Source organism: Flavobacterium sp. KH_035 (assembly GCF_057839565.1).
The window spans coordinates 3747432-4670177 of the sequence record NZ_CM174492.1; the positions used below are offsets into that span (position 1 = coordinate 3747432).

Annotated in this window: 706 protein-coding genes, 8 tRNA genes, 3 rRNA genes, 4 pseudogenes and 1 riboswitch (2 of these 722 running past the window's edge); of the genes and pseudogenes, 328 read left to right on the top strand and 393 right to left on the bottom strand. The window is 35.5% G+C overall.

Annotated elements, in window-relative coordinates:
* On the top strand, positions 1 to 148 hold the 3' portion of the coding sequence (locus tag AC3IS6_RS15405) for an OsmC family protein (RefSeq protein WP_489160623.1). The gene continues 272 nt to the left of window position 1, outside the view; only the last 148 of its 420 coding nucleotides appear in the window; the start codon falls outside the window, past its left edge; it ends in the stop codon at positions 146 to 148.
* A 238-nt stretch (positions 149 to 386) separates the two neighbouring features.
* Entirely contained in the window at positions 387 to 1184 is a 798-nt protein-coding gene (locus tag AC3IS6_RS15410; protein ID WP_489160625.1) for an alpha/beta hydrolase, read from the top strand.
* Between the two features lie 220 nt (positions 1185 to 1404).
* On the opposite strand, the gene AC3IS6_RS15415 is transcribed toward AC3IS6_RS15410, so the two are convergent.
* Positions 1405 to 2433, bottom strand: coding sequence for a hydrogen peroxide-inducible genes activator (locus tag AC3IS6_RS15415; protein WP_489160627.1), 1029 nt, complete (start codon positions 2431 to 2433; stop codon positions 1405 to 1407).
* Positions 2434 to 2736: 303 nt separating this feature from the next.
* Between AC3IS6_RS15415 and AC3IS6_RS15420 the strand changes: the two genes are divergently transcribed.
* The 3 genes from AC3IS6_RS15420 to AC3IS6_RS15430 all read left to right on the top strand — a co-directional run bounded on the left by AC3IS6_RS15420 (position 2737) and on the right by AC3IS6_RS15430 (position 7143).
* A complete protein-coding gene (locus tag AC3IS6_RS15420) occupies positions 2737 to 3159 on the top strand; it encodes a DM13 domain-containing protein (RefSeq protein WP_489160629.1) in 423 nt (140 codons plus the stop codon).
* Positions 3160 to 3161: 2 nt separating this feature from the next.
* Entirely contained in the window at positions 3162 to 4064 is a 903-nt protein-coding gene (locus AC3IS6_RS15425; RefSeq protein ID WP_489160631.1) for a hypothetical protein, read from the top strand.
* A gap of 241 nt (positions 4065 to 4305) precedes the next feature.
* Complete coding sequence (locus tag AC3IS6_RS15430; RefSeq protein WP_489160633.1) at positions 4306 to 7143, top strand: M16 family metallopeptidase; 2838 nt, start codon at positions 4306 to 4308, stop codon at positions 7141 to 7143.
* 172 nt (positions 7144 to 7315) lie between these two features.
* Here the strand turns inward: AC3IS6_RS15430 and AC3IS6_RS15435 are convergent, their stop codons facing one another.
* Positions 7316 to 8116, bottom strand: coding sequence for a helix-turn-helix domain-containing protein (locus tag AC3IS6_RS15435; RefSeq protein WP_489160635.1), 801 nt, complete (start codon positions 8114 to 8116; stop codon positions 7316 to 7318).
* 184 nt (positions 8117 to 8300) lie between these two features.
* Positions 8301 to 9296, bottom strand: a complete 996-nt coding sequence (locus AC3IS6_RS15440; protein ID WP_489160637.1) for an SDR family NAD(P)-dependent oxidoreductase — start codon at positions 9294 to 9296, stop codon at positions 8301 to 8303.
* Positions 9297 to 9859: 563 nt separating this feature from the next.
* Between AC3IS6_RS15440 and AC3IS6_RS15445 the strand changes: the two genes are divergently transcribed.
* The 6 genes from AC3IS6_RS15445 to AC3IS6_RS15470 all read left to right on the top strand — a co-directional run bounded on the left by AC3IS6_RS15445 (position 9860) and on the right by AC3IS6_RS15470 (position 27916).
* The gene (locus AC3IS6_RS15445) at positions 9860 to 11596 is read left to right on the top strand and encodes an ATP-binding protein (RefSeq protein WP_489160639.1); all 1737 of its coding nucleotides are present in this window, start codon (positions 9860 to 9862) and stop codon (positions 11594 to 11596) included.
* Between the two features lie 47 nt (positions 11597 to 11643).
* Positions 11644 to 12264, top strand: coding sequence for a response regulator (locus tag AC3IS6_RS15450; protein ID WP_489160641.1), 621 nt, complete (start codon positions 11644 to 11646; stop codon positions 12262 to 12264).
* Between the two features lie 363 nt (positions 12265 to 12627).
* Positions 12628 to 24396 (top strand): DUF7507 domain-containing protein, encoded by an 11769-nt coding sequence (locus AC3IS6_RS15455; protein ID WP_489160643.1) that lies wholly within the window; start codon positions 12628 to 12630, stop codon positions 24394 to 24396.
* A gap of 61 nt (positions 24397 to 24457) precedes the next feature.
* Positions 24458 to 25366, top strand: coding sequence for a PorP/SprF family type IX secretion system membrane protein (locus AC3IS6_RS15460; protein WP_489160645.1), 909 nt, complete (start codon positions 24458 to 24460; stop codon positions 25364 to 25366).
* Positions 25367 to 25376: 10 nt separating this feature from the next.
* Positions 25377 to 27326 (top strand): OmpA family protein, encoded by a 1950-nt coding sequence (locus AC3IS6_RS15465; RefSeq protein ID WP_489160646.1) that lies wholly within the window; start codon positions 25377 to 25379, stop codon positions 27324 to 27326.
* Between the two features lie 161 nt (positions 27327 to 27487).
* Positions 27488 to 27916: an MgtC/SapB family protein gene (locus AC3IS6_RS15470; protein ID WP_489160648.1), complete on the top strand. Its 429-nt coding sequence runs from the start codon at positions 27488 to 27490 to the stop codon at positions 27914 to 27916.
* Between the two features lie 18 nt (positions 27917 to 27934).
* On the opposite strand, the gene AC3IS6_RS15475 is transcribed toward AC3IS6_RS15470, so the two are convergent.
* Positions 27935 to 28450 (bottom strand): hypothetical protein, encoded by a 516-nt coding sequence (locus tag AC3IS6_RS15475; RefSeq protein ID WP_489160650.1) that lies wholly within the window; start codon positions 28448 to 28450, stop codon positions 27935 to 27937.
* Positions 28451 to 28659: 209 nt separating this feature from the next.
* Here AC3IS6_RS15475 and AC3IS6_RS15480 point away from each other — a divergent pair, with 209 nt between their 5' ends.
* The 4 genes from AC3IS6_RS15480 (at position 28660) to AC3IS6_RS15495 (ending at position 35061) form a co-directional block, all read left to right on the top strand.
* Positions 28660 to 29310, top strand: coding sequence for a hypothetical protein (locus AC3IS6_RS15480; protein WP_489160652.1), 651 nt, complete (start codon positions 28660 to 28662; stop codon positions 29308 to 29310).
* 164 nt (positions 29311 to 29474) lie between these two features.
* The gene (locus AC3IS6_RS15485) at positions 29475 to 30353 is read left to right on the top strand and encodes a hypothetical protein (protein ID WP_489160653.1); all 879 of its coding nucleotides are present in this window, start codon (positions 29475 to 29477) and stop codon (positions 30351 to 30353) included.
* Positions 30354 to 30517: 164 nt separating this feature from the next.
* Positions 30518 to 32296 carry a 30S ribosomal protein S1 gene (rpsA, locus tag AC3IS6_RS15490; protein WP_068840655.1) on the top strand — a complete coding sequence of 593 codons (1779 nt, stop codon included), beginning with the start codon at positions 30518 to 30520 and terminating at the stop codon, positions 32294 to 32296.
* Positions 32297 to 32433: 137 nt separating this feature from the next.
* Positions 32434 to 35061: a DUF7619 domain-containing protein gene (locus AC3IS6_RS15495; protein WP_489160656.1), complete on the top strand. Its 2628-nt coding sequence runs from the start codon at positions 32434 to 32436 to the stop codon at positions 35059 to 35061.
* Between the two features lie 172 nt (positions 35062 to 35233).
* Here AC3IS6_RS15495 and AC3IS6_RS15500 read toward each other — a convergent pair whose 3' ends face one another.
* Positions 35234 to 35755: an ExbD/TolR family protein gene (locus tag AC3IS6_RS15500; protein WP_489160658.1), complete on the bottom strand. Its 522-nt coding sequence runs from the start codon at positions 35753 to 35755 to the stop codon at positions 35234 to 35236.
* A 28-nt stretch (positions 35756 to 35783) separates the two neighbouring features.
* Complete coding sequence (locus AC3IS6_RS15505; RefSeq protein WP_489160660.1) at positions 35784 to 36317, bottom strand: ExbD/TolR family protein; 534 nt, start codon at positions 36315 to 36317, stop codon at positions 35784 to 35786.
* Between the two features lie 297 nt (positions 36318 to 36614).
* Here AC3IS6_RS15505 and AC3IS6_RS15510 point away from each other — a divergent pair, with 297 nt between their 5' ends.
* On the top strand, positions 36615 to 40136 hold the full coding sequence (locus tag AC3IS6_RS15510; protein ID WP_489160662.1) for a patatin-like phospholipase family protein: 3522 nt from the start codon (positions 36615 to 36617) through the stop codon (positions 40134 to 40136).
* Positions 40137 to 40295: 159 nt separating this feature from the next.
* Complete coding sequence (locus tag AC3IS6_RS15515) at positions 40296 to 40850, top strand: fasciclin domain-containing protein (RefSeq protein WP_489160664.1); 555 nt, start codon at positions 40296 to 40298, stop codon at positions 40848 to 40850.
* A gap of 78 nt (positions 40851 to 40928) precedes the next feature.
* Here the strand turns inward: AC3IS6_RS15515 and AC3IS6_RS15520 are convergent, their stop codons facing one another.
* The 8 genes from AC3IS6_RS15520 to AC3IS6_RS15555 form a co-directional block, all read right to left on the bottom strand.
* Entirely contained in the window at positions 40929 to 41774 is an 846-nt protein-coding gene (locus AC3IS6_RS15520) for an EamA family transporter (RefSeq protein ID WP_489160666.1), read from the bottom strand.
* Between the two features lie 94 nt (positions 41775 to 41868).
* Positions 41869 to 42009, bottom strand: coding sequence for an SsrA-binding protein (locus AC3IS6_RS15525; protein WP_489160668.1), 141 nt, complete (start codon positions 42007 to 42009; stop codon positions 41869 to 41871).
* Positions 42010 to 42114: 105 nt separating this feature from the next.
* Complete coding sequence (locus tag AC3IS6_RS15530) at positions 42115 to 43914, bottom strand: M56 family metallopeptidase (protein ID WP_489160670.1); 1800 nt, start codon at positions 43912 to 43914, stop codon at positions 42115 to 42117.
* Positions 43915 to 43920: 6 nt separating this feature from the next.
* Positions 43921 to 44289, bottom strand: a complete 369-nt coding sequence (locus AC3IS6_RS15535) for a BlaI/MecI/CopY family transcriptional regulator (RefSeq protein ID WP_173967451.1) — start codon at positions 44287 to 44289, stop codon at positions 43921 to 43923.
* 11 nt (positions 44290 to 44300) lie between these two features.
* The gene (locus AC3IS6_RS15540) at positions 44301 to 45896 is read right to left on the bottom strand and encodes a M56 family metallopeptidase (protein ID WP_489160672.1); all 1596 of its coding nucleotides are present in this window, start codon (positions 45894 to 45896) and stop codon (positions 44301 to 44303) included.
* 6 nt (positions 45897 to 45902) lie between these two features.
* Positions 45903 to 46271, bottom strand: coding sequence for a BlaI/MecI/CopY family transcriptional regulator (locus AC3IS6_RS15545; RefSeq protein ID WP_017498597.1), 369 nt, complete (start codon positions 46269 to 46271; stop codon positions 45903 to 45905).
* Between the two features lie 304 nt (positions 46272 to 46575).
* Positions 46576 to 47046, bottom strand: a complete 471-nt coding sequence (locus AC3IS6_RS15550; RefSeq protein WP_489160673.1) for a JAB domain-containing protein — start codon at positions 47044 to 47046, stop codon at positions 46576 to 46578.
* Between the two features lie 227 nt (positions 47047 to 47273).
* Positions 47274 to 48491: an MDR family MFS transporter gene (locus tag AC3IS6_RS15555; RefSeq protein ID WP_489160675.1), complete on the bottom strand. Its 1218-nt coding sequence runs from the start codon at positions 48489 to 48491 to the stop codon at positions 47274 to 47276.
* A gap of 97 nt (positions 48492 to 48588) precedes the next feature.
* Here AC3IS6_RS15555 and AC3IS6_RS15560 point away from each other — a divergent pair, with 97 nt between their 5' ends.
* The 7 genes from AC3IS6_RS15560 (at position 48589) to AC3IS6_RS15590 (ending at position 53625) form a co-directional block, all read left to right on the top strand.
* Entirely contained in the window at positions 48589 to 49188 is a 600-nt protein-coding gene (locus tag AC3IS6_RS15560) for a DUF1684 domain-containing protein (protein WP_489160677.1), read from the top strand.
* Positions 49188 to 49844: a TatD family hydrolase gene (locus AC3IS6_RS15565; protein ID WP_489160679.1), complete on the top strand. Its 657-nt coding sequence runs from the start codon at positions 49188 to 49190 to the stop codon at positions 49842 to 49844. The genes AC3IS6_RS15560 and AC3IS6_RS15565 overlap by 1 nt, the downstream gene beginning before the upstream one ends.
* A 53-nt stretch (positions 49845 to 49897) precedes the next feature.
* On the top strand, positions 49898 to 50614 hold the full coding sequence (locus AC3IS6_RS15570) for a tRNA threonylcarbamoyladenosine dehydratase (RefSeq protein ID WP_173967457.1): 717 nt from the start codon (positions 49898 to 49900) through the stop codon (positions 50612 to 50614).
* A gap of 120 nt (positions 50615 to 50734) precedes the next feature.
* On the top strand, positions 50735 to 51397 hold the full coding sequence (locus tag AC3IS6_RS15575; RefSeq protein ID WP_489160681.1) for an HAD family hydrolase: 663 nt from the start codon (positions 50735 to 50737) through the stop codon (positions 51395 to 51397).
* Between the two features lie 70 nt (positions 51398 to 51467).
* Positions 51468 to 52310 (top strand): DUF2911 domain-containing protein, encoded by an 843-nt coding sequence (locus AC3IS6_RS15580; protein ID WP_489160682.1) that lies wholly within the window; start codon positions 51468 to 51470, stop codon positions 52308 to 52310.
* A 374-nt stretch (positions 52311 to 52684) separates the two neighbouring features.
* Positions 52685 to 53209, top strand: a complete 525-nt coding sequence (locus tag AC3IS6_RS15585; protein ID WP_489160683.1) for a TetR/AcrR family transcriptional regulator — start codon at positions 52685 to 52687, stop codon at positions 53207 to 53209.
* Between the two features lie 2 nt (positions 53210 to 53211).
* On the top strand, positions 53212 to 53625 hold the full coding sequence (locus AC3IS6_RS15590; RefSeq protein WP_489160685.1) for a DUF1348 family protein: 414 nt from the start codon (positions 53212 to 53214) through the stop codon (positions 53623 to 53625).
* A 530-nt stretch (positions 53626 to 54155) separates the two neighbouring features.
* Here the strand turns inward: AC3IS6_RS15590 and AC3IS6_RS15595 are convergent.
* From AC3IS6_RS15595 to AC3IS6_RS15655, 13 genes are all read right to left on the bottom strand, one after another.
* Positions 54156 to 54785 (bottom strand): MCP four helix bundle domain-containing protein, encoded by a 630-nt coding sequence (locus AC3IS6_RS15595; protein ID WP_489160687.1) that lies wholly within the window; start codon positions 54783 to 54785, stop codon positions 54156 to 54158.
* 262 nt (positions 54786 to 55047) lie between these two features.
* On the bottom strand, positions 55048 to 55425 hold the full coding sequence (locus AC3IS6_RS15600) for a VOC family protein (RefSeq protein WP_489160689.1): 378 nt from the start codon (positions 55423 to 55425) through the stop codon (positions 55048 to 55050).
* A gap of 21 nt (positions 55426 to 55446) precedes the next feature.
* The gene (locus AC3IS6_RS15605) at positions 55447 to 57183 is read right to left on the bottom strand and encodes a sodium:solute symporter family protein (RefSeq protein ID WP_489160690.1); all 1737 of its coding nucleotides are present in this window, start codon (positions 57181 to 57183) and stop codon (positions 55447 to 55449) included.
* Positions 57184 to 57306: 123 nt separating this feature from the next.
* On the bottom strand, positions 57307 to 59835 hold the full coding sequence (locus AC3IS6_RS15610; protein ID WP_489160691.1) for a PIG-L family deacetylase: 2529 nt from the start codon (positions 59833 to 59835) through the stop codon (positions 57307 to 57309).
* A gap of 206 nt (positions 59836 to 60041) precedes the next feature.
* On the bottom strand, positions 60042 to 61679 hold the full coding sequence (locus tag AC3IS6_RS15615) for an LVIVD repeat-containing protein (protein WP_489160692.1): 1638 nt from the start codon (positions 61677 to 61679) through the stop codon (positions 60042 to 60044).
* Between the two features lie 218 nt (positions 61680 to 61897).
* The gene (locus AC3IS6_RS15620; protein WP_489160694.1) at positions 61898 to 62422 is read right to left on the bottom strand and encodes a hypothetical protein; all 525 of its coding nucleotides are present in this window, start codon (positions 62420 to 62422) and stop codon (positions 61898 to 61900) included.
* A 204-nt stretch (positions 62423 to 62626) separates the two neighbouring features.
* Positions 62627 to 64453, bottom strand: coding sequence for a hypothetical protein (locus AC3IS6_RS15625; RefSeq protein WP_489160695.1), 1827 nt, complete (start codon positions 64451 to 64453; stop codon positions 62627 to 62629).
* Between the two features lie 84 nt (positions 64454 to 64537).
* Positions 64538 to 65638, bottom strand: coding sequence for an AI-2E family transporter (locus AC3IS6_RS15630; protein WP_489160696.1), 1101 nt, complete (start codon positions 65636 to 65638; stop codon positions 64538 to 64540).
* 111 nt (positions 65639 to 65749) lie between these two features.
* Positions 65750 to 66280, bottom strand: a complete 531-nt coding sequence (locus AC3IS6_RS15635; RefSeq protein ID WP_489160697.1) for a mechanosensitive ion channel domain-containing protein — start codon at positions 66278 to 66280, stop codon at positions 65750 to 65752.
* Positions 66281 to 66290: 10 nt separating this feature from the next.
* Positions 66291 to 66875 (bottom strand): Maf-like protein, encoded by a 585-nt coding sequence (locus AC3IS6_RS15640; protein WP_489160699.1) that lies wholly within the window; start codon positions 66873 to 66875, stop codon positions 66291 to 66293.
* Positions 66868 to 67794, bottom strand: coding sequence for a geranylgeranylglycerol-phosphate geranylgeranyltransferase (locus tag AC3IS6_RS15645; RefSeq protein ID WP_489160702.1), 927 nt, complete (start codon positions 67792 to 67794; stop codon positions 66868 to 66870). The genes AC3IS6_RS15640 and AC3IS6_RS15645 overlap by 8 nt, the downstream gene beginning before the upstream one ends.
* Before the next feature lie 117 nt (positions 67795 to 67911).
* A complete protein-coding gene (locus tag AC3IS6_RS15650) occupies positions 67912 to 68439 on the bottom strand; it encodes a KdsC family phosphatase (RefSeq protein ID WP_489160704.1) in 528 nt (175 codons plus the stop codon).
* A complete protein-coding gene (locus AC3IS6_RS15655) occupies positions 68423 to 69184 on the bottom strand; it encodes a Rossmann-like and DUF2520 domain-containing protein (RefSeq protein ID WP_489160707.1) in 762 nt (253 codons plus the stop codon). The genes AC3IS6_RS15650 and AC3IS6_RS15655 overlap by 17 nt, the downstream gene beginning before the upstream one ends.
* 335 nt (positions 69185 to 69519) lie before the next feature.
* On the opposite strand from AC3IS6_RS15655, the gene AC3IS6_RS15660 reads away from it, so the two are divergent.
* Entirely contained in the window at positions 69520 to 72726 is a 3207-nt protein-coding gene (locus AC3IS6_RS15660) for a cytochrome c biogenesis protein (protein WP_489160709.1), read from the top strand.
* A gap of 73 nt (positions 72727 to 72799) precedes the next feature.
* Here AC3IS6_RS15660 and AC3IS6_RS15665 read toward each other — a convergent pair whose 3' ends face one another.
* The 4 genes from AC3IS6_RS15665 to AC3IS6_RS15680 all read right to left on the bottom strand — a co-directional run bounded on the left by AC3IS6_RS15665 (position 72800) and on the right by AC3IS6_RS15680 (position 74601).
* The gene (locus AC3IS6_RS15665) at positions 72800 to 72937 is read right to left on the bottom strand and encodes a hypothetical protein (RefSeq protein ID WP_489160710.1); all 138 of its coding nucleotides are present in this window, start codon (positions 72935 to 72937) and stop codon (positions 72800 to 72802) included.
* A 93-nt stretch (positions 72938 to 73030) separates the two neighbouring features.
* Positions 73031 to 73180 carry a hypothetical protein gene (locus AC3IS6_RS15670; protein WP_489160712.1) on the bottom strand — a complete coding sequence of 50 codons (150 nt, stop codon included), beginning with the start codon at positions 73178 to 73180 and terminating at the stop codon, positions 73031 to 73033.
* 102 nt (positions 73181 to 73282) lie between these two features.
* Positions 73283 to 74071 carry an anti-sigma factor gene (locus AC3IS6_RS15675; protein ID WP_489160714.1) on the bottom strand — a complete coding sequence of 263 codons (789 nt, stop codon included), beginning with the start codon at positions 74069 to 74071 and terminating at the stop codon, positions 73283 to 73285.
* Positions 74071 to 74601: an RNA polymerase sigma factor gene (locus tag AC3IS6_RS15680; RefSeq protein ID WP_017498502.1), complete on the bottom strand. Its 531-nt coding sequence runs from the start codon at positions 74599 to 74601 to the stop codon at positions 74071 to 74073. The genes AC3IS6_RS15675 and AC3IS6_RS15680 overlap by 1 nt, the downstream gene beginning before the upstream one ends.
* Before the next feature lie 851 nt (positions 74602 to 75452).
* On the opposite strand from AC3IS6_RS15680, the gene AC3IS6_RS15685 reads away from it, so the two are divergent.
* Entirely contained in the window at positions 75453 to 76040 is a 588-nt protein-coding gene (locus AC3IS6_RS15685) for a glutathione peroxidase (RefSeq protein ID WP_489160716.1), read from the top strand.
* A gap of 83 nt (positions 76041 to 76123) precedes the next feature.
* Here the strand turns inward: AC3IS6_RS15685 and AC3IS6_RS15690 are convergent, their stop codons facing one another.
* Entirely contained in the window at positions 76124 to 76621 is a 498-nt protein-coding gene (locus tag AC3IS6_RS15690; protein WP_489160718.1) for a GNAT family N-acetyltransferase, read from the bottom strand.
* 14 nt (positions 76622 to 76635) lie between these two features.
* Positions 76636 to 77814, bottom strand: coding sequence for a thioredoxin family protein (locus AC3IS6_RS15695; RefSeq protein ID WP_489160720.1), 1179 nt, complete (start codon positions 77812 to 77814; stop codon positions 76636 to 76638).
* 177 nt (positions 77815 to 77991) lie between these two features.
* On the opposite strand from AC3IS6_RS15695, the gene menD reads away from it, so the two are divergent.
* Entirely contained in the window at positions 77992 to 79656 is a 1665-nt protein-coding gene (menD, locus tag AC3IS6_RS15700) for a 2-succinyl-5-enolpyruvyl-6-hydroxy-3-cyclohexene-1-carboxylic-acid synthase (RefSeq protein WP_489160721.1), read from the top strand.
* A gap of 509 nt (positions 79657 to 80165) precedes the next feature.
* Here the strand turns inward: menD and AC3IS6_RS15705 are convergent.
* Positions 80166 to 81515 (bottom strand): M28 family metallopeptidase, encoded by a 1350-nt coding sequence (locus AC3IS6_RS15705; protein WP_489160723.1) that lies wholly within the window; start codon positions 81513 to 81515, stop codon positions 80166 to 80168.
* A gap of 166 nt (positions 81516 to 81681) precedes the next feature.
* Between AC3IS6_RS15705 and AC3IS6_RS15710 the strand changes: the two genes are divergently transcribed.
* The 7 genes from AC3IS6_RS15710 to AC3IS6_RS15740 all read left to right on the top strand — a co-directional run bounded on the left by AC3IS6_RS15710 (position 81682) and on the right by AC3IS6_RS15740 (position 88786).
* The gene (locus AC3IS6_RS15710) at positions 81682 to 82536 is read left to right on the top strand and encodes a CvfB family protein (RefSeq protein WP_489160725.1); all 855 of its coding nucleotides are present in this window, start codon (positions 81682 to 81684) and stop codon (positions 82534 to 82536) included.
* Between the two features lie 784 nt (positions 82537 to 83320).
* Positions 83321 to 84154: a 1,4-dihydroxy-2-naphthoyl-CoA synthase gene (locus AC3IS6_RS15715; protein WP_017498510.1), complete on the top strand. Its 834-nt coding sequence runs from the start codon at positions 83321 to 83323 to the stop codon at positions 84152 to 84154.
* An 85-nt stretch (positions 84155 to 84239) separates the two neighbouring features.
* Entirely contained in the window at positions 84240 to 85202 is a 963-nt protein-coding gene (gene menA / locus AC3IS6_RS15720) for a 1,4-dihydroxy-2-naphthoate octaprenyltransferase (protein WP_489160727.1), read from the top strand.
* A gap of 30 nt (positions 85203 to 85232) precedes the next feature.
* Positions 85233 to 85910: a metal-dependent hydrolase gene (locus tag AC3IS6_RS15725; RefSeq protein WP_489160728.1), complete on the top strand. Its 678-nt coding sequence runs from the start codon at positions 85233 to 85235 to the stop codon at positions 85908 to 85910.
* Between the two features lie 8 nt (positions 85911 to 85918).
* A complete protein-coding gene (locus tag AC3IS6_RS15730; protein ID WP_489160730.1) occupies positions 85919 to 86428 on the top strand; it encodes a DUF2199 domain-containing protein in 510 nt (169 codons plus the stop codon).
* A 41-nt stretch (positions 86429 to 86469) separates the two neighbouring features.
* Positions 86470 to 87672, top strand: coding sequence for a tetratricopeptide repeat protein (locus AC3IS6_RS15735; protein WP_489160732.1), 1203 nt, complete (start codon positions 86470 to 86472; stop codon positions 87670 to 87672).
* Positions 87673 to 87739: 67 nt separating this feature from the next.
* On the top strand, positions 87740 to 88786 hold the full coding sequence (locus AC3IS6_RS15740) for an o-succinylbenzoate synthase (RefSeq protein ID WP_489160734.1): 1047 nt from the start codon (positions 87740 to 87742) through the stop codon (positions 88784 to 88786).
* A gap of 49 nt (positions 88787 to 88835) precedes the next feature.
* Here the strand turns inward: AC3IS6_RS15740 and AC3IS6_RS15745 are convergent, their stop codons facing one another.
* Together AC3IS6_RS15745 and AC3IS6_RS15750 are read right to left on the bottom strand one after the other, a co-directional pair.
* Complete coding sequence (locus AC3IS6_RS15745) at positions 88836 to 89387, bottom strand: hypothetical protein (RefSeq protein ID WP_489160736.1); 552 nt, start codon at positions 89385 to 89387, stop codon at positions 88836 to 88838.
* A 19-nt stretch (positions 89388 to 89406) separates the two neighbouring features.
* A complete protein-coding gene (locus AC3IS6_RS15750) occupies positions 89407 to 90318 on the bottom strand; it encodes an OmpA family protein (RefSeq protein ID WP_489160738.1) in 912 nt (303 codons plus the stop codon).
* 200 nt (positions 90319 to 90518) lie between these two features.
* Here AC3IS6_RS15750 and AC3IS6_RS15755 point away from each other — a divergent pair, with 200 nt between their 5' ends.
* Together AC3IS6_RS15755 and AC3IS6_RS15760 are read left to right on the top strand one after the other, a co-directional pair.
* The gene (locus AC3IS6_RS15755) at positions 90519 to 90992 is read left to right on the top strand and encodes a CYTH domain-containing protein (protein WP_489160740.1); all 474 of its coding nucleotides are present in this window, start codon (positions 90519 to 90521) and stop codon (positions 90990 to 90992) included.
* A gap of 5 nt (positions 90993 to 90997) precedes the next feature.
* Complete coding sequence (locus AC3IS6_RS15760; RefSeq protein WP_489164924.1) at positions 90998 to 91963, top strand: YpdA family putative bacillithiol disulfide reductase; 966 nt, start codon at positions 90998 to 91000, stop codon at positions 91961 to 91963.
* Positions 91964 to 92140: 177 nt separating this feature from the next.
* Here the strand turns inward: AC3IS6_RS15760 and AC3IS6_RS15765 are convergent, their stop codons facing one another.
* On the bottom strand, positions 92141 to 93709 hold the full coding sequence (locus tag AC3IS6_RS15765) for a protein adenylyltransferase SelO (protein ID WP_489160742.1): 1569 nt from the start codon (positions 93707 to 93709) through the stop codon (positions 92141 to 92143).
* Positions 93710 to 93816: 107 nt separating this feature from the next.
* Positions 93817 to 94350 carry a peptide-methionine (S)-S-oxide reductase MsrA gene (gene msrA / locus AC3IS6_RS15770; RefSeq protein ID WP_489160744.1) on the bottom strand — a complete coding sequence of 178 codons (534 nt, stop codon included), beginning with the start codon at positions 94348 to 94350 and terminating at the stop codon, positions 93817 to 93819.
* 181 nt (positions 94351 to 94531) lie between these two features.
* On the opposite strand from msrA, the gene AC3IS6_RS15775 reads away from it, so the two are divergent.
* Positions 94532 to 96019, top strand: coding sequence for an aminotransferase class V-fold PLP-dependent enzyme (locus tag AC3IS6_RS15775; protein ID WP_489160746.1), 1488 nt, complete (start codon positions 94532 to 94534; stop codon positions 96017 to 96019).
* Positions 96020 to 96084: 65 nt separating this feature from the next.
* On the opposite strand, the gene AC3IS6_RS15780 is transcribed toward AC3IS6_RS15775, so the two are convergent.
* From AC3IS6_RS15780 to AC3IS6_RS15805, 6 genes are all read right to left on the bottom strand, one after another.
* Complete coding sequence (locus AC3IS6_RS15780; protein WP_489160747.1) at positions 96085 to 97827, bottom strand: APC family permease; 1743 nt, start codon at positions 97825 to 97827, stop codon at positions 96085 to 96087.
* Between the two features lie 129 nt (positions 97828 to 97956).
* Positions 97957 to 98427 carry a nuclear transport factor 2 family protein gene (locus AC3IS6_RS15785; RefSeq protein WP_489160748.1) on the bottom strand — a complete coding sequence of 157 codons (471 nt, stop codon included), beginning with the start codon at positions 98425 to 98427 and terminating at the stop codon, positions 97957 to 97959.
* Between the two features lie 53 nt (positions 98428 to 98480).
* Entirely contained in the window at positions 98481 to 99005 is a 525-nt protein-coding gene (locus AC3IS6_RS15790; protein WP_489160750.1) for a hypothetical protein, read from the bottom strand.
* 10 nt (positions 99006 to 99015) lie between these two features.
* On the bottom strand, positions 99016 to 99492 hold the full coding sequence (locus tag AC3IS6_RS15795; protein ID WP_489160752.1) for a hypothetical protein: 477 nt from the start codon (positions 99490 to 99492) through the stop codon (positions 99016 to 99018).
* A 6-nt stretch (positions 99493 to 99498) separates the two neighbouring features.
* Positions 99499 to 100176, bottom strand: coding sequence for a peptidoglycan DD-metalloendopeptidase family protein (locus tag AC3IS6_RS15800; RefSeq protein WP_489160754.1), 678 nt, complete (start codon positions 100174 to 100176; stop codon positions 99499 to 99501).
* 4 nt (positions 100177 to 100180) lie between these two features.
* The gene (locus AC3IS6_RS15805) at positions 100181 to 100846 is read right to left on the bottom strand and encodes a spermidine synthase (RefSeq protein ID WP_489160755.1); all 666 of its coding nucleotides are present in this window, start codon (positions 100844 to 100846) and stop codon (positions 100181 to 100183) included.
* Positions 100847 to 100909: 63 nt separating this feature from the next.
* Between AC3IS6_RS15805 and AC3IS6_RS15810 the strand changes: the two genes are divergently transcribed.
* Positions 100910 to 101461, top strand: coding sequence for a 1-acyl-sn-glycerol-3-phosphate acyltransferase (locus AC3IS6_RS15810; protein ID WP_489160756.1), 552 nt, complete (start codon positions 100910 to 100912; stop codon positions 101459 to 101461).
* Between the two features lie 84 nt (positions 101462 to 101545).
* Here AC3IS6_RS15810 and AC3IS6_RS15815 read toward each other — a convergent pair whose 3' ends face one another.
* On the bottom strand, positions 101546 to 102007 hold the full coding sequence (locus AC3IS6_RS15815; protein ID WP_489160757.1) for a helix-turn-helix transcriptional regulator: 462 nt from the start codon (positions 102005 to 102007) through the stop codon (positions 101546 to 101548).
* Between the two features lie 311 nt (positions 102008 to 102318).
* Here AC3IS6_RS15815 and AC3IS6_RS15820 point away from each other — a divergent pair, with 311 nt between their 5' ends.
* The 4 genes from AC3IS6_RS15820 to AC3IS6_RS15835 all read left to right on the top strand — a co-directional run bounded on the left by AC3IS6_RS15820 (position 102319) and on the right by AC3IS6_RS15835 (position 107235).
* Positions 102319 to 103473 (top strand): M14 family metallopeptidase, encoded by a 1155-nt coding sequence (locus AC3IS6_RS15820; RefSeq protein ID WP_489160759.1) that lies wholly within the window; start codon positions 102319 to 102321, stop codon positions 103471 to 103473.
* A 77-nt stretch (positions 103474 to 103550) separates the two neighbouring features.
* Entirely contained in the window at positions 103551 to 104030 is a 480-nt protein-coding gene (locus AC3IS6_RS15825) for an Lrp/AsnC family transcriptional regulator (RefSeq protein ID WP_007805990.1), read from the top strand.
* Positions 104031 to 104120: 90 nt separating this feature from the next.
* Positions 104121 to 106706, top strand: coding sequence for a phosphoenolpyruvate carboxylase (locus AC3IS6_RS15830; protein WP_489160761.1), 2586 nt, complete (start codon positions 104121 to 104123; stop codon positions 106704 to 106706).
* A 13-nt stretch (positions 106707 to 106719) separates the two neighbouring features.
* Entirely contained in the window at positions 106720 to 107235 is a 516-nt protein-coding gene (locus AC3IS6_RS15835) for a DinB family protein (RefSeq protein ID WP_489160763.1), read from the top strand.
* 174 nt (positions 107236 to 107409) lie between these two features.
* Here the strand turns inward: AC3IS6_RS15835 and recQ are convergent, their stop codons facing one another.
* The 5 genes from recQ to aroB all read right to left on the bottom strand — a co-directional run bounded on the left by recQ (position 107410) and on the right by aroB (position 113911).
* On the bottom strand, positions 107410 to 109518 hold the full coding sequence (recQ, locus tag AC3IS6_RS15840) for a DNA helicase RecQ (RefSeq protein WP_489160765.1): 2109 nt from the start codon (positions 109516 to 109518) through the stop codon (positions 107410 to 107412).
* Positions 109519 to 109655: 137 nt separating this feature from the next.
* Positions 109656 to 110060 (bottom strand): DNA primase, encoded by a 405-nt coding sequence (locus AC3IS6_RS15845; protein ID WP_173966620.1) that lies wholly within the window; start codon positions 110058 to 110060, stop codon positions 109656 to 109658.
* Positions 110061 to 110067: 7 nt separating this feature from the next.
* Positions 110068 to 111036: a deoxyhypusine synthase family protein gene (locus AC3IS6_RS15850; RefSeq protein ID WP_489160767.1), complete on the bottom strand. Its 969-nt coding sequence runs from the start codon at positions 111034 to 111036 to the stop codon at positions 110068 to 110070.
* Positions 111037 to 111140: 104 nt separating this feature from the next.
* A complete protein-coding gene (locus AC3IS6_RS15855) occupies positions 111141 to 112544 on the bottom strand; it encodes a type III PLP-dependent enzyme domain-containing protein (protein WP_173966618.1) in 1404 nt (467 codons plus the stop codon).
* Positions 112545 to 112843: 299 nt separating this feature from the next.
* On the bottom strand, positions 112844 to 113911 hold the full coding sequence (gene aroB / locus AC3IS6_RS15860; RefSeq protein ID WP_489160769.1) for a 3-dehydroquinate synthase: 1068 nt from the start codon (positions 113909 to 113911) through the stop codon (positions 112844 to 112846).
* Between the two features lie 270 nt (positions 113912 to 114181).
* On the opposite strand from aroB, the gene AC3IS6_RS15865 reads away from it, so the two are divergent.
* Positions 114182 to 115351, top strand: coding sequence for a proline dehydrogenase family protein (locus AC3IS6_RS15865; protein ID WP_489160771.1), 1170 nt, complete (start codon positions 114182 to 114184; stop codon positions 115349 to 115351).
* A gap of 110 nt (positions 115352 to 115461) precedes the next feature.
* Here the strand turns inward: AC3IS6_RS15865 and AC3IS6_RS15870 are convergent, their stop codons facing one another.
* Together AC3IS6_RS15870 and AC3IS6_RS15875 are read right to left on the bottom strand one after the other, a co-directional pair.
* Positions 115462 to 116769 (bottom strand): porin, encoded by a 1308-nt coding sequence (locus tag AC3IS6_RS15870; RefSeq protein WP_489160773.1) that lies wholly within the window; start codon positions 116767 to 116769, stop codon positions 115462 to 115464.
* 41 nt (positions 116770 to 116810) lie between these two features.
* A complete protein-coding gene (locus AC3IS6_RS15875; RefSeq protein WP_489160775.1) occupies positions 116811 to 118601 on the bottom strand; it encodes an ABC transporter ATP-binding protein in 1791 nt (596 codons plus the stop codon).
* Positions 118602 to 118864: 263 nt separating this feature from the next.
* Here AC3IS6_RS15875 and AC3IS6_RS15880 point away from each other — a divergent pair.
* From AC3IS6_RS15880 to AC3IS6_RS15920, 9 genes and pseudogenes are all read left to right on the top strand, one after another.
* Positions 118865 to 118939, top strand: a tRNA-Val gene (locus tag AC3IS6_RS15880).
* A 308-nt stretch (positions 118940 to 119247) separates the two neighbouring features.
* Positions 119248 to 119952, top strand: coding sequence for a purine-nucleoside phosphorylase (deoD, locus tag AC3IS6_RS15885; RefSeq protein ID WP_489160777.1), 705 nt, complete (start codon positions 119248 to 119250; stop codon positions 119950 to 119952).
* Between the two features lie 381 nt (positions 119953 to 120333).
* Positions 120334 to 120741 (top strand): helix-turn-helix domain-containing protein, encoded by a 408-nt coding sequence (locus tag AC3IS6_RS15890; protein ID WP_489160778.1) that lies wholly within the window; start codon positions 120334 to 120336, stop codon positions 120739 to 120741.
* A gap of 357 nt (positions 120742 to 121098) precedes the next feature.
* Complete coding sequence (locus AC3IS6_RS15895; RefSeq protein ID WP_489160780.1) at positions 121099 to 122055, top strand: TolB family protein; 957 nt, start codon at positions 121099 to 121101, stop codon at positions 122053 to 122055.
* 116 nt (positions 122056 to 122171) lie between these two features.
* Positions 122172 to 122680: pseudogene (locus tag AC3IS6_RS15900) on the top strand (Crp/Fnr family transcriptional regulator).
* Between the two features lie 59 nt (positions 122681 to 122739).
* Positions 122740 to 123303: a DinB family protein gene (locus AC3IS6_RS15905; protein ID WP_489160782.1), complete on the top strand. Its 564-nt coding sequence runs from the start codon at positions 122740 to 122742 to the stop codon at positions 123301 to 123303.
* Between the two features lie 50 nt (positions 123304 to 123353).
* On the top strand, positions 123354 to 123995 hold the full coding sequence (locus tag AC3IS6_RS15910; RefSeq protein WP_489160784.1) for a class I SAM-dependent methyltransferase: 642 nt from the start codon (positions 123354 to 123356) through the stop codon (positions 123993 to 123995).
* A gap of 191 nt (positions 123996 to 124186) precedes the next feature.
* Positions 124187 to 124261: transfer RNA gene (locus AC3IS6_RS15915), tRNA-Val, on the top strand.
* A gap of 81 nt (positions 124262 to 124342) precedes the next feature.
* Positions 124343 to 124423, top strand: a tRNA-Tyr gene (locus AC3IS6_RS15920).
* Between the two features lie 148 nt (positions 124424 to 124571).
* On the opposite strand, the gene AC3IS6_RS15925 is transcribed toward AC3IS6_RS15920, so the two are convergent.
* Positions 124572 to 125504 (bottom strand): retroviral-like aspartic protease family protein, encoded by a 933-nt coding sequence (locus tag AC3IS6_RS15925; RefSeq protein ID WP_489160786.1) that lies wholly within the window; start codon positions 125502 to 125504, stop codon positions 124572 to 124574.
* 397 nt (positions 125505 to 125901) lie between these two features.
* Here AC3IS6_RS15925 and AC3IS6_RS15930 point away from each other — a divergent pair, with 397 nt between their 5' ends.
* Both AC3IS6_RS15930 and AC3IS6_RS15935 read left to right on the top strand, forming a co-directional pair.
* Positions 125902 to 126135 (top strand): hypothetical protein, encoded by a 234-nt coding sequence (locus AC3IS6_RS15930; RefSeq protein WP_489160788.1) that lies wholly within the window; start codon positions 125902 to 125904, stop codon positions 126133 to 126135.
* Positions 126105 to 127085, top strand: a complete 981-nt coding sequence (locus tag AC3IS6_RS15935; protein WP_489160790.1) for an outer membrane protein assembly factor BamB family protein — start codon at positions 126105 to 126107, stop codon at positions 127083 to 127085. The genes AC3IS6_RS15930 and AC3IS6_RS15935 overlap by 31 nt, the downstream gene beginning before the upstream one ends.
* Positions 127086 to 127160: 75 nt before the next feature.
* Here AC3IS6_RS15935 and AC3IS6_RS15940 read toward each other — a convergent pair whose 3' ends face one another.
* Positions 127161 to 128399 carry a serine hydrolase domain-containing protein gene (locus AC3IS6_RS15940; RefSeq protein WP_489160792.1) on the bottom strand — a complete coding sequence of 413 codons (1239 nt, stop codon included), beginning with the start codon at positions 128397 to 128399 and terminating at the stop codon, positions 127161 to 127163.
* Between the two features lie 513 nt (positions 128400 to 128912).
* On the opposite strand from AC3IS6_RS15940, the gene AC3IS6_RS15945 reads away from it, so the two are divergent.
* Positions 128913 to 129779 (top strand): chromate resistance protein ChrB domain-containing protein, encoded by an 867-nt coding sequence (locus AC3IS6_RS15945; RefSeq protein ID WP_489160793.1) that lies wholly within the window; start codon positions 128913 to 128915, stop codon positions 129777 to 129779.
* Between the two features lie 60 nt (positions 129780 to 129839).
* Entirely contained in the window at positions 129840 to 130337 is a 498-nt protein-coding gene (locus AC3IS6_RS15950; protein ID WP_489160795.1) for a hypothetical protein, read from the top strand.
* A 124-nt stretch (positions 130338 to 130461) separates the two neighbouring features.
* On the opposite strand, the gene AC3IS6_RS15955 is transcribed toward AC3IS6_RS15950, so the two are convergent.
* A complete protein-coding gene (locus AC3IS6_RS15955) occupies positions 130462 to 131313 on the bottom strand; it encodes an AraC family transcriptional regulator (protein ID WP_489160797.1) in 852 nt (283 codons plus the stop codon).
* Positions 131314 to 131420: 107 nt separating this feature from the next.
* Here AC3IS6_RS15955 and AC3IS6_RS15960 point away from each other — a divergent pair, with 107 nt between their 5' ends.
* From AC3IS6_RS15960 to AC3IS6_RS15995, 8 genes are all read left to right on the top strand, one after another.
* A complete protein-coding gene (locus AC3IS6_RS15960; protein ID WP_489160799.1) occupies positions 131421 to 132377 on the top strand; it encodes a polysaccharide deacetylase family protein in 957 nt (318 codons plus the stop codon).
* Positions 132378 to 132388: 11 nt separating this feature from the next.
* Complete coding sequence (locus AC3IS6_RS15965) at positions 132389 to 132769, top strand: VOC family protein (RefSeq protein ID WP_489160801.1); 381 nt, start codon at positions 132389 to 132391, stop codon at positions 132767 to 132769.
* A gap of 28 nt (positions 132770 to 132797) precedes the next feature.
* Entirely contained in the window at positions 132798 to 133181 is a 384-nt protein-coding gene (locus AC3IS6_RS15970; protein WP_489160802.1) for a hypothetical protein, read from the top strand.
* A gap of 24 nt (positions 133182 to 133205) precedes the next feature.
* Positions 133206 to 134312 carry an alkene reductase gene (locus AC3IS6_RS15975; RefSeq protein WP_489160804.1) on the top strand — a complete coding sequence of 369 codons (1107 nt, stop codon included), beginning with the start codon at positions 133206 to 133208 and terminating at the stop codon, positions 134310 to 134312.
* A 345-nt stretch (positions 134313 to 134657) separates the two neighbouring features.
* Positions 134658 to 134859: riboswitch (cobalamin riboswitch) on the top strand.
* Positions 134860 to 135365: 506 nt separating this feature from the next.
* The gene (locus AC3IS6_RS15980) at positions 135366 to 136655 is read left to right on the top strand and encodes a cell surface protein (protein ID WP_489160805.1); all 1290 of its coding nucleotides are present in this window, start codon (positions 135366 to 135368) and stop codon (positions 136653 to 136655) included.
* 43 nt (positions 136656 to 136698) lie between these two features.
* Positions 136699 to 137940 (top strand): hypothetical protein, encoded by a 1242-nt coding sequence (locus AC3IS6_RS15985; RefSeq protein WP_489160807.1) that lies wholly within the window; start codon positions 136699 to 136701, stop codon positions 137938 to 137940.
* A gap of 12 nt (positions 137941 to 137952) precedes the next feature.
* Entirely contained in the window at positions 137953 to 139191 is a 1239-nt protein-coding gene (locus AC3IS6_RS15990) for a hypothetical protein (protein ID WP_489160809.1), read from the top strand.
* 66 nt (positions 139192 to 139257) lie between these two features.
* Entirely contained in the window at positions 139258 to 140205 is a 948-nt protein-coding gene (locus tag AC3IS6_RS15995) for a DUF4465 domain-containing protein (protein WP_489160811.1), read from the top strand.
* 160 nt (positions 140206 to 140365) lie between these two features.
* Here the strand turns inward: AC3IS6_RS15995 and AC3IS6_RS16000 are convergent, their stop codons facing one another.
* On the bottom strand, positions 140366 to 141850 hold the full coding sequence (locus tag AC3IS6_RS16000; RefSeq protein ID WP_489160812.1) for an FAD-dependent oxidoreductase: 1485 nt from the start codon (positions 141848 to 141850) through the stop codon (positions 140366 to 140368).
* A 213-nt stretch (positions 141851 to 142063) separates the two neighbouring features.
* Here AC3IS6_RS16000 and AC3IS6_RS16005 point away from each other — a divergent pair, with 213 nt between their 5' ends.
* On the top strand, positions 142064 to 143443 hold the full coding sequence (locus AC3IS6_RS16005) for a hypothetical protein (protein ID WP_489160813.1): 1380 nt from the start codon (positions 142064 to 142066) through the stop codon (positions 143441 to 143443).
* Positions 143444 to 143521: 78 nt separating this feature from the next.
* On the opposite strand, the gene AC3IS6_RS16010 is transcribed toward AC3IS6_RS16005, so the two are convergent.
* The 18 genes from AC3IS6_RS16010 to AC3IS6_RS16095 form a co-directional block, all read right to left on the bottom strand.
* Positions 143522 to 145087 (bottom strand): serine hydrolase, encoded by a 1566-nt coding sequence (locus tag AC3IS6_RS16010; RefSeq protein WP_489160814.1) that lies wholly within the window; start codon positions 145085 to 145087, stop codon positions 143522 to 143524.
* Between the two features lie 440 nt (positions 145088 to 145527).
* Positions 145528 to 145947 (bottom strand): VOC family protein, encoded by a 420-nt coding sequence (locus AC3IS6_RS16015; protein WP_489160816.1) that lies wholly within the window; start codon positions 145945 to 145947, stop codon positions 145528 to 145530.
* A gap of 200 nt (positions 145948 to 146147) precedes the next feature.
* A complete protein-coding gene (locus AC3IS6_RS16020; protein ID WP_489160817.1) occupies positions 146148 to 146582 on the bottom strand; it encodes an NUDIX hydrolase in 435 nt (144 codons plus the stop codon).
* 45 nt (positions 146583 to 146627) lie between these two features.
* Complete coding sequence (locus tag AC3IS6_RS16025; RefSeq protein ID WP_489160818.1) at positions 146628 to 147206, bottom strand: YdeI/OmpD-associated family protein; 579 nt, start codon at positions 147204 to 147206, stop codon at positions 146628 to 146630.
* Between the two features lie 22 nt (positions 147207 to 147228).
* Positions 147229 to 147786: a DUF4256 domain-containing protein gene (locus tag AC3IS6_RS16030; protein WP_489160820.1), complete on the bottom strand. Its 558-nt coding sequence runs from the start codon at positions 147784 to 147786 to the stop codon at positions 147229 to 147231.
* Between the two features lie 70 nt (positions 147787 to 147856).
* Positions 147857 to 148240: a DoxX family protein gene (locus tag AC3IS6_RS16035; protein WP_173967853.1), complete on the bottom strand. Its 384-nt coding sequence runs from the start codon at positions 148238 to 148240 to the stop codon at positions 147857 to 147859.
* A 181-nt stretch (positions 148241 to 148421) separates the two neighbouring features.
* A complete protein-coding gene (locus tag AC3IS6_RS16040) occupies positions 148422 to 148889 on the bottom strand; it encodes an SRPBCC family protein (protein WP_489160822.1) in 468 nt (155 codons plus the stop codon).
* Positions 148890 to 148897: 8 nt separating this feature from the next.
* Positions 148898 to 149221 (bottom strand): ArsR/SmtB family transcription factor, encoded by a 324-nt coding sequence (locus AC3IS6_RS16045; RefSeq protein ID WP_489160823.1) that lies wholly within the window; start codon positions 149219 to 149221, stop codon positions 148898 to 148900.
* A gap of 155 nt (positions 149222 to 149376) precedes the next feature.
* The gene (locus AC3IS6_RS16050; RefSeq protein ID WP_489160824.1) at positions 149377 to 149748 is read right to left on the bottom strand and encodes a hypothetical protein; all 372 of its coding nucleotides are present in this window, start codon (positions 149746 to 149748) and stop codon (positions 149377 to 149379) included.
* Positions 149749 to 149882: 134 nt separating this feature from the next.
* Positions 149883 to 150251, bottom strand: a complete 369-nt coding sequence (locus AC3IS6_RS16055; protein WP_489160825.1) for a hypothetical protein — start codon at positions 150249 to 150251, stop codon at positions 149883 to 149885.
* A 187-nt stretch (positions 150252 to 150438) separates the two neighbouring features.
* A complete protein-coding gene (locus tag AC3IS6_RS16060) occupies positions 150439 to 151371 on the bottom strand; it encodes a transglutaminase-like domain-containing protein (protein WP_489160827.1) in 933 nt (310 codons plus the stop codon).
* Between the two features lie 18 nt (positions 151372 to 151389).
* The gene (locus tag AC3IS6_RS16065; RefSeq protein WP_489160828.1) at positions 151390 to 152241 is read right to left on the bottom strand and encodes a substrate-binding domain-containing protein; all 852 of its coding nucleotides are present in this window, start codon (positions 152239 to 152241) and stop codon (positions 151390 to 151392) included.
* 50 nt (positions 152242 to 152291) lie between these two features.
* Positions 152292 to 152765: a DUF4265 domain-containing protein gene (locus AC3IS6_RS16070; protein ID WP_173967860.1), complete on the bottom strand. Its 474-nt coding sequence runs from the start codon at positions 152763 to 152765 to the stop codon at positions 152292 to 152294.
* Positions 152766 to 152793: 28 nt separating this feature from the next.
* Positions 152794 to 153186: a VOC family protein gene (locus tag AC3IS6_RS16075; protein WP_489160829.1), complete on the bottom strand. Its 393-nt coding sequence runs from the start codon at positions 153184 to 153186 to the stop codon at positions 152794 to 152796.
* 3 nt (positions 153187 to 153189) lie between these two features.
* Entirely contained in the window at positions 153190 to 153630 is a 441-nt protein-coding gene (locus AC3IS6_RS16080; RefSeq protein WP_489160830.1) for a DinB family protein, read from the bottom strand.
* Positions 153631 to 153667: 37 nt separating this feature from the next.
* Positions 153668 to 154537: a nucleoside phosphorylase gene (locus AC3IS6_RS16085; protein ID WP_489160831.1), complete on the bottom strand. Its 870-nt coding sequence runs from the start codon at positions 154535 to 154537 to the stop codon at positions 153668 to 153670.
* 84 nt (positions 154538 to 154621) lie between these two features.
* Positions 154622 to 154954 carry a translation initiation factor gene (locus tag AC3IS6_RS16090; RefSeq protein ID WP_489160833.1) on the bottom strand — a complete coding sequence of 111 codons (333 nt, stop codon included), beginning with the start codon at positions 154952 to 154954 and terminating at the stop codon, positions 154622 to 154624.
* Between the two features lie 112 nt (positions 154955 to 155066).
* Complete coding sequence (locus AC3IS6_RS16095) at positions 155067 to 156017, bottom strand: isopenicillin N synthase family dioxygenase (protein ID WP_489160835.1); 951 nt, start codon at positions 156015 to 156017, stop codon at positions 155067 to 155069.
* 172 nt (positions 156018 to 156189) lie between these two features.
* On the opposite strand from AC3IS6_RS16095, the gene AC3IS6_RS16100 reads away from it, so the two are divergent.
* From AC3IS6_RS16100 to AC3IS6_RS16130, 7 genes are all read left to right on the top strand, one after another.
* Positions 156190 to 158166, top strand: a complete 1977-nt coding sequence (locus AC3IS6_RS16100; RefSeq protein WP_489160837.1) for an alpha-ketoacid dehydrogenase subunit alpha/beta — start codon at positions 156190 to 156192, stop codon at positions 158164 to 158166.
* Between the two features lie 67 nt (positions 158167 to 158233).
* Positions 158234 to 159976: a DUF885 domain-containing protein gene (locus AC3IS6_RS16105; protein WP_489160838.1), complete on the top strand. Its 1743-nt coding sequence runs from the start codon at positions 158234 to 158236 to the stop codon at positions 159974 to 159976.
* A gap of 237 nt (positions 159977 to 160213) precedes the next feature.
* On the top strand, positions 160214 to 161140 hold the full coding sequence (locus tag AC3IS6_RS16110) for an SDR family oxidoreductase (protein WP_489160840.1): 927 nt from the start codon (positions 160214 to 160216) through the stop codon (positions 161138 to 161140).
* On the top strand, positions 161124 to 161261 hold the full coding sequence (locus AC3IS6_RS16115) for a hypothetical protein (RefSeq protein WP_489160842.1): 138 nt from the start codon (positions 161124 to 161126) through the stop codon (positions 161259 to 161261). Before AC3IS6_RS16110 ends, AC3IS6_RS16115 begins: the two co-directional genes overlap by 17 nt.
* 11 nt (positions 161262 to 161272) lie before the next feature.
* Complete coding sequence (locus AC3IS6_RS16120) at positions 161273 to 161917, top strand: NAD-dependent epimerase/dehydratase family protein (RefSeq protein WP_489160843.1); 645 nt, start codon at positions 161273 to 161275, stop codon at positions 161915 to 161917.
* 6 nt (positions 161918 to 161923) lie between these two features.
* Positions 161924 to 163054, top strand: a complete 1131-nt coding sequence (locus tag AC3IS6_RS16125; RefSeq protein ID WP_489160845.1) for an MBL fold metallo-hydrolase — start codon at positions 161924 to 161926, stop codon at positions 163052 to 163054.
* Between the two features lie 14 nt (positions 163055 to 163068).
* A complete protein-coding gene (locus AC3IS6_RS16130; protein ID WP_489160847.1) occupies positions 163069 to 163863 on the top strand; it encodes a helix-turn-helix domain-containing protein in 795 nt (264 codons plus the stop codon).
* A gap of 610 nt (positions 163864 to 164473) precedes the next feature.
* On the opposite strand, the gene AC3IS6_RS16135 is transcribed toward AC3IS6_RS16130, so the two are convergent.
* A complete protein-coding gene (locus tag AC3IS6_RS16135) occupies positions 164474 to 164881 on the bottom strand; it encodes a glyoxalase (RefSeq protein ID WP_489160849.1) in 408 nt (135 codons plus the stop codon).
* A 60-nt stretch (positions 164882 to 164941) separates the two neighbouring features.
* Between AC3IS6_RS16135 and AC3IS6_RS16140 the strand changes: the two genes are divergently transcribed.
* Both AC3IS6_RS16140 and AC3IS6_RS16145 read left to right on the top strand, forming a co-directional pair.
* Complete coding sequence (locus AC3IS6_RS16140; protein WP_489160851.1) at positions 164942 to 165325, top strand: acyl-CoA thioesterase; 384 nt, start codon at positions 164942 to 164944, stop codon at positions 165323 to 165325.
* A 35-nt stretch (positions 165326 to 165360) separates the two neighbouring features.
* A complete protein-coding gene (locus AC3IS6_RS16145; protein ID WP_489160853.1) occupies positions 165361 to 165789 on the top strand; it encodes a hypothetical protein in 429 nt (142 codons plus the stop codon).
* Positions 165790 to 165853: 64 nt separating this feature from the next.
* Here the strand turns inward: AC3IS6_RS16145 and AC3IS6_RS16150 are convergent, their stop codons facing one another.
* Together AC3IS6_RS16150 and AC3IS6_RS16155 are read right to left on the bottom strand one after the other, a co-directional pair.
* Positions 165854 to 167110, bottom strand: a complete 1257-nt coding sequence (locus AC3IS6_RS16150) for a mechanosensitive ion channel family protein (protein WP_489160855.1) — start codon at positions 167108 to 167110, stop codon at positions 165854 to 165856.
* Positions 167103 to 167390, bottom strand: a complete 288-nt coding sequence (locus tag AC3IS6_RS16155) for a DUF3817 domain-containing protein (protein ID WP_173967873.1) — start codon at positions 167388 to 167390, stop codon at positions 167103 to 167105. The genes AC3IS6_RS16150 and AC3IS6_RS16155 overlap by 8 nt, the downstream gene beginning before the upstream one ends.
* Before the next feature lie 103 nt (positions 167391 to 167493).
* On the opposite strand from AC3IS6_RS16155, the gene AC3IS6_RS16160 reads away from it, so the two are divergent.
* The 4 genes from AC3IS6_RS16160 to AC3IS6_RS16175 all read left to right on the top strand — a co-directional run bounded on the left by AC3IS6_RS16160 (position 167494) and on the right by AC3IS6_RS16175 (position 172541).
* Positions 167494 to 168024 (top strand): DUF6155 family protein, encoded by a 531-nt coding sequence (locus tag AC3IS6_RS16160; RefSeq protein ID WP_489160856.1) that lies wholly within the window; start codon positions 167494 to 167496, stop codon positions 168022 to 168024.
* A 111-nt stretch (positions 168025 to 168135) separates the two neighbouring features.
* Positions 168136 to 169677 (top strand): DEAD/DEAH box helicase, encoded by a 1542-nt coding sequence (locus tag AC3IS6_RS16165; protein ID WP_173967875.1) that lies wholly within the window; start codon positions 168136 to 168138, stop codon positions 169675 to 169677.
* 186 nt (positions 169678 to 169863) lie between these two features.
* On the top strand, positions 169864 to 171198 hold the full coding sequence (locus tag AC3IS6_RS16170; protein WP_489160858.1) for a DEAD/DEAH box helicase: 1335 nt from the start codon (positions 169864 to 169866) through the stop codon (positions 171196 to 171198).
* A gap of 83 nt (positions 171199 to 171281) precedes the next feature.
* On the top strand, positions 171282 to 172541 hold the full coding sequence (locus AC3IS6_RS16175) for an NAD(P)/FAD-dependent oxidoreductase (protein ID WP_489160859.1): 1260 nt from the start codon (positions 171282 to 171284) through the stop codon (positions 172539 to 172541).
* Between the two features lie 144 nt (positions 172542 to 172685).
* Here AC3IS6_RS16175 and AC3IS6_RS16180 read toward each other — a convergent pair whose 3' ends face one another.
* Positions 172686 to 173915 carry a multidrug effflux MFS transporter gene (locus tag AC3IS6_RS16180; protein ID WP_489160861.1) on the bottom strand — a complete coding sequence of 410 codons (1230 nt, stop codon included), beginning with the start codon at positions 173913 to 173915 and terminating at the stop codon, positions 172686 to 172688.
* Between the two features lie 151 nt (positions 173916 to 174066).
* On the opposite strand from AC3IS6_RS16180, the gene AC3IS6_RS16185 reads away from it, so the two are divergent.
* Positions 174067 to 174486 carry a hypothetical protein gene (locus AC3IS6_RS16185; protein ID WP_489160862.1) on the top strand — a complete coding sequence of 140 codons (420 nt, stop codon included), beginning with the start codon at positions 174067 to 174069 and terminating at the stop codon, positions 174484 to 174486.
* Between the two features lie 93 nt (positions 174487 to 174579).
* A complete protein-coding gene (locus tag AC3IS6_RS16190) occupies positions 174580 to 174957 on the top strand; it encodes a hypothetical protein (RefSeq protein ID WP_489160864.1) in 378 nt (125 codons plus the stop codon).
* 39 nt (positions 174958 to 174996) lie between these two features.
* On the opposite strand, the gene AC3IS6_RS16195 is transcribed toward AC3IS6_RS16190, so the two are convergent.
* Positions 174997 to 175392, bottom strand: coding sequence for a helix-turn-helix domain-containing protein (locus AC3IS6_RS16195; RefSeq protein WP_489160866.1), 396 nt, complete (start codon positions 175390 to 175392; stop codon positions 174997 to 174999).
* Between the two features lie 843 nt (positions 175393 to 176235).
* Here AC3IS6_RS16195 and AC3IS6_RS16200 point away from each other — a divergent pair.
* On the top strand, positions 176236 to 178152 hold the full coding sequence (locus AC3IS6_RS16200; RefSeq protein ID WP_173967720.1) for a DUF294 nucleotidyltransferase-like domain-containing protein: 1917 nt from the start codon (positions 176236 to 176238) through the stop codon (positions 178150 to 178152).
* A gap of 3 nt (positions 178153 to 178155) precedes the next feature.
* Positions 178156 to 178752, top strand: coding sequence for a 3'-5' exonuclease (locus tag AC3IS6_RS16205; RefSeq protein ID WP_173967721.1), 597 nt, complete (start codon positions 178156 to 178158; stop codon positions 178750 to 178752).
* 102 nt (positions 178753 to 178854) lie between these two features.
* On the opposite strand, the gene acs is transcribed toward AC3IS6_RS16205, so the two are convergent.
* The 7 genes from acs to AC3IS6_RS16240 all read right to left on the bottom strand — a co-directional run bounded on the left by acs (position 178855) and on the right by AC3IS6_RS16240 (position 189562).
* The gene (gene acs / locus AC3IS6_RS16210; RefSeq protein WP_489160869.1) at positions 178855 to 180762 is read right to left on the bottom strand and encodes an acetate--CoA ligase; all 1908 of its coding nucleotides are present in this window, start codon (positions 180760 to 180762) and stop codon (positions 178855 to 178857) included.
* Between the two features lie 503 nt (positions 180763 to 181265).
* Positions 181266 to 182735 (bottom strand): ketol-acid reductoisomerase, encoded by a 1470-nt coding sequence (gene ilvC, locus AC3IS6_RS16215; RefSeq protein WP_489160871.1) that lies wholly within the window; start codon positions 182733 to 182735, stop codon positions 181266 to 181268.
* A gap of 61 nt (positions 182736 to 182796) precedes the next feature.
* On the bottom strand, positions 182797 to 183318 hold the full coding sequence (ilvN, locus tag AC3IS6_RS16220) for an acetolactate synthase small subunit (protein WP_173967725.1): 522 nt from the start codon (positions 183316 to 183318) through the stop codon (positions 182797 to 182799).
* Between the two features lie 85 nt (positions 183319 to 183403).
* A complete protein-coding gene (ilvB, locus tag AC3IS6_RS16225) occupies positions 183404 to 185092 on the bottom strand; it encodes a biosynthetic-type acetolactate synthase large subunit (RefSeq protein ID WP_489160873.1) in 1689 nt (562 codons plus the stop codon).
* A 158-nt stretch (positions 185093 to 185250) separates the two neighbouring features.
* Entirely contained in the window at positions 185251 to 186924 is a 1674-nt protein-coding gene (ilvD, locus tag AC3IS6_RS16230) for a dihydroxy-acid dehydratase (RefSeq protein WP_489160875.1), read from the bottom strand.
* A 266-nt stretch (positions 186925 to 187190) separates the two neighbouring features.
* Positions 187191 to 188309, bottom strand: a complete 1119-nt coding sequence (gene leuB / locus AC3IS6_RS16235; RefSeq protein ID WP_489160877.1) for a 3-isopropylmalate dehydrogenase — start codon at positions 188307 to 188309, stop codon at positions 187191 to 187193.
* A 77-nt stretch (positions 188310 to 188386) separates the two neighbouring features.
* Positions 188387 to 189562 carry a 2-isopropylmalate synthase gene (locus AC3IS6_RS16240; protein ID WP_489160879.1) on the bottom strand — a complete coding sequence of 392 codons (1176 nt, stop codon included), beginning with the start codon at positions 189560 to 189562 and terminating at the stop codon, positions 188387 to 188389.
* A 155-nt stretch (positions 189563 to 189717) separates the two neighbouring features.
* Between AC3IS6_RS16240 and AC3IS6_RS16245 the strand changes: the two genes are divergently transcribed.
* Positions 189718 to 191262 (top strand): hypothetical protein, encoded by a 1545-nt coding sequence (locus AC3IS6_RS16245; protein WP_489160881.1) that lies wholly within the window; start codon positions 189718 to 189720, stop codon positions 191260 to 191262.
* Positions 191263 to 191420: 158 nt separating this feature from the next.
* On the opposite strand, the gene AC3IS6_RS16250 is transcribed toward AC3IS6_RS16245, so the two are convergent.
* Positions 191421 to 193076, bottom strand: coding sequence for a M1 family metallopeptidase (locus tag AC3IS6_RS16250; protein WP_489160882.1), 1656 nt, complete (start codon positions 193074 to 193076; stop codon positions 191421 to 191423).
* Between the two features lie 179 nt (positions 193077 to 193255).
* On the opposite strand from AC3IS6_RS16250, the gene AC3IS6_RS16255 reads away from it, so the two are divergent.
* The gene (locus AC3IS6_RS16255) at positions 193256 to 193954 is read left to right on the top strand and encodes a carbohydrate-binding family 9-like protein (RefSeq protein ID WP_489160883.1); all 699 of its coding nucleotides are present in this window, start codon (positions 193256 to 193258) and stop codon (positions 193952 to 193954) included.
* Positions 193955 to 194026: 72 nt separating this feature from the next.
* On the opposite strand, the pseudogene hisIE reads toward AC3IS6_RS16255, so the two are convergent.
* From hisIE to AC3IS6_RS16310, 11 genes and pseudogenes are all read right to left on the bottom strand, one after another.
* Positions 194027 to 194632 (bottom strand): annotated as a pseudogene (gene hisIE / locus AC3IS6_RS16260) (bifunctional phosphoribosyl-AMP cyclohydrolase/phosphoribosyl-ATP diphosphatase HisIE); the annotation flags it as partial.
* A gap of 75 nt (positions 194633 to 194707) precedes the next feature.
* Positions 194708 to 195463 carry an imidazole glycerol phosphate synthase subunit HisF gene (gene hisF, locus AC3IS6_RS16265; protein ID WP_489160885.1) on the bottom strand — a complete coding sequence of 252 codons (756 nt, stop codon included), beginning with the start codon at positions 195461 to 195463 and terminating at the stop codon, positions 194708 to 194710.
* Between the two features lie 63 nt (positions 195464 to 195526).
* Positions 195527 to 195832, bottom strand: a complete 306-nt coding sequence (locus tag AC3IS6_RS16270) for an NIPSNAP family protein (protein WP_017497486.1) — start codon at positions 195830 to 195832, stop codon at positions 195527 to 195529.
* Positions 195833 to 195838: 6 nt separating this feature from the next.
* A complete protein-coding gene (gene hisA / locus AC3IS6_RS16275) occupies positions 195839 to 196564 on the bottom strand; it encodes a 1-(5-phosphoribosyl)-5-[(5-phosphoribosylamino)methylideneamino]imidazole-4-carboxamide isomerase (protein ID WP_489160886.1) in 726 nt (241 codons plus the stop codon).
* A 74-nt stretch (positions 196565 to 196638) separates the two neighbouring features.
* Entirely contained in the window at positions 196639 to 197226 is a 588-nt protein-coding gene (gene hisH, locus AC3IS6_RS16280; protein ID WP_489160888.1) for an imidazole glycerol phosphate synthase subunit HisH, read from the bottom strand.
* A 99-nt stretch (positions 197227 to 197325) separates the two neighbouring features.
* Positions 197326 to 198462, bottom strand: coding sequence for a bifunctional histidinol-phosphatase/imidazoleglycerol-phosphate dehydratase HisB (gene hisB, locus AC3IS6_RS16285; protein ID WP_489160889.1), 1137 nt, complete (start codon positions 198460 to 198462; stop codon positions 197326 to 197328).
* A gap of 172 nt (positions 198463 to 198634) precedes the next feature.
* Entirely contained in the window at positions 198635 to 199681 is a 1047-nt protein-coding gene (hisC, locus tag AC3IS6_RS16290; RefSeq protein WP_489160891.1) for a histidinol-phosphate transaminase, read from the bottom strand.
* A 174-nt stretch (positions 199682 to 199855) separates the two neighbouring features.
* Positions 199856 to 201148, bottom strand: coding sequence for a histidinol dehydrogenase (gene hisD / locus AC3IS6_RS16295; RefSeq protein WP_489160893.1), 1293 nt, complete (start codon positions 201146 to 201148; stop codon positions 199856 to 199858).
* Positions 201149 to 201256: 108 nt separating this feature from the next.
* A complete protein-coding gene (gene hisG, locus AC3IS6_RS16300) occupies positions 201257 to 202114 on the bottom strand; it encodes an ATP phosphoribosyltransferase (RefSeq protein WP_489160894.1) in 858 nt (285 codons plus the stop codon).
* A 309-nt stretch (positions 202115 to 202423) separates the two neighbouring features.
* Positions 202424 to 203824 carry a sensor histidine kinase gene (locus tag AC3IS6_RS16305; RefSeq protein WP_489160896.1) on the bottom strand — a complete coding sequence of 467 codons (1401 nt, stop codon included), beginning with the start codon at positions 203822 to 203824 and terminating at the stop codon, positions 202424 to 202426.
* Entirely contained in the window at positions 203825 to 204490 is a 666-nt protein-coding gene (locus AC3IS6_RS16310) for a response regulator transcription factor (RefSeq protein ID WP_489160897.1), read from the bottom strand. It lies immediately after the preceding gene.
* A gap of 337 nt (positions 204491 to 204827) precedes the next feature.
* Here AC3IS6_RS16310 and AC3IS6_RS16315 point away from each other — a divergent pair, with 337 nt between their 5' ends.
* A complete protein-coding gene (locus AC3IS6_RS16315) occupies positions 204828 to 206918 on the top strand; it encodes an LTA synthase family protein (RefSeq protein ID WP_489160899.1) in 2091 nt (696 codons plus the stop codon).
* A 199-nt stretch (positions 206919 to 207117) separates the two neighbouring features.
* Here the strand turns inward: AC3IS6_RS16315 and AC3IS6_RS16320 are convergent, their stop codons facing one another.
* The gene (locus AC3IS6_RS16320) at positions 207118 to 208116 is read right to left on the bottom strand and encodes a zinc dependent phospholipase C family protein (protein WP_489160901.1); all 999 of its coding nucleotides are present in this window, start codon (positions 208114 to 208116) and stop codon (positions 207118 to 207120) included.
* Between the two features lie 170 nt (positions 208117 to 208286).
* Between AC3IS6_RS16320 and AC3IS6_RS16325 the strand changes: the two genes are divergently transcribed.
* Positions 208287 to 209240 carry a hypothetical protein gene (locus AC3IS6_RS16325; protein ID WP_489160902.1) on the top strand — a complete coding sequence of 318 codons (954 nt, stop codon included), beginning with the start codon at positions 208287 to 208289 and terminating at the stop codon, positions 209238 to 209240.
* A 9-nt stretch (positions 209241 to 209249) separates the two neighbouring features.
* Here the strand turns inward: AC3IS6_RS16325 and AC3IS6_RS16330 are convergent, their stop codons facing one another.
* The 21 genes from AC3IS6_RS16330 to AC3IS6_RS16430 all read right to left on the bottom strand — a co-directional run bounded on the left by AC3IS6_RS16330 (position 209250) and on the right by AC3IS6_RS16430 (position 236305).
* Positions 209250 to 210215, bottom strand: coding sequence for a YeiH family protein (locus AC3IS6_RS16330; protein ID WP_489160904.1), 966 nt, complete (start codon positions 210213 to 210215; stop codon positions 209250 to 209252).
* Between the two features lie 74 nt (positions 210216 to 210289).
* Positions 210290 to 211186, bottom strand: a complete 897-nt coding sequence (locus AC3IS6_RS16335) for a LysR family transcriptional regulator (RefSeq protein ID WP_489160906.1) — start codon at positions 211184 to 211186, stop codon at positions 210290 to 210292.
* 168 nt (positions 211187 to 211354) lie between these two features.
* A complete protein-coding gene (locus tag AC3IS6_RS16340) occupies positions 211355 to 211696 on the bottom strand; it encodes a hypothetical protein (protein ID WP_489160908.1) in 342 nt (113 codons plus the stop codon).
* Positions 211697 to 211785: 89 nt separating this feature from the next.
* Complete coding sequence (locus tag AC3IS6_RS16345; protein WP_489160909.1) at positions 211786 to 213813, bottom strand: hypothetical protein; 2028 nt, start codon at positions 213811 to 213813, stop codon at positions 211786 to 211788.
* 96 nt (positions 213814 to 213909) lie between these two features.
* Positions 213910 to 214656: a 3-oxoacyl-[acyl-carrier-protein] reductase gene (gene fabG, locus AC3IS6_RS16350; protein WP_173967752.1), complete on the bottom strand. Its 747-nt coding sequence runs from the start codon at positions 214654 to 214656 to the stop codon at positions 213910 to 213912.
* 889 nt (positions 214657 to 215545) lie between these two features.
* Entirely contained in the window at positions 215546 to 216922 is a 1377-nt protein-coding gene (locus AC3IS6_RS16355; protein WP_489160911.1) for a DUF4302 domain-containing protein, read from the bottom strand.
* Between the two features lie 23 nt (positions 216923 to 216945).
* The gene (locus tag AC3IS6_RS16360; RefSeq protein WP_489160912.1) at positions 216946 to 217803 is read right to left on the bottom strand and encodes a zinc-binding metallopeptidase; all 858 of its coding nucleotides are present in this window, start codon (positions 217801 to 217803) and stop codon (positions 216946 to 216948) included.
* A gap of 25 nt (positions 217804 to 217828) precedes the next feature.
* Positions 217829 to 219313: a RagB/SusD family nutrient uptake outer membrane protein gene (locus tag AC3IS6_RS16365; protein ID WP_489160914.1), complete on the bottom strand. Its 1485-nt coding sequence runs from the start codon at positions 219311 to 219313 to the stop codon at positions 217829 to 217831.
* 11 nt (positions 219314 to 219324) lie between these two features.
* A complete protein-coding gene (locus AC3IS6_RS16370; RefSeq protein WP_489160916.1) occupies positions 219325 to 223056 on the bottom strand; it encodes a SusC/RagA family TonB-linked outer membrane protein in 3732 nt (1243 codons plus the stop codon).
* Between the two features lie 232 nt (positions 223057 to 223288).
* Positions 223289 to 224404, bottom strand: coding sequence for a FecR family protein (locus AC3IS6_RS16375; protein WP_489160918.1), 1116 nt, complete (start codon positions 224402 to 224404; stop codon positions 223289 to 223291).
* Positions 224405 to 224494: 90 nt separating this feature from the next.
* The gene (locus tag AC3IS6_RS16380; protein ID WP_489160920.1) at positions 224495 to 225106 is read right to left on the bottom strand and encodes an RNA polymerase sigma factor; all 612 of its coding nucleotides are present in this window, start codon (positions 225104 to 225106) and stop codon (positions 224495 to 224497) included.
* 262 nt (positions 225107 to 225368) lie between these two features.
* Positions 225369 to 228029 (bottom strand): DUF7619 domain-containing protein, encoded by a 2661-nt coding sequence (locus tag AC3IS6_RS16385; protein ID WP_489160921.1) that lies wholly within the window; start codon positions 228027 to 228029, stop codon positions 225369 to 225371.
* Positions 228030 to 228151: 122 nt separating this feature from the next.
* Positions 228152 to 228580, bottom strand: a complete 429-nt coding sequence (locus tag AC3IS6_RS16390) for a hypothetical protein (protein WP_489160922.1) — start codon at positions 228578 to 228580, stop codon at positions 228152 to 228154.
* Between the two features lie 140 nt (positions 228581 to 228720).
* The gene (gene sucD, locus AC3IS6_RS16395; protein WP_017497509.1) at positions 228721 to 229593 is read right to left on the bottom strand and encodes a succinate--CoA ligase subunit alpha; all 873 of its coding nucleotides are present in this window, start codon (positions 229591 to 229593) and stop codon (positions 228721 to 228723) included.
* 84 nt (positions 229594 to 229677) lie between these two features.
* The gene (locus AC3IS6_RS16400; RefSeq protein ID WP_489160925.1) at positions 229678 to 230040 is read right to left on the bottom strand and encodes a nuclear transport factor 2 family protein; all 363 of its coding nucleotides are present in this window, start codon (positions 230038 to 230040) and stop codon (positions 229678 to 229680) included.
* A gap of 2 nt (positions 230041 to 230042) precedes the next feature.
* Positions 230043 to 230972 (bottom strand): UDP-3-O-(3-hydroxymyristoyl)glucosamine N-acyltransferase, encoded by a 930-nt coding sequence (locus tag AC3IS6_RS16405; protein WP_489160927.1) that lies wholly within the window; start codon positions 230970 to 230972, stop codon positions 230043 to 230045.
* A gap of 96 nt (positions 230973 to 231068) precedes the next feature.
* Positions 231069 to 231635, bottom strand: a complete 567-nt coding sequence (gene efp / locus AC3IS6_RS16410; protein WP_173967764.1) for an elongation factor P — start codon at positions 231633 to 231635, stop codon at positions 231069 to 231071.
* A 117-nt stretch (positions 231636 to 231752) separates the two neighbouring features.
* A complete protein-coding gene (lpxA, locus tag AC3IS6_RS16415; RefSeq protein ID WP_017497513.1) occupies positions 231753 to 232538 on the bottom strand; it encodes an acyl-ACP--UDP-N-acetylglucosamine O-acyltransferase in 786 nt (261 codons plus the stop codon).
* A gap of 73 nt (positions 232539 to 232611) precedes the next feature.
* Positions 232612 to 234000 (bottom strand): bifunctional UDP-3-O-[3-hydroxymyristoyl] N-acetylglucosamine deacetylase/3-hydroxyacyl-ACP dehydratase, encoded by a 1389-nt coding sequence (locus AC3IS6_RS16420; RefSeq protein ID WP_173967765.1) that lies wholly within the window; start codon positions 233998 to 234000, stop codon positions 232612 to 232614.
* Positions 233993 to 235036, bottom strand: a complete 1044-nt coding sequence (gene lpxD / locus AC3IS6_RS16425; RefSeq protein WP_173967766.1) for a UDP-3-O-(3-hydroxymyristoyl)glucosamine N-acyltransferase — start codon at positions 235034 to 235036, stop codon at positions 233993 to 233995. The genes AC3IS6_RS16420 and lpxD overlap by 8 nt, the downstream gene beginning before the upstream one ends.
* Positions 235037 to 235075: 39 nt before the next feature.
* Positions 235076 to 236305, bottom strand: a complete 1230-nt coding sequence (locus tag AC3IS6_RS16430) for an HD domain-containing protein (protein WP_489160931.1) — start codon at positions 236303 to 236305, stop codon at positions 235076 to 235078.
* A 221-nt stretch (positions 236306 to 236526) separates the two neighbouring features.
* On the opposite strand from AC3IS6_RS16430, the gene porX reads away from it, so the two are divergent.
* The 6 genes from porX to AC3IS6_RS16460 all read left to right on the top strand — a co-directional run bounded on the left by porX (position 236527) and on the right by AC3IS6_RS16460 (position 241225).
* Positions 236527 to 238080 carry a T9SS response regulator signal transducer PorX gene (gene porX / locus AC3IS6_RS16435; protein WP_489160933.1) on the top strand — a complete coding sequence of 518 codons (1554 nt, stop codon included), beginning with the start codon at positions 236527 to 236529 and terminating at the stop codon, positions 238078 to 238080.
* 66 nt (positions 238081 to 238146) lie between these two features.
* Positions 238147 to 238554 carry a tRNA (adenosine(37)-N6)-threonylcarbamoyltransferase complex ATPase subunit type 1 TsaE gene (gene tsaE, locus AC3IS6_RS16440; protein WP_489160935.1) on the top strand — a complete coding sequence of 136 codons (408 nt, stop codon included), beginning with the start codon at positions 238147 to 238149 and terminating at the stop codon, positions 238552 to 238554.
* 56 nt (positions 238555 to 238610) lie between these two features.
* Positions 238611 to 239036 carry a hypothetical protein gene (locus AC3IS6_RS16445; protein WP_489160937.1) on the top strand — a complete coding sequence of 142 codons (426 nt, stop codon included), beginning with the start codon at positions 238611 to 238613 and terminating at the stop codon, positions 239034 to 239036.
* 12 nt (positions 239037 to 239048) lie between these two features.
* Positions 239049 to 239522, top strand: coding sequence for a GNAT family N-acetyltransferase (locus AC3IS6_RS16450; protein WP_489160939.1), 474 nt, complete (start codon positions 239049 to 239051; stop codon positions 239520 to 239522).
* 83 nt (positions 239523 to 239605) lie between these two features.
* Positions 239606 to 240805, top strand: coding sequence for an alanine dehydrogenase (locus AC3IS6_RS16455; RefSeq protein WP_489160941.1), 1200 nt, complete (start codon positions 239606 to 239608; stop codon positions 240803 to 240805).
* Positions 240806 to 240841: 36 nt separating this feature from the next.
* Positions 240842 to 241225, top strand: coding sequence for a DUF4258 domain-containing protein (locus tag AC3IS6_RS16460; protein WP_489160942.1), 384 nt, complete (start codon positions 240842 to 240844; stop codon positions 241223 to 241225).
* Positions 241226 to 241278: 53 nt separating this feature from the next.
* Here the strand turns inward: AC3IS6_RS16460 and ung are convergent.
* Positions 241279 to 241949, bottom strand: a pseudogene (gene ung, locus AC3IS6_RS16465) (uracil-DNA glycosylase).
* Positions 241950 to 242059: 110 nt separating this feature from the next.
* On the opposite strand from ung, the gene AC3IS6_RS16470 reads away from it, so the two are divergent.
* Together AC3IS6_RS16470 and AC3IS6_RS16475 are read left to right on the top strand one after the other, a co-directional pair.
* Positions 242060 to 244225, top strand: a complete 2166-nt coding sequence (locus tag AC3IS6_RS16470) for an endonuclease MutS2 (RefSeq protein ID WP_489160944.1) — start codon at positions 242060 to 242062, stop codon at positions 244223 to 244225.
* A 293-nt stretch (positions 244226 to 244518) separates the two neighbouring features.
* Positions 244519 to 244932 (top strand): thiol-disulfide oxidoreductase DCC family protein, encoded by a 414-nt coding sequence (locus tag AC3IS6_RS16475; RefSeq protein WP_489160947.1) that lies wholly within the window; start codon positions 244519 to 244521, stop codon positions 244930 to 244932.
* 196 nt (positions 244933 to 245128) lie between these two features.
* On the opposite strand, the gene ettA is transcribed toward AC3IS6_RS16475, so the two are convergent.
* The 4 genes from ettA to holA form a co-directional block, all read right to left on the bottom strand.
* Positions 245129 to 246820 (bottom strand): energy-dependent translational throttle protein EttA, encoded by a 1692-nt coding sequence (gene ettA / locus AC3IS6_RS16480; RefSeq protein WP_263360808.1) that lies wholly within the window; start codon positions 246818 to 246820, stop codon positions 245129 to 245131.
* Positions 246821 to 246878: 58 nt separating this feature from the next.
* A complete protein-coding gene (locus AC3IS6_RS16485) occupies positions 246879 to 247061 on the bottom strand; it encodes a CAL67264 family membrane protein (RefSeq protein WP_173968319.1) in 183 nt (60 codons plus the stop codon).
* Between the two features lie 69 nt (positions 247062 to 247130).
* Entirely contained in the window at positions 247131 to 249263 is a 2133-nt protein-coding gene (locus tag AC3IS6_RS16490; protein ID WP_489160949.1) for a hybrid sensor histidine kinase/response regulator, read from the bottom strand.
* Positions 249264 to 249656: 393 nt separating this feature from the next.
* Positions 249657 to 250661 (bottom strand): DNA polymerase III subunit delta, encoded by a 1005-nt coding sequence (gene holA, locus AC3IS6_RS16495; protein WP_173968424.1) that lies wholly within the window; start codon positions 250659 to 250661, stop codon positions 249657 to 249659.
* 93 nt (positions 250662 to 250754) lie between these two features.
* Between holA and AC3IS6_RS16500 the strand changes: the two genes are divergently transcribed.
* Genes AC3IS6_RS16500 through AC3IS6_RS16510 form a run of 3 tightly spaced genes read left to right on the top strand, consistent with a single transcriptional unit; the run spans position 250755 to position 253114 of the window.
* Positions 250755 to 251201, top strand: coding sequence for a type I restriction enzyme HsdR N-terminal domain-containing protein (locus tag AC3IS6_RS16500; protein WP_489160951.1), 447 nt, complete (start codon positions 250755 to 250757; stop codon positions 251199 to 251201).
* Positions 251202 to 251225: 24 nt separating this feature from the next.
* Positions 251226 to 252245, top strand: coding sequence for a glycosyltransferase family 2 protein (locus AC3IS6_RS16505; RefSeq protein WP_489160953.1), 1020 nt, complete (start codon positions 251226 to 251228; stop codon positions 252243 to 252245).
* Positions 252246 to 252280: 35 nt separating this feature from the next.
* A complete protein-coding gene (locus AC3IS6_RS16510) occupies positions 252281 to 253114 on the top strand; it encodes an OmpA/MotB family protein (RefSeq protein WP_173968421.1) in 834 nt (277 codons plus the stop codon).
* A 272-nt stretch (positions 253115 to 253386) separates the two neighbouring features.
* Here AC3IS6_RS16510 and AC3IS6_RS16515 read toward each other — a convergent pair whose 3' ends face one another.
* The 4 genes from AC3IS6_RS16515 to AC3IS6_RS16530 form a co-directional block, all read right to left on the bottom strand.
* A complete protein-coding gene (locus AC3IS6_RS16515; RefSeq protein WP_489160955.1) occupies positions 253387 to 254406 on the bottom strand; it encodes a carboxypeptidase-like regulatory domain-containing protein in 1020 nt (339 codons plus the stop codon).
* 69 nt (positions 254407 to 254475) lie between these two features.
* Complete coding sequence (locus tag AC3IS6_RS16520) at positions 254476 to 255096, bottom strand: L-threonylcarbamoyladenylate synthase (RefSeq protein WP_173966066.1); 621 nt, start codon at positions 255094 to 255096, stop codon at positions 254476 to 254478.
* An 82-nt stretch (positions 255097 to 255178) separates the two neighbouring features.
* Positions 255179 to 257515 (bottom strand): ATP-dependent helicase, encoded by a 2337-nt coding sequence (locus AC3IS6_RS16525; RefSeq protein ID WP_489164925.1) that lies wholly within the window; start codon positions 257513 to 257515, stop codon positions 255179 to 255181.
* Between the two features lie 272 nt (positions 257516 to 257787).
* Positions 257788 to 258555 (bottom strand): sulfite exporter TauE/SafE family protein, encoded by a 768-nt coding sequence (locus AC3IS6_RS16530; protein ID WP_489160957.1) that lies wholly within the window; start codon positions 258553 to 258555, stop codon positions 257788 to 257790.
* Between the two features lie 124 nt (positions 258556 to 258679).
* Here AC3IS6_RS16530 and AC3IS6_RS16535 point away from each other — a divergent pair, with 124 nt between their 5' ends.
* Complete coding sequence (locus AC3IS6_RS16535; protein WP_173966069.1) at positions 258680 to 259201, top strand: DUF7935 family protein; 522 nt, start codon at positions 258680 to 258682, stop codon at positions 259199 to 259201.
* A 187-nt stretch (positions 259202 to 259388) separates the two neighbouring features.
* On the opposite strand, the gene AC3IS6_RS16540 is transcribed toward AC3IS6_RS16535, so the two are convergent.
* Positions 259389 to 260288 (bottom strand): patatin-like phospholipase family protein, encoded by a 900-nt coding sequence (locus AC3IS6_RS16540; protein ID WP_263360815.1) that lies wholly within the window; start codon positions 260286 to 260288, stop codon positions 259389 to 259391.
* 105 nt (positions 260289 to 260393) lie between these two features.
* Positions 260394 to 262466 (bottom strand): M1 family metallopeptidase, encoded by a 2073-nt coding sequence (locus tag AC3IS6_RS16545; RefSeq protein ID WP_489160960.1) that lies wholly within the window; start codon positions 262464 to 262466, stop codon positions 260394 to 260396.
* Between AC3IS6_RS16545 and AC3IS6_RS16550 the strand changes: the two genes are divergently transcribed.
* Together AC3IS6_RS16550 and AC3IS6_RS16555 are read left to right on the top strand one after the other, a co-directional pair.
* Positions 262465 to 263298, top strand: a complete 834-nt coding sequence (locus AC3IS6_RS16550) for a Dph6-related ATP pyrophosphatase (RefSeq protein WP_489160961.1) — start codon at positions 262465 to 262467, stop codon at positions 263296 to 263298. The two genes, AC3IS6_RS16545 and AC3IS6_RS16550, sit on opposite strands and share 2 nt — an antisense overlap.
* A gap of 9 nt (positions 263299 to 263307) precedes the next feature.
* A complete protein-coding gene (locus tag AC3IS6_RS16555) occupies positions 263308 to 263811 on the top strand; it encodes an MBL fold metallo-hydrolase (RefSeq protein WP_489160963.1) in 504 nt (167 codons plus the stop codon).
* Between the two features lie 52 nt (positions 263812 to 263863).
* Here AC3IS6_RS16555 and AC3IS6_RS16560 read toward each other — a convergent pair whose 3' ends face one another.
* Positions 263864 to 264403, bottom strand: coding sequence for a DUF1697 domain-containing protein (locus tag AC3IS6_RS16560; protein ID WP_489160965.1), 540 nt, complete (start codon positions 264401 to 264403; stop codon positions 263864 to 263866).
* Between the two features lie 78 nt (positions 264404 to 264481).
* On the bottom strand, positions 264482 to 266245 hold the full coding sequence (locus AC3IS6_RS16565; protein WP_489160967.1) for a hypothetical protein: 1764 nt from the start codon (positions 266243 to 266245) through the stop codon (positions 264482 to 264484).
* A gap of 263 nt (positions 266246 to 266508) precedes the next feature.
* Here AC3IS6_RS16565 and recG point away from each other — a divergent pair, with 263 nt between their 5' ends.
* On the top strand, positions 266509 to 268617 hold the full coding sequence (recG, locus tag AC3IS6_RS16570; RefSeq protein ID WP_489160968.1) for an ATP-dependent DNA helicase RecG: 2109 nt from the start codon (positions 266509 to 266511) through the stop codon (positions 268615 to 268617).
* A 219-nt stretch (positions 268618 to 268836) separates the two neighbouring features.
* Here recG and AC3IS6_RS16575 read toward each other — a convergent pair whose 3' ends face one another.
* The 3 genes from AC3IS6_RS16575 to AC3IS6_RS16585 form a co-directional block, all read right to left on the bottom strand.
* Positions 268837 to 269439 (bottom strand): PAS domain-containing protein, encoded by a 603-nt coding sequence (locus AC3IS6_RS16575; protein ID WP_489160969.1) that lies wholly within the window; start codon positions 269437 to 269439, stop codon positions 268837 to 268839.
* Between the two features lie 115 nt (positions 269440 to 269554).
* Positions 269555 to 270409: a hypothetical protein gene (locus AC3IS6_RS16580; protein ID WP_489160971.1), complete on the bottom strand. Its 855-nt coding sequence runs from the start codon at positions 270407 to 270409 to the stop codon at positions 269555 to 269557.
* A gap of 31 nt (positions 270410 to 270440) precedes the next feature.
* The gene (locus AC3IS6_RS16585; RefSeq protein ID WP_489160973.1) at positions 270441 to 271037 is read right to left on the bottom strand and encodes a TlpA family protein disulfide reductase; all 597 of its coding nucleotides are present in this window, start codon (positions 271035 to 271037) and stop codon (positions 270441 to 270443) included.
* Between the two features lie 524 nt (positions 271038 to 271561).
* On the opposite strand from AC3IS6_RS16585, the gene AC3IS6_RS16590 reads away from it, so the two are divergent.
* The 5 genes from AC3IS6_RS16590 to pheT all read left to right on the top strand — a co-directional run bounded on the left by AC3IS6_RS16590 (position 271562) and on the right by pheT (position 281104).
* On the top strand, positions 271562 to 272623 hold the full coding sequence (locus tag AC3IS6_RS16590) for an efflux RND transporter periplasmic adaptor subunit (protein ID WP_489160974.1): 1062 nt from the start codon (positions 271562 to 271564) through the stop codon (positions 272621 to 272623).
* Between the two features lie 177 nt (positions 272624 to 272800).
* Positions 272801 to 275896 (top strand): efflux RND transporter permease subunit, encoded by a 3096-nt coding sequence (locus AC3IS6_RS16595; RefSeq protein ID WP_489160976.1) that lies wholly within the window; start codon positions 272801 to 272803, stop codon positions 275894 to 275896.
* A gap of 75 nt (positions 275897 to 275971) precedes the next feature.
* Complete coding sequence (locus AC3IS6_RS16600; protein WP_489160978.1) at positions 275972 to 277282, top strand: TolC family protein; 1311 nt, start codon at positions 275972 to 275974, stop codon at positions 277280 to 277282.
* Between the two features lie 27 nt (positions 277283 to 277309).
* Positions 277310 to 278173: a bestrophin family protein gene (locus tag AC3IS6_RS16605; RefSeq protein ID WP_489160980.1), complete on the top strand. Its 864-nt coding sequence runs from the start codon at positions 277310 to 277312 to the stop codon at positions 278171 to 278173.
* A gap of 510 nt (positions 278174 to 278683) precedes the next feature.
* Positions 278684 to 281104 carry a phenylalanine--tRNA ligase subunit beta gene (gene pheT, locus AC3IS6_RS16610; RefSeq protein WP_489160982.1) on the top strand — a complete coding sequence of 807 codons (2421 nt, stop codon included), beginning with the start codon at positions 278684 to 278686 and terminating at the stop codon, positions 281102 to 281104.
* A gap of 225 nt (positions 281105 to 281329) precedes the next feature.
* On the opposite strand, the gene AC3IS6_RS16615 is transcribed toward pheT, so the two are convergent.
* On the bottom strand, positions 281330 to 281842 hold the full coding sequence (locus AC3IS6_RS16615) for an adenine phosphoribosyltransferase (RefSeq protein WP_489160984.1): 513 nt from the start codon (positions 281840 to 281842) through the stop codon (positions 281330 to 281332).
* 116 nt (positions 281843 to 281958) lie between these two features.
* Between AC3IS6_RS16615 and AC3IS6_RS16620 the strand changes: the two genes are divergently transcribed.
* Both AC3IS6_RS16620 and AC3IS6_RS16625 read left to right on the top strand, forming a co-directional pair.
* A tRNA-Arg gene (locus AC3IS6_RS16620) sits at positions 281959 to 282032 on the top strand.
* Between the two features lie 106 nt (positions 282033 to 282138).
* The gene (locus tag AC3IS6_RS16625) at positions 282139 to 282546 is read left to right on the top strand and encodes a helix-turn-helix domain-containing protein (protein ID WP_489160986.1); all 408 of its coding nucleotides are present in this window, start codon (positions 282139 to 282141) and stop codon (positions 282544 to 282546) included.
* 102 nt (positions 282547 to 282648) lie between these two features.
* On the opposite strand, the gene AC3IS6_RS16630 is transcribed toward AC3IS6_RS16625, so the two are convergent.
* From AC3IS6_RS16630 to AC3IS6_RS16640, 3 genes are all read right to left on the bottom strand, one after another.
* Positions 282649 to 283146 carry a DUF1203 domain-containing protein gene (locus AC3IS6_RS16630; RefSeq protein WP_489160987.1) on the bottom strand — a complete coding sequence of 166 codons (498 nt, stop codon included), beginning with the start codon at positions 283144 to 283146 and terminating at the stop codon, positions 282649 to 282651.
* Between the two features lie 390 nt (positions 283147 to 283536).
* Positions 283537 to 284130, bottom strand: coding sequence for a hypothetical protein (locus AC3IS6_RS16635; RefSeq protein ID WP_489160989.1), 594 nt, complete (start codon positions 284128 to 284130; stop codon positions 283537 to 283539).
* 326 nt (positions 284131 to 284456) lie between these two features.
* The gene (locus tag AC3IS6_RS16640) at positions 284457 to 285959 is read right to left on the bottom strand and encodes a S41 family peptidase (protein WP_489160991.1); all 1503 of its coding nucleotides are present in this window, start codon (positions 285957 to 285959) and stop codon (positions 284457 to 284459) included.
* A gap of 55 nt (positions 285960 to 286014) precedes the next feature.
* Here AC3IS6_RS16640 and AC3IS6_RS16645 point away from each other — a divergent pair, with 55 nt between their 5' ends.
* Positions 286015 to 286395 carry a hypothetical protein gene (locus AC3IS6_RS16645; protein ID WP_173968180.1) on the top strand — a complete coding sequence of 127 codons (381 nt, stop codon included), beginning with the start codon at positions 286015 to 286017 and terminating at the stop codon, positions 286393 to 286395.
* Positions 286396 to 286638: 243 nt separating this feature from the next.
* Here the strand turns inward: AC3IS6_RS16645 and AC3IS6_RS16650 are convergent, their stop codons facing one another.
* The 7 genes from AC3IS6_RS16650 to AC3IS6_RS16680 all read right to left on the bottom strand — a co-directional run bounded on the left by AC3IS6_RS16650 (position 286639) and on the right by AC3IS6_RS16680 (position 295748).
* On the bottom strand, positions 286639 to 287628 hold the full coding sequence (locus AC3IS6_RS16650; protein WP_489160993.1) for a TIGR03571 family LLM class oxidoreductase: 990 nt from the start codon (positions 287626 to 287628) through the stop codon (positions 286639 to 286641).
* 44 nt (positions 287629 to 287672) lie between these two features.
* On the bottom strand, positions 287673 to 288896 hold the full coding sequence (locus AC3IS6_RS16655; RefSeq protein ID WP_489160995.1) for an MFS transporter: 1224 nt from the start codon (positions 288894 to 288896) through the stop codon (positions 287673 to 287675).
* Between the two features lie 201 nt (positions 288897 to 289097).
* On the bottom strand, positions 289098 to 289226 hold the full coding sequence (locus AC3IS6_RS16660; protein ID WP_489160997.1) for a hypothetical protein: 129 nt from the start codon (positions 289224 to 289226) through the stop codon (positions 289098 to 289100).
* A gap of 98 nt (positions 289227 to 289324) precedes the next feature.
* Positions 289325 to 289897: a Crp/Fnr family transcriptional regulator gene (locus AC3IS6_RS16665; RefSeq protein ID WP_264523995.1), complete on the bottom strand. Its 573-nt coding sequence runs from the start codon at positions 289895 to 289897 to the stop codon at positions 289325 to 289327.
* A 113-nt stretch (positions 289898 to 290010) separates the two neighbouring features.
* Positions 290011 to 291423 (bottom strand): TolC family protein, encoded by a 1413-nt coding sequence (locus AC3IS6_RS16670; protein ID WP_489160999.1) that lies wholly within the window; start codon positions 291421 to 291423, stop codon positions 290011 to 290013.
* Between the two features lies 1 nt (position 291424).
* On the bottom strand, positions 291425 to 294592 hold the full coding sequence (locus tag AC3IS6_RS16675; protein ID WP_489161000.1) for an efflux RND transporter permease subunit: 3168 nt from the start codon (positions 294590 to 294592) through the stop codon (positions 291425 to 291427).
* A gap of 19 nt (positions 294593 to 294611) precedes the next feature.
* Complete coding sequence (locus tag AC3IS6_RS16680) at positions 294612 to 295748, bottom strand: efflux RND transporter periplasmic adaptor subunit (protein WP_489161002.1); 1137 nt, start codon at positions 295746 to 295748, stop codon at positions 294612 to 294614.
* A 207-nt stretch (positions 295749 to 295955) separates the two neighbouring features.
* Here AC3IS6_RS16680 and AC3IS6_RS16685 point away from each other — a divergent pair, with 207 nt between their 5' ends.
* Together AC3IS6_RS16685 and ilvN (AC3IS6_RS16690) are read left to right on the top strand one after the other, a co-directional pair.
* On the top strand, positions 295956 to 296831 hold the full coding sequence (locus AC3IS6_RS16685; protein ID WP_489161004.1) for a LysR family transcriptional regulator: 876 nt from the start codon (positions 295956 to 295958) through the stop codon (positions 296829 to 296831).
* Between the two features lie 423 nt (positions 296832 to 297254).
* The gene (ilvN, locus tag AC3IS6_RS16690) at positions 297255 to 297755 is read left to right on the top strand and encodes an acetolactate synthase small subunit (RefSeq protein ID WP_489161006.1); all 501 of its coding nucleotides are present in this window, start codon (positions 297255 to 297257) and stop codon (positions 297753 to 297755) included.
* A gap of 51 nt (positions 297756 to 297806) precedes the next feature.
* Here ilvN (AC3IS6_RS16690) and AC3IS6_RS16695 read toward each other — a convergent pair whose 3' ends face one another.
* From AC3IS6_RS16695 to AC3IS6_RS16725, 7 genes are all read right to left on the bottom strand, one after another.
* Positions 297807 to 298385: a DUF4833 domain-containing protein gene (locus AC3IS6_RS16695; RefSeq protein WP_489161007.1), complete on the bottom strand. Its 579-nt coding sequence runs from the start codon at positions 298383 to 298385 to the stop codon at positions 297807 to 297809.
* A gap of 248 nt (positions 298386 to 298633) precedes the next feature.
* A complete protein-coding gene (locus AC3IS6_RS16700) occupies positions 298634 to 299065 on the bottom strand; it encodes a GtrA family protein (protein ID WP_489161009.1) in 432 nt (143 codons plus the stop codon).
* Position 299066: 1 nt separating this feature from the next.
* Positions 299067 to 299753 carry a CDP-alcohol phosphatidyltransferase family protein gene (locus AC3IS6_RS16705; protein WP_489161011.1) on the bottom strand — a complete coding sequence of 229 codons (687 nt, stop codon included), beginning with the start codon at positions 299751 to 299753 and terminating at the stop codon, positions 299067 to 299069.
* 153 nt (positions 299754 to 299906) lie between these two features.
* A complete protein-coding gene (locus AC3IS6_RS16710) occupies positions 299907 to 300713 on the bottom strand; it encodes a phytanoyl-CoA dioxygenase family protein (protein ID WP_489161013.1) in 807 nt (268 codons plus the stop codon).
* Between the two features lie 234 nt (positions 300714 to 300947).
* On the bottom strand, positions 300948 to 301736 hold the full coding sequence (locus tag AC3IS6_RS16715) for an SDR family NAD(P)-dependent oxidoreductase (RefSeq protein WP_489161015.1): 789 nt from the start codon (positions 301734 to 301736) through the stop codon (positions 300948 to 300950).
* Positions 301737 to 301993: 257 nt separating this feature from the next.
* Positions 301994 to 302719, bottom strand: coding sequence for a LytR/AlgR family response regulator transcription factor (locus AC3IS6_RS16720; RefSeq protein WP_489161017.1), 726 nt, complete (start codon positions 302717 to 302719; stop codon positions 301994 to 301996).
* Positions 302719 to 303747, bottom strand: coding sequence for a sensor histidine kinase (locus tag AC3IS6_RS16725; RefSeq protein WP_489161019.1), 1029 nt, complete (start codon positions 303745 to 303747; stop codon positions 302719 to 302721). Before AC3IS6_RS16725 ends, AC3IS6_RS16720 begins: the two co-directional genes overlap by 1 nt.
* A 229-nt stretch (positions 303748 to 303976) precedes the next feature.
* Here AC3IS6_RS16725 and AC3IS6_RS16730 point away from each other — a divergent pair, with 229 nt between their 5' ends.
* Together AC3IS6_RS16730 and AC3IS6_RS16735 are read left to right on the top strand one after the other, a co-directional pair.
* Entirely contained in the window at positions 303977 to 306355 is a 2379-nt protein-coding gene (locus AC3IS6_RS16730; protein ID WP_489161020.1) for an outer membrane beta-barrel protein, read from the top strand.
* Between the two features lie 746 nt (positions 306356 to 307101).
* A tRNA-Arg gene (locus tag AC3IS6_RS16735) sits at positions 307102 to 307175 on the top strand.
* Positions 307176 to 307364: 189 nt separating this feature from the next.
* On the opposite strand, the gene AC3IS6_RS16740 is transcribed toward AC3IS6_RS16735, so the two are convergent.
* Both AC3IS6_RS16740 and AC3IS6_RS16745 read right to left on the bottom strand, forming a co-directional pair.
* Positions 307365 to 307529 carry a PTS sugar transporter subunit IIBC gene (locus AC3IS6_RS16740; protein WP_489161022.1) on the bottom strand — a complete coding sequence of 55 codons (165 nt, stop codon included), beginning with the start codon at positions 307527 to 307529 and terminating at the stop codon, positions 307365 to 307367.
* Positions 307516 to 309006, bottom strand: coding sequence for a recombinase family protein (locus AC3IS6_RS16745; protein WP_489161024.1), 1491 nt, complete (start codon positions 309004 to 309006; stop codon positions 307516 to 307518). The genes AC3IS6_RS16740 and AC3IS6_RS16745 overlap by 14 nt, the downstream gene beginning before the upstream one ends.
* A 228-nt stretch (positions 309007 to 309234) precedes the next feature.
* Between AC3IS6_RS16745 and AC3IS6_RS16750 the strand changes: the two genes are divergently transcribed.
* The 6 genes from AC3IS6_RS16750 to AC3IS6_RS16775 all read left to right on the top strand — a co-directional run bounded on the left by AC3IS6_RS16750 (position 309235) and on the right by AC3IS6_RS16775 (position 319001).
* A complete protein-coding gene (locus AC3IS6_RS16750) occupies positions 309235 to 310341 on the top strand; it encodes a DUF4238 domain-containing protein (protein WP_489161026.1) in 1107 nt (368 codons plus the stop codon).
* 292 nt (positions 310342 to 310633) lie between these two features.
* Entirely contained in the window at positions 310634 to 312676 is a 2043-nt protein-coding gene (locus tag AC3IS6_RS16755) for an AAA family ATPase (protein WP_489161028.1), read from the top strand.
* A 5-nt stretch (positions 312677 to 312681) separates the two neighbouring features.
* Positions 312682 to 314721 (top strand): UvrD-helicase domain-containing protein, encoded by a 2040-nt coding sequence (locus AC3IS6_RS16760; protein WP_489161030.1) that lies wholly within the window; start codon positions 312682 to 312684, stop codon positions 314719 to 314721.
* 219 nt (positions 314722 to 314940) lie between these two features.
* On the top strand, positions 314941 to 316758 hold the full coding sequence (locus AC3IS6_RS16765) for a hypothetical protein (protein ID WP_489161031.1): 1818 nt from the start codon (positions 314941 to 314943) through the stop codon (positions 316756 to 316758).
* 225 nt (positions 316759 to 316983) lie between these two features.
* On the top strand, positions 316984 to 318276 hold the full coding sequence (locus tag AC3IS6_RS16770; protein ID WP_489161033.1) for an AAA family ATPase: 1293 nt from the start codon (positions 316984 to 316986) through the stop codon (positions 318274 to 318276).
* A complete protein-coding gene (locus AC3IS6_RS16775; protein WP_489161034.1) occupies positions 318276 to 319001 on the top strand; it encodes an HNH endonuclease in 726 nt (241 codons plus the stop codon). The genes AC3IS6_RS16770 and AC3IS6_RS16775 overlap by 1 nt, the downstream gene beginning before the upstream one ends.
* A gap of 862 nt (positions 319002 to 319863) precedes the next feature.
* Here the strand turns inward: AC3IS6_RS16775 and AC3IS6_RS16780 are convergent.
* The 5 genes from AC3IS6_RS16780 to AC3IS6_RS16800 form a co-directional block, all read right to left on the bottom strand.
* Positions 319864 to 320205, bottom strand: coding sequence for an IS6 family transposase (locus AC3IS6_RS16780; protein WP_489161036.1), 342 nt, complete (start codon positions 320203 to 320205; stop codon positions 319864 to 319866).
* 129 nt (positions 320206 to 320334) lie between these two features.
* Positions 320335 to 320787 carry an Lrp/AsnC family transcriptional regulator gene (locus tag AC3IS6_RS16785; protein WP_173964873.1) on the bottom strand — a complete coding sequence of 151 codons (453 nt, stop codon included), beginning with the start codon at positions 320785 to 320787 and terminating at the stop codon, positions 320335 to 320337.
* A 226-nt stretch (positions 320788 to 321013) separates the two neighbouring features.
* A complete protein-coding gene (locus AC3IS6_RS16790; RefSeq protein ID WP_489161038.1) occupies positions 321014 to 322006 on the bottom strand; it encodes a bile acid:sodium symporter family protein in 993 nt (330 codons plus the stop codon).
* 165 nt (positions 322007 to 322171) lie between these two features.
* Positions 322172 to 323203 carry a methionine synthase gene (locus AC3IS6_RS16795; protein WP_489161039.1) on the bottom strand — a complete coding sequence of 344 codons (1032 nt, stop codon included), beginning with the start codon at positions 323201 to 323203 and terminating at the stop codon, positions 322172 to 322174.
* 30 nt (positions 323204 to 323233) lie between these two features.
* Positions 323234 to 324286 carry a DUF1852 domain-containing protein gene (locus tag AC3IS6_RS16800; protein ID WP_489161041.1) on the bottom strand — a complete coding sequence of 351 codons (1053 nt, stop codon included), beginning with the start codon at positions 324284 to 324286 and terminating at the stop codon, positions 323234 to 323236.
* Positions 324287 to 324553: 267 nt separating this feature from the next.
* Between AC3IS6_RS16800 and AC3IS6_RS16805 the strand changes: the two genes are divergently transcribed.
* Positions 324554 to 325183 carry a nitroreductase family protein gene (locus AC3IS6_RS16805; RefSeq protein ID WP_489161043.1) on the top strand — a complete coding sequence of 210 codons (630 nt, stop codon included), beginning with the start codon at positions 324554 to 324556 and terminating at the stop codon, positions 325181 to 325183.
* Between the two features lie 540 nt (positions 325184 to 325723).
* Here the strand turns inward: AC3IS6_RS16805 and AC3IS6_RS16810 are convergent.
* Positions 325724 to 326053: a winged helix-turn-helix transcriptional regulator gene (locus AC3IS6_RS16810; protein WP_489164926.1), complete on the bottom strand. Its 330-nt coding sequence runs from the start codon at positions 326051 to 326053 to the stop codon at positions 325724 to 325726.
* Between the two features lie 397 nt (positions 326054 to 326450).
* On the opposite strand from AC3IS6_RS16810, the gene AC3IS6_RS16815 reads away from it, so the two are divergent.
* Positions 326451 to 327692 carry a hypothetical protein gene (locus AC3IS6_RS16815; RefSeq protein ID WP_489161045.1) on the top strand — a complete coding sequence of 414 codons (1242 nt, stop codon included), beginning with the start codon at positions 326451 to 326453 and terminating at the stop codon, positions 327690 to 327692.
* Between the two features lie 55 nt (positions 327693 to 327747).
* Positions 327748 to 328305, top strand: coding sequence for a hypothetical protein (locus AC3IS6_RS16820; protein ID WP_489161047.1), 558 nt, complete (start codon positions 327748 to 327750; stop codon positions 328303 to 328305).
* A gap of 144 nt (positions 328306 to 328449) precedes the next feature.
* Here the strand turns inward: AC3IS6_RS16820 and AC3IS6_RS16825 are convergent, their stop codons facing one another.
* A complete protein-coding gene (locus AC3IS6_RS16825; protein ID WP_489161049.1) occupies positions 328450 to 329010 on the bottom strand; it encodes a hypothetical protein in 561 nt (186 codons plus the stop codon).
* Positions 329011 to 329191: 181 nt separating this feature from the next.
* On the opposite strand from AC3IS6_RS16825, the gene AC3IS6_RS16830 reads away from it, so the two are divergent.
* Positions 329192 to 329599: an XRE family transcriptional regulator gene (locus AC3IS6_RS16830; RefSeq protein WP_489161051.1), complete on the top strand. Its 408-nt coding sequence runs from the start codon at positions 329192 to 329194 to the stop codon at positions 329597 to 329599.
* A gap of 98 nt (positions 329600 to 329697) precedes the next feature.
* Here AC3IS6_RS16830 and AC3IS6_RS16835 read toward each other — a convergent pair whose 3' ends face one another.
* The 4 genes from AC3IS6_RS16835 to AC3IS6_RS16850 all read right to left on the bottom strand — a co-directional run bounded on the left by AC3IS6_RS16835 (position 329698) and on the right by AC3IS6_RS16850 (position 334727).
* Complete coding sequence (locus AC3IS6_RS16835) at positions 329698 to 330423, bottom strand: hypothetical protein (RefSeq protein WP_489161053.1); 726 nt, start codon at positions 330421 to 330423, stop codon at positions 329698 to 329700.
* Between the two features lie 372 nt (positions 330424 to 330795).
* Complete coding sequence (locus AC3IS6_RS16840) at positions 330796 to 332193, bottom strand: hypothetical protein (protein WP_489161054.1); 1398 nt, start codon at positions 332191 to 332193, stop codon at positions 330796 to 330798.
* A 300-nt stretch (positions 332194 to 332493) separates the two neighbouring features.
* A complete protein-coding gene (locus tag AC3IS6_RS16845; protein ID WP_489161056.1) occupies positions 332494 to 333876 on the bottom strand; it encodes an alpha/beta hydrolase in 1383 nt (460 codons plus the stop codon).
* Between the two features lie 251 nt (positions 333877 to 334127).
* Positions 334128 to 334727, bottom strand: a complete 600-nt coding sequence (locus AC3IS6_RS16850; protein ID WP_489161057.1) for an REP-associated tyrosine transposase — start codon at positions 334725 to 334727, stop codon at positions 334128 to 334130.
* Positions 334728 to 335336: 609 nt separating this feature from the next.
* On the opposite strand from AC3IS6_RS16850, the gene AC3IS6_RS16855 reads away from it, so the two are divergent.
* Positions 335337 to 335924: a hypothetical protein gene (locus AC3IS6_RS16855; protein ID WP_489161059.1), complete on the top strand. Its 588-nt coding sequence runs from the start codon at positions 335337 to 335339 to the stop codon at positions 335922 to 335924.
* Between the two features lie 175 nt (positions 335925 to 336099).
* Here AC3IS6_RS16855 and AC3IS6_RS16860 read toward each other — a convergent pair whose 3' ends face one another.
* Both AC3IS6_RS16860 and AC3IS6_RS16865 read right to left on the bottom strand, forming a co-directional pair.
* A complete protein-coding gene (locus tag AC3IS6_RS16860) occupies positions 336100 to 337497 on the bottom strand; it encodes a carcinine hydrolase/isopenicillin-N N-acyltransferase family protein (protein WP_489161061.1) in 1398 nt (465 codons plus the stop codon).
* 398 nt (positions 337498 to 337895) lie between these two features.
* Entirely contained in the window at positions 337896 to 338096 is a 201-nt protein-coding gene (locus AC3IS6_RS16865) for a YqaE/Pmp3 family membrane protein (RefSeq protein WP_489161063.1), read from the bottom strand.
* Positions 338097 to 338363: 267 nt separating this feature from the next.
* On the opposite strand from AC3IS6_RS16865, the gene AC3IS6_RS16870 reads away from it, so the two are divergent.
* Complete coding sequence (locus AC3IS6_RS16870; RefSeq protein WP_489161065.1) at positions 338364 to 339059, top strand: pseudouridine synthase; 696 nt, start codon at positions 338364 to 338366, stop codon at positions 339057 to 339059.
* Between the two features lie 331 nt (positions 339060 to 339390).
* On the opposite strand, the gene AC3IS6_RS16875 is transcribed toward AC3IS6_RS16870, so the two are convergent.
* From AC3IS6_RS16875 to AC3IS6_RS16930, 12 genes are all read right to left on the bottom strand, one after another.
* On the bottom strand, positions 339391 to 341142 hold the full coding sequence (locus tag AC3IS6_RS16875; protein ID WP_489161067.1) for an alkaline phosphatase D family protein: 1752 nt from the start codon (positions 341140 to 341142) through the stop codon (positions 339391 to 339393).
* 378 nt (positions 341143 to 341520) lie between these two features.
* A complete protein-coding gene (locus tag AC3IS6_RS16880) occupies positions 341521 to 342945 on the bottom strand; it encodes an amino acid permease (protein ID WP_489161068.1) in 1425 nt (474 codons plus the stop codon).
* A 183-nt stretch (positions 342946 to 343128) separates the two neighbouring features.
* Complete coding sequence (locus tag AC3IS6_RS16885) at positions 343129 to 343827, bottom strand: DUF1826 domain-containing protein (protein ID WP_489161070.1); 699 nt, start codon at positions 343825 to 343827, stop codon at positions 343129 to 343131.
* Between the two features lie 80 nt (positions 343828 to 343907).
* Positions 343908 to 345254 (bottom strand): TolC family protein, encoded by a 1347-nt coding sequence (locus tag AC3IS6_RS16890; RefSeq protein ID WP_489161072.1) that lies wholly within the window; start codon positions 345252 to 345254, stop codon positions 343908 to 343910.
* 11 nt (positions 345255 to 345265) lie between these two features.
* On the bottom strand, positions 345266 to 346405 hold the full coding sequence (locus tag AC3IS6_RS16895) for an ABC transporter permease (protein WP_489161074.1): 1140 nt from the start codon (positions 346403 to 346405) through the stop codon (positions 345266 to 345268).
* On the bottom strand, positions 346402 to 347337 hold the full coding sequence (locus AC3IS6_RS16900) for an HlyD family secretion protein (RefSeq protein WP_489161076.1): 936 nt from the start codon (positions 347335 to 347337) through the stop codon (positions 346402 to 346404). The genes AC3IS6_RS16895 and AC3IS6_RS16900 overlap by 4 nt, the downstream gene beginning before the upstream one ends.
* Positions 347338 to 347370: 33 nt before the next feature.
* Complete coding sequence (locus AC3IS6_RS16905; protein WP_489161078.1) at positions 347371 to 348072, bottom strand: ABC transporter ATP-binding protein; 702 nt, start codon at positions 348070 to 348072, stop codon at positions 347371 to 347373.
* A 138-nt stretch (positions 348073 to 348210) separates the two neighbouring features.
* On the bottom strand, positions 348211 to 348624 hold the full coding sequence (locus AC3IS6_RS16910; protein WP_489161080.1) for a DUF2141 domain-containing protein: 414 nt from the start codon (positions 348622 to 348624) through the stop codon (positions 348211 to 348213).
* A 57-nt stretch (positions 348625 to 348681) separates the two neighbouring features.
* On the bottom strand, positions 348682 to 349599 hold the full coding sequence (locus tag AC3IS6_RS16915; RefSeq protein ID WP_489161082.1) for a DUF6268 family outer membrane beta-barrel protein: 918 nt from the start codon (positions 349597 to 349599) through the stop codon (positions 348682 to 348684).
* 107 nt (positions 349600 to 349706) lie between these two features.
* Positions 349707 to 350600, bottom strand: coding sequence for a helix-turn-helix domain-containing protein (locus AC3IS6_RS16920; protein ID WP_489161084.1), 894 nt, complete (start codon positions 350598 to 350600; stop codon positions 349707 to 349709).
* A 130-nt stretch (positions 350601 to 350730) separates the two neighbouring features.
* Positions 350731 to 351258, bottom strand: coding sequence for a hypothetical protein (locus AC3IS6_RS16925; protein WP_489161085.1), 528 nt, complete (start codon positions 351256 to 351258; stop codon positions 350731 to 350733).
* A gap of 148 nt (positions 351259 to 351406) precedes the next feature.
* Positions 351407 to 352159, bottom strand: coding sequence for a GNAT family N-acetyltransferase (locus AC3IS6_RS16930; protein ID WP_489161087.1), 753 nt, complete (start codon positions 352157 to 352159; stop codon positions 351407 to 351409).
* An 890-nt stretch (positions 352160 to 353049) separates the two neighbouring features.
* Between AC3IS6_RS16930 and AC3IS6_RS16935 the strand changes: the two genes are divergently transcribed.
* The 3 genes from AC3IS6_RS16935 (at position 353050) to AC3IS6_RS16945 (ending at position 357434) form a co-directional block, all read left to right on the top strand.
* Positions 353050 to 353844, top strand: a complete 795-nt coding sequence (locus tag AC3IS6_RS16935; RefSeq protein ID WP_489161088.1) for a polysaccharide lyase — start codon at positions 353050 to 353052, stop codon at positions 353842 to 353844.
* Positions 353845 to 354111: 267 nt separating this feature from the next.
* Positions 354112 to 354987, top strand: a complete 876-nt coding sequence (fdhD, locus tag AC3IS6_RS16940) for a formate dehydrogenase accessory sulfurtransferase FdhD (protein ID WP_489161089.1) — start codon at positions 354112 to 354114, stop codon at positions 354985 to 354987.
* 77 nt (positions 354988 to 355064) lie between these two features.
* On the top strand, positions 355065 to 357434 hold the full coding sequence (locus AC3IS6_RS16945; protein ID WP_489161090.1) for an FdhF/YdeP family oxidoreductase: 2370 nt from the start codon (positions 355065 to 355067) through the stop codon (positions 357432 to 357434).
* 11 nt (positions 357435 to 357445) lie between these two features.
* On the opposite strand, the gene AC3IS6_RS16950 is transcribed toward AC3IS6_RS16945, so the two are convergent.
* Positions 357446 to 357754, bottom strand: a complete 309-nt coding sequence (locus AC3IS6_RS16950; RefSeq protein ID WP_489161092.1) for a hypothetical protein — start codon at positions 357752 to 357754, stop codon at positions 357446 to 357448.
* Between the two features lie 65 nt (positions 357755 to 357819).
* The gene (locus AC3IS6_RS16955) at positions 357820 to 358764 is read right to left on the bottom strand and encodes a Dyp-type peroxidase (protein ID WP_489161094.1); all 945 of its coding nucleotides are present in this window, start codon (positions 358762 to 358764) and stop codon (positions 357820 to 357822) included.
* A gap of 424 nt (positions 358765 to 359188) precedes the next feature.
* Between AC3IS6_RS16955 and AC3IS6_RS16960 the strand changes: the two genes are divergently transcribed.
* Entirely contained in the window at positions 359189 to 361633 is a 2445-nt protein-coding gene (locus AC3IS6_RS16960; RefSeq protein WP_489161095.1) for a TonB-dependent siderophore receptor, read from the top strand.
* 180 nt (positions 361634 to 361813) lie between these two features.
* Here AC3IS6_RS16960 and AC3IS6_RS16965 read toward each other — a convergent pair whose 3' ends face one another.
* Genes AC3IS6_RS16965 through AC3IS6_RS16980 form a run of 4 tightly spaced genes read right to left on the bottom strand, consistent with a single transcriptional unit; the run spans position 361814 to position 368560 of the window.
* The gene (locus AC3IS6_RS16965; protein WP_489161096.1) at positions 361814 to 362956 is read right to left on the bottom strand and encodes a cytochrome-c peroxidase; all 1143 of its coding nucleotides are present in this window, start codon (positions 362954 to 362956) and stop codon (positions 361814 to 361816) included.
* 30 nt (positions 362957 to 362986) lie between these two features.
* Positions 362987 to 364495 carry a DUF6850 family outer membrane beta-barrel protein gene (locus tag AC3IS6_RS16970; protein WP_489161098.1) on the bottom strand — a complete coding sequence of 503 codons (1509 nt, stop codon included), beginning with the start codon at positions 364493 to 364495 and terminating at the stop codon, positions 362987 to 362989.
* Positions 364496 to 364506: 11 nt separating this feature from the next.
* Entirely contained in the window at positions 364507 to 365709 is a 1203-nt protein-coding gene (locus AC3IS6_RS16975; protein WP_489161100.1) for a DUF4876 domain-containing protein, read from the bottom strand.
* Positions 365710 to 365737: 28 nt separating this feature from the next.
* On the bottom strand, positions 365738 to 368560 hold the full coding sequence (locus AC3IS6_RS16980) for a TonB-dependent receptor (protein WP_489161102.1): 2823 nt from the start codon (positions 368558 to 368560) through the stop codon (positions 365738 to 365740).
* Positions 368561 to 369029: 469 nt separating this feature from the next.
* Here AC3IS6_RS16980 and AC3IS6_RS16985 point away from each other — a divergent pair, with 469 nt between their 5' ends.
* Both AC3IS6_RS16985 and AC3IS6_RS16990 read left to right on the top strand, forming a co-directional pair.
* A complete protein-coding gene (locus tag AC3IS6_RS16985) occupies positions 369030 to 369860 on the top strand; it encodes a restriction endonuclease (RefSeq protein ID WP_489161104.1) in 831 nt (276 codons plus the stop codon).
* 1 nt (position 369861) lies between these two features.
* Complete coding sequence (locus tag AC3IS6_RS16990) at positions 369862 to 371217, top strand: MBL fold metallo-hydrolase (RefSeq protein ID WP_489161106.1); 1356 nt, start codon at positions 369862 to 369864, stop codon at positions 371215 to 371217.
* 114 nt (positions 371218 to 371331) lie between these two features.
* On the opposite strand, the gene AC3IS6_RS16995 is transcribed toward AC3IS6_RS16990, so the two are convergent.
* The 6 genes from AC3IS6_RS16995 to AC3IS6_RS17020 all read right to left on the bottom strand — a co-directional run bounded on the left by AC3IS6_RS16995 (position 371332) and on the right by AC3IS6_RS17020 (position 380515).
* The gene (locus tag AC3IS6_RS16995; RefSeq protein WP_489161108.1) at positions 371332 to 372756 is read right to left on the bottom strand and encodes a SusD/RagB family nutrient-binding outer membrane lipoprotein; all 1425 of its coding nucleotides are present in this window, start codon (positions 372754 to 372756) and stop codon (positions 371332 to 371334) included.
* A gap of 12 nt (positions 372757 to 372768) precedes the next feature.
* On the bottom strand, positions 372769 to 375960 hold the full coding sequence (locus AC3IS6_RS17000) for a SusC/RagA family TonB-linked outer membrane protein (protein WP_489161110.1): 3192 nt from the start codon (positions 375958 to 375960) through the stop codon (positions 372769 to 372771).
* Positions 375961 to 376739: 779 nt separating this feature from the next.
* Positions 376740 to 378344 carry a hypothetical protein gene (locus AC3IS6_RS17005; RefSeq protein WP_489161112.1) on the bottom strand — a complete coding sequence of 535 codons (1605 nt, stop codon included), beginning with the start codon at positions 378342 to 378344 and terminating at the stop codon, positions 376740 to 376742.
* A gap of 828 nt (positions 378345 to 379172) precedes the next feature.
* Entirely contained in the window at positions 379173 to 379562 is a 390-nt protein-coding gene (locus AC3IS6_RS17010) for a DoxX family protein (protein WP_489161114.1), read from the bottom strand.
* Positions 379563 to 379659: 97 nt separating this feature from the next.
* The gene (locus AC3IS6_RS17015) at positions 379660 to 380097 is read right to left on the bottom strand and encodes a VOC family protein (RefSeq protein ID WP_489161116.1); all 438 of its coding nucleotides are present in this window, start codon (positions 380095 to 380097) and stop codon (positions 379660 to 379662) included.
* Positions 380098 to 380107: 10 nt separating this feature from the next.
* Positions 380108 to 380515 (bottom strand): VOC family protein, encoded by a 408-nt coding sequence (locus AC3IS6_RS17020; RefSeq protein ID WP_489161118.1) that lies wholly within the window; start codon positions 380513 to 380515, stop codon positions 380108 to 380110.
* A 201-nt stretch (positions 380516 to 380716) separates the two neighbouring features.
* On the opposite strand from AC3IS6_RS17020, the gene AC3IS6_RS17025 reads away from it, so the two are divergent.
* The 4 genes from AC3IS6_RS17025 (at position 380717) to AC3IS6_RS17040 (ending at position 386630) form a co-directional block, all read left to right on the top strand.
* Entirely contained in the window at positions 380717 to 381697 is a 981-nt protein-coding gene (locus AC3IS6_RS17025; RefSeq protein ID WP_489161120.1) for a GlxA family transcriptional regulator, read from the top strand.
* A 155-nt stretch (positions 381698 to 381852) separates the two neighbouring features.
* Positions 381853 to 383460, top strand: a complete 1608-nt coding sequence (locus AC3IS6_RS17030) for a class I SAM-dependent methyltransferase (RefSeq protein ID WP_489161121.1) — start codon at positions 381853 to 381855, stop codon at positions 383458 to 383460.
* A 547-nt stretch (positions 383461 to 384007) separates the two neighbouring features.
* Positions 384008 to 385540: a sulfatase family protein gene (locus tag AC3IS6_RS17035; RefSeq protein ID WP_489161123.1), complete on the top strand. Its 1533-nt coding sequence runs from the start codon at positions 384008 to 384010 to the stop codon at positions 385538 to 385540.
* Positions 385541 to 385598: 58 nt separating this feature from the next.
* Complete coding sequence (locus AC3IS6_RS17040; RefSeq protein ID WP_489161125.1) at positions 385599 to 386630, top strand: hypothetical protein; 1032 nt, start codon at positions 385599 to 385601, stop codon at positions 386628 to 386630.
* 661 nt (positions 386631 to 387291) lie between these two features.
* On the opposite strand, the gene AC3IS6_RS17045 is transcribed toward AC3IS6_RS17040, so the two are convergent.
* From AC3IS6_RS17045 to AC3IS6_RS17055, 3 genes are all read right to left on the bottom strand, one after another.
* On the bottom strand, positions 387292 to 390198 hold the full coding sequence (locus AC3IS6_RS17045; RefSeq protein ID WP_489161127.1) for a S8 family serine peptidase: 2907 nt from the start codon (positions 390196 to 390198) through the stop codon (positions 387292 to 387294).
* A gap of 596 nt (positions 390199 to 390794) precedes the next feature.
* Positions 390795 to 392060 (bottom strand): amidohydrolase family protein, encoded by a 1266-nt coding sequence (locus tag AC3IS6_RS17050; RefSeq protein WP_489161129.1) that lies wholly within the window; start codon positions 392058 to 392060, stop codon positions 390795 to 390797.
* 3 nt (positions 392061 to 392063) lie between these two features.
* Entirely contained in the window at positions 392064 to 393032 is a 969-nt protein-coding gene (locus AC3IS6_RS17055; protein ID WP_489161131.1) for a hypothetical protein, read from the bottom strand.
* Between the two features lie 446 nt (positions 393033 to 393478).
* On the opposite strand from AC3IS6_RS17055, the gene AC3IS6_RS17060 reads away from it, so the two are divergent.
* A complete protein-coding gene (locus AC3IS6_RS17060; protein ID WP_489161133.1) occupies positions 393479 to 394405 on the top strand; it encodes a phytanoyl-CoA dioxygenase family protein in 927 nt (308 codons plus the stop codon).
* A 118-nt stretch (positions 394406 to 394523) separates the two neighbouring features.
* Here AC3IS6_RS17060 and AC3IS6_RS17065 read toward each other — a convergent pair whose 3' ends face one another.
* Both AC3IS6_RS17065 and AC3IS6_RS17070 read right to left on the bottom strand, forming a co-directional pair.
* On the bottom strand, positions 394524 to 395087 hold the full coding sequence (locus AC3IS6_RS17065; RefSeq protein WP_489161135.1) for a DUF417 family protein: 564 nt from the start codon (positions 395085 to 395087) through the stop codon (positions 394524 to 394526).
* Between the two features lie 86 nt (positions 395088 to 395173).
* Positions 395174 to 395923: a helix-turn-helix domain-containing protein gene (locus AC3IS6_RS17070; protein ID WP_489161136.1), complete on the bottom strand. Its 750-nt coding sequence runs from the start codon at positions 395921 to 395923 to the stop codon at positions 395174 to 395176.
* 414 nt (positions 395924 to 396337) lie between these two features.
* Between AC3IS6_RS17070 and AC3IS6_RS17075 the strand changes: the two genes are divergently transcribed.
* From AC3IS6_RS17075 to AC3IS6_RS17090, 4 genes are all read left to right on the top strand, one after another.
* Positions 396338 to 396634 carry a hypothetical protein gene (locus AC3IS6_RS17075; protein ID WP_489161137.1) on the top strand — a complete coding sequence of 99 codons (297 nt, stop codon included), beginning with the start codon at positions 396338 to 396340 and terminating at the stop codon, positions 396632 to 396634.
* A 226-nt stretch (positions 396635 to 396860) separates the two neighbouring features.
* Positions 396861 to 397970, top strand: coding sequence for an efflux RND transporter periplasmic adaptor subunit (locus AC3IS6_RS17080; protein ID WP_264524094.1), 1110 nt, complete (start codon positions 396861 to 396863; stop codon positions 397968 to 397970).
* 28 nt (positions 397971 to 397998) lie between these two features.
* The gene (locus AC3IS6_RS17085; protein WP_489161140.1) at positions 397999 to 401112 is read left to right on the top strand and encodes an efflux RND transporter permease subunit; all 3114 of its coding nucleotides are present in this window, start codon (positions 397999 to 398001) and stop codon (positions 401110 to 401112) included.
* An 8-nt stretch (positions 401113 to 401120) separates the two neighbouring features.
* Positions 401121 to 402617, top strand: a complete 1497-nt coding sequence (locus tag AC3IS6_RS17090; protein WP_489161141.1) for a TolC family protein — start codon at positions 401121 to 401123, stop codon at positions 402615 to 402617.
* 539 nt (positions 402618 to 403156) lie between these two features.
* On the opposite strand, the gene AC3IS6_RS17095 is transcribed toward AC3IS6_RS17090, so the two are convergent.
* From AC3IS6_RS17095 to AC3IS6_RS17135, 9 genes are all read right to left on the bottom strand, one after another.
* Positions 403157 to 403405 (bottom strand): hypothetical protein, encoded by a 249-nt coding sequence (locus tag AC3IS6_RS17095; RefSeq protein ID WP_173966228.1) that lies wholly within the window; start codon positions 403403 to 403405, stop codon positions 403157 to 403159.
* Between the two features lie 389 nt (positions 403406 to 403794).
* Entirely contained in the window at positions 403795 to 406746 is a 2952-nt protein-coding gene (locus AC3IS6_RS17100; RefSeq protein WP_489161144.1) for an FAD-binding and (Fe-S)-binding domain-containing protein, read from the bottom strand.
* Between the two features lie 146 nt (positions 406747 to 406892).
* Positions 406893 to 409190 carry an aminotransferase class III-fold pyridoxal phosphate-dependent enzyme gene (locus tag AC3IS6_RS17105; RefSeq protein WP_489161145.1) on the bottom strand — a complete coding sequence of 766 codons (2298 nt, stop codon included), beginning with the start codon at positions 409188 to 409190 and terminating at the stop codon, positions 406893 to 406895.
* Between the two features lie 113 nt (positions 409191 to 409303).
* Entirely contained in the window at positions 409304 to 411439 is a 2136-nt protein-coding gene (locus tag AC3IS6_RS17110) for a beta-galactosidase (RefSeq protein ID WP_489161146.1), read from the bottom strand.
* A gap of 244 nt (positions 411440 to 411683) precedes the next feature.
* A complete protein-coding gene (locus AC3IS6_RS17115; protein WP_489161148.1) occupies positions 411684 to 413690 on the bottom strand; it encodes an MGH1-like glycoside hydrolase domain-containing protein in 2007 nt (668 codons plus the stop codon).
* Positions 413691 to 414030: 340 nt separating this feature from the next.
* Positions 414031 to 415530, bottom strand: a complete 1500-nt coding sequence (locus AC3IS6_RS17120; RefSeq protein WP_489161150.1) for a RagB/SusD family nutrient uptake outer membrane protein — start codon at positions 415528 to 415530, stop codon at positions 414031 to 414033.
* A 24-nt stretch (positions 415531 to 415554) separates the two neighbouring features.
* A complete protein-coding gene (locus AC3IS6_RS17125) occupies positions 415555 to 418686 on the bottom strand; it encodes a SusC/RagA family TonB-linked outer membrane protein (protein WP_489161152.1) in 3132 nt (1043 codons plus the stop codon).
* Positions 418687 to 418842: 156 nt separating this feature from the next.
* On the bottom strand, positions 418843 to 420396 hold the full coding sequence (amaB, locus tag AC3IS6_RS17130; protein WP_489161153.1) for an L-piperidine-6-carboxylate dehydrogenase: 1554 nt from the start codon (positions 420394 to 420396) through the stop codon (positions 418843 to 418845).
* A gap of 145 nt (positions 420397 to 420541) precedes the next feature.
* Entirely contained in the window at positions 420542 to 421336 is a 795-nt protein-coding gene (locus AC3IS6_RS17135; RefSeq protein WP_489161155.1) for a DUF1338 domain-containing protein, read from the bottom strand.
* Positions 421337 to 421546: 210 nt separating this feature from the next.
* On the opposite strand from AC3IS6_RS17135, the gene AC3IS6_RS17140 reads away from it, so the two are divergent.
* Positions 421547 to 422017 carry an Lrp/AsnC family transcriptional regulator gene (locus AC3IS6_RS17140; RefSeq protein WP_173966220.1) on the top strand — a complete coding sequence of 157 codons (471 nt, stop codon included), beginning with the start codon at positions 421547 to 421549 and terminating at the stop codon, positions 422015 to 422017.
* Between the two features lie 362 nt (positions 422018 to 422379).
* Here AC3IS6_RS17140 and AC3IS6_RS17145 read toward each other — a convergent pair whose 3' ends face one another.
* Both AC3IS6_RS17145 and AC3IS6_RS17150 read right to left on the bottom strand, forming a co-directional pair.
* Complete coding sequence (locus AC3IS6_RS17145; RefSeq protein WP_489161157.1) at positions 422380 to 423081, bottom strand: DUF1963 domain-containing protein; 702 nt, start codon at positions 423079 to 423081, stop codon at positions 422380 to 422382.
* A 293-nt stretch (positions 423082 to 423374) separates the two neighbouring features.
* Positions 423375 to 423950 carry a DUF6892 domain-containing protein gene (locus tag AC3IS6_RS17150; RefSeq protein ID WP_489161159.1) on the bottom strand — a complete coding sequence of 192 codons (576 nt, stop codon included), beginning with the start codon at positions 423948 to 423950 and terminating at the stop codon, positions 423375 to 423377.
* 204 nt (positions 423951 to 424154) lie between these two features.
* On the opposite strand from AC3IS6_RS17150, the gene istA (AC3IS6_RS17155) reads away from it, so the two are divergent.
* Positions 424155 to 425702, top strand: a complete 1548-nt coding sequence (istA, locus tag AC3IS6_RS17155; protein ID WP_489159942.1) for an IS21 family transposase — start codon at positions 424155 to 424157, stop codon at positions 425700 to 425702.
* Between the two features lie 16 nt (positions 425703 to 425718).
* Complete coding sequence (istB, locus tag AC3IS6_RS17160; RefSeq protein ID WP_056251131.1) at positions 425719 to 426456, top strand: IS21-like element helper ATPase IstB; 738 nt, start codon at positions 425719 to 425721, stop codon at positions 426454 to 426456.
* Positions 426457 to 426920: 464 nt separating this feature from the next.
* Here istB (AC3IS6_RS17160) and AC3IS6_RS17165 read toward each other — a convergent pair whose 3' ends face one another.
* Genes AC3IS6_RS17165 through AC3IS6_RS17175 form a run of 3 tightly spaced genes read right to left on the bottom strand, consistent with a single transcriptional unit; the run spans position 426921 to position 429551 of the window.
* Positions 426921 to 427277: a hypothetical protein gene (locus AC3IS6_RS17165; RefSeq protein WP_489161161.1), complete on the bottom strand. Its 357-nt coding sequence runs from the start codon at positions 427275 to 427277 to the stop codon at positions 426921 to 426923.
* 33 nt (positions 427278 to 427310) lie between these two features.
* Positions 427311 to 428723: an L-dopachrome tautomerase-related protein gene (locus AC3IS6_RS17170; protein ID WP_489161162.1), complete on the bottom strand. Its 1413-nt coding sequence runs from the start codon at positions 428721 to 428723 to the stop codon at positions 427311 to 427313.
* 45 nt (positions 428724 to 428768) lie between these two features.
* Positions 428769 to 429551 carry an acetolactate decarboxylase gene (locus AC3IS6_RS17175; RefSeq protein ID WP_489161163.1) on the bottom strand — a complete coding sequence of 261 codons (783 nt, stop codon included), beginning with the start codon at positions 429549 to 429551 and terminating at the stop codon, positions 428769 to 428771.
* A gap of 310 nt (positions 429552 to 429861) precedes the next feature.
* On the opposite strand from AC3IS6_RS17175, the gene AC3IS6_RS17180 reads away from it, so the two are divergent.
* Positions 429862 to 431514, top strand: a complete 1653-nt coding sequence (locus tag AC3IS6_RS17180) for a hypothetical protein (protein WP_489161164.1) — start codon at positions 429862 to 429864, stop codon at positions 431512 to 431514.
* A gap of 74 nt (positions 431515 to 431588) precedes the next feature.
* Here AC3IS6_RS17180 and AC3IS6_RS17185 read toward each other — a convergent pair whose 3' ends face one another.
* The 6 genes from AC3IS6_RS17185 to lon form a co-directional block, all read right to left on the bottom strand.
* The gene (locus tag AC3IS6_RS17185; protein WP_489161165.1) at positions 431589 to 432965 is read right to left on the bottom strand and encodes a nucleoside permease; all 1377 of its coding nucleotides are present in this window, start codon (positions 432963 to 432965) and stop codon (positions 431589 to 431591) included.
* Positions 432966 to 433031: 66 nt separating this feature from the next.
* Entirely contained in the window at positions 433032 to 433724 is a 693-nt protein-coding gene (gene cmk, locus AC3IS6_RS17190; RefSeq protein WP_489161167.1) for a (d)CMP kinase, read from the bottom strand.
* A gap of 46 nt (positions 433725 to 433770) precedes the next feature.
* The gene (locus AC3IS6_RS17195; RefSeq protein WP_489161168.1) at positions 433771 to 434373 is read right to left on the bottom strand and encodes a murein L,D-transpeptidase catalytic domain-containing protein; all 603 of its coding nucleotides are present in this window, start codon (positions 434371 to 434373) and stop codon (positions 433771 to 433773) included.
* 126 nt (positions 434374 to 434499) lie between these two features.
* Positions 434500 to 435102 (bottom strand): murein L,D-transpeptidase catalytic domain-containing protein, encoded by a 603-nt coding sequence (locus tag AC3IS6_RS17200; protein WP_173967074.1) that lies wholly within the window; start codon positions 435100 to 435102, stop codon positions 434500 to 434502.
* Between the two features lie 4 nt (positions 435103 to 435106).
* Positions 435107 to 436126, bottom strand: coding sequence for a type IX secretion system protein PorQ (gene porQ / locus AC3IS6_RS17205; protein ID WP_173967075.1), 1020 nt, complete (start codon positions 436124 to 436126; stop codon positions 435107 to 435109).
* Positions 436127 to 436324: 198 nt separating this feature from the next.
* Positions 436325 to 438778 carry an endopeptidase La gene (lon, locus tag AC3IS6_RS17210; protein WP_173967076.1) on the bottom strand — a complete coding sequence of 818 codons (2454 nt, stop codon included), beginning with the start codon at positions 438776 to 438778 and terminating at the stop codon, positions 436325 to 436327.
* A 286-nt stretch (positions 438779 to 439064) separates the two neighbouring features.
* Here lon and AC3IS6_RS17215 point away from each other — a divergent pair, with 286 nt between their 5' ends.
* From AC3IS6_RS17215 to AC3IS6_RS17235, 5 genes are all read left to right on the top strand, one after another.
* A complete protein-coding gene (locus AC3IS6_RS17215; RefSeq protein WP_489161169.1) occupies positions 439065 to 439619 on the top strand; it encodes an RNA polymerase sigma factor in 555 nt (184 codons plus the stop codon).
* Positions 439616 to 440155, top strand: a complete 540-nt coding sequence (locus AC3IS6_RS17220) for an anti-sigma factor (RefSeq protein WP_173967078.1) — start codon at positions 439616 to 439618, stop codon at positions 440153 to 440155. The genes AC3IS6_RS17215 and AC3IS6_RS17220 overlap by 4 nt, the downstream gene beginning before the upstream one ends.
* Entirely contained in the window at positions 440139 to 441200 is a 1062-nt protein-coding gene (locus AC3IS6_RS17225) for a DUF4097 family beta strand repeat-containing protein (RefSeq protein ID WP_489161170.1), read from the top strand. The genes AC3IS6_RS17220 and AC3IS6_RS17225 overlap by 17 nt, the downstream gene beginning before the upstream one ends.
* A gap of 23 nt (positions 441201 to 441223) precedes the next feature.
* Positions 441224 to 441955, top strand: coding sequence for a head GIN domain-containing protein (locus AC3IS6_RS17230; protein ID WP_489161172.1), 732 nt, complete (start codon positions 441224 to 441226; stop codon positions 441953 to 441955).
* Positions 441956 to 442078: 123 nt separating this feature from the next.
* Complete coding sequence (locus tag AC3IS6_RS17235; protein WP_489161174.1) at positions 442079 to 443908, top strand: serine hydrolase domain-containing protein; 1830 nt, start codon at positions 442079 to 442081, stop codon at positions 443906 to 443908.
* A 372-nt stretch (positions 443909 to 444280) separates the two neighbouring features.
* Here AC3IS6_RS17235 and AC3IS6_RS17240 read toward each other — a convergent pair whose 3' ends face one another.
* From AC3IS6_RS17240 to AC3IS6_RS17265, 6 genes are all read right to left on the bottom strand, one after another.
* Positions 444281 to 445600 (bottom strand): MFS transporter, encoded by a 1320-nt coding sequence (locus AC3IS6_RS17240; RefSeq protein WP_489161176.1) that lies wholly within the window; start codon positions 445598 to 445600, stop codon positions 444281 to 444283.
* Positions 445601 to 445747: 147 nt separating this feature from the next.
* The gene (locus AC3IS6_RS17245) at positions 445748 to 446560 is read right to left on the bottom strand and encodes a M48 family metallopeptidase (RefSeq protein ID WP_489161178.1); all 813 of its coding nucleotides are present in this window, start codon (positions 446558 to 446560) and stop codon (positions 445748 to 445750) included.
* A gap of 88 nt (positions 446561 to 446648) precedes the next feature.
* Positions 446649 to 449048, bottom strand: coding sequence for a glycoside hydrolase family 31 protein (locus AC3IS6_RS17250; protein ID WP_489161180.1), 2400 nt, complete (start codon positions 449046 to 449048; stop codon positions 446649 to 446651).
* Between the two features lie 198 nt (positions 449049 to 449246).
* Complete coding sequence (gene glgB / locus AC3IS6_RS17255) at positions 449247 to 451151, bottom strand: 1,4-alpha-glucan branching protein GlgB (protein ID WP_489161182.1); 1905 nt, start codon at positions 451149 to 451151, stop codon at positions 449247 to 449249.
* A gap of 36 nt (positions 451152 to 451187) precedes the next feature.
* Positions 451188 to 452468 (bottom strand): glucose-1-phosphate adenylyltransferase, encoded by a 1281-nt coding sequence (locus tag AC3IS6_RS17260; RefSeq protein WP_173967086.1) that lies wholly within the window; start codon positions 452466 to 452468, stop codon positions 451188 to 451190.
* Positions 452458 to 453885: a glycogen synthase gene (locus tag AC3IS6_RS17265; RefSeq protein ID WP_489161184.1), complete on the bottom strand. Its 1428-nt coding sequence runs from the start codon at positions 453883 to 453885 to the stop codon at positions 452458 to 452460. The genes AC3IS6_RS17260 and AC3IS6_RS17265 overlap by 11 nt, the downstream gene beginning before the upstream one ends.
* 139 nt (positions 453886 to 454024) lie before the next feature.
* Between AC3IS6_RS17265 and AC3IS6_RS17270 the strand changes: the two genes are divergently transcribed.
* Positions 454025 to 454891, top strand: a complete 867-nt coding sequence (locus AC3IS6_RS17270; RefSeq protein WP_173967088.1) for an alpha/beta hydrolase — start codon at positions 454025 to 454027, stop codon at positions 454889 to 454891.
* A gap of 48 nt (positions 454892 to 454939) precedes the next feature.
* Positions 454940 to 455584 carry an endonuclease III domain-containing protein gene (locus AC3IS6_RS17275; RefSeq protein ID WP_489161186.1) on the top strand — a complete coding sequence of 215 codons (645 nt, stop codon included), beginning with the start codon at positions 454940 to 454942 and terminating at the stop codon, positions 455582 to 455584.
* A gap of 7 nt (positions 455585 to 455591) precedes the next feature.
* On the opposite strand, the gene AC3IS6_RS17280 is transcribed toward AC3IS6_RS17275, so the two are convergent.
* From AC3IS6_RS17280 to AC3IS6_RS17330, 11 genes are all read right to left on the bottom strand, one after another.
* The gene (locus tag AC3IS6_RS17280; RefSeq protein WP_489161188.1) at positions 455592 to 456026 is read right to left on the bottom strand and encodes a nuclear transport factor 2 family protein; all 435 of its coding nucleotides are present in this window, start codon (positions 456024 to 456026) and stop codon (positions 455592 to 455594) included.
* Positions 456027 to 456041: 15 nt separating this feature from the next.
* Positions 456042 to 456494, bottom strand: coding sequence for a DUF1569 domain-containing protein (locus tag AC3IS6_RS17285; RefSeq protein WP_489161190.1), 453 nt, complete (start codon positions 456492 to 456494; stop codon positions 456042 to 456044).
* Between the two features lie 320 nt (positions 456495 to 456814).
* Positions 456815 to 457807, bottom strand: coding sequence for a fumarylacetoacetate hydrolase family protein (locus tag AC3IS6_RS17290; protein ID WP_489161191.1), 993 nt, complete (start codon positions 457805 to 457807; stop codon positions 456815 to 456817).
* A 444-nt stretch (positions 457808 to 458251) separates the two neighbouring features.
* A 5S ribosomal RNA gene (gene rrf / locus AC3IS6_RS17295) occupies positions 458252 to 458361 on the bottom strand.
* A gap of 162 nt (positions 458362 to 458523) precedes the next feature.
* Positions 458524 to 461409 (bottom strand): 23S ribosomal RNA (locus tag AC3IS6_RS17300).
* A 153-nt stretch (positions 461410 to 461562) separates the two neighbouring features.
* Positions 461563 to 461636: transfer RNA gene (locus tag AC3IS6_RS17305), tRNA-Ala, on the bottom strand.
* 168 nt (positions 461637 to 461804) lie between these two features.
* Positions 461805 to 461878, bottom strand: a tRNA-Ile gene (locus AC3IS6_RS17310).
* A 127-nt stretch (positions 461879 to 462005) separates the two neighbouring features.
* A 16S ribosomal RNA gene (locus AC3IS6_RS17315) occupies positions 462006 to 463519 on the bottom strand.
* The 16S, 23S and 5S rRNA genes sit together here with 2 tRNA genes alongside, the layout of an rRNA operon.
* Positions 463520 to 464471: 952 nt before the next feature.
* Entirely contained in the window at positions 464472 to 466316 is a 1845-nt protein-coding gene (locus tag AC3IS6_RS17320) for an immunoglobulin-like domain-containing protein (RefSeq protein WP_489161193.1), read from the bottom strand.
* A complete protein-coding gene (locus AC3IS6_RS17325) occupies positions 466289 to 471364 on the bottom strand; it encodes a S8 family serine peptidase (protein ID WP_489161194.1) in 5076 nt (1691 codons plus the stop codon). The genes AC3IS6_RS17320 and AC3IS6_RS17325 overlap by 28 nt, the downstream gene beginning before the upstream one ends.
* A gap of 303 nt (positions 471365 to 471667) precedes the next feature.
* Positions 471668 to 472351, bottom strand: a complete 684-nt coding sequence (locus AC3IS6_RS17330) for a DUF4294 domain-containing protein (protein WP_281924724.1) — start codon at positions 472349 to 472351, stop codon at positions 471668 to 471670.
* An 81-nt stretch (positions 472352 to 472432) separates the two neighbouring features.
* On the opposite strand from AC3IS6_RS17330, the gene AC3IS6_RS17335 reads away from it, so the two are divergent.
* From AC3IS6_RS17335 to AC3IS6_RS17365, 7 genes are all read left to right on the top strand, one after another.
* Entirely contained in the window at positions 472433 to 473521 is a 1089-nt protein-coding gene (locus AC3IS6_RS17335) for a M42 family metallopeptidase (protein ID WP_263360951.1), read from the top strand.
* A 92-nt stretch (positions 473522 to 473613) separates the two neighbouring features.
* A complete protein-coding gene (locus AC3IS6_RS17340; RefSeq protein WP_489161196.1) occupies positions 473614 to 474294 on the top strand; it encodes a response regulator transcription factor in 681 nt (226 codons plus the stop codon).
* A complete protein-coding gene (locus AC3IS6_RS17345) occupies positions 474291 to 475652 on the top strand; it encodes a sensor histidine kinase (protein WP_489161198.1) in 1362 nt (453 codons plus the stop codon). Before AC3IS6_RS17340 ends, AC3IS6_RS17345 begins: the two co-directional genes overlap by 4 nt.
* Positions 475653 to 475736: 84 nt before the next feature.
* A complete protein-coding gene (locus tag AC3IS6_RS17350) occupies positions 475737 to 476981 on the top strand; it encodes a TolC family protein (protein ID WP_173967485.1) in 1245 nt (414 codons plus the stop codon).
* An 11-nt stretch (positions 476982 to 476992) separates the two neighbouring features.
* Positions 476993 to 478078: an efflux RND transporter periplasmic adaptor subunit gene (locus AC3IS6_RS17355; protein ID WP_173967486.1), complete on the top strand. Its 1086-nt coding sequence runs from the start codon at positions 476993 to 476995 to the stop codon at positions 478076 to 478078.
* 4 nt (positions 478079 to 478082) lie between these two features.
* Positions 478083 to 479348 carry a carbohydrate porin gene (locus tag AC3IS6_RS17360; RefSeq protein WP_489161200.1) on the top strand — a complete coding sequence of 422 codons (1266 nt, stop codon included), beginning with the start codon at positions 478083 to 478085 and terminating at the stop codon, positions 479346 to 479348.
* Positions 479349 to 479427: 79 nt separating this feature from the next.
* Positions 479428 to 482526 carry an efflux RND transporter permease subunit gene (locus tag AC3IS6_RS17365; protein ID WP_489161202.1) on the top strand — a complete coding sequence of 1033 codons (3099 nt, stop codon included), beginning with the start codon at positions 479428 to 479430 and terminating at the stop codon, positions 482524 to 482526.
* A 277-nt stretch (positions 482527 to 482803) separates the two neighbouring features.
* Here the strand turns inward: AC3IS6_RS17365 and AC3IS6_RS17370 are convergent, their stop codons facing one another.
* The gene (locus tag AC3IS6_RS17370) at positions 482804 to 483184 is read right to left on the bottom strand and encodes an ankyrin repeat domain-containing protein (protein WP_173967489.1); all 381 of its coding nucleotides are present in this window, start codon (positions 483182 to 483184) and stop codon (positions 482804 to 482806) included.
* Positions 483185 to 483539: 355 nt separating this feature from the next.
* Between AC3IS6_RS17370 and AC3IS6_RS17375 the strand changes: the two genes are divergently transcribed.
* On the top strand, positions 483540 to 484079 hold the full coding sequence (locus tag AC3IS6_RS17375) for an SRPBCC family protein (protein ID WP_489161203.1): 540 nt from the start codon (positions 483540 to 483542) through the stop codon (positions 484077 to 484079).
* Positions 484080 to 484163: 84 nt separating this feature from the next.
* Here AC3IS6_RS17375 and AC3IS6_RS17380 read toward each other — a convergent pair whose 3' ends face one another.
* From AC3IS6_RS17380 to AC3IS6_RS17410, 7 genes are all read right to left on the bottom strand, one after another.
* A complete protein-coding gene (locus AC3IS6_RS17380) occupies positions 484164 to 485117 on the bottom strand; it encodes a phosphoribosylaminoimidazolesuccinocarboxamide synthase (RefSeq protein WP_489161205.1) in 954 nt (317 codons plus the stop codon).
* Between the two features lie 95 nt (positions 485118 to 485212).
* The gene (locus AC3IS6_RS17385) at positions 485213 to 485689 is read right to left on the bottom strand and encodes a GNAT family N-acetyltransferase (protein WP_489164927.1); all 477 of its coding nucleotides are present in this window, start codon (positions 485687 to 485689) and stop codon (positions 485213 to 485215) included.
* Positions 485690 to 485800: 111 nt separating this feature from the next.
* Positions 485801 to 488149: a S9 family peptidase gene (locus AC3IS6_RS17390; protein WP_489161207.1), complete on the bottom strand. Its 2349-nt coding sequence runs from the start codon at positions 488147 to 488149 to the stop codon at positions 485801 to 485803.
* 236 nt (positions 488150 to 488385) lie between these two features.
* A complete protein-coding gene (locus tag AC3IS6_RS17395) occupies positions 488386 to 489216 on the bottom strand; it encodes a Cof-type HAD-IIB family hydrolase (protein ID WP_173967493.1) in 831 nt (276 codons plus the stop codon).
* A gap of 138 nt (positions 489217 to 489354) precedes the next feature.
* The gene (locus AC3IS6_RS17400) at positions 489355 to 489717 is read right to left on the bottom strand and encodes a DUF1801 domain-containing protein (RefSeq protein WP_489161209.1); all 363 of its coding nucleotides are present in this window, start codon (positions 489715 to 489717) and stop codon (positions 489355 to 489357) included.
* A gap of 17 nt (positions 489718 to 489734) precedes the next feature.
* Complete coding sequence (locus AC3IS6_RS17405; protein WP_396193432.1) at positions 489735 to 490148, bottom strand: c-type cytochrome; 414 nt, start codon at positions 490146 to 490148, stop codon at positions 489735 to 489737.
* Between the two features lie 109 nt (positions 490149 to 490257).
* Entirely contained in the window at positions 490258 to 491208 is a 951-nt protein-coding gene (locus AC3IS6_RS17410) for a PhoH family protein (protein ID WP_173967496.1), read from the bottom strand.
* 238 nt (positions 491209 to 491446) lie between these two features.
* Here AC3IS6_RS17410 and AC3IS6_RS17415 point away from each other — a divergent pair, with 238 nt between their 5' ends.
* The 9 genes from AC3IS6_RS17415 (at position 491447) to AC3IS6_RS17455 (ending at position 502063) form a co-directional block, all read left to right on the top strand.
* Positions 491447 to 492274 carry an SAM hydrolase/SAM-dependent halogenase family protein gene (locus tag AC3IS6_RS17415; protein ID WP_489161212.1) on the top strand — a complete coding sequence of 276 codons (828 nt, stop codon included), beginning with the start codon at positions 491447 to 491449 and terminating at the stop codon, positions 492272 to 492274.
* A gap of 276 nt (positions 492275 to 492550) precedes the next feature.
* Entirely contained in the window at positions 492551 to 492847 is a 297-nt protein-coding gene (locus tag AC3IS6_RS17420; RefSeq protein ID WP_489161214.1) for a putative quinol monooxygenase, read from the top strand.
* Positions 492848 to 493036: 189 nt separating this feature from the next.
* A complete protein-coding gene (gldF, locus tag AC3IS6_RS17425) occupies positions 493037 to 493762 on the top strand; it encodes a gliding motility-associated ABC transporter permease subunit GldF (protein WP_489161215.1) in 726 nt (241 codons plus the stop codon).
* On the top strand, positions 493762 to 495447 hold the full coding sequence (gldG, locus tag AC3IS6_RS17430) for a gliding motility-associated ABC transporter substrate-binding protein GldG (RefSeq protein WP_489161217.1): 1686 nt from the start codon (positions 493762 to 493764) through the stop codon (positions 495445 to 495447). The genes gldF and gldG overlap by 1 nt, the downstream gene beginning before the upstream one ends.
* A gap of 108 nt (positions 495448 to 495555) precedes the next feature.
* The gene (gene dnaN / locus AC3IS6_RS17435; protein ID WP_173967501.1) at positions 495556 to 496674 is read left to right on the top strand and encodes a DNA polymerase III subunit beta; all 1119 of its coding nucleotides are present in this window, start codon (positions 495556 to 495558) and stop codon (positions 496672 to 496674) included.
* Between the two features lie 372 nt (positions 496675 to 497046).
* Positions 497047 to 497676: a DsbA family oxidoreductase gene (locus AC3IS6_RS17440; RefSeq protein WP_489161220.1), complete on the top strand. Its 630-nt coding sequence runs from the start codon at positions 497047 to 497049 to the stop codon at positions 497674 to 497676.
* Positions 497677 to 498311: 635 nt separating this feature from the next.
* Positions 498312 to 499553, top strand: coding sequence for a DcaP family trimeric outer membrane transporter (locus AC3IS6_RS17445; RefSeq protein WP_489161221.1), 1242 nt, complete (start codon positions 498312 to 498314; stop codon positions 499551 to 499553).
* Between the two features lie 32 nt (positions 499554 to 499585).
* Positions 499586 to 500635 carry an asparaginase gene (locus AC3IS6_RS17450; RefSeq protein ID WP_489161223.1) on the top strand — a complete coding sequence of 350 codons (1050 nt, stop codon included), beginning with the start codon at positions 499586 to 499588 and terminating at the stop codon, positions 500633 to 500635.
* A 93-nt stretch (positions 500636 to 500728) separates the two neighbouring features.
* Entirely contained in the window at positions 500729 to 502063 is a 1335-nt protein-coding gene (locus tag AC3IS6_RS17455) for an anaerobic C4-dicarboxylate transporter family protein (RefSeq protein WP_489161225.1), read from the top strand.
* Positions 502064 to 502263: 200 nt separating this feature from the next.
* Here AC3IS6_RS17455 and AC3IS6_RS17460 read toward each other — a convergent pair whose 3' ends face one another.
* On the bottom strand, positions 502264 to 504036 hold the full coding sequence (locus tag AC3IS6_RS17460; protein WP_489161226.1) for a MutS-related protein: 1773 nt from the start codon (positions 504034 to 504036) through the stop codon (positions 502264 to 502266).
* A 69-nt stretch (positions 504037 to 504105) separates the two neighbouring features.
* Positions 504106 to 504939 carry a universal stress protein gene (locus AC3IS6_RS17465; protein WP_173967507.1) on the bottom strand — a complete coding sequence of 278 codons (834 nt, stop codon included), beginning with the start codon at positions 504937 to 504939 and terminating at the stop codon, positions 504106 to 504108.
* Positions 504940 to 505121: 182 nt separating this feature from the next.
* Here AC3IS6_RS17465 and mnmE point away from each other — a divergent pair, with 182 nt between their 5' ends.
* Complete coding sequence (mnmE, locus tag AC3IS6_RS17470; RefSeq protein WP_281924752.1) at positions 505122 to 506522, top strand: tRNA uridine-5-carboxymethylaminomethyl(34) synthesis GTPase MnmE; 1401 nt, start codon at positions 505122 to 505124, stop codon at positions 506520 to 506522.
* 166 nt (positions 506523 to 506688) lie between these two features.
* On the opposite strand, the gene AC3IS6_RS17475 is transcribed toward mnmE, so the two are convergent.
* A complete protein-coding gene (locus AC3IS6_RS17475; protein ID WP_489161228.1) occupies positions 506689 to 507465 on the bottom strand; it encodes a carbonic anhydrase family protein in 777 nt (258 codons plus the stop codon).
* 288 nt (positions 507466 to 507753) lie between these two features.
* The gene (locus AC3IS6_RS17480) at positions 507754 to 508044 is read right to left on the bottom strand and encodes a hypothetical protein (protein ID WP_489161230.1); all 291 of its coding nucleotides are present in this window, start codon (positions 508042 to 508044) and stop codon (positions 507754 to 507756) included.
* A 695-nt stretch (positions 508045 to 508739) separates the two neighbouring features.
* Between AC3IS6_RS17480 and AC3IS6_RS17485 the strand changes: the two genes are divergently transcribed.
* Both AC3IS6_RS17485 and AC3IS6_RS17490 read left to right on the top strand, forming a co-directional pair.
* Positions 508740 to 510143 (top strand): hypothetical protein, encoded by a 1404-nt coding sequence (locus tag AC3IS6_RS17485; RefSeq protein WP_489161231.1) that lies wholly within the window; start codon positions 508740 to 508742, stop codon positions 510141 to 510143.
* Positions 510140 to 512686, top strand: coding sequence for a hypothetical protein (locus tag AC3IS6_RS17490; protein ID WP_489161232.1), 2547 nt, complete (start codon positions 510140 to 510142; stop codon positions 512684 to 512686). The genes AC3IS6_RS17485 and AC3IS6_RS17490 overlap by 4 nt, the downstream gene beginning before the upstream one ends.
* 258 nt (positions 512687 to 512944) lie before the next feature.
* Here AC3IS6_RS17490 and AC3IS6_RS17495 read toward each other — a convergent pair whose 3' ends face one another.
* The 7 genes from AC3IS6_RS17495 to AC3IS6_RS17525 all read right to left on the bottom strand — a co-directional run bounded on the left by AC3IS6_RS17495 (position 512945) and on the right by AC3IS6_RS17525 (position 524894).
* Positions 512945 to 513643: an AidA/PixA family protein gene (locus AC3IS6_RS17495; protein WP_489161234.1), complete on the bottom strand. Its 699-nt coding sequence runs from the start codon at positions 513641 to 513643 to the stop codon at positions 512945 to 512947.
* A 120-nt stretch (positions 513644 to 513763) separates the two neighbouring features.
* Positions 513764 to 517063, bottom strand: a complete 3300-nt coding sequence (locus AC3IS6_RS17500; RefSeq protein WP_489161236.1) for a hypothetical protein — start codon at positions 517061 to 517063, stop codon at positions 513764 to 513766.
* 1 nt (position 517064) lies between these two features.
* The gene (locus AC3IS6_RS17505; protein ID WP_489161237.1) at positions 517065 to 519635 is read right to left on the bottom strand and encodes a hypothetical protein; all 2571 of its coding nucleotides are present in this window, start codon (positions 519633 to 519635) and stop codon (positions 517065 to 517067) included.
* Positions 519636 to 520151: 516 nt separating this feature from the next.
* Entirely contained in the window at positions 520152 to 520865 is a 714-nt protein-coding gene (locus tag AC3IS6_RS17510) for a hypothetical protein (protein ID WP_489161238.1), read from the bottom strand.
* A gap of 817 nt (positions 520866 to 521682) precedes the next feature.
* On the bottom strand, positions 521683 to 522363 hold the full coding sequence (locus AC3IS6_RS17515; protein ID WP_489161240.1) for a hypothetical protein: 681 nt from the start codon (positions 522361 to 522363) through the stop codon (positions 521683 to 521685).
* A 115-nt stretch (positions 522364 to 522478) separates the two neighbouring features.
* A complete protein-coding gene (locus tag AC3IS6_RS17520) occupies positions 522479 to 523396 on the bottom strand; it encodes an N-acetylmuramoyl-L-alanine amidase (RefSeq protein ID WP_489161242.1) in 918 nt (305 codons plus the stop codon).
* A gap of 661 nt (positions 523397 to 524057) precedes the next feature.
* A complete protein-coding gene (locus tag AC3IS6_RS17525; RefSeq protein ID WP_489161244.1) occupies positions 524058 to 524894 on the bottom strand; it encodes a hypothetical protein in 837 nt (278 codons plus the stop codon).
* A 1264-nt stretch (positions 524895 to 526158) separates the two neighbouring features.
* Between AC3IS6_RS17525 and AC3IS6_RS17530 the strand changes: the two genes are divergently transcribed.
* From AC3IS6_RS17530 to AC3IS6_RS17545, 4 genes are all read left to right on the top strand, one after another.
* Positions 526159 to 535638 carry an HYR-like domain-containing protein gene (locus AC3IS6_RS17530; protein ID WP_489161246.1) on the top strand — a complete coding sequence of 3160 codons (9480 nt, stop codon included), beginning with the start codon at positions 526159 to 526161 and terminating at the stop codon, positions 535636 to 535638.
* Positions 535639 to 535780: 142 nt separating this feature from the next.
* Positions 535781 to 536698 (top strand): PorP/SprF family type IX secretion system membrane protein, encoded by a 918-nt coding sequence (locus AC3IS6_RS17535; protein ID WP_489161248.1) that lies wholly within the window; start codon positions 535781 to 535783, stop codon positions 536696 to 536698.
* 11 nt (positions 536699 to 536709) lie between these two features.
* The gene (locus AC3IS6_RS17540) at positions 536710 to 538644 is read left to right on the top strand and encodes an OmpA family protein (RefSeq protein WP_489161250.1); all 1935 of its coding nucleotides are present in this window, start codon (positions 536710 to 536712) and stop codon (positions 538642 to 538644) included.
* 80 nt (positions 538645 to 538724) lie between these two features.
* On the top strand, positions 538725 to 539207 hold the full coding sequence (locus AC3IS6_RS17545) for a hypothetical protein (protein WP_489161251.1): 483 nt from the start codon (positions 538725 to 538727) through the stop codon (positions 539205 to 539207).
* A gap of 225 nt (positions 539208 to 539432) precedes the next feature.
* Here AC3IS6_RS17545 and AC3IS6_RS17550 read toward each other — a convergent pair whose 3' ends face one another.
* From AC3IS6_RS17550 to AC3IS6_RS17560, 3 genes are all read right to left on the bottom strand, one after another.
* Complete coding sequence (locus tag AC3IS6_RS17550) at positions 539433 to 539843, bottom strand: hypothetical protein (protein WP_489161252.1); 411 nt, start codon at positions 539841 to 539843, stop codon at positions 539433 to 539435.
* A 171-nt stretch (positions 539844 to 540014) separates the two neighbouring features.
* Entirely contained in the window at positions 540015 to 540560 is a 546-nt protein-coding gene (locus AC3IS6_RS17555) for a hypothetical protein (RefSeq protein WP_489161254.1), read from the bottom strand.
* Positions 540561 to 540960: 400 nt separating this feature from the next.
* Positions 540961 to 541320, bottom strand: a complete 360-nt coding sequence (locus tag AC3IS6_RS17560) for a hypothetical protein (RefSeq protein ID WP_489161256.1) — start codon at positions 541318 to 541320, stop codon at positions 540961 to 540963.
* A gap of 271 nt (positions 541321 to 541591) precedes the next feature.
* Here AC3IS6_RS17560 and AC3IS6_RS17565 point away from each other — a divergent pair, with 271 nt between their 5' ends.
* The 11 genes from AC3IS6_RS17565 to AC3IS6_RS17615 all read left to right on the top strand — a co-directional run bounded on the left by AC3IS6_RS17565 (position 541592) and on the right by AC3IS6_RS17615 (position 554368).
* On the top strand, positions 541592 to 542014 hold the full coding sequence (locus AC3IS6_RS17565; protein WP_489161258.1) for a helix-turn-helix domain-containing protein: 423 nt from the start codon (positions 541592 to 541594) through the stop codon (positions 542012 to 542014).
* 245 nt (positions 542015 to 542259) lie between these two features.
* Positions 542260 to 543822, top strand: coding sequence for a type I restriction-modification system subunit M (locus AC3IS6_RS17570; protein WP_489161259.1), 1563 nt, complete (start codon positions 542260 to 542262; stop codon positions 543820 to 543822).
* Positions 543822 to 545126 (top strand): restriction endonuclease subunit S, encoded by a 1305-nt coding sequence (locus AC3IS6_RS17575; protein WP_489161261.1) that lies wholly within the window; start codon positions 543822 to 543824, stop codon positions 545124 to 545126. Before AC3IS6_RS17570 ends, AC3IS6_RS17575 begins: the two co-directional genes overlap by 1 nt.
* A gap of 3 nt (positions 545127 to 545129) precedes the next feature.
* The gene (locus AC3IS6_RS17580) at positions 545130 to 545750 is read left to right on the top strand and encodes a hypothetical protein (RefSeq protein WP_489161262.1); all 621 of its coding nucleotides are present in this window, start codon (positions 545130 to 545132) and stop codon (positions 545748 to 545750) included.
* Positions 545751 to 545858: 108 nt separating this feature from the next.
* Entirely contained in the window at positions 545859 to 546533 is a 675-nt protein-coding gene (locus AC3IS6_RS17585; protein ID WP_489161264.1) for a hypothetical protein, read from the top strand.
* Positions 546520 to 547122 carry a hypothetical protein gene (locus AC3IS6_RS17590; RefSeq protein WP_489161265.1) on the top strand — a complete coding sequence of 201 codons (603 nt, stop codon included), beginning with the start codon at positions 546520 to 546522 and terminating at the stop codon, positions 547120 to 547122. Before AC3IS6_RS17585 ends, AC3IS6_RS17590 begins: the two co-directional genes overlap by 14 nt.
* 11 nt (positions 547123 to 547133) lie before the next feature.
* Positions 547134 to 550007, top strand: a complete 2874-nt coding sequence (locus AC3IS6_RS17595; protein WP_489161267.1) for a type I restriction endonuclease subunit R — start codon at positions 547134 to 547136, stop codon at positions 550005 to 550007.
* A gap of 25 nt (positions 550008 to 550032) precedes the next feature.
* On the top strand, positions 550033 to 551118 hold the full coding sequence (locus AC3IS6_RS17600) for a hypothetical protein (RefSeq protein WP_489161269.1): 1086 nt from the start codon (positions 550033 to 550035) through the stop codon (positions 551116 to 551118).
* Complete coding sequence (locus AC3IS6_RS17605; RefSeq protein WP_489161271.1) at positions 551111 to 552943, top strand: hypothetical protein; 1833 nt, start codon at positions 551111 to 551113, stop codon at positions 552941 to 552943. Before AC3IS6_RS17600 ends, AC3IS6_RS17605 begins: the two co-directional genes overlap by 8 nt.
* Before the next feature lie 236 nt (positions 552944 to 553179).
* On the top strand, positions 553180 to 554088 hold the full coding sequence (locus AC3IS6_RS17610; RefSeq protein WP_489161273.1) for a DUF5655 domain-containing protein: 909 nt from the start codon (positions 553180 to 553182) through the stop codon (positions 554086 to 554088).
* A 55-nt stretch (positions 554089 to 554143) separates the two neighbouring features.
* A complete protein-coding gene (locus tag AC3IS6_RS17615; protein ID WP_489161275.1) occupies positions 554144 to 554368 on the top strand; it encodes a hypothetical protein in 225 nt (74 codons plus the stop codon).
* Between the two features lie 142 nt (positions 554369 to 554510).
* On the opposite strand, the gene AC3IS6_RS17620 is transcribed toward AC3IS6_RS17615, so the two are convergent.
* Both AC3IS6_RS17620 and AC3IS6_RS17625 read right to left on the bottom strand, forming a co-directional pair.
* On the bottom strand, positions 554511 to 556832 hold the full coding sequence (locus AC3IS6_RS17620) for a beta-N-acetylhexosaminidase (protein WP_489161277.1): 2322 nt from the start codon (positions 556830 to 556832) through the stop codon (positions 554511 to 554513).
* Between the two features lie 233 nt (positions 556833 to 557065).
* Entirely contained in the window at positions 557066 to 557524 is a 459-nt protein-coding gene (locus AC3IS6_RS17625; RefSeq protein ID WP_489161278.1) for an RNA methyltransferase, read from the bottom strand.
* A 144-nt stretch (positions 557525 to 557668) separates the two neighbouring features.
* Between AC3IS6_RS17625 and AC3IS6_RS17630 the strand changes: the two genes are divergently transcribed.
* From AC3IS6_RS17630 to AC3IS6_RS17640, 3 genes are all read left to right on the top strand, one after another.
* On the top strand, positions 557669 to 558346 hold the full coding sequence (locus tag AC3IS6_RS17630; protein ID WP_489161280.1) for a DUF4386 domain-containing protein: 678 nt from the start codon (positions 557669 to 557671) through the stop codon (positions 558344 to 558346).
* A gap of 217 nt (positions 558347 to 558563) precedes the next feature.
* Positions 558564 to 559118: a hypothetical protein gene (locus tag AC3IS6_RS17635; RefSeq protein WP_395339489.1), complete on the top strand. Its 555-nt coding sequence runs from the start codon at positions 558564 to 558566 to the stop codon at positions 559116 to 559118.
* A gap of 3 nt (positions 559119 to 559121) precedes the next feature.
* A complete protein-coding gene (locus tag AC3IS6_RS17640) occupies positions 559122 to 559325 on the top strand; it encodes a helix-turn-helix domain-containing protein (RefSeq protein WP_173967666.1) in 204 nt (67 codons plus the stop codon).
* A gap of 193 nt (positions 559326 to 559518) precedes the next feature.
* On the opposite strand, the gene AC3IS6_RS17645 is transcribed toward AC3IS6_RS17640, so the two are convergent.
* Positions 559519 to 561558, bottom strand: a complete 2040-nt coding sequence (locus AC3IS6_RS17645; RefSeq protein ID WP_489161282.1) for a site-specific recombinase — start codon at positions 561556 to 561558, stop codon at positions 559519 to 559521.
* A 377-nt stretch (positions 561559 to 561935) separates the two neighbouring features.
* Between AC3IS6_RS17645 and AC3IS6_RS17650 the strand changes: the two genes are divergently transcribed.
* From AC3IS6_RS17650 to AC3IS6_RS17670, 5 genes are all read left to right on the top strand, one after another.
* Positions 561936 to 562340: an HYC_CC_PP family protein gene (locus AC3IS6_RS17650; RefSeq protein ID WP_489161284.1), complete on the top strand. Its 405-nt coding sequence runs from the start codon at positions 561936 to 561938 to the stop codon at positions 562338 to 562340.
* 78 nt (positions 562341 to 562418) lie between these two features.
* A complete protein-coding gene (locus AC3IS6_RS17655) occupies positions 562419 to 563804 on the top strand; it encodes a TolC family protein (RefSeq protein WP_489161285.1) in 1386 nt (461 codons plus the stop codon).
* Positions 563805 to 563814: 10 nt separating this feature from the next.
* Entirely contained in the window at positions 563815 to 566961 is a 3147-nt protein-coding gene (locus AC3IS6_RS17660; RefSeq protein WP_489161287.1) for an efflux RND transporter permease subunit, read from the top strand.
* Positions 566962 to 566964: 3 nt separating this feature from the next.
* Positions 566965 to 568053 carry an efflux RND transporter periplasmic adaptor subunit gene (locus AC3IS6_RS17665; protein ID WP_489161288.1) on the top strand — a complete coding sequence of 363 codons (1089 nt, stop codon included), beginning with the start codon at positions 566965 to 566967 and terminating at the stop codon, positions 568051 to 568053.
* Between the two features lie 4 nt (positions 568054 to 568057).
* A complete protein-coding gene (locus tag AC3IS6_RS17670) occupies positions 568058 to 568492 on the top strand; it encodes a hypothetical protein (RefSeq protein ID WP_489161289.1) in 435 nt (144 codons plus the stop codon).
* Positions 568493 to 568906: 414 nt separating this feature from the next.
* Here AC3IS6_RS17670 and AC3IS6_RS17675 read toward each other — a convergent pair whose 3' ends face one another.
* The 4 genes from AC3IS6_RS17675 to AC3IS6_RS17690 all read right to left on the bottom strand — a co-directional run bounded on the left by AC3IS6_RS17675 (position 568907) and on the right by AC3IS6_RS17690 (position 573334).
* Positions 568907 to 569128, bottom strand: coding sequence for a heavy-metal-associated domain-containing protein (locus AC3IS6_RS17675; RefSeq protein ID WP_264530312.1), 222 nt, complete (start codon positions 569126 to 569128; stop codon positions 568907 to 568909).
* 591 nt (positions 569129 to 569719) lie between these two features.
* Positions 569720 to 572140 carry a heavy metal translocating P-type ATPase gene (locus AC3IS6_RS17680; RefSeq protein WP_489161291.1) on the bottom strand — a complete coding sequence of 807 codons (2421 nt, stop codon included), beginning with the start codon at positions 572138 to 572140 and terminating at the stop codon, positions 569720 to 569722.
* 88 nt (positions 572141 to 572228) lie between these two features.
* Positions 572229 to 572792 carry a helix-turn-helix domain-containing protein gene (locus tag AC3IS6_RS17685; RefSeq protein WP_489161293.1) on the bottom strand — a complete coding sequence of 188 codons (564 nt, stop codon included), beginning with the start codon at positions 572790 to 572792 and terminating at the stop codon, positions 572229 to 572231.
* A gap of 104 nt (positions 572793 to 572896) precedes the next feature.
* Complete coding sequence (locus tag AC3IS6_RS17690; RefSeq protein ID WP_489161294.1) at positions 572897 to 573334, bottom strand: hypothetical protein; 438 nt, start codon at positions 573332 to 573334, stop codon at positions 572897 to 572899.
* Positions 573335 to 573678: 344 nt separating this feature from the next.
* Between AC3IS6_RS17690 and AC3IS6_RS17695 the strand changes: the two genes are divergently transcribed.
* Complete coding sequence (locus AC3IS6_RS17695) at positions 573679 to 574155, top strand: hypothetical protein (protein WP_489161295.1); 477 nt, start codon at positions 573679 to 573681, stop codon at positions 574153 to 574155.
* Between the two features lie 102 nt (positions 574156 to 574257).
* Here the strand turns inward: AC3IS6_RS17695 and AC3IS6_RS17700 are convergent, their stop codons facing one another.
* The 3 genes from AC3IS6_RS17700 to AC3IS6_RS17710 form a co-directional block, all read right to left on the bottom strand.
* Positions 574258 to 575808 (bottom strand): peroxidase, FMP-type, encoded by a 1551-nt coding sequence (locus tag AC3IS6_RS17700; protein ID WP_489161297.1) that lies wholly within the window; start codon positions 575806 to 575808, stop codon positions 574258 to 574260.
* Positions 575809 to 576551: 743 nt separating this feature from the next.
* On the bottom strand, positions 576552 to 576998 hold the full coding sequence (locus AC3IS6_RS17705; RefSeq protein WP_281924823.1) for a hypothetical protein: 447 nt from the start codon (positions 576996 to 576998) through the stop codon (positions 576552 to 576554).
* Positions 576999 to 577213: 215 nt separating this feature from the next.
* Entirely contained in the window at positions 577214 to 577849 is a 636-nt protein-coding gene (locus AC3IS6_RS17710) for a hypothetical protein (RefSeq protein ID WP_489161299.1), read from the bottom strand.
* A 526-nt stretch (positions 577850 to 578375) separates the two neighbouring features.
* On the opposite strand from AC3IS6_RS17710, the gene AC3IS6_RS17715 reads away from it, so the two are divergent.
* From AC3IS6_RS17715 to AC3IS6_RS17750, 8 genes are all read left to right on the top strand, one after another.
* A complete protein-coding gene (locus AC3IS6_RS17715) occupies positions 578376 to 579161 on the top strand; it encodes a hypothetical protein (protein WP_489161301.1) in 786 nt (261 codons plus the stop codon).
* Between the two features lie 65 nt (positions 579162 to 579226).
* Positions 579227 to 579910 (top strand): response regulator transcription factor, encoded by a 684-nt coding sequence (locus AC3IS6_RS17720; protein WP_489161303.1) that lies wholly within the window; start codon positions 579227 to 579229, stop codon positions 579908 to 579910.
* On the top strand, positions 579907 to 581274 hold the full coding sequence (locus tag AC3IS6_RS17725; RefSeq protein WP_489161305.1) for an ATP-binding protein: 1368 nt from the start codon (positions 579907 to 579909) through the stop codon (positions 581272 to 581274). The genes AC3IS6_RS17720 and AC3IS6_RS17725 overlap by 4 nt, the downstream gene beginning before the upstream one ends.
* A gap of 455 nt (positions 581275 to 581729) precedes the next feature.
* Positions 581730 to 582902, top strand: a complete 1173-nt coding sequence (locus AC3IS6_RS17730) for an efflux RND transporter periplasmic adaptor subunit (protein ID WP_489161307.1) — start codon at positions 581730 to 581732, stop codon at positions 582900 to 582902.
* 8 nt (positions 582903 to 582910) lie between these two features.
* Positions 582911 to 586024, top strand: a complete 3114-nt coding sequence (locus tag AC3IS6_RS17735) for an efflux RND transporter permease subunit (protein WP_489161309.1) — start codon at positions 582911 to 582913, stop codon at positions 586022 to 586024.
* 11 nt (positions 586025 to 586035) lie between these two features.
* Positions 586036 to 587328 carry a TolC family protein gene (locus AC3IS6_RS17740; protein WP_489161311.1) on the top strand — a complete coding sequence of 431 codons (1293 nt, stop codon included), beginning with the start codon at positions 586036 to 586038 and terminating at the stop codon, positions 587326 to 587328.
* 14 nt (positions 587329 to 587342) lie between these two features.
* A complete protein-coding gene (locus AC3IS6_RS17745; protein WP_489161313.1) occupies positions 587343 to 588008 on the top strand; it encodes an outer membrane beta-barrel protein in 666 nt (221 codons plus the stop codon).
* Positions 588009 to 588153: 145 nt separating this feature from the next.
* The gene (locus AC3IS6_RS17750) at positions 588154 to 588588 is read left to right on the top strand and encodes an META domain-containing protein (RefSeq protein ID WP_489161314.1); all 435 of its coding nucleotides are present in this window, start codon (positions 588154 to 588156) and stop codon (positions 588586 to 588588) included.
* Positions 588589 to 588724: 136 nt separating this feature from the next.
* Here the strand turns inward: AC3IS6_RS17750 and AC3IS6_RS17755 are convergent, their stop codons facing one another.
* From AC3IS6_RS17755 to AC3IS6_RS17800, 10 genes are all read right to left on the bottom strand, one after another.
* A complete protein-coding gene (locus tag AC3IS6_RS17755; protein WP_489161316.1) occupies positions 588725 to 589594 on the bottom strand; it encodes a DUF4249 domain-containing protein in 870 nt (289 codons plus the stop codon).
* 5 nt (positions 589595 to 589599) lie between these two features.
* A complete protein-coding gene (locus AC3IS6_RS17760) occupies positions 589600 to 592212 on the bottom strand; it encodes a TonB-dependent receptor (protein ID WP_489161317.1) in 2613 nt (870 codons plus the stop codon).
* A gap of 388 nt (positions 592213 to 592600) precedes the next feature.
* Entirely contained in the window at positions 592601 to 593443 is an 843-nt protein-coding gene (locus AC3IS6_RS17765; protein WP_489161319.1) for a FecR family protein, read from the bottom strand.
* Positions 593444 to 593455: 12 nt separating this feature from the next.
* Entirely contained in the window at positions 593456 to 593665 is a 210-nt protein-coding gene (locus AC3IS6_RS17770) for a hypothetical protein (protein ID WP_264524207.1), read from the bottom strand.
* A gap of 46 nt (positions 593666 to 593711) precedes the next feature.
* On the bottom strand, positions 593712 to 594233 hold the full coding sequence (locus AC3IS6_RS17775) for an RNA polymerase sigma factor (RefSeq protein WP_489161321.1): 522 nt from the start codon (positions 594231 to 594233) through the stop codon (positions 593712 to 593714).
* A gap of 389 nt (positions 594234 to 594622) precedes the next feature.
* Positions 594623 to 596452: an alkaline phosphatase gene (locus AC3IS6_RS17780; RefSeq protein WP_489161323.1), complete on the bottom strand. Its 1830-nt coding sequence runs from the start codon at positions 596450 to 596452 to the stop codon at positions 594623 to 594625.
* 452 nt (positions 596453 to 596904) lie between these two features.
* Positions 596905 to 598440: a RagB/SusD family nutrient uptake outer membrane protein gene (locus AC3IS6_RS17785; RefSeq protein WP_489161325.1), complete on the bottom strand. Its 1536-nt coding sequence runs from the start codon at positions 598438 to 598440 to the stop codon at positions 596905 to 596907.
* Positions 598441 to 598456: 16 nt separating this feature from the next.
* Positions 598457 to 601846, bottom strand: a complete 3390-nt coding sequence (locus AC3IS6_RS17790) for a SusC/RagA family TonB-linked outer membrane protein (protein WP_489161327.1) — start codon at positions 601844 to 601846, stop codon at positions 598457 to 598459.
* A gap of 176 nt (positions 601847 to 602022) precedes the next feature.
* Positions 602023 to 602943 (bottom strand): FecR family protein, encoded by a 921-nt coding sequence (locus AC3IS6_RS17795; protein ID WP_489161329.1) that lies wholly within the window; start codon positions 602941 to 602943, stop codon positions 602023 to 602025.
* Between the two features lie 115 nt (positions 602944 to 603058).
* Positions 603059 to 603616 (bottom strand): RNA polymerase sigma-70 factor, encoded by a 558-nt coding sequence (locus AC3IS6_RS17800; RefSeq protein WP_489161331.1) that lies wholly within the window; start codon positions 603614 to 603616, stop codon positions 603059 to 603061.
* A 762-nt stretch (positions 603617 to 604378) separates the two neighbouring features.
* Between AC3IS6_RS17800 and AC3IS6_RS17805 the strand changes: the two genes are divergently transcribed.
* Positions 604379 to 604933, top strand: coding sequence for a phage tail protein (locus tag AC3IS6_RS17805; protein WP_264524214.1), 555 nt, complete (start codon positions 604379 to 604381; stop codon positions 604931 to 604933).
* A gap of 1 nt (position 604934) precedes the next feature.
* Here the strand turns inward: AC3IS6_RS17805 and AC3IS6_RS17810 are convergent, their stop codons facing one another.
* Positions 604935 to 605957, bottom strand: coding sequence for an SAM-dependent methyltransferase (locus AC3IS6_RS17810; protein WP_489161333.1), 1023 nt, complete (start codon positions 605955 to 605957; stop codon positions 604935 to 604937).
* 87 nt (positions 605958 to 606044) lie between these two features.
* On the opposite strand from AC3IS6_RS17810, the gene AC3IS6_RS17815 reads away from it, so the two are divergent.
* The 6 genes from AC3IS6_RS17815 (at position 606045) to AC3IS6_RS17840 (ending at position 620452) form a co-directional block, all read left to right on the top strand.
* Positions 606045 to 612332, top strand: a complete 6288-nt coding sequence (locus AC3IS6_RS17815) for a T9SS type A sorting domain-containing protein (protein WP_489161334.1) — start codon at positions 606045 to 606047, stop codon at positions 612330 to 612332.
* 53 nt (positions 612333 to 612385) lie between these two features.
* Positions 612386 to 613237 carry a PorT family protein gene (locus AC3IS6_RS17820; protein WP_263361016.1) on the top strand — a complete coding sequence of 284 codons (852 nt, stop codon included), beginning with the start codon at positions 612386 to 612388 and terminating at the stop codon, positions 613235 to 613237.
* Positions 613238 to 613743: 506 nt separating this feature from the next.
* Positions 613744 to 614661: a bestrophin family protein gene (locus AC3IS6_RS17825; RefSeq protein WP_489161335.1), complete on the top strand. Its 918-nt coding sequence runs from the start codon at positions 613744 to 613746 to the stop codon at positions 614659 to 614661.
* 30 nt (positions 614662 to 614691) lie between these two features.
* Positions 614692 to 615375: a response regulator transcription factor gene (locus tag AC3IS6_RS17830; protein ID WP_489161337.1), complete on the top strand. Its 684-nt coding sequence runs from the start codon at positions 614692 to 614694 to the stop codon at positions 615373 to 615375.
* Between the two features lie 200 nt (positions 615376 to 615575).
* Positions 615576 to 616943 carry an ATP-binding protein gene (locus tag AC3IS6_RS17835; RefSeq protein ID WP_489161339.1) on the top strand — a complete coding sequence of 456 codons (1368 nt, stop codon included), beginning with the start codon at positions 615576 to 615578 and terminating at the stop codon, positions 616941 to 616943.
* Positions 616944 to 617236: 293 nt separating this feature from the next.
* Entirely contained in the window at positions 617237 to 620452 is a 3216-nt protein-coding gene (locus AC3IS6_RS17840) for a TonB-dependent receptor (RefSeq protein WP_489161340.1), read from the top strand.
* Positions 620453 to 620526: 74 nt separating this feature from the next.
* On the opposite strand, the gene AC3IS6_RS17845 is transcribed toward AC3IS6_RS17840, so the two are convergent.
* The 3 genes from AC3IS6_RS17845 to AC3IS6_RS17855 all read right to left on the bottom strand — a co-directional run bounded on the left by AC3IS6_RS17845 (position 620527) and on the right by AC3IS6_RS17855 (position 626502).
* Positions 620527 to 621657: an efflux RND transporter periplasmic adaptor subunit gene (locus tag AC3IS6_RS17845; protein WP_489161342.1), complete on the bottom strand. Its 1131-nt coding sequence runs from the start codon at positions 621655 to 621657 to the stop codon at positions 620527 to 620529.
* Positions 621658 to 621661: 4 nt separating this feature from the next.
* The gene (locus AC3IS6_RS17850) at positions 621662 to 626041 is read right to left on the bottom strand and encodes a CusA/CzcA family heavy metal efflux RND transporter (protein ID WP_489161344.1); all 4380 of its coding nucleotides are present in this window, start codon (positions 626039 to 626041) and stop codon (positions 621662 to 621664) included.
* Positions 626042 to 626124: 83 nt separating this feature from the next.
* The gene (locus AC3IS6_RS17855) at positions 626125 to 626502 is read right to left on the bottom strand and encodes a hypothetical protein (RefSeq protein ID WP_263361022.1); all 378 of its coding nucleotides are present in this window, start codon (positions 626500 to 626502) and stop codon (positions 626125 to 626127) included.
* 695 nt (positions 626503 to 627197) lie between these two features.
* Here AC3IS6_RS17855 and AC3IS6_RS17860 point away from each other — a divergent pair.
* From AC3IS6_RS17860 to AC3IS6_RS17895, 8 genes are all read left to right on the top strand, one after another.
* On the top strand, positions 627198 to 627830 hold the full coding sequence (locus AC3IS6_RS17860; RefSeq protein ID WP_489161346.1) for a nitroreductase family protein: 633 nt from the start codon (positions 627198 to 627200) through the stop codon (positions 627828 to 627830).
* Positions 627831 to 627863: 33 nt separating this feature from the next.
* Complete coding sequence (locus AC3IS6_RS17865) at positions 627864 to 629384, top strand: pyridoxal phosphate-dependent decarboxylase family protein (RefSeq protein WP_489161348.1); 1521 nt, start codon at positions 627864 to 627866, stop codon at positions 629382 to 629384.
* Positions 629362 to 631803 carry a GNAT family N-acetyltransferase gene (locus AC3IS6_RS17870; protein ID WP_489161350.1) on the top strand — a complete coding sequence of 814 codons (2442 nt, stop codon included), beginning with the start codon at positions 629362 to 629364 and terminating at the stop codon, positions 631801 to 631803. The genes AC3IS6_RS17865 and AC3IS6_RS17870 overlap by 23 nt, the downstream gene beginning before the upstream one ends.
* Positions 631804 to 631820: 17 nt before the next feature.
* Positions 631821 to 633173 (top strand): lysine N(6)-hydroxylase/L-ornithine N(5)-oxygenase family protein, encoded by a 1353-nt coding sequence (locus tag AC3IS6_RS17875; RefSeq protein ID WP_489161352.1) that lies wholly within the window; start codon positions 631821 to 631823, stop codon positions 633171 to 633173.
* Positions 633174 to 633281: 108 nt separating this feature from the next.
* Positions 633282 to 635114: an IucA/IucC family protein gene (locus AC3IS6_RS17880; RefSeq protein WP_489161354.1), complete on the top strand. Its 1833-nt coding sequence runs from the start codon at positions 633282 to 633284 to the stop codon at positions 635112 to 635114.
* Complete coding sequence (locus AC3IS6_RS17885) at positions 635114 to 636520, top strand: MATE family efflux transporter (RefSeq protein ID WP_489161356.1); 1407 nt, start codon at positions 635114 to 635116, stop codon at positions 636518 to 636520. Before AC3IS6_RS17880 ends, AC3IS6_RS17885 begins: the two co-directional genes overlap by 1 nt.
* Before the next feature lie 303 nt (positions 636521 to 636823).
* A complete protein-coding gene (locus AC3IS6_RS17890; protein ID WP_489161358.1) occupies positions 636824 to 637066 on the top strand; it encodes an acyl carrier protein in 243 nt (80 codons plus the stop codon).
* Between the two features lie 17 nt (positions 637067 to 637083).
* The gene (locus AC3IS6_RS17895) at positions 637084 to 638472 is read left to right on the top strand and encodes an AMP-binding protein (protein WP_489161360.1); all 1389 of its coding nucleotides are present in this window, start codon (positions 637084 to 637086) and stop codon (positions 638470 to 638472) included.
* A 188-nt stretch (positions 638473 to 638660) separates the two neighbouring features.
* Here the strand turns inward: AC3IS6_RS17895 and AC3IS6_RS17900 are convergent, their stop codons facing one another.
* On the bottom strand, positions 638661 to 641048 hold the full coding sequence (locus AC3IS6_RS17900) for a TonB-dependent receptor (protein ID WP_489161362.1): 2388 nt from the start codon (positions 641046 to 641048) through the stop codon (positions 638661 to 638663).
* Positions 641049 to 641729: 681 nt separating this feature from the next.
* On the opposite strand from AC3IS6_RS17900, the gene AC3IS6_RS17905 reads away from it, so the two are divergent.
* The 3 genes from AC3IS6_RS17905 to AC3IS6_RS17915 all read left to right on the top strand — a co-directional run bounded on the left by AC3IS6_RS17905 (position 641730) and on the right by AC3IS6_RS17915 (position 644490).
* The gene (locus AC3IS6_RS17905) at positions 641730 to 642833 is read left to right on the top strand and encodes a PepSY-associated TM helix domain-containing protein (protein WP_489161364.1); all 1104 of its coding nucleotides are present in this window, start codon (positions 641730 to 641732) and stop codon (positions 642831 to 642833) included.
* A gap of 189 nt (positions 642834 to 643022) precedes the next feature.
* Positions 643023 to 643583 carry a tetratricopeptide repeat protein gene (locus AC3IS6_RS17910; RefSeq protein ID WP_489161365.1) on the top strand — a complete coding sequence of 187 codons (561 nt, stop codon included), beginning with the start codon at positions 643023 to 643025 and terminating at the stop codon, positions 643581 to 643583.
* 322 nt (positions 643584 to 643905) lie between these two features.
* Positions 643906 to 644490 carry a helix-turn-helix domain-containing protein gene (locus AC3IS6_RS17915; RefSeq protein ID WP_489161367.1) on the top strand — a complete coding sequence of 195 codons (585 nt, stop codon included), beginning with the start codon at positions 643906 to 643908 and terminating at the stop codon, positions 644488 to 644490.
* Between the two features lie 279 nt (positions 644491 to 644769).
* Here AC3IS6_RS17915 and AC3IS6_RS17920 read toward each other — a convergent pair whose 3' ends face one another.
* The 13 genes from AC3IS6_RS17920 to AC3IS6_RS17980 form a co-directional block, all read right to left on the bottom strand.
* Positions 644770 to 646452 carry a DUF4983 domain-containing protein gene (locus AC3IS6_RS17920; protein WP_489161369.1) on the bottom strand — a complete coding sequence of 561 codons (1683 nt, stop codon included), beginning with the start codon at positions 646450 to 646452 and terminating at the stop codon, positions 644770 to 644772.
* 213 nt (positions 646453 to 646665) lie between these two features.
* On the bottom strand, positions 646666 to 647346 hold the full coding sequence (locus tag AC3IS6_RS17925; protein WP_489161371.1) for a phosphonatase-like hydrolase: 681 nt from the start codon (positions 647344 to 647346) through the stop codon (positions 646666 to 646668).
* 239 nt (positions 647347 to 647585) lie between these two features.
* Complete coding sequence (locus AC3IS6_RS17930; protein ID WP_489161373.1) at positions 647586 to 648758, bottom strand: TIGR03364 family FAD-dependent oxidoreductase; 1173 nt, start codon at positions 648756 to 648758, stop codon at positions 647586 to 647588.
* Positions 648759 to 648875: 117 nt separating this feature from the next.
* On the bottom strand, positions 648876 to 650159 hold the full coding sequence (locus tag AC3IS6_RS17935; RefSeq protein WP_489161375.1) for a DUF5690 family protein: 1284 nt from the start codon (positions 650157 to 650159) through the stop codon (positions 648876 to 648878).
* A 147-nt stretch (positions 650160 to 650306) separates the two neighbouring features.
* Positions 650307 to 653183: a TonB-dependent receptor gene (locus AC3IS6_RS17940; protein WP_489161376.1), complete on the bottom strand. Its 2877-nt coding sequence runs from the start codon at positions 653181 to 653183 to the stop codon at positions 650307 to 650309.
* 713 nt (positions 653184 to 653896) lie between these two features.
* Positions 653897 to 654250: a YegP family protein gene (locus AC3IS6_RS17945; RefSeq protein WP_489161377.1), complete on the bottom strand. Its 354-nt coding sequence runs from the start codon at positions 654248 to 654250 to the stop codon at positions 653897 to 653899.
* A 60-nt stretch (positions 654251 to 654310) separates the two neighbouring features.
* Positions 654311 to 655825 carry a PAS domain-containing protein gene (locus AC3IS6_RS17950; RefSeq protein WP_489161379.1) on the bottom strand — a complete coding sequence of 505 codons (1515 nt, stop codon included), beginning with the start codon at positions 655823 to 655825 and terminating at the stop codon, positions 654311 to 654313.
* A gap of 470 nt (positions 655826 to 656295) precedes the next feature.
* Positions 656296 to 656946, bottom strand: a complete 651-nt coding sequence (locus AC3IS6_RS17955) for a response regulator transcription factor (RefSeq protein WP_173965208.1) — start codon at positions 656944 to 656946, stop codon at positions 656296 to 656298.
* A gap of 74 nt (positions 656947 to 657020) precedes the next feature.
* Positions 657021 to 658616 carry a sensor histidine kinase gene (locus AC3IS6_RS17960; RefSeq protein ID WP_489161381.1) on the bottom strand — a complete coding sequence of 532 codons (1596 nt, stop codon included), beginning with the start codon at positions 658614 to 658616 and terminating at the stop codon, positions 657021 to 657023.
* A gap of 726 nt (positions 658617 to 659342) precedes the next feature.
* A complete protein-coding gene (locus AC3IS6_RS17965; protein ID WP_489161383.1) occupies positions 659343 to 660122 on the bottom strand; it encodes a polysaccharide deacetylase family protein in 780 nt (259 codons plus the stop codon).
* Between the two features lie 132 nt (positions 660123 to 660254).
* Entirely contained in the window at positions 660255 to 662666 is a 2412-nt protein-coding gene (locus AC3IS6_RS17970; protein ID WP_489161385.1) for an ABC transporter permease, read from the bottom strand.
* 1 nt (position 662667) lies between these two features.
* Positions 662668 to 665091 (bottom strand): ABC transporter permease, encoded by a 2424-nt coding sequence (locus tag AC3IS6_RS17975; protein ID WP_489161386.1) that lies wholly within the window; start codon positions 665089 to 665091, stop codon positions 662668 to 662670.
* Between the two features lie 3 nt (positions 665092 to 665094).
* Positions 665095 to 665808 (bottom strand): ABC transporter ATP-binding protein, encoded by a 714-nt coding sequence (locus tag AC3IS6_RS17980; RefSeq protein WP_489161388.1) that lies wholly within the window; start codon positions 665806 to 665808, stop codon positions 665095 to 665097.
* Between the two features lie 280 nt (positions 665809 to 666088).
* Between AC3IS6_RS17980 and AC3IS6_RS17985 the strand changes: the two genes are divergently transcribed.
* Positions 666089 to 667438 carry a sigma-54-dependent transcriptional regulator gene (locus AC3IS6_RS17985; protein WP_489161389.1) on the top strand — a complete coding sequence of 450 codons (1350 nt, stop codon included), beginning with the start codon at positions 666089 to 666091 and terminating at the stop codon, positions 667436 to 667438.
* A gap of 1 nt (position 667439) precedes the next feature.
* The gene (locus AC3IS6_RS17990) at positions 667440 to 668774 is read left to right on the top strand and encodes a sensor histidine kinase (RefSeq protein WP_489161391.1); all 1335 of its coding nucleotides are present in this window, start codon (positions 667440 to 667442) and stop codon (positions 668772 to 668774) included.
* Positions 668775 to 668994: 220 nt separating this feature from the next.
* On the opposite strand, the gene AC3IS6_RS17995 is transcribed toward AC3IS6_RS17990, so the two are convergent.
* Together AC3IS6_RS17995 and AC3IS6_RS18000 are read right to left on the bottom strand one after the other, a co-directional pair.
* Complete coding sequence (locus tag AC3IS6_RS17995) at positions 668995 to 669426, bottom strand: response regulator (protein WP_489161393.1); 432 nt, start codon at positions 669424 to 669426, stop codon at positions 668995 to 668997.
* Positions 669427 to 669438: 12 nt separating this feature from the next.
* On the bottom strand, positions 669439 to 670725 hold the full coding sequence (locus AC3IS6_RS18000; RefSeq protein WP_489161395.1) for a sensor histidine kinase: 1287 nt from the start codon (positions 670723 to 670725) through the stop codon (positions 669439 to 669441).
* A gap of 600 nt (positions 670726 to 671325) precedes the next feature.
* On the opposite strand from AC3IS6_RS18000, the gene AC3IS6_RS18005 reads away from it, so the two are divergent.
* The gene (locus AC3IS6_RS18005) at positions 671326 to 672354 is read left to right on the top strand and encodes an alpha/beta hydrolase (RefSeq protein WP_489161397.1); all 1029 of its coding nucleotides are present in this window, start codon (positions 671326 to 671328) and stop codon (positions 672352 to 672354) included.
* Between the two features lie 314 nt (positions 672355 to 672668).
* Here the strand turns inward: AC3IS6_RS18005 and metQ are convergent, their stop codons facing one another.
* The 5 genes from metQ to AC3IS6_RS18030 all read right to left on the bottom strand — a co-directional run bounded on the left by metQ (position 672669) and on the right by AC3IS6_RS18030 (position 677106).
* Positions 672669 to 673487, bottom strand: a complete 819-nt coding sequence (gene metQ, locus AC3IS6_RS18010) for a methionine ABC transporter substrate-binding lipoprotein MetQ (RefSeq protein ID WP_489161399.1) — start codon at positions 673485 to 673487, stop codon at positions 672669 to 672671.
* 73 nt (positions 673488 to 673560) lie between these two features.
* Complete coding sequence (gene metI, locus AC3IS6_RS18015; RefSeq protein WP_489161401.1) at positions 673561 to 674214, bottom strand: methionine ABC transporter permease MetI; 654 nt, start codon at positions 674212 to 674214, stop codon at positions 673561 to 673563.
* Entirely contained in the window at positions 674207 to 675238 is a 1032-nt protein-coding gene (gene metN, locus AC3IS6_RS18020) for a methionine ABC transporter ATP-binding protein MetN (protein WP_489161402.1), read from the bottom strand. The genes metI and metN overlap by 8 nt, the downstream gene beginning before the upstream one ends.
* Before the next feature lie 390 nt (positions 675239 to 675628).
* Positions 675629 to 676111 (bottom strand): cupin domain-containing protein, encoded by a 483-nt coding sequence (locus AC3IS6_RS18025; RefSeq protein WP_489161404.1) that lies wholly within the window; start codon positions 676109 to 676111, stop codon positions 675629 to 675631.
* The gene (locus AC3IS6_RS18030; protein ID WP_489161405.1) at positions 676108 to 677106 is read right to left on the bottom strand and encodes an NADP-dependent oxidoreductase; all 999 of its coding nucleotides are present in this window, start codon (positions 677104 to 677106) and stop codon (positions 676108 to 676110) included. The genes AC3IS6_RS18025 and AC3IS6_RS18030 overlap by 4 nt, the downstream gene beginning before the upstream one ends.
* Positions 677107 to 677198: 92 nt before the next feature.
* Between AC3IS6_RS18030 and AC3IS6_RS18035 the strand changes: the two genes are divergently transcribed.
* Entirely contained in the window at positions 677199 to 677579 is a 381-nt protein-coding gene (locus tag AC3IS6_RS18035) for a winged helix-turn-helix transcriptional regulator (RefSeq protein WP_489161407.1), read from the top strand.
* Between the two features lie 181 nt (positions 677580 to 677760).
* On the opposite strand, the gene AC3IS6_RS18040 is transcribed toward AC3IS6_RS18035, so the two are convergent.
* Positions 677761 to 678987 (bottom strand): PQQ-dependent sugar dehydrogenase, encoded by a 1227-nt coding sequence (locus AC3IS6_RS18040; protein ID WP_489161409.1) that lies wholly within the window; start codon positions 678985 to 678987, stop codon positions 677761 to 677763.
* 295 nt (positions 678988 to 679282) lie between these two features.
* Between AC3IS6_RS18040 and AC3IS6_RS18045 the strand changes: the two genes are divergently transcribed.
* The 6 genes from AC3IS6_RS18045 (at position 679283) to AC3IS6_RS18070 (ending at position 687053) form a co-directional block, all read left to right on the top strand.
* Entirely contained in the window at positions 679283 to 679948 is a 666-nt protein-coding gene (locus AC3IS6_RS18045) for a FadR/GntR family transcriptional regulator (RefSeq protein WP_489161410.1), read from the top strand.
* A 43-nt stretch (positions 679949 to 679991) separates the two neighbouring features.
* A complete protein-coding gene (locus AC3IS6_RS18050) occupies positions 679992 to 681227 on the top strand; it encodes an MFS transporter (RefSeq protein WP_489161411.1) in 1236 nt (411 codons plus the stop codon).
* A gap of 313 nt (positions 681228 to 681540) precedes the next feature.
* Positions 681541 to 683034 carry an ankyrin repeat domain-containing protein gene (locus tag AC3IS6_RS18055; RefSeq protein ID WP_489161413.1) on the top strand — a complete coding sequence of 498 codons (1494 nt, stop codon included), beginning with the start codon at positions 681541 to 681543 and terminating at the stop codon, positions 683032 to 683034.
* An 85-nt stretch (positions 683035 to 683119) separates the two neighbouring features.
* A complete protein-coding gene (locus AC3IS6_RS18060) occupies positions 683120 to 683599 on the top strand; it encodes a DUF2271 domain-containing protein (RefSeq protein ID WP_264524274.1) in 480 nt (159 codons plus the stop codon).
* Positions 683600 to 683778: 179 nt separating this feature from the next.
* Complete coding sequence (locus AC3IS6_RS18065; RefSeq protein ID WP_489164928.1) at positions 683779 to 685971, top strand: PepSY domain-containing protein; 2193 nt, start codon at positions 683779 to 683781, stop codon at positions 685969 to 685971.
* 68 nt (positions 685972 to 686039) lie between these two features.
* Complete coding sequence (locus AC3IS6_RS18070) at positions 686040 to 687053, top strand: FAD:protein FMN transferase (protein WP_489161415.1); 1014 nt, start codon at positions 686040 to 686042, stop codon at positions 687051 to 687053.
* 266 nt (positions 687054 to 687319) lie between these two features.
* Here AC3IS6_RS18070 and AC3IS6_RS18075 read toward each other — a convergent pair whose 3' ends face one another.
* Entirely contained in the window at positions 687320 to 688447 is a 1128-nt protein-coding gene (locus AC3IS6_RS18075) for an FAD-dependent oxidoreductase (protein ID WP_489161417.1), read from the bottom strand.
* Between the two features lie 48 nt (positions 688448 to 688495).
* Positions 688496 to 689329, bottom strand: a complete 834-nt coding sequence (locus AC3IS6_RS18080) for a helix-turn-helix domain-containing protein (protein ID WP_489161419.1) — start codon at positions 689327 to 689329, stop codon at positions 688496 to 688498.
* 372 nt (positions 689330 to 689701) lie between these two features.
* Between AC3IS6_RS18080 and AC3IS6_RS18085 the strand changes: the two genes are divergently transcribed.
* The 7 genes from AC3IS6_RS18085 to AC3IS6_RS18115 all read left to right on the top strand — a co-directional run bounded on the left by AC3IS6_RS18085 (position 689702) and on the right by AC3IS6_RS18115 (position 699420).
* Positions 689702 to 692110 carry a TonB-dependent receptor gene (locus AC3IS6_RS18085; protein ID WP_489161420.1) on the top strand — a complete coding sequence of 803 codons (2409 nt, stop codon included), beginning with the start codon at positions 689702 to 689704 and terminating at the stop codon, positions 692108 to 692110.
* 25 nt (positions 692111 to 692135) lie between these two features.
* Positions 692136 to 693467: a DUF4374 domain-containing protein gene (locus AC3IS6_RS18090; RefSeq protein WP_246253177.1), complete on the top strand. Its 1332-nt coding sequence runs from the start codon at positions 692136 to 692138 to the stop codon at positions 693465 to 693467.
* Positions 693468 to 693840: 373 nt separating this feature from the next.
* Positions 693841 to 695529, top strand: coding sequence for a glycoside hydrolase family 28 protein (locus AC3IS6_RS18095; RefSeq protein WP_489161421.1), 1689 nt, complete (start codon positions 693841 to 693843; stop codon positions 695527 to 695529).
* A 304-nt stretch (positions 695530 to 695833) separates the two neighbouring features.
* Positions 695834 to 696220 carry a hypothetical protein gene (locus tag AC3IS6_RS18100; RefSeq protein ID WP_489161422.1) on the top strand — a complete coding sequence of 129 codons (387 nt, stop codon included), beginning with the start codon at positions 695834 to 695836 and terminating at the stop codon, positions 696218 to 696220.
* 928 nt (positions 696221 to 697148) lie between these two features.
* Positions 697149 to 697685: an STM3941 family protein gene (locus AC3IS6_RS18105; protein ID WP_489161423.1), complete on the top strand. Its 537-nt coding sequence runs from the start codon at positions 697149 to 697151 to the stop codon at positions 697683 to 697685.
* Between the two features lie 195 nt (positions 697686 to 697880).
* A complete protein-coding gene (locus AC3IS6_RS18110; protein ID WP_489161424.1) occupies positions 697881 to 698312 on the top strand; it encodes a hypothetical protein in 432 nt (143 codons plus the stop codon).
* Between the two features lie 697 nt (positions 698313 to 699009).
* Entirely contained in the window at positions 699010 to 699420 is a 411-nt protein-coding gene (locus tag AC3IS6_RS18115) for a hypothetical protein (RefSeq protein ID WP_489161426.1), read from the top strand.
* Positions 699421 to 699518: 98 nt separating this feature from the next.
* On the opposite strand, the gene AC3IS6_RS18120 is transcribed toward AC3IS6_RS18115, so the two are convergent.
* Genes AC3IS6_RS18120 through AC3IS6_RS18130 form a run of 3 tightly spaced genes read right to left on the bottom strand, consistent with a single transcriptional unit; the run spans position 699519 to position 705285 of the window.
* Positions 699519 to 700925 carry an efflux transporter outer membrane subunit gene (locus AC3IS6_RS18120; protein ID WP_489161427.1) on the bottom strand — a complete coding sequence of 469 codons (1407 nt, stop codon included), beginning with the start codon at positions 700923 to 700925 and terminating at the stop codon, positions 699519 to 699521.
* Positions 700926 to 700944: 19 nt separating this feature from the next.
* On the bottom strand, positions 700945 to 704115 hold the full coding sequence (locus AC3IS6_RS18125; protein ID WP_489161429.1) for an efflux RND transporter permease subunit: 3171 nt from the start codon (positions 704113 to 704115) through the stop codon (positions 700945 to 700947).
* Between the two features lie 6 nt (positions 704116 to 704121).
* The gene (locus AC3IS6_RS18130; protein WP_489161431.1) at positions 704122 to 705285 is read right to left on the bottom strand and encodes an efflux RND transporter periplasmic adaptor subunit; all 1164 of its coding nucleotides are present in this window, start codon (positions 705283 to 705285) and stop codon (positions 704122 to 704124) included.
* 267 nt (positions 705286 to 705552) lie between these two features.
* On the opposite strand from AC3IS6_RS18130, the gene AC3IS6_RS18135 reads away from it, so the two are divergent.
* The 3 genes from AC3IS6_RS18135 to AC3IS6_RS18145 are packed head-to-tail and all read left to right on the top strand — an operon-like array spanning position 705553 to position 707640.
* A complete protein-coding gene (locus tag AC3IS6_RS18135; protein WP_489161433.1) occupies positions 705553 to 706602 on the top strand; it encodes a sensor histidine kinase in 1050 nt (349 codons plus the stop codon).
* Positions 706599 to 707330, top strand: coding sequence for a LytR/AlgR family response regulator transcription factor (locus tag AC3IS6_RS18140; RefSeq protein WP_489161434.1), 732 nt, complete (start codon positions 706599 to 706601; stop codon positions 707328 to 707330). Before AC3IS6_RS18135 ends, AC3IS6_RS18140 begins: the two co-directional genes overlap by 4 nt.
* Before the next feature lie 16 nt (positions 707331 to 707346).
* Positions 707347 to 707640 carry a DUF3861 domain-containing protein gene (locus tag AC3IS6_RS18145; RefSeq protein ID WP_419136884.1) on the top strand — a complete coding sequence of 98 codons (294 nt, stop codon included), beginning with the start codon at positions 707347 to 707349 and terminating at the stop codon, positions 707638 to 707640.
* A 284-nt stretch (positions 707641 to 707924) separates the two neighbouring features.
* Here AC3IS6_RS18145 and AC3IS6_RS18150 read toward each other — a convergent pair whose 3' ends face one another.
* On the bottom strand, positions 707925 to 708188 hold the full coding sequence (locus AC3IS6_RS18150) for a DUF2024 family protein (protein ID WP_489161435.1): 264 nt from the start codon (positions 708186 to 708188) through the stop codon (positions 707925 to 707927).
* Positions 708189 to 708226: 38 nt separating this feature from the next.
* Positions 708227 to 708460 carry a thioredoxin family protein gene (locus AC3IS6_RS18155; RefSeq protein ID WP_489161436.1) on the bottom strand — a complete coding sequence of 78 codons (234 nt, stop codon included), beginning with the start codon at positions 708458 to 708460 and terminating at the stop codon, positions 708227 to 708229.
* A gap of 183 nt (positions 708461 to 708643) precedes the next feature.
* Between AC3IS6_RS18155 and AC3IS6_RS18160 the strand changes: the two genes are divergently transcribed.
* Together AC3IS6_RS18160 and AC3IS6_RS18165 are read left to right on the top strand one after the other, a co-directional pair.
* The gene (locus tag AC3IS6_RS18160) at positions 708644 to 709375 is read left to right on the top strand and encodes a YggS family pyridoxal phosphate-dependent enzyme (protein ID WP_489161438.1); all 732 of its coding nucleotides are present in this window, start codon (positions 708644 to 708646) and stop codon (positions 709373 to 709375) included.
* A gap of 30 nt (positions 709376 to 709405) precedes the next feature.
* Positions 709406 to 710152 (top strand): AAA family ATPase, encoded by a 747-nt coding sequence (locus AC3IS6_RS18165; protein WP_489161440.1) that lies wholly within the window; start codon positions 709406 to 709408, stop codon positions 710150 to 710152.
* 750 nt (positions 710153 to 710902) lie between these two features.
* On the opposite strand, the gene AC3IS6_RS18170 is transcribed toward AC3IS6_RS18165, so the two are convergent.
* Together AC3IS6_RS18170 and AC3IS6_RS18175 are read right to left on the bottom strand one after the other, a co-directional pair.
* Positions 710903 to 711517, bottom strand: a complete 615-nt coding sequence (locus AC3IS6_RS18170; RefSeq protein WP_489161442.1) for a thioredoxin family protein — start codon at positions 711515 to 711517, stop codon at positions 710903 to 710905.
* A gap of 3 nt (positions 711518 to 711520) precedes the next feature.
* The gene (locus AC3IS6_RS18175) at positions 711521 to 711994 is read right to left on the bottom strand and encodes a TlpA disulfide reductase family protein (protein WP_489161444.1); all 474 of its coding nucleotides are present in this window, start codon (positions 711992 to 711994) and stop codon (positions 711521 to 711523) included.
* 170 nt (positions 711995 to 712164) lie between these two features.
* Here AC3IS6_RS18175 and AC3IS6_RS18180 point away from each other — a divergent pair, with 170 nt between their 5' ends.
* On the top strand, positions 712165 to 712593 hold the full coding sequence (locus tag AC3IS6_RS18180; RefSeq protein WP_489161446.1) for a DUF6326 family protein: 429 nt from the start codon (positions 712165 to 712167) through the stop codon (positions 712591 to 712593).
* A gap of 24 nt (positions 712594 to 712617) precedes the next feature.
* Here the strand turns inward: AC3IS6_RS18180 and AC3IS6_RS18185 are convergent, their stop codons facing one another.
* Positions 712618 to 713016 (bottom strand): hypothetical protein, encoded by a 399-nt coding sequence (locus tag AC3IS6_RS18185; RefSeq protein ID WP_489161448.1) that lies wholly within the window; start codon positions 713014 to 713016, stop codon positions 712618 to 712620.
* A 61-nt stretch (positions 713017 to 713077) separates the two neighbouring features.
* A complete protein-coding gene (locus AC3IS6_RS18190) occupies positions 713078 to 713395 on the bottom strand; it encodes a winged helix-turn-helix transcriptional regulator (RefSeq protein ID WP_489161450.1) in 318 nt (105 codons plus the stop codon).
* Between the two features lie 166 nt (positions 713396 to 713561).
* Here AC3IS6_RS18190 and AC3IS6_RS18195 point away from each other — a divergent pair, with 166 nt between their 5' ends.
* Positions 713562 to 714479: a DsbA family protein gene (locus tag AC3IS6_RS18195; protein ID WP_489161452.1), complete on the top strand. Its 918-nt coding sequence runs from the start codon at positions 713562 to 713564 to the stop codon at positions 714477 to 714479.
* A gap of 511 nt (positions 714480 to 714990) precedes the next feature.
* Positions 714991 to 715260: a PrgI family protein gene (locus tag AC3IS6_RS18200; RefSeq protein WP_173965165.1), complete on the top strand. Its 270-nt coding sequence runs from the start codon at positions 714991 to 714993 to the stop codon at positions 715258 to 715260.
* Between the two features lie 159 nt (positions 715261 to 715419).
* On the opposite strand, the gene AC3IS6_RS18205 is transcribed toward AC3IS6_RS18200, so the two are convergent.
* Positions 715420 to 715794, bottom strand: a complete 375-nt coding sequence (locus AC3IS6_RS18205) for a SpoIIAA family protein (protein ID WP_489161454.1) — start codon at positions 715792 to 715794, stop codon at positions 715420 to 715422.
* A 328-nt stretch (positions 715795 to 716122) separates the two neighbouring features.
* Between AC3IS6_RS18205 and AC3IS6_RS18210 the strand changes: the two genes are divergently transcribed.
* Together AC3IS6_RS18210 and AC3IS6_RS18215 are read left to right on the top strand one after the other, a co-directional pair.
* Positions 716123 to 716497, top strand: coding sequence for a YdeI/OmpD-associated family protein (locus AC3IS6_RS18210; RefSeq protein ID WP_489161456.1), 375 nt, complete (start codon positions 716123 to 716125; stop codon positions 716495 to 716497).
* A gap of 314 nt (positions 716498 to 716811) precedes the next feature.
* Positions 716812 to 717981, top strand: coding sequence for a BT3233 family polysaccharide utilization protein (locus AC3IS6_RS18215; RefSeq protein ID WP_489161457.1), 1170 nt, complete (start codon positions 716812 to 716814; stop codon positions 717979 to 717981).
* An 87-nt stretch (positions 717982 to 718068) separates the two neighbouring features.
* On the opposite strand, the gene AC3IS6_RS18220 is transcribed toward AC3IS6_RS18215, so the two are convergent.
* The gene (locus tag AC3IS6_RS18220) at positions 718069 to 719112 is read right to left on the bottom strand and encodes a LacI family DNA-binding transcriptional regulator (protein ID WP_489164929.1); all 1044 of its coding nucleotides are present in this window, start codon (positions 719110 to 719112) and stop codon (positions 718069 to 718071) included.
* 404 nt (positions 719113 to 719516) lie between these two features.
* Between AC3IS6_RS18220 and AC3IS6_RS18225 the strand changes: the two genes are divergently transcribed.
* From AC3IS6_RS18225 to AC3IS6_RS18290, 14 genes are all read left to right on the top strand, one after another.
* Positions 719517 to 719966, top strand: coding sequence for a NanQ anomerase/TabA/YiaL family protein (locus AC3IS6_RS18225; protein ID WP_489161459.1), 450 nt, complete (start codon positions 719517 to 719519; stop codon positions 719964 to 719966).
* Positions 719967 to 720169: 203 nt separating this feature from the next.
* A complete protein-coding gene (locus tag AC3IS6_RS18230) occupies positions 720170 to 720982 on the top strand; it encodes an SDR family oxidoreductase (RefSeq protein ID WP_489161461.1) in 813 nt (270 codons plus the stop codon).
* A gap of 64 nt (positions 720983 to 721046) precedes the next feature.
* Complete coding sequence (gene uxuA, locus AC3IS6_RS18235) at positions 721047 to 722231, top strand: mannonate dehydratase (RefSeq protein ID WP_489161462.1); 1185 nt, start codon at positions 721047 to 721049, stop codon at positions 722229 to 722231.
* A gap of 159 nt (positions 722232 to 722390) precedes the next feature.
* Positions 722391 to 724031, top strand: coding sequence for a hypothetical protein (locus AC3IS6_RS18240; RefSeq protein ID WP_489161464.1), 1641 nt, complete (start codon positions 722391 to 722393; stop codon positions 724029 to 724031).
* Between the two features lie 226 nt (positions 724032 to 724257).
* Positions 724258 to 728349 (top strand): hybrid sensor histidine kinase/response regulator, encoded by a 4092-nt coding sequence (locus tag AC3IS6_RS18245; RefSeq protein WP_489161466.1) that lies wholly within the window; start codon positions 724258 to 724260, stop codon positions 728347 to 728349.
* A 213-nt stretch (positions 728350 to 728562) separates the two neighbouring features.
* On the top strand, positions 728563 to 731565 hold the full coding sequence (locus tag AC3IS6_RS18250; protein WP_489161468.1) for a SusC/RagA family TonB-linked outer membrane protein: 3003 nt from the start codon (positions 728563 to 728565) through the stop codon (positions 731563 to 731565).
* A gap of 121 nt (positions 731566 to 731686) precedes the next feature.
* A complete protein-coding gene (locus tag AC3IS6_RS18255) occupies positions 731687 to 733198 on the top strand; it encodes a RagB/SusD family nutrient uptake outer membrane protein (RefSeq protein WP_489161470.1) in 1512 nt (503 codons plus the stop codon).
* Between the two features lie 274 nt (positions 733199 to 733472).
* The gene (locus AC3IS6_RS18260) at positions 733473 to 734654 is read left to right on the top strand and encodes a glycoside hydrolase family 88 protein (RefSeq protein ID WP_489161471.1); all 1182 of its coding nucleotides are present in this window, start codon (positions 733473 to 733475) and stop codon (positions 734652 to 734654) included.
* Between the two features lie 3 nt (positions 734655 to 734657).
* Positions 734658 to 737075, top strand: coding sequence for a glycoside hydrolase family 2 protein (locus AC3IS6_RS18265; RefSeq protein ID WP_489161473.1), 2418 nt, complete (start codon positions 734658 to 734660; stop codon positions 737073 to 737075).
* A 166-nt stretch (positions 737076 to 737241) separates the two neighbouring features.
* On the top strand, positions 737242 to 738369 hold the full coding sequence (locus AC3IS6_RS18270) for a T9SS type A sorting domain-containing protein (RefSeq protein WP_489161474.1): 1128 nt from the start codon (positions 737242 to 737244) through the stop codon (positions 738367 to 738369).
* Between the two features lie 10 nt (positions 738370 to 738379).
* Positions 738380 to 740194, top strand: a complete 1815-nt coding sequence (locus AC3IS6_RS18275; protein ID WP_489161476.1) for a glycoside hydrolase family 2 protein — start codon at positions 738380 to 738382, stop codon at positions 740192 to 740194.
* 173 nt (positions 740195 to 740367) lie between these two features.
* Complete coding sequence (locus AC3IS6_RS18280) at positions 740368 to 740931, top strand: DUF2911 domain-containing protein (protein ID WP_489161478.1); 564 nt, start codon at positions 740368 to 740370, stop codon at positions 740929 to 740931.
* Positions 740932 to 741031: 100 nt separating this feature from the next.
* Positions 741032 to 742432: a serine hydrolase domain-containing protein gene (locus AC3IS6_RS18285; protein WP_489161480.1), complete on the top strand. Its 1401-nt coding sequence runs from the start codon at positions 741032 to 741034 to the stop codon at positions 742430 to 742432.
* A 167-nt stretch (positions 742433 to 742599) separates the two neighbouring features.
* Complete coding sequence (locus AC3IS6_RS18290) at positions 742600 to 742932, top strand: YegP family protein (protein ID WP_173965148.1); 333 nt, start codon at positions 742600 to 742602, stop codon at positions 742930 to 742932.
* Between the two features lie 127 nt (positions 742933 to 743059).
* On the opposite strand, the gene AC3IS6_RS18295 is transcribed toward AC3IS6_RS18290, so the two are convergent.
* The 14 genes from AC3IS6_RS18295 to AC3IS6_RS18360 all read right to left on the bottom strand — a co-directional run bounded on the left by AC3IS6_RS18295 (position 743060) and on the right by AC3IS6_RS18360 (position 760955).
* The gene (locus AC3IS6_RS18295; protein ID WP_489161482.1) at positions 743060 to 743959 is read right to left on the bottom strand and encodes a carbohydrate kinase family protein; all 900 of its coding nucleotides are present in this window, start codon (positions 743957 to 743959) and stop codon (positions 743060 to 743062) included.
* Positions 743960 to 744196: 237 nt separating this feature from the next.
* Complete coding sequence (locus AC3IS6_RS18300) at positions 744197 to 744373, bottom strand: histone H1-like protein Hc1 (RefSeq protein WP_017495627.1); 177 nt, start codon at positions 744371 to 744373, stop codon at positions 744197 to 744199.
* A 437-nt stretch (positions 744374 to 744810) separates the two neighbouring features.
* Positions 744811 to 745344 (bottom strand): hypothetical protein, encoded by a 534-nt coding sequence (locus AC3IS6_RS18305; RefSeq protein WP_489161484.1) that lies wholly within the window; start codon positions 745342 to 745344, stop codon positions 744811 to 744813.
* Between the two features lie 22 nt (positions 745345 to 745366).
* Positions 745367 to 745558, bottom strand: coding sequence for a hypothetical protein (locus AC3IS6_RS18310; protein ID WP_489161485.1), 192 nt, complete (start codon positions 745556 to 745558; stop codon positions 745367 to 745369).
* A 95-nt stretch (positions 745559 to 745653) separates the two neighbouring features.
* Complete coding sequence (locus AC3IS6_RS18315; protein ID WP_489161487.1) at positions 745654 to 746400, bottom strand: rhamnogalacturonan acetylesterase; 747 nt, start codon at positions 746398 to 746400, stop codon at positions 745654 to 745656.
* A 74-nt stretch (positions 746401 to 746474) separates the two neighbouring features.
* On the bottom strand, positions 746475 to 747824 hold the full coding sequence (locus tag AC3IS6_RS18320; RefSeq protein WP_489161489.1) for a glycoside hydrolase family 28 protein: 1350 nt from the start codon (positions 747822 to 747824) through the stop codon (positions 746475 to 746477).
* Positions 747825 to 747948: 124 nt separating this feature from the next.
* A complete protein-coding gene (pelA, locus tag AC3IS6_RS18325; protein WP_489161490.1) occupies positions 747949 to 749958 on the bottom strand; it encodes a pectate lyase in 2010 nt (669 codons plus the stop codon).
* A gap of 5 nt (positions 749959 to 749963) precedes the next feature.
* On the bottom strand, positions 749964 to 751184 hold the full coding sequence (locus AC3IS6_RS18330; protein ID WP_489161492.1) for a glycoside hydrolase family 88/105 protein: 1221 nt from the start codon (positions 751182 to 751184) through the stop codon (positions 749964 to 749966).
* A gap of 23 nt (positions 751185 to 751207) precedes the next feature.
* Positions 751208 to 752410, bottom strand: coding sequence for a glycoside hydrolase family 88/105 protein (locus AC3IS6_RS18335; protein WP_489161494.1), 1203 nt, complete (start codon positions 752408 to 752410; stop codon positions 751208 to 751210).
* A 165-nt stretch (positions 752411 to 752575) separates the two neighbouring features.
* Positions 752576 to 753541 carry a DUF4861 family protein gene (locus tag AC3IS6_RS18340; RefSeq protein WP_489161495.1) on the bottom strand — a complete coding sequence of 322 codons (966 nt, stop codon included), beginning with the start codon at positions 753539 to 753541 and terminating at the stop codon, positions 752576 to 752578.
* Positions 753542 to 753553: 12 nt separating this feature from the next.
* Positions 753554 to 754489 carry an alpha/beta hydrolase fold domain-containing protein gene (locus tag AC3IS6_RS18345; RefSeq protein ID WP_489161497.1) on the bottom strand — a complete coding sequence of 312 codons (936 nt, stop codon included), beginning with the start codon at positions 754487 to 754489 and terminating at the stop codon, positions 753554 to 753556.
* A 113-nt stretch (positions 754490 to 754602) separates the two neighbouring features.
* A complete protein-coding gene (locus AC3IS6_RS18350) occupies positions 754603 to 756294 on the bottom strand; it encodes a RagB/SusD family nutrient uptake outer membrane protein (protein WP_489161499.1) in 1692 nt (563 codons plus the stop codon).
* Positions 756295 to 756304: 10 nt separating this feature from the next.
* Positions 756305 to 759481, bottom strand: coding sequence for a SusC/RagA family TonB-linked outer membrane protein (locus AC3IS6_RS18355; protein WP_489161501.1), 3177 nt, complete (start codon positions 759479 to 759481; stop codon positions 756305 to 756307).
* Between the two features lie 46 nt (positions 759482 to 759527).
* Positions 759528 to 760955: a glycoside hydrolase family 28 protein gene (locus tag AC3IS6_RS18360; protein ID WP_489161503.1), complete on the bottom strand. Its 1428-nt coding sequence runs from the start codon at positions 760953 to 760955 to the stop codon at positions 759528 to 759530.
* 284 nt (positions 760956 to 761239) lie between these two features.
* Between AC3IS6_RS18360 and AC3IS6_RS18365 the strand changes: the two genes are divergently transcribed.
* The gene (locus tag AC3IS6_RS18365) at positions 761240 to 762268 is read left to right on the top strand and encodes a LacI family DNA-binding transcriptional regulator (protein WP_173964092.1); all 1029 of its coding nucleotides are present in this window, start codon (positions 761240 to 761242) and stop codon (positions 762266 to 762268) included.
* Between the two features lie 416 nt (positions 762269 to 762684).
* On the opposite strand, the gene AC3IS6_RS18370 is transcribed toward AC3IS6_RS18365, so the two are convergent.
* The 8 genes from AC3IS6_RS18370 to AC3IS6_RS18405 form a co-directional block, all read right to left on the bottom strand.
* Positions 762685 to 764307: a UxaA family hydrolase gene (locus AC3IS6_RS18370; RefSeq protein WP_173964064.1), complete on the bottom strand. Its 1623-nt coding sequence runs from the start codon at positions 764305 to 764307 to the stop codon at positions 762685 to 762687.
* Between the two features lie 2 nt (positions 764308 to 764309).
* Positions 764310 to 765776, bottom strand: coding sequence for a tagaturonate reductase (locus tag AC3IS6_RS18375; protein ID WP_489161505.1), 1467 nt, complete (start codon positions 765774 to 765776; stop codon positions 764310 to 764312).
* Positions 765777 to 765974: 198 nt separating this feature from the next.
* Positions 765975 to 766646, bottom strand: a complete 672-nt coding sequence (locus AC3IS6_RS18380) for a bifunctional 4-hydroxy-2-oxoglutarate aldolase/2-dehydro-3-deoxy-phosphogluconate aldolase (protein WP_263361098.1) — start codon at positions 766644 to 766646, stop codon at positions 765975 to 765977.
* An 11-nt stretch (positions 766647 to 766657) separates the two neighbouring features.
* Positions 766658 to 767680: a PfkB family carbohydrate kinase gene (locus AC3IS6_RS18385; protein WP_489161508.1), complete on the bottom strand. Its 1023-nt coding sequence runs from the start codon at positions 767678 to 767680 to the stop codon at positions 766658 to 766660.
* Between the two features lie 126 nt (positions 767681 to 767806).
* Positions 767807 to 769210 carry a glucuronate isomerase gene (gene uxaC / locus AC3IS6_RS18390; protein ID WP_489161510.1) on the bottom strand — a complete coding sequence of 468 codons (1404 nt, stop codon included), beginning with the start codon at positions 769208 to 769210 and terminating at the stop codon, positions 767807 to 767809.
* 24 nt (positions 769211 to 769234) lie between these two features.
* On the bottom strand, positions 769235 to 770026 hold the full coding sequence (locus AC3IS6_RS18395) for a gluconate 5-dehydrogenase (protein ID WP_489161512.1): 792 nt from the start codon (positions 770024 to 770026) through the stop codon (positions 769235 to 769237).
* Between the two features lie 6 nt (positions 770027 to 770032).
* Complete coding sequence (gene kduI, locus AC3IS6_RS18400; protein WP_489161514.1) at positions 770033 to 770869, bottom strand: 5-dehydro-4-deoxy-D-glucuronate isomerase; 837 nt, start codon at positions 770867 to 770869, stop codon at positions 770033 to 770035.
* A 212-nt stretch (positions 770870 to 771081) separates the two neighbouring features.
* Positions 771082 to 772551 carry an MFS transporter gene (locus AC3IS6_RS18405; RefSeq protein WP_489161516.1) on the bottom strand — a complete coding sequence of 490 codons (1470 nt, stop codon included), beginning with the start codon at positions 772549 to 772551 and terminating at the stop codon, positions 771082 to 771084.
* Positions 772552 to 772990: 439 nt separating this feature from the next.
* Here AC3IS6_RS18405 and AC3IS6_RS18410 point away from each other — a divergent pair, with 439 nt between their 5' ends.
* Positions 772991 to 773944, top strand: coding sequence for an alpha/beta hydrolase (locus AC3IS6_RS18410; RefSeq protein WP_489161518.1), 954 nt, complete (start codon positions 772991 to 772993; stop codon positions 773942 to 773944).
* A gap of 64 nt (positions 773945 to 774008) precedes the next feature.
* On the opposite strand, the gene AC3IS6_RS18415 is transcribed toward AC3IS6_RS18410, so the two are convergent.
* The 3 genes from AC3IS6_RS18415 to AC3IS6_RS18425 all read right to left on the bottom strand — a co-directional run bounded on the left by AC3IS6_RS18415 (position 774009) and on the right by AC3IS6_RS18425 (position 779113).
* Positions 774009 to 775385, bottom strand: a complete 1377-nt coding sequence (locus AC3IS6_RS18415; RefSeq protein ID WP_489161520.1) for a PepSY-associated TM helix domain-containing protein — start codon at positions 775383 to 775385, stop codon at positions 774009 to 774011.
* 75 nt (positions 775386 to 775460) lie between these two features.
* Positions 775461 to 776693 carry a DUF4374 domain-containing protein gene (locus tag AC3IS6_RS18420; protein ID WP_489161522.1) on the bottom strand — a complete coding sequence of 411 codons (1233 nt, stop codon included), beginning with the start codon at positions 776691 to 776693 and terminating at the stop codon, positions 775461 to 775463.
* Positions 776694 to 776716: 23 nt separating this feature from the next.
* The gene (locus AC3IS6_RS18425; protein ID WP_489161524.1) at positions 776717 to 779113 is read right to left on the bottom strand and encodes a TonB-dependent receptor; all 2397 of its coding nucleotides are present in this window, start codon (positions 779111 to 779113) and stop codon (positions 776717 to 776719) included.
* A gap of 107 nt (positions 779114 to 779220) precedes the next feature.
* On the opposite strand from AC3IS6_RS18425, the gene AC3IS6_RS18430 reads away from it, so the two are divergent.
* From AC3IS6_RS18430 to AC3IS6_RS18450, 5 genes are all read left to right on the top strand, one after another.
* Positions 779221 to 780255, top strand: a complete 1035-nt coding sequence (locus AC3IS6_RS18430; RefSeq protein WP_489161525.1) for a helix-turn-helix domain-containing protein — start codon at positions 779221 to 779223, stop codon at positions 780253 to 780255.
* A gap of 557 nt (positions 780256 to 780812) precedes the next feature.
* A complete protein-coding gene (locus AC3IS6_RS18435; RefSeq protein ID WP_489161527.1) occupies positions 780813 to 781127 on the top strand; it encodes a hypothetical protein in 315 nt (104 codons plus the stop codon).
* A 106-nt stretch (positions 781128 to 781233) separates the two neighbouring features.
* Positions 781234 to 781794 (top strand): 2'-5' RNA ligase family protein, encoded by a 561-nt coding sequence (locus AC3IS6_RS18440; RefSeq protein ID WP_489161529.1) that lies wholly within the window; start codon positions 781234 to 781236, stop codon positions 781792 to 781794.
* Positions 781795 to 781907: 113 nt separating this feature from the next.
* A complete protein-coding gene (locus AC3IS6_RS18445) occupies positions 781908 to 782831 on the top strand; it encodes a helix-turn-helix domain-containing protein (RefSeq protein WP_489161531.1) in 924 nt (307 codons plus the stop codon).
* A gap of 183 nt (positions 782832 to 783014) precedes the next feature.
* Positions 783015 to 783779, top strand: a complete 765-nt coding sequence (locus AC3IS6_RS18450; protein WP_489161533.1) for an SDR family NAD(P)-dependent oxidoreductase — start codon at positions 783015 to 783017, stop codon at positions 783777 to 783779.
* Positions 783780 to 783900: 121 nt separating this feature from the next.
* Here the strand turns inward: AC3IS6_RS18450 and AC3IS6_RS18455 are convergent, their stop codons facing one another.
* Positions 783901 to 784374 (bottom strand): hypothetical protein, encoded by a 474-nt coding sequence (locus AC3IS6_RS18455; protein ID WP_489161535.1) that lies wholly within the window; start codon positions 784372 to 784374, stop codon positions 783901 to 783903.
* Between the two features lie 148 nt (positions 784375 to 784522).
* On the opposite strand from AC3IS6_RS18455, the gene AC3IS6_RS18460 reads away from it, so the two are divergent.
* Entirely contained in the window at positions 784523 to 785239 is a 717-nt protein-coding gene (locus AC3IS6_RS18460; RefSeq protein ID WP_489161537.1) for a DUF4386 domain-containing protein, read from the top strand.
* A gap of 400 nt (positions 785240 to 785639) precedes the next feature.
* Here the strand turns inward: AC3IS6_RS18460 and AC3IS6_RS18465 are convergent, their stop codons facing one another.
* On the bottom strand, positions 785640 to 786338 hold the full coding sequence (locus tag AC3IS6_RS18465) for a LytR/AlgR family response regulator transcription factor (protein ID WP_489161538.1): 699 nt from the start codon (positions 786336 to 786338) through the stop codon (positions 785640 to 785642).
* Positions 786335 to 787375 carry a sensor histidine kinase gene (locus AC3IS6_RS18470; RefSeq protein ID WP_489161540.1) on the bottom strand — a complete coding sequence of 347 codons (1041 nt, stop codon included), beginning with the start codon at positions 787373 to 787375 and terminating at the stop codon, positions 786335 to 786337. Before AC3IS6_RS18470 ends, AC3IS6_RS18465 begins: the two co-directional genes overlap by 4 nt.
* 165 nt (positions 787376 to 787540) lie before the next feature.
* On the opposite strand from AC3IS6_RS18470, the gene AC3IS6_RS18475 reads away from it, so the two are divergent.
* The 6 genes from AC3IS6_RS18475 (at position 787541) to AC3IS6_RS18500 (ending at position 795261) form a co-directional block, all read left to right on the top strand.
* Entirely contained in the window at positions 787541 to 788926 is a 1386-nt protein-coding gene (locus tag AC3IS6_RS18475; protein ID WP_489161541.1) for a TolC family protein, read from the top strand.
* A gap of 12 nt (positions 788927 to 788938) precedes the next feature.
* The gene (locus AC3IS6_RS18480; RefSeq protein ID WP_489161543.1) at positions 788939 to 792229 is read left to right on the top strand and encodes an efflux RND transporter permease subunit; all 3291 of its coding nucleotides are present in this window, start codon (positions 788939 to 788941) and stop codon (positions 792227 to 792229) included.
* A gap of 94 nt (positions 792230 to 792323) precedes the next feature.
* Entirely contained in the window at positions 792324 to 793409 is a 1086-nt protein-coding gene (locus AC3IS6_RS18485) for an efflux RND transporter periplasmic adaptor subunit (protein WP_489161545.1), read from the top strand.
* Positions 793410 to 793645: 236 nt separating this feature from the next.
* Positions 793646 to 794203, top strand: a complete 558-nt coding sequence (locus tag AC3IS6_RS18490) for a hypothetical protein (RefSeq protein WP_489161547.1) — start codon at positions 793646 to 793648, stop codon at positions 794201 to 794203.
* Between the two features lie 63 nt (positions 794204 to 794266).
* Positions 794267 to 795013 carry a DUF6602 domain-containing protein gene (locus tag AC3IS6_RS18495; RefSeq protein WP_489161548.1) on the top strand — a complete coding sequence of 249 codons (747 nt, stop codon included), beginning with the start codon at positions 794267 to 794269 and terminating at the stop codon, positions 795011 to 795013.
* 2 nt (positions 795014 to 795015) lie between these two features.
* A complete protein-coding gene (locus tag AC3IS6_RS18500; RefSeq protein ID WP_489161550.1) occupies positions 795016 to 795261 on the top strand; it encodes a hypothetical protein in 246 nt (81 codons plus the stop codon).
* Here the strand turns inward: AC3IS6_RS18500 and AC3IS6_RS18505 are convergent.
* Positions 795243 to 795476 (bottom strand): hypothetical protein, encoded by a 234-nt coding sequence (locus AC3IS6_RS18505; RefSeq protein WP_489161552.1) that lies wholly within the window; start codon positions 795474 to 795476, stop codon positions 795243 to 795245. The two genes, AC3IS6_RS18500 and AC3IS6_RS18505, sit on opposite strands and share 19 nt — an antisense overlap.
* A gap of 731 nt (positions 795477 to 796207) precedes the next feature.
* Here AC3IS6_RS18505 and AC3IS6_RS18510 point away from each other — a divergent pair.
* The 6 genes from AC3IS6_RS18510 to AC3IS6_RS18535 all read left to right on the top strand — a co-directional run bounded on the left by AC3IS6_RS18510 (position 796208) and on the right by AC3IS6_RS18535 (position 800297).
* A complete protein-coding gene (locus AC3IS6_RS18510) occupies positions 796208 to 796528 on the top strand; it encodes an ArsR/SmtB family transcription factor (RefSeq protein WP_070908246.1) in 321 nt (106 codons plus the stop codon).
* A complete protein-coding gene (locus AC3IS6_RS18515; RefSeq protein ID WP_489161554.1) occupies positions 796525 to 797022 on the top strand; it encodes an SRPBCC family protein in 498 nt (165 codons plus the stop codon). The genes AC3IS6_RS18510 and AC3IS6_RS18515 overlap by 4 nt, the downstream gene beginning before the upstream one ends.
* 300 nt (positions 797023 to 797322) lie before the next feature.
* Positions 797323 to 798117: a helix-turn-helix domain-containing protein gene (locus AC3IS6_RS18520; RefSeq protein WP_489161555.1), complete on the top strand. Its 795-nt coding sequence runs from the start codon at positions 797323 to 797325 to the stop codon at positions 798115 to 798117.
* A 127-nt stretch (positions 798118 to 798244) separates the two neighbouring features.
* Positions 798245 to 798676, top strand: a complete 432-nt coding sequence (locus tag AC3IS6_RS18525) for a MauE/DoxX family redox-associated membrane protein (protein ID WP_489161557.1) — start codon at positions 798245 to 798247, stop codon at positions 798674 to 798676.
* Between the two features lie 12 nt (positions 798677 to 798688).
* On the top strand, positions 798689 to 799033 hold the full coding sequence (locus tag AC3IS6_RS18530; RefSeq protein ID WP_374173116.1) for a cupin domain-containing protein: 345 nt from the start codon (positions 798689 to 798691) through the stop codon (positions 799031 to 799033).
* Positions 799034 to 799373: 340 nt separating this feature from the next.
* Positions 799374 to 800297, top strand: coding sequence for a GNAT family N-acetyltransferase (locus AC3IS6_RS18535; protein WP_489161559.1), 924 nt, complete (start codon positions 799374 to 799376; stop codon positions 800295 to 800297).
* Between the two features lie 52 nt (positions 800298 to 800349).
* On the opposite strand, the gene AC3IS6_RS18540 is transcribed toward AC3IS6_RS18535, so the two are convergent.
* Positions 800350 to 801186, bottom strand: coding sequence for a helix-turn-helix domain-containing protein (locus tag AC3IS6_RS18540; RefSeq protein WP_374173118.1), 837 nt, complete (start codon positions 801184 to 801186; stop codon positions 800350 to 800352).
* A 113-nt stretch (positions 801187 to 801299) separates the two neighbouring features.
* On the opposite strand from AC3IS6_RS18540, the gene AC3IS6_RS18545 reads away from it, so the two are divergent.
* The 20 genes from AC3IS6_RS18545 (at position 801300) to AC3IS6_RS18640 (ending at position 820207) form a co-directional block, all read left to right on the top strand.
* The gene (locus AC3IS6_RS18545; protein ID WP_489161561.1) at positions 801300 to 802229 is read left to right on the top strand and encodes a ketopantoate reductase family protein; all 930 of its coding nucleotides are present in this window, start codon (positions 801300 to 801302) and stop codon (positions 802227 to 802229) included.
* A 451-nt stretch (positions 802230 to 802680) separates the two neighbouring features.
* Complete coding sequence (locus tag AC3IS6_RS18550) at positions 802681 to 803274, top strand: TetR/AcrR family transcriptional regulator (protein ID WP_489161563.1); 594 nt, start codon at positions 802681 to 802683, stop codon at positions 803272 to 803274.
* A 243-nt stretch (positions 803275 to 803517) separates the two neighbouring features.
* Positions 803518 to 804738, top strand: coding sequence for an efflux RND transporter periplasmic adaptor subunit (locus tag AC3IS6_RS18555; RefSeq protein WP_489161565.1), 1221 nt, complete (start codon positions 803518 to 803520; stop codon positions 804736 to 804738).
* An 11-nt stretch (positions 804739 to 804749) separates the two neighbouring features.
* Positions 804750 to 807911 (top strand): efflux RND transporter permease subunit, encoded by a 3162-nt coding sequence (locus AC3IS6_RS18560; protein WP_489161567.1) that lies wholly within the window; start codon positions 804750 to 804752, stop codon positions 807909 to 807911.
* Between the two features lie 326 nt (positions 807912 to 808237).
* Positions 808238 to 809656, top strand: a complete 1419-nt coding sequence (locus tag AC3IS6_RS18565; protein WP_489161569.1) for a TolC family protein — start codon at positions 808238 to 808240, stop codon at positions 809654 to 809656.
* Positions 809657 to 810144: 488 nt separating this feature from the next.
* Positions 810145 to 810594, top strand: coding sequence for a hypothetical protein (locus tag AC3IS6_RS18570; protein ID WP_489161571.1), 450 nt, complete (start codon positions 810145 to 810147; stop codon positions 810592 to 810594).
* A 320-nt stretch (positions 810595 to 810914) separates the two neighbouring features.
* Complete coding sequence (locus tag AC3IS6_RS18575; RefSeq protein ID WP_489161573.1) at positions 810915 to 811520, top strand: Crp/Fnr family transcriptional regulator; 606 nt, start codon at positions 810915 to 810917, stop codon at positions 811518 to 811520.
* A gap of 72 nt (positions 811521 to 811592) precedes the next feature.
* Positions 811593 to 812339 carry a GNAT family N-acetyltransferase gene (locus AC3IS6_RS18580; protein WP_489161575.1) on the top strand — a complete coding sequence of 249 codons (747 nt, stop codon included), beginning with the start codon at positions 811593 to 811595 and terminating at the stop codon, positions 812337 to 812339.
* Between the two features lie 186 nt (positions 812340 to 812525).
* Positions 812526 to 812906, top strand: coding sequence for a DoxX family protein (locus AC3IS6_RS18585; protein WP_173967438.1), 381 nt, complete (start codon positions 812526 to 812528; stop codon positions 812904 to 812906).
* Positions 812907 to 812918: 12 nt separating this feature from the next.
* On the top strand, positions 812919 to 813128 hold the full coding sequence (locus AC3IS6_RS18590) for a hypothetical protein (protein ID WP_489161577.1): 210 nt from the start codon (positions 812919 to 812921) through the stop codon (positions 813126 to 813128).
* Positions 813129 to 813220: 92 nt separating this feature from the next.
* Positions 813221 to 813598, top strand: a complete 378-nt coding sequence (locus tag AC3IS6_RS18595) for a VOC family protein (protein ID WP_489161579.1) — start codon at positions 813221 to 813223, stop codon at positions 813596 to 813598.
* 13 nt (positions 813599 to 813611) lie between these two features.
* The gene (locus tag AC3IS6_RS18600) at positions 813612 to 814118 is read left to right on the top strand and encodes a DinB family protein (protein WP_489161580.1); all 507 of its coding nucleotides are present in this window, start codon (positions 813612 to 813614) and stop codon (positions 814116 to 814118) included.
* A 3-nt stretch (positions 814119 to 814121) separates the two neighbouring features.
* The gene (locus AC3IS6_RS18605) at positions 814122 to 814595 is read left to right on the top strand and encodes a DUF1440 domain-containing protein (RefSeq protein WP_489161582.1); all 474 of its coding nucleotides are present in this window, start codon (positions 814122 to 814124) and stop codon (positions 814593 to 814595) included.
* A gap of 252 nt (positions 814596 to 814847) precedes the next feature.
* On the top strand, positions 814848 to 815606 hold the full coding sequence (locus AC3IS6_RS18610; RefSeq protein WP_489161584.1) for an MlaE family ABC transporter permease: 759 nt from the start codon (positions 814848 to 814850) through the stop codon (positions 815604 to 815606).
* 2 nt (positions 815607 to 815608) lie between these two features.
* Complete coding sequence (locus AC3IS6_RS18615) at positions 815609 to 816388, top strand: ABC transporter ATP-binding protein (RefSeq protein ID WP_489161585.1); 780 nt, start codon at positions 815609 to 815611, stop codon at positions 816386 to 816388.
* 21 nt (positions 816389 to 816409) lie between these two features.
* Positions 816410 to 817225, top strand: a complete 816-nt coding sequence (locus tag AC3IS6_RS18620; RefSeq protein WP_489161587.1) for an MlaD family protein — start codon at positions 816410 to 816412, stop codon at positions 817223 to 817225.
* Positions 817226 to 817236: 11 nt separating this feature from the next.
* On the top strand, positions 817237 to 817725 hold the full coding sequence (locus AC3IS6_RS18625; RefSeq protein WP_489161588.1) for a low affinity iron permease family protein: 489 nt from the start codon (positions 817237 to 817239) through the stop codon (positions 817723 to 817725).
* A complete protein-coding gene (locus AC3IS6_RS18630; RefSeq protein WP_489161590.1) occupies positions 817722 to 818921 on the top strand; it encodes an NAD(P)/FAD-dependent oxidoreductase in 1200 nt (399 codons plus the stop codon). Before AC3IS6_RS18625 ends, AC3IS6_RS18630 begins: the two co-directional genes overlap by 4 nt.
* Positions 818922 to 819107: 186 nt before the next feature.
* Positions 819108 to 819623, top strand: coding sequence for a DNA-deoxyinosine glycosylase (locus AC3IS6_RS18635; protein WP_489161591.1), 516 nt, complete (start codon positions 819108 to 819110; stop codon positions 819621 to 819623).
* Between the two features lie 149 nt (positions 819624 to 819772).
* Positions 819773 to 820207 (top strand): DUF6526 family protein, encoded by a 435-nt coding sequence (locus AC3IS6_RS18640; RefSeq protein WP_489161593.1) that lies wholly within the window; start codon positions 819773 to 819775, stop codon positions 820205 to 820207.
* Between the two features lie 38 nt (positions 820208 to 820245).
* Here the strand turns inward: AC3IS6_RS18640 and AC3IS6_RS18645 are convergent, their stop codons facing one another.
* The 13 genes from AC3IS6_RS18645 to AC3IS6_RS18705 all read right to left on the bottom strand — a co-directional run bounded on the left by AC3IS6_RS18645 (position 820246) and on the right by AC3IS6_RS18705 (position 832701).
* Positions 820246 to 821415 (bottom strand): hypothetical protein, encoded by a 1170-nt coding sequence (locus AC3IS6_RS18645; RefSeq protein WP_489161595.1) that lies wholly within the window; start codon positions 821413 to 821415, stop codon positions 820246 to 820248.
* Between the two features lie 258 nt (positions 821416 to 821673).
* Positions 821674 to 822897 (bottom strand): sterol desaturase family protein, encoded by a 1224-nt coding sequence (locus AC3IS6_RS18650; RefSeq protein WP_489161597.1) that lies wholly within the window; start codon positions 822895 to 822897, stop codon positions 821674 to 821676.
* Positions 822898 to 823065: 168 nt separating this feature from the next.
* Positions 823066 to 824352: a Glu/Leu/Phe/Val family dehydrogenase gene (locus AC3IS6_RS18655; protein WP_246253263.1), complete on the bottom strand. Its 1287-nt coding sequence runs from the start codon at positions 824350 to 824352 to the stop codon at positions 823066 to 823068.
* 438 nt (positions 824353 to 824790) lie between these two features.
* Positions 824791 to 825645 carry an EamA family transporter gene (locus AC3IS6_RS18660; protein ID WP_489161599.1) on the bottom strand — a complete coding sequence of 285 codons (855 nt, stop codon included), beginning with the start codon at positions 825643 to 825645 and terminating at the stop codon, positions 824791 to 824793.
* 30 nt (positions 825646 to 825675) lie between these two features.
* Positions 825676 to 826995, bottom strand: coding sequence for a serine hydrolase (locus tag AC3IS6_RS18665; RefSeq protein WP_489161600.1), 1320 nt, complete (start codon positions 826993 to 826995; stop codon positions 825676 to 825678).
* A 1-nt stretch (position 826996) separates the two neighbouring features.
* Positions 826997 to 827437: a MarR family winged helix-turn-helix transcriptional regulator gene (locus AC3IS6_RS18670; protein WP_489161601.1), complete on the bottom strand. Its 441-nt coding sequence runs from the start codon at positions 827435 to 827437 to the stop codon at positions 826997 to 826999.
* A 103-nt stretch (positions 827438 to 827540) separates the two neighbouring features.
* On the bottom strand, positions 827541 to 828134 hold the full coding sequence (locus AC3IS6_RS18675; RefSeq protein WP_489161603.1) for a 2OG-Fe(II) oxygenase: 594 nt from the start codon (positions 828132 to 828134) through the stop codon (positions 827541 to 827543).
* 135 nt (positions 828135 to 828269) lie between these two features.
* A complete protein-coding gene (locus tag AC3IS6_RS18680) occupies positions 828270 to 829733 on the bottom strand; it encodes an AAA family ATPase (protein ID WP_489161605.1) in 1464 nt (487 codons plus the stop codon).
* A gap of 355 nt (positions 829734 to 830088) precedes the next feature.
* Positions 830089 to 831207 (bottom strand): vWA domain-containing protein, encoded by a 1119-nt coding sequence (locus tag AC3IS6_RS18685; protein WP_263361150.1) that lies wholly within the window; start codon positions 831205 to 831207, stop codon positions 830089 to 830091.
* 106 nt (positions 831208 to 831313) lie between these two features.
* On the bottom strand, positions 831314 to 831712 hold the full coding sequence (locus AC3IS6_RS18690; RefSeq protein ID WP_489161607.1) for a YchJ family protein: 399 nt from the start codon (positions 831710 to 831712) through the stop codon (positions 831314 to 831316).
* Positions 831684 to 831914, bottom strand: a complete 231-nt coding sequence (locus AC3IS6_RS18695) for a hypothetical protein (protein ID WP_173967418.1) — start codon at positions 831912 to 831914, stop codon at positions 831684 to 831686. Before AC3IS6_RS18695 ends, AC3IS6_RS18690 begins: the two co-directional genes overlap by 29 nt.
* A gap of 101 nt (positions 831915 to 832015) precedes the next feature.
* On the bottom strand, positions 832016 to 832159 hold the full coding sequence (locus AC3IS6_RS18700) for a hypothetical protein (RefSeq protein ID WP_173967417.1): 144 nt from the start codon (positions 832157 to 832159) through the stop codon (positions 832016 to 832018).
* On the bottom strand, positions 832159 to 832701 hold the full coding sequence (locus AC3IS6_RS18705) for a hypothetical protein (RefSeq protein WP_489161609.1): 543 nt from the start codon (positions 832699 to 832701) through the stop codon (positions 832159 to 832161). The genes AC3IS6_RS18700 and AC3IS6_RS18705 overlap by 1 nt, the downstream gene beginning before the upstream one ends.
* Positions 832702 to 832788: 87 nt before the next feature.
* On the opposite strand from AC3IS6_RS18705, the gene AC3IS6_RS18710 reads away from it, so the two are divergent.
* The 6 genes and pseudogenes from AC3IS6_RS18710 (at position 832789) to AC3IS6_RS18735 (ending at position 837516) form a co-directional block, all read left to right on the top strand.
* Positions 832789 to 833040 (top strand): hypothetical protein, encoded by a 252-nt coding sequence (locus AC3IS6_RS18710; RefSeq protein WP_173967415.1) that lies wholly within the window; start codon positions 832789 to 832791, stop codon positions 833038 to 833040.
* A 333-nt stretch (positions 833041 to 833373) separates the two neighbouring features.
* Positions 833374 to 833814, top strand: a complete 441-nt coding sequence (locus tag AC3IS6_RS18715) for a KTSC domain-containing protein (RefSeq protein WP_017495548.1) — start codon at positions 833374 to 833376, stop codon at positions 833812 to 833814.
* Positions 833815 to 834073: 259 nt separating this feature from the next.
* Positions 834074 to 834835, top strand: coding sequence for a DUF4369 domain-containing protein (locus tag AC3IS6_RS18720; protein ID WP_489161611.1), 762 nt, complete (start codon positions 834074 to 834076; stop codon positions 834833 to 834835).
* Between the two features lie 18 nt (positions 834836 to 834853).
* Positions 834854 to 835240, top strand: a pseudogene (locus AC3IS6_RS18725) (peroxiredoxin family protein); the annotation flags it as partial.
* 595 nt (positions 835241 to 835835) lie between these two features.
* A tRNA-Tyr gene (locus tag AC3IS6_RS18730) sits at positions 835836 to 835919 on the top strand.
* Between the two features lie 289 nt (positions 835920 to 836208).
* Positions 836209 to 837516 (top strand): site-specific integrase, encoded by a 1308-nt coding sequence (locus AC3IS6_RS18735; RefSeq protein ID WP_489161613.1) that lies wholly within the window; start codon positions 836209 to 836211, stop codon positions 837514 to 837516.
* Between the two features lie 41 nt (positions 837517 to 837557).
* Here the strand turns inward: AC3IS6_RS18735 and AC3IS6_RS18740 are convergent, their stop codons facing one another.
* The 10 genes from AC3IS6_RS18740 to AC3IS6_RS18785 all read right to left on the bottom strand — a co-directional run bounded on the left by AC3IS6_RS18740 (position 837558) and on the right by AC3IS6_RS18785 (position 846763).
* The gene (locus AC3IS6_RS18740; RefSeq protein WP_489161614.1) at positions 837558 to 837878 is read right to left on the bottom strand and encodes a hypothetical protein; all 321 of its coding nucleotides are present in this window, start codon (positions 837876 to 837878) and stop codon (positions 837558 to 837560) included.
* A complete protein-coding gene (locus AC3IS6_RS18745; protein WP_489161616.1) occupies positions 837868 to 838140 on the bottom strand; it encodes a DNA-binding protein in 273 nt (90 codons plus the stop codon). Before AC3IS6_RS18745 ends, AC3IS6_RS18740 begins: the two co-directional genes overlap by 11 nt.
* Positions 838141 to 838373: 233 nt before the next feature.
* Positions 838374 to 839111, bottom strand: coding sequence for an IS21-like element helper ATPase IstB (gene istB, locus AC3IS6_RS18750; RefSeq protein WP_489159528.1), 738 nt, complete (start codon positions 839109 to 839111; stop codon positions 838374 to 838376).
* 16 nt (positions 839112 to 839127) lie between these two features.
* Positions 839128 to 840675, bottom strand: a complete 1548-nt coding sequence (gene istA / locus AC3IS6_RS18755) for an IS21 family transposase (RefSeq protein WP_489159527.1) — start codon at positions 840673 to 840675, stop codon at positions 839128 to 839130.
* A 780-nt stretch (positions 840676 to 841455) separates the two neighbouring features.
* The gene (locus AC3IS6_RS18760) at positions 841456 to 841977 is read right to left on the bottom strand and encodes an STM3941 family protein (RefSeq protein WP_476019865.1); all 522 of its coding nucleotides are present in this window, start codon (positions 841975 to 841977) and stop codon (positions 841456 to 841458) included.
* 194 nt (positions 841978 to 842171) lie between these two features.
* On the bottom strand, positions 842172 to 842894 hold the full coding sequence (locus AC3IS6_RS18765) for an SMI1/KNR4 family protein (protein ID WP_489161618.1): 723 nt from the start codon (positions 842892 to 842894) through the stop codon (positions 842172 to 842174).
* 724 nt (positions 842895 to 843618) lie between these two features.
* The gene (locus AC3IS6_RS18770; RefSeq protein ID WP_489161620.1) at positions 843619 to 844323 is read right to left on the bottom strand and encodes a DUF7003 family protein; all 705 of its coding nucleotides are present in this window, start codon (positions 844321 to 844323) and stop codon (positions 843619 to 843621) included.
* Positions 844324 to 844545: 222 nt separating this feature from the next.
* Positions 844546 to 844905, bottom strand: coding sequence for an SMI1/KNR4 family protein (locus AC3IS6_RS18775; RefSeq protein WP_489161622.1), 360 nt, complete (start codon positions 844903 to 844905; stop codon positions 844546 to 844548).
* 735 nt (positions 844906 to 845640) lie between these two features.
* Positions 845641 to 846225 (bottom strand): hypothetical protein, encoded by a 585-nt coding sequence (locus AC3IS6_RS18780; RefSeq protein ID WP_489161623.1) that lies wholly within the window; start codon positions 846223 to 846225, stop codon positions 845641 to 845643.
* A 160-nt stretch (positions 846226 to 846385) separates the two neighbouring features.
* On the bottom strand, positions 846386 to 846763 hold the full coding sequence (locus AC3IS6_RS18785; RefSeq protein ID WP_489161625.1) for a hypothetical protein: 378 nt from the start codon (positions 846761 to 846763) through the stop codon (positions 846386 to 846388).
* 717 nt (positions 846764 to 847480) lie between these two features.
* Between AC3IS6_RS18785 and istA (AC3IS6_RS18790) the strand changes: the two genes are divergently transcribed.
* Positions 847481 to 849028 carry an IS21 family transposase gene (gene istA, locus AC3IS6_RS18790; RefSeq protein WP_489161627.1) on the top strand — a complete coding sequence of 516 codons (1548 nt, stop codon included), beginning with the start codon at positions 847481 to 847483 and terminating at the stop codon, positions 849026 to 849028.
* A 16-nt stretch (positions 849029 to 849044) separates the two neighbouring features.
* Positions 849045 to 849782, top strand: coding sequence for an IS21-like element helper ATPase IstB (gene istB / locus AC3IS6_RS18795; protein ID WP_489161628.1), 738 nt, complete (start codon positions 849045 to 849047; stop codon positions 849780 to 849782).
* 597 nt (positions 849783 to 850379) lie between these two features.
* Here the strand turns inward: istB (AC3IS6_RS18795) and AC3IS6_RS18800 are convergent.
* The 14 genes from AC3IS6_RS18800 to AC3IS6_RS18865 form a co-directional block, all read right to left on the bottom strand.
* A complete protein-coding gene (locus tag AC3IS6_RS18800) occupies positions 850380 to 850727 on the bottom strand; it encodes a hypothetical protein (protein WP_489161630.1) in 348 nt (115 codons plus the stop codon).
* Positions 850727 to 851587 (bottom strand): RHS repeat-associated core domain-containing protein, encoded by an 861-nt coding sequence (locus AC3IS6_RS18805; protein ID WP_489161631.1) that lies wholly within the window; start codon positions 851585 to 851587, stop codon positions 850727 to 850729. Before AC3IS6_RS18805 ends, AC3IS6_RS18800 begins: the two co-directional genes overlap by 1 nt.
* Before the next feature lie 49 nt (positions 851588 to 851636).
* Entirely contained in the window at positions 851637 to 851843 is a 207-nt protein-coding gene (locus AC3IS6_RS18810; protein WP_489161632.1) for a hypothetical protein, read from the bottom strand.
* A gap of 377 nt (positions 851844 to 852220) precedes the next feature.
* Positions 852221 to 852619 carry a hypothetical protein gene (locus AC3IS6_RS18815; RefSeq protein WP_489161633.1) on the bottom strand — a complete coding sequence of 133 codons (399 nt, stop codon included), beginning with the start codon at positions 852617 to 852619 and terminating at the stop codon, positions 852221 to 852223.
* A gap of 4 nt (positions 852620 to 852623) precedes the next feature.
* Positions 852624 to 856247, bottom strand: coding sequence for a DUF6443 domain-containing protein (locus tag AC3IS6_RS18820; RefSeq protein WP_489161635.1), 3624 nt, complete (start codon positions 856245 to 856247; stop codon positions 852624 to 852626).
* Positions 856248 to 856290: 43 nt separating this feature from the next.
* Positions 856291 to 861819 carry a DUF5977 domain-containing protein gene (locus AC3IS6_RS18825; protein WP_489161637.1) on the bottom strand — a complete coding sequence of 1843 codons (5529 nt, stop codon included), beginning with the start codon at positions 861817 to 861819 and terminating at the stop codon, positions 856291 to 856293.
* 98 nt (positions 861820 to 861917) lie between these two features.
* On the bottom strand, positions 861918 to 863585 hold the full coding sequence (locus AC3IS6_RS18830; protein ID WP_476019863.1) for a T9SS type A sorting domain-containing protein: 1668 nt from the start codon (positions 863583 to 863585) through the stop codon (positions 861918 to 861920).
* Between the two features lie 839 nt (positions 863586 to 864424).
* A complete protein-coding gene (locus AC3IS6_RS18835; RefSeq protein ID WP_476019865.1) occupies positions 864425 to 864946 on the bottom strand; it encodes an STM3941 family protein in 522 nt (173 codons plus the stop codon).
* A 194-nt stretch (positions 864947 to 865140) separates the two neighbouring features.
* Positions 865141 to 865863 (bottom strand): SMI1/KNR4 family protein, encoded by a 723-nt coding sequence (locus tag AC3IS6_RS18840; protein ID WP_489161618.1) that lies wholly within the window; start codon positions 865861 to 865863, stop codon positions 865141 to 865143.
* Between the two features lie 932 nt (positions 865864 to 866795).
* Entirely contained in the window at positions 866796 to 867665 is an 870-nt protein-coding gene (locus tag AC3IS6_RS18845) for a thiopeptide-type bacteriocin biosynthesis protein (RefSeq protein WP_489161639.1), read from the bottom strand.
* 6 nt (positions 867666 to 867671) lie between these two features.
* A complete protein-coding gene (locus tag AC3IS6_RS18850; RefSeq protein ID WP_489161641.1) occupies positions 867672 to 869870 on the bottom strand; it encodes a lantibiotic dehydratase family protein in 2199 nt (732 codons plus the stop codon).
* Positions 869867 to 871543 carry a S8 family serine peptidase gene (locus AC3IS6_RS18855; protein WP_489161643.1) on the bottom strand — a complete coding sequence of 559 codons (1677 nt, stop codon included), beginning with the start codon at positions 871541 to 871543 and terminating at the stop codon, positions 869867 to 869869. Before AC3IS6_RS18855 ends, AC3IS6_RS18850 begins: the two co-directional genes overlap by 4 nt.
* A 12-nt stretch (positions 871544 to 871555) precedes the next feature.
* The gene (locus AC3IS6_RS18860) at positions 871556 to 871717 is read right to left on the bottom strand and encodes a hypothetical protein (protein WP_489161644.1); all 162 of its coding nucleotides are present in this window, start codon (positions 871715 to 871717) and stop codon (positions 871556 to 871558) included.
* A 132-nt stretch (positions 871718 to 871849) separates the two neighbouring features.
* Positions 871850 to 873565, bottom strand: a complete 1716-nt coding sequence (locus tag AC3IS6_RS18865) for a helix-turn-helix domain-containing protein (protein WP_489161645.1) — start codon at positions 873563 to 873565, stop codon at positions 871850 to 871852.
* 374 nt (positions 873566 to 873939) lie between these two features.
* Here AC3IS6_RS18865 and AC3IS6_RS18870 point away from each other — a divergent pair, with 374 nt between their 5' ends.
* From AC3IS6_RS18870 to AC3IS6_RS18885, 4 genes are all read left to right on the top strand, one after another.
* Positions 873940 to 874086 carry a class IIb bacteriocin, lactobin A/cerein 7B family gene (locus tag AC3IS6_RS18870; RefSeq protein WP_489161647.1) on the top strand — a complete coding sequence of 49 codons (147 nt, stop codon included), beginning with the start codon at positions 873940 to 873942 and terminating at the stop codon, positions 874084 to 874086.
* Between the two features lie 11 nt (positions 874087 to 874097).
* The gene (locus tag AC3IS6_RS18875; RefSeq protein ID WP_263361655.1) at positions 874098 to 874259 is read left to right on the top strand and encodes a class IIb bacteriocin, lactobin A/cerein 7B family; all 162 of its coding nucleotides are present in this window, start codon (positions 874098 to 874100) and stop codon (positions 874257 to 874259) included.
* 723 nt (positions 874260 to 874982) lie between these two features.
* Positions 874983 to 876125 (top strand): HlyD family secretion protein, encoded by a 1143-nt coding sequence (locus tag AC3IS6_RS18880; protein ID WP_489161649.1) that lies wholly within the window; start codon positions 874983 to 874985, stop codon positions 876123 to 876125.
* 2 nt (positions 876126 to 876127) lie between these two features.
* Positions 876128 to 878278, top strand: coding sequence for a peptidase domain-containing ABC transporter (locus tag AC3IS6_RS18885; protein ID WP_489161650.1), 2151 nt, complete (start codon positions 876128 to 876130; stop codon positions 878276 to 878278).
* A 787-nt stretch (positions 878279 to 879065) separates the two neighbouring features.
* On the opposite strand, the gene AC3IS6_RS18890 is transcribed toward AC3IS6_RS18885, so the two are convergent.
* The 4 genes from AC3IS6_RS18890 to AC3IS6_RS18905 all read right to left on the bottom strand — a co-directional run bounded on the left by AC3IS6_RS18890 (position 879066) and on the right by AC3IS6_RS18905 (position 884613).
* Complete coding sequence (locus AC3IS6_RS18890; protein ID WP_489161652.1) at positions 879066 to 881483, bottom strand: ABC transporter permease; 2418 nt, start codon at positions 881481 to 881483, stop codon at positions 879066 to 879068.
* A 200-nt stretch (positions 881484 to 881683) separates the two neighbouring features.
* Entirely contained in the window at positions 881684 to 882397 is a 714-nt protein-coding gene (locus AC3IS6_RS18895; RefSeq protein ID WP_489161654.1) for an ABC transporter ATP-binding protein, read from the bottom strand.
* Between the two features lie 688 nt (positions 882398 to 883085).
* A complete protein-coding gene (locus AC3IS6_RS18900; RefSeq protein WP_489161656.1) occupies positions 883086 to 883637 on the bottom strand; it encodes an IS6 family transposase in 552 nt (183 codons plus the stop codon).
* Between the two features lie 841 nt (positions 883638 to 884478).
* The gene (locus AC3IS6_RS18905) at positions 884479 to 884613 is read right to left on the bottom strand and encodes a hypothetical protein (protein ID WP_489161658.1); all 135 of its coding nucleotides are present in this window, start codon (positions 884611 to 884613) and stop codon (positions 884479 to 884481) included.
* A gap of 334 nt (positions 884614 to 884947) precedes the next feature.
* On the opposite strand from AC3IS6_RS18905, the gene AC3IS6_RS18910 reads away from it, so the two are divergent.
* The 6 genes from AC3IS6_RS18910 (at position 884948) to AC3IS6_RS18935 (ending at position 895068) form a co-directional block, all read left to right on the top strand.
* On the top strand, positions 884948 to 886843 hold the full coding sequence (locus AC3IS6_RS18910; RefSeq protein ID WP_489161660.1) for a flavin monoamine oxidase family protein: 1896 nt from the start codon (positions 884948 to 884950) through the stop codon (positions 886841 to 886843).
* Between the two features lie 776 nt (positions 886844 to 887619).
* A complete protein-coding gene (locus AC3IS6_RS18915) occupies positions 887620 to 889449 on the top strand; it encodes a cytochrome-c peroxidase (protein ID WP_489161661.1) in 1830 nt (609 codons plus the stop codon).
* A 129-nt stretch (positions 889450 to 889578) separates the two neighbouring features.
* Entirely contained in the window at positions 889579 to 892224 is a 2646-nt protein-coding gene (locus AC3IS6_RS18920) for an alkaline phosphatase PhoX (RefSeq protein WP_489161662.1), read from the top strand.
* A 56-nt stretch (positions 892225 to 892280) separates the two neighbouring features.
* Positions 892281 to 893183, top strand: coding sequence for a leucine-rich repeat domain-containing protein (locus AC3IS6_RS18925; RefSeq protein WP_489161664.1), 903 nt, complete (start codon positions 892281 to 892283; stop codon positions 893181 to 893183).
* Between the two features lie 340 nt (positions 893184 to 893523).
* Positions 893524 to 894396: a hypothetical protein gene (locus AC3IS6_RS18930; RefSeq protein WP_489161665.1), complete on the top strand. Its 873-nt coding sequence runs from the start codon at positions 893524 to 893526 to the stop codon at positions 894394 to 894396.
* A gap of 75 nt (positions 894397 to 894471) precedes the next feature.
* On the top strand, positions 894472 to 895068 hold the full coding sequence (locus AC3IS6_RS18935) for a hypothetical protein (RefSeq protein ID WP_489161666.1): 597 nt from the start codon (positions 894472 to 894474) through the stop codon (positions 895066 to 895068).
* Positions 895069 to 895336: 268 nt separating this feature from the next.
* Here the strand turns inward: AC3IS6_RS18935 and AC3IS6_RS18940 are convergent, their stop codons facing one another.
* The 6 genes from AC3IS6_RS18940 to AC3IS6_RS18965 all read right to left on the bottom strand — a co-directional run bounded on the left by AC3IS6_RS18940 (position 895337) and on the right by AC3IS6_RS18965 (position 904229).
* A complete protein-coding gene (locus AC3IS6_RS18940; protein ID WP_489161668.1) occupies positions 895337 to 896746 on the bottom strand; it encodes an efflux transporter outer membrane subunit in 1410 nt (469 codons plus the stop codon).
* Positions 896747 to 896748: 2 nt separating this feature from the next.
* Positions 896749 to 899898, bottom strand: a complete 3150-nt coding sequence (locus tag AC3IS6_RS18945; protein ID WP_489161669.1) for an efflux RND transporter permease subunit — start codon at positions 899896 to 899898, stop codon at positions 896749 to 896751.
* Positions 899899 to 899961: 63 nt separating this feature from the next.
* Positions 899962 to 901080 carry an efflux RND transporter periplasmic adaptor subunit gene (locus AC3IS6_RS18950; protein ID WP_489161671.1) on the bottom strand — a complete coding sequence of 373 codons (1119 nt, stop codon included), beginning with the start codon at positions 901078 to 901080 and terminating at the stop codon, positions 899962 to 899964.
* Positions 901081 to 901413: 333 nt separating this feature from the next.
* Positions 901414 to 902169: a LytR/AlgR family response regulator transcription factor gene (locus tag AC3IS6_RS18955; protein ID WP_489161672.1), complete on the bottom strand. Its 756-nt coding sequence runs from the start codon at positions 902167 to 902169 to the stop codon at positions 901414 to 901416.
* A 1-nt stretch (position 902170) separates the two neighbouring features.
* On the bottom strand, positions 902171 to 903271 hold the full coding sequence (locus AC3IS6_RS18960; RefSeq protein ID WP_489161674.1) for a sensor histidine kinase: 1101 nt from the start codon (positions 903269 to 903271) through the stop codon (positions 902171 to 902173).
* A gap of 109 nt (positions 903272 to 903380) precedes the next feature.
* Entirely contained in the window at positions 903381 to 904229 is an 849-nt protein-coding gene (locus AC3IS6_RS18965) for a universal stress protein (protein ID WP_489161676.1), read from the bottom strand.
* 1141 nt (positions 904230 to 905370) lie between these two features.
* On the opposite strand from AC3IS6_RS18965, the gene AC3IS6_RS18970 reads away from it, so the two are divergent.
* The 8 genes in view from AC3IS6_RS18970 to AC3IS6_RS19005 are tightly spaced (at most 21 nt apart) and all read left to right on the top strand, a layout consistent with a single transcriptional unit that may run on beyond the window.
* Positions 905371 to 912336: an SDR family NAD(P)-dependent oxidoreductase gene (locus AC3IS6_RS18970; RefSeq protein WP_489161677.1), complete on the top strand. Its 6966-nt coding sequence runs from the start codon at positions 905371 to 905373 to the stop codon at positions 912334 to 912336.
* Between the two features lie 21 nt (positions 912337 to 912357).
* On the top strand, positions 912358 to 916596 hold the full coding sequence (locus tag AC3IS6_RS18975) for a type I polyketide synthase (protein WP_489161678.1): 4239 nt from the start codon (positions 912358 to 912360) through the stop codon (positions 916594 to 916596).
* Positions 916584 to 916883 (top strand): acyl carrier protein, encoded by a 300-nt coding sequence (locus AC3IS6_RS18980; RefSeq protein ID WP_489161680.1) that lies wholly within the window; start codon positions 916584 to 916586, stop codon positions 916881 to 916883. Before AC3IS6_RS18975 ends, AC3IS6_RS18980 begins: the two co-directional genes overlap by 13 nt.
* A complete protein-coding gene (locus tag AC3IS6_RS18985) occupies positions 916874 to 917656 on the top strand; it encodes an alpha/beta fold hydrolase (protein ID WP_489161682.1) in 783 nt (260 codons plus the stop codon). Before AC3IS6_RS18980 ends, AC3IS6_RS18985 begins: the two co-directional genes overlap by 10 nt.
* Positions 917649 to 920054 carry a glycosyltransferase gene (locus tag AC3IS6_RS18990; protein WP_489161683.1) on the top strand — a complete coding sequence of 802 codons (2406 nt, stop codon included), beginning with the start codon at positions 917649 to 917651 and terminating at the stop codon, positions 920052 to 920054. Before AC3IS6_RS18985 ends, AC3IS6_RS18990 begins: the two co-directional genes overlap by 8 nt.
* 3 nt (positions 920055 to 920057) lie before the next feature.
* A complete protein-coding gene (locus AC3IS6_RS18995; RefSeq protein WP_489161684.1) occupies positions 920058 to 921329 on the top strand; it encodes a condensation domain-containing protein in 1272 nt (423 codons plus the stop codon).
* Positions 921326 to 922579, top strand: coding sequence for a condensation domain-containing protein (locus AC3IS6_RS19000; RefSeq protein ID WP_489161686.1), 1254 nt, complete (start codon positions 921326 to 921328; stop codon positions 922577 to 922579). The genes AC3IS6_RS18995 and AC3IS6_RS19000 overlap by 4 nt, the downstream gene beginning before the upstream one ends.
* A 7-nt stretch (positions 922580 to 922586) precedes the next feature.
* Positions 922587 to 922746, top strand: the start of a protein-coding gene (locus AC3IS6_RS19005) for a hypothetical protein (protein ID WP_489161688.1). 389 nt of this gene lie beyond the right edge of the window; 160 of the gene's 549 nt are visible here — the first part of the coding sequence; the start codon lies at positions 922587 to 922589; its stop codon lies off the right edge, out of view.

Here is a 922746-nt window from a genome sequence, read left to right on the forward strand (position 1 = left end):
CACCTTAATTACTCTTGAACTTACGGGAGCAGTTCCGGGGATTACCGCAGAAGATTTTGAAGCAACAGCTCAGAAAGCAAAGGAGATTTGTCCCATTTCAAAATTACTGAATACAGAAATTGCCTTAAACGTGTCTTTGCTATCTTAAAAAATAACGATCAGTGTAGTTTCTAACAATATATACTAACACATAGAAACATAGAATTTAGGAGTAACAGAGCATGTTAAAAAGAAATAAATTTCTTCCACAAAAACTACTCTGTGTCTTAAAAATAAGTGAAACGTCTTTTTTGCAAGTACAAAATCTATGTTCTTATGTGTTAGGATTAATTACATCTAAATAGATTATTTTAATCGAACAAACAACATCTTAAAAAATAAAAAATATGAAAACAATTAGTTTAAAAAGACAATTGAATCGCGTATTCATGTCTGCCGCTTTAATTTTAACTTTTTTAGTATCAACAATTTCAGTTGCGCAAACAGCGCCAACAAAGATTAAAAATGTAGTATTGGTTCACGGAGCATTTGCAGATGGTTCCGGATGGAGAAATTTATACGACGTACTTTCAAAAAAGGGATACAAAGTAACGATTGTTCAAAATCCATTAAGCTCTCTGGAAGATGATGTAGCAGCGACCAATGTAGTATTAGACAATCAGGATGGTCCGACAATTTTGGTAGGACATTCCTGGGGAGGCGCAGTAATTACACAGGCGGGTAACCATCCTAAAGTTGTTGGATTGGTATATGTGGCAGCTTTTCAGCCGGATAACGGAGAATCGGCTTTACAATGGTTGCAAACAGCCGCTCCTGCTCCCGAAAATGGTGTGTTGCCTCCAAACGATAAAGGTATAGTGTATTATGATGAAGCTAAGTTTCATGCCGGATTTTGCGCAGACATTAGTAAAGAAGAAGCGGCTTTTATGTATGCCTCACAAGGTGCTTTTTACGCAAAAGGTTTTATAACACCAATCGCCAAAGCGGCATGGAAAGATAAACCGGCCTACGCAGTAATTGCGACACAGGACAAAAGTATCGACCCATCTATTCAGCGTGCGATGTACAAACGTTCAAAAACTAAAGCGACTGAAGTAAAAGGAAGCCATTGTGTTTTCATGTCACAGCCAGTAGCCGTTGCCAATGTAATAATTGGTGCTGCTAAAGATCTAAGCGGAAAATAATAAAATCTTATAGAATCTGTACAATCTGTACAATCTGTACAATCTGTACAATCTGCACAATCTGCACAATTTGCGAGAAAACAGGTTTGATTATTTTAACTTGACGATGTGTTTTTTTTGGTTTCCCATTGATCTTAATAATTGAAGCATTTTTCTAAATACAAAAGCCAAAGTACTGCAAGGTATTTTGGCTTTTTTTGTATTGATTCCCGATAGCTATTTATCGGGTAGTAGCTTTAATAAAATATGGAGAGTCGTTCCATCTTATTTTGCGGTAGGCAAAGTTTTGCTGTAACGATTCCGGCAGGCAATTCCAGATCGCCTCATTCATTTTTTCCAGTAATAACTTTTTAGAAAAGGTATCCGACACCACCAGACTTATCTCGCGTACCGGTTTGGGATCTTTGAAATGTTTGAAAAGCCCTGTTTCAGCATCATTAATCATCGAAAGTTCGGGAATTATGGCAAACCCTAATTCTGCCCGCACCAGGTTTTTTAAAGTTTCAATCGAGCTGATATCATAACTGAACTGTTCTTTTATTTTCCCCGTACTTTTAATATCACAAATATCCAGAAGTTGGGCATTGTAACAATATTCGTTTTGCAGTAGAAGTAATTCGGCACGGTCCGAGGGCTGTAATTCGTAGTGTGTTGCTGTAGCCATTGGATGTATGGTATTCAAATAAGCTACAAAAGGTTCTTTAAAAACTGGATGTTCGATCAAATGAGGATTTCCGGTAGGGGTTGCCATTATAGCCACATCAAGAGCTCCTGTCATTACATCATTCATTAGTTGGCCTGTATTGGCTTCCTTTATAATAAATTGCATTTTGGGAGTGGCTTTTTTCATCGCCTGAATAAAAAGTGGAATCAGATAAGGGGATAAAGTCGAAATGATACCAATTTTGACCTCACCTTCAAGTTTGTTTTTCTCATTCACCACAAAATCTCTGATTTCGTCAGCTTCCCGAAGTATTTTTTTGGCGCGGTTTATAATTTCGGCCCCAAGAACTGTAGGGGTCAAAGGCACTTTGTTCCGATCGAAAATTTTAATTCCAATTTCTTCTTCCAGATTTTTTAACTGAATGGTTAGTCCGGGTTGTGATACCATACAAACTTCTGCAGCTCTGGCGAAGTGACGTTCGTCGTCTAGTGCTACAATATATTTTAGCTGTTGAATTGTCATCGTGATTGGTATAATGGATATAAAAGTAACCCGTTGGATGTAATTATTTTTAAATAGAAACATAGATTTAACACTTTCAAAAAAGGCGTTTCACTTATTTAAAATACACAGAGACCGCTCTGTGTTAGAAACATGTTTCTTTTGTATTTTTTTACACACATAAAACCTATGTCTATGTGTTAAATGATTTTTTTATAATGGGTTAAAGATAGAAAAATATAAGGGATCACTTAGGTATTTTTCCAATCTAAGCAGCAGAAAAGGTAAAACACAAAAGGAGAATATCGAAAATATGCAGGATATGTAAACTAGCCGACATTAAGGAAGTGTAAGAGTGAGTAAATTCGAATTTCTAAACGATATAAAATGAGAACGATATTTACTTTTATTACCATTTTAATGCTCTTTGGCTGTGAATCAGAAGGAGAATTAACCCGTGAAAAAATTGGCTCGATCGTAGTTTCTTCAGAAGCTACTTTATTGTTTTCGGGAACATTTGAACCCGAAGGAGGCAATAAGGTTACAGGTACCGCCCATATTTACAAAGAGGGAGACACGTACAAATTGTCGCTGAAGGATTTTAGCATTTCCAGCGGCCCTGATCTTAAAGTTTATCTTTCTAAAACCAACAGGCCGGAAAGTTTTGTAAATCTTGGAAGTTTAGGATCCGGAAGTTCACAGAGCTATACGGTTCCCGAAGGAGTCAGCTTTGCAGCCTATCCTTATGTATTAATTCATTGTCAGCAATTCAATCACCTTTTTGCGGCTGCTGCTTTAAAATCTAACTAATTATGAAAATTAAATTTTTAATTGTTTTATCCTTGTTTTTTGTGTTCAATCCTGCCAGAGCACAAGGTTGTAGCGATGCCGGTATTTGCAGTATAGGAAGTTCGTTTAACGAAAACGACGCAAAGAAAAACAACAGTATTGAATTTGCTACGATTCTGGGTAAAGGAGATGCCGATGTCAATTATGTGTCGGGGTATATTGGTTATAACCGAATTTTTAATGAAAAATGGTCTGCAAATGCAAAAGTAACGTCTTCTTATGCAAATGGAAGTTTTGGAGGCAGAGGCTCGCTTGGAGATGCTTTTTTAACAGCAAACTATGCACCGGTTGTGACAGGCTCTTATAAATGGAGTTTTACTTCGGGGGTAAAAATTCCCTTCAATCAAAGTAATCTTAAAATAAACGATCATCCTCTTCCAATGGACTATCAAAGTAGTCTTGGAACTTTTGATTTTTTAGGAAGTGTTAATTTAAACTATAAAAACTGGGACTTTAATTCGGCCATTCAACTGCCTGTGATTAATATAAATGCAAATTCGTATTTCAGCGAATATTCAGGTACAGATGATTTTGTGACCACCAATTTATTTGAAAGAAAACCGGATGTTCTTTTACGAGGAACCTATACCATAAATACAGCCAATCATAAGTTTTCATTCAAACCAAATTTGCTTTTGATCTATCATTTAGGAAAAGACACTTATGAAGATATTTATGGACAAAGAAAAAATATTGCAGGTTCTGAAGGACTTACAGTTAACGGGAATCTTATTGCGGGATATCATTTTGCGTCTGGAAGTAGTATCGAAGCCTCAGTTGCAACGCCTTTTGTGGTGAGGGAAGTCAGACCAGACGGACTTACCAGAGCATGGACAGCAGGTGTGAGCTATAAAATGTGGTTTTGAAAAAATATGGATGGTGAACGAAGTATAAATTGGCTGAACAGACCAAGTGCCGTAAAGAAATTTATTGTGTTAAATAAGTAACGCAAATTTTTTCTTACATCATTTTTATTTATTTTGCGCGAACCACAATCAGATGGACTAAAAAAGAATTGTACCTGTACTTTGACAAAGATGCTTCTAAGTAGGAGGAATACTTATATTTTCAACTGATGTGGAATAAAATATAAAACCATTACTTTAAATGCCGAAATCAAAAATGATGAAATCTGTACATGCTCTACTTTTACACGCTCTGTTATTATTTATTGGAATTGCTTCCATAAATGCGCAAAACTACAAACCTACTGATGCCTTAATTGGAAATAAAACTCTTAAAAAAGGAGTATTATCCAATGGCATGACGTATTATATTTATCCGACTGCGGTAAATAAAAATACAGCAAGTTATTATATTATTCAAAACGTAGGCTCTGTTTTAGAGAATGACAATCAGAAAGGATTGGCGCATTTTCTGGAGCACATGGCTTTCAACGGAACTAGAAATTTTCCCGGAAAAGGAATTCTGACGACTCTGGAAAAACAGGGAGCCGTTTTTGGAAATAATATAAATGCTTACACCAGTTTTGATGAGACGGTTTATAATTTTGATAATATTCCATCAACAGATCCTAAAGTCATTGATACTGCATTGCTGATTTTGCACGATTGGTCCCATTCATTGTTACTAACCAATGAGGAAATTGATGCCGAACGTGGTATTATTGTTGAAGAATGGAGAACGAGACAAAACGCATCAACTCGCATTTCTAATTTATTCAACCCTTATTTGTACAACCATTCGCTGTACGCAAACCGTGTTGTTATTGGTGATATGGATATTGTAAAACATTTTGATTACACTTTGCTACGAGATTTTTACAAAGAATGGTACCGTCCCGATTTGCAGGCAATTGCGGTTGTTGGGGATGTGAATGCTGAAGAAATTGAGCAAAAAATAAAAACGTTATTTGCGGATATTCCGAAAGCTAAAAACCCGAAAAAACGTTTTGAGGTAGCAATTCCCGATCATGAGGAACCTTTTTTTAAGTTAGCCCTTGATAAAGAAATAACGAGTTCGGGTATATCTTTTAAAATCATTCAAAATGGCGCTTTTAAGAGTCAGACTTTTGCCGATCTACAGCAGTTGATCACAAGAGTAATGGCATTTTCAATGCTCAATGACAGATTGAATGAATTAGCACAAAAAGAAAATTGCCCGTTTAAAAATGCGGAAGTTTACTATTCTGATTTTACAAGAATGAACGATGTCATGGGAATGGAAATTGCTCCAAAACCGAACAAACAGGCAGAAGCTTTCGCTGCAGTTATGGATGAGTTTATACGTGCCGGAAAATTTGGTTTTTCGGAAGGTGAAATCCAAAGAACCATTACAGCCATTATTTCTTATTTTGAAAATTATATCGAATCAGAAAAAGAAATTCCACATAGCAGTATTGTCAATAGTATAAAATCAGAATTTCTTTCACACCAACTGGCTACAGATTCTAAGAGCAAGTTTGAGATGATAAAAGTTATTCTGAAAAACATCGATTCGAAAGCTTTTCAGGCCGAATTAACTCGGGGATATACGTCAAAGAACAGAGTAGTGACCGTTGAAGGTATGGAAAATGAAACCAATCTAACCAAAGAGAGCGCATTTGCTATTATTGCCAAATCAGAAAACAATCCTGATTTAAAGCCTTATGAAGACAGCTTTAATGATAAATCACTGCTGACTGATGTAACGATTGTTCCGGGGAAAATTACTGCTGAAAAGGAAAGTAAAGAAATCGGTGCTACCACCTATATGTTGAGCAATGGTGTAAAAGTACATTACAAATTTGCAAATAAGAATGTAAGTGATGTGCAGCTGCTTGCGGAAAGCTTTGGGGGAGCATCCTTATATGATCCAAAAGATTTACCATCGATATTTGCACTAAATGGTTTGGCAGATGCTTCAGGTGCGGGAGCATTCTCTAGTATTGATCTGGAAAAAATACTGACGGGAAAGGTTGTCGGTACGGGAGTTAGTGTGGGAGATTTAAGTGAAACGGTTTCAGGAAGCGCTAAAGTAAAGGATCTTGAAGTGATGTTACAATTGGTACACCTGCGTTTTGTAAAACCACGTTTCGATCAGGAAATTTTTGATATTAAGAAGTTAAATCTTCAAAATTATCTGGAAAACAAAGACAAGGATATTAATGGAAAAATGACTGATAGTATTAATGCGATCGTTTATGGGAAAAATAATCCAAGGATAAGACTTTTGGACCAGCAGTTTATTGATGATTTGTCTTTTGAAAGAATAAAAGCAATCTATAAAGAACGATTTTGTGATGTTTCTAATTTTGAGTTTTTTATTGTAGGCGACGTAACGCCGGAAGTTCTGAAACCGCTATTAGAAAAGTACATAGCCAGTATTCCCGGTATAAAAAGGGAAGAAACATTTAAAGACAGAACACCTGTATGGAATTCCAATAAAATCAACAGAGAAGTTTTAATTAAAATGGAAACGATCAAAAGCACGGTTAATATTCAGTTTGAAAGCGATTTTAAATACACTTCCAAAAATGCTGTTTTGACCGATATGCTGAGCGATATTCTGACTTTGCGTTATACCGAGAGCCTTAGAGAAAAAGAAGGAGGAACTTATGGTGTGCAGGTAAGTGGAGGAGCTTCGAGATTTCCAAAAAATACGGTAGCTCTATCTATAAATTTTGATTCAGATCCGATCAAAGTAAACACTTTACTTCCTATAGTTTACGACGAAATTGACAAAATTAAAAAAGGTATTTTGGTAAAAGAGGATATTGCGAAAACCAAAAGCAATTACTTAAAATCACGGGAAGACAGCAAAAATTTTAACAGCTACAGTTTGAGTTTATTATACAATTTTTTCCAGTATAATATAAACATGGATGACCCTGCAACTTATAGAGATATTGTAAATAGCATCACTGAAAAAGACATTCGGGAGTTTGCTAATGCATTTCTAAACAAAGCCAAATCCTACGAAATTGTTTTTAAACCATTGCAATAATTGGAACAAATCTAAGAAGTATATGCAATAAAATCTTATCGACTCTGTCCAATCTGCGAGATCTGCGAGAAAAAAAAGATGTTCTGACACAGTGACACAAAGGTTTTTCATCCCACAGATTTAAAAGTGCTCTGCACTATGTAATTTATTCAATCTGCGAAGGGAAAAAAAATTAAGTTAATGAGGTAGGCGTGTAACCAAATTGCTTTTTAAAGGCATGTGAAAAGTGAGAAAGATTTTCAAAGCCTACTTCGTAGCAAATATCAATTGTTTTTTTCTGACTGTTGGTTAATTGATAGTGCGCCAGTTCCAGCCGTTTTTGTGTCAGCCATTTTTGTGGAGTGGTATTAAAATACTTCCTGAAGTCTCTGTTAAAAGTAGAAAGACTTCGTCCGGTTAGATAGCCTATTTTGTCGAGAGGCATGTTGAACATAAAGTTACGCTCCATAAAATTCACTAAATCAATTTTGCCGGGTTCTTCAAAATTGGCCAGTACATTGTCAATGTTTTTGTCTATGGTTCGAAGAATACTAATCGCTTCTGTTATCTTTAGTGCGGCAATATTCTCAGGCAGTTCTTTCATATCAAAGTACGGAATTAAAGAGGAAAGGCAGCTTTCTAATAAAGGATGATTGTTGTAGTGTTTTATTTGAGAATGCGTGATTGTTTTTGGTTTAATATCGAGTTGGGCATAAAATTCCCTCAATTTGGCTGTAGACAAATGCATCACTACGGTTTTGTGTGGCTGACCGTCTTTTGGATAATTTATTATAGTCGCCAATTGATTTCTTGGGATGAGAAAAATATCTCCTTTCTTAAAAATATGAACACCATCTGTTTGTACAATCTTGGTTTCACCTGAAATAAACCATACCAGCATATGCTGATCGAACATGATATCCGATTTAAAAAAGCGATCCGAATAACAAGATAGTTTAATATCCGGGCTTATGTATTTTGCTTCAAATTCCATTGGTTTTTAGGATTAAGTTTCCTTGTTGGGGGTAATTTCCTTTTTTGAAAAAACAGCCTTTCAAATTTAGGAAAATTATGTGGGTAAGGGTTCTTTACTTTCTGACAATTCCTTTTATTCCGAAGTTACCGTTGGTTAGTTGCAGTAACTTCTGTTGTTTTCTGAAATTAAGTTTTGTTTTTTGTTATTCAATTTTAAAGGAAACCTGAGTCATTTTTTCGCTTAGATCCCACAAACGTTTGGCATTATCTTCGTCTAAAGAGTATAATTTTACTCCGGGAGCTACAGAAGATTCATGAGCAATTGCGGCGATTTCAACATCTTCGCAATACACACCTCCAATTGAATCCAATAGCGGACTTGTAGCACACCACACAGTAGTAGCAGCTCCTTGTGGAATGGTTTTTAAATTGGCAAGAATCTCCGGCAGAATAGTTCCGTCCTTATCGCAGAAACCCATTTTTTGAAACAGTTCTAAAGAGGCTTCCCGGGCAAGTTCAGTTCCATTTATAGATCCCGGATGTAACGAATAGGAGCGAACACCAAATTCTTTTCCGCGATTGTCTAATTCGAGAGCAAATAAATTGCTGGCTGTTTTAGATTGTCCGTAAGCCTGTAAAGTTTCGTATTCGTTATTAATAAAATTAGGATCATCAAAATTGAAAGGAGCAAACTGATGGCCCTGAGACGATACCTGAACGACTCTTGCCGATTTGGCTTTTTTCAGTGCGGGCCATAGTTGTGCTGTTAACTGAAAGTGTGCCAGATAATTTGTTGCCAGCTGTGATTCGATACCCTGATGGTCACGACGAAACGGGACCCACATAATGCCGGCATTATTGATAAGGAGATGTAAAGGCCTGTTTGATAGCAGAAATTTTTTGGTAAAGGCAGCAATAGATTCGGAATTCATTAAATCCATTAATTCCAATTCTACATGGGGTATATCTGCCAGATTTTTTTTTGCTTTTTCCAGATCTCTGGCCGGTACAATAACGGTTGCTCCAGCTAAGGCAAGAGTTTTGACTGTTTCTAATCCAATTCCGGTATTTCCGCCCGTTACTATGGCTACTTTGCCAGTAAGATTAATGCCTTTGATGACGTCGTTTGTGGTAGATTTTGCATTAAATCCTGAACCGATTGGCTTTTGAAAAGTTCCCTGATAATTGTTCTGTTTCATTTTTAGTGATTTTTATGTGAATGTTATAGGGCAAAGTTATCCTGAAGTTGAATGTTGGACTTTGTTTAAAATGTCACTTTACTTTGTTCAGAATGTCATTCATCAAGAACGATCTTAAACCGAAAGGGGATATAAATTTAAAAAGTAAGATTATATTGATTTATGGGCCAGGACAGGGTTAAATACCGTGTTAATTTATGAACTTCATAGTTTCATAAGGGATGACGACCATTTTATTTTGATTAAAATCATTTATTTTAAGAATTAATAGCAATTCATTAGGTTGTTATTGATAATTTTGCCACTGTAAATTTTAAATGGATGTGGTTTGAGTTGTGAAAAGATTTACTTTTAAAAAAATGTAAGTTAGTTTTATAACTGCAGAGACTTTACCGAAACACATCCGGAAGTATTTTTTTCTTCCTAAAAACGTTTTTTGAATTTCTTTGTTTATTCAGCTCTACGTGGCTAAGGCTTTGGTAGTGCTGTAAAATTGACTGCTGCTTTGTTATTAAAGGAGCAAACATTACATCTGAATAACGACTTTAATTCATTAATTTTTTATGTTTTTACACCGCATTTCCAATAATTGTATAAAGTACTTCATTCTTGCATTTTTAGTAGTTTCATTCCATTCCCAAGCTCAGGAAGTTACGCCTCAGATTAAACAATTAGATGAAAAATTAAGAAGTTTAGATACCCGGAATCAAACAGACAGTATCAGTTATTTAATTGATAAGCATTTAGCAAGACCTAATTTAAATGTATTTGAGCTCCAGTTGTTGTATTTTTTTAAGGCTAATTATTATAAAATAATAGGAAGATCTTCTGATGCTATTATTTATTTGAATAAATCTATCATACTGAAGGGTGAAGGAAAGGAATCACAGAAAATCTATTACAAAAGTTTATATATATTATCAGATTTGCTTTTTACACAAAAAGAGTATAAAAAAGCATTCTATTATGCCAATTTATGCCAGAGTAAAATTTCCCCAACCGACAGCCCAGGTAATTATATTATTCTGCATTTGATTATTGGATACTATTATTATATCAATTACGACCACAAGAGAAGCATGGAAGAATTTTTGCTCACAGAACGAGTGGCAAAAAAACACAATCCATGTAAACTGGCAGAAGTATATGTCAAAACTGCCCGTATTTACAGCAGGCAAAATAGAATAGAAAAAGCAAAAAAAGCAATTACCGAGAGTATACGAGTGGCAGACAGCTGTAATGATTTAGAGAATAAAATCAATGCTTTACGAACCTTAAGAGAAATCATGGTCGAGCAAGGGGAGTTTGAGGCTGCTCATAAAACATTTGAAAGACTGGATCGATTGGTAGGAATCGAGGATATGAAGATCAGGAACAGTAGAATAGATTCGTTTGAAATCGCTAATAAAATCAAGTTGAAAGAGCAGCAGAATATTAACCTGAAAAGAATCAACGAAAGCAAAGAGGAGCGTTTGCAGAAACAAAAAATTGCTCTTATTGCTTCTCTAATCGGAATTACACTGTTAATCATATTATTGTATTCGATTGTAGTATTGACCAAAAAACAACGAAGTACCAATGAAACGCTGAGGCTGCAAAAAGAGCAAATTGAAATAAAGAACAATGATCTGAAACGTCTTAATTTATTGCACCAGAAGATTTTTACGGTCATCTCACACGATTTTAAGGAACCTATTACAACCTTAAAAATTTTATTAGACAAAGAGGAAATTCTTAAAAATGAAAATAAGATTGTGTCGACCTATGTGAAAGCAATAGGACAGCAGTTAGAACAATCGGATGCCATGCTTACAAGTTTACTGGATTGGGCAAAGATGGAGCTGATAACCACACAGTCAGGTTATAGCGAGATTATGCTGTACAATAGTATCAGTGCGGCCTGCAAGGAATTATCACATCAGTTAAAAGCCAAGAATATTACAATCGATCTTAAGGTTTCAAAAGGAACAACCGTTGTGTTTAATTCTGCCGTTTTAAGTATTGTATTACGAAACATTATCAATAACGCGATTAAATTTAGTTATGAAGATAGCATTATAACCATTGAAAATAACAATCATGAAATCATAGTAACAGATTCCGGTAAAGGAGTCGAACAAAAAAAGATTGACAAATTGTTTAAGCAGAAAATAAATCCGGGCTTGGGTACTAACCTGGAATCGGGGTTTGGAATTGGACTGTATTTGTGTCAGGAATTAATGTTGAAAAACAAAGGAACTCTTGCTGTTTTTAACAATGAATCAACAGGTTGTACGTTCAAAATTATCTTGCCTAAATAGGGAAAACCGCTATTTACTTAACAAAAATTTTGTCGCTAATTTGTAACATGATACATATTGCATTTTTTGAAGATCAGCCTATAGTCTGTGGTGGTCTTACTAGTTTTTTTTCCAATCAAAAAGATTTGGAAGTTCTTTTTTACGCAACAAATAAGCAAGATTTATATCTTAAAGTTCAGCAGCATTCAGGATTAGATTTAATTATTGTTGATCTGATTGCAAGTGATGTGCAGGGGCTGGAAGTCTATGAATACCTTCATAAAAATCATCCTGATTTGCGAGTAATTGCTTTTACCTCTCTTTCGAGTCCCATATTAGTCGAAAACCTATTGGCTATGGGCGTAAAAGGTTACGTTAATAAAAACCAGGACAGTGAAGATCTTTTACAGGCCATAAAATTAGTTTGGGAAGGCGGAGTTTATCTGCCGGACGACTACGCATTTTTGTCCAAACAAAACAGGGTAGGTACAGCAATTACGCTAACAGCCAAAGAGCTTACCATTATGCAATATATCATTAGAGAATTTACTACAGCTGATATTGCCAGCGAATTGAAACTTTCGGTCAATACGGTCGAAAATCACAGAAAAAATATTTTTAGCAAACTCGATGTGAGTAATGTTGCCGGTATGGTGCGCGAGGCGTCAAAATTGGGACATATTAACTAGAGTGAAGTGATGGTTTAGGCCAATTCGGCCTGAATGCAATCGCTACAATTTTTGAATATCAAAGGATATTCGAAAAGTCTTTGTATGGAATTTTAATTATATATTATATGGTGAATTTTACTTTTTTTAAAACACGGTTTTTTGTTAGAAGAAGCGCTCTGGAGGAGGGTTTCTTAATCTCTTTTACTTCGCTTGATTTTGATGCTTTTATCCGAAAAAGTAATCGTTTTTCATCCGATACATTTATTAAAAATCTTTTTTTTAAACTGATGCACGCTCTACAGCAACAGGAATTAAAACTGCATTCAAGTTATTATCGATTGATAAATACTATACCAGTTACTAATAATCAAAACTATTAAAATGTTGAATAAAATTACATTAAAATTAAGGCAATTGCAGCTGACCTTTATACTGTGTTTCCTTTCTCTTTTCAGTGGATTGAATGTCTTTGCTGAGGGGTCTAAGGATTTGTTTCCCAGCGGGGCAACAGGGAATAGAAGCTGGATGACCAGTTCGACCCAAAATATTAGATTGGGGTCAGGAATGTTTATTGGAGGTGTTAATCAAGGCCGGCATTATGTTTATGTCAACGCTGGAGAAACGATTTACGTAGGCTCAAGTGCTCAGGGAATCGGTTCTGGTACAATCAATTTTAAAACACCAAGCGGAACAGTTTATTCATCAGGGACGGACAAAGTAACTGGTTTAATTGCAAGTCGTACCGAAGAGTTGGCAGGACCAGCTGCTTTAAGCCCTGGGGGGTATAAAGCTTATTCAAAAATAGTAGGTCCTTCGGAGGCCGGAATTTGGGAAATTGAATTTATTTCACCTGTTCCGAGTGCTACTCCAAATACAGGGACAACTGTATTAGCTGCAAATGCAAGTTGGACTTCAACAAATGCGGCCCATCAGCCAACGAATAATTCATTGATTTTGGCCTGGGATATTACAGTTGCTTTAGGTACAGAAGTAAAACCGGGGCGTACATTCTTAAATGTATTTACCGGAAACATGGGAGCCAATAACCGAGCTTTCCGTGGGAAATTTCGTGTTTTAACGATTGATGGTTACCGTTATTTGGTAGACGGAAATGGGATGGATCCTTTTGTTTTTGCCTTCTTTTCAAATAATAACGGGGTTAAATCAAGAGCAACCGGGTTGCCAATTTACAAGAGTGTGGATATGGTCGATGTGGAAAACAATACAAATTCAGCTTCACCTTCGACGACTCCTTATTTATATTATCCTCCTGAAAATTTTGGCTCAGGGAACGACGTTACGAATAAATTGTTCTATCAGAATCCTGATTTGACAATGCCAACTTCAGCTTCAGTGAATGTAGGAGGTTCAACTGTAACAACCTGGTTGGTGAATAACGTGGTAACAGCCGCTATTTCGAATATCTTTATTTCGGGATCTGAAGGCTCAGTTGGGGTAGGGACACCTCCATTAGGGAGTTATATAAATTTTACTGCCAGTACAAATGGTAATGCTTTAGTTCAGATAGACGGTGATAATGATGGTGTGTATACAGGAAACAAAGACAGAATTATACTTGTAGCTGCCAAAATGGGTGAAAATAAGATATACTGGGACGGTAAGTTTAAAGACGGAACTTATGCTTCTACTGGTTTAAACTTAAATTTAAATGTAGTTATTTTTAATGGAGAAGTCCATTTCCCTTATGTTGATGCAGAAAATAATGCGAGTGGTTTTTTAGTTTCCAGATTAAATGGTAACAGTCCTGATGATAAGATTTATTGGGACGATTCATTGTTTGCTACAGTCACAGGAGAATCTAACCCGAAAACAAATACTACTTTTCCGGGTTTGTCGAGTGCTTCTAACGGACATAAATGGTCAAGTTCCTATGGTGATAACAGAACATTGGATTCATGGGCATATGTGACTACTACATCTCCTGTAGTTACGGTTCCTGTTGTTCAGAATGCTGCCGATTTAGCAGTAACAAGTATTAGTGATGTAACCAGTGGAAGTGTAGGTGCGGATGTTACTTATACGGTGGTTGTAAAAAATATTGGAGGGCCCAATAATGTAACTGGAGCAAAGTTTAAGTTTTCGGATTTAGTTTCGGGAGCAAATTTGGCGGTTCAATCTTTTACCTCTTCTTCTACTTTAGGAGGCGCTGTTACGGCACATACTATTACTGGAGGTGTACTTGATGCTACGGTTGACTTACCAAATGACGCAACGATTACGTTTACGATTGTCGGAAAGATTTTGGCACCGGCAGGTACTGGTGTAAACGTGAAAGCAACGATCATGCGCCCCCAGGATTTAACAGATCCGGATGCTACTGCAGATACTCACGTTGGAACACCGCCGGTGGACCCGGATGTTGAATGTGACGGAACGCCTAGCGGTGTGGGTTGTAACAATATAAAGACCGATGTTTTTACTGTTACCAGTTCTCCTTTGCCATTTCCATCTACTACAAACTCTTGTCTAGGAGTGTTTTTAAGTGATGTAATTTCCTCTAATCCGCCAACCAGTATCTATAAACCGGCGACTTTTACCGGAGATTTTATTGGTCGTGATAACGCAATTAACTTTGCTGTTGGAGGGAATCTTACCATAACAAATGGTGCCGAATATGAAGGACGTAGTTTTGTATATGGGAATTTTACCATGAACAAAACAACTGCTTTTAATCTTGGAGTGGCCGGAGTAGGGTCTTTTATTGTACCGGATGATAATAAGAATATTTTAACCATAGGAGGTAATTTTGATGCTTCAGCAGCTTCAGGTAGTTTAATACTGGGAGGAGAAAGCGGTAATGGTCAAAAGTCCTATGGAACTATAGTTTATAAAGGAACAAAATCTCCTAATGTTAAAATTACCGGAGATGCATCTAAAGTTATTAATGAAGCTACTTTAAATTTAACACCTTATAATGATGCTTTCAATGCTTTACAGGTTTCAAGTACGGCCTGGAATCAGTTGCCAAGTGATCCAAAGGTTACTTTTACAAATGATGGTTTCGGAACTTATACGTTTACTTGTTTAACACCTGCTGTTTCAAAATTGTATGTGATAAACATTCCAAATGTTTTAGCATCAAAACCAAATGGTACCATTAATTTTGTAGGTTTTCCGGATACTTCGAGTTTATTAATTAACGTACCCGGTACAACAACAAACTTTAATATTGCTACATTTCAGTTTAATGGTGTAACTCAGGCAGTAGGCAGTGGGAATAAAGCAGCTGCGAATGAAGTAGCGCCTTTTTCACTACGAATTTTATGGAATTTACCTACTGCGACTACTGTTTCTTTAAAAGGAGCGCAGTTTTGGGGAAGTATGGTAATTCCACAACGTACTGGTACTGTTACCAACGAAATGATTGGTATGAACGGTCGTTTTATTGTGGGTGGAAATTTAATTCAAAACATTGGCGGTTCAGAAACACACAATTATCCTTTTAAAGGAGAAATCAGTACCACTGATGCACCAGTCGTTACGACACCAGTAAATTACTGTCAGGATGAAACATCAACTGCTTTAACGGCAACAGGTTCAAACGTGAAATGGTATACTGCTCAAACAGGTGGCGTTGGAAGTGCAACTGCACCAACTCCTGTAACAACCACCGTTGGTACTACAACGTATTATGTTAGTCAGACGGTTGGAAATTGCGAGAGTGCCAGAACCGCAATTGATGTTGTAGTAAAAGAAAAACCGGTACAACCAACAACAGGAACAGTAACTCAACCTACTTGTTCAGTGGCTACAGGAAGTTTTGCGATTTCAAATTACAATGCTGCTTATACTTATACGGTAAATCCATCAACAGGAGTTACAGTTTCAGGCGCTACAGTAACCGCTCCTGCAGGAACTTATACCGTAACTGCTACATTGGGAACATGTAGTCCAGTAGTTTCAGATAATGTTGTAATTGCTAGTGAATGTGTTGGTATTTCATTAAGCAAAAAAGGAGTTTATGTAGATGCTAATGCAGATGGTATTGTAAACGCAGGTGATAGAATTGACTATACTTTTACAGTTAGAAATACAGGAAACGTAACCCTTGCTCCGGTAACCATTAGTGATGCTAATGCAGTGGTAAGTGGAAGTTTAGCGAGTTTAGCTCCAGGAGCAACAGATTCGTCTAGTTTTACAGCCGTTCACACCATTACTTTGGCTGATATGAATAACGGACAGGTAGACAACGTAGCTACAGCTACAGGAACTCCTCCAACAGGATCTCCGGTAACAGCTAAGTCAACCGATCCAAGTCCAATTTGTTCGACTTGTCCACCAAAAGATCCAACTGCATGCCCAAGCTGTACAGTAGTTCCTTTAACGTCTTCACCAAAAGTAACGGTAAGCAAAAAAGGAGTTTATGTAGATGCTAATGCAGACGGTATTGTAAACGCAGGCGATAGAATTGATTATACTTTTACAGTTAAAAATACAGGAAACGTAACCCTTGCTCCGGTAACCATTAGTGATGCTAATGCAGTGGTAAGTGGAAGTTTAGCGAGTTTAGCTCCAGGAGCAACAGATTCGTCTAGTTTCACAGCCGTTCACACCATTACTTTGGCTGATATGAATAACGGACAGGTAGACAACGTAGCTACAGCTACAGGAACTCCTCCAACAGGATCTCCGGTAACAGCTAAGTCAACCGATCCAAGTCCAATTTGTTCGACTTGTCCACCAAAAGATCCAACTGCATGCCCAAGCTGTACAGTAGTTCCTTTAACGTCTTCACCAAAAGTAACGGTAAGCAAAAAAGGAGTTTATGTAGATGCTAATGCAGACGGTATTGTAAACGCAGGCGATAGAATTGATTATACTTTTACAGTTAAAAATACAGGAAACGTAACCCTTGCTCCGGTAACCATTAGTGATGCTAATGCAGTGGTAAGTGGAAGTTTAGCGAGTTTAGCTCCAGGAGCAACAGATTCGTCTAGTTTCACAGCCGTTCACACCATTACTTTGGCTGATATGAATAACGGACAGGTAGACAACGTAGCTACAGCTACAGGAACTCCTCCAACAGGATCTCCGGTAACAGCTAAGTCAACCGATCCAAGTCCGATTTGTTCGACTTGTCCACCAAAAGACCCAACTGCATGTCCAAGTTGTACAGTAGTTCCTTTAACGTCTTCACCAAAAGTAACGGTAAGCAAAAAAGGAGTTTATGTAGATGCTAATGCAGATGGTATTGTAAACGTAGGCGATAGAATTGACTATACTTTTACAGTTAGAAATACAGGAAATGTAACCCTTGCTCCGGTAACCATTAGTGATGCTAACGCGGTGGTAAGTGGAAGTTTAGCGAGTTTAGCTCCAGGAGCAACAGATTCGTCTAGTTTTACAGCCGTTCACACCATTACTTTGGCTGATATGAATAACGGACAGGTAGACAACGTAGCTACAGCTACAGGAACTCCTCCAACAGGATCTCCGGTAACAGCTAAGTCAACCGATCCAAGTCCGATTTGTTCGACTTGTCCACCAAAAGACCCAACTGCATGTCCAAGTTGTACAGTAGTTCCTTTAACGTCTTCACCAAAAGTAACGGTAAGCAAAAAAGGAGTTTATGTAGATGCTAATGCAGATGGTATTGTAAACGTAGGCGATAGAATTGACTATACTTTTACAGTTAGAAATACAGGAAATGTAACCCTTGCTCCGGTAACCATTAGTGATGCTAACGCGGTGGTAAGTGGAAGTTTAGCGAGTTTAGCTCCAGGAGCAACAGATTCGTCTAGTTTTACAGCCGTTCACACCATTACTTTGGCTGATATGAATAACGGACAGGTAGACAACGTAGCTACAGCTACAGGAACTCCTCCAACAGGATCACCGGTAATAGCTAAGTCAACCGATCCAAGTCCGATTTGTTCGACTTGTCCACCAAAAGATCCAACTGCATGTCCAAGTTGTACAGTAGTTCCTTTAACGTCTTCACCAAAAGTAACGGTAAGCAAAAAAGGAGTTTATGTAGATGCTAATGCAGACGGTATTGTAAACGCAGGCGATAGAATTGATTATACTTTTACAGTTAAAAATACAGGAAACGTAACCCTTGCTCCGGTAACCATTAGTGATGCTAATGCAGTGGTAAGTGGAAGTTTAGCGAGTTTAGCTCCAGGAGCAACAGATTCGTCTAGTTTTACAGCCGTTCACACCATTACTTTGGCTGATATGAATAACGGACAGGTAGACAACGTAGCTACAGCTACAGGAACTCCTCCAACAGGATCACCGGTAACAGCTAAGTCAACCGATCCAAGTCCGATTTGTTCGACTTGTCCACCAAAAGATCCGGCTGCATGTCCAAGCTGTACAGTAGTTCCTTTAATGTCTTCACCAAAAGTAACGGTAAGCAAAAAAGGAGTTTATGTAGATGCTAATGCAGATGGTATTGTAAACGCAGGCGATAGAATTGATTATACTTTTACAGTTAGAAATACAGGAAATGTAACCCTTGCTCCGGTAACCATTAGCGATGCTAATGCAGTGGTAAGTGGAAGTTTAGCGAGTTTAGCTCCAGGAGCAACAGATTCGTCTAGTTTCACAGCCGTTCACACCATTACTTTGGCTGATATGAATAACGGACAGGTAGACAACGTAGCTACAGCTACAGGAACTCCTCCAACAGGATCACCGGTAACAGCTAAGTCAACCGATCCAAGTCCGATTTGTTCGACTTGTCCACCAAAAGATCCAACTGCATGTCCAAGTTGTACAGTAGTTCCTTTAACGTCTTCACCAAAAGTAACGGTAAGCAAAAAAGGAGTTTATGTAGATGCTAATGCAGACGGTATTGTAAACGCAGGCGATAGAATTGATTATACTTTTACAGTTAAAAATACAGGAAACGTAACCCTTGCTCCGGTAACCATTAGTGATGCTAACGCGGTGGTAAGTGGAAGTTTAGCGAGTTTAGCTCCAGGAGCAACAGATTCGTCTAGTTTTACAGCCGTTCACACCATTACTTTGGCTGATATGAATAACGGACAGGTAGACAACGTAGCTACAGCTACAGGAACTCCTCCAACAGGATCACCGGTAACAGCTAAGTCAACCGATCCAAGTCCGATTTGTTCGACTTGTCCACCAAAAGATCCGGCTGCATGTCCAAGCTGTACAGTAGTTCCTTTAATGTCTTCACCAAAAGTAACGGTAAGCAAAAAAGGAGTTTATGTAGATGCTAATGCAGATGGTATTGTAAACGCAGGCGATAGAATTGATTATACTTTTACAGTTAGAAATACAGGAAACGTAACCCTTGCTCCGGTAACCATTAGTGATGCTAATGCAGTGGTAAGTGGAAGTTTAGCGAGTTTAGCTCCAGGAGCAACAGATTCGTCTAGTTTCACAGCCGTTCACACCATTACTTTGGCTGATATGAATAACGGACAGGTAGACAACGTAGCTACAGCTACAGGAACTCCTCCAACAGGATCACCGGTAACAGCTAAGTCAACCGATCCAAGTCCGATTTGTTCGACTTGTCCACCAAAAGATCCGGCTGCATGTCCAAGCTGTACAGTAGTTCCTTTAATGTCTTCACCAAAAGTAACGGTAAGCAAAAAAGGAGTTTATGTAGATGCTAATGCAGATGGTATTGTAAACGCAGGCGATAGAATTGATTATACTTTTACAGTTAGAAATACAGGAAACGTAACCCTTGCTCCGGTAACCATTAGCGATGCTAATGCAGTGGTAAGTGGAAGTTTAGCGAGTTTAGCTCCAGGAGCAACAGATTCGTCTAGTTTCACAGCCGTTCACACCATTACTTTGGCTGATATGAATAACGGACAGGTAGACAACGTAGCTACAGCTACAGGAACTCCTCCAACAGGATCACCGGTAACAGCTAAGTCAACCGATCCAAGTCCGATTTGTTCGACTTGTCCACCAAAAGACCCAACTGCATGTCCAAGTTGTACAGTAGTTCCTTTAACGTCTTCACCAAAAGTAACGGTAAGCAAAAAAGGAGTTTATGTAGATGCTAATGCAGATGGTATTGTAAACGTAGGCGATAGAATTGACTATACTTTTACAGTTAGAAATACAGGAAATGTAACACTTGCTCCGGTAACCATTAGTGATGCTAACGCGGTGGTAAGTGGAAGTTTAGCGAGTTTAGCTCCAGGAGCAACAGATTCGTCTAGTTTTACAGCCGTTCACACCATTACTTTGGCTGATATGAATAACGGACAGGTAGACAACGTAGCTACAGCTACAGGAACTCCTCCAACAGGATCACCGGTAACAGCTAAGTCAACCGATCCAAGTCCGATTTGTTCGACTTGTCCACCAAAAGATCCAACTGCATGTCCAAGTTGTACAGTAGTTCCTTTAACGTCTTCACCAAAAGTAACGGTAAGCAAAAAAGGAGTTTATGTAGATGTTAATGCAGATGGTATTGTAAACGTTGGTGATAGAATTGACTATACTTTTACAGTTAAAAATACAGGAAACGTAACCCTTGCTCCGGTAACCATTAGTGATGCTAATGCAGTGGTAAGTGGAAGTTTAGCGAGTTTAGCTCCAGGAGCAACAGATTCGTCTAGTTTTACAGCCGTTCACACCATTACTTTGGCTGATATGAATAACGGACAGGTAGACAACGTGGCTACAGCTACAGGAACTCCTCCAACAGGATCTCCGGTAACAGCTAAGTCAACCGATCCAAGTCCGATTTGTTCAACTTGTAGACCAATAGATCCTACTTGTTCAACGTGTACAGTAGTAAGTTTTATTGATGCGATAGATGAGATTCCATTAGTAGTTAATGGATTGAACGGAGGTACCACTGTTTCTGTATTGTTGAATGACAAATTACATGGTACACCTATAGTTGCTTCAGAAGTGAATTTAAGTGGTGTTTATTTTCCAACAGGAATGACATTAAATACCGATGGGACTATTAAGGTTAATACTGGTACTGCACCAGGGGTTTATACTGTAATTTATAGTATATGTTCAAAAGCAATGGCAGCAGCCGGTACACCAATGTGTGATCAGGCTGAAGCTAAAATTACAGTAACGGCAACAGTTGAACCAATATTCGAAAATGGAACTATTGCTTCAACAGGAGGAACTGTTTTCACAAACATTGCAAGTAACGATAAAGTAAATGGAGTTCCGGCAGTATTAGGAACAACAGGAAATGCTACAGTTGGAGTATCAGGAACATGGCCAACAGGAATTACTTTAGATCCGTTAACCGGAAAAGTAAGTGTTGCGGCAGGAACCACACCGGGAACTTATAATGTAGTTTATGAATTATGCGATAAGTTAACTCCGGCAACTTGTGCTACGGTTTCAGATGAAATCAAAGTAACAGCAACAGTTGAACCAATATTCGAAAACGGAACTATTGCTTCAACAGGAGGAACTGTTTTCACAAACATTGCAAGTAACGATAAAGTAAATGGAGTTCCGGCAGTATTAGGAACAACAGGAAATGCTACAGTTACAGTGTCAGGAACATGGCCAACAGGAATTACTTTAGATCCGTTAACCGGAAAAGTAAGTGTTGCAGCAGGAACCACACCGGGAACTTATAATGTAGTTTATGAGTTATGCGACAAACTAACTCCGGCAACTTGTGCGACGGTTTCAGATGAAATCAAAGTAACTCCAGTTGTTGAACCAATATTCGAAAATGGAACTATTGCTTCAATAGGAGGAACTGTTTTCACAAACATTGCAAGTAACGATAAAGTAAATGGAGTTCCGGCAGTATTAGGAATAACAGGAAATGCTACAGTTGCGGTGTCAGGAACATGGCCAACAGGAATTACTTTAGATCCGTTAACCGGAAAAGTAAGTGTTGCGGCAGGAACCACACCGGGAACTTATAATGTAGTTTATCAGTTATGCGACAAATTAACTCCGGCAACTTGTGCGACGGTTTCAGAAGAAATCAAAGTAACTCCAGTTGTTGAACCAATATTCGAAAATGGAACTATTGCTTCAACAGGAGGAACTGTTTTCACAAACATTGCAAGTAACGATAAAGTAAATGGAGTTCCGGCAGTATTAGGAACAACAGGAAATGCTACAGTTGCGGTGTCAGGAACATGGCCAACAGGAATTACTTTAGATCCGTTAACCGGAAAAGTAAGTGTTGCGGCAGGAACCACACCGGGAACTTATAATGTAGTTTATCAGTTATGCGACAAATTAACTCCGGCAACTTGTGCGACGGTTTCAGAAGAAATCAAAGTAACTCCAGTTGTTGAACCAATATTCGAAAATGGAACTATTGCTTCAACAGGAGGAACTGTTTTCACAAACATTGCAAGTAACGATAAAGTAAATGGAGTTCCGGCAGTATTAGGAACAACAGGAAATGCTACAGTTGCGGTGTCAGGAACATGGCCAACAGGAATTACTTTAGATCCGTTAACCGGAAAAGTAAGTGTTGCGGCAGGAACCACACCGGGAACTTATAATGTAGTTTATCAGTTATGCGACAAATTAACTCCGGCAACTTGTGCGACGGTTTCAGAAGAAATCAAAGTAACTCCAGTTGTTGAACCAATATTCGAAAATGGAACTATTGCTTCAACAGGAGGAACTGTTTTCACAAACATTGCAAGTAACGATAAAGTAAATGGAGTTCCGGCAGTATTAGGAACAACAGGAAATGCTACAGTTGCGGTGTCAGGAACATGGCCAACAGGAATTACTTTAGATCCGTTAACCGGAAAAGTAAGTGTTGCGGCAGGAACCACACCGGGAACTTATAATGTAGTTTATCAGTTATGCGACAAATTAACTCCGGCAACTTGTGCGACGGTTTCAGAAGAAATCAAAGTAACTCCAGTTGTTGAACCAATATTCGAAAATGGAACTATTGCTTCAACAGGAGGAACTGTTTTCACAAACATTGCAAGTAACGATAAAGTAAATGGAGTTCCGGCAGTATTAGGAACAACAGGAAATGCTACAGTTGCGGTGTCAGGAACATGGCCAACAGGAATTACTTTAGATCCGTTAACCGGAAAAGTAAGTGTTGCAGCAGGAACCACACCGGGAACTTATAATGTAGTTTATCAGTTATGCGACAAACTAACTCCGGCAACTTGTGCGACGGTTTCAGATGAAATCAAAGTAACGGTAATTGCAGGGATATCAATAATTGCAAATGATGATGACATTCCAAACGTAAATGGAATAACAGGTACACCAAATGCAGGGAATGTACTAGTTGGTAATCCAAATTCGGATACTTTGAATGGTATTCCAGTTGTTATTAGCCTAGTTGATTTAAAAGTGATAACACCGGCAGTTCCAAAAACATCAGGAGCAGCAGTTCCGGTAATTGACACTACCACAGGAACAATAAGTGTTCCGGCTAATACACCGGGAGGTACCTATACATTAACGTACAGTATTTGCGAAAAATCAAATCTTTCGAATTGTGATGCTGCAACGGTAACCCTATTTGTATCAAGACCAAGTATTGCTTTAGTGAAAACGGCACATTTCAATGATGAAGATGGCGACAGTAATGCAAAAGTAGGGGAAACCATTACGTATAATTTTACAGTAACCAATACAGGAAATGTAGCGTTGACTAATGTTTATATAGTAGATCCGTTAACTGGAATTACCATGACCGGAGGCCCAATAAATTTAGCGGTGGGAGAAGAGGATAGTACTTCTTTTACAGGAACTTATTCGATCGTACAAGCTGATATTAATTCGGGAAGTATATCGAATCAAGCCGAAGTTTTTGGAACAAGTCCTGATCATATTGAGGTAAAAGACAAATCAGATGATAGTGGTGTATTGGGGGATAAACCAACTGTTTTATCACTAAAAGGTTGTGTTATAAAAGTATTCAACGCAGTTTCTATAAATGGAGATGACAAGAACGATAGATTCTACATCCAAGGTTTAGAATGTTATCCTGACAATACGGTTCAAATTTTTAACCGTTGGGGAGTTTTGGTTTTTGATCGTGATCATTACAACAATAATGACATTGTCTTTAGAGGTATTTCTGAAGGACGCGTTACGGTCAAAGATTCAGATGGATTGCCGGAAGGAACGTATTATTATATCATTAAATATAAAGACAGCCAATCTAATCCACATCAGGAGGCTGGGTATTTGTACCTGACCAAATAATATTCTGTACTAATAAAATGGCTTAGTCAATAGGCTAAGCCATTATTTAAAAATAAAATAAATGAGAAAATTAGTTTTAGTTTTATTGTTTTGTTCTACTGCAGGTTTTGCTCAGCAAGATGCGCAGTTTACACAATACATGTATAATACCATTAATATAAATCCAGCTTATGCCGGTTCCCGGGGAGTGATGAGTATTTTCGGATTGTATCGTACTCAGTGGGTTGGGCTTGATGGTGCACCGGAAACCAGTAGTTTTTCATTAAATACACCCATAAACGGTAATGTAGGTTTGGGAGTATCATTGGTCAATGATAAAATCGGACCAACGAATGAAAACAATATATCAGCTGATTTCTCTTACTCAATACCAACATCAGCAACCGCAAAACTTTCTTTTGGTATTAAAGGTTCTGCCAATATATTCAAACTGGATCCTACAAAGTTAAGCCCGGAACATCAGGGAGATACCCAATTTCAGGATTTTCAGAATAAATTTTCTCCCAATATCGGAGCAGGGGTTTACTGGCATACTGATAAAGCTTATGTGGGATTATCCGTTCCTAATTTTATTCAAACCACCCGCTATGACGATAACGATTATTCAATCTACAAAGACCGTATCAACTATTATTTCATAGCAGGTTATGTATTTAATCTGAATCGTTATGAAACCATAAAATTCAAACCGGCTTTAATGACTAAAATGATAGAAGGCTCACCATTGCAGGTAGATGCTTCGGCCAACTTTATGTTTAACGATAAATTTGTTATTGGGGTTGCTTACAGATGGAGTGCGTCAATTAGTGCCTTGGCTGGATTTCAGATAACCGACAGTATGTATTTAGGATATGCTTACGATCGTGAAACCACCCGATTAGTAAATTACAACTCTGGATCGCACGAGATATTTTTGCGTTTTGAGTTCCTAAACAACTACAGCCGAATTACTTCACCAAGATTCTTCTAATACTTCAATTATGAAAATTAAAAATTTAGTTTATAACATTTTTTTAGTGCTATTTGTTTGCAAGGGGATTGCACAGACAGGCAGTATCGCCAGTGCTGATAAAAAGTACGATAAATATGCTTATATCGATGCGATTGCTGCTTACGAAAAGGTAGCAGAAAAAGGATATAGAGAGGAGAAAATGTTCCAGCGACTGGGTAATGCCTATTATTTTAATGGCGAGTTGGTGAAGGCATTAAAATGGTACAAAGCTCTTTTTGGGATGAATGATCAACAGGAATTTGAGTATTATTACCGATATGCCCAAACACTAAAAGCAACAGGAAATTATACCAAAGCCGATAAAATATTGGAGCTTTTCAATCAAAAAGCAAGTACTGATAAAAGAGGATTGTTATTTGAAAAGAATAAAAATTATTTGGAGCAGATAAAAAACAATTCAGGTCGATTTAAAATAGCCGATGCCGGAATTAATTCAAAGTACTCAGATTATGGAAGTTCTTTTTTAGATAACAAATTGGTATTTGCGTCTGCAAGAGATACAAGCGGAGTTACGAAAGTAAAATTCAAATGGACCAATAAATCGTTTACAAATCTTTATTCGGCAGAATTAAATGCGGATGGTAGTATTGGAATTCCAAAGCGATTTGAAAGAAAGATCAATTCAAAATTTAATGAATCAACTCCTGTTTTTACAAAAGACGGATTAACGATGTATTTTACCAGAAACAATTTCTTGAACGGTACAAAAGGAATAGACGACAAGAAAGTCACTTTGTTGAAATTGTATAAAGCAAGTTATATAGAGGGTAAATGGACGAATATCGTTGAATTGCCTTTTAATAGCGATCAATACAGTGTGGCACATCCGACATTAAGTGTAGATGAAAAAAAGTTATACTTTGCTTCAGACATGCCGGGTACTTTTGGACAATCAGATTTGTATAGTGTGACTATTAATACTGATGGCAGTTTTGGTAAACCTGAAAATCTCGGAGCTGCAATTAATACAGAAGGAAGAGAAACTTTTCCTTTTATATCAGGAGATAATGAATTGTATTTTGCCAGCGACGGACGACCGGGACTAGGAGGACTTGATGTATTTGTTTCGACTATTAAAAAGGATTTGACGTTTAGCGAAGTTCAGAATGTTGGAGCTCCTATTAATACAAAACTGGATGATTTTGGTTTTATATTAGACAGTAAAAACAGAACAGGTTTTTTCTCATCCAATAGAGATGGAGGACATGGTTACGATGATGTCTACCGTTTTTCGGAAACCAGAAAATTGCCTTGTGAGGAGATTTTATCAGGAACTGTTATAGATGCCGAAACAAATTTGGTACTGGAGAATGCTAAAGTAAATTTACTTGACAATCAGCTTCAGATAATAGGAGAGGCAATAACCGGAGCCGATGGGAAGTATAGTTTTAAAGTAAATTGCAATAAAGAATACTTTGTTCGCGCTGCAAGACAAGATTATGATACTAATGAATTGCCTAAAGCGATCGATAAAACAAGTTTGACATTGCCTTTGAAAAGAACGCCTCAAAAAGTGGTCGAAAAAAAGATTGAAAACTTGGTTGTTGGTGATGATTTGGCGAAAATTTTACACATAAAAATGATTTACTTCGATTTGGGTAAATCGATTGTTCGAAAAGAGGCCGCCATTGAGTTAGAGAAAATCCGTCAGGTGATGATTCAAAATCCAAACATGAAAATTGATGTTCGCTCGCACACCGATAGCCGACAAACTCATGCTTACAATGAAAAACTATCCGACAGAAGAGCTAAAGCAACAGTGGCATGGCTTGTTAAAAAAGGAATTACTGCTGATCGCATAACCGGAAAAGGATATGGAGAAACACAATTACTGAATAAATGTGCCGATGGCGTAAAATGTACTACAGAAGAACATCAGGCGAATCGAAGAAGTGAGTTTATTATTGTTTCGATGTAATAAAGAGTTAGCTTTTTTAATAAAGTTGAGTTAATTAATTGTTATGAAAAGCTGCAGGGTAATCCTGCAGCTTTTTTGTTTTCTGTTTTAAACTTCTACTGTTAAAGAAAAAATAGTTTGTAATTAACGATAGAAAAAAGTATTTTTAAGCTATAAAAAGAATGATTTTGAGCACGACAGAATTTTTAACCCGACTTATAATTGCACTTTTTGCAGGATTGATCATTGGTTTTGAAAGACAGTGGCACCACAAAGAAACTGGTTTAAAAACCAATATGCTGGTCGCAACTGGCGCAGCGACATTTGTTTTGTTATCGATTAAAGTGGCAGCAACAGCACCTAATATAGATGTAACCCGTATTACGGCTCAAGTGGTTATGGGAGTTGGTTTTTTGGGTGCCGGAGTTATTTTTAGAGAAGGCCCGAATGTACACGGTCTGAATTCAGCGGCCACGATATGGTGTAGCGCGGCTATTGGCTGTATTGCTGCATCGGGCTATTTTGTTGAAGCTCTGATTTGTACCTCTCTCGTTACAATTGTTAATACAGTTCTTGAACCAATTGAAAAATGGTTGCGAAATAGAAAGTAAAAGCTTGTTTTAAAAAAATTAGGGCAACGAAGCGATCAAATATTCGACCTCTTTTTTTTGTTCTGCATATTTCTGTTGAAGCTTTGAACCTTCACCCATTCGATTGTAATACTCCTTGCCTTTTTGAGCAAAGAATTTTTTGTGGAAATTTGATATTTCAGGAACCTGAGGGAATAAAACACGAAAATTCATTTCATAATAAGCCTGCCATTCTCTTTCGTTTTTATCTAGTACGTAAGGTTTTATTGTTTTTTGACTTACATGAACCATCTCATGCACCATTAGGGTAAGCATTAGTTCCAGTGGGAACTCAAAAGTATTTTCTGGAATTCTTATAATTTGGGGTTTTCCAAAGTCTCCTTCAGTTGTCATCAGAATAAAATCGGGTTTAGCTTTTTCCCTAAACTCAAAGCCTTTAAGATTACTGCTTTTAAGCTTGTACTTTTTTAAGAGCCAGTAAACAGCAGTAATTACCTGCCCATTTTGCCGGAAAGTATCTATTCTTTGTTTTATTTCTTCAAAAGGTACATCCATTACACAAAAATACAGAAAAAAGTGAAACCTGACACCCGCTTAATGAGGTACTCCTTTATGTTTTTCGGGTACTTTTCGATCTTGTTTTTACCACTTATGCACAATATCATACCAGTTATTACTTCATTCGTACTAGTTATGCATTTTGGATAATTAACAGATAATGAGTGTGGTAATTTTGTATCTGAATTTAATAATTAAGTTAAAAGATGAGAAAGATAATTTTGTATACTATGCTGTTAGCTCCTTTTCTCGTATTGTGCCAAACAGATGTTCAAAAACAATTGTCAGATGTATCGTCACGTTTAGATGTAATTTGTAAAAATGAAGAAATAATGATTCCAAGAGTAATATTAAAAAGCAGATTTGATAAGTCAACAGTTGTTGATGTGGATACCAAATTTATTTTGGTTTTTAATACGGCAAATAGTGGAAACATTTTATCCGGTTATTACTATTGGTATGATAGTAAATGGAACAATCTAAGAAATTTAACAGAACAAAAAGGTGTTCCGAAGGACAATGGGAAGACAGGTGACATTTTCATAGATTTCTCTACGAGGGACGTTTATTTTTTTAATGGGACGATATGGCTTTCGATGTCAACGCGTAATGAAACCTTGACAGAGGTAGTGTTTGAAGATAAGAACGGTGTTTTAAGATACAAGAATAATACAGGAGAGGATATTGTAATTAATCTTTCTGAGACAATCCCTAACTTCAAGAAGCCAAAAACTATTTCGCTGAACGCAGCGAAGAAAACCCTTAATTATATCGACGAAAATGGGGGATTAACAATCATAAAACTGGATGTCTTAGTGATGAAGAGCAAAAAGGTAAATCTAACCTCGGCATTCTAAGTAAAACGGATTTACAAGAATCTAAAAATGATAAGATCATATCCGACAGATTTCAAAAACCTGCCAATTTTATTAATAGAAACTAGTTTTATAAGTTTTTAGAGCCTTATAAGAAGATTTGAATAACAATAAAACTAGTAAACACTTTAAAATTTTAAACATATATGGAGAAATATTACAAACCATCAGGTAAATTTTCGTTAATTTTTATTTTGTACTTCTTATTGATTAGCATTACAGCTTTTCCAATTTTGGCATTAATATATGCTTACTGTATATGGTATATTCCTTTTGTCTATATAAGATTTTTTATTACAATAGGTTTTGGTCTTCTTGTTGGAGTTGTAATTCTTCAATTTGTTATAAAAAAAGGAAAAGTTAGAAATCCACTTCTAGGATTTATTATTGGATTTGTTGGTGCTTTTTTGGCATTGTATTTTCATTGGACAATCTGGATCGATTTGGTCATTAAAGCTGGAGAAAGCCAAGATTCTAATAATGTTGGTATTTTAGTAAGTAATATTGATTTTCGACAAGTATTTTCATTAATTTTTCGACCGGATTTAGTTTTTGAATACATTGGTCAGGTAAATGAATATGGTATGTGGAGCATTAAGGGAGCAATGGTTAACGGTACATTTCTTTGGGTTATTTGGTTAATAGAGCTTAGTATTGTCGTTGCTATTTCGGGTTTTCTGCCTTATTTAGAAACAAAGAAACCTTTTTCGGAGTCTACTAATTCGTGGTATGAGGAAGTTGTATTGCCTGCTTTGGGTCATATAGAAAACAAACAGCAAATGATAATAGATATTTCGCAAAGTAATCTTGCTAATCTTAATTTTTTAAGTAAAAACATTAGTAGCAAAACAGATAGTCACAGTATCTTTACGCTCTATAAATCTAAATCTGGAAAAAATTATTTATCAATAGAGAACAAGACATTAAAGATAGATAATAAAGGTAAGATTAGATTCGATACTGATCAAGTTGTAGAGTATATTGCTATTAGTAGTGAATTTTCAAAAATATTAGTAGATAAATAATAAGTGACTTATCTGTTTGTAATTACAAAAAAATATAGTAATTTTGCAGACCTTTTGGCAGAGAAGAGTTTCCATTAGGTATCAACCATTTATGTAAAACAACTTCTGTATTTTCTATCGCATAGAGAAACTCGAGAAAAACAGAATACAAATTTTTTATCAGCATGTCTGAACAATTAAAATCACAAGAAGAGTTTTTAGCAAATTTTAACTGGCATAACTTCCAAGAAGGAATTGATGCAGTAGATGAGAAAAACTTACAAGAGTTTGAAGAACTAGTATCAAAAACTTTCATCGCTACAGATCAAGAAGAAGTAGTTGAAGGAGTTGTTGTTAGAATTACAGATAGAGACGTTATCGTTGATATCAATGCTAAATCTGAAGGTGTTATTTCTTTAAACGAATTCCGTTACAACCCAAACTTAAAAGTAGGTGACAAAGTAGAAGTATTAATCGACATCCGTGAGGATAAAACAGGTCAATTAGTATTATCTCACAGAAAAGCACGTACTATCAAATCTTGGGATAGAGTTATTGCAGCTAATGAAACTGGAGAAATCGTTAACGGTTTTGTTAAATGTAGAACTAAAGGAGGTATGATCGTTGACGTATTCGGTATCGAGGCGTTCTTACCAGGATCTCAAATTGACGTTAAGCCAATTAGAGACTACGATGTATATGTAAACAAAATGATGGAATTCAAAGTGGTAAAAATTAACCACGAATTCAAAAACGTTGTTGTATCTCACAAAGCTCTTATCGAGGCTGATATTGAAGTACAGAAAAAAGAAATCATCGGTCAATTACAAAAAGGACAAGTATTAGAAGGTGTTGTTAAAAACATTACTTCTTATGGTGTGTTCATTGACTTAGGTGGTGTTGACGGATTAATTCACATTACTGACCTTTCTTGGAGTAGAATCAACCACCCAAGTGAAGTTCTTGAATTAGACCAAAAATTAAATGTTGTAATCCTTGATTTCGATGATGAGAAAACAAGAATTCAATTAGGATTGAAACAATTAAACGCTCACCCATGGGATGCTTTAGATGCTAATTTAACAATTGGTGATAAAGTAAAAGGTAAAGTAGTTGTAATCGCTGATTACGGTGCATTTATCGAAGTTGCTGAAGGTGTTGAAGGTTTAATCCACGTTTCTGAAATGTCATGGTCAACTCATTTACGTTCTGCACAAGATTTCGTAAAAGTTGGAGATGTTGTTGAAGCTGTTATCTTAACTTTAGATAGAGATGACCGTAAAATGTCATTAGGTATCAAACAATTGACTCAAGATCCATGGACTGATATTACTTCTAAATACCCAGTAGGTTCTAAACATACAGGTATCGTTAGAAACTTTACAAACTTTGGTATTTTCGTAGAATTAGAAGAAGGAATTGATGGATTAATCTACATTTCTGACCTTTCTTGGACTAAGAAAATCAAACACCCATCTGAATTTGTAAATGTTGGTGAAAAACTTGATGTAGTTGTATTAGAATTAGATGTTGAAGGACGTAAATTATCTTTAGGTCACAAACAAACTACTGCTAATCCTTGGGATCAATACGAAGATTCTTTCGCTGTAGGAACTATCCACAATGGTGAAATTTCTGAAATCGTTGACAAAGGAGCTACTGTAGAATTCGGAGATGATATCGTTGCTTTCATTCCTACTCGTCACCTTGAAAAAGAAGACGGAAAGAAATTGAAAAAAGGTGATACTGCTGATTTCAAAGTAATCGAATTCAACAAAGAATTCAAAAGAGTAGTTGCTTCTCACACTGCTATCTTCCGTGAAGAAGAAGAGAAAAACGTGAAAGCTGCAACTGAAAATACTTCATCTAACTCTACTACTAATGCACCAGCTGCAACTTTAGGAGACAACAATGATGTATTAGCTGCATTAAAAGCTAAAATGGAAAAAACTGAGAAAAAATAATTCTTAGTTTCCTCTAAATAGAAAGTCCCACAGCAATGTGGGACTTTTTTTTGCTTCAGTATTTTTCTCCTTTAAATTTTAACAGAAAAAGTTGTGTTATTGTGTTAAAGGGTTATTTTTGTGTAAAAATACCACTTATGAAAAAACTCTACTTTTTGGTTTTATTATTATGTTTTTATGGTGCTAATGCACAGGTGATTACTTTTGGAAGTACTCCTTTTAAAGAAAGATTGCTTTCGGCAAATGCAACCAATGGATTTGCAAAAGATATAAACGGGAATAACATTGTTGTCGATTCCAACTTTGATAAGGAAATTAATGCTGTGGAGGCATCAAAAGTTTATTTTTTGGAACTAGGAGGCACGAAATCGACGATTTATAATTTAATGGGAATTGAATTTTTTGTCAATTTAAAGACTTTGAATTTTTACGGACAAAGAGTAACCGCTGATTTGAGACCGTTGAAAAATTTAGAAAGAATAAATTGCGGAGGAGATTTAGTTACAAAAGACCTCAATATTAACGGGCTTAATTTAAAAGAAATACGCGCAGAAAGCAGCCTTTCAATAATGCCCTATTTATTGGATAATGGTCCGACAGGAATTTCTCAGTTTGCCAATCTGGAAGTTTTGTTTTTAGGGGGAGATCGATTAGAAACAATCAACCTTCAAAGCCTAAAATCGTTAAAAACACTGATGATTACAAGATCAAAAATAAAAAGCCTTGATTTAAGCAATCAGACTAATCTGGAGTTTTTGTATTGCAATAACAATCTATTGACAGATTTGGATTTAACCAGCTGCAAGAATATAACTGGTGTAGAAGCTAATTTGAATAATTTCACTACAATCCTGGTGAAGGACCTGCCTAAATTGGAGTATCTTAGAATTAGTGAGAATAGTACATTAAGCGAATTAAGCCTTGTAAATACCCCAAATCTAAAATCGTTAGATGTTTATAAATGTAGTTTAACAGATTTAAATTTATCTAATTTGGTCGCTCTGGAGTCGATTAATTGCAGCAATAATAAACTAACAAATTTGAACATCAAAGGTTCTATAAACTTGTTGAATATATCTTGTGACAATAACTTAATAAAAGAGCTCGATTTGTCTTTATGTAAAAAGTTTGAGTCTTTATATGCTGGTTATAATAAGTTTGAAAGCTTAGAATTTTATGGTAAGCTAGGATCCTATTTTAGTATTTCAAATAATTTAAATTTAAAATATCTTTCCATTAAAAATGGGATCATCAATCAATCCAGTATAGAATTTGCCAACTGTCCCAACTTGAAATACATTTGCGTAGATGAAAATGATAATGAAATTGCTACGGTTCAAAATTTAATCAAAACGTATAAATACACAGATTGTCATGTAAATTCCTATTGCAATTTTCATCCGGGAGAGGATTATTTTGTAATTCAGGGATCACAGAGAATAGATTCGAACAAAAATGGCTGTGAAAATTCGGATCCATTTTATCCTAATTTAAAATTTAATATTGTGGGAGCTTCTTCCGGAACATTTGTTAATAATTTATCGGGTAATTATTCTATTCCTGTTTTAAAAGGAACGCACAAGATAACTCCTGTTTTAGAAAATCCGTGGTACTTTTCTGTGACACCGGCAACCGCAACGATTGTTTTTCCGGCGCAGACAAGTCCGTATACTCAAAATTTTTGTATCACTCCAGTTGGTACTTATCGGGATTTAGAAGTTACGATATTACCAATTGATGTTGCAAGGCCCGGTTTTGACGCTAAGTATAAAATCGTATATAAAAATAAGGGTAATGTAGTGCAATCGGGTTCGATAAAATTTGGGTTTGATGATGCCATATTGGAGTATGTCGCTTCCAATACTGCTTTTTCTTCTAAATCCGTTAATGCTATAGAATGGAGTTTTGCAGCTATTCAGCCATTTGAAAGCAGAGAAATAGTATTTACTTTAAAATCAAACAAACCAACAGATTTACCTGCTGTAAACAATGGTGATGTTTTAAAATTAACAGCAACTATTGCCTCTCAGGACAAAGACGAAAGTCCAATCGACAATACTTTTACACTTAATCAGGTAGTAGTAGGTTCTTACGATCCAAATGATAAAACCTGTTTAGAAGGCTCTGTTATTACACCAGAATTAATAGGGGAGTATGTGCACTATATGATTCGTTTTGAAAATACAGGAACATTTGCTGCAGAGAACATTGTCGTAAAAGACATGATCGATTTGTCTAAATTTGATCTTACAACTTTAATCCCAACAAGTTCAAGTCATCCTTTTACAACTAAAATTACAGCAGGGAATAAGGTAGAATTTATTTTCGAAAAGATCAATCTTCCCTTTGATGATGCCAATAACGACGGTTATGTAGCGTTTAAAATAAAGACAAGATCAAACTTAAGAGTTGGAGATACCTTTACGAATGAGGCCAATATTTATTTTGATTATAATTTCCCGATTTTAACCAACAAAGCGACTTCAACTTTTAAAACAGTAACACTGGGGACTCCCGATTTTGAGTTTTCGAACTATTTTACGTTGTATCCAAATCCGGTAAATCATACTTTAAATATCAATTCAAAGGAAGGTATAGAAATACAATCCCTATCCGTTTATGATATGTTAGGGCAATTGGTAATTGCAGTTCCAAATGCAAAATCTGTTTCTGCTATTGATGTTTCAAGGCTTAGTTCAGGGAATTATTTTATAAAAATAAAATCAGACAAAGGAAGTTCGGGTATGAAATTTATCAAATATTAAGAATGTTCTTTAAAAATAGAAAGTCCCACATCAATGCGGGACTTTTTTTATGTATAATATTTAATTTTAAGAAGCTGTCTCCTGCTGTCTGCTATATCTTTTCCTGGCTAAAGGAGCCAGAAAAAGGATGTCGCTACCATCAGGGCTAGGGCAATCGTTTTCAAAAGAAGTTTTATTTTATTGTTAGTAATTTTGTTTCTTCGGGAGTGTAATAATCTACAATGGCGTAAGAATTGATTCCCGTAATGTTTATTTCATCAAGAATGTTAACTAGATTCCCGTAATTTGATTTTTTGCTTGGCTTTATAATTACAGTAACTCCTTTTGTACTGCCTATTTCTGCAGAGTATTGATGCACTTTTTTATTAACGTTTATCAATTCTTTCCTTATTCCATTTTTTCCATAATGTACTTCTTTTGGGGTTTGTATAGGAGAATCCAGTATTCCCATATATGTTATCATTTTATCGTTATCGTCAAGTAGGATCGTTAAAATACGATTTTCATCAGGCTTATTGCATTCTGGACCACAACCTCCACGGTATCCATAATCGTATTCCATTATTTTGGGTTTAGCCAATTCAATTGTGACCATAAAAAATATAATCAACAGAAAAGATATACTGACCATAGCAGTTAAATCAACTCTTGAGTTTAATTTTTTGCTTCTGACTTTTTTAGGTAGATCTTGCATAGCTATAGTTTTAGTGATTGAGAATGTTTTAATTTAAGGCTAGTAAATTAGATTCTTCTGGAGTAAATTCATTGACAATGGCATAGGTATCAATTTTTGCTATTGCCATTTCATCCAGAATATCGACAAGATTTTTAAAATTGCATTTTTTGCTAGGTTTAATAATAACAACAGCTCCTCTGTTAGTTCCTCCCATGCTTGCAGAATACTCAATAATTTGTTTATTTTTTTTGAATAACTCTGTACGAATACCATTTTTACCATATTCGACTTTTTTGATCTCATGTGAATCATATCCTAAAAGACCTCTGTATATTACTATTTTGTTATTTTCATCAAGTAAAATAGTAATTAAACGTTCTTCAACCCCCTTGCCACACGTAATTACACCTGTTAGATCCGGATCTTTTTCTGGTAAACATAAATCCATAATTTTAGGCTTTGACAATTCACCAACTACCATAAAAAAGATGATTAATAAAAATGAAACACTAACCATTGCAGTTAAATCAACTTTTGTACTTAGCTTTTTGCTTCTAACTTTTTTAGCAAGATTTTCCATAATAAATCGATTTTTATTCTAAAGTTAAAAAAATATTCGAAGTCGAACATGATTTTGAGAAAAATGATCCCAAGTATCCGAAAATACAGGCGCAAGTTTTTTATAAACAGGTAATTGTACTCATTTTTTAACTTTTGATTTAATGTAATTTAGTATAGTTTTTCAAAACTCAAAAAAAGCATTTTTAGATGATGTCCTTAGGGAACAATTAGCCTGTTAAAAGGCAGGATTTTATACTACAACCTATTATTGCAGCAACTAAACGCTGCTGTTTATAAATCATAAAACCCCATTATTATGGATATAGTTACTGACCTTACTGCTGAAGCAATATCATATCTGACGCTTTTTCAGGATATTTTAAAAAGTAATCCTAAGAATACTTTTCCTAAAGCATTTTTAGAAAAAGATTCATGGAAAAATCTTGGGAAGGAGGATCAAGATTACTATGGTATATATGAATTAACTCCTGGTCAAATAGACATTATAACAGACTTAGTCTGGCATAGTTCAGATAAGCATGGAGATAAGAATTTGACAAAAGTATATCTGGATATAATTTATGATCTTTTAGATTGGCTTGCCAACAATATCGATAAGAGATATATGGATAAGCCAGAATCGAATGAATTACTGTTGTTTAGAGTTCCTTTTTTTTGGAGACAGCGCATACGGACCGCACTTTACAAAGAAAATTTAGGCGAAAGGGAAAAGTTGGCAAGAGTACTTCGATACATGCCAGTACAAGTTATTCAGGCAATTACCGGTCAGAACAAATCAGCATATGATATTCGCCTATATCAATTTTATGCGGCAAGAGAGAAGATATATGATTACTCAAAGATTTTAAATGATAAAGATTCTAAAAATCATGAGGATTGGTGGAATGAAAATGGCGAGCAGGCTATAAAGTATCTTACTAATGATAAATTGCTTATTGAACAGTTGCTGAATAATAATTCTGACAGGAAAATAAGGACCGAATTTCCATTGCCTTTTGAAACATTGTTTAATGATGAGTTGGACGAAATTAGTAATGCACGTAAGAAGAGAAGTGAGGAATGGCAAGCATCAACAACGAGTGATGAAAGTTTAAACGAGACAATGTTAAAGATTGCTGCTGATGAATCGAAAATACACGATCCCATGTTGAGAGCTACAGAGATGAAGCTTACCGGTCTTGCTTTTTCCGGTGGAGGTATTCGCTCTGCTACATTTAACCTTGGAGTACTGCAGCGATTGGCCAGCCTGGATGTTTTAGAAAAAATTGATTATATCTCTACCGTATCAGGAGGGGGGTATATTGGAACCTGGTACACCTCTTGGATCAAACGATCAGGATCTTTTAGTAAAGTTACCGATCAGTTGTGTCCGGAAAAATCATCCGATCCATTTGCCGATGAAGTCCGTCCTATACGCTGGCTCAGGATGTTTAGTAATTACCTTTCGCCAAATGTAGGAATGATGTCTCCTGACGCCTGGACATCCGGAATGACGTGGTTGAGGAATACTCTTGTCAATCAAACTTTGTTACTATTGGTGTTATTGACTGTTTTTTCTATAATTCTTGAGCTTTACAGAGGTTGGGAATTTCTTGGACAGTTATTAAAAGGATTGGAGAAAAAGAATGAAATTCCATTTTTTGTATTGAATATGGTAATGCTGACTTTTGGAGCGCTTACAGCTGCTTTTGCCATGCGATCTTTTTATAAAGTAAAAAAGAAAAGAAAAGTAGCCCAGGTCACAAAAAATTGGAATGTTTTTAATATTGATATTCCCTTTCTTACCAATATAACAGGTACTCTGCCTTATTTACTTATAACGTGGACGATTATTTGTGCTTTTTTGGTCAGTACATTTATGTTTAATATCAGTATAGCTGAAATTTGTCGTAAAAATGAAAATCTTTATTTCTGGTTTGCTTTTAATGTATCGCTTCCCGCATTCATTGCATTAATTCTCGTAGCAGTACTGGGGAATTACCATAAAAGATACGATCTTATTCAGCTGGGAAAGGCAAATGTAATACGGGAGAAATTGTCTGATAAAGAAAAAACGGAAGAAAAGAATGAAACAAGCGAGACCGGATTTTTTAGCTGGTTCACCGTACTATTAACAATATCATCCGCTATGGCCGCGGCCATTTTAAGCGTATTGCTTTACTTGTTTTGGAAAAATTATGAATTAATATTGGTTCCGGTTAGAAATTTCAATGAGAGGATATGTACAGATAAAGTAATGTTGTTATTCGGACTGCCGATCGTTCTTGAGATTTTTTCTCTTGCTATAATAACCAGAATGGCAATATTAGGCAAATTGTTTCCCGATTACCGTCGTGAGTGGTGGGGAAGAACAGGAGGATATATAAACCGTTTTGTGCTTTTCTGGGTTATTATTTGTTTTGCCGTATTTATTATGCCCGATCTATGGACCGATTTCCGGGCCAATTTTCGGACCAATATGTCAATTGTAATTCCTGTTGCCTGGGGAGGCTGGGCAGGTATAATTGCCTGGGGAGTAAAAATTGCTTTTGCATCCAAAGGTGATGAAGAATCGGGTAAAACTGATTACATTGTAAATATCATTGTTAAGCTTGTGCCCTTTATTTTTATGATTGGAGTACTGCTTATCGGTTCAGGTCTTATCAATTGGATAAGAGAAGGGAACACTGGCGTTGTGAATTTTCTGACAACGGTAGGATTGTTTTTGATAACATATTTTTTAAGTTGGCGTGTAGGGGTTAATGAGTTTTCGCTTCACCATTTTTACCGCAATCGGCTTATAAGAGCTTTTATGGGAGCGACCCGCAGCAGAGAAGATCGAATTAAAACGGCTAATGCATTTACCGGTTTTGATACCAATGACGACATTTTACTGTCATCGATGAAGGTTGATGACGGTTATTTCGGCCCGTATCCTATTCTTAATACAGCACTTAATGCAACCGTTGTTTCGGCGTTGGACCGACAAGATCGTAAAGCAGAATCATTTGTATTTACTCCGTTGTATTGTGGTTATGATTTTAGTCCAACACGTCCTTCTACTTACGATATAGACCATGTTTATGAATATGGTTATCGTCCTACCGATAAATTTTCTAATGAAAAAGGAGGGCCTACTATCGGGACTGCAATGGCAATATCAGGAGCGGCGGTAAATCCGAATTGGGGCTACCATTCTTCGGCTCCTATGGCTTTTTTACTAACCATTTTTAATGTTCGTTTGGGGTGGTGGATTGGCAATACAAGACGTGAAAGATGGAAGGACTCTGATCCAAGATTTGGTTTACTTTATCTGATTCAAGATTTGGTTGGTAAATCCGATATCAATATGAATTATGTGTGCCTATCGGATGGAGGACATTTTGACAATATGGGATTGTATGAACTTATTAGAAGACGTTGTCATCATATCATATTGGGAGATGGCGAACAAGATCAGGAGGTTGCCTGCGAAGGTCTGGCCAATGCAATTAGAAGATGCCGTATTGATTTTGGCGTTGAAATTGTTTTAGATGATTTCAAGGATATTGCAAAACGTGATGGAAAATCAGAAAAACACATTATCAAAGGAGAAATTAAATATCCCGGAGTGAAAGAGGCTGGCACTTTAATTTATATAAAAGCTGCTTTGACGGGTGATGAACCTATTGATATACGCGAGTACGCTCTGGCTAATCCAGATTTTCCACAACAGTCTACTGCAGATCAGTTTTTTGATGAAGCTCAGTTTGAAAGCTATCGTAAACTGGGTTATCATTCAATAAATAATATTAATGAATTGTGCTTTCCTAGTGCTAAACCTTTACCTGGCAAATGAGAAAATATTTAAATTTATTTGAAAAATAAATTCGCTGTAAATACTTGTTCTATAGTCTTCTTTGAAAATATTTCGGCATTTTTTGATTTATTTTAATGATTTAATAAAACCAAAACGATTATTACCGCGTAAATGAGCTTATAACTTAAATTATTAATTATGAGAACTAGAAAATTTTTAGCCGTAGCAATCTTAGCATTGGGATTTGGATTTACATCATTTGCGCAAAAAACTGTAATGGTTGGTGGAGCTGCAATGTATCCAAATAAAAACATTATTGAAAATGCCGTTAATTCAAAAGACCACACGACATTAGTAGCAGCTGTAAAAGCGGCCGGCTTAGTTGAAACACTAGAAGGAAAAGGACCATTTACCGTTTTTGCCCCAACAAATGCAGCATTTGATAAATTACCAAAAGGAACTGTTGAAACATTATTGAAACCGGAAAACAAAAAAATGCTCCAAAATATTCTGACTTACCATGTGGCAGCAGGAAAATGGAATGCTTCTGACATTGCAAAAGCAATTAAAGCAGGAAAAGGAAAAGCTACTATAAAAGCAGTTAACGGTGGAACACTAACAGCCTGGATGAAAGGAAAAGATTTATACATTACTGACGAAAGTGGAAATAATGCTAAAGTAACTATCGCAGATGTAAATCAGTCAAATGGTGTAATTCATGTAGTTGATACGGTATTATTACCAAAAAAATAATAAAAGTTTAGATTTTACTATTTTAAATTCCAAATTCCAATTTAAAAGTTGGGATTTGGAATTTGAATTTTTAAGGTTTTATCGTTTTGCAGTTAATGTAGATCCTACCGAAGCAATCACAACACAGATAATTGCGATAATTTCATAAAAATTTAAATGCTCCTGTAAGAAAATATAAGCGCAGAGGGCAGCAGCAGCAGGTTCCAGGCTCATTAATATACTAAAAGTACGGGGAGGGAGCTGTCCCAAAGCTTTCATTTCGAGTGTAAACGGAATCGCGCTGGATAAAAGTGCCAAAGCAACACCCATTCCAAAAAAACTAGGAGTAAGATTTGCGAGTCCGTTTTCGTAAAGACCAAACGGTAAAATTAAAACAGCTCCAAATAACATTCCCGTGGCAACTGCCTGTCCGTCATGCATGATTTTAGACACTTTTCCTCCCAGAATAATATAAGTAGCCCATAATGCACCTGCCAAAAGCGCAAACAAAACACCTATAGGATCAATACTGTCATTTGACCAGGGTGCGATTAAAACAATTCCTGCTGCTGCCAGTAATACCCAACAATAATCAAGTAAACGCTTTGAACCAATAATAGCAACTAATAACGGACCTATAAATTCAAGCGTTACTGCTAAGCCAATCGGGATTCTTTCTATGGCCATATAAAAAATCAAATTCATGGCGCCAAGAGTCAAACCATAAGGAACAACAATTTTCCATTGTTTTGGAGTGATTGCTTTTAAATTTGGCCTGTAAGCTAATAGTAAGATTATAGCCGAAATTCCAATTCGTAAAGAAGCTGTTCCTGCAGCACCAATGGTTGGGAATAAACTTTTTGCAATTGCTGCTCCGCACTGAACGCTTATAATTGCTAAAAGCACAGCGTAAACAGGAGGAATATTGAAATTTTTATTTTGCATGGAAATGTAGTGGAAGGGGGAAACTACCACTCAGAGCGGCAGCTTATAGTGTATACTAAAAGTTTAGTATTTTTGAGGAAAATATTTTATAGGATTATTCCAATGCCCTTTTGGTAACAAAAGCGCGATAACCGATGACCGCCATCTGCCATTTTTTTGCTTTCGTAATGTCCAGGCCTTGTTTGGTAAAACTCGGCAGCAGTATTTTGTTGATTCGGGCTAAAATTTTGTACATAACGGCTAATTTTTTTGCAAAGATATAAAAAAAAGACTTTGCGGTTAAGCAAAGTCTTTGTTGTTGATTTTTAGATGTTTATTTAGTTTTTAAAGATATCCCGAATTATGATTTTTGGCTCTCTTTCTCAAGCTTTTTCATTTCTTTCTCGTATCTCTTCATTTCTTTTTCATGTTTCTTCATATCGGCTTCATGCTGCTTCATGTCTATTTCATATTGCTTCATGTTGATTTCGTATTCTTTAGAGTCTTTACCATATTTTACCTGAATGTCCTGTGTATATTTGTCCATTTCGGCAGTAAATTTATCCATAGCAATCTCGAATTTTGCCATCTCCTTTTCGTAAACCGCTTCTTTTTGTGCCATCACAGTGTTTATCTGCTTTTCATAAGCTGCTATACTAGGTTCGATAGATTTAATTTTCTTTTCATATTCAGCCATTTCTTTTTTAAACTTAGCCATTTCAGTTTTGCTGTTTGGATTTCCCGGAGGCATTGGTGGCATCGGTACGTCCATCGAAGGAACTTGTGGCATTGATTCAACAAGGAATGCAGGAGGAGTTGGCGGAGTCGGTGGAGTTGGAGGCGTCAGGGACGACTGATCGCTGTCAGTATCATCGCTTTCGTCGCTTACTGTAATCTGATTTCTAATAACACTTCTCTTGTCTGGAGCAGGAGCATCATCCGTGATTAACGCTACGCTTTTAGAGCCGTTGTTCTGGGTTGATACCACAATTCCACAGCCTTTAATAGGTTTGTTGCTTTCGATGTGGATGGTTTGCGTTTTTCCATTTTGTCTTTTTACATCTACTTTAATAGCAGTCAGCTCATTTTCGCTGTTTCTTTTTACATCCGAAATAACAACATCAATATTATGTTTTTGTTTTAAATCTTCTGTGATTTTTTTAAGTTCCTGATCTGTTGTGTTTTTCTGAATCTTAATAAGATCAATAGGATCCGTTTTCTCGGTAACTTCTTTAGGTTCTTTAGTTTCTTTTTCCTGTGCAATTGTTTTAATTTGGAATAAAAAGATAAAAGCAGCAAGTGCCGGAATGATGGCATAATACTTCCAGTAATTCCATTTCTTTGATTGATTTTTGTTTAACATGACAATTCGTTTTTTGATTAATGATTGATAAAAATGATTGGTGATTGCAACACAACTTTCATGTGCTGTTATTTTTAAAAGCGTATACTGATACGCTTTTTTGTCGGTTATTTTTTTAGAAGCTTCACTGTCGGCAATAAATTCAAGGTTTTGAAGGATTGCTTTTTTGTACAGCCACATAAAAGGATTGAACCAAAACAGGACACAAAAAACTCTTGAGATCAAAACATCCATGGTGTGGTTTTGGTCGCTATGTACTTTTTCGTGTTCGATAATACTCTCTAATTCCGAAGGTGTATACATTGATGAGTTGTACACGATATAGTCAAAATAGGAGAAGGGAGCAATATTTTCGTTGATATCGACAAATTTGAAATCGGCCTGCTGCTGTACTTTTTTCCCTTTTAGCACCAGATTCAGACTGTAGAAGTCAATCATGAATTTTATGACCAAAGCCAGAAAACCAAGTCCATAAATGGCAAGTACCACATAATTCCAATCAATCTCAAACATGTCTTTTTCTACAGCTGGTGAAAGATACGTTTTTGAGTAATCTAAAGCTGTCCCTGTAGCTTTCGCAGAAACCGCAAGTGGAGTATAAACAGTAGGAGTGGGCTCAATCCATACCGTTTTTGTGTAAACCAAAAAAGGTAAAATGACAGAGGTAATTAATCCGGCCAATAGAAACCATCGACTGCTGTTAAAAAAAGTCTCCTTGCGCAATAAAAAAAAATAAGCACAATAAAACAACACCAATAATCCGCTTGATTTTGCGATAAAAATGAAAATAGCTTCCATATACAATTATATTACTTCTTTAGGAGTTTCGACCATGACTAAGATTTCACGTAATTCTGCTGCCGAAATTTTCTCTTCTTTAGCAAAAAAGGAAACCATACTTTTATAAGAGCTATTAAAATAATTGTCAATAGCGGTATTCATAAATCCTTTTCGATATTCCTCGATACTTACCTGCGGGTAGTATTGATGCGTGTTCCCAAAAGCACTATGATTTACATAACCTTTTTCTTCCAGATTACGAACAATTGTAGATAAAGTGTTGTAATGCGGCTGATCTTCTGTAATCTCTGCCTGAATTTCTTTTACAAAAGCTTTTTTAAGCTTCCATAAAATGTGCATGATTTCCTCTTCTTTGTTGGTTAGCTTTTGCATTTTAAGCTTTCTTATTGATGCGTTTCGATCTCGATTACACCATTAGATCCTTTTTCTCCATATTTGGAAGTTGCTTCACTTCCTTTGTAAACACTCATTTTTTTAATATATTTTGGTTTAAGGTCGTCAAGGTTATAATTAGCAGGCATTTCGACTCCATCAACGATGATAAGTTTAGGCTCTTTTGAGTTAGCTTTACCTGACGTTGAAATAATAATTTTGCCATCATTATTTGTAGTAGACACACTGGTTGTGCCGTTATCATCTGTAATTACAGTAGTAGTGCTAGTATTTGTATGAGTATTGCCAGCAATTTTTGTGTCAGTACCAGAATTAGTGTTAGCATCTTTAGTTTGTTTAATAGTTACTTTTTTACTTTTTACTTTTTTGGATTCTTTGTGACTTTCAGAATTATCATTTTCGTCAGCAGTCTGAATACCAACATTTTTGCTGCCATTCGTATTCGTTGTAACAATTAGTCCAAAATCTTTAATGGCTTCATTTCCTGAAGTCTGAACAGATTGTGCTTGCTGTTTACCATTTTTAACATCAATTTTAATTGATATTAATTCGTTATCAGCATTTCTTTTTATCTCAGAAGCCTTAAATTCAATGTTATGAATTGATTTCAATTTTTCCCTGATGTCCTTTAATTCAGCATCTGTAGTATTTTTTTTGATTTTGTAAATATCTACAGATTCTGTTTTTCCTGAAATTACCTTTGCCGTTTGTTGTTTTTCTTTGGCAATTACTTCGATTTGAAATAATAATACAAATGCCGCAAGTGCCGGAACTATTGCTCCAAATTTCCAGGAATTTCTTTTCTTTGATTGATTTTTGTTTAACATAATGATTCGTTTTTTGATTAATGATTGATAAAAATGATTGGTAATGGCAACACAATTTTCATGTGTTGTAATTTTTAAAAGTGTGTACTGATACGCTTTTTTGTCGGAGATTTTTCGTGCAGCTTCACTATCGGCGATGAATTCCAGATTTTGAAGAATTGCTTTTTTATACAGCCACATGATCGGGTTGAACCAAAAGAGAACACAAAATACTCTGGACAGTAAAACATCTACAGTATGATTTTGCTCACTATGCACCTTTTCATGTTCGATAATACTTTCTAATTCCGAAGGTGTATACATTGATGAGTTGTATACGATATAATCAAAATAAGAGAAAGGGGCGATATTTTCGTTGGTATCGATGAATTTGAAATCGGCTTGCTGTGTGATTTTTTTTCCTTTTAAAACTGTATTCAGACTATAAAAATCGAAAGCAAATTTTAAAAGTAATCCTAGAAGTACTATAACGTAGACTGAAAGCAGCACTAGGTTCCAGTTAATTAAGGAAGCATCATTTTCGATAAGCGGCGGCTGATAAACAGAAGTATAATTCAAATTGGTCACGGGAGTAGGATTTACCCACACAGTTTTAGAATATACCAAAAATGGCAGCACTACTGAAGTAATCAAACCAGTCAATAAAAACCATCTGTTGCTGTTAAAAAAAGTTTCTTTGCGCAGTAAAAAATAATAAGCACAATAAAACAATATTAATAAACCACCGGATTTTGCGATAAATAAGAAAAGTGCTTCCATAAACAATTATTTTTCTCCTTTTGGATTTTCGATCATGTCTAAAATTTCACGTAATTCTGCCGCCGAAATTTTCTCCTCTTTAGCAAAGAATGAAACCATATTTTTATACGAACTATTGAAATAGTTGTCAATTGCCGTATTCATATACTTTTTACTGTAGGCCTCTAAAGTAATGATTGGATAATATTGATGTGTGTTTCCAAAAGCATTGTGAGCCACAAATCCTTTCTCTTCCAGATTACGCACTATAGTCGATAAGGTATTGTAGTGGGGTTGATCTTCTGTTATTTCTGCCTGAACTTCCTTTACAAAAGCTTTTTTAAGCCTCCATAAAATATGCATGATTTCCTCTTCTTTGTTCGTTAACTTTTGCATGTTTTCTAATTTTAAATCAAACCTACAACTATTTTTCTAGTTACACAACTATAAAAATAGTTATTTAACTAAAAATTACGTTTTGAATGTCTTTTAGAGGCATTAAAGTTAGTTTAAAATTAAGTTTACTGAGTTGTTTTATAGGTTTTTAACATGGTTTAGGATCGTCTTAAAATGCACTAGTAGATTTAAAGTTTAAAAAATAAGTGAAGGAAACTTTGTATAATAGAGCTTGGACAGAATCTGAATAAAAGCTAAATGATTATTGGTTGTGTCGTTTTTCGAAATTTTAAGAGGCCAAATATTAGAGAATAGCATTATCTGCAAAAGAAAAATAGGATTCTGAAGTGATGATTAAGTGATCTACTAAAACAATGTCCAGGATTGTACCTGCCTCTTTTATTTTTTTAGTAATCAATTTGTCAGCAAGTGAAGGAAGTATTTTACCCGATGGATGATTGTGAATTATAATAATGCCTGTTGCATTTGTTTTGAGCGCTGCCACGAACAATAATCTAAGGTCAACACAAGCCCCTGTTGTTCCTCCTGACGAAATTTCAAATATTCCCAATACTTTATTTGATCTGTCGAGCAGGAATACTTTAAACTGCTCGAGAAACTCAATTTTTCCGGGGTCCCAGATTTTCAGAGCCAATTTATAAACTGAACTAGCAGAACCTATATGTGGGCGCTGGGATGCTTTTACTTTGGTTTTGTAAATTAATTCAATCTCTGAGGGGATTTGCCAATTTTGCTTTTCTTTTACTTTTTGCATGACCTATCATTATTTTAGTAAAAGACGCGAATATTTTTTTTTAAAACGTTATAAGAACTTATAACCTATGATGGAATTTCTTTTATGGATTAAATAATTAGGAAAACATCCAAGAGAATTATTGGACTTTGACCTGTAAAAAATGTTTTCATATATAAACAAACCCGACAGGTTTCAAAAAACTATCGGGTCTAATAAACGATAAGGAATATAAGGAGAGTAAGTTTTTAAGATATTTTCTCCCTGACCAATGCCTTTTTAATCCAAAAGCAGCATAGAGTGGCAAAAACTCCAATAGAAGCCATGAAAAGCCAATTGATTTGGTATCCGAATCGGGAGATGATTTCGAATCCTAATTTTGCACTTACAATATGTGCAAGACTAAAACTCATGGTGTAAAGTGCCATATAACGGCCTTCCTGTCCGCGTGGTGCCCGGCTTAGCGCAAAAGCATTCGAGAAGGGGAAGTTGAGAATTTCTCCAATCGAGAAAAGAATCATACTGATTACCAGAATCCATGCCCAAATATTAATTAACAGTAAAAAGAAACTCAAGGCTATAATGGAAGATCCAAGTGTGATAATTTTTATTTTAGGAAAGCCTTTTCGCTCCATAAAAGCAACAGTTGGCATTTCCAAAGTAAAAATAAGCAACCCGTTTAGTGTCATTAATAGTCCGGTCTGAAACGCGCTTAAACCAAATTTTTCATTATGATACAGCGGTAAGGTGGTAAAAAGCTGGAAGAATATGATAGCCGTCGCAAAACACACAAACAAGAAAACCCAAAAGATTTTGTCCTGAAAAACCGATTTTTTAACTTCGGTACTTTCGATTTTATCTTCGTGTAGTATTTTTTTCTTCTCTTTAACCAGTATGGCAAATATCGAAATGGCGATGATACACGATGCACCGTCTACCCAAAATAAGCCTGAATATCCCATACCCATAATAATCAAACCTCCTAACGCAGGTCCTGCGGCAAATCCTAAGTTAACGGCTAAACGTACCAAACTAAGGGCACGCGTTCGGTTTTCGGGTTCAGAATAGGCACCAAGCGAAACATACATCGCCGGGCGAAACATATCGGCAATGGTCATTAAAGAAAATATCGCGATGCAAAGCGTCCAGAAATGTGTAACATATTGAATAAGGAAAAGGAAAACCCCACTAGTAAACAAACTAAAAATCATGATTTTGTAAAACCCGATTTTGTCTGTTAATTTTCCACCCAGCCAGGAACCTAACATTGATCCGAAACCAAAAGCCACCATAATCCAGCCTACCTGATTATAAGTAAAATGTAAATCTTCTTTTAAATATTTGGACAAAAAAGGAAGCACCATGGTTCCGGCACGATTGATAAAAGTAACAATAGCAAGAATCCAAATTTCTCTCGAAAAACCTTTAAAATTATTGATGTAGCGGCTAAAAGCGGTTTTAAGCATTATAAATAAGTTATTTGCAACAAAGTTAGTAAACTTTGTACGGATGAGCGGTTGCTGCTTTGTTACTTTTGAACTATTTTTGCTCAAAATTTCTAAGATGAAAAATAGTATAGTTTTTTTAGTATTGTTAGCAATTAATTTTTGCTTCGGACAAAATAAATTTGATCAAAAGGAAAGCGAAAAATTTCAAAAGACAATTAATTCAGAATATGCTGATGCTAAGACGAGTCCGTTAATGGAAGAAGATTTGAAAACGTTTAAAAGTTTAGATTTTTATCCTATAAACACAAAGTATTTTGTGACTGCAAAATTTGAAAAAGCACAAAACGAGAAAGTTTTCGAAATGAAAACTACGGGAACAAGAACGCCAAAATATATCAAATACGGTACTTTATATTTTACGATCGATGGGGTTGAACTTAAATTGAATGTTTACAGAAATATAGAACTTTCGAAAACGAAAGAATATAAAGATCATTTATTCCTGCCTTTTTCAGATTTAACTTCGGGTAAGGAAAGTTATATTGGAGGAAGATATATTGACTTGAAAATCCCGAAAGGAAATACAATTGCAGTCGATTTTAATCAGGCGTATAATCCGTATTGTGCTTACAATCATAAGTATTCCTGTCCATTAGTTCCTTTAGAAAACGATCTGAATGTGGCCATCAAAGCAGGAGTTAAAGCATTTCATTAATGGAATTCTTTAATTTTCATACCCATCAGTTTAAAAATCAATCCAATGTACTGGAATTGGTCAATCAATACCCGCAAGAGTTTGATGCTTCGATTCCGTTTTATTCTGTTGGAATTCATCCCTGGTATATAAAAGAGGATCAAATTGATGCTGAATTGAAAATTATTGAAGAAAAATTACAATCCAAAAATTGTCTGGCTATTGGTGAATGTGGTTTAGACAAACGAATCGAAATTCCGTTAGAACAACAAATTATCGTTTTTGAGAAGCAGCTGGCTTTGGCCGAAAAGTATCAAAAACCCGTAGTCATACATTGTGTTGCAGCTTTTCAGGAAGTGATTCTCCTTAAAAAGAAAATGAAAATTTCGGTTCCGATGATCGTTCACGGTTTTTCTAAAAACGGTCATATTGCCGCACAGCTAATCAAGGAGGGGTTTTATATTTCGTTTGGAAAATATCTCCTGCGAAATCCCGATTTAAAAACGGTTTTTCAATCTGTTCCAAATGATCGCTTTTTTCTGGAAACAGATACCATTGAGGAAAGTATAGAGCAGGTTTATGAATTGGCAACAACATACAAAAATATAACGATTAAAGAATTACAGGATCATATTTTGGGGAATTTCAACAGTGTTTTTCAGAAACAAACTTCATAAACCTGAAACTTGAAACAAAAGAAACAATATTAAACAAAAGAAAAATATTATATATGGCAGAGTGGACAGAAAGAGCCGAGCTTTTATTTACTAAAGAAGGATTGCAAAACTTACAAAACTCGAATGTTTTGGTGGTAGGTTTAGGAGGAGTTGGATCATTTGCAGCTGAATTTTTGGCAAGGGCAGGAGTAGGAAACATGACAATTGTAGATGGGGATGTCGTAGATATTACAAATATAAACAGACAATTGCCGGCTTTGCACTCAACGGTTGGTCAGCCAAAAATTACCATTGTTGGAGATCGTTTAATGGATATTAACCCGGAATTGAAATTAACAAGAGTACAAGAGTTTTTATCTCCGGAAAGAGCTTTCGAAATCGTTTCTTCTGAGTTTGATTACGTTTTGGATTGCATCGACAGTATCACACCAAAATTAAACCTGATCATTGCAGCCAAACGTAAAAGAGTAAAAATCATCAGCAGTATGGGCGCGGGCGGAAAAATGCTGGCTTCGAAAGTAAAAGTCACCGATATTTCTAAAACGATAAACTGTTACTTTTCAAAAACGATCAGAAAGCGTCTAAAAGCAGAAAAAATAAACAAACTTAAAGTAGTTTTCTCTTCTGAAATTCAGGACGAAAAAAGCTTGAAATTAACAGACGGGAAAAACTTCAAAAAGTCATTCTACGGAACTAACAGTTACATGCCGGGTCTATTTGGCCTGCATGTTGCTGAAACGGTGATCCGTCATTTGCTTAAAAAGGAGTAAGAAAGGTGCTAAGATGCTAAGATTCTGAGGAATTAAGTTTTAAACTCAGAACCTTAGCCACTTAGTACCTCAGCATCTAAAAAACCTTAGCCCGTCAGAACCTTAGTAACTTAAAAAGAAATGATAAAAACAGTAATTTTTGATATGGACGGTGTGATTGTAGACACTGAACCCGTACATCGTTATGCTTACTACAAACAATTCTCGGAATTAAACATAATCGTAACAGAAGAAATGTATACCTCGTTTACCGGATTTTCGACACGAAATACGTTTCAGACGTTAAAAGGACTTTTTCCAGCCATTGAGCATGAAGTAGAAGATTTAATTCAGCGTAAAAGAAGTATCTTTAATGATGCTTTTGATACCAAAGAAGATCTGTACCTATTAGAAGGGGTTGAAGATTTGATAAAAGATTTATATGCAAACGGAATACAGCTAATTTTGGCTTCCTCAGCTTCCAAAGTAACGATCGAGCGTGTGTTTACCAGATTTAATCTGCATCAATATTTTACCGACATCGTAAGTGGTGAAGATTTTCCGCAATCCAAGCCAAATCCAGCTATTTTTGTGCACGCAGCTTCACTATCCAAAGCTCCAAAAGAAAATTGTATCATCATCGAAGACAGTACAAACGGAGTGAAAGCAGCCAAGGGTGCGGGTGTTTTTTGTGTGGGTTATAACAGTCATCATTCAAAATTTCAGGATTTATCAGATGCTGATTTGATTATCAACCACTTTCATGAATTAAATGCGCAAAAAATATCGCAATTAAAAGGTTGAATTAAGTTAAATTTAACATTTGTTCGCTAATTGAATTTGTAAATTTGAGGGAACAAAATAAACTACGAAAATGAAAAAACTACTTATTGCATTGGCCATCGTTTTGGCTCCTTTTGCTTCAGAAGCACAAATAAAAACTCCACAGGCGAGTCCTAAGGGATACGTCAAGCAAACAGTTGGTCTGACTGATGTTGAAGTTACATATTCAAGACCTGGCGCCAGAGGAAGAGCCGTATTTGGAAATTTAGTTCCGTTTGGAAAATTATGGAGAACCGGAGCTAACGAAAACACTATCATTAACTTTAGTGATGATGTAGTGATTGACGGAAAAACATTGAAAAAAGGAAAATATGCAATTTATACCATTCCTAAAATCGAAAGCTGGGAAGTTATATTTTACCTTTCTACTGACAACTGGGGATTACCTGAAAACTGGAGCGACTCTTACGTAGCTTTGAGAACTACGGTAAAAGAGGATGCATTGCCAACTCCGGTGGAAACTTTTACTATTGGAATTAATGGTTTAGATCCAAATTATGGTTATTTAGAAATGTCTTGGGAAAATTCTCATGTAGCATTAAAATTCGAGGTACCAACTGCAAAAATTGCAACTGCAAGCATCGATAAAGTTTTAGGCGGACCAAGTTCAAACGATTATTTCTCAGCGGCTACTTATTTGTTCCAGACTAACGGAAATATCGAAACTGCCAGAACTTATGTAGATAAATCATTAGATTTGAGCACTGATAAACCATATTACATCTTAAGATTGAAATCGCAAATTCAGGCGAAACAAGGAGATAAAAAAGGAGCTATAGAAACAGCAAAAGCTTCTTTGGCTGCTGCTGAAGTTGCTAAAAATCAAGACTATGTAAAGTTGAATAAAGATAGTATTGCTGAGTGGAGCAGATAATAATTCATTGAATTATTAAATTCTAAATTTAAAAAATCCAAATTCCAATGTTCAATTGGAATTTGGATTTTTTTTTGCTTAAAAATGATTCTTTATAGTCCTGATTGCGGATCAGGTTCAAAAGTTAGGGTCTAAGTTAAAAAAATGATATACAGCTTGCTTTTATAAAACAAGAGCATTTGATGCCTATTGCTCTGAAAGAGCCTTAGCAATAACATGGCTCGGAGTACCATGAATAATGGTAACACTTCTCTAAGCCCTGTAAGGGCGTAAGCCTGACCCAATATAGACGCTCTTAGATCAAATAAATACAGACAGACCTGTCTGTTTTAATTAAAAAGATATACATTTGTACTTCCAAACGTACATTAGATATGCAACCCAAAGAAAGAATTTTAGATAAAGCTTCTGTTTTGTTTCATACCCAGGGATATAATTCTACCGGGATAAATCAGATCATTGAAGAAGCGAAAGTAGCAAAGGCAAGCTTTTATCAGCATTTTAAATCAAAAGAAGACTTGGGGGTTGCTTTTTTAAACCAGCGACATGAGTATTGGTTTAACCAACTTGAAAGTTTCACTTTGGATAAAAAAGATACCAAACTAAAGGTTTTGGCTTCTTTTGATTTTTTGATCTTTATGAATCAGAAGGAAAATTTCAGAGGATGTAGTTTTCTGAACCTGCTTTCGGAAATACCGGCAGACAATGTAAAAATGCTTGCTGTAATTCAAAATCATAAATCAGATTTACGAAATTATTTCAGGAGAGGCATTGACAATGAGCTTGTTGCAGCACATATTTATTTGCTTTTTGAAAGCTGTATTATCGAAAGTCAGCTTTTTAAATCCAATCAGCTTATAGAACAATCCAAAATAATAATTCAAACTTTAATTTTATAGTTATGGAACAGAAGTTACCATTGCCGCCTTTCACTTACGAAACGGCTTTAGAAAAAATTCAATTAGCAGAAGATGCCTGGAACAGTCAGGATCCTGAGCGCGTTTCAAAAGCCTATACGGTTAACAGCGAATGGCGAAATAGAGATCAGTTTGTAAATGGGAGAGAAGCAATCATTCAGTTTTTAACCCGAAAATGGGAAAAAGAAAAACATTACAAACTTAAAAAAGAGTATTGGGCACATACCGAAAACAGAATTGCAGTGCGATTTGAATATGAGTATCAGAATCCCGATGGAAACTGGTTCAGAGCATATGGAAATGAAAATTGGGAGTTTGATGTCAATGGACTGATGCAAAAGCGATTTGCAAGTATCAATGATTTACCAATTAAAGAAGAGGACAGGAAATTGAAATAATAGATAGCGTTAGTTTTAATATTGATATATACTTTGGCTTTGCTTTGCACGCGGATTACACGGATTCGTTTCACGAAAACGCGGATTTACGCAGATTTTTAAAAAGCTTTACTCCTTTGGGGGTTTAGTTTTAATGTTGACATTGCTATTGCTATTGTTATTGCTATTGATACAGAGGTACATACGTTGGTTTTACACGCTGACTACGCGGATTCGTTTCACGAAAACGCGGATTTACGCGGATTTTTTCTATTTGTACCCTTCCGCAAATAATGGAATGAGCTCCAGAGGAGCGGAATATCTATAGCACAATTACCCTCCACAACAAAAAAACTCCGGAGGAGTGATATTTATAGTTTGCTAGATGAGAAGTTCAATTAAGTGATTGATTGTTAAGTGGATAATGTAGTTGTTTACGTCAAACGCTACAGTAACAATCAAAGCCCAAAAAAAGATCTGCGAAAATCCGCGTTTTCGTGAAACGAATCCGCAAAATCCGCGTAGGACATCCGCAAACTACATCACTTCAATTAGTTCAAACTTGGCGGTTCCGGAATTTTGATACTTTTTTTGATTTTTTTGACAACCAGTAAGTAAAAAGTGATTCCGCCCAAAATAATGAGCAAAGCAATCTGAAGCTGCCCAAGACTATTATTTTTACTGTACATGGCGTTTGCACTTGCCAGTTTTGCTTTTCCTTCCTGAATCTGGATTTGCGACAGGGCTTCTAGAGTTTTTAGCGCCTGATCGCTAGAAACCGCAATTTTATTCCAGTTTTTGTTCGCGACCTGATTGTTTATTTCTTTGCAGGAACTTAAAAAAGCATCAAAATATTGTTTTTCGGTATTGGTTAAAACCGTCTTGGCATACAAATCGTCAATGGTGTGAATAACATTTAGCGTCTGAACGATCTCGTCTTTTTTGATTGTATCGCTTAAATCTAGTTTTTCGGCTTCCGCTTTTATAAAATGAAGTTCTTTAGAGTATTGAAAAATGTAATGTGCCACAACTAAGCGGTCCTTGTAAATGGCGTTAATGTTTTCATTTACATTTTTTGAATTTTGAAGTGTATTGAAGTTCCCCAGTAAAATAAGAAGCATTACAATCAATAAAATAAAAGCAGCCTTAGTTTTATTGCTGTACTTTTTCAAATCTTTCATAGAGTTGGAATTTTAAAGGTTACTTTCTCAAAGATAGAAATTTGAAAAGAATTCTCAGTCTTTTAAAAACTCAAATGTAAGACCATATATTTGAATTTAATGGAGTGTTTTTTTGTAGCTATTCCTGCTGTCCGCTGTATCTTTTGTGCCGAACCCCGGCACAAAAGGATGCCGCTCCATCAGGGCTAATTCATTCCGATCCAGAAAAAAAAAATTATGTTTGGATAAAGATTAGTTTATCCAAACATAATTTTTTCAATCCTTATTTCTTTTGCTTCAACTGAAATACATTTCCTTCAGGATCTTCTCCATCACAGAGCCAGTATTCGTAAGTATCAAAAGTACTTACTTCCCGCATCAATACATTTTGATCAAGAAGTACTTGTCTTAGTGCATGAATATCTTCATTAATTTCAAAAACAATTTTGGTGTTATTGTCAAATTTATAACCAGATTTAATTTGAGCCAAATAGGGATCACCAATTTTATGAAGCCCGATTTTAGCGTTACCAACATTCAAAAGCACCCATTCGGCTTCGTATTCTTCAAGTATTTCAAAACCAAAAATTGTAGTGTAAAAAGATTTTAATCGGTTTACATCCTGAACATATAGGACAATGGCATCTAAATTCAGTTTCATTTTTTCTGGTTTTAAATTAAACTATTCCAAAACTACCTCCTCAGCATCGGGCTCGTTTCTAAAAAAGGCAAACTGCATGAATAGCGCTAGGACAATGGTCAAAATTGCTCCGATAAAATTCAGCCACAAATACCCCAGTTTTTCCTGACCGCTTGGGTAAATAGCAATCATAAAATAATAGATGATAAATATAGTGATCTGACTGATAATGGCACTGAAAAACATTGCTTTGGCCTTTACACGGCGCAGGTAAAAACCAACAAGGAAGATTCCTAATACGGTTCCGTAGAAAATAGACCCAATAATATTTACCAATTGAATTAAGTTTTCGAACAGGGTCCCCACGCAGGCAAAGAGTATGGCTATAATTCCCCAGAATAAGGTGAAGAACTTAGTCGCATTCAGGTAATGTTTTTCGGACTTTTCGGTCTTCAGATTTCGTTTGTAAATGTCGATAGCTGTTGTAGAAGCTAATGCATTTAATCCGGAAGCTGTTGAAGACATGGCGGCCGAAAGAATTACAGCTAATAATAAACCAATAAGCCCTTTTGGTAAATAATGCAGTATAAAGTGGAAAAAGACATAATCTTTGTCGTTGGTTTCACTGTTGCTGTCTGCTTTTGATATGATTTCTTTGGCACGATCGCGAAGGTCTTTTTCTTTATTTGATATAGTAACCAGTTCTTTTCGTAAAATCGGATTATCGAAATCCTGATTCAACTGGTCGATGTACAATAAATTAATCACTTTTTTGTCTTCTGAAAGATTGCTTAGTTTTTTCTCTAAAGCATGATACTCTTCTTTATAAGCCGATTTTTCAATCACAATTTTATTGTTTGGATTAAAATTTAAAGGAACAGGATTGAATTGAAAAAAGACAAAAACCATAACTCCTGTTAACAGGATGAAGAATTGCATAGGTACTTTCAAAAGTCCGTTCATGATAAGCCCCATTTGGCTTTCACGAACCGATTTTCCGGATAAATAGCGTCCCACCTGTGACTGATCAGTTCCGAAATAGGCAAGTGCAAGGAAAAAACCACCGGTGATTCCACTCCAAAAAGTATATTTTTCTTCGGGATTGAAAGAGAAATCTACAATATTCATTTTATCGTTTGCTCCGGCAATATGCAGGGCACTTGTAAAAGTCATATCGTTTGGCAGGTAATGCAGGATTAAGAAAAAAGTAATAAACATTCCCGACACGATCACAAACATCTGTTGTTTCTGTGTTACGTTTACCGCTTTTGTTCCTCCAGAGAACGTGTATATGATTACCAGAACACCAATCACGATGTTCATTAGCGTTAAATTCCATCCCAAAAGAGCCGACAGGATAATCGCCGGAGCGTAAATGGTTAATCCGGTTCCTAAACCTCTCTGGACCAAAAATAAAATAGCGGCCAAAGAGCGGGTTTTTAAATCGAATCGCTTTTCTAGAAATTCATAGGCGGTAAATACTTTGTTCTTATGATACAAGGGTATAAAAGTCACACAAATCACGATCATTGCAATGGGCAATCCGAAATAGAATTGTATAAAACCCATTCCGTCATGATAAGCCTGTCCGGGAGTTGACAAAAAAGTAATGGCACTGGCTTGAGTTGCCATTACCGAAAGCCCAACAGTGTACCAGGGAGTTTCGTTGTTTCCAAGAATGAAATCCTCAACGTTCTTACTCCCTTTGGTTTTCCAAGAGCCGTACCCAACAATAAATAAAAGAGTAACAATTAGTACGATCCAATCAAATAGTTGCATAGGTTATGAGTATAATTTCATGATGAGGAAAAAAATCAGAATGTAGATGGCATTGGCTACCAAAACGTAGGTGTAGCTTTTTTTCCATTTTTTTATTTTTTTAGCTTCCATATTGAGAATGGTTTATTTTTTTAATTCTTGTTTAGGAGCTTCTATAGGCTGTTTTAATGAAATCATATTCGATAGCAGTCGATAAGCACCGGCAACACCTTCGGGTAGTTCTCTAAAGAAGCTTAGACCGGTGTAAATATAGTATCCTTTTCCGTAGGGCGCTACCAATAAAGCACCATTTTTAGCAGATTCACCTTTATCGTGTGAAGAGAGAATAGGAGTGAAGGCAGGATCATACTGATCAGGATAATACAAACCTTGTTCTTGTTTCCAGCCTTCGAAATCTTTAGGACTGATTTTGTTTGGTGTATTTAAAATAGGATGATTGGGTGCCAGAAAAGTAATTTTAGCATTTTCTTCTGTAACACGATCATTTGATATTTTTAAAGGATAAGGTGCAATCTGATCGGTAACGGTTTGGCCATACGTATTGTACTGTACGATCATGTTTTTACCGCTTTTCACAAAGTTAAAAAGTATGTTTTGTTTATGCGCCAGTGCGTTTACGGTATTGTAAGCACGTACACCAGTCATCACTACGTTAAAGGAATCCAGTTTTTCAGGGGTGATTTCTTCCGGTTTTATGATAGTAACTTTGTATCCCATTTGCGTTAAACTTTCCGGAACTTCATCACCAGCGCCCATAATGTAAGCAATGGAGTCACCATTTGTTTTTAATTCTATTCGAATACACTTTGACTCCGCAGGTTTTAGTACCATCTGTTTAGTAATATGACTGTAGTCAATAATGGTCTGATCCTTGTCAAAACGTTTGTTGTCGACAATAGCAATGCTTTTCACAACAGTTTCTTCGGGATTTACAGGTGGTGTAACTTCAAAATAAAAGATTTGCTCGTTTCCTTTTTTCTCTAAGGTAAAAGGAATTTCTTTTGGAGAAACGCTCCAGCTTTTTGGTAATTCCAATTGTAAATTTCCTTTGATGCCGTCTTTTCCGGCACGTACTTTTACCGGAACCAGTTTGCTTTGGGTGCTTCCAAAAATTAAAACTTTTTCGAGAATTGAAGTCGTAACTTCGGGAACGATGTCCAGAAAGTTATACATTTCACCTTTTACACCGTCGTTGTATTTGTAAATGACAGTGCGTTCAAACGGAATTTCTACTCCATTTATTTTAACATTAAAAACAACTTTTACCTGTCTGATAATATCGGGAATCCCAATATTTTCCTGATTGGAAACGGTATACATTCCTTCGGTTGCTTTTTCTTTTAGCCAATAAGGCTGCGTATATTCAAGTGTATTGGGAAGCTGAAGTGCCAAACTTATTTTTTGATCTTTATTGTTTTTCAGCAGTATGTTTTGTGCGGTGTTTTTTTGGTCCGGCAGCGAAGTTACACTGCTCAGCTGCATATCAATCGAAGATCGATTAATGGCTTCCAGAGTTATTTTTATGGTGCTTCCGGGTGTTGCCTCCTGTTCGATGGCGGCAGCTTCGAGATACAATCCGGTGCAGGAAGCGATAATGTTTTTAAGGGCAGCCGTTTTTACGGTTTTCCAATGATCGTCTTCCAGTGCCTCAATCAGGACATAAGCTTTAACCAAATCGGGAATACTGGCCGACGGATTGCTAAAGTCATATTTAGCGATAATTGAAGAGATTAAATCGCCAACAGGTTTACCATTTTTAACGCGATTCCATGAAGTATCAATTCCATCAAATAAATTAGATTCTTTAGGTCGATCACCGTTAATAAGTTCTAAAAATTCAGTTTCGTCCCCACGGGCTCCGGTACTTCCAAAACCTTGTGATTGATGACGACTGCGGCTTAAAGCGGCAATTTCCTGATTAGATTTTCCAATTCCCGGATAATAAACTCCTGTTTCTAACTGAACAAAGTTCGATTTATTGGCAGCGTTAAATTTTTCCTGACTTCCGTAAAACCACCAGGATGTATTGAAAAACTGACGTTTAACCTGCCACGGTTTTACATATTTTAATTGTTCCGGATATATTTTTGGATCGTTTGTAAGTTTAAAGCTTTCTACACTTAACATCGCCGAGGAGGTATGATGTCCGTGTGTGGTACCTGGTGAGCGATGATCGAATCGGTTGATGATCACATCGGGTTGAAATTTTCGGATCGTCCATACCATATCCGCTAATACTTTGTCTTTATTCCAGATTTCTAAAGTTTCATCAGGATTTTTTGAGTAACCAAAATCATTTGCGCGAGAGAAAAACTGTTCACCGCCGTCAATTTTTCGGGCTTCGATTAACTCCTGTGTTCTGATAACGCCTAACAATTCACGCAATTGCGGTCCAATTAAGTTTTGCCCTCCATCGCCACGGGTTAAAGATAAATAACCTGTTCGGGCATTTACTTCGTTGGCCATATAGGAAATTAAACGGGTATTTTCGTCATCCGGATGTGCTGCAATGTACAATACGGACCCCAAAAAGTTTAATTTTTTAATTTGATTGTAAATTTCGACAGAACTTGGTTTTTGTGGTTGTTGTGCAAAAGATAGCGTAGTACCTAATAAAAAAAGAAGAAGAACTTGTATCTGAATTTTTCGCATAGTGTGGTTAGGTGTTTTTTGATAGAAGTTCAAAAATACTAATTAAATTATTGTACAGTATTTAAATGAAATGTTAATGTTTGGTTATTGATTTCCTTTTTTAAGAAAATTAATTCCAAAAAAAAGCTGCCAGATTTAATCTGACAGCTTTAAAGAAAATGGATCTAACACCTTAGATCATGTGGTATTTCTTAGGATTACAGCACTTATTTCAACTTGTTTTCTGTGTCTTTATAGTTTCCTGTAATGGTGACGTTACTGTTCTTCGTTACTTTTCCATAAATCGTAATAGAAGAATTATTTCCTGTGAAATGGATCTTCGCACCACTATTTAATCGTAAATCTCCCCAAATCACTACAGTACCTTCAATTTGTAATACGGCGTTACTGTTAATAATAAATTCTGTTGGGTTAGACTGTTGGTATTTCCCCTGAGACAGCGTTCCGCTCATATTGAAAGTTCCGCCGCTATTTAAAGTCAGACTGTTTTGAATGGTAATCGAACCACAATGGGTTAATACTGCTCCCGAATTAACAATAGCCGTGTTAATGGCTGTAGCACCCGAGTAAGATTTCACTTCATTTGAATTTAAAATCAGATTTTGTCCCTGATTGTAAGTTCCGTATCCGGTACATCCGGCGAAAGTGGTATTTGGTTTTTCCATCTTGATGATTTTCAAACCGCCTTTTCCGCTAGCCACATAAATAAAATCACCGCTGGATTTTACATAGTTAGACGAACCTAAGATATCAACGGTTCCCAGTAAACTTAGTTGTGAACCTGTTTTGTATACATTTAAACCTGCAGCACCATTGGCTACAAAGGCATATCCATCATTTACCGATACGGCATTGGTTACATTTTCCTCACCGACAGTCGCTAGTGAGATGGTTTGCAGTTTAGAACCGCTATTAAGGTCGTAAACGCTTAAACCGTTATATCCTTCTGATACTAATAATTTGGTACCATCAAAATCCATTGTTCTTTTTGCTGCTTTTACATCTGTTGATGTGGTAAAGCTTTTTTGCAAAGTAAGCGTAGATTCATTGTAAATATTTACTCCTTTTGAACCACTCAAGGTCACAACTTTGTCCCCGCTGATCGCGACAGAACGTAAATCTTCTACCGCAACTTTGCCAGAAACTGCTTTGGAAGCCGTATTGATTTTAAATAAACTTCCCTGATCTCCTGTTACGGCAAAATAAGAGCCCGAATTTGAAGCAATGTCAGTAGTTACTTGACCTTCAAGATTAGTTATAGTATATTTATCAGTCAGCATACCTGAATTTAACGTCATGTTAATTACAACAGCAGGACTTGTTAGTGTCGGATTTTTATCAACATCTGCCGCAGCGCCAATAATTAAACTTCCATTGGAATAGGTTAATGATGTAATATCAGTGTTTGCGATCAATGCAGAAGTAATCAATTTCGGTTTATACGGATCAGAAACATCAATAACATCAATTGCTCCTGAATAGGCTTCACCACTCATAGTGTAAGCAACATAAGCATAGTTTCCGTTTACTGCAACATGATTGGCTTGTAAAGTTCTTCCGTTGTTATCTTTTGGAGGATTGATTTCCGCAATTTGTACTAACGGTAAATCAGTCGTAGAAGACGGACTGCTTTTTGAAAATTTACCTGTAGATGTGGATGGACCAGTGATGGAGATTACTCCCGAATTGGTATAATCAAGTCTTTTGCTTAAAGCGGCAACATCACTATTGATTTCGATGTTGTTATTTTTAGCCTGATCATTCGTAGCGGAGTCTTCGTGATTGGTACAAAATGTAAAAAGGGACAACGCTAATAATGAAAATAAATAAACTCTCTTCTTCATAAACTCTGTTTTTTAGTTTAAATTTCGTGCAAAATTACGATTATTTAAAACATTTTTAAAAACGGTTAGGAATACTTTAACTTTTTCAATCGTTTTAGCTATTATTTTTACAATATCTTTAATAAATTAACTTTTTTATCATTTAGTATGCATGCATAAAAAAAGAGTATCATGATTTTGATACTCTTTTGTATTGAAAATTAATGATTTAGCAAATATTAGCCTCTTCTGCGGCCGTAGTGACCATCGTGATCATCATGATCGTCATCGTCGTCATCGTCTCTGTCGTGTTTGTTACGCTTTTTATCATAGTGTTTATGGTTTCTGCGCTCATAACGATCGTCATTATATCCATAAGCTGGTCTCGGTTTGTAACATCTTTGCGGTGCACCATGATATCCTTTGTAATACTTTACTCTATGACGATCAAAGTAAGTATAAGGTGTTCTGCCGTGATAATCGTTTAAAATTACTTTGTAACCACCGTACAAATCATAATTTCTGTATTGTCTCGGCAAGTAATTTGTTCTAACCCATCTTCCTCCTCCAAAATAGATAAACTGGGAAGCTCTTACATCATAATATGCTTCGATGTCGGGCAAGTAATAATACTCCATTTCTGCATATCCTGCAGGTCCCCAAGCTGGAGGTGCTCCGATGTTAACATTTATAGATACCTGCGCTTGCGTGGCATTTGCAACCAGGAGAAATAATCCTGCGATTGCTAATTTTATTGTTTTCATTTTTCTAATTTTAAAGTTATGGTTGATCCTGTTTTAGGATATTCATATACTGTGCCAAAAAATAAAGTATTTTGCATTTCATCGGATAAATTATGCGTTTTAACGATTTTGTAAAACGAGAAGTTTAGTTAATCTTTTGGTAGTGAAGTAGTTTTGGCTTTTTTGTTTTTTTTTGAAAAAAAAGTGAAATAAAATATTTTTTCATTATTTATATTCCACAACTCTTGGTTTGGCCAGCTCAAAGTTTTGCAAACCAAAATCACTAGTCTCAAAAGTATTCGTTTTAAAAACACTATCTCCCTGATAAGGAATGGTAGGGTAGTAGGAGAGCGAAAGCTGAAAGGAACTGAATACCAGATAATCATTACTAATCAGCAAACCTAAAGTCACTTTCTGGTATCCTTTATTTCTTCCTATGGCATCATTTGGTTTTCCCAGTACCGCAACCGAGTAATTAAAGAACGGGTTTAGACGAAATCCCCAGAGCGCATAAGGAGAATAGCTTTGGGTTTGAAGTGACAAAACCATTTTATTTGTACCGTATAAAGCGGTATTGAACCCGGCTAAACCATTTTTATTATTAATATTAAGCTGATCTCCGATAATATTTTCCCGATTGGCACCAATAACCATAATTGGGTTCACAAATTGACGCAGTTTCCAGTTTCCAATACTGAATAGTTTTGTAAAGTAAGTAGATTGAAATGAAAAGGCTGTTTGATAAGTTTTAGAATCATGAAAAAACGTACCTGCCTCAAAACTCATACTTAAAAATCCCCAACGATAATAATTTCCAAAAGAAAACTGAGCTCCTGCATAAGGCCGCCACTGCGCGTTTTTGTACTGATAGCCTAAAGTGATTCCGTAGATTCTTCCAATAGGAACGTCTTCTGTCTGGCCATTTCTGAAAATATAGTTGTCTTTTATAAATTTGCGTCGGTTCAGACCGATTCCGCTCAGAATCAATTTCTCATCTGAATAAAAATGGGTAGGATCATAAAGTTCAGCCGGAGCATCGGTATAATTGACATTTAGAAAGCGTGCGGTTGCCACCAAATTGGTTATACCATTTTCATCTTCAAATACTTTACTGGCATGTCCTGCCCAGAAATCCTGAAAGTTATTCTTAAAAGGCTGAAAAGCATAAGACTTATCAGGCGCCTGCAAACTGTCTTTTCTGTAGTTTTGACCTGTATAAACACCACCTGCCCATTTGGTCAAAGGGGAATAAAAGAGGCGTTCAACGTTGATACTCTTGCTGTAATTATTGTCAATATCGATCTTATAGAACAAGGTGGTTCCTATATAAGTGTTTTTGATATTAGGAATGGTGTAGGTTGCTTCATTTGCAGTCCGGCCATCATTAAACCTGCTGGTATGTTTGTATTCCAGCTGCTGTCCCCATCCAAAAAAGTCTTTTTCTTTAATACCAAAAGAAACCTGATTGCTCGAGATCGCAAATTTAGGAATCGTACTCCACGAGTCCAGAACTCTAATCGTGACATCAACTGAATCTGAAGCCATTCCCGCTACTTTATTAGTGATCCGTACAGCTGTCACGTATCTTTGAGATCGTATCAAACGCTCAGATTCCTGTACTTTATAAGTGTCGTAAGGTGTATTTTTCTTAAACAACAACAGATTGTAGATTGCAATTTTTTTGGTTTTTAAATGCAGTCGGTTTCCTGTTCGCTCTCCCCAATTTTTGGGCACCTGAGTGGTGTCTATAAGGGAGTGTCCAAAAGGATCGAGTGTAATAATGTTAATGTTCCGAATTATTTTTCCGCTAAAATCGGTAGTATCGTTTTGCACCAGAATTTCTTTTTTTTGAGGCCTGTTTCCTCTGAAGAATAATTTGTGCAGGGTTTGTGTAAATTTATTCTTTTTAGAGTAGTTCCGAATTTTTTGATAGACCTCGCTGCTGTCTTTTTTACGGTTTTCGCTTTTTTGAGGCGAATTAACCTGAGCATAAGTGCCTTGTAAGCAAAAGCATAATAGAATAAAAAGGGATATTTTTCTGATTATGGACATTATATAATTTTTGACTGGCTTGAAGGTCGATTTTGAGATGAATATAAGAAATTATTGCGATTATATTTTGAATTGTGATACTATTTAATTTTCGACCTTTAGTTTTCGGATTCTCCAGCTGAATTTTTTAGGCATGTGATTACCCATCAAATATCCCCAGGGCTCTAAGGATTCAATTCTTTCAAATATAATTTTTAAAATGGCTAAAAGTGGGATGGCCAAAAACATACCTGAAATTCCCGCAGCGGCACCACCGATAATGATTCCCATAATCGAAACGAAGGCATTAATTTCTACTTTAGAATTAATAATTAAAGGAACAAGTATATTGTTATCAATCAGCTGTACAACAATGTTTACAATCAGAATTCCAAGAATAATAGAGTTTTCCGGTGTTCCAGTTAAGGATGCTATTACTGTGATGATACCGGCGATCAGAATGCCAATATATGGGATCATGTTTAAAATTCCGGTTATTAACCCTAATAAAATAAAGTATTTTACGCCAATAATCCAGAGTCCTAAACTTGTCAGAATAGAAACCACTATCATTTCAAAAATCAGACTCACAATATAATTGTTAATCGAAACTTTTATTTGTGAAAGGATGTCTTTTAAAATCGCATGATCTTCTTTAGGGACTAATTTAGCAAGGAAAAGAATAAAATGATCTTTATACAGTAGAAATAAAAAAGTATAAATTGGGATGATAGTACAATCTAGCAGAAGATCTGTTATGGAGATTATGGCTGAACCTATGGAGCTTTTTCCGTTTTGTACAGAGTCTTTGGTCACATTATCCAGGTACTTCTTTTGTTCGCCGATGCTCACGTGAAAATTATCTTTTACAAATTTATGAATGTCAGTGATGAAAGCGTTTGCATTTTTCTTTATTGCATCAAAATCGTTGGCAATATCACTAATCTGATAAGAAATAAAAACTAAGATACCAACAATGCATAAAGCGAAAATTAAAATACAAGCCGCAGCAGCAAGATGTCTGGGAAATTTTAATCTGGAATGTAAGAATGTAAAAATAGGAACCAATAAGACCGCAAATAAAAATGCCAGTAATACCGGAGTAATAATATCTTTTCCGATACAGAAAATAAAGGCAAAGCTTATAAAACTTACCAGAATAAAAGCAAGTTTAGCATAAAAAGGTAATTTTACAGAGTGGTTCATTGTTGATGGAAATTAAATAAAGGCTGAAAATTTGTAAAACAAATATTATATTTTATTATAAATAATCTGTTTTACCTTTTTAATATAACTTTATAAAATTCCCATTCTTATTTAATCAAAGAACTCTTTTTCTTCGTATTGTACCGGCATGATAGAGATTCCTTTTTGCAGCAATAAATTATTTGGAAAAATGATCTTCTCACCGTCTTTTGTTTTCAAATTCACATGAAAGGCACTTATGTCCTCGATTTCGGCTTCTATAGGAAAGTCTTTATCATGAATTTTGATGGTATCTCCAATTCGAAAAGGAAAGGAAAAAAACAAAATCATTCCCGAAGTTATATTGCTCAGAATAGACCATTGAGCAAACATAGCCACTCCAATCACAGTGGCAATAGAAGAAACAGTTATGAAAATATCTTTAGTTTCAACGCCCCAAATTACAATTAAACTAATCAGAACCAGTATGTTCATCAGTAAATGAATGTACTTGATTACCAAATTGGTCCGGTGCTCTAGTAATTGACTTGTGCTGGCATATCGGCGAATTAATTTCGCAACGATAACACGTAAGGCCACAAGAACGAAAATTAGAATTACGGTGGTTAAGATCTCCTGACTATATTCTTTAAAAGAAAACATAAATAAAATTTTACACTAAAGTACTCAAATATTCATAAACTTTTGCTGTTGGCAATCCCATAACATTAGTATAAGAACCTTCTACTTTTGCAACTGCCATAAAACCAAACCATTCCTGAATACCATAAGCACCGGCTTTATCATAAGGTTTGTAGTTTTGGATGTAATACAAAATAGCCTCGTCGGATAAATCATTGAAAGTAACCTTTGTAATATCGTTTAATAGTGTGGAAGAATGATTTGTCTTAAAACAAACGGACGTTATTACTTCATGTGAGGTATTGGATAGCGACTGGATCATTTTAAAGGCTTCTTCAGCATCTTTTGGTTTGCCTAATGCTTTATTTTGATGCCAAACGATAGTGTCGCTGGTTACTAAAATTTCATTTTCGTTAAGTTCACCTTCAAATGCATTGGCCTTTAATTCTGCCAGATAATCGGTTATTTCGACCGCCTTTAATTCAGGTGGATAAATCTCCTCAATGTCTTTTAATCTAATTTCGAAGTCAAGATCGAGGTCCTTAAAAAACTGTTGCCTGCGTGGTGATCCGGAAGCCAGAATTAAAGTATATTTTTTTAGTTTTTCTTTAAGCATTGTACTTGATATTTAGAGTGATAACGAGAATTGATAAAATTCCAAAGAATAAGATTAATTTCAAAACGGTACTTAAATGATAAAATTCTTTTTGATTTTTTGCACCAAATATTTTGACAATAAAGTAGAGCAGCGGTGCTAATACAAAGGCAAAAGCATAAAAGGTAGCAATAAAAAGGTTGTTTTTGACAAAGTAAGTATTGATGTAAAGCAGACAGGAGATAAAAGGGATTATAGCAAATCCCAACGCAATTTTTGCTGCCCTGCTATTTCCGATTGCAATAGGCAACGTATTCATTCCCTGATTGTAATCGCCATTAACATCCTCAATATCTTTGACTATTTCACGAATAAAATTGATCATAAAGGCAAATAGAGCATAATCGGTTAAGATAGAGAACAGACTCGCCATTTGTGCCTGATTTTCTGAAGTTGTAGCAGGAAAAAGATCGAAAACCCCAATAATCAATACACTTACAGAAAGCAGTAACGCTACAACAAAATTCCCCAGTATCATAATTTGCTTTAAAGTTGTCGCATAAAAATAGAGAAGTGAAGCGATCAAAATAAAGAACGAAGCAAACATGGGTCTAAGAATGATATTAGACAAAAGGAACCCAATGGCAACACCGGTAATATTTAGTCCAATATAAATGTTATAAGCGGTGGTTTCAGAAATTCCTTTACCAATTACAACATCATTAGGTTTGTTGATGCTGTCGGTCGCAACATCATAAATATTATTGATTACGTAACCCGCCGCGGCCAGTAAAACGGTACTTAAAACCAATAATCCGTATTGCCAGTCCGCTAAAGCTAAAGGAACGTTTTGTTGTTTAAAAAAAGCATAACGAAATAATACTTGCATAAAAGCAAGCATCAGTAGGTTTTTGTATCGAATGAGTTTGAGGAATTTCATTTTTTTGAGGTACTAAGGTTCTGAGAGGCTAAGGGACTAAGTTTTTTGTGAGATGTAAAATGTTATGTGTGAAATGTAATCCGCAATCTAAAATCTACAATCTAAAATTTACAATCATTAATCGTGTTTCCCGCTAAAATGTTCCATCCATTTTTCCTGAACTTTCATTACTTGTTCGATTACATCACGGGCAGCGCCTTTTCCGCCATTTACATGTGAGATATAACGGCAAATATTTTTGATTTCCGGGCTGGCATCTTGCGGACAGGTTGGCAAACCTACTAATTTCATTACATGAAAGTCCGGAATATCATCACCCATATATAAAACCTGTTCAGGTTTAATGTTATAAGTCTCCGTGTATTCTTTAAAAGTTTTTACTTTGTCGGGAGTTCCCAGATGAATGTCTTTAATTCCTAAATTACGCAAACGAACGCGTACTCCTTCATTGCTTCCGCCAGAAATAATGCACACATTATAGCCGCTTTCAACTGCCGCTTTCATCGCATAACCATCACGAATATTCATCGTACGAAGGATCTCCCCTTCATTGGTTACAAAAACCGAACTGTCTGTAAGTACGCCATCAACATCAAAAACAAACGTTGTGATGTCATTCATTATTTCTTTATAATTTTTTGCCATTATTTTGTATAGATTGTGTTAGTAATTTATATATATTCTTTTGATTTTCATGGGTTAAATACTCCAAATGAGCTTCAATTGTGCTAGAATCTTTGCGTTTTGCAGGGCCCGTTTGCGCATCCGAAGGGGCTAAAGTATTTATTTTTTGAGCAGTTTCCTGAATTAAAGGCTTTAAAACTTCAAAGGGTACCTGATGTTCTTTGCAAATCTCCTGTCCGATTTGATAAAGATGATTGGTGAAATTATTGACAAAAACGGCTGCAACGTGTAATGCCTTTCTTTGGTCTGAATTTATAGGATAAACAGCTTGGGAAATGCTTTTGGCGACACTTTCTAAAACACGATAATCAAATGTGTTTTCGGCCTCCAGACACATTGGAATGGTGAAGAAATCAATTTCCTTATTCTTTGAAAATGTCTGAAGCGGATAAAAAACACCCTTTCTGTTTTTAGCATCCAAAACATCGAGTGAAGCTGCGCCTGAGGTGTGAACTACAACCCGGTTTTGAAAAGGCAATTGTTTTGAAACTTCTGAAATTGCATTATCAGAAACAGCAATAATATAGAGATCAGCTTCAAGAAAGGAGTCAAAAGTATTTACAATTTTTTCAAAACTAATTAAAGAAGCAAGAGCTTCTTTTTTTCTGGAAAATACCTGCACAATTTCCACCGCTTCGCTTTTAGAGAAAGCTTTTATCAAATGTTGGGCAACATTTCCGGAACCAATTATTGTAATTCGAATCATATCGCAAAATTAGCATTATTTTTTTAAAGAGAATAAGCACGATGGAAGTTTAGCCACAGATGATACTGATTACAATGATTCTCTTGATTTATTCAAAAGATACTATTCAAGGCGAAGTTTGCTATGAGAATAAATCCTTTTTTAATCCTATAATCTGTGGCATGGAAAAACAAATTAGTTAACTTAATCAGAACTTTGTAGAAATATGCGTACGGTTTTATGAAATCAATTTAGTTTGATGGGCTTTTTTAGTTTTTATTAACAAATCACAAATATTGAGAGTCAACATTTTTAAGTACTTTTGTGGCACTTTTATACAATGTAATTCCTTAAAAATGGATAAAAAAATATTCTCTTTTTTGTTTTCTACACGATTAATGGCCGTTCTTTTTTTAACATTCGCAATTGCAATGGGTGTTGGAACTTTTATCGAAAGTAAGTACAACACAGATACAGCCCGAATTTTAATTTACAATACCTGGTGGTTTGAGGCGATAATGGTCTTTTTTCTGATCAATTTCTTTGGAAACATCAAACGTTACCAACTACTAAAAAAAGAAAAATGGGCAACGCTGTTATTGCACCTTGCTTTTATCTTTATTCTTTTAGGAGCTTTTATTACCCGTTATATCAGTTACGAAGGTATGATGCCAATTCGTGAAGGTGCTGCCGAGAATCAAATTTATTCCGATAAAACATTCTTAACGGTTTTTGCAGATGGAGAATACAAAGGCGAAATGAAACGTAGAGTTTTTGAAAAAAACTTATTGTTTTCGCCGGTTACCAACAATGATTTTACACTTTCCGGCAAATTCGACGAAACTCCTTTTGAAGTGACGTACGTGAATTATATTATGGGAGCTACCGAAACCATAAAACCGGATCCGAAAGGAACTTTATACCTTAAAATGGTAGAAGCTGGATCTGGCGGACGTGAAGAACACTTTTTGAAAGAGGGTGAAGTACAAAATATTCATAACGTATTATTTGCTCTGAATAAACCAACAGCCGGAGCGATCAACATCAATACTACAGGTGAAAAATATACCATTCAAACGCCTTTTGAAGGAGAGTTTATGCGAATGGCTGACAAATTAAAAGGTACTGTTACCAAAGATAATGTACAGCCATTGATGATGCGTTCTTTGTACAGTATTGGTGATATTAGAATTGTATTTCCGGACCCTGCTGTAAAGGGAGTAGTAGATTATCAATCGAATAACGATTATAGAGCAAAATCACATCATGATGCTTTGATTGTAAAAGTTAAAGCCGACGGACAGGAAAAAGAAGTGAGACTTTTGGGGTCTAAAGGTAGTGTAGGCGAACCTCAAACCGTTAAAATCGGAAAAATTGAGTACAGTTTATTCTACGGAAGTAAAGCATATATCTTGCCTTTTAAAATAAAATTAAACGATTTTATTGCTACAAAATATCCGGGAACAGAGAAAAGTTACTCTTCTTTTGAAAGTAAAGTAACAGTTCAGGATTCGACTGAAACATTTAATGCTGATATTTATATGAATCACGTTTTAGATCATAAAGGATACCGATTCTTCCAGTCATCCTTTGATCCGGACGAGAAAGGAACTGTTCTATCTGTAAATCACGATTCATGGGGAACTAACATTACTTATTTCGGTTATTTTATGTTGTACATTGGTTTGATGGCTATTATGTTTACCAAACATTCGCGTTTTGGTGATTTGAAGCGCAAATTAGAAGGCGTGAAAAAGAAAAAGGAAAAACTGATCACGATTTTGGTTTTAATGATTGGTTTAAGTGGTTTTGCTCAGGCACCGCATGTTCATACACCGGGTCATGAACACAATCACAACACAGATCCTAATGATCACGCCAATCATGAAACTGCTCCGCCAAGTCAGAAACAATTAGACTCTTTATTGACTATTTACAAAGCTCCGGAAGCTCATGCTGCTAAATTTGGTCGTTTGATTATTCAGGATGCAGGAGGTAGAATGAAGCCTATTAATACCTTTTCGTCTGAATTACTTAGAAAAGTAAGTCAAAGCGATACGTATAACGGAATGAATTCTGATCAGGTATTTTTGTCTATGACACAATATGCTCAGGTTTGGATACAAATTCCGCTTATCCATTTAAGAGCTGGAAATGACAGTATTCGTAAAATTATCGGGGTAGAGAAAACTGCTAAACATGCTCCGTTTGTAAAGTTTTTTGATGCTAACGGAAATTATAAACTTTCACCATTTTTAGACGCAGCATACAAAGTAGGAAATCCAAATCAGTTCGAGAAGGATTTTATGGATACAGATAAAAGAGTTAATTTGATGGAATCTGCTTTAAGCGGTAGTATTCTGAAAATATTCCCTATTCCGAATGACCCAAATCACAAATGGGTATCGTATCTGGAAAGACAGCAGGGAGGATTTAAAGGAATGGATTCGACTTATGTGACGCAAATCCTGCCAATGTATTTTAGTGCTCTGAACAATGGTTCTATTTCTAAAAACTTTACTACAGCTGATCAGTTAGTCGAAAGTATTAACGGTTTTCAAAAGAAATTTGGAAGTAAAGTACGACCAAGTGAGGAAAAAATTGACGCTGAAATAGCATACAACAAATATGATATTTTCAAAAAATTACCGTTTTGGTACCTTACCGTTTCGGCTTTCATGTTGATTTTTACGATTGTAAATATCTTTTTTGAGAAGAAATGGCTTCGTATAACGATCAACGGTTTTCATGTACTGGTAGGATTACTATTTGCTCTGCATACTTTAGGGCTTATTGCACGCTGGTACATTTCAGGTCACGCTCCATGGAGTAATGCTTATGAGTCTATTATATATGTAGCATGGGCAACGATGTTCTTTGGATTGGCTTTTGACAGAAAATCGAAACTTACCGTAGCTTCATCCGCTTTTGTTACTGCAATGATCGTAATGGCTGCTTATTTGAACTGGATTGATCCTGAAATTGCAAACTTACAACCAGTACTGAATTCTTATTGGTTAATGATTCACGTAGCAGTAATTGTAGGTAGTTATGGTCCGTTTGCGTTAAGTATGATTTTAGGTTTTGTAGCTTTGGTATTAATTTTCTTTACCAATGAAAAGAACAAAACCAAAATGGATTTGAACATTAAAGAGATTACTTATATCAATGAAATGTCACTTACAATTGGTTTAATCATGCTAACGATTGGAAACTTCCTGGGCGGTCAATGGGCCAACGAAAGTTGGGGACGTTATTGGGGATGGGATCCAAAAGAAACCTGGGCTTTAATTTCGATTATGGTATATGCTTTTGTAATTCACGCTCGTTTTGTACCAGCCCTTAGAGGGAAATGGTTCTTTAATTTAATGAGTATGTTTGCTTTTGTGTCTATTTTGTTTACCTATTACGGAGTTAACTTCCATTTAGTAGGTTTACATTCGTATGCTACCGGAGAAGCACATTCTTTAAGTTGGATTTGGTATTCGTTAGGAACCATTTCGGTTATTGGAGCGATAACGTATCCGAAATACCGTAAACACTATAAAAGCAAGAAAAAATAAGAAATAGTAATTCACATAAAAAAAAAGATTCAGTTTTTAGCTGAATCTTTTTTTATGTCTAAACGGGAGGTATTTAGTTTTCTTTTTTTGACCCATTGGGATACATAATTGCCAGCAGTACGACAATGAGTAAAAAATTATATTCCGCACCATTTCTTCCACCGCCTACAACAAACCAGCCTTCCTGAAAATGAACAAGGATTATTCCCATTATCAATATGAAGATAGTTACAAATCCAGCCGGTTTAACATATTTGTTAATAAGCAGAAGAAAGGCTGCTACAACATGGGACAATTTGATAGACTAAGCCAGAAAAACGCCAAAAGGAGCGAAACCAATTTGATTTAAATATAAATTTCCAAAATCATTGATTCCGTTATTAAACATTCCAAAAACAGAATGGGAGAGGAGAATAATGGCTACTGCAATTCTTAGGAGTAAAGTTCCGTTCATGATTTAACTGGTTTATTTTGTAAAGGTTATTTTAATTGAAAGTAATAAAAAAACGCATAATGAATTCAATATGCGTTTTTTAAGTTTTAAGCGATGTTGCTTTTAAACTTTTCCTAAAGTATACAGCTGTTCCATAGTTGGAGTCAAACTTCCTCCAGCAGGTTCTAAAGTAATTCCAAAAGCCTCTGCTGAGTCTGTTTGATTTACAGCAAATATTTTTTGAGAATTTCCTTCAAAATCGCTCAGTAAACCAATACTTGTAGGGGTTAGTACCGGGCTTAATTTTAAAGCCCAAACCTGATAAACCATCCCTTTTGGAGGTTTTGGTAAACCGGCAGCATCAATATAAGTTGTTTTTGTTTCTTTGTTCCAATACACCTTTGCAAATGAACCTGGAGAAACTGCTTGTCCGCCAAGGGTTACACCTGTGTTTTTGATGTCTCTTACAATTGTCAGACTTTTTTCGGTTTGCTTATTCTGCTGATCTAAGAAAGCGTAATCTTTTTCTATTTTGTTTTTCTCAGTACCAACAGTTGCAATAGCTTCTTTCGATTTTGTCAATTCTAAAGTTTGATATCCAAAACCTAAGAGCAGTAGTACCGCCGCAGCCCAGCCCACATATTGAGACCAGTTTGAAGCAGGTTTCATGTCGACTACTTTGCCGTGTTTCAACTCTAAACGAGCTTTTATTTTCTCAAAATTGGCTACCGAGTGAAAAGGAGAGAAACTTGATGATAAAGCTACAATAGCTTTTTCGATCGAAATAATTTCCTGATCAACTTCCGGATTTTTCTTAGCCAGTTCGGCTATTTCCAGATTTTCAGTTTCGGTCAATAAACCGTAAACATACAGTTCCAGAATTCCTGATTCTATATACTCTTTTGCTTCCATTATATTTTTAGATAATTTCTTAAATCATTAATACAGTTTCTGTTTTGCGTTTTGATAGTTCCCAAAGGCATTGCCAATTCTTCTGAAGCTTCTTGTTGGGTGTATCCTTTAAAAAATAATAAATCTATAATCTCAATACATTTTGGTTTTAATTTTTTTACAAATTCTTGAATTCCAATAGTATCAATTCTATTAACGAGTTTATTACTGTCGTCTAACAGATTTACGAAATTATCTGAAGAAAGGTTTTTTTGACTGTTATTAAAATTTTTGGATCTTAACTTATCAATTGAGGTATTCCTAGCAATATTAAGGATCCAGGTGTAAAATCGTCCTTTACTTTCATTGTATGAATCGATATTTTTCCAGATTTTGACAAAAACTTCCTGCAAAACATCTTCGGCTTCTTCACGGTTTTTTATAAGGACATTAATGACGGAAAACAAACTTTTCGAGTACATATCGTACAAATGCGTAAAAGCTCTTTCGTCTTTTTTGTAAATTAAAACTAACAATTCTTCTTGACTCATAGATTGGGATTTTTAAGTTGAAACAAAATTTTTGAAGCATAATGTATAACCTGAGATAAAGATAATTTATTTTTTCTGAAATTTTATTTTTTTTTAACAGTCTAAAACCTAGGAAAATAAGGAGTTTGAAAAAAAATATGTTTTTTTTTGATTTTTTAAAAACCAAAAGCAATCCAATTACGTAAATGCTATTATAACATCAGAATTACAATCAAGTAAAATAGCAAATCATTGAAAATGAAGGTTGTTTGAATTCTGTGATGACATTTCTAATTTTAGAAGCAATAATAAAAATTAACATTTAGAAAGAATTAATCGTAAAGTAAATCTCAATAAAAAATTAATTATCATGAATAGCTTCAATAAACTAAAAATACTGATTGTAGGTTTAACCACAGTCTTAGCACTTGAGGGATTCAGTAAAAATGATTTCCGCAAAGGACTTGTTCGATATGATAACAAGAATTCAGAGAGAATAGCTAACGATAATGCATTAATTAGGAATTAGTAGATAAGTTGATGTCTTCGGACTTCCAAAGAAAAATGAATTTAGAATTCCGGAAGCCCCTTTCTTGCCCAGAGTAGAACATAAATGCCATTAAAATATATATCAAAAGGATCGGAATTTTGAGAGATATAAGCACTATAACCGGGACATCAACTGTATTTAACATAAAGATATAAAAGATAAGAAAAATTAATTCATGGTTTGATTTGTTTGTATGGGGGGAAGCCTAACGTCTGATTAACGTTAGGCTTCAATTTTTTATTTAACTTATGTTTAGTAAAAATATAGCAAGCAAAGTCATTTGGAGAAGGAGAATTTAACTAATTTTATAAAAAATTAAACAATGAAAAAAGTCGTATTTATAGCTTGTAGTGTTGCTCTTTTATTCGGCACCAAAATACAGGCGCAAACCAGTAAAGAAAAATTATCTAAAACAGATAAAACTATGGCAAAAGAAACCATTTATCAATTTAAGGTTGAAGATTTATCGGGAGACACTTTTGATTTTGCTTCGCTAAAAGGAAAAAAAGTGATGATTGTAAACACTGCATCAAAATGCGGTTTAACTCCTCAGTACAAGGATCTTGAGGCAATCTATAAAGAGTACAAAGATAAAGGATTTGTAATTGTAGGTTTCCCTGCAAATAATTTTGCATCGCAGGAACCAGGAACAAACAAAGAAATTGAGACATTTTGCCAGCAAAATTATGGCGTAACATTTCCAATGATGGATAAAGTTTCCGTAAAAGGAAATGATATGTGCGAGGTCTACAAGTTCTTAACACAAAAATCTAAAAACGGATTACAGGATTCTGAGGTAGAATGGAACTTTCAAAAATACCTGATCAACGAAAAAGGTGAATTGGTAAAAGTGATTAAACCAAGAACGTTACCAACAGATCCGGAAGTAATTAACTGGATCAAGAGTTAGTAAAACGACCTGAACCAAATATAAAAATCCACCAGTTTGAATTGTATATATTCAAATTGGTGGATTTTTTATTGCGTATAGGGTTATTTGAGTATCAATTGCATGAAAACCAAATCGAGCCAATGGTCAAATTTGTATCCAACTTCACGAATGGTTCCTGTTGTGACAAAGCCAAATTTTTCATGAAAAGCAATACTTCCGGCATTATTAGCATCAATTGCTCCAATCATTACGTGATAGCCCTGTTCTTTGGCCAACCGAATTAATTCTGATAGTAACTGAGATCCAATACCTTTTCCGATTACATTGTCGACTACATAAACAGAATGTTCTACTGTATATTGATATCCAATCTTCTCACGGAATTGTCCGTAGCTTCCAAATCCAACGACCTCTCCGTCTAAAACAGCAACTACTACTGGCAGGTTTTTGGCTTTTTTATCTTCAAACCATTTTGTCTGAATTTCAAGAGTTTGGACTTCATAACTGTAGTTTGCAGTGGTATGTAGGATAGAATGATTTACAATATTCAGAATCTTTTCTAAATCTTTTATTGTTGCCGGTCTAAGGTTTAGGCTCATAGCTGTTTTTTAGATTATTTAGTGTTGAGTTCTGCCAGTAAAGTATCAACTTCTTTGGAATTCCAGTTCATTTCTTTTGAAATTTCCTTAGCATCCCTGGCATATTGCAAAGCCGATTTCTTGTCTTTTATTTTATTGTAAAGTCTTGCCAGCAACAGATTTCCATCATAAGAATCATTTAATTCGATCGCATGTTTTACCCATGAAATCGACTTTTTCAAACTCTCTGTGTTCGTGATATGTTTTAAGTAAGTTTGTCCGATGTCTTTTAGAGCGCTGGCATCGTTCCAGACTAATTTTTGTGTATTATCGAGGGTAACTTTTTTGTAGAACTGCCATTTTTCAGTTCGTTCAGCGAGAGTTAAGTCAAATTTAAACACCATTGAATCTATTTTTTGGAGGTGTATTGATTTTGCAATTTCTCTTTGTTTGTAATAGTTTGTTGTGTCTAAATTATCAACATAAGGGCGAAGCGATTCGGTTATTATATTTTCAATCTTGCGGTCGATACGACTTTGAGAAGCTACAGCAGCAAATTCTTTTACGTGGCTTAAAACATATTGAAATTCTCTTGATTTTATATCTGTAACCCCGTTGGCAATCACCCTCCAGTTAGTTTCACTAACCAATTGTGCATCCGATTGGGTATTGAGGTAAATGTGTGTCGGGACGGATAAATCAGTACGGTCTTTTCCTTTTTTCAGCGTATTCAGATAGTTAAAGAATTTCACAGAATTACCGGAATCAGCGAGGAATTCTTTTTCAAGATAAGGCAATTGTAACTTTGGATTTAAGGCAAAATTTGCTTCCATCATAAAAACATCCTTTTTTAATTCTCCTTTTAAGGTATACAAAAGGATTTCGTTAGTAGGATCTATAAACAGAAAAGTGGGAAGTGATTTCGTATTGAATTTATTCTTAAGTGTTATGCCTTCTTCTTTTTCAATATTTTTCCAGACACAAACATAATTTTTGTTTAGAAACTCCATCACAGTTGGGTCAGTAAAAACTTCTTTTTTCATCAAATTACAATGCGGACACCAATCTGCATAAAGCATTACAAAAAGTGGTTTTCCTTGTGTTTTGGCGTTCTTCAGGGCAGTATTGTATGGAGTATCGTCAGGAATAAACTGATTTTGTGCTTGTATAGCCTGTACTGAAATTAAAAAAAAGAATAGATATAGGAAACGCATAGCGGCTTTGTTTGAATCGAAAAAATCGTTTTTACAAATATATCCCCTTTTTCCAGAAACTCGTTTCAATATCTTCATATTTATAAGTTAAATCCAATGTGAAGTTTGTAACTTTGTGAGGTCAAAAAGAGCCTTAAAAACAGTAAGCTTCTTTTCAAAAAGTAATACACCATAAGAATGATTTACCCCAAAATAGCGCTTGCACAAAGCATTATCGAAATTTGTTCAGGCAAAGGAATCACGAATATTATAATTTCTCCAGGATCAAGAAACGCACCTTTGACCATAGGATTTGCCCAGAACCCTAATTTTAACTGTTACAGTATTGCCGATGAGCGTTGTGCTGCTTTTTTTGCATTGGGAATTGCACAGCAAACCAAAGTACCTACTGCAATTGTTTGTACGTCAGGATCAGCATTATTGAACTATTATCCCGCGGTAGCCGAAGCGTTTTACAGTCAGATTCCATTAATTGTTATCTCAGCAGATCGCCCTCAAAGTAAGATTGATATTGGTGATGGACAAACGATTCGTCAGGAGAATGTATTTCAGAACCATTCTGTTTATAATGCCAATTTAACGGAAGAAGCTTCTGCAGAAAATGATTTAGAAATCAATAAAGCCATAGAAGCGGCCATACTTCAAAAAGGCCCCGTTCATATTAATGCTCCCTTTGAAGAGCCTTTATACGAAACCGTTTCAGAACTTTCTGTAGCACCAACAATTACCAATTTAGAAGAGATTCAGGGAACAAGAATCATAGAAAACGAAGCAGAAGCTGTTTCCATTTGGAATACTTCAAAAAGGAAATTAATTCTTATTGGAGGGATAAACGAAGTCAATTCTGTCGACAAAGAAATTCTGGAAAACTTCGCCAAAGATCCCTCAATTGTAGTGCTTACAGAGACAACATCAAATTTGCATCATCCTAGTTTTATTAATAGCATTGATACTTTAATCACTCCATTTGATGATGCTGATTTCAAAGATCTTGAACCGGAAGTTTTAATCACTTTTGGTGGTATGATTGTATCCAAACGAATTAAAGCCTTTTTACGAAAGTATAAACCCGAACATCACTGGCATATAGATACTTTACGAGCTTATGATACATTTAATGCTTTAAGCAAACATTTTGTAATGGAACCTGATACTTTTTTCAAAGAATTGCTTCCAAAAACAGAATTTGTAAAGAGTGATTATTTTTCTAAAATTGATAAAATTTACGATTTAAGAAAAATAAGAAAAGAAGAATATCTGCGTAAAATTACATTCTCAGATTTTAAAGTATTTGAAAAAATAATCGGGTCACTTCCTAAAAGCAGTCAGCTGCAAATTAGCAATAGTTCAGCAATTAGATACGCGCAGTTAATTGAGATTGATCCTTCAATTGAAGTTTATTGTAACAGGGGAACAAGTGGTATTGATGGCAGTACATCAACAGCAGTTGGTGCAGCTGTAGGAAACGATAAACAAACCGTTTTTATTACGGGAGATATTAGCTTTCTGTACGACAGTAATGCTTTGTGGAATGCTTATATTCCTAAAAACTTCAAAATTGTTTTAATTAACAATGGAGGAGGAGGGATTTTTAGGATTCTTCCAGGTCACGAAGAAAAACCGGTTTTTAATACTTACTTCGAGACGTCACATCATTTAACAGCCGAACATCTGGCTAAAATGTATCAGATGAACTATCTTATAGCTACTGATGAGGATTCTTTAGCCGATGGGATTAAATCTCTTTATGCGACAAATAATGCTCCTTGTATTTTGGAAATATTCACTCCAACCGCTGAGAACGATGTTGTTTTGAAACAATATTTTAAAGAGCTGGTTTAAGTTGAAAACGAGGCAATACGAAAAGCTGTGGAGCAGTTTAAATAATTGATTTGTTTTCTTAATTCAAAAAAAACATTAAAGATGATAGGGGGTATTTTTGTAATACCTCAAAGTTTTGTGAATCATCAAGAATTTTCTATGATAAAAGATTTGTCTACAATTTGTAAGCTAGAGAATTAAGTATTTGAAAACTATTGCTCTGAAAGAGCTTTAGCTATAGCATGGTGCGAAGCACCATGAGTTATGGAGGCGATAGTTTAAGCCCTGAAAGGGCCAAAGCCTAATGCTAAAGAAAGACAATCTATCGTATTCTGGATGGTATTCTAAAAGACAGGGAGGATTAAAATGTACGCTCCGATTTGTTTGCTCTTGCCATTTCAGGGCAATATTTTACATAGTGCGTTGCACTATGTTTGTACTTTAAGAAGGCTTTCAGTGTTATAAATAACAAAAGATGCAGAGATTATTTTTTTCTTTGCATCTTTTTTGTTTTATGATAGTAAGAGAAACTAACGAATTGGAACCGGAAATACTGGTAAACTTGAATGTCCTAAAGCATCGACGCTTTGCACGGCAAAAAAGTAATTGTCTTTAGAATAAGGGATTTCAGTTTTAATATCTTTTGTAAAAAAAGTTTTTTCCCAGTGTGGAGAAGAAGTTTCTCTCATTAAAATCTGGTAACCATTAGGTGTTTTTCCGTCAGGTGCGCTCCAGGCTAAAGTGGAAGAGTTAGAAAGCTCTTTTACTTCGATTCCTACATTTAAAGGTGCTTTTGGTGACCACGCTAAATTGGCCAGCGTCGCTAAGTTGGAACAGGTATTTTTTCGCAGATAGTCAAAATCCATAAATTCAGCAAGATCGCCATATTGAATACCGTTTTCGGTTCTTAAATCCTGATGCTGGTGATTGAAATTTTCATTCATTTCGCAAAAACGAACTGCGGTAAAGCCATTTTGACTAAACGGAGTATGATCACCGCCACGGAGGAAACGGTCATTTCGATACACTAATTTCACTTTTAACTGGTCTACATATTGTTCCGTAACCGTTTTGATGTAACGCGCCAATAAACGCGACGGGCTGTCATTATCGCGGTTTGTTGCTTTACGCATTTTAGCTTCCTCTTCGGTTTCTAAAAACGGAATGGTTTCGCTAAAAATTCTGATTTGAGTATTGTCTCTTAAATTAGTACCACTGGAAAGGCTGTTCCCAATCATGTCATTGTTTAACATGGCAACAATATTCCAATTGGCTGCTTTGGCCAGTTCTGCCAAATGACGGGCGCCGTACAAACCTTGCTCTTCACCGGTTACAGCAACGAAAATTATAGTAGCAGGAAATGCTCTTTTGCTCATTACTTTTGCCAATTCGATAACGGCTGCAACACCGGAACCATCATCGTTGGCACCCGGAGCGTCAGATTTCACATTCATAACGTCTGAAACTCTCGAATCCAGATGCCCGCTTATGATAAACACGCGATTATCTTTCGGATCGGTACCTTTCAGGGTTGCCATGACGTTTCCGAGTTGGCTGTCTTTGGCTATTCTTTTCCCATCAGCTTTTACGTCAAAATAATCGATTTGAGAAGTTAGCCTTCCGCCGGACTCTAAGGCAAATCTGTCAAATTCGGCTTTTACCCATTGTTGGGCGGCACCAATACCTCTGGTTTTGCTTTTGGTATCGCTAAGGGTGTGTCTGGTGCCAAAAGAAACTAATTTATGAATGGTAGCTTCCAGATTTTCGGCTTTGATCTCACTGATCATTTTCTTTATTTCGGGATCTTCAACAACTTGTGAAGTAGAAATGTAGGTAAAGGACAAAAAGGTAAAAATGGAGTAGAAAATGGTCTTTTTCATTGATTTTGGATTAATTACAGGTTCTCAAATTTAACTAAAATGTATAAATTACAATGAGATCCGGGGGGCTTTTTTTAATTAGAAACATTTTTAGGATTACCATTTTCAAACTTCGTACATTTGCAGCTGGAAACTTAGCTGCTTAACAGCTTAGAATTTTAAGAATATGATTGAAATAGGAAAATACAACACCCTTACTATATTACGTGATACCAAAGTTGGCTTGTTTTTAGGAAATCCTGAAAAAGACCCTGAAGGAATTCATGATATTTTATTACCAAACAAATACGTTCCGAACGAATTCGAAATCGGGGAAGAGTTAATCGTTTTTGTTTATTTAGACCACGAACAACGTCCGGTGGCAACAACTCTAGAACCTTACATTCTATTAAACGAATTTGCTTTATTGAGGGTGAATTACATTAACAATGTTGGTGCTTTTATGGATTGGGGAATGGAAAAAGATATTCTTGTTCCGTTTAAAGAGCAAGCCCGTCCAATGGAAAAAGGAAAACGTTACCTGGTATATTTGTACATGGACGAAAAAACAAATCGTCTGGTAGCTTCAAGTAAAACGAATCAGTTTTTAAGCAATGAGGAGCTTACCGTTGAAAAAGGAGAGGAAGTAGAATTGATTGTTTCCCATATTACAGAGATTGGTATTAATGTAATTATCAATGAGAAACACAAAGGATTGCTATACAAAGATGAAGTGTATGATGATGCCATCAGAACCGGAGACAGAATGCGCGGTTACATTAAAAACATACGTCCTGACAACAAAATTGACGTAGCACTGCAAGTACAGGGATATCAGAGTATTGAGCCTAATGCCGAAAAGATTTTAGATGAATTAAGAGCCAATCGTGGTTTTTTACGATTAAATGACAATTCACATCCGGAAGATATTAAAACGGTACTCAAAATGAGTAAAAAAACGTTTAAAAAGGCTATTGGAGCTTTGTATAAAGAAAAACTTATCGAAATTAAAGAAGACGGAATTTATCTGGTAAAGGAATAAAAATTCCAATATTCAAATTCCAAATCTCAATAGGATACGTACGATTGGAATTTGAATATTGGAGTTTAAAATATATTGTTATAACAGGAAAGGCTACTCATTACAAGTAGCCTTTCCCTTTTTATTCTAGTTTTAAAAAAAATTGTAATTAAAAAAAAACAGAAATAAAATAAATTCGAATCCATTCAAAAAATAATAGCTTTAAAAATTTTAGAAATTACTTCCTGAAACGGTATGTCTTTTAAACAATCTATACATTCATATTAAAAACAAAAACTCAATTTCACGGCTAGACCATTTGGTTTGATAAAATAACTTGTAGAAAGTTTTAGTTAGCATTTTTTCCTCTTTTCGTAATCAATTCGATACTAATTACTAAACAATTCCAGCTTTTAACCTTAGGTGTTACTATCTCCTTTTCAAAGTTTCAACAAATGAATAAATCATTTGCTCATTCTTCAATGGTTTGTGAATAAAAACCGAAAAAAAATGAGCGACAAATTTTTTAAATTTTCTCAAAAAAATCATTTTTTAGGTTAATAAATCAGTGAAAGAAAATCAATCTTCTAGCAATGAAATAAAATGTATCTCATTGATTTCTAGGATGTAAAATTAAATATTATTTTTTTAAACTACTGTTAAAAAATATTATTTTTTGTAGGAGTATGTCAATTGTTAACATTACAGATGATTTTAGTCAGCACTAAAAACAAATAGAGGTAGGTAAAAATATAAAAATGGTTTATTTTTACACTATCAATTATTTAAAATAAAACAAATAGAAATGGATTGGATCACTGCCAGAGAATTTGAAGATATCACTTATAAAAAATGTAATGGAGTTGCGAGAATTGCTTTTAACAGACCAAATGTTAGAAATGCCTTCCGTCCAAAAACGACTTCAGAATTGTACCAGGCTTTTTACGATGCACAGGAAGATACTTCGATAGGAGTGGTGCTACTTTCTGCCGAAGGGCCGTCAACCAAAGACGGGGTTTATTCTTTTTGCAGTGGGGGTGACCAAAATGCACGCGGGCATCAGGGTTATGTAGGTGAAGATGGTCAGCATCGCTTAAATATTCTTGAAGTACAACGTTTAATTCGATTCATGCCTAAAGTGGTTATTGCGGTTGTTCCGGGTTGGGCAGTAGGTGGCGGACACAGTTTGCACGTTGTTTGTGATATGACTTTGGCAAGTAAAGAACATGCTATTTTCAAACAAACAGATGCCGATGTAACCAGTTTTGACGGAGGTTACGGATCAGCTTATTTAGCTAAGATGGTAGGACAGAAAAAAGCACGTGAGATTTTCTTTTTAGGGCGTAATTACTCCGCTCAGGAAGCGATGGATATGGGAATGGTGAATGCCGTAATTCCACATGACGAACTTGAAGCTACTGCTTATGAATGGGCACAGGAAATTTTACAAAAATCTCCAACTTCTATCAAAATGCTAAAATTCGCCATGAACTTAACAGACGACGGTATGGTTGGTCAGCAGGTTTTTGCCGGAGAGGCCACCCGTTTAGCTTACATGACCGAAGAAGCAAAAGAAGGACGAAATGCCTTTTTGGAAAAAAGAAAACCAAACTTCGGAGAGAATAAATGGCTTCCATAGGGGAGTAAAAAAAATGTTTCAAGTTTCACGTTCGCAACTTGAAACTTGAAACCTGAAACAAAATAATCTAACAAAATAAAAAAGAATGAAACATTGGATCGAAGCCGCTCGTTTGCGTACATTACCTTTATCAGTTTCCGGGATCATAGTAGGAAGTATATACGCCTTATCAAACCCAACGGCCACCATTAACACACCGACAGAAGTATTCAGTTGGAAAATTTTTGGTTTCGCACTTTTAACAACACTTGGTTTACAGGTTTTGTCTAATTTTGCAAATGATTACGGAGATGGTGTAAAAGGTACTGATAATGCAGACAGAGTTGGTCCGCAACGTGCCATTCAGAGTGGTGTTATTACACCACAGGCCATGAAAAAAGCCATTATAATTACTTCGTTTTTGACATTATTGTCTGCCATTGTATTGATTTATTTTGCTTTTGGTGAAAGTAATTTTGGGTACTCTATCTTTTTCTTATTGCTTGGAATAGCAGCGATAGTTTCGGCAATTCGTTATACAGTGGGCAATTCGGCTTATGGATACAGAGGATTTGGAGACGTATTCGTTTTTGTTTTCTTTGGATTGGTAAGTACCTTAGGAGTAAACTTTTTATATTCGAAAGAAGTAGATCCGCTTTTGATTTTACCGGCTATTTCAATTGGTTTATTAAGTGTTGGAGTATTGAATCTGAACAATATGCGTGATGAGGAATCAGACCGTAAATCGGGTAAGAATACAATTGTGGTTAAGATTGGTGGTGCAAAAGCTAAAATTTACCATTTCACTTTAATTATTACGGCCATGCTGTTAGTAGTTATTTTTGCAATTTTGAGTGATTATAACTTCGATCAGTATTTATTCTTATTGGCTTTTATTCCGCTAACGAAACATTTAATTACTGTTTATAAAAACCAAAACCCAAAGCTGTTGGATCCTGAATTGAAGAAATTGGCACTTAGTACCTTTTTACTTTCGATACTGTTAACGGTATGTATGATTTCATTGATCTCAGACATTATTGTTAACCTCTTTTTAGGGGGAAGATAGAATAAAGTGCAATTTTAAAAATCAATTAAAATGAAAATAACATTTTACGGACACGCGTCTTTAGGCATTGAAGTTGGCGGAAAACATATTATTGTAGATCCCTTTATTACAGGAAATCCGCTGGCAGTGGGAGTTGATATAGCAACACTGAAAGCCGATTATATTTTACTAACCCATGCACATGGTGACCATATTCTGGATGTCGAAGCTATTGCAGAGCGCACTAAAGCAGTGATAGTTTCAAATGCTGAAATAGCAAGTTACTATGCCAAATTAGGGTTCAGTTCACATCCTATGAATCATGGTGGAAGCTGGCAGTTTGATTTTGGGAGAGTGAAATATGTAAGTGCTATTCACTCAAGCTGTTTTCCTGATGGAAGTTACGGGGGGAACCCAGGTGGTTTCGTAATCGAAGGTGAACATAAAAATATTTACATTGCCGGAGATACGGCACTTACATGGGATATGAAATTAATTTCGATGAGAACTAAACTAGATTTGGCGATACTTCCAATAGGAAATAATTTTACAATGGATGTTGAGGATGCTATAATTGCTTCAGATTTTGTAGAATGTGATAAAATTCTGGGCTATCATTTTGATACTTTTGGTTACATTAAAATTGATCATGAAGATGCTATTCGTAAATTTTTCGATAAAGGAAAAGATTTGATGCTTCTTGAAATTGGAGAATCAATCGAACTATAATTGAAGAAATGACCGATATTAAATATATTTGCGACTGCTGTGGTCAAGAGCATGAAAGTTGGCCTGCAATAGGTTATAATTCACCTTCTGCTTATAGTAAACTCTCAGCACAGGAAAAAGAAGAAATTGCAGTTATCGACGAAGATTTTTGCGTTATTAAACATGCAGATCAGGTTGATCGTTTTATAAGAGTAGTTTTGGTTCAGAAGGTTAACGATCATTGCGAAGATTTGGAGTACGGTTTTTGGGTTTCTTTAAGCGAAAACAGCTTTGAAGATTATCTGGAAAACGGCGAAGATGAAGATCATGAGGCACAATATTTTGGATGGCTTTCCAATTACATTCCGCAGTATGAGTTTTCAGGTAGTATACCAACAACAGTAGTCACTAAACCAAGCAATGAGAGACCCGAAATTTTCCCACATAAAGATTTTGACCATCCTTTTGTGAAAGATTATTATAATGGAATCACCAAAGCCGAGGCTGAAAAAAGAATTCGGGAAATCTTAAAAAAATAAGGCTCGAAGTTTGTAAGTGATCTTTAAATAAATTTTTTAAAATGATTTTAAAAAAAATTGCCCTATTTCTTTTTAGCACCGCTTCCTGCAGCATTTTTGCGCAAAAAGACGGCTATTGGGACAAAGAACGTGCCACTACAAAAGAGATTATAGTTTCTGCCCGTGACAGAATTATGCTTAAAACAGAAGATTTACCTGTTGGAACCACGGAAATCGTTTACAGGATTACACTTCTGGATGAGAATCAGGAAATGGCCAACAGTTTGGTTTCGGTTTTAAAATCAATTCCCGATCCAACCGGAATTAGTCAGGGATCGGCTGGAGCGGTTTTTCTAATGTCTAAAATTTCAGGCGACGATACTTGTACCTATGCTTTGTTTACGTCAAATGAAACAGCAAAAAAGTACATTAATGACGGAAAAACGGATAAAGCCTGTTACGATCAGAAAGACCCTCTGAGTAAAGATGCTAAACGATTGTCACTCGATAAATCGTCGTGTCTGGGACAAAATGTAAATACACTTTGGTTTGGTTTTCACAGTAAAAACTGGCTTTTAAATCAAAAGATAGTTTTGGAAGTCGTGCCTTGGGTAGATAGCAAGCTGAATCGCGGATGGAATCAGGATAATAAAAATGAAATTATAAGTCTTTGTAAAACCTCTACAATGGCTCAGAAAATGGCAAATTCTGATGATTTTTGTGTTTGCATCCTTGAAAAGATCATGAAGCAGTACCGTTATACGGAATTTCAAAAGCTGTTACCGATTGAAAAGAATAAAGTGTACAAGGATTTTGGAAACAGCTGTTACAAAGACGCTGATATTTCTAAGAATGTTTACAATGATCTGAGAGCTCAGGCAGCTTCTTTAGTGAGACTTCAAAAATACAACGAAGCGATTCCAAAATTGAATACAATTATTAATGATGGAAAAGCAACTGCATTGGATTACAGTTCTATTGGATATTGTTATATTTTGACAAAACAATATGGCAAAGCCCTTAAATTCCTGAAAGAAGGAGAGAAACTGGACGATACAGAGTTGCTGGTAAAATTAAATCTGGCACATGTCTACCTGATTAACGATGATTATAGTGAAGCAAAAGCCATTTACAAAAAATACCAGTCACAAAACGTTACTGACAGTTTGAGCTGGAAGGAGAAAACAAAACAAGACTTTTTAGTTTTTCAAAAAGCAGGATTACCTTCAAAAGACTTTGAAAAAATTTTAAAACTGTATAATTAAAATTAAAAACTTTATACGTGTGCCTGTTCGTTTTGATGTGGTATCACTTATATAGTTTAAGTAAAATATGAGAGCGACCTGTCACAAATACATGCTTGAGTTTAAAAGACCTTCGGGAACTTCCAGGGGTATTATGATCGAGAAAGAAACTTGGTTTATTATTTTGGAAGAAGATGGCAAAAAAGGGATAGGAGAGTGCGGAATACTTCGCGGCCTGAGCGCTGATGACCGAGAAGATTACGAAGAAAAACTGCAATGGACGTGTCAAAATATTCATTTGGGAGAAGAGGTGCTCTGGGATGCTTTATTGGAATTTCCGTCAATACAATTTGGGATTGAAATGGCATTTTTATCTCTTAAAAGTGATAATCCTTTTGTTTTGTTTTCTTCGCAGTTTACCAATAGTTCAAAGTCAATTGCGATAAATGGTCTGGTCTGGATGGGGGAAGCTTCCTTTATGAAAGAACAAATTGAAGAGAAACTGGCGACTGGTTTTAATTGTATAAAACTTAAGATTGGAGCTATTGATTTTGAAAGAGAACTCGAATTATTAGCTTTTATCCGCAGTCATTTTTCAGTAGAACAAATTGAAATCAGAGTGGATGCAAATGGAGCTTTTGGTTTAGAAGAAGCTTTAGATAAGCTAGATCAGTTAGATAAATATCAGTTGCATAGCATTGAACAGCCCATTAAAAAAGGAAACATTGAAGCAATAGCTGATTTGTGCAAAACAACACCATTTCCAATTGCTTTGGATGAAGAATTGATTGGTGTTTTTGCGTTGGAGGAAAAAGAAAAATTACTGCAAAAAATCAAGCCACAGTATATTGTTTTGAAGCCTAGTTTTATTGGCGGTTTCAGAGGTACAAAGGAGTGGATTGATTTGGCAGATAAATATCAAATTGGTTGGTGGATTACTTCGGCATTAGAAAGTAATATTGGTCTCAACGCGATTGCACAATGGACTTTTTTGCAAAATTCAGTAATGCCTCAGGGTCTAGGAACCGGAGCGCTTTACACCAATAATTTTGATTGCCCGCTTGAAGTTTCAAAAGGGCAGTTGTGGTACAATAATACAAAGTACTGGGATTTCGATTTTTTCAGTATTGCATAAAAAAAAAACTGGCTTTACGCCAGTTTTTAAGGTTATATTGATTTTGGATTTATTCTTTTCCGCCCTGTAAGTTGTCCTGCCAGTCTTTTAATTCCTGCCATTTCCCCTGATAAGCAAGTAATGCTTGTCTCGCCCAGGTGCTTGGATTGTGAATGGAATAATTTTCGCCTCCCGCATCCAGTATGGATTGTAGCTTTTCGGTGGAAGCTTCTGATAGTTCATGCCACGTTTTGATACCTGCTGCATTGAATAGCGCTTCAATTTTTGGACCGATTCCTTCCACAACTTTTAAGTCATTTTCTTTTATTTTCTTGCCATACACGGTCGCGGCAAGTGCACTGTCAAAAAGGATTGTAGGTGCTGCTGTAGCTGCAAAAGATTGTGGTGCTGCGTTAACTTTAGCTTTTGCGGCCAGTTCAGCTTCCAGAGAAGAAATTTTTGCATTCAGATTACGCGTATTTGCTTTACAGGCATCCAGATCAGCCTGTAGGGACAATGCAAGTGAATCGTCACCTTTAGAATTCATTTTTCCCAGTAAGTAACCCAAAATTCCACAGATTAATCCCACTAGTGCTGGTATTAAGATACAAGGTATATTCATGATAGTATATTTTGATTGATTATTTAATTGTGATAACTGTTCTTCTGTTGTTTGCTTTGCCTTCAGTAGTAGTGTTTTCACCGATAGGTTCGTCAGGACCTTTTGATTCAGTGGTAATACGGTTTCCATCAACCCCTTTCTTAGACAAATAATTCTTAGAAAACTCGGCTCTTTTTTGACCCAGAGCTACGTTCGAATCGCGATTTCCAACATTATCGCTATGTCCAACAGCCAGAATAACGGCTTCTTTTACGTGTTCCATATATTTTACTAAATCAGCGACTTTTTGTTCCTCGGCAGCTGTTAGTTTATCACTGGATTTATTGGTATTGAAATGCAGGATTAAAGGATCACCATTAATTTTTTCTTTCAGAATTATCCATTCATCTGTTACCACTGGAGCAGCTTCGGGAGCATCAAATGTATATTCAGCAGGTCCCAATAGTGTATCTTTTGTCATTTTCCATTTGTCGATCACTTCACCTTTTGTATTTAGCTGAGCATCAGATACACCTTGAGATACAAAATATTTCTTGATATCATTCGCTCTTGCCAGACCCAGATTTTCCGAAGTGGTTGAATTGGTTTCATCTGAAGTTGCATAACCCGTTATCGTAATTTTTTGCTTCGGATTGGCTATCAAAAACGTTTTAAGGTTTTGAACTCCAATTGATACAGAATCACTCACAGGCAGAATCACTGCAAAACTGTTTTTAAGAAACTTGAGGTTATCATTGGTACGATAATCAATTCCTGAACCATTTAGAATAAAAGGGACAAAAGTGTCGTCCTGAGCTACAACTATCGATACTTTTTCGGTATCAACCACAGGTGTTTTCATAGTACAATTGCAGCAAAATTTCAAATACAAAAAGGTACCTAAAATAATGGTTATTGCAATGCCTAATAGATAAAGTGCTTTTTTAGACATAAGTGATGAAGTTTAGATTCTATCAAATTTAACAAAAAAATAAATACATAACCCATTAATAATTAGTTATTTTAAAGTTATTGTTCTAATTGTGAGTGCATTGTGAAAAAGAAGAGTAAAGTGTAATGATTCCTATAATTTCAATTCTCAGGCCAAATTAAATTGAGTAACTTGCATAAAAATTAAATTCAGTCATCAAAATGGTCGAAATAGAAAGAAAGTTTCTTGTAAAATCAGCTGATTTTAAAGAGCAGGCTTTTGCACAAAATAAAATTGCTCAGGGCTACTTAAGCGCTGTTCCCGAAAGAACCGTTCGTGTGCGTATTAAAGGCGAAAGAGGGTTTATTACTATAAAAGGAATCAGTCATCACGGTGGAATGTCCCGTTTTGAATGGGAAAATGAAATTCCGCTTGACGAAGCGTTGGAATTACTTAAACTATGTGAAAAAGGTAAGATTGAAAAGACACGCTATGAAATAAAATCAGGAAAACACATTTTTGAAGTAGATGAATTTTATGGAGAGAATGAAGGATTGGTGATGGCAGAAGTGGAGCTGGAGTCGGAAACTGAATTTTTTGAAAAACCGGATTGGCTGGGAGAAGAAGTAACGGATGATCCACGATACTACAATGCATATTTAAGTAAGAATCCTTTTAAAGAGTGGAAGAAGTAAAGTTTATGGAAGTATATGATTTGATTATTGTAGGGGGCGGTCCAATTGGTCTGGCCTGTGCAATCGAGGCTCAGAAAAAAGGTTTGCGTTATCTGATTATTGAAAAAGGTGCCCTTGTGAATAGTATTTTCAATTACCCTTTGTACATGACTTTTTTTTCAACTGCCGAAAGACTTGAAATTGGAGATATTCCGTTTAGTTGTCTGGCGCCAAAGCCCGGCCGTCAGGAAGCATTGGAATACTACAGGAACATTCATCGGTACTTTAATTTTTCAATTCAATTGTTTGAAAGGGTGACTCAAGTAGATAAACAGGCAGACACCTCTTTTAAAATCACAACCGATAAAACGGTTTATGAGGCTAAGAATGTTGTGATTGCAACCGGTTTTTATGATATCCCGATTGAAATGAATGTAAAAGGAGAAGAGCTTTCAAAAGTGCGTCATTATTATAAAGAAGCGCACGAATACGCTTTCAGAAATGTGCTGGTTGTAGGAGCAAATAACTCGTCGGTAGATGCAGCTTTGGAATGTTGGCGAAAAGGAGCTAATGTGACAATGGTTATTCGTAAAAATGAAATTAACAGTAGGGTCAAATACTGGGCGAAGCCCGATATTGAAAACAGAATTTCGGAAGGCAGTATTAAGGCTTATTTTGGATCCAATATAACTGAAATTCGTGAAAATGAAGTGGAAATAGAAACGCCTGCAGGAAAAATTACTATAGAAAATGATTTTGTACTTGCGTTAACCGGATACAAGCCAGATTTAGCTTTTCTGGAAAAAATGGGGATACAATTATCAGAAGATGAATTAAGAACTCCAACATACAACCCGGAAACTATGGAAACGAATGTAGAGGGGTTGTTTTTGGCTGGTGTAATTTGCGGAGGCATGCACACACACAAATGGTTTATCGAGAACTCCCGTGTTCATGCTAATATGATTGTAGATTATATTGCTTCAAAATAAATTTATAGCCACGAATTCACGAATTTTATTTTTTAGGAACTTAAGAAAGTAAAATTCGTGAATTCGTGGCTAAAAAAAAGTTAAGAACTATAGGAAAGTCTGAACAGCCGATCTACGTGTTTATTTTTTCACAGGTCGCTCGTAAAATAAATTCGTGAATTCGTGGCTAAAAAAAAATTAAGAGCTACAGGAAAGCATTGAACAGCCTACTTTAGATCTTGCCCAATCCGGGCGTTTGGCGAACCATTTCTCGTATTCCGGTTGTTCTTCATAGGGTTTCTGCAAAAGAGTGTAAAGCTCATTTATTAGCGAATTATCCTCTTTGTCAGCTGCATCAATCGCTAATTGCGACATATAGTTTCGCAATACGTACTTCGGATTTATAGTATTCATTTTTTCAGAACGCTCTTTATCAGAAAGTAATTCTGTTTGAAGTCTTTCAAGATAAACTGTAAACCAGTTTTGCCATGATTCTAAAATAGTACCTGAAATTTGTTCCGGAATATAAAACGCATCCTGAATTTTTTGCATCGCTTTTTCAACAGTATCTGATTTTTGAATGTTGCTTAAATTTCGAAAAAAGATAGTCATATCCGTTTCAGATAATTGCAAAATGCTTTCTAAATCAGTGATTTTCTGAGTGTCAGTTTCAGTTAAAGTGAACAGTCCTAATTTACTTAAAAACATTGTTTTATAATCGGAATCAAAATCAATTATAAACGATTCCAGTATTTTTTCTAAAGGTTCAGCTTCATTGATTAAAGGATAAATTGCATTGGCCAATTGGTACAAATTCCATTGTGCAATCTGTGGTTGATTTCCAAAACGATACCTTCTATATTGGCTGTCGGTTGTATTGGGAGTCCAGTTTGGATCATAGTTTTCGAGCCAGCCGTAAGGACCATAATCAATTGTGATTCCGTGAATCGACATATTATCGGTATTCATCACGCCGTGTACAAAACCTACACGTTGCCAATGAAGAATCATTTCTCGAGTTGTATCGGCTACGGTTTTAAAGAATTGTAAATACTGTTCTTTAGGTTCTCCTTTAATTTCAGGGAAATAATACTTGATGTTATACTCAACAAATTGTTTTAAATTTTGCAGCTCATTTCGGGCTGTCAGCATTTCAAAACTACCAAAACGAATGAATGAAGGGGCAACACGACAAACAATTGCTCCTTTTTCGTAGGCTGAATTTCCATTGTATAAAATATCACGTAAAACTTGATCTCCGGATGTTATAAGGGAAAGAGATCGGGTAGTGGGAACCCTTAAATGATGCATGGCTTCGGCACACAGGTACTCTCTCACAGACGAACGCAGAACCGCAAGACCATCAGCGGTTCGTGAATAGGGCGTTTTTCCTGCGCCTTTTAACTGTAATGTAAAAGATTCGCCATTGTGTTCGACTTCCGTTAAATTAATAGCACGACCGTCACCCAATTGTCCGGCCCAGTTTCCAAACTGATGTCCCGCATAACACATTGCGTACGGACGGGTCTCCGTAAGAATTTCTTTTCCCGAAAAGGCATTCAGAAAGGCCTCAGACGAAATTTCATTTGCCGGAATTCCAACCGATCCTGCTACTTCAACTGAAGCATGAATAAGTTTAGGGTTTGATGGTTTTGTTGGATTTACATAGGAGAAAAGCGCATTAGCCACCTGACGAGTCTCATTGATTTCATTGAGATCTGCGGGTAGCTCTGCTGTAAATCTGTTATTTATTTTTAAATTTTTCATTGGGATTGTTTTTTCTACAGCAACTTAAAAATAGTTTGAATTCTTTCTGTTTTATCAGCGCAAGAATAATTGTAATTCTTAGTTTAAGCTGGGGCAAAAATATTTGTTTAATCAATTAGTCTGTCAGCGTACATTTTTTTTAGTTTATGTACTTTAGGATCAATTACGATTTGACAGTAACGCGCTTCTTGATTGTTGTTATAATAATTTTGATGATCTTCTTCGGCTTCGTAAAAAACTTCAAAAGGAACGAGCTGTGTTACAATAGGATCTTCGTAGAAAGCTTTTACTTCCTCAAAAACCTGTTCTGCCACTGCTTTTTGTTCATTATCGTGATATAAAACGATCGATCGGTATTGTGTTCCACTATCCGCGCCCTGACGATTTAAAGTTGTAGGATCGTGGCTTGTCATGAATATAAAAATTAAATCGTGGTATGAAATTATGTCAGGATTAAAAGTTACTTGTATGACTTCTGCATGACCGGTTCTGCCAGTACAAACTTCACGATAGGGTGGGTTTTTAATAAAACCTCCTGAATACCCTGATTTTAAGGATTCTATTCCCTTTAAACGCTGAATTACAGCTTCAATACACCAAAAACATCCTCCACCAAAAGTGGCAACTGATAAATTTCCCATAAAATAGTATTGTTTAAAATTTTAATGCCTATTAATCCGATAGAATATTGTGATAAATTATTAGTAAAAAGATAATTTAAATAAAGAAACTAAACAGTTATTTATCTTTTGAAGTTTACAATTGATAAATTCGCAATTCTATAAAAAAGCAATATATTTGCAATCAAACTCAGGCACACTAATGAACAGCAAAAATAGTACCATCACTTTAGAAACCTATTTTCAGGATTTTAGAAAGAATATTGTAGGAATTAATCAGGAATTTACGTCTCCTTACGGCAAAAAACAGATTATTTATACCGATTGGACTGCCAGCGGAAGGTTATACCGACCTATTGAAGAGAAAATTCTCAATGAATTCGGGCCTTTTGTTGCCAATACGCATACTGAAACTACCGTGTCAGGTACTGCCATGACAAAAGCCTATCATCATGCCAGATCGATCATCAAACGTCATACAAATGCCAGTAACGACGATGTATTGATCACAGATGGTACCGGAATGACGGGTGTTGTTAATAAATTTCAACGTATTTTAGGTTTAAAAATCCCTGAGAATTTAAAAGATTGTACGGTTGTTCCTGCTGAAAAACGTCCTGTTGTTTTTATTTCTCATATGGAACATCATTCCAATCAAACGTCGTGGTTAGAAACGATTGCCGATGTTGAAATTATTCCATCTTGTGAAAAAGGACTTTTTTGCCTGGATAATTTAGAGCAATTGCTAGAGAAATATCATGACAGAACGATCAAAATTGCTTCTATTACATCCTGTTCGAATGTTACTGGTTTAAAAACACCGTTTCATGAGGCCGCAAAATTAATGCACAAACACAATGGAGTTTGTTTTGTTGATTTTGCCTGTTCAGGTCCTTACGTAGAAATTGATATGCATCCCGTAGATCCGGAAGCGTACCTGGATGCTATTTTCTTTTCACCGCACAAATTTTTAGGAGGCCCTGGAACTTCTGGCGTTTTAATTTTTAATAAAAAGTTATACAATAATATGATTCCGGATTGTCCAGGAGGAGGAACAGTTAGCTGGACCAATCCGTGGGGCGAACATAAATATATAGATAACATTGAGGATCGTGAAGATGGTGGTACTCCGGGTTTTCTTCAGGTTATTAAAACCGCATTGGCCATTGAATTAAAAGAGGAAATGGGAATCGAAAACATTCTGCAACGCGAGCATGAGATTGTAGACTATGTTTTTAATGAATTAGATACCGTTTCCAATATTAAAATCCTGGCAGGACAGCATAAAAACCGTTTGGGGGTGGTTTCCTTTTTTATCGAAAATCTTCATTTTAATTTAGGAGTGAAATTACTGAACGATAAATTCGGAATTCAAACCAGAGGTGGATGCAGTTGTGCCGGAACTTACGGCCACTTTTTATTGCACGTAGATCAGGAAACTTCCAATAAACTGGTAAATGAAATTACTATTGGCGATTTAATCAAAAAACCGGGATGGATTAGAATGTCAATTCACCCAACCACTACTGATAAAGAAATTGCTTATGTTTGCGAAAGCATCAAAGATTTAGCTAAAAACCATACAGAATGGGCTTTGGACTATTCTTATAACAAAAACACCAATGAGTTTGTTCACAAGGATGCTACTTCGTTTGAAGACGAGTTGGTAGCCGGCTGGTTCAAATCGTAAAAGTTATAATCGTAACAACTACTAACCCGACAGATTTTTAAAGTCTGTCGGGTTAGTTTTTTTAACTACATGATCAAGCGAACTCCGCCCAGATCTGAAATTCGGTAAGAGAATTTGTTTCCAGGTGAACCAATGAACATAAAGTTTTTAGGGATATTCCATTTTATAGAAAGCTCATCGATAATTTCGGGGCCAAAAACTCCTTGTATTTCAAGATACTCTATGTCAATATCATCGTAGGCACGATCTAAAACCTCCAGGTCTTTGATTAGTTCTTCGTTATTGGACGGACCATTTTTGACGTATACGATTTTAAGTTTTTTGGTCGTTTCGTTGTTTTCAACATATTGTAATACTTTATTCAGGATTGCAATATCGTCTCCTTTGGTAAAAAAGACAAATTCCTGCGAGTTGATCTGTACACTCATTTTTTGTAAATACCGATTACTGATGATCACCATTCGTCGTAAGGGCTGGTAAAAATACTCCAGAGCTTCGATTAGAAGTCTTATTAGAATGACACGATTTAACATTATGCCAATGAAGAGCAGGGAGGGAACCATGTATTTTAAAAAGGTATAGAAAGCATTGATGTTGAGTTCCATGTTTCCGATGAAAGCTGCAATGATAAAAGAAACAGCAACGACTACTGAGATGCCTCGTGCGCGTTCTGGTCGGGGTAGTTTTCGACGTTTGAATTTGAGTAGTAAATTCCCAATTCCAAATAAGGCCATTACCGCCAGAAAAGAGAACGTATAAACTCCTGCTAAAGACTCTAGATGTCCATTTGTAGCAAAAAGTACCGAAATGCACAGCACCAAGAAGCTAATCACGATGCGGTAGTGAGATCCTCGCTTGTTTTGTTTCAGAAAATAGTTGGGTAGAATTCGGTCTAAGGTCATTCGGTTTAACAAACCTGAAACTCCCACGAAGGAAGTTAATACTGCTCCGCATAAAACTAAAACGGCGTCAATAGAAATAAGCCATGCGAGCCATGACCCTCCTGTGGTTTGTCCCAAATGGGCCAATAGTGATTCTTTATTTGCACCAACTTCGGTCAACGGTATAATGCTAATTAATAAAATGGCGATTACCGGATTGAAAAAACTAACAATGGCCCACATATTACGTAACGTCTTCGGGAAAACTCCCGCTTGCTGTTCTTCTACAAAGTTGGCGGAACTCTCAAAACCCGAGATCCCAAGCATAGCAGCTGAGAAACCCAAAAACAAAGCAGTTTTAATGTTTCCATAAGCGATGGGAGTCTGCCAGTTGATGTGAAAAGTTTCTAAACCGTTATTCAGGATAAACCAAAGCGAAGCCAGTACAAGTAGGCTTAAAGTGGCTAAATGGGTGATAAAGATAATTACGGCTACAAAAGCTGATTCTCCAATTCCTAATATGGCGAGCCCTGTAAAAAGAATTAAGACAACGATGGTTGCAAGCGTTACATTTAGACTTTCAAAAATCCCGTGCAAATAGTGCATGCCTTCTGAAGCCGAAATCACGGCTGTTGCCATATAAGACAAAACAGTTAAGGTAGCAGCCAAAGAGGCCAAACGTTTGGTAGAAGTATTGAGCAGAACGTTGTATGCCCCTCCGTTTAGTGGAATTGCGCCTACAACTTCTCCGTAAATTTTTCGGAATAAGAATAAAACGACTGCAACAATTAAAAGAGAAATCCAGGCATACTGTCCGGCATATAAAATGGTAAGAGCTGAAACATATAAACAGGAGGAACTAATGTCATTTCCGCAAATTGCTGTTGCCTGTAATTGATTTAATTTTTTGTGTACAATTTCTTTCATAGAGATTCAAGATTTACAACACGATTAACCAAAAGAAAGTAACAGACAAGCAAAAGAAGCGGATAGTTGAATAGGAACTAAAAGAATATTTTAGTTAATGTGCATATTTGAATTTTCAATTTAAGAAAATTATCTGGATTCTTGAAACTTTTTTAGGGATAACAGCGCCTGTTCCTGAATTTTGCTTTGAAAAAATCCCGTCCATCCCATTAAATATCCTGTAAAACCAAAAGCCTGTTTCGACCATTTCCATACATCAAAACTGTCTGTGTGTTTGATGATTAGTCCGTCCTGAAAAGCAAATTCAGCAGAAATCCTATTGATCACTTTTCTATTGGTTTTACTGAAATTATAAGTTGCAATCCATTTTGCAGTACCTGAAAAATCATCTGCTTTAATTGCTGAAAATTCAATTTTGATGTTGCCTTTACTTTTTAAAATCAGCATTTCCCACATTTTAGAAACCTGATCTTCTTTTAGTAAACCAAAGGCAGGATCAATAAAATGAATCTTAGGATGGTAACATTCGCTCATTGTTTTAGCATCGGCATTGGCAAAAGCGGTATAGAATTTTGTAATTAAGACTTCATTCGGATTCATGGAGAATAATGTTTAGATTGTAAAAATAAGATTTATTAGGTTAAAATAAATACTTATAAAGTACTAATTGCTGCTGCAGTGTCAAATGTCTTTTTAGATTTATCAAATGCTGTTGAGAAGTACGCCATTCTGTTCAGAGCCGTAAAATATCCGGTTTGATCTCCAAATGCTGTGGTGTTGCCTTTGATAATAAATCGGATGGCTTTAATATCTGTTTTTTTTAGCTTATTCATTTCAGCAGGAGTGAAATAGTAATAAGATGTAGTTTTTCCGTCAAGGCTTTCTTTGATATTTTTATCCACACAGGCAATTACGTCTCCGTTTACTAAATCAACATATACGCCTCCTGAGATTTGGGTTTTGTCGTTAGAAATTCCTATGCTTAGTTTTAAAATCCCTCCTTTATCTGTTTTGGCAATTTGAACCTCTGTTTCTCCTGTAAAAACATACTTTTCACAAATAAAAGTATAGGCAGTTGTTGCAGGAAATGGTTTCGAACCCTTTACAATTATGGTTTGCTGTGCGCTTACGAAACCGGAAATTAACAGTAATATTAAAAGAGGAAGTTTTAAATTCATAGGTTTTACTTTATTGTTCTGTTATTTTTGAATCAAATTTTTCGTCCCAATCCATTGACTTTATGGCTGAAATCAAATTGTCTTCGTTTACAAAAACGCGCAATTCTTTGTTGGCCACTTTTTTGGTATACTGCGCATGGTATCGATAAATAACCTCGTGTTTGGTTTTGTAAACACCATCAAGTTTTAAATCGATGAAATTTCCGTAGTACTGTCTAAATCTTTGACAGGTTTTGGTTAAACGCTCTTCGGTCGTATTTTCCATAACCGACTTGGTAACTTCCGTTTCATTAAAAGGTTTGAATTTTGAGGAATTACAGGTTTCTAAGACCCTTTTTCCTAACTCATACGCTTTTCTCTGCTGATTGGAATTTATTTCGGCAGCAGTGACTTTTTTAATTTTTAAATCTTCAGTATCTCTATTGATCGTTTTCGATTTACATCCAATTAATAATAACAAACATATAATCAATCCTGCTTTCTTCATAACTATTTAAGTAATTTTTAATAATAAGTTGGGGTCTGGACAGTTTTCGATGTAAAAATTCAGGTCGTTTGTATTGCAGACGCCAGGGTAATCGCCGGAATACGTTTCGATGTTTCGTATAATCTGAAAGTGTACATGTGGAGCGTAATCTCCATTAACAGAGGAATTTCCTAAAGATCCAATTTTTTGACCTTTATGAAAAAAAGCCCCAACACTAAGGTTTTCTATACTTTCTAACGATAAATGTCCGTATAAAGTATAAAATTTTTCATTTTCTATCCGATGCTCTAAAATTATGGTTGGACCATAATCGCCCAGACCTATATTGTTTTTAAAGCTGTGTACTTTTCCGTCAAGTGGTGCAAGTACCGCTGTATTTACTTTGGTCCATAAATCCAGTCCAATATGGATGTTGCGTTCCGGGATATTGCTATTTTTAAAAATTGTACTGCGTTGGTAGATTGTTCGTCCCTCGATATAGCCACCATAAGCTACTTCGGCATCATTTTTCTCCAAGTAAGTTGCAATAAAATCTTCAAATTCTTTGGTGTTGGTAGGTTTGAACTCGGCAAGTTCCTGATTGGTTACAGACAAATCTAAAGGAATGTATTTTGAAATGTCAATGGTGGAATCAATTACTTTAGTAGGAGGTAAGGCTTTTAAAATAGAGGCAAGAGGTTTCATAAGTTTAAACTACTTTTTCGATAATTATTAATTCGTTGTGGACTTCTACTCGTGGGAGCATTTTTGAAGTAAACAGTTTGGGGTTAATTTCAGAAATGTATTTTCGATTTCGAACATTGTGCGCCTCGTCTAAAATCATGGTATTAAACAAAACAAATCCGTGACTTTGTAACAGTGAACAAATGCGTTCACTAAAAAAGCTTTCGAAAAGAAAATTGGGCATTTTAATGTCTTCAAAAATATCAATAATAATTAGATTATATTTATTTTTTGTTTTTAAAACAAATTCAAAAGCGTCATCAATTATAACTTCCAGTTGTTTGATCTGGTCAAGATTAAAATATTCGTTTGCGATTTTAATGATGTCCGGGTCAATTTCTACACCGGTAATTTTGCCTTGGTACTGAATTTCATCTACCAGTGTTTTAATAACGCTTCCGCCGGCAACGCCTAGTAGTAATATGTGATCCATTTTAAGAATGGCATCATAGCCAATATTTCGAAGTCCGTATCTTAATATACGCTGCAAACTTCCGTAGGAGTAATTGGTGTTTTCGGAATCAAGGACCAACTCTCCGTTAGCCCAGGTAACTTCAATGATTTTGCTTCTTTGTGATTTTTTTTTGAATATTTTTATAGGAACAATATAACTGAACAATTTTTGGATCATTTTAAATGCTTTTACTCAAAAATACCACTTTAAATCTTTTATTTTGCAGTAAAAAATAAATTAATGAAAAAGCGATTGTACAAATTCATCTTTTTTAAGCTAATGGGCTGGAAAATTGTGGGAATTGAAAATGCTGAAGTAAAAAAATGCGTGATGATGGTTATGCCTCATACAAGCAATCATGATTTTTATTTGGGAATTTTTACACGCGGAATTTCCGGTTTAGAAATGAACTGGGTAGGAAAGAAAGAATTATTTCATTTTCCTTTTGGATATTATTTCAGAAGTGTGGGAGGAGAACCTATAGACCGAACTGGAGGATTGAATAAAGTTGAGTCGATCGCAGCAATTTTTGAAAGAAAAGAGGTTTTTCGGTTAGCGGTAGCAGCTGAAGGAACTCGCAAAGGAGTAAAAGAATTAAAAAGCGGTTTTTATTACATCGCTCTTAAAGCAAATGTGCCAATTGTGCCGGTAGCTTTTGACTGGGGTAAAAAAGAAGTCAATTTAGGGAAACCATTCTCTCCAACTGGAAACTATGAGGCCGATTTGAATGTTTTAAAGAAACACTATGATGGAGTCTTGGGGAAAATTCCGGAAAACGGATTTCAGTTGTAGTTTTTTGCTTTTGGCCCGGTTGTCCAGGAATCGCTTAAATGAAAAATAATTTTAATAATTTTCAAATACGCGAAAATTTCAAATTTAAGGAACGTAAGTCTTAAAGGTTCCATTTTTATAAAAAACTACTATTTTTTCAATTTCATTTTCTACAGGATTTAAACTTTTATTTTTAATTTCTGTAGAAGATGTATTTTTGGAACTTTCATTTTGTGGTACAGAACTTCCTGAAATAAAATTTTCATCTGATGAAATAGGAGTAACGGGTTTTGAAAATTCAGAGAGCGATTCGTTTTTTTTCGGATCAGTAGTGTCTTCTGTTTTTGGAAAACTTCCTTTACCATTTAAAATCCAGTACAAATCAATATCGGGAAAAACCTCCAGAATTTTTAGTATAAAATCCAAACTGGGTTTGTTTCTGCCGGAAAGCAGGTGAGACATACTGGAGCGTTGAACCCCAATTCTATCTGCAAAAGAAGAAGCGTTTAAAGCATAATAATCCAATATAATTTCAAGTCGTTTTACAAAATCATCGATGTTTACCATTGTAAATTACTGTTTAGAAATTCGCTGTTTACAAATGTAATCAAAAGTATTCTGTAAAAAAAATTACAGTTGTAAATCGTAAATTTTAATTTAAAAATTTGTATTTAGTACTTTAAGTAAATTGTCTTAACTTGCTGAAATAAATTAATTTGTGTTTGTGTATTTCGAGTGATAACAAATATTGATCAATTAAGTTTAAAGGTGTTCATATTTCTATGAAAAACTGTTTACAATTCTAAATTCAATTGTTTACAAAACGTTTACAATTGTAAAAATAAAGATGTTTACTTTTGTGAATTAATCAAAACACGATGAATTTAGAAGAATTATTTAACCAGCACAAAGAGCAAACAATAGAAGGGCGTTATCTGACTTTGGATCATATTCAGCCTTTATTAGATAAATTAAACACAGATAATCAGGTAACAATTATTGGTCAATCGGTCTTAGGAGAACCGATCTATAGTTATCAAATCGGAACCGGAGCAACACGTATTTATCTATGGTCTCAAATGCATGGGAATGAAAGCACGACTACAAAAGCGCTTTTTGATTTTATAAATGTATTAAATAGTGGTTCTGAATTTGCACAGAAGATGCTCAAAACATTTACCTTTTATACTATTCCGATATTGAATCCTGACGGAGCAAGGCTTTATACGCGTGAGAATGCTAATAAAGTAGATTTAAATCGTGATTCTCAAAATTTAACTCAACCGGAAAGTAACGTTTTAAGAACGGTATTTGAAGCTTTTAAACCGCATTTTTGTTTTAATCTTCACGATCAGCGCACCATTTTTGGAGCAGGCTCAACCGGAAAACCGGCTACACTTTCCTTTTTGGCACCTTCATATAATGAGGAAAGAGAAGTGAATGAAAATAGGTTAAAGGCAATTAATGTCATTGCCGGAATCAATGATGTTTTGCAAAAATACATTCCAGGGCAGGTGGGGCGTTTTGATGACTCGTTTAATATCAACTGTATAGGAGATACATTTCAGTCATTAGAAGTTCCTACTATTTTATTTGAGGCAGGTCATTATCCTAATGATTACGAACGCGAAATTACTCGAAAGTTTTTATTCTTCTCGCTTGTTTCGAGTTTTGAGTTGATTAGCGAAAACGATTTAGTTGATAACAGAATTAATGATTATTTGAATATTTCACAAAATAAAGTGGTTTTTTATGATTTTATGTGGAAAAATATCAAAATAAATTATGATGGTATCGAAATTATTACGAATTTTGTCGCACAATACAAAGAAGAATTGATTGAAAATAAGATTCATTTTAATGCCTATATAGTTGAAGTAGGTGATTTGGAAAATTATTTTGGACATTACGAATACGATGCAAAAGGCGCAAGTTATTCTGATGACTTTGGTACTTTTCCGAAATTGAATCAAAAAGTAGATTTTTATTTAGATAAAAATGTTAAATTTGTTAACGGATTGATAAAAAGTTAATTTTTATGTGAATTTGTTGTTTTTTATATATATTTTTATACTTTGTAATAGCAATTAGTAATATTAATTAAAGAATTATGAGTAAATTTCGTTTAGATGAAGTAGATCACCAGATTTTAGATATGTTAATAGACAATACGAGAGTTCCGTTTACTGACATTGCTAAAAAACTATTGATATCTGCTGGTACAGTGCATGTTAGAGTAAAAAAGATGGAGGACGCAGGGATAATAATGGGATCTTCATTGGCCTTAGATTACGATAAGTTAGGGTATTCATTTATTGCTTATGTAGGTGTCTTCCTTAACAATACGTCTCAAACAAAATTTGTATTAGAGCGAATCAATCAAATTCCGTTCGTAACAGTAGCTTCTGTAACGACAGGAAAATTCAATATTTTTTGCAAAATCAGAGCAAAAGATACTAAACATGCAAAAGAAGTAATTTTCATGATCGATGATATCGAAGGTGTTTACAGAACTGAAACAATGATTTCATTAGAAGAAAGTATAAACGATAAGAAGCGTTTGATGCATACTATTTTTAAAAATATGTAATATTTTCTTGAATGCTATATTAAAATATAACCTCAAGTTTATTCTTGGGGTTTTTTTATGACCAATTAACCAACCAACTATAAATAGATTATGTACACGTTACCAAAAATTGAACGTTTTAATCAAGATGTTCTTTCAAAATACCACATTTATAATAGTGTTTTTATAACATTACCCTTTGATTCGATTGATAATACAGGTGTTTTACTTCCTTTATTTACAGAGACTTGTGAAACGGGATTTAAGAAACAGGAAACGCCTAAGGAAATTGTTAATTTTTTCTCTAATAGATACCTGAATGATGCTTCTGAAAAAGATAAAATCGATCTTATGTTTCGATTTATTCAGTATATTGAGCGTCAGATTGTATTGTTTGATGCTATCGAGGATGCTGCTTTTCCGGAGGTTAATAATATGGAAGGACGTGGTTCATTACGGGATATTAAAGAAAAATCAGATGCAAAGGAAAAGAATGATGAGTTGATTGAGTTTTTGGAAAGCTTTAATGTCAGAACGGTTTTAACAGCGCATCCAACACAGTTTTATCCGGGACCGGTTTTAGGAATTATTAATGATTTAACAGAGGCTATTCGTTTAAACGATTTGTTGAAAATCAAGCAATTGTTAGCGCAGTTAGGAAAAACTCCTTTTATTCAGAACGAAAAGCCAAATCCTTATGATGAAGCTGTGAGTTTGATCTGGTATTTGGAAAATGTTTTCTACGCAACTTCCGGTGAAATTGTACATTATCTGCAAAAAAATATCCTTCAGGGAAATGCGATTCAGAATCAATTGATCAAGTTGGGTTTCTGGCCAGGAGGGGATCGTGACGGAAATCCCTTTGTTACTACCGAGATTACTTTAAAAGTAGCAGAGCGTTTACGTACATCAATTTTGAAGTGTTACTATGTTGAGATGAGGAATTTGAAACGTAAGTTAACATTCTCAGGTGTAGATACTTTAGTGTCTGAACTTGAACATAAACTTTATCGTTCTGTGTTTTATTCTAAAGGGGAAATTTACATTACTTTAGAAGAGTTATTGACGCAATTAAATAAAATCAGAACTATTATTATTGAGAAACACCAGTCTCTTTATTTAGATGAACTAGAAGCTTTTTTAGTAAAAATTAACTTGTTTGGTTTTCACTTTGCAACTTTAGATATTCGTCAGAATAGTAAAATTCACAATGCAGTATTTAAGGATGTTGTAAATTATTATTTGAATTCAGGCTCAGAGATATTTCCGCAAAATTACTTTGATTTATCTGAAGAAGAGAAATTAGGAGTTTTATCAAAGGTAAAAGGAGATTTGAATCCTGCTGACTTTGAAGATGAAATTACAAGATCTACTTTAGAATCTGTTCAGGCTATTAAGACAATTCAGCAAGGAAATGGTGAGTTTGGTGCGAATCGTTATATTATTAGTAATAACGAAAGCGCGCTGAATGTTATGGAAACTTTCGCAATGATCCGTTTGAACAATTGGGAAAACCCGACGGTTGATATTATTCCGCTTTTTGAATCGGTTGATGATTTGCAGAATGCACATCAAATTATGGAGCAGCTGTACAATAATCCGGAGTATTCTAAACACCTTGAGGCCAGAGGGAATAAGCAAACCATTATGTTAGGTTTCTCTGATGGAACCAAGGATGGTGGTTATTTAATGGCGAACTGGAGTATTTATCAGGCAAAAATTTCACTGACGGAAATTTCAAGACAATATGGTATACAAGTGATTTTCTTTGATGGCCGCGGCGGGCCTCCTGCTCGTGGTGGTGGAAAAACACATAAGTTTTATGCGTCTTTAGGTCCGAAAATTGAGAATAACGAAATTCAGATTACAGTTCAGGGACAAACGATCAGTTCTAATTTTGGAACTTTAGATTCCTGTCGTTATAACATTGAGAATTTGCTGAGTGCTGGGGTTACCAATCAGGTTTTTAGCAAAGAGAAAAATGAGCTGAGTGTAGAGGAGACTAAAATTCTAACACAATTGGCAGATCTGGGATATGAAAAATACCTGAGTTTTAAAAATCATCCTAAGTTTATTCCGTATTTGGAGAAAATGAGTACGTTAAAATATTACTCAAAAACCAATATTGGAAGCCGCCCATCTAAAAGAAGTAAATCGGAATCATTAGATTTTGCCGACTTAAGAGCAATTCCTTTTGTGGGTTCCTGGAGTCAGTTGAAGCAAAATGTACCAGGGTTCTTTGGAGTGGGATCAGCTTTAAAATATTTTGAAGAAAGCGGACAATGGGATAAAGTTCATGACCTCTATCACGATTCATTATTTTTCAAAACCCTATTGGAAAATAGTATGATGTCATTGGCGAAATCCTTTTTACCTTTGACGGCTTATATGAAAAATGACCCTGAATTTGGAGAATTCTGGCAGATTATTTACGATGAATTTTCAGAAACCAAACGTCTTTTGTTAAAAATTGCAGGACATAAAACACTGATGGAAAATTATCCTGATGGTATAGCATCAATTCAGATAAGAGAGCGTATTGTATTGCCATTGTTGACAATACAACAATATGCTTTGCTAAGAATTAATGAACTGAATAAAGAAAGTATTGTAGATGAAGAGCTGATTAAAGTATATGAAAAAATTGTAACAAGATCTCTTTTTGGAAATACTAATGCCAGTAGAAACTCAGCTTAAAAATTATATAAAAATGAACGGAGCCCTATTAACAGAAAACGAGTACTCAGGCGGATATGCCAATTATATTAAAGCAGCCGGAAATGTAAATTTATTTGAAGAATTGGAAATTTCTTTGCACGAGTTTATAAAATTTGTGCAAAATATTCCAATGGATAAATTTGATTATCGCTACGCAGAAGGAAAATGGACAATAAAAGACATTATTCAGCATATTATGGATTGTGAACGAATTTTTGCTTATCGTGCTTTGCGATTTTCAAGAAATGATTTGACCCCTTTACCGAGTTTTGAGGAAGATGATTATGCCAACAGTACTGATTCAAATAGCAGAAGTATTCAGAGTTTGTTGACGGAATTGTCTGCATTGAGACATTCCAATTTGTTCTTTTTTAAGAGTTTATCTGAAGATCAACTTAAAAGAATCGGCACAGCTTCAAATATTCAAATTTCTGTTCGTGCTTTGGGGTTTGTTATTATTGGTCATCAAAAACACCATCAGAAAATTTTTGAAGAAAGATATTTGTAGTATTTTTTTAGCATAACAAAAATCCTGTGGAATTGAATTTCACAGGATTTTTTTTGTTTTTTAGTTAAGTTTTTTTTTCTCTTCGTGATGGAGGGTTCGGAAAATAAATTTTTATCGCTACGAATTCACGAATTTTTGTTTTGTTTGTGTCAGAAATGACATAAAATGAGAGTATTATTTATTTTTTTCAACAATAGCAAGCCCCAAACGAATTTTATCATAAGACATTTTTTCTTCAAAATGATCAAAATAAGGTTTTAAGGCAGAAGGGTATTCCAATTCAATTTGAGCTTTGTGTAATTGTTTGACTTCATCATTTGTTACAAATGAACTCAAATCGATCTCCTCGCCATCTAGATATAGTTTGGCTAAGTGCGATATAATTGTGGTATATCCTAAATTTCTTTTTCCTGCAATTTCGGTTACAGTTTCGCCATTTCTAAAAAGTTCTAAAGTAGTCTTATACGTATTGCTTTCTTTTTTGACTTTTGTATTTGTTTTTTTTGCTTTCTGAAATTCTATAATAGCGTTTATAAATTCTGAACCGTATTTTTCAAGTTTAGCATTTCCGACACCATCGACGGCGAGAAATTCTTCATCGCTCATTGGTCGTAATGTTTCCATTTGTCTCAAAGCGGCATCACTGAAAATAACGTAAGCCGGTACTTCTTCTTCCTGGGCAATTTCGTAGCGCAATTTTCGAAGAATTTCAAAAAGAGAATTTTTGGCTGTTTTTGTTTTGGTCTCTTTGATTTCGTTTTTATCGATTGCTTTTTTAACCACTGTATTCAGTTTTACTTTTTCTTCTTCAAATAAAACTTTTTTCGCAAAAGAGGTTAGTAAAATTTTATTGTGCTGATGAAAGGCAATTTCAAGATACCCTAGATTAATCAACTGAATTAAGTATTGATTCCAATCGTACCACGAAATGTCAGATCCGATTCCGTACGTTTTTAAGCTTTGATAATTTTTTTCATAGATATATGCGTTTCTCGAGCCTCTTAAAAAATCGACAATTACGGCTAATGGCTCAGATTGCTGCAAACGGGCAATTGCCGATAATGCTTTTTGTGCTAAAATGGTACCGTCAAAAAAAGTGGGAGGATTTTTGCAGATGTCGCAGTTGCCGCAATTTTCTTTTACGAGTTCGCCAAAATACGAAAGCAGAATTTTTCGACGACAGCTTAAGGCATCGGCGTACTGTTTCATTCTTTCTAATTTGGCTAGTTGTACATCGGAGTTTAATCCTTCGGAGGCAAATTTTTGAAGTTGAATTACATCGGCATAACTTTCAAACAAAACAGTTTCGGCTGGTAATCCATCTCGGCCGGCACGACCAATTTCCTGATAATAACCTTCGATGTTCTTGGGTAAATTATAATGAATGACCCAACGGACATTGGATTTGTCAATTCCCATACCAAAGGCAATGGTAGCGCAAACTACCTGGCAGTCGTCATTGATAAATTCATCCTGAGTTTTTGCTCTGATTTTATTATCGAGTCCGGCATGGTATGCTTTGGCAGTAATTCCGTTTTTCTTTAATTTGTCAGCCAGTTCTTCTGTGGTCTTCCGGCTTAAGCAATAAACAATTCCGGATTCATTGGGTTTCTTCTCAATGAAATCAATGATTTGTTTTACTCTGTCAAGTGCCGGGCGCACTTCTAGGCTTAGATTTTTTCGGTCAAATGAAGCTACGAATGTTTTTGGGTTTCTTAGTTTTAGTTGCTTGGTGATATCAGTTCGGGTTGCTTTGTCGGCAGTAGCAGTTAAAGCCAGAACCGGAGTAGAAGGGAAGCGACTCTTTAAATATCCTAAATTGGTATAAGCCGGACGAAAGTCATGGCCCCAGGAAGAAATACAATGCGCTTCGTCAATTGCAATTAAGCTGATGGTCAGTTCGTTGAAAACAACATCCAGATATGATAAGCTTTCCGGAGCAATGTAGACTAATTTGAAAGTATTTGATTTTAAATTGTCGATATAAAATTGCTGTTCCTGACTGGTTTGACTGCTGTTGATGTAGCAAGCATTAATACCATTTGTTTTTAAGCTGTCTACCTGGTCTTTCATTAAGGCAATCAAAGGAGAAATTACAATTGTGATTCCGGGTAAGACTAAAGCCGGTAATTGAAAACAGATTGACTTTCCTCCACCGGTAGGCATAATAGCTAAAGTGTCCTGACCGGAAAGTATGGTATTAATGATGGTTTCCTGATTGGGTCTGAATTTTTCAAATCCAAAATTTTCCTTTAGTTTGGCGTGTAGTATTTCTGAGGTCATGGCGTTAGTTAGCTATTATAGAGAAAGAATAAAAACAAATATATAGTATTTTTCTTATTTTTTTTATACTGTGATCGTGAATAATAAAAAAAAGGAACCCGAATAGAGTTCCTTTTATTTATTTTGAAAAAGATTGCTTAATCTTCGTCTTCATCGTCTTCGTCATCAGCAATATCTTCTTTGTCTTCGTCATCGTCTTCGTCATCTCCACCGTCAACATCTGGTTTGTCCTGATTGTCGTCATCGTCGTCATCGTCTATATCGTCATCAAGATCAAGGCCTTTAACAGGTTCGATTGTATCCACGTCTACGTCGATATCATCATCTTCATCATAATTTTCGATTCGGTCTGCAAGTTTAGTACTAATTTTTACCAAATAAATAGTGTCTTCAGTACGGACTTCAACGGCTTCGACTAATTCGTTTTTAGCATTTCTAAAACGGATTACATCCGAATCATCATAACCATCAGGAAATTTCTCTACCAAAAGGTTTAAAATTTCGTTGGTAAGTTTAGCGTAGTCTACTATAACTCTTTTCATAAATATCCTATAAATCTAATAAATAAGCAAAAATTAATGGAGCAACAATTGTAGCATCCGACTCAATAATAAATTTAGGGGTTTTAATGTCTAATTTACCCCAAGTGATTTTTTCGTTTGGAACTGCTCCGGAATATGAACCGTAACTAGTTGTCGAATCTGAAATTTGGCAGAAATAGCTCCAGAAAGGAACATCGTGCATTTCCATATCCTGGTACAACATTGGTACCACACAAATAGGAAAATCTCCTGCAATACCACCACCAATTTGGAAGAATCCAATTCCGTTAGTGCTATTTTTTGGATACCAGTCTGCAAGGAAAGTCATGTACTCAATTCCTGATTTCATAGTAGAGGCTTTTAATTCGCCTTTGATTACATATGAAGCAAAGATATTTCCCATTGTACTGTCTTCCCAACCCGGGACAATGATAGGTAAATTTTTCTCGGCAGACGCATACATCCAGCTGTCTTTTAAATCAATTTCGTAATATTCTTCTAAAACGCCTGATAACAACATTTTGTACATGAATTCATGAGGGAAATAACGTTCTCCTTTATCATCAGCATCTTTCCAGATTTTGTAAATGTGTTTTTGTAAACGACGGAATGCTTCATGTTCAGGGATACAAGTGTCAGTAACACGGTTTAATCCTCTTTCTAATAAAGCCCATTCGTCTTCAGGTGTTAAATCACGGTAGTTTGGCACTCTTTCGTAGTGAGAGTGTGCTACTAAATTCATGATGTCTTCTTCTAGATTGGCTCCAGTACAAGAAATAATTTGTACTTTATCTTGTCTAATAATTTCGGCAAAAATTTTACCAATTTCTGCTGTACTCATAGCGCCAGCCATACTTACCATCATTTTAGCTCCGTTTGCCAATTGTTGTTCGTATGCTTTTGCAGCATCTACTAAAGAGGCAGAGTTGAAGTGTAAATAATGTTTTTCAATAAACTGACTGATTGGTCCTTTCATTTGTTCTTGTTTTTTTATTTTTTTTGAATTAAAAGTTTAACCTTTTAGTGATACTGCAAATTAATAATTTTATATTTATTAACTTTTATTTGGCAGGTTTTTTTTTATACTTTTTTAGTATATCCTAAAATCTTTAACACATCGTCAGAAGTTTGCTGTTCTGAGAAAACTTCTGTGGCTAAAATGCCGTTTTCGTCACGATCTATTAAGATATGTTTAGGTTGTGGAATCAAACAGTGATGTAAACCGCCATATCCTCCAATGGTTTCCTGATACGCACCAGTATTAAAGAAACCGATATATAATGGCTTTTCTTTGTTGTATTTAGGTAAATAAATAGCGTTCATATTTTGCTCTGAGTTGTAATAATCGTCACTATCACAAGTCAAGCCGCCTAATAAAACCCGCTCGTAAGTATCGTTCCAGCGATTTACCGCCAGCATGATAAAACGTTTGTTTATTGCCCAAGTATCCGGCAAAGTGGTAATGAATGACGAATCAATCATATTCCATTTTTCTCTGTCATTTTGTTGTTTTTGATACAAAATCTGATAGATAGCGCCACCGCTTTCGCCTACTGTAAAAGATCCAAATTCTGTAAAGATATTAGGTACATCTACTTCGGCTTCATCACATGCAATTTTAATCTGATTGATAATTTCATCAATCATGTACTGATAGTCATATTCAAAGGCAAGAGAGTTTTTAATCGGGAAGCCACCTCCAATGTTTAATCCGTCAAGGGTAGGGCATTCCTTTTTAAGTGCAATGTATACTTTGATACATTTTACCAACTCATTCCAGTAATAGGAAGTATCGTTTATTCCGGTATTGATAAAAAAGTGAAGCATTTTAAGCTCCAGTTTATCATTTTCCTGAATTTGTTTTTTATAGAACGAAACAATGTTTTTATATCCAATTCCCAATCTTGAAGTATAGAACTCAAATTTAGGTTCCTCTTCTGCTGCAATACGAATTCCGATTTTGAATTTTCCTTTTATTTCCGACTGAAGTAAGTCTAATTCTTCATAGTTGTCAATAATCGGGATTGTATTTTTATGTCCGCTGTTGATTAATCTTGCAATATTGGTAATGTATTCGTCTCTTTTGAAACCGTTGCAGATTACATAAGTACTTTTGTTGATTTTACCATTTTCAAGTAAATTCTCTACAATATTAACATCAAAAGCTGATGATGTTTCGATATGAATATTGTTTTTGAAAGCTTCATTCATAATGTATTCAAAATGAGAGCTTTTTGTGCAATAACAATAGTAGTACTTTGCATCATACTTATTCTTTTCCATTGATTTTCTGAACCAGGCTTTTGCCTTATTGATGTTCTCTGAAATCTGCGGTAAATACGTAAACTTTAATGGCGTACCATATTGTTCTACCAATTTCATCAAATCGATGTTGTGAAATTGAAGGTTATCTTTGTTTAATTTGAATTCCGCTTGTGGAAAGTAATAAGTTTGATTGATTAGATCAGAATATTTTGTATTCATTTATTTTTTAATATTAAGAGTGTGATTTTTAATTATAGATGACAAATGTTCAATCTAAAATTCAAACCCTAATATTAGCAAATACAATTTGCAGTTTTTCGTGTTCTGCTTTTGAGCACAAAAAAACATCAAAACAAAACGGACTTTTACTATTATAAAAACGATTCAACATCCTTAATAAGGAACTATTGAGGCGGTTTCTATAAGAGTTAAAATGTCTTTGTTTACTGTTTGTTTTCATCGTGGCAAATGTAAAAAATAATATATACCTAAAGCAAAGCTTTTTTATTAAAAAAAGTTTAAGATTTATAATCCTGAAACGCGTCTAGAATCAATTTATTTTCAACCGATTGGTTAATTTTTATTTTTCCGATTCCTTCGATTAATGCAAATTGAATTAAACCGTATTCATTTTTTTTGTCGTGAATAAGCAATTCAAGGATCGGATCAATATCATTTTCTTCAATCTTTACGTCGTCGTAAATACTTTTAAGAACGGTTTTAATTTCGGCATATTCTGTTGTTGTAATTAAGTCTTTTTGTAATGAAATATAGCTTTCCAGGATCATTCCAATGGCAATGGCTTCACCGTGTAATAGTGTCGTTTTGCTTTGGCTTTCTAAAAAGTAACTTTCTATGGCATGCCCTAAGGTGTGTCCAAAGTTCAATGCTTTACGAATATTCTTTTCAGTTGGATCCTGAATTACAATGTCATTTTTAATTTCGACAGAACGGTAAATCAACTCGTCAAAATCGGCATAATCAATTGCATTTAAATCTAAAAACTGTTTCCAGTAGGCAGAATCGTAGATCAAACCGTGTTTCAGCATTTCGGCCAGACCGGAACGCATTTCGCTTTGCGGTAATGTTTCAAGATATTGTGTGTCAATTAATACCATTTGAGGTACGTTAATTACGCCAATTTGGTTTTTTAAATTTCCTAAATCTACTCCGGTTTTTCCTCCAACAGAAGCATCAACCATAGATAACAAGGTCGTTGGAATATTGATAAAATCAACTCCGCGCTTAAAAGTAGAAGCTACAAAACCTCCCAAGTCGGTTACAACACCGCCACCAAGATTAATAACAAGTGATTTTCTATCGGCACCAAGCTCTGTAAGTACTTTCCATACTTCGATACAGGTTTCGATATTTTTATTAATTTCTCCTGCTTCAAATTCAATAATTTCTATTGTCAGGTCTGTTTCAAGTAAAGGAAGGAACTTTGGTAGACAATACTCATTGGTTTGATTATCAACTATAATAAACAAGTTAGAATATTTATTTTCTTTTAAGTGGTTATTTAAAGCTTCGTATGCAGTTTGGTTAAAATGCACGAGATAATTATTGGCTTGAATGGATTGCATAGATCTGTCGTTAATTGAAACCGCAAAATAAGGCATTTTTCACTAAATAATATTCAAAGTTCTGTTCTAATTTGTTTTAAAACGAATCATTCTATATAAGGTACAAGGTGTTTCTTTTGAATTTTCTTTCAAAAAAAGCACGATGAAGGAAACTCTTACATTATAATTTATAGAATTGTAACAATGTTGTTGTTGATATTGAAAAATTGGGTAGTGATTAGTGAAGAATATTCAAAACTCTATCTATATTTGCATAAAAAACTGACCTTAATGGAAAAAATATTTGATAACACTCAGGTTGCATTTTCACTAAAAAGTGATACGGAACTTGATAGAGCTTATTTTCTTTTTAAAATGATCGACAGCCAGCCCTTAGTGAGGATAGGAACCGCTGTTACCAATTTTGCTATTAAAGCAAATCTTCCGGTAGAAGGATTGATTCGTGCAACTGTTTTTGACCATTTTTGTGGTGGTGTAAACGAAGACGATTGTATTACAGTGGTAGACAAGATGTTTACTAAAGGTGTTTCATCAGTGTTGGATTATTCAGTTGAAGGAAAAGAAGAGGAGGAGCAGTTCGATGCTGCTTTAGAAATGACGTTAAAAACTATTGAATTTGCTAAAGAACGTTTGGCTATTCCGTTTGCTGTGTTTAAGCCTACAGGTTTTGGACGTTTTGAATTGTATGAAAAATTAGGAGAAAAACAAACATTGACTCCGGCTGAACAGGCAGAGTGGGATAGAGTAGTAGCTCGTTTTGACCATGTTTGTAGTGAAGCTCACAGAAAAGACGTTGCTTTACTAATTGACGGTGAAGAAAGCTGGATGCAGGATGCAGCCGATGATTTGGTTACCGATATGATGCGCAAGTACAATAAGGAGAAGGCGATTGTTTTTAATACTTTACAAATGTATCGTTGGGATCGTTTGGATTATTTGAAAAATTTGCATGAAGTAGCTAAAAATGAAGGTTTCTTTATTGGAATGAAGTTGGTTCGTGGTGCTTATATGGAGAAAGAAAACAAACGTGCGGAAGAGAAAAATTATGTTTCGCCAATTTGTGTCTCTAAAGAAGCTACAGATATTAATTATGATGCTGCTGTTTATTATATGGCAGAGCACCTTGATATTATGTCGATTTTTGCAGGAACTCACAATGAATTGAGCTCTTATAAATTGATGGAAATGATGCAGGAGAAAGGAATTGCCAAAAACGATACTAAAATCTGGTTTGGGCAATTGTATGGAATGAGTGATAATATTAGTTATAATTTAGCCGAGAACGGTTATAATGTTGCGAAGTATTTACCATTTGGACCTGTAAAAGATGTGATGCCTTACCTAATTCGTCGTGCAGAAGAGAATACTTCGGTTGCCGGGCAAACAAGCCGTGAATTGTCTATGATTAAAGCGGAACGTAAGAGAAGAAAAGGAAAATAAATTAAAGTTAATTCCAAAAAATTAAAAAATCCCAGATTCCAATTTTTACGATTGGGATTTGGGATTTTTTGTATCGGAATTTGGAATTTATTTATTGGATTTTAATTCCCTTAAAACGAAACCTGGCATTGTAAAACAACCATTCCTAATCGATCACTTTGTTTGTAAGCGCCAAGAAGAGTCTTGTCGAAAACGGCTCTGTTTTGATAGTTTAAGCTGAATTTTGGACCCAAAGTACCTGTTGTGTAATAGTTTACGCCTAATTCGTACATGGTCATAGGAGTGTTCAAGGCTTCTAAATCAGCGATTTGTGTGGCAGCGTAAGGCTGGAAACGGCCTTTTCTGGCTTCATTATCTGATTTTCCAAAAAGATATCCCAACTGTGCGTAATAAATATTTCCGGTTCCCACGCCTATAAATCCGGCGCCTGAACCATTTGCTAAAGTATTGTCTCCAATGGCAGGATTTGGTGTGTTAACAGACTGGATGTAGTTTTTTCCGTAATTATTATTGTTAAAGGCTGCATAAGCTGTTATGGCGGCGCCTTTGTTATCAATCGGACTGTCGTAGAAAACATCCAGGCCTAAGATTTTCATGTCGTCGTAAGCAATCGTTGTATCGGGTGTTAAGTGCCACATGGCCTTTGCCTGAGTCATATAACCTAAAGCAACATTCAGGATCTTCTTTGTTCCTAAATAGGTTCCTTTGTGATAAGCATCTTCAAGTGATTCTTTGTCGAAGAACGAATAAGTTAGGATTCCCGAGTATTGTGCTCTTGGCGTTTGTGTGCTTACAGAAGAATTTATTCCCAGATTATCTGTTGTATTTCGGTACGGATTAGTAATAGCGGCACGGTAATTAAACTTGCCTAAATAACCTTTAGCATAAATACTTAAATTTCTATTTCCAAATGTGGATGAAATGTTTGTAAACTGCTGATACATTGGTGTGTCCAGAGTAAGGTGTGATGAAGAACTGTTTGCTGAATAACGGGTGGTTCCCGCTCCCCAGGCTGTCAATCCACCACCGATATGCAGTTTTTCATTAAAGTGATATTCTCCCAAAGCATCCATAACCGAAAGCGGTGCATTTGAAGGTCCGTTATTTTGAGTGAAATTAATATTGTTCTGACCTAGTTGCAGGTGAAAGAAAATATTCTCTGTCAGCATTCCCATAGCCTGTAAACGCAAACGTCTAATTACAATATCGTAAGTGTCACTAACTTCATTTGTGCCAATTTTGCTGCCCTCGTTTAATTCAGTATATCTTCCCCAAACCTGAAGATTCATTCCAAATTTGATGTATTGTGATCCGTCTTTGGAAATATTAACTACGTTAAAAGGTTTTTCCTGAGCGAGCACAGTGATAGTATTTAAAACAATAAATAATAAGATTAAAACGATTCTTATATGTGGCATTACTTTAAAATTAAAATTAGTTAGTACTATTTACATTCCGATTAAGAGTTGCTAAATTGAAGGTTGCTTAAGTTTTTATAAGTTCCATTCTCCAAATTGATTAATTCCTGATGCGTGCCTTCTTCGGTGATTTTTCCATTATCCAGAACCAGAATTTTATCTGCGTTTCTAATAGTCGAAAGACGGTGAGCAATAATAATGCTGGTTCTTCCTTCCATTAAAACTTCTAAAGCTTCCTGAACCAGCTTTTCGCTTTCACTATCTAAAGAAGATGTTGCCTCATCTAAAATTAAGATACTCGGATTTTTAAGTAATGCTCTGGCGATAGCAATACGCTGACGCTGTCCGCCTGATAGTTTAACACCACGTTCTCCTACTAAGGTTTCGAATTTTTCCGGGAAACCTTCAACGAAGTTAAAAGCATTGGCTTGTTTTGCAGCTGCTATTATTTCTTCATTGGTAGCATCCGGCTTTCCGTATGCGATATTTTCTCTAATTGTTCCACCAAACAAAATAACGTCCTGAGGAACAATACTCATGTTGCCGCGTAGGTCCTCTAAGTCGTAATCATAAATACTTTTTCCGTCTACAATTATTTCACCTGAAGTTATGTTGTAAAAACGTAAAAGCAGCGAAGAGATAGTCGATTTTCCGGCACCACTTGGTCCTACAATTGCAATTTTCTGACCGAATTCAGCTGTAAAGTTTACATCTTTTAAAACCTCAACTTCTTTTCTTGAAGGATAACTGAAGGCTACATTTTTAAAGGAAACATTTCCTTTGATTTTTTCGATAGGAGTAGTTCTTGCTTTTGCGTTAATTTCTTCCGGAGTTTCTTCCAGTAATTCAAAAACACGTTCGGTTGCACCAACCGCTTTTTGAATCTGAGCATACATCTCTGCAATACCTCCAAAAGAGGCCCCAATAAATGTGGTATAAAGTACAAAAGAAATTAAATCTCCAACACCTTCAACTTCACCTTTAATGGTTAAAGTGATTCCGTACCAGACTACAGCAACCACACAGCCAAAAAGGCAAAGGATGATAAACGAAGCAAAGTAACCTCTGTATTGTCCGCCTTTAATAGCGATTTGTACAATTTCTTTGATTTTGTTTTTATAGCGTTGAAGTTCGTACCATTCGTTGGCAAAAGCTTTTACATTGCTAATTCCTTGCAGCGTTTCTTCTACAATTACCTGGCTTTCGGCTACTTTATCCTGTGTTTTCTTTCCGTATTTACGAATAAATCTACCAAAGACAACTGCTGCTACAGCAACAATAGGTACAATGGCCAGCATCATCAGGGTTAATTTTGGACTGATGTTTCCTAGGATAACAAATCCACCAATAATTAAAATCAGCTGGCGTAAAAACTCAGCAATAGTAGTAGTGAAGGTGTCTTGTAGTTGTGAAATATCAGCACTGATTCGGCTGTTTAATTCTCCAACACGTTTTTGGGAGTAAAATGACATCGGTAGTTTTACCAAATTCTCATATAAAGCAAAACGGATGTTAGAAAGCGAATTTTCGGTAAAATTTACAAAAAGGGAAATTCTGAAAAAAGAAAAGATAGCCTGCAGTGTAAGGATAACCATAAGACCAACAGCAATTTCGTTGGCTCTGTTCAGGTTTTTATTTGTGACGCAATCGACGAGCATTCCCATTAATTTTGGAAAGGCAAGGGCAGTGGCACTGGTTAATAAGAGAAAAACCAAACCTAGGAAAAATTTCCATTTGTGGTTTTTACCGTATTTAAAAATTCGAAGTGCTTTTTGAAGTGAATTAGAGTCTAATTTAGCTTTAGGTAAATCGTTTTCTTGATATCTAGGCATTTGAGTATACTGTTAAGGTATGCAAATGTATGATTATAGCCAGTGAATACAAAAGAATATTCGAAATTAGCCTGTGAGATTTCGTTTTTTAACTAAATGGATAAAAAAGCTAAAAAATATTTCCTTTTTAAGAGACTGATAAATAGATTGGTAAAAAGTATTTTAGAAAATTGCTTCATTTTTTTTCAAAATAAGCTTGTAAATGCAAAATCTAACTGTATATTTGCACTCGCAATCACAAACGATAGCAACCTAGTAAAATAGGGCGATTAGCTCAGCTGGTTCAGAGCACCTCGTTTACACCGAGGGGGTCGGGGGTTCGAACCCCTCATCGCCCACAAATAATACAACCTTCAAAGTCATATGATTTTGAAGGTTTTTTGTTTTATGGAAGATCTATGGTGTTGTTGTTTGTATTTTATTTAGCGAAAGCGGGTAGGAGGGTAAATCCTTGGGTGCCTACAAATAACACCACCTCTAAAGTCATTTGATTTTAGAGGTTTTTTGTTTTACGAAAGATCTATAGAGTTGTTGGTTAGATTTTATTCAGTGAAAGCAGCAATAAATTAATGATTAACTTAGCTTGTTTGAATTAAGTAAATTGAAATAGGAAAATATAGTTTATAAATCAATAAAAAAAGATAATATGAGTGCACATAACAATGCAAAAAAGGGTGATATAGCAGATTTTGTTTTACTTCCTGGTGATCCAAAAAGAGCAAAGTTGATAGCGGAAACGTTTTTAACAGATGTTAAATGTTATAATGAGGTGAGAGGAATGTTGGGTTATACAGGTTATTATAATGACAAGAGAATTAGTGTGCAGGGTACAGGTATGGGGATGCCTTCAATTTCTATTTATATTACAGAATTAATTGAAGAGTATGGTGTAGAAACATTGGTTAGAATTGGGTCTTGTGGTTCTATTCAGGATGATGTAAATATGATGGATATTGTTTTGGCTATGGGTGCGTGTACGGATTCCGGGATGAATAAGCTTCGATTTAATGGTAGTGATTTTGCTCCGACAGCCAATTTTGAATTATTAAAAAAGGCCAATGAAATTGCAGAGAAAAGTACGGTAAAAACCCATATAGGGTCAGTATTAACATCTGATTTTTTCTATACTGAAAGCCATTTAGGTGATCCTTTTTTAAATTGGAAAACTTACGGCGTGTTGGGTGTTGATATGGAAACAGCTGCGTTGTATTCTATTGCTGCCAAATACAGAAAAAAGGCGCTGTCTATTTTGACGGTATCCGATCATATTCTTAGAAAAGAGTCTTTATCGGCAGATGACAGACAAAATTCTTTTAAAGAAATGATGGATTTAGCGTTGCAGTTAGCGTAAATAAGCGAATTTATTGGGTTGAAATATTAGGTTACAGAGGTTCTATGTCAACTTCTGATCGCTCACCAGGAAACTCCTTAAGAAATTAAGGAGTTTTTTTGTGCCCTAATTTTGCTCTAATTTATGTGTTTTATGGGAAATCACTATAGCACTTCGATAAAGACTGGCAATTTTGGGCATGGAGTTTCTGTTGTGATTTCTCCCTTCGGTCGAAATGACATAAAAACGAAATTCTGCCCTTTTAAAAGGATAATCTATTTGAAATACGGATATAATATCTGACAAAAAGGATGCTATACCGGATATTTTTTTATCTTTGAAACGGAGGATTTTTAATCAAAATGGCTTTATCTTTGAGCTTTTAGAAAATTGACACGCATTATGGAACAGAAAATACATCAGGGAAGAAACGTAAAACGTTTCAGGGAAATGCTTGGCATTAAACAAGAAGCATTGGCTTATGATCTTGGTGATGAATGGAATCAAAAGAAAATTTCTATGCTGGAGCAAAAAGATGTAATTGAGGATAGTTTACTCAAACAAATCTCAAATGCATTGAGAATTCCTGTTGAAGCATTTCAAAATTTTGATGAAGAACAGGCAGTAAATATCATATCTAATACTTTTAATGACCAATCCAATGGATACAATTATTATCCAACTTTTAATGTAAATCCAATAGAAAAATGGGTTGAAGCTTTAGAAGAAATTAAGAGATTGAATTTGGAGATTTTAAAAGCTAAAGATCAACATATAAATGCTTTGGAAAAATTATTAAAAGAAAAATAGGATTTGTAAAGTTATATTAATTCCACAAAGAGACTTTCGAGTCTCTTTTTTTTTGTTTTGATTACAGAAGAAAAGACCATGCTAAATATAAGAAATAGTATTACTACAAATTGTTAAGAATTGTTTCTATATTAGTATAAAATAAAATCTGGATTAATATCAGATACAATGAAGAAATATTTATAGTTTCATGCTTTGTTAGTGATACTTTTTCTTGGCAATTCCTGTCGGCAAAATCAATCAGAAGGGAATGTATCGTTATGATGGAAAGACTGCCGTGGACCTTAAAAGTAAAGGCATTAATAGTCTTAAGATGAAATTACGACTAACTACTTAATCAATAACACGAATCGAATTATGAGCAATTATCCGGAATTAAATTGGGTTACGTTAGAAAAGGGCAATATTAATAGTTTTTTTAATGATTACCGCCCAGCAATTGGTCCGGATGGCAAAGCTGTAGTATTTGAACGAACCTCATATAGTCCTGAATTAAGGATGTTGGTCACTAAACTTTTTATTGTCCATGATCTAAATAAGCCATCTCTGCAACTTTTTCTCACTGATTGTGATTTTCCTCAACAAACCAGACCTGCCTGGACTGGTGATGCAATAGTTTTAAATTTAGAGAAGGAGGGACGTCTTGCTGTCTGGACAGTTGATGCCAGTGGTAATAATTTAAAACAGATTGAAAACACAGAAAATTGTAATTATCCACAATGGGCTATCGATCCGTCATTTAAAGGTTTCGTTGTGATGAATAATAAAAAGTTGCCACACTTACCACAGCCGCATAGTACATTATTTGATGTTGATGGAAATAGGATTCTTGCCAATATGAATGGTAAGGATACTAATAGTAATATGGTTTTTGGCGGTATGCCTGCAGTTTTCCCCGATAGGCCCAGATCAATAGCGTTTGCAGGTCAGTCTTCAGCCGATGGTAGTTATAATCAGGAGGAAAACTATATTTTTCTTAATATTGAGAATGGGGAAGAATTTTTATCAGTACCCATGGAGTCTTCGGCAAGTTTAGAGCACTTCGATAAGCACTTTCAGGGGCGTGCTCCTGCTATTTCGCCTGATGGAAACTATATTGCTTTCGAGAGCAATAGGGATGGCGGTTACGCACTCTATTTGTTCAATTTAAATAAACCTGAAAACGGTGCTATCCGGTTGACAGATTCGACAGTTAAACTCAATGCGCAACACCCAAAGTTCTTTCCTGATGGTAGCCGACTCATTTTTAGTGCAGTACCTCCTGGGCATGTTCACAATTGTGTTGCCTGGATTGATATTTCGGGATATTTATAGTACGGTTAAATTTTCTTCGGGCGAATATGTGAATGGAATTGCTTCAAAATATGCCAGGATAATTACCATTTCAAAAAATTAAAAAAATAGATTTAAAACTCACGCCTAGATAGAGAATGAAAGAAATTATTGAACTTTCGGAAAAGACAATAACCATTGACAGAAACGAATTTCTGAAAGTGAAAGGTAGTATTGATACCAATATGTATTTTATAGTAAGTGGAAGCCTTAGGATTTTTGTTTTAGACGAATATGAAGAACGTACGATTAGATTTGGTTATAAAGAAAATCTAATCGTTTCGCTGGACTCTTTTTTGACAGGTAAACCTTCTGATTTGTTTATGCAGGCCATAAAAAAAAAACAGTTATAAAAGTCGTAAGCAAACAACAAATAAACAAATTTTTAGAAAGAGAAAGCAATAGAAATCTATGGATAATAATTCTGGAAAATTTGGTAGTGCAGCAAATGGAGCGTGAGATTGATATCCTGACAAATTCACCAAAAGAAAGATATGAAAGGGTTTTAAAGAGAAGCCCACAGCTTTTTCAGGAAATCTCAAACCGACATATTGCCAATTATTTAAGAATGAGCGCCGAAACTTTATCCCGGTTAAAAAAGTCTTGACTTCAATCAAGATTTATTGAAAATGCTTTTTACAATTTTGCATAAAGGAAAATAAAATTATGCAATCAGAGAAATTAATACAGACGCTTTTAGAGCAGACAAGACAAATTATCAATCAGGCAGAAAAATTAAAAAATTATGACTTGAATGCTTTAAATTGGAGGGAAAACGAAACTTCCTGGAACATTCTGGAATGTTTGGAGCATTTGAATTTGTATGGTGACTTTTATTTGCCGCAAATAGAAAGCGAAATAAAAAAATCAACCACCAAAACTGATGTTGAATTTAAAAGTGGAATTTTAGGGAGTTATTTTGCAAAAAGTATGTTACCAAAAGAAAAGCCAAACAAAATGAAAACTTTTAAAGACAAGAATCCATTGAATGTCAAACTTGATAAATCGGTAATAGATAAGTTTATAAGTCAGCAAATCAAACTTTTGGACTTATTAAATCTATCCCGAAACGTGAGTTTAAACAAAGTGAAGATTAAGATTTCTATTTCAAATTTCATTAAACTAAAATTGGGAGACACCTTTCAATTTTTCATCAATCATATGATTAGACATTTAAATCAGATTGACAAAATACAAATTGCGATGAATAATGTCACAGTCAATATTTAACAACAGGATTAACGAAAAGATTAGACGCTATTTTTTAACAATATAGGACCATGGACAGATATAAAGAAACATTTGAAACTTGGAACAAAATTGCTGTACCATATCAGGATAAGTTTATGGACTTGGACTTGTATAACGGCACCTATGACTTTGTTTGCAATTCGTTTGATAAAGCAAATCCGAAAATTTTGGAGATTGGTTGTGGCCCCGGAAACATTACAAAGTATCTGTTATCAAAACGACCTGACTTTGATATTTTTGGGATCGACATCGCACCAAATATGATAGAACTTGCAAGTAAGAACAATCCAACGGCAAGTTTTGCTGTGATGGACAGCAGGCAAATCGATGAGATTAAAGTAAAGTACGATGGAATAGTTTGCGGTTTTTGCTTGCCTTATCTGTCTCAGTCAGATAGTCGGAAGCTTATTAGGGACTGTTTTAATTTGTTATATGAAAATGGATTGGTTTATATGAGTTTTGTAGAAGGTGACTCCAGTCAATCAGATTTCCAAGTGGGTAGTAGTGGTGATAGAAGTTATTTCTATTATCATAATTTAAATGATTTAAAAGAACTTTTTGTCGAGAATCATTTTGGAGAATTTGAAATATTTAAAGTAAAATATAAAAAATCACAAGACGAAATGGATGTTCATACCATATTAACGGCCAGGAAAAAATTAAGCACTTAAAACAATTTGACTTATTTTTAAAGTTTATAAGCATGCCTGAAATGCCTTCAAAGTCTACCAACTTTGCATAGAAGGCTTGTAAAGGGGATTACCTAAAATTATTTGATTTTTTTTCAAAATAAACTTGCAAATACAAAATCTAGATGTATATTTGCACTCGCAATCACAAACGATAGCAACCTAGTAAAATAGGGCGATTAGCTCAGCTGGTTCAGAGCACCTCGTTTACACCGAGGGGGTCGGGGGTTCGAACCCCTCATCGCCCACAAATAACTCCTTACTTTTTTAAGGAGTTTTTTTATGGCTTACCGAGCTACTGCAGATTATATATCTGTGTTAACGGACTAGGGGAGATACTCAAGCGGCCAACGAGGGCAGACTGTAAATCTGCTGTGTGAACTTCGCAGGTTCGAATCCTGCTCTCCCCACAAAAGGGTAAAAGAATTAAAAAGGAAGCTTTTCCAATCTTTTTAAAAACCGAAACATTTCAAAAACCTGTAAATTGCAAGATTTACAGGTTTTTTGTTTTCTGCAATTTTCAATATTTTTTAAAATGCTTGGAACAAAGTATATTTCTTATTTAATTAAGAAATCATAGTAAGGTGTATATAGATTATCATTAGGTTCAAAAAACACATAATTGTTTTTAAAATCAAAAATCAAATTAAATCTTTTAAGAAAAGAATTTCCAATCATACCGTCCATTTCTTTTGAACTTAAAACGCCAAATTTTATCTGCCCAAGACCTCCAGGAATCTTGTAAAATTCAAAATTTGCTATTTTTACCATTGTAAAATACACATTATCAACATAGCCAGAATTACCATCAGAACTGGTAATAGTAGACCTGGCAAAAGGTGATTTATAAATATCTCTCAAATTATTTTTATCGACATAATTGGTAGAAATATCAATAATTCTATCTGAACCGGTATCTAATTCAAGTTTTAATTTTCTCTGCTTTTTTTCTATGGTCGAAATATTAACATCAATGGTTGGCACACCAAAAACATAATCAATCTTTAATTTGTTTTTGCTTGAATTTTGATAAGACTCTTTATCAAAAAGATATATTTTCCTTGTACTGTAATCAATGCTAACGACAAATCTCTTCAATACACTTAGACCTAGTACACCATCCCATTTTTCATTTGGATATGGAATAGAAATAATTTGTAAATCTTTTACTACTTGCTTTCCAATCGTAAATTTGTTGCGTGTACTTGATTTAATTGTGCTGATACCAGTTGTGCCTTTATTTTCAACAGTAGAATTAAAATCCATTTTCACTTTAGATAATCTTTCGGAGTTTATAACCAGGTCAGTTGCCCCTGTATCAAATAGGAAAAGTAGTGAATCGCTATCATTTATTTTGCAGTTTAAATAAATACGATTGTCGTTTTTAAGTTCAAACGGAATAGAGTCTATAGGAATGCTCTGGGCATTTAGTGTAGAACTAAATATTAGTAACAAAACAATAATTGCAAAATCTTTCATCTTTTCTAACATATCTGATCTGTTATAATTTAGGTTAGTATTTACTGCTTTTCGGTGATCGAAAAGTCTTTTATGTAATTTTATAAAGAGCTAAAGATAAGGTTTTTGGATTGTACTTGTCATATCTATATACTTGAATATTATAATTGAATTTTTAATGTATTTAATCAATAACAATTGTAGTATTATTTAGTTTATTTGAGCGCATAACCTATGAAGACTGTATTTCTTAATGGTTGGTGTATTCAGGTGTATGGAGATCTAATTTTTAACTATATTTGGCAGAGATATTGGTTTAGGCATTGCGTTAAATAAGTTTAATTGCAGCGTTTTAATTTGTATTTAAGTGATCTTTTTTTGTGTCCTACCGCTAAAAAAGAAATCAAATCATTAATCCCAAATTTTAAAAATGAAAAAAAAGCTCATAACTCTTTTGTTTATAAGTACTGTTGTAAATATGTTTGGACAGCTGCCAACCTTACCACAACCTGATAAAACGTCTTATGCTACTGATAAGGTTTCTAATAAAGTCTTAAAGCCGCTAACAAAAGTTCCATTAGATAAAGAGTCAATTCTAATTTATGATTACGATGGTTCGCTTTTTTTTTTAATTTGGAATCTGAGAAAATCAATTGGACTGTAAAAGCTACAGATTCTAATACTGAAATGTGTGCAAACGCCATCGCACTGCAAGATGGAGTGGTGTACATTCCTTTTATTAACGGTGAAATTTTTGCCATAAATAATCAGACCGGTGCTGTTTTTTGGAAATCGAGATTAGGTAATACTACGGATCAAATTGTAGTAAAGAACCAAATTCCAACTATTAATGGAGGAAAACTCTATCTAACTACGCAAAGTCCTAATAATAGTATTTATGCCCTTGATATAAAAGATGGCAGTTTAGTATGGGACTACAAGCTGGAGGCTACAAATAATGATAGTCCGGTTCTTGTTTTTGACAACAAAGTTTTTACTCAAAGTGGAACTAATTTATATAGCTTTGAAGCCAATACAGGCAAACTTCTTTCTCAAAAAAGCTTTGAGGGAGTTATGTCCGGAAAAGTGGTGACAGATGGTGAAAATGTGTTCATAGCAAATGAAAAAAACGAGCTTTATGCATTAAGTGCAAATAAACTTGATATACTTTGGCAGTTTAAATTAGATGAAAATCAACAGAATATCAAGGAGCGTATATTTTGCAAAGACAATAAAGTTTATGTAGGTGCGCAGGGCCCGGAAGTTTCTTCGATATACGCTCTGGAGTCAAAAACAGGAACTCAGATTTGGAAAAGGGATTTTAAAGACGATAATGTCGAGTATATGGTTGAGGAAAGCGATAATATTTGGGGATATACCCGTAAAGGAAAGCTTTTTCAAATAGACATAACAAATGGTGAAATAGCGTTCGAAACAAAATTGACGACGAGACCTATTTCAAATTTTGAGTTTGTAGGCGATGATTACTTCTTTTATTATTCGGATGCTGCTTTGATTCAATTTGAGTTTAAAAGTAAAGACGAAAACGAAGTTTATCTGCGAACCACCATTAAGGACGACGCTTATAGTGCTTATATAAAGATAATTCGATAACAACTTCAACTATAAACTCCTTAAGAAATTAAGGAGTTTTTTTATGGGTAGTTTTGGTTTGCTTTTGATTGTTTTCTAGTTCTTATTTGATATTGCATTTTGATAATCTGAGGTAGATTTCCAAATTTGCTCTATTTCCGGCCAAACATTATCCGTGAAATCAGTATCGGTGTTGACCAGAATTACCGTACCAACTTTAGTTTTAGGATTAAAATACATTGCTGTAAACACTCCGGGGTCAGATCCATTGTGACCAATCATATCATTGTTAATATTTAGAAAAGCATCGCGAAATTCAATAAAAATGCCATAATATTCGCTTTTTCCATTGCTAACAAATGACTGTTTTTCAAAGAATTTTATATAATTTTCTTTCTTTAAAAGCTTCCCATTTCCTTGATATCCTTTTATGAGTTCTGATAAAAATAACCCTAAGTCGTTACTAGATGTCAGGAATCCGCCATCAGGATAGGTTATAAGCGAATACTCAGCAATCATCTTTTTTTTGCTGGCAAACAATCTCGAACGTTTAGTGTTGTCAATATCTTTTGATGACCAGCCGGAAGAATTCATTTTTAGAGCCTTTAGGATATTTTCTTTAGTAAATAAACGATAATCTTGTCCTGTTGCAGATTCTATTACTAAGGCACAAAGAGCAGCGCCGATATTTGAATATTCACGTTTTTCTCCCGGTTTAGCATTTGAAAAGGTGTCTTTTGAATACCATTTTCCGTTTTGAGTAAGGCTATTTTGGATAAAATCTAACAACGGAATATTGTTTTCGGGTTTGTTGAAGTAGTCATAAACACCTTCGTTTTCATCGTGCTTGTCTTTGGCTAAAATATATGACTTTGCATAAACTTCATCAAGATCAATAATTGAAGAGGTGTGATATGCTAAATGCTTTATTAAGATTGGAATTTCAGGATGATTTGGGTTAACGATTTTAAAAGGCAAATACTTATTGATAGGGTCGTTTAGGTTTAATTTTCCTAATTCTTGCGCTTTAAATAGTGATATTCCGATTAGTGTTTTTGATATTGAAGCTATGTTTTGAATGGTACCTGATGTGTACGCATTATTTTGCTGAATATCAGTAAATCCAAAACCTTTATCGTAAATTATTCCTTTTTCATTTACTACGGAAACTGAAAATCCAATTATTGCGTCTTTTTTATAAGCCAGACTTAAGTGTTTAGTTAAAGTGTCATTTATTGCAGCATCATTCTTTTGGCTTGCTCGATTAATTTCACTTTTTTGATTGAACGATAAGAGTAGTATTGCTAGTAGAAAGCTTAAAAGTATTTTTTTCATGTTTTGTGGTTTTGTTAAAAAGGTAAAGTCATAATTATTTTACGTTTCTTAGGTTAGTTAGCCGATTACGTTTTGGGTTTTACAAAAAGCGAAATTAGGAGTGCAAGTATTCAATTTAGGATAAATCGATTAGTTTTTATTTGTAAGATAAAGAACGGATATAATTTTTAGTCTTAATATCTTTTCTTTAAAATATTAGAGTTTTTTTATTTAGAAAATTAGAAAACCAATATATAGTTGGTTCAGTTGGAATAAGTTTAGTAACTTTTAATATTGAGAGTTTTTTATATTATAGAAAATAGAAGGTCAAAGAAAAAGAGAAGAGAATAAGTTTTTAGGTTTAAATTCTTTTATATAGCAATGTGCAAAAAAAGGCTATCAGGTATAAGGAACATTATAACTTTTCAATCTGTTAAGATTTGAGTATTTCCGGATTATTTTTGATGTAGAGAAATAAAACGTAGATTGGCGTCATATTTTGAGTAACCAATTTTTCTTAACATAATATTTTAAATGAAGTGGATAACACGGGAACGACCAAAAATAGACCGAATTGCATGCCCATGGCTCATAAAAACATTTGTCGACAATGAGGCTGAATTTATTTATGTTCCTTATGATGTTGTTTTGGATAAATCTAAAGAACTAAATGCTGTTCCTTTTGATATACCCAATGTAGAATATACACATTACAACGAGGAAACAACCTTTGATTATATTGTAAAAAAACATCAGATAAATGATTCTGCTGTTTCAATTATAGCAGGGATTGTGCGTGGAGCGGATACAGACCGGCATGATATTGCCAAGGAATCTGCCGGGCTATGGGCTGTTTCTGCCGGGCTTTCGTATAATATTGCGGATGATTATAAACTGTTGGAAACAGGTATGATAATCTATGATGCGTTATATAGTTGGGCTACTTATTTATACAAACAAAATCATTTGCAAAACAGTCCTTTTGAAAGTTTGTTGCATGAAGTTTACAGTAAGTTTTTAAAAGATAAAAAAACGGCAAGCAGAGTACCTTCGTGGGTGAAAGAGCTGAAAGACATTATTCAGGATCAGATTGATACCCAGTTTGCTTTTGATTTAAAGAAAATTTCAAACGAATTGGATTTGAATCCATCTTATTTGTCAAGAGAGTTTTCTAAGTACTTTGAGGATTTAAATTTTGGCGATTACGTCAGGAAATTGAGAATAGAAAAAGCAATTAATCTTATAGCGAATTCTTCTTATTCTCTAACAGAGATAGCCTACATGACTGGTTTTTCGGATCAAAGCCACTTTACGAGAATTTTTAAATTACATACAGGAAAAAATCCATCTTCTTACAGAAGAAAAATTCAAAAAAGTAATCCAGATACAAAAGGTAAATAACGTTCTATTTTTGGTTTAACGATGCTTTTACTTTTGTTTTTATCATAAAAGTAAAAAACAATGTCGTTTAAATACACTTTCCTTATTGCAGTATTGGTATCAGGTATAACTGCTTTTTCACAAACAACTTATCCAAAAGTCACGGGGTACTTTGGTATTATGCATCCAATAGTTTCTATTAGTAAAGAGCAAACGACGGTAAATTTCAGAGATTATTATGCGGTTGGCTTTCCAACAGGTATTAATATTTGGAAGAGTGCAAAAATAGGTTTCTCTTTTGAAGTAGTACTAAATATTAAAGATGATCAGGGAACCAGTAAAGTAACAAATTTATTATTTCACCCGGGAGTCCTTGTCGCTTTAGGTAATGGGTACACTTTTGCCGGAAGATTGGCTTTTGAAACAAATGGGAGATATGGAGTTACACCTGTGTTTAATAAGACAATAAAGAAAAACACTAATAGTAGTTACTACGTTGCTGTCCCGCTACCGGTTCGTTTTGGTAATGATCACCCTGGTACTTTCACGGTTGGTTTTCAATTTGGAATTGCTTTTTAAGAATGTAATTAGAAGCTATATTTTTAGTCTTAAGGGTCAAGTTGCAAAAGTTTTCGCAAGGATCACAAAAAGGGCTCTATTTCTTAAGATGTTTGGGTATGTGCAAGCTTGAGAATAATTTAGGTCAGCTTGAGAGTTTTTTAATAAATTTTGATGGACTTACAAGTTTGTATTTCTTAAAAATTTTATTAAAATGACTTGCATCATTGAAGCCTAATCGTACGGCAATTTCATTAATATTCAATCGATTCTGGCGTAGTAGTTTTTCAGCGGTCTTAAGTTTAAGCTGAATAATATGCTGTTGCAGTGAAATCCCAGTATGCTTTTTTATGTAAATGCTTATGTAGTTTGAGGACATAAAAAAATGTTTAGCAATATTCTCTATATCCATTTTTTCATTATCTAAGGCATTGATTCTAATGTAAGTCAAAATATTGCTAAGTTTTTCAGTATCTCCTGAGAAACGAATTTGCATATTTTTGTTTTCATTCAGATTTCTCGTGATGATAACCATTAGTGCACCAAAGAGCTCTAGTACAGCTTCTTCGCTAAATAGTTTTTTGTTAATAAATTCAGATTTCAATATTTTTAAAAGAATAAACAAATTAGTTTCATCTTGCTTATTGTAAATTATACTTCCGGTATTAAATTGGTTCATTGTTAATACATTCTTTAGAGATTCTTCCCACTGTGTTTTTTTATTAGTGCTTAGTTTTTCTATAAAAACCTGCTCTGTAAATTTCACATATGTAAAAACTGTTTTTTCTTCAATAACAAACTCATGTGCATCATTTGGAGTAAGGAGAAAAATGTCTCCCTTTTTATAATTAAATGAGATTTCATTAAGCAGATGCTTTCCTTTTCCTTCTTCTATAAAAATTATTTCGTAAAAATTATGCTTATGTAATTCATATGTCCACGTCTCTAAGTCCAGTGAAAAAACATTAATGGAGTGAAAGCTATTAAATCGTTGCATCGTTCGTTAGTTTGTAATGAATTTATACAAATATACAATCAATTTGTACAAATTTAAGGATGTTGTTCCATTATATCTTTGTACTTATAATTTAAAAATCATAAGTAATGAAAAAATATTTAACAGGAATGCAGTTTATGCTGGTAATGGTTTTAGTAACAGCTCATTTAGCTGTCATGGGACAGAATCAAATTAGCAAAAAAGTTAAGAATTGGCCCAATGGAGCGCAATTAGTTATTTCGGTGTCAATGCAGTTTGAAACTGGTGGGCAACCTGAAGGTGCAGAAAGTCCGTTTTCTAATAATCCCTTACCAAAAGGTAATCCAGACCTGGCTGCCGAAAGTTGGTTTAGGTATGGCGCAAAAGAAGGTATTTATAGAATGTTGGATTTATGGAAGAAGTACAATATAAAAGTAACCTCACATGTTGTAGGCGAAGCGGCAATAAAATATCCGGAGGTTGCAAAAGCAATTGCCGATGGAGGCCATGAAATTGCGGCACATGGATACTCCTGGAACAATCAATGGAATATGAGTTATGCTGATGAATTGACATTTGTTAAGAAAGGGATCGATACAGTTGAAGATATTACCGATAAAAGAGGTGTGGGGTATAATGCAAATTGGTTGCGAAGAAGCCCAAATACATTAAAAGTTTTACAAGAGCTTGGTTTTTTATATCATATAGATGATTTAAGTCGCGACGAACCTTTTGTTACAAAAGTAAATGGTAAAAATTTTGTTGTCATGCCTTATACACTTAGAAACAATGATATAGTAAATATTGAAGGAAAGCATTGGAGCCCTGATCAATTTTTAACACAATTAAAAATGGAATTTGATCAATTGTATACTGAAGGAGTGACAAAGCGCCGAATGATGTCTGTTAGTTTTCATGACAGAATTGGAGGTACACCAGCCATGGTTCGGGCTATGGAAGAGTTTATACAGTATACTCAAAAGCGAAAAGGAGTCGTATTTATGAGAAAAGATGATATCGCGAAAATGATTGTTAATAATTCAAAGACCCCAGTAGATAATTCAGAGGAAAAATTTAATAACTAAACGCAACTATTATGCAGATCGATCATACAACCATTAGAACAAGAGACATAGATAGTACTAAAAGTTTTTTTATTACGGTTTTTGATCTAAAAGAAGGAAAACGCCCAGACGCGATCGAAAAAGCAATACCAGGTTATTGGTTGTATTCAGACAGTAATCCAATTGTACATATTATTCAGGCAGGATCAAAATTTCATACAGGTCCTAATTATGCTGCAGAAGCAATCGATCATACGGCATTCTATATTCAAGGTTTTGAAAAATTTAAATCAAAGTTAGATCGTTTAAGCATTGTTTACACCGTAATGGTGTTAAAAGACATTGATGAAAAAAGAATTTTTTTTCACACTCCTGCCGGAGTTCTGCTAGAGGCAGTTTTTAGGAAAGAATAAAAAATAAAATTTAATCTAAAACTTTATTATGTTTTCAACAGTTATAAATCCGAAAGGTAAGTGGGAATTCTGGACAGAAGAACAAAAAGAAGAATTGATTAACGCAGTAAGTAATACTTTAATTGGAGAGAAATTAGTTTTTGAAAATGAAGAATTTAAAGTTTGGACCATTCATTTATCAGCGGGGCAAAAACTTCCTTTCCATAAACATTGTCTTCGTTATTTTTGGACTGCATTATCTTCAGGAAAATCAATTTCTTATTATAGTGATGGATCGGTTAAGCAAACTGAATATGAGAATGGCGACACGGTATATTTTCAATCTCTTAGTTCGGAGGATTTTTTTATTCACAATTTAGAGAATGTAGGAGATACTGATTTGATCTTTTCGACTGTCGAGTTCTTAAAATAAATATTAATCTTAAAATAAATTAAAATGCATTATCAAAAATTATTTCAAAAATATACTTTAGGCGCAATTGAGCTAAAAAATCGTTTTTTAATGGCGCCTATGACCCGTTCGAGAGCTTCACAGCCGGGCGATATTCCAAATGCTTTAATGGCTGAATACTATGCCCAAAGAAGTACTGCAGGAATTATAATTACCGAAGCCACGCAGGTTTCATTACAAGGAATGGGCTATGCTAAAACACCTGGTATTTATAGTAAAGCACAAATAGAAGGCTGGAAGTTAACAACCGCTGCCGTACATAAAAAAGGCGGTAAAATATTTCTTCAATTATGGCATGTAGGAAGAGTAAGCAGCTCAAGAATAAATGAATTGCAACCCATTGCACCTTCAGCTTTAATAGCTCAGAATACCAGTGTTTATATTTTTGATGGAGCTCCCAATGGCGACGCAACTTTTATTCCGACAGAAGAGCCCAGAGAAATGAACAAAACAGATATTAATACTGTCGTTAAAGAATTTGTACAGGGTGCTAAGAATGCAATTGAGGCTGGTTTTGATGGCGTTGAAATTCACGGTGCAAATGGCTATTTAATCGACCAGTTTTTACGTAGTAATAGCAATAAAAGAACTGATGAATACGGTGGGACAAAAGAAAACAGAATTCGTTTTCTAATTGAAATTTCTAAAGCAGTATCGGCAGAAATCGGAAAAGAAAAAACAGGAGTAAGGCTATCCCCGTTTATTAGTTTTAAGGATATGAATGACCCCGAAATTTTGCAAACTATAATGCTGGCAGCAGAAGAACTGAATAAGCAAAATATCGCTTATATTCATCTTTGCGAGGCTGATTGGGATGATGCGCCACAAATACCGGATGATTTTAGAAGTAAACTTAGAGATGTTTTTAAAAATGCCATTATTGCGACAGGAAATAAGAATCTGGAAGAAGCGGAGAAATTACTTGAAGAGAATTTGGTTGATTTAGTTGGCTTTGGAAGGAAATTTTTAACGAATCCGGATTATCCCGAAAAAGTAAAACAAAATGCAGAATTAAATGCGATTTCAGACAATCATACGTTATTTGGAGGTGGTACAGCAAGAGGTTATACGGATTATCCTTTTATAAAATAAATTTTATTAATAAATACACACACTTAGAAACGTACAAATATTAGTTAACTTTTAAAAAGCTAAACAGATTTGATTTTGAAGTTATAAATGAGCATTCCACCTGCGAGACAAGTTAATTGAGTCTTATGGTGAATACAAAAGACTTTACGAACGTTTGGTTGAAGCTCAACAAGATAAAGTCGGTTATTTATAAAAACTAGTTAAAACGAAATAGTTTTTATAATAGATATTCAATTTCAAAAGAAGCTATTTTATAAAAAAATCCAAATTCCTTTGATGTTTGATGCATTTTTGGAGTTTGGAATTTTTTACTTTGAAAATCACCCTATTGTAAAAGATAGTTATATATTTGCGCCAGATTTTGGTCTGTTTTTTCTTAAGAAAAAACAGTTAAAAGGGAATCAGGTGTAAATCCTGAACAGACCCGCTACTGTAAGTTCTATACAAGTCTTTAAACGTTACTAATGCCACTGTTTACTCCGGTGAATGGGAAGGCTGTTTTAAAGATGGAACAAGTCAGGAGACCTGCCACAATCACATAGTTTAAGACTTTCGTGGAATAAAGTTGAACAACAATAAACAGACCTGTCATTTTTTTATGACGGGATTCTTTCTTATTGCTTTTTTGATTATTACGTCACGGAGTTTACTTAATTCATTTAGTGATGTATACTTTTAAAAAAAGAGCTTTATTTATTCTTATCGCAGTTGTTTCTATTTTACTTCAGTCACGAGTATTAAAGAGCTGTTTTCAGGCTTTAAAAAGATTTGTTCCGAGAAGAGGATGTTACAAAGAGTCATTCCTTAGATTAATCTCTTCCGTAAAATTACGGAATGCATTCGGCGATCATTTTACTGCTCTTCTCCCATATTTCTACACCATCACAATAAAAAACTGCACTAATCCCGGTACATGTAATGAGGCTGAGCGGTACGACGATTATACAGTTTATAGATACGGTACGGCATACGGTTGAAGATTAAAATTACAAACCTCACCGCAATTACTTCAATTTTTATTGCTCTTATCAACTCCAACTTAAATAATATCACATGTTTAATAATACCTCCCAATATTTCCGGTTCTTATTCTTTTTTATTGTGACACTCTGCTTAACCAACTGTTCTAAGGATAATACAGCAAAAGAGGATAACAATCCGCCTCCGGTAAGTTCCGATCTGGCGCTTAACACGCAGCGATTTGCAATTTTGGCTATAAGCCCTACTATCAATGCAGCTACAGAAGCTGCCTATAGCTGGAGTGTTTCAAAAGCGACATCCGAAAACTATGTCCTAACCAATACTACCGAAAAAGAAGTGCTGTTTGCAGCAGCAGAAACCGGGGTTTATGAATTAACAGTAGCTGTAAATAACAAAGGGAGTTTACAAACGCAAAAAGCAGTCATTACAGTAACGAAAGAAACGAAGGAATATAAAGCCTATATCGCTAAGGTATTCGAGTTTAGACCCGCTCCGGGACAGTTTATAAACGATCTTCCGGCTGCAAATGACGGGGATAGTGCCGAAAGAATTTTGTCAAGAGCCAATACTTATTTAGCCAAAAAGAACGGGGATTTGATTTCGCTTGGAGCCTTTGGTGGTTATGTTGTTTTTGGGTTTGATCATACTATTATTAATGTAAAAGGCAAACGTGATTTTAGAGTTCTGGGCAATGCATTTTGGGCAGAAGCCAACCCTAATTCAAATAGTACAATGCGTGGCGGAAGCAGTGAGGCAGGAGTTATAATGGTTTCTTATGATAAGAATAAAAACGGTCTTCCCGACGATGAATGGTATGAAATAGAAGGAGGCGGACATAAAATGCCTAAAACGATTCAGAATTATGAAATTACATATTATCGTCCAGATCCTAATAAAAAACCGGTACCGGGAGGAACCACAGGTACAGTAGGTTTCGTTGATATGGAATATATCTACTGGAAAGATAATCAGGGAAAAAACGGTTATCTGGTACAGAATAATGCTTATAATCATTCTTTAGATTACTGGCCAAAATGGCTTAAAGATCAAGCGTCTATCACTTTTAAAGGAACAAGATTACCGGATAACGCTGTAGATGAAAGTGGGACCGGAAGTTACTTCGTACAATATGCCTTTTTGTACGGTTACGCTGATAATGCTCCAAATGCCGATGACGATTCAGCAATAGACATCAACTGGGCTGTAGATAAAAACGGAAACAAAGTGCTGCTTCCGGGAATTGATTTTGTAAAAGTGTACAACGGCCTTAATCAGCAGGCGGGGTGGCTGGGAGAAACTTCGACTGAAATAATGGGAGCAACCGATTTGCATCTGTCAGGAGAAAGTATTCCAACGCGATAGCCCTATTCAAAAATGTGTTAAACTAAATTATTATACCAGAATTATGAAAAAAAACTTTGCCCATTTATTATTATTTGTTTTGGCATCGGTATTTACCGCATGCAGCGATGACGATAAAAATGATGCCAACTCAGGAGAAGGACTAGTTATACCAATAGCAGTAAAACTTGAGGGAAAATTTGAAGTAGCGACCTTTAATGTTTTGAATATTACCGCTTCTGCCGAAACGAGTAACCCAAATTACGAGTGGGTGCTTAAAAAAAATCCTTTCAATCAAACTAAAGATTCTGTTGTAGGGACTACTAAAGATTTACGATTTATTGCGTTGTATCCAGGGGCTTACGAATTAACGCTAAATGTTACTGAAGGAGATAAAAAAGGAACAAGCGCAACAACGGTGAATGTAATAAACGAGGCTCAAAATTACAATCCTTACATTACAAGTATTTTCGATTTTAGCCCGGCACCGGGTATGTTTGCCAATGATTTGTACAAAGAAGGATTTGCGAAAACTGACGTTATGCGGGTAGCATTGGGAAGGATAAATGAAACAAGTGTGGGATATCCAATTGACTTAGGAGGCTTTGGAGGTTCAATTGTAGTTGGATTTGATCATTTGGTAGTTAATCTTCCGGGAAAGAAAGATTTCAGAGTTTATGGCGCAGATCTGAGTGATAAAGCCAATCCGCCAGCTCCGGGATTAATCTATGTGGCTTATGACAAGAATGCAAATGGAAAACCGGATGATGATGAATGGTATGAGATTATTGGAAGTCAGCACGCCAAAGAAAATACGATTAAGAATTTTAAAATTACGTATCAGAAACCTGCAGTAGGTAAAAAGGTTGTAGTAAGCGGACCAAACGATCCTTTCTTAGATCGTGAACATCTCTATTGCGAGAACAATCAGTCTCAGACTTACTTTTTGCCAAGATCTAAAACTAAAAAGGAATATTATCCAGCCTGGGTAACTCAAACCACCGCTGTTTATGAAGGAACAAAGTTAAATGTAAATTTTACGGCAGTACGTCCCGGACAAACTACTTTGTGGAATTTCGATGCTCCGGAATGGGGGTATGTCAATGCTAAAAGCCCGGATATTGATATTGACTGGGCGGTTGATAAAAACGGCAACAAAGCCAATCTTCCCGGAATTCATTTTATAAAAGTGGTGAACTGTGTGAGTGAGCCAATGGGACTTTGTCACCAGCAATCGTCGATGGCAACCCGATTCTCGGGAGCTGCCGATCTTCAGATCATAAAAAAATACAATCTAAAAAAGTAAGAGAATAAGAATATGAAAAAGTTTATAAAATATACTTTATGCCTAATGGTTATTAGCGTTTTTTACAATTGTAGCAACGATGATGCAAAACCTGATCCTATAATAGAAGAACCTAAACCCGAACCGATTAAAGATCCGTCACTTAGTCTGAAACTGCAAGCCGATTTTACAACCGAAAGATACAATGTCGTTACTATTGATCCGGAAGTAGTTATTGAGAATGCGAATGGAGCTACTGCACAGTACAAATGGACTGTAAAAGTAACTGGTAAAGATGGTGTTGCCAAAGATTCTGTTATTGGCGATAATAAAACGTTAAAATTTATAGCGCCAAAAGCCCTGAGTTATGCTGTTGATGTTACAGTAACGTTGAATAAAGTGGTAAAACAGGCTTCGACCAAAGTTACGGTTGCGGAAACAGGGAAACCCTATACCTCTAAAGCACTTTCGATTATCGATTATATACCGGCTCCACATTATAACAATGATAGTTATGAATTTGCAACAAAAGCGGAAGCGATAGAGAATGCACAAACCAATCTTACAGACGGAAATCTTGTTGATTTGGGCACTTTTGGAGGTTACATTGTGACAAAATTCGACCACACTGTGATTAATGCTTATGGTAAAAGAGATTTTACAGTTCAGATGAATCCTATTTCTAATTCTTCAAAATTTTCTCCGGTAAGTATCGCGGTTGCTTACGATGCGAACAAAAATGGTATTGCAGAAGACAACGAGTGGTATGAGATTGCGGGAAGCGAGTATTACAAATCGTCTACAGTAAAAAATTATGAGATTACTTATTATAAGCCAGATGTAAACAAAGCAGCTGTAGCAGGAAAATCAGATTGGCAATTTGACAAGGAATATCTGAAATGGACCAATAATAAAAATGCCACCGGTTTTATTACCAGAACTAAAAAATGGAGACGTTACAACTATTATCCACAATGGATTGGAGATTCTTATACGTTGAAAGGCACAAAAATCAATTTGCCTACAAAAGATATTAGTGATGGAGAAGGTGCAGCATTTAATGTTGGAACTTTTGAATGGGGCTATGGCGGAATCAAAGACTCTTCGATAGACATTAGCTGGGCCGTAGACAATAATGGTGTGAAAGTACACCTGCCGGGTGTAGATTTTGTCAAAGTATACGTTCCTACATTCACAGAGATTGGGGCACTTGACCTTGTAACAAATTCTTTTAAACAGGTTGAAGATTTAAATTTTGCTGCAGGCAAATAATCAAAGAGCTTGAATAACACTGTTTTATTAACTAACCAAGTATATTAATCCTAAATTTTATAAATAATGAAAAAAGTACTTTATTTTTTGACAGTAGGTTTGATGCTGGGACTTTCGTCTTGTAGCAATGATGAAAACCTTTCAAACAACGAAAACGGCAATGCGGCAGTAAAAAGCTCAGGTGTTACTTCTAAAAAAGCAGTGACTGATCCGGCAGTTGGGACGACCTCTACGCTTAACCTGACCAGTTCTTTATTAACCAGCGGAACATCAACAACAGGAGGGAAGTACTGGCAGAATACTTATGTGTCGAATACAAACTTAACGGTTGATTTGTTTACATTTTCACATACAGCAACATCAGCAGGTTATAACTACTGGGACGGTTTTATTGTATCTAATGTAAATGATATTACAAATTATGGTTCAGGAGCAGGTTCTGGCGGATCTAACGGATGGGTTGCAAATCAGTGGGGAACTATGGCAGGAAGTGGTTTTGGTACTTCATCAACCATTGCTGCAGGAACTCCAGGAACAACCGGAGACCCTTATATTGTAGCTTATTGGTCAAGTTACACAGACCCAAAAAATCCACAGGGAACTACGTTTACAGAAGCAGGTTTCTCTAACTGGATTAAAATTGGAAACACAGGATTGTATCAGATAAAAGGACTTAAAATCAACAATCATCCATGGCCTTATTATGGCTGCTTATATGGCGATGGTTTTGCTCAGGCATTTTCTTCAGGTGATCATTTTGAATTATTGATATACGGTGTAGATTCCAGCGGAACGATTACCGCTCCGATTACACAATCATTGGCAGATTACACAGGAGGTTCTTTGGTAATGCCAACAGGATGGGTGAATGTGAGTGCTACAGCGCTTCAAGGTTTAGGAGATGTAAAATACCTTGTTTTCCAAATGGCTTCAACAGATTCACATCCGATCTACGGAATGAATACTGCGGCTTATTTCTGTTTGGATAAATTGTCTGTAAAAAGAATTCAATAAACAAACAACATTAAATAAAGAAGAGGAGTCATTGAAAAATGGCTCCTCTTTAAATTTGGATGTGTTAAAATATTTTTTTTGAACGGATTATATATAGAAAAAAAACTGTGAGATCTGCTAAATCTGCGAGAAAAGAATAAAACCAATAACCAATTGAGGCTTACTTTTTCTTTAAACACCTTCCTCTAGGCTCATCGCCTTCATGGAGCACTATTTCAGAATGCAGAAACTCCGCTGCATCAGCAGAGTCTTTTACCTTTTTTGCACTTCGTTTAAGCATTTCTGATTCATATTCCGTCAGTACACTTTGTCGTATTCCGCTTTTTCTCCATTGCGATAACGGTCGGCATCCTCTTACGATTCCACGTGCCAGAGAGAGTGCATCCAATAAGGCCTGATTCGCACCTTGTCCTTTAAAAGGGCTCATCGGATGAGCCGCATCACCGATTAAGGTCGTTTGTCCGTTTTTAGTTAGTAATTCTGAATGCAGTAATTCTCGGTCGTATACTGGATAACCTGAAATTTGAGTTTCCATAGTTGCCAATAAAATTTGCGGAATTGGATCATGCCATTGCGTTCTGCGACAGGCTTCTTCTTTTAGTGCCTGAGGTCCCTGATTGCTAAGCGTTTTAGCTTCCTGTTCTGACATTGGAAAGCTCAGTTGCCACATTACTGCATCAGAAGTGTAAGGCATCATATAGATTCGTTCATTACCATTAGCGGTTTGAAACACAGTTGCCGAATCCAGTAAAGAACTGTCAAGCCCCTCAAGATTTGCTAAAGGGCAAATACCTAATATTACAATGCATCCCAGATAGCGTAAAGGTGTTGTGTCATCACCAATTAATAGTTTTCGTACTGAACTTCGAATGCCGTCAGCTCCAACCACTAAATCGGCTGTAGCGTTTTTTATTTTTCCATTTACTTCAAACTTTAAATCAACCTTTTGATCCTCGGATTCCTTAAAATCGATTAGTTGATATCCCCATTGCACCATCTCATGACTGCCAATTTGTTTCAATAATGCCAACCGCAAATGTTGTCGCGCGATATGCATATTGGTACGTTTCGGAGCCGTTTTTGTATCGGAAGGAATCCATTTTCGGATCCCCCATTCACCGATTACTTTTCCTTCTGTGGTATGTACCAAATGTCTTGTTGAAATCACTTTTTCTTCCAAAGAGAAGATGCCGAATCCTTCGATTGCTTTACTGGCCTGCTGTAGTGTAAGTCCGTAACCTTGTGAGCGGGCGTCAAAATTGGCATCACGTTCGTAAAGCGTAAAAGGAATCCCGCGATGCAGGCAAGCAACAGCCAATGCCACACCTCCGATACCGGCACCAATAATGGCAACATGTGGATAGTTTTCTGTATCAACAACTGTAGGACTAACAGAAGGAATCAATCCCGATCCGTTACAGTTTGCGCAGCTGTTAAGATGCGCTTTAGGACGAGACGGAGGAGTTCCTAAGCCAGCTGCTTTTTCAAACTCCTCTAGTGCGATCTGATAACGGAGACGTACTTTTTTGCTGAGCCTTTGACTGTTTTTGCCGCGTCCCAGACATTCCGGACAAATAGTCCAGTTTCCTGCTGCATTTTCTACCGTATTCACTTTCACTTTTTTCACTTGATTTAGATTCTTCATTAGCAGAAGAACTTTGCTATGCGAATAGCAAGGGCACAAATTTAAGACAAAAGATGGCTAGTGCAAAATGATTGGGCTTTAGATACTAAAAACAGATTATAAGAGTTATTAAGGATTGTATCAAGCGAGTTGATTTTTATGTAGAGTGTAGTTATTTGTTACCGGGTTATTTTGTTACTTCTAATGCTAATCTAAACCAATCTTAATTCATAAATGATAAAAATTACAACGAAAATCAAAGTTTTAGTCTTCATGCTGTGTGCGGTAACACATTTGTCCTTTGCCCAGAAAACAGTATTTAATATTAAGTATTCCGAACAACTGGCTGTTTTTGTTTTTCTTCAGAATTTATCTGAGAGTTATCCGGATAATGTTTTTAAAACAGAGTTTCAAAAATCAAATTACAATACCGAAGAATTTCAGAAAATTGTAACCGAGTTTGATCAACTGTCATTGGACTACAGCTACAAGTTCGAAGAATTTCCCGAAGGCTCTAAAAAACCAATGCAATCCATCGATTTTTTAAGAAAAAATTTAATAGAGACACAGAATCTAAAAGATTTTAAAATACGTTCTATAGGAATTGTGACGAACAAAACACTGAACGACCTTACGAGAATTATTGCGGTTTTTACTCCAATTTACAACGAACTGATATACAATCCTAATAAAGAGAAATTTGAAAAACAACTTATTGAGATTACCGGGTACGCCAATGAAAATGATATTGAGAAGTATTTTGAAACAGGTTTGGTTTTCTATAATTCGAGTTGGGACACCACAATTCCATTTGAAATCGCATTTTATCCGTTGCCTAATTCTAAAGGTTTTACAGCGCAGTCGTTTGATAATAATTTCATCAGTGCCATTCAGACCGATTTAACAGATTATAAAGATCTCTTTAGTGTGATGCTGCACGAAACCTATCATATCATTTATAATGAACAGCCATTAGACCTTAAAAAAGTCATTGAAAAGAGTTTTAAAGAAAGCAAATCAAAATGCAGCAATTATGCCTATCATTTACTCAACGAGGCGCTGGCAACTTCCTTAGCTAATGGTTATGTATATGAAAAACTGAACGGAAAAGCAGATAGCGGTGATTGGTACAATAAAAAATACATCAATCTTATGGCAAAGGAAATTTACCCCATGCTTAACGAGTACCTTTCTCAAAAGAAAGCAATAGACGGAAACTTTATCGATCGTTATATTCAAATTTATGAAACAAAATTTCCAAACTGGATCGATGAGATGGATAACCTTATGGCTTACAGATATGTTATTTCTGAAAATGAGAAAGATTTTGATGTCATCAAACAAAAGTACCGTTACCGTTCCAGATCAGAGGATGAAACCGAAATAAGCATAAATGCACTTGAAAAGATGCAAAAATCAAACCTTACCAAAATGATTATTGTATCGAAAAATAGTGCTGAGAATCTAAAACTAATCAAGAGTGGTTTTAAGGAGCTGAAAAATTGGAAATTTAATGCTGCCAAAGAATTTGATTATAAGATTTTATTAGAAGATAAAAGTCAACTGTTCATTATCAATCAAAAAGAATCTACACTAAAAACATTACTTGATTAGATAGAAAAACACAAAGTCCGCAAAGTTTAAGAGAAAACTATGCGGACTTTATTAAACTTGTGTGGCTAAAAAACGGATTTACTTATTCACTCTTTTTAGATCCAGATCCTGAAAATCAAAACTGAAATCAATATTAGGGGAGATGCCTTTCATTTTAATCGATTGTGCTTTACCGGTTTCATCTAATGAAAACATTGCAAAGGCATCACAATTCATTGCTTGATATTCCCATCTTATAGCAAATGTATTAGCATTATAAAAAGCCATTGGGCCGTTTAACTTTGGCGAACGATAGGATCTGAACCATAACTGTTTATTTTTTTCAAACACTTCGATTTCTCCAAACCAATTGTCAGCATAGACACCAATAAAATCTTCATTTTTTACTTTCAAATTCTTTACCGATTTTACTTTCTCCCAAACATTTTTGGTGACATCATCTCCGGTATTTCTACCTTGTTTCATCCATTCCACAATTTTATTGGTCCAGTCAAAATCGTCCAGTCCTAGATAACTGTCAGAAATAGTATTGGTAACGGCAGTAAAAAGTCCGCCACCGCCATTCTCCGTATTGGTTAAAATCACGATGCCCAGGTTTAAATCCGGATACATGATAACAACTGATAACATTCCGGGTAAACCTCCTGTATGAGATACTTTTAGATTTCCTTTTACATCAGTTAATCCCCAGCCTAAGCCGTAACCACTAAAATGCGAATTGTATCTTGGATCACGATCTATCTCTTCAACAGTATGGATGCGCCACATTTCGTTGTGATTTTTTACAGAAAACAATGTTGATTTCAAATCACTTCCATACTGCCCTTTGTTTAGGCATAAAGTCATCCATTTTGCCATATCGGCTGCGTTTGAAATGATTCCTCCCGCAGCACCGTTGATCTGTATTCCTAATCCATCAATTCGTTTTATGGTTCCGGATTCTGATGAATGTGATACAGCAAGATTGCTTTTATCATTTATTCTGTCGCTTTGTGCAAAAGAATTGCTCATTTGCAAAGGATCAATAATTCGGGTTTGTATAAAATCTTCATAAGTCATACCACTTACTTTGACAATTAATTCTCCTGCTACTAAATACAGTAAATTGTCATAATCAAATTTAGTTCGAAAAGCAGAGACTGGTTTAAAATATTGAAAACTAGTTAGAACATCATTTATTGTGAAATTAGAGCCATCTGGAAAAAACATCAAATCACCCACGCCCAATCCAAGTCCGCTGCGATGTGTTAGTAAATCCTGGATGTTAAAATTCTCAGTAACATAGTCGTTATACATTTTAAACTTTGGAAGATGATCTTTCACTTTATCCGTCCATTTCAATTTGCCTTCGTCCTCGAGAATAGAAAGCGCAGCAGTTGTGAAAGCTTTGCTATTGGAGGCTATTTGAAAATTTGTACTTTCATTTACGGCTTTTCTTGTTTCGATAGAGGCGACACCATATCCTTTTTGATGAATTACTTTCCCGTCTTTAACAACTGCAATTGAGGCACCTGCCACTTTAAATTTCTCTAAAGCATCTTGCATTAAAAGATCGATTTTTTCAGATGTAATTTGCGAATAGAGAGGGGGAGAAGCGTAACAAATAAAGAGCATTAATGTAAACAGACGGGTTACTTTTTTCATAATTTTTTTTTAAGGTTATGGTATTTTTTGATTGTTAGTTGGTAGTGTTAAAAATTAACTTCCCTGTCGACGAATATAGGAATTATCTTTGTAATTAATACTGCATTTAGTGGGCTAAACAACGCTTTATCTACATCTGTTATAAGTTTTTTTAAGTTTTCAGTAGATCGGTTTTTCAAGGAGCTATGCAACGGTTATTTCCTATGAAACTGAATTGCATGTTTATAACGCCCCCATGTTTGTCAAAATAGTTTTTAAGCTATTTCAGCCAAGAGGCAATTGGACACTTCGATCGAATATAATTACTAAGAAAAATTTTCAGAATAAAAAATCTGCTAAATCTAGTGACCCGAGCGATTGCGAACAGGCGAAGCACAATCTGCGTGAAAAATTATTCATACAGAAAAATAGTTTATTTGTGCTGAGAAGGCTAATACGTCTTATGACGGCTCCCAAAGCTCAATTTTATTGCCTTCAGTATCCATAATGTGTACAAACTTTCCATAATCATAGGTTGCGATATCATCGAGTACGGTTACTCCGTTTTCTTTAAGCTGAGCGACAAGAGCTTCGATATGCTGTACCCGATAATTAATCATAAACTCTTTTTTGGAAGGCAAAAAATAAGCGTCATCTTTTTTAAACGGGCTCCATTGAAGTGATTCTACAACGTCGGGCGCATCTATTTTTCGGGATTCAAAAGTAGATCCCCAATCATTAACTTCGACTCCCAAGTTTTTGGCATACCATTCTCTGGTTTCCTTAGGATTGTCTGAAAAAAAGAATATGCCTCCAACTCCGGTTACTTTTGGAGTTTGGTCAGAAGAGGGATGGTCGGTTTGATTTTTTTGGTCTTCCATAAGATTTGTTTTTAGCACTAAGATAAAACTAATTTCTTTCGGTAAAGTCAAAATTTAGTCCCTTTACGGAGATGTCCAAATTCTGTATAGAAAGAGATTTAAAGAAATCTGCAGGATCTGCTTGAAGAAAACTCTCCAGTTAAAATCTTAATCACTCGAGTATTCTTTCTGCCAAAATGATAAAAAATGGATAGCAGAGATTAGTCAACGGATTTAATAAATCTAACACTGTCATTCCTAATTGAATTCCAATCCCAAAGTTGTATTTGATCTAACAGAAAATCTTTTGTAAAAAAAGCACCAGCTTGTTCAAATCCAATCCAATCGTAACCATCGTGTTCCTCTGATATTTTAATTTGATTTGTAATGAGTTCACTATAATAAATAATTCCTGTAATCTGACAATCATCGGTTGGTATATAATTCCAGGTGTCAATTACTTTAACAGGTCTGATCTCGAGATTTAATTCTTCTTTAATTTCTCTTTTTAATGTTTCCTCGGCAGTCTCTCCAAATTCCATTCTGCCACCAGGTAAATCCCATATTTTAATTCCCTCAACAAGGTTATGAACAACTAAAAAAGTATCGTTTTTTATAATTAAAGCCTTCACTGAAAAGAACATTTCTTTCTTCATATCAATTTATTTTTGACAACATTATTAGTTGTTTTTCTAAAGAGATCAGTCTTTTAATCCTTTCCCTTCAAGAATCTGATCGATCACTTTTTCAACTCTTGATACTCTGGTTGTAGAATTTTTAGGAGATGAAAAATACAGTAAATAAGCACGTTGACGCCCTGGACTTAAAGCTTTAAAAGCAGTTTCTAAAGCTGTATTTGTGTCTAGTTTCTTTTGAAATTCTTCTGCAATCTTAAAGTCGGCAGTATTTTTTAATTTAACTTTTAAGCCTGCTTTTTCTACTTCGATAGCCTGATAAATATAGGTTTTCAAAATTGTTTTTTGAGCAACTATTTCTTCAAGATTGGTAAAGCGAATTTGTCGTGCTGCCTGTACATTTTCACTTTGATGGATAAGAATCTGATCGGTATCTGCCAATAAAGCACCTTTAAAAAACAAAAATGCACAGTAATCCTTAAAAGAGTGGATTAAAACAATATTGCTGTCATGAAGAGTGTAGCAGGCAGTACCCCATTTTAATTCTTCGGTCAACTGGCAATCCAAAGCGATTTTTCGCAATTCGTCCAGTTCTTTCTGCCATTTTTCGGCATTCTCAAAATAAAAATCAACTTTTGGATTCATAAGCACAGTTGTAAAAATTCATTTAAACGTTCAAAGCCCCTCTAAAACCTCTTGCGGCATAATAAGAGTCAGCACCATTGTGATAGACAAATACGGTATTGTAACGAAAATCAGAGAATAGCGCGCCTCCCAGTTTACGAATTTCAATAGGTGTGGCGATCCAGCTTGAGGTTTTAGCATCAAACTTACCGAGTTTTTGAAGCTGTTTGTATTGTACTTCATCTAAAAGCTTAATTCCCATTTCCTCAGCCATATTTATGGCACTTCCAGCAGGTTTGTGTTCTTTTCTTTTTTCTAAAGCTTCATGATCAAAACACAAACTTCTGCGGCCTTTTGGGCTCTCGGTCGAACAATCGAAAAAAGTATACTCGTTTGTTTCCGGATTAAAACCAACTACATCTGGTTCGCCTTCCGTTCTTTCCATTTCATCAAGGGACCATAGTTTTTTTGGATTTGCTTCCAGTTTTTTCTGAACGTTGTCCCATTCTAGGCCTTCGTGTCGGTTCATGTTATTTTCAAAACGAATTCTTAATACTTTCAATAATTCTTCACTTTGTTCTGCTGACAGTTTGTTTTTCATTTCTTTATATTTTAGGGGATAAATATTTTAATAAATGCTTTTGTTTTAGGGTTTACCAAGTCACAAAAAATTACGCACTCACTAAAGCTGTTTTTCTTTCTGTAGGTCTGTAGTACCAGGATACGATAGTAAGAACGATAAGCAATACCGGGCCGAATAATTCTTTTGGATGATCTCCGACAGCAAAATGTGAAAAAACGGCACCACTCATGGCAAAAAAGAACCCGGCATAAGCCCATTCTTTTAATAAAGGAAATTTAGGAATCAAAATGGCAATAACACCCAGTAATTTCCAAACTCCAAGCAGTGTTAAAAAATACAGCGGGAACCCCAAATGCTGTATCATGCCTTCTTGTTCTTTTATTTTTAACATTTGTACGATTCCGGTTGCAGTCATTCCTAACGCCAGCCATAATGTCGCAACCCAATAGATAATTTTGTCTCTTTTTTTCATGATTTTATAATTTAGTTTAAGTTAGATTTAATATTATTAAAAAGGTGTTTCACTTATGCAAAGCACATAAAGACTGCTATATGTTAGAAACAGGTTTCTTTTTATATTCTTTTAGACACACACAAAACCTATGTTTCTATGTGTTTAATGATTTTTTTATTAATTACTACCTCCAACGGTTTTAGTTTAGTTTATTAGCAATTTCCTGTAATCTGTTGTGCGCCATATTGATTCCCTGAGCAAAAGGGAGTTTTAACATCTGATCTCTGAGTGCAGCAGATTTATAAATAATATGCATTCTTAAGAGGCTGGTTTCAGCGGTTACGGCTTCAAATTCAAGAAACTCAAGCTGCGGCGGAAAAGGGGAGCCCTCCATTTCAAAGGTTCGTGTGATTTTCTGCTCGGGAAAAAACTCGTGAATAACTCCGTTAGCTTTAAAAACAACATTTCCTTTGGGATCTGAAGTTTCAAACTGCCAACTGCCGTATTTTTTGTTTTCGAGTTTCAACACTTTGGTTCCCATCCATTGTTCTACAATTTCAGGTTCAACGTAAGCCATAAATAATAATTTCAGCGGAAGATCAAATTCTCTTGTAATTACTAAGTCTTGCTGGCCCTCTTCGGCACTAATTTTTGTTTTTCTTTCCATAGATTAGGTTACTCTTTTGGTTTATAGTTTTTCATAATACTTTCTAGTTTGTTAAAGCGATCGTCCCACATTTGGCGAAAAGGCTCTATAAAGTCGGCAACTTCTTTCATTTTTCTGGCGTTTGTGAGGTAGTAAATTTCTCTTCCGTTCTGCGTTTGCTCCAACAACTCACATTCAGTTAATATTTGAATGTGTTTTGATATCGTTTGTCTTGACGAATCAAAATTTGCCGCAATAACCCCCGGAGTCATTGACTGGATTGCTACTAAGCTTAAGATTGCCCTGCGGGTAGGGTCGGCAATTGCCTGAAATACATCTCTACGAATTTCCATTATGCAGTTATTTGACTGCTAATTTAATGCAGTTATTTGACTGCACAAAACTTTTAAGGATATTTTTTTAATTTTTTTTGTGCAATCAGAAGATTATCAGTGATTTTGCGGTTTCCGAACGGAAAGTCTGTAAGGAATAAATTGTATCTATGGCGCTAACGACTTGCAATTTTTAGTTCTGTTTTGGCCAGAAAGAGTATAATTGTAATTTCTGCCAGAAAATAAAATACCGCTAAATAGGTGATGTGGGTATAAAGATATAGCAACAGGCCTGCTGTGAAACCACAATATAACAGGTTTGCAAAAGCAATAATTTTAAGACAGCCGCGCCAATTTTCTTTCGCAAGCCAATAACTTGCAAACGAAGAAGCCATAAGCAGACAGGCTAAAACAGCAAGAAGATAGAGCGTATTTTTGGGGACACCAAAGTAGATTTCCAATTCAACCAATACTACACCCAACAAAAGGGTAGAGAATAAGGCTCCTAAACCATCGATCAGAAATATTTTTTTCGAATTTAAAGACATAGGTTCAATTAAGATTTGGTGATTTGGGTGCATTAAAGTTAGGTCTAAAATACTAATTAACAAAAGCTAAGCAAAATAAAAACCACTCTTTGCGGTTAAAAAAGAGTGGTTTGATTGTTTTAAAGTGTAAAACATTATATTTTTTTAAGGGTAATTTTCATTTCTTTACTGTCCAGAGTCAGTTGCTCTTCTGTAATAGTACTTTCGCAAGGATAAGGAGTACCGGTTTCATCTTTAATTACTAAACTTTTTCCACCTTTTGTCAAAACATAAGTACCATCGTTAATTTCTTGTGTTAGAAATCCGGTCACGTGTCCATCCTCAGTAAAGGTTAGTGTGCCCTGAGTTAAAATTACATTTTTCAGAGAATCTGAAAGCGGCTCTTTAGGTTCTACAGCAGTAATTTTCCAGGAGTTTATCAATTTATTTCGACCTTTGTGACAAGAAATCATTAGCACTGTCAGTAATGCAATTCCGAAGATAAGTAATTTAGATTTTTTCATGATTTTGTGATTAGATGTTAAACTACAGAAAATTACAAAATTTATTTTAATTAAAAATCTAAAAATCAAATATTTATAAAATTTGAGATGTCAAACACCCGACTATACGCTAAAAGCTTATAAACACTACGATTATAGAAAAGTCACAGTATATGAGTGACTTATGATTATGACGAGTTTAGGACAATTAGTTTAGTGTCAAAGCTCCCAGAATTTCTTCATACATAAACGGCCCGCCGGGGTATTTGGCGGTATAATCCAGATTCATCCAAACCTGTCCACGCTCGTCCATATGGTAATGAATTTTTTTACCGTAACTCTCTTTAACAAAAAGTACGTTCTTAATCAGGTAGTTGACTTTTTCTAAGTCGATGGCTGAACCAATAAGAATTTCAGGATAAATGTGTCCTTTGGTATGAATTAATCTCGGAGTTCCGCCAATAGACCGAATGGCTGCTGCCATCAGAATCGAGTGATCGTCGCAATCGCCGGAAAAATACTCTAGGGACTCACTGGCTGTTGCAATATAATCACCTTCTTTAGGGTCATTGACATAATTCCAGCGGCTGTTGATTTCTTTAAACACAGCAAAGCACTGGATAATAGTTCTGTAATCGGAATATCCTTTTAAACCTTTGAAGTGCTTGGTAGTAGCCATTATTGCAAAATTCCGAACTTTTGGATTCTGATATTCTATCGCATTGATGATTTTTGACTTATTGGGAAAAGGTAACAGCTTGGCCACGATGATATCCTGAGGAAATGGGTTGTCAGACATGGTATAAATCATCGAATTATAATCTTCAGAGATCTCGCTGAAACCGTAGTTTCCGATAACGCTTCCGTAAAATAAAACCAATAAATACAGGGCTATGCACAGTATAATGATAGTTCTGAGTAACATTAAAAGAAAGAAAATCGCAGCAAAAACAAATAAAAAGATAAAAACGCGATCTAAATTGAATTTCCATTCTAAATCAATCAGATTCTGATGTAATATGATAAAAATCGGAATCGTAATCAAAAGACTCAATAGCATAATTATAATCCTATCCCAAGGTGATTTCACCTGTAATTTGGATTTTAATTGCGGAAAGTCAATTTTAGGAAAATTTATCATAAGAATCAAAAGCAGTTTTTACAGCGCTTTTACGGTTTCAACAAAAGTACTTTTTTTATCAATAATTCCGAGATCAAATAACTGATTTTGAATTTTAGTAAAAGCTTTCTCAGTTAGTTGCTTCTGAGACCACTGGGTTAGTTTTAACCATTCCTGAATGTCTTCCGGTTTTTGATTGAAAAGTTCCGATAAGGTTTTATCAATATTTGGAATCTCAGCAAAATCCTGAGTCGTTTTATTAATGATCTCCAGTATTTTTTCGACAATTTTCGGATTCTTTTTTAAAAATTCGTCTCTAACTGTTATTACAAATGATGGCCATGGAGTGGGGCAGTCGCCAACTCTTCTGAAAATACCTTTATCCACCAGTGGTTTGGTCATAAAACGTTCCCACATGAAATAGTCAGAAGTTTCGTTGGTCAAAGCTTCAACGGCTCCATCAATGGTATTTATAATTTCAAACTGTAAATTATCGGTTTCCCAGCCTTGTTCATGCGCATTCACATACGCCATCAGCTGCGATCCTGAACCTAGTCTCGAAATGGCAGCTTTTTTACCTTTAAGATCTTTCACCGTTTCAAAGTTTGACTTTGCAGCGACGTGAATTCCCCAAATCAAAGGAGATTGTACGTAAATCTGAACTATTTTGCTAGGGTTTCCTGCGATAATATCTTTTATGATTCCTTCGGTTAAAATAACAGCAATGTCAGCTTCATCATTACGAAGCATCTGACACATTTTGCCAGTACCTTCAGGAATATCTTTCCATTGTAAATCGATATTTTCAGCTTCAAATTCACCATTTTCAATGCAAAGTTGCCATGGTAAATTGAAGTGTTCAGGAACACCTACAATTTTTACAGTTTTCATTCTGGTATAAGTTTAAGTTTGGTATGCGTAATTTAAGTTTATTTGGGGAATTAATTTTTCAACAAATCTGTTCTGTGTTTCTCAGAGAGGCAAGGCTCGGCAAATTCAATTATGGCATTGGATTCATATTCTGATAATATAATTTTTACCATTGAATAATCGATACTTTTTACAATTTCAACTGCAAGAAAGGTTTCGTTTAATGCTTCTGACAAGCAGTTTAAAGCTTTTAATTTTTCACGTATGATTTCTTTATCAAATTCTTTATCTAAAATCAGAACCTGAACTATTGAGTTTCCTGAATGCTCTATTGTTTCTTTGTGAATAAAACACTTTTCATTTTCATCATATTCTGCTCTAAAAGTATCATCAGTTGCAATTAAAGGCCCAAAAAAGGGAATATTATCCAGTTTGAAATATCCCTTTTCTAAATCTATAATTTCGGCCCACATGGTTTCTGAAACTATCTCTTCGAGATAGGTACTGTAATATTTGAACAGGATTTTTTTATGCGTTTCTGCCATTATTTAATTTGTAATTTTTTTTATTGAACTAGTTGATTTCACTGATCACTGCTTTCAACGGCGATAGTACAATACGATAACCATCAGGATCTAAGAACATTTTACCATTCTCATTCCAAAAAGGATTGGTCGCAGTTAAGATTGAGATGTTGTGGCGTTCAATTCTGTCTATCAATTCATTGTAATCTATAATTGATTTCGGGTAAAGTACAATAACATCATCTTCATCAAACGTATGATTTGCTTTTGTTTTAGATTGTGTAAATTCAAAATGCCAGTCCAATCCGAGCATTCCAAGGAAAACACCATCATAATTTTTGTGATTCTGAAAGCTGCCCAAAAGTTCAAAACCAAGGACATTGACATAAAAATCAACCATTTTTTCAATATTATCGGTATGTCGGGCAACTCTTAAAAACATAAGCTAGGATCTTATCTGATGAATATGATGTTCTAAATGTTCTACATAATCAGTCATTAAAAATTTTAAATCAATCACAGATTCATCACTTAAAATGATTGCATAAGCTAAAGCCTTTTCATCAACCGATTTCATAATTCTTACGATTTGTCGGTTGATAGAAAGCCAAAGCTGCGTCAGATCATCAATGTCCATTGTTTGGTATTGATTTAAATTTACCAGATCCATTTGGTTGTAAGGTCTGTGGCGGTAAGGTTTCTCTAGATAATTAATTTCTGTAAACCGAACCAGATTATGAATTCCGGAATCAACCAAATGTCCAATAACTTCTTTTTTAGACCATTTTTCCGGAATTTTTGCTTCTAAAATTTCGCTTTCAAGAGAAGGGAAATAAGCAGCATTTTCATTCAGTAATCGTTCAAATTTTAAAATTGCATTTTCCATGAAGTGTCTAATTTCCAAATGGATTAAAGTTATTGAATTAGTTTCCTGCCAGCTTATCTAAAGTATATGCAATAAGTGCATCTACCGCTTTATAAGGATCTTCGCTAAAAGTTCCAGAAGCGCGATTGGCAATAATAGCATTTAAAGATAAGGCATTATGTCCTAAAAGAGCTGAAAGTCCGTAGATAGCAGCCGTTTCCATTTCTAAATTGGTAATTCTCTGTTCGTCAAAGTTAAAATTATCCATTTTACTGTTTAATTCCTGATCCTGGATGTTTAGACGTAAAACACGTCCTTGTGGTCCGTAAAAACCTCCGGCTGTGGCGGTAATTCCTTTAAACATTTTATCCGATTCGATAATTTTCTCCAGTTTTTCAGAACAAGCAATTGCATAAGGCTTTCCTTTTCTAGCATCCCAGTTCGTATGCTTGATAAAAGCTTCTTCGATATCAGCATTCGAAACGTCATCAATTAAATAAGAGCGAAGCATATTGTCTAGTCCCAATCCAAATTTAGACATCACAAAACTGTCTACAGGAATATCAGTTTGTAAAGAACCTGAAGTTCCAATTCGTATAATATTCAAAGAAGTCAGATTTTCTTTTGGCTGGCGTGTTTCAAAATCGATGTTTACCAAAGCATCAAGCTCGTTTATTACAATATCAATGTTGTCAGGACCAATTCCGGTTGACATTACAGAGATTCTTTTTCCTTTGTAAATCCCGGTTTGTGTTTTAAATTCTCTTTTTTGTGTTGAATATTCAATAGAATCAAAAAACTGAGTGATTTTTTCTACTCTGTTTTGGTCTCCTACGAAAATTATATCGTGTGCAATATGTTCAGGACGAAGGTTTAAATGGTAAACGCTCCCGTCCGGGTTAAGTATTAATTCTGAATTTTGTATCATTTTTTTTTAAAATATCTAAGTTTTTTTTGTTTCTGGTTACAAGTTTCAGGTTTCAGGGTGTCATAACTTGAAACCTGAAACTTTTCACCCTCCAACTCTTTTAGTTTTGAATCCTTTTGCTTTAAGGATCTCCATAATCTTGTCGCGATAATCTCCCTGAATGATTATAGAGGCGTCTTTAAAAGTGCCGCCAACGCTAAGTTTGGTTTTAATTTCTTTGGCCAAAACTTTAAAATCTTCATCTGATCCTTCGTAGCCTTCGATTATGGTTGTAGCTTTTCCTTTTCGTTTTTCGAATTTGCAGATCATCGGCTCTTTTTGAATAAAAAGAACATGGTCCTGCTCCTGAATTTCTTCAGGTTCGTTGGATTCGACATGATCCGGAAACAAATTTTTTAATTGATCTTGTAAGTCCATGGATTTTTATGCTTAAAATAAATTCCAATAAATATAGTATGTAAAAATTAAATTCCAAATTCCAATTATGAGTTTGGAATTTGGAATTTAAAGATTGGAATTTAATTTATGTTTATTTTTTAATTAAACCTAAATCTACCAAGCGTTCGTATAAATAATCTCCCGCTGTAATATCTTCGAATTTCTTAGGATTCTCGTCATCGATACAGTTTTCCAGACAATCCAGCTTCATATCGCTTACCGGGTGCATGAAAAACGGGATAGAATAACGTGAAGTTCCCCATAATTCTCTTGGTGGATTAACTACCTGATGGATAGTTGATTTTAATTTGTTGTTGGTATGTCTTGATAACATATCTCCAACATTAATCACCAACTGATCGTCTTCTGCAATAGCATCAATCCATTCGCCATCGTGATTCTGAACTTGAAGGCCTTTTCCTTGAGCACCCATCAATAATGTGATTAGGTTGATGTCTCCGTGGGCAGCCGCGCGAATCGCATTTTCCGGCTCAGAAGTAATAGGTGGGTAATGAATTGGTCTTAAAATAGAGTTTCCTTCTTTGGCATACTGGTCAAAATAAAACTCATCTAAACCTAAATGTAAAGCTAGAGCTCTTAGTACATAAACACCTGTTTTTTCAAGCATTTGATACGCCTCTTTACCTACAACATTAAAACGAGGTAATTCGTTAACATTTACATTTTCAGGGTACTCCGCTGCATACTTGGAAGAAGCATCCACATACTGGCCAAAGTGCCAGAATTCTTTTAAATCTCCCTCTTTGCGTCCTTTAGCATGTTCTTTTCCAAAAGATACATAACCTCTTTGTCCACCAATGCCGGGAATTTCATAATTATGCTTAGTTTCTATTGGCAAAGCGAAAAATTTTCTAATTTCGCTATAAAGCTCGTCTACTAACTGGTCGTCTAAGAAGTGACCTTTTAGGGCTACGAAGCCAATGTTTTCAAATGCACTGCCGATTTCATTTACAAATTTTTGTTTACGTTTCGGGTCGTCCGAAAGGAAATCACGTAAGTCTACACTAGGAATGTTTTGCATACTTTACATTTTTATTTTAAAGATAAAAGGCTTTCTAAGGCCTTTCAATAACAAAGGTAGAGAATATTTTAGAATTGAATTTTAAAAGTTATACTAAAATTAAAATTTTCTAACAAAAAGCTATAAAATTGTTATATTTTTCTATATTTGAAATACTAAAAACTAACCGCTAATGATCTTTTACAGACAAGACCTAACTGATACTCAATTATTAGACTTATATAAAAAAATCCTAAAGCCCCGACTCATCGAAGAAAAGATGCTGATTCTAATTCGTCAGGGAAAAGTTTCTAAATGGTTCTCGGGAATCGGGCAGGAGGCAATCGCAGTAGGAGTTACCTCTGTTTTAGACGACTCAGAGTATGTGTTACCAATGCACCGGAATTTAGGGGTTTTTACCAGCAGAAACATTCCGTTGCACCGTTTGTTCTCACAATGGCAGGGAAAAGCTAATGGTTTTACGAAAGGAAGAGATCGCAGTTTTCACTTTGGTACTCAGGAATACAATATTATAGGAATGATTTCGCATTTGGGCCCGCAATTGGGGATCGCAGACGGAATTGCTCTCGCACATAAACTTCAAAAAGATAATAAAATAACAGCTGTTTTTACAGGTGAAGGCGCTACCAGTGAGGGTGATTTTCATGAGGCGCTGAATATAGCTGCCGTTTGGAAATTACCTGTTATGTTTGTCATCGAAAATAACGGTTACGGACTGTCTACACCAACAAACGAGCAATATTTTTGTGAGAATCTGGCCGATAAAGGTATAGGCTATGGTATTGATAGTTATATTATTGATGGAAATAACATATTAGAAATCTACAATAAGCTGGCGCAATTGAAAGAGGAGATGCAGAAAGATCCGCATCCTGTTTTGTTGGAGTTTAAAACCTTTAGAATGCGTGGTCACGAAGAGGCGAGCGGTACAAAATATGTTCCACAAGAATTAATGGACGAATGGGCTGCAAAAGACCCAGTAGTGAACTATAAAAAATATTTAGTTGAAACAGGTGTCCTTACTCCTGAATTAGATGAACAATTACACAGCACTATTAAACAGGAAATTGATGAGAATTGGGCAATTGCCAATGCAGAGCCAGAAATCATTCCTACTTATAGTGATGAATTAAATGATGTTTATAAAGCCTATACTTATGAAGAAGTTAAAGCAGATTCAGAAGTAGAGAATATTCGGTTTATTGATGCGATCAGCAGCAGTTTAAAGCAATCTATGGAGCGGCATGAAAATTTGGTTCTAATGGGTCAGGATATTGCAGAATATGGCGGAGCCTTTAAAATTACTGATGGTTTTGTAAAGGCGTTTGGAAAAGAACGCGTACGGAATACACCAATTTGCGAAAGCGCAGTCGTTTCTGCCGCAATGGGATTGTCGATTAATGGTTTCAAAGCCATTGTCGAAATGCAGTTTGCCGATTTTGTTTCTACAGGTTTTAATCCGATCGTTAACTTACTAGCCAAATCTCATTACCGTTGGGGTGAAAAGGCCGATGTTGTCGTACGAATGCCATGCGGAGGCGGAACTCAGGCTGGGCCTTTTCATTCGCAGACTAATGAAGCGTGGTTTACTAAAACACCAGGTTTAAAAGTTGTTTACCCAGCCTTTCCGTATGATGCAAAAGGATTATTGAATACTTCGATAAACGACCCAAATCCGGTTTTATTTTTCGAGCACAAACAATTGTACCGAAGCATATATCAGGATGTTCCTGCAGGCTATTATACTATTCCGTTAGGGAAGGCAGCCTTATTAAAAGAAGGAGAGTCTGTTACTATTATCGCTTTTGGCGCTACAGTTCATTGGGCGCTGGAAACTTTGGGTAAAAATCCTGAAATAAAAGCTGATTTGATTGACTTGAGAACATTACAGCCTTTGGATACTGAGACCGTTTTTAATTCGGTTAAAAAGACCGGGAAAGTGATTATCTATCAGGAAGATACTTTGTTTGGCGGTATTGCCAGCGATATTTCGGCTTTAATTATGGAAGAATGTTTTGAATATCTGGATGGTCCTGTAAAAAGGGTAGCCAGCTTAGATTCGCCAATTCCGTTTACAAAAGCCCTGGAAGATCAATTTTTGCCTAAAAACCGTTTTGAAGGCGTTTTATTAGAATTATTGAAATATTAATTACAAATCGCAAATTGTTTTGCATAAAGAACATTTTTTTTATCTTTAAACCATAAAAAAATAACTTATGAAAAAACTGTTTGCTTCAATTTTTGCAATTACCTTACTTTTTTCCTGTAATAAAAGTGGCAAGTCTAACGGAGATAAAGTGTTAGATACAAAATTCGATACATACAAGGATCGTTTTGTTACTGATTTATGGAAGATTAACCCAGGCTGGGCTTCAGGTGTTGGCTATCATAAACTTGACAGTGTTTTGGTTGTTCCGGATGGATCTGAGGAAAAAAGACAACTTGATTTTGCTAATGCACAATTGGATTCTTTAAAACAATTTAATCCTGAGGATTTGTCTGATAATAATAAGACCGATTTTCAGATGATTAAAAATCAACTGGAAGCTACTATTTTTAGTGTAAAAGAACTAAAATCATCTCAGTGGAATCCTTCTGAATATAATGTCTGCGGGGCATTTGCAGAAATTCTAAATGGTAAATATGATACTCCGGAAGTTCGCTTGCGTGCTTTCAATGCTAAAATGAATAATGTTCCTGCTTATTATGAGGCGGCAAAAAAGAATATTAAGAATCCAACTTTAGAACATACAGAACTTGCTATAGCGCAAAATCTTGGAGGTTCCAGTGTTTTTGATGTTGATTTGGCTGCGGCTTTAGAAAAAAGTAAACTTAGTGCTGTTGAGAAAAAAGACATATTGAACAAAGGGATAATTGCCAAAAAAGCAATTACAGATTACGCCGATTGGTTGAAAAAACTATCCAACAAAACACCTCGTTCTTTTAGACTTGGAACGGAATTGTATGCTAAAAAATTCAATTTTGATATTCAATCAAGTTATACTGCCGAGGAAATTTTTAAAGTTGCTGTAGATCATAAAAAAGATTTGCATGAAAAAATGTTTGTTCTGGCGGATAAACTTTGGAAGAAATACAAAGGAAACGCGCCAAAACCTGCAGATAAACTGGACTTAATTAAACAGGTAATTGATAAAATCTCTTTGCAGCACACTACACCGGAGAAATTCCAGTCTGAAATTGAAAAACAAATTCCGGAACTAACAGCTTATGTAAAAGCAAAAGATTTATTGTATATTGACCCTTCAAAACCGCTGGTAGTTCGCAAAGAACCTGCTTATATGGCTGGAGTTGCGGGAGCTTCGATTTCGGCTCCGGGCCCTTATGATAAAAATGCCAATACCTATTATAATGTAGGAAGTATGGCGGGTTGGACAGCTGAAAACGCAGAAAGCTACTTACGCGAGTACAATGATTATATTTTACAGATTTTAAATATTCATGAAGCTGTTCCTGGGCATTACACCCAATTGGTGTACAGTAATCAGTCACCAAGTATCATTAAATCTATTTTAGGAAATGGTGCAATGATAGAGGGCTGGGCTGTTTATGCAGAGAAGATGATGTTGGAAAGTGGTTATAAAAATTCTGATGAAATGTGGTTGATGTACTACAAATGGAATTTAAGAGCAACTTGCAATACTATTTTAGATATTAGTGTTCACACTAAAAACATGTCTAAAGAAGCGGCTTTGGATTTATTGATCAAAGAGGCATTCCAGCAACAAGCTGAGGCAGATGGAAAATGGAAACGTGTTACTTTATCGCAAGTACAGTTGTGTTCTTATTTTACAGGATATACAGAAATCTACAATTTAAGAGAAGAACTTAAAAAGAAAGAAGGAGATAAGTTTAATCTGAAAAAGTTTCATGAGAAATTCTTAAGTTTTGGAAGTGCTCCTGTGAAATACATTAAAGAATTAATGTTATCTGAGGAATAAAACTAACAATGATTCTAAGACTATAGAATCATTGTTTATACGATTTTGTTTTATCTGTGTATAAAACATTTTTTTGAGAGTCGCATCTAACAGGTGCATTGTAAAAAGACTAACAGGTTATTGTAACCAGTTAGTCTTTTTTATTTTTTTGACCTTTTGAACAAAATAAGTTTGGACTTTTAAACAAAGTTAGTAGTTTTTTTTATGTTGAAATTTGCCTTATTAATTTGTATTAAAATGACAAAGTCAAATAAAGAAACAACAGTTTTAGTTACAGGAGGATCCGGATTTGTCGCAATTCATTGCATTTTACAATTGCTTCAGCAAAACTACAGCGTAAAAACAACACTTCGCTCCATGAACAGACAGGAAGAGGTGAGAAGTATGCTGAGAGTGGGCGGAATTACATCATTTGAGAACTTATCTTTTGTCGAAACAAACCTCTCCAGTGATTATAATTGGAATGAAGCCACTAAAGATTGCGATTATGTACTGCACGTTGCAACTCCAATCTCTCTCAAAGTTCCAAAGCATGAGAATGATGTTATTTTACCCGCTGTTGAAGGAACATTAAGGGTTCTGAAGGCAGCAAAAGAAGCAAACGTAAAACGAGTAGTATTAACCTCATCTTTTGCGGCAGTTGGTTACAGCCATAACGATTCTGATACATTAATTACGGAGGAATGTTGGACGGATCCAAGCGACAAAACGCTTTCAGCTTACTTAAAATCAAAAACACTGGCTGAAAAAGCTGCCTGGAACTATATTACGAAAGAAGGAAATGGGCTAGAACTTACTGTTATTAATCCAATGGGAATTTTTGGTCCTTCATTAGGCCCTGACATTTCCAGTGGTTTTGAAGTTTTAAAACAAATGCTCGACGGATCAATGAAGGCAGTACCTAAAATTTCTTTCGGGATTGTAGATGTTCGTGACGTTGCCGACTTGCATTTGCGTGCCATGATTAGTCCGGCCGCCAATGGAGAGCGTTTTTTAGCCTTTACAGGGGAAATAGTTTCATTGCCTGAAATTGCACAACTTCTGAAAAACAAACTGGGAGACCGGTCGCAAAAAGTTTCTACTAAAATTTTACCGAATTGGGCTGTGCGTTTCTTTGCTCTTTTTAATGCTAAAGCCAAAAAATGTTGTGCCACAACTGAATAGGGTTAAAAAGGCAAGCAATGAGAAAGCAAAGTCAATCCTGGATTGGAATCCAAGAACCAGTGAGGAAGCTTTACTGGCTTCTGCCGAAAGTTTGTTTCAATTTGGAGGAGTTAAAATTTAAATTTAAAATATATGAAAGTAATAGTAACAGGAGCAACCGGTATGGTGGGTGAGGGAGTTTTGTTAGAATGTTTAGAAAACCAGACAGTAAAATCAGTTTTAATGGTCAACAGGAAACCATCGGCTTTAAAACATCCAAAACTAAAAGAGCTGATTATTCCTGATTTTATGCAGCTGGAAGCTTTTAATTCAACACTTACAGGTTATGATGCTTGTTTTTATTGTGCCGGTATCAGTTCTGTTGGTATGGATGAAGCTAAATATACACAGATTACTTACGACACTACGATTCATTTTGCCCGTAAATTAGTGGCTTTAAATCCGAACATGATATTTAATTATGTATCTGGAAGCCATACAAATAGTTCGGAAAAAGGTAAGATTATGTGGGCCAGAGTAAAAGGAAAAACCGAAAATGATTTAATGAAGCTGCCTTTCAAAAGAGTTTATAATTTCAGACCCGGATTTATGAAGCCATTCAAAGAGCAGAAGAATGTAAAAAGCTTTCTTAAACCACTCATTTTTCTATTTCCAATTTTGCTTCCAGGCAAATCATTAACCCTAAAACAAGTCGGACAGGCTATGATTAACAATGTCGCAAAGGGATATTCAAAAAATATACTTGAAATTGAAGATATCAGGATCGCTGCAAACTAAAAACAAATGAAAAAAGTAAAACAAAAACTAAAAAAAATCATGATTATATTATTTGCTATTATGTCCCTGCTGGCAACCATTACTTTCGCTTATTTAAAACTACCGCAGTTTGGAGAAAATCCGTCAGGACGACGACTTTTACAGATTGAAAAATCAGTTCATTATAAAAATGATAGATTTCAAAATATTATCGAAAGACCAACATTATCACAAGGATATTCAATTTGGGGAGAACTGTACAACGTCGTTTTTAAGGATTATCCACGAAGAGAACCGACAGATTCTTTACCGTCCGTGAAAACAGAATTAAAAAACATACCAATCGATTCAAAAACATTGGTATGGTTCGGACATTCGTCGGTTTTTATGCAGCTTGATGGAAAAAGCATTCTGATTGATCCGGTGTTTAGTGGTAAAGCATCGCCTTTGCCCTGGGGAGTTCGCGCCTACAAAGGAAGTGATATTTATAATGCTAATGATATGCCTGAAATTGATTATTTATTCATTTCTCATGATCATTATGATCATTTGGATTATGAAACGATTACAGCTTTAAAAAACAAAGTAAAACATGTTGTTTGCGGACTTGGAGTAGGGGCGCATTTTGAGCGTTGGGGCTACAAACCCGAGCAAATTATAGAGAAAGACTGGAACGAAAAAATAGATATATCCTCGAACTTTACTATTTTTACAGAAACAGCGCATCATGAGTCGGGAAGAGGATTGTTGAGAGGTAAAACTTTGTGGATGTCTTATCTGATTCAGACTCCGGACTTGAAAATTTATATTAGCGGAGACGGCGGTTATGATGAAAGATTCAAAAGAATTGGAGAAAAATTCGGTCCAATTGACTGGGCTGTGATGGAATGCGGACAGTATGATAAAGCTTGGCAGTCGGTACATAATTTACCCGAAGAGGTAATGAGGGCTACCGTTGATTTAAAAGCAAAAAATATGATTCCGGTTCACCATTCAAAATTTACTTTAGGAAAACATGCCTGGGATGAACCTTTGAAAAAAATTACCCAATTTTCTGAGAATAAACCATATCGATTGGTCACACCAATGATAGGAGAAGAAGTGAACCTTCAAAGCAACAACCAGCAATTTAAGCGTTGGTGGGAAAATGTTAACTAATCGGAACTGAAACAATGAAAATTACAGAGATAAAATCATGTTATATCGGACCCGAGATTTCGCCTGAACAGTTCATTGCGGAGCATTTTTTTCTTTACCTCGCAAAAGGAACAGTCCACGGTTATGATGGCAATAAAAATTACACCTTAAAATCCGGGGATTATTGTATTGTCCGAAAAAATTATCTTGCGCGGTACAACAAAGAAAAAGAAAATGACGAATTTGAAAAAGTAGTTATAATTCTGGACGAACAGTTTTTAAAGAAAATTAAGGACAGACATCAGATCACAGCTTCAGCTTCAAAACCAGCAGAAGCTTTTGTAACATTAGAAAAGAATGAGTTGATTCCTAATTTTGTTCGGTCCTTAGCGCCTTATTACAACCAGACAGGAGCAATAGATGATACATTCTCAGATATAAAACGAGAAGAATTAGTGATGGTTTTATTAAAGCTAAAACCTGAATTAGCGGCTATTTTCTTTGATTTTACAATACCCGAAAAGATCAATTTAGAGCGATTTATGCTTCACAATTACAAATTTAATGTAAGTTTGGAACGTTTTGCTTATCTCACCGGAAGAAGTTTATCTTCTTTTAAAAGAGATTTTGCTAAAATTTTTAATACCACACCAAGTCACTGGTTGATTCAGAAAAGACTAGAAGAAGCCTATTTTTTAATGGAGAAAAAGAATCAAAAGCCGTCGGATATTTATTTGGATTTAGGCTTTGAAGATTTATCTCATTTTTCATTTGCTTTTAAAAAGCTGTTTGGTTTTGCTCCTAAGAAATTGATGGAACAGAAGTTTTAATAACAACTGGGTTGGGCAAATTTTTAATGGAACTTCAAGACACTTGAAGTAGTTTGTGTATTCGATCCATTTTTCGTTTGTTAATGGATGTTTATTTCGGATTTGATTAAAAATTACTATAGAACTATTAGTCTACATTAGAATTATGTCCTGTGTAAGTTGATAAAAGATGAATTATTATAGGATCAAGAAACTCGATGTTTTCATCATTAATTTGCAAAGACATTTTGGAGCTCCAATACTTTATTTTTAAATCAGCTATTTTAGTTCTATTCGAATAATAAGAAAAACCAGTTTTGAAAGAAAAGAGATTCTCATTTGTTTTTCTTATTTTTTTATTGATATCAAAGAATAAATTTAGTTCCGTAATTTCACTTATATCCTTTGTTTTTTGCTTATTCTAAAATAAAATTTTATACTTCGGAGAACTGAAAACAGGCTCATAACTTTGCAGTTCTAAAATTAGATCATCATTAGAATTAAAAATTTTAACTAAATTCTTTCTTAACCAGTTAAACTTTATAGTGGAATAAAACAATAATTCATCATTTTTATAAGCGAAAAAACTTTGCTTTTTATCTTCAGTAAATTCTATATTCATTTTAAGTATTTAATTCGAATTCGACTCCAGTTCAAACAACTGTACCTGACTTTTCAATCGGTCGATCAATAAATTCATCATTCTTTTGTTTAAACTTGAAGAGTTTTGAATATATGTTTCATATTCTTCAATTGTAAAAAGAGCAATTACAATTCCTTTCAAAGAATTTCGAAATTTAATGTCCTTTTGAATGGAGTTTTCGATTGTTTGGAGTTTTTTTTCGACAGTGTAAGAGTAAAAATCAGCTTTATTTTTATTGACATAGTTGATAAAAACCGCAACAAATAAATCATTCTGAAGTTTTAGGATGGGTCTAATCGTTTGATTTTGAAACAACTCATCTTGTGAAGATTGAGCACTTATAGTTCCTAAAGTTTCGCCTCTGAATTCTTTTAAAAAAGTGTCTCTCGTTTCCATGTTTTTTCTTTAAATTTAGAAAAAAATCCGATACAAAATTTTTTATTCAAACTAAATATTATGCGATTTCATACCAGAAAATGGGTCAAACCCGAAGATTTAAATCCAAACGGAACATTATTTGGCGGAAAGTTACTCGCCTGGATCGATGAAGAACTGGCTTTGTACACGATCATTCAGTTAGAAAACACAAGAGTCGTAACCAAGTACATGTCGGAAATTGATTTTAAGAGTTCTGCCCGACAAGGGGATATTGTTGAAATTGGAATAGATGTTATAAAATTTGGAAATACTTCACTAATTCTAAAATGCGCAGTACGTAACATGATGACCCGTGAAATCATCATCACCATAGACAAAACTACAATGGTTAATCTCGATGAAGACGGTAAACCTAAAGCTCACGGAAAAACTCAAATTGAATTCGTAAAAGACCGTCTATAGTTCTTTTATATCTTATACGGTATAAATCTTCAAAAATGATTAAAAAAATTATACTCGTTACCTTATCGTTTGTTTTCTTACTGTCCTGTAATTCAAAAGAAAATAAAGAAATTTACAATCATGCCGTTTATCGTGCGGTTCACAAAGGTGATACAGCCGTCTTAGATATTCATATAAACGACAAGAGATTTTACGGTCGTTATGAAATTTTCTACCATAAAATTGGTAAGGATTCCGGAGATGTAAGAGGAAACATTAAAGGAGATACTTTAAGAGGTGACTTTCATTTTATTTCCAATGGAGGAGGCTGGAGAAGAATTCCGTTGGCTTTACTGAAAAAAGAAAATAAATTTATTTTAGGGAAAGGGATAATTGGTACCTATATGAATCTTCCTCTTTTTTTACCTGAAGTGCCTATAGAATATAACGAATCAGGGTTTGTTTTTGAAAAAGTTAAGAAATAAGCTTCAGTCGCGGTCTCAGTTTTCAGTCTCAGTAAAAACTGAAGACTGTGACTGTGACTGAAAACTAATTTAAATGCCCAATTTTCGACGGCAATTCGAATATCTCAAGGTCAAAATATTCAACAGAAGCCATTACATGGTCAAAAATATCGGCCATAATATATTCGTAGTTGGCCCAACGTTTATCACTTGAAAAAGCATAAATCTCCAAAGGAACTCCATTCGCAGTCGATTGCAACTGGCGGCACATCATGTGCATGTCTTTGTTCAAACCTGGGTGTGTTACCAAATACTGCATGATGTATTTGCGAAACAGTCCTAAATTAGTCATATTTCGGCCATTAAGCGCTAAAGTTTTATCGACACCGCGTAAATCATTGTATTTATCGATTTCGGATTGTCTGGTTTCGATGTAAGAAGAAATCAATTGTACCTTCTTCATTTGATTTAAATCCTCATCATTCAGAAAACGAATACTGCTGCTTTTGATCAAAATGTGTCTTTTGATTCGTCGTCCGTCAGACTTCTGCATACCGCGCCAGTTTTGAAAAGAATCAGAACTCAAAGCATAAGTTGGTATTGTGGTAATCGTATTGTCAAAATTTCGGACCTTAACAGTCGTCAGGTTAATCTCGATAACATCTCCATCCGCACCAAACTTATCCATCGTAATCCAGTCACCAATGCGAACCATATCGTTTATAGCCACCTGAACACTCGAAACAAATCCAAGAATAGTATCCCTGAAAATCAATATAATAATGGCAGAAAGTGTTCCTAGAATAGTAAGTAATTCGCCTTGTTTGATTCCAAATAACTTTGAGATAATAATGGCAACTCCAAAAATCCAGAGCACGATCATAATAACCTGAACGAAGCTATCGATAGGTTTATCGCTGTATTCCGGTTTTTGTTTTAAATAATCGCGTAAGGCATTAAAAATGGTTCTGGTAATCCACAATCCAAGCAAAACAATATAAACACCAACTATTTTCCCAAAAACTGACTCCCAGTATTCGTACTTGTCCAGAATAATTGGAACTGCCTTGTAAATAAAGAAAAACGGAATTAGGTATGCTGTGTATTTGGTTGTTTTATTGTGAATCAGATAATCATCAAATTTTGTTTTGGTACGCTGAGCGAAAACAGCAGTCAGTGTAACCAAAACAAATTTTGCCAAATAATAAATAGCATAAGCCAGTATCACCATGATGGCGATATTAAAGATCAGGCTGACATAAGAAGCCATATTACGACTCATGCCCCAATCTCTAAAAATAGGGTATAAAAAATTAAATATTTTATCCAAAAGTCTAGGCATTATTCTCCAGGTATTTTTTTTCTACATAAAAAGTTCCAAACGGAATTAGAGAGGCGATCTGTATAATTGCAAAGGTTTTTAAATCCCAATTTTGTGGTTTTTTAAGTAAAAATGCCAACAGTACATATCCGATAAATAAAACGCCATGGGTCATTCCTAACGGACGTAACAGGGTATGATAAAGTTCAGGATTATTGGTTTTGATGAAAAGCATATTGGTAAACAATACTAAATAAGAGATTCCCTCTAAAATTGCAGTAACTTTGAAAATCTTGAGCATATTCTATTTTTTGAGTTTAATACTAGCAAAATTAAGTATTATCGTTGGTTTTTGCGATATGAATCAGGAAAGTAATTTACTTTTGTAATCTTAAACTTTGATAATGAGTAAACGCGATTTAAAAAAATACTTAGTCGGATTAAGCAAAGAGCAGCTCGAAGAGCAAATTATCGAATTGTATGAAAAGTTTAGTCCTGTTAAAGTGTATTACGATTTTGCTTTTGATCCAAAAGAGGATAAATTGTTGCAGGAGTGTAAGGTGAAGATTTCGCATGAATATTTCCCAATTAAAAAAGCCGGAGCCAAAAGACGCCCTAAAGCAAAATTGCGTCGCTCGGTAGCCCAGAAATACATCAAACATTTTATGCTGTTAGGAGTAGATCCTTTTGTTGTGGCTGATATTATGCTTTACAATATAGAGATCGCGCAAACGTATTCGTCACAAAATCCGGTTAAGCAGGAATTGTTTTACAAAAGTATTCTGAATTCATTTGAACAGGCTGTGAATTTTTCAATTTCCAATGGAATTTTGCCTGATTTTAAAGAAAGAATTATTGCCATTCAACAAGAAACTCTTCAACAAAAATGGAAAAATAAGTATGATTTTGAGGCAATTTTAGAGAAAATCGATTAATAAGAGTAGTTCTCATAAAAAATCTTATTTAAAAAAAACATTTATTTTAGGTTAAAATAAAGTGAAAAACTGTTTTTTCGGTGTATTTTTGCAAAAATCCAAAAATAAACAATGTCTCAAAACACTTTAGAAATAGAAAGAGAAGAGAAAAAAGAACTTTATGCATATCAGAAAGGCGATATCGATGCCATTTTTGAACGTTTAGATAATGCTCCTTCGAAACATCATTTATTATATCAATTACCTACTGGTGGTGGAAAAACAGTGATTTTTTCCGAAATCGTTCGTCGTTATTTAGCTAATAATGATAAAAAAGTGGTTGTTCTAACACACCGTATCGAACTTTGTAAGCAAACCTCAAAAATGCTAAAGGGGTTTGGTGTTTCTAATAAAATTATTAATAGTAAAGTAAAAGAGTTACCGGATCAAAACGATTTTTCATGTTTCGTGGCGATGGTGGAGACATTGAAAAACCGGATCAACGACGAGAAGTTACATTTAGATAACATTGGTTTGGTTATCATTGATGAGGCACATTATAACTCATTCCGAAAACTATTAAACTCATTCAAAAATGCTTTTATTCTTGGAGTAACAGCAACACCGTTGAGTTCAAACATAAAATTACCAATGCATCAGAGTTATAATGAACTTATTGTGGGTGACACCATTAGTTCATTGATCGACAAAGGATTTCTGGCGCGTGCGACTACTTATAGTTATGATGTTGGATTAACGTCACTTAAAGTTGGTATCAATGGTGATTATACTGTAAAATCATCAGATGATTTATATACGAATACCATCATGCAGGAAAAATTACTGCATGCTTATACCGAACGTTCGTTAGGTAAAAAGACCCTAATTTTTAATAATGGTATTCATACTTCGTTATACGTGTATGAAACGTTTAGAGAAGCAGGTTATGATATCAGACATCTTGATAACACCAGTAGTTCTGAAGAGCGTAAAGACATCTTACAGTGGTTCAAAAAGACTCCTGACGCGATTTTAACTTCTGTGGGAATTTTGACAACCGGTTTTGATGAGCCAACAGTTGAAACGATTATCCTAAACAGAGCAACAAAATCATTAACTTTATACTATCAGATGATTGGCCGTGGATCTCGTAAATTACCTGGAAAAGATGAATTTACAGTGATTGATCTTGGTAATAATGCCGCTCGTTTTGGTTTGTGGAGTGAGCCGGTAAATTGGCAGCACATTTTTAAATCACCCGAGTTTTATTTAGAAAACCTACGTGATGACACAGAGATCGAATTGTATTTCAAATACAGTATGCCACCGGAATTACGTGCTAAATTCAGCAAAACAGCCGATGTTACTTTTGATGTTGATGAAGAACATAAATTAATCATCAAACAAAATTTACGATCTAAAGTTGTATTGGATAAATCATTGGAGCAGCATGCTGCGATGTGTGTTGACAATACAGAAACTTTACAAGAAGCAAAATCATTAGGTAAAGAACTTGATGATGATATAGAATGCCGTATCAAACGTTATGCAAAATGCTTAAGCCAATGTAGTAAAAACTACCGCGAATGGCTGGTTGACGATTACAAACTAAAATTAGTTTTACTTATTGGTAAAAAGTATCGTGAAAAAATCATGAACGAACCGGATGAATAGAGAAATTTTGTTTCAGGTTCCAAGGTTTCATTAAACAAAATTATATTCTTAAAAGGAGAAATAGCATCTTAGAATAATCTATTCTATTGCAATTTCTCCTTTGCAAATTACTAGAAGCTCATTTTTAAGTTCTCAAAGCAACCTGAAACTTGAAACAAATAAAAACAAAATAAACAAAAATAAAAGATGTCTAAACAATTCTCATCATTAGGAATTTCAGCACCAATTTTAAAAGCATTAAGCGAATTGAACATTGTTGAACCAACAGAAATCCAGCAAAAAACAATTCCGTTACTTTTAGCAGAAGCTCACGATGTAGTTGGTTTAGCCAAAACCGGAACCGGTAAAACAGCAGCTTTTGGATTGCCTTTGTTACAATTAATTAATACAGAGTCTCCTATAGTTCAGGCTGTTATTTTGGTTCCAACAAGAGAACTTGGACAACAAATATTTAGAAATTTAGAGGATTTTGGAAAACACATTCCAAACATATCTATCGCTTCGACTTGTGGGGGAATTCCAATAAAGCCGCAAATTGAGCGATTGACTCAGCCAACCCATATTGTAGTAGCAACACCGGGACGTTTGATCGACTTAATTCAGCGTAAAGCGATTGATCTAAAACAAACCGACTATTTAGTATTGGATGAAGCCGATGAAATGGTTTCTATTCTTAAAGAAAGTTTAGACGAAATTGTTGCCGAACTTCCTAAAAAGCACCGTACTTTATTGTTTTCTGCTACTTTGCCGGGAACAATCAAGCAGTTGATTCAGAATTACTTAAATAAAAATGTAGTTCAGGTTAGTGCAAGCATGGAAACTGTTGGTAATCAAGGAATTGATCATGAGTATATTGTAGTAGATCCAATTGAAAAACTGGATGTTTTAATGCATTTTTTAAATTCAAGAGAAGGTGAACGCGGTATTATTTTTTGTAAAACCAAAGCTGCAGTCAATAAACTGGCCAAGAATCTGGCAATCAATCGTTTTTCTTCAGGAGCGCTTCATGGTAGTCTATCACAGGGAATTCGAGACAGAATTATGGAGCAGTTTCGTGAAGGACATATCAACATATTAGTCGCTACCGACTTGGCGGCAAGAGGAATTGATGTAAAAGAAATCTCTTATGTGGTAAACTATCATTTACCAGATACTTATGAAAATTATGTTCACCGTAGCGGAAGAACAGCAAGGGCTGGGGCAAAAGGACTTGCATTAACTGTTTTACAAGAGGAAGAAGTAGTCGAAATTCCTGAATTTGAAAAAGAACTGGGAATTAAATTCACTAAATTTCAAAAGCCTTCGGTAGCAAGTCTTGAAGAGAACAATACCCTTTTATGGGCCAAACAAATCTTCAAAACAAAACCGAATCATGATATTTCAACAGATTTGAAAACTAAAGTAAAAACGGTTTTTCATCATTTGACTAAGGATGAATTGATCGAAAAATTGCTAGCAAATTATGTTCTGCAGAACAAAGTTGAAGTGGCTGAAAAACCTGTTAAAAAATTCAAAAAGTAATATTCTGGGCAATTTACTTTCCTAATTTATGTTGTATATTTATAAGGTAATTTTAGTATAATCTTACTTAATAAACAGCATATATGAAGATAGTAATTATAGGAGGAGGTTTTGCAGGAATCAATCTTGCAAAAGAATTGGTTAACCATCCTCAAATACATGTAACACTTGTAGATAAGAATAATTATAACTTTTTCCCACCACTTATATATCAGGTTGCAACTGCATTTTTAGAACCCTCAAGCATCAGTTATCCTTTTAGAAAATTCTTTGCCGGAAAAAAAAATCTGCAATTTCGTTTAGGCGAATTGCTTTCTGTTGTTCCGGCTGAGAATAAAATTATCCTAAATAATGGAGAATTAACATACGATCATTTGGTTTTTGCAACCGGTGCGGAAACGAGCTATTTTGGAATGGAAAACGTTATGAAAAACGCTATTCCGATGAAAACTTTAAACGATGCCATCGAAATGCGTAACGCACTGCTTAAAAACCTTGAAAAAGCAGCAATTACCAAAGATATTCGCAAACGACGCAAATTGTTAACCATTGTGGTAGCAGGAGGCGGACCGACAGGAGTGGAGGTATCCGGAATGTTTGCCGAAATGCGAAAAAGCATTCTGTTAAAAGAATATCCGGAACTGGAAACCTCTGCGAGTAATGTTTATTTGGTCGATGGGGGAGACGCACTCCTCTCGCCTATGAGTAAAGCTTCTCAGGAAGACACTCTGGATGCACTTACTAAATTAGGAGTTGTAGTTAAACTTCATACTCGTGTTACAGACTATATTGATGATACCGTTCATTTCGCTAACGGCGAGACCATTAAAACGAAAAATCTGATCTGGGCTGCCGGAGTTTCTGCGAAAACTTTTGAAGGAATTCCAGTTGAAAGTTACGGCCGTGGAAAACGCATGGCTACAGATTCATACAACAAAGTAAATGGGTTAGATAATATATATGCTATTGGCGATACCGCAATTCTGTCGGGAGATAAAAATTTCCCCGACGGACATCCACAAGTGGCTCAGGTGGCTATTCAACAAGGATTGAATTTAGCCAAAAACTTTAAAGCAATGGTACAAAACAAACCTTTAAAGGCGTTTCTGTACAATGACAAAGGCTCTATGGCAATTATTGGAAAAAACAAAGCGGTTGTAGATTTACCTAGTCCAAAATGGCATTTTAAAGGTTTCTTTGCCTGGATTATCTGGCTGTTTATCCATTTGATATCCTTAATTACTTATAGAAACAGATTAAATACGTTTTGGAACTGGATGGTTGCTTATTTTGCAAGAGATCAGTCTTTGAGAATGATTATCAGACCGGATAAAAGATCTTAGAAAATAAATCTCAATCTTTTAAATTCCAAAAAGAAAAAAGATACAAACTATATTATAATAAGAAGCCAGAATCGTAATAGAATCTGGCTTTTTTATGCTCAATGAAATACTCACAATTCATTGGAATTTGGAATTTAATAATCTTTAGTGACCAATCACAACATCATCATCCTTAGAAACTTTTATTTTTTGCTTTATAAAACGCTTACCAATATTTAAAACAATAAAAGCTGTAATGGTAGTTGTTGTCATGATAGCCACCATTGGCGCAACAGAATTCTTTACAAAAATTCCAACAGCAAATGAAGCCAAAGCTCCTAAACCAAGCTGAATAGCACCCATTAGAGCCGAGGCACTTCCCGTATTTTTAGCAAAAGGAGCTAACGTAAGACCGGCAGTGTTTGGATTTGAAATTCCCAGACAAGCCAGGAATAAAAATAACATTCCAATAGTTTCATATAGTCCTAAAAGGTCATTTAAAGCCAAAATTAGAAAAACAATACTAATGACAGACTGTGAAATCAACGCACCAAAAATCATTTGTTCGCTGGAATACTTCTTCAGTAAGGCCGAATTTAACTGGCTTGAACCAATAAAGCTAACCGACATAAAAGCAAAAATCCAGCCGTAAGTTTTAGCATCAACGTTATAAATATCCATAAAAACTATAGGTGAGGCCGCAACGTATGAAAATAAACCCGAAAAAGCGATAGCCCCTGTAAAGGCGTAAGTGTAGAACTGAGGTTCTTTAAGTACTTTTAAAAAGTTGGTAATAATCGGCTTTGGTTTTAACGATATTGAAGTATCCGGTTTGTAGGTGTTAGGTAAACCAATTTGAGACGCTATGAGAATTGCAATTCCCATACACATCAAAATAAAAAACACAGTATGCCAGCCGTAATCTTCTGTAACATAACCTCCAATTGTTGGCGCCAGCATAGGAGAAAGCCCAACAACAAGCATTAATAAAGAGAATACTTTAGGAATATCTTTTACAGGAAACAAATCCCGAACCATGGCTACAGATGCTACCGTAGCAGCACAACTTCCAATGGCCTGAACAAATCGTAAAAAGATAAACGAATCAATGTTAGTTACATAAATACAACCTAAAGAAGCCAAAATATAGATCATCAAACCTATAAATAAAGGCTTTTTTCTTCCAAAACGATCTAATAATGGTCCGTAAAGTAATTGTCCGGCCGAAATTCCAATAAAATAACTCGATAAACTCATCGAAACTTTGGCGACTGAAGTATGTAAATCCTTTGCTATACCTGAGAAACCAGGCAGATACATATCAATTGAAAAAGGGCCAAGTGCTGTTAAAGAACCTAAGATAAGGATGAGCTTAATGTATTTTTTTGTTGTCATTTTCTTAAAAAATTGCTTTTCATTTTTTGCAAAGGTAAAGATTTCATATCTTGTAGTGTAATTTAAACCTTTTTTAATAAAAGTTTGGGTGTATTACGCATAAATAGATTGCCAAAAATCATTTTAATACTAATCTTAAAAATTTAAAATTATGAGAAATTACATTGTACTATTTACACTTATTTTTACAACAATTTCATTTGCACAAACAATTACTTCTAAAAAAGAAGATGCAACTCCAGCGCAATATGCCTTGCTGGAAAAAGTCAATCAGTATTATCCGGACATTACTTTAAGTAAAACGGTTACTAATTTTTATGCCGACGGTAATATCATTGACACGCATCAGGAATTTGATTTAACAAATTCAAAATTTTCAAGTTATAAAATTGGACTTGAACCGGACAATAAAAAATTGCTGTTTGAGTATGTCTCTGACGCAACCGGAAAAGTTTACGGAGACGTTACTATTTTTAAAGGAAATGCGCTGAGAACAACTTTTTCAGAAAAGAACAATGAAATAAATGTTGCTCTAAACGGAAAATCGGTTTATTTGAAAAAATTAAAATAATTTTTCAAATATGAGAAATATGAAGCATCACACATTTTGTGGTGCTTTTTTTCGTTTATATTTGATTGATAAATTTCACCTATTTTAAAACGCATGAAAAAAATTCTCTTATTACTGATTCTCGTAAGCTTTCAATCGTATGCACAGGCCAATAAATTTACCGGAACATGGAGCACTGAAAATTGTAAAACTTGCAGCAAGGAATATGTACTGAAATTAAACTTGGCGCAATCCAATAACAAAATATTCGGAACGGCCGAAATTACAAGCAGCAACGAAAAATTTGTTAGCGGTGTCATGGAGGTTGACGGTAATGTGTATGCACTTGGTGAAAAAGCTCAAATTAGCATCAAAGGTAAAGACGGTTCTGCAAGTGCGGTTTTATTTGTAAAGGAAGATCTTTTACAATTTGCAAAAAGAGGTGGTGATGATCTAGTTCCGAAAGAAACAGTTTTAATGAAGTTATACTAGTAGGAAAAGGCAATACTTAAAGCTACTTGTTGACTTATACTACTTTTCTCGAATCAGCTTCTCTAATCTGTCAATCATCTGGTTTTGTTGTTCAAGCATGCGCTCGTAAAGCTCCACCATTTTATCAAGAGGGTTAAAGGTAGGCTGGTTATTAAAAAAAGCTGGTTGTTGACAATTGTCAAAAGAGGCATTATTTGAGATAATATTTATGGCTTGTTCTTCATCAAAGTTTTCGATGGCCTCTGCAGGAACTTTTAAGATTTTAGCAACCTGTTCTAAGATATTTTTTTCTACAGACTCTTTTTGTTCCAAAAGAGAGATTTTCTTTTGATTCCAGTCATCACCCAATTCATACGCAAGTACTTCTTGCTTTATTCCTAGCATTTCACGAAAACGCTTAATATTTCTTCCTTGGTGTATTTTCTTGTCTGTCATATGGCTTCTGTCATAAATGTCAAATATAGGATTTTTAGTTCTAATAATTAAGGCATACTGGGAAATGTTGTTTCTAAATTATGCTTTTGCGGTATAAAGCATCTTGTATAAGGTTTGATTACTAAGTAAGTCTTGTCGTACTTATGTGTTGAATTTTGCAGTATTTGAAAAATAAATTTCAAAATAATATTTTACGAGAATCTCAGCAAACGGGATTTGCATGGTGTTTTTAAAGGACGTATCACTGGCTATAAATTAAGTTTTATAGAATTTGCAAGTTTAGCTGATAATGTATAAATCATTATGAATTGAATTTTGCGGAATTTGAAAAATAATTTTCAAAATAATATTTTATGAGAATCTCAGCAAACGGGGCTTAGCATGGTATTGAAATTTTAGTTTCTGAATGTTTACAAAATATACTAATAGGTATTACAGTCTGACAACAAAGCAATTCATTAAAACGAACGAAGGCTTTAAATACCAGTGATTTAGTGATTATTTACGATTTACAATTTGACCTATAATTTATATTATGTAAAATAGAAAATTCAGGTAACTCCTCATGAACTGATAGATTCTCCAGTAAAAGATTTTTTGAACAATTCCATGAAACGCTTAAAAATGAGTTGTTTGGAATCTTATGTGCTCTTTGCATTCTAAATCAACTATCAAAAACAAATCAAAATTGTGTTTTTGAATCGTAATAAAACATTTTAAAGCCTTTAAAACGACAATATTTAACATTTCTTTAAAATAATTATATTCTGACTAAAATGCTTTCATTGTACCATATTATTTTATTATTTTTACATTCGATACTTTAAAAAAATTATCAAACATATGAATACAATTGCTGAGCATATTGCAGATTTTTTAAAAGAATACCCGCCATTTGATAATTTAACTTTTCAGGAATTATCTGATATTGCAACGAACATTCGTGTTATCAATTTAGAAAAACATGCAGTATTGTTTCAAAACAATGACCTGCTTCATGACAGCTTTTACGTTGTAGCTTCAGGTATTGTAAATCTGACTACAATTGCTGATGCTGAGGAAACTATTATAAACAAATGTCATGAAGGTGATATTTTTGGTTTACGCCCGTTTTTTGCCAAGAATAATTATATGATGACAGCTAAAGCACGTGAGGAAAGTATTATTTATGCTATTCCAATTGCTGTTTTTAGACCATTTGTTGCGAATAATTCAGATGTTTTGAATTTTTTACTCGAGAATTTTGCTATAAATTCAAGACATGCAAAGGATAACGTGCATTCTAATGGAAAATTGATTTCTGATACTGCTTTTTATGTAGATCAGCAATCAGAAATGCAGTACATTCAATCCTTAGCTTATAACAATTCGCCTTTAACAACAGAATCTAATCATATTATAAAAGATGTTGCCATTTTGATGACTGAATCAATGGTAGATAATATTGTGATTTGCGAAAAAAATAATCCAATTGGTATTGTAACCAATGCCGATTTATCTTCAAAAATTGCTACAGGCCGCTATCCTATTACAGAAACGATTGACAAGATTATGTCTTCGCCGGTAGTTACCGTTATTGAAAATGTATCGTTGGCTGAAGCACAATTGTTGATGTTAAAGCATAATGTTACCCATTTATGTGTTACTAAAGACGGTACTAGTAAATCTGCGGTAAAAGGAATTATTTCTGAACACGATTTAATTGTAGCACAAGCCAGTAACCCTGGTGTTTTAATTAAAGAAGTGAAACGTTCGCAGTTACCGAAAGATCTAAAACAAATACGAGATCGTTTGTCTGATTTGATTCAGAATTCGATTCAGAAGAATATTCCAATTTCACATGTCAGTAATATTGCCAGTGAAATCAACCTGGCCATTATTAAGCGTGCGGTAGAGCTTTCTATTTTAGATTTGGGCTCCCCTCCTGCTCGTTTTGCGTGGTTAAGTATTGGTAGTCAGGGGCGAAAAGAACAGCTTTTGCTTACCGATCAGGACAGTATTCTGATTTTTGAAGATGTAGCTCCTGATAAATACAGAGAAGTTAAAGATTACTTTTTAAGACTAGCCAAAAGAACCACATCGATCCTCGAAAAAGTAGGTTATGAACTTTGTCCAAACGGACACATGGGAAGTAATATGCTTTGGTGTAAGTCATTGACAGACTGGACAAAACAGTATAACAGCTGGATGAATACTCCAGGTGAAAATAGTAACGATCTGAGCAGTATTTTCTTTGATTATGAGATTGTTTTTGGGGAACCAAAAATTGAGGAAGTTATTGAAAATGTGATCTTTAAAAATGCTGTGAACAATACGTTGTTTTTTGACTTTTTAGGAAATGATGCTTTAAAACGCAATTCTCCTTTAAGTTTTTTCAAAAAATTTATTGTTGAAGAAGAAGGACCACATAAAACAAAATTTGATATTAAAACCCGTGCATTAATGCCTTTGATTGATTCAGCTCGTTTACTGATTTTGAATGCTAATATAAAAGGGATTAAAAATACTTATTTGAGATTCAAACAATTGGCGATTACAGATTCTAAAAATGCCGAAATTTATTTAAGCTGTGCAGAGGCCTTTCTGACCTTGTCAAAATTTAGAACTGTTGAAGGTTTGAAGAATGATGATTCCGGACAATATATTAACTTAAGAGAATTATCTAAAACAGACAAAGAAAAGTTAAAAAATGCCTTAACCCCAATGAAAGACCTTGAGGAATTAATTAAGAGTAAATTTCAACTTACACAATTCTCATAAAGTATGCTAGACTGGATTAAAAATATCAACAAAGAGTATCCGGACTTTTGGAAGGAGTACTTGACAAAATTTGAAGTTAAACCAAATAGGTTTGTGGTGTTGTCTACAGAGACTTCCGGATTAAATCCCAATAAAGATGTTATTTTGTCTTTGGGGGCTTTTTCGGTTATTGATGATAGCATTGTGATTAAAGACAATTTTGAAGCTGTTTTATTGCAATATAAATTTTTGCAGGATAACGGACTATCCAATGAGTTTATCATTGAGAGCAAAATGATGAAGATGCCGGAACCTGATGCGATGGAGGCTTTGATTAATTTTATAGGAAATTCGATCCTGGTTGGCCATCATATTAATTTTGACATTGAAATGCTTAATGCAGCATTGGAACGTCTGGATTGTGGAAGATTAAAAAACGAAGCTTTGGATGTTGATATGATGTATCGTAAATTAATGGATATTAATGACAAGCAATTTTCGCTGGATGATTTAAGTGAGATTTACAAAATTCCAAAAAGCGATAGAAATTCTTCTGCAGAAGATGCGTATAAAATTGCACTATTGTTTCTGAAACTAAAATCCAGATTAGGAATTAAATAAACGGATGAGCTTAGATAGAATTTTGTTCTAAATTTTCCTTATTCAATAACAAAAAAGCCTCTTAAGAAATTTAAGAGGCTTTTTTGTTATTGATCAGAAGTACTAAATTTTACCTTTTGTAATTTCTTCTACAATTTCAGGGTTCAATAGTGTTGACGTATCTCCAAAATTAGAAAGATCGCCTTCAGCTATCTTACGCAAAATTCTGCGCATAATTTTTCCGGAACGTGTTTTAGGTAAACCGGAAACAAACTGAATTTTATCCAGTTTTGCAATTGGCCCAATGTGATCAGAAATATACTGATTGATCTCTTTACTAAGATTCGACCTGTCTCTAACTTCTCCTGTCTCTTTCAGAATTACAAAACCATATAATGCATTTCCTTTGATATCGTGAGGGAATCCAACAATAGCAGATTCAGCGACCGCTGGATGCTCGTTGATCGCGTCTTCAATAGGAGCTGTTCCTAAATTATGACCAGATACAATCACAACATCATCTACTCTACCAGTGATTCTGTAATATCCAACTTCGTCTCTTAAAGCACCATCTCCTGTAAAATATTTTCCAGGGAAAGCAGAGAAATAAGTGTCTTTGTAACGTTGGTGATCTCCCCAAATAGTTCTGGCGATTCCGGGCCATGGAAATTTAATACATAAACTACCAACAACCTGATTTCCTTCTATTTCATTGCGTTTTTCATCCATTAATACCGGCTGGATTCCAGGTAATGGCAAAGTTGCGTAGGTTGGTTTTGTTGGAGTTACAAATGCAATTGGCGAAATCATAATTCCACCAGTTTCCGTTTGCCACCAAGTATCCACTACTGGACATCTTTTGTCTCCAACGTGATCGTTGAACCAGTGCCAGGCTTCTTCGTTGATTGGTTCTCCAACGGATCCAATTACTTTAAGTGATTTTAGAGGATATTTTTGAATATAATCTAAACTTTCTTTGGCAAGTGAACGAATTGCTGTTGGTGCGGTATAAAATTGTGTGATTTTATGTTTTTCGATAATGTCCCAAAAACGACTGAAATCAGGATAAGACGGAACTCCTTCAAAAATTACAGTGGTTCCTCCGTTTAATAAAGGTCCGTATAAAATATAAGAGTGACCTGTAATCCATCCAATATCGGCAGTACACCAGAAAATATCATTTTCTTCGTGATTGAAAACATTTTTGAAGGTATAAGCAGTATAAACCATATATCCGGCTGTGGTATGTACCATTCCTTTTGGTTTACCTGTTGAACCTGAAGTGTATAATATAAATAACGGATCCTCAGCGTCCATTATTTCGGCTACACTATTGTCTAAAGCACTATCTAATAAAGGCTGTAACCATTCGTCACGACCTTCTTTCATTTTAATTTGAGTATTGGTTCTTTTTACGACCAAAACTTTAGTAACTGATGGACAGGTATCTAATGCCTCATCAACGATTCCTTTAAGGTCAATGTTTTTATTACCTCTGTATCCTCCATCAGATGTAATAACCATTTTACATTCGCAATCATTTATTCTCGCAGATACAGCAGAAGCTGAAAATCCTGCAAAAACAACAGAGTGAATAGCTCCGATTCTGGCACAGGCCAATACCGCCACAGCTAGTTCCGGTATCATTGGCAAATAGATACAAACTCTGTCTCCTTTACGAACACCCTGCTCACGCAAAACGTTCGCCATTCTTGAAACTCTTTCGTATAACTCATTATACGTTATATGTAAGGCACTTTCAGATGGATCGTTCGGTTCAAAAATTATAGCCGTTTTCTCTCCTCTTTTGCTTAAATGCCTGTCAATGCAATTTTTGGTAATGTTAACTTTTGCTTCCGTAAACCATTTTACTTCAGCATCCCCCATATTAAAGTCAACTACTTTTTCCCATTGTTGGTACCAGGTAAAATTTTCCTCAGCTATTTTTCCCCAAAATTTCCTAGGCTCCCTTATAGACTTATTGTAATGTTTAAAATATTGTTCTAAATTTTCAATTTTATAATAACTCATACGTTTTTGGAATTTTTTTATAAATGTATTAAATATCAGTGTATTCTTAAAATTATTTAATTCATAAATAATAGTAAAAAAAAACACATATTAAAAAAAATATTGCTTTTTAATAGGTATAATTTAAAAAATAGCTTTTTGAAGAAAAAAAGCATATTTGCGAAAAAGGCACGATAAATGAATACCATGCCTTTTCAATTTTAACAATTTCAATAACAATTAATTTTGTACTTCTGGTGCGACAATGTTCTGTCATATTTTGAAAATAGTAGCAGCTTTATTAATTAAAATGAAACTTTCAACAAGTATATCTATTGCTAAATATACTCCCCTTCATTAGGGATTAGCTTCACTTAACTTACATACTTACTTACGGAAGTTAAGTGAATGCAATATGCATCTATATCCATTTTTCTTAATAAGTGCTTACTAATTCAAAATATTACATAGAACAGAGATACAGTGCAAATTCCACAATCAAATATGTGGTAATTCCCAATTTATTATCCAATTTTTTTCATTGCTGTCATCGATTCTCTCAACCATGCTCCTACTTCTTCGATAGGATGTTGACGAACTTCTTTGTTTACAGCAATCAATATAGCATTATCTACACCATTTGAGGTAGAGAATGGTTTTCCTATTACGTTTGTTTCTACAGTTTTCATGAACTCAGTCAATAACGGTTTGCAGGCATGGTCGAATAAATAACAACCATATTCAGCTGTGTCTGAAATAACGCGGTTCATTTCGAATAATTTTTTTCTTGCAATAGTGTTTGCAATTAAAGGTAATTCGTGTAAGGATTCATAATAAGCTGATTCTTCGATAATTCCTGCTTCTGTCATTGTTTCGAAAGCTAGCTCAACACCGGCTTTTACCATTGCAATCATTAGAACTCCATTATCAAAATATTCCTGTTCTGAAATTGGAGCTTCTTGCGGAGCTGTTTTTTCAAAGTTTGTTTCGCCTGTTGCAGCTCTCCATTTTAATAAGTTTGCATCATCATTAGCCCAGTCAATCATCATGGTTCTGGAGAATTCTCCTGAAATAATATCATCCTGATGTTTTTGGAATAATGGTCTCATGATGTCTTTTAATTCTTCAGCAATTTCGTAAGCTTCGATTTTTGCAGGATTTGAAAGGCGGTCCATCATATTGGTAATGCCACCATGCTTCAAGGCTTCAGTGATAGTTTCCCATCCGTATTGAATTAATTTTGAAGCATATGCTTTATCGATTCCTTTCTCCACCATTTTATCAAAACATAAAATAGAACCGGTTTGTAACAATCCGCAAAGGATAGTTTGCTCTCCCATTAGATCTGATTTTACTTCAGCAACGAATGAAGATTTTAAAACTCCGGCTTTATGACCTCCGGTGGCTACAGCGTAAGCTTTTGCCTGATCTAAACCAAAACCGTTTGGATCATTCTCCGGGTGAACAGCGATAAGTGTTGGTACCCCAAATCCTCTTTTGTATTCTTCACGAACCTCGGATCCCGGGCATTTTGGAGCACACATAATTACGGTGATGTCTTTACGAATCTGCATTCCTTCTTCTACAATGTTGAATCCGTGAGAATACGATAAAGTTGATCCATTTTTCATTAAAGGCATAATGGCAGTAACTACAGCGGTATGTTGTTTGTCCGGTGTTAAATTACAAACTAAGTCAGCAGTTGGAATTAATTCTTCATAAGTACCTACTTTAAATCCGTTTTCAGTAGCATTTTTATAAGATGCTCTTTTTTCAGCAATTGCATCTGCACGCAATGCATATGAAATGTCTAAACCGGAATCTCTCATGTTTAAACCCTGATTCAAACCTTGTGCACCACAGCCTACAATGACAACTTTTTTTCCTGCTAATGCCGAAATCCCGTCTGCAAATTCTGATTGTTCCATAAATTCGCAAACTCCTAATTGCTCTAATTGTAATCTAAGTGGTAATGTGTTGAAATAATTTGCCATTTTTTTTAAAAATATTTAATGAATGTTGTAATTTAATAATTGGTTAATAGATGGAATGATACTATTTGAATGTTTCTAACAGCGTTGAAATTTCCATTTTTTCTTTTGAGACCGATATTCTTCCCGAACGTACAAACTGCATGATGCCGTAAGGTTTGAATTTTGAATATAATTCTTCAATTTCAGAACGTCTTCCGGATTTTGAAATCACGAAGAAGTCACGAGATACCGTTACAATTGTAGACTGACTGTCCTTGATGATATTTTGAATTTGCTTTTCATCAAATAACAAACTTGAAGCAATTTTAAACAAAGCGTTTTCTAAATAAATGGTCTCTTCATCGGTGTGATAGAATGCCTTTATTACTTCAATTTGTTTTTCAATTTGTCCTACGATATTTTTGACCCATTTCTCTGTTGTTTCCACTACAATAATGAATCTGGAAACACTGTCAATTTCTGATTCAGAAACGTTTAGGCTTAATATATTAATGTGACGCTTTAAGAATATTCCGGATATCCTGTTTAATAGCCCCACATTATTTTCTGAGTATACCGATATGGTAAATGTTCTGTTTTCCATTGTTTTTTTAGTTTATTTTGTTTCAAGTTTCACGTTTCAAGTTGTTGAACCTGAAACATAAAACTTGAAACCTGAAACTTTTTCTTTAGCTTAATCTAATTTCAGAAACACATGCTCCCGTTGGAATCATTGGGAATACGTTGTTTTCTTTTTCTACCATAACTTCTAAGAAATAAGAATCTTTTGAAGCCAGCATTTCTGCGACGGCAGCATCTAAATCTTCTCTTTGTGTTACTTTTTTAGATTTGATATAATATCCTTCAGCAATAGCAACAAAATTTGGATTGATCATTTTTGTTGATGCATATCGGTTGTCAAAAAACAATTCTTGCCACTGACGTACCATTCCTAAAAATTCATTGTTTAAGATGACAATTTTAACGGGCACCTTAGTCTGAAAAATCGTTCCCAGTTCCTGAATGTTCATTTGAAAACCTCCATCACCAATAATAGCTACTACCTCTCGATCTGGTTTTCCCATTTTAGCGCCGATGGCTGCAGGCAAAGCAAATCCCATGGTTCCTAATCCTCCCGAAGTAATGTTGCTTTTGGTCGAATTAAATTTGGCATAACGACAGGCAAACATTTGATGCTGTCCCACATCTGAAACGATAATGGCATCCCCTTTCGAGTGTTTGTTAATCATTTCAATGGTTTCACCCATTGAAATTCCTTTATTATTGGTTGGATTTAATTCTTCTTTGATAACAGAATCATATTCAATTTTCTGCAGTTCTTTAAATTCGTTATGCCATAAATCGTGTGATTTCGACTCTATTAACGGCAATAAAGCAACTAAAGCTTCTTTTACATCTCCAAGAACGGCTACTTCTGTTTTTACGTTTTTGTCAATTTCAGCAGGGTCAATTTCAAAGTGAATTACTTTTGCCTGTTTGGCATAAGTATTCAGATTTCCGGTAACGCGGTCGTCAAAACGCATTCCGAGAGCGATTAAAACATCACATTCGTTTGTTAGTAAATTTGGTCCGTAGTTTCCATGCATTCCTAACATTCCCACATTTAATGGATGATCTGTTGGAAGGGCAGAAAGACCTAAAATAGTCCAGGCAGCTGGGATTCCAGATTTTTCAAGTAAAGCTTTAAATTCGGCTTCAGCCTGCCCGAGTATGATGCCCTGACCGAATACGATAAAAGGTTTTTTAGCGCTATTGATTAAAGCAGCAGCCTCTGCAACTTTGTCTAATTTTAGTTTTGGAACGGGTGTATAACTTCTGATTCCGGTACATTTTTCATAGCTAAAATCAAACTTGTCAAACTGCGCGTTTTTAGTGATATCAATTAATACAGGTCCCGGGCGTCCGGAACGTGCAATGTAGAATGCTTTTGCAATAATTTCAGGAATTTCAGCGGCTTCGGTAACCTGATAATTCCATTTTGTTATCGGAGTCGAAATCCCGATAATATCGGTTTCCTGAAAAGCATCAGATCCCAGCAAATGTTTTCCAACCTGACCTGTAATACAAACCATTGGTGTCGAATCGATTTGAGCATCGGCAATTCCGGTCACCAGATTTGTTGCTCCCGGTCCTGAGGTTGCAATAGCTACCCCTACTTTTCCTGTCGCTCTGGCGTATCCCTGAGCGGCATGTGTAGCACCTTGTTCATGGCGTACCAAGACATGGTGCAGTTGATCCTGAAATTTATATAATTCATCGTAAACCGGCATGATTGCTCCTCCCGGATAACCGTAAAGCAGGTCTACCCCTTCTTCTAACAAACATCTTATAACGGCTTCAGCCCCTGATATTTTCATAGTATATTGTTTTTTCAATGTCAAAAATCAATTTCAAAAAACGATGGCAATGTTAAAATCAATTTCAAACTGATTTTTTATATTTCTACTTTTTATTGCAATTGAACTTTGTTATTTTATTGATATTGTCATTGTTTTTTGAAATTGTTATTGTAAAATTATTTATCGGTAACGCAACCTGTTGAAGCGCTTGAGACCGATCTGGCGTATTTAAGCAAAACTCCTTTGTTTACTTTTAAAGGAGGCTGAATCCAATTCTCTTTACGAGCTGCAAATTCTTCGTCAGATATTTTCAGGTTGATAGTATTTTTTACAGCATCAATAGCAATTAAATCACCATCTTTTACCAGTGCAATACCACCACCATCATAGGCCTCTGGTGTAATGTGTCCTACCACAAAGCCATGTGAACCTCCAGAGAACCTGCCGTCTGTAATAAGAGCACAGCTGCTTCCTAATCCGGCTCCAATAATGGCCGATGTTGGTTTTAGCATCTCAGGCATCCCCGGACCACCTTTTGGTCCACAATACCTAATGACGACTACATTGCCGGGTTTAATTTTTCCGGCTTCAAGACCAGGAATTACTTCAAATTCACCTTCAAAAACAACGGCAGGGCCTTCAAAATACTCTCCTTCTTTTCCGCTAATTTTTGCAACCGCACCTTCAGAAGCAAGATTTCCATACAATACTTGAATGTTTCCCGTTGGTTTTAAAGCTTTTTGTATTTCATGAATTACTTGCTGCCCATCTTGTAAATCCGGAGTTGAAGCTAAGTTTTCGGCAACTGTTTTTCCGGTTACGGTTAAACAATCTCCATGAATAAGTCCAACTTTTAGTAAATATTTCATAACCGAAGGAATACCTCCTGCTTCATGAATATCTTCCATCATATATTTACCGCTTGGTTTCATATCTGCAAGTACCGGAGTTCTGTCATTAATTGCCTGAAAGTCATCAAGTGTAATTTCAACATCTACTGCATGTGCCATAGCAATTAAATGCATTACGGCATTTGTTGAACCACCTAGAACTGCCACAATTGTAATGGCATTTTCAAAAGCCTTACGAGTCATAATGTCTCTTGGCTTAATATCTTTTTCCAGTAAAACTTTAATTGCGGCTCCTGCTGCAAGACATTCATCTCTTTTTTCCTGACTCAAAGCGGGATTTGAAGAGCTGTAAGGTAAACTCATTCCTAAGGCTTCAATTGCCGAAGACATCGTATTGGCTGTATACATTCCTCCACACGCACCAGCGCCTGGGCAGGCATTTTGAATAACTCCTTTAAAATCTTCGGGAGTAATTTCATTTTTTACTTTTTTTCCTAAAGCTTCAAAAGCTGAAACAATATTCAGAGATTCACCTTTCCATTTTCCGGAGTGAATAGATCCTCCGTAAACCATAAGAGACGGACGATTTAATCTTCCCATTGCGATTAATGCGCCAGGCATATTTTTGTCACAACCCGGAATTGCGATGATACTATCATACCACTGTGCTCCAGCGACTGTTTCGATAGAATCGGCAATTACATCACGGGAAACTAACGAATAACGCATTCCTTCAGTTCCATTTGAAATTCCGTCACTTACACCAATGGTATTAAAAATAAGTCCGACCAGATTTACATCCCAAACACCTTTTTTAACATCTTTTGCTAAATCATTCAAGTGCATGTTGCAGGTGTTACCATCGTAACCCATGCTCACAATACCTACCTGTGCTTTTTTCAAATCTTCTTCAGTTAAACCAATACCGTACAACATGGCTTGCGCTGCAGGTTGTGTTTGATCTTGAGTGATGGTTTTGCTGTACTTATTTAATTCCATTATTGTGTTATTTGTTTTAATTTTTGTTCAAAAAAAAACCTTCCAGTATTTGGAAGGTTTGTAATATAGTTTTTCAATTATATTTATACCATTCCCCGTGCAGATGTGATAATCACATTTACAGTAATGACAGAAATAATAATAATTGAGTTTTGCACTTTCTTTTTTTAGTTTGACAAAAGTATGAAAACTTAAAGGACTAAAAAAACAAAATCTCAACATTTTACATACTTCTTGTTATTTATTCTAATTTTTAACAGAAAACCTTAAACAATTGTTGATTGTCCGATATGAACGTTGTCATTATTAAAATATAGTAAATCGTCTTTACTGAAGATAAAATTAGAAACAAACTCCCCTACTTCGTTTGTACCGAATTTTGAATCTGGTTTTAAATCAACAGTAACCACTTTAAATTCGATCGCTTTCTCGACAGCTTTATAAATCATATTGGCTTCTTTAAACAAGCCAAAATGTTCCAGTAACATTGCTGCAGATAAAATTGACGCAATCGGATTAGCAATATTTTTTCCTTTTGCCAGAGGATAGGAACCGTGAATAGGCTCAAAAAGGGCATTTTTTTCTCCCAAAGATGCAGACGCCAATAAACCGATAGATCCTGTTATAACGCTCGCTTCATCAGAAAGAATATCTCCAAAAAGATTTTCTGTCAAAATCACGTCAAATTGTTTTGGATTTAAAATCAGCTGCATGGCTGCATTGTCCACAAACAAAAAGTCTAAAGCTACATCCGGATAACTTTGACCGACTTTCTGAACCACTTTTCTCCATAATCTGGAAGTTTCCAAAACGTTGGCTTTGTCTACCATAGTTAGCTTCTTGCGTCGGTTTTGTGCCGATTTAAAGGCTAAATGTGCAATTCGGGTGATTTCTTCTTCTGAATATTCACATAAATCCGAAGCATGCGTTCCTTCTTCATTTAGTGTTTTTGCTCCAAAATAAGCTCCGCCAGTTAATTCTCTGAAAATAGTAAAATCAGCACCTTCGATAATTTCTCTTTTTAATGGAGAAGCATCGATGAGTGATTTATAAGGCTTTATAGGTCGAATGTTAGCAAACAATCCCAGTTCTTTACGCAGTTTTAACAATCCCTGCTCCGGACGAACCTTTGCCGATGGATTATTATCATATTTAGGATCTCCAATGGCTCCAAACAATACAGCATCTGTGTTTAAACAAAGATTTAAAGTCTGCTCCGGTAGCGGATTTCCTGTTTTGTCGATGGCAATTGCTCCCATGAGCGCCTCTTCAAAAACAAATTCATGATTGTATACCTCACCAATAGCATATAAAGCTTTCTTGGCTTGTAAAATTACCTCTGGTCCAATTCCGTCTCCTGGTAAAACTGCTATTTTCAAATTCATAACGTCTCGTTCTTTATGTATTTAAATCCTTATTTTTTGTTATATTCTCTTTATTCAATGATCTTTACTCTTTTCAACTAGTTTCGGATCAATTCTCCTTGAATTTTAGAAGCTTCGATGATTTGATGGATATCGGCATCTATTACTTCTTTTTTAATATCAGCGAATTTCAAAAATTCAATGTATACCAAATCCAATTGTACTTTTGTAAGTTCATAACCTACTTTTTTAGCTCGGTATGCCAAAGCTGCTCTTCCGCTTCTGGCCGTCAGGATAATCGAAGATTCATTTACCCCCACATCCAGCGGATCCATGATTTCGTATGTTGCTCTGTTTTTGATTACACCATCCTGATGAATTCCGGAACTGTGTGCAAAAGCATTTGCTCCAACAATGGCTTTATTTGGCTGTACGATCATTCCCATACTTTCAGAAACCAAACGGCTCATTTCGTTTAGTTCTCTTGTGTTGATGTTGGTGTCTAGATTTAAGTAAGGATGTTGTTTGAAAATCATCACTACTTCTTCAAGAGCTGTGTTTCCTGCTCTTTCCCCAATACCATTAATGGTACATTCTATTTGTCTTGCTCCGTTTATAGCTCCTGCGATTGAATTTGCAGTAGCCATTCCTAAATCGTTATGACAGTGGCAGGAAAGGATCACATTTTCGATACCTTTTACGTTTTCTTTTAGGTATTTGATTTTTGCTCCGTATTCTTCCGGAAGGCAGTACCCTGTTGTATCCGGTATGTTTAATACAGTTGCTCCAGACTTAATGACTTCTTCGCAAACTTTTGCAAGGAAAGCATTATCGGTTCTTCCGGCATCTTCTGCGTAGAATTCAACATCCTCTACATAAGACTTTGCATGTGATACAGCAAATTTTGCTCTTGCTATAATATCTTCTCTTGTGGTATTTAGTTTATGGAGTATATGAGATTCAGATGTTCCGATTCCGGTGTGGATTCTAGGTTTCTTAGCGTACTTGAGGGCAGCTGCAGCAACATCAATGTCGTTTTTTACGGCTCTTGTTAGTCCGCAGACGGTTGCGTTTTCTACAATTTTACAAATCTCAGAGACCGATAAAAAATCGCCGGGACTTGACACAGGAAAACCTGCTTCGATAATGTCAACACCCATTTTATCAAGTCGTTCTGCGATAACTAATTTTTGTTTCGTATCTAACTTACATCCTGGAACCTGTTCACCATCGCGCAAAGTGGTGTCAAAAATTTGAACTTTCTCTCTATTCATATTCATTTATTTAATGTAATTTCACATCTCGATAACAAATATATATTGTACTTTGCCGGCACGAAATTCATTTTAATGAAATTATACTGTTCATAAAACAATTCAAAACAAGCTAATTAGCTAAAAACCAATAAGTTATATTATTATATTTTACAATGGCTAACCATCAAAAAGATTTCTTATTTGTATTAATAAAATCACTTTCTAAATCCGAAAAAAGACAGTTTAAGATTTTTGCAAGCCGTTTAGAGACGAGTTCGAATACTAAATTCATCGAATTATTTAACATCTTAGATAAATCTGAAACCTATGATGAAAAGCTTATTTTAAAGAGCGGAATCATTAAGAAAGTTCAATTATCTAACTTGAAATCATACTTGTACAAGCAAATTTTAGTAAGTATACGTTTGAATATCCCTAGTCAGAATATTCGGTACCAGCTGCGGGAACAAATAGATTTTGCCGTTATTTTATACAATAAAGGTTTGTATAGACAGAGTTTAAAAATTCTGGATAAAACAAAACTTCTGGCTCTTGAAAATGACGAGAAATATATGGCTTATGAGATTGTAGAGTTCGAAAAACTAATCGAATCACAATACATTACCCGAAGTATTCAGGGGCGCGCCGACGAATTGGTAATTCAGGCCAAAGAACTGAATTATCGCAATACCATTTCAAGTAAATTATCGAATTTATCGCTGCAGTTATACGGAATCATGTTAAAAACCGGTTATGTAAAAAGTGATGAAGAGTATAAATATATTGACGATTATTTCAACAAACATATTTCAAAATTAGACGAAAGCAAGTTTGGTTTTAGGGAAAAATACTGGTTTTACAATGCCAATCTTTGGCGAAGTTTTTTGGTTCAGGACTTCTTAGCGAGTTACAAATATGCTTATAAATGGGTAAGATTGTTTTATGACAATCCTAATATGATTTATTTGAATCCGGTTTTTTTCCTAAAAGGGAATCATTATTTTCTGGAATCCTTATATATGCTGAAGTACCAGTCGAATTTTAAGAAGTATTTGACGCTTTTAGAAGAGACGATCGCTGATCCTAAGTTTCCGGTAAATGATAACATTGCGTCGTTGTCTTTTTTATACGTTTATAACAACAAGTTAAACCTGCACATACTTGAAGGTACTTTTGCCGAAAGCGAGTATTTGATTCCGGAGATTTTGGAAAGGATAAAGCTTCACAGTGAGCATCTTGACGAGCATCACGAAATGTTGTTTTACTATAAAATTGCCTCCATCTATTTTGGAAACGAAAAGTACAATGAGTCGATTAATTATTTAGACAAGATCATTAACAATAAGAATTTATCGATGCGTGAGGATTTAATGTGTTTTGCAAGGCTTTTGTCATTGATTGCACATTATGAATTAGGTAAAGATTATTATTTGGAAAATCATTTAAAGAACACCTATAAGTTCTTATTAAAAATGAATGATTTGCACGAAGTTCAGAAAGAGATTATCAAGTTCCTCAAGAATCTGAACAACTTCTATCCTGCCGATATTAAAAAGGAGTTTATCAAGATGCGTACGCGTTTTATCGAACTCGAGAAAAACACCTATGAAAAACGAGCTTTCCTGTATTTGGATATCATTTCTTGGCTGGAAAGTAAAATCGACAATAAAAAAATTGCTGATATTATTAAAGAAAAAGCGAAACTGAATAGTCGATAGTAATTTGATAATTAGATGATTGATTGATTGATAATCTTTTTAAATTAACAAGCCCGATAGGTTTCAAAAACCTGTCGTTTTTTTTTTATTAGATACAAAAAATCCCAAACTCCTTTAGATTGGAATTTGGGATTTTTATATTGAAACTTATCTATTTTTTATTCGATTATATTCGAAGTTTTTACATAGAAATCTTTATCTACTTCTACCTTTCTATCTTCATTTGTGGTCTTTTCAGACTGCCATTCGGTTGTTGGTTTTAGCCATGTTTCAACTCCGTTTAATTTTACGCGAACCGGCATATCAAACTTTGCAACACAATTTGTCCAATGATATCCAAAAGTTCCGTTTTTAAACATGTATTCAAAAACCGGAATTTGAGTTGTTGTTAAATATTGAGTAAAAACTCTATTGAAATTGATTCCTGATTGCTCATTAAGATAATCTTGAATTTGTTTTCCTGTAACTGTTTGATGATAAAAAGTTTTATTTAACCCTCTCAAAATCGATTTCCACTTCGCATCATCGTTTATAATCTGACGAATCATGTGCAGCATATTTGCTCCTTTTGGATACATATCGCCTGAGCCTTCATTGTTTACATCATAATGACCAATTATTGGTTTGTCATTGCTAATGCCTTTTCTGCATCCGATTATATATTCTGCTGCAGCATCTTTTCCATAGTAATACTCCAGAAACAGACTTTCTGAATAGTTAGTAAAGCTCTCGTGAACCCACATATCGGCAATATCCTTGTAGGTAATGTTGTTTGCAAACCATTCATGACCAGATTCATGAATAATGATAAAATCAAATTTTAATCCCCAGCCTGTTCCGCTTAAATCACGACCCAAATAACCATTTTTATAGCCATTTCCATAAGTTACGCTGCTTTGATGCTCCATTCCTAAATAAGGCACTTCGACCAGCTTGTAACTGTCTTCGTAAAAAGGATAAGGTCCAAACCAGTTTTCAAATGCTTTAAGCATTCTTGGTACATCTTTGAATTGTTCTTTTGCCAAAGCCAGGTTGTCTCTTAAGACATAGTAATTGCAGTCTAAATCTCCTTTTTCACCTTTGTATACCTCTGAGAAATTAACGTAATCTCCAATATTAATGTTTACCCCGTAGTTATTGATTGGGTTTGAAACGTACCAATTGAAGGTTTTTGTACCGTCTTTCTCTTTTTTAACGCTTTTTAATCTTCCGTTCGAAACATCTGTAAGATCTCCCGGAACATTCACGCTGATTAACATGTTTTCGACTTCATCATACATGTGATCTTTGTTTGGCCACCAGACGCTGGCACCCAATCCCTGACAGGATGAAGCAATAAAATCTTTACCATTTTTATCTTTTTTCCAGCTGATTCCTCCATCCCATGGAGCCTTAACAGCTTCTCTCGGTTTTCCTCCAAAAGAAACCACTATTTCTTTTGTATCCCCTACTTTTTGGTTTTCAAGCAAAGTGATAAAAAAAGCATTTCCGTCTCTTTTAAACTTTAACTCCTTTCCGTTCTGCGTTACTTTAGATATCTGCATCGGTTCCTGCAAATCAATCTGCATGGTATTGTAGTCGGTTAAAACGGTATAGCGAATTGTATTTGAACCCGAAATTGTTCTTTCCTTTGGATTAACTTTTATATCCAGATGATAGTATTTTAAATCCCACCAGGCTCTTTCTTTTGTAATGCTTCCGCGTAAAGTATCCTGATGTGTAAAAACAGTTTCAGACTTATTCAAAAGTCCCTGCGCATTGGCTGTAAAACCAAATAAAAAGGCGATAAAAACGCCACCGAAGTATTTTTTCATACGTAGTAGATATTTTCTTTTTGTCGAAATAAAAAGGCTTTTTAAGCCGCTTATATTTGAACAAATGTAAACATTCGAATCAAGTTTTAACGGGTTTTATATTGGCGATTGAGAAAATTTAATGTTAAAATTTGTTTATTCTTCTGTATTTTAGCGAATCAAATTTAGATCTGCTATTTATGAGAATCATTAAAATCACTGTGTTACTATGTTTGATGTGCTCGATCACAACTTATTCGCAAAATATTCCTGTTCATAAAACAACTGAAAAAGTAGCTATCGATGGCAATTTATCCGAGTGGAAAACTCCCTTTTTTGGACCGTTTGTAGTTCATGATTCAGGGAAAAAAGCAGCGCAGGATACCTATGTTTCTTTTTCATGGAATAACGAAAACCTTTATATAGCCTATCGTTCTACAGATTCTAAAATAGTTGGTAAAGCACAACAAAAAGATAGCGAGATTTTTAGCACAGACGATTTAGTCGAAATCTTTATCGATCCTGATGGCGATGGTCAGAATTACCTGGAAATTGGGGTTAATGCCTATTCTTCATATTACGATTTACTACTAAAATGTATCTCCCCGCTTTGTGGTGGCTGGAATACTAGCATGGCTTTTGATGTTTTAGAAATAGAAGGACAAAGCCAAATAACTGCCGAAGGTTTCAATACCGAAATCAAAATCCCATTCTCCAGTTTGAACAGCATCAAAAATGGTAATTTCTCAACTCCAAAAGCAGGTACAAAATGGAAAGGAAACACTTTTAGAATTGATTATGGTAATACAACGGAATATCTTGCTTTACAGCCTTATAAAAGTTTAAGGTTTGGGTTTCATCAACCGGAAGAGTTTGCGATTTTTGAGTTTGTGGAGTAACTGCGTGGTAGTTTGTTTCAAGTTTCACGTTCCTTACGATAACCTGAAACTTGAAACCTGAAACTAAACTTTTTACTTCTGACGTTTCTTCAAAACATCAACAACATCATTCAACTGAAAACCTTTTGCTTGCAATAAAATCAAATAGTGAAATAATAGATCAGCGCTTTCGCTTAAGAATAAATCATCATTATCATCTTTAGCTTCAATAACCACTTCTACGGCTTCTTCACCCACTTTTTGAGCTATTTTATTAATGCCTTTTTCAAATAAAGAAGCTACATAACTTTTTTCGGAATCAGCATTTTCACGTCGTGTTTTAATGGTGTTTTCTAATTGAGAAATAAACCCATAATTAGGATTGTTTGGTTCTTGCCAACAAGTATCTGCTCCTGTGTGGCAAGTTGGCCCTACAGGTTTTGCCTGAATAAGAAGGGTATCGCCATCGCAGTCGTTTTTAATGCTCACAAGCTCCAGAAAGTTACCACTCTCCTCGCCTTTTGTCCACAATCTTTGCTTGGATCGGCTGAAAAAAGTTACTTTTTGTGTTTCTATTGTTTTTTGAAGTGATTCTTCGTTCATGTACCCCAGCATCAGAACATTTTTGGTCTCTGAATCCTGAATGATTGCCGGAATTAATCCGTGTGCACTTTTTATATCTACATTCATAGTTATTTTAGATTTTAGATTGCAGAGTTCAGATTGTAAAACTCCTTACTCTTACATTTCACTGTTTACTTTTTACTTTTATTTCTAAATTCTGACTTCAACGCCATTACTCCTAAGTTCTTCCTTCAAAACCTTAATCTCAATTTCTTTAAAGTGAAAAACACTCGCTGCCAGTGCCGCATCGGCTTTACCTACTTTAAATGAGTCGACAAAGTGTTGAATATTTCCTGCACCACCCGAAGCAATTATCGGAATATTGATAAGTTCTGAAAGTTTGGCAAGAGCTTCATTTGCAAAACCATTTTTTGTGCCGTCATTGTCCATCGAAGTGAATAATATTTCACCTGCACCGCGTTCTGCCACTTCAATTGCCCAATCGAATAAGTTTAGTTCGGTTGGCACTTTTCCGCCTACCAGATGCACGATCCATTGTCCGTTAATTTGTTTGGCATCGATAGCGACTACTACGCACTGACTCCCAAATTTCTGAGCCAAATCATTGATAAGCTGTGGATTTTTAACTGCCGAAGAATTAATCGAAACTTTATCAGCACCATTATTCAGCAGTATTTCAACATCTTCGACACTCGAAATTCCGCCACCCACAGTAAATGGAATGTTGATTTTCTCAGCAACACTTCGTACCATATTAACCAACGTTTTGCGACGTTCTTCGGTAGCCGAAATATCCAGAAAAACCAATTCATCCGCGCCTTCCGCCGAATAAATTTCTGCCAGTTCAACGGGATCACCTGCATCGCGAAGATCAATGAAGTTGACTCCTTTTACCGTTCTTCCGTTTTTTATATCCAAACAGGGTATGATTCTTTTTGCTAACATTTTTTTAATGTGTTAATTGGGTAATTAGGCAATTTGTCAATTAGATAATTAGTCAATTTTATACTATTCGAATACTGGGCGAAGAAAAGTTCTCTCGTAACTTAGTATACAGCGAGAATCTTCTGCAATTTTAAAAGTTTCAATACATTCCTGATCTTCCAAAATTAATCTTCGATAGTTTTCATATTCAGCTAAACTTGGGAAGGAAAACATTGCAAACGCAATATTATTAGCTCCTTCAGAAGGCATGAAGTAACCATGATGCTGACCACCAAATCGGTTTACTAGTTTAATCCATCTTTTTCCATAATCTTCGAAAACAGCTAGTTGGAAGGGATCTATTGTGTATTTTAAATGACAAGTAACCATATGTTTTTATTTTCTAATTATATAATTTTCTAATTGTTTCAGGGTAATGCGTCCTTCGTAAATTGCCTTCCCAATAATGGTTCCTTCGCAGCCAAGTTCGGCTAGTTTGGGCAATTCATCGAACGTTGAAATTCCGCCTGATGCGATTAATTTTACGCCGTTGGCTTCGTTTAGTATTTTTTGATACAAATCAAAACTTGGTCCTTCTAACATTCCGTCTTTTGCAATATCTGTACAAATAACATACTGAATTCCTTTATTTTGATATTCCTGAATAAACGGAATCAAATTTTCATTTGAATCTTCTAGCCAGCCTGAAACAGCGATTTTTTCGTCTTTGGCATCAGCACCTAAGATAATTTTATCCGAACCATATTGCAAAATCCATTTTTCGAAAATGGCCTTATTCTTTACGGCAATACTTCCGCCTGTAATTTGACTCGCTCCGCTCTCAAAAGCAATTCTTAAATCATCATCTGATTTTAAACCACCACCGAAATCAATTTGCAGACTGGTTTGCGTCGCAATTTGCTCCAGGATTTTATAGTTTACAATTTTACTTGATTTTGCGCCGTCCAAGTCAACTAAATGCAAATATTCGATTCCATGTGCTTCGAAGGATTTCGCCACTTCCAGTGGATTTTCATTATAAATTATTTTGGTATTGTAATCGCCCTTCGACAAGCGAACACATTTTCCGTCGATGATATCTATGGCTGGTATTATTCTCATTTTGTTTATTTTATTAAAAGATTTAAAATTGAATAATTTAAAGATTTAGCTCAATTTTTTAATTTTTAAATTATTCAATCATTTAATTCCAGAAAATTCTCTAATATTTTCTCCCCAACAGCCCCACTTTTTTCGGGATGAAACTGTGTTCCGAAAAAATTGTCTTTTTGTAGTGCCGATGCGTATTCTGTCTCATAATTTGTTGTTGCAATAGATTCAGAACAATTCGGAGCATAAAAACTATGAACGAGATACATGAATTCGTTCTCGACAATCCCTTTAAACAAGTCTGTTTTTAAGTTATAAATCTGATTCCAACCCATTTGGGGAACTTTTACTTTTGATGTAAATTTAATGACGTCGACATCAAAAATCCCTAAGCCTTTAGTGTTTCCTTCTTCAGTAGACTTGCACATTAATTGCATGCCCAGACAAATGCCTAGAACGGGTTGTTTTAAATTTGGAATCAAACGATCCAGTCCACTTTCTCGAAGTTTTTCCATCGCTGAACTTGCTTCTCCCACTCCAGGGAAGATTACTCTGTTAGCCTTTTGAATTTCATCGGCATTATTGCTTAAAACGGCTTTATAACCAAGCCTTTCAATTGCAAACATGATACTCTGAATATTTCCTGCTCCGTAATTTATGATTACTATTTTCATTTAATTTAAGTCTTAAAGTCCAAAGTCCAAAGTCTTAAAGTCAATTTCTATATTCATAATATAAAACTGTTGACTTTATGACTTTCCTCTTTTGACTTATTAAAGCATTCCTTTCGTTGAAGGCAAAATCATTTTTTCAGTGTCTCTTTTTACCGCTACTTTTATCGCTTTTGCAAAAGCCTTAAAGATAGCTTCGATTTTGTGATGCTCGTTTGTTCCTTCAGCTTTGATGTTGATGTTTGCTTTTGCTCCATCTGAGAAGGATTTAAAGAAATGAAAAAACATTTCGGTTGGCATTTTGCCTACCATTTCACGTTTAAACTCAGTTTCCCAAACCAGCCAGTTTCTTCCCCCAAAATCTATTGCGACCTGTGCCAGGCAATCATCCATAGGCAAACAGAAACCATATCGTTCGATTCCCAGTTTGTTTCCTAAGGCTTTTGCAAAAACTTCTCCTAACGCAATTGCTATGTCTTCAATCGTGTGGTGCTCATCAACCTCCAAGTCACCTTTAACTAGAATTTCCAGGTCCATTTGTCCGTGACGGGAAATTTGATCTAGCATGTGATCAAAGAAAGCAATTCCGGTCTCGATTTTACTTTTTCCGGTTCCGTCCAGATTTAAGTTAATAAAAATATCGGTTTCATTGGTTTTACGCGTAATCGAAGCAGAACGTGCTTCCAGTTTTAAAAACTCATAGATTCTTTTCCAGCTCATGGTCTGAAGAATAATGGTTTCATCTAACTCTTCGCGTTTAGATGAGATTTCATTACTTCCTATTCCGTCATTATCATTGATAAAGATTGCTTTTGCTCCCAGATTTTTGGCCAGTTCAACATCCGTCAAACGATCTCCTAAAACAAAAGAATTTGCCAGATCATACTCCGGATTATTAATATATTTTGTCAACATTCCGGTTCTGGGTTTTCGAGTTGGCGCATTATCTTCCGGAAATGATTTGTCTATAAAAATTTCATCAAACGAAACTCCTTCATTTTCAAAGGCTTTTAAAATAAAATTTTGTATTGGCCAAAATGTATCTTCAGGAAAACTATCTGTTCCTAGTCCGTCCTGATTCGTAACCATTGCCAGTTCATAATCTAATTCATTGGCAATTTTAGCCAGATACTGAAACGCTTTCGGATAAAATTCTACTTTTTCTAAAGCATCTAACTGGTAATTTTCAGGTTCTAAAACAATCGTTCCGTCACGATCGATAAAAAGTACTTTTTTCATATTTTATATTTTTGTGACCTCTGTTGTCACTTTTATATTTCCTAATCTCTCCAGTTTGTCATTTCGACGAAGGAGAAATCTCCGTTTTACTAAGCAAGCTTTGTGGAGTTTCTTGTGAAGATTTCTCCTTCGTCGAAATGACAAGATTGAGAATCAATCTGTGCGTAAGAATTTATTTCAACGAATTTATTTCCTTTATCAAAACAGCGTTTTCTTCTTTTGTTCCAATGGTCAAACGCAGACAATTTTCGCATAGTGGCTGGTTGGTTCTGTTTCGAATTACGATTCCTTTTTCAATAAGCTGTTTGTATCTTCTATTGGCGTCATCAACTTTTACCAATACAAAATTAGCTTCAGTCGGATATACTTTTTCAATAAAACTCACTTGAAGTAAAACTTTAACTAACTCTTCTCTTTGCTCAATAATTGAATCTATTTCCTGTTTTATTTTATTAGAATCGTTCAATCGGCTTATTGCTCTTTGTTGTGTCAGTTCGTTTACATTATACGGAGGTTTTATTTTGTTCAACACTGAAATTACAGCTTGAGATCCATAACAAATTCCCAAACGAATTCCAGCCAATCCATATGCTTTTGAAAGTGTTTGTGTAATAATTAAGTTTGGATATTCGTCGATCTCAGTAAGCCAACTTTCTTTTTCCGAAAAGTCAATATAAGCTTCATCAATCACCACCAAGCCTTCAAAATTCTGAAGCAATTTTACAACGCTCTCATCTGAAAAAGAATTCCCGGTAGGATTGTTTGGAGAGCATAAGAAGATAATTTTTGTTTGCTCATCGGCAGCATTTAAAATTTGATCTACTTGTGGCTGAAAGTCGCTTGAAAGCAGTACTTCTCTGTTTTCAATTGCATTGATATTTGCCAAAACTCTGTACATTCCGTATGTTGGAGGCAATGAGATAATATTGTCGATTTTCGGTTCGCAGAAAGCTCTGAATAGTAAATCCAGGACTTCATCGCTCCCGTTTCCTAATAAAATCTGATTTGATTTCACTTTGTTATTCTTTGCCAGTATCGCCTTAACCGAATTCTGCTGTGGATCCGGATAACGATTCACTCCATTCTGAAATGGATTTTCATTGGCATCCAGAAAAATCATTTCGGCAGTATCAAAATCTTCAAACTCATCACGCGCTGATGAATAGGGTTTCAAAGATTTTACGTTTTCTCTTGTTATTGTGTTTATGTCGAATTTCATCTCTTTCTTTTTTCTTTTAGATAATAGATTCAAGAGCCAAGAGTAAAGACTTCTTGTCTAATCTGTATATGGCACTCTTGCTCCTATGTTCTATCTTCTTTGTTATATTCTCTTGGTTCTATTCTCTTGGTTCTATTCTCTTGGTTCTATTCTCTTGGTTCTATTCTCTTGGTTCTATTCTCTTCCCTCCAAACTCTTTAATCGCAACGTCACCGCATTTTTATGCGCTTGCAACCCTTCAGCTTCAGCCATAATTTCGATCGCGTTGCCAATCTTTTGAATTCCTTTTTCAGTGATTTTCTGAAAAGTCATTGCTTTCATGAAACTATCCAGATTCACTCCGCTGTAATTTTTAGCGTAACCATTTGTCGGCAAGGTGTGATTGGTTCCGGAAGCGTAATCTCCGGCACTTTCAGGAGTATAATTCCCAATAAAAACAGAACCTGCATTTACAATTCCGTTACAATAGAAATCATCATATTGGGAACAGATAATAAAGTGTTCGGGGCCATACTCGTTGATTAAATCCAAAGCGATCTGATCGTTTTCTACATAAATTAGTTTTGAATTTTCAATGGCTTTTTGCGCAATCGCTTTTCGGGGAAGTTCTTCAATCTGAATTTGTATCTCCTTTTCAACCGTTTCAATTAGTTTTTTAGAAGTCGAAACTAAAATTACCTGACTGTCGGTTCCGTGCTCCGCTTGTGATAATAAATCGGAAGCTACAAAGGCAGGGACCGCCGTATCATCGGCTACTACAAGCAATTCTGAAGGCCCTGCCGGCATATCAATCGCTACTCCAAACTGAGTAGCGAGTTGTTTTGCTACGGTTACGAATTGATTTCCAGGTCCAAAGATTTTATATACTTTCGGAATTGATTTTGTCCCGAATGTCATTCCGGCAATGGCCTGGATTCCGCCAACTTTCAATATTTTGGTTACACCGCACAAATTAGCCGCATACAAAATAGCGGGATTTATTTTTCCTGATTTATCGGGTGGAGAACATAGTACAATTTCTTTGCAACCAGCAATTTCAGCAGGAACAGCCAACATTAAAACGGTTGAAAATAAAGGTGCTGTTCCGCCCGGAATGTATAAGCCAATTTTCTGAATAGGTCTTTTCTCTTGCCAACAGTTTACTCCTTCTGTTGTTTCGATTAAAATTTTCTCTGTTTTTTGGGCGGTATGAAACTTATAAATATTTTCTTTTGCTAATTGAATAGCAAATTTTAATTCATTAGAAATCGAACTAACAGCTTCCTGAATTTCTTCCGGTGAAACTTCGTAATTCTCTAAAGCAATTCCGTCAAAAATTGAAGTGTATTTTGCCACGGCTTCATCTCCTTTTTTCTGTACTTCTTTAAAGATTTCTTTAACTGTAACTTCGATATCATCGATCGTTTTAGTTGGTCTTTTTAATATTTCTGACCAGGTGTCTGGTTTTGGATTGTTTATTTTATTCATTTCTTTTAATGCTTTAGGCTTTAAGCTTTAGGCTATAAGCAGTTTTGTTTTTTCTTTAATCTGTCAGCATATAGCTTAAAGCTTATTGCTTACAGCGCACGAAGTGCATTAAAGAACCATTTTTTCGATTGGGCAAACCAAAATTCCTTCGGCTCCGGCATCTTTCAATTTGTCAATTACATCCCAAAAGGTGTCTTTGTCGATTACTGAGTGAACACTGCTCCATCCTTCCTGAGCCAACGGCAGAACGGTAAGGCTTCGAAGAACAGGTAGGATTTTTCCAATTTCTTCAATTTTGTCGTTTGGAACATTCATTAGAATGTATTTTGAGTTTCGTGCTCTTAAGACAGACTGAATTCTGAATTTTAAGGTATCAATGTGTTTTTGAATCTCTGGAGATACTTTTGGAGAAACTGCTAAAACGGCTTCACTTTTCAGAATTACTTCCACCTCTTTCAGGTTGTTTTTGAATAAAGTGCTTCCACTGGATACGATATCTACAATGGCATCTGCTAGTCCTATATTGGGAGCAATTTCGACAGAACCTGAAATCTGGTGAATATCGACTGTTAATCCAAAAGAGTTAAAATATTCATTAACGGTATTGGGATAAGAGGTCGCTACACGCAGACCTGCTAAATCTTGTATGGAGTTGTATTCAAAGGCTTTAGGGACAGCTACAGAGACTTTGCATTTTGAGAATCCGAGTTTTTGAATGACTTCGACGTGCTTGGCTTTTTCAACTAGCAGATTATCACCAACTATAGCCAGATCTACAACTCCGTCAATTAGATATTGAGGAATGTCTGAATTTCGAAGGTATAAAACTTCTAGAGGAAAATTGGAAGCCTCGGCTTTTAACTGATCGTTTCCGTTGTTGATTGAAATACCACAATCTTTAAGGATTTGAATGCTGTCTTCGTTTAACCGACCTGATTTTTGAATTGCAATTTTTAATGTACTCATTTTTTAGTTTTTTTTGAATTAATAGTCTGAGTACAAAGAAGTGGTATAAAAAAACCCGTTTGATGTACTCAAACGGGTTTTAAAATATGATGATTTACACACATACCATTAACACATCGCCTGAGAGCAATAATGAAAATGATGATGATGTAATTGAATAGAAATCATGACTTGTTTTGTTTTTTAATTCTTTGATTCGGTTGCAAATATAATAGTTATTTTCATAAAAAAGCATTTTTTAATTTAACTTAACGATAGTTTATTGTTAAATAAATGCTCAAGCCCTGATTTTTATTGGATTTTTAGAATTTAAGATGCCATTTTTTTATTTAGATTGAAATACAAAATTACCGTTGTCCCTACCCCTATTTCGCTTTCAATTTTAAATTTAATATGAAGTAATTCTGTTATTCTTTGTACAATTGAAAGCCCTAATCCTGTTCCTTTAATCTCCGGGTGTTCTGTAGAGTTTGATCTGAAAAAAGGACTAAAAATAGCATCTAAGTCCTGCTTAGCAATTCCGATTCCATTATCAGAAATTCTGCAAACAATTTTTTCGTTTTGTTGTGAAAGCAGAATGGTAATTTCTCCTCCGTGATGTGAATATTTGATCGCATTCGAGATAATATTTCTAAGTATTGTAATGACTAAAAAATTATCGGATTGGATATAATAATCTTGCGAAACATCAAATTTGACTTTGATGTTTTGGCTGTTAATCTTCTCCGAATTTAATCTGAAAACATCTAAAATGACTGAATTTAAGTATACTGATTCTGTATTGATGTCTTTCTTCTGGTTTTCAAAACGGGCCATTAATAACAGCTGATCTACGAGCATGTTTAAATGGTCAACTTCTTTGATGCAATAATTAATTTTATCTTCATATTCTTTGTTATCCCGAGGTTTACGAATTAAAACTTCAAGTGTTCCTTTGATAACGGTAAGAGGTGTTCTTAGTTCGTGAGAGGCGTCGGAGGTAAACTCTTTTTCGCGTTCAATTGCGTCTTCAATTCGATTCAGCAGATTGTTTATCGTTTTGGACAGCGTATACAACTCGTCCTTTGTTTTAGGTAAGGCAATACGAGTTTTTAGATTGTCTTTTGTGATAATCTTCGAAGTGTTAATTATGGCATTAATTGGTTTTATGCTTCTTCCTGCAAAGAATCGGGCAATAAAAAATAACAATAGTAAAATACCCAGAAAAGAAAGGCACATGATGTCAAATAAATTATTCAGTACCATTTTAGAATCGGCCAACGACATGGCTACGATTACATATCCTATTTTTTTGCCTTTAAGATGAAGCGGAACCTGAATTTGTCTAATGGCATGGTCTCCCATTTTAGTATCAAACAGTTCAAAATCTTCAACAGAATCATTAAATTTTAGGTTTTGCGTTTTTAAGTTTGGTGCTTTTTCGATGATTTTTTTGTTGAGATCGAGAAATTCTACAAATACAGGATTGACATCTACTGTATTGTGTTCTCTTTCGTTCCATTCCTCTTCGTCTATTAGAATTACTTTACCATCGACCTCTTTGATTTCTTCGAGATGATTTTGAATTTCAACTTTGATTTTTTCATCAATATGACTGTAAACGGTGTGTTTTACAATAGAATAGATAACAGAAAAAACGGCTACAATTAATAGTCCCGTTGTAATAATGTAGTTTAATGCAATTCTGTTTTTAAAAGAAAGCTGTGTCATTTATAGATCGTTAGCGATATAGCCGATACCGCGAATTGTTTTAATATAATCTTCTTCAATTTTTAAATTGAGTTTTTTTCGGATAGCATTCATGAAAACATCAATAACACCGGTGTCGTATTCGAAATTAATTTCCCAGACATCCTTTAATATCTGATTTCGTGTGCAGACTTTTCCTTTGTTCTGAATTAAATATTTTAACAGCTCAAACTCTCTTTGGGTCAATGCAATTTCTTCATTGTTTTTTAGGACAATATGTTTTAATAGGTCGATTTTTATAGTACCCAGAGTCAGGTTTTCCGAGCCTTTTTGATTTCTAAAGTGAATTTTAATGCGTTCCACCAGTTCTTCAAAGCTAAATGGTTTTTTGATGTAGTCATTTGCTCCGGCCTTTAAGCCTTCAATCGTTTCCTGAACGGTATCTTTTGCCGTTAGAAAAATAATGGGTGTTTTTTGATCTTTAACTCTAATGGCTTTGCACAAATCTAATCCGTTAATTTTTGGCAGCATCCAATCTAATAAAATTAAATCAAAATGTTGGCTGTGGATCAATTCAAAACCTTTAGAACCATCATTGGCTGTCGTAATTTGATATCCTTCTTCCTGTAGGCCCTGTTGCAGAAACTGAACAATACCTAACTCATCTTCAACTATTAGAATGTGCATTTTACTGATATATTTTAGATTAAACGGCGATTTTTTAACCTCAAAGATAAAACTTTTGAAATCAGAAAAGGTTTAAAACCATCAGAATAGCGTAAAAATGTCCAACTTAAGAAAACTTTAAGTTAACACTAAGAAAGGCAAAAGGATAACTTCATCCCGAATTAATTTAATGGAATTATTTTTGTCTCAAAAGGAATAATATTTTCAGAATTTGTGTTAAAACACATTAAATATTATTTATTGGCTTGGAAAATTATACTATTTTCGTCAATTTTATAATATTTTCAGATGTTTTGGTATTTAAAGTTTATAATTATTTAAATTAAAAAAAGAATTAATGACCCTTTCAAAAAAGTTTTCTCCAATCTACAACCTGGCTCTCTTTTATTTTATTGTTAGCTTATTGTTAAGAATTGTTTTATTCTTTCATCCTATCACACAAAGCTCATTTACCATTCTTGAGAGTTTAAAAATCTTTGTCTTAGGACTTGTTTCTGATTTTTTTGTTTTTGCTCTAGTAAGTGTTTTTTTATGGCTGTATCTCATTTTTATATCAAATTCTAAATACAACAAACCCTCCGGTTATATTATTTTAGGCATTTTTGCTTTACTCTTTATTTATGTGGCTTCCGGAAAAAGTGTTTTTGACGAATACGGCGGTGCATTGCCTCTAATTGTTCTGATTTTTATAGGAATTAAGATGGCACTTTTTGCACTTTTACTGTTTCTTCCCAAACTAAGAGCTAAAATTAGATATTGGTTGTTTGCATTTGTGATATTCTTATATGTGTTATTAATTCTACAAAACGGATTAAGTGAGTATTTCTTTTGGAACGAATTTGGTGTAAAGTATAATTTTATTGCGGTAAATTATTTAATTTATACCAATGAGGTCATTGGTAACATTATGGAATCTTACCCTGTTGTTCCAATATTCTCTGCTTTATTCTTAGTAACCGGAATCGTAACTTACTTTCTTCTTAAGAGATCCAGAAACTATATTGATGCTATTCCAACATTAAACGAGAAAGTAAAAATTACGGCTATTTATCTTGGTTTATTTGTCGTTTCGTTGGTTGCGATTCCAACCTTGGCAAAAACAGAAAATTCAAAGAACGTGTTTGTTAATGAATTGCAGGCAAACGGATTGTATAAGTTTTACCTAGCATTTGAGAACAGCAAACTGGATTATTTTAAATTCTACAAAACACTTCCTAATGAAGAGGCTTTTGCACTTTTAAAACAGCAGTTTCCTACGATTAAGGGGCAAACAACACAAAGAACCATCATCGGTGATTCTACAGAAATCCGTAAAAATGTGGTTCTGATTACCATTGAAAGTTATAGTGCCGACTTTATGAAGATGTATGGAAATGAGCAAAATATTACTCCTTTCTTAGACAGTCTGGCTCAAAAAAGTTTACTGTTTACCAATTTGTACGCTACAGGAAACAGAACGGTACGCGGACTGGAAGCCGTAACACTTTGTTTGCCGCCAACTGCCGGCGAAAGTGTGGTGAAAAGAGAAGATAATAAGAATAAATTTTCGACAGGAGCTATTTTTAAGCAAAAAGGTTACAATTTGAAGTATTTGTATGGCGGAGATGCTTTCTTCGATAATATGCAGGATTTCTATTCAGGAAATGGCTATGAAATTGTAGACAAATTGAGTTTTTCTCCGGAAGAGATTACCTTTTCAAACGTTTGGGGTGTTTGTGACGAAGACATGTACAACAAAGCTATAAAGGTGATGGATGCGGAAGAAAAGCAGAAGAAACCATTCTTTAATCATATCATGACGGTAAGTAACCATAGACCTTTTACCTATCCGAATAATAAAATAGATATTCCGGGCGATGCGAAATCCCGTGATGGCGGTGTAAAATATACCGATTATGCCTTGAAAAAATTCTTTGAAATGGCCAGTAAACAATCCTGGTTTAAAAATACACTTTTCGTAATCGTTGCCGATCATTGCGCATCAAGTGCCGGAAAAACGCAACTCCCGTTAGACAAGTACAGAATTCCCGGATTTATTTATGATCCGAATGGAAAACCTCAAAAATACAATCGGTTGATGTCGCAGATTGATGTGATGCCTACTCTTTTTGGATTATTAAACTTTAGTTATGAAAGTAAGTTTTTTGGTCAGGATGTTTTAAAACCAGATTACAAACCAAGAGCTTTTATAGCAACTTATCAGGATATGGGCCTGATTAAAGACAATGTTTTAACGATACTGTCGCCTAAGCAACAAGTAAAACAATTTGATTTACAAATCAATACAAAACCCGGCATTGCTCCGGAATTTCAGATTGATTACAATGAAATACCTATGAAAACAGAGAGAGACGACCTGATAAAGGAGACTATTTCTTTTTATCAGACGGCTTCGGATATGCTGAAAAACAAAAAGTATCAGTATTAGTCTCCGGTCCCGGTATCAGTCTCAGTTTAAATACCGGTAATGGTTTCAGTTAGAAGCTAAGTCTTAAAAATAAAACTAAATAGGAAACAAAAAAGAGCCTCAGGTTCATTAGAATTTGAGGCTGTTTTTATATAATAAATTTAGTTACAATCTGTAAACTAAAATCAAGCATTAGGACTGCTACTGCGACTGAAAGCTCTTAATCATTTTGATTTTTCATTCCAAATAAGTCACCTTGCTGGAATAGCTTTAAATCGTCTCTTAAAGGCTGGTAGTTTCTTTGTGTAACTGCCGGTGCATCTAACTCGCTTAAATCAGGTTTTCCTGCATTTACCCATGCTGTGTACCAAAAACTCGCTGTTGCTGTAATGGCTTTTCTCATTTGACTTTCAACCATTCCGTTTAATTCTTTGTGCAATTTCTTAGCATAATCATCAGAGAAAACAGAGGTGTTATATTTGCTTTTTACCACTTTTCCTTCTGCATCCATTTTAAATACCTGATTCTCCGGTGTGGCAGTTCTAAGTTTTTTATCTACATCTAATAACGGCTGAACTAAGCTATGCGTATCGTTAATCATGTCCCATGTTGCTTTATGAACATCTTCATAATATTGGGCCTGTGGAACATTTAACTTGTAGTTTTTAGCAAATAGCTCCGGAAGTCTGCTTTCCCAAAGAGAGTGAATTCCCTTTTGATCAGTCAACTGTCCGTCATGATTTGAAGATGTATGTAACGGCATGTGAGCGTCACCTATATAATGACCTAAATCAGCCGCAAGAAATAGAATTTCTGCTCTGTTTTTGTCTTTAAAAGCTTTGGTTAATTTTACCATCATATCTTCGATATACCAAGGTAAGATTCCGTTTTCGTTTAAGAATTTAGCATCATATTTTTTCTTTGCAGCTTCTAATGTTTGTGGGATGCTGTCTACTCTGCCAAAGCTCTCCATATCAAAATAATGTCTTGGATTTTCGTCTTTGTAATTCAGGGCATATTTTCGGATATCCGGTACAGAAGCTTCTTGTGTAATAAAATCGATGTGGTTGTAGAAAAAGATCAAAAGCGGTTGTGGCAAAGCCATAACTGCAGCTTTATTGATACGTTCGTGACCAACAATCCCCCAGGATAATGTCAAAAAACCAATTGCCAATGCAAATAATGCGATTAGTCTTGGTTTCATTCTTAAGTTTTTCATTTTTATTTTTGTTAGAGGTGCAAATTTATTTTATTTATGTACATTTCAAAGGGAATAGCAGTAAAGATTATGAAATTAAGTTTGTTTTATTTTTTTGATGCTGAAATCATAGAAGTTACAATTAAAAGTTTCTTTGTAAATTCGTTCCGTTTTATCCTAGTTTTAAAAATATGCGCCTGATCCGACTTAGCCTTCTTTTCTTTTTCTTTGTTTCTGTTTGTTCTGCTCAGGAAGATATAGTAGAACTAAAGAATGTTTCTGATACTATTCTTAACTCCAAAAGAACACTTGAGGTATCTGATCCGTTGGAGGCCGTTAAAACGATGCAAAAACTGTTTCCGGGAAAACAATATAATCTTTCGGATCACAATACTTTTATAAGCTGGAAATGCAAAACTTGCGAACCAGCTGCTTACAATGATGTTAATGAAGTCGAAGGCGATCAGTTGTTTCCTTACGACAATGGTGTTGCAACACGTGTTCTTGGTAACCTTGATTATACCGATTCTAAAGGAAATCAGTTTAAACTATTGCTATTCAATCACTCTTTTTATGACGAGGATGGATTGCAGACAGGAAGATTTTTGGGTGGACTTGCAGGAGTAGCCAAGTTTGCAAAAAATGGTACAGTCTGGCAAATGAGATCGTTTCAGCCTGCAATTGCAGCCTTTGGTTCTTTCGCTCAGGCTCCCTCGCCTAAGTTGGTACAAATTGGAGAAGATCAGTATGCCTTTACCTTTACCCATGTCAATGGTGGCGCAGGAGGTCCGTTTGAAGGAATTCTTTACCTGGTTGCCGGATTTAATGGCAAATACCAGCCTGTTATGGAGGTTTACGATTACAAGCTTACCAATGTTGCCAGTGTGGAATGGTCGGGTTCGTATACGGTGGTAAATGATGCTGCTAAAAAACACTTTAGAGATATTATTGTCAAAACAAATGGTTCTTATAACAAAGCTGAGAGGGTCAATGATGAATTTGAAGTGACGTTACCCGAGGAAATAGCTGCTATGGCGAAAACAAAAAAGCAGTTTGATTTTGTAATTGAGAGACGTTTTTCATTTAAAGGCAATCGCTATAAGATAGTTGATAAGCCAATTGTCAAATTTTCTAAGATAAAATAGCCAATTGCTTTAACCTAAGTACAAAATCGAAGCAAGACCCAGAGTAGCGATAAATATCCAAAGAAGAATTCCCTGTAACAAAGGCATCACCCCTACTGATTTTAAAGTGGTCACATTCAAAGTAGCGCCAATCAGGAATAAAGTAATCGTTAAACCAACTTTAGCGATAGCCACAATATGTGGTGCTACAATAGCTGTTTGTGGTACATACGTATTGAGAAGCATTGCCAGAATAAATAAACCGATGAAATACGGAATCTTAATTTTAGAATTCTTATTCTTGAAAAGCACTGCCGTTAAAAGTGATATTGGAATGATCCATAACGCTCTGGCAAGCTTTACTGTAGTGGCAATTTGTAAAGCTTCAGCGCCATATTTATTAGCCGCTCCTACTACAGAACTAGTGTCATGAATAGCAATAGCACACCACAATCCAAAATCTTTCTGTGACAAATCAAGTTGATGCCCAATAAACGGGAAGACAAACAATGCTATTGAATTGAGTATAAAGATAACCCCCAAAGCGATTGAGGTCTGATTTTCTTTTGATTTGATGACGGGTGAAATGGCAGCAATGGCGCTTCCTCCGCAAATAGCAGTTCCGCATGAGATTAAGTGTGATGTTTTCTTTTCGGTTTTGAACCATTTTCCTAGAAAAGTCCCCAAAATTAAGGTACTGAAAATAGAAAATATGGTAAGTACAAAACCTTCTTTTCCGGCCGATAACGCCGCTGTGGCATTCATTCCAAAGCCTAAACCTACGACAGAAAACTGAAGTAAAAAAGTAATCGCTACATAGTTGAATTTTACAAAAGGATTTCCAAAAACATTTACGAGAATTACACCAAGCAATAAAGCTATGGGAGGTGAAATGATGGAGAATATACACAATACAATTATAAAAGCAAATAATGCTTGTTGCAGGTGTTGATTGATTTGAAATAAACGAGCCGATGTATGTTGTGTTGTTTTCAAAATAAGTAATTTGATATTTCTTGTACAAAGGTCAGTCGTTTATATGATATTTACCAATCGTAAAACGCGATAGGCTATAACTCTAAGTTATAATAAGAAGAGATGTTTTGAATAAATAACTCCGCCAAGGCGTTTGGTTTTCCAAGTAAAGTAATGATGTAAAAATAACGCTCAACCGATAAGCCAGCCACATCCAGAACCATTAATTCGTTATTCTTAAGTTCTTTATCTACTGCGTGTATGGACATAAAAGCCAGACAATCTGAATTTAACAAGTAGGATTTAATACTTTCGGTGCTGCCTAATTGCATTTCGATTTGTAAATCACTTATTTTTACATTGAGTTGTTTTAAAGCGTACTCTATAACTTCAAGTGTTCCTGATCCGCGTTCCCGGGTGATGAATTTCATCGATTTTAGATCTTCCAATGAAATTTCATTTTGCCTGATTAAGGGATTTTTGGTGTTGCACACTAAAACAAGTTCGTCTTTTAAAAACGGAGTATATTTAATAGACTGGTTTTTAGATTGTCCTTCAACAATTCCAATCTCTATTTCTTTGTGGATCAAAGCATTCTCAATTTGCTCTGTATTTCCATTCAGCAAATTGACTTTGATGTCTTTCTGTTTTTGATGAAAACGTGCCAAAACGGGAGAAATAATGTACTGAGAAATTGTTGTGCTCGCTCCTAGCCTCAATAAACCCTGACGCTCATTAATAAAGGAGCTCATTTCAAAGTCTATTTCGCGATAGATTTCAAAGATGCTTTTGGTGTGTTTCAGCAGGATTTCTCCGGCCGGAGTTAAAGCAATTTTGGAGCCGTTACGTTCAAAAAGTTTGGTTTTATAGGTTTCTTCCAGTTCCTGAATGTGTTTGGAAACTGCTGGCTGGGAAATATATAATTCTGATGCCGCTTTAGTAAAGTTAAGGCGGACCGCGACAGTGTAGAATACTTTTAGCCTGAAATCCATTGTGTTAGTTAGTTTTGTTTCATGTTTAAAGTTTCAAGTTACGAAAAACACTATGTTCTAATTGTATCATAGAGATTCTCGAAGGATCCGCAAAGTACACCAAGAGTGCTTTTTATAAATTTAAACTATTTTGCAGTTATTCTTTGAAATTTATTACAGAAAAAAGTTTTATTGCCAGTCTATAGGAAATATTCCTGATTCATTTAATATTAACATTAAATTATATTTACCTGTCTTTTTATTCTTTCTGTAAATATAAACGTTTTTTGAAAAAGCTTTTTTTACTAAACTATCTGATTTTTCAATGTCTCTTTTATAAGAATGAAAATTTGCAAAACCAAATTCATTCTTAGCGTCACTAACAGTTATATCGCCCTTTGCTCCTTCGATAATTCTAGTGACTATAAAATTGTAATCTTTTCTGTTTTCTCTTCTAGCGCTGATATAAATAAGCGATAAAGTACCTAGAAAAAATAAGCTAAAAAAAGTAATAATTCTCTTTAGTACCATTTAATATTCAAGTTAACTACTTCAGGATAAATAATTTGACTATTTATCTAATAAAATTCGCCCCTTTATGAAATTCGTATAACTATTACTTACAATAATCCATTGTATTTACGGATAAACCATTCTGCGGTCAATACTAAAGCTATTAAAATCAACAGCCAAACCCAATCAATCAAAGGCGTTTTGGTGGAAACATTTTTTTCAATTGATTTGTATTCTTTATTCTCCAAAAGTTGTTGAATTAAATCATCTGCCTGATTTTCAAAGAAAGCTTTTCCATTGGTTTGAAGCGCCAGTTGCTTTAATTTCTGAACATCCGGATTTACAAATTGTTTTTCGATATCAAAATCTAAAATTTCAAAATGGCCTGAATAAGCCGTGTTTGTATTTAATTCTTTTACCGTAAAGTTATACTTTCCCGTTGATAATCCGTCCAGATTTACAGAGAAGGAATTGTTTCCTTTTAGTAAATCATAGTTTTTAACTTGTTTGGTCTCAGTATTTGTTACTGTAATAGTTAGTCTTGCCTTTTCGTCAAATTCATAATTTTTATTAAAATACTGGGCATTGATGACAATCGATTCACCCGAATTATAAAAGCTTTCGTGTGTAACGACCAAAGATTTTTTGGTCGTTGTGGAAGCCAGGTACTGAATGATTTTATCTATAAAAACATCGTATTTTTCAAACGACTGATTGTCAATATGACTTTGTAAACGCCACTTCCAGCTGTTTTCTCCTAAAAGAAAAGCGGTTCTTTTTCCATGATCCTCAGTAAAGGCCAATAACGGGGCGTTTGTAGAAACGTTTCTTATTTTTGAAGAAAGCAGAACAGATACATTTCCGTTAGTTGTAACTGTTCCGAATAAATTTTGTAGGGGCGGAAAATTTTCAAAACCAATATCGTCTACCGCAAATAAGTTAAATTGTGATTGAAATTCGCAGAGATAATCTTCCCTTTGTCCGCTCATTTTGAACACTAGGTTTTTTTGTTGTTGGTTCAGATAGTTAAAATCGGTATTGTTACCGGTAATGATAAAGGTATTTGCCGCTGCCAGTTTGTTGTTGTCGAATATTGCTTTAAAGGCAGTTGTTGGCTGATACAAAACTAAAACCGACACTTCTTGTAACTGGCTAATATCGTTTGGCTTAACTAATATCACTTTACGCTGTGCATTCACTTCAATAGCGCGTTTCAGAGCTGCAATATCAGGATGATTTATTGCCGAAACGATTGCAATGGTCGATTTTTGATCGATGATTTCGACTGCAAAATTTTTGATATTGTTGTAGCTGTTCTTCTCTTTGGTATTTGAAGTAACTGCTGCTTTAAAAATCTGTAGCCCTACTTTATCAGCCGGTAAAAGCAGGTTTAAGGTTGCTGTTTTTTTAGCAGGAGAAAAAGAAACTTTCTCTTTGGCAATAACTTTACCGCCCTGTGAAATGGTGAAATCGGCATTTGTGGTTTTATCCCCTGCGTACTGAAGGAATACTTCAACCGGGAATTTATTTTTGTGAAATGCGTATTTGTTTACGTTGAGCTGATTGATTTTCAGGTCTAAAAAAGTGGTTGTATCTCCTACAACCAGAGGATAAACTTTATTGACAGGGTCAAAACGATATACATAATCGTTTCCTGTAGTCTGATTTCCATCTGTTATGATTACGGTTGGAAAGATCAGATTTTTGTTGATGCTTTTTAAATTTTTAGCGACTTCATCGAGATTGGTTTGTTTTCCTTTAAAGTCAAATTTCTCAGAAGGCTTAAAATCTGCGTCAAACTGATAAGATTGAATTTCAAATTTTTCACGTAACGCAGGATTTGAAATTAATTTCTGATGCAGTTCGACCACTTTTTGATCTGATTTTAAAGCGGTAATTGAACTTGAATTGTCGACGGCAATTGCAAGTGGTGTTTTGGTAATCTCAAGCGAATTTTTGGTCATTATTGGGTTTATCAATAAAACCAGCAGTCCAAAAATGGCTAAAAAACGTAAGAAAGCCAAAAACCAAATCACATTGGATTTGTTTTTGGCTTTAAAAAAATATTGAAAATAAGACAAACCAACTGCGATTACTAAAGAAAGTAATATTAATAGAATCGTGTTTGTAGTCATATATTATTAATTGAAAGATTAAAAAAAATTAAAAATTAAAAGATTGAAAGATTAGTAATCTTTGAATTTTCCAATTATTGAATCCTTAAATTATTTTTAGGTAAGCATTCCTCCGCAAACATTAAGTACTTGTCCTGTAACGTAAGAACTCAAGTCTGAAGCTAAGAAAAGACAAGCATTGGCAACATCTTCTGCACTTCCGCCTCTTTTTAATGGAATTCCATCTCTCCATCCTTTTACTACATCTTCATTCAATTTTGCAGTCATCTCCGTTTCAATAAAACCAGGAGCAATTGCATTGCAACGAATATTACGTGATCCTAACTCTAATGCAACAGATTTAGTAAAACCAATTGCACCTGCTTTTGAAGCTGCATAGTTTGTTTGTCCTGCATTTCCTGAAACCCCTACTACTGAACTAATATTGATAATAGAACCAGAACGTTGTTTCAAAAAGGTTTTTTGAATTGCTTTTGTCATATTAAATACAGATTTCAGGTTTACATCGATAACCTGATCGAAATCTGCTTCAGACATACGCATTAACAGGTTGTCTTTTGTAATTCCGGCATTGTTAATTAAGATATCTACTGTTCCGAAATCAGCCAAAACAGCATCCACAAAAGTTTGCGCTTCATTAAAATCGGCCGCATTAGACTGGTATCCTTTTGCTTTAATTCCTAAACCGTTCAATTCAGCTTCTAAAGCTTCTGCAGAAGCTACAGATGAGCTGTATGTAAAAGCAACATTTGCGCCATGTTTAGCAAAAACTTCAGCAATTCCTCTTCCAATTCCACGACTAGCGCCCGTAATAATGGCAACTTTTCCTTCTAGTAATTTCATAATCAAAAATAATGTTAATATTTATTTGTAGCTAAGCTGTTCTTTAACTTCACTTTTTGTGAAAAATTACATAAAAAACAGTGCTATGAATGACTTGTCAAATATATGATAATTCCCTTTTTAAAAAAATTACTCTTGATATAATTTATGATTTAAGCGGATTGTTTAGAAATAATAATTAAAAAACCGTTTCAAAAATTTTGAAACGGTTTTCACTTTTTAATTAAACTTAACTACTAGATTAACTTCACTTAAAGTTAATACTGGCTGAAATTATTCGTCCACTTTAATATAGTCTTTGCAAGAAAAGGATAACAATCAATAAGGTTGAAATTCTGTAAAAACTAGTCCACCCTTCTTTTTTCCTTTGTTCTAAAGATACATTTTTATAGTATTGAAACCAAGCGTATCCATTTATGACCATTGCCACTATATAAATTCCCAATATAAAATTATTCCAGATTATTAATTTTTCCATGTTAATTACTATTTACAATTATTCCTCCTGTTTATTAGAGTCTTATCAAAAGAAAGATATAAGAATTAATCAGCGTGATTTACTATCAATGGTGCGATATATTTCTTCATGATTCTCTTTAAATTAAAATTTACTTCTGTGGGCTATACAACCTTCCTATGTACCTACCATTTGGATTGTAGTTTCAGTTTTGTCTACTTATTACTTAAAAAAAGGAACACGGATAAAATAAATACTCTAAAAGTTTAATTAAAAAAAGCAGCTCAAAAATGAGCTGCTCCCTTCAAAATAAAAAAAACTAATAAAAAAACTTGTATGGGGAACTTTGGTCACTAATAAAACTAGCAAGCTCATTTGTTATAATTATCGTCCCCAAAAGCTCTTTTCTATTCAAAATAATAAAATTAAAGTTTATTGAAATGCCCAAGTGGTCATTCTAAAAGGACCTGCCACTCCTGTAAAAGTAAATACAGTATTTGGAGCTCCAACAGTAAAACTCTCCTTTTTAAAATACAAACCAGCAGGATTTGTCAGCTGATCATCTAAATCCTTTAAATAAGCCGGTGCAGGAATAGTAACTGCTGATGCAAAAGAGCTGCCCGAAGTCCATCTAGTTGTTGGCGTTAAGAATATAATTTTCTTCGTTTGATCTGCCGATAAAGTAAAGAAGTGATATACTCTAGTTATTACTCCTGTAGCGCTCGCAAATCTGTATTCAATGTAACTACCTGAAGGTGTATTAAACCAAGGTTGTACTCTAGTTAATGTTGTGCCAGCCGGTCTTGAAGCCTCGACAGCTCTAAACAATGAAAGAAACAAAGATGAATTTGTTGCTGCAAGTGTTAATATCGACCTGTCATGACCATATACTAAGTTTGCGTTTGTTGGCAGCAACATCTTGTAATCATCAGTCAGTACTAAAGGTTGGTTACTGTACTTAATGGTTGCTGTAACACCAGCAGTTCCAGTCGCAATAAAACTACCATCGGTATCATTGTAAGTAAAGGTTGATAATTTTTGACCTGCAACTGTTACCGCAGGACTAACTACAATACCTGTAGGTGTATACCCGACTCCCATGCTTATAACCGATTCGGAACCATCTAAGGCTCTTGAAACTGCATATCTTGTAGCAGCTGTAAACGAGAAATCATACTTGGTAACTTTTGCACCGTCATTAATCTCCAATGATCTAAATAATGGTCTTTGTGATCCTCCAATTATATTCTGACGGCTTACTAAATTTTTAGGTAAGTCTGTCCAATCCTGAGCTGTCGCTTTTACAAAACGTACTTCTCTAACTAATCTGTTACTTCTAAAAACAAGATCTCCGTTTTCCTGTCCGTAGTACAAAAACTGAAAATCTCCTAAATATCCTTTTCCTCTCAATGCAGTAATTGGAAAACTGTTTGAATCTGACAAAAGGTGGATTCTGTTATAAGTATTAAACAATAAACTCATTGTGCTACCAAGAACAACGGAATAATCACTTTTATAAACATTGGTATCACTATCAAAATCGGATGCCATTTCTACTTTATTGTTTGGAAGAAACTTAAACAAATGGGTATATCCGCCCAATTGAGTGTCATCTGTAAAATAAACTGCTTTCCACCCAAATTCAGATGAAAGTAATGCTGTGTTTAACTCGCTTTTCTGCTCACTCAAACGTTCTGCCGGAGTTTTATCAAACTTTGCTTCCGCATCGGTATCATTTGCGCAGGCACTGAATAACTGTATGGTCAAGAATCCAATTATCAGATACTGTACTATATTTTTTAATTTCATAATTTACGATTTAAATTAATGGCTTAATTACTTATAACATTGGTCGTGTTCAATTGTGCTGCATCTCTTAAAGCATAGAAGTCCATGTTAAAAGCGTCTTTATAATACTGTACGACCATGGCCTCTTTTTGTTTAATTTTTGCCCTTCCGCTATCACTCGCGCTAGCAAGCAATGCATCGTATTCCGCTTTGGAACTGATCAGTATTACTGAAGCGGTTTCTGCAAAATCCTCAATAATATTATTTCTGGCATAATTCGTAACAAACCCAAGATTTTTGGAGGTCTGGAGATTTTCTAAGTGCCAGGTTGCCGTATAATCTGCAGGAGTAACTTTTTGCCACGCTTTTTCGTCAAAAGGTTTATTCTGATTCAAAATATGTACATATTCATGCTGAATGGTGTGTATGAATTCTGTAACACTTGCACGATTTTTTCTATTCAGATAGTCTACCTCGAACAATGTAATTCTTTGTCCTGAATCTGCAATCCCTAAAGTTCTTGTTCCATTGGTATTAGAGTTTACTCCTCCTACCAGAACAATTTCTCTTGGAGCTACTTTTTTTACAAAATCAACACCACCAACAGTAGAATAGCTATTCAGCCAGATTTGTTTCACCACTTCCAATGCTGATTGTACTCCATTGACAGCCGGAGGGAAAAGAAACCTGTTATTGTCTACTGTATTCTGATTCCATTTGTATTGAGCGTTGATATTATACGGATTAAGATAATTTGTATCAATCCAGTTATCTAAAGCCGTTTTTTCAGGCTGGGTATAATCTAATTGACTCTCACCAGGCCTGTCTTCATGTGTACAGGCACCTAAAGTTAAAACCCCGGCTACTAGTAGTATTGCTTTATATTGTTTTATTGTTTTCATATTTCTAAAATTTTGATTCGAAATTTTATCTAGGATTTTTTACTACTCCGTAGTTAGATGCGCTTAGCGGTATTTGCAGTGCACGACGTTTATCATCTTTAATCAATGTAATTGTCGGTTTACCAAAAGTCGCATGGCTTACAACAATATTAAAACGTTTTACATCAAGCCATCTTAATCCTTCATGGACAAAATCTCTTCTACGAGCCTCTGCAATTGCTTTTACATAAGAAGTCTGTACAGGGGTCATTGTATAAAATGGAGTAAGTTCGTCTGCTATTACAGGGTATAATGTAGTTACCCTTGCTTCACTCAGTTTGTCTGTTGTGGGATTATAACCTGTTGTTCTGCTACCTAAAAAGAACTCCAATTCTGTATTTGCTTCTGCTGTTCTGCCTTTCATTACCAATGCTTCAATACGATTCAGATAAAATTCGTCATTTGATAAAAGCACTATCCCTGCATAAGCAATTCCAATATTGGCTGTTAAATTGGTGTATTTAAAGTATTCTTCAAATTTTGGTGTAAACAATGTTCTACTGCTATTATAGCTGTAAAAATCATATACCCATGACTTTCCATAAGGATTTGTTGCACCTCTAAAAAGCTCTGTCTGTTTAGGATCTGTCAGGTAGAAGTTACTACCTCCGGCTGACCTTCCAATTAGTGTATTTGGTGAAGCTACTAACAAATTAGATGTTAATGACGATCTCGAGTACTCTATAAATTGTACATCCGGAGCCAGATTTGCTAAGGTTGCATAATCTTTAATTTTTGTTACTGGCTTAGAACCAAGTCCTTCTGAAATTTTTAAAACATTATCCCAGTCTCCCTTTACCAAATAAAAACGGCTGGCAAATGCTTTAGCAGCTTCTATATTAAAGTGAAATTTTGGTTCTTTGTAGTTGTTTGTTATAAATGGGAGACCTTCTTCTATATCTCTCTGAATAAAATCAAATACTTCTTGTACCGTATTTCGGGTGTAATTTTTCAATAAACTAGTTTCCGGTTCTTTTACATAAGGAATACCTAAATCAGTTCCAGCGGTAGCCGGATTGTATCGCTGCGACCAAAAAGTAACCAACATAAAGTGAGCATAAGCTCTCGCAACCAATGCTTCACCTTTTTGCGGATTTAAACTTGCAGGGCTTCCTAATTCCTCAATCGATTTTAAAGCCTGATTGGCATGTGCAATAGCTCTGTAACAAGCGTCCCAGTAATTTGCTTCGGTATCTATATTGGTCTCATCCTGCATTTCCCAATTATAACTTTGCGTGCTTTTTACACTTGCGTTATTCAATTCGGCATCTGCTACGTTATCAGACATTGTTTCAGCCAAATCCATATACGAGGCCTGAGGGTAAGCATTAACTAATAATTCTGAAATTTTTTCAGGCGTATTAATCTGTGTTCTGTTATCGGGTACTTCAGACAGGAATTCATCGCAACTACTAACACTTATAAGTATTAATAAAGCAAAGAGTCTCTTTATATTTTTTATATTGTTCATAATCAACTGTATTAGAATGAAAGGTTAATTGAAAAACTGTATTGTGTTGTGATTGGAAAAGCAACACCTCCCGTATTACGGAACTCAGGATCTTGTCCGTTTAATTTCTTGTCAGAGTAAATTAACCAAGGGTTAACGGCTGAACCTTTTAAGGTAAAATTGCTTACACCTAATTTTCTCTGGAAATCTTTAGGAAATTCCCAACTTAACGATACGTTCTTCAATCTTACGAAATCTCCATCTGCAATTCTTACGTCAGAATAATTATAGGTATTATAGGCACGTCCTAAAGTGCTAATTCCGCCATAATTTGTAATTAATCTTTTATCAGCTATCACAGGAACATCAGTATATTGTTCATCACCTGGATTAATCCAACGATTTGTAAAATCTTTTGTAAACACTGTTAAATCATCATATTGACTGCTATAAGAAGGATTTAAACGAACTTTGTTTCCTCCTGATCCAACAACAAAAACATACAATGACCATCTTTTGTAAGTAAAGGTATTAGCCAAACCAACAGATTTATTTGGTTCAATAGATCCTTCGTATTTCAAATAGTCAGTAACATTTTCGGTATCTTGGAAATTAGATCCTGTAACGTTACTTGTTGCTCCATCCTGTAAAAGAAAAGTTGGAAGTCCCTGATTGTTTAATCCTGTAAACTGATAAGAAAAGATTGAATTTCTTGGATGTCCAATAGCGTTTCCACCGTTTCCATCCACTAAATCAAATGCCGAAGGCTTGTTCTCTAATTTTGTAATTTCCTGATTGAAAACTGAGAAATTAAGAGTAGTCGACCATTTGAAATCTTTTGAAACGATATTTTGAGTGGTAATACCTAATTCGAGACCTTTGGTTTCCATATTAGCATTGTTTCCTTGCTTAACTCTCTGTCCTCCAATTCCGGAAGTCACCACGTAATCTACTAAATCAAATGCTTTACGGCTGTATACATCTGCAACAAACTGAACTCTGTTGTTAAACATTCCTAAATCAACTCCTAGGTTTGTTTCAAACTGTTTTTCCCATGTTAAATCGCCATTTTGCAATTCATCAATATTAATTCCATTTTCTCTGTCAGGAATTCCTAAACGATCTGTAATAAAACTTCTGTAAATGGCTAATGAATTGGTTGCAGGCCCTGCTGTTGCAGTTAAACCGTACGAAGCTCTTAAAGCTAGGTTATTAATTTTCGGAAGATTTTTCATAAACTTCTCTTCGGTAACATTCCATTTACCACTAAAAGTATACGTTGGAAGCCATCTTGAAGACCCACTGTTTCCTTGTCTGTTAGATCCGTCATAACGTCCGGTAATTGACCCTGTATAACGACGATCATAAGTATATCCTACTTTACCAAAGAAACCAACAGTTCTCTCTCTCTCTGCATTAAATCCGTAATAAGAGTTTCCTTCGTTGATAATTTTTTCAATTAATTTTGGATCCGTAAAGGCTGTTAATCCTTTATCATACTGAAGTCCAGCTGCAGTGAAGTTATCACTGTTTCTGTCCAGTGATCGTAATTCTGTACCGAAAAAGCCTTCTAACTCATGCTTTTCGTTAAGGGTATTTCTATAAGTAATACTATTTCTAACATTATAAGAGGTAAGTCCATTTGTAAATTTTCTTAAAAATCCTCCGTGAGGTAATACCGAAATTGGAGGTGCAGTCAAATCTTCAGGATCTTTGTATAGAAAGATATTGGCATTTCTAACTGTTGTGTTTACTCCATCAGCACCAAACTCTGTACCGGCTTTATATGCACCAACTACGTTAGAGTTTTCATAAATCTTATGTTCTCTTGTTGTATTGGCATAACGGGCAGATCCTGTAAGATTATAACTTAGGTTTTTGTTGATTTTATAATCCAAATCCAACTGAAAACGAATATCTTTCACCTTAATATCCAGAACATTATTTTCAAGTTCGTTGATAATATTCATTGGAGCCCAGTTATTTCTATAGTATTCCAAATTACGATTATCATCATAAGGTCTTAAAGTTCTACTGGTGCTTAACACATAATTAAACGGGTTGATATCGAAATCTCTCGTTACATTTCCAAACACTACATCCTGTTGGCTCTCATAGGTTCCGGGAGCTTGCTGATCACGTACAGATGCCAGTGTTGACATCGTAATATTTAAATTATCATTAATGAAAAATGTCCCTTTAATATTTGATGACAATTGTTTAACGTTATCAGCAATAGTCCATCCCGGATCGGTATAATACCCTAAAGAGGCATAAAAAGTGTTGTTTTTTCCTCCACCCGAAAAGCTCAAAGAGTGATTCTGGGTAATAGAGGGTCTGAATAAAACTTTAAACCAGTCTGTATTAGCTAACTCATATTTTCTTAAGAAATTATTTCTGCTTACTGGATCATTGTTTACTAAATAACCTCCTGTTTCAGGTACATAAGTATTGATAGCACGGCTTAGAATATTGTACACTCCACCGTATCTTCCTTGTAAAGTTGATGGTACATCAAGAAATCCTTTTTGTTCCATTTCTTTTAAGATACTCATAGACTCCTGAGAATTTAGAATGTCGTACTGGGAATAATTAGGGACTGTTCTTACCGTATTTTCAACAGAATAAGCAACTTTTAATGGAGAATCCCTACGTCCTTGTTTCGTTGTTACAACTACAACACCATTTAAGGATCTTGATCCATAGATAGAAGTTGCAGAAGCATCTTTTAAGATTTCAATGCTTTGAATATCATTTGAGTTCAGTCCTGCAACAGATGAACTTAATAAAGTTTCAGAGTTTCCGGAAGCCAAATCTGCAAAAGAGATATTGATAATATCTTCCTGAACAACACCATCAATTACCCATAAAGGTTTTGTGTCTCCAAAAATAGAAGAAGATCCACGTACTGTAATTTTAGGAGCTGTACCAAATGTTCCCGTTACGTTTTGTACGGTAACCCCGGCAGCTTTTCCTTCTATCATTCTACTGATATCTACAACTCCGTCTACTTTTAACTCAGATCCTGAAATTTTACTTATTGCTCCTGTAAAAGTCCTTTTGGATGTTTTTTCATAACCTGTAGTAACTACAACTTCTTTTAGATTTTGTCCCGCTTCATTCAGGACAATTGTTGGTGTAGTATTCCCTATTCCGATTTCTTTTGTCTCCATCCCTACATAAGAAATAATCAAAGCAGTACTATTTGTAGGCATTTCGATCGAAAACCTACCATCAAAATCCGTTAGTACAGCTATCTTAGTTCCTTTTACTAATACAGTAGCTCCCGGTAGTGGGCTTCCGCTAACATCAGTAACAGTACCTTTGATAATTGGACCTGCAGCTGTTAGAATTTCAAATAAAGAATTCCCTGCTTCAGTACCTGCAAAAGGATCTGTCGATGTATTTTTTTGCAGAATGATCTGATTACTAACTTCAGTATAAGTAATATTAAATGGTAATAAAATTCGATTCAAAATACTTGACAAAACTTCATCATTAGCATCTATACTAACTTTTTGATTTAGCTGTGGTAGTCTTGAATTATACGAAAATTTTACGTTTGCCGATTTCTGTAATTTAGACAAAGTGTTGTCTAAAGTTAAATTTGTAATATTAATTGTAACTTTAGTATCTAGTTTTTTTTGCCCATTTACATCATTTGCCATGGCAACACTTGAAAACACAAGTGCCAGAACAAACTGAAATAGTGTTATTTTCATGATTCGATGGAGTAATCGTTGTTTAACAACTGGTTTTTTCATAATTTTGGTTTGTTTTGATTAATACTGATTCGAGTGTATTTTAAGAAACGTACTCAATTGCTCTTTACAGAGAGCGATTTGATTCCCTTAAGTGTCGATAATGTTACAGCATTTCGGCACTTTTTTTCTGCATTCTCTTTTACATAGGCATAATTATTAATTTTGGTTTTGGTTATTTTTGGTTGTTTTTATTTTTAAATTCCAACTTTACAATTACAGTTATAAAGCAAGATTAATTACATCCATCAGATATTATAATAATTTGATTTCCATTCATTTCAAAAGTGCTATTGTTGCCAATACTATTACAAACAATTTTTAGTTTTTCCATCAAAGGTTGATCACTAAGAGAAGTTGTAAGGTGACAGTCTTTTAGTTTGTTTTTTGGATAGTCAATATCCACGAGATAAGCCTGTTCTATTGTTTCAAAAATTTGAGATACAGGAATATCTGTAAACTCAAAACTCAGTTGTTCAATATTTCCAACACTGCGGGTAAGAACCAGATCCTGGGTTATATTTGTAATTTTGTTAAAGCTTAAATCTTTTCTCTGAAAGCGAAGTGCCTGATTAGGTAATAAAACAACTTCTTCCTGATCCGATCTAGAAACTAGATCATTTGATTTTACCCTTACTTTACCGGTGCGAACAAGAACTTCAACATCAGGTTGATCAGAATAAGCTTTGACTCTAAAACTAGTCCCGACTACCTTCGTAACAATTTCATTTGCGTAAACGAAAAAAGGCTTTTTAGGATTTTTACTAATTTCAAAGAAACCTTCGCCGGATAAATACACCTTTCTTTCGTTTCCGGTAAAGATCTTAGGATAACTTAGTTTACTGTTAGGCTGCAGCAAAACAGAACTGCCGTCAGATAAAGTAATAATCTGTGCTTTGTCTGAGTTATTAGTTTGTTCTACTAATCCCTCATTATTTTCATTGATAAGTTCGTTGTAGGTTACTACTTTGTTATCAGGAGTAATTTGGTTATTGTAAAACCAAAGGGACCCTAAGCCAATAATCAAAGCCGCAGCAATACCGCTGAGAAAATATTTTTTAAGAAATTTTATTTTTGAGATTGGAGTTGAATTATTATCGTTTTCTTTCTCTTCGATTTTAATCCATGTTGCCTGCAAAGCATGATGAAGATCTGCTGGAGATATTGAATGCTCTGGCACTTTCATTGCCAGTAACAAGACTCTCGCATCTTCCACCAACTTGGCACGCTTACGGCTTTCTAATGTCCATTCTTCCCAGCCATCATTGTCAATTTTAAACAAAATCCATGACTGGAATGATTCATCAGATAAGAAATCTTCAATTTCGGTATATTTATTACGTTTTTGCATCTAGAAATAGGGTTACAAAAACATAGAGGACAGCTTTCTTATTATATACTCACCAAATTGTGATTTTTTTTTAATTCTTTTTAAATAAAACTAAAAAGTAGTTGAAGAAAGCAGAAGAATTAACGAAACACTACCCTTCCATTCTTTGCGAAGAGTAAGTAAACCTCGATGTAACAAGTTGCTTGCCGATTGATAATTAACATCCAGCATTTCGGCTATTTGTTCAACAGTTAAGCCCTGATGATATCTTAAATACAAAGCTTCCTTTTGTCGTGCCGGTAAGTTGTTTAATAATTTATTTAAATAAATCACCTTTTCTTTTGTGGCATAATCGTCATCCATAAGATCATGCTCTACAGAGAATTCCATAAGAAAAGCAATTGAATCTGTGCTTGCAGACTTGCGAAAAATATGGTCGCGCTCATACAAACGCGCAATTCGTTTACGTACACTAGAAAGTAAATAGGCTTTTACAACAACTGTACTTTGTAATCCATTTTTATAAACCCAGATATCTGTAAAAACATCCTGAACACAATCCTGCACTTTTTCGGCATTAGCAGAAAGAGAATTTCCATAATTCACCAAATCACCATAGTATTTTTCAAATAAAAGTGAAAATGATTTTTCATCTCCATTTTTCAAGTTAGTCCAAAGCGTAAGGTCGTCAGAAGTTTTAAATTGTAGCGTTTTGGTATTCATATAAAATCACAATAGAATTCTTGAAAATAAGCAGTTGTTTTTAACATAAAGAATACGTTTTTTTAACATATTTCTGTATATCTATGTGATAAATATATAAAAGCAAATTTTTAAAACAAATTTTTTTGAATAAAAAAGGTTGTAATTTACATGAGAAAAAAGCCTTTTTTGTTGGCCTCACGGGGTTTAGCTTATTTTTTTAAAATAAAGAGATTCATTTACTTTTACAAATTGTCAGATTTTACTACCACCATTTTTAACTCTATTTTTTAACAAATTTTATAGCTGAAATTCCCTTGTCAGTTTTTGCTTTCAAAATATAATTTCCAGTTGTCAAGCTCGAAACATTAATTGCCGAAATATTCTGAGCATCCGGAACAGCAATTATTAATTGTCCTAAAACATCATAGATTGCCATTGATAATACCTCAATATTCTTTTTAGAATTTATATTTAATACATCTACTGCAGGATTTGGATGCACGCTAAAATAATTTGAAAAAATAAAATCCTGAGTTCCCAGAGTTTTAAATGTCGAAGTTGGTTTGTTGGTTAAAATTGGAAAATTATAATCAAAGTATATATTTGCTTCATTGGTAAAACTATCTCCCACTTTTAAAGTCGGTAAGGTTTTAATTTTGAACGCCACATAACCATCATTATGCGCATCATCAAAAGGAAGACTAATATTTTGAAAAATAAATTCTACTTTATTTCCTTCTGAGATTTTGGTCACAAATGAATGACTTGAACTTGTTGGAATCAATGTCGAAATATCAAATTTAGATAAGTCGATCATGTCTTTTACGACAATATTTTGGGCCGCGTAAGTTCCGGTGTTTTCAAAACGAATCATATAATGAACAAACTCTCCTATTAATTCAGGTTTGATAACATCACCTTCTAAGCACGTTTTATCATTAGGATCATACGATCCTACAACTGTTTGGTTCAACTCGAAAGTATTATCAATCGGTTTTTCATCTGTTTCTGCAGAATTTACCGTAGCTACATACTTTAGGATATCCCCATTATTTATTGCCGGTGTCTCTATAGGTGAGTTTACATCCAGGTAAAGTATAATTTCTCTAGTTTCAAAAGGTTTTAAATCACTAAAATTCCAAGATATATTACTTTGTGTTTGAGATGAAATTGCTTCAGTTGCACTTATAATCTTTAATGCTGCACCATTAAAAGATAATTTTACAGTTCCTGATTGCGTTTTATTTCCTTTATTTTTATAGACGGTTTTATATTTTGCAATAAAACCAGGTCTTGCGGGTTCAAGTGGTAATGTTATAATCTCTAAATCGTTACGTATTCCTTGTGGTACTAAACAGAAATCCTGTATAAACGGACTTGTGATTGTAGGAAATTCGACTTGCAATGAGGATGGCGAAATTGTAAAATAGTTGCTATTTTCAAAAACAGGGCTAATAGTATACGATCCTGCTGGTACTTTTATAGCGTACGAATCAGTTTCATTCGTAATAAAATTTCCTGTTTTTGTACCATCATCAATTTTGAATTTTAAAAAAGATGCCGGAGTATCAGAAACATCGCAACCGTTATGATCTGCATCATTCTTATTCTTTCCCTGAATAGTAAAACTTTCTCCTCCGGAAGCAAACGAGCAATATGAATTGACATTACAATCATTTATATCATTTTCTCGAAGTATATTTTCAATTTTAGTTATTTGTTCTTCATCTGTACAAACATATTTCAACTTTGGATTTTGAGCTATTTGAATTTCTTTTTCCATACTTCCGTTTTTGATCGATATCGATTCCAGAAGAGGATTACTGGAAATGTAAACTTTTTCCAATGAAACGGAATAGCTAAGGTCTACGTCTTTTATAGCAGTATCAAAGATTGTTATATCCTGAAGGTTAATCAGGTTTTTCAAATCTATTGATTCTAATTGATTATTACCTATTTGCAAATATCCAAGTTTAGATAGCTTCGTAACATCTAAACTGGTTAACGAATTATAAGCACAAGATAAACTTTCCAAATTTATTGAGGATGAAACATCTAAATTTGTTAATTTATTCAGAGTACAATCTAGTATTTTTAATTTTACCAATCCTGTCAAATCCAAACTTGTCGTTTCCGTCTGAGAACATGATAAATAGATAAGGTTTGGGAACTTCGTCACGTCAAAATTAGAAATTTTAGTTTCAGAATATGCTAAAGATCCTAAAGTTGAATAAGCAGATATCTCTAAATTTGTAAGCGAATTTTCGCTACAATGCAGAGTGTGAAGATTGTTAAACCGAACTATATCGAGACTTGCTAAATTATTTTTGGAACAAGATAGGGCATTAAAAATAATCGGATTTTGATTTGATAAATTCAGATCAGTTAGTTGATTCCACCCACAAAATAATGAAACCAAATCCGGCAAAACCGTTACATCTAAATTGGTTAATTGATTTACGCTGCAATTTAAATTAGTCAGTTTATTAACACCTGATAAATCTAAAGTTTTTAATAAATTTTCCTGGCAATTCAATTCGTAAAGATTGCTTGTTCCTGAAAGATTTAAACTAACAATTTGATTAATATAACATGCTAAGTACAAAAGGTTTTTCATATTACTAACATCGATCGATGTAATATTATTTTGCCCACACTTAAATTCTATCAGATTGTCAAAATTTTTAATGCCTACCACAGACGAAATATTAGATTCTTTAACTGTTAAATAATAAACATTTAAAGCTTCGGACAATTGAATTTCACCATCGCCATTTGCGTCAATTTTTATGTTGTTCTGATTTTTATCCTGAGCAATTTCGTTTAATACATCCGCTTCAAGTAATTTTGCCTTAAAATTGGCGTCAGGGATATTAATTGTCTGCGAATTAGCAGACCAAAAAAAGCATAAAGTCAGTAATAGCAGGTAGTTTTTGGGCATAGTTTTGGTTTGTTTTTGGTGACTAAATATATAAAACCAAAAAATCAAAACCTAGAGCTTAATAAAAAAAGCCTTACTAAATAAATAGCAAGGCTTTAAATATTATGATAGGAGATGTTTTCTTAAAAAGCTACATTCCATCTTGGCAATTTTGCGTTTTCATCTAAGAAGTTTTGCAAAACCTGTCCTTCCACAGTGGTTGGAATTCCTTTTACATCAGCAGTAAAAGTTTCATACCAAACTACTTCAAGAGCACTAATATTCTCTAGCTTCATTTGTGCTGGCCATGAATATTTTCTTCCCGTTTTTGCAAATTGGTGTCCGTTTACGATTTTATCATATAAACCACCGTTTTTACTTTTTAAAGTACCATCGTTTTGAACGGTTCCTGTAGAACCAACCATGATTAATTCTTTTGCATCACCTTCAACTGCATAGACTACAAAAATACCTGCACCTGCTTCAGGAGCATTGCAAACTTGTTCTAAACTGTCTTCAATCGTAAAAGTAAAACTGTTGCTTACTTTAAATTTTTCTAATTCTTTGTACATATTTCTTTTTTTAGCTTCTAAGGTACTGAGGTTCTTAGATGCTAAGTTTTTTCTATTTATACCCCAGCATTTTAAAATGTAAAAAAGTCTCAAGTAATATTGAGACTTTTTTTGGAATTTATTATTTCAAATATTGGAGATTATCCAAGTACTTCTTTTACTTTTTTACCAATTTCAGCTGGTGAATCAACAACGTGGATTCCGTTGTCTCTCATGATTTGTTTTTTAGCAGCAGCTGTATCGTCAGAACCACCAACAATAGCACCTGCGTGACCCATTGTTCTACCTGCAGGAGCAGTTTCTCCAGCGATAAAACCAACAACTGGCTTACGGTTACCATCAGCTCTTACCCATTTAGCAGCATCAGCTTCTAATTGTCCTCCGATTTCACCAATCATAATGATGATTTCAGTTTCAGGGTCGTTCATCAACAATTCAACAGCTTCTTTAGTTGTAGTTCCAATAATTGGATCTCCACCAATACCAATAGCTGTAGTAATTCCTAAACCTTGTTTCACAACTTGGTCAGCAGCTTCATAAGTTAAAGTTCCAGATTTAGATACGATACCAACTGTTCCTTTTTTGAAAACAAAACCTGGCATAATACCAACTTTAGCTTCACCCGGAGTAATTACTCCTGGACAGTTTGGTCCGATTAATCTTGAATTTCTTTCTTTAACATAGTTATTAGCTTTAATCATATCTGCTACAGGAATTCCTTCTGTAATAGCAATAATTACTTTAATTCCAGCGTCAGCAGCTTCCATAATTGCATCAGCAGCAAAAGCTGGCGGAACAAAAATGATAGATGTATCAGCTCCGGCTTGCTCTACAGCATCTTTTACTGTGTTAAAAACCGGACGATCTAAATGGCTTGTTCCTCCTTTTCCTGGAGTTACACCACCAACAACATTAGTACCGTACTCAATCATTTGAGAAGCGTGGAAAGTTCCTTCGCTTCCTGTAAATCCTTGAACAATTATTTTGGAATCTTTATTAACTAAAACACTCATGATATATATTTTATGTAGTTTTTAAAATTGTGATGCAAAAGTAAGGTTTTGTAACGTATTTTAACCTTTTTGTATTTAAAAAAATTAAGAAAATTGACTCATTTGATAACCGCGATATAATTTATCATCTTTTATTTGCCAAATTGTAGTAAAATGAGCTAATAACATCTCTTCTCTTGGGTTTTCAATTGTTTTCACAAAATGAGAGTATCGTATTGAAACTAAGTCCTCTTCTGCAATAATGTGACTAATTCTGACCTTAGAACGAACATAAGCGCGACTCAGCTCATTTGCCATAGCTGTCATCGAATCATAATCCATCTCAATCAATCCTTTTGTGCTGTTCCAGTCTAACTTCACCTCAGGATGTAGGTAAGTTTTCATGATTTCGCTATCAATTAAGGCATCAGACTTGTAAAATTTTTGAACAAATTCTTTTATAGACATAATTACTTCAATTTATTTAGAATTTCAGGAATCTTTTTGATATTGGCCAATTGTTTTAACTTTTCTCTTGATTCTTCGATTGGAGTACCGAAATATGATTTTCCTCCTTCAACCGATTTAGTAACTCCCGTTTGTCCCATAATAACAGCCTTCGCTCCTATTGTGATTCCGCTGGTTGTTCCTACTTGTCCCCAAATTGTTACTTCATCTTCAATCACGACACAACCTGCAATACCAGTTTGCGATGCTATTAAACACTTTTTACCAATCACAGTATCATGTCCTACATGTACCTGATTGTCAATTTTTGTACCTTCTCCAATAGTTGTATCACCGGTAACACCTTTATCGATTGTGCAAAGTGCTCCAATGCCAACATTACTTTCAATAACTACTCTACCGCCTGAAACCAACTGATCAAAGCCATCGGGGCGTTTTTTATAATAAAACGCGTCAGCTCCTAAAATGGTTCCGGCGTGGATCATTACATTATCTCCAATTACGGTATGATCGTAAATAGTAACATTTGGGTGAATCAAACAGTTTTTTCCGACTGTAACATGGTTTCCAATGAAACAATTTGGCTGAATAACGGTGCCTTCTCCAATAGTTGCAGAAAGAGCAATCGATACGCTTGTGGCTTGAAAAGGTCGAAAATGTTTGGTTAGGATATTGAAATCTCTGAAAGGATCATCAGAAATTAAAAGTGCTTTACCTTCAGGGCAGTCTACTTTTTTATTAATTAAAATTATAGTAGCAGCGGATTGTAAAGCTTTATCGTAATATTTGGGATGGTCAACAAAAACAATATCACCGGGCCCAACGACATGTATCTCGTTCATGCCTAAAACGGGGAAGTTTTGGTCACCAATAAATTCGCAATCAAGCAAATTTGCAATTTCTTGTAAAGAATGAATCTTTGGAAATTTCATATATTTATTTAGTTTTCAGTCTCAGTTTTCAGTCTCAGTTTTCAATCTGCATTAACAAACTGATAACTGCGACTGAAAACTGAAAACTTATAAAAACTACTCTTTTACACGCTCCATGTAAGAACCTGAAGCAGTATCAATTTTAATTTTATCACCTTCGTTGATGAATAAAGGTACATTTACAGTTGCTCCGGTCTCTACTGTTGCAGATTTTGTAGCATTAGTAGCTGTATTTCCTTTTACTCCCGGTTCAGCATAAGTAATTTCAAGAACTACAGATGTAGGCATATCAACAGACAAAGGAAGGTCAGTTTCGGTATTGATTTGAACCATTACATTAGTTCCTTCTTTTAGTAATCCAGGATTGTCCAGGATATTTTTATTTAAAGAAATTTGCTCAAAAGTCTCCGCATTCATAAAGTGAAACTCATCTCCTTCAGCATATAAAAACTGAAAAGTATGTGTTTCTACACGAACATCTTCGATTTTATGTCCTGCAGAAAACGTATTGTCTAATACTTTTCCTGTAGTCAAACTTTTTAATTTAGTTCTTACGAAAGCTGGACCTTTTCCAGGTTTTACGTGAAGAAACTCAATGATTTTATAAATATCGTGGTTGTATTTAATACATAACCCGTTTCTAATATCTGATGTAGATGCCATTTTTTTATTTTTTGATTTTAGAATGTAGATTTTAGATTCTAGCTAAAGAATAAATCTGCATTTTTATATTAATATTTTTAATTTTCAATTTTCAGCTTAGAAATCTAAACTCTAAAATTAATAGTTTCCGGAATAACCTTTCATAATTCCTCTTGATGAATTTCTGATAAAATCAAGAATTTCATCTCTCTCAGGAGTAGCTTCCATTTCAGCCTCAATAATACTTAAAGCTTGTGTTGTATTGTAATTTTTTTGATATAAAATTCTATAGATTTCCTGAATTTCTCTGATTTTCTCAGTACTGAAACCTCTTCTTCTTAAACCTACTGAATTGATACCGACATAAGATAACGGCTCTTTTGCAGCTTTGGTATAAGGTGGAACATCTTTTCTAACCAAAGAACCACCTGAAATCATAGCATGATCTCCAATATGGATAAATTGATGAATCGCTGCCAAACCACCTATTACTGCGTGATTTCCAACTACAACGTGACCTGCCAATGCCACTCCGTTTACGATAATGGCATTATTACCAATTTCGCAGTCGTGAGCAATGTGAGCATACGCCATAACCAAACAATTGTTTCCAAGAATAGTTTGTCCGGAAGCAACTGTACCTCTGTTTATAGTAACACATTCCCTAATGGTACAATTGTCCCCTATGATAGCAAGAGAATCTTCTCCTCCAAATTTCAAATCTTGTGGTACCGCAGAAATAACCGCTCCTGGAAAAATATTGCAATTTTTACCAATTCGGGCTCCTTCCATGATCGTCACATTTGAACCAATCCAAGTACCATCACCAATAATTACATTATTGTGGATTGTTGTAAAAGGTTCAATTACAACATTTTTAGCGATTTTAGCGCCAGGATGAACATATGCTAATGGTTGATTCATATGTGTTTTTTATATTTTAAATTAAAATAATCTAATTTGGGCAACAAACCTAAACAATAAAATTGATTAATTATTATTGTTTTCTAGCAATTTGAGCCATTAATTCTGCCTCGGTCACTAATTTCCCATTTGCGTAAGCATTTGCTTGCATATGACAGATTCCTCTTCTGATTGGAGAAATCAATTCACATTTGAAAATTAATGTATCACCTGGCAATACTTTGTGTTTAAACTTAACATTGTCAATTTTCATGAAATAAGTTAAGTAATTCTCCGGATCTGGAACTGTACTCAAAACCAAAATTCCGCCCGTTTGTGCCATTGCTTCAACAATTAAAACCCCAGGCATAACTGGCGCTTCCGGAAAATGTCCAACGAAGAAATTTTCATTCATTGTTACATTTTTCAATCCAACCACATGACGATCAGACATTTCGATGATTCTATCAATCAATAAAAACGGAGGTCTATGAGGAAGCATTGCCATAATTTTATGGATATCCATCAACGGTTCTTGGTTTAAATCGTAAACAGGAACGTGATTTCTTTGCTCTATTTTAATGATTTTTGCTAATTTCTTAGCAAACTGAGTATTTACAAAATGACCTGGTTTATTGGCAATAATCTTACCTTGAATACGAACTCCAATAAGAGATAAATCTCCAATTACATCAAGAAGTTTGTGTCTCGCTGCTTCGTTTGGATAATGTAGGGTAAGGTTGTCTAAAACTCCGTTTGGTTTTACAGATATTTCATCTTTTCCAAAAGCTTTCTTTAAATTCGCCATTGTAGATTCAGAAATCTCCTTGTCTACATAAACAATTGCATTGTTTAAGTCACCGCCTTTAATTAAACCATGTTCTAACAAAGATTCTAATTCATGCAGAAAACTGAACGTTCTTGAACTTGCAATTTCTGTTTTAAAATCTGCAATACTTTTTAAGGTAGCGTTTTGAGTGCCTAAAACTTTAGTACCAAAATCTACCATTGTAGTTACTTGATAATCATCACTTGGCATTACAAGAATCTCACTTCCGGTTGCTTCATCAGTAAATGAAATTACTTCTTTTACGACATAAACATTGCGGCTTGCATCTTGTTCTTCTATTTCAGCTTTTTCAATTGCTTCAACAAAATATTTTGAAGAACCATCCATGATAGGAAGTTCCGAAGCATCTAATTCTATAATAACATTGTCCAGATCACATCCAACTAATGCTGCCAAAACATGTTCAGGAGTTTGAATTTTTACGCCTAGTTTTTCTAAATTAGTACCTCTTTGCGTATTTACAACGTAATTAGCATCAGCCTCAATGACTGGCTGACCTTGCAAATCTACTCTTACAAAAGTGAAACCATTATTAATTGGAGCTGGTTTAAAAGTCATTGTAACTTCTTTCCCAGTGTGTAATCCAACGCCTGTTAGTGAAATTTCATTTTTGATGGTCTTCTGTTTAACCATTATTTCCATTTTTTGGGTTTATTATTTGTTTTTTTAATTCTTCTACTTCGGCAACTATTTTAGGAAGATTTTTGAAATGAACATACGATTTATTAAAATCAGTATATCCAAGAGACGGCGTCCCTTGTAAAATTTCATCATCTTTAATGTTTCTTGCTACTCCCGATTGAGCCTGCAATCTCACGTTATTACCTATTGTCAAATGGCCTGCGATACCAACTTGCCCGCCAATCATACAGTTTTCACCAATTTTTGTTGAACCGGCCACACCTGATTGCGCTGCAATTACTGTGTTTTTGCCAATTTCAACATTATGTGCAATCTGAATTTGATTGTCTAATTTAACTCCTTGTCTTATAATTGTCGAACCAAGAGTTGCTCTGTCTATTGTCGTATTAGCACCAATATCAACGTTATCTTCAATAATAACGTTACCAATTTGTGGCACCTTACTATAAACTCCTTCTTCATTTGGTACAAAACCAAAACCATCCGCACCAATAATAGTCCCTGAGTGAATCGTACAATTGTTTCCAATTATAGTTTCTGAATAAATTTTAGCGCCTGCAAAAATATACACATTATCGCCAATAACAACATTATCTCCAATAAAACTGTTTGGGTAAATTTTTACATTGTCTCCTAATACTACATTTTGCCCAATATAGCTAAAGCTTCCTAAATATAAATTTTCGCCATATTTAGTACCTTCGGTAATAAAAGACTGTGGTTCTATGCCGTTTTTGTTTAGTTTTACTTGATTATAAAACTCTAAAAGCTTAGAAAAAGAGGCGTAAGCATCTTCTACTTTTATTAAAGTCGTAGTGATTTCCTGTTCTGGTATAAAGCTATCATTAACAATAGTTACAGATGCTTTTGTAGTATATATGTGGTTGATATATTTTGGATTGGCCAAAAAAGTAAGCGATCCCTCCTCACCTTCTTCTATTTTAGATAACCGAGAAACTTCTACATTGGGATTACCAACAACTTCTCCTTCTAAAATTCCCGCTATTTGTTCTGCTGTAAATTTCATTGCGACAAAAATATAAAAAATAGATTTTAAATGTTAATTTTAGATAAGTTGTTTTGGAAAACAGATGTAATATTTTGTAACCAATTTTGATAACGACTTCAAATTCAACTGATCAGACGCTTCAACAACATCTTCAATTGTTTTGTCTTTTTTCAAAATTCGTATTGGTTCAGCTTCTTTACTGTATGCCTGATTTTTAATTTTTCCACCAAAAATAAAATAACCCGCTTCTAATTGTGTAATATGGTGTTCGTTAGCGAATTCTTCTTTAAGTGATTGTAATTCCTCAGCAGGTATTTTCTCTGCAGTAAGCTTAATTTTAAGTAAATCTCTATTAATAAGCATTTTACTTAAAGTAGAAAGAATGAAATCATCGTGCTTCTGCCAAGCTTTTAAAGCGCTGATAATGTCAAAATCATCAAGTTGAGAAAATAAATCTAATTTTTCAGCATCAAAGTCTTCTAAAGTCACTCTGTTCTTCATAAAATAAAAAAGAGGCTCACTACACGGTAAAATCACACCTTTTAAAGTCAATTCTCTGGCTCTTTTTAACACCTTCATCAAAATCAACTCTGCCACCAGACTTGTTTTATGTAAATAAGCCTGCCAGTACATCAGTCTTCTTGAAAGCAGAAACTTTTCAACTGAGTAAATTCCTTTTTCTTCGATGACCAAAACACCATCCACCACATTCATCATCTGAATCAAACGCTCAGAGTTTACATTTCCTTCGGCTACACCGGTATAAAAACTATCTCTTTTCAAATAATCCATTCGATCCATGTCCAATTGACTGGAAATCAACTGCAGCATAAACTTTCGATGGTAATCACCTTTAAAAACCTGAATAGCCAAGCTTAGTCTACCTTCAAATTCTTCATTTAACTGGTTCATAAACAACAACGAAATAGCTTCATGATTCACATCTTCGACGATACTCTTTTCCATAGCGTGCGAAAAAGGTCCATGACCAATATCATGTAGTAAAATAGCAATGTACAGCGCATTTTCTTCTTCAGGTGAAATCGCAACCCCTTTAAAGCGAAGTGTGTCTACAGATTTCTGCATTAAATGCATACAGCCTAAAGCATGATGAAAACGCGTATGATTAGCGCCAGGATAAACCAAATACGACAATCCCATTTGCGAAATGCGGCGTAAACGCTGAAAGTACGGATGTTGAATTAAATCGTAAATAAGTTCATTCGGAATGGAAATAAACCCGTAAATGGGATCATTAAATATTTTTAACTTATTGATATGAGTCACTATTTGGTTTTTTTTAAGTCAACAAATATAAGTAATTAACTATAACGAAGTTTGCGTTTTTTGCTTAAAAATTGCTAAACGTTTAGTCTGAATATCAATTTAATAGCAATACCTTAAAAACTTATTCTGCAAAAATTACCATTCTTAATTCTGAAATTTATACTATTTTTAATACTTTTTAAGTTCTATACTTCTAAATTGCATTAAAATAAAAAACGTTTATGGACAAGATAAAAATACTTTGGGTCGATGATGAAATCGATCTTCTAAAGCCACATATATTATTCCTGGAGAAAAAAAACTATAATGTAACTACTTGTAACAATGGTTTGGACGCCATTGCTTTATTTGAAGAGGATAATTTTGATATTGTATTCCTAGATGAGAATATGCCGGGAATGAGTGGTCTGGAGACACTTTCTGAAATGAAAGAGAAAAAATCGGCAATTCCAATGATTATGATTACCAAAAGTGAAGAGGAATACATAATGGAAGAAGCCATTGGTTCTAAAATCGCTGATTATCTAATAAAACCGGTCAATCCGAATCAGATTTTATTGAGTCTAAAGAAAAACCTGGATCATTCGAGATTAATTTCTGAAAAAACAACATTAGATTACCAAAAAGAGTTTCGAAAGATTTCTATGGAACTGGCTATGGTTAATTCTTTTGAAGATTGGATTGAACTGTATAAAAAATTGATTTTTTGGGAATTAGAACTTGAGAATATTAACGATCAGGCCATGATCGAAATTCTTGAATCTCAAAAAGTTGAAGCCAATTCGCAATTTGGAAAATATATTGAAAGAAACTACGAAGACTGGTTTGCTCCAAAAGCAGATAAACCTATTCAGTCACACAATTTGTTTAAAGAATTAGTAGTTCCGGAGATCAAAAAGAAAGACAAACCGATTTTGTTTGTGGTTATTGATAATCTTCGTTACGATCAGTGGAAATCATTTGAAACCGTTGTTTCTAACTACTATAAACTAGAAAAAGAAGTTCCGTATTTCTCTATTCTTCCAACGGCCACCCAATATGCGCGTAATTCTATTTTCTCTGGGTTATTGCCAATTGAAATGGAAAAACAATTTCCGCAATACTGGAAAAATGATGTGGAAGATGGTGGAAAAAACCTGTATGAAGCCGAATTTCTTTCGGCACAATTAAAGCGCTTGGGTCTAAATATTAAAGAAGATTATTTTAAAATTACCAATTATGCCGGTGGAAAAAAACTATCGGAAAACTTCAAAGCCTTAAAAGGCAACGATCTGGTAACTGTAGTCTATAATTTTGTAGACATGTTGTCGCATGCTAAAACCGAAATGGAAGTTGTAAAAGAATTGGCTTCTGATGATAAAGCATATCGCTCTCTGACTTTAAGCTGGTTTAAAAACTCACCTCTTTTGGAAATCATCCAACAAGCACAGCTTCTGGGTTTTAAATTGATTCTAACAACTGATCACGGTACTATCAATGTAAAAAATCCTTCAAAAGTTGTTGGAGATAAAAATACAAGTTTAAATTTGCGCTACAAAACCGGGCGTAGTTTAACATACGAGCAAAAAGATGTTTATGTGGTAAAAGAGCCAAAAGTAATTGGTTTACCTGCCATAAACATGAGCAGTTCGTTTATTTTTGCTAAAAACGATTACTTTTTAGCCTACGTAAACAACTACAATCATTATGTGAGTTATTACAAAAACACTTATCAGCACGGAGGAATTTCATTAGAAGAAATGATTATTCCGTTTTTAGTGTTTAACCCTAAATAAAGTCTCCTGTCTCAGTTTACAGTCTCAGATAAAAACTGAAACTGAGACTATTAAAAATAAACAAAGATGAATATCGTTTTTTCATTAGATCAAATCAAAGAAGTAGCAGAGCAAATTTTAGCCTCAAATCCAAAAAAAATTATTCTTTTTAATGGAGAAATGGGTGTTGGAAAAACTACTTTAATCAAGCAGTTGTGTAAAAGTTTAGGCGTTCAGGATGCGACCAGTAGTCCAACTTTTTCTTTAGTTAACGAATACTATACTACTAATAATCAAATTGTTTATCATTTTGACTTTTACAGATTAAACAAAGAAACCGAAGCTTTAGACATGGGTGTTGATGATTATTTATACTCTGGAAACTGGTGTTTTATAGAATGGTCTGAGAAAATTGCGAATCTGCTTCCGGAAGAAACTTCTGTAATTTCAATTGAGTTGTTGACAAATGGAAAGAGAGAATTGAAGTTAGTTTAGAATTATCCCTACAGAGAGTTACCAGAAAATTTTAAATTTAGAAATGAATTAGAAATATGAAGAAATTAAATATCCTTATTGCATTTTTTCTAATTTCCAGTTTTTGTAAAGCTTCTGACACAATATCTGTCTGGCACATTTTTTATAATAAAATAAAAATCAAAGAATATAATGGATATGCTAATAAAACGCCACTTATTTTAAAAGCTAGTGATTACAAAATTGGCGATTCTATTACAGTAAAATACTATTCAGACACTCCGTGTCAAGATTGCTTGACAGGAATAATGCTGAAATCAAAAGATAATCAAGTTACAATGGCTGGAAAAAGTATTGGCAGAGGAAATCCAATAACATTCCCTGTAATATTCTTGATGGATCCAAAAAGAAAAAGAACTTCGTTTAAAGTTTTATATCTGGATAACAATAGTAATCCGGTAAATTCAGAAGAATTGTTTGAAGTAGAAGTCATTTACGAATAAAATTAAGACTCAATGAATACCCAGAACACAGTTGAAATCATCCCTTTCTCTTCCGATTTAAAAGAACACATCAAAACCTTAAACATAGAATGGCTTAAGAAGTATTTTAGAGTTGAAGAAAGAGACGAAATCGTGCTTTCCAATCCGCAAAAAGAAATTATTGATAAAGGCGGATTGATCTATTATGCCAGATACAAAGGCGAAATCATTGGTACGGTTTCCTTAATGAAAGTGGATAATGAAACATTTGAACTGAGTAAAATGGCAGTTTCAGATAAAGCACAAGGTCTTGGAGTTGGAAATAAACTATTAGAGCACTGTATGACCGTTGCTAAAAACAATAATATCAAAAAGCTATTCCTGTATTCCAATCGCATACTTCTTCCCGCACTTCATTTGTATGAGAAATTTGGTTTTGTCGAAGTCCCCTTGGAAGATGTAAGTTATGAAAGAGCAGATATAAAGATGGAAAAAATTCTGTCTTAATTCTTAAACAAGTATTAGCAGAATTTTTACATTGATTTTAAAACTTTTTACGTAATTTGTACTCTTAATTTTTTGCACAACCCATGTCAATTACCTTAACTCCATTTACGAAACAGCAATTGTTGCCACAAGAAGAAAAACTTGAAATTGGCCGATTTAAAAGCGAGCTTTTTATAGGAATCCCTAAAGAAACAAGTTATCAGGAACGTCGTATTTGCCTGACTCCGGATGCAGTAAACTCTTTGACTTATGAAGGACACCGAGTTATGATTGAAGCAGGGGCTGGTGAAAGTTCAAGTTATTCTGATAAAGAATACTCAGATGCCGGAGCCGAAGTAACAAAAGACACTAAAAAGGTTTTTGGATGTCCGTTGTTACTTAAAGTAGAGCCGCCAACGATAGCGGAGATCGAAATGATCAATCCCGAAACGATTATAATTTCGGCCATTCAGTTAAAAACGAAGAAAAAAGCATACTTTGAAGCTTTGGCCCAAAAAAAGATCACTGCACTTGCTTTTGAATATATTAAAGATGAAGACGGATCGTACCCCGCAGTAAAATCATTAAGTGAGATTGCAGGAACAGCTTCTATCCTTATTGCTGCTGAATTAATGATTACGGATGAATTTGGAAAAGGTCTTTTGTTTGGGAATATTACCGGAGTCCCTCCTACTGACGTCGTTATTCTGGGAGCCGGAACTGTTGGCGAATTTGCTGCCAAAACTGCAATAGGTCTTGGTGCGAATGTAAAAGTTTTTGACAATTCGATTACCAAATTGCGTCGTTTGCAAAACAACCTGAACCAACGCATCTTTACGTCAACGGTTCAGCAAAAAGCTTTACTAAAAGCATTGAGACGCTGTGATGTCGCTATTGGAGCTATGCGCGGGAAAGAACGTTGTCCTATTATTGTTACGGAAACCATGGTGGAACACATGAAAAAAGGTGCTGTAATTGTAGATGTGAGTATTGATACCGGCGGATGCTTTGAAACTTCAGAAGTTACAACACACGAAAAGCCAACTTTTATCAAAAGCAATGTTCTTCATTACTGTGTTCCTAACATACCTTCTAGATACTCTAAAACGGCCTCATTATCAATAAGTAATATTCTGACTCCGTATTTGCTTCAAATAGCCGAAGACGGTGGTTTGGAAAGCGCAATAAGATGTAATAAAGGATTGAAAAACGGAATTTATCTGTACCACGGAATCCTAACAAATAAAGCAATTGGCGAATGGTTCGATTTACCGGATAACGATATTAATTTACTTGTATTTTAAGGGAACTTTAGTGTACCTTTGCAAAAAAAATATTTCATGAAGTTCGCACATCGTTTTGCTTATTATTTGATTGGTTTAGTTATAGGATGCTTTTTTGTAGCCCTTGTATTTAGCGGAAAAGATACGCGTTGCAATTATTTTCCAAACGCTAGGGTGCTAAACAATTTACGTACGAAGCCTTTTCAGTATTCTGACAAAGCAGTTCAGACTTTAAATGAAAAATGGGTTGACACGGCTGATATTAAAAATACACTGACATATGGAGATGTCGATTTTGACAAAAGTAATGTGCCAGTAAATAAAGGAAAACTTTACATCATCGAAGGTAAAACTGCTAAAAATCAAGAAATTATATTAAAAGTAATTAACTACGAAGATAAAGCAATTTTAGATGAGATTGTTAAGAAAGATAAAGAGTAATCGTAGTTATTACTCTTCTTTAAAACGCTATTAATTCAATTGGTTATTATTTTTTATAGCCAGTTGACTTCTCTAATTCCTTTTGATTTCAGGAATTGATTTGTTTTACTAAAGTGTTTATTTCCAAACCACTTTCCCTGATTAGCACTCATTGGCGAAGGATGTCCGGATTCTAAAACACAATGTTTTGAACGGTCTATTTTTGCACCTTTTTTCTGGGCAAAGCTCCCCCATAACAGAAAAACAATATTTTCTTTCTGATCAGAAATGGCTTGAATTACGGCATCTGTGAATAAATTCCATTTCAGGTGTTTATGGCTATTTGGACTGTCTTTACGAACAGTTAATGAAGCATTTAAAAGTAAAACTCCTTGTTGCGACCATTTTTCAAGATTGCCAGAAGTTGGCATAAAGATAGAATCGAGGTCGTCATTTAATTCTCGGTAGATATTCCGCAACGATGGCGGAATCTTAACCGTGTCATTCACAGAAAAGCTTAAACCATTGGCCTCTCCTTCTCCATGGTACGGATCTTGCCCAATAATAACTACTTTTAAATTTTTAAAAGTACAGGTATTGAAAGCTGAAAAAATTAATTCTGCAGGTGGATAACAGGTATAAGTTTGGTATTCAGTTTCAAGAGTTGCTATTAGCTCCTGAAAATAGTTTTTTTTTTTTCATCTTTTAGTACCGCTTCCCAGTCAAGAGAAAGATTGATTCTCATTTTTTTATTTTTATTACAAATTACGCAAAGTTTTTTTCAAAGCACTAATTAATAGTGCTATTTCGTTCTAAAACTTTGTAACTTTGAACCTTTACAACTTACGATATATAATGATATCTATTACCGAAAAAACATTACAAGATTTACAATTTCCAACAGTACTAGAAACCATTTCTGCGGGCTGTAATACTGACATAGGAAAAGAAAAAGCTTTACAAATAACTCCTTTTAGAGATAAAGAAACATTAATGCAGGCCCTGATGCAAACATCAGAATATGTTTCCTCTTTTCAAAATAATAACGCCATTCCAAATCATGGATTTGATGCTATAACTCACGAAATTAAGTTTCTGGCTATAGAAGATAGCTTTTTGGAAGTTGGCAGTTTTAGAAAAATTGCTACGCTTTCTTCAACGTCTAACTTTTTATTGAATTTTCTTAAAAAATTTGACGATTACTATCCTAATCTAAATACTAGAGCTTCTCGCGTGGAGTATACGAAAGACATCGTAACGACCATTGATGCGATTGTAGATAAGTACGGAGAAATCAAAGACAATGCTTCACCGGCTTTACTGAGTATACGACAAAATATGAATATAGTGCGTGGTAAAGTAAATCAAAGCTTTGGCGTTGCACTTTCACACAATAATAGTCTTGGTTATTTAGATGATATTAAAGAAAGTTTTGTACAAAACCGCCGTGTTTTAGCAGTTTTAGCCATGTATCGTCGAAAGGTAAAAGGTTCTATTTTAGGAACTTCCAAAACCGGAAGTATCGCCTATATTGAACCTGAAGCTACTTTGCAATATTCTCGGGAATTAGCTAATTTAGAATACGAAGAGAAGGAAGAAATTACCCGAATTTTAAAGCAATTATCTAATGCTATTCGTCCATATCTTCCTTTGCTAATTGAATATCAGGAGTTTTTAAGTGATATTGATGTTGTTGCCGGAAAAGCAAAATACGCCAATAGAATCAACGGAATACTACCTACAATTACAGAAGAAAGAAGATTGTTTTTCAGAGAGGCTTACCATCCTATTTTATACCTGAATAACAAGCAGAAGAACGAAGTTACACATCCGCAGACGATTGAATTAAAGCAAGATAACCGAATTATTGTTATTTCGGGACCGAATGCGGGTGGAAAAACAATTTCTCTAAAAACAGTTGGGTTATTACAATTGATGTTACAATCCGGGATGTTAATTCCGGTCCATGAACGAAGCGAAACTTTCTTGTTTGACAGAATTTTAACGGATATCGGAGACAATCAATCTATTGAAAATCATCTAAGTACGTATAGTTACCGGTTAAAAAACATGAATTATTTCTTAAAAAAATGCAACAAGAAAACCATGTTTTTAATTGACGAATTTGGTACAGGTTCTGATCCTGAATTAGGAGGTGCTTTGGCGGAAATATTCCTGGAAGAATTCTATCACCGTGAAGCTTTCGGAATTATTACAACACATTATTCTAATTTGAAAATTTTGGCAAATGAGTTGCCATTTGCTACAAACGCAAATATGATGTTTGATGAAAAATCTCTTGAACCAATGTATAAGCTGGCTTTGGGACAGGCTGGAAGTTCATTTACTTTTGAGGTTGCATTAAAAAACGGGATTCCGTTTGGATTGATTAATCGTGCTAAAAAGAAAATTGAAGTAGGTAAAGTTCGTTTTGATAAAACAATTGCAACACTTCAGAAAGAACGTTCTAAGTTAGAAAAAACTTCTATTAATCTAAAAGAAGAAGAAACAAGGGCTCGTGAAGAAAGCAAAAAGATGGAAAACATCAATGTAAAAATCAAACAAAAACTGGAGAGCTATCAGGAATTGTATGATAGCAATCAGAAGACGATATATATTGGGCAAAAAATAGAAGATATCTCTGAGAAATATTTTAATAATAAAAACAAAAAAGAGCTTATAGGAGAGTTTTTGAAAATTATAGAAATTGAGAATTCAAAACGTAAAAAAGCTACTCCAAAAGAAGCTAAGGCTATAATCGAAAAGAAAAAAGAAGTAATTGCTGAAATTACAGTAAAAGTAGAGGAAATTCGAAAAGAGAAAAAAGAGAAAAAACTTAAACCTGTAATCGAAAAACCAAAACCAGTTTTAAAAGTTGGTGACAGAGTCAGAATGCTCGACGGAAGATCCGTTGGAAGTATTGATGCCATCGAAAAAAATAAAGCAACAGTAAATTACGGCATTTTTACTTCGAAAGTAAGTTTAGATGAATTGGAATTAGTGGAAGCTGGAAAAAAGTAAGTTTTATGTTTTCCGTCTAAGTTTTTAGTCTTTTAGAACATAAATTTTATCCAAAATTAAAATAAGACAATTTAATCGATTATCTTTTTTAAGATGACAACGAAGATGAATACTTTTTAAAAACAGCTTAAAATTAATTTAATAAAGCCGTTTTCGATTTGTAAAAATTATTAATATTTACATTTCAATAACTTAAACTTATTATTCTTTTTTTTGTTATTCCCCGTTGCGCGGAATGACAAATCTGACGTAATGACTTTGACAAAGCTTAAAAACTTGAAACTTTCCTCAAAATGCAAAACCTTCCAAAAAACAAAAAAATAATCCTCTTTGACGGTGTCTGCAATTTATGCAATGGCGCCGTTCAGTTTATAATCAAAAGTGATAAAAAGGATGTTTTTCGTTTTGTGGCTTTGCAATCAGAATTGGGAATTGAGATTTGTAATTATATAGGTGTTGATCAAACTAAAATTGATAGCATTATTTTATACAATCCCGGAGTTGCATATTATTATAAATCTTCGGCAGTTTTGGAAATTGGAGAAGATTTAGGTGGAATTTACAGTTTAGCTTCTGTTTTTAAAATTTTTCCTGAAAAACTTCGAAATTATATTTACGATTATATTGCCGGGAATCGTTACAAATGGTATGGTAAAAAAGAAAGCTGCATGATTCCTACTACGGAATTGAAAGCTAAGTTCCTTTAAATTCCAAATCCCAGTACTTAGCGCAATATTTGTCATTTCGACGTAGGAGAAATCGCATTAGCAAATGGACAAAGATCGAAGAAATACTTTATGTAATTTCTCGTTCCTCGAAATGAGACCTAGCTTCTAGTAATAAAAAATCCCAAACTCACTATAATTGGAATTTGGGATTTTTTTATTGAAAGTTAAGATTTTACTATCTAATCAATTTTCTGTATTTCAAACGTTTTGGAGTTAAATCACCACCTAAACGTTTCTTTTTGTTTTCTTCATAATCAGAGAAACTTCCTTCAAAGAAATATACTTCAGAATCTCCTTCAAATGCCAAAATGTGAGTACAAATTCTATCTAAGAACCATCTGTCGTGCGAAATAATTACAGCACAACCGGCAAAGTTCTCCAAACCTTCCTCTAGTGCACGAAGTGTATTTACGTCCAGGTCATTAGTAGGCTCATCCAGTAAAAGTACGTTTCCTTCTTCTTTTAATGTCATAGCTAAGTGCAAACGGTTACGCTCTCCTCCAGACAACATTGAAACTTTCTTGTTTTGTTCACCTCCACCAAAGTTAAAACGTGATAAATAAGCTCTTGAGTTTACTTGCTTTCCTCCCATCATTACTAATTCCTGACCGTCAGCAAAATTTTCCCAAATCGATTTGTTCGGATCAATATTCGAGTGTGACTGGTCTACGTAAGCAATCTTTACAGTTTCACCAACAGAAAATTCCCCACTATCAGTAGCTTGTTCTCCCATAATCATTTTGAAGATGGTCGATTTACCAGCACCGTTTGGCCCAATGATTCCAACAATACCTGCTTGTGGCAAAGTGAAATTTAAATTATCATATAATAATTTATCTCCAAAGGCTTTAGCAACATTTTTTGCTTCGATAACATTCGTACCTAAACGTGGACCATTTGGAATGTAGATTTCCAAGTTTTCATCCAATTGTTTTTGGTCTTCATTTAATAATTTGTCGTAGTTCTGTAAACGAGCTTTTTGTTTAGTTTGACGACCTTTTGCTCCCTGACGAACCCATTCTAATTCACGCTCTAAAGTTTTTCTACGTTTAGATGCAACTTTTTCTTCTTGTGCCATACGACTAGATTTTTGATCTAACCAAGAAGAATAGTTTCCTTTCCAAGGAATACCTTCTCCTCTATCCAACTCAAGAATCCAACCTGCTACATTATCAAGGAAATATCTATCGTGCGTTACAGCAATTACAGTTCCCGAATATTGTGCTAAATGCTGTTCTAACCAAAGTACAGATTCAGCATCAAGGTGGTTGGTAGGCTCATCCAAAAGCAATACATCAGGCTGTTGTAATAACAAACGACATAAAGCTACACGACGGCGCTCACCTCCTGAAAGATTTTTAATTGGTGTATCTCCTTCAGGTGTACGTAAAGCATCCATTGCGATTTCAAGTTTTGTATCAATTTCCCAAGCACCAAGAGCATCGATTTTATCTTGTAAAGCTGCCTGACGATCCATCAACTTATCCATCTTATCCTGATCTTCGTAATTTTCAGGAAGACCAAACAAATCATTAATCTGATTGTACTCTTCAAGAACAGCCATAGTTTCAGCAGCTCCTTCACGAACAATTTCGATAACAGTTTTAGAGTCATCAAGGATTGGTTCTTGCTCTAAGTAACCAACAGTGTAACCTGGTTGAAAGACAACATCACCCTGATAGTTTTTATCAACTCCGGCAATAATTTTTAAAAGTGATGATTTTCCGGAACCATTAAGACCTAAAATACCAATTTTAGCTCCGTAAAAGAAACTCAGATAAATATTTTTAAGCACTGGTTTGTCTGCTCCCTGATAGGTTTTACTCAATTTTTGCATTGAGAAAATTACTTTCTTATCGTCTGACATATTATGTTTATTGTTATTAGTTTATTTTTATTAATTTGATAGTGCAATAGACGGTGAATTATACCCTTCCTTTCAAAGCGTTAAAAACCCAGGCGATAGAGAAAAAACCAACTCCAACTGCAACAAATCCCCAACCGGAAACATCTCTGTATCTAAAAGCGCCAAGACCTATAAGTAACAATCCCATAAGTACCATTATAAAAGTAGCCCATCCTAAAATGGTATTTTTATTCATTCCCATAATTGCGTTATTAGTATTTTAAAAGTAGTTTTTTTTTAGAGATGCAAATATCGTGAATTTTAGTAAATCTTAGATCGTTTTTTGTGTAACATATTTTAAAATTGTTTTGCACAAAATATCAGGATTTATTGGCTTGTCCAGTTTTTCTAAAATTTTAGCTTTTTGAAAATTATTGCTGCATATATTTTCTGAAATGGCTGTCAGTGCTACAATTGGTATTTCAGGTTTTAAACCGCTAATAATTTCTGAGGCTTCAAACCCATCCATAATAGGCATCATAATGTCCATCAGTATTATTGCGTATTTTTTTTCTTTTACTTTCTCTATTGCTTCAAGACCGTTATTGGCCACATCACATTTAAAACCTTTGCTGATTAGAATTTTACTGGTTAACAACTGATTTATTTTATTGTCTTCAACTAGCAAAACGTCAATATTTGGGAGCTCGTCTTTTTGTTCCTGATTATTTATAAAACAAGATTCATTTTGGATTTCATTGGAAATATCAAAATCGATTATAAATGAAAAAGTAGTTCCTTTATCTTTTTTAGACTTAACCTCAATCGTACTATTAAAAAGTTCTAAAGTTTTTTTTATAATGGACAGCCCCAATCCGCTCCCGCCATAATTAATATTGATTTCAGTAGACTCTTGTATAAAGGGTTCAAATATTTTATTTTGAACGTTTTCTGAAATTCCAATTCCTGTATCAGAAATGTCAAATTTAACACTGGCTTTATCGTTATTAGATTTAATCAGTTCTGCTTTTAAAGTTACATCTCCATTTTTTGTAAATTTTGTAGCATTTGTCATGAGTTCCATAATAACCTGAGTGAATCTTATTTCATCACTCTTTAAAGTCTGTGGAATTTTATCATCAAAATCAAGTAGTATCGTATTGTCGTTTGTGGCATTTATTTTAAACATTTCAATGACAGCGTTCAGTATCTCTTTAAGATTAACATCTTTAAACTGTAAATTAATCGTATCGTCTCGTTTTAGATTTTTAAAATCTACTATATTATTGATAAAGCCTAAAAGATAATCGGAAGAAAAATTTAAATTTTTAATATAGTCTTTCTTCAGTTGTTCCGATTTTTCGTTTTCAAGTAAATATGCTGTCCCTCTGATCGTATTTAAAGGAGTTTTTAATTCATGAGTTACAACATCAAGAAAATTATCTTTTATTTTTGAGGCTTCATTTAACTCTTTGTTTATTTTTTCTAACTCTGAATTTTTCCTCTCCAGAATCAAATTAACCTTCATTTTATACTTATAGGCTCTAAATTGAATCATAAATAAGACGATCAGTATTGTAACAAGCAACAATGAAAAAAACAGCAGATAATTTTTATAAGACTCACTTACGCTTTCAAGTCTGGCTTCATTAATTTTTCTTCTATTTTCAATGTTTTTTATTTTCAAAGTATTATTCAATTTGTTTGATTTTTGAATAAGCCTCATTCTAAATTGATTGAGTCTGATGTACTTTGATACTGAGATTTGATAAAATTTTGTTGCAGTTGCCAGATCGCCCGTATTGTAATAATACATTGCCTTGAGTTCATTGAGCTTTGCATCATAAGGAACTCTTCCATCTGCGTAGGGTATTTGAGTTTTTTCTACAAGCTGCAGATACTTATAAACACTATCATTTTCTTTCAGATGGTAATAATCTTCGGATATGAAGAGATATAAATTGGGAATCTTAAAATTATTTTTCTTCGACGTATTGCTTTTTTTTATGTTTTCAAGCGAAATCATAGCAAAATGAATCGATTTCTTGTAATCTTTATGTGTTTTATAATATACTGATAGGTTGTAGTTTATGTTTATATTATCCTCATAGTTGCCATATTTTTTTATTAATTGTTGCGCTTTCAAATCATACTGATGAGACAATAACTTATTGCCTTCATAATACCTTAAATCACCAAGGGCTTCATACAATAGCGCTAACTCCCGCTTGTTATCGTATTTCTTTAGAATCTGAAAATTCTCAAGAAGATACGCATTAGGGGTTCCGAAATTTCGTAAATAAGAAATTAGCTTAATACATTCCCTATGAAAAAGCAAAAGACCTACAGTGTCTCTTCTTGATTTTAAAGAAGCTTCTGTTTCATTTAAGATTTTAAGTCCCAAAAGATGATTTTGAACATTTTCTGTTCTGATTAGTTTTTTGATACTATCAATCTTTGACACTATAGCATCTGGCTTTGTTTTTAAGAGAATTTGAGACTGGGCATAACTCTTAAAAACAGTAGATAGGCAAACAAATAACACAAGAATGACTTTTATTCTTGTATTGCATAGATATAAGGTAGATGGGGTCACCGAATTGTTTTATGTAAATAATATTCAGGAAATATAATGAAATTACATTGTCTTTACTATAATTATAGTTAATTAATTATATGTTATTATGACAAATCACTTGTAGAACCCTACTAGTTTTGAGTATTTAATAATAAAAAACTAAATACACCTTATTAATTAAGATTTTAAACAACACTATTTCAGCGTAATAAATCAGAATAAATGGATATATTCACTTAAGACGAAGACACTTGTAATAGAATATTATTTTTAAATTATTTAATTAAATATTTTATACAGCATTTCTTTTAATAAATCAGATTGCGGCAATGCATTAGCTCCTACTCCTTTGCTTTTAATATCGACATCACGCAGAGCTCCTACAATCTGACTTACTTTACGCATGGGGTAATTTTTTATAGCCAAATCATACTCCTTTAAAAAATAAGGATTTACGCCAATAGCTGCAGCGACATTTTTAGGATTTTTATCTTTCAGTCCATGATATTTTAAAAGTTGAACAAAGAATCCAAACACCAATCCTGTTGTCATTACCAGTGGATATTCTTTAGGATTGTGAGCAAAATTCTCTGCAATTTTATAGGCTTTGAGCTGGTTTCGTTCCCCTATCGCTTTTCTTAACTCAAAAACATTATAATCTTTACTAAATCCGATATTCTCCTCAATATGCTGGGGCGTAATTACTGTTCCTTTCGGTAGAATAATTTGTAGTTTTTCGAGCTCATTATTAATCTTACTCAAATCAGTACCTAGAAATTCAACCAGCATTGCATTGGCTTTTGGATCAATGGTGTACTTTTTTCCTGCAAGCACACGTTTTATCCAGTCTCCAACCTGATTTTCGTATAATTTTTTACTTTCATAAACGACTCCTTTCTGAGCCAGTAGTTTGGTTACTTTTTTTCGCTTATCCAGTGTTTTGTATTTATAGCAGAAAACCAATACGGTTGTCGTCATCGGATTAGCAACATAAGATTCGATCTTGTCAATTGTTCTCGATAAATCCTGAGCCTCTTTTACAATAACAACTTGACGATCAGCCATCATAGGATAGCGCTTGGCCGTTGCTACAATATCTTCAACAGAAACATCTCTTCCGTACAAAACGGTTTGATTGAATCCCTTTTCTTCTTCAGCAAGGACATTTTGTTCGATATACTCCGATAGTTTATCAATATAATAAGGTTCTTCACCCATTAAAAAATAAATCGGTTTTATATCTCCGGCTTTTATCTCATTAACAATTTTTACAACTTCGTCCATTCAAATTTTGTTTCAAGCTTCAGATTTCGGTTTATAGCTTCAAAACTTAAAACTTTAAACCAGAAAGCTGAAACTATTTTATATTTTTGTCTTATGTTAAAACTAAATTTTCCAACATATACTTTCCGATTCAAAAATAGCGAAAATAAAGTGTCTATTTTTGATGAAATCAGGAAAAAATTTATCATTCTTACTCCAGAAGAATGGGTTCGCCAACATGTTGTTCGTTTTTTAATGACTGAGAAAAAATACCCTAAATCGCTAATAAACGTAGAAAAATCACTTACTGTCAATGGATTGAGAAAAAGATATGATGTTGTTGTATTTAATTCTGATGGCTCTATACATATACTGGTAGAATGCAAAGCCCCTGAGGTTAAAATCTCGCAAGCAACTTTTGATCAGATTGCCCGTTATAATATGACAATGCAGGCACGGTTTTTGAATGTCACAAACGGACTGAGTCATTTTTACTGTCAGATGGATTTTGAAAATGAAAAATATCAGTTTTTAAGAAGTTTACCTGATTATAACAAATAATATTAAAATAAATAAAAATTACTTTTGGATAAAATAGCTGTTGTAATTTTAAATTGGAATGGAGTAAAATTATTGGAACAATTTTTACCTTCTATTATTCAATTTTCTGAGGGAGCTCAAATATACGTTGCTGATAATGCTTCGACAGATGATTCTATAACTTTTGTTAAGAGCAATTTCCCCACAATAAAAATCGTTCAAAACAGTGGTAATCATGGTTTTGCAAAGGGTTATAATGATGCTTTGCAACATATTGATGCTGAGATTTATGCTTTGGTTAATTCGGATATAGAAGTAACTCAAAATTGGCTAAATCCTATCATTGAAACTTTTGAGAATGAAAAGTTAACTGCTATTATTCAGCCCAAGATTCTGGACTATAAGAACAAAGAATACTTTGAATATGCAGGTGCGGCTGGTGGCTTCATTGATAAATACGGATTCCCTTTTTGTCGCGGACGTATTTTTGATACTATCGAAAGAGATAATGGGCAATATGATGATAATTGTGAATTGTTCTGGGCATCAGGAGCTTGCTTTTTTATAAGAAGCGAAATTTACCATGAACTGGGAGGTTTTGATGAAACCTTTTTTGCACATCAGGAAGAGATTGATTTGTGTTGGCGTGCAGCAAATGAAGGACATATCATAAAGTACAATTCTGCTTCAATTGTTTATCATGTTGGAGGAGCGACTTTGCAACAAGGAAATCCTAAGAAAACATTTTTGAATTTTAGAAATTCATTACTAATGCTTGTGAAAAACTTACCTAAAAAAGGGCTGTTCTTTGTGATTTTCTTCCGAATGGTTTTAGACGGTATAGCTGGTATCCGTTTTCTTACACAAGGAAAGTTCCTGCATACCTTTGCAATTCTCAAAGCGCATTTCTCTTTTTATTGCATATCTTTAAAATACCTTAGGAAACGCAAAGATTTCCAGATACAGCAATACTATACCGTGAAAAGTGTCGTTTACTTGTATTACATAAAGAAATTACTTGTATTTAAGGAAATCTTTAACAGTAATCAAAATATTAAGAACTAAATTTGTAATCAACGTTTAATTAAATATAATACCTTATGAGAAAAATAGTTATCGCACTATCAGTATTAATGGCCTTAACTTCGTGTGTATCGAAAAAGCAATATGCAGCTTTAGAAGCTAAGAACAAAGAGATACAAGATTTATTAAACTCTTGCACAGTTAAATTAAATACTTGTCTGGAAGAAAAAGCAGGATTAGCAGCAACTGCTGAAAGTTATAAACAACACAATCAGGATTTAATCAGTACTTCTAAGGATTTAACTGTTTTAACTACTAAAGGAGCTGAAAACCTTGAAAAATCTTTAGAAAGTTTAAAAGAAAAAGATTTAAAAATATCAAGACTACAGGATGCTTTAACTAAGAAAGACAGTGTAACATTAGCTTTAGTTACAAGTTTAAAAGGAGCTGTTGGAATTAACGATCCAGATATCGAAATCAATGTAGAAAAAGGAGTTGTGTTTATTTCTATCGCAGATAAATTATTATTCAAAAGCGGAAGTTATGACGTAAGCGACAAAGCAAAATCTGTTTTAGCTAAAGTTGCAAAAGTTGTAAACGACAAACCAGATTTTGAATGTATGGTTGAAGGTCATACAGATGACGTTCCTTACAAAAGCAACGGAATTATCTTAGACAACTGGGATTTAAGTGTTAAACGTTCTACTTCAATTGTTCGTGTATTAACTAATGATCTTGGTGTAAACCCTGCTAAATTAATCGCTGCCGGTAGAAGTTCATATGTACCATTAGTAGCTAATGATACTCCGGATAACAAAGCTCGTAACAGAAGAACTCGTATTGTGGTTATGCCAAAAATCGATCAATTCTACGATATGATTGAAAAAGAAATGAAAAAACAAGCGAAATAATCCCGCTTTTACATAGTTCATTAAACAGAAAAAGCAGGTCAATTGACCTGCTTTTATGTATTCCTAATTTTTTTAATAACCAATTAAATATAAATCAAGAATAGCATTATCTTTAAATTAACTAACTAAATTTTAACTAATCTAAAGTTAGTTATTTATTTTAGATATTTATATCATTTAAGTTTTTTTTTACAAATAGCCCTTATTGGCTATTTTTTTTATGCATAAAGATAGCACTATACTATTTATTACTTAAAAAAAATCAAGAAATTCTATTTTATCCCATAATTCAAAGGCAACATTTCAGCTACTCTTTCTTTTGCAATTTGACCTAAGAAAACAATATCTGATATGTTAGAGATATTTCCATATTTATAAACATAAAAAGTATTTGTCTCAAAAATAACACTTGATTCTTCTTTGTCTTTAAATAAAACATCGTATGATGCAATAATCTCTTTATCTTGCTGTTGGGCTTGCTTTACTACTTCTACCTTTGTAGAGAATTCTTCTTTGGATATTTTGAAACAATTATCGGAAATAACCGTATCACTATTTTTAGATAATAAAAATTCATCTTTGCTCCATGTGCCATTGGATAAATTTCTAAAAAAATTAATTAGAGAACCTTTAAATGCTTCTTCCCTCTTTGTCAAAATTAGATCCGAATTGGCTATTTCTTCAAAATGACTCAAACCAGAGTAAAAGTTTTTGACTACATCCCTCGATAATACACTTCGTTTATTAAACGTAACTTCGAAATTTTGCAATTCATAACTAATTTTGTAGCCCAAAGAAGGATTTATGATTATTAATGGCTTATCGGAAAAAGCTTTTAGAACAAAATTTTTCTTATCGTACTTAAAATAAATATCATCCTCATTTTGAATTACAACTTTTTTGCTGTTTACTGTTTTTCCGATAAAATACTCTCTGAATATTTTTAACTTCTGATCCCTTGTAAACAGATCTTTTCTGTTTACCACAACTTCTTTAAGCGAATTTTTAGCAAGATTCAAGTGAATATTAAGATTCTTTTGAAAATCAGAACCCGCAATGTATTTATTTTCGTACCCTACAAAACGCACTACTAGAATGTTATTAGCTTTTGAATCATACTCTAAGGTAAAGTTTCCATTGCCATCAGAAATTGTTGAAATTGTTGTTCCGTCTAAATAGATTAAAGCTCCTGGCAGCGGTGTGTTTTCTTTATCAGAAACTTTACCATTCATCCTTTGGCTAAAGGAATTTAGAGAACAAAAAAGAAAATAGAGAAAAATTAGTTTTTTCATAGTTTAATTATAAATATTCACCACTAATTAACACTATTATTTTTATAATACAAAAAAATATTATTCTTTTTACAAAATATCAACATCTCCTTTTCCTTCTCTCACGACTATCGGTTCATGCTCTGAAAGGTCTATAATTGTTGAACCCACATTGTCACCATATCCGCCATCAATAACCAGATCTACCAGATTTTGCCATTTTTCAAAAATCAATTCCGGATCAGTCGTATATTCAATTACATCATCTTCATCACGAATAGAAGTTGATACAACAGGATTTCCTAATTGACGAACAATTTCAAGAATAATATTATTATCGGGTACACGAATACCAACAGTTGTTTTCTTTTTAAACTCTTTAGGCAGGTTATTATTTCCCGGTAGAATAAAAGTATATGGTCCCGGTAATGCTCTTTTTAGAATTTTAAAAGTTGATGTATCGATCTGGCGTACATAATCGGATAGATTGCTTAAGTCGTGACAGATGAATGAAAAGTTTGCTTTCTCCAGCTTAACACCTTTTATTTTTGCAATTTTCTCCAAAGCACGTGAATTGGTAATATCACAACCTAAACCATAGACAGTATCGGTTGGATAAATTACCAAACCTCCGTTTTGAAGTACTTTTACCACTTTGGCTATTGCAGCTTCACTGGGTTTGTCAGGATATATTTTTATGAACTCAGCCATTTTGTTTTTAGTTAAAAGTTTAATTAGTTTCAGGTTTCAGGTTACCGAATAGCAACTTGAAACTTAAAACTTGAAACATTGATTATCCCACAACATCTAATTTAGCGAATCTTAACAATAATTTCTTTATTCCGCCAACCTCAAATTTTATTTCAGCTTTTTTATCGGCGCCAACACCTTCCAAATTCACTACCTCGCCTTTTCCAAAACGTTCGTGCATCACTACATTTCCAATTGTCAATTTGTTATCAAACAAATTTGGAGCACCGCTATTTGGATTGGTTCCTACAACCGGTTTTAATTTTCGAATGTTTAAGTCCGGTTTTGGATCATTGCCTGTAACATGCTTAGGCGGAGTACTTCCGACTGGCTTTGCCAGACGTAGTTTTGATTTATCGATATCTCCAAAAATATCGCCATCAATTGGTGATTTGTAACGATAGTTGGTTTCTGCCGGGGTTAAATATTCCAGGTATTGACCGTCAATTTCTTCAATAAAACGGGATGGTTCACTGTCTGTTAATTTCCCCCAACGGTAACGTGACTGTGCGTAAGTTAAATAAGCCTGATGTTCTGCACGGGTCAAAGCTACGTAAAATAAACGACGTTCTTCCTCTAATTCACTACGGGTACTCATACTCATGGCACTTGGAAACAGATCCTCCTCCATTCCTACGACAAAAACATGTGGGAATTCAAGTCCTTTTGCCAGGTGAATTGTCATCAATGCTACACGATCTTCGTCAGAAGTATCTTTATCTAAATCTGTAGCCAGTGCGACGTCTTCCATAAATTCAGACAAAGCTCCTCTTGCGCCGTCAATTTCTTTTTGTCCTTCGGTAAAATCTTTCAGACCGTTTAAAAGTTCTTCAATGTTCTGAATCTTAGCCATTCCTTCCGGTGTGGCATCTTTCTTCAATTCCTGAACAAGTCCCGTTTTTTTAGCTACATAATCTGTAATATAAAAAGCGTCCTGATTCTGATCGATTACCTGAAAACTCTGAATCATGGCAACAAAGTCTTTTATTTTATTCTTTGTACCCGTGTTTAATTTCAAGTCGATTTTGTCAATATTCACCATTACTTCCCAGATCGAACGTTTGTAATGATTGGCAGCAATGGTAAGTTTTTCAACGGTTGTGTCTCCAATTCCACGAGCAGGATAATTGATTACACGAATCAAAGCCTCTTCGTCTTTTGGATTGATTACCAGACGTAAGTAACACAATACATCTTTAATTTCTTTACGTTGGTAGAAAGATAGTCCTCCATAAATTCTATATGGAATATCACGCTTTCTTAACGCATCCTCCATCGCACGTGACTGTGCATTCGTACGATATAGAATGGCAAATGAACCGTTATGCAACTGGTTTTGCATTTTTTGTTCAAAAATGGTGCTCGCAACAAAACGCCCTTCTTCGGCATCAGTTAAACTTCTGTGGACTTTAATTTTTGCGCCAAAATCATTTGCTGTCCAAACTACTTTATCCAGTTTGGTTTTGTTGTGCTCCATCACAGTATTTGCAGCTTCAACTATGTTTCGGGTTGAACGATAATTTTGCTCCAAACGGAACATTATTACGCCTTCATAATCCTTCTGGAAGTTCAAAATATTATTGATATTCGCTCCACGGAAGGCATAAATACTTTGGGCATCATCTCCAACCACGCAAATATTCTGAAATTTATCAGATAACGCCCTTACAATCAAATATTGAGAATGGTTTGTATCCTGGTACTCATCAACCAAAATATAACGAAAACGGTTTTGATACTTCGCTAAAACTTCCGGAAAACGGGTCAATAACTCATTGGTTTTCAATAACAAATCATCGAAATCCATAGCACCCGCTTTAAAGCAGCGCTCGACATACTGCTGGTAAATTTCTCCTAAACGTGGTCTTTTTGCCATCGCGTCGGCTTCCACTAATTCAGGATTATTAAAATAGGCTTTTACTGTAATCAAACTGTTTTTGTAGTTTGAAATACGGCCTAAAATCTGCTTTGGTTTATAGATGTCACGATCCAGCTGCATTTCTTTTATAATAGAAGAAATCAATCTGGCAGAATCCTGCGAATCGTAAATCGTAAAATTTGAAGGATAACCTAAATGATCCGATTCCGCACGGAGAATACGTGCAAAAATCGAGTGAAAAGTTCCCATCCAAAGATTCTTAGCTTCACTGGCTCCCACGATATCCGAAATCCTGTGTTTCATTTCGCGGGCCGCTTTATTGGTAAAAGTAAGTGATAAAATATTGAAAGCATCAATACCCTGAGCCATCAAATAAGCAATTCTAATGGTTAAAACACGAGTTTTTCCTGAACCTGCACCTGCAATAATAATCATTGGCCCGTCTTTCTTTAATACTGGCTGTCTTTGTGCTTCATTGAGCTGGTCAATGTACTTTTGCATGAAATTTTTCTCCATAATGATGCAAAATTAAGAATTATACCTTTAATAAGCTACTAAGATTCTAAGGTTCTAAGGCGCTAAGTTTTTTATTTTTTCTGAGCCCAGAGAATGAACCTATTATTACTTAAGATTGAAAGATCTTAACTTTATAAGTAGATAAATTAGTTTGTATTGTATATGAAATTTAATCACTAATGAAACGATTCTATAAAGATAAAGTTGTGAATAAATTAATAAAAAAAAACTTAGAAACTTAGTCCCTTAGAACCTCACTACTTATAAAACACATCGTACGAGAATCGGATTAAGGTACCGATTACAACAATTAAAAAGAATACACGAATAAAACCATTGCCTTTATTTATTGCAAGTTTTGCCCCAAGCCACCCCCCCAGCCCGTTGCTTACTGCCATTGGAATAGCGATTGTCCAAATGATTTTTCCTTTAATTGCAAACAAACAAATCGAGCCAAAGTTGGTTGCAAGATTCACCATTTTTGCATTTGCGGAAGCATGTAAAAAATCAAATCCCATCAAAGCAATAAAAGCTACTACAAAAAAACTTCCGGTACCCGGGCCAATAAAACCATCGTAAAAACCAACAATTATACTGATGAGAACTGCATACAAGATTTGTGTTCCAAAGGAATGATCTTTGGCTTCATGTTGTCCAAAGTTTTTCTTGGCGTAGGTATAAATCAATAACAGCGATAAGACCACCAATAAAAGCGGCTTCATAAAATCATTGCTTACATAAGTTAGTAAGGTTGACCCCAGAAATGCCGATGGGACGGCCAAACACATCATAGTCAAAAGAAGCTTCCACTGAATCACCACTTTTTTGAGATACTGAAAGGCTGCAAATGCGGTTCCTGTAAAAGCAGGCAATTTTAAGGTACCTATCACGGTAGAAACGGGCAAATTAGGTAACAGAATCAGTCCCATTGGGGTTTGAATTAATCCTCCGCCACCTACTATCGCGTCTATAAATCCTGCTGCAAAAGCTGCTAAACAAAGTAAAATTATGATGTAGTTTTCCATTATGATTGTATTTGAACTGTTTTTAAGTACGCTGCACAAAAGTAAACTTCCAGATTGTCTATTACAATAATTTTAAAGTGGATTTCTCCTCAAAAAGTATATTTTTGCTTAAAATTAAAACCCAATGGATTTTACAAAAATTATAGAATTAGCCAGTTACACTCTACCTGCTGTTGTTACCGGATTTGTTGCTTACAGTTTTTTTGAATTGCACATTAAAAACTTTGATAAAAAACGCAATTTTTTATTAAATAAAGAAGCTCATAAAGAATCATTACCAATACGATTACAGGCTTATGAGCGCATGACTCTGTATTTAGAGCGTATCAATCTAACCAAGTTACTAATCCGAATTGCGCCTATTTCAAACGAAAAACATGATTACGAAAACTTCTTAATCGATCAGATAGAACAGGAATTCGAGCATAATTTAACCCAACAAATTTATATGTCGGATGAATGCTGGACGATTATTACAACAGCAAAGAATTCGACCATACAAATTATTCGCAAAGCTGCTATGAGTGACCGTGTTGACAGTGCAGACAAGTTACGTGAAGTAATTTTAAATGACTTACTGGAAAAACAATCCCCAAGTAATGCTGCTTTGGCATACATAAAAAATGAAGTAGCGGATCTTTTTTAGACTAGCTTAGACTTAGTTAGACTGACTTAGACTTCTTAGATTGTTAGGTAGTTAGATCATTCGATTCTTAGATCTTTAGATTTAAGAATCGAATGATTTTTTTTTACAATCCTACAGTCGAGTAATCTTAGCAATCCAAAAAAGTCTAAGCCAGTCTGAAAATCTAAGAAGTCTAAGTTAGTCTAAACTATCTATTATCACTCATAACTTCAGACTTATTCTGAGCGTATTCATAACCTTGTTCCCACCATTCTTTCATGACTTCCTGATTAAAAATAAGAGCGTTATCTGTTAGTTTTGTTGGGGTATAGTAAAGGTTAAGCTTTACGTTTTTATTGTTTGCAAGCAGTTTTCCAATAGCGATATCGTGCTTTTCAACCTGATCTAAGGCAATTCGAAATAAATCAATCATAAGAGAAAATGGATTTTTACCAATAACCGTCTTATCCATATTTACCTCGGTTTCCAGAATAATAACGTCAATTTCTGTTGCTCCGCGGTTAATGGCCTCACGAATGGGAACTAAGCTTGCAAAACCACCATCGCCATATTCGTAGTTATTTTTCTCCACCAAACTCATAAAAGGCACATAGTTACTGGAAATCCAGGACCATTCACAAAACTCCTCGTACGTACAATCTTTTACAGATTTGTATTCGGCTTCGTTCTTGGTAAAATTAGTTACTGTTATAACAACATCGCTATCCAGCTTTTTGAGTTTATTAAAATCAGAGATCGAAAAATTATTCTTAATATACCTCTTTAATCCTTTACTCTCACCAAAGGTTCTCTTGCCTCTAAAGAACTGACGCAACACATTAAAATGATTGATGGTAACAATATCTACTCCATCTTTATTTTTAACCACAAAAGGACATATATTAAAAATACTGGCCATGGTAACATTGGTATAAACAGAGTGAATTTTCTTAATATGCCCTAATGCTAAATGGGGTATCAGTAAACTACCGGTCGAAGTTCCTATAAACAAATCATATTCATGATTCTTTTCTTCGATCAGATATTGCGCTACACCACCGGCAAATGCGCCTTTACTTCCTCCGCCAGAAATAACCAATGCTCTCATATTTTAAATTGTGCGTTTGATGTTATGAGTTAGAAGTGTTTGTAATTACTATTTGCACTCCTCTCATTACTCTGTTTTCTAATCTTTTCTACTAATGATTTACTACTATTTCTTTACTTCCTCGGCCAATAAACGCTTCAGTTGAAACTCTTCATCGGGGTTTAAATTAATCAAAATTCTTTCAAACGAAGCACGCATGTCCGGATTTTTTAATAAAAGCCGAATTGTATCTCTTCCAAACTTTGAAAATTGCCACATATGGTGGGTGGTTGCCGAAACTAAATTACTTAAAACGGCATCATTGATAATCTTAAAAGCAACAAGTTTTTCAAGAGCATTTTGTCTTGTTGTTGCTTCGTACTTTGTAGAAGAAAAAGCGATCAGTTCAGTAATTAGAGTTTCGGGGTTTTCTGCATAATTTGGTGTTGACAGTGCTAACGATAGCCATAATGTTCTTAGGTTGTAGTCATTAAAACCAATCCAGTTCATTGTTTTGTTTAAGTATCGGGTACGGTGCTCCGGAAAGTTCCTCCATAGCCAATACAAAGCAATTTCCTGTGTCTGATAAGATTTATCATCGAGTAAAGTTTCGTATTCCGTTCTGAAATCTTCCGGAATTTTACTTAAACTTCCGGCAACTGCTTGTCGAACCTGAATATCATTAGTTTGCATGGCAAGTAGTAAGAGTGCTTTTTTGACCTCGTATTTTTCGCTTTCCAATTGACTCACAATAGCTTCTTTTACAGTATAATAAATATCCGATTTTAAAGTTTTACTTAAAAAATCTTGTTTCTCCGTTAAAACTGTCTTTTTTAATTTATCTACCTCTAAACGAACCTGAATCGATTTATTTTTACTCAATAAAGCATTTGCAGTTGGTGTATCAAAAACGGTCGATTCCAACCAGGTTTTTTGAAATTTATCAAGGTCAAAATCAGCAACTTTTTTAATCTCGTCAAAGAAATTTTGTGTGGTTACGGTTTGATAGGCATATTTCTTTAAATAACTTTTTATCGCTTTTTTAAATGCTTTATCACCTATGGACTCATGCAATACAAACAGCGCCCAAGCCCCTTTCTCGTAAAAAGTCAACGAACTTGCTTTTGCGTTTAAAACCGGAATCGAATCCGTTCTGGAAGCAAACTTAATCTGTTGTGCTGTATCGTATAATTTGGAATAGAAAAAATCGTCACCGTAAATTTCTCTTTCTGCCAAGGCTGCGAAATAAGTAGCAAAACCCTCCTGAAGCCAATGATGAGTGCTACTTTCAGCTGTAATGAGATCACCAAACCAGTGATGAGCCAATTCATGCGCATCTACATTGGTATAATTTCTATCTTCAAAACCTATTGAATCTACCACGTAACGTGTAGCAAAAAGCGTAGAAGTTGTATTTTCCATTCCGGCATATAAAAAATCACGAACCGGAATTTCTCTGTAAACTTCCCAAGGATATTTAACGCCTATTTCTTTCTCCATAAAATCAAAAATACGCTTAGAATAGCGATAGGTCGGTTCGAAACGATTCGCGTCTTTGTTTTCTAAATAATATTCTAACGGAATCTTAGATTTTGCGCGGAACTCTTTCTTGTCATACTTTCCGATTGCAAGCATTAAGAGATAGGAACTCATTGGTTTTTCCATTTTGTACTGCCAATAGGTCTGTGTATCTGCTAATGTTTTATTTTCTAGAGTACCATTCGAAATTACCTGATAAGTGGTATCATAGGTTATTCCTAAACTGAATACAATTTTCTCATTCACATCATCAAAACTTGGAAACCAGTTGCTGGTGTATCTTCCCTGCCCCTGTGTCCAGATTTGCACTTCAGAATTATCCATATTTACAAAATACAAAGCCTGTTTCGGTTTGGCGGTATATTGAAAGGTCAGCTGATTTTCTCCTTTCTTAAAATTACCAATAATTTGCAGTTCTTTCCCTGTGTTTACAAAAACAGTTTCCTTATTGTCAATCTGAACATGAAAGAATTCCATGTTTTTGGCGTCAATCTTAATCGTATCAATGGGTTTTAGCACCTCAAACTGATAATCAACTGTTCCGGAAATCGATTTTTCTACCGCATTTAAAGATAATTTTCCAGAAACGGTTTTAAAATCAACAAATTGTGTTTGCTGTGCGAAAGTAAAAGTGGTAAATAACAGAAGAATGTATTTCATGGAAACAAAATTGAAGGCGAAATTCCAAAGTTACAAAGGTTTGATCAACAAATCGAATGAAATTTGTAAGTTTACGACACAAAATTACAGCAACGTGTCAACATCTAAAAAAGCCTTATTTAATTGGAGCAGCGGAAAAGATTCTGCTCTTGCTTTATATAAAATTCTACAAAATCCTGACTTCACAATTGAATGTTTACTAACAAGCGTCAATCAAAAGTACCAGCGTATTTCGATGCATGGTGTTCGTGTTGAACTCCTCGAAGCGCAGGCCAAAAGTCTTGATTTACCATTGAAGGTTATGGAGATTCCTGAAATGCCTACAATGGAAGTTTACGAGAGTGTTATGACTGAAACTCTGACGGAACTAAAAAATCAGGAAATCACACATTCTGTTTTTGGGGATATTTTTCTGGAAGATTTGCGCAAGTATAGAGAAAGTCAATTGGAAAAAATTGGATTTGAAGGTGTTTTTCCACTTTGGAAGATTCCGACCCGCGATTTAATACAAGAGTTTATTTCTCTGGGGTTTAAAACGATTGTCGTTTGTGTTAACGAACGGTATTTAGACAAAAGTTTTGTGGGAAGGATTATCGATCAGGATTTTATCAATGATTTACCTGAAAATGTAGATGTGTGCGGTGAGAATGGTGAGTTTCATACTTTTACTTTCGACGGCCCAATCTTTTCAGAGCCAGTATCTTTTGAAATTGGCGAAATTGTTTACCGCAAGTATGAAAAACCTAAAACACAAGAGTCCTCAGACACTGCTTGTGACACCAGTTCCAGCGATGCTTTTGATTATGGTTTTTGGTATTGCGATTTGATTTAAAATGAGAATATGTTCACGAAAGAAAATTCAGAAGTAGAGAAAATTTTATCTTTTCTTAATGAAATTGGAATAGATCTAATTGAAAAGGAACTGAATCACACTTTTCTGCCTGGTTTGGATTTGGGTCCCAATTGTATCTATATTGATTACGACAAATTATTATACCCAGGTGATATTTTACACGAAGCCGGACATTTGGCTGTTACCTCTCCTGCTGACAGACAAATTGTGGGTACCACTAAAATAGCTTCTAATTGGCCCACTGAAGCCGAAGAAATGGCTGCTATTTTATGGTCATTTGCGGCATGTACTCATTTAGAATTGTCTCTCGAACTGGTATTCCATCCTAACGGCTACAAAAATGATTCCGAATGGCTGATTTCCAATTTTAAGGCTAAAAATTACATCGGACTGCCTTTTCTCGAATGGATCGGACTTACTTTAGGAAATGATCGTGCTCGTGAAGAAGGAAAACCTTCGTTTCCTACAATGTTAAAATGGCTAAGAGGTTAATTAGATAATGTGGCAATTAGATAATTAGAAAATTACCTCATTATCTAATTGACTAAGAATACATGCTCAGCAAGTTAGTAACGGTGTTCCAGTTTCTAATTGTAGCAGTTACATTTAATTTTTTCTCTATATATTTTTGATCGAATCTAGTTTTCCCCGCTCCAACGGCATATTTAATAAAAATTTTGTTTCCGTCGATACTTGCTTCGTCCGGCTTGAACTGGCTAATTTTAAGATCGTTTATGTTTTCACTTTTTAATGCAATTGAAACAAAAGCTACATAGAGTTTTTTAGTATCAATATCTTTTTCTTTCAAAAACGGATTGTTTGTAAAACACAATTCTAAATCCTTTTTAGTGATTACGATAACAGGTACTTCGTGACCAAAAACTTTAAAGATTTCCTGTTTGATCATAAAGCCTACCTTAGAAGCACTTTCTTCTTCTGTATCAACAAAAACATTTCCGGACTGCAAGTAGGTACGTACGTTTTGAAAACCGATATTTTCTAACATCGTTTTCAAAGCCTCCATTTTCATCATGTTGTGACCCGAAACATTAATACCGCGTAAAAGTGCCAAATGTGTTATCATTCTGTTTATTTTTTGTTCAAAGATAAAAGATTTTGATTGCTTATAGTTCTTTTTAAAAAGACTTATCTCCTTTTAAAACTAATCTTCGTCTTCTGCTATTTCAATATTAAATCGTACTAAAAAATCATTTAGCTGTGTTTTGTATTTATCTTTTGCCTGATTTACAATTTCTTCTGTTTCCTCAATTGATTCTATTGGTTTAAGATTGAACTCTTTTTTGACCCATTCCTCAAACACTTCCTTATTTTCATTTTCTTCATAATACTCTTCATCCTTATAAAAATAAGCCGAATCAAAATCAACTGAAATTTCGGTATCAAAAGTTAACAGATGGATTAATTTGAGGGTATTTTCTGCTACCACATGAATTCCGCCTTCATCACCAAAGACAACTATCGGGCACTTATTTAAATCATCGTCTATAAGCCAGTACGCGTACGAACTTCCCGATCCGTTTGCCCCTGCAAATTCAATAAAGCTGTTGTAAAATTCTTCTTCTTCCGACCATGTTTTTATACCGGTCTTGTCTTCTGTTATAGTCAAACCAAAACATTCTGAATAGCTTTCTACGCCATATTCCTGCTCGAATTTATATAATTTCACTAAATCTGCAGGTAAAATATAATTACCAAACTGAGCTGAGTATTCTTCTAATGAAAAACTACTGTCGTATTCAGCATATTCAGTCACGTCGCTTTCTTCTTCAGCAGGTTCTTCCATAAGCACTTCAAAAGCTTTTAGGACCGCACGTTTTATACCATAAAATTCAATTCCAACCGCAGTTTCGTCATTCATCCATTGGTATTTTGGATCTCCATCTTCATCAAGATATTCCAAAAGGAGTGTAATTTTCTCTGTATCATGGCACCACAAACCACGCATTCTGATATTAAAACCGTTTTCAATTTCTTCTGAAATCTGACTGTATTTCATTCCTTCGTAATCAAAAGAAATAAACAAATACGTGGTACTATCAATATGACTATAAAGCCTTTCATCGTTTTTAAATTCTTCTTTCCCGGATAAAACTTCAATTAAATTTACAAATTGATTTCGGAAATCGCTGTACAGGTACTTTTCGGTTTTGCCATAATCAATAATGGATAGCCCTTCTTTAAAGGTTTGTTCATAATAATTATTTCCTAAAATCGCTGTACCATATTGGGTCTGCTCTATAAAAGAATCGTTTACAATATCGCTTAGTTTATGCGTTGATGGCAGATAATTTTCTACTGTTATAATTGATCCGTCATCTGTAGTTAGATTACTGCAAATTAATACATCAGGTCTACTTACATTAATAATTGCCTGAACATTGGTAAAACGCTCAAAATGCATCCACATATCATCACTGTAGATCAGCCAGGCTGTAACATCGCCTTTAACAAAGAGCTCTCCGTGGTTGTATTCTCCTATAAGCGAATCACATTTTAAGCCACCACCCAAATAATGAACACTTCCAAACAAAGTAATGTTTACAGTAGTGGTTTCTCCCAAAACGATTAAGGCCGGTGAGTTATCAGTATCATAAGAGCTTATACATTTACCAACGGTTAGATTTCCTTTGAAAATAAATCCAAGTATAAAAACATCCGGATGTTCTACTGTACTATAATCCATCTCAAACGAATCCATTTCTACATCTTCTTCTGCTAGCAGAAATATCGGATTTTCTTCGTAGTCTGGAAAACGCCAACTGTCTTCAAAAACGTTGTATATTTTCTGATTGTTAAAATCAGTAAGATCTCCAATAATAGTATGTGCTTCGTGTCGATTGATCACTTTGAATGCAACACCTGCAAAGGTCATGGTTTCAAAAGGAACTTTTTCTTCGTTAGTCATAGTAAGGGCTAATTGTCTTAAACATCTTAACAAATCTACTTATTATTTTTATTTTTCAAAATAGCAAACCGACAATTTCGACTTTCAAATTTCCCAATTAAAATCTATCTTCGCAGTTAGGAAAGAAAATAGAACAAAGAGAATAGAGGCAAGAACAAAAAATCCAGAGTAAATTCTATACTCTGTAACCTGTAATCTATATTCTTTACTGTACTCTATTCTCTTTGTTCTTAGCTCTTGACTCTAAAACCTAAAATCATTACATGTCTAACAATCTCCTTGAAACCCCAATCGAATACCTAAAAGGCGTTGGCCCCAGTCGTGGGCAGCTGCTTCGTAAGGAATTGGGAATTCATAAATATGGAGATTTAGTTAATTTTTATCCAAACCGATATATTGACCGAACGCGTTATTATAAAATTAATGAACTTCAAAATACAGGTTCCGAAGTACAGATTATCGGTAAGATAATCAACATTAAAACGGTTGAATTTGCGAAGAACAAAAAACGTCTGGTTGCTACTTTTGTAGATGATACGGGACAAATTGACTTAAATTGGTTTCAGGGACACAAATGGGTTCGTGAGAGTTTGAAACTGAATGAAGTTTGTGTGATTTTCGGAAAATGTTCGTTGTATGGAAGCCAGTTCAGTATGGCACATCCTGAAATCGAATTGTGGAGCGAGCATGAAAGAAGTCTTCGCTCGGCCATGCAGCCGGTTTATCCTTCAACAGAAACACTGGCTAATAAAGGAATCTCAAACCGAACCATTAATAAACTAATGGAGCAGTTGTTTCTGGAGACTCAGGCTTTGTTTACAGAAACTTTTCCGGCCTATTTAATCGAAGAATTAAGGCTTATTTCAAAGAGAGCTGCCCTTTTTAATATTCATTTTCCAAAAAGTACCGATGCTTTAGCTAAAGCCCAATACCGATTAAAATTTGAAGAACTGTTTTTTATACAGCTACAGTTAATTACCAAAAATCTCATTCGGAAGCATAAAATCAAAGGACATCCTTTTGTAAAAGTGGGTGAATTTTTCAATGAATTTTACCAGCATCATCTGCCCTTTCAACTAACGAACGCTCAGAAAAGAGTAGTTAAAGAGATTCGTTCGGACATGGGAAGTAATGCTCAAATGAATAGATTATTGCAAGGAGATGTAGGTTCCGGAAAAACGATCGTAGCTTTTATGAGCATGCTTTTGGCCATAGACAATGGCTTTCAGGCCTGTCTGATGGCTCCGACAGAAATTCTTGCTAATCAGCATTTTATTGGATTATCAGAATTAGCTAAAACATTAAATATCAATATAAAACTCCTAACGGGTTCAAGTAAAACTGCAGCTAGAAAAGTCATTCATGAAGAACTCGAAAACGGAAGTTTGCAGATCTTAATTGGTACACATGCACTTTTGGAAGATAAAGTAAAGTTTCAAAATTTAGGTCTTGCAGTAATTGACGAACAGCATCGTTTTGGTGTAGAACAACGTTCGAAGTTATGGAAGAAGAATGAAATTCCACCGCACGTTTTGGTTATGACCGCTACTCCTATTCCAAGAACTTTAGCTATGAGCTTGTATGGCGATCTGGACATTTCGGTAATTGACGAATTGCCTCCGGGACGAAAACCTATCCAAACCGTTCATCGATATGACAGCAATCGTTTGAAAGTTTGGAAATTCCTGCGTGACGAAATTGCCTTGGGAAGGCAGATTTATATTGTTTATCCCTTAATTCAGGAATCAGAGAAAATGGATTTCAAGGATTTGATGGATGGTTACGAGAGTATTTCCCGTGATTTTCCATTGCCACAATACTCCATTTCCATCCTACATGGAAAAATGAAACCAGCCGAGAAAGATGCCGAAATGAAACGCTTTTCTGAAGGTAAAACCAACATTATGGTCGCAACAACTGTAATTGAAGTGGGAGTTAACGTGCCTAATGCGAGTGTAATGATTATCGAAAGTGCCGAACGTTTCGGATTGTCTCAGCTACATCAGCTCCGAGGGCGTGTGGGACGTGGAGCAGAACAAAGTTATTGCATACTGATGACGAGTTTCAAATTGAGCTCTGACAGTAAAACACGTATGGAAACAATGGTCCAGACTAACGATGGATTCGAGATCGCCGAAGTAGATCTTAAACTACGTGGCCCGGGAGATTTAATGGGGACACAGCAAAGCGGTGTTTTAAACCTTCAGATAGCCGATATAGTCCGTGACAGAGATATTTTAAGCCTGGCCCGCAACTATGCCATGAAGATCCTAAAAGAAGACGGTCCGCTTCAAAAACCGGAACACGCCATACTTAAGGCTGTATTTATAGAATTGACTAAAAAGAAAAATATCTGGAATTACATTAGTTAAAGGTACTAAGGTGCTAACATTTTAAGGTTCTGAAGTTTTTACTTGCTGCTTCTAGTCTCTATGTTTTACTGCATTGGGTTATTTAAAAAAAATACTTCACTGTAATAAAGAGTAGAAATTCAACGACTGATGTTTTTGGTGATTTAAATTCGTTGGGGGACAAATTTTTGGAAGTCGAATGTTCGTCTTTTACAATGAAGTATAAATTTCTGTTGTAGTTTATTTTTTAGGAGCTGCTTTCTTTTCGAAAAGACCACTAAAAAGACCTTTGCTGATTTTGTTTTTATCATCTTTTCCTGTAGCAATCAGATGATCAACATACTCCATATATGTTTTTTTGCGTTCTTCTAAAAAACCAACCAAAAAGTCTTCGGAGGCGCCCATTCCGCTAACTTCTTCGATATGCAGTAACTTTTTATACAAGGGATCAATAAACTTTGTAATTATTTCTTCCGGTACCGATTTTCTAGTTCCGAAATAACCAATAATCTCTCCGTCACCATCAGCAATAATTTTAAAATCAGTCACAACCCAATAGTATCGCCCAGTTTTAGACATGTTCTTGATAATGACGTGAATATTCTGACTCGATTTGATACTATCCCACAAGAATTTAAAAATTACTTTTGGCATCTCCGGATGTCGCACAATATTATGAGCGTGACCGATTAATTCATGCTCATCATATCCCGAAACGTCAATAAAAGCTTCATTTGCATATAAAATGGTTCCTTTTGTATCCGTTTTACTTAATAACACTTTAGTTCTGTTCCAATCAACTTCTCTGTCGGATGGAGTCGGGCGGGTAATTCTATTGTCCATAAATCCTGTATTTAAAATTAATAAGCAATTATTTTTTTGCCTCTGGCCTGTATTTTTTTTTAGTGCATTAAAAATCAACAAACAACTGATTCACAATGCACTAACCATCTCTATTTTAATTCCTGGTATCAGTTGATTTCACATGAATATCATTTACCAGATCGTCGATTTTCTTGGCGCTTTCACGCATCATTTCGAGATAACTCAACAACTTATCATTATCAGTATGTCCTTTTGAAACATCAATAAGTTTGAGAACTGAGCTTACCGGTAGTTTTAAATCCAACGTAGTTCTGTGAATAAAATCGTTGTAATCTTTAGTAGCGGTTAGCGAACTGTATTTTGCCGAAGCCAGTTTCATGTTCTCCAATTCGTATTCGTCTGATATTTTAGAAATGTGATTCTGACTGTGCTCTTTAAAATAGTAAGCCCAGTAACCATTCATGAAAAATACTACGGCTGCCAAAACAACGTGGATCAAAAAGGTTTCCAAATCAAAATTAACCTGCGAAAAGTACAACTGCAGTCCCTTTGGATCGTTGAAAACAGTATTCTGCAAATAAGCCAAAGCCCCGTGATGCAATACCACTAAAAGCGTTAAGGGAATTTGCAATTTCCAGTTTTGATAGATAATCAAAATTGTACTGGCGATAAAAACGGTAAAATGCATTTCGAACAAACCGTGCATCTGATAAATATACTGCGCCATAAATATAGCCAAAACAATGGCCAGCACATATTGATAAAAGTTAGATTTTTTGAAGAAAAACTTTGCCGAATAATACAGTAACAAATTCAGTAAACCTACTCCCACTCCAACCTCAAACGTATCGTATTTAAAGGCCAAAGCAATTCCGAGAAGAAAATAAATCGCTAATACATAATTGATAATGGTATCTGATCTTTGTGTCATTGTAGACATAAAATTGTGCAAATAATCTTGTTCATTCAAACTGGCTCTTGTTTTCATAAATTAAAGTGATTTAGGTTAAGAATTTGATTTATTTATTGCATTTTGGTAACGAACATCCATAGGCTCTTAAAGCCAAAGCATCAAACGAGGGGGAGTGATTTTGTTTTAATAAAGCATCAATTGCCATTTGAGCATAATTACTGTCGGCATTCGTGCAGTACCTGGTTTTGTTGTAGTTTCCACGATAGTACAACTGCTGCGAGCCGTCCAGCAGTACAGCCTGCGGAGTGGAGAATACGCCACAGTTTTTGGCAATACTCTGATCAAAGTAAACCGGAATCTTAGCATCAAACTTATCCTGAATCTCTTCTATGGTAAATGTTTTTTCTTTGTTGAGTACTACGATTTTAAAATTAATCTGATCACCATATTTTTTGATGAGCTCGCTTACATGAGGAATGTTAAAACGTGAACAAGGACAGTCGGGGTTAAAAAAGTGGATAAAAATTGGTTTTCGATCTGCTAAGCAGCACTTTAAGTCAACTTTACTTCCTACAGCTATCTCTTTGTAATTTTTAGGAACTGGTGTGGGTAAACTGTACTTAAATTCGTTTTGCCAAAACAAAAATGATATAGCACCAACTAACAATGCCATCCATAAACCAACAAGTAATTTTTTGAGCATAAACAGGTGAATTTGGGTTGAAAACTTAAAAAATGCCTAAACAATTGTTAACTAACTGCTTTAATATTTAACTACTTTAACTTTAAATCAAATAAAAAATATACATATTTTAACGCTTAACCCTCAAAAACATTAGCTATCAGATAAAAAACATGTCATTTTGTTTAAGCTTATCAATGTTACAAATAAAATCGATAAACTGCAAATAAAATCGGACAAAATACACAAAATTGCAGCTTTGTGCGTTTTTTTCTATTTTTGAAACCCGTAGTTCTACTTGTTTTGTGCGTAAAACCATAAAAAAGACTTTTCACGAACGGTACTTTACTCTCTGATTATTTATTTTGATTTTTTTTCACTTCTACATTAAACCATTGTAAAGGAAAACAGTCTAATCAGGGCCTTGTTTAAAATTTGTACGTACAAATGTTAAATAAAAGCTAAGCTCTTCAGATTTCACAACAAAAAGTTAAATTTGTGAGCTTACTAAAAACATACACCAAAAATACATTTACCTCAAGTTTATGAAAGTAAAAAACCTTGTTTACGCCCTTTTAATCATTGTATTGGGAGGATTTATTGCCTACAGAGTCGTATCGAACAAAAAGAAGAACGACGATTCAAAAAAGTTTGGAGACAAAGACGCTCCTACGACCGTAACCGGAATTATTGTTAAAACTTCCACTTTCGATAATAATTTATCGTTATCAGGGTCTATTGAGGCAAACGAGCAAATCGAAATTCGTAGCGAGGTTTCGGGAATTGTGGAAGGAATTTATTTTACGGAAGGTACTTTTGTAAACAAAGGTCAGGTGCTTTTTAAAGTAAATGATATTGAACTGAAAGCGCAACTAAGGCAAGCGGTAACCAGAGAAGGTCTGGCTGCTGAAAATGAAAGAAGAGCCAAATTGTTGCTTCAAAAAGAAGCTATCAGTCAGGAAGAATTTGATGTTGCTAAGGCCGATCACGCCTCCGCACAGGCACAAAGTCAGTTAATCAGAGCTCAGATTGCAAAAACTTCGGTTAAAGCTCCCTTTTCAGGGAAAATCGGTTTACGCTCTATTTCGCCGGGAACCTACATCACCCCTACTATTTTGGTGGCCAAACTGGTAAACACCGGTAAACTAAAAATTACATTTTCTATACCTGAAAAGTATGCTTCACAAGTAAAAACAGGATCAGCAATTGATTTTACCGTTTCAGGTTCTGACAAAGTCTATTCAGCAAAAACATACGCGATCGAACCGGAAGTTGAAGTGGCTACACGTACACTACAGGTTCGCGCTATTGCAGATAATATTGACGGAAAACTTTTTCCAGGCACTTTTGCCGATGTTAAATTACCTTTAAACATTATAAAAGATGCTATTGTAGTGCCTTCAGAAGCAATTATTCCGGTGCAAAGTGGTAAAAAAGTATACATCGCTAATAATGGCAAAGCCAAAGAAGTTATGGTAGATGCCACTACAAGAACAGACTCTTCTATTTTAATTCTATCAGGATTAAAAGCTGGGGATACCTTAATTACAAGTGGTGTCATGTCCTTAAAAAATGAAGCTCCAATAAAAGTGAATGTAAAAAAATAGAAAATGAGAAATGAGAAATGAGAAATGTGAGTTGTAAAATGTATGACGTCTAACGGGATACTTAATACGCTTTAATCTATTTTCTATAGTCTATACTCTATTTTCTTTATTCTATACTCTTTTTTCTGCTATTCAAAAAAAATCTAAAATCTAAACTCTAAAATCATAAATAACACTATGAGTTTATCAACAACAAGTATAAAAAGACCTGTTTTAACCATCGTACTGAATCTTTTAATTATTCTGTTCGGTTTTATTGGTTATACGTTTTTGGGTGTCAGGGAATTCCCTTCAATCGACCCTGCACAGGTTTCTATCCGAACCAATTATACCGGAGCCAATTCTGATATTATAGAGTCGCAAATTACTGAACCTCTCGAAAAGGCGGTAAATGCAATTGACGGAATCCGAAATATCACCTCTTCAAGTAATCAGGGAAGCAGTAATATCACCATCGAGTTTAACCTTGATAAAAATTTGGAAGAAGCTGCAAACGACGTCCGTGATAAAGTTTCACAGGCGATCAGAAGTTTACCGCAGGATATCGATGCGCCGCCGGTGGTCTCAAAAGCAGATGCCGACAGTGATGCTATTATTTCGATGACCGTACAAAGCGATACCCGAAATTCTTTAGAATTAAGTGATTATGTCGAAAATGTCATTTCACAACGTCTGGAGACCATTCCGGGAGTCAGCGGAGTTCAAATCTGGGGACAAAAACGTTATGCTATGCGTTTATGGATTGATCCTGTAAAGCTAACCGCATATAAATGTACCGTATCTGACGTTCGTAATGCGTTAAATGCTCAGAATGTCGAATTGCCTTCAGGAAAACTAACCGGGAACAATACAGAATTAACTGTAAAAACGGTTGGAAACCTTTCAAAACCCGAAGAATTCAACAACATTATCATTCGTACTAACGGTGATAAAATTGTTCGTTTAAGCGATATTGGAGGGGCTGAATTAGGTCCGGAAAACATTGAAACAAAATTAAGTCAATCCGGTCTTCCGATGATTGGTCTGGCTATAGTACCAATGCCGGGAGCCAATTATCTGGACATTTCTACAGAATTCTACAAAAAATACGAAGCCTTAAAAAAGGATCTTCCAAAAGATATCAAGCTAAATATTGCACTTGACAACACTATTTTCGTAAAGAAATCAGTACTTGAAGTTGCCGAAACTTTAGGTATTTCGATTATTCTGGTAATCATCATTATTTATTTGTTCTTTAGAGACTGGGCCATCGCGTTCCGACCTTTAATTGATATTCCGGTTTCGTTAATCGCTACGTTTTTTATCATGTGGCTTTTCGGATTCTCGATCAACGTACTAACCTTGCTGGCAATTGTACTCGCAACCGGTCTGGTGGTGGATGACGGAATTGTGGTAACCGAGAATATCTTTAAAAAAGTTGAAGAAGGAATGTCGCCAATTGAAGCGGCAATCAAAGGATCTAATGAGATATTCTATGCTGTAATTTCGATTTCCGTAACGCTCGCTGCAGTATTCTTACCTGTAATATTCTTAGAAGGTTTCGTAGGCCGACTCTTTCGGGAATTTGGAGTCGTAATTGGGGCAGCTGTGTTAATTTCGGCCTTTGTTTCCTTGACACTAACACCAATGCTAAACGCCTATCTGATGAAAGGTGGAGAGCAGAAAAAATCTAAGTTCTATGTCAGAACTGAACCTTTCTTTGAGAAACTAAACAGCGGTTACGCAGATTCTTTAAATCGTTTTATTGCCAAAAAATGGCTTAGTTTCCCAATTCTGATCGCGTGTTTTGGATTGATTTATCTATTCTTTACCATTTTGCCAAAAGAAACTGCTCCGTATGACGACCGTAGCTCTGTTACCATGCGTATGACAACTCCTGAGGGTTCGACCTACGAATACACAGATCGTTTTATGCAGGAAATTTCAAGACTGGTAGACGATTCCATTCCGGAGAAAAAAGTGAGTCTAGTGATTACTGCACCTGGTTTTGGTGCTTCGGCTACCAACTCAGGTTTTATTCGACTTTCATTGGTAGAACCTGATCAGAGAAAAAGATCTCAGAAAGATATCGCCGATCAATTGACCAAAATGACCAAACGATATCCTGATGCAAAAACATCCGTGATCCAGCAGCCTACAATTGCTGTAAACCGACGTGGTGGTTTGCCGATTCAATATATCATTCAGGCTCCTAATTTTGAAAAACTGAGAGAAAAAATTCCCGTTTTTATGGAAGAAGTAGGCAAAAGTGACGTGTTCTCCGTTACTGATGTTAATTTAAAATTTAATAAACCAGAAATCAACGTTAGTATTGACCGTGAAAAAGCGGAGAGTCTTGGCATTTCAATTATTGATATCGCTCAGACGTTACAGCTTTCTTTAAGCGGACAGCGTTTTGGTTATTTTATTAAAAACGGAAAACAATATCAGGTAATTGGTCAATTTGATCAAAAAGACCGTTCAAAACCTCTGGATTTAACTTCGATGTTTGTGAAAAACAAAAGCGGAGAATTGATTCAGATGGATAACGTGGTTAAAATTGAAGAACAAAGTAATCCTCCACAATTGTACCACAACAACCGTTACATGTCTGCGACTGTTTCTGCAGGTCTGGCACCGGGAAAAAGTATCAGCGACGGTATTCAGGAAATGGACAGAATCAAAGCAAAAGTGTTGAACGATACTTTTACCACCGATTTAAGTGGAGAATCGAGAGATTTTGTTGAAAGTAGCTCCAACACTTCTTTTGCTTTTGGACTGGCTTTATTATTGATCTTTTTAATTCTTGCTGCACAGTTTGAAAGCTTTATAGATCCGCTTATCATTATTCTAACAGTACCTATGGCGGTTGCGGGAGCTCTATTCTCACTATGGCTTTTCAATCAGACCTGGAATATTTTTAGCCAGATCGGAACCGTAATGCTTATTGGGCTTGTAACCAAAAACGGTATTCTGATTGTCGAATTTGCGAATCAGCTGCGCGAACAGGGAAAACCCAAATTAGAAGCTATTTTAGAAGCCTCAGAAGCACGTTTGCGTCCTATTTTGATGACGAGTTTGGCTATTGCTTTAGGTGCTTTGCCAATTGCAATGTCGCTTGGAGCTGCTTCAACCAGTAGAATTGGTATGGGAGTTGTAATTGTTGGAGGAACTATTTTCTCATTGGCTCTGACATTATTTGTAATTCCTGCTATCTATTTAATGTGGTCCAAAGCCAGAAAGCATTATCCTGAATTTGATCATATTGAAGAATATGAAAGAGATACTAAATAATTGATAAAAATTTTGAAATAATATAGAAGCTGCGGCTTTCTTCTTAAAGAATCACCCGCAGCAATCCTTCATCACATGAAAGCTAAAATAATAGTAACAAGTCTCATTTTATTTTTGTTTTGTACAACAAAAATCAGCGCGCAGGAAGTCTTAACTATCGAAGACGCCATGAAGATCGCATTAGAGAATAATTTCGAAATTAAAATTGCCAAAAACAACTCTAAAATAAGCGAAACCAATGTCACTGTTGGAAATGCAGGAATGTTGCCAACTGCTACCGCTTCGGTAACAGACAACAATAGTGTTACAAACTCGTCACAAACACGTCAGGACGGAACTTCTACATCCTTAAGAAATGCAAAAAACAATAGTTTGGCTTACGGAGTAAGTCTGGGTTGGACAGTTTTTGACGGAATGAAAATGTTCGCCCGACTGGACCAGCTTAAAGAATTGCAAAAACTAGGTGATTCTGAGTTAAAAAGAACCGTACTTGTAAAAATTGGTCAGGTAAATACGGCTTACTTTGATTTGGTACAGCAACAACAGCAATTATCGGCATTGGATACTACAATTGTAATTTCGAAGCAAAGACTAACTCTGGCGCAAAATCGCTTTAGTATTGGAAAAGCATCCAAATTGGAAGTTTTAAACGCTCAGGTGGATTTAAATTCAGATCAGGTTGCCTTATTGAGACAAAAAGAATCTTATGCCAACGCTAAAATTTTACTGAATCAATATTTAGCCCGTGATGCTAAAATAAACTTTACCGTAACAAATGTAGTTTCTGTAGATAATAAGCTCGTTTTGGTTGATTTAATAGAGTTGGCACAAAAACAAAATCCTGCTTTAGAAGCACAAATTATCAACAAACGTATCGCCGAACTTCAGTTAAAACAGGTCAAAGCAGATCGTTATCCGGTAGTAAACCTAACTTCAGGTTACAACTTTAACGAAAGTCAGTCCAGTCTTGGATTTACAAGTCAGGCTTCTTCCAAAGGTTTTAATTATGGTTTTAACGCTACTTTAAATGTCTTTGATGGTCTTAATCAGCATCGAAATGAGAAAGTAGCCAAACTACAGATCGAAAATTCACAGATTGCCATAGAACAGCAAAACATGATTTTAAACACACAATTAAGCACTGCTTTTCAAACGTATTTAACCAACCTAGAGTTGATTGGACTGGAAGAAGATAACGTAACCATTGCAAAGCAGAATTTAGATATTACTTTAGATAAATTCAGAATCGGAACCATTACCACTCTTGATTTCAGAACGGCTCAGTTGAACTATGTGAATGCCAAGGTACGCTACAGCAATGCACAATTTCAGGCGAAATTATCTGAAATTGCCTTAAAAGAATTAGCCGGAAATATTAATTTTTAAAGTAAATTTGTTTTAAAACAAGTTCAAATGATTTCATACAACACCAAAGATTGGTTCACTTTTATCTTTCATTTTCATAAATCGGATACCGTTAGAAAACTGCTTCCAATCATGATCGCTATCGGAATTTACTCCTCGATAGTAGGGTATCTTGAAGTCTCGTATTTTAAAATTGGTAAAAACGATTACATCCATAACATCCCGATCATGCACGGGATGTTGGGTTTTGTAATATCCTTATTATTGGTTTTCAGAACCAACACTGCTTACGATCGTTGGTGGGAAGGCCGAAAACTTTGGGGAGGTCTTGTCAATAACAGCCGAAACCTGGCCATCAAACTTTCGGCAATGCTGAAAGAAGATAACGATAGGAAATTCTTCAGAAAATTTATTCCTGCCTACGCCTCCATTTTGCACAAACACCTGCACGATTCTGATACCGGTAAACAGCTTTTTGAAGATGTCGATCTGGAAATTGATCACCATAAGCACAAACCGAATCAGGTTAAAAAACTGATGTTTCAAAAAATCAACGATCTTTATGAAGCTAAAAAAATTAGTGGAGATCAACTCATTATCTTAAACGAAGAGCTACAATCTTTCACAGACATCTGTGGTGCCTGCGAGAGAATTAAAAACACACCTATTCCCTACTCCTATAGTGCTTTTATTAAAAAGTTCATCTTCTTTTACACCATGACATTACCCTTTGGCTATTCTGTAAGTCTGGGATATTATGTGGCACCGGTTGTCGTTTTCATTTTCTATGTACTGGCAAGTTTGGAACTTATTGCGGAAGAAATCGAAGATCCGTTTGGAGATGATGAAAATGATCTGCCAACAAAAAAGATCTCAGAAAACATCAAAAAACACATTGAGGAACTTATCTGATTTGATTAAATATTGAGTGCTTAGGAAAAGCTACCACAATCATTAGATAACCAGCATAATCACTTAATACATAAACATTCAACACATAGAGACACAGTTCTTAATGCTGAAAAAGTCGTTTCACTTAAAATAAAACGCATATCACTATGTAAAAGAAATCCATTTCTGTTCTATCCCCTTATTGAAATAATGCAAATCTATGTTTCTATGTGTTAAAAATTTTAGTGCGCAAACATCGGAATCTGTTTCTAACACATAGAGGCATAATTCTAAACGCTTAAAAAGTTGTTTCGCTTAAAATAAAACGCATAACACTATGTGAAAGAAATCCATTTCTCTTCTATACCCTACTTAAAAAATACGAATCTATGTTTCTATGTGTTAAAAAGAAGATTTTGCAATCTAAACTATCAGTCAGAAAAAACAGTCTGAAAAAAGCAAATAAATTGTTTCTTACTACAATGTGCAATCCTTATATTTGTAACCTCATACAAGAATAAAAAAGTCAACATGAAAATATCTTACAATTGGTTAAAACAATTTATAAAAACAGACTGGCCATCTGATCAAACCTCGGAATTACTAACAGATTTAGGGCTTGAAGTAGAAGTTGTCGAAAAATACCAATCGATTAAAGGCGGTTTACAAGGTGTTGTTGTTGGACATGTGTTGACTTGCGAAAAACATCCTGATGCCGACAGATTAAAAGTTACAACTGTAAATATTGGTTTAGAAGCGCCTATACAAATTGTTTGTGGTGCTGCTAACGTTGCGGCGGGACAAAAAGTACCTGTTGCTACGATAGGAACTGTTTTATACGATAAAGATGGTGCTGAGTTTACCATTAAAAAAGGAAAAATCCGCGGAATGGAAAGCCACGGAATGATTTGCGCTGAAGACGAATTAGGTTTAGGAACAAGTCATGACGGAATTATGGTTTTGGAAGAAGGATCGGTTCCCGGAACTCCAGCTTCAGAAGTTTTTAAGGTTGTCAATGATGAAGTTTTCGAAATAGGTTTAACTCCAAACCGTGCAGATGCTATGAGTCACCTGGGTACTGCCCGTGATTTAAGAGCAGGAATGCTGCAACGCGGTGTAAATATCGAGTTGATTACCCCTTCTGTGAGTAACTTCAGAGTAGACATGCGTACTTTAAAAATTGATGTTAATGTTGAAGAACCTCTTTTAGCACCTAGATACTGCGGAGTAACTATTTCAGGAATTTCTGTTAAAGAATCCCCGGCATGGCTGCAAGATCGTCTGAAAGCTATCGGACTGACTCCAAAAAATAATATTGTCGATGTTACTAATTATGTTTTACACGAATTAGGACAACCTTTGCATGCGTTTGATGCTGCAAAAATCAACGGAAAGGTAATTGTAAAAACGCTTCCTGAAGGAACTAAGTTTGTGACTTTAGACGATGTTGAAAGAACTTTGCACAAAGAAGATTTGATGATCTGTGATGAAAAAGGACCACTTTGTATCGCAGGAGTTTTTGGAGGTAAAAAATCAGGAGTAACAGAAGGAACAACCGCTATATTCTTAGAAAGTGCTTATTTTGATGCCGTAAGCGTGCGTAAAACCGCTAAAAGACACGGACTAAACACAGATGCTTCTTTTAGATTTGAAAGAGGTATTGATCCAACAATTACTGAATATGCTTTAAAACGTGCTGCGCTTTTGATTCAGGAAGTAGCGGGTGGAAAAATCACTTCTGATGTTATAGAAGTTTATCCTAAAAAAGTAGAAGATTTTTCGGTTTTATTAAATTTCAGCCACGTTTCAAAAATTATCGGACAGGAGATTCCAAAAGATACGATCAAAAAAATTCTGGTTTCTTTAGACATAAAAGTAAATAGCGTTTCAGATTCAGGTCTAGGGTTAACTATTCCTGCTTATCGTGTAGACGTACAGCGTGAAATTGATGTAATCGAGGAAATTTTGAGAGTTTACGGATACAACAACATTAATTTTTCTAAAAAATTCAATGCAACGGTATCTAACGCTCCAAGAACAGAAGATTATAAAGTTCAAAATGTAATTGCGTCTCAACTGAACTCACAAGGTTTTCACGAGATGATGGCCAACTCTTTAACTACAGCCGCTTATGCAAAATTATCGACTGTTTTAAAAGAAGAGCACAATGTCACCATACTTAACCCTTTAAGCAGTGATTTGTCGACTATGCGTCAATCTTTATTGTTTTCAGGTTTAGAGGCTATTTCATACAACATCAACAGAAAGAACTCGGATTTAAAATTATTTGAATTCGGAAAATCGTATCATAAATACCTTAACGGATACGAGGAGCACAAACACCTTACTTTGTTGATTTCTGGAAACAGAAACAAAGAAACCTGGACAAATCCTCAAAAAACAACCGATTTCTTTTTATTAAAAGGATATGTAAAAGGAGTATTGTCGCGTTTGGGAATTGATAAAATCACAAATGCACCGGTACAATCTGATGTTTTCTCGGAAGGAACGGCAATTTGTTACAATAACGAAACTTTAGTTGAAACAGGAGTCGTTAAAAAGTCAATATTGAAACATTTCGGAATCAAACAGGATGTTTACTTTGCTGATTTCAACTGGGATTTGATTTTAAAAATCATTACCGGAAAAATTAAGTATACCGAAATTCCAAAATATCCTGAAGTTCGCAGAGATTTAGCGTTATTGATTGACAAAAGTACAACGTACGAAAGTATTTTTAACCTTGCCAAACAAACGGAGAAATCTCTTTTAAAAGACATCAACTTATTTGATGTTTATGAAGGCAGTAAGCTTCCGGAAGGCAAAAAATCATATGCTTTGAGTTTTACCATTCAGGACAATACAAAAACGCTTACAGACGTTCAAATCGACAAAATCATGTCGAAATTACAGCAAACTTTCGAAACTGAACTTGGAGCAACTTTAAGATAAGTTTTTAAAAAATACAATTTTTAAGATTCCAAATCCCAATTCTGAATTTATTTTAGAATTGGGATTTTTTTTACCTGTATTTAGATTTTAACCCTTAAGATTTTTGAATGAAGATTAACGATTTTTGAATTCAGATCTCAGACTAGATAAAATCAACAACTTCACCCCCGTTCAGTAAAACAAAATCAAAAATCTTTATTCTTTAATCTTCATTCTAGAAGCAAATCAATAGGTGATAGCAGCAAAAATGGGATGTTTGCTGATTTTTTCTCTTCCATTCAGAAAACTTAGTTCCATTAGGAAGTTGCATTGTACAATCTCCCCTCCTAGTTGTTCTACCAATTCACAAACAGCTTTTGCAGTTCCTCCTGTTGCTAAAACATCGTCGTGAATCAAAACCTTGTCTCCTTTGTTTATGGCGTCTGTATGTATCTCTAAACTATCGGTACCATACTCGAGTTCGTAGGAAGCTGAAATCGTGTCGTACGGCAGCTTATTTGGCTTTCTTACGGGAACAAACCCTGCATCCAGTTCCTGCGCCAGTAAAATCCCAAAGAAAAAGCCCCGACTTTCAGCACCTACTACTTTATCTATTTTTTGCCCTTTTAATGATTCTACCAGAACAGAAACCGCCTTTTTCCTTGCAATGGGGTCATTTAACAACGGAGTGATGTCTTTGAATAAAATTTCTTTTTTTGGAAATCCCTGAATATCACGTATATAATTTTCGATCTGCATTTTTTTTAATTTTTATGTTATTTTATACTTGTATATCTCGCATTTATGTCTATCTTTGCACCCGCAAACAGCAATCAACAAAGCTACTAAAAAATAGCTTATTGAAAAATAAAAAAGGCCTCGTGGCGCAACTGAATAGCGCACTTGATTACGGCTCAAGAGGTTACTGGTTTGAATCCAGTCGAGGTCACAAAAAATCCCATTTCTTACGAAGTGGGATTTTTTTTATCTTTGAAATTCACTATTTTTAATCCAAATGGCTTTATCTTTGAGTCTTTGGAAAATTGATATTCATTATGGAACAGAAAATACATCAGGGAAGAAACGTAAAACGTTTCAGAGAAATGCTTAACATCAAACAGGAAGCATTAGCTTATGATTTGGGCGCAGACTGGAACCAAAAGAAAATTTCTATGCTGGAGCAGAAAGATGTAATTGAAGACAACCTGCTGAAACAAATCTCAGCTGTATTGAAAATTCCTGTTGAAGCTTTTCAGAATTTTGATGAAGAGCAAGCGATAAATATTATTTCTAATACATTTGATAACGGAGCTTTCTTAAGTACAGGTCATAGCGCAACATTTAATGTTAATCCGATCGAAAAATTGATCCAACTTCATGAAGAAAAGATTGCGTTATACGAGCGTATGTTGAAAGAGAAAGATGAAATGATGGTGAGGCTTGAAAAATTGATTAATAGATGATTTTTTATTAATATATTAATTCTAAAATGAGACTTTCGAGTTTCTTTTTTTTTGTTTTGGAAGTATTATAAGTGCGAAGTCAGGAATCATTCGCAGAGCTTTTCATAAGAACTCTTCGGGGAGCACCCTTTCGATTTTACAAATAAAACAACAAGCTTCTGAATTTCTTACGTGAAGATATTGAACATCACTTTTTGTTTCAAAAATTTCAGCAATTAGTAAATCGATATCATTATCGCCAACTAGTTTAGTAAAAATCATTTTTTGTTCTTTGCTATAGCCGATTAGGGATAACGGGAAATTTTCTTTATCTGCTTTTAATTCTTTGGGGAAATTGTAAATATCCGAATATTGCTCCACTTCGTTTTTGTGAATAAATATAGGTCCGGATTGATTAAAAGCATTGGTTTCTGAAAACGGACTATAAGCAAAAACCAAACGAATATCCTGACCAACATTAAATGGTTTCAACGAAATTCGACATGGTCCTTTTCCAGTTGCTAATTGCTCGTAAACTTGATTACCAAAATTATCAATATTTGTTTTCCGAATTTGACTTATAAACTCTTTAGACAAGGGAACAACTTTGAATTTTTTCATATTTTTCATATTTTAAATCAAAACAAATTTATTTGCTATTCCACTTATTAAAAATCCGTTTCTTGCTCAATTTTCCCTTGATCACCGACGGGAAATCCAAACTAAATATTAAAGCCAATGAAAAACAGAGACTTCGTAAAGTCTCTGACTTTAAAAATAACTTTCTTAGAATACTTCTCTTAAATGCAAAAAAAATGAGCCCGATACAATGTCGAGCCCATTATTATCAAATTTAATTATAAATTCGTCTAAACTTTTGGGTGCAGTCTAGAGACATTTGCCAGCTTTTCATGAGAACGCTTCGGAGAACGAATAATTTTGAATTTCTTATAAAAAAAACTAAATTGGATTTATGCAATATAAACCGAATATTTCTCGTTCCATTATTTATTAATGCACATTTTTATCTAAATTCAATATAGCTCTTTTATAATTTTCGTTCCAAACTTTAACTATATATTTTTTACCAATTTTCAAACCGATATATTTATCATTATAATTATGTTCAAGTCTTTGTGATCGTCTATATGTTTGGTTAGCTACAGTGTAAGTAAACTCAATATTTGTCCCTGTATCTGTACCTCCCAAATTTACTTCGTATATATTAGTAACCGTACCTAATATTTCAAAATAACTTTCATCATTAGTAAACACAGGCATATGTTTAATAGATTTAATTTTACTAAAAAGTGCTCCCGAACATTCTGGACAATGTTTTATTAAATACTTTTCCCCAATAATGAGCCCTGATATTTCATAACCATCAAATTCTTCATATATTTTACCTTTATACTTATAAGTGAACCATGCCCCAGCACCTCTATTATAGCTTATTTTACTAACCTTCCCTACAGTAATATTTTCAATAGTTTCCCAGTCTGGCCCAATATTTCTTCTTAAAACAACTTCTATTAAAAAATATAATAATGAAGTAAACATTAATGATCCAATTATTATAGTAAGAATAGCGTGTGTTTTTTTCATTAAAGGCTTGTGTTCTTTTAACTTTTGTTAAAATACTTATTTCTATCTTTTTAAATTTATTAATTTGTCACGTGGCAAACTTATCGATCACTTGTATATATATCTGACAATATACAAGTTATCTACTAGAAATTTGGTCGATATGTCTGATAAATATCAATATTTATTTACTTTCAAAAGTAGGATTTTTATTTTATGAATCATTAAACGGCTTTTTATTTGTTGAGTCCCCCGCTCTCCGAAGTGTTCTTCTTTACGCTGCGCAAACGTCTCTGACTTTGCGCCATTTTAAACAAATTAATTTCTAAATTTAGTTTCGTTGCTTTTTATTGTTTTTTCAACCTTTCTAAATCCTCTATATATAAACCTTTGGCAGTATTTGTAGGGTTGAATGCCGCAAGATTGTCAATTTTTGATGGAAAAGAAGGGTTGGCGGTTTTTGCTGTAGTTCGCATAGCTTGGCCCGTAATTAATTCGAGAGCTTTATTCAAATAAGGATCTTTTACGTTTCCAAATTCAACCAGATTTAAGAAAGTACTATAAGGATTGATTTGATAATCAGGTATAATTTTGGCTGGATTTGCATCTTTGTCTTTATTGTAATATGAAAAAGTAATGGGTTGCAATTGCCATTTGTGCTTAGTGCTTCGATTGACATAGGACGTATAATCATTAGCAGGAGAATCGTATAATGTGTTTGAGCCAACAAATTTGCCAACGGTTTCTTCTCCTATTGTGATTACGTTAATGTATTTTTTTAGACACTGTATCGTGAGCTCGCTGGCAGAAGCGGTTTGAAAACTTGCCAGCACATATATTTTTGTCAAAGCAAGGCTGTTTATACTTTCTTGTCTCTGAAAAGTTGGTTCGTTACCAACCAAATTAAAAATATTTACTTTTTCGGAAAGATTTTCATAGCCGTCTTCATTATTGTGTTTATTATTGAAGTCTAAATAAATATATGGTTTATTGGTAAAACCGCCATTAATCATTTGAGCCAGAGCTACTGCCGTTTCTAATGAACCGCCTCCATTGTATCTTAAATCTAAAACCAATTCGTTAATTCCATCCGATTTCATTTTAGAGAAAGCTAAATTGAGTTCATCATTATAATCGGATTTGAAAGCATTAAAAACCAGATAACCAATATTCTTCGCTCCATATACTTTCTTTTCGTAATAAGCAACTGGATTTTCATCAATTTCGGTTTTTGATACAGTCACAGTTCCTGTTTTATCTGTGGTTACTAAACTACTGTTTGAAAATTGCACGCTTGCTGCCAAAGTAATTGTGAATTGTGTATTTTCTAGTTGGTCATAATTACTTGAAGTAAGCTGGCTTCCATTTATTTTTGTAATAACGTCGCCTCTTTTCAATCCTGCCAAAGCTGCTGATGAATTAGGTACGATGTAGTTAATTAAGGCTACCATATTTGTATTGGATGCATCTTTAGGGTAGATTGCGTAATTAAAACCACCTTTTTTTTCGACTTCTGCAATTTTTGAAACACGCACTATCTCATTACTGTTTTCAATCCAAGAAAATCTATCGACAGTTCCTCTTTGATATAGGAGTGAATAAAAAAGCGCATCGGGAGTTTTTCCGTTGATTAAATTGTTATATCCTTCGGTAGAAGTGATTTTGCTGTCGGACAAATTGGCGACGTTAGGCTGCCAGTAGTACCAAGAATTCATAGCTTTCCAAACAAAATTGTTAATCTCGTCTGGCTTGGTTGTTGCGGCTTCTTTAGTGTCAGAATCAGAATCCTTGCTGCAAGCTGTAAAAACTAATCCTACAAGTAATGTCTTAGCAATATATTTTAATTTCATTATTTTTTCAATCGTTTAATTTAAGTTAGATTTGTGCTTGTAAAACGCTAAAAGTATGAAAAATAGTATTCCTAAAACCTTCTTTTTATTATTTTATTTTGGACTTTTTTTTCTTTTTTCCTGTTCCGGGCAACTTTTAGATATTAAAAATCAAACGTATAAAAGTTATAACAATAATAATGAAAAAGGATATATAGTTAGTTTTAAATTAAATGACACTGCTGTTGTTCCTAAATCGGTTGTGATTAATGGTATTGTTCAGGATATATCCAAAGCAAATAAAATTGGAGATACTTACCAGGTAAATATGATTGCACAAACTACCATAATTCATAATTACAAAGTAAAATTAGATAAAAAAGAAAATGGAATTTATTTTGAGAAAAATTCAAATATCTTTTTTCAACCCGTAAAATTCAAATTAATCACAGACTAATTAAAAAAGTTTAATTGAACCCTTTGGGTGTAATTATTACAAACGTCAGTTAGAGTATTTTTATAGAGAGTAACGGAACAAAAAGGCACAAAGTCAGATTGAACTACCCTCAAAAAGTTAGACACTATTTGGGGGCAGTTCAGAGACTTTTGCGCAGCTTTTCATGAGAACACTTCGAAGAACGAGGCTTGAAAGATCTGCAAAGTGAAAAAGTCATTAACCATTAACTCCACAAAGAGTACTTTATGCGATTGAATTTTGTAAATTCAAGGGATAAAAATGTGGCAGAACTTCTTGCCCAATCAATTTTAAAGCTTCTTCAACCGGAACTTCTGATTTTCTTAAATGAAGCGCCATGTGATTTACTCCTGCCAATTCATATAAACGCAGTAACTTCGTTAATCCATTAATACCAACAGCGCCTCCAAAACGATGCGGTGTAAAAGGAGCGTCAGGATTTTTCAAAAGATTCAAATGGAAAGCTGATATATAAGGTTTTGATGCCTGATTGTTATCATAAAGTGCATTTTTCCATTCTCTTACCAAAACTTCTGTATCTGCAACATTTCTTGGGTAATTGAACCAGCCTTGCATGTTTTGAGCGATCCAGTCCATGCTTTGTTTTGCCCTTCCGGCTAAAATCCACGGAATCTCATTTTTAGGTTTCGGATAAACCTGAATTTCATTAGATAAACCTTCATAATATTGATTCAGCTCGCTTTGCTCTTTCCAGGCTTCTTTGATTATCTCATGGTTTAAAACAAACCTTTCGGCTCTGGTTTCAAAATCAAATCCAAATAAAGGAAATTCTACAGGACGGTCGCCTAAACCAACACCAAAAAGATAACGACTTTGAGATAAATTTTCGATAGTTGAAATTGCTTTTGCCAATTGCAGCGGATCATGTAAAGGCAGTACAACCGCGGCAGTCCCAATGGCAATAGAATCAGTAATGGCAGCAACATAACCCAGATACGATAAGGTGTCAAAAATTTGAGCGCCATCTCCGAAACCCGGATCATATACCGGAACTTCCCGCATCCATAAAGCAGCAAACCCAAGTTTATCGGCCAATTTAATAAGTTCTGTGTGTTTGCTAATATCAGGAATCCCAAAAGGACGTCCTTGTTTTTTTCTTTTTTTCTCTCCTTCAAGAGACCAGTCGTTATCTAATGGAAATTCGAGTCCAAGAGTCATTCGGCCGGGTATATGTATTTTACAAATTGTTTTCATTTTAAAATTAAATTAACGGTTAACAGATTACGTAGTTATTTTAATTATTTGCTTTCTTTTTTACTTGATATTTTTGAGCTCAGTAAGGTTGCACCTATGGCAAGTACTACAAACAAAGCACCAACCCAAGGAGTAGATTCAAGTCCTAAAGTAGATTCTACTACTAATCCGCCTACATAGGCACCAATGGCAATTCCCACATTAAAAGCGGCGATATTAAATGCAGATGCCACGTCTTCGGTTCCGGGAAGGTAACGTTCTGCCAATTGAACCACGTACAATTGTAATCCCGGAACATTTGAAAATGATAAGGCCCCCATGATAAACAAAGTAATAATTCCAAAAAGAGAATCACTTACAGTGAATGTAAAAACCAATAATGCAATCGCCTGTAAAACAAACATCCAAAATAATGCTTTCAACGGATTTTTATTTGCAGCTTTCCCTCCTATAAGATTCCCGAAAGCGATTGCTATTCCGTACAAGACAAGAACTACATTCACCATTGATTCAGAAAGTCCCATGATTTTTTGAAGTATTGGAGACAAATAAGTAAAGGCAACAAAAGTTCCTCCGTACCCTAGCGTAGTCATTAAAAAAGCTAACAGCAATCGACCGTTTGCTATTACTTTAAACTGGTCTTTTATGGCGATTGTTTTTTCATTTTCGATTTTATTTGGCAGTAAAATCCAACCTGAAATCAAACCGATCAGCCCTAAAACAGCAACTCCAATAAAAGTAGCACGCCATCCAAATTCCTGACCAATAAAAGTTCCGAAAGGTACACCGGTAACAATAGCAACCGTTAAACCTGTAAACATAATAGAAATTGCTGATGCTCTTTTATCAGGAGATACTAATGAAGCGGCAATGGTAGAACCTATCGAAAAGAAAACCCCATGAGCCAATCCTGTAATGATTCTTGCCATAACCAAGGTATAAAAACCAGGTGCTATTGAAGCAAGACCATTCCCTATAATGAATACAATCATTAACCAGATCAGTAATTTTTTTCTTGGAATACTTCCTGTTATGGCTGTCAGTATTGGTGCTCCAATGGCAACACCAATTGCATATAAACTCACCAGCAATCCTGCTGATGGAATACTAATATTTAAATCTGTGGCAACTGTTGGCAATAAACCCACAATAACAAACTCTGTGGTACCAATTCCAAATGCGCTTATTGTTAATGCCCATAGCGCGGCAGGCAGTCTTTTTCGTTTAGTAGCAGTTTGTTCTATAACTGCTGTTTCAGTTGTTTTCATATTGTTGTTTCAAATAAAATTATAAATGATTTTAGAAGGGGAAATGTTTAAAAAAGATGAAGAGAAATAAGAGAATGTCCCGAAGGACATCCTCCTATCCAACAACCAATTTAATTAATCTTAATGCGCCCTATGTGGTAAAAGTTTTACCCAGGAGAATGTTAGTCTTTAATCAGGCTGGGTTATGAATCTCAATACAAGCTATATATGAGGAATGTTTCCCGGAATTACTTCCAGAACTATTGGCATTCTTTCTAATTTATTTTGTTCATAATTTGCACCATCTAAAAAAGCGGTAACTGCCTGCATAAAATAGTGGATCGTTTTCATAATTGCATTGTTTAAAATTAACAGTACAAAGTTCTAACGATGACACAAGATATGCGAGGATGAACATCACACATTTGAAGTGATGTAGATCACACTTTTTACCCCTTAAAGCGGCTGAGAGTTTCGCGGGTAACACCTAAATAAGAAGCCAAAAGCTTTTTAGGAACACGCTGAATTAGTAAAGGAAGTTTTTTGATGAGATTATTATAACGTTCTTCGGCTGTTTGCGTCAGTAAAGACATGATGCGTTGCTGCAGGGCGATATAACCATAATGCGATTTAATTCTGAAGAAATTAGTCATTTTTGGAATTTCACTACACAGCTTTTCCCTGTTTTCTAACCGAAGGCAAAAAAATTCTGAATCCTCAATACAATCAATAAATAAAGTTGCCGGAACCTGATTCTGAAAAGCATGAAAATCGCTTGTCCAGTATTGTTCCATTGCAAACTGCAGAATATGTTCCTTACCTTCATTATCAATAGCATATGTTTTCAATAAGCCGCTAATAATCCAGTATTCAGAAGGAACAAGTTCATCTTTTTGCACTAAAAACTGATGCTTTCTTAATTTCTTATAAGTAAAACAAGCTGCGACGGTTTCCCATTCTTCATCAGTTAATGGACTTATTTCTTCTATATGTTTTCTTAATTGTAAATAATGGTTCTCCATAAACTGCAAATTCTTTTAGAACTACCTGCTTTAATCCTTACGAAAGTAACAAAAAACTTTTTATCGATGATGAAACAAAACTCACACACTTGGCGTGAGTTTTGAAAAACCAACTACTGCCCTCCTCCCAAAGCTCTGTAAAACTCTATATAAGCCAAAGCTTCCTGCCTTTTTAAACTGGATAAATTCAGTTCATTTTCTATTAGATTTTGTTCTACCAGAATTACTTCTAAATAATTGGCCTGTCCATTTGTAAACAAGAGACCGGCATTGTTTATCGCCGTTTGCAGTAATTCATTCTTTGATGCAGTAATTGTAATTTTCTCTTTCAGTTTTTCGACTTTAACCATCGCATCCGAAACTTCTTTTGTAGCTTGCAAAACTGTTTTTCTAAATTCCTCACTCTTTTGTTCGTAGGTAATTTTACTCACATTAAAAGCCGTTTTTAGTTTTCGTTTATTAAAAATAGGCTCGGTAAGTCCACCTGCTAAAGTTCCAAATAGCGAACCTGGAATGTTTAACCAATTTGAGGATTGAAAAGAATTGAGACCACCCGAAGCTGTTATATTCAAAGCTGGATATAAACCCGCCTGAGCTACACCTATTCGCGCCGAAGCGGCTCGCAGTTCAAATTCTTTCTGGCGCACATCCGGACGATTCGACATCAATGAGGCCGGAACTCCAGAAGTTAATTGTTGCGGGGCTGTAAAATTGGCTTTACTTTCTGATAGTACAATTGGATCAGGCTGATTACCCATTAAGACATTTAAAGCATTTTCCTGAATGAATTTTTCTTGTTCTAAATCAGGAATAATAGCTTGTGTCGATTTGTACTGAACTTCGGCTTGCTGCAGGGCCAATGCAGTCGCTTCGCCGTTTTCAAACTGAACCCTGATTAGTTTAACTGTATTATCGCTTAAAGCTAAATTTTTACGAGTTATTACCAGTTGTTCGTCGAGCATTAATAATGTATAATATGACGAAGCAGCCGATGCAATCAATCTGGTCTGCAAAACTTTTCTGCTTTCAAGACTTTGCAGCCATTCGTTCAGCACCGCTTTTTTCTGATTTTTTACTTTTCCCCAGATATCAATTTCCCAGCTTAAACCTGAATTTAATGTATAATCTTCTACCCTTTTTGTTCCGATGGTATTGCTTAAATTAAAACCGTTAATACCGTTTAGACTATTATCAGAATAGTAATTTCTTGAAGTTCCAATTCCTGTAGAAACTGATGGTAGCCAGGCTGCTTTTGATTCTTTCTGATATTCTTCATTAATCTGAATTGTATTCAGCGCCATTTTCATATCATAGTTGCGCTGTAAAACATTATCTATAATATTTTGCAAAGCAGGATCTGTAAAAAAGCTTTTCCATGGCAGTAAAGTACTGTCCTTACTATGCTGCAGTGCATTATTCCCTCGAAATTCCTGTGGTATTGTAAGGGTTGGGCGCACATAATCTTTACCGATCTGACAGCCAGAAAACACGGCCAGAATAAGTATATAATATAGTATTTTAGTCATTTTAATGATTGGATTGAATTAAATGTTGATCGGTTGCAGGCGTAATTTTTAAACCAAAAAAACGTTCGTGTAAAGATTGGAATACGATAAATAAAACCGGTATTATAAAAATTCCCAGTACCACACCAAAGAACATTCCCCCTATCGTTCCTGATGCAATAGAACGGTTTCCCTGCTCTGTAGCGCCACCTGCAAAAAGCAAAGGCAGTAATCCTGCAATAAAAGCAAAAGAAGTCATTAAGATTGGTCGCAATCGTAATGCCGAAGCCTGAACTGCAGATTCTACCAAAGATTTTCCTTTATGTCTCATTTGTACCGCAAACTCAACGATAAGAATGGCATTCTTGGCCAAAAGACCAATAAGCATAATCATCCCAATCTGTACATAAATATTATTGGTAACGCCTATTAAATTGATAAAAACAAAGACACCAAATATTCCGGTTGGCAAAGAAAAAATTACAGCCAGCGGTAAAAGATAACTTTCGTATTGAGCTGATAATAAGAAATACACAAACAAGATACAGATTCCGAATATAAAAATGGTTTGGTTTCCGGCCTGCTGCTCTTCTCTTGCCATTCCGGTATATTCATGCGAATAACCTAACGGGAGCGTCTCGGCAACCTCATTTATTGCTTTCATAGCATCTCCAGTCGAATAGCCTTTTTTAGCCTGAACATTCAAATTGATAGAAGTTGACTGGTTCAAATGCGTAACGACTTCGGGACCAAAAACACGTTTTAATTGCACAACAGATTTAAGCGGTACCATTTTGCCCTGATCATTTTTAGCATATACTTCATTTAATGCATTTTCATCTACTCTAAAAGGCGCTTCGGCTTGTACTACGACACGATAATATTTCCCAAATCGATTAAAATCAGAAGAATAAATACTTCCAAAATAGGCCTGCATGGTTTCTAAAATTGTACTGACATCAAGTCCTAATTGTTTCGCTTTAACCGCATCAACATCGAGCATGTATTGAGGGAATTTTGCATTAAAAGACGTAAAAGCCGCCGCAATTTCTTTTCTCTCTTTCAGCGATTTTATGAACTCATCATTTACCTGAGCCAGTTTATCAATCGAACCTCCCGCATTGTCTTTAAGCACAACATCTAAAGCATCTACATTTCCAAATCCCGGAACAGTTGGCATCGAATACGTAAACGAAGATCCTTCTGGCAAACCATCAAATACGGTTTTAATAGAATCCATAATTTTATTGATGTCCTTAACTTTTCCTCGTTCTTCGGGCTGTTTTAAAATGGTATACGAAGCGGCATAGGATGGTGAAACAGTGTTGGCCAATAAATTACTACCGTTCACCATCGCATTAAAATATACGCCTTCAAATTTACTTAGCTTTTTACTTGCCTGTGTTGTAACAGTTTTGGTACGTTCCAAAGAGGTTCCCGGAGGCATGCTTAGAGCAGTCATTACAAAGCTTTGGTCTTCTGTAGGAATAAATGCTTGTGGCGTGTTACGTGCCAATACTATCGTTAAAATGGTGACCAAAACCAATCCGCTCAAGGCAAGCCATTTTCTTTTAATTAGGAAAAGAACAGCGGTGGTATATCTTTTTGTAGCAGCATGAAAACCAATATTAAAGAGTTCATAAAATCTTTGTAACCCTTTCTTATGTTTATCTTCATACAACTCAGCATGCTTGTTTTTAAGCAAAACAGCACATAAAGCAGGACTTAAGGTTAAAGCATTAATTGCCGAAATTACAATAGCAATAGCAAGCGTAAAAGCAAACTGTCTGTAAAACACACCAACCGGACCTTCGATTAAACCGATAGGTAGAAATACCGCCGACATTACCAAAGTAATAGATAAAATGGCTCCGGTAATTTCGCCCATAGCACTGATTGTTGCTTTTTTGGCATCACTAGAATGATGTTCTAATTTATGATGAACGGCCTCGACGACGACAATCGCATCATCGACTACCACTCCAATGGCCAGAACGAGCGCAAAAAGCGTCAGCAAATTGATGGTGATTCCAAAAACTCCCATAAAAAAGAAGGTTCCGATAATCGCCACTGGTACTGATATGGCTGGAATAAGTGTAGAACGAAAATCCTGAAGGAAAATAAAAACAACAATAAATACCAATATAAAAGCTTCAACCAAAGTATGTTCTACCTGATTGATAGAAGCATCCAAAAAGCGTTTTGTACTATAAGTGGTTCTGTAGCTAATTCCTTTTGGGAAACTCTTTTTGGCTTCTTCCATAAACTTCAGAATTTCAATCTGAATATCATTGGCATTAGAACCCGGCGTCTGAAAAATAGCCACTCCAATTCCCGGGTGTCCGTCCAGTGTTTGTGCCGATGCATACACATGATCTAATGATCCTAATTCTATTTTGGCAACATCTTTTAAACGCAGCACAGAACCATCCGGATTTGCCCTGATTACAATATCTTCATAATCCGGTTCTTTATTCAGTTTTCCTTTGTATTTAATCGTGTATTCAAAAGCCGTTGCACTTCCTTCTCCAAATTTACCCGGAGCGGCTTCGATATTTTGATGGTCAATGGCTTTCATGACTTCCTGTGCAGTCATTTGATAACTCGCCAATTTTCCCGGATTCAGCCAGACACGCATGGCGTAATCCTTACTTCCAAATACCTGCGCTTTTCCAACTCCCTGAATACGCTGAATTCCCGGAACAATATTAATAAGATCGTAATTGTTCAGGAAAGCCGAATCGTAATTAGGATTGGTGCTTTCGAGATCAATAATCATGATCATACTGTTGTTTTGTTTGGAAGTATTGATACCGGTTTTTACTACTTCCTGAGGCAATTGATTGGTGGCCTGCGAAACTCTGTTCTGCACGTTAATAGCAGCCTGATCCGGATTGGTTCCCAGTTTAAAATAAACGGTAATTGTCAATGTGCCATCATTTGAAGAAGACGATGTCATGTAGATCATATTTTCTACTCCGTTAATTACCTGCTCTAATGGCGTGGCTACAGAACGGGCAACAGCTTCTGCACTAGCTCCGGGATAACGTGCAGTAACCACCACAGACGGTGGTGCGATTTCCGGAAAGGTTTCCATAGGTAATTTTTCCAGAGCCAAAAAGCCTAAAATTACCAATATAAGTGAGATGACAGTAGCCGTGACGGGTCTGTCGATTATTTTCTTTAACATAATTTAAAAGGCTAGATTATTATTTTGAAACTTTTACCTGTATACCTTCATGCAAGCGTTCAAGTCCTTTTGACACCAATATATCTCCAGGTTTTAATCCTTCGGAAATGATATAATTTAAAGCTGTTTTTTGTCCTATTTTTAAGGATACACTTTTCAGTTTATTGTTTTTTTCGACCACATAAGCCATGACTTTATTCTGCAATTCATAAGTAGCCGACTGTGGAATTTGAATTACATTTTTGTTGTATTGTGACATGATAATTTTGCCTGTATTTCCGGAACGTAAAAGCCCTCCTACATTAGGAAATGAAGCTCTAAACGTAATAGAACCCGTAGATTTATCAAACTGTCCCTGAACAATATCGACCTTGCCCTGTTCCCCGTAAACTGAATTATCAGGAAGCATTAAGCGAACAGAAGGAATTCTTTTAATTTTTTCTTCTATGGTTTTTCCCGGATACTGCTGTTTAAACTGAAGAAAAGCTTCTTCACTCATTGAAAAATAGGCATACATGGTATTGATATCTGAAACCACAGATAATGGTTCCGGCTCATTATGTCCAACAAGACTCCCAACCCTATAAGGCAGTTTTCCGACATATCCGTTTACAGGAGCTTTTATCAGTGTAAACCCTTTGCTTATGGCAGCGCTTTTCTTTGCTGCTTCTGCTTGTCGTACAGCTGAATTTGCTGCGCTAAGTTCGGCTTGGGCATTTTTAAGCTGTACATCTGAAACAACTTTTCCGTCAACCAATTTTTGGATTCTTGTGGTCTCAATTCTGGCTTTTTCCCTGTTAGCCAATGCGGTTTGCAAAGATGCTGTTGACTGGTTTAACTTCTCGCTGTAAGGTGTATCGTTAATAAGAAATAACGATTGTCCTTTTCGTACATACGCCCCTTCGTCTACAAATATCTTTTCCAGATATCCTTCTGCCTGAGGTCTTATTTCGATATTGCTGATTCCTTCTAGCATACCCGAAAATTCTAATTCTGTTGTAACCGATGTGGTATCAACTGTAACGGTTGCCACTAAAGGCGTTACTGTTTTTTCTTTTTCTACTTTGGATGAACACCCTTGTAAAACCAATAAGCAATAACCGACCATGGACGTTCGGAATATAGTACTAAGCAAAGCTTTTAAATGTTGCTGCATGACAATAAATAATTTTTAATGGATTAATAATGAATTGGATGGAAATCTCAATGTTGTTCTTTTAAATTGAGGTTTCGCAAATTGCATGCAAAGGTGTATCGGAATTAATTATAAAGAAAATAGCATAATTTATAGATATCTATAAATCAGTTTATACTTAATATGATAAGGAAAATAAAAAACAAGTAACTTTGCAACATGGTAGACATGGAATGGTACAGAACATTTAAAACGATATATCAGGTGGGCACGCTGACAGGTGCTGCGCAGGAACTGCTTATTTCGCAACCCAATGTAAGTCAGCATTTATCGGCTCTTGAAGCTCATGTTGGCAAACAGCTATTCGAAAGAAAACCGCGCCGAATGGTGCCAACAGATTATGGCAAATTATTTTATACTCAGGTAATTGACGCTATTGAAAAATTGGAATATATTGAAGCTGAATTTAGATATACGCGTTCTTCCAATATTCCGCTAACTTGTATTGGTACCTCAAAAGAATTTTTCTACAGCATATTGTCTTCAAAAATCAGTCAGGCTCCTGCGAATCTTGTTTTTGAATTTTGTCCCTCCAAAGAATTAATGCAAAAACTAAACTCAGGAAAACTGTATTTTGTGATTACTTCGAATCGTAATGATGAAAAGGATATTATTTATGAGCCTATTCGTACTGCCAATTTGCTTCTTGTTGGCAATAAGGAATTTGATACAACCGAATTTGATCACTTTATAACCAATTCTGAATTTGATAAAGCTGAAAAATGGCTTTGCGATAAAGATTGGTATGCTTACAGCAGTGATCTGGCCATCATTAGGCGATTTTGGCTGGAAAATTTTAAAAAACGCCCCACTATCAAACCTCGATTTGTTATTCCTGATTATAATTCGATTCTGAAAGGAATTCGTTTTGGTTCGGGCATTACCATTGCATCAGATTATTTAGTGCAGGATGATATAACACAAAATCATATTAAAGAAATCTGGAAAGGCCACCACCCCACTCATAACACGATCTATCTTGCTTACAATAAAAATAATGTCACAACAGATCAAATCGAAATGGTCAAAAAACTACTGAAATAATCGTTTATTTTTCTGAAATACATTCGTCTTTAAAACAGATACAGTTCCATTGAAAAAAAACTTTCTTTAGCATTATAAAAATCAATACATTTGTCGCACATCAAAAACACAAAATGAAAAACTTAATTAACATCTCTATTATTAGCAGCATTATTATCATTTGATAATGACCAGGGATGTTATATAGATAAGTACACAGATACAATTTAAAACCTCCCTCTTCGGGAGGTTTTTTTATTTAAAATATACATGAAAAATTCAGTACAAATTATCATTATCGCAATTATCATTATTCGTCTACTCTGACGAGGCAGGATTCTATTGTATAATAAAAACCTTTCTCAGTCATAAATGAGAAAGGTTTTTTTATTTCTAAAAAACACTAACTATTACTAATTCAAACAATACAGACACCCTTTTCAAATGAAACAAGAATATACTTTAACCGCTTACACAGAAGATCAAATGGGATTATTAAATAAAATAACTATTATACTTACGAGAAGAAAAATCAGTATAGAAAGTATCAATATCTCTACTTGCGAAATTGACAAAATGTACAGATGCACTCTCGTTATAAAAGAAACTTCTGAAACCGTTAGAAATATTGCGCTTCAAATCGAAAAAATTATAGAGGTTTTCAAATGTTACTACCACGCAAACGAAGAAATCGTATGGAAACAAATGGGATTATTTAAAGTAATGACTTCTAATTTCATCAACGACGCAAATATGAATCAATTATTAAGAAAATATAACGCCAGATTTATAATAATTGAGAAAGATTTTACTGTTTTTGAAGCAACAGGACAAGAAGATGTTATCAATGAATTAGCAATCGAATTAACTAATTTTGGATTAATCGAATTTATAAAAAGTGCCCGAATTGCTGTAGCTCTGAACACTGAATCTTTTCATGCATAGTTTTGTTTAGAAGTATATATTGAAAAAAAGGATAATTGGCTACATCGGGGCCTATTTTAGTAACATTCTTTCGGTAATTATTTTATTTGAAGAAGCATCAATGCCGGTAACTTCGGCATATTTTACATTGGGCAACCAAAAAGAACCTCCTTCAATGCGTACAAATATTTTTTCAACTTGTATTTTCTTCTGATTTAAACTTACAAAAACACGATATTTTTGATCGGACTCTACTTTTTTCAAGGTTAAGGGTAACTTCTTATAGGACACAAATTGAAGCTCAAACTCCTCATTATTTAAAGTTTTACTTTCTATTCCGTATGCAAATTTACGCTGTAAGAAGCTAAGATCCTTTTTTTCTCCTTTCTCGGCATATCGAATCCAATACGCTTTTACAGGATTACTTTTGTCTATTTTTCCATTCTCCTGATAGTTTATGGCGTAAATAGCAGTGTTTATATTGGGGTCACGCTGAATATAAAATAGCATATTATCTATATTTTTAGGCGTTGGAAAATGTAATGGCGATGGATTTTTGGATTGTGCCAATGCATTTTCAGAAATTATATTCATTAAGATCGTTATAACGATTAGTGATTTTGTAAAGTATTTAAATGATAGTTTATTCATGATAAAATTTTATATAACCATTAGTAGCACATATTTTAATACATAGTCCCGAAGCTCGATGTGATTAACTTAAAAAAACTCAATAATGCCGAACAAATCTTTGCCAAAATCGAAATGACAATATTGTGTTTAAACTTTGCGTCTTAGCGACTTTGCGAGATTAATTTTATTTTCTAAAAAGCTGAACTTAATAACATTGGGCTTCGAATTATGTGTTTAATTACTTTTTTAGATTTACACCCAACGGATTAATTTGATTCGATTACATTCTGTTTTTTGTTTGCCTTAAAAACCCAATATTTAATGAGTGGATAATTAAATCCATAGGAAACAAAACTATCCGTGATTAACCTTCCGATTCTATAATCAATTTGAAATCCTTTTTGCAAAATAAGCGTGCCAAATGATTTTAGGGAAATGCTTCCCAATACAACCAACGCAAATTTAAAAAGCTGACTGTTGATGCGGCTGCTATAACTGGATTGACTTTTAAATACCCAAAACCTATTGATACTGAAATTGATAATTGCACCAACAGTTCCGGAGATTAGAATAGAAAAGGTAAAATGCAGTTCAAATACCTCTGTTAATAAAATCATTAAGCCATAATCGGTCATACCACCTAAAAATGCCGCAACTTGTGCTTGTAGAAAAGTGAAAATGGATTTTTTCCTGAACATATCAGTCCTGGTTTTTGTCTTTTAAATCGCCTAACTTCAGAAGCTTTAAGCTATCACTAGTGTTGATTGTAAACAATATAATAGTGATTAATCCTGCTAAATAGGTAATTGATCCATCAAACAAAACTTCTGCAATTAAAATCAAAGCAATAATAAATCTAAGTTCTGTTGGACCAACAAAGCCAGAATCTATACGGTATTCATTTGTAATTTTATAGCGTAACTGACTTATGATAATAGACCAGCCATACAATGCGACAAAAGCGAAGGCTACTATTTGTGTCCCATTTTTAGCATAAATGTAGTAGCCAAAGCCTATAAGTACAATACCAATCCAATCGGCAATAATATCAAGTGCAAAACCATACCAACGACGCGGAATATTTCTATAATAAGCCAATCTTCCATCTAAAGAATCGCCTAACCAATTTATGACCAATCCGATAATTCCCAAAAGCAAGTACCAATTTGTTACATAAGTACCTAAAACAAAGGCTAAAAAAATCAATCCCGAACCAAGTGTGCCAATTAAAGTGAGTACGTTCGGCGAAATAAACCCGGGTACCTTTGGAAGGAAAAATACAATCGTTAACTGTTCTGCTCTTTTTAAAAAATTTGTTCGCTTACGGTCTGAAAATGTTCTTTGTGCAATTGCAGTATAACCTTCAATCTCTCTTTCTTTTTCCATTAATAGCGCAATATTTTTAAGCCAGATAGTACAACTAATTCTAGTTTTATAGTTTTTAGTTTTATTTTTCTTTGCGTATTTTTAAAAAACTCGGTCGTTCTTTTTAGCTTACCTGATCTAACCAGATAACTAAATGCGATAATAAACAGCATACTATTTAACAATACCGGCAAAACGTTGATAGAAAACCGTTGGACTGTTCTCGTTTTTAGGAGCGTATTTTCCAGCTATAATAGGAATATAGATAACTCTCCTCCTACTTTCTTCCCCACGGATAGAAGACTCAGCAACTCTGTGCCACAAACGGCCATCGTGAATGGTTAAATCTCCAGCTTCGGGATTGATAGATATCTCTTCTGGATCGGCGTTATGATCTAAAAAGTATTTTTTACGGAAAAGCATTTGATAAATACCTTGCTTGTGCGTACCCGGAATGATTTTAAGACCACCGTTTTCGGGTTTTAAAGTACTCAAATGGATCCCCACATTTAGCATCGGATTTAATTTTGAACCGTAAAAAATATCTCTCAAACCATCGGTATGCCAGCCCATTTTGGTAAACTTACTTTCCGGTCCATTGATATAATGATTGAAAACCATTCCATCTTTTTCTTCAGTTCCTAATCTTGCGTCATCGCCTGCCAATTGTAATAAACCATTAAATCTTGGGTCAAGTAAAAGACCACTTAAGGTTTGATGATGCTGATTGATAAAAGCAAAACGTTGAACAATTGGAGAACCGTCTAAATCTTTTCCAAATTTAATTGGAACGCCATTTACTTTTTTAAGGTCATTGTCGATCCATTTTTGCTCCACTTGTTTCGAGGCATCAATGATGGATGAAACAGTATCCGGATTTATAAATTTTTTGAAGTGGATGAAGCCATATTCGTTAAAAAAGTTTATTTGCTCATCAGTTAATTGCTCAGTAAGGGTAAAAGTTTTATAAGAAGATACCATAATAAATATATTTAATAAATGAAATAATAGTGTTTGTAATTTTATCTAAAAGATTAGCGACAGCAACAACAACAGCGACACATTCGCATGTTGTTTACTTGCATTCGTTCTTTCGGAAAACTAAACATATTTCTTTTATTAGACATACTCTATAGAATTAGTAGATAAAAAAAACGAAGATAAATATAATTTCTCTTTTACAAAGATTTTTTTTATATTTTTTTTTGAAAAAAGTTAAATTTTATAAATTCCAGCTGCAGTTTTTTCGATAAAAGCCTTTGGTAGTATACGGTTGGCATAAACCGAAATAATATTTGTAAAACCCGAAATAACCTCAGATTTTTTACTAAACATGGCTTTTACGGCAATTTTTGCAACTTCATCAGGCTGCATATTAAACTTTTCGGCCATTTTGCTAAAGGCACTTAAACCAGCTCTTGCAGCAAAACCGGTATCAACCGGTCCCGGACTAAAGCAGCTTACTGAAATTGAAGTTTGTGCAAGTTCGAAACGCAAGGCACGCGTAAACGATAAAACAAATGCCTTTGTAGCCGAATAAACAGCTAACGTAGGTACAGCCTGGTACGCAGCAGTACTCGATATATTTAAAATATAAGCTTGTTTTTGTTGTGAAAGTATAGGTACTAATAAATGTGAAAGTTCTACAACTACATTCATGTTAAGTTGCATCATGCCAAGCTGATCGGTTAGTGAAGACTGACTAAAATCGCCCCACACCCCATAACCGGCATTGTTTACTAAAATGCCAACCGGATAGTTGTTCCTTTTTATCCAATCGGTTACTTTTAACGATGCGCCATCTATCGAAAGATCAATCGATAAAATAGAAGCATTGACGCTGTATCTAACTTGAAGATCATTAGATAGTATTTTTAGTTCCTCCTCACTTCTTGCAATAAGCAATAGCGGGTAACCCTGTTTGGCTAATTCATAAGCAATAGATTTTCCAATGCCTTTGCTGGCGCCAGTTATTAAGGCATACGGTTTCGTTTTTTCGCTCATTATATTAGTTTAAGCATCAAATATAAAAATTAATTGCAAACTGTTGACTGTGCAGCGGGTATAATGGTTACTCTCTGCCTTCCCTACTTTACAGTACTTATAGTACACCATATTCTTTAAGCGAGGAGGTTATCTTATTAAGCTAATCATTTACTTGACAAAACATTAACAATATAAAACAAGGCATTCGAACCAAATTCTTCATACTATTCAAACAGAGAGCTTACCTGTTTATATATACTAATCAAAAAAAACTTTTAAATTTCGAATCGTTCAATCCTCTCAAAAAAATCATTTCTGTAAGTATCGCCAATTGGAAGGCATTTCCCAGAAACCCAGACTTCATTATTGTCTGTTTTTTCAATCTTGCCGATCGCCGCGATAAATGATTTATGAATTTTTACAAACTGGCTGCCGGGCAGGTTTTCTTCAAAATATTTTAAGGTATTGTAGGTCACCACCTGTTCGGATGAAGTATGCAGTACTACATAATTTTTTATGCTTTCTAAATAATTGATGGTTTTCACTTCAATACGCTGATAACGTTTTTTGCCATCCGTTTTCACAAAAAAGTATTCATCAATGTTCGTTTGGGCAGTTGCATTTACAGCGACAGGTTCTGTTTGCTGTTTGCGTACTTTTTCCACAGCCATAATAAAACGTTCAAATGCTATGGGTTTGAGCAGATAATCTATCGCATTCACTTCAAATCCCTCTATTGCAAATTGTGGGTAAGCAGTAGTAAAAACGATTTTCACTTTGTCTTTAATAATTGCTGAAAGTTGTATACCATTAAGATCAGGCATTTGTATGTCAAGAAATACCACATCAGGTTTGTGTTTTTCTATAAGTACAAGAGCGTCTAAAGCCCGCGTGCAGGTTGCGATACATTTTATTCCTTGAAGTTGCGCAAAATATTTTTGAAGCAGACGTATAGCAGGAGGTTCATCATCTACAATTATAGCAGTAAGGTAATCGCTCATCAACTCAATGGCATATTTAGGGTTACTTTGTGGTAGTTATCGTCCTTTAAAACAATAAGAGTATGGTTGTCAGGATACATTAAACTCAGTCTTTGGCTTATGTTTTTGTTTCCTATACCATGCTCATCGTAGCTTTTAATAATTCGGTACTTATTCTCTGATGTAAAGATAAACCTTCCGTTCTCAATTTTCAGCTTTATCGTTATAGGATTTTCAAAATCATCGCTGATACCGTGCTTAAGGGCATTTTCAAGAAAATGTATCAACATTAACGACGGTATTCTGTGATTTCCCAGATTATCGGAATGTATAAAATCTATCGCCACCATGCCGTCAAAACGCCTTTTAAACAGATCAATATAATTTTTCAGAAACATCGTTTCGTCTTTAAGCGATACTATATCATTTTTGCTTTCGTAAGTAACATAACGCAGCATTTCCGACAGTTTCATTATATCAGCAGCAACTTCTGGGTTTGTGTCATACAAATCAGAGTAAAAACCGTTCAGAGAATTAAATAAAAAGTGCGGACTGAGCTGGTTTTTTAAAGCCTGTAATTCTGCGTGCTTCTTTTCTAAGGTCAGCTGGTTCATCTGAGCACTGGTATTCCAAAGGTATTTCATAAAATAACCTACAAGACTAAACAACAGCACTCTTATGGAATAATACGAGTTATCGCAAATATAATAAAGTGGCGTCAACGTTTCCATATTGTAATTATGGTTACCTGTTATTTTAAAGAGGAAGATTTCCTCGTAAATAAAACGTAAGAACGGAAAAAGCAATACAAGGCTGAGTTCTGCCAGAATTAGGAAATACCATTTTTTAAAGGGAATTGTCCGGGGACAGATAATAAGATAGTTAAGGTAAAAAATCAGCAGTTGTAACAACAGAAAGCCAATGTGATGAAGAATAATCCATAGGGGATCTAAATCCTTAGAAACCCTCATACTTCTTAGCAGCTCGTCCAGCCCCACAAATAAGAACCAGAATAAAATGTGGCACAGTATCTCTTTTTTTCTGCTCATTAGGCTAAAGTAATTCTTTTAGATCATAAAGACAACCTGAATGGTTTAATAGGATTAATTACAGGATGAACCACTAGGATTACACAACCAAATACAAAACAAGACGCAGCTTAGTTTTTGTTTTATAAAATGTGCAATTGGTACGAAGTAAACTTTTGAAAAAAATAGGCAGAGTAACATTGTAGCGTAAATCAATCATCAATCAAAAATCGCCAATCAAAAATCAATTATGAAAAAACTACTGTTTATAGCCACTGCGCTTTTATTCCCCTTGCTTAATCTGGCGCAAACATCAATTAAAGGTACAGTAAAAGATCAAAAGACCACCACTGGTATTCCTCATGCTTCAGTATACATTACTGACGAAAATCAAAAAAAAATAGTAACCACAGAAACGGATAAAACAGGTAATTACGCTATAAGTCTTCCCACTTCTTTTAAATCAGGCAGCCTCTCAGTAACTTACCTTGGCTATGCCAAATTCAGTAAAGAAATTACAGCTCATAGCCTACCCGAAATCTTGAATATTATGCTGATACAGGACCAGAATCAACTTAAGGAAGTTGTTATTGATACCCGTAAAAATGCAATTACTATAAAGGGGGAAAAAACAATATTTGATGTTGACGCCTCTGGTATAGGAAATGGGAACAACGGGCTTGAAACCATAACCAGAGTGCCAGGCATGCGTCTTGATAAAGATGAAAACCTTGTTTACCGAGGTAATAAGGACATACAGGTTATGATTAACGGTAGAAAAAGCTTGCTTTCAGGAGATGCCTTGCGCGAATATATACGCTCTTTAAGAGGTTCGGATCTAAAATCAATTGAGATCATAGCACAGCCCTCTTCAAGGTATGAAGCAGCAGGAACAGCTGGTATAGTAAACATTGTTCTGAAGAAAAGCAACGCCACAGGTTTGTCCGGGAGCATAAACACCGCAGCTTACAAAGGAGACTATTTTAAAAGCAGACAAGGAGGAAGATTGTTTTATAACGACTCTCTTTGGACGCTCACTGCGAATGGATCTTACTACAATGGAAAATCGGTTAATTACAGACATATAAAACAGAACATTGCTCTGGAGGGAACTGAAAAGATTATAGACCAGTACAACACCTGGCTACCCGTTACTAAATCGTCCAGCCTCAACTTCGCTGTAGAAAGAAAGATAAATAAAAACCAGATTTTAAGCACCGAATGGAAGTATTACAACGAAAGCGGTAAAGAAACAACCAATGGGTATACGAATGAATACCTTGGCAACACTTTGCAGAACAGAGTTGATCTTAGTCAGTTTTTTACCGTTCCGGAGAAACGTGTTTCCGGTAATGTATTTTATAATTTTACCTCTGACAGCCTTACCACAAAACTTGATGTGCAGGCCAACTTTTTGCAGTTTAGCCAGAAGAAAAATGGAGCGCAGCTTAATGATTATGCAGATGGCACTTTTATAGAGCTTGCAGGTGAAAACAAAACATCTTACACTATTGCTAATCTACAGATTGATTTCCGTCATAAGCTCTCAAAGAAAATCAATTTTGAGGCAGGTGCCAAGTACTCTTATGTAAAAATGAACTATTACAACCGTTATACAACGAATAATACAAAACTGTTGTTTATACCAGACAGCTTATTGGTCAATGACTTTAAATATGATGAAAAACTCATTTCCGGATATGCGCAGGCCTCTGGTGAATTTGGCCCATGGAATATGCAGGCAGGAATGCGTGTAGAGCATTACAACTTTGTAGCATCGTCTCAAATAAACTTCAAAGAGAATAAAGGAGTATACACTAATTTATTCCCGTCTTTTTCTTTTGGTTACAAGCAGGAAAACAACCAGTACAAATTTAGCTATAGTAAACGCATTGGCAGACCAAATTATCTATCTCTGAATCCCTATTACGAATATATGGATGCTTATACTCTGAATATTGGAAATCCGGCATTAAAACCGCAATATTACGACAGTTTTGAACTGAGTTATATCTACAAGAGTAAGTTGAATCTTAGCCTTTACGGCTACCTTTATAAAGATGGCTTTATCAAGGTTATAGACTACCAGCGTGACCAAAACTATAATATTACCTATGATGCCAATGCGGCCAAAGGCAGCAGGTTCGGCTTTTCAGCATCCATGCCTTTCCAGCCTGCTGAATGGTGGACAATGCAGCTGAGTTTTGACAGCTATCTGATTGGGGAAAAATCAGAAATTAAAAACTTTTCATATAGCGGAACAGGCTTCGGCTACGATCTTAATTTTTACCAGACCGCAGACTTAAAAAGGGGCTGGAAGATAACCATGAATTGTTTCTACAATGGACGTTCTACCACGCCGAGCGGCTTTTCAATAGCTACCTATGACATGAGTTTAACCGGTAAAAAAAGCTTGTTGGACAAAAAACTGATCGTAGAAGGAGGATGTACAAACTTATTAAAAAAGAGCTTCTATAACGAGACCACAAAAGTTAACAATGTATCAACTGACTGGACTAATCGTTGGGAAACACGCAACTTTTATATGCAACTGACCTACTATTTTGGATCAGGAAAAAATAAAGAAGTAAAAGCCACATCACTAAAAGAGGAAACCAAAAGAATGTAAAACGAGAGATACTAAAAAAACAGACAGCGGCACTTTCTTCTGTGGCGTTGTCTGTCTTTATAAAACATACTTTAGTAAGACCTACAAAATTAAAATCCCATTTCTTTCGAAGTTCTTTCTATACTTTTTTTCTATTATCATTGTATTTGAATACAATTATGTTGGTCAACACATTGCGAAACTACTGGTCAAATTGTACCAAAAGTATACGGTCTGACCGACCAATTTTTCAATACAAAAAATGGAATGGTATATTTAAAATTGTTTTAAAAGTCAGCGTCCTGCGCTTGGGATAAAATTATAAGGTTACTGCATTACTAAAGATTCACAGTAAAAGACAGAGTTAAGTTTTTTGTGCCTATAAATAATAAATTTGTTGCGTATACATACAATAGTTTAGCTAGATTAAGCGTCTTGTTCGTACCCGATCTAAATTATTCTAAAACTTTGCAAAAAAACTTTCCGAAATTATTATATACAATAAAAGAACTGTCAACTTACTTCTTATGAAAACATTATAGAATTATTACTCTTATCATTTTATCTTATCCAGAGGATGTAAAATCATAAATTATTTTATTTCGATGAATGTATTTATAATTTGTATAGATCAATTTTGTCTTCACGAGCAAAATACTCCCGTAAACAGGGGATTTTATATTTGCATATCTCACATTTATGTCTATCTTTGCACCCTCAAACAACAATCAACAATGCTACTAAAATAGCTTATTGAAAGTAAAAAAGGCCTCGTGGCGCAACTGAATAGCGCATCTGATTACGGCTCAGAAGGTTACTGGTTTGAATCCAGTCGAGGTCACTAAAGGAGACAACTAGCAAATAGTTGTCTCTTTTTTTATACACAAACATATAGATTTTTCAAGCCTTGACAAGCTAATATTTGTGGTTCGATTTTTTCACAAGAAATTCTTAGTCTGTTTGAAATAAACAGTCTTAAAGTGGCGCTATTAGAGATTTAATCGAAGCTGAACGATGGTTCGAAATCCCGTTAAGGATATAGGATTTTTTTCTCTTTTGGTTTATCGTAATTTTTTGATACTAAATACAGTAATTCCAAAATAATTTTAGCTTCCTTCTCATCTACATGAATGCCGTTTTTGGAAAGAATAATAACGGCTTTCTCTACTGAAACATTCTTCTCAATAAAATTCATTTTTTCTATTATTTTTTCGGTTTCTTTTTTTTGATAATATTTTTAAAAATGCTTGATTTAAGCCTAAAGATAGATCTCCTGTTTTAAAATTAATTTCCGTCGGTGGAATAAGATTTACAAGATGTCTTTTATCTGAAGTCTCAAATTCAGAAAATCTTTGAAAGATTTCAACTAATGCTTTTTCTTCTATTTGATTTTTTCTATCAATAGCTTTTAATTTAACAACAATATCACGTGCTTCCTTTTTAAGGTTTTTGGTACTGACTTGATTCTCTTTTTTTAATTCGTTGTAGTCATCAATTTTTAATATTCCAGCTATAAATAATTTTCTGCCTCGAGAAAGGGTCAGCTCCTCCTCATTTATTTTCCTCTCCAATACTTTTTGAGCGTATAAATAACTTGCTTTCTGTGTCTTTATATTCCGGTCTTCCAAAATGTCCTTAAATAATTCAATTGCATTATTTGAAAGTATCCATTGTTTAAGTTTATTTTCATAGCAATCATTAAGAAATTCTGCATTTATCCTTGTTCTGCAGCCATTATGGCAATGATAATATGGGTACTTTTTCGATCTTCCTTTTGATACACTTCCGCCAAGTTTTCGATCACAACCAGGGCAGGTTAAAAAACCTCTAAGAAAAAACATTGATTGTAAATCATATCTTTTTGCAGTAGTTTTTCTTCTTGTATTAATAACAGACTGAATCTGATTAAACAAAGACTCAGATATCAATGGCTCGTGTAACGCTTTTACTACCCCCTCTTCACCAGAGTCAAGTGTGACTGGTATAAGCCCGCAATAAACAGGATTATGTAAAATCCTGAAAAAGTGCGACCTTGAGCATACTAATCCTTTATCATTAACTATTTTAATGATTTCAGATATTTTATGATCGTTCTTGGCAACTTGATATAAAGCCCATTTTATAATTTCGGCTTCTGGCTCTTTAGGAGCAATACCTTTTTTACCATCCGTTAATGTCAAATTGATAAATCCTAATGGTGCCTTACTGGGATGTCTGCCCATCAACTTGGCTCTACGAATGCCATTTGCAGTATTTTGGGCTCTCCGGGTATTCTCTGCTTCTGGAACAGCTAAATATACAGCCAGCATAACTGTGCTTTCCGGTACAGAAAAATCAATTGGTTGATCAATAGCCTTTGCTGTTGTTTTATATTTCCGAAGCTTTCCAATCATTTCATAAGCATACTCAACATTACGACTGAATCGATCCCATTTGATAAATAATATATTTTTATCTTCTCCTGATGATTTCTTTTTGATTTCTGAAAACAATCGGTTCCATTCTGGTCTATTGAAATTCTTCGCAGAGAAATCTTCCCGATAAATTCCTTTGACTTCGATATCGTAATATTTACAATACTTCAATAATCTGTCCTCCTGTTCTGGCAAGGAGTAACCTTTTCTCTTTTGTTCGTCCGTACTTACACGAACGTATAAATAGGTTGACTTCATAGAATGAATGTATTTGTTAGATTTATTACTGAATATTTTATACATGAACTTATTAATAAAAAAGTTATCATGTTGTTTTAGTAAAACGCTATACATAATAAAAACATATACAACCCATTAAAAATCAATACGCTTTTTTTTTAAAATGATATTGTATTCACAGCTTTTAATTACTAAATTTAAGCAAAGCATATCAATAGTTATTCTGTTTTATAAAGAGAATGCAAAATGGCACAAAAAAAACAAATTCCGAAAATACAGCACTTCGTACCACAATTTTCCCAGCGTTTCTTCTCCTTTGAAAATAATGGAAAAACCATCGGCATGTTCGAGACTAATAGGAATGTTTTTAAAAGTCATGTAAAAATATCCTCGCATCTAGGCAGAAAACATTTTTATGGACCTGATGGCGAGCTTGAAGAGTGGCTTGCAAAACTCGAATCACATTCTGCGCCAATCTTTAGAGAAATGTGGGAAGGAGAAAAACTGCCTATTCCACAAAGTCCTAATCATTCTAAAATGCTTCACTTCCTGATTATTTTGGATCTTCGAAACCCTATTCATTTCAAAATTCTAAAAAAATTTGAGCAAAGACTTCCAAATACTAAGTCTAAAATCAGCGAAGGTAATGTCTCTACCGATATGATTCCTGGATTACAAGAACAACAATCCGATAAGGGAAAACTGAATTCACTAAAATCTGCCGAACTTCTTGTACCCGATCTTTTACACCTGAAATATAAGCTCATTAAAAATAAAACCTCAAATCCTTTTATAATTTCGGATAATCCGCTTGTCATGTATAATCAGTTTTTAGAAAAAAGAAACTGGAAATTTGGCAGTCAAAGAGATTTTGGATTAAAAGGACTGCAACTATTCTTGCCGCTAAATGATTCGTATATGTTAGCTGTATATGATTCCGATATCTATAAACTCGGAAATAAAAAAGAGCATATAGTAGTGATAGATGATAAAAAGAGTATTGACCAGCTTAATCTCTTGCAATTTCTCAATTCCGAGTCTACTGTTAATTTCAATCACAAAGCTTCTGAGCATTATATCAGAACTCTTCAAGAAAAATCGAAAAAGTATAAAAAAGCCAATGATGATTTTATCAATGTGCATGAAATCAAAGCTCCGAAAGGTATAGAGAACCTTACAGCGCAAATGATTGCAATGGGAGTATCGGACTTGAATATTAGACTCTCTCTTCAGAAATTAAATTTTATCTCAAAATCTTGTGCAGTTAAACTGCATAGTATGTCAGATCAGTATAGAAAAAATGTAAAATACAAAGCATACACTTTCAAAGTCTATACTATCTTAAAAAAGTAATTAAAATATAGAAATTGCGTATAACACAGAAAATACAATAGCTCACAACAGGTATTTATACGCATAGAGGATTTACCTTAAATCGTATTTTTGATTTATAAAATATCTGTATCAAAATGATTTTAAGAGAAAAAGAAATCACAGTTATGGTTTTCCGTAAAGAACTTGAATTTAAAATTCTGACTTTTGTTTTTAAAGCTTGTGACTTTAAGTAATTATAATAAGCTTCCCAATCTAAAATCAAATCTATTATCATTTAAAAATAAAATAGATTTTAACCTTATCCATTTTTATGTATCTAAAAAAAATTAAAATAAATAACTTTAGAAAATTTCGTGTTGATAACAATGTCGTTGAATTTGTAGACGCCGAAAATTACCTTAAACAAAAAGGTGATGCCTTAATTAATATAGCCCCTATAACAACACTTATAGTCGGGAAGAACAATTCTGGTAAAACGACAATAACTAAAGCCTTGGAAAAACTTATAATTGACAATAAATTCGAAGCAAATGATTTTAATTTTAAATATTTACGTAAAAAATTAGGAGAATATCAGAATGATTATGATAATCAATTTTTATCAGTAGAACCTCCATTGCTCGAATTTACCATAACGGTTGGAATTGAACAGAACAGTAGTGATCTTGTCACCAATTTAGTCGCGTTCATGACTTTGGAAAATGTAGCTAATTCCGAATTAGATATTCTTATAAAATATGAATTAATGGAATATGAAAATTTCCACAAAGCTGTCAAAGATTTATTGGATGAGGGAATCGTTGATAAAATGTTACGATTCAAAAAGTTTGTGGAGCTGCTAAGTGATTCTATAGATTTTAAAATAAAATACTACAACAGTAATGGTATTGAAGTACCATTTAGAATAAAAGACCTTATAGAAATAAAAGCTATAAAGGCCAATAATGTTGAAAATGAAAAATGCTTATCAAGAGCGTTTAGCAAAATTGTAGAATATCGATACAGATCCACTCAAGGTAAGAGAGACAAAAAGGAACTTGAGCAGATAATAACAGAAATTAACGGGGCACTGAGTTTAAACATTACAGACAAGCACACCAACAGAATTAATACCTCATTAAACGCAATTGAATCTTCAGATAAGTTAGAAATGATCTTAAGTTCTGATATTTCATTTAAGAAATTAATGAATGATCTTATAAAATATGAATATATTGAGTACGGTGATAATATACCAGAAACTCAATTTGGTCTAGGATACACTAACTTGATGATGATCATTGCTGATTTAATTGAATATATGGAAAAATATCCAGAGGATTCTTTCAACAGTAAAGTAAATCTAATATCAATTGAAGAACCTGAAACGTTTATGCATCCTCAAATGCAAGAATTATTTATTAAAAATATAAATGAAGCTATTTCATCGTTGTTGAAAAGCAACAAAAAAAACATAAACAGTCAGCTTATTATTACCACTCACTCATCGCATATCCTGAACAGTAAAATCCACAGTGGTAATTCTTTCAACAATATTAATTATGTCACAACTATAGAACAAAACTCTAATGTAGTTTCACTTAATGACAAAAAAATCACACCACAATTGGGTGATAACAATAATGAAAATAATTTAAAGTTTTTAAAAAAACATATAAAATATAAAGTTTCAGAACTGTTTTTTTCCGATGCAATTATCCTTGTGGAAGGTATCACTGAAGAAACACTTCTAAGATATTACCTCGATAATGAAACTCAGCTTAATAAATTTTATATATCTATTTTCAATATAGATGGAGCCCACGGTCTCGTCTATCATGAATTAATAAAATTATTAAAAATACCAGCTTTAATAATTACTGATTTGGATATCAAAAGAACTGATTCTGAAAAAGATATTTTTACACAGATTAGTAGCTTAGATAAAAAGACCACAACAAATGCAACAATAAAACAATATAACGAAGAAAAAGAATTATTAACCAAATTGCCTTCAACATTAATAAAGGAAAATTTAAAAATAGCATTTCAGGGTCAAATTAACGGATTTTATGCCACCAGTTTCGAAGAAGCCTTCATTCTCACCAATTTCAGAAATCCGATTTTAAATGATACCATCAAGGAATTAAAACCTGACATTTACAGCAGCATTGTAGGTGCTGAAATTGATATGGAAGAAATAAAAAATAATTCCTACAAACTGCAACAGAAACTATCTGGATGTAAAAGTGATTTTGCAAATAAATTACTATATAAATATATTACTTCAGATGCAAATGCTGAACTTCCCAAGTTACCCCAATATGTCACTGAAGGATTTAATTGGCTTTCTACTAAATTAAATATTGTCTAAAAAATATGAGTTTATCAATTATATCAGCAGAGAAAAAAGGACAAGAGATAGATATTCAGCAGGAAATTTTTAATTCAATTGACCAAAATGAAAATATTATATTTAGCTCTGGTGCGGGTTCCGGTAAAACATACTCGCTTGTGGAAAGCTTAAAACATATAATTAATAAACACGGCTCAAGGCTAAAAGTGCATAATCAAAAAATTATTTGCATCACTTATACAAATGTTGCCGTTGAAGAAGTAAAAAACCGTCTTGGAAACAGCGAATTGGTATTAGTGTCTACAATTCATGAAAGAATATGGGAACTTATTAAAGATCATCAAAAAGAGCTTGTAAAAATTCATCAATTTAAATTGAATGAAGAAATCAGCATCTTAAATAACAAGATAGGTGCAGATAATAAATTTACTGCATTTAGAAATTTAAGTAACAAGCAAAAATCAAGTTTAGCAGATTTAATGATTTCTCAAACAGAACTTTTTTACAAGAGTCAAGATGAAAATGCTGCTAAATTCAGAGAAATATTTGGGGTTCATCTGAAAGATTTTCCAAACATTTTAAAAAACTATTCCGATTTTAAAGAGCTCATTAAAATTATCTACAAAATAAACAATTATACATCTTGTTTACAACATATAAATGCAAAAAAGGAAGGATATTTAAAAGTAAAATACAATGCATCATACAATTCAGATCGTTTACACTGGATGAGAATCAGCCACGATACACTTTTACAATACGGAATTAAAATTATAAAAAGCCATAATGTGTTGCAACAGATAATAATTGATCAGCATCCCTATTTTTTGATTGATGAATATCAGGACACTGAAAAAACAGTTATTGAAATCATGTCAATTTTGACACAGCGGTCTATAGAAATTAATCATCCCTTTTTTGTTGGCTACTTCGGAGATCCTGCTCAAAATATATATGATGGGGGAATTGGAAAAAATATTAATAAAGTGCATCCGAATCTTAAAACAATTATCAAACCTTTTAATCGTCGATCTACAGAAGAAGTAGTTACTATTATTAACGCAATAAGAAATGATGAAATAAAGCAATCGTCAATCTATGATGATTCTAAGGGTGGCAGTGTAAAATTTTATGCTGGACAAAATGATAAAATTGATGCATTTATTGAGCAATATAGATCTAAATGGAGCATTTCTTTAAAAAATAAACTGCACTGTTTTGTATTGACCAACAAAAGTGTTGCTGAATATAGCGGTTTCAGCAATATTTATAACTTCTTTGCAAATACAAAAAAGTATAAAGTTGGTTACCAGCAATTAAACACAGAACTACTTAGTGACAACCAAGTCAGATTAGGAGAAATTCCATCTTTTATATATCGCATTCTTGAATTTAAATTCAAATTAAACTTAAAAAAAACACCTGTTCAAGATGTATTAAACAAATACATTTATTCTGATATGAATATAGAACTTTTAAGGGTTTTTATTGATTCGTTAAAAAAAATTAAAGGCAATACCTTAAATGAATTGTTAGAATCAATCACTAGTATCTATACCTCTACTGAAAACAAAAAATATAAAGAATTAATAAATCAATTATTTGATTTTGAAGGCTTCCCACATAAATCAACAGAAAGCTACCTGTCCGAAATACTTTATCCCAACTTAAAAGAAGAAGATAATGCTGAAACAGCAAAAGCTATTGAAGCTTTCTTAAACATTAATCTTAAAGAATTTGAATTGTGGTATAAATATATCCTAAGGGAAAATGAAACTGAAATAGTCTATCATACTTATCATGGCACAAAAGGGCTTGAATTTGATAATGTTTTAATACTAATGGGTAATGCTTTTGGAAAAAACAAAATGTATTTTAAAAATTTTTTCATGGCTGTACAAAATGCAACAGAGGAGGATAATGAAGAATTTGAGCAAACAAAAAACCTTTTATATGTAGCATGTTCCAGAGCTATTAAGAATCTGAGAATATTTTATCTTGATGATGTTACTGATTTTAAAGCATCATTGTCAAAGATTTTTGTTGATGTAAAGGCATATTGAATTATAAGATAAAACCATAAAAGATGGAGAGCCTGAAAAAATACAATCTACTTTGCACTTATTGGGAAGAGAAATTTAAAACATCTTTTTCTCAGCAAGATAATATTTGAAGGAATAATGCACTTCATACTTTTTCTTCCCCAAAAAAGTTACGGCGAAATTTAAAGGTCATCCACACCTTTAAAAAAGAGACTTTCTAAAAAATTAAACAACTTAGCTATGCAACTAACCGAAGATGAAATTTTAAACCAAATTGTTTTGAATGAAAATGCCTACTTTTATTCAAATCCTGATGAAGTAAACATATCTAGATTTCTAATTACAAATCTTTTCAGAAAAATTTCAAGCGGAAAGACTGGAAATTATCTTCTAAGAGTAATAAACAAGGAGATTATAATTGATGAGCAAAATTTTAACTATTCAATTTGTATCTTCCGTTATACTGCTATTCCATCTATTCTTGAGGAACATTTAGATAATTGGGAAGAAATAAAACTAGCTTACATCCTGATAATAGACTTTAAAGAATATATAATGACAATTAGAAGAAATGTTGGTAAACTTAGAGAATTTCTCGAAAAATTCGAGCCAATTGATTATAAAGTACTTTCAACTCTGTATGTTGACGAGGATACACTAATTGAAAAAATAAATATGCAAAACATGAATGTTTCTGATCGTGCTATGCGTCAAAAGTCACTTGAATCTCTCAATCTAAAACAAAATCTTTCTCCACTCGGCACAAGTAACTACGTCGTAAATAATATAAGGGTCAAAAATGATGAAGAAAAAACATCCCTTTCATTAAATACATCCAGAATAAACAAATTTGGCAAAAAGTGCTCTATAAAAGAAATTTCAAAATGGGGATTTTTACAAGTTGAGAGATTAAGAGCGCATGCAGACAGAGAAACCTTCTTGTCAATTTTTTCTGAATCTATAGATTTTAAAGATCATAAAAGTGATTTAATGCCAATTGCCATCTTATTTGTATTCTCAAAATTATACGAGGACTTGGAACAAAATGTAATTCATGAGACTCGAATTGTTTTAGATGATGGCAGCCAAAGACAAATAGATTTGATTAAACATATCTCAAATGTGGAAACTTTGCTTCAGATAACAAACCATAATACTGTTGGTCTTACAACTTATGATATCCAGAATCCATATGTAAATGATTTAGAAGTAAGAATGAATGAAAAATCTATTTCAGTAAGATCTCAAAAATTAAAAAATGTTATTTTATTTAAAGATAATGGAAGGATTCAAAATCTATTGGATTACATTAATTCATCAAATCAATTCATAGTAAATTTTGACAATTGTGAACTTATCTATACAAATCGAAAGTTGTTTAGAGATAATAGACTCTTAGGCAATATTGATAACTTTCTAAAGATATTCATTCCTAATCAGCAACTTGAAAATGCAAATAGTGAAAAAGGTGCATTTTCAAATGCTTCTACCAATTTTAGCCCTTCATCAGTTTTTAGTATTGTCGAAGACATATTTTTGCCAGAATCAGAATATTTAGTTTGTGATGATCTTGGAAAAGAATGGGCCGATCATATTAGTATCAATGGAAATAAAATACAGTTCATTCATTCAAAATATAAAGACGCAAATTTTTCAGCATCTGCTTTTCAAGATATCGTTGGACAGGCACTAAAAAATTTAGGGAATCTAATGCCACAGGATTTTCAATTAGCTTCAAAACAAGCATTCTGGAGTAGTAATTACAATAACGATGGTTTTCAAACACAAATAAGTAGGTTACGAAAAGGTAACTCAATAGTTGATTTCATAGACAGATTTAAGAGTACCATATTAGAACCTAATCATCAAAGAGAAGTTTATCTAACGCTGAATTTTCTCTCAAAAAGCGGTTTAGAAATTAAGCTTCAGCAATTACGTGATGCGGAAGCTTTTGCAGAAAGAAATGAAGTTATACAGATCTTGTGGTTTATTTCTTCATTCATTAATGGTTGTAAAGAAGCAGGAGTAGATGGTGTTTACATTTATTGCAAGCCCTAAATTTAAAACCGGAAGCCATCATATAGAATCTGGATAGCTTCAAAGCTTTTACCTATTAAATAAACTATTAAATTCTAAAAGAATATTTTTTTTATTGGATTATAAATTTACTCGATCTAGGCAAAAACTAGGTTAATTCTTTATTTTAAAATTTTAGCTAAGCAGATTTTAGAATCATAGCATATAATGAAGGGTTTTCATATATTTACACTAAAATATAATTTAATGAGAATTACCAACATTCATATTGAAAATTTTAAAGGAATCGAGCAAGGAAATTTTGAATTTGATCCATTTTTCAACGTAATTATTGGAGAGAATGGAAAAGGAAAATCATCTATTTTAGATGCCGTATCAATTGGAATGGGTACTTTTCTAATGAACACGACAGCCTATTTTGGACTAAAAGGAGCTAGATCTAGACCGCTTTTAAAAGGAGAAATAAGAAAAAATGTTATATCAGATGATAATATTGAGTATTCAAATGTCATATTAAGTGGTGTTTTTTGCGTTGAAAATATAGACGAATGCATTTCATGGAAACGTGAGCAAAAAATTGGCTCTAACAATTTAACAGTGCGCGACGCATTTCAACTTAAAAAGTATGGCAAATATCTTTTAGAAAAATTAACAACAGATCAAAACCTACCTCTTATAGCTTATCACACAACAGGTCGGTTGTGGGGACAGATTTACGAAAAAGCAAAGGTAAAACCAATAGAGTATGAAAGAGTAGGATCTAGATTAGATGGATATTATGCATGTTTAGATCCACGTTCAATCGAGCAAAAATTTTTAAACTGGTTCAAAACCTATGAAGACTCTATTCTAAAATTCAACAAGGATAAAGCATTGTATACAGCATTTAAAAATGCTATAACTAGTATGATTTCAGAATGGGATGATATACATTTCCATTGGGGGCTAGATGATTTACTCGGACGAAATTCGGAAGGAAAATGGATTCCATTCAGAGATTTTAGTGATGGTTATAAAGGTATTATTAGTCTTACAGCTGATTTAGCTTATAGAGCTATAAAATTAAATCCACATCTTGGCGAAAGAGCAGTTTTAGATACGGATGGAATTGTTTTAATTGATGAAATTGATATGCACTTGCATCCAAATTGGCAATTAAATATAGTTTCTGATTTAAAAAGAACCTTTCCTAAAGTACAATTCATTGTGACTACTCACTCCCCTTTTGTCGTGCAATCTCTTAGATCAGAAGAAGTTATAAACCTAGATGGAAATAAGCCCAACGAAAATCCATTTACCAAAAGCATTGAGGAGATCGCGAAAGACGAAATGGAAGTATCTTATGTACCGAGAAGTGCTAAATTTAAAGAATATCAAGACATAGCTGAAGAATACTTCGATTTAATCGAGCAAGGAAAAAAATCAACAGATGACGTTAAAACCGCAGAATTAAAAGACAAACTAGATGAACTCGAGTTACTTTTCAATGATGATCCTGTATATGTAGCTTTAATGAAAGCGGAACGAAAATCGGAATAATGAGACCTGTTGATAAAAATTTATTTACTTTAAACAAAACCACTTATAAACCTTACGGCGATGCAAAACCAGCTTTAATTTCTGCACTGGGTAATTTCTGCAGTTATTGTGAACGCGAAGGATATAGTTCAGCATTAGATGTGGAGCATATCGAAGATAAATCTACACATCCACTAAAAACATATGACTGGGATAATTTCCTAATAGCATGTAAAAACTGTAATTCAATTAAAGGAACTGAACTTGTAGATTTCCCAAATATAATATTACCTTATCTAAGCAATACCTTTTCTCCCTTTGAATATCTTGAAAGTGGACTAATAAAAATCAAATCTAAAGTTGATCCTATCGCTGCTAGTAAGGCTCAAAATCTTATAAATTTAATTGGACTTGATCGCAGACCAGGTCATCCTAAATTCAGTATTAAAGACGACAGATGGCAAGAACGTAAACAAGCGTGGGAACTAAGCAAGAGATACCATGATAAATTTATTAATAAAAAGTGTGACATAGAGACAATTGTTGATCTTGCACTTAAAAGTGGTTTTTGGTCGATTTGGATGAATGCATTTAATGATTGTAATAATGTACAGATAGCATTGATAAATTCATTTGCAGGCACAAATAAGTCCTATTTTACAAATTTAAGCAAGCAAAAGAATAATAATTTCACATTAAAATTCCTCCTGTACCCGATCTGTAAGATATTAAAGAGGATGAAATAAGAATTACTTAAAGTAAAAATTGGAGTTAGTACTTTTTCTGCAACAAATAGTAAAGGCTTTTTCAAAAAAGTTTTATATCTGAAAAACACCAAAAATTAAATTTCTTAATAATCAAAAAATACTGACGTCCCTAAAGGCAAAACACTCAGAATAATATCACTGAATATCAATTCGTTAAACAAAAAAAAAGCTGTTTTTTTTTAGTGAATAAACAGTTTCCAAGTAATAATTATAATTCAGGTGTAAAATCGGTGCACTTTAGGTTTAGGACATTATAATAATGTAGAATAGATGCGGGTTTGAGGGGGGGCAGTTTCTGCTCTACTTTTACCTTTAGTCTTAAATAAAAAAATCTAAAAATCATCATCAATTTTTGATTTGAATAATTTTATGATAATTGTTTAATTTTACTTATTCAAATTAGAATATTATAGATTAGTTTTTCACTAACTAGATACTTTCGACTTATACTTATCAAATCAAAAAAATAAGTTTTAACGTTTTTAACATTTAACCACTACGATACATACAAACCGATCTTGAATAAAAATTTAAAATAATTATCTTACAAATCAACTTGAAAATAAGCTAATTTCTTTAAATCTTGCATAAAATGATTTGTAATTTGTATCGTCGAGGTCACTTCTCGGGACAAAAGATAAAAATCATCTTTTGTCCCGTTTTTTTTACTTTTAACTGTTTATTAATGAAGATAAATAGACTCCACTATTTTGTTCACTCTAGAGGTTTGTACTTTATTTTCGTGAATTGTGAAATTTTCGGGGTAAACTAGACCAATTAGGCTTCTTGTATCAGATAAATCCCTTTTCAAATAAGAATCATTAAGCTTGATAAGATTAAATTATTGAGCACTCATTCTCTGTCTTTTTCTGGTCAAAAGAAAGTCTACTGTATTGCCTAATTTATCTACCGCTCGATATAAATAACACCAAATACCTTTTACTTTGATATAGGTCTCATCCAATCTCCGACTCGCCCCCACTCTGCCTTTTCTCTTCTTAATCTCTGCCTTAAGCAAAGCTGCAAACTTATAAACCCAACGCTGAATCGTGGCATAATCCACAATCACTCCTCTAATCTTCATTATTTCTTCAACATCCCGGTAACTAAGTGTAAATCTTAATTTGAAATATACTGATTGAAGAATTATGTATTTAGGATAACAATGACCTTTAGTATTCATTCTTTGATCGGTTTAAAATTCTAAAGATAAAAGTTATTCCCAGATGCGACAGAACCTTCCAAAATGGACTTAATACATTTTCTGTCACAAAAGATAAGGCGAATTTCAAATAAATAAGCCATCGTGGAACTATCCGTACATATTTTTTATCTCCGACATAACAAAGGTACTTTGGGTACTCCCTATACTTTCAACTGATCCCAATTTATTAAACACAAAATCCTGATAATGCTTCATGTCTTTGGCAGAAACTTTCATTAAAAAATCGTAATCACCAGAGATATTGTAACATTCTACAACTTCTTCTATTTTCATAATATCACTAACAAATTGATTCCCAATATTACGATCGTGCTGTTTAAGTTTTATATTACAAAAAACAATGAAACCTCTATTTAATTTTTCTGCATCAAGGAGCGCTATATACTTCTTAATATATCCACTGTTTTCTAATCTTTTAATCCGCTCAAAAACAGGCGATGCCGAAAGATTCACCATTTTAGCAAGCTCTTTTACAGTGTATTTAGAATTATCGTGTAGTATATTTAATAACTGAAGATCAATTTCATCTATCTGCTCCATAGAATATTACTTTAAAACAAGTTTAATTTATTTTTAAATCAGAATAAAATTCTTCAAATATAACCAAAAACAATACAAAAATCTTATTTTGAACAATTTAAAAACATATCATACTGCAGCGTTTATCTTCACAGTATAAAAATCTAAAAGGCATTATTTTATAGCAGGGAGCGTTATCCTTGGTGTCTTTTATCAAAAAAAAATAAAGGGCTATGTCATAATAAAACTATACTTCTTTTCGTCGAGCCATACCCTGAGCAATGATGCTGGCGGCAATCAATTGCAAGGCATGGTAAAGCATGAGCGGCAGCAATACGATGCCGGTGATGTTACTGTGCTGAAAAAGTACTTTTGACATAACGGTGCCGTGTACCAATGACTTTTTAGACCCGCAGAATAAGACAGTAATACGGTCTTCATCTGAAAAACCAAGCAGGCGGCTGAGTAGTCCGACACAAAAGAATACGGCAAAAAACAACACCATCATCCCTGCAGCGAGTCCAGCAAGTTCAATAGCTGTGAAACCTTCAAAAAGATGTTCGGAAAATGACTTGCAAAACGATGTGTAAATAATCGTTAGAATAACTGCCTGATCGAAATATTTGAGCTGTTTCTTGTATTTTTCGACAATGGTGCCGAAACGGGAATTGAGGCTTATGCCAATGATGACAGGCAGCAAGACTTGCAAAATCAACTTTATGACGATTTGAGTGACATCAAAATCACCTGTCGCGGAAGCTATAAACAGCCCAACCCAGAGAGGTGTAACGACTACTCCAATCAAACTGGAAATGCTTGCATTGAAAATGGCTGCGGGAATGTTTCCCTTGGCGATGGAAACCATGACCACGGAAGAGGATACTGTAGACGGTAATGCTGCCAGAAAAAATACACCCAGCCAAAGCAGCTCGAAGCCGTTATTGACAAACAACGGACGAAATGCCAAAACAATGAGCGGAAAAAATAAAAAGGTTGTCAACTGGACGACAATATGCATTTTCCAATTGGAAAGTCCTGCTTTTAGTTTCTCAACACTCAGTCGCATGCCATAAAACAAAAAAATCAAGGAAACGCCTGCATTGGCAATCTCCTCCAACGAAACAGGTTCTTTGATCATGCCTGGCTTTGGCAAAAAATAAGCCATCAGAATCATGGTGGCTATCATTAACAGGAAACCGTCGAAACCTGCTTTTTTTAATACTTCTAATAATTTCTTCAATGTGTTTTAAATATTATTCCTCCGTAGAGTCAAGATTACAAAATATCTTACGCCGATAAACGTGGATTCTCTAGATTCATTAGTCCGTCCGCAGAGTCGCTCTGTTAAATTCTACGGACAGCAGGCTTCAAACAAGGAAACCCTATTCAAATTAATACATTGAGACTAAATCCCAAGTTCTTTACGTATAATTTCTGCTCCTGCGCTTAAAGCACTTAACTTGCCTCTGGCTACGTTTCGAGATAGCGGAGCCATACCGCAGTTTGTTGAAGGGTAAAGATTTTCGGCATCTACAAACTCAAGAGCTTTACGCAAAGTATCAGCTACTTCTTCGGGTGTTTCGATAATGTTGGTTGCCACATCAATGGCACCGACCATTACTTTTTTACCCCGAACAAGTTCCATTAAATTTAAAGGCACATTGGAGTTGTGACACTCTAAAGACACCACATCAATTTTAGATTTTTGAATTTTCGGAAAAATTTCTTCATATTGTCGCCACTCTGAACCTAATGTCTTTTTCCAATCAGTATTTGCCTGTATTCCATAACCATAGCAAATATGAACCGCAGTTTGACAGTGTAAACCTTCAATGGCTCTTTCTAATGCTGCCATTCCCCAATCGTTTACTTCATCAAAGAACACATTAAATGCAGGTTCATCAAACTGGATAATATCTACCCCTGCGTCTTGAAGTTCTCTTGCTTCTTCATTGAGTGCTTTCGCAAATTCCCACGCCAATTTTTCCCGGCTTTTATAATGGCCGTCGTACAAGGTATCTACCATTGTCAGCGGGCCTGGCAATGCCCATTTTATAGGCTTGTTAGTCTGTTTCCTTAAAAATTTAGCATCTTCAACAAAAACTGCTTTTTGACGTACAACCTCACCTACAACCACCGGAACACTCGCGTCATAACGGTTACGGATTTTTACTGTTTTACGATTTTCAAAATCTACACCGCTTAAATGCTCGATAAAAGTCGTTACAAAATGCTGGCGTGTTTGCTCGCCGTCACAAATGATATCGAGATCTGCCAATTGCTGTTCCTGCAGAGAAATGCGTAAAGCATCTTGTTTCCCTTCAAGTAGCTGATCGCCTTCTAATTTCCATGGTGACCAAAGTTTTTCGGGTGGTGCAAGCCAGGCAGGTTTGGGTAAACTTCCAACAATAGAGGTGGGTAATAATAATTTCTTCATAATAGTATAATTTTAATGCGTTGTAATCAATTAAAGGGTAAAATTAGCAGACCATTGTTCCAGGAGACTTTTGTAAGGCTTAATGAAATGCTCTTCTGCATATTTACCCTGTTCAACAGCCAGTCGGCTGCGCTCTTCGCGATCATAAACCACGCGAGTCAGTGAATAATCTTCGTGTTTAATACTAGGTTGATAGATTTTCCCTGCCACTGAATTTGCATTGTAAATTTCAGGGCGATAAATCTTCTGGAAAGCCTCCATCGTGCTGATTGAGCTGATTAATCCAAGATCAGTATAATCAGCAAGTAGATCTCCAGAATGATAAAAAGCCATCGGTGCAACACTATTCGGAGGCATGAAAAAACGAACCTTTAAGCCCATTTTAGAGAAATAATCATCCGTGATTGAATACTGATCCTGCAGATACTCAAAACCCAAAACCGGATGCTGATACTCAGTGCGAGTATAAGTTTTGTTGCTCGATACACTTAGACAAATGATCGGTGACATCTTAAAATGCTCTTTATAAGTGGCTGAACTCACAAAGCACTTATAAAGTTTTCCGTGCAAATCACCAAAATTTTCAGGAATACAAAAATTAGATTTATTTTTATTGTGGTCGATCAATAAAATACTGAAATCATAATCACGAACATAAGAAGAAAAATTATTTCCGGCAATACCTTCGATACGCTGGCCAGTCTTGTGGTCAAAAATATTCGTTTTTAAAACTTCAATCAACGGCAGATTGTTAATACTATTCTTATCATCAATACTCATCGTTACTGTGATGATTTCAAGTTCTACACGGTAACGATCGGCTTTTGGATTATCCAAATGAGCCAATGCATTGAATCGATTGTTAATCATATTTAAGGCATTGCGTAAGTTTTGTTGGCGATTAGCTCCTCTAGCCAAGTTTGCAAAATTGGTTGTCACACGCGTTTGACTTGAGGGGTGATAGTTTTCATCTAAACAAGTGCTCTTTAGTGTGAATGCAAAATCATTCCTGATTGTATTCTGGGTGTTTTCAATATCCTGTTTTTCGTTTATTCCCCTATCTTCTTGTATGTTCGCTTTCATATGATGATAATGTTTAGTTTTTTTACCCTACAAATTTGAATATAAAAGATTAAATATTTTTATTTACACATAAAATCAGTTAAACATTCTTTTATGGTGTGCTTTTAAAGATTATTAATCTTTAAACAAATATTATAATGAAGGAAAACAGATAAATATTCTTTAGTGACCTAAGATGATTGATTTGGAGTTTCCTGAAGCGCTTCAAAAACTCGAAAAAGAAAACAATATCATTTATATTTGCCAAAATTTAAGATAGACATAGTAATGAATTTGATAGAAAATTTAAAATGGCGCTACGCCACAAAAGCTTACAATAACATTAAAGTAACAGAAGAGAAGGTCGATCAGATCTTAGAAGCTATAAATCTTTCAGCATCATCTTGTGGTCTGCAATCTTACCGTGTTTTTGTTGTAAGCAATCCAGAAATCCAAAAGAAATTAGGTGCTGATTCGTATAATGGACAGATTAGCTCTTGCTCTCATTTGCTGGTTTTTGGTGCATTCACTGACATGTCTTCGACTTACATTGACGATTACATAGCAATGACGGAAAAGCAAAGAGGTCTTGATGCTGGTGCCTTATCAGGATTTAGAAATGGATTGCACTCCTATTTTAGCGCTATTAACGCAGAACAAAAAGCACTTTGGGCGGCCAAACAGGCTTATATCGCACTAGGAACTGCACTTATTGCTGCGGCAGAATTGAAAGTGGACGCCACTCCTATCGAAGGCTTTAATGCCGCCACTATCGATGAGGTTTTGGGTTTGAAGGAGAAAGGTCTGCATTCAGCAGTTATCCTCGCTTTAGGATATCGCGATTCCGAAAAAGACTATATGGCAGCTACGAAAAAAGTTCGTTTGCCTATAGATGAAATGATAACGAAAGTTTATTAATATTTAGATCTTTTAATTATTATGGGTAAAGTATACGCTTAACCTTGTGGACTTGATGCTTTTTCTGCCACAAAAAACTAAGGAGAATCTTAAAATAAATTTTAGCCATCAACTATGAAATTTTTGCTGCAAAATTTAAGGAAGACTTATTTAACCAAATAAATTATGATTTTGTTAAAAAAAGTTTCGAAAATCAAATAGATTTATTTTAAAATCCCAGACAATAATTCATAGGGCCAAAGAAAGACAATTCTATCATAACTATACAATCTTTTCAAATCCTCCATAATATTTGTAAAATTACATCCTAGTTTAATGCTATAAACCTTATTGAGTTTTTATTTTTTTTCCATCAATCCCCAACAGGACATCTAAACCAAATAAACAAAGCCAATGGAAGACAGGCACTACATATAATATAAGCCAATTTCTTCAAATCATCCAAAAAAGATGTTGAAATTTGTCATGTCCCTGTCACAAATGAAAAGCTCCAAATCAATAATTTGAAGCTTTTTTTTGGGGGGATTGTTTTCTCAAAACTCAATTCAATGACATTTGCTTTTCTCCCCATATTCGCATTTGATTTATAAAAGGAATTAATTCAGTTCCGGTTTCAGTAAGTGAATATTCAACACGAGGCGGAACTTCAGGATATACTTTCCTGGAAATTAATTGATCCGCTTCCAACTCTTTAAGTGTTTGTGTAAGCATTTTGGGAGTTATCCCCTCTACTACTCTTTTAAGTTCACCATACCGTAATAGAGTGTCTTTTAAATACCATAAAATCCTTCCTTTATATTTTCCGCCTATTCTTTGAAACGCATAATCGACAGGGCAATAAGCAATTCTAATTTTATTTTCCACTTTTATTGTTTTTTAAATAATTGATAATCAACATTAGTATACTTTTAGTATCTACGGTACAAAATTGTACGTACTTGCAACAAAGATATCATAATTTTATCTTTACAGGAAATTTCAATACTTATTAAGTAAGGATTAGAAAAATAAAAATATTGGCAAGAGATACAGCTGCAGTATAAGGGTTAATATTTGAAACTGCTAAGTCAAACAGTATTGGTATCATCTTTATAAAAAAACAGGTTTTTTTTTAAATTGACGATAACCACAATTACTACTCTTGGGACATATAAAAAGCAATCCTATGAAGTCAAAAATATTTCATTTCACGACCCTAATCGCAATAATTATTTTGGTCTGTTGTAAACCAATCCTGCTAAATGCTCAACAAGTAAAAAATAACTATATGAATAATTCAGCTTCTCAAGATTTAGAAAACATCGAAGTACTAGAACTTCGCAATTATTTATTAAAACCAGACATGGCGGATACATTCAGTCAGTATTTTCAATCAAAATTTGTTTCGCCTATGACTAAACTGGGCGGACATACATTTGGACAATTCAAAATCAATGAAGTCAACGACAGATTTGTATGGTTTCGTGGTTTTGCAGATATGAAAACAAGAGTTAAATTTTTAAACGATTTTTATATTGATAGCCCAACCTGGAAAGAATATGGTAAGGGAGCAAATGAAATGATGATTAACTCTGATAATGTTTATTTACTAAAACCCTTGTACAAAACAGCAACATTAAAAACGGACAAAGCATTCACCGTAATTGATTTTTATATCTGTAATAACACCCTTAAGAAGGTAATAGAATTATTTGAGACGCATTACATCCCTTTTTTAAAAACAATAAATATTGAAGATATTTCGATTTGGGTGAGCGAAATGGGTGAAAATGATTTTCCAAGATTACCTGTTTTTCAGGACAAAAACTTATTGGTTACCATAACAAACTTCCGGGATATAGAAGAATACGAAGCAAAACAAAAAGATATTACAAATATGCCAGACGATTTAAAAAAGGCAATGCAGGAATTAATTACAACACAAAACAAGTGGACTCTTTTAAATCAAAATAAAGCAAAGCTGTTGGCAAATGATGCTTTGGAAATACCAAAAGCAAATTTGGATAAAAATGGTGAACTGATCATTACAGCATCTCCAAGTTCTTCGAAAACAGATTTTGATTTTTTTGAGGGCAAATGGAATTTGAAAAATAAAAAACTAAAATCAAGATTAAATAATTGTAATGAATGGATTGAATTTAATTCAACTCAAGAAATGTATAGAACTCTAAATGGACTAGGAAATATTGATAATTTTTTAGCAACATTTGATGGTAAATCATTTGAAGGAATGACTGTGAGATTGTTTAATCCAAGAACAAAACTATGGTCAATTTATTGGGCTGATAGTATCGAAGGCAGATTTGATCCACCTGTTATTGGTTCTTTTGAAAATAGTGTTGCACACTTTTTTACTAAAGATATTTTTGAAGGAAAACCAATTTTAGTTGTTTTTCGATGGGATGCAAGAGACAAGCAAAATCCGGTTTGGAGCCAGGCATTTTCTGCTGATGAAGGAACAACCTGGGAATGGAATTGGTATATGTATTTTTCAAAATTCAAAAACTGAATAATTACCGAAATAAAAACTTAAAAAGGATCCGTAATCTTCTATTAAAACATTTATGATAAACAATAATAATTACCCGTTAATTGCACAAACACCTGCTTTTTTGGTTGATGGAAGTTTAGAAATTAAACCCTCATCGAATTCCAATTCATCTGATTATTCCTTTTTAATTGGTGACCATAAAGTTCATCACAAAAAATTAAAAGAAAGATTTAAAAATTGCAAAGAATGGGTCAATATTGAAGGTTCTAAAACAACCGAATTGCTGTTAGCCGGTATTAGTAATATTGAAAAGCATTATATGTGTGATTCAAAACAACAACCAATTGAAGCGTTTGCATTAAGATTGTTTAATCCCGTAACAAAATTGTGGAGTTTATATTGGGCAGATAGTATTTCCGGAATACTCGATCAACCATTGTTGGGTTCTTTTGAAAATAACATAGGTCTTTTTTTTGGAAAAGAAATTTTTAATGGAAAAGAAATTATAGTGCAATTTCAATATGATCGAACAGATGTTGATAATCCCATTTGGGGACAAGCATTCTCTAATGACAATGGGAAAACTTGGGAATGGAATTGGTTTATGTACTTTTCAAGAATAAAAATTTGATTATAAAGAGGCCAATTTATTTAAATCCTGCAGAAAATGGTTTGTAAATTGCCCGGTAAGGCATATAAAAACAAATCCCATTTCTTACCAAGTGGGATTTGTTTTTCTGCCCTTTACCTAATTTAAAGCTTGGATAAAGATATTTTATTCCGTTACAGGATCAATCGCGTCCTTTTTCTTGATTTTCTCCACTCCCCTTTCTCTCATAAGTGCTGTTGCATCTAGCATTTTGATTAAATGAATATAGGGCGTCGTCAGGTCAGAGTAAGGATCTCCGTCACGAGGAGACAAGGAAAACTCCAGAATGAGACATAGAAACGATTCAAATTCTTCCAGCGTTTTTTCATTAAATGCTTTTTGAAATACCATAAAAGGATTATCGTATTCCTCCTCCGTCAGCGCAGAAAGATGAAATAGCGTTTCAGAGCGCAAAGATGCTGTAACTTTCCATTTTTTGCTTTTCTCTGGCAGGCAGTAACACACTTTTAGAAAAGAGTTTATAGCCGTATAAAAAATAAAAGCATTGGAAGGATTGTTCGCTTCGTAGATGTCTCTCTTATAGCTGCACATTACCGCTTCAGTTAAATTCTGTTTATAATAATCCAGATCTGCAAAAGCAAAAAAGGCATCAATAGCTTTAATTGGATTTCCCGACACAAACCCTGGCCAAAAACTAGTTTCGAAGGATATTTTATTCTTTTTCATAATCAAGGAGATTTAAAATTCTCAAGCGAAGTTCTATTCTTTCAAAAGGATAATCTATTCAGAATACAGCTATAATATTCTGACAAAATAGACGTTTTATGAGATAATTTTTTATCTTTGAAACTCAGGATTTTTATCCAAATGGCTTTATCTTTGAGCCTTTAGAAAATTGATATTCGTTATGGAACAGAAAATACATCAGGGTAGAAATATAAAACGTTTTAGAGAAATGCTTAACATCAAACAGGAAGCATTGGCTTATGATCTGGGCGAAGACTGGAACCAAAAGAAAATTTCGATGTTGGAGCAGAAAGATGTAATTGAAGACAACCTATTGAAACAAATTTCAGCTGTATTAAAAATTCCTGTGGAAGCTTTTCAGAATTTTGATGAGGAACAAGCGATAAATATTATTTCTAATACATTTTCAGATTTTAAGGATGGAGCCTCTGCAATTAATCTTCATCCAGTATTTAATCCTGTACAGGAGGTTTTAAAACTACATGAAGAAAAAATTGCATTATACGAGCGTATGTTGAAGGAGAAAGATGAAATGATGGCGAGGCTTGAGAAATTGATTGGTAAATAATTTTTTATAAAGATATATATTACAAAAAAAAAGAGACTTTCAAGTCTCTTTTTTTTGTAATACCTGTTATGCCAGGTATTTTTATCTATTCATTTTTGTTAATTAAAGATTTCTAAAAACTCTTCGCATTTATTTTTTATTTCTTCTATTTTCATTTTGTTTTTATCGCTTTCTTTTAATACCCAGTATTTATTTTCATTCCATTCAAATTTTCGGTTTTCGCCTCCATTTTGTGTTATAAATCCCCAAAACCATAAATCATCCCAAATTTCAATTTCTTGTCCACTATATTTATGTTTAAGAAGTGAGTTTATGTTTGTAAAACTCCAAGTTTTACCGGGGTTTAATTTTTTAAAAATAGCAATTATAACAGCGTCAACAGGGAGATAAAAACTATCGTTTTCATCAATTAATCTAGGAACATCATTCCAAATTTTTAAATCTTCTGAATATTGTCCGTTATGTAAGTGAAATATACTTTTTGAAAGTAATGCAGAAGTTTTTGAACCCCATCCTTTTTGATTTAGCATTCCTTTATAAACACTTTCAAAATTACTTTCTCCATTTGGATTAATTTTTACGATGAATTCTTTAAATGACTTCAAAGAATTTTCTTCAGTAATAATTGATTTATAAAATTCCGCAAGGTTGTCTATTTTAGGCTGACTTTGGGTGTTTGCAATGTGGTATAGTAAAGAAATTATTTTTTCTTTTTCATCTTTATGCGGCAAAATAATTGACCTATAATATCTCTCTTGTAAAGCTTTGTTATATTTTCTATTATTAGAAATGAATTTAAAAAGTTTTTCTATTCTATCTGTCATCTAAATTATTTTTCAAAAGTTTCTTATGAGACATAATATTATATCTCCAGCTGGCGCGAGCGTCTCGCTCGTGAACCTATGTTTTGAATTCAAAAACACGTTTACGAAACTATTTCTAAATATCCCGCTCTACAAAGTGTCTATTCCCTCACAAAGGATTGTTCTATTTTACCAGATGAACAAATTTAATCTATTTTCAAGTTTGTTTCAAAAGTGGTAACAATTTTTTATTTCTTATCATTTTGTTCCATTTTTTGAAACAAAATATATTTTTAATCGATTTTGTTTCAGCTGAATAAGATTTCCGTTTAATGAAGTCTCCGTCAAGCATATAGTCACACTACGCAAAATTAGAGGCATTTGAGAAGGTTTTCATAGGGAACACTTCGGGGAGCGAGGATTGCTTCTATGATAGATAATCGATGTTTTTTTCTTACGTTCGCCAGCTTCTATGTCCTTGGCTCTTGAATATAATTCATTCGATATCATAGTGCATAATCCAAATATTGCAATAAAAACAGCAATAAAAGCTCCAGTTAATTTTAAAGGTTGTTCATTGATTACTGCTCTTCCTAAAAACCACCGAAGTGGCAGTAAATTTATTTTAGCTACCCAAGCTGCTAATACAACTAATATATATATTAGAACAGGAATTAAACTGCTGTGCATAAACCAAAAAAGGCTTCCCAAACTAATATACTTAAGATCTTCTGTATAACCAATAAATACATAAAGACAGCCCGTGATAGTTATTGCATGATCAGTTTTAAAAAGCGAAAAATAGAGTGAAATAACACATAGTAAAGAACTGCTAACAATACAAACAAGGACATAAAAAGGTAAATAAACTGTTTTCTTTTTAGTGTTTTTAAGCCGTTCAAAAATAGTAAAAGTCAAGTAAACAGTTAAAAAATCACATAAGGTATTCACAATTAAAGCTTGAAATGTTCTTGGTTGATAATCGTTCAAATTAACTGAAAAAAGATCACCTAACAGGAAAGAAAGGTAGGTCAGATTAATGGAAGTGAAAATTAAGAAAATCATGTCCATTCGTTTGTTCATATTCTCCTGCTTTGTTGAAAGCAATAATATGTTGAGGATTATTATGAAAATAATAGAGATGAGGATATGAGCAGAGAAAAAAACAATATATAATGATGCAAAGGCTAGATATAATAGCAAAATACAGAATGGTAAATGAATCAATAGAAAAAGTGGAATATTCAATACAAGTCTAAATATCTCATTTCCGATTGAAAATTTTTCCGTTCCAATGTTTTGGCTACTTTTTTTGGACAAGCTAGCGATAGCATATAATATTCCTATCTTCCAGAAATTTGACAATGATGGAAAAAAACTATTCAAAATTTGCCTAGTCCAGTCATGGAACGTAAAAAGCATCTCCCTAGATGTTTCAAAAAACGGATTATTAATAAAGACATCCTGTGACCAAACTAGATAGGCTAAAATTAAAAACTCTACTAAAAGTAATATGAGTAGAATCTTATTGTTAATGATTTTACGAAATGGTGAAAAGATTATACTTCTTTTAACATTGATGAGAAAATCCATGCAAATCTCAGGCAACTTGAAAAAAGAACTTTGGTCAATTTTGGTCCATACTCGATCAAACCATACTTTTGAAAGTGGTTCGCCGCGGTCGACTATCAGAAAACCAATGACTGCACCAAATATTGTTAAACATCCAGTTGTTACCGCAAAGATAATCTTAATAACCCACCAAGAATGGCTATCTAGTTCAAATATCATTGTTCTTAATGTTATAAATTGTTATATAAAAAATAGATGCTAACTTAAGACTGTTAAAAAACTAAAATCAACCTATTGAAAATCCTAAGTTTAAATTTCCTCTTTGATATTATACTTATAAAGTCCTATACCTTTCTACCTAGTTATTGAAAAGTTATAAATGACGCTACGCAAATGTGCCACCCTGACACGGGCTTCTCGTTCGTGAACATATGTTCTGAATTCAGAAACAAGTTTATGGAACTATTCCTTAATAATAATTTAAATTAATTTTATACATTAGCGCACGAGCGAGGGATGTTACTTCAAAAATTCCCATGAAGTCTCTCCATTTTTCACAACGGCACGAATTCGAGATCTTTTATTTGGTCTCTCTCTTTCCTCTATAATTTCAAATATGTCCGATAAAACATCAGGTGAGCCACTAAAGTAAGAATGTCCGAACAAATCTGTGGAGGGAACATTTGAAGTATCGATCGTTTCAATACCTGAGAGCAAAACCATCGAACTTCCTGCCTGACCTGTTCTCGGATAAGAACTAAACAGCTGAGAAGCCTGTAAAGCCAAATCGTTGGAAGATGTATATAAAGTAATAGGCTTTTTAATTTTTAAAAGTACTGGTGCGATATCCTTTTTAAACACAGCAGCATCAATATCTGGTGCTGCTAAAATTATTTCAGTAATTTTAGCAGCCACTTCTGGACTTTCCTTAATTATAGAAGTCAGAGCACGGGTTAATCCTCTATTTCCCATACTATGGGCTATCAGATAAATATTTTGCGCACCAGATGTCTGTAAAAAATCCTCAAGAAATTTTTTTAAAAATCCTTCACTCCACTCGATATTTCCTTCGTCAGTTTTATAGTTTTTAAATTCAGCAACCGAAGGCCAGCTGTAAAAAAGCGGTACGCCATCAAAACCCAAATCATAAGACATTTGTGCAGTTCTTCTGGCTGCATCTTCAAAGCTTACGTTATATCCGTGAACAAAAATAAAGGCATTTTTCTTTTTGGATTTATTTATTCTTTCCTTTAGGTCATTAAAAAAATCTGCTTTAGATTTATTCCTAATATTAAGCAATAGTACATGCTTCACAGGATCGTCGTAAAACTCAAAATTCCAAACAGATGCTTTTTCTAATTCACCTCTTTGGTGGTTTCTAGGCATACTCACATCACATGTACCATAAGTCACTACATCATTGGAACGAATCGGTCCAAACATTTCCTCTGGCTTAGAACTACTAGTGCGATTTCGGTCTGTTGCAAACATAACTCGAACAGTAGCATATTTTTTTTCAGGTTCTTCAACTTCATATTCTTCAACTTCATATTCTTCAAGTGCATCTACATTTACATCTACTCCAATCTTGATTTTCATTGTACTTTGTTTTCCAACCACAACTTCTTTAGCCTTCATTCCAATATACGAAAAAACAAGAATAGCATTATCATCAGGAACATTAATAGCAAATTGTCCATCAAAATCAGTTTGTGTTCCAACTTTACTCCCCTTCAACAATACGCTAACGCCCGGTAGTGGCAATCCAGAACCATCACTAACAATTCCCGTTATTTTTTTTTGTGCCGATATATAACCGCATACAAGAAACAATACAAGGACAAATAAAAAATGTTTTTTCATCATCTTGCTTAGTAAATCATAGTTAATAAAATAGTTCATTGACATTTAAAAATATTGCCAAAGAAAATCTCATATTTAATATTAACATCGAAGTTATTCTTAAATTAAAAAATGACACTAAGTACTTTTACCTGTTTTTCAATCTATTGGGAAAATGCAAAAATTTAAAGCTCCCGCTCCGCAAAGTATACCTCACAAGTGCTACGCAAATGTCTCCGACTTTGCGCTACCTATTCAAGTCTACATGAAAAAATAAAACGTTAATAAGTCTCCGACTTTAAACCGATATCTTAATATTGATTATAACGAATAAACGATTTATTATCGAAAACGTTCACTATTAGATTGTCAGCTTTTTCAACTTTTAACAAGCCTGAATCACAAACATAATTACTTGCACTTGAATAAATATAATCTGACGCTTTAACAACAAGTCTGGCCTTTACAGGATTTAAATGTATATAATCTAATTTTGACCACATAAACTCATTATTATAAATTTCTTCTGCATGATTTCCATACTGCCAGAATTGATATTCTTTATTTCTTGAATGACTTTGGGTTGCTAATCTAAAACGTTCTAACATCCATTCCCTTCTACTTTCAGGGCTATTCTGAATTTTTTCAAGAATATTTTTCGCAGTAAATTTTTTAAAATCTCTTATTAAATCTGATAGTTTTCCATGTTCAGATTGAATAATTAAATGTATATGATTACTCATAATAACATAACCATATAAAATCATTCCTTTATGATCAATACAGTATTCTAAACTCTCAATGACTATATCTCTGTAAATCTGACGTGTAAAAATATCTATCCAGTCTACAACTGTTGAAGTTATAAAATGTGGCAATGTCTGATCTCTTATTATGTATCCTTCTTTCATTTCTAAATCTTTTTACAAAAAAATAAGATTTAACTTATTTTATAACTCTTTTTAACTGAAAGAGGAAGAGTCAGAGACTCTTGGGACAGTTACAATATATAACAACAAAAAAAATGCGCAAAGTCAGAGACATTTGCGCAGCTTTTCATAAGGAATTCTTTGAGATGCTGAGTATAATTTGTTTTTAAAGTGCTTTTTAATTTAAAGGGGAAGAGTCAGAGACTCTTGGGACGATTACAATTCATAGCAACTAGAAAATGCGCAAAGTCAGAGACATTTGCGCAGCTTTTCATTAGAAACTCTTTGAAATCCTGAGTTTGACTTATTTTTAGACTATTTCTGAATTGACAGAAAAAGAGTCACAGACTCTTGAGACGATTACAATTCATAACAACTAGAAAATGCACAAAGTCAGAGACATTTGCCTAGCTTTTCACAAGGAGCTCTTTGGGGAGCGGAAACATAAAATTAAAGAATGAAACTATTGAATTCAAAAAGGCGTCAAAGGAACAGATTTCATTTTCTAAAAATGATATAGTTTCCCATCAAACTAATTCAGGCTTTGCGAAATATCCTTACATTTATTGTTCTAATCAAATTAATTCTATCATGTTAAGTCTTCAAGAAAAAGAAAAAATTAAAGAGGAAGAATTGTTCAGAGTTCAAGTACGAGGAGCTTTGCAAGAACAAGTAACACCAAGGGCGGTATCCTCGATAACAGTATATACCTTTTTCAATAGTGCTTTTGGAATATGGCTACTCTCAACTGTGTTTGTCGGCTTATTCACGTGGGCCTACACGGAGTATACAACACATACAAAAGCACGTTTACTATTAATACAGAATCATGAAAAAATAGCTCAGGAAATTGACTATCGTGCTGAAAGTCTTTTATTTATGTTTAAAGATGATAAACTTGTATATAATTATGATTCTGGGCATTTGAAATGTCTTTTAAGTGCAGCAATAAATGGGAGTGATTGCATCGTCGATAATGTTGTGCAACGAGGATATCTAAATATAGAATACAAAGATTATAATGTCGACCAATTATTCTATCAGCTTAATGATATGGAAAAATCGAATCCTGCTTTAGCTGGAAGATTGACCGATATGCGTCAAAAATATACGCAAGCATTTTACAGAGTACAAGAGCAAATTCATAAATTTTATATTGACTCTACTAAAACAAAATAATTTCTTAGGGAGTACGAACCCGCTCCGCAAAGTATACCTCGCAAGCGCTGTGCAAATATATAATTTAAAACGTACAAGTCATGAAGTCCCGTGCTGTGCAAGCAACGAAACCCTAGCTGTTAGTGGCTGATGCCTTAGTCTCTATGAATACTCTATTATGATATTGAAAATATAATTATAACTTTCGAATATTAAAGTCTGCGAAATCACCCTTCACGGTTTCTTGTTTAGCAATAATAGGTTGTGATGAATCAACTATTCTCTTGCCATCAACATAAAAGCAATACTTTAATTCCTTTCTACTGGATTTCATTTTTATTATCCAACCTTCAGGGGTACTACGTAAAAAGCGAAAAAGATTATAATCGCCTTTGAATTCGATCAAAACGACTTTCGCATCTTTAAATCCCTCCAGTTTAATGGTCGTGTTATAATCTTCACTATCGGTAAGATTTCTTAACAGTTCCTCGCTTCGTGAAGTTGGTTTTTTAATACTCTTCAATTCATCAACCGCTTTTTTATTGTTTCCTATAGTTGCCAAGTATTGTGATTTTGTAATCTTCATCTCAATCGAGTCAAGCCTTTTATTCAGGTAGCTATACTTTTCCCATTCAGGAAAAAGGAGGGCCGCTTTATTGAAATCCTTTTCGATAAAGAAGTTATCTAAAAATGATAATCTCAGGACTGACTCTTTTTGGGTGTTACTCAATTTAGATTTTTCAAGAAAGGTTCGTATGTCATTGGATTTGCCGCCAGTCTCAATTAGCATGTTAAGTTTTAAGCTTTTGTTCTTAGGGAACATACTAGCTAGTAAAATACTTCGTCTCCCCCCTTTTAATAATTTGCTGATATTTGTACGCCAAGGGTTACCATAGTCTTCTGCCAGATAAAACCATATATCTCCCGTAGTAAGATTGTGAATATTAGTGTATAAAGTTGTAGTAAATTCTTTCCAGGAAGTTGCATCTGCAATTTTTACTAAGCTCTTTTGGCTAATTCCATTTTCAGATATGATATTCTCTGCTATGGGATATCTCCAACATACCTTTTTGTCAGGGTTAGCTTCGCAAACGTTAAAATTGGTAGAGGTTAAATGCTTTTTGGAGATTACGATTGTGTCAGGAGTAATAATTGCCAGATTGCCATTTTTATCCGCTAAGTGAATCTGTATTCCATTCATTTCTGGCATATATTGGGTTTCCCATAACTTAAGAAACTGTGGTACTGACTTACAGTGTTGAAGCAGATAATCAAGCATAGAACCAGAATATGGCTTTCTACCTACGCTAAGTTTATAAGTTTGAGGTGGTAGTGCATTGATGTCAAAAAACAACCCTGCTTCATTTACCCCTCCCTGAATCCCACTTTCAGGTGAACCGTAACTGAGCGTTATATACCCTAATGAAGTTTTAGTGGCAGGATATACATTAACGTAATTTGAATATGTGTGAAAGAAATCTTCGTTATTCATAACCCAAGTTTGACCTTTAGTGTCAACCCCGGAAACTATTGTACAAGCAAAGAGTTTTAGCTTAAAAACAAGGAGAATAATAGATAATAAAGTTGTTTTCATGAGGTCAGATTGTTTAATTTCTTGTTAAGATATCCACTGCTTTGGTAGTTTTTAGTTTTGCATTTGCCGCTAACGTTCTCGCGCTAGAAGCAGGCCGGGATTAAGAAAGCCTAAACTTTCGGTTAAACACTAATTTTCAAATACAAAACTATCTTTAAATTAAGCCAATATTCAAATCCTTTGTAGTAACTGTTGGACTAAACCTTCGGTAGCCTTCGAGATGATTTAGTACCTTACGAATATAATTAAAATTCGTAAACTTATTTCAAACACTGCGTTTATGGTCTTCGATTTTTACTAAAATCCGAAGGCTTACCGTATAAATTCCTTTGATTACCCTCGCATCGATACAAACAATACCTACTTATAAAATCTATTCTCTTTTTTGCCAGCTCATTCTATTTTGCTTTCACTGCCTTAATAAGTTTGGCATTTCTTCTGTCAGCTCTGGCATTCTCAAGTGACAGTACCGCCCATATGGCTGCAGGTATCCATCCTATCAGTGTAATCTGCAGTATTAGACACAAAAGAGCGGTCAGAAGTTTTCCCCTCAGAAGAAAGGACAGCGAAGGAAAAAATATAGCCATTAAGGTCATCATAGTATTTTGGTTTTAATATTACAGTAAAAACAGAGAAATTTAAATCATCTCAAAATCGTTAGACGTCATTCCAGTCATTTTGTTTCAAAAAAATACTATATAATGCAATTAAGAATTCAATACGCCCCTCTGTTCTGCGAAATGTTCATCTGACAATAAGTACGATGCCCAAATGTCTGTGACTTTGCGCTACCTACTCAAGTCTTCAACGGAAAATAAATAAGTCATAAAAGAGATTTCAATCGAAATCTCTTTTACTTTTGCCAAATGTTAGAAATTCTTTACCAGGACGAATATATTATAGCCATTAATAAACCAAGTGGTTTGTTGGTTCATAAATCATTTTACGCACGCGATGCAAAAGTGTATGCTATTCAGGAATTGAGAAATCAAATAGGGCAACACGTCTATCCCATTCATCGGTTAGACCGCAAAACATCCGGTGTCTTGTTGTTTGCATTGGATAAAGAGGTTTTGAAAATTATGAACGATCGTTTTGCCACACGCGAAGTCGAAAAAAAATATTTAGCCATTTTACGTGGTTGGTCACCCGAAGAACTAACGATTGATTATGATTTAACCAATGATGATGACATTAAACAAAATGCAATCACCTACTTTCATCGTTTGCAAAATGCCGAAGTTGAGTTAGAATTTAACAATCGACCTACGTCACGGTATTGTTTGGTAGAAGCGATTCCCGAAACTGGACGTATGCATCAATTGCGTAAACATTTCAAACATATTTTTCATCCCATTTTAGGAAGCCGTCCACATGGTTGTAACAAACAAAATAAATTATGGCTGGATAATTTTGATCTGAAAGGAATGATGCTTCACGCACATCAGTTAATTTTTAATCATCCTATAAACAACGAACAACTCATCCTGAATGCAAGGATTAATGAAGAGTTTAGCAAAGTAGGTACTATTCTTAATCTGGATTTGAGTAAGTATAAATAGAGCATTCTTAACAAATCAACAACAACCATTATTCCCCTTCATTTTCTATTGGTACTTTATGAATACAAAGCAGTACTTACTGTTTTAGCTGATCTAAAGCTATTCGTCAGAGATGTCCTAATCCTAGATTAATAGATTCAATCCTTTTTTAAGCTCTCCCGTTGCTTTTATATCACATTAATTAAAACTTCAATAATAAGCATTTATTTTATTGATATTCAATTATATATAAAAGAAAAAAAAAATCGGAACACGATTACTCCTGTTCCGATTCAGTTCCACCCATTTTTGGCACTTTCGAGAAAGATTCAATCCGTACCAAATGAGATTTCTATGCTATAGTATACTTTTTTTCTGTAACCGTAGTGGTTGTTTCAGTGGTTATACTGTCTACAAAGCGCCATTCTGCTTCTGAACCCGATGCAGTAAATTTTAGATAGGTATATCCTCGTTTATACAAATTGGCATATTCTAAATCATCTATCAGCACGGTAAATGCTTGTGCCAGTTCTATCGCTTTTGAAGGATCAGAGGTAATTCCGAAATAAGCTTCCAATCCCGGTGATGAAACAGAACTGCACGCTATCTCGGTTCCTATATGTTTTCCCTGCATATCTGTAAGTTTACCCATCCATGCGTTGTGAGTATCTCCGGCTAAAACCACAACATTTTTTCCGGAAAGCATCGCATACAATTGTTCTCTTTCGGCAAAGTAACCATCCCAGGCATCCAGATTATAAGGTAAAGTTGTCTTAATTCTCGCTATTTCCTGAGCGGTTAAAGAAGGATCATTTTGTTTATGTCTCATTTTAAGAACAACAAGTTGAGAGATTGTAGTCGTAAGAGCTTTCATGGTCGTCGGAGTTGCGCTTCCAAGTTTACTCACTTCTGCTAAGATTTGATTCAAAAGCATTAATAGCTCAGCAGGAATCAGCATTTTTGTCATCAGAATCTGCTGGCCTAATACTTTCCATTTAGCAGTATCAGCATTGATCTGTGAACCCAGCCATGTCATTTGTTCACTTCCAATTAATTTTCTGTTTGGGCTTAACAGATCTGTTTTAAATTTTGTCTGGTCAAAATTCCCGCCATTGTCAATATAATCAGTGTAACTTAACTGCTTATCTCTTGCAATCACTCTGGTATCCATCATATAAAGCGAAAGAATGTTACCAAAATTAAAGCTTCTGTAAATTCTAAGATCTTTTCCAGTCTTAAGCGGAATATACTCGCTATAAGCCTGAAAAGCGGCCATTTTTCTCATCTGAAAATCTCCTTCGGACGGCTGATGGTTTTCGGCACCGGATTTATAGGTATCGTTAGCAAATTCATGGTCGTCCCAAACACATATAAAAGGTTTTTTCTGATGAAGAAGCTGAAGATTTTTATCTCCTCTATATTGTCTGTATCGTTCTCTGTAGTCGTTAAGGCTTGTAATCTCCCTGGCTGGTTTATGTTCTCGGCCCAACGGGTTGGTAAAAGGGTTTGTTCCGTACTGTCCAGGTGCATATTCGTAAATATAATCTCCAAGATGAACCACTACATCGGCATCTGAAGAAGCAATCGCTCCATACACATTGAAAAGCCCTGCCGGAAAATTAGAACAAGAAACAACGGCCATTTTTACATCATTTACACTATCTGTTTTTGATGGTAATGTGCGCGTTTCTCCGGTAACTGTTACTTGTTTGGTTTTGGTATTATAAAATCTATAGTAATATTTTGTATTGGAAGGAATGTTCTGAACATCTACCGCTATTGTAAAGTCATTCGTAGAAGATGCTCCGGCCTGTCCTTTTCTTGTTACTTCTTTAAATAAGGCATCTTTACTTATTTCCCAGGTAATTTCGGCATCTGAGCCTGTTGAATATCTTGTCCAGATAATGACTCCGGTTTCTGTAGGGTCAAAACTGGCTACTCCTGTCTCAAACCCTTCATTTTTCATTCCATCCGGTGCACCGCTGTTATCCGTTTTATCATCGTTACTGCAGCTTTCAATAAGTGGCGCGATAAAAACTCCTCCGGCAACCAATAAAGAATTTCTAAGAAACCTTCTTCTGCCTAAATCCTTGTTATTTTCCATAAAATATTTTTAAATCAAAAAAACAATTTAATCTCAAAACCCAAGTTATGGCATATTTAAAATTACCTTACATTACTATTAAGAATCCCTTTACGAAAATTAATCCTCAACCGGTTTAAAATCTTTAATCTGGAACTTCTAACCACGAAGACTTTATCTGACCTACAGTATGATTAAGAAACACATAGCTTCCTGTAACTACTTATTTTCTGCTACTATACGGATCAGAAAAAAGCAAAAGTAAGAGATGCCTGTAATAAATTATTGTAAACCTTACATTATGATACATGCTGATTTAGAAACACGCATTAAAAAAGGCATTGAAAATCAACTGGATGTTGATGTTCAATGCCTCCTAATGAATAATCGTAAAAGCTACTATTTTTTTGTTTTAAAAACTTTATAACAAATAAAAAGAACCCCCAGCCAAATCGGAATTAATTCTACAGATAACTTCATATCAGTCATCCACATGATGGATAAAATCCCCAATAAAAAGACCAAACAGATGTAGTTACTTACCGGATAGAATATCGAAGGGAACTTAGTTTTTGTGTTTTCCTTGTTTTTTGCAAGTCTAAATTGTAGATGTGTATACGAAATCATCACCCAATTAATAATCAAAGAAGACACCACCAAAGACATTAAAATGCTAAAAGCCTCTTCCGGAATTACTTTATTGATTAAAATACAGATCGCTGCAAAACAGGAAGAAATTAAAATGGCATTAATGGGTACCGATTGTTTGTTTAACTTCATTAAAAACTTAGGAGCATTGCCCTGATCTGCTAGACCGTACAACATACGTGAGTTACTATATACACTACTATTATATACGGATAAAGCGGCAGTTAATACAATCAAATTAAGCACATTGGCTATAAGACGTGTGAAAAATATTTTATTGCCAAACAACTCAAACTCCATTCCGTTTAAATTTTGAAAAACCATCACAAACGGACTACTATCTGTCGTAATTTGCTGCCAAGGCGACAAAGCAAATAAAATGACCAATGCACCAACATAAAATATAAGGATTCTGTAGATGACCTGATTGGTTGCTTTTGGAATGTTTTTCTCCGGATTTTCTGCCTCAGCAGCTGTGATTCCAATGAGTTCTAAACCACCAAAAGAGAACATAATCAACGCCATTGCGGATAATAACCCCTGAAAACTACCCGAAGCCGTTTTTTCAAAGAAACCTTTTGGAAAGAAGCCTCCATCATTATATAAATTATGAATGGTAGCGTGCTCCCCTCCTGTTCCGCTTATTAGCAAGTATGTACCAAAAAGGATCATTGCAATAATGGCGACAACTTTTATGATGGAGAACCAGAATTCAGTCTCCCCGTAAACTTTTACAGAGGCAAAATTCAAAGCGTTAATAACCAGAAAGAAAAATAAACTGGATGCCCATAGCGGAATTTCAGGCCACCAAAACTGTACATAAACCCCAATGGCTGTAAGTTCGGCCATACTCACCAGAATGTATAAAATCCAGTAATTCCATCCAGATGCAAAACCCGCAAAAGAACCACAATACTTATATGCAAAGTGACTAAAGCTTCCTGATACAGGCTCTTCAACCACCATTTCACCAAGTTGTCTCATGATAAAAAAAGCGATAATTCCGGCAATAGCATATCCTAAAATAACGGATGGTCCTGCTAATACGGCCGCCGGGCCAATGCCAAGGAAAAGACCTGTTCCTATTGATCCGCCTAAGGCAATTAACTGAATGTGGCGGTTAGTTAGCCCACGTTTAAGCTGATTCTCTTTTACTTCTTCCTGTTTTTGTTTCACAAATTAGATTTTTAGAGGAGTTACATGTACTCACAAATGTATAAACAGCGAATATAAGTTAAAAAAGGTATCGTACAAAACATGCATTATACTAAAACTCCAATTTATAATCCTTTTTTTAGAAGTTTCCAAAAGCTTATCCATATTATCTTATGGCAAGGTTTGGGATCAACTTCAATTTCCTTAACAAATCAACAACAATCGATATTCCCCTTCATTTTCAATTGGTGCTCTGTGAATACATGGCAACACTTGTTGTTTTGGATGATCTACAGCCAATCGCCAAAGATGTCCTACTCCTAAATTAACAGGTTCTGCATCCGGATGTAACTGATAATGCAAATCAAAATAATTTTCCTTCAAAAAGTCTTCGAATTCTTCTTCTGTCCCGTCATGAAGTTCTTTTAGCTTCGTCCGAATTTCCGGAATCAGGATTTTTTGCTCTGCCTTCGAATTCGGAATGATATCACTTGCCGCTCCGTGATAGGTGCATAAAAAAGTATCTGTTGCAATGGGCGAACGATCCACATGAAAAGAATACACATCAGTCGATATGAAATCAAATTCATCATCACGTTCGTAACACTTCAGCAGATTAAGAGAAGGCGAAGCTCCAAAATCAGTTAATAACTGTAAATCTTTTAATATTATTTCCCTGGCTATATTTCCTTTATCTGAGAGTTGGAGCGCGATTAGATCTTCCCGATAAACCTCGGTTATATTCTCTTCTAGAGATAATCGGGCTACAATTTCCTTAAAATCACCATCCAAATTTCGGTACCAGCATAACGCATTCCTTTCTCCTTTGAAATGAGTATCTACTAGTTCAGAAAAAGTAGATACTGCTCCTATTTGACCGCTTTCGGAAAATCTATTGTCCATAATGTAATAGTAAGAAGCTAATTACTTCTTGCGTTACAAAATTATACAATAGTCGTTATACTTACGCTAACGACACTTCACTATTGTACAACTAATTTTCCCGCAGCCTTCTTCCAATCCAACCATGACATGATCAATTCCTGTTGAAGTTTGTTAGAGACTAATTCTAAATTCTGCAATTGAATCTCTTTATCGTTCAGTTCATTAAACGAAATCTGATCAAACTTATACCGTTCCTGACAAACCAGTACAATCTCCCGAGAGAGTCTGGTATTTTCATGTACCGTTTTCAACTGTTGCAAAATATTATGATAAGCGGTAGTAGCATTCAGCGCATTGTATTTGTTTTTATTAATGTCTTCTTCGATTCGGTTATTATTTTGCTCCTGCTCCAATTTTAACTGATCTATTCTCTTTGCCGTATTCTCACCAAAAAGAAGAGGTAATTTTAAGGAGACTCCAATATAACTATTGCCATACCAGCTGTCTTGCTGAAAGGGATTCATACTGGCTGTAAACTGATCTGCTCCTAAGTAACCGTTGAGATTAATCGTCGGAATGTGTTTGGCTCTTTCCTGCTTCTTTTTATTTTCTAACACTTCGTTTTGTGTTTTTAAAATTTGAATTTGGGGCAATGCCTGAATTAAATCTTCATCGAGATCAGTAATATTTCCATCCATACTATACTTTTCTAATGCGATTGAAGCAGCAAGTGAAGATTCATTTCCGGTAACATATAGAAGGTATTGCTTTAAAACCAAAACGTTATTTACAGCATTATGATATTTTTGGATCGCGTTATTGTGCGTTACTTTAGCATCGTTTACATCAACTTTTAAAGCTCTGTTATTATTGTATTTTTGGTTTATGGTATTCCAACTTAAAGCCGTACGGGTAGTATCACCAATAGCTTCTTTTACTTGCTGTTGCGCTACCAATGTATTAAAATAAGCCTTTGAAACTTCGTATGTAAGCTCTATCCTGGCCTCTTCTTCATTTAAGCTTGCCAGTTTTTCCTGTAACCGGGACTCCGTAATTAACTTTGAAATCGAAATATCCAACAAAGGCTGTTGCAGTAAAACACCGGCATTTTGAGTATAATTGGCTCCCAGTTTTACCGGTATCATATCATCTGAATACGTTCCCGAATTAAATGCATTGGCAGGTAGAACGCTTGTAGCAATAATTGGATTGTATTGATAGTTGTAATTCAAAGAGACTCTGGGTAAATATTTAGCATTTAACTCTTTTGTTTTTAAGTTGTTGATCATAGATGCTGTTTGCAATGAAGCCAGCGATTTTCTGTTTTTTTGCGCTTCTTCAATTGCTTTATTTAAGGTCCAAACCGGGTTTTGCGCATTCATTTTGTAAAGGCATAAAAGCATAAGGCATCCTATAAAACCTTTATTCATTATATTATTTTTCATTATAGCAATTTTTAGCCTCTGAATACGGAAGCAGGTTCTACATTTTTTATTCTTCTAATGGCAAACACAGCTCCAAAAAGCGAAATAGAAAAAGTGATCATTAGAATTGAAAAGAGTATAATTGGACTAAAATCGATCAATATTCCTGTTTGATACATTCCATTTTTAAACCCCATCAAGAAAACGAGAGCCACTATAAATCCAACAATAGCGAACAAAGTAGCCTGGGTAAGTATCAAATTCCGAATGTAGGAATCGGTCGCTCCGATTGCTTTTAAAGTTCCGTAATCCTTAATCCTGTCAAGTGCCGACGAATACATCGTAAGACCGATAATAAAGAAACCTGCGATAATTGCAAACCCTACTAAAGATCCTGTACTGGCACCTAAGCCAGTAGAAGCCAAAACACTCGCTACAGTCGATGAACTTAGAGATGACGTTCGCCAGGCTCTGACTCCGTAAATAGAATTATTGATCTCATCGACGACACGATCTACATCCTCCCCGTCTTTTACATTTACCATTAAGGCGCTTATAGAAGTCGAAGGAATATTGCCATAGTACCTTGCTCTGTCTACTGTAGTGTACATCAAGTAACCACCCCAGCCTCTTATTCCTTTCGTTTGTAGTGTAATGACGGCTCTTTTCCCATTAATTTCAAAAAAAGTTCCAACATCTGACGAGCCTCCAAAATTACTTCGGTCAAAATAATCTGCAGATACACCTGCTTCCTGTAACAGATCCGGAAGTTTCCCTTGTATGATCTTCGTACTATCCGGACCTGCTTTAAAATTGGGATATTCGCTTCCGATAATGTTTACAATAGCACTGGTTCCATTGGGAAATTTTGCTTTTCCGGTTGTTACAACGATGGGGAATGCCTCCTTAACGCCTGTCATACTCTTGATTTCTTTTTCTTTTCTGGTGTCAATCAAACTAAGCTGATTAGCATCTGTCGTTTTATTATCGACAACCCAAATAGCTGTTGTTGTATTTTTTACCAATACACTCATTAATCCTGTCAAAAAATTAAATGTTCCTATTTGCTGACCAATAAGGAAAGTGCTTATTACTATTCCAACAACTACTCCTATACTTTTAGTTTTATCAAAACGAATAAACTTCCAGGCTGTTTTTATCATAGATTTCATAGGGAGGTTTGAACTACACATTCAATTCGGGAGTTTATTAAGTACTTGGTTTGGTTTGCCAGGAGTATTTTTATTTCCCGAACTCTCCTGTCCTCCTGATCACCAGCTTTTTCAGAAAAAAGCGACTTGCGCTTGAGTGCCGATGAGGCAAAAATGACAATTCCCGAACCAATCGTTTTATTGGAACCAATTTGACGAATAATTGCTTTTTGTCCTTGTTTGATTTGAGCTGCAAACAATTCATCGATTTCACAAGTTGCCACCAATTCACTTTTTGGAATAAAATCTGCAAAGGCCTGATTAGGTGACAATGCTGCCCCTTTCGTAGTATTCATGGTCATAATTTGCCCATCACTTAATGCTTTTACCAAATATTGCTGCAATTCCCTGTTGGATACTTCCAGTTCTTGTTTCATTTCCTGAAGCCGGGAGTTTGCCATCAGCACTCTACTTTGTAATTGCGCTACAATGGCTTGAGAGACCTTCGTTTCTGTTTCAAGGTTATCAACATTCTGTCTTGTTTCTGCACCATTTTTCTGCAAATTTTTCAATCGTTGCAGCTCAGTCTGTTTATTTGTCAGATTTATCTCCTGTTCTTTTAAGTTTAACTGAGCTACTTTTATTTCTATTCTTTGCGTTTCAATTCTACTCTTAATCTGTTTTTTTTTGGCATCCTGAACAGCGTGATCCAATTCAATAATTAAGTCTCCCTTGGTAATTAAGTCATTTTCTTTTTTATGAATACCTACCACAATGCCCCCTACTTCGGTTGCTAATGCCGACAGCTTTTCATTAGGCTCTATACGTCCGAGCCCAACAATTTCTGATGGAGCAACTTCTTTATGGACAGCCATCTGATCGGATTTATTCTCTTCTTTTTTGCTGCAGCAACTAAAAAACAAGACAGTTAGATAAATTAGGATATATTTCATTCTTTATAATATGATTAATGATTTTCTATAGTGTTACATTTCTTTTTCGGTTGCGATTCCGTTATCTACATAAATAATTCTATCGGCAAATTGTTTAAGTCGCATATCATGTGTAACTACAATTACACTCTTGCCCTTTTTAGCAAGTGCTTTTAACTCATCCATTACTACAGCAACGCTCTTGACATCTAAGGCAGCTGTTGGTTCGTCACAAAGCACAATAGGCGGATTAGTAACCAATGCCCGTGCAATAGAAACTCTTTGCTGTTGACCTCCGCTTAGCATTTTTGGTAAGTTTTTCATTCGGTCTTTCATGCCTACTAATTCCAGGGCATTTTCGGCTTTTCTTTTTGCTTCAGCCTCGTCAAAATTCATAAGTTGGAGCGGAATCATGACATTTTCTAAGGAACTAAGAGGTGCCAAAAGATTAAAACTTTGAAAAACGAATCCAATTTTATTCAATCTTAAGGTGGATAATTGTTTAGCCGAAAGCGTATTTACTTGTTGGCCATCTATAAAAACATCGCCTTTTGTTGGATAAATAACACAGCCTAATAAAGACAACAATGTCGTTTTTCCAGAACCCGAAGGACCAATGATTAAGGTAAGTTCTCCCGTTTTAAATTGAACACTTGTAGGTTTTAAGGCAGTAATCAAGGTGTCACCGGTTTGATATTCTTTACATGCACCTTTTACTTCTGCAATAACTCTGTTCTTTTGTATTATCTCCTCCATACTTTAATAATGTTATTTGGTTCGTTTTTTATGTTATAGTATTCAGTCGCAGTCGCAGTTTACAGTCTATTACCTACCTATTACAAACACTGAATACTGAGACTGTAAACTGAGACTGAAAACTGAGACTGAAAACTCCTAATAAAGCTCAATAGCAATTACAGACTCATTTTTTAAAACATAGATAGAACAATCATTGAATGTTGGTGCTCCACCATCTGGTTTAAAATTGGTACTGTTTCCTACCGGCTCTTTTGGCATTCCGAACCAATTGCTGTTTAATTTTCCATTGTTATCCAAATCTTGAAAAACAGTAATGGCATAAGTCCCTCTTGGCAAATCAACTTGAAATTTTATCGTTTCCTGACTTGCCTTTTGCACTTTCGTAAAGCAGGCAGTTTTAAGGAAATTTTGCTTTTTATCGTAAACATTCACTACAACTGTCCCCTTCCCTTTTTGAACATTGGTCACATCAATATTCATTTTTACCTGTTGCGCATTAGTAAAATATGAAACTCCAAATACCAGTACACTCAGAATTGTTTTTTTCATTTTCTTCTTTTAATTTATTGTTGTTAAACTTGTTTAATTTGTATTCTTATTTTTCAATTAATTTCCAAAACGATAGGTAAGCATCATTTTCGCATATGGAATTTCTTTAGTCTTATAGTTGGTAATACTATTGTTATCTGAATCATACAAGGTGTACTTATTGGCGAATCCTATACCTCCTTGCAACTGAAGCCAAAAACCATCAAAAAGCCGCTGATTAATCTGCAAACCGCCATGAACAGCCGAGAACTGAGCATAATCAACTTCTAAGCCTTCGTTGTTCCTATAGTTTTGTAAATTGTGAAGTGTCCAATCTATAGATCCTGCCACACCAACTTGTGTAGTATTCCCAAGATTCCTAAAAACATTCACCCTTGGCCAGTATAGCTGAGCCATCCACTTACCATTATTACTTTTGTAATCAACAGATATAGCAGGTGTTATGAGAAATTTATCAAAAGCATACATAATATGTGGACCTATACCAATTTCAAGATTCGATTTTTCTCCAAACTTTCTTGAAACTCCAAAAATCCCATCCAAAACCATGTCATTGATTGAAAACGAATCTTTGAAATCTGAAGCCACAGTAGGCAAGAAAATTCCAAAAACAGCCCATCTTTGTCCAAAAGGACGACGTACTACAATGGTAGGCTTGATCTCCTGTATTTTTGTGATATGATTCGGACTATCCTTGAAATCTTTATCGAATGTAAAATCTAAGACACGGTAGTTTACAATTCCAAGAATACGAGTTTTTCCAATTTTAAAGGATGGAATTGGCAACCAAAAATCATACGTATTGTATCTGAATTTATTTCCGTAATAAGGATCTACAGTTGATACATTCTCAAAACTACTTTTTCCGTTTACAGAAACGCTAACCCCTGCGCCATCTGTTATTAATTGAGCATAAAATTTATTTGGAAGACAAATAAACAAGGTTAATAAAACTAATGATCGTACATTTTTCAAAATAACACTTATTAAATTTAAACACATGAGCTGCAGTAGCCCCCTAAGATTTTCTTAAGGCAAAGATGTGCTTAAAACAATAATTGTTGTTAGGATTTAGTTTACCGTTACTCGGACAAATCGTGCATAAGAGAGTTTCGGTACTGAGAAGGAGTTGTACCGGTTATTTTTTTAAAAAGCCGTCCAAAGTAAGACGGATCTTCGTAATTCAGTTCAAAAGCTATTTCTGAAATGTCTTTAGTCAAATCTTGTAAAAGAATCTGACTTTGCAGGATACTTACATTGTTTATCCATTCTTTTGGAGCTATTCCTGTCGTTTGCTTAATGCACCTATTGAGATAGTTTACAGAAATTTTTAATTTATCAGCATAAAAGGATACGGATTTATCCTGACTATGGTATTTGTAAACCAATTCTTTGAAGGAAAAAGTGATTTCATTACCGCGGTGTACCGTTTTATTAAGCTCTTTATTGCAAGAAATGATTTTTTGAAAAGCAGCTTGCATGAGCGAATAACAAATTTCGATATTGGAATTTTCGTCCCTAAATTCTTGTCCTAACAAACAAAATAAAGAATTAAGCCATACACTCGTCTCTTTCGGCAGTTTAACAACTGAGTTTGTGGCAAAAATTTGTATCAGCTCCTGTTTAGACAGAATATGATTTAAGACACTTTCTTCAAATAAAATAAAATGACCAGTTATAACCAGATCAATTTCTTTCATTGCTGTAATGTGTCCTTGTTTTACAAACAAAACATCATCTTCAGTTAATGTTATTATCTCATTATCTACTTGTTGTACGGCATTACCATTAGTAACATGAACGATAAAATTATAATCAGGTCTGAAAAGCGGAGTCGGAATTTGAATATACTCTGTTGTGGTATTCAGATCATATATCTGCAAAGGAGTTTTTAAGAAATCAAAATCTAAAGAAGCATCAGACATAAATTGTTTTGGAAATTCCTCTGATGATATAATTTTAATACTCTTACTCATGTTACAAACTTAAGTATTAAATTGTAAATGACATTATCTCTATATGTGAATGATTTGTACCTTATTGAATATAATGTCATTAAAAATTAAACGGATAATTTTAAGTTTATAACAATCCTGCTTACACTCTTTAATGCCTGTCGGCAAATCGGTTGGGAATACGATTAGACAAATTCAGCAACAGGTTAAAAGCTATCAGAAAACAAAATGTTCCCAAAATTGCAATCCAAAAATTAGCCGTTTCCGTTTTATGTTTTACAATATCGTTTTTCTCTTTGATCGCAGTCATATTCAATTTCATGATCTGAAAAATATCCTGACGAATTTGATTTTTAAAGTTCTCAGCTGTCGGGTTCTTTTTTAAAAAATCAAAATTATTTTGCAGATTAACAGTCACTTTATCTTCACCAACTTCCGTAACGTTTCCTACTTGCTTGGCTAAATTGTTCTGAAATACGACCACTGCTTTTCTTTTATCTGAATTTATCTCATCTAATGAAAGAAGCATGTTTCTGGAATATTCCAAGGTATTGAAATTAGCTTTCAAAATATCCTCCGTATCTTTTTCAATCGAAAAATTATAGTATGCACTCACTAATGAAAGAAAAATAATCATTAGGAAAAGCAGACCGGCTCTTAGCTTTAATATCATTTTCATTTTTGGGATTATTTTAGATTACACAATATCCTATTATTCTCATTATCAAATTATAAATAAATAATTCAGGTCACTTGCTGTTAAGTAAATATCATGCTAAAAAGACAAGATATTGAAGCTTTTATCCTGTCGTTTTGCAATTAAAATTTTAGATCTTAATTGAGAGAAAATTTAATGACCTGATTTTAATTAGTCGCAATTCTTCCAACAAAACCTTATCCTTTAATACAACATCTTTTTTATTCTGATCAACAACTGCCGTATCATGTTTTGGATCATAAAGCATCGCCGTACACAAGCAGTTTTTTCTTTCCTTATTCATTAGTACAGGGCAATTTACACATGATTTGCAACTCTTCCAAAACACTTCCTTTGAAGTTAGCTCCGCGGAGGCCACCTGTTTAAAGCCGAGTTCATGATACATTTTTATTACGGGAAGATCTGATGCTAAACTAAATATATGTGCATTCGGGTATTTCTCGCGGCTCAGCTCAAAAATTTTTATTTTTATCTTTTTCGCAAGCTCGGTATGTCTAAACTCAGCCCCTACGATTAACCCAGAATTAGAAACATAACTTCCATTTTCCCATGAGGTAATAAAAGAAAAACCTGCCCATCTCCCATCTGATGTAAAAGCTATTACGGCTTCTCCTTTTTTCATTTTCGTTTCCAGCAGCTCCGGAGAACACTCCGAAAAACCAGTCCCGCGAGCTTTTGCAGCTAACAATGTTGTTTCGCAGATTTCTTTGATCCAATAAGTGTGACTGCATCTTGCTTTTTCAATAATAAAATCAATGTATTCTTCAGATGAAGATATTGTCTTATTATGAAATGAACCGGAAAAAGAAAATTTCTTCGTTAGATTTATTCTGGGATCTATAATAGGGTTTATAATTTTCATAATTGCTTAAGTATATATGATAGGACTTATTTTATCGAATGCGGTATCTGCTAAAACAATATTTAGGAGGCTATTAAAGTTCTTATCAAAATGATATAATTATATCGTCTGAATTGATTTAAATTAAATATTGTCTACAGTATTTGAGAGATTAGAAAAACGGTAAGAAAGAAAACTAAAGCAAAAACTATTAAGTTGATGATTCTATCTTTGTTCTGCATGGATTTATTTGATGCATATAGTTTCGCAATCTCCTTATTTCTTGTTCTATTAGCTTTCATACTTTTTAAAATTTGATAATGTTTTGAGGTTAAATTGATGTTAATGCAGCTATCACGAAAAGTTTCATAATTGTCAAACTTATACTATTGATTTATGTAAAAACTTTTGAAGTGATTCTTTACCAATAAAAACAAATGATATGCCAGAACACCTAAAAACAACTTAATCAACTGAATAACAATAAAATGCAGATATGAATTATTTATATCATTTATAAAACCCTATCAAACTGATATCATCTGCCTCCCAAAATGGAAGGCTTATTATCTCAGAACCAAACTTTTCCAAATCAAATACGATAAATAATCATATTTAAATTTTCTACATTAAATTATTAATTATCTGAATCTTACATTTTTTCTTCTCCTTTTTAATAATTCCATTTTTTAAAATCTAAAAAAACACACAAAATGCATAAACGGGATTTTTGCGTACCTAAAATCGTACTTTTTTAATCCTCTTACAAATTGTTATTAATCAACTTTACAGTGTCAATTACCTGATACTGATTTTAATAATTAAAAAGTTTTTTGTTACAAGGTCAATGTTGTAATTACAATCTATTCTTTACTAACCATTAATTATTTATTAACCTTAAAGTTTTAAAAATGAAGAAAATCTTAAAATTAACAAGTTTGTTATTTATCACAGTACTAGTGTTTAATTCCTGCGAAAAGGAACAAGATGCAAATGTGCCACAAAGCATTAACAAAGACGAGTCACAAATCGTCAACAATGAGGTGCAGCAAAACACCCAAAAAGAAGCTCTTTCAGCTGCTGCGGCATTAGCAGGTAGTGCTGGCGCCAGAACGATCACACTGCAAACCAATACACTATCCTGTCCTGGCGGTTTGTGTACCTCGTACGGGGTTTGGTCAGAAGGTGTTTACACTGTTTGGTTTCAAATGAGATTTAATTCCGGATTTTACTGGAGCAGAGGCGGTAAATGCGGATATGGTATTCTAATTGGTGATCAGAATACCGGCGGTGACCCCGGATGGGATGGGAATGGTGGTAGTGCCAGATTTATGTGGTATTGTCCAAATGGATCAAACTCGACTATAGGAAGCGGAGCTTATCTTCAACCGTATGTATATTATAAAGATCAGCCGGGACAATTTGGAAATGATTTTGGAAAAAAGTACTTCATACAAGAAGGAGTTACCTACAACTGTCAAATATCTGTTAAGTTAAATACCGGATCCAATACTAACGGATATGTCAAGTATTATGTAAATGGAACTGAGTTATTGAATCAAACCATTCGTTGGGTAACCAACGATTCAAAGCGAAATGTTAATGCTGTAAGTCTTCATACCTTCCGTGGCGGCAGTCAGGAATACTGGAAAGCTCCCGTAACAAGTTCTATTTATTATCCTAGCGCAACTTGGGATGCTCAATAATATCTATAAGTTGCAAAACAATTTATCCGGAACACTAAAAATCAAATCTTGAATAAAATAGTTTGAAATTTGTATCTTAAGATGCTCCAAAAATCCCATTTCTTATGAAGTGGGATTTTTTTATGTTCTTTTCTAACTATTTAACAGTTCTAACCTAAAACAGAATCTGGTTCACTCATCTCAAAACCATCATAATAAGAATCATGCCTCTTTTATCTTTGTTTTTTTATTAAATTTACTAGTCAACTTTTAAAGAGGTATACGGAAATGAAGGATTCAGAGTTAGTTTCTATTAAAGATATATGTATTAGAAAGGTAGATGGGTTTGAAAGCTATTCCTTCTCCGATGTTCTCTGTGTAGAGGAGCCTCTTGAAATAAGAATCAGTTATGGTTCTGAGGCTGAAAGAATACAAAAAAATATCTCTGTCACGATGCGCACACCCGGAAATGATCTTGATCTTGCGGTTGGTTTTTTATTCACGGAAGGTATTATCTCTTCTTATCAAAACATCAAAAAAGTCTACCACATAGAAAAGTCCTGTGTAACACAAAAGAAAAATATAGTTCAGGTCGATCTCATCGAAAATTTTGTTCCTCATTTGGTACAAACAGACCGGAATTTTTATACGACTTCAAGTTGTGGTGTTTGCGGAAAAAGCTCTATCGAGTCCATTAAGACAGTTAGTGCTTTTAAAAATATAGAAAACTCTAAGCTTAAACTATCAACAACTGTGCTTTATCACTTGCCTGAAAAATTAAGAACTGCCCAAAGTAGTTTTGTACTTACTGGAGGCATACATGCCGCGGGGCTTTTTACCATTGAAGGGGAATTGGTCGTTTTACAGGAAGATGTTGGCCGTCACAATGCTTTAGATAAACTAATTGGTAATGTCCTGGCGAGAAACCTACTTCCTTTAAACAATCATATTTTGCTACTGAGTGGCAGAGCGAGTTTTGAATTAATTCAAAAAGCGGCTATGGCCGGAATATCAATTGTAGCTGCTATTGGTGCGCCCTCAAGCCTGGCAGTTGAACTGGCCGCAGAATTTAACATTACCCTACTGGGGTTTCTTAAAAAAGAGAGATTCAATATCTACAATTCTAGTGATCAGGTAGTAATCCCGACTTCATACAAACAATAAAATAGATTTTGTACCGCTACTATTAAAATTATAATGATCCAGATTTTTTACGAGTATACTACTTAAATGCAAAAGTTATGAAAGAAGATCAATCTAAAAAAAACACCGACGGTAAAGTTCCAAAAGAACCAAACGCCGAAAATCCATATAGACTTTTAGATCTCAAGCTTACAAAAGTAGAAAAGTGGGCCGCTGGCGTACCAGCCGTAATAGCGGCTTTTAGCGATCTCATTGAAGAAAAAACACTTGTTCGGGGTACAAAAGCTTTATTTAAGATGAATCAGGCTGGGGGTTTTGACTGCCCAAGCTGTGCATGGCCCGATCCCGATGACGAGCGATCTCCTCTGGGCGAATATTGCGAAAACGGCGCCAAAGCACTGGCAGAAGAAGCTACTACCAAAAAAGTTACAGCTGACTTTTTTAAAGAAAACTCGGTTTACGAACTTGCCAGACTAGACGATTATCAAATTGGCAAAATGGGTCGACTGACTGACCCTATGTATTTACCCAAAAATGCTACTCATTATGAACCTATTAGTTGGGATGCTGCCTTTAAAAAAATAGCCGATCATCTCAATGCATTGGAATCTCCCGATGAAGCAGCTTTTTATACCTCGGGAAGAACAAGCAATGAAGCGTCCTTTCTCTACCAGCTTTTTGCAAAAGAATTTGGTACAAACAATATGCCCGACTGCTCCAATATGTGCCATGAAACATCGGGATCAGCTCTAAGACCTACTATTGGCATCGGAAAAGGCACCGTAACTCTGGATGATTTTTATGATACAGATGTCATTGTCGTCATTGGTCAGAATCCCGGAACCAACGCACCAAGAATGATGAGTGCATTGTCAAGAGGAAAAAAAAACGGAGCAAAAATAATTGCCATAAATCCTTTGCCCGAAGCAGGTTTAATGGGTTTTCACAACCCACAAGAAGTAAATGGAATAATTGGAAGCGGTGTTAAATTGGCAGATCTTTATTTGCCTGTAAAAATAAACGGCGATATGGCTTTGCTTAAAGCTATCGAAATTATACTAATTGAATTTGAAAAGAAAAACCCCGGAGAAGTCTTTGATTATGACTTTATCAAAGAAAAAACGACAGGATACGATGCTTTTCTAAAACAATTTGAAACCTACAACCTTGATGAGTTCGCGCTACAATCTGGTGTTTCTAAAGAGATGCTGTATGAAGCTGCGGAAATTTTAGCTTTCAAAAAGCGAATTATTGTTTGCTGGGGAATGGGGCTTACGCAACAGCCAAACGGTGTCGAAATGATCAGAGAAATCCTTAATATACTACTGCTCAAAGGAAGCATCGGTAAACCCGGAGCGGGTGTTTGTCCGGTACGTGGTCACAGCAACGTTCAGGGAAACAGGACTATGATGATTGACGAAAAACCTACTGACGAGCAACTCGATCGGTTACAGGCATTTTATGGCTTCAATCCTCCCCGCAAACACGGTTATGATGTTGTTCGTGCCATTAAAGCCATGCAGGAAGAAAAAGTGAAAGTGCTTTTTTGCATGGGTGGCAATTTTTTATCTGCAACACCCGATACCACTTATACCGCCAGTGCCTTAAGAAAACTAAATTTAACCGTTTGCGTATCTACAAAGTTAAACCGAACTCACCTGATTCACGGACAGGAAGCCCTCATACTGCCAACATTGTCTCGAAGTGACAAGGATATTGTCAACGGCGAAATACAAATTATAACTACCGAAAATTCAATGGGTGTTGTGCAATCATCTAAAGGAATGCTAAAGCCTGTATCTGATAATCTTATTAATGAAACACAGATTGTCTGTAAAATGGCGATGGCAACATTAGGAAGCAAATCGGTTGTGGACTGGCAACACTATCATGATAATTATGATGCCGTAAGAGACGCTATTCAGAAGTGTATTCCGGGTTTTGAAAATTACAATGTCAGAGCGCGTCAAAAAGGAGGTTTTTACCTGCCTAACGCAGCGCGTGACGGGCAATTTATAACAAAAGAATTTGGGGACCGGGCCCCCTTTACATTAACTTCAGTACCGAATAATGAGCTTGCTCCCGATGAGTACATGATGGCCACAACCCGAACTCATGATCAGTTTAATACCACAATCTATGGTCTTGATGATCGTTATCGCGGTATAAAAAATGAACGCCGCGTTGTATTTATGAATCCAAAAGATATTGAAAAAGCAGGATTAAAAACGGGTGACAAAGTTGATTTATTTAATTATGATGATGGTATCGAACGAATTGCACCTTTGTTCATCATTGTCTCCTATCAAATACCTGAAAAAAATACCGTTACTTATTTTCCCGAAACTAATGTTTTGGTTTCTGTAAATAATGTGGTAAAAGACAGCAATATGCCTGCATCAAAGTATGTAAAAATTAAAATTAAAAGACACGATCCTAAAATATACGAGAAAATCAACGAATTGTAAACTGCAACAGTTTACGTCTCATCATCACTTTTGTCAAATGCTGACGGCATCAGTTCAATATGGTATTTATCGGCCACTTTTATCAGTATTGGAAGTAAGACAGAAGCACCTGGAAGCAGTAAAAAAGGGATACCAATACCAATTATTTTTAACGAATCGAAAAGCTGGAGCTTAAGCGTGTTCTCTTCTACTTCGCTTATGCTTCCTTCTTTTATGTACTTCTGAATAATTAAACCTGCCTGCTTCTCTCCTTCTCCTTCTTTTTTCAGATCAAACAAAAAGTGATGTATATTCTCTTCAATAGTATTTTCAATCTCCATACAATTTGGGTTACCAATTGGTATTCGGTTTAGCTTGCAATTCCTGATTCATAGTCAAAATAATCTTAGGAATCCGATTCGTCAACATATCGATCTAATACATCAAAACTTGGTGCAAAAAATAATGTTCCGGTTGCTGCCGTGCTAAAATCCAGTATACGGTCATAATTTCCCGGTGGATTACCAATGAACATATTCTCTAACATTTTTCTTGTGGTACTGAATGTACTGGCATAAGAAATAAAATAGGTGCCAACTTCTCCCTTAGAAGGATTTCCAAAAGGCATATTATCCCGAACAATTTTAAGTTCATCACCATTTTCATCTGTAATCGCAGTCAGAGCGCTATGTGAATTTACAGGTTTCACTTCATCGTCCAGTTCAATATCATTCATTTTAGTTCTTCCGATTACTTTTTCCTGTTCTTCAGTAGATAAATTTTCCCAGTTTTTCATGTTGTGAAAATATTTTTGAACAAACAAATAGCTTCCGCCCTTATAGGCCGCATCCTCCTCACCTACTAAAGCGAAAAAATCTCTTTCATCACCAATCGGATTTTCGGTGCCGTCTACAAAACCAATAATAGACCGGCCATCCCAATATCTGAATCCGTGGATCTCTTCCAAACATTCTGCAACCGGCGTGAGAACCTTTGAAATTGCCATAGCCATATCAAAACAAATTGCTGTGTTTTGTGCTCTTAAATGAAAATGAAGATCGCCTGCAGTAGATTTTGCTGTGTATTTTGCTCCCGTTATAGGTTCAAAATTCACCAATTCTTTCGGTAAAGGCTCCGGTAACCCCAATGCTATCCACGCGTCATGTCCAACTCCCATTACACAACTGCTTCGTCCGTCAGGAATTCTTATCGTAAAAGAATTATTTAAATTGCTGATCAACGAACAAACTTTCTTAAATGCAGACTTTATATCTGTCTGATTTTTAAATTTCCAAACCATAAAAATGGTGTTGTTGTTTGGATAATCGGTAACATTTTGTGATTGACTCATACTGGTAGCTATACGTTATATACGATTATGATTTTATTTTTAGGCAAATGATTTTCAATCTCTTCCTGGGCCAGATGCTAATGGTCCTTTAAAATTAGTAATAAAAAATAAGGTGCTAAAACAAAAAATAAGCTGTCTTTTCGAAATCGTAAAGAAAATAGTATGTAAACGATCCTGAAATGCGTATAAAATAAAAATATCATTTCTTACGAATCAGAATCACTTCCATATAGCCTTTACTCTATATAAACTGCGTTTAAAAAGATTTTGCTCGATTTAGAGCAATTCAGTGCCTTACAAAAATTAAATCTTCTACCTAAATTATTCTGTCAAATCTGTCTCTTTTCTTTACTATTTATATTTAGTCTAAATAATAATACTATATTTGCGACGTAAATTTTAAACCATAATATAAATAACCGCCATGAAATTCAATTATTTACTTTTGCTGCTGGCCATTTCTAGCCTTGGCCAGGCGCAAAATACCAGAATTACGGGAAAGATCGTTTCCCAGAATAATGAAGCTGTATCGTATGCTTCTGTATCTATTAAAAGCCTTAAAAAAAATAATACTTCTGATGACAAAGGAACCTTTGAATTCAATAACCTGACACCAGGAACATATACCCTTCATTTTTCGGCAATGGGGTTTTCTGCACAGGAAGAAAGAGTTAAGCTTCAACTAAATGAAAACCTTGAACTTTCGATCGTTTTACAGGAAAATATCAATACTTTACAGACGGTAGAGATCACAGGCCGAAAGGAGAAGTCTTATAAAAACACAAAATCCTTTATTGGTGCCAAAACAGAAATTGCTTTAAAAGATCTTCCGCAAGCTGTTTCTTATGCAACAAAAGAATTAATTGCTGACCAGGGTTCGATTCGCGTAGGTGAAGTGGTAAAAAACTTCAGCGGCGTGAGTCAGTTTACTTTTTATGATGACATTTCGATTCGTGGTTTTAGAATTAATGGAGGAAGCAATACGCAATTATTAAACGGAATGCGAACTTCTACCGGATTCTGGAAACAGCCGCTTGCCAATTATCTCGAGCGTGTTGAAGTTTTAAAAGGACCTTCCTCTGCTTTGTTTGGGAATGCTTCCCCAGGAGGAGTTTTAAACCGGGTTACTAAAAAACCGCTGGATCAAGCCGCAAACAGTGTGAGTTTCTCAACAGGAAGTTTTAATACGCTAAGAGCCTTAGCTGATTTTACAGGGCCTCTGACTGAAGATAAGTCGCTTTTATACCGTTTAAATGTAGGTTATGAAAACGCAAATTCTTTCAGAGATTTGCAATTCGACAAAAATATTGTCATCGCTCCTTCCCTTTCCTTTCTTCCGAATGATAAAACAAGTGTTAACTTTGACCTGATTTATACGAGTTCGAAAAGTATCCTCGATCGTGGTCAATCTACTTACGAGAATAATTTATTTTCGACAAAAACTTCGAATTCATTAAATTCTACAAATGATTATCTCAATGAAGAAACTTATATTGTTACGACTTCATTAAATCATCAGTTTACCGATCGTTTATCGTTTTCTGCTTCTTATATCCGTACGGGTTATACGGAGGATCTTTTGGAGCATCGTGGTGCTAACAAATATGCTTCAGCCGGTGATGGAACAACTATTCCAACCGCAATCGAAATGCAGGTTTTCCAACGCAAGCGCAAGCGCTATATTGATAATCTTTCTGCCTTTTTTAAGTATCAGGCAAAAACCGGTGCTTTAGATCACAATTTGATTGCCGGCTATGATTATGCACAGGAACAGGTACCGGCAGGAGGTTCTCAGCTTCAGGCAACAGGATACAGAAACGCAGCCAATACGGGTTCAATTGCAACCTACGACCCTAAAAAGAAGAATCTCTATTTATTAGATTCTAAAGGGAATCCGGTTCCCAATGTGGCGCATTTTGACTTAACCAACCCCTCGGCATCACAGCAGTTAAAAGACATGAGCAAATATTTCTATGCTGCTCGTCCGTTTGACCCGACTTATTATTCATTGTACGGAATTTACCTCCAGGATCACATTAAGTTTGGCGCATTTCAGGCTTTAATAGGAGTTCGTTACGACGAATATACAGATAAAGAGAACTACAAAAAAGCAACCGAAAAGAAGGTAAAACAGCATTCGTTTCTGCCGCGTTTTGGACTTACCTATACACTTAATCCCAATATTAACTTATACGGAACTTACGTAAAGGGATACAATCCGCAAACTGCTTCTTCTTTATCCAATCCGAATGCGGGAGGGCCATTTGATCCGTTAGAAAGCAATATGATTGAATTTGGAGGAAAATCTTCCTGGTTTAAAGAGAAACTTTTTGTGACGGTGGCTTTATTTAAAATTCAGCAGAAAAACACTTTATACCCTGCAAATGATCTTATAAATCCAGATTTGATGCGAGCCATTGGAGAGGAAGAATCAAAAGGTATCGAAATTGATGTGAACGGAAGCATAACAAGAAACTGGAGTATTTCTGCGGCTTATTCTTATAATGAAGCAGCAATTACCGAAAGCCCTGTAGGTTCTGAAATTGGAAGACAAAAACCAAATACGCCAAAACAACAAGGGAATGTTTGGACACGTTACAACTTTACTGATGGTGCTTTAAAAGATTTTGGTCTGGCTTTTGGAACTAATTTTGTTACCACCCGTAACTTAAGTCAAACGGCAACACAAACCATTCCGGGCTATACATTGTTTAATGCGGCATTGTATTACAGCATCAATAAATTTAAAATTCAGGTGAATGCCAACAACATCACCAATAAAACGTACTGGGTTGGAGGTTACGACTATATTCGTTTGTTTCCTGGCGCACCTTCCAACTGGCTGTTAACACTAGGATATTCCTTTTAATAAGTGCCGTATTTCTATTCAGAAAACACTTTGGATTATTTATCCTATGAATAAAACATTTAAAGAAATATATGCCTGTTGCTCCTCTGGCTTGGACTTTTGTCCGGGCTGGAGGTTTTTATTCACTCCCTAAAAAGTAAATCCCATCTCTCGCGAAATGGGATTTTTTTTATGTGGTATTTATCTAGGTATTTGTGGTCTTTCCATTTTATACTGTCTTCCTGACAATGTTTTTATAAAAGAAACTAAAGCCACAATTTCCTCATCATTAAGATGCAACGGTTGCATTAAAGTATCTGTTTTAGGAAATAACGGATCAGCTGCTTTTTCCGATTCATCAGGGTCGATCATGTGCATGCCGCTGTTGTACATGTTTACAATTCCGGTGATATTATCAAACAAACCATTGTGCATCCACGGACCGGTAAACGTTACATCACGGAGAGAAGGCGTCCTGAATTTCCCTACGTCTTCTACTTTTTTGGTAACATTATAAAGTCCTAAGTCTTCGTATTCTCTTTTGTAATAAGTGAGTCCAATATTGTGAAAGGATTCATCGGTCAGGTATTTTCCGGAATGGCAATTCATGCATCTTGCTTTGGTACGAAAAAGATGCAGCCCGTATATTTCCTGATCGGATAACTGTGTATAATCGCCATCAATAAAAGCATCAAACCGACTTCTTTTGCTGAGAATTGTTTTTTGGAACACTGCCAGAGACTGAAGGATTTTTTCATAGGTAACCTCAGAATTCCCAAAGGCATTTTGGAACAAAACCGGATAAGCTTTGATTTTCTTTAGCTTTTTGGCCAGGCTTTTAGCTTCCATATTCATTTCGTGATGTGCCGTTATGGGGCCTTGCGCCTGCTCTTCTAAAGTTGCTGCACGACCGTCCCAAAAAAAGGATTTCCGGGCTCCAATGTTATATAACGATGGTGTGTTTCTTTTTCCCTGCAAATGGTCATGGCCTAAAGATTTTTCTCTTGCGTCTCCCCAGGCAAGTTCCGGATCATGACAACTGCTGCAGGAAACCTGATTGGAACCGGAAAGTTTGGGATCAAAAAAAAGCATTTGACCTAAAATTACTTTAGGATCTTCCAATCTGTCGTAATAACTGGTATCTATCGCCAGAGATTCAAATTCCTGCCAAAGAACATCTTTGTCAACGGTAGGTTTTGGCCATTGATGAGTGGGCTTACTGTAAATTTCACGCCAGTTGGAATTTGCTATTTTTTCACTAAATGCAGCACTGAAACTTAGCAATGCATAAATAATACCTGTAAAAAAGGCAAAAAAAGAGGTTTTTACTATCAGAGACTTCATTATGAGTAGATAAAGATTTTATAATCTGTGTTAAAATGTCAACCCCAATGACATTTGATAAAAAGTATTGTTTAAGTTTTTGGAATAGTTGTAATAATCAAAGCTCGTTTTTACAAAAAAGTTAAGATCAGGTTTGTATTTATAATCCCATCTTGCCGCGAGATTTACCTTGGTATACGCCGCTGATAAATACGCAAAATTAGAATCGAGCAGGTCGAAAATTTGATTTGTTTTTCGATCGCTCAGTGCCATCTCCGAACTTAAAATCCAGTTATGCTTCAACGAAATCGAAAGATTGATTAAGGATTGAGACAGGAGTTTTGAAACGGCAAAATCCAGTCGGCCAATACCTTGTTGTATGTCTACAGTTCTCAAAGGATCGCTATATTTTTCTGCAGTATTTTTTAAATTAAAACTTGGTGCAACCGACCACGTTAATCCTGGCGTTGGAACAGCGTACAATCCCGAAAATACAACCGATGTTACCTGATTGCTGTATTTCGTATGTTCGGCTATTTTAATGTAAGATGTTGTACTTTGATTGTCGAATATGTTTTCGGTTCCCGCTCTGTTGGTATAAAAAAGTCCAATCTTTGTACCCCAAAACTTTTCTTCTGATTTTTTCAAATAAGAAACGGCTGCTTCATAGCTATTTTCTAAAATAGCAGACGCAACAAGATTTTGAAATTCGGTCATTATTTTTTCATAATTAAACCGATTGTATCCTGCCGATAATCCAAAACCATTACGGTCATTTGGAAAAAACTGCAAGCTTCCGCCGTATCCTCTTCCGTCGTAATAAGTGCTGAGTTTATTTCCGGTAAGCAGCTTATTGTACACACCAAGTCCCACCATATGATAAACTGCCGGTGCGCCCAATTCGCTAAAGAATTTCAAATTATCAGACTGTGTATATTTTTGCAGATTTAGCGCTGCTCCTAAAACATAATGATCTCCAATGTTTACCGAAATACCGGTCGAAACCTTAAGATCAGAAACGGTATTTTTAGGCCTCGGGTCACTATCTCTATACTCCATTAAAGCTCTGTAATTGGCTGAAATACCGAGGTTCATTTTACTAAAAGCTTTAGTATAACCACCGCTAAAAGAATACTCCTCATACGAAAGATCACCTCCAATAGAATCGGCTGTTACATACGGATAAATAATTTGATAATCTGAGCTTTCGTTCCAATGCACCTTTTTGCGTTTGCCATTCTTGTAATACGCGTTTCCAAAAACAGTATTTTCAGAATTAATCTTATAATACGATTTAGCGTTGATCAGAAACTGGTCAATTCCATTCCCCAATTGCTGCATATTGGTTTGCTGAGAAGCTGAACTATAATTGGCACTCAGTTCTGATAATGAATAACGACGGGCATAACGCTGATTGGCAGGATTACTATAGAAGGTACCAACAAAATTATGCTCAGGAGACAAGTCTTCCTGAACGCGAACCAGCACCGAAGTACTGTCCTGCGCATACAGCATACCCGAACTCAAAATAAGAAATAGAAATAGGGAACGAAAGCTCATGATTACATTCATTAATTCATTAAAGAGGGTTTAGCCTCAGGACTAAAATCTAAAGTAGAATTGTTAGTGTCCTTTAATATTTTTTTACCATTTGAAGTAGTTGAAAGCGCTTTACGACGAACACTTTTTCCGTAACGGGTAGCATCTGAATCTACTTTTCCGCAATACGTCCAACCCTTATCCAATGATGGTGCTGTTACAATCCATTGAAATTCTGATTCGACACTTAAGTTAACAGCGTCTACAATCCAAGTGTTTGGAATTGAATAAACACTTTCTCCCATTGGATAACTTTCTCCTCCAACTACCAAATTGTATTCGTAGTCATAGGTGTAATCCGTAAGATATTTTGCTTTGGTTATTGGCAGACGAGCGATAACAAAACTTTTAAATCCTCTGTTGTGGATCACCATAGAAGAGAATAAACTTTCCATATTCGGAACGGCCGGATTATCAACATCATCGGCATCTTCGGTATAAAATTCAAAATTGGCTTTTCTCAAATCCATCGAGGCCGAGTTGTATTCTTTATGGTCGATCGCGTCTTCGGCAATAACAAAAAACTCACCCGGAGCAATTGGATAAGTCGTTCCGTTACCCGGAACAATGGCAACAGCTGATACAGCAAACGATTGTGCCATAATATTTGGTGTATACTCTTGTTTATCGGTGGTCATAAATTCTGACTGCGCGATCATTAAACCATCTGCATACAATACCTTGTCTGTATTATTGTGAATTTTAAAGTATTTGTCTCCTAAATACTGTTTGCCCTGAGGAGTTCTAGTTCCGGTAAAAAACACCTCTTCGATCACAAAATCAGATTGTGTTGTTTTTAGGAACAAATTCAAAGAAACAGCTGCACTTCCTCCGGTCACCACCACCGATTCTTTATAACTGCTTACCGTAGCTTCAACCGTATTTCCGTCTATGGTATACTTAATTTTTCCATCAACAGAAATTTCATAAGAACCTTCGCTTAACGCAACCGCAAGGGTGTTCGATACCGCTTTGCTTTGTGTGACTTTACCGGTATTGCGCTCTTTAAAAGAAACCGAAATTTCAGAAAAGGCAACACTGCTTAAATCCTCAGGATTTACAAGTGTTAAGGTTAAAGCCGTTTCTTTGCTGCTGTTATCATCATCTTTAGAACAGGATTGTAATAGTGCCATTAGGGCTATTGTTAGATAAATGGGTAATAATTTAATTCTCATAATTGGGTAATTTATTTAATATTAAAAGTTAAAAATTCAAGTTTAATTCCATCCCGAAATAAGGTGAAGTAAGCCCTCTGCGCTCGATCTTCTGACCATTAATTTCATAGTTTTGATAGTAGCTGAAGAGTCGGTTAACGAACATGGAAATTCTAAATCTCTTATAAAAATCTTTAGACACTTTCAGGTTCATGTTCATTGACATTGGAACTGTCTTTTTTTGAAACAAAGCCTCATTGTACTTGATGTCCAGCCATTGCAAAATAAGATCTGATTTGTCTTTTTCAAGATAAGAATGCTGTTTGCCCGAAGGATCGATATAAGCAACAGGCGTTCCGTTCATTGGGGTAGACTGATCGTTTCTAAACCATAAAAACTGGAAGGAACCCGAAAACTCTAATCCGAGAGAAGGAACATAGGTATCCGCAATTATATTGGTATTGAACTGCTGTTTTTCAGAACCATCATCAAACTGGTAAAGTCCTAGATAAGGAAGTCTTTTTCCGTCGATGACAATATCTTTTTGTCCTCTTTTATAAACCGGGCTGCTGTTGGTGTACGTTGTTTTAAACCAGGCGCCATTCAGCGTAAATCGGGTATTGATCGCGGTAAAACGCTTTGAGGAGAATTGAAACTCAATACCGCTTTTAAGCAGTTTACTTCCGTTATTGGTGATGTTGTAAGACGTTAATAAAGTATCCATGACAAAACGCAGCTGTGCCAGATCAGGCGGTGCGGTTAAAGTTGAAGGATCGATAGAATTATTATCGTACTTTTTATACGAAAGCGCCTGATATCTCGAGTTGTTTCTAAATCCGGAATCCATACGTTCGTTAAAAAGAGTCACCGAAAATCGATTGCTGTCATACGAAAAATCGGCACGAAGCTCCCATTTTTTATTAATTGCCGGTGTCAGCTCGTAGTTTACCGGAGACGTTTTGTAGGTCATCAAATTAATTCTTCGGTACTCCGGTATATTGTGATAATAGTTGAGCTGTACCAAATCGTTATAGATAAAATCCGGATAAAGCTGTGCCAGCGTTGGAAATTTAGTATACTGCCCAAAGCCCGCTGTAAATTCTGCTTTCATTACATGTTGGCCCATTTTAAAGAACGGAAGCACCCATTGGGTATTGATTCGGGGATCGAAGTAGTATTTTCCGTGAATGGAGTAAGCCGACGGTACATTCAATAACGACATTGCCCGGATACCTCCAGCCATGTTTAACCGATGTTTACCAAGCGGAACTGTAATCGCGTCTTCGGCGAAAAATGACAGATCTGTACTCGCAGGAATATCTTTGTATGCTCGCGGACGTGTAGACATTTCCGGCGATGGCGGATGTGTGGTGTCGTACACCTGCCCTTTTCCATTGTTTTTAGAATAGGTCCACTCCGAACCCGCTTTTAAAGCATGCGTAATTCCAAACAAACGAATTTCAAAATCTCCCATAGCTTTTAAGAACGCATCAAATGGTTTTCCGTCTACAGTAAGATTAGAAACATACTGTGGTGTTAGAAAAATCCCGTCAGATTCACCCTGTTGTGTAGTATTGGGTATGGCCGTTGCACTGGATACCTGTACCCATTTGGTCTGTTCTATTTTATCGTATTGCTGACTAATCGATGCCGATGTATGAAGTGCTTTTAAAAATGTGGCCGTTTTAAAGTTTAAATTGAAAGAGTTTGCCAGTGAAAATCGATTGTAACTTGAGGAATACCGGTCAATTTTAATATAACCTACATCCGGATCTGCCCTTTCATTGTCGACGGACCCACTGTAATCTAAACTGGAATCCCATTGAAGCTGATAAGCATCATTTTCCCATGTTTTTTGTGCTCGTATAGATGCCGTGATTCTCTTATAGTTTTCAAAACTGTTTCGCGGATCTGATTTTGCATTCAGATAATCCAATCCAACGTTCAGTACCAATCGTTTCTCTTCCGATTCAAAACCTTTTCCTAAATAATATAATTTGCTAAATTCATCTGCTTTAAAGCGCGATTCCCAGTTACTTCGCCCTCTTTTTCGTTGAATTTTAATAAGACCACTCGTTAAATCACCATACTCGACAGAAGGAATTCCTCTGATAATTTCGACTCTCTCGATTTGATCTGTAGAAATAGAGCGCATGTCTACCCCTTTCGATGTGGTGTTTCGGCGCGTATTGGCATATCCCGAACCCGGCGTTATCGTCAGATTGGGGCCAGTGGTGTATTGCAGGTTTGCATCGGTGTTTAAAGGAATCCCGTCAATCACGAAAGAAGTTCCAAGAGAGGAAATATCATAGTTTGAGTCGGCTATACCCACTTCTCTTAGTTTGATATGATTGGAAGCATTAAATACAGGATCCTTCGAGCGTCCGCCAGGCAGTAATTCCAATAAATCGGTAAAGCTTGATGGCTGTAAATGCTGCATTGCTTTTTTATCAATAATCGAGGTACTAATCATCCCGCGTGACTCTACGGCCGTTATGACCACTTCGTTTAGCTGAACGGTAGACAGAACTAATTCGAGTGACAGCTTCTCATTTGTTTTCAATTCCAGATTCTTCTCGATCGTTTCATAACCCGGGTACGTCAATTTTAGTTTGTAACGACCATTGTCTATGTTTTTTATAATGATACCACCAAAATCATCCGACAGGGTTTCGTATTTCCGCGCTCCTTCGATAAAAAGCAAAACTCCTTTTAACGGAACTTTACTTTCGGCATCTTTAAGGGTAATCTGAAGTGTAACTTTAGGGATATTTTGAGCAAAAACTGGATTAAAAAATAACAGAAATGCTACAGAAAGGACAGTTGCAATCCTTTTAAACAGGAATGCCGTAAAACTATTAAAAAGAAACATGGTATTAAATTTCTAGCAGCTGAGTAAGCTATATCACAAAAAAGCGGTTAATCGTTGCAAATATAACCTAATTTAGACTCAATAAAAATAATATTTTAAAACACTAAAATCCAAACCACTTCTATCTTTCTTAAATTTTAACTTAAAACGTTGATTATCAAAAATATTTACCGAAATTTGTTTGTACGCTTACTCTTTGTATACTATTTAAAAAATAAACACTTTTAATAGCAATTAAGTTGTAATTGACAGTGTCCTGTTGCCATCTGTAACCGTTCTTCTGCCAACTTACTACCAAATCTTCAATTTTCCTGTTTCAGGAGTAACCGAACGAATAAAGTTCGAAAATTCTATTACCGTTCCCAAAACCTACTATATAAGCAAATGCAGGGAACCTAAACTCAATAGCAACAAGCTGCTGTTTTTCTTTTTTGACAAACAGAATCAGCTCTTAAACGCATTGTCTGTGATGAAAATAACGAAGCACTCTGGGCACAAAGTCCCATTCGACAAAGAAAAACTAAAGCTTTCTCTCAAAAAATCAGGAGCTGCACCCGATCTTATCCAGGAATCTCTGGGTGAAATCGAAAAGCAAATCTATGAGGGTATTACTACCAAAGAAATCTACAAAATGGCCTTTGCTATTCTAAAAAAAGCAGCTAATGGACATGCAGGGCGTTACAATATCAGACTGGCGCTGCAAATGCTTGGTCCGGCTGGTTTCTTCTTTGAGAAATTCATCGCCAGACTATATGCCGCAGACGGTTATAAAGCCAAAATAAATTTAACACTACAAGGAAAATGTGTGTCGCATGAAGTGGATGTGGCGATTATGAAGGAGAATCTAATTACCATGATTGAGTGTAAGTTTCACGGCAGCAAAGAAGGTTCTTCTGATGTAAAAGTACCGATGTACATCCTTTCTCGTTTTAATGACCTTAAGGCAAACCGACACACTATATTTACTAATAATGAAAGTATTAATTCCTGTATTATTGTCACTAACAATCGTTTTACCAAAGACGCGCAGGATTTTGCCAGTTGCAGTGGAATCTCGTTGGTAAGCTGGGATTATCCGCAGGACAATAGTCTTAAAAATAAAATAGACAAAGGAGCGCTCTACCCTATTACCTGTCTCACCACCTTATCGCTTGTTGAAAAAGAAAAGTTACTTATTCTGGATCAGATATTGGTAAAAGACCTTATTGACGATCCACAAAGCCTGTCTAAAATAGGACTTAGCCAAAACCGAATCAAAAATATACTACACGAAGCTTCACAAATTTGTAAACTTATTTGATATGAAAGTAAAATTTATAGGAGGTGCAGGAACTGTCACAGGTTCAAAAACGCTCATAGAAACTAAAAATAACAGACTATTGATTGATTGTGGTCTTTTTCAGGGGATAAAATCACTTCGGGAACTTAACTGGGATCCTTTACCTGTTTTACCCTCCAGTATCGATTTTGTTCTGCTTACTCATGGTCATCTGGATCATTGTGGCTGGCTTCCCCGGCTGGTAGCTCAGGGTTTTAAAGGCAAAATATACTGTACCGGTCCGACCAAATCGATAGCCAAACTGGTTCTTTTGGACAGTGCTAAAATTCAGGAGGAAGAAGCTGAAAGAGCCAACAAGGAACAATATTCGAAACATACACAGGCTGAGCCGCTTTATACCGTAGAACAGGCTGAGGCTGTGATGTCATTTTTTAAAGTCATCCCTCCTGACACAGCCGTAACGATTGCAGAGGATACCACCGCTGTTTTTGAAAATGCAGGACATATCATAGGAGCCTGCAGTATTACGCTAACTGTCGAGGGCAAAACTTTAGTATTTTCGGGCGATATAGGCCGCGATGATGACGTGTTGATGTTTCCGCCAACCAAACCCCTAAAGGCTGATTATATCTTTCTGGAAAGTACCTATGGAAACAAACTGCATCCAAATTTAGATGTAAAAAAAGAACTGGAAACACTGATTAATGCTGCTATAGCACAGAATGAAACCGTAATCATTCCCGGATTTGCTGTAGAGAGGGCCCAATCGGTCATGTTTTTGTTGTGGCAACTCAAACGAGAAGGCAGAATTCCTGACGTTCCGTATATACTCGATACTCCAATGGGCGCCAATGCCCTACATGTTTTTTTAGAGAATTTAAAGTGGCACAAGCTATCTGTTGAGGACTGTCATGAGATGGCAAAAATGTTTAGAATTGTTTCTGAATACGAAGAAACACAGCGTATTATTGCAAACCCTCAGCCTAAAGTAGTTCTTGCTGCAAGCGGTATGGCAACTGGTGGGCGGGTATTGTCGTATTTTGAACATTATATCAGTCTTGAAAAAACAACTGTTATTTTTGTGGGTTATCAGGCAGAAGGCACTCGCGGAAGAAAACTTCTTGAAGGCGATAAAGAAATTAAAATTTATGGGAATTACTATACCGTAAGAGCCAAAATCTTTCAGATAGAAGGCCTCTCTGCGCATGGAGACCAAAATGATCTTTTAAACTGGCTGTCTGCTCTTAAAAACACGCCTAAGTGTGTCTTTTTAGTACATGGCGAAAATTTGCCGGCTGATGAACTGCGAATTAAAATTCAGCATCGTTACCAGTTTAAATGTACTGTCCCGTTAATGGGGAATGAAATCGAAATTTAGGCCTTGTTTTAATTTTTAACCTTCAAAAGCAAACAGCCCCGCACCATTGTTTTAGTGCAGGGCTGTTTCTTAAAAAAAACATTTTTTATAAATCAGTTATTTCTAGAACATGATTTAATTGACATCAAACCAAAGTTTTGTAGTTAACAGGTCTTTTCCCTGAGTAGATACTGCTGCCTGATAGCTGGTTCCATTCAGTGATTGTTCTGTTCCCGGATAAAAGAAACGCGAAGGAATCTGTCCGTTCAAAACTGTAGCCGGACCCGCTTTTAATACCGGATAGTCAAGTCTTCTCCATTCCACAAAAGCGTCAAGACCTTGTCCGTAGAATGCAATCCATTTTTGTGTACCTATCGATTTAGCATAATTGGCTGCATCATATTTTACAGTAGCCTGATTAAGATACTTACTGATTGTTGTTGCATCTGTGATTCCAAATTGATTGAACGAGGCAGTAATTGCATTTTTGTACAACTGTTCTGCATCTCCGGCGATATAACCACGGGCTGCCGCTTCAGAAAGATTGAACAATACTTCAGAATAGGAAACAATTACAGCAGGAGATGACGACGTCAGAAAGTAAGTTCCCGGTTTTGAGGTTTTAGCAAAACCCTGACTATTAGCATCGCTGTTTGATAATCCGTTTGCTCCCCCAACATATTTACCAACAGTTTGATCTGTAGGCAGCTGAGCATAAACTGCTAAACGTGGATCTGATAATTCATTTAACTTATCAACCAATGTCTTTGAAATACGAAAATCATCACGGGTTTCAAACCAGGCCGAAGCGGGATTTTGCTGAGGGGAACTCGTATAAGTAAACTTGAAAGTTTCGCTATTGTTGCTAATTACTCCTGCAGCATCAGTTGTTGCTTCAATTGCAGCCTGTTTGGCTAATGTAGGTTCTTTATCGGAAATTCTCAATGCGATACGCAAACGAAGTGAATTTACAAGCTTCTTCCATTTTGTGATATCGCCTTTATACGCCAAGTCTCCCGTTACGCTTCCACTTGCCGGATTTAATAAAGACTGTGCCTGTTTTAAATCTTCCAGTAATCCTGTGTAGACTTCTTTTTGTGTATTGTATGCCGGTGTTACTTTTAAACCTGCTTCTTTGTACGGAATGCTTCCGTAGGCATCTGTTAGTAATAAAAATGTCCACGAGCGCAATGTTAGTGCAATTCCTTTATAATTTGGGTTTGCCTGCTGATCCGGAAATTTCAGAATCGTGTTCAAATCTGTGATTAAGGTGGCATAACCTGTATTCCACAAAGAAGTGAAAGAAGTGTTCGATACATCGTACCTGTCCGGCTCTGTATACTGAATCTTAGCCCAGTGCTGTACAAATAACAAAGAGGCATTAAAGTTATTATCAGAACCCCAGTACAAATCGGCTCCCTGTTTTAGTGTTCCGGTTAATAAATAAGGTGCTAATGGTGTTTCAGTTGCATTTGGATTCTTATTAATATCATCCAGAGTGTCACCACAAGAGGTAAGCGACACTGCAAATAGAGTTATATAGGCTAATTTTTTTAGCATGATTTTGTGTTTTTAAAATTTAAGGTTAACATTAAGACTGAAATTTCTGGTCGTTGGCAAAGCTAAGCTCTCCAATCCCTGAGCATTTCCTGTAGTGAAAGCCGTTTCAGGATCAATATTTGGTGCATCTTTATAGATAAATAGCAGGTTACGACCTACGGCAGTAATACTTGCTCCTTCTAATCCTAGTTTCTTAGCAAATTTCTTATTGAAGTTATAAGCCAGTTTTATTTCTCTTAGTTTTACAAAAGTCGAACTGTAAATGTAGGCTTCGTTAATGTTGTAAGATGCTTTGTGAAACTCCTGTGCACTAATCACCTGAGAATTTGGGGTTCCGTCAGCATACACTCCATTAAAAATAACACCATCATCATATACCGTTGCTCCATTTGGAGCTACGCCACCCGTTAACAATGTTTTCGGATTAGCCGAGTTGTTGTTTGGATAATAGTAATTTAAACCTCCATTTGCGGCATCACGGCCTGGTAATGTTTCAGCCAGTACACCGGTATAGGTCCCTGTTCTGTTGGTTCCCGAATAAATGTCCCCCCCTACACTGGCATCAATAAGGAATGAAAATTCAAGATTCTTATAAGTCAGCGTATTTGTGACACCCGCTAAATAATCTGGAGTATAATGTCCAAGTACTTTCTTTTGCGGATCGGCTTTAGGCAACCCATTAGCCCCTACTACTATGTTTCCATTTGCATCACGTTGATATGCTGTACCGTAAAGAGCACCGTAAGCCTGCCCTACTGAAGCCAATACATCCACACCTCCCGAAGAACCAATTGTATAGTTTTGAATCTGTTTGTCGTAGTCCAAAATCTTTACTTCGCTAATATTCTTAGAGTAATTCACCCCTACATTCCATTTGAAGTCCTCAGTTTGAACAGGAGTTCCATCCAACTGAACTTCGATACCGCGGTTGTTAACTTTACCTGCGTTGATCAATTGCGAATTGTAACCGCTCGAAGCTGTGGTTTTTATTTCCAAGATCTGATCAAAACTATTCGTGTTGTAATACGCTACATCCAAATGCAATCTGTTTTTCCAGAAAGAAGATTCTATACCTAATTCCGTAGAACGTGTTGTTTCCGGTTTCAGGTTCTCATTAAGTTTTTTCTTAGCTGAGGTTTGAATCGGGTTTCCGTCAAATGCGGTTTGAAAATCGTAAACTGTAGACAGTTGATAAGGGTCTGCATCGTTACCAACTTCAGACCAGCCTCCACGAAGCTTTAAGAAATCAAGTGTATTACTTTTCAGATTGAAGGCATCAGAAACTACAAAACTACCATTAAATGAAGGATAGAAATAAGAACGGTTGCTGCTTGGTAATGTAGACGACCAGTCGTTACGGGCTGTTACGTTCAGGTAAGCATAATTTCTATATCCAAATTGTGCCGAAGCATAAGCGCTGTATACTTTTAATTTTGAAAGCGAGTTCGATGACGTCAAAGGGTCTCTCGAATTGGTCAGCGTGTACAAATCAGGTACAGCCAGACGTGGTGCTTTCTGATAGTTGTTGGCATCACTATGGTTACGAATATTGAATCCCGCAAGAGCATCGACACTAAAATCATCATCTAGTTTTTTAGTATAGGTAAAAATCCCTTCTGTATTTCTTTCGTTTACAGTATAAGCATCTTCTGCATACGATCCAAAAGGCGTTCCGTTTGTACCGTACTTAATCGTGTACTTTCTGCGATCGTTGTAATAATCCACTCCGGTACGGAATTTAAAATTAAGTCCATCGATAATCTTTGCGTCCAAATGAATGTCTCCGATGATACGGTTACGTTGTTGGCTGGTAGTGTTGTAATAGGCATTCCAGTACGGATTGCTGTAATAACTGTTGTTCCAGTTCACATCTCTGTTATTCTGAAGTTCATTGATATCTACCTGACGTCCGAACCAAAGAAACTGAAGCATTACACCGGCAGCACGGTTACCCTGTGGTCCACCCGGTAAGGCCGGAGCATCGGTAACAATATAGTTGGCCGTTACCCCTACTTTTATATTTTTAGAGATTTGGTAGTTTGTATTCACCGTAAAGTTTGTTTTGTTTACTTCACTGTTGGGTACCGTTCCCAATTGTTTTTGATTGTTTATACCTAAACGGAAATCTGATTTTTCATCCGATTTCGCGATAGAAACGCTATTGTCATAAGTGACACCGGTATTAAAAAAGTCCTTTACATTATTCGGATGTGCTACGAAAGGTACAGCAACACCATTTGAATAAAATTGTGGGATAAGCCTTCCGTCCAGTTTAGGTCCCCAGCTTTCGTCAACTCCGTCATTGATACCGCCCCCTTTACCATCTACAAAGCTGAACTTTCCATTTGACCCTTGTCCAAATGAATTTTGGAATTTAGGTAAAGTAGCCACCTGAGAGATGGTGATTCCTGAGTTTACACTGATCCCTAATCCTTTTTGGCTTTTCCCGGATTTTGTTGTGATCAAAACTACCCCATGTGCAGCACGAGATCCGTAAAGAGCCGCCGCATTTGGTCCTTTCAGTACGCTTAATGACTCAATATCCTGCGGATTTAAGTCGGCAATCGCATTTTTAAAATCGCGGGTGGTTCCTCCAGTGCTACCCAACTGCGAGTTGTCTACCGGAACTCCGTCAACCACAAATAATGGCTGATTGTTTCCGGATATCGAAGTTTCACCACGAATAACAATACGTGAAGACCCCATATCTCCCTGTGAATTGGTAATACGAACACCCGCCAGTTTACCGCTAAGGCTGTTTAAAAAGTTGGTTTCTTTTGTGTCGGACAACTCCTTACCTTTAAGTGCCTGTGTAGTATATCCTAACGATTTTTTCTCTTTCGTAATACCTAATGCGGTAACCACTACTTCCGACAGTGCGTTTTGTTCCTGTGTAAGGCCAACGGTAACCGAATTTTCACTGGCTACAATTTCCGTTTTTTTATACCCCAAATAACTTACGATTAAGGTATAAGGAAGTTTTTGCCCGGTTTGGAAATGAAATCTTCCATCAAAATCAGTTACCACCCCGTGTGTAGTCCCTTTAATGTTCACCGAAGCACCAATAATAGGTTCCTTTGTCGCAGCATCGATTACTGTTCCTTCAAGTTTAGACTGGATAAGCGGTTTCGTTTCCTGTGCTTTAATTCCAGTGGAAATCAACAAAATACATAATGCTATATATCTATTTAATTTTTTTTTCATTACTTTGTTTTAGTTTAATAAATAAGGTGACCGGTGCCGGATATACTCCGCCCGTCCTTATAGAGATGTACAATTTCTTTAAGCTTCGCCATTTCTGTTCCCGCAGAAATGGTTTTTTATTAGCTACACATTCGCTTTTTCATTTTTCATTTTATTTTGGGTTATTATTATTTGAATTGGATCACTTCTCCCGATACCCTATCGAAAATGGCCTTTCTATTGGGCTCCTGTTCGTTCAAAAGTGAACAAATTAGGCGGTTCTTATATTCTACTAACTTGATAGAACAAAAGTATATTAAAAATACGAATGCCAAAATTTTAACTCTTTTTTTTATATAAAAAATGTTAAAAAAAATAGCCAATAAAGGATAAACTACTAAAAACAAAACAGTTAACGATAAATTGATTTTCCTTTACTGTGTAAGATTTTTTCTAAAATGAGAGAATGCAATGTATGTTAATTTGCTTTTCTTTAAAAAATAGTATCCAATACAGTATTTTGCAGTTTAAATAAAGTTATTATTGATATAAGATAACTTAAAAATCTATTATACAGATAATTAAGATTATTAAAAGACAAAATACAGCATCCTTCCCCTACCTCTGAATCAAAGAATTGAAGTGCCAAAAAAAAATCGCTTTAGAGAGTTTCTTCACTTCATAAAAAAAAAGCCGTCTGGATCTGACGGCTTTTTTTGGGGTAAAATTCTATTGATATACTTATTGGTTATAAAGATTTCCTGAAATTAAAAACCTTTCTTCTGACCTTGATCCAATCCTTAGGCAGCAATTACTAAGTTTTGTATCAATTCAAATCTGATCTTGTTCACTAATGTCTCATTAAATTTTGCATCTTTCAGAACTTCCTCCGGTGATGCAGCATGTACAAAAACTGCTGTGATCAATAATCTGTTAAGTTCTTCATGAGACATCTGATCGCTTATTTTTCCAATTTCTACCTCAAAAGAGTGTCGTTTTTCTGCGTCAGTCCCTGCTTTCGCATAACCTTCCAATAACCATTTAAAAGCTAAAGATTTAATTTTATTACTGTTGGAATTTAACCAAACCTCTTTTTCAACATCATCGTCCAGCTCACCACGGTAAGGATATTTGTCATCAATAATTCGTTTGGCCTTTATAAGCACCAAAGACGTATCTCCACCTGCATTCGCCATATCCAAAAACAGCTGTTTTTCCTGAATCAACCTCTCATTAAACGCCCCTATGTACAGTTTAAAAATATAACTTACCTGATCTCCATTGTTTACAGGCAGATCATTTTGTTTTAGACTGTTTGCAAGGTCCTGAAATTCGACCCAACTTTCATCAAAAAATCCTTTTGAATAGCTCAATTGTTTGTACAATTCTCCAAGACTTTTAGTCGTATCGTTTAATTTATTTTCGGTACTTTCATACCAATCCATTAAATCGTTGGCCTCAGCAAGAGTATTAATAATGTAATCAATCGAACCAATAATCAATAATATAGCGGCCAGTCCGGCAACAATCCAGCCCAATGGCCCAAGTGCAGTCGCTAGCAGGCCAACAGTCGCTACACCGGCAAAAAAACTGGTTCCTAAAGTAATCCAGCCAAAAAGATAAAATTCTTTTTCAGTAAGTGTCTGCAGGTTAAAAGACGAGTCAATTTTTAAATCGGGAAGTCTTGAACTTACCAGATCTATAAAATTACTGTATTCTGTTATCACAGGCAGAATGTTATCCAATACTTCCAAATAATTTTTAGCAATGGCACGAGTCAAACCAAGCATTCTTAGACACTCATCGAGTGAAGTTCGAACATTGTCGTATCGCTTTGGATTATCAGGTCGCCAGAATGAACCGGCATCCCTCCTCATCTTTCTAAAATCAGTATCAAAACTAGCCAAACTATCATTAAGAACCGATAGTTTTGTTATGACTTCTTGCGCTGAATCTCTCCCTTCTTTTATCGCATTTAACGAATAAGATTTATAAAAATTATTACTCATCTCAACAAACACGTCGCTATAATAATCATTAGTGGTCTGATCTTTCTTCGTAACAAGCGGAATCCTAACCTCGTTTCCTTCAAAGAAAAGGCTTAGAATTTTGGAAACATTATCTTTAACTTCCTGCTCTGTAAAATAAGCTTTTTGATCTGGAACCGCTGCAGAACGAATCTTGATGTTTTCCGGATTTTTTAAAATTTGAGTCCACTGGTCTACCGTATATTGGGCCTGAGGACTTTGCTGTTCCGCTACTGTGGTAACATCAAATACAAGTAGTTTTTCCAATGTATCATCTGTGTATTTCACCATTCTTGAAATGGCTGTAGCATTTGTTTTTGCACCTTTTGCCATGAAGTTCTGTAATACTTCCTGCTTTACGATTTCTTTAACTTCCATAATTTAAATTTGCATTTACCCTACTCGTAGGCTTTTCGGGTTTCGCCCTTATTCTATCTCAATGAAGCAGCTTTATACGGTACTATTTTCTAAGATTGTCTTTTACTTTTAGTTTGAAAATCTCAGCCAGACTGTCTGTTTAGTTGCTTTTGTAGTAAAGCTACTGCTTGATTTTAATAGAGATAAAAAAGATGCAACGAACGCGGGATTTAATGTCATGTGTCAACTATTTTCTGTTGCAAAGCCTTATAATTACAAGGAAATGTCAGAATAGTAAAGTTTAAAACTTCAGCCGTTGCATATAATTAACAAAAAATGCTTCAACACATAGAAACATAGATTTTAGATACGAAAAGAGAACAAAAGAGAAATATATTTCTTTCACAGAGAAGGTAATGTGTATGCAAATGAAATAAATGTTTCATTCCTCCGGAACTTTTTTTGAACACGCTTTATTTTCAACGGATTAAAATCCGTTGTTACAAAATTTGTCGTTCCTTCGGAACTTAATTATATGATTCTTAAAGACCAAATAGTTTTTTTAAACATAAAGACTAACCTTATGAAAGAGCCATCGGCTCGAATAATGTTGTAGCGACGGATTTTAATTCGTCGTAAAAAATAGGCATAACCATAAAAGAGCCGTAGACTCGATCCATATTATTTTCAAGATGAATTTACCCCGTTGAGTATAATTGATTTAACACATAGAAACATAGGTATTAGGCGTAAAAAAATACCATCTCTTAATAATATAAAAGTAAAAGAGACGACCTGCATAGTCGTCTCTTTTACTTTTTATAGCTTATTTCTACCGTTTTAACAGGCCTAATAAGCCTCTGAAAGTGCATATTCTTTTTGATACAATTTGTGATACAGTTTGTATGAAATCACTAATATACCAAGGAAAATCAAAGGCAGTATCGCCTGAAACCCGAATCCGTCAACAGCAAAATGGCTGATGCTGGCAAATATAAATACAAAGCCGAAACCGGTGTACGCCCATTCTTTCGCAAATTTTGGCGCTTGCGGAATAATTACGGTTAGTGCTCCAATCACTTTAAAAACTACCAATGCATTACCAAAATAAGCCGGATACTGCATGTGACTGATTCCTTGTTTGGCAAGCTCAGTTTGTGAAGTTAGGGCCGGGATAATGCCCTCCATAATAAAAATGATAATTGTTGTAGTCCAGAATAGTATTTTATCTTTTTTCATAAGTGTAAAGGTTAGTGGTTAAAAATAGTTTGCTATTAGCTCCTGATTCATAGCGTTTTTTAAAGGAGCTTATCCAATTGGGTATAATTATCAAAAACTAATTACACCCAACGGTTAAGGGGTTGTTTTCTTCTGACGAATAACAGAGCATCCACTGATGCCCAAATTTATCCGTAAGGTGTCCGAACAGGGCTCCAAAGAAAGTCCTTTCTAACGGATGGGTAGCGTGACCGTCTTTCGATAAGTCAGCATAAGCCTTTCGTGTTTCTTCTTCACTGTCAAAAGTGAGCATCATCGAAAAGGCATTCCCTTTTGTCAGGTTTTCCGGGGCCATATCCGATCCCATAATCACAAGAGTATCGCTTTTAAGCGTGGCGTGCAAAATACATCTTTTCATTTTCTCCGGCAGGCGCTTCCCTACTGGTGAATCGGCTATCGTTTGTAGCTCGAGTTCACCACCAAGGCATGCTTTGTAAAATAACATTGCATCCTTGCAGTTACCGTTAAATGTTAAATAAGAATTAAGCTGTGCCATTTTGATACTGTTATTGTTGTGGGATTTTGGCCAGGTCCATATATAAAACCTCCCAAAGATGTCCGTCTAAATCTTCAAAGCTACGCTGTTGCATAAAACCGTAGTCTTTCGCTTCAGCAGTTTCTTTTCCGCCCGCTTTTAATGCATTATTATGCATGGTATCCACCTCATCGATACTGTCTACTGACAATGAATTAATTACCGCCGCTTTTTGAAAAGCATTACCAATTTCTTTGTTGGTAAACTCATTGAACTTACTGTGTGTTAATAACATCACATAAATTTCTTCAGTTAAAACCATACAGGCTGCTGTTGCATCTGTAAATTGAGGATTGTTTGTAAATCCAATTGCTGTGTAAAAAGACATTGCTTTTTGTAAATCTGCTACAGGCAGATTGATGAAAATTTTTGTTGCCATTTGTTCTATGTTTTTAGTTGTTAATTGATAGTACAAAGATGGAGCAGAAATAACAGACTGCGGATATGCAAAAACGACAACAAAAAGGGCATTTACGACAAACTATCTTTATCTTTGAAATTGCAAAATAGCAATCAATTTGATTTTTAGGGACTTTGTACAACAAATAAACCCTTACAGCCAGTTCTAAAAATAAAGAAGATGATAAAAAAAGTAAGTATTCTTGTTCCTGAAAGCTCCGTTCTGCAGGCTATAGCAGATCCTCAATATTTATTTTCAGCTGTAAACCAGTTTATGACTGCATCGGGAAAACCGCTATTGTTTGATGTACAGCTCGTTGGTTTAGAAAAAGAAGTCAAACTCAATAACGGATTGTACTCGGTTAATACGTCTCAACTCACAAAAGAAGTTACAACCACAGATTTAATTGTTATTCCTGCCTTATTTGGAGATATGAAAAGTGCGATTGCTCAAAATCAAGAGCTTTTGCCCTGGATAAACGAACACTATCACAAAGGAGCTGAAGTAGCTTCGCTCTGTGTTGGGGCCTTTTTACTGGCTTCTACCGGTTTATTGGATGGTAAAAAATGTTCTACACATTGGGGTTTTCAAAATGAGTTTCGCGAAATGTTTCCCGAAGTAGAAGTCATCGATGGAAGCATTATCACAGAAGAACACCGGATATATTCCAGTGGCGGTGCACATTCTTATTGGAATCTTCTACTCCACTTAGTAGAAAAGTATACAGACAGGCAAACCGCTATTTTAGCTTCTAAATATTTTGCTATCGATATTGACAGGGACAGTCAGGCTGCTTTTGCGATGTTTCAAGGCCAAAAAAATCATAACGATGAGGCTATCAAACAGGTACAGGAATTTATCGAAGATAATATTCAGGAGAAAATCACAATTGATGAATTAGCTGATCTGGTGCTATTGGGAAGAAGGAGTTTTGAACGACGCTTTAAAGCCGCCACTAACAATTCTGTTTTAGAATACATCAATCGGGTGAAAATTGAGTTTGCCAAAAAAAGCTTCGAAAACAGCCGCAAAAATATCAATGAGGTAATGTACGATGTAGGTTATACCGATACAAAAGCATTTCGTACCATTTTTAAAAAAGTAACAGGTCTAAATCCGATCGAATATCGCAATAAATACAACAAAATGGCTGTTAACTAGTCTTTGTTTTCTAAACAGATTTAGTAAATTAGAAAGAATTCATTCTACATTATACAATGCAACAGAAATCTTAAATTGACCATTAAAAAAACGAAAAAAGTATTGATCTTCAGTTAAAAAAATCACTATTTTTAACGAACCATGATTCTTATACTATGACCGATAAATCACAACTACGAAGTTCAATTTTCAGACATCTTGATGGCTTAGCTGTTGCTCCCGTAGCGATAGCACTAAAAAACAATGCCGTTTTAGAGTATATACTAAACAAGAAACAAATACAATTATCAGAGCTGGTAACTGTTTTTACAGCAAATGAAGGTTATTTGAATGTTGGTTTAAGAATTCTGGCTTCTCAGGGCTTTTTAGATTATGAAGTTGATAACCGTACACAAGAAATTACGATCTCTGTCAATGAAAGAACTGAAAAGGCTTTTTCGTTGTTTCATCTTTATCAGGATGTTGTTGATCTGCTTCAGTTTTCGGTGCAGTTTCATCCGCGTCTTTTTGAAGATGTACCCTTCGAAAAACTCAATATTATTTTTGAAAAATATAAGAAAAGGTATGGTATTGAACCTTCTGATGATCCTTTAAAAAATAGTCTTCAGGAACAGATTTTAAAACATATCGAAGGCCATTTGATAGGTCCGACAATTGTTCGTCTGGCAATGAAAGGGATGTTTCACAAATATTTCATGGAAACTTCATTCCAGCCCGAAGAGTTTCATAAATCTCCTGAAAATTTTAAAAAAATACTGGACTTTTTTGTGCATCTTGGATGGTTTTTGGAAAAAAATGGCAACTACCAATTTACAGAAACGGGTCTTTTTTATGCCAAAAGAGCCAGTGCTTATGGCGTAACGGTTTCGTATTTGCCAACATTTGCTAAAATTGAGGAATTAATCTTTGGTGATCCAGCGGTACTAAGAATGATAACCGATGGCGAAAACGAAATTCATGTTGATCGTGAAATGAACGTTTGGGGAAGTGGTGGTGCTCACGATACTTATTTTAAAGTTGTAGATGAGATTATAGTTACTCTTTTCAACCTGCCAATCGAACAACAACCTAAAGGAATTCTTGATATGGGTTGTGGTAATGGCGCTTTTCTTCAGCATATTTTTGAAGTAATCGACAGACAAACTCTACGTGGGAAAATGCTCGATGAATATCCATTATTTTTGGTGGGAGCCGATTATAATCAGGCAGCACTGAAAGTAACCAGAGCCAATCTTATCAAGGCCGACATTTGGGCAAAGGTAATTTGGGGTGATATCGGACGTCCGCAACTACTTTCGGAAGATCTTAAAGAAAACTACAATATTGACCTGAAGGATTTGCTTAACGTAAGAACTTTTTTAGATCACAATCGAATCTGGAAAGATCCGGAACACATCGACAAAGACAGAATTAGTGCGTCTAACGGTGCATTTGCCTACAGAGGGAAAAGAATCAGTAACAATCTGGTCGAAGATAATCTTCTGGAGCATTTGCAAAAGTGGTCTCCTTATGTGCGCAAATTTGGTTTACTCCTGATTGAACTACATACCATAGATCCAAAACTTGCTGCCGACAATATCGGAAAAACTCCTGCTACAGCTTATGATGCTACTCATGGTTTTTCGGACCAGTATATTGTTGAAATAGATGTTTTTAATAAAGTTGCCGCAGAAGCGGGGTTATTCCCTGATAAATCTATTTTCAAACGATTTCCGGATGCTGATATCGCGACCGTAAGTATCAATTTATTAAAAGGAAGTTAGAGCGGTAGTCTCATTAAACAGGTGCTGTTATTTTAAAATCATTTGATTCAAAAACCTTCAAAGTCTAGTGTCTTTGAAGGTTTTTGATTTTTAAGACATTTAGAACTTCACGCTTCTAATTTAAAACTTCTGCTTCCTATAGAGTATGATATCAAAATTATGCAGACAGTTTTTCCATTATACTTCTCATTCAAACAAAATTTTTCTATTAAAGATTCTACAGACCGCTATTGGTCGTTCAATAGAAAGTATTTCATTATCAAATCCTATATCTCTATAAAACAGGTATTTATACGTAATTTAAATCTACTTAGTTATTGTAATTTTATTCTTATTAATCAAATCAAAAGTTTGATTAAAACACTGTATACAGGCCTTTTGTGATTTACTCCACACCCGCATCTTAACATCCTTTCTCCACGCCCAGATTTTATACAGCCTTCAAAGCAACTCCCTTTTTAGATTATTTCAAGCTGACCTATCATTATTGACTACTCGTCATTATATCAACAATTACAATTTTTATTAACCCCTTAAACCACAAACAATGAACTTAAAAGAAAAACTTAACGAGATTGGCCAAAAGCCGGACATGATTTTAATTATTACCGACGAGCAGCGTGCTACGCAACATTTCCCGCCGGGATGGGAACAAGAAAATCTTCCTACATTGACTTTTCTGAAACAAAATGGTTTTAGTTTTGACCGTGCATTCTGCAATACGTGCATGTGCTCCCCTAGCCGTTCTACCCTGTTTACAGGTCTGTATCCAGCGAAACATGGAGTAAGCCAGACTCTGACCGAAGGTGGTCTGTTGTCACCTCAGGAACCTACGCTTAGCAATGCATTACCAAATATTATGAATACACTTTGGGCGGATGGATATGATGTGCAATACCGGGGAAAATGGCACATGAGTAAAGGCGTAGCTCCTAATGGAACTAAAACAAACTACGAAGATTTAACGGCCGCCGATATTTCACTCTTTGGGGCTATGGGCTGGATTGCTCCCGACGCCGGTGAAGATGTCAATCCGCTTAATTTTGGAGGCGGATATGCCAATCATGATGCAAGGTATACCGCTGAAGCTATTCAATATCTAAAGGAAGTAAGAGCACAAAGAGCCACAGGAAACCATAAACCCTATTGTCTTATTCTGTCTCTCGTAAATCCGCACGACGTATTGGCTTATCCCAGAACAGCAGGTACATCAGGATACCATCCGGACAGTTGGCTGGGTAGAGAGATCGGTCTTCCCGCTACCGTAAGTGAAAATCTACTCGAGAATAAAAAACCAATGGCACAGGAACAAATCCTGATCAATATGGCTTTAAGTCTCGGAGCAGTCAATAGCACCGAAGACAAACTGAATTATATCAATTTTTACGGTTACTTATTAAGTCTCGCTGATAAACAATATGGCTATCTGATTGACGAACTGTATAAGGAAGATGAAAATGGACATAAACTGGCCGATTCTGCAATCGTTACCATGACATCTGATCATGGCGAAATGGGGCTCGCTCATGGCGGATTACGCCAGAAAACTTTTGTTGCCTATGAAGAAGCTTTAAGAGTACCTCTTGTTATATCAAATCCGATTCTGTTTAAGGATCATCCTGTCAAACACTCTATTAACTTAGTAACATTAGCGGATGTTTTTCCTACTTTTATTGAGATGGCTAATGTTTCCAATCCGCCAACGGGGCTTGCAGGTACGAGTCTGTTGCCTATAATGGAGGACAATACACCGGTTCAGCATAGTCTTTTGTTTACTTACGATGATATTAAGGCGGGGTCAAATAGTACGTGGACTATCGTAAGAGCGGCTAATCGCATTCGCTGTATCAGAACCGAAAAATGGAAATTTGACTACTATTTTGATGCCGCTACAGCCTATTTTAAACAATATGAGCTCTATGATTTAGTTAATGACCCGCTGGAAATTACAAATCTTGCCTACGATCCGGCGTACAGTGAAATCAGACACGAACTAGAAGAGCAATTGCACCAACTGGAGGTAGAAAAACTTTGGGTAAACGCTCCAAAAGATGTGTATAGTACCACAACATTTAACTAAAAACAGCTACAGAACACAGTGCTAAAAAGTATAAAGCAATAATCTAAAAAGAAAAATTATGTCAGAAAATATAAATCTGGAAGTCAATACTGCAAAGTATACGGATTTCAATTATCCTAATGGTGGAGAAACCAGTATACAAGGTATAAGAGGCGTAACGGGATCTGAAAATGTATACATTTCAGGCAGTTTAATAGGTCTTAATGATATTGTTCAGGGCTTAATCTATGAAGGCCCAATTAATGGTAGTGGCAATAAAGGTAAATGGAACATTATAAATTTTCCAAGTACACCAACAGCAACGGTTATCAATACCTCTTGTTACGGCCCTAATAACGGACATGATGGTAAAGTGCAATTAGTTGGTTCCTATAAAATCTCTGCCTCTACCGGTAAAGCTCCGAGCGGAAACCTTGGTTTTTATTACGAAGGACCAGTGGACGGTTCAGGAACCTGGGTTCAGGTGTCACCAAATGGCGGTAATACCAATAATGTATTTGTTCATAGTATAATGGGCGGAATCGCAGTTGGGAATTATGATGTAGAGAATGACAAAAATGGATATTCGTTTCTATATGATGTTGTCACTAAAGAATATATTAATTTTAAAGTTCCCGATTCCTTAACGACTACTTTGTACGGTATCTGGCACAATGGCGGTGATCATTACACTATGGCAGGCGGTTATTCGAGTGCTAAACCGGGAGAAGTAAGCCAGGCTTTTCTGGTTGATTATAATTCCAAAACAAAGGAAACAAGTAATTTAAAATCGTTTAGTTATAAGAATGAAACGGCTCTGTCTGTAGTTACACATTTTGAAGGCATTACTGCTGCCAAAGATAATGGCTATCATATGCCGTCTGACTGGATTAGTATTAACGGAAAAGAGATGGGAGCTTCCCTTGTTGCTGTAAATCGAAATTCAGATGGCTCATTTGGAGAAGCCAACTGGATAGATATTGATTTTCCGGATGCTAACAGTACAAGTGCCAATACAGCTTATCAAAATAGTATTTTAGGCGTTTATACGGTTAAAAATGATTCGGATATCCTAACGGTGTCTTCGTATCTTGCAAAAGTTCATCCGTGAAAATAGAGCAATAATCATCTAAGTTGGAAATTTTAACGCAAAGCACGCTAAGAATTTTAGCTGTATTACGCTTAGAAAGGCAAAGTTCGCAAAGCTATACTTAGACAAAGCTTTGCGGACTTTATGTTTTTTGTATAAAACCTACGCATAAAAAAAACTTAGTGCGCTTTGCGTTAAATGTCAAAGTACTTCACTCCATTTGAAGCTGAAAATTTTAACGCGAAGCACGCGAAGAATTTTAGCTGCATATACTTAGAAAAACAAAGTTCGCAAAGCTATATCTGGACAAAGCTTTGCGAACTTTATGCTTTTCACATAAAACCTTGTGCATAAAAAAACTTAGCGCACTTTGCGTTAAATGTCAAAGTACTTCACTCCATTTGAAGCTGAAAATTTTAACGCGAAGCACGCGAAGAATTTTAGCTGTATGCACTTAGAAAGGCAAAGTTAGCAAAGCTATACTTAGACAAAGCTTTGCGGACTTTATGTTTTTTATATAAAACCTACGCATAAAAAAAACTTAGCGTACTTTGCGTTTAAAAGCCAAAGTCTGCAAAGCTTTTCTTTTATAAAAAAAGAAATCGCCTCAAGATTTACATTGAGACGACTTCCTTCAATTTCATACACTCATTAAAGTAATAAGTGTTTCACTCGAAAAATATTAGTTTTTAATTATTTTTCTTGTAACTACTTTTCCTTTTTCAGAGATAAACTGAACGATATAAATTCCGGGAGCTTGTTTTGAAATGTTCACACTAAACTCTTTTTGTTTATTCGTTTTTTCTTCAAAAACAACACTATTGAAAACACTTGTTATTTTTAAAGTTCCCTGTTCCTCGTTGTTGATTCCTACTTTAAATATTCCGTTTGTTGGATTTGGATAAATGGTAACAATTCGAGATTCAGCAGCTTCAACAAGTGATGTTGCTCCAGCTTTAGTATTGGCTTTAGCTTTTACCAGTGCAAAACGCTCCCCTCCTTCAAGTTCTCCGCTTTTAGCATCTTCCTGAACAAGGTCTAAGGTAATTTGTTCTTCAACTGGGAAGTCTTTTGCAACTTTGAAATCAAATGTAATTCCGAAAGTTTCATCTATATCGATTGGTAAATTTGCTATGGATGCATCTCTGGAAGTAATAAGGATTTTATTTTTATCTAAAATCTGTACTCCTTTCAGACTTCCATTGGCTTGTGCTCTTTCAAATAGTTTTGGGTCCAATGTAGCTTCGATTGTACCGCCTAAATCAAAGAAATTATTCTTAAACTGTTCATTAAATCCTCTGTCTAAAAATCTTACATTGATGTTTTTAGATCTGATTCCTCTAATGAATACAGCAGTTGGAGGAACAAAATCGGTCGTATTCAGATTATATACACTTAAATTCTTCCAGGCAATATTGTTGTTATTTTTGGTATTTGCAGCAATACTAACATTGGTTTGCTCATTAAACATAGGATCTTCTGATGATTCTATTCTTGCAGCTAAACAAAAATGATGTATATCGTAAGTGAAATCAGCAGGGTTTGGCGGGTACCAAGGAATAACCACCGTAGCATTTCCACCTGCGGCAATTGCCGGGATAGCTACCTCTCCAATATAATCACCATGCAGTACAGGTCCAACATAAAAATTAACAAAGTTCGTAGGCCATGTTAATCCTGAAGAAGCTTTTGCAAAATACAGTTTCACTTTTCCGGAAGCACTGGCAACGGTTCCTTTATTCGTAACTTTAACGTAAACTCCGTTTGGAGAACTTAATTTAAACTCAGGGTTTTCATGTGCAGTTCCTCCGTCAATCGTTTGTCTTACCCAGATATCATCACTGATCCACATAGGTCCTGAATCCGGATTAGGCTGTAATCCAACATCAAACGGTCTGTCTTTGATGTAAAGATCCGGTACGGTAATTCCGGTCACAACTGTTGAGAAATTCTGACTTCCATTTACCAAACTTCCTTTATGAGTTACGGTTATGGTATACGTTCCGGCTGCTCCAACAATTCTGATACGTTCAAATGGATCTCTGGTATTATCACCCAATCCATTTGTTGTTGCTGTTAATAATCGATATGGAAAATTAGTACCGGCACCATTGGTTACACGAATGTCTAAATCATTTATCAATTTTGCTGTACCGATATTTGGTGTACTTCCTGAGTAAGCAACACCAGCAGGGTCTGTCCAGGAAATAGATGCAATTAACGGATTAACACCGTCTGAGGTTACGGACAATGTATAAGTACCTCCGTTAACCAGTGTACTTTCCTGAACGATAGACGCTGTTCCGTTTTTTGTAATGGTTTCCGCTGCAAATTTTGCATTCAATAAACCCCATCCAAAAATAGCATCAGGACCAACAGCTCCGGCATCGTCTGCTGTGTGCAAAGCCAATCCTTTTAGAGTGGCAGCACGCATAAAGTTTCCGGTCAGATTTTTATAATGCTGTTGCAATAAAAGTAAAGTTCCGGTTACGTTTGGAGCTGCCATAGAAGTTCCGCTGGCATTACCATAACTGCTATTGGTTAATGGTGTTACCGGATTTGTAAGTGTGGCTGTGGAATAAACGGAGGCTCCGTTTCCGGCAAGATCCGGTTTGATTCTCAAATCGTCTGTAGGTCCCTGACTGCTGGACCCGCTAATGGTAACGCTTGTTAAAGCTCCTGTTGAACTTATCACAGCGTCGTTAGCATTAGCAATCACCAGATTGTTTTTAGAGGTCGAAAATCCTGTAAGTTTGTCGTAAGCGGTAAAACCACCTAACGGACTTGTATTTGCAGTGTTATCACCACCATCATTTCCGGCTGATTTCACCTGCAGATAGTAAGGAGCATTAAACATCAGATTGTCCCAGTCTCTGGCGGTAGTTTGATAAGCACCAAACTGCCACGGAGCTATCAGAACCGCTCCAGCAGAGTTTCTTGTGGCCCATCCATAAGAATGATTGGAGATCAACATTCCGTTTGCCGCTGCTGTAGTGGCTTCAGTCAAATCGTTAGTCCATTCGTTAGTTCTGGCATTTCCCTGAAAGGCCATTCCTTTGGACGCCGCTACAGTACCTGCCGCAACAATAGTACCTGTTACGTGATTGGCGTGCTGGCTGTTGTTACTTCCGGCAACAATAGTAGTAACACCATCATTAATGGACACTCTTCCGCCAAACTCATTGTGAGTAGGAAGTGTAGCACCGCCATCCCAAACATAAGCCGTCATGTTTTGTCCGTTAAGGTTCAATCCTAAACCACCACCGGAATTCAAGTAATTTGCTCGTGTGGATTTTGCGGCATTTACATTTTCAGTAGCAAAATAAATAGGCGTTTTACCATCGGTACTTACATCTACTAATTCGCTTGTAGTTCCATTTTTATTACTAAAGGAAGTGCGCCAACCATTAGCTTTCGCAAGATTACTGATTCTTTGTTTCTTCTGGTCGGCCTCGGTTTGGTATCTCTGACTCAGAGACTGTAGTTCAGACAAGTTACTGCCTGACCGAATTTTGGTAATATCATTTTGGGTTTGTGCATAAGTAGCTCCACAGACGCAAAGCAGCATAATTTTGTATAAATTTTTCATATAATTTGATTTAAGGGGTTAATCATTTTTTATATCTCAAAAATCTGTACAAACAAAAGGAGGGCTTCTAGTTTCCATAATTTGAATTATTTAAAGGTTAATAAATTAGGTAGCATGTTGTAAGACTTGACTGAATAGTAAGTCACAGTGTGATTTACCTACAAAACATCTGGTTATTTGTAGGATTTTATTTCAAACACAACAAAACTCGTTAAACCAAACGAGGTAAAAAAGAGTATAAATACCTGATTTAAAGCTAATTAATCATTTATTTATTACTTACTGGAAAAAACATAAGCTGGAGCAGAATTGTAAGAATTACAGTTCTTAACATAAGTTTTTGAACTTGTTGATCGTCAAGTTGACTACAAAGACATAATTCAGTTTCTAAATGACTTAACAAAACTGAAAATATTATGAAAAATAAGTAGAGACATATTCCTTAAAAAAAACCTCCAAAATCAATTGATCTTGAAGGTTTAAAGATTTTATACTATTCTTTGAATAATTAGCTTCCTTATTAAAATTTAAGGCAATTCAAAAAAATTATCGCTTTTATTAATGTAGATAATTTGAACATTTCAGCTATTTCTCCATTAATAATATTTGCTTTTTAAATAACTGTTAATATTGTTCTTTGCCATTTGATCCCATAATGAATTTCCATTTTGGAGTGTAGCTTTCGAAGCATAATTTCTAAAACCCTGAACAGCTACTTGCTCCAGACTGTCTTTTTCGGTCATAAAATAATCGGTTCCGAACAATATCTGATTTCCATACGATTTATCAACCTCTTTAAAAAATACTTCATAAAGATCATTATTCTCTTTTAAAAGACATTCTGCTACATCATACGATATATCTGTATAAACATTTGAATGCTGAGACATTAGATTTTGTATCTGATTGAACCAGTTCTTTCTTAACACGCCATAAGGATTAAGTTGATTGCTCTCTTTATTATTTTCTCTCGTTGCCTGTATTTGCTTTACACCACCAAAGTGTGCAAAACATATTTTAAGGTCTTTAATTTGATTCAACATCGATTCGTAAGAATGTGGCTCGAGAAAATAAGAGCAACTGCTTTTACAGCTGTTTCGGGTTTGTTCTTTAAAAAGATTGCCTAACCAGCCTCCCTTCTCCTCAATAAATTTAGGTACTCCATATACGTTTCCGGTATAAGGATCAACAGGGTTAAGGTTTCGTATAATGTAATCTTTATCATAATTATAAATTCCGCCTAAATAATAGGTATGTGTCATTATCGGCACACCGTTGTCAGCGGCCCATTCCATAGTTTTTTTCAGTTTTGCATCAAAAGCATAATGACCGGTACTCGGATACATTTTTAATCCCTGAAAAGGATAAATATAGGTTCCGCCTACTTCGATTTTAGTTTCAAAATAGCGCTCTACCGTTTTTTGAATTTCGTCACCGCTGCTTTTCCATCTTGGATCGAGTCCGAAAAAAGGTAAAATATTAGTTGGATATTTTCTTTTTATATCAATCACTTCTTCAATTTGCCCTTCAAACCCACTAACTGATCTGCCAACACCCAAATATTCTAAGTTCTGACATAGTGTAACAAATTGAAATGTTTCATTAGGATATCGGGACATTAGATCTTCAAAAATATCAGTCTGATATTTACTTTTACCAATTTGCAGGAATGTTGCATATCTTTTAGCCATTCCTTTATTTCCACTGGCCAAAAGCCTGATTGTCCAGGCACCAAGATCGGTATTGGTAAAATTGTCAACTCCTTTTGCCAAAAACGGTGGCAAGTATAATTCCAGGAAATTTTTCGGCGCATTATTCATCGTGAATATATGCGTGTGAGCATTTTTATAATTATTATTCATGATTTATACTACTTTAGTTACTGTTTGAGCTGTAGAAGTTGCTTTTTTCAAAACATCAAACCAGAATGGAGCTCCTAAACTTGCCACAAAAGCCGAAATAATGATACCTAATAGTTTTAACAAAATGCAAGAGAGAGTAAAACGATCTTGTCCCGAAGTATTTTTCGTATCCGTGCATACTGCTTTATTCCAGCCAATAGGCAGATCAAGATTCGTTCTAAGACTATCAATTTGTTTCGTTAAATCTTTAATGTCTTTTTTGGTCAACTCAATAGAGGCTTGATCTACAGCGCTATTTTGTCCTGCCGTACTATATTTTGCGCTCAGTACCTCTAATTGTTCTCTGTTCTTGGAATAATAATCAATCATCCCGGCTCTCGCCGTCGGATTACTGTCATAATACTTAAATAGAACAATACTATCAATATTTATAATTCCGCTCACTAAAAGCCCAATAATAAACAGACGTTTTCTCGAAAGCTTCTTATACCATACACTCGTTCTGTCGCTAAACTGATCAAACCAGATAGTAACTTCTTTTACCAGTTCCTCATAAAGAGTCTTTTCTACAACCCTATCCCCGGGCTCAGTAGCTTTAATTTTTGCCTTATTCAAGGCATTTTTGAGCATCATAATCAAATCACTTTGTCCTAAATAAGTAATCGCAAATTCAAAATTATTCAGCAAGTCATTGTCATACCTTCTTATATTTTGTTCGTTATGATCTTGCAGAAGTATTTTGGCAGCCTGAGCATTCGCGACAGTATCTATTAATACTTCTGCCAGAGTTTTGGAGGTAATTTCTGTTGGAGGAGCTTTTTCTGATTTGGTCAATAATCTAATATTACTGTTATTGTACATCAACAATCCCCAATTAATCTGATTCGAAAAATCAAAAAGCTTCTCTACAATTTTGTTTCTGAAAAAACGACCTCTTTCACTTTTTATTTGTACGGTTGTTTCAAGAATCATACTGCACAACAACGCAAATAGCGCCCAGCTAATGACCAATGAAATAGCAACCTGTACAATCGTCGAAGAAAAAAACTAACATCCATTATCTCTAAATTTAAAGTTTTGCTTACTCTTTAAAGGATTTTTAGCTTACTCCTTACTCGATAACTGCTCTAGACCTGAAAAATCCAAATTCCAAAACCAAAAATCTTTATTCTTTATTCTCCCAACTTATAATCAACTCCTTAAAAACACAAAATCACAACAAGTATAAGTAAAATTACAGAATTATTAACAGGTAAATACACTTGATTTCAACACTATATCATCAGTTGGCTTTGAAAGAAAATCAGGCAGGGAGTCTTCTTTAAAAACAATAAAAACAGGTGTTTTTACTTTAAACTGGCTGCTTCAAATGCCTTACTTTTGAAATTATTGATTTCTAAATTATAAAAACTATCAAAATGAAAGAGTCCTTGACTATTCTTGAAAAGTTATGGAAACGAACTTTACACCCTGACAGCACTACCGTACAAAACAATGATGAGACCTGGAATGCAGAAATTAAAATCTTATTCCAATTAGGTATTGGTATGGAAGACACCTTACAATTTTTGTATTTTGAAAAGCCCGATTTTGATACGTTTAAAAACTGGATCAACAACAGAATTCGAAACACAAGTTACGAATCCGAAGATATTAAGACCGATGTTCTCTCCCAACAAGATCTTACGTTTTGGAATGAAAACGGTTATGTCATTCTAAAAAATGTAATTTCAGAAAAAGATTGTGAAGAAACTCAACTGGCTATTTGGGATTTTTTAAATATGGATCCAAACAACAGAGAAAGCTGGTATGAAAGACATGAGGATCAAAAGGGACTGATGCTTAATTTCTCCGATCACGAAACTTTAAATCGAAATAGATTTTCAGCAAAAATTAAAAGAGCTTATGAACAGCTTTACAACACAGATAAAATATACAAAACGATCGACAAAGTAAGTTTTAACCCTCCTGAAACTAACGATTTTACTTTTTTGGGGAGTCCGCTTCACTGGGATGCCAGTTTGAAACAACCTATGAAATTTGAACTACAAGGACTACTCTATCTCACCGATTGTGGCGCAGAGGATGGTGCTTTTCATTGTGTTCCGGGATTTCATAACAAAATAAACGATTGGCTGAATAACCTCGATCCGGAGGTTAACCCAAGAGAGGAAGCAATCAAAACACTGAAATCAGAACCTATACTTGGAAAAACAGGTGATTTTATCATTTGGAATAGCGCACTGCCACATTGTGCGACACCAAATAAAGGTCAAAATCCCAGAATGGTCCAGTACCTTACTTATTTACCAAATGATCATAACATCGCAGGAGAATGGATATAGGTTTCCGAATTAATAACTACTGAATCAATTAGAAATTCTTAAGAAACAAAAATAGCTCAACCGATATGGTTTGAGCTATTTGATACTTCAAATTTTAAAATCTAATGGCAACACGGAGTCATTGTTTTCTTTTCAAATACAAGGCTGCCGATTCGCTCATGGTAATTAGTGAAGCTCCCAGAATAACAACGTCTTTTAAAACCAGACGTCCTCTGCCGGACAAATAAGGAAATCCATATTGATTGTCTGTTAAATGCGGTACCCAACTTTCGGGTGTCGTTACTAAAAAAGAAAGTGTACCAATGGTTAGTATAAAAACCAATATACTGCCAATCATACTGGCCAAAGGTGCCCACTGATGAATGGCGACCAGAATCCCGATTCCAATTAATAAAATTCCCAGGCCGTTGGCAAATCCGTAGGTATTGTTCTCAAGGTGCCATTCGTGATTTTTGGCAATTAACTCTCCTTCTTTATTCGTATATTCTTTGTATTCAGAAGGATGATCGTAAAAGAAAGACATAAAAGGACTGTTGGCAACAAACGGTACGATTCCATCTGCTTCGTAGGTAAAAAATTTAAGTCCACCTATCCAGAGAAAAATAACTACAATTCCGGCACGTACTGCTTTTTTTCCGAGTTGATCTAAATTGGCGATGGCATTTAAAAGGGTATTTATCATAGCTGCTGTTTTTAAATTAATTGTTTAAAAGTAACAGCGCAAAACTACGTCCAGAAACCATCGCAAAGAATGGACGAAAAAGGATATTACCTAGACAAATCTGCCACGATCGAGATTCCGGTTGTTTTTCTGAAAGTTTGTGGAGAAACGTTAGTCATTTTTTTGAAGACCCTGCTAAAATAGTATTCGTCCTGAAACTTTAAAGCAAAAGCAATTTCTTTAATGCTCATTCTGGTAAGGTGAAGGTGTTTTTTTGCTTCCAGTATCAATCGCTCCTGAATCATTTGTGTCGGAGTTTTATTGAAGCGTTTGTTGCACTGTTTGGTTAAACTATTAGAAGTCATCGCTAATAAAGAAGCATAATCGTTTGGTTTATGAAGGTCTAAAAAATGTTCTTCGAGCAGCAGTTTAAACTGATCCATTTTTTCATCTTTTTGAAGCTCTTGTTTTTCAATGCAGCTCATTTTGATACTGCTTGATTTCGCCAGAAAAAGCTGAATATAGGCTCTCAATACAATCTCGGAAGGTGCTTGCTGCCTGAGCTCATCCCCTATCTGATTCATTAACTGTGCATACAACTGATACTGCTCAACAGTCAGTTTTATAGACGGTTCCTCATAAATAGTATTGAAGAGTAAACCATTACAAGCAACTTCATTTCTATGGTATTCAATACAATAAAAATCCCCATGAAATTGTAAAACACTATACAAAAGTGGCTTAATCTCTTTTATGTAAATAGATTGTTGAGGTGTTGAAAACAATAAGACAGGCCCCTTAAAATGAAAAGAAGCAAAATCGGCATGATAAATTCCTTCCCCTTCACTAACAAACAAAATGGTGTATTCGCTAAACTGAACAGGCTTATTTAAGGCAAACTGTTCTGAGTTGGCTATTCCTAATAAAAAAGTACCCCGTTCTGAATATACTTTGTTTATTTTATACTTTTAATGCGTCTTTGCTTTTCTACAAAATTAAGAATGAATTGTTCTTTTGCTACACCCAATCCTCAAAAAACAATACTAAAAAAGAGAATGTCTTTTAACGGAATGTTATCCTATCCTGAATTTTTGATATTTTCTAAAAATTTTAAGAATTCATTATTTTGCAATTGACTATATTTGGCCCTTATCAAATAAAAGCCTGTCTTTTCAGATAACAAGCTACAATTCTTTACGGCATACATGAAATCATTTAAGTTCATAGGTATATTTTTGCTATTCTTGCTTCCTCTTGTGGGTGGAGCAGAAATGGGCAAAACCCCAGTACAACTTACTATTTGCCAGGAGCAGGAAAACTTTTTAGCTTCTGAAGTACCTCAGTATTCTTCTTCCTCTCTGGTAACCCCGAAAGATCTTGACATTCATTTTATAGTCAAAAAGAAGATTAAACATCGTGCGACAAGTTCTGACAGCAGCACTCTAAAAACACCGTACTTTACTAAACTAGTACATTTTAAGATTTTTGAGAATGGCTTAATCTATGGTATTGCGACTATATATCAGATTCAGCGACATACTCATCTGCATCTTTACCAACTTTTCTAGATCAACATTTTCATTCTTTTTTATAGGCAGAAATTTTCTGCCCTGCACTCTTTTGTTTTCACACAAAGGAGCTGTTGTACTATAAAAATATTTCTTCCAAACGATATCGTCTTCTAAAAGTGGTGATCGTTGCATTTTCCATGTTTAACATTTAAGTAATTCACAACTCCCTGTCAATCAATATCAGGGAGAACCTCCATTTATATACCTATTTTAAAAATTCATTATGAACACTACAAAAAATCAATTCTTGTTAATTGTTTTATCTGTTTTATTCCTGACCTCTTGTGGGGATAAAACCAAAAAAGATGTTTCGAAAATTAAAACGCTGCCTGTTTACAAGGTTACGCTGCAGGACACCATTGTCTCCAACCGGTTTGTCGCTGACGTGCACGCCAAAAATAATGTAGAAATACATGTTCGCATCCCCGGATTACTGGATAAGGTTTTTGTGAGCGAAGGACAAAAGGTGCAAAAAGGTCAATTGTTGTTTAAAATCAGTGATGTCGAATTGCAAATACAATTGCTAAAAGCCCAGGCCGTGTACAAAAGCACATTGGCAGATCTCAGAATTGCAACAGTTGAACTGGAGCAGGCACAAACACTTTTCAATAAAAAAGTAATCGCCGACAAGGAGCTGGAACTTTCTAAAGCCAAACATGAAGCCGCTTCCGCTAAAGTTGCGCACGCGGTTGCAGAACGAAAAGCAATCAACCAGCAAATTAGTTTCACCACCATCAGAGCTCCTTTTGACGGAACAATCGACCGTATTCCATTCAAAGAAGGAAGCCTTGTAGAAAATGGTTCACTGCTGACAACGGTTTCGCAATTGGATGATGTTTACGCTTATTTCTCTATTCCGGAAAACATTTATTTTCAAATGATGGCCGACAAAAGTTTAAACAAAGCCGGCGGTGATATCAAACTCGTTTTACCCAACGGAGCCGTTTACAACCAAAAAGGCGAATTAAGAACTGCCGATGGTGAAATTGACCGACAAACGGGTTCTATTCAATACAAAGCTAAATTTCACAATCCTCAAGGTTTCATCAAACACGGAACATCCGGAAAACTAATCATTTCGGAACCTAAAAAAAATGTGATACTAATTCCGCAAAAAGCTGTTTTCTCTATACAGGACAAACAGTTTGTATTTCTTGTGAATAAAGAAGGGATTGTAAAAATGACCAACATTACGATTGGCAGTACGCTCGACGATGTATTTATCCTGAACAAAGGACTGAAAAGCAATGACCTGATTGTAGAAGAAGGCACTCAGTCGTTGCGGGACGGTGACAAGATTAACATCAAAGACATGCAAAACGTAAGCTTATAGTTTCTAATTAGTATCAAAAAAACATAAAATGATAGAGTTATTTATCAAAAGAAAAATACTGTCGTTAATCATATCGGTTATGATAGTACTCCTGGGTATACTGGCCTTGTTTCAGCTGCCTATCACACAATTTCCTGACATTGTTCCGCCATCTGTAACGGTAACTGCTAAATATACGGGGGCCAATGCCGAAGTTTCAGCCAATGCCGTCGCACTGCCTTTAGAACGTGCCATCAACGGTGTTCCCGGAATGACGTACATGTCGACTGTTACTTCCAATGACGGTCTGACGCTGATACAGGTCTTTTTTGAAGTAGGAACCGATCCGGATCTTGCGGCTGTAAACGTCCAAAACCGTGTTACAACTATATTGGATGAATTGCCCGAAGAGGTAATTCGTGCCGGAGTAACCACCGAAAAAGAAGTAAACAGTATGCTGATGTATCTGAACATTACCAGTACAGATAAAACGCAGGACGAACAGTTTATTTTCAACTTCACCGATATCAATATTCTTCAGGAACTGAAAAGGATTGATGGTGTTGGACGTGCTGAAATCATGGGACAGAAAGAGTATTCCATGAGAGTTTGGCTTGATCCTCAAAAAATGCTTTCGTATGCTATTTCGGCAAATGAAGTGATTACTTCCCTTCAAAAACAAAATATATCGGCTGCTCCGGGTAAAGTGGGTGAAGGTTCAGGACAACTCGACAATCAGCTTCAGTATGTTATCAAATACGGAGGGAAATTCTTCGAACCCAAACAGTACGAAGAAATTCCGCTTCGGGCAAATTCAGACGGGACTATCCTAAGATTAAAGGACATCTCTAAAATCGAATTTGGATCAATGAGCTACGGAATGGTTTCTAAAACCGACGGTAAACCTTCCGCGTCAATCATGTTAAAACAACGACCGGGTTCTAATGCTTCTGAGGTAATTGCCAGCGTAAAAGAAAAAATGGCCGAACTTCAAAAAACATCTTTCCCTCCCGGTATGGATTACAATATTGCCTACGATGTATCACGTTTTCTTGATGCTTCGATCGATGAAGTTCTAAAAACACTTATCGAGGCTTTTATTCTGGTTGCCTTTGTTGTGTTTATCTTCCTTCAGGACTGGCGTTCTACCTTAATACCTGTTTTGGCGGTACCTGTAGCCCTTATTGGTTCGTTTGCCTTCATGTCGATGATGGGCTTTTCGATCAATCTTCTTACGTTGTTTGCCCTTGTATTATCGATAGGAATTGTGGTCGACAATGCTATTGTGGTCGTCGAAGCCGTTCACGTTAAAATCTCCGAAGAGCATATGGCACCGCTTCCGGCTACTATAAGCGCCATGAAAGAAATTACTGGTGCTGTTATCGCCATTACCATAGTCATGAGTGCAGTGTTTATTCCCGTTGCATTCCTAAGTGGTCCTGTTGGAGTTTTCTACAGACAGTTCTCGTTAACCATGGCTATTAGTATTGTAATTTCAGGAATCAATGCACTTACCCTAACCCCTGCTCTTTGTGCTATTTTGCTAAAACCACATAATCCAGAGGAGAAAAAGAATTCTTTGATCAATCGTTTCTTCAACAGTTTTAATACATGGTTTGATAATGTTACCGCCGGTTACATCCGAATACTGTCAAAATTTGCAGATCGTACAACTGTTACAGCCGGTTTATTGGTTTTATTCTGTTTACTCACCTGGGGAACAAGCAAATTTGTTCCTGCCGGATTTATTCCTTCAGAAGATCAAGGAATGGTTTATGTGAGTGTGACTACTCCTCAAGGAGCCACAGTAGAACGTACCGAAAAAGTATTAGATGAAGTTACCCGTCTGGCCAAAGAAATTAAAGGTGTCGACAATGTGACAACGCTTGCCGGATACAGTATTGTGACTGAAATTGCAGGAGCGTCTTATGGTATGGGAATGATCAATTTGAAAGACTGGAGCGATCGTGATATCTCGGTAAATGAATTCATCATCAAACTGGGAGAAAAAACAAAAAACATTTCTGATGCACAAATTGAGATTTTTGCACCGCCAACCGTTCCCGGTTTTGGAAACACTAGCGGATTTGAACTTCGATTACTCGATAAATCCGGTGGAACGATCACTAACACGGATGCCGTGACCAAAAACTTCATTAAAGAACTTAATGCGGCACCCGAAGTACAAAACTCTTTTAGTAGTTTTGATGCTACTTTCCCCCAGTATTTAATCCATATTGATTATGATCTGGCTGCCAAAAAAGGAATCTCGGTAGACAATGCCATGTCTACGCTGCAAACGATGCTGGGTTCTTTTTATGCGACCAATTTTATACGTTTCTCCCAAATGTATAAAGTAATGGTTCAAGCTAGTCCACAGTTCAGAAAAAATCCCGAAAGTATTTTGGATATGTACCTTAAAAATGATGCCGGAGAAATGGTTCCGTTCTCCACCTTTATCAAACTGGAGCGTGTTTATGGTCCTGAAGTTTTAACGCGTTACAACATGTACATGTCGGCTATGATCAACGGAGAGCCTGCTGAAGGATATAGCTCAGGAGAAGCAATCGCAGCCGTAGAGAAAATTGCAGCCGAAAAACTGCCAAGCAGATTTGAATTGGAATGGTCGGGTATGACACGCGAAGAAATTCTCTCCGGAAATCAAACTATTTACATTTTTGCATTGTGCATACTGTTTGTCTATTTGCTTCTTGCTGCTCAATATGAAAGTTTATTGCTCCCTTTTCCGGTGCTTTTAAGTTTACCGGTAGGTGTTTTTGGTTCGTATCTCGCCTTGTTAATGGTTGGACTGGACAATAACATTTATGCTCAGGTAGCACTCGTCATGCTTATTGGATTACTCGCCAAAAATGCCATTCTGATCGTAGAGTTTGCGATGGCACAGAACAAAATTGGACGTGATATTACCGAGGCTGCGATTGAAGGAGCCCGATTACGTTTCAGACCTATTTTAATGACTTCGTTTGCCTTTATTTCAGGGTTAATTCCTTTATGTATTGCCTCGGGTGCCGGTGCTATTGGTAACCGTTCGATAGGTACTGCCGCCGCCGGAGGAATGCTTATAGGAACGGTGTTCGGACTTGTAATCATTCCGGGACTTTATATCCTGTTTGCCAAATTTGAAAAAGCATTGAAAAAATAAATATAATAATGAAAAAATCACTAAATCAATATAAAATAGCGCTTCATCTCAACTATAAGTTTAGGATGTTCTCGTTCATACTGACAACCGGAACGCTGCTGCTAACTGCCTGTTCTGCTCCAAAAGTGAACGACAATCTGGCCGCCAAACCCTTGCCGAAGAATTTTGATGTTACCTCAAAAAAAGCTGCTGACAGCGGAACAACTTTTGTTCCGCTGCAAACAGCAACTTATTTCAAAGATGATAAACTAGAAAAATTATTAGATAAAGCTGTTGCTCAGAATCCGGATTATTTAGTCATGGAGCAGCGCATTTTAATCGCCAACTCTCATTTGAAAGTAGCCAAACTTGCTTTACTGCCTTCTTTTGATCTTCAGGCAGATGCTTCCGGAACACGTTACGGAAAGTACACTATGGAAGGTGTTGGAAACTTTGATACCAATTTGTCTCAAAACATATCCGAAAGACAGCGAATTGCAACCGGCGCTACTCCTAACTTATTTTTAGGCGGAAAAGTGTCATGGGAAGCCGATATATGGGGTAAACTAAGCAACCGGAAAAAAGCGGCACGCCAAAGATACTTTGCTTCACAACAAGGGATGCGATTACTGAAAACAAAACTATTAAGTGATATTGCTGAACTTTATTACGAACTCGTAGCCTTAGACAAACAGGCTGTCATTTATAAGAGAAACCTAGATACCCAGCAGCATGCATTGGATATTATTTCGGCGCAGCGATCTGTTGGAAAAGCAACAGAACTTGCGGTACAGCAGTTTCATGCACAAAACAATAATATACTTGCAGAAGCAGAACAGCTAAATCTAAAAATTAATCAGGCCGAGAAGGCACTGCTTACGCTGCTTGGAGAATATGGAGGAAAAGTCGAAAGAAGCACTGAGTTTTTATCCGGTCATCTTAAAGTTTTAAATCAAAAAATTAGTGTAGACTCTATCATACACAAAAGACCTGATGTCTCTGAAGCATATTTTGAATTGCTGGCTACAAATGCTGATGCAAAATCTGCACGTGCCGCCTTTTTTCCTACTTTAAATTTAGGCGGATATGTAGGTATGAACTCTTTTTCGTTTTCTACTTTTTTTGATAGTGGTTCATTTGCCTGGCAATTGCTTGGCGGAATTACGGCTCCCGTGTTCAATAAAGGGCAAATCAAACAGGAGTTTTTTACTGCTAATCGAAGACAGGAAATCTCTTTTCTACAGTATCAAAATACTATTACAACGGCCTATAATGAGTTAAGTGCTTTACTGCACCGAACCGAAGCATTTGAAGTTGTGTTGAAGTACAAATCCAAAGAAATCGAGCATCTTGAAATTGCGGTGGATGTTTCAAATGATTTATACCTTAGCGGATATGCCAATTATCTCGAAATCATCAGTGCCCAAAAAAATAAACTACAAGCCGAACTCGATTTTGTTGACATTCAGTTGAAAAATGCAAACGCACAGATTTTACTTTATAAAGCTTTAGGAGGTGGAATGTAACTTTTTTGAGTTTCAAGAGATCAAGAACAAATGTTGGGGAGAAAAGGGCTGAAAGCCCGAAAAGCAGTAGTATAGTGCAAAGCACTATGAACTAGATTAAGGTATAGAATTGCCCTGAAAGGGTAATAGCAATTTTCACCCCAACAAATCCCTATTAAAAAACGTTCCCACTCTTAAAGAATCTTACGCAAAACATACTGAATGCTTTTCTTTGTGATCAGGCTTTTGCCCTTTCAGGGCGTAACCCATAATTGCCATCATCGTTCATAGTGCTGCGCACGATGCTTTTGCTAAAGCTCTTTCAGAGCAAATCATCAGTTTTAGTATAAAAAATAGTCCTATTTAATGAGGCAACATTGAATATGATCGATATAATAACACAAGATATTCTTGCGCAAGAATACAAAATCCTTGCTAATTCACATTTTGCCTTGTGAATTCGAACGAGTTTAGAACTTAGACAAGCTTTTCTAAAACAAAGAGCCCCGTTTCTATACTGAAACGGGGCTCTTGTTTTATTTTATAACGGGTGAAAAACCTTATTTGAAAAACGATATGGTATCGGTTAGATTTTCTCTATGTATAAAAGCTGTAATAAACTCCTGAACTTCATTAGTACTTTCAGATGGAGTTTCAAATGAGTTGATATGAAATTCATCATCCTGATCCAGAATATGTATGATTTCTGTATATCCTTTAGAAATCAAACTTCCTTTAAGTTTAATGATATTCAACTGTTGGCGACCATCTAATTCCTTGCGAACTTTTAGTTTTATAGCTTTTTCCATAGTAGATGTTTTTAAATTGATAAACCCTTAGCCTACTATCAAATTTAATTATTATTCTTTTGACTAGTTGTTAAAAAAATATTCATCTATCATTATTTATTAACAAACTATAAACAATTGCTACAACAAACTAGTCCAAATCTACTATTAGAAATTGAGACCTCGTTCAATCAGGCCTATTTAAAATAGCATTCAACACCCCAAAACATAGTATTTTTATCCCACAAAGAATATTTAAAAAAGCATTTCTTTCACATAACACTATGCCTTTTTATTTGTAGTGAAACGTCTTTATGCATTTCAAATTATATCTATATGTTAGAAATATTTGCCTCCAATAGAAAAAATATCCCACTCTTCTTAGAAACTAAAAACTCGTCAGCTTCAGTCTATTTTAACGCTTTAAACAATATCTCTACCGGATGCTGTGCCTTTCGGCCAGTACCATCAGCAATTTGGTGCCTGCAACTGGTTCCCGAAGCAGAGATCAAAGTAGCTTCTTCTTCAGAACGGATTGTTGGAAACAAAACCAGCTCTCCTATTTTCATCGACAACTCATAATGCTCTTTTTCATAACCAAAAGACCCAGCCATACCACAGCAACCACTCGGAATATTCAAAACGGTATAATTTTCGGGCAAAGCCAATATTTTTTTAAGAGGTACCAATGACGATAAAGCTTTTTGAAAACAATGTCCGTGCATGCGTACACGTTCTGACTTCGTTGTAAAACTGTCTGCCGAAATTCTTCCTTCCTCCAATTCTTTGGCTAAAAATTCCTCAATCAGAAAAGTTCTTACTGCCAATGTTTTTGCTTTAGTTTTTAATTCACCACGGCACAAATCAGGGTATTCATCGCGAAAAGTTAATATGGCCGATGGTTCTATTCCTATTAGAATACCATTTTCGGGAATCGCCGACTCAAAATCCCTGATGTTCTGTTCAGCAATTTCACGCGCTTCTTTTAACATCCCTTTCGACAGATAAGTTCTCCCACTGATTCCTATTTTTGGAATCTCAACCTCATATCCTAAGCGATTCAATAACTGAACAGCAGTCTGTCCTATTTCAACATCATAAAAGTTCAGAAATTCATCATTGTACAAATAGACTTTACCCTTTACAAAATCTCCGTTCTGGTTGTACTCTTTCATCCATTTGGCGAAAGTAATTTTATGCATAAGAGGAAGTTTTCGCTCTATAGCAAAACCTGTTGCTTTTTTAATCACATTTCCAAAAGCTCCTTTGGCCGATAAGTTGTAAGCCCAAGGCATCGCAGCAAACCATTGGTTAATTTTGGGTGTGTTCCCAATAAGTCTGGAACGGAATTTCACTCCGTTCTTATCGTGATATTGCTGTAATGTTTCGGCTTTTAGTTTTGCCATGTCAACATTTGACGGACATTCTGATTTACACCCTTTACAGCTTAAGCACAAATCGAGTACTTCGAGGAGGTTATCGTCATCAAACTTATTTGCTCTTGTTGAGGTACTTATGGTTTCTCTCAGCATGTTTGCTCTGGCACGTGTGGTATGTTTTTCATCTCGTGTGGCCATATAACTCGGACACATGGTACCACCGCTTTTTTCGGTTTTTCTGCAATCTCCCGATCCGTTGCACATCTCGGCTGCTCGTAAAATTCCGTTATGTTCTGAGAAATCAAAATAGGTTTCCGGCATGGGAGTGTCCTGCCCGGGAGTATACCTCAAACTGGTATCCATAGGTGGTGTGTTGACAATTTTCCCTGGATTAAAAACACCCCACGGATCCCACACTTGTTTAATCTGAAGGAACAACTGATAAATTTCCTCCCCTAACATCAACGGAATAAATTCGCCCCTAAGCCTTCCATCACCGTGCTCACCGCTTAAGGAACCTTTATATTTTTTTACCAAATGGGCAATATCAGTTGCAATGGTCCTGAAAATCACAGTACCCTCTTTGGTTTTTAAATCAATAATCGGACGCAGGTGCAATTCACCTGTTGCCGCATGTGCATAATGTACACAGTTTAGATTTCGCTTTTTTAAGATCGCATTAAAGTCTTCGATAAAATCAGGTAGATCATTTACATCTACTGCTGTATCTTCTATTACTGCAACAGCTTTGGCGTCACCGGGAATGTTAGACAATAAACCCAATCCTGCTTTTCGCAAAGCCCAGACTTTATTGGTATCATCACCATAAACAATAGGGAAATGATAGCCCAGATTTTTAGAACGCATCAAGGATTCCATTTCTTTGGCTATACTGTCGATTTCTTCGGCAGAATCCCTTAAAAACTCGACTGCTAATATGGCCTGAGGATCTCCTTTTACAAAAAAACGATTCTTACTTTGTTCAATATTCTCTTTTGTACATTCCAGAATATAATGGTCGATTAACTCTACACTATCAGGGTTAAATTTTAAAGCTTCAATATTGGCTTTAAGAGATTCATTAATGCTTTCAAAATGCACACAAACTAAAGCCGAATAAGGTTTTAATGCCTCAACCAGATTCAATTTTATCGCTGTCGAAAAGAATAAAGTTCCCTCTGATCCTGCAATTAACTTACAGAAATTAAATTTCTCTTCTGAATTTCCAAATGGCATAGTATCTGCCATTAAATCTAGAGCATAACCTGTGTTTCTTCTGGGAATGGATTTTTTTGGAAAGTTATCCTCAAATAAAATTCTGTTTGATTTTGATGATAATATCTCTTTTGCCTGAACATAAATAGCCTGCTCTAAAGGGCTTACTACATTAATTCCGTTACATTTATCTTCAAATTCAGCATTCGTCAAAGCGCCAAACGTAACTTCGTTACCATCGGCCAAAAAACCTTTAATTTCGAGTAGATGTTCGCGCGTCGATCCGTAAATAACCGATCTTGCACCGCAGGCATTGTTTCCTACCATTCCACCAATCATACAGCGATTGCTCGTGGAGGTTTCCGGTCCGAAGAATAACTTGTACGGTTTCAAATGAAGATTGAGCTCATCACGAATCACACCCGGCTCTACCCAGGCAGTTTTACCCTCCTGATCAATCGATATAATTTTGGTAAACTCCTGCGAAATGTCTACGATAATTCCGTTACCTACTACCTGTCCGGCAAGCGATGTTCCGGCAGCGCGTGGAATTACACTGCTTTTGTGTTCTCTCGCAAAAGCAATGATTTTCTTAATATCTTCCTTTGTTTTGGGAATTGCCACGGCCAGAGGCATTTCTTTATAGGCGCTGGCATCTGTCGCATAAAGCAAGCGCATCGTATGATCGTAGAATAATTTACCTTCTAATTGTTTTTCGAGACTTTCAAGAGGAACGTTAGCCTTAGAAAGAATAGTATGGTTATTCATTTTTATTCTTTTATTAATTGGAGTTTGTCATTTCGAGGAACGAGAAATCTTCGCAAATAACTCGACAAAGTATTTCAATCTTTGTAGAATATTGACGCGAAGATTTCTCGTTCCTCGAAATGACAATATTGTGTGTTATTAGGTACCTACAATTCGCTTAAAGCGATATCTAAGAATTTCACCATTTCATCAGCATTCTGTTTATTGAATGTCATGGGTGGTTTTATTTTCAAAACATTGTGTAAAGGTCCATCGGTACTTAATAAATACCCCTCAGCTTTCATTTTTTCTACTACAATATCAATTTCAGGAATAGCGGGTTCCATCGTTGTTCTGTCTTTTACCATTTCGGCACCAATAAACAGACCATGTCCGCGAACATCACTAATAATTGGGTATTTGTCCATTAAATCCCTTAAACCTTTCATTAAATGATTCCCTGTTTCCAAAGCATGTTGCTGCATTTCTTCTTCCTGAATTACATCCAATACCGCCAAACCTGTGGTCATAGATACGGGATTACCACCAAAAGTGTTAAAGTACTCCATACCATTATTGAAAGCATCAGCAATTTCTTCAGTTACAATCACAGCGGCTAACGGATGTCCGTTACCAATTGGTTTTCCTAAAACTACTATGTCCGGGACTACATCTTGAAGTTCAAAGCCCCAAAAGTGATCTCCTATTCTTCCAAATCCAACCTGAACTTCATCGGCAATACAAACTCCTCCCGCAGCTCTGACGTGGTCATAAACTGTTTTGAGATAATTTTCCGGTAACGGAATCTGTCCCCCAACTCCCAATAAGGTTTCACAAATGAATACAGCCGGAGCTTTGTCTTCTCTTTTCAGTTCTTCTATAATTCGTTGTACATCGGCTGCATATTTTTCTCCTGCAGTAGTGTCACCATATTTGTAAGGTCCACGATATAAATCGGGATTGATTGCTTTGTGTATCCATGGCATTTGACCAAATCCGCCCTTACTGTCAAATTTGTACGGACTCATTTCCATCGCCACAGTAGAAGTTCCGTGATACGCATGATCCAATACAATAATATCTTTTTGTTTGGTGAAATGACGGCTCATTCGAATCGCCAAATCATTTGCCTCACTACCCGAATTAACAAAATAACAAACGCTCAGTTTAGAAGGTAATGTTGCTGTTAGTTTTTCGGCATAAGCTGTTATAGCGTCATTTAAATATCTGGTATTGGTATTTAAAGTGGCAATTTGTTTCTGCATTTTTCGAACGACTACGGGATGACAATGTCCAACATGTGAAGGATTGTTGACACAATCTACAAAGGTTCTTCCTTTATCATCGTATAGATATTGTAAAGCTCCTTTTACTATTTTTAATTTATCCTGATATCCAATACTTAAATTTCGACCTATTCTTTTTTTACGAACCTCCAGCAAATCACTATAATCATCAGCAGTAATCAATCCTTCAAAACCACAGGCTTTTCTAAAAGTATCCTGGGCCTTGATTGGGTTAATTTGAATGAGTTTGAACAACAGATCCCATGCTGGTTTTTCGGTAATAAAATGGTGCTCATTGTTGCTGTCTAATGAGGCATTGTAAGCCGATTGTGTTACACTAATACAAAGTCTTCCGGCAATCAGATAATACAACAAATCGACTTCCTGCTCTGTTAAGGCATACGATTTATGATATCCTGCTACTATCGATGCCGCAACTGCCAGAGGATCTTCCTCGTCCAGCATAGCATACGTACAGGCGATAGCCAGATTATTAACTAAAGCGGTATACACCATATCGCCAAAATCAATTAATCCGCTAACACGATTGTCCTGCACCAATACATTATAATCATTGGCATCGTTATGTATGTACGCATGACGTAAGCGATGTAGCTGAGGTAAAACTTCAGTATCAAACTGTAGCAGAAAATAGCCTGCGATACGCCTTTTTTCGTGATTTAATATGTATTTTAAATTATCTCCCGCTTCACTCGCACGACTGATATCCCAAGTATAATTGCGGTGCATGGCCGGATGTGAGAAATCCTGTAACGCATGATCCATCTTACCTAAAAAGCTTCCCAGATCATGTTGTAATTCCTTTGTTTTGACTTTCTCATCTACCCAAAATACGCCCTCTAAAAAATTTAAGATTCTGATATAATAGGTATCTGAATTACTCACTATTTTAGTCAGCTCCTCCCCATGTTTATTGACGCTGAAATGCTGAAAACAACCTGAAATACTACTCTTTTTAAGATGCTGGATAATATTTATCTGCGCTTCTAAAAAAGGAAACGGGTGACTTTCATTTGATACTTTTAGAATGTACTTTTCATTCTTCTCATTCGATAAAAGAAAGTTCAGTTCGTCATATCCATTTAATGCTTTTACGGTAACGATTAATCCGTAATGTTCTTTTACTAAATCCTGAATAGTTGCTTCTGAAAAAATCATTGGTACTATATTAAATTGTTTTTGTTTATTTTTTTTGCCACGAATTCACGAATTATTATGCGCATCCTATTTAAAAAAATTCGTGCTCATTCGTGAAATTCGTGTCGAACTTTTTATTTCCAAATAATCGCCTGAGCCGGTTGTAATGGGTTTTGCCCCACTAATATTTTGCTTCCCCGAGGAATAGGCAATTGGATTGGCTCATTGGTATAATTTACACCCACATAAAAACCATCCCTCCATTCTACAAATACGCCTTTTGGCAAATCTTCGATCGTTACTTTGGCACGTTCGTAAACCGATCTTACCACTTGTCTTTCCAGATCTCCGTCTTTGCTTTCTGCACCTATATAAGTAACTGTTCCTTTACCTAATTTTCTGGTAATTGCTGCGGCTTTTCCTTTGTAAAACTGATCGGCATAAGTCGCCAAAACTTCTGTTCCCGGTTTCGGTTCTAAAACATCAGCCCAGGTGTTCCATTTATAAGTATTACTACCGGCATTTACCGTTCCGTTTACATCCGCAACAAGCATGTCGAAGAAATCTACATCGGCACCAATTAACGGTACGATCGGTGCACCCCATTTGGCTTCGAAGAAATGTCCGTTTTTATCTTTCTGACCAGTACGGCAGGACAAGATCAAATTACCACCGTTTTCTACATACTTAGTCCATTTATCTACCAATTTCTGATCGATAAGCTGGTAAGCCGGAGCTACAATAAAAGGATAAGCAGAGAAATCATCTTCTTCGGTGATAAAATCCATTGGCGCAGCAGTCGATTTTACAGCAGATGTATAAGTATTTCTATGTCTCCATGTGCTCCAGAATTCCGTTTGTTTTTGGTTTTCTAAATCCCAAAGATTTTCATGACTCCATAAGAAACCAGTTTTTCTTTTGGCAAGATCCGTCGGAAGTACTGCTTTTGGATTGTATTCTTTTCGAAGCAGTTTCATGTCTTCGATAGATTGTACAAACTCTTTTCCACCTGTTGTCAGGGTTACACCATCCGTACCTACAATTCCGTCGTGGTACATTTCGCTGCTTCCTAACGGATGTCTGTATCGGTACGTACAAGTAAACGAGCACCCTCCACCGAAAGCTTGCGAGATCCACATGTGAACCGTTCCCGGAAGCAATTGCGGGTTGATACTTGCCCAGTTTACTTGTCCCGGCTGCATTTCCATAACACCGGTAACCCCATTTATAGATCTGTAATAATCGTTGGCTTCTGATATTTTATTCGGATGTCCCATTCTAAAGTTCTGACCACCCAATTGGTTTCTTCCGCTTACCGGATACATGGTATAGGTAGCAAAATCCATTTTATCGGTTCTTCTCGGATCCGCCCCATATACTACATTAGTGTAATTAGTCGTAATCCATTGTTTTGGATCAACATATTTTCGAAGTGTTTCGGCCTGTAAATTCAAATATTCCGCTTGAGAATCTGCTGTAAATCTTTTGAAATCTAATATAGCATGCGGACTTAATTTGTCTTCAAAATAGATTTCGGCATTTGGAATCGCGATTTGTTCGAAATTATTATAACGAATACTCCAAAAACTACCCAGCCACTCGGCATTTAATTTCTCAATCGTACCGTATTTGTTTTTCAGCCATTTCTGAAATCCTTTTTGTGCAGAGGGACTAAAATCATCCGGAGCTCCCGGCTCGTTATCCACTTGCCAGCCCATAATGTTTTTATTCTTTCCGTATCTTTTTCCAAGCTCAGTGACTATTTTTTCTACAAACGCTCTGTACTTTTCATTCGATACCGACTGATTGGCCCTGTTACCATGTTCTCTGCGGCGTCCGCTTGCATCTACCAGATAAATTTCAGGATACTTTTCCCCCATCCATGCCGGCGGAGTTGGTGTTGGTGTACAAAGAATAACTTTTAAACCTTCTTTCTCTGCGATCGCAAGAGCATCATCAAGCCATTTAAAATCGTACTTTCCTTCTTCAGGTTCCATATACGTCCAGGCAAATTCAGCAAAATGCGTAAACTCGAATCCCAGTTTTTTAATGTTTTTTAAATCGCGTTCCCATTGTTCTCTTGGCCATTGTTCCGGATAATAATAAACTCCTATCTGCATTAAATCAGGTTTTGAGAAAAAACGCTGTGGATCTTTCTTTTCTGTCGTTGTAGTTTTTTTCGTTTGAGCAAAAACTGGTACCGAATGGCAATTTGCAATCAGCAGGCCTGTTGCTACTATTTTTGTGAATGCTATTTTTTGGTTGAACATACTTTGTACTGTTGTTGTGTTAATCAAATTTAGATAGTTATTCTTAACTCGCTGTCGGTAATTTATAAAAGTTTAATTAAACACATAGAGACATAGATTTTATTCTTAAAAAGAGAATACGATAAAAAACACATTTCTTCACACATAGCTCTGTGCATTAATGCGAAGTGAAACGTCTTTTTTGAGCGTACATAATCAATTATATCTCTATGTGTTAAAATTTTATAAACAACAGCTTATTTAACTATTTATCTTCTAAAAGAAGCATTAAATAATGAGAAGCCGACCAGCTAAAGTTGTAGGCTTCTAGTCCTTTTCCTGTAATTGGCTGATAATTCTCTCTAATAGAAGTTCCTTTGTCCAAAACCCCATCTGCATTATAAATCAGTTTGTGGGCCAGTTCATTGGCTTCTTTTGTATATCCGTATTTTTCTAATCCATTTATACCAAAATAACTTTGATCAAGCCAAACCGGTCCTCTCCAATACCCATTATTCGGTTTAAACTTCGGATGATTGGCTGCCAGTGTCGGCAACGGAACAAAGGTGTTCAGACTGGCAGTATCCATCATATTCTTTTTCGCTAATTGAACTTGCTCTGTGGTAGCGACTTCTGCCCAAATAGGCAAGTATCCTTCACAACCCATTGCTTTTATCTGTGTTTTACCATCGATTGTCGTATCGTAAAACCAACCTGTCGCAGCATCCCAAAACTGATTTTGAATTCTAACTTTCAAAGCGGTGCTTTCTTCTTTCCATTTCTTTGCTTCTTCTGTTAGTTTTAAAACTTCAGCCATCTTCTGCAAATAGTTTTTTTCGGCATACAAAAAGGAGTTTAGATCAACACTTTCCTGATCTAAGGAGTATGCTTTTTCTCCATTTTTAAGGATTTTACTATCATCAAAACGAACAGCATTGTCCATTCCGCTTTCCCATTTTGCGGCGATCACAGTTCCGTCGGTAGAACCAAATTCGCATAAACCATCCTGATCGTGGTCTCTGTCTTTGTACCACCAGTTGTGGTATAATTTTAACTTCGGATAGAACTCTTTTATAAAATTAGCATCTTTTGTTTTTTCATAAATCTTCCAGATTGCCCAGGCGGCAAGCGGTGCTTTAGTGTTTCGGTAGTTGTTTTCTTCGAGAAGATTGTTTCTGTAAATACAATCCGGAATAAACCCATTCGGTTCCTGATAATCAAACAAAGCACGCATTTGATCTTTTGCCAGTTCTGAATTGTAATTGGCTACTGCAACAGAATGTTTCCAGCTATCCCAAGCCCAAAAACCATGAAACCACTCGTAGTTGTAACTCGGAAAAAGACCTCCGTGTTTTAAACCTTCTGCCGCAATTCGGGTATTGTTTTGTAAAGTCAATGCCAGTTTGGCTACCAGATCTGAGTAAACGACGTCTTTGTAAATATTTTTCTTTCTGGCAATTAATTGCGTTAATTGATTTTCTTTTTCTTTTTGTGTGTTGTTCAGCAGTGTAGTAAATACTGTTTTGCCAATGTTTTCGTTCTCATTTTTCCAGGAATATTGCGGAAAAATAAAGGTTTGTGAAACGACTATTTCTTTAGTTTCATTTGGTTTTAAGACCAGTTTCTCTGTTTGGGTATGGTACCCCTCTTTGGTGATTTCAATCTCGGGAGTACTACTCAAAAACTGAATGTAACCTGTCGCGGTACTTTTTGTAGAAACAATTTTTAACATTTTGTCTTCTTTAGACAATTGTAAATCATTTAAAAAAAGTGTCGAACTGTACGAAGGAAAAAGTGTTATCGTCTTTCCTGATGTATTGGTAATGCTTGTTTTTTGTAAAGCTGAATGTCCCGATAAATAAACCAACTGCTGTTTTACCATTAGTTTATCATTTTTAAACTCTTGCTCCAGATGGCTGTTGTAGCTGTTTTGACTCACCAAAGTGCTTTTCCATTGGATAACTTCTTTTTTGTTTTCATCCTGAAGCTGCAACGAAACAAACGAAGGACTTAACCAAACACCGTTTTGTTCTGTCATTAAAAATGGTCCCGAGAATCCCGCCTGAACTTCTGAGGGCTCTAAAAATCCAAATGCGAACCATGCTCCTTTGTCTGAGAATGCCAGTGATTTTCGGTCCGTGGCATTGATTGGGTTTCCTTTATAATTCAGACTGTTTTTGCCCGATTCTAAGTTTGGATAGCTCTTTTGTGTCCAACCGGATTGTACTATAAAAAAGGAGGCAAGAATAAAAAGTATTTCCTTTTTGCTCATGTTGTTTTGTTTTTATGGTGTGTTTTTTAGTTAGATAATGTAGTAAATCTTTCTTTAACTTAAGTGTTCTACCGTAGATTTAGGGGATTCTTTTTTTAATCTTTTTTAATCCTTTAAACTGTGGTTTTATTACAGTACCTATTTAATCTTTGTGTTGAATATACTCTCGCAGATTGAGCAGATTGAGCAGATTTTCTTTAATCTTTTAATCTTTCAATCCTTTTAATATTTGCCGCTTCTGGATATAAAAATTAAACCTACAAGGTCTGAAAAAGACCTTGCAGGATTAAAATCTTTATTGAAAATCAATTTTTAGAAATTGATTTTTTTTGCCAAATCATTAATTTGCTTGTGTTTCTGTTAAAGGAATTGGGTAAAAGCTGTTTTTTGCTGTATCAAAACCGGTACGCCCCACTGCATCAAGTGCTGCTTTAGTTTTTCCCCAACGACGTAAGTCATAAAAACGATAGTTTTCTAACGGAAACTCTATAATTCTTTCATGTTCGATCTGAGCTTTAACAGCTGCTGTGGTAGTTCCCGTCATCGCTGGCATATCAGCTCTTTCACGAACTTTGTTGATGTACGGAATAGCTTCTCCCGTGCGTCCCAACTCATTCAATACCTCGGCTTGCATCAACAATACATTTGCATATCTCATTAAAGGAATGTTGATCGCTGTAAACTCCTGATCCATTTTTTCCTGAGTATTTGGTATGTATCTGCGATACACCGGTTTGTCTTTACCTTCAAATCTTTCATCATAAGTAGCGCCTAATACCATTGGATTATTCGCATCATTGAAATAAGGGTCTTTAAAGAAAATTGTACTGTACAAACGAGTATCATAATTTCCTGTAGTAGCAATTTTTCCTTCTTTTTTGAATTCATTTATCAGCATCGCACTTGGAAGAATTTCATCCCATCCACCTAGTTCTCCGGCTGCCATCCAATAGTGAAGGGCATTACGATAGAAAGCTCCATTGGCACTAGTCTCTGAAAATTGCAATTCAAAAATAGACTCTTTACTATTTTTTGTCGTTCCGTCAAACATGGAAACATAGTCTTTAACTAACTCATACCCCTGCACTTTATTCAGTGCAGTAAGTGCTTCGGTTAAGAAACTTTGTTTTTGAGCAGTTTCTTCGTACGCTCTGGTTAAATACGCAAAACCAAGGTAACTATTCGCTGCACCACTTGTTGCACGACCTGTTTTATCGGTAGATTGTTTTGCAGGCAACACATCTGCAACCGCTTTAAATTCTTTTGTGATAAAATCCCAGGCTTCTGCACGTGTAGAAAGAGGAATATTCAGATCACTTTCTTTGGTTACATATTTATCTCTAACATAAATTTTGTCCCAATTTAAAAGCAATTTCATATGGTAATAGGCACGTAAAAAACGAGCTTCAGCTTCAATTTGTTTGCGATCCCCATCTGTTAATTTAGAAGCCGGAACCTGTGGTAATTTATCAATAACCTGATTGGCATTACTGATTCCTCTGTAATTAATTCCCCAATAGCTGGTAAACTGGCTGTTTCCATTGGTATAAGTAAAAGTCGAAAGTTCTACCCAATTTTGGTAATTTAAAGCATCACTCCCCAGTTCGTTTATATCTTCACGATATGCTTCTACCGGCCATTTTATCTCGGCGAAAGACCATCGGTTAGTGGCGCATTCAAGCTGTCCGTAAGTTGCTGCCAAAGCAGATTCGGCATCAGCCTTATTTCTCCAGAAATTATCTGAGGTAAGTTCGTCTGGAGATTGTTGCTCCAGATAATCACTACAACTTGTAATGGTCAACAGACCTATAGTGGATAATAATAAAAATATCTTTTTCATGATGGTGTCTTTTATAAAATAGAATTAAAATATATACTGAATACCCGATACAAACGATCTTGTAAATGGATACACAAAACGATCAATACCAGTATTAAGCACAGAAGCACGTGAAAACTCAGGATCGATACCAGAATAATCGGTGATGGTAAATAAATTCTCTACACTCACATAAAATCTAAGTTTGTCCATTTTTGCTTTGCCCAACATGCTGCTTGGAACAGTATATCCTAATTGCAATTGACGCATTCTTATAAAATTTCCATTTTCCAGAAAACGATCTGACTCACGGCTGTTTCCGTTAGGATCCTGCAATACCGCTCTTGGAATATCACTGCGGTTATCCGGTGTCCAAGAATTTAAAGTCGAAGCCAGCATGTTGGTTCCGGAGTTCATAGACTCATAAAAATAACGGTTTCCGTTGTACAATTTATTCCCCCAACCGCTTCCAATCAAAGCAGAGAAATCAAAACCTTTATAACTTGCTCCTAAAGTAAGATTTACTTCAACTTTTGGTAATCCGGTTCCGGCATAAGCTTTATCTTTATCATCAATAACACCATCATCGTTTAAATCTTTAAAACGAATATCTCCCGGCTGAGCATTTGGCTGTAATAAAACACCATTTTTATTATGAGCCGCTACCTCTTGAGTAGTTTGAAAAATACCATCTGTTTTGTACAGATAGAATCCACTAATAGGGTTTCCTACGCGTGCCTGAGTTGGAAAATGTTCGTCTCCGAATTTTAATCCTTCTCCATAAATGGTCTGTCCTTCATTAGCAAGTGCTACCACTTTGTTTTTAAGCGTTGTAAAATTTAAACCTGCATTGTATTTGAATTCATTAACCTGATCGCGGTAATTTACTTCAAATTCAAATCCGCTGTTACTAATTTTACCTACGTTAAGAATCGGGTCATCAACTCCGGCAGATGGAGCCAGTCTTTTTGTGATTAATAAATTATCGGTCACATTGTGGTAGTAGTTCATCGAACCGCTAATTTTTCCTTTTAAAAGGGTATAATCGATACCAATATTTTTAGAATCTGTAGTTTCCCATTGCAGGTTTCTATTTTCTAAAGCTTTTGCGATGCTTCCAGGCCAAGGGTTGCTTCCAATTCCCTGTACATAACCTGAACCTAAGCTATTACCTGTATTAATCAATGTATTTGCAGAGTAATATCCTAAAGCTGCCTCGTTACCCAATTGTCCCCAGCTGGCACGTAATTTTAAAGTAGAGATAAAAATATCTTTCGGGAAAAAATCTTCCTGTTCAATTTTCCATCCTAATGCAATAGATGGGAAAGTTCCCCAACGGCTGTCAGCTCCAAACTTAGAAGAACCGTCTCTTCTAACGGTCATTTGTAACAAATAACGGTCATTGTAAGAATAATTTAACCTGCTAAAGAAAGAAACACGATTGTACTGAAACTTTGATCCGTCTGCAGCATACGTTCCTCCTTTTCCGGCACCAATAGTTTCAAATCCCGGATCAAGAAATCCTGATGGACGGTCTATAGAAACCAATTGTCCGTTATCAACTGTATAATCTGTCGTTTTTCCTTCTACACTTACCTCATTCCAGTTAGATGCCTGGCTATTAAAAGTGTTACCAATCATTAAACCAAAAACATGTTTACCAAAAGTTTTATCAATTGTAATAATGTTGTCTAATATTTGCTCGTTCCAGGTTGTTCTCAACTCCCTTTGCAACGGATAAAGATGTACCTCTTTTGGATTGGCAATGTACGGTGGAAAATGTGCCGTTTGCTGGTTGTTCTTCACACGGTAAGAATATGCTAATTTATATTTTAACCAAGGTGCAATATTAGCTGTTGCCGCAATATTGGCTGTAATATCCTGTCCTACATCGTTGCTTTTCTTAAAATGCTCTTCGGCAACCGGGTTTGTTCCGGCTGGCAGACCATTTTTGTTCGTTAATCCATAACCATATTCTTCTTTATCATCATAAACAGGAACTAAAGGAGACATGGTGTATACCTCTTTCAATTGAAAATTAGGCAATGCATTTTGTGTTCCGATATAGGCCATTTTTCCGTCTATGTCAAAAATAGATTTTTTAAAACTTACTCTTGCACTGGCCGTTTGCGAACCAAATTGATTGTCAATTACAATTCCTTTCTGTTTTACGAAGTTACCATACAAAGCAAATTTAAAATCACCTTGTCTTCCCTGAATTCCTAAACCGTAGTTTTGTGTAAATCCGGAACGAAAAACTTCATCCTGCCAATCTGTATTGATATCAGATGGAGCGTTTATATAAGCCGGAAGTGCTTTTGGCGAAGTTGCATATTTATTGTATTCATCGTACATTCTTTTGTGAACGGTGCGATATCCGTCAGCATCTAATAAATCTAATGTTTTGGATGGATTTGTGATGCTTAAAAAAGAGCTAAAATCTACTTTTACACCTTCTTTTTGTCCGTTTTTAGTCGTTACAATAATGACACCATTCGCAGCAACAGATCCGTAAATTGCCGCTGCAGCACCATCTTTCAGTACCTCCATAGATTCAATATTGGTTGGATTTATAGTATTAATAGACCCTTGAAATCCATCAATAATATAAAGTGGTTCTGTAGCTCCAAAGGTATTTACCCCACGGATTTTTACGCTTACAGAAGCTCCTGCCACACCACCGCTTTTTTGCACGTTTACCCCTGCAACCAAGCCTTGAAGTGCTTCAGCCGGACTTGTTGTAGCTCTGGTTTCCAGGCTTTCTTTTTTAACAGTAGAAATAGCCCCGGTAACGTTACTTTTCTTCTGAGAACCATAACCAATAACCACTACTTCATTCAGTTTATTGGTTTCTTCCTGCATGGTAATTGAAAGTTCCGAACGGTTGTTTACCGCTTCACTTTTCTCAATAAATCCCATGTACGAAAAAACAATTACCGGATTAACAAGACTTGATGAATACACTAAAGTATAATTTCCGTCAATATCGGTTGCGGCATTATATTTAGAGTCTTTAATAGAAATACTCACGCCCGGCAACGTATTATTCTTATCATCAATGACTTTTCCGGAAATGGTTTTTTGCGCCTGATTTACTTGCGCAAAGTTGATGTTTGGCAACCACAAGCATAACAGTAAAGGAATAAAATTTAATTTCCTAATGAGTAGTTTTTTCATTTTGGTAATGGTTTTGGTTAATTAAAATTTCGTTTTTTGTTTGTTTTTTATTTGTAAGCGGGCACCTTATAAGACAGTCTTTTACAAAACTGTCTTATTCAATGCAGGTATTTCTCTTTGTTTTGATTTTTATATAAGCTTTAGTTCTAATTCGGCTTATAAATCAAATTTAATTCCTTGTGCCAATGGCAGACTAGTCGTGTAATTAATGGTATTGGTTTGTCTGCGCATATACACTTTCCAGGCATCGGAGCCGGATTCTCTCCCTCCGCCTGTTTCTTTTTCTCCGCCAAATGCTCCGCCAATTTCGGCACCGGATGTACCAATATTGACATTTGCAATTCCACAGTCAGAACCTGTAACAGATAAAAACAATTCGGCTTCTCTTAAATTATTAGTCATAATTGCAGAAGACAAACCTTGTCCTACACCGTTTTGAATTGCGATTGCATTTTCGACAGTTCCGGAATATTTTAGTAAGTACAAGACTGGGGCAAAAGTTTCGTGCTGTACAATTTCAAATGAGTTCTCGGCCTCGGCTATAGCAGGTTTTACGTAACATCCGCTTTCGTATCCGGAGCCTGAAAGTACGACTCCTTCTACCAGAATTTTTCCACCTTCAGCTATCACTTTCTCTAAAGCTTGTTGGTACATTTCGACCGCCTGAGTATCAATTAAAGGACCAACATGATTGTTCTCATCCAACGGATTTCCGATGCGTAATTGCTTGTAGGCAGCCACTATCGCATCTTTTACTTTATCGTAAATACTTTCGTGAATGATTAAACGACGGGTTGACGTGCATCTTTGCCCCGCCGTTCCAACGGCACCAAAAACAGCACCAATAACCGTCATCTTAATATCGGCATCAGGTGTTACAATGATCGCATTGTTTCCGCCTAATTCCAGTAATGATCTTCCCAAACGTCCTGCAACTACCTGCGCCACGATTTTTCCCATACGGGTAGAACCTGTAGCCGAAATCAAAGGTATACGAGTATCCTTGGTCAGTAGTTCTCCTATTTTATAATCACCATTGATTAGTCCCGAAATACCTTCCGGTAAATTGTTTTCTCTGATGACTTCACTTATAATGTTTTGACAGGCAATAGCACAGATAGGTGTTTTTTCTGAAGGTTTCCAAACGCAAACATCACCACAAATCCACGCCAATGCTGTATTCCATGCCCAAACAGCCACCGGAAAGTTGAAAGCTGAAATAATTCCTACCACTCCCAAAGAATGGTATTGCTCGTACATACGATGTCCCGGACGTTCTGAGTGCATCGTTAATCCGTGTAACTGACGTGAAAGCCCTACTGCAAAATCACAGATATCAATCATTTCCTGCACTTCTCCATAACCTTCCTGCAACGATTTCCCCATTTCATAAGAAACCAGTTTTCCTAATGCCTCTTTATGTTGACGTAATTTTTCACCAAACTGGCGTACGATTTCTCCACGTTGCGGTGCCGGCATCAATCTGAACTGTTTGAAAGCAGCCGTTGCCGACTCCATTACTTTTTCGTAATCTGCAGCCGTTGATGTTTTAACTTTTGCGATCAATTGCCCATCAACCGGAGAATAACTTTCAAGGATTTCGCCGTTTGAAAAATGGTTCAATCCGGTTGAAGTTCCCTCATTAATATCTTTTATGCCCAATTGGCTTAAAGCTTCTTTTATTCCGAATTGTAATTCTGTTACTGCCATTACGACTTTTTTAATATTGATTATTCAACTTTTTAGTACCAAAATCAAAGAAGAACAATGCGTACAAAGAATGTTCTATTCTCAAATATTAGTTTATCTATAAAAATTTGATTGTAATAAAGATGATTGTACTTAACTCAAGTAATTATTTAGCTTCTTGTAGCTTTACATCTGTGCTCTCAAATATCTTATCGGCAGATGAAGCTACAAATCCCTGATACAATTCTCCGTTTGCCATTGGATAACGAAGTGCAAACTCATAATAACAAGATGGTATTTCTAAGGCACCTTCTTCAAAATCGACTAGATACAAATCAGCAAGTGTACTGGATTGTTCCAGTAATTGCTCCGGAGTACCTTTGATTTTTCCACCCGATGCATTTAATTTCCATCCACTCTCTTCTAAAAAGTGATTAAGTTCTTCTAACGTTTTAAACTCTTTTAAAGCATTGGTATTAATAGTAAAGTGATTGGCTCTAAATCCATACACATACATCCATGCAGCATACTCTGACTCGTCCAATAATGATTTGTACACTGCCTGTGAATTTCCATTCCACACAGAACCACTCAAAACCAACTCAGGATTATTAAATAAATCTGCATCACAACTGTTCAGAATACCCTGTACGGTCTCCTGCAATTCAGTAGAACATTTTTCTAACTCCAACTCCGAAATAAAAATTCTTGGAGCATCTTTATCTGTTAGGTGTTCGTAATGTCTGGCAAACAATTTTTTGCTTTCAAAATTATATTCTCCTCTTGCTTCATAACCAACATTCAAAAAAGGCTTTTCCAGAACCTCAATATTTACACGCTTATCATTGAAAGTACGAATAGCGATATGATCATTTTTTATCACTTCACCTCTTTCTTCGAGTAATTCATGTATTTTTCTTGCAGATGGGGTAATATTGGCATACTGCTCCCATAATTTCATAAGTAATTGATTTTTATCCATTTCTGTTTTGTTAAAATAGTGTGATTATGACACAAAATTATATATAATAGTGTTATTATAACACCATAGATATACGTTTATTTAAAATTCGACACTTCGCACTGTTTTTTTTGTAATTTTGACATTTATAAAACCCGTTTTAACTTAAGAATTGTCAAAATAATAGAAATCTGTAAACTAGCACTAACCATGGCAAACATCAAGAAGAATGAAAATACTGACTATTTAGATCGCGAAATCATACAAATGCTAAGCAAAAATGGAAGAATCTCTTTTTCTGATTTAGCCAAAGAATTAAACATCTCTAATTCACTGGTACATTTGAGGGTTAAGAAGTTACAGGAATCGGGAGTGATTACCGGTTTTTCGGTAAAGTTAAATCCAAAAGAAATTGGTTTTGAGACTACTACGTACACCGGAATTGTAACCAAAGAGGCGCGTTTTTCCTATTCGATTGCCGAAAAATTAAAAGAAATTCCGGAGGTTGTAGAGTGCCATTGGGTTTCCGGAAAGTATGCTTTGTTTATAAAAATTGTCGCTATCAATAACGAAGAACTTCGTAAAATTTTATACGAACAAATTCACCAGATTGAAGGTGTTGGAAGTACAGATTCGTTCTTTTCTTTTGGATCGGCATTTGAGAAGAATCTTCCGGTTTGATTTTTTTAAAACCGCAAGGAACGCAAAAATCGTAGCCCTCATTGTTTAGATGCAGATTAGAATCTCTCGCTAAGGCGCGGAGTCGCAAAGGTGTTATGAAATATTTTGATCTTTGCGTAAAAAGCGGGATGTGTGACTTTACTAGGTTCAAAATTTAAATGAGTCGTTCCTATGGAACTTTTTCCACATATTGTTTTTGGTTCCAACGGATTAAAATCCATAACCGTAAAATCAATCTTTTCTTCGGAACTTTTTTAACAAGTTTTTTTATTTGCAACACATTAAAATCCGTTACTGTAAAATCAATCTTTTCTTCGGAACCTAACGATTAAAATTTTTGGATCGTGTCACACTTAAATTATCTAATAAAAATCACAATAATAGACCCATTGTCCAGTCTTGCTATTTTTTGCCAGATAAATATTGCCGTTATCAACAATATTTAAATTAACTTTTTCATCAGAAGAAATCTGTATAACAAACTCAAAATCGTTCCCAAAATCGATTCCTGATTGGCAATAACTAGGATAACCTCCAATTTTATGACCATAATAATTTTCAACTATGTCGTAATAATAATCAATAGTTTTTGATTCTTCAAGTTCAAGTATCTTGTCCGTAACATCCTCTGGTATGGAGGAACAATCTTCCCAAACAGGGTAATCTTCCTCAATTAATTTATTTGATAATGGAAAAGCTTTTAGATGTGAAACAGGATTTTTTAAATCTTTAATAATAAGTGTATCGTCAATGCCATATTCACGTAATGTCCAATTATTTCCATTAGGAGTCAAATCCATTGGAATATTCTTAGAAATAAAGACAGAAATCGTTTTTGTACTTTTTAAAATCTCGGGAACAAAAGGCAAACCGTCCAAACATAATTGAAACAGTGGCCACATCAATTCGTTGTTATTGTCCAGAGGAATCTCTTCCGCTTCTTTATATAAATAAACTCTTCCAATCCAACTTTCAGAAGCTGAATTTGTTGGTCTAAATCCGCCACTTATAAATTCAGTAGCTGTTTTTGCAAGCTGTTTTTTTATTCTTTGTACTTCATCCATTTTTGATTTTTTTTAAGTTAACAACAATTTATTCTGGATAGTTCCAAAGGAACGATTCATTTTGTAGCAACGGATTTTAATCCGTTGAAAAAAACACGACACAGAAAGTTCCGTAGGAACGAGCCATATAAAAATTACGTCAATATCTAACCTTTTACTACAGATTAAGAGGATTATGCTTTTACATAAATCTCTCGATCAATATTAGAAATAGTTTATGAAACAAAACCTATATTCTATAAAAAAAGCATCCAAATTCGGGTGCTTTTTTATTCCTTTATCTCTAATTTGATCTAAACATCTTCAACCTCTATTCCTCTACTCTTTAAATATTCTAGTTCCTTAAAAGAAGTATCATACAATAATGTCATCTTTTTGAGATTTGGAAACTGTTCTACATCTTTAAAAGATTGTATATCAAATTCGTCACCTTCTCCATCCCAAAACCAAAACATATTCCTGTATATATCATCACACACATCCTGACATACTTCTGTAACTTCGCTGGCAAACTTTTTATCGATTTCTAATTTTTCAAAATAGCTTGTAACTTCTGGTATAAAATCATATCCTTCCTCTTCAAGGTCTATTTCTCTTCCTCTGTAACGGTCTACAAACTCACAAAGATCAAACTTCGGAAGAATCAATTCCTTTTCATACATCAGCTCCTGAATGATGGCAAGTTTAAAATTAAAATCTGTAAATTCAATTTTCTCTCCCTCAATAGGTTTGTGTTTATATCTGTCAGAATCTTCGATTGGAGACATTTCTTTAAATTTATAAAAATCAGGTACTTTTTGAGAATCAATAACTTTTTCAATATCACTACTATTTATTTCAGATATTTTAATCTCTGACTTTAAAGCCATTTCTGCCAAACAGAAGCCATGTTTTGCTGCTTTCGTAGAGGTAAATGTGGAAAAACCGGTCAATTTGACCACCTAATTCCGGAGTAAATTGACCACCTGATTCCGGAGCAAATTGACCACCAGGTTTTGTGGTTAATTAACGATTAAAAACTATTCATTTTTTCATGTTGTTAGAACCATACATTCGTTAAAAATATACGGATTATGGCAAACAAAATAACAGACATGAGTAAAATTAGAAAAGTAATTAAATTCTATTGTAATGGAAAGAGTAAGTTATTTATAAGTAGCTACTTATCCCTTTCAAGAAATACGGTAAAGAAATATATTTCCTTATTTGAAGTTCTCGGATTAAGCTTAGAATTAATCGACCAAAAAACCGATGCAGAGCTGGAACTTTTATTCTCCCAGACTAGTGTAGAGGCCATTAGCCCGAGATTACAGACACTTTATGATTTTTTTCATAAAATGGAACGTGAACTAAAAAAAGTTGGCGTTACCGTACAGCATATGTGGGAACAATATATTGCTGTAAATCCTGATGGTTATCGAACTTCACAATTTCATTATCATTACAATATATGGGGCAAGCGAGTCAATCCGGTCATGCATATGAACCATAAGGCTGGTGATAAAATGTATGTTGATTATGCCGGAAAGACACTCTCAATTATTGATATAGATACCGGAGAAGTCAAAGAAGTACAATTTTTTGTAGCAATATTAGGCGCTAGCCAATACACGTATGCTGAAGCTTCCATGAGCCAGCAAAAGGAAAACTTTGTTGACTCAGTAGAGAATGCCATGCGCTTTTTTGAAGGTACTCCTGCTGCCATTGTTCCGGATAATTTAAAATCTGCAGTAATAAAAAGCAGTCGTTTTGAACCGACAATCAATGAAACCCTGGCTGATTTAGCAGAACATTACGAAACTACAATTTTACCTGCCAGAGCTTACAGGCCCAGAGACAAATCATTAGTTGAAGGAGCTGTTAAGATATTATATCGAAGGATTTATGTAACCATAAAAGAAACCAAATTCTTTTCTCTGGAAGAATTAAATCAGCAGATCTGGGATTTACTTGACTCTCATAATAACAGAAAACTAACAGGACGCCCTTATTCCCGCTTTGAATTATTTTTAGAAGACGAGAAAGAAAAACTGCGTCCACTGCCACAAGATCGTTTTGAAATTAAATACCAATCTTTTGCAACAGTAATGCAAAACGGTCATGTTCAATTAAGCCAGGACAAAAACTATTACAGCGTTCCGTATCAATATGTAAAAAAGAAAGCAAAGCTGTTATATACCAAATCAACGGTAGAGATTTATTTTAAATACAATCGAATAGCTGTACATCCAAGAAACTACAAACCTTATGTCTATACAACAACCCCTGAGCATTTAGCCAGTACACATCAATTTGTAGCCCAATGGAGTGCTGCCCGCTTCATTGAATGGGCTAATAATATTGATGAGTCAGTGGGAGAATATATAATACAGATAATCGAAAGCAGAAATCATCCAGAACAGGCTTATAAAAGTTGTTTAGGAATACTGAATTTTGAAAAAAAGGTAGGCAGACAGCGATTAATAAATGCCTGCAGGCGGGCACTTGATTTTAAAATTTACAATTTTAAGACCATACAAAATATTTTAGAAAACAACTTGGATCATATTGATTTTGATCAAGAACCTGAGCAAGAACTTCCCGATCACAGTAATATAAGAGGAAAACACTATTATAACTAAATTAAATCTTGAAAAAATGAATGAATCCACAGTAACCAAAATGAAACAAATGAAGCTTTATGGCATGTTTAATGCTTTTAAAACAGCCATTGAAAGCGGAAAAACAGATCATTATACCCTTGACCAGTTTGTATCGATGATTATTGATGCAGAATGGGATGAAAGGTACAATCGTCGTATTGAACGAAGTATCACTAATGCCAAATTCCATTACAAATCAAATATTGAAAGTATCAATTTTGATGTATCACGTAATCTGGACAGAAACATGGTACTGCGTCTGGCAGAATGCGAATTTATAGAGAAAAATGAAAACATTTTAATCACTGGAAGCACCGGTGTCGGTAAAAGTTATTTAGGTACCGCATTAGGTTATCAAGCTTGTATACAGGGTTTTAAGGTAAGTTATTTTAATACCTCAAAATTGTTTGCTAGACTAAAAATGGCTAAAGCAGATGGCACTTATCTGCGGGAACTTACCAAAATACAAAGACAGGATGTTATCATACTTGATGATTTTGGACTCCAGGCACTTGACAGCCATAACCGAATTACTCTTTTGGAGATCATAGAAGACAGGCATAATAACGGCTCTATAATCGTGACATCACAAATCCCGGTTCAAGGCTGGTATGATATAATTGGAGAAAAAACGATAGCCGATGCAATATTAGACAGACTTATACACCAATCTCATAGGCTTGAATTACATGGAGAATCCATGAGAAAGAAAAGAGGAATAAACAAAGAGTGATATTTTATTATATTTGAATACTAATTAACAGATGAAAAAATATAGTTTTTAATCAAAACGGAGGTGGTCATTTTGCTCCGGAATTAGGTGGTCATTTTGAACTGGAATAAGGTGCTCACTTTAAAACGGAATGGGGTGATCAATATAACCGGAATTTGCATACTTATGGCTGAATGCTTCAAATGTGTTGCTTATCCTATTAATTCATCGCAGTCCAGCAAACCTAAATACATACTACTAATCTTACAAATATAAACTAATTCTAATGGTGAGCCTAAAATTTTCAGAAATTAGACCATCCGTGTAATAACTGGATGCATTGAGGTAATATCTGGTATAACAAACTTTGAATTACATACCTGTGCCGAGCATATAAATCTCAAATAAAAAAACACATTATGCGCTTACTGCATAATGTGTTTTTCTATAGGCTAACAAACCTATTTTTTAAAACTTTGCTTATCCTAACCGAATAAAGCCATTCCGTCCTGCATTCTCTCTATTAATCCTATGCAAAGTACAAAGGAAAATAATGCAACTACTAATGCAATAAAGCCAAGAACCACTAAAAACTTTCGAACAGAAGCCTGGACAAAATGCTGTTGCTCTTCTTTTGTGACATGCAGCCAGATATTTTTAAAGTTTTTATAAATCACAATTCCAACAAACCCCATAGCCGCAAAAATAACAGCCGTTACAGTGGTCAGCATATAAAAAAAGAGCTGATTGTCATGAAGGAAAACATCACTCAGTGTAACTAAACTAAGTACAAATAAAGCTATTATAGCAATACTCACTGAAACCCTGAAGAATGTGAACATTTTACTGTTGGTATTAAATTAAAGATGTTATTCTTATTGTTTGAAACGATAAATATAATAAGGCGGTTTTCCCTGATCGTCTGCACCCGTAAATGCAGGAGTACTATTAAGTTGATTTACTGAAATATACATCCACCCGTTAGGACCTTTATATACATTATCCGGCCACTGCAATTTTTGAGCGTCCTGTACAATAGTAGTCAATTTACCAGTAGCATCCAACTTTGTTATAGCATGTTCCTGAAGATTAGTAAAATAATGATTCCCTGCTTCATCTGTCAAAGCGCCATCGCTAAAAGGTTTGTTACCAACTTTTTTTATGGCACTACTAATTTCGGCATCACTCTTTCCTTCTCTAAATAATCTTGCTGGCACACTATACCATGAAGTTCCATTCATTGCTCCAAAAAAGATCGTTTCTCTGTCGTACGAAAGTGTAATGGGATCAATAGCAACGCGAGCAGGTTTCCCACCAAAATAAGTCACTTTCCCGTCGATAATCATGTCTTTATCTTCTGCCTGTAAAGAAGCGTGTCCACTAAAGCGGCGTGTTTTCTTGGTTTTCAGATTCAATACGATGATTCCCGGATTGGCAATATCCGCCAGATAGGCAAAACCATTTTTTTCGTCGATGGCAACATCTTGTGTAAAAGTACCTTTTGGCGCTATAGTTTGAGGCAATTCAATTTTTTGTACTACCTTATTTTTGCTGATGTCAAAAGCCCAAAGTCTGGATTTTCCAAGTTCAAGTCCCATATCTGTTACCCACAGCTGATTGTTTTTATCAAAGATTAATCCCAGCATTGCATCAAATTTGGTATCCGTTGGCTTTCCGCCATTCTTCTGATAAGCAGCAGAAGGATATGGAACTGCCTTTCCATTCACAATTTCAACCAATTGCGTTTTTTGATTGCCCAGCGGATGTATGGTTGCAAAAACGCGGCCCTCTGCCGATACGGCAACATCGCCCGGACGTATGTCCATAGCGGCAACCACTTCAAGAGCAGTAGTTGTTTTGTTTGTGTTTCCAAAATAACTGGCAGTACCTTCTATCCAGTCTTTACGTGGCGGAGCAAAAAAATCTATATCTAAAGTACCGTCTTCCAAACACTCAAACTGATGAGGAATATTCCCCGGAATAATCAATACCTCACCGGCACTAACAACATAATCTTTGCCTTGCATGCTCACTTTTACACTTCCTTTTGTAATATAAGTCGTTTGTTCGTTTGGATGCTGATGCAAAGGTACTTTTGCCCCCTTGTCCATCTTAAACAGCGCCAGCATGCCCTGTTCTCCGTACACATATTTGCGTTGTAATTTATCGCCTAGTTGCTCCCATCCCAAATTATCAAATTTTAGATGCTGAATTTCTTTCGTTTGCTGTGCTGTCATAGCAGTAGCGAGCAAGATCATTGCAGAAATTGCTAATTTTAATTTTGTCATGTTTGTTGAATTTTAAATAATAAAGCGGTTTATACCGGCACTCTTTTAGTAAGAGCTTTTAACACCGTCTTGCTTTGTCCAGGGTTTGTTAAAAACTTTATTCTGCTGGGGCAAAATAACCTCATAACCCGGTTTTTCGTCTATGCTGACTTTTATAGTTACTGTCCCTAATTTTCCGGAAATCAGATGTCCGCCATATTTACGGTCTCTGGAAATAAAATGAAAATGAAACGGAGATAAATCGATGGCCGAGAAATATGGAGGATTGTAAAAACCAACCATAGTCCCCGAGATATGTTCTCTTGGATACAAAGGTCTTGTTTTCATGAGTTCTCCCAATCCGGTAGTCTCATTTTCATCGAGACGTCTGGCGCCACCTACTGTAATGTTTTCAAATTCACATTCTATGCGAACAGCATAAGGTTTATTAACCGAGGGAAGTCTTTTTATCACCTCGTTCTGGAGTTCTTCAATATCTTTTAAATTGGTAAGTTCAAACTGCATATCAGCTTTAAAGAAAGCAACTGAACCAAATGGTATCTTAAGGCTGTTTGCAGCAACCCCAATCACTCCGGAAGCATCTACCCGATAGAAAACACCATCAAGTACTATCATTTCACCGTCTAAATAATTGTAAGTACCAATTCCGAAATTTCCTTTTTTGGCGAGTTCTCCAATCGATAGTTCTCCTGTATAAACACCATTACGCATCGCATCCATTACAGAATAATGAAAAAGAGGTTTTTCCTCTTTAACCTGCGCTATTACAGGCATAAAACCAAATATTGCAATAAAAAAAACTGCCAATCCGGTGCTATTATTTCTCATGGTTTTATATATTAGGTGACTTTCTTTCGTTATATTAGCAAAGATATCTCTAAAGAAAGTAAGACAAATTGTACATCTAAACAATTTTCCTGTACAATTTTATCGTCAGCTCTAAAAGTTAATCACCATTACCGGTAAGTTGTAGTAAACTCTAAGTTGTAATGGCTTTTGTATCCTAGCAGAATTGGATCATGAGATACCTTTAAATTAATTGTCTCAACGGGTTAATATAATACAGGTTTACGATAATAAACCAGCATTCAAACCTTGAGAAAGCAATGATATTTGTTATTTTATACTTCTAAAAACTATGATAAAATTAATTCCTGTCAGATTTCAAAAATATTACTGTTCGGCAAGTTGTCTTTTAGTATTCGCCGGCTGCAAAACTACTCATCAGAATATTGTCCAACACAATTATATCGTCGGAGAAAGAAACAAAGGCGATTTGTTTTACAATACATTACTGGATGTTTCCATAGACATCCCGGAAAATGTGAGTTATGAAGATCTTTCTAAGCTTAATAAAAGTACGCTAAGAAAGAGTATTGGGAATTCTAAAGATATTTCTGCTGCAAAGACAATACTTAGTTACAAAACAGATCAAAATTTAGAAAGCTACTATTTCTTTGAAAAGATTGAAAAACCAATCGATACAATTACTCATGAAAAACTGGTTCGAAATGACAGTATCAATGGCGTTATAATTTTTGAAAAACAAAAAGGAGCAAAAAAAGTCATTTCACTTACGCGAATGCCCCTGAATATGAATCATTTGGAAAAAGCCAACGAAAATATTCGAAGGGTTCATCTGGACAGTACCTCTTTGAATAAACTGTCTTATATGCAACTTTTTAATTATTACACCTATGAGCCTCATAAAAATTACTTGCAGGGAAGAGAAAAAATAAAGCAGGCTCCTATAAAAGATCCTAAAAAAATAATGTTCAAAGACCCTTTGTACTTAACGATCAATTCTTATATAGGCAACAATAAAGAATATAATCTACTGATTAAGAGATATGAAAGTGATAAAAGTGATTTTAATCACACTGTTCTAAACTCATTATCCAAAAATGAAGTCAAAAAAGAGGAAGCTGTGATTGCAGCAATTGCAGATCTCGCTAACAACAATCAGATTATTATACTCAATGAGGACCATTTTTATCCCAAACATCGATTGTTTGCTCTAAATCTTCTTGACGTCTTGAAACAAAAAGGATTCTCCGTGATTTCTATGGAAACCTTTGCACCTAATAATAGTACTAATACCACACCTGTTCCAAATGCTAAAAATGGATTTTATATCAAAGATCCTTATTTTGGTCATTTCGTAAGAAAAGCAAATGCTATGGGATTTACGCTAGTGGGACATGAAAATTCTGATCAGAAAGTAAACCGGGAAATAGGCCAAGCCAAAAATGTCATGAAGATACTGGAAAAAGATCCAAAGGCAAAAATTTTTATTTATGTAGGCCATGGTCATCTGGAAGAAGAAGGGAAAAATCGCGTTATGGCCAATTATTTAAAAGAATACTCGAACATAGATCCCGTTACCATCAATCAGGAAACTGTTATGATGAACACAAAAGAAAAACTAGTTTTACTTCCTAAAGCTATATTTGCAAAAGATACTTTAATGAAATCAAGTGCTGATTATTTTGTAATCAATAACCTTGAAGCCAACCTGCAATCGGTTTACCCGGATAAGACTTTCAAAAAGGTTAGTCTGAAAGACCTGAAATTTTCACAATTTAAAAACGAAGAACTATTGGTTGACGTTTTCTTATTAGAGGAATATAATGCAACTAAAAACGCAGATTTATTAATTCCGATTCAATCTACTCTAATTGCTCAAAAAGATGGTATCATTGAAACAGATTTACCTGTTGGTCAATATTATATTACCGTAAAATCAGCTAATAATGATCTTTTTCAATTTAATCGTATCGAAGTCAATTAATACTACAGGTTATTTCAAAAAAAATCCCGTTTTCAAGTGATGAAAACGGGATTTTTGACTGTGTGTCTTATAGTTTAATGACTCAAATTCTCTAGTTCTTTTGGGTCATGTTTGTGTTTGAATAAAACAGCAAAAGCAATCGCAATTACTAAGGCATAAGCTGCAAATGACAGCCAGATGTTATGCCAGTCTTTCATTAAAATTGGATTTGTAAAAATTCCGTCCGCCGAAATCGAATTACCCTGTCCTTTCACAAATTCCAGCATTCTTGAATTTGTACTTTCTGTTTGTAAAAATCCTGCCAACTCGGTAGTATTCGTGAATGATTTGGTAAAGAAACGATCAATGGCCCAACCGGAAGTCAAACTTCCCAGAACTGCACCTACACCGTTGGTCATCATCATGAATAATCCTTGTGCAGACGAACGTATTTTAGAATCTGTATTGCTTTCAACGAATAACGAACCTGAGATATTGAAGAAATCAAATGCCATTCCGTAAACGATACAAGATAGAATAATCATCCATAAACCACCTACAGGATCTCCAAATCCAAATAATCCAAAACGCAATACCCAAGCCAACATACTGATCAACATTACCTGTTTGATTCCAAAACGTCTTAAGAAAAATGGAATTGCCAAAATAAACAAAGTTTCAGATACCTGAGAGATCGACATGATTATAGTCGAATATTTGATCACGAAAGAATCTGCATATTTAGGGAAATGCTTGAATTCATCTAAAAATACATCTCCGTAGGCATTTGTCAATTGTAAAGCTCCTCCTAAAAACATAGAGAATACAAAGAATAAAGCCATTTTGTAATTTCCAAATAACTTAAAGGCCTCTAGTCCTAAAGTTTCTACCAATGAAGCATCTTCTTTAGTCAGACGCTGAGGCTCACATTTAGGCAATGTAAAAGCATAAAAACCAAGAATTAAGGCTCCAACTCCGGCGATATAAAATTGGTATTCTGTCGCTTTGCTTCCACTTAAATTAGTGATCCACATTGCGGCAATAAAACCAATCGTTCCCCAAACACGGATAGGTGGAAAATCTTTTACAATGTTTTTATTATTCAGCTTAAGCGAAGTATACGAAATAGAGTTGCTCAAAGCAATTGTAGGCATGTAACAGCACATTGCGATAAACATTACATATATAAAATTATCCGGTGTCGTAACATGAGCAATACCAAATAAAACCACAGCATAAAGAACATGCAGGACACCATATAGTTTTTCTGCATTAATCCATCTGTCTGCAATAATTCCGGTTAAAGTGGGCATGAATAAAGAAGCAATTCCCATGGTTCCGAAAACAAGACCAAACTGGGTTCCTTCCCAATTTTTAGTTCCAAACCAATAATTTCCAATTGTTATAAGCCAGGCTCCCCAAACAAAAAATTGAAGAAAGCTCATTATAATCAACCTGTTTTTAATTCCCATACGATGAAATTGTCTTTAAATAAATAAAGCGGTAAAACTACCATTAAAAATGATATCTACAAAAAATTAAACTGTTTTAACAACATCCTTTACTAATTCCAGAACTGCATCAAACTGTTCTTCCCTGTTTAAGTAAGAATTATCTATTTCTATCGCATCATCGGCAATGATTAAAGGAGAATCTTCGCGGTGTGTATCAATATAATCTCTTTCGACTACATTTTTCAAGACATCTTCATAAGATACGTTGTCTCCTTTTTGCTGTAATTCGTCAAAACGTCTTTGTGCACGGGTCTCGGCACTGGCAGTCATGAAAATTTTAAGCTCGGCATTAGGAAAAACTACGGTACCAATGTCTCTTCCATCCATCACTATTGCTTTGTTTTTTCCCATTTCCTGTTGCTGCTCTACCAATTTAGAACGCACTTCAGAAACCTCGGCAACTTTACTCACAAAATTAGAAACCTCAATGGTTCTGATTTGTTTTTCCACATTTTCACCATTCAGATACATCTCAGCAAAACCCAAGTCAGTGTTAAATTTAAACTCTAACTGAATGTTTGGCAAAGCTGCTATAAGTGCTGCCTTATCAAAAAAATCTGCCGCAATAAGCTGATGCTGCATGGCAAAGTGTGCCACCGCACGGTACATTGCTCCGGTATCTACATAAACATATTCCAGCTCTTTCGCCAATTGTTTTGCCAAAGTACTCTTTCCTGTTGAGGAGAATCCATCAATTGCAATGGTAATTTTTTTCAATTTTTTTATTTTTAAATTTAAACTTATTTACTGTTCCAATCCGGTTTTAATAGTAAATACTCATCACAATATCGGATCCGGAATTATCAATTATTTTTGCCACTCTTTCAAAATATTTCTTGTTCACCATCGGGCATCCATAACTGTTGCAAATATATCCATTTTGCTCTTCATACGGAACATCAAAATAATAATGGAAAACAATATCACGATCAAATGCATTCGAATTTGTGGTATCCAATCCATATAATTTGTAGGCCTTACCAAACTTTCCGTTATAATGCTCACCAATAGCGTATTTCCCTAATGAAGTGCTGAGCGAATTAGGAACATTACTAAATTTTAACTTGCCTTTTATTTGGGTCTCTGACCCCGAACCATGAGCTACTAATCCTTTATCAATAATTTTATTGGCTTTTAGATCGTATACAAAAAAGCGGTTCTTGCCCGAGGGAATTTTCATATCGATAAAAAAAGCATATCTATCATTGTATTTTGAATCGCTCTTTATAATTTTCCTAATTTCATTGATTTTTTTGCTATCAATTGTACTTGCTACTAACAAAGGAGCTGTACTCTCTTTCTTAATGATCTTATACCCAACAAAAAATAGGATTACAACAAGAAAAATAAAAAGGATTTTCTTCATAGAATGATATTGATACAATGTGGAAATTTAAAATGGAATAAAAATCAGAACAAAAAAAATGCTGTTGAAAAAAAAACAACAGCAATATTATGATTTAAGTTTATTTGAAATTATATTCTAAGTTTTCTAATAATAAACATCCAGGATAATATTTGACTTAGAACAACTTATATATTTTTCGAGTCGTTTGAAGAATTGTTCGTTTACCATCGGACAGCCATGACTGTTGCTAATATAGTAATCTTGTTCTTCATAAGGAACTGCTGAGTAATAATGCAATACTATCGCTCTTTTTAAAGCATTGTTATTGGTTTCATCCAGACCATTTAATTTATATGCCTTTCCGAAAATTCCTTTGTAACATTTTTGAATCACATAGCGCCCTAATGCAGTACAATTCGAATTAGGGGTATTACTGAACCTTAAGCTGCCTTTCACACCTGTTTCAGATCCCGAGCCATGTGCTACAAGGCCCTGATCTATAATTTTATTGTTTACCAGATCGTAAACAAAAAAACGATTTTTACCCGATGGTATTCTCATATCAACGAAAAAAGCAATTTTAGTATTGTACTTAGAGTCAATACTAATCATGTTTTTAATTTCGCTTACTCTGGTATTGATCCGCTCTACTTCCAGGCTGGAAATAGTAGTTTCATTTTTATAGTAATGTTTCGCACCCGTTAAAACACCTACCGTTAAAAACAAAAACAAACTAAGTATTTTCATATCATTATTGAAAATTTAAAATTAGACCAAAAAGACTTGTATTTGCTGCCAATGTATATCTGGAATACGAATAATTAAATTTTAATCTATTCATTTTTAAACCAAATCCTACCGAAACACCTGAAAAATTACGCTGTTCATTCACCCGTAATTCTTCTCCCCTTCTAAAATTATATCCTAAACGCAAATTAAATGCTTTTTTTGGAAAAAGTTCTACTCCAAAAACCACATGTCTCAAAGCGTTATTGACAAACGAAACTTTCTCTTTACTTGTTGATCCATCGATGCCGGTTTCTCCACGAACGGGATTCGAAAAAGAGATATTCCACTGTTGCAAATTTTCTAATGAAAGATGCCAGCGAAGGGGCACATGCTCTAATTCCTGCGAAACTCCTGCCACGATTTCAAATGGTAAATTTTCCTTAATTCCTGAATACGTGGTAAATTGTGTACCAATATTGCGTATTACTAAAGCCAAATTTACGTCATTTTTTTCAATTACATACAAAAAACCTAAATCAATTGCACCTCCTATAGAATTATAACTCTCTAACGTTGAAGTTACTAACTTCATATTTGCACCTATATGCAAATCGGTGAACGGAACATTGTAAGCGTACCCCAATGAAAGTGCGCCCTCACTCCCCGTAAAATTTGAGGTAGCCTGTCCGTTTTCATCATAACCTTCAAATGAACCATAATTAACATAACTTACTCCTGCATAAAACGTCTGCACATGCCTGTCGTAAGTATAAGCGTACGAAGCAGTTCCATAAGAAGCTTCTCCGTAATAACTTCCATAATTCATCGCAAGATGATTGTCCATGTCTTCATTCAAAGCTGCCGGATTTGACATAGCCTGATTGACATCTTCATCGTAAATCGTTATCGTTTTGCCTCCTAATGCCGCCTGTCTCGGCGAGGTTGTTAAATTTAAAAACTGATAGGTGTAGCGCCCTCCTATTTGCCCATAACTAATGGAGCAAATCGATACTAATAAAAATAAAACAAATTGTTTTAACATTCTTTTGGGGCGATCCTATAGGGGGATAACGCAAGTGCGAAGATAAAATTATATCATTGATAAAAATAAATTACAATAAAAATAAATTACAAATTCCAAAACTGATCGCTCAGATTAAATTCCAATAAAAAAATCCAAATCCTAAAACTGATTGCTCAGATTGGAATTTGGATTTTGTATTTTGAAATTTTCAAACCTTTATTTCAGTGTTTTTGCGTTTTTAACGTTCTGATCGGTCAAGGCCAAAGCCAGAACTTCGCTCATTTCTTTTACATAGTGAAAAGTAAGTCCTTCTAAGTATTCTTCTTTAATTTCATCAATATCACTTTTGTTTTCATGACATAAGATGATTTCTTTAATATTAGCTCTTTTGGCTGCAAGAATTTTTTCTTTAATTCCACCTACCGGTAAAACCTTACCACGCAATGTAATTTCTCCTGTCATTGCCAGGCTCTTCTTTACTTTCTTTTGTGTCAGTAACGAAACTAAAGAAGTTAACATTGCAATACCGGCACTTGGTCCGTCTTTTGGTGTTGCTCCTTCCGGCACGTGTAAGTGAATGTTGTATTTTTGAAACAATTCAACACTCAGACCTAGTTTTTTAGCATTGGCTTTAATGTATTCTAAAGCAATTGTAGCCGATTCTTTCATGACATTACCAAGGTTTCCGGTAATAGTCAAAGCTCCTTTTCCTTCAGAAATTAAAGACTCAATAAACAAAATATCCCCGCCAACACTTGTCCAGGCCAAACCTGTAACAACTCCGGCAATATCATTGTTTTCATATTTATCACGCTCCAGTCTTGGTACACCCAAAACTTTCACGATATCTTCGTCGGTTACTTTTTTATTGTACTCCTCTTCCATTGCAACTGATTTTGCTGCATTACGAATTACCTGAGCAATTTTAGTTTCAAGGTTACGAACTCCGGATTCACGTGTATATCCTTCTACGATTTTTTCCAATTGTTTTTTACCAATAGTCAAATCTTTAGTAGTTAATCCATGTGCTTCTAATTGTTTTGGAAAAAGGTGTCTTTTAGCAATTTCCACTTTTTCTTCAATAGTGTAACCGGACATTTTAATCACTTCCATTCTGTCACGCAAAGCTGGCTGAATGGCTGACATATTGTTTGAAGTTGCAATAAACATTACCTTAGACAAGTCATATCCCATTTCAAGGAAATTGTCATAAAAAGCATTGTTTTGCTCCGGATCTAATACTTCTAATAAAGCAGAAGAAGGATCTCCACTGTTACCGCTTGACAATTTATCAATCTCATCCAGAATAAAAACAGGATTAGAAGTTCCCGCTTTTTTCAAACTTTGAATGATTCGCCCTGGCATAGCACCGATATAGGTTTTTCTGTGTCCGCGGATTTCAGCTTCATCACGTAAACCACCTAAAGAAATACGTACATATTCACGTCCTAAAGCTTCGGCAACAGAACGTCCAATAGAAGTTTTACCAACTCCCGGAGGCCCTGTTAAACATATAATTGGCGATCTCATATCATTACGAAGTTTCAATACAGCCAAATGTTCAATCATTCTTTTCTTTACTTCTTCAAGTCCAAAATGATCTTTATCTAATACCTTCTGTGCATGTTTCAAATCGAATTTATCTTTAGAATATTCGCCCCAAGGCAATTCTAAAAATAATTCCAAATAGTTGCGCTGAATTCCAAAATCAGGTGATTGTGGGTTCATTCTGCGCATTTTAGACAGTTCTTTCTCGAAATGTTTCTGCGTTTTCTCGTCCCACTTTTTAGCTTTGGCCTTCTGCCCCATTTCGTCCATTTCTTCCTCCTGCGAAACACCTCCCAATTCTTCCTGAATGGTTTTCATTTGCTGGTGCAAGAAATATTCACGCTGCTGCTGGTCTAAATCAAAACGAACTTTTGACTGAATGTCATTTTTCAGTTCTAATTTTTGCAGCTCAACGTTCATATAACGCAAAGTTTCAAGCGCACGATCTTTTAATCCATTTATAGACAACAAACCTTGCTTCTCTTTTACAGACAAGTTCATATTAGAAGAAACAAAGTTGATTAAGAACGATTGGCTTTCAATGTTTTTAATCGCAAAAGTAGCTTCTGACGGAATGTTTGGACTCTCTTTTATAATTTGAATCGCCAGTTCTTTTACAGAATCTAAAATCGCTTTAAACTCCGTATCATCTTCTGCCGGACGTTCTTCCGAAACTTCTTTGATCGTAGCAGTGATATAAGGTTCTTCTGAAACCACTTCATCAATTTCAAAGCGTTTTTTACCTTGTAGAATTACAGTTACGTTTCCGTCAGGCATTTTTAAAACGCGAAGTATTCTGGCTACGGTTCCAATTTTATGAATATCATCTTTGGACGGATCTTCGTCTTCTTCATTAATCTGAGAAACTACACCAATAATTTTTCCACCGGCATTGGCATCATTAATTAATTTGATTGATTTATCTCTTCCTGCTGAAATTGGAATCACAACTCCCGGAAATAAAACGGTATTGCGCAACGGCAAAATAGGCAACGAGAGTGGAAGTTCCTCGTTGTTCATTTCCTCTTCGTCTTCCGGAGTTAATAATGGAATCAAATCTGCCTCTGAATCAAATTCCTGAAGTGACAGATTGTCAATTGTAAGTATTTTATGGTTTGACATAATAGTATATAAGTCGTTTTGTCATTAAATATTTCATACCAGCCGTAAATATAACAGTACATACGGTAGTTTCTACTATAAATATGTAAAGTCTTTCGTTTACATGATAAGCCGTAAAAATAGACAATCATTATGCCAAAACCAAAAAAGACTGTTTTGAAATTAAGCCACAGGAGCCAAATAATACAAGAAAGAGAACTATTTTGAAAAAAAATAAAATTAATTTTATCAAAAGTGTAACAAACCAAAAAAAGCAAAGTCATTATTAAAAACTAGCAACCATTACTTGAGTATAAATAACCAGAATATCGAAGAATTAATCACGCTTTGTAAGGAGAACAACCAAAAAGCTCAGTTTGAAGTTTACAATCGTTATTGTAAAGCTATGTACAATGTGGCATTCCGCATTGTGAAAGATGAACATTTTGCGCAAGACGTCATGCAAGAAGGTTTTCTAAAGGCTTTTACAAAAATCAATGACTATAAACAAGAAGTAGCATTTGGTGCGTGGTTAAAAAGAATAATTATCAATTACAGTATTGATTTTTATAAAAAGAATAATGCTTTCCAGGCAGAAGATTTAAGCAAGACCCTTTACAAAATAGAGGAAAACGACAGTTTTTTTTGCGAAAACATCGACATGAATTCGCTTAAAGTGAAACAGGTCTTAGATACAATTTCAAACCTGAAAGACAATTACCGGATGGTTTTAACCCTGTTTTATATTGAGGGTTACGATCAGGAGGAAATTAGCGAAATTTTAAACATTAGTTACGCTAATTGCCGAACAACGCTAAGCAGGGCAAAAGAAAGTTTACGAAAAAAATTAGAGGAAATATGAAAAAGGAAAATGACGATTTAGATCAATTATTCAAAAAATTTGAGAATCAATGGGATGTAGAGGAACTAAGTTCCGACCATCAGCTGAATTTCTTAAATAAATTAAACCAAAAACAACCTAAAAAGAAAAATCATACGGTTTGGGCAATTGCTGCTTCAATTGTGGTACTGTTGAGTGTGTCTTTATTTTACAACAGTTACCACGAACCTAAACAGTATAAGTTTGCTTCGAAGGAAGCGCAAAGAACCGATTCGATATTCAGTATTTTAATCGATAATGAGCTAGTTAAATTAAAAGAAAAAAGTTCTCCTGAAAATGAGCAGATTATTAGCGATGCCTTAAAACAAATGAAGGTGTTCGACGCCGATTATGCTAAAATTATAAACGAATTGCAGAAGAATGGCGAAAACAAACAAATTATTTATGCCATGATCAGTAATCTGGAAACCCGAATTTCCTTTTTACAAACTGTTTTACAACGAATTGAAGAAAATGAAAATTTTAAAAATAACACTACACATGAAAAAACATTATAACATACTCATCCTATTTCTTTTGCTTCCTTTTTTAGGATTCTCAAATGACGATAATTATAGTACTAAGCAAAAGAACATAAAAAAAACCTACATCGTGAATTCGAACGCAGGTATTGATATTGATAACAAATACGGTGACATTACGGTCAGTACCTGGAATGAGGATAAAATTGACATTGACATTACCATTAAGGTTACCAGTAAAAATGAAGATTGGGTTAACGCAAAGCTCAACAGTATTGACGTCGACATTACCGCTCTTAAGTCAATGGTTACTGCCATTACAAACATTGGTAATTCGTCTTTAAAAAGTAAAGGAAGCGCTAATTTTTTCGAAATTAATTATGTCATTAAAATTCCTAAAAACGGAACTGTAAAACTTAATAATAAGTACGGAAATATTACCGCTTTAACCTTGGAATCTACAACTGACATTACCTGTAAATACGGTAAGATAGTGTTGGGAAAACTAAATGGTTCAAACAATCGAATTGAACTGGGGTATTGTCAGAACTCTACCATTGATTACATCAAAAGCGGAGATATTGAAGCACGTTATTCGAACTTAAAGATAAACGAGTCCGGAAATTTAACGATAGATGCCAATTATACTGATTTGTATATCCTTCAGGAAGGCCAAAACATCAAATACGATAGTAATTATTGTACTTTTAAGCTGCAAAAAATCAACTCGTTGACAGGTTCCGGAAATTATCTAAGTGTTTCCGTAGGAGATTTATCAGGTAATCTGAATATTGACACTGATTATTCAAAAATAAATGTGGAAACTCTTACTGAAAAACAAAAAAATGTAAACATCGCCAGCAATTATACCAATGTATCACTGGGATACAGTTCTAATCTTGCTTTTGATTTTGATATCAATACCAGATACGGAAGTATCAAATATGACAATTCATTGGATACTTCGGTAACAGAAACTAAGGGCAGTTCTAAAAGGATAAGCGGTTACAACAAGAAAAAAGGGCAAAGCAAAATAGCGGTAACGACCAGCTACGGCAATGCAACATTAATCAAAAAATAATAACCTTAAAACAACCAAAAACAATGAAAAAATCAGTTCAATTATTAATTTGCAGTGCGTTTTTATTCAGTTCTATTGCAAATGCACAATGGTCCAACAAAAAAATAAAAGGTAATGGCAATGTAGTGACTGAAACCAGAACTACTTCTGATTATGACGCTATAAAAGTTTCCGGTTTTTTTGATGTGGATTTAGTGGCAGGAAAAGAAGGAAAAATTACAGTAAAAGGAGAACAAAATTTACTGGCTGCCATAAAAGTGGAAGTCGAAAACAATGTTTTGAAAGTTTATGTAGAAAAAGGCTCTAATCTCTCACCAAGCCTTGGCAAAAAGATTCAAGTAACGGTCCCTTTTGAAACCATATCTGAATTGACGCTATCCGGTTCCGGAGATATTCAATCAAAAGATCCTATCAAAAGCGACAAATTCCTGGCAAAATTATCAGGTTCAGGGAATTTTAATCTGGCTCTTAACTCCACCGATCTTGAATTAAATTTAAGTGGATCAGGAGATGTAAACTTAAAAGGAAATACTGCTAACTTTATTACTAAATTATCAGGTTCTGGAGATATCGATGCAGCGAATCTTAAATCAAAAAACACAAATGTAACCATTTCGGGTTCAGGTGACATTCGCGTGAACTGTACTGAAAGTTTAACCGCGAGAGTTTCGGGTTCAGGGGATATTAGATACAGTGGAAATCCTGAAAAACGTGATGTAAAAGTTTCGGGATCAGGAAGCATCTCAAAAGCATAATTTCAAAAAAGCTCAATAATAAAAGAACTTTACAATCATCAAATCAAAAAACAAACAGCACTATTCTTCTTTTATTATTGAGCTTTATCTTTTAAAACCTGTATTCATCCAAAATTAAAACTAATGAAACAAACTCTTTTAGTTTCGCTTCTGGTTTTCTCCTGTACCTTCTCTTTTGCCCAAATAACAACAACTTCTAAAATCAAATCTCTGGACAGCTTAAAAAGCACCACCACGGAAATGATGTCAAAATACAATCTTAAAGGATTAAGTGTTGCTGTTTTTGAGAACTACCAAATAATCTGGACGAGTCAATGGGGTGTTAAAGCTGTAAATTCTGAGGAAAAAATCGATCAGTATACTGCTTTCTCTACAGCCTCAATATCAAAACCTATAGTCGCCATTGTTTGTGCTATGCTGGAAGAAAAAGGATTAATCAACCTTGACGCTCCCATCTCAAAAGACCTCAAAACATGGCAATTGCCTAACAGTGCTTTCACCAAAGACAACCCGGTTACCTGGAAACAGCTGCTATCTCATACTGCCGGAACAAGTCAGAGTGGTTTTGAAGATTATTATCAGGGAGACTCGATTCCTACTATTGAACAGAGTCTGCAAGGCAAATTATTACCTCGCTCTAAAAAACCTATTGAATTTCTTTTTAAACCCGGAGCCGACTGGCAATACAGCGGTGGCGGTTATGTAATTGTTCAGTGTGCTCTCGAAAATCATTTCAAAAAGCCATTGGCACAACTTGTAAAAGAAAATCTCCTTGATCCGCTACAGCTGCAAAATTCAACGATGCTTCAGCCTAATGAAAATGACTTTCTAACCAATGTTGCCAAGGTACATAACCATAATGGAAAAATAATCCGAACGGGAATCCCTATAACCCCTCAGGTTGCGCCTTCGGGATTGTGGTCTACCCCTGTTGATTTGGCTTTAATTGCGATCGAAATGCAAAAAGCAATAGCAGGAAAAGGCAATAAAGTAATTTCGAAAGCTGTGGCAACCAAGGTTACAAACATTGTTACCATGAAAGGTCCCCGTGGCTGGAGTTACGGCTGGCAGAGAAGTTTGGGATACGGAAATCTGGACTGGTTCTCGCATGATGGTTCTAACACCGGAACCGGAGGCGATTTACTCGCCACAATGAAAAATGGCAACGGGATTGCCGTTTTAGCCAATGGTGATAAACCTAACAGGCTTCCTGTAATGGCTTATATCGAAAAAGAAGTTATCACAAAACTTGGCTGGTCAAAACCAATCAAAACGCATCCTATCACAATTCCATCCCACTTAAAAGAAGCTATAAAAGGTTATTATACTGAAATTCTCTACGGATATGACGGATTGGGAACGTCTAAAATAATTGAAGAAGATAATTTACTTTATCTCTGCTCTCCATTTTTAAAAGAAAATTTTGATACCGAGAAAACAAGAATGTATTATCTGGGAAATAACACTTTTAAAATTGATAATTATCCCAATCAGATACATTTTAATTTACTTAATAATAAACTACAAGCCATAACCATCACCCGTTCAACGGATACAACCCGATTTTTACATCTTACTCTGGAACAAATCAGAACGCCACAAACGCAGTTAATAGAACTATTCAGTGAGCATACGTTTGAAACTGCTTTAAATGAGTTTAAAAAATTAAGATTAAAATATCCTGGTCATAATTTTGAAGATGATCTCAATACTTTAGGATACACCTTATTCAGTAATAAACTAACAGATCTTTCAATTCAGATCTTTAAACTTAATTGCACTGAACATCCAAATTCAGCAAATGCTTTTGACAGTTTGGGCGAAATTTATGAAGCAATTGGTCAATTGGGTCCTGCCAAAGAAAATTATTCAAAATCGCTGGAGCTAAATCCTAAAAATGAAAATGCTGCGCAAATGCTTTCAAAAATCAATACGCAGCTTAAGTCTAAATAATATTGAAGTAAAACACGAATTCCACGAATTTACACAAATTAGTGTCAATTCATGGAATTTTTTTTTATGTTTCTGTCCACCTACTAAGCTATAATCAATGTTTTAATGATTGGAACACTAAATTTTTTAACACATAGAAACATAGATTTTAATTCTCAAAAGAGGATACAAAAGAAATAAATTTCTTTCACATAGTGATATATGTTTTATTTGAAGTGAAACGCCTTCCCCTGCATTTTTAACTATATCTATGTGTTAAAATAATATTCACATAAATTTTAATCCGTTATTCCTAATTTGTGAAATGAATTCCACAAACAAATTAGTGACAATTCGTGCAATTCGTGTTATTTTTTATACTCCTATCCTTACTTAAAGTGCCTTTTTTGGTACTCTTCTTAAAAGGAAAATTGCAGTAACAAAAAAGACGGCCAAAATTACAATTGCGGCACGTGGACTTCCTGTTATTTGATCTATGATACCGTAAACACACATTCCGATTACAATTCCGATTTTCTCGGCTACGTCATAAAAACTAAAAAAGGAAGCTGTATCCTCTGTCTCGGGTAATAGTTTCGAATAAGTCGAACGGGATAAAGCCTGAATTCCTCCCATCACAAATCCGGCAACGGTAGCCATAACATAAAAATGCATCGGTAATACTATAAAATAAGCCAGAGCACAAAATACAGCCCAAATACTATTTATAAAAATTAAGGTCGGAATATTTCCAAATTTAGCAGAAGCTCTTGAAGTTAAAACAGCCCCAACAACAGCTACTAACTGAATAATTAAAATACATTTTATTAATCCGATCGTACTGTCTTCTTTAGTTGCCCACTGAATTTCCTGTGCTCCAAAATAAGTAGCCACAAGCATTACAGTTTGTACTGCCATACTCGAAACAAAAAATCCGCTTAAATATCTTCTTAAAGGAATATTTTCTTTTAGCAAAGCCCAAACTTTCTTTAACTCTTTAAAACCATTAAAAACAACAGCTCTTGTTAATTTTTGCCCACTAGCTTTACTTCCTTTTGGTAAATAAAAATAAGTATACTGGCTGAATAAAATCCACCAGACTCCAACCATAATAAACGAATAACGCATTGCTTTCATCGCAGCCTCTCCATCAGTACCTGTAATACCAAAAAGTTTAGGTTTCATAATCATCAATAAATTGATGATCAATAAAATGACACTACCTATATATCCCATTGAATATCCTTTGGCGCTAATTTTATCCTGCTGTTCTTCAAAAGCGATATCCGGTAAATAGGAATTGTAAAAAACCAGACTCCCCCAATATCCCAACAGTCCAAAAAAGTAAAAAGCCAATCCAACATAAATATTGCCGAGGTCAAACCAGTATAACCCCATACAGGACAAGGCTCCCATATAACAAAAGAATTTCATGAATGCTTTTTTATTTCCTACATAATCCGCAATTCCGGATAACAAAGGGGATATAAAAGATACTACTAGAAAAGCCGCTGCGGTTATAAAACTAATTAAGGCTGAGTTTTTAAGGTGCATGCCAAATACATCAATATAATGGTCACGGTCTGAGAATAAAGCTTCATAAAAAATCGGGAATACTGCCGATGCGATAGTTAGTGTATAAACGGAGTTTGCCCAATCGTAAAATGCCCAGGCATTCAATAGCTTCTTATCTCCTTTTTGCAGGTTTTTCATAGTAATGGTTTTGTTAACAGGCTACGAATTTATCTTTTTTTTATCATAATCAAATCAATTTTCGCTAAATCGTGTATTAATAAATTATCACCCAAAAAAAAAGCTACTCTAAAAAGAATAGCTTTGTAATATTTACGATGAAAATGTTTATTTAATAATTCCAACTTTAAGTGCTGTTGCTCTTGCTTCCGGTATTAAAGCTCTTATGTTGGCAATCCTTGTAGCATCAGACGGGTGCGTACTCATAAACTCCGGTGTGCTTCCTCCTCCAGATTTCGCCGACATTCTGCTCCAGAACGAAATGGCATCATCCGGATTGTAACCTGCAATTGCCATCAGAGTCAGACCTATTTTATCTGCTTCGGTTTCATTGCCTCGGCTGAAAGGCAGCATTACACCAACCTGAGTCCCTAGACCGTATGCCTGTGCAAATATCTCCTGTGTTTGTTGTGTCTTGCCGCTTGTAGCTGCTCCTAAAGCAACGCTACCTATTTGCTGTAATTGTGCGGCACTCATTCTTTGTGCTCCGTGATTGGCCAAAGCATGCGAAACTTCATGCCCCATAACAGTAGCTAAACCGGAATCATTTTGTGTTATTGGCAAAATTCCGGAGTACACCACAATTTTTCCTCCCGGCATACACCAGGCATTTACCTCTTTATTGTCTACCAGTTTATATTCCCAGCGGTAATCTTTCAAATATTGCGATTGCCCTAAATAAATCAGGTATTTTTCGGCTGCCGCTTTAATTCTTCCTCCTACAGCTTCTACTTTTTTGGCATCTGCTGTTCCTGTAATCACTTTGTTTCCGGCAATAAAGGTGTTGTACTGCTGAAACGAAGAAGGAAACAATTCGCTATTGGAAACAAAATTCAGATTCTGTTTTCCTGTAATTGGATTTGTCGCACAACTGCCCGCCAGAATTACGACAAAAAGGCCTAATACTAAATATTTTTTCATAATAGTGGTATTTATAACAACACACAAAAATACAACTATTATTTTTTTCTTGTTTTATATAATTATCAAAAAAAATATCAGGATTTCTTTACTCACCACTAATATGAAGCTCCGTAAATCCTTTTTCGACGATTAAAAATTGATTTCGTTCTAAATCAATTTTGTCAAACGGTACTTTTTCATTGTCTATTTCAATTTCAGTCACTATAAACGGCAATCCTATTAAATTGATTTTGTATTTACTGTATGGTGTATCGTATTTTCCTTCTTTGTGTAACTGAATGATCAGTTCTTTTTCTTTTCCAATAGTACTGAAAGACAAGAAGCTGTAACGTCCTTTTTTATAATCGTATCCATCCTGTGCATCTTCATATACTACCGACTTTTCTTTACCTAGTTTAAAATACAAATCAAGTGTTAATTCATCAAATTCAAGTTCACCAACGTATTGCTGTACCGGATATTTCGGAATAATAGCACCTGCCTTTACAAAAACCGGAATTTCATCAAATTTAGTATCAATCCACACTTCTCTTCCTCCCACGCTAAATTCGTTGGTCCAATAGTTGTACCACTCGCCTCTTGGGATATACATACGTCTCCCAACAGCATTAGGTTCAAGGATCGGACATACCAAAATTTGATTCCCAAAGATAAATTCATCATTGCGGTAATGCGTTTGTGTGTCTTCCTGGTCGTAATACACTAACGGTTTTAACATAGGAACGCCTTCCTCAATATACTGCCAGAACATGGTGTACAAATAAGGAAGCAACTGATAACGCAGGCTCACAAACTTGCGAGTAATGTTGATAACTTCTTCATCAAAAGCCCAAGGCTCCTGATTGCCATGATCTCCCGACGAATGCGTTCTGCAAAACGGATGAAATACGCCTAACTGTATCCAGCGGGCGTACAATTCACCCGTAGGCTGTTCGGCAAAGCCTCCAATATCTGAACCGGTAAATCCCATTCCAGAAATACTCATTCGTTGCACCTGAATATTAGCAATCCATAAATGCTCCCAGGTCGCTACATTGTCTCCTGTCCAGGAAGAAGTATAACGCTGTGCTCCTGAATAAGCCGATCTTGTGATTACAAACGGGCGTTTCGGATAGGCAAAACGTTTAACACCATGATAGGTAGCTCTGGCCATTTGTGTACCGTAAATATTGTGTGCTTTTCTGTGACTACACGGGTTTCCGTCGTATACGTGACGTACATCCATGGGAAATGTTTTATTTGGAACTTCCATAACAGCCGGCTCGTTCATATCGTTCCAAACCCCTTTGACTCCAATTTCTGAAACTAATTCTTTAAATAAGCCTGCCCACCATTCTCTTACTGCAGGATTTGTATAATCAGGAAAATTACATTCACCCGGCCAGACTTTACCTTTCATGTAAGGACCATCGGCTCTTTTACAGAAGTAATCTTTTTCCAATGCTTCCCGATACACCCAGTAATCTTTGTCTATTTTGATTCCAGGATCAATGATGACTACGGTTTTAAATCCGTCCTCGGCCAATTCAGCGACCATTCTTTTGGGATCCGGAAAATAGTTTTTGTTCCAGGTAAAACATCGAAATCCTTCCATATAATCAATGTCAAGATAGATGGCATCACACGGAATTTTTAGTTCTCTGAATTTTGAGGTGATTTCTTTTACTTTACTTTCGGGATAATAACTCCATTTGCATTGGTGATAACCCAATACCCATAGCGGTGGTAATTCCGGTTTCCCTGTTAAATCAGTATAAGTGGTTACTACGTCCTGCATTTGCGGACCGTAGATAAAATAATAATTCATTTCTCCACCTTCAGCCCAAAAACTGGTAACGTTTCTTCTTTCCTGACAAAAATCAAAAAAGGTCCTGAAAGTATTGTCAAAAAAGATTCCGTAAGATTGTTTGTTGTGCAAACCAATATAAAACGGAACTACTTTGTATAGCGGATCTTGTTCTTTTTGATAAGCATATTGATCTGTGGCAAAGTTTTCAAGCCTCTTGCCTTTGAGATTCATCTGTGTTGCCTTATCTCCCAAACCGTAAAAACATTCTCCATCTTTAGAGGATTTACTCATTTTTACAATATTGCCTCCGTATTCGTAACTTTCTTCCCAATGAAAACCAAGTTCATCTTCCAGAATCAGGAAATCATTCAAATCATAAATCGCCAGACGCAAATCTGCTTTTTGAATTTTGCATTTTACCTTGCTGGTCCTGATTTGAAAATACGTTTCTTCTTCGGTAAGCTCCAGAAAATTGTAACCATGAAGCTGCGTTTTATCAATGGCATACGAAAAATCATTGCTGAAATATCCTTTTGTAGTAAAACGAAACCGGATTAAACTGTCTCTAAGAATAGTGACTTTTAAGATTACTTTGTTATTGGTATGAAAAAAAATAGAGTCTCCTTCATGTTCATGCGAAATAATTTTTGAAGGATATAAGTCGCCTTTATATTCTAATGCTGTATTAGTAATCATATCGATTTTGTATTAATTGTACAACGCTAATCTCTCTTCCAAACATACAAAAAAACTTTATAACCCTCTATGAATAAAAGGATTATTCACGAAAACGTTTTTCCTGAATGGCTGTTAAATATCCTCTTAAAAAATAAACAAATCGATAATTTAAGAACGTGAAACTGATAAAATGACATTCAGGAAGCAATCTCCCGCTTATACAAAAGAATAAACGGTTACACTTAAAGGCGGTAAATTTAATGCTACCGAATAATCCCTGCCATCATAAGGTGATGCTTCTATTTTTAATTCCTGAGAATTTCCAACACCGCTTCCTCCATAAATAACAGCATCACTATTAAAAACCTCCTGCAGTTCGCCTTTCTGCGAAATACCTATTCTGTAATTTTCTCTCACAACCTGTGTAAAATTACAAACGATAACCAGATTTTCTTTAGGGTTATTCCCTTTTCGGATGTATGACAAAACAGCGTTCTGATGATCTGAATAATTGATCCATTCAAAACCTTCTCCTGTAAATTGCTTTTCATACAGCGCCGGACGGTTTTTGTAAAGCTGATTTAAATCTGTAATGACTTTTCTTATTCCGGAATGGTAATCGTATTGCAGCAAATGCCAATCCAGACTTTTCTCAAAATTCCATTCATCACTTTGCCCAAACTCAGATCCCATAAACAATAACTTAGTACCGGGATGTGTGAACATATAACCGTACAACAATCTCAAGTTAGCAAATTTCTGCCATTCGTCACCCGGCATTTTACCGGCAACTGATTTTTTTCCATACACTACTTCGTCATGCGAAAAAGGCAGCATAAAATTCTCAGTAAAAGCATAGGTCATCGAAAAGGTCAAATCGTTCTGATGGTACTTTCGATAGACGGTTTCTTTCTGAAAATATTTTAAAGTATCATGCATCCAGCCCATCATCCATTTCATTCCAAAACCTAGACCACCGGTAAACGTTGGTCTGGACACCATTGGAAACGATGTACTCTCTTCTGCAATGGTTTGAACTCCATCAAAATTAGCATAAATAACCTCATTAAATTCTTTAAGAAAACTTATGGTATCCAGATTTTCTCTTCCTCCATAAATATTTGGCTCCCATTCTCCTTCGTTTCTGGAATAATCAAGATATAACATCGAGGCAACGGCATCCACCCGCAAACCATCGGCATGGTAGTACTGTAACCAAAAAACAGCATTGCTAATTAAAAAAGCACGAACTTCATTACGTCCGTAATTAAACACCAAGCTTTTCCAATCAGGATGATAGCCTTTTCGACGATCCGGATGTTCGTACAAATGTGATCCGTCAAAGAAACCCAAACCGTGTGCATCATCAGGAAAATGTGAGGGCACCCAGTCTAAAATAACACCAATCCCGGCCTGATGCAGTTTGTCAACCAACACCATAAAATCCTGTGGTTTTCCGAAACGCGAAGTCGGTGCAAAATATCCTGTTAGTTGATAGCCCCAAGAAGGATCATAAGGATACTCCATCACCGGCATAAATTCGACATGAGTAAAACCGGTTTCTTTTACATAGGCCACCAGATCATCGGCCAGTTCCAAATAGGTTAAAAAGCGGTTGTGCTCGCCACGTTTCCAGGAACCCAGATGCACTTCGTAAACAGAATGTGGTCTATCTAATGCATTGTTCTCCCGGCGCGATTGCATCCAATTGTCATCCTTCCATTTATAATCCAAATCCCAGACAACCGAAGCGGTATGAGGCGGTTTTTCACAATATAGTGCAAAGGGATCCGCTTTTTCGGTCACAATTCCGTCAATATTCGATTGTATCTTATATTTGTACAAAGCTCCTTTTGAAACTTCGGGAATAAATCCTTCCCAAATGCCCGAAGAATCCCAGCGTACCTGTAAAAGATGTTCACCCTGTGTCCAGTAATTAAAATCCCCCACAACAGAAACCGATTGTGCTGTAGGAGCCCAAACGGCAAAGTACACTCCTTTTACACCATCAACTTCAATTAAATGTGCTCCTAATTTTTCGTACAATTGAAAGTGTTTTCCCGCTTTGAATAAATCAATATCAAATTCAGTAAAGAGAGAATGTGTGATTACTTTAGACATATTTGGTTTTTAAGGCAATAATTAATTTTAAGTCTTTTATTCAATTCTAAAATTATCAGAGAGAACTGCTCCTTTTTTAATCACAACAATACCGTCTTTGATACTGTACAGCTCGTTAGTAAAATTATCTAGATGTTTACCGCCGCTAATATGAACATTGTTTCCAATTCTGACATTCTTATCGATCAGTGCATTTTGTATAAAGCAGTTTTCACCAATTCCAACATGAATTTTATTGATGGTTGCTTCATGATTCAGTTCGTCTAAATCCTGATAGAAATCATTCCCCATCACATAACAATTCTCCAGTATGGTTCCTTCTCCAATTCTGGAACGGATTCCAATGACTGAACTTTTAATTTCTTTGGCGTTAATAATACATCCCTCAGAAATCAGAGATTGGTTAATGGTTGAATTTCTAAATTTAGACGGCGGTAACAATCGGGGTCTTGTAAAAATTTTATTATCATTATCAAACAAGTTAAATTCCGGAATGTCCGCCGTTAGACCAATATTAGCCTCAAAAAAGGATTCAATATTTCCGATATCCGTCCAATATCCTTCGTATTGGTAACTCAGAATTTTATGTTTTCCAACAGCCTGAGGAATGATCTCTTTTCCAAAATCCTTTGTTTCCGGATCTGCCATCAGCTCTTCCAGCAATTGTCGGTTAAAAATATAAATTCCCATTGAAGCCAGGTACTTTTTACCTTTTTCCTTCATATGTTCACTTACATCAGATTCCCATTCCGGTAATAGCGAAGCATCGGGTTTCTCTATAAAAGCTTCTATACAACTCTCATGATTTGTTTTAAGAATTCCAAATTCAGGCGCGTCTTTAGCATTTACAGGTAATGTAGCGATCGAGATGGCGGCATCTGCCGCAATATGGGCTTCAAGCATTTCGTTAAAATCCATTTGATACAACTGATCCCCCGATAAAATCAGAGCATGATCAAATTCGTGTTTCAAAAAGTGAGACATACATTGTCTGACAGCATCGGCAGTTCCCTGAAACCAGGTTGGATTATCGGGAGTTTGCTCTGCAGCCAGAATATCTACAAAGGATTGGCTGAAAATACTAAAGTTAAAAGTGTTTTTGATATGCGCGTTTAAAGATGCCGAGTTGAACTGTGTCAGAACAAATATTTTAAAAATATCGGAATTAATACAATTTGAAATAGGGATATCTACTAATCGGTATTTTCCACCAATCGGAACTGCAGGTTTTGATCGGGTTTCTGTTAACGGGAACAAACGTGATCCTTGTCCTCCTCCTAAAATAATGGCAACTACATTTTTCTTCTTAAATTTCATTTTTCTCAATTATTAGGTTGTATATCTCGATGTATTCTTGGCAAACACGCTCCCAGGAATGATCTGTCGCCATTCCTTTCGCTCTTATCTTCTTAAAATTAATTTGATCCTCGTACAATTTCACGGCACGATTTATCGAGTAGCAAATATCTCCCACAGAGGCCTGATCATGGCACACTCCGTTACCATCGTCTCCAAAGTCAATAACGGTATCCTTCAGCCCACCAGTTCTTCTCACGATCGGAACTGTACCGTAACGCAATGCATACATCTGATTTAAACCACAAGGCTCTACTCTCGAAGGCATTAAAATATAATCGGATCCGGCATAAATCAAATGCGCCAATTCTTCATTATAACCAATAAAAACGTTGTAATTTCCGTTATAATCATTTCGCAATTGAACCAACTGTTCTTCAATTACCGAGTTCCCTGATCCTAAAATCAGTATATTAATACTTTCAAAATTTTCAGATAACGCCAGTGCAGAGGCCTGTGGCAATAAATCTCCTCCTTTTTCTTCAAACAAACGACCTATAAAGCTGAATAATGGTTTTGATGAATCGAGTTCAAACTGCTCGCACAATTTTTCTTTGTTCTTTTGCTTCCCGATCTCAAAAGTTTCAATCGAATAATTACTCGCAATCATTTGATCTTTGGCAGGATCCCAAACTTCAAAATCAATCCCGTTTAAAATCCCCTTTGATTTATACCTTACGGATTTAAACAATGCTTCTAACCCATTAGCAGCATTATTAATTTCGTCCAGATAACTTGGAGAAACGGTGGTTACGGCATGAGCGCACTTGATTCCTACCGCCAATGAATTAAGGGAATGATCCCATTCTAAAAAACCAACATGCCTTAGGTCAAACTCAGGCAAATAATGCAATTTATCAAAACCAAACCAACCCTGATACAAACCATTGTGTATGGTAATTACAGTTCGTACCTTGCTGAGACTTTTATATTTATAAGCATATTTTACTAAAAACGGAATTAATCCGGTGTGGTGATCGTGACAATTTAAAATATCAGGAATCATATTTCGTGCAGTAATCCAATCTAAAGTTGCAATCTGAAATGATATAAATCTTTCTATGTCATCTTCATATCCATAAACATTAGGACGATCGAACAATTCCTTAATTTCGATCAGGTACAATTCGTAACCCAACTTGTCTGTCGTTTCTTTTAGAACACTGAACGGAAAATTAAAATTCCCAAGCTTAACATTTCCCCAATGAACACATTCAAACTCATTTTCCTTCCTAAATTTTGTGTCATAACAAGGAATTACAACACGAACGTCATGGCCCGCATTAGTCTGATATTTAGGCAATGCGCCAACCACATCGGCCAGACCACCAACCTTTGCCATTGGATAACACTCTGCACTGATGTGAAATATTTCCATTCTTAAGATTTATATGCGTATTAAATACTATTTTGTGAATTATTTTTTTCAGTAAACATCTATTAATGTGCTACTTTTATGTTTTTTTAAATTTAGGAAAAAATAAACAAAGTCCAGCCCTCAAAAAAAATTTATTGATATGACAAAAAAGGAAAATAATCCTACTAAATCTCTAAAAATTCCCCGATTTATTATTGTATCCGCTAAAATATGTGCCTTTTTTTCGACAAAACTGGTTACCTCTTATGCTGCAAAACTTTTCACAACCCCAATAAAACATAAGGTTCCAAAACGCGAACTGGAGATGGAGCAAAAAAGTATTCAAAAAACGATTTATGTCCCTGCAATTAATAAAAGTGTTGTTACCTACGAGTATGGAAAAAGCGACCACAAAATTTTACTGGTACACGGCTGGTCAGGAAGAGGCACTCAATTATTCAAAATAGCCGATGAACTTTTAAAAAATGGTTATTCGACTGTAAGTTTTGATGCTCCGGCACATGGAAAATCTGAAGGAAAAAGTACTATAATGTCTGAATTTATTGCTTCTATTTTAGAAATCGAAAAACAATTTGGCCCTTTTGAATTTGCTATAGGTCACTCCTTAGGCGGAATGTCGGTTCTAAATGCAATCAAAGACGGATTACAGGTAAAAAAAGCAATAATAATTGGCAGTGGTGATATTGTACAGGATATACTGGACGATTTTGTCGCAAAACTGGAATTAAAACAAGAAATCAGTGAACGTATGCGTGCCCATTTTGAAGAGAAATACCAAGTAAAAATGGATGACTTTTCAGCCTATAAAGCCGCTAAAAAAGTTAAAATACCTGTACTGGTGATTCACGATCACGATGACCCTGAAGTTTCAGTAAAAGCCGGAATTCACATTCACAAACAACTGGAAAACGGAACTTTGCATCTAACAGAAGGTTTAGGACACCGAAAAATACTAGGCAATCAAAATGTCATCAAAAAAACACTAGATTTCATCAAAACATCTTAATTTTGTGATAGTTACATTTTATATTGTTTAATTCTAAAGAAAATAAAAATGAACTTATTTGGAGAGACAACCGACTGGGAAACAAAACTTGAACCTATTCTAAGCAAATATAAGGGCAAGAGACATCCTTTAGAATATCAAAATACCTATCAATTACTGGTAATGGTCGTTTTATCAGCCCAAGACTCCGATGCCAATATCAATAAAATTGCGCCGGCTTTATTTGAAAAGTATCCAACTCTGAAAAGTCTCTCCGAAACCGATTCGGAAACTTTCATTCCTTACATAAGCAAGGTTCGAAATTACCCTACAAAAGCACAATGGCTTCTGGAAATTGCAAAAACCCTTCAAAATGATAATGCTATTCCATTAACTATGAAAGAATTGACAGCTTTAAAAGGAATTGGAAGAAAATCAGCCAATGTCATTCTCCGCGAAACGCATCAGCCTGCAGAAGGCATTATTGCCGATTTACATGTCATTCGTGTTGCTCCGAGAATTGGAATTATCAAAGAGAGTAAAGATGGAAATAAAACAGAAAAAGACCTTATGCAGGTTTTACCTAAATCTATTTGGTCTGAAATTGGGATGGCAATCTCTTTTTTGGGCCGGGAAACCTGCAGGCCTAAACCTAAGTGTGAAGAATGTACAATTGCAGACTTCTGTCACTACTTTGCAACTGAAATAGCCTAAAAAACGACTATTTTCTTCGAGTGTCGATCAAATATATTATTTTCCAACTGTCTTTTTCTTTAAACAAAGTAAAAGTATTTACCCCCGAATGACTCAATTTATCATTCACATAAAACTGATAAGGTGCCCATACATGCGCCATTGTTCCATCAATTTGAATATTGTAACTTAAAATCTTTTCAGAAAATTTAATATTAGATGGAATTGTAGCAATTGATTTGTAGAATTTACCAGAGTTCTCCTCTGTAAGTTTGTTTCCTTTAACCAAACTCTCACTAATAGACTGCAACACTAGCTTATCTGCACAAACAGATTTCATTCTTACGGTATCTCTCTCATGAAATCCTTCAAAAAAGGTTTCGATACTCTGCTGAACTTCCTGTTGCTGTGCATTTACAATTAGTCCTAAAAATAACAAAATCACTGTGTAAAATTCCTTCATAGACAAAATATAAAATTAAACTCCAAATTGACTCAGATGGTGCTCCAAGTGTTTAGCAAACATATTACTCCATTCTGTCGCAGTTAACCTACCAAAAGAATGCGATTCTTTACCGTCGAAATCTTTTTCACCCAACAATTGCGTTTTATTAATGTAAGCAATTAATCTATCTCTTTCAAGATCGAAATCACGACTATCATTTATAATAAATTGAGATGCAGTGGGATTATTATGTTTATACGGTGTCTCACTTACCACCTTACTTTTAACCAATGTCTTTAAAATAAACTTCAAAAAGAAACCTGGTTTTGGATGAATATCGTCGTAAACCATCTCATAGGAAACATTGCAATGTGCCAGCATTTGCGCCACATCCATTTTCCCCCAAAGACCTTTTGATTCCGGTTCAAGCAAATTGATACGCTTTACAAACTCATCACAATCTTCCTTTAAAAAAACATTTTTCATCGCATCTTATTATTAAAAATTAGTTAAAAATCTTGAAGTAAAAATATAAAAATTTCGAAATAAAGTGTAATTATTAAATCCAAATTAGAAAAATTTAAAATTTCAATTGTACGCCGCCTTGCAGTTCCTGCTGGACAATTGTAATAATCTTAATTTAACCGCGCCAAGAGGACAGTGTAAAAAAGGATAAAAGCACAAAGTTCGCAAAGCCATGATTATAAACTTTACGAACTTTATGCAAATCCTTGCGAATTTAATTTATCTATCTCTGTCATCATTCAAAAAAACAAAGATGGAGAAACCTTCCCGCTTAATCCTTACTAATTTATCGGGATGTATTGTGAAACAACTTGATCAATTCTACCAAAAACAGACTCTCCCTTGCTGTTTTTCATTTCGATTTCTATTCGGTCACCAAAAATCATAAACGGTGTCGAAGCTTTTCCATCTTTAATAATCTCCAAACAGCGTACTTCAGCCAAACAACTTGAACCATCAAGACTTCCTTTGTTGGCAACTGTACCGGAACCAATAATTGTTCCTGCCATTAAAGAACGTGATTTAGCAGCATGTGAAATCAATTGACCAAAATCAAAAACCATATCAACTCCCGCATTTGGTGATCCAATTTTTTGCTTATTTAAAACCGATATAAGCGGCAAATGCACTTTACCTCCATCCCAAGCATTTTCTAATTCGTCTGGTGTAACAGCGACAGGACTAAAAGCTGTCCAAGGTTTTGATTGGTAAAAACCAAATTGCTTTGCCAATTCATTAGGAATTAAATTTCTAAGTGACACATCATTTACCAATGCAATCAATTTTATGTGTTCTTTTGCATTTGTCGCATTGATACCCGCAGGGACATCATCTGTAATAACTGCAACTTCCGATTCAAAATCAATTCCCCATTCTTCATTTTCGATCAAAATATCATCGTTTGCACCAATAAAAGCATCCGAAGCTCCCATATACAACAAAGGATCAGTCCAGAAAGTCTCCGGCAATTCTGCATTACGCGCCTTGCGCACCAATTCTACATGCGTAACATAAGCACTTCCGTCTGCCCAATGATAAGCTCGCGGAATGGGAGCCATAACATTATTACTTTCAAATACAAAGGCATTTTCTAATTTATTTTCTTGTAATTCTTGAAATACAAATTCCAATTTTGGTTTGATGACATTCCAATCATCCAATGCATTTTGCATAGTTTTGGCGATTTCCGTTACCAAAACTGCTTTTGTCAATGCTCTATTTACTACTACCAATTGTCCGTCGCGGGATCCATCCTTTAGAGTGGCTAATTTCATATGATTAATATATTATTTGGTTAATTCAACAATTACAAGTCCATTAGAAGTCTTATAAATGCAAAAAAACAGAAAAAAAGCTTTATATTTTGAATAATTATTACTTTATATTTTATCAAAATTAGTTCAAATCTAACAATCTACAAAACCATTATTAAAATTTATAGAAGTCTTATCTTTCCTCTTTAATGAGTTTGCTAAACTTTTCTTTTGCTCTCCAAGTCACAAAGACGCGAAGTTCATTTCAATCAGATGCTGTTAAACTTTTTAAAGTAACTCCGCTAGGAGTCTAATATTGGTAACCACAGGTAACACTCACAACCTGCCCATCATAAAGGTGTCCCGTAGGGACTACACTATCAAGTAGCATAAAAAAAACCTCAAGGAATCTCTCAAAATACATAAAACAAAAAACCCTATCCGATTTGGATAGGGTTTTTAAAAGAAAGGCGACGACATACTCTCCCACATAACTGCAGTACCATCTGCGCAGGCGGGCTTAACTACTCTGTTCGGGATGGGAAGAGGTGAGCCCCGCCGCAATAACCACCTTAAGAAGTTATAATTGCTTTGGGCAATTTTTTTTAATTAATAATTGATAATTCACAATTCATAATTAAAATAATATCTTAACATACTGAGATAAAGAAAAGTACTTTTATTTACTATTTTAGAAAGTTTCTTCTCTCCCGATTTGCATCGGGAGAGAAAAGGGTGTACATAAGCTTACGGATTATTAGTACTACTCGACTATGACATTACTGCCTTTACATCTATAGCCTATCAACGTGGTCATCTTCCACGATCCTTAAAAGAAATCTCATCTTGTGGTGGGTTTCGCGCTTATATGCTTTCAGCGCTTATCCCTTCCAAACGTAGCTACTCTGCGGTGCCCCTGGCGGGACAACAGATACACTAGAGGTTTGTCCAATTCGGTCCTCTCGTACTAGAATCAGATCCACTCAAATTTCTAACGCCCACAGTAGATAGAGACCGAACTGTCTCACGACGTTCTGAACCCAGCTCGCGTGCCACTTTAATGGGCGAACAGCCCAACCCTTGGGACCTTCTCCAGCCCCAGGATGTGACGAGCCGACATCGAGGTGCCAAACCCCCCCGTCGATATGAGCTCTTGGGGGAGATCAGCCTGTTATCCCCGGCGTACCTTTTATCCTTTGAGCGATGGCCCTTCCATGCGGAACCACCGGATCACTATGCTCTACTTTCGTACCTGATCGACCTGTATGTCTCTCAGTCAAGCTCCCTTATGCCATTGCACTCTACGCACGGTTACCAAGCGTACTGAGGGAACCTTTAGAAGCCTCCGTTACTCTTTTGGAGGCGACCACCCCAGTCAAACTACCCACCAAGCAATGTCCCCCACAACGCGGGGTTAGGCTTCAGATAAACAAAGGGTTGTATTTCAACAATGACTCCACAACGCCTGGCGACGCCACTTCACAGTCTCCAACCTATCCTACACATCATTTATCCAAAGTCAATACTAAGCTATAGTAAAGGTGCACAGGGTCTTTTCGTCCCACTGCGGGTAAACGGCATCTTCACCGTTACTACAATTTCACCGAGCTCATGGCTGAGACAGTGTCCAGATCGTTACACCATTCGTGCAGGTCGGAACTTACCCGACAAGGAATTTCGCTACCTTAGGACCGTTATAGTTACGGCCGCCGTTTACTGGGGCTTCAATTCAATGCTTCTCCGAAGATAACATCTCCTCTTAACCTTCCAGCACCGGGCAGGTGTCAGGCCCTATACTTCATCTTACGATTTTGCAGAGCCCTGTGTTTTTGATAAACAGTCGCCTGGACCTCTTCACTGCGGCCCTGTATTACTACAGGGCGACCCTTCTCCCGAAGTTACGGGTCTATTTTGCCTAATTCCTTAGCCATGAATCTCTCGAGCACCTTAGGATTCTCTCCTCAACTACCTGTGTCGGTTTACGGTACTGGTACTAATTACCTGAAGTTTAGAGGTTTTTCTTGGAAGCCCTTAGGCGCACTATCTCTTTGTCCGAAGACGCCGAGTACTATCGTATTTCCCCAAGCCGTGTGGATTTGCCTGCACAGCTTATAGGTAGGTACTTCAACGAACTATTCCGTCAGTTCGCGGCGCTTTCATCACTCCGTCACCCCATCACAGTAATTAGTAGTACGGGAATATTAACCCGTTAGCCATCGACTGTCCCTTTCGGGTTCGCCTTAGGACCAGACTAACCCACAGCTGATTAGCATAGCTGTGGAAACCTTAGTTTTTCGGTGTGCGGGTTTCTCGCCCGCATTATCGTTACTTATGCCTACATTTTCTTTTCTAACCAGTCCAGCATACCTGACGATACACCTTCAACCCTGTTAGAATGCTCCCCTACCACTTAGAGTAAACTCTAAATCCATAGCTTCGGTAATACACTTATGCCCGATTATTATCCATGCTCGTCCGCTCGACTAGTGAGCTGTTACGCACTCTTTAAATGAATGGCTGCTTCCAAGCCAACATCCTAGCTGTCTGGGCAGACAAACCTCGTTCTTTCAACTTAGCGTATATTTGGGGACCTTAGCTGATGGTCTGGGTTCTTTCCCTCTCGGACTTGGACCTTAGCACCCAAGCCCTCACTGCTGAGAAACATTATATAGCATTCGGAGTTTGTCAGGAATTGGTAGGCGGTGAAGCCCCCGCATCCAATCAGTAGCTCTACCTCTATATAACTTTACGCTCAGCGCTGCACCTAAATGCATTTCGGGGAGTACGAGCTATTTCCGAGTTTGATTGGCCTTTCACCCCTACCCACAGGTCATCCGAAGACTTTTCAACGTCAACCGGTTCGGTCCTCCACTGTGTGTTACCACAGCTTCAACCTGCCCATGGGTAGATCACACGGTTTCGCGTCTAACACTACTGACTAAAGCGCCCTATTCAGACTCGCTTTCGCTACGGATCCGTGGCTTAACCACTTAACCTTGCCAGCAACGTTAACTCGTAGGCTCATTATGCAAAAGGCACGCCGTCACCCCACGAAAGGGCTCCGACCGCTTGTAAGCGTATGGTTTCAGGATCTATTTCACTCCGTTATTCACGGTTCTTTTCACCTTTCCCTCACGGTACTGGTTCACTATCGGTCTCTCAGGAGTATTTAGCCTTAGCGGATGGTCCCGCCAAATTCAGACAGGGTTTCACGTGCCCCGCCCTACTCAGGATACCACTATCTATTATACTCGTTACCCATACGGGGCTATCACCCTCTTTGGCTCGACTTTCCAGTCAATTCCGGTTCCTTGTACATAAAATATCGTGGTCCTACAACCCCAACATTGCCGTAACAACATTGGTTTGGGCTAATCCGCGTTCGCTCGCCACTACTTACGGAATCACTTTTGTTTTCTTCTCCTCCGCCTACTTAGATGTTTCAGTTCAGCGGGTTTGCCCACCTATCGGTGTACTATGTCTTCAACATAGTGGGTTGCCCCATTCAGGTATCTACGGATCAATCGGTGTGTGCCCGTCCCCGTAGCTTTTCGCAGCTTATCACGCCTTTCATCGCCTCTGAGAGCCTAGGCATCCCCCATACGCCCTTATTTTGCTTATTGTACCAATCTTGTTACTTAAAACAAGACCGTTTTTTTTTGTCTTTTACAATAAATTGTAAAAAACGCTTTCTACTTTTTATTATTTTCTTATCTCAATATGTCAATGAACTTTAACAATTAATAATTATCAATTGATAATTGTCAATTATTTCGTGGAGAATAACGGAGTCGAACCGTTGACCTCCTGCGTGCAAGGCAGGCGCTCTAGCCAGCTGAGCTAATCCCCCATTTCTTAAATCTTAGATTGTAGAATTCAGATTTTAGATTTCTTTTTTCTTCTCTAATTTCTTTTGGTGAATTCCAACTTCCAGAATTTCCTTTTTTAAGCTAACAGTCTTTTTTATTTCCTTAATCTTTAAATAGTTTAATACTTAAAGCTTTCAATCTTTAAAAAGTAGTCCCGGGCAGACTCGAACTGCCGACCCCTACATTATCAGTGTAGTACTCTAACCAGCTGAGCTACGAGACTCTGTTTTACTTAATTTTCATTATTTTTTAAATTAACAGCAAGAGTAAGTGAATGTTGTGATTCAGAACCTTCTAAATTAACATCTTTTTTCCTCAACGTGTGTTTCCACTAACATTTGAGGCTCTAGAAAGGAGGTGTTCCAGCCGCACCTTCCGGTACGGCTACCTTGTTACGACTTAGCCCTAGTTACCAGTTTTACCCTAGGCAGCTCCTTGCGGTCACCGACTTCAGGCACCCCCAGCTTCCATGGCTTGACGGGCGGTGTGTACAAGGCCCGGGAACGTATTCACCGGATCATGGCTGATATCCGATTACTAGCGATTCCAGCTTCACGGAGTCGAGTTGCAGACTCCGATCCGAACTGTGACCGGTTTTATAGATTCGCTCCTGGTCGCCCAGTGGCTGCTCTCTGTACCGGCCATTGTAGCACGTGTGTAGCCCAAGGCGTAAGGGCCGTGATGATTTGACGTCATCCCCACCTTCCTCACAGTTTGCACTGGCAGTCTTGTTAGAGTTCCCGACATGACTCGCTGGCAACTAACAACAGGGGTTGCGCTCGTTATAGGACTTAACCTGACACCTCACGGCACGAGCTGACGACAACCATGCAGCACCTTGTAAATTGTCTTGCGAAAGATCTGTTTCCAAACCGGTCAATCTACATTTAAGCCTTGGTAAGGTTCCTCGCGTATCATCGAATTAAACCACATGCTCCACCGCTTGTGCGGGCCCCCGTCAATTCCTTTGAGTTTCATTCTTGCGAACGTACTCCCCAGGTGGGATACTTATCACTTTCGCTTAGCCACTGAAATTGCTTCCAACAGCTAGTATCCATCGTTTACGGCGTGGACTACCAGGGTATCTAATCCTGTTCGCTACCCACGCTTTCGTCCATCAGCGTCAATCCATTAGTAGTAACCTGCCTTCGCAATTGGTATTCCATGTAATCTCTAAGCATTTCACCGCTACACTACATATTCTAGTTACTTCCTAATAATTCAAGTTTAACAGTATCAATGGCCGTTCCACCGTTGAGCGATGGGCTTTCACCACTGACTTATTAAACCGCCTACGGACCCTTTAAACCCAATGATTCCGGATAACGCTTGGATCCTCCGTATTACCGCGGCTGCTGGCACGGAGTTAGCCGATCCTTATTCTTACGATACCGTCAAGCTGCTTCACGAAGCAGTGTTTCTTCTCGTATAAAAGCAGTTTACAATCCATAGGACCGTCATCCTGCACGCGGCATGGCTGGATCAGGCTTGCGCCCATTGTCCAATATTCCTCACTGCTGCCTCCCGTAGGAGTCTGGTCCGTGTCTCAGTACCAGTGTGGGGGATCTCCCTCTCAGGACCCCTACCCATCGTAGCCTTGGTAAGCCGTTACCTTACCAACTAGCTAATGGGACGCATGCTCATCTTTTACCGTTGTGACTTTAATAGTGATCTCATGCGAGACTGCTATGCTATGAGGTATTAATCCAAATTTCTCTGGGCTATCCCTCTGTAAAAGGTAGATTGCATACGCGTTACGCACCCGTGCGCCGGTCTCAAGTTCCGAAGAACTCTACCCCTCGACTTGCATGTGTTAAGCCTGCCGCTAGCGTTCATCCTGAGCCAGGATCAAACTCTTCATCGTATATTTTTTATATTATATTGCGATGCTTTATCTATCGGTTCTTTTCAAATCTCTCGATTCATTTACTCTTATTCTTTTGTTTTAACATCTCTGTTAAAACGGCTGTCAATTCAATATGTCTACGAACGTGTATTTCTTTTTATTGTCTCGCCTGTATCTCAAAGCGGGTGCAAAAGTAAAAAACTTATTTCTAAATGGCAAGAGTTTTTTGAAGTTTTTTTTAAGAAAATTTAATTTCCTTTTTCCTTCTTTCTCCTTCCAATCTCTCAATGAGCTTCCCGTGTTTTGCGGGGTGCAAATGTAATATCCATTTTCAAATCTCACAAGCTTTTTCGAATCTTTTTTTGAAAATCTCTTTTCGCTTTTATTCCTTTGCTTGTCAGTATTTCAGTGAACGTCTATCGCTGTTGCGGGTGCAAAAGTAGACACTTTATTGAGTTCTACAAGCTTTTTACCAAACTATTTTTGATCTTTTTTTAAACTTTATCTTAACACTCTGATAACACCTCTTTTACAAATTAAACTATTTTCAGCTTTGAAAGGTTTTTCCTTAGTGAATTAGATTTAGTATAATTCCATCTTACCAAACACCCCGATTTTACTAGTCTCGCAAAGGCACAAAGACGTCAAGTTTTGCTTTTTTACCTTATTCTCTTTTGAAAACCTCCACCCTAGCCCCGATAGAAGTGGAAATCCTTTTGCTTTTTCCTTTAAAAAGCAAAAGATTGAAACGCATAGCGGGAGAAAGCTCCTAAATACTCAAATACCAAACTTGAAAGCTTCGACTTTACTCAACTGGACAAAATGACTCCTTATATAGTAGGAATAAAAAAGACAAACCCGACAGGTTTTAAAACCTGTCGGGTTGTGGATTACAATTTATGGAAGAATACTTCCATTTTAAAAACGACTACATCTTTTCGATTAATCGTTTTCTATCACATACGAATGTTTATTTAATAATCAGCTTTTGCACAGAAGTGTTTCCATCCTGCTCTACTTTTATTATATATACACCACTTGGTAAGCCTGAAATGTTTAATTCTGTTTTCTCTGTTTTAACGGAATGTACTTTTTTTCCGGACATATCAGAGATCAAAATGTTTTTAGCACTAGTAGAAGCAGATTCTATATGTACTTTTCCTTCCGTAACCGGATTAGGATACAACACAAAACCTTCTATCACATTAACCGGTAATCCTAAAGTACATGCGGTACTTGAGACATTTACTGTACGCGTTACTGTAGATTGGTTCTGCAAAGCATCTTTAACAGTGTAGGTAATTACATATTGCCCCGGAGTATTTACATCGACACTACCTGATACTACTACTGATGCAGTTATATCTGTATTTAAGTTGTCTTTAGCAGTATAACCTGCATCTGTGTACACACATCCTTTATCTATTGAAACTACGGCATTGCCTAAAAGTGTAATTGTAGGCTTAGCTATCTCTATTGTCACAGTCCAATTTTCAATAGATCTGTTTTGCGCTAACACATTGTACACTACAGGTCCGGTATAATTTAGAGTAGTTACACCGCTATTTTGAATATAGGTTCCAATACGCAATGTTGCAAAATCCGAAACCTGAAAAACAGGCACCAAGGCACTTAAATTAGCATTATTATTCACCACAACCTTAAGCGTTTTCAAAATCGGATCGATATGAGTTAGTCCAACCTGATTAGCTACTGAATAGTTAATAATACTTGCCTGAGAATTTTTCGCATTAATATCTACCGTATAATTTGTTTGAGAAAGCTTATTCTCTGAGACAACAGTTACTAAGAAGCTATTGCTATAATCTGAAGCAATTACTTTTGAGTTAAGTTGTTTTACCCCATCTACAAAAAGCTCAGCTCCCGGAGAAACAGTGAAATCTGCTACTAAATTCGATACATTATAACCAAAGGGAACTGTTTTGCTTACGTTATTCCCTAAGATATCCGTATTGATCTCTTGCACTAAACCAGGGTTTGAAACTGTTTTAAAGTCATAGGAAAGCAATTTACTTTCATTACTTAAACCAGTAACTACTTTCACTGTATACGTTTCAGTTATTCCAGTATTAAAGCCAACTCCTTCAACTTTTAAAGTAATTGGATTGGTATAATCATTTGGTGTTACTCCATTAACTTGTGTAACACCACCTATTTTCGCAATACTTTTCATTCCTAAGGAATAATTTGCGATCGCAGCGGTTATATCCGCTCCGTCATTTAGTAATACTGAAAACGTTTTTGTAGGCGCATCATAACTTGTTGATAATTGATTTACAAACTCTATTTTTTGCAATAGAACCGGTACATTCCAGAATTTTCCATCACCCTGACCATTTGTATCGGCATTTGTTACAACAGCAGTATTATCACTTATTGTACTATCAAATACAAACGGTTTGTCCCCTTCTGAAAAACTATAATACGCCAATAATCCAGGCTCGTTTCCAACGTATTTAGTTGTTGAATTTGCTGCAATTGTTGCCTGATTGCGAACTCCTGCCCAAATACGAACTTCATCAATATTACCATTTAAACCACGAGCCAATCCTGCATTATTACCTATATAAGCAGCTACATTAGTATTTGAACTTGATGCTCCTGCAGTACCTGTACTGGTATAAGGAACTGAAACTCCGTCAATATAAACCGTGTACACAAAGGCAGAACTTACAGAATAAGCAATATGGTGCCAGGTATTTTGTTTAATAGAATTTACACCTGTATTAATAACATACGAACCTGTTGCTGTTGTAATCGAAATTACTAAACTATTCTCTTTATAAAGTGACAAGCTATTGTTATTATGTATATAAATACCAATGCCGTACCTTTATCTAAAAGTCTACCAAAAATTGATGGCTGCTTTTGATTGACCCAAAGCTCATACGTATAATTACTAGTAAGATTGAGCGCTGGTGTAATATCTGTTTTAATAAAATCATTTACACCATCAAAAGTCCCTGTAACATTCGTAGCGTAATTTGCAGCATGCGAAAGTGCAACTGATTTAGAATCATTTGTTGTATCTGTATCTCCAGGCAACTTTGTGTATACTTCAATTGTATAATCTCCCGGAGCTACTAAATCGACTTTTGTTGTAAAGGTAATAGTAGCTGTTCCTCCTACCGGGATCGCAGTTATCTGATTTTGAACAACTTCAGGCATACCATTAACTCTATATGCAACTGGAAAGTTTGAAATTGCTACTGTAGAATAGTTACGAATTACAGCCGTAACCGATACCGGAGCATTCCCTGGTTTAATAGGCGCTGTTATTCTATCTATACTTGCATCAGCAGCTGTAAATGGCAATACATTAATAGTATATTCTTCTACTTCGAAATCACCTCTTGAACTTGTCAATCCGTCAAAAGTTGGTCCCAGATTAACATTAAAATATTCTGACGGTGAACGGAACATATGAACGACACGCATTAATTTTTCACCAGCTGTTGTACCAGCCGGAATAGTTAAACCTCCTACGAGTGTAGAATTATGTCTGAAATAATGGGTACTTGTTGTAGATGGAATAGCAGGTGCCGCAGAAGTTGGCGTAGTATTTACCCAAAAAGTTCCTGCATAAAATTCATCTGTTAAATTTCCATCCCCATTTAAATCGATAACAATCATGGTAAATACCCCTGTTGCACTCGCTGACAGGTCTCTGGTGATTGGTGTCTCCGGTTTTGTTATTGTCGCTTCCGGTTGATAAGTGAAACCAGCATAAACCGGAATTTTTATATTTTTAAAATCAGAATAGGCTGTAGTTCCTGAATTGTTTACCACATCATTCCATTTTAATTTCGAAATTGCATACCCATTTGTATTGGTATGAACCGGTAATTCGTTTTTATTGTATACCACTTTTTCGACTGCATCATTAGCTGGATTAGCATCTGGCAAATCAGCTCCGGCTTTGATTGTATAAGTAGCATCCACAACTGATAAATCAGCTTTAGTGGCAAAAGTGAAATTTACTGTTGCATTAGCTGCAATTGCAGGAACAACATCTGTTACTTTCGCAGCACCATTAATCTGATAATACACTGGATGATTGACTAAAGCAGTCGTTCCTAAATTACTTACTCTAATAGTTATGTTATGCGTACTACTCTTTTTTCCTAAAACTTCAGGTGTTGTAATCGAAACTACAGATACGTCTGTTACTGTTGGTTTCACAACACAGCTAATATCAGCAATCCATCCCAATTCATTGGTATTACTATCTGAAGTGAATTTAAAAGTTAACTCTCCTCCTGCAGCTGTTGATGTTAAAGAAGGAGGTAAAGTATTACCTGTAAAAGTACCTAATAAAGGCGCTGTTGCGCTTGTCCCGTTATAAACATACAGATAATCAAAATCCTGCTCTACATTGAAAGCAGAAAAAGTCACTTTTATACTATTTCCTACTACATCAGGTTTGAAAGTTATCGTTTGTGAAAGATTATCTCCATAGTTAGCAAAACGGGTACCGCTATCTGTAAATGATGCCGAACAAGTAGGTGCAGGAGCCGGTGACCCTATCAAAATATCAGCACCGATATTAGCCACAGTCTTTTGAATCGTATTATTACCCGCATCAACATCACCAGCATAATTTACTTTTGCAACTACAGCATAAAGGTTAGCAGCTGAGAAATCTGCTTTTTGCACAAAATCATAAGATACCTCACTTAAAGGATTGATAGGTCCTGCAATAGTTTCAACTACTTCTGCACCTCCATCAATTTGATACGATACCGGAACATTACTTACAGCAACAGGAGAATTGTTGAATACTTTTATTTTCACTGTTTCACTAGCCGTAAGTCCAGAATTAGGAATTAATGAAGTCAGTTTTAAATCAGTTGCTGTCGCTTCAAAAATAGAAACATTATCAATAAACACAGAACTGTATACGTTATCATTACTCACTACAATTACATCATTGTCTATAACGGATTCAAAAGCTACACTAAATGTAGTCCCGGCATACGCCGATAAGTCGTATATCAACTCTGTATTTCCGTTTAAATTTGTTCCTCCATAAACACCAGCATTTTCAGAACTATTAACAGGTGTTCCGTTTACAACCAGTCTGAAAAAAACTTTATCTTGCGGTCCAACACTATTCCAAATTAAATTAAATTTTAAACGAAGTGCTTTTCCTGCTAAAGTTGAGGCATCAATATCACAGAAAGACACTTTCTTTACAAAGTTAGGATTATTAGCGAAAGCATTTACCGATGTACTTGCTACCCACGGAGAAGCAGATACATCACCAGATCCGGCCATTTTTGCCCCATCTACAAAGCTTGCATTAATATATTCGTATTTTACTGTACCAGTTGTTCCTTTAGAAAAAACATAATTCGTTGCTTTTCTGGAGTTAAAATTTTCATTAAAAGGAAGTGCTACCGCGCTAACAACAGCACCAGAAACAGGTTCTACATTTACTGCTCTTACTCTCTCAGAAACTAGTCCTGTTGCAATATCTATGCTTCTTACTGAAAACCAGTTATCTTCTCCAGGTGATACCACAAAAGTATAAGTAGGATCAGTAACTGTCGCTACAACGTCAAACTTATAACCGTTCATTTTTAAAACTTCATATTTTGCGCCTGCGATAGGATCCCAATCCATTTTATAAGAGGAAATCCCGCATGCTGAAGGTGCTATCACCAGGTTTTTAGGCTCGGTAATAATAGTAAAAACCTCTCTTGAAGTATCTACTTTACTACCTGCAATCACTCTTACTTTTGCATTGGCTACAATTCCGGCAGGAACTTTCCACGCAAAATTTCTAGCAGCTGATGGAATGTCTTTGGCGATCAACAGATAGTTAATTCCTCCATCAACAGAATATTCAAGTGTAAAAGACTTTGGCTCTCCTTCATAATCCCAACGAATGTACTCCGTAGTATCGGTATTGATTTTTTCTCCTCCTATCGGATAAGTCAAAGTTAACTCCGGAGTTACATAATCGTATACTACTGAGAATTCCTGTGTACCAATAGGCACTCTTGAACCACTAACTATAATTTTATAAGTTCCTGGTGTAGGATTATCTAAAGTTATCTGTTCGATATTGTTCAAGTTATCAACTCCACGAACTGCATTTGCATTTGGCGTTGTGGGATTTAAAACCCATGGCAAAGTCGTTACACCGTCCTTTATAATTTTAACATCCAAATCGTTTACCAAAATAGAAGAAGCTCCTGGTGTTCCCTGCAAATCGGTATAGGCAAGCATCACTTTTAAGGTCACTAATCCAGCTGGTACAACAATTTCTTTTTCATTGCTCTGTCCGTTGGATACGCTCTCAGAATAAAACATTTTGTTGTCTAAAGCTCTAATCGCTCTAAGACCGTTTAAATTTCCAAAACCATATTTATAATCCGGTCCAGGATTTCCAGCGTCTTTAGAAGTACCTGTTACCAATGCTTTCATTAAAGAAGCTAATGGTTTTGTACCGTAAATGTTCTTGTATCTTTCATAAAGCAAAGCAACTGTACCTGTAGTTCCAGGTGTCGCCATAGAAGTACCACTCATAATTTGATACGAGTTACTGTAATCTAATGAATACACATTAGTTCCCACAGCAGCAATCTGAGGCACCAAACGACCGTCTATCGTTGGCCCAAAACTACTATAACTACTAATTAAATCATCAGGATTATTAGCTGCCACATGCAGTGCATTTTTTGAATTTTTGGTTGAAGTATTAAATCCGCCCGGGTAAGCTGTCTGTGCATTTCCGTTAGAATAAATGTTTAGCAAGTAAGGAAAGGTTACTGTAACGTTATCATCTCCACGATCTCCACTATCGTATCTGCGAGTGTTATAGCCTGAGGTTAAATTTACTCCATACGAGTTTGATGTTATCTCAATACCATCCTGATTCGCCGCTATCACTCTTTCTTGCTGAACACTTAAAAGATTAGACTGAGTATTAAAATTCCATCCGTACATTTGTACTTCCGGAGCCATTCCTCTTGCTTTTGGGTCTAGCAAACCAGCGCCGCCAATAGTTCCGGCAACGTGATCTCCATGCGACGAATTTGATTCATACTCTCTATTGATCACTCTTCCGGTATGGTCTTTATGTGGTTCCAAATTACCATCCCAAACACCTACTTTTACTCCTTTACCGGTTAACCCGTACCCAAAGCCAGGAATAGTAGACCCCAGAACATTCGCTTTGTGTGAAGTTACACCTGGCTTATTATCACTTTCAACCGGTGGTGCAGCCAATTCGATATTTTGTACCCAATTGAATTTTGCTATTTCTTCTAATTTCTCTTTAGAAGCCTGAACATAAATTTCATTAAAGGTAGTGTCGTTTCTGCTGTTTTTCAAAAACAAACCTGCCAGATCCTGCTCGACACGTTTATAATCAACTCCTTTAAAATAACTGATAACAACTTTAATTCCATTATTACCTTCTAAAGCATAATCCGGAATAGCATTGTCTACAATCATTTGATCCAGTTTATACTTTGGATCCACAGCAACGACTGCTCTTATATTATCAGAAACACTGCTCTTGTTATAAAACTCAGGAGCAATTTCGACATAATAAGCGTTGTTCGATAAATAACTTAATAAAGTTATTCCTTGCGTTTTTAATTTTTGCTGTTCTTCAAAAGAGGGGATTTTCGTAAACTGCAGCAGAGTGTACTCTGTTTTAAGATTTTGTTTACTTGTACTCTTTTTGTCTTTAAACTGCTGTTTAAAATTGGAAGTGGTTGTGATTTTATTTCCGTTTATGGAAATTGCAAAATCACTGTCAGATGTCTTTTGTGACCATACGGAAATGGTCACTAAAAACACAAATAGTGTAAGTAGTTTTATTCTCATAGATTAAATTGGTTTTGGTTAACATAGTGGTTGTTAGTTAGTAAACCTACAAATTAAACTATAATTAACAAATTATATTCATAATTAATTTGTTAAAAAACAAAGTAAAAAACCTTTTAACTATAAATTATATAACAAAAACTCTTATTTCATAGGCTTTCGGAGAAAAATTAAAAATCAGAAATTAAGTAAGTAAATTCTTTTGATTATAGTTTACTTTGTAATCCAAAAACAAAATCTATAAAAAAAGACTTACAAAATCATTTGTAAGTCTTTTTTGAAAAATTTTTGAATATAATTTGATTATTTGTCTGCTTTTGTCTCTTTTACTTTTGTCTCCCAGTGACTCATTAAATCATCATAATTTACAGGATTAGCAGCTTTTTGATTCACCAGTTTTCCGGAATCAAATGCCCTGACCAGAATGGTTTCAATTAAATAATCCTCATTAGATTCAAAGGGCTTATATTCGGTTTTCAAGCTAATGTCAAATAAATTGGCCGTAGTATTTGACACAAAGGCTTTGAAACCACTTTTTAAAGTTCTGATTAACTCGTAAGTTGTTATTCCGGTTTGTCTGTGAACGAGTTTAACGAGTATCTGTCCTTGCTTACGCGAAAGTTTTTTAAGTCTTGCTTCAAATTCGTTATTAAGATAATCTTCCACAATCTTAAAATATTTTTTCTTTTCTCGGTTGGTTTTCAAACGTGCCATTCCGCTATTCAATGCGGTCAACCGGTCTGCTGCAAGTCTTGCATAGGGATATACCTTATAAACACGGTTTTGAAGAATCATGAATTGCTTTTGCATTTCGGGATCCAGTTTTTCCTTAGAAATAATAATTTCAGGCAGTTCGATCGTATCATTCAAAATCGAATCCTGTTCAGTCAGTATGTAACCCATTTGCTCATTCTCTTTAGGTTTAACCTGAGCCTGACTAGTTAACGAAATCAATATAAAAAATAAAATAGGGGCAGTAAATCTCATCGAGTCATAATTTAAATGTAAAATTATATATTTATATACAACTCTGATACCAAATTTATAAATTAGCAAAAAAATATTTTTATGAGCACAAAATCGATCTTAAAAGATACCTCAATTGCTTTCCTGGAAAGCTACCTCAATAACGCCTCTCCTACAGGCTACGAAAGCGAAGGACAAAAACTTTGGATGAATTATTTAAAACCTTATGTAGATACTTTTATTACTGATACTTATGGAACAGCTGTAGGAGTTATTAATCCGGACGCACCGTTTAAAGTTGTAATTGAAGGTCATGCCGATGAAATTTCATGGTATGTTAACTATATCACAGATGATGGTTTATTGTACGTAATTAGAAATGGTGGTTCTGATCATCAGATTGCGCCTTCAAAGAGAGTACATATTCATACTAAAAAAGGAATTGTAAAGGGTGTTTTCGGGTGGCCTGCTATTCATACCCGTTTGCGCGATAAGGAAGAAGCACCAAAAATTAGTAACATTTTTATCGATTTAGGCTGCGAAACTAAAGAACAGGTCGAAGCAATGGGAGTGCATGTAGGCTGCGTGATTACTTATCCGGACGAATTTATGATTTTGAACGAAAATAAATTTGTATGTCGTGCTATCGATAACAGAATGGGTGGTTTTATGATTGCCGAAGTAGCCCGTTTATTAAAAGAAAATAAAAAAACACTTCCTTTTGGTTTGTATATTGTAAACTCCGTTCAGGAAGAAATTGGGCTTCGCGGAGCCGAAATGATCGCTCAAACGATTAAACCTAATGTTGCTATTGTAACTGATGTTTGCCATGATACTACTACTCCGATGATCGATAAAAAAGTAGAAGGAGACCTAAAAATGGGGAAAGGACCAGTTATTGCCTATGCACCGGCAGTGCAAAATAAACTGCGTGATCTTATTGTAGATACCGCAGAAGAAAAGAAAATACCGTTTCAGCGTCATGCAACTTCACGCGCTACAGGAACTGATACCGATGCTTTTGCTTATAGTAATGGCGGCGTAGCTTCAGCACTGATTTCCCTACCTTTGCGTTATATGCATACTACTGTAGAAATGGTACAGAGAGAAGACGTTGAAAATGTGATTCAGTTGATTTATGAGTCATTACTCAAGATTGAAAATAACGAGACTTTTTCTTATTTTAATTAATTTAGTTCTTAGTGATTAGTTCTTAGTAATTGGCTCTTATATGATTAGGTAAAGACTAATTACTAAGAATTAATCACTCAATATAGAATATTATGAAAATACTACTACTCGAAGATGATTTTACTTTATCTAAAGAAATATCTGCATTCTTTACTTCAAAGGAGTTTGAGTGTTTTCCTTATTACGATGGGGCATTATTGCTAAAGAAATATTTTCCCTATGAATATGATTTAATCATTCTGGACATTAATGTTCCTGGCATTAATGGTATTGAAGTTTGCAAAGGTATTCGGGAAGTCGATAAAAAGACTCCCATTATTATGCTTACTGCTTTTAGCGAAATTGAGGATAAACTGGCTTCTTTTGATAGCGGTGCTGATGATTATCTGGTTAAACCATTTCATTTCGAAGAACTCTATGCCCGAAGCTCCTCACTTTTACGACGAAAAGAAATTCCGCAACAGGTAGAAACAAAAATAGTTATTGCCGATTTGGAGATTCTGGAAAGTGATATGAAAATATTTCGTTCAAATGAAGAAATCAAACTGACTCCTAAAGAATTCAAACTTATTTTGATTCTGGCTCATGCAAAAGGCAAAGTTCTGTCAAAACAATTCATTGCAGAAAAACTTTGGGATTATCACATCGAAACCAATCAGAATACCATTGAAGTTTACATTAATTTTCTAAGGAAAAAAATCGACAAGGACCACGACATTAAACTGATTCGGACCAAAGTCGGGTACGGATATTATTTGAGCGATCACGAATGACTTTAAAAAATCGAATATCACTTTTAGTAAGCTTATTATTTACAATCCTTTTTGGATTGGCTTCTACATTGATATTTGTTTTGTATTCTAATTTTAGGAAAGAAGAATTTCGAGATCGATTGGAAATTAAGGCACTTTCGAATATCAAGCTTTTGGTCAACGTTAAAGAAGTTGACGATCAGCTATTAAAAATGATCGATCAGAATTCTATTAACCAATTGTATGATGAGAAAACACTGGTCTTTGATTCTAATTTTAAACTGATCTATAGCAGTATTGACGATGCTAAAATTAACTGGTCAGTTGATGATTTAAAATACCTCAAAAAGCATAAAACTTTTTTTAAACAACAGGGTGATTACGAAGTATATGGTGTTTTTTATGATACCAAAGACAGGGATTTTTATGCTTTAATATCTGCCACAGATGATTATGGTAAACGAAAATTACTTTTTCTGCGCTATACCTTAGTGATTTCATATATCTTTTTTACTTGTATTTGCTGGGTTCTAACCTCTTTTATGGTCAAAAAAGCCATGAGCCCACTGAGTATCTTTCATCAAAAAATAAAAAATATAAACGAGAACAATCTTGATACTCGCGTTGCTTCTAAAAGCAATAAAAACGAAATTGATCTGATCGCCAATGAGTTTAATTTCATGATGGACCGAATTGAAGTTTCCTACCAAAAACAAAAAGAATTTACTGCCAATGCCTCTCATGAACTAAGAACTCCCCTATCCAGAATTACTTCGCAAATTGAGAACACTATTGCCGATCCCGCAACATCTGATAAAGGCAAAAGTTTTTTAAAAACCATTTTGTCGGATATCAATCAACTGACCGAATTGATTAACTCACTATTAATTCTGTCTAAAATTGACAATAAGAAAAACGAAAACAAGGAAATTCATCGTATGGACGAAATTTTGTTTTCGGCCATCGAAAATCTGAATAAAAGCTATCCTGAATTTCTAATTTTATTTGAAATAGAAGAAAACAATAATCTGGATACTACTTTAGAGGTTAATGGCAATAAAAATTTACTGGAAATTGCCATAACCAATATTCTAAAAAATGCCTGTGTTTACTCTGATAATCAACAGGCAAAAGTAATCATCAGTACTGAGGATGATCAGTTAATTATCTCCATTTCAAACACAGGAGCAACTTTAAATGAGGAAGAACAACAAAATCTTTTTCAGCCTTTTATGCGTGGCAAAAATTCGAAAGGAACTTCGGGTTTTGGCCTTGGGTTACGTATTGTTCAACGTATCCTAACACTTCATAACGCATCTATAACCTACAGTGTTCCAGATATTAACACGAATTTATTTCAGTTATTTTTTCATTTGTAATTTATTTTAAGCTATTTTTAAGGTAGATTTTAAGGTATCTTAAAGTCTGGTGATAGCATATTTGTATAAATTAAAAATGATACAATGAGAAAACTCTGTGCATTCCTACTTGTACTTTTCGGTCCGGTAGTTTTGGCTCAAAAAACGGTCACCCTTCAGGACTGTGAAAGCCAATTTCTTAAAAACAACCTCTTTTTGTTGGCATCACAATATAATATCGATGCTTCTAAAGCGCTAACCATTCAGGCCCGTATTTGGGATAATCCTTCACTAACGGCAGAATTAAATGCCTACAACCCCGAAAGAAATCAGTACTTTGATATTGGAAAGCAAGGGCAAAAAGCATTCGGTATTGAACAGTTAATCTACTTAGGTGGAAAAAAACGCAACGAAATCAAGCTGGCCCAAACTAACGAACAATTGGCCGAATTACAGTTTAATGATTTGCTAAGAACTTTAAAACTACAATTAAGAAAGAGCTTCTTCACTGTATACTACAACAAAAAAAGTCTTGAAACTACTGACAATCAGCTTGCACATATTGAAGATCTGATAAGCTCTTACACAGTACAAGTACAAAAAGGCAATATTCCTCTAAGAGATCTTGTTCGTTTGCAATCGCTGTATTTGAATTTTAAAAATGAGCGTATGGAAGTAGTCAATGAAAACATTGAAGAACAGGCCAATTTAAAATTGCTTTTAAATTCAGCCGAAAATGTGATTCCGGAAGTCTCTAAAGAAGAATTTAATAAGTATACCAAAACAATTCCTTTTGATCTTAAGACCTTTCAGGACGAAGCGATTGCGAATCGTCCTGATTATTTAGCCAAACAAAAGGATATTGAAGCCAATGAAATAAATGTAAAATGGCAAAAAGCCCTTTCTGTCCCTGATATTACTGTGGGAGCCACTTACGATCAGCGTAGCGGAGCTTTTAACAGAGAAGCAAATCTGACTCTTGGAATTCCATTACCTCTTTGGAATAAAAACAAAGGAAATATTAAATATGCGAAAACAATTTTAGAACAATCAAAAATTGAGAAGCAAAATTTTGACCTGCAATTGCAAACCGAAATTACATCGGCATGGAACAAATGGGAAGAATCCCGTAAAAACTATGTAGTGATAAAACCAACTGTTAATTCAGACTTTGAGGCGGTTTATAATGGGATCCTGACCAACTTCCAGAAAAGAAATATCAGCTTATTAGAATTTACTGATTTTATGGAAAGTTACAATCAGGCTTCAATTCAGGTAAATGAACTAAAGAAAAAAGTTATCCTTTCAGGCGAAGAATTAAATAGTACCATCAACAAAGACTTATTCTAAAACTAAATAAAATGAAATATAAACTACTAATAGGAATTGCTCTCGTGAGTTTATCCCTCACAAGCTGCAAAAAAGAAGTTGAAAATCCGAATACGAATACCTCTTTTGCTTTAAGTGACTCTATGTTAAAAACGACTACTACAGCAGAGGCACAAACACAACCGGTAAAAAATGTATTAAGTTTTTACGGAAAAATTACTGCCGATAATAACAAAATGATTGATGTTTACCCTCTTGTTGGCGGAAACGTAATTAAAGTAAATGTCGAACTTGGGGATTATGTCCGTAAAGGACAAGTTCTGGCGACCATAAAAAGTACGGATATTGCTGATTTTGAAAAGCAGTCTATAGATGCCAAAAATGATTTACTGGTCGCTAAAAATCATTTAAAAGTAGCTCAGGAATTATTTGACGGAAAATTAAATTCCGAAAGCGATGTCCTTCAGGCAAAATCAGAGGTCAATAAGGCACAATCGCAATTGAGTAAAGTTCAGGAAACCTATAAAATTTACAACATAAAAGCAGGTTCTATTTATGAAGTAACTGCGCCAATTAGTGGTTTTATCATTCAAAAAAGTATCAATCAGGATATGCTTTTGCGAAATGACCGTTCTGAAAACATCTTTGATATTGCAGAAATCAGCGAAGTCTGGGCATTGGCAAATATTAATGAAATTGATATTAATAAAGTAAAACTTGGTATAGATGCCGACGTCACTACACTAAGTTATCCTGATAAAGTTTTTAAAGGAAAAGTAGATAAAATTTTCAATGTTATTGACCCTGAAACAAAAGCAATGCAGGCACGTATAAAATTGGAAAATCCCGGTTATATGCTGAAACCTGATATGAATGCGAATATTAAGTTGTCGTATAGCGAAGGTGAGTCTATGATAGCCGTACCCAGTAAAGCGATTGTTTTTGATAAAAGTAAAAACTTTGTTATGATTTTTAAAGATCGTCATAACATTGAGACAAGACAAGTAGACATTTACAGAGTCGTAGGCGATGTAACCTATATTTCGAAAGGTCTGAAAGAAAGTGAAAAAGTAATTACCAATAATCAATTATTTATCTATCGTGCCTTAAACGAATAATGAGATGGAAAAGTCTGTAAAAATATTGGGTTTTGCCACGTTATTTATTTCCACGCTATCCTTTTCGCAAGAAACTGATTCGATACGAAAATATAGTCTGGGATTTCAAATGACGTCTATCTATCAATACCATCCGGCTTTTCATGCTAATTATTCCGGGACCAACAGTATGTCTCCCGAAGCCGAAGGCGCTTTGTCATTAACATCAACCTTATATCTCGATGTTCCACTTTGGAAAGGAGCCACAATAACTTTTAATCCCGAAATGTCCGGAGGTGAAGGTTTATCTCAGGCCCGAGGATTGGGTGGTTTTCCTAACGGAGAAACTTTTAGAATTGGAGATACCAAGCCAGTAGTTTATGTTGCCAGAATGCTTTTGGAACAAAAGTTTCAGTTTAAAAACAATAGATCATTACAGCTTGTTTTTGGAAAATTTGGACTATCTGACTATTTTGATAGTAGTCCATACTCGCACGATCCCAGAACACAATTTCTAAACTGGGCACTAATGACACATGGAGCGTGGGATTATGCCGCAAACACCCGAGGATATACAGATGGATTATATGTAAATTATCAATTTGATTCCTGGCAGGTAAGAGCTTCATTGTCAGCTTTGCCTACTTATGCTAACGGGCCTAATGTAGAATTCACTTTTAAAGATTCTAACGCCGTCAACGTAGAAATTGAAAAGCAGATAATCTTTAAAAATAAGGATATAGCCAACATCAAGTTACTAGGCTTTCGAAATATAGCAGGAATGGGAAATTACGATGAGGCCAATTCAAACTTTATCACATTTCCGGATATAAATAGTACAAGACAAAATGGGCGTACTAAATATGGCATAGGTTTTAACATGGATTATACACACGGAGATAATTGGGGATTGTTTACCAGAATAAGTTATAACGACGGTAAAAATGAAACCTGGGCTTTTACTGAAATTGACCGGTCAGCACAGTTAGGAATAAACCTAAAAGGAAAAATGTGGAACCGAACCAATGATTTTGCAGGTATTGCCATAGTTGCCAACGGATTATCGAATCCACACAAACAATATCAAAAGCTTGGGGGAAATGGTTTTATGATTGGTGACGGTGCACTGAATTATGGTGTCGAGCAAATTGTAGAGGTGTACTATTCGTTTTTAGTTCCTAATACTCGTATTACACTTTCGCCGGACTACCAGTTTGCCATGAATCCTGCCTATAATAAAGACAGAGGCCCCGTTCAGTTTTTTGCCTTACGTTTTCATACAGAATTCTAATTAGAAAATACAGATTATAAAGAATGCTCCGCACAGCAGCATCAAAAACAAAAATTCATCATTAAAAATACTTTTTAAAATGAACAAATTCATAAGAAACATTATAGCTTTTTCCCTGAAAAACAAGGCATTTACCTTTTTCTGGGTGGGAATATTGGCCGTTGCAGGATTCATTTCTTTCAAGAACATGCCCATCGATGCTTTTCCGGATGTAACCAATACTCAAATTATTATCATTACACAGTGGAATGGAAAAAGTGCTGAAGAAGTAGAACGTTTTGTCACCTCGCCTATTGAGATCTCCATGAACTCGGTACAAAAGAAAACCAGTGTTCGCAGTATCACAATGTTTGGTTTATCGGTCATCAAAATTATCTTTGACGATGGTGTTGATGATACTTTTGCTCGTCTTCAGGTCAATAATCTACTAAAGAATGTTTCTCTTCCAGATGATGTAGAACCGGATGTTCAGCCTCCTTATGGACCAACGGGCGAAATTTTCAGATATATTGTAAAAAGTGACAGCAGAGACAGTAGGGAATTACTAACGTATCAAAACTGGGTTATTGATAAACAATTGCGCTCTGTTCCCGGTGTTGCTGATTTAAATGTTTTTGGTGGACAAACTAAAACCTATGAAGTTGGTGTTGATCCTATAAAACTAGCCAAATACAACATTACACCGCTTCAGGTTTACAATGCTGTAAACGGAGGAAATCTAAATGTTGGTGGAGATATCATTGAAAAAAATGGTCAGGCCTTTGTCGTTCGCGGAGTTGGACTTCTAAAATCAATCCAGGATATCGAAAATATTATTGTAGACGATGCAAACGGAAATCCAATCTTAGTCAAAAATTTAGCAACCGTATACGAAAGTGCGATGCCAAGAGTCGGACAAACCGGTTTGGCTAAAAATGATGATGTTGTAGAAGGTATTATTGTAATGCGAAAAGGTGAAAATCCTCAAGAGACATTAGCCTTAATAAAAGCCAAAATAAAAGATCTGAACGACAATGTTCTTCCAAAAGACATCAAACTGGTAACCTTTTACGATCGTGATAATTTAATGAATTTCACGACCGAAACCGTAATGCATAATTTATTCGAAGGAATTATACTGGTTACTTGCGTGGTATTCCTTTTCATGGCCGACTGGAGGACTACCTTTACGGTTTCAATTGTAATTCCGTTATCACTATTATTTGCCTTCTTATGTCTAAAAATGATGGGAATGAGTGCCAACCTACTAAGTTTAGGTGCAGTCGATTTCGGGATTATCATCGATGGTGCTGTTGTAATGGTTGAAGGATTATTTGTAGTGCTAGATCATCGGGCGCATCAATTAGGAATGACTGCCTACAATAAAATTGCAAAAGGAAGTCTGATCAAAAAAACGGGAGCAGAAATGGGTAAAGCTATATTCTTTTCTAAGTTAATTATCATTACAGCCTTACTACCCATATTCTCCTTTCAGAAAGTAGAAGGAAAAATGTTCTCTCCTCTGGCCTACACTCTTGGTTTTGCTTTAATGGGAGCCTTACTTTTCACTCTGACACTGGTACCTGTTCTATCGCATATTTTATTGAACAAAAATGTAAAGGAAAAAAACAATCCGTTTGTCAATTTCTGGGATCGAATTGTAGGTAAAAGTTTTGCATGGACTTTTAAACATAAAGTAAAAGCATTAATTGGTTCCATAGCACTATTAGTCGCAGTTTTCTTCTCGGCTACATTTTTAGGTACAGAATTTTTACCGCAGTTAAATGAAGGAGCCTTATGGGTAACAGCCGAATTACCAATGAGTACCTCATTGCCTGAAAGTGTCAAAACTGCCGCCATAATTAGAAAAGATCTTGAAAGTTTTCCTGAAGTCAAAAATGTTTTATCACAAACCGGAAGAAGTAACGACGGAACAGATCCCAATGGTTTTGGATTTATACAGCTCCAAGTGGATTTAAAACCAAAATCGGAATGGAAACGAAAAATTACAATGGATGAATTAATTAACGAAATGGACGAAAAACTAAGAGTTCATCAGGGAATAACTTATAATTATTCTCAGCCTGTAATTGATAACGTAGCTGAATCTGTTGCTGGTTTTAAAGCCTCAAATGCAGTAAAAATCTATGGTGATGACCTTGATAAACTGGACGAATTATCCAATGAAGTTTTGGCACAAATAAAAAATATTCCAGGTATAAAAGATGCCGGAATACTTAGAAACGTTGGACAGCCTGAGATAAGTGTTGTCCTCGACAGAGATAAAATGGCTGCTTACGGCGTAACATTAAGTGATGCACAAGCTGTTTTGGAACTGGCTTTTGGAGGAAAAACAGCCACTCAAAAATATGAAGACGACAAAAAATTTGATGTAAGAGTCCGCTTTTCGAAAGAATATCGTAAAGATGAAAATGATATAGCAGAACTTAAAGTTCCAACTATCAGCGGAATAAAAATTCCGTTAAAAGAGATTTCCGATTTAAAAACTATAACTGGTCCAGCCTTTATCTACAGGGATAACACCAAACGTTTTATTGGAGTAAAATTCTCTGTACGTGATCGTGACTTAGGAAGTACTATTGCAGAAGCACAGGCAAAAGTAGCTAAAATGAAACTTCCAACTGGCTATACCGTTGGTTGGACAGGAGAGTTTGAAAATCAAGTTCGTGCCAGTGCCCGATTGGCTCAGGTTGTACCTATTAGTTTAATTGGAATTTTTGTACTGTTGTTTATATTATTTGGAAACATTAAAGATTCTCTTTTGGTTTTAGCCAATGTTCCTTTTGCCATTATTGGAGGAATTATTGCCCTGCATCTAACCCGAATGAATTTTGGAATCTCGGCAGGTGTTGGTTTCATCGCATTACTTGGAATATGTATTCAAAACGGTGTGATTCTGATCTCTGAGTTTCATCATAATCTAAAGGCAAAATTCTCACTCGAAGAATCTATTTTTATGGGAGTAAAAGCCCGAACAAGAGCTGTGGTTATGACTGCTTTAATGGCTTCGATAGGTTTAATGCCGGCGGCTATTTCTACAGGAATTGGCTCTGAATCACAAAAACCATTGGCAATTGTTATCATTGGAGGTTTAATTACTGCAACGATTTTAACCCTCTTGGTTTTCCCAATCATTTTTTGGGTATTCAACCGTAAAAAACACGTTCCAATTGAATAAAGAGTTTTAAGATATATTAATTTGGTTAAATTAATTTGATTTCGTTTTAACGAAAAAGCACCATTAGAAAATAATGGTGCTTTTTTTATAATTTAAGAAAAATAAACTCTCCTGTATTCTTTAATATCATTTTAAAACTTTGTGATTCTCTGTGTATTTTCTGTATGGCTTTGTGAAATAATAGTACAAAAAAGACAGCACCCATATAAAATGAAAAACGACCTTCTGCTCAAGGAAGGTCGTTTCATATACTAATTCAAAAACTCGATTTAAACTTTTATTTTAAATCTTTCAAAATGTCTATTGCTTCTGTTGCGTTTGATAATTGTGCATATTTCAAAGCGGTAAAACCTTTTTCATTTCTAGCAGAAGCATCAGCTCCTTTTGCTAATAATACTCTCATAATATCCACTTTGTTATAACGGGCAGCGATCATTAAAGGTGATAAACCTTCTGACATTTCGTTTACGTCAGCTCCATATTCTAATAATTTTTTAACGAAATCTAAATCTCCTTTACCAACAGCCACATTTAATGGTGTTGAAAAACTATTTACGATTTCCAATTGTGGTTTCACAATTGATGTTTGATTTGATGCCATTGCTACATTTGCAAATGCTACTAAAGCAACTCCTAGATAAATGATTGAATTTTTCATAATGATTGATTGTTAATTGTTGATTGATTGATGATTTTTAAATTCTATGTAAATGTAATTCTATTTTATGTATTATGCATAACAAAGTACCATGTTTTAACTAATTCTTAACATTCAATTAATAAAAGCGATTTAAAGTAATTTGAATGTTAACTACCAGCTTTCTTAATAGACGCTTGTAACCCCAATATGTTACAGTTTACAGTAAAAAAATATATAAAATCTTATTTTTTTTTCCACGTTGCAAATACGAACCGTAACTTTAATAACTTTACAAAACAAAAAGCCTTATAAATAAAGGAGTTATACATTAACCAGCCGAACGAAAAAAAAGAACAACCTAAAACCACAAACTATGAAAATCCTAAAAAGAATTCTAATCATTCTAATTCTTATTGTAGCTATCGTCCTGATTACAGCTTATTTTATGCCTAAAAATTATGCTATAGAAAGAGAGATTACCATCAACAAACCAGTTGACAGCGTTTTTAATTATGTGAGATCTCTTAAAAATCAAAATGAATTTAGCGTTTGGGCTAACCTTGATCCCAAAATGAAAGCAACCTATAAAGGAACTGATGGAAATGTTGGTTCAATCTCGGCCTGGGAAAGCGAAGTAAAAGAAGTTGGAAAGGGCGAACAGGAAATCACAAAGATTACGGAAGGAAAACGCATTGACTTTGCTTTACGTTTCAAAAAACCAATGGACGACACAGCGATCGGTTTTATGTCGACAGAGACCGCACCTGGAAATCAAACCAAAGTAAAATGGGGAATCAGTGGTGTCATTCCTTACCCTATGAATATTATGCTTCCTATGATGAAAATGGACCAAATGATTGGTAATGACCTGCAAAAAGGTCTTGAAAATTTAAAAGCCAAAATGGAAGAATAAAATTGATAGAACCCATTTTATATAACAAACCCGACAACTTTTAAAAACTTGTCGGGTTTAGTAATATGGTAGGTATAAAAATTATTATTTTCCTGAAAGATACTCTAATACATTTTTATCGATACGTTGGTCAATATTATCGATATCAGCTTTTACAAACTTTTCTCCCAAAATATTTTCGTACAATTCGATATATCGCTCCGAAACTGACTGGATATATTCGTCTGTCATATCCGGAATTTGTTGTCCTTCCTGACCCTGAAATCCATTTTCGATTAACCAGCGACGCACAAACTCTTTTGACAATTGTTTTTGTTCCTCTCCTTTTTCCTGTCTTTCCTGATATCCGTCAGCATAGAAATAACGCGAAGAATCAGGTGTATGTATTTCATCAATTAAAACAATAACACCATCTTTCGTTTTTCCAAACTCATATTTAGTATCTACCAAAATTAAGCCACGGCTTGCTGCTATTTCAGTTCCTCTTTGAAACAAAGCACGGGTGTATTTTTCTAAAACAAGGTAATCTTCTTCAGAAACAATTCCCTTTGATAAAATGTCTTCACGCGAAATATCTTCATCGTGAGAGCCATTATCAGCTTTTGTAGTTGGTGTAATAATAGGTTCCGGAAATTTATCGTTCTCTTTTAAACCTTCTGCCATTGTAACGCCGCAGATTTGTCTTCTTCCGGCAGCATATTCACGTGCAGCATGTCCTGAAACATAACCACGAATCACCATTTCTACTTTAAAAGGCTCACATAAATGTCCCACAGCTACATTAGGATCCGGAGTTGCAATCAACCAATTTGGTACAATATCCTGCGTTAACTCCATAAATTTTGTTGCAATCTGATTCAGAATTTGTCCTTTGTACGGAATTCCCTTTGGTAAAACCACATCAAAAGCCGAAAGTCTGTCGGTTGCAACCATTACTAAAAGATTGTCATTGATATTGTAAACCTCTCTTACTTTTCCGCGGTAAACCGATTTCTGATCTGGGAAATTAAAGTTTGTAGTTGTAATTGTATTACTCATTATTCTAGTGTTGTGTTGTTTTTTATGAATGCAAATTTAAAACTAATTAAAAGAAAAAAAGAACCTATTCAGATTCTTTTTTTTTAGTCGCGGTCTCAATTGCAGTTACCAGTTTGTAAACTGCTACTCTTATTACTTTCCGCATTTGTTAATTCCATATGTAAAATAGGATATGGTTTTCCGCAACCATCTAAATCAGAAATAGATTGTACTTCAAAGCCAAAATGTTTATAGAACTCCAGAGCTTGTGCATTATCTTTATTAACATCCACTTTTGTCACCTTTAAATTTTGAATTGCATACAGCAAAAGAGCTTTTCCGATGCCTGTTCCAATTTCATTTGCCGAGACAAACAACATTTCTAAATTTTCATTTTTAGTGCCCATAAAACCAATAATTTTCTCTGCCTCATTTTTTACACCATGCAATGTTACGTGCTCAAAAAAGCCTGGAATCAACTTCTTATAAAATTCAAAATCTTCATTCTTTAAAAAATCGTGTGTAGCCTTTACCGAAGATTCCCAAACACTCATTAATGCTTTATGCTCCCTATTATCTATTTTGTAAATCACTTTATCCAAAATTTTAAATGTCAATTTCTAATTGTTCGTTTTTCTAAGGATAGTCGTAGTCTCAGTCGCAGTTTACAGTTTACAAACTGCGACTGAGACTACGACTAAAAACTACTTTTTCAGTAAAGTCGAATTAAACAAATTCAGGATTCTGCTGTATTCGTCAATCCAGGAATAGGTTTCTTTAAATCCGTGTGCTTCAACAGGAAATGAAGCCAGACTCCAGTTCTTTTTCTGAAGTTCGATAAAACGTTGTGACAGGCGAACAATGTCTTTATATTCTACATTATCATCTACCATTCCGTGTAACATTACCAGATTTCCTTTTAAATTATCAGCGTAATAAATAGGAGAACTTTTTTTGTAGGCCTCCGGATCTGTTTCAGGAAAGTTTAAAATGTTTCCGGTATATCCGTGATTGTAATGCGCCCAATCTGTAACAGAACGTAAAGCAGCACCCGAAGCAAATTCACCAGGAGTGGTTAACATTCCCATTAAAGTAATAAAACCACCGTATGATCCACCATAAATACCAACTCTGCTGGCATCAATTCCGTATTTTTCTACTAAATATTTTTTACCATCAAGATGATCTGACAAATCTTTTCCTCCCATAAAACGGTAAATTCCGGTTCTGAAATCGCGTCCGTAACCATCACTTCCTCTATAATCTATGTCTAAAACCGTGTATCCTAAATCAGTCAGTAAATTATGAAACATATATTCTCTGTAATAGTTGCTCCAATAATTGTGTGCATTTTGCAGATAACCCGCACCGTGAACAAAAATAATTGCCGCTTTGTTGGCATTTTCCGTTTTTGGTGTATACAATCTTGCATTTACAGGAGTTCCATCCTGTGCTTTGAAAGTAATTACCTCAGGTTCTCTCCATTTGTAATCTTTGAAACTTTCAGAAACAGAAGATGAAATTTGTTTTAAAGTAGTATTCTTTTTATTGTCGGCGACATAGAAATCCCAAGGAATATTTTTATACGAGTAACGCACCAAAAGTAATTTTTCATCAGGAGAAATGACTACTTCATGTGCACCGTCTTTGGTTAAAATAGATTCCAAAGTACCGCCGGCAGCAGGTAATTTATAAAAGTTTCTGTTTCCCGGATGTGTAGTGTTGGTCGTTAAATAAAATGTCTTTTTATCGTTAGACAGGGTCACATCACGAACTTCCCAATTTCCACTGGTTAATTGTGACTTCTTACCTGTTTTTAAATTATAGGTATACAAATGGGAGTACCCTGTAACTTCTGACTGAAAATAAATGGTTTCATTATCTGCTAAAAAGCCAAGAACTCCCGAATCGAATGAATAAGATGGAATTCCGGGACCAGCAATCCACGCATCATCATGCTGATGCTCAATTTCTTTAAACGATCCGTTCTCAGCATTCAAACTTACCAGCCATCTGTCTTTGTTGTCCTGGCTTCTAAGTTCAACAATTGCCAAAGAACCGTTTTCGTTATACACAGGAGCCTGAGCAGTAATCAATCGGTCTTCCTTTGCTTTATTTTTTAAATTATCGTAAGCTTCATAATACTTCGGATTATCCTGAATATGACTTAAAGTCGAGAAATTCACAAAATACACACTGTCTTTAGCAACAGAGTAAATTCCGAATTTCGTTTTGACAAGATTTGCCGTTGAAACCTTCTCTTTTGTATTAGGCGTTTGATTATAACCATCATCCGTTATAAAAACCTCCATTTTTTCTTTTTTATTATCTGATTCTTCAGCTAAACTAAAAGTGGCAAAATTTCCGTTTGGATTGGCTTTTAAATTGTAAAAGTTATCTTTACCATAATAATATTCTTTAGCAAAATCAGATTTAACGGCTTTGCTTTTGGCAAGATTCCACTGTTTTTTGGCTGCTGCATCCCTGATAAACTGAAATAATTCTTTTTGTTGTGTCTTTAAAAAGGAATCTTTTTCGGGAGTTTTCTCCTTTTTTACTCCTTTAGTAAAGTTTGTTATTTGCAAAACGGTTCCCTCTTTTGCATTGTATTTAAAAATGTTGTCGTTTTGCTCGAAAAATACCATCCCTTCTGCACTACCAAGTTCTACATTAGAAACCGGAGTACTTTGCTGAAGAATTTTTTTAACTGTTTTGGTACTGATTGAATACGAATACAAACCTCCTTTATCGCTATAATACACTACATCTGAAGTTGGTTTTCTTTTAAAATCCAGTTTCGAAAAAGCAGCTTCTTTAGGTTCCACCAAAACAGGCTTTACTGCTCCTTTTTGCCAGGAATACGTATTTGCGCCTAAATCATTGGTTGGATTCCATTCAAAATATACTTTTTTTCCATCCAAAGACCAGCGGCCGTAGGTAGGTTGATTTCCAATAAAAGATTCGCCTTTCATTATTTCTTCCAATTTCAAAGTTTGGCTATTGCCCGAAATCGCAAGCGTAAAAAAGGCAAGGATAAAAATGTTTTTTGTCATGGTATAGTTTTTTGATAAAACAAAAATACACTTTGAAAATTATTAAAAAAATGTTTTTACAACTTCACGCATTCAATCACTTATCATTCTCAAAAAAAATCCCCGAAGATCACTTCGGGGATTCGCAAATTTTATGATACCATAAAGGCATAAACTTCCTGTACTCTATCTATTGTAAAGAATTGCTAAGTCCTGAAAATGTTCAAAATTAACAACTAAGAAAAATGATTAAAAAATTAACTAACAGCCAATTCTTTATTCAGAATCTTTGAGGCTATATATTTTGCAACTCCGTCTTCGGCATTGGTTTTAATTACTTCCAGTTCTGGTAACGTTTCTTTTAACAAAGCCGGAGCATTTCCCATAATTAAACCTTTTCCGGTTGCTGATAACATTTGTACATCGTTAAACCCATCACCAAAGGAAACGGCTTCTTCCAAAGAAAACCCTTCTTTTTCTAAAACACGCTGAATTGAAACCGCTTTATCAACTGATTTATCCATGAATTCCAAACAAGTCGGCAAACTAAAAGCATGGTGTAAATCACTTGAAGAATTTGCTAAAACGGCATCTTTTAAGGCTACTAGTTTTTCATGATTCTCATGAGAAAAGAATATTTTAATGGCTCCAAAATCTTCCAGCGTCTTATAATCCACTAATTCCGGACGGTATTTTAATTCGGCTTGAAAAGCATTTAGTTTTTCATTTACCCTATTGGTTTGCCAAACATTTTCTTTGAACAAAACTACTGTGATTTCCGGGTCAATATCCACATTTAAAGCTGCTTTTACCACGTCGCTTTTTAAATCGAACGCAAAAAGTTCTTCTTTTTCAGGGGAATGAATCCTTGCTCCATTTGAACTTACAAGATAAACCGGAACTTCAAGCGTTGCAACAATAGCCATCGCATCGAGATGATGACGACCTGTAGCTACTACGATAAGATAATTTTGATTGTGTAGTTCCTGAAAAATTGATTTGGTATAATCTGATATTCGATGTTGAGGGTTGAGTAAAGTTCCGTCTAAGTCACTTACTACAACTTTTATATTTTTAAGCTTTGTCATATTAAAATTCAGGTATTTATCAGTTGCAAAAATACTGCTTTGTATGCAGAAGAGCAAAGATTTCCGGCTCTGAAAGCACCAAATACGACAAGTTTATTATATATTTAACTATTTCGTTAAATACTGCATTTTAAACATTTAAACTTTAATAATTCCGTTTTTGTATAAATTTAAAGCTTGTTCCAGAATCTTCTCAATTCTTTCTATGGGTAAATCTTCCTTAGCATCGAGGAGCATAATTTTCATTCTGGATCGGGCTTCCTGAAGCAAAAATGGTTCTTCAAAATGTTTCCCTTCTACAATTCCGATATAAGGCTGTTTGTATTTTTTGTGCGTCCATAAATAACAAAACATTTTTCCTTTATAACAAAAAAAAGGCATTCCATATTTTAAAACGTTGGTAATGTCAGGATCTTGTTTGAGAATAATTTCTTTTACAGCAAGAAATATCCCTTTTATGGGTTCTTCTTGTTTTAGGTAGAAATCATCCAGTTGTTTCATTTTACAATTTAATCTATTTACTTTTTCAAATAATAAAATATTGCCTCAGCTTCACTTTTATTAAAAACAAAGCTATGAAAATAGGAGTTGTAATTCGACCACTCTTTAATTGCTAAAGCATCTTTATTGCCATTCCTTAACAAACTGTCTTGTTTTGTAATATAATCTCTAAAAAAATCAACTCTATACTTTTGATTTTTAATAGAATATTCTAAAAAATTATCCTTTGCTCCTTTGTTTGCGTGACAACCTAAACAATTCTTTTCAAAATATTTTTTTCCGATACCCTCCAGCAAAATCTCTTTTTTCTGCATCGCTAATTTTTCATAAAACTCATTTTTCTGAATTTCTTTTTTATTACATGAAATCAAACAAAAAAATGATACGAAAATCAATATTTTAATTTCACATATACAGCTTACTTTATTCATCAAAAAAAATATTCGTTTTACACCTCTCTACTCAAAGATAGGCATAAAACGAATATTAATAAATGTCAAAACACATTTCACGATTTACATTTGACATTTTATAAAAAAATTAATCGTGATTTTCTATTTGTTTGTAAGCGTCAATTACCTTTTTGACTAATCTGTGACGTACAATATCTTTATCGTCGAGATAAATAATTCCAATTCCGTCAACGTCTTTTAAAACCAGAATAGCTTCTTTCAGACCTGAAATGGTTCTGCGTGGCAAATCGACCTGTCCGGGATCACCTGTTATCATAAATTTGGCGTTTTTTCCCATACGGGTCAAAAACATTTTCATTTGCGAATGCGTGGTGTTTTGGGCCTCATCCAGAATTACAAAGGCATTATCAAGCGTACGTCCGCGCATAAAAGCCAAAGGCGCAATCTGAATAATTCCTTTTAAAATGTAATCTTCGAGCTTTTCATTGGGAAGCATATCTCGTAAAGCATCGTAAAGAGGCTGCATATAAGGATCCAGTTTTTCCTTCATATCGCCAGGTAAAAAACCCAGATTTTCACCTGCTTCTACCGCTGGTCGGGTCAATATGATCCTTTTTACTTCTTTGTCTTTAAGTGCTTTTACCGCCATTGCAACACCTGTGTAAGTCTTTCCGGTTCCGGCAGGTCCTACCGCAAATACCATGTCATTTTTTTTGATGGTATCTACCAGTAATTGCTGGTTAGGCGTCATGGCTTTAATAATTTTACCGCCAACACCATGAACTAGTATTTTGTCATGATCGTATGCTTTTTTTTCATCCTGACCATCACTCATGATTACGCGTTCGATTACATTATCGTCAATGTTGTTGTATCGGGTAAAATGAAGCATAAGCCTCTGAAACCTTTTTTCGAATTCATCCAAAACTTCTTTTTCGCCAAATGCTTTCAAAGTGGTACCTCTCGCTACTATTTTAAGCTTTGGGTAGTACTTTTTAATGATTTCAAGATGAGTGTCTTGAGCGCCCCAAAAGTCTTTTGGAGCGATGTCTATGAGCTCGATAATTCTTTCGTTCAAATGAGATAGTTTTAAATTAAAAATAAATCAGTTTTTATAAATCAGTAGTTGTCGGGTCTTTTTTAGTCGCAGTATCGATGGTGGTTTTCAGTTAGTGTGACTGAGACTGAAAACTCAGATCAATAATTGCAATTTATCATTTCATTTTTTCGTTTTTGCAATTACTATTACTAGCTTTGCATTTCTCAAATTTAATGAAAATTAGATTTAAATACTACCAATAGTTATAAACAAAATTATGTCAATAATTACCCTCACTACCGATTACGGCTTAAAAGACCACTTTGTTGGTTCGCTAAAGGGTAAAATATTATCTGAGTATCCAGAGGTTACACTTGTTGACATTTCGCATGACATTGACCCATTTAACACAGCCGAAGCAAGTTACGTTATCGGCGCATCCTATTTAAGCTTTCCAAAAGGAACCGTCCACCTGATTGGGGTAGATATCGAACGCAATAAAGAAAATCAGCATATCGCCATGCAATGGAACGATCACTACTTTATTTGTGCCGATAATGGTATTTTGAGTATGCTTACGCAAAAGATTGTTCCGCAGAAAATTGTTTCCGTCAACATTCACGATCGATTCCCGAGTGAATTTAGTGATTTGGATATTTTTATTAAAGTAGCCTGCCACATTTCAAAAGGAGGTCTGCTTAATGTTATTGGTAAGGAAATTAAAGAAATCAAGCAAATCACAGAATTACAACCCGTAGTTGCCAGTGATAACAACTCTATAAAAGGATATGTGATCTATATCGATCATTTTGGAAATGTGGTGACCAATATCTCTAAAAGACAATTTAACGAAGTTGCAAAAGGACGATCTTATGAAATTGTCATGAAACCCAAAAGCATCAAGGCTATTTTACCAAATTACTCTGCAATAGCAAGCTCGGAGAAATACCCGATAAAAACCTATGAAGGCGAAAAATTAGCAATTTTTAACGAAGCCGGCTTTCTTGAAATTGCTATTTTCAGAAGCAACCCTTCCAAGGTGGGCTCTGCCAATAGTTTGTTAGGATTGAATTACAGAGATGTGATTACGATTAAGTTCTCTTAAATTATACTTTAGATTTCGGATTATAGATTTACAGCGATTCTTTTATTCTTTAGAGAGCGTGTAAATTTCACTACGAAATCCTATAAAAATTTAGCATTTTGCAAACAGACTTATCCCTCCATACTCCCACTCTATTTGAAAGAGAATATAACGACCAAAAAAGTGCTTTTATAATATTTTAAATTTTCTCAAAAAGAAGAATCAATTTTGGTATTTTTGCGCACCTGTAACAGATTTTCAATCTAAAGTCTAAAACAGAAATCTAAAATTACAACTATGTTTGTTCGAATAGTAAAAATGAGTTTTCATGAAGAAAAAATTCCTGCTTTTCTGGAGAATTTCGAAAGCGTGAAAGACAGAATACGAAAAGCTGATGGAAATCGTTTTTTAGAACTGTATCAGGATAAAAATGACAAATGCATTTTTTTTACCTATAGTTACTGGGAAACCGAAGAGGATTTGGAAAATTACAGACAATCTGAACTTTTTAATACGGTTTGGGACTTTACCAAAAAACTTTTCAATGCTAAACCCGAAGCATGGAGTGTGGATAAACTGGTTAGTTTAAATTAGTTTGTTTCAAGTTTCAAGTTTCATGTTATATACTGGATTTGAAAATTGCAATCCTTTAACGCAAAGAACACAAAGATCATATTTAAAAGGTTTGATAAAACGCAAAGTTCGCAAAGGAAAGCAACCTGAAACTTGAAACTTAAACAAAAAAATTACACGATTAAACAAATAAACGAATAAACGTTATACATGAAATCAATCATTTTAAGAGAGATAAAATCCTTTTTTGGTTCTCCTATCGGCTATCTGGTCATTGCAATTTTCTTAATCAGCAATGGATTATTCTTATGGGTATTTGAAGGAGATTACAATATATTAAACACCGGTTACGCCGATTTAACTCCGTTTTTCACCTTAGCTCCGTGGATTTTAATTTTCCTGATTCCGGCGGTTACCATGAGAAGTTTCTCTGATGAAAAAAAGCAAGGAACACTTGAATTGCTATTAACAAAGCCTTTATCGATTTGGGAAATCGTAAACGGAAAATTTATTGGCTCTCTCCTATTAATTGTTTTAGCAATTATTCCAACGTTTATTTACGTGAAAGTAATATCGAATTTAGGTTCTCCTGAAGGGAATATCGATATGGGAAGCACTATAGGTTCTTACTTCGGATTGTTGTTTTTGATTGCAGCTTATTCTGCAATTGGAATCTTTACCTCTACCCTGTCTGAAAATCAGATTGTAGCTTTTATTATTGCGGTTTTTCTATGTTTTATCCTTTATTTTGGCTTTGAAGGTTTAGCGTCATTGATTCCGGGATCTTCTGGTATTATTTCGGCATTTGGCATGCAGGATCATTTTAAAAGTATGAGTCGGGGCGTAATCGATACCCGTGATGTAATTTATTTTTTAAGCATCACTGTATTGTTTCTGTCGTTTACTGTTTATCAATTAAAATCTTTTAAAGCGTAATGAAGTCATCTACTCAACAAAATATTAAAACATTAGGGATTACTGTTTTTGTTTTAATCGTTTTAAATGTATTGGGAAGTTTATTTTTCCACCGATTCGATTTAACCAAAGACAAACGATATACCTTATCTGAAACTTCTTTACAGATCATAAAACAGGTCAAAAACCCGCTATCGATCAAGATATATATGCAGGGCGAGCTTCCTGCAGATTTTAGACGCCTCCAACAAGAAACCCGTCAGTTATTGGAGGAATTTCAGGCGTATAACAGCAATATTGTTTTTGAATTCGTTAATCCTTTAGAAAACGAAGACGAAAGTATGGATGTTATCAAATCGCTTTATCAAAAAGGTCTTACGCCCATAAACATTACTGTCGACGACAAAGGCAAACAATCGCAGGCTATGGTTTTCCCGTGGGCTGTTGCGGTTTACAACAATAAAGAAGTCAATATTCCTTTGTTGAAAAACATAATGGGAGCCTCTACAACACAAAAAGTAACAGGATCGATTCAGCATTTAGAGTATTCAATTGCCGATGCTATTAATAAAATCAGTAAAGACAGACAAAAGAAGGTTGCCATTATAAAAGGAAATGGAGAGTTGAACGAAATTCACATTGCCAAAATGCTACAGCAAATTCGCGAAAGCTATTATATTGGTCCATTCACATTAGACTCTGTAGCCAAAAGTCCGGCTGAAACTTTAGCCGCTCTTAAAAAATACGACTTAGCCATTATTTCAAAACCTACAGAAACTTTCTCTGACGAAGAAAAACAGGTTTTAGATCAGTTCATCATGAACGGAGGCAAAACATTATGGCTAATAGATCAGGTAGCTGCTGACATGGACAGTCTTTACAACCAGGCAGGTGCAACTCTGGCGTACCCAAGAGATCTGAATCTGAACGATATGTTTTTTAAGTACGGTTTCAGAATCAATCCTGATCTGATCAAAGACGAACAAGGAAGTCCGATTAAACTGGCTACCGGCGAACAAGGAAGCGCTACACAATATCAGGATTTTGTATGGAAATACGCTCCACAAGTGTACCCGACCAGCCAACATCCGATTGTGAAAAATTTGGGTGGAATCCGATTTGATTTTGCGAGTCCGATTGATACTTTAAAGAACGGAATTAAAAAAACGGTTTTACTGCAATCCTCTCAATATTCGAAAGCAATTGGAACTCCTGCTCCAATCAATTTAAATATTGTAACCGAAAAAACTTCTCCTCAGGATTATCTAAACAAAGGAAATATTTCCCTTTCGGTATTATTAGAAGGTTCATTCCATTCTGCTTTTGAGAATCGCGTTTTACCATTCAAGGAAAACTCCTTCTTGGCAAAGGGAAAACCAAATAAAATGATTGTGATAGCTGATGGTGATCTGGCCAGAAATCAGTTAGACAAAAATATGATGCCAGTCGAATTGGGTTATGATCAGCGTACCGGAAACCTGTACGACAACAAAGATTTTATAATGAATTGTATTAATTATTTATTGGATGATACCGGACTTATTAACATTAGAAGTAAAGATGTCAATCTTCCATTATTAGACAAAGAGAAAGTTTATGAAAATTACACACTCACACAATTCATAACTATCGGACTTCCAATTCTAATTTTATTGATTTTTGGACTCGCATTTACCTATATGCGAAAAAGAAAATACAGTAAGTAGATGTTAATAAAAAAATTGCTAAACTTAAGATTGTTTACGATATATTTGTAAAACCTATCTTAGTTGAGGAAAAACTAAAGAAAAGAGCAAAAAAATAAAACAATAGAGATGAAATTTATAGTATCGAGTTCGTACTTATTAAAACAATTACAAGTTTTAGGTAGTGTAATTAACAGCAACAATACGTTGCCTATTTTAGACAACTTTTTATTTGAACTAGACAACAGCGAACTGACAGTTTCGGCTTCGGATCTTGAGACTACAATGTCTGCTACATTATCAATCGATTCTACAAGTAAAGGAAGCGTTGCTGTGCCAGCTAAACTTTTGCTTGAAATTTTAAAAACGTTTCCGGAGCAGCCTTTAACTTTTACCGTTGAAGAAAACAATACCGTTGAAATTAGTTCTAACTCTGGGAAATATGCTTTAGCATATGCTGCCGGTGAAGAATTTCCAAAATCAGTGAGTCTTGAAGAACCATCAGTTACACTTGTTCCTGCTGATGTTTTGGCAACTGCAGTAAGTAAAACTATTTTTGCCGCAGGAAATGATGATTTGCGTCCGGTAATGTCCGGAGTTTTCTTCCAATTCTCTCCTGAAGGGTTAACTTTTGTAGCAACAGATGCTCATAAATTGGTAAAATATGCCCGTACAGATGTAAAAGCATCACAGGTAGCTGATTTTATCATGCCAAAGAAACCTTTAAATATCTTAAAAAGTATTTTAGGAACTTCTGATGCAGAAGTAAAAATTGAGTACAACGATTCAAATGCAACTTTCTCATTTGACAACTATATTTTAACATGTCGTTTGATTGATGGAAAATACCCTAACTACGAAGCGGTAATTCCTAAAGAAAATCCAAACAAATTAATGATTGACCGTTCTTTATTTTTAAGTTCAGTTAAGCGTGTGGCGATTTTCTCAAACAAAACTACACACCAAATTCGTTTAAAAATTGCCGGAGCTGAATTAAATGTTTCTGCAGAAGATATTGATTACTCCAACAAAGCCGAAGAAAGATTAACTTGTGATTATCAAGGAGATGATCTTCAAATTGGTTTTAACTCTCGTTTTTTAACTGAAATGCTGACTAACCTGCAATCTGATATGATTATGTTGGAAATGTCATTACCTAACAGAGCAGGAATCCTTACACCGGTAGACGGTTTAGAAGAAGGAGAAACTGTTACTATGCTGGTAATGCCTGTAATGTTAAATAGTTAACATCAAAACTTCTTTTTGTTACAGAGATTTTTTTTAGTTTCAAATTAAAGACATATCATTGTAAAAAAAAATAACATCGCTATTAACCAACCATTTTTTATACCTAGAAACCGCAATTCTTTTTTTAAGATTTGCGGTTTTTTATTTTTGTTTCTGAGTAGATGTTTCAGGTTTCAGATTTCAGATTGAAATGCGATCAAAGATCGAGCTGTTTTTTACCACAAAGTGTGCTAGGTTTTTCTATACTCTACAGGTATCTTATAAATGTAAAAGTTCGCAAAGCTTTGTCTAAAAACGTCAAGAACTCTTTACGTTGAAATCAACACAAACTCGAACTTGAAACCCAAAACAAATTTTCCTTATTTTTGTAATATGAAAATAGAAATTTGGTCGGACATCATGTGTCCGTTTTGTTATATCGGAAAAAGACAACTGGAAACAGCTTTAGCTGAATTTCCAAATGATAAATTTGAAATTGAATGGAAAAGCTTTCAGCTCGACCCGACAATCACACCGCAATCAGGTAAAGATGTTTACACGTTTCTGGCGGAGCGAAAAGGTTTTTCTGTTGAGCAATCCATCGAAATGCACAAAGGTGTTACAGAACGCGCTAAAAGCGTAGGCTTGGATTATCACTTTGATAAAGCAATAATTTCAAATTCACTAACAGCACACCGTATCATTCATTTGGCAAAAACTAAAGACCTTGGTGATCAAATGGAAGAAATATTCTTTAAAGCTTACTTTACAGACGGAAAAGATTTAAACGATTCCCAAACCCTAATCAAATTAGGTATTGAAGCTGGTTTAGATCCAAAAGAGGTGAAAGAAGTCGTAGAAGACGAAAACCTTTTCTTAAATGATGTTCATTCTGATATACATGAAGCAAATCAGATTGGTGTACAGGGAGTTCCGTTTTTTGTTTTTGACCGAAAATATGCCGTTTCCGGAGCTCAACCAGTGGAGGCTTTTGTGAATACGATTAAAGAAATGCAGAAATAGCAATTTCAGAACAGCTTTATTAATCTGGTGCTCAATTTCAAAAAAATAACCTTCAACAGCTCTATATCTCAGATATTCAAACGAATTCATTCTTTAACCTTATGAATATCTGAGATTATAACTTATCCTAAAATAGAGCAAGTCATTTATACTACTTTTGCATCAAAAAAAGTTCGACTTAAATTCTTCGGTGCTATTTACATACACATGTAACATTATTCTTTATGCCTAACCCTTTTAAATTCAATTGATTTAATACACTCAATTGCATAATTATAAATTTTTCAGCTTTTAACTGTTTTATTTGTAAGATTTTGCAGTGTATTTTCATATATTTGTATGAATCGACTTTTATATATTAAATCTAATCCTGAGATTTTATGAAAAAGATGTTATCCTACTGCCTGAGATTTTTACTTTTTATCCCTTATTTAGTAAAACAAATATTCCTGAAGTATTTTCGATTTCAACAATATACTTATTCTACATAATCTACACCTATCTAATACCATCTTTAGCATTAAGAGACATTTCTATTTAGCATAGCTTAATTGATTCAAATCCATTACTAAAGCTCAGCAATTATAAAAATCATAGCCAACAACCTTTATTTTACCTCAATTTTTTTATCAATTATGAAACAAAATAAACTTTTAGCATTGATTCTCTGTTGTTTCGTTTTACTATTATCCAGCTCTGTACAGGCACAGTTTATGGCAGTAGAATCCAAAGATACTTTAAATGGAAAGCCAAAATTGACTGCAAAACTTATCGGCAGATTAAAATTAAACGGAATTTACGATGTCAGAGGAAGTCTTAGCGGCAATAGCTCATTTCTTATTCATAAAAATGATGTTTCAGGAAAAGATATACCTGCTTTTAGCATGGACATGCGACAATCGCAATTGCGTTTTGTAAGTACAATACAGCTCAATAATGGAAAAGAAATAAAATCAATGCTTGAAGCCGATTTTGAAGGAGCAAATAACACTTCTCAATTCAGACTGCGCCATGCTTGGGTTCAATATGATCATTGGACGGTAGGTCAAACCTGGTCAAATTTTGGAGACTCCTCCTTATGGCCTTCACCATTACTTGATTGGGATGGCCCTACAGGTATGGTACTTTCCCGCAGAATTCAGGTACGCTACACCGCTCGCTTTAAAGAAAACGGACATACTGCTTTTGAACTTTCTGCAGAATATATGGAACCACGTCGCTTGTACGATTACACCCTAAACCCCACTCATGGTGTAGATTACGCGCCCTCCAGAGCACCTGATGCTGTTGCAGGCATAAGATATGCTTTTGACAACAAAGGCTTTATAAAAGTGGCTGGACTTTATCGTAGTGTTGCTTACGATTCTGAAAATATTGCATCCGGAGAAACACAATTTGATTTTGCTTCCCAAAATGGTGGCGGTATCACAGCAATTACAAGTATCTTTTTTAGAAAAAAATCAGGCTTAGTAAATAATCTTCAGGCGCAATGGACAATAGGTAAAGGAATCGGTGATTATTTTCTGGCTTTGGGTGGCTCCGGTCTAGATGGTTTTGCCCGATCAGATTTTTCAGGAAAACTAGACCTTTTGCCTGTACATGCCGGTTTTATTTCGTACGAACGTTTCTTCAATAAAAAATTTCATTCCATGATTATGGCCTCTTACAATCATTTTTATGATGGGGCTGCCACACAGGCCGGATGGGACCGTATGACCAATTACCAGTTTACGCTTAACGCGTCTTACGACTTTTTTGATTTCCTTACTGTCGGACTTGAACCGCAAATAGGTTACAAACAACTGCAATATGCAGACGGAAACACTCAAGGAGCAAACGCTGTTCGAATCAATTTTGGAATGTTATTCAATTTCTAATATCAGGATTAACCAAATAAATAGTAAAAAAAATGAAAAAATTAGTACTCGTATTTTTGTTGTGCATCGCGACATCTATAACCTTTGGACAACAAAAACCCCGAATCATAATTCTTGCTACGGGTGGAACTATTGCAGGTGAGGGAAAATCTTCGGATAGAGCCGGCTATACTGCGGGTAAAATTCCAATATCCGATCTTATAGGAAGCATTCCGAGCGTAAATTCGATTGCAGACATTAGCGGAGAACAAATATCTTCTGTAGGCAGTCAGGACATGAGCCTTGAAATATGGAAAAAACTAGCTACTCGTATCAATGAAATATTTAGCAAAAATGAAGCCGATGGCGTTGTTATAACACATGGTACCGATACGCAGGAAGAAACAGCCTATTTTCTTAATTTGGTCCTTCCACATGAATTACCTGTTGTAATTACGGGCTCTATGCGACCGGCAACAGCTATTAGTGCTGACGGTCCTAAAAACCTGTTTGATGCTATTACGGTAGCTGCCGACCCTAAAAGCAGGAAACGTGGCGTTTTAGTTTCTTTTAATGAATCAATTTATGACTCCAGAGAAGTGACCAAAACCAGTACAACTAAAGTAAACGCATTTAAATCGCCCGATTCGGGACCACTCGGAGAAGTTTATGACGGTCGTGTAGAATACTATAAATCATCCGTGAGAGAAACCACTAAAGGAAGACCTTTTGAAGTGAATACAAACACAAAACTGCCAAAAGTTGAAATTGTATATATGTATGCCGATGCCTCAGCTGATTATATCGATTATTTGGTAAAACAAAAAGTAGATGGTATTGTAATAGCCGGTGTTGGAAACGGGAATTTCTCCAAAGCTTTTATCGATGCTATTCAAAAAGCAACCAAAGCAAATATCTCTGTATGCCGTGCAAGTCGTTGCATTGAAGGCAGAGTCGTATTAGATGGTGAGACCAACGATAATGAACTAGGGACTATAGTATCTGATAATCTTAGCCCGCAAAAAGCAAGAATTTTATTGATGCTTGGGCTAACGAAATCAAAGAATAAAAAAGAGTTACAAGATTATTTTTTCCATTTTTAAAATCTTTACTTACCACATTTACAGCATTATTAGTAACTTTCGGCTAAGATTCAATTCACAAACAATCTTGTTAATCCTCAAATTCATCACTTTATGATACTATTACAATTTGCCATACTGCTTGCCATGATCCTTATTGGATCGAGACTTAAAGGAATTGGCCTGGGAGTAATGGGAATGATCGGACTACTTATATTTGTCTTATTTTTTCATATGCGCCCTGCTGAGCCACCTGTAGCGGTACTTTTAATCATTCTGGCCATTGTAACTACCGCAGCCACATTACAGGCCGCCGGAGGTTTAGATTATCTAGTTAGTATCGCCGAGAAAATTATTCGACGCAACCCCAAGTACATTACTTTTATTGCGCCATTTACCGTTTATTTTTTATGTTTATTTGCTGGTACCGCCCACATTGTGTATTCACTGCTCCCAATTATAGCGGAGGTTTCTGCTAAAAAAAGAATACGACCGGAACGACCATTAAGTATATCCGTTATCGCCTCTCACATGGCGCTTACAGGAAGTCCAATGAGTGCAGCAACAGCCTCTTTAGCGGCTATACTTGCCTATTCTACCGCTGTTGTCGACATCATGAAAGTATGTATCCCTGCTTGTCTCATAGGAATTGCTGCAGGTGTTTTTTCAGTATGGAAAATAGGCAAAGAACTCAATGAAGATCCTGAGTTTATCGAAAAAATGAAAGACCCTGTATTTGCAGAAAGTATAGATAAAACATCTGAATCAGACAGAACGTTGAAACCAGGTGCTAAAACAGCCGTTTTCATATTCGCGAGTGCTATATTGCTTATTATTATTTTCGGGGCTTTTCCGCAATTTCTTCCTCATGTAGGAGAAGGAGAAGCAGGTTTTGCTGTAGGAGCAGATGGAGCTGTTAATCTTACCGGATTGATTATTATGATTACACTATCAGCTTCGGCACTTATAATGATCGTTACAAAAACCTCCCCTATGTTAGTATCCAAAATGAGTCTGTTTACTTCAATGGCAACAGCTCTTGTATCAGTTCTTGGAGTTGTGTGGATGAGTGCCACTTTTATGGGAGCGAACAACAAATTAATCGAAAGTACTTTCAGAGACATCACATCAGAGTATCCCTTTACTTTTACTTTTGCGTTAATCATCATGGGAGCGTTAACATTCAGTCAGGCCGCAACGACCAAAATCATGATGCCAATAGGATTAGCATTAGGAATTGGACAACCACATCTTATTGCCATGTTTCCTGCTGTTAATGCTGATTTTATTTTACCCGGCTATCCCACGTTAGTTGCTGCAATGGACTTTGATCGCACAGGTACTACCCGAATAGGAAAATATGTAGTCAATCATAGTTTTATGTTGCCCGGTCTGGTCACTATAGCTGTAACCATAGCTTCAGGATTTTTGTTTAGTATGTTCATCTAAAAACCACTTTACTATTATTACTTTGCTTTTTTTGGTACAGTACAATGTACTAAACAAAAAGGCAAAGTAATAATTCTATTTTCCTTCTCTTGTTTTTAGCTTTTCTAATGATAAAGAACCATAAGATTAGGCTTTAACCCGAAAACTTCAACTACAAATTACAACATGAGCATTACAATTAAAATCTACGCTCAAACCTTTTAAATTACTCCCATTTTCTGCATCAGGAAAGTTGCACTTTTATTTTTACAAATTCCATTACGAAGTTTATAATCAAAATGAAGTTCGTTATTTTTAATTTCAACTTCAAAGCACTGATTGGTTAAAACATCAGGATATTCATTTGTTGTCAAACATACCTCAATATCGTGCGTAGCAATGGCGCCAATCGCATTCTTAGCAATTACTTTCTTAACCACTTCAATTGCTCCATTTCGTTTATCATCGGAGTTTGTTCCTCTTAGAATTTCATCTAACAAAACAAAAGCAGGACGTTCTTCTAACGCGTCCATAATTTGTTTTAAACGTTTAATTTCAGCAAAAAAGTAGGACTCACTATCCGCTAACGAATCAGACAATCGCATTGAAACTAAAACTGGAAGTGGGTGAATGTTAGCTTTTGAAGCACAAACAACTGAACCTACCCCACCTAAAACCATATTGATTCCCAAACTTCTCAAGAAAGTACTTTTACCCGACATGTTAGAACCGGTCAGAATCATGAAGGACTCAGGATAAAAATGAGTATCATTCCCTACTCTGGTTGCCGGATTTAATAGAGGATGGCTCAGGTTTGAAAACCCAATTTTATACTCTGAATTTATTTCAGGGAAAACAAAATCCGGGTTATTGTAAGCCAAATTTGCTAAACTATTCAACGTTTCAAATTCACCAATAATATCTATCCATTTTTCAAGTTCAGCCGAATAGTTTTGTTTCCATTTTAAAAGTGCCTTCAAAACGTGCAGATTAAACAAAAACATTCCATTAAAAACAGTTGCAGTCACAAAATTATTAATGGTATCCATTCTCGAAAACAACTCCGAAAGATCTTTTAAATGTTTGCTTGCGGTCGCATTTCTAAAAATAAGCTGTTGTTGTAAATCAATTAATCTTTTTGACTGAAAAGATTCAGTTTCGATCTTCTGAACCAATAAACTGTATTGTTTGATGATCTTATCTACATTATCGGCTTTGGCAATCTCCGACTGTATGCGTTTAAAACAACTCCCCAAAACAACCATATTGGCAATAAAAATATAGCCGAGATACGATAATAAAATTGTTTTTGATGTAAAAAAGTATGCTGCTAAAAAGCCTAAAAATAAGGTTGGAAAAATAACCGATATTGCAATTAAAACTTTAGGTAAAATATTATTTTTAAATGAATTCCAATAAATTAAAGAGTGATAAGATTCTTTTGTGTCATAACTTATCATTGCCAAAGCCATAAAATCCTGACGCCAATCTATTTTAGTTTTTAATTCGTTGATCGCTTTCTGATTTTCAAGAATAGTTTCATTGGAAGATAACTTCAACAATTGATTTGCCAGTGTCTTTTTACCAATATAAGTAGCGGTTCTGTTTAGATTTTGAAACAGTGAATGATCTCCAAAAACATCCAGATCATAAGCATAGGGATGGCTAAAATCATTAAATTCTATTCCGTTCTCAAAAGGAATTTTTTCTCTTTTTAAATAAGCAATTTCATTCTGATTTAATTTCAAAATTGCTTTAGTAAGTTCCCGCTGAAAAGACAGAGCAGAATGAATTCGCATTAAAAAAAGAAAACCAACAAAAGACAAAAAAGCAAAAGTTACGTAAAGTATTTCATTAGTTTTTATGTAATAAAACAATAAGAACAAACACAGAAATACGCTTAAAAGACGCAGAATACTAATGCTATTGTATTTTTTGTTGATTTTATTAAAAAGTATTGTATAGTGCTCAACTTTATTCTGATATGCTTCCATTCCTTAAATTTAATGAAACACAAATATAGGTTTTACACTTACATTCCGGTATTAAATCTCTAATAGATTTTAGGTTTCATGCATGACCAAAACAGGTATCGAAACTTCTTTGGTTATTTTTTTTGAGAAACTGGATTCAAAAATACTTTCAAAGAAAGATTTTTTGTGCGTGATAACCGTTAAAACATCTACATCTTTATAAAGTACAAAATCAAGAATAGTTTCTTTTACTTCATCACTTGGCAGGACCAAAAATTCTACATTTTCATTCGCAAATTCTTTATCCCATTCTTTAATTGTAGTATCTGGGACATCAGTATTTGAAGTTCTTACATAGAGGCTTTTTACTTTTGCATTTGTTTTTCTGGCAATTTCCAGAACTTTACGAAGCTCGGCTTTATCTTTTTCACGATAACGCGTTGTAAAACCAATTATTTTTATTTTTTTGAATTTTGCATCTGCAGGGATACACAAAACAGGAACCTTAACCTCCGAAATTACTGAACTCGTATTTGATCCAAGGAAAAATTTTGTCCAGTCTGAAACCCCTGAAGTTCCCATGATTACAAAATCGATATGGTCCTCTTCTACTGCTTTTTTTAGATTGAAAACTAAATCACCATCCATTAAACGATGTTTGATTACAATGTTATCCAATTTTCGTTCAGCAGCAATGGTTCTAAGCTTAGGGATCTCATCTTTAAACATTTCAAATTTTGCCAATTCAATAGAACTATAGATCGACGCATAATTTTCGGGGAAAAACTGGCTATCGTAAACCGGAATCTCAAAAGTGTGCAACAAAACAAGTTCGGCGTTTACAATCTTAGCAAATTCTAAAGCGTGAACAAAAGCATTTGTTGCCGCTTCAGAAAAATCTGTTGGAAATAATATCTTTTTCATTTTGTTTGAGATTAAAGGTTTGTTTCTCAAATTTAATCATTCTAGGTTCAAATCAAACTGATAATTATCAGTATTTTAACATTTGACAATTTAGTAAAATTGGCACTTTAATAAACTTAAAACCTTATTTTCAAGCCTGCTTTGCGTTCGTAACTTTGTGCCTTTTTTTATACCTTTGCAACATGATAAATCAAGATTCTATAGTTGCATTGGCTACTCCATCAGGAGCTGGAGCTATTGCTATCATACGTATTTCAGGTTCTGACGCTATTACGATCGGAAACTCTGTTTTTAAATCCATAAAAAACAAGGACTTAACGACACAAAAAACACATACTTTACATTTGGGTCATATTGTCGATGATTCAAAAACATTGGATGAAGTATTGGTGTCTGTTTTTAAAGGACCTAACTCCTACACAGGCGAAAATACGATTGAAATTTCGTGTCACGGCTCAACTTATATCCAACAGCAAATTATTCAGCTGCTCTTGAGAAAAGGATGCCGAATGGCTGATCCGGGAGAATTTACACTTAGAGCTTTCCTAAACGGAAAACTTGATTTATCGCAGGCAGAGGCCGTTGCGGATTTGATTTCATCAGATAACGAAGCTTCGCACCAAATCGCTATGCAGCAAATGCGCGGTGGTTTTAGCAACGAAATAGCCAAACTCCGTGAAGAGCTTTTAAATTTTGCTTCTCTAATCGAACTGGAACTGGATTTTGCCGAAGAAGATGTAGAATTTGCAGACCGTACACAATTTCATGAGTTATTAAATCGAATTGAATTTGTTCTAAAACGTCTGATTGATTCTTTTGCCGTTGGAAATGTTATTAAAAACGGTATTCCGGTAGCCATTGTTGGAGAACCAAATGTGGGTAAATCTACTTTACTCAATGCCTTGTTAAATGAAGAACGCGCCATTGTTTCTGATATCGCAGGAACAACACGCGACACAATCGAAGATGAATTAGTGATTGGAGGAATTGGTTTTAGATTTATTGATACAGCAGGAATTCGCGAAACCAAGGATGTTGTAGAAAGCATCGGAATCAAAAAAACATTTGAAAAAATCGACCAGGCACAGGTTGTGATTTATTTGTTTGACGGTTTCAAGTTCCAGGTTTCAAGTTCTGAGTTTGTTTCTGAAATTGAACAAATCAAAAATAAGTACCCGTTAAAACCTCTGCTAATTGTCGTCAATAAAAAAGATATTTTGTCTACTGATGAAGTTGCAAATATCACCAATAAGCTTGAAAATTTAAATGCAAAGCTATTATTAATTTCGGCTAAAGAGAAAATTGGTGTTGATGATTTAAAAAATGAATTACTTTCTTTTGTCAATACCGGAGCACTTCGAAATAATGAAACTATTGTAACCAATACAAGACATTACGATTCTTTACTTAAAGCTCTGGATGAAATTCAGAAAGTAAAATTCGGACTTGAAACTAATCTTTCCAGCGATCTTATTGCACTTGATATTCGAGAAGCTTTGTACCAATTTGGTCTTATTACCGGCCAGGTTTCTAACGACGAATTGTTAGGGAATATTTTTGCTAATTTCTGTATTGGAAAGTAGTTTTTACAAAATATTACCCAGCAAAGAATCCCCATTAAAACGCAATTATATAGTATTTTAACGGGGATTCTTTGTTTTCAGAACTCAAAAATGAGCACTATAAAAACGTATTTTTTTACTTATTTTTATTATCCATTTTTGAATAAATAGGCACCTGTTTATAAGTTCACTTATTGTGGATTGTTTGATGCGGATCGAAAAACTCTACCACTCCAGTTTTCATATTGTAAACACCTCCAATTATTAGTATTTGGCCGTTTTGTTCCATCTCTTTTAAAATAATGCTCCTCTGACGAATTTGATCAATAGCAAGTTCAACGTTTGTAGCACATACTGCTTCTACAAATGCTTCATTCGAAGGTATCTTTTCACCCTTAAAATCTAAACTAACTTTTTTAACTGCAGGCTGTATTTTATTCAACAGTAAGGTTATATTACCTAACTTGACATCACTTATAGCCGATTTAATAGCACCGCAATATTCATGTCCCAGCACCAATACTAATTTTGCGCCCGAAACTTTACAGGCATATTCTAAACTTCCTAAAATATCATCATTTACAACATTCCCAGCTACTCTGGCAACGAATAAGTTACCAATACCACTATGAAAAACATCTTCAACGGGCACACGGGAGTCAAGACACGATAGTACTACCGCTTTTGGATATTGACCTAAAGATGCCTTCCTCACTCTTTCTGTAGTATTACGAATCGTTAAATTGTCTTCAGCAAAAGCTTTATTGCCACTTTTTAATCGTTCTAATACTTCAACAGGTGTGAGTTTTGCCTGTTGTTCAGCAGTTAAAATATCAGATGAAATAATATCGCTTTTATCAATAGATACCGTTTGATTTTCTTTTCCTTGGCTCTCTACTGTATGATGATAGTTTTGGCGTCCTATTATAAAGAATAAGAATACTATAACTAATTTTTTTTCCATATAATAATCATTAATAGTATTGATGTTAATGCGTTTAAATTGTTGTAAAAATCTTAATGGTAGAACTAAAATTTATTTTTTAAAGATAAAGACAAAAAATTAATTATCAATAGAATAAACTGACATCAAGTTTGGTAAATTATGGTTAATATAATTAGATCCATCGCTGCAAAAAAAAACTAAGTATTTTATATTTTTTGTAATTGATCGTCTTACCCTATTTGTATATCATTCCTAAATAATACATGGCGTTAGGACTACCCGTCTTTGCGGCCTTTTGAAACCACTCTAAAGCCAATTCAAATTAATAAGCTTGCTTTTGGCAGACTTCCAACCAATATCTATTTCCCTGATCGTTTTCAAATCCCCTTTGTTTATTGTATATAACTTGTAATTATCCCCATTCAAAAGAATTGTATTACCCGAAACAAGCAACGAACTACAAAGTTCTTTAGATTGAAAATCCTCAAAAACAATATCTGATTTATAAATTTCTACTTGCGAGAAAATATTCGGGCAAACTAAATAATAATAATAATAATAATAATAAGTATAAAAAGAAAAGGTGTTTTTGATCATGAGATTTCTTTTTAATTTATACTCTTCTACAATTCTGAATAAAATTAATACAAGCATCAATTAAAAAAATACACCCAAATGAGTATTTTAAATGATTTGAGAAATATAAGCCTCCAAAATGATAAAAATTGAGCATCTTTTCACCTCCTATGGCTTACGTTTTTCTCTGGAAACCTTAGAATCTTACCCTATATACCTATAAAAAACAGGTACTTATACTCGTCTACAGAAATAATTGATAGTATATATTTGTCTGGTAGAAAGTTACTTCATTGACGGATTAGCAAATTTTATCAAGCATTTTCTAAATACCTCATTAGGAACATTTAACACGAACAAAACCAGAATTATATCTAACATTTATATTTATCAACTAGTTAAAAATAGTAAAAAATCAACCCTTAATTCTAAAATTCGTCTCCTGTAGTATAGCTATAATATTGATACAACTATCTGATTTTGTATTAATCTATTTTGAAAAAAAAGCAGAGAGTGCATTGACTATCTACTTGCGGCGAATACATTAAAATTGTATTTAGTAGTACAATCAAAATTTATTTCGGGAAATTACTTTTTTAATCCTCCAGAAGGACTTTATGTCCTTTTCAATTCAATCATAACCTGATTCGCAATTGAGTTATTTGTTCTGGAGTTTTTATGCTTTTTATAAATATGATGAATTAAAACCTAATATTATGTATGAAAAATTAACCATGGTTGCCACTATGCTCTTTATCTTGAGTATGATTAGTGAAAGAGTGGTCACCTTCTTCAAATTATGGTGTGTAGAAGGAAACAGTTTCCTTTTTTTTATAGTTCCCAAAGCGCTTGATACATCAAAAAAATATGAAGATGCAACCCTAGAAAATAAAAGGCAGAGGGCAATTTTATCAATCAACTTAACTATATCTTTTTTTATTGCTTTGATTAGTAATGCAAGTTTATTTAAAATGTTTACTTACGATAGCGAAACAGATGTGAATTTTTTATTGGGATGGGATTTTGCATCATTGGATCTTCATGCATTTGGGTCAATGCTTGTTGGCTGCGCCTTAACGGCTTGTTTTATCAGCTTGGGCTCCAAATTTTGGCACGATATGCTCGACATGCTTTTCTATGCTAAAAATTTAAAAGAAAAGTTGGTCGATAAAGCAACGTATGAAATGAACAGCTTAAAAAAGATAGATGAATGGATTGAAATCCCCGAAAGTGAAATAATTGATAAAATATTTCAAGAAAATTTAAAATCATTAGAAGAAATCGAAAATGTAATTTCAGTAGGTATTGGTCAGGATGATAAGACCAAATTTATAGAAGTAATCACAACATCAGAAGATCATTCAAAAATACCCGATTTCCTAACGTATAAACTCCCAAACAATACGATACGCAAATACCCCGTAAAATTAGCCGTTTCGACTCCAATTGTAACCCATACAAACCTAACTTTTAAAAGTGATATTACAAATCAGGAACGATTATCCAACTACGGTTCTTTTGGTTTGGCAGTAAAATTTAAAAAAACAGATGGTAAGAATAAAATGCTGTTGACATGCTATCACGTAATTATAGGAGACAATGACGACTACTTTAGTTTTAAGTATACCAAAAATGATAACGTAGTATCACCGTATGATAATGAGGATTCAGTTATCGGAACAGTGAGAAATGCTGTGAGAAACAACAAGATTGATGCTGCAATTATTGATGTTAGTAATAATACCACCATAACAAATAAATTGGCTGATGGTGAAGTTATCCAAAAAACACGGGTAATTCGCAAAGATGAGCAATATAATAATATAGCTGTCAAGATGTTTGGATTTAAAAACAGTTCATCCGGTAAAATAAAATCAATAAACAACTACGCCTCAATAGTGTATAAACTGCCGAATGGAGAAGAAAAAAACTGGGGCTTGTACGGCTTAATTGCTGTATCGAATTATGGAAAAGCCATTTCAGAAGAGGGCGATTCCGGATCTGCGCTGCTGGACAACGAAAACAACGTTATCGGAATTGTTGTGGCAGGAAATGAAACTATTACCTATGCTATACCAATTGAAACAATTTTTAACCAATTAAATCTGGAATTACTATGATAATAACTGTACACAAACTATTCAAGACTATATTTCTAATTACTTTTCTGCTGGTCACAAGTACTCATTGTTTTTCACAGGATGATGCATCTGCAATACAAGTAAAAATTGATTATGATGGGACAAATATAAAAGTTGATAATTCTGCTATTCCCAATAATGCAAACATTGTGCTCAATTTTGAGGTACCTAGTCCCGCAACTGATTATTCATTTAGTTATAAACTTAAAAATAATTCGCCTGTTCCATTAAATAATGGTAGAACAGAGGATAATAATGTATATTTTTCTTTAGATCGGAAGGATTTTAATAAGGTAAATGTTGATGATATAACCTTTATTATAACAAAAACTGCTACTAGAACTACCAAAGAAATTAAAACAAATATCACACTAGTATCTTTAGCTAAGGGAAACATTCTGGATGATGCAATTGCTCTGGAAAAAGCCAATGGTACTGATATCCAATTGCTAATAGACATTCTTTCATTTCACTCTGGCAGAGACTTGACTTATAGTGAATTGCAAGCTTTAATTGAAAAAAATCCATACTTAAATAGTTTAATACAAGTTAAAACCAGTGATCCTGTAAAAACTTATAGTATTGCAAGTGTCGACAATACTGTTAAAGGCATTCCCAGACTTAGTAATGGCGATGTTATAGGAGCTCATAGCTTTAGTGGTTTATCAGGACTTGATGTAACTAAATATGCTAATGCAATGGCAGATATCATGATTGATCATGCAAAAGAAGAGCTTACTATCGCTTTCTTCAATAGGTTTAAAAATTTCATTACAGAACATGAAGAGTTTAGGATTTTATTCCCGAAAACGAGTGACAAATTAGAAAATCTCCTCGCCTATAAATATCCTGAAATGATTAAAGCTCTAAGAACAGTTTTTCTGGAGGACATTCGAATGATTGCTTACCATATAGATGACGTACTGGCTTTGCCAAAATATAAAGAACTTACTATAAAATATCCTGAAGTAACTATTGCTATCCGAAGTTTACGACTGGTACACCAACTGGAAACCGGGGGATTAAATGCTTCCGGAGTACTCAGTACCTTAGCAGGATTCAGTGAGTGGAATACCTCTGATTCTAACAAGTTTAAAAATGTAGGTGCTGCATTAAAAACTGCCAACCTGATAAATCAAAGTGTAAGTCGAATTAAAGATTCTAAAATAGAATGGCAGGAACCTAAACAAATTGCCAAATTATTCGAAGATGAGCTTTTGTTTAAAATTTATATGGGACTTCTTTATGAAAAAATACATAGTATGACAGGGAGTGATGCTGTAAATTTTATCAAAAAAGATGGAACGGCTATTTCTTTAACGACCATATTAGAAAATAAAAGCACAGAAATATTCCTCTTTCAAAACAAAATACAGGAGTTTACCGATTTAGTTTCCATTGTACAAAAAACAGTTAAGGATTTGAATGAGAGCAAAACAAAAACAAATGAACAGCGATATACTTACATAAGCAATTCTATAGATGTTGTTGAATATGCCTTCTCACTTTACAGTTCTTTTGATAATTCTTTTGAAGTCTCAGATGAATATATTTCTATTTTGCGTATTACTAATGACATTTATAAAAATGTTTACGAGGAACAGTATAATGCGGCAATCAGCAATACAGTAGATTTATTTTCCAAAATTATTACACTGAAAAATGACAAGTATAGAATTAGTAATAACGAATTAAAAGAAATTGAAGAGCTTACCAAAGAAAAAGATTTGGTTAAAACCGCAAAAAAATTAAATAAAAATAGTTTCGATGTAGTTTCTACTGATATAGCGACTTTAGCTGCTGCAGTTAGCGCAAATTCTGAGTTAAGCCAAAAAATAGCTGATTTTTCGAAACTTAATAATGCAGATAAAAAAAACAGCAAAACTTTGGAAGACTTTCTGAAACTAATCCAAAAAATCAAACCTTACGCCCTATTCATGGCGAATATGGTAGAAGCTAAAGACGAGAAAGAAGTTAAAGCAGCTTTAGATGCTGTGATTTTACCTGTGGGAAGTTCATCAATCAAAAAGAATTCTGATTTAAATTTTAACATTCAATCGTATCTTGGAGCACGTTGGAGTTTTACTGACCCAAAAAATGCAGCGGTTCAAAGCACCTGGAATGACCGATTTGCTATTTCTGCTCCTATAGGATTTAGTGTCAGCCATGGTTTTGATAATAATTGGGGAGCCATTTCATTATTCCTTCCAATACTTGATTTAGGAGCAATAGTGGATTACAAGCTAAAATACGAAAACGAAGGCACCCCAAATGAAGAGCTTCAATCTAAAGACTACACTATAAAATTAGGTCAGATTTTTTCTCCTGGCGCCTATATTGTTTATGGATTGGGTGCAAATATTCCTGTTTCATTAGGTTTTGGCGGACAATATGGACCAGGATTATCTAAAATTGATGAGAACAATTCAACCACAGTAAGCAATCCGTACTGGAAATGGAATGTTTTTTTATCAGTAGATATCCCTCTTTTCAATTTATCAAACAAAGCAAAAGTAAAATAGTAATAAAATATTTCATCTCGAAAACAAATCTTTATGGAAGATTATAATCAGATTTCTAAGAAAAATCAAAATCACATCAACAAACAACAAGGAGGTACTTAATTTATCAAAACTATATTAAGAGTCGAAATTCCAAAAAAAACGGCACAGCAATTATTTTATAGTACAAACTCTAAATAACATCGGTTTTATTATTGTGTTATAAAAAAACAAAGCAGGTAATCATCTAAAAAAATTACCTGCTTTTTTCTTCGTAACTTAGGCAGTACAAACAATGTAGGGATCCCAATCATACTGTTGACTTCCATCATTAATTGTAATAGTAAAGCTATAGACTTCAGTACCTGTTGCGATCAAAGTTCCCTGAAATGTACCATCTGACTGAAGGCTAGGTTCGTTTGCAGAAAATAGATTTACTCCGCCTCTTACTACAAATTGTTTGAGATGAACTGTATCGGTTACATTTAAAGATACTGCTTTCCATCGTATTATTGTAGAAATCTTAGCATTTACCTGAATCTCACTTGAGCCCTGATTAGGATCTCCATTATCATCCGTTATAGTAATATACAAAGAACCTGTTTGAACAGTCTTAATAGTATCTACCGTCATCAATACAGTGATTGGGTAATACTTATTTACTTCTGTATAAATTGGTGCACCTGTATAGCCCGGAATACTTGCCAGTGCTTTGATCATAATTGCTCTGGAAAGCCCTGCATTTTTCCAAACGGAATACATTGCATCTCCAAATTCTTCGATTCCCGGTTTAGGATTTCTCGTATTGTAAACCTGTTGTAAACATAAATCCCAGGCCCCAAAGTTATTCTCAGGACTTAAATGCTCATTATCATGACATTGCTGAAATATCACTTCCAATGGCAATTGGTCGTTTGTTGCCAGTTCTACGGCTCCTCTTAATACATCGTTGATGCTGATTGTGTTGGTGTTTGACATAATTATTTATTTAAATTTATATTAATTTATAACCCGTTGGGTGTAACTTTTTTTAATCCATAGTCACATAGTCATTTCATTTAAAAACACTTATTCTCTTTTGTTAATTACACCTAACGGCTAACCTGTATAGGCTTTTGTTAATGCGGCTCCCTGAACTTCCGGGCTCCAGGGTTGATTAACGCTTCGATAATAAGATGCAACATATCGAAATGCATCACCTGCAGAGATACCCGCAAATTTGATAGCTAACCCTACTCCTGTTACATTTATACTACTTGAATTTTGTAAATTAAATTCTGTTACAACTTTAGTAATTACAACCAGAGGAGTCGCTCCCGAGAGAACTATTTTCTTCGCAAATACATTTATTTGGCCCTGAGATATCCCTTCTTCTAAATATATCTTACTCAGAATTCCTCCGTAAACAGCCACATCCCATTTCTCTCCCAGATTTCTATAATATTGTGGAATATATCTAAATGCATCACTGTCAATATAACCAGCTCTACAAATTGCGGTTGCAAGAGTTGTCAATGAGGTTGTAGTAAGCTCCGAAAGATTAAACCGATTGGCTACCTGTTCTATGACATACGCACAACCAAAACTTTCCCATCTTAACTGCTTTGCATATTGATTTACTGTCTGAATAATAGTTATATACAACTGATGTTGATCAAGTATGTTCCCCATTAGATCTGTGGAAATAAATGTCAATACAGTGTTTTGATAAAGGTTTTTTATACTATAAGCAGATTGATTAAGGTTAATATCATTATTGGATGACGAGAGATTAACAATAATTCCATTGTATAGATACTGGACCTGCAAATTTGCTACTGACTTTGTACTCCATGATAGAGAAACTCCTGTTTCATTAAATAATATGGTTTGGTTTGCTATCACCGATATATATTTCTCAACTTTACTGGACGGTAAAGTCGGTATTTGATCAATCGCCAATTCTCCTGAGATTTTACTGCCCGGCAGATCAGGAATTAACGCAAGATTTATAACTCCTTTTATCTTTGTTGCATCTACCTCCGGAATTACTGCCGAAGAGAGAAGCCCTGTAATTTGAGCAGCGTCTAAAGCCTTTAATTTTGAACCATTGCCTATAAATTCGGCAGCGGTTAGGTTTCCTTTTAGATCTAAATCTCCAGTAATCTCATCAGCCGGAATATTTTTCAAACCCGATGCATCTCCTCTAAAACCTGCTGCTGTTACATTGCCTGTCCCATCAACAGAAGCAACAGTAGCTCCGTTGATATCGACCAACTTTAAAAAATTACCTGCTGCAAAAGCTGTTGCACCTGCAATGGTATCGCTGAGAACATTTTTAACTGTTAATTGTGTATCGTTAGTGATTGCAACCACTTCGAAAACTGTTTTTGCAATCTGTATCTTTTGATTAACTGACAATTCCGTTTGAAACTTAGTACCCGTACCGCTTAAAGTCGTTGTGCCTGTTGTGCCACTTAATGTCCCTGTTATCTCTGCATCATACGTTTCTGTGATCGTTAACAAACCTTCTATAGCCGATACTTTTACTGCAGGAAGGCTGCTTTCCGGTACGATACCTTTTAACTGATTGGCAGGAATATCAGTAAGTCCCGATGCGTCTCCTCTAAAACCTGCTGCTTTTATATTCCCTAGTCCATCAACAGAAGCAACAGTAGCTCCGTTGATATCGACCAACTTTAAAAAATTACCTGCTCCAAAAGCTGTTGCATTTGTAATGGTATCGGTGAGAACATTCTTGACTGTTAATTGTGTATCGCTAGTGATTGTTACCACTTCGAAAACTGTTTTTGCAATCTGTATCTTTTGATTAACGGACAATTCTGTTTGAAACTTAGTACCTGTACCGTTTAAAGTCGTTGTACCTGTTGTGCCACTTATTGTTCCTGTTATCTCTGCATCATATGTTTCTGTAATCGTTAGCAAACCTTCTATAGCCGATACTTTTACGACAGGAAGGCTGCTTTCCGGTACGATACCTTTTAACTGATTGGCAGGAATATCAGTAAGACCCGATGCGTCTCCTCTAAAACCTGCTGCTTTTATATTCCCTAGTCCATCAACAGAAGCAACAGTAGCTCCGTTGATATCGACCAACTTTAAAAAATTACCTGCTCCAGAAGCTGTTGCATTTGTAATGGTATCGGTGAGAACATTCTTGACCGTTAATTGCGTATCGTTAGTGATTGCAACCACTTCGAAAACTGTTTTTGCAATCTGTATCTTTTGATTAACTGACAATTCCGTTTGAAACTTAGTACCCGTACCGCTTAAAGTCGTTGTGCCTGTTGTGCCACTTAATGTCCCTGTTATCTCTGCATCATACGTTTCTGTAATCGTTAGCAAACCTTCTATAGCCGATACTTTTACTGCAGGAAGGCTACTTTCCGGTACGATGCCTATTAATTGATTGGCAGGTATATCCGTAAGACCCGATGCATCTCCTGTAAAACCTGCTGCTTTTATATTCCCTAGTCCATCAACAGAAGCAACAGTAGCTCCGTTGATATCGACCAACTTTAAAAAATTACCTGCTCCAAAAGCTGTTGCATTTGTAATGGTATCGGTGAGAACATTCTTGACCGTTAATTGTGTATCGCTAGTGATTGCAACCACTTCGAAAACTGTTTTTGCAATCTGTATCTTTTGATTAACGGACAATTCTGTTTGAAACTTAGTACCTGTACCGCTTAAAGTCGTTGTACCTGTTGTGCCACTTATTGTTCCTGTTATCTCTGCATCATACGTTTCTGTAATCGTTAGCAAACCTTCTATAGCCGATACTTTTACGACAGGAAGGCTACTTTCCGGTACGATACCTATTAAATTATTGGCAGGTATATTCGTAAGACCATTACCGTTTCCTATAAATCTTTCCGCTTTTAAATTTCCTCCAATATCAACCAGTTCAGATGGATTGTTTTTTGAGAAACCAACTTTTCCATCCTTTGTCACGTAGATAATTGAATTTCCACTACTATTCAGTACCGAAAAAATGTCGTATACCTTTTGTATTAATGCATTGCTAATTGCTGTGGGAGTATTTTGTTGCGTTGTAAAAGAAATATCTGAAATTATTGAAGCGACTGTAAAGACTTGTCCATTTATTTGAATACTTTCCCCCACAACAAGTTGACTGGTAAAAGTAGTCGTTACACCAGTAAATGAGTTAGACCCTACAGCTGCACTAACTGTTCCGGAAAGCTGAAATATTTTTGATTGAACGGATACATTCGTTAAAGGGTTTTGATTCCCAAATCCTACATTCCCGGAAGAAACAACAATATCATCCTCTTTTTTATTGATTACTGAATCAATAAAATTTGCAAACTGAGTTGAAGTCGGAATAGCATTCGTCTCAAAATAACTTTTTAATATGGTTCTATTTTGCTCACTCATTTCATTCTATTTTAAAATTGTATCCTACTCTTACATAACCAATACCCCATGGTATTTTAAATTTATCAGAAGTCCCCGTTAAACTATTTAAATCAGGATCTGTTGCCATAGCATTAATTTTTATCTGAAATAAATGCTCCGGATTTGGCATAAATCTTTGATCCAAAGGTGTCTCCGGAATGGTATCTTTATATAAATCAAAAGTTACAGCCAATGATTTTGCAGGAAGAACTAGCGTTTGTTCTTTGAGCTTCGTATTCGTAGACGTATTCCAAAGCGATATATTGTATTCAAAACAAGTCACAGGATTTGGCGGATTTACGGGAATCACATGAACCGAAGCCCAGCTGATATCAATAATTCCTAATTTTTTTTGCTGTTCTGTTACCCATATTTTTTGAAGATCAATAGTTTTGGGAATAGGTACCGGTGTTTGTAAAATAGGTGTATTTACCGTTGCTTTTCCGGGATTATTGGATGAATACGATTCTCCATTGTAATTGAAATACGCTTTGACAGTTATAACTACAGCTACACCGTTTTGAAATTCTTCTCTTTGTAAATTTTGTGTATATGAGCTTCCTGTATCATTTCTGGCAATTCTTCTAGATTTTGTGATTTCCGAATATGCCCAACTCATGATATAATAAACCTCTCCTCCTCCCGAATCTTTACCGGGAATATCATCCCAACTCACTTCTATATATTTATCAATTCCATTTTCCTGATAGTATGCAGCCGCCATATTATCAATTGCAAGTAATTCGTTTTGGATTCTATTTGTGTTTTCTTCTTTTTGTCTTTCTGCCTCCGATTTCTTTCCACTCAATGCATCGACAAGCCATTTAACTGCGCTCGCAATCGCGGCTAGCACACCAATTGCCGCAGCTACAGCTTCTGCTGCTGCGACTAGTGTATTTCCGGCAACAGACTTCAATAAATCTTCAAAAGCTTTTTTCAAAACTTCTCTGCCTACTTTACACGCCAATCTACAGGCCTGACTTTCTGTTACATTTTTAATTGTAATAAAAGTGAAAAATTCTGTTATCTGGGCTTTATTATTCCAAAGCCCTTCAGCTAACTTTTCACTACTGGCAATTAACGAATCGCATATTGCTTCAGCCAGGTTATCAAAATTTGTTGGGATTTTAATTTCAAAATCAATCGGACTGAATGTAATATTTGAAACTGATTTTCCTACAGCAGCTATTTTATATGTTCCTTCTACAGATATTTGTACATATCCTTTTTTACTTGATGATCCTGGTGTAAATTTCAGATCATAAGAAGTTGTAATAAGTTCATTAAATGCTAAATCAACCAATTCACCACATTTCTCCGCACATTCATCTTTTGAAGCATTTGCGAAATCCTTGATTTTTTTTCCCCAATCCATTGCCTTGGAAAGTGCATCCTGGTTAAATGGAAATTTGGTTATTCTAAATCCTCCAGTTTTTTTCCAGGCAAATCCAAGTCCTGGATTTCTTTGGCCTATTATAGTTCCCTGATAGGTAAGATCTCCGCTAAATTCATTCGTCTTATTTGAATATGTAAAATCAAAATCTAAAATTTCAGGAGTTTCAGAATCCGGAAAAAACTTCAACCCTCCAAATAGTGTGATTGATTTTGTATTTGAAACTACAAGCAATCCGGGTCCTGTAGCAGAAGTAATACTGGTACTTTTTTTTATCACCTCAACCAATCCAAATAATTTGATACTTTCTGATTGTGCTGAAATGCTAAATGTATCATTCACGATACTCATTGCTACCAAAAAGTTGGTATTCACAATCTCGATATCCAGTTGATCTAAGTTAAAACCCTTATTAAAATGAATTGGAAAAAGTGAGCCGTCTTCTTCTACATTTTGAAACGTAAAATCTGAAGATGCTTTATAGAGCCGAATAGGTTTGTCGGGGGCTTCAGGTTTAAAAATTGGTAAAAATGTCTTTACCTCAGCTGGTATGGTTATAGAAATTAAATCTTCTATAATTCCGGCCGGGTCTATTTCTTTAGTAATAAAAAGACTCAATGCATAATTTCCTCCAGAAGCAAAATAAAAATTTCCAGAACCAAAAGTAATCGGATCAGTACTCGTTCCGCTTGGTACATAAGAAATATCTGTTGACACCGATACGCTTGTATCCCATTCTTCATCCTTCTTTGGTGATACTGGTGAAATTTTAACAGATCTATTTAATGCTAATTTTAGATTGTCAAAACTTAGTGCATTATTGCTAAGTCCAAAAGGATTTGGAAGTATTACTTTAGACTCGGCATAAAACCTATAATTTTTTTTATCCTTGGGGGAAAGTACAGCACTCCCGCCAAAAGAATTGAATGTGATATCAGGAACACTTTCTGGAAGTGTTAAATTAAAATTAGACAGAAATCGATTTATAAGATTCCTGATACTAATTGGATTGTCGAAAAAATTAACTTCTCCTGAAAATTTTGTAAGCCCTGTTGCGGAATCTTTGACTCCCATCAAAACCAACTCGTACCGATCTATCATTAAGATGATGGTCGTACCTATAACCCATACTTTTATATCAGGTGAATTTTCTGCCATGTTTTATTAATAAAGCCTATTCGTATATAAGGAGATATTTCATTCTACTATCAAAATCAGGCATGTGATTGTATCCTGAACTATTATATCTTCTCACATTTTACTGCAATTGGACCTTCATTAAAGAAATCTTCAGATGCTGCTCCACCTATATTGTGAACCATTTGATGAGTGCCAAGGATATTGAAATAGTCTTTACACTCTATTTTGTTATTTTAATTCCGTTTTTCATTTGTTGGGTTTACTTATTGTATTGATAGAACTAACCCACACCCAACCAACCAGGCCGCTCCAATTGTTTGAGATTTTGAATTAGATTAGTCTTCATTCACCTGAATACTTTTCAATTATGATAAACAATGGCATAGTAGAGATATATTCTCAAACCTTCAGAATAGTATAATACAAGTTTATTTTGTTTTAAATTTTCTGAAACTGGTCTTTCCCATAATCTCGATTTATAAATTATAGCCTCTCATGTTAGGTTATCTAACAGGAGGCTATTTTTATATCATCTTAAAGTGAACCATTTGTGCGTTTAAGAACCAATCCCATTTTAGATACTGATAAATGAGGAATTATATTGTTTAAAGGATTTGAAGCAGGTATATCCAATGAAATACTTAATGTGAAAAGATTGTTTCCTAAATCCACAATTAATTGATAGATATTTAAAGATCCGCTAATAGGCGATCCATCCGGATAATTTTCGGGAGGATTTAAACCTAATGATGTTGCAAAAGTCTTGATATCATCATAAGTAATGGTAATAGGATTATCGGCAGATGCCGGTAATTGATAAATTTTGGAAGTCGCACCTGCAAATGTATTTTTTGTCAATGTGTATTCCTGATTTCCAATTTTAATGGTTAAGGTAGGACCTATAATCCAGTATATTTCTTTTCCCCACTCACTATTATCAGGACCCGAACCTGTAGCTGGAATTGCCTTAACTTCGGCTATGTAATCCTTTAATTTTACCGCATCTGCATTGGTTCCAAAAGTAAATACCACCTGATGTTTGTCAACAACTATAGTTGGTGCGCCTGTTTGCACTACTGTTGGTACAATAATATCATTCGGATTACCTTTATTTACAAACTGGTAATTAAAAGTAGTTCCATCAGGATAATCCGGGTCAGTCTTAGTCCATGTAACTGTTACTGTTAATTCTGTGGTGCCACTAGGTGTTTCTTTACCTATTCCGGCCGGAGTAGTTAATTGTGCCATAATCTTATTTTAGCGAATCTTATCTATGTAAAAGAATAAAGTAAATGGCTTCTCAAAAAAAATACCATTAAAAATTACTACGAGGACGTTTTTGTTCTATGGATAATCCCGAATGCAAATTCTACCCTTTACTAAACACACCTTTTATCTTACTTCTTTTACAAAAAAAAACATTCTATTGATTTTTTCCTACTCTGTTTAATATAGGCTTTTCAGATTCCGCCTTTTTATCAAAAAACTAGTTATTTACTTGACTAATTTATTCTGCACTATATTTTTATATTGGTTCTGTTGCATCTCCCGGATTTAACAGACATAAATGAAAAGTTCAAAAATCATAGGGCTAACTTCTATAATGATTTAACAATAGTCATCCCTAATTCGTCATTTGATTCTTCCTAAATACTTCAACAATTTCTATTCTCATAAAAGCACATTTGGCAAATTGAAAATTTTTAGAGCTCTAAACATTCTCCGTCTCTATTTGAGAAGCTGATGTTTTTGATAAAAGTAGGTTGACTCTGTAGTACAAACTAAAAAAATGGCATGAGAGCCATTTTTTTATGTGTAGGAAACCGGAATAACAGTACAAGAGCGTTTTTTCGCTCTTGGAAAGGTGCTGTCACGAAATCGTGAAAATCATATTTCAAAAGTAGACTTTATACAAAACCCCAATAGAATTGTTCCTGTCGGGGTTTGCATTTTTGTGATGTATTAGCTAAACGATAGTGTGCGTTGTATTAATTTAAAGTATCAGTTGAGTCTCCTCTTGTAATCTCATTTTTTTAGTCAAGTATCAACCCAAGCTACATAAAAGTTATTCTTTCAAAAAGATTTTACCATCAAGTTTAAATACCTTTGATTGCATATGTTCTTCAAATTGAAATTGAAATGATTTACGACCAATACTCTTTTTATTTTGAAGAAAGTCAATATGTATTGTGCCAAATTTCGTCTCAGAATTTGTATTGGTAACCATACCAACAACAGTTACCTTCAGATATTTATTATCTTCCAAATTTAAATCTGGTATCGTAATTTCTTTGCTTGAACCATCTAAATCAAATTCAGAGATTCTTTTACCATTTAAATTATCGATCACAACTCTTACTTTTCCAATATTTCCATCTCCAATTACAGCAGTAACCTGAACAGGAGTATTTTTATTGATAACTGGAATATCAAATGATGATTTAAAAATCTGATTTGTAGTAATCGGAACTTTTTCAATCAGATCTTTTTTAACTTGAGACTTTAATTTTACTTCTGAATATTGATTTATAACATCTATTGCCCAGATACGAATGTTCTTATTCGCTTCTTCAGGTTTTTCTTTGAGAATCTGAAGAGATAATTCTACAAATTTAACTTGTATTTCTCTTTCTTTTAGACTTTGCGAATAAATATGTCCAAGAGCACCTATTACTACAGGAATAACAATAACACTCATAAAATTTGATATTGCCTTAAACTTTTCCCAATTATTAATTTTACTCATTGCTTATAGTTTGGTTCAAGTACCTCTTAATTTATATTACACTTTCTCCATACCTGTAAAACTTGAAAACAATATCAAATTTTGCAAGCATAATTTTTAAATAGAAATAGTTAACTTAATTCTTAGGTTTTAAAAGACTTGAATGTATCCAACCTTCTATTTTAATACTGTGTTTCCAATCCTTGATGTCTTTAATATCATTCACGAGATAAACTTTAGACCATTGTCCAAAGGTTTCAATTAATCCCACTTCATAGCCATTTTTTAGCTTACGGATCGAACTTGAAGTTTTGTCTGGTTTTGTTCTAAACTCGGCAACTCCATCAGAGGCAGAGTCAACAATAAAAATCTTTCCTATATTATCCGTTTTTCCAAAAACATTAATTTTAAACTCATCCCAAGGAAAAGCAGGTCCCGGATCCGGTTTTCTTGCCGGTGAAATATCGTCGTGTCCCACTACAAAGGATAATTGATACGTATCAATCAACAGTTTGCTCAATTTGGAGACTGCTGCTATTTGGGCGTCTGTATATTTAAACCAATATTGATTTTCTTTACTGTCCCAAAATTTATGTTTGTGTTTCAATTTTACAATTCTGTCTTTTTCTGACGCAGGATATGTTTTATAACTAGGTGTTCCGTCTTTGTTTTCTCCTACTCTTCTTCTGAAACTACCATCTGTCAATTTTTCACAGAATCCGGGATTTACAATTTCAATACCAATAGCATACTCATTCATTCCGGTTCGTCCGTCCCAACTGCTGTAGCCGGCGTGGTTGCATCTGGTGTTAAATGGAGCAAGCTGCGTAATCGTTCCGTCGAGATCAATTACAATGTGAGCACAAATTCGGTCTGTATTTCCTTGTGCCGCTGTTTGCTTAAACCAGGTTATTGCCCCCGATGCTTTATCGCCTGCCGTGTAATGTATGATTAAATATTTTGGCGAAATTTGATATTGAAAATTCGAGGTAGGATCTTTTACTATTTTTTCTGCTTGGCTTTCCTGAACAAGCCAGTTTTTGTCAATTTTCATAAGGATTTGTTTTTTTAGGGTTTGAAATAAGATAGTTTTTAAACAATACCTTCAATTTGCATTTACGGATGATAAAATCACAAATACGAACCTCTTTACGCATAAAATCAATAGGTCGAAGTCATTGTTTAGGATTAAAAATGAGTAGTAGCGTTCGTTGCTTATCGTTTTATAAGCAACATCATTCAAAACATTAAAGCCTATCAAATATACTGACAATCAATATTTTACAAGCAAGTGTTTATACGTGATTTAAGGAACACATTTGCCGCTGAATTAATTCAAGTTCTGATTTTACTTTTCAGGTAATTCATTCGTAATTCAGTTCTTTGCGGTTGGGCTTTTGCCCTTTCAGGGCGATATTTATCATGAATTTAGATTATAGTGCGTTGCACTATACTATAGCTTTTAGGCTTTCAGCCTGCTTGGTTTTAGAGTTTTAGTTGTAATCCGGTATTACTTTGAAGTAAGTACATACTAGTATTAAATTGCGATTTACTCGGCTAATTGCTCTGAAAGAGCTTTAGCAATAGCATAGTGCAACGCACTATCAATAGTGATTCGTATTGTTTACGCCCTGAAAGGGCAAAAGCCTAATCGCAAAGAGAGTCGCTAATCGTTTCTGAATGTTATTTGTAGAGAAAACACAATGTTTCTTTTATTAGTTAGAAGTCCACACTTCAATTTGTCCCTTAGGAACTAATTTTTGATATTTCGGAGTAATTGAATTAACAATCTTGTATTTGTCTTCTAGTATTTTGTTTGCCTCTTTAGCAAGCCTTTCATCTTCCGGATGGAAGTATTTGATAATATTGCCGAATTTTCCGTTAACCTTATCAATTCCCGGTGCAGCCCATTGATTGTCCTTAAATTTTTGCTGCGCCTCTTCTACCTTTTTAATATCTATATCTGATGTATATTGAATATATACTATCTTACTGAGTACCGAAGTCAGGAGTGTTGATTTTAGGGTATCTAACACCTGATAAACAGGTTCTTGAGTCTTAATACTTGAGCCAGATAGATTTTCTTTCGGAGGAACATACATATTTTTATCATACACATACTTATCCTGAATACTATTCCATTTTTTAATATCATATTTTATTAAAAAATCTTTTGGAACTTTATAGGACAATTCATCTAGGTTAATACCGTTTTTTTGTTTGTTTAAAAGCAGGGATTCCGCAAACCCCACTAACATTTCCCTATCCTGAGGAGTCAGAACTCCTTCTTCGGCACTATTTCTCAAATATCTTTCCAGTGTCAATAAAGCCAGGTCTGACCTGATAGTACCTGTCATTGAAGTCTCTAGCGTAAATTTTTCAATAAGATCACCAAGCATCTTATTTTCATTAATTCTTTTCTCAAAAGTGGCTACCTTATCAGACATTATTGAAGTCTGATAACCTACCAGAGACGTAAAAACTACTAGTACCGTAGTAGACAGAAATGTGCCTATCGCAGCTAATTTATCCCAGATATCCTTATTTTCCATTGTACTTTTATTTAATAGTTAAAAAAAATAAAATCATACTCAACTGTGGTTAACTGTCAAAATTGTATGTAACGTTTAAAAAACCAAGAAGATTAGAATTCAAAAAATCTTTAGTCAATTGCATCCGTAATTTGGTATTGTGAGTAATAGTTTCATGATTCTTCATTAGCTAATAAAATTTTAATTTTTTTATTACTTTAATTTCTTCGACACTGCTTGTTCAGAATTTTTAAAGAGTAAAGCACATTTCTTAATTCTGACTTACTAAGCTCATTTTATTTACTTTTATTAGGCGGAAGTAATGCTAATAAAAAACGAAAATCCTCATGTACATTAACAACTTAAAACACTGTATATCTTTAGATTACACTACACTAAGGTACGCCCAAAAATAGATGCAATCAATACGTACTTATACGCCTTTTTTATCAGATGGGAAAAATGTATTTATGTGAGTACAACAAAAAGGGTTGCCTAATATTAGGCAACCTTCTTTTTTCTCCCAACAAATGCGGATATTCTTCTCCCGAATCCGGATAAGAGGCCGAATAATCGGTTATACTTTATGGAGAAATACTCGTCTCTCCTAAATCATTATGAGCCCTTTTAGAAATAGGATTTGCATAGTCTACTTTAGTGCTTTAGATAGTCTAACAAAATGTCGAAAGAACGATACTCGAGCATGAGTACTTCCCTTCATAATTGTAATGCAACTTAAACCATGTATCTTCCTTTCAATTGTATAATAAACTGCATTTTGTCTATAATAAATGTATTACATCGATTTCCCCCCGCATCATAAAAATACACAACCAACTGATTTTCAATATATTAAATTCTTAAAAAAAATACTGTTTTGAACAAATATTCTTTTATAAAAATGTTAAATTAAGGAAACTGGGATACCTGTTTTTTGTTTTTTTAGGGAAAAAACCTCGTTTCAACGACTTTTTAAGTTGTTCAAAGAAAAAAGAAAAATATTAAAAACAGAGTATATAACTTTGATTATGTTAAAAAAGTAAATGTTTCATAAATTTTAAATTAAAAAAATATGAAAACAAAAATACTCCGCTCCTACAGACATCTTAGTTCTGTTATTTTCGACAATAAACAGTTATTCACAAACGAACCTAAAGTTTAGCTTAGGCGAATCAATCGCTTTTAAATATTCAGATTGTCTTTTTAAAGACATATTTCTCCCAACTTTTCTCTTATTTCAATTTTAATAAGAAATTAATTACTGGTTTATTTAAAAATAAAGATTATGAAAAAAATTACTCTTATTCCGTTTTTTACTTTTTTTATATTATTGTTTTCTACTGTAGTTGGTTATTCACAAAATACTAATATTACATTTGATAATACAAGTGCTTCATTGACAACGACTCCTGCTTGTTCTCTTTCACAATGTAATGCTCAGGATGTTACTTTTGGGAGTGTTTATCTAGGTGATAACGTTGGAAATGTAGCCACTTTGGCCTATGTTTCAAATCCTGTAAACGGCTTGTACATATGGGTTACTATTGCCTCTAATAGTTCTAAATACGATTTGATGTTTCAATTTGACTATTTAGTTGGCGGAGTTCGAAAAAATTTCGATAACACTAACTTTGTTGGTGCCGTAACAGATAGGTTAACGATTAAAATTAGAGGAAGCATAATTACGGCAGGGTCCAAATACCGAATGGCTCAAATTACAAACTATACTGCAGGTCAATCCCTTGAGTTAAAAAACATTTACTTAGGATGGGAAACAAGCGGACAGGCTATTACGCCTTCTCAAAGTCTTTCACTGATTACTTGTAATCCTCCTAAATGCAGTAGTTCATATTCAGCTGGGATAATTATAAAAACACCTCTTTTTGCCGATTTTTCTATTACTAAAAGCTGTGATGGAGGTTCTTTCCAAAAGGTAGTTTATGCCAGTACTTCAACAGGAGTTGAACCAAACACTAATTATAGCTGGTCATTTCCAGGTGCTGCGACAATTTCGCCGGTTAGTTTAACAACAATAGGTCCATATACTGTGACTTATTCTTCCGCTGGTCCATTTTCTGCTAGTTTAACAGTATCAGACCCTACAAATCAGGTTATACCAAATACTAAAACAGTTAACAATATTACTGTAACTGCATGTTGTACGACACCGGTAATAACTGCAATGACTTCTACTATATGCAGCGGAAGCACTTTTACCGCTACTCCGGCCAATGGAACCAACGGAACAGTTCCCGCTGGTACCACCTATAGCTGGGCAGCCCCAAGCGTAATTGGAATTTCAGGAACTGCGGCGGGAAGCAATGCTGCAAACATTAGTGGAACCTTAACCAATACAACCAATGCGCCAATTAATGTTGTTTACATCGTTACCCCGACATCAGGAACCTGTACAGGAAGTACTTTTACAGTGACAGTTACAGTAAATCCGAAACCTGCACTTAATAACATAACCGCGACCAGTATATGCAGTGGAGATACTTTTACCACTACTCCAGCCAATGGAACCAACGGAACAGTTCCAGCTGGTACCACCTATAGCTGGGCTGCTCCAAGTGTAATTGGAATTTCAGGAACCGCAGCGGGAAGCAATGCTGCAAACATCAGCGGAACATTAACCAATACAACCAATGCACCGATAAATGTGGTTTATACTGTTACTCCAACTTCGGGAACCTGTACTGGAAGTACTTTTACAGTGACAGTTACAGTAAATCCGAAACCTGCACTTAATAACATAACCGCTACCAGTATATGCAGTGGAGACACTTTTACCACCACTCCGGCCAATGGAACCAACGGAACAGTTCCAGCTGGTACCACCTATAGCTGGGCTGCTCCAAGTGTAATTGGAATTTCAGGAACCGCAGCGGGAAGCAATGCTGCAAACATCAGCGGAACATTAACCAATACAACCAATGCACCGATAAATGTGGTTTATACTGTTACTCCAACTTCGGGAACCTGTACTGGAAGTACTTTTACAGTGACAGTTACAGTAAATCCGAAACCTGCACTTAATAACATAACCGCTACCAGTATATGCAGTGGAGACACTTTTACCACCACTCCGGCCAATGGAACCAACGGAACAGTTCCGACTGGCACTACTTATAGCTGGGCAGCCCCAAGCGTAATTGGAATTTCAGGAACCGCAGCGGGAAGCAATGCTGCAAACATCAGCGGAACATTAACCAATACAACCAATGCACCGATAAATGTGGTTTATACTGTTACTCCAACTTCGGGAACCTGTACAGGAAGTACTTTTACAGTGACAGTGACGGTAAATCCATTGCCTGTATGTTTAATTACCGGCTCAGATGGCCCGCTTTGTCCATCCTCAACAGCTAATAGTTATTCAGCACCAGCAGGTATGAACAATTATACTTGGTCAATTTCAGGAAATGCTACCATTAGCGGTAGTCTATCTGGGCAAACAGTTTTAGTAACTGCAGGGGCTAATTGCAGTGCTTCCTTTACGCTAACTGTAGTAATCAGAGATATCAATGGTTGTGAATCGACATGTACCAAAACAATTAATGTTCAAGATATCACCCCACCAACATGGACAACTGCTCCAACTGCATTGGATGTAACTTTAGAATGTAGTGATACCGCAGGTTTGACAACCGCGCAAGCCAATGCACCAATAGCTACTGATAATTGCGGAGGAACTGTGAGTTACACCAAAATTTCTGGGGCTTTTGTCGCCGGAAACTGTATAAACTCCGGAACTTATACCAATACTTGGACGGCTACAGATGTTTGTACCAATGTATCGACTGTGTTTACTCAAACAATAACCATACAGGATACTACCGCGCCAACATGGACAACTGCTCCAACTGCACTTGATGTAACTTTAGAATGTAGTGATACCGCAGGTTTGACAACCGCGCAAGCCAATGCTCCAATAGCTACTGATAATTGCGGAGGAACTGTGAGTTATACCAAAGTTTCTGGGGCTTTTGTTGCAGGAAACTGCATAAACTCCGGAACTTATACCAATACTTGGACGGCTACAGATGTATGTACCAATGTATCGACTGTGTTTACTCAAACCATTACCATACAAGATACTACCGCGCCAACATGGACTACGGCTCCAGCTGCATTGGATGTAACTTTAGAATGTAGTGATACCGCAGGTTTGACAACTGCTCAGGCCAATGCACCAATAGCTACTGATAATTGTGGAGGAACTGTGAGTTATACCAAAGTTTCAGGTGCTTTTGTTGCCGGAAACTGCATAAACTCCGGAACTTATACCAATACTTGGACTGCTACGGATGTATGTACCAATGTATCGACTGTGTTTACTCAAACAATAACCATACAAGATACTACAGCGCCAACATGGACAACTGCTCCAACTGCACTTGATGTAACTTTAGAATGTAGTGATACTGCCGGTTTGATAACTGCTCAGGCCAATGCACCAATAGCTACTGATAATTGTGGAGGAACTGTGAGTTATACCAAAGTTTCAGGTGCTTTTGTTGCCGGAAACTGTATAAACTCTGGAACTTATACCAATACTTGGACTGCTACGGATGTATGTACCAATGTATCGACTGTGTTTACTCAAACAATAACCATACAAGATACTACAGCGCCAACATGGACAACTGCTCCAACTGCACTTGATGTAACTTTAGAATGTAGTGATACTGCCGGTTTGATAACTGCTCAGGCCAATGCACCAATAGCTACTGATAATTGTGGAGGAACTGTGAGTTATACCAAAGTTTCAGGTGCTTTTGTTGCCGGAAACTGTATAAACTCTGGAACTTATACCAATACTTGGACTGCTACGGATGTATGTACCAATGTATCGACTGTGTTTACTCAAACAATAACCATACAGGATACTACCGCGCCAACATGGACAACTGCTCCAACTGCACTTGATGTAACTTTAGAATGTAGTGATACCGCAGGTTTGACAACCGCGCAGGCCAATGCTCCAATAGCTACTGATAATTGTGGAGGAACGGTGAGTTATACTAAAGTTTCTGGGGCTTTTGTTGTAGGAAACTGCATAAACTCCGGAACTTATACCAATACTTGGACCGCTACGGATGTTTGTACCAATGTATCAACTGTGTTTACTCAAACCATTACGATACAAGATACTACCGCGCCAACATGGACAACTGCTCCAACTGCATTGGATGTAACTTTAGAATGTAGTGATACTGCCGGTTTGACAACTGCTCAGGCCAATGCGCCTGTAGCTACTGATAATTGTGGAGGAACAGTGAGTTACACCAAAGTTTCAGGTGCTTTTGTTGCAGGAAACTGCATAAACTCCGGAACTTATACCAATACCTGGACGGCTACAGATGTTTGTACCAATGTATCGACTGTGTTTACTCAAACCATTACAATTCAAGATACTACCGCGCCAACATGGACAACTGCTCCAACTGCATTGGATGTAACTTTAGAATGTAGTGATACTGCCGGTTTGACAACTGCTCAGGCCAATGCACCAATAGCTACTGATAATTGTGGAGGAACAGTGAGTTACACCAAAGTTTCAGGTGCTTTTGTTGCAGGAAACTGCATAAACTCCGGAACTTATACCAATACCTGGACCGCTACGGATGTTTGTACCAATGTATCAACTGTGTTTACTCAAACCATTACGATACAAGATACTACCGCGCCAACATGGACAACTGCTCCAACTGCATTGGATGTAACTTTAGAATGTAGTGATACTGCCGGTTTGACAACTGCTCAGGCCAATGCACCAATAGCTACTGATAATTGTGGAGGAACAGTGAGTTACACCAAAGTTTCAGGTGCTTTTGTTGCAGGAAACTGCATAAACTCCGGAACTTATACCAATACCTGGACCGCTACGGATGTTTGTACCAATGTATCAACTGTGTTTACTCAAACCATTACGATACAAGATACTACCGCGCCAACATGGACAACTGCTCCAACTGCATTGGATGTAACTTTAGAATGTAGTGATACTGCCGGTTTGACAACTGCTCAGGCCAATGCGCCTGTAGCTACTGATAATTGTGGAGGAACAGTGAGTTACACCAAAGTTTCAGGTGCTTTTGTTGCAGGAAACTGCATAAACTCCGGAACTTATACCAATACCTGGACTGCTACGGATGTATGTACCAATGTATCGACTGTGTTTACTCAAACCATTACGATACAAGATACTACCGCGCCAACATGGACAACTGCTCCAACTGCATTGGATGTAACTTTAGAATGTAGTGATACTGCCGGTTTGACAACTGCTCAGGCCAATGCGCCTGTAGCTACTGATAATTGTGGAGGAACAGTGAGTTACACCAAAGTTTCAGGTGCTTTTGTTGCAGGAAACTGCATAAACTCCGGAACTTATACCAATACTTGGACCGCTACGGATGTTTGTACCAATGTATCGACTGTGTTTACTCAAACCATTACGATACAAGATACTACCGCGCCAACATGGACAACTGCTCCAACTGCATTGGATGTAACTTTAGAATGTAGTGATACTGCCGGTTTGACAACTGCTCAGGCCAATGCTCCAATAGCTACTGATAATTGTGGAGGAACAGTGAGTTACACCAAAGTTTCAGGTGCTTTTGTTGCAGGAAACTGCATAAACTCCGGAACTTATACCAATACTTGGACCGCTACGGATGTTTGTACCAATGTATCGACTGTGTTTACTCAAACCATTACGATACAAGACACTACCGCTCCAACATGGACAACTGCTCCAACTGCACTTGATGTAACTTTGCAATGTAGTGATACCGCAGGTTTGACAACCGCGCAAGCCAATGCGCCTGTAGCCACTGATAATTGTGGAGGAACGGTGAGTTATACCAAAGTAAGCGGTCAATTTCAAGGAGGGAATTGTGGAAGTACAGGAACTTATACCAATACCTGGACTGCAAATGATGTTTGTAACAACACCTCAACAGTCTTTACTCAGATAATTACTGTTCAGGATACTGCTATTCCAACCTGGATTACACAAGCAGGAACATTAGATACTACATTACAATGTAGTGATGCTGCGGGATTAACAGCTGCACAAAATCAAGCACCTATTGCTACCGCAAATTGTTCAACCGTCACTTACACCAAAACGAGCGGGCAGTTTGTAGCTTCAGGGTCTTGCAGCAATGCCGGTACCTATACCAATACTTGGGTTGCCGTAGATAATTGTGGTAATACTTCCGGTACTTTTACACAAGTAATCACTATTGAAGACACTACCGCTCCAACATGGACTACGGCTCCAGCCGCATTGGATGTGACTTTAGAATGTAGTGATACTGCCGGTTTGACAACTGCACAGGCCAATGCGCCAATAGCTACTGATAATTGTGGAGGAACGGTGAGTTACACCAAAGTTTCAGGGGCTTTTGTTGCAGGAAACTGCATAAACTCCGGAACTTATACCAATACTTGGACCGCTACGGATGTTTGTACCAATGTATCGACTGTGTTTACTCAAACGATTACAATTCAAGACACTACCGCACCAACATGGACAACTGCTCCAGCCGCATTGGATGTAACTTTGCAATGTAGTGATACCGCTGGTTTGACAACCGCACAGGCCAATGCACCAATAGCTACTGATAATTGTGGAGGAACGGTGAGTTATACCAAAGTTTCAGGTGCTTTTGTTGCAGGAAACTGCATAAACTCCGGAACTTATACCAATACTTGGACCGCTACGGATGTTTGTACCAATGTATCGACTGTGTTTACTCAAACAATAACCATACAGGATACTACAGCGCCAACATGGACAACTGCTCCAGCCGCACTTGATGTAACTTTGCAATGTAGTGATACCGCAGGTTTGACAACCGCGCAAGCCAATGCGCCTGTAGCCACTGATAATTGTGGAGGAACTGTCAGTTATACTAAGGTAAGCGGTCAATTTCAAGGAGGGAATTGTGGAAGTACAGGAACTTATACCAATACCTGGACTGCAAATGATATCTGTAACAACACCTCAACAGTCTTTACTCAGATAATTACTGTTCAGGATACTGCTATTCCAACCTGGATTACACAAGCAGGAACATTAGATACTACATTACAATGTAGTGATGCTGCGGGATTAACAGCTGCACAAAATCAAGCACCTATTGCTACCGCAAATTGTTCAACCGTCACTTACACCAAAACGAGCGGTCAGTTTATAGCTTCAGGGTCTTGTAGCAATGCCGGTACCTATACCAATACTTGGGTTGCCGTAGATAATTGTGGTAATACTTCCGATGCTTTTACACAAGTAATCACTATCGAAGATACTACCAAACCAACCTGGACTACTCTAGCGGGAAGCTTAAATAAAACCATTCAATGTAGTGATGCGGCAGGTTTAGCTACTGCTCAAGCCAGTGCACCTGTAGCAACCGATAATTGTGATAGCGATGTGACCAATATTGTTAAAACCAGTGGTCAGTTTGTAGCTTCTACATCATGTGGAAACTCCGGAACCTACACCAATACCTGGACCGTTAAGGATAATTGTGGCAATACTTCCGATACTTTTACACAGGTAATCACTATCGAAGATACCACCAAACCTACCTGGACCACTCTGGCCGGAAGTTTAGATATTACGATCCAATGTAGTGATGCGGCAGGTTTAATTGCTGCTCAAGCCAATGCACCAGTAGCTACCGATAATTGTGATAACGATGTGACCAATATCGTTAAAACCAGTGGTCAGTTTGTAGCTTCTACATCATGTGGAAACTCCGGAACCTACACCAATACCTGGACCGTTAAGGACAATTGTGGTAATACTTCCGATACTTTTACACAAGTAATCACTATCGAAGATACCACCAAACCAACCTGGACTACTCTAGCGGGAAGTTTGAATAAAACCATTCAATGTAGTGATGCGGCAGGTTTAATCGCTGCGCAAGCCAGTGCACCTGTAGCAACCGATAATTGTGATAACGATGTGACCAATATCGTTAAAACCAGTGGTCAGTTTGTAGCTTCTACATCATGCGGAAACTCCGGAACCTACACCAATACCTGGACCGTTAAGGATAATTGTGGCAATACTTCCGATGCTTTTACACAAGTAATCACTATCGAAGATACTACCAAACCAACCTGGACTACTCTAACAGGAAGCTTAGATATCACAATCCAATGTAGCGATGCAGCAGGTTTAATCGCTGCGCAAGCCAGTGCACCTGTAGCAACCGATAATTGTGATAACGATGTGACCAATATCGTTAAAACCAGCGGTCAGTTTGTAGCTTCTCAGTCTTGTGGAAACTCCGGAACCTATACCAATACATGGACCGTTAAGGATAATTGTGGTAATACTTCCGATACTTTTACACAAGTAATCACTATCGAAGATACTACCAAACCAACCTGGACGACTCTAACCGGAAGTTTGAATAAAACCATTCAATGTAGTGATACGGCAGGTTTAACTACTGCGCAAGCCAGTGCACCTGTAGCTTCCGATAATTGTGACAACGATGTGACAATCGAGAAAACTACAGGACAATTTGTACGCTCTGCTACTTGTGCAAATGCCGGAACCTATACAAACAGTTGGGTAGCAAAAGACAATTGCAACAATATTACAGATACTTTCATTCAGGTGATTACGATCGAAGATACCAGCAAACCAGTCTTTAATGGAGCCCTTCCGGCGAATATTACAGTATCATGTGATAAAGTTCCTGCACCGGCTAATATAACAGCATCAGACAATTGTAATGCTAATGTGCCGGTAGTTTATACTGAAACAAAAAACAGTATTGAAAATGAATGTAGTACCAATTATATTCTAACCCGAAAATGGACTGCCAGCGATTGTTCCGGAAACACAACTTCCTTTACTCAGGTAATTACTGTTAAGGATACCACTCCTCCAACAGGAACAATTCCAGCAGATGTCACTTTACAAAACATAGCGGATATTCCTGTTGCCAATACGAGTGTCGTAACCAATACTGCAGATAATTGCAGCCAGGCTGTAACGGTAACAGTAAGTGATTCTAATAATGGAGGCACTGGCTGTGGAAACACTCCTTATATCTTAACAAGAACATACACTTTATCCGATTGTGCGGGTAATAAAACAATACTCGTGCAAACCATAACCGTTATACATGAAATTGTTTCGACAGCTCCTTTTGCAATAGAAGCCTGTAATGCCGATACTTCAACGGTTAGTTTATTAGGTCCGCTGCCTAGAAATACTTCTACAACCGGTACCTGGATTGATACCAATAATACCGGTGCGCTAAATGGCAGTGTTGTAACTACTTTTGGGCTTCCGATTGGTAACTATTCATTTGAATATCAAATAAAAGACGAAGCCTGTCCAAGAAGTTTAGTGGTAAACCTTACGGTTAATGATGATTGCAAAGTTTTGGCTTGCGGAACAATACTGGTTCATAACGCATTCTCTCCTAATAACGACGGTATAAACGACCGATTTGTTATCGACAATATTGACGCCACTACCTGTTATCCTGACAATAGTGTCGAAATATACAACCGTTGGGGAGTATTAGTATTCGATACTAAAAACTACAACAATACCACCAATGCTTTTGATGGCGTTTCAAGAGGAAGAACAACAATAAGCCAGTCAGATGGCCTTCCAACGGGAACTTACTTCTATATTCTTAATTACACCTCCGTAGATGGAAATGGTGCAATAAAAGTGAACAAAAAAGATGGATATTTATATCTTTCCAGATAAGCAGATACCATCCTGATTACATATTTGATCAGTTATCAGGATGGTTTTCAATTGAAAAATTCATGTTCTAGATTCCAGAATTCAATCAACTTATCTTTTAAGATTCAAAGGGCAATAACAATACTTAAATAATATACCTACTATGAAAACAAAACTATTTTCTTTCGTTTTGGTGTTTACCGCTATAGTAAGTTATGCACAACAAGATGCACAGTTTACACAATACATGTACAACACCATAAATATCAATCCGGCATATGCGGGCTCGCGAGGAGCATTGAGTATATTCGGTTTATATCGTACCCAATGGGTTGGACTTGACGGAGCACCGGAAACCAGTACTTTTTCTGTAAATACTCCAATAAACAATAGTAATCTGGGAGTTGGAGTTTCGCTGGTCAATGACAAGATTGGACCTACAAATGAAAACACTTTTTCCGCTGATCTTTCGTATACAATACAAACATCCGCAGATTTTAAACTTTCATTTGGAATTAAAGGTTCTGCTAATTTTTTTAATCTCGATGTTACTAAATTAAACCCGGAAAGTCAAGGTGATCCGCAGTTTCAGGACTTGAACAATAAATTCTCGCCCAATGTAGGAGCTGGAGTCTATTGGCACTCTGATAAGGCTTACATTGGTTTATCAGTACCAAATTTTATCGAAACCAATCGGTATGATGATAATGATTATGCGATTTACAAAGACAGAATCAATTATTATTTAATCGCAGGATATGTTTTTGATCTGGACAAATACCAATACATCAAATTCAAACCCGCTTTACTCACTAAAATGGTTCAGGGGGCACCACTTCAGGTAGACGTTTCAGCCAACTTTATGTTTATCGAAAAATTTGTGGTAGGTATTGCTTACAGATGGAGCGCCTCGCTTAGTGCTATGGCCGGGTTTCAGGTTAGTGATGGTTTGTACATAGGATATGGTTACGACCGTGAAACCACAAACTTAAACAATTACAATTCAGGCTCGCATGAAATTTTCTTGCGCTATGAATTCTTTAGAAAAAATAGTAAAATGACAACTCCTCGTTTCTTCTAAAATTTTTTATCATGAAAAAATATATACTCCTTTGCACCACCATAATAAGTGTTTTTTTATCTAACAGTTTTGCGCAACAGGGTAAAATTGTTTCCGGAGACAAAAAATACGATAACTATGCCTATATCGATGCAATAAAAACGTATGAAAGGGTAGCCGAAAAAGGATACCGATCTGAAGATCTGTTTAAGAAGTTGGGAAACTCCTTTTACTTCAATTCACAATTTGAACAAGCTGCCAAATGGTATGGCGAATTATTTGCCATGAATACCGAGGCAGAACCTGAATATTACTATCGATACGCACAGGCATTAAAATCTACCGGAAATACAGCCAAAGCCAATCAGATAATGGAACTGTTCAATAAAAAGTCAAAAAATGATAATAGAGCCAAACTGTACGAAAGCAACAAAAATTATCTCGATAAAATAAAAGCCAATTCAGGACGCTATACGATCGAAAATGCCGGAATAAACAGTAAATACTCCGATTATGGAACGGCTTTCTATCAACACAAAATTATATTTGCCTCAGCCCGCGATACCGGTAATTTTAGTCAAAGAATTCATAAATGGACCGGTGAGCATTTTACAAATTTGTATCAATCCGATATCGATGAGAATTTTAATCCAAATGCTCCCAAAAAATTCAAATCCAAAATAAACACCAAATTCCATGAGTCGACTCCTGTTTTTACAAAAGATGGAAAAACCGTTTATTTTACGAGAAACAATTACATAAATGGTAAAAAAGGAAAAAATGAAAGCAAAATTACTTTAGTAAAAATATACAAAGCTACATTTGAAAACGACGAATGGACCAATATAACAGAGTTGCCTTTTGACAGTAATAATTACAGCACGGCACATCCTGCTTTAAGTCCCGACGAAAAAACACTTTATTTTGCATCGGATATGCCGGGATCAATGGGACAATCTGATCTTTACAAAGTAAATATTAACAGCAATGGAGATTTTGGCGTTCCTGAGAATTTAGGCCCTGGTATTAACACCGAAGGAAAAGAAAGTTTTCCCTATGTAAACGATCAAAATGAAATTTACTTTGCTTCAGACGGGCATCCCGGACTTGGAGGTTTGGATGTCTTTGTGGGGAAACTAAGCGCTACGGATGTAAGTAACATTCAAAATCTTGGAGCCGACGTCAACTCTCCGAAAGATGATTTTTCCTATATAATCGACAGTAAATCGAGAAGAGGTTTTTTTACCTCCAATAAAGATGGCGGACAGGGTTCTGATGATATTTATCAATTTTTAGAAAGAATACCCTTGACCTGTATTCAGGAATTGTACGGTACAATAACCGACCTGGCTACCGGAGAAGTATTGCCCAATACCAAACTAAGTTTATACTCAGACAGCTTTAAAGTAATAGCAACCGGAAACTCTGATGCAAACGGAAATTATACCTTTCCTGTCGAATGCGGACTAACCTATTTTTTAAGAGCTGAAAAAGAAAAATATTACACCAAAGAAGAAAATGTTACAATCGCAAAAGAAAACGGAAGAACTAACTTATCTATAGCGCTAGAAAAATCAGGCTGTGAAGTAACCATTGGTGATGATTTAGGTAAGTGTTTTGGCATTAAAATGATTTATTTTGATCTCGATAAATCAAACATTCGTCCGGAAGCGGCTTTAGACCTAGAAAAAATTCTTGATGTTTTAAACCAGTATCCAAAAATGAAACTAGACATCCGCTCGCATACAGATAGCCGTGCCACATTTCAATACAACGAAGCCCTATCTGACAGAAGAGCCAAATCTACCATACAATGGCTAGTTAAAAATGGTATAGCACCACAGAGATTAACAGGTAAAGGATACGGTGAAATTGAACTTGTAAACAAATGTTCGGATGGAGTGCCTTGTACCGAAGAAGAGCACCAAATGAACAGACGTAGTGAATTTATTATTACGGCTTTATAATAAAAATGTACCACCAATTAATTTTAGGTTCGATTTTTGTTTTACTTTAGATTCTTAATAATTTAATACAATTTAAAATCATGAAATCACTAAAATACTTCTTTATTGCAATGACATTCATTGCCGTAAGCTCTTTACAGGCACAGGTATCTGTTAATGTAAATATTGGAACACCTCCAGCATGGGGTCCGGCGGGTTATACAGATGTCCGTTACTATTATTTACCGGATCTCGAAATGTACTACGACATTAATGCATCCAACTACATTTACATAAGTAATGGAAAATGGATCAGAGCTAGAAATCTTCCACGAAACTATAGAAATTATGACCTTTATAATGAATATAAAGTGGTACTAACCGATTACAGAGGCAATTCTCCATATGACAATTATAAAACTCACAAAGTAAAATATGGTAAAGGTTTCAAAGGTAAACCACAAAAAACAATTGGTCTAAAACCGGGGAAAGGAAACAATAAAGAATATAAAGATAATGGGCACGGAAATGGAAAAGGAAATGGAAATGGGCATGGAAAAGGACATGGAAATGGCAAACACTAAATTATAAAGAGTAAGAAGGCACTTGATAAGTGCCTTCTTTTATTTAAATACTCTATTGGTAATATCATTACTAAAAGATTCTAGAATAAAAATTCATGCGCATCGATCTCGAATTAGATAATCGTACAATTGTCGATTTTATAGACCCGTAAACCTCTAAAATCTTTTATAACAAAAAAGGCTGTCTCTTGCGAGAACAACCCTCTTTCTTTTGCCAAGAAACTGTTACAAAGTAGCTTTATGAGCGGTAATAGCACTGATAAACTCTTCCACTTCCTCCAGCTCGTTGTTGATACGCTGCAAATCCAGTTCTTTTTGTAACAAGGCCACTACCCCATAGCTTACTTTTCGGTTTTCGAGTAAGAACTTTTTATATTCTAACTTCACCTTCTTTTTAAGCTCTTCTTCCTTAGTTGATCCTTCGGGTAGTACGCCAAGTACAACTTCTACTGCCTTTAGTTCGGCAACTACCCCCTTAAGTATCGCTTCAACTTCTATAGAAGAAGTCTCAAACTTAGTGGTCTGACGATCTTCAGAAAGCTTTTTAAAAGTTAATTCTGCTTTCTCTTTCCCTGCCCACGTTAATAAAGCATCGCAGTCTGCTGCTTCTGTAATTCTTTTAATTGAATACGCCATGTTTTTTACAATTTTTAAGGTTAATACTACAATAGTAATAAAAATCACGATTCAATTTTTATGTCAGAATTATTTTATAAAAATTTTAACTTTTTGTAAGAAAAAAGTAGATTATCTACTATTAATTATCCCCTAACCAATCATCTAAAATCAAAAAACGTTACTCAAAAATCATAAATCTTTTTGTTCTAAATTCAATAGTCGCTCTCTCAGCTTCAGTTCTTCTTGCTGCAGTACCCATAGTTTAAGAATAAACTGCTCCTGAAGGTCTACACCATTTTTATTAATATCTTTTTTTGCATTATTTTCAATAACCTCCAAAACCTTATTTTCCTCTTTTCCGGTTTCCTGCTCTTTGCCTGCCAGAAAATCTGTTAGTTGCAAAGCAATAAGGGCCGCCTCGTATTTTTTCTGATAACTCTCGAGTTTAGCCGCCGTAACCTGTTGTTTGTATTTATTGGTGATTAATTGCTCTTCTAAAAACTTTTTTGTTTTTGCTTTCTGAGTTTCGATATGCTCAAAATTATGCTGTCTGGACGGATTCAATTGCTGGGCAAAAGCAAGCATTTCGCTCAATTTTAGTTTGGCAGCCACAGGCAAATCACGTTTTCCTAATGTATACATCGACCAGTTGCTGCGTGTAACCTGCAACAGCATGGCCATATCTTCCTGTTTGATCCCTAAAAGTTCTCCTATTTGCTTTTCCTTTTTCATCATTACAATTTTATGGGTTGCTGCATGAATAGCTGTGGCAATTTTATTATTTTTAAAAAATTTGCCACAACTTCTGTGGCAAATTTAAAATTATTTTTCTTTTTGCCACAGAAGTTGTGGCAAAACTAATTTTTATTTTTATTTTGCCACAAAAAAAATGTAATAGTAAAATGTTCACAGCATGAGCAAGCAAATGCATGGTATTTAAATTATGCATGAAACTTTACTTTTCCTGACCCGCTGGACGCCATTAATGAAAAAATATTCAACACATAGAAACATAGATTTTAAACTGTATAAAAGAATACAAAACAGAAACACGTTTCTTTCACATAGTTTCCTATGTGCCTTTAAATAAAATGAAACGCCTTATAAACGCAAACCAAACTATGTTGCTATGTGTTTACAAAAAAATACACACCACGTTTTTTTTTAATACCGTTTCCGCAGCCAGCAACTGACTTACTTCGCTCAAAAATTCAAGTTCATCCATAGGAAACAACTGTAAGACCGTTTCCAGAATAAGCCCCACATTGATTGTTTCACTCTTCTCTGTGTCTATAAACTTAGACGCCTCCTGATCCAGCGCCACTATGCACAACCTGAGCATATTGGTGATCACGCAACCCAGCTCATAATAATTGACAAACTTCAGTTGCGCCGTATTACTTTGTGTTTGATCTTCCCCCGGCTTTAAGGTGTGGAAATAACGTGCCGTTAGCTTTTTAAATTTTTCCAGATTCTCCATTTCATTTCGCTCCATAGTAGTTTGTTTTAATATACTTTCTAAATCTTTTTAATCCCATTAATCTGTGGTTACTATTTTTCAAACATAGTAGAAACATAGTTTCTACTATGTTTAAATAAATTTACCTCTCTCAAGATTAATCATAAGAAAAAGTTTACTTTTGTTTAACAAGCCGCAAGAAAAGAATAGATTGCACAAACGCCAACTTTTTTTTGCTGTATGGTACACGACCAAATATGTTTCATACATCTTGCCTCTTATTATACTTAATTATTATCTTTGAATTATGAACACACAAACGAAACCCAGCCATATAGGTCGAAAAATTAGCCGTATTCGTGAACTGAAAGACATGAAACAAGAAGCTTTGGCACAAGCTTTAGGAACCAACCAACAGGCCATTTCTATTATAGAAAACAGCGAAACCGTTGATGAAGAAAAACTAATTCAGATTGCAAAGGCATTAGGGATAAGTGTGGAAGCCATTAAGAACTTTTCAGAAGAAGGTGTGTTTAATTACTTTAATACTTTTACTGAAAATGACTTCAGTAATAGTCAGGGTGCTAATTTTGGAAACAATAATACATGTACTTTCAACCCACTTGATAAGTTAATTGAATCCGTAGACGAGAATAAAAAACTTTACGAACGCCTACTGCAAGCTGAAAAAGATAAAATCGAATATTTGGAAAAGCTACTGAATAAATAGAATTCTATTATTATAATTACGAGAGACTGCTATTGCAGTCTTTTTTATTTTATCCCTTTGCTAAAACACTGCTGTAAAGTCTCAGTAAATTTAAAATAATTAATAAAAATCATAGCAGTATTAGAAGAACTCAGAAGAAAGAGAATTCTTTATTTTTTTACGGTTTTCCTCTTTTGACTTCCATATATATTCGATATTTTAGCACTCCTTAATATTCGATTTAATACAAAAACAATAATTGCTTAATGGCAGCCGAACAAAAACAAAAATTAGAACAACAACTTTGGAATATCGCAAACACCCTACGCGGGAAAATGGATGCCGATGATTTTAGAGATTACATATTAGGTTTTATTTTCTACAAATACCTGAGTACAAAAATGGATTTGTACGCTAACGAAATACTACAACCAGACGGATTAACTTTTCAGGAAGTTCCAGGGCATGCCGATGAAGCTCTGCTGATGGAAGAATTAAAACAATTGGCGATTGATAAGTTGGGCTTTTTCTTAGAACCATCAGAATTGTTTTCGGAATTAGCCAAAAGAGGAAATGCAGGCGGAAAAAATAATTTTATCCTGGGCGATTTAGCCAAAGTACTCACACATATTGAGCAAAGTACAATGGGTTCTGAAAGCGAAGAAGATTTTGGAAACTTATTTTCTGACCTAGACTTAACTTCACACAAACTTGGGAAATCTGAGGCGGATAAAAACGAATTGATCGTAAAAGTATTGATTCATCTTGACGAGATCGATTTTGATCTGGAAAATACCGACAGCGATGTTCTGGGCGATGCTTACGAATATTTGATAGGACAATTTGCCAGCGGAGCGGGAAAAAAAGCAGGAGAATTTTATACGCCACAACAAGTAAGCAGTATTTTGGCACAATTGGTAACTGTTGGTAAAGACAAACTAAAAAGTGTTTACGACCCTACCTGTGGTTCCGGTTCATTGTTATTACGTGTAGCCAAAGAAGTAAAAGAGGTTAGCGCTTTTTACGGACAGGAAATGAATCCTACGACCTACAACTTATGTCGTATGAACATGATTATGCACGACGTACATTACAAACGTTTTGATATCAAAAACGAAGATACTTTAGAACGCCCACAGCATTACGACCAGCGTTTTGAGGCTATTGTGGCTAATCCTCCCTTCTCGGCAAATTGGAGCGCAAGTCCTTTACACATGAACGACGAGCGTTTCTCCGACTACGGAAAACTTGCCCCTAGTAGCAAAGCCGATTTTGCTTTTGTACAACACATGGTGCACCAGTTAGACGATAACGGAACAATGGCGGTGGTTTTACCTCACGGTGTTTTGTTTCGTGGTGCTGCCGAAGGACACATTCGCCAATATTTGATCAAAGAAAAAAATTATCTGGATGCCGTAATTGGTTTGCCTGCCAATATCTTTTACGGAACGAGTATCCCGACTTGTATTTTGGTTTTGAAGAAAAAAAGAACCCATGCCGAAGACATTTTGTTTATAGATGCCAGCCAGCAGTACGAAAAGATAAAAACACAAAATGTATTGCGTACCGAGGATATTGACAAAATCATCAACGCTTACAAAAACCGTAAACCTGAAAACAAATACAGTCATGTCGCTCTTTTAAGCGAAATCGCCACTAATGATTACAACTTAAACATTCCTCGTTATGTAGATACTTTTGAAGAGGAAGATGCAATAGATTTAAAAGCTATAAGCAACGAATTGCGAGAATTGGAAACACTTGGCAAAACTACCGATGCAACTATAGCAGCATTTTGTAGTGAATTAGGAATTGAAACCCCATTTTAATGAGTACAATGACTTTACATAACGAAAAGAAAAAGACTTTGGTGCCAAAATTAAGGTTTCAGGAGTTTGAAGAAAAAATTAAAGAAATAAAATTTGGCAAAGTCGTCCAGTCAAATATTTACGGACCTAGGTTCAATGCTAATGACTATAGTGATCTTGGTAATGTTAGAACCATAAGAGGAACTGATCTTAGTATTGATGGTGAAATAAGATATGATCAGGTTCCACTAGCTTTACTAGATGAAAAAATGATAAACACTCATAAATTATTGGAGGGTGATATCGTTATGATTACAACTGCTGAATGTGGCGCCACAGGTGTTTATCGAAAACAAGAAGTTGATTATCTTTCTAGTGCATATGGAGTCAGATTGAGACTAAATGAACTTGGATACCCTTACTACTTCAAATATTTTTTTCAAACTCGACAAGCAAAAAAAGAAATCAATAGTTATATTAGAAAGTCTACCATAGCTAATTTGCCAGGTTCAGATATTTTAAGAATTAAAGTTAATCTCCCAACCTTTCCAGAACAACAAAAAATAGCTTTTTTTTTAAGTGCGATCGATGAAAAAATCCAGCAACTTTCTCGCAAAAAGGAATTATTAGAGCAATACAAAAAAGGTGTAATGCAGCAATTGTTTTCTGGTAAATTGCGGTTTAAAAATGAGAATGGGGAGGACTTTCCGGATTGGGAGGAGAAAAATTTTGGAGATATTTTCACATTTTACACTACCAATTCACTTTCGCGAGAAAAACTTAATTATGAAAATGGAGAAGTTAAAAACATCCATTATGGAGATATTCATACTAAGTTTAAAACACTTTTTAATATAAATAATGAATCTGTTCCTTTTATAAATTCAGATTTTGATATTTCTAAAATAAAAAATGAATGTTATTGTCAAGAAGGAGATTTAGTTATTGCTGATGCATCCGAAGATTATGCAGACATTGGTAAATCAATTGAAATAGTTAATCTGCAAAATGAGAAAGTTGTCGCGGGTCTTCACACTTTCCTTGCTAGACCTAATAAAACCAAAATGTATATTGGTTTCTCAGGCTATATTGTACGCTCAACAAATTTCCGCAAACAAATTATGACAATTGCACAAGGAAGTAAAGTTTTAAGTATTTCAACTGGCCGATTAGCAATGGTAAAAATGAAAATCCCTAATGTTTTAGAACAGCAAAAAATTGCCGATTTTTTATCAAGTATCGATACCAAAATAGAAAGTGTAAACCAACAAATAGCCCAAACGCAAACGTTTAAAAAAGGGTTGTTGCAGCAAATGTTTGTGTAATTTATGAATAGAAAAATTATAGATTATATTGTTGTCGAGTTTGTGAAAGTCAAATATGAAGATCCCCCGTATTATTCTATAACACATAAAGGAGAGGAACTTAAAGTAGCCTTACATATTAAAAATCTAGATAATGAAATTTTAATTCTTGAACACAAAAAAATGCTTCTTCAAGAAGTAATTAATTATATCAATCACCTTTTGAATACAATTGGAGATTTTTCAAACTATAAAGTATCTGAGGATGCTATTTTATTCTATCAAGAGAAGCACAATGATTCACATCCGTTAAAACGAATAACCTATTATGATTCTTTAAATGAAAATGAGGACGAATATTATCGAATAGAACTTCAAAAAAAAGTTCAAATAAAGGGGAAAGAAACTACCGCGCTTGATAAAAAAATTGCAATTATCAAAAATGAATTGCAGAAGCTAAAAATTAAAGAAAGTGTCATAATAGAAAATAATAAAAGTCTTGATTTTGAAAATTTCCGTACTGACTTTGAAAAAAGTGTACTATACTATTTAGAAAAAGGATATGAGCCTCAAGGCGGGGTGTCAATTTCAAAAAACGATTCTAATTATATGGTTTATGGTCAGGCAATGGTTAAATATGAATAATCAATTTAGCCGATAAGGTACTAAGGAAAAGTAGAAACATCAAATGAACGAAATACAGAGCTTTAATAAAGGCTTGTTTGGGGTAATGCTTGCGTAAAATAATATTATATGATTTCATACTTCCACAAAAGAAAGGGTACTTTGGGCCCATGTGAAGATAGCTTAACAGCGGTAGTCTTTGATACACTAAAATATTTACCTGTAGGAATGTTTTGGTCGATTCTTAAGGGTTCGCTGTACCACGATAAATTACCTGCCGATTCAGGTAATGCGTTGTCTATTTCATTCTGGGACAAATGGAAATCTAAAAACACCTCTAATTCTAATTTTGTTGAACCTGATCTTTTTTTGCGATTCAATGAATTTGATGTCATTATTGAAGCAAAAAGACGCAATGAAAAGCAACAAAGCAGCGCTCAAATGGAAAATGAAATTCAGGCTTATTACAATGAATATGATCATGAGGGCAAGCCCTTGTATTTTATTCAATTAGGAGGTTTACACCATATAAACGACGAGCCTGATTACTGCATACACGACAAAAACGTTGTGATTTGTAAAACCAACTGGTCGAAATTATTAGAACAAATAGTTTCACAAAACAATCGGGTTAAAAATAGCGACAGTAGTATTTTTGCCGCTTACAGCCGTATTCTTGAAGATTCAATCAATGGTTTTGCACTTCATCAATACTACAAAAAAAGGTGGCTCAAAAACTTAAAAGTTCAAAAGTCAAATCACAATCAATCTTTAGAAAATCTATTTCCTTATGTCAGAAAATAATACTGATACCTTATTAGAAGTACGCAAAGCTTATCGTCTTTTATTTGAATATCAAACAAGAATTTTAGATTTAGTCGATTTCATTGGAAGTTCTTATGGTTATAGTTATAATGGAGGTTACTCCAAATTCAGTAATGGAAGTCCAAATAATGGTACGGGAAAATTAACCCAATGGGCTTGGGATTGGCTTAGCATGTATTTTTACGAATTTAACTTTGGAAAAAAAGATGAAAAGACTTTTGCCGTATTTATAGTAAATGATACCGGATTCTTTCAAACAAGAAAAAAGGGTAACGTTTTTCAAACAAAAGTTAGTTCTTTTGACGCGGTTGAAAATTCTAAAACAAAATTAATTTTTGTAGTTGGAAAAAATACTTGGGATGGATGGGGAAAAGACTGGGACGATGACCATTTTATTTTAGACAAAGAAGGTCACAAAAAAACAGAGGACAAAATAATGCTTTTTAAAAGTTATCCGCTGGAAGATTTTTTTGACGAAGACAACGCCATTGAAAATTTAAGAGACTTTGAAAATTATTGCAAAAGTTTGGAAGTAGATTTTAAATACAAAGAGAAAGCTGTATCCTAAAAACATCACAAATGAGTCATCAATCTGAAGCCGCATTAGAAAATAACTTAATCAAGCAATTGGTTGGTTTAGGTTTTACGTCTGTAAAAATACAAGATGGAGAATCTTTGGTTGCTAACCTAAAAAGCCAACTCGAGATTTTTAACCAAACCACTTTTACAGTCAAAGAGTTTGATGCCATTTTGAATCACCTGGCAAAAGGTAATGTTTTTGAAAAAGCCAAAACACTCCGTGATCGCTTTCAACTAGATAAAGAAGACGGTACTTCTTTTTATGTTCGCTTTTTTAATACAGAGGATAGTCGACAGAATTTATATCAGGTTAGCAATCAAATAAGTCTGGAAGGAAGTTACAAAAACCGCTTTGATGTAACGCTATTGGTAAACGGTTTACCCTTAGTGCAAATTGAATTGAAACGTTCCGGAATTGAAATCAAAGAAGCGTTCAATCAAATCAATCGCTACCAAATGCATTCCTTTTGGAGCAATCATGGGTTGTTTCAATACATACAGATCTTTGTAATAAGCAATGGTGTTAATACCAAATATTTAGCCAACAACAAATTACAATCAGTCAAACAAACGTTCTATTGGGCAGATGCCAACAATAAAAACATCACCGACTTAACTGCGTTTACTGCCAGTTTTTTAAATCCTGATCATTTGGGTAAAATGATATCTCATTACATCGTGATAAACGAGACGCATAAGGTAATGATGATATTGCGACCGTATCAGTTTTTTGCTACAGAGGCGATCATTCACCAAGTCAAAAATTCTAATGACAATGCGTATATCTGGCACACAACAGGTTCCGGTAAAACCTTGACTTCTTTTAAAGCAAGTCAAATTGTAATGGAACTGCCGCAAGTCTACAAAGTAGTTTTTGTAGTGGATAGAAAAGATCTGGATTACCAGACCATGAATGAGTTCAATGCTTTCAAAAAAGACAGCGTTGATGTTACCGATAATACACAATCCCTGATTAAACAATTAACGGATAATACGAAGCTTGTTTTAACTACCATTCAGAAATTAAACAATGCAGTTTCAGAACGCTTTAAAGGAGCTATTGAGCCTTTACGACATAAGAAAATCGTTTTTATCTTTGATGAATGCCACCGTTCTCAATTTGGAGAAACTCACGAACGCATCACAAAATTCTTTGACAAAAGTCAATTAATCGGTTTTACAGGAACACCTATATTTGCTGAAAACGCTTCTAAAAATGATTTAGGAAAACGAACTACCAAAGATTTATTTGGCAATTGCCTGCACAAATATGTGATTACCGATGCTATTCGAGATCAAAACGTTTTGCGATTTGGGATTGAGTATGTTGGGAAATATAAAAACAAAAGCAATTCTTTTATCGATATCGAAGTCGAAGATATTGATAGACAAGAAGTACTGGACTCTAAAAAGAGAATCAATAAAATTGTTGATTATATTATTGCTTATCACAATCAAAAAACCTTTAATAGAGATTACTCTGCCCTTCTGGCCGTAAGTAGTATCGATAATTTGATTCAGTATTACGATCTTTTTCAGCAAAAGAAAGAGGCAGGAGAACATGATTTACGGATCGCAACTATTTTTACTTACGGTACTAATGAAGATTCAGATGAAGCACAGGATTATATTCCGGATAATGATCTTGATATGGCAGCAGAACCCGCAAGTCTGTATGAGTCTAGTCACACGAGAGATAAACTCGAAAAATACATAGGCCATTACAATGTTATGTTTAGCACCAGTTTTACCAACAAAGACAGCTCTTCATTCGAAAAATACTTTCAAAACATTAGTAAGCGATTAAAAAATCGTGAAAAAGAAAATTTCAACAATGAGCAAGATCGCTTGGATATTGTGATTGTTGTAAATATGATGTTAACCGGCTTTGACGCCAAAAAAGTGAATACACTGTATGTAGATAAAAACCTCAAGCAACATGGTTTAATACAAGCTTACTCACGAACAAACAGGATTTTAGGAGAACAGAAGTCCCAAGGAAATATCTTATCGTTCAGAAACCTCAAAAAAGCAACTGATGATGCCATTACTTTGTTTTCGAATAAAGAGGCGATTGAAGTAGTTACAATGCCCGATTACGAAAAAATAGCAGAGAAGTTTGATGAAGCATTAAAAGCATTAAGAGAAATAACCCCAACTTATGAGAGTGTAGATAATTTAGAAAGCGAAGAAGATGAGGCACAATTTGTCCAAGCCTTTAGAAAATTAATGCGGGCAATGAACATATTGCAATCTTACACTGATTTTGACTGGGATGATTTACCAATTGACGAACAGGAATTTGAAGATTATAAAAGTAAATATCTTGATTTATACGAAAAGGTAAAACAAGACAATCAGAAACAAAAGACTTCTATATTGGATGATATTGATTTTGAATTGGAATTAATTCACAGAGATCAAATCAATGTAGCTTACATCTTAAAATTGCTTGCGCAATTAAAAAATGCTAAAACTACCGATACAGCAACAGCCCAAAGAAAAGTAATAATTGACTTGATGGGTGGTGACATTCAATTAAGAAGCAAAAGGGAATTAATTCAGAAATTTATTGACGAGAATATGCCACTTGTAAAAGATGGAGATTCTATTGAAGATGAATTTGAAAAATTCTGGCAAGATCAAAAAGTTCTAGCATTGGGCAAGCTCTGTGAAGAAGAGCATCTTGATAAAGCACAATTCAAAGCCTTAATTGACACTTACATCTACAGCGGTCGGGAACCTATAAAAGATGAAGTTTTTCAATGTTTAGACAATAGACCAAGCATTTTACAAGCCCGCACAATAGGTGATCGAATTATTACTAAAATGAAGGAGTTTGTAGAGGTTTTTATTAAAGGAATGATGGCCTAGTGATAATTAAAAAATAATATTATTTATGTTCTCTAAAATAAATTCAACACTTAAATATCAAGCCAATAATAGAGTGAAAAATGAAAATTCATTTCTTTACGAGAATTTTCATAAAATATGTATAAATCACTTCTTACATTTCAAACATTGGTATTACATTGTGATAATTACTGTTTCGGCTTTCTTTTTCCTCCAAACTATAGATTTCGATTTCTTAAATTTCATAGACGTAAAAGATGAAGACATAAAACAAGTTATTGAGAATCGTACAACAAATATAGTAACATTAATAAGTGTAACTTTTGCTGTAATTGGTTTCCTAATTGCTAATTTAGCTTTTAAAGATAGTTATATATATAATCTAATTTTTACAAATTCACGCTTTTTCTCAATTACATATTTTGTACTCACTCTTATTGCTTCTTTCATAACGCTGTCTACGCTAAAAAGTCAAATACCAATTGAATACGTAAAAAGGATTTTTTTAGTGGGAACTTATTTAATATTGATTGGTATATTTTTTATCGGTTATCTATTTACAAGATTGATACAATATACCAGTGATAAGTACTTATATGAAATCATAAAAAAAGATTTCCGTTTTCAATCAAAAAAATTTTTAATCGAAATTTTAAACGATGACTATATGAAAGGAATTGCGTTTAACGAAATCGGTTTTGGTGTTTATAGTAATTATTATCAAAACAGATTCAAAAGTTATACAAATGCCAAATTACCAGCCGGCACTATCGTACGAGATATAAAAATCGAGAACGTTAAAAAAATATTATTCAAAAATAGGATACCACTACATAACGTCTATATAAATATAAATTACGAGGACAAGTTTTCAATTAATCAAAATGGTTTCTTTTTCATTTTGGGAAATAGCCAGACTATTAATTATGAAGAAGTTATAAAAAAGCTTAATAAATGTATCATTCTAGAGAAATCTAGCACAGATATATTAGCAATTGAAGTTGTTCTAGATTACATAAATCAAAAAATAATTGAACATACCTCCAAAAACAATCATAAACAAGTCTCCGAATTCACAAATATATATGATGAATATTTTGAACTTCAAATAAAAACTAAATCATATGCTTAACAGATTTAAATATAACATAGGCAAAGAGATAGAGTTAAACATTATTTCAGCGATAAAAGCATCATTAAAATCGGATGCTAAAGATAGTTTCTCTTCTATTGATGGATTTATACTTCAATCCATCAATAATTTTTTTAGAAAAGATAAAATAAGTGAGTTTATATATTTTTTAAAACTTGTAGAACAATACTATATTATAGCTACAACTGGTAAAAATCAAAATGAGACATCTAAAATAATTCTAAACAGATGTAGCAAAAGACTATATGAATCAATTTTACTTCCAAATTTCGATTTCGAAAAAGCTTCTTATGAAGATAAGGAAAGAATAAACAAATATAAATATCAAATTTTTAAATCTTTTAACAGAGTTTTCTTTGAAACTGTTAAAAACAAGGACCTGTCTGGTTTTAAAAGGAACATAGAGCAGCTAAACTTAATTTTTATGGGAACTAATCCTGACCTATTCCCCTTATCTGAAAGCCTTGTTGATAGTCCTACTATTGAAAAAAGTAATAACCTTTTTGTTGATATGAAATCACAAATATATTACAATCAAACCTTATTGGGGATTAAGTATTGGATCTATTTCCTCTATGAAAAAAATGAAATAGAGCTCGATTTAATGAAGAGCTTTTTACAACATCTTGAAAAGACAAAAAAAATAAATACTTTCTTCTGGGAGATAGAATATTTATTCTCCGAATTGAATTCAATTAAAGGTTTAACACTTTACGATTGGAGTGCCTGGGATTACAAAGAACATGACGAAGGTAGATCTTATTCACTACCAAATGTACAATCCTGGATAACAAAAGGGTATGTAATAGACTCCTTAAAACGTAAAAATTTATCAATAATAAACGTAAATTCTGAAATTATATCAGATAATCCGCAAAATAAAGAGATGTTAATCAGTATACTTAAAGAAGATCTCGATAAGATTAAGAATAACGAAAAGTGGCAAGTTTATTTAGGTGAAATTGATGATAAAAATATTAAAAATCAATTGGGTTTATTAGAATTTTCTTTTGCTAGTAAAAAAGCAAAAGAAATTTCTGCAACTAAACTAGACGATACATTAATTGCAGATTATAGAAAACGTTTTTTGGAGGTGTGGAAAAAAAATCAAATCATTAGAGATATTTTTAATCATTTTGGAAAGAAAATTGAGTACCATGGCACTGATAAACTCAAATTGAATGGAAATAAAGTTTATTTTGAAAATGGAAAAGTTTTATTTATTAATGGACCGCATCATGTTAATATTAATGGAACTGAAGATTATGGTCGCCAAATGAATGTAGATGAAGAATCTTATTTTTTGAATAAAGTTTATGAAGCTAAAGTCCCAACAATTTATGAATCTCTTATTTATGGTATTGAAGATTCAATTACAAAAATCAAAGAATTCGAAATAACGGCTATCATTATTGATAATAACTTATTATATACAAATGAGTTTAAAAGCTTATTATCAGAATCTGTTGAAATTCCGCAATATTTCTATAAAGGTATTCCAGTATTTACAATTAATAATAATAGTTTAAGAAACCGCTTTATAATTGCAAATTTTCAGGAAGCATTTACCATGTTGTACAGAAGTAACGAAAACTTACTTGATAGAGAGCTTAAAGTTGATGTTTATGAAGTTACTCCGGAAATTCTAAAAGAAAAATTAGTAAATAATGGAAACCCCAACTTATCTGAAGAAGATAATAAAGATAGAATTATGTCTTCTGTGATAATTGATTTTGAAGTTATCGTTGATTTTAAAATTGAAAATGAAAATGCATTTGTAATAGGTTATGTTGAAGAGCTATGAAAGTTCTATTAACTTTTGAGGAAGCTATTCTGATTACTCTGATTTGGTATTAAAAAGGAAAAATTCACTTCAAATTTTGATGAAACTGATAATTTCATTTGTACTAGTGAATTAGATACTAAAGGAAAAAATAGATTTTAACAAATATGTTGAGAGCAACCACAATGAAAATAAACTTAGCCTTTTAAATAAAATGGATTCAAACTCCATAAAATTGAGAACTAAATAATTTTGCCATGAATTTATATCAATCCAAAAACAACAGTAATCTTATTAGTCTAAAAGAAAAACCTTTTAAACTGGAAAAAGAAATTCAAACCTTGTTTGAGGCTAATCTTTTTGAGTTGATGGGTTTAGAAATGGTCAAATCAGAATTTGTGATCAAAGGGAAGCGTATTGATACGTTAGGATACGACCCACAATCGAAAGCATTTGTTATTATTGAGTACAAAAGAGATAAAAATATAAGTGTTGTCGATCAGGGTTTTACTTATTTAAGTCTGATGTTAGAAAACAAAGCCGATTTTGTTTTAACCTATAACGAGACCTTAAAAAAAGCCATTCACAGTACTTCGATAGACTGGTCGCAAACCCGGGTTGTTTTTGTGTCTCCTGGTTTTACCGAAAACCAGCGTTTGGCTACCAATTTTAAAGATATTGCTATCGAATTATGGGAAGTGAAACGCTATGAGAATGATTTGATTAGCATTAATCCCATCAAGAAAACCAAATCGGCCGAAAGTATAAAACCTCTAACTAAACAAAGTACCGTTATTAAATCGGTAACCGATGAAATTAAAGTTTATACAGAAGAGGACCATTTAAACGGCTCATCGGAAGAAATCAAAGAACTGTATGAAAATTTTAAAAATGCCATTTTAAACTTAACCGATGACATTGAAATTGTCCCTAAAAAGTTATACATCGCTTTTAAAAAGAATAAAAATATAGCGGATATGGTTATTCTAAAAAAAGGAATCAAAATTTTCATTAATCTGAAAAAGGGAGAACTAGATGATTCAAAAGGTTTAATGAAAGACGTTTCAGAAAAAGGTCATTGGGGAAATGGTGATTATGAAACCATCGTAAGTGATACTCATAACTTAGAATATATTATGAGCTTAGTTAAACAGGCTATTCAGTAATTCAAAATAATAGAGTAGAAAAAAGCATTTTATAACATAATTACTATTTTATACTATGAATAAAGCACCTTTCGCCATAGGAAGTTTTTTAAAACACAACACTGGTAGAATCATACAATTACAACGATATGCTACACAAGTAGTTCCTGTTTTGCGTCAGTCTCTAAATGTCCCAAATCAAAAAATTATTCCAAATTATAGGTATCTCTATGGTATAGATATTGCTTCTAAGGAAACTTTCGAAGGCTCTACCAAGGATTTTGAACTGGTAATTTTATAATAAAAACCTTTAAGCTTTAAAGCCATTTACCTACAATTGTTGTTAAAAAGTCGAGAGGCTTCAAAAAGCAGAGATTCTAGACTGACTGTTTCCCTTGACTTAATGATATAATTATTCTGTAATTCAAAATAAATAAAACGATTTAATCCACCAAAATCTCATCTACAAACAACCAGCAACTCCCTCCTCTCGGGTCTTTTTTTAAATTGGTAGCAATTACTTTTACAAACCTAACCTCTTGTTTTTCAAAATTGATTTTAAAATCTTTCAACTCCGAATTCACATTCACCGCAAAGGGACGTTTGATTTTCCCTACTTCTTTATAGTTAATATTGTCCTTTGACACTAAAACTTTTAATTGTGTTGGAAAATAAATCCCGGCACCTTGACTTTCTAAAGTTCCAATTGCTACCTTTTCGATACTTTGTACTTTTTCAAGATCGATTACAATTTCCATATCATTAACCAGCCATGCCTGCCATTGACCATCATGAAAATTTTTGGACCCTCTGATGGTATTGACCATTACAAAAGGTCCATCTCCTTTATAACTTTGGCTATAGGGCGTTAAATAACTAGCCTTATGCCCAAATGCCTTATGAAATACGATTGTATCGGTAAATATTCTTCCAACTGGTTTATCATTTTGAAACAAAGAAGCTTTTAAAACCGTTGTTTCTTTAAACGGAATAGGATTTACATATTTTATGGCATGATGTTCTATGTTTTTATCTCCTAAAACATAACGAATGTCCGAATCTTGAAATTCATTTTTAAGTGTAACCTGAATCGCTTTTTGGTTTAAATCAGCCACAGAAGTAGCCGTAACCAAATAAGCACTTTTAGCATAATTGATCCCTAAATAATCATATCGTTTCATCAAAGAAGGCAATCTGGAAGTAAAATCATTCCAATTGCGATTTTCTTTTGTACTCCACAAAACTTCAGACAAAGCAGCCAGTCTCGGAAAAATCATGTACTCAGAAGCTTTTGGACTTGTAATATATTCTGCCCATAAATTTGCTTGTCCGCCTAGAACATGACTGGCTTCCTGTGGGCTCATTGTAGCAACAACGGGATCAAACTCGTAAACCTTATTCAGTGGATTATAAGCATCAAAAGCCAAAGGCTCGACGTTTTGTGGTCCTTGATAAAAATTAAAATAACATGGTGATTCCGGCGACATGATAACGTCATGACCTTGTCTTGCTGCTTCGGTCCCTCCTACCGTTCCTCTCCAACTCATTACAGTAGCTTCGGGAGCCAAACCGCCTTCGAGTATTTCGTCCCAGCCAATTATTTTTTTGCCTTTAGAATTGATGTATTTCTCCATTCTTTTCACAAAATAACTTTGCAGCTCATGAGCGTCTTTCAGTCCATTATCCTTCATTCTTTTTTGACAATCCGGACATTTATCCCAATTGGTTTTAGTTGCTTCATCACCACCAATATGAATGTATTTTGAAGGAAAAATGGTAATGACTTCATCAATTACATCTTGCAGAAATTCGAAAGTAGTTTCTTTACCGGCACAGTAAATATCTGTAATGGGCCATAATCCGCCCGACGGAACTCCAATTCTCTGATTGAAACAAGCCAGTTCAGGGTAAGCTGCAATAGCAGAACTTACGTGTGCCGGCATTTCGATTTCGGGAATGATTTCTATATTTTTTGCTGCCGCATATTTTACAATTTCTTTTAGTTCTTCCTGAGTCAAAAAGCCTCCGTAAGTTCCTTTTTCATCCGGATTTGTAACCAATCTTGCATTCCAGGCCGCATTTTCCTGATCGACTCTCCAGGCTCCAACTTCTGTAAGCTTTGGGTATTTTTTAATCTCAATTCTCCAACCCTGATCGTCAACTAAATGTAAATGCAAAACATTCATTTTATGCATTGCCAATCGATCAATGGTCTCAATGATATAGTTTTTATCAAAAAAATGACGCGATAAATCCAACATTAATCCTCTCCATTGAAAACGAGGCTCATCTGTAATAGTTAGATTTGGAATCTCCCATTTCGCAGCTGTTACGATGCTTTTACTTTCAATACTTTCCGGAAGCAATTGTCGAATGCTTTCTAAACCGTAAATAAAACCTGCATTTCCTTTTGCCGTAATTACAATGTTTTCTTTATTTACCTCCAACAAATAAGCTTCGTTTTTTAAAGCTGCATCGACTTTAAACTGCACATAATTTCTTTTTGGAAGGATACTTGAAATTTCAGGACGAAATCCTGCTGCACTTCCAAATTTGTTTATTAAAACCGTAGCGATTTCTTTCTGAGCGTCGCCATTTACCACAAACTTAGTCGTTGCAGAAAACTGAAAATTTCCTTCTTTAAGAACCAATTGCTTTGGTTTCGGAATAATTTGAATGTCTCTTTCTACCTCTACTTTTTGACCGTAAACGGTGCTTAAAACAGTCAGAAAAAATACAACAAAGATTGGTTTTAGTATTTTCATACTTTATTATTTTAAGGATGTAAAAATTTTAAACTGATACTGATAACTTTTGTCTCCTAATAAAGAACCGCCAATAAAATATGATGTGTAAGTCGAAAGTTTAAAAGTCAAAAGGGTTGATACCCATAAAACTATTTAAAAATCTAAACACTATAATTTTATCTGTTTTTTCTAGAATACGACATTACATTGTAATTATTACTTAATAGGTAACCAACCGACTTTTAATTATTCTAAGAGCGTGGTTTTGGTAAGTTTCTGTCGTACATAATAATAGTTCCGGCGACAGCCACATTTAAACTCTTTATGGATTTAAACTTTACCAAATGATGGCATTTCTCCATTACTTTTTTAGACAGTCCATGATCTTCCGCACCCAATAAATAAACACAACGTCTTGGATGCTCATAGGTCTCTAAGTCGGAAGCATTTTCGTTTAGTTCAACGCCTACTAAACGTGCTCCTTTAGGTAAATTTTCGAGGAAAGCTTCAAAAGTATCGTAATGAAAATAAGGAATTGCTTTTACCGCATCATGGGTATCACAAGCTTGTTTGGCATATCGATTGCCGATAGTAAATATAAAGGTAGCCCCCAAATTTTGAGCAGATCGCCACAAAACACCCAAATTCTCAGGCGTTTTACCATTTTGTATCCCTATCCCAAAATATTCATTTGTAAAATTATCATTCATAAAGGCAAAAGTACAAACTGTACCTACATAAATCAATATTTTATTGAGAGGAAACGAAAGCTCTGAATTAGTTATTAAATAGTATAGTTTTAGAACGTGTAACAGAATCAACTTATTGGCGTCTTATTTTAAATCCAAAACCAAATGAAGACACCTAAAAAAACAGCCCGAATTGCAGGTCTACTCTATTTAGCAGTAGTCCTGACAGGAATATTCAGTTTAGCTTATGTCCCTTCTAAACTTATTGTCTGGGATAATTTAAACACAACATACAATAATATCAAAGCAGCTGAATCGCTTTTTAGATTTGGAATTGTAGCCGGATTGTCTTGTTATCTTTTCTTCTTTTTCTTGGTGCTGCAGCTTTACAAACTATTCGAACCCGTTGATAAAAGTTATGCCAAAACGATGGCGCTTTTAGCTATTTTAAGTGTACCTGTTTACTTTTTGAATGCTCAGAATCAATTTAATGTGCTTTCTTTACTAACAGATAATAGTCTTGGTTTATCGTTGGAGCAAATCAAATTGCAGGTTATGCTAAATCTCAATCAATACGATAACGGCATGCGAATAGTACATATCTTTTCGGGGCTTTGGCTATTCCCTTTTGGTTATTTGGTCTACAAATCCGGCTTTTTGCCTAAATTTTTCGGAATTCTATTAATGATGGGATGTTTTGGGTATCTGATCAACTTTCTAGGTAACACTTTGATTTCAGATTATTCAACACTTGGAATTTCTAAATATATAAGTATGCCTGCCACATTTGGTGAAATTGGAATTTGTTTGTGGTTATTAGTTTTTGGTGTAAAAGAGAAATAATTTGGTCAATGAAATATACGAAACGGCATTAAAAGAAAACTTGAATAAATACTATATCCTCAACTGTAAAATAGTTGAGGATTTTTTTCGTTTCAAAAGCCTTGATTTTACTAGTCTTTTGAAATATATTTTACAAAATTGATTATTTTTCAGTATAAATTTATTGTTTATCAATAAATATTTATTACTTTCACATAAAACTTTTAAACTAAATGTTATGGAAATTAAAATTAGTACCCAAACCATACTGAAAGTATTACACGTACTTTCGTGGATTATTTTTGTTGGATTATGTATCGAAGCGGTTGGAATACTGACAAAAACAGTTGCTACCCTAACGCTAAATCCCAATGATGCGGCTAAATTTTGGAAATCAGTTGATTTAACTGAATTGTACCAATATAATCAAAGCCAGTACATAACACTTAGCAGTGTTATTATTATTACTGCTTCATTAAAAGCAATATTGTTTTATTGCATTATAAAAATTTTCCTGAACAAAAACCTCAACATTGCGGCACCGTTTAATAACTTATTCAGGAATTTTATACTGACACTGGCTTATATATCGTTGGGCATTGGTTTATTCTCTTCATGGGGAATAGAACTGGTAAACAATTTATCCAATAGCGGTCTTAAACTACAAGACATTCAGCAACTACAAATTGCCGGTTCTGACGTTTGGTTATTCATGGGTGTAATACTGTTTGTTGTAGCTTATATTTTCAAAAAAGGTATCGAATTACAAGAAGAAAACGAACTAACAATATAAGCTATGGCAATAATTGTAAACTTAGATGTGATGATGGCAAAACGAAAAATGTCATTAAACGAACTTTCCGAAAAAGTAGATTTAACCTTATCTAACCTTTCCATATTAAAAACCGGAAAGGCAAAAGCCATAAGATTTAGTACTCTCGAGGCCATTTGTAAAGTACTAGAGTGCCAACCTGGAGATATTTTAGAATTCAAAGATTAGATGGTCGAAAATTATTATACTTAAAATCATTTCATAAGAAAAATGCAATCAACGGAAGAACTCAGGTAAAACAAAAATCAATCTTTACATCACGTAAAAATAGATGCTTTACTCGCATTCTTTTTTGTAGTCGTACAGATGAACAAAAAGAATTGCTTTCTTTTACCTGAGTCCTTCCTGATTGTAAATAATATTATGGTGTATTGTTTTTTGGAGGAAAAAAGAAATGTGATGGCTTATTTAAAAAATACCTGAAGATTGCTCCCGCCACGAGTCTTAACTCTAAAAGCGGAATGTTTCGGGAACGAAATGCAAGCCCTAGTGATAAGCTAAAACTAACCATAAAATTAACTAAACCAATAAGCCCAATACCTATAATTGACCACAAAAACATCCATTTGGTTACGCCGAAGTCAGCACCATACAAAGCCATTGCAAAATTTCCACTTGCAAAAGTAATGTGTCTGATATCAATGTTTAACCCGAAGAAAATTCCAATGAAGGCTGTACTTCCCATGAAAACACCAAACCAGAAGTTGGAAATGATTCCTGCCCATTTGTTTTCATATAATTTCGCCAGTTTCTTAGTCAGATTCTTTCCTAAGCTTAATTTGAGTAACGGATGCTCCTGAATACGATAGTAAATATGATTATGTTTATCACGATTGGCAATACTTCCCGCAATAATACCTGATAAAAATAAAAAGACTCCCGCTATCGCAGCATGGAAAATCGCCGCAGAATAAATTGGATTCAAATCATTGATTAAAGTTGGCCACTTTTCTTTTGCGATGTTATAATGAAACGTTTTATCGATAAGCCAGATTCCGAGTAATGAAACCGGAAAGGCAATAATTACATTCCCTACAAAAGCAATAAACTGCGAGCGAAATACTCTGGCGAAAAATATGGCAAATTCTTTATACTTATAGTCTATTTTGTCCTGCGTTTTTTGTTTAAATCCTTCCTGCAGTGCTCTAACCAAAGCAGAAGCCGTCATTGCCGGTTGCTTTGTTGCCAATGTAAATCCAAGGATGTAAATTATAATAAAACCTATAGAATAGTTCATGCTGTACAAAAAGACATGTCCAAATCCGCTGGTTTCTACTTTACCCAGTAAAAGTTTTATGATACATAGTATTCCTACTATAAAACCTCCCCCAGCTGCAGAGTATAACATTTTATAATATTCTTTTCGACCATTAGTGATATAATGTTCTCCTGTATTGGCTGTATGCTGCGTTATTTCGTAAGATAGCAGTTGGGTACTTTCGTTAATTAGTTTCTGAATATTATTTTTATCGCAATTGTATTTAATGAGTTTATAGGCGAGCGAAATTGTATTTTTTTTAGCAATTTCTTCTTTGCCCTGAATCAAAAGTGGTAATAATGCTTTCAGGCGTTGGAGTTGTTGGCGGATTCGCAACAGACTTTGATTCACTCGCAATGAGATACCAAATTTATTACTGTTCCTGAAGGCCGTTTCTATATAATCTGTGCATTGTTTGTGCAAGATCAACAATTGTTTATACCCTAAATCCTCTTCAACAATACAATTTTTAGGAGATTCGAGCAATCTCTCATTTATAAGCAGTAATTCGCGTTGAAAAGCAAGGAACGGACTTTCATAATTTTCATATTCGGGTACCATCTGGATTACATCTGTTTCCATCGCACATCCACAGATACGATAAGTAATAACTTCCATTGCAAAAACGAGTTCAGTAAGCGATGATCTCTCTGTTTCTAATCCATAAATTGTTTGAAATTCTAATAACGAGAATAGCTTTAATATTTGCTTCTTAGGTATTTTCTTTACCCATATTGGGTCGGTATTGACAAAAAACACCTGATTTAAGATAAATTGTAAGGTATCTTTTTCCGGCTGCTCAGGAATTAATTTAGCAAAAATCCTCTTGCGTACTTCAAAAAAGAAATTAGCATCCTGAAGAATCCCTGCATCCGAAAGGATCTTATTGAATTTCTTCTTTTCTAAATGAGCGTTGATACAATCCATGAGCCCATTGCGATAATTCGAATTTTCCTGAAGCAGATTAATGAGTTCCGAAAGATCAACCAGAGTAATCGTTTTGGGGTCCTTAGGCCGAATCAAATTTACCAGTTGCACCAGTAATTCTACATTTTCATGCTTAGATTCCCATAACTGTTCGTTATTAAAGTTTTTTTCAAAATAGTCTTCTAATGTCATTTTTGATTTTCTTCTCAATTTCATTCTAATCCAGTTTAATAATTACCATCTTTTTTCAGCTGACACGAAAAAAGCAATTTATTCCCATACTGCAATATACTGTTTAGGAATTACTATCATTTTAATTTTATCTTAAAGTATAGTCATAACATTTTTTTGAGGTAGAATTTTAACTCTTACCAAATTTCTAATTTTATTTCTTTATCGAATATGGAAAGGATCAGAGGAATATAAACTTCTACTTTTTCATTTATATATTATTTCAAATAAAGTGATTTACATTCTACTTTCCGGTAACTAAACCTGGAGTCTCTATCAGCCTAAATTTATAAATTTTGCAAAATTCAACCAAAATTTTACAACAGTTTTATGACATAATAGAACAACCTTTGCAACTGATTATGAAAAAAGCACTTTTAATACTTCTTTCGGTTTTTTATCTGGTATTGTCGTCAGGCTTTACTACGATAACTCATTTTTGCAAAGGAGTACAACAGGAAACCAATCTGTTTGGTGATATTCCAGTTGGAAAAGTTTGCCCGAAATGCGTTGCGAAAAACCAGCAAAAAAGCAAAGATTGCTGCAAACATAAGGCACAATTTCATAAAGTTACCGAAAAGGTACACCAAACAGCTCCCAGTGATCTGGTTCCTAAATTTATTGGAATTGCGCTCCCTATTCATTTTTACGAAGTAGTATTTGGCTCTTATTCACCTAAAGTCAACAAAGCCGAATATTCTTTCGCAACATTTATTCCGATACGGAATACCCCTCTGTATATTTTTTACTGCGTCTACCGTATTTGATTTTAAGCAATTGAACGAACTCTAGCATTTATCCCAAATGTTATACGATTTCTATTGTTTAATTTTTAAATACATACTATGAAAATGCAATATTTTGCATTGGCAATGTTCTGTATTGTTTCCGGAAATCTCTGGGCACAAACGGTAACGTTACCCAATGCTCTTGAACGCTCTATTCAAAATTTTGAAAAAATAAAAGCCAAAGAAGCCATTGTCAATGCTTCAAAAGAAAACACCATCTATCAAAAAAGCCAGTATTTACCTGACTTTACTTTAATGGCACAACAAAGTTATGGTACCATTAATGCCCAAAACGGGCCCATGTATAGTTATGGCGGATTAGGCAGCGCTGCAACCTCAATGCCTTTACAGGACCAAAACTGGAATGCCGCTTTTGGATCACTGTATCTTGCCAATGTCAATTGGAATCTTTTCACTTTTGGAAAAATTAAAACGCAGGTTGCCATTGCCAAAGCTGATGAAAATGTGGCGCAAAAAGATCTCGAACAGGTAAAATTTCAGCATCAGGTAAAAGTGGGTGCTGCCTACCTGAACCTGCTCGCTGCCCAGCGCATTAAATTTGTACAGGACAAAAACCTGGAGCGCGCCCAAGTGGTCGAAACAACTACAAAAAGCCGTGCACAAAGCGGCCTAATCCCTGAAGTAGATTATTCTTTGGCAAGAGCCGAGGTTGCTAGTGCAAAATCGGCTGTCATAAAGGCCTACGATATGGAACTGGATCATTCAAAATCACTAGCCGTAATGCTGGGTGAAGAATATCAGATTTATAAACTCGATAGCGTGTTTACTACTAAAACACCTGTGATTCTTTCTCAGCCTGTTGTGGAAACAAGTAAACATCCTATACTCGAATGGCGAAGAAGTGATATTTTAAAAAGCGAGCAACAGGAAAAATTGCAAACTGTACTCGCTTTACCAAACATTTCGGCATTTGGAGTTATGCAGGGACGCGGTTCGGGTTTTGACTGGAATTATATGCAGGACAATACCGCATTCTCAAAATCCTATGCAGACGGTGTTGGAATAGATCGGAGCAATTATATAGTTGGAATCAACTTAAGCTGGAACCTAACCAACATCTACCGTCAGTCCTCTAAAAAGCGTGAACAAAAGTTAGTTACTCAATCGCTTCAAAATGAATATGAGTATATAAATCAAGAACTTATTGCCCAGCAAAAACTTGCCGGTGACAAACTGAAAAACGCTTATGAGAATTTTGAAGAAACAAAAACACAAGTAATCGCTGCTACAGATGCTTACCGTCAGCATACTGCTCTGTACAATAATGGTCTTACCACAATTGTCGATTTAACGCAATCCTTTTACACACTCAACAGGGCAGAAATTGAATATGAAATTGCCCAAAATAACATCTGGCAGGCTTTATGGATTAAAGCCGCTGCGACAGGCAATTTAAACATTTTACTAAACGCGATACAATAAACCCGAAATTATGAATTTAATACGTTTTGCCTTGCGCAAGCCCATCTCTGTTATGGTGATGGTGCTGGGGCTTTTGTTCTTCGGGATTAAAGCTTCTAAAGAAATAAAGGTCGACATCTTACCTGATATGAATCTTCCTGTGGTTTACATAGCCCATTCTTTTAATGGATATACACCGCAGCAAATGGAAGGTTATTTTACAAAAATGTATGTAAACATGATGCTGTTTACCAGTGGTATCGAAAGCATTGAAACAAAAAATACTCAAGGACTTACCTTAATGAAAATTAATTTTTATGAAGGTACAGATATGGGGCAGGCGATTGCCGAAATCAATGCGCTCTCCAATCGTTCACAGGTGTTTTTACCTCCGGGAGCTCCGCCTCCGTTTATTATTCGTTTTGATGCTTCCTCCCAGCCTGTTGGTCAGCTGGTGTTTAAGAGTAAATCGAAAACAAACAATGAGTTACAGGATATAGCCAACTTTACGGCACGTCCGTTTCTTATTAAAATTCCGGGATTAACCACCGCTCCGCCATTTGGAGGAAGTCCAAGAACGATCGAAATAAACATCGATCCGAATAAACTGCGTACCCATCACTTAACGCCTGAGCAAATTGTTGAATCTATTAGCCGAAATAACATTACATCACCTTCAGGTAATATCTATGTTGATGATATTAATTATTTGACTCCTACGAACAATACCATAAAAGAAGTAGCTGATTTTGGAAACATTCCAATTTTTAAAAATGGGGTCGATAATATCTATATCCGTGATGTGGCTACCATAAAAGACGGAGCCGATATCACTACCGGTTATGCCCTTATTAATGGTACCAGATCGGTTTACATTAACATTGCAAAATCGGGTAACGCCTCAACCTGGGACGTGGTGAAAAACCTTAAAAAGGCGATTCCTGCTATTCAGAATAATTTACCGGATGATGTTGCAATTTCATACGAATTCGATCAGTCCGTATATGTTATCAATGCCGTAAAAAGTTTAATTGTCGAAGGTGTTTTAGGAGCCATGCTAACCGGATTAATGGTGCTTTTATTTTTACGTGACCGAAGAGCTGCTTTAATTGTGGTGCTTACCATACCAATCTCTATTATTTCAGGAGTATTATTCCTTAAATTATTTGGACAAAGCATCAATATCATGTCATTGTCCGGACTGGCATTGGCCATTGGAATTTTGGTGGATGAGAGTACGGTTACCATAGAAAATATTCACCAGCATTTTGCCATGGGTAAAACTAAAGCTAAAGCCATCTTAGATGCCTGTAGGGAAATTGCATTTCCTAAACTATTAATCCTGTTGTGTATTCTTGCTGTATTTGCTCCTGCCTTTATGATGACGGGAATACCGGGATCGTTATTTATACCACTCGCACTGGCCATCGGATTTTCGATGTTACTGTCTTTTATATTGTCACAAACCTTTGTTCCAGTAATGGCAAACTGGTTAATGGTAAACAAAGAAGATCACGAACATACGGAAGATAAGTTCGACAAATTCAAAAATCGTTTTGTACAATTTTTACAATCGATAATGGGCAAACGCAAGCCTATTTTAATCGTAAGCTTTGTCGCAGTAGCAATAAGTGCCTTCTTAATGTACAACATTACAGGTAAAGACGTATTGCCTACCGTAAATTCAAGTCAGTTTCAGGTGCGTATTAAAGCTCCTGAAGGAACTCGAATAGAAAAAACAGAGCTAAAAATAAAACAGGTTTTACACGAACTCGAAGCTATCATTGGCAAAGATCATATTGCTATCTCATCAGTATTTATTGGTCAGCATCCTTCTTCTTTTGCGGTAAGTCCGATTTATTTGTACAATGCCGGTCCACATGAGGCCTTAATGCAAATTGCGCTGAAAGATTTTGACGGCAATACAAATGAACTAAAAGAAAAAATTCGTAAGCACATGAAGGAAAAAATGCCGGAACTGCATTTCTCTTTTGAACCTATCGAGCTTACAGAAAAGATTCTAAGCCAGGGAACCAACACTCCTATTGAGGTTCGTTTCTCCGGAATGATGAAAAAAATGAATGTAATGTATGCCAACAAGCTTTTGGCTAAACTAAAAGAAATTGATTATTTAAGAGATCAGCAAATTCCGCAATCCTTAAATTATCCGGCTTTCGAAATCAATATTGACAGAGTAAGAGCTGCTCAGCTGGGGATCGACGCGCAGGATATTGCACGTTCTTTAATACCTATCACAGCTTCTTCCCGTTACACAAGTAAAAACATGTGGGTAGGCGGAATGATGGGAATTGCCTACGATGTTCAGGTGCAAACGCCTCAGAATATTCTAAACAGTAAAGATGAGTTAATGAATGTTCCGTTAGGAAAAAATTCAGACCGACCAGTTTTGGGCGATGTTGCAACGATCACTCCAACAAAGGTAGTAGGCGAAAGTTACAATTTGGGTACCATGGGTTACACACCCGTTACGGCAAACATTCATAATACCGATTTAGGAAGGGCACAAAAAGACGTACAGGCTGCAATAGATTCAATTGGTGAATTGCCTAAAGGAGTTAATGTTCAGGTCTCTGGAATGGTTCCTGTTTTAGAAGAAACCATGAACAGTTTGGCTACAGGATTATTAATTGCGGTAATCGTTATTTTCTTAATGCTTACGGCAAATTTCCAATCTTTTAAAGTATCCTTAGTCATCTTAACGACTGTACCTTTTGTAATTCTGGGTTCTTTGATCTTAATGAAACTTACTGGTTCAACGCTGAACTTACAATCCTATATGGGAATTATTATGTCTGTAGGAGTTTCTATAGCCAATGCCGTTTTACTGATTAGTAATGCCGAGTCTCTCCGTTTACAAAATGGCGATGCCCTTAGTTCGGCTGTTCAGGCGGCTGCATTGCGTATACGTCCGATCATTATGACCACATTAGCCATGATCGCCGGTATGCTTCCAATGGCTATCGGACATGGAGAAGGCGGTGATCAGGTAGCTCCATTAGGAAGAGCTGTAATTGGCGGATTAATTGCCTCTTCGTTTAGTGTATTGATCCTATTACCATTGGTATTTGTATGGATACAAAACAAAACATCCACCAAATCACCTTCTCTAGATCCTGAAGACGAAAACAGCATTCATTATATAACGTTAGAAAAATAAAACATGAAATTAGTCTATTATATCCTTATCGGAATTGTATTTGCATCCTGCAATTCAGAAAATAAAAAAGAAGTGAAACCGGCAGCAATGCCCATGATGATGATGCAGAATTTTGAAACGGTATCCCTGAAAAAGAGTAATCCGTTAGTTCCTTTAAAACTTGCCGGAGAACTAGTCTCCGACAAGGAAACGGCCATCTACGCAAAAGTAAACAGCTACGTAAAAAAACTTTATGTCGACATAGGTTCTCCGGTAACTGTCGGACAAATCATCATGGTTTTGGAAGCACCCGAGATTCAGGCGCAGCTGGCAGCGGCAAAATCCAAATGGAAAGCACAGGAAGCCATTTACATTGCTACCAAATCGAACTACGATCGAATGTTTAAGGCCAATGAAACTAAAGGAGCTATTGCCAAGGATGCTTTAGACCAAATTACCGCCAGAAAACTATCCGATCAGTCACAACTAGAGGCTGCAAAATCTGCTTATCAGGAAATACAGGTTATGAATGATTATTTGGTTATCCGAGCGCCTTTTAACGGAATTGTTGCCGAAAGAAATGTTGATCCCGGTTCTTATGTAGGCCCAATGGGTAAAGGGTCTGACAAACCTTTATTGGTACTTCAGGATAATAAAAAACTGCGTGTTTCGCTCTCCATTCCGGAAGCCAATACACCTTATTTAAACTTAGGAGATTCTATACATTTTAAAGTAACTTCTCTTCCACAGAAAAAATATAGTGCTAAAATTTCGCGTAAATCGGGAGTTCTGGATTTCAAATTACGTTCGGAACGTATGGAGGCCGATATTATGAAAATATACGCTGAATTAAAACCTTTAATGGTGGTAGAAGCTATGCTTACATTACAAGCCAACGAAGCTACATTTTTTGTACCCAAAACTGCGTTGGTAGAAAGCAATATGGGGATGTATCTAATTCAGGTTATAGCCGGAAAAACTAAAAATATACCGGTAGCCAAAGGACGTGCATTGCAGGATCAGGTTGAAGTATTTGGTGCACTAAATGACGGCGACAACATTCTAATGAAAGCCACTGAAGAAATAATAGAAGGAACAAAAATTAAAAAATAAAACAATGAAAATACTTGGCCGCTATTTCCTTATTGCCGCAATGGCTGTAGTAATGATCTCGTGTAAAGATCAGGAAAACAAACCACAGAATCAGGCATCAGACCAAAAGGAACTAACTATAAAAGACACTACTGCTGTTTCAAAAGGAACTCCTGTGCCCAATGATGAAGTTTGTATGGTAAATGATCTGCACATGGGTAAAAAACAAATGGAAGTTCCGTTTGACGGAAAAATGTATTATGGCTGCTGCAACATGTGCGTAGAACGTATCCCAAGTAAAGAAAGTGTTCGTAAAGCAATAGATCCGCATACCGGAGCAAAAGTCGATAAAGCAACAGCATATATTGTTTCATTGAACAAACAAGGAAATGTAGCTTACTTTGAGTCGGAAGAGAATTATCAGAATTTCATTCAGGCAAACAAAGAATTAAAAAAATAAAACCTGAAAAAACAGACTCATTTTTCGAGTAAGCATACCAAAAGGGCTGTCCGAATTATCTCCGGACAGCTCTTAATTTTTTAAGCTAAAAATTACTTTACTATTTTTCTTAAAACTAAAAAATAACTCTTTCTAAAATCTAATATTAAAATTTAATATATAACCAATTATTATTAAATATAAATTAATAAAATACAAGTTATTAAAATACTTTATTTTAATAATTAATTTAACTATAATTATCGTGTTTTCATTAGTAATCAACCATATACACGATAATCATTAATACCTTTTACTTAAAGTATTACTTTTAAAAAAAATAAGCCCGATAAAACATCGGGCTCACTTTCAATTCGGTAACGATAAGCATTAACTTTTGTTTAAAATCTGTAATCAAACAGAAGTCTTAAAAGATTAAATTTCTAAAGGTTCTGCTTTAAAACCTTTCGCTTTAATAATAGCAATTATTTCTTCGGCAGTAGCACCATCCGATTGAACGGTAAGTATTTTATCTGCATTAGTAGTGTCTACATTCCATTCACATATCCCAGCTGCATTGTCCAGGTCTGATTGTACTTTAGAAACACATCCGCCGCAGTTCAGGTTTGTTTTAAATTGAAAATCTTGCTTTTCCATTATATTGATGTTTTAATTGTTATTTTATACTACAAATTTCCGTCAATTAAACCGTAATCCTTATACACTATTCTGTATTAGATTTATGAAATTTACTGATTGCAGTATCTTGTTTTACTTCATCCATTAATTCATTCAAATTGCCAGTTGGCAGGTATTAAAAAACAAAGCAGTAGAAATTGCTATTGCCCTTTCAGGGCAATATTTACTTTAATTTAGCAGATAGTGCTTCGCACCATACTGATGCTTTTGCTCTTTCAGAGCAATACCCCTCATAATACTCTATAAATTATAGATGAGAAGGCTCTTTTCTTTTTAAATATTCTCTTTATCGTAGACTGCGTTAGGGATGAAAGCGGTATCCTTTTGCGATTTCTGTTATTTTTATACCAGACAAAAAATCTCCATCGCAAAAGATTTAGCGGACAGCCCGACCCGGAGGGGAACGCCATAGTAATTAACCAGAAACCTGAATTAATTAGTCTAACGCCTTTTCCAGGCGTTAGACTAATTAATTCAGTCAAATGATATACATATAAAAACGGCGGCCCATAATCTTTGGAACCGCCGTTTGACAAACGCATCAAGAGTTTATTTTTTCCATTTCAGACGCAAGCTGTTGCTCACTACGCTCACGCTGCTCAAAGCCATGGCAGCTCCTGCAATCATAGGGTTTAGTAAAAATCCATTTATCGGATACAATATTCCTGCAGCAAGCGGAATACCAATAAGGTTATAAATAAACGCCCAGAATAAATTTTGTTTGATTGTCGCAACCGTTTGCTTAGACAGGCGAATCGCCTGAGGTATTTTAGTCAAATCAGATGAGATTATTGTCATTTTTGCTACATCCATTGCAATATCACTTCCCTTGCCCATCGCGATACTGACATCGGCAGTTGCCAGAGCTGTACTGTCGTTGATACCATCACCTACCATTGCCACTGTTTTACCTTGTTGTTGTAATTCTTTTATAAAATCAGCTTTGTGTTGTGGCAGAACTTCTGCTTTATAATGTTTGATTCCCGTTTGTGCGGCAATCGCTTTTGCAGTCGCTTCGTTATCTCCCGTTAGCATATACAGCTCAATATTCATCTCCTGCAATTCTTTGATCGCCTGAACAGAGGTTTCTTTGATTTTGTCGGATATCGCAATAACCGAAAGTGCCCGCTTGCTATTGGCAAACCAAATCACGGTCTTAGATTCTTTGCCCCATTGCTCTGCCTGATTCAATAATGAATCTGCAATAACAATATTATTCTCTGCTAACAATTTCTTGTTCCCTACATAATATGTTTCATCTTTGTAAGTGGCTTTTGCTCCTTTACCGGTAATACTTTCAAAATGAGATAGTACTACAGCTGATATACCTTCCAGGTTTTTTACTACGGCTTCCGCCAACGGATGTTCTGATTGCTTTTCAATACTTAGCAAAACTTCTTTGGTTGCATCTGTATCATCTAGCCATTTTATACCTGTCACTTGAGGTCTTCCTTCAGTAATAGTTCCTGTTTTATCCAGTACGATAGCAGTCACCTTTCTTGCCAGTTCTAAACTTTCGGCATCTTTGATTAATATTCCGTTTTCAGCACCTTTACCTACACCTACCATAATTGCCGTTGGTGTAGCAAGTCCCAAAGCACAAGGACAGGCAATAACCAATACTGTAACAGCAGCCAATAGCGCTTGAGCCACAGCATTATCTCCACCCAGAACAATCCAGGCAATAAAAGTTAGAAGTGCGATACCAATTACTATCGGAACAAATATACCGGCAATCTTATCAACTAATTTCTGTACGGGGGCTTTGCTTCCCTGCGCGTCCTGAACCATTCTGATAATTTGGGCAAGCATCGTTTCTTTACCTACTTTAACCGCTTTAAACTGAAAGCTTCCTTTTTGGTTAATTGTTCCCGCAAACACTTTTTCATTTTCTTTTTTCAATACCGGAACCGGTTCACCGCTTAACATACTTTCATCCACATAAGAATGACCGGAAATAACCATACCGTCGACAGCAATTTTTTCACCTGGTTTTACCAGAATAACAGCTCCAACATTTACCTCTTCAATTGCCACTTGTTTTTCTGTTCCGTCGGGTTGAATAACCATCACGGTTTTGGGCTGTAAACCCATTAACTTTTTGATCGCTGATGAGGTGTTACCTTTAGCTTTTTCTTCTAATAATTTACCAAGAAGGATAAACGCAATGACGACTGCCGCTGCTTCAAAATATACGTGGGCATGTAGTCCGCGTTGGTGCCAGAAATCCATGAATAACATATTAAACACACTAAACAAATAGGCAATTCCAGTACTCAAAGCCACTAATGTATCCATATTGGCCGAGCGATGTTTTGTTTGTTTCCATGCATTTACAAAGAAATCTTTACCGAGCCAAAGAATTACGGGTGTAGAAAACAGCCACATAATCTCATTAGCATAAGGCATATCCATAAAGAACATCCCTATCACTACTACGGGTAGCGACAGCAGAACGGCCCAGATGGTTTTGTTTTTTAGTTTTTTAAATTTCTCTGCGTGAATAGCCTCTAGAGATTCCTGTTGTTTCGATTCGTCTAAAATTAGCAAGTCGTAACCAACGGCCTGAACAGCTTTTTGCAGTTTAGAAGCATCTGTAAGATTGGGAAGATACTCTACGGTAAGATTTCCTGTTGCAAAGTTTACCGATGCATCCACTATTCCCAGTTCATAAGATACGATACTTTCTGCACTACCGGCACAAGAGGCACAAGTCATTCCTAAAACTGGGAATGTATTTTTAACTGTTGGCACACCATATCCCAGGTCTTTTATCGCCTTTACGGCATTACCAACAGTTTCATTGTCTTTAACGGTAATAGCAGCCCTGCGGTTGTTGACTTCTACTTTGTGGGTTTCAACGCCTTTAACTTCTGCTAATCCTTTCTCTACGATTAATGCACAGTGCTCGCTCTCTACATCTTCCAGCGGAATGTAAATTGTTTCCTTACTATTATAATTTGTTGCCATAATTCGCTTCTTTTATTATACCTGCAAAGTTGGCAACAATAGCACTGAATTCTATTGTGGAATTATGGATTTGATTTGTAAAATTTACTTAGACCTCATCTAAAGGTTTTCTTTTTTCTGTCCGAATTTGTTTGAAGTGACTTGGTGTTAATCCGGTTACTTTTTTAAACTGATTGCTCAGATAGGCAACACTTGAATAGTTTAAGCGTAAAGCTATCTCGCTAAGTGATAACTCATCATAAACCAAAAGCTCTTTTATTTTTTCGATTTTTTGAGCTATAAAGTACTTTTCTATGGTAGTACCTTCCACCTCAGAAAACAAATTTGAAAGATAGTTGTAGTCATGATTGATTTTCTCGCTCAGGATATCAGACAGGTTATTTTTGGTATCATTATCCTGATGATGTACCAGGTCAATAATGATGTTTTTTATCTTTTCGATGATTCTGCTCTTTTTATCATCTATGACTTCAAATCCTAGCGGAACCAGTGCTCCTTCCAGTAAGTTTCTTTCCTCCGGGTATAGTTCTCTCGTCAGCGTAACTTCTCCCAGCTTAATATTGGTAAAGTCCAAACCGAGTTTTTCGAGTTCGTTTTGAACTACCATAATACAACGGTTACAAACCATGTTTTTAACAAATAATGTACTCATAATCTCGTTTGATCAGAATTTTTAATTCAGTATGTATCTACAAACTTAGCATTAAAATTCAATTAACCATACATCCAATTATCTAACAAATGATATGCAACAAGCTAAAGAAGATTATAAATCGCGATAAAGAAAAAAATTACACCTAATCCAAATGAAATTCCGCTTAGAACCAAGAAGACATTTGACAACTTTAATGTTTTATACAGACCTTTCCTTTCTTTGTTTATTTTAACTATATCGTCATTCTTCTGAGTCCTTAATAAACTAATAAACCAACTCATTGAGTCTGTGGCAAAAAACCTGTGACACATACAAGTACCTGAACAAAAAACAAAACATACTAACGCGATAATAAATCCGGAGTAATCCAATTCAGCCGCAAATCCTTCTCTTTTCATTTTCGCAACGAGAAGCGTACCAAATCCTCCAATGGCTAACAGAGAAAGCCGAAGTAATTCACCTGTAAATTTGATATAATTTTCAGAAATGATAAAGTCCGCTTTATAATCCGATTCGTCAACTCCGTATACTTTTACCATAATAAATAATTGTTAATTGGTTAATCTCTACCTTTAAACTTATCGCTATCAGCTGTTAATGCTGAAATCACGGAGTAAAAAACAAATCAAATATACCAAGCCCAGAAACATAAAAATCAAGTGTTTATACTTGATTTTTATAAGCATAACAACTCAAAAAAATTATTAACCAAATACGGTTTTCCTTTTTATTCTTCCATATATATTCAATATTTTAGCAAGAATTCAAAATCCAATTTAGTTGGAATTGCATATTGCTAAAATGAAAAAGTTTAAAGTTCTTTCTGCTTAAATCAGGATAGTTTAGTAAATAAAAAATTAATTTTTACAATAAAACACTACTTATGAAATTTTTAGTTATTTCAGGTGCACCGCAAACGGGCAAAACTACAGCAATTAATAAAATTGCGGAATGGTTAACGATTGGTCTTACAACAGATATACACGGAAATCCATTTCCTTCTTTTTTACCAAATCCCAAAGGGAAATACAATGATTTTTCTATTGTCTTCAATCGACATGGAAAAAAGATTATAATTCACTCTGCGACAGACGATGAAAAATGTATGGATGGCTTAATAAAAAAACTAAAACAAAACCCAGATACAGAAGTCGTTATAACCTCTTGCAGGGATATTAACAGGGAAAGGGATTATTTTATTGCAAACATAAAGCCTTTTGCCACTTTCTTTTTAGAATGTCCTTTAGGTAAAATTACCCGAAAAAATATCCACAGGCTTACTGCTGCCAACAAATGGTACAGAGACACCTTATTACTTATGCATCAACATATTCTGTCAAATAGCCCTTATCATTTATAACCTCTGAAACACATCTGCACTATCAACTTCAACTTGAAGTCATTTTCTTCAATTCAAGCTATCATAAAACAAAACAACAACCCTTAGGTTGTTGTTTCTTGTTTACTCTTTCTTATAAGGACATTCCGAAGCAGCTCCGGATGATCCTGCTTTATAACTTCCCGGGAATTGCTCTTCTATTAAACGTTTCTGATCAGGAGAAACATCTTCAATTTTACGAAGTGTATTGACTTGAATGTGCGGCCAGCTTGTAGTACCTCCGTCGTCTCCGAAATCAAATTCGAAAAATATAACCTGCTCGTATTGCAACTGAAGAATTTCTTTATCATTTTCAAAAATTGTTTCTACCCACATTCTCATGTTCATTTCGACCGTAGGAACAAAACGATTCACAAACGGAACATTTAATATCCCTCCTTGTGCTCCTGTTTTATTTTTGGACGACAATTCTATCAATACATGGTTTCTTACCTCTTTTTCGCCTTTCAACGTATCACGAAGACGTAAATCCGGTCTTACAGAATACGGATACAAATGATTTGCCAGTATTCGCTGGGTGTAGATTTTATTTTCACCTTCATCATTTACATCATCTAATTCCTCAAATACCCAAGGCGGTGGTGGTGCGTCAAGATTTATAGGTTCTTTACTTGCACCAGCTCCTCCCATTGTTCTCGAAATAGAGAGATGATTATAGTCCCAAGCCGCAAATCCTTCAGGAAACTCCGGCGCTCCTTTAACTAAATAGCCTTGTTTACCGGGAGTTAAATCGCCTAACAAAGTGATTGTACTTCCATGTGGAATTACGCCGCTTCGGGAGATCGAATAATCGGGTATAAAATATGGTCCGGTCTGACCCGCTCCTGCTTTTAATTCTTTAGAAGCAATAATCTCATAATATTTGCGTCCGTTTAAGTTTTCCAGCGTTACATATTCTTTCTTCCCCTGATCGTTCTTGATTAGAAAAAGAGTTTCGTCCTGATATCCGCTTTTGTATAAATCTTTGTGCTTGTTATTTGGTGATACTGCATGTACACCGCGATCTTCTTTAATTGTTTTATCTGTTGCCGCATAATTAAAAATATCACTCAACCATAAATACATACCGTTCTCTTCGTGAATCGGGGTATATAATAAAGAATCCTGCCCCGGTATGCTGTTTACGCTTTTAATACTTTGCTCGTATTTTACTGCTCCGCAAAACTGCTCATTTGCACCTCCACGGTTGCGAACGCCTCCGGGTACGAGATTAAAAGTCAGTTTTTCGATATATTCTTCGCATTCGAAGCTGTATTTTCCCGGAATGGTCCCAGCACTAGTACCAGGCGAAGGCATGATGGTGGTATGGATGCCGCTACCCACTAATTTTTTTTGACTCTGGTTGTCATTGTTATTGTTGTAGCTTACCCAGGTACCTTCTAATACTCTTAAAATACCATAATCTACATTGTTTACAATTGTTTGCAGATCTTCTTCATAAAAAGGTCTGATTGGATCTTCAATCTGAACTTTTTGATACTTAGACATCAGCTTGTGCAATACTCCTTCTTCTTCCTGAAGAACTCCTAACACCTCTTCATTTGCCTTTTGAGCAAAATCAGAAGTAAGCTGATTTAAACTTCCTCCTTCTTCAAGGTCTTTGCGTTTTAACATAATATTCTTTTTTTAGCGTTAATAAGTTGTTTATTCAAAAGTCGCCCTCACATTCTCCTATCCGCTCAACGTTTTTTAATCCTGTAAAAGCCTTTCAAGCCTATCTTTTTTTGATGTAAAATACGGGGTAATTTACTGTTAGATTAAAACCAAACATCCCGTTCAAAAGGTGTTCAGAGCTATTTCTAAGGGTTTAAATCTTTACCAATTAATTTCTTACAAGATTGTAAAGTAACCTAATTTATAGCGATTGAAGACAAGTATTAATACCTGTTTTGCGGGTAGGGAGACCAGAAAAAACACATCGTCCTTCTTCATTTTTCAGTTTAACAGTAACGAGAAAATTAACTACAACTTACCCTGCAGTTGAAACTGCGCGCTATATTAAAATAGTATGGGTTTTCACAACAGATCCGGAAATGCTGAACGATTAATAGCATCAATCATTGCCTGTGGTTTTGATAATAGAATATAGTATACATTACTACTCTCCCTGCAGTTGAAACTGCAGGCCATATTAAACTAGGATGAAATTTCATAACAGATTCAAAGACACTAACCGATTATTAGCAGGAAACATAGACCTCGCCTTAAATCATTAGAAAACAACGAAATACGAAGTAAAAATTTGATTAAGACAGAAGTTCCAAATTTTCATAGAATTATTTTAAACAAAAAAACCTCCAAAATCAAATGACTTTGGAGGTTTCTATTTTTTTTGTGGAATGAATCCCTATTTTACATTAGTTAATGTCGTTAAACTCGTGTAATGACTTCAATGTGCTTTCGTAAAATAAAATTGCAGCAATTAAATTTCCTTTATCTGAATAAGGCATCATTTTTCTCTGGAAATCTACCGTTGTATCCAAAAATGTTGTTGTTCCTTCGGCTTGACCGTCTAATACTTTTTTGTGTTCACTATCGTCCGGAATACCTAAGTCAGACATCGTTACTCCAGGTTTTGTAACCAAAGCGATGTACGGAAGTGTTTTTACTAAAACTTTAATACGCTCAATGTATAATTCCAAAAGTTCTCCTTTTTGCATACCACTCAATTCTTTTTGATCATGGTATTTGCGGATAATAGCTGTTGTACTGATTATACTTCTTGGAGCATTCTTTGCCTGTGCTGAAATAGCACCAGTTGCCAGAAAGAAAAAGAAACTTACTAAAATAATACTATTTTTCATTTTATTAATGTAATTGGTTGTTGAGGAAAACAAAAGTATACAATTTAACTTAAGCCGCAACTTTAATGATTCCTTTTTTTTAAAAAATTTTAACAATTTGTATTATATCAATCTATAAGACAATTCTGAGGTGCTGGAGAGCACATTTTACGGCTATAACAATTCATCATATTTTTAAGAAACCTGAAAATTTTTACAGAAATTCTTCCCGTCTCTTACGATTTAATTACCCTAAAACGTCCCGGATACTTTATCCAGATACTTTTTTTATTTCCGTAATAGTCCATAAAATCTTCACAAACAAAAACGGCATGTGCCGTAGACCAGGCAACAACTCCACAAAATTCACTTCCCGATTGTCGCTTTAGCTTTAACACTTGTTTGCCTTCTTTAAACCCTAAATATTTGTAAATCGTTGGAGTGTATACTGAACCATCTTCCAAATCCTCCAATGCTTCATCAAAAGTTGATATCTTATCTATAATTTGCTTGTATTTTGCCATTACAGCGTAGGTCAATATTGCATAATCTGTTATTTTTTCGCTTTCACAATTATCTTTTATATAGATAAAACCAGCAGATATTGTGGCTTTATTTATTTCTTCTTCTTTCAGATTGAATGATGCATTATTTTTTAAAATGATTTTATGTGAGTTATCCTCCATTTTCTCATTTACAAAAAGATTGTCTAACCCATAAACATTTAAAGAGGCTTTAATAAAAGCAATCGATGAACAATTGGTGCGTTCTCCCTGCTTAAAACTTTCGAATATTTTATCTGAACTTAATTGTGAATAAGAATTTGAACTGACAAACATTAAAAATAAAAATATTGAAGTAACAGCTTTCATTGTCTTAAAGTTTTGTAATTGCTCCCCAATTCATTTTTGGGAATATAATTGATTCTACAAATCTATAAAAATCAACTCATACTTGTTCTTAAGTTTTATCAAAAAATGTTAAGGACACACTAAGTAAATCCTTTTGAAAGAGTTACGACTATTTTAACCAAAAGCTTGCCTTGTTTTGGCATAATTGTTTTGACTTTCCGTGATTTTAAATCAATTAAATACGATGGTAATCTTGTTAGAACCAGTGAATATCTAATCGCGTCTTTTTGTATCGAAAATCTCTATTCCACAATTAACCTGCTTCTATTAAACAAAATCTACCCTTCAATAAAACCGTATAAACACCTGTTTTTAAACCAATTAAAACCACTAATCCGTTTTTTAACTAATTTTACATTATCCAAAACTTACCCCCCTGACTATCATTCAAGATGATACTATTCCGGCAGGTAGAAAATGATTTTTTTTAGAAGTACTTCATTTTGAAAATAAAACAGAATCAACTCATAAATTATAACAAACTATCATGGCAACAACAGTACCTCCAGACAAAAAAAGCAATTACGAAAAATTATTTGCTTCCTGTATCCTTAAAGAAGCTAAGTATCCTGAAATCGATGCGCTGGTAGCAAAAATAGTCTCGAACAAAACCAGGTATCAATCTGTGGGTGATCCCTTAAATATTCCCTGGTATATCATTTCAATTATACATTGTATGGAAGGTAGTTTAAGGTTTGACACTCACCTTCACAACGGTGATCCGCTTACCAAGCGTACGGTTCATGTTCCTGTGGGGCTTCCAAAAGCAGGAAACCCGCCATTTACATGGGAATTCAGCGCTAATGATGCTTTAATCTACGACAAACTAAACTCATGGACCGATTGGAGTATGTCGGGAATTCTCTACAGACTGGAATTGTTTAATGGCTTAGGTTATTACAAACAAGGAATTAATTCACCTTATTTATGGAGTTATTCCAACCACTATACTAAAGGCAAATACGTACAGGATGGTAAGTATGATCCAAACGCAGTTTCCAAACAATGCGGCGCCGCTGTTTTGTTGCGACGTATGATGGAGCAGCATTTGATTACCCTGCCCAATCCCCACATCGTAGAGCGCATACTACTTCAGGGAAATAAAACAAGCTATTACTCGGGAACGGTTACCAGCGAAGCAACAGAATTACAAAAACTGCTAAATAGTGCTGGAAGCGTCCTAAGAATTGACGGCAAAGCGGGAGAAAGAACTTCAACCGAGTATTTTAAATATAGCAAAACGTATCTAAAAGGAGATCCCAGAAGAGTTTAAACCCCATCTTTAATTAGTCACTATTTTTTTTTCCATTCTACATTCAATCGTATAACTTTGTAGAGATGAAAATTTTAGTAGTAGAAGACGACCAAAGAGTGGCTGAGTTGATTCAGCGGGGACTTACTGAACATGGATTTTTCCCTACAGTGGCTTATGATGGTCTCTCTGCGAAAAAACTGATGTTGCAGAATCCTTTCGATCTGGTTATCACAGATATTATCCTGCCTAAAATGGACGGGCTTGATTTGTGTAAAGAGATACGTTTGATAAAACCTGATCTTCCTATCATTATGTTAACTGCTTTGGGCTCAACAGATGATAAAGTGGAAGGTTTTGATGCGGGAGCCGATGACTATCTCACAAAACCCTTTGAAATGAGGGAACTGTTAGTTCGTATCAGAGCTTTGCTAAAAAGAAGCGGTAGTAATTCAATCCATACCACCGGGTTTATTTTGAAGTATGACGAACTTGAAATGAACCTGCAAACCAAAAGTATCAGAAGAAATGAAACTGAAATAAGCCTTACTCCAAAAGAGTTTAAACTTTTAGAGTATATGCTCCAAAATCCCGAACGGGTGCTTTCCCGAGTAGAAATAGCCGAAAAAGTGTGGGATACTCATTTTGATACCGGCACCAATTTTATTGATGTCTATATCAACTATCTGAGGAAAAAAATTGACAGGGATTATGATAAAAAACTCATTCATACAAAATCGGGGATGGGATTTATTTTGAAAACAGAATGAAAATAAGAACCCGGCTAACCATATTATTTACCCTTGTCACAGCCACTATTCTATTAGTGTTTGCTGCTATTATTCTAATTTCGGCAAAAGAAAACAGAGAAAAAGAATTTTATGCTTTGTTAAAGAAAGAGGCGATTACCAAAGCCAATTTATTTTTGAATGCAGAAGTCAACAGTAAAACACTACAGGACATTTACAAAAACAACAGAGCAACCTTAAACGAGGTTGAAGTTGCCATCTATACACCTACTTTCCAATTACTCTATCACGATGCTGTTGATATTGACGTGGTTAAAGAAACCAAGTCAATGATTAATGAAATTGCCCGTAAAGGCGAAATAAAATTTTATCAAAAAGAATGGCAGGTTATAGGCATGACCTATCGGTTTCAGGGGAAAGAGTACATTATTACCGCCGCTGCATACGACGGATTTGGCTACATCAAATTCTATAACCTCCTTGAGACCTGCATCATCGTTTTTATCTTATCGATTTTGTTGCTGTACGTCGCCGGTCGCTTTTTTTCGAAAAAAGCATTTGAACCAATTGTAAAAATGACCAACAAAGCCAAAACCATTTCGGCTACAAATCTTGATCTGCGACTGGACACTTCCAAAAACAAAGATGAAATTACCGAACTGGCCACCACGTTCAATAAAATGCTGAACCGTCTCGAAAATTCCTTCGACTCTCAGAAACAATTTGTTTCAAACATTTCACACGAACTACGAACACCGCTTTCTGCAATTATTGCCGAATTAGAACTCTCAACCCATAAAGAACGCAATAACGACGAATATAAAATAGTCATTCAAAATACTTTACAGGATGCTAAAAAACTGGCCAAACTCTCCAACAGTTTGCTTGATCTTGCAAAAGCCAATTATGATCCTTCGGAAATTGCTTTTAAACAACTTCGTATTGATGAAGTTTTATTGGATGCCCGCCAACAAGTTCAAAAGTCAAATCCGGACTATAACATTACCATCCACTTCGAGAACGATTTTGAAGACGACAGTCAAATTTCAATTCATGGAAATGAATATCTCCTAAAAGTTGCTTTTGTCAATTTATTTGAAAATGGCTGTAAATTTTCTAATGATCATCAAAGTATTGTATCTATTTCGTTTCTCAATAATAAAATAGAACTTCATTTTTCGGACAATGGAATTGGTATTTTACCCGAAGAACTCGAACACATTTTTACTCCATTCTACAGAGGTTCCAATAAAATTCACGCCGATGGAAATGGTATTGGTCTTTCCTTAACAAGGAAAATCATTCTGCTCCACAAAGGGAATATCACCGTTACTTCCAAAAAAAATAAGGGAACAACTTTTATCGTAGCGTTCAACTTACAATAGCATTTTTTCAATTCTATAGCTTCTCTATCCACTCTCAAATGGCTGTCACAAAAAGCATGACAAGGCAGGCATAAAAACCACACAAATACACTCTATTTCAACACATTAAATACATTTTACTCACTATTAGCTTTAAAAAGAAATATCCTGTATTTTATTCCTAATACTTGCATCAAACAGCGGTGTATTCTCTTTATTTTACCCGATTATTTTCTAAAATCCAAAAGCTCTTTTGCTCTATTTTCTAATAGAATTCTAATTTTTTTCTAAAAGATCTCTAATGGCTCTTTCGGGAAAGCCTGTCTAATTTTGCGCCACAATTACAGACCAATGGTTTGCTGCTGTGGCACTCGATGTATTACCATACCAATCGTACTGTTCCCAAATTTTTTCCGGTAATGCATTACCCATGGCTAACCACAAAATTTAATTAATGCGTATAAAATTAAAATGACATGACATTAAACACTACAAAACGTTTCCCGTTTCAACTATCAAAAATCTGCCCTGGAAATCCCGAATGTAAAAACCTCCTACTTGCTATAATGACAACTTCACTGTTAATAGCTTGCCATAACAAAACCGAAAAAAAAGAAGTTGAAAACTTTTCCTTAAAAGGAGATACGGTCATAGTTCTGCAAAAATCAAATATTAGCCTCAAACTAAAATTGGAAACCGTTAAAACCGAGCCGTATCAGTTCGAATTACAAACTGCCGGAACTGTCAAAGCAATTCCAAATTCGTATGCCGAAATTGCTCCTCCTTTTTCAGGAAGAGTTACCAAAGTACATGCAAGATTAGGAATGAAAACATTGCCTGGAACACCTTTATTTGAAATGGTTTCTCCTGATTTTACAGCGGCTCAGAAAAACTTCTTCCAGGCCAAATCGGGGTATGAGGTTGCCAGACTTTCGTTAAAACGCCAAAAAGACTTAAAAACCCACGGTGTTGGTTCGCAGAAAGATCTTGAAGAAGCCGAAACCAATTTCGAAATCAGTGAAAAAGAATATCAAAATGCAATTGCCAGTCTTAAAATTTTTGGAGTAAACACAAACAAACTGGTTTTCGGTCAGCCCTTAGTCATCACCTCACCCATTGCCGGTGAAGTGATCACCAATGAACTGGTTTTGGGGCAGTATTTAAAAGAAGATGCCGGACCGAAAGCAAAAATTGCTGATCTCAAAAAAGTATGGGTTGCCGGGCAGATAAAAGAAAAAGACATTCATTTTTTGCAAGAACTACAAGGGGCCGAAATCAGTTCCGGCGCTTATCCGAACACAAAAATTTCAGGCAAAATCTATCATGTCGACGAAATCATAGACGAGGATACCCGAAGCGTACAGGTATTAATAGCTTGCAACAATACCGATCATATCCTTAAACCGGGAATGTTTGTCTCTGTAAAATTTACAGACAAACCCATAAATACCTTGTTCATACCAGCCAAAGCAGTATTACAACTCAATGACAGGAGCTTCGTCTTCGTCCAGGCAAAGCCAGATCAATACGTCCGTCGTTACCTTGAGACCGGAATATCGAAAAATGGAAAAATAGCCGTGCTCTCAGGATTAAAATCAAATGAAACAATTATCAGTGAAGGGGCTTTTTATCTCCTTGAAGCGAAATAAATGACTTTATGAAACAAAATATATTTGAAACAACAATAGCAAAACGCTGGTTAATTCTGGCTCTATTCTTACTCCTTTCTTTGTTTGGATACTATTCCTGGACACAACTTTCTGTTGAGGCTTACCCCGATATCGGCGATGTCACCTCGCAAGTCGTAACACAGGTTCCGGGTCTGGCAGCGGAAGAAGTCGAACAACAAATCACCATTCCGATAGAACGGGCTATAAACGGTTTACCCGGCTTACATGTAATGCGAAGCAAAAGTACTTTTGGTTTATCAATGGTAACAATCGTTTTTGATGACGGTATTGAAGATTATTTTGCCCGTACCAGAATTCAGGAGCGCTTAAATGATGTCGAACTTCCCTATGGTGCCGCACCTGGTTTAGATCCACTGACCTCTCCTACAGGCGAAATTTATCGCTATATCATTGAAAGCGAAAACCATGACCTAAGAGAGCTCAGCGAATTACAGGAGTACACTATTATTCCCCGTATCAAACAAGTGTCGGGAGTGGCCGATGTAACCAATTTTGGAGGAATCACAACACAGTACCAGGTGGAACTCGATCCGGTTAAACTTGAGCAATACGGTTTATACTTAAGTGAAGTAACAGAAACCATCGAAAAAAATAATGCAAATACAGGAGGAAGTGTTATCGATCGCGGGGACCAGTCGTATGTGGTACGAGGAATCGGTTTGGTAAAAAATCTGGAAGATATTGGACGTATTGTTGTAAAATCGGCAAATGGAGTCTCTATTTATTTGAGCGATATCGGAAAGTTAAAATATGGCAATCTGGAGCGCAAAGGAGCTTTAGGCTACACCGACAAACGCGGAGTTGACTATTCGGACAATATCGAAGGAATTGTATTGCTGCTCAAAAACCAAAACCCGTCTGTGGTATTAAAAGGGGTCAACGAAGCAGTGGACGACCTCAATAAAAATTACCTTCCTGAAGGTGTTAAAATCCACGCTTTTCTTGACCGAACAAGTCTGGTAGAAACAACACTTACTACTGTCTCTCATACATTGTTGGAAGGAATGGCACTCGTAATTATTGTTTTAATTGTTTTTCTGGGCAGTTGGAGAGGTGCTTTATTGGTGGCTATTACCATTCCTATTTCGCTGTTGATTGCTTTTATTCTGATGAAATTCACTCATATTCCTGCCAATTTACTTTCTCTTGGAGCAATTGATTTTGGTATTATTGTCGATGGAGCCATTGTGATGATGGAAACCATTCTAAAAAAACGGGAAGATAACGAAGGGGAAGAACTCACTGAAAATAATATTGCCAGCAGCGTAAAAAGTGTGGCACGTCCCATCTTTTTTGCCACTCTGATTATCATAACAGCGTATTTACCATTGTTTGCATTTGAGCGTGTAGAGAAAAAATTATTCACTCCTATGGCTTTTACAGTAGGATATGCACTTTTTGGTGCTTTACTGGTTGCTTTACTGCTGATACCCGGATTGGCTTATTTCATCTATCGCAAGCCTCAAAAAATGTATCATAACAAATGGCTGGAAAAACTAACCAGTGCTTACCATCATCGCATACAGAAAATAATGCAGGTCCCTAAAAAAGTATTTGCACCTCTGATTGCAGTATTAGTTCTCGCTTTTATACTTACTGCCGTGGTCGGGAAAGATTTTTTACCACCATTGGATGAAGGATCGATCTGGCTGCAGGTGACCTTACCTCCCGGTATTACTTTAGAAAAATCGAAGGAAATGAGCGACACACTGCGTCATCGTACTTTAAAACACGAAGAAATAACCTACATGATGGTACAGGCAGGTCGTAATGATGACGGGACTGATGCCTGGACGCCTTCGCATTACGAATGCAGTGTGGGTCTAAAACCCTACAAGCAATGGAAATCAGGAAAAACAAAAGAGGATTTAATAAAAGAATTATCCGCCGAATATGCTACTATGCCGGGCTATAATATTGGGTTTTCGCAACCCATGATCGACGGGGTAATGGATAAAATCTCAGGTGCTCACAGCGAACTGGTTGTCAAAATATATGGCGAGGATTATAAAGAAACCCGACGAATTGCGGAAGATGTTATTAAAACCCTTCAGGAGGTAAAAGGTGCCGTCGATCTTGCCATTGATCAGGAACCGCCATTGCCTCAGGTACAAATAATTGCAGACCGCCAGAAAATAGCGCAATACGGATTAAATATCGATGCTGTTTCGGAATTAATAGAAGTGGCTATGGGCGGAAAAGCCATTTCGCAAATTTTTGTCGGCAATAAAGTATATGATATTACCGCACGCTATAACGAAGAAAGCCGAAATGATCCTGAAAAAATAAGTAATCTGATGCTCACCAATTCCGAAGGTGTCAAAATTCCGTTGTCACAAGTATGCGATATCAAACTTAATACCGGTGAAAGTACCATTGCCCGTGAAATGAACAAGCGCCATCTAACGGTTCGCCTGAATTTAAGAGGAGCCGATTTAAGTTCTTTCTTAAAGGAAGCACAATCTAAAATTGAGGAAAAAGTAAAGTACAACCACGCAAAATTTAAACTAAAATGGGGAGGACAATTCGAAAACCAGGAGCGAGCTTATAGTCATTTGTCCATTATTGTCCCTCTTGCATTAGCCTTAATGTTTGTGCTGTTATACGGTGCGTTTGGAAAATTTCGTCAGGCGGGACTGTTAATGAGTATTGTTCCATTGGCATTATTTGGTGGCATGTTAGCTCTTACTGTCCGCGGGATGACGCTGAATGTATCCTCAGCAGTAGGTTTTATCGCTTTGTTTGGTGTTGCAATACAAAATGGAGTTATTATGATTTCACACATTAATCAGCTTCGTAAAAACGGAATGGCATTACTCGAAGCCGTAATCACTGGCGCTAAACAACGCTTCCGTCCTGTTTTAATGACCGCTACTGTCGCAGTACTAGGTTTATTGCCCGCATCTTTAGCCACAGGAATAGGCAGTGATGTGCAAAGGCCATTAGCAACGGTTATCGTTTACGGACTACTATTTTCTACCATTCTAACACTTTTTGCTTTACCCTCACTTTATTATTTGATCGAGAAAAAATTTGATCTCCCAAAAGAGAACATGCAAAATGAAATCAATAATCCATAAAATGAACCCTTATGATTAAGAAGAACATACAAAACTGGGGAATTATATTGATACTGCTAAATATTTCGGCAGTATCAAACGCTCAGATTGACACTACTTTCACAAAAATAAAGATGAATTACACTGATTTTCTCGCCTTAGTCAGTAAAAAAAATCTAGAGTATACTGCCCAAAAATTTAATGTAAATATTGCAGAAGCTAATGTGCTGGCTTCAAAAGTTTTCCCCGATCCAGAACTGGCTATAGGAGCCAATGATAATGGCCAGCGTCGAATGCAAATGGGTTACGGTTTTTCATCAGAGCTTAACTGGACGCTCGAACTTGGCGGAAAACGAAAAGCGCGTATAAGTGTAGCAAAAAGCACAGCGGAACTATCAAAAATTTTACTGGAAGATTACTTTCGAAACTTACGTGCAGATGCTACCTTAAGTTTTCTAACGAGCTTAAAACAAAAAGAAATTCTTTTGGTACAATTAAACTCTTACCATATTCTAAAGAATATCGCTGCTACTGACAGTATTCGGTTTAAGCTTGGAAGTATTGCCGAAATTGATGCCCGTCAAAGTAAACTTGGTGCTAATTCGATGTTAAATGAGGTATACCAAAGTGAAGCCGATTGGAAAAACTCTTTACTGGAATTAGGAGCTTTTATTGGAGAGCAAAAAAAAGACAGTCTAAATTCTCCTTATGGTGATTTAAACAAATTTGATCGTGCTTTTGATTTAAGTGAACTCGTGATTACTGCTCAAAACAACCGTGCTGATTTACTCGCTGCTCTACAAAATAAAAATGTCTCTCAAGATATTTTAAAACTAACAAAAGCCAATAGAGTTTTAGATTTGGGAATACACTTTGGCGTGGAAAACACATCGGTTGTGAGCAACGTTGTGGCTCCTACTCCATCAACAAATGCTGTATCAGCAGGTATAACCATTCCTTTAAAATTCTCAAACCAAAATAAGGGCGAACTAAAAGCAGCTGAATACGGATTGCTTCAATCCGATGTATTATACAAACAAACAGAGTTACAGGTTCAGACAGAAGTTAAAAAAGCATGGTTTGTCTATATAACGGCACAAAAACAGGTTCGCCAATTTAATATGGGTTTATTAACCGATGCCGAAAAATTGCTTAATGGAAAAATATACAGTTACAAACGTGGAGAGACTACTCTACTCGATGTCTTAAATGCGCAGCATACTTACAATGAGACCCAGCTCAACTACTATGAAACATTATATCGTTATGCAGCCTCTTTAGTAGAACTTGAAAAAGCAGCAGGGATTTGGGATATTAATTTTTAAAACAAGAAGAAATCATGAAAAAAACATATACAATTTGCCTGATATTCCTTTTCACGATGCAAATGAGCGCACAACAGGAAGGTATTACTTTTGGTATCAGCGCCGGTACAAACTGGTCATTACTAAAAGGGAGAGATACAGACAGCCTGTCTAATAACGGGGCTTCAAAAAGTTTGAACGGTCTGACAATCGGAATCACTTTAGACAACAAAATTTTCCAATATTTCGGTTTAAAACACGAATTATTTTACAGCAGAAAACTAACGACTCTTCAAATTGCAGATCCCATAAACGGAGGATTCACCAGCAAACTGAAACGTCAGTATATTGATTTATTCCCTATTAGTCCTGCTTTTTACTACAAAGGCTTACAAGTCTATGTGGGCCCTTACATCGGTTTTTTATTGAATGCTTCTGTCCAGCGCAAAGATGCCGATGGAAATTTATATACGGATACCGCATTTTACGGAACGGGGAAAGCTTCGAATGGCTACAGCCAGAAAATGGATGCGGGTTTTGTGACCGGTTTAACGTATGAATTTCCGAATGGTTTTACTCTTGGCGCAAGGTATCTTGGCGGTTTTGTTCCTCTTATCGAAAATGCAGCTACTATCCCGCAATGGAAAATTTACAACGAGAATTTTTTAATAACACTGGGTTATAATTTTAAAAAGCGATGATTTCAGCTCTCAAAGATAAAATTCTTAAACAACGAATTTACAAATTTAGAATGATTCAATATTTTAAAAACTTCCCTTAAGTTCTCTTCGAAAAACGATCATCATAACCTAAAACTTGTTAATTTTATATTCTAAAACTTTTCCTATGAAAAAATACTTCACCCTAATGTTGGCAGCTGTTGCCTTAGTTTTCACTTCTTGCAACTGCACAAAAAATACCACGCAAAGTACCGCTCTTTATGACACAACCTGGGAACTGGAATACATTTCCGGTCCTCGTATTGCTTTTGAAGGTTTGTATCCCAATAAAAAACCTTTTATAAAGTTTGATCAAAGTACGGGTCAGGTATCCGGAAATGCAGGATGTAATGGCTATAGTGCTCCTTATACTTTAAAAGGACAAACCATAAGTTTTGGAGAACAAGGTCCAACAACAATGATGTTCTGCGAAGGCGGCGGGGAGCAAACTTTTACGGAAATGATTAGAAAAATCAATACCTATTCTATTGATAAAGATGGTAAACTGAACTTGTTACTGAACGATGTTCCAATGATGCGCTTTAAAAAAGAGGCAAAGTAATTTTACTATTCTCAAAATAAAACAAAAAATGGACTTTCTTGCAAGTCCATTTTTTGTATCCCATATTCATAAAAAAACATCTGACATAAATATTTATATGCCAGATGCCGTTACAAATCAACCTTCAATTAAAATCTTACTTGTCCGGATAGACAATGTTATCGTTCTCTTTTACAACATAGGTAAAGGTATCAGCTTCGCAAAGCCTGAAATAACCAAAAGCAAAATTATTGGCATTCGTAGTATTTATAATATTGCCTCTGATATTTCCAGGGGGAATAGAAAAAGGACTACCTCCATATATCTCTAAAAGCAGGCTCATATAATTATAAAAATTCTTAGAAACACCACGATTTATAACCGCAACACTTTTCCCCGGTTTCAATTTGGTGTCAGAAAATCGTGGATTTATTTCATTTCCATTAAACAATTCATCGTCCAATAAAGTATAGGTCGGAAAAATAAGAACATCAGTTTTATAATCTGTCAGATAAAAATTTACCTGATCGATCGGATCTTTAAAGAAAAACCCTATTTCATACAGGTCCTCTCCTCCTACATCCGGAACAAGTTTCTGCTCTATTCTGTCAATTGGAGTTACTGAAATCAACTTTTCTGTTGCAGTGAAACTCTGTCCTTCTGCCTCAACAGAAAGTGCATAATCCATGTTGATAACAGGCACGAAATTAGTACATACGTAAAAACCTGGTTCTTTTTCATTAAAAATAAAAATATCGCCCTTACTATTCGTGATTTTTACTTTCGCTCCCGAAACTTTTGGCGTGGTATTGTTGTAATAAGGAGCCGTTTTACTGACCTTTATGACTTGTTCGCTTCCCGTTGTTCCTTTTTTCCAGATAATTTCGGCATCTACCACAATTCTTGTTTCGCCGGTTTCTAAATCAAGTTTTACCACGTCTTCACAAGATGAGAAAAACAGCACCAAAACAAGACTTAAAATAGCGATTACTTTCTTTTTAAAAGTTTTTATATCTATCCTTTGCATATTCATTAAAATTTAAAATTATAAGAAACACCTGGTACTATTCCAAAAATAGAAAGTCTTCTGGTTTCATTCGCTCCTGTATCATCATTTGTTCTAAAGGTCATTGAAGCCGCATTTTGTCGGTTATAAATATTATAAAGACTAAATACCCAATAGCTCTGCCATCCTTTCTTTTTATCCGGCTTTGGCGTATACGTGGCTGCCACATCCAGGTGATGGAAAAGTGGAAGCCTGTTTTCATTCCTTAATGAGAAGTTTGGAATGTTAATACCTCCAAATTCATAATACCCATTGGCATACGTTACCGGCTGGCCCGACTGTAAGCTAAAGTTGGCATTAAAAGACCATTTTTTATTGTATTCATAATTCCCCACAATACTTAAATTGTGCAGTTTGTCATATCCTGATAAATACCATCCGCCATTTGCGATTCCAGATTCTTCAGGCGTTCTGCCAGGTGTTTTTTGTTCAGCTCTCGACAAAGTATAAGAAACCCATCCGGTCAATCTTCCTGTATTTTTTCTCAACATTAACTCCATACCGTATGATCTGGCTCTACCATTCAAAATCACCTGTTCTATATTGTCATTTGCCAGGATATTTGCTCCGTCAATATAGTCAATACGATTTTGGATTTTCTTGTAGAATAACTCTCCTTCAAAAGAATATTCCTTATCCTTAAAATTCTTAAAATAACCTACGGCATATTGATCTAACAACTGAGGTTTTGTAAAAGGTCCGCTTGGTGTCCAGATCGTCGTTGGCAATGGAAACTGGGTATTGGATAGCATGTGAATGTATTGCGCCATTCGATTATAACTTGCCTTTACTGATGTATTTTCATCAAAGGCGTATGATAATGCGGCACGTGGTTCAAAATTATCAAACTTACTTATGGTCGCTCCACTTTTATAAGATATACTTCCTGTTGGAGTTCCATTTTCATAAATTTTATACAACGGATTAAAAACTACTGCCTTTCCATCCTCATAAGTACTTATTTCCTCCCCTCCTAAACGGTAAAACATACTATAACGTATTCCGTATCGAAGGTTCAATTTCTCTGTAATCTGATGCTCAAAGTCCAGATAAACAGCAGATTCAAAAGCATACTTTTTAGCCAATTGCTTGTAATTAAACTGTGAACCTGCAGTAGTAGGCTTTGCTGTTCCAGGGTTAAAATCATAATACTGGCCGTCTATTCCGTAGTTAAGTTTTAATTTTTCTGATAAAGTCTGACTCCAGCCATATTTAAGACCATAAGTCTGAATGTTATTATTCCATTTAAAACCTTCTCTTTCTAATCCCAGATTAAATTTATAATCACTGAAGTAAACAGACAAATTGGTATTTAAATTCTCCGAAAACTTGTGTTTCCAGCTTAAGATCCCCATCGTATTTCCGTAGGTACTGTCAAAAAGATTGTTCAAATCAAAAACATCGTTTCCGAAATAACCCGAAAAAGACAGCGTATTGTTGGCTCCAAAACGATAATTAAACTTAGCATTCAAATCATAAAACATAGCGGAGTTCTTGTTATCAGTCAGTTTCATAAATACGTGAGCATAGGAAGCACGTCCTGCAATGATGAAAGATCCTTTTTCTTTCTGAATAGGTCCCTGTACCAATAAACGGCTCGAGATTAAACCAATCCCTCCGTTCACTTTGTACTCTTCGAAGTCTCCGGTTTGCTGTGAAATATCTAAAACAGAAGAAACACGTCCTCCATATTTAGAAGGAATTCCTCCCTTGTATAAATCTAACCCATTTACAATATCGGCATTAAAAATAGAGAAAAAACCAAACATGTGTGAATCAGCGTAAACCGGACCTCCATCTATCAAAATCAAATTCTGATCGGCGGCACCTCCACGAACATTAAAACCCGATGAAAGTTCTCCGGCATTGGTTACTCCCGGTAATGTCAATATCGATTTTAAAGGATCGGCTTCCCCCATAGCAACCGGAATTCTTTTAATCTCGGCCATCGAAAGTTTATTCACACTCATCTGAGTGTTTTTAACATCAACCGCTTTATTGGAGGTGATCACTACCTGCTCGAGTTCATGACTGTCGGCGTCCATGTAAAAATTGATTCTTGAATCGTCAGCAACTTCAATTTGTTTCTCTTTGTTTTTTAGGCCGAGATATGTAATTAATACGGTATAATTTCCTTTGTCTACTTCTATTGCAAATTTTCCATCTGCATCGGTTGTGGCACCGGTAGAAAGCTCTTTGATAAATAAATTTGCACCAATAACCGGCTCTTTGTTTTCATCAAATACCTGTCCGGTCAGCTTATTTTTTTTTTTAGGTGCTTTGGTTATTTTTTGCTTTACAAAAATATTATTGCCTACGATGGAGAACTGAACCGATGCGCTCTTATTGAGTTCATTGACAAGTTCTTTTACGCTGATATTTTTGTAAGTCCTGGTTTGAGTAAAATACTTTTGACCAGTATTAATCTGATCCGTGTGAGCAAACTTGAAATCGGTTTGGCTTTCAATTTGCTTAAAGAATTCTTTTAAGGTTACTGATTTATCTACAGTTACGGTTACGTTTTGAGAAAACACCGCCCAACTGAATAAAAAAAAGCATGCTGAAATTATATGCTTCATGAAATTTTGTATTTTTGAAAATTATTAAATGAGATAGTTTCGTACTATCTTGACCATGAGGAGGATGTTTAGTTTCGCGGCTAGTGCATCCTTTTTCTTTTCTATTGAAAAGTAATTACTTTTAATTCTTCATTTATTTCAAAGTTTAGGTTATATATTTCGGATATTAATTGGATAAGTTTTTTAAAATCTTCTTTTTTATTAATTCGCATTGTAATACGATGATCATAGTACTCCTGCGGAAATTTTAACGTATAACAAAAACAGGCTGAAATTATATGTTTCATAAAATTTTGTATTTTTGAATATTATTAAACAGGATAGTTTCCTATTATCCTGACCATGAGAAGGATGTTTAGTTTCGCGGCTAGTGCATCCTTTTTCTTTTCTATTGAAAAGTAACTTCTTTCAATTTTTCATTTATTTCAAAATTTAGGTTATACATTTCGGATATGAGTTGGATAATTATTTTTAAATCTTCTTTCTTATTAATTCTCAATGTGATGCGCTGCTCATAATACTCCTTTGGAAATGTCATTGTGTAGCCGTAATTGGTTTTAATGTAGGTGGTTAAAACCGTTAGCTTTTCATTTTCAAAATCGGTAAATCTTTCAAATTCCGTTACCTCAACCGTATTGTTGGCATAAGTAAACTTTTCACCCGGAACAAGTATCCATTTTTTGTCCTGATCTTTCACGCTCATTTCAACACTTCCTTCAAAAAGCTCAACCGTTACCTCTTTCTGTGTATATCCCTTTACTAAAAAAGAAGTTCCTAAAACAGTGGTTGTGGTTTCATTGCAAAAAACCTGAAAAGGGTGTTTTTTATCTTTCTTTACATGAAAATATGCCTCTCCTTTAATTTCAATTTTACGATTGGCTGTAAAATTATTAGCATACTCAATTTTAGAATTAGGACTTAATTCGACCTTCGAACTGTCCGGCAAAAAAACTGTTTTTACAATTGAAGTGGTATTTTCAATTACGTTCGAAGCCAATTTAACTTCTGATTGGTCCTGATTTCTATTAAAGAACAAGCCCGAGCCAATAAATCCGAAAAGCAAAACAGCTGCCGCTACGGCATAATGCCATGCTTTAAATTTCGATTGTTTCGAAGCGAAGGTTTTAGATTGAAACGCTTCCCACGAAGCTTCTTTCTCCTCGTTGGAATGCGAAATAGGAATATCATCCCAGATCTTTTTTAATTCTTCTTCTACTTTTTTATCATTCATATCTTTGGAGCGTTAAAGTTTCTGACAATAAAATCCCTGCTTATTAAAAACACCGTAAACCATTTCTTTAATCTCTCTGTTGGTTTCGATTCTCAGAATATGATTTGTATCTTCTACATCAAAATTCATGATACAATCAGAAATAACAAATTGAAGAAGCGCTACAACAAATCTTGCATCTTCTTTAGTTGTAACGTCCGTTTTATAAGTTTCAATATTCATTTTATGTTCCCATTTTTATAGATAACAAATGAGAACAAAAAAGTTCCTAATGGTTTTCGACTTTTTTTCGAATAAATTTACTGGCGAGATAAATATGATTGGCTATAGTCTTTTCAGAAAGATCCGTTAAGGCTGCAATCTCCTTATAGCTAAGGTTTTCCAGTTTATGTAAGGTGTAAATTTTTTGTTGCTGTTCAGGAAGCAGATTTATGAAAGTATTTAGCTTTTCCTGTCTTTCCTCAAAAATTTCAGTATCAATATCTTCCTCCTCCATTACCACATGCAACGGATCGAGCTGTACTATTTTATTTTCTCTGTTGAGATGATTAAGGATGATGTTTTTGCAGATGACAAATATTTGTTTGTCTAATAAAACATCTTCGTGAAGCAATTCTCTTTTATTATACAATCGTAAAAATGTTTCCTGAACAAAATCTTGTGGGGTAAGTACTGTAAAGTTAAAGCGTTTGGCTATGTTTATCAGTTTATCATAGTAATTGAGATAAGCTTCTTTGAAAGTGGCTTCATTACCTTTTTTTAAACTTAATATAAACTTCCTGTTGTCCATAACGCAAATATGATAATTAGTCTAAACTCTATGTCTAAAATAATATTGTGTTCGAAAGCGAATCACCTAAGACTTCCTTAGTCTTTTTCTTAACCAATCTTAAGCTACAAAGAACAGAAATTTTCTTGTAAAAGTTTTTAACAGAAAATGAAATTAATCCTAAAAAATTCACAATTTTACACACTGCTGTTTAATCGTAATTTTCTTATTTAATTTATTTATGAATTTAAGAAGTCCAGTAAAACAAAGCCATTTGCCGCTTTTTCAAAAAACAGTTTTTTCTAAAAGCATCTCATTTATTTAAAAGTATTTAAGACACTTATTACAAAACAAAAGCAGTAACAAAAAAATCGTTACTGCTTATTTTAAAGAATAAAATTAAATGATGTCTACTGCTTCGCAAAAAGCGCTTCGAGTATTTTGGTATAAATTTCCGTGTTTTGATACACTCCCATGAAATTCGAAGCACCGGGTCCGTAAGCAAAAACCGGAACTGGTACTGCTGTATGGTCATTGGTACTGAAACTTCCCTGTACATATCCTTTTGCGATACTGCCATCAATTAAGGAGAGTCCTCCGGTTTCGTGGTCGGCTGTTACAATCAAAAGTGTTTCCTGATTCTGATCTACAAATTCCATGGCCTGTCCAACCAGTTTATCAAAATCAAGCATTTCACGAACCACATACTCCAGATCATTTTTATGTCCGCCATAATCAATTTGTGCTCCTTCCGCCATTATAAAAAAGGGATTCTTTGTTTTTGAAAAAACAGTTGTCGTCTTTGATAAAGACTTGCTTAAAAAATCACCTCTACCCTCTTTCATCGAAACTACTGCAGCATCTTCTAAAACAACAAATCTGCTATTTTTGATGGTATCCATACTTTTAAACTGATCCGAAAAAGTATATCCTTTCTCCACCAATATCTTAGACAAGTCTTTACCGTCTTTTCTGTTTTTAAATTCTTTTGTTCCTCCTCCAATCAGAATATCGGAAGGGTTTGTGATAAAATCAGCAGCAATTGGTTCGCTAAAACTTCTTTCGGGCTGGTGTGCATAAAAAGCGGCCGGAGTAGCATCTGTAATATTTCCGGCAGAAATAATAGCGGTTTTATACTTTTTCTTCGCCAACTGTTGCGTGATTAATTCCACCGCTTTTCCGTTTTCGTCTACGCTAATAAAACGGTTGTTGGTTTTATGTCCGGTTGCCATTGCCGTAGCACCCGCAGCCGAATCGGTAATATAACTGTCTGAAGATTTAGTGATCGACAATCCCTGAGTTGGCATATTAAAAAGACTCAACTCTCCTTTATTGGCCGTATATCCCGCATAAATCTGAGTAAGTCCCATTCCGTCACCAATCAGCAGAATTATATTTTTCGGCCTTTTGTTTTTGGAAAATAAAGCTGCATGCTTTGGTACATAGGCCTTATGGAATTCCGTGTTCTGATAAAAGGTGGTTTTTATTTTCTCAATGAATTGTGTCAATGCCGACACATTATCGGTTGCAATATAATCGACTTTTAAATTCATTAAAGTCATCCAGGTGTTCACATTATCCTGCGTCGACCAAAATCGGATCTTTTTATTCTGATCGTGAACTTTTTTAATGATAGCTTGTATTTTTTCTAAATCGGCCTGTGTCATTACGCCTTTACCGTTCCAGACTGTGTGTTCTTTTAAATCATCACTAATCATTTCGACACGCGACAATTGCTCTGCGGTATAACTTTCATTCAGTCTGCCGTCAAAATAGATAAAGTTCGGATACTCTTTCCAATTTGCCGGTGAAGGTCTGCTTCCTGAAATGACTACTTTTAGGTTTTTATTCGAAATCAACTCCGGATACGTTTTTAACTGCTGAACAATCGCTTTAAGAGTTGCCGCTGCTTCTGACTTGATGTCGATCATCAAAATTAAAGGTTTGTTGTCAGGGTATGCTTTGCCGTCTAAGGTTTTTAGCTTTTTCGACAAAGGGTCTAAATAAAGACTTTGCAGTGTGTTGTAGGTCTTGATTTCATCTGATGTATGGGCGACCAGCAATTCGTTATTCACCAGAAAAACATCGGCTTCGATAACACCTGCTTCATTGGAGTAGGCTTCATAAAATGGTAATTTACCTGCATAATCATTGTGCGAATGAATATTGACAGAGCTGTATTCCTGAGCTTGTGCCAACAAAAAAAAATGAAGGCAAAAAAGTATAATTATTTTTTTCATTACAAATAAAATTAATTCAATTCTAAAATGGTCTTCAATAATTAGAAGATTAGCCACAGGTTAAAAATATTTCCACAGATTTCTTTAACCCGTCGAGTGTAATTAATAAAAAAATCATTTAACACATAGAAACATAGGTTTTATGTCTGTAAAAGAATACAAAAAAAACATGTTTCTTACGCATAGCTTCCTCTGTGTCTATAAAATAAGTGAAACACCTTATTTAAGAGTATTAAATCTATGTTTCTATGCGTTTAAAAATAATTACACCCAACAGGTTTCTTTAATAATTAAGTATAAAAATGGATCTGTAAAATCAGTGGTAAAAAATATATTCTTACTAAGCGTTAAGCCTGGTCAAAATATGTAGACTGTTTACTTTTTTCTTTACTACTGCAAGCTTCACAACTAAGCTTGCAGCGTAAAAAAAACAAACAAAATGAAACTACTAACTACCAGCCTTTATTTTGGAAAAGGGCTCCTTTGCTCACTGCAATTTCATCCGGTGGTATTGGCCACACATGGTGAATAGCAGGATTGAAATTACGGGCAGGATAAATCACCGTCCCGTTATAATGGTGTAAAGGTTTTGCATAGGTTGCCTGAGCGTCGCCCCAGCGTACTAAATCAAAATGACGGTCTGTCCATTCTCCGGCCAGCTCACAACGTCTTTCTCTTTTAAGATCCGTTAAGGTTGCTCCTCCGATGCTTGGTAAACCTGCACGATTACGAATCAGGTTTATCTCGGTATCAGCGCTCAGTCCTTTCATTAATTTTGCTTCTGCCAGCATTAAAATTACATCGGCATAACGCAAAAGGGGAACATTTAAAGCTGTTGAAGGCTTGTCTCCGTTTGCATTTACATAACGAATGTCAATTCCGCCCGAAGTTGTTTTTGGGTAACCAAACGGCTCCATGTATTTTTTAAACTGATAACCGGTTCTGTTACTTGAACTTACTATGTATTTTCCTTCATTAAAAGTCACTAATTCACCAAAATACATAAACTTATCTCCTTTTTGTAAAATGGTCGCACTGCGTCTTTTATCTGCCGGATCATAGGTATCAAACAACTCTTTGGTAGGATAAAAATTCCCCCAGCCATTGTAAACTCCCCAGCCTTTATCCTCCAGACATACTCCGGGAAAAATAGAACCCAGACTTGTGTTTTCGGCACTCGAAGTTACAGACCAGATATATTCTGATGACCAGTTGTTTTTAATTTTAAAGACATCTTCAAAATTATCCAGTAATTTATGTTTTCCACTGTTCACAATCATATTGGCATACTTAATAGCATTGTCCCAATCTTTTGCATACAAGTAGGTACGTACCAAATAGGCCCAGGCAGCTGTTTTGTGAGCACGTCCGTAATTGTCAGTCGTTAGATCATTAAAATAAGGCAGTAAATCGGCTGCTTTCACCAAATCTGCAGCGATGTAAGCATAGTTTTCGGCTACGTTTTTAGCACGTGGTACATATACATTAGTTGGATTGTCTCTGTCCTGAATCGGAATCCCGGCACGCTCGTCTCCGTAGTGATAGGCCAGTTCCAGGTGCATCACAGCATGATTGAAATAAGCCTCTCCCAACATCATGTTTTTTGTTTTATCGTCTAAAGAAATCTTCGGAATGTTACGAATCACATCATTACAGCGTTTCATCACCTCATAATGCAGTCTCCAGATGTCTTTGGTATCCGACTCTGCTCCGTCTACAATAAAATTCTTGATTCGTTCTGCATTTTGTCTTGGCTTGGTCCCGATATCATCACTTGCATTGTTGAGCCAGAAAAATCCACGGCCGTACATGTTATCATCCGAATAAAGGGCATAGATTGCATTTACTCCTGCTTTTGCATCAGCAGGTGTTTTCCAGAAATTACCACTTGAAGGTGCTCCCTGAGGCACTAAATCAAGTTCATTTTCACAAGCCGAGCTGCCTATTAAAAGCATAAAACTCAATACTAAAAGACTTAATTTTTTCATTTTATTTGTATATTTTTTAAAAAGTTGCGTTTACACCCGTCATATAAATACGGGAAAGTGGGTATTTCCCTAAGTCCATACCAAAATTCTTAAGCCCTACTTCCGGATCCATTCCTGAATACTTGGTAATGGTAAATAGGTTTTGCGCAGAGATAAAAAATCTAAGTTTTGCTTTTCCATTCAACCATTGTTCTTTTGCAGTATATCCTATCGACAGGTTTCTTAATCTCACAAAAGAAGCGTCTTCGATATAAAAATCAGAGATTCGTCCAAAGTTATTATTGTTGTCTGTTGACGAAAGAACCGGAATATTGGTATTGGTGTTTGTTGGTGACCAGGAATTTTTAGAATCAGCCAGTAAATTGTAGCCCGGGAAAGAAGCATTTAGACCTGTATGTTTTACAGCATTAAAGACACTGTTTCCGGCTGTTCCGCTTAAAAAGATGTTCATATCAAATCCTTTGTATCTGAAATTGGTATTCAGGCTGAAAGTAGTTTTCGGAAAAGGATTTCCAAGTACTACTCTATCGTTGTTATTGATTACTCCATCACCGTTTATATCTTTAAATTTAATATCTCCGGCAACCGCATTTGGCTGATATACGACTCCTTTATCGTTTACATACGCTTTTACTTCGGCATTACTCTGAAATAATCCGTCAGTTGAATATCCGTAAAAAGCACCTACAGGACTTCCTACCTGATAAATATTAGCCAAAGGCAAACTACGTACTCTGCTTAAATTTAGTGGTTCAAGGGATGTTAAGTCATCTTTGATCGAAGCAATTTTATTACTTAAGAAAGCCGCATTTGCTGTTACATCAAATTTAAATTCACCATGTGTTTTCTGATACGTTAAACTCGCTTCTATTCCTCTATTCTCAACATTTCCTGAATTTACGATTCTTCCTAACGGAGTTCCCGAAACACCAGGCAACTGATCGCGAACCAGCATGTCTTTATTCGTCTTGATGTAGGTATCAACAGAACCTGACAAAGCATTGTTAAACATAGTGAAATCTAATCCAACGTTGGTCTGTTCGGAGCTTTCCCATCTCAAATTTGGGTTAGACAATTCGCTCTCTGAATAACCGTAACTGATTACCGGGCTGCTTCCGATTAAAGCTTGTGTTTGTTTTAAAGGTACACTAAACTGGTACGGACCAAGGTTTCCTAAGTTTCCAATTTGTCCCCAGCTTGCACGTAATTTTAAGTTGCTGACAATTGGATTTATATTTTTCATAAATCCCTCTTCAGAGATTAACCATCCGGCAGAAACAGAAGGATATACTTTCCAACGGTTCTCAGAAATCAATTTTGAAGTACCGTCGCGGCGTACAATTCCCGAAATTAAATACTTTTGATTAAAGTCATAATTCAGCCTTCCTACATAAGAAGAAATGATCTCCTCAGACATCCCTGCATCCAATTGCTGTACTAATTTAGCATTCAGTAAATAACGCTGTGAGGCATCTTCATTGTCAAAACCGGTTCCCTGTACCGTATAAAAATCTCTTTTCGTTTGTTGGTAGGTGTATCCTGCCAATGCTTTAAAATTGTGTTTTCCTAATGATTTTTCGTAAGAAAGTGTTTGCTCACTTAACAAATCAGTTGTGGTAGAAGCCGTTTGTGTCAATCGGTTAAAATCGAATATTTTACCCGGTTCTGTTATTTTAACAGCAAAGTCGGTTGCATTGTTTTGAATTCTGGTATATCCCCAGTTTGATTTGAATTTTAAACCCGATACAATTTCCCACTCCGCATAAGGATTAATTAAAACGGTAGAAATCGGATTGCGGTTGTCCAGTCTTTTTAAATAGGCTACCGGATTGATGACATCTCCATACGAACCAATATATTTTTCGGGAACCCCTCCAAAATTTCCGGAACCGTCTTCTCTGTAAATAGTAGCATTGGGTGGATAAAAAATTGCTGCTAAAATAGCGCCTGTATACCCACTTGAGGTGTTGGCCGCCTGACCGTCTGTTAAGGAATACGACAGGTTTTCGCCCACTGTAAAATTGGGTGCCAGTTTAAACGAAGAATTGGCTCGTGCGGTATAACGAGTTCCGAAAGTATTAAGTAATATCCCTTCGTTTTTGCGATAACTTCCTGAGATAAAGAAATTGGATTTTTCGGTTTTACCATTGATTGAAATGGACAGGTCCTGAATTTCGCCTGTACGGAAAATTTCATCCATCCAGTTCGTTTTAGTAGTTCTCGCTGTTGGTTCAAATGCCGGATCAAAAGCCGGAATTCTTGGCATACCTGCATTATCTCTGGCGGCATTCATGGCATCTGCATATTCGGCAGCATTTAAAACGTCTAGCTTTTTTGCTACACTTTGAAAACCTCCCTGGTAATTTACATTGATGTTAATTCGTTCTGAAACTCCTTTTTTAGAAGTAATTAAAATTACTCCACCAGAAGCTCTTGCTCCGTAGATTGCAGCAGAGGCAGCATCTTTTAAGACACTAATCGAAGCAATATCGTTCGGATTTAAGGTATTTAAAGAACCGCTGTAAATAATTCCGTCTAAAACAATCAAAGGTGTTTCGGCATTCAAAGATCCAATTCCACGAATATTGATTGTTGGCTCGGCAGTTGGGTCACCACCATTATTGATTACGGTAACACCGGCCACTGTGCCCTGCAATAATTCTGCTGCACTATTGTAAGTTCTACTCGAAGTTTCCTTCATCGAAACGGTGCCCACAGCTCCCAAAACTTCATTCTTTTTTACACTTCCATATCCCATTACTACCACTTCCTGCAGTTGTTTCATATCGGCTAATAATTTGATCTTTATATTTTTATCCGATTGTGTTACTTTTACTTCCTGTGTAACATAACCCACATAGGAAAAAACAAGTACTGCCGCAGACGAATTGATTTCCATCTTAAAAGTTCCGTCAAAATCTGTCGTTGCAGTTGCATCCGAATCTTTGTCTTTGATTCCGACACCCGGTAGCGGCATTCCATCATCTCCTCCAAAAACAGTTCCCGAAATACTTATTTTACCCTGAGCAGCATCTGAGATTTTCAGGTTTTTCTTGATGACAATATTATTGCTTACAATTTCATATCTCAATAATAAATTGCTGCATATTTTATCCAGCGCCTGCTCTAAGGGTACATTGTTGAGTTTTAAGCTAATTTTCTGATTGGTATTAACCTGATTTGTTTCATACATAAAATGCACATCAATTTGTTTTTCAATCTTCTGAAAAACATTTTTTATGCTTTCATTTTCTACTTTTAAGGTTACTCTTTTACTTATATCAAAACTGCCCGCTTTCACGGTTAATCCGATAAAAAATAGAGCTATAAAAAGCATCGCTCTCGTTAGTACCGATTTTTTAATGCTCTCGCGGTTTGGAACATACCGCATTTGCTTTCTAGTCATGTTTGTGATTTTTTAATTGTTTTTGATTATGGATCAGTTTTCTACGTAGATTTCTTTTTAATTGGATTGGTAACGAATTGTTCTCTGACGAATAGATACAGTTACTCCCACTAAATCGCATAGCGCTATACGAATGGTGTTGCTGTATGTTATGTTTCTTTTGCCCGTTCTACGATTTATCGTATCACATAAGTCCCTGCTTCTACTTTATAATCGGCGTTGATGATGTTGCACACCAAAGCAACAACCTGTCCTACCGGAAGCTCTTTGAAATGGGCACTGATTTTTAAATTATTTAAATTCTTATTTCCAATTTCGACGGTTACATTATAATTCCGATTAATGGTTGCTATCACTTCTGGTAAGGGAGCATCTTCAAAAACGATAATATTTTTGCGCCAAAGCGAAATAGAATTCACCGGAACATCCTTGAAAGCCTGCAACTTGTTATCATATGATTTAAAAACCACTTTTTGACCCGGAGTTACATATACGTTTTCTTCGGTGACAGTTGATTTTACATTTACTCTTCCGGTAAGAACCGAAACCTCCTGAGTCGTCTGATCGGGATAGGCCTGCACATTAAAACTGGTTCCCAGTACTTTTGTATCCATTTTAGCAGTATGAATGATAAAAGGATGTTTTTTGTCTTTGGCTACATCAAAAAAAGCTTCTCCGGTTAAATAAACTTCTCTTGTATCTCCCTTAAAGGCAAGAGGGTACTTTATACGGCTTCCCGCGTTAAGCCATATTTGAGTTCCATCGCTTAAAACTATTTTGGCATGTTCTCCCGCCCTGGTAACGTATTGTCTGGAAATCGTTTTTACGGTTGATAAATAAAAAAAACAGGATAATCCCATTAAAAAAAAGAGAGAAGCTGCCATCGTCCAATTCCTATATTGAAGAAAAATAACCTTATCGGTTTTTTTTATTTGCTGAATCTCTTTTTTCAATTTCGAACGATCTGAGGTAATAGTCGCTATAGTATCAAAGATTTCTTCAGGGTGATTGTACCAGTTATTCCATAATTCTTCCCCATTTAGAGAAGGCTTACCTTCTAAAAAATGTTTTATCTCTTGATTTAATTTTTCAGGCATTATAATATGTTTATCTCTTTAATAGTATGTCTTAGAAATAGTATTTTCAGGTAGGTGGCTAAGGTTACGCTTTTGTTAAGAAAAGAAAGCGTAACCTTACATTCGAAATCTGCTTTTAATTGAACTCGCCCAGATAGCTTCGCATAAACTTTAAAGCATAGGCAATATGATACTTTACTGTTTCGTGCGAAACATTTAGTTCTTCGGCTATTTCTTTGTTGGTATAATGCTTGATCCTGCTGAGAATAAAAACTTCTTTTGATTTTTTTGGAAGTAATAAAGTTGCTTTGTCTACTGCTTCCTGCAGTTCTTCATAATAAATGGAATCTTCAGTAGTGTTACTTCCGCTAAAATCATTTGTATTTCTGTCTATAACCTCTTTCACATATTGGTCGGTAACAGTATGTGATTTTATGTAGTCTAAAGTCACATATCGAACCGAGGTATAGATATAAGCCGAGAATTTCTTTTGAATAACCAGAACCTTTCTCCTTTCCCAAATAGCAGTAAAAACTTCCTGAACAATCTCTTCAGAAACCGGAACCGATTTCATTCTGATATAAACAAAACGAACCAATACATCACGATAACGAAAATACAACTCATCAAACGCCTTATCTTTTCCTTGTCTTAATAATTCAACAAGTTCCTCATCCGTAAACTTTTTATACATAATGCATCACTTTTGAATAATTTGGCGAACAAATCGCTCTTACTAAAACGTCCATTCCTATTATGATACTGCGATGTATTCTTATTTTAAAAAATGACATATACTACAATTGTGTTGTTTTATAATATGTCTCCAAAATTAAAGCTGGGGGTAGGTCTGCAAGGTTACGTTTACATTAATAAAAAGCCTTCATTATAAAACATTATATTAACATCTGATGTGTTATGTTATGAAGGTATTTAAATGACACTTTGTTAAGCACCGGCTTTGTAAAGTGTTACTTATTAAACCTGATAATATCGCAACTAATTATGATTTTTGGTCAAGCACGTTATGCCTTAGTGAAAACCAATTTCCTATTACTTTGATTCTGATGTTTAAATAGAATATCAAAGTTGTATTATACTTCCTACAGCTATCAACTTTTTCTAGCTAAAAGAGATAAAACACCAGTAAATACAGTATATGGTCTGTTTTTAAGCGATTTACGGTTTTTCAATCCTCAATATATCTTTTTCCAACACAAATAAGATATTTCATGACAATAAAAACCCGCCTTATGACATATTTTTCAGTTTCGGTGCAGAAGATGTTTAGTTTTAACCTGTTTTAGAAGGCAAAAACAGGTAGAAACACCTGTTTTTGAGAGTTTTATATTTTATACCTTAGTTGAAATATAAAAATTGCCCTTTTATTTCTTAGTTAAAAACACAAGTAATATCAAAAACAAATATAAACACTAACCTATTAACACTAAACACTATGGAAGAATTCATTGGAGTTGTAAAACTTTTTGCGGGAAATTTTGCCCCGAGAGGCTGGGCATTTTGTAACGGACAAATATTGTCAATTGCACAGAATACGGCATTATTCTCAATCCTTGGTACAACCTATGGAGGAAATGGTCAGACTACTTTCGCTTTACCAAATCTACAAGGTGCAACAGCTATTGGACAAGGAACTTCACCTGGAGGGACTTACGTTCTTGGACAAGCTGCAGGTACACCAAATGTTTCTATTTTAACAAGCAACTTACCAGCTCACGTTCACGCAGGACCAGGTAAAATATCGGTAAGTGCTGCAAATTCAACAGATATACTACCTGTGGCAGGTGCATCAATAGCTGTGCCGGGATCAATTGTATCGAGAGTTTTTACACCAACATTAGGCTTTACAACAGCAACACCAAGTGTTGATTTATTAAGCAATGTAACAACAGGTGCAACGGGTAGTAATCTCCCTATCTCAGTAATGCAGCCTTACGTAGCATTGTCTTATATCATTTGTTTAGAAGGAATTTTTCCTTCCAGAAATTAAGTTATTCATTAAGAGCGGTTTTTACGTTATAAGACCATTTTGGTATATCGCTAAAGTCGTATAAAAATTGAATTTCAGAATAGCTCGTCAGACTGTACATAGAAGCTACACAATATGGGTTTGTAATATAGGACTCTGCAGTTTTTAATTCAATGTCTTCAAATATTCTGATTTCAGTAAAAATACACACATCGGGATGATTGCTAAAATCATCGGGCAGCTTATAAAAGTCACTTTTAAAACTTAAAAACTGACTTTTAGTGCCAAAAAGTTCTTTGTTTATTGTAAATAATCTATCTACAAATACACTATGAGGATAGGGCTGCAATTCATCGCGGCCCTTTACTTCATTGCTCCCATTTTTAAGCGATGGCTCGTAATCAAAAAAGGAAAAAGTAAGATCAATTCTGATCTCTTCAGGAATTAAAATTCCATGCGAAGGCAATTGCGAAACAATGTTTTGTGTAATAGCAACTTGTGGTTCACGAGTAAGAGCGTAATGCATCGTTTCTGAAATCGCCAAATCGATTGTAAAATCCTGCGGTTTAGTATAGGTGATGGCATCCGTTTCAATTAAGTCAACTGAATAGTCGCTAAGGCCCGTAATTGATAAAATATGATGTACAGATGCTATTGAAGCAGTATTGATATCTAGTAAAATGGCTTTAATTCTATCTTTATTAAACAAAGGAAGTAAAGGAAGAATTAAAGTTGCATAAGGGCCACAACCCGCATAAAGAATATTAATACTTCTTTCAGGAAAATCAACACACAATTTTGTCAGAGCCTTATAAACTCCTTTTATGAAATAAACAGTACGTAAATAATCATCAACACAATCTGCGGCGCCAGAACTAGATAAAGCAACGCCACCTTTTACAAAAGTTTCGTTGTTTTCGAAGTGATTAATTGTAGCAATTTTTTCATAAAATTCTGAAAGGTTTCGCGCGCATTTTGTGTGTTCATCAACAGTATTTGACGCAATGATAGATTGAACAATAATCGTAAGCTCTTGTTTATACATGATCCTTTTATTTTAGTTAAGGCTTTGAAGTTAAAACTAAAAAACAAATGCAAGAATACAAAATGATAAATCTAATATCAGCAAATTATGAAAAAATTCTACTTATTACTACTTCTACTGTTTTTTACGATGCAGCAACTCGCTTCGCAAACAGTAGAAACCTTTGAAGGGGCAACAAATGATCTACCCAATTTTACCAGTAATGGTAAGACCTTTAATTTGACCAGTAATTATGTTAGCTTTAAAGTTTACACATTGACAGGTCTCGGTTACAATAACTCAAATAAATTTTTACAGGTTCAGGACTCCCCAGGACCTGAAGCTATGGGGCAAATTGCTACTATTAGTGCCGCAACTGGTAACATTAAAGTAAATAATTTATGGCTATTTGTAACCGGTAATGCTGCTTATACTCCTGGTGGTACCAGCAATACACTGCCTGGATCGATTACTTTTAGAGGAAAACTTGGCGGGGTTACAGTATTTACCCTTGTTAAAAATACTACTGGTGCCAATACACCTAACGTCTCTCCTAATAATGGCTTTATACCCATTAACTTTGCTACTGACGGAGCTTCCGATTACACTAACATCAACATTGACCAGCTTGAAATCCAGCTGAGCAGTAATTATGATTATATAGCTGTTGACAATTTTACTTGGGTTGATGGCGTAAGCTTACCAACAGTAACTACAACAACCGCTACAAATGTTGGTTCCACTAAAGCAATTATTGGAGGTAATGTAACCGCAAATGGCGGAGATGTCAACGTAGAAAGAGGAATCGTTTGGGCCATAACAGCAAACCCAACTATCGCAAACAATAAATTTCAAATAGGAACTGGAACTGGAATTTTTAGTAATACCGTAACAGGGCTTACTCCCGGTTCGACTATTTACTACAGAGCTTATGCAAAGAATAGTGCCGGAACATCTTATGGTGCCGAATCAACATTTGTTACATCAGCAGCTTTAGCCACTTCTTCAACCTCATTTACCAATATAAGTTGTAATGCCGGCGTAAATGGTACTGCTACAGTGGTTGCAACAGGAGGTGTTCCTCCTTATACGTATTCATGGTCACCAGCTGGTGGTACCGGAGCAACGGCTTCAGGACTTTCAGCCGGATCTTACACAGCTACTATTACAGATGCTGAATTAATACAAATTACCAGACCTTTTACATTAATAGCTCCTCCTGCACTAAATGGATCTCCTTCGGTTACAAATGTATCTTGTTTTGGATCGTCAAATGGTACAGCTACCATTACTCCGTCAGGAGGAACTCCAGGCTATACTTACAACTGGTCTAACGGAGCTACAACTGCTTCTGCAACCGGACTTGCCGCAGGAACTTATAGTGTTACCATTACAGATGCTAACGGCTGTCCAAAAACGATAACCGGTATTGTTGTTGGGCAACCAGCAACAGCTTTAAACGGGACGACTTCTACCACTTCAGCTTCATGTTTTGGAGGATCTAATGGTACCGCTACTGTTACTCCAACGGGCGGAGTACCTGGTTATACCTATAGCTGGTCTAATGGAACCACCGCTGCTACTGCAACAGGACTTAGCGCAGGAACTTACAGCGTTACCATTACAGATGCTAACGGCTGTCCAAAAACGATAACCGGTATTGCCGTAGGGCAACCAGCAGCTGCTCTTGATGGCACACCTTCTACCACATCAGTTTCTTGTTTTGGAGGTGCTAACGGTAGTGCTACTATTGTTGCATCAGGAGGAACTCCGGGTTATACTTATTCATGGTCACCATCTGGCGGTACCGGAGCAACTGCTTCAGGACTTCAGGCAGGAACTTACAGCGTTACCATTACAGATGCTAACGGCTGTCCAAAAACGATAACCGGTATTGTTGTCGCACAACCAGCAGCTTCTCTAAATGGGTCTATAAGTACAACTTCAGTTTCTTGCTTTGGAACTGCTACCGGTTCTGCAACTGTAAGTGCTTTTGGAGGAACTCCGGGTTATACTTACAACTGGTCCAACGGAGCCACCACCGCTACTGCATCTGGACTTACGGCAGGAATTTATAGTGTTACCATTACTGATGCTACTACTATATGTTCCAGAACAATCAATAATATCATAATAGGAACGGCTACACCTATCCTTGCACATCCAACTCAGGTTAATGTAAGCTGTAATGGTGGCGCTAATGGTTCAGCATCAGTTGCGCCTACTGGCGGAGCGGGTTCTTATACTTACCTTTGGTCTAATAGTGCTACAACCGCATCAATAAACGGTCTTTCACAAGGAACATACAGTGTAGTTATAAAAGACGCTAATAACTGTACGGCTACACAAAACTTTATCATTACTCAACCTACAATCCTAATAGCTTCTCAGGGTACATTCACTAGTCCTACTTGTAATAATGCAACTAACGGTAGTGCAACTGTAGTCGCTTCAGGCGGAACCCCTGGATATACCTATTCATGGACACCTACAGGTGGTACTGCAGCTACAGCTACAGGTTTAGCGGCCGGCACTTATACAGCAACAGTTACAGATGCAAATGGTTGTAGTACTACACAATCTTTCATTCTTACCAACCCTCCTGCATTTTCAGTAACAACTTCGCAAACTGATATTTTATGTAATGGAGATGCAACAGGAAGCGCAGGCGTAGTTGTAAGTGGCGGAACTGCACCTTACACCTATTCATGGTCACCATCTGGCGGTACTGCAGCTACAGCTACAGGATTAATTGCCGGTACTTATACGGTAACCATCACAGATGCTAATATCTGTTCAACAACCAGAACTTTCATTCTAACGCAGCCTCTAACCCCTTTAGTGGCTTCACAAGGTTCAATTACTCATGTGAATTGTCATGGAGATGCAACTGGAGCTGCTACTGTAAGTGCAACCGGAGGAACAGGAGCTTACACCTATTCATGGTCACCATCCGGTGGTACTGCTGCTACAGCTACAGATTTAACAGCCGGCACTTATAACGTAACTGTTACAGACGCCAATAACTGTTCTACTATACAAAGCTTTACGATCAATCAACCAGCAGCAATTCTTAGTGCTTCAACTGCGACCATAGATGTAAGTTGTTTTGGAAGCACAAATGGTAGCGCAACGGTGACTCCAAGCGGAGGAACACCTGGATACTCTTATGTATGGGCACCATCAGGAGGTACTGCAGCTACAGCTACAGGATTGTCATCCGGTACTTATACTTGTACCATCACAGATAGTAAAGGGTGTAGCTTAATCAAAACAATTGTAATAGGTACGCCAACTGCATTAGTAGCTACAATATCAAAAACAGATCTATTATGTAACGGTGACAGCAATGGTTCGGCTACAGTAAATGTAACCGGAGGTACACCTGGATATACTTATGTATGGACTCCAACAGGAGGAAATGCTGCAACAGCTTCAGGATTATCAGCAGGAACTTATACGGTTACAGTGACGGATGCAAATGGTTGTTCAACTACTGCAAGTACTACTTTAAATCCACCAGCGGCTTTAACAGCAACAACATCACAAACAGATGTTTTATGTAATGGAACAGCAACCGGAACAGCTAGTGTAACCGTTTTAGGAGGAACTGGAGCTTATACTTATGCCTGGTCTCCAACAGGAGGTACTGCAGCTACAGCTACAGGATTAGCAACCGGAAACTACAGCTGTTTAATTACAGATGCTAACGGTTGTTCTATCACCAAAACATTCTTTATTAATCAGCCGGCAGTACTAGCTGCAACTACATCTAAAATAGATGCCACTTGTTCGACTACAGGTCAGGCTACCGTAAATCCAACCGGCGGAGTACTTCCTTTTACTTACCAATGGTCATCAGGAGCTACAACAGCCACTGCTACAGGCTTAACAGCCGGAAACTATACCTGTACCATCACAGATGGAAACGGATGTACCAATACGCAAAGCGTAACCATTAATACAACCAACACTTTAGTAGCTGTTGTTAATAAAACTGATGTTTTATGTAATGGCGGTAACACAGGTTCTGCAACGGTAATACCATCAGGTGCTCCTGGTCCATTTACTTATGTATGGGCTCCTTCAGGAGGTTCTAATGCTACAGCCAACAATCTTACTGCAGGTAACTATACTGTGACGATTACCTCTGCAAACGGTTGTTCTATTGTTAAAAATATTACTATTGGCGAACCTACTCCTTTGGTAGTTGTACCAACACAAACAAATGTAGCTTGTAATGGAGGTACTACTGGAGCTGCTTCTGTAACAGTAACTGGAGGAACAACACCTTATGCTTATTCATGGTCTCCATCTGGCGGTACTGCAGCTACAGCTACAGGATTAACTGCAGGTACTTATGTTGTAACTATTACAGATGGTAATGGCTGTAACGTGACACAAAATTTCAATATTACGCAACCAACGGCAGTTGGTGGAACTATAGTTGCAACAAATGTTACTTGTAATGGGGCAAATAATGGCTCTGCTACTGTAACTGCAACTGGAGGAACAGGTGCTTATACTTATGTATGGTCTCCTACTGGAGGTACTGCGGCTACAGCTACAGGATTGGCTCCTGGTAACTACACTGTTTTAATCACCGATGCAAATTCTTGTACAACAACTGTAAGTACTATTATAACCCAACCTACTGTAGTAGTAGCAAGCATATCATCTCAAACGAATATCTCTTGCAACGGACTAAGTGATGGTGCTATAAATGTAACTGTAACCGGCGGTACGCTTCCTTACACCTATTTATGGTCTAATGGTAGTACAACCAAAAATATTAGCGGATTAGCAGCAGGAACTTATACGTTAACTGTTACTGATGCCAACAGTTGTACCGCTACACAAACTGTGACTTTAATTACAACTCCGGATGTAACAGCGCCAGTACCAAATCTGGCAACTCTTCCTGTAATTACAAATTCTTGTGCTGTTTTATCGGCTCAAATTCCAGTTCCAACTGCAACTGATAATTGCAGCGGTAGTATCACGGCAACAACAACAAGTCCGTTAAACTACAATGCACCTGGAACTTATACAATTACATGGAAATATACTGATGCAAGTGGAAACTCTAGTACACAAACACAAAATGTGCAAGTACTGAATTCAGCACTTCAACAAGTAACCTTTAGTAACGCAACATTTACCTATGACAAAAATCCACATGCAGTGCAAGTTGCTAATTTGCCGTCAGGAGCGACTGTCAGTTATTCCATCGCACCTTCAGGTTCAGGAAACTCAGCAACAAATGCGGGGACTTATACAGTTACTGCCGTAGTATCTCCTTCAGCAAGTACACCAAATTGTTTACCAATTACGCTTACTGCACAACTTACGATTCAAAAAGCAGCACAGCAAATTACTTTTCCAATATTGGGAATAAAAACTCTTGGAGGATCAAATACTTTCAATCTGGGAGCTACTGCCAGTTCTGGTTTACCGGTAAACTATGCCTTTACCTATAAAACTGCGTTACCTCCTGCTACTGTCGCTCCATTAACTGGTGTCGTAAATATGTTAAGACCTGGAGAAGTAACAATTGTAGCTGCTCAGGCTGGTGACAACAATTATCTACCTGCTCCGGATGTTACACAGCTATTGGTAATCAAAAACAACGACATCACCGTTACTCAAATTACCATTGGAACTAAAGTATATCCTAATCCGGCTAAGACTCTTAACTACCTAATGGGATGTGACGAAAACAACGTAAATGTAGCACTGACCAATACAACGAATGCAACCTTTACTCCATCGGCTAATTTTACCATTAATACTCCTAAACCGGGAATTTATACGCAAAATGTAACAGTTACTTCTGAAGATGGAAGTACAAGTGCTACATATGCTATAACTGTTGAAAAACCATTTGGATTCTATGATATCGTACACCAAAAATTCAATAATGTACTTATCGTAAACAACAATCCTCAAACCAATGGAGGTTACGAGTTTGTTTCGTACCAATGGTTTAAAAATGGACAATTAATTGGTACAAACCAATACTTTTCAGCAGGAGACGATCTGGCGAATAAATTAGATCTAACTGCCGACTACAGTGTAAAAATGACTACTAAAGATGGTAAGGTATTGCAAACATGCCCTGCTAAAATTAAGACACAGAAATCACTTGAGGTCAAATTGTATCCAAATCCCGTTGAAACAGGAAAAATGCTTACTGTAGATGCTGATTTACCAGAAGGTGATTTAGAAAACATGCAAATAAGTCTTTACTCTGTTACTGGTAAACTACTTACAACAATGAAATCATCTACTGCTCAAACACAGGTACAATTACCTCCAAGTACTGAAAGTAATATGGTTCTTGTAGTTATTGAGTCAGGCAATATCAAAAAGTCATTCAAAGTAATTGTAAAATAAACAAAATCATGCCAGTACCACTTCAAAATGGTACTGGCTAATACAACTTTAAGATGAAAAAATATATCAGTACCTCTATAAAATCTATAGCTACAGTTACGGCGTTTTTAGCGATATGCCTCCAGGGCTATAGTCAGGACAAAAAACAGGAAATATCGATCTCCGTCGCAGGACCCGGTTCTTTTCTAAAGTACAGTGGCGGTGGTACTATCGTACCCGGAAACGGAATTAGTGCAGGAATCAGATACTCCTATTATTTAAACGAAGGCTTAAGCATTGGAATTGGAGCCGAGTACCAATCCTATAATTCTGATGCAAAGTACGCTTCTTTTAGTGGACAATATGTTACTAAAGATGCCGAAAATGAAACCTTTCAGTTTAGATACAAAGCCACTAACTTCAGAGAAGAACAAAGCCTAAGTTACATAAATGTTCCAATCGCAATTCAATTTGAAACTCCGGGAACTACTCAATTGTACGTTGCTGCAGGTGCTAAAGTAGGATTTGCGATTAAAGGATGTTATCAAAGTACCTTTCAAAACCTTACTACAAGCGGTTACTATCCGCAATACAATGTAGAATTATTTAACCCTGCGTTTGCCGGTTTTGCAAGTACTAATGATTTAAAAACCAGCGAACAGGATTTAGATACTAAAGTGTCGTACTCTGCTACTTTTGAAACAGGTGTAAAACAAAAGATTGGAAACAGAACTTCATTCTATCTCGGTGCTTATATCGATTATGGTCTAAATAACATCTACAATAAAAATGGAGACAAAAGTCTGGTACAGTACAATCCGGAACTTCCTGTGCAGCTGCAATACAACAGCGTATTGGATTCTCCATCCGTCAACAATGTCAGACTAGTTTCTTATGGACTTAAACTAAGATTTGCTTTACGTTAATTATCAAATAAAAATATTAAACAACTACTTTTCCCGCTCGGGAAAAATTAAAAAAGTCGGTTTCTTGGGGGAAATCGGCTTTTTTTGGATTAAAACCTGTTCGATCGATAAAGGTAAAATATCTATTTGCTTTTACCCTTTCAGGGTAATAGTCAACCTTAATTTACAGCATAGTACGTTGCGCTATACTGTTACTTAAGCTCTTTCAGAGCTGGTTTGGAAAAGTAATATCTTTTAGATCAGACTGTATCGTAAAAAATATTGCAGCCTCGAATAATATTCTCAATACTTTATTTAAATCTCAAAGATGGGCTGAAAGCCCAAAGGCAACAGCATAGTGCAACGCACTATGAAATAAATAAACAATCTATCAAAGCCCTGTAAGGGCGAAAGAGTAAACTCCAATCTATACGCCTGATCTCGTTTAATCCTTATATATTTCTATCATTTTTTGTTTGAGGCCGCACTTTTAATTACTTTTATGGTATTAAATCTAATCAGCGTCAATGATTATAAAGAAAAAGAATACCTGGTTTAAAATGCTCTTTGAATGGCGAGGTTCCGTTTTGCCACAGCTTCTCCCTAGACTTTTATTATTACTGTTTTTTTCCTTTGTCGTCGTTTATTTTAAACCCTGGCTCATTCAGTATAATCTGCACATCAATCCTGCTATTTTTACATTATTTGGAATTGCGCTGGCTATTTTCCTCGGTTTCAGAAACAGTGTGAGTTACGATCGTTTTTGGGAAGGGCGAAAACTTTGGGGTGCATTACTCAATGATACCCGCTCTCTTGCCCGACAAAGCATCACACTTATCCCTGATCAGGAGTACGAAGCCAAACGCGAAAACTTTACGAACCTACTTATTGCATTTGTATACAGCCTCAAACACCAACTTAGAGAAACCAATTCTGCAACCGATATGAATCGCTTGCTTCCCAAAGAACTCGCAGAGCAATTGCAAGAAGTTCGGTACAAACCAATAATCATTTTAAAAGAACTGGGACTTTGGGTTAAAAACGCAAAAACAGAAAACAAAATAGACAGTGTCACACAGCTGGCTTTTGAAGAAAATCTAAATAAACTGTCAGATATTGTTGGCGGTTGTGAGCGAATTGCCGGTACTCCTATCCCCTATACCTATAGCGTATTATTGCACCGAACGGTTTACATTTATTGTTTCTTATTATCCTTTGGTTTTGTCGAAACTATGGGTTGGATTACGCCGTTTATCATTGTCTTTATAGCTTATACTTTTGTAGCACTCGAAGCAATTGCCGACGAACTCGAAAACCCTTTCGGATTACAGCCTAACGATCTGGCACTGGATGCTATGTCTGAAATGATCGAAAACACCTTATTAGAATTAAACGATAAAAAAATAAATCCGGTAACGCATCATAAGAATTACTTTATTACTTAAGAGGTATTACACCTCAATTACATTTCGAATATGAACAGAGTGTTATTAGTTGAAGACGATCCCAGAGTTGCCTCTTTTATTACAAGAGGACTAGAAGAACATTTGTATGAAGTTAAAACCATTACCAAAGGTTTTGAAGCCATTAGGGAAGTCATGGAAAATGAGTACAATATCATTATTCTTGATATCATGCTTCCGGACATTACCGGCTTTGAAGTTTGCGAAGTTTTACGAAGCAGAAAAATTATAGTACCTATACTAATTTTAAGTGCACTCGATACACCACAGGAAAAAGTAAAAGGTCTTCAATCCGGAGCCGATGATTACCTCGCCAAACCCTTTTTGTTTGAAGAACTTCTAGCCCGAATTAATGCACAGCTTCGTCGTGCCGAATTCAGTACCGGAATTCTCGATTTTCAGTCCTATGCCGGAATCGAAATTAATATGAAAGAACAAAGTGCAACAAGAGACGGAAAAGAGCTCAACCTTTCGTCAAGAGAACTTAAACTCTTAATTTTCTTTATGAAAAACCGAGAAACCGCATTATCAAGAGTCGCAATTGCACAAGCCGTCTGGAATATTGATTTTGACAGTACCTCCAATACTGTTGACGTGTATATTAATTATCTGCGAAATAAAATCGACAAGAACTTCCCTACTCCACTTATTCATACGATAAAAGGAACCGGGTATATGTTGAAGCAGAAGAGCTAAAAATATGAAAAGTGAGATGTGAAATGTAAGATGTGAAATGTAAAATATAAGATGATAAGACTGTCTAACTCAGATTAATCTGCAAGGCCAGATGTTTATTCTATAATCAATTCTTTTCACTTTTCACTTTTCACTTTTCACTTTTCACATCTTACATTTCACATTTCACATCTCACATATATAAACAGACCTAAAGCGTTATGAATCTTAAAAATAAGTTAGCTGTAAATTCTACATTGCTTTTTGCTTTTATCGTCGGATTACTCATGACCGGATCCTTCCTGCTTTTCAGAAGTCATATGAAAGATCTTTATTATGACAATCTTGAAGATCATGCCTTGACTGCTGCTTTATTTTATTTTAAGAAGGATGAAATAAAAGAATTTACAAACGAACGATACCATCAGATTGAAGTTCAGTACCACCGAATCAACAACGAATCGATACGTGTTTACGATGCCAAAACAAAAAAGCTTTATTTAAAGGATTCTATTGACATTCAGCTAACAGATCACGATCTGAATAGTATTGTAAAAAATAAAATAGAATCGTTTACCATAAAGAACAGGCAGTTTGTAGGTTTATTTTACAAAGACAATCAGGGCGATTTTATAATTGTAGTCTCCGGTATCAATCACACCGGTAATCGACAGCTTGAAATTCTGGGCCTAATGTTTATTCTTTTTTATCTGGCAGGTATTCCCTTAAACTATCTTTTAGGAACATTCTTAGCCAAACAAACGTTCCGTCCTTTTGCAGATGTCATAGCAAAAGTGAATACTATCACTACCGAAAACCTGCATTCGAGATTAGAAGTGCAGCAAGCTCATGGGAAAGACGAAATTAAAGAACTGGTTACCACTTTCAATTACCTTTTAGAAAGACTCGAAACCGGAATTATGACACAAAAAAATTTCCTGAAAAATGCGTCACACGAACTTAAAACTCCCTTAACTATAATTATAGGAGATATTGATGTGTCCCTGCAACAACCCAGAACCAATGAGCAGTATGAAGAGATCTTAAAATCACTAAGAAAAGACACCCTGCACTTAAAGTCAACTTTAGAAGGGCTTCTTGTATTATCGGGACTTGAACTGTCTGAGCCGCAGCAAATGGAAACAGTAAGGATCGACGAAATACTATGGAATGTTCTCGAAAAGAAAGCAATCGAATATCCCGAATCAAAAGTTTCGGTAGATCTGAGTGCGCTGGCAGAACACGAAAATTTACTTTCGATTTATGCCAATAAACACATGCTTTTTATAGCGCTTTACAATATTCTGGACAATGCTATTAAATTCTCGTCTCCTGAACCGGTAACTATTTTTGCGCTCTCAGAGGAAAATAAACTTTTGATACAAGTTACAGACCGGGGCCCGGGAATTAAAGAACAGGATAAGGAAGCTATTTTTGATCTTTTTTTCAGAAGCGATCATACCCGTCACATACAAGGGCAAGGGTTAGGCCTCTTTATTACCATGCAAATACTCAAACTGCACCATATTACAGTTAGGGTCGATTCTACAATCGGAAAAGGCACATCAATTACTTTAGTATTTCCCTAAATTATTTCGTTTTTTCACCACTATATCAGGATTTAATACGACCAATTTTTGCAGTTGGTAACCTTTGCTTAACACTCTAATCTTTCTCTAATCTACTTTAAATACAGCTCTAATCTTTTTATTTTTAACCACTTACACAAACCATTGATTTTAAAGGCTTAGAATGTTTTAAAACCATAACCCCTTGATAATTTTAAGTTAACACTATATATTTTTATCATTTTAAGTTAACAAAAGCATTAAATCCGATCAAAACAAACGGAGTTTCTTTGTCAAATAAAAACTAAAAATCAATGACAAAACTAAAACTCTTTTTTTCGGCTGTAATGCTCCTTGCCATGGGAAACATTTTTGCTCAAATTACAACCTCTTCATTATCTGCAAAAGTTAATGATGGCACAAGCCTGCTTACTGGCGCGGAGGTTATTTTAACACATTTACCTACCAATGCAGTGTATAAAGCTACAACTGACAAACAAGGTAGATTTAGTTTCGAAAATTTAAATGCCGGCGGACCTTACGAATTAGAAATTAAAAGTGCCTCTACTAAAGATTATTCTAACGCACAAATTCACTTAGCACTTGGCGATAACGACCTGCCGATAATAATAGTTGGCAAAGCCGACAGTAATGTATTAGAAGAAGTTGTCATTACAAGCTCTAAACCTTCTTCTAAAAATAACGGAACCAATATTAATGAAAAACAGGTAAATGGTCTTCCGTTAATCAACAGAGGAATACAAGATGTTACAAAACTGGTACCTCAAAGCTCCAATAACTCTTTTGCCGGTACCAATTTCAGATACAACAACGTCACCATCGACGGTTCAATAAACAATGATGCCATTGGTTTTAGTCCGTCTTTAGGAGGACAATCAGGGACTTCAGGGATGCCGGGAAGCAGTACACGTTCAAATTCTATAAGCCTTGATGCAATACAGGATATTCAGGTTTATATTGCTCCTTACGATATTAAACTAGGAAACTTTTTAGGCGGAAGCGTAAATGCCGTTACCCGCAGCGGTACCAATAATGTGAGTGGATCGATTTACAGTTATGGCAGAAATGCAGCTATTACAGGCCGCAACAATGCCGGTGACGGTTCTAAAATGCCAAATTCGTTTGGTGATTATCAAATTGGATTCCGATTGAGTTTACCAATCGTTAAAGATAAATTGTTCTTCTTTACCAATATGGAATATGCAGAAAGAACAGATCCTTTATTTTACAATGCGGGACAAACAGATTCTAACGGAAAATTAACTTCACTGGTAGACAACACTACTGCACAACAAATCTCGGACTTCGTTAAAACAAACTACGGATTTGACACCGGAACTTTCGGTGGGTACAACAACTTTGCAAAGAGTCAAAAATTCTTCAACAAATTAGACTGGAAAATTAATGAAAAACACTCTTTATCATTAAGAAACAATACTGTAATCTCTCAAGCTTCCAACTTAGAGCGTGATGCAGCAAACTTCAGGTTCTCCAGCATGGATTTTACGCAAAAAAACCAATCCATCAGTACCGTTTTAGAACTTAAAAGCCATTTTAACAGCCAGTGGTCCAACTCGTTCATTGCCAGCTATTCGGCTATTAAAGATTATCGCGATCCAAAATCAGGCAATATCATGTTTCCCCAAACTGAAATTGGTTATAACGGAGGAACGATCTTTTTAGGAAACGATCGTGAGGCAACAGTATTCAATATGAAACAAAACACGGCCGAAATCACGGATAATCTTACTTACAAAACTGGAAACCACACCTTGTTGTTTGGTACACACAATGAGTTTTACGATATCAATTACGGATTTGTAAACGCCCTTAACGGAAGAGTATCTTACAAATCTCTGACAGATTTCTACAGCAAACTTCCTACCCGTGTTCGCGGTACCTACCCTTTCGACGGTTCAACAAGAGATCAGATCTTCAACAATCCTTATGCGCAATTTAAAGTAAACCTATACAGTGTTTATGTACAGGATGAAATCAGAATTGGCAACAAACTTAAAGTTACTCCTGGTGTGAGAATAGACTACACAGACCTACCTAACAAACCTAAATTAAGCCCGCAGGTACAAAACTCTCCAGCTGATGCCAATTATGGTAACACTTATAACTATACCCCATTAAGTCAGATTAAAAACAACTTTTTCAGTACAGCATTAGTTTCTCCAAGAATTGGATTTACATACAATGTCGACGAGGACAAAACACTTGTTATTAGAGGTGGATCTGGAGTATTTACAGGAAGAATTCCATTTGCATGGCTAGGATATGCTTACTACAATGATGGTGTAGGTTACGGAAGTTATGACAAAAACAATCTTACTCCGGCACAGGTTGCAGCAGCAGGTGATCCTTTGGCAAACAATGGATTGAACGGTTATCATGATGCAACGCCAAAAGTGCAGGCCGATCTGGTTGATAACAAATTCAAAATGCCAGCAGTTTTAAGAAACTCCCTTGCGATTGATAAAATCATCAACGGCTATAAATTTACGACTGAAGGTATTTACACCAAAGTAATTCGTGATCTTGAATTTCAACAAGTAAATAAGACTGATAATCCAACTTATTTTTCTTATGATACCAACCACCAGATGCCAATTTATGCAGCCAATATAAATCCGGCTTTCTCTAACGCCTATTTATTATCGAATACTAGCAAAGGATACCGATACAGCATTACTGAGATGATCTCAAAAACGTATGATTTTGGTCTTAACTTTATGGTGGCTTATACCTACGGAAATTCTAAAGATATTACCAATGGAATTCGTAACTCAATGGAGAGTAACTTCCAGATGAACCAGTCGTTAACACCAAACAATCCGCAATTAGCAACTTCAAACTTTAACATCAAGCACCGAATTGTTTCCAATGTTGGGTATGCGGTAAAAGTAGCCGATAACAATATCTTCTCGGCAAATGTGTATTTCAATGCTCAGTCCGGAAATCCGTTTTCATGGGGATTTGTAAACTCTACTATTGCAGGAACAGGTCAGGCGGCAGGATTGGCTTATATTTTTAAAGATGCCACAGAAGCAGCGAAATACATTGGTGTAAATGCAGCAGGCGTTCCATCGGCTACAGCAGCACAGCAGGTAGCAGATTACGAAGCTTTCATTAACGGAAATGATTATTTGAAAAGCAGAAGAGGAAACTTTACAGAAAGAAATGGTGCTACAACACCATGGAACATCCAGGCCGATTTAAAATTAATGGATGAAATTAAAATTACCAAAGTAGGTACCTTACAGCTTTCGTTCAGCGTAGCAAATATTGGAAACCTGATCAATAAAGATTGGGGAAGAAGTTATTTTGTTCCAAACACTTACAATTCAACAGCAAATCTTGGGTTAACAAAATCAGGAAATTTAGGCGGAGTAGCTACAGGCGATCCAACCTATACGTTCCAAAAACCTTCGACATCACCTTATACTGTAGATCAGTTAGCCTCAAGATTCCAAGGACAATTTGGAGTGAGGTATACGTTCTAAAGATTGTGTTTTATTTTTTTATGATCCCCCAGTTCCAATCCCTATGGAGCTGGGGGATTCTTTTTAACTTAAAATTACTGATCTCCTCCGTTTCTGAAAGCCATCAAAAGCGTGTAAGCATTTTTGATTATAATAGCCGAAGAAGTATTGATAACCGAAGATTTAATCTGACGATATCCTTCACTGGCAGTACCCAATTCAATTGGAACCATTTTAAAATTATGCCCGCCAGTTTTCAAAAAAACAAAAAACTTACCCTGCCATCTTACTACCGCATCTTCCGGAACTGTAAGTGTTTTTTCGCTATCAAACTCTGCCTCAGCATTAATAAAAAGTCCCGGAATTAATGACTTTTCATATTGATTCACTTTACAAATCACCTCTGCTGCACGATCGTCATTCAGACTTTGATTGATGTAAGCAATTTTCGCCTTGTACTTTTTAGACGGATTAGCATTGGTATAAGCCGTAACAGTCTGTCCAACCGAAAGCAGGTTTACGTCTTTTTCAAAAGCATTCATGACCAGCACAATGTCGCTCATTTCGATTAGCTCAAAAAGCATATCTGTTGGCGAAATGTATTTCCCTACATTCACATTAATCTTCGCAACCAAACCGTTTATAGGCGAATGAATTGCAACCGTTTTGCTTATCGTTGAAGCGGTAAGTGCTTTAACATTAATGCCCAGCAATCCCAGTTTTTGTGCCAGCGATGCCATGTAAATACGTTGTGTTTGCATCTCTGTCGATGTTTGCTCAAACAACTTATCACTGCTGGCCTTTTTCGCATTAAGCTCTTTTTGACGATTAAACTCACTTTGAGCCAACTGAAACTTTTCTTTTGCGGTAAGATAATCCTGTTGGAGTTGTATGTACTGCATATCCTCTACTACCGCCAGCAATTGCCCTTTTCTTACGTGCATTCCCGCCATTAAATCAGTCTTTTTGATATAACCTCCCAAAGGAATACTTACCGTCACCACACTTTTTGGCGGTACCGTAACCGTTCCCTGAAGCTGTAATATTCCTTTCACTGTTCGTTCTTCCGGAGAACCAACCACCAGTCCTGCATTTTTAACCTGTGCCTCGCTAAACTGAATACTGTTTTCGGCTGTTATTTCTTTTTTAGTTTGTTGTTCTTTCTTATCGCCCTGGCAGGAAACCAGACCTAGAAAAACTAAAATGATGCTGCTATATATTTTCATTATCTTATAAATTATTAAGGGTTTGCCAATTAATCACGGCCTTATTGTAATCGTTAATCCTGTCGAAATATTCATTTTTTATGGTTATTGCCTGATTGACCACCAACACCCATTGCAGGTAATCAATATCACCATTTTCCAATTGACTATTCGCCGCATCGATGATTACTGTTGCATTCTTTAGTCCCTCATTTTCATAATAATAAAGGCTTTCTTTATACTTTTCGATCTCACTCTCTGCATTGCTAATCTCCGTCTGCATTTCAATCTTTGTCGTTTCTGCCCGCATCTTATACGTTTCGTACTCTACTTTGGCAGCCTTGTTACGAGCTGACTGACTGCTAAAAAATAACGGGACAGACAACCCAAGATTGACATAACTAAATCTCTGACTGTTATCATAATAAATTTCCTGACCTGAAGCACTCGTTTGTGTACCAATAATGCTCAAATTATTATACCCTATTGTAACATCCGGCATTAATCTCGCCTGTTCGGTTTTCCATTTCCACTTTGCCGCTTCAGCTTCATAAAGCGAAAGTTGTACCTGAGGAAGTGCTGCAGTATTTTTATTTTCATTTAAGGAAACAGCAAAATCATTCTTGATCGTTTCAGAAAAAGGCACATGAACCTTATTATCCTGAAGAACTGTATTGAACATTTTAAGCGTAATAGCAATATCCTTATTGACCATTGTAAGCTGATTGGTATAAAATTGTCGTGCCGATTGAGAAGCGCTTTTTTCCAGTACATTGGTCTCCCCTGTCTTATAACGCAACTCCGATTTCTGCTCCATTAACCTGTAAATCGAATCGGCATAAACTAATAAATCCTTTTTACTGCTTAACCAGATATAGTAATAAAACAAGTTCCTCACATTCGACTTAATCTGCTGCACCGTTAGCTGCGATTCTGCTTTTGCTGCATTGTAATTTTCCTTCAAAGCTTTTTTCTGATTGGTATACAATGTTGGAAATGCAAAAGTCTGGCTGATGCCAAAACGCGTATCGTTTACGGCACTGTTAAACTGACCATAATCGGCACTCATAGCTGTTTTAGGAAGATCAAAAGCCGTTTTTTCCAACTGTTCTTTTGATCTTTCATTCAGTTGTGAAGATTTAATTCTTCTGTTATGCTGAAGCGCTATTGATAGCGATTCTTCAAGAGATATTGGCGCTTCCTGTGCCTGTACCGAAAAGGTAAGAAACAAAGCCAGCACTAGTAAAGTCAGCTTATTCATCTTGTGTTTTTTAATTTTTTTCGAAAAAACTTTGGTATGATACGTCATTAAATAAATAGCAGGAAGTACAAAGAGCGTAAGCAAAGTAGCTGTAATCAATCCGCCGATCACAACAGTTGCAAGCGGGCGCTGTACCTCTGCTCCTGCACCATTGCTTAAAGCCATTGGTAAAAAACCTAAAGAGGCTACCGCGGCGGTCATCAATACAGGACGTAATCTGTTTTTGGTTCCGTTAATAATAATTTGAAGCGGATCGGTAATTTCGCCCTGTTTCTGGATTCGGTTGAACTCGGAGATTAAAACAATTCCGTTCAAAACGGCTACCCCAAAGAGTGCAATAAAACCAACTCCGGCCGAAATACTAAACGGCATATCGCGCAAAGCCAGCCCAAACACACCGCCGATTGCCGATAACGGAATAGCTGTAAAAATGATAATTCCTTCTTTAAACGATCTGAACGCAAAATACAGCAATGCCAAAATCATAAACAAAGCGGCCGGAACCGCAACTCCCAGACGGGATTTTGCCTGTTGCAGGTTTTCAAAAGTACCTCCATAGGTAATATAATAACCAGGCTCAAATTTGATCTGACTGTTTACTTTTTTCTGCAATTCTTCGACAATAGATTCGACGTCTCTCCCTCTCACATTAAAACCAACAATAATCCTTCTTTTCGCATCCTCACGCTGAATCTGATTCGGACCTTCCACTTCTTTTACAGAAGCGACCTGATACAACGGAATCTGCATTCCGGAACGGGTTGCAATCAATAAATTGCGAACATCTTCAATGTCTTTTCGTCCACTGGCTTCCACGCGCACCACCATATCAAACTTTTTTTCTCCTTCATAAATGCTTCCTGCTACAGCGCCTGCAAAAGCGGCATTTACAGTTTGATTGATATCCGAAACATAAATTCCGTACTTCGCCATTTCTGCCCAATCATAATCAATAACGATTTGTGGCATTCCGGTAACTTTCTCTACATAAAGATCTGTAGCACCTTCTACGGTGGTACTAATAGCGCCCAACTGTTCGGCATATTTTGCCAGTTTATCGAGATCTTCACCATAAATTTTACAAACCAGATCCTGCTTTGCGCCCGTCATCAATTCGTTAAAACGCATTTGAACCGGAAACTGAAATCCGGTCGTAACTCCGGGTGCAACCTCTTTAACCGTTTGCGTCATTTTATCGGCCAGTTCAGGAAACGAAGAAGCACTTGTCCATTCTGACTTGTCTTTCAATACAATAATCATATCTCCTCCTTCTATAGGCATCGGATCTGTTGGAATCTCCGCACTACCAATTCTGGAAACTACTTTTTCTACCTCGGGATACCTATTTTTCAAGGCTGTCGAAATTTTCTGAATAGTAGCTGTCGTGGTCGACAAGTTTGTCCCCAGTAATAAACGGGTTTCTACCGCAAAATCACCTTCTTCAAGCTGTGGAATAAATTCCCCTCCCATTCGGCTAAAAATGAATAAGGCAATACCAAACAGCACAAATGCCGAAATCACAATTCCTCTTCGGACTTGTAATGCTCTCGACAATCCAATTTCATAGTAAAATTCAAGTTTTGCCATTATCCGATCCGACAAATTGGGCTTGTGGCTGACTTTCTTGCTAATAAACAAAGCACTCACCATCGGAACATAAGTAAGCGATAATATAAAAGCACCCAAAATAGCAAAGGCTACGGTTTGTGCCATTGGTTTGAACATTTTACCTTCAATACCTTCTAAAGACAATATCGGCAAATAAACAATCAGAATAATAATCTGTCCGAATACTGCTGCATTCATCATACGTCCTGCCGAACCAGTTACTTCTTTATCCATCTCCTCTTGTGAAATAGAATCGATTTCTTTGTATTTTTTAGCAGAATGAATATGATGTAAAATGGCTTCCACAATAATTACCGCACCATCGACAATCAAACCAAAATCAAGCGCCCCCAGACTCATTAAATTGCCGCTCACGCCAAAGGTGTTCATCATGATAATAGCAAAAAGCATCGCTAACGGAATTACCGAAGCCACAATAAAACCTGCTCTTAAATTCCCTAGAAAAAGTACCAGAACAAGGACTACAATCAAGGCGCCTTCGATAAGATTCTTCTGAACAGTCCCAATGGCATTATCTACCATTTTTGTACGATCTAAAAAAGGTTCTATTTTCAAACCTTTGGGTAAGATCTTCTCAATTTCGGCAACTCGTTTTTTGACATTTACGATAACATTATTGGCATTCTCTCCTTTAAGCATCATTACAATTCCACCAACCGATTCGCCAATATCAGCTGTCGTTAAGGCTCCGTAGCGTATGGCCGAAGACATTTTTACTTCTGCAATATCTTTGATTAAAATAGGAGTTCCGGCCTGTGTATTTTTGACAATAATATTCTGAATGTCTTTGATGTTTCGGGTTAGTCCGACACTTCGGATGTACAGTACCGTTGGGCCTTTTTCAATATACGCGCCACCAGTATTTTCGTTATTACTGTTCAATGCTGTAAAAACCTCTTTTATAGTCAGGTTTTGTGCTTTTAAGCGTGACGGATTAACGGCAATTTCATACTGCTTTAATTTCCCTCCAAAAGTAGCGACATCTGCAATTCCAGGGGTTCCCAAAAGCTGTCTTCTAATGGTCCAATCCTGAATAGTACGCAAATCTTCCAGAGAATACTTTGTTTCATATCCGGGTTGCGGTTTCAAAACATACTGGTAAATTTCCCCCAAACCTGTTGTTGCCGGCGCCATTTCAGGAATACTAGCATTCTCTGCGATTTCTACTTTCTGCAATCGTTCTGTAACTTGCTGGCGGGCCCAATACACATCTGTATCGTCTGCAAAAACAATCGTAACCAGCGAAAGTCCAAAACGCGAAATACTACGGCTCTCTTTAAGCTGCGGGATGTTGCTAATTGCCTGTTCTATTGGAAATGTAATTAAACGCTCTACATCTTCTGCCCCCAAAGACGGGGCCGTTGTAATAATTTGTACCTGATTGTTGGTGATGTCAGGAACGGCATCAATAGGTAAACGGGTTACTTCAAACACGCCATAGATAATCCATAGCAACGTGAAGATCCCAATTACCAGTTTATTTTTAACTGAGAATTGTATGATCTTATTAAGCATAATTTAATTTATTTGAATATAGTAATGCCAGGGCTAAAACATCAAAAATGTCTTAACCACAATAAAAATTCTATAAAATCAAATTAGGCTATAGGAGGGCGAAATACCGAAAACAAGGAAGGATTTGAATACAAATCTGAGGTATAAGGAATTGTACCCGATTGTGAAAATCCAACAGTAAAAGGAATATAAAATATGGGTTTGTCCTGCGGAACAAACACCAACTGTACGTAAGGTCCGGATATGTTCTTAAACGGAAGCTGCATATCACGATCAGAATCATTGTCTTTTAAATCTTCTCCCCAATAATGCATTTCTAAAAAATCAAAAAAACTGATATCATGCCTTTGCTGATGTTCCTTAAAATGCTCGAGCAATATCGGCAATTTATAAAACTGCTGAAAGAACCCAATATTGGATACAATTAAAAAGATGAACAGGTATATAATGAGTTTTCGCACTTCACAAATTTAAACGATGTCGCAAAATAATTTTACACTTACAACAAGAAGCTATTAACTTTTATGACTTTACTTATTTATAGCAACAAAAATCACAATTATCACATTCAAAACTAAAAATTAAAGCATTTTATCAAGTTTAAAAGTTAATTTAGAACAACTATTCTCAATTCAAAATTAAATTGATACATCCTAAGCCTTTTTTACTCAAAAAAAAACTTCAAAATTCCAAAATTCCAAACCCTTTTCTATTTCAAAATGGACGAGAATAATTCCATTAAAATTTTGCTAAAAACTTCCTAAAACCAGGCTAAATGCTCCTTCCCTGCTGGTCTGCTCTCCTTTTTTAACTTCTTGTAAGAATCTAAAACAAAACAAGTATTCTTGCCTCTCTTTTTATCTGTGTAAATTACACGTAACTTCTTTTTTACAATTTAATAATAGCTGTAAAAAGACTTTAAACCTCAAAACACAAATCACTTACAATCAGTACATTAATCTATAACAATCAAAGAGATTCAAAGACAAGTGTACGGTCATTCGTATAAATTTTTAAAAAAACATTTTTTTCTATCAGATTAATTTATACTTTTGTTTCACACTATTCTTATTCATTCTAAATAAAAATTACTTACAAATTTATTTTTATTTGGCCAAAATAAAAAAGAATTTTCTTAGAAAAATTTCCAAAATAAATGAAAATTAAGAACAACCTCAGTAAAATCAAGCTATCAGACTCTTCTTATAAATTAAACAAAATTTCGAAGAACATCCGTAACAGGAGAAGCGTCTATGCCAATCAGTTTATCAAGGGAGAATTACCGGATCAATTGCTTGAAGAAATTTTGACGAATGCCACCTGGGCTCCTACCCATAAAATGACAGAACCCTGGAGGTTTATCGTTTTTAGGGGCAAATATTTGAAAAAGTACGGCGAATATATGGCTCACTATTACAGAGATTTCTATAATGAATTATCTCCCGAAGATCAAAAAGACAAGCTTTCGTATCTCGAAAATTATCCGCTCAATGCAGCCTGTATGATTGGAGTAGTCATGGTGAAAAACACCAAAATTGCCTTACCTGAATGGGAAGAAATTGCAGCAGTCTCTTCTGCTGTGCAAAATATAGCGCTTAGCTGCAGTGCGCATAAAATTGGCAGTTACTGGAGTACCAAAGGAGTAGCCATCGATTATGTTGCAAAATTTGGCCTCTCTGAAAATGAAAAATCATTAGGACTTCTTTATCTCGGTTATTATCCCGAAGCCTTAAAACCTTCAAAGAAAAAGAGAACCCCACTATCTAAAAAAGTCGTCTACCTCGACTGAAAAATAACTTAAACCCCTTAAAACAACTATTTTATGAATACCACATTGATCCGTAAGGAGACATTCGACAGAGAAGTCCAGCAGGACCAGGATTTTTACAAAGACATTTTCCATCAAAATTCCGGTCCGGAATATGCACAGGCAATGAAATTGGCACAGGAACGCGTTTCGAATTTCTTAAAAAACAATCGAAAACCGTTCAGTGGAATCAGACCGGAAGAAATAAGGGCTAAAGTTGAAGAAATAGATTTTGAAACACCCCTACCCGATTACGAAAGTCTATTGAACGAAGTAGACGAACTTTATGTGAACCACGCCACTGCTTTTCACCTTCCGGAATATATTGCACACCTAAATTGCCCTGTGGTAATACCTGCACTAGCAGCAGAAATTCTAATAAGTGCCATCAATTCATCACAAGATACTTATGACCAAAGCGCCGGCGGAACTTTTATAGAAAGAAAGTTAATTGACTGGACCAGCGAACAGGTGGGTTATACACAAGGCGATGGCGTTTTTACAGCAGGAGGATCTCAAAGTAATTTAATGGGGCTGCTTCTGGCGAGAGATTACTATGCCATGCAATATCAAAAATGGAATATTAAAATGGAAGGACTTCCTCCTGATGCCCACAAGTACAGGATTTTTGTTTCTGATAAAGCGCATTTCAGCAATCATAAAACCACCTGGGTTTTAGGTCTCGGAGAACAAGCTATTGTAAATGTGGGTGTAGACAAAAGATACCGTATGGATCCGGAAAAACTCGAAAAGGCGATCGCTGACGAAATTAAAAAAGGAAACATTCCAATTGCCATTACCGCTACGGCCGGTACAACCGATTTTGGTAATATCGATCCGTTAAAAACAATTGCCGCTATTGCCAGCCAACACAATTTATGGCTTCATGTAGATGCTGCCTATGGATGCGGATTACTTTTAACAGAGAAACAAAGGTATTTATTAAACGGTATAGAACTGGCTGATTCTGTAACCGTCGATTATCACAAATCATTCTTCCAGCCGGTAAGCAGCAGTGCGTTTATTGTTAAAAATAAACTTCACCTCAATTTGATCAAGCATCACGCTGATTATCTGAATCCTAAAGAGCAAAATTACGATGCGCTTCCAGCTCAGGTTAACAAATCGATTGTTCAGACTACTCGTCGTTTTGATGCTTTGAAACTTTGGTTTACCCTTCGTTATATGGGCAAGAAAAAGCTCGGACAATTTACGGAGACTCTGATCGAAACTACCCAACAAACCGCTGCCTATATCGAAGCCGATCCTAATTTTGAACTGTTATGCCACTCTGATATTGGTATTTTACTCTTCCGATATCTCGACGGACCGGCTGAATCTAATTCTTGCGAAGTCAACAAATACATCAAAGAGAAACTGTTTTTTGGCGGCGAAGTTCTGGTAGCCAGCACCAAAGTAGATGGAGAATTCTATTTGAAATTCACCATTTTAAATCCCCTTACAACCCTAAATGATATTAAAAACATTCTTAACCTCATAAAACAAAACGGAGATGAATACCACAGACTTAACTAATTTTAAACAACTTGCCGAACAAGTAAATTACAAATCCCTCCTCAACTGTTATTGCAGAGAATTCAGCAACTGGAGCCAATACGAAGGTGTTCCGAAATACGACCCTGCTTTGGCTGAATTTATGCAGACTATCGATCACAGCTCTTTTCTTCGATTTGACTTTAGCACTGTTGGCCAGGAAGTTTTTGCTCCTTTGGTTTACTTTTCCGAAAGTGGCGTTCATGCTTTTGGCTTTCCGATAGTATCCCGCACTATTGCAACGGATGAATTCAGAGAAATAAATCCTATCGCGTTTACAGAAATTGTTGCGGGGTATTGCAAAGCAGAATATCCGGATATTGATCCGCTTCCTACACAAAAACGTATGGAAAACAGTATTGACAATCTGGCACTTTATCTGGAGCATTATAAAAATAGCGGCCGCAACGCCAGCAACCCGGAACAAACTTTTATATCAGCTGAACAATCGTTGATTTTAGGACATACGGTACATCCGTTGCCCAAAAGCAGAGAAGGATTTACCAAAGACGAATTGCTTAAATATTCTCCTGAAACCGAGGGGCAATTTCCGTTACACTTTTTCCTGGTGCATCCTGAAAATGTTATCGAAAAAAGTGCCGAAGACTATCTGATCACTGATTATCTGAGAAATGAAATTTCAAAATATGCCAATAAAAATGCCAAAGAATTACTGGATTTTTATTCGCAATACAAAGTGATACCTGCACACCCTTGGGAAGCCAACTATTTATTAGAGCAAAAAGAGGTGAAAGAAATGCAATCCAGACAACTGCTTTTCAATCTGGGGCAATTTGGTCCTTCCTATGCAGCAACCTCATCGGTTCGTACCGTGTACAATGATGAAAGCGAATGGATGTATAAATTCTCACTGCATGTGAAAATCACCAACTCATTCCGTGTCAATTATCCACATGAACTTAATCGTGGTTATGATGCAGCGCAGTTGATGAAAACAGATTGGGGAAAAGGTATTCAGAAAGACTATCCACAAATTCAGCTGATTACCGATCCTGCATTCATCACGGTGGTTTTTGAAGATAAAATTATCGACGGTTTCAGTACTAGTATTCGTCAAAATCCTTTTCATGGAGCCAACGCCAACAAAAATGTAACACTGGTTGCCGCTTTGTCTCAGGATAACATTTTGAATGAGCTGCCAAGAATCGTAACCCTGATTGAGGAATCGGCAAAAAGACAAGATACAACAGTAGTTGACACTGCTATCGCCTGGTTCAAACAATACCTGAATATTAGTCTTACTCCTTTGATTGGCGTTTTTAATAAATACGGATTTGGATCAGAATTTCACCAACAGAATGTAATGGTTGAATTTGATGAAAATCTGTTTCCATCAAAACTATATTTCAGAGACAATCAGGGATACTTTTTCCGCGAAGGAATCGTACCGGAACTGGAACGCTTAATTCCTGATTTTGGAAAAGAAAGCAGATCTTTTATTGCCGAAAAAAGAATTATCGATTTCTGGGGATATTATCTGTTAATCAATCATTTGTTAGGAATTGTGAGCGCTTTGGGTAAAAACAAACTTGCTGACGAAACGGTATTATTGGATCTTATATACGATGCCTTAAAAAAAGAAGAAGATTCAGATGTAACAGGTTTGGTTTCTCATTTTACCAACAGTGTCAAACTAATCGTAAAAGGAAATTTACTAACCAGTTTAAACAATATGGACGAAGCCAGTGCGCCACGAACCAATCCGGCGGTATACAAAACTTATCCTAATCCGCTAAACAAACACTTTTTCTCCAAAAAATTGATTCAGCCAAAACCAAACACTACGGTTTTCAGCCGCTTTTTTGAGAAAGACAACGTAACAATCAGCCTGCGTCCGGTAGATGTAGACAACGATCTGGAAATGCTTCACGAGTGGTTTCACCGCGAACATGCTTTGAAAATCTGGCAGATGAACTGGCCACTACGTGAGTTGGAGGTATTTTACCGCACCATGCTTCCGGGAGGTCACTCTCACAGTTATATCGGAGAGGCCAACGGGGTTCCAACTTTTAATATTGAAGTGTACTGGCCATGTCGTGACATTGTTGGAGAATACTATGACGTACTTCCCTCCGATTACGGAACACACCAATTTATCGCACCAACCGATCCGAAACTAAAATACGGTTCTCCGGCAACGCAGTCTATGATGGATTTTGTTTTGAGCGAAGCTAAAGTAGGTAAAATGGTGGGTGAAGGTTCTGTAGACTCCATCGCTTCGATGATGAACAAGGCTCACGTTGGATTTAAAATTCAGAAAGTCATCGAAATGCCGCACAAAAAAGCCAATCTGAACTTCTGTTACAGAGAATGGTATTGGGCTAAATTCCCGGCTGCCGAAGCCTTTCAAAAAAACGCCGTTTCGGCCTCACAAGTTTAATTTGTAATACAACCACAATGAATACAGAAAAAATATATTCGGTAATCGGAATCGGGATCGGTCCTTTCAATCTTGGACTTGCCGCACTTATCGAACCCATAGAAGATTTATCAGCACTATTTTTTGATCAATCCGAAAGCTTTGACTGGCATCCGGGCTTAATGCTGAATAATGCTACATTACAAGTTCCGTTTTTAGCTGATTTGGTTACCATGGCCGATCCGACTAATAAATACAGCTTCTTAAATTACATTAAACAAAGCGGACGTGCTTATAAATTTTACATCCGTGAAAACTTCTTTATCTACAGAAGAGAGTACAATGAATATTGCAAATGGGCCGCTGCCCAACTTACCAATTGCAAATTTTCGCACAAGGTTCTTTCGATTGATCCTGTTGATGACGTTTATAAAGTTACGGTTATCAATACCCAAACTTGCGTTACAGCTGTTTATTATGCTCATAAGATAGTTCTGGGCACAGGAACATCACCACACATCCCGGAATTTATCGATGCTGAAGCACTTCCAAATGTGATTCACGCCTCGCAGTATTTGTATTTCAAGCCACAAATTCAAAAAAATGCAGCAGTAACGATTATTGGTTCCGGACAGAGTGCTGCCGAGGTATTCCGCGATCTTTTACCGGATACCGAAGACGGATTACAACTGAAATGGCTTACCCGTTCGTCCCACTTTTTCCCGCTCGACAATAAATCAAAACTAACTCTGGAACTGACTTCTCCCGAATATGTTGATCATTTTCACAGTCTTTCGACGCAAAAAAGAAAACAGTTATTAGACAGTCAACACGGACTTTACAAGGGAATCGATACAGAATTGATTAATGAAATTTTCGACAGTCTGTATGAAATGAGTTTAGAAGATAAACCATTGAATGTGGAGTTGCGCTCCAACATGCGTCTTACTTCGGTAAATGAAGCGGCTGATGGTTCATATACGCTTGATTTCGTTCAAACGGAACTCGAGCAGCCTTTCGAGGATCAAACCGATTATGTGATTCTCGCGACAGGTTATAGATACAAAGAACCAGCTTTTCTTTCGGGAATTGAAAACAAAATAGGCCGTTTGGAAAATGGCTTGTTTAAGGTGCATCGTAATTATACCATAGATAAAAACGGGGCGGATATTTTTGTTCAGAATGCAGAATTGCATACACACGGTCTTTCGACTCCGGATTTAGGAATGGGTGCTTATAGAAATTCATATATCATTAATCAAATTGCCAATCGTGAAGTGTATAAGGTCGAAAAACGAATTGCATTTCAACAATTTGGAGTTCAAAAATCAACTCCGGAGTTTTCAACAACGAATGTTATGGAATTAATAGACGAGCAATTAAACAATTAGATCTTAGCCCATTGGTGTAATTTAAAAAATATTGAACATTAAGAAACATAGTTTTTTAGTGTTAAACAATTACACCCAATCGGCAGATCTTACTAAAAATCAACTAAGATGACAACCCCAGAAAATACCTTTAAAGACGCCCAACACCTCAACGCCGAGATCTGGAACCAGGTAAATCGCAATTTACTGGCCAAAAGTATTTCGGAATTGATGCGTGAAGATGTCGCAAATCCCCAAATAACGGGTAAAGACGAAGACGGTCTTACCCATTTTATTTTAGAAACCGATACAGAGAGTATTTACTACATCTTTTCGGCCTATCCAAGATTTTTAAATTATTGGCACATCGTAAGAGACAGTATCTGCAAAGTCGAGCACGAAGTAAAATTAGATCATATTGACGTACCTAATTTCTTTATCGAACTTAAGGAAACTTTTGGCATCAACGATTTCACTCTTGCCCATTATATCGAAGAGTTGCTACACACCTTATATGCCGATGCCTACATCCATTCTAACCGCCGTGTGCCTGTTTCAACCTTAGTCGATGCTGATTTTCAGACCATCGAACACAGTCTGGACGGCCACCCATGGGTAATTGTCAACAAAGGGCGAATTGGTTTTAACTCTGGAGATTACAATAATTTCACGCCGGAGTCGGACCAAAGAACCCGTTTGATTTGGATTGCTGCTCATAAAAACAGAGCCGCTTTGCGTTTACAAACGGATATGGAGCATCAGACTTTCTACGAAAGTGAAATCGGAAAAGAAAAACTGGATGTTTTTAGAAACAAGTTAACAGGACTAAATGTAAATGCAGACGACTATGTTTTTATTCCTGTGCATTTATGGCAATGGCAAAACAAACTGGTTATGCAATTTGCTAATGATATTGCTTCCAAACATCTTATTCCTTTAGAATTAACCGAAGACATTTACAGCCCTCAGCAAAGCATCCGTACTTTTTTTAACGAAAGCGCGCCAAATAAACATTATGTAAAAACATCGATGTCTATTTTAAATACCAGCCACGTTAGAGGTTTGTCGCCTAAACAATTATTAATAGCGCCTCGTTTGACAGAATATCTGAAAGACGTTCTTAAAAAAGACGAGCATTTGCAAAAAATGGGCGTTGTGCTTTTGGGTGAAGTGGTCTCGGTTACCTACACCCATCCTAGTTATAGCAAAATTGCCAATCCTCCGTACCAGTACAATGAATATTTGGGTGCCATGTGGCGTGAAAGCCCTGTAAATTCGCTTAGAGAAGGAGAGAATTTAATGACGATGGCGGCATTATTATATGTAGACAACACCGGAAAAAGTCTTGTACAAGAGCTTATAGAAAAATCAGGTCTTTCTACAGAACAATGGCTCAAAGCTTATATGACTGCGTATCTTAAGCCAGTGCTTCAAATTTATTACCAGCATTCGTTATCTATCGATCCACATGGACAAAATGTGATTCTGATTCTAAAAGATTATGTGCCAACACGTATTGCCTTGCAAGACTTTGTGGGAGATATTTTAATTAATGAAGAAGCAAAGAAAAAATTACCACAGGAATTTATTGATAACTTGTTTAATGCCTCTCCTAATCCGGAAAATGCACCGTTAACGATACTTATCGCCATTTTTGATGCCTTCTTCAGATACCTGAGTCACGTTATGATTACAAACGCTAACTATACAGAAAAAGAATTCTGGAATTGTGTTTACGATATTATCATCGAATATCAGGCAGAACATCCTGAGCTTCAGGAAATATTCGACAAGTACAATATGTTTATACCTGAATTCAAACGTCTTATTTTCAATAGCCGACGTTTGTATAATGGTTATGAAGAAACGGCCGGATTTCCACACATGAAAAAAAGTGGTTTTGTACCGAATCCGTTACATCAGTTAATCCATGAAGAAATAGTAACAGCAAAAGAAAACTAATGAAAGAAGCTCTTTTAAAAACACGCTCCTTCTTTGGTTTATTAAGGCGTTCTCTTGCCGGAAGTGAGAAAAACTTCACTTCGGGCAGCATTAACAAAACCATTCTTTTACTGTCAGTTCCAATGGTGGTTGAGCTTTTGATGGAATCACTATTTGTATGTTCCAATCTGTTCTTTGTTAGCCGATTGGGTACGAATGCTATTTCAATTGCGGGAGCGACCACAACTTTCATCACTTTTTGTTATTCGGTTTCCATTGGTTTGGGGATAGCGGCTTCCGCGATGATTTCCAGAAGAATTGGCGAGAAAAAATTCAAAGCAGCAGGCCAGACCACCATGCAGGTGATTTATGCTACAGTGCCTATTGCTGCCCTAATTAGTATTGTCTGCACCATCTGGACCACCGATATTATGAGTGCCATGGGACTTTCTGATGCTATGGTTGAGGAAGGAAGAACTTACGGCATTGTCATGTTTGCTTCCAGCGGATTTTTGATTCTTCGAATCGTCGTAAATGGGATTTTCCGAGGTGTTGGAGACGCCTCGACTGCTATGAGAATACTGTGGCTTTCCAATGCGTTGAACATTGTACTGTGTCCCATATTTATTTATGGTTGGGGTCCTATTCCGGCATACGGTTTATTGGGAGTTGGACTGGCCACTTTAATTGCGAGAGTAATTGGAGTGCTGTATCAGGGCTGGTATCTGATAAGGGCTAAAACCATGTTAAAAATTGGTCTGGCACAAATGGTCTTCAATCTTGCTATTTTCAAAAGAGTACTAAAACTGGCTTTTGGCGGTACCGTACAATTTATCATTCCGGCATCAAGCTGGGTGTTCATGATTAAGATCATGTCGCATTTTGGTGAGAGTGCTCTTGCAGGTTACATTCTGGCACAAAGAGTCACTTCGATTGCTACCATGCCGGCCTGGGGTCTTGGAAACGCAGCAGGAATCTTAACCGGACAAAATCTGGGAGCGAAACAACCTGATCGTGCCGAAAAATCGGTTTGGAGAGCGGGAATGTTAAACATGGGATTTCTGGTTTTAATTGGAATTTCCTGGATATTCCTAGCTGTTCCGGTCATAAAAATCTTTACTGATATTCCTGAGGTGATCTCTTTTAGTACCATGTACATTCATCTTATTTCGATAGCCTACATATTATTAGGTTATACGATGGTAATTTCAAGAGCCCTTAATGCGGCCGGTGAAGTAAAAGTAGTGACCTGGCTTTACATCCTGATGTTCTATGTCATACAGATTCCACTTGCCTATGCTCTGGGAATTTCTTTTGACCTGGGATCAAATGGTGTATTTACGGCCATCCTTGTTTCGGAAATTATATTGGCCGTGGCTTGTATCGTCGTCTTCCGAAAAGGAAAATGGAAACATACTAAGGTTTAAAACTAAACCGGTTCAAAATATGTCACCCCGTTGGGGTTTATTGAAACGATTTTACCAATTTCTATAAATATTTTGCCCCGATGGGGCTTAGCGTTTATGAAAACTCCAAAGGAGCGTCATATCTGTCGAATTTCGTTCCAATAGGATTAACATTTATGAACAGCTCCAAAGGAGCATCATATTTATAGCATTTATAACGCATTTTTTGCAAAAGCTCCAAAGGAGCGTCATATCTATTGCATATGAATAACAAAACATTAGACAACAAATAAAAAAATCAATTTAATATTAAATAATAGAACAATGAGTACAATAGAACAATTACACGGAGTATTTGCAAGAGCTTTTGAAATTCCTGTTGAGGCAGTAAACGACGAACTGGAATATCAGGCTATTGCCGAATGGGATTCAATGAGTCATCTGGTATTGGTAGAAGAACTTGAAAGCACCTATAAAATCTCTATCGAAATGGAAGATATCCTTGAAATGGGAAGTGTAGCAAAAATAAAAGACATCCTTAAAAAATACGGATTTGAAATTAATTAGAATAGACCACTAAACTTATGGAACTATACGATTTAATCAGGAAAAACGAAAAACTGACTTTTACCGATTCCAGCATTGGCCTTTCCAAATCTATTGCAGAAATGGATCAGTCACTGGAAATCGAAAACATTCGTTCGGTTGTTTTTATTTACAATGACAATCAGTTACCGGCTATTGAAACCCTGCTCAACTTTTATCAGAGCAGGTTTACTATCGCTTTGTTGGGAATGGGTTTACACGAGCATTTTAAAGAAAATTTAGAACAAAAATACACGCCTTATTATATCTTCGACCCTACGCGTACAGAGATAGAAGGTTATACAACGGTAAATGCATCGGACACTATAGTATTGTTCAAACGAAATGTAAATTTAATTTACCCGATACACGCCAAAATCAAACTTTTGCTCAGTACTTCCGGAACTACCGGATCGCCGAAATTCGTGAGACTTTCCGATGAAAATCTGGTACACAATGCAAAGTCGATTATGGAATATATGCCTATTCGAACGGATGATGTAGTGCCTTTAAATGTGCCTATTAATTTTGTTTACGGCTTATCGATTTTTACCACCAATTGCATCAAAGCCAATCAAATTGTATGTACGGATAAGGATGCTTTTCAAAAAGAATTTTGGGCCGATTTCAAAAAATACGGATACTCTACCCTGGGTGGTGTTCCGTACTTTTATGAAATGTTATACAGTATTGGATTTTTCAAAAAAGATCATCCTTCATTGCGTTACCTGACACATACGGGCGGAATGCTGAATCACAAACTGATTGAAGCGATTTCTGACTTTAGCGAGAAATTTGGCAAGCAGTTCTTTGCACAATACGGTCAAACAGAAGCTTCCGGCCGTATGGCTTATCTGCCTCCAAAAGACCTGTTGAGAAAAGGAACCTCTATTGGTTTACCAGTCAAAAACGGACGTTTTGAGATCGATAATGAAACGGATGAGCTGATTTATATTGGTCCTAATGTTTATGGCGGTTATGCCAATGTCAGAGCCGATTTACAGTTTTTTGAACAGCAGGAAAGACTTCACACAGGAGACAAAGCCCGTAAAGACGACGAAGGTTACTACTACATTGTGGGCCGCATCAAGCGAATTGTAAAATTGTTTGGTGTACGTTTGAATCTTGACGAAACAGAATTACTGTTAAAGGATGCACTGGGCGGACAAACTTTTATCTGTTTAGGAATAAACGATAAACACCTGGCCGTTATGTACACCGACAAGAACATGAACAAAGAATTGATTCTAAAAATCTTAAAAGCCAAACTGAATCTTCATGCCAATTCTTTAAAAGTAATGCATATAGAAGATGTTCCGCTTACACCAAACGGAAAGGTAAACTATCCATTGCTTAAAGAAGCACTTGAATTAGAGGCGGCTTTATAGGTTTTCAGTCTCAGTTTTCAGTCTCAGTTTTCAGTCACGGTAATCAGTAAACATTAAAACTGAGCACTGTGACCGAAAACTGTGACTTTTTCTTTTATCCTTCAAAACAAAAAAGCTCCTGACAAAATGCGTCAGAAGCCTTTTCATAAAAAAAAACAAAATAATACTATTGCTGAAAAGCTATTTTTTTAGAAACTGTATCCAAGTGCCAAGTTAAATCTTGTACCGTTTCCTCTGGTATAATTGGCATTTGTACCAAAGAACTGAGAAGTTGTTGGGTAATAATCTGTATTGAATATATTTTCGATTCCAAGTTTTACTCTAATACTGTCTGTTACTTTGTATGCTGTAGCCAGATTCCATAAGTTGAAAGAATGAATTGGTCCTTCACCAATAGCATAAGCTCCTTTGGCATTAGGTTTAAAAACATCGCGATCGCCTACATACATCCAGTACAATTCAACGTTTAATCTTTCACCACCATATTTTGCATACCCTGTAATTTTAATCGGAGGGATTCTGTTTGATTTCAGGTAAATATCTGTCGGACCATAAAAATGACCGTCAGAATCTTTGTCTCCTCTTCCCTGTACATTAGCATAGTTTCCTCCTACTGTCAATTGTTTCAAAATTTGATAATCGGCCTGAACTTCATATCCCCAAACTCTTTCCGGTAAACGTTCTGCTACCAGAAAACCATCAACCTGAATCAGATTGGTTCCCAGTTTTGAAGTACTCAAATAATAGGAAGCACTCAAATTGAATTTCCCTAACTGACTGCTAAAACCACCCTCGTAATTATTAACGATAATAGGTTCGGTCTCTAATTTAGATATCGCATCCTGTTTTGCGTTTGTTAAAACTCTTCCTAAATCAAATACAGAAAAAGCCTGAGAAAAACTCACAAAAGGATTAAAGAATTTAAATCTTGAATATCTGATCCCTGTGTTAAAAACAAAAGCATCGTAAGTAAGATCACCGCCTTTTACAGCAATACTTCCTGCTCCGTTTGCACCGGTAGCAAGAGTATTGTAATCGTCGATATTGATTTTAATATTTTCGGCACGTAAACCTGCTTTTACATTCCAGTCGCTAAACAATTGTGTCGATATTTGTGCATAAGGAGCCAGATTGACCATATTGATGTTAGGAACCCAAACACGTCCGTCAACCAATTTTTGGTTCGTTTTGTCATTCAATAAGTCGAAACCATAGGTTACATCACCTGTAAAATTAGAAGAAATTGTGAAAGGAGAATTCAAATATACTCTCAAACCTTTTTTGGTAGATGCTGTTTGCGATTGTCCGCTTCCGTAGAAAAAAGTAGAGTTAGAAAATATCGTTAAGAAATCCTGAAAATAAAGGTTGGCCGTAAGCGAAGTATTTCCAAAAATCTCTTTGTTTACATATTGAAGATTAGCGTTGTGATTGTAACGATTTCCTTCGTCTACACCCGGTCTGTTGCCCAATACTCCAATTGCCGGACTTACTCCGTATACGCCATTTTTTAAGATAAAATCAGAATCCTGATTGGAACTGAAGTAATTGTACATTAAATCAATTCTTTGTTTAGTGGTTAAATCGTAACCTACTTTTGTAAAAACGTTGTAAGCTTTAGTTTCACCTAAACCATATTCAGGAGAAATAACCTGTCCTGCTCCATCACGAAAAACACCTGTTTTTTCATAAGTTCCGCCTACCATATAATTGAACTTATTGATTTTTCCGTAAAACTGCTGATTAAATCGGTATCCAGCTGTACTGTCTCCTTTAATGTTACCTGTCGTTCCGGCCTCACTGTATCCGGCAAATTTCTTTTGAGTTTTCCCAGATTTAGTAATATAATTAATCAAACCTCCATCGGCACCATTCCCATAAATAGCCGTAGCACCTTTGATTACCTCGATACGCTCAATTACTGAAGGGTCTATTGAACGAAGTTCACGCCCTGCTGATTTTAGCGGTGTCGATTGCGGAATTCCGTCGATAAGAACCAAAGGATTTCTTCCACGAAGTGTCTGACCGTAATTTCCTGTATTGTTTGTTGCCGATCCTAAACCCGGAACTGCAAATGCCACAGCATTGGCAATATTTGAACTCACGATAGATAAATTGTCAATATCCTTTGCGTTGATTACGGTTACAGAAGAAGGTGTTTTAGATAAAGTTTCTACCTTTCTGCTGGCCGAAACGATAATTTCATCCAATTGGTCACCGCTTTTCTCCGAAACTTCGGTTTCTTTACCGGTAAACTTCAATTGCAAATTTACCGTAGCAGTTTCATTGTTTGCAACAGTAACTTTCTGCTCGATCGTTTCATAACCGGCTAATGAAGCCTGCAGCGTATAAATGTTTTCAACTATTTTATTGAATTTAAAACTACCATCGGTATTAGAAGTGGTTTTGTATTTTGAATTTTTAAGTATGATTGTTGCTCCGTAAGCCGATTTACCGTCAGAAGTAGTGATTTCTCCTTTAATTTTTCCACTGTTTTGTTGTGCAAAAGAAGAGAAGACAGAAAATAAAAGGCTAATAATAAATAAAAACTTTGACGTTCTTAAACTAAGATATTTCATTGATTTTTAAGTTTTGGTTAGTGATTTTATTCTTATTTAGAATTAATAAAAACAGTGCAAAAGTAAAGATTAATAATTGTTTAACAAGTACTATTTGGATTTATTCTATTGAATTTTTATTAATCTTCTAGTTATTGTCAGAAAATAAATCTATTTTATAACAATTCATTAGTCGCAAATATTTTTAACATATAGAAACATGGATGCTGTATCCATCAAAAGGAGTTTCATCTTAAATAAAGCGTGGAGCCTCTATGAAAAGAGATTTGTTCTCAGGCATTCGTTTCGTACATATTATATTCCATGTCTGCATGTTGCATTTTTTTTTTTCGCAGATCTTGCAGATTAAGCAGATTTTTTAATCTTTCTATCTCTAACAATCAATTTAATACCTAGAACATTTATTTTCTTGCCGAAAATAAAACGTTTCACATTTTACATCTCACAAAAAAGCAAGCTGTAAGTTTTCACTGTAAAAAGGATTGCCCTCTTGTCTGCGAAGTGTAATTCTAATGTATTTTTAAGATATTCTCCTTTATTTTTCCCTTAAAACCAGAAAGATTTAGTCTAAATAAGTATAAATTTGCGACGGATTTTTGGTTGGAAAGAATTTATCTCCAGCGAAAAACTGACACCATTAAGGTGTGAACTCCAATGCCATAAACCAAAATAAGACTATTAATGAAGAAAGGAATAAAGAAAACTATCGGACAATTACATTTATGGCTGGGACTTGGCTCAGGTTTAATCGTTTTTATTGCTGCATTAACAGGGAGTATTTTAGTTTTTGAAAAAGAGATTGACCAAGTGGTAAATCCGCAATATTACCACGTTTCTTCTATAGGGAAAACCAAAAAGACAATTGATTACTGTACGGATGTTCTTCAGAAAGAATATGGCATCAAAAAGATTAGTCGAATTTCTACTTTTAATGATCCTTCGCGTACGATACAAATTCTGGGAAAAGATTCAGATAAAAAAGCACATTTTTTTTCTGTTGATCCGTATTCCGGAAAAGTACTAGCAACAACTCCTCAGGAAAGCAGGTTTTTTGTGGTGGTACTTTCACTGCACAGGCAATTGTTACTGGGAGATGCGGGGCAGCTTATCATGGGATCTTCCTGTCTTATCTTTGTTTTTATGCTTATCTCGGGTATCGTTTTGTGGTGGCCCAAAAAAATGAAACATTTAAAACAGCGTCTTTCTGTAAAATGGAGCGGTTCTTTTAAAAGGATTAATTGGGATTTTCATTCGACTTTTGGCTTTTACAGTTTTTTAGTTTTACTTATTATTTCGCTAACAGGTCTGACATTTGCCTTTGACTGGTTTCAAAGTGGTCTTTACCTGGTGACCGAAGGAACGACGAAGAAAACTTCTCTAAAAGTAGAAAATCCAACCAAAATAGATCCTAAACTCAATAGCACAGCTTTTTACCAAAGCATTTACAATACTACGGACAGTATTTTTCCTTATGATGGAAATATTCAAATTAGAATGCCTGTGGATACCATCAATAGTATTACGGTCCTTAAAGAAGATGTGGAAAGAATCATTCCACACCAATCCAGTTCTGCTTATTTTGACAAGTATACTGCCCAAAATATCGAAAACAGACCTTTTATTTCTTATTCAAAAGGAGACAAACTGAGGCGTTTGATGTATCCAATTCACACTGGGAGTATCTACGGTTTGACGACCAAAATAATTGCTTTTCTAGTCTGTCTTTTTGCTGCAACATTACCTATTACAGGTTTGTTGATTTGGCTGGGCAGAAAGAAAAAGTAGGTTTTGTATGCTATTACATTTCTCTAAAGAACAACCATTTTTGTAGCCTTTTGAGATACTTTTGAAGTATTTTACAAAATAAGAACTATCGTAAGTTGCTATATTTCAAAAAATTAATTAATTTTAGTCCCCCCATTCTACTAAATCTTTTTATTCTTTGTTTAATCTGTCGGCTAAAATCAAAAAAGCATGAAATGGTTCAACACTTTAACAATAAAAAAGTTTACGGAAAGACTTTCAAAATCCCATTCTAATGAAGGGTCGGCTCATCTGGAAAAAGGAAGGCAATTCTTTTTGTCGAACCAGTTTCAGGATGCACTGTTGCATTTAAACAATGCGGTCAATTTAGGATTTGAACAGGGAGTTTATGCTTTGAGAGGAAATTGTCTTCAAAAACTCGATTATCATTATAATGCCATTGAAGATTTTGACAAAGCCATTGAAACCGATCCTTTGGAGTTTTCTATTTATTACAATCGTGCGGTGTCTAAAAGAGCAATCTTAGATTTTACAGGGCATATTGAAGATCTGCACAATGCGATCTATTACTACAAAAAACATTCGAATATCGAAAACCAGGTACTCAAAGCTTTCGAAACCGATTTACAGGCGGCTAAAATGGATATAGAAGGCCCGCTACAAAGCAGATACGAAGGACGAAAAGCTCCATCCTTAGAAATAAAATCGCTGATCAAAGATTCTCTAAATCTCATTAAAAAAGCAAGAGTAAGAAATCTCACAGTGAATTGATTTCTTTCCTATTTTATAAAACTTCTTTTTTGTTTTAAAGTGGCACTAAAAAAAAGTACACGGATGAAGCGGGTTCGTTTCACGAAAACGCAGATTAAAACGGATTTTTAGAAGAATAAAATACGCTATCATGATAAAATAATCCTATCCCAGATAAAACAAAAAAATCCGTGCAGATCCGTGTCTTCGTCTGGTGAATCCGTATCATCCGTGTGCCATGATCCTAACTATAAAAATACAAAAGTTCACACTAAGACTTCCCTTCTTTTGCAACTCACCCGCTAATTGTGTTATATTTACCATTTAAACTGAAGTTTTTATTATGGAAGATTTTTTAATTGGTATTGGAAAAAGATTAAAAGAGATCAGGAAGAAAAATTCATTAACCATACATGAAGTAGCCAACAGAGCCGGGGTTAGCAACGGTTTGATTTCAAGAATTGAAAATGGCAGAACCATACCTTCCCTACCCGTTTTAATTGAATTGATACAATCCTTAAATACCGATGTGAGTTATTTTTTTGAAGGAGTTGAAAATACCAAAAATGCCAAATACATTCATATTAAAAAAGACGATTATCAAAAAATAGAAAAAGAAGACCGGGCCGAAACTACCGGATTTAACTACTATCATATTTTCAGCAAAAGCATCAATTCTATTGGTTTTGAAGCCGTAATCCTTGACGTGGAGCCTAACTGCAAACGCGAAAAAGTAATCACAGATGCCTGGGAGTTCAAATACATCATCAAAGGAAGTGTAACTTATATTATTGACGATGCAGAAGTAGTTGTCAATGAAGGTGATTCCTTATGTTTTAACGGAAGACATCCGCACGTACCTCAAAACAGAACGACAGAAAACTGTGTGATGCTGGTACTTTACTTTTATTCTGAGAGTAATAGTTAGATTTAACCGTTTTTAACCGCAAAGAACGCTAAGTTATTTTTACAGGTCAAACCTTTTAAAAAACAAAGTTCGCAAAGCTTTGTAAATAAAATTTCGCGAATCTTGCATAACATCTTTGCGCTCTTTGCGGTTAAAATCATCTCTTTACATTAAAAAAACTTTGCGAACCTTGCGTAACATCTTAGCGTTCTTTGCGGTTAAACTCCAAGCCAGAATCAAATCAAAAAGGCTACCTTCAAAATGAAGATAACCCCTTAAAAAACAAAAAACACAAATTTTTTAGTTCCCTGCCGGAAGCCAAGAACGGCCGTCTAATGACCATCCACTATTGATAGGTACACCAAACCATTGCAGAGAAGAATATGCGATATCAACCATTTTTGGAACTACTCCCGTCGCAGTGCCGCATTTTAAAGTAGCAGTACTGGTAGTCCAACTAGGTGTGTTTGGAAAAGTAAGCCCTACTTGCTGGCTGCTTGAATCGGTGAAACTGTTTCCTGATCCGTTATCTCCTTTCCAATATCCGATAAGATTTGAATAATCCGGATGAGAAGCCGTAACAGATGAACAGGTATAATTGAAAATGGAAGCTTCAGTTAAGGCTTTGTTCCATACGCGAACCTCAGCAATATTTCCGTTTACATTTGCGCCATACGTCAGGGTTCCGTCCTGTCCGATAGCGAAAGGCAAGCCTGAAGTCAGACTTCCAAAACTGGCGCCAATGGCTGCCTGGCCTACAAAAGCACCATCCTGATACGTTTTTACCAATTTTTCGGTACGATCTACTACCAATGTCAAATGATGCCATTTTCCGTCATTGATTGTACCTCCCGAAATATCAATACGATTCTGGGTATCACCAATATTTACTTTCCATTTTCCTCCGGTATTTGCACAAATTACAAATCCACGGTTTTTACCACTCACCCAGTTTTTATTCGAAACCAATGATGGATCACTGCTGTAACCTGATGTTTTTACTCGGCATTCAACCGTAAAACTTGAAGTTCCGAAATTGTAAAGCGCATTGGCTGTTGAAGCATAAACACTATTTGAATTAAAATTAACGAATTTACCGGTAATCGTTGTGGTCGGATCTACTGGCTTTTCGATCTTAGTTGAAGTGAAATTTTTATTGTTGAAAATGGTAAAAATATTTCGCTCTTCGTATGAAGTCCCGCCATGAGATCCGCTAGAACCTGTAACGATTCCACCATGATCCGGTGCAACTACAACCAGCCAGTCTTCATTGACATAGTTGGGTCTGTTTTTTAAAGCTGCTAAAATTTCTCCTATATAACCGTCAGTTGTTTCAATTGACGCTTTGTACTGCGCCACATTAAGCGAAAATCCGTAGCTGTGTCCGGCATGATCGACATCATCAAAATGCAGAAACAAAGCGTCCGGGTTGTCGTTTGTAAGTGCGGCAACCACCTCATTTTTAACAGCCGCGTCAGTAGTGAGTGTTTTCTCTACATCAATTCCGTCCACAATATAGGTATTGATCGGTGCCCAATGCACGATTGACATGGTTTTTAAAGCCGCATTATAAGTCTCAAGTCGTTTTAAAAAATTCGGATAAGCTGTAAAATTCGGACTCGAGAATGAATTATCCGTTACGCCATGTTTCAAATGGGTAACTCCGGTAAGCATCGTCGACCAGCCGTTTCCACTCCATGTAGGTGCTTCGGTCAAAGCATCCAGACTATAGACAGCATTGGGTAATAAAGCATGAACATTAGGTGTATTGGCTCCCATTAAAGCATCCCCGCGGCAGCCGTCAATTCCAATAATCAGTAATTTTCTGGTTCCGCCGCTCAAAGCGGACTTGCCTGTTTTAGAACTTGTTTTAGCATCAACGGCTTGTTCGTTATCCTTAAACGCTGAATCATTGGTACAGGAAGTGACTAAAAGCACACTTGCAAGAATTGTAATGTAACTTAATCTAAAAATCTTTTTCATTGGGTTGAATTGTTTTATGGTTACTATTTATTTACTTGTTTGAAACTTTTCCTGCAGGGATATTGTTTTAACTAATTAGCGAATTGTTTAATGTGTAGTGTATTTGCTCAAAATAAACCGCAGAGCGATGTGTTTATTACTTCTCGCAGATTTAGCAGATATTTAATCTTTGTTCTATAATCTTTAATCTTGACTCTATAATCTTTTCTCTTTTCAACCAATAACACTATAAAGTGATGCCAAGGAATCTAATATATAATCTGGTTGGGCTTCTTCGAGTTGTTGTCTGGTTTGTGCGCCAGATAAAACCCCTACGGTCAAACCACATTTGGCATTTTTTCCTTCTTCTATGTCGATTGCCGAATCACCTGCTTTTAGCACTTTTGAAGCGTCTGCAATGGCAAACAATTGCATGGCTTTGTGTATCATATCCGGAAACGGACGTCCCAAGGCTACATCATCGGCTGTGATTAAAGCATCGTATTGATTTCCTTCCTTCCAGTTTAGTTTTTCTAATAAAGTATTTGCTACATGACTACTGTATCCTGTGTTTAAGACCACTTTTATACCGTCGTTTTTAAGACTTTCCAAAACCTTTTCGACACCTTCTATAGGCAAAACCTGAGCCGAAAGGTATTCTTTGTCCAATGCTTCTTTAAAATAGTCAAATATTAGATCTGATTTGTTCAGATCTGTAATGTTCATATGTTTTAAAATATCCTTGATAGCCTGATGTTTTTCTTTTCCTGCCCCTAAAGACAATACCAATTCAAGAGAAACATCAATACCAAAGTTATTGATGGATTTATGCAGCGATTTGTAAACTATGTTTTGCTCATTTATTGTTGTTCCGGCCATATCAAAAACAACCATTTCAATTTCATTGATTTTCATTTTGTGTGTATTTATTTTTTGCAGACATACAATTTGCATGTTTGAGAATTTGTTTATTTATATATTATTCCTCGTTGGGTATAAATCACTTAACACATAGAAACATAGGTTCTGCACCCACAAAAAAGGTGTTTCACTTCATTAAACAAACATAGCCTCCTATGTGAAAGAAATATATTTCTTTTTTGTTTTCTTTATGTATCTAAAATCTATGTTTCTATGTGTTAAATGATTTTTTTTTAATTACACTCAACGGGTGCATTAAAAATTTTAGCAATATTGTGTTTAGCAAATCCTGCGCTGCCCGTCATTCCCTTGCCTCCAATTCCCGTTATAATGTGGATATTCTTATCGACAGTATGTTCAAAGATATCTTTAGTTTTGCATTGCGAATACATTCCAAACCATCTGTTTTGGATTTCGTAGGTTGGAAGATCTATTATCTTTTTGGCTTCTTCAATCATAAAATGGTCGATATCCATATTGAGATCAAATCCTAAAGAGTCAATTTCTTTTGCGGGAGCATATTCGTGCGAGTCTCCTAAAATTACCGAGCCGTCAAGGGCTTGTTTGAACAGGATGTGAATACCATATTTTTTCTCAAAACTATCCGGATTTTCTTTTGCTTTGATTGCCTGATACGATTTACATTCTTCAAAGGATTCATATCTTCTGATGGTCAATCCGGTTAGGATAGAACCGTCGAGTTTATAGTTTTTCTGAGGTTTGGTTTGCAGCATCTGAAGTTTAGAAACAATCAGATCGCTGTTGTTGTAAATCTCAGGATAGAGTATTTTGAAATCACTTCCGTTGCAAATAATGATTTTTGAAGCTTTGTATTCTAGGCCGGTGGCGGTTATGGCTACTGCCCCATCATTTCTGTCTTCCGTTCGTACTACGGTAGTATTCATAAATAAATCAAGGCCCAGACTGGTTGTCATGAACTGGTGCAATTTATGAATCATTGTAGAAGGTTCAACGGTAACTTCCTGAGGAAAAAATAATCCTCCAGTACAATAATCAGCACGTAATCCATTGTATTTGGTCAGACATTGTTCTTTTGTCAGCAAATTAGATTCATAATCATTCGAAATATTAATTTGATGTAACTCTTCTATCAACTGCATTTCTTCTTCGTTTGACGCTACATAAATAGTTCCATTTTGACGCAGATTAATATCAAACTGTGATTGAATGTCTTTATAGATATTTAAACTTTCTTTTCCGAAATTTTGCCACTTTCGATCCATCCCGGACGGTACAACCTGTCCAAAATTTCTAACGGTCGCTCCTTCAGGTTTGCTGTTTTTTTCCAGAATGGCAACCGACATTCCGTTTCTCAGGGCGTGATAGGCGTGAAATGTTCCTAAAACTCCGGATCCAACAATTACTAAATCATACTTCTCTTTCATGTTTGTGTTTGTGTTTTTATTTGTTTTTACTGTTTAATTATTTATTGGTTTATGGTTTGTTATTTCAGGTTTCAGGTTTCAGGTTTCATCCGCTTCTCACATTTCACAGCTCACAGCTCATAACTCATAACTCACAGCTGCATGAATTTTAGCAGTCTTTCTGAACTTCCTTTTAAAATAATTAAAAGACATTATAGTCGTTATGATCCCTACAAAAGAAAGTAGGTAAATACAGGTGGTAAAAAAGCTTAATAAAGAAATATTCTTGTCTCCGAAATTTTTGAAAAACAATACCAAAACACTCCCTAAATAACCAAAGGCATCGGCGATGTAAATTAAAAACCCGGTATTCCCATCTATTTTATAAGTGGCTATCATTCGGTCAAAAAATAAACCGTTAAACGGAATATAACAAACATACATTCCAAATCCTGAAATGATCATCCACGGAAGTGCCGACATCAGATGTTTTTGAAACAGGAAAGTTGTGATTCCTATAAGTACTGATCCTACAAACAATACCAGATGATAATTGCGGAAAGCTTTATAATTGTTTTTCATGCTTCCTAAAACCCCTAAAATAACCAAAACTGATATGGCAATGGGAATTTCTGAGTACATATAAATTGAAATACTTTCTTTGTATCCTAAGCAATCCCATAATTCTCGCGCAAAATTATCTCTGAACTCACGCATGGCCGTTAGCATAGCATAAAAGACAATAAGTGTTGTGAGCGGAAAAGCAAATTGTCGGAACAACGAACCGCGTTCTTTTTTACCCAATGGTTTACGCTTAGATCGCAAGGCTAAATCCTCGCTATCCGGATTTGGGATTTTTTCCAAAAACAATGAAAATGCTATTAACGGAACAATAAAAATTAACCCCGAAACAAAAGGCATCCAAAACTCATTGCATCCCAAAACCTTCAAAACAAAGATTCCCACAGATTTTGCAGCTCCGGAGGAAACGATAAAACTCGAACATAAAATGACCCCTAATAATTCCGTTGTTTTCCGGCCTTCGATATAAGAGAAAACAATTCCCCAAATCATTCCGAGAGGTAATCCGTTAATGAATAAAAACAAGATGTTGTAGGGTGCCGGTACCAAAGCAAAGCCCAGTAAAGCCAGTTCGGAAATAACAATAAAACTGATTAGGTATAAAATTCTCCTGGCTGATTTCAGTTCAGATATAATCTTGATTCCTAAAAACTTAGAAAATGTATATCCTAAAACCTGTGCCAAAATCAAGAGAATTTTATAATCTATTCCCCAAAAAGAAAGCTGATCGAATGTAGCTACCGTGAAAGGTTTTCTGAAAGCATACATACAAAAATAGGTACCAAATGCCGCTATAGATGTTTTGAGTATGAACCTGAAATTAGATGCTTTTTTAGACATTAGTTCTTGAAATTTAGCGTGATAATTGTCTTGTAAATAGGAAGCGTTTATTGTTGTTTTTAAAAACCCGTTGTTTGCAGTAGATTGAAAAAAAATAAACTGTAAAAATAAAATCTACCAACATCCAACGGGTTAACTTATAGTTGTCTATAAATTATATTTTAAACCAAGATTAAACTTCATCCCATAATATTCTACCTGTTTTGGACGATTTGGTGTTTCTCCAAAATGATACATTAAAGGTTCATTCAATACATTATTTACATCACTGAAAATGGTAAAATGATCTCCAATTTTATACGAAGCAGAAAAATCAAGTGAGTTGTATTTACCGTAATAAATATCATTCATGTCTGTATTTTTAGCATTGGCATCAAAACTTGTGGCATAAGCTCCTTTATGATTAAAGGCTGCTCTCACATTCAATTTACCACTTTCATAGAACAATTGCAGGTTGTAAAGTTCTTTGGCCTGGTAAGGAGTAGACACTTTTCTTCCGTTAGGATTATTAACGTTCTGCCCCAAAGTCATTTCAGAATTCATAAGTGTTGCATTGATCTGAGTTCCAAAATACTTAAGGAAGCCTGGCAAGAAGCTAAATCTCTTGGTAATTCCAAATTCAACTCCGCCTATCCATGCATTTCCACCATTAGCAGGCGAACTGATTTCTATGTCTGGAATTCCGTTGATCGTTCCCTGGTAAGTGTCATCAAAAATTGGATCCGTAATCGACTTGTAAAATACACCTGCATTGATGATTCCCACCTCATCCAGGAAGTATTCTCCTAGCAAATCAAAGTTCCAGGAATAGGTTGGATTTAAATTTGGGTTTCCTCCTGCATACTCCCCATCAATCGTGTTCAGTGAACCGGCTGGTGAAATGTCTCCAAAATTGGGTCTTGCAAATGTTCTGGTAGTAGCAAAACGAAGGTTTAAATTCTCAATCGGAGTATATTTTACATGTAACATTGGAAGTACCGATGTATAGGTTTTCGTATTTTCGGCATCGACAACCACATTATTCTCAACAGTTTTACCGGTTACCTGTGTTATAGTATTGGTTACTCTCAATCCTCCTAAAATGGTCCATTTATCAGATACATTATAGGTTGACATAGCATAAACAGAAGAGGTCGTTTCGCCTACATTAAAGTTTCTTCCCAATCCTTTTCCTAATTCAGGAATCTGAGAATCTGCTGGGTTTAAAACCAAATTTGCTTTCGAGGTATTGAATAATTTTGTCATTCCGTCCGGAGATAAAACCGGACCAAAGCTGTTTCCGATCAAAGTACCGGTTTCTTTTCTCATATAATCTGTACCACCAGGCTGGTTGATTAAATCAGGAGCATAGTTAGACAAATAAGGCGTAGGCGAACCCGTCCAGCTGTAGTATTCGTCTCTGAAAGTAGCAATACGATCCTTGTCCGTTAATTTTGCACCGAACTTCATTTTAAGATTTTCATTAAAATTGTGCTCGTAATTTACAGCCGCAATAATGTTGTCTCTTTCTACTATATTTATTTTGTAAAGTTCTAAAGTAGAAAACTTCATTTTTGTCGGATCTGTTTTAAAATTTGGATCTGAATAAAAATCAAATATAGATTTTGGATTGTTCGGGTCGAGCTTTCCTCCATCTGCAGCCCAGTAAGCTCTTGGACCTCCTGCCCCACCATTGGCAAGCGGCACTGTATTTAAATACTCCGGCTTAACACCTACTCCGGTTTGATTGAACTGAATTAAAAAGTAACTGTTGTCTTCTGCATTTGGAATGTTTCCGTACTTGAATCTGTTTCGGTAAGATGCCACGCTCCAATCTAAATTTCCATTTGCTAATTGATGTTTCCCTCCCAAATCAATACCTATAAACTGTGTCATTAACTGGTTATGGATGTCTTGTTGCTCAACAGTCAGCGCATTTGTTGCCCCATTGAATTTATCAAATCTAATACGATGTTTGTAATGTGTTTCTTCATCCGTAAGTCCGCCATAAGTAGCCTTTAGGAAAATTTTATCTCTCGATGATGGATTGAATTCCATTGCACCATTTAAACCCGTGGTTTTTCTAATTCCGGTATAGTCTCTCAGTTCTAATCTGTAAACTCCCTGATCTCCTTGTCTTCTCGCCTCATAATTATCGGTTGCCCAGTTTCTGTCCCAGTATGTACCATTGATAATATATCCAAACTTTCCGTTTTTACTTTTCTCGCCAATGGTAAGCGATCCGCTATAAATTCCTTTATCCGATTTTTGGTTGTAACCGCTAAAAACACTGGCTTTAATAGTTCGTTTGGTTGGAGCGGTTTGTGTAGTAAAATTTACGCTTCCCCCAATCGCATCACCGTCCATATCCGGTGTAAGTGCTTTGGTAGCTTCAACATACGCAATAAGATCTGAAGGAAAAAAATCAAATGCTGTCGCTCTCGAAGTTGTTTCTTCTTCGGCGGTTGGAATTCGATTTCCATTGATAGTAGTCGACGACCAAAAAGGAGGTAATCCTCTCACCGACACAAAACGTCCTTCACCCTGATCACGTTCTATAGAAACTCCTGGCATACGCTGTACGGTTTCGGCAGCATTACGATCCGGCAGTTTTCCAATTCCGTCGGCTGCAATTACGTTTACAATACTCATCGATTTTTTTTGCATGTTCAGCGCTCTGGCTTCACTATTTCTTTGAGTCATTCCGCTCACCACAACTTCATTCAGTTCTTTGGAATTGGTTTGCAGTTGAATGATTCCTAACTTTAACTGTTGATTCTCTTTAATATCAATTTTTATATTCTTTACTTCATATCCGATATAGGAGATCTCCAATTCAAAACTGCCCGATCCCACATCCTGAATTGTAAAATAACCACTAAAATCGGTCGTAGCTTTTTGATTATTAGACAATACAATGGTCGCTCCCGGAAGTGGGGATTGCGCGTCGGTAATTGTTCCGCTAATGGTTGCCTTTTGGGCGGTCATGTTTTGAGTAAAAAGTGCAACCGAAAAAATTAAAATTGCCTTGTAAATTGTTTTCATGGTTAATTTGTTTACAAATATTAAATTTATACAAGCAAATAAACAATGAATTTTATAAATAGTAAATAATTGAAAATTATCTAATTGTTAAAGAAAAGAAAATTCAGCAGCCTGATTTGTTAAGTATTTGTAAAAAAAATGCTCTATAATGGTTTGATTATCGGTACACTATTATTGTATTTAGGTCTTTAAGTGCAGTAATTAAAAGGAAGTATCATAAAAAGTACTTCATCAGGCTGAAGTTAAGTCCTGATTAAGATTAATTTTTTTGAAAAGTCATTTTTTTACTATTTGTAAAATATTAGTGTTCTTTTTTACAAATAATTGATCAATATAAAAGTTATGTATTGATCAAAATTCTTCCGTCTATCAACGATATCAATGCTTCAATTTTCTGAAGCTTTATTATAAATAGAAAACATTCCAGCACATAGGACCACTTTTTTTGTGGGGGTTTGGCTTTCGCCCTTACAGGGCTTAAACAATTACCACCCTTATTCATAGTGCTACGCACTATTCTAATTGCCAAAGCTCTTTCAGAGCTGGTAAATTTACTACAAACAAAAAAGACCGCAAACAGCGGTCTTAGGTGTGTAAATACCAATTAAATTATCTAAAAAACGGCTCCGTTATTACAATCCGGAAACGGCAAAGTTTATTGTTTTATTAAAATATAACCGAACTGCATTCACAGTTTTGATTTAATTCTTTGACTATGCAACGCTTTCCAATACAGCATTAGAATGATCTTCTATTTTAGCATCCGGTGCATTTTTTCTAAACTCAAGGATCTCCTCATCACGGGAATCTCTATCTTTAAACATTTTACTTGTTCCGATAATCTTTCCGTTAAAAGCTTTAAGATTAAAGTATCTTTCATCTTTTGAATTTGTTTTTCGGAAGAATTTTGTGTTGTCCTGTGAATTAGCTTTTACTGATTCGATTCCTTTCATGCACATAAATTTTCGGGTATATGCTCCACTGCTCAAAATAATTTCGCCATTTTTATTCACAAAATCAAATTGAAATTCTCCATTAGCTCTTTTGTTTACTATAAACTTTTCCATTCTTAAATTAATTATTTATGTACGCTGATACTTCTATTCATAATGCTAAGAGCAGCATCTTTAGTCCTTAAAAAGGATTTTAAATGTGGTTCCTTTTCCCACCTGACTTTCAACTGTAATCTTTCCCTTCATAGACTCAATCTGGTTCTTTGTAATGTACAAGCCCAAACCGTTTGCATTCTCGTGTTTATGAAATGTTTTATACATTCCGAAAATTAAATCTCCGTGTTTCTCCAGATCAATCCCTAAACCATTGTCTTTTACCGTCAGAATTTTTTTTCCGTTTTCGGTAAAAAAATTAAATTCAACGACCAGTGGTCTCTTAGGATCTGCATACTTTATAGCATTCGTACTCAGGTTTTGCAATACACTTTCAAGATATGCCGGATTAAAACGAACAACTGCTTCGGGGGAAACGTTATTGATTACCGTCATATTGCTTCTGTCACTATAGGCATTAACAATATTGAGTACTCTATTGAGGTAGTTGTTTACATTGAGAGATTCGATATTAATTTCGGAATTGTTTTGAATATTTACTATTTGGGACAAATCTTCAATGGTTTTACTAAGATCTCCGGAAACCGCACGCAGGTATTTTATGGTTTCGATTTTTTCATCAAAACCTTCCTCTGAATCGATCAAGTCCAGAAGAACTTTAAAATTACCTGCGTGCGAGTTTAGGTTATGTGATACGATATGAGAAAAATTCAATAATCTATTATTTTCCTCTTTATACACTTCCATTTCTCTCTCTAGCTCTAACTCTTTTTCTTTTTGAAAAGAAACATCACTGTGCGTTCCTATTACTTTTAGAGCTTTACCGGCAGTATCACGTTCTACCACCATTCCCTTACTAAGAACCCATTTATATTCTTTTTTTGAAGTCAGCACACGCTGAAAATTTTCGTAAGAAGAAGTTATGTTATCCAAATGATTCTGCAGTACGCTTAAGTATCCTTCAAAATCATCCGGATGTACTATTTTATTCCAGCCGTCACGAGTATTTGAAATATCTGAAGCTTTCAATTCTAATACCTTCAAAGATTGTGGCGAATAGTAAACTCTGTTAGCCACTAAATCCCAATCCCAAATACCTGCATTTGAACTCTCCAGCATAAACTTAAAACGCTCTTCTGTCCTTTTAAGTTTTAACTCCTGTTCTTTTAGCTCGGTAATATCTGTTATCCGACCATAAAATTCTACACTTCCATCTTTATTAACTTGTCTTTTTGAGGTGACCTTAAACCAGCTCAATCCGTTCAAAGGCAATTCTGCTCTGAACACAACACTCCATTTTCTTCTTTTTTTGATAGCATCAAATAAAGAGTCCTTCACTAGTTTTTTATCTTCCGTATGAATTCGGTTGTAAATGGAAAGCACTGTATTGGTAAACATCTTACTTGATAAAACTTCAAACATCTCATAAGTTGCATCATTTATAAATGGCATCTCATAATCGTTATCTGCCGAAATCGTAAACACGAAAAGAGCATCCTGAATCTCATCAAATGCTTTAGATTTAAAAATACTTACATTTGCTTTTTTCTTTGTATTGTAAAAGTCGAATTCCATAGTCTTGCTTTTTTTACATTCTCTTTCTGTTAACTGTAGTTTTCTCTAACTCTAAATTTGTTGTAGACTTAAAAAGTAATATTTGTTGATCAGACGGCCATATCCCAAAAAAAAAATGACCTGACTTGTATAAACCCAAAAACACAAACAAAAGAGCCGTCCGTAACAACAAAAAAATTTCTTTTAATACAGGAAGCTAGATGCTGAAAAAAAATAACCCATTCTACTACAAATCCATCCTTTTTATAAACTTCCAGCAACCGCGTCTTCCTGACACAACAAAAATACATTCAATAAAATCAATACTTTATAGAACATCGAACGTCCTGTTGTAGAATTATTTCTACAGAAAATACACCTAAAAATAAAAGCTTTTTATAAAAAAAACAGGAACCCAAAAGTTCCTGTTTTTAAATATGTAGGTAATACATTGTTTCTGATCTGTTATTCTTTTTTGCCGTATAAATTTGTTAATCAGAATACAACTGAAAAAACTTGATCAAATCGGCCAGATTATCGATTTCCAGTTTTTCAAAAATCCTGTTTTTATAAGTGCTTACCGTTGTTTTTTTGATGTTTAAATGTTCAATTATTTCCAGATTGCCGTAACCTTTAATTAAAAGCTGTGCCACTTCGATTTCTCTGTTGGACAATACATCCAATGGGTTTGTCGGCTTTTTTGAAATATACGAATCCAGAATCCTGTCTTTTACATTCTGCGTAATATATTTTCCGGAAGAGATCATTGAACTGATCGCATTTTTCATTTCTTCCTCAGAAGTTTCTTTATTCAGATACCCTGAAGCTCCTGCATTCAAATACCGCATTGCGTAGATATTCTCATCATAAGCTGAGAAAATTAATATTTTAACTTCCGGCTGGATTGCTTTTATTTCTGCTATAATATTGATGCTGTTTCCGTCAGGAAAGTTCACATCTAATATCAATAAATCAATATATTCTTCTTTTAAAAGATTAAGTGTGTCTTTAAAATTTCCTGCTTTATGAATCAAAGCATTTGAAAATAATTCTTTTATCATCAAAGAAACGCCTTGCCGAACCACACTATGGTCATCGGCCACTAGAAAGCTATAGTTGTTGGATGGTGATTTCATTTTCATTTACCTAATTTAGGGTTATTTCAGCGCTTTTCTGTAACTAATTACCACTTTAACATAATTAATTTGGTCTTATTTTAAACTAAGCTTATAAGGAGATTAAAAATTATTTTAGTCCCTTTGCCTTCCTCGCTCTGAACATCTATTTTTCCATCAAACAATTCTACTATTTCTTTACATAAATTAAGCCCTAAACCTACTCCAAGATCGTTTACTTTACCTGAAACGGTTCCCTGGTAATAAAGTTCAAATATATTTTTCAGATCATTTTTGGCAATACCAATTCCGCTGTCCTGAATTTCAATTTTTAAATTCACGATCTTATCAGAAGTCTTTTCAAGATCCATCATAATCTTTATAAGTCCGTTCTCTGTAAACTTATTTGCGTTACCAATAATATTATAAAAAAGCTGATGAATTTTTGCAGCATCCGAATTGACTTCAAGGTTTGAAATCAGATTAGAATTAACTTCTATTCTATTCCCTTTACTTTCTACCAATGAGGTCATGGAATTAACAATCTGATGTACCTCCTCCTTAAGATAAAATTGCTTCTTGTTTAGTTTAGGTGCGTAATTTCCATCTTTAGAATACTCCAAGATCTGATTGGCCAGAAGAAGCAATGAATTAGTAGTAAACTGAATCGATTTAAAAGTGTCTTTTATTTCCGGATCTTTTATAGAGGAGCTTATCATTTTACTATAAATAGAAATAATGCTTAAAGGAGATCTGATTTCATGACTGATCATACCCATAATTCTATTCTTAAAATTCAAGCTTTCACGAATCTGCATCTGAGCTGTTGTGAGTCTTTTTTCATACTGAAAAGCCAGTCTTGTAAAGCCGAAAAGTACAAGTGATACTATAAACATTAACAGAATCAAAATTGCAATGGTGTAGCTTCTCACTATTTTATTCGAATCGTACTGCTTCTGTAACTGCTTTTGAGTATTGTCCTGAAGTGCTTTCAACGAATTGTTATAGTTAGGCATAATTGCTGCCTCTAAATTTAGCAGTTCATTATTTAACTGCTTTAGTTTAGCATCCTGATCTTTTAAATTCGCAAATGATTTTCTTAAATTCTTGAACTGGTCTTCGTAATATTTGTTAGTAGTATTAAACAAGTTCGCAAATTGTTCTTCGATACTTCCGCTTACCACTTTATTGTCATATTTCATGGTAACGGTGATTTTCAACTGCTCTTTTTGCACATCTACTTTTCCCGCCAAAGCAGCACCCAATCTTGAAAATAATCCTTTTTTAGACACACTGTCTACTTTTATATAAGAATCAGTTTTAATACTGTCTAATATTTTTTTGTATGCGAACTTATTTAGTTTAAAAGGCTGAGTCAAAGTAGTCTTATCCGGATTAATCTGCGATTCAATAATCGAATCGATACTAGTTTTTAAAGACTCTACTGATTCTTCAGACTGATTCTTTTCCTTCAGAATCTTCATGAACTCCTTGTTGTCCTTTGTAATTAGACTCAAACTGTCAATCAAACGGCTTATCTCGTGTAAAGAAGCGGTGTATTTATCAAGTGATTCTTTGTCTTTGTAACTGGTATAGTTACTAAAACTTTTTTGAGAATCAACAAATGAGTTGTTTATACTGCTTGTAAAATGTGTTATTTTATTTAATGAATCCATCGAACTAAGCGTCTTCGACATTTCCGATTCATTAGACGATTCGTTGTACCAAATAATTATTGCAATTATCTGTAAAAGGATGACACAGGCTATTAAAGTGTAGTGAATTATTTTTCTGTGCTTGAACTTTAGTTTCAAAAAACTAAATGTACTATTTAAGGAATGTTTTCTAATCAAAATTTATATTTTAAAATGATAAATAAAATAAAGAGTCAAAGAATCAAATCAATAACTCGTGCAATTTTTTTAATTAGGTATCGAAAGAACATCCTGAATGATGTACTACATTTTGAATAAATATTGTTCTATAGCAAAAATTAGTAAACACTAATTCAATTTTAATACCAATGACAGCTGTTATTCCTCTAAGATACAGTTTTTTTGCCTAAAAAAAAGCAAAGCCACAACACTTGTCTATCAATATTAACCATAACACAACAGATATTTAAAAGAGATTTGGGGGATCTTTTTAATAGAACAAATAGGTTTGATACGACAAACATACTTTTATTCTATTTTTTAAATATATACTTGTTTCTATTTTCTTAATAAGAAGCAAAAATAGCATGCAGGGATTAAACCGACTGTAGAACATTCTCTAACAGTCTGTAGAACTTGTTCTACAATTTAATCATTACTTATCACTACAATTTTCTTGCTGCAAAGATACTATTTTTAGAAAAATACGTCAGATTATTTACGAAATCGTTTGATCCGAAGGTTAATTTCGACTCAAAAATAAAGAGTTTATTTTTCTTCAAGCAAAGGGTCTAAATCGGATAAGGTATAGAATTTAAGATCGTTTAACTTCATGTACCTGCAAATGAACTCCAGCGTTTCTATTTTGGTCTGATAGTTTTCTGTCACATTTCGCACCGGTTTATGCCCACATAAAAGCAGAATTTTATTGTGTTTTTTTGCGTAGTCTAATAATTCAAGAAGATACGGGATGCTAAAATGAATGTGGCTGTTGTCGATATCAAAGGCAAATACAATTTTAGAATTGTTAAAATAGCTGTCCTGTTTTTCCGGAAGTTCTCCTCCAAAAGCCCTTCCTCTGATGATTTTAAATTTGGGAGATAACGCTTTATCCAATGCGTCAGAGCGTTCTCCATAAGGATAAGCAAATGTAGTGACTTTAAAATTGAGTCTTTTCATGGAAGTAATCATCGGAGTAATTTCCTGCTCGATATAGGCATCCATTCCGTGTTGCTTCACAAATTTAACGGCGTTGTAATGATGGTAACCATGTCCGGCAATTTCATGTCCGTCTTTTTGCATTTGCAGCAGTTTTTCGATTTGCGGCTTCCCGATCGAATCAATTCGGCACACGTTAAAAGTGGCTTTCCAGGAGTACTTTTTCAATGCCTGATCGGCCTCCGCCCATTCGTCGACATAGGCATCATCAAAAGATAAAATAACACCTGCTTTATATGCTTTGGCAACCGGATTTTGCCGTTTGCTTTCACAGGAAAATAAGGCCAGACAGGAAAAAAACAATACGGATTTAAGGAAAAACATCTTCATAAATGATCCCGGTTATTAAAGTTTTTATGCAAATAGAATCGTATTCTCTCAAAGATAATCCTTTTTTTCAATTTTTCTGAAATTAAAAAAACCTTCAAAATGTGCTCACTTTGAAGGTTTTAATTTTACGGTCTATTCATATTTTAAATATTTCAAAACATCTATTTTTGTTACCTGATAGGCTTTTGCCAGTACAATTGATAATGTTAAAAACAGCAGCAATACAAAAGCAATTATAAAAGGAAGTAAGGGAATCTCGATCCGGAAAGCAAAGTCCTCCAGCCACTTTCGCAATAAAAGATAGGCAGGAATTATTCCGATAGCAAAACCAATCATACAAAACACCACGTACTGTTTGGATAATTCCTGGAGTAAGACAGTCGTGTCTGCTCCCAGTGTTTTTCTGATCGCAATTTCCCGTACTCTTCTTTCCATTGAAAAGGAAGCTAAAGCAAATAATCCAAAAACGGCAATAAGAATCACAACTCCGTTTAAGAGTGAAAACAATTGGCTTTGGCTTTCATACACCTTATAGGTTCGGGCAAAACTTCGGTCTACAAAATTATATTCAAAAGGATATTCTCCATCTACTTTTGTTATCCAGAACTTATTTATAGCCGCAATTGTTTCGGGCATGTCTTGGGGTGCAATTTTAACCGAAATATTAAGCAAATCCTTTTCCATCCAGTCAAAAGCTTTGATGTGCATGAAAATCATGGGTGAAATATTGTTTTCAAGTCCAAAATAATTGAAATCTTTTACCACACCAACAATTTTCAATTTTCTATCTTCCCAGATAATTTCTTTGTTTATAGGATCTTTTTCTAATAATGTTTTAGCCGCAGCTTCATTTAACAAAACATTACTACTACTGTCTGATGCAATTTTGTTGTTTAAATCCCTGCCTTTAACTATCCGGATTCCCAAAACATTCATCATCCCAAAATCAATCGCCATTTGCTGTGTGATCACTTCTTTATTGTTCTTGTAATGCATCCCAGACCATGAATTAACATCATTTCCGATAGAAAATACTCCCGCTGAAACCGCCTGAACGCCTTTTATTTTTAAAAGTTCCTGCTGTATCGTTTTGTATCTTTCAAATTGGCTTCTTCCTTTCTTAGGTTTAAAAGAAATATCCATCACCTGAGCACCTTTAAAACCAAGGTCTTTATGAGCCATATAGTTAACCTGCTGGTATACTATAAATGAACCAATGATAAAAAATGTGGCTATAGCAAATTGCAAAACCAACATACCGTTTCTAAGCCAGATTCCATTTTTGCTGCGGGAAAAATTCCCTTTTAAAACCTTCAATGGCTCAAAGTTAGAGACATATATTGCAGGTAAAACTCCTGAAACTACAATGACCATTATAAAAATGAAAATTAGCTGCAAATAAAACTGAGAGCCTTCAAGAATCAGATCTTTGTGTAAAAGTGAATTGTAAAAAGGCAATGAAAGCTCCACAATTACCAATGCCAACAAGAGTGAAAAAAGCGTAATTAAAGTCGTTTCAAATACAAACTGGGTTATAATTTGCAATTTTGTAGCGCCAACTATTTTTCTTACTCCCACTTCTTTAGCCCGTTTTATAGCATTAGCAGTGGCAAGGTTAACATAATTGACAATGGACAACAGTAAAATGACTATTGATAATCCCATTAAAATTTTTAAAAACCGCAGATTGGTAATTCCTTCCGGAAAAGGAGTATTTCCTTGATACAATCTCGCTCCCGAAAACGGAAGCAACTTGGCTTTTTCCACCTCTCCATACTTCTTCAAATAACCTTCATAAGTGATTCCTTCCACTTTTGCCTGTTTTTTAACCTTCTTTTCGATATAGATTGTATTCAGGTTTTTGAGTACTGCTGTCGTATCACTTTGCTTTTTTAACTTCAACATTAATCCGTAGCGCAGCCCCCAGCTTTCTCTGTTTTTAGCTATTTCGTATTCAATGTTGGAAGTCACTACATTGGGCATTATCGAAGCTTTTTTAGACAATCGGTAGACGCCCCGAACGATAAAAATTTTGTCGGCATACTTAACCTGTTTTCCTATTGGATTTTCATTCTGAAACAAGCGCGAAGCTGTCTTTTCAGAAAAAGCAATACTGTTGCGATCATGAAGTGCGCTTTTTCCGCTGCCGTGAATAAATTCAAAAGGAAAAAAAGAAAAGAAATTCCCCTGCCCTGAGAAAATTTTGTCTATTACTTCAATTTTGCCGTTGTACTGTATCGTTTCTCGGGCATAATTGTTTGTGAAATAACAATAACTTTCTAAAGCCGGGCTCATTCTTTTTAAAAGAGGTCCCGGAATAGGCGAATTTACAGCCCAAACATTACCCCCTCCTATATTGTTCAGTACTGCGTAAATTTTATCTTTTTCAGGATTCCACTCGTCATAAGAATGTTCATCATTCCAATACAAAATGGCAAAAATTAATCCTGCAATTCCAATACTTAAACCCAAAACATTCAAAGCTGTAAAAAACTTATTGTTTTTGATCTGATAAATAAATAGGTTGGTCCAGTTTTTTAGCATGTTACTCGTATTTTAAGTATTTCAAAACATCTATCTTGGTTGCCTGATATGCTCTTGTAAGTACCACTACTAATGTTAATGTCAATAAAGCAGTAAATCCAATTACAAAGGGATAAATGGAAATTGTAATTCTGTAGGCAAAATTCTCTAACCATTTGTTGAGTAAGTAATAAGCCGGAACCAGCGCAATTAAAAACCCGATGACACTGAAGACTACATACTGTTTACAAAGTTCTTTTAGCAAAACATTAGTTTCAGCACCTAGAGTTTTTCGAATCGCGATTTCTTTCATGCGACGTTCAATAGAGTACGAAGCAAGGGCAAACAACCCAAAAAGTGCAATAATGATAACGATGATATTTAGCAAAGAGAACAGATTTTTTTGCTTTACGTAATTACTGTACGATCTTTTATATTCTTTATCGACAAAATCATAAGAAAACGGGTATTCTGTATCCACTTTTTTGGTCCACATCTTTTCAATGTCTACCAAAGTTTGCTGCATTGTTTTGGGGTCGACAGTAATATAAATATTATTCAAAAGCTCTGTAAACCAGGGTACTGTTTTAAAATGTAAAAACGACATGGGAGGAATAGCTTCACCGGGATTCATCAGATTAAAATCTTTTACCACCCCTGCAATTATTACTTGTTGGCCATTCCAGTTTAGTTTTTTACCTATCGGATCTTTTTCGTTTAGTAACTTTAATGCAGTCTCGTTGATCAACATACTATTGACCGTATCCTGAGCAAGTTTTGGATTCAGATAACGCCCTTTGACCATTTTTATTTTCAGCATTTCCAACAATCCAAAATCTATTGGTATGTTGTTTCCGTCTACATTTTTATCTTTATAATGATACGATATAACCGATTTCGGACCATTTCCCAAAATAAAACCGCCTCCCGAAACTTCTTTGACTCCTTTTATATGCAGTAATTGATTTCTGATGGTATTGTATCGGTCCAGTCGGTCTTTATTAGTAATATTTTCACCATAGATATTCTTATAGGAAATGTTCAACACTTGTTTTCCACTAAAACCCAGATCCTTCGAATTCATATGTTCTATCTGCTGATAAACAATGTACGAACCAATAATGAAAAAAGCGGCTATCCCAAATTGAAAGATCAGCATTCCGTTTCTAAGCCAGATCCCGTTTTTACTTCGTCCAAAATTTCCTTTCAACACCTTTAACGGTTCAAAATTAGAAACATAAACCGCCGGAAGTATACCTGCAAGCACAACCGTGATAAAAAATATTACCACCAGCTGCAGGTAGAACTGACCGCTTTGCAAAACGAGCGATTTTTCTAAAAAGGCATTGTAATACGGTAACGAAATCTCGACAATAACCAATGATATCAGAATTGAGAATAACGAGATTATAGCTGTTTCAAAAACAAACTGCTGAATTATAACATACTTTGAAGCCCCGATAATTTTTCGAACCCCAACCTCCTTAGCTCTCTTCACCGCATTTGCCGTAGCGGAATTAACGTAATTTACGATAGACAACAGCAGAATTAAAATTGACAATCCTACCATAGTAAGCAAAAACTGAAAATTACCTTTCCCTTCTGTCAAGCCTCCGGTTTTTGTATGCAGCCGTACTGACGATAAGGGTTCTAAAACTGGTTTTACTTCACCATATTTACGAATAAATTCCTTAGGACTAATCCCCTGTTCTTTGGCGAAACGAAACGTCAGGTTTTCCAAATACAACTTTTCCAGATTATTCGTTACTTGTTTTTGATTCTCCGGATTTTTCAGTTTCAGTAATAAAACATACTGAAAATTTCCCCAAAACTGAATGTTTGCCTTAACTCGTTCCTCCATAAAATTAACCACACAGGCAGGATTATAAGCCGATTTTTGATCCAATTTATAAACGCCTCTCACAATTAAGGCTTTTTTTCGCAAAACAACTTTTTTCCCCAAAGCAGTTTCGTTTCCAAAAAGTTTAAAAGCCAAATCTTCTGACAAGCAGATACTGTTTACATCCGGTAATGCCCCTTTTTGACTGCCTTCTGTAAACTCAAAAGGAAAATATTCAAAAAAGTTTTTTTGAGCTATGGTAATCCTGTCTGACTGCACTTTTTTACCATTAAAATAAAGTATATCATCATCATAGTCTCCACTTAAATAACAAAAAGATTCTATCTCAGGACTTACAGTCTGTATCGCCGACCCTACCGCTGCCGAACTTGAAGACCAGTAGGTCGTAGGATTCATTTTATTGGCTACTAAAAAAATCTTGTCTTTATTAGGATTCCACTGATCGTACGATTGTTCATCGTTCCAATACAAAATCGCAAAAATTAATCCCGCAATTCCAATACTCAACCCTAAAACATTCAAAGCTGTAAAAAGCTTGTTGTTTTTGATGTGATAAATAAATATGTTGATCCAGTTCTTTAGCATGATTTAGTTGATTGAATTGTTTACTAAAACATCTACATTTCTATGGTTCATTTTCTCAGAAAGAATCATTCCGTCTTTCATAACAATTGTTTTTTGCGAAAACGAAGCATCATAATCCGAATGTGTCACCATTAAAATTGTGGCACCGCTGGCATGGAGATCTGTTAATAACTCCATTACTTCATTACCATTTTTACTGTCCAAATTTCCTGTAGGTTCATCGGCAAGAATAATTTTAGGGTCATTAATTAGCGCTCTTGCAACAGCCACACGCTGCTGCTGTCCTCCCGAAAGTTGTTGCGGATAATGTTTCAAACGATGTGAAATGCCTAATATAGTGGCAATTTCCTGCACTTTTTTCTTTCGCTCTGATGAAGAAACATTATTGTAAATGAGCGGCAATTCTATATTATCAAAAACCGATAATTCATCAATTAAATTAAAATTCTGAAAAATGAATCCAATATTTTCTTTTCTGGCTTTCGATTTAAATTTCTCTTTCAGCCCAATCATTTCCTGTCCTAACAATTCATAACTCCCACCCGAAGCGCTATCCAGTAATCCGATGATGTTCAACAAAGTTGATTTTCCGCTTCCAGATGGTCCCATGATCGACACAAAATCGCCTTCGTTAATGGTTAATGAAATTTCGCTTAAAGCTTTTGTCTCTACTTCTTCGGTTCTGAAAATTTTTGAAAGCTCTTTAATCCTGATCATAATAATTTGTTTTTGATGTTTGTTTTTCTCTCTGAGAATTTTATTGCCGAAGTAAAAAACAGATCCTAAATTAAGATAATAGATAACATAATCTATAAATATCTATTTTTGTTACATTTACCAGCAATAATGATTCTACTATTTGATGATTTGTTAATGGTAATGTGATTTTCATGCCAAAAACTTAAAATTTGTAACTACCTAATTTTAAATTTTTTATTATTTAAAAGAATTCAAAAGTGTCCAATAATGGACAGCTTTCGTCCAAAACCGAACAAAAATGAAAAAGACAAATGCTGCAATATTAATCATAGACGATCAGGAAGACATCCTTTTTGCGTCGAAAGTGTTCCTTAAAAAGTATTTTGAAGACATTTATACGCTCAATAATCCGAAAAAAATTGTCGAATTATTGGCAAAAAACAGCATTGATGTAGTCTTACTTGATATGAATTACAGAATAGGTTTTGAAGACGGAAAAGAAGGTTTGTATTTATTGAAGGAAATTAAAACGCTTTCGCCAAAAACCGTTGTGATTTTAATGACTGCTTTTGGCAAAGTCGAAACCGCAGTTGAAGGCTTAAAATCTGGTGCTTTTGATTATATCTTAAAACCATGGGAAAATAAAAAACTGCTTGAATCTGTCAAACAGGCTGTTGACAAATCCCGAAAGGAGCAAAAAAAAACCAGGAATGTCGAAATCGAAAATGATTTTTTTATTGGTACTTCCGAAATTATCAAAAAGGCCTATTCCCTAGCTGACAAAGTAGCGAAAACCGACGCCAACGTTCTGATATTAGGCGAAAACGGAACCGGTAAATTTGTTTTAGCGCATCATATATTCAGACAGTCCGAAAGGAAAAACAATCCTTTTATAGCGGTAGATTTGGGAGCCTTAAACTCTAATATTTTCGAAAGCGAACTGTTTGGTTATGCCAAAGGTGCTTTTACTGATGCCAAAACAGATACACCCGGACGTTTTGAAATGGCACAAAACGGGACTATATTTTTAGATGAAATTGGAAATGTACCTTTACATTTACAGTCCAAATTACTGCAGGTTATTCAAACAAAAACGGTGACAAGGCTTGGAGAAACCAAAGCACGCCCCTTAAATGTCCGTATCATCACAGCAACCAATCTCAATCTGAAACTGGAAGTTGTCGATAAAAACTTTAGAGAAGATTTGTATTATCGTATTAATACAATGGAAATTGTCCTGCCCCCTTTACGAGAACGCAACGAAGATAAAATTCCACTGGCAAATTACCTGCTCGATAAGATGATTATAAAATACGACCGAAGTATGATTCAGTTTGATAAAAAAGTACTCGAACAAATTGAAAAACACGCGTGGAATGGAAATATCAGAGAAATGGAAAATAAAATTGAACGTGCTGTCATTTTGTGTGAAAACAATAAAATCACTACTTCCGATTTAGATTTAGAGATCATAACCCCGTACGACGAAAACCCTGACGATATTCAGCTTTCTTCTGTCGAAAAAGCTGCGGTCGAAAAAGCCCTTCTCAAAAACAATAATAACATCAGTAAAACAGCCGAAGAATTAGGCTTGTCAAGAGGGGCTTTGTACCGTCGTTTAGAAAAATACAACATCAATATTACCTAATATGTTTAAAACATTCCAAACCTATAAATTGCTTTTTTTAAGACTGATACTGATTGTTGCGATGATCGAAATCTCCTTGTACTTTTTTAAGAAAGAATTACTCTTTACAGGAATATTTGGTCTTTTTGTTGTCTTTCTGCTCGTCCGCGAAATGTATTTTTATGTTCGGAATTTTGTTTTACTCTATAACAGAACAATCTCTTCTATATTACAAAATGATTTCGGATCAGACTTTTCGCAACATAACTACAATAAAAACTACCACGAATTATTTCTCTTATACGATACACTTAAAAACAAACAAAACGAACAGATTTCCAAAGACATTGTCTATCGTTCCATACTCAATAACATTGAAACCGGAATTGTCATTCTGCAAAAGGAAGAAAAAGAATGGGACATTTTTTTAATGAACAATTATTTCTCTTCCCATTTCAATGTTCCAAAAGTGTCCAAATGGAAATACCTTAAAGATCAATTGCCCTCGTTATGCGAGATTATTGAAGCAGATGATTTTCAGGAAATCAAAACTTCCTTAGAAATTCGTGTAAAAGAGCAAAACATGCAGACTTTTGTTTTACAGGCTTCCCGAACGGAAATTTTCGGGAAAGAATATTTTATCGTTTTACTCGATTCGATTCAGAATGTCGTAGAGAAAAAAGAGAAAGATGCCTGGGTGAATCTAATGAAAGTGATTTCGCATGAACTCTTAAATTCGATCACACCAATTCGCTCTATCTGTCAGAATTTACAAGATCTGGTGGATCAGGATACTATGTCGGCTGAAGATTTGGAAGATGTCAAAACTAGTGTCGAAACCATGCTGAGACGAAGTGATCATTTACAAAAGTTTGTCGAAGGGTATCGAAAACTAGCCATGCTGCCAAGCCCCAAAAAAGAGAAAACCGACTTGCAATTTCTAATGCACAATTGCCTTCAAATTATGGCTCCCCTGTTTAGGGAGGCAACCATTGAAGTTGTCAACACCATTACTTCCAAATACTGGATTACGATCGATTCTCAGCAAATCGAACAGGTATTTATTAATCTTTTGACGAACTGTATTTACGCCTTAAAAGATGCCACAGAAAAGACAGTATCGATTTCGGCGGAAGTTAAAGAAAACAGAACCTTCATTAAAATTACCGATACCGGAAATGGAATCGAAAAAGAGATCGAACACAAAGTCTTTCTCCCTTTTTTTACCACCCGAATTGAAGGCGCCGGAATTGGTTTAACATTATCCAAAAGTATCATTGAGGCACATGGTGGCTACATCACACACCGAAATGAAAATGGCAAAACTACTTTTGAAATTTGTTTACTTGAGCAGTAAATGAATTGTTTAGAAGCAAAAATGAAATCATTTTTTTCCAAATAGTTTACAAACACCCCTCTTATTTCCTGAATTTTCTTATCACAATTCATACCGTTTCTAATAAAAAAATACAGCTGAACACATTATGCATTACATTTTCTCTTCATAATATTATTCATTTTGAGGTTTTCTAACTTTCTAATTAACTTAATAAAATTTAATTTTCATCCACTTATGCTCAATGATTTTTTAATAGAAATTCATCTTTTATACTTTCAAATTTCTCTTTACTTAGTGGTTTATTAAGAAAACCTATTACTAAAGGGTTACTTTCTGCTCGTTTAAGATCCTCTGGATGTGTTGAAGAAGTAATCATCATTATGATACAATTTAACTTGATTGATTCAGAAAACTTTGCATATTCCTCAAGAAACTCAAAACCATTCATTTCAGGCATATTGATATCGAGAAAAATGAATTGCGGAAGTAAATGAGGTGTACCTTCTAACGAAAGTAAATATTCAAGTGCTGTAGTGGCTAACTCTTGTAAAACAATTTCCTCAGCAAAGCAATACTTTTCAGCCATTCGCTTTGCAATATAACGATCTGTAGCACTATCGTCTATTACAAGGATTTTTTTAAAGGAGGGTTGTGTTGCTTTCTGTTCCATAGGTTAAGTTGTTTACTTGTTGGGAATTTTAATAGTAAAAGTGGTTCCATGACCAATTTTAGATTGAACTTTTATATCTCCATTGAGTTTATATATTGCTTCTTTTACAATATAAAGTCCTAATCCTGAACCAACCGATTCTCTGGAAACACGATAAAACATGTCAAATATTTTTGGATGCAAATCTTCATGAATTCCAATGCCATTATCCTTAACAATGATATTTGTTTCAATATTAGAAATATCAATTTTGATGTTGACAAATGGATTTGGAACCTGAAAATTTTGATAGCGGATAGAATTTGAAATAAGATTATTTAGAATAGTAGTAAGACGATTTTTATCTGAGTAGACAGTAGCATTACCAATAATATCAACTTCAAAATCGACTCTTCTACTAGTATCTCCCATGAATTTCAAATTTTGAGTTACCTCGTTAAGAAGCTCTTTAAAATTGATATTTTGTTTATCAATTTCCATACGTGAGTTTCTTGAGTAATCAAGGATGTCGCAAATGAAGTTATCTAATTTCACGGCATTTTCCTTTAACATTTCAAGATGTCCCATCATTAATTGTTCAGTAGTATCGTCCTTAGCTATTTCAATAAGGCCAAGCATAGAATTCAAGGGAGCACGTAAATCATGAGATGTACTATACACAAAACGGTCAAGCTCGTAATTGGCTGTTTTTAATTCTTGATTTTCAATTTCCCGTTTTTTAAATGTCTGATTAATATGAGCTTCACTATATTTTTTAAATTGATATGCCCACAATCCACAAAGACCAAAAATAGTTGTAGCCAACAATATATGAATAACAAAAGTTCGCAGTGTCATATAATCCAACTGAGTAAAATAAATGCCGCTGACACCAATATATTGCAAATAACCAAATAGTGCATGATGAATTATTACTACTAATGCTAGAGGTATTTGCAGTTTCCAGTTTTGATAAGTAATAAGTATAGCACTTGCTACAAATGCAGTAAAATGCATCTCAAACATACCGTGCATTTGATAAATATACTGGCACATGAAAATTCCCAATACACTACTGAGAACGTACTGATAAAAGTCAGATTCAGGCAATGCTAATTTTGAAGAATAATAGGCAATGAGTAATATTCCTCCAACTCCAATGGCAATTTCCCAAGTATCATAATAAAAGGCCAATAATAAACCTGTAATAAAAAAAAAGATCAGAAAGTAATTAATTAAATTATCCGATTTTCTTTTTATTGCCAAAAGAAATTCCTGAATATTCTTAGATTGTTCTAGATTTTCTATTTTCTCTTTCATACTTTTTTCAATTTGGTAATGCATTGCTATACACTTTTAAAGTAAAGGCAATTTGGATTAAAAAAGGACAAGAAAAGCGGTTTATTTTTATTTCAGTACCTAAATATTAGTGCTTCACTCCGGTAAATGAATAATAGTTTTCAGGCGGGAAACTTTGGTGATCTATAATTGCACTCATTTATTATATGCTTAAAGCGAAAAAATTCAATCCACTACTCCATATATTAATGATATTGACAAAAAGCACTAAATATACGAATTAGCTAAATTACTAAAAAAACTACAAAGTAGGATTTTATCTGTTATAATATATTTGAAATTATGTGTATAACATCCTATTGTATTATACTAACGAGCTCTTTATGCTGCATCTTTTTTTTCCACTATTATGAATTTTCAAAAAAAATAAAAACACCAAATCTAACACATTATCCATTGAATTCCTGTGCCAGCTGGGGATTTTAAGAAATTAGAGGTCCGTGTAAAATGGAACGGTCTTTTTGTATATTTGGCTTCGCTATAAAACAAACTAATTAGGAACAAAGATCCCCGTCTCCACAACGCCAGGGAACGTTAACAGCAAATGTAAAAAGCATTACGATGAAAAGAATTATACTAAAATTTACAAAATGGGCAGTTCTAGTTTGCCTGGCAATATTCATAGTTAAAGGTTGTATTTCTACAACGTTGGATGTACCTTATATTAAACCTCGTACAACTACTCAATACTGGAATTTACCTACAGGTTCAAAAATTGCATATACGCACATTGCGGGCAAAGGGGTGAAAAAACCCTATCCAATTATTTACCTGCACGGTGGTCCTGGGGGATACGTATATACCAAAAATATCGAAACATTAGGAAAACTTTCTGAATCGGGCTATGATGTCTATTTATATGACCAGGTAGGTTGTGGACTTTCGGAAAGACTTGAAAAAGTTAAAGAATACACTGCTGTACGACATATAAAAGACCTTGAAGAAATTATCAAATTATTAGGTACCGAAAAAGTAATTCTTGTTGGACAATCTTGGGGTGGAGCATTAGCCGCATTATACTCCGCTGACAATTTGAACAAAATAGATAGAATTGTTTTTACTTGTCCTGGCGCGATTAAACCTGCCAATGAAGCGTTAGAAAAAATTAAAGCACCCGACAGCCTGAAATTAAAAGAACCATATAATGCAAATTCAAAAGTACTTCCAATCGTGCTTAATCCAAGGTATGTTTCTATAGGAATTTGGGCAAGATTTTTTGGAACAAAACTGGCTACTGATAAAGAAGCTGATGGTTTTCTGACGAGTATGGCTAATGTTTTTACGAAAGGTCTTGTTTGTGACCCAGCTAATGTATTGAAAGAAGAAGGAGGTGCTGGTAGTTATTGCAATTTAAACACAAGCGTAAGCTATGGTAGTTTAAAAGACCCGAGAATAAAACTGAAAAACAACAAAATTCCTGTTTTGGTAATGAAAGGACAATGCGATAATATTGATTGGGGCTATACCAAAGAGTATCTTGACTTGTTTAGTAATAGCAAGTTCAAATTAATTCCAAATGCAGGACATCAGATTTTTGCAGAACAACCAGAATTATATATAAAAACAATTAAAGACTTTTTAACTCAATAATATCTTCTGCGCACTTTACAAATATCTCATTGATTTCCAAACTTTGTCTTTCCATACTTTATCATGTTTCGAATGTCATCAACACACCTTAACACTAGTTTGGTTTGACCCCATTTTTTCGATTTAAGATATTGTAAAATAAAAAAACAACCCGAAGGTTGTTTTTTTATTTTACAATACTATGTATCTCCGATTATCTGCAAATATTAGCGGAATTATTAACCATCAACACATCTGATACATTACTAACTTTAACCCTTCATCGGGCTTAAAAAAGAGTCTTTCAATAGTCTCTTTTATCTATCTTAAAATAATTACCAGCCTTTTACTGCTCCGCCTTTAAATTCGCGAACAGCGGCCTTTTCTACTTCAGCAGATTGGAAAGCCTGTACAAATTGTTTTACTTTTTCTTCTTTTTTGTTGTCATCACGACTTACGATTAAGTTTACGTAAGGCGAATCTTTGTCTTCTACAAACAAAGCATCACGAGCCGGAACCAATCCTGCCTGCGAAGCAAAAGTATTATTGATAATGGCAATCGCTACATTCTGATCGTCTAAAGCACGTGGCAATTGTGGCGCTTCCAATTCCAATATTTTAAGATTCTTTGGATTCGCTGTGATATCTGTCACTTTAGGCAATAAACCTACATTTGGACGAAGTTTTAACAACCCGTTTTTCTCCAAAAGCAACAAAGAACGACCTCCGTTTGTCGGATCATTTGGAATAATGACAGTGCTTTCGTTTTTCAATTCCGAAAGACTTTTGATCTTTTTAGAATAAGCGGCAATTGGGTAAATAAAAGTCTTTGCAATGATCGCCAGTTTGTATCCCCGCTGCTTCGATTGTTCGTCCAGATAAGGTTTGTGCTGAAAAGCATTAACATCAATATCTCCCTGACTTAAAGCTTCGTTTGGAATCACATAATCGTTAAAAGAAACCAATTCCACTTCAAGACCGTATTTGTCTTTGGCTACTTTTTGGGCAGCTTGTGCCACAGCATATTCCGGACCGGCAGCGACACCCACTTTAATATGGTGTGGATCGTTATTTTTACTTTTTCCGCAATTGGTCACAACAATTGATAATGCCACAATTCCTGCTGTTTTTAAAAAATTTATCTTCTTAATCATTCTTTTTATTTTTTACTATTTACTATTTATTTTTCACATTTAACATCTCACATCAAACATCTCACTCCATTCATTACCTATGGTCAAATCTTTTAGACAATGCATCACCTGCAAACTGAATCACGAATACCAGAACCACCAGTAGAGCCAATACCGAGTTCATTGTTACTGCATCATAACCAATATAACCGTACTGATACCCCACCTGTCCTAGACCACCTGCTCCAACAGCTCCACCCATGGCAGAATAACCTACAAGTGTGATTAAAGTAATTGATGCGGCATTAATTAAAGAAGGCAGAGCTTCCGGAAGTAATACTTTAAATACAATTTGTAAAGGTGTTGCGCCCAAAGCCCGTGCTGCCTCTATTAATCCTGATGGAAGTCCTAAAAGACTATTCTCTACCAATCGTGCAATAAAAGGGGCGGCTCCAATACTAAGCGGAACCAATGCTGCACTTACTCCAATAGAAGTTCCTACCAGTGCACGTGTAAAAGGAATCATCCATACAATTAAGATGATAAACGGAATCGAACGAAAAATATTCACTAAAACCGATAAAAACCGATTCAAAACCGGCTGTTCTAAAATTTGATTTTTTCGGGTCAGAAAAAGTAATACACCTGTTGGTAATCCAAGCAGAAAACCAAAAAAACCAGACACAAAGGTCATCACTATCGTTTCCCAAGTACCTTTCAATAATAATTCAATAATGGATTCAGACATAACCTATGATTTCTGTTTTAATATGTTTTGAAATAAAATACTGGATAGCAGCATCGTAATTTTCACGTTTACCCGACAATTCAATCAGCATCACGCCAAAATTAACTTCTCCTGCCTGATCCATTTGCGCACTGACGATCTTAAAATTCGTATCAAATAAACGCGAAACCTCAGAAATAACAGGTTCATTAACCGATTTACCCGTCATTTCAAGTCTAAGTAACGGATTCAATCCCTCACCATCTTCCTTTTGCAGTCTTTCCTGATAGACTTGCGGAACATCAAGATGTAATGATGAAGCTATAAATTCTTTCGTCAGTTCATGTTTCGGATCTGCAAAAATTTCCCCAACACTTCCCTGCTCTATTAATTTTCCATGGCTGATTACCGCAACTTGATCACAGATCGATTTTACGACTTCCATTTGATGTGTAATAAGTAAAACCGTAATATTCAGACGACGGTTAATGTCTTTCAATAGATTCAAGATCGATCTTGTAGTTGCAGGGTCCAGTGCGCTTGTAGCCTCATCGCATAAAAGTACTTTAGGATTATTGGCCAGCGTTCTCGCAATGGCAACCCTTTGTTTTTGACCACCCGAAAGACTGACCGGATAATCGTTTGCCTTTTCTTTTAAACCTACCAATTCCAGTAGTTCTAAAACGCGACTTTTGATTTCTGCTTTTGAAGCCCCCACAAGTTCCAGCGGAAAAGCCACATTTTCAAAAACCGTACGCGATGAAAGTAAATTGAAATGCTGAAAAATCATTCCAATCTGCCTTCTTTCAATTGCCAGCTGCGCGTTTGACAATAACATCAGTGATTTTCCGTCTACAATAATTTCTCCCGAAGTGGGTCTCTCCAATAAATTCACACATCGAATTAAGGTACTTTTTCCCGCTCCTGAAGTTCCTATTACTCCAAAAATCTTCCCTGGAGGAACCCTAAGCGAAACATCTGACAAAGCCGAAACTACCCGGTCTTTCTGATGGAAATTCTTAGTGACATTTTTTAATTCAATCATTCCGTAATTCAAGTTTAAAAACAAAAAAGCCTCTCAAATAATCATGAAAGGCTTCTCAAATAAATAATATCATTTTATACATAAGCCAGATCAATTAACCTCACAACCACATTACAACACATCATCATGTTGCAGTTATCATAGTTCATATTCTGGTCCTTTTTTCTCATTGTTGCGGCAAATTTAATGAGTTATTTTTAATTTTAAGACAAAAACACGTAAAACTTTTATTAACCTATCAAAATAATAGACTAGTATCCCGAATCAGGAGCAATTTCCGGCTATCCGCTTGTATCTTTGCCCGCTTAAAGAAAGCAGGCAAAGGATACCGCTACTATCCGGGCTAGGGCTTTAATTTTCAAAAAGACCTTTCCGAGAAACAAATTTTAATCAGGGCCTTTTATAAGCTCCGGCATCCAATAAAACGGCCAACTGAATACAAGGCAGCTCCGATCGATTGCTCCAGGCATGGTTTGTTCCTCTTTGTACCACAATATCGCCGGCTTGCAATAAAGTTTCATCTTCGTCAACAATCAGATAAATTTCTCCAGAAAGAATAACGATATAATCCAGCGTATTCGTTTGATGCGTCAACGGATGTGGCTCACCTTTGTGGGCCACAATACCAAGCGAAGCATCCGGCGGAATCTGAACATAACGAAAATAACTTCCATTTTCCGGCGTATGAGGAAAAGCCGTATTTTCAATAACCTTCTCCTCATTTAATCGAACAGGCATACAATCCGTTGACCAGATATCCGATATGATAAGACCCGGAAAATGTTCTGAAACATTAGTCACAAGAGCATCCTTTTCAATTATCGATTTTCCATTTCGTATTCCTGTAACGATCCTTCTCGGAATTGTTTTCATAGTGGGTTGATTTGCATGATTAATTTCTTTCCATTCGTTCTGTTTTCGCGAAGTACAGCGTGTGCTTTCAAAACTGTTGTAACTTCTAAATTGCCCATTACTTCAATATTTGGAGGTGCAATTAACTGCTGTTCCAACAGAGAAGCCAACTGCTCCAGTCCGTTTTTATAATAATTGTACCTTTTTTCAAGACCGTAGGCATAGTTTGAAATATTGAGAACGGTTACACCTTTATTAAAAAGCACTTCACGCGATTCCAAAGTCAAAAAATTCGTCACATCTGCATAAACACCATTTGTTTTTAGCACTCGGGCTGCTGTAACAGCAACATCATTACCAACTAAATCAACTACAAAATCAAACTTTTGATTGTCATTGAATAACAAAGCGGCCTCGTAAACATTCTCTTCTTTATAATTAATGATTTGTTTTTTAGTCAAACCAATTGCCAGTAATGCTTCAATACTATTTTGATTTCCGGCCGTAACAATCAGATTTTGATAACCCTTTACCAAGAGCAGTTTTACTAACATTGCTCCTACTCCACCTGCTGCTCCGGCTATGAATATAAAATCTGCAGTTTGCGCTTTCATACGATTAAGACATTGTAGCGCAGTAAGTCCTGCAGAAGGAATCGCAGCCGCTTGTTCAAACGAAACATGCTTTGGCAAGTGCACCAGAATTTCCGCGGGAACACAAATAAATTCTGCATAAGTACCATTTGACCCCATACTGCCGGAACCACAAAAAACGGCATCTCCAATTTTAAAATCTCGAACATTTTTTCCGATGGATGTAACGATTCCTGAAAATTCCCGTCCTAATATTGGCGAATGCAATAATTTACGCTCCATCGCATTTTCGGTCATTTGATAATCAATCGGATTAAAACCGGCAGCGGCAATTTTTACCTGAACCTGATTTTCAGACGGCAGTGGAGTAATGAATTCCTCAAGCCGAAATTCCCCATTTTGATGTAAAACAATTGCTTTCATATTTATACTTTTATCTTACGAAATTAGTACAGAAATGATTTATTTTTGCTACTAGTTAACCCGGGGTAACCGGTTACTTAAGATAAACTACTATGGTAAAAATCAAGGATAACGGGATACTTCGGGAAGCCAATTGCTCAGAAGAATTAATGGCAATGCGCGATAGCCTTGATGTGCTGGGCGGAAAATGGAAACTGATGATTTTACGTTTTTTAACCAACCGGACACATCAAATTATTCATTTTAAAAAAATGCAGCGCGAAATCGAAGGTATATCGGCTAAAATGTTAAGCAAGGAGCTAAAAGAGCTCGAAACTAATTTGCTTATTTCAAGAACAGAACAGAAAACCCAACCTATTATGGTGGTATATGCTATTACTGAATACGGAAAATCTGTACTTCCGGTTACTGAAACTTTGGTAAAATGGGGGTTAAATCACCGTGAAAAGATAATTGAAACCATCAGTAAATAAAACCAACCCGATACCTTATATACTCAGTATTAGTAATTTGTTTTATGGACGTTTCAAAAAGAGCACATAAAAACATAGATTCTGTACCTATGTTTCTATGTGCTAATTATATTTTATGAAGCAGAATTGCGAAATCATGTCACACAAGACACCACTTGCTTATTCCAATTCCAACTAAAGTTTATTTTTTATCAATTTTATACAACTTACCGCCATCTGTAACTGCATACAAAGCACCATCGCTTCCTTGGGTAATATCTCTGAATCGTTGATTTTCTGACACCAATAGTCTTTCTTCACCCACAACCTTATTATTGTCTATGGCAAGACGAACAATATGCATTCCGCTTAAAGCCCCAACAAAAAGATTATTCTGCCATTCGGGAACCCGATTACCTGTGTAAAATATCATACCACTTGGCGAAACTACCGGATCCCAATAATAAACCGGTTGTTCCATACCCTCCTGCTGCTGAATTCCGGCTCCTATTTTATCTCCTCCATATTCAATCCCGTAGGTAATGGTAGGCCATCCGTAATTTGCTCCAGCCCTTAAGCGGTTGATTTCGTCACCCCCACGTGGCCCATGTTCGGACAGCCAGATTTCCCCACTAACCGGGTTAAGCGCCAGTCCCTGTGGATTTCTGTGTCCGTAGGTAAACAACTCCGCTAATGCTCCGGCCTGAGTAAATACAGGATTTCCGGATGCCGGCTGTCCTTCCTTTGTAATTCTAACCACCTTACCAAGACCTGAAGTAAGAGATTGTGCCAAAGGTCGTGTTTCCAAAACCGAACGCTCTCCGGTACTCACTACCAGATTACCTGTTTTATCAAATAAAATACGTCCTCCGTAATGAAGTGTACTCGTGTTAGCAGGCTTTGCCCGATAAATAACAACTGCTCCTTCTATTGTCTTTTCATTGGTAGATAATTTTCCTTTGGCGACTGCCGTATTGTTCCCTCCTCCTGTTGCTTCAGCAAAAACCCAATAAATCATTCGATTCGAAGCAAATTCAGGATCTAGACATAACCCCAGCAAGCCTCCTTGTCCTCCGGCATTAACGGCAGGAATACCGATAATAGGATCACTCACTAACCCAGCAGTTGTAACAATGCGCATGGTACCTGTTTTTTGTGTAATCAGCAAACGACCGTCCGGAAGACCTGTAACTCCCCACGGACTGGTAAGAGCACTCGTGATCACTTTTGCTTCATAAGCCGTGTTCGTTTGTAGCCCATTCGTGCGGGTTTGTCCCGAAAAAGCAGGTTTATAGGTCGTATTGGCAGGATTACCCTCTACAGGATTTGTAATAGTGCCCGGATCAGTAACAACTTCTTTGTCATTTGAACAGCCTAAAAAAATTAATAATACACCCGAAAGAACAACAATGTGTTTTATATTTCTCATACGAAGTAGATTTAGTTAAAAAATGGTATTGGGGTAATTTTACCAAATTTCTACAATTCAAATTAAAAACTTTTATATAATTCACCCGAAAAGTTATACAATTTTATTGTTAAAGCTTTCAAAATAAAATCGAACTACATCCACACATAACAAACTGAAAAGCAATCAATAACCCGTGAAACTGCCCTAATTTCCTGTCTTCAGCCTAGCAACTAAATCATAAAAAAGACTTAATAATGGTTAATTCTACAATTATTCTTTTATTTTTGCAATCATCAGATGATGTGATACATACATGAAAACTCTTATCCAAAAAAAATCGCTTGCAGAAGAAGTTGCTTCAAAAATACAGCAACAAATTACCATGGGTCATTATAAAATTAATGAAAAATTACCCATTGAGGCTGAGTTGATGAAAAGTTTTGGTGTAGGCCGTTCGTCTATACGTGAAGCCATGAAGATACTGGCTAATTCCGGTTTCTTGCGCATTCAGCAAGGTGTAGGTACTTTTGTAGAACAGCTTACCAGTAATCGCGAACCAATGGATCAGCGTATCATGCGTGCCAATGTTCAGGATCTCGATGAAGTAAGACAAATACTGGAAATGAAAATTGCCGAGAAAGCTGCCATTAACAGAACGAATGACGATATCGCGGCCATGCAAGAACATTTACACAACAGATTGATTGCTGCCAAACAAGGCAATTTAGAAGAATGTGTAGAAGCCGACATACAATTTCATATTGCCATTGCCAAAGCTTCGAAAAATGAAATCCTTGCCGACTTATACAAATCAGCATCCGTACACCTTAAAAAAGGTTTTTTACATCTTTATACTGACACCAAAATATTTCAGGAAACTTCAGCCGTTCACCATCAACTTTTAGAAAATATTATTGCACAGGATCCTAAAAAAGCCTGGAATACTGTTGCAAAAATTATCGGACATATCAATTACTAATTTTTTACTCATAATCATCAGATGATCTGATCTATTATTACTTATGAAAACAGACACTACTTTCACCAATACACTAGCCGGATCGAAGCAATTGGCCCAGCAAACCGTTTTCTCTATTTTATTTACCATCAGTTTTACACATTTTATCAACGATATGCTTCAGGCTGTTATTCCTGCGGTTTACCCTATTTTAAAAACTAAATTTAGTCTGACTTTTACCGAAGTTGGCCTTATTACCCTGACCTATCAGCTAACCGCCTCCATCCTGCAGCCTTTTATTGGCTTTTATACCGACAAAAAACCGCGTCCGTATTCATTGGCTATCGGTATGGGCTTTACCCTTGTGGGACTGGCAGCAGTAGCCGTGGCTTCGAGCTTTGTTAATATTTTACTTGCCGTAAGTTTAATTGGTATCGGATCGTCAATATTTCATCCCGAATCTTCACGCGTTGCCCATTTGGCTTCTGGCGGAAAAAGAGGTCTTGCTCAATCGATCTTTCAGCTTGGAGGAAATGCAGGAAGTGCAATTGGACCTTTGTTGGCAGCTATAATTGTGGTTCCTTATGGACAATTTAATATTATATGGTTCTGTTTAGCCGCGATTGTAGGTATTGTAATTCTTTCAGGTGTTGCCAAATGGTATCAGGAACATTTAAATCTTAAAGCATTAAACAAATCGGCCGTTTTAGAAGAAAGACACCATTCGCTTTCCAGACAAAAAGTCATATTCTCCTTAGGGATTTTACTGGTTCTGATCTTTTCCAAGTACTTTTATATGGCCAGTATGACCAGTTATTATACCTTTTATCTGATTGATAAATTTCACTTGTCTGTTCAGGAATCACAAATTTATCTTTTTGCTTTTCTTGGCGCAGTAGCCGCAGGAACGCTTTTTGGCGGAGCATTAGGTGACCGCTTTGGACGAAAATATATTATTTGGATTTCTATTTTAGGGGTCGCACCTTTTACGCTATTATTGCCTTATGTTTCGCTTTTCTGGACTGGAATTTTATCGGTGATTATTGGTTTAATTATCTCATCCGCTTTCTCAGCCATTCTGGTTTACGCGACAGAACTTGTTCCGGGTAAAGTAGGTTTAATTGCCGGGCTATTCTTTGGACTGGCTTTTGGTATGGGTGGATTAGGTTCTGCTGTACTGGGAAAATTAGCCGATACTACAAGCATTGAATATGTGTTTAAAATTTGCGCTTTTCTACCCCTGATAGGAGTTTTGACCAGTTTACTGCCCAACATCGAAGGAAAAAAAAGAAAACAGTAGTTTATTTACCATAAGTCACTAAGAGCGGGCACGGCTTGCGGTTATTTTTTTTGCCACAGATTAAAAGGATTCGATGGATTTTTTATAATTCTCAAAACCTTTTAAACTGTGGTTTTCTTTTTGTGAAAAACCCGGTTTCTAATCCTTAAAAAAAGATTAAAATTGGAGTTTCTTCAGCAAATACATTGATTTACTAATATTAATTTTTACATTTGCGTTATTTTTAACTATTCTAAATAGATTGTTCTTCACAAGCTATTGTAGTAGCATACCAAAACTAACTAATTTTTTAAAAAATAGTAAATCTTTAAATATGAAAAAGAATTTCTTTATCTCTTTTGCCTTAGTTGCCTCTTTATTTGTTAGTGCGCAGCAAAAAAACATATTGTTAGAACAGTCTTTTTGGAAAACAGCACCGGATGTCAATGCGGTTAAAGCTGAAATTGCAAAAGGGAACAATCCGGCAGAAGCCAATGCCAATGCTTTTGATGCTACGGTTATCGCAATCAACAACGATGCTCCTATTGCTACTATAAAATTCTTGTTAGACCAACCTGGTAATCCAATTGTTAAATTAACTCACGACAATCGTATTTACCTGCATTGGGCGGCCTATAGAGGAAATCTTGAATTGGTAAACTATCTAATAGCTAAAGGCTCTGACATTAACCTTGAAGACAGCCACGCTACTACTCCAATCGCTTTTGCAGCTTCAAATGGTCAGACTAATACCGCTTTGTATGATGCTTTTTTTAAAGCAGGAATTGATCCGAAGAAAAAATACGCTGATGGTACCAACTTGTTATTAATGGCTGTAGCATCAGATAAAGACCTTGTTCTAACGGATTATTTAATAACCAAAGGATTGTCTCTAAAAGATGTTGACGCTAATGGAAGTACTGCTTTTGACTATGCCGCAAGAACTGGAAACATTACGCTTTTGAAAAAACTTTTAGACAGAAAAGTAAAACCTACTGACAATGCACTTCTAATTGCAGCACAAGGATCACGCAGAGAAACCAATACGCTTGAAACTTATAAATATTTAGTAGAAGAAGTAAAATTAAAAGCTACAGCTACTGGTAAGTCAGGAGAAAATGTACTTCACTTATTAGCAAACAAACCAAATCAGGGTGAAATAATCGCTTATTTCTTAGCCAAAGGCGTTGATGCCAACAAAATCGACAAAGACGGAAATACTCCGTTAATGATCGCTGCCGGAGCAAGAGAAACTATCGCATTAGACAAATTATTACCAGTATCAAAAAACATCAACTTACAAAATACTAAAGGCGAGTCGGCATTGACATTTGCCGTGAAATCAGGAGCTCCTGAAGCGGTTGCAACCTTATTAAGCAAAGGTGCCGATGTAAATGTAAAAGATAAAGACGGAAACAATCTGGGAGTTTACTTAGTACAATCTTACCGTCCAGCAGGCCGTGAAGCCAATGCTGCTCAGGATCCATTCGAAGCAAAAGTAAAATTACTTCAGGAAAAAGGATTGAATTTAGCTGCTGCTCAAAAAGACGGAAGTACGTTGTATCACTCAGCTATTGCAAAAAACGACCTGGCTTTAGTAAAAAAATTAGCTTCTTTAAACATTGATGTTAATGCTAAAAATAAAGATGGTTTAACAGCTTTACACAAAGCAGCAATGGTTGCAAAGGACGATTCAATCTTAAAATACCTTCTTTCAATTGGTGCCAAAAAAGACATCAACACTGAATTTGACGAAACTGCTTATGCTTTGGCAAAAGAAAACGAGTCGTTAACTAAAAACAACATCTCAGTTGATTTTTTAAAATAATCGATAGAAAGATCGAAATTCCAAATTTCAAATTCCAAATTCCAAAAATATAAAGATCTAAGATCTGAAAAAAGTAATAATTCATATGAAATCAATATTTAAAATAGCGCTTACAGCTGCGTTAATCTGCTTAATCTCCTTCCAATCTACAGCACAAAGCAAATACAAATGTATGCTTCAAATGGCAAATTATATGGGAGAAGGCGCTTACATCGTTGTTTCGCTTATCAATCCAAAAGGAGAATACGAGAAAACACTTTATGTAATGGGCGATGATAAAAAATGGTACAAATCATTGAAGGAGTGGAATAAGTTTCAAACTGCAAAACCTGCTGATATCAGTGCTAAAACCGGAGCCTCTGTTACTGGTGGAGACCGCAGCATTACCACGATTGAAATCGAAGATTCTAAAATAAACAAAGGATATAAACTAAGATTTGAATCGGCAGTAGAAGATCAGAAATACTATGTAAGCGATTTAGAAATTCCGCTTACCACAGAAGGATTGGCTGACAAAACTGAAGGAAAAGGTTATATCAGATATGTGAGATTAAACAAAATTTAATTGTAGCTGTCACAAATCGGGCGAAAGCAAACAGGCGAAGCAATCGCACGAACTAACTCTAATTAAATTCTTTGAAAAAAAGATTACCACAGATTCAAAAGGTCTAAACAAATTAAAATTCCTTTTAATCTGTGGTAAAAAAAACGCTTACATTTGATTACACTATAGATTACACCTCCATGACTCTTTCTTTTTGGCGTTACGCACACCTGGCTCTTGCTTTATGCTCTTCTTTATTTTTGATCCTCGCTTCGGCAACAGGTATTGTTCTGGCTGTTGATGCAATGCAGGAAAAAACACTTCCATACCGTGCCGAAAATTTTGATGCTATAACACTGGAAGAAGCCTTAACCGTTCTCAAAAAGAATTATTCTGAAATCACAACCGTTAGCGTCGATAACAATCAGTTTGTAACCTTACAGGCAATTGATGAAGACGGTAATGACATTAATGCCTATATCGATCCTAAAACCGGTAAACAATTAGGAACACCCCTAAAGAAAAGTGAATTTATTCAATGGGTGACCGGATTCCATCGTTCTTTGTTTCTTCATGAAACGGGACGATTTTTTGTTGGTATCATTTCATTTTTACTCGTTTTAATTGCAATCTCGGGCTTTGCTTTGGTATTAAACAGACAAAGAGGCATTCGTAACTTTTTCTCTAAAGTAGTCAAGGACTATTTCGCACAATATTACCACGTAGTTTTAGGAAGACTGGCTTTAATCCCAATTCTGATTATTGCGCTTACCGGAACTTATTTATCGCTGGAAAAATTTAATTTTTTCATGGATAAAAAAGATTCTGAAAAGGTTAAAATAGTCAAAGCTGATATTACCAAAGAAGAAAAAGAAACCTCTGTTTTCAAAAAAACGCTTTTAGCAGATGTCAACAAAATTGAATTTCCTTTTACGGACGATCCTGAGGAATATTACATCATCGATTTAAAAGACCGCGAAATCGAAGTCAATCAGGTTACAGGGGCTATTGTTACGAAAAAACTATCTCCCGTGACAGCTCAATTGTCTGATTTAAGTCTTGATCTTCATACCGGAAGAGCTAATGGAATCTGGGCTTTTATACTTGCGATTGCCAGTATCAACATTCTCTTTTTTATCTATTCGGGTTTTGCTATTACCTTAAAAAGAAGATCCAGCCGAATCAAAAACAAATACAAAGCTGCTGAAAGCGAATTTATACTCCTCGTAGGTTCAGAAAACGGAAGCTCTTTACGATTTGCCAATGCCGTTCTCAAACAATTGGTCGATCAGGGCAAAAAAGCATTTGTTACCGAACTAAACAGCTATACTGCTTTTCCGAAGGCAGAACATCTAATTGTCTTTTCCTCTACACACGGATTAGGAGACGCCCCTTCTAATGCAAATAAATTTATATCGCTTTTAAAGAAACATCCACAGCAACAAAAAATCTCTTATTCTGTAGTAGGTTTTGGTTCAAAAGCTTATCCTGATTTTTGTGGTTTTGCCTTTGAAATAGACAAACAGCTAGAAAATCAAAATTGGACAGAACGTTTTCTGGAAGTTCAAACCGTAAACGATAAATCAGCTGTTGAATTTGTAAACTGGATCAGGTTGTGGAGTGCTAAAACCGGAATTCCTTTGTCGACAACACCGTCTTTGTACAATCATGTTCCAAAAGGATTGCAAAAACTAATGGTTTTAGACAAGACCCTTATTTCAGAAACCGAGCAAACTTTCCTGATCACATTGCGCACCAATAGCAGAGTAAAATTTGCTTCCGGAGACTTACTGGCTATTTATCCGGCCAACGACAGCAGAGAACGCCTCTACTCGATCGGAAATCATTCCGGAAACATTCAGTTGGTCATAAAATTACATCCGCACGGATTAGGTTCCGGATTTTTAAATGCCTTAGTTCCCGGGAATGTAATCAAAGCCAGAATCATCAACAATAAAGCTTTTCATTTTCCTAAAAAAGTACCTCAGGTGGCCTTTATTTCAAACGGAACAGGTATTGCACCTTTCCTTGGAATGATTGAGCAGAACAAAACTAAAACACAAGCACATTTATACTCCGGATTCCGTATGGAAACCGAAACTGTTTCAGGCTATAAAAATTTTACGGCTGAAATGATTCAGAAGCAAAAACTGCAAAGTTTTCATCTGGCTTTGTCCCGCGAAAATGATCATTTTTATGTAATGGATCTCATCAAACGCGATGCCGATTTTTTCATTAATTTATTGCAGCAAGGCGGTGTAATTATGATTTGCGGTTCACTTGCCATGCAACAGGATGTCGAATCAATTCTGGATCAATTGTGTCTGGAAAGAAATGTAAAAAATCTTTCGGAATACAAGAAAAATGGCCAATTGCTAAGCGATTGTTACTAGCAAATTATTGCATTTAATGCATCGCAACATCAATTTTATGCTGCTGTAAAAACATAAAACAAATTTCAATGTCAATCAAAAAAGCGATCCATACTCACTCTTTACTGCTACTGGTACTATTTTGCAGCCTAAACACTACTGCTCAGGTGTTGCGAAAAAGAACCACACTGCTTATGGGGGGACGTTTTGACATTTCGATTGTGGCTAAAGATTCCCTTGCTGCTGAACAAAATATTGATGCGGTAATTGCTGAAATTACACGAATAGAGAATCTTATCTCCGACTGGAAACCCGATTCTCAGGTTTCTCAAGTCAATCAAAATACAGGAATCCGACCTGTAAAAGTAGATCGTGAAGTTTTTGAGCTCACGCAAAGAGCCATACAATTTTCTGAAGCAACCAAAGGCGGTTTTGATGTAAGTTTTGCCGCTATGGACAGAATCTGGAAATTTGACGGCTCGATGACTGAAATGCCTTCACCGGAAGCCATCAAAAAATCAGTAGAAAAAGTAGGTTATAAAAACATTATTCTCGACAGCGTTCAATCGACCGTATTCCTGAAATTAAAAGGAATGAAAATTGGTTTTGGTGCTTTGGGTGAAGGTTACGCAACCGATAAATGTCGAAATATGATGCTCGAAAAAGGCATTAAAGCCGGAATTGTAAACGGCTCAGGCGATATGACCGCGTGGGGAAGACAACCCAACGGTAAAGACTGGAACATTGGAATGACCAATCCTTTTCATCCCGATACGCTGTTTGCAGTGGTTCCGTTAAACAATGGTGCTGTAACAACATCTGGAAGCTACGAGAAGTTTGTTGTTTTTGATGGCCAACGTTATTCCCATATCATTAACCCCGCAACTGGATATCCTGCTACAGGTTTATGCAGTGTTTCTGTATTTGGTCCTAACGCCGAAACTGCAAACGGTTTAAGTACCTCACTTATGGTTTTAGGACAAAAAGAGGGTCTTCTTTTATTAAAAAAATATCCTGACTACAGCTGTGTGATGATTACGGATAATGGCAAACTGGTCAAATCTAAAAACTTTAAAATCAAAAAATTCAAGGCAAAACTTTAATCTGTTACGAGTTTTTTTCTCGCAGATTTTTGTTTCTCGCAAAGTCGCAAAGACGCTAATATTTTTCTCTACGAAGGCTTCAAATACTCCAATCTAAAACTTTGCGTCTTTGCGCCTCTGCGAGAGTTTTCTTTTACGCAGGTTTAGCAGATTATACAGATTTTTGTTTCTCGCGAAGTCGCGAAGACGTTAAGATCTTTCTGTACGAAGTCTTCAAATACTCCAATGTAAAACTTTGCGCCTTTGCGTCTCTGCGAGAGTTTTTATTACTCATAAAATTTTAGAAAAGAAAAATCAGGACTTTGCATGGCTATTTCGTTAGTTGCGGTCTCGAGTTGTGCTTGTGTGGCATAAACAAACATCTGTTGTTCGTAATCACTGATAGCAGCTTCTATTGTATCAAATGTTCCGTTGGTCAGATTATCTGATAAAATTAAAGCATCTAATAATCCAATATTTGCTCCCTGACCCGCAAATGGCGGCATGATATGCGCGGCATCTCCGATGATTGTTATCGGCAAGGGGCGATCTCTTTTCCAGTCATCATCCAAGGCAATCTTTCTTGTAGGCCACAAAACAAAAGAAGATGTAGAACGAAACAACTCCTTATAAACTTCATCCCACTCCGAAAATCGAATTAAGAGATACTTGGAAATATCATCCGTAGTCTGAAAAGCATTTTCTGTTCTGACAACTTCTTCAGGGCTTTTAAAAATGACATTATAACTCAAAACTTTACCGTTCTTTGGGTTCGCAACCAACAGGCCTTCTTGCCCTGCAACCATAAGTATAGTACCATTACAAAGTTGACTAAACTTTTCACAAGTCTCTTCCGGACAAAGTACCTCACCCTGGATCATAAGTGTTCCGGTATATTCAATTTTGGATGCTGTCATGAACTCTCTGGCTTTAGACATGCCCCCGTTTGCTCCAATCACAAAATCGGCAATAGCACTTGTTTCATTTTCAAACTCCAAAAGCCATTTTCCGTTAACGACTTTAAGATTCGTAAACTTACAATCCCAGACTACAGTATCGTTTTTCAGACTATTAAGCAATAACAGTCTTAAATCGTTTCTGTTAATTTCAGGATTATTATAACGTTCTTCTGGCTCTATTATTCTAGAGAACAAAACATTACCTTGTCGATCGGCTACAGTTCTCCCCATCGGTATCGCCACATCAAAATAAACATCCAGTAATCCTGCCTTTTTTAAGGCTTCCTGTCCCGAACCTTTATGCAAATCAAGCGTCCCGCCCGAAATTCTGATTTGCGCATTTTCATCTCTTTCATAAACAGAAACTTCAACACCGTTTTGTTGTAATAATTTCGCCATGGTAAGACCAACTGGCCCCGCACCTATAATGGCAACTTTTTTATCTTTCAATAACATAATTTTGCATTCTAAATTAGAAAGACAAAATTCTGCAATACGAAAGTTTCAGGATTGTATAAATGCGACAAAATCATTGTTTATCATCTGTTGCTTTGCTTTTCGTGCAAATACAGCGGGTGTAGTACCACTGTAACGCTTAAATTCCCGACTAAGATGCGACTGATCAGTGTAACCCAGTTCCTGAGCCAAACCTGCAATATTCAGATTCGGTTCATGCCATAATCGATTGCGTACCTGTTCAAAACGCATTAAACCTGAAACATCTTTAACCGTGTAACCGGATGATTGTTTAAAATTCCTTTCCAAAGTACGAACTGTAGTATGAGACGCAGCTGCTATCCTGCTTACAGAAATGCTTCCTCCCGCAGCTGTCATGGCTGTTCCGGCTTTAAACAATAGACTATCTTCATTACTTTGCAATTGCATTTCCAAAAAATAATGTTCAACTTTGGTAATTGCCTCCTCTATTTTGTGCAAACGAATCAGATCGTACAAAACAGACTGAAGTTCAGCAATAGGATGTACAAAAACCTGTACTCCATTCTTTCCTTTTACAGAAGATAATCCGAGCATATCAAAAACCGTCCACGGATAACACCTGATGCCAATAATTTCCAATGAATCGTGGGAATTGAAAACAACAGGCTGACGGAGTAGTCCCATTATAAAAGGCGATGGTAAAACTTTCAAACTATCCTTATAAGAAATACTAAGTTCGCTCCCAAAATAAAAAATGATTTCGGCATAACCATCCGGTACTACTTCAAAAACGGACTGCTCTTTTTTGCATTCAATCTTATCATACCAAAAGCATTTTATGTTTTGCTTTAATTCTTCGGAAGGAATAAATTCCTGATGATTGGTTTGAAATGAAAGCATAATTTAGAAGAAATAAGGTACAATCGATTATTCCACTAACAAAAGTCACTTCGCAAAACTGACCTTGTTTATGATACTAATCACTTTCAAAAATAAGCAATTATTAGATAACTTTCTAACACCTAGTAAAGAACTGTATATCAGCGCCATACAACAAACTACCATACATAAAGACTATTCTGTTTTGTTCAGTATCAACTAATTTAAAAAGTATTATAGTACAAAAAACAAAATATTCTTTAGGTATAAAGTTCAAATTAAATCCAACATTAGAATTTCTAATGTAATTCTAATGATCTTCTAATTCCTTTATTTAGATTAAATATAAACAATGATTTAAGTTTGCATTCCTATTTAAGAAGTACATAAATCATGAGGTTTTTATTGTTATTGTTGACGTTCATTCATTTTTCAGGTTGGTCCCAAAATGGAAATATTAAAGGAAAAGTTACTTTTGGGAACGCTGAATCTGCATTTGGTGCATCGGTTACAATAGCCGGAACTCAAAAGTTTGCCATAGTGGGTAATGACGGTCAATTTGAAATTAAAAACGTTCCTTACGGCAATTATACACTTGAAATCGCTTCTCTCGAAGCAAAGACAAAAACAGTAAAAGTTGTCTTAAATAGTCCTTCTACTCAGATAAATATCTCATTGGAAAAATCAAATGATCCAAAAGCTTTAAAAGAGGTTGTTATCAAAAAGAACTCCGTAAAAAAAGAGATCATGACCAAAGGTTTCTCTGTAAATGTCATAGAAACTAAAGAAGCTGCCACCAGAAACATACAAACAAATGAATTACTTGACCGCTCTGCCGGCGTAAGAATCAGACAAAACGGAGGATTAGGATCGAGCGTTAATTACAATCTAAATGGAATGTCAGGAAACGCTATCCGAATTTTTATTGACGGAATTCCATTAGATACATACGGCTCTTCTTTTAGTCTTAACAGTATACCACCTGCCTTAATCGAGCGCATCGAAGTTTACAAAGGAGTCACTCCTGCGGAACTGGCTGATGATGCCTTGGGTGGAGCTATAAATGTGATTCTAAAAAAAGGTGCCAAAAATACGCTAAATGCTTCCCTTTCTTATGGTTCATTCAATACTATTCAGTCTAACTTTAACACAACTTATCGCGACAAATCAGGTTTTACGGTAAAAGGATCGGGGTTTTATAACTACTCTGATAATGATTATGAAATATGGGGACGATTTGTTTACAACATAGCACCGGACGGAACTCGTGAAGCTGCGCGGGTTAAACGTTTCGAGAACCGATACAGATCTTACGGCGGAAGATTTGAAGCCGGTTTTACCAATGTCAAATGGGCTGACAATTTTTTAATTGGATTAAATGTCTCTGAAGATCACAATCAAATTCAGCATGGCCAATACATGACAAAACCTTATAAAGGCCGTTTTTCCGAAGCTGATGCTACTGTACTAAGTCTGAATTACTCTAAAAAAGATTTCCTATTTAAAAAAATTGATTTTTCAACCAATACGGTTTTTAGCAACAAACATGAAGTGGTAAATGATACGGTCAGAACGGTTTACAACTGGTCTGGTGAAAAAGTAATAGATTTAAGGACAGGCAAACCCCTTTTATCTCATACGGGAGCACAGCAGGCTGGTCCCACCATTAATAACATTTCAGAAAATATACTAAGTTCCAGAACCGTATTGACTTATAATCTAAATGAAAAAAACAGATTTATATTCAGTAATTTATTCTATACATTGGATAGAAATGAGGACGATTTAATCAAACCTGAATTTCAAAGAGATTTTGAAGCAACATTTGATTTGCAAAAAACAGTTACTTCCCTAGCCTACGAAATGCAGGCTTTTGACTCACGTCTGAGAACTAATATTTTCGGTAAGTTTTACGAGCAAAAAGTAAACCATAGAAAACCGGAATTGGTCACACAAAACGGACAAACCACGGTAGTGGAAAGGATTACCAAAAGTACAACTCCACTATTTGGATACGGACTGGCTGCTTCCTACTTTGTTACTCCTGAGATTATGATTACGGCATCAGCAGAAAAAGCCGTCAGATTAGCAGCTGCAAATGAAATGTTTGGAAGACCCAGTGAAAATGTATTGGCTAACCCCAATCTAAAACCCGAACAAAGCAACAATTTCAATTTAGGGTTACAATTTGGACCTTACGCAATAAATACGCACAAAATATCCGTTGCTGCAACAGGTTTTTCAAGAAATACCCGTGATCGAATTGTTCGTGTCTCGAATGACAGAGTTAATGATGCCATACAAGTTTTACCATTTGATAATCTGGGACGCGCGCAATCCATTGGCTATGAAGCATCGTTTAATTATAGCTATAACGACCGTTTGTTTGTATCGATGAACATGTCAAAATTCAACTCCTTATACAAAAAGAAATACGATGATAATGGGAAGGAACTAGATTTTTACAACAGACAAATCCCAAATGAACCTTTCTTTACGGTAAACGGAAACGTACAGTACAACTTTAAGGAACTGATCCAAAAAAATTCACAACTGAATTTGTATTATAACTTTGGTTATGTAGATCCTTTTCCAACAATTTGGATAGACGTACCAGACTCCAAAACACCAGCACAATTTGCACAGGATTTAGGCTTGAGTTATGTTTTTCCGAATAAACAATTTGTACTAAGTCTTGACGCTAAAAATATATTTGATAAACAAGTTTTCGATAATTACGCTGTTCAAAAACCCGGACGCGCTTTTTATCTGAAACTCAATTATACCCTAAATAACTTTTAATATCTAATTTTTTAAAACAATGAATATGAGAAAAAATATGTTTAAACTATTTACATGTGGTCTAGTTTTAGGTGCATTCTCATTAACTACAAGCTGTAGCAGTAATGATGAGAAAAGTGCCGATCCGATAAATCCCGAAACAACTGATCGTTGGATTACAGTTTCAGGCGCATTAATGCAGGAAAATCCCGGAGACGGAAACGGAGGAACTATGGTTTATGCGGTTACGAAAAAAAACGCTAAAGATCCAAACTACTCGATTAATGTTTATGCAGACGGAATGCCTGTACAATCGAACAGAACGGCTCGTTTGCAATCTTCTGTAGACGGAAAAACTCTCTTCAACATTACCTACACAGGGGCTAACGGTGGAGAGTTTATGACGTATGCAGTAAATGGAGCCAAAAATTTCACCCAATCAGGTACTACCGTAAACATCTCGCAATATGCAGGAACATCTCCAAGATGGAATAAACTTTTTGACGGAGACAAAACCGGTGTTGCTGTAAATGTAAGTACTCCAATAATTAAAACAAATCCGGATAAAACTTACATGTATACGAGAGGTACTGCTACTGTCCTTGCTTTAGACCTTAAAGGCATTCGTATTTCAAAATACGATCAGTATGAACTTCCATTAAGCCCTCAGGAAGAAGCTCAGGGACACCATATTTTCCGTTTAGATGCTCCTACGATCAACAAAGCAGGAAATAAAGTAATTATCGGAACATGGTTGCGTAAAACGAATCCAACTACAGGACAAATCGAAACAACCTATGACCGTTTAGGCGCTAAATCTGTTGTAGTAGATTATCCATCATTAGCGAATCCACAAGTCATTACTTCTAAAGTTGGTTTTGGAGATACAAGCGGTTTCCGTAGCTTCAATAGTTTCTTAGGAACTGATGGTAACATCTATCAAGCAACTCAAAGAGATACAAACAAAGGTTCATTTATTGTCAGAATCAACCAAAACAATCAATATGATGACTCATTTGTTATCAGCCTTGATGCTGCATTAGGCATAAAAGGATCTTATATCGATGCTTGGAGATATGCAGGAAACGGAATTGCTTATGTACTTTACACACAAACTGCAACCGGTAAACAAGGGTTCGTTGCCAGAGTAGATTTAAATGCTAAAACGGCTAAAAAAGTAGACGGTATCGCTTACGATACTGCTATAGATTTTGGTCAATACCAAGGTTTTGTAGTTGACGGTAACGAACTTTACCTGGCTGTTACACCAGTTGGGAAAGACGGAAACATTTATGTTATCGATATTCCAACAGGAGCTGTTACCAAAGGAGCAAAACTGGTTAACAAAGCAGGAAACCATTATATTGGAGTATTCTAAAAAAAGCTGCAAAAGCAGTAAAAGCACTCATAACAATTGTTATTACTTGAGTTTTTTTTAATTAAAACATTCCGTTTCAGATTTCTGGAACGGAATGTTTGTTTTTAGGACAAATTTTTATTCCAATTGGAAGATATCAAAACAAATTACAGTGATTCAAATTCATCACTTTTGACTTTTCTTTTCCCCTAAACGATTCGATACTTACTTTTAATAAAATATTTTTCTTAAATTTGTGTAATCGATTACATTTCAGTCTTATTCTTTATTGGAGCTATTTCTTAAAATTTCTAAAAAAAAACCATAACGAATAAGAAGATTCAGTAACAACGAATACTAATTTATAATTAAATTTCAAACCAAATTCATACCCATGAATGCTAACCCAATCCAACTTCTACGCATTACTCTGATCCTTACGACCCTCTGTTTCTTTCCAGATAGTTTTGCTCAGGGTAACAAGCCCTATGACACCTATAAAAACATCGAATTTAAAATGGCAAAAGTCAATGAACCGCTAATCCCTCAAAATACAGTAAACCTGAAAGATTTTGGTGCAGTCAATGGTGGATATGTCTTAAATACTAAAGCTTTCGCCGATGCCATAGATGCCCTATCCAAAAAAGGAGGCGGAAAAGTAATTATCCCTCCGGGAATCTGGCTTACAGGTCCAATTATCTTAAAAAGTAATATTGAACTTCATGCCGAAACAGGAGCCCTGATCAAATTCTCTACCGACAAAAGCTTATACCCAATCATTGAAACCAGTTTTGAAGGACTTAATACCTGGCGCTGTATCTCTCCTATTTATGGTAAGAATCTTATAAATATTGCCTTTACCGGAAAAGGGGTCTGGGATGGCTCAGGTGAAGCCTGGAGACAAGTTAAAAAAAACAAACTCACGGACGAACAATGGAAGAAGTTTGTAGCTTCCGGTGGTGTTTTAAACGAGAAAAAAGACAGTTGGTATCCTTCTGAACAATATTTAAAAGGTTCTAAAGGTGCGGATCAAAATGTTCGTCACGATCTAAAAACCAAAGAAGAATTTGAAGCCATTCACGATTTTCTTCGTCCGGTTTTGGTAAGCATCCAAAATAGTAAAAGAGTACTATTTGATGGGCCCGTATTTCAAAATTCTCCTGCCTGGAACATTCATCCATTTATGGTTGAAGATTTAATTGTTAGAAATATAACCGTTCGCAATCCGTGGTTTTCTCAAAATGGCGATGGTCTTGATGTCGAATCCTGCAAAAATGTAATCATCGAAAATTCAAGTTTTGATGTGGGCGACGATGCAATCTGCATCAAATCCGGAAAAGACAAAGACGGTCGTGATCGTGCTGTTGCCTGCGAAAATATTATCGTTAAAAACAACATCGTTTATCATGGACATGGTGGCGTAACCGTAGGAAGTGAAATGTCTGGAGGCGTAAAAAATCTACATGTCTCTAATTGTACTTTCATGGGAACCGATGTGGGGCTTCGTTTTAAAAGCACCCGCGGACGAGGCGGAATTGTTGAAAACATTTACATCTCGGATATTTTTATGACCGATATTCTGTCACAGGCCATCTCATTTGATTTGTACTATGGAGGAAAATCAATTGCCGAAACCTTAGCCGAAGGAGGAAACACCGTGACTACAAAAGCCGTTCCCGTAAACGAAGAAACACCACAGTTTAAAAACATTTCGATCAAAAACATCACGATTAGAGGTGCGCAACAAGCAGTATTTCTTCAAGGTTTACCCGAAATGAACCTTCAAAGCATCGAAATCTCTAATTTGATCGCCAAAGCCGAAAAAGGCTTTACGATTATTGATGCCAATGGAATCAAAATCAACAATGCAACATTAGACATCGAAAATAGTACCGTATTTGAAATCTACAATACCCAAAATATGTCTTTAAAAAATGTTGAATTTAATTCGGCCTCGACAAAAGCAATTTCAATAAACGGAGAAGCGTGCCAGAATATCGAATTGGTTTCTTCTCAAAAATTAGACTTATCTAAAAGAACTACTCTGGGAGAAAAAGTTTCTAAAGATGCTGTAAAGTTTTAAATTAAAAACTACAAACAAAAGAATATCTCGCTCTCCGAAGTCTTCAAATATCAACTGAAAAACTGCGCAAATGTCCCTAACTTTGCGCAGTTTTTTTGTTACCTACAAATCAGAAGCGTTTCAAAAGTCTCTGCCATTTTTAATATACTTATTGATGCTATTAAATTCAGCTTGTTTTTAAATATATTTGTTAGTTGTAGCGCAAAGTCAGAGCGCATTTATGTAATTAAAAAATACTTGGTAGAGCTAGGCCTAAAAGCTGCATATAAAGGTCAAACACATCCAATACTTTATAAAAAAATCAATGAATAGAAAACTTATCTTGATATCATTTCTAGTATTGCTATCTTGTGGAAAAGAGAAGGAGTTAGAAAATACTTTTGTTACTAAAAAAAGCGAATATTGGCAGTATAATGATGATTGTGCTAAAAGTAGAGTTTATTTTAGATTTAATAAAAATGGAAGTTATGACAAATATTTGAAATTATATACTGGTTTTGATTTGTTCAATAATGACGGTGATTTGTTAAGCGGTTCAAGAACTTGGTCACTAAAAAATGACTCTATTTTTGTTTGGGATAATGAAGAGTACAAAATTGAAAAATATAGTACTCAACAAATTAGGTTATCTTATTATCATTATAAGAAAAAAAATAAAAAATGCTCAATAACTTTAAATAAGATAAAGTAAAGTCATTCCATAAACGGAGTGGCTTTTTATTTAAAACAAAAAGCAATTGAACAAAATAACCCAGGTAAAAGAATTGATGAGCAACTAAAGTCAACAGGAGGAAATTAACAGAATTTAAATATGAGAAACTTAATTTTTAGAATATTTTTAATAATTGTTACAGCAATTATATTTTTTGCAGTAAAGGAATTTACTTATTCTGACTTTACAATTGTACTTTTATTGTTGATTGGTTTAATTTTTAATTATAAAACGACCAATAATATCTATGATACAATTTCAAATTATTTTTTTTGGATAATAATGTTTTCACTTATAATCATTTTAAAAAAAATAAACTTCGCTAGTTTGTTAGATTCATTTCTAGTACTTTTAGTTCTTAAAACATCTGTTTTAGTGTTTAATTATCTTAAATATAAAAAGGTTGCAGTACCAAACTCGTATTTAAGTAAAATTTGGATTTTTACATTTTGTTTGTATCAAGCAGAAATTATATTAAATAGTACTCATGGACTAAAAAATTTATGTTTTTTTCTTGGTATAATTTCAGTAATTGAAACTTTCCTAATTATTTTTAGAAACAAAGAATGGAAATTTAATGTTGTAAGTTTTTGGTAACGCTTTTATAAGCAAAAACTAAGTTTTTAGTAGACGAAGTGTTTCCCGCTCTCCGAAGTGTTCAAATGTCAACTGAAAAGTTGCGCAAATGTCTCTAACTTTTTTAATAGACTTATTGATGAAATCAAATTTAGCCTATTTTTTGAAATTATTTTAAAGTCGAAGACTTTTGAGACGTCTCTGCTTTTAAATATATTTGCTAGATGCGGTACAAAGTCAAAGACATTTGCGCAGCGCGTTTATATAATTAAAAAACACCTGGTAGAGCTGGTATTGCAGTAACTAAAATTAAAAAATATTTTTTTTTATAATGGAAATAATAAGAATTAAAAGAAATTATACTAAAATTATTTTGCTTTTGATTGCAGGAATAATTTTTGGGATTCTGTGTTTGAATATGTTTTTAAATCCTGATAAATATGCTTCTTTTGTTTTTAGAAGTACTTCATTTATACAGTTTTTTGGTTTAATTGCTTCTGTTCTCCTATTTGTCAGCATTATTCTAATTACAATTAAAACCCTTAAAAACAAATATGGTTTAATTCTTACCGAAGAAGGGATAATTGATCTATCAAGCGTAGGAAGTATAGGTTTGATTCATTGGAAAGATATAAAAGGAATTAAGGAAAAAAAAGTTATGTCAACTGAGTTTTTATTGATAGATCTTCATAATCCCAATGAGTATTTAGATAAAGCTAAAAACAAACTTGTTTTAAACTTATTAAAATCTAATCTAAGTATGTATGGTACCCTTATTGCTTTATCATCCGTTGCTTTACAATGTAATTTTCATGAATTAAAAACTATGCTTAATCATAATTATCAAATATTCTTAGAGAAACATTAGTAATGTATAAAATCGAGTAATGCCTCGACTTTTCGAAGTTTCAAAATGTCAACTGAAAAGCCACACATTTATGTAATTATAGAATACTTGGCAGAGCTATTTGTTTTATATTATGATGTAGCAGGAGGAAATAGTGAAATGTAAATAAATGCAAACTGGCAGAAAGAGAATAAAAATTAGTCCAATTTTAAAATTATGAAAAAATATCCGATTCTTATTTTGACAATGTTATCGTTGATTTCTTGCAACAAAATCGAAACTAACCAGACTCTTAATAAAGAAGATATAAAATTTATTAAAAGTTTAAATCTTCTAGCAGATAGCGAGCATATCTATAAATTTTATAGTGAGTATAAAAAAGATGTAGCAGGTAATTTTTTTACTAACCGAAGAATTGCAACATATTGGATAGATGAGAGAAATTCAAAAAAAAATGAAATAAATTATGCCTATTATAACGAAATAGAGAAAATTGATACTGTATTTAATGCTGGAGCAAGTTATACTCCCTACATTCTTGTAACTAAAATTAACGGAAAAACTTTTAAAGTTAGTGTTGATGGCGATAAGAAAGAAATTAAAGCTTTTTTTGAAAGTGCACTTAGGAAGTGGGAAATACAAAGGTAAATTTTAGTCATAATATAGTAGTATTTCGGTAAGAATAAATCTATTTAAAAAATAATATTATGATAGATATAAATCGCTCATTTTTTTTGGCTAAAGTATATAAGTTAGCTGTTGTTTTCTTTTGTACTTTAATATCTTTTTTTTATATTTTCATGTAATTTTTTTGTTGAAAATGGAGGTTTAGGAACTAGTTTAAATATTAAAGATTCTAAACAAGAAAGGTATTTATTAGTGAATATAAAACAAATCTGAATCCTTATAAAATTAATGATAGTCTATCAATAAATGTAAAATCTATATGGCTAGAATATCAATGGCGATATGCGGGAGAAAAAAGTAGTGAAGCAGAAATAATAAAAAATGATTATCAGTTAATTATATTACAGATAAAGAAAGTTTAAAAGGATACAATTCTACTAGGTTTATTGGTTCAGAATATACAAATAATGATACCTTTTTTGAAGGATATAATAGGATAATTATAAGTTTAGATACATTACCAAAAAGGAAAATTATTGAATGGAAAGTTCAAAGTTTAAATAAGCGTAATAAAATTTCTGAATCCAAAATCATCTTAGGCAAACTATCTATTGAAAGATTCCGATAATATTTGATAATCTAGCAATTTTGCTCCCCAGTTTCATAAATTAAAATACACTGATAATCAGTAGCTATCAAATAAAATTTAAAAAAAGAAATGAGAAATTATTTAATTTTGTTTTTAAGCTTTAGCCTTTTAATGGGCTGTAACGAAAAAAATGTAGAGCAAGATAATCGTCTTTATTTGAAAGAGATAAAGGTGAACAATCAAAGAGTTGTATGGTTTTATTACTCCCTTATTGGTTCTACAACAGCTGATTTTGTACTCCTTTATGATCAAAATGAAAAGGTTGATACAATTGTAAAATCGACAAACATAAAAGATGTTAATTTTTCTAAAAATACTGTGACGTTATTATTTCGTGGAAAACCTGAAATCTATGATGATCCTATCATCCTAAAAAAGAAGGTAAATGGATTAAATGTAAAAGTTGATACAACAGCTGTTTCAACTGGTCCTACTTTTAGAAAATTCTATAAAAGAAACAATGAAGGAAAACTATATTAGATAAAAGGAAGCACTACATCAAATATATGCCCATAAAAAAGCGCCTCATAAACTGAGGCGCTTTTTTTAGCAATTTAAAATAATGTTAACCTGAAATTCTATTTCCATCCGCCACCTAAAGCACGATACAAATCAACGACGGCTTGTAGTTTTTGCAAGTTATCAGTGATTCCGCTTAATTGCGCGGCCAATAGGTTTTGCTCTGAAGTTAATACATCCGTATAATTCGTAGCCGAGCTATATTCTAAAAGTTGTTGTGTAAAATCAACTGCTTTTTCCAGGGCTTTGATTTGTTTTTCTCTTGAATCTTCTTTTTCGACTGCCATTTCATAAGCATACAAAGCATTCGAGACTTCCTGTCCCGCTTTTAAAAGACTTTGCTGAAAATTATTCAGTGCCTGCACTTGTTTGGATTGTGCTGTTGTAAGTCTTGCTTTATTCAGTCCCTGATTAAAAATAGGTTGTGTTAATCCTCCAATCAAAGAGTAAAAAACAGAATTAGTAAAGAAATCCGTTAGTTGCAGGTTCGAGAATCCACCACTTGCGGTAAGGGTCAAGCTTGGATAAAAATAAGTTTTAGCCATATTTGTTGTCTCGAACGCTGTTCTGAAATCAAACTCGGCCTGACGAACATCAGGACGGTTCTCCAGCAATTGTGCCGGTAAACCTACAGCCAGATTTTCGGGAACTGTCTGATTTTCCAATGTGCCTCTTTCGATTGCTTCTGGTGCCTGTCCTAACAAAATATTAAGCGCATTCTCGGTCTCGCGAATACTTCTTTTTAAATCCGGAATCAATACTTCGGCCGCATGCTGATTGGCTTCACTCTGCACTACTGCTGCTCCGGTTACTATTGCACCTTCCTTTAAAGCTTTAATCGTTTCCACATTTTTAATACGGCTTTCTAGGGTTGCTTTGGTTATTTCTAATTGTTTGTCATAGGCCAGCAATAAAAAATAGTTGTTAGCGATATCTGCTATCAATTGTGTCTGAATAGCCTGTTTTGCCGCATCAGTAGAAAGATAGGTGGCCAAAGCTGCTCTTTTTGAACTGCTCAATTTTCCCCAAATATCAGCTTCCCAAGAAGTACTCAAACCTAATTTAGAAGTTGTCGTTAAAGTATTGATGTTAATTCCCGGTGGGAAGTTTAATCCGGCCTTTGATTGTTTGTTATGTGTAACATTGGCATCAACATTCAACGTTGGATAATAAGCCAGTTTTGCCTGACGCAAAGAGGCTCTGGACTGCACTATATTTTCGATTGCGTTCTTTAAATTGATGTTCTGATCCAATCCTTTTTGGATTAGAGCATTCAGTTTTTCATCTTTAAATACCGTTTGCCAGGGCATACTCGCCATAGTGGTCGAATCGGCAGCAGCCTGATCCCTATATAACTTATCTGTCGAAATGGTCGACGGACGTTCGTATTTCTTAGTAATTGAACACGCACTCAATAGTACGGCTGCCATTACCAGAAAAATATATTTATTTGAACTATGAGTCATTTTTTTTTGAATTAAATTATTACTCTTTATGAGCTTCTACCAATTGTACTTCCTCGTCATCGTCACCTTCACCATCATAATTTTCTTTTGGCGGACCACTCACACGCTCCTGCAAACTTTGGAAAATGATGAATAATACCGGAATAACAAATACTCCTAAAATGGTTCCGATTAACATCCCTCCTACGGCTCCTGTTCCAATGGATTTGTTTCCAACTGCACCGGCTCCCGAAGCAAACATTAAAGGAACAAGTCCTAAAATAAAGGCAAAAGAGGTCATCAAAATCGGACGTAAACGTGCTACCGCTCCTTCAATGGCCGACTGAACAATGGGCAATCCTTTTCGGCGTCTCTCGAGGGCAAACTCGACTATCAGAATACCATTTTTTGCTAAAAGCCCAATTAACATGATGAGCGAAATCTGTAAATAAATGTTACTGTTCAATTTGAAAATAATCGAGAACAAATAGGCTCCTGCCAGTCCAAACGGAATCGAAAACAATACGGCAAAAGGCAAGATATAACTCTCGTACTGTGCACTTAACAGGAAGTAAACAAACACCAGACACAATATAAAAATAAAGACTGTCTCGCTTCCTGATGCCAATTCTTCACGAGTTAAACCTGAAAATTCATAACCATAACCCGCAGGCAAACTTTCTGCTGCCACTTCCTGAATCGCTTTAATGGCATCTCCGGAACTGTAACCCGGTTTTGGTGCTCCTGTGATTGATATCGACGTAAACAAGTTAAATCTTGAAATCGATTCCGGCCCAAATACTCTCGTCATTTTTACAAATTCTGTAATTGGCGCCATGGTTCCTGCGCTGTTACGGACAAATATTTTATTCAGCCCTTCGGTATTGGTTCTAAACTCCGGAGAAGCCTGAATCATTACACGATACTGTTTACCGAATTTATTGAAATTGGAAGCGTACAATCCACCATAATATCCCTGCATGGTGGATAAAATTGTATTGACCGAAACTCCTGCATCTTTGGCTTTCGCCAAATTAATATCCATCATATATTGAGGGAATCCCGGATTAAAAGGTGTCGTCGCATACTGTATCTCCGGACGTGCCGAAAGCTTAGCCAGAAATTCATTGTTTACTTTATAGAATTCAGATGTACTGTGACCTCCTTTGTCCTGTAATTGAAATTCAAATCCACCACTTTGTCCAAATCCCTGAATGGTTGGCGGTGAAATAAAGAAGATATTGGCTTCGCGAATTCCACTTGTTTTTGCAAACAGCTGTCCAATTACATCATCGACACTCAGTTCACGGTCTTCCCAGCTTTTCAGCCTTACAATTACCATACTATAGGCACTACCCGCACCCGCTGTAAAGTTCTGACCAACGATACGAAGGGTATTTTCAACTCCCGGAATGGTATGCGCTATACTATCTACTTTTTTCGCGACTACATCAGAACGTTCCATAGAGGCTGAAGGCGGTAAGCTGATGTTTGCAAAAACTACTCCCTGATCTTCCGCCGGAACGAAGGCTGACGGGGTTGTTTTCATCATATAAAACAGGGCTCCCGCAGCAATAAGTATAGAAGCTAATACAATCCATTTTTTAACGGAAAGGAACTGCACGGAACGTTTGTATTTTTCGGTTACATTGTCAAACGCAACGTTAAAAGAGGTATAAAATCTTTGAATAAAACTTTTATGTTTATGATCGTCAGCATGTGGTTTTAAAAGCAAAGCACACAAAGCCGGACTCAAAGTAAGCGCATTTACTGCCGACAGTATAATCGCAACCGCCAGTGTAATACCAAACTGCTTGTAGAAAACCCCGGTCGAACCAGTAATAAAGGTTACCGGAATAAATACCGCTGCCATTACCAGTGTGATCGAAATAATCGCTCCCGAAATCTCGTTCATGGCGTGAATCGTCGCTTTCTTAGAAGATTTATACCCATTATCGAGTTTGGCATGTACTGCCTCGACGACTACAATCGCATCATCGACCACAATACCAATGGCCAAAACCATCGCAAATAGCGTCAGCAGATTAATTGTAAATCCAAATAAATTCAGGAAGAAAAATGTTCCCACAATTGCAACCGGAACGGCAATTGCCGGAATTAAAGTCGATCGGAAATCCTGAAGGAAAATAAATACTACGATGAAAACTAAAATAAAAGCTTCTACCAAAGTATGGATTACTTTTTCAATTGAAGCATCCAGATTCTCATTAACATTGATCAGCACGGTATACTTTACTCCTTTAGGAAAGGTTTTTACAGCTTCATCAATAAGCTTTTTAGAATTGTTAATTACGTCACGCGCATTCGAACCGGGCGTCTGGCTAATCGCAACCCCGACAGACGGACGTCCGTTTGTTGTACTCGTAGAAGAATAACTTAGTGAACCCAATTCTACTTTTGCTACATCTCTTAATCTCAACAATTGTCCGTTTCCGGCCGATTTGATGACAATATCTTCAAATTCTTTTGCGCTTGTTAAACGGCCTTTGTATTTGATTACGTATTGAAAAGCCTGGTTTCCGTTTTCTCCAAATTTACCCGGTGCTGCCTCAATATTTTGTTCTGCCAAAGCTGCCGAAACATCACTCGGAATCAATTTGTACTGCTGCATTACATCCGGTTTCAACCAGATACGCATCGAATAATCTCTTGAACCAAAAACAGTAACATCTCCTACCCCTACTACACGCTGAATTTGCGGCACCAGATTGATCTTGGCGTAATTTTGGAGAAACGTTTGATCGTAAGCTTTATCATCACTGTATAAGGAGAAAATCAATAAGTTACTGCTTTGGCTTTTGGTTACGGTTACCCCTGCCTGAGTTACCTCAACAGGCAATAAACTTGTAGCTCTGGAAACCCTGTTTTGTACGTTTACCGCAGCTAAATCAGGGTCTGTACCTACTTTAAAGAAAATTTTAATAGAGGCATTACCGTCGTTAGTCGCTGTAGAAGTCATGTAAGTCATGTTTTCTACACCGTTAATTTGTTCTTCAAGCGGAATTACGATACTTTTTAGTACCACATCTGCATTGGCTCCGGTATAACTTGCCGCCACATTTACGGTTGGCGGTGCAATGTCCGGATACTGCGCAATAGGAAGTGCTGCCAGTCCCAGTATACCCAAGATTACGATAATAACCGATATTACCGTAGAAAGTACCGGTCGTTGTATGAATATTTTAAACATTTGTTTTTATTTTAAGTCCGCGTAAACAGTTTCTTCATTTTGGTTCTGAGCTTTAATCTCCGTTCCGTCTTTAAGTGCTGCCACTCCTTCCAGAACAATCTGATCTCCGGTCTGCAAACCACTTTTTACGACATAATAATTTCCTGCAGTATTTTCTAAAACTGTAATATTTGCATTTTTCGTTTTACCATCTTTTCCAACTACCACAGCAAACAATTTATCCTGAAGTTCAAAAGTGGCGCTTTGAGGAATGATTATCGCTTCGTTGACTTCATTCGGAATTCTGACTGTAGTACTGTTCCCGCTTCTGATTATGCTTTTCGGATTGGGGAAACGTGCCCTGAAAGTAACCGAACCTGTTTCTGTATTGATTAATCCATTTACCGTTTCGATACGTCCTTTTTCGCTGTAAGCCGTACCATCGGAAAGAAGCAATGAAACCGGAGGCATTTTTTTAATTTTGGCTGCCAGTGAAATTCCCGAATCTGTGTTCTGAGTAAAATTTAAAAGTTTTTTTTCATTTACTGCAAAATAGGCATACACGTTTCCGATACTTGAAACTGTTGTCATAGGATCTGCCGTGTTTGAGCTTACTAAACTTCCAAGACGAAACGGAATAGATCCCACAACTCCGTCAACAGGACTGGTTACAGTAGTATATCCCAAATTCGTTTTCGCATTTACCAGACTGGCATTGGCCTGTGCCAGCGTTGCCAAAGCCGATTCATAAGTATATTGTGCCGATTCTAAATCGTACTTACTAATGATTCCTTTTTCAACCAATGGTTTTACTTTATTTACAGCCAGTTTTGCTGCACTTAAGTTTGCCTGTGCACTTTTTATACTTGCCGTTGCTGTTCGGACTTCCTGCTCATACTCGGGAGCACTAATTTTAAACAGTGGCTGTCCGGCATGAACCACAGCGCCTTCATCAACAAAAATCTTATCGATGTATCCTTCAACCCGAGGACGAATTTCTATATTTTGCTGCCCCTGAATACTGGCAGGATAATCTGTATATAAAGTCGCCGATTTAGGTTCTAAAGTCAGCGTTTTATACTCTTTAACTTGTGGTGCACCTCCGGCCTGAGCCGTCTTATCATTTTTGTTTCCACACGAAGTGATGATAATAGATGCTGCTAGAATACTTAAAAAAGATTGCTTGTTCATTTTTATGGAATGTATGATTATCTATTTATTAAGGAACAAAAGAACTGAAATTGTACATGCAAAAATTTTACAATAGACGAAAAGCCTGCTGCAATCGATAAAGATTAGATGAGAACCGATGGAAGATGTTCCCTTTTAAATAAGTATTTTTGTAATAGTCTCGTCGGCTCTAAAATGGTTTTTACGGATTGTGAATCTGTTTTGGGCGATTGGTTTTATCAACTGTTCAAATAAAATGTAATATTGTCCTTAAAATCACAACTTACAATGGCAACCCACTTTTTTAAACCCTTTATGTCTACCGGATTACACATCCTGGCCTGGGTATTATTAGGATATATGCAACTGTTTTATATACCACTTACCTGGAATATTGCACTTCCTCAAATATTCTGGTTTTGGCAATCTATTGTCCTGGTCTTTATTCTTGCGATTTTCTACTACAATGCCAAGGTAATTGTTCCTAAAACAATCATTAAGGACAAAATAGGCCCATTCTTATTGTGGGTTCTCTGCATCATTTTTGCTATGCAGCTACTGTCCTATTTTTATAACCTGAATACCGATTTACATAATAAACTCGCAGCGCTTATACGATTTAAAAGATACAGAAACACTTATTTCGATAACTATATTTTTAGTCTCACCTTATTAGTTTTAGCAATCAGCACCAGTTACGCTATGCTGCTACATTGGCAAAGAGCTGCACAGCACAAGCAAAAATTGGAACAGGATAAAACAATGGCCGAATTGGCAATGCTGAAAGCGCAAATTAATCCGCACTTTTTCTTCAATTCGCTTAACAGTATTTACTCGCTAACCTATACCAATATCGAGGATTCTCGTAGTGCTCTCCATACTTTAAGCCGAATGATGCGATACCTGCTTTACAGTACCGAAGGCGAAAGAACTACCTTATTAAAAGAAGTGGAGTTTATGAAGGATTTTATTGCTTTGATGAAGCTTCGCGCCAATAGTAAACTGACTATCACGGGAGATATTCCGGAAAAAATTCATGATTATCCGATTGTTCCGATGCTGTTATTGCCTTTGGTCGAAAATGCCTTTAAACACGGCGTACACGCGATAGACAAAAGTGAAATTCATTTTGTGCTGAAACAAAAAGAAACCCATCTTGAATTTGAAGTAGAAAATACCTTTTTTGAAAAAACAGCTTCCACAGAACAGGGAGGAATCGGGTTAACCAATACCAAACGCCGATTGCACCTGATCTATCCAAACAAACATACTTTAACCGCCGGTGTCGATCAAAACGGAAAATATAAAGTAAACCTGCAAATAACGTTAGAACAATGATTGTATTAAAATGTATCGCAGTAGATGACGAACCGCTAGCCTTAAAACTGGTGGAGACCTTTATAGAACAAACTCCTTTTTTACAATTGGCCTGCAGCTGTGATAATGCCGTAGAAGCCATGAGTTTGATAAGGGAACAACAGCCGGACATTATTTTTCTGGATATCAATATGCCGAATTTAACTGGTATGGAACTCGCCCGACTTTTACAGGAACAGCCGGGACCATTACCTAAAATTATTTTCACAACCGCTTACAATCATTATGCTATTGAGGGCTACCGTGTAAATGCTGTTGATTATCTTTTAAAACCCTTTAGTTATGAAGAATTTTTAAGGGCAGCCAACAAAGTTTTACAATTGTCTGAAGAAGCATCCAATCAATTTCAGTCGGTTACTGCCGATGATGAATTTATTTTCCTGAAAGTGGAATACCAGTGGGTTCGAATTTCATTAAAAGACATCCTCTATATCGAAAGCCTGAAAGATTATGTAAAAGTACATCTTGAAGATTCTCAAAAAGGATTAATGTCTTTGATATCCCTAAAAGCACTCGAAGAAAAATTACCTGCCTTAAAATTTATGCGAATCAATCGTTCTTTTATTGTTGCACTGGATAAAATAAATGCGATAAGCAAGAATTCAATATTTATCAATAAAAATGAAATAACGGTTGGCGAACAATACAAAGAAACCTTTAAAACCATCGTAGACAAATGGTTGAAGTAAATTAAAAAATAATATCATGCAAAAAAGATCCAACAAATATTATCTGACTTTAAGCTTAAAAGAGTATGCAAACGGCGAAACAGAACCTGCAAAAGAACTGGGAATAGAATTTGACAATCACGATGAAATATTTGGCATCATCGAAAAAATAAAAGAAAAAAACATATTTGAAAACCCATATGAAGCCACTCAATTTGCACTTGGTTTAAAATTATTCAGTGAGATCAAACTGAAGCACCGCAACAATCCGCTCTTTGAAGAACTCAATGAAGTATTTCCGGTTTTTATGAAAAAATTAAAAAGCTTATAGTCTTAAAAAAGCAGGTGTAATTTATTTTAACACATAGAAACATAGGTACTTTATCTAAAAAAAAAAGGCGTTATACTTCGTTTAAATACGCATAGTCTCTCATGTGAAAGAAATAAATTTCTTTTTTGATTTCTATTTACACCTATAATCTATGTTTCTATGTGTTAAATCCTTTTTTTTATTTACACCCAACGTATTTTAAATAAAATAACAGCAGTTAAAATCTATAACAAAGGCTGAAACGTTATGGTTTCAGCCTTTGTTATACAAACCCAAAGAATCAGTTAATTGCAATTCTCCATTTCGATAATCGAGAATCCTTTCTTAAGAATCTGACTTTCAACAGCAGCAGGAGCTTTATCAATATGACAAAATTTACATTCCTTTGAGGTCAACGGCTGACCTTCCTGCGCTACTGTTTTAAGATACATTTTGCCATATTCAAAAATTTGGTTTTCATCAACAGTACGTTCGTCAACCAAAATATCAAAATGCATTACCTTTCCGTCTTTTCGGGTTACATAGGTATCCCACACTGCTATCTTCATACTTATTTACATTTTACAAATCACATCTCAAAGTGAATCTATCCAATTACATCTGCTATAGAAGCACCAAAATTGATATGAAGCACATTTCCATTGGGAGTTACCAAAGCCGGAACCGACTGCAATCCCGCTTTTTGAGCTTCCACAATTCTGGATTTATCGACACCCAGATTGACAACTTCAACCTCATTAAGGTTAATTAAACTTAAAAGATCCTGTTCTGCACTAATACAAACCGGACAGCCTGCATGATAGAAAATTGATTTACTCATTTTAATTTGTTTTAAATTTGACTTTATTGTCAGTACAAAATTAGTACGATTCAGAGCCTTCTAAATAATCCAGTTTTTTCATTTATAGGGATAATCTGGTCCAGTTTACATCCAAACTGGACTATTACTTATACTCAAAACTGGATCTTTTCAATCCATTTCCTTACGGTTACTTTTGTCCTCATGAAAGAAGAAGTGCTATTTAATTTGAAACAGGTACATCAGCGTATTGAAAATGCCTGTAAAGATTCCTGCAGAAATATGTCGGATGTCAGGCTGTTACTGGCTACTAAAACCGTTACCGCAAATAACATTCAAATTGCAATCGAAGCAGGCGAAACGCTCATTGGCGAAAATAAGATGCAGGAATTGCGCGATAAAAATTCGATATTAAAAGATTTGAAGGTGGAACGTCATTTTATTGGTCATCTTCAAACCAATAAAGTAAAAGACGTTCTTAGGTACGTAACCTGTATTCAGTCTCTTGACCGATTGAGTCTAGCCAATGAATTAGACAAACAATTGCAAAAAGAAGGGCGAACACTAGATGTTTTTATACAGGTAAACACTTCGTTTGAAGAAAGTAAATTTGGCTTGCCTCCAACAGAAGTGATTTCATTTATTCAAAAAATAAAACGCTACGAAGCCCTAAAAATAAAAGGGCTAATGACCATTGGATTATTAGATGTAGAAAAAGAAAAAATGCGTCCGTCTTTGCGTTTACTCCGAAAAGTAAGAGATGAAATTTATACCTCTAAAATCGAAGGAATCAAGAACTTACAGCTTTCAATGGGAATGTCGCAAGATTTAGAACTGGCTATTGCTGAAGGTTCAAATTTAATACGAATTGGGACTTCAATTTTTGGAAATCGTTTTTTAGGAAAAGAAATCTGGAACGAAAATATTGCAGAATAAAGTCTAATTTTGCACCAAATAAAATCTCAAATGAATCTGTACGAACTTGTTGTAAACGATACTGAAAAAATAGCACTGAATGATTTACTTTTCAGCCCGGAGAATAAAGCGGCACTGCTTCAGACCATAAAAGAACATAAATATATCGAGGAATTAAAAAAGTACAATCTAAAAGTAGATCATAAAATACTATTGCACGGGCATTCTGGCTGTGGCAAAACCACTACCGCAAAAGCTATAGCAAATGCTTTAAACAAGAACATTGTTATTGTGAACCTGAGTACAATAATCGACGCCAAAATTGGCGAAACTTCCAAAAATGTAAAGGCAATATTTGATAAAGCAATACGCGAAAGAGCTGTTTTGTTTTTGGATGAATTTGATCAGATAGGCAAAAGCCGCGACAGTCAGGACAAAGATGTTGCCGAAATGAAACGCCTTGTTAATACTATAATTCAATTGATTGATTACCTCCCTGCAGACAGTTTACTCCTTTGTGCTACTAATTATTACAGCAGTATTGACACAGCTTTGCTTAGAAGGTTTCAAATCAAACTAAAATTTGAAATGCCAAATGAAAAAGAACTGAATCGCTATTATGATAAATTACTGACCGATTTTCCAGTTCATCTTCAGGAAATTCCACTTAAATACAACATATCCTATGCCGAAGCCAAAGATTATGTTCATACTACAATGAAAAAACAAATCATTGCCGAACTGGAGCTTCAGGAACAGCAAAAAACAGAATTAGTAGAGAATATTGTGGACTGTTAAAAATCATTCCGTTTATTAACGATAGCAACTCCTAAGTTTTCAAACATTGTATTGCAAATAGAAGCATCATTTTATTATAGGTATTCGCAACGACTAAAAATGGGCTGAAAGCCCAAAAGCACTAACATAGTGCAACGCACTATGATCTAAACCAATGCTACCTATAGCCCTGAAAGGGCGTGGGCAAGCAGGGATAATATTAAGGTTTTAACGATAGAACTTCTACTTTAGAAAATTCTTTGCAAAATTAAGACAAGTGTTTTTTTTCTTTTGGGGGTCTTGGCTTACGCCCTTTCAGGGCTTGGGCATTCATCACCATTAGTCATGATGCTTCGCAACATGCTTTGGCTAAGGCTCTTTCAGAGCGAACGGTTTCGAATACTTATGTCTTAAAGATCGTACTATATTTCGTAGGCTACTAAAAATTATTCTGGTTATCGAAGTTCGTAACTCCCTAGAATTCTAGCGTTTTATTGAAAATAGAAGCATCATTTTATTACTTCTAATTTATAAAATTATTTCATTCTAATATAAACACTCGAAACGGCTAAAAATGGGCTGAAAGCCCAAAAGCACCAACATGGTGTAACGCACTATGATCTAAACTAATGCTATCTATAGCCCTGAAAGGGCGAAAGCAAACAGAAAATAATATAGCGTTTTTAATAAAAACCTACCACTTTAAAAATATCATAAAAAAATACCTCAGCAAAAATGAGGTATTTTTTATGAGTGTGGAATCCTTAAAAATTAAGCTTTCACTTTTCTTTTTACGGTACAGCCAATTTCTTTGGTTTGAGTGATTGCTGGTTTTTGATTGCTTTTTAATGCTGCAATTACATCTTCGGCATATTTTGTTTTTTCGGTTTTCGTTCCTTCCGGATCGTTATCGATTGCTCCCACATACTCTACAACATTTCCTTTAGCGGTTTTAGAAACAATAAAAAGATGCGGCGTGCGCTTTGCACCATACTGGTCGGTAATTTTTTGTCCTCCATCAAATAAATAAGGAAATGGATACTTTTTATCCTTCGCAAGCTCCTGCATTTTCTCAAAAGTATCCGCTTTTGAAGCTTCAGGATCATTTGGGTTAATTGCAATTACAGGATAACCTTGTGCTTTAAACTTTTTATCAAGTTCAATTATTCTTTGCTCGTACGCCACCGCATAAGGGCACGTATTACAGGTAAAAACAACGATGTATCCTTTAGCTTTTGGAAAACTTGCAAAAGAAACTTCTTTTCCGTCTATGTTTTTCAATTTGAAATCCGGAGCGGTATCCCCGGCTTTAAGTGTTGTAGTCTGAGCCTGCGAAAGCAGGAGATTAAACAAAAACAAAGTTACAGTGACAATAAACTTATTCATAATTTACAGTTTTTTATATTCAGTTAATAATTGTTCATAGGTAAATTCAGATTCTATAAATTTTCTTTTATCCTCTTTAATAAATAATGTTGCCGGAATACTTCCCGACCAGCCTGGATCAATGCGATCGATATATTCTTGCGGACTACTTTCATTTAACAGAAAAACCTCATTTTTCAGGTTTTTCCTTTTGATAAACGGGATTACGGCTGAGCTTAATTTTGACTTAAAATCGACACTTACCAATAAAACGACCAATTTATCTGATTTAAAATCGGTTTTTAACTTTTCAAAATGAGGCAGTTCTTTAATACAGGGTGCACACCAGGTAGCCCAGAAATTAACGACATAAGTACTGTCTTTTCCGTTCTTAATTCTTTCATTTAACTGATCTATATTTAACAGCTTTACGTTTTGACTGTAACCACTCACTGACAAAGCAAATAAAACAATAATTTTTAAGACGTTGATTTTCATATCCGTTGGTACTATTTTTATTTTTGCCTTACAAATATAAACGAATGCCAATTTACTTTTTGTTAATAAAAGTTTAATGATTCCAGCAAAATTTTCTTTTGATCAAATTCACAAAGCTGTAAATTGTAACAAAACAGTAAAAATTCCGTCATACAAAAAAATAAAACGATATGGATACTAATCAGAATACCAGCAATTTAAAAGATTTCGAAGTCAATATCAGAATAAAACTCGCCTTTCTCTGGGCAGCAGTAACTTTGTGTTATTTGTATGGTGATTATTTTGAATTGTACGTCCCCGGAAAAACAGCGGGACTTGTAAGTGGTGACAATCTATTAAACAGTCCAATGAAATTACTTTCTGCAGCTATTCTACTCGCTCTGCCTCCTCTAATGGTGTTATTCTCTATTTTTTTAAAGCCAAAAATAAACAGATTTCTCCAAATTTTGTTTGGGATATTCTTTACCATAATCATGTTGCTTATTGCGATTAGCTCGCTAACAGCATGGAAAAGTTTTTATGTTTTTCTGGCGCTCTTCGAAAGTGTCATTACGTCCATAATTGTATTTTTGGCGTGGAAATGGCCCAGAAAAAACTAATCGTAAAAAATTTTCTTAGAAGTGCTACTTTCCTGTTGTTATGTTTACATCGTTAACAAACAAAAGCGCTTCCATATTACTCATATTCGTCATCGATAATATGCCGTTTTTATTTTCATTTACGCCATTCAATCTAAAACAAAACTCATCACCGTCCTTATCCATTAAAGTTACAAATTCAGCACTATCGTCTGAATTGTTCTGACAGCTGTTTGAAATCGTATATCGGTACATTACTTTGAAGGTATTTTTATCGTAGTTAAAAACTTTTCCGTCTGCGGTAAATACCCATCTTGTATTTCTATTTGCATCGGCAAACCAGGTTCCTACAATTCTTTTAGCCGAAGAATCCTGACTTTGGTTGCTACCCGAGATTACAGGAATTTGCACTAACAACAAAAAAATTAATAATAACTTTTTCATAACTTATATGTTTTAGTAGTTTGCTTTGAGTAGACATTCAAAATGTCATGAACGCCTCACTTTATCCTTGAGAAAAAACCTCCAATTGTTTAAAAACCGGAATTAAAGACGCTCCTTTCTCAGATAAATTATATTCGATATGCAACGGTTTTAACTGGATTACCTTTTTATCTAAAATTCCAAACTCTTCCAGTTCACGAAGTGCTGTCGCAATAGATTGTTTATTAGCTCCTTTTATTTCTCTTAAAAGTCCGTTGAAACGTAAAGGACCATTAACAGCCAACAAAAAAATCTGTGGTTTCCATTTACCGGAAAGCAACTTTAGAAGCCCTTCTGCAGGACATACCTTCTCTATTTCTGATTTATTTTGTGTAGTCATATTTTTTAGACTAATTGACTTGTGATTATAGATAAGCGAACTTTACAGTAAAATTATAAAAATTTAAAACTGAAGCGTAAATTTAAAACAGTTATTTATGAAAAGGCTGTCGCTATTACTAATTCTGATTTGCAGTATAAACTGTCAGTCGCAAATAAATTCAAAAATGAGTACAAGCAAAACAAATCCTCTATTATGTGATCCCGAAACCGGAACATGCGAAATGCCAGCTAACGAAAAGGCAAATGAAAACAGTACCATTCCGACAGAGAATAAACCTGTAAAAATTATTTATTACACAGATCCGATCTGTTCTTCCTGCTGGGGAATTGAGCCTCAATTGAGAAAATTAAAACTCGAATACGGTGCTTATCTTGATATTGATTACCGAATGGGCGGTTTACTCCCGGATTGGTCCTACAATAGCGGCGGAATAAGTAAACCGCCGGATGTAGCACATCATTGGGATGCTGCAAGTTTACATTACGAAATGCCGATCGACGGAAATGTATGGATTGAAGATCCGCTTGATTCTTCTTACCCGTCTTGTATCGCTATGAAAGCAGCACAAATTCAGAGCAAAGATAAAGCTGTAAAATTCATACGAATTCTTAGGGAAAAATTATATCTGGAAAAGAAAAACATCGCTAAATGGGAAAACATTTCTGAAGCTGCCAGTCTTGCTGAACTCGATGTAAAAAAGCTAAAATCAGACTATGAAGGGACCGCTAAAATTCTTTTTCAGGAAGACCTAAATTATGCTAGAACTCTTGGTGTAAGAGGTTTTCCTACTCTGTTTTTCTCTGACGGAAATAATAATCAATTAACGGTTTATGGCTCTAAACCTTATGCTTCTTATGAAAATGCGCTGTTAGCCCTGTATCCTGAAGCCAAAAAGAAAAAAATTACAAGTGAAAATCCATTATCTCTTTTTGAAATTTATCCAACTCTTGCTCCAAAGGAATATGCCGTCTTATTAGATATTTCTTATTCCGAAGCAAAAGAGATCTTAGAAAAATTATCTACAAAAGGAGAATTGAATAAGAAGTCTATAAAAAATGGCGTGCTTTACAGTAGAAAATAGCTCCAACAAAAAACAATAATCCGAATAGCGATGGTAATCGGAACAATGACTTAAGACAGAAACAGGCATTGTCGTTATTGAATATAATTACCTGAAAACTCTAAAATTTTTGCCAAATATATCCCATAACCGTTAAGAAATTAAACTTAACGGTTATTTTTGTAAATTAACAACTGGAATGAAATTGTATAATAAAAAAGTAAAACTATATAATTACAACTAACAAAATTGCAGTAATTTTAAATCATCGGTTACTGTCATATAAAATATACATGCAAGAATTATTTTAGTCATTATGTCACAATTCTCTTATGGCTCTATTATAATTATAAAATTTTGCTAAATGATTGGCGCGGCTATAGTCTGGCAGGATTTTCGCTTGTTTTTTGAGCAAGTATTTGCAGGAGCCTTTTGGGACTGCATCTAAAAGAAGATGATAAAAAACGAAACGGATAGTAAAAGTTATCTGTATAAATAACAAACAAGTTTAATTAAATAAATTAGTATAATCATGGAAAAATTAAATTTTATAGATCCTCTATTACACGGAATTACCCCAAAACCAGCCTCTAAGCTTTCTGTAAAAAATTTGATTTTCGCAGGTGTAGGAACACTTTTAGCAGGTGCGCTTTTAAAAAAAGCGGGACAAAATAAAACCGCAGCCGTAGTTGGAAGCCTTGCTGTACCCTTATTGGCAACAGCTTGTTACAAACAAATTTCGAAAACTACTAAAGCCAAAAGAGATCGTAACGTAAGTAGTGGTATCGAATACAATCATTAGGTTTCGTTTGTTTCAGGTTTTGATCCTGACAACTATCGAGCTTATTTCAAAATATATAAAAATAGTTTAGCCTCGAATTCATGAATACTGTATTGTCCAATCAGACAATTCTTTATGAATTCCAGGCTATTTTTTTGAACTTAGACCTGACGCAAAATTCTAATGTATATTAATATTACCTTCCACCCAGTTTAGTGCTTTATTAAAGGATTCTCTTTTAAAACCATGAAATTCACCGGGAACGATATGACTAAATCCATTAGTAAAAGAAATAATCTCTTCAGAGTCTGAAATAATGGCGGCTCTATTCCACTTTCCAAGATGTTTTAATCCCAGCAAGGCTTCCTGCAGCCATTCACCTGATGTAAAATTTTCGATATCAGTATCCAATACCAGTAAAAAGTTGATTTCGTTGGTTTGCTTTACTAAATGCTCTACTGCGGGAATCACTACGTTTAAAAAATCTCCTGTTGTTAGCGCTGCCAATGCCCGAAAAGCGACGATATTGTCTGTTGTATCAATTTGATGTATCATACTATTTTATTTTGAATGGTTATTAATCCTGACTTGTTATCTTTCACACATCTGAATAAGAGATCTTTCCAAAATACTTACAAATTACATTTCAAATAGCATATACTCTCATCTATATATACTTTTTACACACCAAAACCTCCTAATCAACAAAGGTACAAAGGTTTACAATGTGTATCACAATTTATAGTTTAAAACATTGATGGCCATTGCCTTTGTTTCTCCAGAGATGCTGACTGTTTGCAAAACACCATTCGAATTCCCTAAAACTTTCCTCAATTTGCAATTAAATTTCATTAAATTTAGGTCCATTTTCAATTCTTAACTTATGGAAACAAAAGACGGAAGAATAGCAGTTTATGCCAAAACCCGAAAAGAATGGCGTGATTGGCTGCAGGAAAACAGTCAGATCGAAAAATCAGTCTGGTTGATTTTATACCACAAAAAAAGTAAAACAGAAAGTGTAAATCTTATCGAAGCTACAGAAGAAGCTTTGTGTTTTGGATGGATAGACAGTTTATGCAAAAAACGGGATCCCGAAAGTTACTACTTAACGTTTACTCCCAGAAATCCTAAAAAAAGCAAATGGAGTCAACCCAATAAAGATCGGGCAGAAAGAATGATTGCAGAGGGTTTAATGACCGAATACGGTCAGCTTTCCATTGATCTCGCCAAACAAAATGGCAAGTGGGAATCTGTTTAAAAAGATAAATAATCCATTAAGTTATGACTAATAAAAGTATTATCTAACACATAAAAACATAGTTTTTTAAGCTTCAAAAAAGGCGTTTCACTTATTTAAAACACACATTAATAGCTGCGTGAAAAAAAAACACTTTTGCATTCTTTCTAACCAAAGAAATCTATATTTCTGCGTGTTCAAATCACTACATCAAATAAAAACCTGAAGAACAACAACTTGTACATTATTACTCCTAATCTGTATTTTTAAGTTCGATTTCATTTATAAATTTATATTTCAAAAAAAACATCTCAGAACATTAAAAAAATTGGATCTTGAAAAAATACATTCTCTTCACCGCGATTCTGACAAATAGTTTCGCCGTTCATTCCCAAAATAAGATTATTACTGTTACCAACTCTCTACCTCTGGATCGTGAATTTGAAACGATCGAACTGACCCAAAAAATTCTCGGTTTCCCTACTGGAGTCAAACTGGAAGATTGCGTTGTTAAAGAGATCAGCAGCAATACACTTTTAACAACTCAGACCGTAGACAACGATGGTGACGGGACAATGGATGTGTTGCTGTTTCAGCCCAAAATAAAAGCTTCCTCCCATAAAGATTTTGAAATTTTAGTATCCGAAAATCCATCAAAAGAAACAACGGTAAGTTGTTATTCTAGATTTGTTCCAGAACGGACGGATGATTATGCCTGGGAAAATAACAAAGTCGCTTTTAGAACTTATGGTCCTGTCGCCCAGAAAATGGTGGAAGACAAGATTCCCGGTGGAACGCTAACCAGCGGAATCGATGCCTGGCTCAAAAGGGTTGAGTATCCTATTATCAATAAATGGTACGAAAAAGCAACTAACGGAACCGGAACGTATCACAAAGATACCGGCGAAGGTTTAGACAATTTTCATGTAGGCGACAGTCGCGGTGTAGGCGGAATAGCTGTTAAAGTTGATGGCAAATACTATTTTTCTAAAAATTTCATCAGCTGGAAAACCACTGCCACAGGCCCTCTCAGAACCAGTTTTGTCCTGACTTATGCCAATTGGGATGCGAGAGGCAACAAAATTACCGAATCTAAACTCATTAGCCTGGATTACGGAAGTTACCTGTCCCGTTTTGAAATTAGCATTACAGGAACAAAATCCGTGGCGGCAGGACTAACACTACACGATAAAAAAGGAACAATAGAAACCAATACCAAAGAAGGCTGGATAAGTTATTGGGAGCCCATTGACGATTCTGAAATCGGAACAGGAATTGTTACTACAAAGAATACCTTAACAGGTTTTGACCACCATGTTACCGATGGAAAAGATCTTAGTAACCTTTATGGAAATATCGAAGTAAAAAACAATAAGGCGATTTACTACTCGGGTTTCGGATGGAAAAAAGGAAGTCCGTTTCAGACGAAAAAAGAATGGGAAGCTTATTTGAGTACGTTTGCTAAAAAAATAAATAATCCACTTTTGGTGAGGGTCAAAAAATAATTCTTTTTCTAAAGGTTTAACCTATTTTCAAACCGGACAAGTTTCAAAAACCTGTCCGGTTTACTAAAAAAATCTATAGAACCGATTTTAAGAACCTTTCCGGTTTGTTGGTACATAATTTTCTTTTAAAATAATTTCTAACGGAATGTAATGCGTCTCTTCTACTGCTTCCTGTAAGACCAATTTTTTATACAAATAATGAATCCCCATATAACCTTGCTCTTCCGGTCTTTGGTTGATTAAAAAGTCAATTACACCTTTGTTCAGGTATTCGATATTTTTTTCCAATAAATCATAACCAATTATCCGAACGCCTGTTATATGGTTTTCTTCTAAAAATCGGGCAACGATGTACGCTCTCGAATTCGGTACAAAAACACTGTTAATTCCTTCAAACATATCCAAATTCAATTGATCGATTCCGGAATCTTTTAGGGTCACTTCTGAAAATTTAAAATTCTTAAGATGCTCCTGATCTTTAAAGAACGAATGAAATCCAGCAATACGTTGCAAGTAAACCGAGGTACTTTCGATCTCTCTGGTAATCTTAAAAATCAAAACCTGTCTTTCGTTTTTTACTGCAAAACTAATCAGTCTTCCTGCTAAATAACCGCTCTGAAAAGCATCCTGCCCTATGTAAGCATGAGCTGTACCGGAATCAATATTAGAGTCAATCATCACTACCGGAATACTTGTCTTCTTATATTCTGTCAGGAACTGAATAGACTCTTCATAGAAAATAGGAGCAAACAATAAACCATCACATTCAAAATTCAATACTTTTTTGACAGCCTCTTTAAAGGAAGTAGTATTAAAATCATATAAGAAATAGTCCAGAACAATGCCGAATTTGCCGAACTCCATCGCTGCCTTTTCTATACCCGCAATCTGACTTTTCCAGTATTCCAGATTTTCATACTGAGGTAAAAATACTGCAAAATGAAATTTTTTATTCAACGCCAGATTACTGGCCAAAATATTTCGTTTGTAGCCATACTCCTCGATAATAGCATTTACTTTATCTACATTTTCCTGAGCAACCTGCCCCCGATTATGGATGATTCTGTCAACAGTTCCTGGGGAAACGTTAGCCAGTTCCGCGATTTTTTTTATAGTTATGATATTGCTTATTTTTAAGTTAAATGATTTTACTAATCACTTCAAATTAATATTTTTTTTATCAAAAACGAGTTGTTTTACCTAACTTTTTATATACATTTGTAAAATACCGTGTGCGCACACGCAAATATACACATGTGTATTAAAAAATCATAACATTAAGTAAAAATAATAGTACGATTTGCATTTTTAACGGATTTAAGAGTATTTTTTTTGATCTGCTAAAGTCAGACTAGTAGTTAAAAACTTCTCTTTTGACCTTTACTGACATCAGAATCAAAACAGAGCATAACAATATAATTACCAGTGTTTTACAACAAGCCACATAAAGTAAAAAACAAATTAGTAATCGCTTCTAAATCAATCCAATCGGGGATAAATTCAGGAGTTTAAAAAAACATAAAAACCAAATAACAATGATTGTAGATTCATTACAAAACGCGGCGAAATATTACAGCCTGCATGCTAATTTTAAAAAAGCATTCGACTACGTAAACCAAAATGACATCAGTACTCTTGAAGAAGGTGCTTTTGAAATTGGCGAAGGCTTAAAAGTAATCGTAATTGTTGGCGAAGGCACAACCAAAGAAGAAAGTATAAAAGGATTTGAATGTCATGATAAAAATATTGACATCCAAATTTCGATCAAAGGACCGGAGACTTTTGCATGGAAACCCAGAGAAAAATGCGTTAGTCCGAACGGAGATTATAATGACGAACGCGATGTTCGTTTCTTTTATGACAAACCGGATATGTTTTTTGAATTACAGGAAAAACAGTTTGCTATTTTGTTTCCCGAAGATGTTCATGCGGCAATGATTGGTGAAGGAGCACTTAAAAAAATTGTGATTAAAGTAAAAAAATAAAAATAGGATTACCATTCAAAACGTCATTGATGTTATTGCTTAACAAAGGATTCATGCGTTGTATTGCTCAACAGAATTATGAGGAAATCGAAAAAAGCTCTCGAAATAATCCAAACGATCAGACGGTAACAAATAACCTCAGCCCTATTTAAAAACACTTTTTTGTTCATGAGACAAAAACAGTATAAATCATAAAATTTTATATGGATTCAATATTTAATCTTAAAGGAAAAATTGCCTTAATCACAGGTGGTGCCGGAGTATTGGGAAGTAATTTTGCGAACGTCCTAGCCAAACAAGGTGTTATTACGGGAATTGTCTCCCAATCTATTGAAAAAGCCTATGCCAGCGTAGCGACAATAGAACGTAGTGGCGGAAAAGCTTTTGCCATTCAGGCGAATGTTTTAAATAAAGAAGAACTGGAAAAAGCCAGAGATTTTATTGTAGAAAAATACGGCCGTCTCGACATTCTCATAAATGCAGCGGGAGGAAACATGCCGGGAGCCACCATCAGACCAGATCAGGCGATCTATGATTTACAATCCGAAGATTTGCAAAAAGTAATCGACCTGAATATTATTGGAACGATGTTACCGTCACAAGTATTTTCGGAACTTTTTGCCCAACAGAAACAAGGAATTATCATTAATATCTCATCGGCATCGGCACAACGGCCTTTAACGAGAGTGGTAGGATACTCCGCTTCAAAAGCTGCGATTGACAATTTTACGCAATGGATGGCTGTCGAACTGGCGTCTAAATATGGTGAAGGAATACGTGTTAATGCTATTTCACCCGGCTTTTTTATAGGAGAACAAAACCGATCTCTATTATTGACTCCGGAAGGAAAACTAACCCCAAGAGGCGAAAAAATAATCGAACATACTCCAATGGGAAGGTTTGGAACTCCGGAAGACATCGATGGAGCCCTTTTGTTTTTGTGCAGCGACATGTCAAAATTTGTAACAGGAACGATTTTAAAAGTAGATGGAGGATTTGCCGCTACCAGTATTTAAAACAGAAAATAAACGCTTACCTGCTATTCAAAATCATGTAGAAAACTTATAAAACACTTAAAGAATGGAACAAACGTTAAGATGGTTCGGACCAAATGACCCGGTTTCTTTACAAGATATTAAACAAACTGGAGCCACCGGAATTGTAACCGCATTACACCATATTCCCAACGGACAAGTTTGGAGTATTGACGAAATTTTAAAACGAAAAGTTGAAATTGAACATGAAAATGGTGATCCTAAAAAAGGGACATCAGGATTAACATGGTCTGTTGTCGAAAGTATTCCGGTACACGAAGACATTAAAAAACAAAGCGGAAATTACCTGCAATACATTGAAAATTACAAAGAAAGCATTGTAAACCTGGCTTTGTGCGGCATCAAATGCATTTGTTATAATTTTATGCCCGTTTTAGACTGGTCCAGAACCGACTTAGCCTATGAAGTTGCTGATGGCTCAAAAGCATTACGATTTGATATTAATGCTTTCGCGGCTTTTGAACTGTTTATTCTGAAAAGGTCCGGAGCTGAAAAAGAATACTCCGCAGATCAAATTAAAAAAGCGACAAAATACTTTGAAGCCATGACAGCGGCCGATAAAGTAAAACTACAGCAAAACATCCTCGCAGGACTTCCGGGTGCCGAAGAAGCTTATAGCGTAGAAGATTTTCTGGTTACGTTAAGCGCTTATAATAAAATTGACCGAAAAACGCTAAAACAGAATCTTTTCTTCTTTTTAAAACAAATTATTCCGATTGCCGAAAGTAAAGGTGTTCTTATGGCCATACACCCTGACGATCCGCCCTACCCGATTCTGGGATTACCGAGAGTTGTTAGTACCGAAGAAGATTTAATCGATCTGATGGCTGCTGTTGACTCAAAATCAAATGGGTTTACGATGTGTACCGGTTCTTATGGAGTGAGGGTCGACAATGACTTGCCCGGTATCGTAAGACGTCATGGCGACAAAATGAACTTTATTCACCTGAGAAGCACTCAGAGAAATGCTGAGGGCAGCTTTTACGAAGCCAACCATCTGGAGGGTGATGTAGACATGTATGAAGTTGTAAAAGCGATTCTGGAAGTTGAAAAAAGAAACAACAGCCAGTTGCCCATGCGTCCGGATCACGGACATCAAATGCTCGACGATTTGAATAAAAAAACAAATCCCGGATATTCTGCCATTGGCCGTTTAAGGGGATTGGCCGAATTGAGAGGATTAGAAATGGGGATTGTGAAGTCTTTATAAAATAATCTCGCGAAGGCGTAAAGGCGCAAAGTTTTTTATGCATGTCTAAAAAGAATTTAATTAGTAAAAACCGGTACATAAACGCTACATCCTACAAAACAGAAACCTTTACGCCCTCGCGACTTTGCGAGAAACTACCTAACCAAAATAACCACAACCATGAATACCCAAACCATCCTGATTTGCTGCAGTTTTTTTGTATCTGGCTTTGCATTTAGCCAACAGACTCCAAAAATACTAACCGATTCAAAAAACAATTATCTTCCTGATTTCAGCTATGCAGGATATCATTTTGGCGAAAGCCCAATTCCGGAAACATCAGGAAAAGTCATTAACGCCACCGATTATGGCGTAAAAGCAAATGATGGACTAGACGATTCAAAAGCCTTATTAAAGGCCATACAAGCAGCAAATGACGTTCAGGGCAATGTCATTTTACAACTGCCTGCCGGAAGAATTATTCTGAGTGCTGTTTTATACCTGGAAAGAAGCAATTTTATACTTCGCGGTATGGGATCAGGTGAAAAAGGAACCGAAATTTACTGTCCGAGACCCATGATGTATTTCAAAGATCCGGAATCCTTGACAGAACTTCGTGAATATTTAACCACATTTGATAAAAGGCAACGCGAACCCGAAAACAACGTCGACCTTCCTTTCTCGCAATATGCCTGGTCCGGCGGAATCGTCTGGACCCAAATTCCGAAGGAACGAGTAAAATCTTATCTCGATAAATACGAACCTACTCCAAATCCTTTGGCAAAAGTAAATTCCGGGACAATGGGCCAGCACATCATCACCGTTTCGGAAGTAAAAGGAATCAAAGTTGGCGACATACTCGAGTTACAACTTTTCAATAAAGGCGGCGAAAATGGTGAAATCATAAAAGACTTATATCAGGGTGCTCCTGTTAAACCGGGCTCTCATCATTGGAAATTCCCAAAACTGCCGATCGTCAGGCAACAGGTTGAAATCACTAAAATAGCAGGTTCGAAAATTACCATCAAAACACCACTTACAATCAGCATAAAACCAAGCTATCAGGCGCAATTGGTGGAGTGGAAACATTTAAGCGAAGTTGGTATCGAACAGCTTCGTTTCACCTTTCCGGATATTCCGAGAGTCGCGCATCATGTAGAACCCGGAAACAATGCCCTATTCTTAACAAGACTTTTCAATAGCTGGGTCAAAGATGTGGTCATTACGAATGCCGATAGTGGAATTCTGGCCGAGGAGATTGCCAATGTTACCATTCAGGATATTGTTACCGAAGGGCCACATTTGTCCCATTACACCGTCACTTTAGGCGGTGTGCATAATGTGTTGGTCAGGAATCTTAAAATTTACAACAAAGCGATTCATCCTTTGAGTTTTAACACTTTTGCAACAAAAAACGTCTATCAAAACTGTGAGATTTTTGCCGATGCCCTTTTGGATCAACATTCAGGAGCCAATCATCAAAACTTATTCGATCATATCACGGTACATATACAACCGGACAAAAATAACAGTTATTATTTGTTTGGAGGCGGAGGCGCCGATTACTGGAAGCCTTCACATGCACCATTTAGTACGTTCTGGAATCTGAATGTTCAGGTTGAAAACCCGACTGAAATAACCAAACCAATCTTGCTGTACGGCATGAAAGACGGTCCATTTGCCCGGATTATAGGTGTAAATGGTAATGCCAAATTTGAGGTAAAATATGAACCCGACGCATATGTTGAATTCTTAAATACGCCTATGAGTAAAATTCCTTCCCTATATGATTATCAATTGCAAAAGCGCGTGAGGAAATAATCTCACAGAGTCGCAGAGCTTTTTTTAAGTAAATATTAAACATACAGTCTGTCATTTCAACGAAGGAGAAATCGCACTAGAAACTCGACAAAGAATGGACTCTAGTTACGGAGTTACTTACGGAGATTTCTCCTTCGTCGAAATGACATAACAACGAGAAAAAACTTTGAGTCTCTGAACCTCTGCTCCTTGCACCTTTGAACCTTTGCACCTAAAAAAAACCGCTATGAAATACAAAATAGCCTTTCTACTACTCTTTTTTATTTCCGGAAATCTACTTTCCCAAAATAAATACCGTCTCAAAAACATCTCGACCACCGACGGGCTTTCGCAGAGTTCTGTTATTGTAATTCATCAGGATAAACTGGGACAAATGTGGCTGGGTACCCGTGACGGACTCAATAAATATGATGGAAGTAAATTCAGCATTTTTAGGAATGATGTCACCAATAAACATTCGATCAGCAACAATGATATTTTATCCATTGAAGAAGACAATACAGGAAAAATCTGGGTGGGAACCTACAACGGGCTCAACTGTTACGATCCGGTCAATAATCGTTTTACGCGATATTTACATACCAAAACCAATCACACCATAAGCAGTAATGCTATCTGGTCGATCAAAGAAATTGGAGATGAAATGTGGTTTGGGACTTCAAAAGGAATAACTATTTACAACAAAAAGACAAATAGATTCACTTCGGTTTTTCACTCAGATACTGATGATACAACGGTACCAAGCAACAATATTATCACGATACACAAAAGCAAAAAAGGCGAAATCTGGATCGGAACCACCAAAGGTTTATGCAAACTTATCAGCAGAAAAAATGGGAAATATATCTTTAAAAATTATCCTTTAAATTCCGTAGACCAGCTGAATGTTGTCGCCATCACAGAAGATGCTTCGGGTAATTTGTGGGTGGGAACAAAAAACAAAGGCCTTCTAAAACTGGACAAAAATGCCAATGCATTTGTTTCCTTTTTACCTGATGAAAAATACAGCGAAATCAATACGGATATCCGATCACTGGCAATCGACAAACAGGGTTCTTTATGGATTGGTACTTACGACGGAATCTACATTTTAGCAAAAGACAGCAGCCTCCAAAAAATAAACAGCAATAACAACAGCAACGGAATTGATAAGGTAAAATCGATATTTATTGACCGAAAAGGCTCCGTGTGGATTGGCTGCTACTACAAAGGCGTAAACATTTGGGACATTTCAAATGTTAACTTCTCCAACTACAATCAAAATTCTAAAAAGATTCCTATGAGTTTTGATGTGGTAAGTTCGATTGTTACTGATAATAATCACAATGTCTACTTTGGAACAGAAGGTGGCGGCATCACGATTTTCAACAGAAACACCGAAGCAGTTAGTTATATCAACAGTCAAAGTGGCAAAAACGTCAAAAATGATATTAAATCCATGTGTCTTTCCGCTAATATTTTATGGATCGGAACTTTCTCGAAAGGTCTGTCTGCCTACAACATTAATTCAAAAAAAATTGAAGACCACCGAATCGCGCCTGCGTTAAACACTTTACTTAAAGAATCCGGCGTATATTCGATCAAAGCCGAAGGTAACGACATTCTCTGGATTGGCACTTTTGGAAAAGGTCTGATTCGGTACAACATCCTTTCCAAAACCTTTGAAGTCATCGGAAACGATACTACCCAACCGGAGTATTTAACCAACAACATTGTGCGAACGATGCTGATGGATGAAAAAAAAGGAATCTGGATCGGAACTCAAAACGGGTTGAACTACATTCCGTTACATAATTCCACTTCAAAAAAATACAGCATCAAACATTACTTTTTTGACTCCTCTTCCCTATCCGGTGACGATATTCTAACGTTATTTCAAGACAGTCAGAAAAAAATCTGGGTGGGAACAAAAGCCAAAGGACTTCATTATTTTGATGGCAAAAAATTTTGTAAAATCAATTTAAGAGTCGGAAACACCATCATTACTTCTATACATTCCATCCTTGAAGACGATGACAAAAACCTATGGATCAGTACCAATCAGGGTATTATAAAGTACAATACCATTCAGAAAACAGTTGTCATCTACGATCAAAAAGATGGTTTGGCTAGCAATGAATTTAATGATAACTCGGCTCTGAAACTCGATTCTAATAAATTCTATTTCGGGAGTCCTTCTGGTGTGACCTTTTTTGATGCAAAAAAAATCTCTCTGAACCGCTATGTTCCTCAAGTATTAATTACCAATTTGAAAATCAAAAACGAAACCATACATCCCAATGATTCTATTGGGATTCTGAAAAAAAGCATCACCTATACCAAAACCATTACACTGGATTACGACAAAGCCAATTTCTCAATTGATTTTGCAATTCCAAACTACATTCGGTCCAAAAACAACCAATACAGCTATCGTTTGGTGGGTTTGGAAAACAACTGGACAACAACCAAAAGTTCCGAAGCTATTTTTGCCATTCAGAATCCCGGAACCTATATTTTTGAAGTTCGCGGCGCCAACAATGATGGGGTCTGGAATAAAGTTCCAACAACCTTAACCGTCATTGTAAACCCGGCTCCCTGGCGCAGTATTTGGGCATTTTTACTCTACGGAACCTTAATTGGACTGGGGATATACGGTTTGATTTGGATCATGAAATCGAAAGCGGCACTAAAACAAAAACTGGAACTCGAATATCTAGAAACCAAACGAATAGAGGAAAATAATCTCGCCAAACTCGATTTCTTCACCAATATTTCACATGAATTCAGAACACCATTGACTTTAATTCTGGGCCCTTTACAGCAAATTCTCTCCAATTACAACGGTACGAATGAAATGTATAAAAAACTGCTGGTTATCGAAGGAAGTGCCAATCATCTTTTAAGTCTGATCAATCGTCTGATGGATTTTAGAAAACTAGAAAATCATCAGGTCACACTGGAATCAGCAGAAGGAAATATTGTAAAATCCACCAAAGAGATTTTTCTTTCTTTTATCGAATATGCAAAAGATGGCGGTTACCACTACACTTTCGAATCTACAGAGGAAGAAATCCCTCTGTACTTTGACCGTTATAAACTGGAACGTGTTTTTTACAATTTAATCTCCAATGCCTTTCGCTACACCCCGAAGGGCGGAAATATCCATCTTAAGATCACACACGACCACGAAAATCTTTTTATAACCGTAGAAGATTCCGGAGTTGGAATCGCAGCCGAACATATTGATAAAATATTTGATCTGTTTTACGAAGTTCCAATGCACAACAACGTGCAGAAAAGCTATAATAAAGGAACCGGAATTGGTCTTTCGATCGTAAAAAATATCGTAAAACTACACAAAGGAAACATCGAAGTTAGCAACAAACAAACCGGTGGTGTCGTTTTTATAGTAACGCTTCCATTGGGCAGATCTCATCTTTTAGACCATGAAATTATAGAAAACTTTCAAATCAGTGATGCTATCGAGCAATACAGTTCTCAACTCGAACCTTCAGAGACAACTGAACGCGAAGATATTGCCGATTTTGTAGTGAATGACGAAAAACAAACCATTCTACTTGTCGAAGATCATAAGATACTCCGCTCGTTCATGAAAAATCTCCTCAAAGAGGAGTATAATATCATTGAAGCAGAAAATGGAAAAGTTGCGTTTGACAAAGCCCTGCAGTATGTTCCTAATTTAATTATCAGCGATGTCATTATGCCTGAAATGGTAGGTACGGAGCTTTGCTCAAAAATAAAAGAGAATTTAAAAACCAGTCATATTCCTGTTATCCTGCTCACTTCCCGAACTTCACTGGTGTATAAATTTGAAGGCCTGGAAAGCGGAGCCGACGATTATATCAGTAAACCTTTTAATCTAACAGAATTTAAACTTCGCGTTAAAAATCTGCTGAATTCAACCGAGCGTTTGAAAAATAAATTTTCAAATGAAGACAGTTTTACTCCTTCAGAAATTACCGTTTCTTCTTTGGATGAAGAACTGCTGAAAAAAGCTTTTAAAATTGTAGAGGAGAATATTTCGAACGAGCAATTCGACATTCCATTTTTCTGTACCGAATTAGGAGTCAGCCGAACCATGTTATTTTTGAAAATTAAAGCCTGGACAAATTATACACCTAACGAATTTATCCACGAAATACGAATGAAACGTGCCGCTCAATTGTTAGAACAAAACAAATTAAACGTCTCCGAAGTGAGTTATAAAGTGGGATTTAATAATCCCAAATACTTTAGTAAATGTTTCCAGAAAAAATACGGAGAAACGCCAACACAGTTTTCGGATAAGTTTTTCAGGTCATCTGTAATTTATTAAGAAATCCGCTATTTTAAAGGGATAAAAAAGGGTATCTGTATTTTTAGATACCCTTTTTTGTATTTCTATATCCTTGGTGCCTCATACATTTGTCTTTATGAAAACCCAAAAAACAAAATTCATATTACTGCAAATTGTGTTTATATTGCTGATAATAGGAATGAGTTTATTGCTTTTTTATTTTATCTAACACTAACCTAAAACCAAAAATGAATGTTTACAAACCAAAATTTCAAATCGCTTAAATGGTGTTTGCTGGTCTATTTTTTACTGGTAAATATTGTGATGAATGCACAGGAAAGAAAAGTCACCGGAAAAGTTACTTCCTCCGAAGACTTACTCGGACTTCCTGGTGCTAATGTTTATATCAAAGGATCTTCAGTGGGCGCATCTGCAGATATGGATGGAAACTATACTGTTATCGTTTCTGAAAAAAATGCCGTATTAGTCTTCAACTTTATAGGATATCAAACTGTCGAAATTCCCGTAGGCAATAAAACCGTAGTCAATGTCAGTTTAAAACCGGATACCAAAAATCTCGATGAAGTAGTCGTTGTGGGTTATGGTACCCGTAAAAAAAGCGATATTACGGGTTCTGTATCTTCGGTGACAGCCAAAGAACTAACAGCCTATCCGTTATTAAATGCAGAGCAGGCATTACAAGGCCGTGCTGCGGGAGTTTCGGTACAATCCAATAATGGCGGTGAACCGGGTGCTCCCGTAAAAATCAGGGTTCGTGGCGGTACTTCTATCAATGCAAGTGGAGATGCACTTATCGTGGTAGACGGTTTTGCCGGTGCATCGATGCCTGCCCCTCAGGATATTGCTTCGATAGAGATTTTAAAAGATGCTTCGGCTACTGCCATATACGGATCAAGAGGTTCAAATGGAGTAATCATGGTCACGACCAAAAAAGGAAAACCGGGTGCTCCTGTTATCGAATTCAGTAATTCCACCTCCGTACAGTCTGTCAACAATAAATTGCATTTGTTAAATGCTGATCAATTTGTAGCCTACCGAAAAAGTTTCACCACACACACTGCGGCAGGTTCTGATACCAACTGGCAGGACATCATTTACCGCGATGGATTAATTTCTAACTCCCAATTGTCTTTTTCAGGGGGGTCAGATAAAATCAAATACTATGTTTCAGGGAATTATTTCAACCAGAATGGAGTTGTCATTAACTCCGGAATTGACAAATACACCATTGTAAGTAATCTTGAAGCCGATTTGAGCGACAAGTTTAAAGTGGGGCTGAATTTATTTCAAAGCAAACAAAATAAAGAAGGAATCATCAGCCAGACCAGTGCGGGAGGAACAGGAGCCGCGGGTGTAATTGCCGCAGCTTACCGTTTTATGCCCGACAAAGGAATTTATAATGCCGACGGAACTTTTACCACCACAGCACCTATTGGAGATGATATCGACAATCCGTACGCGACAGCTATGGAAAACATTCTAGAGGTAATCAACATTACCAACAGAAGTAACTTCTTTGCATCGTATCAACTCACCAAAGATCTGAACTTCAAAACCACATTAGGATTAACCGAATCTAATTCACAAACCGGAAGATATACTCCATCCACCTTAATCGCGGGAAAAAATATTAAAGGAGAAGCTTCTGTAAACAATACCAGATTCTCTTCTTTTTTAACTGAAAATTACCTGACTTTCAAACGTGAAATCGTCGATAAAGGAATCCTTACGGTACTTGGAGGTTACTCTTATCAAAAAAACAGAAATGAAAATTCATACGCCGCTGCAAGAGGTTTTTTAACAAACACCAACTCCTATCATAACTTAGGTGCCGGAACAGTATTCTTAAAACCCGATTCAGGATTATCAGAAACAGAACTGATCTCGGCTTTTGGAAGGTTAAACTTTGATTATGCCGATAAGTATCTCTTCACCTTTACAGCCCGTAGAGACGGTTCGTCAAGCTTTAGTAAAAATTACAAATACGGAACCTTCCCTTCTGGAGCAGTTGGCTGGAATATCAGTAAGGAAAACTTTCTGAAGGACAGCAAAACGGTTTCAAATTTTAAATTGAGAGCCAGTTACGGAGCCACCGGAAACCCGTCAATCGGGGCTTATTCTACACTTTCCCGATTTTCTGAAATTTATGATGTAAGCGGAGATGTGATTGTAAATGCCGTTCAACTAACTTCATTAGACAATCCGAACTTAAAATGGGAGACTTCTTACCAGCAGGATTATGGAATTGATTTGGGTTTGTTTGATAACCGAATCAGTATCACAGCCGATTATTACAAAACAATTACCAAAGATTTATTGTTCAACCGACCTTTACCGGGCGTTTCAGGAATTGCTTCTCAGCTTCAGAACGTTGGAGAATTAGAAAACAAAGGATGGGAACTGGGCATCAATACCAAAAACTTTACCGGAGCTGATTTTACATGGTCAACGAGTTTTAATATCTCTTCCAATAAAAACAAAGTACTGAAATTAGCCGATGACAAAGATCTTTTAATCAACTCTACTCCCGGTCACTTCCTTGCGACCGATTCCCAAATTTTAAGAGTCGGACAACCCGTTGGTTCTTTCTTTGGATTTGTTTACGACGGTGTGATTCAGCAGGGAGAAACAGTTCTGCCGGGGAATTTTGAAACGATTGCCGGAGGAGAAAAATTCAAAGATGTAAATGGTGACGGAAAACTGGATTCAAACGATAAAACAATCATCGGAAACCCAAATCCTGATTTCATCTTTGGACTTAATAACGACTTCACTTATAAAAATCTTGATCTGAATATTTTCTTTCAAGGTTCTGAAGGGAATCAGATCTTAAATTATACTCTGATGGAACTGGCCTCAGGAAACAATAATGCGACAACCGAAGTTCTGGATGCCTGGACACCAACACACACAGATACCAATGTGCCCATTAATGCGGCAAGAACAAAAAGAGTAACTTCAAGATTTGTATATGATGCAAGTTACATTCGTTTGAAAAACATCTCTTTAGGTTATAGTCTGGATGATAAAATTGTATCCAAAATGGGATTGAGTAAAGTTCGTTTCTACATCAGTGCTCAAAATTTATGGACCATTACCAACTACCCGGGTTCTGATCCGGAAGTAAATTACCTGAACGATACCAACGCCAGAAGCAACACCAACTTAGGATTGGATTATGGAAGTTATCCGAATGTGAGAACGTTTACACTGGGCTTTAATTTAAAATTTTAGTTTCAAAATGATCTTAAACACATCGAAACATAGATTTTATGCTCACAATTATAGAACATTCCAAAAAGCTATGCTTCTATGTGTTAAAATTAGTACACCAAATACCTAAAAAAATAATAGTATGAAAAAATATATAGCTTTTCTTTTCCTGGGAATATTCGCTTTTGGATGTTCCGACTTAGAAGAAAAACCGGTGGGAATCATTCGTCCGGAAAACTTCTTCAGCAATACAGATGACCTGCAGGCTGCTGTAAACGGAGCTTTTGCCAACATTGCCCACAATAATTATTGGGGAAGAGAATTTACAATTGCCTTAATGTTACGCGACGACATGGCCGATATTGGCGACAGAACCACTCAGGCTGCCCGTATCGATGTGAATGATTTTACGATGAATGACACCAACGGTCTGGTAGCAAACTTCTGGCCGCAATCATACATCATCATCACCGCTGCCAATCAGGCCATCGAAGGCGCAAAAAAGACACCAGGTGATCCTGCCAAAGTAAACGCCATTGTGGCTCAGGCTTATTTTGCAAGAGCTTTTGCCTACTATCATTTAGTTCGCATCTTTGGAGATATTCCCTACATCGACTTTGTGGTAAATGACGTTTCACAGGTAAATTCCCTAAGCAGAACCAAACAAGCCGATGTATATCCGAAAATTATTGCCGATCTGGAATTTGCCAAACAATGGCTGGAAGACAAACCAAAAGTAAAAGCAGTTCCCGGAAAAGGTACCGCCGCAGGTTATCTGGCCTCTGTCTATTTAACCCTTGGAAAGTACCAAAAAGCCTACGACGAGGCCAAATATGTTATTACCAATGAAGCAAAATTTGGCTTGGGACTGGACGCTGATTTTCAGGATTTATTTAATGCTACAAAAACAGCAGCACTTAAAGAGCCTTTATTTACAGTCGATTTTAATAATTTGACTTCAGGAAATTACGGTCAGGATTATACCGCATTTTTCACTGGTTCTTTGAAAGACGAAACGTATAGCTACGGACAAGGATTTTCTGTAGCCGTTCCTTCTTTAAAAGTATTCAACGACTGGGACAAAAGAGATTATCGAAGAGCGGTAAGTTTTGACACCATCATCAGAAAAAAGGTTGGCAATAATTTGCAAATCTTTCCTTCGAGTGATAACGAGAAAGCGCCACGCCCACATATTGCCAAATACTATCGTTTTCCCGGAAAAGCGGGTGCCAACGGAAGAACTTCACAGCACAATTACATCACGATGCGTTTTGCCGAAGTGTTGTTGACAGCAGCAGAAGCTTTAAATGAAATTACCCCGGGAACTGCAGAAGCAGACGGTTATGTAAACCGCGTACGCACCAGAGCCAGAAATAAAGCCGGAAAACTGGTTTCGTTTCCTGCCAATGTAACACCGGGCTTATCTCAGTTTGCTTTCAGAAAAATGGTTATCGACGAACGAAGATTAGAGTTAGCTTTTGAATATGTAAGATGGTACGACATCAAAAGACTCCAAAATGGTCCGGAAGTATTTGGTCCGAATGGTTTTGAACCGCACGCCAATTTTGATCCCAACAAAGATTATTTATTTCCATTACCGGGCACTGAGTTAGCGATCAATCCAAACTTAAAACCAAACAATCCCGGATATTAAAAATAAGATTTAACCTCATTTTTGTCATCCTGACAAAGGAAGGATCACACTAGAAACTCCGTATGCAAAATCAGCCAATCTTGGTCGAGTTTCGAGTGTGATCCTTCCTTCGTCGAAATAACAAAACAGTAGTATCTTTTTCCTCGCATAGCTTTACGAGATTGCTATGAGATAATATTAAAAGTGAAACACCTTTTAAACGCTCCTATAAACTATGTCACTATGTGTTAAAATTAAATACAACAGATTAAAAAAATCAAAATAAAACTTACATATGAATAGAGTTAGTATTTATGCTTTAATCCTTGGGTTTGCATTGCTTGCAACAGCGTGTAAATCCGGGATTAATTCTCATCCAAAAAACACTTCAGCAGCATACCACCTTCTGGAAACCCGATACAAAATGCTGTTGGATTATCCGGTTGATTCGATGGCGATGCCCAGAAGCATGACCCTCAAAACCAATCTCGTTAGAAAAGTTCCTTCAAGAGACTGGACAAGCGCATTCTTTGCCGGAAATCTTTGGCAATTGTATCGCTTAACAGGAAATACCGACTATAAAAAGCAAGCCGAAAAATGGACGCCTTTCAGTAAAAAAGAAAGCGTGAATACAAATTCCCACGATGTTGGTTTTAAAGTCTATTGCAGTTATGGTGAGGCATTAAAAGTTGAAAACAAACAAGAATACAAAGATATAATTGTTAAAGGTGCTGAAACTTTATGCAGCCGTTTCGACTCAAAAGTCGGGGCTATTCGTTCCTGGGATTTCAACAAAGAAATTTGGGACTATCCGGTAATCATTGACAATATGATGAACCTTGAATTGCTTTTTGAAGCCACCAGATTATCCGGCAATAAAAAATACCAGGACATCGCTATCCAACACGCCAATACCACTTTAAAAAATCAGTTTAGAGAAGACAACAGCTGTTATCACGTTATTGATTACAATCCGGTTTCCGGAGCCGTAAGAAAAAGAACGACACTTCAGGGATATAATGACGATTCTGTTTGGGCACGTGGACAAGGCTGGGCAGTTTACGGATTCACCATGTCGTATCGCTATACAAAAGATGAGGCTTACCTCAAACAAGCCGAGGCGACCGCACAATTTTTTATGACAAATAAAAATTTGCCGGAAGACGGAATTCCGTATTGGGATTTTAAAGATCCGGGCATTCCAAACTCGGCACGTGATGTTTCTGCGGCAACCATCATGGCTTCAGCTCTATATGAATTGTACGGTTATACTAAAAACGACCGTTATCTGGCTTTCGCCAACAAAATAATCGCGTCTTTACATTCCGACAAATACATTCTAGATGCAAAAATAAACGCTCCTTTCCTATTAGATCACAGCACTGGAAACTGGCCAAAACACGACGAAATTGACGAACCGATTGTCTATGCTGACTATTATTTTCTGGAAGCATTGTTAAGAAAAAAAGCCTTATAAGCCATGAAAAAACTACTATATCACTATCAATCATTTTCAATTATAGCTTTTCTTGCTTTTCTTTTGTTTAGTCACAATAATGCTCTTGCTCAGACGAAAACCAACATCAACGAAAACTGGCTGTATTTAGAAAACAATACCTCCAATCCTGATCAGGCTAAAAAAGCAGAAAACTGGAGCAAACTTAATTTACCACACACCTGGAACGCCGAAGATGCAACCGATTTAAACCCAGGCTACCGACGCGATGCCAGTTGGTATCAAAAAAAACTTAATCTTGCTCAAATAGATCAGAATCAACGTTATTATTTATATTTTGAAGGATCGAATGTAACCACAAAAGTATATGTAAACGGTAGAGAAGCCGGTGGACACATCGGTGGTTACATTGGATTTACAATTGACATTACACCTTTTATCAAAGAAGGAAACAACGAAATTCTTGTTCGTGTAGACAACAGTTATGATATCGAAATCATTCCGTCTCAAAAAAGCGATTTCTTTATTTATGGTGGTATAACACGTGATGTCTGGTTATTGTCGAAATACAAAAATCATATTGAGGATCTGAAAATTACCACTCCTGAAGTTTCTGCCAAACAAGCATCTTTAAAAATCGTTGCTAAAACCATCCATTCTAAAACTTCAAAAGAGCTCTCCTTAACCGTGATTCTTAAAAATCCAAAAGGAAAAAAAGTAGCCGGGAAAACCATTCCGGTTACTGCTGCTACGACAACAATAACATTTGACAATATTAAAAATCCGGAGCTCTGGGATATCGATAGTCCTAATCTATATTCAGTAACAGCGATTTTAGCAGAGAAAAATCAAATCAGAGACAGTATAAATGAAAAAACAGGTTTCAGATGGTTTGAATTTAAAGATCATGGCCCATTTTATCTCAATGGAAAACGACTGCTCCTTAGGGGTACCCACCGCCATGAAGAAGAAGCTGGCGTGGGAGCCGCCATGAGCAATGCACAGCATCGTGCCGACATGGAATCCATAAAAAAAATGGGAACCAATTTTGTTCGTCTTGCCCATTACCCGCAAGACCCCGAAGTTTATAAGGCCTGTGATGAACTTGGTCTTTTGGTTTGGGACGAATTACCGTGGTGCCGTGGCGGAATTGGCGACAAACTCTGGCAAACGAACACTAAAAATATGCTCGCAGAAATCATCAATCAAAACTACAACCATCCGAGTATCATTATCTGGTCTTTGGGGAATGAAATGAACTGGTTGCCGGATTTTCCTGATGGAGATAATACAGACAGAACAAATGTATTCCTGAAAGAATTAAACGATATCGCCCACAAAATGGACCCTACCCGAAAAACAGCGATTCGAAAATACTATGAAGGTTCTCAAATTGTCGATGTCTTCTCCCCTTCGATCTGGTCAGGCTGGTATTCCGGGAGCTACAAAAGCTATCAAAAAGCAATCGATGTTTACAAAAAAGAATACAAACACTTCATTCATGCCGAATATGGCGGTGACAGTCATGTAGGCCGTCATAGTGAAAATCCAATCACAGGCGAGAATATCATAAAAGCCGAGGGCTGGGAAGAAGCCATAGTGCAAACCAAAGTAGCTAATATTGCTCAAATTGGCGACTGGAGCGAAAATTATATCGTTGATTTATTTGACTGGCATCTGCATATATCCGAGAATGACCCATCGTTTGTGGGCAATATTCAGTGGGCATTCAAGGATTTTGCAACGCCTTTACGACCGGAAGATGATATTCCGTACATGAATCAAAAAGGACTGACAGACCGAAACGGAAACCCAAAAGATGCCTACTATGTTTTTAAAAGTTACTGGGGCAAGGAACCTTTTGCGTACATCGAGTCACATACCTGGACCGAGCGTCAGGGTCCTGAAAATACCCCTCGCACAATTAGTGTATTTAGCAACTGTGAAAAAGTAACTTTATTTCATCAGCAAAAATCATTGGGTGAAAAGAAAAGAAATCTTTCACTGTATCCTGCCAATGGCTTAACCTGGGACCTAAATTTTTTAAAAGGAGAAAACATCCTGATTGCCGTTGGAGAAACAAAAGACGGAAAAAAAGTTACAGACACTTTAAAAGTGAATTACCGTTTCAATAAAAATGATACGGCTACGGCACTCCAATTGTCCAGCGAAAAATTAAAAAACGGTAATTATCTCGTGACGGCAATTGCAATCGATCACAACAACTTACGCTGTCTGGATTACGAAGAAAGCGTTTATTTTCAATGTCTGAAAGGTGGAAAAACCATGAAAAATCAAGGAACTCCCACCGGAAGCGAGTCTATAAAAATGGCCAATGGAAAAGCTTCTATTGAAGTGGTTCCGGACGGTTCCGGGAGTCCGATTGAAATGACAGCATTGAACCAGAGTTTTAAAGGAGAATATTTGAAGATTGCCAATTGATTTAAAATTAGGCAAATCTCGCGAAGGCGCAAAGGCGCAAAGTTTTTTATGCCACTGATTACACAAATTAAAGTGATTTTTGAAGATTAAATTTAAAACTCTGTCTAAAACAAAAAATACACATTTACATTGAAATAGAACAAAATTGCAAACTAAAAACCCAATTATGAAAAATACAATATTTTACAAAATTGCCTTAGTACTAATCAGTTTTGCGGGCCATGCACAAGTCACTTTAAATGCCGATGGTCCGGGTGGCGTTGGAACTTATGAACTAATAACAAATGCACTGGCTCCCGGTACAGCAAATGGTGCGATCGAGGCACCGGATGCCATACATCCCGGTTTTGGACCTCATATTACCGAAGTTTTTGATGCCGAACTGAATAAAAATGTTTTTGTATTTCACGCACATGTGAGTAACACTCCTCCGGACAATGAACCCGTAGCCGGAAAAACAGACAGACAGCGTGTAGAAATTAAATCCTACAACCCCTCTCCCGATAATCTAAAAGGAATAATCGGTGAAACCGTGCGATACAAATGGCGGTTTAAAATTCCTGTTGGATTTAAACCAACCACCAGCTTTACGCACATCCATCAGGTTAAAGCTGTAGATGGCGACGACGACGATCCGCTTTTTACGATAACTCTCAGAAAACTTTCAACCGGCGCAACACGTTTAGAATTGCTATATGACGAAAATGCTGCAACAGCAACCACAAAATATGCTTTACCTTCCTTATCTTTATTTGAGGGTGTCTGGGTCGAAGCTACCGAAACGATCAAAATTGGCAGCAATGGAACCTATGCTATGGTCATCAAAAAAGTCAGCGACGGAACTGTATTGGTCGACTACAGCAATTCAAATATTCAAACGATCCGGCCTGCTTATACAGCTACCAACGGAACTGTTTATGCAGCCAACTCTTTTATCAGACCCAAATGGGGAATTTACCGCAGCCTCGCCGATATTGCCAACATGAGAGACGAAACGGTGCTTTTCTCCGATTTCAGTATTGAGGAATTGACTACTTTATCCTCCAAAGAGCATTCAAAAGCAAAAGTTGATATCCAATTCCCCAATCCGGTAGGTGACAGACTCGAACTTTCAGAAGCAATTCTAAATGAGTATAACGGAATAAGGATTTATGACAATACTGGTAAACAGGTGGTTTCTTACGACACAATTCCCGAAACCATTAATGTGTCGTCTCTACCATCAGGACTTTACCTTATAAAATTTAAAAAAGAAAATACCTTTTCAAAAGGTGTAAAAATGATTAAAAAATAAAATTGTATCAATGAAAAAGCTAATCACTTTAGTGCTACTCGCCTCATCCATTTTTGGAGTAGCACAAAACCTGATCTCCAATGTTCCAAACCGAAATACGACCTCGTTAAACGGAGTCTGGAACTATATTGTCGATCCTTACGAAACAGGCTACTACAGCTTTCATCACGACGAATACGACAAACAGACTAAACCTTCTAATGCAGCTTTTTTTAATAACTATCATGCTGTAAACAAACAGGAACTAATTGAATATGATTTCGACAAATCTCCCAAAATCAATATTCCGGGAGACTGGACTTCGCAGGTTCCGGAATTGAAGTATTACGAAGGAAATGTCTGGTTCAAGAAATCTTTCGATTATAATTTACAGGCCAAAAAACGTCTTTTTCTGTATTTTGGAGCCATTAATTACAAAGCCGATGTTTATTTAAACGGGAAGAAGTTAGGAAGGCACGAAGGAGGTTTTACGCCCTTTAATTATGAAATCACTTCCATTGTAAAACCAAAAGACAACTATTTAGTAGTTAAAGTCGACAATACACGCCACAAAGAAGATGTTCCGACGATCAATACTGATTGGTGGAATTATGGCGGAATTACCCGTGATGTTACCTTAATCGAAGAGAATGAATCCTTTGTAGAAGATTACTACATTCAGCTCAAAAAAAGCAATGCCGCTATAATTTCCGGTTTTGTAAAAATTAACAACTTCAATTCGGCACAAAATAACATAACCCTATCAATTCCCGAATTAAAGATCCATTACAAGGGAAAAATTGGTACCGACGGAATCCTAAACTTTGAAATTCCAGCAAAGAAAATCTCCTACTGGACTCCCGAAAATCCGAAGTTATATGAAGTGATAATCGATTATAACGGACAACAATTAAAAGATGCAATTGGTTTTAGAACAATCGAAACCCAGGGAGACAAGATCCTCCTGAATGGAAAATCAATCTTTCTGCGTGGAATTTCGATTCATGAAGAAAATGCAAAAGGTGGTCGTGCCCATTCGGAAGAAGATGCTTTGCGTCTTTTAAACTGGGCGAAAGAACTGGGCTGCAACTACGTGCGTCTTGCTCATTATCCGCATAACGAAAATATTATCAGAACGGCCGATAAAATGGGACTCATGGTTTGGGAGGAAATTCCGGTATACTGGACAGTTGAATTCACCAATAAAAACACCTACAAAAATGCCGAAGAACAATTGACTGCAGCTATTACCAGAGATAAAAACAGAGCCTGTATTATCATCTGGTCGATGGCCAATGAAACCCCTATTTCGGACGCACGAAATACGTTTATCAAAAATCTGGTGGATCATACCAAATCTTTAGACAATACGCGACTGATCAGTGCGGCTTTACTGACGCAAACCGGAGCAGATGGTTTTGGAACAATCAATGACGAAATTGGTCAGTATCTGGATCTTATTTCCTTCAATCAGTATTTAGGCTGGTATGGCGGAAAACTAGAAAACGCCGAAAAGATTTTCTGGAAAACCAAATACAACAAACCTGTGATTGTTTCTGAATTTGGAGGCGATGCCAAACAAGGTTTGCACGGAGAAAAAAACGAACGATGGACAGAAGAGTATCAGGAATACCTCTACATTCAGAATTTGAAGATGATCGAAAACATCCCACACCTGAGTGGATTAAGCCCATGGATTCTTGTCGATTTCAGATCTCCAAGACGACTTTTACCTGGAATTCAGGACGAATACAACCGAAAAGGACTGATCTCGAACGACGGAAATAAAAAGAAAGCCTTTTATATCATGCAGAATTGGTACACAAAGAAGAAAAAAGAATATTAAAAGATATTCTTTTAAAAAAATGACAAATTAGAACAAAAAACAAACACATTCTACGGTATTCTAAATTAAACACAAGAACCATTAGCAATTCATTAACAAAAAAACAAACTGAAATTATATGATTTTTCTTCATTATTAACTTACTTTGTAGATATTCTAAAAATTGTAATTCTATGAAAAAATTATGTTTAATGGCAGTTACTTTATTTGCTGCCTTTACAGTTCAAGCACAGGATGTAGTGAAATTTGCTCCGTTAGACGCAAGTCCGGTCGACATTTCGTATTTCCCGAATAAAGCGGTAAAATTCAAAAAAACCGATAATCCTGCTCCGACGATTAAGGTTATTTACGCAAGACCTTCTGCTAAAGGACGTGCTATTTTTGGTGATTTAATTAAATTTGGTGAAGTTTGGCGTGTAGGTGCTAACGAAAATACCGAAATCAAGTTTTACAAACCAGTTACTATTGGTGGAGTAAATATACCTGCCGGAACTTATAGCTTGTTTGCAATTCCCGAAAAAGACAAATGGACAATCATTATCAATAAAGAAATTGATTTATGGGGTGCCTACGCTTATGATGAAAGCAAAGATATTGCAAGAGTAAGTGTTCCGGTTAAACCGGTATCAAATGTAATCGAAGCTTTATCGATTGCCTTTACCACTCAGGGCGCTGTAACGAATTTAGTAATTGGCTGGGACAAAACAACTGTTGAAGTTCCGATAACTATTAAGTAATTGTTTAGCGGCAGAACGATATATAACAAAGAGACACTAGTTTTAAATTAGTGTCTCTTTTTTTTTTCACTCATTAATACTAACCTTAAAACCAAAAAAGATGAAAAACTCCTATTTATTCTTGTTTTTTTTAGGGGCAATTTGTGTCGGATATTCCCAGCAAAAGTTCAAAATTACTTATGAACAACTAAAAGAATACGAAGGCCTTTATGAGTATCAAAACAATACCACACTGCAAATTGCAGCTTCACCAAAAGATACTATACTGTATGCGATCATCAACGAAAGCAAATATGCACTGAAACCTACGGAAAAAGATATTTTTCAAAACATGTCTCAGGAAAAAGTAACTTTTTTGCGAGATAAAGCTTCTCTTATCAATGGATATACTAGTGACGGAAAGACATTTAAACTAATTAATAAAAAAACCATTTTCCCAAAAGAAATGTGGTACCCAAGACTGAATGTTTCAAAGGATTACGTATACCTGTACCAACAACCCAAGAAAGAGAATGACGGTCTAGTTACCGGAAGTATTGACAATTCAGGACTGGACAAGGCATTATTGGGCGAAATGATGCGAAAAATTGTCAATGGATCGTACCCAAACGTTCATAGTGTCCTGATTATTAAAGATGGTAAATTAGTTTTTGAAGAATATTTTTATGAGTACAATAAAACCAAATTGCATGAAATGCGCTCGGCAACCAAAAGTTTTGTTTCAGCGCTTACCGGAATCGCAATTGATAAAGGATATATAAAAAGTAAAAACGAAACCGTACTCTCCTATTTCCCTGATTACACTTTTAAAAACCTCAACGAAGACAAAAGACAGATTACGATTGAAAATCTTCTTACCAATCAAAGCGGACTGGATTGTGATGTAAGCAATCCGAAGTCTGCAGGAGATGAAACGACCATGAACTCTTCTGACGACTGGGTTCAGTTTACACTTGATTTGCCCATGATTGATGTACCTGGAGGAAAAGGAATGTACTGCTCCGGAAACCCAATTACACTTGGCAAAATAATCGAAAAAGCATCAAAAATGCCTTTGCCAGATTTTGCAAAAGAAACTCTTTTTAAAGAGCTTGGCATTAAAAACTTTAAATGGAATTTTAAACCTGATGCTTCGAGTGCCGAAACTTTCTGTCAGGTATATTTAAATTCCAGAGATATGGCTAAATTAGGTTTGTTGTACCTCAACAAAGGAGTTTGGAATAGTAAACAGCTAATCTCTAAAGAATGGATTAAGGAATCTTTAACCAAACACACCGAGATTCAGGGTGTTAATTATGGTTATTTGTGGTGGCTTAAATATCTGGAGGTCGATGGCATCAAATATTACGGAGCAGCAGCACAGGGAAACGGTGGTCAGAAAATCTATATCTGGGAACAGCAAAACATGATTACCGTTATTACAGGAGGAAATTACAACTCACAATCCTCAAGTGACGAATTGATCCAAAAGTATATTTTAAAAGCTTTTAATAAAAAATAATTTTACGCTTCGGTTGTGAAATTTGAGCGTAAAGCCTGTTATAATTAACTTATTTGTATTCACTTAAGTATTTCATTTATTTTTTCATCCGGTTATACTTTATACGATGAAGTTTTGTAATTTTATGAATATCAAAGAATTTAATTTTTAACTTAATCAAAAAATAGATGGGAAAATTTGTAATTACTAAAAGGGCCAATGGTGAATTTCAATTTAATTTAAAAGCTGGTAATGGGCAAACTATTCTAACAAGTGAAGGTTATACTACGAAAGCGGCCTGCTTAAACGGAATTGAGTCTGTCAAAACAAATTCGCAAAACGACGGTAAATTTGACAAACTGGAATCCAAAAGCGGAAAACCTTATTTCAACTTAAAAGCTACTAACGGTCAGATTATTGGATCAAGCGAAATGTATGAAAGTACTGCCGCCAGAGATAACGGAATTGCATCGGTAAAAACAAATGCACCTGAAGCTGCTACAGACGATCAAACAGCATAAATACGATACAAAATAGTAACTAAATGGGGTCTTTCAACCCCATTTTTTTGTTCTAAACTTTTTATAAACCAGATCTCTCCGAATTTTTCTTTGTAACGAAAAAATTCTTCTTTCAGTTTTTTTTATGTCATCTCCCAATAAGCAGGCTTTCGATTTTTGAAAGTGGAATCTCAGGATTGGCTCCCGGTGAAGCGGCAACTAAGGCTCCTGTGGCACATGCAAAATCAATTGCATATTGTGGTGTTTTTCCGGTAAGCAATGCCGTAATTAAAGCCGCTAAAAAAGAATCACCCGCTCCTACCGTATCTACAACTTTTACAGCATATCCGTTATTCTCATACAATTGGTTTTCCCAAAGTAATAATGCACCATGTTGTCCTCTGGTGACGCAAATAGCATTGGTAGTAGTCTTCCCGGCAATAAAATGAATATTTTCTTCCAGTGTGGTGAAAGGCGAATGCAGTTCCAAAGCAATTTCTAATAATTCTTCATCATTGAATTTGATAAAACTGGCAGAATACATCAAACGCTCTAAAATCTCATACGAATAATGAGGTTTTCTTAGATTGACATCAAAAACTTTATAAACATTTGTCTGTAATAATTCTCCGAGGGATTTCCTTGATACGGCATCCCGACAAACCAGGCTTCCAAAAATCAGAACATCGGCATTGAGTACCCGATTGCTCGCAAAATCACTCAGTATAATTTTGTCCCAAGCCGCCGGATAATGAATAATATAACTCGCCGAGCCTTTATCATTTAAGCTTACTTCAACCAAACCAGTCGGAAAATCTTCTGACTTACTTATCGCTTCCGTTTCAAGTCCTAGTTTTTTCACCTGATTAATGAGGACAGAACCGTCTTCATCATTACCTACACAGCTAATCATTGCTACTTCACAACCTAACGATTGCATACGCAAGGCGACGTTGAGTGGTGCACCTCCAATTTTTTTTTCGGTAGCAAAAACATCCCAAAGCACTTCTCCATAGGCTACCGCCTTAAGATTTTTTACGTTACTCATCCTAACAATTTTATATTAACAGACTTGTTTACTACATTACAACATCTATTTTTCTTTTAAAATAGAATAGTCACAAACTTGTTTCTCCACAGATTCGATGTTATTGCAATATAATGATAAAAAGCTTTGGATATAATTAGAATCAGGTTCAAAAGTTTGGAGTCCTAAAAAATATTTTCCATAAAAAAACCTCGTTTAAAATTCATTAAACGAGGTCTTTTTTTTGAAATAAAAATATTATTTTTTAGATTCTTCGATAGAAACTTTTCTAAACTCTTTCAAAAGTTTTTCAATTTCTAAAGTTGATTTACGTGCTCTTGGTCCAGCAGCTTTAACACCTTTTTCAGTTAATGATTCAGCCTCTGCTTTAAATGTTTCAATTTCGGCGTTGATTTTTACTAATAGATCGTTCATGCTTATAATTATTAAATTAAGACGCAAAAATAAAAGTTTGCTTGGGAGTTACAACACTTTTGCTGTTAAATTTATCCCCATTTTTCGGCCCTTAACTTAACAATAAGTTTACTTCTTTACTTTTCAGCATCCCATTTTTTACAATAAACTAATAGTCAATAGCTTATTTTTCAAACCCGGTAATTCCTGTCTTGTAGGGCATTCAAAAGTATTTTTTAGAAAATTTCATTTTCCCTCTTCAAAACATCAAAAAAAGCAACTTTTTGTTCCATCTTACAATGGAAATTTGCTGTTTTATTGGAGAAAAACTATTGAAAATGTGTTTACATGAGCCCAAAACACTTCAAAAATGATCGTATTTATGAAGAACAGACATCATATAGAAGTGCTTCTTTTCTATCTCGATTTTTACTTTTGCTAAAAGTTGTCTAGTCAGATCAAATTCTTTCTACATGGGTTACATTGCAATCTATAAATGCAATTAACTCCGCGATTTTATGATCACAATTACCTTTGGTTGAAATGGAAATGATATATCCGTTTCTATCCCTAATGTATAGTAAAAAAAAATCTTTGGTTAGAATCGCTTTCTCAATCTGACACCATCGATGCGTAAATCCTCCTAAAGGAGAATGTACTCCTATAACTGAATTCGTAAAACTGAATTTGTACCTGCGCACAAAGCCGTCAAATTTTAATAACTTTTTGACCAGACGAAAGGTTACTTTACAAATTGCATTTACGATTAGATAGTGGAAAAACAGAAAGAAGATCACTGAAAATAAGTTTCTTATTATCCATTGGAAAAAATCATCGTTATTATCCCAATCCAAAAAAACAATTACCAACAAGATGATTGCCAAAAAAAACATTACTCTTTTTTTGTACAAATCTTTGAAATACATTTTATTCAAATTACGTATCTCTGCAATATTCAGATCAAATTCTAAAGAAAAAGTAGAGGTACCCATGTGCTTTCAGTTGTATTATTTTTTAATGATTAATACCTCTTTGTTCCCTCCCTTCTCTTCCTAAAAAGTGGCGAAACAATAAAGTTTGCAACAAATTTAATTGTAACTTTTCTCTTCGGGCACCGCTAGAAGCCATTAAACTATCGTGATAAGCCAAATCAGCAATTAATTCGCATAAAAACTGTTTTTTTGACTGTATTATAAACTCTTTCAAATCTTTTTTAATTACTTTAGAGAGACGCATAAACAAAAAAAGAGAGAATCTCAGTTCTCTCTTTTTTGAAAATCATACCCTTAAAGGTTGTCTTTTTATCTAATCTCTTTTTTAAGTAAAACTAAAGCAGGATCAGTTGTTCTCTTAATTTGATTGATTACAATTTGAGCAATTTCTGTAGCTCCTTTTAATGACAAATGGGTATCATCACTTTTATCTTTGTCATAATAGATATTTTCTCCGGCTTTAAAATGCAAATGAAGCTGTTTCGATTTTTCCGGTCCGTAACTCTGTTCCAGTATTTCTGTAAAATATTCCAGATCAATAAAGGGAACTTTATACTCTTGAGCTACCAATCTGGTTTCGAGAGGATAACCCCCGTGTGTAGGCACTAAAACTCCTTTCTCGTTAAAATTGCGCCTTGCTATAGAAGTTAATAATACAGGGATTGCACCTTTTTCCCGGCTTTCTTTTACAAACTTAATCAGGTTATACCGGAAGCTCGTATGGGGATTTGTGTATCGGATTGAATCTTCTATCTTTTCGTCATTATGTCCAAACTCGATAAAAACGTAATCTCCTTTTTTAAGCTTCTTATAAATAGAATCCCATCGTTTTTCGCTGATAAAACTTTTTGTACTTCGTCCGTTTACTGCTTTATTCTCCACTCTGACATTTTCGGTAAAGAAAGGCTGGAGTACCTGTGCCCACCCATGTTCGGGATTACGTTCAGGATCTTTTTTATTGGCCATTGTTGAATCTCCAATAGTATAAAGTGTTGTTTTTTGAGCAAAGCACACCATTGAAAACAAACAGATAATTAGCAGATAATATTTAGTCATTTGATTTACATTTAACTCTTTAAAAAAAATCTTAGCAACTCAGAGCCTTAGCCACTCGAACCTCTAAAAAAAAATTACTTCGCTGCTGTTGGCACCGTTGCTTTTTCTCCGATAACCACTTCATTGAGCACTACATTTTCGGCATTCTCACTAGAAATGGCATTTTTTGCCCATTTGATATTAATATTGTTTAAAGAGATATTACGAACTTTTTTATCCGGAAACCCTTGAATTACAATTCCCGATTCCGTGGCTTTATTACACGTAATATTTGAGAAAGAAATATTGGATATATCAGATTGGAAGCCACTTCCTTCACCATGATAATTGGCGGTGATATACAAACAATCTTCTACTTCATCCAGTTTTATGTTGCGGACAAATACATTTCTGATGAAACCACCTCTGTCTGCATTAGTCTTCAGATAAATACCTCTTTTTAAATAACCTGCCGTTTTACAGTTCTCAACAAATACATTTTGAACTCCTGCCGACATTTCACTGCCAATTACTACCCCATGAAGTCCTTTGAAATTACAATTTCTGATCACAATGTTTTCACTTGGTGTCGCCGAATTTGCCCTTCCTTCATGGTCTCTTCCGGCTTTGATAGCCACATTATCATCGCCATTATCAAAGGTTACATTTTCAATTAAAACATCTTTTGCATACTCAGGATCAATCCCGTCGTTATTGTAATTCAATGATTTATATCGCACCCCACGCACAGTGATACTTTGCGATTTCAATAAATGCAAACACCAGAAAGGAGAGTTTTCAATTCGAATATTTTCGACTAAAATGTTTCTACAATTAAAAAACTGAATCATTTGCGGACGTAAAAAATATCCTTCCCCAAATTTCCTGTCTTTCAAAGCTACGTTATTATGATTTATGTCACGGCTTCTGTTTTTTCCGTCACCTTCCTTCGTTTTAAAACTTTTCCAAATCTTACCTCCTTCACCGTCAATGGTTCCTTCGCCCGTTATGGCAATATTAGAACATTCAAAGGCATAAATCAACGGACTGTAATTGTACAGCATGGTACCTTCCCAACTCGTTAGAACCATTGGTAAATAATCTGTCGGAGTATCACTGAATTTAATTCTTGCACCTTTTTCTAATTTAAGATTGACATTACTCACAAAATGAATCGGGCCATTAATTTTATAAATTCCCTTTGGTACAATAATCATCCCGCCATTATTCTTTTTACACAAAGCCATCGCTTTGTCAAAAACGGATTTATTGTTGGTAATGGAATCCCCTTTTGCACCCAATTTTAAAACATTAACCTGATACGAAGGAAATACGGGAAGCTGAATTCGATTAACTATTGAATCTACTTTTGCTGACGGAAATTCGGTATGCTGAGCTACAGAAATCCAGGTGATTAAGAGGAAAATGAAGTACTTAAAATTCATGGCTTTTTTTGAGGTGCTAAGGTTCTGAGGTGCTAAGGCTCTAAGGTTTTTGCTGTTTTTTATGTTATCTTAAAAAACAACCTGGGTAAAACTATATAATTTGTATCATCCAAGTGCTGTTTTTCTATCTCAAATACCAATTAGGGATTGAGTCTTTCAGAATATTTTCTGTGGTATAATTTTCAGCTTCTTTTTTTGTAAGCTGATGCGACCATGAAACTCTTTTTCCAGTTTGAGCCCCTTCGCCTTTACAATTGTATTCGGCATAAAAAGCCGTTTTTTCCGCTTCGGGTTTCGACCAATTTTCCCATCCTTCCGGCCTGATATGTTTTGCCATATCGCAATTGATATAAACTGTTTTGGCATAAATACGCCAGGGTCTTCCTAAATAAACTGCCGTTGCTGCCGGTTCGGCTGTGAGTTTGCAATCTTTAAAAACAAATCCAAAAGCTGTTCCTTCAGGTGTTGAAGCAGCAGTAATATAAGAGTTTTTGATACTATGAATTTCGCAATTTTCAAATAACGCTGTTGCACTTCCAAAGATAAAATCGGTAGTTCCTTCAATATAACAATCTTTGATATACTGTTTGGCTTCCTTTCCCGACAAGTACAAAGTATCCTGATTTCCGAGAATATTACAGTTAGAAATCTGAGCTCTATTTGCTACAACAGAGAGTGCGATAGCCTGACCATTATCTCCTGAAGCATTTTTGATGGTTAAATTGGATGCCGAAAAATCATCACCTTCTACCAAAACGGTATAGGTATAAAAAGTACTGTTTCGCCCCAGATTAATTTTAGAAAAATTATCATCAAAAATGATGATTGTATTTTCTTTACTCTCACCAATCAAAGCCAGCTGGGTATTCCATTCCGGAATTCGGATTTTTTCATTATAAATTCCATTTTTTACAAAAACAGTTACTTTTTCATAGGGAAAAGAAGGCGCAGCATTTATAGCGTCCTGAATTTTTGTAAAATCACCCGAACCATCTTTAGCAACAGTAATAAAGTTGCTCTTTTTCTTATCTGACGATTCTTTTGCCGAAATTTTTAAGCCATTCTTTGTAGCCCAGGCCGGATATTTTTTAAGTACTTCTTTGGGTGCATCAGAATACCAGGAATAACCGTTTCGTCTTTCAGCGCCAATCTCTTCTAAAGTTTTTTTCCTGATTCCGTCACGATCGCAGAAAAAGGGTTCGTTGGTCGAAAGATCCATAAATCTAGCCCAAATTGGAGCCGCATTTTGTCTTGCGATCATTTTTTTGTCAATGATTTTTCCATCCTCGTTTAAAACACGTTTTTCTTCAAGATTGGTAATTTTTGTTTTTTCAAACCAGGCCTGAGCACTTTGAACAGCAGTTATAATTTGAGAAGAAGGTTTTTCTATTGACATTAAAAGCAATACAATCTTTGCTGATTCAGAACCACTTAACGATGCCAATTCAAATGCTCTTGCATTTGCAGGTGCAAAAGTAACTTCATCATGTTGTGCACACCAGGCAGTTAAAACACCGTTTTGTTTGTATTGTGTTTTTAAAATACAATCGATTCCTTTTTCGAAAGATACTTTCGCTTTTTCAACAATTGCTTTGGAAGTCTTTATACTAAAATAGTCCGTTTCTTCACTCACTTGTCTTATGGTGTTTAGGATGTTCACCATAGAATCATCATTATAAGTAATGTGAGTGTAATAGCCTTTTTTTAATGGATAAAACTGAGGCCATCCTCCATTTTTGTACTGTGCATTCAAGAGATACTGGAACCCTTTTAAAAAAGATTCTTTGTATCGATCGTCTTTTACCTGCGCATACATTTTTGACATAAAAAGCATTTCCTGACATGTTGCTCCGTTGTCTGTAGTTGTTTCTGCAGTCGTTGTTTTTATCGCAATCAGATCTTTTTTTTGCTCTGGCGTTAATTCTTTCTGCATTTGAATGTTTTTTGGCCAGCCGCCTATGTCCCTTTGGTAAAGCAAAACATTCTCTGCTATTTTTTTTGCTTCATCGGTACCAAACCAAGTTGCATTGTTTTTCCGAATAATATCCTGCCAGTTTTTATAGGTGTTCTGCGCCTTTACTCCTAAGCAAATACTGAACAAAGTCAATACGATGTATTTTTTAATTGAAATCATTTATATTATCTGTTTAATTCGACAGCTGCCAAAATAAATGGTCCGGTCGCCTTAGGATCGTTGTCTTTTTTCTTTTCGTTTACATAATAGGTGTACGAACCATCACGATAAGGATTACCTCCCAAGCCCGCCACCTGGCAAGCTTGTGTAAGTGTAATTCCACCATCAGCATCTACCTTTATCAATTGTTTGGTTAAACCGTCAAAAGCTTTATTAGCCAGGTTTTTGTATTTTGCAGGCAGGTATCCTTTATTGGCTCCTTTTGCAAAAGCATACGCAAACATGGATGATCCGGAGGCTTCAAGATAGTTTCCTTCTGCACCGCCTTTATCTGTAACCTGATACCATAAACCTGATTTATCCTGATATTTGGCTAAAGCAGCCGAAACACTGTTTAAGTATTTTACCAATTCTTTTTGTTTTGGATGGTTTTTCGGGAAATAATCAAGGGCATCAACAAGCGCCATTGCATACCAACCCAAAGCTCTTGACCAAAAATTTGGAGAAGTTCCGTTTTCTTTATTCGCCCACGGCATTTGTTTGCTCTCATCCCAACCGTGATAAAGTAATCCGGTTTTTAGGTCTGTAGCATGCAATTGAATTAACTCAAATTGTTTTGCAACATCATCAAGATTTTTTCCTCCTTCAAAAGTAACGCTATATTGTGCATAAAATGGCTCTCCCATATATAAACCATCCAGCCACATTTGATTTGGATAGATTTGTTTGTGCCAAAATCCTCCACTTGCTGTTCTGGGCTGTTCTGCTAATTGTTTGCGTAATAGTTGAAGTGCTTTTAAATATTTTTCTTCTTTGGTAGTTGCATAAATAGGAAACAGCAAACGTCCCGGCACAATTAAGTCAATATTGTATTTATCTAACTCATACGTTTTTATTGTCCCATCATTTTGAACAAGAGCATCCACATAGCTTTTCACATAAGATGCATATCTGGGATCCGGATTCTTTTTGTACAATTCTCCAATAGCATGCAAAACCAATCCATGAACATAATCCCATTTTGGTGTTTTCGAATCATCAATCATATAACTTTCAGGATGACGTTTCATTAAAGTCAAAGTCATTTTATCAGACCATTTTAAATCTTTACCGATAACAATTTCCTTTTTTGACGTTTCCTGTGAAGTCACTTTACAGCTTGCAAAGGCCATCAGACAAACTAAAGCCACTGCTGTAAAACACCCCTTTGTTCTATTATTTTTCATTTTAAAATATATTTTAAATTCTACTATTTTTCCAATTCTAATGCACTCAGCAAAAAAGCGGCAAGCGCTGGAGAGCTATTGTCCTTTGTTTTGCTTTTACTATAATAATCATTTGTTCCGTCTCGAAATGGTTTTCCTCCTAAACCCACATTCGAAGATACATTTGAAATAATGATGTGTCCCTGATTGTCTTTGGTTACAAACTCTTTTAGATAGGCCTCAAATGATTTATCTGCTGTCTTTTTATATTCTGATTTCAGGTATCCTTTATCCGCTCCTTTCGCTAAAGCATAAATAATCATAGCTGATGATGAAGACTCCAAAAAATTTCCATTCATTTCAGGCTTATCTGCAATCTGATACCATAAACCTGATGCGCTTTTATGCTGTACGGCACTCTTTGCTATTTGATTCAGATATTCTATCAGCATTTTGTATTTTGGATGTGTTTTTGGATAATACTCCAAGGTTTCAACCAAAGCCATCATATACCAGCCGGTAGCGCGTCCCCAAAGGGTTGGCGAAGTTCCTGTTTGTGGATTCGCCCAAGCGATTTCTTTGCTTTCATCCCAAGCCTGAGAAACCAAACCTGTTTTTTTATCTACCAAGTGCGTATGCACCAATTCAAATTGCTTTGCAATATCGTTTAAAGCTTTACCATTTTCAAATCTAACCGTATATTGGGTGTAAAAAGGTTCGGCCATGTACAAACCATCAATCCACATTTGATTGGGATAAATTTGTTTGTGCCAAAATCCGCCACTTGCTGTCCTGGGCTGATTTTCAAGCTGATTTCTTAATTCTTGTATTACTTTTAAATAACGTTTGTCTTTTGTCTCGTCGTAAAGATTGAACAATAATTTTCCGGGGTTAGCACAATCGATATTGTACTCGTTCCTCTCATACTTTATAATATTCCCGTCAGTATCAATCAATTCATCTGCATATTCTTTGATGTAATTGAAGTATTTTTTTTCTTTTGTTCTCTGATATAATTTTTCAAAAGCCAATAATACCAATCCCATTTTATAATCCCATTTGGGTTTTTCAGTTCCATCAATCTGCCATGCTTTCGGGTATTTGTCCAAAATAGTAAGTGTCGTTCTCTGTGACCACTTTAAATTATCGGGCAAGACGTTACTTTCAGTGCTCTGCGCCATTGTTTTAGTACTGAAAATCAACAACAAAACAATCAGATTGATTTTTATAAAAGTTGCTTTAGGCATAAAATTAATATTCTGGCAGTTGTTGTTTTTTGCCACCGATTAAATGGATTAGGTTAACTTGTGTATTAAATTGCGAATATTTTTTCTCTCGCAGATTATGCAGATCATGCAGATTTTTTAATCCTTTTAATCCCTGGCACTCTTCACTCTTCACTCTTCACTCTTTTACATCTTTCCCTTTCTATTCAGCACCTCTAACTTTTCATCTAAATATTTCACAAATTCTTCTTTCGATTTAATTCCGTTTTGTTCCTGTTCCCAGGCCCCTAAAAGGTAAAAAGAAGTTGCTTTTGTTGTTGGTTTAAATACCAAAAGATAATCTAAATCTGTATCGGGAGCACTCTCAATTGTGCTGACTTCATAAAAAATTGCCATTCCTAATTTATCCGGAACTAATGATTGCTGACCATAAGTCGCCAGATAAGCCCATTTTTTATTTTTGCTTTCTTTCTTGAGGAGCTCTGTATTTTTTTGCTTTACAATTCCGGTACAAATTCCTTGAATTTCTTTGGATGCCTGAATGGTGTGCTTTGTATATAGTTCGTCTGGTTTGATGGTCAAAACTGAAGTAAAATCAATTTTATCAGAAGCCGTTTTCCAACCATAGTACTGCACTTTTACACCCGACTCATTGGTTTTATTTACTACTGTTGCAATAGTAGAATCAACTTCACGGAAGTGTAATTTTTCGTTGTTTAAATAACGGTCTATTGAACCAATTCCGATTCCTTTTCCGGCTTTCAGAATATCTGCTCCCCAATCGCTCATCTCGTGATACGAATCAAAATTATCCTGACCTACTTTTGGCAAAACAATTTCTGATGTTTTTTTACCGAAAATGTCAATCGCATTTCGCCAGTCTAAATACAAACGATATCCTATTCGATTGCTTTCCCAACCCGGTCCTTCGTAACGAATGTCAAAAGAATGGTCTGTATGCTCCGGTGCCAGTTTAAGTCTGTCCACATTTTTAAATACAGTTCCTCCAATATATTTACGGCCTTCCCACTTTCCATCTGTTTTAGCAGATATCTCGGCATAGGTTTTAGCTGTTTTTATGTCATATTTCTGAGCATTAACTGCTGTAATACCAACTAAGAGCAAGGTCGCTAATGTGAATTTCGTTTTCATTTTTTATTGTAATTATTTAAATACTTTGTTTAAAAATTGTGTTGTATATTGAACCGTTTCCTCAAACCATGGCTGAAAAAACCAAAAGGAATGGGGTGAATCTTTTATTATTCTGACCTCATTATAAATTTTATTTTGATTCAGAATCGCAATCATATCGTCTCTTCCTGCATGAAACCGGTCAAAACTGCTGTTGATGAACAGTGTTGGCGGAGTGTTTTTATCAGTATGGTTTAACGCGGATGCCTTTTCCCAGTTTTCAGGTTTTTCCTGATAAGTGCCGTCTAACCAAAAAGCAGCCATTTCTCCTTCTTCCGATTCCGGATGTTTAAACGCTAAAATTCCATCTACATTAATAATTGCGTTCACTTTTGCTGAGAATTTACTCTTGTTTGCAGGATCTTCAAAAGCGGAATTTTTATTTGTTGTACCAATCAAGGCTGCCATCTGACCTCCTGAAGAGCATCCAAGTACGGCAATTTTGTTTGGATCTACATGAAATTCTTTCGCATTGTCTTTTATAAATTTAATGGCATTTTTTACATCATAAACTGCCTGCGGATATTTTGCTTCCGGTGATAACCTATATTCGATCGCAAAGCACGAATATCCTTTTGAACTTAATACCTGCCCTAAAACCTGCATCTGATTTTTGTTCCCGGATTTCCAGCCTCCCCCATGAATGAGAATGACTCCCGGATTTGTATTTTCATCTTTTTTCCAATAGGCGTCCAGATATAACTCCCTGTTTTCAATTTTATCATAGACTATGTTCTCCATTTGAATCACATTTGCCTTATTATTTGCTTCTGCTATTTTTATAAACGGATATTTCTTAATTAGTTTGGTATAAGTACTTTTTACGGTATAAGAAGTGTCAATGGCATACTGGTTTTGTGCCATAATAACCTTCGAAAAAAGCAATAAAACAATTCCTATTCTTTTCATTCTAACCGCTCTGATTTTTAGTTAAAAGGAGTCCGATTCCGGGTCGAACCCCTTTTTAACTTCCTCAAAAAAACAAACCTCAAAATTTTTAAACTACTAATTATAAAAGCCTATTAATAAGCCGGGTTTTGAGGGTAATTTTTACTTCTGTTCAAATCTAATGCAGATTGAGGTATTGGTCTTAATATTTTAAGATTACCATTCTGTCCGTTAAATACGTTGGCATTTGTGATTTTAGGATTGTATAAAACAGCTCTTTGTACTAACGTCCCTGTACGTTTCAAATCGAACCAACGGTGGTACTCTCCTAATAATTCTCTTCCTCTTTCATCTAATATGGTGTTGATATCAATAGTCGTCATTACCGGAATTGCTCCTACAACTCCTCCTCCTGCTCTTCTTCTTACTTCGTTTAAACGTGCTAAAGCTGTCGCAGGCTGACCTGCTTTAAAGTAAGCTTCAGCAGCGACCAGATAGGTTTCTCCCAGCCTTGCTACAATAAAATCACGGGTACTGCTTCTGTTTGTTGCCGGTGTGATCGGTGTACTGTTGTAGTTTGCACTGGTTGCACCGCTATATGGAGCATTTGGATCATCAAATTTACGAACCGGAATCAGGTTGTAATCACCTCCTGAAGCTGCTGCTGAAGAGTAGGTTCCCCAATTGTGATATCTGAAAGTTGCCGCATTTGCTTTTCTTGAAGCATTAGCTGTATTCCAGGCAGCTCTATCGGCCAAAGTAAACCAACGAGGTTCGTAAAAATCTGTAATTTTTAAAGCCGTTTTATCTGCTACCGTATAAAAATCATAGTATTTGCTGTAGATTTCTGTCATGAATGTGTTTTCCCAACGTTTATCACCCTGCTCATATAAAGATAGTGCGTAAACTGTAGGACAAAGTGTGTAACTTCTGTTTGGATATGGGTTACCTGCTGCCGCTGCGCCTAAATAAGAGCTAAACCAATAGTTTTGTGAACTTCCCAAAGCTGTTACTCCTGTTGCATTCGAAGCTACAGAAAACTGTACCGAGAAAATCGTTTCAGCATTCATTTCGTTTCCTGGTTTTACCACATCGGCAAAAGAAATATTAAGTGCCTGTCCTGCTATTACCTGATCTGCTAAATTAGCCGCAGTTGTAAAATCTGCCGGAGTTCCAAAAGTTTCATACCCTTTGGCCAAATATACTTTTGCTAATAAATCCTGAACTGCTCTTTTATTTACTCTTCCTGTATAAGCACCAGTGGCTACTGCCGGAAGCGCTTCGTTAAGATCTTTAAAAATTTGAGTATATACTTCTTCTGCCGAATTTCTGTCGAAAGAAGTCACAGCAGTGTTAATATTTTCCAGTACAACAGGAACGCCTCCGTAAGTCTGAACTAAAAGAAAATAAGCATTTGCTCTTAAAAATTTAAGTTCACCAACTCTTGTATCTACCGTACTTGCTTTTTCGGTAAGGGTTGAATAGTACAATCCTTTATTGGCTTGCTGAATGGCCATGTAACAAGTTCTATACAACAAATCTACTCCTGCGGAGGAAGAAGACAGCGTTAAATATTTGGCCAATCCTTCCGGTTCCTGATTTCTTCCTTCAGAGTACATATCCGTACCTGCTTCAAACAGCCACGGATCACCGCCGTAAATGTCTTTTAAAGTTGCATAATTGGTGTTAACCAAGGACTCAAACCCGGGTGCAGTAAGAAAATATTGTTCTGCCGAACCAAAGGCACGGTTGTCTTCTTCGATAAAATTGGAGCACGAATTGAATGTCGTCGCCAGTATTGCTATAACTAATACTATTTTTTTCATTTTTCTTAATTTAAAATTTTAAACTTAATCCCATCTGAACGGTCCTTGTCGCAACACGATTTACTGCTAATGCTGCAGTTGCCCATTCAGGGTCATATCCTTCGTAATTGGTAAATACAAAAGGATTCAACACATTCACATAAAGTCTTAAACTTTTAATTTTTAATTTGCTTACTAAATCCTGATCAAAACTATACCCTAAGGCGATGTTTTGAACTTTTACAAATGAAGCATCTTTATAAAATGCTACGTTATTGGTATCATAATAAACACCTGCCCCACGTGGCAACGGATTTGTGTTTGAATACTGAGCAGCCAGACCAGCACCATTAGCTGGAATATACCAATCGGCAAGATCTAACTTTTGACGCCCTCTGTCGGTAACATCGGCAAAGTTGTCGTGGAATCCGCTAAAGACAGTCATTCCCTGATTGGTAATCAAAGACATCGACAAATCAAATTGTTTTACTTTTAAAGTGGTAGAAAAACTTCCGGACCATTTAGGATCGTAGTTTCCTAAAATAGCTCTGTCGTTATTGGCGTCAATTTTTCCATCGTTATTCAAATCTTTTACTTTTGCTTCTCCCGGTTTCTGACCGTAAGAAAGTGCCTGCGCCGTTTCACTTTCCTGCCATACTCCATCAAAAACATAGTTGTAGTAAGAATGAACATTTTCTCCGATAAATAAATTATTTCCAACATCACTTACCTGATCTTGTCCGTAAATAGATTCCAGTTTGTTTACGTTTTTAGTAAAAGTAAAACTCGTTTCCCAAGTAACGTTTTTAGTCTGAATATTTTTAGTAACCAAGGCCACCTCGATACCTTTATTTCTGATAGAACCTACGTTAGAGGTAATTGTTGGTACTCCAATTTCCAACGGAAGTGCTTGTTGAAACAATAAATCTTTTGACAAACGATTGTATACATCTACACTACCCGAGATTCTATTGTGAGCAAATCCGAAATCTAAACCTAAATTCACCTCTTTTGTTTTTTCCCAGGTCAGGTTTGTATTTCCTAAACTTGAAGCCGTGTAACCATTTGCGATTGTACCATTAAAATCATAATAAGTAGGATTTTTTAAAACGCTTAAACTTGAATACGGGCTTACGTTATCGTTTCCTGTATACCCAATACTTCCTCTTAGTTTGAAATTAGAAACAAAATCTAATTTTTTCATAAATCCTTCTTCATGAACGTTCCATCCTAAAGCTACAGAAGGGAAAGCAGTCCATTTATTATTTTCAGCCAAAACTGATGAGCCGTCATAACGTACCGAAGCGGTTAACAAATAGCGCCCTTGGTAAGCATAATTCAAACGGGCTGCATACGATTCTAAAGTATTTTTAAAGTACGGTGTGAACACTCCTGAAGGAATTAAGGCAATAGTACCGCTTGATGGCGTTAAGGAGTAAGTAGACTGAACTCCTGAACCTAAATTGTAAAAACTGGTTTCAAAAGGGTTTTCTCTTGACGCTGCAAAATATGTTTCGGTAGCATTAGAATAGAAACTCTGAAGTCCTAAAAAGCTAAAAACGTGGTCTTTGTTTAAGGTGTAGTTGATGTTAAACTGATTGTCCCAGGTATAATTAAAATTGTTCACATTCGTCACGTCACCGGATGGCAAACTTTTATTTTTAAGACCAAAATCAGTTTGAGCACCAAATGATCTTCCTTCTCTGGCATCCATTTTTCCTGCTGAAAAAGTAGATTTGAACGATAACCAACTGTTGATTTTATATTCTCCAAAAATATTACCAATGGTCGTAAATCTTTCTATTTCGTCTGATGAATTTGCAATTTCTAAAAGCGGATTGTAAGAACCTGTTTTATTAATCGCCAGATTTCCGTTAGGATATCTCAATGTACCCGGCTGTTGTGCATAAGTTCCCACGATTTCATTACCGACTGCATCTATCGCCCAAGGCGAAGTATATGGATTTTGTCTGAAAGCTTCCTGCATGGCCGTTGGACTTCCCAACTGTTCAGAAGTTTTAGAAATGGTCAGGTTTACTCCAAATGAAATTTTATCGTTTACCTTATGGTTCAAAGCTGCTTTAAGATTGTATTTATCGATTCCCTCATTATCAATCACTCCGGTTTCTTTCTGAGCTCCTAAACCAATGTTGTATGACAGTCCGTTATCGGCACGACCGGAAACATTTAAGTAATTGTTTTGCATCATCCCGCCTTTAAGAACCGCATCCTGCCAATTGTAGCTTTGATTATTAGCCACTCTCTGAAATAATACAGGGTTTGTACCCGCCTGTCCTACAGCAGCATTCAATTCTGAAGCATCAATATCGTTATAGGTTGGATTGGTTGCTGAGATAGTAGTTGCCAAAAATGCAGATTGGTGATAATACCACCATTTTTCCGGACTCATTAATTTTGGTAATCTTACAGCCTCTTTGATACCGTAAGAACTGTCAAAAGTAACGCTAACGCCAGACTTAGCATTTGTTCCGCTTTTGGTCGTTACAATGATAACCCCGCTTCCTCCTCTGGAACCATAGATGGCAGCAGAAGATGCATCTTTCAAAACGTCCATTCTCGCAATATCCTGTGGATTCAGGAAGTCGATATTATCAGTAGGTACACCATCCACGACAAAAAGCGGTCCAGAACCATCTTTATTGATCGAGTTTGTTCCTCTGATGGTAACATTAAAACCATCTCCAATTCTACCACTGTTCGAAGTTACCTGAACACCCGCGATACCTCCCTGAATGGCCTCCATTGGATTAGTAACGTTTCTTTCGGTTATTTTAGCTGCCGATAAAGTGTTGACAGCACCTGTAAGATCTGTTTTCTTTACAGATCCATATCCTACAACCACCACTTCATTAAGTGAGTTGGATTGCTCAGCAAGGCTTACATTCACTTTCGATTTTCCTGCAATGCTCACTTCTTGTGTCTGAAAGCCTAAATAACTCACAATTAAAATCGCTTTATTATTGGACACATTCAATTTAAAACTTCCTTCAAAATCTGTAGAGGTTCCGTTTTTAGTTCCTTTTTCCTGAATGTTTACACCAGGCAATGATAAACCCGCAGCATCTGTAATTTTCCCTTCTATTGTAGTCGATTGCCCATAAGCTGTTGCGCTCAACAGAAAATTCAGGAAAAATAAAAACACAAGACTGTATTTTATTTTTTTCTTTAATAGTTGTTTGGTATTCATAATTTTTTAAAATGGTTTAGTTAATTGATAGTTTTTAATTTGTACGTTATTCTACTTTTTTTTCATTGATATAAGTATTAATAAATTTTATGTTCTTCACGTTTTTGAGCAGATGTACAGCGTCTACTTTTTGAATGACAACATTTTTAAGGGTAATATTTTCCACAGGAGATTGTACGTAACCTTCTGCCCAAACGCCATATTTGCCTCCATTTTTCACTTTTATATTTTCAAGGCTTACGTTTCTGATAGTCGGAATAAAGTCACCAGTTTGTAATCCATATACATTGTAAAACATATTTAATTTTAAGACACATTCTTTTACGGTTCCCACTTCAAGATTACGGACATACACACTTTCTATGATTCCGCCTCTTTTTGAATTGGTCTTGATACGGATGGCGCGATCCAAATTTGGACTGTCCATGACACAGTCTTCCACAAAAACGTTATTGACACCGGCCGATATTTCACTCCCAATTACAACTCCGCCGTGACCGTCGATCATTTTACAGTTTTGAACAATAATATTTTTACTCGGAATTGCTACTCGTCGACCATCGGCATCCCGGCCTGCTTTGATTGCGATACAATCATCACCGGTATTAAAAGTGCAATTTTTGATGAGTATATTTTGTGAATATTCGGGATCACAACCGTCATTATTAGGGCCATGGCTACTTACGGTAACCCCGTCTATAATGATGTTCTCTGATTTTAATGGATGTAAGATCCAAAAAGGAGCGTTTATGATAGTGACGTCTTTTACCAGAACGGTATTACATTCAAAAAATTCAATAAAATTAGGGCGCAGGTAACGTCCATCTCCAAAGATCCTTTCTTCAACCGAAACTCCTTTTTCGGCCATATCTACCAAAACTTCTCTATTTTGCGGATCATTTTGCGATGGAATACCTTTTTTCCATCCGTAATCTTTACCCCCTGACCAAATCCACCAGTTGGTGTGATCAGCCTGTCCGTTCAGCGTTCCTTTTCCGGTTATGGCGATATTGGTTTTATTCTTTGCATAAATAAGAGGGGAATAATTCATCAGTTCTGTTCCTTCAAATGAAGTATGAACAATAGGATATTCTTTTGGATTGATGCTGAAAAGGATTTCTGCCTGATCCTCTAAATGCAAATTCACATTACTTTCTAAATGAATTGCTCCTGTCAGATATTTACCATTAGGAACCAAAACTTTTCCGCCGCCATTTTGAGCACATGTTTTTATTGCTTTTTCAAATGCTAAAGTGTTCCCTGTTATTCCGTCGGCGACTGCACCAAAATCCTTAATATTATAGGTCTTATCCGGAAAGTGGGTTTCTGGAATACTTTTAATTATTAACTCTTTGTTTTTCCAGGGATCAGATTCAGAAACTGCCACAGCCTGCTTTCCACAAGAAAGCATCATGAATCCTGCTACAGCTCCTATTAAAACTGACTTAACTACCAAAACTTTCCCTGTAATCATTTGTGTTGTAATTTAGGTTTGATTTCCAAAACAATGTAATTATGTAATCGATTACACGAAAGTAAAAAATAAGTTCCAATACACCAAATTTATTTGAAAATTAATTATATATTTAATTTTTATTACGGAATATAATTACACTTAATGTAAAAAATTAGATAATTTATTATCATTGTAGAATCGAAATCGTTTTAATTATAAATTATGGTAATCGATAACAATTTGTGTAACGTTATAAAAAAATATGTATTTTTGTCAGAGATTAATATGAAAAACCTTTTTTAATGAGCGAAAAAATAACCATTTACGATATTGCCGAAAAATTAAATATCACCGCTGCAACTGTTTCCCGGGCGTTAAACAACAATCCGAAAATAAAAGAGAGCACACGTGAGTTGGTTATTAAAACTGCGGCTTCCATGAACTACAAGCAGAATAAACTCGCGCTCGCATTAAAAAGTGGCCGAAGTAATAATATTGGTGTTATAGTTCCGCGTATCGACAGTAACTTTTTTGCTTCGGTGATCAGAGGTATTGAAGAAGAACTTCATCCGCATGGCTATCAGGTAATTATTTGCCAGACGCACGAAAATCCGAAAAGAGAAAACGAAAATCTATATACTTTAATAGACGCTCAGGTTGATGGCATCATCATGTCTGTTACCGATGTAACCGGAGAAAATGACGGTGCATTTCAATATGTCTTAGAAAAAAATGTTCCGCTCATCTTTTTTGACAGAAGTAAACATATTGACGGAGTGAGCTCTGTAACGATAAATGACTTTAGAGGTGGTTATTTAACAACCAAACATTTGATCGATGAAGGCTGCCGCTATATAGCGCATTTATCCGGAGATCAGTCGCTTGAAATTTTCAAGAACAGGTTCCTGGGATACAAGCAGGCTTTACTGGATAGCGGAATAGCTTTTAATGAAGAATACGTAATTCCGGTAAAAAGTACTGTTGATCACGGAAAAGAAGCTGTAGACCTTTTGCTACAGCTGAAAACACCGCCTGATGCTATATTTTCATCAAGTGATTTTGCTGCTTTAGGCGCTATTCAGGAATTAAAAGAAAGAAACATCAGTATTCCGAAAGAATTTTGTGTCGCGGGTTTCAGTAATGAACCTTTTACCAAATTTATGGAGTTATCCATTACCTCTGTAGATCAGTCTCCTTTAGAAATGGGTAAAATGTCTGCACGTGTTTTTCTGGAACAAGTAGACAAAACTGAAACTATTAAAATCGAAAAAAAGGTAGTTCTTGCTCCGGAATTGCACATTCGTAAATCGTCGTCAAGAACTAGCTTTTAGTTTTTTTTACCATTAAGATAGTAAGGCAAATTAAGTTTTGCTTTTTTTCCTCAAACCATTAAGACATTAAGACAAATTAAGCTTTTGCGTTTTTTATCTAAAGATTAACCCGTTGGTTGAAATTGAACAGAATTTAATTTTAACACATAGAAATATAGATCGTAATACCTCAAAAAAGAAGGCAAAGTAGAAATATCTTTCTTTCACATAGTATAATATGTGCTTTTTAACTAGTGAAACGCCTTTTCTAAGCTTACAAAGGCTATGTTTCTATGTGTTAAACAATTTCACCCAACGGGTTAAAGATTAAGTAAATCAACCGGTTAAGTACAACTTCTATACTACTTAATATCTTAATAGATTCAAACAAAAAAACTCACTGTTAAGTGAGCTTTTTTATATAATGCTTTATTTTTCTAGAGTGAAACTCCTCTTTTCCAAGGAATAAAATCATTTTGATTTAAGATTGCTGCCTTGGTTTTAATGGTTCCACTGGCAACATCGATGATAAATTCCAACATTTCGTCGGCCATTTCGTCGATGGATTTTTCTCCTGTGATAATTCCACCAGTATCAATATCGATGATGTCTGACATCTTTTTAGCCAGGTCTGTGTTGGATGAAATTTTCACTACCGGCGCGATCGGATTTCCTGTTGGCGTTCCCAAACCTGTGGTAAACAATACCATATTTGCTCCTGAACCTACCATTGCTGTTGTACATTCAACATCATTTCCAGGTGTGCAAAGTAATGTTAATCCTGGCTTCGAAATGTATTCACCATAGTCAAAAACACCAGTAATTGGTGATGTCCCTCCTTTTTTAGCCGCTCCCGCAGATTTCATGGCATCGGTAATCAATCCGTCTTTGATATTACCAGGAGAAGGGTTCATATCAAATCCTGAACCGGCATCTACCACTGTTTTTTCATACCATTTCATTAATTCCAGGAAACGCTCTCCTCCTTCATCTTCGACACAACGGTTGACCAATTCCTGCTCTACCCCACACAATTCAGGAAACTCCGAAAGAATGGTAGTTCCTCCTAAAGCCGCTAGTAAATCTGACGTTACTCCTAAAGTTGGATTAGCCGAAATTCCGGAGAATCCGTCCGAACCACCGCATTCTAAACCAATTTTTAATTTGGATAAAGGCGCGGGAGTTCTTTGCACTTCATTGGCTTTTTTAATCGCTTCAAAAGTGTCTTTTACCACACTGCTAAGCATGGTTTCGATAGTTCCAATTTGCTGCTGATCGTAAATCAAAACCGGTTTTTTACTGTTTGGATTTATAGCATCTAAGGCATCTTTAAAAATCTGAATCTGCAGGTTCTGACACCCCAAACTCAAAACGGTTGCTCCTGCCACGTTTGGATTGTTTACATAACCAGCCAACAACTTGGCCAGACTGTGTGAATCCTGACGAATACCGCCACAACCACCCTGATGTGTTATGAATTTTACTTCTATATTATTGAATAAATTGGCATCATTTGAAGCCGCTTCATTTCCTGCACCACCCGTTTCTGATTTCACCAAAGAACGAAGCAGCAATTGATAATCGTTCTCTTTAGGCTTCATTAGCTCTTTCTCAAAGATATCTTTTAAGATTTCGATGTTCCTGTTTTCACAAAATACCAACGGAAAAAACAGCCATACATTCTCTGTTCCAACTTGTCCGTCTTCTCTGTGATAGCCCATGAAAGTTCTATCTTTCCACTTATCAATATTTGGAGCCGTCCATCCAATTGTTTCTGTTTTTCCGGTTACTTTATCACTTTCATGTTTGACATTTGCTGTAGAAAGCAAACCTCCTTTTTCAATTTTGGCACTAGCTTTCCCCACCAAGACACCATACATAATAATCCTGTCTCCTACATTAAAAGGAACCATCGCTATTTTATGTTTCATTTTCACATCACTCTCAACAGTAACAGCCGAGCCTTCAAAATCAATCACCTCACCAGCTGAAAGATTCACTAAAGCGACCGCTACGTTATCAGTAGGATGAACTTTTATAAGTTTTTTTTGCGTTGCCATAACTACACTTTTTGAGTTACATTATTTATTTGCTTTTGAAAATTGGCAAAACCATTTTCAATTCCGTTTGCATCAATTTCTTCCAACGCCACTGTAATTGCTTTTGTCAATCCCGGCAGCAGTGTTAAATCCTCATCCCAGAAATTTATATTTTGCAAAGTCAGTCGCGCTATTTTTTCATAATCATCCGATTTCCAAAGGCTGTCAAAAAAAGAAACAATATCTTCACTGTCATTAACCGGCAAAACTTCCCCTTTCCATGTTCCTTTGTAGAAACGGATCAAAGCAGCAAATGCAAACGTCAAATGAACCGGAAGTTTTTGATGAATACGCACATAACCTGCTAAACTAGGCAATACTCTTACCTTGAATTTTGAAACTGAATTTAATGCAATTGATGACAATAAATGCTTGATAAAAGGGTTTCTAAAACGGTCTAAGATTTCTTCAGAGAAACTTGCCAATTCCGCTTTGTCCATATTCAATGTTTCATTAATCTCCTCAAAAACAGCTCTATTTACAAAAGCTCCCGTAAAAGGATTATCAACTGTTTCTTTTACTGTTTCGTTACCATAAAGCATTGAAAAAGGAACCATTGCCGTATGCGCTCCATTCAAAATTCTTACTTTACGCGTACGATAAGGCTGCATGTCAGCCACGATTTTCACATCTAAACCCGTTTTCTCAAACGGAAGTTTTGCTTTTAGGACATCATCTCCTTCAATCACCCATAAAAAGAAGCTTTCGGCACTCACAATCAAATCATCTTTATAAGCTAACTGACTGTTGTATTCTTCTATCTGGTCTTTCGGATAACCCGGTACAATTCTGTCCACTAATGTATTATGAAAAGAACAGCTGTTTGTTAACCAAGAAACAAATTCTTCTTCCAATTTCCAATCGGCGCAATATTTTAAAATAATTTCTTTTAAAGTATCTGAATTGTAATTGATTAATTCGCAAGGAATAATCGTCAGTGCTTTATCTGCTGCACCGTTAAAATGCTTAAATCTCTCATGCAAAAGCACTGTTAATTTAGCCGGAAATGATACAGGCGGCTGCATAGTCAACTGATCGGATTCGATATACTCAATACCAGCTTCAGTTGTGTTTGAAATGATAAAAGCCAATTCCTCTTCTTTCGCCAAAGCCAAATATTCCTGAAAAGAAGCATAAGGATCAACCGCCTTCACGATATTGGTAATTAATTCTTTCTCCTGAATTTCTTCTCCTTTTTTAACACCCTTCATAAACAGGGTATACAATCCGTCCTGAGCATTAATCATATTCACTAAACCTCTGTCAATAGGCTGTACTATCGCAATTCCTGCATTAAAATCAGCTTCCTGATTTAATTTTTGAAAAGCATATTCAACAAAGGCTCTTAAAAAGTTACCTTCACCAAATTGAACTATTTTTATAGGAAGTTTTTCCGAAAACCCTGAGTTTACTCTGTTTATTTTTTCCATTACTCTCTCTTAAAATGTTATAAACAACCACGTTCAATCCCTTATTTTCTCACACTGTAAAAGAAACATTACACTTGTGTGAGGAAAACAAATCTTGCTGTGAGGACTCACAAAATTTATTTATCAAGCGTAATGTTCAATTACAATTTCTAAAATCTAAAAAAACGCATGTTAAATAAGGATTGGCATGATTACTCCTTATTTATTTTTAATATTTTTTATGATCTCAAGAACCTGACTGACTTTTATTTTTAGTCCTTCAAAATCATTGTTATCTAATATATCTTTTGAAATTAACTGTGACCCGATCCCAACACAAGTTGCACCTGCATTAAACCACGAAGTCAGACTATCAACTGTTGGCAAAACGCCGCCGGTAGGCATAATGTTGGTCCACGGACAAGGCCCTTTTATGGCTTTTATAAATTCCGGTCCGTAAATATCACCCGGGAACAGTTTTACAATTTCGCAGCCTAATTCTTCGGCTCTTGCGATTTCCGTCAACGTTCCGCAACCCGGAGACCAAAGTACTTTTCGACGATTACAGGCAATTGCTATATCTTCTCTAAATACCGGTGTTACAATAAAATTAGCTCCTAAACTCATATACAATGAAGCCGCAGCTGCATCTGTAACAGAGCCAACACCCAGCATCATTCCCGGTAATTCTGCCAAAGCATATTTGTTTAGCGCTCCAAAAACTTCATGAGCAAAATCTCCTCTGCTGGTAAACTCCATTAATCTTGCGCCTCCATCATAACAGGCTTTTAGCACTTTTTTGCTTATTTCGATATCCGAATGAAAAAATAATGGAACCATTCCGTTCTCTTTCATCGTTAAAGCCACTTCAATTCTTGAATATTTTGCCATATTTAAATCATTTATCTAGATACTAATCCGGCAGAATTACCATCTATCATATTTTCTACTTCTTTTAAGGTAACCAGATTATAGTCTCCGGCTATGGTATGTTTTAAACAACACGCAGCTACTGCAAAGTCTAAGGCTCGCTGATTGTTATTTTGATATTGCTGCAATCCGTAAATCAAGCCTCCCATAAAAGCATCTCCACTTCCTACTCTGTCTACAACAGGTGTAACTTCTTTTACGGCTGCCTGATAAATTGCTTTTCCGTCGAACAAAATTCCGCCAATTCTCTGGTGTGATGCGCTTACGGAATAACGCAGGGTTGTTGCTACTGTTTTTAAATTCGGAATCAGATCAAACAATTTACTGTACAAAACCGGAAGCGATTTTTCATCCTGATAATTCGGATTGACTTTGGGAATTCCCAACATAAAATAGGCGGTATCAATATCACCTAAAATAACATTGCTGTATTGCAACAGTTCCGGCATTACATCACTTGGCGTTTTTCCATATTGCCATAATTTTGATCTGTAATTTAAATCGCAGGAAATTGTAATTCCCAACCTATGAGCTGCTTTAACTGCTTCTAAACAGGCTTCGGCGGCACTTTGGGAAATTGCCGGTGTAATTCCGCTCCAATGAAACCAGCTCGCACCTTCCAGCACTTTCTCCCAGTCAATCATTCCTTTTTCAATAGTTGCCATTGAACTGTGCGCACGATCATAAACGACATTACTGCCACGTGTTCCTGCACCGGTTTCGAGAAAATAGATCCCTAAACGTTCTCCTCCGTAAACTACATTACGAGACTCTACATTCATCTTTCGCATTTCTTTTAAGGCCGAAGCACCAATTTCATTCTCGGGTAATCTTGTTACAAATTCTGCGTTTACACCATAATTCGCCAAAGACACACAAACATTAAACTCACCGCCTCCATACGTAGCGCCAAATGCTGTAGATTGCGAAAAACGCAAATGCCTTTCCGTCGAAAGACGCAACATAATTTCTCCGAATGCAACTACTTTATTCATATTATATTTTTTTTCACTGATTACAATGATTAAATGGATTTTAAGACTTATTGTTAAAAATTCTCAGTCTCAGTTTTCAGTCTCAGTTTCACACTGACATCTCACATTTCACATCTAACTTCTTTCTTAAAACTTGAAATATTCTTTTGCGTTATTATATGAAATATCGGCAACTAATTTCCCAATCCATTCCATATCATTTGGAAGCTCACCACGTTTGATTTCGTCTCCCAAAAGATTACATAAAATACGTCTGAAATATTCGTGTCTCGGGAAAGACAGGAAACTTCTTGAATCTGTGAGCATTCCTACGAAACAACTAATTAGTCCCATGTTGGAAAGAGCATTTAATTGTTTGGTCATTCCGTCTTTCTGATCCAAAAACCACCAGCCTGATCCAAACTGCACTTTTCCTCTGACACTTCCGTCATTGAAATTTCCAATCATGGTTGCCATCACTTCATTATCAGCCGGATTTAGGTTGTAAATAATCGTTTTGGTCAATTTATCTTTACTGTCCAAAGCATTTAAAAAGCCTGATAACTTTTGTGCCTGCGGATAATCTCCAATAGAATCCCAACCGGTGTCCGGTCCTAAAATTCGATGCATACGGGCATTGTTATTTCGTAAAGCTCCTAAGTGAAACTGCTGCACCCATCCAAACTCATGATACGTTTCAGACAAGAATAACAATACGGCACTTTGGAATTTTAAAATCTCTTCCTGACTTAAAATTCTGTTTTCTCTTTTCTTTTTGAAAATGGTATTGATTTCAGTTTCTGTAAAATCTTCAAAATAAATCTGATCCAGACCATGATCACTAAGCTTGCAGCCATTTTGATTAAAAAACTCAATTCGGTTTCTTAATGCGCTGCACAAATCTGTGTACGTGTGTATTGCAACTCCGGACACATCCCCTAATGTGTCCAGATATGCATTATAGCCATCATTAGAAATTAAGATCGCTTTATCAGGTCTGAATGCCGTACTCATTTTGGTTCCAATTGGATTCTTGGCCAGTTTCTGATGAAACTCCAGGCTATCAATAGGATCTTCGGTAGTACAAACTAATTCAGCATTTACTTTTTTAAGCAGGTTTTGTGTGCTGTAGGCAGGAGAATTAATTTTCTCAGTCGTTTCGATATATATTTTCTCTGCCGATTTTTCATTTAGCAAATCATAAATATCAAAATAACGGGCCAGTTCTAAATGGGTCCAATGAAACAAAGGATTACGCATCGTATACGGAACCGTTTTTCCCCAGTTTAAGAACTTATCTTTATCCGAAGCATTTCCGGTTACAAACTGCTCGTTAATTCCTAATGTACGCATCGCACGCCATTTGTAATGATCTCCATTGATCCACACCTTTGTAATGTTGTCAAAAATTTTATCTTCGGCAATAAACTGAGGATTCAAATGATTGTGGTAATCTATGATGGGCTGATTTTTAGCGTAAGCGTGATACAACTCTTCAGCAAATTTATTTTCAAGTAAAAAATTATCGTTTATGAAGGTATTTGAACTCATGTCTTTTTAATATAATTGAAATAATTATTCGTTTGATGGTTTACCAATTGTAGCCAAAATTCCACCATCGACATACAAAATATGACCGTTAACAAAGTCACTCGCCTTTGAAGATAAAAATATCGCTGCTCCCGCTAAGTCACTTGCTTCTCCCCATTTTGCAGCCGGTGTTCTGCTGATGATAAAATCATTAAATGGATGTCCGTCAACACGAATCGGTTTTGTTTGCTCGGTAGCAAAATAACCAGGACCAATACCATTGATCTGAACATTGTGCTTTGCCCATTCAGTAGCCATATTTTTGGTTAGCATTTTCAAACCGCCTTTTGCAGCAGCATAAGCTCCTACCGTACTGCGGCCTAACTCACTCATCATCGAACAAATGTTGATTATCTTGCCTCGTTTTCTATCAATCATTCCTCTCACCACATGCTTTGATACAATAAACGGGCTTACCAGATCGATATCGATAACTTCTTTAAAATCGGCTACTTCCATTTCGATCAGCGGAATTCTTTTGATGATTCCTGCATTATTGATCAGAATATCAATGGGTCCAACCTCATTTTCAATTTGTCGAACGGCGGCAATAACTTCCATTTCCTCCGTTACATTAAACTTATATCCCACTGCATGAATTCCATCTTTTTGAAGTTCTGCTACTGCAGCATCAATTTTTTGCTGAGAAGAATTACCGTTTATCACAATTATTGCACCTGCCTCACCCAATCCTTTTGCCATTGCCATTCCCAGTCCGTGTGTACTTCCTGTAATCAGGGCCACTTTTCCTTTTATATCAAATAATGAGTTTATCATAATTTCTTATCTTAAATCGGTGATTTTACACACATCCATATCTCCATAATCTAAATTTTCACCGGCCATTCCCCAGATAAAAGTATAATTACTGGTTCCTGAACCGGAGTGGATGGACCATGGCGGTGAAATAACTGCCTGATGATTGTTCATCCAGATATGTCTCGTTTCCTGAGGCTGTCCCATAAAATGACAAACGGCCTGATTTTCGGGAATGTCCAGATAAAAATATACTTCCATTCTTCTATCGTGTACGTGTGCCGGCATTGTATTCCAAACACTTCCCGGTCTTAACTCGGTCATTCCCATCTGCAATTGGCAAGTGGTTACAACACCTCCAATAATCATTTGGTTTACGGTACGGTGATTGGCCGTTTCCATAGTACCCAATTCCAGTTTATTGGCTTCTGCAAGACTTACTTTTACCGTTGGATAAGTCGTGTGAGCAGGAGCCGAATTGATATAAAACTTAGCAGGATTCTTAGCGTCTTCGCTTTTAAAGATTACTTCTTTGTTACCGCTTCCTATGTACAAAGCATCTTTAAAATCTAATTCAAAAGTAACTCCTTCCACTTCTATAGATCCCTTACCACCTACATTGATGACTCCCATTTCTCTTCTTTCCAGAAAATAACCTGCTTTAAGCGGATCAATGCTTTCCAAAGTCAAATCCTTTACCGGAACTGCTGATCCGGCAATGTACCTGTCATAATGAGAATAGGTTAATACAATTTCATCTTCCTGCATCAGGTCATCAATTAAGAACTCATTTCTCAATTCCTGAGTGTCGTACTTTTTTACTGCTTCGGGGCTTGACGCGTATCTTGAACTATATTTTGTCATAATTTTATTTTAATGTAATCGATTGCACAAAATTAGATTTTTATCCCTAAAAACCATAATTGAAACTAAAATTTATTTTATTTTTTTGCTAAAACTTCTCTTGTCGATTCCGAAACTGAACCATTGTTTAAAAAATACACTACAGTTGATCCTTTATTCCTGTTAACTTCTAAATCTGATTTTAGTCCGGATTTAGCTGGCTCTTAAAAATCCTAAAGATTCGTAATCGGACTGTATTTTGGCACTAACGTTTTCATTACAGACCAGCCTGTTAAATAACAAACGGCACAAATTGAGAAAATGATAAAGTAACCGGCCTCAATTCCATGAAAGCCCATAAACGACATATTATTCTCTTTTGCATAATCAAACAGCATCCCTGATCCTTTATTGATAAAAGTTGAACCAACTCCTCCCGCTAATCCGCCAATTCCAGTAATCGTTGCAATTGCTTTTTTAGGAAACATATCTCCTACTGTTGTAAAAATATTAGCCGACCAAGATTGATGGGCTGCTCCAGCAATACCAATAATAACTACAGGAATCCAGTAACTTATATACCCTAAAGGCTGTGCTATTAAAGCCAGTAACGGAAAGAATGCGAAAATCAGCATCGCTCTCATTCTTCCTTCGTATGGGTTCATTCCTTTTTTCTCTATAAAATAGGTTGGCAGCCAGCCACCAATAATAGACAACAAGGTTATCATATATAAAACAAATAAGGGTAAAGCAGCCTGTGTAGAATCCATTCCGTAGACCGAGCTTAGATAAGCCGGAGTCCAGAATAAGAAAAACCACCATACACCATCGGTCATAAACTTCCCAAAGGCAAACGCCCAGGTTTGTTTGTATTTAAAACAATCTACGAATGAAACTTTATCTTTTGTTTCCGGCACATACCCTTCTAATTTACTATCTGCCACATCGTCCTGTTGAATATACTCTAATTCTGCAGCACTTACTTTTGGATGTTTTTCCGGCTTATCGTACATGAAAATCCAAAATCCCATCCAGACAAAACCCAAAGCACCAATAATGATAAACGACATTTCCCATCCAAACGATTTTGCGATAAACGGAATCGATATAGGAGCTGCTAAAGCCCCAACAGTTGCTCCTGCATTAAAGATACTGGTTGAAAATGCTCTGTCTTTTTTAGGGAAATATTCGGCTGTTGTTTTAATAGCGGCTGGGAAATTTCCTGCTTCACCTACAGCCAGAACAAAGCGGGCAAAGATGAATAAGGTTACACTTACATTGATTACCAGTCCGGTATCTTTCACAAGATGAATTGCTTCTTTTGCACCTTCAAAACCTACAAACCAGTTTCCCGTGATGATTCCGGCTGTGGCAATACCACAAAAGGCATGCAAACAAGCTCCAAAAGACCAAATTCCGATCGCCCAGAGGAATCCTTTTTTAGTATCCAGCCAATCCACAAATCTTCCCGCAAACAATAACGAAACGGCATAAAATATAGAAAATAGAGCGGTTATATTCCCATAGTCATTATTGGTCCAGTGAAACTCAGGAGCAATAAAATCGCTCCAGGTTAAAGAAAGTACCTGTCTGTCTAAGTAATTAATGGTAGTAGCAAAAAATAGCAACGCACATATACTCCAACGATAACTTCCTGTAGATTTTTTGGCTTGGCTCATAATAACTGCATCTGTTTGGTTCATGGTAATGGTTTATTATAAAAATTGATATTTTTTCGGGTAATTTAATCTGTAGTTAAAACGTGATACAAAACAGCAGCACCAATGAATTAAATCTAGCAAAATTAAACAAATGTAATCGATTGCACAAATATAGTTTTAAATCTTTATATTCCAAATAAATTATATAAAAAATTAATTTAAACTAATAATTAAACACATCAATCAAAAAAAAGAACTCAAAATTACATATTAAACAATATATTTGTTAAAAGCTATTGTGTGAAATTTGTCCGTTTTATGTGTCAAAATTGTCCAAAAAACTTTCACTTTTGACGAATCCCTAATAATCTTGTAGCTTAGCAGGCAAAAATCATTTGTTACATTTTTACTGAAGCTTAAAAACAACCCAAAAAATATTTTTGAAATCAGTTTTCAATTCTCTTAAATATTCCAATAATTCATGAAAAAAATAAATTTTTTAGAACACTATCGCACCAAAGAAATACTCCTAACCCTGTTTCTATTCACAGTAATGCAGTCTAAATTACAAGCACAAAATCAAATAATACCGTTGTGGAATGCAATTCCAGGAGAGCTAAAAACCTCCAATTATATAGAAAATGAGTCTGTAAAAGATGGAAAAGTACAGAGTACAAGTTTAGTCACCATTCCAACATTGAGTGTTTTTTTACCAAAAGAACCTAAACCCAACCAAACTGCTGTTCTCATTTTCCCAGGCGGAGGATATCAACATTTAGCGATTGACAAAGAAGGTACGAAGGTCGCCAAATGGCTGAATGGTTTAGGAATTGCGGCTTTTGTCATCAAATATAGATTACCCAGCGATCAGATCATGAAAGACAAAAATATCGGCCCATTACAGGACGCACAGGAAGCTATGCGCTACGTAAGGAAAAATGCAGCAAAATACAGCATAGACAGCAATAAAATTGGCATTATGGGCTTCTCTGCCGGAGGGCATTTGGCTTCGACCTTAGCGACTCATTATGACGATGTGACCTATGAAACAAGTTCTAAAATAAGTGCCCGTCCGGATTTTTCGCTTTTAATCTATCCGGTAATCTCTATGCAAAATGATATTACACACAAAGGTTCCCAAGTCAGCTTATTAGGAAACCATCCTTCTCAGGAGTTGCTCGATTTTTATTCTAACGAAAAGAGAGTGAACTCAAAGACACCGGCAGCTTTCTTAATTCACGCTACAGACGATACAGTAGTTTTACCGGAGAATAGTATCAATTACTATCTCGCTCTCAAAAAAAATGATGTCCCGGCTGAGTTACATCTTTATGAAAAAGGCGGGCACGGTTTTGGCTTGGGCGCAAACAATACCAGTAAATTTTGGACTAAAGATTGCGAAGAATGGCTTCGGACGCATGGATACAGCCATTAAAACTGACTGCACAAAAAGGGCGAAACCGGTAAAGTTTCGCCCTTTTTGAATACTGAAAAAAAAACTAAAGTGACAGTTCTTTTTCTACTATTTCTTTCGGTTTAACAACTGAAACTGCCTTTACTCCTACTTTTGGAGCTACCGCAGGTTTTTTGCCAAATTTTTGTTTTCCCCACCAAATTAAGAACCCGGTAATTGGTAAACTGGCAGAAATTAAACTGGCAAAAAAAGCGATAACTTTTCCGGTAAGTCCCAGCACCGATCCAACATGAATATCATAGTTCATCCTGCGGATTTTATCCGGAATATTGGCCTCGATATACTTGCCTGAAAAAGGTGTTTTTATTGATATTTCTTTTAAGGTTTGCTGATCAAAACTGTAGCGGTCCATATTATAGTAGGTGTTTCTCTGTTTGTACACAAAAGCACCAATAGGATCTGAAGGTTTTTCGGGAATGCTAACCATAATTCCCGATGCCTGAGGATTTTGCTTTGAAATATTCAATAAAACACGATCGACTGTGCTTACTTCAAATGTCTTAACGTGCGTTGTATCTGACTTTGGAGATTCTCTGTTTTCCACTAAAGGTTTCCCGCCTGACGTCACCCAATACAATGATTTACTGAACCATCCAAAACTCCAAACGAGCCCTGTCATTGATATAATCAAAAGAAAGATCATACTGTAGAAACCTAAGACGTTGTGCATATCATAGTTGACGCGTTTAAAACTGGCTGACCATTTGATTTTAAAGCTCTTATCCCGAATGGATTTTATCCATTTGGTTGGCCACCACAAAACCAATCCCGAAAGGAGCAAAAAAACAAATATAAGAACCGCCACCCCAACAATTGGCCGACCAATATCATATGGCAGCCATAAAGCGCGATGGCCATTTAGGATGAACCTGAAAAAATCAGGAGAATCGCTTCTTGAAACGGATTTAACTTTGAGAACTTCTCCGGTATAAGGGTTCATATAGACACTGGTAAAGATACTGCTTCTTCTTTTTTTAGTTTTTTCTTCTTTTCCCTTCCCTTTGCCTACAGTCTTTTCGCTTTTATTTTTATTGCCGATTTTTTCCTCTTTACCATTTTCTTTTTCTTTCTTTTTTGTAAAGTAGCCAGCAATGGCGGCTTCATTTTTTTCTCCAAAAGTAATGCTTGTAGCGTGTTTACCTTTCATTGTTTTATCTGCAATCCCAACCAGTTGCGATGGCAGTAAAAAAGCTTTTTCCTGAGGTTCAACATAGCGCCAGTCTTCAATAAAGTCTCTTATCTCATTTTCAAAAACATAGATACATCCGGTCAGGCTGACAATAACTACAATAATTCCCGATGCCAGCCCCAGCCATAAATGCAGCCACGCCATTACGCGCTTGAATAGTGATTTTTTACTTTTTTTCTTATTTGGATTTGACTTTGAAGAAGAAGAAAACATATTTAAAAGTGTATAAAAGATAAATAAAAAAACCGCAGGCCACAGTAAGCCTACGGTTCTATAAAAAAACCATTTTTAATATTTTAATTTCGCAATTGCGGTAATTTGGCCTCCTTCAACTTTTTTACCTTTAGTAGCAACCGCAGTTGTACCATTAATAGTATAGATCCAGTTGCCTTCAGGAGTATTAATCCCTACTACAGCAGAACTACCATCTTCTGTAGTAATATTATAGCGACTCGTTACAGAAGTTAATGTTGCCGGAGCATTTGTTACCCAGGTAAAAGTTTGGTTGTACACATCGGCAATAGCCAGTTTAGGAACTCCATTATTTTTACCTGCATTTCCGTACATCAACAATAAAAATTTCCCTTTTGAAATGTAATTTGTTGCAGAGATTTTAAATCCTCCTGATTTCTCTTGTACATTAAAGAAGTAAGATTTATCAAACTCGGTAGTTCCTTTTTTAATTCGTACTACCGCCGCTGGTTTTGTAGAAGTCAAAACGGCATTGCTTGACGCAATTGCACCTGAAAAACCATACGCATCACCATTTTCATCTTGAAATAATCCGTTTGTAAAATAAGCACCCAAATAACTTGTGCGGTTATCCTTGATTACTTTTTGCAATTTAAGTTCCGGATAATTATACACAGCAACCCAGGTACTATCAGGATTTTTAGTTCCAAAATTATCAACTCCATCACCCTTAATACTCATATAAGGCATAAATACTTTATCACCAACCTGTGTCGCCCAGGTAAAAAATGCTCTTTCTCCGTTTCCGGCAAGTTTTTTTGTATCTTGCTGTGCTTCAACGGTAATTAGCGATTTTTCAGCATCAATTTTGTACATAGAAGCAATTGAAGCTGCTCCGCTTCTTGGTACTTTTATCGTTAAAATATCTTTATTTACCGCTGCGAAAACATGTACCGTTTCAGCCTGAAAATTAGACTTTTTAACCAGTTTCCCTTCCGCATTCAGGTTGTAAGTTGTTACGGCTCCCGGATTTCCTTGTCCGTAAAGCAAACTAAAGAAATTATTCTGCGCTGTAATATAATAACGGTATGTTCCGTCTTGCTCTAACCCGTTACCCATTGTTGTAATAGATCCGGTCGAAATATCATCGGTAGTTAATAAATAATCTGCAATTCCGGCAGCACCGGTTGTGGCCGTAATAATATATTTTGTTTTTCCTGTATCACCTCCACCACCAGTTTCGTTTCCTGATTTATCAGAATCACTACTGCAAGAGAATGTGGTAAACGTTAAGAAAGCCAATAAAGCTAATGTGCTATTTTTTTTCATGTTATTATGTGTTTGTATTAAAATTATTTATTTGATTTATTGAAAAAATATCTGAATTTGACGTAGAAAGCCCTGCTAGGTTTTTGCAATGAAAAATTATCGTAAAGCTTATTATCAAGGACATTTTTACATTCAAAAGCAATATTGTACTTGCCGTTTGCAAGTGTGTAGACAGTATTTAAGTCGTGACTTAGCTGCTGCGGAATTTCTAATTTACTATCCTTGCTTCCCATACTTGGCCAGGACAAATAGTAAGTATGCACATATAATAGATTATACCCTACAGATAAATTATTGCCTTTTTTTATAAGATCATTAAAAAATACGGTCGCATCGGCATTTCCAAAAAGGAAAGGCATATTTGGAATTCTGTCTTTATAAAAAGTAGAAACATAGTTCTGATTAGGTTCATACTCTGTCATATTTCTAATGTTTTGATAAGTGGCATTAAATCCTGCTGTAAAACGCCTGCGATACGAATATCTGATTTCACCATCAATACCATAATTGGTAACCTTGCCCTGATTCACATTTGTTGTCATAGTCTGATTGTTATTAAGCGTTGGACGAATAAAATCAGTAGCATTTCTATGCAAAAAATTGATATCAAACGATAAGGCATTCACTTTATTAAAGCTCGTCTGGTAACTTGCACCAATGTTAAAATTATTACTGGTTTCCGGCTTTAACCCCAGGTTTCCTTCTAAATTATCATTCACATTTCCAAAGATTTCTTCTGGTGATGGCAGTCGGTAACTTTTCTCAAAAGAAGCTTTTAGCTGCAAATTGTGCCTTAGATAATAACTGGTTGCTACACCATATCCTGTTGTAGAGGTATTGTCCGTAAATTGCTGATAAGCAATATCTCCTGTATTTCCTGACGGATTATAACTTCTCGAATAAGTAGTTTTTAAGGAGTAATCTTTTAAAAATACCGAAGTACTCCACTTCTCGTTGTAATCAAATTTATACCCTATTCCTAAAATGTTTTTTTGCGTTTTTTTAGGCTGTTTATATATCAAAGATTCGGGAACTAACTCATCACTTTCCTTACGGTCAAAAGTTGTAAAGGTGTTGTTTAGCATAAAAGAGTGTCGCTCTCCCAAAGCATAAGTCGCATTGGCTGTTGCTACACCATTATTGTTTTTAAATTTTCGTAGTGTACGGCTTCTTTCTCCTCCTGCCCCATCATATTCTTTATAATCTCCAAACCAATTGTATCTTCTGTAAACAGTATCTACATTTTGTTCTTCACCAAAGTTGTAGTTTCCGGTAAGATTAAAATTCAGGCCTTTTGTAAAAAAATCTTTTACCTGATATTTTAACGTTGGCATTAAAATATTTCCTTTACGGTAAACCTGTCCAAAAACACTTACCATTCTGGCACCTGTTTGGATATCAGCTTTATTTTCGCCAGCTGTAAAACCGAACAATAATTTATCGGCATATTTTTTTCCTGTTAGACCAACATTTAAAATCACAGTCTCATTACGGTATTTATCATGAAATCGTCTAACACGCTGATCCGGAAAATAGGCCCCAGTATTCAAATCGGCGACGTCTACATTTACCCAATAATTATTATCCGAGTAGTTTTGAAAAGCACTAATTTCTGTCGTAAAACCACTTTTAGAAGTATACCCTGCATTAATGCTGCTTCGATGTGTATTAAAAGATCCAAAAGAATAAGAAGCATCTAAGAAAGTTCTTGGTTTACTGTTCGTAACGATATTTACCGCACCTCCCAAAGCGTCACCACCGAGCCAGATTGGCACTACACCTTTATAAACCTCTACGCGGTCAGCAAGATTAATCGGGATATTATTCATTTGAAACGATGATCCAAAATTATCCATGGGAACTCCATCAATAAAAAATTTTACCTGATTTCCCTGAAAACCATTAATAGAGAGCTCCGATCGGGATCCTACTCCCCCCGCTTCCCGAACACGTACTCCCGAAACCCGGTCTAACGCATGTGCCAGATCAAGAGTAGAATTGTGCAGTTTTTTAGCGTCAATTGCGGTAACGCTATAGGCTTGTTTATTTACTTTTTCTGTTTGAGAACGTCCCAGTACTGTAACGCTTTCCAATTCATTCAATTCACTTTCTAACTGAATGGAAAAATTTGCATTGTTATTTGCTGATACTTCAATATGTTTTTTTTGTGTTGAAAAACCAATCGCGGTAATTTTTAAAATATGTTTTCCCGGTTTTACATTTCCAAAAAGGAACTTTCCGTTTTCATCTGAAATAATACTTAAATCTGTCTTTTCAATTATAATTGTAGCGTAAGGAATGGTCTTCCCGGAATTCTCAATTACCTGTCCACTAACCGAGACACCTTGATTTTGCTGAGAAAATGATAAGAACGAAAAAAGAAAAAATATACTAAAAAATAAAATTTTGTGAGTTGTCATATCTTTAATTAGACTAATTATAAATAACTTTGCCGCAAAAGTACCATCAACACCCTCAAAACAAATAGGGAAAAACGGATTATTATTTTGTAAAAACGGATTATATTTTGAAAATCAAATCGAAACTTTTAGCCCATGAAAGTCCAATTATTCAAATTGAGATTGGCGATAAATGGTACCCAAAAAATCATTTTACAGAAGAAAACATTAACATTTCAAACCCTGATATCGAAGTTATAAAAAGTAGACATCTTATTGCTGAAGGAATGGTTTTACTTGATACTCAGATGTATTTTTCGACACCTCAAACCGTCCTGTTTGAAATTGATACAGAATCTGTGGTGATGAATTTTATTTGTTGTAATAATGTAGAAACTTATATTGACCAATTGGAAACGGAGAAATACTCAATAGAAGATACACATAATATCTTCTACGCTAATAATTATAAAGCTACTTTTAAAATTCCGGCTTTTGAGCAAATTAATTATTTATCCATTATTTTATCCAAAGACTTTTACTATACCATTATTAATGAAGATTGGAAACTTCACGAAAAATTTTCAAAAAATATTCTGCTTAAAAAATCAAGCTACCTCCATTCAAAATACATTCCGTTTTCACCAGCGATACAGTGGCTAATTCACGAAATAAAGGCCTGTAACCGACAGGGGGCTCTAAAAAAAATGTATATCGAAACAAAGGTAAAAGAACTATTAATACACCAACTCGACGCTATCACCACCCTACCCATTCAAAAAGATCAAATTGACGAAGAGGACTATAACAAATTACTAAGAGCCAAACAGCTTTTAGACAAAGATTTTGTTCATGCCCCCACTCTGACAGAGCTTTCCAGACTAATCTCTTTAAATGAATTTAAACTTAAGAAAGGCTTTAAAGCTTGTTTTCACACCACTGTAAAAAGCTACATCATCAGGCTTAGAATGGAGCGCGCGAAAGAATTATTTCAGAATAAAACTATCACCGTTAGTGAAGCAGCTTACAAATGCGGATATAAAGATGTCTCTCATTTCTCCGCTGCTTTTAAAACTTTTTATGGTTTCTCCCCTCAAAAAATTAAAATGAACTGGGAGTTTATCCGTCTATGGATCGCCGGATTTTTATTCCTGAGTACATAAAAAAAAGGGTCTTTAGACTCGGTTAACCAACCAACCAGATCTAAAAACCCTATAAAAATAAGACTCTTTTGTAATCTTGCAAATTCATACAAAGCTTATACCCACGATCAAATGAATAAGTCAAATTTTCATTGTAATTAAAAAATTGTTTCTCCAAAAACAGTTAATTATAGCAACCTATATGCCGCGTAAAAGGTAGACACGACATAAACCCACGGTTTCTACGGTGCAAAAGTACAAGCAACTTTAGAGAAATCATTACGCCTTTCCACATTCCAAAAATCTTTTCCGTTCTAATACCTCTAAGTTACTGACTGTCTGAAATACTAAAGCTTGAAAATCTTTTATTTTTCTTTTAAAGAGGCTAAGGTACTAAGGCGCTAAGGTTGGAAGTCTTAAATTCTTAAAACCTGCAAGTTTTCTTATTCTAGATTAAGTTGTAGCAAATTCTTTACTACTACATTTGTCAAGTATAGGTCAAATTTTAAGATACAAAGATTCCAGAAACTTAGAATCCAAGCATCTTAGCAACTCAGCACCTCTTTAAACTACTGATTATGAAAACATACGAATTCTTACTACTAGGAAAAAATCAGGCAATACTGGAGATTTTAATAAGACTGGTTAATGCTTATAAAAACTGGAATGCAGTTGGTTTCAGTGACGAAAAATTAGCTCAGGAATATTTTCTGAACAACAAAATTGACATTGTTCTTTTGAGTTCCGGAATCGAAGATCATATCGAGAAAGAATTTACCTTTTTTTGCCTGAAAGAGCAACCCGATGTCGAAGTAATTGAACATTTTGGAGGTGGAAGCGGATTATTAAAATCAGAAATAGAGTATCGACTACATCTTAAAGGAAAATTATAGATACAAGTATTTCTTTTACCTGTGTTTCCTCCGTTTTAAAGATCCTGCTCTTAAACTGCACCAATGCAAACAGATTATCTAAATTTGCACAAAGCAAACGCTAAAAATGGAAAAGAAATATTCAGTTGTCATACACCCCTCAGAAGAAATAATTGAGGCCATAAAATTAATGAAAGAACTTCTAGCAACTAAAATTGGCTGGTTCAACAGTAAAAATTCGATTGCGCATATTACGATTTGTGAATTTACAATTGACGATTCTCAAATAGACAAATTCAAACAAAAGCTTATAAAAGTTTGCGATAGCTTTACTCCTTTTGAGGTGCTTTTGGATCGTTTTGGCTCTTATGAAAGCGGTGCGTTCTTCATTGCTCCAAACGAAGAATCAAAAGAGAATTTAAAACCAATCATGAAAAAGACGCAGGAAGCGTTACAGCTTTCAAATCTTAAAAAGAGCAGTGATCCTCATATTTCTATTGGTAGAAAACTAACTCATGAGAATCTTAAAATAGCATCGCAGCTTTTTACTACTATTACAATGGAATTTACATGCGAAGCAATTCTTTTACGTGAATTCGATAGGGTAAAAAAACAGTTTTTTGTGATTGATTCTGTTCCTTTTGGCAGTAATCCTCAACCGGAATTAATCCAGGGAAGTTTGTTTTAAATGTTTCTTGTGAGATGCAAGATGTGAGATGTGGAGAGTAGAAAACCTGAAACTTCAAACTTGAAACCTGTAACTTCATTTTTCCGTATATTTGAATTTTACAATTCTCTGCTATGAAATCACTGGATTCCTTTTACAAAGATATTACCGAAGGCTCTTCTATTGAACCGAGTTCATTATTGCCTAATGATATTCAAAAAGAAATTGGTCATTTTAATGTATTTAACATCAAAGAGCTTTTAGAACGTCTTCAGGGAAAGGCTATCATGCCTTATGACCGACGCGCTTACTACAAAATCAGTTTGATTAAAGGTAAAAATCGTGCTGAATATGCGGATAAGATAATCGAGATCGAAAAACAGGGTCTTCTATTCGCAACACCTAAAATTCCGTACAATTATTTGCCACAGGACAGCAATCAATCGGGACAATTTTGTGTGTTTACCAGTGAGTTTTTATCGAAAACAAAAAGCGGAATTGATTTAGACGAACTTCCAATTTTTGCTTCTGATGGTTATCCGATTTTTCAGTTAACCGACGAAGAAGTGATAGAAGCAGAACTGATCTTCAACAAAATACAAAAAGAAATCAACTCTGATTATATTTACAAATACGATTTGATTCGGAATTATGTTGCCGAGTTAATTCACTTCGGACAAAAATTACAGCCTATAACTGCATTGTATTCAAAGCACAATTCGGCCGCCAGAGTGTCTTCTTTATTTGCTGAACTGCTGGAAAGACAATTCCCTATCGAATCTCCAAATCAGCGCTTACAACTCCGAACCGCAAAAGATTTTGCCGAAAGATTATCCGTGCATGTGAATCATCTCAATAAGGTTTTAAAGGAGAATACCGGAAAAACCACAACCGAATTGATCAGCAGCCGTCTGACCAGTGAGGCCAAAATTCTTTTAAAACAAACGGATTGGAATATCTCTGAAATTGCCTTTTCATTAGGATTTGAAGAACTGGCCCATTTCTCCAACTTCTTTAAAAAACAAACTTCCTTTACGCCTTTGGCCTTTCGCAGTTAATTGTTTATTGTGAGATGTGAAATGTGAAATGTGAGTTGTTGAGTTTGTACTCTTGACACTTAACTCATAACTCATTAATCATTAATCTGATTTGAATTTCGCAAACATCGGTTTGATATTTACAATTCCCCCACACTACTTCGCCCCTACCTTTGTCTTAATCAATTTAAAACATAAAATAAAATGGCAGTACATACAAAAATTGCTCTGGTAACAGGTGGCAGCAGAGGTTTAGGAAAAAATATGGCGATTGCAATTGCCAAAAAAGGAATCGATGTAATTATAACCTACAACAGCAAAAAAGAAGAGGCTGATTCGGTAGTAAAAGAAATTGAAAGCTTAGGTCAGAAAGCAGCCGCGCTTCAATTAAATGTTGCCGATTCCGGTACTTTTGATCCCTTTTTCAGCTCTGTTGCAGAAACTCTAAAAAAGACCTTTAAAACAGATAAGTTTGACTTTTTAGTAAACAATGCCGGAACCGGACTCCACAATTCATTTATGGAAACATCGGAAGCCGAATTTGATCAATTAACGAATATACATTTTAAAGGCCCCTTCTTCCTAACTCAAAAAGCATTAAATCTTATGAATGATGGCGGCGGAATCGTAAATATCTCCACCGGTTTAGCCAGGTTTTCTTTTTCGGGTGCTTCCGCCTATGCCTCTATGAAAGGGGCTATTGAAACGTTAACCAAATATCAGGCAAAAGAATTGGGTGAACGAAAAATCAGAGCCAATGTAGTCGCTCCGGGTGCAATCGAAACCGATTTTGGAGGTGGTGTGGTTCGCGACAACGAACAATTGAACAAAAATATAGCTGCAGTTACGGCTTTAGGAAGAGTGGGTTTACCGGACGATATAGGTGGTGTAGTTGCCTTTTTATGTACTGAAGAGGCACGTTGGGTAAATGCACAACGCATCGAAGTTTCAGGTGGAATGAATTTGTAATTTTATATTATCAATATATAGATTTCGTATTAAACCCGACACTAAAACTAAACCCAACAAATTTTAGAAATCTGTTGGGTTCGTTATTTTCAATATATTGAGTTAGTAAGAATTCCTTTTTTTAATCTTTCTCGATGATTACATCAAAGCCTCCATTTTTATCAAACACCACATCATAGAATTTGGAGTTTTTTTGAATTCCAACTTCGTAGGTCGTTTTGTTTTTATCGTCTACGACAACCGCTACTTCTTTAATAGCATTTGCAGCGTAATTTTTCTTCAGATACGTTTGTGCTTTTTGTGGCAACTGACTTAGTGGAATCTGCAATTCAAAGGCTTTTAGAACTCCTAAATTATCATAAACCGCCAACGCATTGGTATTTTTATCCTTTTTGAATTTGGCCTCATATCGAATTTCGTCATCATCATCTCCAACGTATTTCAATGTCCAGACCGGAACTTTGCCGGGATATTCTTTCTGAAACGTAAACACTACTTTTTCAGGCGGAGTAACAACTTTGTTCGGATAAACTTCATTTTGACCTATTAAAAAGCTGCTATACAAAAAGGTAATCATTAGGAATAGTTTTTTCATACGACTCAATTTTAAATTATTATCCCTTAAAATAACGTATTAAAATTACTACTTTAATCTGAAGAAAAAATGATATTATAAAAAAATGTTAAAATAAACAGTAACAATGTTCCGTGTCAGACGTCTTACGAAAAACCAAAACCACAAAATGAACACTAACCTGAAAAATTTTGAAACTTCACCACAACTTTATGCCCGCATCGCCGGAGCCTTATATCTGGTGATCATTGTCATGGGATTCTTCGCTGAGACTTTTGTCAGAAACAAATTATTTGTATCCGGAGATGCCAACGCAACCGCCAATAACATTATACATTCGCCATTTTTATGGAAAATTGGTATTACTGCAGATCTCATCATGCAAATTTGCGATTTACCAGTAATGATCATTCTTTATTATCTGCTAAAACCTGTAAACCGAAAACTGGCACTCTTAAATTTATCGTTTAATTTGATTCAAACTGCTGTTTTAGTAGCTAATAAACTGAATCTTCTCGCAGCTTTGTTTTTTTTGGGTGGTGCCGAATATCTAAAATCTTTCAGCCCCGATCAGTTGCATACCTTGTCTTATCTTTCTATCAAACTGCATGATTTTGGTTTCGGAATCGGATTGATCTTTTTTGGATTTGTATGCTTGCTTGAAGGTTATTTGATCTTTAAATCAGGTTATTTTCCAAAAGCAATCGGAGTTTTAATGTCTATTGCCGGAATCTGTTATTTAACCAATAGTTTTGCCTTAATTCTGGCTCCGCAACTTTCAAGTCTCATTATATTAATGCCTTGTTTAATTGCCGAATTGGCACTTAGTTTATGGCTTGTCTTTAAAGGGGTAAAATTGCCGGTCTGGAAGGAAAAAATAGCATAATCAATCCGTTACTCATATTTTTTTTAAAAAACACATAGAAACATAGATGTTGTACTCGTAAAAAGGCGTTCCACTCTGGATATAAGCTCATAGCGCTCTACGAAAGAAGTATTTTTCTTTTATAACCACATCTAAGCACATCAAAAAAATCTATGTTTCTATGTGTTTTTTAAAAAAAATACGCAGATTTGCACAGACTTTTTTAAATTCTTTTATCCTTTAGTTTGCCTCTATTATTTTTACATCCTAACTAAAGAATATTATTTGAAATACAATCAAAAAAGCCTGCCGGAATTACTTCTTAGCAGGCTTCTTCTTTGAAATAATTGAATTAGTAAACTTCCTTATTTCCGGTTTTCTATGAACTTTATTTATAGTTCAACCCAATATTATATTGGTATTATTTTTTCAATCGATCCGATAGTTCTCTTTTATACGTAATACCAATTGGCAGCCTTTCATTTTTAATCACTACGAAATCTTTGTCCGTTGTTTCAATTTTATCCAGTGCTACGATATAAGATTTATGAATGCGCATGAAATTCTTCTCGGGCAGGCATTTCTCAAATTCACTGGTTGTAATAGAAGCCAGATACGTTCTTTTTGTTGTATGCAGTTTCACATAATTGCCAAAACTCTGTGCAAACAAAAGCTGGTCTAATTCTATATCAATAAAGTAACCATCAACTTTCACTGTCACAGTACTTATGACTGTTTCTTCGGTTTTCATTTTACCATTTTCCGTTGCAAAAAAACGATCGATCGCTTTCAGGAATCTGGGAAAATAAATGGGTTTGAGCAGATAATCTATAACACCGTAATCATAACTTTCAAGTGCATATTCAGAATAAGCGGTGGTCAAAATTGTACTCGGATGTGTTGGAATAATCTTTAGCAATTCCATCCCTGAAATCTCCGGCATATTGATATCCAAAAACATCAGATCAACAGGATGTTCCCTCAGATAATCCATTGCCTCAATACCGTTATAGCCCTGAAAAACCAATTCTAATTGTGGATTTTGTTTGATATAATTCGCCAGCACATAATGCGCTGCCGGTTCATCATCAACAATTATACATTTTTTAGGCTCTCTCATTCTACAAACTTTTTCAATTGCAGTTTCAAATCTACAATGTAGGTATTTTTATCGTCCTGAATGTCTAATTTATACGCTTTACCATAAATCAGATTCAAACGCTCAATGGTGTTTTTTAAACCAATCTTAGTCGAAACCACATCGGTTTTTTTCTTCGGAATGGAATTCACCACATGCAAATGCAGCAAACCGTTTTCGACCGTAATAATGATTCTCACAAAACACTTTTCAATTGCACAGGTTCCGTGTTTAAAAGCATTTTCGATAAACGCAATCAACAGCATTGGTGATACTTTATAGGCGTTTTCGTTGTCAATTTTACAATCATACGTAATCTCACAACGATAGCCTACTCTTTCTTTTTCCAACTGTACATAACTGTTTATAAATTCCAGTTCGTCTTCCAAAGAAACACATTGTTTGTTATTGCTTTCAAGCTGATAACGCATCAACTGTGATACTTTCATGATTAAATCCGGCGTTCGGTCGGGAAACTCCAGGCTAATTCCGTACAGCGTATTAAAGGTATTGAATAAAAAGTGTGGATTCAATTGTCCTTTTAACGAATTCAGTTGCATTTGGTTGAATAAAAGTGTCTCATCCGTCTGCCTCTTGTGAATCCTGTAAAACTTAAAAACTATTATTGGACTCAAAATACAAACCAATGTACCTAAAACACTCGCCAATTGATACACATAACTCCGCTGATGTGAGTTTTGATACAAACGGCAGTTACTAAACATTTCCAGGCTGGTCATCTCATACAAAACAACCGAAAAGAGTAATACTCCAGCCAGTGTTAGAAAAATATAAGCTACAGGGCGCTGCTTTTTAAAAAGTATGGGAAGCAAAAAGAAACGGTTGAATTGGGCGTGCATGTACAAAACCAAATAGAAAAAAATGCCCATTAATATGGATGTAAATGAACTAAACAACATCCAGTCGTTTTTTAAAGTATAAATTGTAAATGAAAAGGCAACAACGGCAATTTCCTGCCACCATTTGTGATCCAATATGTTTTCCAGTTCTCTCTTCATTCTTAAAACTTAAATAGTTTACAAATTAACCACATTTTTTTAGTTTTTATTTCCATTAAATGACAAATTGAATTGGTCATTTATAATCGTATTACATCATTTAAGAAGGCTTTTATCCGGCCAAGTGAAATAATTTTGAGAGATCAAATTCATACCACTAATTTTATGTACTTCAAAAAAATTACTTTATTAGTTTTCTTGATTTTTGCCTGTGGTAGTTATGCTCAAACCCTGTCTTTAAAAGATGCCATAAAAACAGGTTTGGAAAACTACGGTTCCATCAAGGCAAAAAACAATTACACCAATGCATCACGTGAAAGTCTTAAGCAGTCTAAACGTGATTACCTGCCCAACCTAAACTTATCGGCGCAACAGGATTACGGAACTGTAAACGGTCAAAACGGGCCTCTTTATGGTTTTGGGGGCCTTGGAGTAGCTTCGTCCGGACTTCCTTTACCGGAACAAAACTGGAATTCGGCATTTGGTGCACTTTATCTGGTCAACATGAACTGGGATTTTTTCACTTTCGGAAAAACACAGGAAAAAATCAATTTATCTAAAATTGATGTTCAGGCTAAAGAAAAGGATCTGAAACAGGAAAAATTCCAACAGGAAATCAAAATTTCTGCCGCTTATCTGAATTTACTCGCAAGTCAGAGATTGTTGATTTCACAGCAAAAAAATCTGGATCGCGCTCAGGTTTTCAAAAAAACAGCCGTAGCAAGAGTTAAAAACGGATTACTAGCCGGGGTCGATTCTACTTTAGCCACTGCCGAAGTATCAAAAGCTAAAATTGCGCTGAATCTGGCCAAAAACTTTGTCAAAGAACAAAACAACAAGTTGGTTGATCTAATGGGTGTAGCTCCTCAGGATTTTGTAACCGATTCCCTTTTTGTAACTCAGATTCCAAAAGAACTGCTTAAGGAAAATACTGCCACAGACAGTCTTCATCCTTTATTACAATTGTATAAAACAAAAATCGATTACAGCAATCAGCAAGTCAAATTGTACAAAAGATTCTATTATCCAACCATGACTGCTTTTGGTGTTTTGCAAACCAGAGCTTCAGGATTTGACAGTAGTTATGCCACAAATCAGCATGCCTTTACCCGAAATTACTGGGATGGTGTCAATCCGGATCGCACTAATTATTTAGTTGGAATTGGAATTACATGGAATTTAACGACTCCTTTTCGTTCAAACAAGCAAGTCACTGCTCAGAAATTTGTTTCTCAGGGACTACAGGAAGAATACAACCAAGCCGATCGTGAGCTGAAATCGCAGTTGAATTTTGCTGAAGATAAAATCAAAATCACTTTAGAGAATTATGCCGAAGCGCCAATTCAGGTAGATGCTGCCAAAAGAGCCTACCTTCAGAAATCGACTTTATACAAAAACGGCTTAACCGATCTGACTGATATAACGCAGACCATGTACGTTTTAAACCGTGCCGAAATCGATCGTGATATTGTCAATAATAATGTGTGGCAGTCGTACTTACTGAAAGTCGCTGCAACAGGAAATTTTGACTTATTTATAAATGAATTTTAATTATAAAGCCCAATGAATTTAATACGTTTTGCACTCCGCAAGCCCATCTCCATTCTCGTATTGGTTGCGGGTCTCTTTTTCTTCGGAATTGGTGCCATCAGAGACATTAAAGTTGATATTTTACCGAAAATGAATTTGCCGGTTATCTATATTGCGCATCCGTTTGGAGGTTACACACCCGACCAGATGGAAGCTTATTTTGCTAAAAACTACGTAAACGTTTTACCTTTTTCGAATGGTATCAAATCGGTAGAAACCAAAAATATTCAGGGGTTAATGATTATGAAATTAACCTATTATGAAGGAACCAATATGGCGCAGGCCGCTGCCGAATTGAGCGCACTATCCAACAGAATCCAGGCGGTTTTTCCTCCGGGAACACAACCTCCTTTTATCATACGTTTTGATGCTTCATCATTGCCAATCGGACAATTGGTTTTGAGTTCAAAAATCAGATCCAACAACGAATTACAGGATTTAGCCAACGTTTATGTTCGTGCTTCTTTTACTTCGATTCCCGGTTTATTGTCTCCGGCTCCTTTTGGCGGAAGCCCAAGAACTATCGAGGTTAACGTAGACCCGGATCTATTGCGTTCGCACAATATGACACCCGATCAAATTGTCGAGGCGATTCGTTTAAACAATCAGACGGCTCCTTCCGGAAACGTGAGAATGGGCGACAAAAATTATATTACGCCTACCAATAATACCATTAAAGAAGTTAAAGATTTTGAGCAGATTCCGTTATTCAAAGGCGGTGTTCAAAACTTAAAATTAGGCGATGTGGCAAGCGTAAAAGACGGTGCCGATATTACAGCGGGTTACGCTTTGGTAAACGGAAAACGTTCGGTATATATCAGTATTGCAAAAGCGGGAGATGCTTCGACCTGGGATGTAGTTCAGAAATTAAAAAAAGAGCTTCCTAAAATTCAGAGTACACTTCCCGAGGATGTTAATTTATCTTACGAATTTGACCAGTCGGTTTATGTAATCAACTCCGTTAAAAGTTTGATTACCGAAGGAATTATCGGTGCGGTTTTAACGGGATTAATGGTAATGCTTTTCCTGGGCGACCGTCGTGCTGCTTTAATCGTAATTATGACCATTCCAATTTCGATTATTTCCGGAGTTTTATTCCTGAAATTATTCGGACAAACGATCAACTTAATGTCTTTGAGCGGACTAGCGCTTGCTATTGGAATTCTGGTAGACGAAAGTACGGTAACCATCGAAAACATTCACCAGCATCTCGACATGGGAAAACCCAAGGCACTCGCCATTTGGGATGCCTGTCAGGAAATTGCTTTGCCTAAATTACTGATCTTACTGTGTATTTTGGCCGTATTTGCGCCCGCATTTACCATGGTGGGTATTCCCGGAGCATTATTTCTTCCTTTAGCCTTAGCAATTGGTTTCTCGATGGTCATTTCGTTTTTATTGTCTCAAACCTTTGTGCCGGTAATGGCAAACTGGATGATGAAAGGACACGAAAAACATCCGCATGGCCCTGAAATTACCGACGACGAAGCCGAATTTAATGACTGCAGTTTAACTCCCGAATCCGAACAAAATCTGATCACTCAGAAAAAAAGTTATGTAGAAAGAGAAGACACTAATAATAACGGAAAAATAAGTCCTTTTGAGCGTTTCAGAATTCGTTTCATGCGAACTTTAGACCGATTGTTTGTTCACAAAAAAATAACGACCGTTGTTTATTTAGTTTCAGCTACTGTTTTGGCCATTGTTTTAATTGGTTTTATCGGAAAAGATGTTTTTCCAAAAACAAATTCAAGTCAGTTTCAATTAAGAATGCGTGCTGTTGACGGAACACGATTGGAAAGAACCGAAGAACAAGCCCGAATTGTGCTGAAAGAATTGGAAAAAATGGTCGGTAAAGAGCATATCGGAATTTCTTCTGTTTATGTGGGGCAGCACCCTTCCCTGTTCTCCATCAACCCCATTTATCTCTTTATGGCAGGTTCACATGAAGCTGTTTTTCAGGTAAGTTTAAAAGAGTATCATGTCGATATGGATGAGTTTAAAGATGAGTTAAGAGCAAGACTGAAAAAAGTTTTACCGGACACTAAACTTTCTTTTGAACCTATCGAATTGACCGATAAAGTATTGAGTCAGGGGTCTCCTACTCCAATTGAAATTCGAATTGCCGGAAAAGACAAAAAACGAAATGAATTATATGCCACTCAGATTGTAAACAAACTAAACGCGATATCTTATTTCAGAGACGTACAAATTGGTCAGCCGATACACTATCCGGCCATGAACATTAATATTGACAGAACACGTGCCGCCGAATTGGGCGTTGATATGAATGATATTTCACGTTCTCTTATCGCATCGACTTCATCGTCACGTTATACTGAAAAAAACAACTGGGTCGACGAAAAAGCAGGATTATCCTATTCTGTACAGGTTCAGGTTCCGTTGAATAAAATGAAAAGCAAAACTGATATTGGAGAAATTCCGGTATTGAAAAACTCGCTTCGTCCGGTTTTAAGCGACGTTGCCAAAATTACACCCGGCTTTGTAAGTGGTGAAAATGACAATTTAGGGGCCATGCCATATATTACCGTTACGGCCAACATCAACCAGACCGATTTGGGGACGGCCACAAAAGATGTTGCATCGACCATTAGTTCATTAGGCGAATTGCCTCGTGGTTTATTTATTACTCCAATTGGACTAAGTACGGTATTGAGCGAGACATTAAGCAGTTTACAGACCGGATTATTGGTTGCCGTTTTTGTAATCTTCTTAATGTTGGCCGCTAATTTTCAGTCGTTCAAAGTTTCGCTGGTGATCTTAACCACTGTTCCTGCGGTTGTTTTAGGTGCTTTATTAATGCTTATCCTTACAGGTTCAACCCTTAATTTACAATCTTATATGGGAATCATCATGTCTGTCGGAGTTTCTATTGCCAATGCCGTTTTATTGGTGACCAATGCCGAACAGCTTCGAAAAATAAACGGGAATGCCTTAGAATCTGCGAGGGAAGCCGCTGCATTACGTCTTCGACCGATTATCATGACATCGGTAGCGATGATTGCGGGAATGTTACCCATGGCGATTGGTCACGGCGAAGGAGGCGATCAGGTTTCTCCGTTAGGAAGAGCGGTTATCGGCGGATTATTATTTTCTACTTTTGCCGTATTGTTGATCCTTCCGCAGATATTTGCATGGGCACAGGAAAAAACATCGACGCAATCAGTTTCTTTAGATCCTGAAGACGAAGAAAGTATCCATTATATCTCATCCTTAGGTAAGTCTAAAGTTGGAAAGTCATAAAGTCATAAAGTCGAAAGTTACGATCGTCGCGAAAACACTTCGATAAACTTTTATACTTTCTGAATACTTATAAAAACATATATAAAACCAAAAAATGAAAAATAACATTATAAAATCTACAGCGATACTATTTACAGCTTTAGCTGTACTAAGCTGTGAAAAGAAAAAAGAAGAAGCGCCTAAAGCGGAAATCGAACCTAAAGTTGAAACTTTCCTTTTGGCCAAAGAAAAACTGACTACAGAATTGCGTTTACCGGCAGAATTAACCGGTTTTCAACAAGTAGATTTGTATGCCAAAGTAAGCAGTTTTGTAAAATTGCTGAAAGTAGATATTGGTTCTAAAGTAAAAAAAGGGCAATTGTTAATTGTTCTTGAAGCACCGGAGATCAGTTCGCAATTGGCTGCTGCCGAATCGAGATTAAAATCGATGGAAGCCATATATGCTACCAGTAAGAGTACCTACAACCGTTTGTACGAAACGAGCAAAGTTGAAGGAACCATTTCTAAAAACGACTTAGAAATGGCCAGCGGAAAGAAAAACTCCGACTACGCACAATATCAGGCGGCGATCGCGGCACACAAAGAAATTTCGATTATGAGAGGGTACTTGGAAATCCGTGCCCCGTTTGACGGAGTGGTAGCCGCCAGAAATGTCAATTTAGGAACCTTTGTAGGTCCCGCAGGAAAGGGTTCCGACTTGCCTTTGCTGACCATTCAGCAACAGGACAAATTGCGTTTGGCCGTTTCGGTACCGGAATTGTACACCGGATATTTACACAATGGCGACGAAATGAGCTTTAATGTAAAATCGCTTCCGGACACTTTTACCGCTAAAATTACCAGAATGTCCGGTGCATTAGATTTAAAACTGCGTTCTGAAAGAGTTGAAATGGACGTTCACAATACCCAAACCAATCTATTACCCGGAATGGTAGCCGAGGTTTTATTACCGCTTAACGCGAAAGACAGCACCTTTGTCATTCCGAAATCGGCATTGGTAAATTCAGCAGAAGGTTTGTTCGTCATCAAAGTCCTGAACCACAAAGCCACCCGCGTTGACGTTAAAAAAGGAAGAGAAATCGACGACAAAGTGGAAGTTTTCGGAGATTTAAATCTGAAAGATAAACTGGTAAAAATCGCCAGTGAAGAAACTAAGGATGGGGATGTTATAAACGAATAGACTGGGTTTTGTCTTCTTTTTAGTAGATTATCAATTACTGTACGCATTTTTAGGAATGCAAATTTAAAAATTTGTCTAAAAGGGCAGTTCTTCTTTAATTAGAGGGACTGTCTTTTTTTTTCTTTTAAATTAAGAATAAAAAAATCAGGTATAATTACTTATAAAGACCACATCCAAAAATTAATACATTTGGGAAAATATAACATGAAATTTTAATTTTCATAGGAACTATTATTATGTCTCTAAAAAATCTAATTAAAAATCAAACTATAATAATTGATGATCACAAGCGTGGAACAGGAGAAATTAAAAATTTTGACAATCCTGAAAATGATGTTCATATAGATAAAGAAACTAATTTCCCTATTGATGGAAAAAGGCAAAAGGTAAAAATTAGAATTCCAATTAATTCTGATCACCCAATCAAAGTTGAAAGTAATAGAAAAAGAATTCCCATACCTGCAAGTTTAAATAAGGAAATTAAAGAGGCATTTGAAAATAAAAAAATTAGAGCGGCCTTTATAAGTGATATTCTAAAAACTCTCGAAAATTATGAAACCGCATTGAGTTCTGAAGAACAAGCTATTAAAATATTAAAAAGATTGTCACAACATTTTAATCTAAAATGGGATGAAGAAGTAATTAAAAAGTATAAGGATGAAATCATTCTGGTTTACACTCAATTTTACACCGACAATAAAAAAAATCGCTTTTTTATAAAATTAGATGAACACAAAATAATGATTGGAGAAGACAACGGTTATGCAAAAGCATTAAAAATTTACAACCCATAAGTTTTTCTTTAATACTAAACAAAAATCATTTATAGTAACTAAATAATACTAATACATTTTAATATGAGTTTAATAGAATATCATAAATTAACGTCCAGAGAACTTCTTGCTTTAACAAATAAAGTTCGCAATTTGATTGACCATTGGGGAGAAGATGGCCGTTATAAAGAAGCTGTTCTGAAAAATGTTATTAGACGTTTTCTTCCTGAAAAATATTCAATAGGAACGGGTTTTGTTATTAAACAAACAGAAAACCGTGGAGAACACTTATCATCTAGACAAATTGATCTGATAATTTACGATGATGCCAGTCCTATATTATTTAAAGAAGGAGATTTTGTTATTATGACTCCAGATGCTGTTCGTGGGATTATAGAAGTAAAAGCTAATCTACAAAATCAAGATTTAACTCAAGTATTAAAACAAGCTAACGAAAATGGCAAATTTATTTTTTCGGGTAAAGAGGATAAAGAGCAATCTTTCTTTAATGGTATTTTCTCTTTTGAAGGATATAATAATAGATTCAGTTTACAAACATTCAGAGAAAATTATCTCGATAGTAATTTAGACTTTTTTGAAAACGATAATTATGATAAGTTTAAAGTAAATCATGTTTCACTAAACGAAAATTGGTTCCTAAAGGTCTGGGATAGAGAATTAGTTCCACACTCTTTATATAATTTAGAGGAACTATCCTTTTCTTTTTTTATATCAAATTTAATTGATACTTTATCTAATACATCAGTTGAACGAAATAATTTTATTTGGTACGCAACAGACAAGGAACTTAGGTTAAAACTCGAGTTTTAATAATGGCAGAAATAACATTTATAGAAAAAGTAAGTATTGAAAATCTATTAGGAATGGCTAGTGGCTATGTACTAGATTTTTCAGATCGCACTTTTAGAGACTTTGTTGGCGAATTTACTGACCCGATAGCGCGGATTTGCAATCCGTGCCCGCAAAGTAATAAACACAATATACCTATAAAAAAAACCTCGATTCATTTAAAAATCGAGGTTTTTCCATTTTATAAATTCTACTCCTCACACAAATAAGGATTCAAAATCTCCGCCAGTTCATTGAGCCAATAAAAGCTGTTTTCCAGACTGGCTCTTTCTTTTTCAAGAGTTTCGTGTTCTCTGATGACTCCTAAAGCAAGTATGTGATTGGCTTGTCTTATGGCCTTTGCCATTTCGGTAGGATCGATGGTGTGATTAAAAAAATCAATAAGCCTTGTTTCGGCTTCTTTGGAAAGGGTGTTTGTACTCATAATTTGAAGAATTTAAGAAAAAACCCTCATGCCTTAGTAGTCTTACGCTTCTTCACGGCGTCAAAGCTCTTTCGAAACTTTACTACATAGCACAAGGGCAAATTTTATTTTATCTTAATTGTGAAGATTTAAGAACTTCAAATATAGGAAAAACCATTTAAAAAAGAAAGATTTTTCTTTCAATAAATTACATTCTTTTATCAAATATAAGAAATCTATATTTCGGTAAGCATTTATCGCATTTTTGTCATTTCGAAGAATGAGAAACTCCGCAAACTAAATCGACAATCTTTGTCGAGCTACTTACGAAGATTTCTCATTCTTCGAAATGACAAACTAAACGGATAATACGGGAAAGAGCGATAACGAATAGGCGAAGTAAATCTTGACAACGATTGTCGGTAACGCTAGTCAATCTTTGTAGAGTTACTAACGAAGATTTGCTTCGCCTATTCGCTATCGCTTGAGTCTCCCTTCGCTCGAAATGACAAGATTGCGCAAACCTGAAACTTGAAACTTGAAACTTGAAACTTGAAACTTGAAACTTGAAACCTGAAACCTGAAACCTGAAACCAAAAACAACAAACAATAAACAATAAATCACCATAAAACTTTGCGTATTAGCGACTTTGCGAGATTATTTTCTAAAATAACTCCCAAAAAAATTGCGAAACCGAATAGTTGCGCGTATATTTGCAACCAATTGGTTTCTTAATTAAAACCGGAATATTATGAGACGTGACATTTTCCAAGCCATAGCCGACCCGACTAGAAGGTCAATTCTAACGCTGATCGCTGTACAGGCAATGACACCAAATGCCATCGCAGAGAACTTTAACGCCTCCCGACAATCGGTTTCGAAACACCTTCGCATACTAGTAGAATGCGATTTGCTTAAACAGGAACAACAAGGCCGGGAAATTTACTATTCGCTTGAAATTGAAAAAATGAAAGAGATTGATCAATGGTTAGTCCAATTCAGGGAAATCTGGGAAACCAAGTTCAATCAGCTTGACGAACTATTAGTAACGCTTAAAAAACAGAACAAATGAAAAACGATTTGCAATTTGATTTTACCGTAGACAAAGCCACCAAAACGGTAATCATAAACAGAGAATTTAATGCAGAACTTCCGCTGGTTTGGGATGCTTTTACGAAACCGGAACTTCTGGATCAATGGGTAGCTCCAAAACCCTGGTCGTCTAAAACGAAACACATGACTTTTGAAGTTGGCGGACGCAGATTTTACGCCATGGTAAGTCCTGAAGGTCTGGAACGCTGGGCGGTTCAGGAATACACTTCGATTACGCCAAAGACCAATTTCAAGATGTTCAATACTTTTGCAGACCAGAATGAAAATCGCGAGCTGCCGGGCTCCAACTGGGATCATAGCTTTAGTGAGCAAAACGGCATTACAAAAGTGAGTATCACCATTGTAAATGAATCGCTGGAACGTCTGGAAAAAATGATCGAAATGGGCTTCGAACAAGGTTTCAAAATGAGTATCGACAACCTGGAACAATTGCTGAAAACATTATCAGAATAATAATAAAGAGACGCTGATTGCACGGATTCGTTTCACGAAAACGCGGATCAACGCGGATTTTTACGGTAGTAATATTTTTAAAACATTAATTAACTTCTACCTAATAATATAAAAAAATCTGTGTTGATCCGCGTTTTCGCAGAGCGAATCAGTACCATCCGTGTGCTTTGTGCGTTCCAACTACACAGAACAGAAATTCACACACAGTACCCCAAAATGCAATAACAGAACAAATCTGCAAGCCTTCTTTGATCAACTTCATGAAATAAATCTTACTTTTGATCCAACACTATCCTCAATATGGTTTCGATAAAAACATTTGATCAGGCGACAGATTTAGAACAGCCCAAACGCGTTTTAAAATACGTACTTGTGTATTGTACTTCGGGTTCTACCATTATTTCTGTAGATGAAAATGAATTTACCTTAACCGAAAATGCTGTAATCACTATTACGTCCGGTCAGATTCATTATTTTAAAAATATCCAAAATGCAACCGGATTTATTTTAGAATTTACCTATGATTTTTTCTGCAAAGATGATACTGATATGGAATTGATTTTCCATAACGGACTTTTTTGTCATTTCGCAATGAATGAAATGATTGTTGTTGACAACAGCCAGTTTATTGTTCGCGAATTAAAAACCGTCGGTGAAGAATTACTACAAATGCCTTACCAATACCTCACCTCTATTCACAGTCGAATTGAGCTGATATTGATTGAAATCAACCGAACCAAAATTAATCGCGGCGATGAAATCTATAAACCCGACGCGCTGTTTCTTCATTTTCTGGAAACGATTTTACAAAACTTCGACAAGAACCTTTCTGTAAACGAAATCGCAATTCTGATAGGTACAACAGAATCAAAACTAAACGAGCTTTCGAAACTGCATACCAATAAAACGGCTCAAAATGTAATTTTTGGATTGATCATCTCTGAAGCCAAACGCCTTTTTACCTACGAGAAACTATCGGTAAAAGAAGTCGCTTATGCTTTAGGATTTAATGATCCTTTTTACTTCTCTAATTTCTTCAAAAAACACACCAACACTTCCCCAAAAGCCTATAAAGAAAATACTGCACATTCGTAATTTCACCCAATTCATCGTTTCTAATATTTGCTTTTTCAATTGATTACATGCTTTTTCGAGGATTCTCTATTCTTTAGCAACACTGCCTTCCGCATCTTTGTATTGTAATAATTAAGCAATCAAAAAGATGAAAAAAAATCAGAAATATGCCGTTTTGCTGTTGCGGGTTGCCCTGGCAGCGGGATTTTTATCTGCCGTTTCAAGTCGGTTAAGTTTATGGGGAGAACACTCTTCGGGTTGGGAAAACTTTCTCACCTATACCGAACAAGTAAATTCTTTTGTTCCTAAAAACTGGATTCCAACTATTGCTATTGCATCGACTATTTTGGAAACACTACTTGCTCTACTCCTGCTCATTGGCTATCAAACGAAATTTGTGGCTGTTGGCGCTGCCCTATTAACTTTTGACTTTGCACTTGCCATGGCTTATTCTTTTGGAGTAAAAGAACCTTTAGATTATTCGGTATTTACCTTTTCTATGGCAGCTTTTCTTTTGTCAACCGTAGAAAAATACCACTGGAGTTTAGATGAAATCACTTTGAAAAATAAAACAAACTAAAAAATTACTAAAATGGAAAAACAAATCACAAGAAGCAGCGAAAAAGACTGGAAAGTTCTAATTGAAGAAGGTGTAAAAACAGATGGTATTTTTGCCAAATCCTTATACTTTGACACAACTACAAACAGACCCACTGTTTTTTTACTAAAATTTGAAGCGGGTGCTTCGTATCCTAATCATGTTCATCCTGCGGGAGAAGAAATTTATGTTCTTGAAGGTGAAGTCCGCTCCGGAAAAGACGAATTAAAAACAGGAGATTATATGTACATGCCACCAGGAAGCAGTCACTCTGTGTTTTCTAAAACCGGCTGTGTATTACTGTTCAAAGTTCCCGAGGAAGTCGTAATACTAAAATAAATCTGTTGGCAAAAATTATTAAACACATAGAAGCGTAGTCTTTGTAAACTTAAAAAAGGCGTTTCAGTAGTAAAGAAAACTTTTCTTCTTTATTTCCTCTTTTAGGTATTAGTATCTATGTTTCTATGTGTCAAAATTAAATTTCACTCCCTACACCCAGACAGAAAAAGTAAACACATTTCACATTTCACCTCTAACATTTTACATCTAACATTTTACATCTAACATTTTACATTTACTCCCTTTCAAAAGTCAAAAAAGATAAAAAAATCTTAAATTTAATCTTTCCTAGCTCAATATATGTAGTCAACTACGTAAATTTGTATATAAATTATTTTTTATGGTATTAGAAAAATCAAAATCATTGGTATTAGGCAATCTTTTACAGCGTTTGAATGAAAACCTGAGGAAGGAAGCCCAGTTGTTTTACAAAAGTCAGAACATCGATTTTGAGCCCAAATGGTTTCCGGTGGTGTACGTGCTTTCGCAGAAAAAGGCCATTAGTGTTGTCGAACTCTCACAGGAAATTGGTTACTCTCATCCTACTACTATTTCATTACTGAAAGAGCTGGAGAAAAAAGAATTAATTGGTTCGGCGAAAGATGCCAAAGATGAAAGAAAACGCCTGATAACCCTGACTGACAAAGCCAACGAGATGATCGATCAATTGCAGCCTTTATGGCAAATCATGACCGAAGCTTTGATTGAACTCACTGATACCGAAAATAATTTGTTTAAAGCCATACACGAAGTAACCCAGAATTTAAAAACTAAAAATCTTTTTGACCGAATGACCACAATTAAAGAAATGAAGAGCGAATCTGCTCAAAAATCAACAGGAAATACTGTAAAAGTTGAGAAGATTGAGGACGATAAATTAATAGAAATTGCTTTTGCTATTCGTCGTCAAGTATTTGTTGAAGAACAAAATGTATCGCAGGAACGCGAATCTATGGATGATGAAGAGGCTGTTCAATATCTCGCTACCGTTAATGGCTTACCGGCCGGAACAGCACGATACCGAAAAATGGAAAAAGGTTTCAAAATTGAAAGAATTGCTGTCTTGAATAGCTACCGCGGACAACGAATTGGGGAAGCAATCCTCCAAAAAATCTTATCTGATTTAAAAGACGAAAAGAAAATCTATTTGTACGCACAGGTTAATGCAAGTCGGTTTTACATCAAAAACGGATTCAAACAAACCGATAATTTTTTCCTTGATGCCGGAATTGAACACGTCGAAATGGATTATGTGAAAATGTGAGATGTAAGATAAAATGATAATGAGTCTTTTTTAGTGGGTACCTGTAATACTGCTAAGAAAGACTCAATGACTTTTTAAATTCTGAAGGAGACATTCCGGTACTTCGCATCATAAATTTATTGAAATGACTGCTGTCTATAAATCCCAAATCGTTACTAATTTCCGAAAAAGTCAAAGTACTTCTAGTCAATTTCTCACTCACAACCTTGAGTTTTGTCTGCTCGATATAATCCCGTAAAGTAATGTTTAAATGGGTTTTAAAATATTCACCGATGTAATTAACAGAAACATTAAAATGATCGGCCATTTCTTTTTTCTTCAACAAATGAGGATTAGCGATATTAAAACGAATGTAATTTAAAATCGTATCAATTTTTAAAACCTCGCTGGTATTGGCATGCAGATTACTTTCGTGCATGTTCGCGTCTCTTCGGATAATCTGAATTAGCGACATCATCAGGCTTTTGATGATAACTTCGCTCTTCAGCTTTTGTTGGGCTACTTCTTCCAGTATTTTTAAAATCACCATTTCGCAAAACGTTTTATCCTCTTCAAGAAAAACCAGATTTCCATGAGTTTGATTGTGGTAATAAAACAACTTTTCGATCTCTTCAATTTCTTTCTTATTTGAGAAAAAACTAGGCAGAAAACGCAGGCAATGAAACTTGGTAGGTTCAAGTGTTTTAAAAGAATGGTAATCTCTGGGCGTAAGCAAATAAATATCATGCTCTTTGTAATGATGATGAATCGAATTTAAGATATGATTGCCGGTTCCGTATTCAATATAGAGTAACTCGAAAAAATTGTGTCTGTGCACCTCTTTCTTCCAGGTCAATTCCTCGACCGAGTAAATTTCGAAATCTTTGTATATAAAAAACGTCTTTTCCATAATCCTTAATTTTTACAAATATAACCTATATTTTTACATCAGTTAATAAGTTCGAACCCATTTACTTTGTAGTACACACATTGGGTGTGATTTAAAACCATAAACAATACAATATGAAATCAGATATAATAAAAATAGGAATTCTTGGGATTGGCGGAATTGGTGGATTTGTTGGCGCTCCTTTGGCTAAAAAATATAAAAACAGTGCTGCCAAAATCATATTCATCTGTAGAGGCGAAACTAAAAACACCATACAAAAAGAAGGTTTATTGTTTGAATCAAAAGGCACTACAGAGACTATATTTCCGGATCTGGTATCTGATAATCCAACAGAAATTGGAATTCTGGATGTGTTGATCCTGACCTGTAAATCATATTCTATAAACTCAATATTACAACTCTACAAAGATTGTATCGGGCCTGAAACCACAGTAATCACACTTCAAAATGTAGTGAATGCGGGGGAACTTATTCGTAACATCTTACCTGAAGCTGGTCAAATTATGGAAGGCTGCATTTATGTGGCTTCCAATGTTAAAAAGCCCGGACATGTACAGCATGTTGGTGGTCCGGGGAAAATTTTTGTTGGCGGAAAAGAGAATGAACTCTTGATCAATCTTTTAAGTGAAGGAGGTTTAGACATTACTTATGTTGCCAATATCAAAGAGATACTATGGAAGAAGTATTTATTTGTCGCACCTGTTGCAGGAATAACTTCAGCTTACAAAGTCACCTTTGGACAACTATTAGAAGATCCGGATTTGATGCACTTTCTTGAGAATATGATGCTTGAAATTCAGTCACTGGCCAGCAGGAACAATGTTCGTTTAACCAGCCAGGACATTGAAACCTCTAAAGATTTATTGACTAAATTTCCGTTTGAGTCCAAATCTTCCTTGCAATTAGATTTTGAAAATAGAGCCCAAACCGAAAAACGTTTTCTGGTAGATTACGTTATTGAAAATTCAAATAAATATCAACTTGAAACCCCCTATTATAATAGTGTAAACGAAAAAATAGAAGCCTCTTATATGGTCTCTTGATCCAATGATATATCTTGAGAAAAAATGCATCGATAAAATAACTTAGTAAGAATCTTTACTTTAATCAATTTTATAGAGTCGGATTAAAATCAAGCTCTATAAAATTGATGATTCTTTAGAAATTTTACTTCCAATTAAAATGTTAATCTAAAAAAAATAATAACGCCTTTTATAGCCCTGATTGCAGCGATATCCTTTTTCTGGTCTCGTTTCTTTAACGAGAACAGAAAAAGATATAGCGAAAAGCAGGACAACTGGTCTTAAAAACACCAAAACGTCTTGCTCCTCAAAAAAAATGTACCTTTAAAAATCGAGTAAAATAAAGCCTTCACGAGTTTTTTATAGCCTACCTATGGCACGATAAGAAAATATTATGGTAAAATTATTTCATAATCAGAAAAACCGTCCTACATTTGCCTAACGGTGTTAAACAATTTAATACTCAAATAAAATGGCTAGTAAAGATCGAATTTTAAGACAAAAAGAAGAAACAAGAAATAACATTCTTGGGGCTGCTTATGATATCGTAAAAGAAGAAGGCTGGAATGGTTTGAGTATGCGTAAAATTGCCGACAGAATTGAATATACTGCTCCAATTATTTACGAATACTTTTCGAATAAAGAAGCAATACTTGAAGAACTTACAGGTAAAGGTTTTTTAAAACTGACCAAAGAGTTGCAAACTGCGAAAGATAAGTTTGAAAAACCCGAAGATCAGTTAGAAGCCATGTGGATGACTTACTGGGATTTTGCTTTTAGTAATACTGAAATGTACCAATTGATGTTTGGTGTTCAAATGACCTGCTGTGCACAACGATGTTCGGCTCAGGAAGCACCTTACAAATTGTTTACCTCGGTAATTGCTGAAGTTATGAAGAACAGTAATCCAAGTGAGGATATTATCAAACAAAAATATTTTACTTTCTTTTCTGTTATTCATGGTTTGATCGCCATTAATATCATTAACAAAAGTGACATTCTGGAAACCATTAACGCTCAAATCCTAAAAGATGCGATTGGTGGTATCATAAAATCAATACAATAAAAAAAATTTCATTTTTACTTAACAGTGATAAATGATTTAATAGCTGATAAAAAAATACGTTTGCCTTGTTACTTAACAGTGATAAATAATTTAATAGAGTAATTTAGAAAGCCTTTTTTTTTCATTTTACTTAACAGTGATAAATAATTTAATACCAGTTTTTGAAATAGAATTGGAAGGCTCATCATATAGAATTCCAGGCTTAAAAGCTTAACGACGTTAGATAATTTAATATAATTAAATATGAATTCCCAGAATACCAGAATACCGCATCAATTAATCTCAAAAAATGTTCAACAAATTAAAACCAATAGTAAAATGAAAAATGTTATCATAACCAGTTTTATTCTGGCACTCGTACTAAGCAGTTGTACAGATAAATCGCAAGCCCCGGCAGCTCCTGCTGCTCCTTTATTGCCAGTTTTGGCCGTTACAAGCGAAAACACCACTACAGATGCTGAATATCCTGCCTCTATACAAGGAACCGTAGATGTTGAAATTCGCCCTCAGGTGAGCGGAAACCTTGAACGAGTATATGTAGACGAAGGTGCTTATGTAAATAAAGGCCAAACTTTATTCAAAATAAACGAACGTCCTTTCCGTGAACAATTAAACAACGCGCTGGCTAATCTTCACGCTGCCGAAGCCTCTTTAATCAACGCTCAGTTAGAAGTAGATAAACTAACGCCTTTGGTACAAAACAAAGTAGTTTCGGATTATCAGTTAAAAACAGCCAAAGCTTCCCAAAAAATTGCTGCTGCCAATATTGAGCAGGCTAAAGCAATGGTAGGTTCGGCCAAAATCAACTTAGGATACACCAATGTTACAGCTCCTGTAAGCGGATACATTGGAAGATTGCCTAAAAAACAAGGAAGTTTAGTTTCGGCATCAGATGTTGAGCCTTTAACCAACTTATCGGATGTACATGAAGTTTTTGCTTATTTCTCTTTAGGTGAAACTGATTTCATCAACTTTAAAGCACAATATGCCGGCAGCAGTCTTGGTGACAAAATCAAAAAATTGCCTCCTGTAACTTTGATTTTAGCAGATAATAATGCTTATCCTCAAACCGGAAAAATTGATATGGTAGACGGTCAGTTTGATAAAACAACCGGAGCCATTACTTTAAGAGCTACTTTCCCAAATACAGGCGGAACTTTACGTTCAGGAAACACCGGGAAAATTCGCTTAGGTCTTCACCATGACGATGCCGTTTTGGTACCACAATCGGCTACTGTTGAAATGCAGGATAAGATTTTTGTTTTCACCGTTAACAAAGAAAATAAAGTAAACAAAATGCCTATCACGGTTATTGGCAAAAGCGGTACCAACTATCTGATCAAAGATGGTGTAAAATCAGGTGATCAGATTGTATTAAGCGGTATTGACAAACTTCAGGAAGGACAACTTATTCAGCCTGAAAAACCGGCCACAAAAGTTGCCCAAGTAATCACTAAAAAATAATTTTCACGCAAATGTTCAAAATATTTATACAAAGACCTGTACTGGCAACCGTAATTTCCATTTTATTGGTGATTCTGGGCGTACTTGGACTTACGAAATTGCCCTTACAACAGTTTCCTGATATTGCCCCTCCATCTGTTTTGGTAACGGCGGTTTATCCTGGAGCTAATGCCGAAACGGTTTTACGTTCTGTTGCACCCTCCTTAGAAGAATCTATAAACGGTGTCGAGAACATGACCTACATGAGTTCGACAGCCAGTAATGACGGATCTTTAGCTATTACCGTTTTCTTTAAATTAGGAACCGATGCCGATCAGGCAGCTGTAAACGTACAAAACAGAGTCGCTCAGGCTACCAGCCAGTTGCCTGCCGAAGTTGTACAGCAAGGGGTAACCACTGCCAAACAACAAAACAGTTTTATCATGGCAATTGGTATGTACACCGACGACGAATCAAAATACGATCAAACGTTTGTGGCCAATTATGCACAGATCAATATTATTCCGGAGATCAAACGTATTCCCGGTGTTGGATCGGCTAGTATTTTTGGAGGTGTAAAAGATTACTCAATGCGTGTTTGGTTAAATCCGACACAGATGTCAACTTACAAAGTGACTCCAAACGAAATCATGAGCGCGATTCGGGACAAAAGTTTGGAAGCTGCTCCCGGTAAATTTGGAGAAAGAAGTACGGAGGTTTTCGAATACGTAATCAAATACAAAGGAAAACTAACCAAACCTGAAGAATATGAAAATATTGCTATACGTTCTAATGCAGACGGTTCTGTTCTTCGCTTAAAAGATGTTGCCAGAGTTGAACTTGGTGCTTATTCCTATAACAGTTTGACGCGTTTGAACGGTAAAAAAGGAGTTGTAATTGGTATCATTCAGTTGGCAGGTTCCAACTCCAATGACATTCAGGTCGCGATCAATAAATTGATGGTGAAAGCCTCTAAAGATTTCCCCAAAGGAATTAAACATAACATTTTCTATAGTACAAAAGTATCTCTGGATCAATCTATAGAACAAGTGGAACATACTTTAATCGAAGCATTTATATTAGTATTCATTGTAGTATTTATATTCCTGCAAGATTTTAGATCAACATTAATCCCGGCTATTGCTGTACCTGTAGCAATTTTAGGAACGTTCTTCTTCATGCAGTTATTCGGATTTTCGATCAACCTGCTAACGCTATTCGCTTTAATTCTGGCGATTGGTATTGTGGTAGATGATGCGATTGTGGTCGTCGAAGCCGTGCATGCCAAAATGGAGCACAAACATTTGTCTCCAAAAGTAGCAACACATGAAGCAATGCACGAAATAACGGGTGCTATTATCTCGATTACGCTGGTAATGGCTGCTGTATTCCTGCCGGTTGGTTTTATGGAAGGTTCTACGGGAGTTTTCTATCGTCAGTTTGCTTTTACGATGGCAATTGCAATTGTAATTTCGGCAGTAAACGCTTTAACTTTAAGTCCTGCACTTGCTGCTTTGTTCTTAAAAGACAATCACGGCGCTTCCGGAGATGCTGCTTATGAGAAAAAAGGATTTAAAGAGAAATTCTTTAGCGCGTTCAACAAAAGTTTTGATTCTTTAACCAATCGTTACGTTGGAGGTTTGAAATTTTTAATTCGAAGAAAATGGTTGAGCTTAGGTGGTTTAGCATTAATTACAGTCGCAACAATTGTAATGGTAAAAACGACTCCGACAGGATTTATACCTACAGAAGATCAAGGATTCATTGCGATCGCAGTTAACACTCCTTCAGGAACCTCTCTTGACGGAACACAAAAAGTAATGACTCAGGCAGAGAATTTGCTAAGAAACGACGAATCATCACGATTTGTAACAGCGATTTCTGGATTCAATTTATTAACAAATTCTACTAGTCCCTCTTCTGCAGTTATTTTTGTCTTGCTTAAGCCGGATGAAGAGCGTGGAAAAATCAAAGGAATCAACGAAATAATGGCCGATGTACAAAGAAAATTAGGCACTATTAGCGGCGGAAGTTTCTTCGTATTCAGTTTCCCTACTGTTCCCGGATTTAGTAACGTTGAAGCTTTAGATTTGGTCCTTCAGGATAAAACCGGAGGCAAATTGGATAAATTTAGCGGCGTCTCTCAAAGCTTCATCGGAGAATTGATGAAACGTCCGGAAATTGCAGTAGCCTTTACAAGTTTCAAAGCCGATTATCCACAGTTGCAACTGGATATCAATGATGAAAAAGCCAACCAATTGGGCGTGAATGTAAAAGACATTTTACAAACCATGCAAACCTATTTTGGTAGTGCACAAGCATCTGATTTTAATCGATTTGGTAAATATTACAGAGTGGTTGTTCAGGCTGATATTGCTGACAGAGCTGACCCCTCCTCTATTGACAGAGTTTTTGTGAAAAACAAAACCGGCGAAATGGTTCCAATAAATACATTGGTAAAACTAAGCCGTATTTATGGTTCAGAAACCGCTTCGAGATACAATTTGTTTAATTCGATTTCGATTAACGCCATTCCGAAACCTGGATTTAGTTCTGGAGATGCCATTAAAGCCATTGAAGAAGTGGCTGCACAACAATTACCTGCAGGTTATAGTTTTGAATTTTCAGGACAAACCCGTGAAGAGATTTCTTCCGGAGGGCAATCCGCGACTATATTCTTACTGTGTTTGATATTCATCTATTTCTTACTTGCTGCACAGTACGAAAGTTACATTTTGCCTTTGGCCGTAATCTTTTCAATTCCTGCAGGTATTTTTGGAGTATTTGTAGCCATTGGTTTAACCGGAATTCAAAACAACATTTATGTACAGGTTGCACTGGTAATGTTAATTGGACTGCTTGCTAAAAATGCGATTCTGATTGTGGAGTTTGCTGTTCAGAAAAGAAAATCAGGTCAGGCATTGGTGATGGCCTCAATAGATGCTGCAAAACTGCGTTTGCGACCTATCATCATGACGTCACTGGCTTTTGTTGTGGGATTAATTCCGATGATGAGTGCCAAAGGACCATCAGCACAAGGTAACCATTCGATTAGTATTGGTGCCGCCGGAGGTATGATTTCAGGGGTAATTCTAGGATTGTTTATCATCCCGGTTTTATTCATCATCTTCCAACATTTACAAGAAAAGGTTTCCGGAAAACCGGCAGCCGTAATTCATAACGAAGAAAAATAAAAATGGAAAACTATATCACAACCGTACTCGTAGCCATTATCATTGGCATCGGATACATCTCCTATAAAATTTCAAGAGATCTTGAAAACAGAAAAGATACTTGTACAGAAGTTTAAGCTCCCGGAGATATTAAAAAAGAAATTTTAACACATAGAGACATAGAATTTTATCTCGCGAAAAAAGAAGTTAAAAGAAACTGGTTCCCACACATAGACAAACTATGTGCATTTAAATTAGTGAAACGCCTCTTTTAAGTTTATAAAAACTATGTTTCTATCTGTTTAAAAAATGACATCCAAAGAGTACAGAAATCTAATAAAAAAACAATGAAAAATTATATAACCAAAATCGTGATGATCACCATTTTGATCACTACGCTAATATCCTGTAAGGTTTCGAAGGATATTGAAACTCCTAAAGATGCATTTCCTGAAAATTTCAGGAATGCATCGGTTTCAAAAGATACCGCGAGTATTGGAGACACGGAGTGGAAAAATTTCTTTACCGAAAAAGATGTGATTCAGTTAATAGACAGCGCAGTTGCGCGAAATAACGATCTGCAAATTGCTACTAAAAACATCGAGATCGCACATTACAGATTTACACAATCCAAATGGGGAAATGTCCCTGAGGTGAATTTATCTGTAGCGGCCAGTACCAGCAATCCGTCAGATAATAGTTTTACAGGAAAGAACTTAGGTCAGGCATTGGGTCAAAATCACATTAATGATTTTACAGCCGGAGCAACACTTTCATGGGAAGCTGACATTTGGGGGAAAATAAAAAACCAGAAGAAAGGAGCTTTTGCCGGTTATCTACAGTCAGAAGAAGTTAAAAAAGCTTTGCAGACTACTATTGTGGCCAATGTTTCTAAAGGATATTACAATCTTTTAATGCTGGACGCCCAATTGGATATTGCCAGACAGAATCTGAAATTAAACGATAGTACCACCAACATTATCAAGTTAAAATACGATGCAGGTCAGGTCACTTCCTTAGCGATTCAGCAATCAGAAGCACAAAAATTAAATGCTGCACAATTGATTCCGTTATTGGAACAAAACATTGCGATTCAGGAAAATGCTTTGAGTGTTTTAACAGGCTCTTTCCCAAATTCAAAACAAAGAAGTCTACGTTTGAGTGCGCTGGAAGTTAAAACCAATAATGCGATCGGAATTCCGTCTTCCTTAGTAAGTCGCAGACCAGACGTAAAAAGTGCCGAACTGGCTCTTCAAGTAGCCAATGCCAACGTGGGAATCACAAAAGCTAATTTGTATCCTGCACTTAGAATTACCGCTCAGGGTGGCGTAAACTCTTTCGAAACCAGCAATTGGTTCAACATTCCGGCTTCTTTGTTCGGAACTGTTGCGGGAGGATTGACACAGCCTTTACTGAACAATAAAAAAGTGAGAACCCAATATAATATTGCCATTGCCGAAAGAGAAAAAGCCGTTTTTGGTTTCAGACAAGCTGTTTTAGTAGCCGTTAGTGAGGTTTCTGATGCTTTGGTAAAAGTAGAGAAACTGCAGCAACAGGAATCGTTCTTACAACAACGTGTAAAAACGTTACAGCAAGCCATAAAAAATGCCAATCTGTTATTCAAAAATGGTATGGCGGAATATCTTGAAGTCCTTTCTGCACAGTCGAATTTATTGCAAAGCGAACTGGAACTCGCTAACATAAAAAGAGAGCAACTATCTGCCAATACCGAGTTGTATCGTGCCTTAGGCGGTGGTTGGAAATAATACCCGTTAATTATTTATTTTTTGAGATGAAAACGCTGTGAGACTTTTAGTTTCATGGCGTTTTTTTATTGGCACGCGGATGACACGGATTCGCTTTGCGAAAACACAGATTGACGTGGATTTTTTATTCTCGCAATTTTTTATGCGCAATCTTGTCATCCTTACGAAGGAAGGATCACACTGGAAACTCCGTACAGAATGCCGCCAATCTTTGTCGAATCCCGCGCGAGATTTGCTTCGCCTATTCGCTATCGCTCGAGTCTCGTTCCTCGAAATGACAAGATTGTGAGCCACTATTGTGAGAAAAAAAACCACATCAATCCGTGTCTTCGCGGTAGCGAATCCGCGTCATCCTCGTACCCTATAATCCGTAATATTTCCTTACTTTTGATATTGTCAAGCCTTCAAAAAATGGCTCCGGACAGTGAATATCGCATCGAATATTAATAAGAAATAAAACAAACCTCTTAATCAATACATTAAAACCCATGAAAAGAATCGCATGCATTGCAATTTTAGCATTACTATTTACAAACTGTAAAGAAAACAATTCGGAAAAAGAAGTAAAAGCGACAAAAGAACCGGTAAAGGCAAATTCTACTGTAAAAAAAGAAGAAGAGAAAAAAGAAGACTGTAAAGACATCGAAGTAGAAATGGGAGCCGGAAAAGAGTGTATACTAAAAGATACAGATCTTGCTCGGGTTTATCAAAATATCATCCAAAACAAAGAGGTTGAAGAATCCGAATACTATTTAAGTGCAATTCCAAACGAAAGTAAATCTGTACCGGTAAATAAAAACGGATTAATCTCAATTGATTACGAAATCACTAAAGATAAAGTCCTTATTAGTATGAATTATGAAGGTGGTGTGACTGAAGTAACACTCGAAAAAATAAAAGACACGATTAAAAAAAGTATTTATCACTACGCCGATTAAACTCTAAAATGTGAAGAACTTTTTCCTTAAAACCGCTAAATAACTTTTACGTTTTTTAGCGGTTTTTTTTCTCACAATGATTACGCACAATCTTGTCATCCTGACAGAGGAATGATCACACAAGCAACTCGACTAATCTTTGTCGATACACAATTGTAATTTGCTTCGCCTGTTTGCTATTGCTCGAGCCTCTAAATGACAAAAATGAGAGTAAAAAAATCCGCATCAATCAGTGTCTTCGCGATAGCGAATCCGCGTCATCCGAGTACTATATAATCCGTAATATTTCCTTATTTTTGATAGGTAAAACTTCAATCAAAATGTCAATCAATCAAAATAAGTACCTCAACGATTTAAAAATAAAATTCGAAAGCTACGCTCCGATTTCGGATACTTCCTGGAAATTAATCGAGGACATCGTCGAAATTCAATCCGTCAAAAAAGGAGAGGTTTTATTACAGAGCGGGCAAATTGCAAAAGAGATACATTTTATAGTCAAAGGCGCTTTACGGGCTTTTATCACCGATGCAGCGGGTAATCTCTATAACAAAAATATCTTTCTTGAAGGCCATTTTTCAGGTTCAAAGGCTTCTTTATTGCAGCAAACCCCTTCCCATTTTACCATAGAAGCACTCGAAGATTCTATCTTGATTCAGCTTAACTACAAAAAATACAGGGCGCTCATCGACCAGCACAATGATCTGAAAAATTATTACATCGCGTACTTAGAAAAAAACTGGGTCATCGAAAAAGAACAGCGCGAAATAGCACTGGTCATGGAAAATGCTACCGAAAGATACCTGCACCTTTTATCCATCCATCCTGATATTTCAGAGCGGATTCCGTTGCTTCACATCGCCTCGCATTTAGGTATAACTCCTACTCAGCTAAGCCGTATCCGAAAAAATCTCGAAAAAGATTTGTAAATCAACATATGTAAAGGTTTCCTATAAAAGCCGGAAGTATCTTTGTCTTATATTCTTATAACTAGTATCAAAATGAAAAATATAAACTTAATCGAAGACAACTTAAATAATCTTACCGGAATGTGGAAAACTGTTAGTTCCTCTTTCCTATCCTACCATACAACTCCTCTTTTTGAATATAGCAAAGTCGAAAATTCAGGCTGGCCTAATAAATTGTGGTTTCGGAAAGATATCTCTAAAAATGATATCGGCGAAATTAGTAAAACCATGCAGGCCAATTCAGAATTAGCTTTCGCATATTGGGATATCTACGGAACAAAATCGTATGAAATACTGGATGCCTATGGTTTCACATTAAAAAGCGAGCAGGTTGCGATGGCTTTAAAATTAGATCAGCAATTTTCACTGCAAAACCGGCTGAGTTTTAAAAGAGTTTCCACAGAAAAGGATGCTAAAATATGGGCCGACTTGTATCCCCATGCTTTTGGTTATGTAATTAGTAAAGAAATACTAATTCACAATCATCATGATGTTCAGTTCTATCTGGTTTCTTTAGACCAAGAGCCCATCGGAACTTTTATGCTGTTTCATACCGAAAATGCGGTAGGAATTCATGGCGTTGGAGTCATTCCGGAAATGCGCCGAAAAGGTTTTGCTGAGGAAATCATGAAATATGCACTTAATCTTTCTATCGATTTAAATGCAGATTATGCCTTACTACAAGCCTCCGCAATGGGAAAAGACATCTACACCCGATTGGGTTTTGAAGATTTGTTTGTGATTAGGAACTATGTTTTGGGAGCAAATTCCAAATCTTAAATTCCAAACTCCAGGTTTCAGGTTTCAGGTTTCAGGTTCCAAAAATCTAATTACCTATTATCTAATTGTCTAAAATCCCCTTCTGTCCCAAATGCCCCTAAAATAGTCGTAAATGTGTATTCCTACCAAAAGATAAGAATCGTAAGTTTGTAATGAATTAATTTACAACCTTTTAAAAACAACCCCATGAAAAAAGCGAAAATTATTTTTTGGATTACCACTATTATTATCTTTTTATTCGAAGGCGTTATGCCGGCTTTAACTTCACAAACCGAATTGGCTAAAGAAGGAATCAAACATTTAGGATATCCTGAATATTTTGGAAATGCCTTAGTCGTTTTTAAAATTCTTGGCGTTTTGGTACTCGTGATACCGTCGATTCCAAAGAATGTAAAAGAATGGGCTTATGCCGGTTTTGGTTTCGACTTCATATTTGCCTCCATAAGTCATGCTGCAGTTGACGGAATCAATTTTCAGGCATTTTTTCCTTTGATCTTTTTAGTAATTCTGGCGATCTCTTACATTTATTATCATAAAATAGAACGTTACAAAAACATCGCTTTATAAACGTTCAGCGTGATGATAGAAGTTTATAAAACAAATGTTCAGGAAGTGGAACAATCTCTTTTGATTGTGAGAAGACTTCTTGAACATTTTCCTGACAGTCGTATTAATTTTGATTTGGAAGACTGTGATAAAATTTTACGCATACATGCATCGTCAATTTCTAATCAAAGAATAATAGAACTTCTTGATTCCTATGGTTATCATTGTGAAGTTCTTTTATAAATTAAAAAAAAACACCACAAACAACTGATTTATAAAGTTTTGAAAATAAAATTTGTAAATTTGAAACGCTATCAACCTTCAAATCTTACCAAATGAATCTACCGGCCGGACATCAGACCATAATGCCTTATTTAATTTTAAATGGCGCGTCACAATTTATAGAATTTACTCAAAAAGTCTTTGATGCAACAACTTCTTCCGATCATGTACTGCGCGAAGACGGAACGGTTATGCATGCCGAAATTACCATAACCGGAAGTACTATCATGGTTACAGACGTGGTTGAAGACTGGTCCAGACAAACCGCTAACCTATTTGTCTATGTCCCGAATGTCGATGAAACCTATAAAAAAGCATTAGAAAATGGTGCCACAAGCGTAATGGGAGTCAGTAATAAAGAATATGGAAGAACCTGCGGTGTTACTGACCCGTTTGGCAATGTCTGGTGGATCACTTCTATAATAGAGTAAAAACAAAAAAATTATGAAAACAGAATTAAAACAAGACATCACCACTACTTTCGGGCAATTTTCCGACACTGTTTCTCTTTTTACGCAAAGCGAAGTAAATCAAATACCCTTTGAAGGTAGCTGGACAGCCGGACAGGTTGCTCGTCATATTATAAAAGCAACATCAGGACTGCGTCAGGTTTGCGAGGCTAATACAGAAAAACTAGCTGCAAACTATGATGAAAAAATTCCTGCGCTTCAAGGGATATTTCTCGATTTCAGTACCAAGTACGACTCACCTGATTTTATATATCCGGAAGACCGCGAATATGATAAAACCGAGCTGATTTCAAGTCTTCAAAGAATTGAAAAAGAAATGCAGGATATTGCCGAAAATTATGATTTAACACTCACCTGTATGGATTTTGAAATACCGGGTATTGGAAATTTAACGATCTACGAATTATTATTTTTTTGTAACGTGCATGCCAAAAGACATTTAAATCAATTGAAGAATATTTATAATGTTGTAAAAAACTAACCTATGAAATCCAAAACCAAAACCATTTTAACCGCCTGGCTCGTTGCCGGGACATTGGACGTGACGGCAGCCATTACAGTTTATGCTTTTATACTCCAAAAAACCACTGCAATAAAACTGCTGCAATCCATAGCAAGCGGCGTTTTTAAAAAAGAAGCCTACAGTGGAGGCTCGCTAATGGCACTCATCGGTCTTGGATTCCATTACTTAATTGCACTAAGCTTCGCCTGGTTTTATTTTATCATTTACCCATATCTGCCCTTTCTCAAAAAAAGCGCAGTTGTTTCCGGATTCCTCTATGGAATATTCGTCTGGATCATTATGAATTTAATTGTGCTGCCAATTGCCTTTCCTGTTCTTCCTGAAAAACACTTAGATTTCCCATTATTCTTATCCATGTTGATCCTGATGTTCTGTATCGGACTTCCAATCGCATTTATAACCCGAAAATATTATAGTTTTCAGACACAGTCCTAATGGTAAACCTGAAACTCAAAACGTCAAAAATCCCTTTTTACACAAAGGGATTTTTTTATTTTATCCCCCCTAACGTAACTTTTCTACTTTTATTTTCCTCATACAATGTTAATTATATAAACTTCCAAAAAAGTTATGTAAGATTTATACTTCAGTAATCCGGTAACTTTAATCTTTGATACTAAAAAGGAAATCAGCCTTTTAAAAATTCGTGTCACCCGATTTTTGATTTAATTCTTAAAACACAACATTTTGATTCTCACTATAAAAAATACATTCACCGAAATAGGAAATGCAACTTTGTTTGCAAAGCAGTTTTTTAAGGAGGTTTTTGTTCCTCCTTATGAGGCTAGAGAGTTTATAAAACAATGTTATGCCATTGGTTATAAATCATTGCCTTTGGTGGCCATAACCGGTTTTATTATGGGACTGGTCCTCACGCTGCAATCACGTCCAACCCTGGTAAATTTTGGGGCAGAATCATGGTTACCCGGAATGGTAGCTCTTTCGCTAATAAGAGAAATTGCTCCTGTAATTACTGCTTTGATCTGCGCCGGAAAAATCTCCTCAGGAATTGGTGCCGAACTAGGGTCGATGAAAGTAACAGAGCAAATTGACGCGATGGAAGTTTCTGCCATTAATCCTTACAACTATTTGGTAGTGACCCGAATTTTAGCCTGCACACTAATGGTTCCCATCTTAGTCATTTTCGCAGATGCGGTAGGGATACTTGGTGGTTTCGTTGGAATCAATATTCATGGTGATGTTAATTTTTATCGCTATCTGACTCAAATTTTACAGTCATTGGAATACTTAGACCTAATTCCTGCCACAATTAAAACCTTCTTCTTCGGATTTTTTATTGGAATGATAGGATGTTTTAAAGGGTTTAATGCCTCTAACGGAACTGAAAGTGTGGGTAAAGCAGCAAATTCAGCAGTTGTAACGGCTTCTCTCACCATTTTTATTCTGGATATGGTTGCCGTTCAAATAACCGATTTATTCTTTTAAAGATGATTAAGGAAAAAGAAAATAAAGCCTCTACAACAAAAGTAAAAAGCAAAACCCCAATCATCGAGATTAGGGATTTGCACAAAACTTTTGGTACAGACAATACCGTTTTACAGGGTATAAATCTAACCGTAAATAAGGGTGAAGATTTAGTGATTCTGGGGCGCTCCGGCTCCGGAAAATCGGTCACCATAAAATGCATCGTAGGGTTAATAACTCCGGATCAGGGCGAAATAAAAGTGTTTGACGAAAATGTGCTGAACCTCACAAAACCGGAACTAAATAAAATTAGAGTCCGAATTGGTTTTTTATTTCAAAGTGGCGCTTTATACGATTCCATGTCGGTACGTGAAAATCTGGCTTTCACTTTACAAAAACACAAAAGAGATTTAACACCTGAAGAAGTGGAGCATGAAGTCATGGAGGCTCTGGATAATGTAGGTTTGAGTGATGCCATCGATAAAATGCCATCTGAATTATCGGGTGGAATGCAAAAAAGAATCGGCTTGGCCAGAACCTTAATCTTAAAACCAGAAATCATTTTATACGACGAACCCACAACCGGATTAGATACCATTACCTCACGTGAAATAAGCGAATTAATTCTGGACATCAAACACAAACGCAAAACGACCTCGATCATTATTACCCACGATATGGCCTGTGCAAAACTTACCGCCGACCGGATTATGGTTTTAAAAGATGGCGTCATACATGCCGAAGGGACTTACGAAGAACTGGAAAAAAACGAAGACGAGTGGGTGCGCTCATTTTTTGAATAACATAAAATAATAGTAGAAATCATGGATAAACAATCTGGATATACCTGGAAATTAGGAATGTTTGTAGCAATTGGATTGTTACTTTTTATAATGGCCATTTACTTTATAGGGAAACAAAAAAATCTCTTTGGCTCCACCTTTCACATTAGCTCCCGATTTAAAACCGTGAGCGGTTTAGAAGTGGGCAACAATGTTCGCTTTTCGGGAATTAATATCGGTACGGTCGAAGAAATCAGACTGATTAACGACTCGTCTGTAGTAGTTTCGATGGTCATTAAAGACGATGTTCGGGAATTTATCAAAACAGATGCCCGCGCCAGTATTGGTTCGGACGGTTTGATGGGCGACAAAGTCCTGACTATTTCTCCCGGTGTAAAGTCACAAAAAGCTATTGAAAACAATGGAGCCATAGCTTCAATCGACGGAATTGAAATGCAAGACATCATGAAAAGCGTCAAGAAAAGCGTCGATAATGTGGGTGTAATTTCAAACGAACTGGCCATTTTCAGTCATAGCATGAACAACGGAAACGGTGCTTTGGCAAGATTAGTCCGCGATGATAAAATGGCCAATAGCGTCTCAAATACCCTTTCTAATCTGGAAAGCGGTACAAAAGGTTTTAGCGATAATATGGAAGCCGCAAAAAGCAATTTCCTACTAAGAGGATACTTTAGAAAAAAAGAGAAAGAAAAGGAAAAACAGAAAGAGGAAGCCAAAGAGAAAAAAGAAGAACAACAGGAAAAAGCCAACAAAGAGAAAGAAGAAAAAACGAAAGGGGAGAAACAAAAGCAGGAAAAACAAAAAGAAGAAGACTCTAAAAAAGCAGATAAAACATAAATAAAACTCCAATGAAAACGAAGAAACAAAATAAAAGCAGTGCCTTTGAAAAATTTGCCAGCCATGTTTCCAAGGCGGCAGGAAGTACTCCCGCTTTTATCAGCGCCTTTTTGATTGTAGTGGTCTGGGCGATTTCAGGTCCCTTTTTCGGTTACTCAGAAACCTGGCAATTGGTCATCAATACCGGAACTACGATTATTACTTTTCTGATGGTTTTTCTAATTCAGAAAGCGCAAAATAAAGATTCACTCGCCATTCAGCTAAAGCTAAACGAACTGGTTGCTTCCAACGAGTATTCAAGCAACAGTCTGGTAGATATCGAAAGTATGACGGAAGAAGAAATGATTATTGTGCAGAAATACTACCAACATCTTAGTACGCTTGCTAAAAAAGACAAGAGCATCAGAAACTCACACTCGATTGCAGAAGCACATGAGCAACACCAACGCAAAGACAAGACCAAAACAAAACCCAGTACCCCAAATAGCACTAAAAAATGAAACTACGATCGACCGAAACTTTCTGGCTTCTCAGGAATGCTATGGAGAACAGCTATCCTTCTATTGATACCGACAAAAACAAAACAATTTTAATCATTGGCGGCGGAATAACCGGTGCTCTGATCGCTTACAAATTAATTACCGAAGGAAAAAAAATTATACTTGTCGACCGTCGTGATATTTGCAACGGAAGTACCGCTGCGAGTACCGCTTTACTGCAATATGAAATTGATGTCTCCTTACATGAACTCATTGAATTAAGAGGATTAGATTGTGCACTTGACAGTTACAGAAACGGTAAAAAAGCAATTTTTGACCTTCGCACGATAATTGATACCATAAAAAGCGACTGTCAGTTTGAATTCAAAAAAAGCATCTATTATTGCTCTTTAAAAAAAGATCTCCAATTCCTGAGAGACGAATTCAACACCCGAAAAGAACATGGATTTGATGTGAACTGGCTGGAAAAATGGGATCTCGAAAAACTAGGTTTAAATGCCCTAGCAGCAATCGAATCTAAAACTGCAGCAGTGATGGATCCTTTCAAATTAGCCAATGATTTGCTGATCTACTGTCAAAAAAAAGGCATGGAAATACTGGACAGAACCAACATCATTTCTATAGAAAAACAAAACGGGAAACTGATCGCTAGTACCGAAAACAACTACAGCATTACCGCAGATCACATCATACATTGCAGCGGTTACGAAAGTACCGAAACTCTTAAAGAAAAAGTGGTAGACCTTAAAAGTACCTATGTCATTGCATCCGAAAGCCTACCTATTCTGCCGTTAGCGTTCCGGAATGCTATCTTCTGGGATACCTCCTCTCCTTATCTTTATTTTAGAGCCACGTCAGACAATCGGATCATTATGGGTGGTGGCGATGAAGAATTTAAAGATCCTGTAAAACGCGATAAATTACTACCCAAGAAAGAGCAATTTTTATTGAAGAAATTTCAACAAAAATTTCCAAATATTGATTTCAAAATTGATTATTCTTGGGCCGGAACTTTTGGAGAAACAAAAGACGGTCTTCCCTATTTTGGGAAACCCGACCCTCATAAAAATGAGCATTATGTACTGGGTTTTGGTGGAAACGGAATCACCTTTAGCGTCATAGGCATGAACTCTATTTTGGATTCAATTAACAATACTAAAAATCAGGATTTAGATTATTATAGGTTTGGGAGATAACTTTTTTTTTGGGTGCAAAGTGGCAAAGGTTCAGAGTGTCAAAGGTTTTTTGTTGTATTCTTAAGGCTCACTATTCAAAGCTGAACGCAAATCAAGCAAACGTTACTTCCTCTCAAAGTTTTAATGAAACGCTTTAAAATTAACGTTTAAAATCTTTACTTTACTGCAATACAAACGCAATACTTCATGAAAAGTTTTTCTTTCCCTCCTTTATCCGACAAAGAGGCTACTATTTTGATTTTAGGTACAATGCCCGGAACAAAATCACTGGAACTGAACCAGTACTACGGGCATAATCAAAATAATTTCTGGAAATTTATGTTTATGATTTTAAAAGAGGATTTCTCGAATGATTATGAAATCCGAAAAACACTTCTGCAAAAAAATAATATTGCGGTATGGGATGTTTTACAGCATTGCGACAGAGTCGGAAGTTTAGACAGTGCAATTAAAAACGAAACAGCAAACGATTTTGAAACATTCTTCCAACAACATCCCAATATCACAACCATTCTTTTTAACGGACAAAAAGCTGCGGCATTTTTCAAAAAATATATTCATCTGAAAAAAAAATACCAACTCACCACATTACCATCTACAAGCCCTGCAAACGCAGCTAAAGCTTATCAGTCTAAATTGGAAGAATGGAGATTTTCTCTTGACTCACAACGCCATAATCCGGACAGCCTTCACACCGATTAAAGTACTTAATTAAAAATATCGAAAACCTCTAAAACCTTCTCAGGTTTAAATTATAGCAGAAACATCTGTTGCTTAGTCATTTTTTTGAAAAAAGTTATGCTATTTTAGGGTAGCTTTGTTATATCATTCAAAACCAAAACGATATCATTATGAAAATTCAGACTTATTACAATCATATCCGGTTTTATACTCCACATCATTTTGTTTATTATCCGGTTTTAGTATTATTCTTAGGAAGCAGTATTTACTTTGCATTCACTACTGAAAATGCGCTTATTTGGACTTTTATAAGTGTATGCTTCGTGTTTTTATTCTGTCTCGCTTATATGCTTCGCCAGCATTATGCTCTAACGCTTCAAAACCGAATTGTACGGTTGGAACTTCGCTATCGTTATTTTACACTGACCGGAAAAAGACTTGAAGAATTTGAATACAAACTAACCGACGATCAGATCTTTGCCTTAAGATTTGCTCCTAATAATGAGATTCTGCCGCTTCTTCAAGATGCCCTTAAAAACAACCTCAGTGGAGATGCCATAAAAAAAGCAATCGTACACTGGAGAGCCGATTACAACAGGGTATAAAAAAGCAATCCATTAAAATTAACTACTACCATCACAACTCAGCTCTTTCTTTTCCCATTAAATAAAATATAAACTAAAAAGAGAATCAGCCAAACCGATACAATCACAACAAAAAAGATCGCTATAATTGACGGATGCAGATAATTGGGTTCATAAAACAGCCTTTCGAGAGTTGAAAATTTCTCCGTTAATACTTTTCGGTCAAAATTGTTTCGAATAGCATTCAGCACCTCATCCTTATGGTCTCTAAAATAAAAAGCATCTGCAGTAAGCTGCTTCGGAACGATATTACTTTCGATGTTATACTTTTTCAGAAGTGTATCTAATTTTTGAAAATTCATCTGCAGCGAATCTTTTCCGTATTTGTACAACAGCTTATACCGTTGCACTGCGGCATCAAACTGTTGTTTTTCAGGTGCCACTCCCGCTACCGGTTTAAAGAGTGCCTTATTTTCGAGAAAAATGCAAATGCTGTCATCGTACTGAGGGCGCACTTCTCTTCCTTTAAAGATAATTTCGGTACTGTCGTTAATGGTGTTTTTGGTTATAATTCTCCCGGTAAGTTCTTTTTTATCAAAACCTAATTCATCCAGAACTCTATTGGTTACTGTCGAAGCTTTATCAAAATCCGTAGTCAGTACTTTTAAAGTGTCGATACTATAATACCTGCTTTCTGTATTGTAATACCCATTTGAAATCAAAATACTATCAACTTCCTCAACCACCGGATATGGTTTTGGATATAATATATGAACCGGATTAAACAATTTCTCAGAACTGTACGAGGTATAATTGTATAAAAACGGATTCAAAACATTCAGTAGCGTTTTGTCGTTATTGAATTTATGCTCTGACAGTTCACTGCGTAATTTGGCATTCAGTCCAAAACTGTAACTTATAAAAAAGGAGAAACTCAAAAAACTAATCAGCAGCAATAGGAAACCAATTTTAAGCAAGTTGGCAGAAGCATAGTCCTTTCGGGAATGTTTTTTAACTAAAAAAATCAGGAAGAAAAATAAAAATAAACTGCTAATAAAAAAATGGGAAATTGAAACGTCATCATAAAATTTGAATCTGTAAAATTCAAAGTAAGTATTGATAGTGGCAAGACCTTCAAACTTAAAAAAGCCATATAAAAAATAGCCTAAATGAATCAACAACAGTACTACAAGTGTCTTTACGAAGAATTGCTTTAATTTTTTATCCATATTGTATTTGAGAATTTACTCTCAAATATAGCCAATCCGATTTAAAAATGAAATTTTTCTACGCTGCTGCGAAAAAAAAAGTTGCGGCTCTGCTCTGCTCATCCAACACACAAAAAAACGCAGTTAACTGATAATCCATTCTATCATTTAACCTAATATCCTAAAAAAAAAACAGAGCCTCTAACTCAGGTTAAAGTCTCTATTTTTTTATCATTTCGGAAAAAGAGTCCTTCCGTAAACTCCTACTACGAAACTTTATTATTCTGATCTTTCCAATTGAAGAACAACATTTTGATAATGCGTGCTTAAAGAGAATAATTGTTCGGCAAAAATCATAATGGCTAATGGAATAAAGAAAAAGGACAGTAAATTTTCCTGATATAAAAAGTAGGTTGTTACCATAAATATTCTCAGGTATTCCAGATAGTAAATCCACCTTCTTTGTTCCAATAGTGCACCGCAATTCACCAAGGTTACCAGAATAATTGAAAGTACAAAAACTTTATCTGCCACGTACAGCCAGTCAAAATAATACGTAAAAACCGTTAAAAATAAAGTACAGATTCCAAGCTGAATATAGAGATAATTCTTAAACCGAAGTCTCTGATGTGGATTTGCTTTATCCTGCAGAAAACGTCTCTCCAAAGTTGGACGAATATCCTGATCCATATGCGCGGGACTGCCAAACACCGCTTTCCATTTTGCTCTAAATCCTGTTGAGCGCTTCCACAATTCATAGATTTCAAAATAATAATGAAAATGCTGCCACAAAAAGCTATAGCTCTTGAGTGGATGTGTTAAACCATACTTTGGTTTTTCTTCTTCTTCCTGAAAAGTCCCGAACAGGCGATCCCAAAAGGTAAACATATCACCATAATTTTTATCCAGATATTTCTCGTCAGAAGCATGGTGAATTCCATGAACAGAGGGTGTTACAAAAACACACTCCAACCATTTTATTCTACCTATAAGCTGTGTATGCGTAAAAAAAGAATAAGCTCCGTGTACAATCAGCATGGTAATGACCATTGACGGATGAAAGCCAAGCAGTGGCAGTACACACCAAAATCCTGTTCTAATTACTGCCTGAAAAGTTGTGATTCGGGCTGCTGCCGTAAAATTAAACTCTTCGCTATGATGATGCACAATATGTGCTGCCCAGAAAAAATTGACTTCATGTCCCAATCTGTGGTACCAATACCAGACGAAATCGGTCGCAAGAATTAAGGCAATCCACACAAAAACATTGCTTGGAATGTCAAAAATTCGATAGTTGTCATAAATCAAATAATACACTTGGTAAAAACTTGCCGCTATAAATAAATTGATCAAACGCTCTGCAATACCGATGCTAATATTTGAAACTGAACTTTCATAATTAAAAATTTCCGGTCTCTTTCGACGTTGTGCAATCTTGTACTCTAAAAAGAGGAAGAGAAAAAAAGCAGGCATTGCAAAAGCTAGAAAATTAATATGTTCCATTTTAAAAAATTACTTTATTAATTCATAAAAAAAATTAAATCCGTCGAACAAGATTATTAAACAGATTACTACTCCTCTAAAACAAAGATATTTTCATCAATTAATACCTTCTCTTTTGAAAATAATATTAATCAATGAAAACAATCTTTGTATGCTAAAATCTAATTTTTAATTCTGCTTAAATTTTGGAGTATCCAGTGCCACTTCTTTTACAGATTGCGTATCGGCCACCTTTTTCAGCGCAATAATATAGGCGGCAATACGTGGTGTAACATTGTGTTTGGAAGCGATTCTAAAAACAGTCTCAAATCCTTTTTCCAGTATATCTTCTAAACGGGTATTGATCTGGTGAATTCTCCAGGACTCTAAAAGCGAATTCTGAAGCCATTCAAAATACGAAACCGTAACGCCACCTGCATTGGCCAGAATGTCCGGAACCACCAAAACATTATTATCGTGCAGTATTTTATCGGCATCCGAAGAAACCGGTCCATTGGCGCCCTCCACAATAATTTTTGCACGAATATCGTGAGCATTCTTTTGTGTGATTACATCCTCTTTGGCGGCAGGAATCAATACGTCAACATCTAACAACAATAAATCTTCGTGCTTAATGGCAACCGAATTCGGATATCCTTTAATACTCTTGTTATTCAGGTTGTAATACAAAATCAGTTCAGGAATATTAAGTCCTTCAGGATTGTAAAATGCTTCAGAAACATCACTAACCGCAACAACTTTTAGTCCTTTTTCAAACAAGAACAAAGCCGAATGCAATCCCACATTTCCAAAACCCTGAATGGCTACGCTAGATCTCGCAGGTCTTAATTTTAATTTTTCAAGTGCCAGTAAAGTTATAATACTAACTCCTCTCCCGGTTGCTTCTACTCTCCCCAATGAACCTCCGGAATGCAAATGTTTACCGGTTACCACAGCGTGAATTGTTTTACCATGAACGATAGAAAACTCATCCATTAACCATCCCATTTCGTCAGGGCCAGTTCCCATGTCCGGTGCCGGAACATCTTTATCCGGTCCAAAAACATCAGACAAAGCTTTGGTATAAGCCCTAGTAATTTTCTCTAATTCACTTTTAGAAAGTGTTCTCGGATCACAAATAATTCCGCCCTTTGCACCTCCAAACGGAATACCTGTCACAGCCGATTTCCAGGTCATCCAGGCAGCCAATGCCTTTACCTCATCGAGATTTACTGCGGTATCGTATCTAATTCCGCCCTTTGAAGGCCCTAAAGCTGTATTGTGAATAACACGATAACCTTCAAAGTTTTTTTCGGAGCCATTGTCTAATGTAATCGAAAAATTAACAACAATTTGTTTCTCCGGACGCTGAAGTTTTTGCCTGATCGATTCGTCTAATCTAAGAATGTCAGCTGCAATGTTAAAACGATCAATCATCGATTGAAAGGGATTCTGTTTTATTAATTCTGTACTCATAACTATATGTCTTTTAATTGGGGGTTATTTTATTTTAAACTTTAAATCTTTTAAAAAGCGTTTTACTGTTTATTGAAGCTTTTTTTAACATGGGATTTTCATAAGACAGCATCGCATCCTAATGTTGGTGTTTCTATTGGATCTCATTTTACTAATTTTTTTGACCGTTCTAAAAAAAGCCTTTCATGGTGCATGAAAGGCTAAAAAAAAAATAACAAGTACTTTCTATATTAACGCCATTTCATCACATAATCCTGCATGCTGCACATCATGAAGCTGCATAAGAAAGTGATGGTATATTGACTATAGTTTCTCATTGTTATTGCAAATCTATAAAAATATTTCATAAATTCTATAGAATTAGTAGAGTTTATTTTTAAATAATAACAAACAACCACAAAAACAGCTGTAAACTAACGATTTATCGCCGTAAAAAATTTATTTGAATTGAGAAAAAACAATAAAAACAATCGCTATTAGAGCCAGAAAGATTCCGATAAAATTAATTTTAGACAATTTTTCTTTAAAAAAAAGCAAACCGACAAGGCTTCCTAAAATGATAACTCCCATGTTCATTCCTGCAAAAACTGTTGATGGATTTTCGGCGAAAGCCTTATGTGCTTTTAAATAGAACAGTATGTTTCCAAAATTAAAAATACCGACCAAGGCACCAAAAAGAATACTTTTTGGTTCTAACTTCTCTTTTCTAACACCAATTTCATAGATCGAAATTAAAAGCGCGACCACCAAAGCGATACAAAAAACAACAAATAAAGAAGTTGGATATGGCAATGTAGTATAAAGCGCAATTTGCTTGAAGAGAATATCAATAACTCCGAAACCTACTAAAACAACAGCAGGAAAAATCCATTTGTTTTCTATGTTTTCCGATTGCTTCTTCAAGATGAGTAAAAGGGCCAAAAATCCAATTATCAGCCCAATCACTTTATAAAAATTAAACTCTTCCCTAAAGATCAGCCAGGCCGCCAAAATTGGAATAAATAGCGATAATCGTTGGGCTGCATCAGTTTTTACAATTCCCATATTTTTGATGGACGCCACCAGGAATAAGAAAACAACCGGTAACAAAACTCCAATAGCGATGTAAATGCTCCAGGGCGCTGTTGCGTCAACCTCATTCATATTTGGACTAAAGGTAAAATAACACAGTGCTAAGGCAACGACATAATTAAACGCAATAATTTGAGTGGGATGTACATGGTATTTCCGGGTTATTTTAAAAATCACACCAACAATTACACTACACAATATACTGAGGACAAGAAACAACATAAGATTATATTTTGAATGCAAAAATAACGCTTAAACTCCTTTTGTTCTATTTTTAATTTCTTTTATTCCGGCCTTTTTGATTTCTAACTGTATAATTTTTCCTTTACTATTTTTAATAAATTCCAATGTTGTATCGTTATTGTCTGAGCGAAAGAATTTCGTTGATGATTCCGGCAGCAGTTCAATGGTATAATCCGCATAATAAAGTTTGTTCTCTTTTTTTACAATTTTAATATTTTCATACTCCCCTATATATTGATCGTATGCCTTCACATCTCCAGCTACCTGAATGTGTTTGTACGGAAGCTCTGCCTCTTTCCCAAAACATATTCCCGCAAGGCCATAAGCAATATAATACGATTTTGACTGATTGTTGGATAAAACAGTAATAAAAACGTTATCCTCGGTAAATTTGTTAAAGGATGTCATTGCCCCAAAGAAACCGCCATCATGCGCAATTAATTGATGCCTCTGATTGTAAACAGGATTAATCATTACGCCAAAACCAAAATTCTGCTCATTATATGATGTAAACATCTTTTTCTTAGATTCTTCCGTCAGCAAAATCTGACCATCAAAAAGCGCTTTATTCCACAAATTTAAATCGTTAACAGTTGAATATATACCGTCATGACCAAGATTAAAACTCCAATTGATGTATGGGTTTTTAGTTAATTTGTTGTCCTTAAAATAATACAGCTGAGTCATTTTATCGACAACGGCATCATTAGCTGAAACCCCGGAATTGTACATTTTAGCTTTATCGAATAAATTTTGCCTTAAATACTCGGCATAAGACTGTCCGGATACTTTCTCAACAATGCGCGCTAATAAATAATATCCAATATTACTGTAGGCTGTACTGGTACCCGGTTCAAAAAGCAAAGGCTTTTTTGCCAGATAACTACAAACGGAATCTTTATTGAGATCTGTTCTGATCAAGTACAATTCGTCAAAATCCATTTGAAAACCCGAGTTGTGGGATAACATCATCTTCAAAGTAATCTTATCACCTTTAGGGAAATCGGCAAAGTATTTACTCAATTGATTGTCTAATGACAGTTTTTTATGCTCCGCCAATTGCAAAATCGCGACAGCAGTAAATTGCTTCGAAACCGAAGCCAAACTAAATTTTGAATCTGTTTCATTTTTTACTTTCCATTCATAATTTGCAAAACCATATGCTTTTTTCAACAGTATAGAATCGTTTTTAGAAACCAATACCGTACCGCTAAAATTATTAACAGCAAATTGTGCATCCATGTATTGTTCTAACGCTTTACTAAGTTCTTTTTGTGAATATCCGAAAGTAAATACCAACAATACGATTAGTGTTAATCCTGATTTCATGCTACTTATTTTTACAATTAATGATGATTTTATGGAGTGTTTTATCCAGTAATGCTATTTCTTCTAAAGACAGGCCCTCAAGTGCCGTTTGCCGGTTGAGCTCAATAACCGGTTCTATTTCCTGAAGTGTTTTTATACCTTTTTTAGTGATCTCCAGATTAAATTTCCTTCTATCCTCGAGATGAATTGTGCGGGTGATATATTCTTTTTTCACCATTAACTCGATCATTCTAGTAATTGAAGCGCTGTCTTTAAATACAAGATTTGCCAATTCGTTTTGGGAAATGTCCGGATTGTCGTTTAGTATAATTAAAACCAGGCATTGATCTACAGTAATATCTTTTACAACCTGTGTAATGTTTTTTTGCGCCAGTTTTCGATATTCTTTTATTGCTTTCTCTAAGGAGTACAGTACTGTTCCGGTTGGGTTTTTGAGTTTCATGTTTTTTTTATTTGATACAAATATAATTGATATATCAATATAATTTCAAAAAACTTTAAACCCGACAAGTTTTTTTAACCTGTCGGGTTTAATGATCAAAATTTTAGTCGCTTTTTAACCAGCCTGTGATACTCATTCTCGTGTTTTGGGTAACCAGAACTTCATGCACCAATTCATTACTTTTAAAGAAAACGGTTTTTCCCTGAGTAGGTGCAATTTTTTGATTGTTATTTTCCTGATGGATCATTAATTCTCCACCATCACTTTCCTTCCAATTGCTGTTCAGATAACTGATCATTGAGTATTTTCGACTGGGATTGTTTTTAAACTGATCCAAATGCTTCAGATAAAAATCTCCGCTTTCATATAAAGAATAGTGAAATTCGTAGCCGGTAATTCCGGTATAACAACTTTTATTCAAATACAATATGAAAGCATCTATTTTATCAAAAAACTCATTTTCAAAAACATTGTTGTGTTTTTTATCCAGCCAGTAAATAGAATCACTGCGTACAGCTCCATCGTAAGACAGTTTTTCCGAGTTTCCGATTCCTGCAGCCAGCAATAAACTTTTACGATTTAAATCTATTAGATTTTGTTTTAAATGATTGGCCAGTTCAGGACTTAAAAAATGCTCCGATATTCCAACTTTGTTTTCTATATAACTCGCAATCAAATCTTCAAAACTATCTTCCATTTCTATTTTGGGAAACTGCAAATACAGCCAACGGAGCAAGGTAGAGGAAATAAAACTGGTAATGGGCTTTTTACAAAATAATAAACCCTACAAGTTTCTGCATACCTGTAGGGCTTGTAAAAAATAGAGTATAAACTACAATTTACTGATATAACTTCCGTACATATCTTTAAACTGATGTCCTTTTGCAAAACGATCTTTGCTCAGTTTTCTATATTCAACCAATCCCCACAGAATAAATTCTTTCATGAAATACTGATCTTTTTTATCCAATTGAGGCTGGTATTTTTTTATTAAAGTATCTAATGGTGTTACTTCATCTAAAATGCTCTGATACTCCGCGTCTGAAGCATCGTCTAACAGTTCGAAACCGCTTTCGGCAAAAAACCACTCGATTACATCTGAATAAGGTGTCTTTTCTCCAGGCTTTTCCAGCTTTTCAATTTTAGGAAGAAGTGTTGGGAATAAAGTTCTGATGGCTAAACCAATTAAGTTTTGTGCCACTACAGCAGCTCCCTCCTGCTCTCCTTCATAAACCAATTCTACTTTTCCGGTTATTGCTGGAATGATCCCGACAAAGTCAGACAAACGTAAAGTTGTTTTTTCTACACCCGCTTTTAAGGCACGACGTTCTGCCGTACTCATTAAATTCTCAAAGGCCGTAATACTCATTCTCGCGCTTACACCACTTTTATTGTCGATATATTCACTCTCCCTTGCTTCAAAACTAATTTGTTCTAAAATATCTTTGGCAAGACCCGGTACGTAAACCAGTCTATGTTGTGTTTCATCCAATTTTGCTTCTTGCTCTGTAATGGCTCTTGCAATGGCAATACTTTCAGGATAATGCGTAAGGATCTGTGAACCGATCCTGTCTTTTAACGGGGTAACGATGCTTCCTCTATTGGTATAATCTTCCGGATTTGCCGTAAAGATAAACTGCATGTCCAGTGGCATTCTCAATTTAAAACCTCTAATCTGAATATCACCTTCCTGCAAAATATTAAAGAGTGCCACCTGAATTCTAGCCTGTAAATCAGGCAATTCGTTAATCACAAAAATGCAGCGGTTTGCTCTTGGAATCATCCCGAAATGAATCACGCGATCGTCTGCATAAGACAGCTTTAAATTAGCTGCTTTTATAGGATCAACATCACCAATTAAATCAGCAACTGTAACATCTGGCGTGGCTAGCTTTTCGAAAAAACGCTCATTTCTGTGCAACCATGAAATTGGAGTATCATCGCCTTTTTCAGCAATTAAATCTTTTGCAAAACGTGAAATTGGGTTTAACGGATCATCGTTAATTTCAGATCCTGTAACAAACGGAATGTATTCGTCCAGCAATTCAACCATCTTACGAGCCAGACGTGTTTTTGCCTGACCACGAAGTCCTAATAAATTGATGTTGTGACGGGATAAAATAGCGCGTTCCAATTCCGGAATCACAGTATTCTCAAAACCATGAACGCCTTCAAAAACAGGTTTCCCCGATTTGATTTTCTCCCGAAGGTTATTTCGCAATTCATCTTTGATACTAATACTTTTATATCCTGTGGCTTTTAATTGGCCTAATGTGTTTGTATTTTTTATTTCCATGTTGTTAATTTAAAAATTGAAAGATTTAATGATTTAAAAATTCAATTTATTTTTTATTATCTCTTTTTAGACTAAACCCAAACAATATATTTTCACAGTAAACAGACGCACTGCTGTTCACCTCTAGACTGAAAACTGAGACTGAAAACTATCTAACACGTTTCTTCCTATTCGTTTCGTAATCTTCAAAAATTATCTCTCCCAGTCCTTTTAAATTTAAAAATTGAAAGATTTAATGATTTAAAAATTCAATTTATTTTTTATTATCTCTTTTTAGGCCAAACCCAAACAATATATTTTCACAGTAAACAGATGCTCTGCTGTTTGCCTCTAGACTGAAAACTGAGACTGAAAACTATCTAACACGTTTCTTCCTATTCGTTTCGTAATCTTCAAAAATCATTTCTCCTAAACCTTTTAATCCGGTGTAAAATGCTTTTCCCTGATTGGCTTCGGTAAAATGATTGACAAAACGCTGCAAATACGGATCGTTTGCAATCATAAAGGTGGTAATCGGAATGTGCAGTTTTCTGGCTTGTTGTGCTTGCGTATAACATTTATCAACGATATATTCGTCGAGTCCGTTACTATTCATATAATAGGAACCATCCCGCTCCCTCACGCAGCTTGGTTTTCCATCGGTAATCATAAAAATTTGCTTGTTGGTATTTCGTTTTCGACGCAAAATATCCATTGCCAATTGAAGTCCGGCAACCGTATTGGTGTGATAAGGGCCAACCTGCAGATAAGGCAAATCTTTAATAGGAATAGTCCAGGCATCATTTCCAAAGACCAAAATATCAAGTGTATCCTTTGGATAACGTGTTGTGATAAGTTCTGCCAAAGCCATAGCAACTTTTTTTGCCGGTGTAATCCGGTCTTCCCCATACAGAATCATACTGTGGCTGATGTCGATCATCAAAACAGTACTCATCTGGGCTTTGTACTGTGTTTCTTCTACTACCAAATCATTCTCGGTTAGCATGAAACTTTCAACACCATTATTAATCTGGGCATTTCGCAGACTTTCTGTTAACGAAATTCGTTCTAAACCATCTCCAAAACTAAACTCCCTAAATTCTCCTGTATGTTCGTCTCCATTTCCGGCATGTTTTGTTTTATGGTTACCACTTCCGGAACGTTTTAGATTGCCAAAAATCTGATCCAAAGCTTGTTGCCTGATAGCACGTTCTGTTTTGGCAGTAATCCCAAAACCTCCACTTCCATCAGGTTTAACTTCGTCTTTTATGTAACCTTTCTTTTTTAAATCTTCGATAAAATCATCGATCGTGTAGTTTTCGTCTGTTAGCTTGTATTCTTTGTCTAACTCCCGAAGCCAGTTTATAGCTTCGTCGAAATCACCCGAAGTGTGGGTGATTAGCTCTTTGAAAATACCAAAAAGCTTTTCAAAAGGAGACTGAAACGGGGCTTCATACGTCTTAAAATAAAAACCCTTTTTAATTTCATTTTTCATAATTCTAAAATTACGCTATTTTAGAATTATGAAAAAAGAAACAGTTATTAATTTTTAGTTAAAAAATTTGAATAAAATCACCTAAATTTAGCGAGAAGCTTAGTAATTATTCAAACTTTCCATCCAGATAATACCAGACATTATTTTCGAATTTAAACGTCGAAAATTCATAATGTATCTGAGGTTTATGATCTGAATCCAGAAAATAAGCTTTAAACTCAACCGTATTTTGGGAATGACTTAAAATTTCCAGTTTTTGCCAGCTGTTACTGGTGGCCCAATTTAAAATCTCTGCTTTTGAATAATACTTTCTTTCCGAAACAGCGGTGGTTTCTAAAAGATAATCCACATTATGCGTAGCATAAGCAGAGTAACGCGAACGCATTAACGCTAAAGCTGTTGGGGCTTTCTGATCGCTTTCCAGATACAAACCACAACAGTCTTCAAAACCTAATCCGGTATCGCAAAAGCACTTGTTACTCTCCATCAACCTGCTCTTCTCCATTAATTTTCACATGCAGTTGATTCAGAAGCACCTGATATCTGCTGATTTCTCTCAGGTCCTCATCTTCTTCGGCATGGTCCAGCATCTCATCTAAAACTTCATTTACTTCCAACAATTTGTTATTGGCTTCTCTATTGTTTTTTGCAGCAATTAAATCTATAATTTCCTGTACACTTATTTTTAAATCTTCGAATTTACTCATATCTGTTGTTCTATTTTTTTATTTCAGGTTTCAAGTTTCAGGTTTCAAGTTTCAAGTTTCAGGTTCTAGGTTACTATAAAAACTTGAAACCTGAAACTTTTTTATTCCTCTTTACTCTCGTTAAACTTTTTAATAATTTCTTTTAGCTTTTCTTTACGTGCAATTTCAGCCTGTTTTACTTTGTTTTGGGCTTTGTGCAATTTGTCGTTGTGCTTTTTGATGTTCCTTTCGTTGTTGCGTCCCATTATATTTCTCTTTTAATTTCTTCTAAAGTTTTCTCGGTGTAAATCAATTCGTTGATAATTTGTTTCCTCAACTCCTCTATATCCTCATAATCAAAGTGTTTTGCCCATGAAGTCAATTGTTGCAGATTCCGAACCTGCTTGATGCGTTTGGTTGTTTCAAAACTGGTTCTTAAAACAGGTTTCCCATCGTATTTTGGGTTTTTCCTGTGCTGATAGGTTACCTTATTATTATCAAAATCGGCTTCAATATAATAGAGTTTTTCTTCGGCATTATCAGGATGAAATTCGTTCCAGGCCGCAAAACCTATTTTTGTTTTCGAAGGTGTTTCCGGCTCCATAGCCACCAAACGCCATTTACTGTTAGCTAGTCTTCCCCAGTGATTCGACACTCTGTACATTCCCACTTCTGTATAATAATAGGTACTTCCGGCTTTGCTTTCAAACTGTTTCTTTAAACCTTCAATTTCATTTGAAAGCACTTCATGAAAAACACAAAAGGTATTTTTAAACGAATTAGGATGTGGCTTGAAGTTTTTTTGCATGTGCAAATATACTGAGATTGTCACGAACTCCCTAAAACAAAGATAAATTGATTAACTTTGTACCTTCAATTTTAAAATAAGAAAGTCATGTCTAAAGATTCACACGAAAAAATGTTGCAAAAAGGAGTTTATACCGGCATCATAGAAAAAGATGAAAACAACAACTATTTTTGCGGTGAGTACCTTTTAGATTATAAAATCGCGCATTCGAACTTCAACATCGGCGATTGGATTACGATTAAATCTATTATCGAAAATCCAAGCGATATTAGCTATGATAAATACCCTAAGAAGTCTAAGAACTTTGATAAAGCCAATAACAAGCCCGAAAATAAATAAAGGAAAATCACCCCGATAGGTGTGAAAAATCTCACGCCTAACCATTATATGCTTAATACAACGCAAAGTATACAAAGTTTTCTTCTTTGTAAACTTTGCGTTTTTTATTCCTGCACCTAGATAAAAAAATAAGCATTTGGGATAAAATGTATCTATTTCAGACTTCAGATATCATTTAACGCCTAATACTTAACCGCTAAACCTTTATTTTTTTGATTATTTTTTCGATCAAATCTAAAAAGTTAAAAAAAAGTGTACCTTTGCAAAAAATTTGTCGTTTTGAAGTAAAAAACACTCATTTCAAACTAATAGACAAGAAGTTACCTTTTATTTATGAAAAAAATAGTTGAATACCGCAAGTTACTAAACGTAGACAAAACTGCTGAATTAAAAGATTTAAAAACAATCTATCGTAATGCGATGAAAGAATCTCATCCTGATAAATTTCAAGGTGATGATGCTGGTTTAAAAGCGGCAGAAGAAAAAAGTAAAGCTATTATTGAGGCTTATCACTTCTTGGTAAGTATTAATCCTGAAACGATTAAACTTAATTTACCAGAATACACTGAAACGATTTCGACTTGTTCAATTACTGATTATAAATTTGTTGAAGGTCGTTTGATTATCGATTTCTCTAATGGAAGCGTTTACGAATACATTAGCGTTCCTAAAGCGACTTATGTTAAAATGGTAAATGCCGATTCTCCTGGAAGATTTGCAAAAAGACACATTTTGAATTCTTTCACATGGAGAAAGAAAACAAATCAAGAATAGATTTATACCAAAATATTTACAAAAGCACTCTCTCAAAAGAGTGCTTTTTTTATGCATAAAAATTAAAAAAAGCGTTATTTATTTTCATAATAACAATATAATTAAGAGTTTTAAATCAAATCAAGCCAGTAAACACACTGATTACATGAGAATTAAACCTGAAAAAACTATAACAAAATTTTAGGTTCCAAAATTCTTTAAGTTTTATAATTTTAGATACTTTTGTTGCACAAATCAATTAACTAATTAATTTTTTATAATGAAAAAAATACTTTTTTTACTAACTGCTTCTGTAGCGATTATTTCATGCAGCAAAGTTAAAGACGGAGAATACCTAATTACAGGAACTGCAACAGGTATCGAAAATGGAAAAACAATCATTCTTCAAGGTCAGGATCCAACAACAAAAATGGCTGTATCTCTTGATACGGTAAAAGTTGAAAACGGAAAATTTGAAATAAAAGGAAAAGTAACTGAACCAGCTTTCCACACTTTAATTGTTCAGGGAGCTAACGGTCCTATTCCTTTCATTTTAGAAACTGGAGAAATCACTGTTGCAGTTGACAAAGACAGTATCCACAAATCTAAAATTTCTGGAACTTACAACAATGACGAGTACGTAAAATTCAATGAGGACATGACTAAAACTCAAAAAAGTTTAGTTGACTTCCAAAAGAAAAACACTCAAAAAATGCAACAAGCTCAACAAGCACAAGATACAGCAACTATCAACGGCTTGATGAAACAATACATGACACTTCAAACAGAAGTTCAGGAAAATTCTAAAAAGAAATATTTAGCTTACGCTGAAACTCACCCAAAAGCGTTTATCTCTGCTTTAATCATCCAAAGTATGATTAACGACCCAAGCACTGATATCAAAAAAGCTGAAGGTTTATACAACTCTTTAGACGAGTCTTTAAAAAACTCTTCTCCAGGTAAAGAAATCAAAACAAAATTAGGACAAATGAAGAATCCTGCAGTTGGTGCATCAGCAGCTCCTGTTGGAAGCCCTAAATGAAGAGCAGATTTTTCAGCTCCTAATCCGGAAGGAAAAGTAGTTTCGCTTAAAGAAAGTTTAGGCAAAGTAACTATCGTTGATTTCTGGGCATCATGGTGCGGACCATGTAGAAAAGAAAATCCTAACGTTGTAGCTATTTACAAAGAACTACACGCTAAAGGTTTAAATATTATTGGAGTCTCATTAGACAAAGAAGCTGCTGCCTGGAAAGAAGCTATCGCAAAAGATGGATTAGTCTGGACACAAGTTTCAAATTTAAAATTTTGGGACGAACCAATTGCAAAACAATACGGAGTAGAATCTATTCCGGCAACTTTTATACTTGATGCGTCAGGAAAAGTAGTTGCTCAGGACTTAAGAGGTCCTGAATTAAAAGCAAAAATAGTAGAGCTTTTAGCCAAATAATAGCCCTACACTGCGTAAACAAAAAAATCTCCCTAGTGGAGATTTTTTTGTTTATACTCCACCCCTAAAATTCAAACCTTCATTCACAAAGACAAATTATTGAAGAGAAGAAATTAAAGTAAAACCTATAAAGGAAAATTACCCGCATTTGCTGTAAAAACTCCTTTTTTTGACACCACAACCAGAATTTAAATTTTTTAACGCTTAGATCCGGAAAAAATAATATTGATAAAGAAACTTAACCTGAAAACATGAGCAAGCTTATTTTTCTTGAGATAAGTCAATTGCTAAAGAATATGAGATAGATTTATTTCGTATTGTTTTCCCCGATACCTCAGGAAAAATGCCTGCTATACACTTAATCGCTCTAAATGCAAGGCTAAAAAACCACAACAAACAAAAAAGAATAATCCTACTTTTTAAAACAAACTCCAAAAACATCTAAAAAAGGTATTTTTTATTTTATTCAATTCCAACGAATTAAAAAATAACTTTAAGATAACTTAAAATTAAGTTCCTTTTTTGTTTGTAAACATCGAAAACGTTCCTATATTTGCAACCGCTTAGAACAACAAAGCGCAACAATACAAGCTTCGGGGAGATACTCAAGCGGCCAACGAGGGCAGACTGTAAATCTGCTGTGTGAACTTCGCAGGTTCGAATCCTGCTCTCCCCACCAAAAGGGTAAAAGAAGTAAAAAGGTCACTTTTTCAATCTTTTCAAAAACCCATAAAAAACGTGGTAAAACCTGCAAATCCTAGGATTCGCAGGTTTTTTGCTTTTAAGACAGTTTTCAAACTTTGTAAAAACACTCAAAAGTTTTGTGGCAAAATCGTGGCAAAACTTAGAGGTAAAAAATTTTGCCACAAAATAGTACTTAAACACCTATAAACACAGGGGTTAAAGAGGTTAACGACTTGTTTTTTTGATGCTATAATTCTACATTTATTAATCTAAAAAGTTGAATTATGTTAGAGAGCAGCTTTGGGTTGGCTTTTTTTCTAAAAAGCCCCCACAAAGGAAGTAAAATTAGAGCGGTTTATCTTAGAATAACCGTAGATGGAATTCCAAAGGAAACATCCACCAAAAGAAAATGGGACAGCACCCGCTGGGACCAAAAAACCGAAAGAGCAATCGGTACAAAAGAAGATGCAAAATCCCTTAACTTCTTTTTGGATTCACTGATTTTAAAAGTCAATGAATACAAAACAGAGATTATGTACAGCGGAAAACCCATAACTTCAGAAAAAGTTATGGATTACGTTCTGGGAAAAATTACCCCAAGGGTTAAACTGCTGGAGGAATTTCAAAAGCACAATGATGAAATGCGCACGCTACTAGGCAAAGGATATGCACAAGGAACGCTTGACCGCTTTACTATTACGAAAAACCATTTAACAGCCTTTATTAAATTCAAATTTAATAAGACAGACCTTGAATTTACAGATTTGAATCTCGAATTCATAAAGGACTTTGAGTTTTACCTTAGAACAGTCCGAAATTGCAGCAACAATACAACACTTAAATACATTGCCAATTTCAAAAAGATTGTCATTCGAGCAATCGATAAGGAAATAATCTTAAAAGACCCTTTTAAGAACTTTAAAGGACGTAAAACCAAAATGGTAAAAAAACCCCTTACGACGCAGGAGTTATATGAATTGGAAAGACATTATTTCACCACAGACAGACTCAATGTAGTGAGAGATGTATTTGTGTTCCAATGTTACACTGGACTGGCGTACATTGACGCTTATCAGTTGAGACGGGCAGATATTAAAGACGGAATTGACGGTAACTTATGGATCATGTCTGAGAGACAGAAAACAAATTCGCCCACGAATGTCCCACTCCTACCTCAGGCACTTAAAATAATTGAGAAGTATAAAGATCACCCGATTTGTGTGCAACGTGGCACAGTGTTGCCAGTTTCTTCCAACCAGAAAATGAACGAGTATCTTAAAGAAATCGCAATTCTATGTGGTTTCCCTTTTACACTTAACACTCATATGGCACGCCGGACTTTTGGAAGTACAGTTACATTAAACAATAATGTCCCTATCAATGTTGTTAAAGAAATGCTTGGCCATTCGTCTGTCAAACAAACCGAAGCCTATGCTATAACAGAACAGGCAACAATTGGAAGAGAAATGTCATTACTTAAAAAAAAGTTAAACAAACATGCTCCTAAGATATCCAAAACGGACATCGCTGTACTTAGCAGATTAGAAAAAGAAATACAAGCCATTAAAAAGAAGTATAACATTTCTTCTTGATCTGTAATTTCAAAATGTTTTCAAACTGAAAAGAGGTTATCTCAAATATTTTGAGATAACCTCTTCTTGCATAATTTTACTTCACTTTTATATCCTGGATGGTAAGACGGCGTGTATTTAATGTATCCTAAATCCTGAAGCTGTTTAAAGTATTTATGATAAGTCGGCAGCGTGTTCACATGCGACAACTGCATAATCTTGCTGCGACTGACTTTTATCCTCTTTCTCTCCCCTTGCCTATACCCCAATCCCAGTATCGCTGTCAAAATTGACAGATGCCAGACATTAAGCGTAGGATCATTAATGTACATTGACAAGTAACCCATAATCTGCTTTTCTTTTAATCCATTATTATTTTTCATCTTCAAAAAGTTTTTGAAGATCTTCTCGGTTATAATAATAGGATCCAAGAACCTTCTTAAAACGCACTTTATGGGATATTCTAAGATTCTGGACTGAACCGGCAGAAATATCAAGCAATCTTCTGACCGCCCTGCTTTTAAGCCATTGAGGTTCCACAGATTCATTCTGACTGCAATTCAATTGCATGAATATTTGTTGCATTTTATCCTGCAGAAGAAGCCCAAATTGTCTTAAATCTTCTTTTGTAATATTTTCATCCATAACAATCATCATTTAAATAAAATGCATATGCAACAATTTGGCACAACAAGAAAATATCTTTTCTTACCTTTTTTGCAAATTCCGGTTATATTGATCACCCCATTCCGTTTTAAAGTGAGCACCTTATTCCAGTTCAAAATGACCACCTAATTCCGGAGCAAAATGACCACCTCCGTTTTGATTAAAAACTATATTTTTTCATCTGTTAATTAGTATTCAAATATAATAAAATATCACTCTTTGTTTATTCCTCTTTTCTTTCTCATGGATTCTCCATGTAATTCAAGCCTATGAGATTGGTGTATAAGTCTGTCTAATATTGCATCGGCTATCGTTTTTTCTCCAATTATATCATACCAGCCTTGAACCGGGATTTGTGATGTCACGATTATAGAGCCGTTATTATGCCTGTCTTCTATGATCTCCAAAAGAGTAATTCGGTTATGGCTGTCAAGTGCCTGGAGTCCAAAATCATCAAGTATGATAACATCCTGTCTTTGTATTTTGGTAAGTTCCCGCAGATAAGTGCCATCTGCTTTAGCCATTTTTAGTCTAGCAAACAATTTTGAGGTATTAAAACAACTTACCTTAAAACCCTGTATACAAGCTTGATAACCTAATGCGGTACCTAAATAACTTTTACCGACACCGGTGCTTCCAGTGATTAAAATGTTTTCATTTTTCTCTATAAATTCGCATTCTGCCAGACGCAGTACCATGTTTCTGTCCAGATTACGTGATACATCAAAATTGATACTTTCAATATTTGATTTGTAATGGAATTTGGCATTAGTGATACTTCGTTCAATACGACGATTGTACCTTTCATCCCATTCTGCATCAATAATCATCGATACAAACTGGTCAAGGGTATAATGATCTGTTTTTCCGCTTTCAATGGCTGTTTTAAAAGCATTAAACATGCCATAAAGCTTCATTTGTTTCATTTTGGTTACTGTGGATTCATTCATTTTTTCAAGATTTAATTTAGTTATAATAGTGTTTTCCTCTTATATTACTGTGATCGGGAAGTTCTTGCTCAGGTTCTTGATCAAAATCAATATGATCCAAGTTGTTTTCTAAAATATTTTGTATGGTCTTAAAATTGTAAATTTTAAAATCAAGTGCCCGCCTGCAGGCATTTATTAATCGCTGTCTGCCTACCTTTTTTTCAAAATTCAGTATTCCTAAACAACTTTTATAAGCCTGTTCTGGATGATTTCTGCTTTCGATTATCTGTATTATATATTCTCCCACTGACTCATCAATATTATTAGCCCATTCAATGAAGCGGGCAGCACTCCATTGGGCTACAAATTGATGTGTACTGGCTAAATGCTCAGGGGTTGTTGTATAGACATAAGGTTTGTAGTTTCTTGGATGTACAGCTATTCGATTGTATTTAAAATAAATCTCTACCGTTGATTTGGTATATAACAGCTTTGCTTTCTTTTTTACATATTGATACGGAACGCTGTAATAGTTTTTGTCCTGGCTTAATTGAACATGACCGTTTTGCATTACTGTTGCAAAAGATTGGTATTTAATTTCAAAACGATCTTGTGGCAGTGGACGCAGTTTTTCTTTCTCGTCTTCTAAAAATAATTCAAAGCGGGAATAAGGGCGTCCTGTTAGTTTTCTGTTATTATGAGAGTCAAGTAAATCCCAGATCTGCTGATTTAATTCTTCCAGAGAAAAGAATTTGGTTTCTTTTATGGTTACATAAATCCTTCGATATAATATCTTAACAGCTCCTTCAACTAATGATTTGTCTCTGGGCCTGTAAGCTCTGGCAGGTAAAATTGTAGTTTCGTAATGTTCTGCTAAATCAGCCAGGGTTTCATTGATTGTCGGTTCAAAACGACTGCTTTTTATTACTGCAGATTTTAAATTATCCGGAACAATGGCAGCAGGAGTACCTTCAAAAAAGCGCATGGCATTCTCTACTGAGTCAACAAAGTTTTCCTTTTGCTGGCTCATGGAAGCTTCAGCATACGTGTATTGGCTAGCGCCTAATATTGCTACAAAAAATTGTACTTCTTTGACTTCTCCGGTATCTATATCAATAATTGAGAGTGTCTTTCCGGCATAATCAACATACATTTTATCACCAGCCTTATGGTTCATATGCATGACCGGATTGACTCGCTTGCCCCATATATTGTAATGATAATGAAATTGTGAAGTTCGATAACCATCAGGATTTACAGCAATATATTGTTCCCACATATGCTGTACGGTAACGCCAACTTTTTTTAGTTCACGTTCCATTTTAGGAAAAAAATCATAAAGTGTCTGTAATCTCGGGCTAATGGCCTCTACACTAGTCTGGGAGAATAAAAGTTCCAGCTCTGCATCGGTTTTTTGGTCGATTAATTCTAAGCTTAATCCGAGAACTTCAAATAAGGAAATATATTTCTTTACCGTATTTCTTGAAAGGGATAAGTAGCTACTTATAAATAACTTACTCTTTCCATTACAATAGAATTTAATTACTTTTCTAATTTTACTCATGTCTGTTATTTTGTTTGCCATAATCCGTATATTTTTAACGAATGTATGGTTCTAACAACATGAAAAAATGAATAGTTTTTAATCGTTAATTAACCACAAAACCTGGTGGTCAATTTGCTCCGGAATCAGGTGGTCAGTTTGCTCCGGAACGGGTGGTCAATTTACTCCGGAATTAGGTGGTCAAATTGACCGGTTTTTCCAATAAGCCAAAAAATCTTTTTATTGATTTGAAATATTAATTGAGTTTTCTTTATTTCATTTTACCCAGATAAACCTCTTACTCATAACTCAAAATCTGTAATCCAGCAAATATTTAAGTGTGGAGTTGATCACTTTTTGATACAAAATTTAAGACTCTCTTCCTTATAGATTTCAAAAACACCAGAACTAAACTACTTATATTTAGATATTAAAAAAAAACTGAATGTAATTTTGGATATGCAAACAAAAAATGGAGTCCAAGTTAGGAGATAAACTGCCTTAACTTTTACTTCACTTTCATTATTATCTCATTCCAACTAAATACTGTCTTTGTGAATTGAATCAACCATTTCCACAAATAAATTGTTTATAATTTCTTTCTCAATTTCTAAATTAGAATTTTTCTTTTCACAACTAAAAATTGTAAAAGAAATTATTAATGTAAATATTATTTTTAGTTTTCTCATAGTATTACTGCCAACGTTCTGACGCTACACGAGGTTTGGGATTAAGATGCGAGGTTTTTCGGTTAAACACAATTTTCCAAGTACAAAACAATCTTTAAATTTAACCTAATGCCAAAATCTCGTGTAACGGCTGTTATACGGCGTTTTTTATCTTCTTATTTAATAGTTCGAGTAATTTCTGCTGTTTAATATTTAAAAAATCGGTTTGTATAGAATATTGAGAGTTAGCTATTGGTTTACTTATTTTATTGAGAAATTTATAAAACCAAGTTTTGGTATACTTTTCTGTTGGTCTTTTCAGTTCAATAAATATTTGCCTATTTGTCTTAATTCCTCGATGATGAGTATTAACGATGAGAAATGATTTTATGTTGTCAATTTGAATGGTTTTAGATGGAGTCAAAACTTTATGAATTATTATTTGACTATTTGTAATAGTTAAAAGAGGCTTTTTTCTTGTCAACAATAAAAAAGACAAAACAATTCCAAACGAAAACAACAAAAAACTGAAAATAAAAATTACACTTTTAAATAGTTTTTCTTCGAAATCAATCATTTTTTCACCTAATAATATTCCAGCAATAACAAATATTGAAGATATTAAAAGGAGTAAGAATGATGTTAATTTATTTGAATAAAAGTGTTCTTCTTTCAATTTATGTTATTCCTTTTGGTCGTTGTATTTTCTGCGTTTTTTCTAAAATACCGTATAACGTTCTGGCACTACAGCGGGTTTGGGACTAAATTAAGCCCATTCTTCGGATTTGCGAAATCATTCCAAATACAAAACCATCTTTCCATTAAGCCCAATGCCCAAATCCGTTGTGGTGGCTGTTAGGCACTGGCTATTTATTTATTTCCACCGAATAATCTTGATAGAAAACCTTGTTTCACTCGTTTCTCAACTATCCAAATTGGTTCATCACTCGGTCTTATGATTTTTGTGTTCGGTCCTGATTTACCCCAAGGAAATCCTGTTTTTATAGGTTGATTAGTCAAGTCCGCCACTAAAAACATTTCTGGTAGTTCAACTTGTCCGTTTTCAAAGTTATAATCCTTTTCATTTTTTTCCATTATTCCGACTTTTTCACTCCAAATATCCATTACGGTCTTTTCGTGAATAATGTCCAAGTTGGATTGATTTCCTTTTTGTCCGAACTCGTCAACATGTCTTATGAACTCCGTTAAATTTTCAGAGTGTTTTACAACGACCGATGGGTCGTGACAGACATAATAAACTGAATTCCATTTTCCCTTAGAGTCAATATCTAAAATCCAAAAATTCCCAAACCCATCTCCTGCAAGTTGGATTGATTTTGGAAACATTTCTTCAAATCCAAAATGACCGAATGCATCGAAACGTACTTCTTCAAGTCCATAAAACTCAAAACCTTTGCTGAATCTTAATAATTCTTCGATTTCATCCGGTAAGTTGTTATCTGGAAGCTGATTTTTCAGGTTTTCTATTTCACTGTCGGTCATTCCGTCCAGCAATTCGATCTTATACAAATCTCCGTCTTCAGATTCGTATTTGTTTGAAAGAATTGATTCTAATTGTTGTTTCGGTGTCATTTCTGTTCGTGTTGTTTTAGCTTGTGCCTAACTTGTATATATGTCTGATAAAATCCGACTTATCTACCCTAAAGTGGGTTGCTATGTCTGACAAATGTCAGTGTTTATTTGTTTTCAAAAATAGGATATTTACTTAACAATATTCAAACGAACTTATATTTGTTGAATCCTTTAGTACATTTATGAGTGTAATTTCAATAGTATAAAACTTTATGTCAAGCTAATTCTTGTTTAAACTCTAATTAGTTCTACTTTCTGAGAATAAAATAAGAACTAAATAAGCAGACTTTTATTCCACTGATTCAATATTATAAATTACTAAGATCAAATTTAAACATGGAAATCAATATAAAATAATATTTATTTTTTTTAAGTCATCCACAAAATGGTTCGAAAATTGTCCCGTTAGGGCTACTAGTAAAAATTAAAAGCCTGATAGATTTAGATTTATCAGGCTTTTTTGTGGTTCGAAAAATCTTGTTTAATTTCAAAAAAAATACAAACTATCAGTGTTTTCAAGGAAAATTGGTTCGAATCCCGTTAGGCTATTTAGAGTGGGATTGTGCATAAGGTCTTGGTACGACAGCGGGTTTGGGACTAAATTAAGCCCCTTCTTGGGATTTGTCAAATCATCCCAAACACAAAACCATTTTTCCATTAAGCCAATTGCCCAAATCCGTTGTAGCAGCTGTGATAGGCTGCCATCTTTTGTATTTAGTTTTATTTACAGTGTTCCTCCTTCTGGCCAATTGATCCAATGTGTATTTGAATTATTAGTCGGTTTGTAATTTTTAATTACACCAGTTTCTAAAACTTTTGCAATTAGTTTAAAGGTTTCATTTTGACTCGGCAATTCATTATTAGCGACGTCTGGATGGTACCAATCGTGGAATTCAATTATTTTTTTAATGTCTTTGGGAATTCTTTCTCTTATTTCTTGTTCCGTTGCAACAAGTTTTTCGTGATAAAGTTTATCGAGTAAACGAAGAAATTCGAATGCATTGATTTTAACTTCATCCTCAAGTAGAATTTCTGATGCTTTGTATTCATCTTTGTTATGAATAAGTTGAACTATTTCATTACGCAATAGAAATGTTGGACATATTGGATTTAAGTAAAATTCCTCTTCTTCGTCAAATGTATTGCAATTTTCAGCGTCTTTTGTCAAGTAAAGGAAATTTTCGTTTTGAGTCCCTGGCTCATAATTCAAACAGTTTCCAAAAATATGTAAGCAATTACTAATACCGTTATGCCCACCACCACGGTAATTAAAACCTATTACTTCAATAATTATAACCCAGCGTTTATCATCTCTGTAAGCTGTAAGCTTTGTGCCAGCTGGATATACGTAACCATTGTCTAACATTGGAAAAGTATAATCTTCGGCACATTTATCAAGTTGCTTTAATATTTCTGCTGATTTAATCATAGAATAAAGTAGTCTTTATATAGTTTATTTTTTGTACTGATGTTCTTTATGGTAACCTATAATGTTCTGGTACGACAGCGGGTTTGGGACTAAATTAAGCCCATTATTCGGATTTGCCACCCGAGCGATAGCGAACAGGCGAAGCAAATCATCCCAAATACAAAACCAACTTTCCACTAAGCCAATTGTCCAAATTCGTTGTGGCTGTTATGCATCGTTTTTTTATTCTGAGATGTTTGGATAATTTTGTATAAAATATTCTAATGAACATATTTCTTTAGGAGTTTTTTGTCCTCCATAATAAAAGTAAACGTTAGGATTCTCATTCCCATTAGCTTTGAAATACCAAAACATATACCCTTGATGCATCATAAAAACAAAATCATCATCATTGAGAAAATTTTCAGCATTATCTTCATCCAATAATTCTTTCGCCCATTTATTCAATTCTTTGTATTTATTGAATAAATCAGTTCCAGTCATTCCTTTTGGAGTTGAACTTTCGCAAAGTTTATAAAAATCCTTATAGATTTTCGGAAAACTTAAACCATTCGTTATTTCTATTTCATTTAAATTATTCATTTGATTTCAATGGATTTTAACAATTCTGTTTCTCAAAAGAAGGCATAGCGTTCTGGCACTACAGCGGGTTTGGGACTAAATTAAGCCCATTCTTCGGATTTGCCAAATATTCCAAATACAAGACTAATTTTCAATTAAGCCAAATGCCCAAATCCGTTGTAGTGGCTGTTATAGGCAGTTGTTATTACTTTGGTTCAATAAACAATTTCTGTCAGTAAAATAACTAACTGAATTAATGTAATAAATATAGTAATATGTGACACATAATTATTTTCTTTTAAGTAATTGACTATTTTAAGTTGTAGATTTCTGTTTAGTTTCTTCTTTGTGTTTTTCATTAACGTAAAACAGAAACTAAAAAAAGGTATTGCAATACTTAAAAAAAATATTACTAGCAAAGAAGTTAGCTCAATCTCAATACTTCCTATAAGTTTTTTTATAATTATTAAAAGGAAAGTGAAAATTATTTGATATTTGGCAAATTTTAACCATTTAGTTATACTATATACTAAAAAGTTTAGTGTCAATAATAAAAATACGTAAAATATCATCATTCGGTTATATTCTGTTTTGAATTTTGGTGCGTTACAATTGCCTATAACGTTCTGGCACTACAGCGGGTTTGGGACTAAATTAAGCCCATTATTCGGATTTGCCAAATCATCCCAAACACAAAACCATTTTTCCATTAAGCCTAATGCCCAAATCCGCTGTAGTGGCTGTTGTGAGCAGTACTTAATATGCTGAATTTGGGATACCAATACTAATTTCTTCTATCGTTTGATTTTTATATTTGTTTGAAAAATATGCATGCATTTTATTTATGACAATTAAATCATCTAGTGAATAAAAATTAAATTCATCAGGCATATTTTCCAAACCCTTCACATTGAAATAAATGCCTAAACTATCATAGTGTGCACTAACTACTCTTCTATCATTAAACTGATACCACCTTGGTTTACCATAAATTTTAAGCATATCATTTACGTCCATTTTTTTCACATCGAATCCTCTTGATGTCTTTCCTTTAAAGTTTTTATTAAATGAAATAGATAATATTTTTGAAGGCTGTCTTTTCAAATAATAAAACGAAATCCCTTCTTGCTCATAATGGATTTCAGTTGAATATTTTTGATGATCTATTAATTTATAGTTACTATTACCTTCATCTTTAATTTGTGATGGTGTCAACACTCTAATTTCATAATCATCAACACCCTTTCCTTCATAAATTATTGACTTTTCGTTAAATGACTTTCCACATGAACAAAATAGTATTGTAAAAAAACATATTAAAATCTTAAGTAGTTTCTTCATATGTTAGGTTTTCTGGTATTGCTCACAACGTTCTGGCGCTTGGCGAGGTTGCGAACTTCGTAACCTAGTACTTTCGGTTAAGATAAATTTCTTACGAAACGTAATCGTGAATTCACTACAAAATTCGCAATCTTGCCAAACGGCTGTTATGGGCTGGTTGTTATTCTAGGTTATCCCAACCCGAAACATTTCTTTTTTTAAGTTTTAATAATCCATATATAATTAGCATTACAGTCACTGTGAGAATTGGCGTGAGAATGTTATTAGTATTCATTACTTGAATGATAAATAATAATGTGCTTGTAGATAATAATCCCCAAAAACCGAGTTTAAACCATTTAAGAAGCATAAATATAAATAAAACATTTAAAATTTCAATTGAAGCAACAATCAGCAACAAATTTTCTGATTTAATATATTGAAATCTTTGAGCTATACTGTCTATTTTGTAGAATAAACCTAGTGAAACTATTGAATATGAAATCATTAAATAAATCAACCAAGCTGTTAAGCATCCGTGTCGTTGTTTGTTTTGCATTCTTTAATATTAAAGTTTCAATTTGTGTTAGATAATTTCGGCTAGTAATTCGTAAGATTAGCTATTCTGTTTTCAAGTTTTTGCGCTTAAGTTCCAATTTTTAAGTTTCTGCTGACACATTCCAACTTTCAAGTTTCTGAATTTCTAACGTATTAAATCTTTTATTTTCTAATTGTTTTCGTCTGCGTAATTTCGGTACAACTAGCCCATAACGTTCTGGCACTACAGCGGGTTTGGGACTAAATTAAGCCCTATTTTCGGATTTGCCAAATCATCCCAAATACAAAACCAATTTTCCATTAAGCCTATTGCCCAAATCCGTTGTAGTGGCTGCTGTATGACGTTTTTATTTCAGTATTGGTTTGTATTCATTAGAAATATGCCATTCTTCAATTATCTGTAATTTTCTAAATCTTTTACTTATTAATAATTTTAAGACGTTTCTATTTTCGGTTGTTGCTAATTTTATCCAGAGTGGCAACTCATTTTTATATGTTGTTAAAATATCACAAACTTCATTTAAACTTTGTCTTTTACTGGAAAAACCGGTCAAATTGACCACTACTTTCCAGTGTAAATTGACCACCAGTTCCGGAGCAAACTGACCACCACTTTCCAATTCAAATTGACCACCTAATTTTTGGGGTAAATTGATTATTAAAAACTACTGACTTTTTCATGTTGTTAGAACCATACATTCGTTAAAAAATACGGATTATGGCAAACAAAATAACAGACATGAGTAAAATTAGAAAAGTAATTAAATTCTATTGTGATGGAAAGAGTAAGTTATTTATAAGTAGCTATTTATCTCTTTCCAGGAATACGGTAAAGAAATATATTTCTTTATTTGAAGTCCTCGGATTAAGCTTTGAATTAATTGATAAAAAAACAGATGCAGAACTAGAACTTTTGTTTTCACAGACTACTGTGGAATCAATTAGTCCCAAATTGCGGATACTTCATGATTTTTTTCCTAAAATGGAACGTGAACTAAAAAAAGTTGGCGTTACCGTACAACATATGTGGGAGCAATATATTTCCGTAAACCCTGATGGTTACAGGAGTTCGCAATTTGCACATCATTACAAAACATGGAGTAAACGAGTCAATCCGGTAATGCATATGAATCACAAAGCAGGTGATAAAATGTATGTAGATTATGCCGGAAAAACACTCTCCATTATTGATAACGATACTGGAGAAATCAAAGAAGTACAATTTTTTGTAGCTATATTGGGAGCTAGTCAATACACCTATGCTGAAGCTTCCATGAGCCAACAGAAGGAGGATTTTGTTACTTCAGTAGAAAATGCCATGCGTTTTTTTGAAGGTACTCCTGCGGCAATTGTTCCAGATAATTTAAAATCTGCAGTAATAAAAAGCAGTCGTTTTGAACCGACAATTAATGAAACCTTGGCTGATTTAGCAGAACATTACGAAACTACAATCTTACCTGCCAGAGCTTATAAACCAAGAGATAAGTCATTAGTTGAAGGAGCTGTTAAGATATTGTACAGAAGAATTTATGTAACCCTAAAAGAAACTAAATTCTTTAGCCTAGAAGAATTAAACCAGCAGATATGGGATTTATTAGACACTCATAATAGTCGAAAACTCACAGGACGTCCTTACTCTCGAAAAGAATTGTTTTTAGAGGATGAGAAACAAAAACTGCGCCCACTACCACAAGAACGCTTTGAAATCAAATACCAATCCTTTGCAACGGTGATGCAAAACGGGCATGTCCAATTAAGTCAAGACAAAAATTACTACAGTGTTCCGTATCAATATGTAAAGAAAAAAGCGAAACTCTTGTATACCAAATCAACCGTGGAGATCTATTATAAATACAATCGAATAGCTGTCCATGAACGAAATTATAAACCTTATGTCTATACCACAATCCCAGAGCATTTAGCCAGTACACATCAATTTGTAGCCCAATGGAGTGCTGCTCGATTTATTGATTGGGCAAGTAGTATTGATGAGTCAGTGGGAGAATATATTATGCAGATAATCGAAAGCAGAAACCATCCTGAACAGGCTTATAAAAGTTGTTTAGGAATACTAAACTTCGAAAAAAAGGTTGGTAAGCAGCGATTAATAAATGCCTGTAAACGGGCACTCGATTTTAGAATATACAATTTTAAAACGATACAGAATATTTTAGAAAACAACTTAGACCATATTGATTTTGAACAAGAACCCGAGCAAGAACTCCCGAATCACGGTAACATAAGAGGAAAACATTATTATAACTAAATTAAATCTTGAAAACATGAATGAATCTACAGTAACAAAAATGAAACAAATGAAGCTTTATGGCATGTTTAATGCTTTTAAAACAGCCATTGAAAGCGGAAAAACAGACCATTACACACTCGACCAGTTCGTATCGATGATTATTGATGCTGAGTGGGACGAAAGGCACAATCGGCGTATTGAGCGCAGTATCAAGAATGCTCGATTCCATTACAAATCAAATATTGAAAGTGTCAATTTTGATGTATCACGTAATCTTGACCGAAACACGGTACTGCGTCTGGCAGAATGTGAATTTGTAGAAAAAAACGAAAACATCTTAATCACAGGAAGTACTGGCGTAGGTAAAAGTTACTTAGGTACAGCATTGGGTTATCAAGCCTGTATACAAGGTTTTAAAGTGAGTTATTTTAATACTTCGAAGTTGTTTGCTAAATTAAAAATGGCCAAAGCAGATGGTTCTTACCTGCGAGAGCTTGCCAAAATTGAAAGGCAAGACGTTATTATACTTGACGATTTTGGACTCCAAGCATTAGATAGCCACAACCGAATTACCCTTTTGGAGATCATTGAAGATAGGCATAATAACGGTTCTATAATTGTGACATCACAAATCCCAGTACAAGGTTGGTATGATATAATTGGCGAAAAAACTATAGCAGACGCAATTTTGGACAGGCTTATACATCAATCCCATCGACTCGAATTACATGGAGAATCAATGAGAAAGAAAAGAGGTATAAACAAAGGGTAATATTTTAAGTATATTTGAATACTAATTAACAGATGAAAAAGAGTAGTTTTTAATCAAAAATGGAGGTGGTCATTTTGCTCCGGAATTAGGTGGTCATTTTGAATTGGAATTGGGTGGTCAATATCACTGGAATTTGCAATATAACAGCATACGGAATATTAAACAACCCGAATCTGAAACAATAGAAAATGAATGGGTAAAATTACTCACTACAGCTACACATGAGAGCCTAGGAGAACTAAACCAGGAATTTATCAAATTTATTCAATCACGAAAAATTGAAAATATACAACAGGCTGATCGTCATTGGGAACTGTCAGCAAAAGACTTTATTTTATCTGACAATGAAAAGCAATAAATATTCCTGAGCTCATACAAGTCTAGCTATAATCACCATATTGAATGTACAAACAAAAAAACAGTAAAAGATAAATTAATTTGTTATAACTTATTCTCTACTTTTTGTTTGCATATCCATTTTACTTTTAAATCCATATTAACACCCTCATATTTATTGAGAATTTCTTATATCGAACTCTTTTTTTCTATGTATCGTTGCCAAAACCAGCGTATCATTAAGTCTGAAACACTCCCAATTTATAGTTTTTTCAAAATAACATTATCTATCTTGACTTTAGAATTGCTTAAAATAATAATTTTTAGGCTTCTTTCATTCATATACCCTGCTGAAATTTGTGCAGGGTATTGTTCCTCATCGCAGATTAATGCAATTGTATCTTTTGTAACATTTTTCCATTTTCCTTCGCATTTTGAGTTTACTTCAAAGTATTTTTTCGAAAAAGAAAACGTATTATCTTTATTTAGAATCAGAGCATAGGAATAATCTTTACCATTTTTCATATAATTACCAAAAATCTCTTGTGTTTTAATTGTACCACAAGAAAAAAATGATATTGTAAATATTAACAAAACTATTTTTTTCATTATTTTTTGTATAAAGTGTTTTTATCGTCTTTAAGAGTTGTTGTTGATTGTAAGCCACTCAAAACCTTTGTTGCGCTTGGATAAGCTCTTATAAGCCCATCTCTGTTTGTATTCATATTTACAGGAAAAATCTCCGTCATTGCTGAACCACCCTGTGAATAAATTTTGCTTCCATCAGATTTAGTAATTCCTTGAACCCATGCTGGAGTAATGCTACTAAATGATGAAACGGATGAAGAAGAGTTTAAGCCTGAAACTGAAGCAGGGTCATATCCAAATTGAGCCTTATAAGCTGCCGTCTCATCACCAACATCTTGACCAAGAACACCACCATTAGTTTTACTAAATCCCATTTCACCGCTTTCAAATTGCCCGCCATGAGCTGTTTCATGAACGAAATTAGCTGTTGAACTAAAATTAAATACAATGTTGCCAGTAGTAGAATCATAAGTAGTACCACCTTCTTCACCAGCACCAGTTTTAAGAGCATAAGATTGAGAACTTTTCTCTAACGTTCCTAAAGTTTCAAGACTTCCATTTATGCTTCCTATTCTATCATTTAAGTTCCCGATTTTCCCTGCCAATTTTTCAGCGCTCCATCCTTTATCTGTAGCTTTAGCAGTTAGTTTATCAACTTTCGTTTGCAGTTTATCTCTCTGGTCTGTTACTTTTTGTTTTTGTTTATCCCATTCTTTTTGACTCCCTGGCTCGACAATCATCCCGTCAGGGTCAATAAAGAAAACAGGATTATTCATTGCATAACAATAAGGTGAAAATCTCCTTGATATTTCTGCCATTGGATCAATATTTATCCAATGACCAATTGCAGGGTCATAATTTCTTGCTCCATAGTCGTACATGTTAAGCCCCAGCTCGTCCTGTAATTCTTTCGAATTATACTTGAACTTATTATTTACTAGCTACATAATCATTATACCCCGTGTGTTCTAAACCAAAAGGATAATAATTATTTTCTTCAATAATTTCAAGAACTTGGGTAACCAGGTTTTTAGCATAACTAACCCGAACATTTCCTAAATGATCTTTATACTGGTAGACATATTTTTGATGTATGTTATCGTAATACCCTTCTGCCGTTGGGAAAAATTGTAACATTGGTTTCGATGGAGCAGCCTGACTTGCCATCGTACTAAAACGACTACTCTCTGTTGGAACAGGATCTGTATCATCTACAGGAGGATCAGGATAACCGTAAGAACGTTTAGAGAGATAGGGAATTACATTTTATTTTCATGACCTAATTTGAAAGGTAAAAGCATCTTAAGGCTTACTAAAAGATAAAAAAAAGAAAGAGACGACTGGTTGGTCGCCTCTCTTTCTATTCAAAAATTAAAATTTTATATTCTTTTTCAGTTCGTTACGTGGTTATATTCTGAAAACACCTAATCTGTAACATTACCATTTTATATTCTTTATCAGTTCGTTACATCGTTATTTTATAAAAACACCTAATCTGTAACACTACCAAATAATTAATTGTTTTTATCGATGATAAATTTAAAGATATTGTAAAAAACGTGCCAACTATTTTCTTCTAAAAACAATTTAAATTGATTAGAATTTGTAAACAAGGTTAATTCAGTATTTTCCATTTTTGATGATGGATTATTTTTAATATTTGGAAAATCAATTTTTGTCAAATCTGATAAACTAATAAATTTATTTTCAATAGGAATAATTAACCTCTTGTTTGTTAGGTACCAGCTATAATTATTGTCTCTAGTAAAATAAATAATACATTTTTCATTTGCTTGAAAAACAAACAAATCTTTTGGATTAACTTGATGCGAATTTTCGTCAAATATAAAAGTTGATTTAAAATTTAAACCACTTCTCTTAAATTTAGCTTTTATTACCGATATACTTAACATAATTTTACAAATTTTTATAAATTCTTACGGAGTGTTGTTCAATCCTCTCAATAGTATAGCCAAGTCTTTCCCAAGCTTGAGCATTTAATAGTTTTGTTTCAACTACTCCCTTTCCTTCAATTATTAATTTTGTAGCTCCTGAGGCTTTAGCTTCAGCTTCCATTGTTTTTAAAAGCTTTATGGCACTTCCTGCTGAAGGAGCTTCATTTATTAATGTACCTATTTGAATTTCAATTGTGCCTCCTTTAACATATGTTTTAAACCACATCCAAAAGCTTCCAATTTGAGTACATCTAAATTCTGATGCTAAAGGATTACCAACATACCAAGGAAGTTCAAGCATAATTGGTTCTGCTGGTTTATTAAGGTATTTCATATTTGCTATTCCGTCAGAAAATAAAATATTATAATTAGTTAAATCAGCCTGAACGATTTTGTTACCCACTTCATACTTTACACCTAGACGTTCTTTACCAACTATTTCTCCACCACGTTTATTTAAATATATATTATCATCACCATCATCCTTGTAATCAATAATTTCTCCTCTCCTATTTACTACAGTAGATGCTATGTAATTTGAACTCTCTGGAGCTAGTCCTGTTGGATCAGAATAAACTACAGGATTATTATTTGAAAAATTATAAGGTGAATTTACATAAAAATTTTCAGACAACTCATCCATATTACCCCAACGACCAACATCTGGCATATAATTTCGGGCTTCCATGTCATACATGTTAAGCCCCAGCTCGTCTTGCAATTCTTTTCCGTTGTATTTATATTTATTATTACTCTCTGTATAATCATTATATCCCTTATGTTTCAATCCAAAAGGATAATAATTATTCTCTTCAATAATTTCAAGAACTTGAGTCACCGGATTTTTGGCATAACTCAATCTGATATTACCCAAATGATCCTTATATTGGTACACATACTTTTTACCTACATAATCATAATACCCTTCTGCCGTAGGGAAAAACTCCAATGTTGGTCGCGATGGAGCAGCCTGACTTACCGATTGTTCTGCAAAGGCACTGAAACGACTGGTCTCCGCCGGAGGGTCATTAGGAACAGGCTCATAACCATGAATAGGTGGGTTTTTAGGATCCTGTGGATCATCCGGTACAGGAGGATCTGGATCTCCACCTTCCCCGCCCGGATCAACTGGGTCAACTGGGTCAACCGGAATGCTTTGGCCTTCGCTATACCTGTACTGAAACCCTCCCAGATAATTGGTACGGGTTACAACACCATCTTTATCTTTTACAAATTTCTCCAGTTTTTGCCCCGCTGCGTTGTAAATATACTCAATTCTCCCGGGTGTTCCAAATGTAATTTTCTTAGGTAAATTCAGATGATTGTATTGTATTTCAGTGATGTTTTTATTGGTATCTTTTATTAAATTCCCATTTAAATCATAGGCATAATCATCTGCCAAGTCATTAGATCCGTTACTATCGTCTTTAAATCCCTGTGGTTGGTTTGAGGTATCTGTGACCTTTGTTAACTGATTGGAGTTGGCAGTATAAAAATATCCCAGATTATCCATATCACCAACATAAGGATCTAATGATGTACCAGCGATATTATGTCGTAGTAATCTTGTAATATTTCCGTTTTTATCATAATCCATGTTCTCACCAAAATAATTCTTATTATTGGTCAAATTTGGAGTCTGATAGGTTGCGTCCAACAATCGATTCAATTGATCGTACCGATAGCCATATGTTCGAATTGCACCTGTAACATCTGAATTTGTAATCCAGGAAGTTTCGGCAATATTTCCATTGTACAATGCCTGAACCTGTGAGTTACCCGGCTTCTTGTCGTAATTAATTTTAAAAGCAAATAAATCTATTGGATCAGAGTTTTGTTGCAAATTTTCAACATTGTTGATTCCGGTGAGCCAGCCTCTGATGTTATAACTATACTGTACTTTTTGCAAGGGAGCTCCTGCGCTGTTCCCTACATTTTTTGCACTCAATTGCCCCAAATCATCATAAGTATTATTTGCTAAAACTTCAACTTTTCCCCCATTAACCTGATGGGTATGGGTCAGCAAGCGGTCTTGTGGCGAGTAAGTGTATTCTTCTCTTACGGTTAACTCTGTGTCTCCCGAAGTACGTTTGTGTTTGGTAATGGTATAGAGCGACTTTCCGGTAAAATCTAAACTACTATTGATATGAGTATATCCTCCTAAGTGATTTTGAGTTCGGTTGCTCACAGCTCGGGATCTGGTATCGTAAAAAGTAGTAGTGGTCTCTCCCAATGTAGCTGATGCCGTGGTCAGAGCTCTTGCCCAGCTTCCGGTAACCAAACCTTTGACATTCTCTAAAACAGTCTGCCCCTCAATTGTAGTAAGCCGGCTTTCTGCATTGGGAAAAGCATAGTTATCGTAATAGGTAACGGTTAAAAGTTTAAAATTTGTTGGAGCAATTGTATTGCTGTAGTATACCGGGATATCGTCAATTGTTCCTGAGGTTTGTTTGCTTTCAAATAAAACTTTAGATACATTCTGCGCATTCTGCAATGCCTTTCTAATGATCGAACCTGAAGACTGACTGCTCCAACCCGTATAAATGGGTCTGCCAAAAGCATCGTATTTGGTAATGAGCCAGCCTTCGGTGGTTTCATTTGCAAAAGGAGAGAAAACCGGTCCGGTAGCTACGGGACGATCAAGATTGTCATACACAATAAACTCCCATTGTTTTCCGGGCAGTTTCTTCTCCACCAAACGATTGCGGTAGTCGTATTTATACTGGTAACACAAACCGTTTAAAACCTCATCGTTAACCACACCCGTCACTTTTGGTGGCAATACATAGGTCAGGTTGCCATAAATATCGTAAACATAGTAAGTATCGTGTGGGTCTCCTGAATTGTAGGTTCTTTTTAGAATAACCTGACCTTCTTTGTTTTTAAATTCTACCGTAGCACCGGCACTTTCGCTTGGATTTGCACCCGAATTCTCGTCGTAAGTTACCGTTTTGTACAGTCTTCCTTCGGCATAAATTCCCAGCTCTGTAAGTCTAATATCATACAGTCCTAAACCTGCTTCCCAAGTGGTGTTGGCTTTGTATTGTTTTACCGCATCGGCAGTGGTATTGGTCTGGTAATCGATTTTGATTTCATTGCCCTTACCCATTTCCCAGGAAGCCCCCGGAGCGGCTTGTTTGAGAACGCGATTCAAAGGCGATGGTTCAAATACTTTTTCGGAGAAAGGATTTGGGGTATTGTCATATTTTGCAGCGCTATAAATGCCTTTTGCGATACCTATAGCTGTATTGGAGTCAATTCTGGGATAACTGTTGCTTCCATTGACAGCCGGATAAGGCAGGTATTCTTTGGCTTGTCGGCCAAAGCCGTCATATTCTATAGGAGTTATAAGATCCTGTCCTCCTCCTCCCTGACCAATAGCAATGGTTTGTATCGGACGGCCTAATCCGTCAAAATAGGTCACGTTTTGACTCATCTCGTCTTTGGTCAGCGAATGCAAGTTTGCTGCCTTCACCGGTTTTTTCGGAGTCAGGGTGTACACAAAGTTATCATTGCTTAAAATCTGGGCTTTTAGATCTATACTTGCTAATAACAAAAGGGCTATAATTAGTATGTTTTTTTTCATCTGAATCTCTTTTAAAAATGATTTAATATCTAAAATCTTTATTTTACTCCTCTACCTCTCCGTGTCTAAGGCATATTCCATTAGTATTAGCGTAAGCCTGCGCATTAGCACTAACATCTGCCCATGCTTTATTATCAGCATCAACCTGTGAAATTTCCGAGTCATACTTTCCTTGCTCCACAATATAATAGACGTATGGAAAAGTAGTTCCAGGAGGGCAATAATCATTTTTATAAATTTTGTAAACTACTCTCTGACTTAAATAAGTACAAGTACCTCCGTATTCTGCCTGTACCTTTCCGTAATAATTAAGCTGTTCTAATGCCTGGGCATCTGCTTCTACCTGAGAAACTTTTGATTTTCCTGCCCCATATCCAACAGAATAAACATTAGTGGAACCAATCCCTCCGGGTGGGCAATTGGTCTTTGTAAAGCTTCCACTTATAGGAGCACTGTAGTAAAAACATTCCCCTACTGCATTAGCATAATTCAGTCCATCGGTATTGAATTTGGTAACCGCAAGTTCATCAGCATTCGCTTGCGAAATTTTAGAAGTTACAGTCCCTCTGCTCTGCTCGAAATAAATAGGGCCAGATGTGCTGACTGTTCCTGCAGGACAGCTATTTTTTAAAAAATACCCCCCTAAAGGTGCACTATTAAAAACACAACTACCTTCGGTATTAGCATATATCTGACCCTCTGCAAGAAATCTCAAGACTGCTTTATAATTTGCTTCTCCCTGAGAAACTTCTGATTTCTCTGCCCTGGCTGCCAGAGTATAAAGATGGTTCGTCCCCGTTCCAGTTAATCCACATTCATCATTTGTAAAAGTATCGCTGTAAGCAATACTATAAAAAGTACATTTACCATTAGCATTGGCATAAACCTGCCCCTCTGTATTAAATTTAGCTAATCCCTTACTGTCGGCTTCCGCCTGTGAAGAAAAGGAACGTTCAGCTCCATAGATCTGGCTATAAGGAACACTAGAGCCTTCTCCGCCCACGGTGCAATCATTCTTTGCAATTAATCTGCTTATTGCTACACTATAAAAAGTGCAATAACCATTAGCATTCGCATAAACCTGCCCCTCTGTATTAAATTTAGTTAATCCTCTATTATCGGCATCAGCCTGTGAAGAAAAAGAATACTCCGCCCCATATGACTGACTATAAGGAACACTAGAGCCTGTTCCTCCTGCAGCACAATTATTCTTAGCAATAGATCCGCTTATTGCCGCACTGTAAAAGGTACAGGTTCCATTAGCATTGGCATAAGCCTGACCTTCTGTGTTGAATTTAGATAATCCTTTACTGTCGGCTTCTGCCTGTGAAGAAAAAGAATGCTCTGCTCCATAAGTCTGACTGTAAGGAACACTAGAACCTGTTCCTCCTACAGCACAATTATTTTTGGTAATTGATCCGCTTATTGCCGCACTGTAAAAGGTACAGGTTCCGTTAGCATTGGCATAGGCCTGACCTTCTGTGTTGAATTTAGATAATCCTTTACTGTCGGCTTCCGCCTGTGAAGAAAAAGAATGTTCTGCTCCATAAGCCTGACTGTAAGGAACACTAGAGCCTGTTCCTCCTGCAGCGCAATTATTTTTAGCAATTGATCCGCTTATTGCCGCACTATAAAAGGTACAGGTTCCGTTAGCATTGGCATAGGCCTGACCTTCTGTGTTGAATTTAGATAATCCTTTACTGTCGGCTTCCGCCTGTGAAGAAAAAGAATGTTCTGCTCCATAAGCCTGACTGTAAGGAACACTAGAGCCTGTTCCTCCTGCAGCGCAATTATTTTTAGCAATTGATCCGCTTATTGCCGCACTATAAAAGGTACAGGTTCCGTTAGCATTGGCATAGGCCTGACCTTCTGTGTTGAATTTAGATAATCCTTTACTGTCTGCTTCCGCCTGTGAAGAAAAAGAATGTTCTGCTCCATAAGCCTGACTGTAAGGAACACTAGAGCCTGTTCCTCCTACAGCACAATTATTTTTGGCAATAGATCTACTTATTGCTGCACTATAAAAGATACAGGTTCCGTTTGCATTGGCATAAACCTGACCTTCTGTATTGAATTTAGATAATCCTTTACTGTCGGCTTCCGCCTGCGAAGAAAAAGAATGCTCTGCTCCATAAGTCTGACTGTAAGAAACACTAGAGCCTGTTCCTCCTACAGCACAATTATTTTTGGCAATAGATCTACTTATTGCTGCACTATAAAAGATACAGGCTCCGTTTGCATTGGCATAAACCTGACCTTCTGTATTGAATTTAGTAAGTCCCTTACTATCTGCATCTGCCTGCGAAATAGTCGAGGTAACTGCCCCTCTCGCCTGATTATAAGTCACACTTTGACCTGTTCCTCCTGCGGCACAATTCTTTTTGGTAAACGTGCCGCTTCTGGCAGCACTTTTATAAATATACTCGCTGGTTGAAGTATTATCACTGCAATCGGTCAGCTGACCTTTATAGTTGTAACAATATTTTTGAAGTACATTCAATTCATAGTCCTTTACAAATTTTAATCTGCCTACGGCATCATATTCATAATAAGAAGGTACTCCTTTCGGATCTGTTACACTTGTTACACCAAGCAGTGGATTATAGGTGTAAGTAGTAATCATAAATTGAGGAAAAGAAGTCCTTAGAGTTTTCAGGTTATTTCTCAGTATTTGCTCGTTACAATCCTCAGTCAAACAATTATCATCGTCTAAATCAGATCGATTCTGCAGATTCGAAACATAACTTGAAATCTGATCATAGCTGGCGTTTTCTACTTTTGCAATAGGCTGTGTTTTGTTATACCCCCAGATTATCGCCACTGGTAAGCCTCCCTCAACAGTATATTGCAAAACATTACCCTTTTCATCGTATTGGTCGTAGGTAATTTTTTTATCCTTAAGATTATTTATGTCCTGTACTCCTTTGTTTGCATAAACATATTTTGGCAGTAACAAATTAGAGGTAGAACCATCGTTACGATATTCTATTTTCTGTTCTGATATTTTTTCACCATTAAAACTCTGAGTCTTAATCGGTTTACCAACCATTTTCTTCGCTACCAATTCATTTCGAAAAGGCTCATTTGCCATTTCAGAATCTGTAATATAAAAATATTGGGTTCGTAGGTCTTCTCCGTTAGAGTTCGTTGAAACCTGATTTTTAAGATTTCCTGTTTCCGAATCATAGGAATTGACTGTATTTTGAATTAATGTTCTGCCATTGAAATAACTTGTATGGTCTTCTTTTTCTAAAAAATAGTTTTTAGATTCATGTGTAAATGTTTCGGTTACGAAATCACTTAATGGTCTTGGCAATATTGGTGAGCAATTTAGTGGGGCATTAAAACCACCATACATATTAAATGTAGTACGGGTAAGCTTGCATTCTAAGCCCAGTACAAACCTGCGATTATTGCGTTCCACATTATTTAAATAGGTGTTTTTTTGTTTTTGAATCGTATCGCCGGTTTTTGATAGAATATTTTTTTGATCTAACTGGCCAATATTATATCCTTCATCGTGCAGGAAATTAACTCCTCCGCCCGAATACAAAAACACCGTTCTTCCGTTATTTTCAAGAAGATTCCCTTCAATTTGTTCTACTTTTTTATACAATACCGGGCTTCCTCTAAAATTAGACAGCGGAGAAATACTGTTATAGCTATAATAGTACGTTCTAGAGCTTGTATCATCATTAGCTGGCAAACAGTTTGTTCTGTCAGTAAAAAAGGATCCCGAATAAAATTGTGGTTTTTGCAATATTATACCGGTGCTCTTGCCAGATTGCGAATAGTTGTAAGTAGTCATGATACAGGCCCCATTAAAATCGCAGTTTTTCACTTGTTTTACTCTTATCCCTCCTACAGTTTGGTTAGAAGGCGGTGTGGGCTGCTGGTATGTTGCGATAACATGTGCCATAGATCCTTCGCTTGATGTTGCTTCTAAAAAATACCTGCCAGGGCTATTTATACTAACTGACGCTTGATTGATAAATGATGATTGCTCAGGCATCCAATGACCATCTTTTGTCCAGAGCTGGCTTCTTTCAAAAATTGGATTCAATCTTTCACCTTCTTTGTATAAAATAACACTAGAGGTTCTATTTTCCCATCCTTTTACTGTAGGGTCATTAGATAATTTGTTGTAAATTTTTAACTCTCCAATAATAGTAACTATATCCAAAGTATCTATCCGAGTTCCACCGATATTAGTAGTTGTTGCTGATATTGATGTATTTCCACCTTTCTCATCAGAATATGGAAGATTATAATCAGCCACATTCATAAAAACTGTATTTGGCTCGTATTCAATAATAGAATATCCTTTCGTCTGATAGGTTATTTTTTTAAGGCTTCCAATCTGCGTACTTGTAAAATTCGGTTTAATACCAGGATTATCCAACGGATTAACCGGTGCATTACTGAGGGGTAGTGAACCAGTGGAGTTGTAGTAGCCCCATAAATCTTTTTTTGCCAAATCACCTTCCGAAAAATTAGGATAAGCCAAACTTTCATCATATTCCATGCTATTAATGACCTGTCCGTTGTATTTTAAATCTAACAGGTTTTTTCTTCTCCCCGACCATTGTGAATAGCTAAAATCATATGTTTTAATCGCAATTCCGGCTTTGTTTTTTATTTCTAACTTAGTGACGACAGCTACCGCAAGCTCAGTAGGGTTATCATCGTATTGTAATTCGATAGTATAATTATCGGTTGTAATTTTAGAAAGTTTGGTGACCGACGAACTTGTTTCTGTCCTGCTTTTTGTTGTAGACCAATTATTATAATAGTTTATAATGGTGTTGGCAGAAGTATAACTGTCATAAATATCGTATAGCGTGTTTGGATCTGCGTAATAGAATGTAATTTTGTTACTGGTATGTGGAAAATTGATCTCCTTTATCAAAAAAGAAGAATTATACGAATACCCCTCACTACTTGAACTGGTATTCTTATTTATTTGAGGTAAACTGAAAATATAATTAATTCCTTTGTCATCCGTAAGTGTAAATCCCGAAGATCCGTTTTTCACCAATTTATAATTTTCATTCTTCATGAAAATAGGATTATCATCTTTGTCTAAGTAAAAACTACAGCTAATATTTCCAATATTAATAGAGTACTTGTCGGGTCTGCCATCTATTTTTCCTTCTGCTATCTTTTCAAACAGGTCTAAAATTCTGGCTTTTGATTCCGGTAAATTTTCATCCTGATAAGGAGGCAGTTTGTTAAAATAGTTGTGCATCATACTTCTTTCGAGTAAATGCTCTTCGTCATTTAACCCCTTAATTATATGCATAACAGCTCCACCTATGTTAAAAGTCCAGCCCACCCCTGCATACCCGGGAGTTTCATCTACCAAAAGACCTGAGTAATTATAGGATAAATTAATAGGCATAGTAAATTCACCTTCTTTAATTTCGAATATTGGAATCGTATAATTGATTCTTCCCGTGGCAATATCTACAGGTATTTCGTTTACTTTACTCATAGAGGCCACTTGTGGCGTTGCAATACTAATATTTGGAATATAAGATTTTTTTACTCCATCGTCAGTTTGGGATTTCACATTTTGAATAATAAAAAACAAAACGAAAAATAAAAAGTAATGTATATTTGATTTCATATTGATTTGTAACTTGATATAATAATTAAAAAGCACCTGTGTTATCTGACAGATTTAATCACTTTAACAGACTCCGTTTTAACATCTGTTCTGACTTTTATGATATAGATTCCCTCGGGGTATCCGCTTAGATTAACCGGTACAGTCCTGCTATTGATGTCAAACTCCAGTAAGGTACGTCCTGCAATATCAATCAACGTTGCGGTACCTTCTTTAAAATCATAGCCTATAATAACATTGGTATAAGTTGACGCAGGATTAGGAATGACCTCGATACTGGATTTTACTTTTTCAACCTTTGTTTTGTCTTTTAGTTTCACCACCCAAAAATCATTGCCTCCAATGCTGCCATTTCTGTCTCTTGATGCAGCCGAGTTGGAAGTTCCTGCCATTAGATAACCTCCGTCTCTGGTCTCAATTAACTTTCTGAGGATATCTTCTCCGGCACTGCCTACGGTTTTATTCCAGATTTCTTCTCCTTTATCGTCTATTTTCATAGCGATATAGTCGTTGATGCCTTCTTTTTCTTTGCTGATGGAGTTAAGTGCTTTAGCAACGATCCCTTCACGCGGGCGCCTGCTTTCACTTTGTGCATAACCGCCAATGAGATAACTTTGGTCTTTATTTTCTACCAGAGAGGTCAGAATATCCGTTTTTCCAAAATCATAAGTTTTGCTCCATAAAACACCTCCGTCTTTATCGAGTTTCAAAATCCAGTAGTCGGTTCCATTACCTACAATCCCACCCATAGTGGTCAAAGCATTTTTACTGTTGGAATTTCCTCCCGCGATATAACCGCCATCCGCTGTTTGATGAATGACATAAGGCTGATCGTCTCCTTCGGCACCATAAGTATTTTGCCATTGAATTTCACCGGTATCGTTTATTTTAAGGATCCAGAAATCTCCCACTCCTTTATTGTTCTCTGTTTTATCACCTGAAACCGGAGAGTTGGAATAACCTGCCAGAATATAGCCGTTGTCTGAGGTTTGTTCCATGCTTCTTAATACATCTGCATAACTTCCTCCATAGGTTTTTTGCCATTCGACATCGCCTTGCTTGTCCAGTTTGACAATCCAATAGTCCATGTTACCGCGGCTTTTTTCTGATTTGTTAAACGAATCTGCTTTTGTGGTTGGTTTCGAAATTCCGTTCGATACAGCAAGCATATTACCCAAAGGATCTGAACTTGATGAACCTCCTAACATATAACCTCCGTCTTTGGTTTGAAAAGCACATAAGAGTTCGTCCTTCCCTGTACCTCCAATAGTTCTTTGCCACTGCTCGCTACCCGAAGCATCTAATTTAATAACCCAAAAATCACTGATTCCTTTGCAATCTTCGTTTTTTTGAAAACCTCTTCCTGAACTAGAAGTTCCTGCAAGGATAAATCCGCCGTCTCTGGTATTTTTAATACTCTGAAGCAAATCAAAACCACTTCCACCAATACTTTTTTGCCAAACCAGATCTCCTTTTTCACTCATTTTCCAGATCCAGTAATCCAGATCTCCATGATTGTCGTCGTCTTTATTTCCGGTTTTGTTGGATAGGGAGCTCCCCGCTAAAATAAAACCGTAATCGGCCGTGGGTTGGGCGTCAAACAAATAATCGGCGTGCTGTCCACCATAGGATCTTTCCCAGAGAATGTCCTGGGAATACGTAAATAATGATGAAGCAAGAAGAAACAGAATTAGGTAGAGTTTTTTCATAAGTAGCCTTTAGATTTTGGCAATTAAATTTTACCTCCAAAACTAAACGACTAATTCATAATATCTTTACGACTTTCCACATTCCCCAGTCTTTCTAAAAGAAACAGGTATTTTTACGTAATGTTTTACTTATAATAAACATCACTATTTAACTTAATAAAATAGCACTTTTTTACTTCTCATATTTATTTAAATACCAAAAAATCAAAATTTTAACACAGTAATTTTCTTCTAATACTATAAGCCAAAAAATCTTTTTATTGATTTGAAATATTAATTGAGTTTTCTTTATTTCATTTTACCCAGATAAACCTCTTACTCATAACTCAAAATCTGTAATCCAGCAAATATTTAAGTGTGGAGTTGATCACTTTTTGATACAAAATTTAAGACTCTCTTCCTTATAGATTTCAAAAACACCAGAACTAAACTACTTATATTTAGATATTAAAAAAAAACTGAATGTAATTTTGGATATGCAAACAAAAAATGGAGTCCAAGTTAGGAGATAAACTGCCTTAACTTTTACTTCACTTTCATTATTATCTCATTCCAACTAAATACTGTCTTTGTGAATTGAATCAACCATTTCCACAAATAAATTGTTTATAATTTCTTTCTCAATTTCTAAATTAGAATTTTTCTTTTCACAACTAAAAATTGTAAAAGAAATTATTAATGTAAATATTATTTTTAGTTTTCTCATAGTATTACTGCCAACGTTCTGACGCTACACGAGGTTTGGGATTAAGATGCGAGGTTTTTCGGTTAAACACAATTTTCCAAGTACAAAACAATCTTTAAATTTAACCTAATGCCAAAATCTCGTGTAACGGCTGTTATACGGCGTTTTTTATCTTCTTATTTAATAGTTCGAGTAATTTCTGCTGTTTAATATTTAAAAAATCGGTTTGTATAGAATATTGAGAGTTAGCTATTGGTTTACTTATTTTATTGAGAAATTTATAAAACCAAGTTTTGGTATACTTTTCTGTTGGTCTTTTCAGTTCAATAAATATTTGCCTATTTGTCTTAATTCCTCGATGATGAGTATTAACGATGAGAAATGATTTTATGTTGTCAATTTGAATGGTTTTAGATGGAGTCAAAACTTTATGAATTATTATTTGACTATTTGTAATAGTTAAAAGAGGCTTTTTTCTTGTCAACAATAAAAAAGACAAAACAATTCCAAACGAAAACAACAAAAAACTGAAAATAAAAATTACACTTTTAAATAGTTTTTCTTCGAAATCAATCATTTTTTCACCTAATAATATTCCAGCAATAACAAATATTGAAGATATTAAAAGGAGTAAGAATGATGTTAATTTATTTGAATAAAAGTGTTCTTCTTTCAATTTATGTTATTCCTTTTGGTCGTTGTATTTTCTGCGTTTTTTCTAAAATACCGTATAACGTTCTGGCACTACAGCGGGTTTGGGACTAAATTAAGCCCATTCTTCGGATTTGCGAAATCATTCCAAATACAAAACCATCTTTCCATTAAGCCCAATGCCCAAATCCGTTGTGGTGGCTGTTAGGCACTGGCTATTTATTTATTTCCACCGAATAATCTTGATAGAAAACCTTGTTTCACTCGTTTCTCAACTATCCAAATTGGTTCATCACTCGGTCTTATGATTTTTGTGTTCGGTCCTGATTTACCCCAAGGAAATCCTGTTTTTATAGGTTGATTAGTCAAGTCCGCCACTAAAAACATTTCTGGTAGTTCAACTTGTCCGTTTTCAAAGTTATAATCCTTTTCATTTTTTTCCATTATTCCGACTTTTTCACTCCAAATATCCATTACGGTCTTTTCGTGAATAATGTCCAAGTTGGATTGATTTCCTTTTTGTCCGAACTCGTCAACATGTCTTATGAACTCCGTTAAATTTTCAGAGTGTTTTACAACGACCGATGGGTCGTGACAGACATAATAAACTGAATTCCATTTTCCCTTAGAGTCAATATCTAAAATCCAAAAATTCCCAAACCCATCTCCTGCAAGTTGGATTGATTTTGGAAACATTTCTTCAAATCCAAAATGACCGAATGCATCGAAACGTACTTCTTCAAGTCCATAAAACTCAAAACCTTTGCTGAATCTTAATAATTCTTCGATTTCATCCGGTAAGTTGTTATCTGGAAGCTGATTTTTCAGGTTTTCTATTTCACTGTCGGTCATTCCGTCCAGCAATTCGATCTTATACAAATCTCCGTCTTCAGATTCGTATTTGTTTGAAAGAATTGATTCTAATTGTTGTTTCGGTGTCATTTCTGTTCGTGTTGTTTTAGCTTGTGCCTAACTTGTATATATGTCTGATAAAATCCGACTTATCTACCCTAAAGTGGGTTGCTATGTCTGACAAATGTCAGTGTTTATTTGTTTTCAAAAATAGGATATTTACTTAACAATATTCAAACGAACTTATATTTGTTGAATCCTTTAGTACATTTATGAGTGTAATTTCAATAGTATAAAACTTTATGTCAAGCTAATTCTTGTTTAAACTCTAATTAGTTCTACTTTCTGAGAATAAAATAAGAACTAAATAAGCAGACTTTTATTCCACTGATTCAATATTATAAATTACTAAGATCAAATTTAAACATAGAAATCAATATAAAATAATATTTATTTTTTTTAAGTCATCCACAAAATGGTTCGAAAATTGTCCCGTTAGGGCTAATAAGTAAAAGCTTTGTATAATATTGAGTTCCCAAAGATAGTCTTATCAGAATTAAAGACTACATTATTAAGTAGTTTTTGAGCTTAGTGGTACCGAGAACCTGACTCTAACCAACAGTTTTTATAAATCCCCAATTAGAAAGTCAAATTTCATTCAAAATCTCTAAATCTTTTAATAAGTGGTTCCAATTCTGTACTCTCAGACGTTTCGATATTTTAATAAATACTATATGTGACCGGGGATGGGTTCGAACAATTAACCCTATAGAGCCCAAATCTGATATTCCATCCAGTTGAACTACGCTATCTTTATGATTGCAGATTGTTGAATTCAGATTTTAGATTGCTCTTTCATTAATAATTAGACTTGCTCTAAAGATAGGTTATACCTTTATGAATAACTCTTATTCGATATGTTTGCATTCACTTGGATTCGTTAGTTTTACAGACATACTATTGAAGACAAAAAACTTTTTTTTTGAAAGATCCTCAATTTTTAATAATTGGTTCAACTTAGGTCATTGAGAGTTTGATTCCACTTGATTTTTAAAAATTAGCGTTTTATAGTACCTATGCAAATGGTCGTAAATTACCAATTCGTACATGCGCTGCTTAGAAGTATATTGTCTATTCACCATCATATGAATGTGACTGGCCAAAAAATCATTCAACGGAATTTTAATCTTGGATATTACTCTTAAAGCTGTCTCTTTAATTTGGTTTGACTTTTCATCTACAATACAAAAGATCTCCGGAAAAATATTTTGAATCGAAGTTCCTAAAAAAAAATCTAATTGCGGATACAATGACCGATACTTTTTATCTAACTTCTTTTTTTGCATTTTATCAATTTTAAACTCTTTTTTAAAGGCAAGTTGAAGTTCGTTCATCAAAGACAATTTCTCAAAAGTAGACAACTCAAAAGAATTCAAAAAAGAATCAATCGCAAAAAAACTAAAAAACAGAGGAGTTTCTTTTTCTAAAAAAGAGGTTTTAATATTCAGGTATTGCAAAACCATTTTACTGTCTTTCCAAAAAAGAAATTCAGAAAAACACATGGTTTCTTTACCATATCTTTCTATCTCTCTTTGATAGGTATCTGTCTGTATCCTCCAAATGAGATTCTCATTCATAAGTTCCTTAAAAACGACATGAAATGCATTTATAATTATAGCTAAATTATCGGTGTCATCTACTAAAAAGCGCAGTCTTATATGTTCTTCAGTATCTTTGTACCTAATGAAAAACCATTTTTGTATCTTTTTCTTTCCTTCCAAATGTGAGATAACAGGCTCCAATTTTTCTAATAAAATATGATCAGCCATTTTGACTCCCGTATAAATTTTATAGTACAACCATTGACTACCCAGACAAAAATCTCTTTGCATTTTGTTTTATTCTTTGTAAAATGATAATATAAACTGATTGCAAAAATCTTCGCCCTTTTGATTTTGTACAATTGATTTTTTTGTAAATAGAAATTCTTCCAAAATATTTTTTTCCCTGTTTTTAACTGATCTTAAAAACATTTCCACACCTATTTCAGTATCAAAATCTAATAAAAGTGTATGGTCATAATTTACCCAATTTACATATCTGGGAATATTTCGATCGGATCTCCACTTTAAGAATGCTTCACTAAGCTGCTTGTTATTCATTTTAGAAAAGAACGCTACTTCTTCCTTTTTTACGATCCATTTAGCCTTCGATAAAATAACTTCCCTATACATTACTCTTGGAAAAAAATTATAATGACTTTCTAACACACCCCAACTAAAAGAATAGACAGGTTTTAAATGCTGCGCCTGTAAGTCACACAGAAAATGATAAATTGGCAACGAATCTTTAGAAAAATTATGAGCATTTGATAAACAAGGAATAACTTCCTTACCCCGTTTTTTTGAGTATAATATTATAGTGTCATTTTCAACTGCAATCATCAAATCATTCAAATCAATATTATTCTCCTCAGCTACACCTGATTTTGCTAAATAGCTTATTTCATGCTTTCGTAAAACGGGCCGCCTCAATATATTTCCTGTTCTTGATTCAGGAATATGAGCAACTTCCGCTGTCATTTTACCCGAATAGTAATCGTCCTCTTTTTGAATAATTTCTTTAGTTAAATTATGAATAGCGGGATTTCCATTACAGAATCGACCTAATAATTTAGCCGCACTAACATTCCCCGAAAATTCTATTGCAATTTCATCTTCTCCGAAAACTTCAATCATTACCGAAAATGTAGTTGGAATGTCTCTTAAATCAGTATCAAAATCAGTAAAATCTTCTTTAGTCAATGCCACTACTTTTCTGCATTCTAGCATACATTCCTGCATTTTCTTTTGCAAGACAAAATCGTAAGAAGTCCAAAACTGATTTTCCCCTTTTTCTTCCTTAGAATCAAATAAAAGAAACTCCAGAATTTCATTGTCATCGTTCATATCCTGATCTTGAAGATACCCGATTCCAATTTCTGTATCCAAAACTATCGTAAGCGGCATCTTTTTAGACTCGTATCTTTGAGTAAATGCGTTCTTAAAATTTTCCTGATTCGTAAATACTTTTTTGGTTTGAATACCATTTAAAAAGTAAAGAGCCTCAATCACTTTTTGAGGAATAGCTTTATCCAAGGAATTTTCACGGGAAATACTATTAAGATCTGTCTGAAAAAGAAATTTTTCGTCAAATGCAACTCCCAACCTCCTAATTTCATTCTTAATTCCCTCATATTTTGCTTTAGAAGGAATTAAAGTCTGATCTAAACTAGAGAGCATTGTTTTTATTTGCTTCAGAATATCATATTCCATTTTAAAACCCTGAATTTTACTTAAAACAGGTAAAACTCTCTCCCATTCATTATTCCCAGTAACTACTGCATCCAGCTCACTTACCAAAAATTGAAAATCAATAAGTTTGGAAATAAATTCATGGGCTTCCGACTTTTCATTTTCATTATCTGCCAAAAGCAAAATCATTTCTTCGCTGGTTAATCCGGTTCTGCTTTCATCCAGAAGTTTATTTAGTAATGCCGATTTACGTAAAGCCGAAATACTATGTTCTCGTTTTGTTTTTACATTTTTGTATTCGATATAACGATAAAAATCCCCAATTTTATAAATACTGTCATTCGGATAATATTTCAAATGTGGCTTGACCTCTTTTTTTCCGGCAATATCCTGGAGCAGCACTATCCAAAATTGCATATCAAATTGGGTAAAACGCTCAAATTTGTCAGACCCCTCCAGAATGATTTTCGTCTCATTTGCTATCCTCCCCATGGAACAGCCTGAAAAGAGACCAAAAGGTGTACATCTAGAGGACATTCTGGCTAAATATTTTAAAAACGTAATCTCTAATTTTTTTGCTTTATCATCAGATAAACCAGAATCGATATTCACCCACTTATCTAGTTGTTTTACTAAATCAGGAGAAGCTAAATTGATTGCTTCCCGAATTATAGCTTTTTGATAAAGTTGTTTTGCTTTTTCACTCGAGTAGTTTTCGAGCGTATCAAAATATAAAGATAATGGTAATAAAGGAGCTCTTAAAACATAGTCTGTAAAAGCGGTAATCTTACTACTCGATATCATTTTTTTCTTCTACTGGCTTTTTTAGCAAGTTTCATAGCATTGTAAACATTTAAAACCTTTCCTGATTTGGATAATTCTGAAAAGGGAACTTTTTTATCCTCAGTCCCTGGAATGATAACTTCAATATCGTAAGCAGTACCTGAACTCATAATGATTTGTTTTACCTCAGAGGAAGTAAGATCCGGATAATATGACCATATCAGTGCTGCTGTTCCAGAAACCATTGGAGCTGCCAATGAAGTTCCCGAATCAAATTTATAAGTATTGCCAGATGAGGTGGTATAAATTTCACCTCCTGGGGCAAACAAGTCAACATTATGCTTTCCGTAATTAGAAAAATTAGAAACGAAATACTCATTTATCTTGTTTGTTATAGAACCTACATTAATAAAGTTATTACAAATTTCAGGAGTACCATCAAAAACAACATCACTTGGATAAGCAGGATTTCTATCAACATCAAAGCTATCATTTCCAGCAGCATGAACTAATAAAACGTTATGTTTTTCAGCATATTTAAAAGCTTCAGTAACCCATTTTTGTCTCAACGAAAATTCCTTTATAAAAGACATATTAATTACTTTTGCTCCATTATCGACCGCATAATAAACTGCCTGTGCAATATCTTTATCATGTTCATCGCCGGAATAAGAAATCGTAAGTGGCATAATTTTCACATTTTCAGCAATCCCTTTTATTCCAATATTATTATTTCTATTCGCTCCAATAATACCGGACACTTTTGTATTATGATCCTGAAAAGATCTATGCCCTGCTTTAGAGATGCTTATATTCTTACTACCATATCCTTTTTCTAAGATGTTAGGATTGTCTCCTATAAAATTTCTTTCGTCAAAATTTATGTTTAGATTTTTATGTACAATAGAGTCCGTTTGAATCCTACTTTCAACAACATCAGGCAAGGTTGTTTCATATGATTCTAATCTAAATATTAAAAAACCTATCATTGCTCCTATGTCTCGATCATCATCTTCTCTTCTTTGACGAAAAGTTTTATCGTTTATTTTATGAATTTTATACAAACTATCCAATTGATTGAATGTATAGTCTTCTTTAGGAAAATAGTGTTTTAAACTGTCTTTCGCAATAGGAAAAATATTAGTGCTATATTCTAGAGATTTTAATCTGTTTTTATAGTAACTCAGTTCTTCTTCCAGCTTTTTTTTAGCACGTAAATATTCCTTATAGTCAGATAAATCATCTTTTGAAATGCTGATTTCTGTCTGATTCTCAAATTTGCTTTTAAACTCTCTTATTAATCTGACATATTCAAAATTTCCCCAAACAATATAACTGTCTTTTTTTGCAGCAAAATTCCATCCCTGTGTATCATCTATGTAACCATTATGGTCGTCATCAAAGTTATTGTCTGGTATTTCTTTTGTATTTGTCCAGATTTTTTCTTTCAAATCCTCATGATTCTTATCAATCTGTGTATCAATGACAGCAACGGTAATTATATTTTTAGGATTCTTCTTATTTTGATTGTACCATTTATCTAATGAAATTCCAGGCACACTATCCATTTTATAATCTTTAGTGTACCAAGTCTCCCTTAAATCTTTTTCTACTTTTAAATTGATAGTTTTTTCTGAAGATTTACACCCAGATAATACAAGAAAAATAAAACAGATGATATATGAACTTTTCATTCGATTGTTGGGTTAATCTTGTTTCTTTTTTGCTTCACAGCGACGACTAGTTGCTGTACCTGTATCTGGATCAATATCTCCACCCATAATCAAATGCATATTTTTTAATTTTACTAATTCCATTTTTTCTAAATCAAACTTTTTGATTTCTTTTTTAGTAGTGTTGATTTTCATGTTGTTCTTTTTAAATGTTGTTCAACAAATATAAATTTTATCTGACAAGTTAATGTCTTGTCCAAGACTCTATTTATAGAAATTCCTGAATTTCGATATTGATTTCATTAATTAACACTAATTATCAATGAGTTATATTTTTCTTAATTCTTCTAATTGTTTGATAAAATAAACAGGTTTAATGCCAGTTTTTTTATAAAATGCAGTCGAAAATGATTCAGCATTATTAAAACCGAACTCAATAGCCAGCGCCTGAATGGTGTATTTTTGTAATTTATGATCTTCTTTTAAAGACTGCAAAGCATGTTCAATTCTTAGATCGTTAATATATTGTACAAATGTTTTTTCTTTATAGGTATTAACCACTTTAGAAACATATTTATTATTAGTCTCAAAAGTATCAGATAGTGACTGAACGGTAATGTTTGAGAATAAGTAGCCTTTCGTTATTTCAAAATGGTTCAATTTTTCTAATATTTGTTCAACTAATTCTTCGTTAATACCAATATTTTCTACTCCGAATTTATCTATTTTACCTTCTTTTTTATTTATTTCAACAGCTTCTATCTCATTATTTATTGATTCGTTCATTAATTTTTCGAACTGAGAAAACTGTCTCTTTTTGATTCGATACTGATAGAAACCAAAACTTACTGCAATAATTACCAATAGAGACAATAAACCAATACTCCAATATGATTTGCTTTGATCGTTGATGAGTGATTTTATCAGGTTTTCTTTTTGTAAAATCAAATTGGGAGTATCGTATTCTTTCTGCAGTTTTTTAGTTAGTTCTTTATAATTATTTTGTAAAACACTATCAATATGCATGTATTGAATAAGATACTTTAATTGATTTTCTTTATCTTTTTTATTTTTATAGTAATTAATCAAATAAACATATCCACTTGTAAACTCTGGTGTAATCCTTTTAGTTTTATTATAGATAGAATCTACTTTTAAAAAATTTTCAACAGCCTTATTCTTTTTTCCTAGTCCATCATACGCTTTTCCTAAATAATAATAGGAGGCTAAAGTATTTTCTGAATCTTTATACAAAATCATTTTTGGTAAAGCTTTCTTAATACTATCTATAGCAGTATTATACTTTTTTTTTTCTACCAGGTTGGCTCCCTCATTTAACACAAAAAGAGCATTATACTCGTAATCTTTAGTAAGTTTTGATTCAATATATCCCAAATTATTATAGTAAGTTGCCGAGTCCGATTGATGCAAAGCCTTATATGCATCTGCTAATCCAAATAAAACATCCTGATAGGCGTATGAATATTTTTGATCTTTCACATCTTTTCCTTTATAATAACTAAAGCATTCTTTGTATAGTTTTAATGCTTCTTTTATTTCACCTAATTCTTCAGATCTTAAAACTGCTATAGAATATTTTACATCATAATAAAAATCAAGATTATTTTTTTTTGCAATGCTTTCTGCAATTAAGAAATTATCTATGGCCTCTTTATATTTTGACTGATCTTTTAATACATATGCTTTTCCAGAATAAGCATAAGCAGGATATTTTGGATCATTTAAATGTTTGCTGCATAAAATGGCACTATCCAAATATTTTATTGCAACTTCTTTAGTTGAGATCAATGAAATCAAATAGGCGCCTCTTGCTTTTTCAATCGGATTATTTTCGTTTTTAGCTTTGTTTAGATAGGTATTAGCATATTTTAATTGTTCTTTTTTATTTCCCTCACTACTCCAAAAAGATTCTTTAAGTTCTTTATAAGAAAGCTTGACTATATTTTTTTTTAAATTTTGTGCGAATAGTAAGATCGTAAAGAGCAATAAAAGTGCAATGCTATAGCGCTTATAGGAAATCATAATTATTTAATTTCTTACAAAAATAGAATAACTTTATACAATTTTATGTATAAATTCCCAAAAAAAACAAAACCAACAAACACTTGCTAATCAATAATTTACATTTAAATTCACTTGGAATTCAGGAATTACGTGTCGGTATTCCTGAATTTCGATATCTAACATTTGCGAGCAATAGGAGCTTTGTCTAGTTTTGGCTTAAGAAAGTGAGACATTTTTTACAGTTCGACGTCACTGCAAGAATTAGATTATTTTCTTAAATGTAACTGGCCATTACAATACGATGATTCAAAATTTGAAGAATCTAAAAAAGAACTAAGGAATGCGGAAAAAAAACAATCTGCATATGTATCAAAAACTTTAAAACGTAAATTATGAATTTAGAAAAACTGAATTTAGTAGAGCTTAATGCTCAGGAAGCACAAGAAACAGAAGGGGGATTTTTCTTACTTCTTCAGAATCCGCTTGTAATTGCATTCGCTGTAGGAATGTATAACCAATATCAAAGTCATAACCATTAATTAAAGAAGCTATGTTAATAGAAATTAAAGAAGTAAAAGAATTAACTTTTGAAGAGAAAGAAAATATCGAAGGAGGCATCTTCGGAACAGTTCTGGCTTGTTGTGCTCTAGTTGGAGCAGCTTATGCGGCAGGTCAAGCTGCCGGTGATTTACTATGGTATGCAACACATTAAAAGTTAATAATCGTTTGTTATTTCAAATTGAACGAAATTAAACATACAACGACATTATCTCAAAACAGATCTCGTAACAAATAAATTAACCAGACACACGGGGTTCTCCCGTGTGTTTAAAATGACCAAAATGAGAAAGAAAACATCTATTATTGAAACTGTTTTTTTAGGCACAAAATATAAAAAAATTTTGACCATTGTCTATGTGAGCATAATACTTATTGTAATGTGCTATTTTATGGGAAAAGCGTTGGGGGATACTTTATATTATTATACACATTAAAATGAAAACAAAGACAAAATTTTCTATATCCTTTGATCAATATATTGAAAGCAATCTTGAAAGGCGAAGTGTGTAAATCAAACATAAAAACTGTATTAAATTTTTAAAAATCAACTAGTTATATATTTTGGTTACAATTTTTGCCACCTTGGTGTTTTTACTCTATGTATTTAATAAAGGAGAGATTTTTGGCAGAGCATTAGCCAGATAAAGTAAGAATAAAAAGTAATAAGGTGACACTATAATTCCCTTAAAAGGCGATTTATACTTAGTCGAGTCAGTATGGCTTGCGGAGAGGCATTATTTTATTTACTAAACTAATTTTCCTAAACCTATGAATCACGATCTAAAATTATTAAACCGTATCAGGATTATCATTCTGATAGCAGTATCTATTTATTTAATTGGGTATGTTACTGGTTATATCTTAAAATAAATTTATGAACTTCAGTTCAGATCCAATAAACACACTCGAAAATCTAATCTCAAAAAACAAAACAAAAAATATCTCCATTTACCTGGTGATTGTTTTGGCAATTGTTATTTTTCTGATTCTATTGCCCTTTATCAAAGTAGATATTAGCAGCCAAAGTCGTGGAATTATTCGCAGTAAAACGGATAATGTTCCGATTTCAACTATTATAAACGGAAAGGTTAATTGGATTGGCTTAAAAAATAATGCGTTTGTTAAAAAAGGGGATACTCTCTTAAAAATTTCTAAGGAAAATCTGGAGAGTGATCGAAAAACTCAGGATACATTGTCAGAATCGGTTTCGACATTGCTAAAAGATGTTTCCTATCTGTTACAAAATAAAACCAATCATTTATCAACAGCTGCAGCACGAGAAGACGTATTAAAATTTCAGTTAGGAAAAAATGAATTACAAAGCAAAATTTCACAGGCACAAATAAATCATGACCGCAATAAAATTCTATATGACAAAGAGATTATTGCTAAGGCCGATTTTGAAAAACTTGAGTACGAATTGCGCTTGGCAAAACAGGCTTTACAGAGTTTTATAAGCCAGCAAAAATTAGCTTGGGAAAATCAAAAGAGAGATCTGGAAGATCGTTTGAAAAACCTCCATGGAACGGTTGCTAAAATAAGAGCAGAGTCCAATAATTATGTTGTTTTAGCTCCTGTTTCCGGTACAATAGAAAATTACTCCGGTATTCAGAAAGGTTCTTTTTTAAATGCCTCACAATCTATTGCAACAATTTCACCGGCAGATCATCTTATCGTCGAATCTAATGTTTCTCCAAATGACATTGGCCTAATTAAGAAAAATCAAGCCGTAAAATTTCAGCTAGATGCCTTCAACTATAACCAATGGGGCATGCTGGAAGGAAAAGTAATCGATATTGACCGCAATATAACAATGCAAGGGGAACAAGTTTTTTTTAAAGTACGCTGCGTCTTAGATTCAAGAACTCTACAATTAAAATCAGGCTATACCACTACTATTTCAAAAGGAATGACCTTAACTACAAGATACATAATAACCCGCAGAAGCTTATTCGATTTGCTATTTGACAAAATAGACGATTGGTTAAACCCGAAACAAATATCAGATCTTAAATAAAAATGGCTTCAATAAAAATAAAACAACATGATGTTAAAGATTGTGGTGCTGCTTGTCTGGCTTCTATCGGAAATCATTTTAAAGTTAATCTGCCTATAACCAGAATACGCCAATTTGCCAATACCGATAAACGTGGCACAAATGTTCTGGGTATTATTGAAGGTGCTGAAAAAATGGGCTTTACTGCCAAAGGAGTAAAAGGAGGTTTAGATGCTTTAGATAAAATTCCGCTTCCGGCAATTGCTCATATTGTTACAAAGGAACAGTTGCACCACTATGTGGTAATTTATAAAGTAGAGAAATCTAAAATTACGGTCATGGATCCGGGCCCTGGAAAAATGGTAATCTATAGCCATGAAGAGTTTCAGAAAACATGGACAGGAGTATTGATTCTCTTTGCAACAAATGATGATTTTAAAACACTAAATGAAAAAAAGGCTCCCCTAAAGCGATTTTGGAATTTAATTCAACCACACAAAACAATTTTAATTCAAGCTTTGGTTGGTGCAATATTGTTCACCGTTTTAGGATTGGCAATGTCTGTTTACATACAAAAGATCACAGACTATGTTTTGGTCGATGGTAATCGAAGACTTCTCAATTTGTTAAGCTTTTCTATGATCACTATTATTTTGCTTCAGGCTTATATAGGTTCCAAAAAAAGCATTTTTGTGATGAAAACCGGGCAATTAATCGATGCTAAATTAATCCTGGGGTACTACAAACACTTATTACATTTGCCACAGCGCTTTTTTGATACCATGCAGATAGGCGAAATTACTTCACGAATCAATGATGCCGTAAAAATACGTTCGTTTATAAATGAAGTTGCGATCGAAATGATCGTGAATGTTTTTATTGTTATTTTCTCGTTTGTATTAATGTTTACCTATTATTGGAAACTTGCTTTGGTTATTCTTCTTGTTATTCCATTTTATGTCATAATTTATTTTGTCTTAAATAAATTTAATAAAAAAGTAGAGCGAAATATCATGGAGAATGCAGCTGAACTGCAAACTCAATTGGTCGAAAGTATTACACATATCAGAACGGTGAAAGAATTTGGAATCGAAGAATTTTCAAATCTAAAAACGGAAAACAAATTTGTAAAATTATTGTTTAGTACTTATAAATCCGGCTTAAATGGAATCTTTGCAAGCACTTCTACACAGTTTTTAGCTTCTGGATTTACGGTAGTTTTAATGTGGTTTGGATCCGGGTATGTAATCGACAGAGCAATTACCCCGGGAGAATTGTTTTCCTTTTATGCTTTAATTGGTTACTTTACTTCACCGGTTGCCTCCTTAATAAGTATGAATAAAACGGCACAAAACGCATTAATTGCTGCAGACAGGCTTTTTGAAATTATGGATTTAGAAAGAGAACAAACAGAAAATAAAATTGAATTGAAGAAAGAGAATTTAGGCGATATAAAATTCAAAAATGTCTCTTTTAGATATGGATCACGTCTTGAAGTTTTTAAGAACTTCAATGCAATATTCAAAAAGAATGAAACAACAGCGATCGTAGGAGAAAGTGGCAGCGGAAAAACAACTTTAATTTCATTGCTGCAAAATTTATATCCAATTAAAGACGGGAAGATATCTATCGGAGAATATGATACAAATTTTGTTCACTACCAAAGTTTAAGAAACATAGTAGGTGTAATTCCCCAACAACTCAATTTGTTTTCCGGTAATATTATTGAAAATATTGCTTTAGGTGAATCATTTCCTAATATTCAAAGAATTTTAGATTTGTCAAAACAGCTAAGAATTACAGAGTTTGTAGAAAAGCTGCCAAATGGTTTTGAAACCCGAATTGGAGAAAATGGGGCGATGTTATCAGGTGGCCAAAAGCAAAGACTTGCAATTGCAAGAGCATTATATAAAAACCCTGAAATCTTACTGATGGATGAAGCAACATCTTCATTGGATACAAGTTCTGAAATGATTGTAAAACAAACCATAGATAACTTCAAAAAACAAGGTAAAACCATTATTATTATAGCTCATAGACTAAGTACAATTGCAAATGCTGATAAAATTATGGTTATGCAAAACGGAGAAATTATAGAATCCGGCAGTCACGATGATTTGTTAGGAAAAAGAGAAAAATACTTTGAGTTGTGGAAAAAACAAAATATAGTTTAAATACTAGAAAAAATCCTGAAAATCTAAATGCCCCAGACGTCTATTCTAAATCCATAATTGTAACTACTACTGCAAAATAATTGTTAGCCCTTTTTTCTTTAGATACAATATTGCTTTATTTTAATTCTCAAGTATATTATGATCTTTAAAATTATCACTTCCCCGCATAGAAACGTATGTATAAGAAAAGTTCAATGAGATTTAAGAAACTTGTTATATCAGTTCATAAAACGGACTTATTATTAATAAACGTTAGACGTAATATTTCTTATGACAAATCAGAATTATTCTTTTACTAAATAGAAATTAATTCGATACAATCTTTAGGGTTTTCCGCATTTAAACATTTTAGTTAAGTAATTTACAATATAAAAATAAAAAACTAATTAAATCCCAAATCATAATTCATCTTTACGTGAATTTGTTAACTTGAAAAAGTTACTTGTTTTTTTTTTAGCAGATTTTATTATTGAGATTTTTTTATCTAGTACCTTATCTATTTAATAATCTACAACAGATAGATTGTTCAAATCACCCACAAAATGGTTCGAAAATTGTCCCGTTAGGGCTACCACGAAACAAAATTTTATCTAAAAAATGTTTTAAATTAGTCCTCTGAGTTTTTAAAAACCATCAACTATTCAAAAAATGAGATTTTACAAAAATAAATAAGGATGCAAAATTATACTCTTAACTTCGTCTCCAATTTTCGTTAGCATATCCAACTTTTAATACATAAAAAAACTCCATTATTTCTAATGGAGTTTTTTTACTTTACAAGATTTTCTTATTCATATTTTAAATACGGCAAAACATCAGTTTTTGTAGCTGAATAAGCTCTTGAAAGAACAATTATTAAAGTCAAAACCAATAAAACAATAAACCCTAGAACAAACGGAATGATGCTGATATCAATTCTAAAAGCAAAATTCTCCAGCCATTTGTTCAGTAAATAATAAACCGGAAACAAGGCTATTATAAAGCCAATGATGCAATACAAAATATATTGTTTGGATAATTCTTTTAGTAAAACATTCGTTTCAGCGCCGAGTGTTTTTCTGATTGCGATTTCTTTCATTCGTCTTTGTATGGAGTAAGAAGCCAGTGCGAACAAACCAAAAAGCGCAATTAGAATTACTACAATGTTAAGCAGTGAAAACAAGTTTTTTTGCTTCACATACGATTCATAGGTTCTCGCGTATTCTTTATCAACAAAATCATATTGAAAGGGATATTCGGTATCGACTTTCGACCACAATTTTTCGATATTGGCAATCGTATTTTCCAGATCGTCCCGTTTTAGTTTTACATAAACTTTGTTAATGTTCTGTGTCATACCAAACATTTTGATATTATAAAAAGCAATTGGCGGCACTTTTAATTCAGGGCTTAATAAGTTGAAATCCTGTATAACACCAATTATTTTTATTTTTTGATCTCGAATTATAAGTTCCTTGCCAATAGGATCTTTAAGATTCATTAATTTTAATGCGCTTTCGTTTATGATCACAGAATTTATAGTGTCTGAAGCCAGTTTTCTATCAAAATTTCTGCCCTTAATTATTTTGATGTTCAACATTTCAAACATGCCAAAATCTAAAGGAATAATACGTTCTTTAAAAAGTTCATTATTGTATAAAACCCCCGATACAGAATTGTCTGAACCGTCAAACGCAATAAGGCCAGTGGATATTTGTTCAACGCCTTTAATTGTACTGAGCCGCTGTTTTATGATGTTGTATTTGTTGTAAATCTTTTGGGTTGCATTTTCTCCATGGTAATCAATTGATGGAAAATTTAAAGAAACTGAAATTACCTGATCACCTTTAAAACCTAGATCTTTATTTTGTAAAAATTTAATTTGCTGGTAGACGATACTGGAGCCATTAATAAAAAAGGCTGCAATGGCAAACTGAAAAATAAGCATTCCGTTGCGCAGCCAGATACCTTTTTTGCTTCTTCCGTAATTTCCTTTCAAAACTTTAAAAGTTTCGAAATTGGATATATAAATGGCTGGAAATAATCCTGCAGTCAAAATTGTAATGATAAAAATCAATATCAATTGTATGCAAAACTGGCTGGCAAGAAGTACAAGGTTTTTGTTTAAAAAGTTGTTGTAATATGGCAAAGTTAGTTCTACAATTACTAAGGCCAGTAAAATAGATAAACTCGTGGTTAAAAACGTTTCAAAAAGAAACTGACTAACAATATCTCCTTTTGATGCACCCGAAATTTTACGTACTCCAACTTCTTTCGCCCGCTTTACGGCAGTTGCAGTTGCGAGATTGATGTAATTAACAATCGACAAAATGAGAATTAAAAAAGACAAGCCCATCATGATCATTAAAAACTGATAATTTCCCCGCGTTTCAGGATAACCATCTGTTATCGAATGTAATCTGGCTTTTGACAAAGGTTCAAGAACAACCGTAAAATGGCCTACTTTTTTAGCCATAACTTCAGGTGTAAAACCTGCTTCTTTGGAAAGTAGCATAATAAAATCGTGGTTGTAAAGTCTTTCGAGCTTCTGTCTTGTAAGATCAACTTTTGACGGGTCTTTTACTTTTAATAATAACTTTAAAATAAACGGATTTGGCTTCCCCGAAGTTGTTAGTTCCTTTATTTTATTGATGATGGCATTTGGCGCAATCGAAGAATTTCCGGGGATATGATACACGGCACGAACCGAAAAAAGCTGGTCAAAACATTTTATTTGTTTTCCAATGGGGTTTTCATTTCCAAAAATCCTTTCAGCCGTAATATCTGAAATAGCAATGCTGGAATCATCTTTTATGGCTGAAATTGCATCGCCCTGAATAATTTTGAAAGGAAAAAAAGAAAAGAAATTTTGTTCGACATTGATAATTTTATCTACAAATTCCTTTTTTCCCTTGTAAATAATTTTATCCTTTTGATACCAGTTGTCAGCATATAGTGTAGATTCGATATTTGGATCTTCGTCTAAAGCCGGTTTCAGGAATAAGGCGCAATCTGACCCGGCGGGCGTATCGCTTAGTTGAACCAAAACCTGATAAACATTCTTTTTTTCAGGGTTCCAGACATTGTAACTTTGTTCGTCGTTCCAGTAAAGCAGTCCAAAAATTAGCCCAGCAATTCCTATGGACAATCCGAGAATATTCAGGAAAGAGAAAAGCTTGTTGTGCTTTAATTGGTAAATAAATATGTTGATATAATTAAGTATCATAATTTTAATTGAAGTTAATTTGAAAAGCAATAATTTTTTTCCAGTTATTCGTAATTTTAGGCATTGTAAAACATCACTTTTGTTGCCTGATACGCTCTAGTTAGTACAACTAAAAGTGTTAAAAACAGTAAAGCACTAAATCCTATAAAACGGATAACGAGAAATTGTAATTCCGTATGCAAAATTCCCTAACCATTTATTTAGTTGTTTAGAGTGGCAGCAAAAACATCGATATTTTTATTATTCACTTTTTCTGAAAGAATAACTCCGTCTTTCATCAAAATGGTTTTTTGGGAGAAAGAAGCATCGTAATCAGAGTGCGTAACCATCAATATTGTCACTCCGTTGGCGTGCAAATCTGTTAGCAATTCCATTACTTCATTTCTGTTTTTACTGTCCAGATTTCCTGTTGGTTCGTCGGCCACAATAATTTTCGGATCATTGATTAACGCTCTTGCCACGGCCACACGTTGTTGCTGACCTCCCGAAAGTTGTTGCGGATAATGTTTCAAACGATGTGAAATGCCTAATTTATTGGCGATTTCGTTTACTTTTTTCTTTCTTTCAGATGCTGGAACGTCGTTGTAAATAAGAGGCAATTCGATATTATCAAAAACCGATAATTCATCAATTAGATTAAAATTTTGAAAGATGAAACCGATGTTTTCTTTTCTGGCTTTTGATTTTGCTTTTTCTTTAGTGCCAATCATTTCCTGACCTAACAATTGATAACTTCCTCCAGAAGCACTGTCTAATAAACCAATGATATTTAACAAAGTCGATTTTCCGCTTCCGGATGGTCCCATAATCGAAACAAAATCGCCCTGATTGATGTTTAATGAAATTTCGCTCAATGCATTTGTTTCTATTTCTTCACTTTTAAAAATTTTTGATAGTTTTGTAACGTTGATCATAATTGTTGTTTTAAGATTGATACTTTTAATTTGCTGGGCATAATTATATTAACACATAGAAACATAGATTTTGTAAACTCAAAACAAGCATTTCACTTTTTTAAATACACATAGCATCTATGTGTTAGAAATAAGTTTCTTTCAATCTTCTATTTAGACAAACAAAAAACTATGTTTCTATATGTTAAATATTATATACGAATTACACGCAACGAGTTACTGTTTTTAAATTTTTTATTGCTGATGTAATAGAAACAAATTGAAATTAAGATAATGACAATATAATCGATAATTTTCTATTGTTATTACTTTTACGAGCAATAATGATTCTCATCTTTGGCGATTTGTTAATCTTAATGTGATTTTCGTGCCAAAAATTTAAAAACTGCAACTGCCTTATTTTTACATTTTTATTTTTTCTAAAAAATTGAAAGTGTTCATTTTTGGACAGCTTTTGTCCAAAACCGAACAAAAATATAAAAAAAGAATGCTTCAATTTTAATCATCGACGATAAGGAAGACATCCTTTTTGCATCAAAAGTCTTCCTGAAAAAGTAATTTTAAGACATTTATACGCTCAATAATCCCAAAAATATTGTTGAATTACTGTCAAAAAACATTTATGTCGCTTTATTAGGTTCTGTCGCATCTGTCAGAATCAAATATAAAAATTTAAGTAATTTATAAGTTAACCCGCCAATTTACAGGATGATTTAAACATCGATATCCCCGGTCCAACCATTTGATTCTTTCTAAGCATATGCGCTACTTCAATTCCACTTAACGTCCGTTTGGCCGATTCAAAACTTTTAAAACCTAATCCGTTTTGGATGCGCCACTTGATGAACCGATGGTCCTGTTCGGCAATATTGTTGAGATATTTACACTGCCGAATTTTAATCTTTGAGAAAGAACGCCTGTTATAAACTTTAATTGCTGCGGTATTAGAACCTCTTTTATCAATATTTATTACTCTTGGCCGGTAGTTATTAATAATTGCTTTAATTAGAAAAGACTGAGCGCTCATTCTTTGTCTTTTTCTGGTCAGAAGGAAGTCAACCGTATTGCCTGATTTATCTACTGCCCTATATAAATAACACCAAATTCCTTTTACTTTAATATACGTCTCATCCATTCTCCAACTCTTCCCCACTCTGGCTTTTCTATTCTTCATCTCTGCCTCAATGAAAGGCATAAACTTATAAACCCAGCGTTGGAGTTGCCTCCAATTTTGCCACAAAAAGCTAAGGCGGTTTAAAAAAAAAGATTAACAACTTGTTTATTTGACGCTATAATTCGAAAGTTAAAAAGAATAATACTTCCTAAATTTATAGCTCTGAAAAAGACTAGAAAAAAGTACACATTGGGGTTTAAGATACTGACCACCTCGATGAGCATCCACTGCGGAAAGGTACTTGATGTGGCCCAAGAACTTAATATCAGTGTTGATACCCTGTAGCACTGGAATTATTTTGATATAGAATACAAGTAGATTCAATTCACAAAAGAGTAACTTCAAAATCCTACGATTACCTAACTTAAAAAAAACTAACAATTATCAAAAAAGCAGTTATTTTTATCAAAAATAGATTAATTTTGTTTTATTGATCAAAATGAATTAAAAAAATCAACAAAACAGAATTTAAACACTTAAACAACAAGTGATTACACGTTTTTAAAAATCAAAAAAAATGACGGTTTTATTTTCGTGGCAACATCGTGGCACACAAGGTTTTTAATAATTGAAAATGCAGGAAGTACAAGGGGTTCTAGCTTATAGTTCGAATCCTGCTCTCCCCACTAAAAAAAGTCCTGAAGCATTTCAGGACTTTTTTTATGACCTAAGAAAACATAGTAAAACCTGCAAATCTTAAGATTCGCAGGTTTTTTTTGATTTATGACAGTTTTCAATCTTTGTAAAAACACTCAAAAGTTCTGTGGCAAAATTGCGGCAAAACTTAGATGGAAAGGATACTTTTTTACTACAAAAAGATAAGGCGGCCTTGTAAAGACTGCACACTCATTCTCTGCCTTCTTCTAGTTAAAAGAAAGTCGACAGTGTTACCAGATTTATCTACAGCCTAATATAAATAACACCAGATGCCTTTTACTTTGATATTGGTCTCATCCAATTCTCCAACTCGCCCCACTCTGTCTTTTCTCTTCTTCATATCTGCCTCAAACAAAGGTGTAAACCCAACGCTGAATAGTAGCATGATCAACATGAACTCCACGCATTCTCATGATCTCTTAAAGATCCCGATAGCTTAATGTAAACCTAAGCTTAAATTATACTGCCTGCAGTATAATAGACTTCGGATAGCAATGACCTTTCGTATTCATCAATTTTATTCACAACAAAAAAACATCCATTCACGACAGAAAAACCTTCATTAACGACATCTTTTTCATTTTTTTTATTTTCAATCATTAATTTCATTTCAGAAAATAAAATCTAGCGTTAGAAAGCGTTTTCGAGATTAACCCAAAGAAAATACGGATACCATAGAAATCAAAAATTTTTATTTTTTAACATAAAATTTATACAAAATGGGACAGTACAAAAGTCGTCAGGAATTTTTAGAAAACAATCCGAGATCAATTGCATTCGCCGCATTGGCTGAAGCAACAAAAATCCAAAACAAGATTACCAATCAAGCGATTAAACTTAGTCCAAATCAACTAGAAGGAAAGGAGGTTATAATCATCGGGTCTGGTGTTGCGGGACTTACCACCGCGTATGAACTACTCGCTCAAGAGTCTGGTGCAAAAGTAACCATTCTGGAAGCATCTCATAAAACGGGAGGACGCTGCATGAGCTTACGAACAGGGGATACACTCATCGAAGATACAAACAGTGATTTGTTCGATTCAAAACCTGGAAAACCACAAGTTGTTCGATTTAAACGCCCGGTGGGAGACTCAGAACCTTACCTTAATGCAGGTCCTGGTCGTATTCCAAGCAGTCACAAACGACTCCTTTCTTACTTAAAACGTTTTTCGGTAGACGTTGAAATATATGTGATGAACTCTGAATCTAATTTGGTTCAAAAGGACGAAAGTTTTGGAGGTGAACCTATGGTTTACCGTCGTTTGGATCATAATACAAGAGGCTGGTTGGCGCACATGGTATACAAAAATGCGGAAGAATTACTTCGCAATTCACAAGTGGGAATTAGTGAAAGTAATCTTAATATACGCGTTGAAGAATTACAAAGTTTGATGATCAGTTTCGGAGAGCTTGATGTAGATGGAACCTATAGCGCAACGGCTGGATCACCTGGCTTCGAGGATGGAAAAACACGCGCTGGATATGAAGTTTTACCTGGTGTTGCGGCTGGAATTGTAGCCGATGTTTTGAGTTTTGATAAATTGCTCGAATCAAAATTTTGGGAAGGCACAAAATTCTATCAACCTACAGATTTTCTTTGGCAACCTACTTTATTTCAACCCGTTGGAGGAATGGATCAGGTGCAACACGCTTTTGCTCAACAAGTGGCAGCTTTGGGAGGAAACATTCTTTTGAATAGTCCTGTAAAAAAAATAAAATGGGACTCAACTAAAGAGAAGTACATCATTTCGGTTGGACAAGTTGGAACAGAAGAACCGATTTATTACGAAGCTGATTATTGCGTTTGCAACCTTGCGATGCCTTTTTTGAAAAACATTCTAGATTCTGATCTCCTAAATTCGGGACTTGAACCTGAATTTAAAGATGCATTAGAAGCCGTTTTTGTGGCACAATTTGAACCAACACAAGCTCCAGGTTATAAACCGCGAAAAGACGGATACGTTCCGCGTTTTTTAGCTTGTACCTCTAAAGTGGGCTGGCAAGCAAATCGATCTTTATGGCAAGGAAGCCCAATAAATCTCAAGACAATGGCAGTTGAAAAATCCGAAGTGGGAGTTGTACCTATTTTTGGAGGAATCTCTTGGACAGACAATGAAATTCAACAAATTTGGTATCCATCTACGGCGTATCAAGACGAAAAAGGCGTGCTCACAGGCGCTTATAATTTTGATAAAGTAGCACACGATTGGGGAAAATTACCCGTTGATGAGCGACTTACCAAAGCACGAAATGATGCCAGTAAATTCGGTAATAAATTTGCAGAAGGCTTGGAAGAAGGCGTTGCCATAGCTTGGCAAAATATGCCAAATATCAAGGGTGGCTGGGCATACTGGCAAGCCGTTGGAGATGCGAACTACTCAACGAAACAATTTAACGCTATTGCACAAGGATCTGGAATTATAGATCCGAAAACAAAAAATGCGAGCAATGCTAACTTTTTTATTGTTGGTGATCAAATTTCCTCCCTTCCTGGTTGGCAAGAAGGCGCTATTGCAGCTGCATTAAATGCAATTTCGAGAATGGCAAAACCAGAGGTTAAAATACAGCCATTGAAAAATTTACCAGACACTCGTTTGATGGTGGAAGGTATCTAAATCAATTAAATAGAAATGAATGGAACGACGTGGAAGGTATTCTGCGTCGTTTTTTTTATTATACTGTTTGATTCGAAATTATTACTCTAAACAACAACCTGCTAACTCATTCATGAAATTTGATACTATATTATTCTAAGGTTATGTCGCATCTGTCAGAATCAAATATAAGAATTTAAGTAATTTAAAATTTAGGCCGCCAATTTACAAAATGATTTAAACATACTTATCTCTGGTCTAACCATCTGATTCTTCCTCAGCGTATGCACAACTTCAATTCCACCCAATGTTCGTCTAGCCGATTCAAAACTTTTAAAACCTAATCCGTTTTGTATATGCCATTTGATAAAACGATGATCCTGTTCTCCCTACTAAAAGGGGAAAAGAAGTTAAAAGGTCACTTTTACAATCTTTTCAAAAACCCAAACTAACAGTGGTAAAACTTGCTAATCTTAGGATTCGCAGGTTTTTTTATTTTATACTGCTTTTCAATCTCTATAAAACCACTCAAAATCCCCGTGGCAGAATCGCGGCATTGGAGTATCTATAAAAATATAATATCCTCAATCATTCCATCAAAAATATTAGTTGTAAGCGTTTTTCAATAGATATAGCAGATTTAATATCTTTTTATGTCCTAGAGCTTCCTTTGTACAAATAACATTCTAAATTAAGTACTTTGAGGGCTGACTTTTTATTTAACCAAAAGAGGTTAATTATTTAATCCAAATTTAAAATTAGGATAATCTGAAGAAATTACTTTTACAAATAAAAACATGAAATCTTTTTCGTTTCTTATTGTACTTTTTATAGGTTTTGTAATAATGTCTTTCAACCCTAGTGATAATGAATACACAACTACAAATGCTATAATTAGTCAAGGATTAAAAAATTTCAAAGATCAATTAGTAGTTTTAAAATCGGATGCGCATCTTTTTCAAGAAAATAAAATTCCAAAAGAAGGTTTACAGGAGTCGTTAAAAAAAGCCAGAAATTCATATAAGGAAATAGAATTTTATATTGCGTATCATTACCCTGAATTTTCCAAAACTAATATTAATGCCGCACCACTATTTCATATAGAAAGCACAGGGACAGCAGCAAATACATTACCTCCTGAAGGGTTACAGGTGTTAGATGAACTTATCTTTTCGGAAGAAGCCAATATCCAAAAAGATAAAATAGTTGAACTATCCGATTTCCTTTATAATAGTTATAATGATTTTTATCTAAGTTCGGTAAAAAACGGTTTATCGGAAGAAAAAAATAAAACGTTACTATTGCGTATCGAACTTATCAGGATTTATACCATGGGCATTACGGGGTTTGATACACCAGGATCACTTAATGTTTTTGAAGAATCCATTCATGCTTTGAGGGGAATTGAGAACTACATAAAAAAGGATGATTATTTTAAAAAGATAGACACTCAAAAAGCCGAAAAAATATTGGTAGCTAGTATTGAATACCTTTCTAAAAGCACCAATTTTGAAACTTTTGACCGAATAGAATTTTATAAAACTTACCTTCAGCCTTTGTATGAAGAATTAGGTAATTGGGATAATTCTCCAGATGATTTAAAAGAAATCTCGGGTTGGAATATCAATAATAAAAATTTCTTCAGTGATGATTTTCTGAATCCCTATTTTTATATGCTCTTAAAACCATCTGAAGATAATGCCAATTTAAGATCTTTAGGTAAAGAGATTTTCTTTGATGAAAGCTTAAGTAACAATACAAAAATGAGCTGTGCTTCCTGTCATTTACCCGAAAATGCTTTTACCGATTTAAAAGCAAAGTCATTAAGCAATGTCGAAGGCAAAACAGTTTTAAGAAATTCTCCATCGTTATATAATGCTGTTTTTGCCAAAAGATTCTTTTATGATATGCGTGCTTACTATTTGGAACAACAAGTTGAACATGTAATTTACAATGAACAAGAGTTTAATACCAGCTACCAAAGTATCATCAAAAAGCTAAAGATAAATCCTGAATATAAAAAAGCTTTCAAAAAGGCCTTTAAAAATGGTAGCATCGACAAACAAAATTTCTCAAAAGCCCTGAGTTCCTACGTCGCATCACTGTATTCTTTCAATAGTGATTTTGATAAGTTTATGAGAAATGAAAAAGAAATTTCTAAAGATGCAAAAAAAGGTTTTAATCTTTTTATGGGAAAAGCGGCCTGCGCAACCTGTCATTTTGCCCCTAATTTTTCAGGATTAGTTCCTCCGTTTTATAATGAAAATGAATCAGAAGTTCTGGGGGTAACCAAGAATCCATTGCAATTTCTGCCAATTGAAATAGACACTGATAAAGGCAGAATAAACAGCAATGTAAAAAAAGAGAGTTCATGGATTTACGAAAATTCTTTTAAAACAATGACAGTAAGAAATGCTGCTCTTACAAAACCCTATTTTCATAATGGAGCCTTTTCAACTTTAGAAGAAGTGATTGCCTTTTATAATGAAGGCGGTGCCGAAGGAATGGGATTAGAAATTAAAAATCAGACCTTGTCTCCTAATAAACTTAATCTTGACGAAAAAGAAATAAAACAACTTGTCGCTTTTATTAACTCCCTGACTGATACGAGTAAAGCACAATACTAACTTAACATTAATCTGTTAACATTAACCTTAAGATTTGCTAACTTATTTATGTGTTTATTTAAAGTAAGCGTAATACAAAGCTCGGAACAGAAAAATAACTTCGCATAGTATAACAAAACATACTAGACCGTGAAAAAAAAATTACTTTCAATTACAGCTCTTCTATTAATAACAAATTCGGTAATTCAGGCTCAGACTACAGTTTTTGATAAAGGTTCATCATGGAGCTATGATGACAAAGGTGTACAGTTAGCCGATCAATGGAAGAATACCGATTTTGATATTTCGGCCTGGAAATCAGGAAATGGACCATTAGGATATGGGGATCCTGTGACAACTACGATCACAAAGCCTTTAAATGCAGCTTATTTCACTAAAGATTTTACCGTTAATTTATCCGATTTGAGTGCCACTATGGAGCTCGGAGTAATGAGAGATGACGGAATTATTGTCTTTTTAAATGGTGTCGAGGTAGTAAGAGATAATATGCCTGCAGGTACCATTGACTATAATACACTTTCAAGTACAACAGTAGATGGAGCGAATGAAAGTATTTATAATATTTTCTCCATTCCAAAATCAAAGTTCGTACAGGGGGTTAACAGAATTTCGATTGAACTACACAACAGAGGAGTAAGCAGTTCTGATTTAAGAGTAGATGCCTACCTTAAAACAGTTCCTGATAATGGTTTTGAAAAAGAATCACCATGGCGTTTTAATGACAATGGTGTACAGTTAGCTGACCAATGGAAAAATCCCGGTTTTGATATTTCAGCCTGGAAATTAGGAAATGGGCCATTAGGTTATGGGGATCCTGTGACAACTACGATCGCAAAACCTTTAAATGCAGCTTATTTCACTAAAGATTTTACCGTTAGTTTATCAGATTTGAGTGCCACTATGGAGCTCGGAGTCATGAGAGATGACGGAATTATTGTCTATTTGAATGCTGTTGAAGTAGTAAGAGATAATATGCCAGCAGGCGCAATTCTGTACGATACTTTTTCAACTACAACAGTCGATGGAGCAAATGAAAGCATTTATAATATTTTCTCTATTCCAAAAGCTAATTTTGTACAAGGGGTTAACAGAATTTCGATTGAACTGCATAACAGAAGTGCTAGCAGTTCTGATTTAAGAATGGATGCCTATCTTAAAAAAGCAGTTCCACCAGTAGTTATACCTCCGGACACCTCTTGCAACGACGGAAATCATATTAGCTGTTTTACCTCTATTGTGCCTACAGTACAAACGCCTAAATTAATTATTCCTAAACAGCACAAATACCAATTGATTCTTAAAGAAGGGGACAATTACACTCAAGGTGGAGGATTTGTGGGAGGCCTAAATGACTTTACTGGTTATGTAGCTAAAAAAACAAGTGGTGTATCTAGCAGTACAGATGGCTATCTTTCGATAAACCACGAAACAAATCCGGGTGGAGTTACAATGGCAGAAATTAATTACAATGCAACAACAAAACTTTGGCAATTAACAAAATCAAGAGCAGTAGATTTTTCATCAGCGAGTTTGGTGCAAACGATCAGAAACTGTTCCGGAGGAGTTACACCTTGGGGAACTATCGTTACTGCAGAGGAATCTGTAGCAGGCAATGACACAAATGGTGATGGTTATAAAGATTATGGCTGGTTGGTAGAAATTGATCCGGTTACAGCTCAGGTTTCTTCTAAAAATGCTAATGGAACAAAAGGAAAACTTTGGCAAATGGGAATCATGAATCACGAAAATGTTGTGGTTAATAATGCCGGAACTATAGCTTATTATGGTGAAGATGGGGGAACGCACATGGTATACAAATATACCATGGATACTCCAAATAACCTTTCTTCAGGAAATTTATATGTTTTGAAATTAGACCAAGGCATAACAAATGGAAATCCAGTAGCTACAACAGCAACCTGGATTCAGGTTCCTAACAAAACACAAGCAGATCAAAACAATACGACTTCTTTGGCGGAATCTTTAGGTGGAACGAAATTCAACGGGATAGAAGATGTTGAAATAAGTCCTTTGGATGGTAAAATATATTTTACAGCAAAAGGGTTAGACAAAGTTTATCGCATGAAAGATAACGGAATGACCGCATCAGAAGTGGAAGTTTTTGTAGGTGGAGGATCAACAGTTTATACTTTAAATACAACAGAAGGAGTTAAAACGGAATCTTGGGGAGATGGTAATGATAATTTAACTTTTGATGAGTTAGGAAATCTTTGGGTTCTTCAGGATGGTGGAAAAAACTATATTTGGGTAATAGCACCAGATCATACTCAGGCAAATCCAAAAGTAAAACTTTTTGCTTCTATGCCAGCTGGATCTGAGCCTACAGGTCTTACTTTTACACCAGATCATAAATTCGGATTTTTCTCTATTCAACATCCTGGTTCAGGTATTGATAAGGATGTTGATGCTACAGGAAATACGATTGATTACAGAGGAAAATCAGCTACAATCGTTATTGCTTTAAAGCAAAATTTAGGTGTAGATAATTCATTGGGTGTTATTGATCACAATCAAAATGAGATTATACTATCTCCTAATCCTACTTCAGGTATCGTACAGATTACTTCTGGCAACCTTAACAACCTGCAAGTTACCGCTTACAACATGTTAGGGCAAATTGTTTACAAAAAAGCTTTTTTGCAAAATCCTGTTACGGAATTAGATTTGACAACACAACTTCAATATTCAAATATGTTGATTTTAAATATAGAAGCTGACGGTTTTCAAAAAACTGTAAAACTTCTAAAAAAATAAGCATTTAATTTTATTTTTTAGCTGCCAATAGAAATGTTGGCAGCTTTTATATATTTATGAAAAAATTACTTTTATTTATTGTCATTATTTTTTCGGTCTGTAATGCTAAAGCACAAATTGACCCGGTTAAATATCCCACTTATACAGATATTGATGCAGCGCTTTTGAGTAAAAAAACCGTATACAGTATGAGCTTCAGAGATAAAGGATTATACAACCTTCCTCCGGATATTATAAAAATAGATTCTCTCTTTTTTTTAAATGTAATGGGAAATCATTTAGAGAAAATGGATAAAGCAATATTTTCTCTAAAACAACTTGAAATTTTGAATGTTAATAAAAACAGTATTAAATTTATTCCTGATGAAATAAGTGAATTAAAAAAACTAAAATCTTTTTCGATAAACCTGAACAGTCTGACCGCTATAAATTCAAACATTTCAAAACTTCAAAACTTACGCATGGTGAGTTTTGAATCAAATAATTTAAGTGTTTTTCCAGAAGCTCTTTTAGACATCCCTTCTCTTGAAGAAATAAACCTCCATAGTAATCAGATAAGTACTGTTTCAGAACGTTTGGATAAAATAAAAAACTTAAAATATCTAAATCTCTCTTCGAATCAAATTAATGATTTAGGAGAAATGAAATTGCCAAAAAAATTAAAATACCTTGAATTACAAAAAAACAGCATTGTAGAAGTTCCCTCGACATTATTTCAATCTCAAAATATAGAATACTTAAATTTGAGTGATAATGCGATATCTTCGATTTCTCCAAAAATTATGAAATTAAAAAATGTTGTAAGTGTAAATTTAGCCAATAATAAACTAAAAGATCTGCCCAACGAAATTCAATACATGAAAAAGCTTAAAACGCTAATTTTAGTTGGAAATCCTATGAATAAAGAAACTATAGGTAAACTTAAAGCGCTGATGCCTAATACAGTTATTTATTTTTAATCATACCCTAACTTAGGTTCGAAAATACTAAACATCCGAAAATATATTTTTTTCCTCTATGTAATTAAAATTTATATAGTTAAGTTTATAGGCAGGCTATTAATGCTAAATAAATATAGAATACTTTTGCTAACAATAAGATTTTGAATACAGTTACTATTATTGAATTTTACAAAAAATGTCATACTCAAAATACAGACTTATTTCATTTTTAACCAGCGTTTTTATCTGCTGTATCATAGTTAATGGTAAAGCACAGATAATCCCTTTTTACAGTGTCATTCCTTTTGAGGAAGAAATTTATTTTACAAAAACAGTCTTTCCTTTCAATCCCTCTTTTATGAAGAACCATAAAGTAAAAAGTATTGTTGTAAAAAATAACAACGAAAATGGGATCAATTATATTTACGATTTTAACCCGGACGGTCAAGTAGTGAGTATAACTAACATACGACACACTAAAGAGAAAACAGACACCACTTTCTATACAAGAAATTACTACAATCCAAAAGGGTTGATCGATAAAAAAGCAAACATTGATTATAATAATGGCGTCGTAAAAATCAGTTCTTACCAATACGATGAAAAAAACAGAATTGATAAAATACGCTTTTTTTCATTGAATTCCGAAATGCCTAATAGACCCCAAAATAGTGCCTGGCTGGCAGAATCATATCCAGGAGTAAATAAAATAGTGACACTTGGTACTTTACCAGATGAAAACCTGCTCAATAAAATGATCGAGGAAAACTCTTTTTCTTCATGGAACTATCGCTATTATACCGAAAATAAATTTGAAGTCGAAGAGTGTACGGAATACTATGATTTTTTAAAGAAGTATGACAATCAAGAGACTTGTAAGCAGAAAAAAACGTATTATTATTTAAACGAACGCCCTGTTGCTTTGTTCCTTCATAACGGCTGTGCCGATAAAACTACTCCCTCTAAACTATACCAATTTAAAGAAGGATTTCTTTCAACTCTGGCTGATACTCCAAACAGCTTTGAGCCCCGAAGCGAAAAATACACCTATAATAAGAATAAAAATCTGTTACTGATGGAAGATATCTGGAGTGCGCAAAAAGTAAGTGAATTGGTAATGACTTATGATAAAAAAGGCTTTCTCACCACAATACAAAGAAAATCAGATACCGCTAAGATGAGTCACTATTTTGAGGACCGCATTCTAAACATAACCTACAGCTTTTACTAATTGTTGAACTTAAATTTATCTTTCTTAAATTCGCTTCAACAGCTGCAATGTTTAATTTCTAACGCCTAACAAGAAATGGATTCTCAGAATAATGAATTTTCAAAAATAGAATCATTAGAATCGAAGAAAACAACTTTTATAGTAAAGTTGTTAGGGACAGTTATTTTTTCAGGTACCGTTTTAGGAATAATTTACTTAGAGCTAATTATTATCGAATCTAAACTATCTGCTAAATTTAAAATTTCTTCTGCAGTACTATCCGTACTTCTTTTATCTTTTTTGGTGTATTTTGTAATAAAGGATATGATTATTCACCAAAAAAACAAAATTACAAAAGTAATAGTGGATCAAAATGGTTTGCACCATTATAAAGATGAAATAGTTCTTGAATCCCTAACTTTTGAGTCTTTATGTCCAACTCCCGATCTGAAAAATTATGATATCGTTTTATCAGTGGGAGAAGATGCGGCTCATGATATTTGTGTATATTATTTCGATAACTCCAGAAACGCAATAATTTATAAAGCCATTACGTTCAACACTCCGTTTTCAATACGCAATGCAAAAGAATTAAAGAGACATTTCATAAAGGGTGTTTTTAAATTTCGATCCGATTTGAAAATTTCACCAAAGGTGTTAGATTTATTAAATTTAAACGATTTACAAAATTAAAAATATCTAAAAATTGTCTCGACCTGAATTTACCTTAGAGGATTTAAATAAGCCTTCCAATGTTAATTTTTCATGTAAGTCGTTATGTTTTAAACTCATAAATTTAAAACATTTCCTTCTTATAAGAATCTTTTCTTATTTGTAAAATAAAATCTTCTGTATAAATATACTCAGAATTATCCTAGTTGTTCTTTAGAGTACTATTTAACAAAAAAATCCATCACCTCTACAAATTAATCTAAAGATGATGAACTCTTGAATATTATTTTTATTGCACTCCTCCGCCTAAGGCGCGGTATAAATTTATTGCTGCATCTAGCTTTTCTAATTTTATAGTCACAACATCAAGTTCGTTTTGTAAAGAACTATTTTGCGCTACAATAACTTCCAGATAAGTCGCCATTCCGCTTTTGTATAAAAGACCTGCATCTGCAGTTGCTTTTTCTAATGAAACTGATTTTTCTGTTACAAGCATAATACGCTCATCTGCATATTTTAGTCTTGACAAGGCATCATTTACTTCACCAACCGCAGTTATGTAAGATTGTTTAAATTGAATCGCTGCTTTTTCTTGTTCTAAAAGTGCAACTTGATAGGCTGTTCTTAACTCTTTCTTTCTAAATATAGGCTGTACTAAATTTGCTGCAATCGATTTTGTTACAGATCCCGGAAAATTAAACCAGGTATCAAACTCAAATGAATTCACACCAATCGACGGACTCAAACTTAATGTTGGGTACATCGTAGCTTTTGCTAATCCTGTTTTTGCATAAGCCGACATTACAGCATATTCACTTGCTTTAATATCTGGTCTTCTGCTTAAAAGTGAAGCCGGAATTCCAACTGGAACCTCAACCGCAAATTCTGATGCATTTAAGTTTCCTGCACGTGCTACAGTATTTGGATATTCTCCGCATAAAATCTGTAACGCATTTTCCTGAACTGCGATATTCGCTTTTGCTAAAGGAACCAATAATTCGGCTGTTTTTTTCTGAGCTTCACTTTGGTTTAATGCCAGAGAACTTATTGATCCTGCGGTGTATTGCAACTTCATCATGTTTAAAGTGCTATCGCTCAATTCGATATTTTTCTGAGCAATTTTAAGCTGCTCGTCTAATCCTAAAAGGTTATAATAAGCTTGTGCTACCTGAACAATTATTCTAGTTTTTAATGCCGAAAGATTTTCTTTCTGAGCAAAATAAGTTGCTTTTGCGTCTCTTTTTTGCATTGCTGCTTTTCCCCAAATATCAACTTCCCAGGACATACGAAGATTGGCACTGTAATCATCCAAATAATCTTTACTCGTAAATTGGGCACTTAAGGAACCGTTCAGCGAGTTTTTAGACTGATAAGTTCTACTTGCTCCTGCATCAAAATCAAGTGTTGGAAGCAATGCTAATTTTGCCTGCTTATAATTCAAATCCAGCTGTTCCATGCTTTTCATTGCGATAAGCACCTCGTTATTTTTAACGAGGGCTTTTTCAATTAAATCAACCAGCAATGGATCTTTGTAATAACTTTTCCACGGAAGTAAAACCGTATCACCCGTTACAGCAATTTCTTCGCGGTATTTATCAGGTGAATTTAATGCTGCACGGGAATATTTTTTTCCTACCACACATGACGTCAAAATCAAGCCGGTAAACAAAGTAATTCCTATTTTATATATTATTCTCATTATTATTCTTTTATAGATTGAACTAGGGTTTTCTTGCCCGAAACTTTTTCCTGTAAATATTGAAATACAATGAAGAGCAACGGAATCACAAAAACTCCCAAAATAACTCCGCTCAACATCCCGATTGAAGCGCTCACACTTATCGATCTGTTTCCTACTGCTGTTCCTCCAGAAGCAAACATCAACGGAATCATTCCTACAATAAAGGCAAGCGAAGTCATGATAATTGGTCGCAACCTTGATCTAGCGCCTTCAATTGCCGCTTCAACAATACTTAAACCTGATAGACGCCTTTGAAGTGCAAACTCTACAATTAAAATGGCATTTTTGGCGAGAAGTCCCACAAGCATAATAAGTCCGACCTGAACGTAAATGTTGTTATCTAACCCAACTGCTTTTACTCCGACAAAAGCGCCTAAAATTCCTGTTGGAATTGAAAGTAAAACCGCCAACGGCAATAAATAACTTTCATACTGTGCTGCCAATAAAAAGAATACAAATAGAAGACATAATCCGAAAATGGCAATCGTTTGGTTTCCTCCTGCTTTTTCTTCCAAACTTAAACCTGTCCATTCGTAACTGTAATCAGCTGGAAGTTTATCTAAAACCTTTTCTAAATTACCCATAATCTGACCGTTACTGTAACCCGGCAATGCCATTGCGGTAATATTTACCGAATTATAAAGGTTGTAACGGTTTACCGATTCCGGTCCGTACACTTTATGGAATTTCACGATTGATTTTACAGGAACCATCTGCATCTGTGCATTTCTAACGAAAATTTCGTTAAATGCATCCTCATCCATTCTGAAAATTCCATCGGCTTTTACATTAACTCTGTAAAACTTACCAAATCGGGTAAAATCTGACGATTGATCTCCGGCAAAATACGTCTGAATATTTCCTAGCAGCTCTTTGATATTAACTCCCATTTGACGTGCTTTGTCTTCATCAACTTCCAATTCCAGCTGTGGATAATCGGCTCTAAAAGTCGTATACGCATATTGAACTCCGGGTTGCTGCATAATTTGTGCGATCACTTTATCTGACATTGCTTTTAAAACTTCCGGACTTCTTGCCATTCTGTCCTGCAATACAATTTCGGCACCACTCGTTACACCAAACCCTTCTACAGGCGGCATTCTGAACACCATGACCGAACCTTCTTTGATTTTAGATAATTTAGCCATAACACTATTCAAAATTTCATCAATATCTTTAACTTCACCTCTTTCTTTTTTAGGCTTTAATTTAATAAAACCTAATCCGTATGCGGTACTGGAACTGTTACTCAAAATATTAAATCCTGTAATACTCGTATTAACATCAATCGCTTTTTCTGATTCTAATATTTTCTCCATTCTCTGAACTACTTCAGTCGTACGATCAAGCGCTGTTCCCGGTGGCATAGATAAACTGTACACCATAAAACCATCATCTTCAAGCGGAACGAAACTTTTTGGCGTTGATATCATCATATAAACTGCAAGAGCTGTTATACCGGTAATTAATCCTGCTGCAATCCATTTTCTTCCCACAAGGAAACGAACACCTTTGATATATCTTCCGGTAAAATTGTTGAAACTCGTATTGAAGCCCACAAAAAAACGGTCTTTAAAACTGGTTTTATGTTCGTGATTTCCGTGTTTGTCGTCATGATTTTTTAATAGAAGCGCACACAAAGCAGGAGTCAGCGTCAAGGCATTTACAGCCGAGATAATAATCGCAATTGCCAAAGTATAAGCAAATTGTTTATAGAAAATCCCTGAAGATCCTGTCATAAAACCAATTGGAATAAATACAGCCGACATGACTAAAGTAATCGAAACTACCGCTCCGGTAATTTCTGCCATTGCACTATGAGTCGCTTCCTTGGCCGAAATCCCTGCGTCTTCTTCCATTTTACTGTGAACGGCTTCGACTACAACAATAGCATCATCGACTACAATTCCAATTGCCAAAACCAAGGCAAAAAGTGTTAGAATGTTGATGGTAAATCCGAAAACCAACAGGAAGAAAAAAGTTCCTACAATCGCTACTGGCACTGCAATAGCTGGAATAATCGTAGAGCGAATGTCCTGCAGGAATATAAATACGACGATAAATACCAGAATAAAAGCTTCAAACAAAGTCGATTTTACCTGTCCTGTCGCTTCGTCCAAACGTTCTTTGGTACTCATTACGTTCACGTATTTAATTCCGGGAGGAAAAGACTTCGATAATCGCTCTACTTCTTTATTAATCCCGATTTCAATATCGTTTGCATTAGAACCTGAAGTCTGTAAAATTGCCATCGTAACCGCATTTTTACTGTTCGATTTATTGTCCCCGCTATAAGAAATTGAACCAAATTCTACTCTTGCTACATCTTTAAGACGCAACAAATTATTACCTTCATTTTTAACCACAATATTTTCATATTGTTCCGGTTTGTTTTTCTTTCCTTTATATCGAATTACATATTCTAAAGCCGCTTTTGATTCTTCTCCAAGTTTCCCCGGAGCCGATTCTAAACTTTGATCTGCAATTGCCTGCGTAACATCAGATGGAACCAAACCTGCGTTTGCCATTTTTCTTGGGTCAAGCCAAATTCTCATAGAGTAATCTTTCTGACCAAAAATCTGAACCTGACCTACACCAGGAACACGTTTCATCTGTGGAACCAGATTGATATTGGCATAATTCTGCAAGAAAAGCTCATCGTACTTGTTATTATCATCTGTATACAAGTTGAAAATAACAATCATACTATTTTGCTGTTTCGACGTTGTAAGTCCCATTCTGATTACTTCTTGCGGAAGTTTTGGGGTCGCTTGCTGTACTCTGTTTTGAACGTTTACCGCAGCCTGATCAGGATCTACACCTTGTTTAAAAATAACACTGATCGAAAAAGATCCGTCATTACTTGCAGAAGATTTAATGTACTGCATATTCTCAACACCATTAATCTGTTCTTCTAACGGAGTTACTACGGAACGGATTACTGTTTCACTATTTCCTCCCGGATACGAACCACTAACCATTACCGTTGGCGGCGAAATATCAGGAAATCTGGTAACCGATAATCTTGTTAGACCAATAATACCCAAGATCACCAAAACAATGGAAATTACTGTTGCCAATACCGGCCTGTCTATTATTTTTTTTAACATGGAAAATGTTATTTATATTAAAAACTAAAAATTATTTTTTGCTAAGTGTAGTCGGATTTAGCGTTATTTTATTATCGCTCTTACTTCGATACCATCATTTAGCGCATCGATAGAATTTAATGCAATCTTATCACCACTTTTTACACCGTTTTTTACAAAATAATTTGTACCGGAACTTCCGGCAACTTCAATTGGAGTCATGGCTACTTTATTGCCTTTGCCTAAAACAAAAACAAAAAACTTATCCTGAATATCTTTTACACTTGCCATTGGTACCGTTATAACAGAAGACAAATTGCTGTTTAAAATAATTCTTGCTGATCCTCCTGCACGCAAAAGTTTTTTAGGATTTGGAAAAATCGCTTTTAAGGCAATTGTTCCGGTAGTTCTGTCAATGTTTCCGCTTGCGATTTCTAATGTTCCTTTTTGATCGTAAGCACTATCATCGGCCATAATAAGACTTACTGTTTTCTTTGATTTTGAATCTTTGGAGAAAGTCAGATAATCAGATTCGCTCATCGAGAAATAAACAAAAACTGTATTAATGTCTGATAAAATAGTCAACGGAACAGTATCTGATGGCGTAACCAAGTTTCCAACACGATTTGGAATACGGCTGATATAACCGCTTACCGGAGCTTTTATCAAAGAGAAATCAGCGTTTAATTGTGAAGATCCTAAAGCTGCTTTTGCTTGTGCTGCCTGTGCTTGTGCTACATCGTAATTTGCCTGTGCCGTTTTTAACTGCATATCCGAATATACTTTTGCATCTACCAGAGGTTTCACTTTTTCAATTTCAAGTTTAGCATTCGCTAAGTTTGCCAAAGCACTTTTGTATGCTGCACGACTGCTGTTAACCTGCTCTGCGTAAACATCTCCTTTAATTTTAAAAAGTGATTGTCCTTTGTTTACATAATCACCTTCTTTTACATAAATTGCTTCAAGGTATCCTGAAACCTGAGCTTTAATATCAACATTTACGGTACCTTCTACAGTTCCGGGGTATTTTTTTGCCACTTCACCTGTAACAGATTTTGCCTGAAAAAAATCTACTTCCGGTTTTTGAACCGCCATTGCATCTGCTTCTGATCCGCTTTTACCGCATGAAGAAAAACTAATGATAATCAATAAGACTACAACCTTATTGAATGTTTTATAATTTTGAAAAAATTGTTTTGTCATTTTATTTCACTTTAATGAATACATAGAATTTGACCGCAAAAGAACAGCACAAAACGACCTTTAAACAGAAGAAAGTTACCCAAACGGAATTTTTCGATACTGAAACGAATGAGAATGATAATGCCAAAGACACAATGGCACGAAGTTTAAATTTATTGAATAGCCTCCAGTTTTAACTGGAGTTATTGATAGGATGGAAAAGACTTTAGTCAAACTCATCTTTTGGCTAAAGCCCTTGATAATGAATTTATTTTACCTCCAGTTAAAACTGGAGGCAACTAAAAAATATGATTTTACTTAGAACCTTAGCAACTTAGTATCTCAAAACCTTTACTAGCGATCCATCCATTGTTTAAATACAGGCGCTTTTTCTCTACTTATGATTACCTCACGTTCAGGATCTAACTTGAGCTGTATTTTTAGCTTTGCATTAAAATAGTTTGAGATCGACTTTATGCTTTCAACCCGAATGAAAAACTGTCTGTTGGCACGAAAAAAAACATCCGGATCAAGTTCCTGCTCTAATTCTTCCATAGTCTGAGTTACGGGAATGGCCGTGCCGTCTTTGAGGACTAAATTACTGGTCTTAAATTCCGAATATATAAAATCAATATCGGCAACATCTACACTTTTATAACCGTCGCGATAGGTTACTAAAAAACGTAATCTAAAAGAGGGTTTATTCATAAAACCTTTTAGAATTCCGGCAATATCAGTCGAATTATTTTCAACTTTAGAAACGGACTTAAACTTTTTTAAAGCAAATTCAAGTTCGTTTTTTTCAATTGGCTTCATCAGGTAATCAATACTGTTTACCTTAAAAGCTTTTATGGCATATTCGTCATAAGCTGTTGTAAAGATAATAGGAGAGGTAATTTCGACTTCATCAAAAATAGAAAAACTCAATCCGTCAGCCAGACGAATATCCATCGTGATTAAATCGGGCGCAGGGTTTGAATTCAGCCATTTAACTGAATCTGCAACGGTATCAATAACGGCCAGAATCTCACATTGAGGTTCCAGTTCTTCCAACAGTCTTTTCAAACGGCTGGCGTTGATACTTTCATCTTCTACAATTAAAATTTTCATACTATTTTGAAATTAAAGGCAAACGTACACAATAAGCCCCATTTGACTCCGAGAAAACGGGCATTCTATCGTGCAGAATTTTATATCGAAACTCAATATTTTTATGTCCAATTCCTGTCGAAACCAAGCTCTTTCCGGCTGTTGGCTGTAGATTATTTCTAACCACAAGATCACCAAGATCAGAATAAATAGAAATCGTAAGCGGATTTGATACTGTTGCCATATTATGTTTTACGGCATTTTCGACTAATAATTGTAATGTTAATGGTGGTAAATGACGATCTAAACAAGTCATCTCAATTTGAAGTTTCAAATCAACCTTCTCACCAAGTCGTTTCTTTAAAAGATAAAAATAAGCATTCAAAAATTCAATCTCTTCTTTTACTGTTATGGTATCTTTATTTAGGTTTGAAATCATATAACGATACACCTTTGTAATGTTCTCCAAAAATGATGCAGCGGCTTTTGGATCTTCATGAATTAGCTCGGTCAGAGCGCTGAAATTATTAAAGATAAAATGTGGATCAAGCTGTAATTTTAATGACTCCAATTCATATTTTGCAGCAGCTTCCTGAAGTTCAGATGCTTTTACTTTTAGTTCTGCCGCTTCTTCAGAAGTAACACGCCAGCGGTTTAGCAAAAATATACTCGTATGTATAAAACTTATAAAAAGGGATAATATCGCAGCCATTAAATTGGACTGCCAGATTTGAACAAGTTCACTTTCTTTTAATGGTGTCCAGGAATATAAATATTCCCACAGATACGAAAAAAAGTAGTTTAAAAGAATGTTACCTAAAATAATGCATACAAACTGTGCAAAAGCTCTGAAAATTGGTTTTTGCTCCCAACTGATCCAATAGTTTAGACTACGCCCAACAAAAAGACTTAACTCTGTAAGTACAGCACAATATACAAGGATTATAAATATATCAAGCGTCCAATCTATTACTAATAAAGTATTATGCTCAAAATCCTGATAGGGATTCAGAAAATAATAAGAGGATAAATAAATCAGAAAAACCACCGGTATAACAATAACTCTATAATATTTATAGAAAAAATTCTTTCCGGATAGTTTATTTTGAATACTTGAATTCATTAACTAATAATTGGTTAAATATTAAATTTATGCATATTAATTGAAACAAAGATAAAAATTGACAATGCCTATTACACTTCTAAATCCTTTTTCTTTCTCATATATGATCTTAGCTTATTTCTTTCTGATAATTTGGAAAAGACAATAACGGAATATCCAGACCTGCCGCCATAATTCTGGTTTTACTTTTATGAACCAAAGAATCCCAAAAGCCATATTTTTGAGGTACCATTACCAAAATATCGGCATCATAATTTTTAATTTCTTTCTCTATTTCATTAATTACGGCATTTGATTTTACACTTTTATACATGTATTTCACTTGCTCAAATTCTTTCTCTAATGTAGAAGTCAGCAATATTTTATCTTGTTCTTCTTTTAAATTATTCAGTTTTTCTTCTACGCTAAAGAACTCAATTTCTGCTCCTAATTTGCTAACAATCTGCCTTATCCAGGAAAATCTTTTTATTGATGATAAACTTAAAGTATCAGAAGCATAAAGTATTTTTTTAATATTATGGAAACGGGCATTTAACGGCACTGCCAAAACCGGAATATTCAAATTTTTTATGACAGCTGTAGTTGAATTTCCCATTAATTCCTGTTCAAAAGAACGCTCTGCCATTCCCATTACCACAAGACTTGCCGCTGTACTGCCAATAAGATAAGAAAGTTCATCTTCTAAAAAAGAATAAGTACATACAGAACTTGCTTCTATTTTGTATAAAACAGCTATTTCTGCGCTCCGTGTTTCAAGTCGGGAAGCTGCTTTTTCAATTTGTTTCTGCATGCCTTCAGCTGAAATAAGAGAATTGGCGCTGTGAAAACTTAATGAAAAAGAGTTAAACAGAATCAGCTTAGCCCCTGCTGTTTTTGCAATTCCAGCTGCATAAGTAACAGCATTATTCGATATATCAGAAAAATTTGTGGCAGCAATTATAGTAAGTGGTGAACTCATATACAGATCAATTAAACAATTATTAAGGTAAAATTGTTTAATTATGGCTTTCAACATATTTTTAAGTTACTGAAGAATCATATTTTTAACCTCAACCGTAATTTTTACATTCTGAAATATTGAAGCTAGAACATTTTATTGATTTTTTTTTTAGCTCTGTTCATTTCACTTAAAACTAATTTAATACGAGCTTACAAATATTTTTTTACATTACAAAAAATTGTGGTTTTACGATTAATCATATAATATAGGAGATAACTTCTTTACCACAAAAACTTTATGCATTCATTTAAACAAGTTATACCGAAAATTATCTAAAAAAAGTTCAAAAAATTAGCGTTCGAAGTTTCGTGGCAAAATCGAGGCACAGTAATTAAAAAAAATTAACAAATGCAGGATGGGTGTTTTTTAAAACCGCAAACTAACAAAACAAGCACCTAAAACACTCAAATTAAAACTTTACCACATTGAGATTAATCTTTTAATTTTTTCAATCAAAAGAGAGAGTTTTTATACTCCCTAATAATACTCTCAATTTCAAGGTGCTCCAAATACAATTTTCTTTGGTAAATTGAGCTGATTGTATCATACTTCTATGATATTTTTTAGTTTATCCACAATCATGTTACTATTGGCATCATAAGTAAATCGTCACCTGTTTTATTGTCATCTCAAATGCCTTCTATGTTATTTTCAGTGGGGCTGTCAATTACTTTGTCCGACTGATTCAAATTTTCATTCAAATAACCGTAAGTTTTCATTTAAAATACAGTAAATTTTTACAAAAATAAAAAGTTAAATTTAAATTTTAATTAGCTTTAATTAAAACGCACAACAATATTTTAGAAATCTTCCCTCTCTAGTTATCAAAAAATGAAGCAAATACATTAGATGACAGTACGAACGAAATAAGAAAAACTACAAAAATCATAAAAAAAGAAGTATTTTTTTACAAACAAGCTAATAATAATCCGATATTTAAAGATTTTGTAAAAAAATCATTATAAAATTAATTCTAATACTTAAAATTTAGAAGAAATTAACTACTTTTACTATACTATACCACATTAACGAATAATACCGTAAAGGTTTTTATTATAGTTTATACAATTTCCAAATCTCATTTCAATCTCATCGACGTATGAAAAATTTAACCATTTTAGGAGTAACGCCTTTTGAAAAGCCTGACGTCAACCTGATGTCTAAACTATTTCAGGCTGGAGCATTCCCTATATTAAGTTTGGGACATGATATAGTAATCGCTCAAGAAGCATTAAAACAACTTGACCAGATCAATATACCTTCCTATGGTATACATCTCACAAATGATAAACTAACATCTCTTCAACTGTCCGAACAGGTAAATTTTATTATCCTTCCATTTGGGATCTCAATAAACACCTATGCTAACTTATCACGGATTTATCAGGTAACTAGCCTTGAGCAAGCCAGAGAAGCCGAACAATTGGGAGCAATTGGAATTATTGTGAAAGGAAACGAAGCTGGAGGATTAATTGGTTATGAATCCACTTTTGTTTTATTTCAACGTGTCATAAAAGAAATCAACACTATACCTGTATGGGTACAAGGAGGAATAGGCCTTCATACGGCAGCTGCCACAAAAGCACTTGGAGCAAAAGGCATTGTATTAGATAGTCAATTGGCACTATATCCAGAAAGTAACATTCCCCAAGACCTCAAAAATCTATGTTCAAAATTAAATGGGACAGAAACCAAGATCATCGCGCACCATCGCGTATTGGTTAGACCCAATTCACCTGTTTTATCTGAAAATGCTTCCATCGAAGAGTTAGAAAAATATTTTAATGACCTTGATTCCAACAAGAGTTACATTCCTATGGGGCAAGACATTGCTTTAGCAACAGATCTCTATGAAAATTTCACAACGTTAAAAAAATTGATTTTTGGATTTAAAGAAGCCATGTATGGTCATCTGAAACAAGCAAAAGCATCTCAAATTATTGACCAGAACAATCCATTAGCAAAACAACTTGGCCTACGCTACCCTATCGCACAAGGACCAATGACCCGCGTAAGTGATGTTCCGGCATTTGCCAATGCTGTTGCAGAAACAGGAGCCTTACCTTTTATAGCTCTTTCTTTACTCAAGGGGGAACAAGCAAGAACCTTAGTCATCGAAACTCAAAAACTTGCCGGCGATAAAACTTGGGGCGTAGGTATATTAGGCTTTGCACCACAGGAATTGCGAGAAGAACAGACTGCCTATATTCTTGAAGCCAAACCTCCAGTAGTACTGATCGCAGGAGGTCGGCCTGCACAGGCTAAAGTATTTGAAAAAGCCGGTATAACAACATTTTTACATGTCCCTTCACCTGCGTTATTAGATATTTTCCTAAAAGAAGGTGCCAAAAATTTCATATTTGAAGGCAGAGAATGTGGTGGACATGTTGGCCCACTTTCCAGTACAGTGCTTTGGGAAAAACAAATCGAACGCATCCTAAAAGAAGATCATCCGGAAAATATAAGTGTCTTTTTTGCCGGCGGAATTCATAATGCTTTTTCAACAGCCTTTGTATCTATCATGGCCGCTCCTCTAGCTGCCCGAGGTGTAAAAGTCGGTGTGTTGATGGGAACAGCCTATTTGTATACACAGGAAGCTGTAAATACAGGTGCTATTCAGCTAGAGTTCCAGCAACAAGCAATGCAAGCCAGAGATACCGTCCTGCTGGAAACTGCACCAGGTCACGAAACACGTTGCTTAAATACTGCATTCGCCTTACATTTCGACAGTGAAAAGAAAAAATTGCTAGCCACTGGAATAGACAAAAAGCAGATTTGGGAACAACTTGAAAAACTGAATGTAGGACGCCTCCGAATCGCAGCAAAAGGCATTGACCGTCAAGGTGATGCACTCGTAACTGTACCTAAAAACCAACAACTTGATTTAGGCATGTATATGATCGGACAAGTAGCAACGATGCACAACCAAGTAATTACACTTGAATCACTCCACCATGACGTTGCTATCGAGAATCAAAAATATATTAAAGAAGTAGCGCTACCACAAAAACCTACATCAGCCGAAAAAGGATTGGATATCGCCATTATAGGCATGGAATGCGTGTTCCCGGGCGCTAAAAATTTAGCAGAATACTGGCGTAATATCATTCTTGGAAAAGACTGCGTCACCGAAGTACCGGATGAGCGATGGAATAAAGAGATTTACTATCAGCCTGATTCCAATGCTTCAGATGTATCACATTCAAAATGGGGCGGTTTTATCCCAAAAATAGATTTTGATCCCTTAGAATTTGGTATTCCGCCACAATCACTTGCGGCGATAGAGCCAACTCAACTTTTAACCTTACTCATTGCCAAACGTGCAATGGAAGATGCCGGTTATGGTGAAAAACAAATCAACAGAGAAAATATATCGGTTATCATCGGTGCTGAAGGCGGAAATGATCTTGCCAACAGTTACAGTTTCAGAGGCTATTATAAACAAGTTTTTGGAGAACTTCATGAAGAAGTAGAAAAAGCATTCCCGCACACCACCGAAGATTCGTTCCCTGGTATACTAGCCAATGTTATTGCCGGAAGAATCACAAACCGCCTGGATTTGGGTGGAAGAAATTTTACTGTAGACGCGGCCTGTGCCTCATCGATGGCGGCCATTGATCTGGCTTGCCAGGAGCTGATACTGGGCAAATCGGATATGGTACTTACCGGAGGAGTCGATTTACATAACGGAATCAACGATTATCTGATGTTTTCCAGCACACATGCCCTCTCTCGCAAAGGACGCTGCGCAACGTTTGACAGCACTGCTGATGGTATTGCTCTTGGCGAAGGGGTAGCCATTTTGGTCTTAAAACGATATGAAGATGCCCAACGGGACGGTGACCGCATTTATTCGGTTATTAAAGGTGTCGGAGGATCCAGCGACGGTAAAGCTCTTGGTCTTACAGCACCTCGAAAAATCGGTCAGGTACGCGCCTTAGAACGTGCCTATGATCAGGCAGGTATCAGTGCAGCAGCAGTTGGTTTGGTTGAAGCTCATGGCACTGGAACAGTAGTCGGAGATAAAACAGAACTTACTGCCCTCACCAATTTATTTAGCAAATCCGGAGCTTTACCAGCTCAGACTCATCTTGGATCTGTAAAAACTCAAATTGGGCACACCAAATGTGCTGCAGGTTTGGCTGGACTCATCAAAGCCGCTATGGCTGTATTCCATGGCGTAAAGCCCCCTACTCTTCATCTGCAACAACCCAACGCCTACTTTAATGCAGATACAAGTCCTTTTGCCTTTCATGCAAAAACAGGGTTATGGTCCGAAAAAGAGCGTTATGCCGGTATTAGTGCCTTTGGCTTTGGCGGTACCAATTTTCATATGGTAATCGAAAATCATCCACAAAAAGAAAAGGCCACCATTCTACAATCCTGGTCCTCCGAATTATTTGTCTTCCGTGGTGACAATTATAATGAAGCCAAAATTCAATTAGAACAGGTCAAAATTTTATTGGAAATCAATGATAGTCTATCCTTAAAAGACATTGCATACAGTTTAGTCGTCGGTTCCGAAAAACCAATTCAACTGAGCATTGTTGCCGATACAGCCGAAGATTTAATGATGAAAATCGAACTCTTGTTAACAGGCATTGAAAGTAAAGATATTTTTATCGTCAACAAACGAGAGGGGAAAACCGCATTTCTGTTTCCCGGTCAAGGCAGCCAACACATTCATATGGCGCGAGATCTATTCGTTTTATTTCCGGTCCTGCGTAAAATTATAGCACAATATCCTGATTTAGAAAAAGTTATTTTTCCTTCAGCCACATTTGATACGGTGACATTAAAAAAACAAAAAGAAACCATTAAGGATACACGTCTGGCACAACCACTTTTAGGTATTGTAGATCTTGCCTTAGCTCAATTGCTACAATCATTCGGCATCCTGCCTGATATGTTAGCAGGACATAGTTATGGTGAATTACCAGCCTTATGTTTTGCCGGTGTATTTAACGAACACCAGTTGGTTGAACTCAGCAGCAAACGTGCACAAGCCATTTTAGAAGCTGTTAAAGATGGTGATCCCGGAACTATGGTAGCCATAAACATCGATGCAGATCGCCTGAAAGCGATTCTTGAACAGCATCCAGACTGCTATCCTGTTAATTATAATTCACCAACTCAATGCGTTGTTGCCGGAAGCACTGCATCCATTGACAAATTTATGGAAGTACTTAAAAACGAACGTATCTCCTGCAAAAAATTAGAAGTTGCCTGTGCTTTTCACAGCCCCTTGGTAAGCCAATCCAAAGACTTGTATGCGAATGTTCTCAAAGAAATTCCTTTTCAGGAAATGCAGATTCCAGTCTGGTCCAACACCACAGCAAGCTTATACCCAAGCCCGGTATCTGATATCAAATTACAATTGACAGATCATTTGGTCCAACCCGTACATTTTGTTGACGAAATCCAGGCGATGTATGCCGATGGAGCGAGAATATTTATTGAAGTAGGTCCTGGAAAAGTATTAACCGGATTAACAAAAGCTTGCCTCAACCAAGATGTGATGGCACTACATGTCGAGGACAACAACCATAATAGCCTCACCCATCTCCTTTGTCTGTTTGCACAGTACCTTGGAACTGGCCGTACCTTTAATTTAAATAAACTTTTTGAAGATCGACACGCAAATTTAATCCAGATCGATCAACCCGACCTTTATAAAAAAAGCTCAACGATTTGGCGTGTAAATGGACAAGCCGCTCATCCAACAACAGGTACATTACCTGCTCATGGTGCCTTACCTATAGTAACCCCAATTCAAATGAAAAACTCTACTATTATCCAAACACCACAGGCACAACCTGCTACAGAACACGTACTACAGGAATATTTAAACAGCATGAAAATGCTCATTCAGGCGCAACGAGATGTTATGCTTTCCTTTTTAGGACAACAGGAACACATTACCCCAATACCTGTTTATGCTGCAACAGCAAAAAATACTACAGCTGATCAATTGGTACCAACACTAATTACCAACGATAAAACAATAGCTACAGTAACCCTGTCAACACCTACAACAGATATCAAATCCTTGCTATTAAACGTAGTATCCGAAAAAACGGGCTATCCACATGAAATGTTAGGTATGGAAATGGATCTGGAAGCTGACCTCAGCATAGATTCTATCAAAAGAGTTGAAATCATCGGAACGCTCCGCAATGAGCTTGGCATACTCAACAATGATCATGAAAATGAAGATACAGTGATGGAACAACTGGCTGCAATAAAGACTTTAAATGGACTCGTAACCTGGCTTACAGAATACACAGGCACTGTTGTTTCCCCTGTCACAACGGTTGAATTATCACCCGAATTACCTGTAATCGTCCCTAAAGCCATCCGTACACTTGCAGAATTGCAGACGGCCATTTTAGATATTGTCAGCGAAAAGACCGGCTATCCAAAAGAGATGTTAGGACTAGATCTGGATCTTGAAGCAGATTTAAGTATAGATTCCATCAAACGAATGGAAATTATCAGCGAACTAAAAATCAAAATCGGATTTGGTGATGACAAGGAGCAAGCTGACGATCTTATGGAAAACTTAGCTGCCATAAAAACACTAAATGGTTTAGCAAACTGGATAACTGAAATGAGTACAACCGAACCTGTACAAAGTTTACTAACACGCCTGCGATTTGATTTGATACCAACCGCTATTTCCGAAGCACAAAATACCGAAATACTTAAAGGAAAACGATTTGCAATAGCTCCGGACAATGGAACACAAACAGCGGCAATTAAAACAATACTTGAACAACATGGTGCAATTGCACAATTGGTTCATACTGATCAGGATCTGACGCTCTTTGATGGACTGATTATTTTCGATATAGGCTCCGCTGCTGTCAAACATAGTATCATCGACCACGTTGGTTTAATTAAAAAGATGGATCTTGAAAAAGCGCAGTGGATTTATTTGATCTCAGATATTCCAACACTTGTTGAAGAATTAAAAGACACCCGTGCACTACGTCATTATCAAGGTTATCCCGGCTTCTTCAAAAGCTTAGCCCGTGAGTTTGAACAAACGAACTGCAGGCTAATCAGTCTCCATACAGTACAGCAAATAGATCAAATAGCCGAAATTACATTACGTGAGATACTGACGACAGACCAATCAGCTGAAGTTATTTACAAGCACGATCAACGGCATAAAGTCGATATAATACCTTCACCAATGTTAACGGCTCTTGACCAGGCACACATTCACCTTGATCAAAAATCGGTTGTTTTAGTCCTCGGAGGAGGACAGGGTATCACTGCTGAACTGGTAAAACATATGTCGGCAGCTTATCCGTGTACCTATATCCTTGTCGGCAGATCAACAGATCCGAGAGAAGTCAGCACCGATTCAAAAGAATTAGAGTTGATGAAATCGCGAGAAGAAATCAGAAGTTACCTCATCAAGACCGGTAATTTTACCACGCCACCCCAAATTGAAAAAGAGACATCGCGAATTTTCAAAAACAATCAGATCGTGCGTACCATTCACGACATGGAACAATTGGGAAATAAAGTAGTCTATCAATCCTTAGATGTTTGTGATGAAGAAGGATTGACTCAGCTTCTCCATGATATTTATGAACAATACGGCCAATTAGATGGTGTCATTCATGGTGCTGGTCTTTTGGAAGACAAACTTTTCAAGCAGAAAACAACCAGCTCTTTTGAACGTGTCTTTGACACAAAAGTAAAACCCTTACGTGTACTGGTGGAACAATTACGTTCAGATTGCCAATTCGTAGTTCTGTTTTCAAGCATCGCCTCCGTTTATGGTAACAAAGGACAAACCGACTATGCAGCAGCAAATAGTGTTTTGGATGATTATGCCAATGTATTAAACAAAAGGCTAAAAGGAAAAGTAATCTCGATCAATTGGGGGCCATGGAAAGGTGCAGGAATGGTTTCCTCATCCTTGGAAAATGAATACGAACGCCGCGGAATTTCGCTGATCCCATTAGAAGAAGGAAAAGAGCTGTTTCTTAACGAAATCAAGTATGGAACAGAAAGTCAGGTATTAATCATGTCTGGTAAAAATTGGTAATAACCGTCGTATTCCTCTATTATGAAAAAAACAGATATTGCTATTGTAGGTTTATCCTGCCTGTTTCCCGGTGCAAAAAATGCAGAGGAATTCTGGCAGAATATCATCAATAAAGTCGACTCCACGCAAGTTGTTCCGGCAGATCGAATCGATCCTGTTCACTTTAACGACAGCAAAGAAGCTACGGATCGCTTTTATTGTAATCGTGGCGGGTTTATTCCTGATTATGAATTCGATCCTACAGCATTTGGTATTTTACCTCTTGCCGTTGAAGGCACTGAACCCGACCATCTATTAACACTCGAACTCGTTCAAAAAGCATTAGAAGACGCAGGTGTATTCCGAAAAAAAGTTTCATTGGAACGAACCGGAATTGTCATCGGAAAAGGGAATTATACAGGTCCCGGAGCTACACGCGCTATTGAAATTGTACGTACTGGCGAACAGATATTCTCTCTTTTGCAAGAACTATTGCCGGAGGTATCTTCTTCAGATATTGGAAAAATAAAACAGGCCTTTCAGGAACGTAAAGGGCGGTTTTCAGCAGATACCGCCATGGGGTTAATCCCCAACCTTGTTGCCTCATTAGTATCCAACCGATTCAATCTTGGAGGCGTCGCTTTCACCGTTGATGCGGCCTGTGCAAGCGCTCTTGTAGCCGTAGACCATGCCGTACAAGAGTTGCAGCGTGGCCGAAGCGATATCATGATTGCCGGAGGAGTTCATACCGGTCAAAATGCTGCATTTTGGAGCATATTCAGCCAATTGGGAGCATTATCACATCAACAGCAAATCAAGCCCTTTAGCGAAGATGCAGACGGATTGCTCATTGGAGAAGGCTGTGGTTTCGTTGTCCTAAAACGGTTGGAAGATGCGGTACGCGATCAGGATAAAATTTATGCCGTTATTAAAGGAGTTGGTATCAGCAGTGATGGCAATGGAACAAGCGTGATGAGCCCTTCTGTAAAAGGCCAGTTAAAAGCATTGGAACAGGCGTGGACACATGCCAATTTAGATAAAGAACAAATTGGTTATCTCGAAGCTCATGGCACCGGAACTCCGTTAGGAGATAAAACAGAACTGCAAACTCTGGCTCAATTTTTCGGCAAAAACGAAACAACTGCACGTGCCGGTATAGGATCTGTCAAATCCAATATAGGTCATGCCATGCCTGCTGCAGGAATAGCAGGTTTAATCAAAACTTGTCTAGCCTTACATCACGACATATTGCCACCTACCTTATATTGCGAAAACCCTACTGCCGCCCTGCAACTCACCAGATTTACACCAATACAGGAAGCTAAAAACTGGTCGCAAACCGGTTCACCAAAAATCGCAGCAGTAAATGCATTTGGCTTTGGAGGTATCAACGCCCACGTAGTTTTGGAGGGTTATGAGATCCCTAAAAAAGACGAAGTATTGTTGCTTGCAAGACCGACACGTGAAGCCTTGCTTTCTGCACTCCAGGATAACGATACTGCTGTTGGAGATGGCGATTATCGTATTGCCCTCTTTGATCCAACATCCGAACGTATTCAAAAAGCAATCAAAATTGTATCTAAAAATAATGCCTGGCGCAACAAACAAGATATATGGTACACCTCCACTCCCCTTTTACAGGATGGTAGCAAAGTTGCCTTTGTATTCCCGGGACTCGATGGTTTAGCAAAAGGCGAAGTTGCAACGGTCAGTAAATATTTTGGATTGACAGCTCCCATAGAAACAGCTGGTGAAGGACTGTTGAATGAAGCATTGGGTGTTTTTAACAATTGTGGTATACTCGACAGTGCTTTAAAAAAACTGGGAATCTATCCGGATATGAATGCCGGACATAGTTTGGGAGAATGGTTAGCGGGATATGCCTCAGACCTGGCCGAAGCAAGTTCTGTTAAGGATTTGATCGATGTACTTGATCCAAAAACATTTGAACTAAAAGACTCTAAATTCATTGCTATTGGAGCAGGTCTGGAAGATATAGCACCTTTGATTGAACAAATTCCGAACCTTTATGTTTCAAATGATAATTGTCCGCATCAGGTCATCCTGTGCGGTACCCTTTCTGCGCTCGAAGAATTGACGCCTTTATTAAAATCAAAACAGATCTTTCATCAAATTTTACCCTTTCAATCCGGATTTCATTCTCCTTTTGTTGCAGATAAACTGCAGGTAATTTTAGCAGGTATGGAAAAAGTTCAATTCCAAAAAACGAAAATCCCATTGTGGTCTGCCACTACACTTCTGCCTTATCCGGCAGATCAGCAGTCCATCCGTCAACTAAGCGCCGAACATCTTGTTCAGCCTGTAAGATTTCGGGAACTAACTGAAAAGCTTTATGACGAAGGAGTCCGTGTTTTTATCCAGATCGGTACAGGCGGATTAATTGGTTTTATTGATGACACGTTAAAAGGGAAAACCTTCAGCACACTTGCTTCAAGTGTAGCCACCCGAACAGCACTTGCCCAGTTGCAACGGGTAGTTGCCGCATTATTTGTAGAAGGCAAAGTTCTGGCACTCGATTTTTTAGACATCCAAAATCATAGAAAAGCAGTACCAAAAAAAGGTATAAAATTACAATTAGGATCACCGATTATCCGTGATTTTGAAGCTATAAAAAACTTGCGAAAATCTATCGATACCGTACGCCCTAAAGAGGTTTTTACCAAAACGGCAGCAAAAGTAAGTCACCCATTAGTTCAGGCATTTCAGGATAATATCGCCGATATGATCCGAATGCAGGAAGAAGTATTGGACGTCTTTCAAAATCATACACAAACGGCTGTTTCTGCACCTGTCTTAACCAAAAAACAACTGATTGACAGTCGTTTTTCAAAAACACTACAGATTAATTTGGTTACACATCCCTATCTGATTGATCACAGTCTTTTACGACAACCCAAAGGCTGGCCGGATGTTGCAGATATGGAACCCGTGATTCCGATGACCATGATCTTTGAATTACTGGCAGAGACAGCGCAAGTGGAACAACCGGAAACAAAAATTCACAAGATCATGCACGTCAGTGTATTTCAATGGATGAACGTTGCCACGCCTTTTGAAAAAACAATAAAAGGTCTTTGGCGCTCCAACAATCACGCCTATCTGGAAATCGAGAATTTTGCCAACGCCGAAGTATTTTTAGAAGCATCACATCGGCAACCACCTCCGTTTGACCTTTTGATAGGCAAACCATTACCAATTGAGCGGACTCCTTTAGAAATCTATGAGAAACATATGTTTCATGGGGAGGCCTATCAAGGTATTACAGCGATATCGGCTGTTGGCGAGAAAGGTATTATCGGAAAGATAAAAGGGAATGGCGGTAAAGGTTCCTTATTGGACAATGCAGGACAATTATTTGGATTATGGTTACAGCTCACCTTAACCAAAGACCGCATTGCTTTCCCGGTAAAAATCAAACAAATTGAATTTTTCGAAGACATGCACGATCAGGATGGCGAATTTGAATGTACCTGTGTACTGACGGAATTAAACGATGAATTTGCAATCGCTGACATTGTACTTGAAAGAAACGGAAAAGTATGGTGCGTGATAAAAGGATGGCAAAACCGAAGATTAGAAATTGACGAAGCTTTATGGAATGTTTCCATGTCGCCACTCCATAACCGTCTTTCAGAAGAAATCGCCCCACAGGTCTTTTTCTTTCATCAGGCCTATTCCAGAGTATCATCTTGGGATTTTATACTGAAACGCTATTTCAATCAAAGGGAAAAACAGTACTATCAGGAACTTCTGCCCAACCGCAGAAAGAACTGGATGGTAAGTCGTGTAGCGGTAAAAGACGCCGTACGCCATGTATTGAGTCAACAGAAAAATCAACCCAGTTACCCCATAACCTTTGAAATTTATTCTGATAAAGCAGGCAAACCTTATGTCAGAGGTAATGCCACAGAACAGATCGAGATTTCATTGGCCCATAAAGGAAAAGATGCAGTAGCCATTGCACGGCAGGATAAAGCTGTTGGCATCGATATGGAAATCATTGCCGAACGCAGCTCTGAATTTTATCAATTGGTCTTCACCGATACAGAATCGGCCTTATTAAAAGAACGCGATCAGGCGGAATGGACCACCCGGTTTTGGGTAGCCAAAGAAGCTTATAGTAAATTATTAGGAACAGGGCTAAAAGGAAATCCAAAAAAATATGAAGTAACACGCATACAAGGAGATCATCTGTGGATCGATCAAATAGAAATCAAAACAGTCAAACACCAAAACTATATCATCGGATGGACACTTTAAACACGACATTAAAAAGGAATCATGAGGAGTTATTTACCCTATTAAAGGGTTTTATTACGGAAATTATCGGTGAAGAATTTGTAGAAGAGATGGATATTACTCCACAAAGTTCTTTCACTAAAGATCTGGAAATGGACAGTATAGAGATTGTTTCCTTTTCAGAAAAAATGAAAGCACACTTTGGCGATCAAATTGATTTCACGGGTTGGCTCTCTGCTATGGATCTTGATGAACTAATTAATCTTGATCTGAATAAGATCATCAATTACATCTACGAATGCCAATAATTACTGTTAATAATAAAAAAGTTCACGTACAGGAACTAAATAAAGAGGCTGAAGATACCGTGGTACTGATCCATGGTATGTTTAGTAATCTTTCTATTTATTATTTTAACATTGCTCCCATTTTGGCGCAGCACTTTCATGTGGTCATGTATGATCTAAAAAGTCATGGCAGGAGCGAGCGCACATCAGAAGGATATGATTTAGAAAATATGTCATCCGATTTAATCGCAATGATGGATTACCTCCAAATCAAAAAAGCACAATTTGTTGGCTATAGTTTTGGGGGGCTTATTGCACTCAAAACTGTATTGATAGCCCCTAAACGTGTGGGGCAATTGGTTATTATTGAAGCGCCTGATCCGCAAGATGAAAAAGCGCGGGATATTATCGAATCTTATAGCAAGGAATTTCTCGAACATTACATCGCTAATTTTACCGATACCACAAAAGTGAAAATGGGAAAAAGACAGTTGGAAAAAAACCATCGGTTATACGAGTTTTTATTTAACGAGACCAGCATCAAAGCAGATATGGTTAATGAAAAGCATTTTCTACATCAGCTTTCTATTTCCGAATTAAACATACCCACCCTGCTACTATATGGATCTGCTTCCAATTGCAAACCGACAGGAGAATGGTTGCAGTCTCAAATCGGTACAGCCGAGTTAAAACTCATTGATGGAGATCACAATATTCCCATTCAGAATCCCATTCAGATAGCAGAAACTATTGTTCAATTTTTAACTAACCCTTTATTACAAAACCATGGCTAAATTTGTATTTGTTGTTCCCCCACTGACAGGTCATGTCAATCCTACATTGAGCATTGGTGCCGAACTCTTAGATAGAGGACATAAAGTAGCTTGGATCAGTCTTGATCAAAACTTAGAGTCTAAACTTCCTGTAGGCGGAGAACTATTGCTTATTCAATACGATCAGACAGACGAAGAAAAAAGAGAAAGCGAACAATACCTGGATATCATTTCAAAAAAGATCGTTTACGGCATTGACAGTATCAAGTTTTTATACGAAGAAGTTTTAATCCCTTTAAACAGACATTGTTATAAAGGAATCGTTAAATTGTTGGAAGCTTATGAGCCGGATTTAGTAATTGGTGATCATCAATTATTTGCTGCGGCAATTGCTGCAAAAAAAGTTAATCGCCTTTATGCTACCACTGTAACAGCCCCGGCAGCAATAAAGATTGTCAGTGAGCTTCCGAAAGTGCATGAATGGGAAGCCAAGCAGATCATGACGCTACAGGAAGAACTCGGAGTCAAAGAAAACCGATCTTTGGATTGTTCGGATCTTCTCACTTTGGTATTAACCTCCCCCTATTTCTTTGGAGAAATGGATCTCGCTTCAAACTTTAAATTTACAGGTCCGGTAATAACAGAACACCGTTTAGCCTGTGCCTTTGATTGGGAGCAACTGAAAAGTAATCCAAGGAAAAAAATCTTAGTCAGTATTGGCACCACATTCGACCACGAGCATAAAAAAGCATTTTTTCAAAAGGTAATCGATGCCTTTCAGGATGAGGATCTAACGGTAGTAGTGGTTTCAGATTCCAGTCTATTTGATAAGTGGCCTGACAATTTTATGGTCTATTCGCAAATCCCGCAATTGGATTTGTTGCCGCATTTAGATGCTGTAGTTTGCCATGGCGGGCACAATACGGTCTCAGAAGCCCTTTCCCATGGTCTGCCACTCGTTGTTATTCCAATTGCATACGATCAATCACATGTTGCAGGACGTGTAGTACGTACCGGTGCAGGTGAACGTCTCAATTTTAACCGATTTAAAGCGAATCACCTAAGAGACAGTGTTCATAATATCCTGAATCTGGCGCAATATCGTGAAGCCGCCCTCAAAGTTCGCCAATCTTTTATAGAAGCAGGCGGAACGAAGACCGCAGCAGACCTACTTGAACACGCCATAGCTCCTGCGCAGTCAGCAGTCGAATCTCCGACCAAATTTCTCATCGTTATTCCACCTTTTTTTGGGCATATCAGTCCGACATTAAGTTTGGGCGCCAGTTTACTTGCCCGTGGGCATGAAGTCAAATGGTTTGGTATTACACCACTGGCGGACGAACATATTCCGACAGGAGGAACCTATATCTATCCCGAGAAGGATCTTATCCCCTTTCAGGACGAACTTAAGCAACTATTAAAACGACAAGATGATGGCCCTTCTTGTTCCGGACCGGAAGTCATGAAATTAGCACTGGAAGAAACCTATGTTCCATTGGCTAAAATGATGATGCCGGGATTGGAAACACTACTCAGTCACTGGCAACCTAATGTTATCATCAATGATTGCATCACCTTTGGTGGCGCTTTATTTGCACACAAACATCGTATCCCTTCTGTGACAACAACCCCAGTACCACCGGATGTTATGGGTGACACCGAGAAAAGTGCTCCCAAAATATTTGAATGGCAGCAAAATCTCATTAAAGAGCTGCAAAAAGAAGTCGGTATCGCTGATGAGGGTATATTTATACATTCTCATCAATTAAATCTGATATTCACCTCACAAGCTTTTGCAGGTTTTGAAACCGTTCCTTCACACATGAAATTTGTAGGTCCGGTAAAAGGCCGTCCCAACAATAGTCCTTTTGACTGGGAACGATTAGCGGCCAGCACAACGCCTAAAATATTTGTGTCATTGGGTACTTTATTAGTGGACATCCGGAAAGCTTTTTTCGGTAAACTCATTGAAGCCTTTGCGGACCAACCCGTTACTATAATTGCAGCAACACCGCCCGAAATATTTGAAAAATGGCCCGATAATTTTATCGTAAATGGTTTTGTCCCACAATCAACTTTGATGCCCCATATGGATATGGTGATCTGCCACGGTGGCTTTAATACCGTGAACGACACCTTTACCAATGGTCTGCCCATGCTGATTACACCCATCGCTTACGATCACTTCCATACCGCAAAGCTGATTGAACAGGCTGGCTGTGGAATCAGTATCCGATACAAACGACTTCGAATAGAGGCGCTGAGGGAAACCGTCTTTGAACTCTTGGAAAACCCGAAATACAGAAATGCCGCCAAAGAAGTTCAGACCGCTTTCTTAACAGCAGGTGGTAATGATCAGGCGGTTGCATTATTGGAAGATTTTGTAAAACAAGAACGTTCGGTACTAGCTACACTATAAAATATGAAAAGAAGATTGTTATTTGGAGAGCGCATGTTATTGGGCGAAGGAAAAGACCCCTTCCATGTCGTTATTCCTTTTCGACTGCGCGGTGTATTTGCCGAAAAAGACATTCAGGATGCTTTAGGCAGACTTCAGAAAAAACACCCCTGGTTACGGGCTCGAATCCATCTTGATGAGCAGAATGTTCCATGGTATGAAGTATCTCAACTCACAAATCCCATTCCGATCCGTATAGTGGATCAAAAAAGCGAAGAAGACTGGCAACAAGAAGCTATGCAGGAATGGCAAATACCCTTTGATTACAAAAACAAACCTTTGATCCGTCTGGTGTGGATCAAAGGAAACGATCGTTCCGATATGTTGCTTGTCTTCCATCACTGCCTGTGTGATGGCGGTGCTGCGATGACTTTAATATATGAATTTTTAAAAGTATTGGATGATCCGGCAGCAGATATAGGCACAGAAAATCCTATTTTAGGTATTCAGGATGTTGTTCCTGCCCCTATTTTAAAAAACAACAGGCAAAGGTTTAAGGCAAAAATGATTGGTCGGCTGGCAACATTAGCCATCAAATGTATTCCTGTCAGCAGAAAAGCGATTGATCGGCAAACTGACTATTTGATTCATTGGAAATTAGACCCTGGCACGAGTCAACAGCTTATTTCCCACTGCAAATCACTAGAAATCACGGTCAATACTTTTTTAAGTGCTATCGTACTCGATACCTTTAAAAAAGTGCGCGGAAACAAAGCTTTTAATAAAATTTCCTGTCCGGTAGATATCAGGCGTTTCGCTCCACAGATCAAAGAAGATCATATTTTCGCCTTCGGTCTGATGATCGTCATGTCATCCAATACCAAACTCGATTTCTTAGACAATTTGCGCTTGATGCAGCAGGATGTAGACCGCAAAACAGCCAAACTTAATCCTTATATCGTCCTGATGGTTATGGAATCTGCCCATAATGCATTAAACAACTTTACAAAGCTTCTAAAACGAGGCAAGTCATCCAATGATTGTATGTTTTCTAACCTCGGACGTATTCAGATACCTCATCAATACCAATCCTTTACCGTAGAAGCTATTATCAGCCCAACCGTCATTGGGCCATTGGGCAATACAACGACAATACTCACCTCCACTTATCAAGGTGTTATGGACTTCACATTTATGGGAAGCGAAGGTTATTTACCTTATCATGAAGCCTTAGCCATTCGTGATGAAATAATTGATTCTATTAAACGCCGACTAAATTATCAAGCAGCCTCATGATCAAACGAAAACTCTTATTAGTGGAACGAATCATGTATATTGATGCCACTACACCTTTAAATTGCGTATTTACTGCAAAAATCAAAGGTGAAATTTCGAAGGAACAAATCGAAATTGCCTTAGCAAAAATCCAAAACAAGCACCCGTTGCTTCGTGCTGCAATTGACTTACAGGATAAGCAACATCCTGTTTTTGTTATCAAAGAAAATATGAAACCTATTCCGCTTCGAATCGTAAAACGTCAAACTGATACCCATTGGCTGGAGGAATCTGAGCAGGAATGGTACAGACCGTTTAAAGAGGAAAACTCCCCTTTGGCACAATTGGTATGGATCAAAGGAGAAGAACTGTCCGAACTGTTATGGGTATCGCCACATTGTATCTGCGATGGAACGAGCATGGTAAGTTTGATGCAGGAATTACTTGCTTTGATAGATGATCCGACTCTTGATCTCGAACCTTATCCATTGTTCCAATCGGTAAATCATTTTTTATCGCCACAGTTTGATCTTCAAAAAAAAGCACGCAAAGCAAAGCTATTTTTACTTCTGGGAAAATGTTTCTTTTTGCTACAGCGGAAAAATAAAAAAAGAAATCTCGGAAAAAATTATGCCATTCACTGGAAATTAAATCCGGCAGACTCAGCTGTTGTCACGCAGAAATGCAAAGACAATGGTATTTCGGTACATGCCATTCTTTGTACAGCATTTATGCAGGCTTTTCAGGACGTACAAGGTAAATCAGCAAAAGAAAAAGTAATTAGTCCGATTGATATCCGCCATTTTATTCCTGAAATCAAAAAGGATCATATGTTTGCCTTTGCCCCAACCATAGAACTGTCTTTAAAAAAGAAAACGCCTCAGGCACTGGATCAGGCGAAACAAATCAAAAAGGATCTTACTCAAAAAATAGAAAAAATGGACGCTCGGGAATTGTTATGGATGGGCGAACAAATGCACCCGCTGGCCTATCGCATGATTGCGCTGCTAAAATCTAGCCGGGGCGCACACGATCTGACACTTTCCAATATGGGGAACCTTCAGATCCAAAATGCTTACAAAAACTTCACTCTGGAAGATATCTTTAGTCCGACAGTAGCATTTCCGTGGTTAAATTCAAACACTTTAGTTACGACTAGCTATCGCAATCAAATGGACTTTACCTTGATGTCTAATCAGGATTTCCTGCCGAAACAAGAAGCCTTAAAAATTAAAGATAAGGCCATCGAGTTGTTGACTTTATCCCTATAAATTACGTATGACAAAAGCTACTCAGCCCAAAAAAACAACCCTCAAACGCTTTCTTCGAAAACGTGCAATTTATTATATTCTTCCTAATGTAGGTTTCAATTTTATTATTGCTTATGCCAGTTTTCAGGAATTAGGGTATACTCATTTTTTTGCCGGTCCCCAAAGCT

Bases quoted from the DNA above. Each gene is read 5' to 3' on its own strand.
- AC3IS6_RS16760 (WP_489161030.1), top strand. From the start codon at position 312,682: ATGAGTTTATCAATTATATCAGCAGAGAAAAAAGGACAAGAGATAGAT.
- AC3IS6_RS17870 (WP_489161350.1), top strand. From the start codon at position 629,362: ATGAATACCACAGACTTAACTAATTTTAAACAACTTGCCGAACAAGTA.
- AC3IS6_RS17120 (WP_489161150.1), bottom strand. From the start codon at position 415,530: ATGAAAAAGATATTTTTATTATTATCCACTATAGGTCTGTTGACCATT.
- AC3IS6_RS16145 (WP_489160853.1), top strand. From the start codon at position 165,361: ATGATTAAAAAAATTATACTCGTTACCTTATCGTTTGTTTTCTTACTG.
- AC3IS6_RS16775 (WP_489161034.1), top strand. From the start codon at position 318,276: ATGAGACCTGTTGATAAAAATTTATTTACTTTAAACAAAACCACTTAT.
- AC3IS6_RS15625 (WP_489160695.1), bottom strand. From the start codon at position 64,453: ATGTCCATAATCAGAAAAATATCCCTTTTTATTCTATTATGCTTTTGC.
- AC3IS6_RS15610 (WP_489160691.1), bottom strand. From the start codon at position 59,835: ATGCGAAAAATTCAGATACAAGTTCTTCTTCTTTTTTTATTAGGTACT.
- AC3IS6_RS17175 (WP_489161163.1), bottom strand. From the start codon at position 429,551: ATGAGAAATAATAGCACCGGATTGGCAGTTTTTTTTATTGCAATATTT.
- AC3IS6_RS16710 (WP_489161013.1), bottom strand. From the start codon at position 300,713: ATGGTATCTTCTTATAAAACTTTTACCCTTACTGAGCAATTAACTGAT.
- AC3IS6_RS18195 (WP_489161452.1), top strand. From the start codon at position 713,562: ATGAGTACAAGCAAAACAAATCCTCTATTATGTGATCCCGAAACCGGA.
- AC3IS6_RS17645 (WP_489161282.1), bottom strand. From the start codon at position 561,558: ATGAAATTGAGAAGAAAATCAAAAATGACATTAGAAGACTATTTTGAA.
- AC3IS6_RS16675 (WP_489161000.1), bottom strand. From the start codon at position 294,592: ATGTTAAAGAAAATAATCGACAGACCCGTCACGGCTACTGTCATCTCA.
- AC3IS6_RS18180 (WP_489161446.1), top strand. From the start codon at position 712,165: ATGGATACTAATCAGAATACCAGCAATTTAAAAGATTTCGAAGTCAAT.
- AC3IS6_RS18070 (WP_489161415.1), top strand. From the start codon at position 686,040: ATGTCAATCAAAAAAGCGATCCATACTCACTCTTTACTGCTACTGGTA.
- AC3IS6_RS17710 (WP_489161299.1), bottom strand. From the start codon at position 577,849: ATGAAAGCTGTTACTTCAATATTTTTATTTTTAATGTTTGTCAGTTCA.
- AC3IS6_RS15695 (WP_489160720.1), bottom strand. From the start codon at position 77,814: ATGCGTTTCCTATATCTATTCTTTTTTTTAATTTCAGTACAGGCTATA.
- AC3IS6_RS18665 (WP_489161600.1), bottom strand. From the start codon at position 826,995: ATGAAATCAGGATTAACACTAATCGTATTGTTGGTATTTACTTTCGGA.
- AC3IS6_RS17800 (WP_489161331.1), bottom strand. From the start codon at position 603,616: ATGTATAAAAAGTTTACGGATGAGGAACTTGTTGAATTATTAAGACAA.
- AC3IS6_RS15680 (WP_017498502.1), bottom strand. From the start codon at position 74,601: ATGAGTCAAGAAGAATTGTTAGTTTTAATTTACAAAAAAGACGAAAGA.
- AC3IS6_RS18190 (WP_489161450.1), bottom strand. From the start codon at position 713,395: ATGACTACACAAAATAAATCAGAAATAGAGAAGGTATGTCCTGCAGAA.
- AC3IS6_RS17500 (WP_489161236.1), bottom strand. From the start codon at position 517,063: ATGAGTGAGCAAAATAGAACCATATTAAAAAGTTATTTTGAGACGAAT.
- AC3IS6_RS17335 (WP_263360951.1), top strand. From the start codon at position 472,433: ATGAGCACAAAATCGATCTTAAAAGATACCTCAATTGCTTTCCTGGAA.
- AC3IS6_RS16390 (WP_489160922.1), bottom strand. From the start codon at position 228,580: ATGTACAAAGAATTAGAAAAATTTAAAGTAAGCAACAGTTTTACTTTT.
- AC3IS6_RS15735 (WP_489160732.1), top strand. From the start codon at position 86,470: ATGATTTTAAAAAAAATTGCCCTATTTCTTTTTAGCACCGCTTCCTGC.
- hisC (WP_489160891.1), bottom strand. From the start codon at position 199,681: ATGAAATTCGACATAAACACAATAACAAGAGAAAACGTAAAATCTTTG.
- AC3IS6_RS18500 (WP_489161550.1), top strand. From the start codon at position 795,016: ATGGCAGAAATAACATTTATAGAAAAAGTAAGTATTGAAAATCTATTA.
- AC3IS6_RS17585 (WP_489161264.1), top strand. From the start codon at position 545,859: ATGATTTCATACTTCCACAAAAGAAAGGGTACTTTGGGCCCATGTGAA.
- AC3IS6_RS17245 (WP_489161178.1), bottom strand. From the start codon at position 446,560: ATGAAAAAATATTTAGTATTAGGCCTTTTTGTCGTAATTCTGGCGGGC.
- AC3IS6_RS16520 (WP_173966066.1), bottom strand. From the start codon at position 255,096: ATGGCTGAGTTCATAAAAATATATCCTGACAAACCCAGTGAAGCTGCA.
- AC3IS6_RS18670 (WP_489161601.1), bottom strand. From the start codon at position 827,437: ATGAAACTCAAAAACCCAACCGGAACAGTACTGTACTCCTTAGAGAAA.
- AC3IS6_RS17825 (WP_489161335.1), top strand. From the start codon at position 613,744: ATGATTATAAAGAAAAAGAATACCTGGTTTAAAATGCTCTTTGAATGG.
- AC3IS6_RS16400 (WP_489160925.1), bottom strand. From the start codon at position 230,040: ATGTCTATAAAAGAATTTGTTCAAAAATTTTACAAGTCTGATGCCTTA.
- AC3IS6_RS16155 (WP_173967873.1), bottom strand. From the start codon at position 167,390: ATGCTCAAGATTTTCAAAGTTACTGCAATTTTAGAGGGAATCTCTTAT.
- AC3IS6_RS16250 (WP_489160882.1), bottom strand. From the start codon at position 193,076: ATGAAAAAATACTTCGGTGGCGTTTTTATCGCCTTTTTATTTGGTTTT.
- AC3IS6_RS15950 (WP_489160795.1), top strand. From the start codon at position 129,840: ATGTCGTTTAAATACACTTTCCTTATTGCAGTATTGGTATCAGGTATA.
- AC3IS6_RS15540 (WP_489160672.1), bottom strand. From the start codon at position 45,896: ATGGAAGCACTTTTCTTATTTATCGCAAAATCCGGTGGTTTATTAATA.
- AC3IS6_RS18440 (WP_489161529.1), top strand. From the start codon at position 781,234: ATGGAAAAGAAATATTCAGTTGTCATACACCCCTCAGAAGAAATAATT.
- AC3IS6_RS18675 (WP_489161603.1), bottom strand. From the start codon at position 828,134: ATGGAAGATAGTTTTGAAGATTTGATTGCGAGTTATATAGAAAACAAA.
- AC3IS6_RS16450 (WP_489160939.1), top strand. From the start codon at position 239,049: ATGAATACCCAGAACACAGTTGAAATCATCCCTTTCTCTTCCGATTTA.
- AC3IS6_RS16020 (WP_489160817.1), bottom strand. From the start codon at position 146,582: ATGAAGAAAGAAATGTTCTTTTCAGTGAAGGCTTTAATTATAAAAAAC.
- AC3IS6_RS16990 (WP_489161106.1), top strand. From the start codon at position 369,862: ATGAAAGTAAAATTTATAGGAGGTGCAGGAACTGTCACAGGTTCAAAA.
- AC3IS6_RS17895 (WP_489161360.1), top strand. From the start codon at position 637,084: ATGGAACTATACGATTTAATCAGGAAAAACGAAAAACTGACTTTTACC.
- menD (WP_489160721.1), top strand. From the start codon at position 77,992: ATGATTTACCCCAAAATAGCGCTTGCACAAAGCATTATCGAAATTTGT.
- AC3IS6_RS15805 (WP_489160755.1), bottom strand. From the start codon at position 100,846: ATGATCCAAAAATTGTTCAGTTATATTGTTCCTATAAAAATATTCAAA.
- AC3IS6_RS16025 (WP_489160818.1), bottom strand. From the start codon at position 147,206: ATGAATCCAAAAGTTGATTTTTATTTTGAGAATGCCGAAAAATGGCAG.
- AC3IS6_RS17185 (WP_489161165.1), bottom strand. From the start codon at position 432,965: ATGGGAATTAAAAACAGGTTGATTATAATGAGCTTTCTTCAATTTTTT.
- AC3IS6_RS17815 (WP_489161334.1), top strand. From the start codon at position 606,045: ATGAAAAAATTCTACTTATTACTACTTCTACTGTTTTTTACGATGCAG.
- AC3IS6_RS16860 (WP_489161061.1), bottom strand. From the start codon at position 337,497: ATGAAAACAACTTTATTATCTATTATTCTCCTTGTTTTTAAGCTAAAA.
- AC3IS6_RS15555 (WP_489160675.1), bottom strand. From the start codon at position 48,491: ATGCTTAAAACCGCTTTTAGCCGCTACATCAATAATTTTAAAGGTTTT.
- AC3IS6_RS16125 (WP_489160845.1), top strand. From the start codon at position 161,924: ATGAAAAAAGTAAAACAAAAACTAAAAAAAATCATGATTATATTATTT.
- AC3IS6_RS15485 (WP_489160653.1), top strand. From the start codon at position 29,475: ATGGAGAAATATTACAAACCATCAGGTAAATTTTCGTTAATTTTTATT.
- AC3IS6_RS16245 (WP_489160881.1), top strand. From the start codon at position 189,718: ATGGCTAACCATCAAAAAGATTTCTTATTTGTATTAATAAAATCACTT.
- AC3IS6_RS15545 (WP_017498597.1), bottom strand. From the start codon at position 46,271: ATGCAAAAGTTAACGAACAAAGAAGAGGAAATCATGCATATTTTATGG.
- AC3IS6_RS17685 (WP_489161293.1), bottom strand. From the start codon at position 572,792: ATGAGTACATTATTTGTTAAAAACATGGTTTGTAACCGTTGTATTATG.
- AC3IS6_RS15760 (WP_489164924.1), top strand. From the start codon at position 90,998: ATGGAAGTATATGATTTGATTATTGTAGGGGGCGGTCCAATTGGTCTG.
- AC3IS6_RS17850 (WP_489161344.1), bottom strand. From the start codon at position 626,041: ATGCTTAATAAGATCATACAATTCTCAGTTAAAAATAAACTGGTAATT.
- AC3IS6_RS17035 (WP_489161123.1), top strand. From the start codon at position 384,008: ATGAACTTAAAAGAAAAACTTAACGAGATTGGCCAAAAGCCGGACATG.
- AC3IS6_RS17060 (WP_489161133.1), top strand. From the start codon at position 393,479: ATGAAAGAGTCCTTGACTATTCTTGAAAAGTTATGGAAACGAACTTTA.
- AC3IS6_RS16310 (WP_489160897.1), bottom strand. From the start codon at position 204,490: ATGCACATTCTAATAGTTGAAGATGAGTTAGGTATTGTTCAGTTTCTG.
- AC3IS6_RS17485 (WP_489161231.1), top strand. From the start codon at position 508,740: ATGTATGAAAAATTAACCATGGTTGCCACTATGCTCTTTATCTTGAGT.
- AC3IS6_RS16010 (WP_489160814.1), bottom strand. From the start codon at position 145,087: ATGAAAAAAGTAACCCGTCTGTTTACATTAATGCTCTTTATTTGTTAC.
- AC3IS6_RS15925 (WP_489160786.1), bottom strand. From the start codon at position 125,504: ATGTTAGAAAAGATGAAAGATTTTGCAATTATTGTTTTGTTACTAATA.
- AC3IS6_RS15460 (WP_489160645.1), top strand. From the start codon at position 24,458: ATGAGAAAATTAGTTTTAGTTTTATTGTTTTGTTCTACTGCAGGTTTT.
- AC3IS6_RS16305 (WP_489160896.1), bottom strand. From the start codon at position 203,824: ATGACACAGCTTTCTTTTAAAAACAGAATTGCATTAAACTACATTATT.
- AC3IS6_RS15510 (WP_489160662.1), top strand. From the start codon at position 36,615: ATGGATATAGTTACTGACCTTACTGCTGAAGCAATATCATATCTGACG.
- AC3IS6_RS18695 (WP_173967418.1), bottom strand. From the start codon at position 831,914: ATGAGTAAATTCGAAGATTTAAAAATAAGTGTACAGGAAATTATAGAT.
- AC3IS6_RS17195 (WP_489161168.1), bottom strand. From the start codon at position 434,373: ATGAAGAAAATCCTTTTTATTTTTCTTGTTGTAATCCTATTTTTTGTT.
- lpxA (WP_017497513.1), bottom strand. From the start codon at position 232,538: ATGAATCAACCATTAGCATATGTTCATCCTGGCGCTAAAATCGCTAAA.
- AC3IS6_RS17395 (WP_173967493.1), bottom strand. From the start codon at position 489,216: ATGACAAAGCTTAAAAATATAAAAGTTGTAGTAAGTGACTTAGACGGA.
- AC3IS6_RS16030 (WP_489160820.1), bottom strand. From the start codon at position 147,786: ATGAAAAACAAACTGTCAGCAGAACAAAGTGAAGAATTATTGAAAGTA.
- AC3IS6_RS18960 (WP_489161674.1), bottom strand. From the start codon at position 903,271: ATGAATTCAAGTATTCAAAATAAACTATCCGGAAAGAATTTTTTCTAT.
- AC3IS6_RS18855 (WP_489161643.1), bottom strand. From the start codon at position 871,543: ATGAAAAGTTCATATATCATCTGTTTTATTTTTCTTGTATTATCTGGG.
- leuB (WP_489160877.1), bottom strand. From the start codon at position 188,309: ATGAATTTGAAAATAGCAGTTTTACCAGGAGACGGAATTGGACCAGAG.
- AC3IS6_RS16035 (WP_173967853.1), bottom strand. From the start codon at position 148,240: ATGAAAAAAAGAGACAAAATTATCTATTGGGTTGCGACATTATGGCTG.
- porX (WP_489160933.1), top strand. From the start codon at position 236,527: ATGGACAAGATAAAAATACTTTGGGTCGATGATGAAATCGATCTTCTA.
- AC3IS6_RS16065 (WP_489160828.1), bottom strand. From the start codon at position 152,241: ATGAAAACTGTAAAAATTGTAGGTGTTCCTGAACACTTCAATTTACCA.
- AC3IS6_RS18655 (WP_246253263.1), bottom strand. From the start codon at position 824,352: ATGAGTACAGAATTAATAAAACAGAATCCCTTTCAATCGATGATTGAT.
- AC3IS6_RS18345 (WP_489161497.1), bottom strand. From the start codon at position 754,489: ATGAAAAGAATAGGAATTGTTTTATTGCTTTTTTCGAAGGTTATTATG.
- AC3IS6_RS16770 (WP_489161033.1), top strand. From the start codon at position 316,984: ATGAGAATTACCAACATTCATATTGAAAATTTTAAAGGAATCGAGCAA.
- hisD (WP_489160893.1), bottom strand. From the start codon at position 201,148: ATGAATAAAATAAACAATCCAAAACCAGACACCTGGTCAGAAATATTA.
- AC3IS6_RS18995 (WP_489161684.1), top strand. From the start codon at position 920,058: ATGAAAAGAAGATTGTTATTTGGAGAGCGCATGTTATTGGGCGAAGGA.
- AC3IS6_RS17715 (WP_489161301.1), top strand. From the start codon at position 578,376: ATGGCAACAACAGTACCTCCAGACAAAAAAAGCAATTACGAAAAATTA.
- AC3IS6_RS17925 (WP_489161371.1), bottom strand. From the start codon at position 647,346: ATGAAAATCAATGAAATTGAAATGGTTGTTTTTGATATGGCCGGAACA.
- mnmE (WP_281924752.1), top strand. From the start codon at position 505,122: ATGATAAATCAAGATTCTATAGTTGCATTGGCTACTCCATCAGGAGCT.
- acs (WP_489160869.1), bottom strand. From the start codon at position 180,762: ATGAGTTATTATAAAATTGAAAATTTAGAACAATATTTTAAACATTAC.
- AC3IS6_RS17810 (WP_489161333.1), bottom strand. From the start codon at position 605,957: ATGTATAAACAAGAGCTTACGATTATTGTTCAATCTATCATTGCGTCA.
- AC3IS6_RS18050 (WP_489161411.1), top strand. From the start codon at position 679,992: ATGAAAACAGACACTACTTTCACCAATACACTAGCCGGATCGAAGCAA.
- AC3IS6_RS15755 (WP_489160740.1), top strand. From the start codon at position 90,519: ATGGTCGAAATAGAAAGAAAGTTTCTTGTAAAATCAGCTGATTTTAAA.
- AC3IS6_RS15475 (WP_489160650.1), bottom strand. From the start codon at position 28,450: ATGGATGTACCTTTTGAAGAAATAAAACAAAGAATAGATACTTTCCGG.
- AC3IS6_RS17445 (WP_489161221.1), top strand. From the start codon at position 498,312: ATGAAACAAAATAAACTTTTAGCATTGATTCTCTGTTGTTTCGTTTTA.
- AC3IS6_RS16865 (WP_489161063.1), bottom strand. From the start codon at position 338,096: ATGATGACCTTAATGGCTATATTTTTTCCTTCGCTGTCCTTTCTTCTG.
- AC3IS6_RS17565 (WP_489161258.1), top strand. From the start codon at position 541,592: ATGAACACACAAACGAAACCCAGCCATATAGGTCGAAAAATTAGCCGT.
- msrA (WP_489160744.1), bottom strand. From the start codon at position 94,350: ATGGGAAATTTATCAGTTGCCACTTTTGGTGGAGGATGTTTTTGGTGT.
- istB (WP_056251131.1), top strand. From the start codon at position 425,719: ATGAATGAATCCACAGTAACCAAAATGAAACAAATGAAGCTTTATGGC.
- AC3IS6_RS18200 (WP_173965165.1), top strand. From the start codon at position 714,991: ATGGAAAAATTAAATTTTATAGATCCTCTATTACACGGAATTACCCCA.
- AC3IS6_RS18160 (WP_489161438.1), top strand. From the start codon at position 708,644: ATGAAAGAAGAAGTGCTATTTAATTTGAAACAGGTACATCAGCGTATT.
- AC3IS6_RS18710 (WP_173967415.1), top strand. From the start codon at position 832,789: ATGTCTAAAGATTCACACGAAAAAATGTTGCAAAAAGGAGTTTATACC.
- AC3IS6_RS17745 (WP_489161313.1), top strand. From the start codon at position 587,343: ATGAAAAAAACATATACAATTTGCCTGATATTCCTTTTCACGATGCAA.
- AC3IS6_RS17285 (WP_489161190.1), bottom strand. From the start codon at position 456,494: ATGAAAAATGTTTTTTTAAAGGAAGATTGTGATGAGTTTGTAAAGCGT.
- AC3IS6_RS17150 (WP_489161159.1), bottom strand. From the start codon at position 423,950: ATGGCTTTAAAGTCAGAGATTAAAATATCTGAAATAAATAGTAGTGAT.
- AC3IS6_RS16920 (WP_489161084.1), bottom strand. From the start codon at position 350,600: ATGAGTAAGAGTATTAAAATTATATCATCAGAGGAATTTCCAAAACAA.
- AC3IS6_RS17880 (WP_489161354.1), top strand. From the start codon at position 633,282: ATGACAACCCCAGAAAATACCTTTAAAGACGCCCAACACCTCAACGCC.
- AC3IS6_RS16080 (WP_489160830.1), bottom strand. From the start codon at position 153,630: ATGGAAAATGCAATTTTAAAATTTGAACGATTACTGAATGAAAATGCT.
- AC3IS6_RS18210 (WP_489161456.1), top strand. From the start codon at position 716,123: ATGGAAACAAAAGACGGAAGAATAGCAGTTTATGCCAAAACCCGAAAA.
- AC3IS6_RS17050 (WP_489161129.1), bottom strand. From the start codon at position 392,060: ATGAATAATAATTATAAAAATGCTCACACGCATATATTCACGATGAAT.
- AC3IS6_RS17950 (WP_489161379.1), bottom strand. From the start codon at position 655,825: ATGGAATTCGACTTTTACAATACAAAGAAAAAAGCAAATGTAAGTATT.
- AC3IS6_RS16355 (WP_489160911.1), bottom strand. From the start codon at position 216,922: ATGAAATTAAAAAATATAGTACAGTATCTGATAATTGGATTCTTGACC.
- AC3IS6_RS17795 (WP_489161329.1), bottom strand. From the start codon at position 602,943: ATGCCTGAAAAATTAAATCAAGAGATAAAACATTTTTTAGAAGGTAAG.
- AC3IS6_RS15660 (WP_489160709.1), top strand. From the start codon at position 69,520: ATGGATAAAAAAATATTCTCTTTTTTGTTTTCTACACGATTAATGGCC.
- AC3IS6_RS18990 (WP_489161683.1), top strand. From the start codon at position 917,649: ATGGCTAAATTTGTATTTGTTGTTCCCCCACTGACAGGTCATGTCAAT.
- AC3IS6_RS17900 (WP_489161362.1), bottom strand. From the start codon at position 641,048: ATGAAATATCTTAGTTTAAGAACGTCAAAGTTTTTATTTATTATTAGC.
- AC3IS6_RS16555 (WP_489160963.1), top strand. From the start codon at position 263,308: ATGTTCACGAAAGAAAATTCAGAAGTAGAGAAAATTTTATCTTTTCTT.
- AC3IS6_RS18525 (WP_489161557.1), top strand. From the start codon at position 798,245: ATGAAAAAAAATCAGAAATATGCCGTTTTGCTGTTGCGGGTTGCCCTG.
- AC3IS6_RS17240 (WP_489161176.1), bottom strand. From the start codon at position 445,600: ATGAAAAACCTGCAAAAAGGAGATAAGAAGCTATTGAATGCCTGGGCA.
- AC3IS6_RS16470 (WP_489160944.1), top strand. From the start codon at position 242,060: ATGATATCTATTACCGAAAAAACATTACAAGATTTACAATTTCCAACA.
- AC3IS6_RS17235 (WP_489161174.1), top strand. From the start codon at position 442,079: ATGAAACAAACTCTTTTAGTTTCGCTTCTGGTTTTCTCCTGTACCTTC.
- AC3IS6_RS15430 (WP_489160633.1), top strand. From the start codon at position 4,306: ATGCCGAAATCAAAAATGATGAAATCTGTACATGCTCTACTTTTACAC.
- AC3IS6_RS17365 (WP_489161202.1), top strand. From the start codon at position 479,428: ATGAACAAATTCATAAGAAACATTATAGCTTTTTCCCTGAAAAACAAG.
- recQ (WP_489160765.1), bottom strand. From the start codon at position 109,518: ATGACCTCAGAAATACTACACGCCAAACTAAAGGAAAATTTTGGATTT.
- AC3IS6_RS16800 (WP_489161041.1), bottom strand. From the start codon at position 324,286: ATGAAAGCGAACATACAAGAAGATAGGGGAATAAACGAAAAACAGGAT.
- AC3IS6_RS17580 (WP_489161262.1), top strand. From the start codon at position 545,130: ATGAATAGAAAAATTATAGATTATATTGTTGTCGAGTTTGTGAAAGTC.
- AC3IS6_RS18025 (WP_489161404.1), bottom strand. From the start codon at position 676,111: ATGAAAACAATTCCGAGAAGGATCGTTACAGGAATACGAAATGGAAAA.
- AC3IS6_RS16840 (WP_489161054.1), bottom strand. From the start codon at position 332,193: ATGATATTTGAACTAGATAGCCATTCTTGGTGGGTTATTAAGATTATC.
- AC3IS6_RS18380 (WP_263361098.1), bottom strand. From the start codon at position 766,646: ATGGCAAAATATTCAAGAATTGAAGTGGCTTTAACGATGAAAGAGAAC.
- AC3IS6_RS15645 (WP_489160702.1), bottom strand. From the start codon at position 67,794: ATGAAATTCCTCAAACTCATTCGATACAAAAACCTACTGATGCTTGCT.
- AC3IS6_RS15550 (WP_489160673.1), bottom strand. From the start codon at position 47,046: ATGCAAAAAGTAAAAGAAAAGCAAAATTGGCAAATCCCCTCAGAGATT.
- AC3IS6_RS15575 (WP_489160681.1), top strand. From the start codon at position 50,735: ATGATAAAAACAGTAATTTTTGATATGGACGGTGTGATTGTAGACACT.
- AC3IS6_RS16950 (WP_489161092.1), bottom strand. From the start codon at position 357,754: ATGGAGATTGAAAATACTATTGAAGAGAATATACATCACTTTTTGTTT.
- AC3IS6_RS15690 (WP_489160718.1), bottom strand. From the start codon at position 76,621: ATGAGCCTAAACCTTAGACCGGCAACAATAAAAGATTTAGAAAAGATT.
- AC3IS6_RS16340 (WP_489160908.1), bottom strand. From the start codon at position 211,696: ATGGTACTAAAGAGAATTATTACTTTTTTTAGCTTATTTTTTCTAGGT.
- AC3IS6_RS16750 (WP_489161026.1), top strand. From the start codon at position 309,235: ATGGCACAAAAAAAACAAATTCCGAAAATACAGCACTTCGTACCACAA.
- gldG (WP_489161217.1), top strand. From the start codon at position 493,762: ATGAAGTCATCTACTCAACAAAATATTAAAACATTAGGGATTACTGTT.
- AC3IS6_RS18975 (WP_489161678.1), top strand. From the start codon at position 912,358: ATGAAAAAAACAGATATTGCTATTGTAGGTTTATCCTGCCTGTTTCCC.
- AC3IS6_RS16070 (WP_173967860.1), bottom strand. From the start codon at position 152,765: ATGGCAGAAACGCATAAAAAAATCCTGTTCAAATATTACAGTACCTAT.
- AC3IS6_RS17945 (WP_489161377.1), bottom strand. From the start codon at position 654,250: ATGGAAAAGTTTATAGTAAACAAAAGAGCTAATGGAGAATTTCAATTT.
- AC3IS6_RS17960 (WP_489161381.1), bottom strand. From the start codon at position 658,616: ATGTCGAAGACGCTTAGTTCGATGGATTCATTAAATAAAATAACACAT.
- AC3IS6_RS18240 (WP_489161464.1), top strand. From the start codon at position 722,391: ATGAATACCCAAACCATCCTGATTTGCTGCAGTTTTTTTGTATCTGGC.
- AC3IS6_RS18550 (WP_489161563.1), top strand. From the start codon at position 802,681: ATGGCTAGTAAAGATCGAATTTTAAGACAAAAAGAAGAAACAAGAAAT.
- AC3IS6_RS17530 (WP_489161246.1), top strand. From the start codon at position 526,159: ATGAAAAAAATTACTCTTATTCCGTTTTTTACTTTTTTTATATTATTG.
- AC3IS6_RS17230 (WP_489161172.1), top strand. From the start codon at position 441,224: ATGAAAAAATCAGTTCAATTATTAATTTGCAGTGCGTTTTTATTCAGT.
- AC3IS6_RS17450 (WP_489161223.1), top strand. From the start codon at position 499,586: ATGAAAAAATTAGTACTCGTATTTTTGTTGTGCATCGCGACATCTATA.
- AC3IS6_RS15415 (WP_489160627.1), bottom strand. From the start codon at position 2,433: ATGTTTCTATTTAAAAATAATTACATCCAACGGGTTACTTTTATATCC.
- AC3IS6_RS17100 (WP_489161144.1), bottom strand. From the start codon at position 406,746: ATGAATAACCATACTATTCTTTCTAAGGCTAACGTTCCTCTTGAAAGT.
- AC3IS6_RS15995 (WP_489160811.1), top strand. From the start codon at position 139,258: ATGAAAAAAGTACTTTATTTTTTGACAGTAGGTTTGATGCTGGGACTT.
- AC3IS6_RS15470 (WP_489160648.1), top strand. From the start codon at position 27,488: ATGATTTTGAGCACGACAGAATTTTTAACCCGACTTATAATTGCACTT.
- AC3IS6_RS18040 (WP_489161409.1), bottom strand. From the start codon at position 678,987: ATGAGAAATATAAAACACATTGTTGTTCTTTCGGGTGTATTATTAATT.
- AC3IS6_RS16835 (WP_489161053.1), bottom strand. From the start codon at position 330,423: ATGACAGATAGAATAGAAAAACTTTTTAAATTCATTTCTAATAATAGA.
- AC3IS6_RS18620 (WP_489161587.1), top strand. From the start codon at position 816,410: ATGGATAAACAATCTGGATATACCTGGAAATTAGGAATGTTTGTAGCA.
- AC3IS6_RS18895 (WP_489161654.1), bottom strand. From the start codon at position 882,397: ATGATCAACGTTACAAAACTATCAAAAATTTTTAAAAGTGAAGAAATA.
- AC3IS6_RS15965 (WP_489160801.1), top strand. From the start codon at position 132,389: ATGCAGATCGATCATACAACCATTAGAACAAGAGACATAGATAGTACT.
- AC3IS6_RS18465 (WP_489161538.1), bottom strand. From the start codon at position 786,338: ATGAGAGAGCCTAAAAAATGTATAATTGTTGATGATGAACCGGCAGCG.
- AC3IS6_RS18485 (WP_489161545.1), top strand. From the start codon at position 792,324: ATGAAAAATAACATTATAAAATCTACAGCGATACTATTTACAGCTTTA.
- ilvC (WP_489160871.1), bottom strand. From the start codon at position 182,735: ATGGCAAATTATTTCAACACATTACCACTTAGATTACAATTAGAGCAA.
- AC3IS6_RS17680 (WP_489161291.1), bottom strand. From the start codon at position 572,140: ATGGCAACAAATTATAATAGTAAGGAAACAATTTACATTCCGCTGGAA.
- AC3IS6_RS18635 (WP_489161591.1), top strand. From the start codon at position 819,108: ATGAAAAGTTTTTCTTTCCCTCCTTTATCCGACAAAGAGGCTACTATT.
- AC3IS6_RS18260 (WP_489161471.1), top strand. From the start codon at position 733,473: ATGAATAGAGTTAGTATTTATGCTTTAATCCTTGGGTTTGCATTGCTT.
- AC3IS6_RS17125 (WP_489161152.1), bottom strand. From the start codon at position 418,686: ATGAAAAAACTACTCATTAGGAAATTAAATTTTATTCCTTTACTGTTA.
- AC3IS6_RS18320 (WP_489161489.1), bottom strand. From the start codon at position 747,824: ATGAATTTTAAGTACTTCATTTTCCTCTTAATCACCTGGATTTCTGTA.
- AC3IS6_RS17760 (WP_489161317.1), bottom strand. From the start codon at position 592,212: ATGAAGCATATAATTTCAGCATGCTTTTTTTTATTCAGTTGGGCGGTG.
- AC3IS6_RS16695 (WP_489161007.1), bottom strand. From the start codon at position 298,385: ATGAATAAACTATCATTTAAATACTTTACAAAATCACTAATCGTTATA.
- AC3IS6_RS16955 (WP_489161094.1), bottom strand. From the start codon at position 358,764: ATGAGTCAATCACAAAATGTTACCGATTATCCAAACAACAACACCATT.
- AC3IS6_RS17505 (WP_489161237.1), bottom strand. From the start codon at position 519,635: ATGGCAGAAAATTCACCTGATATAAAAGTATGGGTTATAGGTACGACC.
- AC3IS6_RS16325 (WP_489160902.1), top strand. From the start codon at position 208,287: ATGCGCCTGATCCGACTTAGCCTTCTTTTCTTTTTCTTTGTTTCTGTT.
- AC3IS6_RS15465 (WP_489160646.1), top strand. From the start codon at position 25,377: ATGAAAATTAAAAATTTAGTTTATAACATTTTTTTAGTGCTATTTGTT.
- AC3IS6_RS18285 (WP_489161480.1), top strand. From the start codon at position 741,032: ATGAAAAACTCCTATTTATTCTTGTTTTTTTTAGGGGCAATTTGTGTC.
- AC3IS6_RS17405 (WP_396193432.1), bottom strand. From the start codon at position 490,148: ATGAATAAAGTAAGCTGTATATGTGAAATTAAAATATTGATTTTCGTA.
- AC3IS6_RS17595 (WP_489161267.1), top strand. From the start codon at position 547,134: ATGAGTCATCAATCTGAAGCCGCATTAGAAAATAACTTAATCAAGCAA.
- hisB (WP_489160889.1), bottom strand. From the start codon at position 198,462: ATGAAAAAAGTACTTTTTATCGATCGTGACGGAACGATTGTTTTAGAA.
- AC3IS6_RS17000 (WP_489161110.1), bottom strand. From the start codon at position 375,960: ATGAAAAAAAAATTAAATAGATATATAGCATTATGTATTTTGTTGATT.
- AC3IS6_RS18155 (WP_489161436.1), bottom strand. From the start codon at position 708,460: ATGAGTAAATCAATTTTCTATCATGCAGGCTGTCCGGTTTGTATTAGT.
- AC3IS6_RS18420 (WP_489161522.1), bottom strand. From the start codon at position 776,693: ATGAAAAAAAATAGCACATTAGCTTTATTGGCTTTCTTAACGTTTACC.
- AC3IS6_RS16890 (WP_489161072.1), bottom strand. From the start codon at position 345,254: ATGAAAAATAATATAATGAATAAAGGTTTTATAGGATGCCTTATGCTT.
- AC3IS6_RS16515 (WP_489160955.1), bottom strand. From the start codon at position 254,406: ATGAAAAAACTAATTTTTCTCTATTTTCTTTTTTGTTCTCTAAATTCC.
- AC3IS6_RS18490 (WP_489161547.1), top strand. From the start codon at position 793,646: ATGTCTCTAAAAAATCTAATTAAAAATCAAACTATAATAATTGATGAT.
- AC3IS6_RS16635 (WP_489160989.1), bottom strand. From the start codon at position 284,130: ATGAAAAAAACACACGCTATTCTTACTATAATAATTGGATCATTAATG.
- AC3IS6_RS18775 (WP_489161622.1), bottom strand. From the start codon at position 844,905: ATGAATAATTTAAATGAAATAGAAATAACGAATGGTTTAAGTTTTCCG.
- AC3IS6_RS15505 (WP_489160660.1), bottom strand. From the start codon at position 36,317: ATGGAAAATCTTGCTAAAAAAGTTAGAAGCAAAAAGCTAAGTACAAAA.
- AC3IS6_RS17540 (WP_489161250.1), top strand. From the start codon at position 536,710: ATGAAAAAATATATACTCCTTTGCACCACCATAATAAGTGTTTTTTTA.
- AC3IS6_RS18385 (WP_489161508.1), bottom strand. From the start codon at position 767,680: ATGAATAAAGTAGTTGCATTCGGAGAAATTATGTTGCGTCTTTCGACG.
- AC3IS6_RS16705 (WP_489161011.1), bottom strand. From the start codon at position 299,753: ATGGAAAAAGAAAGAGAGATTGAAGGTTATACTGCAATTGCACAAAGA.
- AC3IS6_RS17705 (WP_281924823.1), bottom strand. From the start codon at position 576,998: ATGAAAAATAGTATTATTTTAGTAAGTTTCTTTTTCTTTCTGGCAACT.
- AC3IS6_RS17055 (WP_489161131.1), bottom strand. From the start codon at position 393,032: ATGATTCTTGAAACAACCGTACAAATAAAAAGTGAAAGAGGTCGTTTT.
- AC3IS6_RS16095 (WP_489160835.1), bottom strand. From the start codon at position 156,017: ATGCAAAACATTCCTAGTGTAGACTTACGTGATTTCCTTTCGGACGAC.
- AC3IS6_RS18125 (WP_489161429.1), bottom strand. From the start codon at position 704,115: ATGTTTAAAATATTCATACAACGACCGGTACTTTCTACGGTAATATCG.
- AC3IS6_RS15955 (WP_489160797.1), bottom strand. From the start codon at position 131,313: ATGCAACGATTTAATAGCTTTCACTCCATTAATGTTTTTTCACTGGAC.
- sucD (WP_017497509.1), bottom strand. From the start codon at position 229,593: ATGAGTGTTTTAGTTAATAAAGATTCCAAAATAATTGTTCAAGGATTT.
- AC3IS6_RS17930 (WP_489161373.1), bottom strand. From the start codon at position 648,758: ATGAAAGAGAAGTATGATTTAGTAATTGTTGGATCCGGAGTTTTAGGA.
- AC3IS6_RS18745 (WP_489161616.1), bottom strand. From the start codon at position 838,140: ATGGATGAAAATATTACAAAAGAAGATTTAAGACAATTTGGGCTTCTT.
- istB (WP_489161628.1), top strand. From the start codon at position 849,045: ATGAATGAATCTACAGTAACAAAAATGAAACAAATGAAGCTTTATGGC.
- AC3IS6_RS16185 (WP_489160862.1), top strand. From the start codon at position 174,067: ATGAGAAATTACATTGTACTATTTACACTTATTTTTACAACAATTTCA.
- AC3IS6_RS18005 (WP_489161397.1), top strand. From the start codon at position 671,326: ATGAAAAGAATTATACTAAAATTTACAAAATGGGCAGTTCTAGTTTGC.
- AC3IS6_RS15640 (WP_489160699.1), bottom strand. From the start codon at position 66,875: ATGCTTAAAGAAAAACTAAAAAAATATACTTTAATTCTGGCTTCCGGA.
- AC3IS6_RS17690 (WP_489161294.1), bottom strand. From the start codon at position 573,334: ATGGTAAAAGTATACGGAGTTGACGAATCGGATTATAAAGCGGACTTT.
- AC3IS6_RS17600 (WP_489161269.1), top strand. From the start codon at position 550,033: ATGTTCTCTAAAATAAATTCAACACTTAAATATCAAGCCAATAATAGA.
- AC3IS6_RS16605 (WP_489160980.1), top strand. From the start codon at position 277,310: ATGATTTCATACAACACCAAAGATTGGTTCACTTTTATCTTTCATTTT.
- AC3IS6_RS17830 (WP_489161337.1), top strand. From the start codon at position 614,692: ATGAACAGAGTGTTATTAGTTGAAGACGATCCCAGAGTTGCCTCTTTT.
- AC3IS6_RS15675 (WP_489160714.1), bottom strand. From the start codon at position 74,071: ATGGAAGCAAAAGAGTATATAGAATCAGGAATTCTGGAACTGTATGTT.
- AC3IS6_RS15585 (WP_489160683.1), top strand. From the start codon at position 52,685: ATGCAACCCAAAGAAAGAATTTTAGATAAAGCTTCTGTTTTGTTTCAT.
- hisH (WP_489160888.1), bottom strand. From the start codon at position 197,226: ATGAAAATAGTAATCATAAATTACGGAGCAGGAAATATTCAGAGTATC.
- AC3IS6_RS18980 (WP_489161680.1), top strand. From the start codon at position 916,584: ATGGACACTTTAAACACGACATTAAAAAGGAATCATGAGGAGTTATTT.
- AC3IS6_RS16525 (WP_489164925.1), bottom strand. From the start codon at position 257,515: ATGCAAAAGTACATTGACCAGCTCAATGAAGCACAAAGACAGCCAGTA.
- AC3IS6_RS18510 (WP_070908246.1), top strand. From the start codon at position 796,208: ATGAGACGTGACATTTTCCAAGCCATAGCCGACCCGACTAGAAGGTCA.
- AC3IS6_RS17465 (WP_173967507.1), bottom strand. From the start codon at position 504,939: ATGAAAAAGATATTATTTCCAACAGATTTTTCTGAAGCGGCAACAAAT.
- AC3IS6_RS18295 (WP_489161482.1), bottom strand. From the start codon at position 743,959: ATGAGTAACGTAAAAAATCTTAAGGCGGTAGCCTATGGAGAAGTGCTT.
- AC3IS6_RS17455 (WP_489161225.1), top strand. From the start codon at position 500,729: ATGATACTATTACAATTTGCCATACTGCTTGCCATGATCCTTATTGGA.
- AC3IS6_RS16895 (WP_489161074.1), bottom strand. From the start codon at position 346,405: ATGAAATCTATGATAAAAACAGCCTGGAAGTTTATTCGTTTTGATAAA.
- AC3IS6_RS15930 (WP_489160788.1), top strand. From the start codon at position 125,902: ATGAAAAAAAAGCTCATAACTCTTTTGTTTATAAGTACTGTTGTAAAT.
- AC3IS6_RS15500 (WP_489160658.1), bottom strand. From the start codon at position 35,755: ATGCAAGATCTACCTAAAAAAGTCAGAAGCAAAAAATTAAACTCAAGA.
- AC3IS6_RS17165 (WP_489161161.1), bottom strand. From the start codon at position 427,277: ATGTTCACATTCTTCAGGGTTTCAGTGAGTATTGCTATAATAGCTTTA.
- AC3IS6_RS15455 (WP_489160643.1), top strand. From the start codon at position 12,628: ATGTTGAATAAAATTACATTAAAATTAAGGCAATTGCAGCTGACCTTT.
- AC3IS6_RS17570 (WP_489161259.1), top strand. From the start codon at position 542,260: ATGGCAGCCGAACAAAAACAAAAATTAGAACAACAACTTTGGAATATC.
- AC3IS6_RS17605 (WP_489161271.1), top strand. From the start codon at position 551,111: ATGCTTAACAGATTTAAATATAACATAGGCAAAGAGATAGAGTTAAAC.
- AC3IS6_RS17980 (WP_489161388.1), bottom strand. From the start codon at position 665,808: ATGATCAGGATTAAAGAGCTTTCAAAAATTTTCAGAACCGAAGAAGTA.
- AC3IS6_RS16510 (WP_173968421.1), top strand. From the start codon at position 252,281: ATGAGAAAAATAGTTATCGCACTATCAGTATTAATGGCCTTAACTTCG.
- AC3IS6_RS15870 (WP_489160773.1), bottom strand. From the start codon at position 116,769: ATGCCACATATAAGAATCGTTTTAATCTTATTATTTATTGTTTTAAAT.
- AC3IS6_RS16645 (WP_173968180.1), top strand. From the start codon at position 286,015: ATGAAAAATAGTATTCCTAAAACCTTCTTTTTATTATTTTATTTTGGA.
- AC3IS6_RS15725 (WP_489160728.1), top strand. From the start codon at position 85,233: ATGAAAATAACATTTTACGGACACGCGTCTTTAGGCATTGAAGTTGGC.
- AC3IS6_RS17105 (WP_489161145.1), bottom strand. From the start codon at position 409,190: ATGATTTTTTCAGAAGCAACTATTCAGGATTTAGTAAAAGAACATTAC.
- ilvN (WP_489161006.1), top strand. From the start codon at position 297,255: ATGAAACAAGAATATACTTTAACCGCTTACACAGAAGATCAAATGGGA.
- AC3IS6_RS17820 (WP_263361016.1), top strand. From the start codon at position 612,386: ATGAAAAAATATATCAGTACCTCTATAAAATCTATAGCTACAGTTACG.
- glgB (WP_489161182.1), bottom strand. From the start codon at position 451,151: ATGTCTAAAGTAATCACACATTCTCTCTTTACTGAATTTGATATTGAT.
- AC3IS6_RS18870 (WP_489161647.1), top strand. From the start codon at position 873,940: ATGAATTTAGAAAAACTGAATTTAGTAGAGCTTAATGCTCAGGAAGCA.
- AC3IS6_RS17560 (WP_489161256.1), bottom strand. From the start codon at position 541,320: ATGGAGCGAAATGAAATGGAGAATCTGGAAAAATTTAAAAAGCTAACG.
- AC3IS6_RS18255 (WP_489161470.1), top strand. From the start codon at position 731,687: ATGAAAAAATATATAGCTTTTCTTTTCCTGGGAATATTCGCTTTTGGA.
- AC3IS6_RS18840 (WP_489161618.1), bottom strand. From the start codon at position 865,863: ATGACACCGAAACAACAATTAGAATCAATTCTTTCAAACAAATACGAA.
- AC3IS6_RS17740 (WP_489161311.1), top strand. From the start codon at position 586,036: ATGATTAAGAAGAACATACAAAACTGGGGAATTATATTGATACTGCTA.
- AC3IS6_RS16420 (WP_173967765.1), bottom strand. From the start codon at position 234,000: ATGGTTAAACAGAAGACCATCAAAAATGAAATTTCACTAACAGGCGTT.
- AC3IS6_RS18860 (WP_489161644.1), bottom strand. From the start codon at position 871,717: ATGAAAATCAACACTACTAAAAAAGAAATCAAAAAGTTTGATTTAGAA.
- AC3IS6_RS17350 (WP_173967485.1), top strand. From the start codon at position 475,737: ATGAGAAAACTCTGTGCATTCCTACTTGTACTTTTCGGTCCGGTAGTT.
- AC3IS6_RS15890 (WP_489160778.1), top strand. From the start codon at position 120,334: ATGGAACAGAAAATACATCAGGGAAGAAACGTAAAACGTTTCAGGGAA.
- AC3IS6_RS18450 (WP_489161533.1), top strand. From the start codon at position 783,015: ATGGCAGTACATACAAAAATTGCTCTGGTAACAGGTGGCAGCAGAGGT.
- AC3IS6_RS18705 (WP_489161609.1), bottom strand. From the start codon at position 832,701: ATGCAAAAAAACTTCAAGCCACATCCTAATTCGTTTAAAAATACCTTT.
- AC3IS6_RS18720 (WP_489161611.1), top strand. From the start codon at position 834,074: ATGAAAAAAATACTTTTTTTACTAACTGCTTCTGTAGCGATTATTTCA.
- AC3IS6_RS17865 (WP_489161348.1), top strand. From the start codon at position 627,864: ATGAATACCACATTGATCCGTAAGGAGACATTCGACAGAGAAGTCCAG.
- AC3IS6_RS16685 (WP_489161004.1), top strand. From the start codon at position 295,956: ATGGAATGGTACAGAACATTTAAAACGATATATCAGGTGGGCACGCTG.
- AC3IS6_RS17170 (WP_489161162.1), bottom strand. From the start codon at position 428,723: ATGACAAAATTAAAATTAGCAATTTCTGCAATGATCTTGCTCGCTACT.
- AC3IS6_RS18075 (WP_489161417.1), bottom strand. From the start codon at position 688,447: ATGTTATTGAAAGATAAAAAAGTTGCCATTATAGGTGCGGGGCCAGTT.
- AC3IS6_RS16820 (WP_489161047.1), top strand. From the start codon at position 327,748: ATGATAAACAATAATAATTACCCGTTAATTGCACAAACACCTGCTTTT.
- AC3IS6_RS18250 (WP_489161468.1), top strand. From the start codon at position 728,563: ATGTTTACAAACCAAAATTTCAAATCGCTTAAATGGTGTTTGCTGGTC.
- AC3IS6_RS18270 (WP_489161474.1), top strand. From the start codon at position 737,242: ATGAAAAATACAATATTTTACAAAATTGCCTTAGTACTAATCAGTTTT.
- AC3IS6_RS16855 (WP_489161059.1), top strand. From the start codon at position 335,337: ATGTTAAGTCTTCAAGAAAAAGAAAAAATTAAAGAGGAAGAATTGTTC.
- AC3IS6_RS17905 (WP_489161364.1), top strand. From the start codon at position 641,730: ATGAAGAAAGGAATAAAGAAAACTATCGGACAATTACATTTATGGCTG.
- AC3IS6_RS15450 (WP_489160641.1), top strand. From the start codon at position 11,644: ATGATACATATTGCATTTTTTGAAGATCAGCCTATAGTCTGTGGTGGT.
- AC3IS6_RS17840 (WP_489161340.1), top strand. From the start codon at position 617,237: ATGACAAAACTAAAACTCTTTTTTTCGGCTGTAATGCTCCTTGCCATG.
- AC3IS6_RS16405 (WP_489160927.1), bottom strand. From the start codon at position 230,972: ATGAAATTTCCAAAGATTCATTCTTTACAAGAAATTGCAAATTTGCTT.
- AC3IS6_RS18640 (WP_489161593.1), top strand. From the start codon at position 819,773: ATGAAAATTCAGACTTATTACAATCATATCCGGTTTTATACTCCACAT.
- AC3IS6_RS17770 (WP_264524207.1), bottom strand. From the start codon at position 593,665: ATGAATATTGAAACTTATAAAACGGACGTTACAACTAAAGAAGATGCA.
- lpxD (WP_173967766.1), bottom strand. From the start codon at position 235,036: ATGAAATTTACAGCAGAACAAATAGCGGGAATTTTAGAAGGAGAAGTT.
- AC3IS6_RS17475 (WP_489161228.1), bottom strand. From the start codon at position 507,465: ATGGAAAAAAAATTAGTTATAGTATTCTTATTCTTTATAATAGGACGC.
- AC3IS6_RS18890 (WP_489161652.1), bottom strand. From the start codon at position 881,483: ATGATACTTAATTATATCAACATATTTATTTACCAATTAAAGCACAAC.
- AC3IS6_RS18530 (WP_374173116.1), top strand. From the start codon at position 798,689: ATGGAAAAACAAATCACAAGAAGCAGCGAAAAAGACTGGAAAGTTCTA.
- AC3IS6_RS16255 (WP_489160883.1), top strand. From the start codon at position 193,256: ATGAGAATCATTAAAATCACTGTGTTACTATGTTTGATGTGCTCGATC.
- AC3IS6_RS18280 (WP_489161478.1), top strand. From the start codon at position 740,368: ATGAAAAAATTATGTTTAATGGCAGTTACTTTATTTGCTGCCTTTACA.
- kduI (WP_489161514.1), bottom strand. From the start codon at position 770,869: ATGACAAAATATAGTTCAAGATACGCGTCAAGCCCCGAAGCAGTAAAA.
- AC3IS6_RS15600 (WP_489160689.1), bottom strand. From the start codon at position 55,425: ATGAAACTGAATTTAGATGCCATTGTCCTATATGTTCAGGATGTAAAC.
- AC3IS6_RS17355 (WP_173967486.1), top strand. From the start codon at position 476,993: ATGAAATATAAACTACTAATAGGAATTGCTCTCGTGAGTTTATCCCTC.
- AC3IS6_RS15425 (WP_489160631.1), top strand. From the start codon at position 3,162: ATGAAAATTAAATTTTTAATTGTTTTATCCTTGTTTTTTGTGTTCAAT.
- AC3IS6_RS17860 (WP_489161346.1), top strand. From the start codon at position 627,198: ATGAAAATTAAGAACAACCTCAGTAAAATCAAGCTATCAGACTCTTCT.
- AC3IS6_RS16320 (WP_489160901.1), bottom strand. From the start codon at position 208,116: ATGAAAAACTTAAGAATGAAACCAAGACTAATCGCATTATTTGCATTG.
- AC3IS6_RS18185 (WP_489161448.1), bottom strand. From the start codon at position 713,016: ATGAAAAAGTTATTATTAATTTTTTTGTTGTTAGTGCAAATTCCTGTA.
- AC3IS6_RS16055 (WP_489160825.1), bottom strand. From the start codon at position 150,251: ATGAAAAAATCTAAATTACTTATCTTCGGAATTGCATTACTGACAGTG.
- AC3IS6_RS17340 (WP_489161196.1), top strand. From the start codon at position 473,614: ATGAAAATACTACTACTCGAAGATGATTTTACTTTATCTAAAGAAATA.
- AC3IS6_RS15850 (WP_489160767.1), bottom strand. From the start codon at position 111,036: ATGAAAGGACCAATCAGTCAGTTTATTGAAAAACATTATTTACACTTC.
- AC3IS6_RS16150 (WP_489160855.1), bottom strand. From the start codon at position 167,110: ATGCCTAGACTTTTGGATAAAATATTTAATTTTTTATACCCTATTTTT.
- AC3IS6_RS15655 (WP_489160707.1), bottom strand. From the start codon at position 69,184: ATGATTCGAATTACAATAATTGGTTCCGGAAATGTTGCCCAACATTTG.
- AC3IS6_RS16805 (WP_489161043.1), top strand. From the start codon at position 324,554: ATGAATTTGATAGAAAATTTAAAATGGCGCTACGCCACAAAAGCTTAC.
- AC3IS6_RS18910 (WP_489161660.1), top strand. From the start codon at position 884,948: ATGGGACAGTACAAAAGTCGTCAGGAATTTTTAGAAAACAATCCGAGA.
- AC3IS6_RS17755 (WP_489161316.1), bottom strand. From the start codon at position 589,594: ATGCAAAGGATAGATATAAAAACTTTTAAAAAGAAAGTAATCGCTATT.
- pelA (WP_489161490.1), bottom strand. From the start codon at position 749,958: ATGATTTCAATTAAAAAATACATCGTATTGACTTTGTTCAGTATTTGC.
- AC3IS6_RS17650 (WP_489161284.1), top strand. From the start codon at position 561,936: ATGAAAAAAGCACTTTTAATACTTCTTTCGGTTTTTTATCTGGTATTG.
- AC3IS6_RS17140 (WP_173966220.1), top strand. From the start codon at position 421,547: ATGGCAAACATCAAGAAGAATGAAAATACTGACTATTTAGATCGCGAA.
- AC3IS6_RS18780 (WP_489161623.1), bottom strand. From the start codon at position 846,225: ATGAAGAAACTACTTAAGATTTTAATATGTTTTTTTACAATACTATTT.
- uxuA (WP_489161462.1), top strand. From the start codon at position 721,047: ATGGAACAAACGTTAAGATGGTTCGGACCAAATGACCCGGTTTCTTTA.
- AC3IS6_RS17660 (WP_489161287.1), top strand. From the start codon at position 563,815: ATGAATTTAATACGTTTTGCCTTGCGCAAGCCCATCTCTGTTATGGTG.
- AC3IS6_RS18625 (WP_489161588.1), top strand. From the start codon at position 817,237: ATGAAAACGAAGAAACAAAATAAAAGCAGTGCCTTTGAAAAATTTGCC.
- AC3IS6_RS16740 (WP_489161022.1), bottom strand. From the start codon at position 307,529: ATGAATTTTATTGAGAAGAATGTTTCAGTAGAGAAAGCCGTTATTATT.
- AC3IS6_RS16535 (WP_173966069.1), top strand. From the start codon at position 258,680: ATGGATTTTACAAAAATTATAGAATTAGCCAGTTACACTCTACCTGCT.
- AC3IS6_RS15765 (WP_489160742.1), bottom strand. From the start codon at position 93,709: ATGAAAAATTTAAAAATAAATAACAGATTTACAGCAGAGCTACCCGCA.
- istA (WP_489159942.1), top strand. From the start codon at position 424,155: ATGGCAAACAAAATAACAGACATGAGTAAAATTAGAAAAGTAATTAAA.
- AC3IS6_RS18970 (WP_489161677.1), top strand. From the start codon at position 905,371: ATGAAAAATTTAACCATTTTAGGAGTAACGCCTTTTGAAAAGCCTGAC.
- AC3IS6_RS16945 (WP_489161090.1), top strand. From the start codon at position 355,065: ATGAAAGAAGATCAATCTAAAAAAAACACCGACGGTAAAGTTCCAAAA.
- AC3IS6_RS18595 (WP_489161579.1), top strand. From the start codon at position 813,221: ATGAATCTACCGGCCGGACATCAGACCATAATGCCTTATTTAATTTTA.
- AC3IS6_RS15570 (WP_173967457.1), top strand. From the start codon at position 49,898: ATGGCAGAGTGGACAGAAAGAGCCGAGCTTTTATTTACTAAAGAAGGA.
- AC3IS6_RS16190 (WP_489160864.1), top strand. From the start codon at position 174,580: ATGAAAAAAATTCTCTTATTACTGATTCTCGTAAGCTTTCAATCGTAT.
- AC3IS6_RS16345 (WP_489160909.1), bottom strand. From the start codon at position 213,813: ATGACTACAAACACGATTCTATTAATATTACTTTCTTTAGTAATCGCA.
- AC3IS6_RS18000 (WP_489161395.1), bottom strand. From the start codon at position 670,725: ATGAAAGAGAAAATAGAAAATCTAGAACAATCTAAGAATATTCAGGAA.
- AC3IS6_RS17590 (WP_489161265.1), top strand. From the start codon at position 546,520: ATGTCAGAAAATAATACTGATACCTTATTAGAAGTACGCAAAGCTTAT.
- AC3IS6_RS15580 (WP_489160682.1), top strand. From the start codon at position 51,468: ATGAAAAAACTACTTATTGCATTGGCCATCGTTTTGGCTCCTTTTGCT.
- AC3IS6_RS18415 (WP_489161520.1), bottom strand. From the start codon at position 775,385: ATGTTTTCTTCTTCTTCAAAGTCAAATCCAAATAAGAAAAAAAGTAAA.
- AC3IS6_RS18800 (WP_489161630.1), bottom strand. From the start codon at position 850,727: ATGAAAAAAATAGTTTTGTTAATATTTACAATATCATTTTTTTCTTGT.
- AC3IS6_RS18455 (WP_489161535.1), bottom strand. From the start codon at position 784,374: ATGAAAAAACTATTCCTAATGATTACCTTTTTGTATAGCAGCTTTTTA.
- AC3IS6_RS18330 (WP_489161492.1), bottom strand. From the start codon at position 751,184: ATGAAAAATAATAGAACAAAGGGGTGTTTTACAGCAGTGGCTTTAGTT.
- AC3IS6_RS16725 (WP_489161019.1), bottom strand. From the start codon at position 303,747: ATGAGCAGAAAAAAAGAGATACTGTGCCACATTTTATTCTGGTTCTTA.
- AC3IS6_RS18605 (WP_489161582.1), top strand. From the start codon at position 814,122: ATGAAATCCAAAACCAAAACCATTTTAACCGCCTGGCTCGTTGCCGGG.
- AC3IS6_RS16130 (WP_489160847.1), top strand. From the start codon at position 163,069: ATGAAAATTACAGAGATAAAATCATGTTATATCGGACCCGAGATTTCG.
- AC3IS6_RS18445 (WP_489161531.1), top strand. From the start codon at position 781,908: ATGAAATCACTGGATTCCTTTTACAAAGATATTACCGAAGGCTCTTCT.
- AC3IS6_RS16205 (WP_173967721.1), top strand. From the start codon at position 178,156: ATGCTAGACTGGATTAAAAATATCAACAAAGAGTATCCGGACTTTTGG.
- AC3IS6_RS18205 (WP_489161454.1), bottom strand. From the start codon at position 715,794: ATGATACATCAAATTGATACAACAGACAATATCGTCGCTTTTCGGGCA.
- AC3IS6_RS18680 (WP_489161605.1), bottom strand. From the start codon at position 829,733: ATGGAAATAAAAAATACAAACACATTAGGCCAATTAAAAGCCACAGGA.
- AC3IS6_RS16335 (WP_489160906.1), bottom strand. From the start codon at position 211,186: ATGGATTTCAGGCTAAAAGTATTCTACACTGTCGCGGTCCGCCTTAAC.
- AC3IS6_RS18495 (WP_489161548.1), top strand. From the start codon at position 794,267: ATGAGTTTAATAGAATATCATAAATTAACGTCCAGAGAACTTCTTGCT.
- AC3IS6_RS16995 (WP_489161108.1), bottom strand. From the start codon at position 372,756: ATGCTAAAAAAATTAGCCTATATAACTCTATTTGCAGTGTCGCTTACC.
- AC3IS6_RS16655 (WP_489160995.1), bottom strand. From the start codon at position 288,896: ATGAAAACAACTGAAACAGCAGTTATAGAACAAACTGCTACTAAACGA.
- AC3IS6_RS17635 (WP_395339489.1), top strand. From the start codon at position 558,564: ATGGAAATTAAAATTAGTACCCAAACCATACTGAAAGTATTACACGTA.
- AC3IS6_RS18245 (WP_489161466.1), top strand. From the start codon at position 724,258: ATGAAATACAAAATAGCCTTTCTACTACTCTTTTTTATTTCCGGAAAT.
- AC3IS6_RS18545 (WP_489161561.1), top strand. From the start codon at position 801,300: ATGAAATCAGATATAATAAAAATAGGAATTCTTGGGATTGGCGGAATT.
- AC3IS6_RS16815 (WP_489161045.1), top strand. From the start codon at position 326,451: ATGAATAATTCAGCTTCTCAAGATTTAGAAAACATCGAAGTACTAGAA.
- AC3IS6_RS16385 (WP_489160921.1), bottom strand. From the start codon at position 228,029: ATGCCCAAAAACTACCTGCTATTACTGACTTTATGCTTTTTTTGGTCT.
- AC3IS6_RS18230 (WP_489161461.1), top strand. From the start codon at position 720,170: ATGGATTCAATATTTAATCTTAAAGGAAAAATTGCCTTAATCACAGGT.
- AC3IS6_RS17040 (WP_489161125.1), top strand. From the start codon at position 385,599: ATGTCAGAAAATATAAATCTGGAAGTCAATACTGCAAAGTATACGGAT.
- AC3IS6_RS17525 (WP_489161244.1), bottom strand. From the start codon at position 524,894: ATGGAAAATAAGGATATCTGGGATAAATTAGCTGCGATAGGCACATTT.
- AC3IS6_RS16170 (WP_489160858.1), top strand. From the start codon at position 169,864: ATGTCTAAACAATTCTCATCATTAGGAATTTCAGCACCAATTTTAAAA.
- AC3IS6_RS17910 (WP_489161365.1), top strand. From the start codon at position 643,023: ATGAAATGGTTCAACACTTTAACAATAAAAAAGTTTACGGAAAGACTT.
- AC3IS6_RS16660 (WP_489160997.1), bottom strand. From the start codon at position 289,226: ATGAAAACGATCCACTATTTTATGCAGGCAGTTACCGCTTTTTTAGAT.
- AC3IS6_RS18375 (WP_489161505.1), bottom strand. From the start codon at position 765,776: ATGGAAAAAATAAACAGAGTAAACTCAGGGTTTTCGGAAAAACTTCCT.
- AC3IS6_RS16870 (WP_489161065.1), top strand. From the start codon at position 338,364: ATGTTAGAAATTCTTTACCAGGACGAATATATTATAGCCATTAATAAA.
- AC3IS6_RS15635 (WP_489160697.1), bottom strand. From the start codon at position 66,280: ATGTTTTCTTTTAAAGAATATAGTCAGGAGATCTTAACCACCGTAATT.
- AC3IS6_RS18915 (WP_489161661.1), top strand. From the start codon at position 887,620: ATGAAATCTTTTTCGTTTCTTATTGTACTTTTTATAGGTTTTGTAATA.
- amaB (WP_489161153.1), bottom strand. From the start codon at position 420,396: ATGGCAGTAACAGAATTACAATTCGGAATAAAAGAAGCTTTAAGCCAA.
- AC3IS6_RS18090 (WP_246253177.1), top strand. From the start codon at position 692,136: ATGAGAAAAAATATGTTTAAACTATTTACATGTGGTCTAGTTTTAGGT.
- AC3IS6_RS18290 (WP_173965148.1), top strand. From the start codon at position 742,600: ATGGGAAAATTTGTAATTACTAAAAGGGCCAATGGTGAATTTCAATTT.
- AC3IS6_RS18765 (WP_489161618.1), bottom strand. From the start codon at position 842,894: ATGACACCGAAACAACAATTAGAATCAATTCTTTCAAACAAATACGAA.
- AC3IS6_RS15745 (WP_489160736.1), bottom strand. From the start codon at position 89,387: ATGAATATACCTTGTATCTTAATACCAGCACTAGTGGGATTAATCTGT.
- AC3IS6_RS15715 (WP_017498510.1), top strand. From the start codon at position 83,321: ATGGATTGGATCACTGCCAGAGAATTTGAAGATATCACTTATAAAAAA.
- AC3IS6_RS17675 (WP_264530312.1), bottom strand. From the start codon at position 569,128: ATGGAAAAGCAAGATTTTCAATTTAAAACAAACCTGAACTGCGGCGGA.
- AC3IS6_RS18630 (WP_489161590.1), top strand. From the start codon at position 817,722: ATGAAACTACGATCGACCGAAACTTTCTGGCTTCTCAGGAATGCTATG.
- AC3IS6_RS18700 (WP_173967417.1), bottom strand. From the start codon at position 832,159: ATGGGACGCAACAACGAAAGGAACATCAAAAAGCACAACGACAAATTG.
- AC3IS6_RS16845 (WP_489161056.1), bottom strand. From the start codon at position 333,876: ATGAACTATTTTATTAACTATGATTTACTAAGCAAGATGATGAAAAAA.
- AC3IS6_RS17265 (WP_489161184.1), bottom strand. From the start codon at position 453,885: ATGGAAATATTTCACATCAGTGCAGAGTGTTATCCAATGGCAAAGGTT.
- AC3IS6_RS17510 (WP_489161238.1), bottom strand. From the start codon at position 520,865: ATGGCACAATTAACTACTCCGGCCGGAATAGGTAAAGAAACACCTAGT.
- AC3IS6_RS18305 (WP_489161484.1), bottom strand. From the start codon at position 745,344: ATGGGTACCTCTACTTTTTCTTTAGAATTTGATCTGAATATTGCAGAG.
- AC3IS6_RS18740 (WP_489161614.1), bottom strand. From the start codon at position 837,878: ATGAAAAATAATAATGGATTAAAAGAAAAGCAGATTATGGGTTACTTG.
- AC3IS6_RS18340 (WP_489161495.1), bottom strand. From the start codon at position 753,541: ATGAAAACGAAATTCACATTAGCGACCTTGCTCTTAGTTGGTATTACA.
- AC3IS6_RS15990 (WP_489160809.1), top strand. From the start codon at position 137,953: ATGAAAAAGTTTATAAAATATACTTTATGCCTAATGGTTATTAGCGTT.
- ilvB (WP_489160873.1), bottom strand. From the start codon at position 185,092: ATGAAAATATCAGGGGCTGAAGCCGTTATAAGATGTTTGTTAGAAGAA.
- AC3IS6_RS15665 (WP_489160710.1), bottom strand. From the start codon at position 72,937: ATGGGAATAATCCTTGTTCATTTTCAGGAAGGCTGGTTTGTTGTAGGC.
- AC3IS6_RS17805 (WP_264524214.1), top strand. From the start codon at position 604,379: ATGGAAGAATTCATTGGAGTTGTAAAACTTTTTGCGGGAAATTTTGCC.
- AC3IS6_RS15590 (WP_489160685.1), top strand. From the start codon at position 53,212: ATGGAACAGAAGTTACCATTGCCGCCTTTCACTTACGAAACGGCTTTA.
- AC3IS6_RS18520 (WP_489161555.1), top strand. From the start codon at position 797,323: ATGGTTTCGATAAAAACATTTGATCAGGCGACAGATTTAGAACAGCCC.
- AC3IS6_RS17625 (WP_489161278.1), bottom strand. From the start codon at position 557,524: ATGAATGATAATTTTACAAATGAATATTTTGGGATAGGGATACAAAAT.
- AC3IS6_RS17985 (WP_489161389.1), top strand. From the start codon at position 666,089: ATGAAAAAGACAAATGCTGCAATATTAATCATAGACGATCAGGAAGAC.
- ettA (WP_263360808.1), bottom strand. From the start codon at position 246,820: ATGTCAGACGATAAGAAAGTAATTTTCTCAATGCAAAAATTGAGTAAA.
- AC3IS6_RS15875 (WP_489160775.1), bottom strand. From the start codon at position 118,601: ATGCCTAGATATCAAGAAAACGATTTACCTAAAGCTAAATTAGACTCT.
- AC3IS6_RS16580 (WP_489160971.1), bottom strand. From the start codon at position 270,409: ATGAAAACAAGAGCCAGTTTGAATGAACAAGATTATTTGCACAATTTT.
- pheT (WP_489160982.1), top strand. From the start codon at position 278,684: ATGAAAATATCTTACAATTGGTTAAAACAATTTATAAAAACAGACTGG.
- fabG (WP_173967752.1), bottom strand. From the start codon at position 214,656: ATGAAATTACTAGAAGGAAAAGTTGCCATTATTACGGGCGCTAGTCGT.
- AC3IS6_RS17075 (WP_489161137.1), top strand. From the start codon at position 396,338: ATGGGCAAAACCCCAGTACAACTTACTATTTGCCAGGAGCAGGAAAAC.
- AC3IS6_RS15830 (WP_489160761.1), top strand. From the start codon at position 104,121: ATGTACACGTTACCAAAAATTGAACGTTTTAATCAAGATGTTCTTTCA.
- AC3IS6_RS17495 (WP_489161234.1), bottom strand. From the start codon at position 513,643: ATGTCAAACACCAACACAATCAGCATCAACGATGTATTAAGAGGAGCC.
- AC3IS6_RS18480 (WP_489161543.1), top strand. From the start codon at position 788,939: ATGAATTTAATACGTTTTGCACTCCGCAAGCCCATCTCCATTCTCGTA.
- AC3IS6_RS17575 (WP_489161261.1), top strand. From the start codon at position 543,822: ATGAGTACAATGACTTTACATAACGAAAAGAAAAAGACTTTGGTGCCA.
- AC3IS6_RS17025 (WP_489161120.1), top strand. From the start codon at position 380,717: ATGATAAAAAAAGTAAGTATTCTTGTTCCTGAAAGCTCCGTTCTGCAG.
- AC3IS6_RS15960 (WP_489160799.1), top strand. From the start codon at position 131,421: ATGAAAAAATATTTAACAGGAATGCAGTTTATGCTGGTAATGGTTTTA.
- AC3IS6_RS18395 (WP_489161512.1), bottom strand. From the start codon at position 770,026: ATGATAAACTCATTATTTGATATAAAAGGAAAAGTGGCCCTGATTACA.
- AC3IS6_RS16530 (WP_489160957.1), bottom strand. From the start codon at position 258,555: ATGGAAAACTACATCATAATTTTACTTTGTTTAGCAGCTTTTGCAGCA.
- AC3IS6_RS16600 (WP_489160978.1), top strand. From the start codon at position 275,972: ATGAAAGCTAAAATAATAGTAACAAGTCTCATTTTATTTTTGTTTTGT.
- AC3IS6_RS18565 (WP_489161569.1), top strand. From the start codon at position 808,238: ATGAAAAATTATATAACCAAAATCGTGATGATCACCATTTTGATCACT.
- AC3IS6_RS17935 (WP_489161375.1), bottom strand. From the start codon at position 650,159: ATGTCTAAAAAAGCATCTAATTTCAGGTTCATACTCAAAACATCTATA.
- AC3IS6_RS16575 (WP_489160969.1), bottom strand. From the start codon at position 269,439: ATGGACAATAGAATTACCCGCCCGACTCCATCCGACAGAGAAGTTGAT.
- AC3IS6_RS16360 (WP_489160912.1), bottom strand. From the start codon at position 217,803: ATGAAAACAATAAAACAATATAAAGCAATACTACTAGTAGCCGGGGTT.
- AC3IS6_RS17550 (WP_489161252.1), bottom strand. From the start codon at position 539,843: ATGGCGTATTCAATTAAAAGAATTACAGAAGCAGCAGACTGCGATGCT.
- AC3IS6_RS17390 (WP_489161207.1), bottom strand. From the start codon at position 488,149: ATGACAAAAAACATTTTTATCCTTGCCTTTTTTACGCTTGCGATTTCG.
- AC3IS6_RS16910 (WP_489161080.1), bottom strand. From the start codon at position 348,624: ATGAAAAAAACAATTCTGAGTGTACTGGTATTTGGAGTTTCATATTTT.
- AC3IS6_RS15905 (WP_489160782.1), top strand. From the start codon at position 122,740: ATGCAATCAGAGAAATTAATACAGACGCTTTTAGAGCAGACAAGACAA.
- uxaC (WP_489161510.1), bottom strand. From the start codon at position 769,210: ATGAGTTCAAATACCTTCATAAACGATAATTTTTTACTTGAAAATAAA.
- AC3IS6_RS18555 (WP_489161565.1), top strand. From the start codon at position 803,518: ATGAATTCCCAGAATACCAGAATACCGCATCAATTAATCTCAAAAAAT.
- AC3IS6_RS18150 (WP_489161435.1), bottom strand. From the start codon at position 708,188: ATGAAGATAGCAGTGTGGGATACCTATGTAACCCGAAAAGACGGAAAG.
- AC3IS6_RS16730 (WP_489161020.1), top strand. From the start codon at position 303,977: ATGAAAAAACTACTGTTTATAGCCACTGCGCTTTTATTCCCCTTGCTT.
- AC3IS6_RS18650 (WP_489161597.1), bottom strand. From the start codon at position 822,897: ATGGAACATATTAATTTTCTAGCTTTTGCAATGCCTGCTTTTTTTCTC.
- AC3IS6_RS18365 (WP_173964092.1), top strand. From the start codon at position 761,240: ATGAGCGAAAAAATAACCATTTACGATATTGCCGAAAAATTAAATATC.
- AC3IS6_RS18275 (WP_489161476.1), top strand. From the start codon at position 738,380: ATGAAAAAGCTAATCACTTTAGTGCTACTCGCCTCATCCATTTTTGGA.
- AC3IS6_RS18515 (WP_489161554.1), top strand. From the start codon at position 796,525: ATGAAAAACGATTTGCAATTTGATTTTACCGTAGACAAAGCCACCAAA.
- AC3IS6_RS15795 (WP_489160752.1), bottom strand. From the start codon at position 99,492: ATGAAGAAAGCAGGATTGATTATATGTTTGTTATTATTAATTGGATGT.
- AC3IS6_RS18065 (WP_489164928.1), top strand. From the start codon at position 683,779: ATGACTCTTTCTTTTTGGCGTTACGCACACCTGGCTCTTGCTTTATGC.
- AC3IS6_RS17750 (WP_489161314.1), top strand. From the start codon at position 588,154: ATGAAAAAATACTTCACCCTAATGTTGGCAGCTGTTGCCTTAGTTTTC.
- AC3IS6_RS17220 (WP_173967078.1), top strand. From the start codon at position 439,616: ATGAAAAAGGAAAATGACGATTTAGATCAATTATTCAAAAAATTTGAG.
- AC3IS6_RS18590 (WP_489161577.1), top strand. From the start codon at position 812,919: ATGATAGAAGTTTATAAAACAAATGTTCAGGAAGTGGAACAATCTCTT.
- AC3IS6_RS16270 (WP_017497486.1), bottom strand. From the start codon at position 195,832: ATGGTTACTTGTCATTTAAAATACACAATAGATCCCTTCCAACTAGCT.
- AC3IS6_RS17110 (WP_489161146.1), bottom strand. From the start codon at position 411,439: ATGTTCAACCAAAAAATAGCATTCACAAAAATAGTAGCAACAGGCCTG.
- aroB (WP_489160769.1), bottom strand. From the start codon at position 113,911: ATGCAATCCATTCAAGCCAATAATTATCTCGTGCATTTTAACCAAACT.
- AC3IS6_RS18265 (WP_489161473.1), top strand. From the start codon at position 734,658: ATGAAAAAACTACTATATCACTATCAATCATTTTCAATTATAGCTTTT.
- AC3IS6_RS16935 (WP_489161088.1), top strand. From the start codon at position 353,050: ATGAAGAAAATCTTAAAATTAACAAGTTTGTTATTTATCACAGTACTA.
- AC3IS6_RS15780 (WP_489160747.1), bottom strand. From the start codon at position 97,827: ATGAAAGAAATTGTACACAAAAAATTAAATCAATTACAGGCAACAGCA.
- AC3IS6_RS15810 (WP_489160756.1), top strand. From the start codon at position 100,910: ATGAAAAAGCGATTGTACAAATTCATCTTTTTTAAGCTAATGGGCTGG.
- AC3IS6_RS16965 (WP_489161096.1), bottom strand. From the start codon at position 362,956: ATGAAGTCTCTGATAGTAAAAACCTCTTTTTTTGCCTTTTTTACAGGT.
- AC3IS6_RS16085 (WP_489160831.1), bottom strand. From the start codon at position 154,537: ATGATACAAAATTCAGAATTAATACTTAACCCGGACGGGAGCGTTTAC.
- AC3IS6_RS17015 (WP_489161116.1), bottom strand. From the start codon at position 380,097: ATGGCACAGCTTAATTCTTATTTAACATTTAACGGTAACTGCAAGGAT.
- AC3IS6_RS17790 (WP_489161327.1), bottom strand. From the start codon at position 601,846: ATGACTAGAAAGCAAATGCGGTATGTTCCAAACCGCGAGAGCATTAAA.
- AC3IS6_RS15620 (WP_489160694.1), bottom strand. From the start codon at position 62,422: ATGAAAACAATAAAATTAGCAATCGCAGGATTATTTCTCCTGGTTGCA.
- AC3IS6_RS15480 (WP_489160652.1), top strand. From the start codon at position 28,660: ATGAGAAAGATAATTTTGTATACTATGCTGTTAGCTCCTTTTCTCGTA.
- AC3IS6_RS17835 (WP_489161339.1), top strand. From the start codon at position 615,576: ATGAATCTTAAAAATAAGTTAGCTGTAAATTCTACATTGCTTTTTGCT.
- AC3IS6_RS15520 (WP_489160666.1), bottom strand. From the start codon at position 41,774: ATGCAAAATAAAAATTTCAATATTCCTCCTGTTTACGCTGTGCTTTTA.
- AC3IS6_RS16135 (WP_489160849.1), bottom strand. From the start codon at position 164,881: ATGGAAACGAGAGACACTTTTTTAAAAGAATTCAGAGGCGAAACTTTA.
- AC3IS6_RS15670 (WP_489160712.1), bottom strand. From the start codon at position 73,180: ATGAACGGAACTTTACTCCTAAGAATTGCAGTAGCCATTATTCTCCTC.
- AC3IS6_RS17415 (WP_489161212.1), top strand. From the start codon at position 491,447: ATGTCAATAATTACCCTCACTACCGATTACGGCTTAAAAGACCACTTT.
- AC3IS6_RS15525 (WP_489160668.1), bottom strand. From the start codon at position 42,009: ATGTACAAAATTTTAGCCCGAATCAACAAAATACTGCTGCCGAGTTTT.
- AC3IS6_RS15515 (WP_489160664.1), top strand. From the start codon at position 40,296: ATGAGAACTAGAAAATTTTTAGCCGTAGCAATCTTAGCATTGGGATTT.
- AC3IS6_RS17775 (WP_489161321.1), bottom strand. From the start codon at position 594,233: ATGGACAACAGGAAGTTTATATTAAGTTTAAAAAAAGGTAATGAAGCC.
- AC3IS6_RS15535 (WP_173967451.1), bottom strand. From the start codon at position 44,289: ATGCAAAAGCTAACCAACAAAGAAGAGGAAATCATGCACATTTTATGG.
- AC3IS6_RS17940 (WP_489161376.1), bottom strand. From the start codon at position 653,183: ATGAAAACAATTTACAAGGCAATTTTAATTTTTTCGGTTGCACTTTTT.
- AC3IS6_RS18145 (WP_419136884.1), top strand. From the start codon at position 707,347: ATGCAAAAAAGATCCAACAAATATTATCTGACTTTAAGCTTAAAAGAG.
- AC3IS6_RS17145 (WP_489161157.1), bottom strand. From the start codon at position 423,081: ATGGATGAAGTACAAAGAATAAAAAAACAGCTTGCAAAAACAGCTACT.
- AC3IS6_RS16650 (WP_489160993.1), bottom strand. From the start codon at position 287,628: ATGAAAACAATTTGTAAAATACATATACCCGGCCGAATGACTCTTGGA.
- AC3IS6_RS16560 (WP_489160965.1), bottom strand. From the start codon at position 264,403: ATGATAACACATTTGGCACTTTTACGCGGTATTAATGTTTCGGGTCAC.
- hisA (WP_489160886.1), bottom strand. From the start codon at position 196,564: ATGAGAATAATACCAGCCATAGATATCATCGACGGAAAATGTGTTCGC.
- AC3IS6_RS17420 (WP_489161214.1), top strand. From the start codon at position 492,551: ATGTTTGTTCGAATAGTAAAAATGAGTTTTCATGAAGAAAAAATTCCT.
- AC3IS6_RS17005 (WP_489161112.1), bottom strand. From the start codon at position 378,344: ATGGAAGTTAAAGAAATCGTAAAGCAGGAAGTATTACAGAACTTCATG.
- AC3IS6_RS16980 (WP_489161102.1), bottom strand. From the start codon at position 368,560: ATGTTTCTTTTTAATAGTTTTACGGCATTCCTGTTTAAAAGGATTGCA.
- AC3IS6_RS18965 (WP_489161676.1), bottom strand. From the start codon at position 904,229: ATGAGTTCACCACTTACTATAATTGCTGCCACAAATTTTTCTGATATA.
- hisG (WP_489160894.1), bottom strand. From the start codon at position 202,114: ATGAGTACATTAAAAATTGCAATTCAAAAATCAGGTCGGTTAAACGAA.
- AC3IS6_RS17670 (WP_489161289.1), top strand. From the start codon at position 568,058: ATGAAAATACTTGGCCGCTATTTCCTTATTGCCGCAATGGCTGTAGTA.
- AC3IS6_RS16975 (WP_489161100.1), bottom strand. From the start codon at position 365,709: ATGAGAATTAAATTATTACCCATTTATCTAACAATAGCCCTAATGGCA.
- AC3IS6_RS18410 (WP_489161518.1), top strand. From the start codon at position 772,991: ATGAAAAAAATAAATTTTTTAGAACACTATCGCACCAAAGAAATACTC.
- AC3IS6_RS18820 (WP_489161635.1), bottom strand. From the start codon at position 856,247: ATGAAAAAAAACATACTAATTATAGCCCTTTTGTTATTAGCAAGTATA.
- AC3IS6_RS15630 (WP_489160696.1), bottom strand. From the start codon at position 65,638: ATGAACCACTCTGTAAAATTACCTTTTTATGCTAAACTTGCTTTTATT.
- AC3IS6_RS17330 (WP_281924724.1), bottom strand. From the start codon at position 472,351: ATGAGATTTACTGCCCCTATTTTATTTTTTATATTGATTTCGTTAACT.
- AC3IS6_RS16165 (WP_173967875.1), top strand. From the start codon at position 168,136: ATGTCTCAAAACACTTTAGAAATAGAAAGAGAAGAGAAAAAAGAACTT.
- AC3IS6_RS15530 (WP_489160670.1), bottom strand. From the start codon at position 43,914: ATGGAAGCTATTTTCATTTTTATCGCAAAATCAAGCGGATTATTGGTG.
- AC3IS6_RS17975 (WP_489161386.1), bottom strand. From the start codon at position 665,091: ATGCTAAAGAACTGGATCAACATATTTATTTATCACATCAAAAACAAC.
- AC3IS6_RS16925 (WP_489161085.1), bottom strand. From the start codon at position 351,258: ATGAAAATGATATTAAAGCTAAGAGCCGGTCTGCTTTTCCTAATGATT.
- AC3IS6_RS16540 (WP_263360815.1), bottom strand. From the start codon at position 260,288: ATGAGAGCATTGGTTATTTCTGGCGGAGGAAGTAAAGGCGCATTTGCC.
- AC3IS6_RS18940 (WP_489161668.1), bottom strand. From the start codon at position 896,746: ATGAGAATAATATATAAAATAGGAATTACTTTGTTTACCGGCTTGATT.
- AC3IS6_RS16040 (WP_489160822.1), bottom strand. From the start codon at position 148,889: ATGGAAAGAAAAACAAAAATTAGTGCCGAAGAGGGCCAGCAAGACTTA.
- AC3IS6_RS17695 (WP_489161295.1), top strand. From the start codon at position 573,679: ATGAAATTTTTAGTTATTTCAGGTGCACCGCAAACGGGCAAAACTACA.
- AC3IS6_RS18095 (WP_489161421.1), top strand. From the start codon at position 693,841: ATGAATGCTAACCCAATCCAACTTCTACGCATTACTCTGATCCTTACG.
- AC3IS6_RS17610 (WP_489161273.1), top strand. From the start codon at position 553,180: ATGAATTTATATCAATCCAAAAACAACAGTAATCTTATTAGTCTAAAA.
- fdhD (WP_489161089.1), top strand. From the start codon at position 354,112: ATGAAGGATTCAGAGTTAGTTTCTATTAAAGATATATGTATTAGAAAG.
- AC3IS6_RS18925 (WP_489161664.1), top strand. From the start codon at position 892,281: ATGAAAAAATTACTTTTATTTATTGTCATTATTTTTTCGGTCTGTAAT.
- AC3IS6_RS17325 (WP_489161194.1), bottom strand. From the start codon at position 471,364: ATGAGAATAAAACTACTTACACTATTTGTGTTTTTAGTGACCATTTCC.
- AC3IS6_RS17555 (WP_489161254.1), bottom strand. From the start codon at position 540,560: ATGATGAAAAAGGAAAAGCAAATAGGAGAACTTTTAGGGATCAAACAG.
- AC3IS6_RS17085 (WP_489161140.1), top strand. From the start codon at position 397,999: ATGATAGAGTTATTTATCAAAAGAAAAATACTGTCGTTAATCATATCG.
- AC3IS6_RS18985 (WP_489161682.1), top strand. From the start codon at position 916,874: ATGCCAATAATTACTGTTAATAATAAAAAAGTTCACGTACAGGAACTA.
- AC3IS6_RS15420 (WP_489160629.1), top strand. From the start codon at position 2,737: ATGAGAACGATATTTACTTTTATTACCATTTTAATGCTCTTTGGCTGT.
- AC3IS6_RS16240 (WP_489160879.1), bottom strand. From the start codon at position 189,562: ATGAATAGAGAGAAAGTTCAAATTTTTGACACCACTTTGCGCGATGGT.
- AC3IS6_RS17780 (WP_489161323.1), bottom strand. From the start codon at position 596,452: ATGAAAAAAATAATTATACTTTTTTGCCTTCATTTTTTTTTGTTGGCA.
- AC3IS6_RS18135 (WP_489161433.1), top strand. From the start codon at position 705,553: ATGGCAACCCACTTTTTTAAACCCTTTATGTCTACCGGATTACACATC.
- AC3IS6_RS18845 (WP_489161639.1), bottom strand. From the start codon at position 867,665: ATGCAAAGAGATTTTTGTCTGGGTAGTCAATGGTTGTACTATAAAATT.
- AC3IS6_RS18770 (WP_489161620.1), bottom strand. From the start codon at position 844,323: ATGATTAAATCAGCAGAAATATTAAAGCAACTTGATAAATGTGCCGAA.
- AC3IS6_RS18580 (WP_489161575.1), top strand. From the start codon at position 811,593: ATGAAAAATATAAACTTAATCGAAGACAACTTAAATAATCTTACCGGA.
- AC3IS6_RS15775 (WP_489160746.1), top strand. From the start codon at position 94,532: ATGAACAGCAAAAATAGTACCATCACTTTAGAAACCTATTTTCAGGAT.
- AC3IS6_RS17270 (WP_173967088.1), top strand. From the start codon at position 454,025: ATGACAAAAAAGGAAAATAATCCTACTAAATCTCTAAAAATTCCCCGA.
- AC3IS6_RS18460 (WP_489161537.1), top strand. From the start codon at position 784,523: ATGAACACTAACCTGAAAAATTTTGAAACTTCACCACAACTTTATGCC.
- AC3IS6_RS17480 (WP_489161230.1), bottom strand. From the start codon at position 508,044: ATGATCAAAAACACCTTTTCTTTTTATACTTATTATTATTATTATTAT.
- AC3IS6_RS16680 (WP_489161002.1), bottom strand. From the start codon at position 295,748: ATGCAGCAACATTTAAAAGCTTTGCTTAGTACTATATTCCGAACGTCC.
- AC3IS6_RS15835 (WP_489160763.1), top strand. From the start codon at position 106,720: ATGAACGGAGCCCTATTAACAGAAAACGAGTACTCAGGCGGATATGCC.
- AC3IS6_RS17030 (WP_489161121.1), top strand. From the start codon at position 381,853: ATGACCGATAAATCACAACTACGAAGTTCAATTTTCAGACATCTTGAT.
- AC3IS6_RS15595 (WP_489160687.1), bottom strand. From the start codon at position 54,785: ATGAAAGATTTGAAAAAGTACAGCAATAAAACTAAGGCTGCTTTTATT.
- AC3IS6_RS17970 (WP_489161385.1), bottom strand. From the start codon at position 662,666: ATGCTAAAAAACTGGACCAACCTATTTATTTATCAGATCAAAAACAAT.
- AC3IS6_RS17875 (WP_489161352.1), top strand. From the start codon at position 631,821: ATGAATACAGAAAAAATATATTCGGTAATCGGAATCGGGATCGGTCCT.
- AC3IS6_RS16885 (WP_489161070.1), bottom strand. From the start codon at position 343,827: ATGGACAATAGATTTTCCGAAAGCGGTCAAATAGGAGCAGTATCTACT.
- AC3IS6_RS18850 (WP_489161641.1), bottom strand. From the start codon at position 869,870: ATGATATCGAGTAGTAAGATTACCGCTTTTACAGACTATGTTTTAAGA.
- AC3IS6_RS16545 (WP_489160960.1), bottom strand. From the start codon at position 262,466: ATGAAATACATTCTTCTGTTATTTACCACTTTTACTTTCGCACAGCAA.
- AC3IS6_RS17965 (WP_489161383.1), bottom strand. From the start codon at position 660,122: ATGAAGATGTTTTTCCTTAAATCCGTATTGTTTTTTTCCTGTCTGGCC.
- AC3IS6_RS15740 (WP_489160734.1), top strand. From the start codon at position 87,740: ATGAGAGCGACCTGTCACAAATACATGCTTGAGTTTAAAAGACCTTCG.
- AC3IS6_RS17765 (WP_489161319.1), bottom strand. From the start codon at position 593,443: ATGAATGATAAAAAAGTAGAAGAAGAATTAAAAAAGATCTGGGATGAT.
- AC3IS6_RS17490 (WP_489161232.1), top strand. From the start codon at position 510,140: ATGATAATAACTGTACACAAACTATTCAAGACTATATTTCTAATTACT.
- AC3IS6_RS17955 (WP_173965208.1), bottom strand. From the start codon at position 656,946: ATGAAAATGAAATCACCATCCAACAACTATAGCTTTCTAGTGGCCGAT.
- AC3IS6_RS16050 (WP_489160824.1), bottom strand. From the start codon at position 149,748: ATGTCTTTAAATTCGAAAAAAATATTTCTGATCGATGGTTTAGGAGCC.
- AC3IS6_RS16110 (WP_489160840.1), top strand. From the start codon at position 160,214: ATGACAAAGTCAAATAAAGAAACAACAGTTTTAGTTACAGGAGGATCC.
- AC3IS6_RS16960 (WP_489161095.1), top strand. From the start codon at position 359,189: ATGAAATTCAATTATTTACTTTTGCTGCTGGCCATTTCTAGCCTTGGC.
- AC3IS6_RS17725 (WP_489161305.1), top strand. From the start codon at position 579,907: ATGAAAATAAGAACCCGGCTAACCATATTATTTACCCTTGTCACAGCC.
- AC3IS6_RS15820 (WP_489160759.1), top strand. From the start codon at position 102,319: ATGAATTTAGAAGAATTATTTAACCAGCACAAAGAGCAAACAATAGAA.
- AC3IS6_RS15440 (WP_489160637.1), bottom strand. From the start codon at position 9,296: ATGAAACAGAACAATTATCAGGGAACTTTTCAAAAGCCAATCGGTTCA.
- AC3IS6_RS16370 (WP_489160916.1), bottom strand. From the start codon at position 223,056: ATGAAAAAACCAGTTGTTAAACAACGATTACTCCATCGAATCATGAAA.
- AC3IS6_RS16755 (WP_489161028.1), top strand. From the start codon at position 310,634: ATGTATCTAAAAAAAATTAAAATAAATAACTTTAGAAAATTTCGTGTT.
- AC3IS6_RS16595 (WP_489160976.1), top strand. From the start codon at position 272,801: ATGAGTTTATCAACAACAAGTATAAAAAGACCTGTTTTAACCATCGTA.
- AC3IS6_RS16825 (WP_489161049.1), bottom strand. From the start codon at position 329,010: ATGAAAAAGAATAAAATATCCTTCGAAACTAGTTTTTGGCCAGGGTTT.
- AC3IS6_RS18085 (WP_489161420.1), top strand. From the start codon at position 689,702: ATGAGGTTTTTATTGTTATTGTTGACGTTCATTCATTTTTCAGGTTGG.
- AC3IS6_RS15565 (WP_489160679.1), top strand. From the start codon at position 49,188: ATGGAATTCTTTAATTTTCATACCCATCAGTTTAAAAATCAATCCAAT.
- AC3IS6_RS17020 (WP_489161118.1), bottom strand. From the start codon at position 380,515: ATGGCAACAAAAATTTTCATCAATCTGCCTGTAGCAGATTTACAAAAA.
- AC3IS6_RS16455 (WP_489160941.1), top strand. From the start codon at position 239,606: ATGTCAATTACCTTAACTCCATTTACGAAACAGCAATTGTTGCCACAA.
- AC3IS6_RS18685 (WP_263361150.1), bottom strand. From the start codon at position 831,207: ATGAAAAATGAAATTAAAAAGGGTTTTTATTTTAAGACGTATGAAGCC.
- gldF (WP_489161215.1), top strand. From the start codon at position 493,037: ATGAAATCAATCATTTTAAGAGAGATAAAATCCTTTTTTGGTTCTCCT.
- AC3IS6_RS16900 (WP_489161076.1), bottom strand. From the start codon at position 347,337: ATGAAATATATCCTAATTTATCTAACTGTCTTGTTTTTTAGTTGCTGC.
- porQ (WP_173967075.1), bottom strand. From the start codon at position 436,126: ATGTTAAAACAATTTGTTTTATTTTTATTAGTATCGATTTGCTCCATT.
- AC3IS6_RS15975 (WP_489160804.1), top strand. From the start codon at position 133,206: ATGCATTATCAAAAATTATTTCAAAAATATACTTTAGGCGCAATTGAG.
- AC3IS6_RS15785 (WP_489160748.1), bottom strand. From the start codon at position 98,427: ATGAATCCGAATGAAGTCTTAATTACAAAATTCTATACCGCTTTTGCC.
- AC3IS6_RS17515 (WP_489161240.1), bottom strand. From the start codon at position 522,363: ATGAGTAAAATTAATAATTGGGAAAAGTTTAAGGCAATATCAAATTTT.
- istB (WP_489159528.1), bottom strand. From the start codon at position 839,111: ATGAATGAATCCACAGTAACCAAAATGAAACAAATGAAGCTTTATGGC.
- AC3IS6_RS16005 (WP_489160813.1), top strand. From the start codon at position 142,064: ATGATAAAAATTACAACGAAAATCAAAGTTTTAGTCTTCATGCTGTGT.
- AC3IS6_RS15445 (WP_489160639.1), top strand. From the start codon at position 9,860: ATGTTTTTACACCGCATTTCCAATAATTGTATAAAGTACTTCATTCTT.
- AC3IS6_RS17845 (WP_489161342.1), bottom strand. From the start codon at position 621,657: ATGAAAATATATAGCAGCATCATTTTAGTTTTTCTAGGTCTGGTTTCC.
- AC3IS6_RS16140 (WP_489160851.1), top strand. From the start codon at position 164,942: ATGCGATTTCATACCAGAAAATGGGTCAAACCCGAAGATTTAAATCCA.
- AC3IS6_RS15560 (WP_489160677.1), top strand. From the start codon at position 48,589: ATGAAAAATAGTATAGTTTTTTTAGTATTGTTAGCAATTAATTTTTGC.
- AC3IS6_RS18175 (WP_489161444.1), bottom strand. From the start codon at position 711,994: ATGAAAATCAACGTCTTAAAAATTATTGTTTTATTTGCTTTGTCAGTG.
- AC3IS6_RS18425 (WP_489161524.1), bottom strand. From the start codon at position 779,113: ATGACAACTCACAAAATTTTATTTTTTAGTATATTTTTTCTTTTTTCG.
- AC3IS6_RS18060 (WP_264524274.1), top strand. From the start codon at position 683,120: ATGAAATCAATATTTAAAATAGCGCTTACAGCTGCGTTAATCTGCTTA.
- AC3IS6_RS16765 (WP_489161031.1), top strand. From the start codon at position 314,941: ATGCAACTAACCGAAGATGAAATTTTAAACCAAATTGTTTTGAATGAA.
- AC3IS6_RS18955 (WP_489161672.1), bottom strand. From the start codon at position 902,169: ATGAAAATTTTAATTGTAGAAGATGAAAGTATCAACGCCAGCCGTTTG.
- AC3IS6_RS16475 (WP_489160947.1), top strand. From the start codon at position 244,519: ATGCAAAACCTTCCAAAAAACAAAAAAATAATCCTCTTTGACGGTGTC.
- AC3IS6_RS18785 (WP_489161625.1), bottom strand. From the start codon at position 846,763: ATGCAAAACAAACAACGACACGGATGCTTAACAGCTTGGTTGATTTAT.
- AC3IS6_RS16625 (WP_489160986.1), top strand. From the start codon at position 282,139: ATGGAACAGAAAATACATCAGGGAAGAAACGTAAAACGTTTCAGAGAA.
- AC3IS6_RS16485 (WP_173968319.1), bottom strand. From the start codon at position 247,061: ATGGGAATGAATAAAAATACCATTTTAGGATGGGCTACTTTTATAATG.
- AC3IS6_RS16460 (WP_489160942.1), top strand. From the start codon at position 240,842: ATGAAGTTCGCACATCGTTTTGCTTATTATTTGATTGGTTTAGTTATA.
- AC3IS6_RS18945 (WP_489161669.1), bottom strand. From the start codon at position 899,898: ATGTTAAAAAAAATAATAGACAGGCCGGTATTGGCAACAGTAATTTCC.
- AC3IS6_RS15495 (WP_489160656.1), top strand. From the start codon at position 32,434: ATGAAAAAACTCTACTTTTTGGTTTTATTATTATGTTTTTATGGTGCT.
- AC3IS6_RS17180 (WP_489161164.1), top strand. From the start codon at position 429,862: ATGATAAAATTAATTCCTGTCAGATTTCAAAAATATTACTGTTCGGCA.
- AC3IS6_RS16780 (WP_489161036.1), bottom strand. From the start codon at position 320,205: ATGAATACTAAAGGTCATTGTTATCCTAAATACATAATTCTTCAATCA.
- AC3IS6_RS18735 (WP_489161613.1), top strand. From the start codon at position 836,209: ATGTTAGAGAGCAGCTTTGGGTTGGCTTTTTTTCTAAAAAGCCCCCAC.
- AC3IS6_RS17200 (WP_173967074.1), bottom strand. From the start codon at position 435,102: ATGAAAATACTTAGTTTGTTTTTGTTTTTAACGGTAGGTGTTTTAACG.
- AC3IS6_RS15750 (WP_489160738.1), bottom strand. From the start codon at position 90,318: ATGTCTAAAAAAGCACTTTATCTATTAGGCATTGCAATAACCATTATT.
- AC3IS6_RS17990 (WP_489161391.1), top strand. From the start codon at position 667,440: ATGTTTAAAACATTCCAAACCTATAAATTGCTTTTTTTAAGACTGATA.
- AC3IS6_RS15790 (WP_489160750.1), bottom strand. From the start codon at position 99,005: ATGAATTTAAAACTTCCTCTTTTAATATTACTGTTAATTTCCGGTTTC.
- AC3IS6_RS16565 (WP_489160967.1), bottom strand. From the start codon at position 266,245: ATGACTAACGAAGAAAAAGTTCCTTTTGAAACCATGACCTTTGCAGGT.
- AC3IS6_RS16930 (WP_489161087.1), bottom strand. From the start codon at position 352,159: ATGAAAATTATAAACCCTATTATAGATCCCAGAATAAATCTAACGAAG.
- AC3IS6_RS16380 (WP_489160920.1), bottom strand. From the start codon at position 225,106: ATGAATACCAAAACGCTACAATTTAAAACTTCTGACGACCTTACGCTT.
- AC3IS6_RS16590 (WP_489160974.1), top strand. From the start codon at position 271,562: ATGAAAGTAAAAAACCTTGTTTACGCCCTTTTAATCATTGTATTGGGA.
- AC3IS6_RS18875 (WP_263361655.1), top strand. From the start codon at position 874,098: ATGTTAATAGAAATTAAAGAAGTAAAAGAATTAACTTTTGAAGAGAAA.
- AC3IS6_RS17345 (WP_489161198.1), top strand. From the start codon at position 474,291: ATGACTTTAAAAAATCGAATATCACTTTTAGTAAGCTTATTATTTACA.
- AC3IS6_RS18560 (WP_489161567.1), top strand. From the start codon at position 804,750: ATGTTCAAAATATTTATACAAAGACCTGTACTGGCAACCGTAATTTCC.
- AC3IS6_RS18165 (WP_489161440.1), top strand. From the start codon at position 709,406: ATGAATCTGTACGAACTTGTTGTAAACGATACTGAAAAAATAGCACTG.
- AC3IS6_RS18570 (WP_489161571.1), top strand. From the start codon at position 810,145: ATGAAAAGAATCGCATGCATTGCAATTTTAGCATTACTATTTACAAAC.
- tsaE (WP_489160935.1), top strand. From the start codon at position 238,147: ATGAATATCGTTTTTTCATTAGATCAAATCAAAGAAGTAGCAGAGCAA.
- AC3IS6_RS18575 (WP_489161573.1), top strand. From the start codon at position 810,915: ATGTCAATCAATCAAAATAAGTACCTCAACGATTTAAAAATAAAATTC.
- AC3IS6_RS16045 (WP_489160823.1), bottom strand. From the start codon at position 149,221: ATGGAAATTCGTAGAGATGTATTTCAGGCAATTGCCGACCCTACCCGC.
- AC3IS6_RS16795 (WP_489161039.1), bottom strand. From the start codon at position 323,203: ATGAAGAAATTATTATTACCCACCTCTATTGTTGGAAGTTTACCCAAA.
- AC3IS6_RS17615 (WP_489161275.1), top strand. From the start codon at position 554,144: ATGAATAAAGCACCTTTCGCCATAGGAAGTTTTTTAAAACACAACACT.
- AC3IS6_RS17045 (WP_489161127.1), bottom strand. From the start codon at position 390,198: ATGAAAAATTTATACAAAATTATGCTGCTTTGCGTCTGTGGAGCTACT.
- AC3IS6_RS16000 (WP_489160812.1), bottom strand. From the start codon at position 141,850: ATGAAGAATCTAAATCAAGTGAAAAAAGTGAAAGTGAATACGGTAGAA.
- AC3IS6_RS17225 (WP_489161170.1), top strand. From the start codon at position 440,139: ATGAAAAAACATTATAACATACTCATCCTATTTCTTTTGCTTCCTTTT.
- AC3IS6_RS17375 (WP_489161203.1), top strand. From the start codon at position 483,540: ATGAAAATCCTAAAAAGAATTCTAATCATTCTAATTCTTATTGTAGCT.
- AC3IS6_RS18615 (WP_489161585.1), top strand. From the start codon at position 815,609: ATGATTAAGGAAAAAGAAAATAAAGCCTCTACAACAAAAGTAAAAAGC.
- AC3IS6_RS16120 (WP_489160843.1), top strand. From the start codon at position 161,273: ATGAAAGTAATAGTAACAGGAGCAACCGGTATGGTGGGTGAGGGAGTT.
- AC3IS6_RS16200 (WP_173967720.1), top strand. From the start codon at position 176,236: ATGAATACAATTGCTGAGCATATTGCAGATTTTTTAAAAGAATACCCG.
- AC3IS6_RS15940 (WP_489160792.1), bottom strand. From the start codon at position 128,399: ATGAAAAAAATACTTTTAAGCTTTCTACTAGCAATACTACTCTTATCG.
- AC3IS6_RS18170 (WP_489161442.1), bottom strand. From the start codon at position 711,517: ATGAATAAGTTTATTGTCACTGTAACTTTGTTTTTGTTTAATCTCCTG.
- AC3IS6_RS18660 (WP_489161599.1), bottom strand. From the start codon at position 825,645: ATGTTGTTTCTTGTCCTCAGTATATTGTGTAGTGTAATTGTTGGTGTG.
- rpsA (WP_068840655.1), top strand. From the start codon at position 30,518: ATGTCTGAACAATTAAAATCACAAGAAGAGTTTTTAGCAAATTTTAAC.
- AC3IS6_RS18865 (WP_489161645.1), bottom strand. From the start codon at position 873,565: ATGATTTCCTATAAGCGCTATAGCATTGCACTTTTATTGCTCTTTACG.
- AC3IS6_RS15855 (WP_173966618.1), bottom strand. From the start codon at position 112,544: ATGAATACAAAATATTCTGATCTAATCAATCAAACTTATTACTTTCCA.
- AC3IS6_RS16060 (WP_489160827.1), bottom strand. From the start codon at position 151,371: ATGATAAATTTTCCTAAAATTGACTTTCCGCAATTAAAATCCAAATTA.
- AC3IS6_RS16745 (WP_489161024.1), bottom strand. From the start codon at position 309,006: ATGAAGTCAACCTATTTATACGTTCGTGTAAGTACGGACGAACAAAAG.
- AC3IS6_RS17640 (WP_173967666.1), top strand. From the start codon at position 559,122: ATGGCAATAATTGTAAACTTAGATGTGATGATGGCAAAACGAAAAATG.
- AC3IS6_RS17885 (WP_489161356.1), top strand. From the start codon at position 635,114: ATGAAAGAAGCTCTTTTAAAAACACGCTCCTTCTTTGGTTTATTAAGG.
- AC3IS6_RS16585 (WP_489160973.1), bottom strand. From the start codon at position 271,037: ATGCTCAAAAAATTACTTGTTGGTTTATGGATGGCATTGTTAGTTGGT.
- AC3IS6_RS17730 (WP_489161307.1), top strand. From the start codon at position 581,730: ATGACATTAAACACTACAAAACGTTTCCCGTTTCAACTATCAAAAATC.
- AC3IS6_RS16105 (WP_489160838.1), top strand. From the start codon at position 158,234: ATGAAAAAACTGTTTGCTTCAATTTTTGCAATTACCTTACTTTTTTCC.
- AC3IS6_RS15615 (WP_489160692.1), bottom strand. From the start codon at position 61,679: ATGAAGAAGAGAGTTTATTTATTTTCATTATTAGCGTTGTCCCTTTTT.
- AC3IS6_RS18880 (WP_489161649.1), top strand. From the start codon at position 874,983: ATGAACTTCAGTTCAGATCCAATAAACACACTCGAAAATCTAATCTCA.
- istA (WP_489161627.1), top strand. From the start codon at position 847,481: ATGGCAAACAAAATAACAGACATGAGTAAAATTAGAAAAGTAATTAAA.
- AC3IS6_RS16700 (WP_489161009.1), bottom strand. From the start codon at position 299,065: ATGTTCAGGAAAAAATCCATTTTCACTTTTCTACAAGCACAAGTTGCG.
- AC3IS6_RS18140 (WP_489161434.1), top strand. From the start codon at position 706,599: ATGATTGTATTAAAATGTATCGCAGTAGATGACGAACCGCTAGCCTTA.
- AC3IS6_RS17535 (WP_489161248.1), top strand. From the start codon at position 535,781: ATGAAAACAAAACTATTTTCTTTCGTTTTGGTGTTTACCGCTATAGTA.
- AC3IS6_RS17655 (WP_489161285.1), top strand. From the start codon at position 562,419: ATGAAAATGCAATATTTTGCATTGGCAATGTTCTGTATTGTTTCCGGA.
- AC3IS6_RS15865 (WP_489160771.1), top strand. From the start codon at position 114,182: ATGGAAAAAATATTTGATAACACTCAGGTTGCATTTTCACTAAAAAGT.
- AC3IS6_RS16640 (WP_489160991.1), bottom strand. From the start codon at position 285,959: ATGAAATTAAAATATATTGCTAAGACATTACTTGTAGGATTAGTTTTT.
- AC3IS6_RS17370 (WP_173967489.1), bottom strand. From the start codon at position 483,184: ATGAAAAATTCAATCATTTATCTAGGAGTTGCTTTAGTAGCATTTGCA.
- AC3IS6_RS16985 (WP_489161104.1), top strand. From the start codon at position 369,030: ATGAAAATAACGAAGCACTCTGGGCACAAAGTCCCATTCGACAAAGAA.
- AC3IS6_RS15815 (WP_489160757.1), bottom strand. From the start codon at position 102,007: ATGGTAAACATCGATGATTTTGTAAAACGACTTGAAATTATATTGGAT.
- AC3IS6_RS16630 (WP_489160987.1), bottom strand. From the start codon at position 283,146: ATGAAAAAATTCAAAGTTGTTCCCTTGTCTAAAGAGTTTATAAGTCAA.
- AC3IS6_RS18585 (WP_173967438.1), top strand. From the start codon at position 812,526: ATGAAAAAAGCGAAAATTATTTTTTGGATTACCACTATTATTATCTTT.
- AC3IS6_RS18715 (WP_017495548.1), top strand. From the start codon at position 833,374: ATGAAAAAAATAGTTGAATACCGCAAGTTACTAAACGTAGACAAAACT.
- AC3IS6_RS15945 (WP_489160793.1), top strand. From the start codon at position 128,913: ATGAAGTGGATAACACGGGAACGACCAAAAATAGACCGAATTGCATGC.
- AC3IS6_RS17280 (WP_489161188.1), bottom strand. From the start codon at position 456,026: ATGAAGGAATTTTACACAGTGATTTTGTTATTTTTAGGACTAATTGTA.
- AC3IS6_RS17995 (WP_489161393.1), bottom strand. From the start codon at position 669,426: ATGGAACAGAAAGCAACACAACCCTCCTTTAAAAAAATCCTTGTAATA.
- AC3IS6_RS18950 (WP_489161671.1), bottom strand. From the start codon at position 901,080: ATGACAAAACAATTTTTTCAAAATTATAAAACATTCAATAAGGTTGTA.
- AC3IS6_RS18405 (WP_489161516.1), bottom strand. From the start codon at position 772,551: ATGAACCAAACAGATGCAGTTATTATGAGCCAAGCCAAAAAATCTACA.
- AC3IS6_RS16500 (WP_489160951.1), top strand. From the start codon at position 250,755: ATGTTAAAACTAAATTTTCCAACATATACTTTCCGATTCAAAAATAGC.
- AC3IS6_RS17785 (WP_489161325.1), bottom strand. From the start codon at position 598,440: ATGAAAAAATTAAGTCTTTTAGTATTGAGTTTTATGCTTTTAATAGGC.
- AC3IS6_RS18315 (WP_489161487.1), bottom strand. From the start codon at position 746,400: ATGACTAAATATTATCTGCTAATTATCTGTTTGTTTTCAATGGTGTGC.
- AC3IS6_RS16550 (WP_489160961.1), top strand. From the start codon at position 262,465: ATGGAAACAAAATTGAAGGCGAAATTCCAAAGTTACAAAGGTTTGATC.
- AC3IS6_RS16090 (WP_489160833.1), bottom strand. From the start codon at position 154,954: ATGGACTTACAAGATCAATTAAAAAATTTGTTTCCGGATCATGTCGAA.
- AC3IS6_RS17115 (WP_489161148.1), bottom strand. From the start codon at position 413,690: ATGAGCAAAAAGGAAATACTTTTTATTCTTGCCTCCTTTTTTATAGTA.
- AC3IS6_RS15650 (WP_489160704.1), bottom strand. From the start codon at position 68,439: ATGGCAAAAAATTATAAAGAAATAATGAATGACATCACAACGTTTGTT.
- AC3IS6_RS17915 (WP_489161367.1), top strand. From the start codon at position 643,906: ATGGAAGATTTTTTAATTGGTATTGGAAAAAGATTAAAAGAGATCAGG.
- AC3IS6_RS17080 (WP_264524094.1), top strand. From the start codon at position 396,861: ATGAACACTACAAAAAATCAATTCTTGTTAATTGTTTTATCTGTTTTA.
- AC3IS6_RS18600 (WP_489161580.1), top strand. From the start codon at position 813,612: ATGAAAACAGAATTAAAACAAGACATCACCACTACTTTCGGGCAATTT.
- AC3IS6_RS15910 (WP_489160784.1), top strand. From the start codon at position 123,354: ATGGACAGATATAAAGAAACATTTGAAACTTGGAACAAAATTGCTGTA.
- AC3IS6_RS16850 (WP_489161057.1), bottom strand. From the start codon at position 334,727: ATGAAAGAAGGATACATAATAAGAGATCAGACATTGCCACATTTTATA.
- AC3IS6_RS17095 (WP_173966228.1), bottom strand. From the start codon at position 403,405: ATGGAAAAAGCTATAAAACTAAAAGTTCGCAAGGAATTAGATGGTCGC.
- AC3IS6_RS18035 (WP_489161407.1), top strand. From the start codon at position 677,199: ATGGTAAAAATCAAGGATAACGGGATACTTCGGGAAGCCAATTGCTCA.
- recG (WP_489160968.1), top strand. From the start codon at position 266,509: ATGTCTAACAATCTCCTTGAAACCCCAATCGAATACCTAAAAGGCGTT.
- AC3IS6_RS16665 (WP_264523995.1), bottom strand. From the start codon at position 289,897: ATGGAGAACCATTATTTACAATTAAGAAAACATATAGAAGAAATAAGT.
- deoD (WP_489160777.1), top strand. From the start codon at position 119,248: ATGAGTGCACATAACAATGCAAAAAAGGGTGATATAGCAGATTTTGTT.
- AC3IS6_RS17260 (WP_173967086.1), bottom strand. From the start codon at position 452,468: ATGAAATTTAAGAAGAAAAATGTAGTTGCCATTATTTTAGGAGGAGGA.
- AC3IS6_RS16615 (WP_489160984.1), bottom strand. From the start codon at position 281,842: ATGCAGATCGAAAATTATATACGTGATATTCAGGGATTTCCAAAAAAA.
- lon (WP_173967076.1), bottom strand. From the start codon at position 438,778: ATGTCAAACCATAAAATACTTACAATTGACAATCTGTCACTTCAGGAA.
- AC3IS6_RS18225 (WP_489161459.1), top strand. From the start codon at position 719,517: ATGATTGTAGATTCATTACAAAACGCGGCGAAATATTACAGCCTGCAT.
- AC3IS6_RS17290 (WP_489161191.1), bottom strand. From the start codon at position 457,807: ATGAAATTAGCCACTCTAAAGGATGGATCCCGCGACGGACAATTGGTA.
- AC3IS6_RS18350 (WP_489161499.1), bottom strand. From the start codon at position 756,294: ATGAAAAAAATAGTATTAGTTATAGCAATACTGGCGACGACATTCAAT.
- hisF (WP_489160885.1), bottom strand. From the start codon at position 195,463: ATGTTAGCAAAAAGAATCATACCCTGTTTGGATATAAAAAACGGAAGA.
- AC3IS6_RS17630 (WP_489161280.1), top strand. From the start codon at position 557,669: ATGAAGACACCTAAAAAAACAGCCCGAATTGCAGGTCTACTCTATTTA.
- AC3IS6_RS16970 (WP_489161098.1), bottom strand. From the start codon at position 364,495: ATGAGCTTTCGTTCCCTATTTCTATTTCTTATTTTGAGTTCGGGTATG.
- AC3IS6_RS18355 (WP_489161501.1), bottom strand. From the start codon at position 759,481: ATGAATACCAAACAACTATTAAAGAAAAAAATAAAATACAGTCTTGTG.
- AC3IS6_RS18120 (WP_489161427.1), bottom strand. From the start codon at position 700,925: ATGACTCATAGTTCAAATAAATATATTTTTCTGGTAATGGCAGCCGTA.
- AC3IS6_RS17135 (WP_489161155.1), bottom strand. From the start codon at position 421,336: ATGAAATTATGGGAGCAGTATGCCAATATTACCCCATCTGCAAGAAAA.
- AC3IS6_RS18080 (WP_489161419.1), bottom strand. From the start codon at position 689,329: ATGCTTTCATTTCAAACCAATCATCAGGAATTTATTCCTTCCGAAGAA.
- AC3IS6_RS15410 (WP_489160625.1), top strand. From the start codon at position 387: ATGAAAACAATTAGTTTAAAAAGACAATTGAATCGCGTATTCATGTCT.
- AC3IS6_RS16100 (WP_489160837.1), top strand. From the start codon at position 156,190: ATGATCTTTTACAGACAAGACCTAACTGATACTCAATTATTAGACTTA.
- AC3IS6_RS15800 (WP_489160754.1), bottom strand. From the start codon at position 100,176: ATGAAACCTCTTGCCTCTATTTTAAAAGCCTTACCTCCTACTAAAGTA.
- AC3IS6_RS15685 (WP_489160716.1), top strand. From the start codon at position 75,453: ATGAAAAAAGTCGTATTTATAGCTTGTAGTGTTGCTCTTTTATTCGGC.
- AC3IS6_RS17700 (WP_489161297.1), bottom strand. From the start codon at position 575,808: ATGTTAAAACGCAAAGACCTTGAAGAAGGAGGAAGTTTAAATCAGCTT.
- AC3IS6_RS15710 (WP_489160725.1), top strand. From the start codon at position 81,682: ATGATTGAAATAGGAAAATACAACACCCTTACTATATTACGTGATACC.
- AC3IS6_RS17720 (WP_489161303.1), top strand. From the start codon at position 579,227: ATGAAAATTTTAGTAGTAGAAGACGACCAAAGAGTGGCTGAGTTGATT.
- AC3IS6_RS18100 (WP_489161422.1), top strand. From the start codon at position 695,834: ATGAATAGAAAACTTATCTTGATATCATTTCTAGTATTGCTATCTTGT.
- AC3IS6_RS17380 (WP_489161205.1), bottom strand. From the start codon at position 485,117: ATGAGTAATACAATTACAACTACAAACTTTAATTTCCCAGATCAGAAA.
- AC3IS6_RS16315 (WP_489160899.1), top strand. From the start codon at position 204,828: ATGACCCTTTCAAAAAAGTTTTCTCCAATCTACAACCTGGCTCTCTTT.
- metI (WP_489161401.1), bottom strand. From the start codon at position 674,214: ATGTCTGAATCCATTATTGAATTATTATTGAAAGGTACTTGGGAAACG.
- AC3IS6_RS16160 (WP_489160856.1), top strand. From the start codon at position 167,494: ATGAGTAAACGCGATTTAAAAAAATACTTAGTCGGATTAAGCAAAGAG.
- AC3IS6_RS17440 (WP_489161220.1), top strand. From the start codon at position 497,047: ATGAAAATAGAAATTTGGTCGGACATCATGTGTCCGTTTTGTTATATC.
- AC3IS6_RS18540 (WP_374173118.1), bottom strand. From the start codon at position 801,186: ATGGAAAAGACGTTTTTTATATACAAAGATTTCGAAATTTACTCGGTC.
- AC3IS6_RS15825 (WP_007805990.1), top strand. From the start codon at position 103,551: ATGAGTAAATTTCGTTTAGATGAAGTAGATCACCAGATTTTAGATATG.
- AC3IS6_RS18360 (WP_489161503.1), bottom strand. From the start codon at position 760,955: ATGATTACAGGGAAAGTTTTGGTAGTTAAGTCAGTTTTAATAGGAGCT.
- AC3IS6_RS16445 (WP_489160937.1), top strand. From the start codon at position 238,611: ATGAAGAAATTAAATATCCTTATTGCATTTTTTCTAATTTCCAGTTTT.
- AC3IS6_RS16195 (WP_489160866.1), bottom strand. From the start codon at position 175,392: ATGACAGACAAGAAAATACACCAAGGAAGAAATATTAAGCGTTTTCGT.
- AC3IS6_RS18505 (WP_489161552.1), bottom strand. From the start codon at position 795,476: ATGAGTACAAACACCCTTTCCAAAGAAGCCGAAACAAGGCTTATTGAT.
- AC3IS6_RS18370 (WP_173964064.1), bottom strand. From the start codon at position 764,307: ATGGCAACGCAAAAAAAACTTATAAAAGTTCATCCTACTGATAACGTA.
- AC3IS6_RS17545 (WP_489161251.1), top strand. From the start codon at position 538,725: ATGAAATCACTAAAATACTTCTTTATTGCAATGACATTCATTGCCGTA.
- AC3IS6_RS18885 (WP_489161650.1), top strand. From the start codon at position 876,128: ATGGCTTCAATAAAAATAAAACAACATGATGTTAAAGATTGTGGTGCT.
- AC3IS6_RS17275 (WP_489161186.1), top strand. From the start codon at position 454,940: ATGAACTTATTTGGAGAGACAACCGACTGGGAAACAAAACTTGAACCT.
- AC3IS6_RS17735 (WP_489161309.1), top strand. From the start codon at position 582,911: ATGAAACAAAATATATTTGAAACAACAATAGCAAAACGCTGGTTAATT.
- AC3IS6_RS18335 (WP_489161494.1), bottom strand. From the start codon at position 752,410: ATGCCTAAAGCAACTTTTATAAAAATCAATCTGATTGTTTTGTTGTTG.
- AC3IS6_RS18130 (WP_489161431.1), bottom strand. From the start codon at position 705,285: ATGAACAAGCAATCTTTTTTAAGTATTCTAGCAGCATCTATTATCATC.
- AC3IS6_RS16720 (WP_489161017.1), bottom strand. From the start codon at position 302,719: ATGAGCGATTACCTTACTGCTATAATTGTAGATGATGAACCTCCTGCT.
- AC3IS6_RS16180 (WP_489160861.1), bottom strand. From the start codon at position 173,915: ATGACAACAAAAAAATACATTAAGCTCATCCTTATCTTAGGTTCTTTA.
- AC3IS6_RS15730 (WP_489160730.1), top strand. From the start codon at position 85,919: ATGACCGATATTAAATATATTTGCGACTGCTGTGGTCAAGAGCATGAA.
- AC3IS6_RS16375 (WP_489160918.1), bottom strand. From the start codon at position 224,404: ATGCAAAAACGTAATAAATATACCGAAATTGAAGATTTCTTATCTGAT.
- efp (WP_173967764.1), bottom strand. From the start codon at position 231,635: ATGGCATCTACATCAGATATTAGAAACGGGTTATGTATTAAATACAAC.
- AC3IS6_RS18045 (WP_489161410.1), top strand. From the start codon at position 679,283: ATGAAAACTCTTATCCAAAAAAAATCGCTTGCAGAAGAAGTTGCTTCA.
- AC3IS6_RS15705 (WP_489160723.1), bottom strand. From the start codon at position 81,515: ATGAAAAAGACCATTTTCTACTCCATTTTTACCTTTTTGTCCTTTACC.
- AC3IS6_RS15845 (WP_173966620.1), bottom strand. From the start codon at position 110,060: ATGAAAAGAGTTATAGTAGACTACGCTAAACTTACCAACGAAATTTTA.
- AC3IS6_RS18815 (WP_489161633.1), bottom strand. From the start codon at position 852,619: ATGTTAAGTATATCGGTAATAAAAGCTAAATTTAAGAGAAGTGGTTTA.
- AC3IS6_RS18435 (WP_489161527.1), top strand. From the start codon at position 780,813: ATGAAAACATACGAATTCTTACTACTAGGAAAAAATCAGGCAATACTG.
- AC3IS6_RS18805 (WP_489161631.1), bottom strand. From the start codon at position 851,587: ATGTACGACTATGGAGCAAGAAATTATGACCCTGCAATTGGTCATTGG.
- AC3IS6_RS15605 (WP_489160690.1), bottom strand. From the start codon at position 57,183: ATGCAACTATTTGATTGGATCGTACTAATTGTTACTCTTTTATTTATT.
- AC3IS6_RS18645 (WP_489161595.1), bottom strand. From the start codon at position 821,415: ATGGATAAAAAATTAAAGCAATTCTTCGTAAAGACACTTGTAGTACTG.
- AC3IS6_RS17090 (WP_489161141.1), top strand. From the start codon at position 401,121: ATGAAAAAATCACTAAATCAATATAAAATAGCGCTTCATCTCAACTAT.
- AC3IS6_RS17620 (WP_489161277.1), bottom strand. From the start codon at position 556,832: ATGAAAATACTAAAACCAATCTTTGTTGTATTTTTTCTGACTGTTTTA.
- AC3IS6_RS16905 (WP_489161078.1), bottom strand. From the start codon at position 348,072: ATGGAGGAGATAATACAAAAGAACAGAGTTATTGCAGAAGTAAAAGGT.
- AC3IS6_RS17400 (WP_489161209.1), bottom strand. From the start codon at position 489,717: ATGAAACAACTGGATGATTTCTACCTAAAACAAGAAGAACCCATAAAA.
- AC3IS6_RS18905 (WP_489161658.1), bottom strand. From the start codon at position 884,613: ATGCTACTATTCAGCGTTGGGTTTACACCTTTGTTTGAGGCAGATATG.
- AC3IS6_RS18830 (WP_476019863.1), bottom strand. From the start codon at position 863,585: ATGAAAAAACTCTACCTAATTCTGTTTCTTCTTGCTTCATCATTATTT.
- AC3IS6_RS18470 (WP_489161540.1), bottom strand. From the start codon at position 787,375: ATGAAGAGAGAACTGGAAAACATATTGGATCACAAATGGTGGCAGGAA.
- dnaN (WP_173967501.1), top strand. From the start codon at position 495,556: ATGAAATTTATAGTATCGAGTTCGTACTTATTAAAACAATTACAAGTT.
- AC3IS6_RS18110 (WP_489161424.1), top strand. From the start codon at position 697,881: ATGAAAAAATATCCGATTCTTATTTTGACAATGTTATCGTTGATTTCT.
- ilvN (WP_173967725.1), bottom strand. From the start codon at position 183,318: ATGGAAAACAGAACATTTACCATATCGGTATACTCAGAAAATAATGTG.
- AC3IS6_RS18535 (WP_489161559.1), top strand. From the start codon at position 799,374: ATGGTATTAGAAAAATCAAAATCATTGGTATTAGGCAATCTTTTACAG.
- AC3IS6_RS16015 (WP_489160816.1), bottom strand. From the start codon at position 145,947: ATGGAAGACCAAAAAAATCAAACCGACCATCCCTCTTCTGACCAAACT.
- AC3IS6_RS19000 (WP_489161686.1), top strand. From the start codon at position 921,326: ATGATCAAACGAAAACTCTTATTAGTGGAACGAATCATGTATATTGAT.
- holA (WP_173968424.1), bottom strand. From the start codon at position 250,661: ATGGACGAAGTTGTAAAAATTGTTAATGAGATAAAAGCCGGAGATATA.
- AC3IS6_RS18030 (WP_489161405.1), bottom strand. From the start codon at position 677,106: ATGAAAGCAATTGTTTTACATCAAAATGGGGAATTTCGGCTTGAGGAA.
- AC3IS6_RS15980 (WP_489160805.1), top strand. From the start codon at position 135,366: ATGTTTAATAATACCTCCCAATATTTCCGGTTCTTATTCTTTTTTATT.
- AC3IS6_RS17250 (WP_489161180.1), bottom strand. From the start codon at position 449,048: ATGATTACTAATACAGCATTAGAATATAAAGGCGACTTATATCCTTCA.
- AC3IS6_RS18105 (WP_489161423.1), top strand. From the start codon at position 697,149: ATGGAAATAATAAGAATTAAAAGAAATTATACTAAAATTATTTTGCTT.
- AC3IS6_RS16785 (WP_173964873.1), bottom strand. From the start codon at position 320,787: ATGGAGCAGATAGATGAAATTGATCTTCAGTTATTAAATATACTACAC.
- AC3IS6_RS16875 (WP_489161067.1), bottom strand. From the start codon at position 341,142: ATGGAAAATAACAAGGATTTAGGCAGAAGAAGGTTTCTTAGAAATTCT.
- AC3IS6_RS16715 (WP_489161015.1), bottom strand. From the start codon at position 301,736: ATGAGCGAAAAAACGAAACCGTATGCCTTAATAACTGGCGCCAGCAAA.
- AC3IS6_RS18115 (WP_489161426.1), top strand. From the start codon at position 699,010: ATGAGAAATTATTTAATTTTGTTTTTAAGCTTTAGCCTTTTAATGGGC.
- AC3IS6_RS17010 (WP_489161114.1), bottom strand. From the start codon at position 379,562: ATGAAAAAAGATAAAATACTATTCTGGACTACAACAATTATCATTTTT.
- metN (WP_489161402.1), bottom strand. From the start codon at position 675,238: ATGATTGAATTAAAAAATGTCACTAAGAATTTCCATCAGAAAGACCGG.
- AC3IS6_RS18300 (WP_017495627.1), bottom strand. From the start codon at position 744,373: ATGAACGATCTATTAGTAAAAATCAACGCCGAAATTGAAACATTTAAA.
- ilvD (WP_489160875.1), bottom strand. From the start codon at position 186,924: ATGGAATTAAATAAGTACAGCAAAACCATCACTCAAGATCAAACACAA.
- AC3IS6_RS16175 (WP_489160859.1), top strand. From the start codon at position 171,282: ATGAAGATAGTAATTATAGGAGGAGGTTTTGCAGGAATCAATCTTGCA.
- AC3IS6_RS18810 (WP_489161632.1), bottom strand. From the start codon at position 851,843: ATGTTACAATTTTTCCCAACGGCAGAAGGGTATTACGATAACATACAT.
- AC3IS6_RS18055 (WP_489161413.1), top strand. From the start codon at position 681,541: ATGAAAAAGAATTTCTTTATCTCTTTTGCCTTAGTTGCCTCTTTATTT.
- AC3IS6_RS17065 (WP_489161135.1), bottom strand. From the start codon at position 395,087: ATGATAAATACCCTTTTAAATGCCATCGCCAATTTAGATCAACTCGGA.
- AC3IS6_RS15435 (WP_489160635.1), bottom strand. From the start codon at position 8,116: ATGGAATTTGAAGCAAAATACATAAGCCCGGATATTAAACTATCTTGT.
- AC3IS6_RS17520 (WP_489161242.1), bottom strand. From the start codon at position 523,396: ATGAAAATTGACAAAAACTGGCTTGTTCAGGAAAGCCAAGCAGAAAAA.
- AC3IS6_RS17460 (WP_489161226.1), bottom strand. From the start codon at position 504,036: ATGGAAGCATATCAGAATAAAGTTGAGCACTATACAATACTTTTTAAT.
- AC3IS6_RS16075 (WP_489160829.1), bottom strand. From the start codon at position 153,186: ATGTTTTTAAGAGTTGCCCGACATACCGATAATATTGAAAAAATGGTT.
- AC3IS6_RS16830 (WP_489161051.1), top strand. From the start codon at position 329,192: ATGGAACAGAAAATACATCAGGGTAGAAATATAAAACGTTTTAGAGAA.
- AC3IS6_RS15895 (WP_489160780.1), top strand. From the start codon at position 121,099: ATGAGCAATTATCCGGAATTAAATTGGGTTACGTTAGAAAAGGGCAAT.
- AC3IS6_RS17665 (WP_489161288.1), top strand. From the start codon at position 566,965: ATGAAATTAGTCTATTATATCCTTATCGGAATTGTATTTGCATCCTGC.
- menA (WP_489160727.1), top strand. From the start codon at position 84,240: ATGAAACATTGGATCGAAGCCGCTCGTTTGCGTACATTACCTTTATCA.
- AC3IS6_RS18935 (WP_489161666.1), top strand. From the start codon at position 894,472: ATGGATTCTCAGAATAATGAATTTTCAAAAATAGAATCATTAGAATCG.
- metQ (WP_489161399.1), bottom strand. From the start codon at position 673,487: ATGATTAAGAAGATAAATTTTTTAAAAACAGCAGGAATTGTGGCATTA.
- AC3IS6_RS15970 (WP_489160802.1), top strand. From the start codon at position 132,798: ATGTTTTCAACAGTTATAAATCCGAAAGGTAAGTGGGAATTCTGGACA.
- AC3IS6_RS18930 (WP_489161665.1), top strand. From the start codon at position 893,524: ATGAAGAACCATAAAGTAAAAAGTATTGTTGTAAAAAATAACAACGAA.
- AC3IS6_RS18690 (WP_489161607.1), bottom strand. From the start codon at position 831,712: ATGGAGAAGAGCAGGTTGATGGAGAGTAACAAGTGCTTTTGCGATACC.
- AC3IS6_RS15985 (WP_489160807.1), top strand. From the start codon at position 136,699: ATGAAAAAAAACTTTGCCCATTTATTATTATTTGTTTTGGCATCGGTA.
- AC3IS6_RS16670 (WP_489160999.1), bottom strand. From the start codon at position 291,423: ATGACTAAAATACTATATTATATACTTATTCTGGCCGTGTTTTCTGGC.
- AC3IS6_RS17920 (WP_489161369.1), bottom strand. From the start codon at position 646,452: ATGAAAAAGATTTTTAGATTAAGTTACATTACAATTCTTGCAAGTGTG.
- AC3IS6_RS17890 (WP_489161358.1), top strand. From the start codon at position 636,824: ATGAGTACAATAGAACAATTACACGGAGTATTTGCAAGAGCTTTTGAA.
- AC3IS6_RS18475 (WP_489161541.1), top strand. From the start codon at position 787,541: ATGTACTTCAAAAAAATTACTTTATTAGTTTTCTTGATTTTTGCCTGT.
- istA (WP_489159527.1), bottom strand. From the start codon at position 840,675: ATGGCAAACAAAATAACAGACATGAGTAAAATTAGAAAAGTAATTAAA.
- AC3IS6_RS17360 (WP_489161200.1), top strand. From the start codon at position 478,083: ATGGAAAAGTCTGTAAAAATATTGGGTTTTGCCACGTTATTTATTTCC.
- AC3IS6_RS16365 (WP_489160914.1), bottom strand. From the start codon at position 219,313: ATGAACAATATAAAAAATATAAAGAGACTCTTTGCTTTATTAATACTT.